Source organism: Marinobacterium aestuariivivens (genome assembly GCF_042661465.1).
Taxonomy (GTDB): Bacteria; Pseudomonadota; Gammaproteobacteria; order Pseudomonadales; family Balneatricaceae; genus Marinobacterium_A; species Marinobacterium_A aestuariivivens.
On record NZ_JBHSWE010000001.1, the window covers coordinates 3,905,192 to 4,811,566 of the forward strand.

A 906,375-nucleotide genomic window follows, 5' to 3' on the forward strand; every position below is an offset into this window, starting at 1 on the left:
CAAGTCGGCCGACGAGGCCGGGCGCAAGCGTGCCGAAGACAGGCTCGCGCTGCTGACACCGATCGCCAAGGGCTTTCTCACCGAGGCCGGCGTCGAGGCGGCGAGCCTGGGGTGCAGGTATTCGGCGGTCACGGCTATATCGCCGAATGGGGCATGGAGCAGATCCTGCGCGATGCCCGCATCGCGCCGATCTACGAAGGCACCAACGGCATCCAGGCCCTGGACCTGCTGGGCCGCAAGGTGATGGGCAGCCAGGGCGCCCTGCTGGAAGGCTTTGTCGGTGAAGTCGAGGCCTTCGTCGAGGCCAACCGCGATAATCCGGATGTCGGCGAGCTGGTCGTCGAGCTGGAACGACAGGTCAAGCGCTGGGGCGATCTGACCCGCGAACTCGCGAACCATATCCAACAGGACCCGGCCAGCCTCGGTGCGGCCGCATTCGATTATCTGATGTACAGCGGTTACACGGTGCTCGGCTATATCTGGGCCATGAGTGCGGTGAAGGCACAGCAGGCGCTGGCCGCCGGCAGCTCCGAGACTGATTTTTACCAGGCCAAGCTGGCAACCGCGCGCTTCTACTTCCGCCGCATCCTGCCGCGAAACGAAGGCCTGGCGGTCAGCATGACCGACACCGCCGAAACGCTGCTCGCGCTCGACGAGGAGGCGTTCGCTTTCTGATGCCTGACGGCATCAAGATCCTCTGATTGTGCCTTGTGCCGGTGCGCTCCTCACGGAGCGCACCGGTTTTTTCCATCTGCGCACTTTATGCCCAAAATAGCCGCAAAACTCTGAAAACTCTTTATCGCCGCAAGCTCCACAGCCGCCATCCGGCTGGTTAGTTTGTAACCGTCTGCCTGGGCGTTTCGCCACCTGCGAACACGCCCGGGCACCTGATTACAACAATAACGACGGAGATATCGGCATGAGCTTTTCGTCACTCTGTTCACCGTCGCCGCCTGTCGCGGCGACACTCCCGCTGTACGGAGGATACCGCCATGATCGGTGATCGTATCCTCGGTGTACTGCTCCTCCTCCTGGCCGTCGCGTACGGCTGGGAGGCGGTGCACTTTCCAGAGCCCTTTGGCGGTGCCGAGGCCGTCGGGCCGGAAACCTTCCCGATCATGCTGGCGATCATTCTCGGGCTCAGCAGCCTCTATCTGATCGTGCGCCCCGATGCGGACGAACCCTGGCCGCACAAGGCGATGCTGGGCGAGCTGGCCTTCGTGCTGGTGGTGCTGGCGATCTTCGCGACCATGCTGCAGCCGGTTGGCTTTATCCCGGCCACCACCCTGATGGTGGGTCTGCTGTGCTGGCGCATGGGCGCGAAGCCGCTGGCATCGCTGCTGACCGGTGTCGGCAGTGCGGTGGTCGTGTTCGTGCTGTTTAACTTCATGCTGGAGCTGCACCTGCCGGCCGGTCTGCTGAAACTGAGCGGGAGCTGATCTGATGGAAACGTTGAACTTTCTGCTTCAGGGCTTCGCGGTCGCTCTGACCCTGGACAATCTGATGTTTGCCGCCATCGGGGCCGTGCTCGGTACCCTGATCGGCGCACTGCCGGGCCTCGGTCCGGCCAATGGCGTGGCGATCCTGATCCCGCTGGCCTTCAGCCTCGGCTTGCCGGCCGAGTCGTCGCTGATCCTGCTGACGTCGGTCTATGCCGGTGCCATGTACGGCGGCCGCATTTCGAGCATCCTGCTCAACATTCCCGGCGACGAGCCGGCCATGATGACCTGCCTCGACGGCTATCCGATGGCGGTCAAAGGCAAGGCGGCGGAAGCGCTGGCGATCTCGGCGATTGCCTCCTTTATCGGCAGTCTGCTGGCCACCATCGGTCTGGTGATCCTGGCGCCCTGGCTCGCCAAATTCGCGCTGAAGTTCGGGCCCGCCGAGTATTTTGCGCTCTTTACCCTGGCGTTCGCGACCCTGGGCGGCATTACCGGCAAAAACCAGTTCAAGACCGTGATCGCGGCCTGCCTGGGACTGATGATCGCCACCGTCGGTGTCGATATCTCCACCGGCAACCAGCGCTACACCTACGACATTCTCGAACTCTATGAAGGCATCGACTTCATCATCGCCATCGTCGGGCTGTTCGCGATCAGCGAGCTGCTGTTCTTCATCGAGATGCATGCAGGTGAAGGGCTGAAAAAGGTCACGCTGAACAAGCTGAAACTGACCATGGCAGACATCATCCATGTGCTGCCGACCAGCCTGCGCGGCTCGGTGCTGGGCTTCATCTCCGGCGTGCTGCCGGGTGCCGGGGCCTCGCTGGGAAGCTTTATCAGCTACACCCTGGAAAAGCGCCTGGTCGGCTCGAAGGGCAACTTCGGTGAAGGCGATCCGCGCGGCGTGGCCGCACCCGAGGCCGGCAACAACGCCGCGGCCAACGGTGCCCTGGTGCCGATGCTGACCCTCGGCGTCCCGGGCAGCGGCACCACGGCAGTGCTGCTGGCGATGCTGGTGTCGCTGAACATTCAGCCGGGTCCGATGCTGTTCACCCAGAACGCCGATCTGGTCTGGGGCGTGATCGCGGCGCTCTTCGTCGGCAACCTGATCCTGCTGCTGCTGAACATCCCGATGGTCGGGGTCTTCGTAAAGCTGCTGAGCATCCCGCCGAAGTACCTGATGCCGGTCGTGACCCTGGTCGCGTCGGTGGGGATCTTCGCGATCAGCAACAGCCCGCTGGACCTGTACTTCATGATCGGTTTCGGTCTGCTGGGTTACGTGCTGCGCAAGCTGCACATCCCGCTGGTGCCGATCATCCTCGGCATGCTGCTGGGCCCGGAAATGGAGAAGAGCCTGCGCCATGCGCTGACGATCTCCGACGGCGACTGGACCATCCTCTGGAGCAGCGGCCTGTCGGTCGGCATCTGGATCGTCGCCATCGCCGGCCTGGTGCTGCCCTACGTGATCGGCCCGATCCTGCGCCGCCGCATGGCCAACGAAGCCGAAAAGGCCCACGCCGTCGTCGACTGAAGCGGTGCCAACGCAGGGGGCTGCCCGGACCAGTCCTGACAGGTGGGTGACAGCTTCAACGTTTATTGTCGGCAGTCCGGATCGGACCGCCCGACGTTTCGGCGATAACCCGTGCCACCCTGACCCGGTCGCCGTCGATGGCCGGCCGGGTCCTGTTCGTCTGAAGACAACGCTCAACAATAACACCGAGGTGCAGAATGAATATCACCGGCATGCTACATGGCTCGAGGCTGTTGAATTACGTCGGCTTTCCCACATCGGAGGTACTGGGGCCGGAAGCCAGCGAGGACGATATCAAGGGGATGATCGAGCGACATGGTTCGGTCTTCATCAAGCCGCTGTTCAAGGGCGGCGTCGGCAAGAAGGGCAAGTCCGGACTGATCGGCCGCGCGACCGATCTGAAGACCGCGCTGCGGGAAAAGGAGCGGCTCTATTTCGTCGAGCACCTGCATGGCAACACCCGCGCCAAGGCGCAGGGCGTGACCTTCGAAGGGGCCGTGCCGGCCGAACACGAAGTGTATTTTTCGATCAGCGATTCGACCCGCTACCGGGCGCCGACGATTACCATCACCCACAGGGGCGGTGTCGATATCGAGGAGCTGGATCCCGCCGAAATCGCCGAGGTGCCCTTCGAAGCGCTGACCGGCCTTAAGGCCTTCGTGATCGCCAATGCGCTGTCCGATATCGGCGCACCGAAGGAGATCGTCTCGCCGCTGGTGCAGTATCTGCCCAAGCTCTGGGAACTCTTCCATCATTACGGCATGACCACGCTGGAGCTGAATCCGATCCGCATGATGCCGGGGCCGGGAGGTCGCTTGGTGCCGGTCGCCTGCGACTTCAAGTGCGGCTTCGACCGTGACGACCCGCGCTGGCAACGCCTGAACCTGCCCAATCAGTTGTTCGCCGCCGACTATTCCGACTTCGAGCAGGAGATCAATCAGCTGCGCACCTACCAGGGACAGAGCGACGTCTACGTCATCAACGATCAGGGTACGGTGCTGGCTCCGACGTTCGGCGGCGGCGCCAATTCGGCGGTGACCGAGGCGCTCGGGGACCGCGCCATCATCTCCTCCGATTTCGGCGGCAATCCGCCCTACGAGAAGATGCGCGACGTGGCGCGCATCAGTTTCAAGCACTGGCTGCGGCAGACGAATGTGCTGTTCGTGATCGGCGGCAAGTCCAATAACACGGATATCGAGACCACGTTCAGGGCCATGGCCGACGCGCTTCGCGACTACTGCAACCAGTACGGCCCGGTACCGCTCTACGTGGTGATCGGCCGCGGCGGTCCCAACCTGATCAGGGGTATGGGCGCGTTCAAGGACACGCTGGACGCGCTGGGACTGCCATACCGCATGTTCGGCTTCGACTCCGCCATGAGCGAGGTGGTCAACTACGCCATGGCCGCCGACGAGTGGATGCGCAACGGTGGTCGCGAACAGGTGGCGAAAAAACTCGGTATTACGGTTTGACCGGCAGTTCTCGGCGCAACGATAAGAATTCAGGAGCACAACCATGTATCAGCAAGGTGTAGGCGACTTCAAATATTTTGTCGGCATCCATACCCTGGAACAGATTGCGACCCGCGAGGACCGGGTCTGCGTACTGAACATTCTCGGCGGCGAATCCAGCGCGGTGACGCCGGTCAGTCATGCGTTCTCCGGCGGTAATGTCGTTTTCGGTACCTCGCCCGGTAAAAAGGGCCAGGTACTCAAGACAGCTGCCGGCGAAGTGCCGGTGTACAACCATGTTCGCGAGGGGCTGGACGCGGGTCACGAGTTCAATACCGGTGTGGTCTACCTGCCTCCGTCCGGCGTGCGTGACGGTGTAGCGGAACTGATCCGGGTCAATCCCCGCCTGCGCAAGGTGATCATCATTACCGAGAAGGTGGCGGTGCACGATGCACGGGAGATCCGCGCCATGGCCCAGCAGGCCGGGGTCGACGTCTTCGGTGCCAACTGTCTCGGCGTGGCAGATGCCTGGAACCGGGTCCGCATCGGCGGCGCGCTCGGGGGCGATGCCCCCGAGGAATCGCTGCTGCGGGGATCGGTGGCGGTCTATTCCAATTCCGGCAACTTCACCACCACGATCGCCCAGTACCTTGCCACCGAAGGCTGGGGCACCACCACCTCGGTCTCCAGCGGCAAGGACGTGTATATTCACTTCGCGCTGCCGGAGTTCGCCTATGCGCTGTCGAACGACCGGCGCTCCAGAGCCGCGGTGGTATATATCGAGCCGGGCGGCTATTACGAGCACAACCCGGGTTTCAACAAGCCGGTGGTGGCCTGCGTGGTGGGCCGCTGGAAAGCCAAGCTGACCCGCGCCGTCGGTCATGCCGGTGCCCTGGGCGGAAACGGCGATGATGCCGCTACCAAGGAACAGTGGTTCCAGGAGGCGTTCGGCGTCGACGAGATCTTCACGCCGGACAATCCGGTGGTGTCGGCCAAAGGCGCGGTGGTGACCAATATCGCCCATATCCCGCTGGCCCTGACAAAGGTGATGGAACTCAACTACCAGCAGCCCGACTTCGCGCCCAAGGGCGATCTTTCCCTCAAACCCTGGTTCGGAGACAACTGCGGACTGGACCTGCCGCCGGAACTCAACCTGCCGGTACAGGAGGCGATCGAGCCCTATCGCCAGCAGATCGCCCGCCTGTCCCAACAGATCGGCCGTACCTTTCCGCGCCGGTCAATGAAGGATGCCTCCGGTGTTTCGCACATGGATGCGAAAACCCAGATCACCCGCCTGCACAACCTGTCGATTCTGGACAGTGCCACCCGGCCGCTGGAGAGCAGCTTCTGTCAGGCACTGACCGGCGAGCACAACGGTGACAATGACAATGCCCTGACCAACGTGGCGATTGCCGGCAACCTCAACCTGCACGGCGATATCATGATCCAGGCGGCGGATGCGGCACGGGAGGCGGGCAACGCGCCCAACGTGGCGCTGTCGGCGGCGCTGAGCATGCTGGGACCCGGACGCATCGAAAGCGCGCGCAGCGGGGTGGATGTGCTGATCGAGCTGTTCGCCCATTCCGGTCTCGAGGATGCCCGGGACGAGGACTTCGACTTCTCCGGCATTGCGATCGACGACGATCAGGCTGCCCTCTTCGTCGGCGGGCAAAGCGATGCCCGTGCCGAGGCCATGTTGCAGGCGATCAGGGCGCGGGGCGCCCGCTCCGTTTTCGTCCGCTTCCTCGAGCAACTGGAAGGGCCTCTCACCGACAATGCTGTGCTGGCGGCGATCGCCACCACCATCGCCTGGGGCCTCTGATGCGCAAGCGAATCTCCCTCACCACGGCCCGCAACCTGCCCTGGTACCTGAAGATTTACGCCTCGATGATCGGTGCCTCGGTGGACGGCCGCCAACACCGGCTGGAGAGTTACTGCGGGGTACCGAATGAAGAACTGCTCCACCACTGGACGGTCGGCGAGATGCTGTACCTGTCGCTGATGGGTGAGCAGGCCGACGAAGCGTCGCTGTATGCCTTCCAGGTGCTGACCGGCCTGCTGACCAGCAACGGGCCCGGGAGCATCTCGGCCCAGGGCTGCAAGGGTGCGGTTTCGTCCGACGGTCCCGAGACCCCCGAACGGGTGCAGATCAACAAGGCGATGATCGGCTTCATGAGCCATACCGGCTTTTCCCATGGCGGTGCCGGTTACGAAGGTATCATCTTCCTGGTAGACCGTTTCAAGCAGACCGCATTGTCGGATGCCGGCGATGCGGCGCACGGGCTGGATCTCGACGCCATGGCCAGGGAATATGCCGAAGAGTACGGCCTTGCGAAGCAGGCCGCCAAGGATGCGGGCGGCGGTCGTGTCGGCGCGATCGCGGGCATCAATCACCCGGTGTTCAAGGACAAGCCGGTCAACCAGGATCCCAGGGAAACCTTTATCAACGGGCTCTTTTCCGAGCGGGATGACTACAATGTCTTTCACGACTATTACAAAAAACTCGTCACTGCGCTGTTTCAGGCCGGGGCCACGCGGAATGTCTTCTGCGTCAACATCGATGGCGTGATCAGCGCCATGCTGTTGAAGATGCTCTGGCCCCGGTTCCGAGCCGGTACCCTGAACGAGCAGGCACTGGAGGCTGCTGCATTCACCATCTTCCTGTACGGGCGAATGGTCGGGTGCGCGGCGGAGATCGATGACCATATCAACAGGGGCAAGAACATGGATACCCGGACTCCGGCTACCCGGCTGGAAACGGTATCCTGAGAGGGGCCCCGGCGAAGGCGGCTTTGGGCTCCCGCCTTCGGGCATCGGCAAGTGCCGTGACGCCGGGCCTGCGGCCAGCGCGTGCCGCGGGCTCCGGTCGGATCCCGTCATAATCGGAGCAACAGAGGAAGAGCGATGTCCGGAAATCTAGACAAAGACGCACTGGCCTATCACCGGGCCGAACCCGCCGGCAAGCTGGCGATCGTCGCGACCAAACCGATGGCGACCCAGCGTGACCTCGCGCTGGCGTACTCGCCGGGCGTCGCCGCCGCCTGCAACGAGATCGTACGGGACCCGGTGGAGGCCTATACCGTCACGGCCCGCGGCAACCTGGTCGGCGTTATCTCCAACGGTACCGCGGTGCTGGGGCTTGGCGCCATCGGCGCGCTGGCCTCGAAGCCGGTGATGGAAGGCAAGGCGGTGCTGTTCAAGAAGTTCTCCAATATCGATGTCTTCGATATCGAGATCGACGAGCGGGACCCGCAGGCCTTCATTGAAACGGTCGCCCGGCTCGAGCCCACCTTCGGCGGCATCAATCTCGAGGATATCAAGGCGCCGGAGTGCTTCGTCATCGAGAAAGCGCTGAAGGAGCGGATGAATATCCCGGTGTTTCACGATGATCAGCATGGCACGGCGATCGTCGCCGGTGCCGCGGTTTACAACGCCCTGCGCGTCGTCGGAAAGGATATCGGCAGCGTCAGGCTGGTGGTCTCGGGCGCCGGCGCCGCGGCTCTGTCCTGCACCGACCTGCTGGTGAACATGGGGCTGCGCAAGGAGAACATCTGGCTCACCGATATCGCCGGGGTGGTCTATCAGGGGCGTACCGAGGAGATGGACGAGTACAAGGCCCGTTATGCCCAGGCCACCGAGGCCCGCACCCTGGACGATGTGATCGGGGGAGCTGATCTCTTCCTCGGGCTCTCGGCTCCGGGGGTGCTGAAGCCTGCAATGGTCGAGAAGATGGCGGACAGGCCGATCATTCTGGCGATGGCCAACCCGGTGCCGGAGATCCTGCCGGAGGAGGCGCGGGCGGTGCGGCCGGACGTGATCATGGCGACCGGCCGTTCCGACTATCCCAACCAGGTCAACAATGTGCTCTGCTTCCCGTTCATCTTCCGCGGCGCCCTGGATTGTGGTGCCACCACCATCAACGAGGAAATGAAGGTGGCCTGCGTCAAGGCGCTGGCGGAGCTGGCGAAGGCGGAACCTGTCGACCGGGTGCAGAAGGCCTATGCCGGCGAACCGATGCGGTTCGGTCCGGAGTACCTGATTCCCAAGCCCTTCGATCCAAGGTTGATTTTCGAGGTGGCACCGGCCGTGGCCAAGGCGGCGATGGAAACCGGTGTCGCGACCCGGCCGATCGCCGACCTCGAGGCGTACCGCCAGAGCCTGGCGCGCTATGCCTACAGGACCAGCGAGGTGATGGGGCCGATACTGGAACACGCGAAGCAGCGGCCCAAACGGGTGGTGTTCGCCGAAGGCGAGAGTTCCCGCGTGCTGATGGCGGTGCAGCAGGTGCTGGACGAGGGGCTGGCCCGGCCGATTCTTGTCGGCAATCGCGAACGTATCCTGCAGCGGATCGAGAACCTGCAACTGAGAATCCGCGACGAGGCGGATATCCGGATCGTCGATCCCAGTGGTGGCGACTGGTACGAGCCCTATCTGGCGGACTACAGCGCGCGCATGGGGCGCAAGGGGATTTCGCCCGACGAGGCGAGGGGCATCATGCATGCCGACAAGACGGCGATTGCCGCGATGATGTGTCTGCGCGGCGATGCCGATGCCATGCTCTGCGGCGCCCACGGGCGTTTCCACCGGCATCTGGAAACGATCGACGGGCTGATCGGCCGAACGGAAGGGGGCGCCAACTACTCGACCGTGACGGCGCTGAATCTGCCGACCAGCACCATTTTTATCAGCGACTCCCACGTCAACCCCGATCCCAGTGCAGAAGAAGTGGCGCAGGGCACCCTGCTGGCCGCCGAGGAGGTCCGGCGCTTCGGCATCGAGCCAAAAGTGGCGCTGCTGTCCAGCTCCAATTTCGGCACCCACGACCAGCCATCGGCCTGCAAGATGCGCAAGGCCCGGTTGCTGCTTGAAGAGCAGGCGCCCGATCTGGTCGTCGATGGCGAGATGCATGCCGACAGTGCCCTGTCAGAGGAGCTACGCAACAAGGTGTTCCCGGATTCCGTGCTGCGCGGCCAGGCCAACCTGCTGGTGATGCCGAACGTGGAGGCGGCACATATCGCCTACGGCCTGCTCAAGACCCTGGGTGGCGGTATCGCCATTGGCCCGATCCTGCTGGGGGTCGGCAAGCCGGTCCACATACTGTCGCAGAGTTCCACTGTACGCGGCATTTTCAATATGACCGCTGTTGCGGTCGCGGAGGTGCAGAGCCAGGCGGGGGGCGGCAACGATTAACCCGGTTATGGCGCGTTGCATGCGCTACCCTGAACCGTAGGCAGGCGAAGCAGGGGCGCAATCGCGGGGGCAGGCGCTGGCGGCGGTCAATAAAGTCGCCGCTAAGCGCCAATTAAGGTCGGGGGTGCTAGCGTGCATGCGGTTTTTGGTGTAATAAACGCCACATGAACTCGGCGGCCTGTCGCAAGCACGGCGCCGGCACCATCTGAAAGCCCATTTCCGGGAAGTTCTAGAGTTGGAGTATGAGAGTGCAGAGGATCCTGCCTTTACTGGCGCTGCTGGGCGCCTTTATTCCGGCGGCCGCAATGGCTGCTTTCGGTTTCGAGGATGTTGCCGAAAAAGCCCGTGACCTGGCATCAAAGCCATATCAGGCGCCGACGCCGATTCCGAAGTTCATGCAGACGATGAGCTACGACGACTATCAGAATATCCGCTTTAATCCGGAGAAGAGCCTGTGGCGCGAAAGCGGCTCCCGTTTTCAGGTGATGATGGTGCCGCCGGGGCTGTTTTACCGCCACGCGGTGAAGTTGAACGTGATCGATGCCGAAGGCAGTCACGGTGTGCCGTTTCGCAAAACCGACTTCGTTTTCGCCGATTCGGAAGTGGCCAAGCGGGTTCCGGCCAATCTCGGTTATGCCGGTTTCAAGCTGACCTATCCGCTCAAGGGCGAAAAAGAGCAGAACCAGTTCATGGTGTTCGCCGGAGCAAGCTATTTCCGTGGCGTCGGGCGCGACAACAGCTTCGGCATTTCTGCACGGGGGCTGGCGATCGATACCGGGCTGTCGCGGGGCGAAGAGTTCCCGTCCTTTACCGAGTTCTGGCTCGAGCGCCCGTCCCCCGACGCCCAAGCGATGACCTTCTACGGGCTGCTCGAAGGGGAGAGTGTGGCCGGTGCCTACGAGTTCGTTGTCTATCCGGGCAAGGTCACGCGTTTGAAAGTGCGCAGCAAGCTGTTCCCGCGCCAGAATATCGAACTGCTCGGCGTGGCACCGCTGACCAGCATGTTCTATTACGGCGAGAATACCGGCCGGCCGCGCGGAGAATGGCGCACTCAGGTGCACGACTCCGACGGTCTGCAGATCCAGGATGGCAACAGCGGCGAATGGCTCTGGCGTCCGTTGCTGAATCCGCGCACCCTGGAGATGGATTATCTGATGACCGAAAACGTCCGCGGTTTCGGTCTGCTGCAGCGTGATCGCGAGTTTTCGGACTATCAGGACCTGCAGGCCCGCTACGAACTGCGTCCCAGCAGCTGGGTCAAGACCGAAGGCGACTGGGGGCCGGGTCAGGTGGTGCTGGTGCAACTGCCGACCGAGAACGAGACCAACGACAATATCGTCGCTTTCTGGCGGCCGAAGGACAAGGTCACGGCGGGCCAGGCGCTTGAATACGCCTACGAGGTGCAGTTCGGCGGTGCGGAACTCGGCGGCAATCCGATGGGCCGGGCGGTCAACTCCTATGTCGGCGACGGCAGCGTCATCGGAGGCGGCAGCGAGAAGGGCGCTTACCGTATTCTCGTCGACTTCAATGGCGGTGTACTCGACAAGCAGCGCCCGCGCGCGCCGGTGCTGAGCCATGTCACGGCGACGGACGGCGGCGAAGTGCTGGAGCATTTCGTCGAGTACAACGAGGCGCTCAAGGGTTGGCGGCTGTCGGTCCTGGCCCGCCCGGCCGAGAAAAAGCCGCTGTCGCTGCGGGCTTACCTGAGCCTCGGCGACGAGACCCTGACCGAAACCTGGACCTATCGCCTGCCGGCGAACAACGATATCCGCATTCCGGAGTAAAGCATGGCCCGTACCCTGGGTGAGCACGCCCTGTCCCGCGCGCTGGAATACCTGGCCGTCAATGGGGTCGACCTGAGCGACCGTCATACACTGCTGGCGCTGCAGCTGATCGAAGAAGGGCTGCAACGCGGCGAGGCGGACCTGCTCGCCTGGGTCATGGACGAACTGCCGAAGCGGGTCGAGCTGCCGCAACTGAGGGTACCGCCGGTCGCGCCGATGCTGGTGCGGGGCAGTATCGGCTACGGAGACGGCAAATGAACAGCTCGCAGGCGGTTCTCGAAAGCGGCGCGGTACGGCCGGTGCGCTGGCGCGGCCGCGTCATGCTGCGGCGCGCCCTGCTGACCCTGGTCGTCATTGCCCAGGCGCTGGTCGGCGCCTACTATATGGCGTCGGTGCTGCCCTACCATGGCGGCAACCTGCTGGAGCAGGCGCTGATCGCGCTGTTCACGGTGCTGTTCACCTGGATCACCGTGGGTTTCTGGATCGGCCTGTACGGTTTCTGGCTGCGGCGTCTGGGCGGCGATCCGAAGTCGCTGCTGCGCCGCTATCCCGATGGCGAACTGGCGAACACGCCGCTGTCCCGCACCGCGGTGGTGATGCCGATCTACAACGAGCCGGTCAACCGCACCCTCGGCGGGCTGCGCGCCATCTATCGCTCGATCGAGCGCAGCGGCCAGCTCGAACACTTCGACTTCTATATCCTTTCGGACAGCCGCGATCCCGATGTCTGGCTGTCAGAACAGGCCGCCTGGCAGAGCCTGTGCGACGAACTCGGTGCCAGCGGACGGCTGTTCTACCGCCGCCGTACCCTGAACATGAACTACAAGAGCGGCAACGTCGCCGACTTTCTCCGCCGCTGGGGGCGCGCCTACGAATACATGATCGTCATGGATGCCGACAGCCTGATGGGCGGCGACACCCTGGTGAAGATGGTGCGCCTGATGCAGCGCGAGCCGAAAGTCGGCATCCTGCAGAGCTGCCCGACAATCATCAACGGGCAGTCGCTGTTCGCCCGGGTGCAGCAGTTCGCCAATCAGGTCTACGGTCCCCTGTTCAGCACCGGGCTGGCGGCGATGCAGCTCGGAGAGGCGGCGTTCTGGGGACATAACGCGATCATCCGTACCGAGCCCTTCATGCGCCACTGCGGTCTGCCGCGACTACGCGGTCCGGGGTTGTTCAGCGGCCCTATCTCGAGCCACGATTTCGTCGAGGCGGCCTTCATGGGGCGCGCGGGCTACGAGGTCTGGCTGGAGCCTGACCTGGGCGAGAGCTACGAGGAGTCGCCGCCGAGCCTGGTCGACGAACTGACCCGCGACAAGCGCTGGGCCAAGGGCAATCTGCAGCATCTGTGGCTGATGCTGTTCGAGCCACGGCTGCGCATGGCTCACCGCATGGCGTTTCTCAATGGCATCCTGTCCTATGTGGCCTCGCCGCTCTGGTTTGCGTTCCTGGTGCTGACCACGATCGAGACGACCCGGCTGGTGCTCTGGCCGCCGAACTACTTTCCCGAACAGCACAGTCCCTTCCCGCTCTGGCCCGAGTGGCATCCCGAATGGGCCATAGGCCTTGCCAGCAGCGTGGTTTTCCTGCTGTTCTTCCCGAAATTTCTGGCGCTGCTCGATGTGCTGCTGAGCGGCCGAAGGCGCTCCCATGGCGGCTTCATCCGGCTGTTGCTAAGCACCCTGCAGGAAATCCTGGTGTCGGCGCTGCTGGCGCCGATCCGCATGCTGGCCCATACCCGCTACGTGCTCGAAGCGCTGCTCAACGTCACTTTGCGCTGGGCCGGACAGAACCGCAGCGACGAAACCACCTGGACCGATGCACTGCTGAACCAGGCGCCGGGGTCGCTGATTGCCGCGGCCTGGTCCGGTTTCGCCTGGTGGCTGGATCCGCTGTTCTTCTTCTGGTCACTGCCGGTGGCACTGCCGCTGCTGCTGGCCGCGCCGACCTCGGTCCTGCTGAGCAAGGTCGGGCTGGGGCAGGCGCTGCGCCGTGCCGGTGTTCTGCTGGTGCCGGAAGAGAAGCATGGTTCGGCACTGCTGGAGGACCTCAGTGGTCACAGTATTCTGCCGGAGCCCGGTACCGGCGAGTCGGCGGTGGTACGGGCTGTGCTCGATCCGGTGATGAATCGGGTACACCAGGCCACGGCCCGCTCCCACGGCGGAGGTGCCAAGCATGAGCGGCTCAAGCAGCTGCGTTCACGCTGCCTGGAGCAGGGGCCGGACAGCCTGAGCCGGGCGGAAAAGAACCTGCTGCTGACCGACCGCGAAAGCCTGGCCTGGCTCCATGCCCACGCCTGGCGCGCGCCGGTCGACAGTTTCTGGGGCCGTGCCATCGACCACCGCATACGCCGGATCTGGCCGGCGTAGGCGCCTCGCCCCGAGGCGAAAAAATCCGGCACGGCGGTTGTTCGCACCGGGGCGGCGCTCCTACAGCGGGACTGCCCCCACCCGTAGGAGCCGCGCCCCCGCGGCGAAAAAATCCGGCACGGCGGTTGTTCGCACCGGGGCGGCGCTCCTACAGCGGGCGCTGAAATTTCCGTGGAGCCTCCCACAATCAGGCGTTGTCCGGTGCCCAGGAATCTCCCGCATGAGGGCCAACCGGGCAGCTGTCCGGCCAGCACAGCGAAGCAGAGCCCGTCGGCGGCGCAGTATTGACAAGAGACGAAATAATAACAATTATCACTTGCTGTTACATTCATCCAGGTGCAAGAAGGTTCGATTGGTGAAGTACGGTACTCTTTTGTCCCTCTGTGCGGTCATCGTACTGGGGAGTCCGGTTCAGGCAAACGATAACGCGGGCGCGCGGCAGCAGGCGCTGGCACAACTCGGACAGGCGCTGTTCTTCGACACCAGTCTGTCGTTCAATCGCAGCCAGTCCTGCGCCAGTTGCCACGATCCGGCCAGGGGATTCGCCGATCCGGGAGCCAACAGTCTCGGCGGAGCCGTTTCACTGGGGGACGACGGCCGCTCTCTTGGCGATCGCAATGCGCCGTCGGTCGCCTACGCGGCCTTCAGCCCGGACTTCCACCGCGACGGTGACGGTCACTATGTCGGTGGCCAGTTCTGGGACGGCCGTGCCGCCACCCTGGCCGATCAGGCGATGGGGCCGCCGCTGAACCCGGGCGAGATGGCGATGCCGGACATGGAAACCGTGCGTCAGAGGCTGCTGGAAAATCCCGACCATGTCGCGCGGATCAGCCGGCTGTTCGGTGAAGGCGTACTGGAGGAGGCCGGCAGTGCCTATCGGGCGATGGCCGAGAGCATCGCGGCGTTCGAGCGTACCGAGTCCGTTTCGCCGTTCGATTCCAGGTACGACCGCTACCTGCGCGGCGAATATCAGATGACCGAGCAGGAAGAGCTGGGCAGGACGCTGTTCTTTTCCCGGCAGTTCACCAACTGCAACCAGTGTCACCAGCTAGAGGCATCGCCGATCTCGCAGCGCGAAACCTTCAGCAACTACCGCTACCACAATATCGGCGTGCCGGTGAATGCGCAGGTGCGCGCCGCGAACGGCAGCGACCCGAACCTGGTCGATCCGGGTCTGCTGAACAACCCCAACGTGATTGACTGGGAAGCGCGCGGCCGTTTTAAGGTGCCGGGCCTGCGCAATGTCGCGGTCACCGGCCCCTATATGCACAACGGTGTCTTCACCGAGCTGGAAACGGTGGTGCGGTTCTACAACCAGTACAACAGCAAGAGCGCGAAAAACCGGATCAACCCCGAAACCGGCGAACCCTGGGGCGGGCCGGAGGTGGCCGAGAACCTGTCGCTGACCGAGCTCGAACATGGGCCGGCACTGGACGACAAGCGCATCGAGGCGCTGGTGGCCTTCCTGAAGACGCTGACCGACAGGCGGTACGAACCCCTGCTGGAGCAGCAGAGGGCTTCGCGGAAAGAAGCCGGCCATTAAAGGGGGCCTGGCCATCCGCTCCAACCGATGATGGGTTACGGTGCGCTCCGGACGCCGTGGAATACCAAAATTTGTGCCATGCGCACCTAACCCATTCTACGAATCTACGGTAGTTTTGCCGCCGCAGGCCCTTGCAAAAACGTCAGCCATCGATGGGCCCGACATGGTAGGGCCGCATCATCTCGTGATCCTCGTGCGAGAGGATATGGCAGTGCCAGACGTACCGGCCGGGCTTGTCGAAGCGCATCTTGATGCGAGTGACTTCGCCCGGCAGCGCCATCACCATATCGCGACGGGTCTGTTCCTGGGGCGCGGGACCGCGGGGCTGGCCGACGACCCGGATGTTTTCGAGCCGGTACCCCTCACCGCCTTCGCCATCCTCGCCGCCTTCGCCATGTTCTGCTGGCTTTTCGATCAGCCGGGCACTGAAAGGCTGGCGATCGAGAATCTCGAAATGAACCAGGTGAAGATGGATCGGATGGGCATCCCCGGTGGCGTTGTAGATCTCCCAGATTTCGGTGTCCCCCAGTCCCGGGTTCTCGGTAATGGGACTGTCCCAGTCCAGGGTGCCATCGACCCAGTTGTCGCTGACATCCTCGACCGGCTCGGCCATACCCAGCAGCGGCTTCAGACGGCCGAACTCGTCGGTTCCCTCGAACAGCGCCAGCTTGCGGGTGGTCGTGACCGCGCCCGGGACCGAAACGCCGCCATCCAGCCAGGTGCCGTCAACGATCGAGGTGTCGGCTCTGTCGGAATCGAACTCTGAGACAACATCGAAGGCCATGATGCGATCGGTGCGCCGATCCGGGAAGAGGTCGGCTTTCTTCGGCAGCTCGCCACCGAAGGGCGCATCCCCGAGGAGGTTCTCGACGATCAGCCGTGAGCCCCAGGGCACGGCCTTGAAGTCGATCACCAGGTCGAGGCGTTCGCCCGGCGCGAAGTCGACTTCCTCCACCTGCGTTGCGGTTTCACGCAGGCTCTGATCCGAACCGATGACATAGAAGGGAATCGCATACCCAGGCGCGGGATCGGTTTCGTTCGAGTGGACAACTTTCAGGCGCAGGCGCATAAAGCGGCTGTCGCAGCCATTCAGCAACCGTACCCGGTACTGGCGACGCTCGACCTCGCATTTGGGCCAGATCGTGCCGTTGACCAGCATATGGTCGCCGAAGAACTCGGCCAGTGCCGTCGGTCCGCCTTCCGGGAAGACCTCCTCCGGCAGTTCGGCGCCCTCATCGTCGATAAAGTCGCTGTAGAAGGGATCCCCGGGAAAGGCGGGATAAAACAGCTCGCCGGTATTGAGGAACATCCGGTCCTGTACCGCGAATGCCAGTTCGTAGGGCCCGGCCGGCAGGCCCGGAGGATTATCCGGCAGCCCGGTATCGAAGTCGTCCCGAAGGATGAAAAAGCCCGCCAGGCCGGCATAGACATTGAGCCGGGTGATACCCAGCGCATGGTCGTGATACCAGAGGGTACCGGCCATGTCGTTCCAGTACGGGAAGCCGCCGCCGTAGCGGTAGTAGCGGGCTTCCCATCGCGGGCCCTTGATCCTGAAGCGCGGCGAAAAGAAATATTCGGGGTTGCCGTCAAAGGGGCTGTCGTTGAGGCCGCCATGGACATGGGTCACGATCGGCACGCCGTCGGAGGCGATGCGGTAATATTCGTATCCCGGCAGCGAGTAGGCCCAGTGCAGGCTGCCATCGACCGGCAGCAAGTGGGATACCGGCATGGACCCTTCGATCAGATCGTTTTCCCAGCTGACTTCCAGGCTGTCGTTCACATTCATCTCGATGGTACGCCCCGGCCAGGAAACGCCGTCGTTGTGAGGGCCGTAGCCCCAGACCGCTGTCGGTACGGGCGTTTCTCCATCAGCGCCAACCAACCCGGTCATCTGGACGGCCGGTGCCGCACGGATACGCAACCGGCCGGCCTCCGGCATATATTTGAATCCGGGATCAAGGGCATTCGGCACCGCGTGCTTGAACAGAGGCTGCATTGCCGGGTCTGAAAGGCCGGCCGCCAGGATTGCAGCATGGCTGCTGTGGGCGCGCAGCAGTGCCACCGGAATGCTGGCGGTCATGCCGGCCGCCATCGCGGAGCGGATGCTCAGCGTCAGGAATTCCCGTCTTTTCATCTTTCAGGCCTCTTCGCGTCAAGTGGACCCTTCCCGACGTCAGTCGAATGGGACCGCCCTGCCAGTCCGGAGGTTGCGAGGGGAGGGTATTACCTGGATACAAGCAAGTGACGTACCGGTTTGGAAAAGGTCTTGTCTATCAACACAGTGTATTCGGGCGTCCCGATGGCAGGGGAGCCGGTTTGTAAACAGAACATTACAGCGATCGCCTCGAAGACCGAAAAGCGTTGCAGCACGGATACAGCCGCCCGCGTCTTTACTCGGAAGACCCGGTTCGGTTCGAACAGGGTGACCAGATTACCCATGCCCGTCTCAGGCCTTCTTCGAGATCAGCCAGTGGGTGACGCCCAGCGCCAGGGTGACCGCGGCGATGGCAAATACATACTCGGCGCTGGTCTTGTCCAGGTCCAGCACGATCACCTTCCGCGCGATCGCCATCAGTGCCGTGGCGGTGACCAGGCGTATCGGCAGCACGTCGGTTCCGAGGTAGAGCCGGATATTGATAAAGATCTCGACGGCGATCAGCACCGCCATGAAGGCGCCGAACGTCTGGAAAATATCGTTGATATCGAGCAGGAAGAAGGGGGCGTACCGAGTCGCTGGTAGAGGACATAGATCACGTCGCCGATGCCCCAGATGATGACCAGCACCATCAGCACGGCCAGCACCCGGATGGCGATGCGGATGATGCGGTGAAGAAAGCGGATCAGCGGATCGGAGTGTTCCTCCGGCAGTTCTTCGTGTATCAGTACATGAGGATCGTTGTCTTCGGTCATCGATGTCTTCTGCTCCTTGCTGGGGCTGTTCCGGCTTGTGATTGAACGATCTGGCTGTTCGAAGGCTCCGTTTTCGGCCTGGCGCCGTACCGCTATCTGATAGTGGCGCATAGTTTGCGCTCCCGCCAGTTGGCTGGCCGGCGGCCCACTCGGCTATGTTGTACGCAGTGAACGGTGAAACGGATGAAGCAGGAGGTGTCCAGGCGATGATCGAACTCGAGCGGCTGTCGATGTCCTACGCCATCGGCGACGAGGAGGTCCAGGTATTGCGCGACCTCGACCTGAAGGTCGCCGATGGCGAGCGCGTCGCCATTCTTGGGCCTTCGGGTTCGGGCAAGACCACGTTGCTGCTGTTGCTGGCCGGGCTCGAGCGGTGCCAGCAGGGGCATATCCGCCTCGGCGGCGTGGCGTTGTCAGACCTCGATGCCGATGCGCTGGCGGACCTGCGGCGCGACAGGATCGGTTTCATTTTCCAGTCGTTCCATCTGGTGCCGAGTCTCACCGCACTGGACAATGTCGCGCTTCCGCTCGAGATCGCGGGCGACACCCGCGCACGGATGCTTGCTGCCCGGATGCTGGACCAGGTGGGACTGGCGTATCGCGAGCGTCATTATCCGGCCCAGCTCTCGGGCGGCGAGCAGCAGCGGGTCGCCATCGCGCGGGCGCTGGTGCACGGTCCCAGGCTGATCCTGGCCGACGAGCCAACCGGCAACCTGGACAGCCGGACCGGTGAACGCGTGGGGCATTTGCTGTTCGATCTCAATGAGGGTGTCGGCGCCACGCTGGTGCTGGTCACCCATGATGCCGGTTTCGCGCGTCGGTGCGACCGGGTGTTGCAGCTGCGGGATGGCCGGCTGGTCGAGCGCGCGCAGGAGGGGCGGGATGCCTTTTCTGCTTGAGCTGGCCTGGCGGGACCTGCGTGCCAGTGGCCGCTCGCTCTGGGTGTTCTGTGTCTGTCTGCTGCTCGGCGTCTCGCTGATCGCTGCCACCGGCGGGCTCTATCGGCAGGTCGGCGCGAGTCTGCAGGCGGAGAGCCGCAGCCTGTTCGGCGGAGACCTGGAAGTCGAGAGCCGGGCGTCGCTGCCACCCGGGGTACTCGACTGGATGAACGCCAGGGCCGGGTGTCGCTGCTGATCGAGTTGCGCACCATGCTCGGAAACCCGGCCGGCGACTTCCTGCTGGTCGAGCTGCAGAGCGTCGATGATCACTATCCGCTCTATGGCGAGCTGCAGCTGGATCCAGAGCAGGACCGGCAACCGCCACGGAGCAACGGCACGGACGCTGGGGTCTGGCGCTGGATCCGGTGCTGGCACAGCGGTTGGACCTGGCCCCGGGAGATGAGGTGGCGGTCGGGGCGCTGACGATGGAGGTGCGTGCCCTGATCCGGCACCAGCCCGATCGCCGACTGAGCGCCGACTGGCGGGGCCCGCCGGTGCTGGTTGCCGATGACGCACTGCAGGCTTCCGGCCTGATTCTGCCCGGCAGCCGCCTCGACTATGAATACCGGGTGCGCACCGACCTGGCGCCGTCGCAGTGGCGCGAAGCATTCGTAGGCGCCTTCCCCGGCAGTGACTGGGAGGTGCACACCTTCAGCAATCGCAGCGAGCGGTTGGCACGGGTGCTCGACCAGGTCGCCTCGGGACTGCTGCTGATCGGCTTCAGCGCCCTCTTCATCGGCGGGCTGGGTGTCTACAACAGTATCCAGGCTTACCTGCAGGGGCGGCTCGGCACCATCGCCACGCTGCGGGCGCTGGGGCTGCGCAACCGGCGTCTGGCTACCCTCTATCTGCTGCAGATCGCGATGCTCAGTGGCGGCGCCAGCCTCGCCGGCATGCTGTTGGGCGGCGTCCTGGCGCTGGCCGGTACCACCGCCGCCGCCCGGCGTCTGCCGGTGGCGACCAGTCTCGGGGAACTTGCGCTGCCGCTGGCGACGGCCTTCGTCTTCGGGCTGTTGACCGCCTTCACCTTCGCCCTGCCGGCGCTCGGGCGGGCGCTGTCGGTCCCGCCGGCGGCGCTGTTTCGTGGCCTCGACGGGGGTCGCACCGTCACGCCCCGCGGCTACTGGCTGGCGACTGCGAGCGGTGCCCTCATGATCGTCGTGCTGGTGCTGTCGTCGCTGCCGGATCCGCTGTTCGGCCTCGGCTTTGTGGCGGTGGTCGCGCTGTTGCTCGCGCTGCTGGATGGCCTGGTACGGGGCCTGCGCCGGCTGGCCCGCGCGCTCGACGGGCGTCCCTTTCTCAACGGCCGTTTTGCCCTGCGCCTGGCATTGGCGAACCTGCACCGGCCCGACTCGCCGCTGCGTGCCACCCTGCTGTCGCTGGGCTCGGCGCTGACGCTGCTGGTGGCCTGTACACTCATTGTCGCGGCCCTGCTGCGGGCGATCAACGAAATGCTGCCGGAGGAGGCGCCGGCGCTGGTATTCTACGATATCTCCGCCGATCAGCGGGCCGCGGTGACCGCGGCGGTCGAAGAGGCCGGGTCCTTGCAACGCCTGGAACTTGCGCCGCTGGTGCTGGGGCGTCTGGCCGCGGTCAATGGCGAACGCCTGGCCGACAGCGGCGATCCGGAACGGGCCCTCGAGGCCCGGGACGAACACAAGCTCAGTTACCGGGCCGGTAATATCGACGCCGTGATCCTGGAGCGCGGCGACTGGTGGCCACAGGACGGCAGCGACGGCCCCTGGGTGGTGATGGAGGACCGCGAGGCCGATCAGCTGGGGCTGGAAGTGGGCGACCGCCTGCGGTTCAGCATCAGCGGCGCCGAACTGGAGGCGAAGCTCGGCGGTATCTACCGCCAGAAGGGGATGCAGACCCGCTTCTGGTTCGAGGCGATCCTGTCGGACGGCGCCCTGGATCCCTTCATAAGCCGCTATGTCGGGGCGGCCTACCTGGACCCGGACGAGGCGGTCGCGGTCCAGAACAGGGTCGCCGCCCTCGCTCCCAATATCGTCACGGTGCGGACCGAAGCCATTCTCGAGGAAGCGCGTCTGCTGCTCGGCAAGGCGTCGGCGGGGCTGACGGTCGTCGCCGTCATCAGCCTGTCCGCCAGCCTGCTGGTGCTGGCCAGCCTGCTGGCCACGACCCGGGCGCGTCAGGTTTACAGCGCCACCGTGCTGCATACCCTCGGGGTACGGCTGGCCGTCATTCGCCGCAGCCTGCAACTGGAGTATCTGCTGCTGGCGCTGGTCAGTTCCAGTCTCGCGACCGGCCTCGGTGCCGCCATCGCGCTGCCGCTGCTCCAGTACCGCATCAAGCTGCCGGCCAACGACCTGCTCTGGCTCGGCGCCCTGACGGCGCTGCTGGTCAGCACCCTCAGTCTCGGTCTCGGAGCCCGTTACCTGTTGCGGCGGCTGCGGCTAAGCCCCGCCAGCCTGTTGCGCGATGGCGGCTGAAGCGCCTGGAGCCTAGCCGAAAGCCGGTCTCCCCGGGATAAGCTCTGGCGTTCCTCAAATGTTGATCTGGGTCAATAACTGGGCGCGGGCCAGCAGCCGCCGATTGTGTCTGCCCGTTGCTGCCTGTCCATCGTTTCCCGCTGCACGCCGGTTCTCGACAACACCTCCATTTAGTCTTTTTAGTCTTTAAAAACAATAAGTTGTCTAGGTATATCGAAAGCCGTCAAGGCTTTTTCAGCCGCGTCCCTGACCCGCATGGAAAGGCGTCACCACCTCTGTTTTTCTGATAAGCCCACCGTTCAAAGTCCTTGACGACTGTAGGGTTAAGGCTTAGTTTTAACCATAAATAAAACATATTTTTATATATAAAACACATTCCCGTGATCCCAGCGGGTTCCGACTCACACCACCGACAATAAAAGAGGCTGTGCAATGCAATCGCAGGAATACAACGAAAAACTCGCGATCTGGCTGCGGAACGAGCCCTGTTCCGATGCCGGCGTCAATAACCTGCAGGTACCGGGCAAAACCGAAAACATTATCTGGCAGACCCGTGCCAAGGTGCCGTCACCCTATGAAAAGGCCCTGGCCGATGCGCTGGAGCAGGTGTTCGCCGACGGCGCCATCGGCCTTGGCGAGGTCGTGGCCGGGCTGAATACAAGGGGCATGAAGTCCGAAGCCGGCGAGGCCTGGACCGAGGCGTCCCTCGAAGCCGAACTGCAGCGACTGGGAATCTGAGGAGAACGTCATGTCCGTTAAAGACGAAATTCTGGAAAACTATCTCGATCTCGGCCTGCGCGATCTCTGGTATCCGGTGGCCTCGAGCTGGGAGGTCGCCGGCAGTCCGGTCGGCATTACCCGCCTGGGCGAGAATATCGTGTTGTGGCGCGACGCCGAAGGCGTGGTACGGGCGCTCGAGGATCGCTGTCCGCATCGCGGCGCGCGCCTGTCCTTCGGCTGGAACCTGGGGGACCGCGTGGCCTGCTGGTACCACGGCGTCGAGGTCGACGGCGACGGCAAGGTGGCCGATGTGCCGGCGGTGGTCAGTTGCCCGATGACCGGCAGCGAATGCGTCAAACGCTATCACGTCAAGGAGCGCAACGGCGCCATCTTCCTCTGGTTCGGCGTAGACCCGCACGCGCCGCCCCATGACCTGGTGCTGCCGGAGCAACTGGCCGATGGCGAATGGGCCTCGTTCCTGTGCCAGTCCGACTGGGCCGTGAATTACCGTTACGCCGTCGACAACGTCATGGATCCGATGCACGGCACCTACCTGCACATGAAGTCCCACTCGATGGCCGAAGGCGACCGCACCGCCGAGATGCGTGCGCGCAATACCGAACACGGCTTCATTTTCGAGAAGACCGGCCAGTCCGGCGTCAACTTCGACTGGGTCGAGTTCGGCAATACCGGCTGTCACTGGTTGCGGCTGTCGATCCCCTACAGGAAGCAGTACGGGCCGGGCGGCCATTTCTACATCGTCGGCTTTGCGACGCCGGTCGACCGGGACAACTGCCGCGTCTTCTTCTGGCGCTGTCGCAAGGTCGATGGCTGGCAGCGCAATGCCTGGCGTTTCCTGTATCGCACCCAGCTCGAGAAGCTGCATTGGGACGTACTCGAACAGGACCGGCTGGTGCTGGAGGCGATGGCACCCAATGCCCGCGACCACGAGTTCCTCTACGAGCACGATGTCGGCCTGGCCCGTATCCGCCGGCTGCTGGCGAAAGAGGGCAGGAAACAGCTCGAGCGGCAGGCGGCGCTCGAGGCCGCGGAATAGTGCAATCCTGGCCGGCAGCGACTCCCCCGGTGGGCGTGGCTGCCGGAACGCCACAACAGAAGAGGCTCGAAATGAGTATAAAGGGCATAGAAAAGCTGGTGTTCGGCGTCGAATCCCTGTCCGAGAGCCGCCGCTTTCTGCAGGACTTCGGCCTGACGGAACAGGCCGGCACAGATGGCGGCCTGCTGTTCACCACCCTGGATGGCAGCGAGATTCGGGTCTACCCAAGGGCTGCGGCACCGTTGCCTCCGGCCTTCGAGGACGGCTCCACACTGCGTTCGGTGACCTGGGGCGTTGAATCCGCGCAGGCGCTGCAGTCGCTGGCGGCCAGGCTTCAGGACGAGCCGGGCTTTGCCAGCAGTGAAGACCTCGTGACCTGCCGGGACCCCGGCGGCATGACCCTGGAGTTTCGCCTGTCGACGGTATCGGAAATCGAACTCGAGGTGCCGCCGATCAATCAGCATGGCGATATCCGCCGCATCAACCGGGCCAGCCCGGTATATGAGCGGGCGACGCCGATCGGTATCGGCCATGTGGTGTTTTTCGTCACGGATCTGGCGCGGGCCCGGGCATTCTACGAGCAGAAGCTGGGCTTTCACCTGTCGGATTTCTACCGTGGCAAGGGCGCTTTCATGCGGGCCTCGGAAGCGGGACCGCACCACCACCTGTTCCTGCTACATATCCCGGGGCATGCGCCGGGCCTCAACCATGTCGCCTTTACCGTGCGCGATATCCACGAGGTGGCCGGTGGCGGCCTGGCGATGAACCGCAAAGGCTGGTCGACCTTCCTCGGGCCGGGGCGCCACCCGATCTCGTCGGCGTATTTCTGGTACGTCAACAGCCCGCTGGGAGGGGCCTTCGAGTACTACAGCAACGACGACTACCTGACCGGCGAGTGGCAACCGCGGGAGCTGGAGCATTCCGTTGCGAGTTTCACCGAGTGGGCGGTCGAGGGTGGAATAGATCCGCAGACGCGTCGCCAGCACGAGGCTGTCGGGGCCTGAAATCCGGGGCCTGCAGAGGCTCCATCAATTATTTGAGGTGGATGATGAAAGAACAATTCGATACCTGGGTGAAGCCGGCAGAGATGTCGCTGGGCGATTTCGTGGAAAGCCGGATCGCGCGCTTCAAGGGACGCACCTACGACTTCAACGCGCTGAAATTCCAGGCCGACTTCGACCCGAAGTACCGCCGCGCCCAGATGCGCTACATGGGCACCGGTGCCACCGGGGTCAGGCGCGACAGCAATACCATTCCTTCGGAGCACTTCACCTTCTCCACCATGGTGCTGCCGGCACAGTGCGAAGGCCCGCTGCATACCCATCATGACGTGGAAGAGGTGTTTTTCATGCTCAAGGGCAATATCACCCTGTTCGTCGAGCATGACGGCGAGAAGGTCGAGACGCAATTACACGAGCGCGACCTGATTTCGGTGCCGCCCGGTATTCCCCGCGGCCTGTTCAACCACGGCCAGGAGGAGGCCCTGATGTGCGTCATGCTGGGCTCGCCGAAGCCGCAGATCCCGACCTATCCGGACGATCATCCGCTGTCGAAAATCGAACGCTATTAACCTGGCATGCAAATAGGTTCCCTACCTATTTGCATGTCACGCCACGGAAACGGGCGCAGGTGCGCGGACATGCTGGTTTCCGTGGCGCTCGCATTGGCCTGCGCGGCCAATGATGAAGCATCCCTGCTTCATGTATTAACCCGCCGGATTAATACTGAGCGGGGCGTTGGTCCCGCCCGCAGGCGTCAATCGGACAACCCTGGAGCCGGGGACAGGGGGGCCAGCCGGGACCGGCTGTGGGCTTGGCGGTGGCGGGACTCTTTCCAGGCTTTCGACCCGGTTCCGGCCCAGCTTTTTGGCACGATACAGGGCCTTGTCGGCGCGTTGCAGCAGCTCCTCGAAGCTGTCCTGCCCGTCGAACTGGCTCAGGCCAAAGCTCGAGGTGACAGACAGGTTCCGGTCGATGTCCAGCTGTTCGATAAGGTATCTGAGCTTTTCGCTGGCGTGGACGGCGTTTTCCAGATTCAGGTCCGGGAAGATGATCGTAAACTCTTCGCCACCCCAACGGGCGAAAAAATCGACGCTCCTCAGGTGGTTTCTGATCAGATCGGCGACCTGTCTGAGGACCTGGTCGCCGGTATCGTGACCGTGGGTGTCGTTGATCTGCTTGAACAGGTCCAGGTCCAAAATGGCCAGCGACAGCGGGTGCCCGTAACGTTTGGCGCGGGAAATCTCTTTGCCGATTGTCTCTTCGAATTTTTTACGGTTGGGAATACCGGTGAGGCGGTCGGTATTGGAGATATATTCGATCTCCCTGATTTTCTCTTCCAGCTCCCGGTTCTTGGTTTCGAGCTCCACGGTTTTCTGTTTCAGAAGATTTTCCAGAGTCATGTTGCCGGCTTTAAGCAATCGGTCTTTTTCGCTCAGCTCGTCGTGAAGGGTTTTCTGCCGGTGAATATCCTGATGCGCGCCGATGATGCGGGCAGCGCTACCATCCGGGTTGCGTTCGATGATCTTGGCGCGATCCAGAATCCAGAGATACTGCCCGTCTGCCTGTTTGCAGCGGTATTCGATGCAGTAGGTGTCGAGCGCGCCGTTGATAAAGCCTTCGATTCTGTTCATGACCCGGGGGTAGTCGTCGGGGTGGATGAGATTCTCCCAGGTAAAGACGTCTTGCCGGAAAATGCCGACGTCATAGCCCAGCATGCGATACCAGCCCGGGCTACGTTCGACACGTCCGGTCGCGCCATGCCAGTCCCAGGTACCTTCCGCGATGACGTCGAGGAGATGGTTGAGGGTCTCGTCGGCTTCTTCCGGCGTTCGGTGCCGGTAGGTTTCGAACATCTTGTACCACCAGTCGTTGCACGAAAGGGACGGGCATTGTCGGTATGCTGCAGTAAGTGTAGCGAATCCGCTACGGTCCGTGCGGTTGTTTTGCCATCAATCGGGCCCGGGCTGCGCAGGCTATTCAGGATGCGGCGACAGGTATCCCGGTCTGCCAGCGACGGTCCCCCAATCCGTCTCCCTGCAAGGCCCGGGTCAGAGGCACGGCTGGGACAGGATGCGGTTGCGTCGGATACGCTGTTCGAATTCGGCGGCGTTCACGGCCTTCGAGAACAGGTAGCCCTGGCCGTAATCGCAGCCCATCGCCGCCAGGCAGGCCCGCTGTGCCTCCGTTTCGATGCCCTCGGCGATGACCCTGATCCCGAGCTTGTGGGCCATCAGGATGATCGCTTCGCACAGCGCCGCGTCGCTCGATGCCGGCGCGAGATTCTGTACGAAGGAGCGGTCGATCTTCAGGTAATCGATATCGAACTTTTTCAGATAGGACAGCGTGGAGTAGCCGGTGCCGAAGTCATCGAGGGACACTTCGAGCCCCATTTTCTGGACCGCCAGCAGGCGCTCCGAGGCGGCCGCGTCCATCAGGATGCTCTCGGTGATTTCCATCGCGATCGCGTCCCCCGGCAGGTCAAGCTGCTCGAGCCAGGCCAGCCAGTCCTCGAGTTTCGAGCCGTTGCTGCGAAGCTGAACGGGCGAGGTGTTGATGCTGATCTGGAAGTCCGGATCCAGGTTTTGCCGCCAGGATGACACCTGTTCGGCGGCCTCCTCGAAGATCCAGCTGCCCATTTCGATGATCAGGCCCGTTTCCTCGGCCAGCGGAATGAAGTCGCCCGGCGCCACCAGCCCCTCGGCCGGATGGTTCCAGCGAATCAGCGCCTCGGCCTTGCGTACCCGTCCCGATGCCAGATCGACTATGGGCTGATAGCAGAGGCAGAACTCCCGGTTGGTCAGGGCGTTGCGCAGGTCATGGATGCGCTGCATTCTGGCCAGTGCCAGATCCTGCATGTCCGGGGTGAAATAATGATAGCGGTTGCGGCCAAGGTGTTTGGCCACATACATCGCCTGATCGGCATGTTGCAGCAGGGTGTTCACATCGGCGGCGTCATCGGGATAGATGGTAATGCCGATGCTGGCCGAGATGAAATTGCGGTGTTCGCCGTTGCAGAAGGGCTCGGTCAGCCGCGCCAGTATTGTTTCGCTGACCTGGGCGACGTTTTCGAAATCGTCGAGGCCGGGGAGGATAACGGTGAACTCGTCGCCACCCAGGCGGGCGACGGTATCGGACTTGCGTATCGATTTTGACAGCCGGCTCGAGGCCTCCTTGAGCAGCGCATCGCCCACCTCGTGGCCCTGGGTGTCGTTGACATCCTTGAAATTGTCGAGATCGATATACATCAACGCGATGCGCTTGCGGTCGCGCTCGGCCTTGCGGATCTCCTGTTCAAGCCGGTCGTAGAACAGCCGGCGGTTAGGCAGGCCGGTGAGGAGATCGAAATTGGCGAGCTTGTCGAGCTCTGCATGGCTGGCTTGCAGTTTTCGCACCAGGCGAATGACCATATAGAAGAAAACCAGCGTCAGAACGAGCTGGAAGAAAATCAGTGCGGTACTGATCTTGATCTGATCCCGCACTTCCGATGTTCTGAACTCGGCCAGCTCGATTGCCCTGTGTATGGACAGGTTTGACAGTGCCTGCAGGGCTGGCAGCACCGGTTCGAGCGTGCGACTGATCTGTTGAATGGTCTGGCGGTCGAGCGCGGCCGGCGAGGCATCGATCACGTAATGCTCGGTGGCATCGAAAAAACCGTCGAGCTGTGCCAGGGCCGATCTGTACTCCTCGCTGTCCAGCAGGCGGGCAGAGGTGGGATTGAGTGCGACGACGTCGAAGCGGCTCCAGAGTATCTCGTAGCGCAGCTGCAGCTGGTCAAGGGCTTCATTGCTGAGATCGTCAAGGGCATTTTTCAGGCTCAGCTGGAACTGCAGAGCCTCCCGTTCCAGCTGAAAAACGCCCCAGCTGACATCGTTCTCGTTGTATTCGACGGCACTTGCCAGCAGCCGGCTTTGATAAAACTGGATATACAGGGTCACGGAAAAGGACAGCACCAGCCCGATGCTGACCAGGGTGAGCCAATACTTCTTCCTCTTGGTTATAGGCATCGGATTAGGGCTTCCTGTCACGCTGCACAGAACGGTCGGCGCCGGCTGATGTGCGTGCCGGCAGACAGACGTTCGGGTGGAGCAGGGTCCCTGACACCGGGCCGAATGCAGTCGGCATTGCCGGCGGCTGTCCGGCCGGTGACAGTGCCGGACCGTATCCGTCCCTGGCGCAGTGGCAGTGCGGTCGGATGCCGGAACGGCTGACGCTATCCAAGAGGTTAAAGGACGCCACTGTCACTCCCTCCCTGAAGTTGAGTGTCTGGTCTGCGATATTCTGCGGCCATGATGCATCTTTGTCTCAGGCTATACCAGTATAGGTGCGCAGGGAAGGATCTGGCGAGGTCTGAAAGGTGGCGCAGGCCAGGTACGTCGGCGATGTTCAGCGACCTCCATTTCCGGCTAACGGAACCTGTCGACTAATTTCCTGAGTGGGTAGAGCGTCTGTCCGATGTAGGTTCGGGGCAGCCTGACGGTGGTGCCGTACTCCGCCGGCCAGTGCTCCGCAGGCATATGGCAGGTGCCGAACAGACGGTCGAAGAGCACGGTATGAGCCGAGTAGTTGGTGTCGATCGCGGGCTTCTCGGAGCTGTGGTGCCAGTGGTGGAACTGGGGGTGACCAGCACGTACTTCAGCGGGCCGAATGACAACCCGAGGTTGCAGTGGATCAGGATCGCCTGCAGTGCGGCGAAGGCGACGTAGATATCCAGCGCGGCCTGGTCAGCGCCCAGCAGGTACAGCGGCACCATCACCAGGGCGCGTTCGGAAAACACCTGGACGAAGTGGCCCCGGGATCCGGCCAGCCAGTCCAGATGTTCCACCGAATGGTGGACGGCGTGGATCGGCCAGAGCGGCTTCACCTCATGGTAGAGCCGGTGCTCCCAGTAGAGCACGAAGTCTGCGCAGAGGATGATCAGCAGCACCTGCAACAGCACTGGAACCGACTGCACGGCGCTCTGCAGCGCCGGGCTGATCGCCCAGTCGAAATGGCCGGCGTGGTAGTTGGCGTAAATCAGGATGGCCGAGATCGCCAGGTGGTTGAAGCAGAAATAGAACAGGTCCAGGCCCCATTCCGGCCGCAGGATCACCTGGTTGCGGTACTTTGGAAACAGCTTCTCCAGTGTCATGAACACCAGCGTCGAGCCGAGAAAGGCCAGGATAAGCCAGTCCACGCCCAACGACAGCCGGCGCGGCTCGACCGGACCGACCGGAATGCTGTAGCCGCCCAGCGCAAAGGCGATCAGGGTCAGCAGGATGCCGATGGCCCCAAGGCGCCTGTAGCCGTTGAGGAAGAAGGTGAGCAGGCCGAAGAACAGCGAAAAATACATGCCGTACTTGAGCACCAGCTGAAGCTGTTCAGCATCGTAGGCTTGGCGCAACTCGATGGTCGTCAGATAAGAGGGGTACAGATACGCCAGCACCGCCAGCAGGCTCAGGGCGCCGAGCACCAGCGAACAGTAGCCGCTGATCTTGCCTTCGCCCAGTCGAAACTCGTTGTCGATATCGAGCGCTACGTCCCGCTCGCGGTATTGATAATCATCTTTCATGACCTGATCGTTCCCTGATATAGGTTCTTTATAGGGTGGCCAGCCGCAAAGGGATATAGCACCAATGGCGGCTATTCGCGCTAAAGCCGCTTACATCAAAGCATTCGCAGCGGGGAAGTGCCCTTTGGGTGCGCCGCTCCAGCGTGAAAGGCTGCAATGCCTGTGGCCGGCACCGGGGCTAACCTCTGGCAGCCCCGTCGAACAGTATACGCTTGGCCAAGGGATCGGTAATCTCTAGGCTGCGCCCGCTCGATTGCCGGGCGCTTCTTGCAGTGTGGGACTGGCACGGATATCTCCGGGCCGCGCTTCTTGTGCCGGATGGACCGGGCAATAAAAACGCCGCCGGGCGAATCGCCCGGCGGCGCTCTGTGCGTATGACGCTGGCCGCCACCACCATCGCCACCGCCGACCCGAGGGCCGGTGGCGACGGGCGTCCGGCTCAGGCCTGCTCGGCCGCGATTGCGGGAGCGTCCAGCTCGTCCTTGTCGCGGCGGCCACGGCGCAGCAGCCACGCCAGTACCACAACGGACGAGGTGATTCCGATGGGCCCGGCCAGGCTCAGGGGCAAACCGAAGCCGATCTCGGCCGATAGCAGGTAAGCGTTGACCACACCGGTCATAAAGGTGGCCGGGACGGTGCATACCCAGTGGAACTTGTCGTGACGCTTGAGCCAGGCCGCCGCGGCCCACAGCATGATCACCGCGGTCATCTGGTTGGCCCAGCCGAAGTAGCGCCAGATCAGGTTGAAGTCCATCTGGCTGACGAGGAAGCCGACGGCGAAGAGCGGCAGCGCCACCATCAGACGCTTGGCGACCGGCTTCTGGTCGAACTTGAGGAAGTCGGACAGGATAAGCCGCGCGGCCCGGAACGAGGTGTCGCCGGAGGTGATCGGCAGAACCACCACGCCGAGGATCGCCAGGATACCGCCGGTGGCGCCCAGCAGCGAGGTCGCCACGTCGTTGACCACGGCGGCCGGACCGCCGTTCGCCAGGGTCGCGTTCAGCGCATCCGGGCTGTCGTAGAAGGACATGCCCAGGGTCGCCCAGATCAGCGCGATCACGCCTTCGCCGATCATGGCACCATAAAAGACGAAGCGGCCGTTGTTCTCGTTTTCCATGCAGCGGGCCATCAGCGGCGACTGGGTGGCATGGAAGCCGGACAGGGCGCCGCAGGCGATGGTGATGAACAGCAGCGGCCACAGCGGCAGATCGTTGGGATGCAGGTTGTCGAGCGTGATGCCGGTGGCATAGAAGGGCTTGTCGCTGACCGCCAGACCGACGAGCAGGCCGACGGACATGAACACCAGCAGGGCGCCGAACAGCGGGTAGAAACGACCGATGATCTTGTCGACGGGCACTACCGTTGCCACCAGGTAGTAACCGAAGATGACGGCGACCCAGACAGGTACTGCGGTCCCGGACAGGTTGCCCAACAGCTTGGCCGGGCCCAACACGAAGACCACGCCGACCAGCAACAGCAGCAGGACCGCGAAACCGTTCATGAAGTGCCGGGCGACGCTACCCAGTTCGCGACCGACCACGGTGGGTACCGAAGCGCCGCCGGCGCGTACCGACAGCATGCCGGAGAAATAGTCGTGCACGGCTCCGGCGAAGACGCAGCCAAAGACGATCCACAGGAGCGCGACGGGCCCGTAGAGGGCACCGAGGATGGGGCCAAAAATCGGGCCCAGGCCGGCGATGTTGAGCAGCTGTACCAGATACACCTTGCCGGTGGACATCGGCACGTAGTCGACGCCGTCGTTGTTGGCAATCGCGGGTGTCCGGCGCTCCGGCCGGATGCCGAAGATCCGTTCGATGATTTTCCCGTAGATGAAGTAGCCGCCAATCAGCAGAGCGACGCCCAACAGGAACCACTGCATGGTTGACCCCCTTGTTGTGTTTGTAGTGTTGGTTCGGGGGCGAGCTTAAGGGGCGAGCACCGCAGCGGCAGCCGGTTTTTGCCTGAGCGGTCGAAAGCGGTGGTTGAGCGGTCGCAGCCGGGCCGTCAGGGACGGGCGCTCAGAAGGGCAGCAGGTATCGGTCCCTGAGCTGTTTCAGGTAGCGGCGCGACACCGGGATCAGTATGCCGTGACGGGTTTCGATTTCGGCGCCGCCGTCTTTCTGGGTAATGGCCTTGAAGGCATCGGGATTGACCAGATACTGGCGGTGTATGCGGATCAGCGGCAGCCGCGCTTCCAGGGTCTTGAGGGTCATCTGGCAGTGCAGTTCCTCGCCGCCGACCTGGACCTGGGTGCCGGACAGGTCGACATAGGCGCAGTCGATCTCGGCCGGCGCGACCAGCCTCACCCTGTTGCCCTGGTAGCAGGCCAGTTTTTCCAGCGGCTGCGTCTCGCCGATACCCAGCATCTGGATGCGTTTCAGCGTGCGGGCCAGCCGTTCCGGATCGACCGGCTTGAGCAGGAAGTCCAGCGCGGCTTCGTCGAAGGCTTCGAGTGCGTACTGCTGGTGGGCGGTCACGAACACCAGCAGCGGTCGTGGCTCGGACAGCAGGCCGCTGACATCGACGCCCGACAGTCCCGGCATGTCCACATCCAGAAAGATCACGTCCGGGTGCAGCGACTTGGCCCTGAGCAGCGCCTCCTTGCCGTTGCCCGCTTCGCCCACCACCTTGACGCCGCCGGCTTCGTCCAGCAGCGCCGCCAGTTCCTCGCGGGCGAGGGGTTCGTCGTCCACGATCAGGGCTCGGATCATGACAGGGTACCTCTGGGCCAGGTCAGCTCGGCACGGGTGTAGTGCCCCGGCCGATGGTGGAGCTGCAGTGTACAAGAGACGCCCAGGGCGGCAAAGCGCTCGCGGACCAGCTTCAGGCCCAGGCCATCGGTCTGCTTCGGTTCCTGGGCCGCGCTGTCCTCCACCTGCACGCAGATAAGGTCGCCGTCCAGGCGCGCGGAAAGTCGCACCTCTCCGCCGGCTTCCGCGCGGCTGATGCCGTGCTTGAGGGCGTTTTCGACCAGCGTCTGGATCGCCAGGGCCGGCACCTTCTCGTCCCCCAGGGCCCCGTCCAGCTCTTCGACGAAGCGGAGGCGGTCGCCGAAGCGGGCTTTCTCGATGGCCAGATAATGGCAGACATGGGCGAACTCCTGGGACAGAGGCACGGTCACGCTGTTGCGGCCGAGGTTGCCGCGCAGGAACTCGGCCAGGTGCAGAATCAGGCTGCGTGCATCCTGCGGTGTGCGGCGCAGCACGGCGGCGACCGTATTCAGGCTGTTGAACAGGAAATGGGGGTTTACCTTGGCTTCCAGCGCCCGCAGCTCGGCTTCCGCCAGCAGTGCCCGGCTGGCCTGTAGCTGACTGTGCAGGATCTGATTGGACAGCACCCCGGCGATGCCCACTCCCAGACTGCGGTTGAGGTTGCGAAAGAGCTTGCGCTTGGGCTCGTACAGCTTGATGGTGCCGATGACGTCCTGTTCGCCCTTCAGCGGCACCACCAGCGACGAGCCCAGCTCGCAGTGGGCGGCGATCGAGCACTGGTAAGGCGTGGTCAGGCCATCGGCGAACACCACCCTGTTGTCGCGGATGGCCTCCAGAGTGATGGCCGAGGAAATGGGGCGCCCCACCTGGTGATGGTCGGCCCCCATGCCGGTAAAGCCCAGGATCCGCTCGCGGTCGGTGATGGCCACCGCCGCCACCCCGGTTTCGTCCTTGACCACCTCGGCAATGGCCTGGGCCGAGCGGGCGTTGAAACCGTCGTCCAGCAAGCCGACGCAGCGGCGGGCAATGCGCAGTGCCCGCTGGGAGATGCGCGAGGCCAGTTCGTCGGCCTGGAACTTGGCGTCGCGGATAAAGCCCATGAACAGCGCCGCCCCCAGCGCATTGGCCAGCATCATCGGCAGGGCGATGGCCTTGACCAGCGCCAGTGCCTGGTCGAAGGGTTTCGCCACCGCCAGCAGAATGAGCATCTGGCTGCCCTCTGCGACCACCCCCAGCAGCAGTGCCTGCCAGGGATTGAATATGCGTTCGGTCTGGCCACGGCGCTGCCAGTAGGCATGCACCAGGCCGGCCATAAGCCCTTCCCAGGTGGTGGAAATGGCGCAGGCCACGTCGGTGAAACCGCCCATGGAGTAGCGGTGCAGACCGCCCGTCAGGCCGACGGCGGTGCCGACCAGCGGCCCGCCCAGCAGACCGCCGAGAATAGCGCCGATGGCGCGGGTATTGGCGATGGCATCCAGCGTCTGCTGACCGAAATAGGTCCCCATGATGCAGAAGCCGGAAAAGATGGCGTAGACCATCAGCTTGTGGGCCGGCCAGCTGGACAGGTTCGCCAGCGGCCGGAACAGCGGCGTCTTCGAAAACAGATAGGCGATCAGCAGATAGACGCTCATCTGCTGAAACAGCGGCACCACCAGTTGTACGTCTATCGACTCCATCGGGGAACTCTTCGCAAAACACAGGCACGGTCAGAGGCCGCCAGTATGACAGACCCGTTCGCCAACGGCACCGGCAGTGCCGCCACGCCCTAAACGTCGATTTCAATCGCTTTCAGCCAATATGTTTGCTTGTGACCGCCGGCTGCGAGATCGCGTTGTCTGGCCTCTGCGTCCGATCGACTGTCAAAGGTTTCGACCAGGAACTCGTTGCCGTTGTCGTCAAGGCGCCAAAGCTCGTACTTGCGTGCGACAGGCTGATTTGTGGGGTCTTTATTCAATCCGTTCACCGGTAAACCGATCGCGCCCGTGCCAATAAGGACAGGCCGGGCACTCCTCGCCGTCGGGGTAGTCTATGCCTTCTTCATGCGGGCAGCCGATGATGGCATCGACCATGACCACGGACCTGACCTTGTTCCGCTTGAGGAACCTGTCGATTTCGTTGATCACAGTGGTTTTAAACCGGATATCGACGCCATCTTCGGACCGCCAGCGCTCGAGTAGCCGCGCATCCTGGCCTTCTCCATCGACGATGCCCACTGCGATCTTGGTGGCAAGGGTTCGGTTGGGCCCGTAGAAGGCGACGGTGGCCACCGGATAGCCGCGAAAGCCCCGGTTTGCCCTTTTTGGCGATCGAACTGTTCTTCGAGAGCATGGCTTCGCTCCAGAATCCTTGTCACTTCACATACCGCTGCGGCGGCCGGTCCATCCGGGCTGGCAGGGCTGTTGGCTATGAGGGTACTATAGCCAAATTGCACTGCATCCTTTGGCCGGTGGCGGCAAAAATTAACCCGGCGGGTTAATACATGAAGCAGGGATGCTACATCATTGGCCGCAGGCCAATGCGAACGCCACAAAAGCCAGCATGTCCGCGCACTTGCGCCCGCTTTTGTGGCGTCGCTGACAAATAGGCAGGGAGCCTATTTGTCAGCCAGGTTACTAATAACTTCGGCTAAGAATGCGAGGACTGGTTACGGCTGTGGATTCAATCGGTGAATCGTCATAACGCTACGTTGAGGTGTGAGTAACGCGATGCCATTGCGCCCCTTGTGCAACGATGGCTCTATCATACGACGCTATCAGGTCGGATCGCGGAAATAGGTATACTGTCCCCGGAACTCTGACTCAAAAGTCATACTCAGGATTCTTTGGGTCGAAGTCGGCGTCTGACAGACGCGCGTCAAGGTTCAGGTTCTCGTATCCGTAGTTCTCGATGAGCTGGCCGTCCCGATCATAGACTCTGATCCTTAACAGAATTTTGCTCTCGACATCCTGGTTGATAACAAACTGTGCGCCGTCGTAGTCTTCCGCATTCTCATAGGGTATGTCTATTACCATGACCTGCGTGTCCCTGCCGTAGATATTTTCTTTTCCGCGTTCGGTGAACCTGAGCACACCGGCCTTGATCGCCTTGCGCATATTTATCGCAACGGTTTGCAAGAGGAAGCCAACCCCTGTACTGGTGACCGGGCGAAGCTCATTTTCCATGAGTTCCGGATCATTGGGATCGAGATTGCGGACGATAAAGCTGAAAAATCCGCCCCTATGCGCCTTGATTCTGTCTTTATTCCAGCCCACTACGTACAGTAACTCGCTCCCCTTGTAGGGTTCTGTCACCCATTTCATGTACAGGGAATATGGCTTTTTTCTGAATTTGAGGAATATGTTCTCTTCGTCAAGGAGTTCGCCCGCTATCCGTTGCTGTTTATGAAAGATGGCGGTGTAACTTTCGACTCTGTCGTAGGCAGCCTCTGACTCCACGAGCCACTTCTCAGCATCGGCTTCTACGATTTCACCGCCGTTCGCGGCCATGACGGTGATTACGAACAACACTGAACAGATGATCCGGGGAAAAGAGTTTTTTACAATCTTGTCCATGTCTAATACATCCGCCGCCGAACAGTTTAGCCATAATATTTCAATACTAGGCTTGATTGATTAATAAAACAGTTTTTAGTGAGGTCTCCGACCTCATAATATTTATTAGAAGGTATGCCTTTAATCTTCCTCGAACTATCTGGGCTATATTTAAGCATCTGATTTAAAAGGATAATAGCCGTCCATTGAACTTTTACTCCTTATATAATCGGACCCCGCCTGTCCCCGGGAGGGGACGGATCAGGCGCCACCCTGCAGTGTACACCCGGGGTGGCGCGTGCCGGCTGACTCAGGCGAAATCCTCCGGCTCGTCGGTGTAGACGCAGACGTTCCAGGCCTGGGCCAGACCGTCATCCGCTTCGCAGTGGCGGCTGAAAAACTCGGTGATCTCCCGGCGCTGGCAGTGCTGCTCGAAGGCGGCCATATCACGCCAGATCTCATGGAAGACGATCGGGTAGCTTTCGCCCTCGGCGAAGGGGCTGGTGATCCTGCGTGTCACGCGGTACTGGATACAGCCATCTTCACGCAGGGTATTGGGTTCGAGCGACTGCAGCACGGTAAAGAGTTCTCGCTCCTTGCCGGGGCGGGGCTTGAACTGGGCGGTGCAGTAGACGAGCGAGGACATGCGCGGGCTCCTGTTTGAGCATCGATAAAAGTGAACAGAGTATAACGCGTACCGCTATTGACGGGGCCGTGCTATGGTCCATGGTGCTGTCCGCAAGAAGCGCCGACCTGAAGCTCATCCCGTTCCTCGAAACCTGGGCCCAGATCGACTACAAGAAGGCGGTTCAGCGCATTCGACGGGTGATTGGCCAGCTTGAACAGTCTGCCGACTGACCTCGACGATGGCATGGAACTTCAGCGTCAAATTCTGCAAAAAAACGACAGGTCCGATAGGTTATGACAGGCTCTAGCAAACCCCTATTCTGGCGGGACTCGCGTATGCCGTACCTGGAGCTGCGCAAGGTCGGCGACGGACGCAAGGTCTGCTATGCGCCGCACAGCCATACGCATTGCTCCCTGGGCGCCATCACCGAGGGCAAGAGCACCTTTCTTTACCGTGATGACCGCTACGAGGTGAGTGCCGGGACCCTCGTGCTGATGAACCCGGACTGGGTTCACGCCTGCAACCCCATCGATAACCAGCCCTGGGCCTACCTGATGCTCTACGTCGACACCGACTGGTTGACGCAGCTGCGCTACGAAGCCGGGCTGCTGGATACGCCTCGCTGGCAGAATATCGCCAACGCCGTCATCCCGGATGCCAGCTGGTATGAGGGATACGTCCAGATGGCGGACTGTCTTCTGGATCCGCAACGGGACCTGCTGGACAAGCAGACGGAAGCGGTTGCCTACCTTTCGGCCCTGATGCACGAGCTGGCAGGCAAGTCGGTACGGTCTCTTCCTAAAACACCGAAGATGCTGCAGGCCGTGGCGAATTATCTGGACGAGCATGCGACCGAGGAAGTGTCGCTGGATACGCTGTGTGATCGCTCCGGCTACAGTCCCGGTCATCTCATCCGTGCCTTCAGGCAGCATTTCGGACTCACGCCCCATGCCTATCAGATCAATCGCCGGATCCAGTTCGGCCAGCAGGAGCTGAAGGATGGCAAGCCCATCGTCGAGGTCGCGCTGAACGCGGGCTTCAATGACCAGCCGCATTTCCAGCGGACCTTCAAGCGGCTGGTTGCCGCCACCCCGAACCAGTACCGTAAATCCCTAGTCGAGCAGTAGATAGGCACAGCTGGCCGCGAGCAGTGCTGCCAGTGTCCGGTTGGTCACCGTCAACACTGCTGGCTTTTCGATGTACCGGCGCAGGAAGGCGCCGGCGTAGACCCAGCTTCCCAGGGACAGCCAGCAGATGGGCAGATAGAGGGCGGCGAATACGGCGAGCTGCTGCAGGTCGTTACCGCTGACGTAGGCGCCGATGCCCGAGGCAGAGGCCAGCCATGCCTTGGGATTGAGCCATTGCATCAGGGCGCCGGTCATGAATCCCGGTGCCGTTTCGGCCTCGCCTTCCGGAAGACGGCCGTCAGCTCGTACCAGCCTGAAACTCAGGTAAAGCAAAAAGGCGACGCCGGCCCAGCGCAACGCCGTATCGAGTCCGGGCACGAGCGTCAGTATCGAATAGAGCCCGAGACCCACGGCCACAAACAGGGCGATAAAGCCCAGAGTGGCGCCGGTGACGAAGATCAGCCCCCGGGAAAGGGGATAACGGGTACCGCAGCTCAGGCATACCAGGTTTACGGGACCCGGTGAAATGGAAGCCGCCAGGGCAAAGGCCGACATCGGCAAAATCATTGTAAGGCTCATCGTCATCCTCCTGGGTGATAATGGCCGAAGTCTGCAATAGCGGTTGCTCGAGGTATTGAAAAAAATTGCGGTACTTCCCGCTCGAGTCCGAGCGGTTTCAAGATTCCATTCTCATACGACTTGGCCGACATCGCTGCATCGAGGCCGGAACCCGGCGTTCAGAACTCCCCTCTCTCGGTCAGGTGACGACCATATGGTTGTCCCAGCGCTGCTGGTTTGCATAGCGGTCGGGCAGGGGCTGCCAGCTGCCGTCTTCCGGGCAGTAGCTGGTGACGCCGCCGGCACCGGAGCTGATCAGGAAGGTCGCCGGCAGGCTGTCGCGGTAGAGTCCGCAGCCGTCACTGTAGGTGACGGGGGCTGCCCAGCGGCCCTCCCGGCGATCGTAGAAATAGATGCGGCTGCCGCGCGGCGCACTCATTGCCAGCCAGCGGCCCTCGCTGTCCCAGGCGACGCTGCCGAGGTAGTTGTGGTGGATGCCGGGACTTTCCGGCAGGCTCAACAGCTCGAGGGCCTCGTCGCCGGGCCGGTGCAGCACCAGCAACGGGACTTCCTGCGTTTCCGGGCCCTGGTATTGCAGTACGCTGGCGACCTGGCCGTCCGGGCTGATCGACAGATGGCGAATGCTGAGCTGGTGCAGGCTCTCCGGCATGGCGAAGCTGCCGATGAGGTCTCCGGTCTGGCTGTCCAGGTAGCTGAGGTTCGGCTGCATGCTGTCGAGGTTGAGCTTGTCGCGGCCTGCGTCCGGATGGGTGAGAATGCCGCCGTTGGCCACCACCAGGGTACCGTCGGGGTGCATCAGCAGTTCATGGGGGCCGATACCGCCGCTGCTCCACTCGCCATGGCGTACCAGTTGGTCGCCCTGGCGGCGCCAGACACCGATAACGCCGCGCTGGCCGTCGAAGTCGTTCTCGGTGGTGAACAGGGTGTCGCCGTCGGGGCCGAAGGCGGCATGGCCGCAGAAACGGCGGCCGGCCGCGTTTTCGAGGCGCTGCAGCCGCGCGCCGTCCGGCAGGCTGTAGAGCTCGACAAAGGAGCCCGGCCGGCGGGCGACGACGGCGCAGCGCCGGCCGTCGGGGGAGACGCCAATGCCGTGTGCGCGATCCGGCAGCGGATGGCGAAAACGCAGTGCGCCCATCTCGTCGATGGCGCTGAAGAAATGCCGCCCCGCCTCGTCGTCGCTGGCCGAGAGCAGCAGCGGCCCGCTCCCGGGTATCGCGCGTACGGCGGGTGCCAGTACTGTACCGGCACCGAGCAGCAGAGCCTGGGTCAGCAGGTTTCGTCTGGACAGGGGCATACCGTCAGTCTCCGTCTCGGCTGTTGAACCCGAGGCTGATGCCGAGCGCACCGCTGACATCGCCGGCCAGCAACTCCTGCAGCGAGTCGACGTTGGCCTGGAGCATCATCAGCTTGCCGCGGGCGGAGCGGTTCTCGACCGCGCTTTCCAGCGGCTGGTCGAGATGCTCGAACAGCTGGTTGGTGGCGAACAACTGGGCGCGCAAGACTTCGGCCACGCCGCTGTCCTGTTCGGCGATCAGGTCCAGCAGGCCGGGCTGGTTGCCGCTGCCCTCGAGCATCGCTTCGATAAAGTCGAGGTTGGCGCGGATATTGGCAAGGGACTGCTCGCTGCGCCAGGATTCTGCACGGCGTGCGCGGGCGTGTTCCGGGTCCGAGCCCAGTGGCATGGCGATCTTCTGCTGGCTGACGATCTGGGCGATCTCGTCCATGCTCTTGAGCAGCAGGCGGACGCCGCCTCGCGGATCCGGGGCCCGTCGCCACTGTTCGACGAAGGTGGGCCACTCGTCGGCAATCTGCCGTGCCATGCGTGCGCTGTTGCCGGCGATGGCCGAGGCGAGATGACAACTGTAGCTGAGTGGCGCGACGGGCGAGTCGTCGAACAACAGCCGTTCCAGCGCACTGAGGCCGCTGACGCCGATGCTGGCATTGTCGAAATAGCCGGCGTCAAGGCTGGCGGGGTCGGCATCGGCAATCAGGGTTCGCAGCTGCCGCGAGGCGATATCCTTCTTGTCCGGCCAGAAGTAGAGTGCCGGGTGGCGGTTGCCGGCGGCGGCCGGCCCCCAGTTGATCGCCTGCAGGTACATCCAGTCGTGCAGCGTTGCACGGTATTGCGCCTGAAGCGTCGGGTAGTCGCCGCCGCTGGCCTGGCAATACCGATCGAGATCCTGCGCCAGCGTCTGGCTGCTTTCGGCAAAGCGGCTGTAGGCCGGTGCCAGTATCTGCTTGCCCAGAGCCAGGGACAGCGCGCGCTCCCGTTCGGGATCCGGGGCGGCCTGTGTCAGGCTGCCGAGCAGCGAGAGCGTCAGGGTGATGCCTGTGAGCAAAGAAGTTCCGCGGGTCGTCATAGAGAATCCAGGAAAACGAGTAACTGCCGGCGCGCTTTCGCGTCCAGCGCCATCAGGTTCTGCTTTGCCGCTTGCGCCTCGCCGCCGTGCCAGAGCGCGGCTTCGAGCGGTGTGCGGGCGCGGCCGTCATGGAGATAGCCGCTTTTCGGATTGAGTGCTTTCGCCAGGCCCAGCCCCCAGAGCGGCGCGGTACGCCATTCACTGCCGCGGGCGCGGTATTCCTCGTGGCCGTCGGCCAGGTCCGGCCCCATATCGTGCAACAGGAGGTCGCTGTAGGGCCAGATCGACTGGCCGGCCAGCGGCGCTTCGGCGTCCCTGGCGGTGCGCAGGTTCGGGGTATGGCAAGCGCTGCAGCCGATGCGGTTGAAGACGGCTTTTCCCGCCTGCACGTCCGGTTGCTGCGCGTCCGGGCGCACCGGTGGCGCGAGGTGACGGCTGTAGAACAGGATGCTGTCGGTGACGGCGCGGGCGGCCTCGAGGTTGTCCTGCGCGGCGGTGTTGCCGTGCGGCGCCTGCCGGCAATCCGACTGGGCCGGCATGCAGTCGCCGAAGGGCACCGGGAAAAGCGCGTTGCCGATGCCGATATCGCCGGCCAGCGCGCTGTCGTTCTGGTCGGCCAGGGTGCCGTTGCCGGCTTTCCAGCCGAAGCGGCCGGCAACCACGCGCTGCTCGCGCTGGCTCCAGACTCGGTTGAGACGGCCGGAGATGCCGTCGCCGTTGCGGTCTTCGGTGTCTTCCAGAGCGAGCAGGGCACTTTCCGGGACCGCCTCCAGCAATCCGAGGCCGATCATCGGCGGCGCCAGACGGGGCGACAGGTTCAGCCCGGCGGCGACGGGTCCGTAGCCCGGCTGCAGGATCCGGTAGCGGGGCCTGCGCAGATGCACTTCGCTGCCATCGGCCAGATGCACGACCTCGTCGCTGTATTCGACGCCCAGCCGGCCTTCCGCCGGGACATTCTGCACGCTGAAATTCTGCAACTGGCGCCCGTACACCGGATCCGGCACGTTCGCCAGAATGCCGGCCTCCATTTGCCGCCGTTGTTGCGGGTCCGGCACCACGCTCAGGCGCAGGAACAGCGAAACGGCATTGCCCTCCGCCGAGGCCGGCGGGTGACCGCGGCCGTTGTGCAGGTGACAGCCGGCGCAGGCGCGGGCGTTGAACAGCGGTCCCAGACCGTCGCTGGCGGTGGTGGAGGAGGGGAGGCGACCCAGAGTTTCTCGAACAGGCTCTTGCCGACGTGAAAATCCAGCCGTTGCTCGAACGGCAGGGTGGCGGAGGGCTGCGAAAAGGCATCGCGCGGCCGTCCGACGGGCTGGCTGGTGCTACCGCCCGGATACTCCTCGCCCGGCTGATAGCGGCTGGCCGCCTGCAGCGGAGCCGTTAGTGACAGCGAGATCATCGTGATGGCCAGGGCGGTAGCCGTGGCCCTGTTGTCAGGCGCGTGCATCCAGGGTCTGCTGTACCGAAAAATAAAAGCCCGAACGGCATTTGCGATCCGGGCTCCCGGGCCGGGATTACTGAACGGCGGACGGATTGTCGAGGCTGTCGGAGCCCTCGATATTGATATCGCCGCTGCCGATCACCCTGACCGCCCGCTCCAGCGAACGGGTCTGGTCGGTCAGGCCGTCGACGAAGTTCTGCACCAGCTGGTTGCCGCTGTCGTTGCCGGCGGCGATCAGCACATCGAATGTCTGCCCCTGGAGGCGGCATCGACCATCGCCTGGGCGGCCTGCTGGGTGGCCTCCAGCCTGGCGAGGATCTCCTTGTCCAGCCCGGGTTCGGCACCGCTCAGCAACTGCGAAAGGCTGGCGCCGTTGACTTTGGTGCCGTCGATGCGGCTGTACTCGCCGCGGTAGACGTTCTGGATGCCCTTGGCATCGTAGAAATGGGACCAGTGGGTGTTGTCGGAGAAGCAGTCATGCTCCTCTTCCGGATCGTGCAGCATCAGGCCGAGCTTGGTGCGCTCGCCGGCCAGCTCGCCGTAGGAGAGGGAGCCCATGCCGGTGAGCATGGTAGCCAGGCCGCCGGCCTCGCCCTTGTCCATTAGCGCCTGGCGGGCAGCGCCGTCTTCGGCCCAGCTGGTCGCCATCTCCTGCAGGTCGTCGATCAGCAGTTCGGTGGATACTTTCAGGTACTGGCCGCGACGGTCGCAGTGGCCGCCGGTGCAGTTGGCCCTGTCGTAGTCGCTTGCCGGGCGATTGCCGGCGCCCGGTTGGGTGCCGTTCAGGTCCTGGCCCCAGAGCAGGAACTCGATGGCGTGATAGCCGGTGGCGACGTTCGCTTCGACTTCCTCCGCTTCGTGCAGGCTCCGCAGCAGCGCCTTGTCGATGGTGGCCGCGTCCAGCGCCTCGCCGTTCAGGGTCAGGTTGGGGTTGGCGATGACGTTGGCGGTATAGAGCGGATTCTCGTCGGACGCTTCGCCGTAACGGTCGGTGGCGACATAGTCGATCAGACCCTCGTCCAGCGGCCAGGCATTGACCTTGCCTTCCCACTCGTCGACCAGTTCGTTGCCGAAACGAAAGACCTCGGTCTGCTGATAGGGCACACGAGCCGAGATCCAGGCATCGCGCGCAGCCTTCAGGTTTTCTTCGGTCGGGGATTCGAGCAGGGTGTCGATCCTGTCCAGCAGGGCTTTGGCGCTGATCAGGCTGTCTTCGTAACTGGCCTGGGCAATATTGGCATAGTTTTCCAGGACGGCTGACGGGGAGACGGTTTCGGCAGCATGGGCCGGCGTGAGGCTGTACAGGCCGACGGCCAGTGCGACGAGAGTGGGTCTGAACATGCGAGGGCTCTCTTGTTATCGGTGAAGGTGAGCAAGAGTCTAATGGTAATGATAATGCTTATCAACTAAAGAAGGTTTGCGGTTAACAGTTAACAGTTAACAGTTAACAGATCACAGTGACGCCTCACGCGATGGTGGAATTCGCTTCGCTCATTGCCACCCTACTCACTCGCAGCCGTCTTCCGGTAGGCGCTGGGAGCGACGCCGGTCCAGTGCTTGAAAGCCCGGGTAAAGGCCGATGGCTCCGAGAAGCCCAGGGTGCGGGCAATGGCGGCGACCGGCTCCGAGGGCTGGCTGAGCAGGTGGATGGCGGTATCGCGTCGAAGGCCGTCCTTGATGTCCTGGAAACTGGTGCCCTCATCGGTTAGCTTGCGGCGCAGCGTGCGGGTGGTGGTATGCATCGCTGTGGCAATCTCTTCCATGGTGGCGGTGGCCAGTGAATCGCTCTGTTCCAGCTGATCGAGCACGCGCCGGGTGAAGATCGGGTAGTAGGCCTGACGGCTGAACCAGTCGAGCGGAGCGCGGTTCATGTAGGTCCGCAGGTTCGAGGGCGTCTGCACGATCGGCGCGTTGAGCAGCTCGCGACTGAACTCGAAGCCGTCGCAGGCCTGGTCATATTCCACCGGTGCCGGAAACATCAGCCGGTACTCGGCCGCATGCCCGGGGCGTGAAAAACTGAAGGAGATGCGGCGCAGCGGAATGCGGCGACCTATCATCCAGCTGGGAAATCGATGCCAGATCAGCAGCAGGAATTCGCACAGGGTATGATCCGGGTCCAGTTCCGGGCGGGCCAGTGTCAGGCTCAGGCGCGCGACGTCGCCGTCCTCCTCGAAACGGAACTGCACGGCTTCCGAGACCAGGTTGTAGAAGTGGCAACTGCGCCGGTAGACGGACCTCAGCGTACTGCCATGGAGGGCCTGGCGGGCCATCAGCGGAAAAATGCCGAACCGGCTGGGGCGGCTGCCCAGGCAGACGAACTCGTCGTCGCTCAGGCGCCAGGCCTCCTGCACGAGCGTACTGAGCTGATATGGCGTGATGCGCACCTGGGCATTGTGCAGCAGCCTGCGGTGCAGCCCGGCCCGTTGCAGGATCGGGTCGCAGTCGTAGCCGCGGCGTTCGAGACCGGCCAGGAAGGTGCGGGCGTAGTGGACCGAGATGGAGTGGCGGGGCGATGTCATGTCCGTATCGGGCAGGTCAGGGGAGCGGGTTCAGGCTTGGTGCCAGGGACAGTGTAACCCCGATGTCCGATTATGTTAATCATTCGGCTCTTATGGTCATTGCCGTGTTTCGGTGGCTGCTGCAGACTGGCGGGCCGACGGTGGCTGCAACCTGAAGGGTCGCTCCGCCGGATTTTTCGCGCTGGCGCCGGGCGCGGCTGCACCCCGTTGAAGTAGCCTCTGTCGGGGGCTGTCGCTGCCCGGTCGCAGCCGAAACGACAAAACGAATTGACGCTTGAGGGTAGGTGGTGAGCATGATGTATGAAGGACAGACTGTCAGTTTGCAGATCCTGGAGTCGGGCATCGCCGAACTGGTCTTCGATGCCCGGGCGGCATCGGTCAACTCGCTGACCAGTTCGGCTTTCGATGAGCTCGGGGCCGCACTGCAACAGCTCCGGGGCGCCACCGGTATCCGCGGTCTGCTGATCAGCAGCCGCAAGTCGAACTTCATCGTCGGTGCCGATATTCCGGAGCTGGCCCGTCGCTCCCGCCAGGAGCCTGCAGAACTTGCAGCCTGGATGGACGCTGTGCACGAGCTGCTGTGCGAGATCGAAGCCCTGCCTTACCCGACCGTGGCCGCGGTCAATGGCCTGGCCCTGGGGGGCGGATTCGAAGTCGCGCTGGCCGCGGATTTTCGCGTGCTGGCGGCCGATGGCCGGGTCGGGTTGCCGGAAGTCAACCTCGGGCTCTTCCCGGGCTGGGGGGCACCGTACGCCTGAGCCGACTGCTCGGTGCCGAGATCGCGCTGCAGTGGATCCTCGGCGGCAAGCCGCAGAAAGCCGATATCGCGCAGGCCTTGGGAGCCGTCGATGCGGTGGCCGAGCCGGCCGAGCTTAAAACCCGCGCCCTCGAGCTGCTGCGCGAGCAGATTGGCAGACCCGCGGACCTGCGCGCCATCCGCGCCCGCAAGCAGGATCCGCTGGTGGCCAGCGATGCACTGCACCAGCAGCTGGCGGCGCTGGAACAGCAGTTCGGTACCGGATTGAATCCGAATTTTGAAGCGGGTCCGACGGCGCTGGCGCTGATCCTGAGGCATATCACGCTGCCGTTCCGGGACGCCCTGGCCGAAGAGCGCAACGCCTTTATCGAGTTGCTCCAGCGCGACTCGGCTCGCAGCCTGGTCGGACTTTTCCTCAATGACCAGGTGCTCAAGCGCAAGGCGAAACAGGCGCAGCAGCAGGCCCGTGCCGTCAGCCGGGTCGGAGTGCTCGGTGCCGGCATCATGGGCGGCGGCATCGCCTTTCAATCGGCCAGCACCGGCACGCCGGTGCTGATGAAGGATATTCGTGACGAAGCGCTCGAACTTGGACTGAAGACCGCCGGCAAGCTGCTCGACCGCCAGGTCGAGAAGGGGCGTCTGGATCAGGCCGGCAAGGAAAAGGTGCTGGCTGCGATCGAGCCGACGCTGGAATACGACGGTTTCGACCAGGTCGACCTGGTGGTCGAGGCGGTGGTCGAGAACGCTGCAATCAAGGCCGGTGTGCTGGCCGATGTCGAACGGGCTCTCGAGCCCGGCGCGATCCTGACCTCCAATACTTCCACCATTTCGATCGACCGCCTGGCGAAAAGTCTGCAGCGGCCGCAGCAGTTCTGTGGCATGCACTTCTTCAACCCGGTGCATCTGATGCCGCTGGTGGAGGTGATCCGTGGCCGTGAAACCAGCGAAGAGACCCTGGCGACCGCGGTGGCCGGTGCACTGTCGATGGGCAAGACCCCGATTGTCGTCAACGACTGCCCGGGCTTTCTGGTCAACCGTATCCTGTTCCCCTATTTCAACGGTTTCAACCGCCTGCTGCTGGACGGCGTCGACTACCAGCGCATCGACCGGGTGATGGAGGGCTTCGGCTGGCCGATGGGGCCTGCCTACCTGATGGATGTGATCGGCCTCGATACCTGCGTCCATGCCGACCGGGTGATGATCGAGGGTTTCCCTGAGCGCATGGGTCATGATGGACCCTGCATCGCCGACCACCTGGTCCAAGCCGGCAGTCTGGGGCAGAAGAGCGGACGCGGTTTCTACGCCTACGGCGTCGACGAAAGCGGACGCCGTACCCGCGAACCCTCCGCGCAGGCGCAGCAACTGATCGATGCGGCGAAGGGGCCGGCGGTGGAACTGAGCGACCAGGATATCCTTGACCGGATGATGATCCCGATGTGCCTGGAGGCGGTACGCTGTCTCGAGGACGGCATTGCCGAAACGGCCGCCGAAGTCGATATGGGGCTGATCCTGGGGCTGGGCTTCCCGCGCTTCCGAGGCGGTGCGCTGCGCTATATCGACAGCCTGGGCCTGCAGACCTTCTGCGAGCGGGTCGAGCGTCATGCCGGCAGCGGCCCGCTCTACCGGGTGACCGACGGCCTGCGCCAGCGGGCCGGGAAGGGCGAAACCTTTTTCGACTGACCCCTGCATTGATCGCGGCACCGTAGGGTGCTGGTGAGCAACGCGAACCGCACCGACTTCATATCGGTGCGGTTCACTCCGTTCACCGGCACCCTACGTCTCCCCCTTTGCTTTCCAGCCCAGGCGCCTCTACAATGCGCGCCTGCTTCTGGTACCCCTGCGCCCTGCGCCCGGGTTTAATCGGGAAGTCGGTGCGCCTGCGATCGACAGGCAATGCCGACACTGCCCCCGCAACGGTAGACGAGATTCGATTCAGCGAAATGCCACTGTGGCCCATTGAAAAACGGTCATGGGAAGGTGCTGCATCGGGACAGCTTTCGGGGCTGTCCGCTCGTGAGTCCGGAGACCGGCCACAAGCGTTTCTGCCGGCGAAGCGGAGGGCTTCCGAGCGGCGCATTGAGGGACCGGTTTCGCCGGTGCCCTGTGCCGTCCATTCGATCCCTTCCCTCGTCGACCCTTTTTCTGTTGCCGTGCGGGTGAGCACGGGAAGGATCGTCATCAAAATGAAGAACACCACGCTTTCAGCCGCCGTGCTGCTGGGGTCTGCCGCCTGCCAGGCCGCGGCCGCGACCACCCTGAGTCCGGTCATCGTGACCGCGACCCGAACCGCCCAGACCGCCGATCAAACTCTGGCCTCGGTTACCGTCATTAGTCGCAACGATATCGAGCGCAGCCAGGCGCAACTGCTGCCGGAGCTACTGCGTGGTGTACCGGGACTGGCCCTGTCCAACAACGGCGGGCCCGGAAAGGCCACCTCCGTCTTTCTGCGCGGCACCAATTCCGATCACGTGCTGGTACTGATCGACGGAATCAAGGTCGGCTCCGCCACCGCCGGCACCACCGCTTTCCAGGACCTGCCTCTGAGCCAGATCGAGCGCATCGAGATCGTGCGCGGTCCCCGTTCGAGCCTGTACGGCTCCGAAGCCATTGGCGGGGTGATCCAGATCTTCACCCGCAAGGGGCAGGGCGAGCTCAGACCCAGGGCCAGTGTCACCCTGGGCTCCCACCAGACCCGGAGCGGCGATTTCGGGCTGTCTGCCGGCGGCGAGGCGGGCTGGTTCAACGCCGGCTTCAGTGCCCTGAACACCGAAGGGATCAATGCCTGTGATCCGGCCGCCGCGACGGCCTTCGCCGGCTGTTTCGCCGACGAGCCGGACAGGGACGGCTACCGCAACCGGGCGGCCTCGCTGCGGGCCGGGCGCCGGCTGAGCGACGATACCGAAGTTGCCTTCAACTGGCTGCGCACCGAGGGCGACTCCGAATTCGACGGCAACTTCCAGAACGAGTCCGAGTCCGGGCAGCAGGTGCTCGGAGTCAGTCTCGACAGCGCCCTGAGCGAGCATTGGCAGACCCGTCTGCAGCTCGGCCGCAGCTGGGACGAGTCCGACAACTTCAAGGACGGCGACTTCAGCAGCCGCTTCGATACCCGCCGCGACAGCGTCAGCTGGCAGAACGATATCGCCGTCGGCAGCACTGCGCTGCTGACGCTGGGGCTCGATTTTCAGCACGACGAAGTCAGCAGCACCGAAGACTTCGACGTCACCGAGCGTGACAACAGCGGCGCTTTCGCCCAGTACCAGTTCATGCTGGGCCGCCACGAGCTGATCGCCGCGTTGCGCCATGACGACAACGAGCAGTTCGGCAGCCAGGGCACCGGCAGTCTGGCCTGGGGCTACGACACCGCATACGGGGTACGGCTGACGGCCAGTTACGGCACGGCCTTCAAGGCACCGAGTTTCAACGAGCTCTACTTCCCCTTCTTCGGCAACCCCGATCTGGCGCCGGAGGAGTCCGAAACCCTGGAGTTCGGTATCGCGGCGCCGCTCGGCCAGGGCAACTGGGCGCTGAACCTCTACGAAACCCGGATCGACGACCTGATCGCCTTCGATGCTTCCATCATGGCGCCGGCGAACGTCGAATCCGCCCGGATCCGCGGGCTGGAGCTGGTGCTGCAGCAGCCGCTCGGCGACTGGGACCTGAACGGCAATCTGACGCTGCTCGACCCCGAGGACCGGGATACCGGCAACCGCCTGCCGCGGCGTGCCAGGCAGAGTCTGCAGCTCGACCTCGATCGCGATTTCGGCCGCTACGGCGTCGGCGCCAGCGTCCATGCCGTGGGCAAGCGCTACGACGACCTGGCGAACAGCCGCGAGCTGGACGGTTATGCGACCCTGGACCTGCGCGCCAGCTACCGCTTTGCCGCCGACTGGACGCTCGGTGCCAGGGCCGTCAATCTGTTCGACCGGGACTACGAGACGGCCTCTTTCTACGAGCAGGAGGGTCGCAGCTTCTACGCCACCCTCAGCTACGCCCCCGCTAAAGGACTGTCACCATGCTGAAACTCAGTTCCCGCGCCCAGCTAGGTCTGGGCCTGGGGCTGGCGCTGCTGATGCTCGCGAGCCGCGGGCACCACTTCGCCAGTCTCGAAAATCTGCCGAGCGCCTCCTGGGCGGTCTTCTTCCTGGCCGGTTTCTACCTGCGTTCTAAATGGGCCTTCCCGGCGCTGATGGTCGAGGCGGTGCTGCTGGATTTCGTGGCTATCGGCTTCCAGGGCGTCTCCGACTTCTGCGTCAGCGCCGCCTACCCGATGCTGCTGCCGGCCTACGGTTCGCTCTGGCTCGGCGGCCAGTGGTTCGCCCGCCGATACCGGCCGCAGTTGGCGACCCTGGTGCCGCTTTCGCTGGCGGTGCTGGTGGCCTCCAGCCTCTGTCAGCTGATCTCCAGTGGCAGCTTCTACTTCTTCTCGGGGCGTTACGCCGACCCGACGCTGGCGGAGTTCGGTCTGCGCCTGTTGCGCTACGGGCCGCGCAGCCTCGAATCCCTGGCGTTCTACATCGGCACCGCCGCGCTGCTGCATGCCGCCACTCTGGCTGCGCTTGGTCTGAAAACCACCGGCTCCACGGAGACAAAGACATGAACGATCGGCAGGAGCGCCACAAGGCGAGAATGCAGCGCAAGAAAGCGGTGGTCGACAAGGCCATCGCCCGTGCCGAAACGGTGCGCGGCATCGTGCTGGTGCTGACCGGCAACGGCAAGGGCAAGAGCAGCTCGGCCTTCGGCATGGTGGCCCGGGCCCTCGGCCACGGCCAGCAGGTCGGGGTGGTGCAGTTCATCAAGGGGGCCTTCAGCACTGGCGAAGAGGCATTCTTCCGCCGGTTGCCGGGTGTGCGCTACCACGTCATGGGTGAAGGCTTCACCTGGGAAACCCAGGACCGGGAGCGGGATAAGCGCGCCGCCGAAGCCGCCTTCGATATCGCCCGCGAAATGCTGGCCGACCCGGCGATCAACCTGGTGGTGCTCGACGAGCTCAATATCGCACTGAAATACGGATACCTGGCTCTGGAGACGGTGATCGAGGCGGTTCAGCGCCGGCCCGAGCGGCAGAATGTCGTCATTACCGGTCGCGGCGCGCCGGTGGAACTGATCGAGCTGGCCGATACGGTGACCGAGATGGGCGACGTCAAGCACGCTTTTCGCGCCGGCATCAAGGCGCAGCCCGGCATCGAGCTGTAGGCGCCGGACATGACGGAGTTTGTCTTCAGTGACGCGGAGCGCGAAGCGGTTTACCGGGTGATTCGGGAGCGGCGTGATATGCGGCATTTCAGGCCCCACCCGGTCGATCCCGAGGTGCTGGCCCGGCTTCTGGAGGCGGCTCACTGCGCACCGAGCGTCGGGCTGATGCAGCCCTGGCGCTTTGTCCGCATCCTCGATGCCGGCAAGCGGGCAGGAATTGCTGCGCTGGTGGAGCAGGAACGTGAGAGGACTGCGCAGGCGCTGGGGGAGCGGGAGGCAGAATTCCTGCGCCTCAAGGTGGAGGGCGTGCGCGAGTGCGGCGAACTGCTGGTGGTGGCGCTGATGGACAAGCGCGAGGATCATATATTCGGGCGCCGCACGCTGCCGGAAATGGACCTGGCATCGGTGGCCTGCGCCATTCAGAACCTCTGGCTCGCAGCCCGCGCCGAGGGGCTCGGCCTGGGCTGGGTATCGCTGTTCGATCCGCAGGCACTGGCCGAGCTGCTCGGGATGCCCTGCGGCAGCCGTCCGGTCGCGGTGCTTTGTCTCGGTCATGTCGATGCCTTCTACAGCAAGCCGATGCTGCAGCAGCAGGGCTGGGCCGAGCCGCGCCCGCTGTCGGAACTGCTGTTTACCGACGGCTGGGGGCAATAATCCCCGGATGAAGACGATAGCCGGAGGTCGTTCGCCTTGAACACGGCGCTGCTGATGCTAGCCGCCTGTGCGCTGGACTGGCGCCTGGGCGAACCGCCGTTACGCTGGCATCCGCTGGTCTGGTTCGGCCGGCTGGTGGACCGGGTGGAAGCCCGCTTTCGCGACAGTGAAAGTCCGCCCTGGCGCCAGCGGCTGCACGGCATCATCGCCTGGCTGCTGCTGCTCGGGCCCGCTGTTGCCCTGGCCGTGTTGTTGCGGCAGTGGCCCTGGGTCTATGGTTGCGCGTCGCTCCTCGGGCTCTATTGGGCGCTGGGGCTGCGCAGTTTGCACGATCATGCACAACCTGTAGTCGTAGCCTTGCAACAGCATAACGAACCTCAAGCCCGCGAATATGCTTCGAGAATAGTGAGTCGAGACGCTGCAACAATGGATATTGAAGGTTCGACGATCGAGTCGATTCTGGAAAACGGCCTTGATGCGGTCTTCGGTGCCCTGTTCTGGTTCGCGCTGGCCGGCCTGCCCGGCGTGGTGCTGTATCGCCTTGCCAATACGCTGGATGCACGCTGGGGTTATCGTTCCCCCGCTATCGGCATTTTGGCTGGGCCGCTGCCCGGCTCGACGATCTGCTGAACTGGGTGCCGGCCCGCTTGACGGCGGTCAGCTATGCGCTGCTGGGGCCCACCCGCCAGGCATTGCGCTGCTGGCGGCAGCAGGCAGCGGGTTGCGAGACCCCCAATGGCGGCCCGGTGATGGCGGCCGGTGCCGGCGCCCTGGGCATACGCCTGGGCGGGCCGACCCGCTACCGCGGCGAGTGGAAAGCCAAACCCTGGCTGGGCACCGGTTGCAAGCCGCAGGCGGCCGATATCCTGCGGGCACTGAAACTGGTCCGCAACAGCCTGCTGCTCTGGCTCGGGGTGGCGCTGATGGTCTCGGGGCATGAACTCTGGAATGGATATGCATGAATCTGCAAGCCCGCCGCAGCGCACGGCCGCCCAACAGGGCATGCGGGCGGATATGCTTGAGCATGGCGGCCGTTTGCGCGAAGCCTCGGCACGGTACGGCATTCCACTTGGAGACTGGCTGGACCTCTCCACTGGAATCAACCCCCGTGGCTTTGCGGTGCCGGCGCTGCCAGCGGCGTGCTGGACCCGGCTGCCGGAGGATGGCGATGGCCTGGAGGCCGCGGCCCGCACCTATTATGGCTGCCACGCGCTGTTGCCGGTGGCCGGCTCACAGGCGGCGATCCAGGCGTTGCCGCGGCTGAGGCCTCCTTGCCGCGTGGCGGTGATGGCACCGGGCTATCGCGAGCATGCCGAAAGCTGGCGACGCGCGGGGCACAGGGTCGAGGCACTTCGGGTCGAGCAGCTGCGGGCCGAGCTGCCGGACTGCGAGGTGCTGGTGCTGATCCATCCGGGCAATCCCGGTGGCGAGCGCTTCGGCCGCGACGAGTTGCTGGGCTGGCATCACCGGATGGCGGCGCGTGGCGGCTGGCTGGTGCTCGACGAGGCCTTTATCGACAGTACGCCGGAGCGGAGTCTGGCGTCCCTGGGCGGTCTGGCCGGGCTGATCGTGCTGCGATCGGTCGGCAAATTCTTCGGCCTGGCCGGTATCCGGGTCGGTTTCGTACTGGCCGAGACGGCACTGCTGTCCCGCTTGCATGAAGCGCTGGGGCCCTGGGCGATCGCCGGGCCGGCTCGCGAGGCGGCCCGTTTGGCGCTGCTGGACAAAGACTGGCAGCAGCAGGCGCGTACCCGCCTCGAGACCGGCAGCCGGTGCCTGAGGACGCTGCTGACCCGGTACGGACTGCCGCCTTCGGGGGCTGTGCGCTGTTTCAGTGGGTCCGGCTGGGCGGCGCCCGGACTGTCCATGAACAGCTGGCCGGGCAGGGGATCCTGACGCGATACTTTGAACGGCCGGCGAGCCTGCGCTTCGGTCTGCCGCCGGATGAAGCCGGTTGGTCCCGGCTGGAAACCGCCTTGAAGGAATTGACGCTATGAATGGCAAGACGCTGATGGTCCAGGGCACCACCTCCGATGCCGGCAAGAGCACCCTGGTGGCGGGTCTGTGCCGCGTGCTGGCGCGGCGGGGTATCGCGGTGGCGCCGTTCAAGCCGCAGAATATGGCGCTCAACAGTGCCGTTACCCTGGATGGCGGCGAGATCGGCCGGGCCCAAGCGGTCCAGGCTCAGGCCGCGGGCCTCGCGCCCCACACCGACATGAACCCGATCCTGCTCAAGCCCAATTCGGATACCGGCGCCCAGGTGATCGTCCATGGCAGGGCCATCGCCAATATGGAAGCGGCCTTTTATCACGACTACAAGCGGGTGGCGATGGAGGCGGTGCTTGCGTCCCACGACCGGCTCAGCCGGCAGTACCGGGCGCTGATCGTCGAGGGCGCCGGTTCGCCGGCCGAGATCAATCTGCGCGACCGCGACATCGCCAACATGGGCTTCGCCGAGGCGGTCGACTGCCCGGTGGTCCTGATCGCCGACATCGACCGTGGCGGCGTTTTCGCCCATCTGGTCGGTACCCTCTCGCTGCTGAGTGAATCGGAACAGGCCCGGGTCGCCGGCTTCGTGATCAACCGTTTTCGCGGTGATATCGGCCTGCTGCAGCCGGGGCTGGACTGGCTCGAAGCGCACACCGGAAAGCCGGTGCTGGGCGTGCTCCCTTACCTGCATGGCCTGCATCTGGAGGCCGAGGACGCGCTGCCGCGGGAGGTCGTACCGGCGACATCGGCACAGGGCTTTCGCGTACAGGTGCCGGCACTGCCCCATATCAGCAACCATACCGATTTCGACCCGCTGCGGCTGCATCCGCAGGTCGAGTTCGAATTCGTCGGGCCCGGTGCCGTGCTGGGGCCCGCGGATCTGATCCTGCTGCCCGGCTCCAAGTCGGTGCGCAGCGACCTCGACTGGCTACGCGCCCGGGGCTGGGAACCCCATATCCGTCGACACCTGCGCTACGGCGGCAAGCTGATCGGCATCTGCGGCGGCTACCAGATGCTGGGCCGCGCCGTGCACGACCCGTTGGGGATCGAGGGCCGGCCGGCAGCAGTGAGGGGCTGGGGCTGCTCGACCTGGAAACCCGGTTGGCCCCCGACAAGCAGCTGCGCAATGTGTCCGGCAGCCTGCTGCTGGACGGGGCTCCGGTGGAAGGATACGAGATCCATGCCGGTGTCAGCGAGGGCGCGGCGCTCGGGCGTCCGGCGCTGCGCCTCGGCGACCGCTTTGACGGCGCCATCAGCGCGGATGATCAGGTGCTGGGCACCTATGTCCATGGGCTCTTCGATGCCAGCGAGGCCTGCGACAGCCTGCTGCGCTGGGCCGGACTGGTGCAGGCCGCCACGCCCGATTACCGGCAGCTGCGCGAGGCGGGCATCGATCGTCTGGCCGATACCCTGGAGCAACATCTGGATATGACGGCGATCGACCGGCTGCTGGGGCTTTGAGTCTTGAGCCGGTGTTGGGTTTCGCGCCTTCGGCGCTCTACCCAACCTACGTAGGATGGCGGTCGACCGGCTGCAGGGGCTTCAGGTGTAGCGGGCGTGACGTTGGGTTTCGTTCGCATTGCCCCTTCTCACGTAGGGTGGCGTTAGCGGTGCAAAGGCAGGGACTTTCGGATATCGCATCGTTCGGGCGCCGCGTAACCCACCAAGTCGGGCGCAGCCCGACCGTTGTCAGAAGGGTTTGATAACGAAATAAGCGGCGAACAGGCACCAGGAAAGAATCAACAGAACCCACGGCAGGGGGCTTGTCCGGCGCTCCGGGGTAGATTCCGCTGTCGAAGTATCCGTCGCCTCTTCGTGCTTAGCCGCCTGTTTGCGTTCTTTGTCGACTGCCCGGGCTTTGGCCTTCTGCTGCTTCTTGTACTCGGCGATCCCCTTCTGAATCCCCTGGGCAATCAGCTTGGTCTGTTCCTTGGTCTGACCGGGGCGCTGTGTCGATCGTGCAATCTTCATTGCCTCGTCCTGGGTTTCGGGGACGCTGTCTGCTGTTTCGAATATCGGACCATGGGCGGCTCTTGGTTGGAGTTTGGCGGCCAGCGGATGATTATCCGGGCCGATGCCGGTGGGCGTCAATCGGCGCCCGTCTCGATAAAGCGTCGCAGTCCTTCGAGATAACGATCGCGCGAGATCAGAAAGCCCGTATTGTGGTCGCCTTCGATCGACAGCAAGGTCCGGGGGCGGACCCGATCCGGTACAGGCGTTCGGCGTGGCGAAAGGGCACGATCTCGTCGTCGCGGCTATGGATAATCAGTACCGGCGCCGTCACCCCCTGCAGGTACCGCGCCGTGTCGTAGCGGTAACGCACCAGCAGCCGAGCGGGCAGCCAGGGATAGAGTTCGGCGGCCATATCCGTGGCAGAGGTGAAGGCCGATTCCAGGATCAGGCCGCCGACGGAGTGCCGGCTCGCCAGCCGCGCCGCGACGGCGGCGCCGAGGGAGCGGCCGAACAGCAGAATCTTCGAGGCCGGCACGTTCAGCCGTCCAAGGAGATAGGCCAGCGCCGCCTCACCGTCCCGGTAAAGACCCCGCTCGTTGGGACTGCCGCTGCTCCGGCCGTAGCCGCGGTAGTCGATGATCAGCACCGAGAGCCCGAGTTCGTGAAAGAGTGCCAACGAATCCAGCCGGTGGGATATATTGCCGGCATTGCCGTGCAGGAACAGCAGCGTGGCGCTACCCGGTTCCCCCGGCAGGTACCAGCCGTGCAGTCGCTCGCCGTCGTCGGTGTCGATTTCGACATCCCGGTAGCGCAGCCCGATATCCGCCGGTGTCGCCACCAGTGCCTGGCTGGGCAGGTGGATCAGCCGGCCCTGAAACAGCCAGAGCAGAGCGACCAGCAGCAGGTAGCCGGCCATGATCAGTAGCAGCCACTGCATCAGGGTGCGGAACATCGGAAAGCAGTTTGTCTATCTATGCGGCTGGCCGCCTGGGCTGGTGTCACGGGGTCTCGTACCGGGTGCCATGTTGGAACAGCAGGGTGCCGTAGAAGATAAAAATATAGCCGAGCAGCTCCAGCGATTCCTGCACGCTGTTCTTCACCAGCGAGACGTGGCCGTTGGGCAGGACCTGATCCCAGAGCCCGCCCGTTCCCATCACGCGGCTGAAGAACAGCAGAATGGCGAGGCCGGCGAGTATGTAGTTGAACGGGACCGAGCCCGTCGCCGACGCCATGGCCGGCAGGATGGACCTGTGCTGAAAGGCGGCCAGTACAAGCGCAAACAGGGCCATCAGGGTGGCGGGATAGATCCAGAAGCCGTGGTCGATCAGGTCGAACAGGGCGTCCTGCTCGCGGATAATCATGCAGCTGAAAAAGCCTGCGACCAGGACGTAAAAGCCACGACCTGCAGGCCGGCGCGCCGCCAGGAGCCAGAAGATCGCGGTCGAGCCGAGCAGCAACAGCGTTTGGGACAGCTCGATGGCGCCGAACTCGGCTACCTCGTCGTCGAATACGACGGTGTCCAGCAGCAGGGCGAGGGGTGTCCAGAGCATGGCGAGCACCATCGCGAAGAAACGGATCAGGGCGCGAAGAACGACAGCTATATAGGTACGGTTTTGCATAAAAGGTAATGAATAGGCTCAGGCGAGGGGCCGTCGTCGGGTTTCCGGGGCAGTCGATATGCTTTGGGGGCGGCTGGTTGCGGGTCATTGGCCCTGCGTCCCGGCGTCTGCGTATCGATGTTGCAGCGCAGTATAACCGAGGGGCTGAAGGCAGGCGAGCGCGCCGGCACCCCTGTCGGCTAACGCAATAGAAAGATCAGCGTCATCAGCAGGCCGACGATGATCACGATGGCACGCACGATGCGTGGCGACAGGGCGCGGGCGATGCCGGCGCCGCTGTAACCGCCGATCGTGGCCGCCACCATCATCAGCAGCGCCTGGGGCCATTCGACGATGCCGGCGACGGCGAAGGCTGCGACCGAGATCGACGACAGCACGAACGACAGCAGGTTCTTCAGGCCGTTCATCAGATGCAGGCGCTGCATGCCGGCGGCGGCGAACTGCGCCAGCAGCATGATGCCGAGCCCGCCATTGAAATAGCCGCCGTAGACCGACACCGCCAGCAGCCCCGGCGCCATCGGCAAAGGCTCGCCGGAGCGGCGCAGCAGGGACATCAGCCGGTTGCCGAAGGCGAACAGCAGCGTTGCCGCCAGCAGCAGAAAGGGCACCACGAAGTCGAACACCTCGGCCGGCGTCACCAGCAGCAGCAGGGCGCCGGCGATGCCACCGGCCAGGCTCAGCAGACAGAGCCTGACCAGCTCTGAGGCGGTGAATTCACCGATTTCCCGTCGAAAGCCCAGGGCACCGCTGAGATAGCCCGGCAGCACGGCGACGGCACTGGTGGCGTTGGCCGCGATCGGCGGCACGCCGGCATAGACCAGCGCCGGAAAGGTCAGAAAGCTGCCGCCGCCGGCAATGGTGTTCAGCACCCCGGCGCAGTAGCCGGCCAGCATCAGCAATACGTAGTCGAAAATCGTCATCGGCGTCCTTCCGCGCAGGGTGGTCAAAGACTACCCGCGACATCCGTCACTGGCAATCGTCGGTGCTGTCCCGTGCTGATCTGTTTGAACTGTCGCGCCGTAGAGACATCTCTATATAGTGGAGGTGCTTTATGATCAACAGGCGGATTGCCATCGTCGGCGCGGGCCTGGCCGGTTCGGTGCTGGCGGAACGGCTGGCGGGCCAGGGGCACCTGGTTACGGTATTCGAGAAAAGCCGTGGCAGTGGCGGGCGCATGGCATCCGCCCGTATCGAGGCGGCTGTCTGCGACCTGGGTGTCCCCTGGCTGGAGGCACGCGGAGAGGACTTTCACGACTGGCTGCTGACCCTGGTCTTCGAGGGGGTGCTCGAGCCCTGGAACCCATGCCTCAGGGACTTCGACGGTGCGCCTTGCGAACAGCGCAACCTGTTCGTCGCCCGTGAAAGCAGCAGTGCACTGACCCGTCGGTTGCTGCACGGCGCCGGTCTTGATACCGGCGTTCGGGTCGGGCGCATCGACAGCATTGGCGATGGCGTCGAGCTTTTCGATGACAGTGCGCAAGCGCTTGGCCGCTTCGACTGGGCCTTCGTCGCGACGCCTGCGCCCCAGGCGGAGCCGTTGCTGGCGACGGTGCCTGCGTTGCGCCGGGCCGCGCAACGGATAGAGACCCGGCCGGCCTGGGTCGTGGCAGCGCAATGCGGCGTCAGCGATACCGCAGCCGATGTCTATAGCGGCGGTCATGGCTGCTTCGAACAGGTCGTCAACGAAGGCGCCAAGCCCGGACGCCAGCCCGGTTTGTGGAGGGTGCAGATGACGGCTGACTGGAGCCGGCGGCATCTCGACGCCGAGCCCGGCTGGGTCGTCGAGCAGGCGCGAAACGGGCTCGAGACCCTGCTCGGTACGCCGCTGGATGTCGGGGAAAGTCGTGCCCACCGCTGGCTCTACAGCCGCAATACCCATGCGGATCTTGGATGCGGTCTCGATCCTGCCGCCCGCGTCGGCGCCTGCGGCGACTGGCTGCAGGGCGGTGATGCAGAGGGCGCCTGGCACAGCGCCATGGCGCTGGCGGATGCGGTGGAGAACGTGAGTTAAGGTCACTCGGAAGTCGTGTTAATAAGCCGGCGAGTCAGGGCCTGACACTCGCCGCTCCTGCGCATCCATGCGCCCGCGGCATACTGTACATCCTGTACATAAAAAACCGCCCCAGAGGGGCGGCAAGAGTACAACGGCTTGAAGATCAAAGAGGCAGATTTCCGTTGATGTGCACAAAAGACTCCGGGATGGGCTTCCCGGAGCACCGTCCGGCCTGAAGCGGGTACGTGGCTTCAGGCCGGTTGGTTCAGAGGATCCCGGCTTCGTTGCGCATCACTTCGAAGAGGATCTGGGCGCCCGAGGCGATCTGTTCGGGCGTCGAGTATTCGGTTTCGTTGTGGCTGATGCCGCCGACCGATGGCACGAAGATCATCGAGGTGGGTGCCACTGTGGAGATGTTGACGGCATCGTGGCCGGCCCCGCTGGTCATCCGGCGGTAGCGGTAGCCGCTTTTGGCCACCACCTTCTCGACGGCCTCGATGCAGCCGCCATCGAAGGCGGTCGGCGGCGAATCCCAGATCCGCTCGACGCCGACCTCGACGCCGCATTCGCCGGCGATACGGTCGATCAGCGACTGCGCCTGCTGCTCCATCTCTTCCAGCCCCTCGAGGGTCGCGTTGCGCAGATCCAGGGTGAAGCTCAGATCCCCCGGGATGACATTGCGCGAGGCCTTTGGAATCTTCAGCTCGCCGATGGTGCAGCGTCCGTCCTGGTCGGCACGCGCCGACGCCAGCTCGATCAGTTCGCCGATCATCCGCGCGCTGGCGCCGAGGGCGTCCTTGCGGTAGTTCATCGGGGTCGGGCCGGCATGGGCCGAGACGCCCTTGACGCGGACATCGTACCAGCGCATGCCGAGGACGCCGGTGACCACGCCGATCTCCTCGTTCTCGCGCTCCAGCACCGGACCCTGTTCGATATGCAGCTCGAAGAACTTGTCGAACCTGCGTGCGCCGACCTCGATATCGCCGTCATAGCCGATTGCCGCCAGGGCATCGCCGAGGCGGATACCGTCGGCATCGGCCTGATCGAGGGCATAGTCGAGGCTGAACTTGCCGCTGTAGACGCCGGAGGCCACCATGGCCGGTGCGAAGCGCGAGCCTTCTTCATTGGTCCAGATAACCACTTCGATCGGACGGCGGGTACGTATGCCCTCGTCGTTGAGGGTTCGGATCACCTCGAGGCCGGCGAGGCAGCCGTAGATGCCGTCGAACTTGCCGCCGGTCGGCTGGGTATCGAGGTGGCTGCCGGTGGCGATCGGCAGTGCATCGGGATCGCTGCCGGGGCGGCGGGCGTAGATATTGCCGAGACGGTCGATGCCGATCTCGCAGCCGGCATCCCGGCACCATTTCACGAAGAGGTCGCGCCCTGGCGATCCAGTTCGGTCAAGGCCAGGCGGCAGCAGCCGCCGGCGTCGGTGGCGCCGATCCCGCCCATCTCCATCAGGCTGTTCCAGATGCGTTGGGCATTGATGTTCTGTGCAGACATGGCGTCTCCTCGTTCGAAATCGGGTTGTAACAGCAGGTAGATCGCTGGGTTGTCGGTCAATATAAGAGGCGCCCCGAGGGTTCCGCCATACCCACTCGGGGATAGCCCGAACCGGTGCCGGACCCGAAATACCTCCTGCGGCATATACAGGCGCCGGGCACTTCGACGTAGACTGGAGTTCAATGACTGCAGCTGTACGTATTGACCCGGCGGGTCAATACATGAAACAGGGATGCTTCATCATTGGCCGCAGGCCAATGCGAACGCCACGAAAGCCAGCATGTCCGCGCACCTGCGCCAGCTTTTGTGGTGTGATCGACAACCAGGTAGGGAACCTGGTTGTCAGCCAGGTTAATAAAAGGTGAGAGTATGGCGAAGAAAAGCTACGACGACTGGAAGGCGCTGGCCGAGACCCTGAAGTTTCGCGATCAGGCCTGGATCAACGGGCGGTATCAGGCCGCGCTGAGCGGCGAGACCTTCCGCAGCGTCAATCCGGCCACCGAGCAGTTGCTGGCCGAGGTCGCCGCCTGCGATGCACCCGATGTCGACATTGCCGTACGCAATGCCCGCGAGACCTTCGGCAGCGGCGTCTGGTCGGAGCGTTCGCCGGCGGCGCGCAAGAAGGTGCTGCTCAAGCTCGCCGGGCTGCTGGAGCAGCACCGTGACGAATTCGCGCTGCTCGATACCCTCGATATGGGCAAGTCGATCAGCGAGTCCAGCGGCCTCGATATCCCGTCCAGCATCGGCTGCTGGCGCTGGACCGCCGAGGCGGTCGACAAGGTCTATGGCGAGATCGCGCCGACCGGCAACGATGCGCTGGCGCTGATGACCCGCGAGCCGATCGGCGTGGTCGGTGCCATCGTGCCCTGGAACTATCCGCTGATGATGGCGACCTGGAAGCTGGCGCCGGCACTGGCCGCCGGCAACTCGGTGGTACTGAAACCTTCGGAGAAATCGCCGCTGAGCGCGCTGCGCCTGGCGGAGCTTGCGCAGCAGGCGGGCCTGCCCGATGGGGTGCTCAATGTGCTGCCGGGCTTCGGCCACACCGCCGGCAAGGCGCTGGCGCTGCACATGGATGTCGATGTGCTGGTGTTCACCGGCTCCACCCGCGTGGCCGGGATGCTGATGGAATATGCCGGCCAGTCCAATCTCAAGCGGGTCTGGCTCGAGGCCGGCGGCAAGTCGCCGAATATCGTCTTCGATGACTGCGACGATATCCGCGAAGCGGCCGCCAACACCGCGGCGGCGATCTTCTCGAACCAGGGCGAGGTCTGCATCGCCGCCTCGAGGCTCTATCTGCAAAAGGGCATCAGAGACCGGTTCCTGGCCGCCCTGCGGGACGCGACCAAAGCCTTCCAGCCGGGGGATCCGCTGGATCCGGCGACGACGATGGGACCGTTGGTCGATGGCGCCCAGCTCGATACCGTCAATCGCTATATCGAGTCCGCCCTCGCCGAAGGGGGACAACTGCTCAGCGGCGGTACCAGGGCCCACCGGGAAGGGAGGGGTACTATTCCCAGCCGACCATCATCACCGGCGCTCATAACGGGATGACTTTCGTGCGGGAGGAGATCTTCGGTCCGGTACTGGCGGTGTGCGAGTTCGAGACCGAGGAGGAGGCGGTTCGTCTGGCCAACGACAGCGCCTACGGCCTCGGTGCCAGTGTCTGGACCTCGAACCTCAAGCGCGCCCACCGTGTCAGTCGCAGGATCCAGAGCGGCATGGTCTGGGTCAACGGCTGGGGCGACGGCGACCAGACCGTGCCGTTCGGCGGCGTCAAGGGCTCCGGCAACGGCCGTGACAAGTCGCTGCATGCGCTGGAGAAATATACCGAGCTGAAGACCATCTGGATCCGGCTGTAAAAAACGTTTTCCCGTCAATGAAAAGGGGCGCTGCCATCCGGCCGCGCCCCTTTTTTCGTTGCTTGCCTGCGCACGGACCGGAGGGTGGGTGCAGCGATGCATCCCGATGAACTGGAACCTGTTCCGCGTTGTGAGTGCATCGCGGAACCCGCCATATCGATCGTATTGCAGATCGATTGGTCGCGGATGGCATTGTGGCGATGGGTTGCACGAGGCCCCGACTGTGTCAGCAGCGGATATTGGGTGCCGCGGCGTCGTTCCAACCATCCTACCTGTGACGCGTGCCGTTAACCATTCGCCAGGCTGGTGAGGTGGCCCAGGAACATCGAGAACAGTTCCGACTGGGTCGAGGTGTTGAGGCGTGCGTGGATGTTCTTGCGGTGGACCTTGACGGTGCCGGCGCTGATGTCGAGCAGCTGGGCGATCGATTTCGACGAATGGCCCTGCAGGATCAGCCCGGTGATCTCCTGTTCGCGCTTGGTCAGCACGCCGCTGCCGAAGGTCGAGAGGGCATATTCCATCGAGTTCCTGGCCTGTTCGTCGTGAACATATTCCGACGACTGGGCGATCCAGAACTGGTGCACCAAGGCACTGATTACCGGGAAAACACTGTTGAGCGTATTGCGTTCGGCGCGGGTGATCGAACCGAGGCTCGACTTGCGTCCCAGCGACACCGTGAACACCACGTCGTTTTCCAGCGGCACGATCAGGATGATCTCGTCCACCAGGTCGAATTCGTGATAGCAGCTGCGGTAATACTCGGTGCTTTCGAAGGAATCCGGCGCGATCTCGCGCAGCCGGTAGACGCCGCCGTTGACGCCATTGCGGATGGCATTGAACAGCGGATCGAGGATATAGACCTCGTTGATGTATTTCGCCAGGGTGGCGCTCATGCGCTGCGGGTGGTCGCTGAGCACGACGATCGGCTTGAAGCTGTGCTTGTAGGTGGCGACCAGGATAGTGTCGAAACTGACGAGATGTTTCAGCGTCTCGTGGAGAACCTCCGGGAAATTGCGCATCCGGATATGGTCGATCAGCGCGGCGAGATCCCGGTGCCAGCTCTGTGAGGGTGAAATGCCGAGGCCGACTTTGTTCATCTGTTTTTCAGCTATCCCTTCGGGGGTATGGATGGGTTTTTCGCCCTGGTAGTACTTTAGGACACATGGACAAGGGGGTGGCGAAAACGTCATCCGGCACCACTTTATAACGCAGAACACCGCGAGGCAATTCACATGGCTTTGGATATCAACAAGCTCTGGGAACAGGACAAGGCGCACTTCGTTCATCCCTTTACCGACTTCTCGGTCTTCCACGAGGAGGGCTGCGATATTATTACCGAAAGCCGTGGCGAATATGTTTTCGACGGCAAGGGCAACCAATATCTCGACGGCATCGCCGGCCTCTGGTGCGTGAATATCGGTCACGGCCGCAGGGAAATGGGGCAGGTCATGGCCGAGCAGGCCGAGCGCATGGCCTATTACTCGCCGTTCAACAACCTGTCGAACGTCCCGGCTACGCAGCTTGCGGCCAAGCTGGCGGAACTGGCCCCGGCGAACCTGAACCATGTCTTCTACAGCTGTGGCGGCTCGGTGGCGAACGACACCACCATCCGCATTATCCACTACTACTTCAACCAGCTGGGCAAGCAGGACAAGAAGATCATCATTTCGCGCGACAACGGCTATCACGGCACCACCTACGTGTCCGCGACCCTGACCGGTATCGAGTGCAACAACTGGGGCTTCGATACCGCCCATCAGTTCGTGCACCACGTCAAGGAAGCCAACTGCTACCGCCGTCCCGAAGGCATGAGCGAAGCCGAGTACTGCGACTACCTGGTCGAGGACTTCGAGAACAGCATCCGGGAACTGGGTGGTGAAGAGAAGGTCGCGGCCTTCATCGCCGAGCCGATCATGGGCGCCGGCGGCGTGCTGGTGGCACCCGAGGGTTATCACCGTCGCATGTACGACATCTGCAAGAAGTACGGCATGCTCTATATCTCCGACGAGGTGGTCACCGCCTTCGGCCGCCTGGGCCATTTCTTCGCCTCGGAAGACGTCTTCGGCATCCAGCCCGACATCATCAACTGTGCCAAGGGCCTGACCTCCGGCTACATCCCGCTCGGCGCGACCCTGCTGAGCGACGAGATCTACGAGGTGATCAGCAAGCCGCAGCGCGACGGCGCCGTCTTCAGCACCGGCTACACCTATTCCGGTCACCCGGTGGCCTGCGCCGCGGCGCTGAAGAATATCGAGATCATGGAGCGCGAGAACATCTGCGGCAACGTGCGCGAGGTCGGCCCCTATCTCGAGCAGCAACTGGCGACGCTGAAGGACCTGCCGATCGTCGGCGACGTGCGCGGCAGCCACTTCATGATGTGCATCGAGAGCGTGGCGGACAAGGAAACCAAGGCGCTGCTGCCGCTGGAGGCCAATGTCGGCAAGCGCATCGCCGAGCAGTGCCAGAAACGCGGCCTGATCGTGCGCCCGATCGCTCACCTGAACGTGCTGTCGCCGCCGCTGATCTGGACCCGTGACACCGTCGACCAGGTGGTCGGCATCCTGCGCCAGAGCATCCTGGCGACCGTCGAATCGCTGATCGAGGACGGACTCTACCAGCCCGAGGCATGAGAGCCTGGGCAGCAGATGGGTGGGCGGCGATCGTCCACCCTGTAGTGTCAGCATCTATAGTCAAAGAAAACAGGGTCTCTTCAATGAGCGACAACTACGACAATCTCAGCCCCAAGGCCGCCGGTTTCCGGATGCCGGGCGAATTCGAACCCCACGAGGCCTGCTGGATGCTCTGGCCGCAGCGCGGTGATGTCTGGCGTCTGGGCGCCAAGCCTGCCCAGCGCGCCTTCGTGGCGGTGGCCGAGGCGATTTCGCGCAGCGAAACCGTCTATGTCGGCGTCAACGACGATCAGTACGAAAATGCCCGCGCCATGCTGCCGCCGCAGGTGCGCGTCGTCGAGATCAGCTCCAACGACAGCTGGATGCGCGACACCGGCCCGACGTTCGTCGTCAACGACCGGGGCGAGCGGGCCGGCGTCGACTGGATCTTCAATGCCTGGGGCGGTCTCAACGGCGGTCTTTTCTTCCCCTGGGACAAGGACGACCGCATCGCCCGCAAGGTCTGCGCGATCACCGGTGACCACCGCTTCCGTGCGCCGCTGGTGCTGGAGGGGGCGCCATCCACGTCGACGGCGAGGGCACGGTGCTGACCACCGAGGAGTGCCTGCTGAACGAAAACCGCAACCCCCACCTCTCGCGCCAGGAGATCGAAGGCTACCTGGCCGAATATCTCGATGTCTCGAAGGTGATCTGGCTGCCCCACGGCACCTACAACGACGAGACCAACGGCCATATCGACAATATCGCCTGTTTCGTCAGGCCCGGTGTCGTGGCACTGCACTGGTGCGACGATCCGACGGATCCGCAGTACGCCATCGTGCGTGAGGCGTTCGAGGTGCTGAACAACGCCACCGATGCCAAAGGGCGCCGTCTCGAAGTGCACAAGCTGCCGCACCCGGGTCCGCTCTTCATCAGCGCCGACGAGGCGGGCGGCATCGACCTGGCGGCCGACAGCCATCCGCGCACTGAAGGCGAGCGCATGGCCGGCTCCTACATCAACTTCTATATCGGCAACAGCGTGGTGGTATTCCCGCTGCTCGATCCGGCGAAGGACCGGGAAGCGCAGGAAATTCTGCAGGGCCTGTTCCCGGCGCGGGAGGTCATCGGCATCGATGCCCGCGAAATCCTGCTCGGCGGCGGCAATATCCACTGCATCACGCAGCAGATGCCGGCCGTCTGATCCGATCCCTTTTACCGACCGTGCAATCAGTCGAGGCAGTCCCTGCGCACACAGGGCCTGCCTCGCGTTCCCGTTGCCGCGGAAAACAACTATAAAGAGGAACACAGATGTCTACGTCCACTGAAGCGGGTATCAACCTGAGCCAGACGCGACTGAGCGAAACCATCGCCGTCAGCCTGATCGTGCTGGCCGTGATCGGTTTTGCGCTTTACAGCTTTCAGACCATTGGCTCGGACGGCAGCTTCGGCCTGCTGAGCCTGCTGCCGACCCTGGTGGTCATCGCCACGGCGCTCTATACCAAACGCACCATCGAATCGCTGTTCATCGGGGTCCTCGTCGGCCTGCTGATGACGAACTCGCCGGCCGCCTTCATTCCGGCGCTCGGCACCACCTTTCTCGACGTCTTCATGAACGATACGGTGGCCTGGATCTTCATCGCCTGCGGCCTGATGGGGTCGATGATTTCGCTGGTCACCCTGGGGGCGGCGCCGAAGCCTTCGGCCGCTGGCTCACCACCCGGGTGCATTCGAAGAAGGGCACCCTGTTCTCGACCATGACGCTGGGACTTGCGATCTTTATCGACGACTATCTCAACGCCCTGACCATCGGCTCCTCGATGCGCAAGGCCACCGACCGGGTGAAAACCTCGCGCGAGTTCCTCGCCTACGTGGTGGATTCGACCGCCGCACCGGTCTGCATCATCCTGCCGTTCTCGACCTGGGCGGTTTTCTTTGCCGGCCTTCTGGAGGACAACAAGGTCGCCGAGAAGGGCGGCGGCATCGACCTGTTCATCGACTCGATCCCCTACATGCTCTATGCCTGGGTCTGCCTCGCGGTGGTTATCCTGGCGATCGCCGGCAAGATTCCGCTACTCGGCAGGATGAAGGACGCCGAGCGCCGCGCCGAATCCGGCCAGGTCGTCAGCGATGCCGATGCGGCCTACAACGTCGAGATGGAGGGCGGCGTCGAGAAGTCCCATACGCTGAATTTCTTCGTGCCGATCCTGTCGCTGATCTTCTTCACCTGGTACTTCGATATCGACATCATGTCCGGTGCCATGGCGTCGATCTTCGTCACCCTGGCGTTCTTCGGCATCCAGCGCCTGTTGAGTGTCGGTGAGATGTTCGACGGCATCCTCAAGGGCTTCGTCGGCATGATCATGCCGCTCGGTACGCTGTTCTGCGGCTTCATGCTGGCCGAGGTCAACGACGCGCTGGGCACCACCGAATACGTGATCAACGCGACGACTGCCTTCATGACCGCGGATATGCTGCCGATGGTGGCCTTCGTGGTGATGGCGGCACTGGCGTTCGCGACCGCGTCCTTCTGGGGCATCTTCGTCGTCGGCATGCCGATCATCCTGCCGCTGGCACTGGCGGTCGACGCCAATATTCCGCTGGTGGTCGGTGCCATGATCTCGGCCTCGGCTTTCGGCTCCCACGCCTGCTTCTACGGCGACTCGACAGTGCTGTCGGCCAAGGCCTGCGGCATCAGCCCGATGAGCCACGCCATCACCCAGCTGCCCTATGCGCTGCTCGGCGGTGCGATCTCGGCTGCCGGCTTCCTGGCGCTCGGCATCATGCTCTGATTGCAGGGTATCCTTCGCTTAGAAAGCGCCCGGGCTAGGCCAAGGAAGGCGGAAGGCCGCCCCGCCATGTATGCAGAAAATGCAGGAGCAATTTTCTGCCTTTGTCCGGGCGTTGTCGTCTGTATGCGATGGGGGCGCTTCGCTCCCCCATCGTACAAAAAGCGCATTCGTCGGGTGAAGGTCGGGCGTAGGTTGGGTGCAGCGGCGCAGCCGCGTAACCCAACACCCGTTTTCAAATGGTCACGACACCCAGGACGCTGGCCAGGTCGAGGCTGCGCTGCCAGGTCCAGACGGTGGCGACGAGCACGCAGGGCAGTGCCAGTGCCACCTGCGGCTGCAGCCGTTGCAGCGGCCAGTGGCGGCGCAGCAGCCATAGCAGCGGGCCGGCGGCGAGATAGATCGACAGTTGCCCGAGTTCGATGCCGAGGTTGAAGCCGAGCCAGACCTGCAGCAGGTCGAGGGGGATTCTCCGCTGGCCTGATGCAGCACGAAGGCGAAGCCGCAGCCGTGCAGCAGGCCGATGAGGAACACCCGCCCGGCGAGCAGCCGGTTGCCACGGCCGAGCAGCAGGCAGGCGCCGCTGTAGAGGATGGTCAGGGCGATCGCCGTCTCGATCAACGGCACGAACCAGCCGCTCGTGGCGATCCAGCCGAGGGCGCCGAGGCCAAGGGTAATCGAATGCCCCAGGGTAAAGGCCAGGGAGCTGCGCAGCAGCGCCTGCCAGTTTCGTGCGGCCAGAATCAGGATCAGCATGAAGAGCACATGATCGATGCCGATCAGCACGTGATGGAAGCCCGAGCGAATCTGCCCGGTCAGGCCCGACAAGGGTGGCGGGGCGGCGAATTCGAGTTGCAAGGGGCCCTTCGAGGTCAGGCGTTCGGCGCCGTCCGGACCGTGCAACATGACGATATTGATCGTCCTGTCGGCGAGGTCCGGCCATTCCCGCGGATTGCTCGAAAGGCTTTGAATCTTCGCGAGCTCAAGTCCCGGATAGAACGCCCGGTAGTCGATCACGGCATCGGCCAGCGGCAGTGGCCTGGCCGGCAGCGAAAGCGGCTTGAGCAGCCCGCCGCGAACCTGGGGCAGGTGGCTGAACGGACTGCGCTGGCCGATCGGCTCGATACGGATAGCCCCGATGTCGGGACTCGGGGCGTTCGGGGCGAGCTGCAGCGCGTTGCGCAGCTGTTCCCGCAACAGGCCCGGAGCCGCCGCTAGGGCGGTGGTATCGAGCAGCAGGGCGTCAGGCCTGTCGCGCCCGGCGGCGGGGCGACTGTAGGGAACCGCATCGCCCGGCTGCCAGTCGCCCGGCAACAGTACCGCCGCCAGCGGCAGGCGGGCGTAAATCAGGATGCCGCCGTCCGCGGGCTCGAGATGGACGATGCGGCCGAGGAAGTTCTGGAAATGGGCGCTGGCGGCACCGCTCGCGGCCAGGGTGGCGACGAACAGCAGACAGCGCAGCCATTGGCTGGTTGATCTGTGCATTGCGAGTACCTGGAGCGGTGGCGTGGCCACCGCTGTTGTAGAGGGAAAGCGGCGTCAGTCGCGGGGATCCCAGAGACGGGCGTCGGTGGTTTTTTCGTACCCTTTGCCGTCAGGTGCCGAAACCAGCTCCATCTGCATGCCCCAGGGTGCCATGAAGTAGATCCAGGTCAGGCCTTCCAGCGGACCGTCGGTGAAGGGGTGGGGTTCGCCGAGAAAGCGCACGCCCTGGTCCTTCATGTAGGCGATGGCGGCGTCGAGGTCATCGACGTAGAAGGCGATATGGTGACCGCCGATATCGCTGTTCTTCGGCTTCTCGGTGCGCTGGTCGGGCGAGTCGTAGTCGAAAATCTCGAAGTTGGTGCCGTTGCCGCAGCGCACCAGGTGCGCCACCGGTATTTCGGCGCGCGGGTTCACGTCGAGATTCTCTTTCATCCAGTCGTCTTCGAAGGGGCCGAAGGGGCCGATGGTGAAGAAGGCCTGGCAGCCCATGACATCGACGAGGAAGTCCACCGCCTGGTCGGTATCGGGCACGGTAAAGCCGAAATGGTCGGTACCGCGCATGCCGGGTGTGGCGGCGCTGGCCAGGGTGGCGCAGGCGGTCAGCAGGAGCAACGTGAGCACGGAGAGGTTTTTTCGGAACATCGCAGTTTCCTTCTTATGGTTATTGAATCGCTTGCTGTACACAGCAAGTTGAATGCCAGAAAAATTGCGGTGCTCGAGGGCGCATAACGCCCGAAATACGGCGCTTTTCTCGTCGTGACAAGGGGCCTGGCAGCGTCGCGGGACGGACTGTCGCAGCGACAGCCGCGACAGTCTGTGTCATGGCTCCGCAGGTATTCGCACGGAGGCCGCGCTCCTACGGAAGAGGGGCGCAGGTCGCGTGTATACGTAGGAGCGCCGCCCCGGTGCGAACAACCGCGGTCGTGGCCCGGTTCGCACGGAGGCCGTCCACCTACGGCTGTTTGAGCCACTGGGTCGGCGAGAGCCCCAGCGACTGCCGGAACACCTTGGCCAGGGCCGGAGCGCCGCTGTAGCCCACCGCATTGGCGACCCAGTCGGTCGGCTTGCCGTCGCGCAACAGTGACTGGGCGAGACCAAGCCGCCATTGCGTCAGGTAGTCGCCCGGCGTCTGGCCGACGGTTTCGCGAAAGGCGCTGGCGAATCGGGCACGGGACATGCTGGCCACGGCCGCGAGACTTTCCAGCGTCCAGGGCGCGGCGGGGCGCTCGTGAATGGCGATCAGGGCACGGGCCAGGCGCGGGTCGGCAAGCCCTGCGAGCAGGCCGATATCGATTTCGTCTTGCGCCATCAGGTAGCGGAACAGCTGGATGATCAGCAACTCGCAGAGCCGGTCCAGCGCCGCCTGGCGACCGCAGCGCTCGTTCAGTGCCTCGTCGAACAGCAGCGCCAGGGTGGGGCCCAGTTCGTTCAGATGCTCGAGTGGGATCGTCCGCGGCCGGGCCAGGGCCCGGGACAACGGATTGCGCGGCGAGCCGAAGCTGAAGTCGCCGCAGAGGGTCTCGGCGCCTCCCGGGCCCGGTATCAGGCTGTGGCCGGTCGGTTGCAGGAAGAAGATCAGGCTGGGCGTGTCGATCAGGCGGTCGGCCTCGCCATCGACCTGCAGGTGCAGGCTGCCGGCTTTGAGCAGATGCACGTGCCCGACTCCACCTTCGCGTTCGTAGCGGGTTTTTTCGCACAGGGGGCCCGTGTTGAACACCCGGGCCCGGAGATGGAAATGCTCAAGCAACGCAGCGAGTCGGTCCATATTCGAGACTCCCGGATAACAATTGTGGACTTGGAGATATCAAAAGTATCGTCCCGTCGGCCATTCTTTGAAAGGCAGCCGTTGAACCTTTCTGCAACCGAAAGCGGGAGCTGAACCATGAACACTCTGTTGAAAACGACGCTGGCGGCCGCGCTGCTGGCGAGTGCCGGACCTTTGATGGCGGATACCCTGGCGGACGAGACCTATGGAACCCTGGTCGGTGCCGACGGCACGATTTCGCTGCCGGAAGGCTTCCGCCAGCACTGGACCCACCTCGGCTCCTGGATCGTGGCCGATACATCGGCGCCGGGCGCCGGCTTCCATGACGTCTATACCCAGCCCGAGGCGGCGCAGGCCTATCGCGAGAGCGGGCACTTCCCCGACGGCACCGTGCTGGTCAAGGAGATCCGTGCGGTCGCCTCGGGCGAGAAAACCACCGGCATGGCGCAATGGGCCGGCGAGCCCGCGGTCTGGTTCCTGATGGTGAAGGACGCGAAAGGGCGTTTCGACGGGCCGCACTGGGGCGAAGGCTGGGGCTGGGCGCTGTACGAGGCGAAAGACCCGGCGACCAATGTCTCGAAAAGTTTCGAGGAGACCTGCAGGGGCTGCCATGTTCCGGCGCAGCAGAACGACTGGGTCTTCGTCGAGGGGTATCCGACGTTGAAATGATTTGTCCTTGTGGGGGCCGTCACGTCACCCGTCACCTGGGCTCCCTGCCAAACGGATAGACGCCGCTCCTGCGCATCCATGCGCCCGCGGCATACCGTACATCCTGTACATAAAAAAGGCGCGCCTTGCGGCGCGCCAAAAGACAGGCGGGGTCTCAGGGAACCGCCGGACAATGCGCGATCAGATTTCGCGGCGGCTCATCTGATCGGCAATGTAGTCCGCCTGGCGGATGGCCAGGGCGACGATGGTGAGGGTCGGATTCTCGGTGCCGCTGGTGGTGAACTGGCTGCCGTCCGAGACGAAGAGGTTCCTGATGTCGTGGCTCTGGCCCCATTTGTTGACCACGCCGTCACGGGCCTTCTCGCTCATGCGGTTGGTGCCCATGTTGTGGCTGGCCGGGTAGGGCGGCAGGTAGTTGACCTTGGTCGCGCCGATCGACTCGAACAGCTCGGTGGAGCGGTCGTAGGCGTGGTTGCGCATCCGGGTGTCGTTGATATGGTCGGTCTTGTAGACCACCGGCACCGGCAGGCCGTACTGGTCCTTCTCGGTCGGGTGCAGGGTGACGTTGTTGGACTCGACCGGCATGTCCTCGCCGCAGATCCAGAAGCCGGCCATCTTGTCGTAGTTCGCAAGGGAGTCCGCCAGCTCCCGGCCCCAGCCGCTCTTGCCGGGATTCAGAAAGGCCGACATGAAGGGCAGGCCGAGATGGAGGATCTCCAGCTCGTAACCGGCCATGTGGCCGCGGCCGGGATCGTTGTCCTTCCACTCGTGGACGATGCCGGGCACCACGGTGCTCTTGTACATGTGCACCGGCTTTTCGAACTCGGCGTAGACGCCGCCGGTGGTGTGGGTCATGTAGTTCTGGCCGACCTGGCCGGAAGAGTTGGCCAGGCCGTCCGGGAACATCGACGAGGCGGAGTTGAGCAGCATGCGCGGCGACTCGATGGAGTTGCCGGCCACCGCGACGACACGGGCCTTCTGCAACTGCTGGTTGCCGTCCTTGTCGGCATAGAGCACGCCGGTGACCTTGCCGGTCTTGTCGTGCTCGATGCGCAGTACCATCGACTGCGGCCTGACCTCGACATTGCCGGTGGCCTCGGCCTTCGGGATCTCGGTGTACATCGTCGACCACTTCGCGCCGATCTTGCAGCCCTGCATGCAGAAGCCGTTGACCTGACATGACGGCCTGCCGTCGCGGACCTCGGTGTTGATCGCCAGTGTGGCCTGTTCGCACCGCGCCGATGCGGCGTGCGCCCTCGGCGACCACCTTGTAGTGGCTGCTCTTGCCGTGGAAGGGCATGCCGGTGGCCTCGGTGCCGCAGACGCCCATCTTCTTCTCGGCCTTGACGTAGTAGGGCTCGAGCTCTTTCAGCGTGATCGGCCAGTCGAGCACGTTGGCGCCGGGTACCACGCCGTTGAGCGTCTTCATCCTGAACTCGTGCTCCTGGAAGCGCATCGCCACGCCGGCCCAGTGCACGGTGGCGCCGCCGACGCCCTTGACGATCCAGGCTGGCAGGTTGGGGAAGTCCTTCGCCAGCCGCGCCGGACCCTCGACGTAGCGCTTGTCGAGCCAGGAGATCTTGCCGAACATCTTCCACTCGTCGTTCTCGATATCGTCCAGCGTGAAGCGCTTGCCGGCTTCCAGCACCACCGATTTGATGCCTTTCTGCGCCAGTTCGTTGGCCAGGGTGCCGCCCCCGGCGCCGGAGCCGATGATCACCACCAGGCTGTCGTCGTTCAGATCGAATTTTGTTGTCATTGTTTGCTTCTCCTGTCGGGTACAGCGAGCCGCTGCAACTCCTGAGAGGTCAGTAGTAAAGAGTGAGCGGTCAGTGGTAAGTGGTAAAAGCCCGCGTTACGACTTGCGGCTCGCGACTGACCAGTCACCGATATCCACTTCGTCGTAGCCGCGGTTGATGTAGCCGCCGTACTGCCAGGCCGAGCCGCCGTAGCCGAAGCGGGGCCAGAGGTCCGGGTTGTTGTAGATGCCCATCATCAGGTCGCCGCGCAGGCGCTGGAAGAAAGCGCCGTCCTCGATCGCGCGCAGGACCTGGACGCGGTCGCTCTCGTTGGCGACCTCGAGGTAGGGCTTGCCGAAGCGCTCGCGGCTGCGGCGGTCGAGGTCGTCGACGCCGTCCTTCAGGAGAGTCTTGAGTTCGCCGTCCTGTTCGGCTTTTTCGGCCAGCGGTGTCAGCACGGCGGCGTAGTATTTGTCCTCGAGGCTGTCGTGGGGGTAGATATCGCGGGCCATGCGCAGCAGGGTGGCGCTGGCCTGTTCGCCGACGGCTCTGGCGGCCCAGGTCGTGGCGCTGAGCAGGCTCGAGCCGAGGGCGCCAATGCCGACGGCGGCGACACCGCTGCGTGCCGGAAGCGGCGGCGGCTGAGGTTGGGGCTTTTATTGTTGTTCATCGTTGATACTCCCTTGGATACCCGGCAGGCCGGGCCTGTTATTGTTCGGGGGTTATTGTTGTGTCTGCCAGGCCTGCAGACAGCCGGCGAAGAGGTCCTGCGTCCGCTCGAGCAACGAGTCACCCGACCCGGGCAGCAGTTCGGCCAGCTGCACATGCAGGCTGTCGTCGATATGGGCGTCGAGACCGCAGTGGCGATAGAAGGCATTGCCCATGCGCCACAGGGTCGCGAGGTCCTCGTCGACCAGGATCACCGCATGGGCCAGCACCGCGAACTCGTCCTGGGCCGCGCCGGTGGCCGGTGCCATCTTGCGCCAGCGCTGGGCGGTGCCGGCGAGCTTGCGGCCGTCGACCACCAGGTTGTAGTCGCCGTCGCAGAAGGCGCCCTCGACCGAAGCGCAGTAGGCCTCGATGCCGAGGCTGCGCAGGCAGTCGATCAGCGGATCGCACAGCCTCAGGTAGCTGTCGCGGATCGCACCGTCGACGCGGCGCTGGCGAAAGGCCAGAGCGACGTTGAGCAGCCCCGGCGCCTGGGGCGTCAGGTCGCCCCCGGTCTCGCGCACGATCACCGGCCAGTCCTGTTGCCCGAGTGCCTCGCAGGCCCGCTCGAAACCCGGCTTGTGGGTCAGGCTCCGCGGCACCACGATGGCACGCCGGCAGCGCCAGATCACGAAGCCGGCCGGCTGTTCCCCGCTGACGACGGACTGCAGCAGGTCCATCTCCCGGCGCAGCCCCTCGCGGGGATCGAGTACGGTGTCGTGCAGGGCGGACTGGCGGTTCATGATCTTTACCCCTGTTCGATCTGCTTGCAGAGGTCGCCGAGGAAGTCGGCCGCCGGTGCGCCGTCGAGGGCACGGTGGTCGAAGCTCAGCGACAGGCCCATGATCCGGCGCGGGGCGATCTCGCCGCTGTCCAGCACCCAGGGGCGCAGGCGGGTTTCGCCGATGCCGAGGATGGCGATCTGCGGCAGGTTCACGATCGGCGTGAAATGGCGTACCCGGGACAGCCCGAGGTTGCTGATCGTGAAGGTGCCGCCGGTCATCTCCGGCACGCTGAGCTTGCCGCTGCGGGCGCGCTGCTGCAGCTCGCGCCGGGCGGCGCTGCGGTCCATCAGCGAGAAGTTGCCGGCATCGAAGATCGCCGGGGCGACCAGGGTGTTGTTGGGCAGCGCCATCGCGAGGCTCAGGTGGACCTTCGGGTCGAGCCGGATCTCGCGCCCCTCGACACGGCCGTTCAGGGCGGGATGGCGCCCGAGCACCGCGACGACGGCATGGGCGATCAGGTCCTCGACCGAGACCTTGACGCCCTGGTCGGCCAGGCGCGCCTTGGTCTCGAACAGGGCGGTGGCGTCGCAGTCGGCGTGGTGCGTCAGCTGAGCGGCCTCATCGAGACTCTTGCGCATGTTGTCCGCGATCATGCCGCGAACCCCTTTGAGCGGGATCACATGCACCGCATCGGCCAGGTCGGTTTTCATTATTGTCATCGTTATTCTCCGCTAATTCATCCGGCAACTCGATTCCGTGCGTTCAGAGGGGCCGGGCATGGACTAAGCCGCGCACAGGGACGTGCGCAACAGGCCGTAGTGACAGCGAGCTAAGCCATGGATGGCTTGTGTGCAGAAAATGCAGGAGCAATTTTCTGTGTAACTCCGGCCTGCGTGACCATGCCCGGCTCCGGCTTGGACGAATGCTGCCGGTCCAGGCTCAGCCGATATGGCCGATCAGGTCACCCTTGGCGACCACCTCGTCGACATCCCGGGCGATCTGCAGGGTGCCGCTGGCCGGAGCTTCCAGTTCGTACTGGATCTTCTGCACCATCAGCTCGGCGATGACGTCGCCGGCCTGGACCGCGCCGCCGTCGCTGGCCAGCCAGGAGGTGATGACCGCCTCGCTGTCCTCTTCCCAGAGGGTTTCGGGTACGCGTACTTCTATAGACATCTTAGTGGCTCTCCATTTTTTCAAAGGCTGCGATGATCTTGTCTGCATTCGGCAACGCCCACTGCTCCATCGGGCGGGTGAACGGGATCGGGATGTCCGGGTAGGCCACCCGCTGCGGGGCGGCCTTGAGCGGCACGCCCTGCTCGACCACGGAGCTGATGATCTCGCCGCTCATGCCATAGCTGTGGTAGTCCTCGTCGACGACGATCAGGCGGCCGGTCTTGCGTACCGAGGCGATGATGGCCTCGCGGTCCAGCGGCACCAGGGATCTCAGATCCAGCACTTCGGCGCTGACACCGCGCTCGGCGAGCTGGCGCGCGGCTTTGAGGCCGTGGTGGACGCCCGAGGTGATGCCGACGATGGTGACGTCGCTGCCTTCGCGCACCACCGCGGCCTTGCCGATCGGTATCTCGTAGGCCTCTTCCGGCACGTGGACGATGGCGTCCTTCTCGGTGCCGAGCCAGCCCATGCCCTGCAGCGCCTTGTGGAACATGAAGATCACCGGGTTGTTGTCGCGGATCGCCGCGGTCATCAGCCCCTTGGCGTCGTAGGCGTTGGACGGCGCCACCACCTTCATGCCGGGCAGGTGGGCGAAGGTCGCGTGCAGGCACTGGGAGTGCTGGCCGGCATCCGAGTAGCCGCCGCCGGTCGAGGTCATCAGCACCACCGGGACCTGCACCTCACCGCCGGAGAAATAGGTGTTCTTGGCCATCAGGTTGTAGATGGCGTCGAAGCAGACGCCGAAGAAGTCGACGAACATCAGCTCGACGATCGGGCGCATGCCGTCGGACGCGGCGCCGACCGCGGCGCCCATGAAGGCGGTCTCCGAGATCGGGGTGTCGCGCACCCGCTCGGCGCCGAACTCCTCATGGAGGCCGCGGGTGTTGCCGAAGACGCCGCCGAGCGGGCCTATGTCCTCGCCCATCACGAACACCCGCTCGTCGATGCGCATCTCCTGGGCGATCGCCTCGGCCATGGCGCGGGCGATGGTCAGTTTTCTCTCTTTGGTGGCAACAGTCATGGCGTTGCTCCTTTCATTCTTGTTATGACGGGATTCACGACGCGACCGCAAGGTCGGGCGTGACGATGATCTTGACGTTTTCGTCCTTGTTGTTGGCCAGCTCCTCGAAACCGCGGTCGAGAATGTCGGCCAGCTCGATGCGGCCGGTGATCAGCGGCCGCACGTCGAGGCGGCCGTCGTCGATCAGCGCGATGACGTCGGCGAACTCGCCGTTGTAGGCCAGCGAGCCGATCACCTGCTTCTCGGTCGAGACGATGTCGAAGAAATTGAAGTCGCTGGGCTCCTCGAAGATGCCGACCATCACCGCCTTGCCGGCCTTGCGGATGACATCGAGCGCGAGCTTGGCGGTGGACTTGTGGCCGATGCACTCGAACGACACCGGGGCGCCGTAGCCGCCGGTCAGGGCCTTGATCTCGGCTACGACGTCGCACTCGTTCGGATCCAGTACCCGGGTGGCGCCGACCTCCAGGGCCTTGCGCTTGCGCGCCGACGACATCTCCAGGGCGATGACCCGGGCGGCGCCGGCGGCCTTGGCGCACATGATGGTGCACAGACCGATGGTGCCGGCCCCGACCACCACCACGGTCTCGCCGACCAGGCTGCCGGCCTTCTTGACCGCGTGCATGCCGACGGCCAGCGGCTCGATCAGGGCGCCGGCCTCGGTCGGGAAATTCTCGGGCAGCTTGTAGAGCAGGTTGGCCGGCACGTTGACGTACTCGGCGAAGGCGCCGTTGTTCATCAGGCCGGTGAAGGCCAGGTTCTCGCAGATGTTGTAGAGCCCCTGCTCGCAGTACCAGCACTGGCCGCAATGCTGACAGGCATCGGCGGCGACCCGCTCGCCCGGCTCGAAGCCGGCGACGCCCTCGCCGAGGGCGACGATCTCGCCGCTGAATTCGTGGCCGAGGATGCACTGGCCCTTGAGGCCGGTCAGCGGGTGGGCCTGGTCCACCGGTATGAACACCGGTCCCGCCAGGTATTCGTGCAGATCGGAGCCGCAGATGCCGCACCAGTGCACCTTGATCTGGACCCAGCCGGGCCCGGGCGCCGCCGGCAGCGGCACGTCCTCGAGCCGGATGTCGCGCCGGCCGTGCCAGACCGCGGCTTTCATCGAATGTGCTTGGCTCATTGCTTGTCCCTCCTGTTCTAGAAGCCCGGAAATCCTCAAACGAACACCTTCTCCAGCGCCTCTTCCGGCGCCGGGTAGGCACTGTCGCGGGCGAAGGCGATGGCGGCGTCGACGCGGGCGCGGCTGCGCTCGACCAGGGCCGCGTCCTTGGCGTCGCTCCAGCCCTCGCAGGTCTTGAGGTGATCGAGCAGTTTCGGGATCGGGTCCTTGGCGAAGAGGGCGTCCTTCTCGCCCTCGGGACGGTAGCCCTCGGCATCGCCCATGAAGTGGCCGGCCAGGCGGTAGGTCTCGATCTCGATCAGCGAGGGACCTTCGCCGCGGCGGGCACGGGCGATGGCTTCGCCGGCGACCTCGAAGATCGCCAGCGGGTCGTTGCCGGGAATGAAGTGGCCGGGCATGCCGTAGGCGGCGGCGCGCTGGTCGTTGCGTTCGATGGCGGTGGAGGCGGTCTTGGCGACCGAGATGCCCCAGGCGTTGTCTTCGATCACGAACACCACCGGCAGCTTCCAGACCGCGGCCAGGTTCAGGGACTCATGGAAGGCGCCCTGGTTGGCGGCGCCCTCGCCGAGGAAGGCCACCGCGACGCCGTCCCTGCGCTGCAGCTGGCGCGACAGGGCGGCGCCGACCGCCGGGCCCATGCCCTGGGCGATGATGCCGGAACAGGAGAAGTTCACCCTGGGGTCGAAGATGTGCATGTGGCCGCCGCGACCGCCCGAGAGGCCGGTTTTCTTGCCGAAGATCTCGGCCGCCATGCGGTCGAGATCGACCCCTTGGCGATGGCGACATGGTGCGGGCGGTGGGTCGAGGTGACGATATCGGACGGCTCGAGGTGGGCGCAGACACCGACGGCGCAGGGCTCCTGACCGTTGGACAGGTGCATCTCGCCGGGAATAGGACCGTTGGCCATGTTGAAGGCGGGGGACTTGCCCTCCATGTAGATCTTCTCGATGGATTCCTCGAAGTAGCGGCTGATGAGCATGTGCTCGTACATCCAGAGTTGCTGTTCTTTGCTGGGCTTCATGGAAACCACTCCTCTTATTCTTGATGGGGGTTGCGCTCATCCTGATTAGAGCAATGGCTGTGCCATGTTTGTAACCTATTGAAATAAAAGTTGTTTTTGATTCCGGGTGCCGTTGGCGACGAGGAGCCCGGGACGGACTGTCGCGGCTGTTGCGACAGACTGTTGCAGCACTTGGCACACAGGGGCGGTAAAACGACGGAGGATGGGAAGTGCGATGCAACCGTCTGAAAATTGACGTTACTTGCGCCGTATGGGCATCGCGAAACCCGTCATATCGATCGCAGTGCAGATCGATTGGTTTCGGTTGGCATTGCGCGATCCCGAAACCACCGGGGCAATGCCCCCGTGGACATTGCAGTGACCTGAGGCCTATCATGGAGCTGATAATAAAAACCAGATGAGCGAAATTCGCCGATGATGCCATGAGTATCCGCAACCCCCACCGTACCGCAGCCGTTCAGCCGGCTGCCGGCAAAAGAGCGCCCGAGATTCAGGGCTCCTGGCAGCGCTGTATCGAGGAGTACAAGCTCGAGCCGGGCCGGGACCTGCGTGCCCCGCGCCTGACCGAAACCGAGATTTGCGATGCCCGCGATCACCTCGACAGCCTGCTGCACTCGGCGGAGCCCGTGTTCGACCGACTGCGTTATCTGGGGGAATTCCGGTTACTGCGTGCTGGTCACCGACGCCAGCGGTATCGTGCTGCGCGAATATATCGACTCGAGCCGTGGCCGTGAGCTGGCCGACAAGGGCCTGAGCCTAGGCACCGTCTGGACCGAGAACCTGGTCGGCACCAACGGTCTCGGTACCTGCCTGGCGACCGGCGAGGCGCTGACCGTCTATGCCGACGAACATTTCGGCCGCGAGCTGCAGCGCTTCAGCTGTTCGACGGCGCCGCTGATCGCGCCGGATGGCGGCGTCATCGGTGCCCTGGATATCTCCACCTATGCCCAGGGTGACAAGATCGGACAGGGGCTGGCGCTGAACCTGGTCTGCGACACCGCCGACCAGATCGAGGCGGCGATGTTTCGCCATGCCTTCGCCCGCCACCACCTGCTGGCGCTGGTCGGCTCGCCGGTGGCCGATCCGGCCCAGTCCAATGCGCTGCTGGCGGTCAACGATTCGGGCTGGATTCTCGGCGCCACCTCGTCGGCGCTGCTGCAACTGGGTGTGCGCGAGCGCAGCCTGCTGGTCGGTCAGGGCCTGGCGGCACTGACCGGCATCAGCCTGGATGCGGTGCACAGAGCCCCGGTGGCGCTGAACGAGGGCGGGGGCTGGCTCATGCGCCTTGCCGGGAATCTGCCGCGCGCCGCCAGCCCTGCGGCCAGCCCGGCGCCGAAGCCGCGCCGGCCGCTGGATTCGCCGCTCTACCGGGCCGCCGGCAGTGACCCGCAGTTGCAGCGCAATGCCGATATCTGCCACCGGGTACTGGACCGCGATATCTGCATCCTGCTGCAGGGGAAACCGGCACCGGCAAGGAGGTCTGGGCAAGGGCGATCCACGATAGCAGCGCCCGCAGCGAGAGGCCCTTCGTCACCCTCAACTGCGCCGCCATTCCTGAATCCCTGATCGAGAGCGAGCTGTTCGGCTATGGCGCCGGTACCTTTACCGGCGGCCTCAAGGGTGGCAAGGTCGGCAAGATCGAAGCCAGCAGCGGCGGGACCCTGTTTCTCGACGAGATCGGCGACATGCCGCTGGCGCTGCAGGCGCGGTTGCTGCGGGTGCTGGCCGAGCGCGAGATCACGCCGCTGGGCCAGGTCAAGCCGGTGCGCATCGACCTGCACGTGATCTGTGCCACCCACCGGGACCTGGGCAGCTTCGTCGACCAGGGCGAATTCCGCGAGGACCTCTATTACCGCATCAGCGGCGTACGGATTGCGCTGCCGGCGCTGCGCGAGCGCCAGGACCGTCTGGAGCTGATCGACCGCGTATTGGCGGAACTCTGTGAAAACGAGTCCGTCGTGATCGATGACCAGGCACTGAAAATGCTGAGCGACTACCACTGGCCCGGCAATATTCGCCAGCTCAAGAATGCACTGCAGTTCGCCCTCTGCATGTGCGACGGCCGCGCCATCCGTATCACCGACCTGCCGGACGAGGTGTTTCCGCCGGCGCCGGGCGAGCGGGCCGCGGCCGCCGCGCAACCGTCGCCCGATCTGCCACCACAGCGTATGGTTTCGCTGGGGCATGCGCTGGGCGGAACCGGCGAGCCGGACGAGCGTGAACAGATCCTGCAGGCGCTGCAGCAGCATCGCTGGGTGGTGCTGCGTGCGGCCGAAGCGCTCGGCATCAGCCGCTCGACGCTGCACCGCAAGATCAAGAAGTACGGCCTGAGCGAAGGCTGATACCCTCAGCGACAAATCAGGGTTCCCCCGCCAACAATCCTTGTTTGCCCCCGGTTCTTATACTGGCTTCAATCTCCCCGCACGGCCTGTTCGCCGTGATACCCGGGGAGAGCCGACAAGAACAACCAAGGGGCATTTTATGGCGACTACAGTCGATCCCATCACGCTGGCGGTGGTCAGAGGGGCGCTTGAGACGGCGCAGCGCGAAATGACGCTGACCCTCGAGAAGACCGGGCGCTCCAGCGTCTTCAACCTGGCGCATGACTACAGCAATGCGCTGTTCGATCACCATCCCGAGATGATCCTGCAGGGACAGGACATTCCGATCCACCTGGGTTCGCTGATCCCGGCGATGAAAGCGGTAGCCGGGTTCTTCGGCGACGACATCCGCGAAGGCGACGTCATCTACCACAACGATCCGGCCTACCAGGGCAGCCATATTCTCGACTGCTGCATGTACAAGCCGGTGTTCTACCGGGGCGAGCTGGTGTTCTGGACCGTCTGCAAGGGCCACCTGACCGATATCGGCGGCCCGGTACCGGCCGGTTACAACCCGGATGCAAAGGAGATCTTCGCCGAGGGGCTGCGCATCCCGCCGGTGAAGCTCTGGGATGGCGGCAGGCGGCGCGAGGACGTGGTCAACCTGCTGCTGACCAACATGCGCGCCCGCCGCGATCAGGAGGGCGATCTCAATGCCCAGTACGGCGCCTGCCGCGTCGGCGAGCGCAACCTGCTGGCGTTGCTCGACAAGTACGGTGTCGAGACGGTCAAGGCCTGCATCGCCGAACTGAAGAACATGGCCGATCGACAGATGCGTGCGCTGATCCGCTCGGTGCCGGACGGCGACTATTTCGGTTCCGCGGTGCTGGAGGATGCCGGTCACGGCTTCGGCGAGCTGGAGATCAGCGCCAGGGTCTCGGTGCGCGACGACAACCTGCATATCGAGATCCAGAGCCCGCCGCAGATCCCCTATTTCATCAACTCCTACGAGGGCAACTCGATGTCCGGGGTCTACCTCGGGCTGATGATGTTCGCCCAGCTGCCGCCGCCCTACAACGAGGGGCTGTACCGCTGCGTCACGGTGGACCTGGGCGAGAAGGGCACCCTCTGCAATGCCAAAGAGCCCGCTCCGCACGTCAACTGCACCACCACGCCGATGGAAACCCTGACCGATGCGGTGCGCATGGCGCTGGAAAAGGCCGCCCCCGAGCGGGTGACCGCGTCCTGGGGCCATGCCAGCGGCATCAATATCGCCGGCATCGACCCGCGTACCGGCGAGCAGTACGTCACCATGGTGCTGGCGTCGATCATCTCCGGCGCCGGCGCCACCCAGGTGATGGACGGCTGGCATGCCTGCGGCCCGCTGTGCTGCTTCGGCGCCCTGAGTTCCGGCGATATCGAGCTGCTGGAGTATTCCTACCCGATCATCATCCACCGCTACGGCCTGGTGCAGGACAGCGGCGGCGCCGGGCACTACCGCGGCGGGTCCGGTACCGCCTGGGAGGTGGAACCGATCGGCAACGAGATGACGGTGGTGGCCTTTGGCGAAGGACGCCAGATACCGACCATGGGCGCTGCGGGTGCCCGCAATGCCCTGCAGGACGAGAAGCTCGGCCGGCTGGTGCTGTCGGGCAAGGGGAGGAGCGGGTCTATCGCACCAATACCATCGTGAGCATCAGTCCCGGCGAGCGCGTCACCAACATCAACCCGGGCGGCGGCGGCTACGGCGACCCCTTCGGCCGCGATGTCGAGGCGGTGCTGGCCGACTTTCGCAACGGCCTGGTCTCCCTCGAGGGCGCCGAACGCGAATACGGTGTCGCCATCCGGCCGCAGGACGGCTCCCTCGATGTGGAGCGTACCGCGAATCTCCGTCAACAACCGCTCAACGTCTGAGGAGCAAGCATATGCGTAGCAAATATCGTCTGGGTGTGGATGCCGGCGGCACCTTCACCGACTTCGTGCTGGCCGACGAGAGCGGCGCGGTTCGGGTGTTCAAGACCCCTCGACGCCGCAGGACGGCACTCTCGCCATCCGTGCGGGACTGGCGCAGATCAGCGAGACGCTGGGCGAGTCGGTGGAATCGATCGTGCAGCAGTGCGATCTGTGCATCAACGGCACCACCGTGGCGCTCAATGCGCTGATCGAAAAGAAGGGTGCAAGGGTGGGACTGCTCTGTACCGCCGGTCACGAGGACAGTATCGAGATCCGGCTCGGCCACAAGGAGGAGGGCTACCGTTACGAGGCCGATTTCCCGCCGGCGCACATGATCGTGCCGCGACACCTGCGCCGGCCGATTCCCGGCCGCATCCTGGCCGACGGCTCCGAGCATACGCCGCTCGACGAGGAGGCGGTACGCGAGGCGGTGCGCTATTTCCGTGACCAGAACGTCGACAGTGTGGCGATCTCCTTCGTCTGGTCGGTGCGCGATCCGCGGCACGAGCAGCGTGCCCGCGAAATCGTGCAGGAGATGATGCCGGGGGTGTTTGTCTGCGCCGGCACCGAGGTCGATCCGCAGGTACGCGAATACACCCGCACCTCGACCACCGTGGTCAATGCCTATCTGAGCCCGGTGATGCGGCGCTACGTCGAGCGCATCGACGACTATTTCCGCTCCCTCGGCGTGCGTCATCCGGTACGCTACTTCCAGTCCAACGGCGGCCTCGCGGTCGGCGAGGCGATGCAGGGCAGGGCGGTCAACGCCATCAACTCGGGGCCGGCCTCGGCGCCCAGGCGGGGCTCCATGTCGCCAGGCCCTTCGGCATCGACAACGTCATTACCGTTGACATGGGGGGCACCTCCTTCGATATCACCCTGACCAAAGACGGCCAGACCAACCTCAACAAGAACATCGACTTCCTGCGCTACCGCATCGGGGTGCCGATGATCCAGGTCGAGACCCTCGGCGCCGGCGGCGGCTCGATCTGCCAGGTCGACGAGTACGGCATGCTGCAGGTCGGGCCCGAGAGCGCCGGCGCGACGCCGGGCCCGGTCTGTTACGGCAAGGGCGGTACCCGGCCGACGGTGACCGACGCCAACCTGGTGCTGGGTTACCTGAATCCCAACGCGGTGCTCGGCAATTGCATCCGCCTCGACTCGCAGGCCGCCTGTGAGGCGGTGCGCAGCCAGGTCGCCGAGCCCTGGGTATTTCGGTGGAGCGGGCGGCTTACGGCATCAGCACCATCGTCAACCTCAACATGGTCAGCGGTATTCGCCGCGTTTCGATCGAGCGCGGCTACGACCCGCGGGACTTCGCGCTGGTCTGCGCCGGCGGTGCCGCCGGCATGCACATCACGGCGCTGGCCGAGGAGATCGGCAGCACCACGGTGCTGGTGCCCAAGGTGGCCTCGGTGTTCTGCGCCTTCGGCCAGATCATCTCCGATGTCCGCTACAATTATCTGGCGACCGAACCGATGCGGCTCGACGAGAGGGTGGATCTGGCGACCCTCAATACCCGCTTCGAAAGTCTGGAAAGCCAGGGTGTCGAGCACCTCGAAGCTGACGGCTTCGCGCGGGACGACATCTCGATCTCGCGCAGTACCGAGATGCGCTATGTCGGCCAGATTCACGAGTGCAGCGTCGAGCTCGAGACCGGCACCCTGACGCCGGAGAAGATCGAGGCGCTGCTGGCCGCCTTCCACCGCCGCCACGAGGAACTCTACACCTACGCGGAGCCCCACAATCCGGTGGAGCTGGTCAACATCGAGTCGACCCTGACCGGCCATGTCAGCAAACCGCCGGTGCGGCAGTTGACAGCCAGGGGCTGCACGATCAAGGATGCTCTGACGGAGCACCGTCCGATGCTGTTCGACGGCGAGGGGCTCTGGGTCGAGACGCCGGTCTATTCCGGCGAGCGTCTCGACCCCGGTATCGCCATCGAGGGACCGGCGGTGGTCGAGGAGCCGACCACCAATATCGTCGTGCGCCCGGGCTGGACCCTGGTGCTAGAACCGAACAACTGCTACCGCATCACGCGCCAGGGATAGCCGGGTGCCCGCCAGGGGCATTCAGCGGGGCAGGGCATGGACTAAGCCGCGCACAGGGACGTGCGCAACAGGCCGTCGTGACAGGGACGTAACGTCGGCCTGCGTGGCCATGCCCTGTCACGCAGCTACGAAGTAACGGGCCGACAACGACACCGGGCACGATAATTACTATAAGAGACGCTCCGATGAACAAGAGTTACAGCACCAACCTGATTCCGCAGGCCGAGCGGTCCGCCTACTGGCAGGAGGTGATCGACAGCACCTACTTCCCGCTCGACCTCGATTTTCGCAACCCCGAGAGCTTCGCCGGTTCGCTGTCCTGCTGGGGGCTGGATCAGCTGAGCATCTCCTGCCTGGCGACTTCGCCGACCCGCTACCGCCGCAAGGCTGGGGACATCCGCAGTGACGACGACAGCCCTTTCCTGATCACCATCCCGCAGCTGCAGCCGGTCGACTTCAGCCAGGACCGGCACAAGGTGGTCTGCAATCCCGGCTCCTTCATTCTCGAGCGCAGCGATCTGCCCTACGAGTTCAGCTATGCCCGGGACAACCGGCTCTGGGTGCTGCGCGTGCCGGACTCGCAGCTGCGTACCCGCGTGCGCTCGCCCGAACGTTTCCTGTACATGGAATTCAGTCTGGCCCAGGGCGCCGGCGCGCTGTTCTCCGACTTTCTCGCCAGCCTGATCCGCCAGGCGCCCTATCTCGGCGCCCAGGGCACGGGTCTTGCGAGCCAGCAACTGCTGGAGCTGCTGGCGCTGACGCTGGAGAACGACGAGCGGGTGCTGGCCAGCAGCGAGGCCTGCGTGCGCAACGCCCATCTGCTGCGCATCGAGCATTTTGTGCGCGAACATATCCAGGAGCCGGAACTGTCACCGGAGATGATCGCCGCAGCCTGCGAGATATCGACCCGCTACATGCACAAGCTCTTCCAGGGCTCGGGCCAGACCGTCAGCCAGTGGATCCGCGAGGTGCGGCTGCAGGCGGCGATGAACGATATCCGCACCTCAAGCGCCAGCGTGACCCGGCCGAGATCGCCTACCGCTGGGGCTTCGCCGACCAGGCCCAGTTCTGCCGCGCCTTCAAGGCCCGCTTCGGCTGCACCGCCCGCGAGGCCCGCGCTGCCGCCCGCCGCGCGCCGGACTGAAGCTCACCCTTTCCCGAACGCGCCTTCGACATCCTGCGTGCCCGCCGGTGCCAATCGATCTGTACTGCGATCGATATTGCGGGTTCCGCGATGCCCTTACAACGCGGAACCCGTTCGAGGTCATCGGGTTGCATCGCTGCACCCACCCTCCCGAACGCGACTTCGACACCCGGCGTGCCGCCCGATGCCCGAATATCGAAGAATACGTTCGGTTTGAAATGATGCATCGCTCCACCCACCCTCTCATAGCTTAGTCAACTCCTGTTTCTCACTGTTTTACGGTGTCTCTTGGCAACACGGATTTGTGACCTGCGGTTAGACTGCTGCAGATTGAGGTCCGTGTTGTTTGCCAGGGTGCCAAGAGCGGTCTTTCTGTCCCGGATTGACCTTCATGGGGTACGCCTAACCTCTCAGTATCGGATGTCCGCTTGGTGGCATCGACTCAGTTACCTTGGGCATGTCGGTCCATGAAGTATCCCGGGGCGTGCCTCGTGACTCCGGAAGGGCCTGCAAGGGCCTCAGGATGGGTCGAAGGTCACGCCCAAGGACACAAAGGGTTGCTCGTATCGTCTGGTGTTAACGCATGGTCGATTGCTTCCGTTCGGTTGTAGCGTTTGGCGCCATTGTCGACTCAGTCGTCAGGCCGCCTTGAGTGCGGGTAGCGCCGCGACATTGAACAAGCGGTTCGGATCAAAGATCGCTCCGCGCCCGACGTGCCAGAGTGCCCGCACCAGCTTGCGCATGATGGCGGTGATCGCCTTGCTCTTGCTGCCACCATCCCGTTGCGCCTTTGCCTCGGCCCAATGCTTCACCACCCGGTTGTGTTTGAGCCACCTGAGCGCCGCCCAGTACAGGTAGCGGCGGGCAATACTGGGGCCGCGCTTGGTGATCTTCAGCTGACCCTTGTGTTTGCCGCTGCTGCGCTCTTTCAGGTTGAGGCCCAGTGCCTTCAGGTAATGGGCCGCACTGGGATAGTCCTGTGGCGAGCCTAGCTCAGCCAGCAGCATCAGGGCTGTGACACGGCCCACGACGGTGTGCAGGCGTGACAGCATCTCATCATCGGCCAGGCGGGCCTCCAGACGCCGCTCCAGCTCCCTAATCGCCAAACGCTGGGCCAGCAGGTCCTCGGCCAGTGTCTGCAGCAGGTACCGCTCGGCGTCCTCGCACGCCCTCCCAATGGTGGTCTCGGCACTGGCCAGCAGCTGTGCGCTGGTCTCGGGCTTCAACCCGGAGCGCCCGGTTCGGCACATCAGCTGCAGCGCCTCCTCCGGAGCTGCCCGCACGGCGGCAGGAGAGCCGTAGTGTGCCAAGGTTTGCAGCAGCGTGACGGAGTCCAGTGACAGGATGTGGGGCGCCTCCGGCCAGTGCCGGGCCAGTAGCGCCTCCAGCCGATTCAGGCTGCGCTGGCTGCGTTCCTGGTACATCTCCAACAACTTCAGCTCGGCTTTCAACTCGCGTTGCTGTGCCGTCGGCTCGATCCAGCGCTCGGTGTTATTTTCCAGGTGCAGCCGGCCGATGACGTAGCAGGCCTTGGCATCGTGCATGCTAGGCACGCCATCGTAGAGTTCCGCCGCCTTATTAGTGCGATTGGGGGCCGCTCGGTAGACCGGGATCCGGGCCTGATGCAGCAGATCGAATAGCGGGTCGCCATAGGTGCCGGTCGGCTCCATGACGACCACGAAGTTCATGCCTGCCAGCTGCGCCTGCAGCGTCTCCACCAGGGCCCGTGTCTGGAGCGGGTGCTTCCAGCGCAGGATGACGTGCATCTGACGATCAGGCGTCATCAGGGTGGCGTAGAAGTCAATCTTGGCAACATCGACAGCCACCACGACCGGCTGGTTCTTCAGCTTCTCACGGACATTGGCCCAGTCAACATCTTGCAAAGCTGTGCTGCGAAATTTACGCTTGCTCATCTGGGGGACACCTTCTGCTTCCTTACTTCGCTTGGAACGGGTCGTTATTTCGATGACGACCCTCGAGGGTCCCCCTTCCTACCAGAATTTCTCCCCAGTTATAACTGACTCCGCGCCTCACGCCTCACCATACCCTGGAATGCAATAATCCGTGCCCTTGGCGTCAATTAAACAGTTGCGCTCTGCGGTACTTTTTGAAGCGTCCATTCACAACAACAAGAGAGACACTTATGGCCGGGAATATCGAGCAACAGGGCAGCAATGCCGATTATTCGAGCGTCGCCGTACCCCACGGCGAGCGGATGAAAAAGGGGTCACTGACAATGGCCTGGTGGGCGATCTGCAGCGCCATGTTCTGGCTGGTGGTATCGGCGACGCTGGCAATGAACTTCGGCACACTGAACGCCGTTATCGGGCTGATACTGTCGGTGGTCTGCTATGGCGTGGTCAACGGCATCATCGCCCGGTACGCGATCCGCACCGGACTCTCGGTGGCGCTGTTTTCACGGGTGCTGTTCGGGCACTTTGGTGCGGCACTGGCGACGCTGATCTTTTTCGCCACGGCGATCTACTACAGCGTGTTCGAGGGCTCGGTGATCGCGGTGGCGATTCAGCACTATTTCCCTTCGCTGACGCTCAACGAAGCTTATCTGCTGGTGGTGCTCTACAGCGTGCCGCTGGTGTTCGGCAGCGTGCAGAACTGGCTCGACAAATTCAACGGCGTGCTGCTGCCTTTCTATATTCTCGGGCTGATCGGCGCGGTGATCGCCGCCATCTGGCACTACGGTTATTCCGATGCCTGGCTGAATCTGGGACCGGAAACCGGGCCCGTCGAAAACGGCTGGTGGAACTGCTTCACCTATTTCATGGGCGTCTGGATCCTGATGATGTACACCTGGGACTATGCCCGTTTCGGCCACAAGGACGATGCCGACTACCATGCCCGAATCAATTTCGGCATGCCGTTCTACCTCTTCACCTTCCTGGTCAACGGCCTGGTGGGGATCTTCCTCGCCGCCACCATCCCGACCGAGGGCGGTCTGTCCGAGGTGTCGGTGGTACTGGCGATCATCCAGCTGATGGGGATCTGGGGCCTGCTGTTCGTCTGGGTCAGTCAGACGCGCATCAACACCGCCAATTTCCACCTCGCCGCGGTCAACATGCAGGCGTTCTTCGAGCGTTTCGGGCTGGCGAGGGTGCCGCGCTTTGGCTGGGCGATACTGGTCGGCGCGCTGGTCTACCTGCTGATGCGGCTCGATGTGTTCAGCTTTATCCTGCAGGCGCTGGCCTATCAGGGCATCTTCGTCGTCGCCTGGGTCGCGATTGCCCTGGCCCATATCTTCTCGCCGCGCTACGACCAGCTGTTCGAAGGCCGCGTCGAGTACCGTCACGACCGGGTGCGCGCCTACAACCCCTGTGGCCTGATCGCCTGGTTCGCCGGCGCCGGCCTCGGCATCGGGCTGCTCAATTACGGCGGCGACGAGCTGGCGCTGTTCTCGGCGCCGCTGACCTTCCTGGTGGCTTTCCTCAGCTACCTGATGCTGCTGAACAGCGCCCGGCACCACTGGTTCGTCAAGGCCGAGGCCTGAGCCATCGCGGCGGGGCAGGCACAGGGTCCGGGCCCCGCTGTTTTTGGTTCATCGCGCTTTACGTGGAGATCCATGTAGGGTGCTGGTAAGCGAAGCGCACCGCACCGAATTACCAAGGGCGCAAATGGGGCCATATTTGTGTTCAATTGGTGCCCTTTTTCGCCTAACGGCGACTTACTTTTCTTTTGCGTGAAAAGAAAAGTAAGCAAAAAAAGCACGCCCATGAGAAGCTGGCCTGCGGCTGCACTGCGCTCTGGAAGCCTTTTCCGGGCGCAGCTACAGCACGTCCTTGTGCTGAATCTGCGGCTCGGCATCCATGCCTCGCCCCTGACGGGCCTTATCGGAAAAGACTCCCAGTGCTCGTCGGCTTCGAATGGGATCCGGGGTGCCTTCGTCAGCTATCTGGGAGTGCTTCGGGACCGCGCTTGCTGCTTTGGAGTGCTTTTACGAAACAGCGAGAGCTATCGGTTACCGTTTCCCGCTAATCCGCGAAGAACATGTTTTTTAACTCAAAAAAAGTACCGCGACGCCGACACCGTAACTTGCCAGCACCAGGGCGCCCTCGAAGCCGATGTTGCCGGGTCCGTGGCGCTCGCGGCGCAGCAGCCCCAGCAGCAGGATGCCGGTGAGCAGGATATTGAGGGCCAGCCAGAACGACAGGGTGTCCGACACTGCCCGGTAGATCGAGCCCGGGCGATAGGCCAGATCCGAAAGCACCAGAAAGAGCACGTCGAAGGTGTTGCCGCCGATGATGTCGCCAACGGCCAGGGTAAGGGCTCCGCGCTTGACCGCGGCGATCGCGATCACCAGTTCCGGTACCGAGGTCACGACCGAGGTGAAGAGGGTGCCGATCAGGGTTTCGGACAGCCCCGACAGGCGGGCGATGGCGATGCCGGTTTCGGCGATCAGCCAGCCGCTGAGTGCGACGGCGACGGCCAGCAGCAAAAACGACAGCCAGAGCCCGGCGCCTGCGGAGCGCTCGCCCGCTTGCGGAGGTGCCGGCTCGGGGGCCTGGGTGGCGCTGGTCTTGCGCGGATACCACATGGGTGTCTGGTGCGCATGACTGAGCAGACGGATGCCGAACAGGTAGGCGGCGAGGATCGCAAAGGAGATCAGATCGACCGACCAGAGCGTGACTCCGGGGCCTGCGATGCCCAACAGCGGCAGTGCCAGCAGCACGACCAGCAGAACGCCCTGCATCAGGTTTTCCTCGGAGGCGGCGGCGTGCTCCAGGTTGGCCTGGCGATAGAGCATGTCGGCGATGACCAGAAAAGTGGTCTGGGCCGCGATGCCGCCGATGGCATTGCCGAAGGCGAGTTCCGCCGCGCCCTCCCAGGCCGCGGTGATCGAGGTGATGGTGCCGGCCAGCGAGGTCAGGGCACCGAGAAAGACGGCGCCCAGAATCGCCTGACCGAGCCCCGTCTCATGGGCCAGCCGTTCGGCGCGTTCCGTCAGCAGCACGCCGCAGACGCCGACGACAGCAGCGGCGGCGAGAAAGACGGCGATGTTGAGGCCGAGGCCGGTGTGCAGAAACATGGAGCTCCGGGGCGGCGGTTGCGGATGCCTGCACTATAGAACAGTTGCCCCCGGGCGCCGGGGGCAGGCTGTCAGCCTTTGCCTGCCGACTGCAGCGTTTTCTGCCACCAGGCCCGATAGGCGGCCTGGATGGCGTTGAGGTTCGACAGCTGGTTGCTGAAATCGGACTGGTACTGCCGGGTGATGGCGAGCCAGGCCTCGAGCCAGGCCGCCAGTTGCCGCTGCGGGTCGCCGTCCTGCTGCGCCACCTCGCCAAGCCGGGAGCCGGCCTCGACACTGGTTTTCAGAAAGGTACTGTAGCCGTCGAGCATCCGGTTCCAGGCCGCGAGCTGGATATCGGTCAGTTCCGCTGCGGCCTGGGACAGCCGGGTCGGATCGGGCCAGGCGCTGGTCGGCCAGCCGCTCTCCCGGAGCGACTCGATCAGTTGCTGGCTCAGCTGGGCGCTGTCCTTCAGCGGCGTGATCGCCTGCAGTACGACCCGTTCGTTCTGCAGGCTTTCTCCGGTGTAGTCGCTCCAGTGCTGTAGCGCTTCGGCCAGTTTCGGTTCGACAAAGGTATCGTTCGACATGGGGTCACTCCTGAACTGAGACGGCAAGGGTTTCGCCCGGCTGGGCCAGGCGCTCGATCATCTTGCGGACGGCGCGCAGCTGCGGGGCGTTGTGGCTGAAGTAGTCGGGATCGCTCGCCTGCGGGGACGAGTAGCCCCAGAAGTCCCAGCAGCCTTCCGGGTTCAGCGGCGCGCCGTTGGACGGCTCCACCTGAGGATAGAGCATGATCAGGTCGTTGGCTTCGGCGATGCGGTTGTAGCCGGTCTGGCCATAATACTTGTCGCCGATGACCGCGGCCCCCTGTTTGCAGCCGTGGAAGACCACATGCACCGGACAACTGCGGTGGGTCTTGCAGACCGCCGGGGCATAGACATAGGCGGTATCGCTCATGCTGGTGGTGGCGCTGTCGATAAACTCGGACTGATCGAAGGCGACGATCTTGCTGCTGAGGCTGTCGGCCGGGGGCTTCAGCTGGTCGTAGATCTGATTCAGGATGCGCCCCGACTGCTCGAAATCGCAGTCGTTGATGAAGGGCGGGGCGGTGACCGGGCAGCGGCTATCGGTATCATTGTCGGTGATCAGCGCATGGCCGGCATCGACACTGGTGTCGTACTGGATCGAGGTCTCCGGTACGCCGGCGGCGAGAAAGAAGGCATAGGTCTGATCGACCACCGTGGTGGTCACCGTTTTGTCGTTTTGGCCGCTGAAGATGTAGATGCGGTCATCCCGGAGGTTGTCGAGCGGGTCGATGGCGCCGCTTTCGGCCAGCTCGGACGCCAGCCGAACCAGATGCGGGGTATTGGGCCCGACGCCCGGGGTCAGCGGATTCATGCAGGTGGTCGTGGCGTTGACCACCAGGGTATTGCCGGCCCAGGACTTCGCGCACAGATAGGGGCCGCCGGCGACGATGCCGGCACCGACCATGATGTCGGAAAACACCACGTAGAGCTGCGAGGCCATGAAGGCACCGGAGGAGAGCCCGGAAACCGAGGTCTTTTCGATATCGGCGCCGTAGGCGGGCAGACGGGCCGCGTCGGCCAGCACGGTGGCCGGGCCGGTCAGGCAAGCAAGCAAGAGCAACAGCCGGGCCGCAAGGCACCGGATCCAGCGGGTTTGGCGTTTCATTTTCAGTGACCTGTCCTTGAGTCGGGGGGGGATCTGTGAGTATTACGCAACTGCACAAAAAACAGTGTAGACGCTTGCACCGGCGTTGGAAGAAATTTCAAACAAATGTTCTTTGCGATGCCCGGCGCGACCGTTGGACTTTCCGGATCGCGACATGCATGGGCCCTTTCCGGTACCCGATGCGACAGTTGCCGGCACGTGGCTTGAATCCGGCCCCCGATCCCGGTAGACAGGTGCCAGACAATCATCCGAACGACGAGGAAAGGGCCATGGCCGACGATTACACCCTGGAAAGCTTCGTGGAAGATCTGCGCCGCATCCTGGGCGAGACGCAGGACGAGGCCTCCATTCTCAAACAGGTGGGGCCGCTGGCGCGCAGAGCAGCGCTGTCACCGGCCTGGCGCTCGGATGACCAGTACATCGCCGATCCGGAACTGGGCTTCGGCTCGACCCTGCTGCATGTCGAGCCGGACGACAGTCTCTTTATCGTCGCCGACAGCTGGCTGCCGGGGCGCGGTGTCAATGCCCACGACCACGGTACCTGGGCGGTGGTGGTCGGCGTCGATGGCGACGAGCGCAATATACTCTGGGAACGCGTCGACGACGGGTCAAGACCTGGTCATGCCGAGCTGAGGCGACTGGATGAGCGCGTGATCGCGCGGGGCGATGTGCTGCTGGTGCCCGAAGGCAGTATCCACAGCGTGGTCAACGAAACGGCGCGTACAACGCTGTCGTTTCACGTCTATGGCCGGCATCTGAACCAGACCGGACGTTCGCAGTTCGACCCCGAGACCCGCACCGAAAAGCCGTTCCTGATCGAAACGCGCTGACGCCGGGCAGTCAGTTGCGGATACGATAGCCGCTGCGGAAGATCCAGCGAATCAGGCCCAGGCACAGCAGCATGAACAGCAGCGTCATGCCGAGGCTGATGGCGACATTGACATCGGCCACGCCGTAAAAGGACCAGCGGAAGCCGCTGATCAGGTAGACCACCGGGTTGAACAGCGTCAGCGACTGCCAGGGCTCGGGCAGCATGTTGATCGAGTAGAAGGCGCCGCCGAGAAAGGTCAGCGGCGTGATCACCATCAGCGGAATGACCTGCAGTTTCTGGAAATCGTCGGCCCAGATGCCGATGATGAACCCGAACAGGCTGAAGGTGACCGCCGTCAGCAGCAGAAAGCCGAGCATCCACAGCGGGTGGGCGATGGAGTAGTCGACGAAGACCCGGGCGGTGACCAGGATCAGCGCACCGAGAATGACCGACTTGGTCGCAGCCGCACCGACGTAGCCGATCACGATCTCCAGTGGCGAGACCGGTGCCGAGAGCACCTCGTAGATGGTGCCGGAAAATTTCGGGAAAAAGATGCCAAAGGAGGCGTTGGAGATGCTTTCGCTCAACAGCGAGAGCATCAGCAGGCCCGGAATGATGAAGGCGCCGTAGCCGATGCCGTCGATCTCGCCCATACGGCTGCCGATGGCGGTGCCGAAAACGATGAAATAGAGCGAGGTCGAGAGCACCGGCGAAGCGATGCTCTGCATCAGCGTGCGTCCGGTGCGCGCCATCTCGAAACGGTAGATTGCCTTGATGCCGTGGATATTCATGGTCTGCCGCCAATGTGTAGGATGGGACAAGCGATGCGGTGGAGTAACCTGTCCGTTACCGCAGCGTTCGGGCTTCGCGGACCCATCATATCGATCGTCGTGCCGATCGATTGGGTTCGGGTGGCAGAACGTAAAATCGACGTGCGACCCGCGACCCACAGCGCCTTGCCCTTCATGCCTTACGCCTCACCAGATCGACGAAAATCTCCTCCAGCGAGCTTTGTTTCGACTGCAGGTCCCTGAAGTCGAGGCCTTGGGCGTCGAGGCTGCGCAGCAGGTCGGCGATGCCGGTGTTGTCGTGCTGGGCATCGAAGCTGTAGGTCAGTTGCTGGCCGTCGTCGCTGAGCTCGAGCTGGAAAGAGGCGAGGGCGTCCGGCAGCCGTTCGATCGGGGTCTGCAGCTGCAGCCGCAGCTGTTTCCTGCCGAGTTTGTCCATCAGCGAGGCCTTGTCGTCGACCAGGATCAGCTCGCCGCGGTTGATCACGCCGATGCGGTCGGCCATCTCCTCGGCCTCCTCGATATAGTGGGTGGTCAGGATGATGGTGACGCCATCGCGGCGCAGCTCCCGCACCATCTCCCACATGTCGCGTCGCAGTTCGACGTCGACACCGGCGGTCGGTTCGTCGAGGAACAGGATCCTGGGTTCGTGGGACAGCGCCTTGGCGATCATTACCCGCCGCTTCATGCCGCCGGACAGCGCCATGATCTTTGAATGGCGCTTGTCCCAGAGCGAGAGCTGGCGCAGCAGCCGTTCGATGTAGCCCGGGTCCGGTGCCTTGCCGAACAGACCGCGACTGAAGTTCACCGTCGCCCAGACACTCTCGAAGGCATCGGTCGCCAGTTCCTGCGGCACCAGTCCGATCAGGCTGCGGGCGCGGCGGTAATCGCGGGCGATGTCGAATCCGTCGGCCGTGACAATGCCGGTGCTCGGATTGACGATGCCGCAGACGATACTGATCAGTGTCGTCTTGCCGGCACCGTTGGGACCGAGCAGGGCGAAGATCTCGCCCTTGCGGATCTCCAGGTTGATGTCCCGCAGGGCGGTAAAACCGCCGGCATAGGTCTTGCTGACATTTGTGACGGAAATAACGGGCTGCACGCTGTTTCCCTGTACGCTGGATCAGTCAAGAGTGTAGACCGTGGTGACGAAGTCGGCGGACTGGCTCGATGTTGCCGATTTTCTTTTGTCTCGCTGCAGAGCACTTATACTTACGACAGAGTTCAAGCCGGGAGAACGACAATGGAGCCAGGCGCTATAGAGGATTACATGAGTACCGAGTTTGCGGTCATCACGCCGGAAATGCCGGTCGACGTCGCATCCGCCAAGCTGATCCAGAAAGAGATGCTCGGGGGCCCGGTCGTCGACGAGGTGGGCAGGCTGGTTGGCTGGATTTCGGAGCAGGAATGCCTGCAGGTGACGGTCCAGGTGGTCTATTACAACCAGCGGGTGGCAACGGTACGGGATATCATGCGCACCGATGTACTGACGGTGTCGCCGAACGACCATCCCCTCGATCTTGCCCAGCAGATGCTGAGCAAACCGCCGAAGCCCAAGAACTACCCCGTCGTCGACCGCCATGGAAAAGTCATTGGCGTCATCTCCCGGCGCCATGTGCTGAAGATGCTGCTGCGGAAAATGACGGAGCAGTCGAAGAAACCTGCCTGACTACCGTTAAGGGCACGGGGTTCAGGCTCTTGTCGTCTAAGTGCGATATCGGCAACAGTCTGTTGTCTGGATAGCCCCTGCTGCTGCTCCTATACTGCGTCGCTCCCAATCGTGCAGCGAATCTTTGCCATGACCCTGAAACTCACGGTCGTCGACCAGTCGCCGGTGCCCGGCAAGCCGCAGGACATTTCGCCCGTGGCATTGTCGGCGCAACTCGCCAAGGCCTGCGACGCGGCCGGTTATCACCGTTACTGGCTGGCCGAGCACCACAACAGCCTCAATTTCGCCGGGCCCAGTCCCGAGGTGCTGATCAGCCATATCGCCAGTGTCACCGAGCGCATCCGTGTCGGCAGCGGCGGTGTGATGCTGCCGCACTACAGCCCCTACAAGGTGGCCGAGCAGTTCCGGCTGCTCGAAACGCTGTTCCCGGGCCGGATCGACCTGGGGGTCGGGCGGGCACCGGGTGGCGACGGCCTGGCCAGCCATGCGCTGGCCTATCCCCATGCCCAGGCGCATGAGGATCATTACCCGCAGCAGGCGATGCTGCTGAAGGGCTTTCTGGCCGGCGGGATTCCGGCCCATCACCCGTACCATGATCTCAGGGTGATGCCGGACGACAGCCCCTGTCCCGAACTCTGGATGCTGGGCTCTAGCGGAGGCAGCGCGGCGCTCGCCGGCCAGGTCGGCATGAACATGGCGCTGGCGCTCTTTATCGGCCCTGAGGACCGGCCGGTGAGCATCGTCGACGAATATCGCGCGGCCTGGCGCGAGGCCGGCCATACCGGCGAGCCGAAGGTGCTGATCGCGGTCTCGGCGGTCTGTGCCGGCAGCCGGGAAGAGGCGGAATATCTCGCGTCGCCCCAGGTGTACTGGAAGGTCAAGGCGTTTCGCCACGGGGTGCGCGACGCGATCAGCTCGCCTGAGGAGGCGCTGAATCGCAGGGCGAAACTCAGTCCGTCGGACCAGGCCTATTTCGATCAGACACTGGCCTCGGTAGTCTGTGGCGCGCCGCAGGAGTGCCGGGAGCGGCTGGCGGCCATCGCCGACCGTTACGGCAGCGACGAGGTGGGGATCGTCACCGTGACCCACGACTTCGCCGACCGGCTGCGAAGCTACCAGCTGCTTGTAGGCGCCGCGCCCCGCAGCGAATGATGCTGGATCATGGCGGTTGTTCGCAACGGGGCGTCGCTCCTACGTGAAGGTTGCGTGCTTTTGTAGGAGCCGTGCCCCGCGACGAATGATGCTGGATCATGGCGGTTATTCGCAACGGGGCGTTGCTCCTACGGACTATCGGCCGCAGCCCATCGCCTGGCCGACCTTGGAGCCGTTGGCGCGGCCGATCCGGCCGGTGATCCAGTGGCCGGTCTCGACCAGCCTGCCGAGGTCGATGCCGGTCTCGATGCCGAGTCCCTGCAGCAGGTAGACCACGTCCTCGCTGGCGACGTTGCCCGAGGCGCCGCTGGCGTAGGGGCAGCCGCCAAGGCCCGCGACCGAGCTGTCGATCACCGCCAGCCCCTCTTCCAGTACCGCATAGAGGTTGGCCAGCGCCTGGCCGTAGGTGTCGTGGAAATGGGCGGCGAGCTGCGCCAGCGGCACCGCCTTCGCCACCGCTTCGAGCATTCGCTTGGCCTTCAGCGGCGTGCCGACGCCGATGGTGTCGCCGAGCGAAATCTCGTAGCAGCCCATATCGAGCAGCTCGCGCGACACGGCGGCGACCTGCTCGGGGGCGATCTCGCCCGCGTAGGGACAGCCCAGCACGGTCGAGACATAGCCGCGTACCCGGATGTCGGCGGCTTTGGCCGCGTCGATCACCGGCGCGAAGCGCTCGAGACTTTCCGCGATCGAGCAGTTGATGTTCTTCTGCGTGAACGCTTCGGAGGCGGCGGTAAAGACCGCCACCTCGGAGACTCCGGCTTCCCGGGCCCCCTCGAAGCCCTTCAGGTTCGGCGTCAGGGCGGCGTAGACAACGCCCGGCCGGCGTTGCAGGCCCGCCATCACCTCGGCGGCATCGCCCATCTGCGGCACCCACTTCGGCGAGACGAAGCTAGCCGCCTCGATATGCCGCAGGCCGGCGGCGCCGAGGCGGTCGATCAGCTCCAGCTTGACCTCGGTGGCGATGGTGCCCGGTTCGTTCTGCAGGCCGTCGCGGGGGCCGACCTCGACGACGCGCACCTGTTTCGGCAGGGCCATCATGAGGCCTCCTCGACGTCGATCTCCAGCGCCACCAGTTCGGCGCCTTCGGAGACCAGATCGCCTTCACCGAAGAAGATGTCGCTGACGACGCCGTCCTCGGGAGCCTTGATCGAGTGCTCCATCTTCATCGCCTCCATCACCACCAGGGTGTCGCCCTTGTGCACCGACTGGCCCGGCTTGACCAGCACCGCGACCACGGAGCCGTTCATCGGTGCGGCCAGCGACGCATCGCCCTGGTGCTCGGATTCGCCGAAGGTTTCGCGATGCAGGCGACAGACGAACTGCTCGCCCTGATCCATCAGCGTCAGCTCGTCGCCGTGGCGATAGCCGTATACCGTCAGGCGATGGCCGTTGATCACCACATCGAGACGGTCGCCGTCGACACGGGGCGAGACCCGGTAGCGGGCGTCACCGATGCAGATCTCGTATTCGCCGGCCTGTCCGAGGATCTTCAGCTCCTGGATCTGCTCGCCGACGGCCAGCTGCATCGGCCGGGCGTACTGCGAGTTCAGGCGCCAGCTGTTCTGACGGCCGAACGGGGACCAGGGATCGCTGTCGCTGATGCGCTGGCCGCGCTCGCCTTCGAGAAAGATGCAGGCGGCCATCAGCAGGCAGTAGTCGGTATCGAGTGTCGCGGCCGGAAACAGCAACGCGCGGTGCCTGTCGATAAAGCCGGTATCCAGCGATGCCTGACGGAACGGCTCGGCCAGCGCCAGGTTGCGCAGGAAGCGCACGTTGGTCTTGAGACCGCCGATGCGATACTCCTCGAGGGCCTGGGCCAGGCGTGACAGGGCGCGTTCGCGGCTGTCGTCCCAGACGATCAGCTTGGCGATCATCGGGTCGTAGTAGACGCTGACCTCGTCGCCCTCGATGACACCGGTGTCGACCCGTACATGGCGGTTTTCGGCCGGGGTACGCAGGTAGCGCAGGGTGCCGGTGGCAGGCAGGAAGTCGTGGTCCGGATCCTCGGCATAGATGCGCGCCTCGAAGGCATGGCCGTCGAGGCGGATCTCCTCCTGCTTCAGCGGCAGCGGCTCGCCGGCGGCGACGCGCAGCTGCCACTCGACCAGGTCCTGGCCGGTGATCATCTCGGTGACCGGATGTTCGACCTGCAAACGGGTGTTCATCTCCATGAAGTAGAAGGAGCCGTCGACGTCGTAGAGGAACTCGACGGTGCCGGCCCCGACATAGTCGATCGCCTGGGCCGCCCGCACGGCGGCTTCGCCCATGGCATGGCGGGTGGCATCGGACAGGCCGGGCGCCGGCGCTTCCTCGATCACTTTCTGGTGGCGGCGCTGCACCGAGCAGTCGCGCTCGGACAGGTAGACGCCGTTGCCCCTTGAGTCGCAGAACACCTGGATCTCGACATGGCGCGGCTGGGTCAGGTATTTCTCGATCAGCATGTCCGGGTTGCCGAAGGCGTTCTTCGCCTCGCGGCAGGCCGAAACCAGCGCCTCGTCGAACGCATCCAGCGACTCGACCACGCGCATCCCCTTGCCGCCGCCGCCGGCGACCGCCTTGAGCAGCAGCGGGAAGCCGCATTTTTCCGCTTTTTTCTTCAGCAGTGCGGGATCCTGGTCGGCGCCGTGGTAACCGGGCACCAGCGGCACGCCGGCGTCCTGCATGATCGCCTTGGCGGCGGACTTGGAACCCATGGCCGCGATAGCCGAGGCCGGCGGGCCGATGAAGACGATGCCGTTGTCCTCGCAGGCCCGGGCGAAGTCGGTGTTCTCCGACAGGAAGCCGTAGCCGGGATGGATCGCCTGGGCGCCGGAGGCCCGGCGATCTCGATGATCCTGTCGGCGCGCAGATAGCTTTCGCCGACTGGTGCGGGGCCGAGCAGGAAGGCCTCGTCGGCCATGGCCACGTGGCGGGCATTGGCGTCGGCCTCGGAGTAGACCGCGACACAGCGGATGCCGAGGCGGTGCGCCGTCTTGATCACCCGGCAGGCGATCTCCCCTCTATTCGCTATCAGTATCTTATTGAACATGGCTGTTTATTCCTCGATCCAGTTCGGCGCGCGTTTCTGCAGGAAGGCACTCAAGCCCTCCTGGCCCTCTTCGCTGACGCGGATATCGGCGATGCGCCGCGCAGTGTCGTCGATCAGTGCCGGGTCGATCGCCTTGCCGCTGACGGCGAAGACCAGGTCCTTGGCCGCCTGCATTGCCCGCGGGCCGTTGCGCCGCAGTGCCTGCAGCAGCTCCTCGAGCTTCGGTTCGAGGCCGTCGTTGTCGGCGACCACCTCGTGCACCAGGCCGAACTCTCGGGCCTGTTCGGCGCTGAAGGGCTCCGCGGTCTGGAAATAGCGCCGTGCACGGCGCTCGCCGATGGCGCGCACCACATAGGGACTGATGGTCGCCGGGGTCAGGCCGATGCGCACTTCCGACAGGCAGAAGCGGCTGGCCTGGGTGGCGACGACGATATCGCAGCAGGCTGCCAGCCCCACGGCGCCGCCGAAGGCCGCGCCCTGCACCAGGGCGATGGTCGGCTTCGACAGGCCGTTCAGGGTCGACATCAGCCGCGCCAGGCCGGCCGCGTCCTCGAGGTTTTCCTGGTGGCTGTTGGCGGCCATGCGCTTCATCCAGTTGAAGTCGGCGCCGGCGGAGAAATTCTTGCCGTTCGAGGCCAGTACCAGGGCCCGGACGTCGGCGTTGCCGTCGATCTCCCGCAGCACCTCGGTCAGGCGGGCAATGATGGCGTCGTCGAAGGCGTTGTGGATCTCGGGCCGGTTCAGGGTCACCCGGGCGATACCTTGCGGGTCGATTTCGAGCAGTACTGTTTCCTGACTCATGGGAGGCTCCTTACATCCGCTCTTTACATTCGAAAAACGCCGAACCGGGTCTCGCCGACCGGCTTGTTCAGCGCCGCCGACAGGCCCATGCCGATAACATCGCGCGTCTGGGCCGGGTCGATGACGCCGTCATCCCAGAGGCGGGCGCTGGCGTAGTAGGGGTGGCCCTGGGCATCGTAAGTACTGATGATTTGTTGTTTGAAAGCTTGCTCATCTTCGGCCGACCAGCTCTTTTCCTTGCGCTCAAGGCCGTCGCGCTTGACGGTCGCCAGCACGCCGGCGGCCTGCTCGCCGCCCATCACCGAGATGCGGGCATTGGGCCACATCCAGAGGAAGTCGGGGCTGTAGGCGCGGCCGCACATGCCGTAGTTGCCGGCGCCGAAGCTGCCGCCGATCAGTACGGTAAGCTTGGGCACATCGGCGCAGGCCACCGCCGTGACCATCTTGGCGCCGTGCTTGGCGATGCCTTCGGATTCGGCCTTGCGCCCGACCATGAAGCCGGTGATGTTCTGCAGGAACAGCAGCGGAATGCGGCGCTGGCAGCACAGCTCGATGAAGTGGGCGCCTTTCTGCGCCGAATCTCCGAACAGGATGCCGTTGTTGGCAACGATGCCGACCGGATAGCCGTGGATATGGGCGAAGCCGGTCACCAGGGTGGTGCCGTAGAGCTTCTTGAACTCGTCGAAATCGGAGCCGTCGACGATACGGGCGATCACCTCGCGCACGTCGAACGGTTTTTTCAGATCGGTGCCGACGATGCCGTAGAGCTCCTCGCTGTCGTACAGCGGGGCCTGCACCGGTTTGATGGCCAGGTCCATCGGCTTGCGCCGGTTCAGGTTGGCGACACAGGTGCGGGCGATCTGCAGCGCATGCAGATCGTTCTCGGCGTAATGGTCGGCCACACCCGAGACCTTGCAGTGCACATCGGCGCCGCCGAGATCCTCGGCCGAGACCTCTTCACCGGTCGCGGCCTTCACCAGCGGCGGGCCGGCGAGGAAGATGGTGCCCTGGTTGCGCACGATGATCGACTCGTCGGCCATCGCCGGCACATAGGCGCCGCCGGCGGTGCAAAGTCCCATCACCACGGCGATCTGGGCGATACCCTTGGCGGACATCCGCGCCTGGTTGTAGAAGATGCGGCCGAAATGGTCGCGGTCGGGGAACACCTCGTCCTGGCGCGGCAGGTTGGCGCCGCCGGAATCGACCAGGTAGAGGCAGGGCAGGTGGTTGCGTTCGGCGATCTCCTGGGCCCGCAGATGCTTTTTCACCGTCAGCGGAAAATAGGTGCCGCCCTTCACGGTGGCGTCGTTGGCGATGATCATGCACTCGGTGCCGGACACCCGGCCGATACCGGTGATGATGCCGGCCGCCGGCACGTCGTCGTCATAGACACCGTAGGCCGCCAGCTGGGACAGTTCGAGGAAGGGCGAGCCCTCGTCCAGCAGGCGATTGATGCGCTCGCGCGGCAGCAGCTTGCCTCGGGCGGTGTGTCGCGCCTGGTAAGCGGGGCCGCCTCCCAGTTCGATGGCGGCGACCTTCTCGCGCAGGTCGCCGACCGCATCCGCCATGCTTTCGAAGTTGCTGCCAAAGTCCTCGGCGCGCGGATTGATCTTGCTCTGTAGTACTGTCATTTCACACTCCTCGACATTCCGGCGCAGGCAAATTGTAGGATGGGTGAAGCCGCAGTGGCACTGTGCTGTTGGGCTACAGGGGAATAGGAGCGGCGTAACCCATCGATGACCCGGTGCCAGCTTGATACATCTCGATGGATTACACGACGCTCGGGATGCATCTGTAGCCGATACTCCGTGCCCGGCGTCGTTCCACCCATCCTACGTTGTCCCCGCCAACATGCGATGAACCTTATTTATTCTGGAACAGCTCGCGGCCGATCAGCATGCGGCGGATTTCCGAGGTGCCGGCACCGATCTCGTACAGTTTGGCATCGCGCAGCAGGCGGCCGGTCGGGAACTCGTTGATGTAGCCGTTGCCGCCGAGCAGCTGAATGGCGTCCAGCGCCAGCCTGGTGGCGTTTTCCGCCGAGTACAGGATAGCGCCGGCGGCGTCCTTGCGGGTGGTTTCGCCACGCTCGGCAGCCATCGCCACCATATAGACATAGGACTTGGAGGCATTCATCAGGGTGTACATGTCCGCGACCTTGCCCTGGACCAGCTGGAACTCGCCGATCGCCTTGCCGAACTGGGAACGTTCGCGGATATAGGGCACGACGACGTCCATCGCCGCCTGCATGATGCCGAGCGGCCCGCCGGACAGCACCAGGCGTTCGTAGTCGAGGCCGCTCATCAGCACCTTAACGCCGCCGTTCAACTCGCCGAGGATGTTTTCCTTCGGCACGATGCAGTCCTGAAAAACCAGCTCGCAGGTGTTGGAACCGCGCATGCCGAGCTTGTCGAGCTTCTGGGCGCGGGAAAAGCCCGGATAGTCGCGTTCGACGATGAAGGCGGTGATGCCGTGCGGGCCCTTGCTGTGGTCGGTCTTGGCATAGATGACGTAGACGTTGGCGTCCGGCCCGTTGGTGATCCACATCTTGTTGCCGTTGAGCACATAGTGATCGCCGTTGTCGCGGGCGGTCAGCTTCATCGACACCACGTCGGAGCCGGCATTGGGCTCGGACATCGCCAGGGCGCCGATATGCTCGCCGCTGATCAGCTTCGGCAGGTATTTGCGCTTCTGCTCTTCGGTGCCGTTGCGATGGATCTGGTTGACGCAAAGGTTGGAGTGGGCGCCGTAGGAGAGGCCGATCGACGCCGAGGCGCGGCTGATCTCTTCCATCGCGACGACGTGGGCCAGATAGCCCATGTCGACGCCGCCGTACTCCTCCTTGACGGTGACGCCGAGCAGGCCCATCTCGCCGAACTTGCGCCACAGCTGGTTCGGGAAGGCGTTCTCGCGGTCGGTCGCTTCGGCCAGCGGCGCGATCTCCTCGGCGGCGAAGGCGTTGACCTGCTCGCGCAGCATGTCCAGGGTTTCGCCCAGTCCAAAATTCAGTTCGGAATACTGTGAAATCATCTTTGCCTGCCCTCTCGTGCTGTCAGGGATCACCCGGTTTGTTTTAACTATACGCTATCGTATGGCAAGGCTTACGTTAACGTCAATACGGTGGCGTATATTTAGTTTACGTATAGGTAAGGCATTGGACACCAACGCAGCGAAAGGGTTTATAGATGCGCTTCTATGCAATCAGAAACCGCGTGCAGTACTGCTTGATCTTTTTCGGCTCGAGCCGGCAGCTGCGGTCGTTGAGCAGGCTCTGGCCGAAGATGAAGGAGTAGAAGAGGTAGGCGCGGGAATAGGCCTCGTCGCGGGAGAGGTCGAGCTTGGCGAAGAGACTCGAGACACACTCCAGGCGCTCGCGGTCGACCGCTTCGACCGCCGTGGCGGCGCGTTTGTCGTTGCGTGCCCAGTCGCGCACGGCCAGCTCGATCGCATTGCCGCGCGGGTTGGTGTTGTCGGTATAGAGCCGTATCAGGTACTTGAGGGTGTCGGCGGCATGCTCCTCGTCCCGGGTCTGCTCGTGGATGATCTCGATACGGCGGGCGCACCACTGCTCGAGCATCTGGCCCAGCAGATCGTCGCGATTGCGGAAATGCCAGTAGAAGCCGCCCTTGGTGACCCTCAGCCGCTTGGCCAGCCCCTCGACCTTGATGCCTTCGACGCCGGCTTCGGCGAGAACCGAAAAGGCTTCATTGATCCACTGGTCTCGGCTGAGTTTGACGTTCATCGGCGGTTCCTTCAATACACTTCGGCACAGGGTAACGCAAAACGTAAATATACGGAAACGTATGGATGGCGCCTGTTACATTTCGATACTTTACGTTTACGTCAATACCGTGATATAGCTTAGGGTATTCCCTTATTTGAATTGTCCTGTTCGACAGGACCAGGCCTGACAACATTAACAAGCGAGGCAGGGGCAAGATGAGCACACAAGCGTACGATGCACTTTACCGCGACTTCATGCCGGCGCAGATCGAGGCACAGCTGATCGGCGATCTGGAGCGGGGCTTCAATGTCTGCGAGGAGATCTGCGACCGCTGGGCCGAGGGCGATCGCATCGGCCTCTATTATGAAGGGCTCGAGCGACCGGCCAGCAGCCACGGTTTTGCCGAGCTGAAGGCGCGGGCGGCCCGTTTTGCCAATTATCTGAAAGCCTGTGGCATCGGTCGTGGTGACCGGGTGGCGGGTCTGTTGCCCCGTACCCCCGAACTGCTGGTGGTCGTGCTGGGGACGCTGCGCGCCGGCGCCGTCTATCAACCGCTGTTCACGGCCTTCGGGTCCGGTGCCATCGAATACCGTCTGTCCCGTGCCGGTACCAAGCTGGTGGTGACGGACCCGGCCAACCGCAACAAGCTCGACGATGTTCAGAACTGCCCGCCGATCCTGCTGGTGGACCGCGACAGTGCCGCAGAGCGTTACGCGTCCGATCCCGATTTCGCCCGATCGCTCGCCGATCAGGCTGCCGAGTTCGAACCGGTGCGTATCGGCGCCGACGAGCCTTTCCTGCAGATGTTCACGTCGGGCACCGTCGGCAAGGCCAAGGGTGTCGCGGTGCCGGCGCGGGCACTGCTGTCGTTCTACGCCTACATGCGTTATGCCATCGACCTGCGTCCGGAAGACCGCTATTGGAATGTTGCCGATCCGGGTTGGGCCTACGGGCTCTACTACGCCGTGGTCGGTCCGCTGCTGCTGGGCAACGCGACCCACTTCAACGAACAGGGGTTCACCGCCGACAGCACCTACGAGATGATTCGCAAGTACCGCATCACCAATCTGGCGGCCGCCCCGACCGCCTACCGGATGCTGATGGCCAATGACGACGGCAGGGAGGACAGCCTGGGGTTGCGCGTCGCCAGCAGTGCCGGCGAGCCGCTGAATCCCGAAGTGATCGGCTGGGTCAACCGCCGCCTCGGTTGTCCGGTCATGGACCACTATGGCCAGACCGAAACCGGTATGACCTGCTGCAATCACCATGCTCTGGAGCATCAGGTGCGCGTCGGCTCGATGGGCTTCTCGATGCCCGGTCACCGGGTGGTGGCGCTGGACACCGACTGCAACGAGATCGGCGAGGGCGAGATTGGCCAGCTGGCGGTCGATACCGAAAACTCGCCGCTGTTCTTCTTCCAGGGCTATACCTGGGGCGAAAAGAATCCGTTCCACGGGCGCTACTATCTGACCGGCGATGTCGTCATGAGCCATGGCGACGGCAGCTACTCCTTTACCGGTCGCGACGACGACATCATCACCACCGCCGGTTACCGTGTGGGACCTGCCGATGTCGAAAGCACGCTGCTGGAGCATCCGGCGGTGGCCGAGAGCGGTGTGGTCGGCAAGCCCGATGCCAAACGCGGCGCCATCATCAAGGCCTATGTGGTGACCAGGGCACAGTACGATGCCGATGAAGCACTGGCGGAGGAACTCAAGCAGCTGGTACGCTCGCGCCTGTCGACCCATGCCTTTCCACGGGAGATCGAGTTCGTCGAAGCGTTGCCGAAAACGCCCAGTGGCAAGATCCAGCGTTTTGTGCTGCGCAACCAGGCCCGGGAAGAGAGCGAGCGCCTCGCGGTTTGAGGGGGCAGTATCGACGGCCCCCGAAGGGGGCCGGCATGTTCGACATGCAAGGAGACACAGGATGCCGGTGCTGACACTGGAGCAGTTGAACGAGTTTCTCGCCGAGCACTTTCCCCAGGGCGACCAGTATGGCGCCCTGGAGCGGGTCGGACCCGGTAGTGCGGTGATGCGCCTGTCGGTCTCTGACCAGCATCTGCGTCCCGGCGGCACCGTGTCGGGGCCTGTGATGATGGCGCTGGCCGACGTCGCCGTCTATGCGGCGCTGCTGACGAAGATCGGGCCGGTGCCGCTGGCGGTGACCAGCAACCTCAATATCAGTTTTCTGCACAAACCCCAGGCCGGTGCGGACCTGGTGGCCGAGGCGAGGATGCTCAAGGTCGGACGCATGCTGGGCGTCGGCGAGGTCTATCTATACTCGGGCGACGCCTCTGAGCCGGTGGCGCACGCGACCATCACCTATGCGATACCGCTGGAAAGATAGCGCACAGCAACAAGCTGACAGTTAACAGTAAAAAGGGGAGCGCGTAACGCGTCACCCGCGCTTGCAGCTCCGAAGAGGGACAGTGATGAGGATAGAGTGGGAAACCCGGCAACTGGCGCTGGACGAGGGTGTCAGTATCCGGGCACTGCATGGCCGCCATGAAAACAGCGAAGGCGGTCGGCCGACGCTGGTGCTGTTGCACGAGGCGCTGGGCTGCATCGCGATGTGGAAGCAGGTACCGCAGTCTCTGGCCGAGATGACCGGCTGTGATGTCTTCGTCTACGAGCGGCGTGGCTATGGCGGTTCGAGTCCGATCGAACTGCCTCGGCCCGATGATTATCTGCAGCAGGAGGGCGCCGTCTGGCTGCCGCGGGTGCTGGAGGCGGCGGGGCTCGACCGGGTGACGCTGGTCGGCCACAGCGACGGCGGTTCCATCGCGCTGGTCGGCGCCGCGGTGCTGGGCGACCGGGTGCGGGCGCTGGTGGCGATGGCGGCCCATATCGATATCGACGCCCTGACGCTCGGTGGAATCCGAGCGGCGGTGGAGCGCTACCGGACGCCGGGCAGCGACCTGCCGGAGCGGCTTGCCCGCTACCATGGCGAGCGCACCGATCTGCTGTTCCGTGCCTGGCACGAAACCTGGACCCGGCCCGGCTACGAGAATTTCGATCTGCGTCCCTGGCTCGGCGACATCCGCTGCCCGGCGCTGATCATGCAGGGCGAGGACGATCAGTACGGCCTGCCGGAGCAGGTGTTCGAGACCTGCCGGCATATCGGTGCCCATGCACGGCCGCTGATGCTGCCGGACTGCGGTCACATACCGCACCTGGAGGCGCCGCAGGCCACCCTCGGCGCCATTACCGACTTCCTAGAAGGGCTACGCCTAACGCGTCCAGCCGGGTAGGGTGGAATGAGCGCCGAAGGTGCGAATTCCACCGGCTGTATCCAGCGCCGCAGCGCCAGTTGAATCACACGAGGCCGATAATACGGGATGGCGTTCCACCGGTGGAATTCGCAGGCTCATTCCATCCTACGGCAAGCTTGCCGTTTTCAGCTCTTGGCTTCCCCGAGCCGGTTCGCCATATTGACCAGCTCCGGCAGGCTGTCGGCCTGCATCTTGCTCATCACTCTCGAGCGGTGCACTTCCACGGTCTTCGGGCTGATGCCGAGTTCTTCGGCGATTTCACGGTTGGGTCTGCCGACGACGACCAGCGCCATCACTTCCTTCTCGCGCCGGCTGAGACTTGAGTGTCGCTGCCTGATCCGCTGCAGGGCCCGGCCCTGTTGCAGCTGCTCGTCGGCCCGGGCGAGGCCCTGACGCACCAGGTGGAGCAGGCTGTCGTCGTCAAAGGGCTTTTCGAGAAAGTCCATGGCGCCGTTCTTCAGTGCGGTTACCGCCATCGGAATATCACCGTGACCGCTGATCACGATCACCGGCAGGCAGATATCGCGTTCGTGCAGTATCTGCTGCAGAGCCAGTCCGCTCAGGGTTGGCATGCGCACATCGAGCAGCATGCAGCCGGGCTGGCCATCGTATTGGTCCAGGAATCGCTCGGCCGAGGCGAATCCCCTTACCTGCAGTCCATCCGACTCCAGCAGCCATTGCATCGAGTCGCGGAAGTCGTCGTCGTCGTCGACGATAAAAACCGTCGTCTCCGGTGTTGAGTTCATCTGTCGTCCTGGTCTTGCAATCTGGGTGTGTCCAACCTGTCCCCCGGCCGCCTGGCAGGCAGCCGGAACTGAAAAAGGGTACCGCTGCGGCCGTCGCTATCGGCCCAGAGCTGGCCGCCGTGACTCTCGACGATGGTGCGGGAGATCGCCAGACCCATGCCCAGGCCACTTGGCTTGGAGGTATAGAAAGCGTCGAACAGCCGGCTCAGCCTTTGGGCATCGACGCCGCCGCCATAGTCCCTGACGGTGACCTCGATATATCCGTCACGGTGGCGGCTGCCAATGTTAACCGCTCGCCGGGGACACTCACAATCGGCATAGGCCTCAATGGCATTGCGCAGCAGGTTCAGCAGCACCTGCTCGATCTGGATACGGTCGGCGCAGAGCGGAGGATCCGACGGATCCAGGTCGAAGTCGAAGCCAATGTCGTTGTCACTGGCCTCCTGGTGCAGAAATCCGGCGACTTCGCGGCAGCTGTCGTTGATCGAAAAAACGATCCGCTGGTACTCGGTGCGGCGCACGAAGCTGCGCATGCGCTTGACGATCTCGGCCGCCCGACGGGCCTGCCCGGTGATCAGTTCCATGGTACGCAGTACCTGCTCGAGACCTGGATTGCGGTCCTCCTCGAAGCGGCGCAGGGTACCACGGCAGTAGTTCAGGATCGCCGCCAGCGGCTGGTTGACTTCGTGCGCGAGCCCCGTGGCCATCTCGCCAACCGACAGCAGGCGCGACATGTGGGCCATCTCCAGCTGCTGACGCCTGGCGGCTTCCTCGGCCTGGCGCTTGAGCGTGATATCGCGACCGATGATCGAGTAATACTCGACCCTGCGATTGCCGGCATGGTTGCGGTGGGCGATGATTTCGCGGATTTCGGCGATGCGCGCCCCCGCCGCGGGAGGCAGCTGCATCGGGATGCTGCCGTACCAGGTGCCGTGCTGGGCGGCATGGTCGAGCGCAGCCTGCAGCAGGCTTCGGTAGATCCCGTCACTGAACAGCTGCTGCAGGTGGAAGGAGACCGGGCCGTTCTGATGGGTACCGAGGGTGGTCGATGCCGCCTCGTTGAGGTAGGTCAGCTGCTGGCTGTCGGCACTGCAGAACATCACCATGTCGGAGCAGGCCTCGACGACACGGGCCAGGCGGCGGGTAGCGCGCAATGCCTGTTCGCGGGCCGTGACGTCGCGCGAGACGCAGATGATCTCCAGCGGTTCGCCGCTGTCGTCACGGATGGTGCGGCTGGTGGTTTCCAGCCAGACATAGTGGCCCTCCTTGTGGCGATAGCGAAAGAGGTTGGTGTAAAGGCCGCCCCTGTAGCTGACCGATTCGGTACGCTTGACCAGATTGTCGGCATCGTCGGGGTGGAAGAGGTCGTAGCCCGGTGTGCCGATCATCTCCTCGACGCGATAGCCCAGCAGCTTTTCAACCGCCGGACTGACGTCGACATAGGTCCATTCCGGTGTCGGGGTGTGTCGCGAGATCATGTCGGTCGACTGTTCGGCCAGCAGGCGGTAACGGTCCGCCTCCCGGCGGCATTGCGCCAGGGCCTGCTCGAGGGCCTGTTCCTTTGCTGTGCTCATGCTTGCGCCCGGTTTGAAAAGGGTATGGGCCTAGTGTAACCGAGGGACTACGGGATTACCCTAGCGAGGCGTGAGGCGTGAGGCGTGAGGCGTGAGGTTTGGCCGAATGTAGGGTGGCAATGAGCGGAGCGAATTCCGCCTTTACGCAGGGGGCGGGGTCAGTACTCGGTTGTGGTTGCCTGCGGCTGGACCGGAACGGGTTGGGGTTTGTCGGCGACCAGTCCGTCGAGCAACTGCTCGAGGGGTTCGGGGCGGTGGACGGCGTAACCCTGGAGATAATCGACTCCGATTTCCCGCAGCACGGCGATGGCACCCGGGTGTTCGACAAACTCGGCAATGGTGGTTTTCTGCAGCGACTGGGCGACCTGGTTGATGGCCTGGACGATGGCCCTGTCCTCGCTGCTTTCGTGGATGGCGCGGACAAAGTTGCCGTCGATCTTCAGCAGGTCGACCGGCAGGGTCTTGAGGTAGCCGAACGATGACAGGCCGCTGCCGAAATCGTCGAGCGACACCGGCAGCCGAGCTCGCGCACCGCGGTGATGAACGCCAGAGCGTCATGCAGGCTGGAGACGGCAGCGGTCTCGGTGATCTCGAAGCAGATCTTGCTGCCCGGTACGTCGGACTGCAGCAGGATGCGTGTCACCTCTTCGCGAAAGGCCGGGGAGGTGATCGAATGCGCCGAGACATTGATGTGGCAGGCGTCGATCGCGGCGAGGCTGTGCCGGCAGTGCTGCAGTTTCTCGAGGGTGCGGGACAGCACGAAGCGGTCGACCTCGCCGATCAGGTTGTAGCGCTCGGCGGCCGGCAGGAAGGCGCCTGGCGGGTGTTCCCGTCCTCGGCGTCGGTCAGTCGCACGAGTACCTCGAAGCGACAGCCCGTGGCCGGCGTCAGCGGCAGGATCTTCTGGGCGCTGAGGCTGAGGCGGTCGAGGTCCAGCGCTTCGCGGATACCGCTGACCCACTCCATTTCCCGGCGCCTGTGGGCAACGGCACTGTCCTGCTCGACATAGAGGTGGATGCGCGAACGGCCGCTGTCCTTGGCCATATTGCAGGCGGTATCGGCGGCCTGCAGCACCCAGGTACCGTCCGGCGTGTTGCGGTCGATGGCGGCCAGCCCGATGCTGCTCGACAGGCTGAAGTTGCGTCCCTGCCAGTGGAAGCAGTAATCCCGTATGGCCTGGTGCAGCTTGCCGGAGGCCAGCTGCGCGCCTTCGCTCGAGGTATCGAGAAACAGCACGGCGAACTCGTCGCCACCCAGGCGCGCGAGAATATCGTGTTCGCGCAGATGGTTGCGCAGCACCTGGGCGACCTGGCACAGCATATGGTCGCCGGCGATATGCCCGCAGGTGTCGTTGATCACCTTGAACTGGTCGAGGTCGATGAAGGCCAGCATGTGCTCGCTGCTGGTCGCATGGGCGCTCTGGACCGCCAGCTGCAGCCGGTTCTCGAGCTCCTGCCGGTTCCACAGCCCGGTGAGGCCGTCGTGACTGGCGCGATAGCTCAGTTCGTCGGACAGCTGACGGGCATGGGTGATGTCTTCGATGATGCTGAACAATCGCGGTTCGGGGTCGCTCCCCTCGCGGATGGCGGATACGGTCAGGCGGGTCCAGACGGTTTCGCCGTCGCTGCGGATATAACGCTTGTCGAAGGTTTTGAATCGCTTCTCGCCGCTGGCCAGCTGCCGCAGGGCGCGGATGCTGGCGTCGATATCGTCGGGGTGGGTATAGCGCTGCAGGCGGGTGCCGATGAGCTGCATGCGGGAGTAGCGCAGCATCCGGCACAGTGAATCGTTGACTTCGATGAACTGGCCATCGGGGCCGACTTCGGCCATGCCGATGGCCGCCTGTTCGAAGGCCTTGTGGAATTTGCCTTCCGCCCTTTGCAGCGCCTGCAGCAGGCGACATATCGCCCGCCAGCTCATGGCCAGCAACAGCAGCAGGGTCAGGGCGCTGGTGGCCAAAAGCAGGTTGCGCAGCACCTGTTCACCCTGCATCAGCATGTCGGAAAATGTCCGGACCTGCGGATTCAGGGTCTGGGTGATCCGGCGCAGTTCGGCCCTGAGCTCGGCGATGCCTTCGGGGTCCGGTTCGTTCCTGGCCCTGACGGCCGCCTCGATCGTTCTGTTCAGGCGCAGCAGCTGCTCGTCACCGCTGCGCCAGCTGGCGATCACGTCGGCCACATAGGGGGCGTCGGAGAGGAAACGATAGACCTGGATGATCAGTTCCGCATCCTTGGGGCTGTTGCCGCTTGCATGCAGTCCTCGTCGGGCCGCGGCCAGATCGGGGGCGAACGCTCCAGGGCCAGGCGTGCCTGGCGGTTGCCGAGGGGCCCGAAAGGGCACCAAGGGCCAGGCGCAGATCCACCGGGTCGCCGGCTTCGGCGTAACGGTCGGCATAGAAAACGGCATTCTGAAAGCTATGGGTCCAGAGGTTCTCACCCCGGATAAAGGCGCGGGTCGCCGCCTGAACCTGCAGCGCGGCCCAGATGATCAGCAGGGTCGTCACCGCCGTGCCGATCAGCAGCACGAACATCAGCCGGGCGGGTCTTTTGTGAGAGAGGCGCGTCGAATTCAGCTGCACAGGTCCATCCGTCGTTGCAGGAGCTGTCATTCGGGGCTTTATGCCAGAACCCCGAGCCGCCCTCGCCGCTTGCGGGCAGGGGCGTTCTGTGGGGCTCTCGCAGGTACGGCAGCCGTGTTGTCATTACTGCCAGTATAGACAGTCCGGCACAGGGCTGCGTCGGGGTCGACGCTGATTAATGCTCACCCAGCAGTCGGGGCAGCTTTCGGCTGGCGCCGTCCCGGCTCCGGTCCCGCGTCAGCCCGATCATGGTCTCTGCGCTGCCGGGGCGGCCGAGCAGGTAGCCCTGTAGTTCGTCGCAGCCCAGGCGCTGCAGGAAGGCCCTCTGCTCCTCGGTTTCGACACCCTCTGCCACGACCCGCAGACGAAGGCTGTGTGCCATCGAAATAATGGCCTCGATAAGGTATTCGTCGTCGGTGCTGCCGGGTACATCGTTGACGAAGGAGCGATCGATCTTGACGGTGTCGACCGGCAGCTTCTTCAGATAGATAAGCGACGAATAGCCGGTCCCGAAGTCGTCGACGGAGATCGAGATGCCCATGTCGCGCAGTTCGTGCAGGGTGCCGAGCACGCGATTGATGTCCTCGATGACGACGGTCTCGGTGATTTCCAGCTCCAGCAGCTCGGGCGGCAGGCCGCTGTGCTGCAGGGCATCGCAGACGGCGCCGATCAGATCAGGATCGCGCAACTGGCGCGGCGACAGGTTGACCGAGACCGGCACGGGCGTCAGGCTGTCGCGGTTCCATTGCTGTGCAGCGACGCAGGCCTGACGCAGGACCTGTCCGCCCAGCTCCAGTATCAGCCCCGATTCCTCGGCCAGCGGAATGAAGGTCATTGGCGAAACAAGTCCCTGTTCCGGATGACGCCAGCGTACCAGCGCTTCGGCGCCAAGCACCTTCAGGCCGCTGATATCATAGCGCGGCTGGTACTCGACGAAGAGCTCATCGCTGCCCAGCGCGCGGCGCAGGCCCTCGTTCAGCTGCAGCCGCTGCTGCGCTTCGCGGTTGATACCGTCGTCGAAATACTGAATGGCGTTGCGGCCATGTCGTTTGGCGTGATGCGCCGCGGTATCGGCCTGGCGCAGCAGCGTCGGGGCGTCGCCGGTATCGTCCGGATAAAGGGCGATGCCGATGGTGCAGGTGACATGGACTTCCTCGTCGCCGAGCTGGAAGGGGGCCTGAAAACCCTGCTGGATGCGGCGCGCCACGTTCTGACTGGCCGTTACCTGACCCAGGTCCGGCAGCAGGATACAGAATTCGTCGCTGCCCAGCCGAGCGAGGCTGTCGCCCGGGCGCAGGCAGTCGGCCAGCCTGCGCGCGACCTGCTGCAGCAAGTCGTCGCCGCCGGCCAGCCCCAGGGTCTCGTTGATGTTCTTGAAACGGTCCAGGTCGATGAACAGCAGCGCCGCCCCCGCGCGGCGCGCTCGCAGCGGGCCAGTACCTGCGCCAGGCTTTCGAAAAAAGCTGGCGGTTGGGCAGTCCGGTCAGAGTGTCGTACCGGGACATGAACTCCAGCCTGCGCTCGGCATTCTTCATCGGACTCATATCGGAGAACAGCACCAGGTAGCGCCGTTCGTCACCGGGTTCGGCCTCGAGCCGGGTCGCCGACACCCGGACGGGGAAGGATTGGCCATCGGCCCTGCGTTGTTGCGCCTCTCCCTGCCATTGGCCGTCGTGCTCGAGCGAGCGGGCCAGCTCGCTGTGTTCGGTCAGCAGTGCAAGGGGCTGCTGCAGGGCCTGCTGCTCGCTGTAGCCGGTCAGGCGCCGGTAGGCGTCATTGCAGCTCAGTATCCGTTGCCCGGGGTCCAGTACCAGAATCGCCTCGCTCGTGCTGGCGAAGACCCGGTCGGCCACTTTCAGCTGTGCGAGCTGCTGCCTGCAAAGCGTCTGTTCGGTCGGCAGGGTTGATGCCAGGCGGCTCTTCTGATCCTGAATGCGCTGCTGCATCGCCTCGAGGGCCCTGCCAAGCCGGTTGAACTCGGTAAAGCGGGTTCGTGGAAAGCCGTCGTCGTTGCCGGCGGCGGCCACCGCCTCGACATGACGAATCAGCTGCCGCAGCGGGCGGTGACCGAAACGATACAGGGCCAGCGCCAGCATCGCGCCGATCAGCAGCACAACGGCCAGCCCGTAGCCCAGCGACCGGAACCCGGCAGGGGGCAGCGAAGGGCCCGTCGACGTCAGGCTCAGCAGGCGGATACTGAAGCGGCCGGCGGGATCCAGGGCCAGGGGTACTGTTGCACGGTACCGTTCGCGGTAACGCTGATGGGGCTCGCCGGATTGATCGTATCGAGCGCCTGTTGCCGGTCGCTGGCGGCACCCAGCAGGCCGATGGGCGCATGTCCGGCATAGAGGCCGACAGTGTCCGCACCGGACAGGATCTGGATCTGACTCAGCAGCGGGAAGTTGTCGTTGAGCAGCACGAACGCATGCAGATAGCCCTGTACGGCCCCGTAGGGCTCGCCGATGATCGGCAGGCTGTGACGAAGCAGATGGTATGCGCGGCCGTTCTGGCGGGTGCCGACGTAGCTCCAGCTGTCGGTTTGCACCGGGCGTGACGCCAGCTGCGACAGCGGCAGGTAAATATTGAACAGCGCGGGGCCCGGTACCAGGGCCAGGGGGCCGTCCGACAGCTGTATCACCAGCGCCTGGATATGATCACCGGCACGGTGCAGCAGGGCGTTTTCGAGCAGTTGCCTGGCTGCGTCCAGATCACGCCTGGCCACCTGCTCCAGCAGCGGGGGCTCTCAGCCAGCGTGGCGGCGGTACGGGAGACATCCTGCAGGTGACGGTCTATCAGCTGCTGCAGCACCCGGCTTTCCTTGTCGTGGGCCCGTTGCAGGGCTTCGTCCTGCATGAGCCGCGAGCCCTGGTAGGCGGGCAGCAGCAACGCCAGCGAGACGGCCGCAAGTGCGGCAGTCAGGATAGCGGTGATGAATGTAAAAAAGCTCAGCCTGGGCACTGTCGGCCTCCCTGCCTGCGGTGCTGCTTCATCGTCAGGTCCCGTGTCACACCGCTGTCAGGGGCCGCTGTAACGAAAGGCCCGGGCCCGCAGCGCCTCGAGTTCCGCTGCCGGCGTGTTGCGGGTCAGCAGCACCATGTCGCCGGAAAATACCTGGGGTACCCGGTCGCCGTGCTGTTCCAGATCGGCCCTGATCGCTTCTGCCATGGCGACACCATTGTCGTCGTTCATTCGCATCACCGTGAGGTCGAGTTCGCCGCGGGCCAGGGCTTCGAGTTCCGCATCGCCACCTCCCCAGCCGTTGATGATCACGTCATCGAGGCGGTTGCGCTCGCGCAGCGCTGCGATGGCGCCCAGGGCGATATCGGTGGAGCTTGCGAACAGCAGGTTGGGCGGCGAGGGCAGGTCCAGCTCGCGCAGCGTGGCCTCACGTGCGCGTGCCTGGATGCCGTCGGTGTAGTAGCTCCCAGGGCGCGCGTGCCCGGTACCGCGCCGGCCATCGCGACAAAGGTGCCGCCGCGCATCTGGCTGATGTAGCCATGGGAAAAGTAGAGTGTCGAATAGCGCGCGCCGGGACCCGCCTGTAGCAGCATTTCGCGGGCCAGCAGCCGGGTGCCGATCCGGTGGTCGAATCCGACATAGAGAAAAGGCGGGTTGGCGGACCAGTCCTGCAGCGGTGTGGTGATGTTCTGCAGAATCAGCCGGGGTCGCTGTCTGAGCAGCAGACGTTCGATCATGTGGCGGTGCGGCAGCGCATCGAGGGTGAACACCAGATAGTCCGGCTGCCAGTCGAGGGCTTCCCGCAGCTGCCCTGCCAGCAGTTCGGCGCTGTCCGTCGGGCTCGAGTACTGCAGTAGCAGCCGGTAGTCGATCCTGAGCGCGTCGAGGCGCCGCTCCAGCGCCGCGACGCTGCGGCGCCAGTAATCCGATGTCTGAATGGCCGGGTAGATCATGGCGATGCGAACCGGCTGCTGCTGCCGGGCCTGCAGCGGGACCGGCTCGGCCCGCACGCGCGCGGCGAAAGCCTCCATCAGCGGCAACTGCTCCGGATGGCTTTGCAGGTACTGCTCGAGGGGCCTGTAGTTCTGCAGTGGCGAGGCGTTGGCCAGGCTCGCCAGCAGCCAGACCAGCAGCAGCGCGAACCATCCCGGGCGTGGACCTTTGTGGTCCGGGGTCTGCGGATCCATCGGCAATTCCTTGTGCTTTGAAGCCGTTGATACAGGCCGGCGTGCTTGGCGGTGAAACCAGCGTTTGGTTCCGTTCGTGGCTCATTCTAAACGCCGCGGGAGGCGGCGGCCACTGTCACCCGGCGCTTCAGTCCGATGACGGGTACGGGAGTGCACAGCGGTTATCGACAGCCAGGGTATTTTGCCTGCATTGTTGTCGCCAACTGCAGACAGTATTAGGTTCGGCGCTTCAGATCAATCCCAATGTTGCATTTTGCATGCAGGATAGGGGCGGGTGTCCATCGGGAGCCGGTTCGGGAGGGCTATCCAGCGGGCTTGCGCAGCAGCCATTCGACAACGCCGACGCGCCCCTCGGCGAGGTTGCACAGCAGGTTGTCGGCCCGGACATGGAAGTCCGTGCCCAGTATCAGACCGGGTGAAACCGGCGCGGCGGTGCGACGTTTCGGGTCCCGCTCCTTGGCCTGCTGGCGGCTGCGCCAGGACAGCGCCTGTGCGCTCAGGTCGGTCACCTCGAGGCTTTCGAAACCCGCCTGCTGCAGTCGCAGCGCCAGTGCCGGCGTATCGAGAAGGTGCGACCCGCTGGCGCTATCGGCCCAGGGGACCGGATAGTGCAGCGGTGCGTCCGAGGGCCCCTGAACCAGCTCGTGCAGCATCAGGTGGCCGCCGTTTGCCAGCACGCGGTGACATTCGAGCAATACGGCGCCGGTGTCGGGCATGTTCAGCAGGCTGTGCTGCATCACCAGGGTATCGAAGGTGGCCGCGGCAAAGGGCAGGGTCCGGGCATCGCCGGTGACCAGCGCGGGATGCCCGGCCGTCCGGTGCAGGGCGGCGAGTGCCCGGTTGAGGCGGTTGAGTCCGTGGCTCAGATCCAGCCCGGTCACCTGGCACCCCGGCAGCGCCTGCAGCAGTCGCATCAGCCCGCCGGCACCGGAGCCGATGTCGAGAACCCGTGTCGGGGCCAGGCGGGCGAGCCGCTGACACAGCTGCAGCGATGCCTGAATGCCGCCGGTGTGCAGCTGGTCGACCGGCGCCAGCTGCCGTGCATCGGCGCCCCCGGGGTAGGCCTGGCGCAGACGTTCGACCAGCGCGTCGAACTGCAGGTGGCGGCTGTAATGATCCATTCGGGCTACCTCGGGCATGGGCCTTAAGGTCTGCTCAGTCGTCGAGCCCGAGCTCCTCGATGGAGATCTCGCGCATCCTGAACTTCTGGATCTTGCCGGTCACCGTCATCGGGAAGTTGTCGACGAACTTGAAGTAGCGCGGCACCTTGAAGTGGGTGATTCTGCCCTTGCAGTAGTCCCTCAGTTCGTCGGCGGTGACGTCGTCGGCGCCGGGGTGCAGCTTGATCCAGGCGATCAGCTCCTCGCCGTATTTCTTGTCCGGCACGCCGGTGACCTGAACCTCGGAGACGGCGGGGTGAGAGTATAGGAACTCCTCGACCTCCTTCGGATAGACGTTCTCGCCACCGCGGATCACCATGTCCTTGATACGGCCGACGATCTGGATATAGCCTTCGTCGTCCATGGTCGCCAGATCTCCGGTATGCATCCAGCCGGCGCCGTCGATGGCGTCACGGGTGGCTTCCTCGTTGTTCCAGTATTTCAGCATCACGCTGTAGCCGCGGGTGCAGAGTTCGCCGATCTCGCCACGGGGCACCACCTGGCCGGTGGATGGGTCGATGATCTTGGATTCGAGGTGCGGCTGGGTGCGGCCCACGGTGGTCACGCGCTTGTCGAAGGCGTCGTCGGCGGCGGTCTGGGTCGAGACCGGGCTGGTCTCGGTCATGCCATAGGCGATCTGCACTTCCTGCATGTGCATCCTGGAGTTGACCGCCTTCATCACCTCGGACGGGCAGAGGGAGCCGGCCATGATGCCAGTGCGCAGCGAGCTGAGGTCGTACTGGGCGAACTCCGGGTGGTCGAGTTCGGCGATGAACATCGTCGGCACGCCGTAAAGGGCGGTGGCGCGCTCCTCGGCCACGGTTTCCAGCACTGACTTGGGCTCGAAACCCTCGCCCGGATAGATCATGGTCGCGCCGTGGGTGACGCAGCCCAGATTCCCCATCACCATGCCGAAACAGTGGTACAGCGGTACCGGGATCACGAGGCGGTCCCGGTCGGTGAACTTCATGCTCTCGGCGACGAAGTAGCCGTTGTTGAGGATGTTGTGATGAGTCAGGGTGGCGCCCTTCGGGAAACCCGTCGTGCCGGAGGTGTACTGGATGTTGATCGGATCGTCGAACTGCAGGCCCGCCTGAGCCTCGGCCAGGCGCGCCTCGTCGACGCCGTCCGCCTGCTCGATCAGGTCGTTCCAGCGCCACATGCCGTCATAGGACTGTTCGGCCAGGTTGACCAGCATCTCCAGCTGCGGCAGCTTCTGTGCCTTGAGCCTGCCGGGGGCCGAGGCTTTCAGCTCCGGCGCCAGCTCGTAGAGCATCTGGGTGTACTCGGAGCTCTTGAAACGCTCGGCGATGACCAGCATGCGGGTGCCGGAGTGATTCAGGGCATATTCCAGCTCGTGCAGGCGATAGGCCGGATTGATATTGACCAGAATGGCGCCGATCTTGGCGGTGGCGAACTGCAGGGTGGTCCACTGGGCATTGTTCGGCGACCAGATACCGACGCGGTCGCCCTTTTCGATGCCGGTCGCCAGCAGCGCCCGGGCGCACTGGTCGACCCGCTGCTGGAACTCGCGATAGGTCCAGCGAATGCCCTGGTGACGGACGACCAGCGCCTCGTTGTCCGGGTGGCGGGCGACGACCTGGTCGAACTTGTCACCGATCGTCATGCCGATAAGGGGTTTCTCGGAGGTGCCGCTGGTATAGCTTGGTAGCGCTTGACTCATCTTGAAGACCTCTTGTTGTTATAGCGGTAAAGGCAATGGCTTAAGGTTTCGCCGCCCCTTCCCGGTGGCTGGCGTGGTATTCGGGATTCGGCTGCATCTCGACGGCCGCCGCGAGGCGGTTGGTCATGTTGTAGAAACCGGTGAGGCCGGCAATGTCCCAGATCTCGCTGTCGCTGAAGCCGGCGTCGCGCAGCGCCTGGCGGTCGGGCTCCTCGATGGCATGGGGCTGCTCGGTCAACTTGACGGCAAAATCGAGCATCGCGCGCTGGCGGTCCGGCAGGCGCGCGACGCGGTAGTTCATCACCAGCTGTTCGCCCAGCAGCGGGTCACCGGAATAGTCGCGCACGGCGGCGCCGTGGGCGGTCAGGCAGTAGAAACAGCGATTGCAGGCGGAGACGACGACGGCGATCATTTCGCGCTCCAGCGGCGTCAGGCCGCCCTCGCCGAGCATCAGTTCATTGTAGAAGCGGGAAAAGGCCTCGAGTTGTGGCAGGTTGTGGCTGTAGGCCTTGAGCACGTTGGGGATCAGACCCAGTTTCGCCTCGCACTTGCCGAAGTAGCGCTGAACGGGCTCCGGCAGTTCGGTGCGCGATGGAATCCGCAGCGCCAGGGCGGTCAGTGGGGGCGTGACGCCCGGTTTTTGTTGTTGTGCCATTCGCATGGGTATCCCTGATGGTTGGCCAAGATCCGGCCCTGGTTCGGGCTGGCGTATCCTCTGTATTCCATCAGGTGCGGCCGGCGAGGTGCGGCCGGCCAAGTGCGGCCGGCTATGCCGTCAGCACGCTGCGCGGTGCAGCTGCTCCTTGCGCAACCCCTCAGCCGGTTGCGCCGGGCTTTGCCTGCAGTTCCGCAAGCTCGGCGAGGCAGCGCTTCTCGGCGTTCTCCAGCTCCAGCTGCATCATCGCGATATCCTTGAGCTGCTGTTCGAGCGCAGCCCGGCGTTCGGTGATGCGTGTCAGCATCAGCTGCAGCTGCTTTTCGGTGCCGCGGCTGGTGTGATCCCAGAGTTCGAGCAGCTCCCGGCATTCGTTCAACGAGAACCCGAGTCGTTTGCCGCGCAGTATCAGTTTCAACCGCACCCTGTCCTGCCGACTGTAAATGCGGGTCTGGCCGCGGCGCTGCGGTGCCAGCAGTCCCTGGTCCTCGTAAAAACGGATACTTCGGGTTGTTATGTCGAACTCCTGGGCGAGGTCGCTGATGGAATAACTTGTCTCGGTGTTCATGTCTCGATAGCCCTGAGCGTAATTTATGTTTACGTAAACGTAAATAGAAATTTGAGAATAGCCGAAATTCTATCGTATTTCCGAGACTGATTTTAAGTCGTTGATTTTTATGGGCGGTTCAGGGAGTGGCGGTAACCGGCGCCTGAGTGACATTAGACTAAAGTATTAGGCGAATACCCGTAATTTTGGTTCGTCGTTCATTGCCGGAAAAAAGCGTCACTCGAGGATGCCTGGAACGGCATGGCTGCGGAGCCCGACAAACGCTCTGCCAACCGACACCAATCGATCTGTAATGCGATCGATATTGCGGGTTTCGCGATGCCCATACATTGTGCGAAACGTTTCGGCTGAATGTGAAGCATTGCTCTACCCACACTCCGGTCCGTGCCTTCGAATCGCTTGTGGATGGGCGGCGCCGCGTTGGTCACGTCGATGTCGGTGCGCAACGGATGTTATGTTATTTCTCCGCATCTGTCGCAGGACCGGTTGGACGTTTGGGCTACACAGCGCGGCGACTTGGTGCTAGTCTGCTTGTTGACGTTAACGTAAACTTTGAGGTTGCCATGAGTCAGGATTCGGTTGTGATTGTCGGTGCTGCCCGTACGCCCATGGGGGGGATGATGGGGAGCCTTTCCACGGTGCGCTCACCCCTGCTCGGTGCCGCTGCCATCCGGGCGGCGGTCGAGCGGGCCGGGCTGCAGCCTGGCGATATCGACGAGGTGGTGATGGGGTGCGTCCTGCCGGCGGGGCTTGGGCAGGCACCGGCGCGTCAGGCAGCGCTCGGCGCCGAGATTCCGGTCTCGGCCGGCTGTACCACCGTCAACAAGATGTGCGGTTCCGGGATGAAGGCCGTGATGCTGGCGCATGACCAGATTCTCGCGGGGTCCGCGCGCATCCTGGTGGCCGGCGGCATGGAGAACATGAGCCAGGCACCCTATCTGCTGCCCAAGGCGCGCGAAGGGATGCGCATGGGCCATGGCCAGGTGATCGATCATATGTTCTGCGATGGCCTCGAGGACGCCTACAAGGGCGGGCTGATGGGCACCTTCGCCCAGCAGGCAGCCGACCGTTTCGAGGTCAGCCGCGAGGCGATGGATGACTACGCCATCGCCTCGCTGGAAAAAGCGCTGGCGGCGATCGAGTCCGGTGCTTTCGCCGACGAGATTGCGCCGGTCCGGGTGGCGAGCCGCGCCGGGGAGACCCTGGTCGACACCGACGAGCAACCGGGCAAGGCGCAGCCGGAGAAAATCCGCAGCCTGCGCCCTGCGTTCGCGAAGGACGGATCGGTCACCGCCGCCAATTCCAGTTCGATCTCCGATGGTGGTTCTGCGCTGGTGCTGATGGCCGGTAGTGAGGCGCAGCAGCGCGGCCTGCAGCCGCTGGCCCGTGTTGTCGCGCACTCGACCCATGCCCAGTTGCCGGAGGAGTTCACCATCGCCCCGATCGGTGCCATCGAAAAGGTGCTGGCGAAGGCGGGCTGGCAGCGGGACGAGGTCGATCTGTTCGAGATCAACGAAGCCTTTGCCGTGGTGACCATGCTGGCGATCCGCGAACTGGGGCTGGACCCGGACAGGGTCAATGTCCATGGCGGCGCCTGCGCCCTGGGGCACCCGATCGGCTCGAGCGGCTCCCGTATCCTGGTGACGCTGCTGCATGCGCTGAAGCAGCGCGGCCTGAAGAAGGGCGTCGCGTCGCTCTGTATCGGTGGGGGCGAAGCGACTGCGGTGGCGGTCGAACTGCTGTAAGAATGCGGCAAGAACGGAGGATGGGTTCAGCGATGCATGCCCCCGGGTTCGATGAATTGCACGGGGTATATGCATCGCGTAACCCGTCAAATCGATCGTATTGCAGATCGATTGGTGTCAGGTTGCACGGAAAGCGGGTGTTGGGTTGCGTCCCTCCGGTCCTCCACCCAACCTACGCCGCAAGACACAAGACGGGCACGTCGATATGCGTCAGCTCGCGCGCTTGTCGCCGGTATCGAATTTCGGCGGATGCAGGCCCAGGGCCTTTGCCTGGCGTACCAGGTCCATCAGGTCCAGGCCGGCGATTTCGTAGAGACGGCCAATATCGTCGATGACGAAGTAGATCGGCTGCATGATGTCGATGCGGTAGGGGGTGCGCAGCACATCGACGATGTCGAACGGCTTGCGCTCCGGCAGCGGGCTGTTGAGCGCATAGTCGGTTTCGCCGGGGGACGACAGGATGCCGCCGCCGTAGATGCGCAGCCCCTGCGGCGTATTGACCAGACCGAACTCAACGGTCATCCAGTAGAGCCTGGCGAGGAAAACGCGGTCCTCCTTGTCGGCGGCATAGCCGAGACGGCCATAGGTGTGGGTGAAATGGGCGAAGGCCGGGTTGGTCAGCAGCGGGCAGTGGCCGAAGATTTCGTGGAAGATGTCGGGTTCCTGCAGATAGTCGAGTTCCTCGCGACGGCGGATAAAGGTCGCGACCGGGAACTGGCGGTTGGCCAGGGCCTCGAAAAAGGCGTCGAAGCTGATCAGGGCCGGCACGGCCTTCAGCGACCAGCCGGTGGTCTCCTGCAGTACGGCACTGACTTCGTCGAGTTGGGGCACCCTGTCCCGTGGCAGGTTCAACTGCCCGAGCCCGGCGATGTATTCGTCGCAGGCCTTGCCCTTGATCGCCTCGAGCTGGCGCTCGATCAGAATCCGCCAGATGGCGTTTTCTTCCCCGCTCCAGTCGATGCGGCCTTCGGGTCCAGGCTTGCGGGAGACATACTTGCTGCCCTTGCCCATCTGCAACACTCCTCTTCAGCCCTCTACATCAAGCTTAGGCCAGCGGGAGTCGCGCAGGTTCCGCCGCCATTTTCGTGGGAGCCTCGCCCTCGAGGCGAAACGGTCCGGTACCGCCGCTGTTCGCACCGGGGCGGCGCTCCTACGAAATTTTCCCCGCCCGCAGGAGCCTGTCAGCTCTTGTAGCCAATCTCGCCGATGCGAATGCGCCGGTACTGGGTCGGCGATATGCCCATCGGTTTCTTGAAGATGCGGGAGAAGCCAATTGTGAGAGCGCGTCCTCATTGTCGACGCTCCGGGCGGTCAACCTTTATAGCCAATCTCGCCGAGTCGGATGCGGCGGTACTGGGTCGGCGAGATACCCATCGATTTCTTGAAGATACGGGAAAAGTAATAGGCATCTTCGTATCCCACGGCCCAGGCGACCTCGTTGACGCCCTTGGTGGTCACGTCCAGCAGGTGGCAGGCGCGCTCGATCTTCAGGTGGATGAAGTGGTTGATCGGGGTGGTCCCGGTCAGCGCCTTGTACTTCTTGATGAAGTGATATTTCGACAGGCTCACGGCGGCGGCCAGGGTCCCGACGTCGAGCTGCTCGTGGAGCCTGGCCTGCATCAGGCTGTGGACCTTCTCGAGGTCGAGGCTGTCGTCCGCCTGGCGTTTGGCGATCGGGCGCAGCAGCGCAATATGTGTCAGGAGTTGGCGCAGCTGATTGGCGCAGTGCACAAAGGCGGCGAGATTGTGGCTGGCCTGGCGGGCATCGATCAGTGCCTCGAAGTCGGCGACCAGGCGGGAGTGGATGCCGAGCGGGATCAACGGCGACTGCGGGTCGGGTTCGAGGGCGGCGATGAAGTCGTCGGCCCGGGGGCCGTCGAAATGTACCCAGTAGATGGTCCAGGGCTCCCGGGCATCGGTTTCGTAGCGGTGGCTGTGGCCGCGCGGCAGCAGCACCAGGTCGCCCGGGCGGATACGCCGGTTCCTGCCGTCCGTTTCGATGCGTCCGCGCCCCTCGATGCAGTAGATCAGCAGGTAGTCGTCGTGCCGGTCGCGCTGCATCCGGTGGCCGCGGGCATGCTGGTAGTAGCCGATGCCGAGCGGGTACAGCTGTTCGCTCAGCGGGTGCCTGGCCAGGGCCTCGACAATGCGTCGCGGAATCACGAAGCGGATGCTGTCGACCGACAGCGGCCAGCTCGAGGGTTGGCTCATACTTTGGTCTCGGGGTTATCCTGTAGTTGATGACAATATAGTCCATCAAGTGCGCAAGATTATCAATCCGGGCCGGTCGGGGACTGTGGTACAAATTGATCCATCGACGAACAACAACGACAAACAGGTGATGAAAGACATGACTCAGTACGTACCCCTTCTGATCGGTGGTGAAATGGTCCGGAGCGAGACGCAGGACTGGATCCCGGTTACCGACCCGGCCACCCAGGACGTCATCGCCCAGGTGCCCTGTGCCACCGCGGCCGAGGTCGATCGCGCCGTGGCGACCGCCAAGGCCGCCTTCGAGACCTGGAAGGAAACGCCGGTGTCCGAACGCGCCCGCCTGATGCTGCGCTACCAGGCGCTGCTGAAGGAAAATCACGACGAGATCGCCACCATCCTGGCGAAAGAGACCGGCAAGACCTTCGAGGACGCCAGGGGACGTCTGGCGCGGGATCGAGGTGGTCGAGCATGCCTGCAACATCGCCTCGCTGTCGATGGGCGAGACGGTCGAGAACGTCGCCCGCAAGATCGACTGCTACAGCTACACCCAGCCGCTCGGCGTCTGCGCCGGCATCACGCCGTTCAACTTTCCGGCGATGATCCCGCTGTGGATGTTCCCGATGGCGATCGCCTGCGGCAACACCTTCGTGCTGAAGCCGTCCGAGCAGGACCCGCTGACGCCGATGCGCCTGGCCGAACTGTTCAAGGAAGCCGGCGCGCCGGACGGCCTGCTGCAGGTGATCCACGGCGGTAAGGAACAGGTCGACCAGTTGCTGCACCATCCGGACGTGCCGGCGATCTCCTTCGTCGGCTCGGTGGCGGTCGGCGAGCATATATACCGTACCGGCACCGACAACATGAAGCGCGTCCAGGCGTTCGCCGGCGCCAAGAACCATATGGTGATCATGCCCGATGCCCAGAAGCAGCAGGTGATCAACAATCTGGTCGGCGCCTCGGTCGGCGCTGGCGGTCAGCGTTGCATGGCGATCTCGGTCGCGGTCTTCGTCGGCGAGTCGCGCCAGTGGATTCCTGAGCTGCGTGACGCCCTGTCGAAGGTGCGCCCGGGTCTGTGGGACGATCCGGAAGCCGGCTACGGCCCGCTGATCAACCCCCAGCCAAGGAGCGCGTGCTGCGTTTCATCCAGGAGGGCAAGGAGGCCGGGGCCGAGTGCCTGCTCGACGGCAGCGAGTGCGTGGTGCCGGGTGCGCCGGACGGCAACTGGGTCGGGCCGACGCTGTTCACCAGGGTCACCCCCGAGATGTCGATCTACCGCGAGGAGATCTTCGGACCGGTGCTGATCGCGATCGAAGCCGACACCCTCGACGAGGCGATCAAGCTGATCAACGAGAATCCCTACGGCAACGGTACCTCCATCTTCACCGCTTCGGGCGCGGCGGCACGCAAGTACCAGCACGAGATCCAGGTCGGTCAGGTCGGCATCAACGTGCCGGTGCCGGTGCCGCTGCCGTTCTTCTCGTTCACCGGCTGGCGCAAGTCGTTCTACGGTGACCAGCACGCCTACGGCAAGCAGGCGGTCAAATTCTATACCGAGACCAAGACCGTGACCGCGCGCTGGTTCGAGGACGATATCGCCTCGGGTCCGAACATGACCATCGCGCTGAAGTAATACACTGTAGTCAGGGGAGGAGGGGCGTTGCGGGCGTCCCTCCCCGCCGCACTGGAGGACAAGCGGATGGATTTTGAACTGAATGAAGACCAGGTGGCCTTCGCCGACATGGCGCGGGCCTTCGCCGGGAACGAGCTGGCGCCCCATGCCGCCGAATGGGACCAGCAGGCCCACTTTCCCGTCGAGGTGCTGAAGAAAGCCGGCGAGCTCGGCTTCTGCGGCCTCTACACCGCCGAGGAACACGGCGGCATGGGCCTTAGCCGGCTCGATGCCCACATCATTTTCGAGCAGCTGGCGATGGGCTGCACCTCGACCACCGCCTACCTGACGATCCACAACATGGTCACCTGGATGGTGGCGACCTTCGGCAACGACGGGGTGCGCGACCGCTATGCCGGTGCGCTGGTCAGCGGCGACAAGCTCGGCTCCTACTGCCTGACCGAACCCAATGCCGGCTCCGATGCCGCCTCGCTGAAGACCAGCGCGCGGCTGGACGGCGATCATTATGTCGTCAATGGCAGCAAGTGCTTCATCTCGGGCGCCGGCAGCACCGATGTGCTGGTGGTGATGGCGCGCACCGGCGGCGAGGGGGCGGCCGGCATTTCGGCGCTGGTGATCGACGCCGACAGCGACGGCATCAGCTACGGCCGCAAGGAGGACAAGCTGGGCTGGAACTGCCAGCCGACGCGGATGATCACCTTCGACAACGTCCGGGTGCCGGCCGGCAACCTGCTGGCGCAGGAGGGCGAGGGCTTCAGGCTGGCGATGAAGGGGCTCGACGGCGGCCGCATCAATATCGCCACCTGCTCGCTCGGCACCGCCCAGCAGGCGCTGAACGAGGCGCGCGACTACATGCTCGAACGCCGCCAGTTCGGCAAGCGGCTGGCCGATTTCCAGGCGCTGCAGTTCAAGCTGGCCGACATGGCGACGGAGCTGGTCGCCGCCCGCCAGCTGGTGCGACTGGCCGCCAGCAAACTCGACAGCGGCCACAGCGACGCCACCGCCTATTGTGCGATGGCCAAGCGCTTCGCCACCGATGTCGGCTACCGGGTCTGCGACGAGGCGCTGCAGCTGTTCGGCGGCAATGGCTACATCAAGGAATACCCGCTCGAGCGCTACCTGCGCGACAGTCGCGTGCATCGCATCCTCGAGGGCACCAACGAGGTGATGCGGCTGATCGTTTCGCGCCGCTTGCTGACCGAAGGCGCCGCCGAGCTGCTCTGAGCACGAACAGGAGGGATTACAGATGAGCGACACTCTGATCTGCGAACGCCGGGGCCACGTCGCCCTGGTCACCATGAACAACCCGCCGGCGAACACCTGGACCGCCGACAGCCTCCGGGGACTGAAGGCGCTGGTCGAGGAGCTGAACGCCGATCGTGACATCTATGCGCTGGTGCTGACCGGCCAGGGCGAGAAATTCTTCTCCGCCGGTGCCGACCTGAAGCTGTTCGCCGACGGCGACCGGGCGGTGGCGCGGGAGATGGCCCGCTGCTTCGGCGAGGCGTTCGAGGCCCTGAGCCGCTTTCGCGGCGTCTCGATCGCGGCGATCAACGGCTACGCGATGGGGGGCGGCCTCGAGGTGGCACTGGCCTGCGATATCCGCATCGCCGAGGAACAGGCGCAGATGGCGCTGCCGGAAGCCAAGGTCGGGCTGCTGCCCTGTGCCGGCGGCACCCAGAACCTGGCGCTGCTGGTCGGCGAAGGCTGGGCCAAGCGCATGATCCTCTGCGGCGAGCGCGTCGATGCCGCCCGCGCCGAAACGATCGGCCTGGTCGAGGAGGTGGTCGAGCGGGGCCAGGCGCTCGAGCGCGCGCTGAAACTGGCCGAACAGGTCGCCGGGCAGAGCCCGGTGGCGGTCAGTGCCTGCAAGACGCTGATCCAGTCCAGCCGCAGCCGGCCACTGGACCAGGGTTACATCCTCGAGCGCGAACTGTTCGTCGATCTGTTCGACAGCGAAGATCAGTCCGAGGGCGTCAACGCCTTTCTCGAAAAGCGCAAGCCGCACTGGAAGAACCGCTGAGGAGGCCCCGATGAGCGCCGTACTTTTTACCGAACACCCGACCCGGGACGGGCACCTGATCGGCGAGATCCGTCTCAATGCCGAGCGCTCGCTCAATGCGCTGACGCTCGAGATGATCGACCTGATTCAGCCGCAGCTCGACGCCTGGCGCGACGACGACCGTATCGTCGCGGTGCTGCTCGACAGCGCGGGCAGCAAGGCGTTCTGCGCCGGCGGCGATATCGTCAACCTCTACAAGGCGATGACCGGAGGCGGCGAGGCCGACTTTCCCGAACGCTTCTTCACCCGCGAATACCGCCTGGACTACAGCCTCCATACCTGGCCCAAGCCGATCATCTGCTGGGGCAGCGGCATCGTCATGGGCGGCGGCATGGGGCTGATGAACGGCTGCAGCCACCGGGTCGTCACCGAGACCTCGCACCTGGCGATGCCGGAGGTGACCATCGGTCTCTATCCGGACGTCGGCGGCAGCTGGTTCCTCAATCGCATGCCCGGCGGCACCGGACTTTTCCTCGGCCTCACCGGCAATCCGATCAATGCCCGCGATGCGCTCTTCCTCGGCCTGGCCGATCGCGCCATCCGCGCCGATCTGCGCGAGGGCCTGGTCGAGCGCCTCGCCGCCGAGGACTGGGCCTCGGACGCCGGCGGCACCGTCAGCCGGATTCTGCGCGAGCTCGAGAACGAGTCCCGAGCAACCTTCGCCGAACAGCCTGCGCCGATTCGCGAGCATTTCGACCTGATCCGCACCCTGACCGATCACGACAGCGTCGAGGATGTGGTCGCGGCGCTGCAGGCGCTCGAGACCGACGACAAATGGGTACTGCGGGCACAGAAGGCCGTACGCAACGGCAGTCCGCTGTCGCTGCGCCTTATCGCCGAACAGCTCAGACGCTGCCGCCATCTGTCGCTGCGCGAGGTGTTCCGGCAGGAACTGGTGGTCTCGGTGCAGTGCTGCCGGCATCGCGAGTTTCCGGAGGGCGTCAGAGCGCTGCTGATCGACAAGGACAACGCTCCGGACTGGACCTTCAGGTCGGTGGCCGGGGTCGACGAGGCCTTCCTGGCCGAGCTGTTCGAGAGCCCTGGTCAGAGCATCCGCTGAAGGATCTCTGAGTGACTTCATGACACCCGCGGTCGCGGCTCGGGTCGCGATCGCCGAACGATAAGGACAAGAACAATGGCTACGATCGCATTTATCGGACTGGGCAACATGGGCGGGCCCATGGCCCACAATCTGGCCGCGGCCGGCCACCGGGTGCAGGCGTTCGACCTGTCGGAGCAGGCACTGATTCATGCCGTCGAGGAGGGCTGCGTACGCGCCGCCAGCGCCGTCGAGGCGGTGAAGGACGCGGAGTACGTGATCTCGATGCTGCCGGCCGGCCGGCACGTCGAGGGGCTATACGTCAGCGGTCCCGAGGCTTTGCTCGAGCGTATCGATCCGAGCGCCCTGATCATCGACTGCTCGACCATCGAGGCCGAGGTCGCCAAAAGGGTCGCCAAAACGGCCGCCGGGCGCGGACTGGACTTCATCGATGCGCCGGTGTCCGGCGGTGTCGGCGGTGCCCAGGCCGGCACCCTGAGCTTCATGGTCGGCGCCTCGGACGAGCAGTTCGGGCGTGCCAGGCCGGTGCTCGAGAAGATGGGCAAGAACATCTTCCACGCCGGCGACCACGGCGCCGGCCAGATCGCCAAGGCCTGCAACAACATGATGCTGGCGATTCTGATGACCGGCACCTGCGAGGCGCTGAACATGGGCGTCAAGAACGGCCTCGATCCGGCCGTGCTGTCGGAGATCATGAAGCAGAGTTCCGGTGGCAACTGGGCACTCAACGTCTACAACCCCTGGCCCGGCGTGATGGAGACCGCACCGGCCTCGCGTGATTACGAGGGCGGCTTCCAGACCAACCTGATGTTCAAGGACCTCGGTCTTGCGATGGAGCTGAGCCAGCAGAGCGCCTCGCCGATCCCGATGGGCTCCGCCGCCCGCTCGCTGTTCAGCCTGCACAAGGCCAAGGGCAATGGCACCCTGGACTTCTCCAGCGTGCTCAATCTCTACCGCGACAGCGAATAAACGCAGGGTGCGGGTGACCGCCATGGATGGCGGAAGGCCGCTTTGTCGAAATCCTGAAGTTGCCGGAGCAAACTTCAGGAAGCGCAGCGCACCGCCATCGTAACGGTGCGGTTCGCGTGGCTCACCAGCACCCTACATACCCCTTACAACAAAAACAACCCGAGGTAGTGCCATGGACTACACAGACCCCTATCGCCAGTCGCTGGACGATCCGCAGGGCTACTGGGCCCGGCAGGCCGAGCAGATCGCCTGGTTCAAGAAGCCCGAAACCATTCTCGAAAAGACGCCCCAGGGCAGCGACAGCTGGTACCCCGACGGCGAACTCAACAGCTGCTATCTGGCGCTCGACCGGCAGGTCGAGCAGGGACGCGGCGATCAGGTGGCGCTTTACTACGACTCGCCGGTCAGCGACACCCGGGAGGCGATCACCTACGCCGAGCTGCAGCAAAGGGTCGCCCGCTTTGCCGGCGCGCTGAAACGGCTCGGTGTCGGGAAGGGCGATACCGTCGTTATCTACATGCCGATGATTCCGGAAGCGGCGATCGGCATGCTGGCCTGTGCCCGCCTGGGCGCGGTGCATTCGGTGGTGTTCGGTGGCTTCGCGCCTGCGGAACTGGCGATCCGTATCGACGACGCCAGGCCGAAACTGATTCTCACCGCCTCCTGCGGCATCGAGTTCGACAAGACGATCGCCTACAAGCCGCTGGTGGACAAGGCGATCGAGCAGGCCCGGCACAAGCCGCAGCAGACCCTGGTCTGCCAGCGGCCGATGCTGAAGGCCGAGCTGCAGGACGCGCGCGATCTGGACTGGTACCAGGCCCAGGAGGGCGTGGAGCCGGCGGCGTGCGTGCCGGTACTGGGCAAGGATCCGCTCTATATTCTGTATACCTCCGGTACCACCGGCCAGCCCAAGGGCATCGTGCGCGACAACGGCGGCCATGCGGTGGCGCTGCACTACGCGCTGCGCAATGTCTACGGCATGGAGGCCGGCGGCGTCTGGTGGGGCGCCTCCGATATCGGCTGGGTCGTCGGTCACTCCTTTATCGTCTATGGGCCGCTGATGGGCGGCTGCAGCGCGGTCTTTTTCGAGGGCAAGCCGGTGCGCACGCCCGATGCCGGCACCTACTGGCGGGTCATCGCCGAATACGGCGTCAATTCGATGTTTTGTGCGCCCACCGCCTTCCGTGCCATCCGCAAGGAGGACCCGCAGGGTGAGCTGGCAAAGGGTTACGACCTTTCGAGCCTGAAATGGGTGTTCGTCGCCGGCGAAAAGCTCGATTCCTCGACCTACGACTGGCTCTCGGGTTTGCTCGGGGTACCGGTGATGGACCACTGGTGGCAGACCGAAACCGGCTGGCCGATGACCTCGGCGATGATGGGCTGGGACAAACCGTCGGAACCGCGCCTCGGCTCCACCAACAAACCGATTCCCGGCTACGATATCCAGGTGCTGGACGGCGACGGCCAGGTGCTGGAGGCGGGCGAGCAGGGCAATATATGCGTCAGGCTGCCGATGCCGCCGGGCGTGGCCTGGAGCATCTGGAACCAGCCGCAGCGCTTCCAGGACGCCTATCTCTCAACCTTCCCCGGCTACTACCACACCGGCGACGGTGGCTACAGGGACGAAGAGGGTTACGTCTACATTACCGGGCGTACCGACGACGTGATCAACGTCTCGGGGCACCGGCTGTCGACCGGCGAGATGGAGGAGGTGGTCTCGGCCCATCCGGCGGTGGCCGAATGTGCGGTGATCGGCGTCAGCGATGCCCTCAGGGGGCAGGTGCCGGTCGGGCTGATCGTGCTCAAGGCCGGCGAGGATATCGACGACGAGACCCTCGAAGCCGAGCTGGTGCAGCGGGTGCGCGAACAGGTCGGGGCCCTGGCCTGCTTCCGTCGTGCGCTGGTGGTGCCGCGCCTGCCGAAGACCCGCTCCGGCAAGATACTGCGTGCCATCCTGCGCAGGATCGCCGCCGGCGACGACTACAGGACGCCTTCGACCATCGACGACGAAAGCATCCTGCCGGAAATCACCGGGCGCATGCGGGAAGCGGGACTGGTATAAACAACAGTCTCCAGTCGACTGACTCGAGTCGACAGGGCCGGCAGTCTGCTTTCGGGAGGCTGCCGGCTTTGCTGTTTTTGCCGGCAGCCGTTTGCCCGCACCTTGTCCCCGGTCATTCCCGGCTGGCCAGGGCGCATTCCAGCATCAATACTTCCGGTAAGACGAGCTGACCGGGAGGTGTGCCGTGGACAAGATCGCGATCGTGGGGGCCGGCATGGTGGGCGAGGCGACAGCGCAGATTATCGCCCGTCAGGAGTTGTGCCGGGAGCTGATGCTGATCGACGTGCTCGGGGATCTGGCCCAGGGCAAGGCGCTGGATATCTGGCAGGCGGCTGTCGAAAGCGGTTCCGATACCTGGGTCTACGGTGGCGGCAGGGCAGCGCTGCTGGAGGACTCGGAGCTGGTCGTGGTGAGTGCCGGCGTGCCGCGCAAGCCGGGGCAGTCGCGGCAGGATGTGCTGGTCACCAATCTGCCGATTATCGACGGCATCATGCGGGATATCGGCGAGCATGCGCCCGATGCCGTGGTGCTGGTGGTGTCCAACCCGGTCGATGTGCTGACCTACAGGGCCTGGCAGCTCAGCGAGCGCAGCCGCAGCCGCGTGTTCGGGCAGGCCGGGGTGCTGGATACGGCGCGCATGAAGTGCTTCATCGCCGAGGAGACCGGCTTTTCCGCCCGCGATATCAGCGCCCTGGTGATGGGCGGTCACGGCGACAGCATGGTGCCGCTGATGCGTTACTGCACGGTCGGCTCGGTGCCACTGTCGCATTTCCTGACGCCCGACCAGATTCGCCGCATCGTCGAGCGTACGCGCAAGGGCGGTGGCGAGATACTGGGGCTGAAGACCCATAGCAGCGCCTATGACGCGCCCGGCGTGGCCATCGCCCAGATGGTCGATGCGATCGCCAACGGCCGCAACCGCATCCTGCCGGCGGTGGCGATTCTCGAAGGGGAGTACGGCCGCAGCGATATTGCGATGGGGGTTCCCTGCATGCTCGGCGACGAGGGTCTCGAGCGGGTCATCGAGCTGGAGCTCAACGAGGAGGAGCGGACGATGTTCGATGCCTCGGCGGACCAGGTGGCGCGGGATATCGAGGAGATGAAGGCGATCGTCGCGAAACTTTGATCGGGCTCGGGCGCCTGGCTGAATGTAGGGTGCTGGACGTACGCCGTGCCGAATCTAGAAGGGCGCCCCTAAGGGCGCCCTCTGTCAACTCGCAGCTGTCGACCCGCTTTATGCCGGATAATTGCGCTTCTGCGGACCGGTGTAGAGCTGGCGCGGGCGGCCGATACGGTTCGGGCTGCTGTGGAATTCGTTCCAGTGCGAGATCCAGCCGATGGTGCGCGACAGCGCGAAGATCACGGTGAACATGCTGGTCGGAATGCCGATCGCCTTGAGGATGATGCCGGAGTAGAAGTCCACGTTCGGGTACAGCTTGCGCTCGACGAAGTAGGGATCTTCGATGGCGATCTGTTCCAGTCGCTTGGCGATTTTCAGCAGCGGATCGTCTTCGATGCCGAGCTCCGCCAGCACCTGGTCGCAGGTGGCCTTCATGACCTTGGCACGCGGGTCGAAGTTGCGATAGACGCGATGACCGAAGCCCATCAGGCGGAAGGGATCTTCCGGGTCCTTGGCGCGATCGATGAACTCGGGGATATTGGCCTCGTCGCCGATCTCCTCGAGCATGCTCAGTACCGCCTCGTTGGCACCGCCGTGGGACGGTCCCCAGAGGGCCGCGATACCGGACGAGATGCAGGCGAAGGGGTTGGCGCCGGAGGAGCCTGCCGGCGGACCGTGGAGGTGGAAGCGTTCTGCTCGTGGTCGGCATGCAGCAGGAAGATGCGGTCCATGGCCTTGGCCAGCACGGCGCTCGGCTTGTACTCCTCGCAAGGGGTGCCGAACATCATGTGCAGGAAGTTCTCGGCGTAGCTCAGGTCGTTGCGCGGATACATGAACGGCTGGCCGATGGAGTACTTGTACGACATCGCGGCCGGGTCGGCATCTTGGCGATCAGGCGGAAGGCGCAGACCTCGCGATGGTGGGCGTCGTTGATGTCCAGAGAGTCGTGATAGAAGGCGGAGAGTGCGCCGACGCAGGCGACCATGATCGCCATCGGGTGTGCGTCACGGCGGAAACCGTTGAAGAAATGGCTCATCTGCTCGTGCACCATAGTGTGGCGCTTGACGGTGCTGATGAACTCTTCTTTCTGTTGTGCGTTCGGCAGTTCGCCATTCAGCAGCAGGTAGCAGGTCTCGAGGTAGTCGGACTTCTCGGCCAGCTGCTCGATCGGGTAGCCCCCGTGCAGCAAGATGCCGTTCTCGCCGTCGATGTAGGTGATTTTTGACTCGCAGGCAGCTGTGGAGACGAAGCCGGGATCGTAGGTGAACAGGCCTTTGCCGGTCAGCGGGCGGACGTCGATGACATCCGGACCTTCGGTGCCGGAATACACCGGCAATTCGATAGCTTCATCAAGACCGTCGACTGTCAACCGTGCTTTCTTGTCAGCCATTAGCGGCTCCTATCATTGTCGTAGGGTTTGCAGCAGCAGGCTCGTGGCGTGCTACAACTAAAAGTCTTGGCCCGAATTAGGACCCACCCAATATAGAGATTGAAACGGGATTGTCAATTGTACGGCCGGGCGTAATCTTCGCAGTGCAACATAAATGGGATTTCTAACAGTCATCTCGTCAGCGCGGTATACGCCATTAGTTGTAGCTGTGCTCCGGATGCCCGGTTTTGGCGTATTCTGAAAGGCGAGCGCCACCGGTGGTTCGTTGTAATATCGGGGGCAAGTGCTTATACTCTCGCACCGAAGTCGCGGCGCCCGCTGAGGATTTTCGGCGGTTTTCGCGGCTTCGCTGACAGGGGTATTTACTCTCTGAGCACTTCCTAGCAACCCTGTCCTGCAATAGGACAGCAAAGTGTGAACAAGAGCCGTGAACAAAAAAAGACCTGTAAATCTAGATCTGCGAACTATAAAACAGCCCCTTCCGGCGATTTCGTCCATTTTGCATCGCATAACAGGTATAGCGTTGTTCTTCGGCGCTATCTTTATGCTCTATGCATTGGGCCTGTCTCTGGAATCCGAGGCTGGATTTAACGAAGCGGTTGCCATGTTCGAAGGCAGCTTCTTTGCAAAACTGATCGCGTGGGGATTGGTGTCTGCGCTGGGCTACCACTTCGTGGCCGGCATCAAACATCTGGTGATGGATGCAGGTTACTGCGAGGAACTGGAGAGCGGCCGCATGGCGGCCAAAGTGACTCTGGTAATCGGCGGCGTGCTGATCCTTCTGGCAGGAGTATGGGTATGGTAACCAGTATCACGAGCTTTGGCCGCAGCGGCCTCTACGACTGGATGATTCAGCGTGTAAGCGCCGTCGTTCTGGTGGCTTATACCGTCTTCATGGTCTTTTACCTCGCATTCGGCGACGAGCTGACTTACGAGCAGTGGAAGGGACTGTTCGAGGGCACCTCGATGCGGATCTTCTCGCTGCTGGCGCTGCTGTCCCTGGCGGCGCACGCCTGGATCGGCCTCTGGTCGGTTTCGACGGATTACATCAAGCCGACCGGTGCGCGTTTCCTGTTCCAGTCCGCCTGTGGTCTGCTGACCTTTATATACGTCGTCTGGGGCATTCAGATTCTGTGGGGTATCTAACCTATGTCTAAACTGCGTACGCTAACTTTCGACGCTATCGTGGTCGGCGGTGGTGGTGCCGGCATGCGTGCCGCGCTGCAGCTGGCCCAGTCCGGTCTGAACACCGCCTGCGTCACCAAGGTCTTCCCGACCCGCTCTCATACCGTATCGGCCCAGGGCGGCATCACCTGTGCCATCGCCAGCGCCGACCCGAACGATGACTGGCGCTGGCACATGTACGACACCGTCAAGGGCTCCGATTACATCGGCGACCAGGACGCGATCGAGTACATGTGCTCCGTTGGCCCCCAGGCCGTTTTCGAGCTGGACCATATGGGTCTGCCGTTCTCCCGTACCGAAACCGGCCGCATCTACCAGCGCCCGTTTGGCGGTCAGTCGAAGAATTTCGGCGAGGGCGGTCAGGCGGCCCGCACCTGTGCGGCGGCTGACCGTACCGGTCACGCGCTGCTGCATACCCTCTATCAGGGCAACCTGAAAGCCGGCACCACCTTCCTCAACGAGTGGTATGCCGTCGATCTGGTGAAAAACGCCCAGGGTGCAATCGTCGGCTGTATCGCCATCTGCATCGAAACCGGCGAGACCGTTTACATCAAGGCCAAGGCCACCGTACTGGCCACCGGCGGTGCGGGCCGTATCTATGCCTCCACCACCAATGCCCTGATCAATACCGGCGACGGCATGGGCATGTCCCTGCGTGCCGGCGTTCCGGCCCAGGACATGGAAATGTGGCAGTTCCACCCGACCGGCATCGCCGGCGCCGGCGTTCTCGTGACCGAGGGCTGCCGTGGCGAGGGTGGCTACCTGATCAACAAGGACGGCGAGCGTTTCATGGAGCGCTATGCGCCGAACGCCAAGGACCTGGCCGGTCGCGACGTTGTCGCCCGTTCCATGATCCTGGAGATTCTCGACGGTCGCGGCGCAGGCCCCGACGGCGATCATGTCTTCCTCAAGCTCGATCATCTGGGCGAGGAAGTGCTGCACTCCCGTCTGCCGGGTATCTGCGAACTGGCAAAAACCTTCGCGGCGGTCGATCCGGTAAAAGACCCGATCCCGGTCGTGCCGACCTGCCATTACATGATGGGCGGTATCGCCACCAATATCGGTGGTCAGGCGATCAGTCAGGATGCCCAGGGCAACGACTACATCGTCGACGGCCTGTTCGCCTGCGGCGAAGTGGCCTGCGTATCGGTACACGGTGCCAACCGTCTGGGCGGCAACTCGCTGCTCGACCTGGTGGTCTTCGGCCGTGCGGCCGGCCTGCAGATCGAGAAGCAGCTGCAGGAAGGTTACGAGTGTCTGGATGCCACCGAGTCCGATCTCGATGCGGCCATGGCGCGTCTCAACCGTCTCAACGACAGCACCAGTGGCGAGCGTGTCTCCGACGTGCGCAAGGAACTGCAGAACACCATGCAGCTGTACTTCGGCGTATTCCGCGACGGCGAAAGCATGCAGAAAGGTCTGGGGCTGCTCAAGGAGCTGCGCGGCAAGGTCGAAAACCTGCACCTGGAAGACAAGTCCAAGGCGTTCAATACGGCCCGTATCGAAGCGCTCGAGCTGGAAAACCTCATGGAAGTGGCCGAGGCGACTGCCATCGCGGCCGAGGTGCGCAAGGAGTCCCGCGGTGCTCACGCCCGCAACGACTTCACCGAGCGTGACGACGAAAACTGGCTGTGCCACTCCCTGTTCGTTCCGGGGGAGAAGCGCATCACCAAGCGTGCGGTCAACTTTGCGCCCAAGACCATGGATGCATTCCCGCCGAAAGTTCGTACTTACTAAGGGGCTGTTACGATGCTGGTAAGTGTATATCGCTACAATCCTGAGACCGATGATGCGCCCTACATGCAGGATATCCATATCGATATCCCCGGCGGCAAGGACATCATGGTGCTGGACCTGCTTCAGCTGCTGAAGGACAAGGACCCGTCGCTGGCCTACCGCCGCTCCTGCCGCGAAGGGGTCTGCGGCTCCGACGGCATGAACATGAACGGCACCAATGGCCTGGCCTGTATCACCCCGCTGTCGGCGGTGGTCGAGAAGGACAAGCTGGTACTGCGGCCGCTGCCGGGTCTGCCGGTGATCCGCGACCTGGTGGTCGACATGGGGCAGTTCTACAAGCAGTACGAGAAGATCAAGCCGTACCTGATCAACGACACCCCGGCGCCGGCCATCGAGCGACTGCAGTCGCCCGAAGAACGCGCCGAGCTCGACGGTCTGTACGAGTGCATCCTCTGCGCCTGCTGCTCGACGGCCTGCCCGTCGTTCTGGTGGAACCCCGACAAGTTCGTCGGACCGTCCGGTCTGCTGCAGGCCTACCGCTTCCTGGCGGACAGTCGCGACACCGCGACCCGCGAGCGTCTGGCGGAGCTGGACGACCCGTTCAGCGTCTTCCGCTGCCACGGCATCATGAACTGCGTCAGTGTCTGTCCCAAGGGGCTCAACCCCACCAAGGCGATCGGCAAGATCCGCAACATGTTGCTCTCGCAGGCGACCTGATCGCGAAACGAAAAACGGCACCCTCGGTGCCGTTTTTTTAGATGAATTTTACTAACCCGTTAAACAAGATTTCTACAACTAACGTTTAGTGATTTTTGGCCCTTGCGGGTGAATGGGCTGTGTAAAGCCCGTAACAAAAGGCGTACAATACTGCCCGCGTTTATGCGCTTTAAACCGTGAGGCGCGTGGCGACACAAAACGGTAACAAAAAGGAGACACCCAGCGGGTGTTACGAAGGGAACTGGTGCAACCTTTCGTGCTGGTGGACTCCTTGAGCCAGGGTGATCATAGAATGCAAGAAGGCGTAATGGAGCTGTTATGGAAGAACGCCCACCTTTACGGGGGAACCTTTCATACGTCGAACAACTTTACGAAACCTACCTCATGGATCCGAATGCCGTTCCCGAGGAATGGCGCGAAGAGTTTGACCGCCTGCCAAAGGTCGGTGAACAGATTTCGCAGGATGTCCCCCATTCCACGATCCGTGAACATTTCCTCTACCTCTCCAAGAACCAGAACCGGACCCGTCCCGTTGAAGTGGCCAGCGTCTCCTCCGAACACGAGAAGAAGCAGGTCCGCGTGCTCCGCATGATCAACGCCTATCGGGTGCGTGGACATCAGGCCGCCGATATCGATCCGCTGAACCTGCTCAAGCGCGAGCCGGTACCTGACCTCGATCTGCGTTTTCACGAACTCTCGGAGGCGGACAACGATACGGTCTTTCAGCTCGGTTCGCTGTTCTTCGGCTCCGAAGAGGCGCCGCTGAAACAGATCATCGACGATCTGAAGCAGACCTACTGCACCACTGTCGGTGCCGAGTACATGCACATCGTCGATACCCAGGAAAAGCGCTGGATTCAGTCGCGCCTGGAGCCGGTGCGCTGCCACCCGGTGCTGGAAGCCGAGGAGCGCAAGCACATTCTCGAGCGGCTGACCGCGGCCGAGGGCCTGGAGAAGTACCTGGGTGCCCGTTATGCCGGCGCCAAGCGCTTCGGTCTCGAAGGTGCCGAGTCCCTGATTCCGCTGATGGACGAGCTGGTCCAGCGCGCCGGTCGCGACGGCACGAGGGAAGTCGTGATCGGCATGGCGCACCGCGGCCGCCTCAATATGCTGGTCAACATCTTCGGCAAGAACCCGGCGGAGCTGTTCGGCGAGTTCGAGGGCAAGAAGCTGATCGAGTCCTCCGGTGACGTCAAGTACCATCAGGGCTTCTCGTCGAACGTCATGACAGCGGGCGGCGAAGTGCACCGGCGATGGCGTTCAACCCGTCGCATCTGGAGATCGTGTCGCCGGTGGTCGAGGGCTCCGTGCGTGCCCGTCAGGACCGTCGCGAAGATCCCGTGGGCAGCACCGTCGTGCCGGTATCGATCCATGGCGATGCGGCCTTTGCCGGCCAGGGTGTGGTCATGGAGACATTCCAGATGTCCCAGACCCGTGCCTACAAGACCGGCGGCACCATCCATATCGTCATCAACAACCAGGTGGGCTTCACGACGTCCCGCAAGGAAGACGCGCGTTCCACCGAGTACTGCACCGACGTGGCGAAGATGGTCCAGGCGCCGATTCTGCACGTCAATGGCGACGATCCCGAAGCCGTGCGCTTCGTCACCCAGGTGGCCCTGGATTACCGTAACGAGTTCAAGAAAGACGTTGTGATCGACCTGGTGTGTTACCGTCGCCGTGGTCACAACGAAGCGGATGAGCCGTCCGGTACCCAGCCGCTGATGTACAGCCAGATCAAGAAGCAGAAGACGACCCGTGAGCTTTACGCCGAGCGTCTGATCGGCGAGTCGGTCCTCGACGAGGCCGAAAGCAAGGAGATGGAGAAGGAGTACCGTGCGGCGCTCGAAAGCGGCGAGCACGTCGCCAAGTCGCTGGTACTCGAGCCCAACACCGAGCTGTTCGTCGACTGGCGTCCGTATCTCGGTCACGAGTGGTCCTTCGACTGCGATACCAGTGTCGAACTGAAACTGCTGCAGGAGCTGGCCAACAAGGTCAACGAGGTGCCGGAAGGTTTCGCCGTCCAGCGCCAGGTGCAGAAGATCTACGAAGACCGCCGTCGCATGGCTGCCGGCGCGATGGCAGTCAACTGGGGCTTCGCCGAGACCATGGCCTACGCCACCCTGCTGGCGGAAGGTTATCCGGTGCGTCTGACCGGCCAGGATGTCGGTCGCGGAACCTTCTCCCACCGTCACGCGGTGCTGCACAACCAGAAGGACGCCAGCTGCTACGTGCCGCTGCAGAACCTGGCGGACGACCAGCCGCGCATGACCATTTTCGACTCCTACCTGTCGGAAGAGGCGGTGCTGGCGTTCGAGTACGGCTACGCCACCACCATCCCCAATGCACTGGTGATCTGGGAAGCCCAGTTCGGCGACTTCGCCAACGGCGCCCAGGTGGTCATCGACCAGTTCATCACCAGCGGCGAGCAGAAGTGGGGCCGTCTCTGCGGTCTGACCATGCTGCTGCCGCACGGCTTCGAAGGCCAGGGTCCGGAACACTCCTCCGCCCGTCTCGAACGCTTCCTGCAGCTCTGTGCCGAGCACAACATCCAGGTCTGCACGCCGACCACCCCGGCGCAGATCTTCCATCTGCTACGCCGCCAGGTCGCCCGCCCGCTGCGCAAGCCGCTGGTGGTGATGTCGCCGAAGAGTCTGCTGCGTCACAAGCAGGCGACCTCGACGCTCGAAGAGCTGGCCGAAGGCACTTTCCAGCCGGTCATCGGTGAAGTCGATCAGCTGGATCCGGCCAAGGTCAAGCGCCTGGTGCTCTGTGGCGGCAAGGTCTACTACGACCTCTACAACCGCCGGACGGAGCTGGGACTCGAGAACGTCGCCATCGTGCGCATCGAGCAGCTGTATCCGTTCCCGGAGGCGAAGCTCGCCGAGACGATCGCAGGTTACACCAACCTGGAGTCGGTGGTCTGGTGTCAGGAAGAGCCGATGAACCAGGGCGCCTGGTACTGCAGCCAGCACCACATGCGCAATGTAATGCACGGGCACAACCCCGCGCTGCATCTGCACGGTGTGGGTCGTCCGCATGCGGCGGCGCCGGCAGTGGGGCACATCTCGGTGCACCTGGAACAGCAAGAAGCACTGGTCAACGAAGCACTCAACGGTTAATGACGAGGTCGTATCGCGGGATACGACCTACGCGGAGCACTAAGGAAACAACATGTCCATCGAAATCAAAGCCCCGACTTTTCCGGAATCCGTCGCGGACGGTACTGTCACCACCTGGCACAAGCAGCCGGGCGAGGCCTGCGCCGCTGACGAGCTGATCGTGGATATCGAAACCGACAAGGTGGTGCTGGAAGTTGTCGCACCGGCCGACGGCGTCATCAAGGAGATCCTCAAGGGCGAGGGCGATACCGTCCTCAGCGACGAGGTGATCGCCCAGTTCGAAGCCGGTGCCGAAGGCACCTCCGCCGGGGCGCCGGCCGCTTCCGAGTCCGCCGCCGCCTCCGGCGAAGGCGACAAGGTTGGCCCGGCCGCGCGCAAGCTGATCGAGGAAAACAATCTCGACGCCAGCCAGATCCCGGGCACCGGCAAGGGCGGCGGCATCACCAAGGAAGACGTGCAGAACTTCCTCAAATCCGGTGGCAAGGCGGCCTCCGCGCAGGCCCCGGCACCGGCTCCTGCGGCCGCCAAGGCCGCGCCGGCGCCGGCCGCTGCGGTCAGTGTTCCGGCCGGCGAAAAGGTCGAAAAGCGTGTGCCGATGACCCGTCTGCGCGCGACCATCGCCAGGCGTCTGGTCGAAGCGCAGCAGAACGCGGCGATGCTGACCACCTACAACGAAGTCAACATGAAGCCGGTCATGGAGCTGCGCAAGCAGTACAAGGACCTGTTCGAGAAGGTCCACGGCGGCACCCGCCTGGGCTTCATGTCGTTCTTCGTCAAGGCCGCCACCGAAGCGCTGAAGCGTTTCCCGGCGGTCAATGCCTCGATCGACGGTAACGACATGGTCTACCACGGTTACCAGGATATCGGCGTCGCCGTGTCCACCGACCGCGGTCTGATGGTGCCGGTACTGCGCGATACCGACGGCATGAGCCTGGCCGATATCGAGTCCACCATTGCCGATTTCGGCAAGCGCGGCCGTGACGGCAAACTGGGCATGGACGACATGCAGGGCGGTACCTTCACCATCACCAACGGCGGTGTCTTCGGTTCGCTGATGTCCACCCCGATCCTGAACCCGCCGCAGACCGCGATCCTGGGCATGCACAAGATCCAGGAGCGCCCGATGGCGGTCAATGGCCAGGTCGAGATCCTGCCGATGATGTATCTCGCGCTGTCATACGACCATCGTATGATCGACGGGAAGGAGGCTGTACAATTCCTGGTCACCATCAAGGACCTGCTGGAAGATCCGGCCCGCATGCTTCTGGATGTCTGAGACAGCCCACAGCAAACCGACGAGTGCATTAAAGGATAGGAAGATCGATGTCTGACAAATTTGACGTGATAGTGATTGGTGCCGGCCCCGGCGGATACGTGGCGGCAATTCGGGCTGCGCAGCTGGGTCTGAAAACGGCCTGTGTCGAGAAGTGGATCGATGACAAGGGGACCCCGGTTCTGGGCGGCACCTGCCTCAACGTGGGCTGCATTCCGTCCAAGGCGCTGCTGGAATCCACCCACAAGTTCCATGACGTCAAGGCTCACGCCCAGGTTCACGGCATCAACGCCTCCGATGTCCAGATGGACGTCAAGCAGATGGTCGCCCGCAAGAACACCATCGTGAAGAACCTGACCGGCGGCATCGCCGGCCTGTTCAAGGCCAACGGCGTCACCCTGCTGCAGGGTGCCGGCAAACTGCTGGCCGGCAAGCAGGTCGAAGTCACCGCCGCCGACGGTTCCGTCAGCGTGCACGCGGCCGAGAACGTGATCCTGGCCTCCGGCTCCGTGCCGGTCGAGATCCCGCCGGCGCCGCTGACCGAGGGCCTGATCCTCGACAACGCCGGTGCCCTGAACATCGACGAGACGCCGAAGCGCCTGGGCGTGATCGGTGCCGGTGTCATCGGCCTGGAAATGGGCTCGGTCTGGGCCCGTCTGGGTTCCGAAGTGACCGTGCTCGAGGCGATGGACAGCTTCCTCGCGATGGCCGATCAGGACGTATCCAAGGAAGGCGCCAAGCTGCTGAAGAAGCAGGGGCTGGATATCCGCCTGGGCGCCCGCGTCACCGGTACCGAGGTACTGGACGGCAAGGAAGTGAAGGTCAAGTTCAGCGACGCCGAAGGCGAGAAGGAGATCGTTGTCGACAAGCTGATCGTGGCGGTCGGCCGCCGCCCGCTGACCAACGGCCTGCTGGCCGGCGACAGCGGCGTCGAGCTGGACGAGCGCGGCTTCATCAAGGTCAACGAGCAGTGCCGCACCGACATGCCGGGCGTCTTCGCCATCGGCGACTCGGTACGCGGTCCGATGCTGGCGCACAAGGCCTCGGAAGAGGGCATCATGGTCGCCGACATCATCGCCGGCCACAAGGCCCAGGTGAACTACGATGTGGTGCCGAACATCATCTACACCCATCCGGAACTGGCCTGGGTCGGCAAGACCGAACAGGAACTGAAGTCCGCCGGCGTCAAGTACAAGACCGGCAAGTTCCCGTTCGCGGCCTCGGGTCGTGCGATGGCATCCAATGACACCGACGGCTTCGTCAAGATCATTTCCGACGAAGAGACCGATCGCATTCTGGGCGTGCACATGGTCGGCGGCATCGCCTCCGAGCTGATCGCCCAGGGCGTTATCGCGATGGAGTTCTGCTCCAGCACCGAAGACCTGCAGATGACCATGTTCGCGCACCCGACCGTCAGCGAGGCGGTGCACGAAGCTGCCCTGGCCGTGGACAATCACGCGATCCATATCGCCAACCGTAAAAAAGGTAAGCCGGCGATCCCGGCTTTCGGATGACCGGGCAACGACCCGGTCATCCACATTAGACGCTTGTCGAATAACGGCGTCACGAGGCTTTCTGTATGCTCCCTGAGGGGATACAGAATCCAAACATTGAAGAGACAACGGACAAGAGCATGAACCTTCACGAGTACCAGGGCAAACAGCTGTTTGCCGCCTATGGTCTGCCGGTTTCCAAGGGATTCGCGGTAGATACTCCGGAAGAAGCTGCTGAAGCGGCGAAAAAATCGGCGGAAGCCAGTGGGTCGTCAAGGCCCAGGTGCATGCCGGTGGACGTGGCAAGGCTGGCGGCGTCAAGCTGATCAGCGCTCCGGAAGAAGCGAAGGCTTTCGCCGAGCAGTGGCTGGGCAAGAACCTGGTGACCTACCAGACAGACGAAAACGGTCAGCCGGTTTCCAAGATCCTGGTTGAAACCTGCACCGACATCGCCCAGGAACTGTACCTGGGTGCGGTCGTCGACCGCTCTTCCCGTCGTATCGTGTTCATGGCGTCCACCGAAGGTGGCGTCGAGATCGAAAAAGTCGCCGAAGAGACTCCGGAAAAGATTCTCAAGGCCACCATCGACCCGCTGACCGGCGCCCAGCCCTACCAGGGCCGCGAGCTGGCGTTCAAGCTGGGCCTGCAGGGCGACCAGATCAAGCAGTTCGTCAACATCTTCCTGGGTCTTGCGAAGATGTTCGAGGAAAAGGACCTGGCGCTGCTGGAAATCAACCCGCTGGTCATCACCGATGCCGGCAACCTGCACTGCCTGGATGCCAAGGTGGTACTGGACGGCAACGCCCTGTACCGTCACAAGGATCTGCAGGAAATGCACGACCCGTCCCAGGACGACGCCCGTGAAGCCCGTGCGGCCGAGTGGGACCTGAACTACGTTGCGCTGGACGGCAACATCGGCTGCATGGTCAACGGCGCAGGCCTGGCCATGGGTACCATGGACATCGTCAAGCTGCACGGTGGCCAGCCGGCCAACTTCCTCGACGTGGGCGGCGGTGCAACCAAGGAGCGCGTCACCGAAGCGTTCAAGATCATCCTCTCCGACGCCAACGTCAAGGCCGTCTTCGTCAACATCTTCGGCGGTATCGTACGCTGCGACCTGATCGCCGACGGCATCATCGGTGCGGTCAAGGAAGTGGGTGTGGAAGTACCGGTCGTTGTCCGCCTCGAAGGCAACAACGCCGAACTCGGCGCCCAGCGTCTGGCCGAATCCGGTCTGGATATCATTGCAGCTAAGAGCCTGACCGACGGCGCCCAGCAGGCGGTCAAGGCAGCGGAGGGTAAATAATGTCGATTCTGATCAACAAGGACACCAAGGTCATCTGCCAGGGTTTCACCGGTGGCCAGGGTACCTTCCACTCCGAACAGGCGATCGCCTACGGTACCAAGATGGTCGGCGGTGTAACGCCGGGCAAGGGCGGCACCGAGCACCTGGGTCTGCCGGTGTTCAACACCGTCAAGGAAGCCGTTGAGGCAACCGGCGCAGAAGCCTCCGTAATCTACGTACCGGCCCCGTTCTGCAAGGACTCCATCCTGGAAGCGGCCAACAGCGGCATCAAGCTGATCGTCTGCATCACCGAGCACATCCCGGTCATGGACATGCTGCAGTGCAAGGTCAAGTGCGACGAACTGGGCGTGCGCCTGATCGGCCCGAACTGCCCGGGCGTCATCACTCCGGGCGAGTGCAAGATCGGCATCATGCCGGGTCACATCCACCTGCCGGGCAAGGTCGGTATCGTCTCCCGTTCCGGTACCCTGACCTACGAAGCGGTCAAGCAGACCACTGACGCCGGTTTCGGTCAGTCCACCTGCGTCGGTATCGGCGGCGACCCGATCCCGGGCTCCAACTTCATCGACATCCTGGAGATGTTCGAGCAGGATCCGCAGACCGAAGCGATCGTCATGATCGGTGAAATCGGCGGCTCCGCCGAGGAAGAGGCCGCCGCCTACATCAAGGCCAACGTCACCAAGCCGGTCGTATCCTACATCGCAGGCGTCACCGCTCCGGCGGGCAAGCGCATGGGCCACGCCGGTGCGATCATCTCCGGCGGCAAGGGCACCGCGGCCGAGAAGTTCGCCGCACTGGAAGACGCCGGCGTCAAGACCGTCCGCTCCCTGGCCGACATCGGCAAGGCACTGGCCGAACTGACCGGCTGGGAAGCCAAGTAACATCGCCTGATCCATTCAGGTAACGACAAAGGCAGCTTCGGCTGCCTTTTTGTTTTTGGGCGACGCACTTTCCCGGGGAGCCCGGCCCCCGGGCGAATGGGGAATGCACCAAACCCGTAATCGACACCCCATCCCTGGCCTCGCTCCATTGCCGATCGAACGCACGAACCGGAGGGTGGGTTGAGCGATGCATCGCAGGGGCCTTACCGTTTGCCTTGTGGTCCGGGCATCGGGAAGCCCACCATATCGATCGCATTGCAGATCGATTGGTCGCGGCCGGCACGGCGTCAATCGACACATCGTTCCCGCCCCTGGTCCTGCACCATTGCCGATCGAACGCACGAACCGTAGGGTGGGCTGAGCGATGCATCGCAAGGGCTTTACCGTTTGCCTTGTGGTCCGGGCATCGGGAAGCCCACAATATCGATCGCATTGCAGATCGATTGGTCGCGGCCGGCACGGCGTCAATCGACACATCGTTCCCGCCCCTGGCCCTGCACCATTGCCAATCGAACGCACGAACCGTAGGGTGGGCTGAGCGATGCATCGCAAGGGCCTTACCGTTTGCCTTGTGGTCCGGGCATCGGGAAGCCCACCATATCGATCGCATTGCAGATCGATTGGTCTCGGCCGGCACGGCGTCAATCGACACATCGTTCCCGCCCCTGGTCCTGCACCATTGCCGATCGAACGCACGAACCGTAGGGTGGGCAGAGCGATGCATCGCAAGGGCCTTACCGTTTGCCTTGTAGTCCGGGCATCGGGAAGCCCACCATATCGATCGCATTGCAGATCGATTGGTCTCGGACGGCACGGCGTCAATCGACACATCGTTCCCGCCCCTGGCCCTGCACCATTGCCAATCGAACGCACGAACCGTAGGGTGGGCTGAGCGATGCATTGCAAGGGCCTTACCGTTTGCCCTGTGGTCCGGGCATCGGGAAGCCCACCATATCGATCGCATTGCAGATCGATTGGTCTCGGTCGGCACGGCGTCAATCGACACATCGTTCCCGCCCCTGGCCCTGCACCATTGCCGATCGAACGCACGAACCGTAGGGTGGGCTGAGCGATGCATCGCAAGGGCCTTACCGTTTGCCTTGTAGTCCGAGCATCGGGAAGCCCACCATATCGATCGCATTGCAGATCGATTGGTCTCGGCCGGCACGGCGTCAATCGACACATCGTTCCCGCCCCTGGCCCTGCACCATTGCCGATCGAACGCACGAACCGGAGGGTGGGTGAAGGCGCGATGGCACCGGGCCTTGACCGCATACCGCGGACCCAAACCGCGCCGTAACCCACCATATCGATCGCATTGCAGATCGATTGACCTCGGCCGGCAGAGCGCCAAACAAAGCTCCGGATAACCTTTCCGTTTTCCACGACGTTCGGCAACACCAAACCCGCAATCGACATCCCGTCCCTGGCCCTGCGCCATTGCCGATCGAACGCACGAACCGTAGGGTGGGCTGAGCGATGCATCGCAAGGGCCTTACCGTTTGCCTTGTGGTCCGGGCATCGGGAAGCCCACCATATCGATCGCATTACAGATCGATTGACCTCGGTCGGCAGAGCGCCAAACAAAACTCCGGATAACCTTTCCGTTTTCCACGACGTCCGACGACACCAAACCCGCAATCACCACCCCTTGCACCTTACCCTTCACGCCTCACGAAACGCATAACCGTCAACGGTCTGCGCCCCGTCACGAGCCCATCACCGTCAAAACGGTTTACCCCGCCTGAATTCGCCGCTACTCTGTCCAGACAGCGGCTAAAGCGCACAGGAGTGCATCCCCCGAAGGACCGGAACCGCGTTGTCGAAATCGAAGCTGTAATCGACGTTTACCACCGTATCGGTCCTGTCGGTGTAGGGCGTATCCCTTACAACGCCGGCTAATCCCGGGCGTATTCCCCGGCCGCGATCCGATAACGGCTTTCCGCACAACCGCACGGAAGGGCGGTAGCGTGCCCGAGCGACTCCCGCGATGCCGCGCATCTCTTGGGTGGGAGCCCGGTCTCCGGGCGAATCGCCTGCCGTCGAAGATCGGCCCATCGTAGGGTGCGCTGGTGACCACCATGGATGGTGGAAATGCTGTAAACGCAGGAGCGGTTTACAGTAAAGCGAAGCGCACCGCACCGCACCGCACCGAATAATCCGGGTGATGCGGACTTCGCGACCCATCCCGGGACAGTTACCGGAAAGTTGCCGGCCCCAAGGCGCGTGGAACCGAAAGCAAGGATGCCGCCGGAACAGGTATACTGTCTCCGAATTTCTCTTTACGCGGTCATCATGAGCAAGCCTAAAACATCCAACTACCTCGGTTGTTACAGTCCGCAGGTTCAGCAACAGGCTCAGGCGTTGCTGGAGAGCAATCAGGCGGGGGCCTGGTTGCTGAAAAAGTATCCGCAGGTGCATGAGTTGGCTGCGGAGAGGGCGTTGTATGAATACGCCCAGGCGATCAAGAACCGCTTTATGCGCAGTTCCGCGCCGATCAGCAAGGTGGTCTACGACGACAGGATCCACGTCATCAATAATGCCCTGGGCCTGCATACCTATGTCTCGCGGGTGCAGGGCAGCAGGCTGAAGTCGAAGAACGAGATTCGGGTCTCGTCCCTGTTTCGCAAGGTGCCGGAGCCATTGTTGCGGATGATTCTGGTCCATGAGCTGGCCCATCTGCGCGAGAAGGAGCACGACAAGGCGTTTTACAAGCTCTGCTGCTATATGGAGCCGGACTACCACCAACTGGAGTTCGATCTGCGCTTGTATCTCTGTCATCGCGACCGCTTCGGCGATCTGTGGTGACGATACCGGCATTCCGGTCCAACGATACCTGACTGCGTGGCAGGGTGAGTGCCCGAACGAAAATCGACCAAGTCGGCGCTGACACTTTCCTTCGGTTGACCCGATGTGCTCCGATAAGGGCTTTCGCGAACCGGTCAATGAGACTCAGGGCTCCTGCCCGGCAGCCGTCCGGCATCATCCATAAGCGTCAGGCCGCCAAGATCACCTATGCGTTGTTCGATATCCTCTTTCTGAGAGTCGCCGGGCGAACCTCCCGGTAATCGAAATCGATATCCTTGACCCGCAGTCGTACCAGCTCGATGCGACGCAACCCCGAACCATACAGCAGCGCGGCCATCAGGTAGTGAACGCCTTTCAATTCGGCGAGCAACGCCGCGACCTCGTTACGCGTCAAGACAACCGGCAGCTTACGCTGTCGCTGGGAGCGGTTGAAGCCCGCAAGATCGCCCACGGTTTGACCGAGGTATTTGGTCTTGAGGAAGACGACCGCGTTCAGCGCCAGGGTCTGGGTGCCCGCCGAGACGTTGCACTCGGTGGCGAGGAAGGTCAGAAAGCGCTTGATGTGTTCATCGCCGAGGGCCGACGAATGCTGCTTGCCACTAAACAGGATAAAGAGTTTGATCCAGTACAGGTAAGTTTCGATCGTCCGGCGACTGTAGCGCTGAACACGCATGAAATCCTCGACGGACTCGAGAAAGGGAGACCTAGCCATCTTCGACACCTCGTCCTTGAAATGTTCAGAAGAATCTATACTTATAGCTTTTGGTCGGTCTGCTGTCGAGGTGAAATACCTTTTAACCGCCTTACAGAATTATTAAAGAAGCGACTTTACGATGGAAATCAAAGTGTTACACATTTGTGCTGCTTCGTAACAAAAATTAAAAGGTATACCTTCTTATAATTATTATGAGGCCGAAGGCCTCATTAACAGGCTGTTATGAGTGCTGAACGAGGTTCGAAATAATGATTCATAGCTGTCCTTCTTGCTCGCTCGGTGAGGTATGGTTTGAAGAAGATGGCCCCGATGTCTACTTGAACCTGAATAGGGTAGCTACAGATGAAGATCTTGAACGCGATCATTATCTTGAGTATGAGGGGCAGATAATCGAGATCGTTAAAATTCAGGTGGCGTTCTGCCCTTATTGCGGTGAAAAGCTGACTAGCGGTAAGGAAGTCGTTGTACCACAGTTTCAACACCATAATTTTGGTGGCAGGAAGTGAGCACCCATAACCAGGCGCAGCACTTCGCAGCCTTCGGCTGCCGGACGCTCGCAAGCTCGCGCCGGTGTGCGCAGCGTTAGCAATACAAGGGAGTATTATGCCAGCAACGACCACCCATATGTGTTTTAATCAGCCTGAGAATATGGATGTTAGATTATGGAGGTATATGGACTTTACGAAGTTTGTATCGCTTATTTCATCAGGAAATATTTTCTTCAGCAGGTCTGATTTGTTCAAAGATCCATTTGAAGGCTCTTATTCAAAAGCTAATATCGCGTTAAGGCCGCATCTATATAAAGATATGCCTTCTGATCAGTTTGAAAAAATGACTATACAATTAACCACTTTTTCAAAGTGGGTAAGAGAGTGGACATATATTAGCTGTTGGCATGCTAATAATTATGAATCCGCAGCAATGTGGGATCTGTATGCAAAGACAAATGAATCAGTTGCCATTGAAACAACATATAAAAAGTTAGTAGGTGTATTACCTGAAAACGCATATGTCGGATTAGTAAATTACATTGATTACGAAACCGAGTGGTTACCGGAAGGAAACTTTTTTATCCATTTACACATAAGCGAAAGTCTTTTGAGCATGAAAAAGAAGTCCGAGCATTAATTCAGGAACTTCCTAATGGAAAAGATAAGACCATTGCCGTTGGGAAAAATAATGACAAATCTGGTGTTAATGTGCCCGTAGATTTGAATTCTTTAATCGAAACTATCCATGTTTCTCCAACTGCACCTAAATGGTTTCATGATGTGGTCACTAGTGTTACAGAAAAATACGGACTTTCTTCTAATGTTAGATTTTCTTCTTTATATGAGGATCCTGTATATTAATTGCTAACAAGCTGCAGCAGTCGCTCCCGTTAGTCGCTGGGACCGCCAAAACGCTGCGCTTTTTTGTCGGCCCCTGTGCGGAGCGTTGGGCGACATGTACTCTTAGAAGGAACGTACAGTGAGTAGGCAAAATATCTTTATCGCTGTTTTGGGCGTGGCAACAATAGGGCTGGTTATCACCGAAGTTTCTATGTCAGGTGGCACTGTAAGCCGCACAGAATCAGCGCTATTTAGTGTGCTTCAATTTGTTTTTTCGCTCTCATTTGCGTGGTATCTGTCCAAGGAGGCCTCGCAAGAGGATTTTGAGGAGCGACAGAGAAAATTTGCTATTTCAGCTTTTCGAAGGATCAAGGAGGTTGAAGTCCAAATCAATCACCTTTTAAAGCGCCTTGAGCAAGCTAAGCGCGGAGAGGAATCTGAGCAGCTTCATGGGCTCGATATTGCAAGTGTGATGGCCCAATCTATCCAGAAAACAGCGCAGTCATCTAAGCTCGACTGGGCAGATGTGATTGGGGATCAAATTGAATCATTGGAGCAGATTGAAGAGCTACAGGATATTGAGGTCGACGAGGAGCCAGAAGATACTGGTATGGATTCAGCTTCGACCCAACTAAGTGAAAAAATTGAAGAATTAAAGAATTCTCTATCGTCTGAGCTAAAGCTTTACGCAAGTGAACGCGGCCGCCCGAGGCCGCGTATGCAATTCGCCCAACGCCTTACCAAGGATGGTTATCTCACTTTGCGAGGTTTTGCCGATACCGATTGGGATGGGCTTCGAGATCCGAACAAGTTGAGTGTTGGAGAGGCAATTACAGTAAAACTTGGCGACCATCGTAATCGAGTCGCTACCCTCTGTGTGTACGACGATGATGGACACTATGTTGGTTCGTTCATCAACTCTTCCTCCGCTCCGTATGGTGAATTTTCCACGGCGGTTTGTCAGGCAATGGGATCATGCACTTTTGCTGGCGAAATCGTCGAAGTTGAGCAGAAGAAATCTGACTCTAAGCGCACATATTTTGCAGTTAAGTGCTTTCCTGTCTCTGAAGTTGCAAGCTCCGAGTGAGTCTGTTGGTGGAAATCTGCGGGTTGCCGCCCAACAAAGCGCTGCTACGGAAAATTTACTCGCTGTCGCTCCCAAATTTCCGCAGAGCGCGGCGTTATGCATAAAGGTACGAAATGAAGCAGGAACAACAGTTTTACAAAGATCGAACGGTTGGTTTACTGACAAGCTTTCAGCTATTGGAGCTGTCGCTGAAGCTATATATAGGAACTTCCTATGATTATATTAATATGCTAGTTGGAGAGCATATCCACTTCGATTTCTCTATCAGCGACGTGGAAAATTATCCACTTGAGCGACTGCTTAATGTATTTGGTAAGCTCAATGGAAATGAAGACCTGAAAAAGCGTCTCAATAAACTTAGAACTGAACGAAACTACATCGCTCACGAAGCACTTATAGTTACAGTCGGCAGCAATCCGAACATGGAAACTTTGCAAAAAAAAGCAGAAGATTTCTTTTATCTAGAGGATGAGCTCTCTGAATGCCTAAAACTAGTAACAGAAGAGTTTCGAAAGTTAAAAGTTAAGGGTGAGCTAAGTAGGCTATGCTAAATGCATAACAAAACCAGGCAGCGCGACCCATTGTTCGTTGCGCCTTCGGCTTCACTACAAATGGTCGCCTGCTGGCGGCGTTATGTATCTGGAAAAGGGAGGAAGGTATGACGGAATATCAAGTCAGAGCAACCGGGATTGCCTGGTACAGGCGAGAAGACTATGCGCGTCTAAAAAAGATGTTTAAAGACGGCAGGAAGCTGCCCGATACATTTGATAAATGGTTGAAAGATGCTCAGGGAATTTATGACAAGCTTCAGTCAGAAGGTGCTATTGTCGAAAAAGCATATATTGACCCGGAGACGTTCCCAGAGTGGTGCAAGAAAAATGGGCACCAATTGGATGCTGCGGCACGAATGGAATATGCCAATCGGTATGTAGCTGAGAAGTATCAAACCCATTGATACATAACAATAAATTAAAGTCGCCCGCAAGCGGGCTGGGACCTCAAAAGCTTCGCTTTTTCGGCCCCTTAATTGAGCGTTAGGCATGGGAAAGGACACATAAGTGACAAATTCAATTGCCATATTCACCGAACGGTTAGAGAAGGACTGGTTGTTATCGTTTTGTGGCGCCCCGCGTCGCAACTACTCGCCAGATGGTTTTAAGACATCTTCTATAGAAAAGCTTGATGAATTTGATGCGCAATGGTTCATGCGAGCCGTAGATAGTAGTTTGGTGACTGAATCAGATGGATTCTTTATGGCTCCAAGAAGTGCCGCAAAAGAACAAATATTCTGGCAAGGAGCGAAGAATGTCGTGCCTCGCCCGGTCACCCTTTGGATTGAGCCAGTGATTACGATTGGCGCTTTGGCGAGATTGAATAAAGAATACGGATGGCCAGTTGAGAATCTTGGCGCACAATCAAAAACATGGGAATTCGATTTAGTCTGCTATGAAGGAGCGTCGGATAAAGAGGTCATAGCTTGTGAAGTCAAAAAGGACAGAAAAGAAATAGTAAAATTATTGCATTTTATGAATATTTTCTGCGCCCTTCACCCACTTGAGTCCGAGCCTAAAAACCCGGCAGAACGCAATGCGTATCGGAAGGTGCAGGGAATTCGTAAATCTTGGCCGAAGCTTTTTTGGGCGTTGGGGCCTGGCGGTAATGGGGAAATTTTTCTCGTGCGTCGTCAGAACGGTTCAGAAATATTTCACTTAGATTCCGCCTCCGAGGCATCGCTGAAATACGAAAATGCCTAACACCTATGAGCCGTCCCCACGTCAATAGGTATTAAAATATTCTAGGCTTTTCGCCCATAGTTGCTCTTTAACAATTTGAACTGCCTGCTTCGCATTTCTGGTCCGTTGACCGCCGGTGTATGCGGCAACAAACACCTATTGAGGGTCTCTTATGCACCGGTGGTGCCGCCACGATCGGGCATCCTGCCACGCCTGTGGGCCACTTGAAATAGCTCGGTAACCCCGGTCCTCCCATTCAAGAGGGTTGGATCATCTAGGATGTACCCGTTAGACAGCGGGTTTGACCGGGGCGCACGCATACAAATCGTTAATATTGGAAGCGGTCCGGCAGCCCATCTAATCAAGGCGCCCGGGTTATCCGGCGGCAGCAACCAGGAGGGTATCGAGGTCAAGCCTCAATGGCATCGCCATCCATCAGCGGGCCTCCAGCATCATTGCGAACACCGTTCGATCCCCGTTAGACGTGGAGCTTGGGCTACCGGTCCGCTTAACTCAAAAACTGTGCTTCATCGAACATTCGGCCTCTTTTCAGCATGAAGTAGACGGTCCGGCCCAGTTTGTGCGCCAAGGCCGATAATGCTTTGGCTTTGCTCATCCGCTTCTGCAGTTGCTTCAGGTACTGCTGCCCCTTGGGGTTTTTCCGCAGGTAGAGCACGGTGGCTTCGGAAAAGGCCCATTTCAGGTGGGCGTTGCCGATCTTGGCACCGGAGGTGCCGTAGGTTTTGCCGGCCGACTCCGCCTTGCACTTCACCAGGCGGGCATAGGACGCAAACTGCTGAACCCGGTTGAAGCGGTTAATATCGCCGATCTCGTACAGGATTGAGAGGGCCAGAATCTGACCGATCCCTGGAACGGAACGCAGGATGACGTACTGCTGATAGTCGTGCTGCCTGGCGTGCTTGTCGATAAAGCACTCCACCGAACTCAGTTCGCGGTCGTAGAAGTCGATCAGGTGGAGGTCCATATCGACACTGCGCTGCACGCTGGGATCCTCGAAACGGTCCTGCATCAAAGTGCGGTTTTGAACGTAACGCAGGTTCAGATCGATCGGTTCGAGGTTGTATTGGCTGTTGGTGTTCTTGATATGGGTCAGCAACTCGGCCCGCTTGCGCATCAGGTGCATCCGGCGACGCAGCAGGTCGCGGGTCGCGCGCATGGGTTCCGGGTAGTTATACGCCAGAGGAAACATGCCGCTTTTGAGAAGTTTGGCAATTTTCAGCAAATCGATCTTGTCGTTCTTGGCCTTTCCACCATGGATCGCCCGCATGTAGAGGGCATGTCCCAGCACGAACGGCAGGTTGAACTGTTGGCAGAGATTGGACACCCAGTACCAGCAATGCATACATTCCACCCCGATGACGATGTCTTCGTGGAGGTAGGGCCCCAGCAGATCGATCAGGTCCATGCTGGTAGCCGGTATATTCTGATGCACCAGTATCTGCCCCTCAGCATCGAGGATGCAGACATAGAGGACTCGCGCATGCAGATCGATGCCACAGTAGTAGCGGTGATTTTTGGTATAGAATCTCATTAGCCTTCTCCGGTTCGGTTTCGTCACCTCCAGCATAGGCCGCGGTCTATGCTGGGCGGAGAAGGCTCAATCAGTATCAAAGCTCTGTTGTCGGACAAATTTTACGCTTCGCTTCAAATTTGCCGCAAAGCGCGGCGTTATGGCACTAAAAGAAGAACAATAATAGAGGGATAGTCATGAATGACGAAACTGATATACGTGTTATTGCTAATAATGCAGTGAAAGAAGAAATTGAAAGAATTCTGTCTAGCGCAGAAACAAACAGAAAGATTAATGAATTAATAGAAGAGAAAGTATCAAACTCCTCGGACAAGGCTGTAAACGGACTTATCGAAAGTGAGAAATTTCAGAGTAAAGTAGAGAAAACATACAAATCAGAGATTAGATCTCTGATTAGCAAGTCAGAATCTCACGCCAATAAAATGGCTGGTTTCGCAGTCGCAATATTTGTGATTATTTTCGCAGCAGCACTATCATGGCAATTAGCTGAAGCAAGAGAAAAGCTGTCCGAAGTTGTAATGCAGCATGCAACTGCTGTCGACATAGTGTCTAGACTAAACAACACTGTCGAAAAATTAGAAAAAGACATACAGAATAAAATATCAGATATAGACTCACTAATGGATAACAGCACCAATAGGGTAGATACGTATCAAATCGAGGTAAGCGGAAAAATGGCAGCAATTCAAAAAGAATTGTCAGAACTCAGAGACTCATTGAAATCGTTGAGGAAAGAGCAAGAAGCCATAACAGATCAATCAACCAGGACGCAGTAAACTGCGCCTGTTATTGAAGCGTTAGCCGAATACGCAACACGAAATAAGGAATGGTATGAGGCGTGAAAACAACAGGAAAAAGATTGATACTCTATACATTCTTGGTGCTGGAGCCAGCTATTCTCTTTCCTATGTTAATCCAAAAAAAGGGATTTCGTTCGATCTATTACACCTTTGGATTTTAACTTTATTCGTTCTCTTGAGAACGCAAAGCCAGGCAGAGGGTGGCAAAGGTCATCAACGGAACAAATTTTCAGTGATTGGCTAGATAGAAGTGATATTCGTGATAATGGCCTAGAGCAAGCCATAATTAAAAGAGTAAGTCAGTTTGAATTCTTGAATAATTTCCACTCTACAAGAACTAGAGGTAAATCTACGAACTCTGATTATCTCAACCATTTATCACATCTGGTTTGCGCATACCTTAAACAATGTAAATCAAATTCCTCTGGTCAAACCAAGAAGTTCGTTAATAGTGTTTTTCCTATCGGAACGCCACTAGACCAATATTTGAATAGAATAGTCACTTTCAATTATGATACCCTCATTGATAGACAGCTTTTAGATCGCGGCATATCTAGAAGAAAGCTTTACTTTGATAGGATTGTGAAAAATAAGGGCGATGGTGTTCGTCGTAATATCGATGAGAAGTTTGATCACCCTTTAATTCTTAAGCTACATGGCTCAATAAACTGGCGGTGTGACAGGAAGCATTTTGATGATTTGATATCTGGTGCAGTTAGTCAAGAAGAAAAGCTAGAAATCTGGCATGACGATGACTCAGTTCCTAAGCCTCATGACGGCCAATCGCCACTAATTATACCCCCGATTCCAAATAAGCCGATTACAGCGTCAAGTTTGTTTAACTTTCTTTGGACTTGCGCATATGAATATATGCATGAAGCTAAGAAAATCGTCATAGTTGGTTATTCTTGCCCACCGACCGATACACTAGCTAGCACAATGTTTGGGCACTTTAACAGTAAAAATCTTGAGGAAATTTACGTTGTAGACCCCAATGCAATAGCTCTCAAGAACTATCGAGAGATGTTAGATCCGAAAGTAGCTAGTGGTGCGAAGTGGCGCTATTACTCAAGCTTTTCAGAGTACATAGAAGGTGAAATCAGCTAACAAGCCGCAGCAATCGCTTCCGTTGGTCGCTGGGACAGCCAAAACGCTGCGCTTATTTGTCTTCCCCTGTGCGGGGCGTTAGACGTAATATGGAAGAACTACTCTTGGATGCTTGGTGCGAAATTGTGAGTTGGAATTGGTCTGGAATAATTCAAAGCGTAACCGGGCTTGGAACTCTCATTATTGCCTTTATTGCTTTAACTTCATGGCGGCGCCAACACCGCTCACAAGCCGTAACCAAGTTACTCGAACAACTTACAGACTCAGTACACGAGTTCATTCAATCAATCTCGCCAGCCGTACAAATGCTCACATTTGTTCGGATAGGCATTGAAAGTCAAGAATTCAACGGCGACCTCAATAAAGACCTACAGCATCCCCTAACGGTTGCGTATATAGAAAAAGAGGGTAGGGAGTCCGCTGACCGTTTAATGGAGCTTCTGAAAAATTCAGAGCAGCCAGTTCACCGAATTCGGTCGCTACTGGTTAAAGGTCAAGTGCTAGGAATCTCCAACTATCACGAGTGTCAAAATGCTTGCAATATGATCGTTTGGCAGTTTGACCGACTGCAAGTCGTTTTTTCTATGCTCAGTAGCCAACATATGAACTGGGAGCATCCAAAGGTCATAGAGAATCTTGGAAATATGATGGATATAACTCCTGAGGACATTACTCGCCATATAGATGAAAACCAGAAGAAGTTTCTAGCGTTTCTAAGGGACACCTATGCGCGAGAGTACAAAAGCGTCTAACAAAAAGTTCAACAACGCTCGTTCCTCGCTCGGACGCGCTAACGCGCACCGGTTAACTTGGCGTTAGGAAAAAAGGGTAACGTTATGAGAATATTCACCTTATTAATATCTATCCTATTTTCAAGTAGTGTTCTTTCCGCTACTAGTGCAGAGCAACTGCTTAAGTACTGCGAAACAACCTCTGTTGAATATTGCAAAGGCTATATATCTGGTTTTTATGATGGAAGAACAACAAGTGACTATGGAATTAGTATGTTCCAGTCGTGTCCGCCTACAGATAGAAGTGGCCTAAAACTTGTTGTTACCTATGAGCAAATGCGACGAGTTTTTATTAAATGGGCCAATAATAATCCTGAAAAACTGCATTATGAGGATTGGTTCGCTGTTCGGGAAGCATTCGCAAATGCTTGGCCTTGCAAATGAAAAATGTATTTGTATGTACTAGTCTATTCCTAGCAATACGTTCAAAATCGTTCGCTGCGCTCTCTGGGATCTTCAAAGCTTCGCTTTTCCGGCCCCTTAACGTAGCGTTAGCGCCAACCCATAAACATCCGCATGAGGTTTCACGTGTTCGACGACGACAACAAGCAATTTGCCTATGCGTTCTTGGCTGACCGCGAGAGCTACCACTCCCAGAAGGAAAACTCTGCTTACGCGATATTTCTCGTCGAGGCTGGCCTCTTCGGAGCTCTTTGGACGACGAGCACATTACGAGATCTTATGAATGTCGTACCCAACTCTCGCCTAGTCGTGTCACTGCTTGTCGTCTTTACCTGGTGCCTCTTTCACGTGCTCCTACGCTGGCAGCTCAGAAATCGTCGAATTGCAGCGCTACAAGTCGCAACTTTGCTCCACGCTATAACAGATCATCTTGCTAAGCGGCCAGATCCACCTCAGCAAGTGCCTGTGGTCGGAGGGGCGCTTAGTAAATTCTTCGACTACTTTATACCTCGGCCAAAATCGACAATCGTTGGAGATGTCGAGCTCCAGCAATTCCCAGAGTGGTATCGCATTCGCTACCTCACGTTCCAGGGAAAGGGAACAGGAGCCAGTTTCGGAGAGATTTTTCCGACCTACGGCAGTATCGCCATGGTCGTTGCAACTCTGGCCTATGTCTTCCTTCGGTGAAAATGCTAATCAATCGTTGCAGCGGACCGGCCACAAACGGCGCTTTGCACTGCTTGCAGCCGTCCGCTGAACTCAGTCGTTAGGTCTCTACGATGAAAAAAATATTCACTTACGAGGACTATGTTCAGGATGATGCCTTCGCTGATCCTTCGTAAGCATCTTTATCTAAGCCAGATATTTACCAAATATTTGATCGTTCTAACACGTCGACTTGTCCGTTTTGTAAGTCATTCACAAGCAGGTTGCATGAAAACGATCTAAATGATGTTCCTGATTGGTTGGGTGGTGGACATCTTTGTGTAAGGGAATATGTGTCATGTTGCGATAGCTGTGGGTGGTGGCGCATACATACCTATAAGGAAACGGATGGTGATATCGAAGGCATCTCAACCATTATCAAAAATGCTGTTCTGAGAAAATATGATCTCTCCGGAAAAGATATTCCAATAAACGTTCTCCAGCAGTATTTGCGAAACAATTATGAAGATGTCATTAATATTCATGATCAACAAATGGAAAAGCTTGTTCAGTCTGTGTTTTCTGAGCATTTCTCGTGTGAGGTAGAGCACATCGGAAAATCCCATGATGGTGGCATTGATCTTCTTTTAGTTCGATCGGACAACCCAACTGTCATACAGGTTAAGCGGCGTAAAAAGCTTTCCCACATTGAAAGTGTCAGTGGTATTCGGGAGCTACTTGGTGCCGCTTTGTTAAAGGAAAGTAAAAACTGCATTTATGTCTCAACTTGCAGCAACTTTTCGAAGCCAGCGAATACAGCAGCCGCGCGAGCTTTGGAGCTTGGTATTGTTGAGAGTTATGAACTATATGATTTTTCTAGATTTTCCGATGTTCTAAAATTAACTGCGCGCTCGAATGTAGAACCATGGAGGCAGTTTCTTGAAATTTAGACCTAATGAGTTGTAGCACTTCAGCCGCTACACGGCTCGGACCTCAATAAGCTACGCTTATTTCGTCCGGTGTGCAAAGCGTTAGTGCGCCACAACCCTTAAGGAGGCAGGACTAAGGGACAGGCACCGCTAATAGTTGGGTATCCCTGTTACGGGCCAGGCTGGCGCCTTCCTATTTGACATTGGTGTCGGTAAGGTCCTACTATCTGCGGCCGAAGGTATCGGGCACCTGCCGCCTGCAGACTCAAGTCACGGTGAAGCTCGACGGTACGAACAAACTCACTCTCGAAGCATTTCGTCGGTGGGCAATGCAGGCCCCCATCATGAGCGAAATGCCTCATTTGAGGAGTGAATGATGTCGTCCCGGCACTCACCTGACAACCGTTTCCTGATCGCTCCCACAGGGCGGCTCTTCTTCGCCAATGCTCTTCCAATGATGCTCGTCATGACAATGAACGGGCTTCTGAATGTCGTCGATGCCACCTTTTTGGGCTATTTCGTCGGCACCAATGCCTTAGCCGCCGTCAGCATCGTCTTTCCGGTCTTTATGATCACCGTCGCTCTGTCGACCCTTGTCAGCGGCGGCATGTCCAGCCTCCTGGCCCGTCACTTGGGCGCGGACGCAAGAGATCAGGCTGCAGCAGTCTTCGCCCGAGCGCATGGATTGGCACTCTGTACCTCACTCACCCTGATCGCGATCTTCCTGGTGGGAGGGCGCGCCGGCGTTGGCTACTTGGCGGACGGGCAGAACGGCATCACTGAGATGGCCCACACCTACCTATCGATCATGATCTATGCGACGCCCGTACAGTTCCTGCTTGGGCTGCATGCGGATACGTGGCGCAATGAAGGCCGGGCGGGTCTCATGGCGCTGATGTCGGTTGGGGTGACGCTTGCGAATATTGCACTGAACTACGTGCTGATCGTCATTCTCGAGCTCGGCGTCGCCGGATCGGCCTGGGGCACGGTACTAGCCCAGGGCCTGGGCTTGGGGCTGCTGATTGGCCTGCGTCTGCGCGGAGGCAGTGGGTTACTGCCGCTCAATTCGCTTGGCAAATGCCGCTGGACTGGGGGCTGGCGCCCTATACTGGCCCTTGGGGCACCTCTCAGCCTCAGCTTCATCGGAATCGCGTTTGTCTCGGCGACTCTGATCGCAACCCTGAAACTGACGGCGGAGGCTGGCTATGCCGACACCATCGCAGCCTACGGGATCGTCACCCGGATCTTCAGTTTCACGTTCCTGCCTCTGATGGCTATCGCGCTCGCAACCCAGAGTATCGCAGGGAACAATGTCGGTGCAGGGCTCTATCTCCGGTCGGATGCGGTACTGCGGCTCGCACTCGGCACGGCACTGCTTTATTGCATTGCAGTCGAGATCATTCTGCTCGGCAGCAGCCACCATATTGGGGCGGGTTTCGTCCGGAACCAAGTCGTAGTGGCCCAAGTGGGGGCGATCCTGCGTCCGATGGTATATTTTTACCTCTTCGTCGGTCCGCTTCTAGTGCTAGCGCTCTACTTTCAAGCTGTGGGCCAGCCGGGGCGCGCAGCGGCGCTGACTTTGGCCAAGCCTTTGTTGCTGTGCCCGGTTCTGATCGTCGCGCTTGGGTTCATCAACGGTGCCGAGGCGATTTGGTTCGCATTCCCGATTGCCGATGGCCTCGTGGCCAGCCTTGCAATCGTAATCGTGATTGCCAGCCTGAAGCGGCACAGGGCCGGATCCGGGTTCGGGCTGGCAATTCAGGGAGAACCGACATGACCCTGCAAACACTTGCAGAAGCCAAGGCGCAGGCGAAATCCTTGCGCCAAGCGCTTGCCGCCAAGGGAATCCAGATCAACCACGCCCACGCGCTGGAGCTTATCGCCCAGCAAAACGGAGCGCGGGACTGGAACACGCTCCACGCCCGGCTGTCGGGTGCCGAAACACCGCCCTTCAATATCCAAGAAGAGGTCCGCGGCCAGTACCTGGGTCAAGATTTTACTGGCCGGATCGTCGCGATATCGAAGGCAGGAAAAAGCTACAGGCTCTCGATACAGCTGGAGCAGCCGATCGATACCGTCCGGTTTGCGAGCTTCTCCAACATACGCCGTCGCATCAGAGGCATCATTGACCGGGACGGCCGGTCACCACACAAGACTTCGGACGGCACGCCGCAGCTGATCGTCGAGCCGCTGGTGCGCCGCAGCTGATAGCACCCATTACCGTTACAAGTCATTAAGGAGAATCAGCAGTGAGGCTGGATAGTATTGTCCCGTGGGGGCGTTCCTTCGAAGAATACCGTTCTATCTTTGATCTATCAGACGGTGATCTTCAGAAGAAAATACTTGGCTGTGGTGATGGTCCCGCATGCTTCAACGCCGAGCTCACTCAACGCGGTGGCAATGTCGTGTCTGTTGAACCTGTCTACCTGTTCTCCGGAGACCAGATCCGGGCGAGAATTGATGAGGTTTATCCTCAAATCATGGCCCAGATGGCAGACAATACCGACAAATATCTTTGGGAAAGCATCGAGAGCGTCGATGAGCTGGGGCGGGTACGTATGAACGCCATGCAACAATTCCTCTCCGACTATGAGCAGGGGCTTGAAGCCGGCCGGTACCTATGCGCTTCGCTTCCGTCTCTCCCCTTTGAAGATCACCGGTTCGATCTGGCCCTCTGCTCCCACTTTCTGTTTCTGTATAGCGATCATTTCGATCTGGAGCAGCATATCCACGCCATGAAGGAACTCTGTCGGATCGCTGCCGAGGTCAGGGTCTATCCTTTGCTATCTTTGGACGGTAATCCATCAAGGCATTTACAGGCGGTGATGGACGCATTGGCTGCAGACGGCATCGACACTTTGCTGCAACCTGTCGATTATCAATTTCAAAAAGGGGCCACTGAAATGTTGCTGGCAAAGCCGTGTAGCCATCGCTGGTAGTGAAGGTTCGCTTCGCTCCCGCCTCTTCTGCAAGCGTCGCCCCTATACACACCTGCGAAGAAGCTTTATACAATGGACATCCCTCGAATATTCTGGATCTCTGAGAGTGCTCACCGCATCCACAACCCGTTCATACCACCAACGGGGTCACCCCATTACCGATAACGGATTTCAGAGCACTCTCATCGCATCTATATGCCAGCAGACGCGTTCGAACACGGTTAAATCCCCCGTACTGATCAGTTCCAGGGAGATTTCCCTTCGTAATACGGGTCGTCATGAGGGCCTGACATGTAACCGTACACGTCTTCGGGGTCGTCGAAGATTGTGCCGAGGTCTGAATGGATATTGAGCACGAAGGTCACGCGCTCACATTGTTCCTCACTGAGGACCTCGGGAAATGGCTGGTCAGGATCCAGCTTCAGGATAGCGAGCGCCTGATTTGGCGTGCACTGCCATTGGACCAGAATATGCAATGCTTCGGATAGGCCGGTGCTCATATGCTTAACCCCCGATTACAGTCCTTAGGGTGTCCCGCCGGCACGTACCCGGCCAGCCGGACAGATGGGTAACAGGTGAATTACAGTATAGATGCCGCCTCCGTACACTTCTCCAGGAACGGGGGCGCGGGCAACGACAGGGCCGCTCTCTGCCGTTTCGTTGCTTCCTTACAGCAAGCGGTGCGCTGGAGCGGGGCATCAATGAGCGCTGGAGCAAGGGGAAGGCACGCCGGTATTTCCGTAGCCCTAGTCAATCAATCCACTCAACTCACATTCGCTGCGGTTTATTTGCGCCAGTGTGATTCAACGTTTTGCATGCAGGGTGATCACTTTTGGCTATTGAAGCGCTCCGTTGGATTCATGAACTACTCAACGAAAGGGAAATTCCGTTCGTCGTTTGTGGTGGCCTTGCTGCCATTGGCTATGGGTCTACCCGGCCGTTGAATGACATCGACCTGTTCGTTCCTGGCCGGCACTTTCAATCGGTTGTTTCCGCCGCGGCGGACTGTATCTCCAAACCAGCCAGGCGCTATCGTGAGGAGGGCTGGGATCTCGAGTACGTCCAGTTCATCTACGAAGGCACCAAGGTGGAAGTCGGAAACGCCGAAGATGCAATGATATTTGACGCCGGTTCAGGTCAATGGGTAGCACTGGCCATTGATTTCTCCCGAGCCTGTGACGTTGAGGTATTGGGCATCACAGTGCCGGCTATGAGGATTGAAGATCTGATCAGCTACAAGAGAATCCTTGATCGGCCGGTAGACCGGGAAGACATCGCCGAGATAGAAAACCGGGCATGATCAATGGTCGAAAGTGACGCCCGGCCCGCCGCGTGCCGGGTCCTCCGCGCTTCGCGCTCCGGCGCACCTGAACCACGTAAATGCCACATTCTGTAGTCGAACACTCTAAAATCTTGATAGCGACCTGTTATTAACCCGGCGGGTTAATATCACTGATGTTTCTATAACCGCAGAGGTGGCAGAGATGGATAGGGACAGCTCTCGGCAGGTCATATAGGTGAAGCATAACACTCGTATAATGGTCGCGGCTGTGGCGGCAGGGCCGCTACTGCGCTGCGTTCCGGCTCCTGCACAGGCGTTAGCATGTCAAAAATGAAACTCGTCTTCCGGCCAGCTGAGGACAAGGGCTTTGTCGAACAATTGACCCGGCGAAATATGGCCGCCTACTATGCCCGGCTTGGGATCGATTGGGACTGCTCGCTGTTCGACAAGAATTGGAATGAATTCGAAAGCTATGAGCTGGCCGTCAACGGCTGTGCAGTGGGTGTGTTGCGTTTGAGCCACGATGACAGGGCCTACTATATTCGGGATCTCCAGCTTGAACAGGCCTGGCAGCGACAAGGCCTGGGCTCTCAGGCGATTGGCTACGCAGCCGAGGTCGCACGGCGGTCGGGAATTCGATTGCTTCGGCTGCGTGTTTTCAGTATGAATCCGGCGACGGCTCTGTATGAGCGGTTGGGGTTTCGAATTTGTAAGACTGAAGGCGGCACTCACAGTATGGAGCGCGAGCTTTACTGACAACTCCTGTACGACGCACGGCTTCGCGCCGCCGCTTCGCTCAACCTTATAGGCACTTATGACACTACACATTGAAACCCCGCTTATCGAATCCAGCGCCATGAGCGTCGCCGCAGGGCGCCCGGTCTGGCTTAAGCTCGACGCACTGCAGCCGCCCGGTTCATTCAAGATCAGGGGCATCGGTCATGCGTGCGAAACCTATCTGGCCCGGGGGCCCGCAGGTTCGTTTCGTCATCGGGAGGCAACGCGGGCCTGGCTGTCGCCTACGCCGGTCGTCGGCTTGGCGTGCCGGTCACGGTTGTCGTGCCGGAAACCACCACAGAAAGAGCAAAGGAGCTGCTGCGGCTGGAAAAAGCGGAGGTCATCGTGCAGGGGCCCTCCTGGCAGGAGGCCAACGCCTTTGCACAATCGCTGATCGGTGCATCGGATGCGTTTCTCCATCCCTTCGATGATCCGCTGCTCTGGCAGGGCCATGCGACGCTGATCGATGAAGTTTTTCGCTCCGGTCTAAAACCCGATGCCGTGGTACTGTCCGTCGGCGGCGGCGGTCTGCTTTCGGGTGTGGTGGAAGGGCTTCATCGCAACGGATGGAGCCATATTCCGGTTGTCGCTGTTGAAACGGCAGGTGCCGCATCCTTTCACGCAGCCGTAACGGCCGGTCACAGGGTCGAACTGGAACGGATCACAAGCATCGCCACCTCGCTGGGTGCCAAGCGTGTTTGCGAGAAGGCCTTCCAATGGTCGAAGCATCACCCGATCCGCAGTGTCGTGGTATCGGACCAGAGCGCGCTGTCTGCCTGCGAACGTTTTCTTGCCGATCATCGACTGTTGGTCGAGCCTGCCTGCGGTGCCAGCCTGGCAGTGGCATACGGGAATGCACCGGAACTCGAAAGTTTCAGCAATATCCTGGTCGTGGTTTGCGGTGGCGCCACTGCCACCATTGATCAGATCAGGGAATGGGGGAGCAGCTAAGGCGCTCTGTATACAGCAACGCTTTCTCTGTTGCGGTTTCGCCTCAACCAAAAACCGGCGCGTGCCTGTAGCGCCCTGCAGTAAGAGGAGCTCCGATGAGCCTGAAAGATCATTTTGCACTACTGGCCAACTACAATCAGTGGATGAACGCCAAGGTTTACGCAGCGGCGGGCCATCTTGGCGCTGACGAGCTGGTCAAGGACCGGGGGGCCTTTTTCGGCTCCATTCTGGGGACCCTGAATCATATCCTCGTTGGCGACATCATCTGGCTCAAGCGGTTCGCTACACATCCGTCCTGTCGGTCCTCTTTGCAGGAGGTCGCCAATCTTCCGAACCCGAGCAGCCTGGATCAGATACTTTTCGCAGATTTCGCTGCGTTGTCTCAACAGAGGGACTGGCTGGATCGCCAGATTGTCGCTTGGGTGGCTGAGCTGTCGGAGGATGACCTGGATCTCGTACTCGATTACCGCAACACCCGAGGGGTTCCTGCCAGCAAAGGCTTTTCGAGCCTGGTGCTTCACTTCTTCAATCACCAAACTCACCATCGGGGCCAGGTATCGGTTTTGCTGTCTCAGGCCGGTGAGGACATCGGGGTGACTGACCTGTTGGCCCGGATCCCGGACGAAGCTCAGGTTTAAGCCGCTGTTGCCCGACAGCTTTTCGACTCACACATCGCCGAAAGGCCCGGCGACAGGCTCTCCCGGCGCTGGGGTCACAAGGGGTTGCCGTGCGGGTAGCCGCTACCAAGTACAATCCCGCTGCCTGGGGGCCGTCTCTACAGTTAACGAAGGAAGGTATACGCATATGGACGTGATTCTTGGTGCCAACGGAATTATCGGTCAAGAGCTCTCGAGGGCTCTCGCCGCACAGGGTCGGCAGGTTCGGCAGGTGAGCCGGAACCCGGAGCGGGTAAGCGCAACCGACGGGACTTTTGCGGCCGACCTGCTGGATGGCGAAGCGACGGCACGGGCCGTCGAAGGCTGCGAAGTGGCATATCTTGTCGCCGGCCTCAAGTACGAAACGGCTGCCTGGCAGGCACAGTGGCCGCGCCTGATGCGCAACGTGATCGATGCTTGCAAGCGCAACCGCTGCCGCCTGGTCTTCTTCGACAACGTCTATGCCTACGGCAGGGTTGAAGGCTCAATGACAGAACAGACGCCCTTCAATCCGGTCAGCAAGAAGGGTGAGGTGCGCGCCAGGATCGCAACGATGCTGCTGGACGAGATGCAGGCCGGCGAGCTGCAGGCGATGATCGTTCGCTCGGCAGACTTTTACGGTCCGGGCGCAGTGCAGAGCTTTCCCCACGCCACCGTGTTCGAGCGTCTGAAGAAAGGCAGGACTGCGCAGTGGATAGGCAATGCGAAAGCGGTGCACAGCTTCACCTATACCCCCGATGCCGGTCGAGCGCTGGCTGTGCTGGGGAGTTCCGCGAAGGCATACGGCCAGACATGGCATGTTCCGACCTCCAGGGAGCTGCTCACAGGCGAGGTTTTTGTGCGACTTGCCTGCGACCTCGCTTCTCGTCCGTACAAGCTGCAGGCTGCACCACGCTGGATGGTCCGCCTGATGGGGCTCGTCGTGCCGGTGCTTCGCGAGAACATGGAGATGATGTACCAGTTCGAGTACGACTACTGCTTTGACAGCAGCAAGATCGAGGCGGCCTATGGTCTGCAGCCGACACCCTATCGCCAGGGGATCGCGGCATGCCTCGGTACTTGAAGCCATAATACCGGGATAGTAGCCCTGTTTCTGCGGTTCGATCTGATGTCGTCGCATGCCAGAACCTTTGTTGGATAAGGCGGTTGCATATGAATTGGGTGACCCGCTCTGTGCTAGCTTACGAAAGGCCTTGCTTCAGTCAGTGACCCCTGGGAGTTGACAGGCAGGGTCAGCGGGGCTTCTGCGACCGGGCGGCGGTTCCTTTCTGGCAGGCAAGTACTTTGGGCCTTGTGGCTCGATAGTGGTTCTCATGGAGGCTGACATGACAGATGATCGCTTCAAGGCATGGCTAACGTTCTGGCAGTTTATCCTGGGCACCGTAGTTCTTGGCCTGTTTTCAACGGTCATCAGCCATCAAATTCAGACGCGTGAGGTTGAAATCAAGGAACAGGAAGCGAATGCGAAGTTCCTCGAGCAGGCATTAGAGGAGGATATTGGCGTCAGGCGCCGACTCGCGCAGTATTTCTCTCATGTCACACGGTCCGCCGAGCTACGGGAGCGGTGGGGAGAATATTCGAAAATCGTAGAAGCTGAATTTCAGCAGACCCTTGCCGAAAAGAACAGATTGGAGGAAGAGGCGAAGGACGAGGGGGTCAGTCAGGAGGCTCGGGAACAGTTGCTGGCCCGGGTTGCCCAACTCGAACAAGAGTTGAGCCCACGTGCGTCAAAGGATGCGGCACTGCCAACCCGAACCTACTTGCATATATCCAATGAGGACCAGAGAGGTCTTGCATCGGCTATAGCCGCGGCCTTACGGGAGGCATCGATTATGGTTCCTGGAATCGAACTGCAACGGCAGAGTCCGTCCAGGAGTGAGCTGCGATACTTTCGGCGCAGCGAGGAGGTGGAAGCCGAAGGAATTGCCGCCATCATTCAGGGTGTACGGCCCGGTATCGAAGCGCGGTACATTCCCGGATATGAAAACGCTACCGGGATTCGCCCGCGGCACTTCGAGCTGTGGATTGGAACCGAGGAGCAGCCCTAGCAAGGCCGTGAAGCATCGCGCACACTGTGCGCTGGACGTCGCCATGCCTGGCCACATACGGCAACGTCGGGCGCATTAGAGCAGTGGAGCAGAAGATGACGCAGGAAGACACCAGGTCTCGGTTCAGCGCACGTGTACTTCGTCCCGAGGACCCGGGCAACGATAACTCCTGGGCCTTTGTGGTTCTGCCCAAGGAAGCAAGTGCAAAGCTGCCGAGGCGTGGTCGCACCACAGTAGAGGGGAGTATTAACGGCCAAGGTTTCAAGGCGTTACTTGAGCCGGATGGTCAAAAAAGTCACTGGCTGAGAGTCGATGAGAAGCTGCTCAAGGATTCAGGTACAGATATCGGTGACGTTGCTCAATTTGAAATCATGGCTGTCGGGCAGGAACCCGAGCCGGAAGTCCCCTCCGACCTGGTCAAGGCCTTGGACGCTTCGCCTGAGGCTCGGGTCACCTGGGATGCAACGACCGCTATTGCTCGTCTCGACTGGATTCATTGGATTACATCGGCCAGGCAGGCGAAGACGCGCACGAAAAGGATTAACGATGCCTGTGACATGCTTGCCTCTGGAAAGAAACGAGTCTGTTGCTTTGATCCGTCGGGGTACTACAGCAAGGCTTTCAGTGCACCAAAGGCAGCGGAATAGCCCTGGCCGGTCCCGATCCCCAGAGCAGCGTGGAAGCCATTTTGCTGTGTTCGAAACAGCTGCGACGGTATAGGCAGACGTTGCCCTGGTGTTGTCAGGGTGGGTTAACCGACTGATGGGGATGTTCGCCATGCTCGAAACACGTACCGGCAAAAGGCTATCGGTCGAGTCCACCCAAGCCGCCGAGCTGTACCAGCAGGCCGTCGACTCGATCCTGGGATCGGAATCCGGCGCTGCACAAGCCCTGGACCGGGCGCTTGAGCTCGAAGCCGAATTCGCGTTAGCGGCAGCGGCTCGCTACTGCGTGGCAAAGGATGTTGGCGAACCCGGGGCAGAAGCCTACCGGGCGCTTGCAGAACGCGCATCCCCGGGCGCATCGAACTGGGAGCGGGAACAGGTCGATGTGCTAGAACATATCGAGCGCGTCTGGGGGATGATGGGCCATCCTTTCGTTGCACTGCACGTCGCTGGCCTGTACGCGAGTGCCGGCGATCTGGGGGGACTTGAACGCTGTGAATACACCATTTCCGGCAAAGCGGCCGGGGTCAATCGTGATGTATCGCTTGCGCTGGTGTCCGCACTGAGTGATTTCGTGACCGGCGACTATCCGCGTGCAGCGCAGACCCTCGCAACGCTGTCGCCAGGTGCGCGTATCGGTATTGGTGGCAGCAACGTCGAGCGAATACTGGTCGACTTGCTTGAATCCCGTTGCCTGGCGCGACAATAAAAAACGGGTAGATTACATCGAAATGCGTCAGATCCTGTCTATTGCCTCAGCCGCCGGGCCCCATCGGTGGGCAATCCGAGATTCTAACGGGGTCACCCGTTATCCTGCTATCTATATCCAGCCGCCCAAACGCAAAGCACCAGGTATTGAAAGACGTGTCGTTTTTCGATTCTCCAATAAGAAAAACTAACAATGAGCAATAAAATAGTTACACAGTTCGTACAATTAACCATGGTGGCAGTTGTAGCTATTTTTTGGGGCGTCACAACAGTGGCAGCACAGGATGAGGAGCCATCAGCAATGAATGACGACCAAGAAACATTCCGGACAGGCTACGCCCCTGTCAACGGTCTTCGAATTTACTACGAAGTTCACGGCGACAGGGAATCAGCTCAGCCGCCTCTGGTGCTACTGCATGGCGGTGGCGATACAATCAATACGTCTTTTGGCCAGATCCTGCCGGAACTCTCTCGTACCCGTAAAATAATTGCATTCGAGCAGCAGGGTTATGGGCACACAGCGGACATCGCTGAACGGCCGTTCAGCTTCGAGCAGTCGGCCGACGACACTGCGGCATTATTGGAGTACCTGCATATTGAAAAAGCCGATCTATTCGGTTTTAGCAACGGTGGTACTATCGCGCTGCAGGTGGCGATCAGGCATCCGAAAATTGTACGCAAGCTCGTACTGGCATCGGCCCTTCTTAAGCGCGATGGCGCCTATCCGTGGCTGTGGGACGCAATGGCTAATGCCAGGCTAGAGAACATGCCACAGGAGTTGCGGGAGGAATATCTCAAGGTTGCGCCACACCCCGAAAACCTACAAATGTTTCACGACAAGGCCGCCCAGCGAGTGCTTGAATTCAAGGATATTCCAACTGACGTGATCCGTGGTGTCACGGCGCCGACACTCGTTATCGTCGGCGACGCCGACGTCATACGCCCGGAGCACGCGGTAGAGACTTTCCGGCTTCTCCCGCACGCTCAGCTCGCCGTGCTCCCCGATACAGATCACATGAATGTGACAAAGCGCAGCGAGTGGTTGGTACCGATGATCGATGGGTTTCTCGACGAACCGGGGGCAAAATAGAGCGGGCGTCCATCGTGCTTCAACTGTCGAATCCAAGGTGCCCAACAAGCTTCTGCCCGGGGCTGCATTACGCTGCGTTCCATGCAGACCCGGAACCGAACATTATGAATCGAGGAGTGGACCGTGCTGAAACCCGTCATTCAGGAGGAAGCCACAGGCTGCGGAATTGCGTCTGTTGCCAACATCCTGGGCAGGACCTATTCGGAAATGAAACGCGTGGCAAACGCCATGGGTATCCATGCCAATGATGAATCGCTTTGGTCCGATACCCGGTATGTAAGGAAGCTGTTGTCCCATGCCGGAGTGGAGACGTCTGCCGATGAAATCCCTTTCGAATCCTGGAGTACACTGCCTGATTTGGCATTGCTGTCCATCAAGCACCATCAGGAAGATGGCAGGAATTTCTGGCACTGGGTCGTTTTCAAGCGTGTAGATGGTGAGGGTTTTGTTCTGGATTCAGCAAGCTATCTGCCGTCCAATATTCGCACCGACTTCACTGCAATGCAGCCCAAGTGGTTCATCGAGGTCAGAAATGCATAACCAGGCCATTGAATTCGTTCCCGGCGGTCGCCGGACACTCGTTCGTCGTGCCTTATATTCCGGACGTTAAGCGGGTATGGAAGACAAGCTAACGTTGTTGCCTCCGCATATGCCAGGCGATGAACCTCCCGCCGGAGCCGTTCTTGCCGATCGCAGCAAACTGTCTCATATCAACACCTACGGCGATCTTCCTCGCTGGTATAAGGACTACCACTTCATCTGTATAGACTGTGGGGCCTCGCAAACATGGACCGCTGAGCAGCAAAAGTGGTACTACGAGGAGGCAAAAGGCCATATCTGGGCCGTGGCGGTCCGCTGTCGGCCTTGCCGAAAGTTGCACAAGGCCGGGGGTAAATAGCCCTTGAAAAAAGGAAACAGCGTTTTATTAACCTGGCGTACAAATAGGTTCGCCCTATCTTTTTGTACGTTATGTACAGGACGTACTGTATGCCGCGTACGAATGGATGCGTATGAGCGGCCAAACCACAAAAGCGGGCGCAGGTGTGCGAACATGCTGGTTTCTTCAAGCGGCTGGGCTTCGCCTGACGTAGCCCAGCCTGCCGACCTGAAGAATCAGGCGAAGACGAAGTACTTGCGCACCGTCTCGACCACTTCCCAGGTGCCCTTCATGCCGGGTTCGATCACGAAGACGTCGCCGGCTTTGAGGTGCTTCGGCTCCTCGCCTTCCGGCGTGATGATGCAGTAGCCGTCGAGGAAGTGGCAGAATTCCCACTTGTCGTAATTCACCTCGAATTTGCCCGGAGTGCAGATCCAGGTGCCCATGATCTTGCTGCCGTCGTTGGAAACGTAGGCGTTGAGGTTCACGGTGTGCGGCTCGCCGCCGATGCGCTTCCACTTGGTGGCGTCGACCACCGGAGTGGGGCAGGTTTCGCGCAGGACGGTGATGAAATCGGACATGTCAGCTCCAGACGATCTGATGAAAGGTCGGTCATTGTAGATCCGGTGCCCAACCGGAGGCTGTCTGGTTCCGACACCGACAGGGCCGAAACGCGCCTGCAGCAGAGCCATAAACCGCAATACCCTTTAGGGTACACTGGCGGGGCAGCAGCCGGCGGCCCCTGTTGCCGGGGCAGCACCGCGGGCCTTGCCTGAGCCTGTCGTCGGTATTTGATATTCGGCAACGAATGCAGGCCCGGCGAACCCGGACCTGCAGTTCGATACAACCCTCAGGTGGCGAGCACTGAATGCCAGAAGGAGCAATTGTGAAGATCTACGGTGATATACAGTCAGGTAACTGCTACAAAATAAAGCTGCTGTGCTCGTTGCTGGGGATTCAGCACGAATGGATTCATGTTGATATCATGGCCGGCGGCACCGGGACCGATGCGTTCCTGGCGAAGAACCCGAACGGAAAAATTCCTCTTCTGGAGCTGGATGATGGCCGTTGCCTGTCGGAGTCCAATGCCATACTCAATTTTCTGGCTGATGGAAGCGACCTGCTTCCCACGGATGCCTATGGACTCGCCAAGGTGCAGCAGTGGCAATTTTTCGAACAATATAGCCACGAACCCTATATTGCTGTCGCACGTTTTATCGCCAGGTACCTGGGACTGCCTGACGATCGCCGGACGGAGTACGAGGCGAAGCAGGCCGGTGGCCACAAGGCTCTGACCGTGATGGAGCAACAGCTTTCAGCCGCGCCGTATCTGGCGGGTGATTCGTTATCCACGGCTGACATCAGCCTCTATGGCTATACCCATGTTGCCCACGAGGGCGGTTTCGACCTTTCCCTATATCCGGCGGTCCTGGCGTGGATCGACAGAATTGCGAAGCACCCGAACTATACCGGCATGGTGTAGGTATCAAGAAGCTGCGGCGATTCGAGGTTGCCCGGGCGCAGGGCTGGAAGGCGCTGGAGCTGCCGCGGGGCGGCTTCGATGTGATCGAGTTCTGGATAGAAAACAGGGTGATGATCGAGCTGCTCACCCCCGATATGGCGAAAGACTACCTGGCTGCAACCCGGAAGTTCAGGGGCCCGGCCTGATAGAATCAACTCGGCGGATGCGCAGTTCGCGGGATTGATCACCCGTAAATTTCAGTCAGGGAAGGACCTGTCTCGATGCTCGAATTGCTGGAAATCATACTCTTTACCGCTTTGGCAGGTCTTTGTATCCCGCTCGGGGGCTGTTGGCCCGTATCGAACACATCCAGCCGGAGTGGCTGGAGCAGGAATTGCGCCATTTCGTTATCGCGCTTGGCGGCGGCATTCTGCTCGGTGCGGTGGCGGTCGTGCTGGTGCCCGAGGGGCTCGCCGGGATGAACCGCTCGCCGCTGGGCGTCGTATTCATGTTGGCAGGCGGGGTGCTTTTCTTCGCGATCGAGAAGCTGATGGGGCTCAGGAGGCGGGAAGCTCCCCAGTTGATGGGGATGCTGCTCGACTACATACCGGAGGCCGTTGCGCTTGGCGGTATGCTGGCCACCGGTGCCCCGGTCGCGCCGTTGCTGGCGCTGCTGATCGGTCTGCAGAACCTGCCGGAGGGTTTCAATGCCTACCGAGAGCTGGTGCCGCTGAACGGCAACAGTCCGTCGAGGACCCTGAGGGCCATGTCGATGCTGGTGTTGCTCGGGCCGGTGGCCGGTGTCGCGGGTTACTGGTTTCTGTCGGATCGGCCCGAGGTGCTCGGGGCGCTCATGCTGCTGGCCGCGGGCGGTATCCTCTATCTGATTTTTCAGGATATCGCGCCGCAGTCCCGCCTCAAGCGCCACTGGGCTCCGCCACTGGGGGCCGTGATCGGCTTTGGCGTCGCGATGCTGGGCAGCCAGCTGACCCATCCCGTCTGAGACGCAGGCCGCCCCGACCTTGGCTAAGCTGCAAGTGGTGGCCTGAATCCAGTGTCCTTGGCCATCGGTCATGTCATTTGCGGAGAAAACGATGGAGAAACTGCCGCTGTTCCCGTTGCCCGTGGTGCTCTTCCCCGGCAGTCGCATGCCGCTGCAGATCTTCGAGCCGCGCTATCTGCGCATGGTCTCGGACGCCTTTCGCCGGCAGCGGGGTTTCGTCATTGTCCAGACAAGGCCCGAGGCTGAAGCGGTCGAGGGCCAGACGCCTTTTTCCGTGTCGGGGGCTATGGCGAGATCGTCGACTTCAGCCCGCTGCCGAACGAGCGACTCGGCATCGTCGTAAGTGGGTTGAGGCGGGTCCGCATCGGGCGGGTGAGTGCCGAGGAGGACAACCTGCTGATGGCCGAGTGCGACTGGCTTGCGGACGAAGCACCGGAGTCCGTCCCCAAACGTTACGAACCGTTGCAGCTGTTGCTGCGGCAGATGCTCAAGCACCCTGCGCTGGCGCCGCTGGCGACTGAGGCCGACCCCGAGGATGCTGCCAGTCTCGGTTTCAGGCTGGCGGACTGGCTGCCGTTCACGGCGGAGGACAAGCAGGAACTGCTGGCCTGCGAGGGCGCCACGCGCCGCCTGCAGCTGATCCACGACTCCATCGACTGGGACGATTAGGCGGCGCCTTGCCCCAGGCGCTCGAACAGGCCGAGCACCAGTGCATCCAGTGCAAACAGCAGCAGGCAGAAACGCCAGTTCCAGGCCATCATGCGAAACCCGCTGATGCCGAAGCGCCCCTGCATCGCCAGGTGCGTGCCGGAGCAGGGCGACAGGATCACCCCGAGGGACCAGCTCATCAAAATGCTCAGCGCCAGCAGGTCGAGGTTGTCGGTGATCGGCAGCAGCATGCCCGCCAGGCTGCTGACGCTGATCAGCGGATGGATGCCGAAGCTGGCCGCGAGCGCGCTGAAACCGACGAGGCCGGCCGCTTCGAGGGCGCCGAAATGGGTCAGCTGCAGCGTGAAGCCGCTGAAATGGACCCAGGACGCGATACCGGCGGTGAGAATGCCGGCGGCGAGAAACAGCAGCAGTTCGCCGGCCATGCCCGGAAGCGTCGTTTCGATGTGCGCCCGGTACTGCCGCAGGCCGGCGGCTCCGTTGCCGCGCAACAATACCGCCAACGGCAGCAACAGGGCGCTGATCGTGATCAGCGTGATGATACCGAGTGCCGGCGCAAGCTCATGACTGATGGCGACGATGACGACCAGCAGCAATGGCAGGCGTAACGCTTCGGCATGCATCGGATAGCCGGCAAAGGTATCGATATCGTCACGGCGGCACAGCAACAGGCCGGTCAGCAGCAGCGCCGGCATGGCCACGGCCAGGCCGCCCAGGCTGACCGGCAACAGCCGCGCGCCGGGGGCCAGGGTCAGGGCAAGGCCCATGGCCACGAAAAACGGCGACCAGAGTGCAGCCAGGCCGAAACCGCGTGACATCAGCATGGCCTGGGCCGGCTGCAGCGGACGATGGGCGTGCAGCCGGTCGCCGATGATGGTCAGGGCCGAGAAATTGATGGCGGCGCCGAAAAATGGGTGCCGAACAGGGTTTGCCAGAGTGCCCGGCGTCCCCGGGGCAGTTCTTCCTGGCGCCCGGATCCGGGCGCCGCGATCAGACGCAGGAAGCCGACGGCCACCAGCATCGCAATCAGGCCCTGGCTGCCGGCGATGCCCCGGATCGCATAGTCCCATCCCTGGCCCTGATGCGCGGCGACGAGGAGGCCCGAGCCGCCGACGCCCAGCATCAGCGCTACCTGCACGCGCTGCAGTCTGCCGAGACGGCGAAACAGCAAAAGTCCCGCGCCCCAGGCCAGGGCGCCCGGCACGGCCGGAGGCAGCCAGCCGGTCAGGGCGGCCGTACAGGAGCCGACAGCGGCCAGCAACAGCAACCAGCCGGCCAGGCTCGACGTGCGCCGGCGGGCAAGGCGGGTCGCCGGTGGCGCCGCGGATGGGCTGTCAGTCACGGTTGCGGCAGCGCTCGGCCGGCACGCTCAGCGCACGCAGCAGGTAATCCTTGAAATCCTCGGGCCAGGGCTGCGAGACCAGGGCCTTTCTCATGCACAGCAGCCAGGCGTCCCGTTCGCTGCTGCCGACGGCCAGGTGGGCATGGGCCGACGGGATGCTGATCGGGCCGTATTTTTCCCGGTAAAGCTTCGGGCCGCCGAGCCAGCCGCAGAGAAAGCGGGCCAGCTTGTCCCGCGATTCCGCCAGGTCGTCGGGATGCATGGCGCGGATGCCGGCCGCGTCCGGCAGACTTTCCATCTGGTCATAGAAGTCGTCGACCAGCCTGGCGATGCCGGCTTCGCCGCCGGCGGTGATAAAAGAGGTGTCGTCGTCGCCATAACGGCGCTGGCCCGGTTCGGAAATCTTCATGTTCAGGGTCTCCCGAGGATGCGCGGTGGTAAGCGTCGGCGTCAGAGCCGGTGGGGTTCGACAGCGATCGATTCTACCCGATCGCCCAGGGTCACGACACGGCCCCGGTAACGTTCGTCGCCGGTGGAGGTGAACTCGAAATTGTAGGCCCGCCACCAGCGCAGTCGACCACTGTCGTCACGTTTCAGCCAGAGCGCGCGCAGGCCGATGCTGTCGTCGAGCAGCTGGAGGTCCAGCTCGTCGCAGTGGCGGCGGGTGGCGCGCAGTGCTATCTCCTTGACGCGCTGGCCCTGCCACCAGTGCAGTCCCAGCAGTGCCATCAGGCTGAGCCAGAAAAGATCCTTGAGATCGAAATACATGGTGCTCCTTCAATAATCGCCGATTTGCGTAGGGTGGAATGAGTCTGCGAATTCCACCGGTAACACCAGGCCGCGATGGGGCCAGACAAGGCGAGCCACCGAGCACTCTGAAGCCGCCGGTGGAATTCGCGCCTGCGGCACTCATTCCACCCTACCCGCGTTCCGACCTGCGATTCATGTCTTGGGCCTAACGGGTTGCTGATAATAGTTGATGTAAATGCTAGGGTATACGGATCGTCGCAGTCACCCAGATCGAGAGTCCGATGCGTACCCTGGAAACCCTCAATTTCGATAACAGCTATGCCCGTCTGCCGGAGCAATTCTATCACCGTGTCGATCCGAAACCTTTAAAGGGCGCCCACCTTATCGGCTTCAACACCGAAGTGGCGGGGCTGCTCGATCTCGATCCCTGTCAGGTGACGCCGCAAGCGCTGGCGCGTTACTTCGGCGGTCATGAGATGCTGCCCGGATCCGAGCCGCTGGCGATGAAATACACAGGCCATCAGTTCGGCGTCTACAATCCGGATCTCGGCGACGGCCGCGGGCTGCTGCTGGGCGAGGTGGTGAATGCCGCCGGCGAACGCTGGGACCTGCATCTCAAGGGCTCGGGCAAGACCGCCTTTTCCCGTTTCGGCGACGGCCGGGCGGTGCTGCGCTCGAGCATCCGCGAATATCTCGCCGGCGAGGCGATGCATGGACTGAACATACCCAGCACCCGTGGCCTCTGCCTGATCGGCAGCGACGACTATACGATGCGCGAGGGCATGGAGCCCTGCGCCATGCTGCTGCGGGTCAGTCGCTGTCATATTCGCTTCGGTCATTTCGAACACTTCTATTACCGCCGCATGCACGACGACCTGAAGCTGCTGGCCGACTACTGCATCGAGCGCTATTTTCCCGATCTCGCCGATGACGAAAATCCCTATCGCTCGATGTTCGTTCGTGTCGTCGACCGCACCGCGGCGCTGGTGGCTCGCTGGCAGGCCTGCGGCTTCGTCCATGGCGTGCTCAATACCGACAACATGTCGCTGCTGGGCGAGACGTTCGATTATGGCCCCTATACCTTCCTCGACCAGTACCGGCCGGACTATGTCAGCAACCAGAACGATCACCAGGGCCGTTACGCTTTCCGCGGGCAGCCGGGCGTGGTGCTCTGGAACCTCGCCTGCCTCGGTCAGGCGCTGCTGCCGCTGGTGCCGCGCGAAGATCTCGAGACCCAGTTGCAGCGCTTTACCCTGCTCTACGAGGGTTACGAGCTGGCGCGCTTTCGCGAGCGTCTGGGACTCGAGGAGGTCGAGACCGGCGATGCCGAACTGGTCGAACGGCTGAAAACGCTGCTGGCGGAGCAGCGCATCGACCTGACCCGCTTTTTCCGCCGTCTGTGCGACTTCGATGGCGGCGAGGCCTCGATCGAAGCGCTGATGGAATTGTGGCCCGATCCGTCGAAGCTGACGGATTGGCTGCTGCAGTACCGCGAACGGCTGGAACGGGAGGAGGGTTCGGATGCGCAGCGGCGCCGGCGGATGCGGGCGGTGAACCCGAAATACATTCTGCGCAACTACATGGCCGAGGAGGCGATCCGGGCCGCCCATCAGGGCGACTTCGGGCCGGTCAACGACCTGATGACGGTGTTGCGCCGGCCGTTCGACGAACAGCCCGAGTTCGAGCGTTTCGCCGGCGAGCCGCCGGACTGGGCCGGCGCCATCTGCCTGACCTGTTCGTCCTGAATGGACGAGGCGCCTTCGGCGCCTGTGATGGGTTACGCCGCCGGAAGACGTAATTGGAAAACGGACTGTCAATGCCCGTGGCGGCTAACCCATCCTACGACTCTTCGCTACAATAGCGGCCTTTCCGGTTTAGAGGGACGCAATCGATGCTGCAGGGATTTGTCGTGGCCCACTGGCCCAATCTGCTGGCGATGCTGTGGTTTCTGATCTGCTTTCGCGGCTATATGCGTTATGCCCGCCTCAAGAGCCAGACCACGGCCTGCCTTGCCAGCGTGATGCATCTGTACCGCCACGAATGGATGCGGCATATGCTGATGCGCGAGAACCGCGTGCCCGACACCACCGCCATCGCCAACCTGGAACGGACCGTCGCCTTCTTCGCGTCGACCACCATGCTGATCCTGGCCGGTCTGATGACGCTGCTCAGCGCCAGGGACAAGGCGATCAGCATCGTCTCGGAGATTCCCTTCGCCTATCCGACCGGGGCCGGTGAATGGGAGTTCAAGTTGCTGGTGCTGCTGGTGCTCTTCGTCTATGCCTTTTTCAAGTTCACCTGGAGCCTGCGTCAGTACGGCTTCGCCTCGGTGATGGTCGGCGGCGCACCGCTGCCGAGCGAGGAGTTTACCGAGCAGCGCCTGGAAGCCCATGCCGCCCGCATTGCCAAGATGACATCGCTGGCGGCGAACAACTTCAACCTGGGGCTGCGCACCTACTACTTCTGTCTGGCGGTACTGGGCTGGTTCATCAACCCCTGGCTTTTCATGCTGGCGTCGGCCGTCGTCGTCTATGTGCTCTATCGCCGGGAGTTTTCGTCGTCGACGCTGAAGTCCCTGATGCTGAGCACCGAGGTCGACAGGTAGGGGAGCTGCAAGCCGGGCACTGATGTAGGTTGGAATAAGCCCCGAAGGGGCGCATTCCGACGTTTGTGACCTGTACTGGCTACCCGGAATTCGCTTCGCTCATTCCAGGCTACGGTTGCTGAGCGTAGCGAAGCCCAACAACGGGAGCCCCGAGCGGGGGTTGAAATACGCCGGGCCGGCCCCATCTTCTGCATAACAGGTTTTTAACCCCCGAAACTGTTGTAGAACAAGGGCCTAGCAATCCATGAGCATCGAAACCCAGAAAGAGACTCTCGGTTTTCAGACAGAAGTGAAGCAACTGCTGCACCTGATGATTCACTCTCTGTACTCGAACAAGGAAATCTTCCTGCGGGAACTGATTTCCAACGCGTCCGATGCAGCGGAGAAGCTGCGTTTCGAGGCGCTTTCCAATGCCGACCTTTACGAGAACAATGGTGATCTGAAGATCCGTGTCAGCTTCGACGAAGACGCCAAGACCGTCACCATCGAGGATAACGGCATCGGCATGAGCCGCCAGGATGTGATCGAGCATCTGGGCACCATCGCCAAGTCCGGCACCTCCAGCTTCCTGTCCCAGCTCACCGGCGACCAGAAGAAGGACAGCCAGTTGATCGGCCAGTTCGGGGTCGGTTTCTATTCCGCCTTCATCGTCGCCGACCGGGTCGACGTCTTCACCCGTCGCGCCGGTGCGCCGGTGGCCGAGGGCGTGCACTGGTCCTCCGCCGGCGAGGGCGAGTTCAGCATCGCGACCCTGGAGAAACCGGAGCGCGGCACCCGCATCGTGCTGCACCTGAAAGAGGGCGAGGAAGAGTTCGCCAACGGTTGGCGTCTGCGCGCGCTGGTACGCAAGTACTCCGACCATATCGCACTGCCGGTGATCATGCAGAAGGACGCCGAAGAGGGCGAAGAGGGCGAGGAAAAGGCCAAGGCCGAGCCCAAGGACGAGACCGTCAACAGCGCGACTGCACTCTGGACCCGCGCCAAGAACGAGATCAGCGATGAGGAATATCGCGAGTTCTACAAGCACATCTCCCATGATTTCGGCGATCCGCTGAGCTGGTCCCACAGCAAGGTCGAAGGCAATCTCGAGTACAGCTCGCTGCTCTACGTGCCGGAAAAGGCGCCGTTCGATCTCTGGAACCGTGAAGCGCCGCGCGGTCTCAAGCTCTATATCCAGCGCGTCTTCATCATGGACCAGGCCGACGAGTTCCTGCCGCTGTACCTGCGTTTCATCAAGGGGGTGGTCGATTCCAGCAACCTGTCGCTGAACGTGTCCCGCGAGATTCTGCAGAAGGACCCGCAGGTCGACAAGCTGCGCGCGGCGCTGACCAAGCGCGCCCTGGACATGCTGGCGAAGCTGGCCAAGAACGATGCCGAGAAGTACCAGGCGTTCTGGAAGGAGTTCGGTCAGGTACTCAAGGAAGGGCCGGCGGAGGATCACGGCAACCGCGAGAAGGTGCTCAAGCTGCTGCGCTTTGCCTCGACCCAGAGCGGCAGCGCCGAGCAGACCGTGGGCCTCGACGACTATATCAGCCGCATGCAGGAAGGCCAGGAGAAGATCTACTACGTCGTGGCCGACTCCTTCAATACCGCCAAGAACAGCCCGCACCTGGAGATCTTCCGCAAGAAGGGCATCGAGGTGCTGCTGCTGACCGATCGCGTCGACGAGTGGATGATGAGCCACCTGTTCGACTACGAGGGCAAGTCGTTCCAGGATGTCACCAAGGGCGAGCTGGACCTCGGCGAGGTCGAGAACGAGGAAGAGAAGAAGGCCCAGGAGGAGTCCGCCAAGGAGCTGGAAGGGCTGGTCGAGCGCCTCAAGACCACTCTCGGCGACAAGGTGGCGGACGTGCGCATTACGCATCGTCTGACCGACTCCCCGGCCTGCCTGGTGCTTGGCGATTACGACATGGGGGCGCAGATGCGCCGGATCATGGAGGCTGCCGGTCAGCCGGTGCCCGAAACCAAGCCGACCTTCGAGCTCAACCCGGCGCACCCGCTGATCAGCAAGCTCGATCAGGAGGTCGACGAGGACCGCTTCGGCGAGCTGGCGCTGGTGATCTTCGACCAGGCGGATCTGGCCGCCGGTGGTCAGCTCGACGACCCGGCCGCCTATGTCTCCCGCCTCAACAAGCTGCTGCTCGAACTGAGTCAGTAAGGGCGAAGCCCGTGACGCGTAACGCGTAACGCGTAACGCGTCACTTTCAAGCTGCAAGCGTTCAGCGCATCCCGTGCTGAACGCTTGCAGCTTTCTACATCGCTATACTGCAGATGCGATCCTGCGCATCGAGGTATGGCATGCCCGTCGATCCCTTCACCAATCCCGTCTCCCGCGAAATCTGGCGCAGCAAGTATTGCTACACCGATCGCAATGGCCGCGCGGAAACCGATATCCTGAAAAGCTGGCAGCGGGTGGCGCGGGCGCTGGCGCGCGCCGAGACCCTGGCCCGTTCCGACTGGGCGAACCGGTTTCGCTCGTTGCTGGCGGACTTTCGCTTTCTGCCGGGCGGCCGGATCCTGGCCGGAGCAGGTACCGGGCGCAGGGTCACGCTGTTCAACTGCTTCGTGATGGGCCGCCTGGAGGACTCGATCGACGGCATTTTCAGCGCCCTGCGCGAGGGCGCCCTGACGATGCATCAGGGCGGCGGCGTCGGCTACGACTTCTCGACCCTGCGCCCGGCCGGGATGACCGCGAAGGGGGCCGGCACCATCGCCTCGGGTCCGCTGTCGTTCATGCGGGTCTGGGACAGCATGTGCGCGACCCTGCTGTCGACCGGCGCACGGCGGGGCGCGATGATGGCGACGCTGCGCTGCGACCATCCCGATATCATCGACTTCGTCGAGGCCAAGCGGGACCGGCGTGAGCTGCGCCACTTCAACCTCTCTGTACTGGTCAGCGATGCCTTTATGGCAGCGCTCGAGCGGGGGAGGACTGGCCGCTGCTGTTTCCGGTCGAGCCGGGGGAGGCGCCGGTCGGTGCCGAACTCGTCGAGCGCGACTGGCCCGGCCGCACCGGACCGGTACTCTGCCGTGTCTGGCGCCGGGTGCCGGCGGAAGAACTCTGGCGGCGCATCATGCGGGCGGCCTACGACTGCGCCGAGCCCGGCGTGCTCTATATCGACCGCATCAATAGCGACAACAATCTCGGCTACTGCGAACGGATCAGTGCCACCAACCCCTGCGGCGAAATCCCGTTGCCGCCCTATGGCGCCTGCAACCTGGGCTCGCTCAATCTGACCCGTTTCGTCAGGCATGCCTTCGGGCCCGGCGCCAACCTCGATTTCGAGGGCCTTGCCGAGGCGGCCCGGTTGGCCACGCGTATGCTCGACAATGTCATCACGGTCTCGCGCTTTCCGCTGGCGGCCCAGCGCAGGCAGGCAAGGGCCAGTCGCCGTATCGGGCTGGGGCTGACCGGGCTCGCCGACACGCTGATCCTGCTGGGCATCCGCTACGATACGGACCAGGCGCGCGATGTCGCGGCGCTGGCGATGGAAACCATCTGTCATGCCGCCTACCGTTCGTCCATCGCGCTGGCGGCGCAGCGGGGCCGCTTTGCGCTGCTGGAGACCGACGCCTACCTTGCCTCGCCCTTTGTCAGCCGGCTGCCGGCCGATATTCGCGACGGTATCGCCCGCGACGGCATTCGCAACAGTCACCTCTGTGCCATCGCGCCGGCCGGTACCATCAGTCTGCTGGCGAACAACGTCTCCAGCGGGCTGGAGCCGGTGTATTCGTTTTCTCAGCGCCGGCGGATACTGCAGGCCGACGGCGGCTATCGTGTCTTCGAGCTGACCGATTACGCCCTGCGGTGCTGGCAGGAACGCTCGACAGAGGCGCGTCTGCCCGGCACCTTCGTCGAAACCGGCGATCTGTCGCCCGATGCCCATCTGCAGATGCAGGCAGCCCTTCAGCCCTGGGTCGACAGCGCCATCTCCAAGACCATCAACGTGCCGGAGGAGTGTTCGTTCGAAGCGTTCGAGGGGCTCTATCGCAGCGCCCATGCGCTGGGGCTCAAGGGCTGCACCACCTTCAGGCCCAATCCGGTTACCGGGAGCATACTGGCGGCTGTGCAGGGGGCGGACATGTCCGGCCACTGTTGCTCGCCGGAGCGCGAAGCCGACTAGCAGCCGTCCCGCCCCGCCGCTCGACACGGCAAAAACTTTGTGCCGGGTATCTGGTATTTAGGCTCGAAATAAGTGACACTCGCGCTATCAGCCAGTGAGATTTCCAAGTGGTTTCGACAACGATGTCCGGTATTCAGCGATCCCTGAGCCAGCCCCGCCTGTCCGTTGCAGGACTTGCACCCCGCCTCCGTGCGGCGTCTGTGCAGGCGCGGCAGGAGGGCGCCATCTCGAAGCGGGCGCCTGTGCCTCCCGACCGTTAAGCCACGACCGGAATTGAACAGGCGGGCCCACGGGCCCGCCTTTTTGTTTTGTATTCGGCCGTACCGATCGGTCGATGACAGTGAGAGTGAGTGTATGGAACAGAATCTACAGGACGAACAGTTGCAGCAGGTCGAACAGGCCCTGCACAAGCTTCAGCAGGAGCTGAATGAAGAGATCGCGGGTCTGCGAGAAGTGCTCGAGGCGGCCAGCGGCGATCGCGAACAGTTCGACACCAGCGAGCGCAGCGACGCATTGCAGCAGCGCAGCATGGCCAAGGCGAACCTGGCCCTGAGCGAGCGCCGTCTGCGCCAGTGCATGTCGCGCTGCGCCGGATTGCGGAAGGCGACGAGGATTTCGGCTATTGCAGCAAGTGCGACGCCGAGATCCCGTTCGCGCGTTTGCGGGTGCGCCCGGAATCGACGCTGTGCCTGCCCTGCCAGCAGCAGCAGGAAAGTCACTGACCCTTCCCTGTCAGACTTTGGTCTGTCCCTGTTTTTACTGCGCTGTCCTCCCGGTTTGGCACGGGTATAATGCGGGTAAGGGCCGCCGCCCCAGGTGGCCCCGCACAATAATAAGGACAGGGCCATGAGTCGCGAATTATCCAACCTGCGCAAGTTTGTCGCCCCCGAAATTCTGTTCGGCAGCGGGGCGCGCAAGGCCGTCGCCAACTACGCCAGAACCTTCGGCGCCCGCAAGGTGCTGCTGGTGTCCGATCCCGGGGTGCAGCGTGCCGGCTGGGTGGCCGATGTCGAGCAGAGTCTGCGCGAGGCGCTGATCGATTACGTGGTCTTTACCGAGGTCTCGCCGAATCCGCGTTCCGCGGAGGTGATGAAAGGCGCAGAACTCTACGAGGCCGAAGGCTGCAACCTGATCGTCGCGGTCGGCGGTGGCAGTCCGATGGACTGCGCCAAGGGCATCGGTATCGTCAGCAGTCACGGCCGCCACATCCTCGAGTTCGAGGGCGTAGATACCCTCAGCGTGCCGATCCCGCCGCTGATACTGATTCCCACGACCGCCGGCACCTCGGCCGACGTGTCCCAGTTCGCGATCATCAACGACGAGAGCGAGCGGGTGAAGATTTCGATCGTCAGCAAGTCGGTGGTGCCGGACGTCTCGCTGATCGACCCCGAAACCACCACCACCATGGACAACTTCCTCACCGCCTGCACCGGTGTCGATGCCCTGGTCCATGCCGTCGAAGCCTTCGTCTCCACAGGCTCCGGGCCCATGACCGACATGCATGCCCTCGATGCGATCCGGCTGATCAACGGCAACCTCGCCGACCTGATCCGCCACCCCGACGATCTGCAACTGCGCGAGCAGGTGATGCTCGGCAGCATGAAGGCGGGACTCGCGTTCTCGAATGCGATTCTCGGCGCCGTTCATGCGATGTCCCACAGCCTCGGCGGTTATCTGGATCTGCCCCACGGGCTCTGCAACGCCATGCTGCTCGAACATGTGATCGACTTCAATTACCGCGAGACCACCGACAAGTTCAAGGTCATCGCCGAAACCCTCGGCGTCGACGTGCGCGGCATGAACAGTGCCGAGATCCGCAAACGTCTGATGCAGCGCGTTGTCGGGCTGAAGCAGGAAGTGGGACTGGGCGAGTCGCTGGGGGTTTTCGGTGTCCACCGTACCGATATCCCGTCGCTGTCGGCCAAGGCGATCAAGGACCCCTGCATACTCACCAATCCGCGCAAATCGTCCCGGCGCGATGTCGAGGTCCTGTATGAAGAAGCCCTCTGAACAGTCGGCGGCGACGTTCGAGGAACTGATCGGCCTGGGGCAGCAGTCGGCGCGCAAGAACTATTACCCGGAGCTCGAACGCAAGATCGCCGAGCTCGAGCAGGAACGCAACCGCTACAAATGGCTGTTCGAAAATGCCCTGCACGGCATTTTCCGGGCCGAGCTTTCCGGGGGCATCCTGGCCGCGAATCCCGCCATCGCCCAGTTGCTGGGATACCGGGATTCGGCCGACCTGGTGGCGGGCGTCGTTTCCCTCGAGAACCAGCTGTTCATCGAGCCCGGCGAGCTGGCGGTCATCCGCGAGCAGCTGCTCAGCGGCCGCCGCCTGACCGGGTACGAAACCCGTCTGCGTTGCCGTAACGGCAGCACCGTCGACGTCGCGATGACCATTCTGCTCAAGCGGGAGGGCGGGCGCGAGGTCATAGAGGCGTTTGTCGCCGATTACACCGAGCGCAAGCGGGCCAGGAACGCTTGCAGCAGCTCAATGCCGAGCTCGAGCAGCGGGTCGCCCGTCGGACCGAGGAACTGCTCGAGGTCAACCGGCAGTTGCGCCAGGAGGTGCAGGAGCGGCAACTGCTGGCCGAGCAGCTGCGCGAGGCCAAGGAGGCGGCCGAAGGGGCCAATCGCAGCAAGGACAAGTATCTGGCGGCTGCCAGCCACGACCTGCTGCAGCCGATGAATGCCGCGCGACTGCTCGTGTCGACCCTGCGCGAGCGCCAGCTCGCCGATCGGGACGGCTACCTGGTCGAGCGGGTTCACCTGGCGCTGGAAGGGGCCGAAGAACTGCTCACCGACCTGCTCGACATCTCCAAGCTGGACCAGAATGCGGTGCGACCGGATATCAGCGACTTTCCGCTGCTGACCTTGCTCGAGCCGCTGGCATCGGAGCTGCAATCGGTCGCCGAAAACGAAGGGCTGCGGCTGCGGCTGCGCCCAAGCCGGCTTTCGATCCGCAGTGACAGCCGTCTGCTGACACGCATATTGCGCAACCTGCTGAGCAATGCCCTGCGTTATACCCGCGAGGGCGGGGTGCTGCTGGGTGTGCGGCGCCGTGGCGACCGGCTCAGCATCCAGGTGTGGGACAGCGGAGACGGCATCGAACCGGACAAGCTGGAGGAGATCTTCCGCGAGTTTCACCAGTTGCCCGACCATCATCCGGGGAGCGCCGTGGCGTCGGCCTGGGGCTGGCGATCGTCGACCGGATCGCCCGGGTGCTGGAGCACCCCGTCGAGGTGCGCTCGGCGCCGGGAAGGGGCTCCATGTTCGCGATCGAGGTGCCGTTGGCGGCCGGCTCGCCGGAACCGGACTCGCCGGATCTGACGTTCAGGGCGCCGGCCGACAGCCTGGCCGGAGTCAGGGTGCTGGTGGTCGACAACGACGAGGCGGTGCTGGTCAGCATGAAGGCGCTGCTCGAACAGTGGGGCTGCCAGCCGCTGATGGCCCGGGACCTGGAGAGTGCCCTCGCGCTTTGCCGTCAGCAGCCCGAGCCTCCCGACCTGGTCCTGGCGGACTATCATCTCGACTGGGGGCGCTCCGGCCTCGAGGTCATCGAGGCGCTGCATCGCAGGTACTGCCATGAACTGCCCGCCGCGATGATCACCGCGGACCGCTCGGCCGAAACATTGCGGCAGTTCCGCGAGCGCGGATTGCCGGTGCTCTCCAAGCCTCTGCGCCCCGGCAAGTTGCGGGCGCTGCTGACGCATCTGATGGCCAGCACCTAGGGTGGAATGCGATTCACCGGAATGCGATTCACCGGAATGCGATTCACCGGTGGAATTCGCTTCGCTCATTCCACCCTACGTTCCGGCCATCAGCATGTAGGGTGGAATGAGTGCCGAAGGCGCGAATTCCACCGCTGGCCGACAGAGTCTTGCGGTGGTCCGGCCCCGTCAGGCGATCCGGTCGATATCGAGCAGCATCCGCGTGACCTCCTCGCCGATATGGCGCACGGCCGTTTCGATCTGCTCGTCCGCCCTGGCGGAGTAGTTCAGGCGCATGCAGTTGCGGTATTTGCCCGAGGCGGAGAACAGCACGCCGGGGCCGATGCGGACGCCCTGGCTCAGCAGGCGCTCGTTGAGCCGGACGCTGTCGGCGTCTCCGGGTAGTTCCACCCAGAGCAGGAAGCCGCCCTGGGGGTAGCTGATACGGGTGCCGGCCGGGAAGTAGCGCTCGACCCAGGCGATCATCTGGTCGCGTCCCTGCTGGTACTGGGCACGCATGCGCCTCAGGTGACGGTCGTAATGCCCCTGGGCGATAAAGTCGGCGACGGCCAGCTGAGGCAGGCTGGCGCAGGCCGCGGTGCCGACGTATTTCATGTGCAGCACCTGTTCGCCATGACGCCCCGGCGCAACCCAGCCCACCCGCAGGCCCGGTGCCAGTGTCTTGGAGAAGGAGCTGCAGAGCATGACCCGGCCGTCGCCGTCGAACGACTTGAGGGTGCGGGGTCGGGGGAACTGGTAACTCAGATCGCCGTAGATATCGTCCTCGATGATGGCGACATCGAAACGCTGCGCCAGGCTGATCAGCCGGCGCCGGTTCTCCTCGGGCATGGTGTAACCGAGGGGTTGTTGCAGGTCGGCGTGACCTGGATCACCCGGATCGGCCACTTCTCCAGCGCCATCTCCAGCGCCTCCAGGCTGATGCCGGCGACCGGGTCCGTCGGAATCTCCATCGCCTTGAGTCCGAATGCCTTGATCGCCTGCATCGAGCCGTAGAAGCTGGGCGAGTCCACCGCGACCACATCCCCTGGCCGGGTCACGGCGCGCATGCTGGTGGACAGCGCTTCCTGGCAGCCGGTGGTAATGACGATATCGTCCGGGTGCAGGCGGCAGCCGGAGTCGATGCAGAGCCGGGCGATCTGCCGGCGCAGTTCAGGCGCTCCGCGCAGGCTGTCGTAGGCGAAGCCGCGCAGCGGATGGTCGGTCTTGCTGTCGGACAGGGCTCTTAGCAGGGGCTTGAGTGTCGGCGCGCCGATATCCGGCATGCCGCTGCCCAGGGCCAGCACGCCGGGCAGTTCGTTGGCACAGAGCAGCTCCATCACCTGTTCCCACTGGGAGACTTCGAGCGGTCGCTGCGCCGGCCGGCTGATGGCGGGCATCTGCGGGCTGGCCGGGCGCAGCCGGACGTAGTAGCCGGACTTGGGGCGGGCTTCGGCCAGCCCGCTTTCCTCGAGCAGGCGGTAGGCCTCCTGCACCGTGGCGATGCTGATGGCGTGTTCACGGCTCAGGGCGCGGATGGACGGCAGCCGGTCGCCACAGCGATAGTAGCCCTGCTCGATGCGCTGGCGCAGCTCATCGGCGACCTGTTCATAGAGTTTCATTACAGTTTCTCATTACAGATAGATAAAGCAGTACAGTTCGAGCTAAAGATAGCAGTACAGAGGCGGATCTTCCAAAACTGTATCGGTAAAATAAAGATATTTTGAATCTGTAATGGATTGGCAGCAGAGCTTAACCTGAGTCTCATCAACCGCAGGAGGGTGATGTCATGTTAAGTCTGGAATTCTTTCGTCGACTGTTCGAGATTCTGCGACGGGCCGCCGAGCGCAGCCGCTCACGCCGCCAGCTGCAGATGCTGGATGATCATATGCTGAAGGATATCGGCATCAGCCGCGCCGACGCCGTGCGCGAAGCCGACAAGCCTTTCTGGCGTCCCTGAAACCTCCGGCGGGCCCGGCTCCCGGGACCCATGACATGCAAGGAGTCTCCATGTCCACGTTCGAATATTACACCCTGGATGTGTTTACCGATCGTCCCTTTGCCGGTAACCCGCTGGCGGTGTTCCCCGATGCCGGCCCGCTGCCGGAGCACCTGATGCAGCAGATTGCACGGGAACTGAACCTGTCGGAAACCGTCTTCGTGGCGGGCCCGGAGGGGCGCAACCGCTTCCGGGTGCGGATCTTTACCCCCGGGGGCGAGATCCCCTTTGCCGGTCACCCCACTGTCGGGACGGCGCTGCTGCTGCAGCAGCTGGGTCGACTCGGCCGGCCGGAGGAGGGCGGGCCGGTGCTGATACAGCCGGTAGGAGACGTGCCGGTTTCGATTTCGGGCACGGGCCCGGAGGCGGTGGCCCGTTTTCGCACCGCCCGATTGCCGCAGATCGCGAGCAGCGTATTGAGTCGCGAAGACGCCGCCGCGCTGATCGGCCTCGCGCCCGAACAGCTGTGCGCCGATCCGGTGGTGGCGTCCTGCGGCACGCCCTTCCAGTTGCTGGTGCTGAGTGACCCGGAGGCGCTGCGGGTTGCTCAGCTGGACTTCGCGCTCTGGCGCCGGCTGCTGGCCGCTGATCCGGCCCCCGATATTTATATCTACGCCGTCACCGGCGACGACACGCTAAGGGCGCGGATGTTCGGGCCCGGCTTCGGAATTCCCGAAGATCCCGCGACGGGGGCCGCAGCCTCGGCGTTGGCCGGTTATCTGGCGCAGCAGTCGGGACGGGTCGGTACGTTTCGCTGGCGGATCGAGCAGGGCGTCGAGATGGGGCGTCCGAGCCAGATCGACACCGAGGTGCAGGTAGGCCCCGGGGGTGTCGAGGCGGTCCATGTCAGCGGCCAGGCGCGGCTGCTGAGCCAGGGGCGCTTTCTGCTCGAGTGACCGTCGTGGGCGCAATGGCTGAAATCGACGTCGAAAATCGCTATTCTTGGGCAAAGGCACAATTACAAGAAAACAGCGAGAGCGGCTTATGTTTCAGGAATTTCGCCATCTGCGCCTGCAGGATGCCTCCGACGTCGACCATCTGCTGGCGCCCTCCCAGGTCCGGCCTCCGGCGACACTGCGCAGTCCCGCGCTGGCGGTCATGACCGACTTCACCGAGATTTCGCCGGTGACGGTACCGGCCGGCTGGCAGATCGACACCGCGCTGGAATGGATGAAAAGTCAGCATGTTCGCATGCTGTTCGTGGTGGACGACCATGGCCATTTCGCCGGCGTGATCACCGCACGGGATATCGCCGGTGGCAAGGCGATGGCCTATGCCCGGCAGAACGGCATCGATCTCTCGGATGTGCAGGTGCGCCATATCATGGTCAGCCGCCTGACGATCCGGGCACTGACCTACGAGCAGGTTGCCGATGCGACGGTCGGCGACGTGATGCTGACGATGCAGGGCTCGGGCGATCAGCATGTCGTGGTGATCGACGAAGGTTATGCCGGCGTCAAGCGGGTGCGTGGCGTGATCTCCGCCAGCGATATCTCGCGCCTGCTCAAGGTCAGCTTCGAGGTGATGTACGAGGCCAAGACCTTCGCCGAGATCGAAAAGATCGTTGCCCACGGCGGTGAGCTCTGAGGGCGGAGTTTCGCTGCGGGGACGAACATTTTTCAACTTCGGGCAAAAAGCATTGCACCCTGACCACAGTGCTCTATACTCCGCGCCAAATTTAAGACATGCGAACCCGCACTGATTTATCACTGCGGGTTCGTGCTTTAGAGCGGCAAAGTCCTGAACCAACCGTCGACTGCAAAGAGGTACCGCACGCAATGAAGCTGCCTGAACATATTTCCCCCGAACAGTGGCAACGGGTGAAAGCGCTGGCCGATACCCGGGAAACGCCTTTTCTGGTGATCGACCTCGAGAATATCCGGGAGAAGTATCTGCAGCTGGTTCAGGGTTTTACCTATGCCCAGGTCTATTACGCGGTCAAGGCCAATCCGGCCGACGAGGTGATCGCGCTGCTGAACGAGCTCGGTTCTAAGTTCGATATCGCCTCGACCTACGAGCTCGACAAGGTGATGAAGCACGGTGTCTCGCCCGAACGCATCAGCTTCGGCAACACCATCAAGAAGGCCCGCGACATCCGCTATTTCCACGACCGGGGGTGACGCTCTTCGCCACCGATTCCGAGGCGGACCTGCGCAATATCGCGGCGCAGGCACCGGGTGCCCGGGTCTATATCCGCGTACTGACCGAAGGCTCGGAAGGGGCCGACTGGCCGCTGTCGCGCAAGTTCGGATGCAACCCGGAAATGGCCGTGGAACTTGCGGTGCTGGCCAGGGATCTGGGCCTCGAGCCGTACGGCATTTCGTTCCATGTCGGTTCTCAGCAGCGCGATATCGACGTCTGGGATGGCGCCATTGCCAAGGTTAAGGTGATTTTCGACCGTCTGCTGCATGAATACGGCATCGGCATGCGCATGGTCAACATGGGCGGCGGTTTTCCAGCCAGCTATCTGCAGAAGACCAACGAGTTCGCCACCTATGTCGAGGAGATCACCCGTTTTCTGCGCGAGGACTTCGGCGACGAGGCGCCGGAAATCATACTCGAGCCGGGACGTTCCCTGGTCGGCGATGCCGGGGTGCTGGTGTCCGAAGTGGTGCTGATCTCGCGCAAGTCGTCGTCGGCGCTGGAGCGCTGGGTCTACAGCGATGTCGGCAAGTTCAACGGCCTGATCGAGACGCTGGACGAGGCGATCAAGTATCCGCTCGGCACCGAGCGCGAAGCCGACGAGCGCGGCTGCGAAGAGGTGATACTGGCCGGTCCCACCTGCGACAGCGTCGACATCATGTACGAGAACTACCGCTACAGCCTGCCGCTCTCCCTCGAGAGTGGGGATCGCCTGTACTGGTTCTCCACCGGCGCCTACACCACCAGTTACAGCTCGATCGAGTTCAACGGTTTTCCGCCACTCGAGTACTATGTGATCTGAACGGTCCGGCGCTCCGGCGGCCCGGCGGCCCGGCACTCCGGCAGCCTGGCCGAAGCCGGATGAAGATGGCCGCGGCCGGGCTGCTGGCGGTATCGACGGCGCAGTTCTATTCTCCAGCAAGACTGTGCTATAACCGCACAATCAAAGCGTCATAAAACGCCAGTTTGAAAAATAAGGAGATTTTGATGCCTGAGCTGCTTGCAGGAGCAGAGGAGCTTGATGCGCTGGTCGCGGTCATCGACCAGACGGTGCTCTTTGTCAGTCCGCAACAAAGGGTCCACCACTGTTCACCGGGTGCGGCCGCCTGGCTGCAGCCGGAGCGGCTGGCGGGGCAGGCGCTCAGCGCGCTGTTTCCGGCCGATCTCTGCCAACTGATCAATACCGCCCAGGATCGGGCCCAGACCGAAGCCCGCCCGCAGACGCTGGAGCTGGAGCTGCGCCCCGAGCGATTGCCCGCCTGGCGCGCACTGGGACTGCGGGAGGTGCGCCGCTATCAGATGCGGGTGGTTTGCGCCGGCGATGGCTGGCTGCTCGTGCTCAAGGATCTGAGCGAGGCGCAGCATCAGACACGCGGCGGTGCATCCCAGACCCAGCGTGATCCGCTAACCGGGGCGTACAACCGCCGCGCCTTCATGCCGGTGCTGAGCCAGTCCCTGGCCCAGGCCCAGCGTTACGACTGGCCCTGCAGTGTGATGATGCTCGATATCGACGGTTTCGGCCGTATCAACGAGCGCTACGGTCTCGACACCGGCGACCGCCTGCTGCGGGCCCTGGTCGACGAGATGCTGGCGAAAAAGCGCGGTTCGGATTTCTTCGCCCGCTATGAAAACGACAGCTTCGTCATGTTCATGCCCGAAACCAACCTGAGTCAAGGGCTGCTGGCGGCGGCGCGGGTACGCAAGCTGGCCCTGGGGCTACACCTCGATACGCCGGACGGCGAGCTGGGTTTCACCCTCAGTATCGGCGTCAGCGCGATGACCGGGCCGGAAGACACCGTCGAATCCCTGATGGCCCGGGTCAGCGACAACCTCTATGTCGCCCGCCAGAGCGGCGGCGATCGCAGCGAAGGGGACAGCTGAGGCTCTGTTCGATCAGCCTTGTTCAGGCCCGTTATGCAACTGATCTTTCTTGGTACTTCGTCGGGTACACCGACCCGCCGCCGCAACGTGTCCGGGCTGGCGCTGTCGCTGCGCGGAGGCCGCGACTGGATTCTGGTCGACTGCGGCGAAGGCACCCAGCACCGGCTGCTGCGCACGCCGCTGTCGACCCAGCGGCTGCAGGCGATCTGCATCAGTCATGTACATGGCGATCACTGTTACGGGCTGCCCGGGCTGCTGGCCTCGGCCCAGCTCAACGGCCGCACCGCGCCGCTCAGCCTGATCGGTCCGGCTTCGCTGTGGGACTATCTGCAGGGCGTGATCGCCAGTACCGCGCTGCATCTCGATTTTCCACTTCACTTTCTCGACGTTGACCGGGTGCCGGCGGGCCTGGAGATAGGCGGCTTCGGGATATCCGCCTGGCCGCTGTCGCACCGGGTGCCGAGTTTTGCGTTCCGTTTCGTCGAAGCGTCTGTTCCGCTGCGCCTGCTCAGCGGGCGGCTGGAGCGGGACGGCATTCCGCGGGGGCCGCTCTGGGGTGCGCTGCAGCGGGGCGAATCGGTACAGCTGCCCGATGGTCTGTGCGTCGACGGCGCGGACTACACCAGGCCCGCCTGGCGTGCCCGCTCGGTGGTCGTCGGCGGCGACAACGACTGTCCCGATCTGCTGGGCGAAGCCTGTAGCGACGCCGACCTGCTGGTCCATGAAGCGACCTATGACGAGGAGATACGGGTCCGTATCGGGCCGGAGCCGATGCACAGCAGTGCCGCGCGCGTCGCGGCCTTTGCCGAACGGCGGGGGCTGCCCCACCTGGTCCTGACCCATTTCAGTCCGCGTTATCAGAAGGGAGGGGGCCGCGGGCTGCCGCTGGCCCGCCTCGAGCAGGAAGCCCGGGAGCGTTACAGCGGCGACCTCTGGCTGGCGGAGGACTACGACTGCTTCGAACTGGATCGCAACGGCCGCCTGCAGCACTCGAACCTGCTGCGTTGAGCGGCCTTTTTCAAATCAGAGGCGGACGATGTCCGGATGCGTCTCCAGGGTGCGGACCAGCTGCTGCATCTCCGCGTCGGTACCGATGCTGATGCGCAGGTGATTGTCGATCAGCGGGCGGCTGAAGTGGCGCACCAGCAGACCGTTGGCGCGCAGGTAGCCCATCAGTTCGGCGGCCTCGAGGTAGCGGTGGCTGGCGAACAGGAAGTTGGTGCGCGACGGCACTACCCTGAAGCCCAGGGCTTCGAGCTCGCCGGTCGTCCAGTCCCGGGTGGCGACGATACGCGCCGTGGTATCGCGGAAATAGGCATCGTCCTCGATCGCCGCGACGCCGGCGCTGATCGCCAGCATGTCCAGCGGATAGGAATTGAAGCTGTTCTTGACCCGCTCCAGCCCTTCGATCAGCGCCGGGTGGCCGATCGCGAAGCCGATGCGCAACCCGGCCAGGGAGCGGGACTTCGAAAAGGTCTGCACCACCAGCAGATTGTCGTAACGCCCGGTGAGGCTTACGGCGCTTTCGGCACCGAAATCGACATAGGCTTCGTCCACCAGCACCAGGGACTCGGTGTTGCGTTTCAGCAGCCGCTCGATCTGGTCGAGGTCCAGGGCGCGTCCGGTTGGTGCATTGGGGTTGGCGAAGATGATGCCGCCGTTGCCCTGGTCGTAGTCCTCCAGCGCGATGCTGAAGTCGTCGCGCAGCGGGATCCTGCGATGCTCGATGCCGTACAGGTTGCAGTAGACGTCGTAGAAGCTGTAGCTGATGTCCGGCATCAGCAGAGGCTGTGGCTGACGAAAGAACGCCATGAAGCTGTGGGCCAGGACTTCGTCGGAGCCGTTGCCGACGAAGACCCGGTCACGGCTGACGCCATGGTGGTCCGCGAGTGCCTGCTTCAGCCGGCCGGCATCCGGGTCCGGGTACAGGCGCAGGCGTTCGAGGTCGAACGACTGCAGCGCCTGCATCACCTTCGGCGAGGGCGGGTAGGGGTTTTCGTTGGTGTTCAGCTTGACGATCTGCTGTTCCTTCGGCTGCTCGCCCGGTACATAGGGCACCAGCTGCCGGATGGCGTCACTCCAGTACTTGCTCATTGCGATGGCTTCGTAAAGTAGGTTGAAGAAGCGGGAAGGCAGCAAGAATAGCAGATCGCCACCTTGCGCGCCTAGGCAGACCTCTGAGCAGAGGCTCGGGCGGGTTCTTGCGCGGCGGATCGGACGGCCGGGTCTTGATGAGGATTTATACCGTTATCTAAAGCGGTAGCGTGCAGAAGGCCGAAAAATGGCAGGGGGGCGACGATTCACGTTGACGGCAGAAAGGGCAGCCGACGTCCCACAGGCACCGGGGGCGCCGGCTGGTCCGGATCGGCCCCGCCCCTGGCGGGGTGGCGCAGACCCGTATAATCAGAACGCGTCGGCGGCTGAAAGTTCAGGCGGTTGAGTGAACAGTCTCCCGTTGACAGTTTGTAGGATGGGGGAGCGATGCGTCTGCAATGCATTAGCTGCCTTCTGCAAGTTACGGGCATCGCGCAACCCATCATATCGATCGTTTTGCAGATCGAATGGTGTCGGCTGGCAGCGGGTTTTGTTGGGTTGCGCAGCTTCGCCGCTCCACCCAACCTACGAGGAACCACATCGCGCAACCCGTCAATGAGGATAGCGGCAGTCCACCGTTATCGGGGCATCGCCCTGACCGCCTGAAGGCCTGGTCTTTCTGCTATAATCGCCGGCCTGTTCAACCCTGCTCCGGGTTTGCGACCCGGACCGCAAGATGGAATGACCATGTCCCAGACCGTTGTGTGTGCGCTGTACAAGTTCGTGACCCTCGAAAACTACGAGGAGATTCGCCAGCCCCTGCTGGATGTGATGGAGAGGAAGGGGTGCGCGGCACCCTGCTGCTCGCCCATGAGGGGATCAACGGCACCGTGGCCGGCTCGCGCCAGTCGATCGATGCACTGCTGGACTGGCTGCGTGCCGACGACCGGCTTGCCGAACTGTCCTGGAAGGAGTCGCTGACCGACGAGATGCCTTTCTATCGCACCAAGGTGAAGCTCAAGAAGGAGATCGTCACCATGGGGGTCGAGGGAATCGATCCCCGACAGGTGGTCGGCACCTATGTAAAACCCCGCGATTGGAACGCCCTGATCGCCGATCCGGACGTGCTGGTCGTCGATACCCGCAACGACTACGAGGTGCAGATCGGCACTTTCAGGCGTGCGGTCAATCCACAGACCGAAACCTTCCGCGAGTTTCCGGCTTATGTGAAAGAGAAGCTGGACCCCGCGCGGCACAGCAAGGTGGCGATGTTCTGTACTGGCGGTATCCGCTGCGAGAAATCGACCGCCTACCTCAAGGAACAGGGGTTCGACGAGGTTTATCATCTGGAGGGCGGTATTCTGAAGTACCTTGAAGAGGTACCCGAGGAAGAGTCGCTCTGGCAGGGCGAGTGCTTCGTGTTCGACAACCGCGTGTCGGTCAACCACGCACTGGAAAAGGGTTCCTACGAACAGTGCCACGCCTGCCGTATGCCGATAACCGCCGAGGATATGGCCAGCGCCCGCTATATGGCGGGTGTCAGTTGCCCGCATTGCTTCGACAGGCTGTCGTCGGAGCAGCGCCAGCGTTTCGAGCAGCGCGAGTTGCAGGTACGGCTCGCGCGTCAGCGCGGCGAAGCCCATCTGGGTGCCGATGCGGCCGACGCCATCGAACGGCGGCGGGCACTGAAAAAGCGTCAGCGCGAGGAGCAGGTCCGGCAGCAGGGCTAAAAGTCGGATGCAATTTTCGGGTGCTCTCGTCGGTCATAGAGGTAAGGTCCTCACAAGGAGGGCGGTGAGTCCAACGACAGGAAGTGGCTGATGAAGGCACGCAGCGCCAGGCGCCATCGCTGGAACAACCGGTTGCAGACCCTGCTGCTGGTGGGGGCCATGTCGCTGATTCTGGCGCTCAGTGCCTGGTTGCTGCTGGGCGAGACCGCTTGGTGGCTGGCGCTGGTATCGCTGGGTATGGTGTTGCTTTTTGCGCCACGGATGCCGGTGGAATGGATGCTCAGAGGCGCTGGCGCGCGGCCGCTGAGGCCCGGCCAGGCGCCGGAGCTGAACCGCCTGGTCAGGCAGCTGGCGGGGCGTGCCGGGCTGGAGCAGCCACCGCAGCTGTTCTGGCTGCCCGGGACGGTGCCCAACGCCTTTACCGTCGGCGATGGCCGGCGGGCGTCGATCGCGCTCAGCGACGGCCTGTTTCGCCTGCTCGATTATCCCGAGCTGGCCGGTGTGCTGGCCCACGAGATCAGTCATATCCGCAATCACGATATCCGTCTGATGACGCTGGCCGACACGGTGACGCGCATCACCCAGATGCTGTCGATGCTGGCGCAGCTGTTGCTTCTGCTGTGCATTCCCCTCTGGCTGTTCGGGCTGGTCGCGGTGTCCTTTACCGGTGTTGCGCTGTTGATACTGGCACCGGTGATCAGTGCGCTGCTGCAACTGGCGCTGTCCCGTTCGCGGGAATACCGGGCCGACCTCGATGCCTGTGAGCTGACCGGAGATCCCGGCGCACTGGCCCGCGCGCTGCAGAAGCTGGAGTGGCAGGAGGGTCACTGGCTGCGGCGCCTGATCTGGCGCCGAAAGCCCGACAGCGCGCCGTCGCTGCTGCGCAGCCACCCGCCGACCGATGAGCGGATCCGTCGATTGCTCGCCCAGGCGCGGGCGCGCCGTGCGCCCCTCTTTCCCGAGGACGGGCCGGGCGGGAGAGGTTCCGGCACCGATCTTTTCCATCGCCGTTAACGAGTGGGCTTCATCTTGGCGGTTGGAGCCGCCGCCCCGGTGGGAATAACCCCCGTGCCGAATTTGTTCGCCTCGGGGCGAGGCGCCTACAAGGTTGTGCGGCTGTGCTATTACCGTCAGGCCGGCAGGGTCGGGAAGCCTGCGCGCGGGCCCATGTCCTGGCGGTCGCGCGGGAACAGCGGCGGGCTCTGCATATAGACCGTCAGCAGCTGGCCGAGGGATTCCAGGGCGTTCCAGTGGATACGCTCCCAGCCATGGGAAGCGTCGATGCCGAAGGTGATCAGGGCGGTGCGCAGGTCGTTGCCGGCCTCGATGGCGGCGGCGCTGTCGGAGCGGTAGTAGCGGAAGATGTCGCGCTGATGCGGGATGCCGAACTCCTTGCACAGCTGGATCAGGCGGTGGGTCAGGTGGTAGTCGAAGGGGCCGACCATATCCGCCATGGCGATGGTGACGCCGAACTCGCTGGAGTTCTGACCCGGTGCCGTGGTGCCGTTGTCGATCGTGAGCATTTCGGCCACGTCCTGGTGTAGTGCCGCCGAGGCGCCGCTACCGATCTCCTCGGAGATGGTGAACAGCGGATGGAGGTCAACCGGCAACCTGACGTTGCTCTCCTTGACGGCCTTGATGGCACCGAGCAGCACCGCCGCACCGGCCTTGTCGTCCAGGTGTCGCGAGTTGATGAAGCCGTTCGGCGTGATCTCGGCACCGGAGTCGATGGCGACAAAGTCGCCGACATGGATACCGAGCCGGAGCAGGTCGTCCAGCGAGTAGGCGATCTCGTCCAGGCGCAGCTCGATATGGTCCCAGCTGCAGGGCTGATTGTCGATCTCCGGACCAAAGGTATGGCCGGAGGCTTTCAGCGGCAGCAGGGTGCCGCGAAACTGGCGGTCGTCGGAAAACAGGGTGCAGCGCGCGCCTTCGGCGAAGCGGGCGTTCCAGTGCCCCACCGCCACCACCTCGAGCCGGCCGTTGGGCTTGAGCCCCTTGACCATGGCACCAAGCGTATCGATATGGGCCACCAGCGCGCGGTCCGGACTTTTTCTTGCCCGGCAGCGAGGCGCGGATGGCGCCGCGGCGGGTGATCTCCATCTCGACACCCAGGCTCTCGAGCTCTTCGCACACCAAGTGCACGACGCGGTCGGTATAGCCGCTCGGCGACGGCGTGTGCAGCAGCCGCAACAGCAGTTCCAGGGTGTATTCCTGATCGATCTTCAAGGGTTCCATATCAGGGCCTCGCAATGGTTTGCGGGAAAAGCAGGTCGATAAAGCGCTCCGCTGTCGGCTGGGGCTCGTGGTTGGCCAGGCCCGGCCGCTCGTTGGCTTCGATGATGACGTAGTCGGGCCCCGCGACATCCGGTACCAGGAAGTCGAGCCCGGTTACCGGTATGTCGATGGCCTCGGCCGCGCGTATCGCCGCCGCTTTCAGGGTCGGGTGCAGTTTCGCCGTGACATCATGGATGGTGCCGCCGGTGTGCAGGTTGGCCGTGCGGCGCACCTGCAGCTTCTTGCCGTAGGGCAGGGTGTCGTCGAGCTGATAACCGGCTTCGTCGACGCAGCGCAGGGTCTCGCCGTCGAGGGGGATCCGGCTCTCGCCGCCGGTCGCGGCCTGGCGGCGTCGGCTCTGCTTGTCGATCAGCGCACGGATGCTGTCGCTGCCGGTACCGGTAATGACGGGCGGCCGGCGTACCGCGGCGGCAACCACCTCGAAGCCGATGACGATGATACGCAGGTCCTGGCCCTCGACGAACGCCTCGACGATGACGTCCTCGCAATAATGCCGTGCCGCTTCGATGGCATCGTGCAGCGCCTGGTGCTGGCGCACGTCGACGCTGATCCCCTGGCCCTGCTCGCCCCGCACGGGTTTGACCACCACGGAACCGTGGCGGGTGAGGAAATCGTCCGCCGGCGCGCTGTCCTCGCGCAGACGCAGCTGCTCCGGGACCCGCAGGCCCGCCTGGCGCAGGATCCGCTGGGTGACGACCTTGTTGTCGCAGCGGCTCATGGCCACGGCATGGGTCAGCTCGCTGAGGGACTCGCGGCACACCAGGCTGCGTCCCCCAGGTGCAGTTCGAAATACCCCTCCTCGGCATCCAGTACCCGCACGCCGATGCCCCGGCGCTGGGCCTCGCGCACGATCAGCTTGGCGTAGGGGTTGAGTGCCTCTTCCGGCGGCTCGCCGATGAACAGCGGCTCGTTGAAGGCGTTCTTGTATTTCAGCGCGAAGGTGTCGATGCGCTTGAAGCCGAGCTTGCGGTAGAGGCGGATGGCATGGCGGTTGTCGTGCATCACCGACAGGTCCATATAGTGCCGGTCCAGCGCCTTGAAGTGCTCCGCGAGCTGTCGTGTCAGGGTTTCGCCGACCCCGGGATATTCCGCCTGGGCGTCGACGGCCAGGGCCCAGAGGCTGGAGCCGCCCTGGGGGTCGCCGAAGGCGCTGACATGATCGACGCCGGTGACGGCACCGATGATGCGGCCCGAATGCTCGTCCTCGGCCACGAGGTAGCAGAGGCCATGGTTGTCGCGGCTGGCCAGCACGAAGTCGGCCGGCGGCGGCACCATCTGGCGGCGGCGATAGAGGTTGTGAACCTCTTCGGCGTCCTCGGCCGTTTCCACATGGCGGGTGCGAAATCCCCGATGCGGATCCGTGGCGGGGCGGTAATCGTCCAGCTTCAGCCGGAAGGCGTGCGAGGGATCGAGAAACAGCTCCTGCGGCGCCAGCGAGATCATGATATGGGGATCCGTGACGTACATCGCGATGTCCCGCTTGCCAGGGCTTCCTCGCGCATGGCGGCGAGCAGCTCTTCGGGGCTGTTGAAGGTATGGGCGAACAGCAGGCGCCCCCAGCCACAGTCGACGATGGCGTTGTGTCTCGGCAGGTCGCCGGGGTTGGGCTCGCTGTTGTCCAGGGTCATGGGGTGCAGGGGCTCCTGGGTCATGTCGGTCTGCCTCAAATGCCGTGGGTCTGCAGCCAGAACTCGAGCAGTGCGACCTGCCAGAGCTTGGAGCCGCGCAGTGGTGTGATGTGGTCCTCCGGCGCCTCGAGCAGCGTTCGGAGGTATTCCGGCCGGACGAGTCCGCGATCCCGGGCAGCCTGCCGATTCAGAATCTGCTGCACGAACTCGAGGTATTCGCCGCGGATGTACTTCAGTGCCGGTACCGGGAAATAGCCCTTGGGCCGGTCTATGACGCCCGCCGGTATCACCGCACGCGCCGCTTCCTTGAGCACGTACTTGCCGTCTTCGCGTACCTTGTGTTCGGGCGGGATGCGGGCCGCGAGCTCGACCAGCTCGTGGTCGAGGAAGGGCACGCGGGCCTCGAGGCCCAGGCCATGGTCATGTTGTCGACCCGCTTGACCGGATCGTCGACCAGCATGATGTGGCTGTCGAGGCGCAGCGCCTTGTCGATCGCCGTGGCGGCGCCGGGCTGCGCGAAGTGGGACTCGATGAACTGGCGACTGTAGTCCTCGGACAGCCACTCGGGGCTCAGCAGGCGGGCCATGCCTGCCTGGTCGCGGTCGCAGAAAACGCGGGCATAGTCGCTCACCGGATCCTGGCTGGTGGCCAGCGGCGGGTACCAGTGGTAGCCGCCGAACACCTCGTCGGCGCCCTGGCCGCTCTGGACCACCTTGACGTGCTCGGCGACCTTCTGCGACAGCAGAAAGAAGCCGATCACGTCGTGGCTGACCATCGGTTCGCTCATCGCCCGCACGCATTCCTGAAGCGACGGCAGCAGGCGGCTGCTGTCGACGAACAGCTGATGGTGCTCGGTGCCGAAGTGGTCGGCGATCAGGTCCGAGTATTTGAATTCGTCGCCGATCTCGCTGCCGACGGTTTCGAAACCGACCGAGAAGGTGTTGAGATTCTGCTGGCCCTGTTCGGCCAGCAGGCCGACGATCAGGCTCGAGTCGAGGCCGCCGGAGAGCAGTACGCCGACCGGCACGTCTGCCTCCAGGCGACGCTTGACGGACAGCCGCAGCTGGTCGAGCACCCGCTCTTTCCAGTCCTCGAAGCCCAGGTGCCTGTCCTCGTCCCGGCGTTCGTAGGACGGCGCCCAGTAGCTGTGTTCCCGTGCCCGGCCGCTGGCGTCGTATTCGCGGATACTGGCCGGTGCCAGTTTGCGTACGCCGGTCAGCAGGGTGCGGGGCGCCGGTACCACGGCGTGGAAGCTGAAATAGTGGTGCAGTGCCACCGGGTCCAGGGTCTTGTCGATATCGCCGCCGGCCAGCAGCGCCGGCAGGGTCGAGGCGAAGCGCAGGCGCGGACCCTGCTCGCTGTAATAGAGCGGCTTGATGCCGAGGCGGTCGCGGGCCATGACGACGCGCCCGCTGTCACGGTGCCAGACGGTAAAGGCGAACATGCCCTGCAGATGTTGCACGCAGTCGGTATCCCAGGCATGGAACGCCTTGAGGATCACCTCGGTATCGCCGTGGGAGAAGAAGCGGTAGCCCATCCCCTCGAGTTCGCTGCGCAGTGCGCGGTAGTTGTAGATGCAGCCGTTGAAGACGATGCCGAGCCCGAGGTCGTTGTCGACCATCGGCTGCTGGGCATGCTCGCTCAGGTCGATGATCTTCAGGCGTCGGTGACCGACCGCGAGATTGTTCATCTGGAACAGGCCGGCGCCGTCGGGTCCGCGCGGGGCCAGGTTGTCATTCATTCGGGAGACCGCCGACAGGTCGGCCGGGGTTTGGTCAAAACGGATTTCGCCGCAGATACCACACATAAAGTCAGGCTCTCGTCGATTCAGGTATGAAGGCGCCGCAGGGGGCGTCGGGGAGGGGGTGTGCCTGCCTGGTTGTTGTACGGAGGTGCCTCTATCGGATTCCATGTAAGTCCAGGGCGCGATTATTATTTCGTGTTCAAAATAACATAGCACCATTGAAGTCGCAAAAGACGCCACCTTTTCCGGTTATGCCATTTTTTCTTGAAGTTATTGTTAATAAAGGCAAGTTTTTAACATTCGTGATGAAAAGGCGCGGTCGCTGGCAACGGCGTGCGCTGCTGGACGGGTTTCGAAGGGGAGAGCCGCGGTGGCGGTCCTGGCGGACCGCCACCGCTTCGACAGAAGGGCGGCGAGGCGGGTTATTCCTGTTCCAGCGCTTCGCGTATGGTCTGGATAACGCGGGTGGGCAGGCGGCGCAGGGTCAGGGTCTGGCCCTCTTCGTCGAACAGGATGTCGCGGTCGGATTCCTTCGGGCCCAGGGAGCGGCGGGCAAAATCCAGTTGCCAGTTGTCCGACTTGGTCTTGACCTTGCCCAGGGCTCTGAGGGTACCGCTGTGGGGCTGGAACTCCTGCGTTACCTGATAGGGTTCGGTATTGGCGAACTGGCCGAAGGTGGTACCGGAGGATTCGGCCTGTTCCGGCGGGATATAGGCATCGAACAGCCGCTCGATCTCGTTCAGCGAGGCGTGCTGCTTGTCTTCGCGCTGGCGCTCGAGGTAGCTGACCACATCTTCGACCACCTCGTCCTTGCGTTCGTGCAGCTGACGCTGGTTGCAGTAGTCGCGGGTGGCGCGGATCAGTTCGCGGGTGCAATGGCTGGCCGGTACGGCTTCGCTGCAGCCGAACGCGCCGGGGAAGTCCTGGCCGACACTGCCGTTGCGCTTGCCGGGCACGAAGCTCAGGTAGCTGTCCTGCCCACGCTCCAGCCGGGTCAGGTTGACCCGCAGCGCCTGAACCAGGCGCTCGGCCGCCAGAATCCGGGTTTCGACCGGTTGCAGCGTGGCGTCGAGCCCGAGGCGGGTTTCGTGCTCCAGCAGGGCCAGCAGCAGATAATGGTAGCGGTCGCTCTGGTATAGCAGGCATACCAGTTGGCTGTCCTGTTCATCGTCCGGTTGCTCCGCTGAGGCGCTTTCGAGCAGCCGTGACAGGGCGACATCCGCGAGGTTGCCGAGGTCTGCCTCGTCGAGGGCGCCGGTCATCGCCAGCAGTGCGCCGGCAAAGGGGTGTTCCTGCAGGCTTTCTTCACCGAAGGCGCCATGGGTCAGGGCCGAGCGGCGCCCGAAGCTGCCACTGACCGCTTCGAACAGCTGTTGTACGCAGGGGCTGGCTGGATCCAGCTCGCGACGGTCGCCGGCTGCCCGGCTGAGGGCTCGGATCTCGATTTTTTTCAGTTCCATGACACTTCCAACGCGGATTTGGGACCGCATGATTTTACGTCAAAGGCATGGCGCGGCGCGAGTCGCGACTGCCGGGTCGGCGGATGGATGCCCGGCGTCGGAGCAGGAAGAGAGGACACGGAAAACGATCGATTGAAGCGGAAGGATACTCGCTGGAGAGGGCCTGATCTTCAATTCCCGTACTACATCCGTGCCGCTTAAGCTTAGACCGGAAGGTCAGAATTTTTCCAGCGTTTTTTGAAAACAGACTTTTTGTATGCAGCTTATGCGTGACGGCAGCCGCGGTGCCGGCGGCTATAAGACAACAGGCTCCGGACACCGCCCGAAGCCATCTGCTCAGTCGAAATAATTTTCGTCATATCCGCTGCTGATCTGGCGCGCCAGCAACCGTTCTTCCATGCGCTCTTCTATCTGGCGGCGCTTCTTGCTGTTGTAGCTGACTTTTTTGACGCGGTTGCCGCCGTCTTTTTCATCAAACTCTTCGTCCCAGTCCTCGATATCGTCCATGGGGACTTGATCGACACGAATCTTGGTGCCCATCGGCTCTCGTTCTCACATCTCAGGTTGCTATCAGGCGGTCAAGGACGGACCGCCGGTTGAAAACGTATCGAGGCGGACCGGCTGGGGGTTGACAGTCCGCTGCGCCTCTTTTCGGCGAATATATAGCAGCTTCGAAGCCCTGGTAAAGAGAATTTTCCGGACTCGTCGATATTTTTTTCCATCGGGCGCAACCGCAGCAGCCAGGCGGCCTGCAGAGCGGTCGGGTGGTTGTGGGCAGGGCTTTGACATGGCATTGGGCAGGCGGTGGCACTAGATGAAAATTTTTCGAGTTCCATGTCTTGGGCCAGGCAGTGGCGAGGGGATAGAATGCGCCCTCGCAGTACAGGAAGCCCGCCATGACAGGGATATGCAGCCACTGTAAAAGACTCATCGACTCAGCCTTCGAGACCCGGCCCCACGACGCTCTGGTCTACAAGGGGCAGGGTGCCGAGGGTGATCTCTACCGTTGCAGCCTCTGCGGCAGCTGCTTCGAGTTCACCACGGAACATATCTACCTGCTGGGCGTCGATGCCGTCCTTCCCGAGTCCTTGCTGCCTCCCGCCCGACGAGCCTGAGCGCATGCGCCACGCCCCCGGCATCAAAATACCGGATCAAGGGGGCCGGCCACAAGCGCCATTCCTGTCCGAAAGCCCTTGAGTGCTCCTGAAAAGCCCGCTGGCCGGTCGCTCGAAAGTGCAGCGCTCAGTAGTCCAGATAGTCATCATCGAAGACGTCGCGTATCTGCTGTTTCAGCGCGCGCTCTTCGAGCAGCTGCTCGATCCTGCGTCGGGCGGCGGGGTCGATGGTTTTGCGTTTGGGCTTGTCCTCGTCTTCAATAATCGGTTCCGAGTCCCAATCCACGATATCGTCTTCGTCGGTGAGGTCCTGGCTCTTGTGTTTCTTGCTCATGACACTGCTCTCGATATCTGATCCGAATGCAAACATAGTGAGGCCCGCGGTTTCGCAAGGGGCTCGTGCGAGCGGCGGCCAGTACCGGAAAGGGGCCGGTCGGCGCCTGTTACCCCATTATTATGGAACAGATCCTGATGCTTGCCGCATTCCCCTGCGGATGAATCGGCAGGGGGATGTGGGGCGGCTCAGCGGGGGCTGAAACCGAGGCCTTGAAAAAGCCGGGCGAGAATGCCGGCAGCTTCGTCGCGCTGCTGTCGCGAGTCGTACAGCAGTACCGTGTCGCCCTCGGAATAGTAGGCTCCCAGTAGTGCCGGAAGCCGGGTTCCGGCACGGAATGCCGATCGATTGGTCAGTCCGTTGCACTCGAACGAACCCGGTCGCTGGGGATCGTATACCCAGCGTCCGCCGAGCCAGGTCGGAGGCCTGCCTGCATCGATGGCGAAGCACAGGCGTGCCGGGCGCAGTACCAGCGCAAAATGGCGGCCCAGCTTCGAGTCTTCCAGGCGCAGCGACGTGGCGGTGGTATGGCCGCTGAGGCTCCAGGCCACGAAGCCGCTGTCGCCGCGGTCGTTGCGGAACAGCATCATCAGCCGGTCCCGCTTGGGCGACCAGTGGCTGCCGAGGTAGGTATAGTCCCGTGCCAGGATTTCGGCGTGGCGGCTATCGTACAGCGCCTGGCGGTAGTAGCTTTCGAGAAAGGCGCGGGCCAGTTCCTCGTCGCCGGTCATGATCGAGTCCAGCTGCGGATCCACCGGGTCCGGATGAATCCGCGTTTCGCGCTGGGGCGGTTCGGCAGGTGCCGGCGCGGGCACGGGCTCGGGTGCGGTCGGTGGAGGGGTGCCGGCACAGCCGGCCAGCAGGCCGAGCAGCAGTAGCGCAATGGGCAGACGCATGGAAAGAGTCCTTGGTGAGTGTTTCTGTAGTCCGTCAGACGGTATTGTAAGGCAGTCGGCGGCATTTGACAGTCGCGGCCGAAGGCGTTGTTTTGATCCCCATTAATGTTGCGGCTGCGATATGGCCTAGAATTAGCCATCATCCGTCTGAACCCGGAGCGGGGTATCCTGCATCGAAGCCGACGGATCCCGGGGTGTGCGTTCAGTCAGAACAGGAAGTGCCGAGTGTCGACCCAATACCTCAAGCGATTTTTCAAGCCCGATTCCATTGCCGTATTCGGGGCGTCCGAGCGGGCCGACAGCATGGGTGGTGCCGTGCTGCAGAATCTGCGCGCCGGCGGCTTCCCGGGTGAACTGATCGCGGTCAATGCCCAGGGTACAGCCAGGTCCATGGCGTACCCTGCGTCAAGAGCGTCAGCGAGCTGCCGAGCATGCCGGATCTCGCCATCATCTGCTCGCCGCCCCATACCGTGGCCGATATCATCCGCAAGCTCGGTGCACACATGGTCAGGGCAGCGCTGATCCTGACCGGCGGTCTCTCGATCCGTGACAGCAAGACCGAGCGCTCGTTGCATGAAGAGGTGCTCGATGCGGCACGCCCCTATGGCATCCGTATCCTGGGTCCCGATTGCATGGGGCTGCTGGTGCCGGGGTCGCAGATGAATGCCAGCTATGCCCATGTCAATATCCGCATGGGCAAGGTGGCCTACGTCGGTCAGTCGGGACTGATCGGTACGGCGATGATCGACTGGGCCAATGGCCAGGAGATCGGTTTTTCCCACTTTCTGACCCTGGGTGACAGTGTCGATGTCGGCATGCCGGCGATCATCGACTATCTCGCCAAGGATCCCTATACCCATGCCATACTGCTGCAGCTGGACCGGATGACGGGGCGGGCAAGGGACTTTCTTTCCGCGGTGCGGGCGGCCTCGCGCAACAAGCTGGTGCTGGTGCTCAAATCCGATATCGTGCAGGACGACCAGCACCATACGGTGCTTGCGCCGGGCGTCCATGACGAGGACCTGGTCTATGATGCTGCGCTGCGCCGTGCCGGGGTGTTGCGCGTCGAGAGCTCGGACCAGCTGTTCAACGCGCTGGAGACGCTGTCGCGCATGAAGCCGATGCGCGGCGAGCGTCTGGCGATTGTCTGCAACGGCATGGGGCCCAATGCGCTGGCGACCGACCGTTTGCTCAGGAGTCGCGGGCAGTTGGCGCAACTCGCGGACGAGACCCGCGAAGCCCTGGCGGCTCTGCTGCCGGGTTTCTGGAATCAGCGCAATCCCGTGGATCTCAATGCCGATGCCACGCCCGCCCGTTTTGCCGAGGCGGTGCGCCTGCTGACACGGGATCCGGGCGTGGATGCGGTGCTGGTGATCCATGCGCCGACCTGGCCTGCGCCCGGTGTCGAAACCGCCGAGGCGGTCATCGAGGCGGCCCGCAAGACCCCGCGCAACGTGCTGACCTGCTGGATGGGTCGGGCCACCGCGATCGCCGCACGCAACCGTTTCAATACGGCCGGAATCGCGACCTTCATCACGCCGGAGGAGGCGGTCGATGCCTTCATGCAGATGGTCGAGTACAGGCGCAACCAGGAGGTGATGCGCCAGACGCCGGCGCCCTATCTGGAGCAGAACAGCCAGAACCATCTGCGCGCGCGCGCGCTGGTCGAGGCGGCTCGGGAGGAGGGCGCGATTACCTGCGTCATGCCGAGGCCTGCGAGCTGCTCGATCTTTACGATATCCCCGTGGCCCACAGCTACTATGCCGACAGTGTCGAGGGGGTCGTCGATATCGCCAAGCGCCTCGGAGGCTCGGTGGCGGTGCGCGCGCTTCACAGCGAAAACGTCTACCCGTTCAGCTACGACGACAGGGGCCGGCAGCGCTGGCGGGATCTGGCGCTCGATCTCTACTCGATCAACGAGGTCAAGCATGCCACCACCCGGCTCGAGTACCGGGTGCGGGAGCGTTTCTCCGACGATCAGATCATGGGCTTCTGCGTGCAGCAGATGAAACGCGGTTTTCAGTCGCTGCAGATCAATGTCGGGGTAACGCGGGATCCTACTTTCGGTCCGCTGCTGCTGTTCGGAGCCGGCGGCTATGCCGTGGACGTACTGGCCGATCGCCAGCTGATGCTGCCGCCGCTGAATCTGGCACTGGCCCAGGCGCTGGTCCGCAGCTCCCGTGTCTGCGAAATCATCAGCGAGAACAGTTACCAGGTGGAGCGTGATATCGAGCAGCTCTGCGAACTGCTGATCAAGCTGTCTGAAATGGTGGTGGATCTGCCGCAACTGACCGGGCTCGAGATCAATCCGCTGTTGCTCAACAAGCGCGGTCTGCTGGCGGTGGATCTGGCGGTGTCGATCGGCCCACCCGCCTGCCTGGCGATCTCGCCCTATCCCGAACACCTGAGCGAGTCGATCCGGCTGCGCCGTTCGGGCAGGCCTGCCGTGGTGCGCGCGATTCGTGGCGAGGACGAGCCGGATCATCTCGAGTTCTACAGGCACCTGAGCCCGGAGTCGATCCGGCTGCGCTATTTTTACAGCCGCGGTGTGCCGACCCACCAGGAGCTGGCGACCTGGACCCAGATCGATTATGACCGGGAGATGGCCTTTATCGTATCGGCACCGCGGCTCGATGGCTTGCCGGGCAACGAAACCCTCGGTGTGGTGCGTGCGGTAACCGATGCGGACAACGTGCGCAGCGAGTTTTCGATCGTGATTCGGGACGACCTCCAGGGCGAGGGTCTGGGCGTGATACTGATGCAGAAAATCATCGACTATTGCCGCAGGCGCGGTACCCTGCAGCTCTACGGCTCGACACTGCCGAGCAACAAGGGCATGCAGGGACTGGCCCGCAAGCTGGGATTCAGTACCCGTTTCAATGCCGAGGAAGACGTGGTCGACATGAAGATGATGCTCAACGAACCGACCGAAGAGTGGCAGATGTACCGGTTGCAGCAGTGAGGCGGGAATGGACGGAATGCGACAGCAGGTTGGCATGACGGCCGGGCCCGGGGCCTGAGCGATGCAGAGCGGATCTGGCAGGTGGTGGCATTGATACCGCCGGGGCGGGTATGCAGCTACGGCCAGGTGGCGCTCCTGGCGGGACTGCCGCGCCGGGCGCGGCTGGTGGGGCGGGTGCTAAGCCGCTTGCCGAAAGACTCGGGGCTGCCCTGGCATCGGGTGCTCAATGCCCGTGGCGAGATATCGCTGCCGGCGGGCAGCGACGGCGCCCTGCAGCAGCGCCGGCGACTCGAGGCCGAAGGCGTCTGTTTTATCCGCGGCCGGGTGCCGTTGCGTTCTTTTCTCTGGGACGGTGCCTGAAGCCGGGGATCAGCCGCCGCAATAGAGGTCGTGCAGCGTCTCGATGACGCGTGTAGCCCGGTCGCCGTCCAGCGAGTAGTAAATGGTCTGGGACTCGCGCCGGGTGCGGACCAGGCCATCGTTGCGCAGCACCGCCAGGTGCTGCGACAGGGCCGACTGGCTGAGGTCGAGGCTCTGGTTCAGTTCACCGACCGACAGTTCCCGGCCCTGCAGGTAGCAGAGGATCAGCAGGCGGTGCTCGTTGCTCAGGGCGCGCATTAACCGGGCGGCCTGGGCGGCGTTGGCTTTCATGTCGGCCAGGGACGGCGTGCGGGTGTCGAGGGTCGGGGCCTGTGCTGGCAAGAAAGTGCTCCTGTTCTGGGTATAGCGTTCAGCGCAATTCTACGCCACCGCTGTTTAGATCGCAATTTGCTAATGTATGGCTCTGGCCGCCGGCCGGATGAGCGGGGCTGGCGTGCGGCTCAGGCCAGGCCGTGCCGGGGTTCAGGCGGGAGCCTCCCCGGTGCCCGTCTCGGGATTCATGAAGGCGTCGAGACCCTGTTGCACCAGCTCCCAGGTGCGATCGATGTTGTCGGCGATATCGCCCTGCAAAACCCCCAGGCCGTCGAGCAGCTCCCGCGCCTCGTCGAAGCCCTGCTGGATGCCGCCCCGGATCAGCTCGGTGAAGCGGGCGCGGCCTTCATCTTCGGCCAGCTCCGGATGCTGCTCGAGATACTGCGGCAGGAAGGCGGTGGTCAGGGAGACGATGCGACCGGCCGTGGCTTCGGGGCTGACATCCAGGCCCTGATCAAGGCTCGTCTGCAGCGCCTCGCCCCCGAGTTTTCCGGTCAGCACTTCGTTGATCCTGTCGATGGCCGCCCGGTACAGCAGCTCCATCGACCTGTTGCCGCTGGAGATGCTGACCTGCAGGGAGGCATCGAGAATGGCCCGGTTCTGCTGGTCTCTGCTCGAGGTCCCGAAGTCCTTGTCGCTTCGGGCCTCGGCCGACACCTCTTTGCCGATGCCGCCAGCCGGGCGCTGATCCGAGCGGGCCAGCTGCGACACCTGCTGACCGAAATTGGGTTTGATCTCCATCGTTGAGCTCCATGGGGGAACAGTTGGGCATTTTAACGGCAGCATGGCGGCAAAGGTGAATGAAAACTGTTCATGCAAAGTCCGACTGGCCGTGTCGTACCCGTCGTCCCAGGCGCTGGCTGGCCAGGGTGCGATTGCGTCCTGCGCGCTTGGCCGCATAGAGGGCCTTGTCCGCCTGCTGCATCACCGCGTCGGCATCCGGGCAGGTCGGACTGCGTTCGCACAGCCCGATACTGACGGTCACCTGCACCGGTTTGTCCGCGTTTCGGGCGCGGCGCTGCTGGCGCCCGGATTTGGCGTTATCGGGGCGGTTCGGCTGGCGGATCTGCAGCGGATACTGTGCGATCGCCTCGCGCAGCTGTTCAAGATGGGGCAGTGCCTCGCTCTCGCCCTTGCCCCGGAACAGCACCGTGAACTCCTCGCCGCCGTAGCGGAATACCCGGCCGCCGCCGCCGACGCGTCGAAGCTGTGACGCCACCAGGCGCAATACCTGGTCGCCGGCATCATGGCCGTAACGGTCGTTGAACTGCTTGAAGTGATCGATATCCATCATCGCGAGGGTGTAGCGCCGGCCCAGGCTGGCGAGCTGCTCCTGCAATGCCCTCCGGGCCGGTATGCCGGTCAGTTCGTCGACGAAGGCCAGCTGGTGCGAATGAAGGATCAGCGCCTGGCTCAGCATCAGCTGCATGGCGGTAAAGAGCAGCGGCGAGATCTGCGGCCGGTCGAACCCGTAGAAGAGTGCCGGCAGTGCCAGCAGAACACCGAACAGGGCCCCATCGCTGCGGCTGCGACGAAAATAGAGCACGGTCGCGCTGAGCAGCAGGGTCAGGGCGCAGAGCAGGGCACTGCCTTCGCTGAGATAGTGACCTGCGACCTGCAGCTCGAGCATCGCCGCCGGCAGCCTGCTCAGCCAGGGGCCGAGCAGTTGCTGTTGCCAGAGCAGCCAGAGTATCGGGTAGAGCGCCAGCGGGATCAGCTGCGGCAGCAGTCGGCGACGATTGCGCAGACCCCGTTCGGGTGCCAGGCAGATCAGCAGCTGGCTGACTGGCAGCTGCAGTGTCAGCAGGCTGAACAGGACGAAATTGTCGGGCCGGGCCAGCGGTGTCTGCAGGCAGAGCTGGATCAGCAGGTAGGCGGCAAGCAGGTTGAGCGTCGAAAGCAGCAACCGGCTCTGGTTGAACAGATAGCCCAGCAGCAGGTTGGCGCCACCGAGCAGGTACGGCAGCACCGCAAGCAGGAGTTGCAGTTGCGGGCCGAGATCGACCAGGCTGCCCTGCAACAGGACCCCGCCGGCGAGCAGCAGCAGCGGCATAAACAGCATGCGAAGCAGTTCAACGGGCACGGGGGCACTATCCTTAGCATCAGGAACCTGCTGATCCTAGCAGACTGCCCGCTGTTCGGGGAGCGCGGGGTGCCGGTTTTTCCGAGTCGGCGGCGGTGCGTTGCCGTCGCCGGATTCGTTCGGGTCAAGAAAGGGGCTGTCCCCGGGAGACGCTATGACGCCGCTAAACAAGATCCTCGTCAATCTCGAAGAGCAGCATGGCAACGACCAGGCGCTCGACAAGGCGGCCTGGCTGGCCGAGCGTACCGGCGCTGCGATCGAGCTGTTCTGCTGCTGCTTCAACCTGGCACTGCGCAATGCCTGGCTGTTCGACAAGGAGGCCGGACTGCATGCCCAGCATGCCTACCTGCGGCAGATCGAATCCAAACTGGATCGCATTGCCGAGACTTTGGAGGGACGCGGCTTCAGTGTCGGCGTCGATGTGGCCTGGGACCGGCATCACTCGGAAGGGGTGATCCGCAAGGCACTGCGTTACGAACCCGACCTGGTGATCCATCAGGTCGCCAGGCACAGCCGGTTGGGGCACTACCTGCTGGCGCACCACGACTGGCAACTGCTGCGCGATTGCGCCCTGCCGCTGTTGCTGGTCAAGGATCACCGCTGGCACCAGGCTCCTCGCATTGCCGCCTGTGTCGACCCTTTCCACGAGGGCGACAACTCCGGGGCGCTGGATCGCCATCTGCTGCAGCAGGCGGCCTGGCTGAGCGAACATGCCGGTGGCAGCCTTCATGCGGTGCACAGCTACCAGACGCTGCCGCAGTCGGCGATCTTCGACGAGCATGTGGTCACCGATTATGAAGCGCTGCAGAAGCGGGTCTCGCAGCAGCATCAGGTCGCGTTGCGACGGCTGCTGGAGCCGTTCATGGATCCGGAGGGGAGCAGGTGCACCTGCTGAAAGGGGAGAGCCACGTGACGCTGCCCCGTTTCGCCCAGGAGCAGGACATCGACGTCATGGTGATGGGCTCGGTGGCCCGCGGTTTTATCGATCGCCTGCTGCTCGGCAGCACCGTCGAGCGGGTGCTCGACGAGCTGGCGTGCGACATCCTGGTGATCAAGCAGCCGGGCTTCGTCAGCCCGGTGAAGCCGTAAGCAGGGTGACGCGGTACAGGTTACGCGTCACGTCTAACCTTCAAATATCGAACGTCGCCCAGACCGGGGCGTGGTCCGACGGTTTTTCCATGCCGCGGATCTCGTAATCGATACCGGCGTCGGTACAGCGCTCGCCCAGTGCCGTGGTCGCGAGAATGGTGTCGATACGCAGGCCCCGTTTCGGTTCGCGTTCGAAGCCGCGGCTGCGATAGTCGAACCAGCTGAAATGCGCGTCGTCGCCGGGGCGTATCAGGCGATAGGTATCGACCAGTCCCCAGTCCTTGAGGCGCTGCAGCCATTCCCGCTCCTCCGGCTGGAAGCTGGTTTTGCCGTCGCGCAGCCAGCGCTTGCGGTTGGGCTCGCCGATGCCGATATCGATATCTTCCGGTGAGATATTGAGGTCGCCCATCACCACCAGCGGCTCCGTCGGGTCGCAGTGTTGCTGCAGGTGTGCAAGCAGGTCGGCGTAGAACTTGCGCTTGGCCGGGAACTTGACCGCGTGGGCGATGTTCTCGCCCTGGGGGAAGTAGCCGTTGATGACCGTGACCAGCTCACCGCTGCTGCCGGGATAGCGGCCGATGATCAACCGCTTCTGGGCATCGCCGTCATCGTCGAGGAAGCCCTTCTGCAGCGCCGCCGGGGCTCTTTCGAGATCAGGCAGACGCCGTAATGCCCTTTCTGGCCGTGGTAGGCCACCTGGTAGCCCAGCGCTTCGATCGCCGCGACCGGAAACTCCTCGTCGGTGACCTTGGTCTCCTGGATGCCGATGACATCCGGCTGATGGGCGGCGATCAGCGCTTCGAGCTGATGCAGGCGCGCGCGAATTCCGTTGGTGTTGAACGAGACCAGTTTCATGTCCCGGTGCCCTCCTGGTGACAAAGGGCGGGAGTTTAGCACGCCACCCGGGGACTGTCGTTTCCGCCTGATGGCGGCGCGTTCGGGTTCGGAACAGATGCCGCGGCGGCGTCGGGGGTGCTGGACCGGGCCTTATCGAAGCGGGATCGCAAGGGGGTATCAATTGAAATGTTATATTATTACATGATATAAAGCGCGTCATTCTTGTTTTGTTATGACATAACGTTAACTTTCTGGTGTGGCGAATAATGAAAACTCTCGCGTTAGCAGCACTACTTTGTCTGGCTCTGGTCCAGCCGGTCCAGGCGGATGCCGACCGCTCACTCGATGTGGCGGCACCTTTCGAGATCAAGGGCGCCGATCCGGCGCTGTCCGGCTCGATATTTCAGCGCATGGGCATCGCCGAAACCCTGGTCGATGCCGATTCTGACGGCCGCCTCGAACCGGGGCTTGCGACCGGCTGGTCGGTATCACCGGATGGGCGGGTCTGGCGCTTCGATGTGCGCCCCGGCGTGCGCTTCCACGACGGCAGTCCGTTGACGGCGGATGCCGCCGCCCGGGCGTTACGGGTCGCCCGAAGCAAGCCCGGGCTGCTCGACAAGGCGCCGATTGAAAGCATCGAAGCTGACGGGATGGCGGTGGTCGTACGGCTGTCCGAGCCGCTGGCCGCCCTGCCGGCCTTCCTGTCCGAATACCGGGCGCAGATCCTCGCGCCGGCGGCCTATGGCCAGGACGACCGGGTGGTCGCCGTGATCGGTACCGGACCCTACCGGGTGACGGAAATGACCCCGCCGCTGCGACTCGAAGCCGAGCGCTTCGACGACTACTGGGGTGCGCCGGCCCGGATCGGCCAGGTGAGCTACCGGGCGGTCGGCCGGGTCGAGAGCCGGGCGCTGATGGCCGAAAGCGGCGCTGCCGAATACGTGTTCAATCTGGATCCGGCCAGCCGGGCACGACTGGCCGGCCGCGACAGGCTGGAACTGCTGTCCACGCCGATTCCCCGCGCGCTGATCGTCAAGCTGAACGCCGGCCACCCCTACCTTGCCGATGTCCGGGCACGACGCGCCCTGAGCCTGGCCATCGACCGCGAGGGGCTCGCCAAGGCCGTGCTGCGTTACCCGGCCGCCGCCAACCAGCTGCTGCCGCCGAGTATGGCTGACTGGCACGATCCGGAGGCGGCGCCGCTGCAGCATGATCGCGAGGCGGCGAAGGCGCTGCTGCACGAACTGGGCTGGCAGCCCGGTGCGGACGGCATTCTGCATCGGGACGGCGAACGCTTTTCACTGCAGCTCACCACCTACCCCGACCGCCCCGAGCTGCCGCTGGTTGCCGCGGTGCTCGAGCAGCTCTGGCGCCAGGTCGGGGTCGAGGTGGCGATCAATTCGACCAATTCGTCGGCGATCCCCGAGGGGCATCAGAACGGAACCCTCGAGCTGGCCCTGTTCGCGCGCAACTTCGCGCTGGTACCGGATCCGGTCGGCACCCTGCTGCAGGATTATGCTCCGGCCGGCGACTGGGGCGCCATGGGCTGGCGGCATGACCGCTTCGAGGGTCTGATCCGCGACCTGGCCCGGGGCGAGGGCGGCGCTGACAGCCGGCTGGAGGCGGTCGCGATCCTGCAGCAGGAGCTGCCGGTGATTCCGGTGGCCTGGTACCAGCAGACCGTCGCGGTATCCCGCGCCCTGGAGGGGCCGCGATCGACCCGTTCGAGCGCGATTTCGGTCTCGCCGGACTGCGCTGGAGGAACTGACGGTATGGCGATTATCGGTTATCGATTGCTCCAGGCACTGCTGGTCGCACTGTTCATCGGTGTCTCGACCTTCGTCATGATGCGGGCGCTGCCCGGCGATATGGCCTGGCGCATTGCCGCGCACCGTTACGGCTATGACCAGGTCGATGCCGATGCGGCACGGCTGGTGCGCGAGGAGCTCGGGCTCGAAGGGGCGGGGCCGTCTGCGCTCTGGCACTGGCTGGGTGAGATGGCGCGACTCGACTTCGGCAACTCCCTCGTCAGCGGGCAGCCGGTGCTGGACGAGATCCTGCATCAGCTCGGTGCGACCCTCCAGCTCGCGGCCGTCGCGCTGCTGTTGTCGCTGCTGATCGGTCCGCCGCTCGGCGTCATCGCCGGGCTCAGACCCGGCGGCGCGATCGACCGCGCTCTGCTGGTGCTCTCATCCGCCCTGCGGGCGACACCGCAGTTCCTGCTCGGGCTGCTGCTGATCGTCGTCGTATCGGTCGAGCTGCGCTGGCTGCCGGCGGCCGGCCATGGCGAGGTCGGCCACTTCATCCTGCCGGCGCTGACGCTGGCCCTCGGCCTGGCGGCACTGTCGGCGCGGATCGCCCGGGATGCGATGGCCGCCGTGGCCGAGGCGCCCTTCTATGCCTTCGCCCGGCACAAGGGCTTGAGCGATCAACAGGTGTTGCTGCGCCACGGACTGCGCAATATCGCGGTGCCGCTGGTCACCTGTCTGGGGTTGCAGTTCGTTGCCCTGGTCGAAGGGGTCGTCGTGGTCGAAAGCATCTTCGGCTGGCCGGGTATCGGCCATGCCCTGGTTCATGCGATCTTCGGCCGCGATGTGCCGATGGTGCAGGGGACGGCCCTGGTGCTGGGGCTGGGCTTCGTGCTGGTCAATGCATCGATCGACGGGGTCGTGCGCAGGCTCGATCCCCGGGGAGGCAGAGCATGAATCGGATGGAGCCGTTCGCATGCTGTCATACCGGGGGCGCTGGTCCTGGTCCCGGCTGTTGGGAGGATTGCTGCTGACGGCGGTGGCGGGCTTTGCCTGGCTGGTGCCCTGGCTGGTGCCGGGCGACCCCTATGCCCAGTCGCTGCTCGATGCGCTCGGCGCCCCCGAGGCTGCGGCGCCCTTCGGCTATGATCATCTCGGCCGGTCGATGATCCAGCGCCTGGCCGGGGCGCTGAGGCTGTCGCTGCTGATCGCGCTGGCGGCCGTCGTTTGCGCCTTCACCTTCGGCATGCTGCTCGGTGTGCTGGCTGCCTGGCGCGGTGGCTGGATCGACCGGGTGCTGGTGCTGATCGCGGACAGCATCCAGGCGCTGCCAGGGTTGTTGCTGGTGCTCCTGGTGCTGGCCATGTTGCCGGTCAAGCCGCTGGCGCTGGCCGTCGGCCTTGGCCTGGTGCTCTGGATCGAGTTTTTCCGCCTGACCCGCGCCAGCTGTCGCAGCCTGGTGGCGAGCCCCGGTGTTAAGGCCTCGGGCCTGCTGGGGTTCGGGCCTTTCTACATCTTCCGCCGGCACCTGTGGCCCGAGATCGCGCCGGTACTGCTGACCGCCGGCGCCTTCGGTGGCGTGACGGCCATCATGACGGTCGCGGCTCTCGGTTTCGTCAGTGTCGGCATGCGGGCGCCGACGCCGGAGCTCGGGCTGATGATGGTCGAGCTGCTGCCCTACTGGCGCGAAGCGCCGGCGGCGCTGCTGCAGCCGGTGATCGCGATCTTCCTGGTGTTGCTGGGACTCAACCTTGTTGCAGGAGGGCGCAAGCCATGACAGCGGTACTGACTGCCAGCGATATCAGCGTCGTCGACGCCCGGGGGCGTAACCTGCTCGAGCCCGTCAGTTTCCGGCTTGAGCCGGGCCGGCCGCTGGTCGTGCTGGGCGAAACCGGCTCCGGCAAGAGTCTGCTGAGCCAGGCGATCATCGGCACGCTGCCTGAAGGGCTGACGGCGAGCGGGCGCATCTGTCTCGGCGATGCCGTTTTCAGCGCCTCGCAGCCGCAGACGTTCCGATCCCTGTGGGGACGGGCTGTGGCGCTGCTGCCGCAGGAGCCCTGGCTGTCGCTCGATCCGCTGATGCGGGTGCAGCCGCAGGTCGCCGAGACGCACCGGCTGGTGAGGGGGCTGGGTGGCCGGGCGGCAACAGAGGCGGCACAGACCGATCTCGCGGCCCTGGGGCTGGCCGGAGCGCAACGCCGATACCCGCATCAGCTGTCGGGCGGCATGGCGCAGCGGGCGGCTTTCGCCGCGGCGCGTGCCGGTGGCGCGCGCATCCTGCTGGCCGACGAGCCGACCAAGGGGCTCGATGCGGCCCGCCGCGATGAGGTGGCCGGGCTGCTGCTGCGCGAGGTGGCCGCCGGCGGCTCGTTGCTGGTCATCACCCACGATCTGGCGCTGGCGCAGCGCCTGGGGACGAGGTGCTCGTCATCCGCCACGGTAAGCTGGTCGAGCGGAGCGGCACCGCGGCCTTCCTGGAGGCACCCGGCAGCGACTATGGCCGGCGTTTCGTGGCGGCCGACCCGCGGCGCTGGCCCCCGGCGGCGGCAGCTCCGGCAGCGGCGCCGCCGTTGCTCGAGGCCCGGAACCTGAGGGTGTCGCGGGGTGGGCAGTGCCTGTTCGAGGGACTGTCGCTGCAGATAGCGGCCGGCGAGATCCTCGGCATCACCGGTCCCAGCGGTTGCGGCAAGTCCACGCTGGGGGACGTGCTGCTGGGCCTGCACTCGCCCGACAGCGGGCACGTGGAGGTCAGGGTGCAGCGTCCCCATGCCCTGCAGAAGGTGTTTCAGGACCCGCCCAGTGCCTTCCCCCGCAGCGTTGTGCTCGGCCGGGTCATCGACGACCTGGTCAGGCGTCATCGCCTCGACGGCAGGCGCATCGCACCCTTGATGGAGCGGCTGCGCCTGTCGCCCGGCCTGTTGGCGCGCAGGCCGGGCGAGGTGTCCGGCGGCGAGCTGCAGCGTCTGGCGATTCTGCGTGTCATGCTGCTCGACCCGGTGCTGCTGTTCGCCGATGAGCCGACGTCGCGACTGGATCCCGTTACCCAGCAGGAGGTGATCGAGCTGCTGGTCGACCTGGCCCGGCAGCAGGGGTGTGCGGTGGTGCTGGTCAGCCATGACAGGGCGCTGATCGAAAGGACCGCGCATCGGTGCATCAGCCTTGGCCATGATGCCGGCGATGCGACGCCGGCGCTGGCGGCGCGGCCGCTTATGGCATGACAGTTCGTAGGCAGTGCCCGGAGAACACGCGGGCTGGAATGAGGGAACCGAATTCCACCGACGGTACCAGGCTCTGCCGATGCCGGGTACCGCCGGTGCAGCGTCAACCGGTGGAACGATACGGTGGAATTCGCTTTCGGGCTCATTCCACCCTACGAACTCGGAACGTTTAGCGCTAGAGTAGGCCACCAGTGAATGCCGACCGGATGACAGGAGAATAGTGTGGCGGAATACGATTTTGATCTCTTCGTGATCGGAGCAGGATCGGGCGGTGTGCGTGCCGGCCGCATGGCGGCGGCGATGGGTGTTCGGGTCGCGGTGGCCGAAGACCGTTACCTGGGCGGCACCTGCGTCAACGTCGGCTGCGTGCCGAAAAAGCTCTACGCCTACGCCGCGCATTATGCGGACGACTTCGCCGATGCCCGCGGTTTCGGCTGGCAGAGCGAGCGACCGGCATTCGACTGGGCGACGCTGCGGGATAACAAGAGCCGCGAGATCGAGCGGCTCAACGGGATCTACCGTAACCTGCTGGTCAACGCCGGCTGCACCCTGATCGACGGCCGGGCCCGGATCGTCGACGCCCATACCGTGGCGGTTGGCGAGCGGCGCTACAGTGCCGAGCGGATCCTGGTCGCCACCGGTGGCTGGCCCTTCGTGCCCGACTTCCCGGGCAGAGAGCATGTGATCAGCTCGAACGAAGTGTTCGATCTGGAGCGGTTCCCGCAGCGTGTCCTGGTCGTCGGCGGCGGCTATATCGCGGTCGAGTTTGCCGGCATTTTCGCAGGTCTCGGTGCCACCACCCATCAGGTCTATCGCCGCGATCTCTTCCTGCGCGGCTTCGATCTCGAGGTGCGCGAGTTCGTCGCCGCCGAGATGCGCAAGAAAGGGGTCGACCTGCGCTTCAATGCCGATGTCGAGCGCATCGAGAAACAGGCCGACGGCAGTCTCGACGTCTACCTTCAGGACGGTCAGGTGCTGCAGGCGGACTGCGTGCTCTATGCCACCGGGCGGGTACCGAACGTCGAACGTCTCGGCCTCGAGAATGTCGGGGTGCGCCAGCGTGACAACGGTGCCCTGATCGTCAACGACCAGCTGCAGACGGACGAGCCCTCTGTCTATGCGATCGGGGATGTCATCGACCGGGTGCAGCTGACGCCGGTCGCGCTGGCCGAAGGCATGGCGCTGGTGCGAAACCTTTACGGCAACGCATCGCAGAAGGTCGACTACGAGCTGATACCGACCGCAGTATTCTGCCAGCCCAATATTGGCACGGTGGGGCTGACCGAAGAGCAGGCACGCGAGCGATACGGCGAAGTGGATGTCTACAGCTCGGACTTCCGTGCCCTCAAGCACACGCTCAGCGGCAGCGACGAGCGCACCCTGATGAAGATGATCGTCGATCCGGCCACCGACCGGGTGGTGGGTGTGCATATGGTCGGTGCCGAAGCGGGCGAGATTATCCAGGGCATCGCCGTGGCCATGAAGGCCGGTGCCACCAAAGCGGTTTTCGATGCCACCATCGGCATCCATCCGACCGCGGCCGAGGAGTTCGTCACCCTGCGTCAGAAAACCCGCTGATTCGGAGCATCATCGACGGGGCCGCGGCCGTATCGGCGGTGGCCCTGCTGTTACCAGGCTGGAAATTCCGGTATCGTTGCCGCACACTTTGTGCATCGAACTGAATGGACTGAGACTGAACAGAGCATGATCATCCAACCGAAAATCCGTGGTTTCATCTGTACCACCACCCACCCGACCGGCTGTGCCCAGAACGTGCGCGAGCAAATCGAATACACTCGCCAGCAGGGGCCGATCGAGAACGGCGCCAAGCGGGTCCTGGTGATCGGGGCCTCCAGTGGCTACGGGCTGGCATCGCGGATCGCGGCAGCATTCGGCAGCGGTGCGGCGACCATTGGCGTGTTCTTCGAGAAGCCGGCCACCGAGCGCAAACCCGGCACTGCGGGCTGGTACAATGCGGCGGCCTTCCAGCAGCAGGCCCGTGAAGCCGGCCTCTATGCCAAGAGCCTGAATGGCGATGCCTTCTCCCACGAAGCCAAGCAGAAGGTCATCGACCTGATCCGCGAGGACCTCGGTCAGATCGATCTGGTGGTCTACTCCTGGCCTCGCCGGTGCGCAAACTGCCGGATAGCGGCGAAGTGGTGCGTTCGGTGCTCAAGCCGATCGGCGAACCCTACCGCTCGACCGCCATCGACACCAACCGCGACACCATCATCAATGCCGAGATCGAACCGGCGACCGAGGAAGAGGTCGAGAACACCGTCAAGGTCATGGGCGGCGAGGACTGGGAGCTCTGGCTGCAGGCACTGAATGATGCCGGCGTGCTGGCCGAGGGCTGCAAGTCGGTGGCCTACAGCTACATCGGCACCGATATCACCTGGCCGATCTACTGGGATGGCGCCCTGGGCAAGGCCAAGCAGGATCTCGACCGGGCCGCCAGCGAACTCAACAACCTGCTGCAGGCCAGGGGCGGTCAGGCCAACGTGGCGGTGCTCAAGTCCGTCGTCACCCAGGCGAGTTCTGCGATCCCGGTGATGCCGCTCTATCTGTCGATGGTGTTCCGCATCATGAAGGAGCAGGGCCTGCACGAGGGCTGCATGGAGCAGGTTCACCGTCTCTTCGCGACCGGACTCTACGGCGACGGCGCCGAAATGGACAACGGCAACCGCTACCGTCTCGACGACTGGGAACTGCGCGACGATATCCAGGACCGGTGCCGCGAGCTCTGGCCGCAGATCACCACCGAGAATCTGTTCGAGCTGACGGATTATGCCGGCTACAAGGCCGAGTTCCTGAAGCTGTTCGGCTTCGGTGTCGAAGGCGTCGATTACGATGCCGATGTCGACCCCTGCGTCGAGTTCGATGTGATCGATATCTGAGAAGAAAGCGGCGAGCCTGGTGACAGGTAACGCGTAACCCTCCGGTCGGTTGGGGAGAGGCACGGGAGTTGTCTACACTGCACCCAACCGACCAGAGGTTACATAAAGGGACAAACGGATGAAACGGATTTCAGTGCTGGTCGCCACCCTCTGGCTGGCCGGCTGCGGTGCTTTGATGCAGGGCGTGCAGGAGCAGGAAGCGAGCGTAGCGGCCATGGACGACAGGCTGGCCGACACCCGCTGGCGCGTCGAAACCATTGCCGGACAGCCATTGCCGGTTACGCTCAGGCCTGAGGTGAACTTCGCGGCGGGCGGGCGTCTTTCCGGTATGGCCGGCTGCAACCGCTTCAATGGTCGTTATCGCCTCCTCGAAGACGGCCGTCTGAATGTGACCGCGCTGGTCGTCACCCGCAAGATCTGCTTCCCGGCGGTGATGATCCACGAACAGTCCCTGCTCCGGGTGCTGGAAGATGCACAGAGCGTCGAATGGTCGGGGACGGCGCTGCTGCTGCGGTCGTCCCATGAGCGGCGCAACAGCCGGCTGGTGGCGCTGCCTGCAGGCTAGAGCTAGACGTCGATGCCGGACACCGGCGCGTCGTGGTGCAGCGTATCCAGAACCCAGTCCCGGAACGCCTTCATGCCGTAACTGAGCTGTCGACCCTTGGGGTAGACCAGGTAGAAGGAGTTGCCGCTGTCGAGCACCAGGTCGAACAGCTTCACCAGCTGGCCGTAGCGGACTTCGCGCTCGACCAGCTTTTCGTCCCCAGGGCGATGCCGACCCCCTCCATTGCCGCGGACATTGCCAGCGAGGTGCTGGAAAAGGACATGACGCGGCCGATATCGGTACTGCTGACACCGGCCTGGCGAAGGATCCTCGGCCATTCGTCGGGACGGTCGGCGACCCGGATCAGGGTGTGCTGCTTCAGGTCCGCCGGGCTCTTCAGCGGTTTGCTGCCTTCCAGCAGTCGCGGACTGCAAACCGGCACCAGGTGGACGTTAAGCAGGTGTTCGATTTCGAGGTCCGGCCAGGCGCCGCGGCCGAAATAGACCGCCATGTCGGTATCGCTGTGGTCGAAGTCGATGGGGCCGGAAAGGTTGCTCAGGCGCAGCTCGACATCGGGGTGCTCGGTCTGGAACTGGCCGATACGGGGAACCAGCCAGCGGGTCAGGAAGGCCGGCGCGACGGCGATGGTGACCGCCACCGAATTCGGTGACGCCATCAGCCTGCGCGTGGCGCTGTCGATTTCGTCGAGGGCCAGCTGCACCGATGCCAGGTAGCGTTCGCCGGCGCTGGTCAGGCTGACGCGGCGTTTTTCCCGCAGGAACAGCCGTACGTCGAGAAAATCCTCCAGTGTCTTGACCTGGTGGCTGACAGCGGAGGGCGTGACGAACAGCTCGTCGGCAGCCTTGTTGAAACTGCCGTGGCGGGCGGCAGCTTCGAAGCTGCGTAGAGCGTTGAGCGGGGGTAGGCGGCGAATGGGCTCTCTCCCTGACTGGTGTCGATGGCATCGGATGCTCAGTATAGCCCCGCCAAACATCGACGTTAATCTCCGCAGGCCCGATTGACGATTGAAACTTGCGCTCCTTCAGCCTGGTTTAGGTTCAATCGTCGGGAATTTGGAGGTCTCATGGATGTCGGGCAGTATCGCAAGCTCGGTTGCAGTCAGTGTCTCGAAGGGGTGGGGCTGGACTTCGACTTCAGCTTTGCTTTTCAGCCGATCGTGAATGCCGCCGATGCGTCAATCTTCGCTTATGAGGCGCTGGCAAGGGGCTTGAAGGTCAAGGCGCCGCGACGGTATTTGCCAACGTCAATCCGGCCAATCTGTACGCATTCGATCAGGCATGTCGTACCAGAGCGATAGCCCTGGCGGTTGAGTTGGGGCTCGATTGCAAATTGAATATCAACTTCACACCCAATGCGATCTACAGGCCCGAGCTCTGCATCCGCACCACTCTCGAGGCGGCAAGAGCCTTTGATTTTCCGCCCGAGCAGATTGTGTTCGAAGTGACCGAGGGGGAAAAGGTCGTCGATCACGACCATCTGCGCAATATCTTCGAGACCTACAGGGAGCTCGGGTTCGGCACGGCGATCGACGATTTCGGTGCCGGATACTCCGGGCTCAACCTGCTTGCAGAATATCAGCCGCACTTTATCAAGCTTGATCGGGCGTTGATCAGCAATATCCATCAGCACAGGGCTCGCCAGATCATCTGTCGCGGCATTCTTCAGGTCTGTTGCGAGCTGGATATCGTGGTGCTGGCCGAGGGTGTGGAGTGCCGGGAGGAATATCTCTGGCTGCGTGATGCCGGCGTAACGCTGTTTCAGGGGTACTATTTTGCCCGTCCGGGATTTCGCCGTTTACCCGAGGTGGACCCCGCCTGTTTCTGATGCGGCGGGCTGGGGCTTGAAGCGGGCGACAAAACTGCTGTACGAGCGGGGCTGAACCGTTCTATGCTGAAGCCCATAATCATGCAGAAGTGAGAAGCGCCATGCCCTATACCCCCGAGATGGTCGAAGAACTGGATATGCTGAGCCGTTTCAACCTGGCGACGACGCAGCAGGGCCTCAAGGTGCATCATGATGCAGATCCGGCCCTGGTGGCGGCTACGCGCCGACTCTATGACAAGGGGCTGATCACCCAGGTCGATGGCGGCTACCTGACCGATCTCGGGCGCGATGCGGCGGAGCACGCCCAGGCGGCGCTGACGATTCTGAAATCGCCGCGGTTTCTCTGACGGCGAGACCGCAGCAGTCCATGTCAGGCAACGGGGAGGGTAAATTTTCTTGATCTTTTGTGCACCCGCGGCACAATGCAGGCCATCCAGTACGGGGGGAATACTCATGCAATCGAAACTCAAGGCCCATCCGAAGTTTATCGAAGCGATGCAGAAACTTTCGGCGATGTCCGAAGAAGAGCGACTGTCTGACGAAAACAAGGAGCTGTTTGAACAGGCGATGCGGTATGCACCGCTGGATATCCAGCCCAAACTGGCGGCGATCCAGAGAAAGTACGACGTACTGCACTGATCCCCTTTGCAGTCGGAAAAACGGGCCACCTTCGGGTGGCCCGTTGCGTTCAGGGGTAGCAGTACTTATCGTGCGCCACGGGCGCCGGCCCGGATCACCAGGGCAATGCCGCCAAGGGTCAGGGTGCCGGAGAGGACCAGCCGAAGACTCAGCGGCTCCGCCAGCAGCAGCACGCCCCCGAGGGCCGCCAGCGCCGGAACGGTTAGCTGAACGGTGGCAGCGGTGGTCGGTGTCAGCCGGGGCAGCACCTGGTACCAGAGGGCGTAGCCACAACCAGATGCCAGGGCGCCGGAGGCGACCGCAAAGAGGACGCCCCGCGTCTCAAGGGCGGGTTCGGTGACTCCGGCCAGGCTCACCGCCAGGCCGAGCGGCAGCGCCAGCATGAAGTTAGCGGCAGTGCCCGCCAGGGCATCGCTGTTGCCGCGCCCGAGCAGTGAATAAAGGCCCCAGGCTGCGCCCGCCAGCGCCATGGCACAGGCTGCGAACGGTGATGGCGCCGAGGCGCCGGGCAGCAGCAGCAGCACCAGCCCGCCTGCCGCCAGAAGAATGCCCAGCCACTCTATCGCCGCCGGACGATTGCCGCGCACCAGGCCGTGGCCGATCATCGTCAGTTGCACGCAGCCGAACAGGATGAGCGCGCCGATACCGGTGTCCAGCTCCAGGTAGGCGAAGGAGAACAGGATGGCATAGGCGAACAGGCTCAGTGCCGCCAGCGGACGCAGCGGCAGATGCAGCGGGGCCTGGCGTCGCCGTTGCCGCAGCAGCAGTAGCAGGGTCAGCATCAGGGCGCCGCTCAGCAGCCGGATGCTGGTAAAGCTCGCGGCGTCGATGGCACCGGCATGCAGTCCCAGGCGGCAGAATAGCGAGTTGGCGGCAAAGGCCAGCAGTGCCAGCAATGTAAGGCTGGCATTTGCGGCGGAGCTCTGGCTGTGCATGACGGTTTCCCTGCAGACCGAGTGACAAGAATAGGGTGGTGTCATTGGCATCGCCAGCCTACTTTGGTGCCGGTCTATCACCGTGAAACCGCAGTACCATTGCGTTAAGCTGTTGTCCTGTCAGTGAAAAAGAAGGGGAGCCTTTTGTCGAGCAGGGAATTGCCAGCAGTTATCGCCGGCCCGTTGCTGCGCCGGCTGGAGGCCGGAAGGCTGATCTTCTGGCTGGTCGGCACGCGTGAGTTGAACCTGCGCCTGAGTCTGTTCGACCCTGTCGGTGGCGAATGCCTCTGGCAGGTGGTACCGAGCCCCGGTGACGAGCTGCAGCGGGTGCGGATCGGCGAGCGGGCCTGGATTCATCTGCTTGACCTGCGACCGACGCAACCGCTGCCGATGGATCGCGAGCTCGAGTACGATCTGCAGGTCGACGGCGAGAGCATCGTCACCCTGATGCCCGGCTTGCTCTATCCGGGGCGCAGCCGCCTTTCGGTCATGATCAAGTCGCGGCTCGACCAGTTGCTGCACGGCTCCTGCCGCAAGCCGCACTTTCCCGGTCCCGATGCGCTGGTGCGTGCCGACGACTGGCTCGGCCGTCATCTGGAGAGCACGGAGCGGCCGGCACTGCTGATGCTCTCGGGGGATCAGATCTATGTCGACGATGTCGCCGGCCCCATGCTGCAGGGCCTGCACCAGGTCATCGAGCTGCTGGGACTCTACGGCGAAACCTTCGAGCAGGCCGCGGTCGCGGACAGCGACAGCCTCTACAGTCACCCGGACTGCAATTACCGGCGCCAGAATCTGCTGCCCCGGACCCGGCCGCGGCTCGGCTGGCGGGACCGGCTGCTCAACGGCGCCTCGCGGCCGATCTTCACCGGCCATGCGATCGGCAACCACCTGATCAGCCTGGGGAGGTGCTGGCGCAGTACCTGCTGCTCTGGTCGCCGCAATTATGGCCTCTGCTGACGTTCGATCCCGGGGTGCTGGATGGCCCGCTGCAATCGCGCTTCGGGCGGGAGCGGGTTGCGCTGGAGAACTTCGTGGCCGGGCTGCCGGCGGTGCAGCGGCTGCTGGCCCAGTACCGGTGAACATGATCTTCGATGATCACGATGTCACCGATGACTGGAACCTGACGTCGGGCTGGGAGCAGGCGGCGTACGGGCACCCTTCTCGCGCCGAATCATCGGCAACGCACTGCTGGGTTACTGGCTCTGCCGGGCTGGGGCAACGATCCTGAAGGGCTGGAGCCCGAAGTGCTGGAGCTGGCGCAGAAACTCGGGCGCGAACCCTGCCAGGATGCCCTGATCGAGCGTCTGTTCGCGCGCGAAAGCTGGTCCTATGTACTGCCGACCGAACCGCCGCTGCTGGTGCTGGATACCCGTACCCAGCGCTGGTGGTCGGAGCGCAGCCCCGGCCGTCCGTCCGGCCTGATGGACTGGGAGGCGCTGACGGAGCTGCAGCTGCGGCTGCTGGACCGCGAGGCGGTGGTGCTGGTTTCGGCGGCGCCCATTTTCGGCGTCAAGCTGATCGAGACGATCCAGCGGGTATTCAGCTTTTTCGGTCAGGCGCTGGCGGTCGATGCCGAGAACTGGATGGCCCACCCGGGTGCGGCCAATGTCATCCTCAACATCTTCCGCCACCCGCGCACGCCCCGGCATTTCGTGATTCTGTCGGGGGATGTGCATTACTCCTTCGTCTACGATGTGCTGATCCGCTTTCGCAAGCACAGTCCTCGGATCTGGCAGATCACCTGCAGCGGCCTGAAAAACGAGTTTCCGCGTCGTCTGCTGGACGTGTTCGACGGACTCAACCGCTGGCTCTATGCGCCCTGGTCGCCGCTGAACTGGTTTACCCGCCGTCGCGCCATGCGTGTCGAGGCCCGGCGACCATCTGGGCAGAAGCGCGGGCATCGGCTGGTCAACAGCTCCGCCATCGGCCTGGTGGCGCTGGATGCAGAGGGGTGCCGGTGCGGATCCGGCTACTGGAGGCCGATGGTGGCAGCGTCGAATTCGAGCCGCAGACCGTCTCCGGGAAGGGCGGCTGAGCCTGCCCGGGCGCGAATTCGAAATTTACGTAAGTTATTTACAAAAGGGGCTCGACCTTGATGTCGCATTTGGGCATATTGGGTGCGTTTTGAGGTGCTCATCCCTCATTTTTCATGTCGACCCTTCAAGGCAACACGAGGCAGCAGCAGGTTGGGGCCGCTCCGGGTTAATGCCGTTCCGGCAGGGGCCCAAGCCGGCGTGCCGCGGCGTCTCGCCGTGGAAGACTGGTTCTGCAGGGGTGGGTGAATCGCCAATCTTTTCCCCTGCGGGGGCCTTTACCAAAGGAGTGCAACAGTTCCATGCACTGGTTACTGCTCTGCCTTATCCTGCTGGCCTTCGTCCTGATCGTGATCGAGGACGTCGTCCATATCAACAAGGCCAAGTCGACCCTGTTCCTCGGAACCCTGGTCTGGCTGCTGGCCTTCATGTTTCCCGGGCACGGGACCGATACCGCCGCCGTTCAGGCGCAGCTCAATGAAAACCTGCTGGAGATCGCAACGCTCTGGCTGTTCCTGATGGCGGCGATGACCTTCGTCGCCTATCTCAACCAGCAGGGGCTCATCACCCAGTTGGTGTATCGGGCGCTGCCGGCGCGCATCGGTCAGCGTCAGCTGATGCTGCTGATGGCGCTGCTGGCGCTGGTATTCTCCTCGCTGGCCGACAACATCACCGCATCGCTGATCATGCTGTCGTTGCTGGCGTCGCTGAAGCTCAAGCCGCGCTCGATGGTGAAATACGCAGCCCTGCTGGTGTTTGCCGTCAACTCCGGCGGTGTCTCGCTGATCACCGGCGACGTCACCACCCTGATGATCTTCCTGGCAGGCAAGGTGGCGATCACCGATCTCTTTCTGCTGATTCCGGCGGCGCTGATCGGCGTGCTGGTGCTGCTGGCGACCCTGATGACCGGCGGCAACAGCGAGATCGAGATACCCCGCTTCCGCCGTCCGATCGCCGGACGCGACAAGGTGATTGCCGGGCTGTTTCTGCTGACCATCGTTTCGACGCTGCTGTTCAGCGTCTTCTTCAGCATACCGCCGGTACTCAGCTTCCTGTTCGGCCTGGCGGTCATGTTCCTGGCCTACCAGTTCCTGTACCGCGATACGCCTTCGCGCCAGAGCGTGCTCGAGTATATGCGTGACATCGAGTTCGATACGCTGCTGTTCTTCCTGGGCGTGCTGCTGCTGGTCGGGATGCTCAAGGAGCTGTCGGTGCTGGACCACCTGCCCCAGCTGTATCAGATCATGCCGGTGGTGGCCGCCAACTATGTCGTCGGCCTGCTGTCGGCGCTGGTCGACAACGTGCCGTTGACCGCGGCGATCCTGAAGTCCGGCATCGACATGGATCTGGCGGACTGGATGTGTCTGACCTATGCCACCGGTGTCGGCGGCTCGCTGCTGATCATCGGTTCCGCGGCCGGCGTGATCGCGATGAGCAAGATCGAGGCGCTGAGCTTCGTCAGCTACCTGCGCTACATGCCGCGACTGCTGCTGGCCTACAGTGCCGGATACGGAGCGGTTTGGGTGATGGGTCGCACGTTCGTGTAGCGGAAATAAAGCGGGCGGAGTGTCGGTTGTCTGACCGGCATCCGCCCGAATCGGAGCAGGGAGAGAAGGGGGATTCCCTGCTGCCGTGGTAATGGGGTGTTACTGTCTGTCGCGCCTGACCGGTTGTCGAGTCCGGTTGTCCTCAGGCGGCGCTTTTCCCATGTTCCGGGTGCGTCGCGATAAAGTGGTGCAGGACTTTTCGCAATACCTCGGCATGTCGCTGGTTGCCGCAGCGTTCTGCGCGGCTGATATCGTCCAGAATGATGCCCTTGATCCGCTGGTCGCCGTCGTGGGAGATCAGGTACTGCCCAAGTGCGAGTGCGAGCATTGGGTCCAGGTGCTCATGTTCGGCGATGGCTTCGATTTCACCCTCGGTCAAATCACACATTGCCAAGCACTCTTCATACGTCAACATACGGTGATAACTCCTTTGGGTTATATCTATATGAATGGGTTGTAGGGGCTATTGCCCTCAGGGGCGCCTTTGAGTTTAGTGGAGCCCCGACGCTTTCTCTAATGCCGCGGCTGTATTTTTTTCAGCAGCGCCCGTCTTCTTTTCCTGTCTGCCCCTGGAGGTATCGGGCCCCCGAAATCGGTGGGTTTTCAGCTCCGGCGAAATGGCAGCCAGTCCTGCATGGCCTCGATCTGCTCGCGCATCAGCTGCTGTTCCTCGTCGACGGCGCGGCGGATGGCGTCGGCAAAACCCGGGTGCCGTATCCAGTGCCCGGACCAGGTTTCGATCGGACGAAAGCCGCGCTGAATCTTGTGCTCGCCCTGGGCGCCGGGATCGAAGCGTGTCAGCCCGTTTTCGATACAGTATTCGATGCCCTGGTAGTAGCAGGTTTCGAAATGCAGGCTGTCATGGTCCTCCCGGCAGCCCCAGTAGCGGCCATAGAGGGTCGAGGCGCTTTTCAGTGACAGGGCGCCGGCAACCGCCCGGCCTTCCCGTTCGGCAATTACCAGCAGCAGCTGCTCCGGCATGCGCGCGAGCAGTGTCTGGAAAAACGCCAGCGTCAGGTAGCCCCGGCGTCCGCGTTTCAGATAGGTGCTCTGGTAGAAATCGTAGAACTCTGCCAGCTGCTGTTCGCTGATATGGGGGCCTTCGATGCGTTTCATCCGGATCTGCTGTTCGGCGACCTTCTGGCGTTCGCGGCGAATGTTCTTGCGCTTGCGCGAGGCCAGCTGTTCGAGGAAATGGTCGAAGCTGCGATAGCCGTCATTGAACCAGTGGTACTGGGTTCCCAGGCGCATGCAAAGATGCCTGTGCTGCAGCGCATCTCTTGTGGCCGGCTCGACGAAGAGACCGTGCCAGGAGGAGGCGCCGAAACGTTCGGCCAGCTGCTGCACGGCATCGAGCATCGCATCGACATGGCGCTCGGGCGCCTCCCGGCTGCCGATTCTGGGGCCCGAGGCGGGTGTGAACGGGATGGCGGTCAGCAGCTTGGGGTAATAGTCGAGGCCGTGGCGCTGATAGGCATCGGCCCAGGACCAGTCGAAGACGTATTCGCCCCAGGAGTGGGACTTGAGGTAGAGCGGCATGGCCGCCACGGCTTCGGAATGCCGAAAGGCGATCAGGTGCAGCGGCTGCCAGCCGGTGTCCGGCGTGACGCTGCCGCTGCTTTCCAGGGCTTCGAGAAAGTCGTAGCGCAGGAAGGGATAGTCGGTGCCGCAGAGGCGATTCCAGACCGCTGGGTCGATTTCGGCGAGCGCGTTGTGGATCCTGAGTTCGAGCATTTTTACCTATACTTCCGGTGGCGGCCCGGTCAAACTGTCACGTTGTCAAAAAACTGCAAGCGGTAAGCGCCAGGCCGCAAAAGGCCGGTGCCACGCTTGTAGCTTGCGCCTGTAAAGCTTGCCGCCTTCAAAAGGAGTCCCCCTATGGATGAACTGGAACTCGAATTCGAACTGCACCCGCAGCTGGCGCAGGACTGCATTGTGCTGGGCGACTTTCCGCTCTGTCGTCTGCTGCTGATGAACGATGCCAATTTTCCCTGGTTCATTCTGGTCCCCGGCGCGCCGGCGTCAGTGAAATCTATCATTTGTCGCCCGAAGAGCAGGTGCAGCTGACTCACGAATCGAGTTTGCTGGCGGAAAACCTGGCCGATGCCTTCGCGGCCCGCAAGATGAACGTGGCCTCGCTTGGCAACATGGTGCCACAACTGCACATCCATCACATCGTGCGTTACGAGCAGGATCCCGCCTGGCCTGCACCGGTCTGGGGCCGGGTGCCGGCGCGTGCCTACACCGCGGAGGAGGTCCAGGAGATCCGTCAGAAGCTGCAGGTGCTGATGACCAACGAGATGACTTTCGAAAGCAGTTAACAGAAGACAGTTAACAGAATGCGCTTCTGTATGGGGGTCACTGTGAACTGTGCGCTCAATTAGAGTATAATTCGCCGCTTTCTGGCGCTCGCGCGCGCCCATCAAGATTAATCGACAGGAACTGGAACTATTATGCGCAGCCATTATTGCGGCGACCTTAGAAAAGAGCATATTGGCGAAGACGTGACCCTGATGGGCTGGGTTCACCGCCGTCGTGACCATGGCGGGGTGATCTTCCTCGACGTTCGCGATCGCGAAGGTATTGCCCAGGTGGTCTTCGATCCGGACCGCGAAGAGAGTTTCAAGTTGGCCGACAGCGTACGCAACGAGTACGTGATCGAATTGCGCGGTACTGTGCGCGCCCGCCCCCAGGGCACCGAGAATGCGGATATGTCCACCGGCGCCATCGAAGTCCTGGGCAAGGAACTGGTCATTCTGAACAGGGCCGAAACGCCACCGTTCCAGCTCGACGAGCACCAGCAGGTCGGTGAGGACGTGCGTCTGCGTCACCGCTATATCGATCTGCGCCGGCCGGATATGCAGAGCAAACTGCGTTTTCGTTCCAAGGTCACCAGTGCGCTGCGCAACTACCTCGACGAGCACGGCTTTCTTGACATCGAAACGCCGATTCTGACGCGTGCCACGCCGGAGGGTGCCCGCGATTACCTGGTGCCGAGCCGTACCCACGAGGGCTGTTTCTTTGCGTTGCCGCAGTCGCCGCAGCTTTTCAAGCAGTTGCTGATGGTGTCCGGTTTCGACCGTTACTACCAGATCGCCAAGTGCTTCCGCGACGAGGACCTGCGTGCGGACCGTCAGCCCGAATTCACCCAGGTGGATATCGAAACCTCGTTCATGGACGAGGAGGAGATCATGGGGCTGGCCGAGGGCATGATTCGCGAAACCTTCCAGAAGCTGCTGGGCGTGGAGCTGGGCGAATTCCCGCGCATGTCCTATGAAGAGGCAATGCGTCGCTACGGTTCCGACAAGCCGGACCTGCGTATCCCGCTGGAGCTGGTCGATGTCGCCGACCTGATGGCGTCGGTCGATTTCAAGGTGTTCGCCGGTCCGGCAAAGGATCCGAAAGGGCGTGTCGCGGCACTCAAGGTGCCGGGCGGTGCCGAGCTGACCCGCAAGCAGATCGACGACTATACCAAGTTCGTCGGCATCTACGGTGCCGGGGTCTGGCCTGGATCAAGGTCAACGACCTCGCGCAGGGTGCGGAAGGTCTGCAGTCGCCGATCGTCAAGTTCCTCGGCGAAGAGGTCGCGATGCAGATCATGCAGCGCCTGGACGCCAAAAACGGCGATATCGTTTTCTTCGGCGCCGACAAGGCCCGCATCGTCAGCGAAGCCATCGGTGCGCTGCGTATCAAGGTGGGTGAGGACCTGGGGCTGATCGAGCGCGAATGGGCGCCGCTCTGGGTCGTCGACTTCCCGATGTTCGAGGAAACGGACGGCGGCAAGCTGACTGCGCTGCACCATCCGTTCACCGCGCCGAGCTGCACCGCCGAGGAGTTGCATGCGAATCCCGAAGCGGCACTGTCCCGTGCCTACGATATGGTGCTGAACGGCACCGAACTCGGTGGCGGTTCTGTTCGTATCCACGACCAGGCGATGCAGAAGGCGGTTTTCCATATCCTTGGCATCGGTACCGCCGAGGCGGAAGAGAAGTTCGGCTTCCTGCTCAATGCCCTGAAATACGGTGCGCCGCCCCACGGTGGCCTGGCATTCGGCCTGGACCGTCTGATCATGCTGATGACCGGGTCCGACTCCATCCGGGAGGTTATCGCCTTCCCGAAAACCCAGAGCGCGTCCTGCATGCTGACCGACGCGCCGGGCGAGGTCAGCACGACGCAGCTGCACGAGCTGAACATCCGCCTGCGCAAGACGCCTTAAAAGCGAACTGCGAGCCGCACGCGGCAGGCAAAGAGCAAAAGCAGCAAGAGAAAAGCGACAAGCATTGACGGGCCGCCGCCGGGCGGCCCGAACAATAGAGGTATTCCGATGGCAGGTCATTCCAAGTGGGCCAACATTAAACATCGCAAGGCGGCCCAGGATGCCAAACGAGGCAAAGTCTTTACCAAGTTGATCCGCGAGCTGAGCGTCGCCGCCAAGGAAGGCGGCGGCAACCCGGAAGACAACCCGCGTCTGCGTGCGGCGGTCGACAAGGCGCTGGGCGCGAACATGAAACGCGATACCATCGACAAGGCGATTGCCCGCGGCGCCGGCGGTGGCGAAGGCGAGAACTACGACGAGCTGACCTACGAAGGCTATGGCATCAACGGTGTCGCCATTCTGGTCGAGTGCATGACCGATAACGTCAACCGTACCGTGTCCCGGTGCGCGCGGCCTTCAACAAGTACGGCGGCAACCTCGGTACCAACGGCTCGGTGTCCTACCTGTTCGAGAAGAAGGGGCAGATCAGCTTCGGTGAAGGCGCCGATGAAGACGCCATCATGGAGGCGGCCCTGGAAGTCGGCGCTGACGACGTGGTCGGCAACGACGACGGCTCGGTCGACGTGTTCACGGCTCCGGCGGAGTTCATGAACGTCAAGCAGGGGCTGGTCGATGCCGGTTTCGAGCCGGAGTTCGCCGAGGTCGCGATGATTCCGGCGACCACCGTGGAGCTGGACGTCGAAACCGCGCGCAAGGTGATGAAGCTGATCGACGCGCTGGACGATCTCGACGACTCCCAGAACGTTTTCCATAACGCCGATATCCCCGAAGAGGCGATGGAAGATTGAGACGGTGATGCCTAACCCGTCACGCATCACCCTGCGAAGCCCGGCGCTTCGATAACTGCAAGGAAGACTCTGCCGCCATGCTGATTCTCGGTATCGACCCCGGTTCGAGGGTCACCGGCTACGGGGTGATCGATCAGGTCGGCAGTCGCAACGACTATGTCGCCAGCGGCTGCATTCGCCTCAGCGGCGACGACCTGGCGCAGCGGCTGCGGCAGATCTATGCCGGTGTCAGCGAGATCATCGAACGTTACGTCCCGCAGGAAATGGCGATCGAGCAGGTGTTCATGGCGCGTAATGCCGACTCGGCCCTGAAGCTCGGCCAGGCCCGCGGCGTGGCCATCGTCGCCGGCAGCAATCGCGAACTGCCGATCTACGAGTATGCGGCGCGCAAGGTCAAGCAGTCGGTGGTGGGCAATGGCGGCGCCGACAAGGTGCAGGTCCAGCATATGGTCTCGCGTCTGCTGAAACTGCCGGGGCTGCCCCAGGCCGATGCCGCCGACGCCCTGGCGATCGCGCTCTGTCACGCCCATACCCGCAGCAGCCTGGTCAGCAGCGCCGGTGCCAGCCGCAACCGCAACGGCCGCTGGCGTCGATGAGCTGCGGTGACTGCATCTGTCCGGCGAAGCCGGCCTGCTGGCGGGATCGCCGGCGCGATGACCATCGTGTTCGTGTTTAGCATGGCGGCGCTGGCCGCCGGTCTCAAGTTGCCGGAGTGTATCGTTGCCGGACACAAGCTGGAGTCGCCCGAAGAGGCGCGCAATCTGGAGAAGAGGAACCCGTGATAGGACGCCTGAGTGGTGAGTTACTGGAGAAGCATCCGCCGCAGCTGCTGGTCGATGTCAATGGCGTCGGCTACGAACTGGAAGCCTCGATGAACACCTTCTACCGGTTGCCCGCACGCGGCAAGCCGGTGGTGCTCTATACCCATTTCGTGGTGCGCGAGGATGCGCAGCTGCTGTACGGCTTCGCGGACCGCGAGGAGCGCAGTCTGTTCCGGGCGCTGATCAAGGTCAATGGCGTCGGACCCAAGCTGGCGCTGACCATCCTCTCGGGCATCGATACCGAAACCTTCATCCATACCGTGCACCAGGGCGATACGGCGTCACTGGTGCGCCTGCCCGGTGTCGGCAAGAAGACGGCCGAGCGCCTGATCGTCGAGATGAAGGACCGGCTCAAGGAGCTGCAGGTGTCCGACAATGGCGACTTCCAGCTGGCGAGCCCCGATGTGGCCGGTGCGCCGAGCACGTCCGATATCGTTGCCGAGGCCGAAAGTGCGCTGGTGGCCCTGGGTTACAAGCCCGCGGAGGCGAGCCGTTCCATCAGTCAGGCGGCCAAGTCCCTGGGCGGGCAGGTTGGCAGCGAGGCGCTGATCCGGCAGGCGCTGAAGTCGATGGTCGGCGGCTGAGCCGGGGGAATCAAGGGAGCAGGCAGTGATGATAGAAGCGGATCGTTTTATTTCGCCCGAGGCGAGCCCTGCCGAAGAGGTGTTCGACCGGGCCATCAGGCCCAAGACGCTGGCCGATTATGCCGGCCAGCCCCGGTGCGCGAGCAGATGGAGATTTTCATCGAAGCGGCGCGCAAGCGGGCGAGGCGCTCGATCACACGCTGATCTTCGGTCCGCCCGGGCTTGGCAAGACGACGCTGGCGAATATCATCGCCAATGAGATGGGGGCAGATCAAGACCACGTCGGGGCCGGTGCTGGAGAAGGCCGGCGACGTCGCGGCGCTGCTGACCAGTCTCGAGCCGGGCGACGTGCTCTTTATCGACGAGATTCACCGTCTGAGCGCCAGCGTCGAGGAGATACTCTATCCGGCGATGGAGGATTATCAGCTCGATATCATGATCGGAGAGGGGCCGGCGGCGCGCTCGATCAAGATCGAGCTGCCGCCGTTCACACTGGTGGGGGCGACAACCCGTGCAGGGCTTCTGACCTCGCCGCTGCGAGACCGTTTCGGTATCGTGCAGCGGCTGGAGTTCTACAGCGTCGAGGATCTGTCGCGCATCGTCCAGCGCTCGGCCGAGCTGTCGGGCAGCCGCATTGCGCCGGAGGGGGCGGTCGAAGTGGCCAAGCGCGCCCGCGGTACGCCGCGTATCGCCAACCGTCTGCTGCGCCGGGCGCGGGACTATGCCGAGGTCAAGGGCAACGGTGAAATCGACCGCACTATCGCGGATCTGGCGCTGAACATGCTCAGTGTCGATGAGCGCGGTTTCGATCACATGGACCGCCGGCTGCTGCTGGCGATGATCGAGAAGTTCGGGGGCGGGCCGGTCGGCGTCGACAGTCTGGCTGCGGCGATCTCGGAGGAGCGCGACACCATCGAGGATGTGCTCGAGCCCTATCTTATCCAGCAGGGCTACATGATGCGCACGCCCCGTGGGCGCGTGGTCACCGATCAGGCCTATCTGCACTTCGGCCTGGAGGTGCCGGGCAGCAACTGATCGGCCGGGATGCAGGTGAAAGCCCAAAGGCTGACGCCGGTCAATTAGACTTTCGGGCGCGGTGTTAGGATGGCTTCAATCACAGCCGGAATCCGTCCCATGTCGCCCAGCTTCACGCCCCGTCAACTGCAGTCCTTCAGAACAGAGCTCGAGGAGCGGCTGGAGATGCTGCAGGACGAACAGGATGAGTCCCTGAACGAGGGGCCCTGCTGGCCCAGCGTTTGGAACTCGAGATCGGGGCCTGCGAGGCCGCGCTCGGGCGCCTCGACCGGGGCTGTTTCGGCGTCTGCGAGCAATGCGGAGAGTTTATCGAAACCAACCGCCTGGTCGCATCGCCTTCGGAATCACTCTGCCTGTCCTGCCGCCTCAAATCCCCTGTCTGAGGGCGTTTTTCCGGGCGCGACACTATTTTTTTCACTTCAGGGTTGCCCGCTTGTATAAATTTTGGCGCCTGCTATTGTGGGCCATCCGGCCAGGCGCCGCCTGTTCATCGTGCAGCAAGCTCGGGACTCGTAAGATTGGGTCGGCCTCCGGGGTGAACCGGGTTGCCGCGTCGTGGTCCGATGCCAGGTCCCCGGGTCGAGGGCCCTGGTCCTGAAACCGGCGTTTTTTTCGCTTCGGTCGAGCAGTGGGCGTTCACGGACGTCGTCCGGTCATCATCCTTACAACCGAATTCGCTGGAGCACAAGGGCTCTCCGGCGCCTGAGAGGAAATTGCAGTGGTCGAGGAAATGTCGATCTGGAGTCTGGTACTCAACGCAAGTCTGGTCGTGCAACTGGTGATGCTGGCGCTGCTGCTGGCATCCTTCCTGTCCTGGATCATGATTTTCCAGCGTCACTTCGTTTTCAAGCGTGCCCGCCAGGCGCTGAGTGCCTTCGAGGAGCGTTTCTGGTCCGGTGTCGACCTCGGGCATCTGTTCCGCGAGGTCAACCAGTCGCCCGATCCGATGAATGGCGCCGAGAATATTTTTCGCTCCGGGATCAAGGAGTTCACGCGCCTGACGCAGCAGCGCAACTACGATCGCGATGCCGTGATGGAGGGCATCCAGCGCAGCATGCGCGTGGCGCTGGCCCGTGAAGAGGAAAAGCTGGAGCGCCATCTGCCGTTTCTCGCCACGGTGGGCTCCACCAGCCCCTATATCGGCCTGTTCGGTACGGTATGGGGCATCATGAACTCCTTCCGCGGGCTGGCCAACATGCACCAGGCAACCCTGGCATCGGTGGCGCCGGGGATCTCAGAGGCACTGGTGGCCACGGCGATCGGTCTGTTCGCGGCCATTCCCGCGGTCATCGCCTACAACCGGTTTTCGGCCAAGTCGGAAGGCCTGCTGAGCCGCTACGAGACGTTCGCGGACGAGTTCTCGAGCATTCTGCACCGCCGCATTCATGCGGCGGACTGATCGGGGCTGCAGATGATCAGACGACAGAGACACAAGCGCAAGCTCAACGCCGAAATCAACGTTGTCCCCTATATTGACGTGATGATGGTGCTGCTGGTGATCTTCATGGTCACGGCGCCCATGCTCACCCAGGGAGTTGACGTGGAGCTGCCGAAGGCGTCTGCGGACCCGGTCGATACCGAGGATGCCGAGCCGATGATCGTGACCGTCGACGCCGATGGTCAGTACTACATCAACATCGGCGGGGACGAGCAGGCCCCCGTTGCGGTCGAGGATGTCGGCGAGCGGGTACGAAAGGTGCTTGCGGCCAATCCGGAGAAGCTGCTGCTGGTGAAGGGCGACAAGAAGGTCGACTACGACAAGGTCGTGCGGCTGATGGTACTGCTGCAGCAGGCCGGCGCCCCGAGTGTCGGGCTGGTAACCGAGTAGGGCGACGCCGTGGATATGCGCAGTTATCTTGTCCCCGCGTTGCTGGCGCTGATCGTGCACCTGCTGGTGCTGTTGTTGCTGGCCGGGCACTGGTTCGATCATGCCGATCCGCGTGAGTTGCGGCCGCGCCATATCCAGGCGCAGATGGTGGATCTGGGGGCGGTCAGCCAGGCCCGGGAAAAGCAGGCGGAGGATAAGCGCAAGGCCGAGCAGGCGCAGCAGCGCGAGCAGGCGCGAGAGCTCGAGGAGCAGCGCCATGCGGAGCAGAAGCGGCTTGCGGAGCAGCAACGGCAGCAGGAACAGAAGCGTCAGCAGGCGCAGGCGGCCAAGGAGGAGGCGGCGCAGAAGGCGGCACAGGAAAAGGCCGCAAAAGAGGCCGCTGAGCGCAAGAAGCAGCAGGAGGTCGCGCGCCAGGCCGAAGCGAAAAAGCAGGAGCAGGCGCGCATCGCCGCCGAGAAGAAAAACAGGCGGAGCTCGAAGCCCGCCGCCAGTCCGAGGCGAAGAAGCTCGCTGATGCCAAGCGCAAGAAAGAGGAGGAGGCGAAACGCCTCGCCGAAGCGAAGCGCAAGGAGCAGGAGCGGCTGGCCGAGCAGAAGCGCCAGCAGGCAGAGGCCGAGCGCAAGCGCCGGAAGCCGAGAAGGCGCATCAGGCCGAAGAGCTGGCGCGGGCGATCGCCGCGGAGGAGCGGGTGGCGGCGGAGCGTGCCGGGCAGCAGCAGGTGGCTCAGATCGGCGACTATATCAACGCCCTGCTGCAGCGCAGCTGGAACCTGCCAGCAACCGCCCGCAACGGTATGGTCGCAGTGGTCGAGGTGCGATTGTTCCCTTCGGGTGAGGTGGACAGCGCCAATCTGGTCAAGAGCAGCGGCGACAAGGGCTTCGATGACTCCGCCGTCAACGCGGTGTTGCGGGCCGATCGTTTTCCGCGGGTCGCCGAGGTGGACCCGGTGACCTTCGAACGTAACCTGAGACGGTTCAGGGTGAATTTCCGGCCGGAAGGATTGAGGTGGTGAGAATGAAGGACAAGTTACTGGCCCTCTGCATGCTGGCATTGCTGGCGCTGCCGTTCGGTGCTCGCGCCGAACTGGTGGTGGAAGTGACCCAGGGCGTGGAAACACCGACCCCGGTGGCCGTGGTGCCCTTTGGCTGGAGCGGCACGTCGGCGCTGCCCGAGGATATCGCCGAAATCGTCGCCACCGACCTGCAGCGCAGCGGTTTTTTCAGCACCATGAAAAGGTCCGACATGCTGAGTTTCCCGCAGCGCCAGGATCAGGTGTTTTACCGTGACTGGCGTGTCTCGGGGCAGAACTATCTGCTGATCGGCCGTATCAACTCGACCGGTGGCGAGCAGCTCGAGGTGGTCTACGAGCTTTACGATGTGCTGAAGGAACAGCGTGTATTCGGCGAGCAGGTCAGCGGCTCGACCCGCAACATGCGCGATATCGCCCACTATATCGCCGATGCCGTGTTCCAGAAACTGACCGGTCTGCGCGGCGCCTTCTCCACCCGCATCGCCTATGTTACCGCCCAGCAGCGTGCCGGCGGTCAGCACAGCTATCAGCTGCAGCTGGCCGACTCGGACGGCGCCCGGGCGCGCACCATTCTGGAGTCGAACGAGCCGATACTGTCGCCGGCCTGGTCGCGGGATGGCAGCAAGCTGGCCTACGTGTCCTTCGAAAGTTCGCGGCCCGGGATCTACGTCCAGCATCTGGCCACCGGGCAGCGGGAGAAGGTTCAGTCCTTCCCGGGTCTCAATGGCGCGCCGGCCTGGGCGCCGGACGGCCAGCGCCTGGCGCTGACGCTGTCGAAGGATGGCAACCCGGAGATCTATGTGCTGGACCTGGTGCGCCGCCAGCTCAGCCGCGTGACCCATCATTACGGCATCGATACAGAGCCGACCTGGGCGCCGGACGGCCAGTCGATTCTGTTTACCTCGGATCGTGGCGGTCAGCCGCAGATCTACCGCGTGTACCTGTCGGATCGGCGGATCGAGCGTGTTACGTTCGAAGGCAACTACAACAGCAGCGGCAAGCTGACCCAGGACGGACGCTTCCTGACCATGGTGCACCGCAGTACCGGCGCCGGCGCTGCGTTCAATATCGCGGTGCAGGACCTCAAGACCGGGCGGCTGGATATTCTGACCCAGACCAGCCTGGACGAATCGCCGACCATTGCCCCCAATGGCAGCATCGTGCTCTATGCCACCCAGGAGGGCAATCGGGGTGTACTGGCCGCGGTGTCGCTGGATGGCCGGGTGCGTTTTCGCATGCCGGCGGCGTCGGGCGATGTCAGGGAACCGGCCTGGTCCCCCTACTTGCAATAGGTTGCAATAGGACCGGGCGGGCACTAAGTTACTCAACAGGTTTGCGGCCACAGGGGTCGCTTTGAAGGAGCAAGACTAGAATGCGTGCGTTGAAAGTTACCAAGGTTGCAGCACTGGCACTGACTTTTGCCTGGGTGGCGGGCTGTAGCTCGACCAGCACTCAGACCGACAGTGCCGGCATGGCCGGCGGCATGGATGGAGCCGACAGCGGCGCCATGACCTCCGGCATGGGCGATGCAAGCGGCCTCTCCGGTTCGGCATTGCCGGGCGCGGTGGCGAACCTGCAGACCGTTTTCTACTTCGATTTCGACCAGTCCACCGTGAAGGCGGATGCCTTTGCCGATCTCGAAGCGCACGCCCGTTACCTGGCGGCCAACCCGCAGGCCAGCGTGCGCCTGGAAGGTCATGCCGACGAGCGCGGCACCCGTGAATACAACATGGCGCTGGGCGAGCGTCGCGGCAATGCCGTGTCCCGTTTCCTGATGGTCAACGGCGTCGGCAACGGTCAGGTCGAAGTGATCAGCTACGGCGAAGAGAAGCCGGCGATGATGGGTCACGGCTCCGACTCCTGGGCCCAGAACCGCCGCGTCGAGCTGAAATACGGCCGTTAAGTGCCCATGCGAACGCTCAGACGACTGATGCTCGGAGGGCTGCTGGCGACTGTGCCGGCAGTCGCTCCGGCGGCGGATGTACCGGTGATCGAGATCACGCCGGGGCCGGGCCAGGGGCCAGCCTCGGTGCGTTACGGTCAGTCGGCCGGCTCCCAGGAATCACAGCTGCTGCTGATGGTGCAGCAGCTGCAGGACGAAGTGCGCATGCTGCGCGGCCAGGTCGAGTCGCAGCAATATGCGCTGGACCGTTTGAAGCAGGAGCAGGACGACCGGTACCGGGATCTTGACCGGCGTCTCAGTCTGCTGATCACCGGCGGCGCTGAGGCGCCGACTCTGCCGTCTGCCGAGGGCATGGAGCCCGGCGCGGCTGTGCCGCCTGCTGCTCCCAGGCGCCGGCGCCTGTCTCTTCCGGCCCCGCTGTCGCGGCAGGGGACGACCAGGCCTATCAGGCCGCTTTCGCCCTGGTGCGCGAGCGCAAGTTCGATGAGGCGGCGTCGGCTTTCGAGCGCTTCGTGGTCGACTATCCGTCCAGCGCCCGTTTGGCGAATGCCCATTACTGGCTCGGTGAAATCTACCTGGCTCAGCAGAAGCTGGAACCCTCCCGGCAGGCCTTTGCCCGGGTCGTCGAAGGTTTCACCGACAGTCCGAAGATGCCCGATGCACTGTACAAGCTCGGCGTGCTGCATCACCAGCTCGGCAATCTGGAGGAGTCGGCCCGTTACATGGCGCAGGTGATACAGGAGTTTCCCAACAGCTCGGCGGCGCGCCTGGCGCAAAACTTCAACCGCTAGCCGTTGATCCGTGATTTACAGACTATTCGAATGATGCGGAAAATCGTTGCATGACAGAATCCACCAAAAAGGCCGTGGTGCTGCTTTCGGGCGGTCTCGATTCGGCAACTGTACTGGCCATGGCCATCGATCAGGGCTATGAATGCCATGTGCTGAGCTTCGACTACGGCCAGCGTTCCCGTACCGAACTCAATGCCGCGCGCGCCGTTGCGACGGCGCTGGGCGTCCGGGATCATCGTGTGATCCGGCTGAATCTCGAGGATTTTGGCGGTTCGGCCCTTACCGATACCTCCATCGAGGTGCCGGAGCAGGAGGAGGAGGGGGTCATTCCGGTGACCTATGTGCCGGCCCGCAATACGGTGTTCCTGTCGCTGGCGCTCGGTCTGGCCGAGGTGCTGGAGGCGCGCGCGATCTTCATCGGTGTCAACGCGGTGGACTACTCCGGCTATCCGGACTGCCGGCCGGCGTTTATCGCAGCCTTCGAACAGACCGCCAATCTGGCGACCCGTGCCGGCGTCAGCGGCCAGCATTTCCATATCGAAACACCGCTGATGAAGATGACCAAGGCCGAAATCATCGCCGAGGGGATGCGGCTCGGTCTCGACTACGGTCTGACGGTTTCCTGCTACCAGGCGGACGACGACGGTCGCGCCTGCGGTGTCTGCGACAGTTGTCGCCTGCGCGCCAAGGGCTTCGTGGATGCCGGCGTACCGGACCCGACGCGGTATCAGCGCGTAACGCGTAACGCGTAACGCGTCACTTTTTCAGAAAAAAGGCTTGCATTGACGGAAAAAGTCATTAAAATGCGCAGCCCTATCGGGTCGTTAGCTCAGTTGGTAGAGCAGTTGGCTTTTAACCAATTGGTCATAGGTTCGAGTCCTATACGACCCACCATATTCCGAAAAGGGAGCCTGCAAAGGCTCCCTTTTCGTTTCGGGCACCGGCCGCTGCGATAGCCGTTGCCGTGCTGTCACTGCGTTCGGGCCGGAATCCGTATCGACGCCTTGAATTTTGGGTCTGCGGGCACAATTACAGTGACTCAGGGTCCAAAAAGTGACATGTATCCACAGGGCGCATTCATAAGCCCTGTGCCGGTAACTGTGATATTATCGGGCGCCTCGAAATCCAAATCGGGTTTTTGTTGCCCCTATTCTGACAGACTGACATGACATCTATGTTGAGCAAACAGGACATCTCCGATCGCATTCTGGTGCAGGAGCACTTTGCGAAAGAGCATCTGCCCGGCGATCTCGGTCGCGCGGATGTCGAGCGCTACAAGGCGCGCATCAAGGCATTGCTGAAGGAAAAAGATGCCTGCCTGGTGGCCCACTACTATACCGATGCCCTGATCCAGGAGTTGGCGGAAGAGACCGGCGGTTGCGTCGCCGACTCTCTCGAGATGGCCCGTTTCGGCAGTCAGCGGCCCGAGTCGACGCTGCTGGTTGCCGGGGTGCGTTTCATGGGCGAAACCGCCAAGATCCTCAGCCCGGAAAAGCGCATCCTGATGCCGACCCTCGAGGCGACCTGCTCGCTGGATATCGGTTGTCCGGAAGACGAATTCACGGCTTTCTGCGATGCCCATCCCGATTACGAGGTGGTGGTCTATGCCAACACCTCGGCTGCAGTCAAGGCTCGGGCCGACTGGGTCGTCACCTCCAGCATCGCGCTGCAGGTGGTCGAACACCTGGCGGACCAGGGCAAGAAGATCATCTGGGCGCCGGACAAGCACCTGGGTGCCTATGTGCAGAAGCAGACCGGCATCGACATGCTGATGTGGGACGGTGCCTGCATCGTGCACGAGGAGTTCAAGGCCAAGGGGATCCTGGATCTCAAGCGCGTCTACCCCGATGCTGCAGTGCTGGTGCACCCGGAGTCGCCCGATGCGGTGGTGGAACTGGCCGACGCCGTCGGCTCCACGTCCCAGCTGATTCAGGCGGCGCGGGATCTGCCCAACCGGGAGCTGATCGTCGCCACCGATCGCGGCATTTTCTACAAGATGCAGCAGGCGGCGCCGGAGAAAATGTTCATCGAGGCGCCGACCGGCGGCAGCGGCGCAACCTGCCGCAGCTGTGCGCACTGCCCCTGGATGGCGATGAACGGGCTCGACAATATCGTGGCGGCCCTGGAAGAGGGGCGGGACGAGATATTCGTCGACGAAGGCCTGCTCGACCGTGCGCGCCAGCCATTGCAGCGCATGCTCGACTTCTCCGCCTCGCTCAAGCGGTAGTTCTCGTCGGATGGGTAGAGCGGCGAATTCCAGCAACCGCTCTGCCAACCGGCATCAATCGATCTGCAATACGATCGATATGGCGGGTTTCGGCGTGGGTTGGATCCGCGGCAAGCGGTAAAATATGCGGGACTCGCGCCTCTACCCACCCTCCGGTCCGTGCCTTCGAATTTTCCTCGTACCGGCCTGCGGACCACCTGATAGCTTTCTTACAAATCCATATCCAGATCTTTGCGCAGCCGTTCAGCATCCTGGCGGTAGCTTTTGATCCGCAGGCGGTCCGAGTCGCTGAGGCTCTTTTCCCGCAACGCATATTCCACCTGCTGCAATGCCCGGTCCACCTGCGCGGTCTGCAGAAAATAGGCGATGCGTGCCTCGTGGACTTTCAGAATGCGGTGTTCGAGGCCGTAGCATTCCGCCAGGTTGTAGAGGCTGCCGGTGTCGTTGGGATAGCGCTCCAGCAGCTGTTCGTACTGACGAATGGCGTCGCCGTTGCGGCCGCTCGCTTGCAGCGTCAGTGCCAGGGTTTTTGCACCGCGAAGGTGCCGGGGTAGAGTCGGTTCAGGCGGTTCAGGTCGTCCAGGGCTTCCTGGTTGCGTCCGGCCTGTTGCAGAATTTCAGCCCGGCTGATGCGGACATAGAGGTTGTTGCGCCAGGTTTCGTCGAGGCCATCGAGGGTCGAGAGCGCTCTGGCATACTGGCCTGCCGCGGCGGCCGACAGGGCGAGACCGTAGCGGTTGGGTCCGTCGTCGGCGTCCTGCAATGCGCTTTCGTAGCGTGTCAGCATGGCTTCGGGGCGTTCGGCATAATGCACCTGTAACCGGGTCCGGGCTATTGCGAAGTCCGGCGAGCTGTCGGCGGGTGCCGGGGCGGGCAGCTGAGCGGCGCGATTCATCGAGTCGGCAATGCGGGACTGGGTGACCGGGTGGGTCAGCAAAAACTCCGGTGGCCGGTCGCCGTAAAAGCGCATCGAGCGCTGCAGGCGCGAAAACATCCGCGGCATCGCCGTCGGATCGATGCCGGTTTCGGTCAGGGTGATCATGCCGAGGCGGTCGGCCTCCTGTTCGTTCTGACGACTGAACGACAGGCGTGCCATCTCGCTTGCGCCGAGCGTCGAGGTGATCGCCGCGGCGCCGGCCTGGCCGTCGGCGGCGGCTGCGACCAGAATGCTGCCGAGCAGGGCGGCCAGCATGAAGGGGCGGTTGCGCCGCTCCTCCTCGATCTGCATCGCGAAATGGCGCTGGCTCAGGTGGGCAAGTTCATGGGCCAGTACCGAGGCGAGTTCGTCCTCGGCCTCGGCTGTCAGCAGCAGCCCGCCGTGGACGCCGATAATACCGCCCGGTACCGCGAAGGCATTCAGCGTCGGGTTGTCGAGGGTGATCAGCTGCAGTTCGTGCTGTTGCAGCTGGCTGTGGGCGGCCAGCTTCCACAGCAGGTCCTCGAGGTAGCTGTAGACGATCGGATCCTCGAGCTGCTTGGCGCGGCCCCGCAACAGGCGGGCCCAGGTATCGCCGAGGCGGGATTCCTGCTGCAGCGATATGATGCCGGACGCGCTGTCGCCCAGGCTTGGCAGGTTCGGGTTGGCAGACAGCGTGGCCGGCAGTGTCAGCAGCAGGCCGAACAGCAGCGGGCGCAGGGATTTTGACGCGGGCATGGCGATCCTTATCATCGGCTATCAGCGAATATTCTACAGGTTGTGATATATTCCAGCTTCCAAAATGGTCCCGATCCGGAGAATCCGATGTCCCAGAATGAGATCGATCAGGTGCTCGATGCCAGCGGGCTGAGTTGCCCGCTGCCGTTGCTTAAGGCCAAGCAGGCGCTGAGCCGGATGGCGGCCGGCGAGGTGCTGCAGGTGATTGCCACCGACGCCGGCTCCGTTCGGGATTTCAGGGTCTACACCGACCAGTCAGACCATCAGCTGCTGCAATCGTTCAGCGATGACGGGCGCTACATCTATATCATTCGGCGCGGCTGAAGCCGGCCCCTCGGGGCGGTAGCCGAAATCAGGGATTGGCAAATGCGCAAGATTTTCGGGAAATGGATCGAGCAATACTTTTCGGATGAAGAGGCGATCCTGTTGTTTCTGCTGCTGGCGCTGGGGCTGGCGGTCATCCTGACGCTGGGGCAGCCCTGGCGCCGGTCTTCGCCGGGATCGTGCTGGCGTTTCTGATGCAGGGGCCGGTGGACTGGCTGGAGGCCCGGGGCGTCCGGCACTTGCTGGCGGTGAGTCTGGTCTTTGTGGCCTTCGTGGGCCTCTTTCTGGGGCTGCTGCTGTTTGTCATGCCGCTGGCCTGGAAGCAGCTGGTCAACCTGTTCAACGAGCTGCCGCGTATGGTCGGGCAGGTGCAGTCGCTGTTGTTGTTGCTGCCGCAGAAATACCCGGGCATTTTCTCGGAGTCCCAGGTCCGTGAAATCACCCAACTGGCGACGGCGGAGCTGAGTCGGGCGGGTCAGTGGGTGCTGACCTTTTCGCTGAACTCCCTTGGCAGCCTGGTGGCGCTGCTCATCTATCTGGTGCTGGTGCCGATCCTGGTGTTTCTGTTTCTCAAGGATGGCCGTCTGCTGATCGGCTGGTGGGCGGCTTTTTTGCCGGAACGGCGGCAGATGATGAACAAGATCTGGCACGAGATGGATACCCAGATCGCCAACTATATCCGCGGCAAGGCGCTCGAGATACTGATCGTCGGCGGCGCGACCTTCGTGGTGTTCGCCTTCCTGGGGGTGAACTACGCGGCACTGCTGGGCATCATGGTCGGCCTGTCGGTTCTGATTCCCTATATAGGGGCGGCACTCGTGACCCTGCCGGTGGCGCTGATCGGCTTCTTTCAGTGGGGCTGGGGCAGCGATTTCATGTGGCTGATGATCGCCTACGGCATTATTCAGGCGCTGGACGGCAATGTGCTGGTGCCGCTGCTGTTCTCGGAGGCGGTCAACCTGCACCCGGTTTCGATCATTGTCGCGGTGCTGGTATTCGGCAGCCTATGGGGCTTTTGGGGGCTTTTCTTCGCGATTCCGCTGGCTACCCTGGTCAAGGCGATCCTCAATGCCTGGCCAAGGCATGAGGCCGGTGTCGAGCAGAAGGAGGTGCTTTGATCGGCTTGCGTCCGGGGCTACGTAGGGTGCTGGTGAGCCGGTTTCTGGCGCACCGCACCGTTGCTCGGTGCGGTGCGCTTCGCTTACCGGCACCCTACGGTCTTCCCGAACATGTAGGGTGCTGCTGAGCGGAGCGAAGCGCACCGTCAAGCAAGTGGTGCGGCGCATTCAGAGTGCTTTGACCGCCTCCAGTACCTCCTCGGCGTGGCCGGCGACCTTGACCTTGCGCCATTCACGGCGCAGTACGCCATCCCTGTCGATCAGAAAAGTGCTGCGCTCGATGCCCAAGTGCTCCTTGCCATAGAGCTTCTTCAGCTTGATGACGTCGAACAGCTTGCACAGGGTTTCGTCGGGATCGCTGATCAGCTCGAACGGAAAGGACTGTTTCGCCCTGAAGTTCTCGTGGGCGCGCAGGCCGTCCCGGGAGACGCCGAAGATGTCGGTGTCCAGCGCCTGGAACTGGTTGTGGAGATCGCGAAAGTTCTGGCCCTCGGTGGTACAGCCCGGGGTGCTGTCCTTGGGGTAGAAATAGATCACCAGGTTGCGGCCGCGCAGGTCGGCTGAATTCACCGTCAGGTCGCTGGTGGCCTGGGCGCTGAAATCGGGAATCGGCTGGTCGAGGCTTACTTGGCTCATTAGTGTATTGTTCCATGCTAAATGGTGATTTCAGAGCCTCCCAAATTGTTCACAGCAAGACGCAGCTTGCAGGGAATGGCGGATTCCATTTCCAAGAGCTGCAACGCCGCTGTGGGCAATTTGGGAGGCTCCTTCGGGCGGGCCGCTAAGCGGCCATCTGCGGTGTTGCACTTGCTTGACGTAGAACCACTATGCCGGCGCAAGTGCGCCTAGCATCTGACCGCTTAGCGGTCCGCTGAAAGTATCATTAAGCGCGGGACAGTACACCGGGTTCCTTGCTGTGGCAAAAACGGGTACGCTTCCATCGCGCAATTCGTATAGAATACTGGGCCTTTCTACGAGATCAAACCCCGGACGGAGCAGGTCGCCCGAGCGTGTTTTTCCGTGGACCCGATACCGGCGCCGACGGCCGGTTTAACCGATATTCCGGCCCCGGACAGAGCCTGTGCCGGGCACAGGGGCCGTGAAGTTGTGCGAGTCTGGTGCGAACAGTACCATAGACGCGAATTTGTCAGATGGAGAAAGTGATGATTACTGGCAGTATTGTTGCGCTCGTAACCCCGATGCATGCCGATGGCAATGTCGACTGGGAAGCCCTCGACAGGCTGGTCGACTGGCATCTGGAGAAGGGCACCGACTCGATCGTGGCGGTCGGTACCTCCGGCGAGTCGGCAACCCTCGACTACGACGAGCACTGCCTGGTCATCAAACGCATCATCGAGCGGGTTCGGGGCCGGATGCCGATCATCGCCGGTACCGGCGCGAACTCCACCCGCGAGGCGATCATGCTGACCCGCAAGGCGGCCGACCTCGGTGCCGATGCCTGCCTGCTGGTCACGCCCTACTACAACAAGCCGACCCAGGAAGGCCTGTATCAGCATTTCCGGGCCGTGGCGGAAGCGGTCGATGTACCGCAGATTCTGTACAACGTACCCGGGCGCACCGCCTGCGACATGCTCAATGAAACAACGCTGCGTCTGGCCGGGATCGACAACATCATCGGCATCAAGGATGCGACCGGCGATGTCGCGCGTGGACGCGAGCTGGCCGAAAAGGCGCCCGAGGGTTTCGCCATCTACTCCGGCGATGACGCCACCGCCATCGAACTGATTCTGGCTGGCGGTCACGGCAATATTTCCGTCACCGCCAACGTGGCGCCGGCCGAGATGGCGGAACTCTGCCGCCTTGGCCTGGCCGGCGAGACCGAGGCTGCGCGTGCACTGCAGCAGAAGCTGATGCCGCTGCATACCAAGCTGTTCGTCGAAGCCAATCCGATCCCGGTGAAGTGGGCCCTGTTCGAGATGGGCATGATCGGCCCGGGCATCCGCCTGCCGCTGACGCTGTTGTCGGAAGGCTGCCAGCCGATCGTGCGCCAGGCTCTGGCCGACAGCGGCATTCTGCAGGGCTGATCGATGATGAACAGGCAGATTCTGATCAGTGCGATGCTTGTCGCGACAGCCGGTCTTGGCGGTTGCGGCATGCTCAAGAACAATTCGCTTTACGGTGAGGATGGCCTGGTACGTGATCGCAGTCAGGATTACGAAAAGGCCCAGGCGCGCGCGCGCCTCGAGATTCCGCCCCATCTGCGGACCCGCGAACTGTCCGAGCGTCTGGTGGTGCCGGAGATCGGCACTACAGCGACCGAGCGGCAGGGCGACTTCGAGGCGCCCCGTCCGGAGTTCTTCTATGCCGATGTCGGCTCCGATGCGGTCAACCTCAAGCGTCTGGGGGACCAGAAGGTTATCATGGTCGACGAGCCGATCGATGCGGTCTGGCTCAAGCTGCAGGATTTCTGGCGGTTCAACGGCATCGAGCTCGCCAAGAGCGATCCGCGCCAGGGCATCATGGAGTCGGGCTGGATCCGTGCCGACGGCAAGGAATACAACTTCGCCGACCGCTGGATCAAGCGGCTGACGTTCCAGGACATAGAAGGTCCGACCCGCAACAAGCTGCGTATCAGCGTCAGGCCGGATCCCGAAAACTACGCGCGTACCTCGATCCGCATGGATCACGTCGCCTATCCCTTCGAACAGCAGGTCGCGGACGTCGACTGGAGCGCCGATGCCCACGATGTCGGCTACAAGAGCGACATGATGTTCGAGATGCTGCGCTATCTCAGCAAGGCCACCAGCGAGCCTACGGCGCAGAGCCTGCTGGCGCTGCAGCAGCAGGAGCATGCGCGGCCGCTGCTGGGGCGTGATTCCCGTGGCAACCCGACGCTGAAGATCGAGGCGCCGATCGACGACGCCTGGCGCCTGGTCAGCGATGCGCTGGATGCGGCCCGTCTGGATGTCGGCACCCGCGACCGGGAGCAGGGCGTGTTCTATGTCACCTATGTCACCTCCACGCCGGTGGAGGAGGTCGAGGAAGTCGGCTTCTTCGAGTGGCTGCACGGTGATCGCGGTGATATCAAGCTCGACACCGGCTTCCTCGATGCATCCCTGGGCCTCAGCGATGGCGACGACGATCAGCAGACCGTGCGTTACAGCGCCCGGGACGTCGAGCCGCTGAACCCGGACGAGCTGGACCAGAGCGACCTGGCGGACCCGAACAACCCGGCCAACCGGGAAGGCTACAAGATCTGGTTCGCCGGCAAGGTGATCTATGTCTTCGGCAGCGACAACAAGGAAGGCACGCTGAATCAGGAGACCGGCAGCTACGAGTATGTCGGGCGTTATCAGCTGCGCATGAACCGTACGCTCAGCGGCAGTTACCTGTCGGTGATGACCGAACAGGGTCTGGCGGCGCCGGCGCTGGTGGCGGAAGAGATCCTCTGGAGCGTCAAGGATCAGCTGCCGTCGGGCTGAGTCCGGCGAAGTGGCGCAGTTCGCGCGCCAGTGAACACTCCGGCATTCCGATGCCGGTCGAACGGCCCGGGTACTCCCGGGCCGAAGCTATTTTGACAACAGTTTCTGACTGGAGATTTCGATGGAAAAGCGCGCAGAGCTCTATTCCGGAAAAGCCAAATCCGTGTACGAGACCGATGAGCAGGATTACCTGATTCTCGAGTTTCGCAACGACACCTCTGCGTTCGACGGCGAAAAGGTCGACCAGCTGGATCGCAAGGGCATGGTCAACAACAAGTTCAATGCCTTCATCATGAGCAAGCTCAGGGAAGCGGGCGTGCCGACCCACTTCGAGCGCCTGATCTCCGACCAGGAGAGCCTGGTCAAGCGCATGCAGATGCTGCCCATCGAGTGCGTGGTGCGCAACATTGCGGCCGGGTCGCTCTGTCGCCGTCTCGGCGTGACCGAAGGCCAGGAACTGAACCCGCCGACCTTCGAACTGTTCCTGAAGAACGATGCGCTGCATGACCCGATGGTCAATGAGTCACTGGTCGAAACCTTTGGCTGGGCCACCGCGGAGCAGGTGGCACGCGCCAGAGAACTGACCTTCAAGGTCAACGACGTGCTGAAGAAACTGTTCGACGACGCCGGCATTCTGCTGGTCGATTACAAGCTTGAGTTCGGCCTGTTCAAGGGCGAGGTCGTGCTGGGTGACGAGTTCTCGCCGGATGGCTGCCGTCTCTGGGACAAGGCCACCCGCAACAAGCTGGACAAGGACCGCTTCCGCCAGGGGCTTGGCGGCGTGGTCGAGGCCTACGAGGAAGTCGGTCGTCGTCTGGGCATCGACTTCGACTGATCGACGGCAGTGATCGAAACAAAGGGGCGTTGAGCCCCTTTGTCGTGTCTGGAGGAAGCAGAAATGAAGAAAGCGGTATTTCTCGACCTGGAGAGTCTCGAGGACCTCGACCTGTCTGTACTCTCGGCGTTGTTCGAGGACTTTGAAACCCATATGGCGACCGCGTCCGAACAGGTGGCGGCACGAATCGCCGATGCCGAGGTGGTGCTGGTCAACAAGGTGCGGCTGGGTGCCGCGGCGCTGGAACAGGCGACGGCGCTCAAGCTGATTGCCGTGGTGGCGACCGGCACCAACAATGTCGATCTGGAGGCGGCCCGTCGTCTCGGTATCCAGGTCAGCAACTGCCGTGCCTACGGTAACGACTCGGTGATCCAGCATGTGTTTGCGCTGATGCTGGCGCTGCATACGCGGCTCATCGACTATGACCGTGCGGTACGGGCCGGACGCTGGCAGCAGGCGACCCAGTTCTGCTTTCTCGATTATCCGATTACCGAACTGGCCGGCAAGACACTGGGTATCGTCGGTTACGGCAACCTGGGGCAGGGCGTTGCCCGCATCGCCGAGGCCTTCGACATGAAGGTGGTGGTGGCGCAGCGACCCGGCGGCGCGCCTCAAGCCGGGCGTACCCCCTGGATGAGCTGTTGCCGCAGGTGGACGTGCTGAGCCTGCACTGTCCGCTGAACGACGATACCCGAAACCTGATCGATGCCAGGGCGCTGGCGAAGATGAAGCCGCAAGCCTTCCTGATTAACGCTGCCCGCGGCGGTATCGTCGACGAAGCGGCGCTGGCCGATGCGCTGCGTGAAGGCCGTCTGGCCGGTGCGGCCACCGATGTCCTGAGTGTCGAGCCGCCACGGGACGGCAACCCGCTGCTGGACGCGGATATCCCGAATCTGATCGTTACCCCGCATAACGCCTGGGGCAGCCGCGAAGCGCGCCAGCGCATCATCGACCAGACGGTGGACAATATCGAGGCCTTCGGGCGCGGTGAGCCGTTGCGGACCGTAAATTAACCCCTTCGTTGTGTAGGGCGGAATGAGCTTGCGAATTCCGCCGGCGATATCGGGTACCAGCGGGGATTCTCTGGCGAGCCGTGGACTTTTCCCGGAACTTCGGTGGAGCGCCAAGCGGTGAAACGCGACCCCGAATGCGATTCACCGGAATACCGGTGGAATTCGCAGGCTCATTCCACCCTACGTGATCATCAGAAGGGTGGGGGCGACTCGAAATCCATCGCTTCGCCGGTTAGCGGGTGCTGGAAGCCGAGCCGCTCGGCGTGCAGCAGCAGTCGCGGCGACAGCGCCTGCACTTCCGGCGGGGCATAGAAGGCGTCGCCGAGGATGGGGTGTCCCAGGGCCTGCATATGCACCCGCAACTGGTGCGAGCGGCCAGTGACCGGATGCAGCAGGATACGGCTCTGTTCGCCGTCCGAGTCCAGCAGCTGCCACTCGGTGCGGGCGCTTTTGCCCTCTGCCGGGTCGATGATCTGCAGGGGGCGCCGCTCCCAGTCGCAGCGCAGCGGCCAGTCGATCACGCCGCCGTCTCCGGCCGGCCGGCCGGCCACCAGCGCCTGGTAACGCTTGCGGGTTTCCCGTTCACGGAATTGCCGGCTCAGTTCACGGTGGCTGTCGGCATCGCGTGCCAGCACCATCAGTCCGGAGGTTGCGCAATCGAGACGGTGAACGATGCGCGCTGTCGGAAAGTCACGCAGCACCCGGTGCCAGAGGCAGTCCTGCTTGTCGGGACCACGCCCCGGTACCGACAGCAGGTCGTGGGGCTTGACGACCACCAGCACCTGCTCGTCCTGATACTCGACAGCGATGCTCATGCGGGTTGCTCGAACAGTGCCAGCGCCTCGACATGGGCGGTGTGCGGAAACATGTCCATGACGCAGAAACGGCTCAGCCGGTAGCCGGCGGCGGCCAGTTCGGCGCCGTCGCGGGCCAGGGCTGCCGGATTGCAGGCGACATAGAGAACCTTTCGGGCCCGGTACTGTACCAGCTGTTGCACCGCTTCCCGGGCGCCGGTGCGGGGCGGGTCCAGCAGGATCAGATCGAAGCCGCCGCGGTACCAGCCCTGGTGCCGGAAATCCTGGCTCAGGTCGTGACGATAGATCCGCACATTGTCCAGCCCGTTGCGCTGTGCATTGGCGCTGGCACGTGCGACCATGGCGGCGTTGCCCTCGACGCCGACCACTTCGGCGCAGTGACGGGCCAGGGCAGCGTGAAGTTGCCCAGGCCGCAAAACAGGTCCAGTACCCGGTCGCCGGCTTGGGGCGCCAGCCAGTCGAGGGCGCGGGAGACCATCTGGCGGTTCAGCTCGGCATTGACCTGCAGGAAATCGCCGGGTGCGAACTCGAGCTCAAGGTCGAAGGCCGGCAGCCGGTAACTCAGTAGCTGAGGCTGGCCCTTGCCGGCGAAGCGGATGCCCTGGTCGTTTTCGGTATAGAGTTCCAGTTCGAGCCCGGTCACCAGCCTGCGCAGGCGTTCGAGCGTATCGTCCTTCAGCGGCTTCTTGATGCGCAGGGTCAGGGCACCGCGCTCGTCGCCGTACTGGACCTGGGCGTGAGTGATGGACTTGAGGGCATCGAGTCCCTCGAGGCTTTCGTGCAGGGATCGGAACAGCCCTGTGGCCCTTCCGTCCAGTACCTCGCACTGTTCGATCGGCAGCAGCTTGTGGCTGCCGCGGCGGCGAAAGCCGACGATCGGCTCGCCGCTGCGCTGCAGTTGATTGATTCCGATCCGCGCGCTGCGGCGGTAATGCCAGGGCAGCGAGACCAGCGGTGTCTCGATCGCGTCGGGTACCAGCCTGCCGAGTCGCAGCAACTGATCGAGTGCCTGCTCCTGCTTGAAGCTGATCTGGCGGTCATGGCGCAGGTGCTGCAAGTCGCAGCCGCCGCACTGGCCGTAATGGCGGCAGCCCGGTTCGCTTCGGTCGGGGCTGGCCTCGAGTACTTCGAGGGTCTCGGCCTCGCTGTAGCGGCTGCGATCGGCGATTACCCTGGCGCGGACCTTCTCGCCCGGCAGGGCGCCGGCGACAAAGATGGTCTTGCCATCGGCGCGGGCGATGCCGCGGCCTTCGTGGCTCAGACGTTCGATTTCGAGGGGGTCGGCCGCTGCAGACGCGGTCTGTGGGCGGGCGGGGCGCCGGGCGGGCCCTCCGAAGCGTATCGGTTTGCGGCTCATTGGAATTCTCGCTGATGAATGGCGCGGATTTTAGCAGCCCTGAGCGGACAAACAAATGCGCCGGTCCCAGGCGGCGGCGTTACGGCAAGAGCCCCCGAGCGGCAGGGACAGGACCAGGTAGACTGCGATTTCGCTTATCTGCTGGGTCGCGCCCAGGCAGTCGCCGGTATAACCGCCGAGGCGGCGGCGGAACAGGCGCACCAGGTAGAAACGCAGCGCAAGCAGGCTCAGCAGCAGTGGCAGCCAGAGAACCGGCGCGATCAGCAGCAGGCAGAGCAGGGCCGGTGCGCCGGCGATCAGCAGCTCTCTGCCGCTCATGCGACTGGCCAGGGCTTTGCCTTGCTCAGCCGGTCCTGCTGGACATAGGTTTCGGAATAGATCAGGCTCACGGCCAGAAAGCGGCTCAGCGTATGACCCAGCAGCAGGGCGATGAGGACATCGGGTACATACAGCAATGCCGTCAGCCTGAAGGCCAGTGCCAGCAGCAACCCCAGTGCGCCGTAGCTCCCGAGCCTCGAGTCTTTCATGATGCCGAGCGTCTGCTCCGGCGTCCAGCCGCCACCGAAGCCGTCGCAGACGTCGGCAAGGCCATCTTCGTGAAAGCCGCCGGTCAGTAATATGGTGAAGAGGGTGCAGAGCAGCAGGGTCAGCGGCAGGGGCAGCAGGGGCTCGAGCAGCCAGTAGAGGGCCGCGGCAAGGGTTCCCAGCAGCAGGCCGACCAGTGGAAAATAGCGGCTGGCATGATTCAGGTGCGCTTCGCTGAACTGCACCCAGCCCGGAGCGGGCAGCCGGGTGAAGAAGGTCAGGGCATTGAAAAAAGGTGCAGTTCCCGGGTCAAAAACATCTTCGTCCCTGTAAAAATGGTGAAAGGCTGGCCGCCCCGCGACTATCGGGCTCGCATTCAGTGCCTGATACGCAGCCGGAATTCAAGGCCACACACTCTAGAGAAAAGGAGGTACCAGGTCCATGAGCAGTCAAGAGCATCCGTTCGCACCCTTCGTGCGGATACTGGGCAAGGGCAAGAAGGGGTCCCGTTCGCTGACCGCGGATGAGGCCCATCAGGCGATGGGCATGATACTCGATGGTCAGGTCCGGCCGGAGCAGCTGGGGGCTTTTCTGATGCTGCTGCGGGTCAAGGAGGAGGCGCCGGAGGAGTTGTGCGGCTTCGTCCGCGCCGTGCGTGAGCGTCTTGCCGTGCCGCAACAGCTGCGTGCCGATCTGGACTGGTCGAGCTATGCCGGCAAGAAGCGGCGTCTGCCCTGGTTCCTGCTGGCGGCGCTGACCCTGGCCGGGTCCGGCACCCGCGTCTTCATGCATGGCGCCCGCGGCCATATGCCGTGCAGGCTCTATACCGAGGATATGCTCCCGATCTTCGGTCTGCGGTCCTGCAGTGGCTGGGCAGAGGTCGGGGAGGACCTGGAGCTGAACCGATTTGCCTTTATGTCGATCGACCGGCTGTCGCCGATGCTCGGCGAGATCATCCAGCTGCGTTCGGTACTGGGGCTGCGTTCGCCCGTTCATACGCTGTGCCGGTTGCTCAACCCGCTCGGTGCCGACTGCGGTATTGACGGTGTTTTTCACCCGCCCTACGGCCCGATGCATCAGAAAACCGGTGTGCTGCTCGGAGTGCGTAACAGCCTGACCGTCAAGGGGGATGGCGGCGAAGCGGAGCTCAAGCCCGACTCCGAGAGCGAGCTGCAGTGGATTCTCGAGGGTAAAACCGAGACCGAAAGCTGGCCCAGGTTGCTGACCCAGCGTGTCGTGCGTGACGAGGTGCTGGATCCCGCGGACCTGCTGAGGCTGTGGCGCGGCGAGATCGGGCACGAGTACGGCGAGGGGGCGGTCATCAATACACTGGCGGCCATCCTGAAGCTGCTGGGGCGTGCCCCGGCGGCCGGCGAGGCGGTCGAACAGGCCCGCAGGCTCTGGGAGGCGCGGGACCGGAAGGCCTATTGATGAAAATAAATCGTGTAAAAAATATACAAATGATGCCGATATATGGATAATCACTGTCGGAAATTCAATCAGTTGTCGTTCATCAGGTGGTCGTTATTCTTATGCCGCATCGCATCGTTCAGAACCGTCGATCCTTTATCAAAACGCTGGCGGGGACCGCCGCCGGCTTCGCGGGCACCAGTGCTTTCGGCGCGCCGCTGATCAAGAACCCGGGTCTTGAGCGAAAGCTGACGCTCAATAACCTCCATACCGGCGAGAAGCTGACGGCGGTCTACTGGGCTGACGGTCACTATATGCCGGAGGTCCTGAAGGAAGTCGATCATCTGCTGCGCGACCACCGTTCCGATACCTCGATCGAAATGGACCGTCAACTGTTCGATCTGCTGTACCTGTTGCAGCGCGATATCGGTCTGAACAAGGAGTTCCAGGTGATCTCGGGCTACCGTTCACCGAAAACCAACGAGATGCTGCGCAAGAACGGCAATGGTGTGGCGAAAAAGAGCTTCCACATGCAGGGCAAGGCGATCGATATCCGGGTGCCGGGCGTCCCGCTGAAGGATGTGCGCAAAATGGCACTGCGGCTCAAGTCAGGCGGCGTTGGCTATTATGCCCGCAGCAACTTCGTCCATGTCGATGTCGGCCCGGTACGCCACTGGGGTTGATCATTGCGCCGTGTAGGGTGGAATGAGCACCGAAGGTGCGAATTCCACCGGTGATGTCAGAGTCCCGGTGGAATTCGCAGGCTCATTCCACCCTACGCGTTATCCCGGGTTGCGCCGTTTCACCCATCATCGGTTAGGATCGCCCCGTCACCCGTCACCCGTCACCCGTCACCCGTCACCCGTCACCCGTCACCCGTCACCCGTCACCTATCAATCCCGCCGCAGCCGGTCCGAGACCGCGATCGGCGACGGGAAATTGAAGATCACCAGATAGCTCGACAGCAGGAAGGTCAGGATGGTGGTGGCCTGGATCACATGGGAGGCCTCCTGGCCGATCATCGCCGCGCTGGTCGCGAGGTAGGCGATCAGCAGCGAGAACTCGCTGGTCTGGCCGAGCCTGAAACCGATCTCCCAGGCCAGTTTGTTGCTCTCGCTGATGCGCTGCAGCAGGAAACGAAACACCACCGGCTTGATGACGAGCACCAGCACCGACAGCACCAGCGACGGCAGCAGGATCAGCTCGATCAGCGACAGGTTGAAGCTGGCGCCGATCGAGAAGAAGAACAGTACCAGGAAAAAGTCCCGCAACGGTTTCAGGCTGGTGGCGATATAGAGCGAGATCGGGCTGGTGGCCAGGGTGACGCCGGCGACGAAGGCGCCCATCTCGGCCGACAGCCCGAGTGCCAGGGCCAGCTCTGCCATCCCGAGGCACCAGCCGATCGCCACCAGGAATATATATTCGTGGAAGCGGTCGAAGGTCTGCAGCAGTTTCAGCAGTATGTATCGAACGAACAGAATGGCCCCGAATGTCAGCAACGGCAGCGCCGCCACCGTCTTGAGGAACTGGGTCAGGCCGCTCTCGCCACCCGGACCGCTGTAGAGAAGCAGCAGCACCAGGATGGCGACGACATCCTGCAGCAGCAGCAGACCGACCACCAGCTCACCGGTATGGCGGTGGTGAAGTACCGTGGTCGGCAGCAGTTTTATGCCGATAATGGTGCTCGAGAACATCAGGGCCGCGCCGATGATCAGCGCTTCGGTCTGACTGAAGCCGAACGCCAGACCGACGCCGTAGCCGGTGGCCATGAATATCAGCGAGCTGAAAATGGCCACCAGGGTGGCCTTTTTCAGCATATGCAGCAGATGGCTGGGCTGCATGTCCAGACCGAGCAGGAACAGCAGGAAAATGATGCCGATATGGGAGATGTCGGCGAGCAGCCGGGTATCGGAGACATAGCCGAAGCCATAGGGACCGAGCAGCGCACCCAGGACGATATAGGCCACCAGCATCGGCTGCCGGGTGTACAGCGCGACGGAGGCGAGAATCGCGGCACCGGTGAATATCAGAAAAAATGAGAATACAACACTTTGTTCCGCCATCGCGCTTTCCTTGGTTCTGCGATTTGCAGTGTAACAAACACTCGGGGCCGCTGGGGAACCGGTACCGGCCCGGAGGTCAGCCGAGGCGGATCTCGGCCCACTGGCGGCTGCGCCAGATGCCGATGAATACCAGCGACGAGAGACAGCGGTGTACCAGCTGCACCAGCCAGATGCCGGTCAGTCCAAACCCGAAATGGGGGCCGACCAGCCAGGCAAGCGGCAGGTAGAACAGCCACTGGCCGCTGATCGAGACCAGCATCACCAGCCGGTTGGCGCCGGCTCCCAGCAGCGCCTGTGTCAGTACCAGGCTGGCGGCATCGAGGCAGATGGCAAGACCCGTGATCTGCAGCGGCAGCCGGGCCTGGTCGATCAGCTGCGGATCCTGCAGGAAGAGACTCAGGAGCTGTTCCGGCGCGAGCCACATCGGCAGACTGAGCAGGCACATGATGGCCAGGGCGGTCTTGATCACGTCCCAGCCCCACTGCTGGGCCTCGGTCGGGCGATTGCGTCCCAGGGCATGGCTGACCAGCGAGGTCGATGCCATGCCGAGCCCGACCCCTGGCAGTATCAGAAACAGCGCGAGATTGATCAGGACGTGGGCGATGGCCTGCTCCTCGGTGCCGATCTGGCCGATAATCCAGAACAGGACGGCAATGGCCAGCGAGAAAAACAGCTGTTGCACGGAATGGGGCACCGAAAGCCGCAGCATGGTGCCCAGCGACGAGACGCCGTTGCGCCAGCGCAGGAAACCGTGCGGCCGGGCGTCACGCCACACCATCAGGGCATTCAGCAGACATCCGGCGAAAAGCGCAAGGCTGGTGCCGAGGCCCGCGCCGGGGGCACCGAGGGCCGGCAGGCCGAAACGTCCGAAGATCAGCCCGAAACTCAGCCCGACATTGAGCAGGTGCATCAGCACCAGCAGGCGGACATGAACGATGGGTCTGTGGGTGCCGTTCCACCAGCCGCGCAGCGACAGGTTGACGCCGACCGCGGCCATGGCGGCGATGCGGTAATCGAAATAGTCGTTGGCGATGGCCAGTACTTCGGGGTCCTGGCTCATGAGGCCGAGCAGGTACTCGGAGTGGCTCGAGAACAGCAGGCTCAGTGGCAGGGCGATGAGCAGGGCCAGGATAATGCCCCAGTTCACCGGGCGTGCGGCTTCATCGTTACGGCCTTCGCCACAGCGCCGTGCCACCGTCGACTGCACCGCCGACGACAGGCCTATGACGAAACTGATGGCGATGAAGTTCGCGTATCCGGCCAGGCCGACGCCCGCCAGGGCCTTTCCACCCAGGCGTCCCACCATCGCGGCGTCGACCAGGTTGAGCAGGCTCTGTGACAGCATGCCGCCGATAATCGGCAGTCCCAGTGTCAGAATGGTCCTGAAGCGTTCCTGTTGGCTCATCGGGTGCGGGAAAAGGCGGGCATGGCGAATGAAAGCGGGCAGTCTACCAGATTTCCCGGAAGGATGGAGAAAGGATAATAACCGATCAATTTACTCGGGATTGGAATGCGTGTATTCTTCGCACTAAATGGTATTGACCCGAGCGAATTAGGAGTCCTGGATTTCCCATGAATATGACGGTTACCGAAAGTGCTGAAAAGTATCTGGCTGACCTGCTGGAGAAGCAGGGCGTCGAAGGCATCGCTGTACGCATGTTCGTGACGCAGCCGGGCACCCCTATGCCGAAACCTGTCTGGCCTATTGCCGGCCCGACGAGGTGATCGCCGATGACGAAGTGCTCGAGATGGAGCTGGTGTGTTTCTACCTGGAGCGCAACAGCCTGCCGTATCTCGACGAGGCGCTGATCGACTTCGCCGAAGATCGCATGGGGGGCAACTGACCATCAAGGCACCGAACGCCAAGGTGCCGAAGGTCTCGGCGGACAGTCCGATGGAAGAGCAGATCAACTATATCCTCTATTCCGATATCAACCCGGGGCTGGCGTCCCATGGCGGCGAGGTCAAACTGGTCGAGCTGGTGGAAGAGGAAAACGGCCACATCGCGATTCTGCGGTTCGGTGGCGGCTGCCAGGGGTGCAGCGCCGTTGACATGACCCTCAAGGATGGCGTCGAGCGCACCCTTGTCGAGCGGGTGCCGGGCCTGGCCGGCGTGCGTGATGTCACGGACCACAGCGTGACGGATCAGGCGTACTACAAGTAAGCCGAAATCCGGGCGGGGCCGCCGTCCCCGCCCGTCGAATCCCTCATTGTTCTGCCCCCGCTATGCTGATATAACGAAATCAGTATCCAGATGTCGGGAGCCGATTTTTCCGCCGGCCGTTTCGGCTTCCTGCCCCCATATTCAGCCCACGGCCGTCCGGCATGCGGTTTTTTTCAAAGCGTCGCTTGTTTTTTCAGACAGGGGCCCCATTGAACAGTATTACCGCTATTCAAAAGGTTTAAGCGTCCGCCAGCGTCAGAGGCGGGTGCACTGCAGAGAGGCAACATCCATCATGGATCAGTTTGAAGCAAAAGAGGATGCTGTAACCATTGAGCTTCCGGTTTTGCCACTGCGCGACGTCGTTGTATATCCGCATATGGTCATTCCGCTGTTCGTTGGTCGCGAGAAGTCGATTCAGGCGCTGGAAGCGGCCATGGAGCACAACAAGGAAATCCTGCTGGTGGCGCAGAAGAATGCGTCCGACGACGAGCCCGCCGCCGAGGACCTGTTCCAGATCGGTACTGTGGCTTCGGTGCTGCAGATGCTGAAACTGCCCGATGGCACCATCAAGGTGCTGGTCGAGGGGGATTACCGGGCGCAGATCGAGCGGCTGGAGCAGTACGAGGATCGCTTCACGGCCGAGGTCCGGGTGCTGCAGGTTCAGGAGATGAGCCCGGAGGAAGCGGAGATCTACAAGCGCACCGCGCTGGATCAGTTCGAACGCTTTATTCAGGTCAACAAGAAGATCCCGTCCGAGGTGCTCACCTCGCTGCAGAACATCGACGATATCGGCCGCCTTGCCGATACCATCGCGGCGCATATGTCGTTGAAGTTGGAGGAAAAGCAGCGCATTCTCGAAATGCTCGACAACCACCAGCGCCTCGAGCACCTGATGGCGCTGATGGAGTCCGAAATCGATCTGGTCGAGGTCGAGAAGCGCATCCGCGGCCGTGTCAAAAAGCAGATGGAGAAGAGTCAGCGCGAGTACTATCTGAACGAGCAGATGAAGGCCATTCAGAAGGAACTCGGCGACCTCGACGAGTCCGGCACCAACGATATGGAAGAGCTCAAACGCCGTATCGATGCCGCCGGCATGCCCAAAGAGGCCTACGACAAGACCCTGGGCGAGTACAACAAGCTCAAGATGATGTCGCCGATGTCCGCCGAAGCCACGGTGGTGCGCGGCTATATCGACTGGATGCTGCAGATTCCCTGGGCCAAGCGCTCCAAGGTGCGTCACGACATGAAACGGGCCGAAAAGATCCTCAACGAGGACCATTACGGCCTGGCGGAGGTCAAGGACCGCATTCTCGAGTACCTGGCGGTACAGAAGCGGGTGCGCAAGCTCAAGGGTCCCATTCTCTGTCTGGTCGGGCCTCCGGGGGTCGGCAAGACCTCCCTTGGCCGTTCGATCGCCCGTGCGACCAATCGCGAATACGTGCGCATGGCGCTTGGTGGGGTGCGTGACGAGGCCGAGATCCGCGGCCACCGTCGCACCTATATCGGCTCGATGCCGGGCAAGCTGTTGCAGAAGATGTGCAAGGTCGGCGTCAAGAACCCGCTGTTCCTGCTCGACGAGGTCGACAAGATGGGCATGGACCAGCGTGGCGATCCGGCTTCGGCGCTGCTGGAAGTGCTGGACCCGGAGCAGAACAGCACCTTCAACGACCATTATCTCGAGGTGGACTACGACTTGTCCGATGTGATGTTCGTCTGCACCTCGAACTCGATGAATATCCCCGGGCCGTTGTTGGACCGCATGGAGATCATCCGTCTGCCGGGCTATACCGAGGACGAAAAACTCAATATCGCCCGCAAGTATCTGATCACCAAGCAGATGAAGCAAAACGGCCTGAAGTCGAGCGAGGTCGAGATCGCAGACGAGGCGATCGTTCATCTGATTCGCTACTACACCCGCGAGGCCGGTGTGCGTGGTCTGGAGCGCGAGATCGCCAAGATCTGCCGCAAGGTGGTCAAGGAGCTCTCCCTGGGCGAGCACAAGGGCAAAACGCTGGTGATTACCGGGGCCGAGCTCGAGCACTTCAGTGGCGTGCGCAAGTACAACTTCGGCGTTGCAGAGGAGCAGGACCAGATCGGTCACGTAACCGGGCTGGCCTGGACCCAGGTCGGCGGCGATATTCTCAGCATCGAAGCCGCGGTGGTGCCGGGCAAGGGGCGCCAGGTCACGACGGGCAGCCTCGGTGAAGTCATGAAAGAGTCCATTCAGGCGGCTTTGACCGTGGTGCGCAATCGCGCCGAAAGTCTCGGCATTGCACCGGACTTCCACGAAAAGCAGGATATTCATATCCATGTGCCGGAAGGGGCAACGCCGAAGGACGGCCCCAGTGCGGGTATCGGCATGTGTACCGCGCTGGTGTCGGTGCTGACGGGCATCCCTGTTCGGGCCGATGTGGCCATGACCGGCGAGATCACCCTGCGTGGACAGGTGTTACCGATCGGCGGTCTGAAGGAAAAGCTGTTGGCCGCGCACCGTGGCGGTATCCGCACCGTCATCATTCCGCAGGAAAATGAGCGGGATTTGAAGGAAATTCCTGATAATATCAAGGCGGATCTTGCAATTAAGCCGGTGAAATGGATCGATGAGGTTCTTGAGGTCGCGTTGAAATATCAGCCCAAACCGATCAAAAAAGAGCTAAAAGAGAGCGTTTCGGCCGATAAAAAAACAACCACTGAAGAGCCCGGTCAGATAAAGACGCATTAAGGGCCGGCAATGGCAGAAACCGCGTGGTGTCTGCTTGACAGCCGTTTCTGCCAGTTGGTATAAAGTGCCTGATCATCGTGCTGGGCATAGATTACGGTAGATAAGAACTAACGATTGGATTCAAGGGGAACATCGTGAATAAGTCTGAACTGATTGATGCTATTGCAGCTTCTGCTGACATTCCGAAGGCAGCCGCTGGCCGTGCACTGGATTCTGCGCTGGAAAGCATCACCGGTGCGCTGCAGAAAGGCGAATCGGTTGCGTTGGTTGGCTTTGGCACCTTCGGTGTCAAAGAGCGTGCTGCCCGTACGGGTCGCAACCCGCAGACCGGCAAGCCGATCGAAATCGCTGCAGCCACTCTGCCGACCTTCAAGCCCGGTAAGGCTCTGAAAGACGCGGTCAACAAGTAAGCGGATCGCCTGAGTAAAGAAAACACGGAGCGGTAGTTCAGTTGGTTAGAATACCTGCCTGTCACGCAGGGGGTCGCGGGTTCGAGTCCCGTCCGTTCCGCCAGCTTTTTAAAGTGAGAAGTTGAAGAGAAGATAGGTCGGAATACCTGCCTGTCATCTCTCCACAGGTCCGGGTCGCGGGTGCGAGTCCCGTCCGTTCCGCCAGCTTTAATGAAGTAAAAGCGAAGTAAAAGCAAGGAGAGAGAAAGGCTGGAATACCTGCCTGTCATCTCTCCACAGGTCCGGGTCGCGGGTTTGAGTCCCGTCCGTTCCGCCAGTTTTAATGGTAATATCAGGCACGGAAAATGAATGGTAAAAATGCCGACTGTTCATTTTTTGGCCAAAAGGGTGCGAAATTCACTGGTGAACTCCGCGTCCGGTTTGACGCGCGAAAACGGGGCTGGTTGTTGATCAGCCGTTTTTGCGGGAGTGGTTCGAACAGGTTAAGGTGTCTGTCGATCCGCGACTAGAGAAAAAGCGCATTCGGCTGAATGCGCTTTTTTTACTTTTGTCTATCTGATTTTTGGATTCAGCATGTTGCAGTCCATCCGGGATAACTCCCAAAGTATTGTCGCGAAAATAATCGTGGGCCTGATTATCGTCACCTTTGCGCTTTTCGGCGTAGAGTCGCTCGTGAGCCTGACCAGCGGAAGTAATGCGCCGGCCAGCGTCAACGGTCAGGAGATCGGCGAGCAGGAACTGTTTCGGGCGGTCGAGTTGCAGCGTCGGCAGATTCTGGCGCAGATGGGTGAGAATGCCGATCCGGCTGCGCTGGATGACAATCTGATCCGTACCATGGTGCTGGACGATCTGGTCGAGCAGTCGGTGCTGATGCAGTCGGCGCAGGAGCAGGGGATGGCGGTTTCGCCGCAGATGATCGACAGCGCGATAGTCGGCACGCCCGAGTTCCAGCTCGATGGAAAGTTCGACCGCAACCAGTTCGAGGCGGTGCTACGAACCGTTGGACTGACGCCGCTGACCTATCGCGACTATCTGCGCAAGGAAACGCTCATTCAGCAGGAGCGCGCCGGCTACAGCCTGTCGGCTTTTGTCACCGACAGTCAGCTCGAGCAGCTCATGCAGCTGGACCGTCAGACCCGGGATCTGAGCTATTTCGAGCTGCCGATCGCACCGATCAGGGACGCGATCGAGGTCGATCCATCGGAAGTGGCGCAGCGCTATGAGTCCCAGAAATCCCTGTACCAGACCGAGGAGCAGGTACGCATCCAGTACCTGTTGCTGGACAAGGCCGACCTGGCGGAGGGCATCGAAGTCACCGACGCCGAAATGCAGGGGCAGTATCAGCAGATGCTGGCCGGATTCGCGTCGTCCGAGCAGCGTCAGGCTTTCCATATTCTGGTCGAGATCAATGACGACCGTGATGCGGCCGCCGCAGAGGCTGAGGCGCAGGACCTGCGGCAGCAGATCGAAGCGGGTGCCGACTTCGCCGCGCTGGCCCAGGAGCACTCCGACGATCCTGGTTCCGCCGCTGCTGGCGGCGATCTGGGCCTGAACGGCCGGGGCGTATTTGTCGGGCCTTTCGAGGATGCGCTCTTCGCACTGAACGAAGGCGAGGTATCCCAGCCGGTTCGTACCGAGTTCGGTTATCACCTTATCAAACTGGGGCGTATCGAGCAGACAGAGCCGCCGTCGTTCGAGTCGGTGCAGGAAGAGCTGCGGCAGCAGCTCATCGATCAGAAGGCCGAGAGCCGTTATGTCGAACAGCTGGAGTTGCTGGCCGACCTGTCGTTCTCCTCGGGCACGCTGGCAGAGCCGGCCGATGAGCTGGGACTGGAGATTCAGACCAGCGAACCCTTCTCCCGGAATGGTGGCAGCGATGCCGTCACGGCCAATAGCCGTGTCGTAACCGCGGCTTTTTCCGATGAGCTGATCAACGACGCCGTCAACAGCACGCCTATCGAGCTGGATGCCGGCCGCAGCGTGGTGATCAGAGTGCAGGAACACCTGGTGCCGCGTCAGCTCGAACTCGACGAGGTCGCCGAGGAGATCCGTCTGGAGCTGGTCGACGAGAAGGCGGCCCAGAGGCTCGACGAGCGCGTCGGCGAGTTGCTGGCCCGGCTGCGGCAGGGCGGCACCATGAGCGATGTCGCCACCGAGGCGGGTCAGCCGCTCAACGAGCTGACCGAGGTGGCCCGTACCAGTCAGGAGCTGGCGCCGGAGGTCCGGGCGGAACTCTTCCGCATGCCTCATCCCGCCGCCGATGCCAGCAGCTATGGCGCCGTCGAGCTTGCATCGGGCGGCAAGGCAATCCTCGCGCTGCATGCTGTCCACTCGCCCGAAGCGCAAGCGCTGAGCGATGAGGAGAAGCGGGCCATGCGGGGTTTTCTGGCCAACCGGCAGGGACAGCAGGATTATCAGGATCTCGTCCGTGCGCTCAAGGGCACCGCGGAGATCGAGATCAACTGATGGAGAGGCAGCTGCAGGCTTGAAGCGGCAAGCTGCAAGCTAGAGCCGCAAACAAAAAAGGCGATCCCCGGGGATCGCCTTTTTGTGGTTCATCGCAGCCATTCGGTGCGGTGCGCTTCGCTTACCAGCACCCTACAACAATTTCCCGATAAAGCGCGATGAACCTTTTTGTGGTTTTCGAAGGCACCGACCGGAGGGTGGGTAAAGGCGCGACTCCGGCAGGTCCTTCCGTTTGCCACGGATTCCAACCGCGCCGCAACCCGCCATATCGATCGTATTGCAGATCGATTGGTGTCCGCTGGCGCGGTGATGGGTTGCGCTACGCTCCACCCATCCTACAATCTCACGCCTCACGCCTCACGCCTCACGCCTCACGCCTCACGCCTCACGCCTCACGCCTCACGCCTTATGCAAATGCCGCCTCGAGCAACTGCCGGGTATAGGCATTTTCCGGCTGGGCGAAGATCCGCCCGGCCTCGCCCTGTTCCACCGCCTGCCCCTGCTTCATCACCAGCAACTGATGGCTCAGTGCGCGTACCACCGCCAGGTCGTGGCTGATGAAGATGTAGCTCAGGTTGTGACGGCGCTGCAGCTCGCGCAGCAGCTCGACGATCTGCTTCTGGACGGTGCGGTCGAGGGCCGAGGTCGGTTCATCGAGAATAATCAGCCGCGGTTTCAGGATCAGGGCGCGGGCGATGGCGATGCGCTGGCGCTGGCCACCGGAAAATTCGTGGGGATAGCGGTGACGGCAGTCGGGGTCGAGGCCGACCTCCTGCAGCGCCTCGATGATCAGCCGTTCCTGTTCCTGCGCTGTGTCGCCGATGCCGTGAACCTGGAGTCCTTCGCTGACGATATCGCCGATCGACATGCGCGGGCTCAGGCTGCCGTAGGGGTCCTGAAACACCACCTGCATCTGGCGTCGCAGTGGCTTGATCTGCTTCTGCCTGAGGGTGTCGATGGGCTGGCCGTCGAAGCGGATGGGGCCCTCGCTCTGGATCAGTCTCAGGATTGCCATGCCGAGGGTGGTCTTGCCGCTGCCGGATTCGCCGACGATCCCGAGGGTCTGCCCCCGGGGCAGCCGTATCGAGATGCCGTCGACCGCCTTTATATGGCCTCTTACCCGTTGCAGCAGCCCCTTGCGGATAGGGAACCAGACCTTCAGGTTGTCGGCCTCGACGATGGCCGTGCTGTCGGAGCTTGCCTCGATCGGCGTCCCCGACGGCTCGGCATCGAGCAGCTTGCGGGTATAGTCGTGCTGTGGCGCGCCGAACAGCCGCTCGACCGGAGCCTGCTCGACGATCTCGCCGCGGTACATGACGCAGACCTGGTGCGCGTGGCGGCGGACGATATTGAGGTCGTGGGTGATCAGCAGGATCGCCATGCCCAGTTGCCGCTGCAGCCGTGCCAGCAGCTCGAGTATCTGTTCCTGGATGGTGACGTCCAGCGCAGTGGTGGGCTCGTCGGCAATCAGCAGTTCCGGCTCGTTGGCCAGCGCCATCGCAATCATCACGCGCTGGCGCTGACCGCCCGACAGTTCGTGCGGATAACTGGCCAGGCGCGATGCCGGATCCGGAATGCCGACCAGCGTCAGCAGCTCCAGGATGCGGCGCCGGGCATGGATCCCCTTCAGGCCCTTGTGCAGCAGCAGGGTTTCGCCGATCTGTTTCTCGATCGTATGCAGCGGGTTCAGCGAGGTCATCGGTTCCTGGAAGATGACGCCTATGCGATCGCCGCGGATGGTGCGCAGGCGCGCCTCATCGGCGCTCAGCAGCTCCTCATCGCGGTAGTAGATCCTGCCGCTGGGGTGACTGGCACGGGGGTAGGGCAGCAGGCGCAGCAGCGACATGGCCGTCACGGACTTGCCGGAGCCGGACTCGCCCACCAGTGCCAGGGTCTTGCCCTCCGGAATCTCGAGGCTGATATTGCGCACCGCATCGACGCTCCGTCCCTCCTGTTCGAAGCGTACCGAAAGGTTGCTGATTCTGACGAGGGCGTCGCTCATGTGCGCTGCTCCTGAGACCGGTGCACCGGCGGTCGGGTCGGCTTCATGGCTGGATTTTCCTCGGATCGAAGGCGTCGCGGACCGCTTCGCCGATAAAGATCAGCAGTGTCAGCATCAGCGCCAGCGAGAAGAAGGCCGTGATGCCAAGCCAGGGGCATGGAGGTTGGCCTTGCCCTGGGCGACCAGTTCCCCCAGCGAGGGCGAGCCGGGCGGCAGGCCGAAGCCGAGAAAGTCCAGCGCCGTCAGGGTGACCAGGGAGCCGTTGAAGATGAATGGCATGAAGGTCAGGGTGGCGACCATCGCGTTGGGCAGAATATGGCGGAACATGATCAGCCGGCTGCTGAGGCCCAGGGCGCGGGCGGCGCGCACGTACTCCAGATTGCGTCCGCGCAGGAACTCGGCCCGCACCACATCGACCAGCTGCATCCAGGAAAACAGCAGCATGATGCCGAACAGCCACCAGAAGTTGGGTTGCACCAGGCTGGACAGGATAATCAGCAGGAAGAGCACTGGAAGACCCGACCAGATCTCGATAAAACGCTGGAACAGCAGGTCGATCTTGCCGCCGTAATAGCCCTGGACCGCGCCGGCGGCCACGCCGATGACGGAGCTGGCCAGTGTCAGCACGATGGCGAAGAGTACCGAGATGCGAAAGCCGTAGATCACCCGCGCCATCACATCGCGGCCCTGGTCGTCGGTTCCCAGCCAGTTTTCAGCGCTGGGTGGGGAGGGGGCCGGCATCGCCAGATCGTAGTTGATGGTGTCGTAGCTGTAGCGGATCGGCGGCCAGAGTATCCAGCCCTGCCCCTGGTCGACGATCAGATCCTCTATATAGGGGTCCTTGAAGTCGACCAGGGTTTCGAATTCGCCGCCGAAGCGGGTCTCGCTGTAGTCCTCCAGTACCGGCCAGTAGAGATCGCCCCGGTACTCGACCAGCAGCGGGCGGTCATTGGCGATCAGTTCGGCGCCCAGGCTCAGCAGGAACAGTGCCAGGAACAGCCAGAGCGACCAGTAGCCGCGCTTGTTGGCGCGGAAGTTTTCGAGGCGGCGGCGGTTGACGGGATTCAGTTGCATCACCCCTCCCGACTCTCGAAGTCAATCCGGGGATCGACGATGACGTAGGTGATATCACTGATCAGTTTCAGCAGCAGGCCTATCAGCGTGAAGATGTAGAGGGTGCCGAAAATCACCGGATAGTCGCGGTTGATCACCGCCTCGTAACCTAGCAGGCCGAGGCCGTCCAGGGAGAAGATCACCTCGATCAGCATCGAGCCGGTGAAGAAGATGCCGATCAGCGCCGCCGGCATGCCGGCGATGATCAGCAGCATGGCATTGCGGAATACATGGCCGTAGAGTACCTGATTTTCGTTCAGCCCCTTGGCCCGGGCGGTCAGTACATATTGCTTGTTGATCTCGTCGAGGAAGGAGTTCTTGGTCAGCATTGTCAGGGTGGCAAAGCTGCCGATCACCGACGCCAGTACCGGCAGGCTGATATGCCAGAAATAGTCGGCGACCTTGCCGAGCAGCGACAGTTCGTCGAAGTTCGGTGACGTCAGGCCCCGCAGCGGAAACCAGTTGAGATAGGTGCCGCCGGCAAAGAGCACGATCAGCAGGATGGCGAACAGGAAGTTCGGAATCGCATAGCCGATGATGATGGCGCTGCTGCTCCAGACATCGAAGGGGGTGCCGTCACGCACCGCCTTTTTGATGCCCAGGGCACCGAGATCAGGTAGGTGAGCAGGGTGGTCCAGAGTCCGATCGAAATCGACACCGGCATTTTCTCCAGGATCAGCTCGGTTACCGGTTTGTCGCTGTAGAAGCTGCGGCCGAAATCGAACACCAGGTAGTTCTTCAGCATCTGCCAGAAGCGCTCGTGGGCCGGCTTGTCGAAACCGTAGAGTTTCTCTATCTGGGCCACCAGTGTGGGGTCCAGCCCCTGGGCGCCGCGGTAGCGGCTGTCGCCGTTGCCGCCGCTCTGTACGACGTCGCTCTGGATGCCGCTGCCGATGCGGCTGGTGGCACCGATACCGATGCCTTCCAGCTGGGCAATGGTCTGCTCGACAGGGCCGCCGGGGGCGGCCTGGATAATGATGAAATTGATCGCCAGAATGCCCAGCAGTGTCGGAATGATCAGCAACAGCCGGCGCAGGATGTAGGCGCCCATCAGCGCGTGCTCTCCCCGCTGTCGGCCGTGTTTCTGGCCGCATCCAGTGCCCACCAGGTATCGAGTCCGAGATCGTAGACGGGTCTTGTCCCGGGCATGCCGAACTTGTTCCAGTAGGCGATACGCCAGGTGGCGATATGGTACTGCGGGATGACGTAGTGGTTCCACTGCAGCACCCGGTCCAGGGCGCGGGCCGCCACCACCAGGCTGTGCCTGTCCGGTGCGGCGATCAGCTTATCGACCAGGCGGTCGACCGCCGGATTCCGGATGCCGATCAGGTTGCGGGTGCCGGGCTGGTTGGCCAGTTCCGAATGCCAGAAGTCGCGCTGTTCATTGCCCGGTGAACTGGACTGCGGGAAAGAGCCGACCACCATGTCGAAGTCGAAGCTGCGCAGGCGGTTGATGTACTGGGATACGTCGACGATGCGGATGTCGACACCCACGCCCATGCGTTCGAGGTTGCGGATAAAGGGTGCCACCACCCGTTCGAACTCCTTCTGTACCAGCAGGATCTCGAAACGGAAGGGTTCACCGGTTTCGCCGTTCACCAGGCGGTTGTTGCTGAACGTCCAGCCGGCCTGCTGCAGCAGGCGCATGCCCTTGCGCAGCTGGGTGCGGACGTTGCCGCTGCCATCGGTGGTCGGGGCGCGATAAACCTGGGTGAACACCTCGGGCGGGACCTGGTCCCGCAACGGCTCCAGCAGCTTCAGCTCGTCTTCGTCGGGAAGCCGGTCGGCCGCCATTTCAGAGTTCGAGAAAAAGCTGTGAGTGCGGGTGTAGGCGTCGTAGAAGATGTTGCGGTTGGTCCACTCGAAGTCGAATGCATAGGCAAGGGCCTCGCGTACCTGCGGGTCGGCGAACTTGTCGCGACGCGTATTGAATATGAAGGCCTGCATGCCAGTGGGGTTGCCGTTGGGCAGTTCCTGCTTCTGGATGCGACCGTCGTCGAAGGCCGGGCCCGTATAACCGGTGGCCCACTCCTTGGAGGAGGTCTCGAGCCTGAAATCGTACTCGCCGGCCTTGAAGGCCTCGAGCGCTACCGTGGCGTCGCGGTAGTAGTCGTAGCGGATAGTATCGAAGTTGTGGCGGCCACGCTTGATGGCAAGGTGCTGGCCCCAGTAGTCGGGCCGTCGCTCGAAGGTGACCGAGCGGCCGGCCTCGAATCCGGCGATGCGGTAGGGTCCGGAGCCGACCGGAATATCGAGTGACGGGCTCTGGAAGTCGCGTCCGGCCCAGTAGTGTTTGGGCAGAATGCCGACCTGGCCGACGATCAAGGGCAGTTCCCGGTTGTTCTCGGCACTGAAGCTGAACTTGACGGTGCGCTCGTCGAGCGCCTCGATCTTTTCGATGTCGGCATAGTAGGCGGCGTAGAAGGGGCTGCCCTGCGTGCGCAGAATGTCGAAGGTGAAGATGACATCCTCGGCTGTCACCGGTTCGCCGTCACTGAAGCGTGCTTCTTCGCGTAGCTTGAAGGTGACCCACTGGCGATGATCGGGCAGGGTGACCGTTTCGGCCAGCAGCCCATACTCCGAAAAGGGCTCGTCGTCCGATTTTTCCATCAGGCTGTCGTAGAGCAGGCCGATGCCGTCGGCCGGGCTGCCCTTGATGATATGGGGGTTGAAGCTGTCGAAAGTGCCCAGGGCCCATTGTTTCAGGGTACCACCCTTGGGGGCGTCCGGATTGGCGTAATCGAAATGGCCGAAACCGGCGGGGTATTTCAGGTCGCCGTGCATGGCGATGCCGTGGCGGGTTTCCGGGGCCTGGCTCGTTTCGGCCAGTGCCGGGCCCGTCGCGACCAGCCAGGCGTTCAGCAGGGCGGCCGTCAGCAGTCGGAAGGGCTTGCGTAGTCTGGTCATAGTGCTCCGTCACCTCCGCGAGATTATGACTGTTATATCAGTCACTTGTCGCTTATGGAACCGTCTATGACAGTGTCAGCGGGAAATCATTCCCGGCAGGCTTCAGTCAGAGGGGGCTGAGCCTTCGGCCAGTTGCTGCAGCCGCGCCTGTGCCTTGCGGCGGGAGAGGCCTTCGGCGCGCAGCTGCCGGTAGTGCTGCTCGAGCCAGGTCCGGCGCTCGCTGTCACCGGCCGAGAGGCCCTGTATCAGGTCTCGGTCCATCCAGGCGCCAATGCGCCTGTAGACGAAGACCTTGAAAGCGATCGCCGTGGCGGTGGCCACGGCGATGATGAGGATGGCGGTCAGGTCCATGGTTGCGGATCAGGAGTCGCTGCCGTCGATGCCGCCGACGAAGAGTGTCAGCTGCTGACCAACCTTGAGCGGATCGCGTGGCGTCATCTTGTTCCAGCGCGCCAGATCCTTGACGCCGACACCGTGCTTGCGCGCGATCTTCCAGAAGCTGTCGCCGCTGCGCACGCGATAGGACAGGGTCCCGCCAATAGACCGGGTGTCGGTTTCCAGGCTGGCAAAATCGACCGGCTGCTTACCGGTGCGGGGGATCAGCAGCGTGCGGCCCGCGACGATGCGGTTGCCCTTGAGTTTGTTGGCACGGCGGATCGCATCGGCGGTGGTGTCGAAGCGTGCGGCGATGACCGAGAGCGAGTCGCCGCGGCGGATCTTGTACTGGTTCCAGCGCACCCGCTCGGAGGCCGGCAGCCGGGCGAGCCTGGCGCGGAAGTCGTCGGCGCTGGCCACCGGGATCAGCAGCCGGTGCGGACCCTCCGGGTCGGTTGCCCAGCGCCTGAAGCCGGGGTTGAGGAGTTTTAACTCTTCGACGCTGGTGCCGGCCAGTTTCGCCGCCTGATCGAGCTCGATCTGACCGTCGGTCTCGATGATGGCGAAGTAGGGATCGGTCGCCAGCGGTTTCAGGCTGATGCCGTACTGCTGCGGTTCCTCGACCAGTTTCGCCAGTGCCAGCAGTTTCGGTACGTAGGCCTTGGTTTCCCGTGGCAGGTCCAGGGACCAGTAATCGGTCGCGCGGCCCTTGGCCTTGTTGCGCTTGATCGCCCGCGATACGGTGCCGCCGCCGGCATTGTAGGCGGCCAGGGTGAGCAGCCAGTCGCCGTCGAAGCGCTCGTTGAGCTGCTGCAGGTAGGTCAGTGCCGCATCGGTCGAGGCGACGATGTCGCGCCGGCCGTCATACCACCAGGAGTTGCGCAGCCCGAAATGGCGTGCGGTTCCGGGGATGAACTGCCAGGGCCCCGCGGCATGGGCGCGGGAATAGGCGAAGGGATCGTAGGCGCTTTCGACGATGGGCAGCAGTGCCAGTTCCGCCGGCATATCGCGCTCGATCAGCTGGCCGAGTATGTAGTGATAATAGCGCTCGGCGCGATCCGTTACGCGATCCAGATAGTCCTGGTGTTTGCTGTAGTAGTTGACCTGCTTCCCGATGCGTTCGTTGTCCAGCGTCAGGTCGAGCTTGAAATGCTCGCGGCTCAGTTCCCAGAGGTCTTCCGGCGCTTCGGCGGTCCGGGACACGGGGGTTTTGACCCTGTTGCTTTCGCGCCAGTCAAACCGGTCGCTGTGCTGGCTGGCGGCGGTGCCGACGACTTCACCGCCGGCGCCGGGTTTCGGTGTCAGGGTATTACAGCCGGACAACAGAATGCCCGCCACTGCGATAGATATCCAGTTGCGCTTTCGGTTCATGAGGTCAACAATCTGATTCGCTTAAAAATTTCCGCATTCTATGGGTCAAAGGCACAATTGGTCAACCTTTGATCAGTAGCGGTTCTTCCATTCGCGGATCTCGGCGAGGGTCGCGACGGGCCCTGAAAGCGGCTTTCCGGCCCGCCGGCTGGCGCTTTCACGCACCGCTGCAGTGGCCGTGCGCATGAATGGATTGATGCGTTTTTCTGTGCCGATAAGGCTGGGCAGGGTGGGCTTGCCGGCCGCCCTCAGCGCCTTGCAACTGTCGATCGCCGCCTGAATATCGCGGTTGTCCGGCTCTACCGCGGCGGCGAAAGCCAGATTCGATAACGAATATTCGTGGGTGCAATAGACTTCCGTGTCGTCCGGCAGGGTGCGGAAGTAATCCATCGCCTGCTGCATCTGGGCGGCGCTGCCTTCGAACAGGCGGCCGCAGCCGGCGAGGAAAAGCGTATCGCCGCAGAACAGCTGGGGGCGGGGGCGGCCTTGAAATAACTGATATGGTCGAGGGTATGGCCCGGTACTGCCCGGACCTGCAGTGTCTGGCCGAACAGTGCGACCGTATCGCCATCGCTCAGAGGCCGGTCGATGCCGCCGAACGGCGAGCTTGCAGGGCCGAAGACCGGCACCTCCCACGCTTGCCTGAGTTCGGCGACACCGCCGGTGTGGTCGGCATGGTGGTGGGTGATCAGGATTGCCGCCAGCTTCAGGCCATGCTGCTTCAGGTAGCGCTGCACCGGGGCGGCATCGCCCGGGTCGACCACGGCGATCTGTTGCCCGGAAGCATCGGCCAGCGCCCAGATGTAGTTGTCGTTGAAAGCCGGAATGGGGGTTGTCTGAAACATGCGGGTCCTCGTTGAATACGCGATACAGGTTACCTCAATGGTACATTTTTTACCGAAAGCTGAGCTAATGTCTGCTGTTTTTACTGTTAACCGTTTGCTGTTCGCTTGGGACTTATTGAGTCTTTCGCGTTAACATGGGCGTCCCCAAGCCGATTGCCGTTCCAGCGATGAAATTTCGTCCACAGCCGCCGCTGCACAAATTGATTCCGGCCCTGAGGACCTGGTTTCAGACCGAACTGGGTCAGGAGCTGCTCGAGGCCGAGCGGGCGCAGATCGAGCGGCTGTTGCCTACCCTGTTCGGTTATCACCTGCTGCAGCTGGGCATCGACAGTCAGATCTGTCTCTTCGACAGCAGCCCGGTATCGCACAAGTTCATCGTTGCGCCGGCGCTGGAGCTTGGGCTGGGTCAGAACAGCATTATCGCCGCCAACGAAGAGCTGCCGATCGAGCAAAACAGTCTCGATGTGGTGCTGTTGCACCATGCGCTCGACTTCGCCCAGAGCCCGCATCAGGTGTTGCGTGAAGCTGCGCGGGTCCTGCGCCCGGGCGGCCATCTGTTGATTCTGGGCTTCAATCCGCTGAGCCTTTGGGGACTGTACCACCGCCTGTGCCGGCGTCGTTCCGATGTGCCCTGGTGCGGCCACTTTATCAGTCACTGGCGCCTGGGCGACTGGTTGAGCCTGGTGGAGCTGACCGAGGTTAAACTCGTCAGCGATTATTTTCTGCCGCCCTTCGCCGGGCGGAAATGGCGCCAGCGGTTCCGTGGCCTGGAGCGTTTCGGCAAACCCGGGCGCAGCAACCATGGCGCTTTCGTGTTGATGGTGGCGCGCAAGGACGTTGTCGGCATGACGCCGATTCAGCCGGAGTGGCGCCGCCGAAAGCTGATCAGTCTGCCCCTTCCGGAGGCAACTGCGCGAGGAAAGCATTGTCGTGAAAAACGTTGAGATATTCACCGATGGCGCCTGCAAGGGCAACCCGGGTCCCGGTGGCTGGGGGCCGTGCTGCGCTACGGAGACCAGGAGAAACAGCTCTGCGGTGGCGAGCGCAACACCACCAACAACCGCATGGAGCTGATGGCTGCGATCGAGGCGCTGGCGGCGCTGACGCGCCCCTGCAAGGTACGTCTGACCACCGATTCCCAGTACGTGCGCAAGGGCATTACCGAGTGGCTGCGCAACTGGAAGCGCAATGGCTGGAAAACCGCCTCGAAGCAGCCGGTCAAGAATGCCGACCTCTGGCAGCGGCTCGACGAAGAGGTGGCCCGGCACGAGGTGCAATGGCACTGGGTCAAGGGACACAGCGGCCACCCGGAAAACGAGCTCGCCGATGCGCTGGCGAACAAGGGTGTCGAACAACTTCAGGGTAAGTGAGCAGATGCGACAGATCGTACTGGATACCGAAACCACGGGTCTGGAACCGGCCGAAGGGCACAACATAATCGAGATCGGCTGTGTCGAGATGATCGGCCGCAAGCTGACCGGACGCACCTACCATCGCTATATCAAGCCGGATCGCCAGATCGATCAGGAGGCGATCGAGGTTCACGGCATCACCAACGAGTTTCTCGAGGACAAGCCCCGGTTCGTCGAAGTGATGCACGAGTTCATCGAGTTCATCCGCGGCGCCGAACTGATCATCCATAACGCGGCCTTCGATGTCGGCTTCATCGATACCGAGTTCGAGCGCAACGGCAGCCCCGAGCGCGTCAAGTCTCTCTGTCGCGTGACCGACTCGCTGATGGTGGCGCGGCGCAAGCATCCGGGCCAGAAGAACAATCTCGATGCCCTCTGCAAGCGTTACGGCATCGACAACTCCCATCGTGAACTCCACGGCGCACTGCTCGACTCCGAAATTCTGGCGGACGTCTATCTGGCGCTGACGGGCGGCCAGCTCAAGCTCGATACGGGCGAGGACAGCGAACAGGACGACGGCGGCGAAACCCGCATTCGGCGCATCGAAGCGGGACAGTACAATCTCAGGGTGGTCGAGCCCAGTCCCGAGGAGCAGGACGCCCATCAGGCCTTTCTGGCGCTGCTGGCCAAGAAAAGCGGCGGCCCCTCGCTGTGGCAGCAGCTGGAAGAAGAGGGTTGAGGTGACGCGTAACGTGTCACGTGTCACGCGTAACGTTCCTTACAGCGACGTCCAGACCATCACGAAGCCCACGGTGCTCATCACCAGCGTATAGGGCAGGGCCATCACTACCATGGTGCCGTAGGACAGGCGGATCAGGGGGCCAGGGCCGCCGGGTTGAAAGCAGCAGGAACGGGTTCCTGCTGCTTGCGAGGCAACTCTATAGCGACGTCCAGACCATTACGAAGCCCACGGTGCTCATCACCAGCGTATAGGGCAGGGCCATCACTACCATGGTGCCGTAGGACAGGCGGATCAGTGGGGCCAGGGCCGAGGTCAGGAGAAACAGGAAGGCCGCCTGGCCGTTGGGGGTCGCGACACTCGGGATGTTGGTGCCGGTATTGATGGCCACCGCCAGTTTGTCGAAGTGTTCGCGGGTGATTTCGCCGTTGTGCAGCGCTTCCAGCACCTCATTGATGTAGACGGTCGCGACAAAGACGTTATCGCTGATCGCCGACAGCAGACCGTTGGCAAGGAAGAACACGGCCGGCTGTATCTCCGTTTCCAGTGCCAGCACGGCATGGATGATCGGCTGGAACAGGTGCTGCTCGTGGATCACCGAAACGATCGAGAAGAACACTACCAGCAGCGCGGTGAAGGGAAGGGCCTCTTCGAATGCCTTGCCGATCTGATGTTCCTCGACGATGCCGTTGAACGCGGTCAGCAGTATGATCACGCACAGGCCGATCAGGCCGACCTCGGCCAGGTGGAAGGCCAGGGCGAAAACCAGGAAGATCGCCACCAGGATCTGCACGCCGAGCATGGCGATATCCCGCGATGTGCGCTTGCGATCCTCCTCGGCGGCAAAATCCTCGAGGATCAGGCGTACCTTGCGCGGCAGTCGCGCGCCGTAGCCGAAGGTGCGGGTCTTTTCGAGCAGCAGGCAGGTGGCGAGGCCCGCTGCCAGTACCGGCATGGTGATCGGTGCCATCAACAGAAAGAACTGTACGAAATCCCATTCCGCCTTCTGGGCGATCAGCAGGTTCTGGGGCTCGCCCACCAGAGTGCAGACGCCACCGAGCGCCGTGCCGACGGCGCCGTGCATAAGCAGGCTGCGTAGAAAGGCGCGGAACTGCTCCAGCTGGGTGCGGTAGTTCTCTTCAACGGTTTCGTCGTCGGAGTGGTCGTGTTCGGACTGGAACGGCTTGCCGGAGGCGACCCTGTGATAGACGGCATAGAAGCCGACGCCGACGCTGATCAGCACTGCGGTAACGGTCAGCGCGTCGAGAAACGCCGACAGGGCGGCGGCCGAGAGCGAAAACAGCAGCGACAGCAGCGATTTCGAGCGCACCCGCAGCAGAATCTTGGTGAACACCCACAGCAGCATTCCCTTCATGAAATAGATGCCGGCCACCATGAACATCAGCAGCAGAATCACCTCCAGGTTGCCTTCCACTTCGTGGGCAACCGCCTCGGGACTGGCGAGGCCGATAACGATGGCTTCCAGCGCCAGCAGGCCGCCCGGCTGCAGCGGGTAGCACTTGAGCGCGAGCGCGAGGGTGAAGATGAACTCGAAGATCAGCAGCCAGCCGGTGACGACGGGGCCTGCGACCTGCAGCAGAATGGGGTTGAGGATCAGAAAGCCCAGGATCGCCTGTTTGTACCAGACGGGAGAGTTGCCCAGAAAATTGCGCGCAAGCGCCTGGGGAAGGGACTGGCGCACCAGCGCCTGGGAAAGGGTCTGCGACATCGATGTTCTTCCTATGGCAGCAGTATCTGTTATGTTTGTTTGCCCCGATGTGGAGAAGGACGCTTTCTGCGAGCGCCTCGGACGGCGCCTAGCCTAGCAGCGACGGCGGCGAATAAGAATAGAGATAGGTCAATGACAGCCTGGGAAACTCGGTATTTTTTAGAAATTTTCCCTGCTAAAGGCGAAAGATCAGCTGGGTTTGATAGGTGATATAGGTAATTTTTAGGGTTCTAGGGAGCGGTTTTGTGAGGGGTGACGATCAGGAAACGGTACTGCTGGCGGTCGATGGCTGCCTGCTGGAGGCGCCGGAGTGCGGCTTTCGCTTTTCTCCGGACTTTGTGGCCAGGCTCGGGATGGCCGAAATTGAGGCGCGCTATGCCCTGGGTGGCATCGCCGAAGGTACGCTGCTGGTGTTGCGTCGGGGCGCGGAGCCGGCCGCCGGGCTGAACTCGGCCCAGCTGCGGGGCCTGCTCGCGTCGGCGGCCAGTGAACTGGACTACGCCCGGCTCTCGCGCGCGGCGCAACTGGCGGTCTGGCATGAACAGCACCGCTTCTGTGGCCGCTGCGGCGGGCCGTTGCAGCAGCACGGCCAGGATCTGGCCAAGCACTGCGAGCCCTGTGGGCTGAGCCAGTATCCCCGCATCTCGCCCTGTATCATCGTGCTGGTGTACCGGGGCGACCGCTGTCTTCTGGCCCATGCACCCCATTATCCGGCCGGGCGTTACAGCACCCTGGCCGGCTTTATCGAGGCTGGAGAAAGCGCCGAGGCTGCGGTCGCCCGCGAAATACGCGAAGAGGTCGGGATCGAGGTGCAGAATATCCGTTATTACAAGAGCCAGTCCTGGCCGTTTCCCCATGCGCTGATGCTCGGTTTCTTCGCCGAATACAGGGCGGGAGACCTGGTGCCGGATGGCGTCGAGATCCTCGATGCGCGCTGGTTCGGTCGTGACGAGATGCCGGACCTGCCACCGTCGTTCGCGATCTCGAGTCACCTGATCGAGGCCTGGCGCCGCGGCGAGGCGGGGTGACGACAAGTGACGCGTGACAGGTTACGCGTGACGCGTACACTGCGGTGATGTTGATGCCGAGGGTGGATGAGGCGCGCCGGTAATCAAAGAAGACACCTATGACTCAACCTTTACACGGGCATCAGGCGTCGGCTTTTGCGCGTAACCCGTCACGCGTAACGCGTCACCGTCTAAACAACTTGCCGAGCTTCGTTGCGAGCATCACGTTGCCCTCGGCGCGCAGTTGTCCCTTGAGGAAGGCACTCATGCCGTCCTGCTCGCCGGTGACGACGCGAATAAAGGTCGTGGAGTCCAGGAGCAGGGTGATATCGGGGTCGGGGTGGCGTTCGCGCAACACCACGCAGCGCTGCTCGCGAATATCGATATAAAAGACGTCCTCGTCATCGAGGATGAACTGGAAAATGCTGCTCAGGCCGCGTGCCTGATCGGCGCAAAATCTCGACGGGAGTTTCTCGAGCACCCGGTCGACGCTCAGCTGTTCGCTCATAAGGCTCCATGTCTAAAGCAACTGGTATGGATATCAAGGTTTTATGGTAACCTAGCCGGCTACCTGGATATAACACTTTCTGGAGACCCAAGTGCTCTCGTTCCTCTCGGACTACGGCCTTTTCCTGGCCAAAACCCTTACGCTGGTGCTCGCCGTGCTGCTGTTGGTGGGGGGATTGCCCTGATTGCCTCGCGCAGCCGCAAAGGTGGCAGCGAGGGTGAAATCAGTGTCACCAGCCTGAACGAGCGGCTCGAGGACATGCAGCACAGCCTGGAGTCGTCACTGCTGGACAAGGACAGCTACAAGCAGCTGGTCAAGGACGAACAGAAGCGCGAGAAGGCGGAGGCCAAGGCCCGCAGGAAGGCGCTGAAAAAGGGCGAGGCGGCCGACAAGGCGCAGCGCCGTGTGTTCGTGCTCGACTTCGACGGTGATATCGCTGCCAGCGAGGTCGATCCGCTGCGCGAGGAGATCAGTGCCATCCTGACCGTGGCGACACCGGATGACGAGGTGGTGCTGCGGCTCGAAAGTGCCGGTGGCCTGGTGCATGCCTATGGCCTGGCGGCGTCCCAGCTCGAGCGCATCCGCAGCCACAGTATTCCGCTGACCGTCTGCGTCGACAAGGTGGCGGCCAGCGGCGGCTACATGATGGCCTGCCTGGCGGACCGGTTGCTGGCGGCGCCCTTCGCGGTGCTCGGCTCCATTGGCGTGGTCGCCCAGCTGCCGAATTTTCACAAGCTATTGAAAAAGCACGATATCGAATTCGAGGTGCTGACGGCGGGCGAGTTCAAGCGCACCCTGACGATGTTCGGCGAAAACACCGACAAGGGGCGGGAGAAGTTCATCGAGGAGCTCGAGGACACCCACGAACTGTTCAAGGGCTTCGTCTCCAGTTATCGTCCGCAGGTGGACATCGATAAAGTGGCGACCGGGGAAATCTGGTTCGGCAAGCGTGCGCTGGACGAAAAGCTGATAGACGAGGTTAGCACCAGCGACGACTATCTGATGCAGGCATCCAGGGACGCCGATGTGTTCTGTGTCCGCTATGAGGTGAAGAAAAGCCTGCAGGAGCGGCTCAGCGATTTCACGGTCAGTGCCGGCGATCGTCTGATGGTGCGCTGGTGGAACCGGCTTTACCGGAGCCGGCTGCTGTCGCGCTGAGAGCCGGGTGTGCCTGTTGGATGGCGCCGGATAACGCATAAAAGGGAGAGGGACGGATGCCGCATTCCGATACTGCGGGCAGGATTTTACGGGCGGCTGCGAGCCTGTTCGCCGAGCAGGGATTCGCCGAGACGACGATGCGACAGATCACGGCTCGCGCCGGTGTCAATCTGGCCGCCGTCAATTATCATTTCGGCTCCAAGGACAAGCTGATTCTGGCGGTGTCCGAAATCTATATCCATCCGCTGCTGAGCAACCTGGAGGCGCTGCTGGAGGAGCGGGCGGCACTGGCCGAGCAGACCATCGCGCTCGAGGAACTGGTGGAAATGCTGATGCGCGCGTTGCTCAGCGTCGACAACCAGACGCCCGATGCACTGGCGGTGTTCATGCGCCTGCTGGATCTGGCCTACATGCGACCCCAGGCGCAGCTGCGTGAATTCCTGGCCGAGCGTTATGGCCGGCGCCTGCAGCCATTCCTGATGCAGGTCAGGGCCGACTCGGCGCCCATGGAGGACGATGAGTTTTTCTGGCGTCTGCATTTCCTGCTCGGCTCGGTGACCTTCACCCTGTCCAACTTCCAGACCCTGGTCAGCATCGGTGACGGCGGCGAAGACCGCGAGATGAAGCTCGAGCGTACGCTGCACCGGATGGTGCCGGTGCTGGCAGCCGGCCTCCAGGCGCGGGCCGAAACGACGCGTTTCTGCTGGTTATGATCGAGCTGAAGCTGTCGCTGTCGCAGCAGCGGCTCGCGGTGCTCGAAGGCGGCCGGCTGCTGTGCAGTTATCCGGTCTCGACCGCGCTTAACGGTCCCGGTGAGCAAGAGGGCAGTGGTTGCACGCCCCGTGGGCGTCATTACATTCGCGCCTGCATCGGCGACGACCTGCCGGTCAATGCCGTTTTTGTCGGGCGCCGCTTCACCGGCGAGATCTATGATTCCGGACTGGCGGCGGCGCACCCCGGGCGGGACTGGATTCTCACGCGCATTCTCTGGTTGTGCGGGCGCGAGCCCGGACGCAACCGTCTCGGTACGGTCGATACGATGCGTCGTTTCGTCTACATTCACGGCACGCCCGACAGCGAGCCGATGGGGGTGCCGCTTTCCCACGGCTGCATCCGCATGCGCAACGACGATCTGCTGGATCTTTTCGGGCGCGTGGTGGCCGGTACCGAGATCCTGATCGAGGACTGACCGGTGCGCTCGGTACAGCTTCAAACGACAAGCAACAGCAAGGGACAATCGATGACGGCTCCGGTACTGATGCTGGACCTGGAAGGCACGACTCTCGGCGCCGAAGAGGCGCAACTGCTGGCCGAGCCGGCAGTGGGGGCTGATCCTGTTCAGTCGCAATTACGACAGCCCGGACCAGCTGCGCGATCTGGTCGCGCGGGTGCGGGCTCTGGCCCCCGATATTCTGATCGCGGTGGACCATGAAGGCGGACGGGTGCAGCGCTTTCGCGACGGCTTCACGGCACTTCCGCCGATGGGGGCGCTGGCCCGGCGGTACCTCGAGGCACCCGCCCAGGCGGTGGCCGAGGCCCGCGAACTGGGCTGGCTGATGGCGGCCGAGCTGGTCGATTTCGATATCGATATCAGCTTCGCGCCGGTGCTGGACCTCGACTACGGTCGCAGTCGCGTGATCGGCGACCGTGCTTTCGGTTCCGATCCACTGGCGGTCGCGGCGCTCGCCGGGTCTTTCGTGCAGGGCATGGGTGAGGCCGGCATGGCGGCAACCGGCAAGCACTTCCCCGGGCATGGCTGGGCCGAAGCCGATTCCCATCTCGAGATTCCGACCGACGGGCGCAGCCTGGCGCAGATCTCGGCGGCGGACATGCAGCCGTTCGCCCGACTGATCCGGGCCGGTCTTGCCGGCATCATGCCGGCCCATGTGATCTACCCCGAGGTGGACGCGCGTCCGGCCGGATTTTCCCGGCGCTGGCTGCAGCAGATACTGCGGGGCGAACTCGGGTTTCAGGGCGTCATTTTCAGCGATGACCTGAGCATGGAGGGGCGGGGTTCGCCGGCGGCTATGCCGACCGGGCTGCGCGGGCACTCGAGGCCGGCTGCGACATGCTGCTGGTGTGCAACCATCGCGCCGGTGCGCTGGAGGTGCTCGACTATCTGGCGGCCTGCCCGGCGCCGGAATGCCGTGACGCGCGCCGGCTGCGCCACCGCGCCGGTGTGACGCCGGACCAGCAGCGTCGCGCCCGGGCCGTGGCGCTGGCGGCACAGCTGAAGGAGGTGTGAACGGATGTGGCAGGAGTTTATCGATCAGCTGTTGCGCTACTGGCCCTTCGGCCCCGAGTCGCGCTGGGTGATACCGGTCTTTCTGATCGTATTCTTCACCATGCTGGCCAATTTTCTGTCGAATCGTGTCTTCGGGTTCCTGCACGAGCGGCTGTCGCGTACCCGCACTATCTGGGATGATCTGCTGCTCAATGCCGCCCGGCGTCCGATCGCGGCGCTGATCTGGGTCTTCGGCGGCGCCTGGGCGGTCGAGGTGATCGACCGCCGTACCGGTACCTCGCTGCTGGAGGTGGTCGATCCGCTGCGGCGCATGGCGGTGATCCTGCTGCTGACCTGGTTTCTGGTGCGGCTGATCAAGGGGGCCGAGCAGGTGCTGGTGTCGCCCGACCGGGTCAAGAATCCGATGGATCTGACCACCGCGTCGGCGATCGGCAAGCTGTTGCGACTCTCGGTCATCATCACCGCGGTGCTGGTGATGCTGCAGAACTTCGGTTACAGTATCTCCGGGGTGCTGGCCTTTGGCGGTATCGGCGGCATCGCGGTCGGTTTCGCCGCCAAGGACCTGCTGGCGAACTTCTTCGGCGGGCTGATGATCTATCTCGACCGTCCGTTCAAGGTCGGCGACTGGATCCGTTCGCCGGATCAGAATATCGAGGGCACGGTCGAGGATATCGGCTGGCGCCAGACCCGCATCCGCACCTTCGACCAGCGCCCGCTGTACGTGCCCAATGCGACCTTTGCCAGTATTTCGGTCGAGAACCCGTCGCGCATGACCCATCGCCGCATCTACGAAACCATCGGGGTGCGTTACGACGATGCTCACCGGGTCAAGCAGGTCATCGAGGATGTTCAGCAGATGCTGCGCGAGCACGAAGAGATCGATCAGAGCCAGACCCTGATCGTCAACCTGAACCGCTTCGGGCCCTCGTCGCTGGACTTCTTCATCTACACCTTCACCAAAACGGTGAACTGGGTGCATTACCACGAGGTGAAGCAGGACGTGCTGCTGCGCATCATGGCGATCATCGAGCAGCACGGTGCCGAAGTGGCCTTTCCGACCCAGACGCTGCACCTGGCCTCGATGCCCGAGGGCGCCCAGCCGGCACCCGTCGCCCGGCCGGAGCCGGCGGTCGAGCACAGCCGATAAGATATTCGCCCGCTCCGCGGGCGAATATCCTGCTGCTTGCCCGGTGTTGGGTTTCGGCCCTGCGGGCTTCCACCCCACCTGCGATTAGATTAACGCGTAACGCGTTACGCCTAACCCGTAACGCCTACCGCTGAATCAGTACCAGCACGCCGAACAGCGGGTGGTCGAGATAATGGATCTCGTCCGAGCGCATGCGGCGCGGTGTATCCAGGTTGGCGCTCAGTATCGAGCTGCCGTAGCCGTCGTTGCTGCTGGCGGGCGCGGCGAAGCTGTAATAGAGATCCGGGCGGAAATGCAGGAAGCGGCCGCGGTCGATGCTGACGTAGCCGTCCAGTTCGTAGACGCCGTTGGCCATCAGGTTGCCGCCGCGAATATGGACCGGGCGGGCACTGCTTTCGCGGCCGACCGGCTGGTACCAGGCGCCATGGAAGAGGGTGCGGTATGCGGCCTGGCCGGCGAGGCGGTTTTTCTCGGCGGTCAGGACCAGGTTGCTGCCCGGCAGGCGCTGGTAGGCGCCGTTGCCGCCGTTGCCCAGCTCCACGGCGCCGGCGCGGCGCGGCACTTCCTCGTCGCGCCATGCCTGTTCCTTCATCGCCGGCTGGCTGTTGTGGGCAAAGACCAGCACCTCGACCTTGTACCAGGGGTCCTCGGCCAGTACTGGCAGGCTGAAAATCAGCAGTGCCAGGGTCAGAAAAACAGATCGGTGATGGTTCGGCTTTTTCATGCGGCTAACTCGTTCAGCAGGTTTTCGACCGTCTGGAAGCGCTGGTCGGCGGTGGTCATGTCAAAGATGAAGCGCAGCTGGCTGGCGCCCTCCAGTTTGTAGCGTCGGGGCTGGGTCTGGACCAGCGTCACCAGCTTCATCGGGTCGACGCCGGTTTCGTGGCTGAACTCCAGGCGTCCGCCCTTGTCTGCGGCGTCGATCTTGTTGATGCCCAGCTGTCCGGCGCGCAGCTTCAGTCCGGTCAGCCGGAACAGGCTCTTGACCGGCTCCGGCAGCAGGCCGAAGCGGTCGATCATCTCGACCTGGAGTTCCCGCAGTTGCCGGTCGCTGGCGGCGTTGGCGATGCGCTTGTAGAGAATCAGCCGGTTGTGAACATCCGGCAGGTAATCGTCCGGGATCAGGGTCGGTACGCGCAGGTTGATTTCGGGGCCATGGTGCAGCGGTGCGTCCGGATTGGGGGTGCGGCCTGCGCGCATCGCCTCGATCGCCTGCTCCAGCATCTCCATGTACAGTGAGAAACCGACGGTCTGCATCTGGCCGCTCTGCTCCTCGCCCAGCAGCTCGCCGGCGCCGCGGATCTCGAGGTCGTGGGTCGCCAGCGTGAAGCCGGCGCCGAGGGTGTCCGCCTGGGCGATGGCTTCGAGGCGCTTGCCGGCGTCCGGCGTCATCGCCTGGGGCGGTGGCGTCAGCAGGTAGGCATAGGCCTGGTGATGCGAGCGTCCGACCCGGCCGCGCAGCTGGTGCAGCTGGGCGAGGCCGAACTTGTCGGCGCGGTCGATGACGATGGTGTTGGCGTTCGGAATGTCGATACCGGTTTCGATGATGGTGGTGCAGACCAGCACGTTATGGCGCTTGTGGTAGAAGTCGGACATCACCCGTTCGAGTTCGCGTTCGCGCATCTGGCCGTGGCCGATGCCAATGCGGGCTTCCGGCACCAGGTTCATCAGCTCCTCGGCAGTGCGCTCGATGCTCTTGACCTCGTTGTGCAGGTAGTAGACCTGGCCGCCGCGCAGCAGTTCGCGCAGGATTGCCTCCTTGATCATCGGCTTGTCGCTCTGGCGCACGAAGGTCTTGACCGACAGCCGGCGCGCCGGCGGCGTGGCGATGATCGACAGGTCGCGCAGACCCGACATCGCCATGTTCAGGGTGCGGGGGATCGGTGTCGCGGTCAGGGTGAGAATGTCGACCTGGGCGCGCAGCGATTTCAGGCGCTCCTTCTGCTGCACGCCGAAGCGGTGTTCCTCGTCGATGATCACGAGCCCCAGGTCCTTGAACCTCATATCGCCCTGCAGCAGCTTGTGGGTGCCGACGATGATGTCGATTTCGCCGGATTCCAGCTTGTCCTGGGCCTGTTGCTGCTGTTTTGCGCTGCGAAAGCGGGAGATCAGCTCGACATTGATCGCCCAGTCGGCGAAGCGGTCGCGGAAGTTGTCGTAATGCTGCTGCGCCAGCAGGGTGGTCGGCACCAGGATCGCCACCTGTTTGCTGTTCTGCACCGCCAGGAAGGCGGCGCGCATCGCCACCTCGGTCTTGCCGAAGCCGACGTCGCCGCAGACCAGCCGGTCCATCGGCTGCGGTGCGGTCATGTCGCGGATCACCGCCTCGATCGCCAGTGCCTGGTCCGGGGTCTCCTCGAACGGGAAGCTGGCGGCAAAGCGGCGATAATCCTCGTCCGGCGAGGTGAAGCTGAAGCCCTTGCGGGCACCGCGACGGGCGTAGATGTCGAGCAGTTCGGCGGCCGTGTCGCGCACCTTTTCCGCCGCCTTGCGCCGGGCGCGGCTCCACTGCTCGGTGCCGAGCCGGTGCAGTGGCGCCATTTCGTCGCTGGTGCCGCTGTAGCGGCTGATCAGGTGCAGTGCGCTGACCGGCACGTAGAGCTTGGCGTTGTCGGCGTATTCCAGGGTCAGGAATTCGTTCTGCTGGCCATCGAGTTCGATGCACTGCAGGCCCTGGTAGCGGCCGACGCCGTGGTCGATATGCACCACCGGTGCGCCGATGCGCAGCTCCGACAGGTTCTTGACCACCTGGTCGGCCTGCTCCTGGTCGCGGCTGCGGCGCCGGCGCTGGAATACCTGCTGGCCGAAGAGCTGGGTCTCGGTGATCAGCTGAACGCTGCCCGGGAGGCTGAGGCCCCGCTCCAGCGGGTAGATGCAGATGCCCCTGCGTGGCCTCCGTGCCGAGAAATCGGCCCAGTCGTCGACCGGCTCGGGATGGATGCCGGCTGCCCCGAAGAGTTCGAGCAGCGATTCGCGCCGCCCGGCCGACTCGGCGCAGAACAGCACCGGCTCCGGATGAGCGTCGAGAAAAGCCTTCAGTGCGGCCAGCGGTTCGCTGGCCTGGGCGTTGACCGGAAGTGCCGGCGGTTCGTCGAACGGGCTGTCCTGGCTGCCGGCACCGGAGCCGACGCTCTCGGGCTGTATAACCAGTCGAGGCAGCCGCTTCAGTGCGGCGAAGAGCTCGTCGACGCGGATAAAGACTTCGGCCGGCTCGAGCAGCGGCCGCTCGACATCGTGGCGGCGCTCCTCGTAGCGCTCTTCGACCTCGCTCCAGAACTGCTGTGCGACCGTTTCTAGGCCGGAGGTGCAGATCACCAGACTGTTGTCCGGCAGGTAATCGAACAGCGTGGCGCTCTGCTCGAAGAACAGCGGCAGGTAGTATTCGATGCCGGCGGGAATCAGGCCGTCGCTGACGTCCTGGTAGATGGTGCAGCGCCTGGGATCGACGTCGAAGCGCTCACGCCAGCGCTGACGGAAGCTGGCGATGGCATTGCCATGGAACGGGAACTCCTGTGCCGGCAGCAGCCTGATCTGTTCGACCTGTTCGATCGAGCGCTGGGTCTCGGGGTCGAAACAGCGAAGCGTTTCGATCTCGTCGTCGAACAGGTCGATGCGATAGGGCAGGCGGCTGCCCATCGGATAAATGTCCAGAATGGCGCCGCGCTGGGCGAACTCGCCATGTTCGTAGACCGTCTCGACGGCGCGGTATCCGGCGTCGGTCAACAGGCGGCGCATCGCCTCGGGGTTGAGCTTCTGGCCGACATCGAGCAGCAGGCTGTTGCCGCCGATAAAGGCGCGCGGTGCGAGCCGGTGCATCAGCGTGGACGCCGGCACGATCAGAATGCCGCGCTTCAGCTGCGGCAGCCGGTAGAGGCTGTGTATACGCTCGGAAATGATGTCCTGGTGCGGCGAGAAGTTGTCATAGGGAAGCGTTTCCCAGTCCGGAAACGTCAGCAGCTCGGCCTGCGGGTCGAAAAAGGCTGCTTCGCTGGCCAGGCGCGAGGCTTCGTCGCTGGAGGCGGCGATCACCAGCGTGATGCCGTCGTGACGCCGCGCCGCCTCCGTGATCAGGTAGCCCTGGGCGCTGCCCCTGAGCTGGCCGACGCGCTTGATATCGCCCGCGCCTGCCGGCATCGGGTAATCCGCTTTGAACACTGCTGACTCCTTGCCTGTATGGAAAGCCGCAAGCGGCGGGTGGCGCGTGCCGGGCCGGTCGCTCGCCACTGACCGCTTTCATGCCCCGGGGCGGCGAGCGGGCTCGTCGCGAGGCCCCCTTTTGGGACGCCAGTTTTCGGGGTTCGTGAAAAGGCGCCTATATTAACCGAAAAGAACCGAGTGCAGCGAGCGGCGCGGTTCCTGCCAGACGCGGTTCCTGCCAAAGTAGGAGGGCGTACGATTTGCCCGAGTGGTGCTAAAAGGGGATAATGCGCGCGCAGCCAATTTCAGCCTTGACGATTTTTTGGAGTGACCTGTGAGCCAAGAGCAAGTTTTCGCAGACTGGAAAGCGCGTGAAGCGCGGGCCGAGGCCATGGTGCCGTTGATCGGCCGCCTCTACCGTGACCGCAACGTCGAGACGTCCGTTTTCGGACGCCTGGTCCACAAGCGTTCCGTCACCGATATCCTGAAAGCGCACCGTTTCGCGCGTAATATGATGGAAGACCAGGAAGAGCTCAGCGTTCACGATACCTATCCGGTTCTGGAAGCTGTCGACAAACTGGGTGTCGCCAATGCCCATGTGGACGTGGGCAAGCTTGTAATCAAGTTTCGCCACGAAGGTAACGGCGATCTCGAAGCCTTCCTGAAGAACGAGCTGAGCGACGTCATCGGCGCGCCCGAGCGCGAGCCGACCGACGTTGTCCTGTACGGTTTCGGTCGCATCGGTCGTCTGCTCGCCCGTCTGCTGATCGAGCGAACCGGTGGTGGCCAGTCGCTGCGCCTGCGCGCTATCGTCGTGCGCAAGGGCAACGCGGACAACGATCTCGAGAAGCGTGCCAGCCTGCTGCGTCGCGACTCGGTTCACGGTTCCTTCAAGGGCACCATTCAGGTCGATCACGAGAACCAGGCCCTCATCGCCAACGGCAATGTCATCAAGGTGATCTTCGCCGACGCACCGGACACCATCGACTACACCGATTACGGTATCAGCAATGCGCTGGTGGTCGACAATACCGGCAAATGGCGCGATGCCGACGGCCTCAGCCTGCATCTGCGCGCCAACGGCGTGTCCCGTGTGCTGCTGACCGCGCCGGGCAAGGGCGTCAAGAACATCGTCATGGGCGTCAACCATGGCGACATCACCGATGACGACCGCATCCTGTCGGCTGCGTCCTGCACCACCAACGCCATCGTGCCGGTGCTGAAAATGCTCAATGACCGCTTCGGCGTGGTCAACGGGCACGTCGAGACCGTGCACTCCTACACCAACGACCAGAACCTGATCGACAATTACCACAAGGGTGATCGTCGTGGTCGTGCCGCCGGCCTCAACATGGTCATCACTGAGACAGGGGCGGCCAAGGCCGTGGCCAAGGCGCTGCCGGAGCTCGAAGGCAAGCTGACCGGCAACGCGATCCGCGTGCCGACGCCGAATGTCTCGATGGCGATCCTGAACCTGAACCTCGACAAGGCCACCACCAAGGACGAGTTGAATGACTTCCTGCGCAATGCCGCGCTGTTCTCCGACCTGCAAAAGCAGATCGATTACAGCAACTCGCCGGAAGCCGTGTCCACCGACTTCGTCGGCTCCCGCGCCGCGGGCGTCGTCGACGGTCTGGCGACCATCGTCGACGGCAATCGCTGCGTGCTCTACGTCTGGTACGACAACGAGTTCGGCTACAGCTGTCAGGTCTTCCGCATGATGCAGGCCATGGCGCACTGCACCCTGCCGGCCTTCCCGCCGAAAGAGATCTGATCTCGCCAACCGGGTGGGCTTCCTGCCCACCCGGTGTTGTGTCGGAATGCGCTTCGCTTATTCCGACCTACGATTCTTTCTCACCAATCACCACTCACCGATCCTATCCTGCGCGATTTTCGTACTGGATCACAAAGTCCGTTGAAAATTATCGGAAATTGAATCCGCAAAGGCGGCTGATTGGACCGGCGCTTTGTAGAAAAGCACGGCTCCGCTCAGTTATACTAACGCGGTTTTTTGGGTGGGGCTTTTCGACTCCTGAAACAATAATAACCAGATTCCGACAGCCGCTGGGGACAGGCGTCTGACGAGGGGATGGTTTCAGGATGAAGACCCGAGACAATTTTAACGTGATGGGTGAGGCGTATGATCAAGATCAGCAAGGGTCTGGATCTACCGATTGCGGGCGCGCCGGAGCAGGTGATCAGTGCTGCTCCGAAAGTGCGTACCGTCGCCGTGGCGGGTCCTGATTATGTAGGCATGAAGCCTACGATGGCCGTCAAGGTGGGTGACCGGGTGAAACTCGGTCAAGTGATCTTTTCAGACAAGAAAACAGAAGGTGTTGTCTTTACGGCCCCGGGTGCAGGTGTCGTCAAGGATATCAACCGGGGCGAACGACGCGTGCTGCAGACCGTCGTCATCGAGCTCGATGACGACGAGGATGCGGTGGAGTTCGCCAGGTACGAGGCGGGCAAACTCGCCAGCCTGAGTCGCGAGCAGGTCGAACAGAACCTGGTCGAGTCCGGTCTCTGGACGGCGTTCCGTACCCGTCCGTTCAGCCGTGTGCCACAGCCGGGCACCGAACCGAATTCCATTTTCGTCACCGCCATGGATACCAATCCGCTGGCGGCCGATCCCCAGGTGATCATCGCCGAGCAGCCGGAGGCCTTCGTCAACGGCCTCAAACTGCTGACCCGCCTGACCAAGACCAAGGTCTATCTGTGCCAGGCGGCCGGTGCCGGTGCCAAGCTGCCCGCCGTTGACGGCGTTCAGATCGCCGAGTTCGATGGCCGTCACCCGGCCGGCAACCCGGGCACCCATATCCACTTCCTCGATCCGGTCAGCCGAAACAAGTTCGTCTGGACCATCGGTTATCAGGATGTCATCGCCTTCGGCAAGCTGTTCACCGAAGGGCGTCTGCCGACCGAACGGGTTGTCGCGCTGGGCGGCCCCCAGGTCGAAAAGCCGACGCTGCTGCGCACCCGGCTGGGCGCGAGCCTGGAGGAACTGTGCCAGGGCCGCCTGAAGGCCGGCGACAACCGCGTCATCAGCGGTTCCGTCTGGAACGGCCGTGCCGCCAAGGGGCCGTTGGGCTATCTGGGCCGCTACGCGACCCAGGTCAGCGTGCTCGAAGAGGGCACCAAGCGTGAATTCATGGGCTGGGTCGCGCCGGGCGCCAACAAGTTCTCGGTGCTGAACATGTTCAGCTCGCTGCTGTCGCCTGGCAAGAAGTTCTCCTTCACCACCACCACCAACGGTTCCGAACGGGCCATGGTGCCGGTGGGTCAGTTCGAGGAGGTGATGCCGCTGGATATCCTGCCGACGCAGCTGCTGCGCGCGCTGGTCACCGGCGATATCGTCCATGCGATGCAGCTGGGCTGTCTCGAACTCGACGAGGAAGACCTCGCGCTCTGTACCTTCGCCTGTACCGGCAAGTACGAGTACGGTCCCATCCTGCGCGACAACCTGCTGCGTATCGAGAAGGAGGCCTGATCCATGAGTCTGAGAAACGTTCTGGACAAAATGGAGCCGCATTTCCACAAGGGCGGCAAATACGAAAACTGGTACGCGCTCTACGAAGCGGTCGATACCATCTTCTATACCCCGGGTCAGGTGACCAAGAGCGCGGCGCACGTACGTGACGGCGTCGACCTCAAGCGCATGATGATCCTGGTGTGGATGTGCACCTTCCCGGCCGTGCTTTTCGGCCTCTACAACGTCGGCTTCCAGGCCAACACTGCCATGGCGTCTCTCGGACTGACCGAGACCAACACCTGGCAGGGAGCTGTCGCCGGCGCGCTGACGTCCTTCAATCCGGACAGCCTCTGGGACAACATCATCCACGGAGCGGCATACTGGATCCCGATTTACGCGGTGACCTTCATCGTCGGCGGTTTCTGGGAAGTGCTGTTCGCGATGAAGCGTGGCCATGAAGTCAACGAAGGCTTCTTCGTCACCTCCATCCTGTTCTCGCTGATCCTGCCGCCGACCGTACCGTTGTGGCAGGTGGCGCTGGGTATCAGCTTCGGCGTGGTGATCGGCAAGGAAGTGTTCGGCGGTACCGGCAAGAACTTCCTCAATCCGGCCCTGACCGGCCGTGCCTTCCTGTTCTTCGCCTATCCGGCGCAGATGTCCGGTGATGCCATCTGGACCGCGGTCGACGGTTTTTCCGGCGCGACCCCGCTGGGCCTGGCCGCCGCCGGTGGCGTCGATGCCATCCTGGCGCAGAACATCACCTGGTTCGACGCCTTCATGGGCAGCATCCAAGGTTCCGTCGGCGAAACCTCGGCCTTCGCGATCCTGATCGGCGGACTGGTACTGCTGTATACCAAGGTTGCGGCCTGGCGTATCGTGGCCGGCGTGCTGGTCGGCACCATCGCCACCACCGTACTGTTGAATCTGATCGGTTCCGACACCAACCCGATGTTCAGTGTGCCCTTCTACTGGCACCTGGTGCTCGGCGGCTATGCCTTCGGTCTGTTCTTCATGGCGACCGACCCGGTCTCGGCCTCGATGACCAACATCGGCAAGTGGTGGTTCGGTGCACTGATCGGCGTCATGGTCGTGCTGATCCGTGTCGTCAACCCGGCGTTCCCGGAAGGCATGATGCTGGCGATCCTGTTCGGTAACCTCTTTGCACCGCTGATCGACAACTTCGTGGTGCAGGCGAATATCAAGCGGAGGATGGCGCGCAATGTCGGCTAACAACGATACGATCGGTAAGACAATTACCGTTACGGTACTGCTCTGTGTGATCTGCTCCGTCGTGGTTTCCGCCGCTGCGGTTTTGCTGAAACCGCAGCAGGTTTCCAACAAGGAGCTGGACCGCAAGTCCAACATCCTGGCCGCGGCCGGGATCAGCGATCCGTCCAAGTCGGTCGATGAGCTGTTCGGGCAGATCACCACCCGCATCGTCGACCTGGAGACCGGCAAGTTCACCGACGAGGTGGACCCGGCGACCTACGATGCGATGAAGGCGGCGAAGGACCCGGCCCTGTCGGAGAAGCTGGACCGCAAAGAGGATATCGCCTCGATCAAGCGCCAGGCGCGCTACATGCCTGTCTACCTGGTTCAGGACGGCGAGCAGATCGAGAAGGTCATCCTGCCGGTACATGGCTATGGCCTCTGGTCCACCCTGTACGGTTTTCTGGCGCTGGAAGGCGACCTGAACACCGTCGTCGGTCTGGGCTTCTACTCCCACGCCGAGACCCCGGGTCTGGGCGGTGAAGTCGACAATCCGGCCTGGAAGGCGCTGTGGCCCGGCAAGAAGGTCTACGACGAGGGGTCCATGGACCCTGAGCTGCGCCTGGTCAAGGGCAACGTCGATCCGTCTTCGCCGAACGCGGTGCATCAGGTCGACGGCCTGTCCGGTGCGACCCTGACCAGCAACGGCGTGACCAATCTGGTTCAGTTCTGGCTCGGCGAGAACGGTTACGCGCCGTTCCTGGCCAACCTGAAAGCAGGGGAGGTGTAAGCGATGGCTACCACTAAAGATATCCTGACGAAACCGATTTTCGCGAACAATCCGATCGCGCTGCAGATCCTCGGCATCTGCTCGGCGCTGGCGGTGACCTCGAACCTCAACACCGCACTGGTGATGAGTCTCGCGGTTATCGTGGTGACGGCGTTCTCGAACTTCTTCGTCTCGCTGATCCGCAACCATATTCCGGGCAATATCCGCATCATCTGCCAGATGACCATTATCGCGTCGCTGGTTATCGTCGTGGATCAGTTCCTCAAGGCCTACGCCTACGAGATCTCCAAACAGCTGTCGGTCTTCGTCGGCCTGATCATCACCAACTGTATCGTGATGGGGCGTGCCGAAGCCTTCGCGATGAAGAACCCGCCGGTGATCTCCTTCATGGATGGTATCGGCAACGGCCTCGGCTACGGCGCGGTACTGATGTTCGTCGGTTTCATCCGCGAGCTGTTCGGTGCCGGCTCGCTGTTCGGCGTCGAGATTCTCTCGCTGGTCAGCAATGGTGGCTGGTACCAGGCCAACGGTCTGCTGCTGCTGCCGCCGAGCGCATTCTTCATTATCGGCATGTTCATCTGGATCGTCCGCTCCTGGAAGAAGGAGCAGGTCGAAGAGCCGGAGTACGTGCTGGCCCCGAACAGCAAGAAGGAGGCTGTGTAAATCATGGAACAGCTGATCAGCCTTTTCGTCAAGGCCGTCTTCGTCGAGAACATGGCGCTGGCCTTCTTCCTCGGGATGTGCACCTTCCTCGCGATCTCGAAGAAGGTTCAGACCGCCATCGGTCTCGGCATCGCGGTTATCGTGGTGCTGGCGATCACCACGCCGGTCAACAACCTGATCTTCAACCACCTGTTGCGCGAAGGGGCGCTGGCCTGGGCCGGTTATCCCGACGTCGACCTGAGTTTCCTCGGCTATATCTCGTACATCGGCGTTATCGCGGCGATCGTGCAGATCCTCGAGATGTTCCTCGACAAGTTCGTGCCGGCGCTCTACAACGCGCTGGGCGTGTTCCTGCCGCTGATCACCGTGAACTGCGCCATCATGGGTGCGGCCCTGTTCATGGTCGAACGTGACTACACCTTCGGCGAGAGTGTCGTCTATGGCGTCGGAGCCGGTACCGGCTGGGCGCTGGCGATCACCGCGCTGGCGGGTATTCGCGAAAAACTCAAGTACAGCGACGTGCCGGCTGGACTGCGAGGCCTGGGCATCACCTTCATTACCGTTGGTCTGATGTCTCTGGGTTTCATGTCCTTCTCCGGTGTCCAGCTGTAAGGAACATGATCAACAGAAGGAAGGTTAAAGCCTATGAATGCTGAAATCGTTCTCGGCGTTGTCATGTTTACCGCGGTGGTGCTGGCACTGGTCGCGGTTATCCTGGCAGCCCGTTCAAGACTGGTAAGTACCGGTAGCGTCCATATCGATATCAATGGCGATCCGGAAAAGAGCATCACGGTACCGGCAGGTGGCAAACTGCTGTCCACCCTGGCCAATGCCGGGATCTTCGTGCCCTCCGCCTGTGGCGGCGGCGGTACCTGCGCCCAGTGCAAGTGCATCGTCGAAGAGGGCGGCGGCTCGATGCTGCCGACCGAGGAGTCTCACTTCAACCTGCGTGAAGCGAAAGATGGCTGGCGTCTGTCCTGCCAGGTCGCGGTCAAGCAGGATATGAAGATCGAACTCGAAGACGACATCTTTGGCGTCAAGAAGTGGGAGTGCACCGTCGACTCCAACCCCAACGTTGCGACCTTCATCAAGGAGCTGACGCTGCGTCTGCCGGAAGGCGAGAACGTCGACTTCCGTGCCGGCGGCTACGTCCAGCTGGAAGCGCCGCCCCACGAGGTGCACTACAAGGACTTCGACATCGAAGAGGAGTACCGGGCCGACTGGGACAAGTTCAACGTCTGGCAGTACGTATCCAAGGTCGACGAGACCGTGATCCGTGCCTACTCGATGGCGAACTACCCGGAAGAGAAGGGCATCGTCAAGTTCAATATCCGTATCGCGTCGCCGCCTCCGGGCACCAACCATCCGCCGGGCAAGATGTCGTCCTACGTCTTCAATCTGAAGCCGGGCGACAAGATCACCGTGTACGGACCTTTCGGCGAGTTCTTTGCCAAGGACACCGACGCCGAGATGGTCTTTATCGGCGGTGGTGCCGGCATGGCGCCGATGCGTTCGCACATCTTCGACCAGCTGAAGCGTCTGAACTCCAAGCGCAAGATCAGCTTCTGGTACGGCGCCCGCTCCATGCGCGAGGCGTTCTACGGCGAAGAGTACGACAAGCTGCAGGACGAGAATCCGAACTTCCAGTGGCACTTGGCACTGTCGGATCCGCAGCCGGAAGACAACTGGACCGGTTACACCGGCTTCATTCACAACGTGCTGTACGAAAACTATCTGAAGGACCATGAGGCACCGGAGGATTGCGAGTACTACATGTGCGGGCCGCCGATGATGAACGCGGCCGTGATCCAGATGCTGCTCGACCTCGGTGTCGAGCGGGAAAACATCCTGCTCGACGACTTCGGTGGTTGATGGATGGTCGCTTCCTTGCCGAAGCTGACATCGAAATGGCCAGCAGCTTCGCTGCTGGCCATTTTGTTTGTGGCGCTGTGGATGCTTGGCGGCTGCGATTCGAAGCCGCAGGTGCTCAGCCACAGTGGCCCGACGATGGGCACCAGCTTCACCGTAAAGTGGGTTTCGGCCGACGCCGGTAGCCTGGAGCGTATCGCGCCGCTACTGGAGCAGTCCCTGGCGGCGGTCAACCAGTCGATGTCGACTTATATCGAGGACTCGGAACTGTCGCGCTTCAACCGCCAGCCGGCCGGGTACAGCACCGAAGTGTCCGATGGTCTGTTCGAAGTGCTCAGCCTGTCGCAGCAACTGAGCAAGAGCAGCGATGGCGCCTTCGACGTCACCGTCGGCCCCCTGGTCAACCTCTGGGGATTCGGACCCGACGGCCGGGTGACCCATGCGCCCAGTGACGAGAAGATCGAGCAGATTCGCGAGCGGGTCGGATTTCGCAAGCTGCATCTGGATGCGGACCGTCACCGGGTTGGCAAGGCTGCCGCGCTCTATGTCGACCTGTCGGCCATCGCCAAGGGCTATGGCGTCGACGAGCTGGCGCGGGTGCTGGAAGGCGAAGGCATCGACAGCTATCTGGTCGAGGTGGGCGGCGAGCTGCGGGCCCGGGGCCAGAAACCCGATGGCAGCCCCTGGCGCATCGCCATCGAGAGCCCGGTGAGCAGCGGCCGCGATGTGCAGCGCATCATCGAGGTGCATGAAATCGGCGTGGCCACCTCCGGTGACTATCGCAACTATTTCGAGGAAAATGGCGTTCGTTTCTCCCATACCATCGACCCGGCGACGGGCCGGCCGATCCGCCACAAGCTGGCATCGGTCACGGTGCTGAGCCCGACCTGCGCCGAAGCGGACGGCATGGCGACGCTGCTGACGGTGCTGGGGGATGAACGCGGCTACCAGTATGCGGTCGACAACGGAGTGGCGGCGTTTTTTATCGTCAAATCGGAACAGGGTTTCGTCGAGCGGATGACGCCGGCGTTCGAGCCCTACCTGACCGAATGAGGTGATGCAATGGACGTAATGATTCTGACCTTTGTGGTCCTGGGCGTTGTCATTCTGGCGATGTCCATCGGCGTGCTGCTGGGCGGCAAGCCGATCAAGGGGTCCTGCGGTGGCATGAGCGCCATCGGCATGGATACCGTCTGCGATATCTGCGGCGGCAACCCGAACAAGTGCGAAGAAGAAACCAAGAAGTCCGCCAGCCGCGAACCGGCAGAGCTGGCCTACGAGGTCAAGAGCGGCGCCTGAAGGAAAAGCCGGAGGCTGTGAAGCCGTAGGATGGGTGGAGCGATGCAACAGGCTGAGCTTGAAGCTTCTGCGGGATTCGTGCATCGCGCAACCCATCATAAAGCCGTGATGGAATAACATAACGCCCGGCAACAAGGGCGACAGACGAAGAGTGAAGGGGAAACGAATGGCAGTATATGACTACGATGTCATCGTGATCGGCTCCGGTCCCGCGGGGGAAGGAGCGGCGATGAACTCGGTCAAGAAGGGGCGCCGTGTCGCCGTGATCGAGGAGAAGGACCTGGTCGGCGGCAACTGTACCCACAGGGGCACCATCCCGTCCAAGGCGCTGCGTCATTCCGTCAAGCAGATCATCGAGTTCAACACCAACCCGATGTTCCGCGATATCGGCGAGCCGCGCTGGTTCTCCTTCCCCCATGTGCTGTCCCGCGCCGAAAAGGTGATCGCCAGTCAGGTGATGCTGCGCACCAACTTCTATGCCCGCAACCGTGTCGACGTCTTCTTCGGCCGTGCCGAGTTCGCCGACAGGAACACCATCCTGGTGCGCGGCACCGCCAACGGCGACGAGACCCTGCGTTCCCGGAATGTCGTCATCGCCACCGGCTCCCGTCCCTATACGCCGGCCGATGTCGACTTCAACCACCCGCGCATCTACAACTCCGATACCATCCTCAAGCTCGGCCATACGCCGCGGACCCTGATCATCTACGGTGCCGGGGTTATCGGCAGCGAATACGCGTCGATCTTTGCAGGTCTGGGCGTCAAGGTCGACCTGATCGACAACCGTGACCGGCTGCTGTCCTTCCTGGACAGCGAGATTTCCGACGCGCTCAGCTATCACCTGCGCAACAACGCCGTGAAAATTCGCCACAACGAGGAATACGAGTCGGTCGTCGGTGACCAGGGCGGCGTGACCCTGACGCTGAAATCCGGCAAGCGCATCCGCGCCGATGCCTTCCTCTGGTGCAACGGTCGTACCGGCAATACCGACCAGCTGGGGCTGGAAAATATCGGTCTGGAAGCCAACAGTCGAGGCCAGCTCGAAGTCGACGAGCATTACCGCACCGGCTGCGAAGGCATCTACGCGGCCGGTGACGTCGTCGGCTGGCCGAGCCTGGCGTCGGCGGCGCTGGACCAGGGGCGCTCGGCGGCAGCCGACCTGCTCAATGGCGAAGACTTCCGCTATATCAACGAAGTGCCGACCGGCATCTACACGATTCCGGAGATCAGCTCGCTCGGCAAGACCGAAGAGGAACTGACCGCCGAGTGCATTCCCTACGAGGTGGGTCAGGCCTTCTTCAAGGACACCGCCCGTGCGCAGATTTCCGGACAGCCGGTCGGCATGCTCAAGCTGCTGTTCCACCGTGAGACCCTGGAAATTCTCGGCATCCACTGCTTCGGCGACCAGGCATCCGAGATCGTGCACATCGGCCAGGCCATCATGGCGCAGAAGGGCGAGGCCAATACGCTGAAATACTTCATCAACACCACCTTCAACTACCCGACCATGGCCGAGGCCTACCGCGTCGCGGCGATCTCGGGCCTGAACCGGATCGATAACTTGTGAGGCATAAGGCGTAAGGCGAGAATAGCGCCGAGCGCCGGACGTGCTGCAAGCTGGAACAAAAAAAGCCGCATTTCCCGGGGGATGCGGCTTTTTTGTGGTTCATCGCGCTTCACCGGGAAATCGGTGTAGGGCCCTGGTAACCATCCAGGGATGGAGGGAATCCTGATATCGCAGGGAGCGATATCAGGGGAGCGAAGCGCACCGCACCGAAGGGCTGTCAGCGAGCGTTTCCCGCTATTCTGCGATGAACCTTACTTATCCATGGTCGGGAATCTCCGGCTCGACCAGCCGGGTCAGTTGCGCGAGCGACTCCTGCCAGCCCAGGTAGCACATCTCCACCGGAATCTCCGCGGGTATACCTTCCTGGACGATGCTGATGTCCGTGCCACAGGACACCGTTTTCAGCTCGATCGTGACGAGCATCTCGCCGGGGAGGCTGGCGTCGTCGAAGCGATCGGTATGTCGGATACGCTGGTCGGGGACCAGTTCGAGATACTCGACCCTGAACGAATGGCTGTTGCCGGTACCGAAATTGGTGAAAGACATCCGGTAGCCGCCGCCGACCCGGACGTCGATCTCGTGAACCGTGCCGGTAAAGCCGTACGGCGGAAGCCAGCGCTCCAGTGCGCTTTTATCGGTGAACGCCTTGTAGACGCGCTTGGCGGGCGCCCGCAGTACCCGGTGCAGCCGAACCGTACCCGTTTCGTTGTTCATGACCATCCTCCCGTTTTCGGCGATTCCACCCGGCGTGCGTACCGCGCCCGGCGTCCATCTGTGTCCGGGCTGCCGCGAGCAATCGGGACCCGGCTTGCCTGTTGCGGTCAGGCGTTCCTGCCTTCGACGTGCTTTTTGAAGTTGTTCAGGATAGCCTGCCAGCCCTGTCTTTGCTGCTCCGCCGAGTTCTCGTCTTCGGCATCGAAGGTTTCGACGACCCGGACGCCGTCCCGGCTTTCGCTGAATTCCACCGACACTTCCCGGTCATCCCCGAGGCTGAAGCGGATCAGCTTGCAGGGTTCGATTGCCGTGAACTGGCCCGCGAAGTCGAATCCCATCGATCCGTCACGGGCCTCCATGCGGTAACTGAAGTTGCCTCCGACCCTGAGATCGATCTCCGCCGCAGGGCAGCACCAGGTATCGATGGCGAAGTTCCAGTGGGTAATGTCATCGGGCGTGACCCAGGCATCCCATACGCGGCTCAGCGGCGCCTTGACCAATGTTTCGATCGAAATTTTCATCTTGACTCCCAGGTAGGTTCAGAAAGGTCGACCGTTCATCTTTGAAGCCGCCTCTTGTGGCTTCATAGGGTTGTCGAACGGGGTGAGCGGCAATCGACAGCAGCTGGAAAATATTTCAGCGGTCGGGCATGCCCGGTCAGACGATACTGCGATATCGCTGCCAGACCCGCCCCTACCCATTTTGTCAGTCACGCCACAAAAGCGGGCGCAGGCGCGCGGAGATGCTGGCTTTAGTGGCGTTCGCATCGGCCTGCGGCCAATGATGAAACATCCCTGTTTCACCTACTAATCCTCCGGGTCAGTAAATTCCGTAATCACGCTCAACCCTGGAAATCCTTGTCTTGAACGATGAATACCACTGCTCACGTCCTAGCTTTTGAGCTTTCAGGTGCTCAAGGTTGGCTTTCCAGTTTTTTATCGACTCGAGATCCGACCAATACGAAACGGTAATGCCGACCGCTTCTCTGGCTGACTCGATCCCGAGAAATCCAGGCTGTTCTGACGCAAGAACCGCCATCCGGTCTGCCATTTCCGTGTAGCCGTTATCGCCCTCTGTACGAAGCGAAGTAAAGATCACGGCGTAATAGGGCGGTTGGGGTGTGTTAGCAATCGATGACATTGTTAATCCTATTTTATAACTTCGATTTTGACGTCAATCAGACCCGAAGAAGGGAAGCCTATACTGCTGAAAGCGGATTTTGAAAGGTCCACGACTCGCCCCTTAATAAAAGGTCCGCGATCATTTATTCTGACAATCACGGTTTTACCGTTTTTTATGTTGGTGACTTTTACTCGGGTGCCAAAAGGGAGGCTTCTGTGCGCTGCAGTTTTTAAATCATGATTGTACAGTTCGCCACTGGCGGTCTTGTTGTGCTGATGTTTATCCGCATAGAATGAAGCTTTTCCCGACTCTGTGTACCCCGTCCAATCGGACATCTTTTCAGTCTTGACACTGCTGCAGCCTATAATCGAAATCGAAACCAGCGCTGCCAGGAATCTCACAAGATAATTCATCGTCAAGATATTCTTTTATTAAAAGCTAATGTTTGACCGTAACGTCGGATCTGGGGAGCATGATACAGACGTAGGCCAACTCGAACCTTAACGGTCTGGCAGCCTTCCTCGACTGCTTTTCAAATATCGATGACAGCGATCTGAACGAGAAAATTGAACTAAGCCTGGAGGCTGGGGTTCGTGCCCAGGTCTGGCCCCTTACACCCTGTGTAGTCGTCCCTGAAAAACTGCCTTCTGAATGCATCAGCGCTCTTGTCCGCCGGTCGCATTTTTAATGCACCACGACAAGGTGGCGTTCAAGCGGCAAGTGCTATTCGGTCCTGACCAGTTTTCAGCCCGCTCAGCATAGCGCTGAGCGCCGATTGCAGCAGCAGACGGTATTTTTTCGGGGCACAATAAAGCCACCGCAGCAGCTTGCGCAGATTCTGGCCGCAGGCACACAGCAGTACATTGAACGCATCGCCCAGCGCGCCTTTCAGGAAGCACCGTCGCATCTTGCCATCGGATTTCAGGTGGCCGATGACCGGCTCGACACTGTTGCGTCGCCGCATCCAGCGCTTCTCCGACTCCGGCACGCCGCGCTTCTGACCGGCGATGATCACCTGCACATCGTCCACGCCTGAGCCCTTATAGCCACGGTCGACGAAGCAGAACGCCGGCTTGTGGCCTGACAGCGTTTCCACTTGCTGCAACTGATCTGCCAGCGTATGGCCGTCGTACGGATTGCCCGCATAGCTGCGGGCGCCGACGATGGATGAACGACTCTTTGGCGGTGACCGCGATGCTGGCCTTGACGCCGAACTCGTAGCGTTTGTGGGCCTTGCCTTTGGCGATACATTCAACGGCCGGCTCATGCAGGCTGTACAGCTTGTTTTTGCTGTTGCGGCTCTGGACCAGCAATTGCCTGGCTTGGCGTAGACAGACCTGCTGTTTGTCGCTCAGCACCAGCCCCTGGGCTTCGACCTGGCGCTCCAGATCACGTACCACACGCCCCAGAAAGCCCTTCACTTTCTTGATCGCCTTCTTCATGCGTTTGTACTGCTTGGCGTGCCCGTAACGGCCGATCTTCGGCATCAGCTCAGCGCAGGCCTTGTCGTAGGTCTGCCGCAGCGTGAGCTTTAACTCGTGTGCGACACCGACCAGTTGCTGACGCGCCTTGTGATAGAGCTTGGCATCGGTCGGGAAGGTGATATTCTTCTCCTGCACCGTCGTATCCACGACCACCCGCTTCAGGCTCGAGGGCTTGATCACCTTCAACTTTAGGCCGGCGTTGATCGTCTCGGTCAGCAGCCATTCGCAGCCTTCTTCGCCCAGCTGCTGCCGCCATTTGACCAGGCTGGTCGGGTGGCAAGGCAGGTCGTGCTGGAAGAACGTCTCGCCGCAGAAGTACTGGTAATACGGCGACTCCAGCCACTGCGCCAACAGCGCTTCGTCGGACAGGTTGTGCAGGTGTTGCAGATACAAAAGCCCCGCCATCAGCCGCGACGGTAGAGCAGCCGCGCCGACCGGCGCGAAGTGTTGCCCAAGTTCCCCATCAAGCCGGTCCCAGTCGATGACCGCTGTCAGCCGCACCAATGGATGGGCCGGATTGACGATGTCTTCCAGGCGCGGTTTGAACAAGTCACTCTGCGGTTCGTGGATCTTCTTCTTGGGCTTCATAATTCGACGATTCTGCAACTTTTTGGGCTGTCAGGCGTGAAAACAAAGGGTTTCACCTGTTCGAAGCACAGTATGGTCCATTATAAATCAATGAGTTGCGAGTTTTTCAGGGCCGACGAATGAGTGTGGTTGACGGCTTCAGGTCGCAGCCGATCGGTGATTGGGCGCAGCGTCACCTGTTCAATGGTAGCACCGTCCTGTCCGATGGCCTGGCGTGCTTCAGGGCCACGAAAAAGGCTGACTGCGAACACCTGTGCTTTGTCGTGGGCGGCAAGTTGGAACTCCTGGATCATAAAGCCTTCAACTGGGTTAACACTATGATTGCGAATGTAAAAAACTCGCTACGCGGCAGCTGCCACTCGATTGGTTCAAAGCATTTACCCCGGTATCTGGCGGAGTTCTGCTATCGGTTCAATAACCGATTTGATCTGCGTGCCCTGTTGCCCAAGCTTGGCCGCCACGCGGCCAGAACACCGCCCATGCCCTACCGACTGCTAAAAATCGCTGAGCTTTATGGCTAATCAGGAAATTTATTGTTTCGGCGTCCTAAATGTCCACCATAAGTTTTCACCCCAATAGTCAGCAGCTCTTTTTGGGACTGGGATAAGTGCTACTTGGAAATCGTAGGTGGACCAAGGACCTATTTGAATCCCAGAACGCCTTCTAACTGACCAGATATATACAGTATTCGGAGATAATTCTTTCTCAACCTTGTGGCTGTTTTCATTGAGACCTTCCCGATAATAAATTTCACTCCCTCTTATATAATTATTTATACGGCTACCTGTATCCTTTATTCCATAGTAAATAATCAGATCGTACTCTGTTCTGATATTGTCCATAGATTTCCAAACTAGTCTTGGCTGGAGGCTATCAACGGTTTTTATATATCTTCTGCCAAGGTTTGTAAAATTACTCGGCGACACTGGCTCTACGCCATGATATTGATGTAAAACACATGAGGAAAGTAAGAATATGGAAAACGCTACTGAAAGTATTAGCGATGGTTTAGCTTTCATCTTTTACACTCCAGTCATATTCTTTTCTTAAAGAATCGATTTTATAGCTGCGCAGATATCTTGTAGTTTAATTTTTTTGTTAGACTGTTTAAATATACTGCGAGATGATTTTATGCTTTCACCTCTTGCGATGAATTATCATTAATTTTTTAGATACTTCTCCTTCAATATTTGGAAATGTTTTTTTGAGCCACTCAAAATCCTGATCTATAGCATCGTCTATTTGCATGGTTGCTTTCTTGCCAATAATTTTAATGATTAGTCTTCCTAAATACATTGTAGGCTGTGATTTTTGTATCGTAAATCTAGCATCAACGTGAATTAATTGCCGGCCATGTGGTCGAGAAGAATATCCTTCTTCGTATTGTATTATCGAATACTGTCCTGCCGGAAGTTTCCAAGTGAAAGCTATTGCGGCATTTGGACTTGAAAGATCCTTTGTACGTTGTAACGTAACTCCGGAAGAAGTCGACAAATTCGCCAATAGAACGTATGCATTAGAACTGTATTCTTTTGAAAAGCTGCCCACTACTTGAATGCTGCCAAAAACAATGGCTTCGTTAGTTGAGCTAGGTGAATTCGGGGAATTCTTGACGCTCTTCGTCGCTCCACAACCGGCAATAATAAGTACTAAGACCAGTATGAAATATTGGGCAATCTGGGCTATTGATATAATAAAATTTTTATAAATACTTTTTATTCTAAAGCAAAAAAGTATAGATGCAGTTGTGCTATACAACCATGTTGAAATATTTCTTGTTATTGCGTAATGAGAAAATAAAGGCGCTTTTTTTAGCATTAATAACTAAAATGTGCCACGCTTTTTGGCTCGTGAATCTCTGATCAAATGACCAACTTGGCGAGAGCTTGTAAACGCCAACTCCTGTAGCAAGCAGTATGGAGTTAATATCCTTTGCCGATGTTCTGATCAGGAAGAGTGTACTGTAGGTAGACATGGTACTGTCTCCATCTGTCCCGTAGTATCGTCGGGTCCCGTTGAAATAAAACCGTCACTTCCTCCGACAACAATGTAGATGAGACAGTCTATGTAGACCACGATATTACTCCTAAAAATAGTTCAAAAACCGACCAACTTCACAGCTCATTTAGGCTATGTTCGGCTCTATTGTTGAAGCTCATCTACACTTCATAAAACCCCAGCAATAGCCGGAGGTCTCCCATGAAGCAGGGTGAGTTTGGCCAGCTGACGGCCGCTGTCGACTCGCTAAGCCCCAGTCAGCGCCACCTACTGCTTGAGCTGTTGCAGCATCCAGAAGCGATTCCCGCGATCATCGAGCATCTGGAACAACAGCTGCAATCCCAGCTCAGATGCCCCCACTGTGACCATAATCAGATCTATCGCTGGGGCACCCTTAAGGGAATACAACGCTACCGCTGCCGGAGTTGTCATAAGACATTCACGGCCCTGACCGGCACGCCGTTGGCGCGACTGCGCAAGCGCGAATTGTGGATGGACTACGCACAATCCATGCTCAATTCCGAGGTGTTGCGGACCGCCGCCGCCCGTTGCCATATCCATCTGACGACGTCATTTCGCTGGCGCCACCGATTTCTAGAGCTGGCGGATACCCTCAATGCTGAGGCCCTCAGCGGCATCGTCGAAGCCGACCAGACGCTGTTCCGCGAGTCCTTCAAGGGGCAGCGTAAGATCCCTCAGCGCAGCGCGCGCAAACGCGGTAATGCCGGTAAAAAGGAGGCAAAGTGGGTGCCGGTACTGGTGGCGCGTGACCGCAGTGCCGGCAAAGCCGACATTGTGCTTGACCACTTCACGCTGAAAAATGTCGAACAGCACCTGCTACCACGCTTGAGCCCGGATATTGTGCTCTGTACCGACGGCCACCTGACCTTTGAGACACTGGCTGCCAAACATCACCTCGCGCATCAGGTGATCAATGCCAGCGCCGGCGAACGCCTGAAAGCACCTGCCTTTCATATCCAGGGCGTGAACAACTATCACCAGCGCCTCAAAGGCTGGATCCAGCGATTTCATGGTGTCGCCACCAAATATCTACCGCATTATCTGGGCTGGTAACGCTGGTTTGATCAGCATAGAGCGAAACTGAACCAACCGTTTGATTTTATGACAGATTTAATCATGACCGAGAATTATCAACATTTAGCCCGAACATAGCCGGGGCGGGCGGTGGAGTAGCCTGCCGCCGGACTTAAGACCGAGGATTGCTGCACGAATTGCACAAATCAGTTTACCGCCTGATTGCTCCCCGGCGGGGCGTCCTGCCCCGCATTGGCGTTAGTCGAAGGTGCCGGGCTGCAAGTTGCTCTGAGTCTCAGTGCAGCCTGTCAAATCTTTGCCTAGGGAACGATGCAAATTGAGTCCGTGCCGTCAAATTCAGTGCCGTCCAGCAACAGGCCGGTCAGCGTGGCGACTTCGACATTGGGAGCCCAGTACGCAGTGTCGTCTGCATATTGACACACCAGATCGATAAAGCCATCGCCATTGACGTCTTCCATGCCACATTGTGGGGTTTCGTTTACTTTTTCCCGCACCGCCAATCCCGCGAAAACCAAACTACGGACGTCAACGGAATTTACATCAAAGGTATCGCTGCCCAAAATCGCAACCGGGATGACGCCACGGTCATTAGTATTTACGCAATTTGGGTCACTTCCCGGTTTGATATCGATTGACAACGTAATGGGGATGGGGTCGTCGCTAATCAAAGCAATATTATCAATACCTGTAATCTCAAAAGGCACAAAATTATTGTAGTACTCCATGAAAATTTTTACTTCAGTCACATCGGTTAGAATTGACTCCCATGTTCCTGTATTGACGGTCCAGTCAGCCTCGTTGATTGGTGCGCTGATAGTTTTCCAGGGTGTGGAGGGATCGGGGGGGGCCAAACCAATCGGCGTCACCTCCGGGCCCGCTAATAATAATATGATGCGTAGCTATCAGGAAAACACTGCCGGTTGTAAAAATATTGGAATCATACGTCAACTCCGTCACGCCAAGGGACAACCAGTCTCCCAAAAACGCAGCGGGCGCAAAGACTTGCATGCCGCCGCCTTGATCCAAATTGTCATCGGCACGAATATAGCCGCCGGGATTGCCCCCAGCCGCTTCCCAACTGAAAGCAGGATCTTGTATGGGGTTCCATGTCCAGCCATCTGTATCTGAATCAAACGTGCTTTTGGCAATTTCAACAGCGGGTATGGTGTTAGAAAGTAACAATAAGATAATGGGAAGAGTGAAGAATCTGTGTGCATTCATTGTCTTCTCCAGCTTCGTCGGTTTTGTTATTGTGCTATAGGGGCCCCTCCTGTAGTGGCGCTCGGCATACGTGACTATATTGGAACTCGCTTAAGTTGATGCATAGCCCACACCAAAAAAAGTAAAGTGCTGAATATCATGGTATTGCATTCGGATAATGCATACATTTATATATCCAGGTGTTACATGACGCTATCAGAGTAATGATCTCAAAACGAAAATTGCCCGAAAAACAGATGGTTACGTCTGTCAGTATATCGATACAGCTTCACACGGAGGTGTACAACAGTTAACGGAAACGAGGTGCCTTCGACGGATCAAGGACCGCTTTTTGCCGATGTGACTCTCTTCGTTGCCTCGATCAGTTCTCGGATGGCAGGTCGCGTACCGACTCGAAGTCGAGATTTATTTGGTAATATCGGAAATAACGGCAAATGCAGTACTTCGAATCTTCTGGAAACGAAGATCTGGTGACTAACGACTGTGGATTCAACCGATTGATGCAACACATTGGGCAAAACGTTCTGCGGGTGTTTCATAGTCTAGTGTCTTTCTGGGGCGTTCATTCAATCGCTTTGCCACAGCATTAAGTTTCGCCTGCGAGTATGTCGAGAGGTCTGTGCCTTTTGGAAAGTACTGCCTCAACAACCCGTTGGTGTTCTCGTTAGTCGATCCTGAAAAATAGGCTTCAACAGGCATAAGCGCACTTGTCCTCCGGTCGCATTTTGAACGCATCACGACAAGGTAGCGTTCAAACGGCAAGTACCTTTTGTTCCTGTCCTGTTTTCAGCCCGCTCAGCATAGCACTGAGCGCCGATTGCAGCAGCAGACGGTATTTTTTCGGGGCACAATAAAGCCACCGCAGCAGCTTGCGCAGATTCTGGCCGCAGGCACACAGCAGTACATTGAACGCATCGCCCAGCGCGCCTTTCAGGAAGCACCGTCGCATCTTGCCATCGGATTTCAGGTGGCCGATGACCGGCTCGACACTGTTGCGTCGCCGCATCCAGCGCTTCTCCGACTCCGGCACGCCGCGCTTCTGACCGGCGATGATCACCTGCACATCGTCCACGCCTGAGCCCTTATAGCCACGGTCGACGTAGCAGAACGCCGGCTTGTGGCCTGACAGCGTTTCCACTTGCTGCAACTGATCTGCCAGCGTATGGCCGTCGTACGGATTGCCCGCATAGCTGCGGGCGCCGACGATGGATGAACGACTCTTTGGCGGTGACCGCGATGCTGGCCTTGACGCCGAACTCGTAGCGTTTGTGGGCCTTGCCTTTGGCGATACATTCAACGGCCGGCTCATGCAGGCTGTACAGCTTGTTTTTGCTGTTGCGGCTCTGGACCAGCAATTGCCTGGCTTGGCGTAGACAGACCTGCTGTTTGTCGCTCAGCACCAGCCCCTGGGCTTCGACCTGGCGCTCCAGATCACGTACCACACGCCCCAGAAAGCCCTTCACTTTCTTGATCGCCTTCTTCATGCGTTTGTACTGCTTGGCGTGCCCGTAACGGCCGATCTTCGGCATCAGCTCAGCGCAGGCCTTGTCGTAGGTCTGCCGCAGCGTGAGCTTTAACTCGTGTGCGACACCGACCAGTTGCTGACGCGCCTTGTGATAGAGCTTGGCATCGGTCGGGAAGGTGATATTCTTCTCCTGCACCGTCGTATCCACGACCACCCGCTTCAGGCTCGAGGGCTTGATCACCTTCAACTTTAGGCCGGCGTTGATCGTCTCGGTCAGCAGCCATTCGCAGCCTTCTTCGCCCAGCTGCTGCCGCCATTTGACCAGGCTGGTCGGGTGGCAAGGCAGGTCGTGCTGGAAGAACGTCTCGCCGCAGAAGTACTGGTAATACGGCGACTCCAGCCACTGCGCCAACAGCGCTTCGTCGGACAGGTTGTGCAGGTGTTGCAGATACAAAAGCCCCGCCATCAGCCGCGTCGGTAGAGCAGCCGCGCCGACCGGCGCGAAGTGTTGCCCAAGTTCCCCATCAAGCCGGTCCCAGTCGATGACCGCTGTCAGCCGCACCAATGGATGGGCCGGATTGACGATGTCTTCCAGGCGCGGTTTGAACAAGTCACTCTGCGGTTCGTGGATCTTCTTCTTGGGCTTCATAATTCGACGATTCTGCAACTTTTTGGGCTGTCAGGCGTGAAAACGAAGGGTTTAACCTGTTCGAAGCACAGTATAGTCCATTATAAATCAATGAGTTGCGAGTTTTTCAGGGCCGACTGTGTAACCTCAACGGTGGCGCGCCGCTTCGATTGTGGCGATGTCGATCTTCGTCATCTGCATCATCGCATCGAACGCGCGTTTGGCGACAGCGGGATCGGGATCGGTGATCGCTTCCGTCAGGGCGATCGGCGTAATCTGCCAGGACAGTCCCCATTTGTCCTTGCACCAGCCGCACGCGCTCTCCTGGCCACCGTTGCCGACGATCGCGTTCCAGTAGCGGTCCGTTTCGGCCTGGTCAGCGGTTGCGACCTGAAACGAGAAGGCTTCGTCGTGCTTGAATGCAGATCCTCCGTTGAGCCCGAGGCAGGGAATGCCCATCACCGTGAACTCGACGGTCAATACATCCCCCTGTTTCCCGGACGGAAAGTCACCCGGCGCACGGAGCACCGCACCGACGGACGAGTCGGGAAAGGTGCTGGCGTAAAACCGCGCCGCCTGTTCGGCGTCACCGTTGTACCAGAGGCAGATCCTGTTCTTCGCGTGCTTGGCCATATCTATTCTCCTTCGGGACAAGCCTGACGTTGCAGAAAGCCGAATTCAGGGGACAGTATGCTTATTGACACCTGCGCACCAGCGGCTTTCGATCATGGTTCGGCTCGGTTAATTCACGACTGCATGAAGATTGCAGTCAGGAGTGGCTTGAATCAGGTATGCGGTACCCGGAATATCCTAACCTCATTTTCCCTTTATCCGGCGATGGGTGACCTGCTCGCCGGCAATTCCCCAGTTATCTGTCTCTACTTCGTCAATCACCACGACTGTGGTCGCGGGGTTTTTATTCAGTACCCGTTGAAGTAATTCGGTTACCCCTGCAATAATCTCTCCCTTTTGTTCGGCCGTTGTACCTTCTTTTGTGATTTTGACATTGACGTATGGCATTTGAAATCTCCTTGTTGTGTCTCTATTAACCCGGCAATTAAATAGGCGTCCTTGCCTATTTAATTGTCGCCCTTGAAAACCGGGCGGAATTTTGCGAAATTCTTTTGTTTTCAAGGGCTCGCATTGGCCTCAGGCCAATGATGATGCATCCATGCATTATGAATAATGAACGGTATTTTCATACCGGCTTAATAATGATGAAGTACTCACACCGCTCTTTGATAGCTAAGGATCGCACAGCCGGTCGAAAGCGGGCGTGATTCTAGCAGCTTAAGCTCTTGCGATTTTAGTTCATCACTGAATAAGAGTCTGCCTTTTCCATAAATGACTGGTGCGATACCAAGGCGATACTCATCAAAAAGTCCCTCGTTCAGAAGCGTCATGGATAGATTGGCGCTTCCGAACACAAATATGTTCCCATTTCCCTGTTGCTTCAGTCTGGCCACTTCCCCCGGCACGTTGTTCTTTAGCAGTGTTGTGTTGTTCCAGGCGGCAGTTTGAAGTGTGTGCGAACAATTCCTTCCAGACCCCTTACGGGCTTGCCCCGGAAGAGCGGTTTCTGAAATTGCCGAATATTCGTGGCGTTCAGGCTACCGCACGGACCTGTCTGTCCGGACAGCTATGAAGAGGGTCTTGATTGTCGAAATTTGAGTGTAGTCGCTGGATCGCGGCTTGGCGATATTGACGCCGGGCAGGGGGTAAATGATCCCCCTGCCGATTATCGCTATTGCGTTCGTTCTAGTCGGAACCCCTGACCGGGGAGCGCAGTGCCTGGTCGAGCAGCGGGTTGCCCGGCCCCCAGGGGTCCTCTTCGCTCATGTCCGGCAACTGATGCGCGATGCCGCGGTGACAGTCGATGCAGGTGGCCTCGCCGTTGGCCAGGGCGGTGGAGTGCTGTTCCCGCGCCCGGGGGCCTGTTCGGTAAAGTCCATGAAATCGAAGTTGTGGCAGTTGCGGCACTCCAGGGAGTCGTTCGATTTCAGCCGTGCCCATTCGTGCTTGGCCAGTTCCAGGCGTTTGTCGAGGAATTTCTCCCGGGTGCTGATGGTGCCGAATATCTTGCCCCAGACCTCCTTGGATGCCTGCATCTTGCGCGCGATCTTGTCCGTCCAGTCATGGGGTACATGGCAGTCGGGACAGGTGGCGCGCACGCCGGAGCGATTGCTGTAGTGAATGGTGGTCTTCATTTCCTCGAAGACGTTGGCGCGCATCTCGTGGCAGCCGGTGCAGAACGTCTCGGTATTGGTCGCCTCCAGCGCGGTATTGAAGCCCCCCAGAAGACGATGCCGCCAATGAAACCGCTCAGCACCAGAAAGCCCAGGCTGAAATAGCCGGAGGGCCTGCGCAGTATATTCCAGTAAGCCTTGATCCATGCTTTCATGGCGCCTCACCCTCAGAGTCGTCCCCGTTTCGCAGCAGAATGTCCACGTCCTTGAAGGTATTGCCGACGGCGAGTGGCGCCTCGGACTGGGGGACATGGCACTGCATGCAGAAATAGCGCCGCGGCGCCACGGCCGCCAGCACCTGGAAATCACGGTCCATGAAATGGGTGATGCTGATCATCGGTGCGCCGCTGACGGCGGTCTGGATGCGAGTATGGCAGTTCATGCACTGGTTGCTGTTGAGGTCGATCTGGTAATCGCGCACCGTGTGGGGGATCGTCGGGGGCTGCTCCGGATAGGCCCGTACGCGGCGGGTATCGACGTTCACCGGGTCCTGGATGCGCGGGGCCGGCAGCGTCTCGAACAGGGTGCCACCCTTGCGAACGCCGTCGGGGCCCGGCGTGTCGGGATAGGGCTGCGCAATGCCCGCGAGACTGAAGGCCAGGACGGCCGGTCCGATGCCGCTTGCTGAGATGAGGGCTTTGCTGTTCATGGTCTTCTCCTAGGCGAGAGATACCAGCTCGAGGCGGACGGCGCACTTCTTGAAGTCGGTCTGCCGGGAGATGGGGTCGGTCGCATCCAGTGTCAGCTTGTTGACGAGCCGCTGGGCGTCGAAAAAGGGGATGTAGACCAGTCCCCGCGGGACTTCGACGCGGCCGCGGGTCTCGACCCGGGCCTTCATCTCGCCACGCCGGCTGACCACCTTGATCTCGCTACCGCGACGCATGCCCTGGTCCTGTGCATCGTCCGGGTGCATGTATACCAGGGCGTAGGGCACTGCCCTGTGCAGTTCCGGCACGCGCTGGGTCATCGAGCCGGTATGCCAGTGCTCGAGTACGCGGCCGGTGCAGAGCCAGTAGGGATACTCGTCGTCCGGCGATTCCGCGGGCGGCTCGTAGGGCAGGGCGAAGATCACCGCGCGGTTGTCCTTGTGGCCATAGAACTGCACGCCGCTGCCGGCTTCGACATAGGGGTCCTCACCCTCGCGGAAGCGCCAGCGGGTTTCCCTGCCGTCGACCACCGGCCAGCGCAGGCCGCGTTCCTGGTGGTAGCGCTCGAACGGTGCCAGGTCGTGGCCATGGCCCCGGCCAAAGCGGGCATATTCCTCGAACAGGCCCTTCTGGATATAGAAGCCGAAGGCATCGGCCTCGTCGTTGGCGTAGCCCGGTTCCCGCTCGTCGTTCGGGAAGGCATCGACGTTGCCGTTGGCATAGAGCACGTCGTAGAGCGTCTTGCCGCGATATTCCGGTGCCTGGTCCAGCAGCTCGGCCGGCCAGACCTCGTCGGTCGTCAGCCGTTTGGAGAACTCGACCAGCTGCCACAGGTCCGATTTCGCCTCGCCCGGGGCCTTGACCAGTTGGTGCCAGAACTGGGTCCGCCGCTCGGCGTTGCCGTAGGCGCCCTCTTTCTCGACCCACATGGCGGCGGGCAGGATCAGGTCCGCGGCCTGGGCCGAGGCAGTGGGGTAGACATCGGAGACGATGACGAAGACCTCCGGGTTGCGCCAGCCGGGCAGAAGCTCCTGCATAAGGTTGGGGCCCGCCTGGGCGTTATTGCTGACCTGGGTCCAGTACACTTTCAGCTTGCCGTCCTTCAGGGCCCGGCTCTGGGCCACGGCATGCAGGCCCGGCTTGGCGGGAATGGTCCCGGACGGAAGCTTCCAGATCTCCTCCGCCATGGCCCGGTGCTCGGGGTTGGCGACCACCATATCGGCCGGCAGACGGTGAGAGAAGGTGCCGACCTCGCGCGCCGTTCCGCAGGCCGAGGGCTGCCCGGTGAGCGAAAAGGGGCTGTTGCCGGGGCTGGAGATCTTGCCGGTCAGCAGATGCAGGTTGTAGACCAGGTTGTTGCACCAGACGCCGCGGGTATGCTGGTTGAATCCCATGGTCCAGAACGACACCAGCTTGCGTTGCGGGTCCGCGTAAAGCTCGGCCAGCGCCAGCAGCCGTTCCTTGGGCACGCCGGAGGCCTCGGCCGCCCGTTCCAGGCTGTAGGGTTTCACGAACTCGGCGTATTCCTCGAAGCTGATGGGAGTGCTGGCACCGGCCTTGTCGCGACCCGCGGCCGCCTGTTCCCGCGGATCCTCGTCGCGCAGCCCGTAGCCGATATCGGCCTGGCCAAGGGCGAAACGGGTATGACGGTTGACGAAGTCGTGGTTCACCCTGTCGTTTTCGATGATGTAGTTGGCGATGAAGTTGAGAATGACCAGGTCGCTGTGGGGGTGAAGATCATCGACTCGTCCGCCAGCTCGAAGCTGCGGTGACGGTAAGTGGACAGCACCGCCACCTTGCAGCCCGGGTGGGAGAGCCGGCGGTCGGTCACCCGCGACCAGAGCACCGGGTGCATCTCGGCCATGTTCGAGCCCCAGAGTACGAAGCTGTCGGTCGCCTCGATATCGTCGTAGCAGCCCATCGGTTCGTCGATACCGAAGGTGCGCATGAAGCCGGCGACGGCCGAGGCCATGCAATGGCGTGCGTTGGGATCGATGTTGTTGCTGCGCAGGCCCGCCTTCATCAGCTTGCTGGCGGCATAGCCCTCCCAGACGGTCCATTGCCCGGAGCCGAACATGCCGACCGAGTCCGGGCCCTGTTGAGCGATGGCGTCGCGGTATTTCTGCGCCATGATGTCGAAGGCCTGATCCCAGGAGATCTCGGAGAAGTCGCCGTCCTTGTGATACTGACCGTCGCGCGTGCGCAACAGCGGCCGGGTGAGGCGGTCGGTGCCGTACATGACCTTCGACAGGAAGTAGCCCTTGACGCAATTGATGCCGCGATTGACCTCCGCCTTGATGTCGCCGTGGGTCGCCACCACCCGGTTGTCCCGCGTTGCCACCATGACGCTGCAGCCAGTGCCGCAGAAGCGGCAGGGAGCCTTGTTCCAGTCGAGGCGGTTGGCATCGCCTTCGGCGATCAGGTTCTGGGCGCTGGCGGGGATCGGCAGGCCGGCCGCGGACGCGGCTGCAGCCAGGCGCTGGCCCGGCGAAGTCTCTGCGCGTGATCGACATGTTCAGGTTTCTCCGACGATTTTGATCAGATCGGTCTCGCCATCGTCCCGCAGCATGGCTTCGCCGCAGGTCGAGGCGTCCAGTTCCTCGTGATAGACGAGGACGGCATTGAGTACTCCGGGTCTTGCCTGCAATTGCTCCAGCAGCGCGTTGATCTCGGCGCTGCTGGCGGTTTCGGCGAGCAGCACCAGCTTGCCCTCGGGGCTGTCCAGCTCGATGCCGAGGCCCTCCCGGCTGTCGGCCCAGCGACGGAACCCGGCCCGGTTTTGCGGGCGCAGGTGCACGATCAGGCTGACGATATGCAGCTTCTCAGTCATGGATCGGCTCCAGTTTCAGCGCCTGGTTGGCACAGCTCGACAGACAGGTGCCACAGCCGGTGCAGGCATCGGTGTCGATGGCCGGTACCGGGGCGCACCGCGGCGCAGCGAAAAACGTATCGCGCGGGCCTCGCAGCTGTCCTCGCAGCTGCGGCAGTGGATGCCGGCCTGTGCCAGACAGCCGTCTTCGAGGCGGGCATTCCAGGGCAATGGGCTGCGGCCGAGATCGAATACCGGTTCCGGGCAGGCGCGGGCGCAGTCCCCGCACAGGCTGCAGCCTGTGCGGGACAGGTCGAGCCAGGAAAGCCGCCGTCACCCCGAACCAGTACGGACTCCGGGCAGGCGTCGATACAGGCATCGCAGCGGCTGCAGCGGTCGGTGAAGTCGGCACCGGTCCAGGGCGGGGCGATGCTGGAGGCGGCTGGATTGAAACCGCGTAGAAAGGCTCTTCTCGAGTGCACTCTGCTCCTCCGGTGAGTTGCTCGGCATTGCGTAACGAGGCGGGTTTCAGGAAGGCGGGCCCGGCGGTCCGAAGATCATCTGCAGTATCCAGACGATGAAGCCGTAACCGCCCACGATAGCGACGGCGAGGATGGGGAACAGAAATACAAGCAGGAATACGACCAGCCTTGTCTCCTGCTTTCTGCTCTCCTCCGTCAGGTTTTGAGAGTCCATGCTTTTCTCCTCCGGCGGAACGGCGGCCGGCCCGGACTCCATGAGCCCCGATGTCGGACACCAGCAGATAACGGCAAAGTGTAGACCATGAAGTCGGCAAGGCCGCATTCGTAACGCGGATACGGCGACGCGCCCGCGTTTGATCATCCATACTGATAGCAGGGCATTCGCAGCATCTGGCAGCCATCAGGTATGGCGAGGAGGTTGACGATGACTGTGTTCGATATTCCCCGAATGTTCGTTTCGTCCCATGGCGGCTGGGACGAGCTGGAGCGCGTTCACCCGTCGGTGATCAAGCTGTTCCTGTTACTGGTGCTGCCGTTTTCGCTGGTGCCGCCGGCGATGATCGAGTACGCGGGCCTGCATTATGGCAGTCGCTTCTTTCCCGGGGCCGAGGCCGGCAGCTGGGCGGTCAGTGCCGCGGTGTTCTTTGTCGCCGAGCTGGTGACGGTGCCGCTGATGGCCTGGGCGATCAAGAGCAACGGCGAGACCCGCAAGGTCCGGATTCCCTACCATGATGCTTTCACGATTGCGGCGGTCGCCGCGATTCCGCTCTGGGTCTCGGCCCTCGGGCTCTTCGTACCGAACCTGGCCTTTGTCGTGACGCTGGCGATGCTGGGGCTGATTGGCGCCATCTCGCTGGTCTACCACGGTATCGAAGCGGTGCTGCATATGCATGAGGAGCTGGAGGTCGCCAGCCTGACCTTCACCACCCTGGCAATCGGTATCCTGGCCTGGGCCGGGTTGCTGGTATTGATCTTCATGCCGTTGCTGCTGCTTTGACGGCGCCTCCGATGTCCGGGCTGAGGCCGAAAAGCGTTCAGGATCCGGCCCGTGAGACGACGGGCCGGGAGTCGCGCAGACGGCTTGCCAGCAGCACGCCAAGGGTAATCAGCAGCACCCCGGCCAGGGTGTCGGCCGAGATCGGCTCATCGAGCAGCGGCACTGCGGCGACGGCGGCAAGCGCCGGTGTGATCGAGCCGAAGGCCGCGGTTTTCTCGGCACCCAGGCGGCGGATGGCGACACCGTAGGTAAAGCCGCCAACGATACCGGCCCCCAGTCCCTGGGTCAGCAGGTAGGGCCAGAGGTCGTGCCAGCCGATCTCTGCCAGAGTAGAGTCGACCAGCCCGCCCGTCAACAGCAGGACGAGTCCGAGCAGCGAACCCGAACAGAGCAGGGCGGTTGCCTCGAGCGCGCCAAGCCCGATGATCCGCAACGCCACCGTATAGCAGGCCCAGAGCAGGCTCGCACCGAGGAAGGCCAGGTGCCCGCGCCAGTATCCGCTGTGCAGATCCAGCAGGCCGCCGCCAAGCAGCACCAGCACGCCGGCGACGATGATAGCCAGTCCTAGCAGGCGCTGGCGGGGAAGGGCTCGCCGAACACGAGCACCGCCAGGCCGGTGACGAACAGCGGCGCCGTACCCGGCACCAGGGCGCCGGCATGGGCGGCCGGAGCAAGCTGGCTGCCCAGCGAGATCAGGTAGAAGAACGGCAGACCGCCGAGCATCAGCAGCAGAGCCTGGCGCCAGCGGACACGGCGGAACTGCGGCCAGCCCCGCCACAGCAGCGGCATGAAGACGAGCGCCGGCAGGCCGAAGCGCATCAGAGCCAGGTCCGTCGATGTCAGGGCCGACTGGCTGCCGGCGCGCAGTGACAGCAGAAAGCCGGTCCAGATCAGCAGTGTCGCCGCCATGGCCCCCAGTCCCGGGGCATTGAGCGCCGGTTCGCCACGATACTGTTCCATTGTCCCTGCTCCTCGCCGGCCTGATCGGAGGCTTATTATCCGCCAGGGCTCCAGGGTGATTCGTGTTATCTTTCTTGTAAAGCCGGTCTTGTCGGGTTAAAAGTTGCGTGAACAAACAGAAAATTGGCAGAAGATACCGGCATGGGTGAAAAGGTCAGTCTGGACGGCACCGATCTGAAGATACTGCGGGCCTTGCAGCGCGATGGCCGCCTCAGCAATGCCGATATCGCCGAGGAGGTCTCGCTGTCGGCCTCGCCCTGCCTGCGGCGGTTGCGGCGGCTCGAGGCCGAAAGCGTCATCACCGGCTATCAACCGCAGCTCGACCGTCGCGCCATCGGCCTGGGCATGACGGTCTTCGTTCAGGTCAAGTTGCAGGATCACGGTGCCCGCTCGGTGGCGGGATTCGAAGAGGCGCTGATGAACATGCCGGCGGTGATCAATGCCAGCACAGTCTCGGGCTCCGCGGACTACCTGCTCGAAGTGGTGGTCGCGGATCTGGTCGACTACGACAGCTGGGTACGGGAGATGCAGGCACTGGCGATGGTGCGGGAGATCGAGAGCAATTTCGCGTTGCGCACGGTGAAATCCGGTGCGCCGCTGCCGCTGCCGCTGCCGGGGCGTTGAGGTCATTGCGTCGGATCAACAATACCGCGATCGATACTCCGGCATCGTGTCCCTGACAGGGTTTTTCCAGTATATTCGTTGTCGCTTATATCCGAATTTACCGAAAACCGCGCCGGCTGTTGGCGAAGAAGAATAACGATCCAATGGACTCGAGACAGTTGCGGCCTACCCAAATGTCACTCGCCGGCTTTCGGTTGCACGCCAGCCATCGGGGGACGATGGGGCGACTCTCACTGGTACTGCTGGTGCTGGTGCTGGGTGTGGTTGTCGTCACCCACCTGCCCTACAGGGAGTCGCTGCAGAGCTTCGCCAACTATCTGCCGGTGCACACGGTGCTCGAATTGCTGGCGATCGGTATTGCGTTGCTGGTATTCGCTGTCGGGTTCAATACCTTTCGCAGGGGACTGCCGGCCAATATCCTGCTGATGTCCTGCGGTTTCCTGGGAGTCGGCATACTCGATACCTCCCATATGCTGTCCTATCACGGCATGCCCGATTTCGTGACGCCCAACGGTGTGGAAAAAGCCATCAACTTCTGGCTCGCCGCCCGCACGCTCGCAGCGCTGGTGCTCTTTGTGGTCGCCTCGACCGCCTGGCGTCCCGCGACTGCCCACGCCTATCGTTATGTGGCGCTGGTGCCGGTGCTGTTGCTGATGGCGGGGCTGCACTGGTTGTTGCTGTTTCATGACCAGTGGCTGCCCCGTACCTTTATCGACGGGCACGGGCTGACGCCGTTCAAGGTCTACTACGAGTATGGGCTGGTCGCGCTCAACCTGGCGACCGCCCTGGTGCTGCTGGCTCGGATGCGCGGGGTGCTGAATTTCAATGCGCCTATGCTGTTCGGCGCCGTCTGCTCGATGGCGCTCAGCGAGTTCCTGTTCACGCTCTATTCCGATGTCGGCGATATCTACAATTTCCTGGGACATATCTACAAATCGATATCCTACCTGTTCCTCTATCGTGCCATCTTTGTCGAAACGATCGAATATCCCTTCAGTCTCCTGCAGGGAGCCGAGCGCCAGTTGCAGTTCATCACCGATCATGCGCCGGTGCATATCGCCCAGTGCGACAAAGAGTATCGATACCGCTTCGTCAATCAGTCGTATGCCGGGCTTTTCGGACTCCAGCCGGAGGACCTGGTGGGCAAGACGGCCGCGCAGATTATGGACCGGGACAGCTGTGCGCAGGCACGTCCCGATATGGCGGCCGCGTTGGCGGGAAGCGCGGTGAGCAGCGATATGATACTGCGTTCGAAGACGGGGCCCAGGGTATACCTGGCCCATTACGTACCCGAGCGCAGCGCGACGGGAGAGGTCGTGGGATTTATCAGCGCCATTTCCGATATCACCGCGCGTAAGGAGGCGGAAGCGCGCATCGAAAGTCTTGCTCATTTCGATCAGCTTACCGGTCTGCCGAACCGCAGCCTGCTGAAGGATCGATTCGATTATGTACTCGGCATGGCACATCGCAATGGCGAGCCGCTGGCGGTCATGTTCCTGGATCTCGATCACTTCAAGAAGATCAACGACACCCTGGGGCATGGTGCGGGAGACGAGGTTCTGATCGAAGTGGCCCGGCGGCTGAAGGCCCGTTTGCGGGAGGCCGATATCGTCTCGCGTCTGGGTGGGGACGAGTTCATTGTCGTACTGCCGGATACGGACGAAGAGGGCGCCATCCACGTCGCCCTGTCGCTGATAGAGGCGTTTTCCCCGTCCTGCAACATCGATGACCAGGAGCTGCTGGTGACACCGTCGATCGGCATTGCGCTCTATCCCCACGACGGTGAGGACTTCGACACCCTGTCACGCAATGCCGATGCGGCCATGTATCGCGTCAAGCAGAGCGGCCGTAACGGCTACAGCTTTTACGCCCCCGAGATGCAGGCACAGTCCGTGCGCTACCTGCAACTGGCCGGCGCGCTCAGGCAGGCGCTGCAGCGCGATGAGCTGCAACTCCACTATCAGCCCCAGCTGTCGATACGGGATGGCCGCGTCGTCGGCGCCGAGGCCCTGTTGCGCTGGCGCCACCCGGAATGGGGTATGGTATCGCCGGCCGAGTTCATCCCCATCGCGGAGGAAAGCGGCCTGATCACACCCATCGGTGAATGGGTCATCCGCACGGCAGTCCGGCAGATGAAGGCGTGGCGGGCGAGGGGATTGCCGGAGATGCCCGTTGCCGTGAACCTGTCCGCGGTGCAATTCCGGCAGGAGAACATCACCGAGCTGATCACCCGGATCCTCGATGAGGAAGGCCTGCCTTACCACCTCCTGGAGCTGGAGCTGACCGAAGCGGTGGCGATGGACGATGCGCAGCGCGCTGTCAGGATCATGGACAGTCTGCATGAGCAGGGTATCCGGATGTCGATCGACGACTTCGGCACCGGCTATTCCAGCCTCAGCTATCTGAAGAAATTCAAGGTATCGAAGCTGAAGATCGATCAGTCGTTCGTGCGCGACCTCGACGAGGATCCGGAGGACAAGACGATCGTCGGCACCATCATCCATATGGCGGCGAGCCTTGGCATGAAGACCATCGCCGAAGGCGTCGAGACGGCCAGCCAGCTCGCCTTCCTGCGCCTGCACGGCTGCGACGAGGTGCAGGGGTTTTATTTCAGCAAACCCCTGCCGGCCGGGCAGTTCGAGGCCTTCGCCCGGTCGAACGGCAGTGATACAACACCGCGCCTGAGCGAAGAAACGGTGCAGTAGCGCGCCCCGTCACCAGGGGCGGCCATCCTTGTGGGCAAACCGCCACTGTCCCTTGATCATTTCCGCCTTCAGGTCGTCGTCGGGATAGTGGGCCTCGTCGCCTGGCGTGCGGTCGCCGACTTCCAGATAGGCCACCGTTTCATCGGTTTCGTTGATCAGCTGGTGGGCATCGCAGCCTCCGGCCTTAAAGCCCGCGCACATGCCCGGCGAGAGTCGGGTCCGGCCTTCATCGGTATGCAGCGTCGGACAACCCTCGAGAATGTAGACGAACTCGTCCTGCCGGCTATGGCCATGGCGCAGCGCCGAGACGGCACCGGGTGCCAGCGTCGTCAGGTTGACGCCGAAGTTGGTCAGTCCGAACGGCTCGCCGAGGGGCGCTTCTCCCGGCCCGCCATGCGAGCCGCGAAGGGCTCGGGGTAGGCCGACGGCTTTGCGCGGGCCGGCAGGCTTTTTCACATCGACGGCAACGGGGTGGTTATTGTCGGGCATCGGGTCCTCCAGGGGTGTTCAGTCTCCATTTGCGGAGCAGCTTACAGCCGTTGCTTCGATAATCCTCATAACCGCGAGAGATGGCGGTAATACGCGGATCACCCATTGTTATATTTTATATTTCCGATTTAGTTCCGAAATTACCGATAAAAGGCATTCACCGGGACTTGAATGGGAATATGCCGGCCCTTGGGGTCGAATATCGTATTTAAGAAGCTATTTCACTACAGGTTTTAGGGTTATGCTACCGGATGTTTTCTGTCCAGATTAAAACGGAATTATGATGGGGTGGGTTTCAGTATGGATAGCCGGTACCAAGGTTGCCCCGACCAGATAGAGGATTTTCTCGAAAGCGTCTTCCTGCGCCACGGTCCGGACGGCGTCATCGATGCGCTGTCGTTTCTGTTCGGCGCTTTCGTCCTGACGATGAACGGCAGGCTGATAGCCGCCAGCGAGAGTTTCGCCGCGCTCGTCGGTTACGATATCACCGAACTTCGCGACATGGATGTGTTGCAGCTGGTCGTCCCCGAATGCCGGAGCGAATTGAAAAGGCGGCTCGCGGCCGATATCACCGCGCGCTATGAACTGCAGCTGCTGAGTAAAAACGGTGCCGTGAAGCAGGTGGTGGTATCGCCGCGGCTCTTCCATGTCCAGGGCCGCAAATACCGGCTGGCGGAATTCATCGACCAGAGCGGCATCTATGCCCTGCAGCGGCATCAGCTCGAAAATTTCCGCAACACCGCCTGTGCCCTGACACAGGCGATCGAACAGCGCGATCCCTATACCAACGGTCACATGTCCCGCACCACCTCGATTTCGCTCAAGCTGGCCGAAACGCTGGGGCTGAAAGGACCTGTCATCGACTCGATCAGGCTGGGCGCCAGCATGCACGATATCGGCAAGCTCGCGGTGCCGATCGAGATCCTGACCAAACCGGGCAAGCTCGTGAGTCACGAATGGGCGTTCATCAAGCGCCACCCGGAGGTCGGCCACAGCATCCTCGCGAGCATCGACTTCGATAAGACGGTCAAGGATATCGTGCTGCTGCACCATGAGCGCCACGATGGCAGCGGCTACCCCTATGGGCTGGGTGGGCAGGAGATTCCGCTGGAGGTATCGATCGTGGCGGCCGCCGACTGCCTCGAAGCGATCGCCGGCGTACGGCCCTACCGCAAGGCCCGCAGTTTCCAGGACGCCATTGCCATCATGGAGCAGGAGTCGCCGAAGTACGACCGGGAGGTGCTGCGTGCGGCCCGTTCCCTCGTCGACGGCGGTGAACTGCACGGCCTCGAATACAACCCGGAATTCTGACGGCCAGGCCGGCTGCTCTTGTAGGGTGCTGGTAACCTCCAGGGATGGAGGAAATCCTGATATCGCTGGGAGCGATATCAGGGGAGTGCAGCGAACCGCACCGCATCGTTGTCGCGGCGTGCAAACAGACTAATCTGTCTGCACGCCGCCGCTGCCCGGCCCCTTTTGCCGAGATGACCGGCGGGCACCGGGCAGGACGCTGGACCTCAGGTACCCTTGGGTGCCTTTTCGCCGGATACCGTCGCTTCCGGTGGCTGTACCAGGCCGTCGGCACGGAACATCGCCTTGATCCCGCGCACCGCCTGGCGAATGCGGTTCTGGTTCTCGATCAGCGCGAAGCGCACGTAGTCGTCGCCGTAATCGCCGAAACCGATGCCGGGGGAGACGCACACCTTGGCATCGGCCAGCAGCTTCTTGGCGAACTCCAGCGAGCCCATCGCCCGGTACGGCTCGGGAATCTTCGCCCAGACATACATCGAGGCCTTGGGAATATCCACCTGCCAGCCGGCTTCGTGCAGCCCCTTCACCAGGGTGTTGCGGCGCAGGCGATACTGCTCGGCGATATCCCGCACGCACTGCTGGTCCCCCTCGAGAGCGGCGATCGCCGCGACCTGCAGCGGCGTGAAGGTGCCGTAGTCGTGATAGCTCTTGATGCGCGCCAGGGCATTGACCAGCTCGCGGTTGCCGACCATGAAACCGATGCGCCAGCCCGCCATGTTGTAGCTCTTCGAGAGGGTGAAGAACTCCACCGCGATCTCCTTGGCGCCCGGCACCTGCATGATCGACGGTGCCTTCCAGCCGTCGTAGACGATATCGGCATAGGCCAGGTCGTGTACCACCAGGACGCCGTACTGCACGGCGAGCGCCACGACCCGCTCGAAGAAGTCGAGCTCCACGCACTGCGCCGTGGGGTTGGACGGAAAGCCCAGGATGATCATCTTCGGCTTCGGGATGCTTTCGCGGATCGCCCGTTCCAGCTCGACAAAGAAGTCGACGCCGGGGATCAGCGGCACCGAGCGCACCTGGGCGCCGGCGATGACGGCGCCGTAGATATGGATCGGGTAGCTGGGATTCGGCACCAGCACGGTGTCGCCATGGTCGACGGTGGCCAGCATCAGGTGCGCCAGGCCTTCCTTAGAGCCGATGGTGACGATCGCTTCCTCTTCGGGATCGATCTCGACGCCGTAGCGGTCGGCGTACCAGCGCGAGATCGCCCGGCGCAGTCGCGGAATCCCCGGGAGGTGGAGTAGCCGTGGGTGTCCTCGCGCTGCGCCACGGTGCAGAGCTTTTCGACGATATGCGGCGGTGTCGGGCCGTCCGGGTTGCCCATGCTGAAATCGATGATGTCCTCGCCCCGGCGGCGCGCGGCCATCTTCAGCTCAGCGGTGATATTGAACACATAGGGGGGCAGGCGATCGATACGCGAAAACCGGCGTACCGGCGGTACGGAAGAATCTTGAGACATAATGTCCTCGAATACGTAAGCGCCCGGAACCGTCCGAGCGACGCGGATCACCAGGGGTGATCTTGTCTGCAAGCCTAAACCGGATGGGCGGCTTTGACCAGACTCTGGTGATCAAGGTTCGTCCCCATCCAGCAAAAACTTGAGGAACTGATGCCGGCGGTTGAACAGCCGGCGATAGGCCAGCAGGATCGCCCCCAGCGATCCGAGGGCGGCTGCCGAGGCGATCATGAAGACTATGGCGATCTGGTAGCGGACGGCGTCCGCCGGCGCCGCACCGGCGAGTATCTGTCCCGTCATCATCCCGGGCAGGCTGACCACGCCCATCACCAGCATGCTGTTGATGGTCGGCAATAACGCCGTGCGCAATGCCTCGCGAATCTCGGTACGTGCCGCCTCCCAGCGTGTCGCGCCGAGCGCCAGTCGGGATTCGATCAGGGCGCTGCGTTCGTAGAGAGTGCCGGTGAAGCGGTCCAGCCCCAGGCTGATGCCGTTCAGGGTATTGCCCAACACCATGCCCAGCATCGGAATCAGGTATTGAGGGTCATACCAGGGCGTCACCTTGACGATGCCGGCGAGCGCCACGCCGGTGACCACCAGTGCCGCGCCCAACACCGATATCAGGCTGTCCCAGTAGATGCCGGCGAATCGCCGATGGCTGCGGCCTGCCGCCGTGACGCCGGCCAGGGTCGCCATCAGCAGTGCGATGCCGAGTACCGGCAGCGGCGACTGCAGGGCGAAGACCCATTCGAGGATCAGCCCCACCAGGAGCAACTGCACCGTCATGCGCAGGCCGGCAACCAGCAGCGGGCGGGCGAGTCCAAGCTTCAGGCCGATGGACAGACCCAGGTTGATCAGCAGCAGCAGCGCCGCCACCGCCACATCGACCAGCGCCAGTGCATGGTATTCGCCGGGCATCAGCGCTGCCACCGCAGCGTCAACTGCCGGTCTGCCATCCGGTTGCACTGGTCGGCATCATGGCCGACCCAAACCCAGGCACGACGAGGGTCCTCCTCATGCCAGCCGTGCAGCAGGGCCTCGACACGGCGGCGGGTATCGAGGTCGAGCGAAGCCGTCGGTTCATCGAACAGCAGCAGTGAAGGCTGAAGCAGCAGCAGTCGCAGCAGCGCCACCAGTTGTTCTTCGCCGCCGGAAAGGGACGAGACGGGGCGCTCGAGAAAAGCGTCGTCGCGACCCAGCACTTGCAGGTATGCGTGCAGCGGCTCCCCGGGCAGCGTCCGCCGACCGTGTACGCGGTATCCGAAAGGCTCCGCCAAAACCGTCTTGACGTTGCCTTCACCGAACACCGGCCGCTGCGGCAGATAGACGACCCGGCTGCGGTAATGTGGCATCGACCAGTCGGACAGCTCGCGTCCGGCAAGGCGGATTTCGCCTTCGGTTATCGGTATCAGGCCGGCAAGGGCGCGCAGCAAGGTGGTCTTGCCGCTGCCGGACGGGCCCGACAGGGCGAGCCGCTCGCCCTCGGCAATGGACAGGTCCAGGTCCCGCCACAGCCACTGTCCCCGCTCACAAAGGCCCAGGCCACTGGCCGCAAGCAGGACGGCATCGGCCTCTGCCGTGGGGGGCCTCCGGTCAGCCGGGCGCCGGGGTGCGCGGAGGAAGGTATCGATGACATCTTACGTATTGCACTCAGTTGCTTCGCTCGTTGAAGAGTATCCGGTTCGCAAAGGGATCGGTAAGGGTAAAGCAGCGGTCGCCCCAGGGCGCGACCTCGATGGCGGGCCGGTTGTAGCGGTAGGGGCGGGCGTCGATCTCGGCGAAAAGCCCGTCGAGGTCCTCGACCCGGACGAACACCTTGCTCCCCGGCGAGCAGTCGCCATGGTGCTCGGTCAGGTGAAACACCAGGTTCCCCTTCGATACCTGCATATAGAGCGGCGCATCGTCGTCGAACCGGTGCTCCCAGTCCAGCGTCATGCCGAGAAAGCCGAGGTAGAATTCCCTGGCCTTGTCCTCATCGAAGATCCGCAACACCGGTATCGCCTGAAACCCCATACCCGAATCCCTCTCCAAATCCTGGAAAACGACGTAGGGCGCAATCAGCGAAGCGCATTGCGCCATCCAGCCACAAACCAGCCCGGTCGTACGCTGCCACCAGGTAACAATCAAGACGCCGAAGCCTGCACCCGCTTTCAGCTGACGTCTATCAGCCTGTCCGAAACCACGCCCATCTCGATCGGCTCCAGCCGATCGACAATCGCCCGGTTCATCTTCTCAACCGCCGCTTCCGGTGCATCATTGGCCGCAAAGGCGGCGGCTCTCGCTTCCCTTGAGCGCCACTGGGCATAGGCGGCGAAGGTATTGTCGGCGACCCTGTGCAGGCGCGAGCCCAGGGCGCCGTGATGCTCGATAAAATGGTCGGTGACCGCCTCCCAGCCTGAAATGAAGTCCTGCGCCTGATCAGGTGCGATGATCCATCGATAGAGAACGGTAAACATGCGGAGTCCCTGTGCTGTGGATGTCTTGTCGCTGCGTGCGCTCATAATGGCAATCAGAGCCTTGGGCATCAACCCATCGCAATTGCGAGATGCCCCTCTGGATGTCCGGCGTACTATGCCGAAACAGGTATACTGTCCCCGGAGTTCCAAGTTATACTTGTACGGCAATTCCGTACACTTGGGGGCTTTATGGATACCATTAGCGTAAACAAATTCAGAGACAACTTGAAAACTCTTGTAGAGCAGGTGGTTAGCAGGCATGAACCCCTCAAGGTCACTCGGCGGGCCGGCGAGGATTTTGTGGTATTGAGCGCCGATGACTGGGAGAGAGAGCAGGAAACGTTGCATGTACTCCAAAGTCAGAACCTGATGCAGCAAATTGCCGCCTCTCTTGAAACCCATACGCGCGGCCAAGGCTACAAACCGACTGACGAGCAAATGGATGAGATCACTGGTATTTGAAGGCAATACCTGGGAAGCGTATGAAAACATGCGTGAGAGGGACAAAAAGCTGCATAAGGCCTTGTGCAAGCTACTCAAGGAAATGCTCCGTTCTGAAGATCCTTCCTCCGGTTTGGGCAAACCGGAACCACTGAAGCACAGCCTCTCCGGCTTATGGTCGAAGCGCATTTCGCAAAAAGACCGGCTGATATATCGCTTCGATGAGCATTCCATTTACATATTCGCTCTCGGTGGACACTATGATCAGCCATAAGGTTCGGCTCACCAGCGCCCAAACCGGATAAGTTTCAAGTGCAAAGATTCAGGTCTCAAAATTCACGTTCTCCCAATAATTTGTTGAAGATTGTGAAATGTGAAACCTGCCCCTAGATACATCCCTGTGCCGATCTGAGACTCGGCATCCATGCCTCGCCTCTGGCGGGCCGTTGGCGAGAATTATCGGAAAATACTCCCGGTGCTCGCCGGCTTATCGCCATGGACGTCGGAAGGCTGCCCGCGTGTATGCAGCGGTCCGGTGTACCGGAAATGCAGGAGCAATTTTCTGCCGTAACGTGATAAGGATGCCGCCTTCAGATGTAGGGTGCACTGACCACCATGGATGACGGAAGGCCGCCCCGCAAAAATGCTGTAAACGCAGGAGCGGTTTACAGTAGAGCGAAGCGAACTGCACCGTCATAACTCTATGTCCTCTAATGGCTCGGATCTGACAGTGGTGAGTCTGGAAATAGGTATACTGTCCCCGGAACACCCGGAATGCCCCCTACGACTGTCATATTCAGTGGATAGAATGCGCAAAGAATCCATCCGCTGTATTGCGACTGATCAGTACCATGAAACGTTCGATTCTGTTAGACAGCCTTCGTATATTGGCCATATTGCTGGTATTGATAGCTCACCTGGGACAGTTGCTCGGTCACGCCAGCGGAGATTTTTTGGTTGGAAAAATCTCTACTTCGTCAGTCTTGGCGGTGTAGGAGTGACCATTTTTCTCCTGCTCTCCGGTATTCTAACCGGTATGAGCGATCCGTCACGCCAGGAAAGCTACCTGAGCTACCTGCTGAAGAAAGTGATGCGGATATATCCAGTATATTGGCTGTCTTCACCACTGGCCATGCTGGGCTATGTCATGGGGAACGGACTGTTTCAGGGTGATATGCCCGCGCTGTTCCCCAACGGTTTTACGACAGATCTGCTTGGAAGCCTGACCGGATTTTATGCCCTGCTGGGACTCTGGGGTGGTCCTTATAATCCACCGAGCTGGTTTATTGCACTCATCATGAGCCTTTATGCGTTGTCTCCCATGATGCTGTGGTTCATGAAACATTGGCCACATCGGACCCTTGGTGCCCTGTTCTGTATCAGCCTGGCTGCACGCTATTACGTGGGCCAGTGGGGCATTCCCTTCGTGGAGCAGTCATTGCTGGAGCACATGGAAAACTGGCTCTATCGTCAGTATGGCTTTATGCCGGGGCGCCCGGGCGACTGGTTCCCACCCTGCCGCCTGTTTGAGTTTGGTCTGGGTCTCTATCTGGCGCTGATGCTACACAAAGCCACCTGGTTCAGGTTAAACCTGCCGGCCAGCAATGTCATACGGCTGCTCAGCGATCTGGCCTTTCCCCTGTTTTTGATCCACTACCCGTTCCTGTTTCTGGTGACGACACTCACTGACCTGGGGCTGCCTGTGTGGCTGGCGACAGCGATTTATATGGCTCTGATGCTGGTGATTGCATACCTGATAAACCGGCTGGATCAGCGGATACCGCGATTTCGCTTCAAATAACAGATCGCATACACCGCTCAGTAATGAAGTGATGAAGGGTCAGGTCTCACAATTCACGTTCGCTCAATGATTTGCCGAAGATTGTGAAATGTGAGACCTGGCCCCGTGTGTTGAGACCTGGCCCCGTGTGTGCGTGTGCTTGCGGCGCCGAAGGCGCGTAGTTGATTGACTTGTTATGTTTGTGTGTAATCCTTGTGCGGTAACTCCCTGAGAATTTTCTCTAGAAGATCACGATCAACTATGATTTCACATAACTTTCGTTCTTTTTCATCTGCTCCAAGTGTCATTACATCTAATGCAAGATAATCCATGTAAAAATGCCTTGAACTAGCCTCTGGAAACTTTATCCAACGCTCCGAAACCTCGCACCTAAGCTCCCCCTTAGATGCGTCTACGCGTTTTCTACGCTCATAACGATTGGGAAACCTAACAATTTTATCGTTGTCCATAGTGCTCAACTTCCTTTAAAAATATAACGCCTTGGCTTTGTGGCGTGCCGGAGTGCAGCGTAGGTGCGTCCGCCAACAGCCACTGTTTATATGTCACTTCTGCCCAGATGTGACTAATACGCATAGACCTACATCTTAATTAGGGCTGTTAGTACAACAAATGAAACCATATCCACAAAGAAGAGTGGGACCAAGACCCGTATCATCCCTTTGGTTATCTTCACGTCAAGCAAGTGGAACTTGTTTCTCCATTTATCACTTGTACTCATGTAGTTACCAAGCTTGCTTGTTGTGTCATTCCTCTTTGCCATGTCTAAAAGCTGATCTTTATACTTTTCTGCAGTATCAAATGCATATAATTTCAAACGACTCTGGGACCAATTCAGAAGCGAATAGAATGGAAGAAGAAAAACTCCAGACAATGTAAGAACTAACGTTGTTTTGTAAAAAGACTGTACTGCATCCGTGGCAGATGAAGTATCAATCTGATATAGCAATGCAAGAATTGCCAAATTAAATGCAGGTATCGCGATTTCGAAGTTCGACAGGCTGTTTTTCAACTCTTCGCTTGCGTCATCTTTGGTGATCATATCTTGGTCAGCCTCATCGTCATATAACGCTGCGCACACCGGCGCGAGCTTGCGAGCGTCCGGCAGCCGAAGGCTGCGAAGTGCTGCGCCTGGTTATGGGTGCTCACTTCCTGCCACCAAAATTATGGTGTTGAAACTGTGGTACAACGACTTCCTTACCGCTAGTCAGCTTTTCACCGCAATAAGGGTAGAACGCCACCTGAATTTTAACGATCTCGATTATCTGCCCCTCATACTCAAGATAATGATCGCGTTCAAGATCTTCATCTGTAGCTACCCTATTCAGGTTCAAGTAGACATCGGGGCCATCTTCTTCAAACCATACCTCACCGAGCGAGCAAGAAGGACAGCTATGAATCATTATTTCGAACCTCGTTCAGCACTCATAACGCCTTGCTTTGGGGCCGAAGTGAAGCGCAGCGGAACGGCGGTCCCAGCCACGCAGCGGCGACAACAGCAATTTGTTATGTTTACTTTTCATTAGTGTATATGCCTCTAAACCAACTAGGACGACCTTTTGAAGGCGGGCTGCTGGGGTCTGGATCGCGGTGTTGGATTAGTTCTTTGCAGTGAAAGGACATTTGCTCTAGAAAATAATTGTGGCTGTCGTAAAGAGCTTGATACTCAGGATAGTCGCTTTGAACTTCACGCTGAGTTTTAAGCTGGCTTTCTACTGCTTTCCCTATGCCTATCGGAGAAAGTTTACCACCAGAAACCAATTGATCAACTATAACTGTTAGCGCAATAGAAACACCAACCTCTATAGCTTCTATGCGTTCGTTGATGTTAATTTCAGAACTCATGTTATCTCCTTAGAAACAGTCGTGGTAGAACGGCCTGTTACCAGACCGCCCCCACACAGATCCGGACGTGCGGAACTACCGCATCCGGCTCCTCAGTTATACTCTCGCTCGTGTAAAACACGGCCCTAATACCAGTCAACATGGATCGTCCGTTTGCTGACTCTCAACTGCTCAATACCGAAACACCCCAGCATCATCTTCAGACTACTCCAGTTGTAGCTCCGTCGCTGGCTACGTCTGTTCAGCCATTTATACAGGCTTCTCAGCACATGACCATACAGGCGATGCAAACTCCTGCTGTTGTCCGGCAGGCCGAAGTAGTTCCTGAACCCCATCAGCTTCCGCTTCAGTTCGGGGAGCCATGCCCTCAGCGCGGTAAACCGCTTGTATTTGATCCAGCGGTAGTACTCGCTCATCGTCGCGTGCTGCTTCTTTGACGCAGTCCGCCGTCTGAGTCGAGGCTTGCCGTTGACATCCTTGCCCCAGTAAAACTCGAATCCCAGAAACTGGAACTGTCGTTTGCGTCCGGGGTGGAAGCGACTGAATCGCTTTAAGCTGGTCTTCTCCGCCGCCGTGTCCAAGCCGAACTTCTTCAGCCGTTGCGGCAGTACCCGGTAGAACCGTTCCGCGTCGCCGGCGAGTTGGAAGGCGCAGACAAAATCATCCGCATAGCGGATGAGTATCGCCCGGCCTTTCATGCGTGGCTTAACCACCTTCTCGAACCAGAGGTCCAGGGCGTAGTGCAGATATATGTTCGCCAGGATCGGACTGATCACCCCGCCCTGTGGGCTGCCACTGGTGGGCTTAGTGTAATCTCCTTCCGGTGATTTGATCCGCGCTTTCAGCCACTGTCTGATCAGGCTCAGGAGGGCGTCATCATCGATCCGCTGGGCCAGCATGCGCATCAGCCAGTCGTGATCCATGTTGTCGAAGAAGCCTTTGATATCGGCCTCTACGATGTAGCCATAGCCTTTGAACTGCAGGTTCAGTCCTAGGCTGTGGACCGCCTGGTGGGCACTTTTATTGGGCCGATAGCCATAGCTGTTCGGCAGGAAGTCCTGTTCCCAGATGCTTTGCAGTATCTGGCTGACACCCTGCTGGACCAGTTTGTCGTCTATCGTCGGCAATCCCAGCGGACGCTGTTTGCCGTTACCTTTGGGGATGAACACGCGCTTGATCGCCGATGCCCGATAGCGTTTCTGCTTCAGGTCTCGGCTCAGCCGTGCGATGTGTTGCGGCAGCTGCTGCTGGTATTCCGGGAATCGCTTCCCGTCTACACCGGCGGCAGCCTGCTTGTTGAGTTGACCCCAGCTTTGGTACAGCAGGTCGGAATTCAGTAGTCCGTTCAAATTCTGAAACCTGTGTCCGGGGTGGGTCTGTGCTTTAAATGCGATGGCATGCAGTGCAGTTGTCATAGTGGTTCCAGCCCTACTTCGTCCGGCCTATGTATCGGCTACATGCCTGTTATAACTGTCAGCCCCTTCGCCATGTGAGCGGCTTTCCCGCTCCCGGACTACTATGAGCTGATCCGACTGCCAAGGCGTCATTGTTGGCCTGCTGCTAAGCTGGGCTTCCCTACCACATCCCGGTGGAACGCGCCTGGCTCTCTCAAGTTCCTGATGCATCTCTTCATACATGCCACGGCTTGATAACCCCGCTGACTCGCCACAGCCTTACCAGAACGGCTGCTTTGCATGGACTTCGGTGGCGTTACGAACCTCGTCAGTCAGAACTCACTTTATTATCGAGGCGATACCAGCACTTCAGGAGCACGCACTCCCTGTGGCCTACATGATTCTCTGTGTACGCTTCACGCTGCTTGTTCATCCGTGCTTCCTGCCACACAAATATTCCTGATTTAAGACTCCGCACAACGCGCAACACTCGATACTGGTGGGTGGTTAGCCCTTACCAGACAGGGACTTTCACCCTGCAAGATCCATCAAGCTTCGCTTGACGCACTAACGCCCGCAATAAACGGCGCGAGGAACGAGCGTCCGGCGACCGCAGGGAGCGAATTTAATTGCTTGGTTAGCCATTTTAGACCCACTGATTCTCATAAATCGTTCTTCTCAGCGCTCTAGCGGCGAACAGAGCCATTTCTTCTAGCTCTTTTTCCGACTCTTCAGGATCATCAAGCAGCTTCTGATCATCCCATGGGTCATTTACATGCACCCACTTATTTCGGTACTTCCGTAGCTTGTGCAAATCAGATCGAAGGTCGTCTGCTATGGGAGCACGATCAATTAGCTCAAAGAGACTGCTGCGCTCTTTCTCGGAATACTCGGAGCGCAGATAGGTTTCGATCCCAGAAACTGCCGTCAGTATTGATGCCAGGTTCGCTCCATGCGCAAACGCCAGATCCGATTCTCGGACAATAAAAGAGCACCACTCTGACAGGATGACCCCGCCTTTTAAGAGCTCTTCATCAAGCGACACTATGTGGTTCCAGCGTTCTTCTTCGTTCATATGGCTTACGTTTAGGTTAAGGGGCGGCGGCACGCCGTCCCAGAGAGCGAAGCGAACGATTTGAACCGTTTGTTAGGCTGTGTCCAATCGTCCATTAGACGTAACTAGAAAAGTTTGTTAAGTATTTCAGACTGCACGTGCGGATGAAATTCTTCATACATAGTGTTCAGTCGAACGTTGTTTTTTTCAGTGGGCTTGGGTATGCGAAAGCTTTCGGTTACCAACCATTTAATATTTCTGCCTGCTGAAACTACAGGGCTTGTTGTAACTACCTCATCATTGATGATGACCCCGATTCCTTTGACGATTATGTCGGGGCTTGATGGTGATGCAGATTTAATGTAAACAATATCGCCAACTTTTAGTGAGCGGACAAATTGATGAAGTTCTGGTGCTTTTTCGATTCCCCAGCCAGGACCCGCAATATTGTGGGCAATAAATTCTCCGCTAACGTCTTCGTCGTAATACGCGCCAATTGCATAAATAGCCATGATAACTCCTTGCTGAGTGTTGAATGCCTAACGCCGCAATAAACGGACCGAAAAGCGCAGCTTTTTGGGTCCGGTGGAGGCCCGAAGGGCCGGAACGAATTTCATTGCCTTGTTAGGCTCTAGTTTATATTGGAAAGCAGGGCTACATTCTGTTCAGATACTTTTAACCATTCTGGAGAATCCACATAGTATTTTGGCGGAGTTCCGGATGGGAAAACAAGCTCAACTAATTTTTTAAGAATGCTTTTCCCTTCGTCGATCTTACCTGACTCAGAGAATCGAACTTCAGCCCACTCATATATAGGATTAAGCTCTGGGTTGTAATGTTCAAATACGCGGACATTTTCAGGGGAAGTTCCGGGGAGATCTTCAGCTAAAATGTGAATTGTTAAATGCTCAATCATGTTTGTAATGCTGGTTCCAGCAAGTTCTTTTTGATAGAACAAAATCGCTACTTTATCTCCTATTTCTCCAATTCCATATTCGCATGAAGATGGAGCATTACTGAAACCATAAAATTTTAAAGTTCTCATATTTCCCCCTGTAAATTTTATTGTGGTGATAGCCTAACAGTCTGTTAATGAGGTCTTCGACCTCATAATACTTATTAGAAAGTATACCTTTTAATCTTTGTCGGATTTTCTAGAATATATAAATATCTGATAGAAAAAGATAAATTTTGCTCCATCGAGCTGTTACTCTTTCTATAAGGTATAATTTTATTGAATCAGCCGGATTAAAAGGTATGTCAGGAATGGCTGCAGCACGTCGTCCACTCGTCTTATTTATATACAAATTCGATGCGATTTCCAACCCGTAGTGCAGCCGAAGGCCGGCTTCTTACGGGGGCCGTCTTGTTGTAGAGAGCCTTTGCTTACTGCTATTTGCACGAGTGAGTCGCCGTCAGGCGGAAAGGGATTAGCCAAAAACGAAAATGCTTATAATATTCAACTTGGTTTCGTGAAAATGGTGCGGGGCGCTTCGCTTAAGTCGCCCTACGGCAGTTATTCGATTCGCCCGGAGGCCGGGCTCCTACAACGTCCTGGCAGTACCGCGGTAGATGATGAATTCCATTTTTTGGCACAGGTCATAACGGTGCGGTGCGCTTCGCTCACCGGCACCCTACGTCATACGCCTGCCTCAAAGGGGGCGATTCGATAAATGCCGAAACCGCAGGAGGTACCGAAATTGCCGAATCTTTGGTTCATCAACGCTACCGCACGAGGCTGATAGTTTCAGCTCGATCAAACTCCCTTTTTCTCAAGCCTGTCCGAGTTTAACGGTTCAGTCGCCAGTTGGCGACAGGTCCGAAAAATCACTCCAGCCGATAAACCCCGTCCCGCTCCCGGTACCAGCGCGTGAATGCATCCGCCGGCATCGGGCGGGCGATCAGGTAGCCCTGGGCGATGTCGCAGCCGATGTCGGCCAGGTAGCGGTAGCTGTCGGGTTGCTCGACGCCTTCGGCGACGACCTGCATCTCGAGGCCGTGGGCCATGTCGATCGCGGCGCTGACGATATGGGCGGCGCGACTGTCAGGTGAGAGGCGGTCGATAAAGGCGCGGTCGATCTTGATCAGGGAGGCGGGCAGTTCGTTGAGGTACTGCAGCGACGAGTAACCGGTGCCGAAGTCGTCGATCGACAGGGTGACCCGGGTATTGGCCAGCTGCCTAAGTTTCAGGATGGAATGTTCGATATCGGTCATGAAGGCGCCTTCGGTGACCTCGAGCTCGAGGCGCCGGCCGTCGACTCCGTGCTTTTGCAGCAGTCGAACAATGTCGTCGACGAAGCCGGGTTGCAGCAGGTTGCGCGCCGATATGTTGACGGCGACACCGATATCGATGCCGCTGTCACGCCAGGCTACCAGTTGCTGCAGCGCCCGGTTAAGCGCCCACTCGGTGAGCAGGTCGATCAAGGTGCTTTGTTCGGCGCGGGGAATGAATTTGCCCGGCGGGATCATGCCGCGCTCCGGGTGATGCCAGCGCATCAGCGCTTCGGCGCCGATGACGCGGCCCGTGGCGATGCAGACCTTGGGCTGATAGTGGAGGTCGAGCTGGCCGTCGGCGAGGGCGGCCTTGAGTTCGCCGAGCAGTTGCAGGTTTTCGGTGACATGACGCCGGTCCAGCTCCGGGGTGAAGCGCACCCAGCACCGGGCGCGCTCCGTGGCGCTTTGCAGCGCCACTTCGGCCCGGCGCAGGTAGTGCTCGGCGCTCTCGTCCAGGTGGCTGAGGTCCGCATAGCCCATGCGAATATCGCCGTGAATGGCATAGTCGTCGAAGCCGAACGGCTCGGCGAAACAGGCGGCCAGCTCGATGAGCAGCTCGCCTGTTGCCTGATTGCCGAGCCCCGGTAGCAGCACGACGAGCTGATGGCTGTTGCTGCGATAGATACGGCTGTCGACGTCCGGGTGCTCGGCCAGGCGGATGGCAAGCTCCCGGAGCACGGTATCCGAGATCCCCGGTCCGTAGCCGGCTTCCATTTCGGCGGCGTTGTCCAGCGAGATCACGGCCAGGCCGCCGGGGGCTGGATGGGTTTCGTCACCACCTTCGTTAAGGTCCTGGATCAGGGCCTGGCGGTTGAGCAGGCCGGTGACGGTATCGTGGCGGCCGATCCAGCGAAGGTGTTCGAGGTAGCGCCGGGTGCTGTCGCTACCCAGGCCCGCGAGAAAGCCCGCCAGGGAGAAAAAGCCGGTACGGTACATCCAGTTCAGTGCCTGCTGCGGCTCACCGGTGAGGGTGTCGATGGGCATCGCCGGGCCCAGGACCAGGCCCGCGACGAGTCCGGTGGCGATGCCACCGCGGGCACCGTAGATGAATCCGCCGAGCAGGACCGGGAGATACATCGAATGGGAATAGACGTACTTGATGCCGCCGGTCCAGTAGACGAGGCCGTAGACGGCACCGACCATCAGTGCCAGCAGCGGCAGCGCCCAGCAGCGGACGGCGGGAAGGTGACACAGCAGGGCATCCAGCAGTCTGGCCCGCAGCGCCATGGCGGGCGGTGCCGCCCTGGCCGCAGCGGCGTCCGGGATCTCGGGTGCAGGTGTTTCGGGGCTGTCAGCGGGCGGGGCGCGGTCGAAGGTTCTGGCCGTCATGAGATCCTGTTCTCCGGCCACTGCAGCCAGCACTGCAGTGGTGTCTGTCCATGCAAGAATATCTGTTGCAGTTTAGCTACATTATCGCGCTTGCGTAAAAACCCGAATGGATAATATTCGGCGTTGTCTCGCCGACCGGTCGGGCGCCTATACTCAGGAGGTCTCCCAAGTCCGGAGCCTTCCCGTGCCGGAGCAATTCTTCCTGTCCGTCGAGGGGCCGGCGCTGCTGATCCACGGCGGCGCCGGCAGCTTCGATCCCGCGTCGCCGGCGTCCGCAAAGCGCAAGGCCTTTCTCGAGCGCCTCGTCGAGCGGCTGTGGGCGCGGCTGCGGGACGGCCAGCCGGCGATCGAGGTCGTGTACGAGGCGGTGTTCGCGCTGGAGTCGTGTGGCCTGTTCAATGCCGGCCTCGGCGCCTGCCTGCAGCGCGACGGCCTGGCGCGGCTGTCGGCGGCACTGATGGACGGCGAGCGGCAACGCTTCTCCGGCGTCCAGCTCGTGACCCATCTGCTGCATCCATCGCAACTGGCGCGGGCGCTGCAGGATCGGGCGGAGTCGGTGCTCGGTCCCTTTGGCGCCCAGCTGCTGGCGCGGGAGCTCGGTATCGAGCCGCAACTGCCGCTGACCCCCGAGCGGGCCCGCCTCTGGCTGCGGCAGCTCGAGGCCGATGTCCTGGCGGATGCTGGCGGTACCGTCGGCGCCGTGGCGCGGGACCGGGATGGCCGGCTGGCGGCGGCGACCTCGACCGGCGGCGGCCGCGGCAACGGCCCCGAGCGGATGTCGGACTCGGCCACGGTCGCCGGCACCTATGCCAGCCGTCAGGCCGCGATCAGCTGCACCGGCATCGGCGAGCAGATCGTCGACGAGGGGCTGGCGGTCAGAATCGAGACGCTGCTGGGGGAGGGACGGGCGCTCGAAAGCCTCTGCGCCCGGTTATTGCAAAGCGCCCTGGTCCGGCAGCGGCGCTATGGCTGGATCGTGCTGGACTGCAACGGCGCCCTGGGCTGCTATGCCTGCGAGCAACTCTACTGGGCCGGCCGCTGGGCGGACTAGGCCGGGCAGCGCTGAGGCGCGCAAGCGGCTGTATTCGCTTGCAATTTCGCACCGTTCGCGGTTTGCTCGGCATAAACCTGAAGGAGGGCTCGATCATGGCCATGGACAACAACCGTCTGCTGATGCAGCTGGAAAAGCTGCGGCGCGAGATCAACCGGGAGATCATCAATCCGCGGGTGCCGGAGCTCGCGCTCGAAGACCTCAGGCCGATGCTGACGATGGTGGCCGAGGCCCGCGCCGACTATCTCGTCGAGCTGCTCGAGCTGGCCAAACTGGCCGATGGCAAGGCGCCGTCGCCGGATCAGATTCGCCGCCTGAGACACTGTCGCGAAACCTTCGATGAGCTGGTGGCGGCGGCCAACGCGCTGGAGACGGTGATTCAGCGCGACTATCTCGACGTCAGGCCGGCTGGCTAGCGGGGGCCCCGGTACAGCTGCAGCCCGGGTTCCGGAATTCGCTGCGCTCATTCCAGGCTACGAGCTGCAGGAACTCCATTGTGGGAGCTCGCTCCGCGAACGAACCGGGTTGGCCCGGATAATTATCGACTGTGGCGCTTACCCGTGGGAGGTTTTAGCCGCGAATAGGCCCAGGTGCTATTCGTCTTCGCGGCTGAAGCCGCTCCCCGGAAATTTCAGCGCCCGCCGTAGGAGCGCCGCCCCCGGTGCGAACAGCCTCGGTACCGGAGCCTTTCGCCTCGGGGCGAGGCTCCTACGCAATATCGGCCATGATGGCACCTGTCACGCTCAGGGGTGGCCATGAACCATAGAATCTCCCACGAAAGTGCTCCGATAATCAGGGGCCGGCACCATGTAAGCTCCTGGATTTGTTTCATCCGCAGTGACGCCAGGCACCGCTCAGCGTTCGTCTCCGTCCTCATCCTTGCCGTAGTAGTGATCCTCGTAGAAGATGCCGCGGATCTGCAGACGGCGTTCGACCCAGCGGTTGTAGAGCTTCCAGATAAAGAAGGCCGGCAGCATCACCAGGGCGATGCCTAGCATCAGGCCGGCGCCGGCGTGGCTTTCGGGCACCAGGCCGATGATCCAGTCCAGTACGCCCAGGTGCTTGAACAGCAGGAACCAGCCGCCGAGAAACAGCAGGCCGACCGCGGTCGCCAGGTGGTGCAGCAGTTTGGTGTTGTTGTCGGTCATTTCAGTCCAGATAGCGGTGGATGCGCAGGCTCGGCAAAAAGGGTTCGGGGTCGATGCGGGCATCGGAGCGCTCGGCGCGCTGGCGCCCGGTCGGCGGCTGCAGATCGGGCCTGTTATGTTCGGGCAGAGGCTGTCCCGGCGCAAGGGGGAATATCAGCGGCAGCGGGCAGTTGCGCGCCTGGCGCTCCCAACCCTGGTCGGTTTTCCAGGCGATATTGGCGCGCATCACCGGCACCTGCTTCTGCAGCTGGGCCAGCGGCGTATGCTGTTCCAGCGGCGACAGCCTTGCCAGCTGGATCTGCACATGGGTCTGGCTCTGATCGAGTTTCAGCAGCATCTTCATTGCATCGGCGGCGGTCAGGCGGCGGATGCTGCGGCCGCTGCTGTACCAGTTGAACCCGACCCGGGTCGGGGCCCGCTCGAGCAGCGGCAGCTGGCGGTAGCACTGCTTCAGGTGGATGCGGCCCAGACCGTGCAGATTCAAGAGCTCGGCGAGCCGGCCGCTGCGGTGGGCCAGTTGCGCCGGCAGTTCGCGCAGCTGGTCGGTATTGAGGCTGGTGGCGGCCTGCTGAAAACGGGCCTTGCAGTCGTTCAGCGTGCGGGCGGCCTCGAGCAGTTCGGGGTCGGCGCCGATCAGGCCGTGGCGGCTGCGGGTACGCCGCCCGTCCTGGCCGTCGCGGTACCAGATATCGGCGATCAGCGATATCGCCAGCTCCTGTTCCGCGATGCCCGTTTCGCTGTCGTGGCGCGGCAGCCAGAGCGGACGGTCGCTGGCGCGAAGCTGCGTGCTGAACAGACCGAGGGCGGCGCCGAGCGCATCGAAGCGCTCGAGCAGGTCCGTGGCGGGGGCGGGATGAGTCTGGTCGGGCATCTCAGTGGCCCGCGTCGAGCTTGCGCTGTCGCTCGCGGGCCTGGGCCTCGAGGATATAGCGGGCGATCAGGGTACGGCAGCTCTCCGTGAGCTTGAAGAATTCGATGGCGATATGGAAGCCGCCTTCGATCTGATAGCAGCGCTGCACCCGCGCATAGAGCAGCATGCCGAGGCGGTTTTCCGGGAACACCAGTTTCAGCGCCAGGTAGTCGCCCTGATTCAGGCTCTGGTTGCTGTCGAACGAGAGTCCGCCCTCGCTGAGGTTGATCGACTTGAGGCGCAGGCCCGACGAGTTGCTCAGCTCCTCGGAGACCAGGCTCTGGGCCACGGCATCGATCTTGCGATTGAGCAGTTTCAGGTAGGCGGCGACATCGGGCTGCTTTTCGGCAATCTTGCGCAGCAGGTGGCCGGTATCGCTTTCCATGCTCTGGAGTTCGCCGAGCAGCAGAAAATGGGGCGAGACGTCGAAATGATAGGGGCGGGCGCTGCTCATGACGTCGGCCTCGGGAACCACCCGGTAGTCGAGCGCGACCCGGTGGTCGATACGGTAAAACTGGCGTCGATCCTGACCCATTCTGGAGTCTCCTGATATCCCGGCGATGCCTCTACTATACAACAACATTTATCTGATTTTGTTAGAGATAATCGGGCGCCTGTGGTTTAATCCCGCGCATGTTCAGACCATTGTCCCTCTACGTGGGGCTGCGCTACACGGGCGCCAAGCGCAGCAACCATTTCATCTCGTTCATCTCCCTGGTGTCGATGCTCGGGCTCATGCTCGGCGTCGCGGCACTGATCCTGGTGCTGTCGGTGATGAACGGCTTCGACCGGGAGCTCAAGCAGCGCATTCTCGGTATGGTGCCCCACGCCACCATCTCGGGTTACGGCGAACCGCTGCAGAACTGGCCCGAGCTGGCCGAGCGGATCCGGCAGGCGCCGCACGTCGAGGGCAGTGCCCCCTATATCCAGGCCCAAGCGATGCTGACCCAGGGCGGGCGGGTGCACGGCGTGCTGGTCTACGGCATCGATCCGGCCCTGGAGCCCGATGTTTCGATTATCGGCCAGCATATGCGTCAGGGCTCGCTCGAAGCGCTCGACCAGGAACGCTTCGGCATCGTGCTGGGCTCGATACTGGCCCGTTCGCTGGGCGTTTCGGTCGGCGACAAGGTGACGCTGGTGCTGCCGGAAGCCTCGGTCAGTGTGGCCGGCGTCGTGCCGCGGCTCAAGCGGTTCAATGTTGTCGGGGTGTTCGAGGTCGGGGCCGAGCTCGATGCGGGTCTGGCCTATATCAGTCTGGGCGATGCGGCGGTGATCAAGCGTCAGGGCGATGCCGTCGACGGCATTCGTCTGCGCTTCGACGACCTCTTCCTGGCACCGACCGAAGTGCGACGCATTGCCGCCGATCTGGGCGGGCGCTACCTGGTCAGCGACTGGACCCGCAGCCACGGCAACCTGTTCCAGGCCATCCAGATGGAAAAGCGCATGATCGGGCTGCTGCTGTTCCTGATCGTTTTCGTCGCCGCCTTCAACATCGTTTCGACACTGGTCATGGTCGTGACCGACAAGAAAGCCGATATCGCGATTCTGCGCACGCTGGGCGCAACGCCGGGACGCGTCATGCGCATTTTCATGGTGCAGGGTTCGGTGATCGGCGTGGTCGGCACACTGCTCGGGACCGGACTCGGCGTCGTGCTGGCACTGAGCGTGACCGACCTAGTGGCCTGGCTCGAGAAGGCGCTGGGTATCCAGTTCCTGTCGGCGGACGTCTACTTCATCAGCTATCTGCCATCGCAGCTGCAGTGGCACGACGTCGGTCTGATCTGCGGTGCGGCCCTGGTGATCAGTTTTCTGGCAACCCTGTATCCGGCCTGGCGCGCGTCCCGCACCCAGCCGGCGGAGGCGCTGCGCTATGAATGAACCGGTGATGCATGCCGAAGGCATCGTCAAGGTGTACAGCGAGGGCGGCACTCGTCTGCGTGTGCTCGATCAGGTGGAGTTCCGCGTCGAGCGCGGCGAGCGCGTGGCGATTATCGGCAGTTCGGGCTCCGGCAAGAGCACTCTGATGAACATTCTCGGCGGGCTCGACCAGCCCACCGAGGGGCGGGTCGAGGTGGGCGGCGAGGATCTCTATCGCGTGGCCGAGCGCCAGCGCTGTCAGATCCGCAACCGGGTGCTCGGCTTCGTCTATCAGTTCCATCATCTGCTGCCGGAATTCACGGCGTTGGAAAATGTGGCGATGCCGCTGCTGATTCGCGGCACCCCGGTGGCCGGGGCCCGGGCCGCCGCGCAGCGAGTGCTGGCGGCAGTGGGACTCGGTGAGCGGCTGCAGCACAAGCCGCCGCAGCTCAGCGGCGGTGAACGTCAGCGTGTCGCGATCGCGCGCGCGCTGGTCACGGAGCCGGCCTGTGTACTGATGGACGAGCCGACCGGCAACCTCGATCGCCATACCGCGGCCGAGGTGCAGGCCCTGATGGACGACCTCAACCGCCGCACCGGCGTTTCATTCATTATCGTGACCCACGATACGGACCTGGCCTCGCGCATGGACCGCCGTCTCGAGCTGCGCGACGGCAATCTGCATCCGCTCGCCTGATGCCTGAATGGTAGGGTGCTGCTGAGCGGAGCGAAGCGCACCGAACAGGGCGGTGCGGTGCGCTTCGCTTACCGGCACCCTACGACTCGCAACTGTTAACCATCTTTCTTTCTCCGCGCTTCATTGCGCCTTTTCCAGCTGCGGTTGACGTGCCAGATCCAGAACAGCTGCACGGCGGCGTAGCCCAGGGCCGCGAAAAATATCCCGCACAGTACCGACCCCAGCAGTAGCGGCCACCAGACCGCGGCGATCTCGGCGCTAAGCGTTGCCAGCGACAGCTCGAATTCGATATCCCGGACCGGCGCGCCGATCAGAAAGGTGCCAATCGTATAGGTGAAGTAGAAGACCGGCGGCATTGTCAGCGGGTTCGTCAGCCACACCAGTCCGACCGAGATCGGCAGGTTGGATCTCGCGATCACCGCGACGATGGCGGCGACCAGCATCTGCAGCGGAATCGGCAGAAAGGCGCAGAATATCCCGACCATGGCGGCGCGGGAGACGGATTTGCGGGTGAGGTGAAAGAGGTTGGGGTCGTGGATATGGTCGCCGAGCCAGCTGAGGTGGCGGTGAGAGCGTACGCGATGCGCATCTGGCATGTACTTCTTTATCAGCTTTCGCGGCATGAGTTCTGGTTGCAGGGCTAGATGAGGCTCTGGGTAGCAGGGCTCGAGGGACTATATTATGCCTACAGGTCCCGGCTAAGCCAACCTTGTTGGCGATACCGTGCAGGCGGTTTTGGCCGGGATCGTCGCTGTCTCCGCCTTGTCTGGAGGCGCTGGATGAATCCTGATCGGACCAGGGAAGGGCTTCGGGATGATCTTCTATGTCGCGGGTCTCGCGATCGGGACCTTTGTGCCGGCATTGCCGGACGGCTTTCTGTGGTTGCTGCCGGTAGCGCTGCTGCTGTGGGTACCCTGGCGGCGCCGGGTACCGCCTTCTGGCTCGGGCTGCTGCTGGCGGTCACTCACGGGCACTGGCAGCTCTGGCACCGCCTGGACCCCGCGCTCCAGGGGCGGGATCACCGGCTTGTCGGCGAGGTGACCGGCCTGCCGGTGGCGGGCGTCGCGGTGCAGCGCTTCGAACTGCGGGTGCTGGAACAGCAGGGGAGCCGGCTGCGGCGGGTCCGGCTGAGCTGGTATGACCCTGAAGAACTCCTGAGGCCGGGCGATATCGTCGAGCTGGACGTGCGTCTCAAGCCGCCCCGCGGGCTCTGGAATCCCGGAGCCTTCGATTACGAGCGCTGGGCGCTGGCTCGCGGTATCGATGCCGGCGGCTATGTGCGTGCGTGGCATGGCCGGCGCGGTCATGGCTGGAGTATCGACCGCTGGCGTGCTGCGCTTGCGGCGAGGCTATACCGGGGCATCGAAGACCCCTCGGTGAGCGCGCTGGCGCGGGCGCTGCTGCTCGGTGATCGCAATGGTCTCGATTCCGGGGACTGGGAGCAACTGCGGCGTACCGGCACGGTGCATCTGCTGGTGGTCAGCGGCCTGCATATCGGCATTCTGGTGGGGGTGGGGTGGCTGCTGGGGCGCGGGCTCTGTCGGCTCTTTCCGGCCGACCGGGCGCCGGCTGTCATGCTGCGGCTGGTGCCGGTGCTGACGGCGCTGCTGCTGAGCGGTGTCTATGTGCTGCTGGCGGGCTCGGGGCTGGCGACGCAGCGGGCCTGGATGATGGCGGCCGCGCTGCTGCTGTCGGGCTTCTGGCTGCGGCCGCTGTCGGTCTGGCAGCGCTGGTGGCTGGCGCTGGGACTGGTGCTGACGACTCATCCGCTGGCGGCTCAGGAGGCCGGTCTCTGGCTCTCCTTCGGTGCGGTGGCGATCCTGCTGCTGCTGAGCATGGAGCGCAGCCGGCAACGGCTCTGGCGCAGGCTGCTGAGGGTGCAGCTGGCGGTATTCTGTCTGATGGCACCGCTGCTGCTGGGCTGGTTCGCCCAGCTGTCGCTGATCGGGCCGTTGGTCAATGTCGTCGCCATACCGCTGCTGCCGCTGCTGATTCTGGGGCTGGTGCCGCTGCTGCTGGGGCTCTGGAGCGGTGTCGCCTGGCCGGTCGAGCTCTATGTTCTGACCGTCGGCTGGCTCTGGGACGGGCTGGGCTGGCTGGCGCACTGGCCGGGCGCGGCGCTGATGCTGCCGGTGGCGCCCTGGCCGCTGCTGGCCTTCGCGCTCGTCGCCGCGCTGGTGCTGGTGCTGCCGTTGGGGCCGCGACCGCGACTGGCGGCGCTGTCGATCTGGCTGCTGGCGCTCTTCCTGGTGCCGTCACCGGCGTCGACGGACCGTTTCAGGGTCTGGGTCTTCGATGTCGGCCAGGGGCTGGCGGTGCTGGTCGAGGCTGGCGGACGCCGGCTGCTGTACGATACCGGTCCCGCCTACGTCAGCGGCAATGCCGCTTTCGAGCGTGCCGTGCTGCCCTATCTGCAGCGTAACGGTATCGAGCGTCTCGACCGTCTGGTGATCAGCCATGCCGACAACGATCATGCCGGCGGTCGTGCGCAAGTACTGCAGTGGCTGGACGTCGGGCGGCGGGAAACGGGCAGTCCCGCACTTCGGGCCCGGGAGGGCTACGGGGTTTGTCGTGCCGGGCAGCAGTGGCGCTGGGGCGAGGTCCGGTTCCGCTATCTGCATGGTGGCGAGGGGGTAAACGAAAACGACCGCTCCTGCGTGCTGCTTATCGAAGCCGGTGACTGCCGGCTGCTGCTGACGGGCGATATCGAGGCGCCGGTGGAGCGGCGGCTGGTCGACCGTGGGCAGCTGCAGCCGGTCACCTGGCTGGTGGCGTCCCATCACGGCAGTCGCAGCTCGTCCATAGCGCCCTTCCTGCAGATATTAAGGCCCGGGGTCGGGCTTTTCAGTGCCGGCTATCTCAACCCTTACGGCCATCCGGCGGCGGAGGTCGTCGAGCGGTTTCGCAGGTTCGGCATCGAGACCCTGAATACGGCCGAGGCGGGTGCGATCGAGTTGCGTGCGGTCCGGGACGGTCAATGTCGTCTGCGGGCCTGGCGGGACGCGAAAAAGCGCTATTGGTCGGAATGACACGCGATAATGGTGCGGTTCGTTTCACTCACCAGCACCCTACAGGTTTCCCGCTACTCTGCGATGGGTCTTAAGTTTTTGCGCTTTGCGCCTTACCTCTTGCTTACCCCTCTTTCCGTATTCAGTCTCCTGTCTCCCCTGTGGTAGAGTAGCGTGCAACAAACGATGCCCGGATGTGCAGGCATTGTCGGTCAGGAACTTGGAAGAGGGTGTAGAGTGTTCGAACTTCTGAAGGCCGGCGGCTGGCTGATGATTCCCATCGTGGCCTGTTCGGTGTTGTCTCTGGCGATCTGTCTCGAACGGCTCTGGGTTCTGCGCGCCGGCCGTGTCGCTCCCCGTGGATTGCTGGCGCAGATCTGGTCGCAGATGCAGGGGCAGGCGCTGACGCCCGACCAGATGCGGGCGATCAAGCAGCAGAGTCCGCTGGGCCGCATCATGGTGGCCGGGCTCAACAATGCCCGCCACGGTCGCGAGGTGATGAAGGAAAGCATTCTCGAAGCGGCCAGCCAGGTGATCCACGAGCTCGAGCGTTTCCTCAATGCCCTGGGTACCATCGCCGCCATCACGCCGCTGCTGGGGCTGCTGGGCACCGTGATCGGCATGATCAAGGTGTTCACCGAAATCATGGCCCAGGGAACCGGCAATGCGTCGGTACTGGCCGGCGGCATCTCCGAAGCGCTGCTGACCACCGCCGCTGGGCTTGCCGTGGCAATTCCGACCCTGATCTTTCACCGCTATTTCCAGCGTCATGTCGATTCCCTGGTCAAGGAGATGGAGCAGGAGGCGGTCAAGCTGGTTGAAGTGGTCCATGGCGAGCGCGAAGTCGATTATGTTTAGCCTTCAGGTATCCCTGTGAAATTCGAACGCCGTCGCCAGGAGGAGGTCAGCGTCAACCTGACGCCGCTGATCGATGTGGTGTTTCTGCTGCTGATCTTTTTCATGGTCTCGACCACCTTTACCCGCGAGACCCATCTGGAAGTCGATCTGCCGCAGGCCCAGGGTGAGCCGGGCGAGGCCTCCCGGGATCTCATCGAGGTGCTGATCGGTGCCGACGGTCAGTACAGCATCAACGGCCGGGCACTGGTCAATGATCGCCCCGATACGTTGCGCAAGGCGCTGCAGCAGAGCGCCGGCGACAACCGCGACCAGCCGCTGCTGATCACCGCCGATGGCACCACGCCGCACCAGTCGGTCGTCACCGTGATGGATGTGGCGGGCCAGCTTGGCTTCGTACACCTCAGTATCACCACCCGTGAGCCGGACGAACCCTGATCCGATGAGCGTACTGGTGCGGGGCTGGTATCAGGGCAGTCGCTGGCTGCGGTTGCTGCGCCCCTGGAGTGGCTTTTCCGCAGCCTTGCCCGCCGCCGTCGTTGTGCCTACCTATCACACCCGGAACGCATCTGGCAGCCGCCGGTGCCGCTGATCGTCGTCGGCAACATCACCGTCGGCGGTACCGGCAAGACGCCGCTGGTGCTGGCGTTGCTCGACTGGGCCCGCCGCCGGGGTACCGTCCCGGTGTGGTGAGTCGCGGCTATGGCGCCAGGCCGCCAGGGTTTCCGTTCTCCGTCGCCCCGGATGCCGATGCCCGCGAGGCCGGCGACGAGCCGCTGCTGATTGCCCGGCGAAGCGGCTGTCCGTTGGTGATCGATCCGGACCGGGTGGCCGCGGCACGCCATCTGCTGGCGACGTTCGATTGCGACCTGATCATCAGCGATGACGGCCTGCAGCACTATGCGCTCGGGCGCAGCGTCGAGATCCTGGTGCTCGACAGCCAGCGCGGCCTTGGCAACGGACGCTGCCTGCCGGAGGGGCCGCTGCGCGAGCCGGCCCGGCGCATCGGGGAGGTCGACCTGCTGGTGGTCAATGGCGATGGCGGCTTCTGCCCGTCCGGGGCCCACCGGATGCACCTGGAGCCGGCGCAGTTTGAGGCTCTCGATGGTTCGGGGCGGTATGCCGCCGCCGACTGGCCGGGCGGGCGGCGTGTCCATGCGGTGGCCGGGATCGGCAATCCGCAGCGGTTTTTCGACACCCTGAAACGGCTGGGTTTCGATCCGGTGCCCCACAGCTTTGCCGACCATCATGCCTTCAGCGCCGCGGATCTGCGTTTCGATGAGCCGTTGCCTGTGCTGATGACGGAGAAGGATGCGGTCAAATGCCGCGGGCTGGCGCCGGGCGACAGCTGGTATCTGGCGGTCGAGGCCAGGCTGGAGCCGGCATTTGAATCCGCGCTGGCGTCGAAGTTAAATATTGACCCGGCGGGTTAACAGTCACAGTTACTCAGATTGAGATTCGATTATGGATAAGAAGCTGCTCGATATACTGGTGTGCCCAGTCTCCAAGGCACCGCTGCACTACCACCGGGAAACCAACGAGTTGTTCTGCGCCGTCAGTGGCCTGGCCTACCCGATTCGCGACGATATACCGGTGATGCTGGAAACCGAGGCGCGCAGGCTCACCGAGGAAGAACGTGAATATCTGAGAAAGCAGGCCCGCAAATGAGCTTCAGTGTCATTATCCCGGCCCGGTTCGGCTCCAGCCGTTTTCCCGGCAAGCCGCTGGCGCAGATCGCCGGCAAGCCGATGGTGCAGCATGTCTACGAGCGTGCCTGTCTGAGCGATGCGACCCGGGTCCTGGTGGCGACCGACGATGACCGTATCGCCGATGCCGCCCGCGATTTCGGTGCGGAAGTCTGCATGACTTCGGCGGAGCATCCGTCCGGCACCGACCGGCTGCAGGAGGTGGTCGGCCAGCTGGGGTTCGGCAGCGACGAGATCGTGGTCAATGTCCAGGGCGACGAGCCGCTGATTCCGCCGGCCATCATCAACCAGGTGGCGGCGAATCTGGCGGCCAACCCCCAGGCCGGTATCGCGACCCTGTCGGAGCCGATCGAGGATGTACAGGGGATGCTCAACCCCAATCTCGTCAAGGTCGTGACCGACCGCTTCGGCATGGCGCTCTATTTCAGCCGTGCCACCATTCCCTGGCCGCGGGACGCCTTCGCCGCCGGGCAGACGCGGGAGCAGGTGCCCGCCGGTTTCTGCTGGCAGCGCCATATCGGCATCTATGCCTACCGGGTGCAGCTGCTGAACGATTTCGTGCAGTGGCCGCCGGCGGCGATCGAGAATACCGAGTGCCTCGAACAGCTGCGTGCGCTCTGGAACGGTGCCCGCATCCATGTCGCCGAGGCGCTGGAGCTGCCGCCACCGGGCGTCGATACTCCGGAAGATCTCGAGCGGTTGCAGGCGCTGCTGGCCGACGCCTGAGCGGCGTTTCGATACCCGCCCGTAGGAGCCGCGCCCCGCGGCGAACAGGTTCTGGCACGGTGCCGGGCTGAGCCGGTGATTCGCACCGGGGCGGCGCTCCTACGACTCACCACTTACGACTCACCACTTGCCATGGCCTGTTCGCAGGCTCACCGGCACCTTGCGATTTACGCCTTACGCTTCACGCCTCGCGCCTCGCGCCCTGCGAGCGCATCAGCGGCAGCATCAGCAGGCTGGCGAGGGTCACCCACATCATGGTCCTGAAGTCCTGCAGGTAGGCCAGGGACTGGGCTTCGCGCGTCACGGTGGCGTTCAGGGCGGCCAGTCCGGAAGGCGTGTCCAGCGACCAGACGCCGGCTTCGACCGCCTGTTTCAGCGGCAGGCTCAGGTCGGTGATGAAGCCGGCGAAGGCGGCGTGGTTGGCCTGGGTGTTGTGGGCCAGCAGGGTCACCATCCAGGCGATGCCGATACTGCTGCCGATATTGCGCATCAGGCTGAACAGTGCGGTGCCTTCGTTGCGGTACTCCCGCGCCAGGGTGGCGAAGGAGAGGGTGCTGAGCGGAACGAAGATAAAGCCCAGCCCCAGTCCCTGTATGATGCCGGTACGCACCAGGTCCCACTGGCTCAGATCCGGCGTGAAGAAGGTCATTTCCCAGAGCGAAAAGCTCGTCAAAAGCAGTCCGAGGCCTATCTTGTAGCGGTTGTCGACCGATTGCAGCCGGCCGGCGATCAGCATTGCAATCATGGTGCCGATGCCGCGGGGCGCCAGCACCAGTCCGGTGGTCAGCACCGGATAGCCGGCCAGATGCTGCAGATAGGGCGGCAGCAGGGCCATGGTTGCCAGCAGTATGATGCCGACGGCGAATATCATCAGCAGGCCGACACTGAAATTGCGGTCCCGAAACAGGCCCGGACTGATAAAGGGGTGCGGGTGTGTGCAGCTGTGGACGATGAACAGATAGCCGCAGAGCACAACGATACCCAGTTCGATCACGACTTCGGTCGAGTCGAACCAGCCCAGCAGTTCGCCGCGGTCGAGCGCCATCTGCAGGGCGCCGATGGCCAGGGCGAGGAACGCGAAGCCGAGCAGGTCGAAGCGGCGGCGGTTGTCGGTCGGGGTCTCGTCGACGAAGAGTGTCAGGCCGGCCCAGGCGAGCAGGCCGAACGGCAGGTTGATATAGAACACCCAGCGCCAGTCATAGAATTCCGTCAGATAGCCGCCGAGCGTCGGCCCCAGGATCGGGCCCACCATGACCCCCACACCCCAGAGGGCCATCGCCGATCCGTGTTTCTCCGGTGGGTGGCTGTCGAGCAGTACGGCCTGTGACAGCGGTACCAGGACTGCGCCGAAGATGCCCTGCAGCAGCCGGAACAGCACCATCTGGTCCAGTGACTGGGCGGCCCCGCACAGCATCGACGTCAGGGTGAAGCCGACGATCGACAGGCTGAACAGGCGCTTGCGACCGAAGCGGGCGGCGAGGAAGCCGGTCAGTGGCATGAAAATCGCCGCACCGACGATATAGGAGGTCAGGACCCAGGAAATCTGGTCCTGGGTCGCCGACAGGCTGCCCTGCATGTTGGGCAGCGCGACGTTGGCGATGGTGGTATCCAGCGCCTGCATGATGGTTGCCAGCATCACCGTCAGGGTGATCATCCGGCGCTTCTGCAGGTCGACGGACTCATTCATGAGCACAGGCTCCTGAGCGCGCAATTGGCGCCGGTATCGACCTCGACAATGGCGCTGAGGCCTGCGCGCAGCGGCGGTGTCTCGGTGCCGGGTTCGAGGCGGATGCGCACGCCGATCCGCTGCGGTATCTTGACCCAGTTGCCGGTGGCGTTCTGCGCCGGGATCACGGCGAACTCGGCGCCGGTGCCGGGGCTCAGGCTCTCCACCACGCCTTGCCACTGCCGGTCGGGATAGATGTCGAGCTCGATCGTCACCGGCTGTCCGGGCTGGACATGGGTCAGATCCGCTTCGATGAAGTTGGCCTCGATCCAGAGTTCGTCACCGACCAGCATGGCGGCGGTCTTGCCGCGTTCAATATACTGGCCGGGTTTCGGAAGCTGGCCGACATGGCCGCTGAACGGTGCCCGCACCTCGGTGCGGGCCAGGTCCAGCGGGCCTGTTCAAGTTCGGCCTGCGCGACGCGGTAGTCCGGGTGCCGCTCCAGTGGCCGTTCCGGTCCGCCGGCCAGACGTGCGGCCAGGCGCTTGAGCTCCAGGGCGAGGGCGGCTTTCTTCTGCCGTGCCATGGCGGCATTGTGTCGGGCCTCGTCGAGGCGGGACTGCGAGATGGCGCCCTTGCGTGCCAGTTGCTCCTGGCGCTCCGCCTCGCGCTGCCAGAAGGCCCTGTCGGTGTCGGCCAGCTCGATTTCCGCCTGCTTCTCGAAGAAGCTGCTCTGCAGGGCCTTCAGCCCGGCCTGGACGCCGGCCAGTCGCGCCTCTGCGCGGCGCAGGTTCGTTTCAAAGGGCGTTGGGTCGAGTGAGAACAGCAGCTCGCCCTGGCGTACCGCAGCATTTTCCTCGACCGTCAGGCGCCGGACAGTACCGCTCACTTCGCTGCTGAGTGGTACCTTGTCGGCCTTCAGATAGGCATTTTCCGTTTCGACATAGCGTCCGCCGCTCAGGTAGAGCAGCAGGCCGGCCGTGACGGCCAGCAGCGGAATCACCAGCATCAGCAGGACGCGTCCGCGCGCCTTGCGGGGGCTCGATTCCATATCGGGGTTCTCGTTTGATTCACTCACGGTCATGACTCGCTTGATCGGCTCCCGGCCCGGGGCAGTGCGTGGCCGGTCTTCAATCGTTGATAAGATTGTGTCGGATAAGCTTCAGCGCCGACTGCAGAGCGCTCCTTTCCTCTTCGTCGAGGCCCGCCAGCATCTGCTCGTAAACCTGCTGTCCGACGGCGCGAATCTGTTTCAGCGGCCCGGTGGCGGCCGCGCAGAGATACAGCCGGTGGGCGCGGCGGTCGCTCGGATCGGCGCGTCGCTCGACCAGCCCCTCTGCCTGGAGCTGGTCGATCAGCCGGGCCAGGGTGATCGGCTGAACCTCCAGCAGTTCGGCCAGCTCGACCTGGCGCAGTCCTTCGTTGCGCGCGACATAGACCAGGGCGCGGGCCTGGGCGTAGGTCAGATCGCTTTCACTGGCATACTGCTGAAAGCGTTGTCGCATCAGGCGGGCGATGTCGGCAAACAGGAAGCCCAGGGGGAGTCGTCGCGATCGAACTGTTGGCTCATGGCGGTTCCAATAATTAGTAAGCAATACTTATTATATGCTTTGCTTCGTATGTTTCAACCGCTGGCGCGGCTGTGCCGGCCTTAGTGCTGGCGTGGGGACGCCCCAGCCGGTAGCATAGGCGCCTGTATTTTCAGTCGGCATCAGGGCAACGATGAGCTATCAGGTTCTGGCGCGTAAATGGCGCCCGAAACGATTCCAGGAGATGGTGGGGCAGGAGCACGTCCTGAAGGCGCTGGTCAATGCGCTGGATGACGACCGCCTGCATCATGCCTATCTCTTTACCGGCACCCGCGGCGTGGGCAAGACCTCGATCGCGCGGCTTTTCGCCAAGTCTCTCAACTGCGAAACCGGCGTTTCGTCGGATCCCTGTGGCCAGTGCAGCGCCTGCCGCGAGATCGCCGAGGGGCGTTTCGTCGATCTGATCGAAGTGGATGCCGCGTCCCGCACCAAGGTCGAGGATACCCGCGAGCTGCTCGAAAACGTGCAGTACGCGCCGACCCACGGGCGCTACAAGGTCTACCTGATCGACGAAGTCCACATGCTGTCGACACACTCCTTCAATGCGTTGCTGAAGACGCTGGAGGAGCCGCCGCCCCATGTGAAATTCCTGCTGGCGACCACCGACCCGCAGAAGCTGCCGGTGACGATTCTGTCACGCTGCCTGCAGTTCAATCTCAAGAACCTGATTCCCGAGCGTATCGTCGAGCACCTGAAGTTCGTGCTCGGGGAGGAACGGATTCGGTACGAGGAGGCGGCGCTCTGGCTGCTGGCGCGCTCGGCCGATGGCTCCATGCGCGATGCCATGAGCCTGACCGACCAGGCGATTGCCTTCGGGGCCGGGCAGGTAACGGCGATCGACGTGCAGGCCATGCTCGGCACCATCGATCAGCGCCTGGTCTACCGTCTGGTCGAGAGCCTCGCGGACCGGGCCCCCGCGCCTTGCTGGCGGCGGTCGAGGAGCTGGCGAGGTTTTCGCCGGACTATGCCAGCGTGCTCGGCGACCTGACCAGCCTGCTGCACCGCATCGCGATAGCGCAGGTGCTGCCCGATGCCGCCGACAACAGTCTTGGCGATCGCGAGCAGGTGCTGGCGCTGGCTGCCGGCTCAGTGGCGAGGATGTGCAGCTCTATTACCAGATCGCGCTGATGGGGCGCCGCGACCTGCCGTTCGTGCCGGATGCCCGGGAAGGGCTGGAGATGGTGTTGTTGCGCATGCTGGCGTTTCGACCGGCCGATGCCGAGCCCGGCGAGGCGCCGCCGCTCGCACAGGCATCGGCACCCGCACAGGCGTCGGCGCCCGCAGAGTCGCCCGCTGCACCGCCCCAGCCTGTCCGGCCGGAGCCACCGCCCGCGCCCGATGACCCGCCCTGGGAAACGTCCCCGGTGGACTCGCGCCCGGTTACCGCGGTACCGGAGCCCGAATCGCCGAAGCCCCACAGCGGCCCGGACATGCCGCCGGCGCCGCCGGAATACGATGAAGCCGATATTCCGGCCGATGACGAGGAGGCCCCGGGCGAACCGGTCGAAAAAAGTCTGAACCGGCGCCGTCTGCGACCGTCACAGTGACGGACGCGCCAGTTCCCGAGCAGTCGCGGCCCGTCGCTGCGATGGCGACTGCCGGGGCCCCGGCCGCCGGGACGCCGGTCGCCACAGTGCCGACTGCCCCGCCGCCTGCGACCGGGTTGTCGGCAGGGAGGAGCGTTGCGTCGGCCCCGGTGGGTGTCGACCCCGCCGAGCGGCTGCTCCTCGAGGGGCTGCAGCCCGAAGACTGGGTACGGCTCTGCCTCGGGCTCGGGCTGAGCGGCATGACCGCCAGTCTGGTGGCGAACCTGTCGCTGGAGTCCATCGAAGGCGCCTGTCTGAGGTTCCACTATACGGCGCAGCAGGAGGCGTTGCTCAGCGAGACGCAGCGCGACCGTATCCGCCAGGCTCTGTGCGATTATTTTAATGCCGGGCTTGAGGTAGAATTTGAAGTCGGCACCCAGCGGCGGGAAACGCCGCATCAGTATCAGGTGCGCAAGCGTCAGGAGCGTCAGGCCGATGCGGTGAGAGCCATCGAACAGGACCCTGGTGCAGGCAGTGCTTGCGCAGTTTGATGCCAGTATCGATATTGAAAGCGTGGTGCCGGTCGAACCGGATTGAATCCAAGAGGTGAATGGTAATGATGAAAGGCGGCATGGGTAACCTGATGAAGCAGGCCCAGAAGATGCAGGAAGACATGCAGCGGGTGCAGGAAGAGATCGCCCGTGCGGAAGTGACGGGCGAATCCGGTGCAGGCCTCGTGCAGGTGGTGATGAACGGTCGTCACGACGTCAAGCGCATCGCCCTGGACGACAGCCTGATGGAAGAGGACAAGGAGATCCTCGAAGACCTGATCGCCGCGGCCGTCAACGACGCCGTGCGCAAGGTCGAAAGCAATACCAAGGAAAAGATGTCCAAGGTCACCGCCGGCATGCAGTTGCCGCCGGGCTTCAATATGCCGTTCTGAGCCGATGTCGTTCAGTCCCCTGATACAGCAGCTGATCAAGGCGCTGCGCTGCCTGCCGGGCGTCGGGCCCAAATCGGCCCAGCGCATGGCGTTGCACCTGCTCGAGCATGATCGTCCGGCCGCACTGGTACTGGCCGGGGCGTTGCAGGAAGCGGTCGACCGGGTCGGCGAGTGCGAATCCTGTCGCACGCTCTCGGAAGAGCCGATCTGCGGCATCTGCGCGTCGCGAAGTCGCGATGCGACCCTGCTCTGCGTGCTGGAGTCGCCGGTCGATATGCTCGCCATCGAGCAGACCGGTGGCTTCGGCGGCTACTACTTCGTGCTCAAGGGGCATCTGTCGCCAATCGACGGTGTCGGTCCCGAGGACCTGGGTATCGACCGGCTGATGGAGCGACTGGAGCGCGGCGAAGTGAAGGAGGTGATCCTGGCCACCAATCCCACGGTGGAAGGGGAGGCCACGGCTCACTACATCGCCGAGCAGGTGCGCGAGCTCGATATCCGGGTCAGCCGGATCGCTCATGGCGTCCCGGTCGGGGGCGAACTCGAGTTTATCGACGGCGGCACTCTGGCGCATGCGCTGGCCGGCAGGCGCAGCCTTGTCTGAGGTAGAGATGACCCACAACAATGGATATGACTGGCAGCGTCTCGAACAGGCGGCGCAGCAGCCTGTCTGGATCGACAGCAACGCGTCGCTGGCGCAGCACTGTCTGCACTGGCGCTCGCTGCCGATGGTGGCGCTCGATACGGAGTTTCAGCGGGTCGATACCTTCTACCCGATTCCGGGTCTGATCCAGCTGGCGGACGACCGCTGCTGCTATCTGATCGATCCGCTGGCGATCGACGATTTCTCGCCGCTGGCGGCCCTGTTCGGCGACGAATCGGTGCTGAAGATTCTGCATGCCAGCTCCGAGGATCTCGAGCTGTTCCAGCATAGTCTCGGCGTGTTGCCGCGACCGCTGTTCGATACCCAGGTGGCCGGTGCCTTCGTCGGCTGGGGCTTCACCGTGGGGCTGCAGCGCATGCTCGAGCAGGCGCTGGGCGTGCAGATGGGCAAGGCGGAGACCACGTCCGACTGGCTGCGCCGGCCGCTGACGCAGGAGCAGGAGCGCTATGCGGCCCTCGATGTGGCCTATCTTCCGGCGGTCTGTCAACTGCAGCTGGACGAGCTGCAGCGGCGTGGCATGAAAGCCTGGGTCGAGGAAGAGATGCTGGCCCTGCTCGACAATGCCATCGATCATGACCCCGAGGGCTGGGAGTACTACCTGCGCTTCAGTCAGATGTCGGCGTTGCCGCCGCACAAGACTGCTGCGCTGCGGGATCTGACCGCCTGGCGCGAGCGTGAGTGCCGGCGTCGCGATGTGCCGCGCAACCGGGTGTTGCGCAATCAGCAGTTGCTCGACATCATCAGCCGCTGGCCGCGCAATCCGGGCGAGCTGTCCCAGGTGCCCGAACTCAAGCGCCGTGTGGTGCGTGAGGATGGGGAGGCGATACTCGAGATACTGCAGCGGGCGGTGATCGAGCAGGCGCAGCGGCCCGCCGAGCCGGTCCCGAAACCCTTGCATGTGATCTGGAACAAGCGCCTGAAGCGGCTCAAGGCGATTGCGCGCGAGCAGGCGGAGCGTCTTGGCATGGCGCCGGAGGTGTTGCTGAGAAGGCGCGACCTGGAGGCGCTGATCCGCTCCCGGGACGAGAACGGCGAATACCACTTGCCCCGGGGTCTTCAGGGTTGGCGGCGCGAGGTGGTGGGCGAGGCTCTGCTGGCCCAGTTGCGCCAGTATGAATAGTTGTGGCAGTACGAGCACTGGCACCGAATTAACAACAGCGATAAAGCCGATGAAGATTTGCAGTATTTTCAAGAGTTCGCGCAAGGATGAGATGTATCTTTACGTGGACAAGCGCGAGCAGCTGGGTCGCGTGCCCGAGCCGCTGATGGAGATGTTCGGGCGGGCGGTTCATGTCATGGACATGCCGGTCATGCCCGGTCGCAAGCTGGCGCGGGTCGATGTCGACAAGGTGCTCGATGCGATCGGCGAGAAGGGGTATTTCCTGCAGATGCCGCCGCAAAAGGAGGATTATCTGCTGGACCTGTTCCCGGATCGTCCCGAAACCGGAGTGCGCTGAGGGTGGCTCAGGAAGTGTTCTGGCGCAGCAAGTCCCTCGAGCAGATGTCGGCGCAGGAGTGGGAGTCGCTCTGCGACGGCTGCGCCCTGTGCTGTCTGCACAAGGTCGAGGACGAGGATACCCGGGAGGTGTTCTACACCACGGCCGTCTGTCACCTGCTCGATCTCGACAGCTGTCGCTGCACCCGTTACGAGGAGCGCTGCACGCTGGTCCCTTCCTGTGTCAAGCTGCGCCCTCGGGACGTGGCCGAATTCCACTGGCTGCCGCGGACCTGCGCCTACCGCCTGGTCCACGAGGGCAAGGATCTGCCCGAGTGGCATCCGCTGATCAGCGGGCGTGCCGAGTCGGTGCGCGAGGCCCATGCATCGGTGCAGGACTGGTACGAGGTGCGGGACAACGAGATCACCGACGACGAGTTGATCGATTACGTGATCCTGGACGACGACTGAAAGGTGGCGGGTGAAAGGTGACGAGTTGCGCGTTACGCGTGACCAAAGAAAAAGGAGCGCATTGCGCTCCTTTTTCTTTGTGCAAAGTTCGGGAGGGGTATTTCGGAGGCCGTAGGGTGCTGCTGAATGAATTGAAGTGCGCCGGATTGATGGTGCGGTGCGCTTCGCTTACCGACACCCTACGATCATCCTGCTTGTCACCCGTCACCCGTCACCCGTCACCAATAAAAAAAGAGCGCCGAAGCGCTCCTTTTTATGTACAGGATGTACTGTATGCCGCGGGCGCATGGATGCGCAGGAGCGGCGATTCAGTAGGAAACCTGTGGTTTCTTACTTGTTCTTCAGCATCTGCTGCTTGATCAGTTCGCCGATGGTGGTCGGACCGGCGGTCTCGACTTCCTGTTCGCGAACGGCTTTCAGAGCTTCTTTCTCTTCAGCGTGATCTTTGGCGCGGATCGACAGGTTGATGTTGCGGTTGCGACGGTCAACGTTGGTGATCTTGGCTTCGACGGTTTCACCGACTTTCAGGACGGTGGTGGCGTCGTCGACGCGCTCGGCAGCCAGCTCGGAAGCCTTCAGAGTGCCTTCGATGCCTTCGGCCAGCTCGATGACGGCGGCTTTCGGCTCAACGGACTTGACGGTACCGGTGACGATGGTGCCCTTGTCGTTGGCAGCAACGTATTCGCTGAACGGATCGCTTTCCAGCTGCTTGATGCCCAGGGAGATGCGCTCTTTCTCGGCGTCGATGGACAGGATGACAGCGTCGACTTCTTCACCTTTCTTGAACTGACGCAGAGCGGTTTCGGCGTCGGCTTCCCAGGTGATGTCGGACATGTGAACCAGGCCGTCGAGGTCGTTATCCAGACCCACGAAGATACCGAAGTCGGTAATGGTCTTGATAGTACCGGAGACGCGATCGCCCGCAGCGTGCTGCTCGGCAAAGCCAACCCAGGGGTTGATGGTGCACTGCTTGATGCCCAGGGAGATGCGGCGACGCTCTTCGTCGACATCCAGGATCATCACTTCCACTTCGTCGCCGATCTGAACGACCTTGGACGGGTGGATGTTCTTGTTGGTCCAGGACATTTCGGACACGTGAACCAGACCTTCGACACCGTCTTCGATGGACGCGAAGCAGCCGTAATCGGTCAGGTTGGTGATGCGTGCCGGAACCTTGGAGCCAGCCGGGTAGCGGGACTTGATGGCATCCCACGGATCTTCGCTCAGCTGCTTCAGGCCCAGGGAGATGCGGCCGGTTTCCTTGTCGAACTTGATGATCTTGACGGAGATCTCGTCGCCCGGGTTCAGCATTTCGCTCGGGTGGGAGATGCGCTTCCAGGCCATGTCGGTGATGTGCAGCAGGCCGTCGACGCCGCCCAGGTCGATGAAGGCGCCGTAGTTGGTCAGGTTCTTGACGTAACCCTTGACGACCTGGCCTTCTTCCAGGGCTGCCAGCAGTTCTTCACGCTGGGCGCTGTTGGCTTCCTGCAGGACCGCGCGACGCGAAACAACGATGTTGTTGCGCTTGGGATCCAGCTTGATCAGTTTGAATTCCAGTTCCTTGCCTTCCAGGTGGTCGACGTCGCGAACCGGGCGCACGTCAACCAGGGAGCCCGGCAGGAAGCCCTGGATGTTGTTGATGCTGACAGTGAAACCGCCCTTGACCTTGCCGCTGATGTAGCCCTTGACGGTCTCTTCGGCTTCGAATTTGGTCTGCAGTACTTCCCAGGCTTCGGCGCGCTTGGCCTTTTCGCGGGACAGGCGGGTTTCACCGAAACCGTCTTCAACCGCTTCCAGTGCGACCTTGACGGTGTCACCGACCTGGATTTCCAGTTCGTTGGCGTCGTTCAGGAACTGCGCGCGCGGGATGATGGCTTCGGATTTGAGACCTGCGTTGACGGTGACCCAGTCGCTGTCGATGTCGACAACTTCACCCATGACCAGGGTGCCCGGAGTCATGTCTACATTTTGCAGGGATTCTTCAAACAGTTCAGCAAAGCTTTCGCTCATGAAATAGTCCTATTGTAAGTCGGCGGTCCGTTAGGCTTGGGACTGCGCGAGCTTTCTATACCGTCAGCTGTATAGGGTCAGATTGAACAACTAGGCGGCGACGGTCACCGTTGCTGACGGGTAGACATATCACCGCGATAAGGGACGCATATTATACAGCGAATGTGTTTGTGAAGATAGCGTTCGGGGGGCGGATGTCGTTATAATCGGGATCTGATTCAACAAAGCAGAGCGTAAACCAGAATTACATGACCAAAACCGATATCGAAGCTCAGATTGCCAAGCTGCAGGAACTCGAAGCCAACATCACAGCGACCAAGCGCGAGCGGATCGAAGAGCTGGCCTCGGAGCGTGCACGCAAGTCCGAAGAATTTGCCGCTGAACTGCGGGAAAAGGCGCGCCTGAAGCAGGAGCGCGAACAGCAGCGCCAGGATGAGATGACCCGCATTCAGGAAGAGCAGAAGGCGGAGCTGGCGCGCAAGCGCGACGCCAAGGCGGCAGCCAAGAAGGCGCGCGCCGAAGCCAGGAAGGCCGAAGCGCTGGCGAAACTGGCGGCGAAAAAGTCCGACTGATCCTCAAAGCGTCGCATCGAGCGCCTTGCGCAACGCCAGTTCGCAGGGCTCGATCACCGTCTGCAGGTCCTGTCGAAGAGGCTCGGACAGTCGGGACGAATCGTCCGTTCTGAAGTACTGCGCCAACATCCGTTCTTCGTCACCGGAGTTGGTGGCGATGGTCGCGGCGTCGCCGACGCAGAAGGCATAGCCGGGCAGGTGTTCATTGACGATCCGCTTGCGGTCCAGGTCGCCTGTCATCAGGCGGTTTTGTGACACGAAGCGGCGATACTCCCGTGCCGAGGCGGCGGTCATGATATCGATCTGGCGATCGGAGAATCGCTCGGCCTCGGGCAGTCGCATCAGAAAGGTCTTCAGGTCCTGTGCGACCTCAGTGACTTCCTCGTCGAATGTCTTGGGTGCAAAGCGTTCGTTGATCTCCCGGTAGGCTTCGAGCTCCCCGACCTTCTGTTCCAGCGTTTCCATTCGCGCCTTGAGCTGGCGATTCTCCGCCAGCAGGCGTTCCTTGTCCTTCATCAGTCCATAGATGACCTTCTGGGTCGGCGACAGTTCGCTTTCGGCAAAGGTGGCCGGAAGCTGTTTGGCGCCGAGTTCTCCGGTCGACTCGGTGTAGGGGGAGCTGGGCGTAATGGTAAAGCCGAAGCGCTCCAGGTCCTTCAGATTTTCTTCGTGTTGCGACTGTATGCTCTGGTAGCTCAGATAGCTGCCGACGCCGAGGGCGGCGATCAGCAGCGGAGTGGCGATCAGCAGCAGCACCTGGCTGCGTTTTTTCATGCAGTCTTCCCTACTGCTTGGCGGTGGCGTTGCTGAAGGTCAGATCGACCATGTCCAGCAGGATGCGCCCGGTTTCGGCCAGCTGCGCTTCCGATTCCGGACTGATCGGGCGACCGAGTTCGTCTTTCTTCAGATCCTGCTCGAGATCCGACAGGTTTTCCAGCGGAGGCTGCTGCTTCATCGCGCGGCGACGGTTCTGTGCTTCGAGCTGCCACTGGTCGGCCTGTTCGCGCTCTTCGCGCAGGGCGTCCTCGTTGAGGGGGATCAGGTCGTCTTCCGCGCTGTCCTTCAGATGCGCCACCTGTTCGCGCATGAAGATGAAGTCGGGGTCGTCGGCGACGCGCTTCTGGTGTCGCGCCGTCAGTTCGTCGATAAAGGTGTCGACGCCGACAAACTTGCCATGGCGCACGGCGCGCACCTGATCCCAGGGCAGGGCGCCTTCGAGTGCGCTTTCGCCGATATCGAGTTCGTTGTAGAGGCTGGGCAGGAGGATGTCCGGCACGACGCCCTTGTGCTGGGTGCTGTCGCCCGAAATGCGATAGAACTTCGCGTGGGTCATCTTCAGCTGGCCATGGCGCAGCGAGTGCAGCGACTGCACGGTGCCCTTGCCGAAGGTCGGACTGCCGACCACGACGCCGCGGCGGTAATCCTGAATGGCGCCGGCGAAGATCTCCGAAGCCGAGGCGCTGAGGCGGTTGACCAGTACCGCGAGCGGGCCGTTGTAGGCGACGTTGGCGTCGAAATCCCCCAGGATGTCGATGCGGCCGTTCGGGTCGCGAATCTGCACGGTCGGTCCGCGGCTGATGAACAGGCCGATCAGTTCGTTGGCTTCGCGCAGCGAGCCGCCGCCGTTGTCGCGCAGGTCGATTACCAGTCCCTGAATGTCCTCTTCGAGCAGTTCGCCGATCAGTCGCTCGACGTCGCGGGTGGTGCTCTTGTAGTTGGGATCACCGCTCTGGAGTGCGGCAAAGTCGATATAGAAGGCCGGGATCTCGATCACGCCGAGGCGATAGTCCTTGCCGCGATAATCCAGGTCCAGGATGCGTTTCTGCGCGGCTTGTTCCTCTAGCTTGACCTTGCTGCGAACGATGCGCACTTCCTTGCGTTTCTGGCGGTCCTTGCTGTCGGCGGGGATGACCTGCAGTCGCACGACGGTGTCCGCGGGTCCGCGGATCTTGTCGACGACATCGTCGAGGCGCCAGCCGATGATGTCGATCATGTCGCCATCATCCCCTGGGCGACGGCGACAATCTTGTCGGCCGGTTTCAGTTGCCCGGTCTTTTCGGCCGGGCCTGCGGGTACCAGGCGGACGATCTTGGTGAATTCGTCATCGCTCTGCAGGACGGCGCCGATACCTTCCAGCGACAGGCTCATGTTGATCTGGAAGTTCTCGGAGCTGCGCGGCGAGAAATACTGGGTGTGGGGATCGTAGCCTTTCGACAGTGCGTTGGCGTAGGTCTGGAACACGTCCTCGCTCTTGAGCTGCTCGGCGCGATGCAGCTGGTAGCGGTAGCGCTTGAGCAGGGTTTCCGTGGTCTGCTCGAGGGTCTGATCCGCCAGTTTCAGGCTCAGGGCGGCGTTTTTCAGGCGCTTGAGCCAAAGCTTGTCCATCTGTGCGCGGGTTTCGACCCAGGGCGCGTCGGCACGGTCGCTGTCGAGGCTTTCGTCCAGGTCGAAGCGCAGGTCATCGAGTCCGTTTTCGAGCGTCCCGATCATGAAGTCCAGGCGTTCATGCACCCGTTGCTGGTAGCGGTTGAAGATGCGGAAGGCGTCTTCCAGGTCGCCGCTGCGCAGGCTTTCATCGAGGGTGGTGCGCAGCGGCTCGAACTCGGCGATGTCGCTGGCATAGAAGTAACTGCGGCTGGGATCGAGGTCTTCGAGGTACTGATCCAGCAGCCAGCCGGAAAAGTCGTCGTTGATCTCGATCCTGTTGTAGTGCTCCCGATTCAGCGAATCGAGCATCTCCAGCATGGTCTGTCGATGAATCGGCTCGGGGGCGAGCTCGATCGGGCTTGTTTGGCTGGCGTTGGCTGTTTGCAGCGTAAACGACAGTACCAGGGCGTACAGCAGGAATTGGATATGGTTGAGCATGTCAGTTCAATGCGTCCCAGTTGGCCAGGGTGGGTGAAACTTGAGACAGGCGGGAGCGCCGGCAAGTTCAACCAGAGCAGACTCTGAGTGTAGCCATCGCCCGTCCTGATGTAAAATCAAGCGTTTAAGCAGACTCGGGGCGGGTGATGATGTATCGATGGGCGGTGGTGACGATGCTGGCGGCGGGGCTGCTGGCCGGGTGTGGCGAAGACGCGGAGCGGGAGGCGTTCCGGCAGCAGCTGGTCGACAAGGCGCTGAATGACGACAACCGCCGTGCCGGCGATGCCTTTCTGGCGGCCAATGCCGCGGAGGAGGGTGGTGTCGCTGCCATCGGGGCTGCAGTATCGCATTCTCACGGCCGGCACCGGTGTCTCGCCGGGGCCGTCGGACGTGGTCCGGGTTCACTACGAGGGGCGTCTGATCGACGGAATCCTGTTCGACAGCTCCCTTGAGCGCGGCGAGCCGGCCAGGTTTCCGCTCGATCGCGTGATCCCGGGCTGGACACAGGGCTTGCAGCTGATGCGTGAGGGCGCGCAGTGGATGCTGTATATCCCTCCGGAGCTCGCCTATGGCGCCAGCAGCCCGATGCCGGCGATCGCCCCGAACTCGACTCTGGTCTTCAAGGTGGAACTGCTTGAAGTTCTGCCATCTCAGTAAACGGGAGTATCAAAGCATGCAGCAATTCAACCGCGAGCTGATGGCGTTTCTGCAGACATCGCCGACACCCTACCATGCCGTGTCCGGGATGGCGCGACAGCTCGAGGCCGGGGCTTCGAGGCGCTCGACGAGCGCGAGAGCTGGCAACTGGAGGCCGGGGGCGTTATTTCACGACCCGCAACGGCTCGTCGATCGTTGCCTGGGCCATGCCGCGGCATCGCTCGCTCGAAGACTCGGGGCTGCGCATGGTTGGCGCTCATACCGATTCGCCCTGTCTCAAGGTGAAGCCCAGCCCCGAGTTGCATCGCCACGGCTACTTCCAGCTCGGGGTCGAGGTGTATGGCGGCGCCCTGCTCAATCCCTGGTTCGACCGCGACCTGTCGATTGCCGGGCGGGTCAACTACCGTTGCCAGGGCGGTGGCCTGGACCATTCGCTGCTCGATTTCGGTCGCCCGGTGGCGGTGATACCCAATCTGGCGATCCATCTCGACCGCGAGGTGAACAGTGGGCGCGCCATCAATGCCCAGACGTTTCTGCCCGCGGTGCTGGGCCGCTCCGGGGCTTCGCTCGATTTTCGCGAGCTGCTGCAACGCCAGCTCGAAGATCAGGGCGTCTCCGGGATCGATGAGGTGCTCGATTTCGACCTGTCGCTCTACGATACCCGGCGCCATCGCTTGTCGGTCTCGAGGAGGAGTTCGTACTGTCGGCGAGGCTCGACAACCTGTTGAGCTGTTTTATCGGTTTGCAGGCGCTGCTGGAAAGCGACACGGCCGAGGGCGCCCTGCTGGTCTGCAATGATCATGAGGAGGTTGGCAGCATGAGTGCGGTCGGGGCTCAGGGGCCGATGCTGGCGCAGGTGCTGGAGCGGCTGTTGCCGCAGCCCGAGGCGCGTCAGCGCATGGTGGCCCGCTCGATGATGATTTCGGTGGACAATGCCCATGCCGTGCATCCGAACTTCGCCGATCGTCATGACGGCAACCACGGGCCCCTGCTCAACGGTGGTCCCGTCATCAAGATCAATGCCAACCAGCGTTATGCGACCAGCAGCGAGACCAGTGCCATCTATCGGGATCTGGCGGCGCGGGAGGAAGTGCCGGTGCAGGCTTTCGTGGTGCGCAGCGATATGGCGTGCGGCAGTACCATCGGGCCGATCACGGCGGCGGAAATCGGTGTGCGAACGCTCGATATCGGGGTGCCGCAGCTGGCTATGCACTCGATCAGGGAGATGGCGGGTACGCGCGATGCCTGGCAGCTGAGCCGGGTCCTGCGTCGGTTCTACGGTGAGGAGCGTCTGGGGGCTGATCGGCGGTCGTGGAGGATCCCTCCGCCTGCTGGTGCTTCGATCGGCAGGTGCCGCCCGGCTGGAGGGGGACCGGGCGGCGCAGGCTGTCCGGCGCGGTATCAGTGGCCGAGCAGGGCTTCGAGGCTTGCGGTGCGCTTCATCTGCACCTTGCTCAGCAGGCTGCGCAGCGCGGCCTTGAGCTTGCGGGCGCGCGCCTGGCGCTTTTCCAGCGTCCGGACCGCTTCCTGTTCGTTTGCCAGGCGCATGAAATATTCGCGCTCGGTTTCGCGGCGGTTGACGTTCGGCCGGGTGGCGAAATCGAAGGCATAAAAGTAGTTAAGGTTCATTGAATCCTCCTTGAGTAATGATCCGGGTCAATCATTACGTCGGTTTGTGTACAGTTCGTTGTCGGAGGCTAGAATACGGATCTGATCGGATGCCGGCAAACGACGCTTTTTCAGCAAAAAGATGAAAAATATTCATCATTATATTTAGCAGTCATCAGGGTCGGGGGTTATGCGCGGCGGTTATGCCGGGGTTATGGGCAAAAAAGAGTGTTGGCGTTTATTGAGTTGAGTTCAGCCAAGAAGGTCGGCCGGACATTCAGGCCCGCAGCGAGTTGTGTCCGGCCGGGGTTCGGTGTCGTCGTCAGCCGAACTGCAGGATAAGCTGGTGATACAGCGGGATGCCGACGATCACATTGAACGGAAAGGTGATTCCCAGCGCTGCCAGCATGGCAAGGCCGATATCGGCAGTCGGAATGGCTGCGCGAATGGCAGCGGGAGCGGCGATGTACGAGGCGCTGGCTGTCAGGCTTGCCAGTATCAGCGCGGTGCCGGCAGGCAGGGCCAGCAGCAGTGCGGTGCTCAGACCGAGCAGCGACAGGGCTGTAGGCGCGGCGAGGGCAAAGGCCAGCAGTCGCCAGTGTTTCAGTGGCAGCGGGCGCAGGGTCTCGGCGGCCACCAGTCCCATCTCCAGCAGGAAGATCGCCAGGACCGCCTTGAAGGCGCCGGTAAAGAGATCGGTGACGGCGGCGCCTTCGAGCGGACCATACAGGTAGCCGATAATGACGCCGCCCGTCAGGAGTACGACGCCGCGATTGGTCAGGGTCTCGTGCAGCAGGCTGGTTTTCGAATGTCCATTGCGGCTGCCATCGGCAAAGCGCCGGAACAGGGCCAGACCTACCATGATCGCCGGCAGTTCAAGCAGTACCAGGTATAGAGTCGCCTGCGAGCCGGTGACCAGCTGATGGCTTTCCGCATAGGCAAGGGCCACAGCGAAGGTGCCGGCGCTGACCGATCCGTAGTGGGCGCTGATGCTGGCGCTGTCGGCCAGTGACAGACCGATGACGGTGCGCAGCAGCGGGAACAGCAGCAGTGGCACGAGAGCGCCGAGCAGTGTCACCAGTACAAGCTCCGGTACCAGTGCAAGGTCGAGCTGGCCGTGCAGGCCCATGCCGCCCTTGAGGCCGATGGTCAGCATCAGCAGCAGGCTCAGGGTGTCATAGGCGGCCCTGGGAATGTTCAGGTCGGACCTCAGCAGTCCCGCCACCAGGCCAAGCAGAAAAAACATCACGACGATATCCGGCATTCTCCGGTCTCCATGCAGCGATTCGGCGCCGATTCTGCCGGTGAATCCGTATTGCATCTAATTAAATATTTAGCTTATATGTATAGATAATTATCTATGGCGGACAGCGAATGAATCTGCGTCATCTCACCTTTCGTCTGCTCGAGGTCTATATCGCCACGGTTCGTGCCGGTTCGGTGACCGCGGCGGCCCGGCAGCTGCATCTGACCCAGCCGACCGTGTCTCAGCAGCTGAAGCGACTGGCCGAGGCCGCGGGAGAGCCTTTGCTGCGATCGGGCGCTGGCGGTCTCGAGCCCACGGAAGCGGGCGCCGAGCTCTATCGTGCCGCTCTGGATGTGACCGGTCGCTTCGATGACTTCCAGGACTATCTGGCGGAGCTGCGCGGCGGCCAGCGCGGGCGTTTCAGTATTGCGCTGGTCAATACCGCCCAGTACGTGTTGCCGCGCATGCTGGGGCCCTACAGCCATGCCTATCCGGAAGTTGATGTCACGGTGCAGATCGGCAATCGTCAGCAGCTGCTCAGTCGTTTCGAGCGCCAACTGGACGATATCTACGTCTTCAGTCATCCGCCGTCCCTGGAACATGCGCTGGCCGCCCGTTTTTTGCGCAATCCGCTGGTCATGATCGCGCCAGGGTCCCATCCGCTGGCGCAGCGCGAAGTGGTGGCCGTGCGGGACCTCGCCGCAGAGCGGTTTCTGTTGCGCGAGCCGGGATCGGCGACGCGGATGCTGTTCGAAAGCTGGCTGCAGGGGCAGGGCATGCAGCTGTCCGGTGCTCTGCAGATGGCGAGCAACGAGGCGATCAGAGTGGGCGTGGCGTCCGGAATGGGGCTGGCCGTGCTGTCGCGGCACGTGCTGCCGGATGTCCATCCCGGGCTGGTGGTGTTGCCGGTGCGGCATTTCCCCATCGACAGTCACTGGCACTTCATCGTGCGTCGCGACCGGCGTATGCCTCATGCGGCGCGCGGCTTTCTGCAATTCGCCAGTGACAGTGTCGAGAGTTGTCTGCCGACCGAGTTCGTCTGCAACGAGATTCCGGGGTTGCTGGCCTCGCTCGAGAAGTCCTGACGGCTGTCGGTGAATGGATAATGGCCGGATGGGGTGGGCCGTCCCGGCTTTATCGGAGGCTCCAGGGCTTAAGAGGGTGGCGTCATGAACCGCTGCAGGATCGCTCGGTGCGATCTGGCTTAGTCGGCTTTGTGCCTGTTTTTTGCCTCTATCCACTGGGCCATGTACTGCGTGCTTTTCATGGTGTGGTGACGCAGCATGGCGCCGGTAAAGTTCTTTAGCCGGTGCTGATCGATCGTGCGACCGAGCGTTTCCAGGCGCGCCATCAGTGACTGGGCGTGAGGTTCAAATGCGAAATGGCGGTTGTGCAGACGAAAGCCCTGCTGCTGGCTCTGCAGCCATTGCTCGGGATCGCGGTACAGGGCAACAGCGGCGGTAGCGAAGGTTTCGGGCGTATCGGCTACGGGTCCGGGCCAGGTGCCGTGCTCGTCGGCCATCCCTTCTGCACCCACCGTTGTGGTAACGCAAGGGTGCCGCAGGCCAGGGCGTCGGCCAGCTTTCCCTTCAGGCCGGCACCAAAGCGCAGCGGGGCCAGGTTCACGCGTGCCTGCTGCATTACGTCCTGTGCACTCTCGGCCCAGCCCTTGATCCTGAAGCCCTGTTTGGCATTGTCGAGGGCGGTCGCCTTTGGTGGGGGTAGGCGCCGTAAATATGCAGCTCGGCCTGCGGTAGCTGGCGTCGTATCAGGGGCCAGATCGCCTGCTGTAGCCAGAGCACCGCGTCCCAGTTGGGCGCATGGCGGAAGTTGCCGATTGCGATGAAGTGATTGCGCTGATCCCTGTGGGGCAGCATGGCCTGCTGTTCCGTATTGACCGGTTGCAGCATAAAGGGCGTGTATTGCAGCAGGGCCGGGTCGACCTGGAAGGTCGATGTCAGCAGCTGGATCTCCGCCCGGGAGATCATCAGCGTCAGATCGCTGCGCAGTATGGCGGCGATTTCTCTTTTGGCATGATCCGAGAAAAGCAGCTGGGGCGCGACGTCGGTGGTGACCTTCCCGCTGAGCTTGACCGCTGCATGGCGTGCGTGGCGCATGCAGGAGAGGTCTTCGGTATCCAGGACCCGTAACGCTTGTGGGCAGTGCGACTCTACCCGCCAGCCAAACTGCTCTTCCATCATGAAACGATCGAACAGTACGATGTCCGGCTGCAGCGTGCGGACAAAAGTGTCGAAGCTGGAGCAGTTCAGGGCGATGCTTTGTTCGCTGATGCCTCGCGCAGGCAGGTCGGTGCGGTGAATGCTTTTCTCGGCGGGGCTGGCAAAGGTAATCTTCCAGTCGTGCTGGCGAAAGCAGTCGAGCAGGGCAAGCATGCGATAGCCCGCAGCGCTGGAGGCCGGCTCAGGCCATACGTAGCCGATAACTAGCAGATTCATAACAGTGTTTTTCGGGTATGGGGTTGGCGTTTGTTTGCGGCAGGGTCTGCCGGGGGTATGGTATGAAACATGCGTTGCAGGGTGAATCGTGGCTCAACAAGATGGCGTAGAGAGGCGACACGGACGGGCAGGTCCAAGATGGTCGAATCCCCTTCGGGGCTTCTTATTCCTCTGTGCGGCATGGTGGAAATGCTTTAAACCGAGACTGGCATTGCAGAGGAGAAGATGGCAAGAAAATGGTCGGAGTGGAGTCTACCGAAAAGCCAGCGTAAGTCAATGATAATACGATGGTATCAGTTAGAAATATTTCATTAGTGCCCCCGCATATGCCCCCATTTTGTTCATGTTAAACCGAACTGAGGCGAAAAAGTTTCAAGCGGGGGACTGAGTTGCTGGATTCAGCACGAGGAAGACAGGCGTCTGGCTTGAGCTTCGATTTGAGGTTTAAGGGGTAAACTGGAGCCTTTCCCTCCATTATTTGGGCTAGGTATGGTCAGAGGATGCCAGACCCATCCCTTCATGAGAATCCAAACTGATGAATCTCATGGTGGCGCTGTAGCTTCTGCTCGGGCACGACTTCATTCCAGGTGTTGCTATCGAAGAAAGCTCCTTTTACCTCGAATTTCGAAACCTTTGGTGCGGCAAGCCCAACGTTGGCCTTCCACTGACCTGCGTCTGCCTCGGTCCGCCACCTATCGACATCCAGATCTTTGGAAGGGCCTGCCAAGCATAATTGACTTTCATCTGGCCAAATTTTTGCGGAAGAAGCAGTCAGACGCTGTTCCACGTCCTTTGTACTCATGTCTCCCGCAGGATGCCTCTGGATAAACTCTAAGAGTATCGGGTACAGCGACTCAATCAGCAGGAGATTGGCTTCCATCCCTCGCTCAGGACTTTCCCAGAACTGTGCTCGATAGCCCCATGGTCCGTTGAAAAGTTGGTCGCCGGTATCTTGAAGTTCAATAGTAAATATCGGCCGCCAACATCCGATCAAACTCGAATCACTACCTGTATCCTTTTTGGCTTTCACGACTTCAGCCTCAACGCACACCCGACTGATAAGCTCATCAAACGACCCCGGCTCTGCCAAGGCTTTGCGCCGGTCGGTAGAAACCTGATCTGTGTACTTCCAAGCTTCCAGAATGTCCGTCATAGCTATACTCCGTCGCCTATCATCGCGACAGGATAGCACTGCCGAGAACGTGGCATGAAATCTAGCGAGACTGCCCCGGACTTTCTCAAAGTCATCCAGCGCCTTGTGGCCAAGGCGATTGCCAAAGCACATGCCTGCGAACTCAAGTTTGAGATGCGGGTCACTCCCGTGCGGCATCAGCAATATGGCAGCCAGATTGCCCATCCCTTGGTGACCAGCTGAATGCAGCCGGCATCATTTGCTATGTCCGTGTTTGGACCGGTGTAGGGCGTTGCGGCGTGTTTGAAGTCGTAATAGATCCGCAGTGAGCTATCCTTACCGCGTCACTGACTGACAAAGTCAGATCGCACAGGAGGTGCGCTTTGTCTCACGACCGTAATCCAAACCACATTCGCCAGCTCTCAAAGGCTGCATTAACATTTGTGTTCATGGCGGTGGCTGGTTGTAGCTACAACGTAGATTCGACCAAGACATATGAGTCGTCTGGTGTGACTCGTCTGTATGATTACCCGAATGATCGTGGATACGAGAACCTCGGGCTGCATGCCTGGGGCTTCTACCGCATCGGATTCGCGGAGCCTACCCTTGCAAGAGTGTGGGACTCGCTATCCGAAAAGGTCAAAGATCTAGGAGGCAACGCCTGTATCGTCCGTCACGAAGAGGTTGGTAATATTTCGGCTCGGACCCTCGAGGTGACATGCGAGGTACTTCGAATCTCTCAAGCTCACTAGCGATACCTGATTCTCCGCAGGCAAAACGATCGAGCGGGATGCTTTGATCCAAGCGTCCCGCCATGCTGACCTGCATTTCCAATTTGGGGGTCAGGTTACCGTAGACCGCCTGAGCGCCTTCTCGATCAGCATTCCGTAGTAGTCACCCTCGATCACATATACCAGTGCCTGGCGCCTGAGATGTAGTGGGCGGAGCTCTGTAAGCTCGCGATCAATCCAGGCGCCTAGGTCCAAGTCTGACGGGCAGGGGTGGTCGGCTTCGAGAATGGCAGCGAGGCGCTTCACCTCGCAGTAGAGTGGTTCAGACATATCCGTGTCTCCTGTGTGAGCTCGTCCTGAGCATATTTCAGGATAGATCAGGTGAGGGATGGGTGCCCGAGATCTTTTTAGTCGGAGCTGACGAATTGGTTACGATGCCCTTGAATTTTCTCTATACGCCTCGATCGCTCTCTTTCCCACTGATCGATCAGGTCCTGTTTCGACCATGCCTCGAACAGCTGACGCTGCTTGCGACTGATCTTCATCCCATAGCGGTCTTCCATGTAGAAGTAGATCCTTGCCACGTCACCGCGGACGTTCTCCGCTGGCTCAGCTACCCGGGCCTTGAAGTCGACCTCGAAGTCACACTGGCCATAGGCGCGCGGCTCGCCCTCGATCATCCCGTAGCGGAAGTTGCTCCTGTCACCGTTCAGTTCGCCCACTGTGGGTACCAGGTTGTAGAGATCTGCTTCCATGGCTCGAAACGTTGGGTCTTTCTTGCAGGCCTTGCGGCCGCCATCTTGCCAGCACTGGAGCTGGTGGCCGAATTCCCAAGCCGGAACAACGTGCTCCCACTCGATACGGCCGGAACGGTTGGCATTCTTACGGGGCTCTAGGCCGCAACTTGTCGCGTCCGGAGTTAGGCGCGTTCGGTTTGGCTTACCCGGGACCGGCGCCTCAGCGTAATCGCAGCCGCAGTAGAAAGTTTTCTGGTTGCCGGAATAGATTTGGTCTGCCAACGCCCGCTTGGCTTGTGAGAATGAGGAGGGAAGCTCTGCTAGCCCTGCAGTTGGTAGGACGACTAGGGCGATTGTAACAATGTAACTTTTCACTGTTTTCTTCCTTGAAGGGATTTTTGGCAGGCAGACGTCTACCATACTTTGGATTTCCTATCCTAATCAACTACTTACATCTAAGATGACACCAAGTCCTGCCATTATGCTATGATCAAATAGAGAGATAGGATTAGTTTTCATACAAACCTCACAGATGAACTTGGAATAGTGATATGAGGCGTAAAAGGCAGCGGTCGAGGGTGTTTATCGCTCCAGACAGAGAAGTAAACGAAGTTACGCTCGACGCATTGAGTTCTCAGATCATTGCTGTTGGCGCTCGTGATGTTACTATTGTACGTGTAAATCGTGCCACAGCGGATCGCGCCATGAAAAAAGCTATGATTGGTCATTTGAAAAGACGTAGAGATGAGAATGATGAGAATGACCTTGTAGAAGCACTCATCTAAATGAACTTTTCTTACGATACTGTTTAGTGAATAGCAGGTAAGTTGATGAAGCAACAGGCCACGGAAGGTCAGGCTGAAGATATTCAGCCGCAAATTTCAGATCACAATCCAATTCTTCGAAAGTTGATTATTGAAGAGGACGATCTTTCTCTTTCGTTAATAGGGCGACTAGCGTACGCAGAATATAAAATACAGAAGTTTGAGTTTTTTCGTGATACCGAAGTTAACGAAGGTCGATCTCCTACTTGTGAGGAGCTAAGAGGCTTTCTTAGGAACTATAATGATCGGAGATTAGATCAGCTGCGTTCGGAGGCTGAGCAAACTTTATTTGAGTTTGCGGACGAAATCTCGCAGCAATTTCTGACAGAGCAAACACGAAACTCCGCAGTACTAAGGGAAGTAGAAACTTCCAATAAAAAATTTAAGGGTGAGTTGGATGTTGTAAAGACTCACATTACAGATAGAACCAGTAATAAGACTGGTTTTTTCTTGGGTGTCGGGGCTTCTATTGCTTCTACATTTGTTCTAGCTATATTGCTTGCCATAATTGGCGCATCTAGCCATAAATCAAACTTTGGAAAGCTTTATCGAGCAATTGTTCTAAATGAAGGAACAATAACATTTCAGCCATACTCAACAGATGACTCAAACTGAATAATAAAGTTAATAATTTTGAAACAGCTGGTTTCGATAGACTGATATACGTTAGATATCCGGTAGGATTTGCGATTGATTAATTGCGTAAATCCTGCGATCGTTATCCTGTCTGCCCCGGACTGTTAGCGGCATTGCACAGGAGGTGCGCCTTGCCAATCGAACATCACCCAACCCGGCTCCGGCAGCTATGAAAAGCGGCATTGCCTCTTATGCTCTTGGTGGTAATTGGTTTTAGCTACAACGTAGATGCCACTAAGACGTACGACTCGTCTGGTGTGGCTCGTCTGTACAATTACCCAAACGATCGTAGTTACGAGATCCTTGGGCTACATGCTTGGGGTTTCTACCGTGTCTGTTTTTCGGAGCCGACACTAGCGCGAGTATGAGATTCGCTGTCTGAAAAGGTCAGAGGCTTGAGCGTCGCCTTGGGCGAGTAAGCTTACCGTGGTTCCGCATGGTCGTCAGTGTCAATAGAAAGAACCTGAGATACGTAGTTTAAGAGGGAAATTGCTTTTAGGCCGTTTTTCCGGGTGCCATAGTCTAACGATTCTCCATGAAGCACCATGTGTCTGTTCAGTCCAGTGAAATTAGTGCCCCGCTCCTTCTCCGATGCGGAAACTGGTAGGACTGTGGCGAGAGGGCTAAGAAGCGCATACGTAAAGTTATCTGAGGCGAATTGGCTCACATATGTTGCAGTTCTAGGTTTTGGCTGCTTCCTGTCTTTCATGAATAGATAGTCTCCAGCTACCTCCTTGCAGATGCCATCTATTTGAGCTAGAAGTACCGGAATTGCTAGCTCGTAAGCTTCTTTTCGATGGGCGTCAAGCGCCGAAGAAATAAGGTCGCTGCGATGTGGAAATCGAGTTGCTACCGATGCTTGTATTTTGTTCATACGGCCCTCGAAATACTCGATCAATAGTGTTTCGGCGCTGTCAACTCTTCCAGTCGAGAACTCTTCTTCCAAGTGCCAAAGCATTGGCATTTCCATTTCTAGGTCTGGATACCACCCGTGGCTTCCCAGTAGAAGAAGTACATTTTGCGTGCGCGGAGGAAGTTCGTCGAAGCTTTGCTTCAGCTGCTCAATCGCTGGGCCTAGTGATTGACTAAATATTTTTTGTAGTTTTTCTGCAGGCTGTATTAGTTCAGGAAGTTGGGGTATGCGGATGGATGGTATTTGTAGAGCTTCAAGGTGATGGGAAATGTCTTCTAGCTGAGTAGTTAGAGGTTCACAAGCTCTTATTATCTGTAACTCGGTATCAGCGAGTTTCTTGTTGTATGAATTTAACGCTTCAAACCAAGTAATTGGTGGTACCTCAGGCGTAGAAAAAGTGGGCTCGCTCGCTAAATCTGAGGCTTCGTTCAGGTCGTCAAGAGAAGTCTCGGAAGTGGCGGGCAAATCATCCTTATGTTGATCATTCATTGGGCCACCTATTTACTCCTTGCTTGTATCGGTTGTGAAGAAGATGATGCCTGGCGCCGATTAATCCAAGCGAGAACATCCTTCCGTTACGATTTTCTGGGTGCTTGCCAAAAGTATACTGATTTTTTGAGAATCAGTCTTTTAGTGACTCCTACACTTCTGTTTAGTTCCTGCTTTTTTGCTGCGAAAGATTTCTAACAGGGTTTGCAGTTCCCGGAGGTCGGCGCGAACCATAGTCAATGGCCTAATGCTACCAATCCCGCTGTTCTTGGCTGTTGAGCGGAGACAGCCGGGGGATTGCGCTTCGGCTTGTACTTTTACTGATATGAGTCTATCCAAAGATATGATGGTGTTTATCAATGGAGATGCAGCATGAGTGGGCGTATAACTGTGTTGATCGACGGGGCGGTAACGTTTGTCTCTGACTTGTTTAACAAGACACTGAGGGATGATGCGCGGGGCATCGACGAGGACTTCGATTCGGTCGAAGAGATGGATAGTTGGGCAGAGCGTAATATAGATTGGGACGATATCGAAAAATAGCCTTCCAAGGACAAGCGTCGAGGGGCTGCAGCATGCTGAAGCCCCTTTTTATGCGCGAGGCGTTGCCAGCTTGTGGGCCCGCCTATGTCGGTTTATGTTCAGTGCTGCAGTCAAAGCTGTTTCTCGGTGTTACCTGTGGTCGTGTTAGTCTTCAATTGTGGCTTCTGCATTCTCGTAGTCATTCTTCTACTTTTTTGCACGTGTAAATGCGGCCTCCCAGGACGCCGCGTGGGGGTTGTTTAATTGGCCATAGACCGCGCTGCGATTTGGGGTTTTGCTATGGTTCGGTGATCGGGATGCCGGCCGCTTGCCGGTCTTTGCCTGCATGCCGGCCCAGAACGCCCGGGCCTGCGCGGTCGCCTGTCCCGATGCTGTGCCGCTGATATGGGTGGCGAAACCCCACTCCAGCGCCTCTTCGGCGCTCAGGTAGGTGTCTCCCTGGTCCAGCAGGTCATTCAGCTGGGCTTTGGTCTTGCCGGTCGTGCTGGCGTAGATGTCGACCATTGAACCCTTGAGCTTGCCCAGCGCCGTTATAACGTCCTCGAGTTGCTGCTCGTTGTAGAAGCCATCCAAGCCGGCAGAGGGCTTGTGCAGCATCACACTGGTACCGGTGGCCATTTCGCGGCGGTCGCCGGCCATCAGGATCACGGATGCGATGCTCGCCGCGATGCCTGTCACACGGACATGCACCTTGGCCTTGTGGTTCTTCAGGTAGTTGTAGATCCGGACGCCGGCGTAGAAGTCGCCGCCCCGGCTGTTGAGGTCAAGGTGGATCTCTTTCAGGTCGCCCATGGCTTCAATGGCGTCGATGAATGCCCTGGCCGATTGCACGCCGGCTTCTTCGTTGTACCAGTCCGGCAGCCAGTCGCTGCCGATGTCCTTGTCGATCACGACTTTGCCCACGCCATTACCGGCCGCTTGGGCGGTGAACCAGGTGGCGGTGCTGTTCTTTCTGCCCCCGGTGCCCGGGAAGTTGGCCTTCATATTCATGGTGGTTACTCCTCCGGATCCGGTCCGGTGTCGTCGATGGTTTCGGGCGTCTCGTCGGTGTGGGTTGCGAGCACTGTTTGATAGAGGTGTTCGCGCTGGGCGTCGCAGATTTTCATGATGTGCTCGACAGCTTCGGGACGGAGACCACAGTCGCGCTCGAGGACATCAGGGATACTGTCCAGTAGATTCGCGATGGCTTTGGCCAGCAGGCTCATCTCTCGGTGAACCTCATCCGTTGGAATGAGCAGACCCATCTGCACCTCGACCTTCAGTCGTTCATTCTCGGACTGGTACCAGGCTCGCCGATCGGTGGGGATCATGTCGTCGGGCTTCTGGCCGCCGACGATGACGTTGCCATATAGGGCCGGGGCTACGTCCTTGAGTGCGTAAACAGGATGGGTTGCGCGAGTGCCGGACGGCTTGACCAGGGCGTCTTCGAGCCGGCGCAGGACTGTCTTCCGATCCATGCAGAACACCCGGGCAATCCTGCTGATTGACCACTGATGGGCGTCATCGATGTCGTTCACGTTGCTGTCCATGTTCCGCTCCTGTCGCAGAAGTCAATCCGCGACCCTCCAGCCCAATTACTCTAAGTGTTTGAAATAAAACAAATAAATAAACCTGATGGGGAGGCCCATAGGACCCGAAAATTTCTCGAAAACCGCGAGCTTGCTCCGCCCGCGCGGTTGGCTGATTTTCCTAGGGTCCCATCGGCTTTCTGTCCCTATGGCTCTCTCCCTTTCTCCCTGCTGCGCCTTCTCTTCTCGCCAGTACCAGACAGCCATTCATGCTTACCGCATCTCCTGCGGCTTCTCACAGCGCCACAGGCCCATACCCCTGATTACCGCTTTTCCTGCTTGGGTGCCCAACAGACGCGGTGCGGCTCAGGAGGTACGCCACATGGCCGGCATCCCGCCCCGCGCTGTCGGACTCAACTTGAAGTAACTCGATATAATCGTGGTGATTTTCACTACATCAGTTCGATTTTATGGTTATAAGTTATGAATTGATGTGAAATATGTAGTGGTTTAATCTAATACCTCTCCTGTTGTTTTATCCCGCCCAGCTATCCTCCAGTGGCCAAGGCGGGATTTTTTCGTGGTAGGTGGAGGGGAGAGCCCAGGAGGACCACCAACCCGGACCCTCGCGCCCCCTATTCGTCGCCGTCCGGCTCGATCGGATAGCCGATGCTGACCAGAAGCTTGTTCACCCCTTTGCGCACCTCACTGTCATCAGGGCGGATCCGGCCGGTGTTGACCCCGTAGATGTGTGAGTATTCTTTGGTGTCGATCTCGAGGCATACGCCGCTACTCATGCAGCTATTCTCTGCTCGGAAGCGATTCATCAAGTCGTGGGCTTGTGCCGCATTGCTCAGTTCCACCTTGATGCTGTCGATTGCCAGGTTGATGCGCTCAACAGCCGCGTCCTGCTCTGCCTTGCCATAGAGCCCGACCATGATGCGATGCGTCTCGCGAGCCTGCTCGAGCTCAGTCTCGATTGCCTCGATTCGGCGGCCATACCCGGAGACTGCGGCCTTCTGCGATGCGGCGGCGTCCTCGGCCGCATTGATCTTGGCGCGTACCTGCTTGAGGTGCTTCTCAGCCTTATCGACATCAGCCGGCGTGCTCTCGCCCAGATCGACGCCACTGGCGGCCAGTTCGTAGGCGGACAGGGCCTGCTCCAGTTCGGCCTTCATGGCATCAGATGGCCCGGTGTCGCTGCTCTCGGCGTTATCGCGGGCAACCTTGATCTTGAACAGCTTCTGCTCGAGCGCGGTTACCGCCCCGTAGGACTTCTTGATGTCGGCTTTCGCAACAGCCGGGGGATTCTCGATCAGAGCATTGAGTTCCGCCTGTAGCTCGTCGTTCCGCTCCTGGAGGGGGAGGCCTTCTCGGCGAACTCGACGGCGACCTTGCCACGCCTGACATCCTGCTCGATGCGCTGCTGATCTTCCTTTTTGTTGCGGGGATAGATCCGGGTTTCGTATCGGCCCCGGGGGCTGTATAGAATTCGAGTTCCTTTTCGCTGTTTTTGAGCCGGCCCTCCGCCTGTTGCAGCTCAGTCCGCTTTTCACTGAGTTCGCTGCCGATGGTGTTGATCTCGGCCCGTAGTTCCTTGATACGCTGGTCCCATTCGATCGGTCCCTGCTTGGTTTTGCCTGTCGGTTTTCGAAGTATGCTCATGGTGGTTTTCCTCTCTTGCTGGATATGGGCCCACTATCAGGCCCGTCTTTCAAAACGTGCTACTGATAGGGGCGTCAGATCCCCAGGAGGAACTGGCTTTGATCGCCGATTGCCTTGATGTGAATCTTCTCGATGATTTTAAACATGAAGGCTTCGATTTCCGGCTCCAGCCCATCCGCCTGAATCGTGATCAGACCGTCACCGTTCTCGAGTGCAGCCGTGCGCGCCTCCATCTGGTCGATGAGCGCCTCGGTCAACTTCTTCTGCAGGTCCAGCGCTTCCTGTCGGCGCTGGTTCTCCAATTCGATCTGGCGTTCGATCGCCCACTTGGTGCTGAAGTCGAGGTCGTCATTGGTCAGGAAGCCGAACAGTTCACCGAGCAGCTGGCCGGTCGACTCGATCGCGGTGTTGATCGTGTCGATAATCGCGACGGCTTTCTCGGTGTCGGACTCGATCTCAGCCAGGTTGAGCTTGAAGACGAACTCCATGGCCTGGAGGCGCTCATCACTCGCCAGTTTCTCCAGGGCCAGCTGGTAGTCCTGGGTGGCCTTCAGCTGCTCGAGGCGGATCTCGAGTACCTCCTGGGCGGTGACCTGGGCCTCGAGTTCGGCCTGTGACATCTCGCGGGTAGAGTCGGCAGCTTGATCGGTCGCAGCATAGGTTTTCTCGATGGCCGCGACGTACAGCTCCCGCTCATCCGTACTGAGGGCTGCGCGTTCCTCGAGCGACATCAGGCGGAAGGCTTCGGTGAGTTCTTTGGTCGACTCGGTGGCAAGATCCGCGACCTTGGTTTGTTCCGAGACAGCCTCGACAATGGCGTCGTAATCCTTCGCAGTTTCGGCAGCGGCGGCGCCTGCATCTTCCTGCGCCTGGTTCTGCGCCATCAGCCGGCTCACGTAGTCGTTCGAGGCGGTTTCCATCGCCTTCAGACCGGCCTCAATAGACCCGTAGTGCGCGACCGTGGTGGCAGCGACTCCATATGATTCGATGAACACCTCGTTGAGATGACCAACGTTTTCGCCGAGCTCTTTGGCGCGGACGACCGCTTCTTCCCAGGTGCTGGTCTCTGCGAATGCCTTGGTCCAGTTCTCGGTGCTCTGACGATTCTCGTCGATGACCCCGCTGAGCTTGAACACATCGGCAGCAAAGTCGCCCAATACGATCGACGCACCCCCAACTGCTGCAATCAGGCTCGCCGGATTGGTAGCGATTACTGCCGCCATGCTGGCGAAACCGGCAGTTGTGGCCCCCAGGTACTTCGCGCCGGCCAGGGTGAGAACCACACTCGAAAGACCGTTCAGGGCATCGCTGGCATAGCCAAGGATAGGCAGAAGCGTATTCACGATTTGCGATAAGCCGAGCACTTCCCCCACAAAGGTCTTGAAGGCGTCATCGGACTCGTTGACCTTGACGATCATTTCGCCGATCCATCTGACAAACCCCGCCAACTTGTCAGCAATACCCGCCGACACCCGGGTCAGTGACTCGAAGCTATCGACGATGAATTGGACGGCAATGGCAAGGTCTTCAGGCTTGGTCAGGTCCAGGCCTTCAAAAATACTGCCGAACTCTTCGCGCAGCAGGCCCAGTGCATCCAGCAGCCCCCTAAAGTCGACTTGGCTCAGCGCCTCGGGTAGTGCTTCTGCTACTCCCTTGAGGAACTCGGTCAGATCGGCGGAAAGCGCCTCGAGCTCGTCATAAATCGGTTTGAAGGCCTCCGGGTTCACGCTGGGCGAAATAGCCTCGAATACCTTGCCGAGCTGCTCGGCGATGTCGCGGTAGTCGTCCAGCAGCGGGCCGCCAAACTCTGCCAGGGTGGCGGTGATGTTGTTGATCAGCTTCTGGTTGATCTTGCTGAGCTGCTCGACCATGTTGTCGTAGGCGTTTACGACAATCCCGGTCCGTTCTGCCATGGCATCCTGTGCGTCGGCATAGCGGCCGGCATTATCGTTCGCCAAAGCCAGGGCGCCCTGTAGCGCCTCAACCGAGCCGAACAGCTCCGCCATTGCCTGCGCGTTGCCGCCGGTTGCTTCATAGAGTTTCGCGAAAACTGCATCGAGCCCGTCACCCTGAACTGTGACGCCATCCAATGCAGCGGTCAGTTCGTCGGACGGCTTTAGGAGCTCAGTGAAGATTGCCTTCAGCTTGGTAGTCGACTCAGAGGTGTTGCCGGTGTAGATGGTCAGTGCAGCCAGCGCTGCGGCCAGATCATCGAAGGGCACCTGTGCAGCAGCAGCGATGCCGGTCACCTGCCCTAGGCTGGCGGTCAGTTCCGGCATGGTGGTCTGGCCCTTTTGTACAGCGGCAAACAGAACGTCCGAATAATCCGCTGCTTCCGATGTGGCGGCTCCATAGGCATTCATCGCGCCAGCAACCAGCTTGGTCACCTCGACCAAATCAGCGCGGCCGGCGACAGCCAGTTTCTCAGTCTCGGCGACCAGCGAGATGGCGTCATTCCAATCGGTACCGGTTGAAATGGCCTGATAGACGGCACCGTTGATCTCTTCGATAGAAGATACTGAGCCTCTGGAGAAGTCGAGGATCTGCCCCTCGAGACTACCGACCTGATCAGCGGTGCCATTGAACAGCGTCCCGATCTCGGCAACCGACTCTTTGAACTGACCGGCTTCGTTTACCGCTACACCGATGAAGGCCGCCCCGAGTGCCAGGGCTGACGCTTCTGTCGTGAGTATCGTGCTCGAGAGGTTGGCCAAAGGGCCGGTGATGTCACCGACGGAGGATTGAAGAGTATCGAGGTCCCTGGCGACTGATTGAACCGACGCGCTGGTCCGGTTCTCGCCTGCGAAAATGATCTCGATGGTTTTTTGCAAGTCTGCCATGGTCGCCTCCCTGCTCAGTGAATAGGGCCGGGAGCGGCGCCAAGATGATCTGTAAGGAGCTTGAAGCAAGCATCCTTGCCCGTCTCAGAAATCACGCCTAAACGGCACGACTCATTGAGAAAGATTCGAGCCAATGCAGGCGACATCTTCGTTGCAGTTGCCGCCATCATTCCGAGAATCTGCTGCTCTGATGCACCATTGGAGATGTAGAAATTTATTAACTTCATGCCAATGCGAGCCGCGAGCGGAAACTCGATTCGACCATCCGGGGATTTCATGGCGGCGAGGATGGCTTCCTGATCTGCCGATTTGCTTGTCATGCTGCGGCTCCGTCTGATTTCAACTGCTGCTCAAATGCCTCGATGTCAGCAACAGACCAACGGTTCTGGCGCCCAAGGCGGATGGGATTCGGAAAGCGGGGATCACTGCGCATCTCGTAAAGGAGCTGGGCTCCAGCCTGCCAGCGAGTTTGGAGCTGGTGAGCAGTCAGCCATTCGGCGCCAGCTGGTACAGCGTCGCCAGTATCTTGCCGACCGAAATCAAGGGATTGGCCGCGCCTTTCCATGAATTCGCGCAGCTCGCTGATAGGATAAAAGACACGATGACCGGCCTTGACGTACGGTATGAAATGGGGAGATTCAGGTGGTTCGTAGCGGTACCGTGTCAAGGTATCGGGTTTGAGGCCAAGCAAGCGGGCAGCCTCGCACGCAGGCACACAATCGTCACCGGAAATGTTGACTGTGTGAGTGGTGTGATTTTTTTGAAATGATGCTGTGTTCATAGTCATTCCACCCGTTTCAATGTGTCTACGGGATAGAATGACGGTTATATTTTGGCCAAGCCTATCGCTTTGCCAAATCCATCAAAATATTTTTTACGATCCGTCTTAGGCTTCTGTGACGAAGCACCTCATCTTCGTATTTCATGAGGGCTTCCGCGATCTTGCTATGGTTTGAAGAGATGCTGGGATCCTTAGCTATTATTTCCTCAACCCGCGATTCCCTAACCCTGTTCCTTTCGTCTGATGCGGACGATACTTCGTTATTGTGATCATCGAGAGCCTGCTTCGACTTAATCCTTACAGCCACGTCCGGCTCGTACTTATAAACTGTCGCATGGGCAAGATCATGCCCCAGATTCATCGACGCCTCTATAAGCAGCAAAGCAGACGCGGGATCCTCGATCCTGCCAGTAGCCTCAACAACGACTTTGACCTTTATGAGTATCCTCATGGCGAAAGTCTGCTTTTCTGATAGCAGGACCTCTCCGACCACCCAGCCTTCATTATGCAGCTTATTTATTTTTCCTGGCATGTATCGGGGTAGTTGGTTCGCGATTCGGTGGAGCTCGTTCATGGCCAAATGGGGATATGTCGGGTCGAGCCAATCAGGCTTTTCCAGGTCCAGCTTGTACATTTTCTTCAGCTCGTCCGGAAGCCTACGCCAAGCCTCTCCACAAACCCCCGATATGAAGTTGACCAAGCGGGCGCCGGCAGCCTCCGCAGAGCCAAACTGTTCGAACTCTTCTTCGCTCAACGATTTCGTAGTTGTGGGGAAGAACAACGACGGCATGGCCGATTCCTTTTTCTCCGACAAGGGACTCTCCATTGGTTAATCAGAGTGATACTACGGTAGCAGGTTGCAGGCACTGCTCTCGTAAATCTTTCGACTCACAACCGGGAAGCTATCGGTGATAATCATGAGTAGATCACAAGATAGCGTAGCTCCCAGCCTACTTGCTGGGAGCTTCTCCGCGTGTTCCCTCGCCAGGGCATCCCCACTCAGTGCCTCGTCTCCCACTGGAAGATGTTCAGTAGAAAGTGCGCAGCCACCTGGTAATCTATAAAGGTGTCCGCCAGAAGGATTAATGAAACTACGAAAAATGGCTTTATAGTACAGCCAGAAGGATTAATCAGTTCCGCCAGAAGGATTAATGATTTCATTTACAGTTCCCCCAGAAGGCTTAATCAGTTCCGTTAGAAGGAGTAGGCAAAATTTAAGGATTCACCGTTTATTCGCTGAACTCTCGCTTTCAGCTGGTCGCAAATCCCGTCCAATTCCTGTCCGCATTCGATGCGGACACTTTGCGGACATAGTTCGTCTTACTTCCGTCACACGTTGTGCGTGACACCGGTAACGGTCGGGTAACGCGACGGGCGTTACCTCAGCGTTACTCCCTGAAGTCCCGGTAAGGCTTGCTACCGGTAGGGCTTACGTCGAGCTTGCCGCCGCATTCGTGGATTGGCTGCCAGGTGATCGCGTAAAGGTTCGGCCCAATGCCGCGCCCGCCGACTTTCGTCTGAACCAGAAGTCCTAGCTTGATCAGCTCGGTAAGGGCTCTGGTCCGCGTGCTGTCCGAGGTCCAGCCCCGGGACGACATGATGCTCCGAGTACACTGCAGATCACCGTTGTTGCGGCCGTTGAACTGAGCGCCGATATCCAACAGGAGCTTCGCTGCCGTGCCTGACATTGCGATAAAGTCAGGATGATTCATCACGCAATCAGGCAAGCCGAAAAAACCCTTGTAGGTTATCGCCAGGCTCGATTTACCTTTGCCCGGTTTCTTCTGCCGCGTATATGTGGCCGCCATAGGCTCACCGCTGCTTGTAGAACTTGATGAGAGCTTCGGCCTTCTTGATGCTGTCCGGCGCGAGTTTGTACCGGGTGAAGTAGACCGAACCCCCGCCGCGATGCCGGTGCTTTTCAGGGGTACGGATAAAATGCAGACCATACTCATGAGTGAGGTATGAAATTGTTGTGTGAAGGCAGGTGTCTCCGTATTCGGAAAGTGCCTCCAAGGCAATTAGGGTTCTCCCTTCAGTCATTATTTCTGTTAGGATGAGGTACTTAGGAAGCTTTTTCTTCTTAGGGCCGGCGGTCTCTGTGGTGGGGGCGGTCGGCTTTTTCATGTTCAGGCCCCCTGAGTCTTTCTGCTGCGTTCTTCAAGCCACTGCTCCAAATCCGATTCCTTCCAGGCAACGCTCCTGGATCCTAGGCGAACAGGACGTGGGAAAAGGCCCTCATCCATAAGGCGATAGATTGTGGAGCGTGAAAGGCAATAGCGCTTTTCAACTTCGGTTCGTTTAAGAAGTTGTGATGCCATCTGGTGTTCCTCGTGTCTTAGTTGGCTTTACGAGGAACAAGAATGTACTTTTGGGAACTAATATAAACGCACAAGCTCGCGGTCAGCTTGTGATTTACTATGCTTTAGGGAAATTTTCGCTATCTTTACTTAATGGGATTCCCTTTCTTTTGCAGGCTTGCTTTAGCGTTCTCCAGTCAATTTCGTAAGTGTTGAATATGATTTGCTCGGCCTCCGCATGAGAATGTGGTTTCAGCTGCTTTAGTTCTCCGTTTTCCAGCCAGTTGTCGCCGGCTCGTAACGCAAAGTAGTGCGATGCCATCAGTCTGTGATTCTTCATAGATCCTCCCTTGTTGTTGTCGTCACCAATTAACCCGAGATGAAAAAGTGCTCGACGCATCCGAATGTCATGTCGGATACTTGGATCGGACATACGCATGATCTCTCGAGCACCTCGAATCCTTTCCCAGCATGTGTCTGCTTCTGTCTCTGAGCGCTTTAGAGCATCGTGGTCGTATGCGGCTTGCTCAAGCCCGAATACGATCTCGGCGATTTCGCTAACGGTGAGGCCAGAATCCGTCTCAATATCAGCATAGAAGCCTTGTTGTTGCTGTAAGTTGAGCCAGAATTTGCCTTCTTCGAGCTCCCGGGCTGGGTCTTGATCTAGCTTTAGAAAGGTTCGGTATGCTCTGCCCGCCGATCGGATGAGCTTTTCCACTCCGCTCATAGCCACGCCTCATTGAGTCGGTAAAGGAGCAGGGCGGCTTCATGCCGCCCAAGTGTCGGTCAGTGTAGCCAGTTTGGTGAGCTACAGACTGAATCGCTTAGCGATAGAGAACATCTCAGCGCTTAGCTTCATGTGCTGCTCGACGATTTCCGTGTCACTCATCAGCCCGCTTTCGGATTTCATAGCATCCTCCTTTCGGAATGGCCGGCCTCATCGCCTAGCGCAGACCGGCCATAGCAGACAAACTTAATCGGCGGGTGAAACCGGCTGCTCTCGCATCTTCGCAAACACTTCGTCCAGTTCACTACCGACGGCATTCAGCTCATTCTTCATTGCTTCGAACCTATCCATCAGGTCGATGAACAATGTCTGCGTCTCGTTGTCTTCCTGTCTCTCGGCAAATACCCACGCTACTGTATGAGCGATGCTGGCGTTCGATGCCACCTCTAAAATCCGCTCTTGGGCGTTGGCGAGCCGCTTATATACAGGCCCTTGCTCTACTTCGACTTGTGCGTTCATGGCTGCTCTCCTTGCGCCTGCTGCCTGTAAATCTCGAGTGTCTTGTAAGCGTCGTCTTTCAAGCGCTCGAATCTTTCGGCGAGATCCGTGAAAAGGACGAAGATTTCCTTCTCCTCATGCGACATGTAGTGTGTAGCCATCATTTTGGCCACAAGCAAACCGGTGTCGGCGTCGATGGCCAGAGCCTCGATATTGCCGGGTGTCGTATCTCCAGGTAGAAGGCTCATTATCGAATCCTCGCAGCCGCGGTCAGCTGCATCTGGGTGGGAGGGGCGCCGTCACCGAGGCCAGCGTTGGCGTCAGCAAGCAGAACAGCGGGGTCGATTTGGTCAAGCTCTGAGCCGAGCTGGGATTCAGCTACGAACCTGAGCCAGGCATCCAGGATGCTGAAGAAGCCTATGGCTTGCCCTTTCGTTGTTAAGGACTTGGCGCCGTTACTCAACATGTGCAGTGCGATCAAGTGCAACAGACCGTCATCGGTCGTGCCGTAATGGCGAAGGTGGAGCAGGTAGAAGTGTGCAAGAGCCTGGCCGGTGCACTTGCCGCCCTGGAAGCCACCGGTATTGGGTACGTCCCAGAACGACTTGCCGAGCCCCTCAGGTGATCGGCCGCCTACAAAAGGCAGGCTATGAAGTGACAGTTCTTTGGGCGGCATTGGTTTGATTCTCGGGATCATAGTGTCGCCCCCTCGGCTGTCAGGGCCTCATGTATGTCGATCTCATTGAAGCGCCGCATCTCGGACTCAATGAGCCGAAACTTTCGTTCGAGATCATGCATTGTCACTTCAAGATCGTGATCTGAAAGTCGGCGAGGTACGCCATGGCTCGCCAGCATGCCGACCTGGACGGCGCCTGCCTCGGCGACTTCCGTGATGGTATCGATGGGGTGGGGCAGGCGTGACCGCCTGAGCGCCAGGGTTGGATCAGTGTTACAATTTTGAGTGTTCATGAACTACTCCTCACTTGGATTTCATGAGCCGGCGTTGGGGAGGACCAGTCCTCAGCGCCACCTCTCTTTCCCCAGCTGCAAAGGCTAGGTTTCGTCAGCTTCTACGTCATTGGTTACCTCATCCTAATTGCTTGTGTAGCGTAAAAATATGACCCGCCGTGGGTGTTTTTTTATACAGTCTCTCGCCTAAAGCTCGCGCTAATAACGTTTCCCGCCAGGCTTTTCGATTTGAGTTGATCGAGGTAGTCGGCCCAGTGCTGCATCATCTTCCGCCGTTGCTCCAGGTGCTTGGTTCGGTTGTAGGCTCGGCCGTTGGCGTCCTTCACAGTGTGCGCGAGTTGCTGCTCGATCCACTCGATCCGATAATCAAGGACCTCATCAAGCAGAGTGCGAGCGATCACCCGGAAGCCGTGCGCGGTCATGGTGTCACGATCGTAGCCCATGCTGCGCAGGGCGATACGTACGGCGTTTTCCGACATAGGGCGACTGAAGCCCCGGGCAGACGGGAAAACGAAGCGAGAGCGGCCTGTGAGCAGCTCTAACGACTGCAGGATGTCGATGCTCTGGCGGCACAAGGGAATGATGTGTTCCTGCTTGGTTTTTTCCGCAGTGATCTCGATTCGTTGCTCGTCCCAGTTGATCTGCTCCCACTCGAGGTGGCGCAGTTCGCCAGGCCGACAAAACCAGTATGCCGAACATTTGAGGGCGGCAATCACCACCGGGGTGCCGGTGTATTCGTCAATGGCCACCATAAGCCGGCCAACTTCAGCTGGCTTGGTGATGGCGGCGAAGTGGCGTTTCTCGGGTGTCCGAAGGGCGTCTTTCAGATCGGCGGTCGGGTCTCGCTCGGCGCGACCGGTGCTGATTGCAAACCGGAATACTTGGCCTGCCGTCTGCTTCACGCGTCGGGCGGTTTCGAGTTTGCCGGTCTGCTCGACTTTGCGGAGCACAGACAGCAGCTCCACAGGTGTGATTTCTGCGAGGGGGCGCCGGCCAAGGGAAGGGAAGAGGTACATCTCAAGCGCCCGCAGCGATCGGCTGCGATGGCTCTCGCTCTTGTCCTTCATGCGGACATCAAACCACTCGCGGGCAACGACCTCGAGACTGTTGGCTGCCGCGGTTCGGCTAGCGAGCTTCTGGGCTTTCTTGTGAGTGGAGGGGTCGATGCCTTGGGCGAGGAGCTGGCGGGCCTCGTCCCGGGCGTCCCGGGCTTGCTTGAGTGAGACGTCGGGGTAGACGCCGAAAGACAGGCGGTTCTCTTTGCCGTTGAAGCGAAATTTCATGCGCCAGTACTTGGAGCCGTTGGGGAAGATCTCCAGGTACATGGACTTCTCATCACTGAGCTTGTACGGCTTTTCTCTTGGCTTCGCTGCCTTCACCTGCCTATCATTCAAGGGCATGGTGCCGCCTCCTCAATTCGGAGTGGGGGCATCGAAATAGGGGCATCAAATTTTGGGGTACGCGAGTTGCCCCCAGAGTTGCCCCCAATGTGCCCCGGATACAGTGGGATCACAAAACAACTTATGGGAACAAAGATAGGCTGCAAGCCCCGTAGTTACAAGGGGTGTGGGAATCAGTGAACTGTTATGGGAAGGGGTAATGGTCGGAGTGGAGGGATTCGAACCCCCGACCCTCTGGTCCCAAACCAGATGCGCTACCAAACTGCGCTACACTCCGAAAGACGGGTTGGGTGACTCCGCTGACTGTGGCTCCCCGAGCTGGACTCGAACCAGCGACCAATAGATTAACAGTCTACTGCTCTACCAACTGAGCTATCGGGGAACATCTTTACAGTATCAGCGGTTGGCTCCTCGAGCAGGACTCGAACCTGCGACCAATAGATTAACAGTCTACTGCTCTACCAACTGAGCTATCGAGGAACACCTCAACCGTGGCGGCGTATATTAGTGAGCTGCCGGTAGGGCGTCAACCCCTTAGTTTAAAAAGTTTTTTTGTTTTTCCCCGCTGCATGGGCAAGGGTCTAAATCGTTATAATCGGCGATGTGCCGGGGTTGAACGGCGGGTGGTCTGTCATGGGACAATGCCGGACCGGGCTGTGGGTCGAGGTGTTCGGTCCACCTGTACAGTAGCGTCAAGGGTAGTGGGAGAGGGCATGAAGGCAGTCAGGGATACACGGGCCTCTCTGGATCAGCGCATCCGCAAGATGAGTCAGGGGTTGCAGAGGCTGGGTTTCGAGCTCGAGGAAGTGCGCTGGTGCAACCCGGTGCCCCGGGTCTGGTGGGTGGAGCTTCGCGATCGCAACTGTTCGCTGTTTGTCAGTGGTGGTCGAGGGGCAAGCCGTGAGGCGGCCATGGCCAGTGCGCTGGGCGAATTTTACGAGCGGCTGGCCTGCAATCAGTTTTTTGCCGACCTGGCCTTTGGCCGCGAGCTGTCCAGTGCTGATTTTGTGCATTACCCCAACGAGCGCTGGTTCCCGCTCAGTTCCAAGGGGCTTCCCGAGGGGCTGATGGATGAGGCCACCCGGGACCATTACGATCTCCACGGTCAGCTGCGCTCGCGTATGCTCGTCGACACCAATTCGGGCAATGTGGCGCGCGGAATCTGCGCCATCCCCTTTACCCGTCAGCGGACCGGGGAGCAGGTCTGGCTGCCGGTGAACATACTGAGCAACCTGTACACCAACAACGGCATGGCGGCCGGCGGCTCGGTCTGGGAAGGGCGCACCCAGGCGCTGTCGGAGATCTTCGAGCGCCATATCAAGAACACCATCCTGACGGCCGGGATCAGCCTGCCGGCCATCCCCGAGTCGGTGCTCGGGCGCCATCCGGCCTTCTGTGAGTCGATCGAGGCGCTGAGAGCGGCCGGTCTGGTCGTGGTGGTTCAGGACGCCTCCCTCGGCGGCAAGTTTCCGCTGGTCAATATTACCCTGATCAACCCCGCCGACGGCGGCTGCTGTGCGGCCTTCGGCGCTCATCCCAAGTTCGAGAAAGCGCTGGAGCGAACCCTGACCGGGATGATGCAGGGGCGCGATATCGACCGGCTGAGCGGCTTTGCGCAGCCCTGTTTCGATCTCAAGCAGGTGGCCGAGCAGGCCAATCTCGAGGCGCACTTTATCGACTCGAGCGGTGTTGTCTGCTGGGATCTGTTGTCGCGTGAGCCGGACTATGCCTTTACCGAGTGGAATGTCGAAGGCGACGCCCAGGCCGAATTCGAGCACCTTTGCTACCTTATTCATCGCGTCGACATGGATATCTACATTGCCGACCACGAGCATCTGGGGCTCTACTGCTGCCAGGTCGTGGTGCCGGGCATGGCCGACCTCTATCCGGTGGATCGTCTCGTTCATGGCAACAACAACCGCGCCGTTGCAATGCGTCCGGCGCTGATGGGGCTGCCGGATCTGAGCGTCGAGTCCGCGACGGAGCTGCAACGCCAGCTCGACGAAGCGAGGGTGGCGGACGAACTCGGGGTTGCGGCCCTGGCGGGCTTCTGTCCGGACCCCGGTACAGCCTGGAGCCGGTTGCGGGTGGGCGAACTGCGCTGCCTGCTGGCTCTCAGAACCGGAGATCTGCAGCTGGCACTCGAATGGAGCGACTGGGTTCTGCAGAGCGGTAACGGTTCGGCCGTCGGTGCAAGGCTGTACCGCTGCCTCAATCAGTTGCTGCAGTTCAGACTCGATCCGGAACGCCAGACGGCCCATTTCGAATATCTGCTGCAGCAGATCCACGGCGAGCCGCTGTTGCGGCGGGTGCGCTCGATGCTGGCGGGCGGGGAGGTCTTCCTCGACCTGTCGAAGATCGACGAGGACCTGCAGGGGCTGCGGCTGCACCGGTCTGTGCTGGACATCTACCGGCGTCTGCAGCGCGAGAAAACGCTGCACCCTCCCGCGCCGGCGGGCGCCGACTGACCTGGCAGGAGACGGGCTGCGGCCGCCTTTGTTTATTTGCTGATCTGGATCATGACTGTACCACGGTACAGTAGTCGTGCTTGCCGTTACCTCTTATTGTTGGGTCGGGCCTTGAGAAGGCGCAGACAGATCATCAGGAGGTGAGTCATGGCGACTGGGGATGTTGCAGGCAGTGTCAGTTTTATTACCGGAACCGTGGTGGCAGTCGCCCCGGACGGCAGCGAGCGCGTTTTGGCACTGGGCGATGTGGTCTACGAGGGGGAGGAGATTCGCGCAGGTGAAGGCGCGCGTATCGAGATCACCGATGCGAACGGCGAAGTGCTGGCGCTGGATGCCGGTCAGGAGTCTCTGATCGTCGCCGCGGATGCCGAAACGGAAGGTGCTGACGGTCAGCCGCCGGTAGCCGGAACCCTGACCTCCATGACCGGTACGGTCGTCGCCGTTGCGGCCGATGGCAGCGAGCGCCAGCTGGCCGTCGGCGACGACGTCTACGAAGGCGAAACCATCCGCGTGCTGGCCGGTGGTAGCGTCGAGTTGACCAGCGCTGCCGGCGACACCGTTGCCCTGGCTTCCGGCCAGGAAGCCCTGATCACCCCCGAATTCTACACCGAAGCCGCCCAGTTCGACTCCACCCAGTCGATCGCTGATGCTGACAGTGCCCGGCAGGCCCTGGAACAGAGCGGCGATGTCGATGCCATCCAGGCCGCCATCCTGGCCGGCGAGGACCCAACCGCCGTTGCCGAAGCGACCGCTGCCGGCCGGCACCGGGTGCCGGACAAGCCGGTGGCCCGGGCGACTCCGGCACCCAGTTTGTCGTGATCGACCGCACCGGAGCCGAAGTCGACCCCGAGGCCGGCTATCCGACTTCGGGTCTGAGCCGCAGTTTCGAAACACCCCAGAATGAAGATCTGCTGCTCGAGCCTGAGCCGGTCGTGAGTGTCGGTGTTCAGCAGCCTGAAACCCCTCCCGGTACCGAGCCGCCGGTCGATCCGAACGAGAGTTTTCCTGTTGTGGTCAGCGGAGACGGAGCGCGTGTTTTGGAAGGGAGTAGCGGCAATATACAGCCCGTCACTTTCCTGTTGACGCTGGATAAAGCCTCTGATGTGCCGGTACAGGTTACCTATCAGTTAAAAATAGGCACTGCTGCGTATGGCTTTCCCGATACTGACCCGCAATGGGACTGGCATGACCTGGGGCTTGAACCCATAACGGTTACGATCGAGCCGGGAATTACTCAATTTCCTGTACCGGTGTTTATCAATCAGGATTCCCGGGACGAGGGCGACGAAAACTTCCGTATCGAAATCATCGGCTCCAGTGGTGCCAGCATTGATCCGGCCAATAGCGTTGCCATCATCACTATTGTCGATGACGACAGCACTCCGGTGGCCAACGACGACCAGAATGCCGTCAAAGAGGATGGCCCTGTCGCGACCGCCGGGAATGTGATCGGCAGCGCCGGCGCATCCGAAGGCGACGTCGCCGATACCGACGAGGACGGCGATATTCCGCAGGTGATCGGCGTGTCCTTCGGCGGAGCCGAAGTCGCCGTTCCGGCCGAGGGCCCGGTGACGGTCGAAGGTCAGTACGGTACCCTGACCCTCCACTCGGATGGCAGCTACAGCTACGAGTTGACCAGCAATGACGATCCGGTGATCCAGGGGCTGGGCAGCGGCGACAGTCTGAGCGAGGTTTTCGTTTACAGCATTACCGACGGGGTCAATGGTACCCAGTCTGCCGAGCTGACGATCAACATCAGCGGTACCAACGACGTACCGACCGTGACGGTCGATACCGGCAATCCGGAAGGGGCCAACGACGTCGTCGCCGAATCCGGCCTGGCCCAGGGCTCGGACGCCGCTGCGCAGAGCGAATTCGCTGCCGGTACCTTCACCCTGGCTGATGCCGATGGTCTCGAGAATATCCAGAGCATCAGCATCAATGGCACCAGTACTGCCATCGGCGACCTGGTTGGCGCCTCCTTTGCCGGAGCCAACGGCACTCTGACCATCACCGGCTTCGAGAACGGTGTCGCCAGCTACAGCTACGAGCTGACCGCGCCCGCCGAGGATCTCGCCGGCATCGAGTCGGATGTCTTCACCCTGACCGTTACCGACGGTGAAAGCGTATCGGCACCGGCCAGCATCACCATCGAAATCGCCGACGACCTGCCCAATGCGGTCGACGATGCCGCCAGCGTGGCGGAAGAAGCGGCGTCCGCGATCAGTGGCAACGTCCTGACCAATGATGTCCATGGCAACGGTCAGCCCGGTGCCGATGTGCCGACCACTTTCGTGGCCTGGGGCAGTACCGATGCTAGCTTCGGTACCTTCACCGACCTTGGTGACGGCAATTACGGCTACCTGCTGGACAACGGCAACCCGGCCGTACAGGCGCTCGACAGCGGCGAGACGCTGACCGAGACCTTCAGCTACAGCATCACCGATGCGGATGGTGACCCGGACAGCGCGACCCTGACGATCACCATCACCGGTACCAACGATGTGCCCCAGATCAACGTCGATCCGGGCAACGACGGCGCCAATGACGTGGTCAACGAGTCGGGTCTGGCGCAGGGCTCCGATGCGGCGGCCGACAGCGAGTTCGCGACCGGCACCTTCACCCTGTCCGATGCCGACGGCCTCGACGACCTCGAGTCGGTCACCATCAACGGCACCACCGTGGCAATCGGCAGCCTGGTCGGCGCTTCCTTCGCCGGCACCAGCGGCACCCTGACGATTACCGCCTATGCGGACGGTGTCGCCAGCTACCAGTACGAACTGACCAGCCCGGCCACCGACGGTGCTGGAGTCGAGACCGATGTCTTTTCCCTGAGCGTTTCGGACGGCACCAGCAGTTCCGAGCCGGCCGACATCACCATCGAGATCGTCGATGACGTGCAGAATGCGATCGACGACAGCAACAGCGTCGAGGAGGGTGAGGCGTCAGCCATCAGCGGCAATGTGCTCACCAACGACCTGCACGGCAACGGTCAGCCCGGCGCCGATACGCCTGTCAGCTTTGGCGACTGGGAAAGCACGAACGCCCAGTACGGCACCTTTACCGATCTTGGCGACGGCAACTACAGCTATACGCTGAACAACGACCTGGCGGCCGTAAAGGCGCTGGTCGACGGCGAAACCCTGACCGAGACTTTCAATTACAGCATGACCGATGCCGACGGTGACGAGCGCACGGCGACGCTGACGATCACCATTAACGGTGTCGGCGGCGGTGTGGTGATCACCGGGCTCGATGGCGAGGGCGCAGAAGAGATTGTCGACGAAGCGAACCTCGCCGACGGCAGCAGCCCGGATGCGGGTGCGCTGGTTCAGACCGGTACCTTTGGCTTCACGGCCGAAGACGGTATCGGCACGGTCCAGATCGGCGGTCCCGCAGGGCTCACGCTGACCCTGGCCGACCTGAACGACCTTGGCGCGACGCCGCAGTCGTTCGGCACGGCTTACGGCACCCTGACGCTGACCGGCTTCAGCGGTGACGAATTCGGCGGCACCCTGAACTACAGCTACCAGCTGGATGACAACGTCGACAACGACAGTCAGGCAGGCGCCACCGATGGCGACTACCTGGAAAGCATCGGCGTCGTCGTCACCGACCACGACGGCAGCACCGACAGCGCCAGCTTCGATGTGCAGATCATCGACGACGTGCCGAGCGTCAGCGCGGCGGCGGTAGCCGATGGCGACATCACGCTGACCACCCAGGATGCGGATACCCAGGGCGGCAGTGACAGCGACAGTGCCAGCTTCGCGGCGGCCATGCTGGCGGCGGTGACGCCGGTATACGGGGCCGACGGTGCGGGCAGCACCAGCCTCAGCGGCTACAGCCTGTCGATCACCGGCGGCGACGGTACCGACTCGGGGCTGACCAGCGGTGGTGAGGCGATCTCCCTGAGCCTGGTGGGCGGCGACGTGGTCGGCAGCACCAGTGGCGGTGAAGTGTTCCGCATCAGTGTCGACGGCACCGGCACGGTGACCCTGACGCAGAGTGCGGCGATCGATCATCTGCCGGAAGACCTGGATGCCAGCAATGACAACAGCAACCTGGCGCTGAGCAGCGGCCTGGTGAGTCTGAGTGCCACGGCGACCACGGTCGACAGTGACAACGACACGGCCACCACCACGGTGAACGTGGACCTGGGCGGCAACGTCAGCTTCGACGACGACGTGCCGAGCGTCAGCGCGGCGGCGGTAGCCGATGGCGACATCACGCTGACCACCCAGGATGCGGATACCCAGGGCGGCAGTGACAGCGACAGTGCCAGCTTCGCGGCGGCCATGCTGGCGGCGGTGACGCCGGTATACGGGGCCGACGGTGCGGGCAGCACCAGCCTCAGCGGCTACAGCCTGTCGATCACCGGCGGCGACGGTACCGACTCGGGGCTGACCAGCGGTGGTGAGGCGATCTCCCTGAGCCTGGTGGGCGGCGACGTGGTCGGCAGCACCAGTGGCGGTGAAGTGTTCCGCATCAGTGTCGACGGCACCGGTACGGTGACCCTGACGCAGAGTGCGGCGATCGATCATCTGCCGGAAGACCTGGATGCCAGCAATGACAACAGCAACCTGGCGCTGAGCAGCGGCCTGGTGAGTCTGAGTGCCACGGCGACCACGGTCGACAGTGACAACGACACGGCCACCACCACGGTGAACGTGGACCTGGGCGGCAACGTCAGCTTCGACGACGACGTGCCGAGCGTCAGCGCGGCGGCGGTAGCCGATGGCGACATCACGCTGACCACCCAGGATGCGGATACCCAGGGCGGCAGTGACAGCGACAGTGCCAGCTTCGCGGCGGCCATGCTGGCGGCGGTGACGCCGGTATACGGGGCCGACGGTGCGGGCAGCACCAGCCTCAGCGGCTACAGCCTGTCGATCACCGGCGGCGACGGTACCGACTCGGGGCTGACCAGCGGTGGTGAGGCGATCTCCCTGAGCCTGGTGGGCGGCGACGTGGTCGGCAGCACCAGTGGCGGTGAAGTGTTCCGCATCAGTGTCGACGGCACCGGCACGGTGACCCTGACGCAGAGTGCGGCGATCGATCATCTGCCGGAAGACCTGGATGCCAGCAATGACAACAGCAACCTGGCGCTGAGCAGCGGCCTGGTGAGTCTGAGTGCCACGGCGACCACGGTCGACAGTGACAACGACACGGCCACCACCACGGTGAACGTGGACCTGGGCGGCAACGTCAGCTTCGACGACGACGTGCCGAGCGTCAGCGCGGCGGCGGTAGCCGATGACGACATCACGCTGACCACCCAGGATGCGGATACCCAGGGCGGCAGTGACAGCGACAGTGCCAGCTTCGCGGCGGCCATGCTGGCGGCGGTGACGCCGGTATACGGGGCCGACGGTGCGGGCAGCACCAGCCTCAGCGGCTACAGCCTGTCGATCACCGGCGGCGACGGTACCGACTCGGGGCTGACCAGCGGTGGTGAGGCGATCTCCCTGAGCCTGGTGGGCGGCGACGTGGTCGGCAGCACCAGTGGCGGTGAAGTGTTCCGCATCAGTGTCGACGGCACCGGCACGGTGACCCTGACGCAGAGTGCGGCGATCGATCATCTGCCGGAAGACCTGGATGCCAGCAATGACAACAGCAACCTGGCGCTGAGCAGCGGCCTGGTGAGTCTGAGTGCCACGGCGACCACGGTCGACAGTGACAATGACACGGCCACCACCACGGTGAACGTGGACCTGGGCGGCAACGTCAGCTTCGACGACGACGTGCCGAGCGTCAGCGCGGCGGCGGTAGCCGATGGCGACATCACGCTGACCACCCAGGATGCGGATACCCAGGGCGGCAGTGACAGCGACAGTGCCAGCTTCGCGGCGGCCATGCTGGCGGCGGTGACGCCGGTATACGGGGCCGACGGTGCGGGCAGCACCAGCCTCAGCGGCTACAGCCTGTCGATCACCGGCGGCGACGGTACCGACTCGGGGCTGACCAGCGGTGGTGAGGCGATCTCCCTGAGCCTGGTGGGCGGCGACGTGGTCGGCAGCACCAGTGGCGGTGAAGTGTTCCGCATCAGTGTCGACGGCACCGGCACGGTGACCCTGACGCAGAGTGCGGCGATCGATCATCTGCCGGAAGACCTGGATGCCAGCAATGACAACAGCAACCTGGCGCTGAGCAGCGGCCTGGTGAGTCTGAGTGCCACGGCGACCACGGTCGACAGTGACAACGACACGGCCACCACCACGGTGAACGTGGACCTGGGCGGCAACGTCAGCTTCGACGACGACGTGCCGAGCGTCAGCGCGGCGGCGGTAGCCGATGGCGACATCACGCTGACCACCCAGGATGCGGATACCCAGGGCGGCAGTGACAGCGACAGTGCCAGCTTCGCGGCGGCCATGCTGGCGGCGGTGACGCCGGTATACGGGGCCGACGGTGCGGGCAGCACCAGCCTCAGCGGCTACAGCCTGTCGATCACCGGCGGCGACGGTACCGACTCGGGGCTGACCAGCGGTGGTGAGGCGATCTCCCTGAGCCTGGTGGGCGGCGACGTGGTCGGCAGCACCAGTGGCGGTGAAGTGTTCCGCATCAGTGTCGACGGCACCGGCACGGTGACCCTGACGCAGAGTGCGGCGATCGATCATCTGCCGGAAGACCTGGATGCCAGCAATGACAACAGCAACCTGGCGCTGAGCAGCGGCCTGGTGAGTCTGAGTGCCACGGCGACCACGGTCGACAGTGACAATGACACGGCCACCACCACGGTGAACGTGGACCTGGGCGGCAACGTCAGCTTCGACGACGACGTGCCGAGCGTCAGCGCGGCGGCGGTAGCCGATGGCGACATCACGCTGACCACCCAGGATGCGGATACCCAGGGCGGCAGTGACAGCGACAGTGCCAGCTTCGCGGCGGCCATGCTGGCGGCGGTGACGCCGGTATACGGGGCCGACGGTGCGGGCAGCACCAGCCTCAGCGGCTACAGCCTGTCGATCACCGGCGGCGACGGTACCGACTCGGGGCTGACCAGCGGTGGTGAGGCGATCTCCCTGAGCCTGGTGGGCGGCGACGTGGTCGGCAGCACCAGTGGCGGTGAAGTGTTCCGCATCAGTGTCGACGGCACCGGTACGGTGACCCTGACGCAGAGTGCGGCGATCGATCATCTGCCGGAAGACCTGGATGCCAGCAATGACAACAGCAACCTGGCGCTGAGCAGCGGCCTGGTGAGTCTGAGTGCCACGGCGACCACGGTCGACAGTGACAACGACACGGCCACCACCACGGTGAACGTGGACCTGGGCGGCAACGTCAGCTTCGACGACGACGTGCCGAGCGTCAGCGCGGCGGCGGTAGCCGATGACGACATCACGCTGACCACCCAGGATGCGGATACCCAGGGCGGCAGTGACAGCGACAGTGCCAGCTTCGCGGCGGCCATGCTGGCGGCGGTGACGCCGGTATACGGGGCCGACGGTGCGGGCAGCACCAGCCTCAGCGGCTACAGCCTGTCGATCACCGGCGGCGACGGTACCGACTCGGGGCTGACCAGCGGTGGTGAGGCGATCTCCCTGAGCCTGGTGGGCGGCGACGTGGTCGGCAGCACCAGTGGCGGTGAAGTGTTCCGCATCAGTGTCGACGGCACCGGCACGGTGACCCTGACGCAGAGTGCGGCGATCGATCATCTGCCGGAAGACCTGGATGCCAGCAATGACAACAGCAACCTGGCGCTGAGCAGCGGCCTGGTGAGTCTGAGTGCCACGGCGACCACGGTCGACAGTGACAATGACACGGCCACCACCACGGTGAACGTGGACCTGGGCGGCAACGTCAGCTTCGACGACGACGTGCCGAGCGTCAGCGCGGCGGCGGTAGCCGATGGCGACATCACGCTGACCACCCAGGATGCGGATACCCAGGGCGGCAGTGACAGCGACAGTGCCAGCTTCGCGGCGGCCATGCTGGCGGCGGTGACGCCGGTATACGGGGCCGACGGTGCGGGCAGCACCAGCCTCAGCGGCTACAGCCTGTCGATCACCGGCGGCGACGGTACCGACTCGGGGCTGACCAGCGGTGGTGAGGCGATCTCCCTGAGCCTGGTGGGCGGCGACGTGGTCGGCAGCACCAGTGGCGGTGAAGTGTTCCGCATCAGTGTCGACGGCACCGGTACGGTGACCCTGACGCAGAGTGCGGCGATCGATCATCTGCCGGAAGACCTGGATGCCAGCAATGACAACAGCAACCTGGCGCTGAGCAGCGGCCTGGTGAGTCTGAGTGCCACGGCGACCACGGTCGACAGTGACAACGACACGGCCACCACCACGGTGAACGTGGACCTGGGCGGCAACGTCAGCTTCGACGACGACGTGCCGAGCGTCAGCGCGGCGGCGGTAGCCGATGGCGACATCACGCTGACCACCCAGGATGCGGATACCCAGGGCGGCAGTGACAGCGACAGTGCCAGCTTCGCGGCGGCCATGCTGGCGGCGGTGACGCCGGTATACGGGGCCGACGGTGCGGGCAGCACCAGCCTCAGCGGCTACAGCCTGTCGATCACCGGCGGCGACGGTACCGACTCGGGGCTGACCAGCGGTGGTGAGGCGATCTCCCTGAGCCTGGTGGGCGGCGACGTGGTCGGCAGCACCAGTGGCGGTGAAGTGTTCCGCATCAGTGTCGACGGCACCGGCACGGTGACCCTGACGCAGAGTGCGGCGATCGATCATCTGCCGGAAGACCTGGATGCCAGCAATGACAACAGCAACCTGGCGCTGAGCAGCGGCCTGGTGAGTCTGAGTGCCACGGCGACCACGGTCGACAGTGACAATGACACGGCCACCACCACGGTGAACGTGGACCTGGGCGGCAACGTCAGCTTCGACGACGACGTGCCGACGCTTGAGGTAAACAACCTGGCCATCGCGAATATTGCCGCCGTCTATGAAGGGGTCTACGACTTCGACAGTGGTGCCGATACTCAGGCCTTTACGTCGCACTTTGATTCGACTTCGCTGGAATGGTCCAACGCCAACAGCGGCTACGAGCTGGTGTACGATGCCGGCAGTTCGACAGCGGATGCCCAGGTGTTCAATGGCGTCTACAACGGTGGCAGCGACACCTTCTTTACCATCCAGGTAAACTCCGACGGGACCTACGACTTCAATCTGGTGACGCCAGCTCCGGTCGTAGAGGTTCCTGTCGGCAGCCTGCTGGCAGGGATATCGGGAGGCTCGAACCTGCCATCCTACACCTTTGAGGAATCGATCTTCGGCGGGTATTTCGACATCGTGGTGACCGGCGAAAGTCTCGGGGCGGCAAGCACCCTGACGATTTCGTCAACCGACTTGGGGGTTGCCGACAACGTCATGCACGGCAACAAGAGCGACAAGCTCAGGTTTGACGTTGTCCCCGTGGCCGCGGGTGCTTCGCTTTCGTTGCTGATGATTGATATCGCATCGACCGGTGGGGTGAAGGCTTCGGATGAGGTCGATGTCCGGGTCGTCTATACCAACGGCAGTGAAACCAATACGACCGAGGCAATCGGTTCCGACTACGCCGTGATGATCGATACCGATACGGCTCTGGAGGTCGATTATATCGAGCTGAGTCCGCACGATGGCAGTGTCAGCTTCAAGATCGATGGCCTGTCCGCCAACTATGTCGTAAACGAGTACCCGGACGACTATCAGCTCGACTTCAAGCTGACCGGTACCGATGCCGATAATGACACCGACTTCGCCGACTTCTCGGTATCGGTGCACACAACCGATACGGACGTCTATGAGATCGTGGGGACCGCGGCGGACGACTCGGTTCACGGTACCAGCGGCAACGACATTCTCACCGGTGATGACGGTGCCGATATCTTCGTCTGGAACGACGGCGACGAGGGCGGTGTCGGTGTCGGCAACTTCGCCGAGGATACCGTCACCGACTTCAATGCGGGCGAAGGCGATGTGCTGGATCTGTCCGACCTGCTGGTCGGAGAGAATGCCGGCAACATTGGCAACTTCATCTTCGTCGACGAGTCGGGCGGTGACAGCACGCTCTACATCAGCACCACCGGCGGAATGGGGAGCGTTGTTGACGTTGCTGGCGCAGAGGCGGCAGCCGATCAGGTCATCAATCTCGATGGCGTGACCGGCATCGATATCAACACCCTGGTCAGCAACGGCAACCTGGACATCGATAACTAACTCTCTCGCTGGAGAACTAAAGGCCGGCCACTGCGCCGGCCTTTCTGTTTGTGGTGGTCCCGCAAAGCAACCGGAGTGGCATGGCGAGCCCTGTGCGGGCTCGATGGTGGGTTACGGGATCGGCGACGAGATGCCAATTATAGGAAGGGTGTTGCTGAACGAAGTGATGCGCACCGAAACAGGCGGTGCGGTTCGCTCCGCGTCGCCAGCACCCTACGCCGGCTTGTTCGCTTTCCCCGGTGGCCTGGATCACGCTGACCGTCACCCTGGGCCTTTTTCCTATTCCATCGCCACAGGGTTATGAAGCGGTCCGATTTCCGTTAGAATTCGGGGTTTTCCAACGCAACGGGCCCTAGAGCCTGTCGGGCTTAGCCGATCGTAGCGAGGGAAGTCCGTTTTGAGTCAAATTTTGAGCGATTTTGCGGCGAATAGTGGTTCTATTTAACAAGAAAACGCTCAAAAAATGGCCAAAATCGGCTTTTCCGCAGTAGATCAGTGTTAAGTCCGACAGGCTCCCAGCCCACCTGGAACCGGACTGCATGCTGTTCAACAAGCTGCCAGATGACCTCTTCCTGCCGTTGTCGGGCACCAATCGCCATACCTATCAGGCGGTGATGCTCGCACTGGCGGATCTGTTCTTCGACGAGGATCTGATCGATCCGTTCATTCCCAAGGACCTCGTGCGTTCCACCATCGAGGAAGCCGTGGTGCGCCTCGGGGTGCGCAACTGGGAGCCCGAGGAAGGCGACGACAACGACGATGCCTCGGAGCCGCCGCGCTCCGCCGCGGAGTTCGCCAGCCGCATCTACCGCCGCCTGGTGCAGACCGGCTGGCTCGAGGAGGAGCAGCGGATCTACCGCACTTTCGTGCTGCTGTCGCCGTCGATCAGCTTCCTGCTGCGCTCGCTGGTGTCGATCGCCAATCTCGAGAAACGCTCCTACGGCGGCGCCGTGCTCAACGTCCTCAGCTCCCTCGAGGCCGCGATCAAGGATCCGGCCGGGCGCGGCATTACGCTGTCCGAGGCGGCGCAGACCGCGGCGGATTTCAGTGCCCACCTGACCGACATGCTGCTGGGACTGCGCGAGCTGAAGATCAGCCTGGCCGAGACCAATCATGCCCAGGAGATCGTGCGCCGCTTCTTCGACCGCTTCGTCGAGCATATCCTGGTCTCGGACTACAAGACGCTGAAAACCAAGAACAACCCCTTCCGCTTCCGGCGCCAGATCCTGGCGCTGCTGCGGGAGCTGCAGTTCGACAGCGTCCGTCTCGAGCAGCTGGCCGGTCATTACCAGATGCAGTTCGAACTCGGCTACGACGATGCCGAGGCGATGGTGCATCAGCATATCAACCGCATCATCCGCATCTTCGATTCGGTCGATCAGCGTCTGGCGACCATCGACGACTTCCGCTACCGGCTCGAGAAGCGGGTCGCCGATACCGTGCGCTACATGGACAAGACCACGCCGGGCATGGCGGCACGGCTGTCCCGTGTGATCGGCGAGATCGCGCGCCGGCCCGATGACGAGATACCGCGCGTCACGACCCTGGACGAGGTCGGCTTTATCTCGCCGTCCAGCGTGCGTTCGCCGATCCGGCGCCGCGTCGAGGCCAAGCCAAGGGTGATCCATCAGGCCGAAATTGACCCGAGGGTGCTGGAGCTGCGCCGGCTGTTCAAGGAGTACAAGGAGCGCCGCGAGGTGACGCCGGACCGCATCACCGCCTACCTCGAGAGCAATTTCGGCGAGCGCCACGAACTCGAGGCGCAGCAGTTCCGTATCGCGTCGATCGAGGATTACATCTGTTTCAGCTACGTGCGCCATCTGGCGTCACTGGGCAAGAAGGGCAAGGGCACCGCACAGCGCTATTCGATCCGCTTCCGGGACCGCTATGTCAATGTCGCCGATATGGTCGAATGTCGCGACTTCGTGATTCAAAGGAAACTATAAATGCTGGGTGATCTGCAGAAAATCATCGGTCGCAGCGACAAGTACAAGGCCGACGACTTTTCCCGTGCGGCCAATCTGTTGCTGGTGAGCCAGTTTCTTTATGCCGAACGGCCGGGGCATCGCGACAGTTACTTCCTGATCGCGTCCCATATCGACTATTTCACCAACCTGTTCGAGGCGATCGGCTGGTCGCTGATCTATCAGCCGGACGAAGCCTATCTCGGGGTGCTGCCGAAGGGCGAGGAGCGGGTGATGCGCCTGCGTCTCGACGAGTCGCTGCTGCTGCTGTGCCTGCGCCAGCAGTACGAACAGAAGCTCGAGAACTTCGAGGTCGAGGGGGCAAGGCCTACACCAGCACCGACGAGCTGCTGAGCCTGTACGAAAACCTCACCGCCAAGGAGATCCCCAACGAGACCCGTCTTAAGGAGATCCTGTCGCTGTTTTCGCGTCACGGCCTGATCGAGCGCGGCAAGCCGGCCGAGACCGAGCCCAAGAATGTGCCGCTGGCGATCAACCCCAGCATCCGCCAGGTCGTGGTCGAGGATTTCGTCGGCCAGCTGGAAGCCCTGTGTGACGCGGACTCCCGCGAAGAAATGGAACCCGCCGAGGAGGCCGCCGATGAAGCAGCTCAATAGAATCGTCCTGGTCAACTGGTACGTGCTCGGTGCCATCGAGGTGCCGATCAAGGGCAATGTCGCCATCGTCGGCCCCAACGGTTCCGGGAAGTCGTCGCTGCTCGATGCCATCCAGACGGTACTGATGGGTGGCCACAAGCGCTACCTGAGCTTCAACGCCTCGGCCGGCGAAAAGAGCGAGCGCAGCCTGCGCACCTACTGTCTGGGCATGCTGGATGACGGTGGCAAGAAGGGGAATGCCCGCGAGGACGCGATCAGCTACATGGCGCTGAGTTTCTTCGACACCGAGACCGCGAAGGAGAGTTGCGTCGGTATTGCCATCAGCGCCTCGACCGCGTCTGCCGAGGAGGACATTCTCGGCCGCTTCATCCTGCAGGACTTCTCCGTCTGCCTCGACGACTTCACGGTGCGCCAGGGCGAGGGCCGCATGCCCAAGCCCTGGACCGAGGTGCGCGCCAACCTGCTAAAGGCTTGCCCGGACATGGTGCTCGAGAAACGCGCCAATCGCTTCATCCGCGAGATGGTCACGCACCTGAGCCATGATCCGCAGATGCCGAACGACGACGACAAGTTCGTCAAGAACTTCCGCAACGCGCTGAAGTTCGTGCCGATCGACAGTCCGACGCGCTTCATCCGCGAGTTCGTGCTGGACGAGAACATCGTTCATGTCGGGGCTTTCCGCAAATCGCTGGACGAATACCGGGCGATGGAGCAGAAGACCCTCGAGGTCTCGAACCGCATCCAGGAGCTCGAAAAGGTCCAAGAGCTGTGCAAGGGCATCCACCGCAACGTCAAGAATGCGGTCGAGTACGAATGGGTGGTGCACGAGACCCGCTTCGAAAACGCCGACCTGAAGAAGGAGGAGGCGCAGGAGCGGCTCGAGAAGAACCAGGACCGGGAAGTCGCGCTGCAGCAGGCGCTGGAGCAGAAGTCCGAGCAGCTCAACCAGATCATGCAGGATCTGGCCGAGGCGCGGGCGCGGCTCAACAACAGCGACACCGCCCACCAGGTCAAGGCGCTGGAGTCCGCCGTCACCGCCCGCGGCCACGAGCTCGCCTCGGTGCAGGAACGCATCCAGCGCGTGCACCAGGTACTGCGCACCACCGTCGGTTTCGCCAGTTTCGAGCACCTGCTGCCGGAAAGTTTCCGGCCGGTGGTGCAGCAGTCGGTGGACCTGTGGCGCGAGGGTGGCGACATGATGGCCGAACTCTGGCCGGATTCGCCGGTCGAGGTGGACAACTGCCTCGACGAGCTGAAGAAGCATATCGACGGCGTGCGCCGTGAGGTGGCGCGACGCTTCGAGGGCTCGGTGATCCGCATCAACGAGCTGCGCTCCGAGATCCAGAACCAGAAAGGCGCGGTCGAACAGCTGAAGCAGGGTCGGGCGCCGGTGCGCCGCAACACCCAGGAGCTGATCGAGCTGCTGGCCGAATACGGTATCGAGTCGACGCCGATCTGCGAACTGGTCGATATCAACGACGACAAGTGGCGTGTCGCGATCGAGTCCTTCCTCGGCGCGCGGCGCGAGGCGCTGATCGTCGATCCGGACCGGGTCAAGGAAGCGATCACCCTCTATCGTCGCAAGGGGCGCCATCTCAAGGGCTGCAGGATCATCAACACCACCAAGAGCGCTGACTGGCTGCAGCGCTACAAGGCCGGCTCCCTGGCGCACTTTATCGATACCGACAACGACCACGCCCGCGCCTACATGAACCGGGCGCTGGGCGGCGTGATGGCGGTCGAGACCGAAACCGAGCTGCTGCGTCACGAGCGCGCCCTGACCTACGACTGCATGCTGCAGTCCGAAGGTTCGACCACGTCCATCAACGAGCTGCAGCCGATCATGGGCATCCGTCGCCGCGCCAGTCAGCTCGAGCTGCAGGGCCGGCAGGTCGATCAGATGGTGCAGGAGTTCACCACCCTGGGCAAGCAGCACGACGCCCTGGAGAAGCTGCGCGACAGCCTGATCAGCCTCGCCAGTGCGCTGCTCGGCGTCAACGGCCGGGTCTTCGACCTGGTCAACCAGCGCTCCCAGCTGCAGTCCGAGATCGAAGGCCAGCGCCAGGAGATCGAGGATCTGCGCAACCAGGACGACAGCGGGATCCAGGGCCGCATCGCCGAGCTGGTCGAGACCCAGAAAAACGCCAATGACGAGCAGAAGCAGCTGATGGACAAGCTGCAGAAAGCCCGTACCGCCATCATCAAGGACAATGCCGCGATGGAGGTTCTGGAGCAGGAGCTGGGCGATCACGGCGTTGCCCGTGGCGTCTGCGAGGAGAATCCGAACTTCGACGCCCAGTCGGCGCAGGAGAAGCGGGATTACCTCGACGAGACCTGCAACGGAGAACTGGAGCGCATCATCTTCGACGCGGCCAAGCGGGCCCAGGCCGAGCTGCAGCTGCACGACAAGAAGAAGAACGGCGTACGCGACGCCGTGGCCCAGTACAAGGCGCGTTACCATGGCGGCGGCCTGAGCCATCAGGAGCTCGACAAGATCAGTGCCGACTCGACCCATGAGGACCTCGAAGTCTTCGTCGACAAGACGGTGGCGGCGCTGCGCGATTCAGAGCTGGCCGAGTACACTCAGAAGGCGGAACGTGCGCGACTGGAGGCCGAGACTGCCTTCCGTTCCGATTTCGTCGCGCACCTTAATGATCAGATCAACAAGATCAAGGACCTGATCCGCGAGCTCAACGCTCACCTCAAGAACCGGCCGTTCCACAAAGAGATGTACAGCTTCGAGATGATGCCCAACCCCGAGCTCAAGGATATTCTCGAGCTGGTCGAGGCCTACACGCGGATGGATCAGGCCAACGTTGGCTCGCTGTTCGACATGAAGCACGATGGCGACAGGCCACACCGCAATGCTCTCGAGAAGATCCACGAGGTGCTGCGGGACGAGGGCGAGAGCAGCCTGCTGCAGGACTACCGCAACTTCTACAACTTCGAACTGGTGGTCAAGGACCTGGACGGCAACCGCAAGACGACGCTGACCCAGCGCATCAAGACCGGTTCCGGCGGCGAGCACCAGGTACCCTTCTACGTCGCCATCGCCGCGGCCATGGGCGCCACCTACCGGCTGCGCGAAGGCGCCGACGGCAAGCCGCTGGGCGGCATGAGCCTGTCGGTGTTCGACGAGGCGTTCAACAAACTCGATTCCGAGAACACCATCACCTCGCTGGCGTTCATGAGCGACCTGGGGCTGCAGACGATCATCGCCGCGCCGGACGAGAAGTACTCGCTGCTCAGCTCCTGCATGGACACCATCATCAACGTCTGCCGCGACGGCCGGGTGGTCGATATCGACGTCGAATTCCCGACCGAGAAGGGCAAGCTGCTGCTCAATTCGGATCATCCCCGCAAAATGCTCGAATCGCTGGAGGAGGAACTCGACGGGGTGCTGGAGCCGGCGTGATAACAGGGGTGACGCGTTACGGGTTACGCGTCACCTGTCACCTGGAAACTCGCTTCAGCCGCGGCTCCGGCAGCCGGTAATCCGGCACCAGGCTGGCGCGGGGCTGGCGCCGGCAAAGCAGGTAGAGACGGCTGCCGCGCTCCAGGCCCAGCCATTCAGAGGGCTGTTCGAGGATCTGCAGCAGCAGTGCAGTGGCGTCCGTCTCGGCTTTTTCGCCCCGCAGCTCCCGAAACTGATCGTTGGCGAGCAGGCGGGCGAGGGCATTGCCGGACCAGATCGCGGGCGCGGCGATCAGCGGGTCGAGCAGGCCGAGTCGCGACGGCGAGCGGATATGGCTGTCCTTGGCGAAGAACTTGCGTACCGTAAGATCGGTATGGACGCCGAGCAGCGAGTTGTCGCGGACATTGCCGCTGAAATCCAGTTGTTCCAGTCCATCGAGCAGGGTGGCGAGTTTCCAGTGGCAGGCCCGTATCAGGGCCCAGGCAGGCTCCAGCGAGAGGCGCGAGCCCAGGCTGTACTTGATCGCCTCGCGGCCGTCCAGCACACCGCCGTCGAGCAGCGTCAGCTGAAGATAGCTGGTCTGGAAATCGACCAGCGTCTCGGGCGTCTCGACGAAACAATAGGGATGCTCGCGACGGCACAGGTCGATCCAGTGATCGCGGCAGTCGAGGGCAGGCAGTACTCTGATCATGGATAAGCCGGGCTGCGGTCTGGGTCGCAAAGTATATAGAGAGAGAAACCAGCATGAAACTGTTGAACCGCGCGGGCCTTGCCCTGCTGCCGCGACAGCCGTTCGCCGACTGGGTGAGCGGGCTGCCACAGGATGATGCGCCCTACCAGGTGATGACCCTCGAGATGCACCGAGCCGAGGGGACGCTGTACCTGATCGACGAAGTCCAGCGCGAGGCCGACTTCGAGCGCGCGATCGAGCGTCACTGGCAGCAGATGTTCGAAAACGAGCTGGCCGCTTGGGACGAGTTCGGAGATCACTGGCCGCAACGGCTCAACCGCGAACTGTTCCTCGAGTGGTTCGAGCTGCAGCCACAGCTGATGGCCATCGACCTGTCGACCGAGCCGCTGATGCGGGCGCCGCTGATCGAGGAGTAGGGCAGAAGGGTACCGTCGGAGGATTGATCGGCAGGCGTTGACGCTGTATCTGTAGGGGTTTTAATAGAGGGAGCTGTACATGACCGATCTGTCAAGGCCCGGGTTGCAGCTGCATCCGCTGCGCGAGCAGCTCTATGACGAGCTGCATTCGCGACCCTTTCAGCAGATAGCGGCACCGGCCCGCATCACCCATCTGGCCGTGCTCTGTTCGGAAGAAGAGCGCCGGCAGCAGTTCGGGCACCTGCAGACGCTTTGCCGTCTGCTCGGTTCCGAGGTGCCGCAAGCCCCCAGCAGCTGCTTCCACCATGACTTCGGCGCTCTCAGGGTGCGGCGCGAAACCCATATGGAGTTCGTCTCCTATACCTTTATCCGGCTTCACGACGGCGAAGTCCCGGACCTCTTCGCCGAAACCGGTCTGTCCGGCCTTCCGGCCGGCTGGCTGGAGCAGTTGAAAGGGCAGGTGGTTGGTGCTTTCCATGTCGCGGTGGAGTCGAGCGAACTGTCCGGGCAGCAACTGCTGCCGGCCGCCAAGCGCCACTTCGAGGGGATGCGGCTGGTGGGCAGCAGTCCGCAGCAGGGAGACGCCCATATCTGGACCAGTTTCCGGCTGCACAGCGACGGCTATGGCCGCTTCCTGGTCTATAACCGCCGCATGACCTCCAGCCAGCTCGGCCGCCTGATGCAGCGTCTGCTGGAGATCGAGACCTACCGCCTGCTGGCACTGCTGGGTATACCGGTCGCCCGCGACATCGCACCGAACCTGGCGGCGATGGACGCGGGCCTGGTGAGCATTACGCAGCGCCTGGCCGGCGATGGCGAAGTGGACGAAACGGACATTCTCGGCGAGCTGACGGCCATGGCCGCGAAGGTGGAGGACTACCGGGCCCGCTCAACCTTCCGTTTCAACGCGTCGCTGGCCTACCATGAGCTGGTGCTCAGGCGGCTGTCGGAACTGCGGGAGGACGAAGTCTCCGGACATATGACCCTGAGCGAATTCATCACCCGGCGGGTGACGCCGGCGGTGCGCACCTGCGAGACCATTGGCCGGCGCCTCGAGGACCTGTCGCGGCGCATCGATCGCGTGTCCGACATGATGCGGACCCGCGTCGAGCTCTCGATCCAGGACCAGAACCGGGCGCTGCTGGCGTCGATGGACCGCCGTTCCCGCATTCAGCTGATGATGCAGCATACCGTCGAAGGCCTGTCGGTCGCCGCGATCAGCTACTATGCGGTAGGGCTGCTCAAGTACATCGTCACCGCCGCCTACGAGGCGGGCGTGCCGCTGGACAAGGATCTCACGGTCGGTGTTTCGGTGCCGCTGGTGATCCTGACGGTCTGGGGCGTGACGCGACGGATCCACAAACATTTTCATGCGCTTGCAAAGGAAGAGCGCTCCGCCAAAGCCGGCGGCAACAGGAGAGAACCATGAGCGTACAGGCGACCATCGAACGGAAACTGCAGCAGGGGCTCAGCATCGCGCACCTGGAGATCGACAATGAAAGCCACATGCATTCGGGACCGGCCACCGATAGCCATTTCCGGCTGGTGCTGGTGTCCGACGACTTCGCCGGCAAGCGTCTGGTGCAGCGTCATCAACTGATCTACGGCCTGCTGGCCGACGAGATGCAGAATCCCATCCATGCGTTGGCGATGCACCTCTATACGCCGGACGAGTGGCAGCAGAAGAATGCCCAGGCGCCGCAGTCGCCGCAGTGCATGGGCGGCTCCAAGATCTGACGGGTTCCACCTGACCCATCGAATACCTGGTTGCGTGCTGCTTGCGGCTTGCCGCATCACGTAGGAGCCTCGTACCCAAAGGGCACTTCCTCGAGGCGAACGAAGTTGGCGCGGTGGTTGTTCGCACCGGGGCGGCGCTCCTACGATCACCAGCTGTGCCCCTCGAATTTCCACTCGATCTCCTCGATCGTGTCCTCGACTACGATGATGCGGATCTCGCGGCCGTCGTCGACGTAGGTCCACTGTTCGGCCGGGCTGGTATAGCGGCAGTAGCGGTCGATGCAGCGATTGTCGATATAGCTGATCAGCAGTGGCGGGCCGATCTTGTCGAGCAGCCGCACCACCGACTCGCCGTCGCGGAAAAGATATCCGTCGATGCGGATCTGGTCCGCCTGGGCCGTCAGGCTCAGCAGCAGACAGGACAGCAGTGCGATAGGGCGGAGGGACGGTTGCATCGGCGACTCGGGACAGGATTTCCTATCGTTTGAGTCCCGGCAGTGCGCTTGGTTTCCCTGGATGCGAGTGGGAGCGGCTTCTGTGGGGGCTTTAGCCGCGAATAGCTTCGCGGCTAAAGCCGATCCCCCGGAAATTTCAGCGCCCGCCGTAGGAGCGCCGCCCCCGGTGCGAACAGCCTCGGTACCGGAGCCTTTCGCCTCGGGGCGAGGCTCCTACGCAATAGCGGCCATGGCACCTGCCACGATCAGGGGTGGCCATGAACCATAGAATCTCCCACATTTTCACAGCATGGCGATCAGCGTTCGCAGATGCTTTCGAACAGGCTGAAGTAGGTCGGGAACGTTTTGGCGGTGCAGCCGGGGTCGTTGATCGTCACCGGGGTGTCGCTGAGCGCCACCAGCGAGAAGCACATCGCCATGCGATGGTCGTCGTAGGTGTCGATGGCGGCGTGAATCAGCTGCCGTGGCGGCTTGATCTCGATAAAGTCCTCGCCCTCGACCACCTCGGCGCCGACCTTGCGCAACTCGGTCGCCATGGCGGCGAGGCGGTCGGTCTCCTTGACGCGCCAGTTGTAGATGTTGCGGATCGCCGTCGGGCCCCGGGCAAAGAGTGCCGTGGTGGCGATGGTCATGGCGGCATCGGGGATATGGTTCAGATCCAGATCGACGCCGTTGAGCTCGCCGCGGCTCACCTCGATCCAGGTCGGGCCGTAGCTGACCTTCGCACCCATCTTTTCCAGTACTTCGGCGAAGCGCTTGTCGCCCTGCACGCTGTCGGCGCCGACGCCGTACACCCGCACGGTGCCGCCGGCAATGGCCGCCGCGGCCAGGAAGTAGGACGCCGAAGACGCATCTCCTTCGACCATGATCTCGCCCGGCGAGCGATAGCGCTGCCCACCCCGGATTACGAAGCGTTGATAGTTGTCGTTCCCGACCTCGACCCCGAAACTGCGCATGGTATGCAGGGTGATGTCGATGTAGGGCTTGGAGACCAGCTCGCCTTCGACCTCGATGGTCAGATCGCCTTCGGCCAGCGGTGCCGCCATCAGCAGTGCGGTCAGGAACTGGCTGGAAATATTGCCGCGGATGCCGACCCGTCCCCCTGGATGCCCCGGGCTCGGATACACAGTGGCGGGTAGCCCTCATCCTTCAGATACTCGATGTCGGCGCCCAGTGCCTGCAGCGCCTCCACCAGGTCGCCGATCGGGCGCTCGTACATGCGCGGCTCGCCGGTCAGCTCGAATTCGCCCTGGCCCAGGCAGAGCGCCGCGGTGAGCGGTCGCATCGCGGTGCCGGCATTGCCGAGGAAGAGTACGGCGTCCGTGGCGCTGAAGGCCCCGCCGATCCCGTCGAGGGTGCAGGTCTGGCGATCGTCGGAAAGCGCATACTGCACGCCCAGCTGGTTCAACGCCTTGAGCATGTGGCGCACATCGTCGCTGTCCAGCAGATTGGTGATGCGGGTGCGTCCCTCGGCCAGTGCCGCCAGCAGCAGAATACGGTTCGACAGGCTTTTGGAGCCGGGAATCTGGACCTGGCCATCGACGCGGTTGACCGGTTGCAGGGTGATGCTATCCATTGATCTCTCTTGTAAAGGTTTGCGCAAGAGCAATAAGTTACTGTCTTGCCGGCGTCCAGTCGAGCCCCGGATAAAGAAAGCTGCCGCCCCTCACGCCTCACGCCTCACGCGCAACCGGCAATTCGCCTGGAGGACCGGGCTCCTACGTTTCGCAGAAAACGCGGTATCATGCCCAAGCTGTTGTACATTGAAAGGGAATTGATTGGGAGCACGAAGTACAGAGATGATCGAAGGTCCGATCAAGGCCCCGTCCCGATACGACTGGGACTTCATTGTCCGTATTGCGCTGCAGCACCGTCGCCAACTGGTGCTGGCCAATGTCATAGCGCTGCTGGCGACCCTGGTGGCGGTACCGCTGCCGCTGCTGATGCCGCTGCTGGTGGACGAGGTGCTGCTCGACCAGCCCGGACTGCTGGTCGGCCTGATCGACCCGCTGGTCCCCGAGAACTGGCGGGGGCCGGTGCTCTATATCGGCGCCATCCTGCTGGTGACGGTGGTGATGCGGGCCCTGGCGCTGCTGCTGGGCGTCTTGCAGGCGCGCCAGTTCACGCTGATCTCCAAGGACATCATCTACCGCATCCGCAGCGGAATGCTCGAGCGCCTGCGGCGCATCTCGATGGCCGAGTACGAAACCCTCGGCAGCGGCACCGTTTCGTCCCATTTCATCACCGACCTCGATACCCTGGACCGCTTCATCGGCGGCTCGGTCAGCAAACTCCTGATCGCGGTGCTGTCGATCCTCGGCACCGCCGTTATCCTGCTCTGGATGCACTGGCAGCTGGCGCTCTTCATCCTGTTCCTGAATCCGCTGGTGATATTCGTGACCATGGCGATCGGCAAGCGGGTCAAGCAGCTGAAGAAGCGCGAGAACAAGGCCTTCGAGGTGTTCCAGGCCGCCCTGACCGAGACCCTCGATGCGATTCAGCAGATCCGCGCCCTCAACCGCGAACGCCACTATCTGGCGGAGATCGCCGACCGGGCGCGGGAGGTGCGGGACCATTCGGCCGCGTTCGAGTGGCAGAGCGATGCGGCTGCCCGGTTCAGCGCGATGGTGTTCATGGTCGGTTTCGATCTGTTTCGTGCCGTGTCGATGCTGATGGTGGTGTTTTCCGATCTCAGCGTCGGCCAGATGATGGCGGTGTTCGGCTATCTCTGGTTCATGATGGCACCGGTGCAGGAGGTGCTGGGCATTCAGTATGCCCTTTACGGGGCCAAGGCGGCGCTGGGCCGGATCAATGACCTGCTGGCGCTGAAGCAGGAGCCGGTGTATCCGCACCGGGTCGACCCCTTCGCAGGCCGCAAGACGGTCTCGGTCGGCCTCGAGGATGTGCATTTCAGTTACGGCGACGGGCGCGATGTCCTCAACGGTATCAGTCTATGGATCCCGGCCGGGCGCAAGATCGCCCTGGTCGGCGCCAGTGGCGGCGGCAAGTCGACCCTGGTGCAGGTGCTGCTGGGGCTCTATCCGGCCAGCCGCGGACGCATTCTCTATGAAGGCGTGCCGGTGGATCAGATTGGCCTGGACCGGGTGCGTGAGCATGTTGCCACCGTTCTGCAACAGCCAGCGTTGTTTAATGGCACCCTGCGCAGCAACCTGACCATGGGCAAGCGCTTCGACGACGAGGCGTTGTGGCGGGCACTGGAGATCGCACAGCTGAAAGACTTCGTGGCGGATATGGATCAGGGGCTCGATACACAGGTGGGGCGCCAGGGGTTCGGTTGTCCGGTGGCCAGCGTCAGCGGCTGGCCATCGCGAGGATGGTGCTGTCCGATCCGAGCGTGGTGATTCTCGACGAAGCCACCTCGGCGCTCGATGCCGAAACCGAGGCCCGGTTGCATGAAGCGCTGGCGCAGTTTCTCAGCGGTCGCACGACCCTGATCGTTGCCCACAGGCTCAGTGCCGTGCGCCAGGCCGATCACGTCTACGTTTTCGAGGATGGCCGCATCGCCGAGGAGGGGCATCACGAAGCCCTGCTTGCCCGCAACGGTTTATACGCAAGGTTGTACGGCGATTATCAGTAAGGAAGTAGACAGAAACCAGTTAACAGTGAACAGACGCCAGTTAACAGTCGACAGTTAACAGTAGAGACAGCTGGCGGTTGCTGTTGACTGTTAACTCAGCACTGTTAACTGGCTCTATGCAGAGGATGCATGCAAAAGCGCAAGCGATTCAGGTGGCACGCGGGCAACTCCGTCGAGCTGATCGTCGACGGCGAGCAGTTTTTCCCGGTCATGCTCAGGGCGATACGCGACGCCAGCCACAGTGTGCTGATGGAGTTCTACCTGGTCTCGTCGGGCCATATCATGGAGCGTTTTATCGTCGAGATGGTCGCGGCGGCCCGGCGCGGTCTGATGGTGCGGCTGATCGTCGACGGTTTCGGCGGTCGCAGGCTGGCGGACCGGGACCGGCGTCGGCTCGAGGCCGAAGGGGTGGTGATCCTGATCTACAACCCGCTCAAGTGGAGCAAGTTGACGCGCAATTTTTCCCGCGATCACCGCAAGCTCATGATCGTCGACCAGCAGATGGCATTCATCGGCGGTACAGGGCTGACGGACGAGTATTGGCTGTCGGAGCACCGCGGCTGTCCCTGGCATGAGGTAATGCTGGCCGTCAGGGGGCCGGTGGTGGCGGACCTGATCGAACTGTACAATGGCCTCTGGCAGCGCTGCACCGCGACCCGGCTGCCGCCGGGCGCCGCCGGGCCCGAAGTGGGGTCGGCGCTGATGAAGGTCACGACCACCGAAGGCCTCTATCAGCAGGGCATCAAGCTCAGCTTCCTGCAGCGCGTCAACCGCTCGCAGGAGCGGATCTGGCTCGCGACAGCCTATTTTATGCCGTCTCGCTCGGTGCGCAGGGCGCTACGGCGGGCGGCGCAACGCGGAGTGGATGTGCGGCTGATGGTGGCCGGGCCCTACACCGATCAGCCCTGGGTCTACCATGCCTCGAAACGGCACTATCAGCGGCTGCTCAAGGCCGGCGTGCGGATTTTCGAGTACCAGCCGCGCTTTCTGCACGCCAAGGTCGGGGTGGCGGATGACTGGATATCCATCGGCTCCTGCAATCTCGATCACTGGAATCTGCGCTGGAATCTCGAGGCCAATGTCGAGGTGCAGGAGCCGGGTTTCGTCGATCGGGTGAACCGGATGCTGCTGTCGGATCTGGAACATTGCAGCGAAATGACCGAGTCGCTCTGGTCCCGGCGACCCTGGCATCGAAAGTTTCTGGAGTACATCTGGTCCTGGATCAGTCAGATAGTATTGAGAATTCGATAATGTCGGGCTGGCCGCACAAGGCGGGGTCGAGCCCCGGACCAGGGCCAACAGAGGATAACGGGAGAGTCGAGATGAGAGGTTCAACGGGCATTGTGGCCCTGCTGCTGGGCGCGTCGCTGCTGGCAGGCTGTGCCAGCCCCACCCTGACCGGCACCAGCTACTCGCGCGAGGAAGCGCGTCGTGTGCATTATGTGCGTTACGGCATGGTCGAGTCGGTGACCCCGGTGATCATCGAGGGCCGTACCGACGGAGCTGTCGGTACCGGTGCCGGTGCCATCGTTGGCGGCATTGCCGGCAGCAACGTCGGGGGCGGCAGTGGTCGCGCCGTGGGGGCAGTGCTTGGAGCCGTGGCCGGCGGTGTGCTGGGCAGCAGGATCGAGGAGTCCGCGACCCGCAAACAGGGCCAGGAAATCACGGTGCGCCTGGATAACGGCGAAGTGCTGTCGCTGGTCCAGGAAGTCGAGGCCGGGCAGTTCTTCCGTCCGGGCGAGCGGGTGCGGCTGCTGCAATCAGGCGGCACCACTCGGGTGACCTACTAGAAAGCTGCAAATCGAAAGCTTCGAGCCTCGCGGCGTAATTTGATATTTATCAGTTGCCAGCGGCGATGGCTGTGCTATTGTGAAGGTGAATCAGTTGGAAGGGAGGGTACACTTCGTTGCGACACAACAGTAATGGCAAAGTATCCCATGGCCCTATGGCCATCAGACATTGAATGATGTCTTTCCTTGCAAAAAAGAAGAAGGGCTCCCATAGCGGGGGCCCTTCTTTTTATACCCCATCGAATAATTGTCGGTGCGGTGCGGTGCGGTGCGCTTCGCTTCGCTTACCAGCACCCTACATGGCCGGAAAATACCGTAGGGTGCTGGTGAGTGTAACGAACCGCACCGAAAATGCCCCGTCACCCGTCACCCGTCACCCGTCACCCGTCACCCGTCACCCGTCACCCGTCACCCGTCACCCGTCACCCGTCACCCGTCACCCATCAATGCTGCATGCCCTGATGGTCGCTTTTAGACACCGCCAGCGTCAGCTGCGACAGCGTTTCCAGCGTGATCTCGTCGAAGCCTATCAGCTTGCCGCCGTACTGTTCGGCGAAGGCTCGGGCGTCGTCTTGCCGCGAAAAGCTCGCCAGTGTCGGGCCCATGGCGCCGGGCCGGCTGTGGTCGATCACGTACCAGGCACTACGGGCATCGATAAAGGTCTCGTCGTCGGGGTGGTCCCAGGGTGTCACCGCCATGTCGTGGACGAATATCGACTCGACCCGGTGCCGGTACTCGGGATCGAGCGCCCAGGCGAAGAGGTCGCGTGTCGAACAGAATTTTTTCACCTCCGTCTCGCCGCGGCCGTAGGCCTCTCCCTTGGGGCCGGGGAAGTTGGCGATCAGCATGCCGCACAGATGACATTCGTCGCGGCTTTCGATGGCCACCGCCTGCTGTGCCACTGATTTTGGCTCGTTCGAGCCGTTGCAGCCCGCCAGCAATGCGATGGCCAGAGCCAGGAATCCGGTGTGGCGCAGTCGAATCCTTTTCATAGTGTTCTCCGATTGAAGAGCCAGAGTGCCAGACCGGTCGGCAGCAGCAGCCAGGCCAGCAGCGAGGCGAACAGTGTGACCGGGCCGAACCGGACCTGCTGCGCCACCGACATCAGCCCGCTGACCGGCTGGTCGGCGAAGTAGGCAAGGTTGAGCAGGCGGAAGATATCGGTCGGGTTCAGCAGCAGCAGGTAGGGGAGCAGTTCGGCATCGACGTTGCCACGGGTACCGACCAGCAGACCAAGCAGGGCCAGGTCGAACACCAGCACGAACAGGAACCAGGTGACCAGCGCGAGTCCCGCCGCGCGGGACTTCTCACTGGCAGCGGCGCTGATCACATAGGCGAAGGCGATGAAGATCCAGCCCAGCAGCACCGCCGAGATAATGAAGAAGCCGAAGGCCGGCAGCAGTTCGGACCAGGGCGTGCTGTCGGACAGCAGCCCCATGATCAGCGCTGCGGCACCGAAACCGAGCAGCGTCGAAATGGCCAGGATGCCGCCGTGACTGAGCAGCTTGCCCAGCAGCAGTTGCCAGCGTGACAACGGATAGCTCAGCAGCAGCAGCAGGGTGCCGTTCTCGTCTTCGCCGACCAGGCCGTCATAGGCCAGCATCAGCGCGATCAGGGGGATCACGAAAACGGCGAGGCTCGCCAGGCTTACCAGGGTCGTGGGCAGCGAGGTAAAGCCGACCTGGCCAGCGGCGGCGGCGCCGAAGTATGCAAGGCCGGTCGCCAGCAGCGCGAAGATCAGGCTGATCGCCAGCACCCAGCGGTTGCGCAGGCCGTCGCGGAACTCCTTGTCGGCGACACTGAGAATAATGCTCATGTCAGCTTTGCGCCTCCGTCTGGCTAAGGATGAAATGGCTGTAGAGGTCCTCGAGGGACGGCAGGTGCATGTCCAGATTGTCGAGCCCCGGCAGAGGCAGCAGTCGCTGCAGCGTCGCGATCTTCTCGGACAGCGGCACCTTCAGCAGCAGACCGGCCGGGCCTGTCGTGGCCCGGGCGGCGAGATCATCCGGCAGCTTCAGCCCCTTGCCAGAGAGCGTCACCGTCAGTGGCAGTTCGGCGTTCTGTCGCAGCTGCTCGAGGCTGCCTTCGGCCAGGCGCCGGCCGTTGCCGAGGATCAGGGCGCGGTCGATATAACGCTCGACGCCGGGCAGCACATGGGAGCAGAGGATCAGGGTGCAGCCGCGGGCCTTGAGCCGGGCGACGCGCTCGTAGAACTCCCGGGTCGCGATCGGGTCCAGGCCCACGGTGGGTTCGTCGAGCAGCAGCAGGCGCGGCTCGCCGAGTAGGGCCTGGGCCAGTCCCGGCGCTGGCGCATGCCCTTGGAGTAGGTCTTGACCCGCCGCTTCGCGGCATCGCCGAGCCCCACCTCATCGAGCAGTTCGCGGCACTGGGCGCGCGACGCCCCCTTGAGGCGGGCGAAATAGCGCAGCACCTCGTCGCCGCTCAGCTGCTCGTAGAAGCTGACGTTCTCCTGGAGAAAGCCGAGGGCGCGGCGCTGCTCCCGGGCGCCACGGCTGCCGGGGCGTTCACCGAATACCCTCACTTCGCCGTCGCTGGGCTCGATCAGGCCGAGGATCAGCTTGATGGTGGTGGTCTTGCCGGCGCCGTTGTGGCCGAAAAGCCCCAGCACCTCGCCTTCGGGCAGAGCCAGGCTCAGCCGGCTGAGCGCGCGTACGCCGGCGTAGTGTTTGTCAACGTTGTGCAGTTCGACGATATTCATTGCGGTCTTCCGGTTTGCGCGGATTCTGGTCTGCCGCCTGACTTTGGAGATCCTCCAGCCAGTGCGAACTCATCAATGGATGGCTGTCGATAACCCCGGGGGCCTTCAGTACCGGGAACTGGCGTTGGACCCAGCGCAGTACCTCGACGGCGGGGCTGTTGAACAGCACCCGGGCGTCGGGATATTGCCACAGCAGCCGGTCGATACCGTCGTTGGGTTCGTAGCGGGTGTCACCGATGCCGTCGCCGTCCAGGTCCCAGCCGAGGTAGTCGCTCCAGTAGTTGCCGCTGCCGGCATGGGACCAGTTCTGCTCGCGGGTAGCGACATATTTCACCTGTTCGCGGTTGCCGATGAAGGCGTTGCCGCTGAGGCGGTTGTCTTCGGAACCGGCGGTCAGATGAATGCCCAGGTCGCTGTCGGCAAAGAGGTTGTCGGTGATCTCGTTGAACAGCGAGTTGTAGATGAAGATCGCCTTGCCCTCGGCGCCGGCGACCGCCGAGCCGCCCCCGGCCGCAGTGGCACGGCCGGCGCGCACGCCGCTGATGCGATTGCCGCTGAGGGTCGAGTTGGTGATGTAGTTGAGCAGAAAGCCGTAGTTGAGGTCGCCGTCGGAGCGGTTGCCGCTGACCGTCAGGTACTTCGATTGCATCAGTGCGTAGCCGGTGCGGGTGTTGCGGGTACGATTGCCGATCAGCGCATTGTGATGCGAATACATGTAGTGGATACCATAGCGCAGGTCGTGCAGGTGGTTGTCGACCAGGCGGTTGTCGTTGCTGGTATCGATGTAGATGCCGTCGCGGGTCTGCCAGACCTCGTTGCCGGCCACTTCGGCGCCGCTGACGTTGAACAGCTGAATGCCGTTGCCGCGATCCTGGGAACGGACCGACGGGTTGCCCGAGATACGGTTGCCTTCGATGCGTGCATCGGGGGCGGCATCGATCCAGATGCCGAAGCTGTCGCCCTGCAGCCAATTGCCGGCGATATGCACCCGGGCCGCCTCGCGGGTTACGAAAATGCCGGCGTCGAGGGTCGAGAGGTTGGCGCCCCAGTCGGCCAGTTCCAGGTTTTCGATGCTCACATCCGGCGCCTCGATGCGCAGGCAGTACTGCCTGTGGTTGCATCTGAGCCGTGCGCCGTCTTCGCCCTCCAGAGCGATCGGGGTCCGAATCACGAAGTTACCGCTGTAGGTGCCGGGCGCGAGTATCAGTCTGTCGCCGGCGGCGGCCATATCCAGCGCCGCCTGCAGTGGCTGGCCGGGTTCGATGTGACGCTCGGCGCCAGGCACGGGCATTGCCAGCAGTGAGGCGCACAGGAGGGTCAGGCAGGCGGGCATCTTGCCCGGGCCTGCGGTGGTTTCGTTTGATTTCAGCATAGGGCTCCCGAAGAGGGCGGGGACCCCGGGGCCCCCGCCGTCGGTCAGGCTTTCTCGACGATCATGCGGCCGCGCATTTCCATATGCAGTGCATGGCAGAACCAGTTGCAGTAGTACCAGTGTACGCCGGGCTGCTCGGCCTTGAAGGTGATCGAAGCCGTCTGCTGCGGGCCGATCTCCATCTGTACGCCATGGTTGACGACGCAAAAGCCGTGGGTAACGTCCTCGATCTGGTCGAGGTTGGTGATCACCACCGTGACTTCATCCCCCTGTTTGACCGTAAAGCGGTCCATGCCGTAGGCCGGCGCCACCGAGGTCATGTAGACCCGCACCTTGTTGCCGTCGCGGATGACCTTGTTGTCCTTCTCCAGGGTCACGCCGTCCTGTTTCGCCATTTCGGCCGTCTTGGCGAAGTAGGGATCGTCTCGCGTCCAGAGCTTGGCCGGCTTCACCTTGCTGCGGTGCACCAGCATGCAGTCGTGGGGCTCGGCATAGGTCGGGCCGTCATGGACCAGCTTCATTTCGTCGCCGGAGATGTCGATCAGCTGGTCGTTCTCGGCGTGCAGCGGGCCGCAGGGGAGGAAACGGTCCTTGGAGAACTTGCACAGCGAGATCAGCCACTTGCCGTCGGCATCCCGGGTTTCGCCCATGGTGGTGTGGTTGTGCCCGGGCTGGTAGTGCACATCGAGTTTCTGCACGATGTACTCGACCTGTTCGCCCTGGTAGGCCTTGATGGCGTTTTCCAGGTTCCATTTGCAGATCTGGCTGTCTATGAAGAGGGTGGTATAGGCGTTACCGCGGTTGTCAAAGGCGGTGTGCAGCGGACCGAGGCCCACTTCAACCTCGGCGGCGACCACATCCCGCGGCTGCAGCTTACCGTCGAACAGATCGTCGAATTTCTGGATATCGAGCACGGTAACGGTCGGTGACAGCTTGCCGTTGGCGACGGCATAGCGGCCGTCCGGGGCGGTATTCATGCCATGGGGGTTTTTCGGTACCGGCACATAGGCGGTCAGCTCGGAGCCGGTACGACCATCGACTACCGGCACATCGTCGGCCCCTGGAAGGGTCTGGTAGTTGCCGGCCTTGATCGCCGCCTCGATGCGCTCGATGTTGAAGATCACCACATGGTCGCGCTCGAGGCGCATGGAGCCGGCGAGGTCCACCGCACCTTCGGTGTTGTAGCAGGTCGAGAAGGCATATTTGCCGCTGTAGTCGGCATCGGTGTTGTCCAGGTTGCCGTCGACGATCACCTGGAAGGCGACCTTCATGGACTCGGCATCGACCGCCGAGAACATGGTGTAGTACTTGTCGATCGCGTCCATTCCGGTGCCATCGTTCGGATGGGGAATGCGGTATTCGGCATTGGCGAAGACGTACTTGGTATAGGGGACCTTCTGTACCCGCAGGCCGTGGATCGCCTGAACGTTGGGGATCTCGGTGATCTTGTCGGTCTTCATGATATCGCAGCGGATACGCGCGACCCGGCTGTTGGCCTTGTCGTTGATGAAGACATATTTGCCATCATACTTGCCGTCCGTCATGCTCATGTGCGGATGGTGGCAGTCGCCGGTGAGCCAGGGCTTGTGATTCAGGACTTCCTTCGACTCGTTGGTCAGGCCCCAGCCGGTGGCGCTGTCGATATTGAATACCGGAATACGCATCAGCTCGCGCATCGACGGTACACCAAGTATGCGTACTTCGCCGGAGTGACCGCCGCTCCAGAAGCCGTAGTATTCGTCCAGTTCCCCCGGTGCCAGGGCAACGGCGTTGTGGCCTTCGGCCGCTTTGGCCGGGGTCGATACCAGGGAGCCGCCAAGCCCCATGCCGGCCGCACCCATTAGCGCCGCACCGGAGCCGAGGAAGAGTCGCCGGCTGAAGCGGACATGTTCGCTGGCGTTTTCGTCGTCTGGCTGGATATCGCCCAGTTTCGGATCTTTCGGATCTATCATTTGTGATCTCCTGTCACTGTTAACCCGGCAATTGAAAGCCATCCCTGACTGTTCAATTGTCGCCCTTGAAAAAGCGGGCGGAAATTTGCGAATTCCCTTGATTTTCAAGGGCTCGCATTGGCCTTCGGCCAATGGCGGTGCGTCCGTGCACCGCTACCAACCCGGAACTCTCTTGCCGGGGTGCGAAACCGGGTGGCGCGGCTGGTGGCCGCCCACTACTCCACTTCGACAGCCGTAATGCGGGCGCCGGAGCGGCCTGCAGTCGGTGCCTGGCTGGCCGTGCCCTTGCGACGGCGCTTCTCGCGCGCGACCAGCGGCGGGCATTTGCTGTGGTTGTAATAGGTCATCTGGCAGTCGAGGCAGTAATGGCACTCGTTGCCGTTGATATGACCGTCCGGATGTATGGCCTGCACTTCGCATTCATTGGCGCACAGCTTGCAGGGATTGCCGCATTCGTGGCGCCGCTTGAGCCAGTCGAACATCCGGAAGCGGCCGGGGATGGTCAGCGCCGCGCCGAGCGGGCAGAGATAGCGGCAGAAGGCCTTGCGGGTGAAGACCGATGCCAGCAGCAACAGGCCGGCATACAGTACGTAGCCCCATTCACGCTGGAATTTCAGCATGATCGCGGTCTTGAAGGGTTCGACCTCGGCAAAGCGTTCCGCCTGCTGCAGCGACTCCAGTGAGATGCCGAACAGCAGCAGCAGGACGATGTACTTGATCGCCCAGAGACGTTCGTGGACGGCGAAGGGCAGTTCGAACTGGCGGATCCGCAGCTTGCGCGCGCCTTCGTTGATCAGCTCCTGCAACGCGCCGAAGGGGCAGAGCCAGCCGCAGTAGATGCCGCGTCCCCAGAGCAGCAGCGTGATGGCGACGAAGCTCCAGAGAATGAACAGCATCGGGTCGAGCAGGAACAGCTGCCACTGGAAGTCGCCGAGCAGCGAGTGGGTGAAGGTGAAGACATTGACCACCGACAGCTGGCCCAGGGCATACCAGCCGATGAAGACCACCGTGTAGATCAGGAAGGCCAGGCGCAGGCGCAGCAGCAGTTTCGGGCGGCGTGCCAGCCAGTCCTGGAAGAAGATGACCAGCGTCAGTACTGCCAGGCCGGCCGCAAGCACGGCAATCTGGAAGACCTTGTCGTACCAGATCGAGATCCACAGCGGCCGGGGTTCGCCTTCGGCCTCGGCGCCGGCGACCGGCTCTGGGCGCTCCAGGTATTTCTCCGGCGTCTGGTACTCGCCGTGGAAGCTGGTGAAGACGCTGTCCAGCGCGCCCACCTGGCGTCGCACCAGCAGCTCCAGCTGCCAGGGCCGGCCGGGGTCGAACTCGTAGGCGGAACGGACGATGAAGATCGCCATTTCGCGAAAGCCCGGGAAACCCTCGATATAGACGTCGCTCAAGCGGTAGTGATCGCTGTCGTGGAAGCTGATGGTGGTGCCGTCCTGCAGCAGCTGGGTGCGGTCGAAGATGCCGCCGCGAACATAGCCGTTGCCCTTGAACGAATATTCGCCGTTGGCCATCACCGCGATGGCCTGATCGCCGGGCGCAAGCTGGTCCATCAGCCAGTGGTATTCGCTTTCACCCAGTAGATTTCTGCCGATGGTCGGGACGTTGAGCGGGGCGTAGTAAAGGTCGATAAAGGTTTCGTCGGCCCTGGGCCCCTTGCCGCCGTGGCCGCGTTCCGCCTTGGTGCCGGCAAAGGCCTGATTGACCTCCCGCCGGGTCAGGTGCAGGCGGCGGATGGAACCGTCGCCGGTCAGGGTCTGCCAGTCGGCCTGCTCGAAATCGTCTTTTCTGATGGTGGCGGCCGGCTGTTGCGCCTGGTTGCCCAGTTCGGCGATGCCCAGTGCCTGGCCGACTTTCACCGCCGCCCGCATCAGGCTCTCGTTGACCACCATGACGGTTACGGTGGCGCCGGTGATGGCGTCGAGGCTGACGGTGTTTTCGTCGTTGCTGCGTCCCACCCGGACGCTGTCATCGATGCCCAGGCCCTTATACTGATCGGCGAAGTCAAACAGCTTCTGTTCCGGAATCCCCACCAGCAGGATGGGTTCGTGGTGCTCGAGTACGTGCACCGAACGGAAGCGACCTTCGGGGTCGATGGTCGCCAGCAGGTTGATCGGTTTGCCGGAATAGGCAGGGATGGCGACCACATCCGCCGTTTCGAAGGCATAGCCGAGGATACGGTCCTGCTGCCGGATGGTGCGCACCAGCGGGCCGTCACCGTCGACGGCTTCCTTGTCGCCAATGCTGTCGGCGTCCGGGTAAACCTGCCGTATCAGCTCCTGCGGGGATTGCAGCAGGCCGCCCTGGACCGCGAAGGCCGACGGGCTGATGACGATGATCAGCAGGAGAATGTAATGTAGCAGCGGGGAAATTTTCTTGAACATGCAAACACCTGGTCCCTTTGGCGCCCATCAAACAACGATAGACGGGGATAGTGTATGCAGCCAGTCGCCGGCCCCGGTTGATCTGGATCAAGGGTAGTGGCTAAAAGTGTATTTAGTTTCCATTATTATGGGCGAGGTGGAGAGCGCGTAGATCGGGATAGGGCGGTAAGGGGGCGCTCCGTAGGAGCCTCGCCCCGAGGCGAACGAATCTGGCACGGCGGTTATTCGCACCGGGGGCGGCGCTCCTACAGGCGGCTGATCACTTCTCGGGCGCGTGGAAAACCAGATAGAGATCGACCAGTAGCTCCGGAATCTGGGCAACCATCTGTTCGCTCAGGCGCTTGTCCTTGCGAATCTGCTTGATCTCGTCTTCGTCGAACAGGTCCGAGGCGAGCATGATCGGCAACAGCAGTTCGGCGACCTGCTCTTCGCGCTCCGGCGCGAACCAGAGTTCCTCGTGCAGGAAAACGCCCTCCATGAAGGCCTCGGCCCAGAGGGTCAGCGGTGCGATGCCGACCTCCCTGTCCTCCTCGTCGAGTTCGAGGCTGGCATCGCAGGGCAGGTCGATCTCTTCGTCGTTGTAGAGGTCACTGCTGATCGACTGATACCACTGGCGCAGCAGTGCCGTGATCTCCTTTTTCTCGGCGTCGGACTGCCACTTCGGCTCGCCGTCGAACAGCAGTTCGAGCCACTGCTGCTCCGGTACCTCTTCCGGCGCGATGGCAAGGGCGCAGAACAGGCCGTGAATTCCAATCAGGTCGAGGGATTCTTCGGAGACCGCTTCGGAGAACAGGAAGTCCTCGAGACGGTCCAGCTCATCGTCGTTGAGCGGCTGGGCAATAGGCGGCATTGGCATGGGGCTGTCCGTATTCCGGTTTTGATGGGGCGATTCTAACGCCAACCGTGGCCCGGGGGTAAGGAATATATTGGATTCGTGACGCGTAACGCGTAACGCGTCACGATTTTCAAGTGACAGTATGTCGGCCTTGCCGGATAATGCCGGCCCATGATGGATGACGCACTAAGGATTCTCAAAGAAGTCTTCGGCTATGACCGCTTTCGCGCCCCCAGGATCAGGTAATAGGCTGTCTGGTCGAGGGGCGGGATGTGCTGGTCGTGATGCCGACCGGTGGCGGCAAGTCGCTCTGTTACCAGTTGCCGGCGCTTTTGCGCCCCGGTACCGCTGTGGTGGTGTCACCGCTGATTGCACTAATGCAGGACCAGGTCAGCGCGCTGTCGCAATGGGGTATCCGGGCCGGCTGTCTGAACTCGGCACTGCCGTTCGAGCAGCTGGTGGAAACCGAACAGGCGCTGCGTCGCGGCGAGCTGGATTTGCTCTACATCGCTCCCGAGCGACTGTTGCAGCCCAGAACCCTGGATCTTCTGTCCGGCTGCCGCCTGGCGCTATTTGCGATCGACGAGGCCCACTGCGTATCCCAGTGGGGGCATGACTTCCGTCCCGAATATCTGCAGCTCAGCCGTCTTGCCGAGGTTTTCCCGGGGGTGCCGCGCATTGCGCTGACCGCCACGGCCGACGGCCGTACCCAGCAGGAGATTGTCGACCGCCTCGCGCTGGTGGATGCGGCACGCTTCATCCAGGGATTCGACCGGCCCAATATCCGCTACCGCATCGGCCAGAAGGACAGGGCGCGGGAGCAGCTGTTGCGTTTCATGCAGGACGAACACCCGCAGGATGCCGGCGTCGTCTACTGCCTGTCCCGCAAGAAGGTCGAAGAGACGGCTGCCTGGCTGTGCGAGCGGGGTTTTCACGCCTTGCCCTACCATGCGGGCCTGCCGCCAGAACTGCGGGCCCATCACCAGCACCGCTTCCTCACGGAGGAGGGGCTGGTGATGGTCGCCACCATCGCCTTTGGCATGGGCATCGACAAGCCCAATGTACGCTTCGTCGCTCATCTGGATCTGCCCAGGAGCGTCGAGGCGTATTACCAGGAAACCGGCCGTGCCGGGCGCGACGGTCAGCCCGCCGATGCCTGGATGGTGTACGGCCTGCAGGATGTGATCTTCCTGCGCCAGATGCTGGAGGGTTCCCAGGCGCCGCAGCTGCAGAAGCAGATCGAGCGGCAGAAGCTCGAAGCGATGCTGGGCCTGTGCGAGATCACCAGTTGCCGGCGGCAGACGCTGCTCGGCTATTTCGGCGAGACGGAACACCCGCCCTGCGGCAACTGCGATACCTGCCTGGAGCCTGTGCCGGTCTGGGACGGCACCGAGGCTTCGCGCAAGGCGCTGTCGGCGGTGTACCGCAGCGGCCAGCAGTTCGGCGTCAACCATGTCATCGATATTCTGCTCGGTCAGGCCGGCGACAAGGTCAGGGCGCGCGGCCACGACCGGCTGTCGACCTTTGGCATCGGCAAGGAGCTGGACCGCAATCAGTGGCGCTCGGTGTTCCGCCAGCTGGTGGCCCGGGGTTACCTCGGTGTCGATGCCCAGGGGCACGGGGTGCTGCACCTGACCGAGCGCTGCCGTCCGCTGTTGAGGGGTGACGAGCAGCTCGAGCTGAGACTCGAGTCGCCCAGGGCCGGCAAGCAGAACCGCTTCAGCCGCGGCTCGGTGCCACAGTCGAAGCTCGACCCGGAGGACTACGTGCTCTGGAACGATCTGCGTGCGGCACGCAAGGCGCTGGCCGAAGAGCAGGATGTGCCGCCCTATGTGATCTTCCATGACGCGACCCTGATGGAAATGGTCATGCACCGGCCGCTGAACGTGGCCCAGCTGCGCCGACTGAACGGCGTCGGCGAACGCAAGCTGGCACTTTACGGCGACCGGTTCCTGGCGGTTATAGAGGCGCACCTGAGCGGTGGCCAGCCCGAGTCGTCCCAGGCGGACGAGTCGCTGGCACTGTTTCGCGCCGGCATGGGCGTGGACCAGGTCGCGCGCCAGCTCAAGCTGTCGGTCAATGCCATATACGGTCATCTCGCTCAGGAGATCCAGCAGGGACGGATCGGCATGCGGGAGGTGGTCGAGCTGCCGGACGCGGAGCTGCGGCATATCGAGCAGGTGATACTGGAATGCGAACGCGAATCCGGCGCTGCGCTCAAGCCGGTCCACGAAGCACTGGGCGGCGCCTACGATATCGGCCTGCTGCGTTGCGTGAAGGTGGCGATGGGTCATTCGTAGGATGGGTGAAGCCGCCTTTGCCGGACTCGCCCGGTTTGCACTGCGCCTGTGGCGGCGAACCCCATCATATCGTTGTGCTGCAGATCGATTGGCACCCTCGGATGTTGGGTTACGCGACTTCGCCGCTGCACCCAACCTACGTTACTGTCGACCATGATATTCGCCCGCAGAGCGGACTCCCATATGGGAGCCTGCTTCATCGGCTAGAATGTACCGAAACGTCGAAACCTGCGACCGCCGATGCTGAATGCCCGCACCTTCCGCAACCTGCGCATCCTGATCCTGCTGCTGATCCTGCTGGCGGTGGCGCTGAACAGCTGGCTCTCGCGCATCCGCACGACCGACTGGCAGGAAACCCTCTGGGTGCTGGTCTATCCGCTCAATGGTGATGGCCGCGCCGATACCCAGGCCTATATCGACAGCCTGTCCGGGGATGCCTTCGACGGGATCGAGCGTTTCTTCACCCGCGAGGCCGGGCGTTACGGCGTTGCCTCGGTGGATCCGGTCTTCGTTCAACTGGCGCCCCAGGTGTTCGCGTCTCCGCCGAAACTGCCGCAGAATCCGTCGCTGTTCGACAATGTCCGCTGGAGCCTGTCGATGCGCTGGTGGGCCTGGCGCAATGACAGCTGGCAGGGGCCGGCAGCCGATATCCGCATCTTCATGCGCTATTACTCGCCGCAGAACCGGGAGCCTCTGGCCCATTCGCTGGGGCTGCAGAAGGGGCTGATCGGCCTGGTCAACGCCTTCGCCGACGAACGCAACCAGGGACAGAACAATGTCGTCGCGGCCCACGAACTGCTGCACACCCTCGGGGCCAGCGACAAGTACGATCTCAACTCCGGTCTGCCGCTCTGGCCCGACGGTTTTGCCGAACCGGATCAGGTGCCGCGTTATCCGCAGCGACTGGCCGAGATCATGGGCGGGCGCGTGCCGATCTCCGATGGCCGGGCGTTGATTCCGCCCAGTCTCGATGCGGTGGTGGTCGGAACCGGGACAGCGCTCGAGATCAACTGGCCGGTGCCCGATGGATTGGCGGTGACGGCTGACAGGTGACGCTTAACCCTCTTGCAGGTGGCTGCGATTTGAACATGCATCCGTTATAATCGCGGCCTCTTTTCGTTTACCAGCCGATGCCAACCGATGAGCGATATCCAGTACCGGGAACTCCTTCCCGAAACACGTCTTGGCGAGACCGCGGACGACAGCGCCGATCAGACGCCCGACCCCAAGCTCAAGACCCGTCTAAACAAGTTGCAGAAGCGCCTGCGCCGGGAGATGGGGCGGGCGATCGAAGACTTCAACATGATCGAGGAAGGCGATCGCGTCATGGTCTGCCTGTCGGGCGGCAAGGACTCCTACACCCTGCTCGATATCCTGCTCAACCTGCAGAAAAGCGCACCGGTCAGCTTCGAGCTGGTGGCGGTCAACCTCGACCAGAAGCAGCCGGGGTTCCCCGAGCACATTCTGCCGGAGTATCTGGCGTCGGTCGGAGTGCCGTTCCACATCGTCGAGCGCGATACCTATTCCATCGTCAAGTCGGTGGTGCCGGAAGGCAAGACCACCTGCGGGCTCTGCTCGCGTCTGCGTCGCGGCACCCTCTACGGTTTCGCCGACGAGATCGGCGCCAACAAGATCGCGCTGGGACACCACCGCGACGATATCCTCGAGACCTTCTTTCTCAACATGTTCTACGGCGGCAAGCTCAAGTCGATGCCGCCCAAGCTGGTCTCGGACGATGGCAAGAACATGGTGATCCGCCCGCTGGCCTACTCCCGTGAAAAGGACATTGCCGCCTACGCCGGACTGAAGGGATTCCCGATCATTCCGTGCAATCTCTGTGGCTCCCAGGAAAACCTCCAGCGCCAGGTGATCAAGGAGATGCTGCAGGGCTGGGATCGAAGCCATCCGGGGCGGATCGAAACCATGTTCCGCTCGCTGCAGAACGTGGTACCGAGTCACCTGGCCGATACCGGTCTGTTCGATTTCGCCGGCCTGCAGCTGGGCTTCCCCCATGGCATCGTGAATGGCGGGGCCGCCGGTGCGCAGAGCGGGCAGGGGGCGATACGCCGACGGGTGAACGGATCGACATACTGTCGCTCTGATGGACGGGATCCGTAACGGTCCGGCAGGCTTATAATCCGGTCCGATCGGGTCTATCCTCAGTGTGAGCCAGAACAGGGCAGAAGGAAAAATGGCCGCGGGACTTTGTTGCATTGCGGCTGTCACAGAGCGTATTGGAGACGCCAAGCGATGACTGAACAACAGACTGATTCTGGTAACCTGCTGGCGAACGCCAGGGAACTGCGTGCGCTGCTGCTCGATTTTATTGCCGGAGGCCCGACGCTGGCGGCACGCTACAAGGCGTTGCGCGACAGCCTGCTGGCCAGCGAAGCGATCCGTGCGGCGCTGCCTCCCTTGCTTGTCGAGCATGAGAATCTCGACGCTTTATGGCAGGCCATGAAGTACCAGCTGCCGAGCAAGGTCGAGCGTCAGGAGCTGATTCGGCGCCAGTTCGAGCCGCTGATGGATGCCTTGTCCGGGGAAACCCGCAAGGCGGAAGGGCACTTCGAGGCCGTGACCATCGAACAGCTGCTCAAGGGCTGGACTCGGCTGAACCAGCAACCGCTGGAGCCCCGGCGCCGACTGCACAACGGCGTCAGCGTCCTGGTGCAGGTATGTTCGTCGATCATCGATGCCCATTACAACTCGGCCGAAATCCGTGGCGGCAATACGGATCTGGTCGAGGTATTCGAGATGGCGAAGGACGTGCTGTTCGCCAGCAGTGCCGGCACCGACCGCCAGATCATGGTGGCCGACGCGATGGCGGGCGCCGCGGCGCTGCTGAAGTCCGTCGAAGAGATTCGCGAGCAGTTTACGCGCACGGGCCTGCCGGAAACCCGGCAGACGATCCTCGCCCGCAGTGCCAGCGATCTGTCCCTCTCCTGCGCCATGTCGATGCTCAGCTGCTGGCACATGCTCAAGGAACTGCATTCGCAGGTTGCCTAGCTGGACAGGGGCCGTGCGCGGCGCCGCCCGGGCCGGCCCTCCCGCTTTTTCAGCAAAGTGACAAGCATCTGCCGCGGACACCACCCGATCTGTCCCGAGGCGGTTCTGCGGCGAACCCGGAACTTCGACGAGGTCCATGTGATACGAAAGGGATTGCCAGTGCTGGCACTGTTGCTGCTCGCCGGCTGCAACACTGCCAATATACAGTCCACGGCGCCCGAGCCCGAGGCGGTCGCGGAACAGGCTCCGGCCGCAACGGATAACGCACCGCCGTCCTCGGGCAGCACATCGGCCTCTGCCGAGCCAGCGACGGGCGCCGAGACGCTGAGTGCCGGCCTCGAACAGCTCGCCAACCGCCTGACGCTGGTACAGGAGCAGCTGATCCAGCTGAAAGCCCGGAGTGCCGAGCTGGGACAGCAGTCCCAACAGGTGCTGGCGCGTCTGCAGATGCTGACCGAACCGGCCGCGGCGCCCGCCGACGAAACCGACCGCGAGCATCCGGTGCCGGCGCAGGGGGATCAGTCCGCGGCGCTGGGCGGCCTGATCGACCAGCTCGGCATGATTGCCAATGAGCTGTCGGTCGGCGGCGCCGGTGATGCTTTTCGCATCGTCGCGACCTATACGGCAACCGGGGAATGGATTCTTATTCGGTTTGATCGGTTTAGTGGTGAGACCTGGCTTGCCGATCAGGGTGGATGGAAGCCGTTAATAGATATCGAAAGCACTCCCAGTTCTGAATATGATGTTGTGCTTGAACGCGCCGAAAAGGATGTCAAGGGTTACGCAGCGGCACGTTTGGATAAGCGTAGTGGTGAAACCTGGTGGTTAAACAAGGATAGCTGGCAGAAATTCGATTGATGAAAGAACCGCATTATCAGGACCTGATCGAACTTTTCGACGGCCTTTTCCGAGACACTTTCAATACCGTGCTGGTGCTGGGGGACGACGAGCCCATCTACCTGCCGGCCGGTGACGGATATCCGCATCACCGTATCGTCTTCGCCCATGGCTTTTTCGCCAGTGCGCTGCATGAAATCGCCCACTGGTGCGTGGCCGGGGCGGAGCGGCGTCAGCAGGTGGATTTTGGCTACTGGTACAAGCCCGATGGTCGCACGGCCGAGGAGCAGGCGCTGTTCGAGCGGGTCGAGGTCAAGCCTCAGGCGCTGGAATGGATATTCTCAGCGGCGGCCGGGCACCGCTTTCATTTCAGCGCCGACAATCTGTCCCTGGGCCTCGGTCCGAGCGAGCAGTTCCGGCAGCGGGTTCAGCAGCAGGTGGCCGACTTTCTCGAGCAGGGTTGCCGCAGCGCCCGCGCATGCTGGTCGAGGCGCTGCAGGCGTTTTATAACACCCCGGCACTGACCGCCGGGCGCTTTCGCCTTCATGGGGTGGCATAAACGCCGGGATCAGTTCCCGTGAAGATGCTGCCCGTTCTGCATGCCGGCCATCACCGATTTGACCGGGGCGGCGATTTCAAGCCTTTGTCCGTCGGAAAATTCCAGCCGAAGCTCCACGCTGTCACCTTCCTGCAGAGCGCCCCTGAGGCCAATCAGCATCACGTGATCGGCACCCGGCTCCAGGCTGTGCCGGCCGTGCGCCGGCACATCGATGCGATCGATACGGCGCATCCTCATCACGCCATCCTGCATGCTGTGGCTGTGCAGTTCGACGTTTTCGGCGATGGCGGAGCCCGCGGCGACCAGGCCGACCGCCTCGCTGCCATCGTTATGCAGTGTCATGAAAGCGGCGCTGTTCATCTGCCCGGGCGGAACCGCACGGACGTAGACGTCGCTGGCAGTGATGTCGGCCATGGCCGGAGCGGCCAGCAGAAGGGTGCAGAGCAGCGCACCGGCAAGGGGTTTTGACATGGGATCGGCCTTCCTTGTACGTGAATGTTGGAGCGGTGTTCAGAGCAGCGCGCGCAGTTTCCCGGCCAGCTCATCGGGCGTAATGCTGTGGCTCAGGACTTCGGCCAGCTGACCGTCGCCATCCACCAGATAGAGGCGCGAGCTGTGATCGACGGCATAGCCCAGCGCCGAGTTTTCCAGTTCGGCAATGCGATAGTAGGCGCCGTACTGCTTGACCACCCGGTCGATCTGCTCCCGGCTGCCGGTCAGTCCGACCAGGTTGGGATGGAAGAAGTCGCTGTATTCGGCCAGCTTGGCCGGGCTGTCGCGGTCCGGGTCGACGCTGATGAAAATGCCCCGCACCTCGGACTGCTGCGCCTCGGTGAGGCGGCGAAAGCCCTGCGCCATGACGGCCAGTGATGTCGGGCAGACATCGGGGCAGGAGGCGTAACCGATGTAGATCACCACCGGATGGCCCCTGAAATCGGATAGCGCCACGGGACCGTCGGCCGATTGCAGTTCGAAGTCGCCGCCCAGTCGCAGACTCTGCCCCAGCGACGGCTGTGCCGGCCCCGGTCGCAACAGGAAGGCCGCGGTCATTCCTGCCAGCAGAAAGGCCGTCAGGACCAGCAGGATACGCAGGGTTTTCAGCGGACTGGTACTCATCGCGCGCTGAACTCGAAGCGGGCGGTGGCGGGGCCGCCGGCCGTGCCGGCTTCGACCCGGGCCAGCCAGATCATTTCGCCGGTGGTGCAGATCGCCAGTTCGCCGGTGCCTGTCCAGAGTACCGGATCCGCCGGCGATGGCTGTAGCTCGATGCGGTTGTAACCCATGTACATGTCACGTCCCTCCAGTACGATGCTGATCGAATCGGCGTCCAGTGCCTCGGTACGGACCTGGAACTGCAACGGCTCCAGAGCCCTGGGCTGGCGCGGATTCAGCATCAGCGTCAGGGCACTTTCGCCCGCCGCTGCCCGGCAGGGGCCCGCCGAGAGGTCACAATCAGCCGGCGTGGCCAGGCTGGCGGCCGTGGGCGGCGCCAGCAGGCGCGGGCCCAGCCAGATTGCCGCCAGCAGGGCCATAAGGCCGGCGAAGGCGGACAGGGCTGCCCAGGGCACCTTTCGATTGATCGCGTCGACTGTCATCTATACCTCTTGTTGAAAGCCTATTCTAGATCAGGGGCACGGGCGCCGTTAATGCGGCCGATTGTCGCATGCGGTCTCTTAAGCCATCGGGGCCGGCTCAAGGCAGGCCAGCAGACCCTGCTCGAGGTTTTCCCAGTCCCGGGCGTCACGGCTGATGATCTCGACACGGGAATCCCGGCGCCACGCCAGCTTGTCGATGCTGTGTTCCTCAAGCACACGGTTGTAGAACAGCCACACATAGCCGATGCGAAAGGCGCCCTTGATGCGCACCGCGCCCTCGATGCCCTTGAGCAGGCTTTCGAGGCGGTCGTAATCGAAGACGTCGTCGCGGTGGAAGACCCAGCCGCAGCTCACGAAGTCCGCGCCGCTTCCGGTGCGCCGTATCGGCTTGCCCGGCTCCGGCAGCGCCAGTGTCTGCAGTGGTTCCGGAGTCTGCTCTGTGACATGGCTGTCGGGGAACTGCGCGGCCAGGGTGTCGTCGCGTACCAGGTCGAGCAGTTCGACGGGGAATCGACCCCGTTCAGCCTCCTCGATGCGCTGCTTCGGCGGGAACAGGCCGGCCAGCGCTGCGTGGCTCTGTCTGACCTGTTCGGGTGTGGCGAGATCGAGCTTGTTGAGCAGTACGATATCGGCCAGGTTGAGCTGGTCCTGAAAGGTTTCATGGCTCAGCACCCGCGGGTCATCGAGCAGTCTCGGGTCGAGCAGGCAGATTACCGCGCGCAGGTCCAGGATGTCGCGAAAGCTCTTGCCCTGCAGGGTATCGATAATGCCTTCGGGGTGACCGAGCCCGGTGGGTTCTATGATCAGGCGGTCGGGTCTGGCGGTACGGATCAGGCTCGCGAGCCCGGCCCGCAGCATCGGGCCCAGGGCGCAGCAGATGCAGCCGCCCGCGAGTTCCTTGATATGCAGGCCCTCCTCGTTTGGCATGGCCGCCTGGTCGACGCCGATCTGGCCGAATTCGTTGACCAGCACCGCCCAGCGTTCCGACTCCGGCTTCTGCGCCAACAGGGCATTGATCGCGGTGGTTTTGCCGACACCGAGAAAACCGGTGATGATGTTGGTCGGGATCTTCTTCGACATCGTCAAATCTCCTCTGCTGAACCTCTAGGGCGACTGTCGGTAGCGTTGCCCCGGTGGCGCGAGGGCAGTTGTGCCAGCAGCATGCCGGCAAGCATCAGGCCGCAGCCAAGCAGGGCCCGGCCGGCCAGGGTTTCCTGAAGCAGCAGCCAGCCGCCGAAGGCGGCAAACACCGCTTCCAGGCTCATGATAATGGCCGCATGGGCGGCCGGGGTATGCTTCTGGGCGTATACCTGCAGCGTATAGGCGACACCCACAGACAGCAGGCCGGCATAGGCGATCGGCTGCCAGGACTGTGCCAGGCTCGTCAGGCTCAGGCTGTCCGACTCGAACAGCAGGGCGCAGAGCAGGCAGAGCAAGGCGCAGACCAGAAACTGGATGATCGACAGCCTGAGTCCGTCGACCTTCGGTGCCAGCCTGCCGATGGCCAGTACATGCGCGGCCCAGAATCCCGCGCCGATCAGTTCCAGCAGGTCGCCGCGATTGATCACCAGATCCTCGTTGATACTGAGCAGGTAGAGGCCGGCCAGTGCCAGCAGCGCCCCGGCCCAGATACCACGGCTGACGGCCTGTCCCAGCAGCAGAGTCGCAAGTGGCACCAGCACGATATAGAGGCCGGTAATAAAGCCGGCGTTGCCGGCCGTGGTGTACTGCAGGCCAGCCTGCTGAAAGGAGGCGCCGCAGAACAGCAGACTGCCGGCCAGAAGGCCGCCCCGCAGCAGGCCCGAGGGCCGGGCCTGGCCGGCACGGGCGCGAAACAGTAGCGTCAGCGGTATCAGCGACAGCGCACCGAGCCCAAAACGGGCGGCATTGAAACCGAACGGGCCCAGGTGCTCCATGCCCACCCGCTGGGCGACGAACGCCAGCCCCCAGATGGCCGCGACCAGCAGCAGGACCAGGTTGGCCTTCAGACTGTATTCACGCATTCGGTCATTTCTCCTGTCCTTGAACATTCCGCCGCGCCATGCCGGCCGTGGTTGTTTCCCCCGTACGATTCCCTGGCGGCGGCTTTCATAAACCGGGGCGTAAGGGTAAAGTGATGGTGCGGTGCGGTAAATCGATATTTTCGCCGCAGACTCAATTTATTTTTCAGGCGGCGGCGGCAGGATGTCATGGAAGCGCTTATAGTTTCAGGAAGAATATATGGATCCCGGCGTCGAAGTTTCAGGGCCGGCTGTCTCTAACCTGGTATCCGTTCGGATGTCGCGATCAGGGGAGAACGGGATTGGGTGCTGTAGATGATCAATAGCATCAGGCCACTGCGGCTGCTGATTGCGCTGCTGTCGCTGATGATGCTGCTGTCGGTCCTCGGTTTCGGCTGGTTCAGCTGGCTGGAGGTTCGCCAGGAGGTGACCCGTCAGCTGCATCAGCAGAATGCCAGCTTTATAGACCAGACCGAAGCCTTCTTCCGTCCCCAGGAACAGTTGCTGCTGTCTGCGACGCAGCCGCTGGTGCGCGACAACAAACTGCGGCGCTCGGAACTCGAGGCCGCGCTCCAGACCCTCTCGACGGCGGTGCCGGAACTGAAATCACTCGGTGTTCTGGACCGTCGCGGCGAGCTTCTGCTCAGTGTGGGCGCCCCCTGCCGGATGATATCGCCCTGTCGTCCACGGACGCCATCACCCAGACCCGCTATACCGGAACGCTCAAGCTTGGCCGCCTGTTCAGCGCGCCGAACCCCGGTGGGCCGCTGCTGCCGGCGTTTGTCGCGCTGCAGGACGAAAAAGGCAACCTGCTGGCGTTTGTGGTCGCGGCCTACAGCATCCTGGGCGAAGCCTCGATCTGGCAATCGTTGAACACGCCGGATGACATCAGGGTCTGGCTGCTGGGGGACGGCGGCCGTATCCGTTTCGCCCATCCGATGACCGGCAGCCTGGTGCGCGGCATCAGCGACTGGAAGCTCGATGCGCTGTCGCTTGCCGAGCTGATGGAGCACGCGGCCTATGGTAACAGTGCCGATGTCTTCCGCCTGTCGCTGAATGGCGAGCCGGTGGTCGTGCAGGCGCAGTTGCTGCCGCAGTTTCAGTTTCTCTCCGTGGCCTTCGTGCCCCTGAGCCGGCAGTTCTGGCTCTGGACCGGCAAGGTGCAGACGGTCGGGCTGCTGCTGGGGCTCTTCCTGCTGATTTCGTTGCTGGTGTACCGGCTCGTGTGGCTGGCCAACTCCCGGCTCGAAAACGCGCGCCTGCTGGCGGAGGGTAATCTTTCCAAGCTGTCCCAAGCGATCGAGCAGAGTCAGGACAGCGTTGTCGTCACCGACAGCAGTTGGTGCATCGAATATGCCAATCGCCGCTTCGAGGGAGACGTCAAGCAGGACGAGGCTCGCCTCAAGGGTGTACCGGTAACCAATTTCGCGCCCCATGACATGCTGCGTGACGACCTGGTACAGATTCAGAGCAAGGTGATCGAAACCGGCGGCTGGTGCGGCGAGCGTCGTCGGGACGGTACCGATCAGTGGTACGAGTTCTCGATCTCGCCGGTCGAGACGCCCGACAGTGCCGATACCAGCTTCATACTGATCGCCCAGGACATCACCGAGCGCAAGCACGCCGAGGCCAAGCTCTATCAGCAGGCGAATTTCGACTCGCTGACCGGGTTGCCCAACCGGCGCCGCGCCAGCGAGGTAATCTCCCAGTCTGTCGAGGATGCCTGGTCCAGCAAGGGGCTGCTGGCGCTGCTGTATCTCGACCTGGACAACTTCAAGCAGATCAACGATACCTTCGGTCACCTCTTCGGCGATCAGGTGCTGATCAAGGTCGCGGACCGGCTGCAGCATGCCGTAGACGATTACGGTCACCTGTCCCACATGAGCGGCGACGAGTTTCTGATCCATTTCCGCTTCACCGAGGTCGACGAGATCGAACGTGTTGCCGCCAACATCATCGAAACCGTGCGCGAGCCGCTGTTGCTGCAGGGAAAACATCTCAACATCTCCACCAGTATCGGGGTCTCGCGTTACCCGGTCGATGCCCCCGATGTGCAGGGGCTGATTCGCGACGCCGACATCGCGCTCTATGAATCGAAGCGGCGCGGGCGCAATCGCTATACCTTCTTCGATGCCGAACTCGACAAGCGGATGAAGCGCAAGCTGGAGATCGAGAACCAGCTGCCGGCGGCGCTCAAGAGCGGCGACCTCTATATGGTCTACCAGAGCAAGAACCGTATCGGTACCGGCGAGGTCATGGGCTTCGAAGCGCTGATGCGCCTGAACTGCCGGGCGCTGGGCGCGGTGGGGCCGGACGAGTTCATCGAAGTGGCCGAGGAAACCGGTTTCATCGAGGCGATGGGGCGCTTTGCGCTGATGCGCGGCTGTGCAGACCTGGCCAGGCTACAGGCACTGAGCGGAAAGCCGCTGACGATGGCGATCAATATGTCGGTACGCCAGCTCGGCAGCGACGAAATCATCGGTCATGTGCGCGAGGCGATCCAGCATGCCGGTATCGACCCGACCACCCTCGAGCTCGAAATCACCGAATCGCTGCTGGCCGAAAACGTCGAGGCGGTCATGCCGCGACTGGAAAAACTGCGGGCCCTGGGGCTCTCGCTGACCATCGACGACTTCGGTACCGGCTACAGCTCGCTTGCCTACCTCACGCGCTTCCCGGTTTCGACGCTGAAGATCGACAAGTGCTTCGTCAATGACATGGCCACCAGCCACAGCGACGCCACCGTAGCCCGTACCGTGATTCAGATGGCCCATGCGCTGGAGATGAAGGTTGTCGCCGAAGGTATCGAAGACGAGGCGCAGTGGCGTATCCTGCGCCGGTTCGGCTGTGATATCGGCCAGGGCTACCTGTTCTCGAAACCGCTACCGTTCGACGAGGCCTGCACGCTGCTGCAGACCAGTGCCAATATCCCGCTGCTGGAACCGGCCAGTAGGGTGGAATAAGCACCGAAGGTGCGAATTCCACCGGGGGCATCAGATTCCGCCGGGGCGGTCGAGCGCGTAACGCACCATGCCGGGCTTAGCCCGGCGTTGGTTGGATGTCGGGGGCGACCTATCCTTTGGACTTCGCGATCAACGCCTTCAATTCGGGAATGCAGGAGCCGCAGTTGGTACCGCAGCCGAGATGGCGGCCGAGGGACTCTACCGACTGGCTGCCCTGATCCAGCACCCTGCGAATGCGTTTTTCCCCGACCTGGAAGCAGGCGCAGACGATAGAACCCTGATCCTCGACGCCTTCGCAGGGGCGCCCCGCCAACAGCCGCGCCCGCTCGCCGGCGCTCAGAGCCCGTCCCAGTTGCTGCGAAAGCCAGGGTGCGATGGCAGTTCGCCGTCGCCGCCGGCGATCAGTACCCACTGCAGGCGGCCGTCGCGAAAGCCCGCCGCGCGGTAATGGACGCCCCGACTGTCGAGCAGTTCGATGCGGTCCTCGCAGGCGGGTAGCCAGGCTTCGACCCAGTGGCGCCAGTCCGCGACCGGTTCGAATCCCGCCAGCCGATAGCGCTCTCCCTGTTCGAGCGCTGCCCGCACCCAGTATTCGCAGGGCGGTTGCTCGAGTGGTTCGAGGCTCAGCAGCAGTCCCTGCCAGCACTGTTTGAGCGCCACCAGCCCGACGCGGCTGTGTTTGGACTCGGGCTGGCCTGAAACCGGGTCGGTGACCGGTGCCACCAGCGCGTCGACGCAGGCGGCCGCGGCATGGCGATCGTTCCAGTGAATAGGCGCGAACAGCGTGCCGGGCTGCACGCCGTCGCTGATACGGGCGCGACCGATGAAGCGCTGGCCGCGGGCTTCGAGGCGTACCAGGTCCGCGTCCCCGACCCCGGAGCACTGCGCATCCTGCGGATGGATCTCGACGAAGGGCTCGTCGCTATGCTCCAGCAAACGGGGGCTGCGGGCAGTGCGGGTCATGGTATGCCACTGGTCGCGGATACGGCCGGTGTTGAGCACGAAATCGCCGTCGCCGGCGGTAGCGGCCGGCAGACGCGCCTCGACCGGCAGCAGTCGTGCGCGCCCGGACGGCGTGAAGAAGCGGCCATCGCCGAACAGGCGTGCGGTGCCTTCGGGGCAGCGGTCGGTGACCGGCCACTGGATGGGCGCCAGGGCGTCGTACTGTGTTTCGCTCAGGCTTGCCAGCGCCGAGATATCGAAATCCCGGCGTCCGCCGTTGCGATAACCGGACAATGCCGCGTGCTCGCGAAAGATCTCCACCGGGTGACGGTAGCCGAAGGCCTCGCCGTAGCCGAGCCGGGCGGCGAAATCGCACAGGATCTCCCAGTCATGGCGGGCTTCGCCGGGCGCCCGGACCAGGCTGCGCTGGCGCGAGATGCGGCGTTCGGAATTGGTCACGGTACCGTTCTTCTCGGCCCAGGTGGTGGTCGGTAGCAGCACGTCGGCCAGCAGCGTGGTGTCGGTCCTGGCGATGCAGTCGCTGACCACCACCAGTTCGCACTGCTTCAGCGTCTGGCGAACACGGGCCGCGTCCGGCAGGCTGACCGCCGGGTTGGTGCCGATGATCCAGACGGCCTTGATGTCGCCGGTCTCGATGGCGCGGAACAGGTCGACCGCCTTGCGGCCCTCCCGTTCGGCCAGGTTCGGGGCCTGCCAGAAGCTGCGTACCGTTTCCAGGTGGTCCGGATCGGCGAAGTCCATATGGGCGGCCAGCTGGTTGGCCAGGCCGCCGACTTCGCGGCCGCCCATGGCGTTGGGTTGCCCGGTGATCGAGAAGGGACTGGCGCCGGGCTTGCCGATGCGTCCGGTTGCCAGGTGGCAGTTGATGATCGCATTGGCCTTGTCGGTGCCGCTCGACGACTGATTGATGCCCTGGGAATAGAGCGTCAGGCTGCGCTCGGTGGTGGCGAAGCGGCTGAACAGCCATTCGAGCTCGGCGGCTTCCAGGCCGCAGCGCTCGGCGGTCGTGGCGATATCGGGGCACTGTCGCCGGGCCTGCGCCAGGGCTTCGTCGAAGCCTTCGCAGTGGTGATCGATAAAGTCCCGGTCCAGGGCATCATGATCGGCCAGGTAGCTCAGCAGGCCGTTGAACAGGTAGCCGTCGCTGCCAGGCGCGAGCGCCAGGTGGCGGTCGGCGAGGTCGCAGGTGGCCGTGCGGCGCGGGTCCAGGACCACCACCTTCATGCCGGGGCGCCGCTCCCGGCGCGCGCCAGACGCTGATAGAGGATGGGGTGGGCCCAGGCGGCATTGGAGCCGACCAGCAGGACCAGGTCGGCCTCGTCGAGATCCTCGTAGCAAGCCGGCACCGTATCGCTGCCGAAGGCGCGTTTCTGTGCCGCCACGGCCGACGACATGCACAGGCGCGAATTGGTGTCGACATTGGCGCTGCCGATAAAGCCTTTCATCAGCTTGTTGGCGACGTAATAGTCTTCGGTCAGAATCTGGCCGGACAGGTAAAAGGCCACGGAGTCGGGACCGTGGGTTTCGATCAGTTGCGAGAAGCGGCCGGCGATATGGTCCAGCGCCTCGTCCCAGCTGGCGCGCCTGCCGGCGACCTGGGGATGGAGCAGGCGTCCCTGATCGCCGGTGGTTTCGTGCAGCGCCGAGCCCTTGACGCAGAGCCGGCCCTTGTTGGCCGGATGCCGGTCATCACCACTGACGGCGATCAGACGGTTGTTTTCGACCCGGGCCTCGACACCGCAGCCGACGCCGCAGTAGGGGCAGGTGGTGCTGGTTGTGGATTCGGTTCGGTTCATTGTTGTCTTCCGCTATCTCAAAAAAACGCCATCCCCGCCGGATGGCGGGAGATGGCGCCATTGCCAACTTCCCCTTCAAGGTCTCAGCCTTTCGAGCCTGACACTCTTCGGTGCTTCGCTTTCTTCAGCTTTCTATCGCTTTATTATGTGTAGGCGAAAACCGTGCCAGTTTTTGTTATTTCGCCCGAAAGGCGCATCCGTTGGGCCCTGGAGAGGAATCCGGCCAGGCGGTTGGGTGGGGCAGACCTGGCCGGGCGTGGTCCCTAAGGGGGCGTTCCCGTCACCCGCTGCCCCTTAACGGGGCGTCGGGTCGATCAGCAGCACGTCTTCGTCGAGGGATACCTGCCAGACGGCCAGGCGGTGCTGGTCGTCCTCGAGGCAGCGGCCGTCGATGAGGCTGAAGTGCTGCTTGTAAAGCGGCGATGCCACGACCGGCTCATCGCCGACCGAGCCGACGATGCCGCGGGACAGCACATTGGCGCCGCCGATCGGGTCATGATTGTCGATGGCGTAGACCCGGTCGTCCTCGGGCAGATAGAAGAGGGCGACCTGACGCCCCTCGATGAGGGCGCAGACACCGCTGCCGGGAATCAGGTCGGTCTTGCCGCACAGCGGCGTCCAGTGGGATTTTGTATTCATCTGCAGGTTCCTCAGCTGACAAGCTTGATCGTTTCGGCCGGGGTCGACGCGGCCTTTTCCTTCGGCGTGGCGGGACGGATCTGGTCGCGTTCCATCACGAAGACGACGTTGTCGTCGGTCTGGTCGGAGTTGACGAACGGGCGGAAGCGCTTGAGGGCCTCCGGATCCTCGATGGTTTTCTTCCATTCGCATTCGTAGGTGCCGATGACCTGCTGCATCTGTGCCTCGAGATCGGCAGCCAGCCCCAGTCTTCGATCACCACCTCGCGCAGGTAGTCGAGGCCGCCTTCGAGGTTGTCCATCCAGACCGAGGTGCGCTGCAGGCGGTCGGCGGTCTTGATGTAGAACATCAGGAAGCGGTCGACGTAGCGAATCAGCGTTTCGCGGTCGAGATCGGTGGCGAAGAGGTCGGCATGGCGCGGCTTCATGCCGCCGTTGCCGCACAGGTACAGGTTCCAGCCGTTCTCGGTGGCGATGATGCCGACGTCCTTGCTCTGCGCCTCGGCGCACTCGCGGGTGCAGCCGGAGACGGCGAACTTCAGTTTGTGCGGCGCGCGCAGGCCCTTGTAGCGGTTCTCGATATCGATCGCCAGGCCCACGCTGTCGTCGACGCCGTAGCGGCACCAGGTGCTGCCGACGCAGGATTTGACGGTCCGCACCGACTTGCCATAGGCATGGCCGGTCTCGAAGCCGGCGTCGACCAGCTCGCGCCAGATCAGCGGCAGCTGCTCGAGGCGGGCGCCGAACAGGTCGACGCGCTGGCCGCCGGTGATCTTGGTGTAGAGGTTGTATTTCTTCGCCACCTGGCCGAGCACGATCAGCTTGTCCGGCGTGATCTCGCCGCCGGCGACCCTCGGCACTACCGAGTAGGTGCCGTCTTTCTGCATGTTGGCGAGGAAGGTGTCGTTGGTGTCCTGCAGGCCGACGTGGGGCTTTTTCAGCACGTAGTCGTTCCAGCACGACGCGAGGATGGATCCGACCGCCGGCTTGCAGATATCGCAGCCCTTGCCCTTGCCGTGTTTGTGCAGCAGCTCGTCGAAGGACCTGATCTGATCGACCCGCACCAGGTGGTACAGCTCCTGACGGGTGTAGGCGAAGTGTTCGCAGATATCCCGGCTGACCGCGACACCGCGCTCTTCCAGCTCGTGGTTGACGACATTGGTCAGCAGCGCGGCGCAGCCGCCGCAGCCGGTGGCCGCCTTGGTCGCGCCCTTGACGCCGGCGACGTCGGTGCAGCCGGCGTCGATCGCCTGACAGATGGCGCCCTTGGTGACGTCGTGGCAGGAGCAGATCTGGGCGCTTTCCGGCAGCGCCGAGACGCCGAGACCCGGCTTGGCGCCGTCACCGCGCTGCGGCAGGATCAGGCTGTCCGGGAACTCCGGCAGCTCGATGCCGTTCAACGCGTACTGCAGCAGGGTGCCGTAGTCCTCGGCATCGCCGACCAGAATGGCGCCGAGCAGCTCCTTGCCGCTGTCGTTGACGACGATCTTCTTGTAGATGCCGTTGGCCTCATCCAGGTAGGTGTAGTTGCGCGAACCTGCGGTATGGCCGTGGGCGTCGCCGATGCTGGCCACGTCGACCCCCATCAGCTTGAGCTTGGTGCTCATGTCGGCGCCGAGGAACTGGCTGTCATCGCCGAGCAGCTGCGCCACGGCGACCTTGGCCATGCTGTAGCCCGGTGCGACCAGGCCGAAGATACGGCCACCCCAGAGGGCGCACTCGCCGATGGCGAAGATGTTCTTGTCGGTGGTCAGGCAGTCGTTGTCGATCACGATGCCGCCGCGCTCGCCGATCTCGAGGCCGGAACTGCGGGCCAGCTCGTCGCGCGGGCGGATGCCGGCGGAGAACAGGATCAGGTCGGTTTCCAGCGACTCGCCGTCGGCGAACTCCATGCGATGCACGGCATCGTCGCCATCGACGATCTGCTGGGTATTCTTGCCGGTGTGGACCCGCACGCCGAGCTCTTCGATCTTGTCGCGCAGTACCTTGCCGCCGGCGTCGTCGAGCTGGACCGCCATCAGGCGCGGTGCGAATTCGACCACATGGGTCTCCAGCCCCAGGTCGCGCAGGGCCTTGGCGGCCTCGAGGCCGAGCAGACCGCCACCGACGACCACGCCGGTCTTGCCGCTGGCGGCGCTGGCCTTGATCGCCTCGAGGTCTTCGATGGTGCGATAGACCAGGCAGTGCTCGCGCTCATGGCCCGGCACCGGCGGCACGAAGGGGTAGGAACCGGTGGCCAGTACGATGCGGTCGTAGTCGAGCTCGGTGCCTTTATCGCTGGTCACGACCTGGCGCTCGCGGTCGATCGCCACGGCCTTTTCGTTGAGCAGAACGTTGAAACCCCAGTCGGCGTACTGCGCGGGCTTGCCCATGGCCAGGTCGTCGGCGGTCTTGCCGGCGAAGTATTCGCTCAGGTGGACGCGGTCATAGGCCAGGCGCGGCTCTTCGCAGAAGACGGTGACGTCGAAGCGTGCGCTTTCGCCGCTTTCGGCAAGGCTCTGAAGGAACTGGTGACCGACCATGCCATTGCCGATCAGGATCAGTTTGGTCTTGTTCATGGGGCTACTCCCGTTACGATTCGGTGACAGGAACGGCGCTTTCGCAGCAGGCCGATCCGAACTCTGGATTTCAGGTTTCATACCGCCATCTCCCGCGGTTCCTCGGCGGTGCCGGGGGCCTCGGTGTCGCGGATGCAATAGGCGCGGCCAAACGGCAGCATGGGAATCAGTTCATCGAGCGCGGTCTGCTGCTGCAGCAGCTCGAAATACCACTGGCCGTCTGCGGTATCGCCGTAGAGCACGATGCCGGCCAGCCTGTTGTCCCGCAGCAGCAGCTTGCGGTAACAGCCGTTGCGGGGGTCGCTCAGGGTCAGGCTCTCGAGGCCGGGCGCATCGAGATGCTCGCCGGCCGAGAACAGGTTGATGCCCGATACCTTCAGCTGCGTCGGAACCGGCGCGGCGCGATAGGGGTGGCCAGACCCCGGACCAGCCGATCGGCCAGCAGGCGCGCCTGCTCCCAGATCGGTGCAACCAGTCCAAAGGTCCGACCGCGGTGCTCGATACATTCGCCCAGGGCGCTGATGCGCGGATCTTCGCTGCACAGCAGGTCGTCGACTTCGAGGCCCTGCCGGCAGGGCAGACCTGCGTCCCGGGCCAGCCCTGCGTTGGGCGCGATGCCGGTGGCGATCACGGCAAGGTCGGCTTTCAGGTGCCGGCCGCTTTTCAGCCGGGCGCCTTCGATACGATCTGCGCCTTCGAAGGCTCCGATTTCATCACCCAGCAGGAAACGGATGCCGCGGGTCTCGAGGGCCTGGCGCAGCAGTTCGCCGGCCTGAGGGTCCAGCTGGCGGTTCATCAGCCAGTCGGCGCGGTGCACCAGGGTCACGTCTAGGCCGCGCCTGGCCAGGGCATGGGCGGCTTCGAGACCCAGCAGGCCTCCGCCCACCACCAGGGCCTCGCGGCCGGCTTTGGCGCATTCAAGAATGGCGTCGACGTCCCCGGTGGTGCGGAAGTCGAAGATGCCGTCCAGGTGCTGGTTGGATGCCGGTATGCGGGCTGGGCGGGAGCCGGTGGCCAGCACCAGCTGGTCGTAGTCGCAGTGCAGGCCCTGCTGGCTGATGACCCGGCGGGCGTCACGGTCGATGCGAACTACCGGATCGCCGCTGTGCAGGCGGATGCCGTTGGCGCGATACCAGTCGGCGCTTTTCAGCACGATGGCCGCGTGGTCGGTTTCGCCGGCCAGCAGCGGCGACAGCTGAATGCGGTTGTAGGCGCCGCCGTGCTCTTCGCCGAAGACGGTGATGTCGTAACGTGCGGCATCGCGGCGCAACAGCTCGTCCAGCAGGCGGCTGGTGGCCATGCCGTTACCGATGATGATGAGCTTCTGTCGTTCCATCCGCAGGTGACTCCGTTGCTGTAGCCGGTAAAAATGCCAACAAAAAAGGCGCTCATCGTCCGTGCGCGAATGCACGGGGATGAACGCCTTTGTTCAGTGCCCCCGAGGGGGCGTCGAGTTGTATGTGTTAGTTAAAGCAGGGTGCGTGCCAACTTGTTAAAAATGCCACTATTCAATGATTTGAGTCGGATTGGTGGCTGCTTCGTCGTTATTTTTTGCACCGAATGGGGTAGCTGAACCGCTTTGGTGCCTGACATTGGTGCAAAAAAGGTGGCGCGATACGCGTTCGGTTCCGGCAAATGTTCCGGCCGCGTAGGGTGGAATGAGAGAAACGAATTCCACCGGTGGTTTCGGTTGGCGCCGCCGGTCCGGATCAACGGCTCCCGGTGGAATTTGCGCCTTCGGCGCTCATTCCAACCTACAACAACAGCTGCAGCAGATTGAGCAGCAGCAACAGGGCGGCGATCAGCTGCCAGCCCAGAAGCGGGTTGCGGGCCATCAGCGGCTGCTCGCGGACGCGTGCTTCGAGCTGGCGGTTCGGCGTGCACAGGTCCTGCAGGAACTCCGAATAGGCGTCGTAGCGATGCAGGGGTTGGGCTGCAGTGCCTTGCGCAGGCAGCCCTCCATCCAGAGCGGCAGATCCTTGCGGTGGCGCAGTGCAGGGATGTAATGCAGCTCGGAATAATGTTCGATGCGGTGACGTTTCACCGAGGGTTCGCGATAGGGCAGCTCGCCGGTCAGCATCTCGTAGGCGATCACCGCCAGCGAGAAGAGGTCGGAGCGGTAGCTGCCGGGCAGCCCCATCAGGTATTCCGGCGCCACATAATTGACCGAACCCTGGGGAATCGACTTGTCCAGCGGCGAGACCATCTCCTCGATGCCGGCGATGCGCACGGTGCCGAAATCGAGAATTCTAACCCGGCCGTCGCGGTCGATCATGATATTTTCCGGCTTCAGATCCTGGTGCACCATGTCGGCCCGCTGGAAGGCGCGCAGACCGGCGACGATCTGGCGCAGCAGGTCGCGTACCTGATCCAGTGGTGGCTGGGGGTGATCCTGCATCCACTGGCGCAGGTTCTGCCCCTCGATATGTTCGCCGAGATAGTACATGAAGCGCTTTGGGCGCGGCGGTGCAAAGGTTTTCATCACGTTGGGATGGTCGATGCGCCGGCCGACCCATTCCTCGCGCATGAAACCGTCCAGATAGAGGCTGTCCTCGGCATGGTTCTCCGACGGCGCCTTGAGCACGTACTGGCGGTCGCCGTGCAGGTCCTTGACCCGATACATATGACTGCGGGTGCCGCTGAAGATGATATCCAGCACCTCGTAGTCGTCTATGCGGTTGCCGGTCGCGAGTACCGGCGGGATCGGCAGGGCGGTCAGCCGACGGTAGTTTTCGTCGGGCGTTTCCAGCGGCAGTGCATCGACCTCGATCAGCAGTGCCGTCAGGTTGTCGTCGCTGCCCCCGGCGAGAGCTTCGTCGATCAGGCCCGAGCAGGCCGCCACCGGGTCGTCCGGCTGCAGGGCCAGCAGTTCGGCGATCCGGGCGCGGGGCAGATGCTCGTGGATGCCATCGGTGGTCAGCAGGATGCGATCGCCGGCTTCCAGCGTGCGCTGCTGATAATCCACCTCCAGGTGCTGATCGGCGCCGAAGGCCCGGGACAGGTAGTTGCGTCCGCGTTCGACATGGACGTGGTCGCGGGTCAGCTGTTCCAGCTCGCCGTTGCGCAGGTGCCAGACGCGGCTGTCGCCGACATGGAAGCAGTGCAGCGTGTTGGACTTGAGAATGACCGCCGAAAAGGTGCAGAGCATGCTGTCGTCATGTCCCTGACGCACCGCATTCTGCTGGAACAGCCAGCTGTTCAGACTGGAGATGACACGGGCCGCCGCATGGCGGGTGCTCCAGCTGTCCGGTGTGCTCAGGTAGTCGGCGATAAAGCTGGTTACGGCTGTCTGGCTGGCGATATGGGAATCCTCGCAGCTGCTGACACCGTCGGCGATCACCGCGACGGCGCCTTTCAGTCGGGCGGTCGGGGCGTCGGGGGCATGGGCGGCGAAGGCGTCCTGGTTGACGGCCTTGACGCCGCTGACCGACTGGCCGCCGAAACGGACCATCGGCGCCTGGGCCGGGGCGCTGTAATCGGTGTGTTTCATCGTCTGTGGCAGGGGTGCTTTGGCACCCCTGCCGGTCCTCCCTGAGACTCTTTGCGGCCTGGCAGGCCGATCAGGAAACGCTGATCAGCTCGACGCTGCCATCGGCATTGACTTCGGCCATATGCCCCTTGGGTTCTTCCAGCAGTAGCAGGGTTACGAAACCGAGCACTGCGGTCGCGGCGATCACCATGAAGAAGGTCTGGTAGCTCACCATCGACAGCACCGTGAGGTAGAACACCGCGCCGACGTTGCCGTAAGCGCCGGTCATGCCCGCGACCTGGCCGGTCAGGCGGCGCTTGATCAGCGGTACCACGGCGAAAACCGCGCCTTCACCGGCCTGCACGAAGAAGGAGCAGGCCATGGCTGCGATCACCGCCAGCGCCAGCGGCCAGCTGCTGTCGATCACCGACATTACCGCATAGCCGACGGCAAGGCCCGCGGTCAGTACCAGCAGGGTCGACTTGCGACCCCAGCGGTCGGAGATCAGACCGCCGGCCGGGCGCGACATCAGGTTCATGAAAGCATAGCCCGAGGCCAGCAGCCCTGCGTAGACCATGTCCAGCTCGAACACTTCGGTAAAGAACAGCGGCAGCATCGAGACGACCGCCAGCTCCGAACCGAAGGTGGCGAAATAGAGCACGTTCAGCACGGCCACCTGCTTGAACTTGTAGCGGTGCATTTCGGGCACCGGTTTGACAAAGATCTCGCGATTGACGCTCCAGGCGCTGTAGCAGTCGTAGACGAAGAAGGCGACGAGGCCGAGGTAGATCAGGGTCGAGACGGTGCCGCTGAGCAGTTCCACGCCGGCGGGGGACAGTTTCCAGCACAGCAGTGCCAGGGCGGCGTAGAGCGGTACCTTCATCACCAGCAGGAAGACGAAGTCGCCCTTGCTGGTCACTTCCATGCCGCCGATGCGCTTGGGTTTGAAGTAGGTGGAGCCCTTGGGGGTATCGGTGACGTTGAGGTACCAGATCACGCTGAAGATCAGGCACAGCACGCCGGTGATGCCGATGGCGCAGCGCCAGCCCTCGTCACCGCCGAACAGCAGTGCCAGGGTCGGCAGCAGCATGGCGCCGGCGGCCGAGCCGAAGTTGCCCCAGCCACCGTAGATGCCTTCGGCGGTGCCCAGTTCGTTGGCCGGGAACCATTCGCTGACCATGCGGATGCCGATGACGAAGCCGGCGCCGATAAAGCCGATCAGGAAGCGCGCGATGGCCGCCTGGGTAAAGTCGTCGGCCAGGGCGAACATGAAGCAGGGCAGGCTGCAGATTGCCAGCAGCAGCCCGTAGACCAGTCGCGGACCGTATTTGTCGGTCAACATGCCGATCAGGACCCGGGCCGGGATCGTCAGGGCGACGTTGAGAATCAGCAGGGTCTTGACCTCGTCCTTGCTCAGGCCAATCGACGCGGCGATGGAGCCGAGCAGCGGCGCATGGTTGAACCATACGAAGAAGGTCAGAAAGAAGGCGATCCAGCTCAGGTGCAGGATCTTCATCTTGCCGGTAAACGACAAGAGATTGAGCTTGGCGTTATCAGTCATAGTTGTTTTCCGTTATTCCCAAATGGCAAAAAAATGGCGCACAACGGCTCTCCTGTGAGGGGGAACCGGTTGAACGCCATTGTTCAAACCTGGTGCGTCTTGTTGTCGTCCGGCCCTGTTTCGGTGCGCCCCGAAGGGGTTGTCGCCCCCGGGTTTGCCCGAATGCCGGATCAGGCCGCCTGAACAGCCCTGGCTTTCGTATCCGTTACCTGTTCTGAATGCAGATCCTGTGCCACTGTCGATTTTTTCGACCCCTGTTCGCCGTCATCCACCGGATGGCGCTGTTTTTCGTAGAGGAAGCTCAGGACCTCGTGGCGATAGTGGTTGTAACGGCTGTCGTCGGCCAGGGCGATACGGTCGCGCGGGCGTTCCAGCTCAATTTTCAGGATCTCGCCGACGGTGGCGGCCGGGCCGTTGGTCATCATGACGATGCGGTCGGAAAGGAGCACCGCCTCGTCGACATCATGGGTGATCATGATCACGGTGTTGTTCAGGGTCGCCTGGATCTCCATCAGCGAGTCCTGCAGGTGGGCCCGGGTCAGGGCATCGAGGGCGCCGAAGGGTTCGTCCATGAGCAGCACCTTGGGTTCCATCGCCAGTGCCCGGGCGATGCCGACCCGCTGCTTCATGCCGCCGGAGATCTCGTCCGGGCGCTTGTGCAGCGCATGGGTCATGTGCACCAGTTCGAGGTTGTGCTCGATCCAGTCGCGCATTTCGGCTTTTGACTTGCTGTGGCGAAACACCTGCTTCACGGCCAGTCCGACGTTCTCGTAGGCGCTGAGCCAGGGCAGCAGCGAATGGTTCTGGAACACCACGGCGCGCTCGGGGCCGGGATCGCGCACTTCCCGGCCATCCAGCACCACACCGCCCTCGGTGGCCTGGTAGAGGCCGGCGACGATATTCAGCACCGTCGACTTGCCGCAGCCGGAGTGCCCGATCAGCGAGATGAACTCGCCCTTGTCGATCTTCAGATTGACCCTGTCCAGGGCCCGGAAGGCCCCCTTCGGCGTCGGGAAGTCGATGCTGACGCCGCTCAGTTCGAGATGTGTCATCTTGCTGCTCCTCAACGCACGACGGCGTTCTTGTCCCAGGAAATGGCTTTCTGCAGCGCCAGCATGGCGCGGTCGAGCAGGAAGCCGATCATGCCGATCACCAGCACCGCCACCATGATGCGGCCAAGGGAATCGGAACTGCCGTTCTGGAACTCGTCCCAGACGAACTTGCCGAGCCCCGGGTTCTGCGCCAGCATTTCGGCGGCGATCAGCACCATCCAGGCGATGCCGAGCGACAGCCGCAGCCCGGTGAACATCGCCGGCAGAGAAGCCGGGATGGCGATCTTCAACACATGGGTCAGAAACGGCAGGCGCAGCACCTTGCTGACGTTCTTCAGATCCTGGCTGATGCCGGAGACGCCGACCGCCGTGTTGATCAGCGTTGGCCAGAGGCAGCACAGCGACACGGTGATCAGCGAAGTCAGGAAGGACTTGGCGAACAGCGGGTCGTCCGAAACATAGACCGCGCTGACCACCATGGTCACCAGCGGCAGCCAGGCCAGCGGGGAGACCGGCTTGAACAGCTGTACCAGCGGATTGAGCGCCGCATGCAGGGTACTGTTGAGGCCGATCAGGATGCCCAGAGGGATCGCCAGCAGGGACGCCAGCACGAAGCCGGCCATCACCGTCACCAGGCTGGTGACGATCTGGTCGAAGAAGGTCGGCTTGCCGGTATAGTCGCGGATGCGGACCTCGGCAGCGGGGTTCTTCGCGAGCTTTTCGGCATTGCGTTTTTCCTGGCGCTCGATGAAGGCCGTTTCCTTGTCGCGTTCGCGCTTGTGCTCGGCGATCAGGTTGACCGACTGCTCGTAGACCTGCACCGGGCCCGGAAACTGTCCCAGGGAGGTGTCGATATTGCGTGCCGCGATATGCCAGGCGAACAGAAACACCAGCAGACCGATCAGCGGTATGATCAGGGCCCTGGCCGTGCGGGCCGTCAGGGCCGGGAGTTCATCCCGTGCCGGTAGCCGCAGCCGTGCAGGCCAGCTCAGATTCAACGTACTCATAGCGTCTTCTCCATCCCGTTGCCGGCGCAGACCGCGGTCTGCGCCGGGTACATCAGATCCGGTCGTCGCCCTTGAGGCCGATCTCGAACTGCTTCAGATAGGCGTTGGGCTGATGGCCGTCATAGGTGACACCGTCGATAAAGTGGGTCTGGGGCGCGCGGTAGCCGTCCTCCGCCGCGAAGTCCGGGAACTCGTCAGCCGACAGTTTGCCTTCCTCGATCAGCGCCTTGGCGGCCTCGGCATAAATATCGGGGCGGTAGACTTTTTTGGCGATATCCATGTACCAGTTGTCCGGCTTCGCTTCCTCGATCTGGCCCCAGCGACGCATCTGGGTCAGGTACCAGATGGCATCGGAGTAGTAGGGGTAGGTGGCGTTGTAACGGAAGAAGACGTTGAAGTCCGGCACCTCCCGCTTGTCGCCCTTTTCGTATTCGAAGGTCCCGGTCATGGAGTTGGCGATCACCTCGGCATCGGCGCCGACATACTCGGAACGGGACAGGATTTCGACCGCCTCGGGACGGTTGGCATTGTCGTTCTCGTCAAGCCATTTGGCGGCGCGGATCATGGCCTTGACGACCCGTTTGTGGGTGTTGGGGTTGGTGTCGGCCCAGCCCTTCGAGACACCGAATACCTTTTCCGGGTTGTCTTTCCAGATCTCGTAGTCGGTGATGACCGGCACGCCGATGCCCTTGAAAACCGCCTGCTGGTTCCAGGGCTCGCCGACGCAGTAACCATGAATGGTGCCGGCCTCGAGAGTTGCCGGCATCTGCGGCGGCGGCGTCACCGACAGCAGGGCATCGGCGCTGATCTGGCCGCTGATATCGCCCTTGTGGGGGGCATAATATCCCGGATGGATACCGCCGGCGGCAAGCCAGTAGCGCAGCTCGTAATTGTGGGTCGAGACCGGGAACACCATGCCCATATTGAAGGGCTTGCCTTCGGCCTTGAATTCGTCGATCACCGGCTTCAGGTAGTCGGCCTTGATCGGATGCACCGGCTTGCCGTCTTCGCCGGTGGGAATATGGGGCTTCATGCGCTCCCAGATATCGTTGGAGACGGTGATGCCGTTGCCGTTCAGGTCCATGCTGAAGGCGGTGATGATATGGGCCTGGGTGCCGAAGCCGATAGTGGCACCGAGCGGCTGGCCGGCGAGCATATGGGCACCGTCGAGCTGGCCGTCGATCACCCGGTCCAGCAGCACTTTCCAGTTGGCCTGGGCTTCGAGCTGGACGTAGAGGCCCTCGTCCTCGAAGTAGCCTTTTTCATAGGCGATGGCCAGCGGGGCCATGTCGGTCAGCTTGATGAAGCCGAATTTAAGGTCTTCCTTTTCGGGCGGTCCGATTTCGGCCCGTGCCGGAGCTGTCAGTATCATCCCGGCAAGGCCGATCATGCCGGCGCCGGCCAGGGCGCGCTTGAGCATGCGGCGACGTCCGGGGAAGGCCGGGCGGTTGGCGTGGTGGCGGGTATTGCGAGTCATCGAGAGTCCCCCTCAAGTACAAACGAAAAAGGCGCCCCAGCGCGACGGGGAGACCGTCGCGAAAGAGGCGCCTTTGCCTGATTCGAATTGTCAGTTTCAACTGAACAGTACAAAGCAGGAGTCGTGCCATTATTTTAAGTGTTTGTAATTTAAGGGTTTTATATGTTTTTGTGCGTCGGTTTGACGGTATTGTGCACCGCGGTAATACCGTCGATCCGGGTGGCTGCACTCTTTTCGCTCAGTGAGGCTCCTCTGCGGGCGGTCGATCGAACAGGCGGTCGCCGGGCAGCGCCAGCGGGCCCAGGCTGCCATCGACTGTCCAGTCCTGTTCATGTGCGCCTTCGGGTTTGCTTTCGGTCAGCGGCAGGTTCAGGTTCAGTGCCGCAGCGGCCTGGCGGAAGATGTCGCTGCGATAGGTCTGGCGGGCCAGGGCATCGATCTCGGCCGGGTGCCGGTGCGGCTGATCGCGCTGGATCTGCTCGAGCAGCCAGCGGGCATGGGACAGCCAGGGAAAATTGGCCGCGGCGCCGAAGAATCGATGCCGGCCGATGTCCGGATCCGGGGCGGTCAGGCCCTCGCCCAGATATTCCGGCCGGCGCAGCAGCCCCAGCTTCGCCTCTGCGTTGTCCGGGTCGTCCAGCCAGGCACAGGCGCGCAGCAGCGCCATGATCACCAGTTGCAGGCTGGCGGGATGCTCGGCGGCCCAGTCGGCCGTGCTGCCCAGCACCTTGTCGGGGGCGTTGCGCCAGATCTGGTAGCCGCTGACCAGTACCTCACCGACGCCCTGCTGTCGCGCGACACTGTTCCAAGGCTCGCCGGCACAGAAGCCATCGATCAAACCGCGCCGGAGCGCATCGACCATTTGCGGCGGCGGTACCACCACCAGCCGGATACGTGCACGGTCGATGCGACAGGCATCGAGCCAATACTGCAGCAGGAAACTGTGCATCGAATGGGTATAGACGGTCGCCAGGGTCAGCTGTCGATCCGGATTCTGCTGCAGATAATCCCTCAGTGCCTGGCCCGCGGCGGCCGGTTCCGCCGCGAATGAGGGTGCGCTTTGCAGGGCTTCGTACAGCGGAGCGCTGACGGTGATGGCGTTGCCGTTGAGTCCCAGGCCCATGCTGCAGACCAGCGGGCGCTGGCCGTAACCCAGGCCGAAGGCGGCCGCCAGCGGAATGCCGGCCGGTATCTGGGCGGCGTCGAGCAGCCCCAGTTCCAGCTTGTCGCGGATACTGGCCCAGGAGGCTTCCCGGCTGAGCTGTACATGCAGGCCGCAGTCGGCGAAAAAACCGCGCTCCTGGGCGACGATCAGCGGACAGGCATCGACCAGCGGGACGAACCCCAGTGTCAGGTCGCGTTTTTCTGGCGCAGGCAGCTGGCCGGGCAGGGTAAGGTCGGTCATGGTGGCAATCCTGTACAGATTCAGATGATTTCCATTACGGCGATGATGCTGCGCGCCACTTCGGGCAGCGGCTTCTGCTGGTCCATGGCCATGCGGCGCATGGCCTTGAAGGCTTCGTCTTCGGAGCACTTGTGGCGCTTCATCACCAGGCCCTTGGCCTTTTCGATCAGCTTGCGGTCGGCCAGCTCCGAGCGGGCCTCGACCAGCTCGCGACGCAGTGCCTGAAATTCGCGGAAACGGGCCGCGGCGACATCCAGGATCGAGCGGATGCGCCCGGCCTCGAGGCCGTCGACCACATAGGCGCTGACGCCGGAGCGGATCGCCTGGGCGATGGTGTCGCTGTCGCCCTGTTCGGCGAACATCACGACCGGGCGGGGGACCGGTCGTTCAGCAGCGCCATGTTTTCGAGCACGTCCCGATCGGGCGAGTCGAGATCGATGATGATGATATCGGGCTGCAGTTCCTCGACGCGTTCGGCCAGCAGGTCGGTGGTATCGAGTCTGGCCAGCACCTCGTATCCCTGGTCGCGCAGCGACTGCTCGAGCAATGCGACGCGTGCCCGGTCGTCGTCGATCACCAGGACTTTTATGGGCGGCGGGTGTTTCATGGGTCACGGGCTCCTTGGGCAATCAATGTGCATATCGGCTTTATTATTGGAGGCGTCATTTTCAGTGACTAAAATTTTTATGCATGAAATGTGCCGAAAAGTTGGGGCGGGGTGGGTCTCCGGGTGACTGTTGCAAGCTTCGGCACAGCGCTATAATGCGCAGCATTTCGCAAACCCGATTCGATTTCAGGATGACGATGACAGTTCGTACCCGCGTTGCACCTTCACCGACCGGTGATCCTCATGTAGGCACCGCCTATATCGCTTTGTTCAACCTGGCGTTCGCGCGTCAGCATGGCGGTCAGTTCATACTGCGCATCGAGGATACCGATCAGGCCCGAAGCACCCCGGAATCCGAACAGATGATTCTGGATTCGCTGAACTGGCTCGGTCTGGAGTGGGACGAGGGGCCGGATGTCGGCGGTCCCCATGGCCCGTATCGCCAGAGCGAGCGCGGCGACATTTACCGCGATTACGCCATGACGCTGGTGGAGAAAGGCAAGGCCTTCCTCTGTTACCGCACGCCTGAAGAGTTGGATGCGCTGCGCGAAGCCCGTCGTGCCGCTGGCGGTCATACCGCACTGAAGCAGAGCGATCTGGCACTGCCGCCGGAAGAGGTTGAGCGGCGCCGGGCCGAAGGCATGCCCTATGTGATCCGCATGCTGGTGCCGGAAGAGGAGGGAGCCTGCGAGATCGAGGATATGCTGCGCGGTACCATCGAGCTCGACTGGGGCATGGTCGATGCACAGATCCTGCTCAAGTCCGACGGCATGCCGACCTACCATCTTGCAAACGTCGTCGATGATCATCTGATGAAGATCACCCACGTCATCCGTGGCGAGGAGTGGATCAACTCGGCACCGAAGCACAAGCTGCTGTACGAGTATTTCGGCTGGGAGATGCCGGTGCTCTGCCATATGCCGCTGCTGCGCAACCCCGACAAGTCGAAGCTGTCCAAGCGCAAGAACCCGACCAGCATCCTCTATTACCAGCGCATGGGTTACATGCCGGAGGCGCTGCTGAACTACCTCGGGCGCATGGGCTGGTCGATGCCGGACGAGCGCGAGAAGTTCACCCGTAACGAGATGTTCGAGCATTTCGATATCCGGCGCGTGTCCCTGGGCGGGCCGGTGTTCGACCAGGAGAAGCTGAGCTGGCTCAACGGCCTCTGGCTGCGGGAGAACCTCAGTCCCGAGCAGTTCGCGGCGCGCTTCCAGGAGTGGGCGCTGAACCCGGAGTTCCTGATGCAGATCGTGCCGCTGGTACAGCAGCGGGTCGAGAAGTTCTCCGACGTCGCGCCGCTGGCCGGATTTTTCCTGGCCGGCATGATCGAACTCGATACGTCGAAGTTCGAGCACAAGTCGCTGCAGACCGAGGATATCCGCAAGATCCTGCAGTTTGCCTCCTGGCAGCTCGACAACGAGCGCCACTGGCACAAGGATCAGCTGTTTCAGCAGCTCAAGAAGCTCGCTGACGGCATGGGTTACAAGATCCGCGACTTCCTCTTTCCGCTGTTCGTCGCCATCGCCGGCACCAGCCAGACCGTCTCGGTGATGGATGCCATGGCGATCCTCGGCCCGGATATCAGCCGTGCCCGGATTCGCCATGCCCTCAACCTCATCGGCGGTCCGTCGAAGAAGGAGGGCAAGCGCTGGGAGAAGGAATACGCGGCGCTGCAGGGCGAAGCCTGATCGGCGTGTCGGATGGGGGCTGCCATCGTCGGGTATTTTCGGGGTGGCAGCCCCGCCAGCGACGTAACCGATGGCAATTGGGTTGGAATGAGGCCCGAAGGGGCGAATTCCGACGCCCTTCCCGGAATTCGCCTGGGGCTCATTCCAGGCTACGGTCTGTGATGGGTTTCGCCGCCCGGGGGTCGGTGCCATCCCGGGAAAATCCACCCATGGCGGCTTCAGCCGCCTTACGGGCTGTCTGTTCTTTAACCAGTTGAAATTAAAAGAAGTTTTTTTAAGTTTTTGTGAAAAAGGTGGTTGACACCTCGGGGGGCGATCATTAATATACGCCTCGTCTTCTGCAGGGGGGCCTTAGCTCAGCTGGGAGAGCGCGACGCTGGCAGCGTCGAGGTCGGGGGTTCGATCCCCCCAGGCTCCACCAAGACAGAAGACAGTCCTAAGCGTCCCATTCGTCTAGTGGCCTAGGACACCGCCCTTTCACGGCGGTAACAGGGGTTCGAACCCCCTATGGGACGCCATTTCAAGTCTCGCATCCGCGAGCATCAATGTGGGGCCTTAGCTCAGCTGGGAGAGCGCGACGCTGGCAGCGTCGAGGTCGGGGGTTCGATCCCCCAGGCTCCACCACTTCTTAAGAAAGCTTCAAGTTTACAGCGGCAAGTTGACGGCAGCAGCGGTCAGTACGTAGCTTGCTTACGCCTTACGCCTTACTATTTTCAATGAGCCTCCGTAGAGGCCCGAATCGCAACGCCATCACAATACTGCGTTGAAGCCCTCGAACTGCGGCGGGCCGAGATAGATGTCGGTGGCCGGCTTGGCGTTGGCGTGGGCCTTGCGGAAAGCCTCGGAGCGGGTCCAGTTGACGAAGGCTTCCTCGGAATCCCACAGGCTGTGGGATGCAAAAAGCGTGAACTCCTCGTTGCTCGGACCCTGCAGCAGATTGAAGCTGCGAAAGCCGGGTACGCCCTCCAGGTGACTGTCGCGGTTTTTCCAGATCTCGATAAAGGCCTCTTCCCTGCCTTTGGCGATGCGAAAGCGGTTCATGGCTACATACATGATGGTGCTGATTCCTGTCCGGTTGGCGAAAGTCACATCTTAACCTGTTCCGGTCTGGTAGCAGAAGCGGTGGAGCACGATGTATGCTTGGCGTGCAACGGAGCGTGCGGGAGTCCATGCAATGGCGGATATCAAATTCTCGAGTGAGCAGAAGGCTGCGGTCGTAGCGCGGATTCGGCGTTATTTCCAGGAAGAGCTGGAGCAGGAGATCGGCCAGTTCGATGCCGAGTTTCTGCTGGATTTTTTTGCCGGCGAGATCGGTGGCTGTTTTTACAACCGTGGACTCGAAGATGCGCAGACGGTTCTGCAGGCCCGGCTCGACAGTATTGCAGAGGCGATCGGCGAGCTGGAAAAGCCGGTCGACCTTTAGAAGGGTGAAATACTGAGTATTAAAGCCTGGCGGCGCAGTGTGCTCCGGATGTATCAAAATCGGGCGCTATAATGGGGGTATCCTCCCGGCGGGCCGACGGGGCCCATAGAGGAGCTTGCTATGGCTGCGTCCGAAATTATGCAATCCACCCGGTATTCGCTGTTCCCCACTCTTATCTGGGAGTCGCGTTTGCAGGCGGATCTCGTTCGGATGATCAATCGCCTTATTCTGGAGCAGATGCAGGAGCTGCGCCGGACATTGCCGTCGCTGACGGCCGGCGAGAGCTGGCAGTCCGGAAACCGGATGCAGGACGCGACAGCGTTGCAGCCGTTGCTGCAGGTGCTGGATATCGCAGCCAAAGATATGCTCAGGGCTCTTCGGATCGGTCAGGATGATTTGCGGGTGACCGGTTGCTGGTTGAACCTGAATGCCAGGGGCGCCGGGCACCGGATGCACAGTCACCCCAACAATTTCCTCAGTGGCGTTTATTACGTACGTACCGGCGAAGGGGCCGATACCATCAATTTCCACGATCCGCGGGTTCAGGCCGGCGTTATCAAGCCGCCGGTCACGGAACTGGCCGCTGGCAATACCGATCAGGTGGTGTTGCGCGTGGAGGAGGGCATGCTGCTGTTATTCCCGTCCTGGCTGCAGCATTCGGTCGATCCGAATCGAGGCGACATCGAGCGCGTCAGTGTCAGCTTCAACCTGATGTTCGCCAGCTACGTCGACAGCATGAGTCCGCCGCTCTGGTAGCGGGCCGTTTAGCGGTTACAATGCCCGCTAAAAACTGCAATGGGAGCTCGGGGGATGTGGAGCCTGGCCGGCTGGCGACGACAACGATTGCTGCAAAGAATCAACTTGCCCGCGCGCGGCTGGCAGCGGACCTTGTCGGATCTGCCGGTGCTGAGCGGCCTGGATGCGGATGAGCGCAGGCGCCTGGCAGAGCTGGCCTGGCTGTTTCTGCACGAGAAGGCGATTGTCGGCGTGCAGGGGCTTGAGGTCACCGAGGTGATGCGTCTGCGTATCGCCGCGCTGGCCTGTCTGCCGCTACTGGCACTCGATATCGATTATTACCGTGAATTTCAGACGGTGCTGGTGTATCCCGGCGGCTTCGTGGCGCGGCACGAGTATCAGGACGAGGCCGGTGTCGTGCACGAGGTGGTGGCGGAGCTCTCCGGCGAGGCCTGGGAGCGGGGGCCGGTGATTCTGTCGGCCGAGGATGTCATGGCCGCGTGTGCCTGCGATGGTACCAACCTGGTCATCCACGAGTTCGTACACAAGCTGGACATGCTCAACGGTGACGCCAATGGTCTGCCGCCCCTGCATCCGGAGATGCGGGTGGCCGACTGGGCGCGGGCGTTCGAGGTGGCCTACGCGGATATGTCCGATCGTGTGAATCGAGGCGAGGAGACGGCGATCGACCCCTATGCCGCCGAAAGTCCCGCCGAGTGCCTTGCCGTCTTCAGCGAGGCCTTTTTCGAGACGCCGGCAGTGCTCCTGGCCTGCTATCCCGATATCTATCAGCAACTGCGCCTGTTCTACCGGCAGGATCCGCTACGGCGACTGGGTGCTTAGAGGAAGCCTCTAGCGGCAAGCGGCAAGTGGTGCCTGTGAATCTTGCCGCTCTGGTGTTGGGTTTCGCGCCTGTGGCGCTCTACCCAGCCTGTTACGTGCCGCTGGCTTCCTGGGCTTCTCGCCAGAGGGCGGCGATACCGGCCTTGTCAGCATCGCTCAGTCGGTCGACGGCGAAGGCGTTGTCGAGACTGTCGTTGACACCCCTTCGAGCTGCTCGGCCGAGGCCGGGTCGGCCGCCGCCGCCAGGCTCAGGTGGCCCAGCAGGTAGCTGCAGTAGAACAGCCGGTCGCCGTCTTCGGTGGTCTGCTCCTGGTCGAGCAGGAACTGGTGCAGGCGGTCGCTGTAATCGGTCATGGGGTCTCCACCTTTTTCAGTAGCAGTTGCACTTCCTTGCCGTCGCTCTCGATCTGGTAGAGCTTGACGATCATGTAGTCGAGTTCGGGGGCGAACCAGATGTAGGTTTCGCGCTTGGCATCGTCGCCGCGGTCGCGCTGCACCTTGATGGCATCGAAGTCGCCGGCCGGGGTGCTGACCCTTTCGCTGCCCAGTACCTCGAAGGCGTATTCCTTGAGGCTGCCGCCATCGGCAACGGCATAGTTGAGCGTGCGCGGCCCGTCGGGCAGGTCCAGCCGCAGCTGCATCTGGTACGACAGCTTGTCGAGGGTGCCGGTCGGGATCTCCATCTGCCATGGCTTGTCATCGACATCGTTGGTGACCCGGGCGCGGGCCCAGTCGAAGCTCAGCACGGCATCCCGGGATTTGCCCAGCACCTTGCGGTGGTACTGATACTCCTGGGGCACGATACGGTTACTGTCGAGCTGAAAGCGGCTGCTTTCCCGGACACCGGCTACGCCGGCGTCGGCGGTGCTGGTCATCACCCAGTGACCGTCGGGGGATTGGCGCAACTCGCGGACCGCCTCGACCTCCAGCGGTATGCCGATATCCAGCTTGGAGGCGTAGAGCGCCCTGAAGGGCTTGAGCTCGGTGGCGGTCAGCGCCTGGGCGCCGAGGCTGCAGCCGATTGTCAGGCCGCAGCAGAGTAGCTGTCTGATCCAGCGGTACATAATTTCTCCGTGGCTTGAAGCCGGGCCCTGACCCTGATCGTTGCGGAGCCGGCGCTGCAGTCATCTTATCGCCGTCGCATGAACGGTGCCTGACTGTGAGGTCGGGGCCGGCGTTCGAAGCCGCGCCCTGACCGGCTCAGGCGTCCAGGCGGTAACCGGTCGGCGGCAGCAGGGCGCCGTCCAGCGTCACGCCCTCCTGCAACAGCTGCAGGCGGTCGGCGCAGAACCATTCGACGGCCAGCGGGTAGATCCGGTGCTCGCACTCGTGCACCCGCTGCTGCAGACGGCTGGCGTCGTCGTCCGTTGCCACCGGTACGACCGCCTGTACGACCAGCGGGCCGCCATCGAGCTCAGGCGTCACGAAGTGCACGGTGCAGCCGTGCTCGGTGTCCCCGGCCTCGAGGGCCCGCTGATGGGTGTTCAGGCCCTTGTAGCGGGGCAACAGGGACGGATGGATATTGAACATCCGGCCGAGGTAGTGGCTGACGAACTCGGTCGTCAGGATGCGCATGAAGCCGGCCAGGACCACCAGGTCCGGCTCGTGACTGTCGATCAGCGCCTGCAGTGCGCTGTCGAAGGCTTCGCGGGAGTCGAATGCCTTGTGGTCGAGCAGTTCGGCCCTGATGCCGGCCTTTTGCGCGCGTTCCAGACCCAGCACGCCGGGCCTGTTGCTGATCACGGCGACGATGCGCCCGTCGATGCGACCACTGGCGGTCGCATCGATCAACGCCTGCAGATTACTGCCGCTGCCGGAAATCAGCACGACGATCCGCTTGGTGGCCATGCTCAGGCCCCCGGGCCGCGCAGCTCGACCTGCTCCTCGCCGTCACCGGCGTGCTCGATCTGGCCGATCACCCAGGCCCGTTCGCCGGCTTCGCCCAGCAGCTTCAGCGCCTCGTCGGTGCGCTCGGCCGGAACGGCGATGACCATGCCGACGCCGCAGTTGAAGGTGCGATACATCTCGCGGGCTTCGACGTTGCCCTCTCGCTGCAGCCACTGGAATACCGGCGGTAGTTCCCAGGAAGCGGTATTGATCACCGCCTTGGCGGACTTCGGCAGCACGCGGGGGATGTTTTCCAGCAGGCCGCCGCCGGTGATATGGGACAGGGCATTGACCTGGCTCTGTCTGATCAGCTGAAGCAGTGGTTTGACGTAGATGCGGGTCGGCGCCATCAGGGCGTCGGCCAGGGTGGCATCGCCCATCGGCTGCTGCAGGTCGGCCTGGCTGACCTCGATGATCTTGCGGATCAGTGAATAGCCGTTGGAGTGGGGCCCCGAGGAGGCGAGTGCGATCAGGCTGTCGCCGGCCTGCACGCGGCTGCCGTCGATGATCTCGTCCTTTTCGACCACGCCGACACAGAAGCCGGCCAGGTCGTAGTCTTCGCCTTCGTACATGCCCGGCATCTCGGCGGTTTCGCCGCCGACCAGCGCCGCACCGGCCAGTTCGCAGCCACGGCCGATGCCGGTCACGACGTCGGCGGCGGTGTCCACATTCAGTTTGCCGGTGGCGTAGTAGTCGAGGAAGAACAGCGGTTCGGCGCCGGCCACCACCAGGTCGTTGACGCACATGCCGACCAGGTCGATGCCGATGCTGTCGTGCTTTTTCAGGTCCATGGCCAGGCGCAGCTTGGTTCCGACGCCATCGGTACCGGATACCAGCACGGGCTGGCGGTAGCCGGCCGGGATTTCGCACAGGGCGCCAAAACCGCCGAGTCCGCCGAGGACTTCAGGGCGTGCCGTGCGCTTGGCGACTCCCTTGATGCGATCGACCAGGGCATTGCCCGCGTCGATGTCGACACCAGCGTCTTTGTAGCTCAGTGATGTTTTGTCGGAACCGGTAGACATGTATCAGGTAACCTTTAAGCAACTGAATGGGGCGAAAAACAAGGCGGTATTCTATCAGGTTGCTCGTGGGGCGGCTATTGTATGTTAGAGTTTGGGCGGAAGCCTGTCCGCCTCCGGAGTGCTAGGGATTTCTCCATGATTATCAAAAGGTTGCTTCGACTGCTGCCGTTCGTCGCGATGCTCTGGACGTTGCCGGTACCGGCGCTGACGGTGTCGGGGCTGTACAGTGCCGAGCTGGAGGTGCAGCAGCTGGACCAGGCGCCGTCGCCGGAGCAGACGGCCCGGGGCTTGCCCAGGTTCTGGTCAAGCTCAGCGGGCAGCGGGACCCGGCGGCTCTGCCGGGCTACGCCTCGGTCATCGAGCAGGCGCCGATGCTGCTGAGTCAGTATCGCTACCGCCCGCTGGCGGACGGTGCGACCCTCGAACTGCATTACGACCAGATGCTGCTGGATGGGTTGCTCGAAGAGGCCGGCATCCGCGGTCCGGGGGCGCAACGCCCGGCGCTGCTGCTGTGGCTGGTGGTGGTCGAGGACGGGGTGTCGGAATATGTGGCGCCCGGGCACCCTGCACTGAATGCGCTCGAAACCCAGGCCCGGCGCCGCGGTTTACCCCTGCAATTGCCGCTGCTGGATCTGGAGGATCAGCAGCAGTTGCCACCGGAGCGGCTCTGGGCGCTGCCGGAGGAGGCGGTGCGTCGTACTTCAGGCCGCTACCGGCCCGACGCCATTCTGGTGGGGCGCCTCGAGTCCGCAGGTGGCGCCTGGCGCAGCGAGTTCCGTCTGTTCGACAAGGCGGGCGAGCGGGCCGTCACGCCCGAAGGCGAGCTGGCGCCGCAGATGGTGACGGTTGTCGACCGGGCCGCCGACCGGCTGTTCGGCGGAGCAGAGCGGCAGGCTTTCAGCTACCGTCCCCGTGGGCTGGTGCTTAAGGTCGAGGGGGTCGAGAACCAGGAGGCCTACCTGCAACTGGTCGGTCTGCTGCGTCAGACTCAGGGCGTCTCGGCGGTCTTCCCCGAGCGTTTCGCCCATGGCGGGCTGCAGCTGCGGTTGCAGCTCGACACCAGTGTGCAGCGGCTGCAGCAGTCTCTGGATCTGGAAAGCCGTCTCGAGGCGGTGCCCCTGATCGGTTACGGTCAGATGGATGAAACCGGCGTGCTGCAGTATCGCTGGCGTGGACAATAGCAGGCCAAACAGCAGGCCCAGTGCCGGGAGAGCAAGGGAATGACCGAGTCGCAACGCTGGTTTCTACTGATCTGCACGCTGGTGCTGGGGGCGTTGATCTATCTGCTGGCGCCGATCCTCTCGCCCTTTCTGGTTGCGGCGCTGCTGGCCTATCTGTTCGACCCGGTCGTCGACCGCCTCGAGGCCAGTCATTTCAACCGCACCGGCGCGGTGGTGGCGGTTTTTGTACTGCTGACCACGCTGCTGGCGGTCTCGGTGCTGCTGCTGCTGCCTCAGCTGGGAAGGCAGATTCAGGTGCTGATCGAGCGAATTCCGGTGATGCTCGAGCTGTTCGAGCAGCGGCTGTTGCCGCAGTTGGAAGGGCTGCTGGGCGTCGACTTGGCGGCGCTGGATGTCGGCAGTCTGAAAACGCTGGTGCTGGGAAACTGGCAGGAAACCGGCAACCTGATGGCAAGGCTTGCCGGCGGTCTGACCCGCTCGGGGCTGGTGGTGGTGGCCTGGGTCGCCAATCTTGTGCTGATCCCGGTGGTGATGTTCTACCTGCTGCGCGACTGGGACATCATGATGGCGCGCATTCGCATGCTGTTGCCGCTTTATCTCGAGCCCCGGGTATCCCTCTGGGCGCGGGAGTGCGACGAGGTGCTCGGCGCCTTCGTCAAGGGGCAGTTGCTGGTGATGCTGGCGCTTGGCTTCATTTATGCCGTCGGTCTTTGGCTGGTAGGGCTTGATATTGCGCTGTTGATTGGTATGCTGGCCGGCCTTGCCAGTATCGTCCCCTACATGGGGTTCATCATCGGCATCCTCGTGGCCAGCATTGCAGCCTTCATCCAGTTCCAGGATCCGATGATACTGGTCTGGGTTGCCGTGGTGTTCGGTATCGGTCAGGCGCTCGAAGGCATGGTGCTGACGCCGCTGATGGTCGGGGATCGCATCGGTCTGCATCCGGTGGCGGTGATTTTCGCGATCATGGCAGGTGGACAGCTGTTCGGCTTCGTCGGCATCCTGCTGGCGTTGCCGGTTGCGGCGGTGATCATGGTGCTATTGCGTCATCTGCACCAGGGTACAAGAGCAGCACGCTGTATGGTTCGGCACGGGGTGTCGAAGTGGAATTGCGCAATACAGAAGCGGATGAATAACACGGCACCTTTCCAGCTCCCGCTGGGCGTCTCGTTACGCGACGACGCACGTTTCGAGAACTTCCTGACCGGGGCCAACGGCCTGGCTTGCGCGATGCTGCAGCAGGCCGCCCAGGGGCAGGGCGAGCTGCTGCTCTATCTGTGGGGCGCGCCCGGCGTGGGTTGCACCCACCTGCTGCAGGCCGCCTGTCACTCGGCGGAGCCTGTGCGACGCAGTGCCGTCTATCTGCCCCTGGAGGAGCTGATCCATCTGGGGCCCGGCATTCTCGAGGGCATGGAGCACCTCGACCTGGTCTGCATCGACAGTGTCCAGCTGATCGCGGGCAATCGCCTCTGGGAAGAGGGGCTGTTTCATTTCTTCAACCGCATTCGCGCCCAGAACAACCGGCTGGTGGTCGCCGCCGATCGCGCGCCGCGCCAGTTGGGACTCAACCTGCCGGACCTGCTGTCGCGGCTGAGCTGGGGCATGGTATTCCAGCTGCATCCGCTGCCGGACGAAGACAAGGAGCGGGCACTGCAGCTGCGGGCTCAGGCGCGCGGTTTTCAGCTCTCGACCGAAGTCGTGCGCTACCTGACGCACCATGCCAGTCGCGACATGGGTGACCTGTTCGAGCTGCTGGAGCGACTCGATCGTGCCTCCCTCAGTGCCAAGCGCAAGATCACCATCCCGTTCGTCAAGCAGGAGATGGGCTGGTAGCCGGACGTCGGCTGCTATGCTTTTGTGCGGGCCCGGGCGCAGTGCGGGTCTTGTCGGAATCGCAATCGGACGAACGGACCAGCCATGTATCGGGTGATCGACCAACAGCCGGATTTTTTGCTGATCGACAAGTCGCCGGGCGTCTCGGTCCACAAGGATCAGGCGGAGGGCGGGCTGGCGATGGCGCTGGAGGCGGATTTCGGCGAGTCGCTGCACATGGTGCACCGTCTCGATCGTATGACCTCGGGGCTGATACTCTTTGCGCGCCATCCCAGGGCGGCCGCGCAGCTGGCGGCGCTGTTTCGCGAACGGCAGGTGGACAAGTTTTATCTGGCACTGTCGGATCGCAAGCCTAACCGCAAGCAGGGGCTGGTGCGGGGCGATATGGTCCGCAGTCGCCGAGGCGGGTGGCGGCTGACGAAAACCCTGGTCAATCCGGCATTGACGCAGTTTTCAAGCGTCTCGGTGCGCGCCAATGAGCGGCTTTTCCTGTTGCGTCCGCTCACCGGACGGACCCATCAGCTGCGGGTGGCGCTCAAGAGTCTGGGTGCGCCCATCATCGGAGACCCGGCTTATCACGAGCGGTTGGAGGGGATCGAGGATCGGGGTTATCTCCACGCCTGGGCGCTGGACTTCGAGCTGAACGGCAGGCGCTACCGCTACCGGTGCGATCCAGCGATCGGCGAGCGTTTTCGGACCGAGGCCTTCGCCGCTGCGCTCGGGCTCTGGCGCGATCCCTGGGCGCTGGACTGGCCCGCGGTGCCGGGACTTCATTCGCCACAGGGGCAGTCGCGCTGACAGGACAATAGATTGCAGAGTAAAGAGATGACAGACGAACGGAAGATGCGGGACTTTGGTGCCCGCGACCGGCAGGAACAGCAGGCCTTTCTCGAGCAGACCTGGTGCGACAACTGCCTGAAGGCGAATCTGGGCATGTCCGATCCGGTCGAGTACGAGCTCAAGGGGGTCGTCTATATCGAAGGCCGTTGCCTGGGCTGCGGTCAGCCGGTGCTGACCGAACTGACCGACGAAGATTTCTGAGAGGACGACAAACCCTTGTCTGACGCGTTTGATAATCGCTTTGGTGGCAGCCGGCGGCTGTACGGCGCCGATGCGGTGGATCTTTACCGCCGTAGCCATGTCTGTGTCATCGGTATCGGTGGCGTCGGTTCCTGGGTGGCGGAAGCGCTGGCCCGCACCGCGATCGGGCGTATCACCCTGATAGACCTCGATGATATCTGCGTGACCAATACCAATCGCCAGATTCATGCCCTTGGCGGTAATATCGGCCGTGCCAAGGTCGAGGTGATGGCCGAACGGATAATGGCGATCAATCCCGAATGCAAGGTGCAGTCGGTCGAGGAGTTCATCACCCGCGACAATATCCCCGAGCTGATCAGTCGTGAATACGATTATGTCGTCGATGCGATCGACAGCCTGCGGGAAAAGTCGGCGCTGATCGCCCACTGCAGGCGTCAGAAAATTCCGCTGATTACCGTGGGTGGAGCCGGCGGCCAGACCGATCCGACGCGGGTGCAGATCGCCGATCTCAGCCGCACCAGTCAGGACCCGCTGGCCGCCAAGGTGCGTGCCTTCCTGCGGCGCCATTACGGCTTCAGCAAGTCGAAGAAGTTCGGTGTCGACTGCGTCTATTCCACCGAGCAACTGGTCTATCCTCAGCCTGACGGCAGCGTCTGTCAGCAGAAAACCCTGAGTGATGGCGGTACGCGGCTGGACTGCGACGGCGGCTTCGGCGCCTCTGTCTGCGTCACGGCGACATTCGGTTTCGTCGCGGTCTCGCGGGTGCTGCAAAAGCTCGTCGAGCGTGACGCGCGGCGTCAGGCGGCGGCTGCTTTATCGGGCGACTGAATCCCAAGGCGTTTCCGTCGATGGCGGTTTCGGTCTGTCGCCCCGGTGTCTGCGTCAGGGTAACCTTCGGTTTCGTCGCGGTGTCGCGGGTACTGCAAAAGCTCGTCGAGCGCGACGCGCGGCGTCAGGTGACGGCTGCTTTATCGGGCGACTGAATCCTCACGGCCATTGCCGTCGACGGCGGTTTCGGTCGGTCTCCCCGGTGTCTGCGTCACGGCAACCTTCGGTTTCGTCGCGGTGTCGCGGGTGCTGCAAAAGCTGGTCGAGCGCGACGCGCGGCGTCAGGTGACGGCTGCTTTATCGGGCGACTGAATCCTCACGGCCATTGCCGTCGACGGCGGTTTCGGTCGGTCTCCCTGGTGTCTGCGTCACGGCGACATTCGGTTTCGTCGCGGTCTCGCGGGTGCTGCAAAAGCTCGTCGAGCGTGACGCGCGGCGTCAGGCGGCGGCTGCTTTATCGGGCGACTGAATCCCAAGGCGTTTCCGTCGATGGCGGTTTCGGTCTGTCGCCCCGGTGTCTGCGTCAGGGTAACCTTCGGTTTCGTCGCGGTGTCGCGGGTGCTGCAAAAGCTGGTCGAGCGCGACGCGCGGCGTCAGGTGACGGCTGCTTTATCGGGCGACTGAATCCTCACGGCCATTGCCGTCGACGGCGGTTTCGGTCGGTCTCCCTGGTGTCTGCGTCACGGCGACATTCGGTTTCGTCGCGGTGTCGCGGGTACTGCAAAAGCTCGTCGAGCGCGACGCGCGGCGTCAGGTGACGGCTGCTTTATCGGGCGACTGAATCCTCACGGCCATTGCCGTCGACGGCGGTTTCGGTCGGTCTCCTGGTGTCTGCGTCACGGCAACCTTCGGTTTCGTCGCGGTGTCGCGGGTGCTGCAAAAACTCGTCGAGCGCGACGCGCGGCGTCAGGCGGCGGCTGCTTTATCGGGCGACTGAATCCTCACGGCCATTGCCGTCGACGGCGGTTTCGGTCGGTCTCCCCGGTGTCTGCGTCAGGGTAACCTTCGGCTTCGTCGCGGTGTCGCGGGTGCTGCAAAAGCTCGTCGAGCGCGACGCGCGGCGTCAGGTGACGGCTACTTTTTCGGGCGACTGAATCCTCACGGCCATTGCCGTCGACGGCGGATTCGGTCGGTCTCCTGGTGTCTGCGTCAGGGTGACATTCGGTTTCGTCACGGTGTCGCGGGTGCTGCAAAAGCTCGTCGAGCGTGACGCGCGGCGTCAGGCAGCGGCTGCTTTATCGGGCGGCTGAATCCTCCCGGCCATTGCCGTCGACGGCGGTTTCAGTCGGTCTCCCTGGTGTCTGCGTCACGGCAACCTTCGGTTTCGTCGCGGTCTCGCGGGTGCTGCAAAAGCTCGTCGAGCGTGACGCGCGGCGTCAGGCGGCGGCTGCTTTATCGGGCGTCTGAATTCGCTCGCAGAGCGAGCTCCCACAAAACGGAGTGTCGGGCGGCTATGTGGGAGCCCGGTCCCCCGGTCCCCCCGGGCGAATCTCAGCCCAGTCCGACCTTGATCCCCAGTGCCATCAGCGTGACGCCGACGGCGCCTTCTATGCGGTGACGAACGCGGGCCAGCCAGGCCTGGATCGCCGGTCGCGTCAGTACCAGCACCACCAGACTGAGCCAGCAGAGTTCCACGGTGACCGGTGTCAGGCCGTAGAGTGTCAGCATCGGCCAGCTGTGGTCCTGCTTCAGTACCTGCGAGAACATCGCCAGGAAGAAGAGCAATACCTTGGGGTTGAACAGGCTGATCATCAGGCCGGCGAAAAAGGCGTGGCGCCGGCCGCTGTCGATTTTGTCGACAGGGTCGGCATGGCCATTGCGGCTGCTCAGCAGATAGACGACCCCCATATAGAGCAGGTAGGCGCTGCCGAGCCAGCGGATCAGGCCGAACAGCGCCGGCGACTGGCTGATCAGCGTGGCGATGCCGACCAGCGACAGCGAAGCGTGTACCAGCAGCGCCGTGGCAAGTCCCGCGGCCGTGACAAAGCCGGTTCGGATCCCGCCGCCCAGGGTGTTGCGCAGCACGATCGCCATGTTGGCGCCGGGAATCATCGCGCCCAGCAGTGTTATGCCGGCAAACAGTAGCCATTCCGTCATTGGAGGTCTCCGCTCTCGGGTGAAGTTGGGTAGGTTGGGTGAAGCGGCGTCATGTGCCGTCGTTTCAGGGTCCTTCGGTGCCATGTGGCCGCGTAACCCAACATCGGTGCCATCTGAGGCCAATCGATCGGGAATGCGATCGATACGATGGGTTTCGCGATGCCCATATCACCCGGGGGAACATTAAAGTAGATGCCAGCGCATCGCTGTACCCATCCTACGAATCTGTGGGCCAGTCTAGGGTGTCGATTGCTTGAGGCCCAATCCCGAATGCTGATGCAGGTTATAAGCTAAGGTTATGACCTGTCCGGGAGAAGGGGAGGCCTTGAGGACGTCGTAGAAGTGGTTGCGCAGGTAACGATGGGCGGCATCGTGCTGCTGGCGCTGATGCCAGATCAGGGAGTACTGGACACGCGGGACCTCGAACGGTAGCGGCCGCTGCTCCAGGTTGTGCAGCTCGCGCAGGTTGCGGGCCATGTGCGTCGGCAGTGTCAGCAGGCAGTCGCTGCTGGCACAGAAGGCCAGTGCGGAGTGGAAGAAGGGTACCGTAATATGGATGGAGCGGTGTCGACCCTGCGCCGCCAGTGCGCTGTCGAGCGGGCGGTTCTTGTCGCCGCCGCCGCTGATGCTGATATGATCCGCGGCCGTGTAGTCGTCGAGATCGAGAGCCTCTTTTGCCAGCAGCGGGTGACCGGCGCGCAGCAGACAGGCGTAATCGTCCTGGCCTATTTCGCGGCCGTGGATGTCGTCGTACAACGCGTCCAGGATGCAGGCCGCCAGATCCAGGCGGCCTTCGCGCAGTTCCGTGATCATCGTCGGCTCCCAGAGGTGGAAGTGCAGCTGCAGTCCGGGCGCGCAGCGGTAGAGCCTCTCGACCAGCGGGGGCAGTATGTGCTCGGAGATGTAATCGGTGATGGCGATATTGAAGCGGCCCGTGAACAGCGAGGGGTCGAACTGGCTCGGCACCAGGAAGCTTTCTATCTGCAGCAGCAGTGGCGGCAGCTGGCCGGTCAGTGCTTCGCCCCTTGGCGTCAGTTGCATCTCGTTGCCAACCCTGACCAGCAGTGGGTCTCCCAGCAGTTCGCGCAGCTGGGCCAGGCTGCGGCTCATGGCCGGCTGGGTGACATGGAGTGCCCGTGCCGCCTGGCTGACACTGCGGGTGCGCAGCAGCTGATAGAGGGCGGGCAAAAGGTTCAGGTTGACGCGTGAGAGTTCCATCGCGTAAAGATATCAGTATTGGTTATGGCTGTGAATTTGTCTGTGATTGGAGACATTTCTGAGGATACAATCGGCTGCAAGCGAAAATGAAGCACCCCGGTCTATACTTACCGGGCCGGTAGCGGCGGCTCGCGGCATGGCGGCTGCCGGCCCGGGTCCGAAGTCGGCGATCTGCCAAGAACCGGCAGGCAGCATGGAGGCAACGCAGTGACAATGGCGTTTTACCGGCGGGCGCCCGGCGACCGCATGGAGTTGAAGAGTGCATTCTGATCGGCGCAAAAATACCTCGCCACAGGCGCAGCCGGCCGACGTCTCGCCGGATACGGGGCTCGACCGGGGTTTCGGGCAAATGCTGCAACAGGCGGCCATCTCTTCGGAACTCATCGCCGAACTGTCGGTGGAGCGCGATGCCGGGGCCGTTTCGCTTCTGGAAGAGGCGCTGCTGCAGCGCTGGCCCGTTGAGGGTTATGGCGACATCATCCGTAATCCTGCCGCCGGGCTGCACGCGCTGGAGGCGGACTACGGTCGCTTTGTCGCCGACGCCGAAGTGCTGGTGCGGGACCTCGCGCAGTTCGACATCGCCGAAGTCATTGACATCCGGTTTCCGGTGGGGGTGCGGCTCGAATGGTCGCGCTTCGAGCATTCGGACCTGATGCTCGGTCAGCTTTGGCTGGCGGAGGCGCGCATGCTCGAGTGGCTCTGTGACGAGGCCGCGCGTGTCGAGTCCCTCTGCCGTCTCGCCCGTCCCTATGCACTCGCCAGAACTGCCCTGGAGATGGAGGCCGCGACCGGCCAGACCCGGCGGCCGCAGCCGCCTCCGGTGATCTTTACGGTTATCTGCTGAAGCTGTTCGGTCGCGCCTGGAACCTCAAGGGGATCAGGCCCTGGGCCGAGCCGCAGCTGGCGGGCAAGGGGATGAGTCCCCTGTTGCTGGCGGGCGCGGCGCCGCGGCTGACGGTCGGCACCAGCGTGCCGAGCCAGGTGTTTCGTACCCTGGGATTCAGTGCCCGACGGGCGACGGCCGCCCAGCTGAGGGCTGTCGCCCAGTTGCTCTATGATCATCGGCGTCTGGAGCCCGAGCAGTATTCGCTGCTCTGTCACGCGGAATGGTTGCTGCCGGCCACGGAGGCTGCGCTGGCGCAGGACTGGATCGAGCGTTTCGGCGAGCTGCTGGCCGAACTCTGGATTCGCGGCGATCGCGGCAGCTGGGTCGAAAGTACCCTGAACCTGCTCAAGCGGGCGGAGGCCGGCAGGCTGTCCTGATCCGCATGGCCGGGTTATCCTTCGTACCTATCAATGTCCCTGCCGGCCGTGCCGGCCTCTCGCAACCGGTATCCTGTCTATGCTGTTACATCGCGTTGCACCGGGCGTGCGCCTGGTACTCGGGCTGGCGCTGGTTCTGGCGCTGTCGGGTGCCGTATCCAGTGCGCAGGCCCGGCAGTTCGTGACCCTCGGGACCGGCGGCGTCACCGGTGTCTACTATCCTGCCGGCGGCGCCATCTGTCGACTGGTAAACGCGGACCGCAGCCGTCACGGTCTTCGCTGCTCGGTCGAAAGCACCGCCGGCTCCATCTACAACCTGGAGGCGGTGGCGGCCGGAGAGCTGGACCTGGGGATCGCCCAGGCCGACTGGATCTATGGCTTCAGCCACCGGTCGGATGCCGGGATGCCCGCATCGTCGCCGCCGCTGCGCTCGCTTTTCTCGCTCTATCCGGAGCTCTTCACCGTCGTGGTCAGGGCTTCATCGGATATCCATCGCTTCGAGGATGTATTGGGTCGGCGGGTGAGCGTCGGGCGTGTCGGCTCCGGTCAGCGTGCGACGCTGGAGCTTTTGCTGGCCCTTCAGGGGCGCGGGCTGGAGCACTTTGCGGCGGCTCTTGAGATGGATCCGGCGATGCAGGCGGAAGCGCTGTGCAGCGGCGAGATCGACGTCATGCTCTATATGCTGGGGCACCCCAGCGGTGCGATGAAAGAGGTCACCCGCAGCTGCGACGCGCGCATCATTCCGGTCGAGGGGAGGTGCGTGAGGCCCTGTTGCAGGCCAGTCCCGTCTACGAGCCGATGACCATCAGGGCCGGGACCTATCCCGGGCAGAACCGGGATATCGCCACCTTCGGCGTTCATGCCACTTTCTTTGCCCGGGCCGACCTGCCGGACGAGATCGCCCATGCGATCGTGCAGTCGCTGTTCGAGGATTTCGACCGCTTCCGGCGGCTGCACCCGGCGTTCCGTGATCTGGATCCGCTGACAATGGTTGGCGGGCCTTTCCCGGTGCCGCTGCACCCGGGGGCGCTGCGTTATTACCGCGAACGCGGACTGACCGGCTTCTGAGTCACTCAGGTTTCGTGCAGCGGAATTTCGATCTCGAAGCAGGCGCCCTCCGGCCAGTCCGTGCGACAGCGAATGCTGCCGTGCAGCAGTTGCGTGACCAGGTTGTAGACGATATGCATGCCCAGGCCGCTGCAGCCCTGGTGGCGCCGGGTCGTCACGAAGGGCTGGAACAGCCGGTGCCTGACCTCGGCGGCGATGCCGCTGCCATTGTCGCTGTAACGCAGCAGCAGGGCGTCAGGCGCCGGCGAGACCTCGATCCGGATGCGGCCGTCCGGCCGCGAGTCGAATCCGTGGATCAGCGAATTGAGCACCAGGTTGGTCATGATCTGGTAAAAGGCGCCGGGATAGCTGTTCAGCGTCAGGTCGGACGGGCAGAGGATGCTGATCTCCGGCGCCTGCTGGCGCAGGCGCGGGCGCAGTGACAGCAGAATTTCCTCCAGGTACTGGTGCAGATTGAACGGCCGGCGCTCCTCGCTGGACTGGTCCACCGATACCTGCTTGAAAGCCCTGATCAGCTGTGCGGCCCGCTCCAGGTTCTGGCGGATCAGTTGGCTGCTTTCCAGCGCGTTGGCGGTAAAGTCGCGCGCGCCATCACCGCCGTCCGCCATCGCGGCGTGCTTCTGCGCCTCCTGTTCCAGGTAGGATGCCGCGGTATAGCCGATGCCCAGCGGCGTGCTGATTTCATGGGCGACGCCGGCCACCAGTCCGCCGATGGCCGCCATCTTCTCCGATTCGATCAGCTGTGCCTGGGTGGCCCGGAGCCGTTCGAGGGTTCGGTTCAGTGTCTCGTTGGACTGCTCGAGCTCACGGGTGCGCTGGCTGACGCGAGCCTCGAGCTCGCGGTTCAGATCGGCCAGTTCGGACTCCGCGCGCGCCCGGCGGACGATCGACTCGCGCAGATTGCAGCGCATGTTCTCCAGTGCGGTCACGACCTTGCCGAGCTCGTCCAGCCTGCGCCGGGGCCGCGCCCAAGCGCGAGGGGGCGGTCGAGATTGTCCAGGTGCAGGGTGCTGGCGTAGCGCGCAAGGGTGCTCAGGTGCTGGGTGACCAGATACCAGAACAGGTAGAGGATGAAGGTCGAGACCAGGAAGGTCTTGACGCCCTGGGATGCCAGGATCACCAGTACCCGTTCCCGCAGGCGCCGATAGACGCCATCCAGACTGATCACGATCTGCAGGTCGCCGAGAGGGTAGAGCTGGCCCTCCGGCGTCCGGTGCTCGAGGCTGTAGTGGCGGGTGACCAGGCGGCTGTCCGGGGCAGGGGCCGTGCCCGCCTCGAAGGTTTCGTCGAAACGGGTTGCCAGGCGCAGGTAGTCGACGTCCGGCAGTTGTTTCAGTCCGTCGAGCTGGAGCTGTACCTGGACCGGATCGATGACCCAGAGGCTGTTCGACAGGCTCTGCAGCGAACTGGCCTCGATCTGTCCGATGCGGCTGTCGATCCGGGAGAGGTCGTAGCGGTAGTCGAGGTAGAGCTGCAGGGCGGTGGCTGTCAGTGTGATCGCCGAGCTGCACAGCAGGATCAGTGCGACCAGTCGCATCGCCAGCGGATTATCCTGTCGGTAGTGGTTCAGCCGGGATAGCCAGTTCATCGGGTCTCTGTCTCGCTCTCTGTCTTGCGTCTTCACCTTGATCGGCGATTGAATCGCTCGCTTGATTTTACCCTCTGCGCTGTCCGTGCCTATGCTGTATTCAAGCATTCGCTCGGGCTATGGCCATGACAGGGACGACTTTGGCACGCAAGGATACAACTATGGCGCGCAAGGGGTCATCCAATTCTGTCGGCTTGATTAAGCTTCTTGGCGATTCGGGATTTTCCGGTCCACCGGCGATTCGGCCGGCGGCGGACCCCGGTACCGGGTGGATGCCGACCCTCTCTTCCGGCCGGCTTCAGGCCGAAGTCGGTATCCCATGGAGAATAACAAGGGAAAGACAATGATGATGAATCTCAAGAAAGCCTTTACCGCTTCCGTGTTCAGCGCCGGCGTTATGCTGGCTTCGGCCGGGCAGAGCGTATCCGCGGCCGAGCAGACCTACGTCACCATCGGCACCGGCGGTCAGACCGGGGTCTACTATGTCGTCGGTCAGTCGATCTGCCGACTGGTGAACCGCGGCACCGAGGAGCACGGTATCAAGTGCACCGCGCCGTCGACCGGTGGTTCCGTGGCCAACCTCAACGCCATCCGCGAAGGCAACCAGGATATGGGTGTTGCCCAGTCCGACTGGCAGTATCACGCCTATAACGGCACCGACAAGTTCGCCGAACAGGGGCCCAACCCTGAACTGCGGGCGGTGTTCTCGGTTCATCCCGAGCCCTTCACCGTGGTGGCACGCGCGGACTCCGGCATCAAGGTGTTCGACGACCTCAAGGGCAAGCGCGTCAATGTCGGCAACCCGGGTTCCGGCCAGCGCGGCACCATGGAAGTTCTGATGGAGCGCAAGGGCTGGACCCTGGACGACTTCAAGCTGGCGTCCGAGCTCAAGTCCTCGGAGCAGTCCCAGGCGCTCTGCGACAACAAGGTCGATGCCATCATCTTCACCGCCGGCCATCCCAACGGTTCGATCAAGGAGGCGACCACCTCCTGCGAGGCGATCCTGGTGCCGGTCGAAGGGGCTGAAGTCGATACCCTGATCTCCGAGAACGCCTACTATGCCAAGGCCGTTATTCCGGGCGGCATGTACAACGGTACCGACAGCGATACCGCGACCTTCGGTGTCGGCGCGACCTTCGTCTCCTCGACCAAGGCCGATCCGGACGTCATCTACCAGGTGGTCAAGGCGGTGTTCGACAACTTCGACCGCTTCAAGAAGTTGCATCCGGCATTCGAAAACCTGGATCCGGCGCTGATGATCAAGAACAACCTTTCGGCACCGCTGCACGAAGGCGCCGCTCGCTACTACAAGGAACAGGGCTGGATGTAATCCGGACCGGGGGCGGGGACCTGGCGGCTGCGCAGGGTCCCGCTTGCTGCCCCACCCGGGAACGGACTGCCACTGGCGGTTCGTTCCGTCGTTTGCAACTGACAGTTTTTTTGTACAGCGGGGCGCAGCCTGATGACCGGAGGTCCCATGAGTGACCCAGTAAAAGAATCGAAAACCTACAACGACGCGGATCTGCAGGATCTGGTCGATGCCACCGACAGCGGTGCGCGCAACCCGTCCGGATTCCAGAAAGTCCTGCTGCTCGGCACGGCGCTGTGCTGGTCGCTGTTCCAGCTCTGGATCGCCTCGCCGCTGCCCTTCTACGACTGGCCGCTGATCGGCAGTTTCGGGGTCTTCAACGACACCGAGGCGCGCTCCATTCACCTCGCTTTTGCCGTCTTTCTGTCGTTCATGGCCTATCCGGCCTTCGGTGGTTCGCCCCGTGACCGGGTGCCCGTCATCGACCTGATCCTGGCACTGGCCGGCGCCTTCTCGGCGGCCTATCTGTTCATCTTCTACGAATCGCTGTCGGGACGTCCCGGCGCCCCGATCATGCAGGACCTGATTGTCGCCAGCATCGGCGGCGTGCTGTTGCTCGAGGCGACCCGTCGTGCCCTCGGGCCACCGCTGGTGATCGTCGCGCTGGTGTTCCTGATCTACACCTTTGCCGGTCCCTACATGCCCGAGATCATCGCCCACAAGGGCGCGGGACTGGACCAGGTGGTCAACCACCAGTGGATCACCACCGAAGGGGTATTCGGCATCGCCCTCGGCGTATCCACCAGTTTCGTGTTTCTGTTCGTGCTGTTCGGCGCCCTGCTCGACAAGGCCGGGGCCGGCAACTATTTCATCAAGGTGGCCTTTTCACTGCTCGGTCACATGCGCGGCGGCCCGGCCAAGGCGGCCGTAGTGTCGTCCGGCATGACCGGGCTGATTTCCGGATCCTCCATCGCCAACGTGGTGACCACCGGCACCTTTACGGTGCCGATGATGAAAAGGGTCGGTTTCAGTGCCGAGAAAGCCGGTGCCGTCGAGGTCGCTTCGTCGGTCAACGGCCAGATCATGCCGCCGGTCATGGGCGCCGCAGCCTTCCTGATGGTGGAATACGTCGGCCTGTCCTATGTCGAGGTCATCAAGCACGCCTTTCTGCCGGCGCTGATCTCCTATATCGCGCTGGTCTATATCGTTCACCTCGAGGCCCTGAAGCAGGGCATGCAGGGGCTGCCGCGCCGTGGTGTGGTCAAACCCTGGCTGGCCCGTCTCACCGGCGCGCTGTTCGGTTTCCTGGCCACGGCAGTGGTCGCGCTCGCGGTCTATTACGGCATCGGCTGGATCAAGCCGCTGCTGGGCGATGCCGCCAGCCTGGTGATCGCCGTACTGTTGTTTATCGTCTACGTCGGCCTGATCCGCTTCGCGGCGCGCTACCCGGAGCTGGAGCTGGACGATCCTGAATCCGAGGTGGTCGAGTTGCCGGAGACCGGTCCCACGGTGAAATCCGGTCTGCATTACATCCTGCCAGTGGTGGTGCTGGTCTGGTGCCTGATGGTCGAGCGCCTCTCTCCCGGGCTGTCGGCGTTCTGGGCGACGGTGCTGATGATGGTGATTCTCGTCACCCAGCGGCCGTTGTTCGCGCTGTTCCGCGGCCGGGGTAGCCTCGGTGCCGAATGCCGTCTCGGCTTCGAGCAGCTTGTGGATGGCCTGATCGCTGGCGCCCGCAACATGATCGGCATCGGTATCGCGACCGCGACCGCCGGCATCATTGTCGGCGCCGTGTCCCAGACCGGCGTCGGTTCGGTGCTGGCGGACCTGGTCGAGGTGCTGTCGTTCGGCAATCTGCTGCTGATGCTGCTGCTGACCGCGGTGCTGAGCCTGATCCTCGGCATGGGCCTGCCCACCACGGCCAATTACATCGTGGTGTCGTCGCTGCTGGCGCCGGTCATCGTCACCCTGGGACAGGAGTCGGGGCTGATCGTGCCGCTGATCGCGGTACACCTGTTCGTGTTCTATTTCGGCATCATGGCGGACGTCACGCCGCCGGTCGGCCTGGCCTCCTTCGCGGCGGCGGCGGTGTCCGGGGGCGATCCGATCCGTACCGGCTTCGTCGCGTTCTTCTACAGCCTGCGCACCGCGATTCTGCCGTTCCTGTTCATTTTCAACACCGATCTGCTGCTGATCAACGTCGACTGGTGGCACGGCATCGCCGTGTTCGTGATCTCGACCATCGGCATCCTGCTGTTCACGGCGGCCAGCCAGGGCTATTTCCTGGTGCGCAGCCGCCTGTACGAATCGGCGTTGCTGCTGGTTATCGCCTTTTCGCTGTTCCGGCCGGGATTCTGGATGGATCAGATCGTCGAGCCCTATCAGGCCCGCGGCGGTGAGGCACTGCTCGACGGCTCTGTCGATATTCCGGCAGGCGCCCAGGTCCGGCTGCACATCATCGGCGAGGATGCGATCGGCAATCCGCGCGAGTTCGTGACCCTGCTGACCCTCGGTGAAGGCGACACTACCCGCGAACGACTGGTGGAGGCCGGCGCCGAGCTGATGGATGACAACGGCAAGGCGCTGGTGGACATGGTGACCTTCGACAGCGCGGCCGAGCGTGCCGGGCTGATGTTCGATCAGGTGATCGCCCAGGTCGAGGTTCCGCAGAGCCAGCCGCCCAAGGAGCTGATCTTCATTCCGGCACTGCTGCTGCTGGTGCCGCTGGTGCTGATACAGCGCCGTCGACGCACCACCGAAGCGGCGGCGTCCGGCACCACGGCCCGGGCCTGAGAACCGGCCACCCTTCGGGGTGGCCCCGATTTGACGCCGGCCAGGTGCCGGCCAAGGACACGAGATGTTCAAGACGATACTGATACCCGTAGATCTCGAGGAGCCCGGTTTTTCCCGCCCGGCGATCGAGGTGGCGCTGCGCGAGCTGGACCGCGATGGCGGCAAGCTGCATCTGATGACGGTGATTCCGGGGTTCGCCTCGCCGCTGGTGGCGTCCTATTTCGATCCGGCGGCGGTGCAAAAGGCCCATCAGGCCGTGGACCAGCATCTGGTCGAGTTCGCCCGTCGGGAATTGCCCGACGACATCCAGTACGACCTGTCGGTGCATCAGGGGCATCCGGCCGAACGGATCGTCAAGCAGTCGAAAAAGGTCCACGCCGATCTGATCATCATGTCCGCCCATCACCGGGGACGTCTGGACAGCGCACTGCTGGGCTCCAATTCGGCGCGTGTCGTGGAGCGGGCCAAGTGCTCGGTTCTGATTCTCCGGCGCTGGGACGAGCCCGAAAACTAGGGTTTCCCCGAGCAGTACCCGCAATCCCAAACACTGGATGACAGGAGTCCGGCTCCGGCCGCATGACAACCCTTATGTTCGACCTAATCGAAAGCCACAAGGGAGAGCTGCTGCGTCAGCTCTGTGACGAGTTCAACGCACGGCTCGACGAAGCGATGGCGCAACAGGTCAATCGCTTCGCCCGTCAGTACTATCGGGTGACCCCCAGGGCGAATTGATGGAGCGGCGCCCGGACAGCCTCTACGGCGCCACGCTCTCGGCCTGGCAGTTCATGCAGCAATTCGATACCGGTGATGCCAAGGTGCGGGTCTTCAATCCCGATTTCGAGCGTCACGGCTGGCACTCGAAACACACCGTCGTCGAGGTGATCAATCCCGACATGCCCTTCCTGGTCGACTCGATTCGGATCGAGCTGAACCGGCTGGGCCTGTCGATTCATGCCATTCACAACGCGGTGCTGAGGGTCGAGCGCGACGCCGAGGGCAGGCTGCAGCGGCTGTGCGAGCCCGACGGAGCCGGTCGTCCGGAATCGGTGATCTACCTGGAGATCGACCGTCACAGCGATGCGGAGGAGCTCAAGGCGATCCGGTCCAGCCTGCTGGAGACCTTCAGGGACGTGCGCGCGATGGTCGATGACTTCGCGCCGATGAAGGCCCGGGTGCACGACGAGATCGAACGGCTTCGGCAGCTGGAAACGCCCCGGGACCCGGCGGCCGTGCACGAAGCGGTCGCCTTCCTGGAATGGCTGCTCGAGGACCACTTCACCTTTCTGTCCTGTGACGAGCTGAGCGTCAAGGGGCAGGGCGATACGGCGCTTGTTACGCCGGTGGCGGGGCGGGAGCTCGGCATTCTGCGCCTGCGAGACAGCGGCGGCCGGCGCAAGCGCGCGCCGGCACTGCATCAGCGCGAGCGCGACTTCGTGCTGACAGCCGAACCGCTGATGTTCGCCAAGTCGGCCCGACGCTCGAGGGTGCATCGCCCGGCGTATCAGGACATGGTCGTGGTCAAGCATTTCGACGCCGATGGCCGGGTGAGCGGCGAAAGCCGCTTCTACGGCCTCTATACTTCGACGGTGTTCGACCTGCCGCCGGCGCAGATCCCGGTGGTGCGCCAGAAAGTGGCGGCCGTGCTGGAGGGCGCCGGCTTCGAGGCCGGCGGCCACAATCACAAGGAGCTGCTTCAGATCATCAAGGAACTGCCGCGCGAGGAGCTGTTCCTGACCGCGCCGGCGGCGCTGTTCGAAACCTCGATCGGCATCTTCAACCTGCAGGAGCGGCGCAAGGTGCGCCTGTTCGTGCGCGAGGACCCCTGCGGCCAGTTCGTCTCCTGTCTCTATTTCTCGCCGCGGGATATCTACAGCACCGACCTGCGGACGCGGGTGCAGCGGGTACTGGTCGATCACTTCGGCGCCGTCGATGCCGAGTTCACGACCCACTTTTCCGAGTCGGTGCTCGCGCGCACCCACTTTGTGCTGCGGGTCGATCCCGATCGCAGTGTCAGTTACGATCCCCGGGCCCTCGAAGCCCAGGTTGTCGAGACGTCCCGCGCCTGGGACGAAGAGCTGCACCGGGCCCTGGTCGAGAGTTGTGGCGAGGAGGACGGCAACCGCCATGCGAACCTCTATCGCGGGGCTTTCTCCAGTGCCTATCGTGAGCACTTTCCGCCCGGCAATGCGGTGTTCGATATCCAGCGTCTGGCCGAACTCGGTGAAGCGCGTTCACTGGCGATGAGCTTCTATCGCCAGCTCGAGCAGCCGCGGGAGTGGCTGCGCTTCAAGCTGTTCACGGCCGATCGGGCGCTGGTGCTGTCCGACATGATCCCGATTCTCGAGCGTCTGGGCATGCGGGTGCTGGGCGAACACCCCTACGAGGTGCACCGGCGCGATGGCCGGGTGTTCTGGCTGCACGATTTTACCCTGCAGTACCATGGCAGCGAGCCGGTCGAGCTGCAGGAGGTCAAACCGATCTTTCAGGAGGCGTTCGCCGCCGTCTGGCAGGGACAGGCGGAGAACGACGAGTTCAACCGACTGGTGGTCGGCGGCCGGCTCGGCTGGCGCGAAGTGGCGTTGTTGCGCGCCTATACCCGTTACAACCGGCAGCTGCGCTTCGAGTTCAGCCAGCCCTATGTCGCCGATACCCTGGCCCGGCACCTGCATGTCACCAAACTGCTGGTCAACCTGTTCAAGGCCCGTTTCGATCCGGCGCGGCGCGCCAGCGACAAGGCCGATGCGGTCAGCCGCAAGCTCGAGAACAGTGTGCTGGAGGCGCTGGAGCAGGTCGACAACCTCAATGACGACCGCATCCTGCGCCGGCTGCTCGAACTGATCAGGGCGACGCTGCGTACCAGCTATTTCAGGACCGACGCCCAGGGCAATCCACGCCCCTATATCGCCTTCAAGCTGGATCCGCGCGCCATCGCCAATATCCCGCGGCCGCGGCCGATGTTCGAAACCTTCGTCTATTCGCCCCGGGTCGAAGGGGTGCACCTGCGCGGCGGCAAGGTGGCGCGCGGCGGGCTGCGCTGGTCCGATCGCCTGGAAGACTTCCGTACCGAGGTGCTCGGGCTGGTCAAGGCCCAGCAGGTCAAGAATGCGGTCATCGTGCCGGTGGGCGCCAAGGGCGGCTTTGTCGCCAAATGCCTGCCGGAAGAGGGCGGCCGTGAAGCGGTCCAGGCCGAGGGTATCGCCTGCTATCAGACCTTTATCCGCGCGCTGCTGGATCTGGCCGACAACCTGGTCGGCGGCGAGGTGGTGCCGCCGGAACAGGTGGTGCGTCACGACGGCGACGACCCCTATCTGGTGGTGGCGGCCGACAAGGGCACCGCGACCTTTTCCGATATCGCCAACGCCATCGCGGCCGAATACGGCTTCTGGCTTGGCGACGCCTTTGCCTCCGGGGGCAGCCAGGGCTATGACCACAAGGGCATGGGCATCACAGCCCGCGGTGCCTGGGAGTCGGTCAAGCGTCACTTCCGCGAGCTGGGGCTGGATACGCAGCGCGAACCCTTTACCGTCCTGGGCATCGGCGACATGGCCGGTGACGTCTTCGGCAACGGCCTGCTGCTGTCGCCCCATGCGCGCCTGGTGGCGGCCTTCAACCATCAGCATATCTTTGTCGATCCCGACCCCGACACCGCCGCGGCCTTTGCCGAGCGGCAGCGGCTGTTCGCGCTGTCGCGCTCGAGCTGGAGCGACTACGATGACGCTCTGATCTCGGCGGGCGGCGGCATCTTCTCCCGCAGCGCCAAGTCGATTCCGGTCAGCGACCAGATGCGGCGGCGATTCGATATCCAGGCCGAGCGGCTGACGCCGAACGAACTGATTTCGGCCCTGTTGCGAGCCCCGGTCGATCTGCTCTGGAACGGCGGCATCGGCACCTATGTCAAGGCGAGTACCGAGAGCCATGCCGACGTCGGCGACAAGGCCAACGACGCGCTGCGCATCGATGGCCGCGAGCTGCGCTGCCGGGTGCTGGGGGAGGGCGGCAACCTCGGATTCACCCAGCTCGGCCGCATCGAGTTCGCGCTGGGTGGCGGTCGCTGCAACACCGACTTCATCGACAACGCCGGCGGCGTCGACTGCTCCGACCATGAGGTCAATATCAAGATCCTGCTCAATGAGGTGGTCGCGGCCGGCGACATGACAGTGAAGCAGCGCAATGTGCTGCTCCGGGACATGACCGATGCGGTGGCGCGGCTGGTGCTCGACAACAATTATCACCAGGTGCTGGCGTTGAGCCTGGCGCGACGCCATGCCGAGACGGTGCCGGACGAATACAGCCGGCTGATTGGCCAGCTCGAAACCGAAGGCAAGCTCGATCGCGAGCTCGAGTTCATGCCGGACGACGAAACCCTGCTGGCGCGCAAGAGTCGCGGCGAGGGGCTGACGCGGCCGGAACTCTCGGTGCTGATCTCCTATGTCAAGGCGGATCTCAAGGAGGCCCTGAACCGTCCGGAGATTCATCGGGATGCCTACCTGACGCGGGAAGTCGACGGGGCCTTCCCCGCCGCCCTGCTGCAGCGCTTCCCGGAGGCCGTGGCCGGTCACCGGCTGCGCAACGAGATACTGGCGACTCAGCTGGCCAATGGCATGGTCAACCGCATGGGCATCAGCTTCCCCGCCGTGGTGCGCCAGGCGACCGGTGCCGAATACGCCGATGTCGCCAGGGCCTACGTGGTGGCCCGCGACATCTTCGCGATGGAGCAGGCCTGGCAGCAGATCGAAGACCTGGACGGCGAGGTGTCGACCGAGGTCCAGGACAGCATGATGGCGGAGCTTATCCGGCTGGTGCGCCGCGCCACTTTCTGGCTGGTCCGCCATCACCGGCAGCAGATCGACGTCAGTGCCTGCATCGAACGTTACCGTCCCGGGATCGAGGCGCAGGTGGCCTGCATGGGCGAGCTGATTCAGGGCAGCCGGCTCGAAACCTGGGAGGAGCGGCGAGCCCAGCTGGCCGACGCCTCTGTGTCGCAGACGCTGGCGAGTTTCGTCGCCAGCGCCGACAGCCTGTTCTCATCGCTCGGCATCATCAGGATCGGTGAACAGACGGGACGGCCGGTGGAGGAGGTGGCCCGGGTCTACTTCGCCCTCGGCGACCAGCTTGACCTGCACTGGTTCGGGCAGCAGATACGCGGTTTCGAGGCCCACAGCCACTGGCAGTCGCTGGCCTGTGACGGCTATCTCGATGACCTCAGCACCCAGCAGCGGGAGCTGACCGCGCGGGCGCTGAACCACAGCGGCGATCAGGCGGGTGCCGTCGAGCGCGTCGCCGACTGGCTCGGCGACCAGCCGCAGTCGGTCAGACGCTGGCAGGCAATGCTGAACGAGCTGCGCTCGGCCCAGGTGCGCGACTGCTCGATCTTTTCGGTGGCCCTGCGCGAACTGCAGGAACTTTCCCAGGCCTGAAACGGACCTGGACAACAGGCCGGTCGGTGGCGAGCGCCGGCCGGTATACTCAACCGGAGTTTTGGAAAGCAACATGAGCAACATCTTGTATCTGCACCGTTTCAACCGGGTGCAGGAAGCGGACAGTGTCGAACAGCGGGGAGCCGACAGCTGGTGGGTGATTCGTCACCGGGTGGCACGGGACGGCACCTCGTTGCATGCCAGCCGTGTGGTGCATTTCGCCCGCAGCGAAGCCGAGGCGCAGGCCTGGATCGAGCGCCGGCATGCGCAGGACGATGCCGACAAGGCCCGGCGCGGAACGGGTTGATCCATACCGGTACCCCGTTCCGGCCGTATACGGGCACGGTTGCAGGTCGGGCAGGGCGCGGCCCTGTGCCTGGGGACTGTCAGATCGCCCTGGCGGCGATGCTGCAGGAGAGCAGGACCGATGAGGGGCTCAGCGACAGCAGTTCCAGACTGCCGTCCAGTGCCCGGGCCAGCCGCTGGCTGTAGCCGAGACCGGATGCCTGCCAGTAGGCTTCACGCAGCGGATCGGCCGCGTCCGACGATGCCCCGGGCGATTCGCCCTGGATCGTCAGCTCCAGCAGGGCCTCGTCGGCCTGGTAGCGCATGATCAGCTTCAGGTCGGCATCGGGTGCACAGTGCATGGCCTGCTCCAGCAGGGTCAGCCAGAGCTGCAGACTGGCGCTCTGGCACAGCTGCAGCCGTGCCGGCACCCCGGCCTCGATGCGGTAGTCGAGCAACTGGCGGTGCTGGCGCGCCAGCGGCAATAGCGTCTGGATCAGTGCTTCGATCAGCTGTCTCGGTTCCGTGGCCGTGGCGGACTCGCGCGGTGGTTGCGCTTCGAGCTGGCGGCAGAGAGCGGACAGACGCTGCTGCTGCGTGACCAGCTCGGTCAGCAGGTCCCGGGCCTGGGGATTGAGATCGAAACGCTGCAGCCGGCGCCCGAGGCTCCGGGCTTCGTCGAGCAGCGGTCGCATCAGTGTTGCGAGTGCGGCCTGGCCGTCCGGTGCGGTTTCCCCGTCGGTTGCCGTTTGCGCAGGGGGCCGGCATTGACCAGATCCCGGTAGGCGCGCAGGGCCACCACGACGGAGGTGAGCAGGCGCGATGCCGAAAGCTCGGCCTTGCTCAGATAGTCGTTGATGTCGTAGCGCACGATGACGTCGGTTTCGGGGGCGTAGCCCGGGTGGCCGGTTCTCAGGATGATGCGCACGCGGCGATTGCCCAGCTGGTCCCGGATATAGTCGACCAGACGCAGCCCCTCGTCGTCGGACTCCATCACCACGTCCAGCAGTACGAGGGCGAGATCCTCGTGTTTGTGCAGCAGTTCCCGGGCCTGCTGTCCGCTGAGGGCGCTGATCAGTTCGACCGGGCGATCCTCGAAGGTGTAGCCGCGAAAAATCATCCGGGTAATGCCGTGAATACCCTCTTCGTCGTCAACCACCAGGACGCGCCAGGGGCGGTGGGGCGGGATCGGTCCGTTCATAGGCTCTTGTTATCCAGGTTCGTGGCGCCCTGCATTCTACCCGGCCCGGGCCAGGATTACAGCGTTGTCGCAAAAGCCGCACCGAGCTGTGCCGCCTTGGCCGGTGCCTGCCAGCGCTCATACAGCTGCCGGGCCTCGTTCAGCAACAGCCGGCCAACCCCTGGACGGCCGCGTCGCAGCCAGTAGCCAGCGTAGCGTTCGCAGGCGATGGCCTGGATATGCAGGCAGGCGGACTCTTCGCTCAGGGCGATGGCGGCTTCGTAGGCCCGCTCTGCCAGATCAGGCTGTTCCAGCAGCGCCGCCCGGTCACCCCGCAGCAAGGCCGCTCGGCAGGCGAAGGTCGACGGATTCTGCGCGCTCCATAGCTCCAGACGGGTTTCGTCGAGCTGCAGCCGGTCGAGCAGTGCCTGCCGTCGCCGGCCGGTACTGTGACGGCACAGTTCGGCACGCATCAGGGCACCGAGCAGTGTCAGTTCGGCCTGGGCGCAATAGCCGTCGAGGCGCGGCAGCGCCTGTTCGATCTCGGGCAGCAGCGCGGGCCAGGCCCGGGGCGGCTCGAGCAGATAGGCGGTCAGCGTGCGACTCAGCAGTAGCCAGGGGCTGTCGACGCAGGGGGCGCCGGGCTCATCCTGAACCGGGGCCGCTGTTGCTAGCGCAGGGCTGCCCAGTGCATCCAGCAGATGGCGCAGCGATGCGCGCAACGCCTGTCCGGCCACCGTGCAGGCCGGATCTTTGCCCCGATCCAGGGCCGCTTCAGCCAACGGCAGCAGGGTCGAAAGCGGCGTCCCCTGCATCCAGCGGCTGTGGCAGCCGACCAGGGTCGCCAGTACCGCGGTATCGCCGTCACCGGCTTCGGCGGCCAGCCGGGCGGCGTCCTCGAGCGTACGCACGGCGGTAGCCGCCGGGGCGGTCCAGGGCATCAGACGGGCGCCGGTCAGCAGCAGTGTCCGGGCCCGTGCGGTTGTCGTTTCGCCGGCGGTCAGCTGCAGCGCCAGACGCTGCAGCTGTTCACCCCGGGCGAGGTCGCCGCCCAGCCAGCTGCCGACGTAACCGAGGGCCGCGCAGGCGAAACTGTCGTCCGGGTGGCCGTTGCGCTGCGCTGCCTGCGCCAGGGCGCAGAGCGCCAGTCCCTGATCGCCGTGCAGCTCGGCATTGAGCCAGAGGCGCTGCAGCAGCGTCCTCTCGCCTTCGGCGACGTCCGGCCCGGTGCCTGTCCGCTGCATGGCCTGCTGTGTCAGCGCCAGCGCCAGCGCCGCCTGGGCGGACGGTTCCCGGGGATCTCGACGCCATGCTCCGCCAGCCCGCTGCACAGCCGGTCCAGGGCTTCCTGGGGCCGGCCCCGCTGCAGCAGAAGCTGGTTCCAGGCCAGTGTCAGGGCTGACCGGCTGGCCGGGTCCCGTGCCAGGCCGGCACTTTCATTGAGAATTTCAGCGGCGATGTCGTGGCGCCCGTTCGTGCTTTCGAGCCGGGCCAGTCGCAGGCCGGTTTCGAAGGTCGGCTGCCTCAGCTCGGCCGCGTCCGTCTGCCGTGCCAGGTTGCGTCCTTGTTGCAGGTAACGCCGTGCCGTCGCCAGGGCACCGGCCTGTTCGGCCCGCCGGGCCGCTTCGAAGTTCAGCAGAGCCAGCTCTGCGTTCTGGCCCGGCACGGGGTCGAGCGCCTGGGCCTGATCGAGATGGTGCAGGCGCTCGAACAGTGTCCTGTTGTCAGGGGCTGTGTCGGGGGCGTGGCGCAGGAATGCGCCGAAGATCCGGTGCCTGTGCGCGCGTTCCGCATCCGTCAGCTGCAAAAGGAGCACCTCGCGCTGTCTGGCGGAGCTGAAACGACAGCGGTGGCCGCCGGCGTCGTTGCGGTGGATGATGCCCGCCCGCTGCGCCGGCTGCAGTTTTGCCTGCAGGCGTGCCAGGGTTCGCCGCAGACCCGGCTCAGCTGTTCGACATCGAATGCCATGCCGGCGACCGCGGCCCAGTGCAGCGACGCCCGGCTGGCGGCGGGCAGCCGCTCCAGCACCGCATCGCCATCCTTGCCGTCATGGCAGCTGTCGGCGGGTACCGGATCGGGGGCGTCCCAGCGCCAGCGCCCGGCCGTTTCGTCATAGACGAGCCCCGGGGCTGCAGGGCCCTGAGAGACTGCAGCAGACGGCCGGGGTTGCCGGCCGTCTCGCGCCCGAGATGCAGCGCCAGCGCGTCGAGATCGGTTGCGCTTGCGACGATCAGTCCCGTCAGCAGCTGACGAATCTCCGCGGGCTGCAGCGGCGCCAGCTCGAGCAGACGGCAGCGGGCCTGCTGGCGCAGCAGCGGCCACTGCCGGGCGAAGGGGCTGGCCACGGGCCTGTCCTCGGTACGGCAACTGCCGATGATCAGCAGCCCGGCGTCCTCGAGCAGTCCCGTCAGCATGTTGAGTGTCGTCAGCGCCGCGGTGTCGGCGAAGTGGAGATCGTCAAGGCAGATGACCACCGGCCGGTCGGACAGGCTCAGGCGCAGCAGGGCGCCGAACAGCGCGCCGGGATGTTGCTCGGTGTTCGGCGTGGCGTTCTGCGTCTCGCCGAGCAGGCCTTCCAGTGTCGCCGTTTCCGGCAGCAGCGCACCGAGCTGGCGCAGGCTTTCGGGCGGCAGTTGCCGGAGCTGGCGGCGCCAGCGACCGTATTCCATGGCCGGCGCCGCACTGTGTTGATGTATCAGCTGGCGCAGCAGGTCGGTAACCGGGCTGGCCGCGCCGCGTGCCTGCGGCTGAAAACGCAGGCGCAGGCGGATGGCCTGTGCCGGGAGCAGCTCATCGACCAGGCCATACAGCAGGGTGCTCTTGCCACTGCCTGTCGCGCCCATGACCAGCAGCAGCCGCCCCTGGCCGGCTTCGGCCTGGAGCAGCAGCTCCGCGAGCGTGGCGCGGTCCCGCTCGCGGACGGCGGCTGTGCCGAGGTCCGGCGCGCTGTCCGTCGGGACGTCCGGGTGAAGTGCCGCAGGCGTGACGGTGCCCTGCAGCTGCCATCGGCAATGGAGCAGCCGCTGTCGCACGGCCTCGAAGGATCGCGGCCGTGCGCCCGGGCTCGGCTGCAGCAGCTGTGCGAGCAGTGCGCGCAGCGGCTTGCCGAGGCTGCCGTCAAAGCGCGGTGGCCGTTCCTGGCGGGATCTGAGCAGCGTTCGCAGGTCCGTTGCGCTGTGGGGCGGCCGGCCATGCAGCAGCGCATGGTAGAGACAGCCGAGGCTGTAGAGCAGGGCGGCCGGGCCCGGTGTCGGTGGCACCAGACCGCTCGTTTCCGGTGCGCTGTATTCGAGTTCGTTCAGGGCGTCGGTCGCGGGGGCATCGACCCATTTCAGCTGCCACTGCTCCGGTCCCGGTGTCAGGACCGAAAACCGGTGCGGTGCGGCGGCGACATTCGGGGTTTCGGCAAGCCGCAGCGGCAGCAGGTCGAGAAGCTGCAGCGCCAGCGGGTAGAACAGGGTCTCCGGGAGCCCCGAAGGCCCTATGTAGTCGCTCAGACGGCGGTTCTCACCGCCGGCCGGGCGGGCATTCTGCCGTTGCCGGTATTGCCCGGGCGAGGTCCCGGTCCAGCGGCGGAACGCCTTCTGGAATGCCGGCAGTCCGGAAAACCCAAGCTGGTAACTGATTTCGCCAAGGCTCTGATGGCCGCGCTGCAGCAGCTGCAGGGCCAGGTCCTGTCGGCACTGGTCGAACAGCGCCTGAAAGTGGGTGCCCTGCTGGTCCAGCTTGCGTTGCAGCGTGCGCAGGCTCAGGTTCAGTGCCGACGCCAGATCACGACGGCCGAAGTCGGTATGGCCCTCCTGCAGGCGCCGGCGAATGAGGCCCTTGACCCTTGGCACCAGGGCCCCGTCCCCCGCGGTGGCGCCGAGCAGGTCGTCGGCCAGGGCGCGATGCAGGAGGTGCATTTCCGGGTTGGTGTCCGGCAGGGCCTGTCGAGGTAACGGGAGGGCAGGACCAGCCTGGCCTCGGGGCTTTCGAAGCGTACTTCCGCCGCGAAGAACTGCCGGTAGGGTGCGGTGTCGGCGCCGGTCTCGAAGCTGAACTCGACCCGTGAAGGCGGTATCTGAGTGCCCGTCAGCTGGCGTGACCAGCTGTGCAGGCAGGCCAGCAGCCAGAGCGCCAGGTGATCACCGCAGGCGCCTTCGAGGCTGAGTTCGCAGTCCTCGCGGCCGCGCTCGATCCGAAGCTGCACGCCCTCGATCAGCAGCGGCAGGTAGTCGGCCAGGCATTGCAGGGCCTGGGCCAGGGTGTCGGCCGTCGCCATCAGGAAGCCGACGGGCCCCAGGGCCCTGGGGGCGTCGCATCGGCCACCCGCAACGCGATGCGGCCGTTGCCGGTGCTCCGGGCCAGTTGTTCGAGCAGTTTTTCCAGCGTCGCCGATTCCAGGCGCGGCGCGGACGGGGGCAGTGCATCGCGTGCCAGTCCGGCATTGGCGAGCAGCGTATCGATCTCCTGGCGATTGTGCCGCGCGACCTGGACGATAGGATCGATCAGGCGGTTCGAGGCGGAGCTGTTCGGCATTGCAGACGGATTCATCGCTGGAACGGGGGTGGGGCGAGTGTATACCAAAAGTGCCGGGCTGGCAGCGTCGTCGCCTGCCTTGCGGTTGCGCAGCCCTGACCGTACTATCGGTCAGCCGAGTCCGGATCTGTTAGCGAAAATGTGGCGTTTATTGCTGTTGTTCATTCTTGCCGTCCCCCGCGGGCCTGGACCGATACACTGAATGCCGGTCTGCCGGGCGATGCCCAGGCGCCTTTTTTCTGGCGCGATGACGGCGGCCGTTTTCTCGGCATCTATCCGGATCTGATGCGCCTGGTCGCAGAAGAGATGGCGGTGGATATGCGTTTCATTGCCCTGTCCCAGGCCCGGCTCAGGCACCACTTCGCCAGCGGCGATATCGACATCGAGGTCGGCGTAGCGCCGTCGCAAGCGCCGGATCCGGATGGCGCCCTCTATTCCCGTCCGTTCTTTGTCGTCAACGAAGTCATTATCTACAGCCCGGAGCTGACGTTCGATATCTTCATTCTCAAGGACCTCGCCGGACAGCGGGTTGCGACGGTGCGGGGCACCCGGGTGCCCGCCTATGTCGAACGGGAGGATTTTGCCACTGAACTGCAGGTTGCCAAACGGGTCGACCGGGGCTGGAACCGGATTGGCCTGATGAAGGAGGCCCTGGCCCTGCACTATCAGCGTACCCTCGACCTGGATTACCGGATATCGCTTCCCTACCAGAGCAACCCGGTCAGTGTGCGGCTGCATCCGGGCCGGACGCACTGGCTGGCTGCTATCGACCGGGCCATCGCCCGGGCCGAGGAGGACGGCCGGCTCGAGGCGTTGCTCTGCCGCTATCTGTGCGGCCCGGGGCCTGAAGCCGGCGACTGAGTTTTCATGCCCTGCCAACGACAGCCTGCCACCTTGCCGGCGTGATCGACCTCGCCGGCAGTTGCTGCGCCAAAGCCTCAGGGCAGCGGGGACAGTTCGCTGATCAGGGCTTCGCGTCGTCGCAGTGCGGCGACCGCGTCGTTGCCGAGCCGTCGTGCCACCTCGCTCAGCAGCGCCTCGGCGAAGACGAAAAATGCCGCCATGGCATTGCTGTAGAAAAGGCTTTGGTTCGGTACCAGGAAACAGCAGCTCGCCGCTGCCGCCAGCGGCGAAGCCGTCGAGTCGGTCAGGGCCACCACTTCCAGCCCGCGCGTGCGGGCGATCTCCGCGGTCCGCACGACGCTGGCGGTATAGGGAAAGCAGCTGGCAACCACCAGCACATCCCCCGGCTCCAGCGGTGCCAGTGCATCGGCAATGCCCTGGGCGCCGGCGTTGAGCGGGGCGACCTCGCCGCGGATCATGCCAAGCCCGTAGGCCAGAAAATAGCTCAGGGCAAAGAACTGGCGCATGCCGTACAGGCGCACCCTCGGCGCCCTGGCCAGCAGTTCGCCGGCGCGGTCGAAGGCGGCCGGGTCCAGGGCGTCGACCATCGCTGCGATATTGCCACTTTCCTGGCGCCCCAGGCGTGCCAGCAGGTCGAGTCCCGGGCTTTCCGCCGTGGCCGCCAGCAGACTGGCCTGGTCGCTGTAGAAATGGCTGCCGCTATCGGTCAGTGCCCGCCTGAACAGTTCCTGCAGTCCACCGAAGCCACTGAATCCCAGGCGCTGCGCCAGTCGTGACAGCGTCGAGGGATTGACGTCGAACCGTTCGGCCAGTTCGGTGATCGAGGCCAGGGCGCTGGCGCTGGGCTGTTCCAGCATCGCTGCCAGTACCCGTCTGGACCGTGCGCCGAGACGGATTGGCGCCTCGCCGCTGTCGAGCAGGCCGAGCAGTCGTCGGAGGCTGTCGAGGTTCTCGGGGACTGGCGTTTGCGGCGGTTTCATGACTATCTTTCCAGCAGGGGAACAAAGCCGGCGCATTATAGCTGCAGCCGGTCTTCGTTTGAATAATTGGCAAAAATATTTGCATAAAGCATAATGTGCAAATATATTTGCATTCACTGTCGCGAACCCTGGATCCGCTGCCATGTCCCACGTTTTTCATCGCAATATCCATCAAAGCTATCCGGTCGCCGTTGCCGGTGACGGACCCTATATCATCGACAGCGAGGGACGGCGCTATCTCGATGCCAGCGGCGGCGCGGCAGTTTCCTGTCTGGGGCACAGTGCCACCGAAGTGGTCGAAGCGATCAAGGCGCAGGTCGAGACCCTGGCCTATGCCCATACCTCCTTTTTCACCACCGAACCGATGGAGCAACTGGCGGACTTCCTGATCGAGCGTGCGCCGGCCGGTCTCGAGTCGGTCTATTTCGTCTCCGGCGGTTCGGAGGCGGTGGAGGCGGCGCTGAAGCTGGCGCGGCAGTATTTCACCGAGATCGGTCAGCCGCAGCGCCGTCACCTCATCGCGCGGCGCCAGAGTTATCATGGCAATACCCTGGGTGCCCTGGCGACCGGTGGCAATCTCTGGCGTCGTGCCCAGTTCGAACCGCTGCTGACCGGCGTCAGCCATCTGAGCCCCTGTTACGCCTACCGCGAAAAACAGCAGGGTGAGTCCGATGATGCCTTCGGCACGCGGCTGGCGAAGGAGCTGGAGGACGAAATACTGCGCCTGGGCGCCGACGAGGTGATGGCGTTCGTCGCCGAGCCGGTGGTCGGTGCGACCCTCGGGGCGGTACCGCCGGTCGAGGGCTACTTCCGCAAGATCCGCGAAGTCTGCGATCGCTACGGCGTGCTGCTGATCCTCGACGAGGTCATGTGCGGCATGGGCCGTTCCGGCACCCTGTTCGCGATCGAACAGGAGGGCATCAGCCCGGATATCACCACCATCGCCAAGGGGCTCGGCGCCGGCTATCAGCCGATCGGTGCGACCCTCGTCAGCGGCAGGATCTACGATGCAATTGCCGCCGGCAGCGGTTTTTTCCAGCATGGCCATACCTATATCGGCCATGCCACCGCCTGTGCCGCGGCGCTGGCCGTTCAGCGAACAATCGAGCAGAAGCAGTTGCTGCCGCGGGTACGCCAGCTTGGCAGCGCCCTCGAAGCGCGACTGCAGGACCGCTTCGGCGACCATCCCCATGTGGGCGATCTGCGCGGTCGCGGGCTGTTCCTGGGTCTGGAGCTGGTGCGCGACCGGGACACCAAGACGCCGTTCGACCCGGCGCTGAAGCTCAATGCGCGGATCAAGAAGGCGGCGATGGAGCAGGGGCTGATGTGCTATCCGATGGGGGCACCATCGATGGCCGCCAGGGTGACCATATTCTGCTGGCGCCACCTTTCATCCTCGAGGATTCGCACCTCGACGAACTGGTGGACAAGCTCGGTACCGCCCTCGACGCGGCACTCAAGACTATCGATGGAGGCAAGGCATGAAGTCCAGACTGACGGACCTCGAGCGCGGTCAGATGAGCGCCGAGCAGCAGCGGGTACTCGATGCGATACTGAGTGGCCCGCGGGGCAATCTCGACGGTCCCTTCCTGGCCTGGATTCACAGTCCGGGGCTGGCTGATCATGCCCAGGAGCTGGGCGCGTTCTGCCGCTACCATACCCAGATGCCGCTGCGCCTGTCGGAGCTGGCGATACTGGTCACCGCCGCCTGGTGGCAGTCCCAGGCGGAGTGGCAGATCCATGAACCGATCGCCCGCCAGGCCGGCCTATCGGACGAAGTGATCGAGGCTCTGCGGCAGGGACAGGCGCCGGAAATTTCCAAAGAGGATGAACGACTGGTCTACCGTATCGGCCGGACCCTGTACGAGACGCGCCGCGTCGACGAGGCGCTGTACTGCGAAGCCCGCGAGCAGTTCGGGGAAAGCGCGCTGGTCGAGCTGGTCGGCATCTTTGGCTACTACGCCCTGGTGGCGATGACGCTGAACGTTTTTGAAGTGCGCCGCGAAACCTCGCAGCCGCTTCCGTTCGCCGAACCGGGCTGATCGCCGCCTGTGTCCGGCCGTGCCGTTGCACGGCCGGACACAGGCGCAGAAAAGCCAGCCAAATCAATAACCAAGCCTTGCAGCCTCCGCTGCCCGGCGCTACATTAGGCGAATCCTCCCGCGGGTGTAGTTCAATGGTAGAACGGCAGCTTCCCAAGCTGCATACGAGGGTTCGATTCCCTTCACCCGCTCCACACCGGCTTTCCAGGGACTTCTATCGAATTCTAAGGATGGTCGTAAGTCGCTGACATTGTTCGGGATTTCTCCTCAACTCGAGCCAGTGACGTCCAGCGAAATCCACTGACGGCCAGCCTTTTTAAGGCCAGAATTAAGGCCATACAATGCGGGTGGTGCCAGTTCCGGATTGTTGCTGGGGTCGTGCGGGGGTCGTGACGAGCATAGAGCCTAAGTCTCTGCTTAGGAGCTATGTGATGGCACTTTCCGATCTAATCGTCCGGCAGGCCAAGGCTACCGGTAAAACTTATAACCTCCCCGACACAAATGGCCTGGGACTGGTGGTCTCGCCCGTTGGCGGCAAGTCGTGGCACTTCCGCTATTATTGGCTGAGCAAACAGAAGCGCATGTCGCTGGGCGCCTATCCCGAGATCGGTCTTCGCAAGGCGCGTGCCCTACGTGATGAAGCTCGTGCGCTGTTGGCCAAGGGCATCAACCCCCATACTAACCGAAAACAGAAACGCCGCGCCGTGCGTTTGGCGGCCGAACACACCTTCATGGCGGTCTATGAGAATTGGATGCAGCACCGCCAGCTCACCCTTGAGGCAGGCCGCCAGAGTTCTCTGGAGCAAATCCCCCGCGTCTTCAAGAAGGATGTCTTCCCTTTCCTGAAGCGGCTGACCATCTACGAAATCACCCGTCCTCATCTGCTTGAGGTGATCGGTCGCATCGAGAAGCGCAACTCGCTGTCGGTAGCCGAGAAGGTACGTACCTGGCTCAAGCAGTTGTTCGACTATGCGATGGTTGTCGTTCCGGACATGGAGACCAATCCGACCACCGACCTGCACGTGGTTGCGGTGCCGCTCCCCCGGTCGAACACAATCCGTTTCTGCGCATGGCCGAACTCCCCGGGTTCCTCCAGACGCTACGCCAATACTGCGGTCGGCTGACGACACAACTGGCGATTCGCCTGCTGCTCCTAACCGGGGTCCGAACGGGCGAGCTGCGCCTGGCCACGCCGGATCAGTTCGATCTGGACCTTGGGCTGTGGATCATCCCGGTCGCGTCGCTCAAGCAACGCAAAATGCTGATTCGGAAGAAGCGCAAGCGTGCCTCCGACATCCCGCCGTACATCGTGCCGCTGTCCGTTCAGGCGATGGAGATCGTTCGCTACCTGCTCGAGGACTTTAAAACCGCGCAGAAGTATCTGTTCCCCAGCGTTAAATGCTTGAAAGACCGCATGAGCGAAAACACGGTGAATCTGGCGCTCAAGCGCTTGGGCTACGACGGCCGGCTGACCGGTCACGGTATCCGCGCCACCATCTCGACGGCACTCAACGAAGTGGGCTATCCGAAGGTCTGGGTGGACTCCCAGCTCTCGCACGCCGACCCCAATCGCATCAGCGCCACCTACAACCATGCCGAATACGTCGAGCAACGCCGGGTGATGATGCAGGATTGGGCTGATCGTTTGGACCTGTTCGAGCGGAATCAGGTACAGGCCGCCAGCACGCACCTGACCATCCATCTGCAGGGCTTGCCGACAATTGCAGGGCAAGAGGTGGCACCGCTACCGACCCCGGGCCAGCACGTCCCCATCTTGCTGGTGGCGCCTACCGAGCAGAGTATGCCGCCGGTAGCACCTGCCGTGCAGCGCCTTCCGGCGGTCGAGTTACCCGAGTACGCGCGCCCACAACTATCGGACCTGCAGCGCGAGCGTCGTACGCTGCTGGACGTTTTCGAGCAACCGGACAACCTGGTGGTGGCTGACTACGCCAAGCCTGCCGGCAAGTCACGCCGCTGGATCACCTATGAGATCCAGGCCGGCACACTGCTGTCGCTCCAGTTGGGCAACAAGGGCCAGCGTGTCCCGGTGTGGCAGCTCGAACCACTCAAGCGCCAGCTGGTCCAGGCGGTTCTCCAACAGACACCGCGTAGCGTCGATACCTGGGACATCTATCGCGCGTTGCAACGGCCGCATGACGCCCTGCACGGCCGTTCTCCGATCGAAGCCGTGACGCCGGAGAGTATGCAGGTGACCGTGCGTGTGGTTGTGGAACAATGTTCACTACCCGGTAGGCCGTCTGCGCCTTCGGAAAGCTCATTAAGTTCGAGTTTCGTTTAGAAGACTTGGGTAGCGGTGCCTACAACGTGCTCAACCGACAGCAGGTGTGTGTACCGGCCGGGAACTCTGGGGATTCATACTTGGCTTGCCCGGGTCTCAGGCTGATGCGAAGGTTTGTTTGTAATGACAATGACATTACTAGGCGTTAAAGTGGCGGTATATGCAGGAGGTCAAACCATGCCGACACCGAACTCCACGCCCAAAAAGCGCGAAACACTGAATATCCGTATCAAGCCCGAGGAGCGCAATCTGATCGATCGTGCTGCCAGGGCCCGAGGGAAAAACCGCACGGACTTCGTGCTGGAGGCGGCCCGCATGGCTGCCGAGGAAACGTTGCTCGATCAGGCCATCATTGGGGCCAGCCCGGATGCCTATGCTGCCTTTCTCGCACGACTGGACATGCCGCCACAGCCAAATGAGCGCCTGCGCAAAACGATGCAGACAGCGGCCCCCTGGGAAAAAGCATGACGGTTACGGCGCCCGAGCCTTTGACCTCAGATCACGATGTCGAGGCGTTCGCCTCAGGGGTGGAAAGCCTGGACCATTGGTTCAAGCGTCGTGCGCTGAAAAACCAGTCAACAGGTGCATCCCGTACCTTCGTGGCCTGCGAGGGTAGCCGCGTGCTGGCGTATTATGCCCTGGCATTGAGCGCGATCACGGTCGATGCCGCTCCGGGACGCTTTCGCTGCAACATGCCTGACCCGATTCCGGTAGTTGTCCTGGGCCGGCTGGCCGTGGATCAATCCCTGCAGGGCAGGGGATTCGGCCGTGCCCTGGTGCGGGATGCCGGGCTGCGCGTAATCCAGGCGGCGGACACCATTGGCATTCGCGGTATGATCGTGCACGCCCTGTCGGAAGAAGCGAAGGCTTTTTACGAGGGAGTCGGCTTCGAGCCGTCTCCGATCGATCCCATGATGTTGATGGTCACACTCGCCGACTTGAAGGGCGCAAGCCTTCTCACCTGACTTCCAGATTCGACAGTCCGTATGTCGAAATCACCATCCAATCTGGAGCGAAGCATTCCTCCAGCCTCCGCTAACGGCCATTTGCGGTCACCTGGCCCATTGGTCAACTTGCCATTTATGGTGTTGACATCTGCCGCACCAAGTCATGCCGCTCCAACTGGTGACGGAGGTTGTTGATCATTGCTGCACAGCCGTTCTTGCAGACCTTAGCCCTGATGGGCCTGACGCCTTGAAGGCGGTGATCGACAGAGGCTAAGCCGTTCTGAGGACGGCGGCGTAGAGGCGGCTCGTCGATTCGGTCGTAACTGAGTCCATCAAAGCCCTGCAAGGAATGCGCTAGTCTGTGTTCAAGGGGCCGGACGTCCCGGCAACCGAACAAGAGGGCACTACGATGTCGCAAGTGATTGGTTTTGATGTCTATGGAACCCTGGTAGACCCGGTGGATATGGGCAGGCATCTCGAGGTCCTGGCGGGGGACCGGGCCAAACAGTTCGGCCAGCTGTGGCACGACAAGAAAGTCGAGTATGCGTTTCGTCGGGGGCTGATGGAACAGTACCAGGACTTCGGCGTCTGCACCCGCCAGGCGTTGCGCTATTGTTTGCAGCAGTTCGGGATCGAGCTCTCCGAGGAGGATCAGCGAAAGTTGTTGGCGGAGTTCAACAACCTGGATGCGTTCGAGGATGCGGTCCCCGGGCTGAAGGCGTTGAAAGCGCAGGGGCACAGGCTGGCCGCCTTTTCCAACGGCCCCGAAGCGGCTGTGCGCACGTTGCTGGGCCGAAACGGCGTCCTCCAGCAGCTCGATGACGTGATCAGCGTCGATGATGTGCGCACCTTCAAACCCAGTCCCCGGGTCTACCGGTATCTGCTGGAGCGAACCGGCTCTGCGCCGTCGTACTGCTGGATGGTTTCCGGAAACCCTGGGATGTTATCGGGGCGAAGTGCGCGGGCTTGAAAGCTGTATGGGTTCAGCGGGAGCCGGCCAGGATCTTCGATCCCTGGGAGGTGGAACCCGACCTGATAGTTCGCGACCTGGTCGAGTTGAGTCAGCAAGTCTTCTGAGGACTCATTAACACAGCCGTTCTTGCGCTGAAGATTATAAGTACAGCGCCAAGCGACATGGATGACGGCCTCGAATAACACCAGCGGGTGATCTGGCGATACTGCACAGCATCCGACACTTTTGAGCTTCCAACGCGATGCCGGCAAAAGCGCCATAGGCGAAGCCAATGTTCGTGAGTCTCGCGGGGACGCAAATATGAAACCGGCATCCGAGTGCTCGCAGATCGACTATCCCAAGCCGGACGGTACGCTCAGCTTCATGCGGGGCTTCGCAGGAACTTTATGAGGTAACCGCAGAGGCTTGTACATGAGGACAGCAACCGCCGTTCGACTAATCTTCAGGTACCGGCCCGGAGGATTGAACGATGACGACGGCAAGCGGCTACGGTGCCTACCAGATCTGTTTTGAACCCTGTGACGCGCGCATCAGCGTCGAATTCAATGGTCGGCTCGTCGCCGACAGCAGCCGGGTGATGGTGCTGCGGGAAACCGGCCTGCCTGCGACCTACTATTTCCCGCGCGAAGATGTCCACATGGACTGGCTGCGGCCGTCGGAGCACCATACTCACTGCCCGTTCAAGGGCAACGCCAGTTACTGGACCCTCGAGGTCGCCGGAAAGTGCGCCGAAAACGCTGTATGGAGCTATGAGGACCCTTATGACGAAGCGGCGCAGGTCAGGAACTACATCGCCTTTTACTGGGGACGCATGGATGCCTGGTACCGGAATGGCCAGCGCCAGGCCGAACCGGCCGTTTCGGACCGTACGGCCAATCCCTACCTGGGCTGGCTGCTGCGCGATGCCTGGCAGGCGTACGAAGCGGGCCAGCTCGTCGAGTCCTTCGCCGGCCGGCTGGTCGACGGGAAGTTGCCGCTGCAGCGGTTCGGCCTGCTGATCAGGACACTGCATCCGCAGCTGTTCGCGGTCAGCTACCAGTGGCAGCGGGATCGGGCAGGCGTCCGCGAGATCCAGCAGTCCCACGATCTGCTGCTGCGGTCGGAGTATCTGGATAGCCCCTACGCCCCGATACTGCAGGGCGTGGGCGGCGTGAGGCGCCGGCTCGAGGGAGAGGATTGCCAGCTCGACTTTCCAGTGTTGCGGGAATTGCGCGACGCCGGTGCCACGGATTATGTGGCGATGCCGCTGCTGTTCTCCGACGGTCAGATCAATATCATTACCCTGGTGTCGGACCGTCGTGGCGGTTTCACCACCAGCGAGCTCGGCCATATCCACGAGATCCTGCCGCTGCTGTCGAGGCTGTTCGAGGTTCAGGCGCTCAAGCGCACCGCCCAGGTGTTGCTGGAGACCTACCTCGGCGGCTACACCGGCCCGCGCGTGCTCGGGGGCCTGATCAGGCGTGGCGACAGCGAAGACATCCATGCCGTGGTATGGTTTTCCGATCTGCGGGACTCGACCTCGATCAGCGAATCGATGCCCCGGGTACGTTATCTGGAGCTGTTGAACGCCTTCTTCGACTGCATGGCCGGCGCGGTCATGGAGCAGGGGGGCGAGGTACTGAAATTCGTCGGGGACGCGGTGGTTGCGATATTCCCGATCGAAGAGCCGAACGAGCCTTGCCCCGCCGCCGCCGAGCGGGCGCTGGCCGCGGTCCGTGATGCCCGAACCCGGATGGCGGCGCTCAATCGGCAGCGGCGGGCCATGGGCGACCCCGCGGTTGGCTACGGCATCGCGCTGCACCGGGGCGAATTCACCTACGGCAATATCGGCACGGCGCGACGCCTGGACTTCACCGTTATCGGCGCGGCGGCCAACGAGGCTTCGCGCCTGGAGGGGATGTGCCGGCAACTGGGGCAGCGCATCCTGCTGTCGCAGGCATTCGCGGCTAGCTGCCGGCAGCCGCTGCGGTCGCTGGGGCGTCACAGGCTTCGCGGTGTGGAGGGCTCACAGGAGCTTTTCACCCTCGCGGATGCCGGGCCGGGATGAGGCGGGCCATCCGAACGCGCCTTCGGGGCCTAACTGCCCGGCGTCCCGGGTTCGTCCTCAGCCAGGCGGTTCAGGATCCGGGATACCATTGCGTCGCAGCGCTGGCCGGCGAACTCGTGCAGATGCAGGCCGGCCCCCTCTATATGGACGTCGAGCAGGGTCCGCAGCAGGCGTTTTCCTCTGAGGTATCGGGTCTTGACCAGCTGTTCGTCTATGCCGAGCATGCGGGCCGTATCCCGGGTATCCAACTGCTGGACAGCCCGCATCATGAACACTTCCCTGTAGATCAACGGCAGCTGATCGACGGCCCGTTCGAGCAGAGCGCGCAGTTGCTGCTGCGAAGCCTGGTCGAGGGGCTGCAAAAAACCTGGTAGTGGTCGGGCTGCTCGGCCATGTCGATATACTCCTGTGCCGCGACGGGCTGGATCTTGCGCAGACGCGCCAGCGCCTCGTTCCTGGCGATAGTGCAGAGCCAGGCGCCAAGGCCGCCGGGCCCCTTGAATTGATGCAGCCGGCGAAAGCCCTTGATGTAGGCGTCCTGCATCGTGTCCAGCACGTCCTGTTCCTGGTGCAGGATGCTGCGCACCAGGCGGTAGATGCGCTGGTTGTAGCGGCGCATGATCCCTTCGAACGCGCCGCGCTCGCCATCGAGCACGCGCGCCACCAGTACCCAATCCGGGACGGGTGGTGCGATATTCGCGTCGGTCGGTGTCGTTCCGTTCATTTTCACTCCTGTCCGGCTCACTGATTCGGGCACAGGGTTGCCGAGGTCGAGGCCCATTCGAGGTATCCGATCAGCAAGGCCCGCTGCGAAGGCTCTGCGATGCCGGCGTATCCCATGGTCGTGCCGGGAATCATCTTGAGCGGGCCGGCGAGAAAGCGGTCCAGCGTCTGGCGGCTCCAGACGATGTTTGCATCGCGCATGGCCTGCGAGTACCCGTACCCCTCGACGCTGCCGGCGCGTCTGCCGAACAGCCCGCAGTGCCGGGGACCTGTGCGGTCGTAAGCCAGAGCGTGGCAGCCCTGGCAGCGCTGATACAGCTCGGCGCCCGCCTGCCGTTCGGACGGCGTCAGCCCGCCGGCCCAGAGCGGGCCGGCGAACATGGCCAGAGGCAGCACGGCCTGTCGAAGCAAATGCATCATGGCCGCCCCTCAGGAAAAGAAGGCGCCGGGCACCGGGTCCAGCCCGAGGCTGTGTCGCAGCACCGCCCAGTGCATGGCCTCGTCCGCCAGGATGCTGGCCGCGGCGCCCGCCAGGTCCGAATTCGCGAACAGCGGGATGGCCCCGGCATAGGCGCTCACGGCGCCGCGTTCGAGTCCGGCGGCGAAGGTCAGCACGTCCTGCTCGCTATCGAGCGTTTCGACCGGAAACCGGTACTGTGCCTGCGGTTTGGCCGGCTCTCCGCCGAGCGTGCGGATGGTCTGGCTCAGCAGATCGGCATGTTCACGGTGGTGCCCTGGAACTGCACCGCTACCGGCAGCATGGCCCGGGTCAGCAAGCCACTGTCGGCCCCGAGCTGGTAGGCGGCTACCGCCTCGAATTCGGCCCTGAGGGCGGTATTCAGGATGTTGAGGTCCTGCGTCCTGCTGTCATCACTATAGTCGCCAGTACCGGCGCGGGCCCGGCTCGGGCTGCACCCGGCCAGCATGGCGACGGCTGCCGCCGATAACGTCAGGCCGGCGCCCCGGACAAGAAGGCCGCGACGTTGCGCGTTGAGGTAGGTCTCGACTGTTTTCATGGTTCCTCTCCTGCTGGGTGTAACGCTTTGTTTAACCCCTAGATGCAGGCAGGCGGCAAAAGGTTACAGGCGGCGCGATCCGTATTCGCTGTCGGCCCCTGACTTTTTTGCATGCCGGTGCGCGAGATAGTCATTTGCCCGCCGCCTGCGGTTGCGCTCTGATAAGCCGGAATTCTTGGACGTATCCAGCGCGATGCCGCTAAAGGCGCCATACGCGAAGACACTGTTCGTGCGTTTCGAGGGGACGCAAATATGCTGTCCGTCGTAATGATCTGGCAACAGTTTTCCGGACACTTTTTTATGCGGCGGCTCGTAGCTCTGATTCATAGTCCACCGGACTCATGTAGTCGTTGCTGGAGTGAAGCCGCACCCGGTTATAAAACACCTCGATATACTCGAAGATGGCCTGCTTCGCTTCTTCCCGTGTCTCGAAGTCCTCGTGATAGATCAGCTCGGTCTTCAGGGGGTGAAAGAGGCTCTCTGATGGGGCATCCCAACAATTTCCCTTCCGGCTCATGCTACACCGGAAGTCATGCTGCTTGAGCAGCCGCTGGAAGCTATCCGAAGCATACTGGCTGCCCCGGTCGCTATGGACCAATAGTCCGGCGGCTGGTCGCTGTTTCCAGATCGCCATACTCAGGGCATCATTCACCAGAGACGCCGGCATGCGGCTACCCATTGACCAAACCGCTGATTATCGATTGCCTTGACCGTATGCCAATGTAATCCGAGTAGCTCTGCTACCTGCTTCACCGGCATCAGCGAAACCAGGGCTTCTACGTAATTGACCAAGGACTGCGTGAGCCGCCGACGCCCTGAAAGCCAACGTATCTGTTCACGTCGGATGCCGCAGTCAGCACAGCGAACGCGGCGCACTGGCACATCCAGCCAGACCCGATAGTGGAACAGATCGCGCTCACGCACGCGCCGTCGGCTGACATCGTGAACCAGCAGCGTGGCTTGCCCACAGTCACTACAGAAGGGCAGTTGCGAGGGGCAAGGTTGAAGGCGGATAGTCAGGGTCTTGGCGTCGGAAATTTCGTAGCTTTCCAGCTCAAAGCCTTCCCAGAAGAGGTCAAGCAGACTAGCATCCATGACGTCAGCGGCGGTCGGGTAGTTGGATATGTTTTGCCGAACACAACCATACCCCTTCTCGCCGCCGCACTCCTCACTTTCCCGCTAATCTGCGAAGAACCTATTTTTTGTACCGAAAAGATGCCGTCTTTTGCTGCAATTTGAGCTTGACCGTGGGCGGAGCATATTTAAAAAATTCAGGAGCAAATAATCAGCCGGATCTGGGGCGGATCCATCCAGTCGCCCTGTGCTGATCACAATCTTTGAACAAGAAAGCGGCGCCATGCTGTTATTACTGTCCGGTCCGCTATATCGTTACAACGGCAGTGTGCCGATAAATATAGAGTAGTAGCTGAAATCTCTCGGCAATGGCCAGCCATAGGGAGAGCGGGTAAGGGCCAGTGTCCTTAGGGCGGCACTGGCTGTTGGGGAACTTATGCCGACCGATTTGGATCGGCGCCGTGGCCGAATCGACCCATCACGTCTCGCTCTGCCGCGAAACCCCGGGATCGAACGCATCCCAGTACGGCGGATCGCCAAAATAGCCGTCCAGGAAGTCGACGAAAGTTCGCACCTTGCTGGGCAGTAAATGTCGGTGGGCATAGACGGCGTAAAGTCCCATCGGTTCGGGTTCGTATTCCGGCATAATCACCCTGAGTTGTCCGCTGGCAATGGCCGCACCCGAGATAAAGGTCGGCTGTAGGGCGATGCCGGCGCCGGCTATCGCCGCCTGGACGAGCAGGTCGCCGTTGTTGCTGACCAGATCAGCCCCTGAATCCCGTCCCGCCACCCGCAGCCACTGGTGCATCGCCAGGCTGGCGTCGTTTTCCATAAAGCTGTAACGCAGATAGCGATGCTGTTTCAGCTGTTCGGGACGGACCGGCGTGCCGTGCCGGGCCAGGTAATCGGGAGACGCGCACATCACCAGCCGCACCGGGGCGATGCGTTTGGCCACCAGCGACGAGCTTTTGAGGTGGCCGATGCGCAGGGCGATATCGAAGCCCTCCTCGACGATATCGACCTTGCGGTCGTTCAGTTGCAGGTCGATGCTCACCGCCGGGTGGTCTCGCTGGAATTCGCAGATTGGGGGCGCCAGATGATGCATGGCAAAGGAGACGGGGGCGCTGATGCGCAGCTGGCCTTGCGCCTGCGCATGCAGATCGCCGAGCTGGTTTTCCAGATTGTCGATCTCGTCCAGTAACGGTTGCGCACGCTGAAAGTAGCGGGTACCCGCTTCGGTGAGACGGACTTTGCGGGTCGTGCGATTGAGCAGGCGCACGCCCAGGCGTTGCTCCAGTAGGGAGACATACTTGCTGATCAGCTGCGGCGACTTGTCGAGCCGCTCGGCCGCCCGGGTAAAGGAGCCTTCCGTCACCACCGTGACGAACGCGCGCATGGCATCAAAACGGTCCAACGGGGTCACCTTTAGCGAGAGTTGACTGAGATTATCAATGTTATGTTGATAAATACGCAATAGATCACGTCTTAGTCTTTTATATCGTAGATAGTAGAGTAGTTCCATCGCCTGACGCCAAGGCCTCAGGGAACCCAGACTCCGGACACGCGAGGAAAGACCGATGAATACCCGTTTTGCAAACACACTGTTCCGTTCCACCGGTGGCTACGCCGCGCTGGCCCTGCGTATACCGGCCGGGGTGATTCTGATGGCCCATGGCGCGCAAAAGCTGTTTGGCTGGTTCGGTGGCTACGGTCTCGAGGGCACCGGACAGTGGATGGCGAGCATCGGCCTGGAGCCGGGCTATCTGATGGCGCTGCTGGCCGGCAGCGCAGAATTTTTCGGCGGTATCGCGCTGCTGTTGGGCCTGCTGACCCGCCCGGCGGCGATCGTGTCGGCCTTCACCATGCTGGTGGCGATCTTCAGTGTGCACTTCAGCAATGGCCTGTTCATGTCCAATAACGGCTACGAGTACGCGCTGAGCCTGTTTGCCATTACGCTGGCGCTGTCGATTCAGGGCGCGGGCCGGTTCGCGATCGATAATCTGTTGCTGGCGCAGTTTACCGGTGCCGTTCAGGGGCAGGGTTCAACGGCCCGCAACGCGGCTGCCTGATATCGGGAGTAACAACGTCACCCGCCGCCCGGTCGCGGACCGGGCGTCTTTCTTGTTTCCAGAGGAGAAGACGATGCTGGTCAATGGGGTCTGGAAGGAGAACTGGCAGCCGGTTCAGGCACAGGACGCGCAGGGCCGCTTCATCCGTCAGACATCGACATTTCGTAACTGGATCACGGCTGACGGTTCACCCGGGGTCACCGGAACGGGTGGTTTCCGGGCCGAGAAAGATCGCTATCACCTCTATGTCGCCTATATCTGCCCCTGGGCGTCCCGTACCCTGATGGTACGCCAGTTGAAGCAACTGACCGACCTGATCGGCGTCACGGTCGTGAATCCGCAACTGACCGATCAGGGGTGGCGCTTTGGCGGTTACCCGGGGGCGGGCAGCGATCCGTTGAATGGTGCAGCCTACGTACACGAGCTGTACACCCTCGCCGATCCGGCTATCTCCGGCCGCGCCACGGTGCCGGTGTTGTGGGACAAAGAGACCCGGACCATCGTCAACAACGAATCGGCGGATATCGTACGCATGCTCAACAGTGCCTTTGCCGGCTTCGGTGATCGCGGGCCGGACCTGTATCCGGCCGATCTGGCAGAGCAGATCGACGATCTGAACGAGCAGATCTACAGCAATCTGAACAACGCCGTATACCAGGCCGGTTTCGCCACCACACAGCAGGCCTACGACGAAGCCTTTGACAGGGTATTTGCCACCCTGGATGCGCTTGAAGACCGCTTGGCGGATGGCCGTCGCTTTCTGTTTGGCGAACGCCTGACCGAAACCGATGTGCGTCTGTTCGTGACCCTGGTCAGGTTCGATGCCGCCTACCAGGGGCTGTTCAAATGCAATCGCACCACGCTGCGGGAAATGCCCAACCTGCATGCCTATACCCGACGCATCCTTTCGCTGGAGGGCATTGCCGAAACGGTAAACCTCAACCATATCAAGGCCGGGTACTACTCCATCAAGGCGCTGAATCCGAACGGCATCGTGCCGGCGGGTCCGCAAGAAATCTGATTCGGTTTATCCGGGCAAACCACAGCAGTATTCGAACGGACACCAATGAACAGCAACAGAACCGATATCCTCTTTCTCTCGCACGGCGGCGGTCCTATGCCGCTGCTGGATGACCCGGGCCACCGGGAAATGGTGGCAAGCCTGAAGGCGGTCGCGGGCAGGCTGCGCAAACCCTCTGCGATTCTGCTGATCAGCGCCCATTGGGAAGAGCGGGTACCGACCATCACCGCGGGCGCAAGTCCCGGTCTGATTTACGACTATTACGGTTTCCCGCCCGAATCCTACCGGATCCAGTACCCGTGCCCCGGTGATCCGGAGCTGGCGCAGCAGGTATTCCGGGTATTGAACGACGCAGGGATTTCCGCACAGCTGGATGAGCAGCGGGGGTTTGACCACGGCATGTTCGTGCCGCTGAAACTGATGTACCCGGATGCCGATATTCCCTGTGTGCAGCTGTCACTGATGAGCAACCTGGACGCCGAGGCGCACCTGAGCGTCGGCCGCGCCCTGCAGGGGCTGGACTGCGATAATCTGCTGGTGATCGGCTCCGGCTTTTCATTTCACAACATGCAGGCGTTCTTTGCGCCGGATTCACCGCAGATCCGCGCAAGAAACCAGGCATTCGAGGACTGGTTGCTTGAAACCTGCGCCAATCCGGCGCTTGACGAAGCTGAACGCAGTCGCCGCTTCAGCCGCTGGCAGGAAGCGCCTCATGCCCGTTTCTGCCATCCCAGAGAGGAACACCTGCTGCCACTGCATGTCTGTTACGGGCTCGCGGGGAGAGCCTGTGACGACCACTGGTCCGTATCGGTACTCAACAAGCAATCCGGGATGTTTTACTGGTCGCGTCAACGGCCATAAACCCTGCAAAACAAATCCCGTCCATCAAACAAAAAGCCGGAGTTGAGCGTTTTACAGAGCAATGTCAGAGCGCAGCTGCTCGTGTAACCCTCCCTTATCAACTCGGCCTGCAAATAGGTAAAAATATTTAATACCTGGCATGACAAAAATTGACGCAGGAAAGCTGATTTCAAAGCTTCAGCAGCACAGTCGCAAGCAAGCCATCCGGATGTATGAAGCCGACTCTCGCTCATCCTAAGAGCAACCAGCACGTCATTGATGTGTTGGCTCGGGGCCGCATTTGCCGGGACCGGTATCTGGAAGCCTCGCGCCAGATGTCTGTGTCATCGACAGAGGGACCGGATCGGCCTATAGTAGTATTTGGTATTACCTCTTACTACGGAGGCCAACATGGCATCGCCAACATCCATCAAACTCGATGATGAATTAAAAGGGCGGCTTCAGCACCTGGCTGACTCACGCCGGCGCTCGGCGCACTGGCTCATGCGGGAAGCCATCGAGCAGTACGTGGAGCGCGAGGAGCAGCGCGAGGCCTTCAGGCGGGACACGCTCAAAGCCTGGGAGGACTTCCAGGCCACTGGCCTGCACGCGACCGCTGACGAGGTGGAGAAATGGCTCGACAGTTGGGGAGCGGATAACGAACTGCCCGCACCAAAATGTCACAAGTGATGTTCACCCCGGCCGCGATCCAGGATCTGGAGCGGCTGCGCGAGTTCCTGCGACCGAAGAATCCGGACGCGGCCGAGCGAGCCGCGAAAGCCATCATACAGGGTGTCAAAGCGCTCGGCGAACACCCTCGCATCGGACGACCTGTTGACGACCTCCCCGAAGAATACCGGGACTGGCTGATCGACTACGGCGACAGCGGATATGTGGCCCGGTACCGCAGCAACGGCGACACCATCGTGGTGCTCGCCATCCGCCACCAGAAAGAAGCCGGCTTCTAACTTCTCGAGTCATGAAAAAGTGACGGTCCCGCTAACACTATAGTGGGTGATACCCACTCCTAGCTTCTACTCAACCGAGTATTAGACCGGATTACCATAGGGTAGTCCTTATCGCCGGTTCGAGGTCTTCAGCGGCACCGAACGGAGGATATCTGGTGGGCCTCGACAAGCTCGGACATTTCTTTGCTCAGGGCTGGCAGTATTTCGAACTGACCGCATTGGGCGGTGGCACGCTGGAGCAGGCACTGGCGTTGGGAAGGGAGCAGGAGCAAGGTCGTTACGGCTACCTCACCACTGGAATTTTCTCCTACGCAGATCTTGCGGCCAATTTCAACGGCTGGCGATTCTGAAACCGCGTCCTGCTGCGAGGGCCGGATCCGCTCAGTGGCGTGATCGGGAATCTGGTCCTGCTGTCCGTGCTGTCGTTGACAATATCGGGTCTGCAGCTTGGGCTGGATTTTACGGGGGGACCCTGATCGAGTTAAGCTACGGCGCACCGGCACCGCTGGATCGGATTCGCGTGACATTGGAAAGCGGAGGCTTTGACAATGCCCTGGTGCAGTCCTTCGGCTCGGCGAACGAGGTGTTGGTCCGGCTGGCAACCAGCTACAGACCCGGCGTGGGTGAAGAGGTGCAGCAATTGTTGCAGCAGGCCAGTGGTCTGAAGGTCACGCTGATGCGCATCGAGTTCGTTGGCGCGCAGGTAGGCGAGGACCTGCGTGAGCGTAGCGGACTCGGTGTGCTGATCGCGCTCGGCGCCATCATGCTGTACGTGTCCTTTCGCTTCCAGTTCAAGTTTGCGCTCGGCGCCCTGGTGGCGTTGTTCCATGATGTCATCATCGTACTGGGGGCTTTATCTCTGTTTCACTGGGAGTTCGACCTGACCGTCTTGGCGGCGATCCTGGCGGTAATCGGCTACTCGCTCAACGACTCGCTGGTGGTGGCAGATAGGATCAGGGAGAATTTCCGACGCCTGCGACTGGATGATGCTTACGAGATCATTAATCGCTCGCTGACGGAGACCCTGAGTCGTACACTGATGACATCATTGACCACCTTGCTGGTGGTGGTGGCGCTCTTTCTTTTCGGCGGTGAGATGATTCATGGTTTTGCCACAGCGCTGCTGATCGGCATCTCGGTCGACACCTATTCGTCGATCTACATCGCCAGCGATCTGCTTCTGCGCCTCGATTTCCGCCGTGAGGACCTGCTGTTGCCCGAAGCGTCTATCGAGGAGGATAACCGACCCTGAAGGTGCGGCAGACTGCTTGACCACCGGCCTCTTTAAACTGAGCTGTATAGGAGTGGCTTTCTACTGACTCATGACAGTCACCTTTACGGGCAGGTGATCTTATTAACCTGGCGTGCAAATAGGTTCCCCTACCTATTTGAACATTATGTACAGGACGTACTGTATGCCGCGTACGCATGGATGCGTATGAGCGGCCACGCCACGGAAACGGGCGCAGGTGCGCGGACATGCTGGTTTCCGTGGCGCTCGCATTGGCCTGTGGCCAATACTGAAGCGTCCCTGCTTCATCTATTAATCCGCCGGGTTAATACCTGCGTCTGTGTGTCCGGGAAACTATAGCCGCTTCTCAGTTCATATAAAGTATGCAGCATGTCGGATGTATTTCGCCGCCTGGTTGATAAGAAAACCGTTCTATGTGTCGCTCTTACACATTATTTTGATTGACTGTCCGGTGAGCGCATCGCATACAATGCAGTCCAATCCTGCTTCCCACGTCCATTATCTTTTGCTTCCTTGTAGACAGCGCTTGCAGCTAGACCCATTTCCATTTTGACGTCAAGTGACTCAGCCAAGTCGAGAGAAATCAAAAGGTCTTTGTGAGCAAGCTCAACCGCAAAAGCAGACGTAAGGTCATTTTTAAAAACTTTAGCGGGATAAGTTGTCAGCATGTGACTTTTAATTGCAGCAGTACCACTCATCACTTCGATGGAAAGCTCTCTTTCCAGCCCTAATTTGTCAGAGAGTGCCAGACATTCCGCAGTCAGTGCATTGAGTGCAGTAGACATGAAGTTGTTTACTATTTTAACTCTAATGCCTTTTCCGGCCCCACCACAGTCGATGATGGTATCCCCCATGCAACCAAATATCGGTTTTGCTCGTTGCAGTGAATCGGCGTCTCCCCCGCCAAAATCATAAGTTTTCCTTCTGCTGCTTCAACAGAAGTTCTACCGACAGGTGCATCAATCATCGTTATTCCGATCTGTGTGAGCTCATCTCGTAGCGCATCTGACTCCAGAGGATGAATAGTTGACATGTCAATAAAGAGCGCGTTATCCGATAGGGTTTTTGTAATTCCCCCTCGTCGAAAAGCGCACTCTTCACAATCGAACCAATAGGCAGCATCGTAATAACAAAGTCCGCGCCCCGAGCGGCTTCAGCAGGAGAGTCTGCAGCCACACCCCCGTTTGCAATATGCAAACTCAAGCGAGACGCATCACGATCATAGCCGACAACAGTATGCCCACCTTTTATAATGTTGCGTGCCATTGAAATCCCCATGGCACCAAGACCTATAAACGCAACCTTTTTCATATCTCAATCTCCAAAATTGTCCAATTTTTAAAATCTAGGGAAACAACTAAATCCAACGCATCAATTTGAATAATATTCAACTAATGTAAAGATTGAATTTCAATTAACGCGAACTTAAACCATAACCAATAGTAGCAATATCAGGAACAATAATGAGCAGCGCGCAGAACAGCAGCAGTATCATCAGGAATGGTAATACTGCTTTACTCACCGACTCAATGCTTTGACCTGAAATAGCCGACGCGACATAAAGATTAACGCCAAGAGGCGGGGTAAGAAAACCAACTTCCGATAAAACCACAAATAGAATGCCGAAGTGCACAGGATCTACGCCAAGCGCTAACAAAGCGGGGAGGAAAACAGGTACTAAGAGTACTATCGTGCTGAGGGTCTCCATAAATGTGCCGATAAACACCAGCAGCATGGCGATAATAATTAGAATCAAGAGGGGACTGCTTGTCAGAGACGTAATTACATCCGATATTTGGCTCGGAATATTATAGAGAGTAATTAGTTTCCCGAAAGCCATGGCTGGCCCCATGATGATAAGTATAGCTCCTGTCAAGCTCCCTGCCTTGATCATTGATTCTGCCAGGTTCTTGAAGCTGCACTGGCGTGTTAACAAGCCATAAGCAGCAGCATAGACAACCGCTAGCATAGAAGCTTCTGTTGGTGTAGCGAAACCGCCATAGATACTGCCTAATACCACCACTGGCATAAAAAGAGCAGCCTTTCCATCCCAACAGGCTTTAATAAAAGGAGCTAAACTAAATCGTTCACTCGACGACATCAGGCCGCGACGGCGGCCGACAAAAACACAATATCCAGCTAACCCGGTGGCTAAAAGTACTCCAGGCAATACGCCGGCCATGAATAGTCCGCCGACGGAAACGTTTGCCATCACACCATAAATGATCATCGGGTTTGAAGGCGGTATTAAAATGCCGAGAGCGCCCCCTGTAGCAGCTACCGCAGCGGCAAATGAAACGGAATATCCCGCCCTCATCATAGCTGGTATCATAATGCCGCCAATCGCTGCAGTCGTAGCTGGGCCAGAGCCAGTTAAAGAAGCAAAAAACATACATGAGATGATAGTCACTACTGCAAGGCCGCCGGGCACATTCCCAACAGCAAGCGTAACTATTTTAACGATCCGATGGGTAAGTCCCGATCGCTCCATAAGCAACCCTGCTAGTACAAAGCCAGGAATTGCGATGAGCGGGAACATTCCAACACCCGTATAAAGGGTTTGAGTGATATAAACCAAAGGGATTGAAGTAAGCGTAAGCCCTAGAGCTGTAGCAATACCGAGAGCAATGCCCACCGGAATCCCAAGAGCAAGGGCAATAGTTAGGGACCCAAAAAGAGTCAACACAATATATGAATCATCCATTGCTTCGACCTATTTTACTAATTCTTTCAAGAAGCCTAATTATGAAAATCGTCTTACGTATTACATTCTTTCAAGGGGCTGTCATCTAAAGCGACTTGTTTATTGGTGGTGGCGTAATTCTGAATAAGTCGGAATGTCATTACGAAGAATGTAACAGGAATTATTGAGTAGATAATCTCCATGGGTATTTCAAGAGAAAGGCTGCTTTCAGGGTTCTCAATGGCGGATTCCACCAAAACCACGCCTTGCCAAACAATAAAAACATTGAATGCAGCCCAGCAAATATCTCCTGGTAAATATTTCCAACGCTGTAGGCTTTTGGGAAGAAGACTCAAATGTGCGTCAATCCTAAAATGAGATTTTTCTTTTGTAGCCAGAACTGCCCCCCAGTAGAGTAACCAAACAAAACAAAACACCGCTAGTTCTTCAGCTTTATGAGTGAGGCTCGTAAAAAAATGATTTTCAATGAAATATCTAACGAACGATGAGTACGTTAGGCAAATAACCATTGTAGAGGTTAGTAGTACTAGAATTATTTTTTCAAGCCAGCGATCAATAAAGTTAAATGTAATCATTTCAAACCTCGTAAGATGCCAAAAACTATTGTAAGGCCGCATCATTAAAAGTGTTATAAATTTAGCCGCTCTCTATACTTATAGATTAATGGCGCGCATACATGTTTCCTTTCGATAGTTCTTCTAGAATTACTGAGGCGTCACAATATCCTTGTCATCAACCTAAAAATCCTTAGGTGTAAATGATACAGTTATTAACAGTAATTTAATAAAGCTACGCCCCCTTGAAGGCCGGGCGTAATAACATCACTTTGCTTGAGAAACTTTATCGAACCACTCTTCACCAATAATGGTGCGATACTTGTCCCAGACAGGTTGTACTTTATCGACAAAGGCCTGACGATCAGAAACGACGTTTACATTGACACCTAGATCTTTCAATTTAGAGAGACCGCTCAGATGTGAAACAGTCGATAGCCAGCGTTGATAAACACCTGCTTCTTGTCCGGCACGTATAATCGCTGCTTGATTTTCTGGTGATAAACCCTGCAGTGTCTTGTCGTTCATTAAGACAACGGATGTACCGTAGTAAACGTTGATGTATGAGTAATAGTCTAGAAAGTCGTTAAATTTCATATCGATCATTCCCTGAGGAGGCCCCTCAAGTCCATCCGCAACGCCCTGTTGCAAAGCGCTATAGAGCTCGCCCCAGGCAATCGCTGTAGCATTTGCGCCAAATGCATTGTAAGTGTCGATCATGACCTTATTCTTTGGCACTCGAACTTTGACCCCTTTCAAGTCGTCCGGGTGATTGATCGCGCGCTTATTGTTAAATATCGCTCTATCACCCCACTCAAAGACCGATACAATACTCATGCCACTAGCTTTTCGATAATTATCAAAAAGTTCCTTTCCTACAGGTCCTTCGATAACGGCGTTAGCGTGTTCTCTGTCACGAAAAATAAATGGCATAATGAAAATATCTAGGGGTTTATACCATTTTGATGAGTTGTTAATTGCGACTAAACCGAGATCGAGGGTTCCTAATTGAACGTCTTTGGCAACATCGACTTCGTTTCCAAGTTGACCGCCAGGATAAATTTGTACTTTCACTTCTCCTCTAGAATATATTTCAACTAATTCTGAGAAACGTTCTGCACCTTTGTCATAGGGCGATCCAGTTGGTAAGCCATGAGCAAGCTTCAGTGTTTTTACTGTTTCTTTTACATAAGGAACGTTGACTTCAGACGTAGCTTTCGCATTGAACGAGAAAGCAATGGAAACGCCAAGAATGGCGATACTTGAAGTTATTTTTTTTAACATATCAGCATCTCTGCATGTTGAAAATTTTAATCAAATATATTTCGTATAATTTTAATTGCTTCGGTACATCAGATTTCATTTAACATACATATAGCACCTCCGCCTCTTTTAACTATGTACCTAGAAGCGCTATCGCCTGCTACAGGCTATCCTGGCTTACAAACTTAATTTGTGTATAGGATGCGAATCCTTCAGGACCACCTTCATAACCGATACCACTATCTTTCATACCGCCAAAGGGCGCTTCCGATAGCGCTGGCGAAAAGTTATTAACGCCGAGCCAACCAGCCTCTAAAGCATCGACAATTGCGGTCGACCGTACCAGAGAGCGGGTAAAGGCGTATCCTGCAAGTCCCAGCGGCAGTTGATTGGCCCGCTCAATCACTTCTTCAAAGTTGACGAAGGAGACGACCGGAACCACCGGTCCGAAAGGCTCTTCGCGCATCAGCAACGCATCGTCCCCTATATCGGTAATGACGGTGGGCTCCCAGAAATAGCCCTGATCGCCCCATCGCTTGCCACCATACCTGACTGTTGCGCCTCGAGCCTTGGCATCGGCAACCATCGCCTCCATGGCATCGAGTCGACGTTGATTGGCAAGCGGCCCCATGGTCACGTCGGGGTCCATCCCGTTGCCAAGCTTTAATCGGCTGACATGCGCCAGGAAGCAATCCAGAAATTGCTCATAAACGTTCTGCTGTACAAAAACGCGGCTGACTCCGAGGCAGACTTGACCTGCGTTGCGGAATTTGAACGCAGCGGTCATGGCCGCTGCTTTTTCGACATCAGCGTCATCAAATATGATCACCGGCGCGTGTCCGCCCAGCTCCATAGTGACGGGCTTTAAAAATTGACCCGCCAGACTGCTCACTTTCCGACCCACGGGCACTGACCCGGTGAGGGAGATTTTCTTGATAACCGATGATTCGATAAGCCGGGTTGAAATTTTATCGGAGGGGCCTAACAGCAGGTTGATCACCCCTGGCGGTACGCCAGCATCATGACAGGCTTGCACCAGACCGGCACAGATCGCCGGTGCCTCTTCGGACGGCTTGATCACCATCGAACACCCTGCGCCGAGTGCCGCGGCGATTTTTCGTGCCGCCATGGCAGCAGGAAAGTTCCAGGGCGAAAAGCCTGCAACGGGCCCAATGGGCTCACGAATAACCATTTCCCGACTTCCGGCTTTGCGTTGTGGCAACAACCGCCCGTAGGTGCGGGTGGCCTCTTCTGCGCACCACTCAAAGGCATCGACGGTTCGGTCGATCTCCAGGCGGGCCTCCTCGAGCGGCTTTCCTTGCTCGAGGGTTATTGAGACGGCCAAGGATTCGCGTTGTTCCAGAATCCGTGCAGCCACTCTCTTCAGGATGCTTTTGCGTTCCTGGGGAGAAACGCTTCGCCAGTGCTCAAAACCCCTCTGTGCGGCATCGATAGCACGTTGGATATCGCTGTCAGTCGCTTGTGCGACCGATCCCACGACCTCTTCGGTCGCCGGATTAATCACAGCTCTGGTGCCACCGTCAGCAGCGGAGCACCACTCACCATTGATATACAGAAGACTTTCATATTTAGGCATTGAATTATGCTTCCTTCTATTATTCGGTGCCAGTTGGAAAATCACAAAGAGAGAAATGGGAGCTACTCACCTAAGGCCTCACCGAAAGTGAACGACTCCGTAGTTCGGAGCCCAATACGCGTTCAGTTTCGTTTTGCTTCGCTTCCGGGTGAGACTTGATCAGGAAGCACGCCGTAATAGGGAAGACCACTTTTCACCGCAGGACCGGCCGTATGGGAACCCAGATGCGTCGCCAGCCCGGCGCAACCGTTACTCTTTGCGTGGAAAACGGATCCCGCTCCGCATGCACCATCGGCCCCGGTGCGATCGACAGGGACCATCGGCTTCGAGCTGCTGGGGAAAGGCTTCGAGTCAGTGGCCGTGCCAAGGTATCGCGGACGCTACCAACGCTATAGGGGATGATCAGAGATATGGGGCGTTCAGGGTGGTCAGCCATGGCAGGAGTTGACATGGCTGCGCCACTACCATCCATTGGCTGTGCGTTCTTGCAACATTTTTTAGCTGTGAAGGAAAAAATGTCTAAGGTTCTCATTCTTCTTTTCCGTATGACATTGATTTTATTCTTCTGCCTACCGGGATCTAGCAAAGGCGTCGTTCACAACAGTGCTCTATACAGACTTTTGCCTTGCAGTCTAAGAGCAACTTATCATCAATCTAACTAATATTGGTCTTAATTTATTGAAGATCTTCTTAAGTTTATCTGAATAAATCTCTTGTTACCTTTTACAAACGGACGTTGCGATTTATTAACCAGACGGTCATATCGGCCAATAGCCGCATGTTCACCCGGATACCGTTGGTACCGACGGTATGAGGCAGGCGGCAAGGAAGCATTGCAGCCCAGAAGCGCCGTCCCAAGAACGAACCTCGCTGTCTGTCGGATGTACAGGAGCAGGTCGTGATCGACGTCAATCGCGATCATATGCCCGATCAGTACAGGCTCGGTTTCGCGCTCTGGACGCATCGACTCATTGCCCAGCTGATTAAGCAGTTCTGGGGCATCGAGATACCGACCCGCATCCTGGGTGACTACCTCAAGCGCAGGGCTTCAGGCCCCAGAAACCGTTGAAAAAGGCTTGGGAGCAGAACCCCACTCAGGTGGAGGCCTGGCTGAAGGAGTAGTATCCGAAGATCCAGTCGCGGTCCGAAGCCGAAAACGCCCAGGTTTTCTGGAGCGACGAAATCGGTAGCCGTAACACGATACAACATGAACACAGCTTTGCCCCGGCCGGCTAAACACCGGTCAAGCCGCTACCCGACAAGAGCATGTCGATGAACATGATTTCGGCGATCACCAACCAAGTCACCCTGCGGTTCATCCTGACACGGCGGGGTCCTGTGTGACGGCAACGGTGTTGATCAAGTTCTTGCGGTCGTTGATCGAGTACACGCCCGGCAAGGTGTTGATGCGCAAGCTGCAATGTCGACCGGAACGGGTGCAAGGTAACTGCAAGGCAGCTCACCTAACGTATGCAGCATGACGGATGTATTTATCCGTCAATATCACCAGTGCTTCTTTCGCATTGTCTCAGCCAGTTCAGTGATGAGTTCCTTGGTCAGGTGCGACTTGGCGCTGCCCTCCTTTTCGATAAGGCCCAGAACACGATGAGGCGCTTTGCGGGTAAAGGACAGGCGTTTCAGGGGGAGCGCGCCCGGGTACTGGATATTGCGTTGCGGAATAACGGAGACGCCCAAGCCGTGATAGACCATTGTGGAAATCGCTTCAAGGGTGTTCAGTTCCATAGTGTCGTTGACGACGATACCCATGTTTTTCAAATGCTCGTCGATTAACTGGCCGACCCATGCATTCTTGCTGAAGCGGATAAAAGGGTGGGTTTGCAGCAATACTTCGGGAGGGTCATTGGGTGAATCGATGGGAGCGATAACGATCAGGGGTTCTATGCCAAAGGCTGTCCACCTGAGACCCGGGCGTTCAGTGGGGGGCTCGCTGATGATGGCAGCGTCAATGGCGCCTCTATCTACCTGTGCGATTAATGAACTGGACAGGCCGCTGGAGACCGCTATGTGCAGTTGTGGCAGAGAGTGGCGAAGTCTCGCCAGCGCCGTTGGCAACACGCCGGTTAACATGGTGGGCACCGAACCAAGGGAAAGCTGCCCCGACAACTCGTCAAAGATGGCCGAAGTTTCCATCAGTTGTTCATAGTTTCGAACGACTTCCTGGCTTTGGGGACGATGGACATCCCCGCTTCGTTCAGGGTAGGCGGGCGGCGTGTCCGGTCGAACAGTGTCATATTGAGTTCATCTTCAAGCGCCTTCATCTGCATGCTGACTGCGGCTTGTGTAATAAACATAGCGTCTGCTGCTTCTACAAAGGAGCCCTTGTCAGCAATGGCAACGAGGGTCTTGAGGTGGCGAATCGACATTGTCTGCTACCTGACATGGCCTGGGGGTCTTGATGCTACGGTAGCATGGATATCAGTATTAGAAAAATTTTACAAAGGTGTAATATTGTGTTGTTAATATTACTAAACCTTAAGTTCATGCGGTTGCAGAGCCAGCCGTCAGACCTCGATGTTCGCTCTGGGTTGCTGCTACCGAGAAGCTTCATCTCACTCGTAACGTTCATTCCAGGGCATTTCGCCGCACCCGGTGTTCCCGCGATAAGCTGGCCTCACTTTTATCAGGGAGGCCGCTCCATGACCCGATCCCGCGCACCCCGCAGCCGTCGAATTCGCTGATAAAGGCCCTGAACAGCGTGCATGCCCGTGAGCACAAGCTGCGGGTGATCAAGGAGGAGCCGGCGGTGCCGCTGGATCAATCATCTGGAGAGAGCGCTGCGCGCCATACCCATGGGCCGGGCCTGCTCGCCTATACCGCGCAGGGAGCCAGAGCCAGTGGGACCTCGACCGGCTACTCCCTGATCCAAACGGCCAAAGCCAATCAACTGGAACCCTCGACCCACATTCACCCTGTACTGGATCGGCGAGGTGGACATGCTGGAAAAACAGCGGCTCCTGCCGTGGAGTGTGGCGCTGGAGCCGCCTTTAAAAAATCTGGCGCGGTACGATTAGGGGAATGTGTCGAATCAACATCGCTTACTTTGTTCCATCTTTTGGATCTATTAACATCAAGAATTAACTTAATTAGATTTTAAGAAGTCGTTAACTAATTATAGCTTGTAATTAGAAATCCTGATGGTAATGTCTGCTATGAGGTTGTGCCAAGGTAGTCGCCACTGCTTCTCGATAGGGGGATGTTGAAACTGGATCAGCGCTATTTTGGCCTTTGATAAAACCTCATCCCCTGACTGGGGAGGGGGTAAGGTTACTTCTTGAAGGAAAATAATAATGATTAAAAATACCAAATCATCCAAGAACATTTACAAGGCAATCAAAGCGGGTCTGTGTCTAAGCGCAGGTCTTATGTTTTCCGCTCAGGCAATGGCTGAGTATCCGAAGCGCCCCATATCGTTGGTGATTCCGTACGGTACTGGTGGTGCTACCGATATTTCGGCACGTGCCTTGGCACAGTCCCTTGCTGATGAAGTCGCCAAGCCGCTGGTGCTGGTGAATCGCACCGGTGCAGGCGGTGCTACAGGTTCGGCCAGTGTTGCGCATGCCAAAGGTGATGGTTATACGGTGCTGGCTGCTCGTGTTGGCTCCCATACCGTAAGTCCGGCCATGAAGAGCAATCTTCCCTATGTGTTGTCAGATTTCAAATTTGTCGGTGTGTACGAAATAAATCCAATTGTCTGTGCAACTAACAGTGACAGTGGAATCGATTCGATGGAGCAGCTGGTGGGCAAGGTGCAATCCAGTCCTGGAACTGTAAGTTATAGCTCCTCAGGGGTAGGCTCATTTCTGCAGTTGTCTGCAGTCATGATACTGGACGCCTTCGGCGTAGAGAAACCGCTGGAAACGGCCATTCATCTGCCGATGCGTGGTGGCGGCGAAGCAGCCACGGCGGTACTCAACGGTACAGCAACTTTTATCTGTGATAATTCATCGACCTTGGCAGGCTTCATCAATAATGGCCAGATGACCCCGCTTATGGTGACGACCAAGGAGCGCATCAACGGAATAGATGCTCCCACTGCCTCTGAGTTGAGTCATCCTGAACTGGAGAAGCTGCTGGGCTGGACGGGTATCGCGGGCCCGAAAGATATGGATATGGAGGCTGTAGAGTCCTGGGAAAAATGGTTAGGCGCGGCGACTCGAAATCCGGAGTTCGTTGGTAATATGGAGAAGCTTGGCTCTGTTATAGTCAATATGGGGCCAAAGGAGTCGGAAGATTTTATTAACGAACAGTACAGTATCTTCAAAAGATTGGTAGATAAGCTGGGTATGCAAGTAAATTAATAGCTGTTTGTATTATGTGCGCGCCGAAATAGGCGCGTATTATTTAACGCTAAAGAGGTTGCTTGTATGCCCATCAATAGAAAGGAGTTGATCACCAGCGGGGGCGCCTTATTGTTTGGCCTTCTGCTTATACTGTTTTTGATTCCTGGCGCAATTGTTTCTCCTAGATCCGTATCCATAGCGGTTCTTGATCCAGCGTTCTGGCCTAAGGTTGTGTCATGGGTATTACTGATTATTGGCGTATGTATGCTGCTAAATATAACGTTTTGGAAAAAACTTGAGTCTCAGGACGAGCCTTCTGACTGGATCTCATATAAAAACGTTTTTCGTTTATCCGTTCTTACTGTTTTTCTTTCCGGCTACTATTTGTCTCTACCCTATCTTGGAATGGTCTGGAGTTCCAGTCTTGCGTATATACTGCTATCAATAGCATTTTGCAAAACCGGATATCGCTTTACGGCAGTCGTTGTCGGGCTTTTCTTGCCAGCGGCACTCTATGCCTTTTTCTATCATGTAGCGGGTGTCGATATACCCCAAAGTGAATTTGCGAGGTTGCCATGAATTTCCTGGATACGTTGATGGCAGCTTTTTCGCTTGTTGCTCAGTCGGGAAGTATCCTTGCACTTGCGATCGGCGTCGCTATCGGTGTTATTTGCGGGGCTATTCCCGGTATGTCTGCAACCATGGCGGTGGCGCTGACATTACCTTTTACGTTCGCGCTGGAGCCCGTTGTGGGTATTCTGTTACTTCTGGGTGTCTACAAAGGCGGTGTATTTGGTGGTTCCATCCCTGCGATTCTGATCAAGACGCCCGGTACGCCGGCTTCCAGTGCGACGGTGCTGGATGGGTATCCCCTGGCGGAAAAGGGCCAGGCGGGTAAAGCACTGGGTATGGCGTTATACGCATCCTGTACGGCAGATATCGTATCGAACCTTGCGTTGATTATGTTTGCGGGCTGGCTGGCCTCCTTTGCAATGAGTTTCGGGCCGCCGGAGTTTTTCGCGCTGATGGTGTTCTCGTTGATGATTATCGCCGGAATATCCGGTGACCAGTTGATGAAAGGCCTGGTCTCTGCTGCCTTGGGGTTGTTGCTTGCGACTATCGGCCTGGATCTAGTCTACGGCACGGATCGGTTTATCATGGGCAATGTAAACCTGATGGGCGGCCTGAACTTCATCGTTGTCCTGATCGGACTGTTCGCTCTGCCGGAAATTATTGCCTTTGCCATGAACCCATCCGACGCCCATGGAAAGGTACGAGCACTGGGTAGCAATAACGTTACCTTCTTAGAGTACAAACGCTGCTTCCGGTCGATCTGTCGGGGCGGCGTCATCGGCGCCATACTGGGAGCCATTCCGGGTATAGGTGCCGCACCTTCTGCATTTCTGTCTTACAGCGAGGCGAGACGAAAGTCTCCTAATAAGGACAATTTTGGCAAAGGCGAGCTTGAAGGTGTTGCCGCAGCGGAAGCAGGTAACAATGGTGTCTGCGGTTCGACACTGATTCCGTTGTTGGCATTGGGTATTCCTGGAGATGTTATCACGGCGATCATTATCGGTGCTTTTATGATTCATGGAATTCAACCTGGCCCCATGCTGTTTGAGACTAATGGCAGTCTCGTTTATGCGCTGTTTATGGGTTTGATTTTGAGTTCTGTTTTTTTGTTTTTTATTGGCGGGTTCTCCATACGTATCTTCAAGTTTGTTGCAGATATTCCGAAGTCGATACTCATGCCTGCGGTATTGGTACTCTGCGTTTTCGGGGCATATGCTGTAAATAACTCGATGTTTGATATTATGGTTATGTTTGCCTTGGGAGGCCTTGGCTATCTCATGATGCGGCTGGAAGTGCCCGCCGCGCCTTTCCTGATCGCTTTTATACTGGGCCCTTTACTTGAGGATAACTTCCGGCAGTCGATGTTGATGTCTAATGGTGATTTTAACATACTGTTTCGCAGTGTGATTACCTGGGTGTTTTGGACGTTAACCACGTTTACGCTGTTCTTTCTGATCAAGAGTAATCTTGTTGCCAGGAAAGAATCCTCAGAAATGGTTGGCAGAAGTAAATCAGTCAAGCAAGGTTAGGGGATATTCTGGAATGGGTCACTGATATTCCGGTGGCCTATTTTCAGCTTTGTGGCTGAAGCTTCCGGTTGCTCTTAGAGAACAAATAAATGGAATATATCGCGTCGTCAATTAGTCAGGCAATGGCACTGGGTAACCTCAGCTACATCGGATTGATACTTTTCTTCGCTCTATTGTTAAGAGCTTCAATTGGTTTTGGAGACGGTTTGCTGGCGGTTCCGCTGCTAGCGATGTTCATCGACATACGTGAAGCGGTACCTTTGATTCTTTGTCTTTCCACAACCATATCGGTTAATGCGCTTTGGAAGGATCGGCGCTCGCTGCAGTTGAGTTCGCTTAAGCGTACGTCCGTTGCTGCTTTGGCCGGAATTCCCTTTGGCGTCATGCTGTTGAATTTAGGCAACGAAGCAGTGATCAAGGGGCTGCTCGGTGTTTTGCTCGTTGCGATGGCTATATGGCGTTTAGGGCCTAAATCTAAGTTGCAGCTAAAATCCAATGGATGGAGTTATTTGTTCGGTGGCCTTGCTGGCATGCTCGGGTCAGCGTACGCCCTGCGCGGTGTCGTTTTTAGTATTTATGGTGGGCTGAGAGGATGGAGCCAGGAGCAGTTTAAAGGTACGATTAGCGGATTTTATATATTAAGTGGTGTTCTGATTCCTATTAGTTATTTCTCGTCGGGTTTGATTACCCCTCGGTTGATTGGCCTCTATTTACTTTTCTTGCCATTGGCATTGTTTTCTACGGTGCTTGGTCATCTATTGACCCATCGTCTTGATGCCGATATGTTTCAAAAAGTTATTTGGATCTTCCTGTTTCTGTTTGGAACATTTTTGGCTGGCCGATCGCTGCTGCTTTAAGAGGCCGCTTTGGATAGTCCCTTTCCGTAGGGTTCTCTGAGCGATGCCTGACGCCGGGAGATGTATTCCCGGCGTCAGCAGGCGCTCTGTTCTACGTACTGATATTTTCTCCATGTCCTGTAACTACCGCATCCAGCCGTTGGGGAGGCTGCTGTGTGCCAGTAAACCATCAAGTACCGCTGCAGGCTCGTTTTTCCCCTGGGCGATCGGGCTGCCCATAATCCTCTTTATAAGATAATCTTAAGTTATTGTTAAATTTATATGGTTAGCATAAGTAAGTTTGTGATTATATGATCAATAGCATGAATCAGCAGCCAGTATTTCTGTAGTCATCTATTTCCGGTGAGGCGCAAAAAATATGGAAAATAATCAAAAAAATAACCGTATCGGTCTGGCGAGGAAAAGAGGAGGGCGGTTATGAAGAGTTTCAGGTTCCTTTTGTTGAGGGGCAGACAATTCTTGATCTTCTGACCCATATTCAACGATCCGTTGATAGTTCCCTGTCGTATCGCTTTGCCTGCAGGGTAGGCATGTGTGGTTCCTGTGCAATGCAGGTTAATGGTAAGCCCCGCTGGACCTGCCGCACCCTGGTTAGCAACGTGGTACAGAACGATAGGTTGACACTTGAGCCGCTGGCTAACTTGCCGGTAGTCAAAGATCTGGTGGTGGATATGGAGCCATTCTTTGACAAGTGGCAGGAAGCCAAAGGCCGATTTGAGCCAGCAGAGTCTGCGGTGCAGGAGTTTGCGCCAATCAAGCCGCAGGACAAGCAGCGCGCGAAAGTCGACGAAGCTATCGAATGCATCAATTGTGGTTGCTGCTACGCCGCCTGTGATGTGGTGGAGTCTAATCCCGCCTATCTGGGCCCCGCGGCACTCAATCGTGCCTGGTCGCTGATCAACGATGCCAAAGACTTCGCGAACCCCGAGCGCCTGAAGGCCGTGAGTGGTGATGGCGGCTGTCAGAACTGCCATACCAACTCCCAGTGCGTGGCCCGTTGTCCATTGCAACTGAACCCTACACGCTCCATTGCGGGCCTGAAAAAGACGGTAGCCCTTGCAACGCTGAAGGGGGAAATATGAGCAATCGAATTGAGTTCAAGTTGTGGTTCTTGCACCGTGTGAGCGCCATGTTGCTGGGATTGTTTGTGGTGGTGCATCTGGTAGGCATGATTATCGCGATTCAGGGGGACTGTCTTCGACTGAAATCTTGCAACGCACCAGCGGCAACTATGCCATGGGAGTTTTCTACTCGGTATTTACGATTGCAGCCGCTGTTCATTCTTCCATTGGCCTGCGTACGGTCGCATTTGAGGTATTGGGGTGGAGAGGGGCGAGCGTAAACCTCATTCTGACAGTTTTTTTCCTGATGCTCTGCGTGACAGGTATCTCTGCAGTAGGAGGGCTGGTGCTGTGAAAACCAACCGCGATAAGAAGGAATACTGGGCCTCGTTTGTTCAGCGTTGGTCAGGCGTTGCCCTGGCGCTTTTCCTGCCGTTTCACTTTCTGGTATTAAGCCTGATCCTCCAGGGAGGCGAGGTGCTGGACGGTTTCCTTTATTGGGCTGATGCCCCTCTGGTCAAGTTTGCCGAAGCCGGGTTGGTGGGTTTGCTTTCGGTTCACCTTTTAGGCGGTGTGCGCCTGCTCGTCATCGAGTTTTTTGCCTGGAAAGAGTGGCAAGGATATTTGATATCCGTTGCCGCGACCGGCGCTGCGGCGACGGGTTGCCTGTTTCTTCTCAGGGCATTTTAAACAGCTTGTTGTGTCCTCTGAGGATGCAAGGGAGACGGTATGACTATTGAAACAAAACAAACCGATATTCTGATTCTCGGGTCTGGCGGCGCTGGCTTGTTCGCCGCACTACATGCCTATAAAAGCAATCCTGAGCTCAAGATTACCGTGGCCGTTAAAGGGCTGCTGGGAAAATGCGGTTGTACCCGAATGGTGCAGGGGGTACAACGTTGCCTTGAATCATGGCGACTCTGTAGAACGCCATTTTATGGATACCATCCATGGCGGGTACTGGATCCCCAATCAGGAGCTGGCCTGGAAGCTCGTTGAAACCGCGCCCAAGCGAGTGCTTGAGCTTGAAAACGAGATTGGATGCTTCTTTGACCGTGTTGACGACGGCTCCCTGCATGGCAAGGCGTTTGCGGGCCAGACATTCGATCGCACCATTCACAAAGGCGACCTGACGGGCATCGAAATCATCAACCGTTTGGCCGAGCAGGTGTGGTCAAGGCCTATCGACAGGCTAGAGGATCACCGGGCCATCGAGATTATCCAGTCAGAAGACGGCAGCCGGATTTCGGGCATTCTGATGCTCAATATCCGCACCGGCAAGCCTCTGCTTGTGCAAGCCAAGGCCGTGATGCTGGGTACCGGGGGCGGGCCCACCATGTACCGCTATCATACGCCGTCAGGCGAAAAGTCCTGCGATGGTCTGGCCATGGCGCTGCGGGCGGGTCTCAATCTGCGTGATATGGAAATGGTGCAGTTCCACCCCACGGGCTTGCTGGCCGGTGAAGGTACGCGTCTAACCGGTACGGTACTGGAGGAAGGTCTGCGTGGCGCGGGCGGTCACCTGCTCAACGGCAAGGGAGAGCGCTTCATGCATGCCTATGACGAGCGTGGTGAGCGCGCCACCCGTGATGTTGTCTCTCGCTCCATCTATCGCGAGATGCGCAAGGGCAATACGACCAAAAGCGGCGGCGTGCATATCAGCATGGCGCACCTGGGACCCGACAATGTGCGCAAGAAATTCAAGGGCATGGTCAGTCGTTGCAAGGATGTGGGGGCGGATCTTGCCGGTGGCCTGGTAGAAGTGGTGCCAACGGCACACTACATGATGGGCGGTGTTGAGGTGAACGTAAACTGCGAAACCGCAATGCCCGGGCTCTACTGTGCAGGGGAAGATGCCGGTGGTGTACACGGCGGCAATCGCCTGGGTGGCAACGGTGTAGCCAACTCGACAGTCTATGGCGGCATCGCCGGTGATGTCATGGCCGACTGGGTGGCACGGGAAGGGCAGTTCGTTGAACCTGACCGGAATCGAATCGCGCAAACGCTGGCGTTCATCGACACGCCGTTCCGCCAGAATCCGGGTGATCTGACCGAGCTGCGTTATCGCCTGCTCGACAAGATGTGGGACGACGCCGGCATTATCCGCAATGAGGAAGGGCTGATGCGGGCTTATGACGATGTGCTGGCCATCCGGGAAGAGCTCATGGGACTGGGTATTCCCGATCAGGGCAAGGCCTATAACCAGACTTGGCACGACTGGCTGAACCTGCATTCACAGATCAGCGTCAGCCTTTCGATTATCAAATCGGCCCAGTTACGCAAGAACTCAAGGGGCGCCCACTTTCGTGATGATTACCCCGAAAAGGGCGACCTGGATACCTCAACCTATGTTCGGGTTCGGCAGGACGGTGACGCTATTACCGTGACGGAAATACCGGTTGAATTTACCCGCGTTAGACCAGGCCAGACACTCATACCGGAAGAAAACGACAATAAAATTGGAGTCGCATCATGAGTATTAATCCCATACCGCAGCAGCTGGTGCTGGAAACGGCAACGGAGCTGATGTCCCGGGCTGCCATTGATATTCCGCCTGACTACAAGCGTGCCCTGCAGCAGGCCGCGAGCAAGGAAACTGAAAACCTCTCCTGCTTTGTCATCAAGACCATGCTGGACAACTACGACGTTGCCGAAAAGGACCGGCGTCCGATGTGTGCCGATACCGGCCTGCCGCGGTTTTATGTCAAGGCGGGGAACGAGGCCGTGGTAGAGGGTGGCTTTGTAGCGCTGGAAAACGCCGTGCGCCAATCGGTGGCTATCGGTACTCAGGAAATACCACTGCGTCCGAACCGTGTGCACCCGCTAACGCGCCAGGACAACAACAACAACCTGGGTATTCACGCCCCGGAGATTGAGTACACGTTCGAGCCCGGTGGCGACTGGATCGATATCATCACCGTGCACAAGGGCGGCCTGTTCGGTACCGATTACCGCATGCTGTTCCCGGGTGATGGCATTGACGGAATCAAGCGCTTCTTCCTCGACACCATGGCCTCTTTTGGCCGTCGTGGACTGGCCTGCCAGCCGGCCATTATCGGCGTGGGCCTGGGTGGCAACAAAGATACCTGCATGCGTATCGGCAAAGAGGCGGCCTGTCTTCGCGTTGTCGGCGATGTTAACCCCGATCCGGACGTTGCCAAGCTGGAGCGGGAGCTCAAGGAACTCGGTAACGGCATCGGCATGGGCCCCATGGGGTTTGAAGGCCAGACGCTCGTCGTCGACTGTCATGTTGAGGTGGCATACACCCACACCGGCGGCATGCCCATGAGCATTCATTCGTTCTGTCATTCGTCCCGCCGTGCCGCTGCCCGTATTTATAGCGATGGCCGGGTTGAATTCAGGGATGACCCACAGTGGTTCACCGACTTCTACCGCCGGGAGGGTATCTGATGAGCAATATGAGAGTCGTAAAACTGCAGGTGCCTGTATCCCAGGAAGATGTCGACAACCTGGAGCAGGGCGATATTGTCTATCTGACAGGTACAATCTATACCGCCCGGGAAGGGGTTTACAAAAAAGTCCTGGAAAGTGGCAAAGAGCTGCCCGTTGATATCCGCGCCATTTCCAATGTCAATTTCCATTGTTCTCCGGCGGCAAGCCCGAATAATGAAGGCGGCTACGATGTGGGGGCTGTCACGGCGACTGCCAGTTTTCGCTTCGGAAAGTGGATGAAAAACTGGTTCGAAACCTCGGGCGCAAAAATCATTATCGGCAAGGGCGGAATGCCGGAAGAGGCCTACCGCGATGTCTTTATGCCCAACGGCGCACGCTATCTCTCGACCGTGGGCTATGGTGCAGGCGCATTACTCGGTCGTGGTATTACCCGTGTTAAAGATGTGCACTGGCTGGAAGAAAATGGCATCGCCCAGGCGATGTGGATTTTTGAAGTTAACGAGATCGGCCCCTTTATCGTGGATAACGACCGTGAAGGCAACAGCCTTTTTGTTAAACACGAGCGCGCGATCAATGCCAAGCTCGAAAAGCTCTATGCCGGCCTTAAACCACCGGCTTTGAAGCGTTACGGCGAAACAACCAACCGTGGCGATGAAGTTATCGGTGAGCCAGATACACAACCCATCAAATTCGTAAATGCGATGCCAACTCAAAAGGATAATAACGAATGAATCAGATAGGGCACTATATTAATGGCGAGGCCGTTACCGGTCGCGGCGAACGTAATCGTGCGGTATTTAATCCTGCGACGGGGTTCCAGAATGCGCAGTTGAACCTGGCGACCGTAAAAGAAGTAGAAGAGGCTGTTCAGGTCGCGACCGATGCACTGCCGGCCTGGGCTGCTACGCCGCCGGTACGCCGGGCCCGCATCATGATGAAGTTTCTGCAGCTGCTGAACGAGAACATCGACGAGCTGGCGCTGCTGATCTCACAGGAGCACGGCAAAGTTCTGGACGACGCCAAAGGTGAAGTCACCCGCGGTATCGAAGTGGTCGAGTTCGCCTGTGGTATTCCGCACCTGCTCAAGGGCGAGTATAACGAAAACGTAGGCACCCGGGTCGATAGCTGGTCTGTGCGCCAGCCCGTAGGTGTGTGTGCCGGTATTTCGCCATTCAATTTCCCGGTCATGGTACCGCTGTGGATGTTCCCGATTGCCATCGCCTGCGGTAACACCTTTATTATGAAGCCCTCCGAGAAAGATCCGAGCAGCACGCTGCGCCTGGCGGAACTGTTCTCTGAGGCGGGCCTGCCAGCGGGTGTGTTCAACGTGGTGAACGGTGACAAGGAAGCGGTGGATACCCTGCTGCAACATCCGGCGATCAGTGCCGTCAGCTTTGTCGGCTCCACACCGATTGCCCGCTATGTACAAAAGGTCGGTATCGAGCATGGCAAGCGGGTACAGGCGCTGGGCGGTGCCAAGAATCACGCCATTATCATGCCGGATGCCGATCTGGACAGCACGGTGAATGCGCTCATGGGGGCCGCCTATGGTTCTGCCGGTGAGCGCTGTATGGCCATCTCAGTCGCGGTTGCCGTAGGGAATATCGCTGATCCGCTGGTGGCTGCACTAAAAGACCGACTCAAAGACCTGAGGGTGCTTCCGGGTACCCACCCGGACGCCGAGATGGGCCCGCTGGTGACGCGGGAGCACCTGGACACCGTGCTGCGTTTTGTCGACAGCGGTATCAGGGAAGGCGCTGACCTGGTTGTCGACGGGCGTCATGTACAGAACCCAGAGCACGGTGAAGGCTACTTTATGGGCGGTTGCCTTTTCGACAAGGTGACGCCGGAGATGCGGATTTATCAGCAGGAAATCTTCGGTCCTGTACTGGCTGTTGTCCGAGTTGATGACTATGAGCAGGCGCTGGAGCTCATCAATAGCCATGAGTACGGCAATGGCACCGCCATCTTTACCCAGGAGGGCCATGCAGCTCGCGAATTTGCCGCCCGGGTTCAGGCCGGCATGGTGGGTATCAATGTCCCGATTCCCGTACCGATGGCATTCCATAGCTTCGGTGGCTGGAAGGGCTCACTGTTCGGTGACCATCATATGCACGGCATGGAAGGGGTGCGTTTCTTTACCAAGCTGAAGACGATTACCTCCCGCTGGCAGGCCGGTAGCAGTCAGTCGCAGTTTTCCATGCCGACCATGAAGTAATGATGTACTCATCGATTAACCCGGAGGGTTAGTCGATGAAGCAGGGACGCTTCTGCATGATGTATTTTCGGCCAGATACTCGTGATTGATAGTTGGTTATAGGTCATTGGTTCCAGCTGTTGGTTTTCATCGCAGGAGCGTTCGCCCCCGTTTTCCTTTGGCGGGATCTTATTGCGTCTTTTGAAAGCGATTTTATATGATAAATTGAAAGACCTTTTTCCTTTTGGAGATTAAGAATGTTTATCGATGAACGAATTTATACCCTTAAGAATGGCAAGCTTGGCGAGTTTCTAAAGTTGTACGAGACTCTGGGTAAGGATGTGCAGGTGCGTATTCTGGGTAATATGATTGGGTATTTTCATACCGATATTGGCCCGCTGAATCAGGTGATTCATATGTGGGGCTACGAGTCCATGGATGATCGATGGAAACGTCGCCAGGAACTGCAGGCCAGTGAGGAGTGGCTGGAATACGCCCTGAAAATGCGCCCGCTGGTGCAAAGTATTGAAAACAAAATCCTCATCCCAGAAGCCTGGAGCCCCATCGGTGGCACCGATCAATAAACAGTTCTATTCCTTTCTTGGGTAAGTTCGCTTATAGGCCTGTTATCTTTTTTATTCTAAAAATAATGCGTCTTTATCTTTGGCGTTCCTTTCTCGCATACACTGGGAAGCAGAATGAATTCAGTCGATAGGTTCTTTTTTTCATGTCGGTTCACCGGATTGCGTACGCGTGTGGCGGAGCTGCTGCCGGGCTTCGTGCTGTGCCTTGTCGTCGGTATGGCGGCGACGTTCGTATCGGAGCACTACGGTGGCCCCACCATCCTTTATGCCGTGCTGATGGGCATGGCACTGAACTACCTGTCGCTGGAAGGCCGTTGTGTCGCGGGCATTGCCTTTTCGGCCAAGGCGGTACTGCGTTTTGGCATTGGGTTGATTGGCGCCCGAATTACCATTGAACAGTTACTGGGACTTGGGATTACGCCCATTGCCATCGTGCTGGTGGCTGTGCCGGCGACCATCGGTTTCGGTGTCCTGTGCGGCAAGTGGCTGAAGCTTGGCCGCTCACAGAGCGTGCTGGCGGGCGCCTCTGTTGGCATTTGCGGTGCGTCAGCAGCCCTGGCCGTAGCCTCGGTGTTGCCCCAGAACAAGGATGCGGAAAAAATCTGATATTCACGGTGATCTCGGTAACGGCTCTGAGCACCGCGGCGATGATTCTTTATCCATTGGTCGTTAGCTATTTTGGTTTCAGTGAAACGGAAAGTGGTATTTTTCTGGGTGCGACCATTCATGATGTCGCGCAGGTTGTGGGCGCGGGCTACATGGTCTCCGACAACGTAGGGGACGTCGCTACGTTTTCGAAGCTGCTGCGGGTGGCGATGCTGGTTCCGGTGGTGGTGATGATCTCGGTCATCGTTGCACGACAGCGTTCGGGAACTGGGAACAGGGGCATGTCAGGTTTGCCCTTGCCCGGCTTTCTGGTCGCCTTTGTCATTGTTGTACTGCTTAATAGTGGCGGATACCTGCCATCATCTATCAGCAATGCAATGATCGAGCTCTCGCGCTGGTGCCTGGTCGTTGCCATGGTGGGGCTGGGTATGAAAGCTTCCTTCAAGGAGCTGGCCGAAATGGGGTGGCGCCCGATGTTGCTTATGGTCGCTAGTACTGTTTTTCTCGCTCTTCTAGTTGGTATATGGTTAGTCGTGGATCGATATGTGGCTGGTTGATAAATAATCTATTTATTGTGTAGGTGTTTATCGATAAACGGTCTTATTAAATTACTCGTTAACCTCATGATTTTTAGCGTTAGGGGGGGCAAAAAAATAATAAGAACCTGACAGGTAAGGTACTAAAATAGGTTCGGAATAGATCTGTTTATACGCCTGTATAGTAGGTTCTGAATAAGTAGGGCCACCTTTGTATGGTTTTTAAATAGCACTGCTTTTAATTGGGAAAAATAATCCTGCCGATGCAAGTCTAATAATAGAGAAATTAAAAATGTTCCCCAAAGCCGATATTGTTGTGAGTCCAACCCTGACTTCCGAGCAGACCTGTCAACTGATCTCTCTAGGAGTGCTCTCGAACGTCAACAGCGAAGTTTCAAAGTGTACTCGTGTATATATTTGTACAGAGCAGGATATCGTTGATGCGAACCTGATCAACCAGCTACCTGCCTCACTGGAACTGATCGCCCTCGCTGGCATCATAGCTGATAACATTGACCTCGAGGCGGCCAGGGCCCGCGGCATCAAGGTCAGTAGAGCTTCACCTGCCGCTTCGAGTATCGCACTAAGCCTGAAAGCCAACATTGCGGCCTTTTTCGACCATGGACTGCCGCTTGACCGGGCTTGACTCCTTGATAAAGTCAAGCGCGCTGCGGAGTATTTTGGAATATTGTATACAGTTATTCCGGCAGAGCATTGAACAATGGAGGGGCAGTCTGTCGTGGCTAGGTGATCGAAATCGGTGAAGGTCTATATATCCGAACCGTTATTAACCCGGCAGGTTAATATCTGAAGCAGGGATGCTGCATCATTGGACGCAGGCCAAAGCGAACGCCACCGAAACCAGAATGTCCGCGCATCTCTGGCTCCTGTATGCCGATGGAAGGGGAGTCTATCCCATTCTCCCAGTAGGTCAACTCGGGAAGAAATGGTTTCATTTCGAGACACCGACATTTAGTCGTGCCCGTAACGCGACTCAGTCCTCCTCGAAAGAAGCGTACTGCTCGGAGAGATAATCGATCAGGACCCGCACGGAAGGCAGCAGGCATCTGCGTGACGGAAAAACGACATGGATGATCTCCCGTCGGGGAAACCAGTCGGGTAGCACCCGGACCAGTGAGCCGTCCGCCAGCTGATCCGGCACCATCAGGGTCGGCAGCTGCACGACGCCGACGCCCGCCAGGGCGGCATTGCGCAGGGCGACCATGTCGGTGGTGACGAAGCGGGGGCTGTGGTTCAGCGTGATCCTGGCATCATGGGGTCCGTTCAGTATCCAGCTATAGGATTGCTGTGGTTCGCCGAGGCCGAGGCTGGGCCACTTCACCAGATCGGCTGGTGCGGCGGGTACGCCTTGTCTTTCAATCAGAGCGGGGCTGGCGACCAGGCACTGGCCCCGGTCCGACAGCACACGCAGCACCAGTTCGCTGTCTTCCAGCGGCGGCGGTCGGACCCGAATCGCCACATCCACTCCCTCTGCGATGACATCGACGCGCCGGTTGGTCGCTTCGAGATGAATCCTGACATGGGGATATCGGACCATGAAATCGGCCAGCATCGACCCCACATGTGCGTGCAGTAACGCGATCGGACAGGTCAGGCGGATCAGCCCGCGAGGCTCGGCCTTGATCGCGTCGATCGCTTCCTGCGCGGACTCGGCCTCCACCAGCATCGCCTTGCAGTGATCGTAGTATGTCTGGCCGACATCCGTCATCTTGAAGTGGCGGGTTGAGCGCTGAATCAGCCGGACGCCCAGGCGGTCCTCAAGCAGGGCGATACGGCGACTGAGCTTGGATTTCGGCACGCCCAGGGCACGCCCCGCCGGCGCGAATCCGCCATGGTCTACGGCCTGCACGTAGTAGTAGAGATCGTTCAGGTCCTGCATTGGAGGCAACTATCCATCGTTCTATATTTAGGACTCAGCAGTGCAATTTAGCACGCTACACGCCACCGTCCAGCGAAATTATGCTTTACGAAAGCGTCTATTCTGAAACGAACGGGAGACTGGCATGAAAAGCGTACTCGGGGTCTTCAATGCACCGCGTACTCATTGGGTGGGGAATGGCTTCCCCGTACGTTCTCTTTTTTCGTACCAGGGCCAGGGTAAGCAGCTCAGCCCCTTTCTCCTCCTCGACTATGCCGGTCCGATGGATTTCGCGCCGTCGGACAAGCCCCGTGGAGTTGGTCAGCATCCCCACCGCGGATTCGAGACCGTCACTATCGTTTACAAGGGGAGCTCGCGCACTGCGACTCATCCGGCGAGGGAGGCACGATCGGTCCCGGCGATGTCCAGTGGATGACCGCGGGCGCCGGGATACTGCACGAAGAGTTTCACTCTCCCGCTTTCACCCGCACAGGGGGGACGCTGGAGATGGTACAGCTCTGGGTCAATCTGCCGGCACGGAACAAGGGTATCGCCCCTCGTTATCAGGCGATCCTCGACCGGGATATCCCCTCGGTGGACCTTCCCGCTCGCGGCGGAACCCTGCGCGTAATCGCCGGCGAGTACAGCGGCCAGCGAGGGCCGGCCCAGACCTTTACACGGATGAACGTCTGGGATCTAAGGCTGAAGGCCGGTGGCCGCAACGAGTTTACCCTGCCCGCCGGTTGGAGCGTAGCGCTGGTCGTTCTTCACGGCGAGGTCCGGGTCAATGCCGGTACCGAGGTGGGCGAAGCCCAGATGGCGGTGCTGGGCGAGGAGGGGCAGGTCATAGATGTCGAAGCCGGCACCGATTCGGTCGTGCTGCTGTTGAGCGGTGAACCGATAGACGAGCCCATCGTGGGGCACGGCCCCTTCGTGATGAACACCGAAGCGGAGATCGCGCAAGCCATCCGCGACTTCAATAGCGGTGCTTTCGGCAGGATCGCCAAAGAGTAGCCGCCCTGTCGCCTTTTGCGACGGGGCAAAAAGCGGTGCACAAGCACCCAGTTAACCTCGAGGAAAAATCCCATGAGCAAGCCTTACGTCCGTCTCGACAAGAACGATGCCGCCGTGCTGCTGGTCGATCACCAGGCAGGGCTGCTGTCCCTGGTTCGGGACATCGAACCCGACAAGTTCAAGAACAACGTCCTGGCGCTGGCCGATCTGGCGAAGTACTTCGAATTGCCGACCATTCTGACCACCAGCTTCGAGAACGGCCCCAACGGTCCGCTGGTCCCGGAACTGAAGGAGATCTTTCCCGATGCGCCCTATATCGCCCGTCCCGGTCAGATCAATGCCTGGGACAACGAGGAGTTCCTCGCGGCCGTCAAGGCCACCGGCAAGAAGCAACTGATCATTGCCGGTGTCGTGACCGAAGTCTGCGTCGCCTTCCCGGTGCTGTCGGCGCTGGAGGAAGGCTACGAGGTCTTCGTGGTGACCGACGCTTCCGGCACCTTCAACGCCATGACCCGCGATGCGGCCTGGGATCGCATGTCGGCCGCCGGTGCCCAATTGATGACCTGGTTCGGCGCCGCCTGCGAGCTGCACCGCGACTGGCGCAACGATGTCGAAGGGCTCGGCGCGCTGTTCTCGAACCATATTCCGGACTATCGCAATCTGATTTCCAGCTACAGCACTTTCCAGGGCGGTAACTGATCGATAACGCCGGCAGGTTGCAGGCGCCCGCTGAATCGGGCTTGCCGGCATAACGGGCGGGGATTCGGTCAGGCCGGATTCTCCGCCCCTTTTTTGGCCAGGCCGGGGGACAGGGCGGCGATATGCCGCAATGCCGACGCTGGACGTTGTTTGCTCTGCATGCTCAGTCATGGCACAGATTGGAAAAGAGGTAACCGGACATGAAAGCCCTGCAGTTTGATGCCACCGGAGATCTGTCGGCCCTGCGGCTGGTGGAGTTGCAACAGCCGGTACCGGTGTACGATGAGGTACTGGTCGAGATCAAGGCGGCGGGTTTGAACCCCAGTGACGTCAAGAATGTACTGGGACTCTTTCCGTATACGACGCTGCCCCGGATACCGGGCCGGGACTTCGCCGGCATCGTCGTCGAAGGGCCGGAGCCGCTGCTTGGCCAGGAAGTTTGGGGCAGTGGGCGTGAGCTGGGTTTTATCCGTGATGGCAGCCATGCGCAGTTCATGACGCTGCCGGCGAGGGCCGTAGCCGTTAAACCGGCCTGCCTGAGCTTCGGCCAGGCCGCCGCCTGCGGCGTGCCCTTCATTACCGCGCTCGATGCGCTGCAGCGCTGTCAGGTCGATGCCGGTACTCGTTTGTTGATCATCGGCGCAGGCGCGGTGGCGTCGGCGGCAAACCAGCTCGGCCGGGCGCTTGGTGCCCGCTCCGTGATGGCGGTGCGCCGACCGGAGTCGCTGGATGAACTGCGTGCGCAGGGCGTCGACGCCATTGCGCTGGAACCCGCCGATAGCCTCGGCAACCGTATCGGTGAGGCTTTCGCGGGGGAGGCCTGTGACGTTCTGTTCGATACGACCGGACACTGGCTGGCCGCAGCGGTGAGTTTGATTGGCCCCGGTGGGCGTGTCGCGGTCATCGCGGCTCCCGCCGGCGGTGTGGTCGAGGTACCGGTGCTGGATCTGTACCGTCGCGGCGGCATGATCGTCGGCATCAATTCGGCACTGTACAGCGTTGAAGATTGTGCAAAGATGTTGAACCGTATCGGCCGGTATTTCGAGCAGGGGGAGTGCGTTACGGGCGGCATTGCGCGATGGGGGCTGGAGCAGGGTATTGACGCCTATCGCGCCTGTCATGAGGGGCGCGCCGGTAAGGTCGTACTGGTGCCCTGATGCCGGCGCCGGTATAACGCCCTCCGGGTCAATTCGAAACGGGCTGGCCGCTGCCGTCGGCTCGTACAACTATTCCGAGGAGGCCGCCGTGCCACATGAAGGCGGGTTGCTACAGGCGGTCGTCGTTTTCCTGACCGCAGCCGTCATTGCCGTTCCCCTCGCCAAGCGCCTGAAGCTGGGGGCGGTGCTGGGTTATCTTCTGGCCGGGGTGGTGATCGGCCCGTCCGTGCTGAGCCTGATCGATGATCCGCAAAGTGTCGCCCATATTTCCGAGCTGGGTGTGGTGCTGCTGCTGTTCATCATCGGGCTCGAGCTGTCGCCGCGACGCTTATGGGTCATGCGCAGGTCGGTATTCGGCGCGGGCCTCGCCCAGGTGCTGTTGACCGCGCTGCTGATCGGCGCGGTTGCGGCGCTGGGATTCGGGCAGTCCCTTGAGGCCTCGGTCGTGCTGGGGCTTGGCTTGGCCCTGTCGTCGACGGCCTTCGGCCTGCAGGTACTGGCCGAGCGCAAGGAGCTCAACAGCGCCCATGGCCGGCAGGCGTTCGCTATCCTGCTGTTCCAGGATATCGCCGCCATTCCGCTGATTGCGCTGGTGCCGCTGCTCAGTGGTGCCGGCAGTGGCGAAACCGCGGATACCGGCTGGGTGTCTGTGCTTAAGGTGCTCGGCAGTATTGGCGTCGTGATCCTGGGCGGACGTTACCTGCTGCGTCCCGTTTTTCGCATTGTGGCCAAGACCGGTATCCAGGAGGTTTCGACCGCGACTGCGCTGCTCGTCGTGATCGGTACCGCCTGGCTGATGGAGCTGGCGGGTGTCTCCATGGCCCTGGGCGCCTTCCTGGCGGGCCTGCTGCTCGCCGACTCCGAGTACCGCCATGAACTGGAATCCCAGATCCAGCCGTTCAAGGGACTGTTGCTGGGGCTCTTTTTTATCAGTGTCGGCATGACCGCGAATACGGGGCTGCTGCTCGTGGCTCCCGGGGCGGTACTGGCATTGACCGCGGCACTGATACTGCTGAAACTGCCGTTGCTGTGGCTGGTCGGAAAACTGTTGGGCGGGCTCGATGCCCGCAGTGCGCTGCGGCTTGGCGTCGTGCTGGCAACGGGGGGCGAATTTGCCTTCGTGGTGTTCAAGATGGCGCAGGATCAGGGACTGTTGTCTCCCGACGTCCATGGTTATCTGGTGTTGGCGATTACGCTGTCGATGGCCGTTGCCCCGCTGCTGCTGATACTGGTCGAGCGTCTGGTCCGGCCGCAGCCCGAGCCCCGGGAGGTGCCGGAGGATTACCGGGATATCGACAGTGACGAGCCGCGTGTCCTGATCGCCGGCATGGGTCGGGTCGGACAGATCGTCGCCCGTATTCTGCATGCGCAGCGTGTCCCTTTCGTGGCACTGGATACGGAGGTCGAAAGCATCGAGCTCTCGCGCAGTGTAGAACAGATGCCAATCTTCTATGGTGATCCGCTGCGGCCGGAGATCCTGCGCGCTGCCGGCGCCGGATCGGCGAAGCTGTTCGTCATCGCCACCGACGATCCCGGGACCACCGTCAAAATTGCGCAGCTGGTGCGTCGGCGCTATCCCGATATCAGGGTGATCGCCCGGGCGCGCAATCGGCAGCATGCGCTGCAGTTGGATCGGCTGGGCGTGGCGCCGATTCGCGAGACCTTCCATTCGAGCCTGGAGATGAGCCGCAGGACCCTGGTCGGCCTGGGGCTTAGTGCCGAGCAGGCGGATGCTCGCATCAAGCGGTTCCAGCGGCACGACGAGGACGTGCTGAAGGCCCAGCAGGCGGTGTTAGACGACAAGGCGGCGGTGATTCAGGCGGCTCGGGATGCCCGTGCGGAACTGGAGGCCCTGTTCGCGTCCGATGAGGCCGATGTTACGAAGAAAGGCTAATACCCTCCGCCCTGGCCCGGCACCGATTGACGGCATCAGTCTCCGGTCGGGGCAATACCCTTCATGAAGACGGCGATCGCTTCGTCGATCAGCCGGTTCTGCTCCACCCGCCCCGGGACCTCCAGTCCGAGCAGACTGCGCAACTGGAAATCGCCGGTCAGGGCGTCGAGAAAGAGGATCGCCCGGGCATGAGCATCGCCCGGGGTCACGAGTCCGGCGCCGTCGGCCCAGATAAAGTACTCGGTAAGACAGCGGTACGATGTGGCCGGTGCGGCGTTGAAAAAGGTTCGGGCAGAGGCCGGTGCCCGTGGGGCCTCAGCGACGATCAGGCGGTGCAGCGCAATGGTGCGGGGCGATAACAGAACCTCGAGAAAGGTATGTGCGATCGTCGACAGCGCTTCCTGCAGCGACAGTCGCTTGAGGTCCATATGGGTGAGAGGGGTGACGATCTCCTCGCACAGCTGTTCGACGATAGCGGCGAAGAGCCCATCCTTGTCGCCGAAATACTTGTAGATCGTTCGCTTGGAACCGCCGATCTGCGCGATGATGCCGTCGACGCTAACGCCTGCATATCCCGATTCGAGAAACATCTCGGTCGCTGCATTGATGATGGCTTTGCGCTTTTCGATCTGCCGCGGCTGATTCATGGGTCTGATGCTTTCTCAAAAAAGATACGGTAATGGATAGTACAGTTCAGGGTGTGCTCAAGGATAAAGGCCTTTCCGCATTTCATCAACCCGGTCGAGGGCCCTTGAGGGCCCTCACGCTGACAGCAGCACCCGCTACAGCCGGCCTGTATCCGGCGGTATCGATATCAGCCCGGATATGCAGAGCCGATTCTCCCTCGTCTCCTCCTGCCCAGAGCCAGACGAACAGGGTTAGGTAGCGGCTTCGACGGCGAGTGGCAAGGCCCGACGGCGTTCGTCTACCGGATCAGGCCAAGGCTGTGGTGGTCAATAGCTATTAAGTATCAAAGCGTCAACCAACATAATAAAAAACAACTCATTGTTCGTTGACTTACATCACGGGCAAAGCTAATGTTCACTAAAAGGGTACGGTACAGTACCTTACCGTCAAATCAAAAAGATCGGTTGAGAGGTGTCGTGATGCGTTTTGTTAACTTTGAGCAGGATGGACGCAAAGGGGTGGCTGTAGAGGCGTCGGGTACGATGAGAGGGCTGTTGGAGGGCGACGCGGGCTATCCTGGCGGCTTGCAGGATCTGGTTTCACGAGGCGCCGAAGCCTTGCAGGCTGCCGAGCGGGTCCTGGCCGAGGCACCGGTTGTCGATGCCGGTACCATTCAGTACCTCCCGCCGATCGAGCGCCCGGGGAAAATTGTCTGTGTCGGCCTTAACTACGCCGATCACACCAAGGAAAGCCCCTACGAGCAGCCGGACTACCCGACCTTTTTTCCGCGCTTCTCGACATCGCTGATCGGTCACGGCGCTGCCATGATTCGCCCCCGCGCTTCCGAGCAGCTCGACTTCGAAGGCGAGCTGGCGGTTGTCATCGGTAGCCGGGGGCGTCATATCCCGCGCGACCAAGCGTTGGCTCATGTCGCCGGTTATTCGATCTTTAACGAAGGCTCGATAAGAGACTATCAGTTCAAGTCTCCGCAATGGACGGTGGGCAAGAACTTCGACGCGACCGGCGCCTTCGGTCCGGTGTTTGTCTCCGCCGATGAACTGCCCGCGGGGGCCAAGGGGCTGACTCTGGTCACCCGCCTGAACGATCAGGTGGTTCAGCAGGGCAACACCGATGACATGATTTTCGATGTTGCCGAGCTGATCTCTATTCTGAGCGAAGCCGTTACGCTCGAGCCGGGTGATGTCATCGTGAGCGGTACGCCCGCGGGTATCGGCTGGGCCCGTCGCCCGCCACTTTTCATGAAGCCGGGCGATGTCTGTACGGTCGAAATAGAGGGTATCGGAACCCTTCAGAATAAAATCGAAGACGAAGCAGCATTGGCCTGATTTAGTCGGCCTGACCTCTTCCCGGATATGCGGGATAAAGGTCAGATACAGTCGATCATTGTCAATGTTGATAGTTGGGCCTCACTGCTTTCCTGGCTTGTATGGAAGGCAGTGCGCCCGGGGAGTTCGTTAAATGCTAAGAATAAAAGATATCAATCACGTTGTTTACCGTCATGCGGATCTGGATGCCGTCGAGCGCTTCCTCTCGGACTTTGGCATGGTGACCGCTCATAAAAACGCCGAAAGACTCTATATGCGCGGTACCGGCCCGCTACCCTATATTTATGTCGCGGAATATTCGGCGCAGCCCGGGTTTTCGACACTCGCTTTCGCAGTCGAGGAACGCGACGACCTGGCATTTGCACAGACATTGCCGGGCGCTTCGCCGATCGAACCCATCGACGGGCCTGGCGGCGGTGAGCGCGTGGTACTGACCGATCCGGCCGGGCTGCGTGTCGAACTCATACATGGCGTGGAGGCGGTTGAACCTCTGCCGATGCGCGAGGCGCTGACCCTGAATTCGGCCCAGGACAAGCAGCGGTTCGGCGCAGTGCAGCGCCCGGTTAAAGAACCGGCACAGGTGATGAGGCTTGGCCATATCGCCATCGGTGTGACCGATATGCAGGACAGTCTTAGCTGGTACCGGGAGATGCTGGGCCTGATTCCGTCAGACCTGGTGGTCGAGTCGGACGACCAGGAACCGCCTGTTGCCGCTTTTCTCCGACTCAATCGAGGGCCGGACTGGACCGACCACCATACGGTCGCGCTCTTCCAGGCTCCGCGGGACAAGGTCCATCATGCGTCCTTCGAGGTACAGGACTTCGATGCGCAGTGTCTCGGGAATGCCTGGATGGCGGAGCACAACTGGACGCCTTTCTGGGGAATCGGCCGCCATTTGCTGGGCAGTCAGATATTCGACTACTGGCTGGATCCTTCCGGCAATATTATCGAGCACTTTACCGATGGCGATCTTTTCAACCATGAGTCTCCGATGGGGCATACGGCCGCTTGCGATGCCAGTCTCTATCAGTGGGGGCCTTCGATGTCGGTAGAGGATTTTCTTGGGGAGGTTTCGGAGTACTCGCTGAATAAAGGGTAAGGGCCAATTAATAATATCCCTATTAAAGACGTAATTTTCGAAATTATATTCTGTCCTGTTCGAACTTATTTGTGATATCAGCAAAAGGTTCGGCAGGTGCCGACGCAGTTGATACTGCCAATTGAAAATCTCTGATTGACCCAAATGACAATAAATATAAGGAGAGTACCATGTGGCATAAATACGTAATGAGTGCCTGTATCGCCTCTTGCCTGACCCTGGTTCAGGCGACGGCGGCCCATGCCGGCGAAACCTTCAGGCTGACGGTCGGTGCCAGCCATCCCCAGGTCCTGCCCTGGGTGGGGGTGATCTCTAATCATTTCATTCCCGAAGTGACACGGCGGGTCGAGGCGCTGGGGAAGGGCTACAACATTCAATGGCAGGAGGCCTACGGAGGGCAGCTTTACAAGGCAAACGCCACGCTGAGCTCCGTGGCCGATGGCATCGTCGATATCGGCTGGGTTTTCAGCAATCTGGAGGGCGCCAAGCAGCCCCTGAGTCAGGTCACCATCTATACGCCGGCGGTGACGGACGACCCCGCGCTGATGATGGAGGTCTTCAATGAATTGAACGAAACGGTACCGGCGTTAAAGGCGGAGTGGGAGCAAAACAACCTGGTCTTTCTGGGGGCCTGCAGTGGCGATACCTACCATATGTTCACGACGTTCCCGCTCAATTCGGTAGAGGATCTGGACGGCCGCCGGATTTCTGCGCCCGGCGTACTCGCGTCCTGGATGCGCGGAACCGGATCCGTCGCGGTCAACGGTGCGCTCACGACCTATTACACCGATTTGCAGACCGGCCTGTCCGAAGGCGCGCTGTCGCTGACATCGGGGGTCATGGGCATCAAGCTTCACGAGGTCGCGCCCTACGTGACCAAGGTCAATCTGGGATCAACCTACTTCGGCGCCCTGGCGATCAACAAGGATACCTGGGGGCGGTTGCCCGAGGATGTGCGCCAGATCATGAAAGAGGTCGGCCGGGAGTACTCGCGCAAGCTGGGTGAAGCGGTCATGGCCAATTACCACAACGGAATGAAGACGCTGGCCGAGGAGGGCGCCCGTGCGACGCCGCCCGTTCAGATCCTCGACTGGTCCCGCGAGCAACGACTGGCGTGGATCAATGCCATGCCCAACATCGCCGCCGAGTGGGTGAAGGAGAATGAAGCCAAAGGCTTGCCGGCCCGCGAAGTGCTCAGCGCCTACATGAATGCGATGCGTGAGCAGGGCGTCGAGCCGCTGCGCAACTGGGATCGAGAGTTGTGAGCACGCTGGAGGCCAACATGGATACCAATTCGACGCTTCAGAAGCCGGCATCCGCAACCGGGTGCCGGGTCAAGCAGCGACTCTCGCCGCTGCACTACCTGATAGACGGGATGAACGGCATCGGCTCGCTGTTGATCTTCGTGATGATGCTGTTGATCTGCGCCGACGTGGCATCCCGGTCGTTGCTGAGCAAGCCGATCTACGGTGTTGCGGAGTTCGTGTCGCTGTCGATCGTCGCGATCGTGTTCCTGCAGCTTGCCAGCACCCTCAGGCATAACCGTATGGCACGGGCCGATATCTTTCTGGACAGCTTTATCGGACTTTGCCCCCGTCTCGGTCGGCTGCTCCGTACACTGTTCAGCGTTGGCGGACTGGCTGCCTGTCTGATCGTGCTCGATGCAACGTTGCCGATGTTTCAGAACGCCTGGCACGAGAATGACTACGTCGGTGTGCAGGGGCTGTTCACGCTGCCTACCTGGCCCGTTCGGCTGGTGGTGCTGGTGGGGGCTGCTGCCACGATCATCCAGTACGGGCTGCATGTCTATGACGATGTTCGGGCCTGTATCGCCCCGGCCAAAAGCCAGCAGGAGGAATAACGATGACTGCCATTGAAATAGGCTCGCTCTCCATCGTGTTGATGCTCGCCGCGATCTTTTTCGGCATGCATATCGGTGTTGCGCTGATCCTGATCTCTTTCTCGAGCCTGGCGATCCTCAGGAATCCGGAGATTGCCAGTCGCATGGTCGGCGCGGCGGTCAATGACTCGATCAGCGAGTATCTGTTCGGCGTCGTACCGCTCTTCGTGCTGATGGGCATGCTGGTCTCGGTCTGTGGCGTCGGACGCGATACCTTCGATGTGGCCGAATGGCTATTGCGCAAGATCCGCGGTGGCCTGGGTATGGCGACCGTCGGGTCCAATGCTGCCTTCGCTGCCATTACCGGTGTCAGCATCGCGTCCGCCGCGGTGTTCACCAAGGTGGCGGTGCCGGAGATGATGCGCCACGGCCATACCGCCCGTTTCTCCGTCGGTGTCGTTGCGGCCAGCTCGATCCTGGGCATGTTGATTCCGCCCAGTCTGCTGCTGATCGTCTATGGCGTCCTGGCGGAAGAGTCGATCGGCAGCCTCTTCATCGCCGGGGTGGTGCCCGGTGCCCTGCTGGCACTGTCTTTCTGTGTGCTGATCGCCTTGATGACCCGGCTCTGGCCCGGCTTTATCGGACAGGCCAGTACTGATGAAAGTCTGCGCAACAAGGAAACCCTGGCGTCGGCCAGCCGCAAAGCGGTGCCGATCGTGCTGCTGATACTGCTGGTACTCGGCGGGCTCTATGGCGGTATCTTCACGCCGATCGAAGCCGGTGCCGTCGGTGCCTTCGGTGCCTTCTGTCTGGCCCTGGCGCTGAGACGACTGACGCTCGCCTCGCTCTGGAAAGTGCTGGTCGAGACCGGTCATGTTTCGGTAGCGGTGCTGTTTCTGATTATGGCTGCAAGCCTGTACAGCCGCATGCTGGCCATGACCGGCCTGCCCGCGGGGGTCGCGGACCTGATGAACAGCTACGGGCTGGGGCCCTACCAGTTCCTGCTGGTCTATATCGCGGTGCTGCTGTTGCTGGGCTGCATTCTGGATTCGGTATCCATATTGCTGATTCTGGTGCCGATCGTGCTGCCGATTGCCCAGGCGTTCGGAATGGACCTGATATGGTTCGGCGTGATTACCATCATCGCCGTGGAAATCGGCCTGATCACACCGCCGTTCGGTATCTCCGTTTATACCGTCAAGGCTGCGCTGGATGACCAGAGTATCGGAATCAAGGAAATCTTTATCGGTGTGACGCCTTTTATCGGCTGCATGCTGTTGCTGCTGGCATTGCTGGTGGCTGTTCCGGGGCTTACAACCTTTCTGATTCGTTAAGCCTGTAAATATCAATAATAAAATCAAACAGAGGTCATTATGTCCAACGGAAATATTGAAAGCCAAAAGATCGTGGAACTGTGTGAAAGCAAGGGGTTTCTGGCCAAGAAGCTTTTCACGGTGAAGACCTATTCAGCGGGAAATCTCGATGAGGTTCTGGCGAATGTCGAAGAGCACCTGAAGTTCCAGGTCGAACTCGAACGTAAGGGAATCATGTTTGCCGCGGGGCCTGTTTTTACCGAGGATGGCGAAGAGTGGGACGGCGAAGGTCTGGTGATCATCCGTGCCGCGTCGCTGGAAGAGGCGGACCGAATCATGGCATCCGATCCGATGCATAGCTCCGGTGCGCGATTGTACAAAATTCGTCCCTGGCTGCTGAACGAAGGTTCTCTGACCGTCCGTATCAGTTATTCGGATGGTAAAAGGGAAATCATCTGATCGAAAAAAACGAGGCTGGAAGCTGTTCAGGCGGCAGGCTTCCGGCTGCTCACTTATTAATATAGTGGCTGGAAACGAACATGACCGACCCTATAACGAGAGACGTAGTGGCCGAACTTGAACTTCGGCGATACAAGGCCATGAGGGAGGCCGATACCGAGTCTCTGGACAGACTGCTGGCGGAGGATCTCAGTTACACCCATTCCGATGGTGTAACCGATAGCAAGAAATCCTATCTGCTGGGGGTTCAAGCGGGAAAATGGAAGTATCGCAATATCGAACGTCATGACCATGATATTCGCATATTCAGGGAGCTGGCGGTTATTACCGGCGATATCCATATCGATGTCGATATAGAGGGTATCGCAACGCATCTGAACTGTCGTTTTCTCTGTATTTGGCAACAGAAATCCGAAGGCTGGAAAATGGTGGTCTGGCAGGCCACCCGCAGACTGACTGCCTGAGCGGATCACTGCAATTTTTTCTGGCCGAACACCGTTGGCGGAATTCACCGGGCGCCTGTGTTGAATAGCAGGACTGACGCGACGGCCGACCCTACATGCATTGAGGTGCTAAGAACAATGAACACACTGACACATTACATTAACGGCCAGGCGGTCGAATCCCGTAGCGAGCGATTTTCGGATGTCCTCAATCCGGCGACCGGTGCCATAATCGCCCACGTACCGATGGGGACGGTGGATGAAATTGATGAAGCCGTGCAGGTGGCGAAGGCGGCTTTTCCTGCCTGGTCGGGCCTGACGCCGCTGCGGCGCGCGCGTGTCCTGGGCAAATTCAAGCAACTGCTCGAGCGCCATGCCGACGAGCTGGCGGCGCTGATCACCGCGGAGCACGGCAAGACGTTGTCCGATGCCATGGGGGAAGTGACACGGGGGATCGAGGTCGTGGAATTCGCCTGCGGCGGTCCCCATTTGCTCAAGGGCGAGGTCACCGAGAATATCGGCGGTAGCATCGATTCCCACTCCCTGCGCCAGCCGCTGGGCGTGGTGGCCGGTATCACGCCGTTCAACTTCCCGGCCATGGTCGGGCTCTGGATGTTCCCGGTGGCGCTGGCATGCGGCAACACCTTCGTACTCAAGCCTTCGGAGCGCGATCCCTCCGCCGCGCTCTTTCTCGCCGGACTGTTGCAGCAGGCCGGACTTCCGCAAGGCGTTTTCAATGTCGTGCAGGGTGACAAGGAGGCCGTCGATGCGCTCCTGACTCACCCCGATGTACAGGCGATCAGCTTTGTCGGCTCGACACCCATTGCGCGCTATATCTATGCCACCGGGGCGGCGAACGGCAAGCGGGTACAGGCGCTGGGCGGCGCGAAGAACCATATGGTGGTGATGCCGGACGCCGATCTCGAAAAAGCCGCCGATGCGCTGATGGGCGCGGCCTACGGTGCCGCAGGCGAGCGCTGCATGGCGATCTCGATTGCGGTGGCGGTGGGCGATGAGGTTGCCGATGCGTTGATCGAACGGCTGGCGCCCCGTGTACAGGCGCTCAAAATCGGTGCCGGTGACGATCCGGAAATCGAAATGGGACCACTGATCAGTGGCCATCACCGCGACACAGTCCGCGCCTATATCGACCAGGGCGTTGCAGAGGGTGCGAGGCTCGTGGTCGATGGTCGCGAGCCCCGGGTGCTGTCCAAGGGCTGCGAGAACGGGTTCTTTCTCGGCGGCAGTCTGTTCGATCAGGTGACGCCACAGATGCGTATCTATCAGGAGGAAATTTTCGGACCTGTGCTGGGCGTGGTGCGGGTGAAAACCTACCGGGAAGCCGTCGATCTGATCAATGCCCATCAGTATGGCAATGGCACCGCCATTTTTACCCGCGACGGAGACTCGGCACGGATGTTCGCCCACGAAATCCAGGTCGGCATGGTCGGGGTCAATGTACCGATTCCGGTTCCGATGGCGTTTCACAGTTTCGGTGGCTGGAAGAACTCGCTTTTCGGTGATCATCATATGCACGGACCGGAAGGCGTGCGCTTCTATACCAAGCTCAAGACTGTTACGTCCCGCTGGATGAGCGGCATCCGCACAGGCGCCGACTTTGTCATGCCCACCATGAAGTAGTGCGGTGCGATATCCAAAATTACACGAGCCTTATTGTCCGTGCTTAAAGGATATGAGGAGCGCTTGAAAAGGCGCTCTTCTAATATCAGGTGATGAGGTTCGTGTTCTCTGACGGGATCGAAAATAGTCCTGGGGCTGAGGTCATTGGAGGCATTAAATGATATTTCCGCGCCGTCATGCGCAGCTACTTTTCTCTGTGATGATGTCGATATATATGGTCACTATCATGACTGGTCTCATTACCTGGATCAATACGGGAATGGATGAGGGGTTTTACTCGCGTTGGTGGCGATCCATTTATATTGCCTGGCCCATAGCATTCCTGCTGATCAGGGTAGGTGCGCCACGATTGCAGTTGATTGCGGAAAAACTCGTCAAGTAAAAAATTAAAAACAAAGTGCTATTTCTAGAGCCCGTCAACTTCAAGAAGAGGCTGGGTTAGCGTCTGGCTGCTTGATTAAAGAATCGTTCACAGGAGAAAAATAACGATGAAAACAATCGATACGCCTGTGCTGGTTGTCGGCGGTGGTCCGGCCGGTTTAACGACATCATTGGCACTATCCCGTTATGGGATCAGCCATATGCTGGTGTCGAAATATCCCGGGACGGCGAATTCGCCCCGTGCTCATATTACCAATCAGGGCGCCATGGAGGTGTTCCGCGATCTCGGCGTTGAACAGCAGGTGCTGGACGTCGCTACCCGGTCGGACTGGATGGGCAATAATGTCTGGGCAACAGGTTTCAACGGCACCGAGATCGGACGCCTTTCGACCTGGGGGCAGGGGCCGGAGCGCCGGTCCGATTACGACAAGGCCAGCCCTACCGGCATGTGCAACATCGGTCAACACCTGCTCGAGCCAATATTGCTCGATGCGATCCGCGATGCGTCTGTCGCGGATGTGCGCTTCAATCACGAACTTCAGTCGTTTAGCCAAAGCGAGACGGGGGTCGTATCCCGGGTGCTGGATCGCGCCTCCGGCGAAGTAATCAAGGTGCGCAGCCAGTATCTGGTGGGTGCCGATGGTGCGCGCAGCCAGGTCGTCGAAGGACTCGAGCTGCCGCTGGACGGCGAGATGGGACTGGGGCATGCCGCCAACGTCTGGTTCGAGGCCGATCTGTCGCACCTGGTCGACTATCGTCCGAGCGTTCTCTACTGGATGCTGACACCCGGCAACGATTACTGGGTGGGCAGCGGAACCTTTATAAACGTCAAGCCATGGAACGAGTGGGTCATGCTCTTCATGTATGACCTCAACGAGGGGAGCCCGATCTGAGCGAGGCGGCCGTCAAGGCCCGTGCTGCTCGCCTGATCGGCGACGACAGTGTCGAGATCGGGATCAAGGCCGTCAGCCAGTGGCAGATCAACCATATCGTCGCGCAGCGCTATTCCAAGGGGCGTGTTTTCTGCGCCGGTGATGCCGTACACCGCCACCCGCCTGCCAATGGCCTGGGCTCCAATACCTCGGTTCAGGACGGTTTCAACCTGGCCTGGAAGCTGAAGTGGGTGCTCGAGGGCAAGGCTACGCCCGAGCTGCTGGAAAGCTATTCGGTGGAACGCCAACCGGTCGGGCGGCAAGTGGTCGAGCGGGCGATGCAAAGCGTGGCCAATATGGCGCCGATTCCCGAGGCTCTGGGATTCAAGCCGGGGCAAACCGAGGCGCAGGGCTGGGACAACCTGCATCGCACTTTCGGTGCAGGGGAGGAAGGGCGGCAGCGCCGGCAAAAGCTTGCGACCGCGATCGAGCTGCAAAATTATCAGTTCAACGCCCACGGCGTGGAGTTGGGACAGCGCTACTGCAGCTCGGCGGTGGTGCCCGATGGAACGGCGGCACCCGAATATACGCGTGACCCCGAACTTTACTATCAACCCACGACCTGGCCCGGTTGTCGATTGCCCCATGCCTGGCTCAACCGTGATAGGACCCGGTTCTCGACGCACGACATCGTCGGCCAAGGCGAATTCACGCTGTTGACCGGTATCGGGGGAAAGGCCTGGAAGGATGCCGTGCAGACTATCGAAGAACGTACCGGAATCCGGATGAATGTCCGCTTTATCGGGCCGGGTCAGGATTACATCGACTGTTTCGGTGACTGGGAGAGGCTGCGGGAGGTTGATGACGACGGCTGCGTGCTCGTACGTCCCGACCACTTCGTGGCCTGGCGGGCCCGCGCCTGTACGGAGTCCAGCCTGAAGATGCTGCCCGACGTCGTCGAGCGGATTCTCGGACGCCGCTGGTCGTCTTAATGCGGTTTGAATTGCGGGGCCAGGCCTTGGCAATGACCTGGCACCCGCCGGAGCGCTTACATCATGACTTGTTTACACGTCGAAAAGACTGCAAGAGCGGCGGTGCACTCGCTGGATCACTTTGCACTGGAGGTACCGCAGCTCTGCATCGCACAGGCTTTTTACGAAGCTTTCGGACTGAAGGTAAAAAGGCAGGGGAATAGCCTCGAATTACAAGCCTTCGGCAGCGACCCCTGTTGGGGAAAGCTCTATACCGGCAAGAAAAAACGGCTGCGGCATCTGTGCTTCGGTGCATATGAGCAGGACATGCCGGCAATCGAGCGACAACTCGAGGCGGCCGGCGTCCCGCGGTTGCCGACTCCGCATGGTGAGGATGGGCGCGGCCTCTGGTTTCATGATCCGGACCAAAATCTGATCCAGGTTCGGGTGGCTCCCAAAGTGACGCCTGACGAAAAGGCATCCGGCGTCATCCCGTCGGCCGATGCGGGGACACGCGGTGCGCCCAATCGTCAGGACAGGACCGGAGTGCGTCCAATCCGGCTGTCCCATGTGTTGATTTTCGTCACCGATGTCGAGCGTAGTATCGGTTTCTTTGAAGACACGCTCGGTCTGCGCCTCTCGGACCGGTCGCGTGACATCGTCGCCTTTTTGCATGCGCCCCACGGCGCCGACCACCACACCCTGGCATTCGTGAAGTCTGAAAGCGGCGGGTTCCATCACTGCAGCTGGGCTGTATCCGGTATCGACGAGGTGGGTCTGGGTGCGATGCAGATGGCCGAAGCCGGCTGGCCCGAAGGCTGGGGTGTCGGGCGTCATGTGCTGGGCTCCAACTATTTTCACTATGTCCGTGATCCCTGGGGCAGCTATTCGGAATACTCCTGGGATATCGATTACATCCCGGCTACGGTGGAGTGGGAAGCCATGGATCACCATCCGGAGGATTCGCTCTATTTATGGGGGCCCGACGTGCCCGAGGATTTTGCAGTGAACCACGAGATATAGCGGAAGGTAGGCCAAACAGAAATTTTAAGTATTTACGGGGCCGTTTTATCCTGGATATTCAGTCATATATTTGGCTGGAGTGTGCACTGTTGATTAAATTGAATAGACATTCCTGTTGCCGTCTCTGCATTTAAATATTGTATTTTTATGAGGCTTTAAATGGTGATTGCTACTCGAACCATGACCGACGAACAGCGTAAATCGGTTGCCTTGGAGTACCTTAAGGCATTTGATAATGGCGGGGTTACATCGAGCGGTGACTCAATACTGAGCCTTTTCGCTGAGGATGCTCAGGTCTACTTCCCAAAATGGGGCCTGGCTAACGGTAGAGATCAGATAGGCCAGTTGTTTAGCGATGTGGCCAGTACGATCGAATCCATTGAACATCATTTTTCCCATTTCAACTGGGTTTTCTCGGGTGACGACCTTCTGGTTTGCGAAGGTACCAGTCATGGTAAGCATCAGGATGGTGCCTGGCGCGCAGGTGTCCCCGAGTGGGGAGCCGGTCGCTGGTGTGATGTCTTTGAGATCCGGGACTGGAAAATACAGCGCTGTTTTATTTACCTGGATCCGGACTATGCCGGAAAAGATTCAGATCGGTATCCGTGGATAAAAAACAGTCAGGAAAATCAAGGGGACTAAGATGAAAAAACTTCTGCAGATCAGGACCAGTATTTTTTCCGGACAGGGGCAATCGAACCGGCTTTCCGATGCCTTCGTCGCAGCCTGGCGGGACAACCATTCGCAGAGCGAGGTCGTCGTCCGCGACTTCGCCGAAGAGTCGGTACCCCATCTCGATGGGGCGGGTTTCAGGGCCTTCCTGGCCAAACCGGAGGAGCGGACCGCCGAGCAGCAGGCGCGCGTCGACTATTCCGACGCTCTGATCGACGAGCTGAAAGCGGCTGATGTCGTCGTCATCGGTCTGCCGATGTACAACCTGGGGTGCCATCGACACTGAAGGCGTATTTCGACCATATTGCGCGTGCCGGCATTACCTTTCGCTATACGGAGAGCGGACCGCAGGGCCTGCTTTGCGGCAAGAAAGTCTACATCTTCGCCACTAGGGGTGGACGCTACTTCGGTACGCCGCTCGACACCCAAACCGACTTCGTGCGCAACTTTCTTGGCCTGATCGGCATCACGGATGTCGAGATCATTTATGCCGAGGGCCTGAACATGGGCGAGGAGAGCAGAGCGGCCGGGCTGGCCGGCGCAGAGTCGGAGCTGAGTCGCATCCTGGCACTTGCACTCAATATTAACCCGGCGGGTTAATACATGAAGCAGGGATGCTTCATCATTGGCCGCAGGCCAATGCGAACGCCACCAAAGCCAGCATGTCCGCGCACCTGCGCCCGCTTTTGTGGCGTGACTGACAAATAGGTAGGGAACCTATTTGTCAGCCAGGTTAATAGTTGAATCTGACTAGCCGGATTTTGATCGGCCTAACAGCACATACGCGAACTTGCGACTGCTTTTGAGGAGAACCTGTTTTCCTGTCGGTGTGTGGCTTTCTTCTGACTCATGATACACACCTTCATGGGCAGGTGATCTTACCTGCGTCTGTGTGTCCGGCAATATGCCATCCGTTTCGATTGCTTGTTCGGTCGCACCCGGACTGTATTGTCAGGAACGTTCCATGCTGAGGTTATCTTCGAGCGCTGTGTTGATGGCAGCGGATGGACTTCATAGGATCGTAGCGGACATGGCCGACTTGTCTTGGGCGCAAGAGCGGTACATAATGCGCTCTTATCCCGTTGGGCGAACGGGAAAAATCTGTTTTCTAACAATGAGTTGGGTGCTGCAGTATCTTCCCTTCACCCGCTCCATTTCAGCTCCGTTTCCTATATCCAACGACTCCAGCAAGTTCCAAGGATAGATTCAACCCGAAAACCTTAAAGGGGCCCGCGAATTCAACTCCGAAGTGCGACACCCGCCTATGCGGCCTGAAGGTATTCTTGGAATACCACTTCAGGCTGCCTGAACCCGAGGCATTTGCGAGGCCTCAGGTTTAACTGTTTCTCCGCTTGCCGGACATCTTCGTCAGTGATCGTTCGAAGATCCGTACCCTTCGGGATGTACTGGCGCAGCAGGCCGTTAAAGTTCTCGTTCAGCCCTCGCTCAGTACGGATGGGCAAAGTAGACCTCCGTGTTCAGCGCCTCGGCGATGGCCTTGTGCTCAACGAACTCGGAGCCGTTATCCGCCGTGATCGTATGCACGTGTGCCGCATAGGGCTTGAGCTTGAGCATATCGATGATGGCATCCCGCACATCGGTGGCCCGTTTGGCTTCCACCTTGCGCACCAGATACATCTGGCTCTTGCGCTCTGCCAGGGTGACCAGGGCACCGCTCCCGTGCTTGCCCAAGACCGTATCGACTTCCCAGTCACCGAAGCGCTCCCGCGTGTCCACAATTGCCGGTCGCTCATCGATAGATCGAGGCTCCGGAATGACCGAGCGCTTGTTGTTGCTACCTCTGCGATACCGTTTATGCCCTTGGCGCAACGCCTTGTAAAGCTTGCCGCCACGTGCCTTGTCCGCCGCCACATGGCGGTAGATCCACTCGTGACTCACCGACATGCCGATAAGTTTGCCGACGCCACTGATCTGTTCCGGGCTCCACCGCCAGGACAGCGTCAGTTCCACGTACATGACGGTCTGCTCTGGCACCCTGTACTTGCTTGCTCCGACCCGACGTGCGCAGGCTCTGGCATGCGCCTCCTCGGGCTGATACACCCCGTTATGACTGTTACGCATCATCTCCCGGTAGACCGTGGAACGATGGACGTCTACTACTGTGGCGATCGCTGCTGGCGAACATCCCTGCGCAAGGAGAACCGATATCTGGTATCGTTTCCCCTCGGTCAACTGCTGATAGCTCATGGTGATACTGCTGCTTTCTTTGGCGAGATGAAGCGTACCACCGTCGGCAGTTGACCACCTCTCGCCGCTCAACCATGAGTGTCGCACTTATTATCTGAATTCCCGACACCATGATCATCAATGTAAAAAGTTCGTTACGCGGAAGTTGTCACTCAATCGCGGCCAAGCATCTGCCCCGACATCTGGCCGAGTACTGCTACCGGTTCAATAACCGTTTTAATCTGCGAGCTCTGTTCCCAAGCTTGGTCGCCATGCCGTGCGAACACCGCCAATGCCGTATCGGCTGCTAAAGATGGCTGAGGTTTTGGGGTAATCAGGTATGCGGATGCTGCAAAAGAAGCCCGAGCGAGTGAAAAAGTACTTCGAGCACCGGCATATCGCCTACGCGGCGTGAATGTATTTGCAGGTCGGGTTAATAACACGTAAATAAGCAGGAGACCCATCTGAGACACCTCAAACAATCAGTTGGTTAGAATTGGGTGTCCCGTTAGCTCCAACATACATGCAGAGACATATGTGGGAATGTTGGATTGCTATCGTTAATTGGAAATTGAAACGTTTTTTTCTGGTTTGCTTGCAACGTAGTCCGGAAAAATGGCTTTGCGAATAATTGCATGCACACCCAGATTACCATCCACCACTTGGGTAATACCAAAATCTACTGCCACGGAAATCAGTGAGATGGCTTCATCTTCACTCAGTTGATGGGCCTTCATAAGATAATGGCGGGCTTTTCTGAAAGCATCCCGCATAGCTCCTTCCATTGATGAATTTTTATACACCTGAGTTTGGGCATTAGGTCCAAGTTCGGTCTGATAGTCGGAGAAGCTCATGCCCTGCAAGACCCATTCATCCGGCGTTTCCAGAAACGGATGACTGAGTCCATCCATAAAGCTGCCTTTTATATCGCTTTGTTTGTGTAGCACCAATTGGAATACGCCGGTTAAAGAGCATTCGATGGCGGTGCCGCATAATTCCGAATCGCCTTGCGAAGCATGGGGATCACCGACCGAGAATCGTGCTCCCGATGTAGCAACAGGCAGGAATAACTTAGCGCCTTTTCCCGCGCGCCAGTTATCCATATTGCCGCCAAAATAGCTGGGTGGAATCGAATCAACCATACCGTCTTCCCTCGGCGCAACTGCCATCACTCCGAAATGTGGTCTGACGGGAATCGTTGCTTTTTCGAGTATGCCGAACTGTTTGTCGATACTGGCATGATCGACCGGTATTCCCGGGTAGTCAATGGTCGGGTGCACAATACCATAAGGATCGGTCTGTGGTGTCCAGCGAAAATTATAGATCGCCTTGGCATGTGGTGGGTGGGTGTGCTGATGCACTTCGTATACGGTCACCACTTCACGCTTTTTGGGTTCGGTCAGCAAATCGTCATATTGAAAGCCCCACCAGGTGGCAGCGTTGCTGCCAAAGTGTTTTCCTTGATGCTCCGAGCTGCGGCTGAGACGGGGTTGAATATCGAGTATGCGTATTTCCAGCACATCGCCGGGTTCGGCATCGGTGACATACACCGGGCCGGTGCAGATATGTACACCAAAACCCTCTCCGGCACCGCGTCCAAATATTGTGGCATCCATCGGCCCAGCACCGCGCCGGTCTACGTTTTTGGCAGTGCGCGTCCAATGGAAAACGCTTTGCGCTCCGGCATCACCCTCAATCATACGTTCACAGTCATCGCTAGCATGCTGGGACAAGGTTTCAATGGTCACAATATCGCCAGAGCGAATGGTTAACACCGGTTTAATCTCATTGCTGAAATAGCCCCAGTGAACGGTTTTATCCGACACTGGCAGATAATACTGCCGAGGTGCGTGAGCATTTGTCTGCGCTGGTACGCTGTCCTCTGGTGCAAGTGCGCGTTTAGGCGCAAGCCTCAGGGAAAGAGCGTAACGAGCGTGATCATCCAGTACGTCTTGAAACGGTCGGCGCCGCTGTTGAATATCGTCTTGCAACGTCAATTTCTGAGGTTCGGTGACTGGTAAACGAGCAGAGGGTTTTGTTTGTGGGCAACCACGCCGAAGCTGTTCATGCAGATCCTGAGGCGGTGCCGCACGGTAGCTTTTCGGCGACATGCCCATAAACTGCGAAAAGGTGCGGCTGAAATTAGCAGCGTCATTAAACCCCCAGCGATAGCACAACTGGGCAATACTGAATTGTGCCAAGGCCGGATTAGCCAGATCAATGCAGCAATGTTGTATCCGCCGGCTTTTCAGGTATTCGCTGAACGTTGTGCCACTGTTTTTGAACAGCTTCTGTATGTACCTTGCTGATAATCCTTCCTGTGCGGCGATTTTATCAATATGCAGATCAGGATCATCCAGACGGGAATCTACCGATCGGCAAACGCGGCGTAAGTGGGCCAATTGCACATCTGTGACGTCATCATTGGCTCCTGAATGTTTATGTGAGAGACAGGCCACCAGTAATTCGGCCAGCGTCGTTTCCAAGGCAGGCAGTTCATTGCGATCCAGATGCGGCAACTGATCGGTCAGCGATTGCAGCATGTTCAGGCATAACGTCCCCATACCCTGTTCTGTATTGATACGATTCGCTTCCTGTCGTCCAGTTCGCACTAGCCTGAGCAGAAAGCTAGAAGACTCCAGTTTGATCAACATAATTCTGAAATGGGTTTGCAATACCATTTGCCAGAATTGACTTGGATCGAGCAACATGATATCGCCCGAGCGTAATGTGACTGACTGATCGTCTTCTAGCACCTGCGCGGTGCCATCAAGCAAGGCGAGCACCAATACAGTGCCTTGTACGGGCTGGGTTGCTTTGCCTGAAATTGGCGAGAGAATCTGTGGGGTTGCGGTGAGTTGTACAAATACTGAGTCGCGTGTCGAGACCGACAGTGCCATATGGCTACAATCATCGCTATAGCCTAAACTCACAGCATCGCTCACCAGACCGAGCCTGGAAAGTATCTCATTCCAGGCCGGCTGGCGTAACTCTGTCGGTACAGCGCTGGTGGAGAAGCGTTTCAGATCAGTCAAAGTCGTGTGTTACTCTCTGATTACTGAATATTACTTTTGCAAGTGTTATGCCATATCAATTGCTACCACGGGCGGGGAACATGGATTTTTTAAGGATCGCATGGACACCCCAGTTGCCATCGACGACTTGTGTGATACCAAAGTCCGCCGCCACCGTCATCAGCGATATCGCCTCGTCTTCGTCCAGGTGCTGGGTGGTCATCAAAAAATGACGCATTTTGCGATAGGCATCGCGTAAGGCTTTATCAACAGAAGAATTGCTGTAGATATCATCTTGGGCATTGGGTCCCAGCTCACTCAGATAGTTGGCATAACTGAAGCCGTGCAGCACCCAGTCGTCCTGAGTTTCCAACAATGGGTAATTAAGTTCGGCCAAAGGTGTGCCCGGGAGGTCGGCTTTTTTGTGCAATATAAACTGAAAAGTACCGGTTAACGAACATTCGATAGCGGTTCCGCACAGTTCGGAGTCACCTTGAGAAGCGTGTGGGTCGCCTACTGAAAACATTGCGCCATCAACGGCGACTGGGAAAAAATCTTTGCACCCTTGCCAATTCGCCAGTTGTCGATGTTGCCGCCGGTGTAGTTAGGTGGAATGGAGTTCACCATATTCGCTTCGGCAGGAGCAAGGCCGATAGTGCCGAAGTGTGGGCGGATCGGTATACGGATATCACGCAGGATATTGTCTTTTTTAGTGATGGTGTTGGGATCTACCGGCACGCCTGGATAATCGATAGTGGGATGAACAACGCCGAAGGGATCGGTTTGCGGTGTCCAACGATAGTTATAGACTGCCTTGGCCCAATTACGCTCTCCAGTAGCATCGACTTCATAGATGGTGACGACTTCTCGTTGTTTCGGCTCAGTGAGCATATCTCCGTAATGAAATCCCCAATTGGCAGCAGCATTGCTACCAAAAGTCTTGCCTTTGTATTTGGGATTGCCGCTGGGTCTTGGTGTGACATCGGCAATGCGTACTTCCAGAATATCACCTGGCTGAGCGCCTTTGATTCGCACTGGTCCGGTACAGATATGCACACCCGCACCAGCACCCGCACCAATGTTGGCATCCATCGGACCGGCACCACGACGGTCGACACCTTTGCGTTGGGCATCCCAATAAAAAATGCTTTCAGCACCTGGGTCGCCTTTCACCATCCGTTCAGCATCATCATTGGAATGGTGGGTTAGGGTTTCCATGGTGACAAAGTCGCCCGATTCGATCTCAACGGTGGGTTTGGCTATTTTGCTGAAATAGCCCCACATAACGGTTTCCGGGGTGGCAGGAATGTAATAATGCATCGGGCCGGGAGCGTCTGGATCTTTTGAAGCATTAGTTGCGCCTGCGGCATAACTCATCGGCGACATGGTGACGCCCATTGCGCCCAGTGAGGCGGCCCCGCCACCGACAAGGGAGTTCCGCAGAAAAGAACGCCGTGCCGTATCAAATTCCTCGACGACATCTTTTTTATTCTCCGCTGTGATGCCATGTGTGCAACCTGCTGTGCAAATATGCTCTGTCATGATTTTCTCCTCGGATAACTGCTTGATGTTGAACGCGCCCCGGCTGTCCAGCACGTGCAGATATTATGTTCCGGAGGGTGCGGTTTCTTCTTGTCGGCAGGCGCACTAATTCTTGTCGGTGGCAATATATTTTGGCATGGAGCCGCTGTTACCTAGTTGAAGATCACTTATCAAAAAGCCATTTTACCAAACCCCAGGTACAGTATACCTATTTCCGAGATCCCGCCTGATGTTGTCGTAAGATGGATCCATTTTTGAACAAGGAGGTTGTACATGGCCAAGATGGCCCGGGTTGTTGTGCCAGGGTACCCTCATCACGTAACACAAACGTGGTAGCCGGCGGCAGAAGAGGTTCTTCTGCGAGGAAGATTATCGGTATTGAACTAAACCGCTTCGCGGTAGCTCCAGGCCTCAGACGCTCCCCCACGTTCCCCATTGCCCACACTTATCTGTGACCACTGTCGGTCGACCTGATGAAGGAGATAAGTGATGACACCGTTACGTCGAAAAATGATCGATGCCAAGATCATGAAGGGGGTCGCCGCCAATACCCAAGAGGCCTATCTGCGGGCGATGCTCCAGCTCGTCAGACACTACCGGCGATCGCCCGATACGCTGGACCGCGACCAGATCCAGGCCTATCTGTTGTATCTCATCAAGGAGAAGCACCTGTCGCTGGCCAGTTGCCGACAGGCGATGCACGGTATTCTCTTCTTCTATCTGCATGTGCTACAACGCCCCCTGGATGGACTGACGCTGGACTATCCGAAAGTTCCGCAGCGCATCCGGAACTGCTCAGCCCGGCGGAGGTGGCTCAGATCATCCAAAGCTGTGCCAATCTCAAGCACCAGACCCTACTGGCCGTCTGCTACGGTGCCGGCTTGCGGGTCAGACGGGATATCGAGAGCGCTCAAGGCTATCTCCGCATCGAGCAGGGCAATGGCGCCAAAGACCGGCATGCCTTGTTGACCCCGTGTCTGCTCAAGCAGCTGCGGCATTACTGGCTGAAGTATCGCCCGCAATCGATCCTGATCTACAGCGCTGACGACCGGGCGACCGCCTTGACCCGAAACGCGATCCAGCGGGTTTACAGGGCGGCGAAGAATAGAGCCGGTATCGAAAAAATCGGCGGTATTCATTCGCTGCGTCATGCGTTCGCGACCCATCAGTTGGCCGCGGGCATGCCACTGCATGAGTTGCAGCACTTGCTCGGACACCAGAATATCCGCAGTACCCAGCGCTACATCTACTGGTTGCCGGCGTGCCGGCCCGGTCTGGGTAAAGGCTGCGACCTGCTGCGGGAGGTACTGAGCGATGACTGACCAACCCACCATGGCGGCGATCATGGCGCGCTTCCTGGCACCCTATCAAGAGCGCTGCCCCCTGGCGGCGCAGCAAGCCCGCGCCTGTCACAGCATCTGCTGTTGCCGGACCGAAGCCCTGGGCGGGCAAAGCTGGGGCTGCAACCGCTGTGGCTATCATGAGATTCGCTTCCACTCCTTCCGCAACCACCATTGCCCGCAGTGCCAACAGCAGGCGTCCCAGCAGTGGCTGGAAGACCGGCAACAGGACCTGTTGTCCGTGCCATACTTTCACCTGGTGTTTACCTTGCCGCACAGTCTGAACGACTGGGTACAATGCCATCCGGCGATGCTCTATGACCTGCTGTTCAAGTCGGTCTGGACGACGCTGAAGACCTTCGGGGAAGATCCGAAGCGGCTCGATGGCGAGCTGGGCATGACTGCGGTCCTGCATACCTGGTCGCAGAACCTGACCCGGCATGTACACCTTCACTGCTTGGTACCCGGCGGCGCTCTGTCCAAGCAGGGGGATGCCTGGCATCCGGCCAAATCCAACTACCTGTTCCCGGTGAGGGCCCTGTCGCGGTATTTTCGTGGCGAGATGGTCAGGCGCCTGCGCCAGGCCTACAGCAAGGGGCTGCTGCCGAAAGTGGGAGACGCGCGTGCGCTATCGGCCAAGCTGGATGAACTGATGGTCACCGACTGGGTGGTCTACAGCAAGGCCTATTACCAGAACAGCAAGACGGTACTGACGTACCTGGCGCGCTATACCCATCGCATTGCCATCAGCCAAGGCCGCCTTGTCGAGATGGACGAGCAGTCGGTCCGCTTCGCCTGGAAGGACTACCGCGATAGGGATAAGCGCAAGGTGATGGAGTTGTCCGGCATCGAGTTTATCCGCCGCTTCCTGCTGCATGTACTACCGGCCGGCTTTATGTGGACCCGACATCTGGGGTTCATGGCCAATTGTCATCGCCGCAAGAAACTGACACGCATCCGGGACTGCCTGCAACAGCAGCGGACCGAGATAGCCAGTCAGGAAGCCAGCGACAGCGTCCCGACCAAGCCGCCGGCCCCGATGATGATCGAGCCATCGCCGCCACAACGTTGCCCACGCTGCGGTCAGGGGCACTTGCAGTTCTACGAGGAGGTCTCACCGCAGAAAGCTCGAACAATGACGGCGGCTTAAACGCCGCCATCGACCGCAGCGCGCGTTCCGGAATGGGCGCCTTGAACGCGCTCAGGCCTTCGGCTGGCTTATCGGCTGGAAATTGGCCAAACTGACGCTATTCAGCCAGGTAAATTGCAAAACAAAGAGGACTGCATGACCGTTTTTCGAGTCCTATCCAACGCCACGCCGATCGGCATCCTCTCCCACCTCGGGCCTCGACAGTCGTAAAGATCAAACAATTTCCATATAGAAGCGGTGGTCGGATCGACGCGGCTCAGTTCAACGGACGTTTATCCGCCATGCTGCGCACAGCGAAGAAAAGCTTATGCAATATGGGATCCATCCGTTGTTACTAGTTGCCTCCATGGCATGACCGCGGCGGGGATTATCGTTACACTGGACTAATAACCAAACAAGTTATGCAGCAACCGGTTCCTCTATGACTACCAATGCCTTTGCCTTCGAGAAGGCCCTGACCAACAAGACCAAGAAAGACGTGCTCGCCGGGAAGATACTCGAGATGATCTTTACCGGCCTGCTGCGCGACGGCGATGTGATGCCAAGTGAGCGGGAGCTCGGCAACATGTTCGGCGTCAGCCGCGAAACGGTGCGCGGCGCGTTGGCAATCGTTGCCGCCTACGGCCTGATCAGCGTGTCCCACGGCGCCAAGACGCGGGTCAACCGCAACGAGGAGCTGTTACAGCGCTGTACGCAACTGTTGCCCGAACTCGGGTCGGTCGAGATCAACAACTACGATGTTGATTCTGTATTCGACAGTCGCCGGGTGATCGAGGCGGCGATTGCCCGCAAGGCCGCCGTGAACATCGATCGCAAGGGCTTGGCGGCATTGCGCAAACTGCTCGACCAGCAGAAGCAACTGTTCCAGGAGCCGGTGCACTTCCAGCTATCGGACAAGAACTTCCACAAGCTGATCTCGGAATACGCCGACAACGACATCCTGCTCAAATATACCGAAGACCTCTACGGTTACGGGCTGCACTTCCGCCGTCTGGTGATGCAGTCGGAAGGGGCGATCGAGCGCAGCTACCAGGAGCACGAGGCCATCTACCGGGCGCTGGAGGCAGGCAATCCCGAAGCGGCCGAACAGGCCATGCTGCAGCATATCGACAGCGTCTATTGCACGACCGTCGAGGCGATGCGGGGCTGCAGCTGAACGCCTGTTGCGCCCGATCACCGAATCCGACTCCATGCCCCGGACGAAACCGGACCGGTGCCATCTCCCTTCCGGTGCCCAGGTCGTGCCCTGGGACCGCGTGCTTTGCGGTCTGCCCTGACGGCTAATCATAAAGGCCCGTTGCCCGGCGGATAAAGCCGGCGTCTGCCGGCCGCAGTCCGGTTCAATCTGGGCTTTCAATTCCCATCGCTCCGGTTGGCCGGACCTCCGGCCCGGCCGCACAGGGTAGCCCGGACACGTCGTGCTCGTATTTCTGTGAATTTTCGGCGCTTGACCCATGCTTGAATGTACTGGTACAGTTACCGAACCAGTAGGCCAGAGCGGATTTGTAAATGGGCTGGCCGAGCAATCAACGAGAGGGGCTTTAGATGGTCAATGACAAGCCGACGGTCGCGCTGACACTGGGGGATCCGGCCGGTATCGGACCTGAGCTGATCGCCAAGCTGCTGAGCCGGGCACAGGTGCTGGATGCGGCGAAGGTGGTGCTGGTGGGCGATGATTGGTTGTGGCGGCAGGGGCAGGAGATCGCCGGCGTCAACGTCGAGGTGCAGCCGATCGGCTCCCTGGCCGAGGCGCGCGAGCTGGACGATTGCGGCAAGCCGCTGTTCCTGGCGCTGAACACGGTTTCCCCGGACGAGGTCGAAACCGGTGTCGCCAGGGCCTCGGGCGGCGCCTCGGTGCTGCGGGTGCTGGATCTGTGCCTGGCGGCGGTGCGCGACCGCCAGATCGATGCCATCTGCTTCGCGCCGCTGAACAAGCACGCGATGAAGCAGGCCGGCTTGAAGTTCGAGGACGAGCTGCACTACTTCGCCGACTTTCTCGGTGTCGAAAGCTTCTTTGCGAATTCAATACGCTGGGCGGGCTCTGGACCTCCCGGATCTCGTCTCACGTACCGCTCAAGGACGTACCGCTGTACCTCGACAAGGGGCGCATCAAGGAAGCCAGCCGGCTGATCCACCGCTCGCTGCAGGCGGCGGGGATCGTCGAGCCGCGGGTTGCGGTGGCGGCGCTGAATCCCCACGGCGGCGACGGCGGCGTCTGCGGTCGCGAGGAGATCGACATCATCGCACCGGCAGTGGCCGAGCTGAACGCCGAGGGGCTGCAGGTGCTGGGGCCCTTCCCGGCTGACACCATCTTCCTGAAAGCGCGCGACGGTGAGCTCGACGCCATCGTCACGATGTACCACGACCAGGGCCAGATTGCCATCAAACTACTCGGCTTCGAGAAGGGCGTCACCGTGCAGGGCGGCCTGCCGGTTCCGATTACCACGCCGGCCCACGGCACCGCCTACGACATCGCCGGCCAGAACCGCGCCAATGTCGAGGCGGCGCTGCAGGCCTTTAATATCGCCTGCCGGATGGGTGCCGCCTACCGCGCCCAGACCAACTGAGCAGCAACATGGAGAATCCATCGATGAAAATCACCAAAGTCCGGGCGCGCACCTTCGAGTGGAAAGGCCACACGGTCCCACCTCAGCCCCACTTCTGCTCCAATGCCATGGACCAGCTCTGGGACCGCGGCGACTCCATGGGCACCTTCCGCTTCCACGGCTGGACGGTGGTCGAGGTCGAAACCGATGACGGCCACGTAGGCATCGGCAACGTGGCGCTGGCGCCGCGCATCGCCAAGGCGATCGTCGATCAGTATCTGGCGCCGCTGGTGATCGGCCACGATCCCTTCGACTACGAATACCTGTGGCAGCGCATGTACCGCTCGACCCACGCCTGGGGACGCAAGGGCGTCGGGATGGCGGCGATTTCGGCGATCGACATCGCGCTCTGGGACCTGATGGGCAAGGCGACCGGCCGTCCGGTGTTCAAGCTCCTCGGCGGCCGCACCAAGGAGAAGATCCCCTGCTACGCCTCCAAGCTCTACCGCACCGACCTGAAGGAGATGCAGGAGGAAGCGCAGCGTTATCTGGATCAGGGCTTCAGCGCGATGAAGATGCGCTTCGGCTACGGTCCCAAGGACGGCCCGGAAGGCATGCGCAAGAACCTCGACAGCGTCGCGGCGGTGCGCGAGGTGATCGGCGACGACATCGACCTGATGCTCGAGTGCTACATGGGCTGGAACCTGGAATATACCAAGCGGATGCTGCCGAAACTGGAGAAGTTTGAGCCGCGCTGGCTCGAGGAGCCGGTGATCGCCGACGACATCGACGGTTATGCCGAACTGAACCAGCTGACTTCGATCCCGATCTCCGGCGGCGAGCACGAGTTCACCAGCTACGGCTTCAAGCAGCTGCTCTACAGGAAGGCGGTTTCGGTGATCCAGTACGACACCAACCGTGTCGGCGGCATTACCGCGGCACACAAGATCAACGCCCTGGCCGAGGCCTACAGCGTCCCGGTGATCCCCCACGCCGGCCAGATGCACAACTACCACCTGACCATGTCGACGCTGGCATCGCCGATGTCCGAGTTCTTCCCGGTACACGACGTCGAGGTCGGCAACGAGCTGTTCTACTACATCTTCGAGGGCGATCCCGAGCCGGACAACGGCTTCATCGATCTGGACGACGACAAGCCGGGTTTGGGGCTGTCGATCTCGGACAAGTATCTCGATCAGTTCAACATCATCGAGTGAGGAGGGCAGCATGAAAATCGTCCAGATCCGGCATTCCCGGGGCGTGCGGGCCGCGGTCGTCGAGAGCCGCGACCAGCTGCGTCTCGTCGACTTCGACGGCGGCACCTACGCGCTGGCGCAGGCCGCCATCGCCGCAGGCGTGCCGCTGGCTGAACTGATCGGCCGCCACCGCAGTCACGAGCTGCTCGATTACAAGCAGGTCATCGACCGGCAGCAGCTGCTGCCGCCGATCACCCATCCGGACCCGGCGCGCTGCCTGGTGTCCGGCACCGGCCTGACCCATCTGGGCAGCGCCAGCACCCGCGCCGAGATGCATGCCCAGGTGTCGGCCAAGGCGAGCGAGCAGACCGACAGCATGCGCATGTTCCAGCTCGGCCTGGAGGGGGCAAGCCCGGGACCGGCAAGTCCGGCGCCCAGCCCGAGTGGTTCTACAAGGGCGATGGCGACATCGTCATCGCGCCGGAGGCACCACTGCCGGTACCGGCATTCGCCGAGGATGCCGGCGAAGAACCCGAGCTGGTCGGGCTCTACGTCAATGCCGCTGACGGCACCCTGGCGGGTGGGCTTCGCGATCGGCAACGAGTTTTCCGACCATGTCACCGAGCGCGCCAACTACCTCTGGCTGGCGCATTCGAAGCTACGTGCCTGCAGTTACGGCCCGGAGCTGCTGATCGGCGACCTCCCGGCCCACCTGGAAGGGGAGAGCCGCATCGTGCGCGACGGCGAGGTGGTCTGGCGCAAGCCATTTCTGACCGGCGAGGAGAACATGGCGCACAGCATCGCCAACCTCGAACATCACCATTTCAAGTACCCGCAGTTCCGCCGTCCAGGCGACCTGCACGTGCACTACTTCGGTACCGCGACCCTGAGCTTTGCCGACGGCGTGAAAACCCGTGACGGGGATCGCTTCGAGATCGAGCTGCCGTCACTGGGTCGGGCGCTGCGCAATCCGCTGCGCTTCGCCGAGGCGCCAGGTTCGGTGGCGGTGGCCGGCGTGCTTTAGTTCCAACGTCCGCCGGTTCGTACCGGCGGACGTCAATACCCGCAACCATAACAACAAAGAGGTGCCCGAGATGATAACCAATACCCAACCTCTGAAAGCCCTGCTGATCGCCGCTGCGAGTGCCGCGGCACTCTCGTTCAGCCAGGTCTCCCTTGCGGAATGGAAGCTGACCTTCGCCCATGCCCACCCGGTCGAGGACTCGCAGCACCTGGCGGCCGAGCGCTTCGCCGAGCGCGTGGCCGAACGCACCAGCGGCGAGGTGACGGTCCGGATCTTTCCGAGCGGTCAGCTCGGCGACGATCCAGGCATGATCGCCGGCGTCCGGGGCGGCACCATCGATATCGAGCTGTCCGGCAACCCCTATTTCAGCGGCCTGGTCGGCGAACTCAACGTGCTGGACCTGCCGTTCCTGTTCGAGGATGCGGACCAGGCCTACCGGGTGCTGGACGGCTCGGTCGGCCAGGACCTGCTCGGCCGCATGGCCGACAAGGGCATCAAGGGGCTGGCGTTCTGGGAAATCGGCTTTCGCAACCTGACCAACTCGCGTCGTCCGGTCGAGGACGCCGCCGACATCAAGGGCCTGAAGTTGCGCACCACGCCGAACCCAGCCCATATCGCCGCCTTCAAGGCGCTGGGGGCCAATCCCACGCCGATGCCGTTCGCGGAACTCTTCACCTCGCTCGAGACCCGCACCGTCGACGGCCAGGAGAATCCGGTGACGCTGATCCGCTCGGCCAAGCTGCACGAGGTGCAGGAGCACCTGTCGCTGACAGCTCATGCCTATACCGCGGCGCCGCTGATCATGAACAAGGCCAGGTTCGACAGCCTGCCGGCCGAGTTTCAACAGGTGCTGGAGCAGGAGGCGCTGGCCGCGGCCCGGTATCAGCGCGAGCTGAACAACAGCCGCATGGCGGACGACCTCGCCTTCCTGAAGGCACAGGGCGTCAAGGTCGTGGAGCAGCCTGATCGGGCTTCGATGCGCGCCATCGCCGAACAGCCGGTGCGCGCGAACTTCATCGATAAGCACGGCCGTGAACTGCTCGATGCCGTGGAAAGAGCCAAGTGATGACTGCGTCGCAATCAGGGTCGCGCGAGCGCTTCCTGCGCAGCGGCCGGGACGACGATCTGCCGATTGTCGATGCACATACAGAATCGAGAGGGCGCTATGCTTTCTGTTAACACTCATTCCGGGGGCAAGGCGGCCGGGGCATCGCAATTGCCGGGTGCGCTCGGCCGCTCCGGCCCGGAGTTCAAGATGCAGCTGATAGACAAAGTGGCCAAGCTCACCGAGCGGCTGCTGAACGCGCTGATGGTGCTGGCGCTGGTCGCCATGATCGCGCTGGTGTTCGTCAACGTGGTGCTGCGCTACGGATTCAACAGCGGCATTTCGGTCAGCGTCGAGCTGTCGCGGTTTCTGTTCGTCTGGGTGACCTTCCTCGGCGCCGTCGTGGCGCTGCTGAAACAGCAGCACCTGAGCGTTACCACCCTGGTGGAGCAGCTGCCGTCCGCCGTGCAGCAGGTACTGCAGCGGCTGGTCACCCTCGCCATGCTCGGTTGCAGCCTGATGCTGACGGTCGGCAGCTACAAGCAGACGTTGCTGAACTGGGACAACCTTTCGCCGATCAGCGGCATCCCGGTCGGCGTCTTCTACCTGGCGGGCCTGCTGGCCGGCGTACTAATGTCGATCGTCCTGCTGTACCGGGTCTTCTTGCCAGCCGGTCCGGCCCTGCCCGAGGAGCACCAGTCATGACCATCACACTCTTCATCGGCTCGCTGCTCGGGGCCATCGGCCTCGGCGTGCCCATCGCCTTCGCGCTGCTCGTCAGTGCCGTGGTGCTGATGCTGCATCTGGGCATGTTCAACTCCCAGATCCTGGCGCAGAACCTGGTCAACGGGGCCGACAGTTACACCTTGCTGGCGATTCCGTTCTTCCTCGTCGCCGGCGAGGTGATGTCCCGCGGTGGCCTGTCCAATCGTATCGTCGTACTGGCGATGAGCCTGGTCGGGCATCGCAAGGGGGTTGGGCTTCGTCGCCATCTTCGCCGCCATCATCATGGCCAGCCTGTCCGGCTCGGCGGTGGCCGATACCGCGGCGCTGGCCAGCATGCTACTGCCGATGATGCGCCAGGCCGGCTATCCGCTGGGGCGCTCGTCCGGCCTGATGGCGGCCGGTGGCATCATCGCGCCGATTATTCCGCCGTCGATCCCGCTGATCATCATCGGTGTCGCCGGTGGCATCTCGATCAGCAAGCTGTTCCTGGCCGGTATCGTGCCGGGGCTGATCATGGGTGTCACTCTGGTGCTGATGTGGCTGCTGATGACCCGCAGAGAAGATCTGGTGGTGGCCGAAAAGGCGAGCGGCCGCGAGCGACTCAAGGCGCTGCGTGACAGCTTCTGGGCGATATTGCTGCCGGTAATCATCATCGGCGGCATCAAGACAGGCGTTTTTACACCGACCGAAGCCGGTGTCGTGGCGGCTGTCTATGCCATCTTCGTCGCCACCGTCGTCTACCGTGAGCTCAACCTGGCGCAGCTGTACGAAGTGTTGGGCCAGGCGGCGCGCAGCACCGCCATCGTGATGTTCCTGGTGGCGGCGGCAATGGTCGCGTCCTGGCTGATCAGCATCGCCCAGCTGCCGCTGATGGTCGCCGACATGCTGGCACCGCTGGCGGACAATCCGCGGCTGCTGATGCTGGCGATCATGGGCGTGGTGCTGGTGGTCGGCATGGTCATGGATCTGACGCCAACCATTCTGGTGCTGACGCCGATCCTGATGCCGATCGTCCAACTGGCGGGTATCGACCCGGTCTACTTCGGCATCCTGTTCGTGCTGAACTGTTCGATCGGGCTGATCACACCGCCGGTCGGCAACGTACTGAACGTCATCACCAGTGTCGGCAACATCAAGTTCGAAAAGGCGGTGGCCGGCGTCTTCCCCTTTGCCCTGGCCTACGTCGCCATCCTGCTGCTGTTCGTCGCCTTCCCGCAGATCATTATCGCGCCGATGCAGTGGCTGGCCGGCTGAAACCGAGCACCCCCGGCGGTGGCCGGCGCTCCGGCGTCGGTTGCCGCCTCTTACCACCAACAAGAGAGAGAACGATGAAAGCAACAATAAAAGCCTTCACCTTCGCCGCCCTGACGGCCCTGTCGATGACCCAGGCCCAGGCCGCCATCGAACTGAAACTGGCCCATGCGGCACCGGATTCCGATACCCAGCAGGTCGCGGCCGAGCGCTTCGCCGAACTGGTGAAGGAGCGGACCGGCGGTGAGGTCGAGGTCAAGATCTTCGGCAACAGCGTGCTGGGCGGCGACCAGCAGATGATCGCCGGGGTGCGCAGCGGCACCATCGATATCGAGATGTCCGGCAACCCGAACTTCGCCGGCCTGGTGCCCGAGCTCGGCGCTTTCGACCTGCCCTATATCTTCGGCGATCGCGAGCAGGCTTACCGGGTGCTCGACGGCGAGGTCGGCCAGAATGCCCTGGGCCTGGTGGAGAATGTGGGCATGAAGGGGCTGGCATTCTGGGAAGTGGGCTTTCGCGCCATGACCAATTCCAAGCACCCGATCAGGACCCCGGACGACGTCAAGGGGCTGGTGATGCGCACCAATTCCAACAAGTCGCTGATCGAGGCCTTCTCGCTGCTCGGCGCCAACCCGGTGCCGATGCCGATCGGCGAGCTCTATACGGCGCTGGAGACCCGCACCGTCGATGCCCAGGACCACCCGATCGGCATCGTCTGGTCGGCCAAGTTCCATGAGGTGCAGAAGTACCTGTCGCTGACCAACCAGGCCTATACCTCGCTGATCATGGTTATGAACAAGGAGCGCTTCGACGACCTCGCGCCCGAGTACCAGCAGGCGGTCCTGAGCGCTGCACGCGAGGCCGGCCAGTACCAGCGCGAGCTCAATGTCGAGCAGGAGAAGGAGATCATCGCCCAGCTGCGGGCCGGCGGCATGGAAATCGAGGAGAACGTCGATACCGCCGCCTTCCAGGCCGTGATCAAGCCGACCTGGGATACCTATATCGAGGCCAACGGCCGCGAATGGATCGATGCCATTACCGCGGCGGCCCAGTAACACCAACGCCAACCACCGGGCCCAGCGCGTCAGTGGGCCCGGCCTTTGAGAGGTCAAGATGAGCGCCAAGGAACTCCTGATACTGAACCAGAAATGCGCCCATACGCTGAGCGGCTACGATGCCCGCAGCGGCGAGGAGCTGCACAGCATCCGCCTGCCGGACTACCCCCACGAATTCGTCGTCGACTCCAGCGGGCGCTATGCCTTCGTCGGCCACTACGGCATCCTCGGGGCCGATTGCATCGGCGACCAGGGCGGCTGCTCGGTGTTCGTGATCGACCTGCAGACCTTCGAGCAGGTCAACACGCTGAGCACTTGGCCCTACTACCGCATCCACGGCCTGGGGCTGGACGACCGGGACCGCCTCTACGCGATGAGCGAGGGCCACAACACCCTGCTGCTGTTCAGCGACCCCCTCAATCAGACGGCGCCGGACCTGGCCGTCGCTTCCGGCGGCTACAAGACCCACCTGTTCGCGCTGAGCCGCAACGGCGAAACCGCCTATGGCATCAACCTGCTGAGCAATACCGTCAGCAAGTTCAAGCCCCACGATCCGACGATCGCGCCGGTGGCGATGATCCCGGGGCGCAAGCCGGAGGGCAACTGCCTGTCTGTGGACGAGCGCACCCTGTTCGTCAGCAACCGCACCGACAACAGCATCGTCGCCATCGATGTCGAGTCGATGCAGGTGCGCGACCGGGCCGATACCGGCATCGATCCGACGCGGATCTACAGCGATCCGAAGCAGCGCCTGATCGTCACCAACTACGGCGAGAACTCGCTGTCGCTGTTTGATCAGCAGCTCAACGCCCTCGGCCGCATCGAACTTGATCACATTCCCATCGCGCTGAGCTTCCATCCCAATGGCGAGCAGGCGTTCGTGTCGTTCAAGGGCGACCGCATCGGCGTGCTGAACCTCGAGTCGGGGCGGGTCGAACGCTACTTCCCGACCCGCGCCGAACCCGACGTCTCCTTTCTGCTGGTGCGGGACTGATCCATGAGCGAGGCGCAACGGCTGATCGATGCCCACCACCACTTCTGGGCGCTCGACGGAAAGATCGACTATCCCTGGCTCGGCGATGCGCCGGTGGCGGATTTCTTCCTCGGCGACTACAGCGCAATCCGGCGGCCCTTCCTGCCGCAGGACCTGCGCCGGCGGGTGCCGGACGGCTACCGGCTGCTCGGTTCGGTGCATTGCGAAGCCGAAGCGGCCCGCGGTCAGGCCTGCGACGAGACCCGCTGGATCTCGCGGCTCGCCGCCGACCGGGACTGCCGTCGGCCCATGTCGGCTGGGCCGCGTTCGGCAGCGACGACTGCGCGGCCCAGCTGGACCGCCAGCTGCAATCGCAGCTGTTTCGCGGCGTGCGGGCCAAGCCGGTCACCGCCAGGACGCCGGACGAGCTGCCCGCCATGCGCAACAGGCCCGGCAGTCTGCAGGACGAGCGCTGGTGTTCCGGGCTGGCGCTGCTTGTCGAGCGCGATCTGAGCTGGGACCTGCGGGTGCCGGCCTGGCACCTGGCCGAGGCGGCCGAGCGGCTGCAGCAGCACCCGACGTTGACGGTGATCCTCAACCACTGCGGCCTGCCCTGGGATCGCACCGCAGCCGGGCTCGAACAATGGCGCCAGGGCTCAAGGCGCTCGCCGCCAACGACAGGGTCTGCGTCAAGCTGTCGGAACTCGGCACGCAGGGGCGTGCTTGGCATGCAGGGGACAACCTGGCGCTGCTGTGCGACCTGATCCGCATCTTCGGCCCGGAGCGCTGCCTCTACGCCAGCAATGCGCCGGTGTCGGGGCTGCAGGTGAGTTACCGCGACTGGCTGGGGCTGGTGGAGGAGGCGATCCGCCGCACCGCACCCGGGGCGCGCGACGCCATCCTCTGGCGCAATGCGCTGCACTGGTACCGCCTGGATCCCGTGGTGCTCGCGCTCGATTCGTAGGGTGCCGGTAAGCGAAGCGCACCGCACCGCCATTGCAATGGTCCGGTTCGCGTTGCGCCCCAGATATTTGCTCCTTGCAATATCAGGACTTCCGCCGTCCATGGTGGTGACCTGCATCCTACGGCGAACTCGAGCGCCTCCAATGCAGCGAAACGTGCCGCAGATTCCCGTATTTTTAACCGCCTTAGAACAGGAGACGACAAGGTGATAGAGCTAACTGGACACAATCTGATCGGCGGCCGCGAGGTCGCCGGCACCCGAGAAGGCATCCGTGCCATCAATCCGGCGACCGGCGAGGCGCTGGGGCCGGACTTTCCGGGCCTCGACGGCGCCGCTGTCGCCGACGCCTGCGTACTGGCCTGGGAAGCCTTCCGCGAATACCGCAACAGCTCGCCGGCGGTTCGGGCCGCCTTTCTCGAGACGATTGCCGATCGCATCGAGGCGCTCGGCGATCAGTTGATCGAACGGGCGATGCAGGAGACCGGCTTGCCGCGGGCGCGGCTGGAAGGGGAGCGCGGCCGTTCCTGCAACCAGCTGCGGCTCTTCGCCGGCGTCGTGCGTGACGGCCGCTACCTCGATGCCCGCATCGACCCGGCGCTGCCGAACCGTGCGCCGCTGCCGCGGCCGGATCTGCGTTACAACCTGATCGCGCTCGGCCCGGTGGCTGTGTTCGGCGCCAGCAACTTTCCGCTGGCGTTCTCGGTGGCCGGCGGCGATACCGCCTCGGCGCTGGCCGCCGGCTGTCCGGTGGTGGTCAAGGCCCATTCGGCCCATCCGGGCACCTCGGAGCTGGTCGGCCGCGCCGTGCAGCAGGCGGTGCGTGACTGCGACCTGCCGGACGGCGTCTTCGCGCTGCTCTACGGCGCCGGCAACGAGATCGGCACCGCCCTGGTCGCCGATCCCCATATCAAGGCGGTGGGCTTCACCGGCTCGCGCCGCGGCGGCACGGCGCTGATGCAGGTGGCCCAGAACCGTCCGGAGCCGATCCCGGTCTATGCCGAGATGAGCAGCATCAATCCGGTCTACCTGCTCCCCGGCGTGCTGAGCGAGCGCGGCAAAGCGGTGGCCGAGGCCTTCGTAGCGGCGCAGCAGATGGGCGCCGGGCAGTTCTGCACCAGTCCGGGCCTGGTGCTGGCGCTGGACGGCGAGCCCCTGGATGCCTTCCTCGATCATGCCGCGGCACGGATCGCGGCGAGCCCGTGCCAGACCATGCTGACGCCGGGGATCCACCAGGCCTTCGAGCAGGGCCTCGCCGCCCTCGAGGCCCATCCGGCCGTCACCACCCAGGCCCGGGCGTGCCCGGCCGACGGGAACAACCAGTGCCGGGCCGGGCTCTTCGTCGCGGCAGCGGCCGATTTTCTGGCCGACGAACGCCTGGCGGCCGAAGTGTTCGGTGCCTGCACCCTGGTGCTGCGTTGCCGGGATGCCGCCGAGATGCTGCAGCTGACCCGGGCGCTGGAAGGGCAGTTGACCGCGGCGATCCATAGCGGTGCCGGGGACGAGGCCCTGGCCCGGGAACTGGTCGGCGAGCTCGAGCTCAAGGTCGGGCGCGTGCTGTTCAACGGCTTCGGCACCGGCGTTGAGGTGTGCCAGGCAATGGTGCACGGTGGCCCCTTCCCGGCGACTTCCGACAGCCGCACCACCTCGGTCGGCGCAGCGGCGATCCAGCGCTTCGTGCGCCCGGTCTGCTATCAGGACGTCCCGGACGCCCTGTTGCCGCCGGCACTGCGGCAGGACAATCCGCTGGGCGTACCGCGTCTAGTGAACTGCCGGGCGGAGTAGGCGCCGAACCCGTAGCGACCACCTGAAGTTGGTCGCTACGGGGGCAAAGGACGCACTTCTAATCACCGTATCTCCGATACACGCGGACTCGACTTTTCGCTTGCGAGGGAATATGCAATTCGTCGTAACAGCCTATGATTTTCAAGATGCAGAAGCCATTGACCGCCGGCTGGCGATGCGCAAAGCGCACCTCGCCGGTATCACCAGGATGGTGGAATCCGGCAACTTCCTCAGCGGAGGCGCCATCCTGGACGAGTCAGGGAAGATGATCGGGTCCTCTGCGCATGTAGAGTTTGCCACCAGGGTAGAACTGGAGAGTTGGCTGAAGAGTGATCCCTATGCCAGCGGCAGGGTGTGGGACAGAGTCGACGTACGGCCGATCAAACTGCTGTCGTGCACCAAGCCCTAGCGATGCTCAAGCGTCTGTTCCTGCCGCTGGGGCTGGTGCTGGCCTTTCTGCTCGCCTGGCTGGAACCCGCCTGGGGCCAAGCGGGCAGGCAGGCGGGCCTGGTGCCCTGGGTGGTGGTGGTGATCTTCCTGGTCAACGGCTACCAGATCCGGCTGGCCGAGTTGCCGCGTGACAGGGGCTTCGTCAAGGCGTTGCTCGCCACGGCGGTCATCAGTCTGCTGCTGGGCCCTGGCTCGGACTGCTGAGCGCCCAGTTGCTGGCGCTGCCCGCCGGGGCTTTGCTGGGGCTGGTGTTGATCGCGACGGTGCCGCCGACGCTGTCGAGCTGCATCGTTCTGACGCAGCTGGTCGGCGGGTTCACGGTCTGGGCGCTGATGTTGTCGCTGGCGCTGAACCTGGCCGGGGTGTTGAGCATGCCGCTGATGCTGGCGCAGGTACTCGAGAGCGGTGATCATATCCGCATCGACCCCGTGCCGCTGTTGCGCCAGCTCAGCCTGATGGTGCTGCTGCCGTTCCTGGCCGGCATCCTGCTGCAATCCCGGCGCCCCGTCAGATCCGATCTGCCGCTGTTCCAGTACCTGCCCTCGGGCTGCATCGTGCTCGGCGTCTGGATGGCGATGTCCGACTCGGCCGCGGTCTTCCGCCATCTCGAACTCGCGCTGCTGCTGCAGATAGCGCTGGCCGGACTGCTGCTGCATCTGCTGCTGATGACGCTGTGCTGGTGGAGCGGGCGACTGCTCCGAATTGGCTGGCAGGGCAGGGTGGCGATGGCGCTGGCCGGCTCGCAGAAAACGTTGCCGGTGGCGATCAGCCTGCTGGCGGTGCTGGAGGGACCGATCGGCGAGGCGCTGCTGGTCTGCGTGATGTTTCATTTCCTGACGCTGTTCGCCGATGCGCTGATCGCGCCACGGCTGCCCGGCGGCCGGGCATTCGGGGCCTGACTTGCACATGTTCGGCTCCCTGTCACGTCGCGATGTCGCCAGGGCCCCGCTGCTGGCTGTCAGCAGCGGGCGTCTCTGCCGGTCCGGCCTCGCCCTGTAGCGAGAGGGGTCAAAGAGTGCTTTCGCGCCGGCAGATGCTGAAACCGACGTCGATCTGGCGCGGCCCCTGCCGGCCCTGCAACCGGTCCAGAAGGCACTGAGCGGTCGTGCGGCCCATGTCGTAGCGGGGAATCGAAACCGTTGTCAACGACGGCGCGATGGCGCTGGCGAACTCGAGATCGTTGAAGCCGCAGATCGCCAGTTGACGGGGGACCTGGATGCCCCGGCGCTGGCATTCGAAGATGGCGCCGGCGGCCAAGTCGTCGTTGCTGAAAAAGAGCGCATCGATTTCGCCGTGACGGGCGACCAGTTGGGTCATCAGGTCGGCCCCCAGCTGGAAGGAGGTATTGGACAGACTGGTCAGCACATAGCGGTCCGGGTCCTGGCCACGCTCCAGCATGGCTTCGCGGTAGCCTCGCAGGCGCCGCTGAGACCGCTTGTCCATGCGGGCGCCGATGAACCCGATATGTCGATACCCCTGCTCGAACAGATAGTCGGTCATGGCACGACCGGCTGCCAGGTGTGAGATGCCGACATTCATGTCCAGCGGGTTGTCGCCTAGTTCCATGGTCTGGACGATGGGCACCCCGGCCCGCTTCAGGCGCTGGTGGGTCTGCTCGGACTGATCGATACCGGTAATGATGATGCCGTCCGGGTTTTGCGCCAGCATCATCTCGATCAGCTCTTCCTCCTCGCCCTCAGAATAGTGGCTGTTGGCCAGCATGGTGCGATAGCCCGCTGGTTGCAGGCAGTCATGGATGCCGTCGAGCAGGTCCGCGAACACCGCGTTCGACAGCGACGGGAAGATCACCGAGATGATTTTGGTTTCGGACGAAGCCAGGGCGCGGGCGGCCTGATTGGGAATGTAACCAAGTTCACGGACGGCGCGGTCGATCCGAACACGCAGTTTCTCGGAAACCTGCTGGGGGTTTTTCAGGGCCCGCGAGACGGTAATGGCGCCGACGCCGGCCCGGGCGGCGACATCCGCCAGGGTGACCCGACCGCTGCCACGTCGTGTCGAGCTTTTTGGTTTCTGGTCCATGTGATCCTGTGGAAAAGCGTTGTATCTCGGTCGCCCAGACCTCGGTACAGCCTCTCCTGGGCGGCGGGCCGAAGTGCCGGGCAGGCTCATGCTAGCGAATACTGTTTGATAGCGCAATCAATCCATGGGAATGACCTTACCGTCAGCTTTTTGAGATTGGTTGACAGCGCTACCATATGTGTTACCGTAGTGTTTCCGGTTGAGGGTTGATCTGCATGTTTATATGTAGAGCGTGAAATGGTAGCGCAACCTTTCGGTCGGGTTTCTGCAGCCCCTTCGGCGAAAAAGCCGAATCCCGTCGTTGAAGGGGCCTTTTTCCATAAAAAAACAATCAGGTGGAAACAATGCGTTTATCGTTGAAAAAATATTTCAAGCACGGGCTCTGTATGGCGGCACTGGCCGGCAGCCTGGCGGTGGCGTCGGTCGAGGCGGCGCAATACAGCTGGACCATCCAAACCTCCGCTCAGGCGGGCGACAACTTTTTTGCCATTGAAAAGGCCTGGGCTGAACGGGTTGGCGTGATGACCGATGGACGGGTCAGCATCAACCTGGTACCGGTCAACTCGGTGGTTCAGTACAACGAGACTCTGGAGGCGGTCGGCACTGGGATTCTTCAGGGGCATATTACGGATCCCTCCTACTTCAGCGGAAAGGATGCAGCTTTCGCCATGTTGGGTAACCTTGTGGGTGCCTGGAGTCATCCCTCCCAGATGATCAAATTCATGGAGTACGGCGGCGGCAAGGGGGCCTACAACAAACTCGTCAATCCCTATGGTCTGCAGTTCATCGGTGCGGCTTCCACCGGTGTAGAGGCCTTTGTCTCGAAAAAACCGATTCGTTCGGTAGCGGATTTCAAAGGGGTCAAGATGCGTGCTCCTGAAGGGATGGTTCAGGAAGTCTTCGCCGCAGTGGGGGCTTCCCCGGTCAATCTGCCCGGTTCCGAAGTGTATACCTCGCTCGACAAGGGTGTGATCGATGCAGCGGACTACACGGTCTTTTCCACCAATCAGGCGCAGGGGTTGCACAAGTTTGCGAAATACCCGCTTTATCCCGGTTTCCATTCCATGCCAACGCTGGTGGTTTCGCTGAATAAACAGCTCTGGGATGACCTGCCCAAGGACTTGCAGGAAATCATTACCGTCTCAGTGCGTGATTTTAGCCGCGATATGGTCCAGCAGTTGGAAATGCTGGATACGAAAGCGGTCGTCGAGGCGAAAAATGACCCCGATATCGAAGTGATCAACTGGTCCGAGGCCGAGCGCAACAAGTTCCGCAAGGTGGCTCAGGGTCAGTGGGCCAATTGGGCGTCGCGTTCCGAAATGGCAACCGAGGTATACGAGAAGGTCTCAGAATTTCTCGTGAGCCAAGGGTTGTTGGATTAACAGCCGTTCTGCAATCGTGTCGTACAAGGCCCCTATCGGCGCTGCTGTTCGCAGGGGCCTTATAACTATAAGAGGTTTGACATGCAGGTACAGCCAATCCCCGAAAAGATCCTGCCAGAGCATGAGCGGATGGAATTCTCTTCCAAAACGCAGTGTGAAGTTTCCGTCGAGCCAACCGACTACGACCACCTTGATAATGTGGTGTTCAGTACAGGTCTGGACCGTTGGATCGACAGGGTCGGTAATGTGATTTCACTGGCATTCCTGGTCAGTGTTGTGATCAGTTTCTATGAAATCCTGAGCCGTTACCTGTTCGACGCGCCCACCATCTGGGTGCATGAAACCACCATTATGATATGTGCTCTGTGTATGGCTTACGGCGGCGCCTATTGTCTTGCGCGGGACAGTCATATCCGGATCAGGATTATCTACGATGCCTTGGGGCGTCGGGGGAAGCGGATGCTCGATGTTTTCAACGGTCTGCTGTCCCTGTTCTACTGCGCACTCATCGCTTATGCCGCTTTCGTTCTGGCCGAAAAGGCATTGTTCACCCTGGCGGCCAGCTTCGACTGGAAACGACAGGTTCGGCCTGGGATCCGATATATCCCGCCCTGGTCAAGTCCGGGCTGTTCCTGGTGCTGCTGCTTATGAGCCTTCAGAGTCTGTTGCACCTGGCTAAAGCCCTAACGCGTCCCGAAAAAGGGTGAATGGCATGTTTGATTTCGCGTCTATAGGTATTGAAACGGCTTCCTATCTGATGATGGGCAGTATTCTTGCCCTGCTGGTGACCGGTTTGCCGCTGGCATTTATTACCGGCCTTATTGCCCTGGTGTTTGCATTGGCCTGGTTCGGTCCTATGTCCATCCCACTGGTCACCACAAGGGTCTACAGCTTTATCAACGAATATGTGCTGATCGCCATTCCGATGTTTGTACTCATGGCATCGATACTGGACCGTTCCGGGATCGCCAAGGATCTTTATAACACCATGCGAGTGTTTGCCGGCCAGTTGCGCGGTGGGGTCGCTGTACAAACCCTGGTCGTGGCGATATTCCTGGCCGCGATGTCCGGCATTATCGGCGGTGAAATCGTACTGCTCGGTCTCCTCGCCCTGCCTCAGATGCTGAGGCTCGGTTATGACCGCCGGCTTTCTATCGGTACCGTCTGTGCCGGAGGTTCCCTGGGTACGATGGTACCGCCAAGTATCGTGCTGATCATCTACGGATTGACGGCCAACGTGTCGATCAGTGAACTCTTCATCGCCACGATCTTTCCCGCCATGTTGTTGGGCTCGCTCTATATCGCTTACATCCTGATCCGGTGTTATCTGAACCCGAACATGGGGCCTGCCGCCGCCAGGGAGGAGCTTGAGATCAGCTGGTCCGACAAGCTCAGGATGATCAAGGGTGTCGTCTTGCCGGTGTTGGTCGCAATCTGGGTGCTTGGCAGTATTTACGCCGGGGTAGCTTCGGTCACCGAGGCTGCGTGCATGGGGGTTGTGGGGGTTATCGTATCGACCTGGCTGCGGAAGGAACTCAATTGGACAATGATTCGCGACAGTCTGCGGCAGACACTCAATACCTGCGGCATGATTATCTGGATCGGTATCGGCGCCAGCGCTTTGGTCGGTGTTTACAATCTGATGGGTGGCAACCGTTTTGTCGAGTCGGTGATTCTGGGTCTGGATGTGGCGCCGGTCGTCGTTGTGCTGATCATGATGGCGATTTTGCTGATCCTGGGTCTGTTCATGGACTGGATTGGGATCGCGCTGCTGACGATGCCGATATTTGTACCCATTGTCATATCGCTGGGTTACAACCCCATCTGGTTCGGTATCCTTTTTTCCATGAATATGCAGGTATCTTATATCAGCCCTCCATTCGGACCGGCCGCTTTTTATCTGAAAAGCGTCGCGCCGCCTTCGATCAGCCTGAAAGAGATATTCATGTCCATGTGGCCTTTTATTCTGCTGCAACTTATTGCATTGGGTCTGGTATTGACATTTCCCGGAATAGCGCTGTGGCTGCCCGGTATCGAGTATTGAGGTTGAAAACGAACAAGTTTTCGTCAGCTTATCTGATCAAAATTTTTTAAATTCGTCGTTTCAGTCCATGTCCATGCGCCAGCCGGCGTAGGGCATCGGCACGGCTGAGGAAATTCATCTATGAACGATTTTAACGAAGAAACGCTAGAAGTCGCGGTTATCGGTTTGGGTTCAATGGGAATGGGCGTAGCCAGGTCTCTACTCCGGTCGGGTATAACGACCCGGGGATTCGATCTGAACCCGGAAGCCCTTGATGAGTTCGCAAAAGCCGGGGGCGATGTCGCGTCCGATCTCGCGGATACCGTCCGAACTTGTCGTGTCGTCATTCTGATGCTAGTGAATGCTGAACAGTGCGACAGCGTACTGTTTGGCGAGGGCGGCATGGCCGAGGCGATTCCCCAAGGCAGCGTGGTCCTGCTCGGCAGTACGACCTCCGCCAGCTACGCCAAGGCGTTGGATCGGAAGCTCCAGGCGCACGGGCTGAAAATGATCGATGCCCCCGTTAGTGGCGGTGCGGTCAAAGCTTCGGTGGGCGAGCTATCGATCATGGCATCCGGCGAACCGGCGGCATTCGACATCTGCGGGCCGGTTTTCGAGGCGATTGCCGCCAAAATCTACCCTGTGGGCGACGAGGTCGGTGCTGGAGAAACGGTCAAAATGATTAACCAGTTGCTGGCCGGCGTGCACATTGCCTCGGCCGCCGAAGCGATGGCACTGGGTATGAAAGCCGGGCTGGATCCCGACATGGTGTTCGAAATTATCTCCAACAGCGCCGGCTCATCCTGGATGTTCCAGAACCGTGTACCCCATATTCTGCAAGGCGATTACTCACCGAAAAGCATGGTCGACATCTTTGTCAAGGATCTGGGCATCGTGCTCGACGCCGGTAAGGAAATGAAATTTCCGTTGCCGATTGCCGCCAGTGCTCACCAGCAATTCCTGAGTGCCAGTGCGGCCGGATACGGTAAAGAAGATGACGCGGCCGTGATCAAGGTCTATCCGGGTATTGAACTGCCCAAGAAGCAGTGAGGAGCTAATCATGTCTGTGCTTTTAGGTTGTATTGCCGACGATTTTACCGGGGCCACGGATCTGGCGAGCTTTCTGGTTGCATCCGGAATGCGCACGGTGCAGCTGCTGGGTATCCCGCAGGCGGAAGTGGACCTCGAGACGGCCGATGCCGTGGTGATTGCGCTCAAGTCACGCACCCAGGACAGCCGTGATGCCGTATCTGAGTCGCTGGCGGCCCTCGAATGGTTGCGACGACAGGAGTGTGAACAGTATTACTTCAAGTACTGCTCGACCTTCGACTCGACCGATAAGGGTAATATCGGCCCGGTTACCGATGCGTTGCTGGCGGCGCTGGGCGAGACCTTTACCATTGCCTGCCCGGCTCTGCCGGTCAACGGCCGGACCGTTTACAACGGTTATCTTTTCGTCAATGGGGTGCTGTTGAATGAGAGTGGTATGGAACAGCATCCGTTGACCCCGATGACCGATGCCAATCTGGTTCGCGTGCTCGATTCCCAGACTGAGGGCAAGGTCGGCCTGGTGGCGCAACCTGTGGTCGGCGAGGGCGCCGAGGCCATCCGGGATAGGCTTCGGGAGCTGGCGGGAGAGGTGCGTTATGCCATTTTGGATACCCTGGATCGGGAGAATCTGTTGGCGATCGGCCATGCCTGCAGTGAGCTGAAGCTCCTGACCGGCGGGTCCGGGCTGGCCATTGGGCTGGCCGACAACTACGAGGCCAAGGGGTTGTTTCGTAAAAGCGGCGATTCGGCGCAACTGGTCAAGGTCGCCGGCGAAGCCGTCGTGCTGTCCGGAAGCTGTTCCAGAGCAACCCGTGATCAGGTCGCAGAATTCCAGAGGACTCAACCCTCGTACAAGGTGGACCCTCTGTCTTTGCATCAGGGGACGCAGAGCGCAGAGCAGGTGGTGCAGTGGTATTTGGAGCAGCGCGACCAGGGGCCGGTGCTCATTTATGCCACCGATCATCCGGATGCGATCAGGCATTGTCAGGACGAGTTGGGAAGAGCAAGGGCCGGCGAACTGGTCGAGCGGTTGATGGCCGACGTGGTGAAGCAGCTTGGTGCGTTGGGTGTTAACAAATTCGTTGTCGCCGGGGGAAACATCGGGTTCCGTGGTGCAGGCCCTGGGCGTCGGTGCGTTGAAGATCGGGCCGACAATTGCGCCGGGGGTGCCGCTGACGCAGACCCTGGGCGACCGACCGAAGCTGCTGGCGCTTAAGTCCGGCAATTTTGGTGACAGGGACTTTTTCGCCAAGGCACTGGAGATGATGCAGTGAATACGAACGATAGTAAGCTTCGGGAGCAGATCGCCTATTTCGGCCGCTCGATGTTCGAGCGCGGCCTGACGGCGGGAAGCTCCGGCAATATCAGCGTGCGCCTCGACGATGGCTGGCTGATGACCCCGACCAATTGCTGTCTGGGCAATCTTGATCCTGCGGATATTTCACGCCTGACGCGGAGTGGGGTGCTGGTGTCGGGCAAAGCGCCGTCAAAGGAATTCTTTTTGCACGAGGCCTTCCTCGACAGGAGGCCGACGGATCGTGCCGTGGTGCATTTGCATTCGACCTATGCCACGGCTGTTTCCTGTTTGCCGGATGTCGATCCGCGGAACGTGCTGCCGCCGTTGACGCCCTATTCGATCATGCGTTTCGGCAAGGTGGCCCTCACGCCTTACCATCGTCCCGGTGACAAGCGCTTGGGTGATGAAATTTCCATCGTGGCGGCCGAACACCGTGCAGTCCTGTTAGCCAATCACGGTCCGATCGTGGCTGCAAAAGATCTCGAGTCCGCCGTCTATGCCGCAGAGGAGCTGGAAGAGACCGCGAAACTGTTCTTGTTATTGCAGGGACAGCGACCCCGCCTGCTGACGCCCGAGCAGGTCGCGGAACTCGAGCGAGTATTCGGGGAAAAGGAGGACGATCGTGCCAAAACTTGCTGCTAATCTCTCGATGCTGTTCAACGAAGTGCCGTTCCTGGATCGCTTCGAAGCGGCCGCCATGGCGGGCTTTGAGGCGGTCGAATACCTCTTTCCCTACGACTACGAGGTCGCGGACCTTAGGCAGCGCCTAAATCGGTTCGATCTCAGTCAGGCCCTATTCAATGCGCCGCCCGGTGACTGGGCAGCGGGCGAGCGGGGCATCGCCTGCCTGCCCGGCCGTGAGCGGGAGTTCATGGAAGGGATCGAGCAGGCGCTCGAGTATGCCGCCGTACTGGGCAATCGGCATATTCATGTGATGGCGGGACGGGTGCCCGACCACCTCGCCTACGACGAAGCCCATGGCTGCTATGTCGACAACCTGCGACGTGCCGCACAACGGGCCCGGCAGGAGGCGGTTACGCTGCTGATCGAGCCGATCAACTACGTCGACATGCCAGGCTATTTCATCAGTCTGCAGGAGGACGCCGTCGCCCTGATCGACGAGATCGATGAGCCGAATGTGCGCCTGCAGTTCGACTGTTACCACTGTCAGATCATGCAGGGCAACGTCATCGAGACCTTCCGCAACCTGCTGCCTTACATCGGTCATCTGCAGATCGCCGGGGTTCCCGGACGGCACGAGCCGGATATCGGTGAACTCCATTACCCCTATATTTTCGAGCAGATCGAAGCCTCCGGTTATGACGGCTATATCGGCTGCGAATACCATCCGCGTGCGAACACGGTGGCGGGGCTCGGCTGGCTTCAAGCCGCAATGGCATCAGACCCGGCCTGAGCCAGGCCGGGAATCATAACCCTGTAATCAGGAGAGCTAGAATGAAACTGCACAAGACAATAAAAACAACGCCTATGCTGTTCGGCCTGGCCCTGGCGGCCTTCCAGGGCCAGGCTGCGCAGGCCGGTGAAATTCGGCATTATTCGTACCCCTCGGACATGCTGGATCGTGCCTATACCTACAATATCTATCTCCCGGACGGCTACGACAAGGCGGACAGGGTCCGCTACCCGGTGATCTATGCGCTGCACGGCTCGGGCGGCGACGAGTACAACTGGACCCGCAAGGGCAGAAAGTTCGGCGGCCTGACCCATATCGAGGCAGAATTGGACCGGCTGATCGCGGATAAACAGCTGCAACCGAGCATTGTCGTCTTTCCCGGGGCTTACCAATCCTGGTGGATCGACGGCCTGAAGGAGCCGGCGATGACGGCGTTCGTCGACGAGTTCGTCCCGCGGATCGAAAAGGAATGGAAGGGCATCGGCGGCAAGGGCGGCCGCGCCCTGGTTGGGCTGTCGATGGGGGCCTACGGGGCCCTGAACCTGTCGCTGCGTTATCCGGAACGGTTCGCCGCGGCGGCGTTGCTGAGCCCCTCGGTTTTTTCGAAGGAGGGCGAGGTACCCGAAAACAACAACGTCGCCAAGCAGGACGCCTTCGTCGACCAGGGCCGCTTCGACAAGGGGCTCTATGGACAGAATCACTACAGCAATTATCTGGACGGCTACCGGGACAGGGCCTCTCCGGTAGCGTTCTATATCTCCGGCGGCGACAGCGACAAGTACGGCGTGGCGCAGACCGCCTTCGAGATCTACGGCCAGATCAAGCCGTTGCAGCCGAAGATGACCGCGCTGAATATCATCCCGGAAACCGACCATGAATGGAAAGCCTGGAACGATGTTGTCGGCGAGGCACTGGGCTATATGGCATATCATCTGGACTATCCGGGCGACGCCTCTGCCCGAGGCGTTGATGCCTACAACGGCAGGCATCAATAAGCACCTTTCGGAGGGGCGGCCGGCAGCGGTGGACAAGCGCACGCTGGTGAGGCTGAAGAGTTCACCGCCGCCGGTAAGACCATGACCACCCGCCTAATATGAAGGACCCGACGATGCGACACCCCATCATCATGGGCAACTGGAAGATGAACGGCAGCCTGACCGCCAATGCGGCGCTGCTTGATGCCCTGCTTCCGGTGGTTGAAGGACTTGGCAGCATTGAGATAGTGATCTGCCCGCCCTTTCCCTATCTGTCACAGGCCGGCTCGCGATTACGGCGCAACGGCATTGCCCTCGGGGCTCAGACCCTGAGCGAGTACGGGGCCGGCGCTTATACGGGCGAAGTCAGCGCCGCCATGCTGAAGGACCTTGGCTGTCGTTACGTGCTGGTGGGACACTCGGAGAGACGCAGCCTCAACGGCGAGCGGGACTCCGACATCGCGCAGCAGCTGGCCGCCGCCAAGGCCGAGGGACTGGTACCGGTACTCTGTGTCGGCGAAAGCCTTGAAGAACGACAGGGCGGCGAAACCCGGGCGGTGGTTGGGCGTCAGATCGAAGCGGTGATCGACGCCCTCGGGATCGATTCCATGCTTGGCAGCGTGGTCGCCTACGAACCGGTCTGGGCCATCGGTACCGGTGAAACCGCGAGTCCTGAACAGGCCCAGGAGGTCCACGCCTATATCCGCGGTCTGGTCGCGCGGCGCTCCGCAGTGATTGCCGAACGGTTGCCTCTGCTCTATGGCGGTAGCGTCAAGGCCGACAATGCCGCCGCACTGTTCGCGCAGCCGGATATCGATGGCGGCCTGGTGGGCGGGGCATCACTGGACGCCGCCGCCTTTTGCCGGATATGCCGAGCGGCGGCGGGGAATGATGCCGTTAATGTTCGGGATCGGTAATCACCGGTCCGCCACTCAAGGACGCAGCCCCTGTGTTTTCAGCCTGATGCGGTATATCGAGGTCGAGGCAGTGATAAAGAGCATGTCGTTTTGGGCGCCGCCGAAAGTGCAGTTCGACACCTTCTCCGGGACAAGTATTTTGCCGAGCAATGTCCGATCCGGATGATAGACTTGGATGCTGTCTTCGGACGAGGTATAGATCCAGCCCTGGCGGTCGAGCCGGAAACCATCGGCCAACCCGGGGGATACTTCGGCGAACAATCGGCCGTTTTCGAGGCGTCGACCGTCTGTCACGTCGAACACCAGAATATGGTGATTGCCGCTGCCGTCCCGGCGCAACGCCGCCGAGGTGTCGGCGACATAGAGCAGCGACTCGTCGGGGGAAAAGGCGAGTCCGTTGGGTTCCTCGAGGAGGTCGGTGACGGCATCCAGGGTATCGGTCGCCGGGTCGTAGCGAAAGACATAGTTTGCCGGCTGTTCCGGCTCCGCCTGGTAGCCTTCCCGGTTCGACAGGATGCCGTAGGGCGGATCGGTGAACCAGACACTGCCATCGGATTTCACCACCAGGTCGTTCGGCGAATTCAGGCGCTTGCCCCGATAGCGGTCGACCAGTACTTCGGTCTGCAGATTTGCAAGATCGGTACGCAGGATGGCCCTGTCACCGTGGCTGCAGTGCAGCAGCCGACCCTCCAGGTCGAGATAATGGCCATTGGTGAAATTGGCCGGATGGCGCCACACGCTCATCCCTTCCCCGGCCTGCCAGCGCAGGATGCGGTTGTTGGGAATATCGCTCCATAACAGCGCTTGCTGGGCCGGTATCCAGACAGGCCCTTCGTTCCATACGGCGCCGCTGCAAACCTGCTCAAGCCGGCTCTCCGAATCCAAGATGGCATGCAGCCGTTCATCGATTACTTCTATCGATTCCATCATATCCTCGAGGCTTGATATTTGCTGGTAGTATAACCATACCAGTTTGCGGGCTTCAATAGCCCCTGGCCGATGTTTCAGGCCGGAACATGACTCGTTAAGCGGGTTGAGGCAGGTAGCGATATCGCCTTTTGCCACGAGAGTTACAGTTAACTATATGAAAATTAACATATAAGTTGGCGTCTGATTGAAATGAGCCGGATGTCGCTTTACTTTGCGGACAAACTGGTATTAAGATACGACCAGTCTACCAGTTTCGGCTGGGCATCGGGGAAAACAACAAGAAGAAGCACGGTGGCAATCACGAAGTGAGCCGCCGGAGGATGGAAACGATGGAAACGAGTAAAAGCGGGCATCGGCGTGCGCCGCTGTTGCAATTCAGCAAGGTCACCAAGCGGTTCGGTGGCAACGTCGCCGTCGACCGGGTCAGTTTCGACGTCGAGGCGGGCGCCGTCCTGGCGCTGCTGGGCGAGAACGGCGCCGGCAAGTCGACCCTGATCAAAACCTTGGCCGGTATTCATCAGCGCGATGAGGGCGAAATCCTGTTCGAGGGGCGGCCGCTCACGCGACAGCACCTCGAGTCTGGCGAAATCGCCTTTATCCACCAGGACCTGGGGCTTGTGGACTGGATGACCGTCGCCGAGAACATGTCGATGGTCATGGGCTATCCGCGTCGCTTCGGGGTCATCGACTGGCGGGCAGCGCACCGGCTGGCGGCCGAGGCTCTGGCGTTGGTCGGCGCCGATATCGATCCGCGCAGGCGGGTATCCAGTCTTTCCCGTTCGGAACAGTCGTTGCTGGCGATCGCGCGGGCGGTCCACGGCAAGGCCAGGCTGCTGGTCCTGGATGAGCCCACCGCCAGCCTCCCGGCCGCGGATGTCGAGCAGTTGTTCCAGGTGATCGGAGATCTGCGCCGCCAGGGGTGGGCATGATCTATGTCTCTCATCGCCTCGATGAGATCATGACGATATCCGACCGCCTGGTGGTGATGCGTGACGGCCGCCTCGTGGCCGCGCAACCGACCGCGGGCACCCGGCCCGACCAGTTGGTGGAATTGATCGTGGGCAAAGCTCAGCGCGAGATCGTGGCCCTGCCGGCGCCCCTCGGAGCGGCGGCCCTGCTCGATGTCGAGCAACTGCGCGTCGGATCGGCCGGCCCGGTGTCCTTCGGCCTGCACGAGGGGGAAATACTGGGGCTGGTTGGCCTGAGGGGCGGCGGTCAGGAAGAAGTCGGCCGGGCGCTGTTCGGCGACCTGCCTCGGCAGTCGGGCGTGGTTCGGCTGGCGGAAGAAAGTCCGGATCTGTCGTCTCCGGCGACCGCCATCGCCTCGGGCGTCGCCTTTGTCGCCGGCGACCGCTGCCGCGAGAATCTCGCCATGTCGATGAGTGTTCGGGAGAACCTCTTCTTGAACCCTCAGCTTTCGGGGGCTTCATTCTTCTCGTTCCGGCGCGCGGCGGACGAGGTCGCCCAGTCGCAACGGTTGACGCGACAGTTCGACGTTCGCCCGGACGATCCCGACGAAATCGTGGAAAACCTCAGCGGCGGCAATCAGCAGAAGGTGGTGATGGCCCGCTGGCTCAACCTCGGCAAGCCGTTGCTGATCCTGGAAGAGCCCACGGCCGGCGTCGATGTCGGGGCCAAGGGTGAGATCTATGCGCTGCTGCAGCAGGCGGCTCGCTCCGGTACCGGCATTCTGGTCGTCTCCACCGACTTCGAAGAGGTCGAGAAGATCTGCAACCGTTGCCTGGTATTCAGCAAGGGACGTATCGTCGCCGAGCTGGAGGGCGATCGGCTGACCTTCGCTGAGATGCTGCAGCGGGCATCGATCAGCGATGCTGCCTGACGAGAACTTCCGGGCTCTTGGCGTCATTGGTATCTGATTGTTACCGATAACGTGAGTGGCGGGTGTAAAAAATTCGATACGTATTCACCACAAGAAAAAGAGAGGCCTATGTCCACTTCCATCAAGTCTACGGCGCTGGAGCCGGATCCCCTTCAGCCTGGCGAGGGGTCACTGCTCGGCAATCTGGGACGTTATCTTCCGGTATACGGCTTGCCGATTCTGACTCTGGCGCTGATTCTGGTCTTTTCGATCATCCTGCCGGATACCTTTCCGACGCTGCTCAATCTGCGGTCGATATTGAGCGACAAGTCAGTCATCGCGATCCTGGCGCTGGCGGCGATGGTGCCTATGTTGACAGGCAAGATCGATCTGACGGTCGGCTATGGCATCGTGCTGTGGCACATCCTGGCGATCAGTCTGCAGGTACAGTTCAATTTCCCTTGGCCGGTCGCTGTCGCCATGGTGCTGCTGGCGGGTATGCTGTTCGGCCTGCTCAACGGCATGCTGGTGGAAATGGCCCGGATCGACTCGTTTATCGCGACGCTCGGTACCGGTACGGTGATCTATGCAGTTGCGCTCTGGTATACCGGCGGCCGCCAGGTGATCGGCGCCGTCGATCCGGACTTCTATGCGATCAGTTCCTCATTCTGGTTTGGCCTGCCGGCGCCGGCCTTCTACGTCATCGGTCTGTCCATCGTGCTCTGGGTCCTGTCCGAGTATATGCCGGTCGGCCGTGCACTTTACGCCATCGGCGCCAATCCGCGTGCCGCCGATCTCAACGGTATCCCTTCACGAAAGTACGTAATGGGTGCCTTCGTCACCTCGGGCCTGCTAACCGCGTTGGCGGGTGTCATTCTCGCCGCCAAGCTGCGCATCGGCCAGGCGAGCGTGGGATTGGAGTACCTGCTTCCGGCCCTGGTCGGAGCCTTTCTCGGCTCCACCACCATTCGTCCGGGGCGGGTTAATGTCTGGGGTACGCTGGTTGGCGTGACGATACTGGCGGTGGGGATATCCGGCATTCAGCAGTTGGGTGGTGCTTTCTATATCGAACCCTTATTCAACGGTGTGACGCTGCTGGTGGCGATCGGCATCGCCGGCTATGCCCAGCGCAAGCGCGGCCGATTGAAAAAGCTTTCCGCCGGGGAGGCAGCGAAGCCGCAAACCTGATCGTTGGCTCCGACCGCCAGAGGTGCGATGACGGTAGGAGCCTCGATTCTACGACCATGAAACATCCAGAGCATAGCAATAACAAGGGGATGAAAAATGAAGATCAAGTGGATGAAGACGACGCTGGCGCTGGCCGTAATCGGTAGTTGCCTGACACCGATCAGCGCCAGCGCGGACGGCTTCCTGGAGCAGGCCAAACGCAAGGTGCAGGCTGCCACTGCACCACAGTCGCAGTGGGACGGACCCACCTCGGGTCCCAAAGCAGAGGCCGGCAGAACGGTGGTCTTTTTGGCCTCTGATATGCGCAATGGCGGCGTGCTCGGTGTCAGCGAGGGGACCCAGGAAGCCGCGAGTCATATCGGCTGGGATGTCCGGGTGATAGACGGCCAGGGCTCGGTTTCTGGCCGTACGGCCGCCTTCAATCAGGCCATCGCGCTGAAGCCGGACGGCATTGTGCTCGGGGGCTTCGACGCCAAGGAGCAGGCGGTCGGGCTGGAGCAGGCGGCCGAGCAGGGGATCAAGGTGGTCGGCTGGCACTCGGCCCCCAGCCAGGCCCGATGGACGGCAGCCCGGTGTTTACCAATGTCACCACCGATGCCGATGATGTCGCGGAAATCGCGGCGCTCTCGGCGGTGGCGGAATCAGGCGGCAAGGCAGGGGTCGTGATCTTTACCGATTCGGCCTTCAGTGTTGCCGTTGCCAAGTCCGACGCCATGGCCGAGGTGATCCGCCAGTGCGCCGGCTGTACCTTGCTGTCGGTGGAGGATACGCCGCTGGCCGACACCTCGAACCGCATGCCGCAGTTGACCACATCGCTGCTGCAGCGCAATCAGGGCCAGTGGACCCACTCGCTGGGTATCAACGATCTCTATTTCGACTTCATCGGTCCCGCCCTGACGGCCTCGGGTTTGCCGGATGAGCAACTGCCGCGCAACCTCTCGGCGGGAGACGGCAGCCAGTCAGCCTACGAGCGCATCCGGGCCGACATGTTCCAGAGCGGGACAGTGCCGGAACCCCTTAACCTGCACGGCTGGCAGCTGGTCGACGAGTTGAACCGGGCTTTTGCCGGTGCGCCCCCCAGCGGCTATTCGACTCCTGTCCATCTGGTGGTGCCGGACAATGTCGCCTATGACGGTGGCGACCGAAACCTCTACGACCCGGACAACCAGTACCGCGAAGCCTACCTGGCATATTGGAAGTAGGACGTCGAGCGGCTGAACGGTCGGTCTGCTCCTCGTCGGAGCAGACCTTTCCCGGCGCCAGGCGGACGCCTGAGACATATTCGTATTTTTTTTGCTCTTCGATTGTTATCGATAACATTTTTATTCGAGCCTCGGCCAAATGGCGGCCGCGAAAAGAAATGAAAAAAGAAGGAGACAGAATGCCAACGATTCGATTGGAAAAGCTGGTAAAGCGATACGGGCCCATGGAAGTGCTCCACGGCATCGACCTGGAGATGGAAAGCGAGGAGTTTACCGTTCTGGTCGGTCCCTCGGGTTGCGGCAAGTCGACCACCCTGCGCATGATCGCAGGACTGGAGACCGTATCGGATGGAGAAATCTATATCGACGAACGTCCCGTCAGTGCGCTGGAGCCCAAAGCGCGGGATTTGGCGATGGTATTCCAGGATTATGCGCTCTACCCGCATATGAATGTCGCCAAGAACATGTCGTTCGCGTTGCGTCTGGCCGGTCGGCCGAAATCCGAAATCGAGCAAAAGGTTCAGGATGTCGCCCGGATGCTGGGACTGGAGAAGCTCCTGCACCGCAAGCCTGGAGAGCTGTCGGGCGGACAGCGGCAACGCGTCGCCATGGGGCGGGCCTTGACCCGGGACGCGGGGACTTTCCTGTTTGACGAGCCGCTGTCGAATCTGGACGCGAAGCTTCGCGGCCAAATGCGCGCGGAACTCGCACTGATGCGCCAGAAAGTGCGCAAGAACATGATTTACGTGACCCACGATCAGGTCGAAGCGATGACGTTGGGCGACCGGATCGTCGTGATGCACGGCGGCCATATTCAGCAGCAGGGTACGCCGGAGGAACTGTTCAAAAGACCGGCCAACAAGTTTGTCGCAGGCTTTTTGGGTTCGCCTCCGATGAATTTTCTCGATGGCAGCCTGACACAAAAGGACGACGGGCTCTATGTCATGGGATCGGGCTTCGAACTCCGGCTTCCGAAGCATAAGGTCGCGGCTCTGGGCCGTTGCCGTAGCCAGGAGGTGACCCTGGGCATAAGACCTTCCGATTTGGCCTTCAACCTCAGCGCCGGAGCCGGAGAAGCGCTGGACTTGCGTGTCGTCGTTTCTGAATACATCGGCGCCCAGTCGGTATTGCTGACCGAGTGCGGCGATCAGAAAGTCAATGTCGAACTGAAGTCGGATACACCGATTGCGCTTGGCAACACCTTAAGGTTTTCGGTGGCTCAGGAAGGTATCCACCTTTTTGATCGCCAGACGGAAGCTGCTATCTGAAGCAGTGCAAATAACGAAAAATAACAGGATGAAGAAAATGCTAAAAATAGCGAGGACGGTGGCAACAGTTTTGGCAGGTACTGCACTCTCGATCGGAGCGGCAATGGCCAATCCCTATGACGCGTACAAAGGCGAAACGCTGGTCGTAAGCTTTCCGGCTCATCCGCATTTTGATGCAGTCAAGAAGGTGCTTCCCAAGTTCACCGAAGAAACGGGCATCAAGGTCGAGGTTGATCAACTTCAGTATCTGGCGATGCGGCAGAAGCAGACACTGGAGCTCAGCAAGCCGAAAGGCGATTACGACTTGCTCGCCTACGTCGTATTTTCCAAAGCCGACTATGTTGCTGCGGATCAGATCTACCCGCTGGCCCCCTTCTTTATGAATGCCGAGATTGCCGATCCGCAGTACGATCCGGATGACCTGGTTAAGGGGTACGTGGAAAATATCGGCCTGGCTGGTGGCGAAAAAGGATACCTGCCCGGTGTCACCGGTGCTCTTTATGGTATTCCCTTCGGTTCAGAAACGTCGGTTCTGGCCTACCGGGAAGACATCTTCAACAAGCACGGGCTGAAGGTTCCGGAAACCTACGACGAACTGGTCGATACAGCTTGCAAGATATCCGAACTGGAACCGGGTATGGCCGGTTTTACCAGCCGCGGCGCTTCCGGTCACCAGATCAGTCATGCATTCCTGCTGCATCTGGCGCCGCTGGGGGCCGTATTTTCGACAGTAATTGGCGCCCGGTCTTCAATGGTCCGGAAGGCGTTCAGGCAGGCGAGACACTGAAAAGGCTCATGTCCTGCTCACCCGAAGGCGTCGGTTCTTTCGGCTTCGGCGAAATGAAGAATTCGTTTCTGCAAGGCCGTGCCGCCATGTTCCTGGACTCCACCGTCGTTGCCGGTGAAGTCAATAATCCCGCGAAATCCAAGGTCGTCGGCAAGGTGGGCTGGGCACCCCATCCCAAAGGTGTTCGTCGCGGCTCGCAGACCGGCGGTTTCGGACTGGCCATTCCGCGCAATGGCCGAAACCCGGAAGCGGCCTTCCTGCTGCTGCAGTGGCTGACGTCAAAAGACGTCGACAAAATGATCGCGCTCGCCGGCGGCAACCCGTCGCGCTTTTCGACCCACGAAGACCCCGAGATCAACGAAAAGATGCCCTATATGAAGACTTTTGGCATTGCGTTGCAGTATGCGGATCCGGATTGGCGCCCGATCATTCCGGTCTGGGGCGAGATCAATCAACTGATGGGGACAGAGTTGTCCAAGGCCATTTCGGGTGAGAAATCCATCAAGGATGCATTGGATGGTCTGGTGGAGCCCGTGACTGAAATAATGGACAAGGCGGGCTACTACAGCTGGAACGCCGGTCGCTAGCGCATCTGTTACGAAGAGTAGAGGAGCGGTTCATCGCCAAGCCCGCGGGACTGCTCCATTTTCAAGTTTCCGAAACAGGGTGGGTAAGACCTTGCGTACTACACAAGCTATAAACCGGGCGACTCCCTATCTATTCCTGATGCCTGCGTTGCTGGTGATGGGGATGGCGCTGCTTTATCCCGTGGCGCACTCCGTCTATACGAGTTTTTTCGATCTGCGCATGGGGGGCTCGCTGGAAAGTGCCAATTTTTCTGGACTCGATAACTATCGTTGGCTGCTCGACAGCCCGCAAGTCTGGGAATCGGTAGCGGTAACTCTTTTCTTCGCTGCGGCTGTCGTGGTGCTGGAGGTTATTCTCGGTCTCGGACTGGCGCTGCTGCTTGACCGGCCTATTCGCGGCATGTCGGTTTTTCGAACGATATTCATTTTGCCAATGATGATCGCTCCAATCGTCGTGGGCCTTATCTGGAAGTACATGTACAACCCTCAGTTCGGTATCCTGAACAAGATGATGGTCGGCCTGGGACTAGATCCCATTCTCTGGCTATCGTCACCGGACTGGGCACTTTGGTCGGTGATCATTGCCGATATATGGCAGTGGACCCCCTTCATCTTCATCCTGTCTCTGGCCGCTCTGCAGTCGTTACCGTCATCGGCGATGGAGGCGGCCAAGATCGACGGTGCCAATGGCTGGCAAACGGTCCTGTATGTAAAGATTCCCCTGATGGTACCGGTAATCGTCGTTGCAACGCTTTTGCGGCTTATCGATGCTTTCAAGGTGCTGGAAGTGATCTATATCATGACAGCCGGCGGGCCTGGAAACTCGACCGAGATTCTGAGTATGCGAATCTATAACGAGGCTTTCGTCAGTTTTGAGCTAGGTCGCGCCGCTGCATTGTCCAACCTTTTGCTGCTGCTGGTGATGTTGATCACTATCCTGATGTTTTCATATAACAAAATGTGTGAAAGGCGGACTGCGCGTATTCGTGCTGCCGTCGAGAGCGAATAAGGTGGAACCTCATGCCAACTAGAACGAAAGATCTGCTGTTTTATTGCGTCTTAACAGTGCTGGTATGCTTTGCTCTGGGGCCGATTCTTCTGATGCTCATCACGTCATTCAAGACCAAGGTACAGATCTTCGATGATTTGAGTACCTTTGTCTTTATGCCGACACTGAGCAATTATGCATCGGTTCTCGATGACCCGAGTCGGCTCAAATATTTGGGAAACTCGCTTTATGTGGCAACTGTTTCAACGGCCCTGACCCTGTTCATGGGCTGTATGGCGGCCTATGCGATCGTCCGCTTTCGCTTCCTCGGCCGGGATACGGTGTCGATGATAACGCTGCTCGTACGCACGGTTCCGCCGGCGGTCCTTGCTGTGCCTGTGTTCGCGATATGGACCTTCCAGTACGGCCTTGCCAACGATCTGAACGGGCTGGTCCTCGTCTATACAGCGATCAACCTGCCGTTCGTAATTTGGATTCTGCAGAGTTTTCTGGCCCAGGTGCCCGTTCAACTGGAGGAGGCCGCCCGTATGGACGGTGCCAATCCGTTTCAGGTCTTCTACAAGGTGGTTCTTCCCCTGATCAAGCCGGGCTTGGCCGCGGCCGCGATCTTTACCTTCCGGATCGCCTGGAACGAGTTCATTCTCGCTCTGGTGTTGACCGACAGGGGCACGAGGACGACGCCTGTGAATGTCTCGCTGTTGAACGGCAGCCATGACACTCACTGGGGCGAGATCATGGCTCTGGGTGCACTCATCGCGATTCCGCCCATCATCTTCACCTTCGTCGCCTCGAAGCAGATCATATCCGGTATGACGGCCGGGGCTGTCAAGGGATAACGGCATGAATAGATACCTAATGGCCCTTCTAGCCGGCCTGGTCAGTACGCTTTTAAGTTTATCGACCCAGGCAAACGACTGCGGCGCCATGGATCACGGCCAGGTGGTTCCGGGCTCTGAACTGCGGCTGTGCTGGTCGATGGAAGACGACAACCTCCATATCAAGGCGGTGCATCCAGGGCATGTCTGGATCGGAATCGGCTGGGGGACACGGATGGCCGGTGCCGACGCCGTGATCGGGCGCCCCGATATCGGCACGGTTGTCGACAGTCATATGATCGGCAGGCGACTGGACGACATACGGACGGATGCCCGGTCGGATCTGTTCGACGCCGCCATTGCCGTGGAAAAGGGATCGACGATCCTGACGTTTTCCCGGCCACTGGCCAGCGGCGATGAGAATGACGCTGCGCTGAGCGCTGAGGACTGGGTGCCGACCCTATGGGCTATTGGCGACGGCAGTGGCTTTCGGCGTCATACGCAATTTGGTGTTATCGATATCAACCTGGCCAGCGGCGGCCTTCGTGAGCCTGGTACCGGTTGGGTGCTGTGGCTGCATGCTGTGGTGATGCTGTTGACCTGGGGTTTGGTCGTACCGCTTATAGTGCTGGTCGCCCGGTACTTCAAAGTGACCAAAGGTCAGCGGTTTCCCCGGAACCTGGATAATCGCTTCTGGTGGCTTGTGCATCTGCACGGTAACGTTGCCGTGGTCGTTTCGTCATGGTTGGTCGTGGGGGGGCTATGGGTCAGTTTCAGTGGGCCGGAACTGGACAGCTTGCATGCCAAGCTGGGAATACTGCTGCTCTGCCTTGGAATCTGGCAACTCTCTTGGGGGATCGGCCGCGGAACGAAAGGAGGGCCTTCGGGAAAAGGGGCTGACCCGGATAAGCCCGAGACCTGGCGCGGCGATCACTATGATATGACATGGCGGCGACGGCTATTCGAAAGCGTGCACAAGGCATCCGGCTATCTGGCTTTGATTCTTACGCTGCCGACAGTCCTTTCAGGTATGTTCGAGTTCAGGGCCGGATGGCTTTTGATACTGGGATACCTCGGTTGGGTTTTACTTCTGGTATTCATATTTCGAGCCTACAGTCTCAGGGGGCACGTATCGACACTTATCAGGCCATCTGGGGTATTGATGAACGTCACCCGGGTAATCGGCGAAGCGATTAAACTGTTGCGCTTAGAAAGCGGTGTGCAAAGGTGGTATTGCAGCCTGTAGTAAAATTTCGGGCCTTGTTCCTCACTTCCGGGATAATGTTTTGCAGGAGTATGTGCCGGTAGTGAGGAGTTTTTTTACAACTGTCTCGTATGATGAAATCAAATAACAGTCTTGATCTTCAGCTGCTCTCCCGGAATTCCAAACCGTACTGAACAGGGATATGCAGGTATTCATCCATTGCCTTTGGAGATTTCCCATTAATGCCCAAAAGATCAGCTATCAAATTCCCGCTTTCCCTACCGATGGCTTTAGGGTCAATGGCAACGGTCGAGATGGGCGGATCAGCGAAGCGAGAGACCTCAAAATTACCGAAGCCTACAACTGCAATATCTTTTGGTACGCAGCGACCGGTCTTCTTCAGGGTGCTGAGTACGCCAAAAGCGGCCGGATCCGAGACACAGAATATGCAGTCCGTGTCCGGGTATCGGTCGAGAAGAATGTATGCTGCCTCGGCACCGCTTTCAATCGATACGGGAGGGGATTTATGGCGAACCAGACGATGTGCGGAAAGGCCTGCAGCGCCCATCGCCGCGACAAACCCTCGGCGCCGGGCGGCACCGCGAGTACCCGTATCGTCGGCCTCACCAAGAAAAGCAAGCCTGCGGTATCCCTGGCGGATCAGTGTCGATGTCATGGCATGGGCGGCTTCGAAGTTGGAAAAGCCAACTGTATGCTGGATGGGACGGTCGGGCAGATCCCAGATCTCGATGATCGGAACGGAGGAATGCTCCAGCAGCTGTCGTGCTCTTTCCGTATGTCCATCGTACGAGAGCACTATCGCTTCAGGCCTGCGGCCAAGCATCAGTTCGATGAGTTCCTCTTCTTTATGAAGAGAGTAACCGGTATGACCCAATAAAATCTGGAGGTCAGCTCTCGCCAGTGTTTCACTTAATGCCTCTACAGTTTGCGCAAAGTGAAGGTTGTTAAGGGACGGTAACAAAAGGGCAACGAAGCCTGACTTCATCGACGATAGACCGCCGGCCATCAGATCGGGAACGTAATTCATTTCCCTGATGATTTTCAGAATTCTAGCTCGTGTTTTTTCCGAGATGGGGCTATCTTTTTTCAATGCTCTGGATACAGTCATGGTTGAGACGCCCGCCGCTTTTGCAACGTTTTCCATTTTGATTCTGGATCGCATCGATTCCCGGGTCATACCTGAAGCCCTGTACAATTCAATTAGACGTGGAGGATCGATAGATGATCGACTCTCACAGGTTTCGTTTATTTTATCCACTGCTATCGTTACTCATTTTAGCCCAAGAGAAGGTGTATAACCAGACAGGCATTAATTTAAAATTATCATTTATATTTCGCCTTTAGTGTCAAGTCAGTTCAGTTAAATATTCGTTGCTCATTTAATCTCCAGACGAAGGATTGATAAATAATGGGAAGTAAAGTCCGGATAAAACGTAGCAAGAAAAGGTCCCTGTGGCCGAACCGGGTGGAGATCGCCGGCCTTGCAGGTGCCGGTGTGCTCGCCGCACTGCTGGCAGTGCCTATGTTCCTGCCCGAGGCTATTTGGCATCTTGACGAATCGCCGTCTGTTGGCGGGGACTCTAGAAGGGAGCCTATATTGCCGATGCGGCGGGTTGTGCAACCTGCCACACTCTGCCCGGGAAAGTACCTTATTCCGGTGGCTATGCCATCAGGACGCCATTTGGCAGTGTCGTCGCTTCCAATATCACGCCGGATCCGATCGCGGGCATAGGGCGTTGGCGGTTCGACGACTTTCGACGTGCAATGCTGCTGGGTCTGTCTCCGGAGGGCAGGCACTATTACCCGGCATTTCCTTACCTCAACTACAAGGACATGCAGGAAGGCGACCTGGCGGATCTTTTTGCCTACCTACAATCTTTGCCGCCGTCGGGGCAGGAGGTGGTAGAGAATCAGCTAGTGGCACCTTTTTCGTTTCGCCCGGCCATGGCGGTGTGGAAGCTCCTGTATCTCGAGCCTCCCGGCTCGGTGTCGGAGCGCGGAGCCTATCTGACCGAGGTACTGGGCCATTGCGACGTCTGCCATACGATTCGCAATTTCCTGGGAGCTCCCGTCGACGGACAGCATTTGTCGGGCGTCGGGGAAGAGGCATCGATCAATGCCGGTACCCCGAACGTGACACCGCACGAAGAGGGTCTCCTTCGGTGGAGTGAAGCGGCGCTGAAGCGCTATCTGGTTTCCGCGGTCCGGCCAGATGGTCAGGTGAGCGGCGGTCAGATGGCTGAGGTTATCAGAGGCGTTACGTCAAGATTGACCACCGAAGACCGGGCTGCAATGGTCGCTTATCTGCGTAATCTGCCAGCACAGCCGACACCCTAGGGGTGTCGGCGCCACCGGCGCTGTAGCGCAGGAAGCGGCTCATGTCCCGCGACAGGTTCATGAAGAAGATCGCGAACTGTTGCTGGTCCCAGTCGTAGAGATCGGCGAAGGCACTGCTCGATATCCGCAACACGCTGCAGGTGCAGGAGGCCTCGCCGGTGAACAGCCGCGGCCTGAGACCGATCATCGCCGGGAAGCCGACGCTTTCGCCGGTATCGGTGGTGCGGATGATGTGCCGTCCCAGGTCGGTGTCGTCGTAAACGGTGACATGACCCTCCATGACGATGAAAAAGCAGTCGGCCTGCTCGCCTTTGCGGTAAAGGGTCTCGCCTTTTCTCAGCCACAACAGTTGGCCGCGTTCCAACAGTCGTTCGATAAAGGCATCCGACAGGGCTCCGAACGCCGACATGCTTCGCAGCACCTCGAGGGGGATGTCGGTGGTGCAGGGCGTCATCTAAAACTTTCATCGGGCTGGCCCCATAGGGCCGTCGCGGCAGTACCGGACGGGCGTATGTCTTGTTGTTTTCAGTATAAATCATGGCTGCTCGACTCCCGGCTTTAACGATTGCCACCTTCCCGGTCGGAAAGGCTTGTCGCCGTTTTATTTGTGGTGGTATGGTTATCGTACCAGAAGTCAAGTTGGTTGGAAAAGATGGCTGAACATGCATTCGCCTTTGAGCAGGCCGTGAGAAACAAGACCAAGAAGGAGATCCTGGCGGCGAAGCTGCTGGAGATGATCTTCAGCGGACTGCTCAGGGATGGCGACGAGCTGCCGAGCGAGCGTGAGCTGGGACAACTGTTCGGCGTCAGCCGCGAAACGGTGCGCGGCGCTCTGGGTCTGATCGGCGCCTACGGTCTGATTCAGGTCTCGCACGGCGCCAAAACGCGGGTCCGGCGGACCGAAGCCCTGCTGGAGCGTTGCGCGGAACTGCTGCCGCATATGGCCGATCTCGAGATCAACCGCTTCGATCTCGAGTCGGTGTACGTAAGCCGCAAGATCGTCGAATCCGCCATCGCGCGTCGGGCCGCCGCCCTGATCGACGAAGCCGGGCTGCGGCAGTTGAAGGTCCTGCTGGATCAGCAGCGCAAGCTGTTCAACGAACCGGTGCATTTTCAGCTCGCCGACAAGGGATTCCACAAGCTGATCGCCGAATGTGGCGCCAACGAGATACTGCACAACTATTCCGATGAACTCTATGCCTACGGGCTCAATTTCCGGCGGCAGGTGATGGCGCAGGCCGGCATGATAGAGAACAGCTTTCGGGAGCATCAAGCCATCTACCGGGCGCTGTGCGACCGGGATGCGAATGCCGCCGAGACCGCCATGCTCGACCATCTGGACAGTGTCTATCGCACCACGGCCGCGATCATGCGCCCTTGATGCCCATTATTCGCCAGGAAGCAGACGCTGGGGCCGAGCCCCTGCCAGGGATGGGGATACTCAGGCACAAAACAATCATAACCACCACTCCAAGGAAAGCCGATGAAGATAAAAACAATGCGTAAGACCCTGCTCGCCACCGGTATCGCCCTGGGCCTCGGCTCGTTGAGCGTCCAGGCCGAACAGCTGGTGTTCGGTATCTCCGCCAGCCAGGGCTCGCTGCAGTACAGGACGGCCGAGAAGTTCACCGAAGTGGCCAATGCCAGTCTCGAGCAGGCAGGTCTCGACTACAGCATCTCCTTCTTCGGTGATGCCCAGCTGGGCAAGGACAAGGAACTGATGCAGAAACTCAAGCTCGGTACCCTGGCCTTCACCCAGCCGTCGTCGACGATGCCGACGGTGAGTCCGCAGTTCGCGCTCTGGGACATGCCGTTCCTGGTCAAGGACCGGGCCCATCTCGAGAAGATCGAGCAGCAGGTGTTCTGGCCGAAGATCGCGCCGACCGTCGAGACCAAGGGGTACCAGGTGCTGAGCCTGTGGGAAAACGGTTTCCGCCAGATGAGCAACAACGCCCATCCGATCAATACCCCGGCGGATCTGGCCGGTATCAAGATGCGCACCCCGAACAGCACCTGGCGCGTCAGCATGTTCCGGGAATGGGGCGGCAACCCGACGCCGATGGCGTTCTCCGAGGTGTTCGTGGCGCTGCAGACCGGCGTCATAGATGGCCAGGAAAACCCCTGACCAACATCTACGCCGCCAAGCTTCAGGAGGTGCAGAAGTACCTGTCGCTGACCAACCACGTCTATACGCCGTCCTACCTGGTCGCTGGCAAGCGCACCTGGGACAAGTTGCCCGCAGAGGTGCGCGAGGTCATCAAAACCAGCGCCGACGCGGTGAGACCCTGGATGTACGAGCTGGCCGACAAAGAGGAGGCAAAGCTGCTGCAGACCCTGACCGACAGCGGTATGCAGGTAAACACCGCCGACCGCGCGGCCTTCGTCGCGGCCAGCAAGCCGATCTACGAGCAGTTCGCGGCCGAAGTGCCGGATGGCGAAACGCTGCTTAACGAAGCGCTGTCGCTGGCGAACTGACGTCTGGAGATAACAGGGCCGGGAGCGGACTCGCTTCCGGCCGGGAGTCGAGAAATATGATGACTAAGCTGGCCAAAGGGTTCGAACGGTTGCTCGAGGGCATCTCGGTGGCGCTGATCGCCGCCATGACCTTCGTCATCGTCTACGGCGTGGTGATGCGCAAACTCGGCACCTCGCTGATCTGGTACGACGAGGTGGCCTCGGTGCTGCTGGTCTGGATCACTTACTACGGCGCCGCCACCGCCACCGTCAAGCGCGCCCAGCTGGGCTTCAGCGGACTGTTGCTGACACTGCGGGGGCCGGCGCAACAGGTTGCCTTCTGGCTGTCGGAGCTGGTGGTGATCGGCTTCTTCGGCATCGTCGCCGTTTACGGCTGGATCGTGCTGCAGTACTTCGCCGGCGAAACCATGATCAGCCTGCCCTGGGTGCCGACGCTACTGACCCATTCGGTGATCCCGGTCGGCGCGGTGCTGATCATCGCCGCCGAGCTGCTCTCCCTGCCGCGGGCACTGAAGGATCTCGCCGAAGGGCGCGATGCCGACCAGGCCGAACTGGAAGAATATGCCGAAGAGGCCGGCCTGAGCGGTGAACTCTTCGCCCCTGCAGGAGCCCGATCATGACCTATCTGCTGCTATTCGGTGCCCTGCTGGCGCTGGTAATGATCAATGTGCCGATCGCGGTGGCGATCGGCGTCGTGGCCCTGATCGGCATGGTGGTGGCGCAGGGCGGCGATACGCTGCTGAACACCCCGCTGACGCTGTTTGACGGTGCCACCAGTTTCCCGCTGCTGGCGATCCCGCTGTTCGTGCTTGCCGGCGAACTGATGAACATCTCCAGCATCTCGCGCCGGCTGGTCGACCTGGTGTCGGCGATGATCGGCTTCGTGCGCGGTGGCCTGGCGATGGTCAACATCGGCGTGTCGATGTTCTTCGCCGAGATCTCCGGTTCGGCGGTGGCGGATGTCGCCGCCACCGGCAGCGTGCTGATGCCGGCGATGAAGAAGAAGGGCTACAAGCCGGCCTTCGTCGCCGCGGTGACCTCGTCGTCGGCGTCGCTGGCGATCATCATTCCGCCGTCGATATCGATGATCCTCTACGGCGCCATCGCCGACACCTCGATCGTCAAGCTGTTCCTCGCCGGCGTGATTCCGGGCATCCTCGGCGGCGGCCTGCTGATGGCGCTGTCCTACTACTTCGCGGTGCGCTACGACCTGCCGCGCGAGGAGGCCTTCAGTTTCCGGGTGGTGCGCGAGAAACTGCGCGCGGCGAGTTGGGCGCTGCTATTGCCGGTGATCATCCTCGGCGGCATCTTCGGCGGCATCGTCACCGCCACCGAAGGCGCGGGACTGGCGGTGGTGGCGGCACTGTTCATCGGCTTCGTCATCTACCGCGAGCTGACGCTCAAGCACCTGTACAAGTGCATGGTGCGAGCCTCGGTGCAGACCGCGGCGGTGATGCTGCTGGTGGCGACCTCGGCGCTGCTCGGGCTCTACCTGACCGAAGCGCGGCTGCCGCAGCAGATGGCCCAGGCAATCATGGGGCTGACCGACAACCCGGTCACGGTGCTTATGCTACTGAATCTGCTGTTCTTCGTACTGGGCATGTTCCTGCACGGCGCCGCAGCGATCATCCTGGTGGTGCCGATGGTGCTGCCATTGGTGAACCAGTTCGGCATCGACCCGATCCACTTCGGCATCATCATGACGCTGAACCTGGCGATCGGCCAGCAGACGCCGCCGGTGGCGAGCGTCCTGGCAACCGCCTGCTCGATCGCCAAGGTCGATGTCTGGACCACGACCCGCGCCAACCTGCCGTTCATCGGCGTGCTGGTGGCATTGCTGATGTTGGTAACCTATGTGCCGTCGGTCTCCCTCGGCCTGGTGCACTGGGTCTACGGTTCCTGAGCTCCCGTCCTTTGGCAGAGCGCAAGGGCTTGGCTCCCCGGTCCAGCTTGGCCGGGGAAATTTTCTCTGCGCACTCAAGCTTCTCGTCAAAAGCTGCATGGTGCGCAAAAATAGACCTCGCCCCGATTCCCAAGCGGTCGGCGTCCACACGCAGCGAACGCCTGGTCGCTTGAAGACGCTATTCTGGCGAGTTTGGCCTGTATCAAGGCTCAGGCGGCTGACATCCAGCGCTAGGCAACTAGTCTTTCACCGCTCATGTATTCTCCGTGCTACAGCGGCGGCTGGTGTGTGCCGGTTGCGGATGCCTGGTTGAGCGGTCAACTCCCGATGAAACCCCCAGGCCTCAGCACTGTTATGATGGCAGTTGGCGGATGTCAGCAGCACGCAGTGAATCTCGCTCACTTGTCTCGTGGGTGGGATGGGTACATAATGCGGTCTTATCCCGTTGAGCGAACGGGATAAATCGGTTTTTAAACAATGGGTTGGGTGCTACTCTCGATTCCCTTCACCCGCTCCACACCGGCTTTCCAGGGACTTCCACTGAACTCCAGGCGGGGTCTGGCTGCCTGCGTGTCTCCGGTCTAATCGATGAGCCCGACACGGATGCAATGCATAGCGAGATATTTGTTCAGACTGCTGGCGGCGGGCTTGCTCGCGTCGGTGACCCTGGCAGCCGAGGTCGATAGCATCACGGCCCGTGATCGGGAGCTCGTAGACGTAGCCGATATCGTCAACGGCATTGTTCATGCGCGGCTGGCGCAGGGGTTGCCAATGCTAACGCCAAGGACGCGGGCTGGCTTGCAGGTCTGGACGGCGAGCGGTTTTGCGACGAGGGCAGGCTCTTTCCCGAACTAAGAAAAGCGCTCTTTCAATCCCATACCGCGTCTCTCGGCCTCAAAGGCTATGACCTGGATCTGCAGTTGCGGGAAGTCCTGCCGGGCCAGGCGGTAGCACTGGATGAATCCATTTATCGCGACCTGGATTATCTTGAAGCTTTCTCCGTCCACCTCAAGGAGTTGAGCGAATGGGTGAATCTCGCAGGCTATCGCGTCGGACTCGACAAGCTCGGGCATTTCTTCGCCCAGGGATGGCAGTATTTCGAACTGACCGCATTGGACGGTGAGACGCTTGAACGGGCGCTGGCATTGGGGCGGCATCAGGAGGAGGGTCGGTATGGCTACCTCACCACCGGAATTTTCTCCTACGCCGATCTTGCGGCCAATTTCAACGGCTGGCGATTCTGGAACCGCATCCTGCTTCACGACCGGGACCCGCTCGGTGGCTTCGTTGAAAACCTGTTCCTGAGCCCGTACGTGAGTTGCGAAATCAGGCTGCTCGAATCGATCCGGCAACGGACGCTGGTGCGCGCCTGGCGTTACCATGGCAACTTCGACATTGCCGACTACGTCGACGGCGCCTGGGATGAAGGCAACAATTGCAACAATTACCGGACGCCCATCATTCAGGACAAGGTCCTCGCACGGATCAGGCGTATCCGTCGGGACTATGTCTGTCCGATGCAGTCGCAGGCCTGCGTTGAGGCGCGTGGAAAGTACGGTCCCTACGCCCCGCAGGTGCTGCACCCTCAATGCCTGTCTCCAGGCTAAGCGTCGTCATCATCCGGCGGCGCGAGGAGGGATTCCGATACGGTTCATGGTGATCCAGGTGGGTGCGATACGATCGTTCACCGTCAATCATATCGGCACCGCCCGGCCTGGAGGCGCTTTCGCGTTTAAGTTTGAGTTTAAAAAAGTACCACCAACCCCGGAATTCCGAGTCTCGATTATGATCCCTGAGGATAAACCCTGGCACCACCTGACCGCCGACGAGGTCGCCTCGCGGCTCGAGACCGAACCGCCGCGGGGGCTGGCCGAAAGCGAAGCCCGCAACCGGCTGAATCGAGAGGGCCCCAACCGGCTGGCGGAGAAGGCGCCGCGGGCGCTCTGGCGCAAGTTTCTCGACCAGTTCAGGAGCCTGCTGGTCATCGTGCTGCTGCTGGCCGCGGTGCTGGCCTGGGCGATCGGCGACCTGAAGGATGCCGTCGTCATCCTCGCGGTGGTGCTGCTCAACGCCGGCCTCGGGTTCTACCAGGAACACCGCGCCGAACGCACCCTCGCCGCGCTCAAGGGCATGCTGGTGCCGACGGCGCGGGTGCGGCGCGACGGCCAGGTGCAGGAGGTCGAGGCCGCGGACCTGGTGCCCGGCGATGTGGTGCTGCTCGAGGCCGGCGACCAGGTGCCGGCCGACGGTCGCCTGCTGGCGGCTCACGCCCTGGAGGCGCAGGAGTCGGCGCTCACCGGCGAGTCCCTGGCGGTGGGCAAGCTGGCCGAGGCACTGGACAGCAGCACCCTGCCGCTGGGCGAGCGCTGCAATATGCTGTACATGAACACCGTCGTGACCCGCGGGCGTGGCGAGATGATCGTCGTCGCCACCGGCATGAACACCGAGATGGGCAGGATCGCGGCGATGATCGCCGAAGCCCCGGACGGCGAAACCCCGCTGCAGCGCCAGCTCGATGCGCTGGGCAAGCGGCTCGCGGCCATCGCCGGCGTGGTGGTCGTGCTGATTTTCGCGCTGACGGTGCTGCGCGGCACGCCTGGAGCGAAGCGGCGATGACCGCCGTGGCGCTCGCCGTTGCGGCGGTGCCGGAAGGGCTGCCGGCGGTGGTCACCGTCACCCTGGCGATCGGCATGTGGCGCATGGCGCGCAAGAGGGCGATCCTGAAAAAGCTGGCGGCGGTGGAGACCCTGGGCTCGACCACGGTGATCTGCACCGACAAGACCGGCACTCTGACCCTGAATCAGATGACCGCCCGCGCCGGCTGGTATGCCGGCCGGCGTTTCAGCGTCAGCGGTGAAGGCTACCGCACCGAAGGCCGCATCGACTGCGACGGCTGCCCCGACCTGCGTCCGCTGCTTCTGCCGATGGCGCTCTGCACCGAATCGCGGGTCCGCGACGGCAGGCTGGTCGGCGATCCGACCGAAGGTGCCCTCTACGTGCTGGCCCAGAAGGGAGGGCTGGATCCGCTCGCGGAGCAGGAACGGGCGCCGCGCCTGGCGGAGATTCCGTTCGACTCGGCGCACAAGTTCATGGCCAGCTTTCACCACCGGGGTGATCGCGTGACGATGTACGTCAAGGGCGCGCCGGACGTGCTGCTGCACTATGCCCGCGAAGTGGCCGAAGGCGATGGCGTTTCCCTCCTCGACGAGGCCGGCCGCAAGGCCCTGCTGGCGGAGAACGACCGTTTCGCCGACCAGGCGCTGCGGGTGCTGGCAGTGGCCTGCCGCGAGATCCCGATCGCCGAATTCGATCCGTCGGGCGACCTCTGGCAGTGGGTCGGCAACTGGACCCTGCTGGGACTCGTCGGCCTGATGGATCCGCCGCGGCCGGAGGCGGCGCAGGCGATCGACAGCTGTCGCCAGGCCGGCATCCAGGTCAAGATGATAACCGGCGATCACCGGGCCACGGCGGCCGCCGTGGCGCGCGAACTGGGCCTGGGTGGCGAGGTGGTCGAGGGCGCCGAACTGGATGTGATGAGTGACGAAGAGCTGGCGCGCCGGATCGACGGCATCGCCGTCTTCGCCCGGGTCTCGCCGCAGCACAAGGTGAAGATCGTCCGGGCGCTGCGGGCGGACGGCCATATCGCGGCGATGACCGGCGACGGCGTCAATGACGCCCCGGCGCTGAAGGCGGCGGATATCGGCGTCGCCATGGGCATCACCGGCACCGCGGTGACACGGGAGGCGGCGACCCTGGTCCTTACCGACGACAATTTCGCCACCATCGTGCGGGCGGTGGAGGAGGGTCGGGTGATCTACGACAACATCGTCAAGTTCGTGCGCTTCCAGCTGTCCACCAACATCGCCGCCATCCTCACGGTGCTGGTGGCCACGCTGCTGGCGATGCCGGTTCCCTTCACCGCCATCCAGCTGCTGTGGATCAACATCATCATGGACGGACCGCCGGCCATGACCCTGGGCATCGAGCCCGCCCGTCCGGGCCTGATGGGGGACGCACCGCGTCAGCCCGGATCCCAGATCCTCGGCGCCGGCCGGCTGCTGCGGCTGGTGCTGTACGGTCTCACCATGACGGCCGGTACCCTGGGGCTGTTCGCCTACGCGCTGGCGCGTGGTGACCAGGCCTATGCCGTGACGCTGGCCTTCACCACCTTCGTGCTGTACCAGTTCTTCAACGTCTTCAATGCCCGCGCCGAGCATGGCACTGCCTTCAACGCCAATTTCCTGCGCAACGGCAAGCTCTGGCTGGCGCTGGCCGCAGTCGTGCTGCTACAGGTCCTGGTGGTGCACTGGCCGCCGGCCCAGGCTCTCTTCGGCACCCGCGACCTGCGCCTCGGCGACTGGCTGCTGGCGGCCGTCGTCGCTTCCAGCGTGCTGCTGCTGGATGAAGGGCGCAAGCTGGTGATTCGGCTACGGCAGCCATCCGGCCAGATCGCGGATTGATCCACCGGTTGTCGAAACAACCGAAGCCGAGGGGCCAGGCCGGAGGATGAACCTGCCGCGCCCGTGGGTGTATCCACCCGGGGCCTGATCTCTGTGTAATGGAGCCAGGCGCGAAAGCTCGACTTCGATGGACTGGTTGGACTGGATGTCGGTTGGCTTCATCGCAGCGCAGCAGGCAGATCGCTGTTCGCTTCTAACGCGATAGAGCACTTGTAGTCGCTGAGACGAAGCGATGGCTCGGGCGGCACTCATTGTTGATTTGGCCGATCATGTCATGTTTTCGGCTTAATCCGTTATTGTTCATGGCCGCTGTACTCCCCAAACTAAGCCTTGTTGAAGACTGACTCTACAGCATATAAGCGCTATCTGCTTAACGTCGGCCTAAGAGGGCGTTTCAAATTGCCGTGTCCGATGATGTCCTATCCCGCCTTCGACTGCAGAAGAGGCCGCGTCATCCGATCCGCGGCTTTGCCGCCCGCATTGTTTAATCGGGAGATATCGATGAATACAAAAATAATCGAGCCCTGCGAGGGGTCTACCAGTATCCGCTGTTGATCAAGAGCCTGCTGCTGTCGGCTAAGCGCTATGCGCCTGAGCGGGAAATCGTCTGCGGCAACCGGCGCTACGACTACCGCGAGCTGAACGCGCGTATCGCCCGGCTGGCCAACGTCCTGACCGAGGCCGGTATCGGGGCCGGCGACACGGTGGCGGTGATGGACTGGGACAGCCATCGCTATCTCGAGGCCTATTTCGCGGTGCCGATGATCGGTGCGGTACTGCACCATGTCAACGTGCGCCTGAGCGTCGACCAGATCGGCTATACCATGGCGCATGCCGAAGACCGGCTGGTGCTGGTGAACGACGACTTTCTGCCGATCGTCGAAGAACTGGCCGATCGGTTACCGACGGTAGAGAGCTATATCCAGCTCAGTGATGCCGCCGAGGCGGCAAATACAAGTCTGAAGACGCTCGGCGAGTACGAGGCGCTGCTGGCGTCGACGTCGACCGACTACCTGTTCCCCGATTTCGACGAAAACTCCGTCGCGACCACCTTCTACACCACCGGCACCACCGGCAACCCCAAAGGCGTCTATTTCAGCCACCGCCAGTTGGTGCTGCATACGCTGAACATGGCTACGACCCTGGCGGCCTACGAGGGGGTGTCGCTGCTGCGCTCCGAAGACGTCTATATGCCTATGACACCGATGTTTCATGTCCATGCCTGGGGCGTGCCCTACGTGGCGACGATGCTCGGCGTTAAGCAGGTATACCCGGGTCGCTACGAGCCGAACCGGCTGGTGCGGCTGTACCGGGACGAGGGGGTGACCTTCTCCCACGGCGTGCCGACAGTGCTGCAGATGCTGCTGAACTGCGACGAGGCGAAGGATACCGATCTCGGTCGCTGGAAGCTGCTGACCGGCGGCGCGGCGCCGACCGAGGGGCTGGTGCGGCAGATGGTCGAGCGCGGCATCCGCTTCTATACCGGCTACGGCATGTCCGAAACCTGCCCCCTGCTGAGTCTGACCCATCTGACGCCCGAGCAGGCCGCGCTGCCGCCCGCCGGGCAGGTGGCGCTGCGCATGCGCACCGGCGTGCCGATATCACTGGTGGATTTGCGCGTTGTCGATGAGACCGGCTGCGAGGTGCCACTGGATGACAGCTGCGTCGGCGAAGTGCAGGTACGGGCGCCCTGGCTGACCCAGGGCTATTTCCGGGAGCCGGAAAAGGGCGCCGAACTCTGGCAAGGCGGCTGGCTGCATACCGGCGATGTCGCCTCGGTCGATGCGCACGGCGTATTGCAGATCCGCGACCGGATCAAGGACGTGATCAAGACCGGCGGCGAGTGGATCTCGTCGCTGCTGCTCGAAAGCCTGATCAGCCGGCACCCGGCGGTGGCCAACGTCGCCGTGGTCGGGGTGCCGGATCCGCGCTGGGACGAGCGACCGCTGGCGCTGGTGGTGCCGGTGGAAGGCCAGGAGATCGACAGCGGGACGCTGAAGCAGCACCTGATGCAGTACGTCGACAACGGCGAGATCAACAAGTGGGCGATCCCGCAGCAGATCCGCATCGTCGACTCGATACCGGTCACCAGTGTCGGCAAGGTCAACAAGAAACAGATCCGCGAGCAACTCGCGGCGCAGGGTTGAAGCAACCGAGCAGGAGCGAACCATGGTGCAGAAAAACGAAGTAGTGGTGGTCAGCGGTGCCCGCACCGCCATCGGCGATTTTGGCGGCAGTCTGAAGGACCAGGCGCCGAGCGAACTGGCCGGGCGATTGGTGGCCGAGGTGATGCGCCGGGCCGGCATCGCGCCGGAGTCGGTCGGCCAGTGCGTATTCGGCAATGTGATCCATTCGGAGCCGGCGGACATGTACATGGGACGCGTGGCGGCGCTGAAAGGCGGACTGGCCGAGGCGACCGCGTCACTGACCGTCAACCGGCTATGCGGCAGCGGCCTGCAGGCGATCCTCACGGCGGCGCAGCAGATCGAACTGGGTAACTGCGATGTGGCTGTCGCCGGTGGTGCCGAGTCGATGAGCCGGGCCCCTTACTGGCTGCAGAGCGCGCGCTTCGGCCAGCGTATGGGCAACGGCGAAACCATCGATGCAATGACCGCGGCGCTGCACTGCCCGATGGAAAAAGTCCATATGGGGGTGACCGCGGAAAACCTGGCGGAAAAATACGGTAGCAGCCGCGAGGACCAGGACCGGCTGGCGGTCGAGAGCCATATTCGCGCCCAGCAGGCAATCGAGGAGGGCCGTTTTCGCGAGCAGATCCTGCCCATCGAGCTGAAGAGCCGCAAGGGCACGCAGTCGTTCGACGCCGACGAGCATGTACGCTTTGACGTCCAGCTCGACGATATGGCCAAACTGAAGCCGGTGTTCAAGCGGGACGGCAGCGTTACCGCGGGCAATGCGTCCGGCCTCAACGATGCTGCCGCGGCGGTGTTGCTGATGGATCGCGAAAAAGCGGCCGCCGAAGGCAAAGAGGTGCTGGGTCGGCTGGTGGACTACAGTGTCGTCGGCGTCGAGCCGAAATTCATGGGCATCGGACCGGTCCCGGCGATCCGCGAAATCCTGGCGCGCCAGAACCTGGGCGTGGGCGATATCGACGTCTACGAAGTGAACGAGGCGTTCGCCGCCCAGGCGCTGGCGGTGGCCCGCGAACTGGAACTGCCGCGCGAACGGCTGAACCCGAACGGCAGCGGTATCGGCCTCGGCCATCCGATCGGGGCGACCGGCGCCATCGTGACCGTGAAGGCGCTGTACGAACTCAGGCGCATTCAGGGACGCTATGCCATGGTCAGCCTCTGCATCGGCGGCGGCCAGGGTATCGCCGCCCTGTTCGAGCGGATCTGATTCGCCATTTCCTGTCTGCACCCGACAGGGACTGCGCCCACCCCCACCCAACGGAGCCTTGCAATCTTGTGTGCCAGGGATGGCACTATTTTTGGATTCAGGGTGCTCCGAGGCTGAGGTCAAGCTTATCCGAGGCGTTTTGAATGGGTGAAGCTGGCAGGAAAATTCCTATTCAGGCTTCGCTTCCACGAAGGGGTGTCAGCAGGTCAATGAGGATTCGACTCCAGGCCTCCTGTCGGTTGCCTGCTGTCCCACAAATAATGCGGTACGCCGCATCAGGCTACAGCATAAAAACTATCGCACGACGCACATTTCTTGCTCGTTGGCTCTGAACTTCGCGGAGCATTAATGCGTAAGTCCAGTGGTAGTAAGGTGCCTTAGAGGCGGTCGCTCTGTGCCGGGCGCTGCCCCTGAGGGCTTGTAGATGCGGATGTGGCTTGACCGGTCGCCGATACTTTCAATGGCACGGTGGGCTCAAGGTTTTCCCAGCGGATCGGCAGCGGATCGTTATTGACCGATCAGAAGATATGGATGGCCAAGCTTGCCTGCTGTCAGGGCGTGCGGTTATTCGCACCTCACTTTCACATGTGAAAGTTGTCCCTACAGGACGTTAAGCGTTGGGCTCTTGTGTCGGCCGGAATGTCTGGATTAGAATGCTCATATGATTGATATCTGGTGACCAAATGAGCACTCATGTCGAGCCCATTGCCAAGCCCAGGAAAGGGGCGGCCAAACCGAAAGCCTCGCGGTTAAAGCACAGTTGGCGAAGCGGCCGATTGATCACGGTAAAGTCGGATCGCACGTCGCAAGCGAACACTCTGCTCTTCACCGTAACAGGCGTGCCCTCTGGAGACCGGCCCAGCATGCTGGCGAATATTCGCAAGGGGCTGCCGTTCGAGGTCATTGAGACTCTGGAGGAGGCCTATGGTGCTTCTCGTAAGGAGCTCGCTGAAGTGCTCTCGATCCCCGTCTCAACGCTAACACGTCGTAAGAAGGAAGGATGGCTACATGCGGATGAATCCGATCGTGTGGCACGTTTGGCCCGACTTAAGGATGCCGCCGTTGCAATGATGCAGGGTAACGATGATGCGGCCATCCAGTGGCTCCACACACCGCTTGAGGTGCTCGGAGATGAAACGCCAATGGCGCACGCCAGTACCGAAATGGGCGCGCGCGATGTCGAGGACCTCATCGGCCGTATCCGTCATGGTGTCTTTAGTTGATTCTGAAGGGGTGGCGAATTACCGATCCGGCATATGCTTCAAGTCCTGAGCAGATGATGTCGGCTGAGGGCGCATTTCTATTTGGTGGGCGCTGGACCAGCAAGGGTGTGAGGGTTGTGTATCTCGGTACCAGCCTCGCGCAGGCTTCGTTGGAGCTTCTGATTCATCTAGGCAGGGCCGATATACTCCGAACCTACCATAAGATGGTGGTTGCGTTCGATGAGGCACTGGTACAGCACATCGACCTCGAAGATCTACCCGGTGACTGGGCCTCGCCCTCGATGGCTTCCTCTGTGCAAGTGGTCGGAGATGCGTGGGTGGAGGAAGCTGGATCACCGGTCCTGCAGGTGCCGAGTGCAGCCATTCGTGGTGAGTACAACTATCTGTTCAATCCTCGACATCCGGATGCTGTAAAGGCGAAATACGGTCCGATCACCGCATTCCAGTACGATCCCAGGTTGGTAAAAGAGTAGAAAGATCACCAAAAAGTGAGTTGTCCGCGAAGGGTGCCGGATTCGGCCATTTGCGGTCCCTGGGCCGGTCGGCCAACTTATCAAGGCAGAAGGAAATCGGGTGCTGATTTACGAGAATGTTAAAAACCGGCCATGACGGGGGAGTCGACTGAAGCTTTGGCCTCGCTCGGGCCGTTACTGGCTCATTTGCATCGCATCGAAGTGGTTGCGATGGCGTTTCGCAGGCTGCCGGTGACGCCTCCTGACATTCTCGGGCAGGCGAGTCCCATGCTAATGCGCACCAGCTTGCCTGGCGGGTTGGATTGCTGGTCGCAACTCCAGCTGAGGGGGCGACGCCTGCCTGTTGCGGTAGTCTGGCGTGTCTGAAACGTGCGGGGATAGCCCTGCAGCGCAGGGCTGGCGCCAATCAACAGGTTTAATGTGATTATCCGAAGGTTTTCACAACCTGTAGTACCTTGTTTCTGCGTTATCCGGCCATCTTTCCTCCCTTGGCTGCGTTCTGGTTTATCCCTGTCCGGTCGCCTCTTTGCTGCGGCCGGGCAATATAGACGTCTGTCAGTGACACAACAGCAGTGGCATGGCGCTGTGCTGCAGCAGATGACGGGTAACGCCGCCGAATGCCTGCTGCTGCAGGCGGTGGTGGCTGTAAGCACCCATCACGATCAGGTCGCAGTGGAAGCCTTGAGCCGCCTGGAGCAGGTCGGCACCGTCGCTGCGATGTAGCTGTTCGACCCGCTGTGGTTTCGAGTCGATTCCGTGGCATTGCAGATAGGCCTGCAGTGACCCCGGGCCCGGGACCCGGCTGGAGGTGGTTTCATGGGTCAGTATCCGCACGTCGCGGCCGCGCCTGAGCAGCGGCAGGGCGCTGCGCACCGCCCGTGCTGCCTCGGGGCTACCGTTCCAGGCGATGGCGATGCATTGCGGTGCAAAGTTGGTTTGTGTCCGCGGCATGACCAGTACCGGACTCCCGCTCTGCAGGATGGCGGCCTCAAGTGTCGAACTGATCGTGCCGTTCCGACCCTGCGGAACGACCAGCAAGTCGGCGACTCTGCCGCGGCGCGCGACCAGTTCGCTGCGCAGGCCCTCGACTTCATGCCAGCAGGCCGAAGCGCCGCCGGGCAGGTACTCTTCGCTGACCGCGACGCCGCCCTGGTCGGCCAGCTGTTTAAAGAGCCGGCGCAGCTGGCTGGCATCTTCCCGTGCCTGGGTGTCGGCGATTCGCTCGAGCTCCTGCATGAACTGCCGTGACAGGCCTGCGATTTCGTGTGGAACAAAGCGGCTGGGGTGGGCGCAGGCATGTAGCACCTGCAGCTGCGCGCCGAAGTACTTTGCCACCGCCAGTGCACCCTGCAGCCGTTCGGACACTTCGCCGCTGCTCGACAGCGGCATTAACAGTATTCTCGGATCGTTCATTGTCTGAACCTCCTTAGCTCAGCGGCCAGGGCATCTGCACCAGGTCCTGCAACAGGCCTTGGGGCAGATCCAGCACCATCAGGTGGGCCAGGGCGACGAGGAAGCCCAGCGCGGCGCCGGTCAGCGACAGGGTTCTGATCAGCGAGGTGCGCGCCTTGGTCATCAGGAAGACGACGAAGAACAGGCCGATGGCGATCAGGTAGCCGAACAGGTAGCAGCCGAGCACCAGTGCGGTTAGCCAGTACAGGTAGTGCGGCAGGCGCGCCACGGTGCTGTCGCTGTCGTAGCCCGCCTCGACCTCGTTGTCGAAGTTGACCGGGTCGTCGACCTGGCCGCGCAGCAGCTTGATCAGTACGATCAGCGACAGTACCAGCATCAGACCGCTGATGCCGGCGGTGAAAACGCCGCCGAGGAACGAGTGCTGGAAAGCGTCGTACAGCGCGAAGGCGAAGAAGGCGACGACCAGTGCGGCGAAGGCGGCCTGCGGCTTCAGGTTGCGGGCACGACGGCGCGGCGGCTCGTCGGTCGTCGGAGCCTCGGTGCTGTCGTCGCCGCTCTTGCGCTTGGCGCGGACGGCGAAGTAGACCGACAGTACGGTGATGAAGGCGATGATCATCACGCCCGGCTTGGTCAGGAAGGACCAGCCGTCGAACTGGATCGCCTGGTACAGGTAGGTCTCCATGCCACCGGCCAACACGAAGCCGATCAGGAAGGCCGGGCGGGGCCAGTCGAAGCGCTTCATCAGCACGCCGAGCACGCCGATCGCCAGCAGTGCGACCAGGTCGCCGAGGCTGCGGGTGGCCTGGAAGGCGGCGAAGCAGATCACCATCAGCATGAAGGGCGCCATCAGTGCGTACGGAATCAGCGTCAGGCGCGAGACCCATTTCGACAGGAACAGGCAGGAACCGGCGCCGATGACGTTGGCCAGTGCCAGCGACCAGACGATGGTGTAGGTGGTGCCCAGTTCAGCGCCGACCATGGCGGGGCCGGGTTCGAGGCCGATCAGCACCATGCCGCCGAGGAACACCGCCATGCTACCGGAGCCGGGGATGCCGAACAGCAGCGTCGGCACCAGACCGCCGCCCTCCTTGGCGTTGTTGGCGGATTCGGGCGCGATGACGCCGCGCACGTCGCCGTTACCGAATCGGGGCTTTTCTTTGGTGGTTTGAACGGCATGGCCGTAGGCGATCCAGTCGACGACGCTGCCGCCGAGGCCCGGCAGGGCGCCAACGAGCGTACCGATCACGGCGCAGCGGATTGCCAGCCACTTGTTGCGGATGACGTCCCTGAGGCCGTCCATCCAACCGCTGCCAAGTTCCGACGCTTCGTTGATGGCCCGGTTCTGGCGCAGCAGGTCGATGATTTCGGGAATCGCGAAGATGCCAAGGCCGACGACGACGAGCGGAATGCCGTCCATCAGGTAGATGTTGTCGAAGGACATGCGGTATTCGCCGGTGGCGGGGGCGGCGCCTAGGCTGCCCAGCAGCACGCCGATACCGCAGGCGCTGATGCCTTTCACCAGGCTGTTGCCGGCGAGTACGCCGACCATGCTGAGCCCCAGCAAAGTGAGCATGAACAGCTCGGCGGAACCGAATGCCAGGATCAGCGGCCGGGCGATCAGAACGAAGGCTGTCAGCAGCAGGGCGCCTAGCAGGCCACCCAGCAGCGAGGCGCTGAAGGCGGCGCCCAGGGCGCGGGCCGCGTGGCCCTGCTTGGCCATCGGGAAGCCGTCCAGCACGGTGGCCTGGGAGGCGCTGGAGCCGGGAATGCCCATCAACACCGAAGTGAAGGTATCGGAAGTCGGAATGACCGCAACCAGGCCGATCAGCATCGCCAGTGCGGAGATCGGTTCCATGCCATAGAGGAACGGTAGCAGCAGCGAGAGGCCGGCGATACCGCCGAGGCCCGGGAAGATGCCGATCATCAGGCCGAGAAAGACGCCGCCGGCGAGATAGGCGATATGCTCGATGCTGAGCACGGTCAGCAGCGAGGAAGCAATAGTCTCAATCATGGGAATCACCTTGGGAAGGAGCGGGCTGGACCTGCTTGGTCGCAGCCCGCTGAGGTGCCTGTAGGAATCAGTCGGCGCTCGGTTCGAGACCGGCGCTGTAGCGGCTGTTGAGCCAGTCGATGATCCAGGCCTTGGCGGCGTCGTCGATTTTCAGTGCTTCGGCAAACATCATCTGGGCATCGCCGCCAACAGCCTGCTCGTAGTTGCCGAGTACGTCTTCGGCCTCGGTCTCGAAGCCAGGCTTGGCGATGACTTTCGCCACGGCTTCGCTGTAGGCCTGCACGACCTCTTCAGGCGTGCCCTTGGGCAGGAAGAGGCCTTTCTGGGCCGCATAGCCGGCGATGAAGAAGGATTTCCAGGCACGGAAAGCTTCGGAGTTCGGCGCTTCGCCATGCACCATCTCGTAGGCTTCGACGAAATGCGGCAGGTTCGGGAAGTTCGGATCGCGCTTGATCTTGCCGTCCTTGCCCAGTACGCCGTAGCTGAACAGCGGGATGGCCTTGCCTTCGTCAACCAGCGGCTGGACCTTCTTGATGAAGGCCGAGGTGGTCTGGGCGTCGATGTTGACCTCGCCGCGCTCGAACGCCAGGCGACCCTCGCCGCGCCCCTTCATCCCGAAAACGGCCTTGACGTCCATATCCAGCAGGTCGAGCGCAAGCAGTGTCACCAGGTCCATGCTGGTGGCACCCTGGCTGGCAAACTTAAGGTCCTGCCCCTTGAGCTTGGCGAGATCCGCGACCGAGTCGATACCCAGGTCTGCGCTGACATAGACGACACCGCCGGTGGGCGATGCCAGCACCGCGGCCCAGTCCTTGTAGTCGTAACGCACACGGCTGTCGCCAAGGATGTACGGGAACATGGTCGAAGCTGAGGAAGCCAGAACATCGCGGCCATCCGGCTTGGCGCGCAGCTGGAACTGGTTGGCGCCGCTGGTGGAACCACCGCCCGGAATGTTCTTGACCACCATCACCGGGCCGCCTGGCAGCTGTTCGGCAACCAGCGGTGCGTAGAAGCGGCCCCAGGTATCGGAGCCGCCGCCTTCCTTGAAGGGCATGACCATTTCGATGCGATCGCCGGCGAAGTCGACGGCCAAGGCGGCGGATGGCAGCGCCAGGGCGCCGGCGCCGAGGGTGGCGGCGGCAATCGAGCTGCGCAGAGAACGTGCAACATTGGCAATGAGAGTCTGGTTCGATTTTTTCATGGTATGGATCTCTTATTGTTGTGGCCGGAAAAACAGGGAGATTGAGGTTCCGGCACGGGTCAAGGTATCCCCTGAAGCTGTCATCAAGCTGTCAGTCGGATACAGGTTGCAAAAAACTGGCTCAGGATGCCCTGGAGTGATGGCCGTTCCAGATCGAGCCCGGTACGTAGAGTTCGCCGCGGAACAGTCGACGGGCCGTGCGCACGACGCCGGCGCGATGTATCTCGATGCCTTTGGCGGACAGTGCGCTGTCGAGCACGATGTCGATCTGGCCACTTGGATGTTCCAGTCGAACCTGTCCGTTGGCGGCCACCGGCGTGGCCAGTGGAGCCGAGACCGATCCCGGCAGCAATGCCGAGGCACTGACACAGATGGCGCCGGTCACCGCATGGCTGGCATGGCAGTTGTCCGGGACAAAGTAACGCGACGTCAGGGTGCCGCCGTGACGCGGCGCGCTGACCAGCGCGACCTTGGGAATGACCTTGCCGCGGGCATCGCCGAGGCCCATTTTCCAGGCGGCGGCCAGGCGGATTTTCTCGATGCGCGCCAGCAGTTCGCGGTCGCCGTCGAGTTCGGCCTTGGATTCGCTGCCGGTCTTGCCGAGCGATGCCGCGTCGATGATCACCATCGGCACCGCGGCGTCGATACAGGTAACCGGCACGCCGTCGATGAGGTCCCAGACGTTGCCGGTGGGCAGCAGTTTGCCGGTCTTGCTGCCGGCGACGTCGAGGAAGTTCAGCAGCACCGGGGCGGCACTGCCCTCGACACCATCGATGCGGGTGTCGCCTTCGTACTCGACCTGACCACCGGGCGTACGCACGCAGACCTCGATCAGCTTGTCGGTATTGACGTTGCGCACCCGCACGAGGGTTTCGTCGCCGGTTGGCGTCACCAGTCCGGCATCGATGGCGAAGGGGCCGACGCCAGCGAGGATGTTGCCGCAGGACGGGCCGATGTCGACGTGAAGCCGGTCGATGCCGACCTGGGCGAACAGGTAGTCGACATCGGCCGCCGGGTGGCTGGAGCGGGACACTATGGCAGCTTTGCTGGTCAGCGAAGTGCCGCCGCCGATACCGTCGATCTGCTGGGCGTTGGGTGAGCCCATCGCCGCCAGCAGCACCTGCTCCTGGGTGGCCCAGTCGGCCGGCAGGTCGGTGGCGAGGAAGTAGGGGCCGCGGGAGGTGCCGCCTCTCATCATGGTGCAGGGGATAGCTGTCTGCATGGTTTTGGTCTCGGTTGAGCGGTCCGCAATTGGTTTAAAACTTCTAGCTCTAGAGCGGTGCTGGCTCGGTCCGTAAGCCCTGCTGATAATCAAGATACGTTTACTTAGAAAGGCGGACAAACCATATATTTTTTCTGTTTGATATAGAAAAACTAAACTTTATGTCGAGTCGTCTCGTCATCACACCCAAAAACTGCCGACATTGATAATGACCGCTGATCATGCAACTTTCTAAGCAGGAGACCTCATGGTTGCAGAAGGAAATGCAATAAGATCAATAAAAACAGCTTATTAGGTGCTGTTCTTGATCCTGTCGTTAAAGGCGTTTCAATACCGAAGCCGTGCTTTGGCGGAAGAGAAACTTGTTCTCGTCGAGTGTTCTAATCGGGGTGGATGGCATTAGGGGGAAGTAAGGTCTAGAATTACTAAACAAATAGTATGGCCCTCCGAAAGCCTGTACTTGGCACTCGGCTTTTTGCACTGATAGATCGCCATGACTACGAATTGATTATATTTTCTATAGCAAGAGGAGCAGGCGATGAGACGAATGCCGCCGCTAAAGGCGTTGCGGACCTTTGAAGCCGCCGGTCGGCTCGAGAGCTTGAAGAAGGCGGCCGACGAGCTGCATGTGACGACCGGTGCCGTCAGCCAGCAGATAAAGTTGCTGGAGGAATTCATCGGCGTCGATCTGTTCAAGCGTATGAACAAGTCCGTCCGGTTGACCGAAGCCGGACGCGAGGCTCTGCCATTCGTCGAGGAGGCGTTCGAGCTGCTGAACCAGGCTGTGATCAAGGCGCAGGAGTTCGGCAACCAGAAACTGATCACGGTGAGCGTGGCTCCGTCGTTCGGCGCCAAATGGCTGCTGCCCAGACTCGAGTTGTTCCGCCGCGGCCATCCCGACATCGACCTGCGGGTCGATGCGTCGACGCGGCTGGTGGACTTTTCCTCGAGGACGTGGACCTGGCGATCCGCTACGGCCCCCGAAGGAGCGAGGGCTGCATCTTGAACTGCTGACCGACGAGGAACTCTTCCCGGTCTGCAGCCCGCGGCTGCTGGAGCGCGGCCATCGCTTCGCGCACCCGTCGGACCTGGCCGGCCAGACGCTGCTGCATTTCGAGGGTCGTGCCGATGACCGCGACTTTCCGGGCTGGAATCAGTGGCTGTCAGTGGCCGGTGTAGCGGGTCTCGAGGTGGTTAACGGCCCGCGCTTCAGTATGTCGAGCATGGTATTGCAGGCGGCGATGGACGGGCAGGGAATTGCCCTTGGCAGCAGCGTGCTGGCGGCCGACGACCTGCGTGCCGGGCGCCTGGTGCGCTTGTTCGAGACCAGCGTTCGGGCCAAACACAACTACTATCTGATATGCACACGCAATACCTTCAACCGGCCGGACATTCAGCGTTTCGTGCGCTGGATAAAGGCGGAGATGGGTGGAGACCGCGATGAGAGTCCTGATCGTCGAGGATGACAGCACCCTCGGAGAAGCCATCAGTCGGCACTTGCAGAAGCAGGGGCAGGCCGTCGACTGGATCGCCGATGGGGCCCTGGCGGACCGGGTTCTGGCGCAGCAGTCATTCGATCTGATCATTCTGGATCTGAACCTGCCGGGGCTTGGCGGCGAGCGGGTGCTGGAGAAGTTGCGGCGCCGCGATGATCCCGCGCCGGTACTGATACTGACGGCGCGCGGGCAGGTCGAGGACCGCATCGCGCTGTTGAACCTCGGCGCCGACGACTACCTCACCAAGCCGTTCGATTTCGGCGAACTCGACGCCCGTTGCCGGGCGCTGCTGCGTCGCAGTCAGGGGCAGGCGCAGGATCTGCTGAAGCTTGGCAATACCGAACTGGATCGCAGGGCCTGCGAGGTGCGGATTGACGGTCGACTCATCGAGCTGGCGCCGCGGGAGCTGCGGCTGCTGGAAGTGTTCATGAGCCACACCGGTCGGGTGTTGAGCAAGGCGGAGTTGATCGACCACCTCTACGGCTTCGACGAGACACCCGGAGCCAACGCGATCGAGCTGTATGTCGGTCGCCTGCGCAAGAAAATGGAACAGAGTTCAGTTCAGATCTGCACCCTGCGGGGCCTCGGCTATGTGGTTAAAACTCCGTCGTCCTGAGCCGGCACGCTGGTCGATCCGGCGAAAGCTTCTGCTGCTGACGCTGGTGCTACTGGGCGCCATTTCGGTTTTCGCGCTGCGGGCGGCCCAGAGCTACAGCCAGCGCGCCGCCGGGCTTTCGTATGACCGGCTGTTGACCGGTGCGGCGCTGCAGATCGCCGAGCACATCGGCCTGCATGACGGTCGCGTGGTGGTGGATCTGCCGCGTGCCGCCTTCGAGACGCTGGCGCTGGCGCCTGAAGACCGCGTCTTCTATCGAGTGCTCGGACCGGGCGACGCCCATATCACCGGTTATGCCGACCTGCCGTTGCCGACCGACGAGGCCGATGTGCGACATCCTGGCGATGCCTTCCGCCAGTATTTCTTCGATGCCTCCTATGGCGGCGAGCCGGTGCGTTTTCTGGTGCTCAGCCGGCTGCTGACCGAGACCGACTTCAGCGGCACCATTCGCATCCAGCTGGGCCAGACAACGCGAGCCCGGCAGGCTCTGGCCGGCGAGATCAGCCTGCGCGCCGTGCAACTGGTGGCGGTGTTGTTCCTGATTACCCTGCTGCTGGTGTCGGCAGGCATCTGGATGACACTGCGGCCGCTCGAGCGGCTGAACCGGGCGCTGGCGCAAAGGTCCCCGGTGGATCTGAGCCCGCTGGAAGTGGCCGTGCCGCGGGAGATATCGCGTCTGGTACAGACCCTCAATCACCTGATGCTGCAGCTCGGCGGTACTTTGAACCGGTTGCAGCGCTTCACCAGCGAAGCGGCACACCAGATCCGCACACCCTGGCCGGGCTGCGCTCACAGGCGCAGAATGCGCGCGCCGAGGAAGACGAGACGTTACGGTGGCGTCAGCTCGGACAGATCATCGAGTCTGCCGACCGGCTCAGCGATACCGTTGATCAGCTACTCAAACAGGCGGTGCTGACGCACCGGTTGCGCAGCGAGCAGGACGAGCGGCTAGCGCTCGATGAACTGGTGCTGGAAGTGTGCCGTGAGCTGGCGGTACCGGCACTGGAGCGTGATGTCGAGCTGGCATACGACGGCACAGCGGGGATCGAGCTAAAGGGTAACCGCTTCGCCCTCAAGCAAATGCTCCAGAACCTGGTCGAGAATGCCATCCGCTACAGCGAGCCGGGCAGCGATGTACAGGTGACGTTGCAGCGAGACGGGAGTGGGGTGCTGCTCAGCGTCACCGACCGGGGACCGGGTATTGCGGATGCCGAGAAACCGCTGGTGTTCGAGCGCTTCTACCGCAGCCCCGGTAACAGCCGTTCCGGTTCCGGTCTCGGGCTGGCCATCGCTCAGGAAGTCGCCGGACACCACAGGGCCAGCCTGCGGCTGAAGGACAACGCGCCGCAAGGCCTCATTGTCGAGGTCCATTTTCCGTCAGGGAGGCTGTCATGAAGCTGATCGGCCCTGCACTGCTGTGCCTGTTGACGACCTTTGTCAGTTGCTCGGTCGATGCCGAAGTGCTTCACGATCTGCCGGCGGCCGGCCAGGAAACCGCGGTGCTGGAGGTCCATGCCGGCGCCGACTTCGCTGCCATCAAGCCGGTGCTCGCGGCGTTTCAGCGCCGGTACCCGGGCATTCGCCTGCGCTATCACGAATTCGGTACCCTCGAGCTCTATCACGCCTTCCTCGAACGCTACCCGCAGACGCCAGACCTTGTCATGAGTTCGGCGATGGACCTGCAGGTGAAGCTGGTCAATGACGGCTATGCCCACCCCTATCGCTCGGCCGAGACCGACCGGTTGCCCGAGTGGGCGCGCTGGCGCGACGAGATCTTCGGCATCACCTACGAGCCCGCGGTCTTCGTGCTCAATACCGGCTTTCTCGACAACGAGTCCGTGCCTGCCAGCCGTGCCGAGCTGATCGACCTGATCCGGCGCAAGGGCGACCAGGTGCGCGGGCGCATCGGCACCTTCGATATCGAACGGGTCGGCATCGGCTACCTGGTCTGGTCCCACGACAACCAGAGAACCGCCAGCAACGGCCGGCTGCTGGAGCTGTTCGCGACCCAGGAGGCGCGGTTGTTCACCAGCAGCGCGGCGATGCTCCGAGCGCTGGTGCGGGGGATATCGTCATCGCCTACAACGTGCTCGGCTCCTATGCACACGCCTGGGCCAAGCGCCACCCGCTACTGACGGTGGTGCTGGCCGAGGACTACACCACCGTCATCATGCGTACCGCCTTCGTGCCGAAGAGCGCCCGCAACCCGGAGGATGCCCGCCGCTTTCTCGACTTTCTGCTGTCGAACGAGGGGCAGCAGGTGCTGGCCGACGAAGCCAGTCTCTATCCGGTGCGCGGCGACATCGTCGGCGAAACCGGCGCCAGCCGGCTGCGGCTCACCTTCAACAGCCCGTTGCGACCGATTCCGCTGGGCGTGCCGCTGCTGGTGCAGACCGATGAGATGAAGCGCGAGCTGATACTGGAGGAGTGGCGCCGCGCTTTTGGTGCCAAGGAATAAAGCAGTCCGTCAACACCGGGCGTATGAAACACCCGGCGCAGTCCGTAGCGGGACGCAATCGAGTGCCGGCCTGACTGGGGTTCGATCGTGACTGCCCTTAGCGTCGAGCTGAAAGTAGAGTCAGGGGGATTGGAGTAGAGCTTTATCTACGAGCGGATACTCGATACCCGATGGTTCATCCAGCGGACGCCTTCCATCATTCCACCGAACGGATAGAGGTGGTAGCGGATATCGCCAAGGTTTTGCCCCGCCATGCCGGTGGCAAGATCGTTCCAATAGCGATCAGAGACGGAGTGGCGCAGAAGGTTGGTCAACGAGAAACCATATCGCCGGGCGATTGCCGTTGATGTTACGACGCCAAACTGCTTCGCGTACCGAAGGAGCTTGCCGGCATCTGCCGGTCCCGGTACACCGATACGAACGGGTGCGTCGATACCTTCATCGCGTAGCCTTTGAATCCAGTGAACGACGGCATCGGTATCGAAACCAAACTGGGTGGTTATATCCACCGTGCAGCCCCTGTCCCGAAGAAAGTGATGCTTCCATTTAAGTGATTGCCAGAGGGTCTCCGTATCGATCTTCGGGTGCCCTTCGGGATAGCCGACGATCCCGACATGACGAATGGAGTGACGTTGCAGCACCCCGCTTGCAAGGAGCGCCAGCGAATCCCTGTACGGGCCTGCAGGTGTGGAAGGATCTCCCCCTACAAAAATGAAGCGTGACGGACTGGCGGCATCGTTGAAAAGGTCGAGCAGGTCGTCGAGATCCCGTTCGGAGCGAAGACGACGAGAAGAGATGATCGGGACGGGCTCGAATCCGCACGCCCGTATAATTCGGGCGGCATTAACGCGCTGATCGTGGTTTTCATTTCCCAAAAACGCGATGTTGATCGACGTGCCCGGCGGAATTTGCGGCGCAGACATCTCGACCTGGCGGATGTCCTTACCCGTCACTTCAAGCGCATATGCCGTTGCTTTCTCTTGGTTTTGGCGATGCGCCTCGTTTCCCTTATTAACTGTATGCATTGTCCGTCTTCCCAGAAAAATTTCGTAATTGGTTATTATTCGATTCCAATTACTTGGATCGCCCTATCTCGAGAGCGAAAGGCTTGTTGGATCAATGCTCTCGTGACAGCGCGGCAGAGAACTTGCTCTTCTGCTTCCCGTGCCGTCCCGAAAGGATGAATATACCCGATACAACAATCAGGCCGGATCCCAGAAGCATCATGGAATTCAGCTGTTCGCCAAACAGGACAACGCCGAAGAATATGCCGAATATCAGCCGCGTGTACCTGAAGGGCGTTACGGCCGAAACCTCCCCGGTACGCATCGCCTTCATCAGCGCCGAATATGCCGTGACGCCAGCCAGGATGGCGCCCAGCAGGTAGAGAGAGGTTTCGAGGTCGGGCCGCACGAAAACCTCTGACTCCCAGAGCATAAAAGTGGCACCGGCAGCTATAACAGCCAGAAAGCCGTACAGCCCCAATACCGAGGTGCCAAGCGAGGCCGGGGCTGCGCGACTGGCCAGATCGCGACCGGCGAAGCCGAGCATGCCGATCACGGCAAGAACCGACAACATCGTAAAACTGTCCGTTCCCGGGCGAATAATCGCTATCACGCCTGCCAGCCCGACGACAATCGCGGCCCACCGCCGCCATCCCACTTTTTCGCCAAACAACATGGCCGCGCCGGTAACTACCACTATCGGTGTTGCCTGCAGGATCACCGTTGCAACGGACAGCGGGCTTAACGTGATGGCGAGCACGTAAAACAGGCGGCCAAGAACCTCGAAGCCTGCACGGACGAGCATCGGACGGGAAATGACGTCTGCCGAGAGCAGCCTTTCCCGTTTGAGCATGGCCAGGCAAGCGAACACCAGGGCGCCACCCGAGCCGAAGAAGATGAGAATCTGACCGACAGGCAGCTTTTCGAATGCGGCCTTGACGAACACATCCTCTATGGCGAAAGCCGCCATCGAAAACACCATCCAGAAGCAACCCATCCTGTTGGCACGATGGTCGATTTCGATAACTTCGGTCATTGTCACCATCAACCTCGCTTCCGCCGGTATTCAGCCGGGCTGCCGACACCCTCATGCACGATAGGGGCGGAGACTGTGAAGCCGAACTGGAAGCGAGCCAAAAGCAACGTTGTTTCGTGCATCAGAAAAGTCCCGCTTGTCTATTTGCGTTGGGTCAGGAAGGTCGTTTCCTTGGAAGCCGAGACTTGCTGACCCGTGAAACTGAACGTCAACGCGGAACGCGGTTGTTCGATATCGACGCCGCATACGCGGTACGGCAGCCAGGTCGAATTACTTTCGTTCAGGTCGATGCTTTCGGCACCGAACAGCCTGAACCGGCCCGGTCCCTGAACCGAGACGCTGATAAGCGATTGCTCTTCGGCAAAACCTTCGACCTTGACGCGATAGTTGTTGCAGACGGTATGTTCATCCAGTTGGGTGAAGAGGGCGCCGCGATCCCGGCGGATTTCGACCAGCAGTTCGGTGGTGCCGGCAAAGCCCCAGAGTACGCCGCCGATGGCTGCGATAATCACGGCGCCGTAGCCGGCCAGACGGGGACGCAGCAGGCGGGACTTTTCGCCGGCGAATTCGGCTTCGGACGCGAAGCGGATCAGCCCGGTCGGGCGTTCGAGCTTTGTCATGACGTCGTCGCAGGCGTCGATACAGGCCGCGCAATCGATGCAGGCCGCCTGCAAACCGTCGCGGATGTCGATGCCGGTCGGGCAGACCTGAACGCAGAGTCCGCAGTCGACGCAGTCGCCGCTGTCGGGGCCGGCATTGCGACGGCTCGCGCGGGGTTCGCCGCGGCCCTGATCATAGCTGACGGTGCGGGTTTCCCGGTCGAACATCACGCCCTGGAAGCGGGAATAGGGGCAGGCGTGCAGGCAGATCTTCTCGCGCACGAGCCCGGCGTTGGCGTAGGTCAACGCGGCCATGATCACAATCCAGCCCCAGAGCGCGGGCGACATGTCGAGATTCACCGCATCGGCAACGATGTCGCGGATCGGTACGAAATAACCGGTGAAGGTGACGGCGGTGGCGGTGGCCAGCAGGATCCAGAGCCCGTGCTTGGTGATACGGCGCAGCAGCAGTCCACCCGTTAACGGCTGATTCTCCTGGCGGGCGCGCTGGCTGGCGCGCCCTCGGTCAGCTGCTCGATGCGGATGAAGAGCCAGGTCCAGATGCTCTGCGGGCAGGCGAAGCCACACCAGACGCGTCCCCAGGCCACGGCGAGAAAGAACAGCAGGCTGGCACCAGCGATCATCAGACCGGCCAGAAGCGGCAGGTCATGCCAGGACAGGGCGCTACCGAACAGGTGGATGCGTCGCTGCTCGAACGAGAACAGCAGCCAGGGCTGACCGTCGATCTGTATCCAGGCCAGGCCGAAAAACAGCGCCAGCAGCGGCCAGCTGGTCAGTCGGCGCCAGTTCTGGAAACGCCCTTCGGTGAGGCGTACATGAAATTTGCCGTCCTGCGCAAACGGAGGCGTATAGTCTTGCACAACGTCGATTTTTTCCATGGCAGCGGTCCGTAAGTGGGAAATTGGGCGCAGCTTACCTTGGTGATTTGAATAGGATCAGGTATAAAAAAATAATTACGATAGGGACAGAATCGATGGAACATCGTTATCAACAGCTGGAAAGCTGGCTGTTGCAGGGCATACGGGAACAGCGCTGGCAGCTTGGCGAACGGCTGCCGTCGATTCGCACGCTGTGCGAGCAGCAGGGTTTGTCGAAGGCCACCGTACAGCATGCATTGCAGCGGCTGGAGGCGCAGGGACTGGTCGAGGCACGGCCCAAGGCCGGCTATTTCGTCACCCTGCAACCGCGGTCGATCAGGGCGCCGCGCAGCCGGACACAGGTCGACGCGCCCCGTCCGGTAACGGTCAGCGAGCTGTTTCTCGATATCATGCGCCGCAGCGCGGCCTTCGACCTGCTGCCGGATCTGCATGCCGGTGAGGTGCCGCCAGGGATAGTGGCGCTGAATCGGGCCCTGGGCCGGGCACTGCGCCGCCAGAAGGGCGACGATCACCAGTACTACGATGCGCCGGCGGGCGACCCTGCGTTGCGCGAACAGCTTTCGCTGCATGCAGCGCGCCGCGGCTGGACAGTGCTGCCCGAGCAGCTCTGTATCACCTCGGGTTGCCAGCATGCGCTTTTCCTCGCGCTGCTGGCCTGCTGTCGGCGCGGCGACATCGTGGCCGTCGAGTCGCCGGGCTTTTACGGTGTGCTGCAGCTGCTGGAACAACTGGAGCTGCAGGTGATCGAGGTGCCGAGCTCCAGCGATCAGGGGATGGACATCGATGCGCTGGAGGCCGCGCTGGGGCGCTGGGACATCAGGGCCTGCGTCGTATCGCCGGCCTTTGCCACGCCGGGCGGAGCCCTGATGCCAGAAGAGGCGCGAAAGCGCCTGCTGGCGCTGGCCGACCAGCATGACCTGGCGATCATCGAGGACGATATCTATGCCGATACCGCCTTTGGCCAGGTGCCCGACCCACTGAAAGCGCTGGATGGCGCCGACCGCGTGATTCTGTGCAGCTCCTTTTCCAAAAGCCTGTCCCGGGACCTGCGCCTGGGCTGGGTGTCCGGCGCGCGCTGGCATCAGAAGATCCTGCACCTGAAGCTGGTGACGCAGCTGGCCAGCAGCCGTTATCAGCAGCAGGGGGTTGCCGACTTTATGCAAGACGGCAGCTATGCGGCCCATCTGCGCCGACAGCGCAACGAGCTGCGTACGCAGCGGGACCGACTGATCGCGTCCTTGCACGCCTGGCCGGGGAGATTCGCGTCAGTACACCACTCGGCGGTTTGGCGGTCTGGCTGGAGCTGCCCAAGGCAGTCGATACCCTCGCCGCCTACCCGGCGGCATTGCAGCAGGGCGTGGTGATCACGCCCGGTCCGCTGTTCTCGGTTTCCGGACAGTTCCGCAATTGTCTGCGTATCAGCTACGCGCATCCCTGGGATGCGCGCAGGGTCGAGGCGCTGGGTCGGCTGCCGGAACTGCTTCTGGGCCCTTGATGGGCAATCTGTACCGGTCGAATTTAAATTTTTTGAGCCTGCTCCTTCTATACCAGCCTCTTTAGTCTGGCGGCTTTACAACTTGAAAAAATCAGGAGCGGACAGCATGTACCGATACGATGAGTACGACCGTGCGCTGGTGCAGGCGCGGGTCGAACAGTTCCGCGATCAGGTGGCCCGGCGTCTCAACGGCGAGCTGAGCGAAGAGGAGTTTCTGCCTTTGCGACTGCAGAACGGGCTCTACCTGCAGCGCCATGCCTATATGCTGCGGGTGGCGATTCCCTATGGCACGCTATCGTCGGCGCAACTGCGGACACTGGCCCGGATCGCCGAAGAGTACGATCGCGGTTACGGCCATTTCACCACGCGGCAGAATATCCAGTTCAACTGGATCGAACTGGAGCAGGTACCGGATATTCTGCAACTGCTGGCCGATTCGCAGATGCACGCGATCCAGACCTCGGGCAACTGCGTGCGCAATATCACCACCGAGGCCTTTGCCGGCGTTGCCGACGATGAGCTGCTGGACCCGCGCCCGCTGGCCGAGATTCTGCGGCAGTGGTCCACGGTCAATCCCGAGTTCCTTTATCTGCCGCGCAAGTTCAAGATCGCCATTTCGTCGTCCGCGACCGACCGTGCCGCCCTGCGCGCGCACGATATCGGTCTTTATCTCTATCGCGGCAAGGATGGCGAGATGCTGTTGCGCGTGATGGTCGGTGGCGGTCTCGGGCGTACGCCGATCCTCAACGAGGCGGTACGCGACGCACTGCCGTGGCAGCACCTGCTGACTTACGTCGAGGCGGTGCTGCGGGTCTACAACCGCTACGGGCGTCGCGACAACAAATACAAGGCGCGGATCAAGATACTGCTCAAGTCACTGGGCGTCGAAGCCTTTGCAGCCGAGGTGGAGCGTGAATGGGAACAGATCCGCGACAGCGCGGGCGAACTGACGGTCGAGGAGTACGAGCGGGTCGCCGAGGGGTTTGCATCACCGGACTACCTGCGACTCGATGCCCTGGATCCGGAGTACGGTGCCTGGCTGGCGCGGGATCCGGCCTTTGCCCGTTGGACGCAGACCAATACCCGGACCCACAAGATCGCTGGCTATACATCCGTCGTGCTGTCGACCAAGCCCACAGAGGGCGCCGCCCCCGGTGATCTGATGGCAGTTCAGATGCGCGCCGTCGCCGACCTGGCCGACCATTATGGCTTCGGCGAGATCCGCGTGACGCACGAGCAGAACCTGGTGCTGCCGGATATCCGCAAGGGTGACCTCTACCTCGTCTGGCAGGCACTGGAGGAGATTGGCCTGGCGACCCCCAATGTCGGCCTGCTGACCGATGTGATTTCATGCCCTGGCGGCGACTACTGCAGCCTGGCCAGCACCCGTTCGCTGCCGGTGGCCAAGGCGATCCAGGCCCGCTTCGACGACCTCGATTATCTGCACGACCTCGGCGATATCAGCCTCAATATCTCCGGTTGCGTCAATGCCTGTGGACACCATCATATCGGCAATATCGGCATCCTCGGTGTCGACCGCAAGGGCGAGGAGTATTTTCAGATCACCATCGGCGGGGCCCAGGGCAAGGACAGTGCGATCGGCAAGGTGATCGGACCCTCGGTCCGCGCCGGGGACGTGCCGGATACGATCGACCGATTGCTGGCGATCTACCTGCAATACCGCGAGGCCGAGGAGGTCTTCATCGACACCCTCGATCGGGTCGGCCTGCAGCCATTCAAGGAGGGGGTCTACGGCCGGAACCGCACGGTGGAGGAGGCCGGCGCATGAACAACCTGATCAAGTTCGTCAACGAAGAGGCGATGGTCGTCGAGCGCGACCCCTGGAAAATAGAAGACGAAAACGATTCGGCGGTGGCGGATTACAGGATACTGTCGCTGGCGCGTTGGCAAATGCTGCCGGATACCGCAAGAGTCGGCGCCGGTGTCCTGCTGCATCCTGATGATGATCCGGAGGTCCTGCTGCCCTGGCTGGATCGGATTGAACTTATTGCGCTGACCTTTCCGAGCTTTCGCGACGGCAGGGCTTATACACAGGCCTATCTGCTGCGCGCGAGACTGGGTTTCGAGGGGGATCTGCGGGCGGTCGGTGACGTGCTGCGCGATCAGCTGGCGGCGATGCGCCACTGCGGGTTCAGCTCCTTCGCCGTCCGTGACGACCGCTCGGCCGAGGACGCATTGAAAGGTCTTGCCGGCTTCGATCAGATCTATGCTCGCTCGGTGTTGAGCCCTGAACCGCTGTTCCGACGACGGGGCTAGTCTTTGCGCTAGGTTAATTCAATGGCAGACCCATCGACGATGGGTCTGCCCTGGGAGGGACGGCAAGACAAGCGAGATTGATAAGCTCCTCGGAATTAATCAAGGCTCCTGCCGGTTAAAAACCAGGTGTGCAGTTCCCCCATGCCCTTGACGTCGATCGCACCTCTCTCCTGCAAAAGAAAACCTCCGCCCAGCTTGTTCCGGGTCGCTTCGGTTAACTGAATTTTCCCCGCCACACCATGGGACTCCATACGACTGGCCGTGTTTACAGTCTCGCCCCACAGGTCATATATGAACTTGCGTTTGCCGATGACGCCTGCCACCACGGCACCGCTATGGATGCCGATACGCAGTTGCAGTCGATAGTGATGGCATGTGTTGAATCGTGCTAGGGCATCCATCATATCCAGTGCGGTGCCTGCCGTTCTTGTCGCGTGGTCTGCGACGGGAATCGGTAGTCCGGCGGCAGCCATATAGGTATCACCAATGGTTTTGATCTTCTCGAGTCCATGGGCGTCGGTAATGCCGTCAAATTCAGTAAAGAGCTCATTGAGCAATGCCACCAGTTGTTCAGGGCTCATACCTGAAGAAAACTTGGTGAAGTCCACGATATCCGCGAACAGCACTGACACTTCGTGGAAGCTGTCGGCGATAATATCCGAAACGCTGGCGTCAGGATGGTCGGAGCGCGTCCTTAGACGTTCGACAATGGGGGAGGGCAGTATATTGAGCAGTAGCTGTTCCGACACCGCCCTGGCTTTTTCTGTGGCGGCTTGAAGTCGTTGTAGCTCCTTGTTCTTCCTTGCAACCTCGGCCTCGGCGCGCTTCTTCTCGGTAATGTCCCGACCCTCAGGGAGCAGGAAAACGACCTTGCCGTTGTGGTCCTTCACCGGCAGCAGAGAAAAGTCGACGGTGATCATTTCCCGGCCGGCTTCCCTGCCATAGACTTCGAAGTCTTGGCGCACGAACTCCCCACGGCTTGCCCGAAGGATCAGATTACGCAACTGGGTGCGGGAGGCTTCCGAGATCGCCCACCATCGGGCCTCCCAGAACGGTTTTCCCCGTACCTCTTCCAGCTGGATACCGGCGCCCTCCAGCGCTGCCCGGTTGATCTCCAGCATAATGCCGTCGGCATCGAGCAGGCCCACGAACTGATACATGGAATCCAGTACGATACGGGCCAACTTCTCGCGTTGCGTCTGAGGGTCGTTCGTGGCGACGAGCGTTACCGTCCCCACGCGAACGACCGGGGAGCCTGCAAACAGCTGATCGGGAAATGGTGGCATGCTCAGTCCCTCAATTATCCGCGAACTTTCGCTTGGTTTCGCTCGGCCGTTCGCCGAACGCCTTGCGGTACTCCTGGCTGAAACGACCCATATGGCTGAAGCCCCAACTCAGGGCGATCTCGGTGACCGAACGGCTCTCGCCCGGTTCCTCCAGAGCAGCTTTCACTTTCTGCAACCGGACAGTGCGCAGATATTCCATCGGGCCCTGGTGGCGGAAATCGTGAAAGCCGCTATGCAGCGTCCTGACGCTGACGCCGGCGTATTCGGCCAACTGCGCTGGCGTCAGCGGTTCATCGGCATGGGCCTCGATATATTCCTCGACCTTTTTCACATGGCGCGGTGCAAGGCAGCGGTCGCTCTGATGGAGTTCGTCGAAATAATTGTGGGGCTGGACCGACAGCAGGGTGCTGATGATCAGCTGTTCGAGCTGCCCGGCGATCAGCGGTTGACTGGGCGCATCGGGGGACTCTTTCAACAACCGGGCCAAATAGACAATCAGGTTGTTCCAGTTCGGATCGTCCAGCCATTGTAGTGCGCCGTTGAAGCAAAGCGGGGTACGTAACGGATGGCCAAGGTGCAGACTGCAGGCGAGCTCTAACGCTTCGCGCTCGATGCGCAGCATCAGTTGGTCGCAGTCCGCGCTCCAGCGCATGGACAGCGCGGCAGTGGGATTAAGAATCGACGCCACCGTGGAAGTAGAGCTTACACAGTCCTTGTCCAGCAGAATCTCGGCCCGACCACTGAGTGGCATCTGGATCAGGTAGAACTGTTCCAGCCGCTCGGGGTCGATCTGCACCTCGGCGCCGTAGCTCAGGCGATTGAATGAGACCTGACCCAAGGATACCGAGTGCATGCGGGCATCTAAAGCGCCGGCTGTCGTAAGCCGGTGGGGTTTGAACGCTTCGGAGACCCGCTCCTCTGTTTCGTCGGGCTCGCGGGAACTGAATACCAGTCGATTGCTGTCGTCGAGCAGTGCGCGTCGCAGCCAAGAGGGCAGTGTGTTATATGCGGACATGGTTTTTTCTTCTTATCGTTATGAGTCACCGGGCGCCTAGGCGGCCATCTGTACAAGGATGTACTTCAGCGATTGAGGCTCCTGCAAAATCGTTATTCCGGCCATCCCTGGCCGTTATCCTGCAAGTGCATGGACGCACAGGGGGCTGGGCTTGTTGGGTGCATCCAGTATACATATCACTTTCCTTGATCTGGATGCTTGCAATTTTATTCCTGCACTGAACGGATAGTCGCCGCACTTTCCGGATCGTTCGCGCTCACGGGCATCTCTAGGATGAAGTCTCCGATACCAAGAACAACACCAGGAGACGAGCATGGGCACATCCATCGAGATCATGGCAAAGGATGGCAGCGGATCATTTAAGGGCTATCTGGCGGTACCGGCATCGGGCAGCGGGCCGGGTATCGTATTGCTGCAGGAGATTTTCGGCATCAACGATACCATCCGCGGCATCGCCGACTACTACGCCGAGGAGGGCTACGTGGTGCTGGCGCCGGACCTGTTCTGGCGCCAGGAGCCGGGTGTCGAGCTCGGCTACGGTCCCGACGACTGGCAGAAGGCGTTCGGTTTCTACCAGGGCTTCGACCAGGATCTTGGCATTGCGGACATCGATGCGGCCGTCGAAGCGCTGCGGGCCCGTCCCGAGTGCAGCGGCCAGGTTGGCGCCCTGGGTTTCTGTCTCGGCGCGCGGCTGGCCTATCTCACGGCCTGCCGCTGCAATGTCGAGGTGGCTGTCGGCTACTACGGCATGGGTATCCAGGACCACCTCGACGAGGCGGCCAATATCAAGGGCCGGCTGGTGCTGCACTTCGCCGAAAACGACGAGTACTGCCCGACTGAGCAACGCGAGCAGATTCATGCCGCGCTGCAAGGGCAGGACAATGTCGAGCTCTATCTCTATCCCGGTGTCGATCACGCCTTCGCCCGCGCAGGTTCTGAGCATTATCACAAGCCGTCTGCACTGATGGCGCACCAGCGTTCTGTGACGGCCTTTCGCAAGGCGATGGGGCCGCATTACGACCTCTCTGCCCTCTGGGACAAGCACTGCGAGTACGAATTCGACACCCGCAATGTCGCCGATACCATGGCGACCATGGTGGCCGAACCCTATGTCAACCATATCCCGACCCTGACCGGCGGCGTGGGTTACAAGAATCTGTACCGCTTCTACAAGAACCACTTTGTCGATGCCAACCCGCCCGATACCAAGCTGATCCCGATTTCCCGCACCATCGGTGATACCCAGATCGTCGATGAGCTGCTGTTCTGCTTCACCCACGATCGCGAGATCGACTGGCTGGTGCCGGGCATTGCGCCCACCGGTCGCTATGTGGAGATCCCGTTCGTGGCGGTGGTCAAGTTCCGCGGCGACAAGCTCTACCACGAGCATATTTACTGGGATCAGGCGTCGGTGCTGGTGCAACTCGGTGTGCTGGACCCGGCAGGTCTGCCGGTCGCCGGTCGCGAAACCGCCGCCAAGCTGCTGGACGAAACCCTGCCCTCCAACGAGCTGATGGGTAACTGGCCCAGCAGCGAAGGCAAGGATTGAGGAGGTTGATCATGAGTACTCTTGAGAAGCGCACGGCGTTGATTACCGGCGGTGCCACACTGATCGGTGCCGAGGTGGCGAAAGCCTTTGTCGCCGCCGGCGCCGGGTGGCGATCCTCGACGTGGATGCTGCCGGTGGTGCGAAGCTGGCCGATGAGCTGGGCGCAGCCGCGCTGTTCATTGAAACCGATATCACCGATGACGCCCAGCTGCAGGCCGCCGCCACACAGACGGCGGAGCAGTTCGGTGGCATCGACTATCTGGTCAACCTGGCGTGCAGCTATATCGACGAGGGGGCGGACTCCCCCGTGACGACTGGCACAAGGCACTGGATATCAATCTGGTCAGCGCCGTGATGGCGGCCAAGTTCGCCCGCCCCTGGCTGAACGCGAGCGAGGGCGCTGCCGTCGTCAACTTCACCAGCATCTCCGCGCAGGCGGCGCAGACCGGACGCTGGATCTACCCGGCCAGCAAGGCGGCGATGAAGCACCTGACCCGCAGCATGGCGCTGGATTTTGCACCGGACGGTATCCGTGTCAACTCGGTCTCGCCGGGCTGGACCTGGTCCCGCGTTATCGGTGAGGTCAGCGGCGGTAACCGCGAAAAGGCGGATCGCGTTGCAGCACCTTTCCATATGCTCGGCCGTCTTGGCAATCCGCAGGAGGTCGCCGAGGTGGTGCTGTTCCTCTGCTCTTCGAAAGCTAGCTTCGTGACCGGCGCCGATTATGCCGTCGATGGCGGCTACTCCGCCCTTGGGCCGGAGCAGCAGGAACCCGCCATCCCGAAACTGGCGGAATAACCCAACACCAGGCCCAAGGCCATTACAAGAAAAACAGATCAGGAGAGTCATCCTATGACACGCAAAATCGCAATCGTCGGCGCGGGCCAGTCGGGCCTGCAGACCGGTATCGGCCTGCTCAAGGCGGGTTATGACGTATCCATCCTGTCCAACCGGACCGGCGAGCAGATCAAGGCCGGCAAGGTGATGTCCAGCCAGTGCATGTTCGATATGGCACTGCAGAACGAACGCGATCTGGGGGTCAACTACTGGGACAGCGACTGTCCGCCGGTGGAGGGGATCGGCCTGCGGGTGCCGGATCCGGCCAAACCCGGCAGTCATCTGATCGAGTGGGCGGCACGCCTGGACAAGCCGGCACAGTCGGTGGACCAGCGTATCAAGATGCCGGTCTGGATGGACGAGTTCGTGCGTCTGGGTGGCGATCTGCAGATCCGTGATGTGGATGTCGACGTGCTGGAGGCGCTGGCCAGGGCCTACGACCTGGTGCTGATAGCGGCCGGCAAGGGCGACATCGTCGGCCTGTTCGAGCGTGATGCCGAGCGCTCTACCTTCGACAAGCCGCAACGCGCACTGGCACTGACCTACGTGCACGGCATGGCGCCGATGGAGCCGTTCTCCCGTGTCGCGTTCAATCTGATTCCGGGCGTCGGCGAGTACTTCAGCTTCCCGGCACTGACCGTAAGCGGCCCCTGCGAGATCATGGTGTTCGAGGGTGTGCCGGGCGGTCCGATGGATTGCTGGCAGGATGTCAAAACGCCGCAGGAGCATCTGGCTCGCAGCCTGGAGATCGTCAGGACCTTCGCGCCGGCAGAGGTCGATCGCTGCCGATCCATCGAGCTGACGGATGCCAACGGCATCATCGCCGGTCGCTTCCCGCCCACGGTACGCAAGCCGGTGGCAACGCTGCCCTCCGGACGCAAAATCATGGGCATTGCCGATGCACTGGTGGTCAACGACCCGATCACCGGCCAGGGCTCCAACAACGCCTCCAAGTGCAGCCTTGTCTATCTGGAAGCGATCAAGGCGCAGGGCGACAAAGCGTTCGACGATCACTGGATGCAGGCCACCTTCGAGACCTACTGGGATTACGCCCGCGATGTGGTCACCTGGACCAACAGCATGCTGCTACCGCCGCCGGAGCACATTCTGAACCTGCTGGGTGCGGCGCAGCAGTCGCCGGCGCTGGCCTCGAGCATCGCCAACGGCTTTAACGATCCGACCGATTTCATGCCCTGGTGGCTGGATGCGGACGCCTGCAACCACTTCGTCAATGAACAGCTGAAAAAGGGGGCCTGAGATGACCACCATGAATGCACCGACCACTGCCATCCGTTCCGAGGAGACTGTTGAGGTCCAGGCCTTTGACAGTCGCGAGTTGCGCAATACGCTCGGCCTGTACGCCACCGGCGTCACCGTCGTGACGACGACCGGCGCCGAAGCGGGTGAGCCGATCGGTATCACCGCCAACTCCTTCTCGTCGCTGTCGCTGGATCCGCCGCTGATTCTTTGGAGCCTGGCGCTGAAATCGCCAAGTCTGTTGGCGTTCGCCGAGGGGCGGGATTTCGCCGTCAATATCCTCGAACACCGGCAGGACGCGCTGGCGATGCAGTTCGCCCGGCCGTCCGACGACAAGTTCGCCGGCGTCTCCCACCGCCGGAATGACGCCGGCGTGCCGCTGCTCGATGACGCCCTGGCGCAGCTGGAATGCCGCGTCGAGTTCACCCGCGTTGCCGGCGACCATCTGCTGATCGTCGGTCGGGTGCTGGCGTTCAGCAAGGCGGACGGCGAGCCGCTGCTGTTCTACAAGGGCGGCTTCCAGCAGCTCTGCGCCTGAACCTGACCGGGCCCCGTCCGGGGCCCGCTCGATAACAACAAAAAACGGAAACCCGACTGATGATAAAAAAGTTCATAGCTGCGTCCTCGCCGGACTTGCAGCCAGTTTGCTGCATCTCGACGTCCAGGCGACCGAAGGCGGCGGCTCCAACTATCCGATGGGCGCGGAAAGTTACCTGGTGGGCGCGCTGCCACCGCCAGGCGTCTATCCGCTGATTTACGCCGAGCATTACGCGGCGGACGACTTCAACGACGATAATGGCGACAGCCTGCCGATCGACTTCAAGCTGCGGGCCGACGTGGTGGCGCCGCGCCTGCTCTGGGTCACCGACCGTACCCTGTTCGGCGGCCAGCTCGTGGCCGCGGCGCTGCTGCCGCTGGTCGACCTCGATGTCTCGGTCAACGGCCTGAACGACGGCAACAGCGGCATCGGCGACCTCGACCTGACCGCGGCGCTCGCCTACCACCACAACGCCAATCTGCACAGCGCCGTCGGCTTCGATATCTTCGCGCCGACGGGGGATTACAAGGTCGGTCAGCTCGCCAATATCGGTCGCAACTACTGGGCGGTGCAGGCGGTCTATGCCGCCTCCCGTATCGACCCGGCCGGCCTCAACTGGGGCGTCAAGCTGATGTACGACTACAACTTCGAGAACGGGGACACCGATTATCAATCCGGTCAGGAGCTGCATGTCGATTACTCCATCGGTTACGGCGTGCATCCGAACTGGGTCGTCGGTGTCGGCGGGTACGCCTACAAGCAGACGACCGGCGATAAGCTGAACGGCGTCGATATCGGCAACGAGGGGCAGGCGTTTGCGATAGGGCCTTCGATCAAATATGACAATGGGAAGGGCTTCTTCTTTTCAGCCAAATACCAGAAGGAGATGGCCGTCGAGAACAGGCCGGAAGGCGAGGCGTTCTGGATAAAAACCATTATTCCATTTTGAACATGCACCGCTCCTGCGCGTCCCTGCGCCCGCGGCGTACCGTTCTTCCTGAACATATAAGGCCAGCTAATAGAGACTGTGAGCGGAGACTCAAACCATGAGCGACAATAACAAGCAAGCGCTGACCGAGTGGCGCGACAAGATCGAGAGCTGGGTGGACTTCCGTCCGCAACAGAACCATTTCAAGGTCGCCCGCGAGATGTTCACCGATCGCGAGCTGTTCGATCTCGAAATGGAACTGATCTTCGAGAACACCTGGATCTTCGCCTGTCACGAAAGCCAGATTCCGAACCCGAACGACTTTTTCACCCTGCAGGCCGGCCGCCAGCCGATGATCATCACCCGTGACGGCAAGGGTGAACTGCATGCGCTGATCAACGCCTGCCAGCATCGCGGCGCCACTCTGACCCGCGTCTGCCGCGGCAATCAGTCAACCTTCACCTGCCCGTTCCATGCCTGGTGCTACAAGTCCGATGGCCGCCTGGTCAAGGTCAAGGCGCCGGGTGAGTACCCGGAGGATTTCGACAAGTCGACCCGTAACCTGCGCAAGGCGCTGATCAGCAGCTACAAGGGCTTCGTCTTCATCAACCTGAATACCGACAGCGAGCAGTCCCTGGAGGACTTCCTCGGCGACGCCCGTATCGGCTTCGACATGATGGTGGCCCAGTCCGAAAGCGGCGAGCTGGAAGTGCTGCCGGGCTCCTCGTCCTACACCTACGACGGCAACTGGAAGCTGCAGAACGAGAACGGCCTGGATGGCTATCACGTCAGCACCGTGCACTACAACTATGTGGCGACCGTGCAGTACCGGCAGCAGCAGGAAGCGCAGAAGAACGGCGAAAGCAAGAAGACGCTCGATTACAGCAAGCTCGGCGCCGGCGACAAGGAGACCGACGACGGCTGGTTCGCCTTCGACAACGGCCACACCATTCTCTTCAGCGACATGCCGAACCCCGAAGTGCGTCCGGGCTATGCCAGCGTGATGCCGCGTCTGGTCGAGCAATACGGTCAAAAACGCGCCGAGTGGATGATGCATCGCCTGCGCAACCTGAACATCTATCCGAGCCTGTTCTTCATGGATCAGATCAGTTCTCAGCTGCGCGTGGTGCGGCCGCAGGCCTGGAACAAGACAGAGGTGCACAGCTTCTGCCTGGGCGTGAAGGGCGAGTCCGACGCCGATCGGGAAAACCGCATCCGCCAGTTCGAGGACTTCTTCAACGTATCCGGCATGGGCACGCCGGACGATCTGGTCGAATTCCGCGAAGCGCAGAAAGGCTTCGAGGCTCGACTGGAGCGCTGGAACGACATTTCCCGCGGCTGCGACAAGTGGACCCGCGAGCCGACGGCCAATACCGAAGCCCTGGGGATCCATCCGGCCATTACCGGTACCGAGTTCACCCACGAGGGGCTCTACGTCAACCAGCACTCGAACTGGCAGCGCTATCTGCTGAAGGGGCTGGACGCCAAGCTGCAGCAGGAACAGGAGGACTAAGCGATGAGCAACGTACTGACCAGTATCGAGCAGTTTCTCTATCGCATGTCCGAGTTCTGCGACCGCCAGCAGTGGGATGAATATCTGGCGCAGTTCGACGAGGACAGCGAGTTCCATATCCCGCAGTGGGACTCGGAGCATGTGCATACCACCGATCCGAAGCGCGAGATGTCGCTGATCTATTACCCCGATCGTGCCGGCCTCGAGGATCGCGTCTACCGCATCCGTACCGGCAAGTCGGCGGCCTGCAGCCCGATGCCGCGCACCCTGCACCTGATCAGCAACGTTCAGGGCGAAGAGCAGGAGGACGGTACCTGGCAGGTGAAGGTCAACTGGGTGACCCACTTCTATCGCTTCGGCGAATCCGAAGCCTTCTTCGGCCGTGCCGAGTACCGGCTGCGCCCGGACGGCGACAGCTGGAAGATCCGTCGCAAGCAGTCGATCCTGCTGAACGACAAGATCCGTCACGTACTGGATTTCTATCACGTCTAAGCGGGCGGCGTTCAAGTACCCAGGAGGTGCCCAATGTATAAAGTAGCCTTGAACTTCAGCGACGGACGGACCCATTTTATCGATGTCAACGCCAGCGAGACCGTGCTGGATGCCGCCCTGCGCCAGGGTATCACCATCCCGGTCGACTGCCGTGAAGGCGTTTGCGCGACCTGCAAGGGAACCTGCCAGTCCGGTGACTACCAGTTGGAGTACGTCGACGAGGACGCGCTGAGCGAAGCCGATCTCGAGAAGGGGGCGTGCTGACCTGCCAGATGCGGGTCGCCTCCGACTGTGCGGTGAAGTTCGACTTCGACTCGACGCTTTGCACCAGTGCCGGTCCCGAAGAGATCGAAGCCATCGTCAAGGAGGTCGAAATCGTCTCCGAATCGGCCGCCATCGTGCATATCGACGCGGGAGCCAGGGCTGGCCAGCTGGACTTCCTGCCGGGGCAGTACGCCCACGTCCAGGTGCCCGGCACCGACGAGTGGCGTTCCTATTCCTTCGCCTGCAAGCCCAATGACGGCAACCAGCTGCAGTTCCTGATCCGGCTGCTGCCCCAGGGCGTGATGAGCGACTACCTGCGCGACCGAGCCCAGCCCGGCGACAAGCTGCGCCTCAAGGCGCCGCTCGGCGCTTTCTATCTGCACAAGGTAACGCGCCCGCTGATCCTGGTGGCCGGCGGTACAGGGCTGGCGGCCTTCCTTGGCATGCTCGATGAGATGGCGGCGGACCCGGCACGCTGTCCCCTGCCGGTCACGCTGTTCTACGGCGTCACCCAGGTCGTCGATCTGTGCGAGATGGAGCGCATTCAGAAGTACGCCGAGCAGCTGCCGAACTTCAGCTATCACAGCATCGTGATGAAGGCGAGCGAGGGCTGGCAGGGGCCGGTCGGTGTCGTCACCGACCTGTTCGAGGAGCATCACTTCAACGGTGGCGAAGTCGATGCCTATCTCTGCGGTCCGCCTCCGATGGTGGACGCGGTCAAGGGCTGGCTCGATCAGCGCGAGATGGATAACAGCGATGTCCACTACGAGAAGTTCTCGGCCAGCTGATCCCCCGCGGCCAGCCGGCTTCAGCATCCGGGTCGACAACCGGCAGCAGAGCTTTGCTGCCCGGCCGGACCGGACCCTGCTGGCTGCGATGGAAGCGTCCGGTGCCCGGACCATCGACGTTGGCTGTCGCGGCGGAGGCTGTGGACGCTGCCGGATCCGGGTGCTGGATGGCCGTTACGACAGCAAGCGCATGAGTCGGGCGCATATCAGCGAGCAGGACGAGGCACAAGGCATCGTGCTGGCCTGCCGCATCTTTGCGCGCAGCGATCTGGTGATCGAATCCGACCACTATCAGGATCCGAGGCAGCACGCCGCGGAACCGGACAATAACAACGAGGAATAAGCGATGAAAAAAGGTGTAATGAGACCCGGCCACGTCCAGATTCGCGTCCTGGACATCGACGAAGCCGTCGCCCACTACCGCGACCTGATGGGGCTGATCGAAGTCGACACCGACCGCCAGGGCCGTGTCTATCTGAAGGGCTGGACCGAGGTCGACAGGTTCTCGGTGGTGCTGCGCGAGGCCGATGCGCCGGGCATGGACTTTATGGCGTTCAAGGTGCTCAACGATGAAGTGCTGGAGCGGCTGCACGGAGAGCTGGTCGAGTACGGCTGCGCGGTCGAGCAGATCCCGGCCGGCGAGCTCAATGGCTGCGGTCGCCGTATCCGCTTCGTAGCGCCGACCGGCCATTCGTTCGAGCTGTTCGCCGAGAAGGAGCAGACCGGCCGCTACGGCATCGGCAATCACAATCCGGAAGCCTGGCCGCGTGACCTCAAGGGCATGAAGGCGCAGCGCTTCGACCACTGCCTGCTCTACGGTGACGACATCGATGGCACCTACAAGCTGTTCAACGAGGTGCTCGGTTTCGATCTGTGCGAACAGGTGGTCGACCCCGAAGGCAACCGTGTCGCCCAGTTCCTCACCGTGTCGATGAAGGCCCACGATATCGCCTTCATCAAGCATCCGGAGAAGAACAAATTCCACCACGCCTCCTTCTTCCTCGAGACCTGGAGGACGTGCTGCGGGCCGGCGACCTGATCTCGATGACCGACACCTCGATCGACATCGGCCCGACCCGCCACGGCATCACCCACGGCCAGACGATCTACTTCTTCGACCCGTCCGGCAACCGCAACGAAGTGTTCTGCGGCGGCGACGCCTTCTATCCGGATCATCCGCCGATCACCTGGGACGCGGACAAGCTCGGCAAGGCGATCTTCTACCACGACCGCCAGCTCAACGAGCGCTTCCTGACCGCGTTGACCTGAGTTGGCAGAGGGCATTGTGGAGCCCGCTCCGCGGGCGAATGCTTAGCGACCTGAGCCGGTTCGCCCGCATACAGGGCTTCCGCGATGCCTATCCCGTTACGGGAGTCGAGAGGTATGACATCTTCATGGAAGGCTTTGACTCAACAGATCTACAGGACACAGCAGCCTTACTCTTTCGGTTAGAGGCGTAAGCGGTTCCACGGATATACGTGGAGCCTAAGTCCTGGAATCTAATCACGAACAACATCAGCCTTCATCCGTTATCAGGTACGGAGCCAGCAGGGATCTTTCGCGATCAGGTATGCGGACTGGCTTGCGGGTCTCCATGTCCAGCGTCACGACGGTAGTGCGTGCCTGCACGCAGCGCTGTTCGTTCTGCCAGAGTTCCTGGACGAAGCGGATGGAGCTGTTGCCGATCTTTTCCACGGCCGTCCGCGCCGTCACCAGGGCACCCCAGTGGAGCTCGCGGCTGAAGTCGACGTTCAGGTTGACGACCATGGTCGGTACCCGGGATCCGAGTTCCTCACGAAACAGCGCCGCCCGTCCATCCGCGAGCCAGACCGGTATCACGGTGTTGTTGATATGGCCGCGCATATCGGTTTCACTGAAGCGTGGCTTGATCGAGGCTTCGAAATAGGGCGGCATGGTGCTGTCCTCAGATCGCAGTGTCAGTGAACCCGACTGAGCAATATTTTCTCAGTCGGGTCAGAGGGATCGACCCTGATTCCTATTTTATGTGGGCCGCGCGCAGCGGCGCGGGAGCCGGATCAGAGCCGTTCGATGATCAGGGCCACACCCTGGCCGACGCCGACGCACATGCTGCAGAGTCCGTAGCGTCCCTTCTGCTGTTCCAGCTGATTCAGGGCGGTGGTGACCAGCCGCGCGCCGGACGCCCCCAGCGGGTGGCCGATGGCGATGGCGCCGCCGTTGGGGTTGACCCGCGGGTCGTCGTCCCGCAGCCCCAGGCGCCGACAGACGGCAATGGCCTGGGAGGCAAAGGCCTCGTTGAACTCGATCACGTCCATCTGCCCCAGGCTCAGGCCGGTCAGCTGCAGCACTTTTTCCACCGCCGGAACCGGGCCCATGCCCATGACCCTTGGGGCGACGCCGGCCGTGGCCATGGCGACGACCCGGGCACGCGGGGTGAGCCCGTGCCGTTCCACGGCCGCAGGGTTCGCCATCAGCAGGGCGCAGGCACCGTCGTTGATGCCGGATGCGTTACCGGCGGTCACGGTACCGCCCTCCCTGGCAACGCCTTTAAGGGCGCCGAGTCCGTCCAGGGAGGTATCCGGGCGTGGATGCTCGTCCTGGGTGACGATCTGATCGGGCTTGCGCGGCTGTTGGACCCTGACTTCCATCACCTCGCCGGCGAAGAAGCCGGCTTCCTGGGCCCGCTGCCAGCGCTGCTGGCTGCGCAGGGCGAAGGCGTCCTGGTCCTCGCGCGACACCCCTTCTTCTTCGGCCACGTTCTCGGCGGTCAGCGTCAGGGCGTCGACACCGTGCAGCGCCTTCATTTTCGGGTTGACCAGGCGCCAGCCAATGGTGGTGTCTTCCAGTTGCTGATTACGTGCGAACGCCTTATCGGCCTTGGCCAGTACAAAGGGGGAGCGGCTCATGCTTTCGACCCCGCCGGCGATCATCAGCTGTGCCTCGCCGCAGCGCAGGGCACGGGCGGCGCTGCCGACGGCGTCGAGGCCGGAACCGCACAGGCGATTGATCGTCGAACCGGGTACCGTGATCGGCAGGCCCGCCAACAGGGCTGACATGCGGGCGACGTTGCGGTTGTCCTCGCCGGCCTGGTTGGCGCAGCCGTAGATCACATCGTCGATCAGGCTCCAGTCGAGCCCCGGGTTGCGGTTCATCAACTCCTGGATTGGCAGCGCGCCCAGGTCATCGGTGCGAATCGATGACAGGGCTCCGTTGAAACGGCCAAAAGGGGTGCGGATCGCGTCACAAATATAAGCGTCTGTCATCTTGTCACTCCTGAGCAGTCTTGGCGTCGAGGGTTATCTGGGTTGCATCGCCCCGTTCCTGGCCTTTGCCGCTGACGGCGACGAGCCGGTCGAGGGCTGCATTGAGTGCGTCTGGCCCCATCTGGCGGGCAATGAAGACCGGGCCACCACGCCAGCGCGGAAAACCGTAGCCATGCGCGAGGGCGATATCGATGTCCTCGGGACGCTGACAGACGCCTTCACCGAGCAGCAGCAGGGCCTCGTTGATCAGCGCCAGCAAAGCGCGCTGCTGTATATCCTCGGCACTGAAGGCCTTTGGCTCGATGCCCTGATCCGCGCGGTAGCCGGCGATGATCGCGGCGACGTCCGGATCGGACTGCGGCCGGTTGTCGTCGTAGCGGTAGTAGCCCTTGCCGGTCTTGCGCCCCAGGCGTCCGGCTTCGCAGATCAGGTCCGGAATGCCGACATAGCGCCGCAGGTGACGGCTGTCGGCGGTCTGCTGGCGCATCTTCCAGGCGATATCGAGCCCCGACATGTCGGCGACCTTGAACGGCCCCATGGCGAAACCGTAGGCCTCGAGCGCGGCGTCGATCTGTTCGGGGCTGGCGCCTTCTTCCAGCAGGAACTCGCACTGGCGGCGGTAGGCGGCGTAGAGCCGGTTCCCGACAAAGCCCCAGGTGTTGGCAACGACAATCGCCTTTTTCTTAAGGCGCTTGGCGAATTTCAGTGCCGTGCAGAGTGTCTGATCGCTGGTCGATCCGCTACGCACCACTTCCAGCAACGACATGCGGTGGGCCGGGCTAAAGAAGTGCAGTCCCAGTGTACGCTCTGGATTGGGCACATCAGCCATGATCTGGTCGATATCGAGGTAGGAGGTATTGGTCGCCAGCAGGGTGCCCTCACCGACCACGCTGGCAAGGGATTTGAACAGCGAGCGTTTGACTTCCAGATCCTCGATGATGGCTTCGATCACCAGGTCTGCCCCTGAAAGATCACTGATATCCTGAGTCGGGTTCAGCCGGGCCAGAATTTCGTCGCGTTTTTCAGTGCTCAGACGCTGACGTTTAATGTCGCCTTCCAGCTCGCTCTTGATCCGGTTGATCCCGGCCTCGAGAGCCTGAGGGTTAAGCTCGAGCAGATCGACCCGGTAACCAGCATTCAATACGCAGAGCGCGATACCGCTGCCCATGGTGCCGGCACCGATCACGGCGATGCGCTCGAGTGCGCGTGGCTGCACCGGTTGCTGCGGCACGAAGGGTTCGGCCCGCTCGGCAAAGAACAGATAGCGCAGAGCCTTTGCCGCTTCGCTACCGCGCAGGGCAAGAAACTGGGCGCGTTCCTGGGCGATGCCGTCGGCGAAGCTCAGTTCGCCCGCGGCGAGGACCACGTTCGCCGCCACGGCCGCGGCCGGCAGGCCACGGGCGCGGGCGACCTGTTTTTGCGCCTGCACTTCCAGTGCGGCCCGGTCGGCGGGGGCGACCGGGCGGGCGCTCAATGGCTTTTTGCCGCCACTGTAGTCGCGGGCGAAGGCCAGGACTTCGGCGTAGTGGGCGTCCGCGTCAGTGGCGGCCAGCAGCTGATCGACAAGCCCGAGCTCCTTCGCCATGTCCGCTTTGACAGGCTTGCCCGTAACGATCATCTCGAGCGCAGTGGACAGGCCGACCGCGCGCGGCAGACGCTGGGTGCCGCCAGCGCCTGGAATAACACCGACGGTGACTTCCGGCAGGCCGAGGGTGGCATTGGCCGTCGCCAGGCGCACGTCACAGGCCAGCGCCAGTTCCAGCCCACCGCCAAGGGTATGGCCCTTGACGATGGCGATAACGGGTACGGGAAAGGATTCCAGCGCTGCCGTGACTTGGGGCAGGGTCGGTTCCGTCGGTTCGTTTTCCAGTTCGCGCAGATCGGCACCGGCCATCAGATTACGGCCGGCGCCCGTCAGCACGACCGCACGTGTCTGGTCGATTTCGATCTTGGCCAGTGCCGCCAGAATGCCCCTTCGTACTGCGTCTGTGCTGCTGTTGACGGGGGGATTATCGAGGGTGATGACCGCGATATCCCCTTCGCGCTGAAGGTGAACCTGGCCGCCGGTTTGTGGTTCATCCATCAGATCTATCTCCTGCGCTCTTCTCATCCAGCACGAGCACTGCATCGGCAGCAACTACGCCCTGACCTTCAGGCAGAACGAACAGCGGGTTGATTTCCGACGTGACAACACGATCGCCCAGCGCAATGATCAGCGCAGAGAAATTCACGATCGCCTGGGCGAGTGCTTCAGTATCGCGGTGAACTGAGCCACGGTAACCATCAAGCAGAGGCCAGGTGGTGAGTTTCTGCATCATCGCCCTGGCCTGATCGAGCGTCAGCGCACCCGTTTCAGGCAACATGCAAAGCGCGGTGTCCTTGAACAGCTCAGCGGTGACACCGCCGGCACCCAGAAGGAGTGCCGTACCGAGAGCATCACGGTTGGCACCAAGAATCAGCTCATGACCGCCGGCGATCATTGCTTCGACAAGGAACTGGTCAGGGCAGCGACCGATATGGGATTCAACATCGGCGATCATTTTATCGAAACGCTCACCAATGGTGTCAGCGTTCAGGAACAGCGCTACGCCACCGATATCACTTTTGTGCAGCAGGTTGGCATCCATGATTTTCAGAACGACCGGCTCACCCAACTCACGCGCTGCCTGTACGGCCTCATCACGGGTGGTGACAACCTTGCTCTGCGGTACCTTGATCCCCGCCTGACTGAACAGGGTCTTGGCTGATGCCTCGTCCAACGATCCGCCTGGCAGAGTTTCCAGGTTGGGAAGTTGAACGCCGGGCGCCGCAGATGCGCTGGAAAGTAACGGCTGTCCGGTAAAGTACAGCGCTTCGAGTACGGCACTGCAGCTTTCCGGTGAGCTGAACCCAGGAATACCGCCACTGTTCAACCGCTTCAGTGTATCCGGTGCGTAGGGGCTGACATACGCCAGTACCGGCTTGTCGTTAACGCTCAGACAGTCCTGAATGGCGCTGACAACCAGGTCGGGCATGGCGAGGCCGGAGGAACCGATGATCACGACCAGAGCATCATAGCTGTCGCTCTCAAGCAGGATGCGGATCGCCTGGCGCAGCAGATCGGGCTGCAGACCAGCCAAGGTCACGTCGATCGGGTTACGGTCAAGTGCGGTAGGTGTATCACCCTGAAGTGCACGCAGCTTCTCGGCGGTGTCGATATCAGGCGCAGGAGTATCAAAATCAGTTACACCCAGGCTATCCGCGATCAGCGTACCGGCACCACCTGTGGAGGTCAGAACAGCAACACGGCGGCCAGCCAGTTTGCGGCCAGCAACCAGCACCGCCGGAATGTCGAGGAATTCATCGAAGGTGTTGACACGAATGACGCCCAGTTCACGGAAGAAAGCGTCGTAGACGCGGTCTTCACCGGCCAGTGCGCCGGTATGGGAGCTGGCGGCATTGGCACCGGCTTCGGAGCGGCCGATCTTGAACACCACGAGCGGCTTACCGGCGTCACGGGCACGGATAGCCACTTCGCGGAAACGCTGCGGATTGCGGATGCTTTCCAGGTACAGCGCGATCACCTTGGTGTTCTCGTCGTCCACGAGGTAGTCGATGAAGTCGCTGACCTCGAGATCCACCTCGTTGCTGGTGGAAATCAGCGACGAGAGGCCGATACCGCGGCCGGCCGCACGGGAGAGCAGGGCACCGAGAATGCCGCCACTCTGGGATACGACGGCGACATGGCCGGCGGGCAGGTCGCTGACCTCGAGCGCACCGCTGGCGGAGAGCGGTATACCTGCGGACAGGTTGACGAGACCGATGGTATTCGGCCCGAGGATGCGCATGGAACCTGCGGCTTCTTTCAGTTCCGCCTGCAGGTCCTGCCCATCCTCACCCGCCTCGGCAAAGCCGCTGGCCAGGACGACGGCCGCCTTGCAACCTAGTTTCGCGAGGGAGCGGACAGCCGCGACGCTGCGTTTGGCGTTGAGCAGCACCAGGCCCACATCGGGGGCTTCCGGTAGCGCTTCGACATCGGCATAGCAGGTCAGACCCTGAATCTCGGCAGCTTTCGGGTTGACCGGGTAGATTGCACCGCTGAAACCGTGCTTGATAAGGTATGACACCGGCCGACCGGAGGTTTTGGTAGGGTCGGCCGAGGCGCCGATTACAGCAACGCTTTTTGGGTTGAGTAGTGCGTCCAGCTGTTTCATTTGCCTGCCTCCTTTGCGCGATCGAGGAAGGACTGAACCGAAGCGCGATGTTCCTGAGAGGTATAACAGATGCCCTGGGCCTTGCTGCCTTCGGCAAATACCTGATGATCGGTCATTTCGTAGCTGTGATTGATGATCGATTTGGTCAGGGCGGTTGCCGTGCGCGAGCCGCTGCTCATTTCCTTCGCCATCTCCATGGCCGTTTCCAGGAGTGCATCCGCCTCGCAGCAACTGTCGGCGATGCCGAGCTCCAGTGCCTCCTCGGCGCTGACGCGACGGCCGCTGAAAATCAGTGCTTTGGCACGGGCCAGACCAACCCGGCGCGGCAGAAAGTACATGCCGCCACCATCGGGTACCAGGCCGCGGGCGATATAGGCCCAGGTGAAGGTGGCGGGGCTTGCAGCCACGACAAAGTCGCAGGAGAGTGCGAGGTCGGCCCCGAGGCCTGCCGCTGCACCGTTGACAGCCGCGATGGTGGGAATCGGCAGGTTGAGCAGCAAGCTGGCGGCGTAATGGACGCCTTGCTGACGCTCCCAGCCATTGAAGCCGACGGTGGCCGGGTCCGCTTCCATACGTGTTTTCATACCGGCGATATCGCCGCCCGCGCAGAATCCCTTGCCGGTCCCGGTGACGATCAGTGCGCGGACGCTACGGTCCCGACGCAGGTTCTCCAGATGTTCCACCAGTTCAGCGCGCATGGCATCGCTCATGGCGTTGCGCTTTTCCGGCCGGTTGAGGGTCAGAATGGCAATACCACCTTCCTGCTGATATTCGATGAGAGCGTCTTGACTCATGGCGGGCCTCTTGTTTTTCAGTAAAACTGATTCAAGTGTTATTCGAGATCGGGATATCGGGCTGACTGTCTGAACAGCCAATTCACAAAATAGAGCGCTTATCGTCGTTTAACCGTCCAGTCATCCCACGAATCATTCTTGAATTTACGACTCCAAGGTGCAAATGAGTAAAGCTGCCGCCAGCGCTAACAAAAAGTTAGAGACCGGGTCGGGGGAGGGGCACGGCAACCTGCACCAAGGCCTGGAGCGCACCTTGGGGAGGTGTCTGAAGAACTTCAAGGGCGGTTCGGGACCGCCTGCCCAACAGAAAGCTGGCCTGAGGCCCAATAAATACTCAGTTCAGTGGCAGAGCGCCTTCAGTCATAGTAGGAGCCGTACTCAAGAGGCGTCGAGTCTCGTCGGACAACAGTTCGACCGGTGAGGTGCAGGCATTGAGTGCTTGGCTGCCTCGTACAATAACAATCAGCCCACGTCCGCTCTTGACGTGGCGACAAGCCGGGCCCAAGTCTGGTCACGGTGGGAGGAGAGAATGAATACATCGTCAGCGTCGACTCAAAGCACGCCGAAGGACCCGGCCAAAAGTCAGCGCAGGCAAGGGCACTTTATTCAGGTTCCCTTGGTGTGGTTAGAGGTGGTGTTTGGCCTTATCTTGCTGCTTATAGTCGGTACCTATCTATACGAAGCGGCAAAACTTCCCGACCCGATGAATCCCAAGGCAGTGGGGGCCGGCGATTTCCCGATGATTATAGCCATCGGAACCCTGATCGCGGTATTTCTGATGTGCTGCCACGGCCTGGTCAAAATATTCAGGGAAAAGGAACATGAGCTGGTTGAGCTCCGTCGTCCCCTGTCTGTCATTATCGCGATTCTGGTTCTGATCGGTATCGGAGCCTTCCTGGACGCCCTGGGTGCCATCATCGCAACGGCGGGGCTTTCGGCTCTGATAATGATAGCGGTGGGGGAGCGTCGGCCGATTCAGCTCATAGCCGTTCCCCTGGGCCTGGCGCTTGGCCTCTATGCCGTTTTCGTCCTCGCTCTCGGTGTTTATTTTCCTTAAGGTGTCGCCATGTTTGAGAATATATTGATAGGTTTCTCGGCATTTGCCGATCCGTTGGTGCCGGTGGGGCTGCTCGTCGGTGCGCTGCTCGGATATATGATTGGTGCGGTGCCGGGACTGGGGCCAAGCCTCGGCGTCGCACTGCTGATTCCGTTCACCTACAGCCTTGATCCACTGGTGTCGATCGTAACGCTGGTCGCGCTCTATGCCGCGGCTGAATATGGCGGGGCTATTTCCGCGATACTCGTCAATTCCCCCGGCACTGCGGCTGCCGTGACGACGTCCTGGGATGGCTTTCCGCTAACCCAGCAGGGGAAAGCCGGGGTCGCGCTGAATATCTCGATCGTTTCGTCGGGCATTGGCATTTTCGGCAGTACCATCCTGCTGTTCCTGACGGCGGTTCCCTTGTCGGAGTTCGCGCTCGACTTTGGGCCCACGGCCTATTTTGCACTGGCCCTCGTGGGGTTGAGTCTCGTCTCGACGCTGTCCAATGGGTCGCCCCTCAAAGGCGCTATCGCCATGGGTATTGGCCTGGCGCTCGCGACCGTGGGGCTCGATGCCCAGACCGGCATCCCCCGTTTCAGTTCACATCCGGAGTTTTTCGAGGGCTTCCCGCTGGTGCCGGTGCTGCTGGGTCTCTTTGCACTGTCCGAAGTCCTCTTCATGGTCGAGGCTGGCCCCTCTGAAAAGACGAAAAGTCAGCCGATGAGCGGAATTCTTGCCGTACCCTTGAAAACATTCGGAAAGTTGAAGTTCCATCTGATGCGCAGCTCGGTCCTCGGCTACGTCATCGGGGTCGTGCCGGGTGCGGGTGCCTCGATCGCGTCCTTTGTGTCCTACGCCGTTGCCAAGAAGACCTCGAAGACGCCCGAACAGTTCGGCAAAGGCAGCATCGAAGGCATAGCGGCATCGGAGTCAGCCAATAACGCGGCGGTATCGGGTGCGCTCGCGCCGCTCCTGGCGCTGGGTATCCCGGGCTCTCCCACCACCGCCATCATGATCGGCGCCCTGATGATCCACGGTATTCAGCCCGGGCCCCTGCTGTTTACTACCAAGCCCGAGATTCCCTACACGATTTTCGCCGCACTCTGGATCAGTGTTCCGGTGATGATTTTTATCGGCTTGGCGGGTGCCAGGTACTGGGCGAAAGTGGCGGACGTGCCCCGTCCCGCTATCGCAGCAGTCGTTGCAGCCATCTGCCTGATGGGCGCCTATGCGTCCGAAAACTCGATGTTTCCGGTATATGTCACCCTGGCGTTCGGTGTTATCGGCTACATTTTGCGCAAGGTCGATATACCACTGGCGCCGATCATTCTGGCCCTGGTACTCGGTGAAATGCTCGAAACGAATTTCCGCCGTGCACTGGTTATTTCCAACGGCGATCTCGATATTTTCTATACCAGTCCGCTGACGCTGGTTTTGATGACGATTGCGATTCTGTCCTTCGCGATGCCGGCGCTGCGGTTTCTGCGCGAGAAACTGGATCAGCGGCGTCATGTACAGGAGGTATATCACGATGAAGAATAGACCGAATCTGTTCTGAGTCACTTCGTGATGCATCGAGCCCGGAACTGCAAACCAATATCGGTTTGTGGTTTCGGGCTTATCCTGTTTATTCACTATCAATTAGCAATTCGCTTCACAGTGCTTTGGTGTTCTGTATCTGGAAATTTAAAATTATTGTCTGATCCTGCGAGTTGATTTTTATGGGTATTGATTTGCGCAAGCCAATAAAGTTAGTGGTGCTTTATTTCTCGGCAGCCGCTGTAGGGTGGCTATTTATGAAAATCGGGATGCCATTACCGTTCATGATCGGGCCGATGTTATTTTCGGCCTTACTTTATGTTTCCGGATTGGCTAGACAACCGGTAACGGCGAAGACGCGCCCCTTCGGCCAGATGATAATCGCCTCGACGGTCGGCCTGGCCTTTACCAGCGATGCGTTGGCGATCGCTATGGAGATGGCCCCCATCATGGTCGGATTGACGCTTCTGACGGGCATAAACGCCGTTGTCGTGTCGATCTTGCTCAAGCGATTTAGCAATCTCGATTATCCGACGGCACTCTTGTGCACCATGCCGACCAGCCCGGTCGAGGCGGTCGTGGTCGCCGAAAAATTCGGTTTGAACCGGGGCCTGGTCGTACTATCACAAACGATAAGAATCGCCAGTGTCGTGGTGCTTATTCCTATAGCGTTGTACATAGCCGATGGCTGGCCTGGCAATTCAGGCCGAGGGCTTGGTTCGGCCAATTCGTTCGACTTGGGCGGTGTAATACTGCTATCGATTTCTGCCTTGGTGGGTGGTGTCCTGTTTAAAGTCGTCAGGCTACCGAATCCCTTCTTTTTTGGCGCTCTACTCAGTGCGGCTGTCGTGTCCAGTAGTGGCCTGCACGTGACGCCCTATCCGTACATCGTCCTGGCGGGTGCTCAGGTTGTGCTTGGGAGCTGGCTGGGCTCCGTCTTTACCAAAGACCTCTTTTGGCGCGGTGGGAAGCTGACGCTTGCGCTGAGCGTATCGATGCTGGGCTTTATCCTTTTTACCTGTGCTACCGCGATTGCCTTTGCCCACCTGATCGATCAACCCTGGGAAACGATGGTGCTCAGTGCCGCCCCGGGTGGCGTGACCGAAATGGCATTGACCGCGCAATTTCTGGGTTACGATGTCGCGCTCATTACCTCTTTCCAGATCGTGAGGATCTGTATTCTTATGCCGGGAATCCACTGGTTTATCGCGGCTGCCCGTCGGCTTGAAATCGGGCGATCGGCTTGACTGGACGTCGATGGTTCATATTGTTGAACCGGTCTGTTCAGGTTGGCAGGCTGTTGTAAATCTATCTGCGTTGCCGAATGCCGCGTTAAAACAGGTTTCAAGCAGGGTATTACGCCGAGCGCAAATCGTAGGATGGGTGAAACGACGCTTGGTACGGGGCATCCGTTGCTGACTCGGCCCAGAGCGTAGTGGAACCCATCGTGTACTCTCAGAGCATCACGAGAGCATCGGACGATGTTGATGGGTTGCGCCGCATCAAACGAGTAGCATCCGGATATGAAGTGCCACCGCGGCTCCACCCATCCTACTGCTGTGCTTTTTCGCCTGTTTGGGTCTGGGCAGGGGGCAAGGCCATGATCATCGATTGATGACCGGCGTAACCAGGACGGGAAGGAGTCAAGGTCTTCAGGTATTAGCCCTTGACCCGGTGTGATCACTTCGGGTCAAGGGCATTGTTGCGGGCTTGAGAATCAGGCGTCGGTATCAGCCGACGGTGCAATTGGCGCAACTGAGCCGGGCAGTTCGGCTCCGTACAATATGTTTTGCCGCAAGACCTCCAGTTGCTGACGAGGCAGTACGGATCCGGCCAGCTCGTTGTATTTGGCGATCAGTTCCTCGTCCGACAACGGATCTTCCGGGTCGCCTTTTCGGGTTGGCTGGAAATGGCGGATTTGACGACCGTCCTTCAGCGTTACGAGAAGCCTGGCCATGCGGCGTTTCGGATAGGCCGATGCCAGTTCGGCATCCTCGCTGACGGTCACTTTCTGCCTCAAGGCGCGGATATCGGGACGCGCAAGTGCCTCGGGCGAGAAGGCAGTCAGGCGGACGCCGCCCAGCAGCAGTTGCGCCGCGAGGCAGTACTGTATGCTGAAACGGGCTTCCTGGGCCGACCGGGGATCCGGGCGGTTGCACATCTGATAGGTTGCGCCGTAACCCTCGACATGGATCGAGTCGATGTCGTCAGGTGCAAAACCGTCCTGTTGCTGCATGCGATTCAGGCCATCAAGGGCCGGGAAGATGTGTCCGCAGCAACCATGGTTCTTGACCGTCATGCGGGTAATGGGTGTCCAGTCGCCGATGCCGTCCAGCGCTGTTGTCCAGTCTCCGGACGATACGCTGGTTGCCGCGGCAAACCCCTTGTCCGCATCGAGGCTATCAAGAGATGCGGTTACGCCATGGGCCGCAGCGATGCCTGCGAGAATGCCGGCATCGGCCGCGTGGCCGGGGTGGAGTGCCTTGGCCATGCCTTCACCCTGTAGGTTCTGCTGGTGGCCCCCGGCAAAGCTGCTGGAAAGGGCAATCGCATGGGCGACTCGATCCGCATCGCACCCCAGAATCATGGCGGTCGCCACCGCGGCGCCTATAGTGCCGACGGTCGAGGTGGTATGCCAGTAGCGGTAGTGGCTGGGCTGAATGGCCAGCGAGATCCGGCAGCCCACTTCGTAGCCACCAATGATGGCGCGGTGCAGCTGTTCGAGCGAAGCGCCCTTGTCCTGAGCGACGGCCAGTGCGGTGGCAATGGTCGGGCTACCTGGGTGATAACCGCCATCCTTGAAGATATCGTCGAACTCGACGGTGTGGCTCGCGGTGGCGTTCAGCAACGCCGAATGCCGGGGAGAAGCGATCTGGCCGTCCACGTAGCAGACGGCATTGCCCTGACCGCGACTGGCGCCAAGGGCGTCGGACAGCAGCGTTGACGGTGGCAGTGCGCAGCCCGGTAAGGTTGTGGCGAACCAGTCCAGGAGGGCGCGCCGTGCCGCCCAGCTCACATCTGCGCTCAAACGTTGGTTTTGCCAGGCGGTCGCTGCATTGGCCAGTACAACGATTGGATTGGTCATGGTGTGTCCTTGATCCTAAGGGCGCTGAACCGTTCGTCAGTCCCGTCGCTGGGGGATGTTCAGTTGACGGCGCCGGCCGCTCGCATCGCCTCGATCTCTTCGCGGCCGTAACCGAGTTCCGCCAGGATTTCGGCGCTCTGCGCACCGACCGGCTGTGGCGGCAGGATGATTTCCGACTGGCTGTCGGACAGGTTGAATGCGGCGACGGGGACCGTCAGGCCGTCGACGGCACAGTCGGGAGCCGCATGTTCGTGCAGTACGTGCCGGCTGGCCACCTGACTGTCGGACAGGGCTTCTTCCATGCGGCGTATGCGTGCGGCCGGGATACGTCTTTTCTGCAGGAACTCCTCCCAGTAGTCCGCCGTCATCGTGCCAATGATTTTTGACAGAACCTCGGCTTCTTCCGCATGCGCGTCCAGACGCTGATTGTTATCGGTCTTGATCATGTCTTCGCGACCGAGCGCTGTCCAGAGGCGACGTTGTTGCTGCAGGTTCGAGGCGGCGATCATCATCGGGACATCGGCAGCCTGGTAGCAACCGATGGTTGCGAACGGGAAGGTGTTGCCCTTTTGCTCGGGGTGCTTGCCGTTCCAAAGAAATCCGGTGAGGTGCGAACTGGACAGTATCAGCGCGACATCGAGCATTGAAACATCGATAAACTGGCCTTTGCCGCCGTTCCGTTCCCGCTGGAACAGGGCCGTCGAGATCGCGAAGGCCGCCGTCGTCCCCGTTGCATAGTCGACCACTGGCGCGCCGGATTTCAAGGGCCTGCCGTCGCCATGTCCCGTCATTGCCATCATGCCGGAGAATGCCTGGATCACATTATCATAGGCGGTCTGTTCACGGCGGGGACCGGTCGATCCAAAAGCCGAGACCGAACAGTAAATAAGCTTCGGATTCAGCTTGGACATCTCGTCATAGCCCAGCCCGAGCTCATCGAAAGCGCCGGGCCGGTAGTTTTCCACGAACACATCCGCCGTCGAAATGAGCCGCTTCATCGCCTCGCGCCCTTCAGCGGTCTTGAGGTCGAGCGCCAGCGTTTTCTTGTTGGACGCCTGAGCCATGAAAGCCGTGCCCATACCGATGTCGTTCAGGGCGCGGTCTGAGCCTTGCATGCGCGCCTGATCGGGGTCATTGGGCGACTCGACCTTGATGACTTCGGCGCCCAACACGGCCAGTTGATAGCTGGCAAAGGGGCCCGCGAGTACATGTGTCGTATCGATGACACGAATTCCGTCGAATGCTTTGGTCATGGGGGCTCACCGAATTACGCTTGGGGAGATCTGTCTGGAGAAGGGTTTCGGGCAGGCAAGATCTCGGGATTGAAAGTTGCGTCTTTTAATCTGGATGACCACCAGGTTCCCTACCTGGTTGTCAGTCACGCCACAAAAGCAGGCGCAAGTGCGCGGACATGCTGGCTTTTGTGGCGTTCGCATTGGCCTTCGGCCAATGATGAAGCATCCCTGCTTCATGTATTAACCCTCCGGGTTAATAATTGAAGGTGCAACATGGCAGCGGCTTTATACTGAGGCTCATCAAATCAACCGGCCGTAACAGAAGGAGGGAACTCCCTCCTTCGGTTCGCTGATCGAGCCAGAGTGAATGCGGCAGTTACTCGATCAGACCTGCTGTTTTCAGCTGTTTTTCCGCGACGCCACTGACGCGCTTGACGAAATTCGAGTATTCCTCCGGCCCCATCCAGGAATCGACGACACCGGCATTGCGCGCATAGGTCTGATAGTCTTCCGAACGCATCGCCTTGTGGAAGGCATCGGCAATCTTCTGCTGTACGTCCTTCGGGATACCTGCCGGGCCGAATACACCACGGACCTGCAGCCAGCTGGTATCGACCTCATAGCCTTGCTCGCCAAAGGTCGGTGTCTCGGGCAGGCCCGTCAGCCGCTCTTCGCCCAGTACACCCAGGCCTGCGATCCGCTTGGCGTCGAAGAAGGAGTTGACCGCGCCCAGGTTCGATACACCCACATCCACATGACCGCCCAGCAGAGCCGCGACGATATCCGGTGTCGAGTTGAAGGCGACCCAGTTGAGCTTGACGCCTGCGGCCTCTTCGAGCATCGAAATGCCAATGCTCTGCATCGAGCCGACAGGGCCAAAGCCGCCAATGTTGACTTCCCCTTCATTTTCCCGGGCCCTGGCGACCAGATCGTCCAGGTTCTTCATATCGGAGTCGGACCGGACAAACAGCAGGATCGCGTCCTCCTGGGTCGAGGCGATCCAGGAGAAGTCATCGGGCGAGAAGGTCCCCTTGAGGTTGGTGAGCATCCCTGTGAAGTGGGTCAGCGTATTGATGCCGAGTGTCAGGCCATCCGGTTTGGCGGCGCGAATCCGCGTCATCTGGGTCGCACCGCCACCGCCCGGTGAATTGATAACGACAACATTCTGACCAATCTCAGGCTCCAGCGATTTCGCCAGCGTCCTGATAAAGACATCCGAAGAACCACCTGCCTTGGTGTGCATGATCATGTTGACGGGGCCGGTGGGCCAGTCGCTCTCGGCCAGTGCGGCTTCGGTACCGCAGAACATTGTCATGGCAGCGACTGTGGTTGCGCCAAGGTAGGCGCGAGCGCTCTTGGTAACTTTGCTTATCATCTTCGACGGTCTCCCGAGTTTTATTTTTCGAGTGTTCAATCTGGGGTCGATCCCCTGATTCAAGAGTCCCAAAAAACAGTTCGAAGTGGTACTGACGATTTGTCAGGCCAGGGGTATGTTTTGATTGGGCAAGGTTACGCATGTGACTTGGTACACAGGATTAGACTTTTAATGGAAGAGTGATCACTCGACTTAAGAGGTCTTTAAAACGGCTTAAGCAGCTGCTTCATTCTGTAAATTAATTGCAAGCCTAGTGGCTGAAAATTACTCTGTCTTTGACAGCAGCTCGCGCATCCACGAAAGAAATTTCAGCAGGGGCTCCGATGGCCTCATATTGCGCGGCCAGGTCAGATAATAGCCCTCCCCGGTCTTGCATGTGGTTTCGAAAGGAGCAATGAAATTTCCGTTCTGAATCTGCCGCTCGACGAAGACCCTGACGGCGATGGCCATGCCAATATTCATCGAGGCCGCTTCGTAGGCCAGGGCGGAGTTGTCGAAGCGGATACCGGCGTCGGCGTCGATATCGACCCCGGCTGCGGCTATCCAGCTGACCCAGTCGTTGGGACGAGCCATGGAGTGGAGCAGGCGCACGCGGGACAGGTCCTGCAGTGTCTTCAGTTTTGCCGATTCCATCAACGTTGGCGAGCATATCGGGATCAGTTCGATGTCCACCAGTTTTTCCGCATGCAGGTCGGGCCAGTCGCCATGGCCGGAGCGGATCGATGCATCGATGTTTTGCGTATCGAAGTCCACCGGTGCCACGGATGAGGAAAGTCTGACCTCAATCGATTCGTTGGCGTCATGAAAGTTGGCCAGTCTGGGGATCAGCCACCGTTGCGAAAAGGTCGTATAGGACTGAATCGACAGTATATCCCGCCGGCCCCGGCGCGACACCTTGCGGGCCGCATTGCTGATGTCCTGGAATGCCTGGGTGATGCCCTCGTACAGCTCTTTGCCCTCGCGCGTCAGCTCGATACCCCGATGCAGGCGCCGGAACAGGGCAACGCCCAGGTAGTCTTCGAGCACCCGCACCTGGCGGCTGACGGCGACCTGGGAGACGTTCAACTCTTCTGCGGCGCTGGTCAGGCTGCAAAGTCGCGCTGCGGCTTCGAAGGTTCTCAGCGGGTTCAGCGGAGGAAGTGGGTATTTCATTTCACCACCGTAAAAACATTTTCGTTATTCTTAGAATAAACCTTTCAATACCAATTAGCGTAGAGCTTGTTTGTCATAAGGGCTAAATGTCAGGGTCCCATTAAAGGTGTTTCTCTTTCGAAAACGGCGTCTTTGGATGTTTATATTCACATCGGACTATTGCTCGGCACCGAGTATCCGAGGCCCTCCCGGTATTTTTTTCGCTCAGCTTCCGGCATTTTACCATCAACTTCCAGCCGGCCCATTATTCTGCTTGTCCGTGAAAAAGACAACGAGCAATAAGTAACTTGAGACTAACAAAAAGTTAGGCAAGATGCACTCTTTATCCGCTTGCTGATCCCGGGCGCAGGATGGAGACCTGGCGCCAGGAAAAGCTCAGGCGCGCCGCCTCCAACCGGTATGCGAACTTTCGGATGGTGCAGTCAGCACTGACCACTGTCCTGTCGATGGGCACCTCGATGTTGTCGAATTTGTCGCTCTGCGGCCGCCGAATACCGCCTGACCCATTACACTGATCGTTAACGAAAGCCATTGACAATACTGGCGAGGCGTCACCCATGATCTTCAGAAGCCTTCGGGGCCGGTTGTTCCTGCTCTTTTTGCTGGTGGTTGTGCCGGTGTTGTTACTGATCGTCATCATTAATATCGAACAACGGCAGCAGGCGGCGGACAATGTCAGGGATAACGCGCTTCGGCTCATACAGCTGACGACCAGCCAGTATGAGCATCTGATCAAGGGGACCCGGCAGCTGCTGATTGCATTGGCGCAGTTGCCCTGGGTGCGGAACCAGGATGCCGATGCCTGCAGTTCCCTGTTCGGCGACCTGTTCAAGCGCTATCCCTACTACACGACGCTGGGGGTGGCGAATCTGGAAGGCTATAGCTTCTGCAGCCCTCTGCGGGCAACACGGCCGGTCAACCTGGCGGACCGCGCCTACATCATCAGTGCGATGCAAAGCCGGGACTTCGCTATCGGCGACTATGCGGTCGGCCGGCGAACGGGCAAGGCATCGCTGCACTTCGGTTATCCGGTTTTCGATCAGGAGGGCGCTGTACAGGGGGTCGTCTTCGCTGCCCTGGATCTCAAGTGGCTGGGTGAACTTGCCGCCGGGCTGCGCCTGGCGCCCGGGACGACGTTTTCGATATTCGATCGCAACGGTGTGCTGCTGGTGCGCTATCCGATCTCGCCACAGTGGTCCGTTGGCAGTTCAGCGGCGAACAGTTCCGTGTTCGGGGCGGCGGTTGCTCTGGGTGGCGAGGGTATAGTCGAAGCGCCGGATCTGAGCGGTGTTTCGAGCCTGTTCGCCTTCGCGCCGATCAACGACAGCGCCAACACCGGGAGCGCAACGGCGCTCTATCTGGCCGTTGGCGTTCCCATCGATGCAGCCTTTGCGCCGGTTAACTACACTTTTGCCCGAAATCTGATTGTCGTCGGTGTCATCTCCCTGTTTGCTGTACTGGCAGCCTGGTGGTTCGGCAAGCGCGCCATACTGCGACCGGTCAGTGTTCTCCTGGATGCCACGGAGCAATTGCAGTCCGGGAACCTGGCGGCCCGTACCGGCATGCAGCCTATGCGTGGCGAACTGGCCCAGCTGGGGTATGCATTCGATCATATGGCCGAGCAGCTGGATCGGCGAGAGCGTCAGCTGCGCCGCTCCCTCGCCGAGGCGACGGAGCTGAAAAATCTCCTCGACAGCGTGTTCTCGTCCATCGTCAGCGGCGTCATTACAACCGATACACAAGGTACCGTCACGCTCAATAACGCCGCTGCTCTGCATATCCTGGGCTACTCTGATAGCGATGACCTTGCCGGGGAACATGTGGCTGATTTGCGGCCCCCTCTCGGCAGCCTGCTGTTACCCCATCTCTACCGGGTCGGCCATACCGGCGAATCGGTGGTCGGGCTTGAAACCAGTGTCGACATGCCGCCAAGAGGCGTCGCGCACCTTCGGTTCAACCTCTCGACACTCAAGGGACAGCAGGAGACGCAGGGCATCGCCATCGTTGTCGATGATGTTACCGAAAAGCGTCAGGTCGAGGCTCAACGCCGCCTGCTCGAGCACATGGTATCCCCCGCGATACTGACCCAGCTTGATCCCGAGCGTCTGCAACTGGGCGGCAAGCGAGCGGAAATTACCGCTCTGTTTGCCGATATCCATGGCTTTACCCAAATCAGTGAGCAGCTGAATCCGGAAGATCTGGTCGGGCTGCTCAACCGCTATCTTGCCGCCATGGCGAACGCCGTACTGGCCGAGGAGGGGACGATCGACAAGTTCCTGGGCGACGCGGTCATGGCCTGGTTCAATGCGCCTCTGCCCCAGCCGGACCATATCATGCGAGCGATCCGTGCGGCGCTCGGCATTCGCGATGCCATAGCCGCTTTGCACGAGGAAATCTCTCCGCTGTTCCGGCTCTCCTTTGGTGTGGGGCTTCACGTCGGCGAAGCGGTGCTGGGGCTTGTCGGCACTCAGGAACGTATGGAGTACACGGCCATTGGCGATGACATCAATATCGCCAAACGCATACAGGAACATACCGGCATCAGCCAGATCCTGATCAGCGCCGCTGTTTACGAAAGGGTCAAAGAACAGGTGTTGGTGACCCCGGTCACCACTATCCAGGCCAAGGGCAAGCAGAAGCCGCTGGAGGTCTACGAACTTCTTGATTTGAAGTGAGTTTACCGCCCTGTTTAGATTGCTGCACCGGTAGCAGCCATTGAGCTGTTGTCGATTTTAAGCTGAGATACGTTTTTGCCGGTTTTCAACGGCGGCTGCTCTATGCCGTCCGCTGCCGCTCGGAATCCCAAGTCCTGGAGCCCTGATGTATGTATTTCTCTTGTATCTGTGGGAAAGGGTAGCGCTTCGAACTTTCACATAAGACAGCCACCGAACGGCCAAAAACGGCCACCTGTCCAAGTGGACAACTCCGATCGGTGGAAGTGAGTTGTCAAGGTGCGACCGGATCATAGAGCAGGGCATTCTGCCATTCGATGATGAACCGTCGTCTCTTTGACTGGTCCAGGTAGACCATCAGCGCCGGGCCCAGCGTGATCGGGTGAAAGTTGAGGGGCTGTTCGGTGCCAAGCGCGGCGATCGAAAAGGGGCCTGAGGCCCGCGGGTGCAGCGCAACCAACTCTCCGTTTTGGGCGATGACCTGCTGTCCCTGGTACGACAACAGGAAGCGCAGAAAGCGTTCGGCTCCGGCCGGGTTCGGAGCATTTTTCGTGATGAGGGCGACCCGGCTGACGACCAGCGCATAGTCCTCGGGCACGATCACGCCGATGCGCGGATCGCGCCGGGCATGTGCCAGGGCGTAGGAGCCGAGCAGGTTGTAGCCCAGTACCAGATCGCCTTCGGCGATGGCGTCGAGCAGTTGCGATGTGCAGCAATAGACCTGGGTGAAGGCCCGGCCCAGGCTTTCCTTCAGCCGGCCGCTGAGACTCGATGTAACCTCGTCCTGGGTCGCGACCAGATAGCCGACGCCAGAGGTGCGGACATCGTAGGAGCCGACCCGGTGCCGGAAGAATTCACCGTCGCTGCGCAGGGCCGTGGCCAGGGCTTCATGGGTGGCGGGCAGCGACCGGCCGGCGAAGGCGGCTTTGTTATAGACGAACACGACCGGCTCATAGGTGAAACCGAAAGCCTCGTTACGCCAGTTCGCCCAGGTCGGCAATTCCTCGAGAACCGGGTCCACAAAGGGCTGGGCGAAGCCGTCGTTCACCAGGCGGATCTGTAGGTCCATCGCCGAGCTGATCACCAGATCGGGGAATCCCCGTCGTCGGGGGACTGCATCCGTTCATGCAGCTCCAGGGTGTTGAATTCGCGGTATTCCAGTACCAAGTCGGGGTTGGCGGCTCGAAAAGCATCGAGTACGGGGCTTATTGCGGGGATATCGGTGGCACTGTAAATCAGCACCGTTTCGTCCGTCTCGGCGGCCGCCATTGCCGGCGCCTTAATCAGCGAGAGGAGTGCTATCAGGGAGAGCAGCAGGCTGCACAGGCGCATCATCATCTTGAGCCTCTCGGCAGGTTCAACCGGACTCGCAGGCCTCCGAGCGGGCTGTTCTCGAGGAACAGGGCGCCGCCATGAGCATCGGCAACACTCTGGACGATGCTCAGGCCCAGGCCCGAGCCCGATCCTCCCGCGGCCAGGCGGGAGAAGCGCTGCAGCGCCTGGCGGCGCAGATGCGCGGGAATGCCGGGCCCCCGGTCGTCGACGATGATATCGAGGCTCCGGTTCTCGGCGGTCGTCAGGTGCAGATCGATATGGTTGTCGTCCGGGCCGTAACGTACGGCATTATCCAGCAGATTGCGTACCGCTTCGCGCAGACTGACGCTATCGGCGGGAATCGTCGCCGGCTGGAGGTCGCAGTGGTAGGCAAACTCGATGTCCCGGTGGGCGTGGTCGCGCACGCACTCCGTCAGCAGTTGTTTCAACAGGGCCTCGAGATCGATCAGTTCCAGGCTTTGAGTATCACTGCGATGGACCACCATGGCATGGGCCAGCAACTGGTTGGTCAGGCGCGTCAGTTGCTGGTGTTGCTGGCGGATCGTGTCGAGGCGTCGGGGCAGGGTGGCCGGGTCCTTGCTCTGGCTGGCGATATCGAGCTGCGCCTGGGTCGCGCTCTGGGCTGTACGGATCTGGTGACTTGCGTCGGCGATGAACATCTTCATCGCCTCTAAATTGTCCAGTAGCCTGCGGTGATAACTGTTGATCGCGTCCACCAGGGGCGACACTTCCTGGATGGGCGTCTTGGCCAGCGGCTGGGTATCGCCGGCCGAACGATGCTGCAAGGTTCGTGATATCAGGCTGAGCGGGTCCAGCGCCCGGTTGATGCCGAACCAGAGCGCCGCCAGCGCCAGCAGCATCAGGCCCATCAGCGCCACCAGGGCCTTGTAGAGAATATCGATCATCAACTCGCGGCGGGCATTGAGCGTCTGGCCCAGGGTTACCCGGACCCAACCTGAGACAGCGGGTTCCGTCAGGCGTTTGCTCTGGATAACGAAGCGTAGCGGCTCACCGCGGTAACGGGCATTGTAGAAAAAGGGCGTCTCGGACGGCTGGAAGCCCTCAGGCTGTGGCAGATCGTCGTAGCCGGTGATCCACTGCCCCTGCGGATCCTGAACCTGATAGAAAACCTTGTCATCCGGTGCCAGCTGCATCATCTCCAGTGCTGCGTAGGGCAGGTCGAGATCGACGCGGCCATTGCGTACGAACAATCCCTCCATGACCGACAGGCTGGCGCTGCTCAGCAGGCGGTCGTAGGAGTAGTCCGCCGCCTGGCGGGCATAGTGCCAAGCACCCAGGCTCAGCACCAGCAGCACGACCAGCAGCAGCAGGGCGGTGCGGGACAGCAGCCGACGCCGCAGGGAGTAGCCGGCCTCAGTCGTCGACATGGGCGAGATAGCCGAGGCCGCGTATGGTCTTGATGATCAGAGATGATTCCGCCAGTTGCCGGCGCAGGCGCGTCAGCGCCTGTTCAATCGCATTGGGCGTATAGGCCTCGTCGAAGGTATAGAGGCGGTTGGCGATATCGTCCTTGGTCAGGATGCGGTCGAGGTTCTTCAGGAACAGTTCCAGCAGCTGGACTTCCCGCGGTCGCAACTCGAGCGGTCGACCATCGATGCTGGCACTCTGGGCCGCCAGGTTGAAGGTCAGGTTGCCGAACTGTAACTCGTTGCTGGCATCGCCGCGTTCGCGCCGCAGTAGCGCGCGACAGCGGGCCGCCAGTTCACGGAAATCGAACGGCTTGACCAGGTAGTCGTCGGCGCCGAGGTCCAGCGCGCTGACGCGATCATCGATTTCAGCCCGGGCCGTCAGCACCAGTACCGGAATCCGCTTGCCGGCGGCTCTCAGGCTCTGCAGCAACTGGTAGCCACTGCGTCCCGGCAGGTTGATATCGAGAATGAGCAGGTCGAAGTCGTCGAACGAGAGACTGCGCTCGGCCTGCTCGACCGAGCCGGCCCAGTCCAGCGGGTGGCCGAGGTTGAGAAAGTACTCGCGGGTCGCATCGGCGAGGGCCTGGTTGTCTTCTATCAGCAGCATGCGCATAAGGGCGGCAATTGTCTCGCTGTTGTCGCCGTCCGGCAACGTTGTTTTTATTTTGCCCTGTCAGGCTGGTGTCAGTTTGAACGCTTAGAGTTCGTCTCGTAGTGCTGACAAAGTGCAGCGACTCATAAAAAGTATAAGCGGAGTTAAAAGATGAAAGTCAATATCGGTGCCCTGTTGCTGACGGGCGGTCTTACCCTGGCTGCAAACGCCATGGCGTTCGAACCTTCCAAACCCGAGTGTATCGCCCCGGCCAAGCCCGGTGGCGGCTTCGACCTGACCTGTCGTGTCATATCCAATGGTTTTGCCGATGCCGATCTGCTTGAAACGCCGATGGCGGTTACCTTTATGCCGGGGGCGTTGGCGCCGTGGCCTACAACCATATCAACGCCAGCCGTCCGGATGACGGCAATGCGCTGGTCGCCTTCAGTTCCGGGTCTCTGCTGAACATCGCCCAGGGCAAGTTCGGCAAGAATCTTGACGAATCCGATGCCCGTTGGGTCGGAGCGGCCGGTGTCGACTACGGTGCCGTGATCGTCAAGGCCGATGCGCCCTGGAACACCCTTGGCGAGCTGGTGGCCGATCTGCAAAAGGATCCGACCAGGTACGTGCTCGGTGCCGGTGGTGGCGTTGGCAGCCAGGACTGGATGAAGGCTGCAATCCTGATGAAGTCCTCATCGGTCGATCCCAGGTCGATGCGTTATGTCGCCTACGAAGGCGGTGGCGAAGCCCTGGCGGCCCTGATGGGCGGGCATATCCAGGTGTATCCGGGCGATGTCGGCGAGATGAAGGGCCAGCTCGAGGCCGGCAAGGTGAAGATGCTGGCGGTGATGTCGCCGGAACGCCTCGACGGCGAGTTCGCCGCGATTCCGACCGCCAAGGAACAGGGATTCGACGCCGAATGGACCATTCTACGCGGTTACTATCTGGGCCTGGGTGTCTGACGACGCCTACGAATACTGGGCCGGTCAGTTCGGCAAGGCCTACGAGAGCCCGGCCTTTATGCAGACGGTCGCCGACAAGGGGTTGATGCCGTTCAAGATGCAGGGTGAAGAGTTCGACCGTTACGTCAAGGAGCGTGTCGGCTACATGCGTGATCTGGCACGCGAAGCCGGTCTGATCGAGTGAGGCCCCGGCATGTATGACCGCATCTTTGCGGGTACCCTGCTGCTGCTGTCCGGGCTGATCGCCTGGACAGCCGTCGGCTTCGAGGTGCCCTTCCAATACGAGCCGCTCGGTCCCAAGGCCTTTCCGGTCATTCTTTCAATACTGCTGGCAACGACAGCGGGCTGGCTGCTGGTCAAACCCAGTCGTAACGACTGGCACCCGGATCGTGCGGTGTTGCTCAAGCTGCTGGCAGGCCTGGTCGTCATGACGCTGTATGCGGTGCTGTTCGAGTCCGCCGGCTTTATCCCGGCGACCTTTCTGGTCGGCGCCGTTTTCAGCTGGCTGTTTGGAGAAAAGCCCTGGCGCGCCGCGGCCTATTCGCTGGCAATCAGCCTGTGCGGGTACTTCCTGCTGAAGGATCTGCTGCAATTGAACGTGCCGGCCGGCACGTTGCTGGGAGGTTGACCGATGGAAATTTTCAATCATCTGGCGACCGGTTTCTCGGTTGCCCTGGCCCCGATGAATCTGGTGTTGGTGCTGGTGGGCTGTTTCATCGGCACCCTGATCGGCTCGCTGCCCGGCATCGGGCCGATCAATGGCGTGGCGATCCTGCTACCGTTGGCTTACGCCATGGGGTTTCCGCCAGAATCGGCACTGATCCTGCTGGCCGGCGTCTACTACGGCGCTGAATATGGCGGCCGTATTTCCAGTATTCTGCTCAACGTACCGGGCGATGCCGGCGCCATCATGACCACGCTCGATGGCTATCCGATGTCCAAGCGCGGCGAAGGCGGTCGTGCGCTGGCGCTGTCGGCGGTCTCGTCCTTCGCCGGCAGCATCGGCGCATTGCTGCTGATGGTGGTTTCGGCGCCGCTGCTCAGCCAGCTGGCGATCCAGTTCGGACCGTCCGAATATGTGCTGCTAATGGTGTTCGCCTTCACCTGTCTGGCGACCATGGTCGGCAGCCGGCCGGTGAAGACCCTGGTGGGCGTGCTGATCGGCCTGCTGCTGGCGACGGTCGGGGTCGATTCCGGCACCGGTGTGCTGCGCTTCACGATGGGCATTCCGAACTTCTTCGACGGCGTTGATTTCCTCGTCGTGGTGATCGGCATGTTTGCCATCAGCGAAGTGCTGGCGTTACTGGAACAGTGGGCGCGCAACGATCTGTCCATTACGCCGGTGGGGCGGAGCTTCGTAAGCTTTGCCGATCTGATGAAGGTGAAATGGGTGGTGCTGCGCTCGACGGTGATCGGCTTCCTGATCGGCGTACTGCCGGGCACCGGTGCCTCGATCGCCAGTGCGGTCGCCTACGGCACCGAAAAGCGCTTTGCCGAGGGTGATGACAGCCAGTTCGGCAAAGGCGATATCCGTGGCCTGGCGGCACCGGAAGCGGCCAACAACGCCTCGGCCGCCGGCTCGATGGTGCCGATGCTGACGCTGGGGATTCCCGGCAGTGGCACCACCGCGATCCTGCTGGGGGCGCTACTGATGTTCAACATCACACCGGGTCCGCTGCTGTTCGAACAGCAGCCGCAGATCGCCTGGAGCCTGATCGCCTCGATGTTCGTCGGCAACCTTGCGCTGCTGGTGATGAACCTGCCGCTGATCGGGCTTTTCGTCAGGCTGCTGTCGATTCGCCAGGCTTATCTGGTGCCGGTGATCGTGATGCTGACCTTCGTCGGAATCTACTCGATCCACGGCGACAGCTTCGACCTCTATTTCATGGTGCTGTTGGGCATCTTCGGCTTCCTGCTGCGCAAGCTCCACTTTTCCCTGGCGCCGGTAATACTGGGACTGGTACTGGGTGAGGTACTCGAGGACAACCTGCGTCGGGCGCTGTCGATCAGCGGCGGCGACTGGTCGATCCTGCTGAATGGCCCGATGACCTATAGCCTGACTGTGGCGACGCTGGTCGCTCTGCTGGCACCTGGCCTGTGGCGCTTGTGGAAAAAGGCAGGCAAGGCGGGTGCCATTGCGGACCGGCGGATGCTGGAAGAGGAATAAGCACACCATGATGCTGGCGGGACGTACGTTGCTGGTCGGCACCCTCGGGGCACTCGCCGCGCACTGGCTGAGTGTCCCGTCTTCCTGGTTACTGGGGCCCGTCGTCGGCGTGACCCTGGCGGCCCTGCTCGGACTGCCGGTGAGTATGCCCAGGGCCACCACCTCGGCGGTCAGTCTCTTTCTGGGCATTTCCGTCGCCCTGAATCTCGATGCCGGCCTGGTGCATCAGCTCGGTCACTGGAAGCACAGTGTGCTGCTGCTGTGCCTGATGCTGGTTCTGCTGCTGACCCTGCTGTTCCGCTACTATTCCCGTCAGCCGGGATGGCATAGCGTTGAAGCGCTTTTCTGTTCCGTTCCCGGCAATCTGGCCATCATGCTCAGCCTCGCGGCCGACACCTCGGCCGACCTGCGCAAGGTGGCGCTGGTACACAGCATACGGGTCTGTTTTCTGGTGACCCTGCTGCCGCTTTTCCTTCCCATAGCCGAGCGACAACTCGGTGTCACCGCCTTTCAGATCGTTCATCCCGAGCACTTGCTGTTGGTTTTGATACTGGGACTGGTGATCGGGACCTTGCTGGCGCGCTGCCGGGTACCGGCGGCCATGCTGTTCGGCGGATTCGCGGCGGCGCTGGTCGTCAAGCAGGCGCTGGGCTGGGAGCATGGCCTGCCGGACAGCCTGATGATCGCGCTGCTGATCGTGCTGGGCAGTGCGATCGGTGCAAGGTTCAATGCGGTAAGGCTGTCGCAGGTGCTGCCGGAAATGCGGGCGGCGCTGGGCGGGCTGCTGATCACGCTGCTTATCTGCGGCCTTTTCGCCTGGGGGCTGTGGCACTTCCTGGGCGTCCCCTGGGTCCAGGCGATGCTGGCCTACGCCCCTGGCGGCATCGAGGTGATGATCGCCATTGCGATGAACCAGCAGGTCGATGCGGTGTTCGTCGCATCCCACCAGATCTTCCGGATGATCGCGATGAGCATGGTGGTTCCGATGCTGCTGCGCCGCCTGTCGAAAGGGTAGAGCTGATCGCGTGGTGGGACCTATGAGCCATCGGCGCCGGAGTGTCTACTTCCGTTGGGTCAGAAAGGTCGTTTCCTTGAATGCCGAGACTTGCTCAGAGCTGAAGCTGAACGTCAACGCGGAACGCGGTTGCCCGATATCGATGCCGCAGTCCCGGTACGGCAGCCAGGGCTGGCCGTCGAGCTGGACCCAGAGCAGGCCGAAAAACAGTGCGATCATTGGTCAGCTGGTCAGCCGCCGCCAGTTCTGAAAACGGCCTTCGGTGAGGCGTACGTGAAACTTGCCGTCCCGCGCAAAGGGTGACGTGCAGTCCTGCACAACGTCGATTTTTTCCATGGCAGCTGTCCGCAATTCCGATGTTGGCCGCAGCTTACCTTGGTGATTTGGATAGGATCAGGTATAAAAAATAAAATCGATAGGTACAGAGTCCGGTGGAATAGCGTTATCAGCAACTGGAAAGCTGGCTGTTACAGGGCATACGGGAACAGCGCTGGCGGCTTGGCGAACGGCTGCCGTCGATTCGGACGCTGTGCGAGCAGCAGGGCGTATCGAAGGCGACTGTTCAGCATGCATTGCAGCGATTGGAGGCGCAGGGACTGGTCGAGGCCCGGCCCAAGGCCGGTTATTTCGTCACCCTGCAGCCGAAGACGATCGGGGCGCCGCGCAGACGGACTCGGCTCGAAGCGCCCCGTCCGGTAACGGCCAGCGAGCTGTTTCTCGATATCATGCGCCGCAGTGCGGCCTTCGACCTGTTGCCGGATCTTCATGCCGGTGAGGCGCCGTCCGGGATAGTGGCGCTGAACCGTGCTCTCGGCCGCGCTCTGCGTCGTCAGAAGGGCGACGATCACCAGTAATACGATGCGTCGGCGGGCGATCCGGCCCTGCGCGAACAGCTCTCGCTGCATGCGTCGCTGCACGCCTGGCCGGGAGAGATTCGCGTCAGTACACCGCTCGGCGGTCTGGCGATCTGGCTGGAGCTGCCCGAGTCGGTCGATACCCTCGCCGTCTATCCGGCGGCTTTGCAGCAGGGGGTGGTGATCACGCCCGGTCCGCTGTTCTCGGTCTCCGGGCAGTTCCGCAACTGTCTGCGTATCAGCTATGCGCATCCCTGGGATGGGTGCAGGATCGAGGCGCCGGGCCGGCTGCCGGAGCTGCTGCTGGGCCCTTGATCGTCCTCTCCCCCGTGTTTCTCGTTTTCTCCTTGGAAAACCATTCCGTAACGCTTTGTTTTATAATGTCGCGTCATGCCCGTTTTTCGGGCCGTTTTGAAGCGTTAAGACGGCGCATAAGTAAATGATTTCAAAAGATAAAACTTCGATCCTTCTGGTCTGCCTCGGCAACATCTGCCGTTCACCCACGGCCCATGGCGTGCTCGAACACCGCCTGCGCGAGGCGGGGCTCGAGGTCTTCGTTGATTCGGCCGGGACCGGTGCCTGGCATGTCGGCAATCCGCCTGATCGCCGCGCCACGGCCGCCGCGCTGCGACGCGGTATCCGCCTGGAACATTTGCGTGCGCGCCAGGTGGAGTTGGAGGACTTCCGTCGTTTCGATCTGGTGCTGGCAATGGACCGGGACAATCTCGACAACCTGATGCGAATCTGTCCGCCTGAATACCGGTCTCGGGTCCGGCTTTTTCTCGAGTTTGCCGGAGACCGGGTGTCGATGCTCGAGGTGCCCGATCCCTATTTCGGCGGCGATGATGGCTTTGAGCAGGTGCTGGATCTGATCGAGGCGGCGTCCGAAGGGCTTATCGAGCAGCTGCAGCGGGAGGGCGCGTGAATCTCTCCGGGCCATCGACGCTTGCGCTGCAGCGGGATTTCGACCTCTGCGCTCTGAACAGCTTTGGTTTTCCCTCCCGCGCCGAGTATTTCCTGCGTGTCGAGACGCTCGACCAGCTGAGGCAGGCGGTGGCGCTGGCGCGGAAGCAGGGCTGGCCAATGCTGATGCTCGGCGGCGGCAGCAACCTGGTGCTGCGTGAGCACATACCCGGTCTGGTCATACAGATGGCGCTGAAAGGGCGGCAGGTCGCGTCGCCCGAGGCCGGGACGGTCCTGGTCAGTGCGGCGGCCGGTGAGAACTGGCACGAAACGGTGGTCTGGACGCTGCAACAGGGCTGTTATGGCCTCGAGAACCTGGCGCTGATCCCCGGTACCGTCGGCGCCGCGCCCATGCAGAATATCGGCGCCTATGGCGTGGAGCTGGAAGAACGTTTCGACTCGCTGCTGGCGCTGGATACCGAAAGCGGTGACATTCGGCGATTCGATCGCGACGACTGCCGTTTCGGCTATCGCGACAGCCTGTTCAAGTCGGTGGCGCCCGGTCGTTACATTATTCTCGAGGTGACCTTCGCTCTGTCGCAGCGACCCTGTCCGGTGCTGCGTTACCAGGCCCTGGCCGATGCCCTTGCCCTTCGAGGGTTGACCGCGCCCGATCCCGAACAGGTGTTCGAGGCTATCTGTGAGATTCGCCGCCGCAAACTGCCGGATCCCGCAGTGGTGGGCAATGCCGGCAGTTTTTTCAAGAACCCGCTGGTGTCCAGCGCGCAGTGCGAGGCGCTGCGCGAACGCTTTCCCGGTCTGGTGGCCTTTGCTGCCGGTGACGGCTGCAAGCTGGCAGCCGGCTGGCTGATCGACCAGTGCGGCTGGAAGGGCCGGCGGCTCGGGCAGGTCGGCGTCTATCACCAGCAGGCGCTGGTGCTGGTCAATGAAGGCGGTGGCACGGCCGCCGAACTGCTGCAGCTGTCCGATCGGATCCGGGGCTCGGTACGGGAGCGATTCGGAGTCGAGCTGGAGATGGAACCGCGTCTGTACCCGGCTTGAGCTGCGGTATTTCAGGTAAAAAAACCGGCGAAAATCGCCGGTTTTTTGGACGCTGTCCAGTCCCGGCGGCCCCGTCAGGGGCCGCGGGTCAGGGCCGAAACGTCGCTCAGGAGTGGTGCTCCTCGGTGTGCGACGCCTGGCGGCGCTGTTCGCGCGGGTCGTTGCGGGCGCGGCCTGCACGACGGCGACGACGCGGGCGCGCAGCGCTCTCTGTCGTTGCGGCCTCATCACCGGCTTTCGCTTCTTCCTCAGCGGCAGCGGCCTCATCACCGGCTTTCGCCTCGTCCTCTGCGGCAGCGGTCTCCCCTTCGGCCTTCTGCTCTACCGGTTCCGCGCCTTCGGCGGCTTCCGTGGTCGCTTCGGCGTTCGGCTCCTGCGCTTTCTTCGCTTCGGCTTCGGCTTCGGCTTCAGCCTCGGCCTCGTCGGCCTGTGCCTTCGGTGCCTCCGTATCCGTCGCTTCTTTCGCTTCTTCTGCGGCGGATTCCGGTGCTGCTTCCGCGTCACGGGCTTCGGCTTCTACCGTCTGCGGTTCGCCCGGGGCTGCGGTGGAGACCGGTGTCGGGACAGTCGGTTCTGCAGTCGCAGCGGCTTCGGATGCCTGCTCGTCAGGCTGCGCGGCCGCCGTTTTGTCCACGGCCTCGGCAGTCGTCGGCTCCTGCGCTTCGGCAACCGGTGCCCGTTGCGCCGGCTTTTCCCTGGTGTCCGCGGCTTCTGCAGCTTCTGCAGCTTCCGGCTCACCCGGCTTTTCGGCCTCGGCTGCCTCTGCCGGCGGCTCCTTGGCTTCTACCTGCGATTCACTGCTTTCGGCGGGCGTTTCGGTGTCCGATACCGCCTCAGCCTGGACACTTTGCTTCGCCTCGGCGGTGGTCTCCTGCTCGATCGGAGCGGCAGCTTCGACGGCGACCTGTCCCGCCGGCTTTTCAGCCGCAGTGGCCGGTACCGGCTCTTCCTCTCCGGTCTGTGCCTGCGGTTTTGCCTCCTTCGGCGCTGCGGCGGTCATGTCGGCCGGCGTGCGTTCGGCAACGCGTTCGCTGCCGCGACGACGGCGGCCGCGACGACGACCGCGGGTGTCCGCATCATCGCTGGCTGCGCGCGCTTCGCGTGCTTCGCGCTGCTCCCCGGTACGTGCCGGCGCCTCGGTTTCGCTCTCCTCGCGGGGCGGCTTCTCGGCGGTCTTTTCTACCGCTTTGTCGGCGCCCCTTTCGGCACTGCGCTCAGCGCTGCGCTCGGCGCGGTCGGTGCGGGTCTCATCGCCTTCGCTGCGACGGCTGCGGCGGCGGCGACGCGGTTTGCCCGAGGCCTGCGACTCTTCACCACCCGACGGCTGCGATGCTGCGGGGCCTTGCGGCTCGATGGTGATGATCTCGTCGGAGTCCTGTGGACGGCGACGACGATCGCTGTCGCGGCGACGCTTGGGTTTGCGCTCGCTGCTGCTTGCGCCGCTGCGGCGCGGACGCTCTTCCGCACTCTTCTGTACCGGAGCGGCGGGGGCCGGTTTCGGGGCTTCTTCGACCGGCTGAGCCTTGGGTGCAGCTGATTCCGCCGCGCCGAACAGACCCTTCAGAACGCCGATCAGCTTGCCGCCGAAGGAGACCTTCGCGACGGGCTGGGGTGCCTGGGGGCGGGTGCCGGCGCGGGAGCGGGAGCGGGAGCGGGCGTCGGGGGAGTCGGTTCCTCGGCGGCCGGCGTTTCAGGCGCGGCCGCGGGTGCCGGAGTGGTCGGTGCTATGCCCTGGACCGCCGCGGCTTCGCGCTTTGCTGTCGTGCTGGTCGCGGAGCTGTAGTCCTCCTGCTTCGGTGGCGGCTGCAGGTTGTAGCTGGCATCGTTGGTGGTCGCGACCGTGTGGTCATCGCGCAGGCGCACGACCTCGTAGTGCGGCGTTTCCATGTTCGGGTTCGGTACGATGACCACCCGCACGCGATGGCGCAACTCGATCTCATGGACCTCGTGGCGTTTCTCGTTCAGCAGGTAGGTCGCCGCGGTGACCGGCAGGATGGCACGGATCTGCGCGGTGCGCTCCTTGGCCGACTCCTCCTCGATCAGGCGCAGGATCGACAGCGCCAGCGACTCGGTGTCGCGGATGCTGCCCTGGCCGTTGCAGCGCGGACAGACCGTGCCGCGGGACTCGGCCAGCGACGGACGCAGACGCTGCCGGGACATTTCCAGCAGGCCGAAACGGGAGATCCGGCCCATCTGCACGCGGGCACGGTCGAGTTTCAGCGCGTCGGCGAGCTTGTCTTCGACGGCACGCTGGTTCTTGATCGGCGTCATGTCGATGAAGTCGATCACCACCAGGCCGCCAATATCGCGCAGGCGCAACTGGCGGGCGATCTCTTCGGCCGCTTCCAGGTTGGTGTGCAGCGCGGTCTCTTCGATATCGCCGCCGCGGGTCGCCCGGGCCGAGTTGATATCGATCGACACCAGCGCTTCGGTCGGATCGATGACGATGGAACCGCCGGAGGGGAGGCTGACTTCACGCTCGAAGGCGGTCTCGATCTGGGCTTCGATCTGGTAACGGTTGAACAGCGGCGTCTGATCCTTGTACAGCTTGACGCGGTTTTCGTAGCTCGGCATCACGTGACGCACGAACTGCTTGACCTCATCGTAGACGCTGTCGCTGTCGATCAGAACTTCGCCGATGTCGTTGCGCAGGTAGTCGCGGATCGCGCGGATCACGACGTTGCTTTCCTGGTAAACGAGGAAGGGGGCGTTGCGCTTGCCGCCGGCGTCGGTGATGGCTTCCCAGAGGGTGACCAGGTAGTTCAGGTCCCACTGCAGCTCTTCGGAGCTGCGGCCGACACCGGCGGTGCGGATGATGATGCCCATCTTGTCCGGGACTTCGACACCGGACAGGGCTTCCTTCAGCTGAGCCCGCTCGTCGCCCTCGATGCGGCGCGAAATGCCGCCGGCACGGGGGTTGTTGGGCATCAGCACCAGATAGCGGCCCGCGAGGCTGATAAAGGTGGTCAGGGCGGCACCCTTGTTGCCGCGCTCTTCCTTCTCGACCTGGACGATGACTTCGGTGCCTTCTTTCAGCACCTCGCGAATATTCGGACGGCCGCCTTTTTCCGGCTGCTTGCTGAAGTATTCACGGGCGATCTCCTTCATCGGCAGGAAGCCATGGCGTTCGGCGCCATAGTCGACGAAGGCGGCTTCGAGGCTGGGTTCTACGCGGGTGATCTTGCCCTTGTAGATGTTGGCTTTTTTCTGTTCGCGGCTGGCGGATTCGATATCCAGATCATAGAGTCGCTGCCCGTCTACGAGGGCGACCCGCAACTCTTCTGGCTGAGTTGCGTTGATGAGCATTCTCTTCATTTTGTTCGCATTCTTAATAGGGGAATGCGCTTCTGGCCGCTGATCGAGCTGTCTTGTCTTTCAGGTGCTGGTGTCCGGTCTTCTGAAGGAGGTCAAACAGACCGCGTCAGGGTGACTCGGCCGCGCACCCTCGGGTGCGCGGGCATTGTATAAGCTCATATCGTCGGTGAAGGAAACGCCAGCCAATCTTGTTCTAGGTTCTATGCTTGTGGCTGCACCGGCAGCCAGTCGGGCTTAACGCTGATCTACTGCGGGAAAGCCGGTTTTGGTCATTTTTCGTTCGCTTTTTCGTTGAATAGAACCACTATTCGCCTCGAAAGAGCTCAAAAACTGCCTCAAAACGTTCTTTCCCTCGCTACGACCGGTCAAGCCCAACAGGCTGCTAGGGGCAGGTTCTGGGCTGATGTGCATCTTCACCTGCAACCGGACCGTCTGGACCAGTGGCTGGAAGGTATTCCCGAAAACTGTTGTCAATCACTGAGGATTGTTGATTGCCGGCACTCGGGCTCCAGGGCCCGCCACATCGCCAGAGTTACTTGAGAGAGTGACTTGGGTAGGGTCAGGCGGTTCGAGAAATTTGCATTCGCTAGAGCCAACCGCACACGGCAGCGGTAGAATATATCAGCAATCCCTAAAGGCATCAATCAGAGCTCAGTATCCTATTAATATGTCGAACAAAAATGCGACCGCTCCGGTCAGCGTCCAGATGGTCGAGGTGACCGAGGATCAGGACGGTCAGCGGATCGATAATTTCCTCCGTACCGCCCTCAAGGGCGTTCCCAAAAGTCTCATCTATCGCGTGCTGCGCAAGGGCGAGTTGCGCGTCAACAAGAAGCGGGTCAAGCCGGAATACCGTGTTCAGGTTGGCGACCTGGTGCGCATTCCGCCGATCCGCGTTGCCGCAGCGCGGGAGGAGGTCCCGGTCGGGCAGGGGCTGATCGATGTGCTGGAAGCGTCGATTCTCTATGAAGACAAGGACCTGATCATCATCAACAAGCCCTCGGGCCTGGCGGTCCATGGCGGCAGCGGTGTCAGTCTCGGGCTGATCGAGGCGCTGCGCCAGATGCGTCCCGAGCAGCGTTTCATGGAGCTTGTTCACCGTCTCGATCGCGATACGTCGGGCTGTATCATGGTTGCGAAGAAGCGATCGATGCTCAGATACATGCACGAGGCATTGCGTCAGAAGGGACGAATCACCAAAATCTACCATGCGCTGGTACTGGGGCGCTGGCCGACGCGCAAGCACCAGGTCGATGCGCCGCTGAACAAGAACGAGCTTAAGTCCGGCGAGCGGGTGGTCAAGGTGCACCCGATGGGCAAGCCGTCGCTGACGCTGTTCCGGGTGCTGCGGCGCTTCGGTTCGGTGGCGACGCTGGTCGAGGCTCAGCCGGTTACCGGGCGCACGCATCAGATCAGGGTGCATGCCCAGTTCGCCGGGCATCCGATCGTCGGCGACGACAAGTACGGTGTCGACGAAAACAATCGCGAAATGAAGGCGGTCGGTTTTCGCCGCCTGTTTCTCCATGCGGCGGAACTGCGCCTGACGCTGCCCAGTGGCGAGCGTCTGCGGGTAGAGGCTCCACTGGAGTCGCAACTCCTCGATGGGCTGACTAAGCTGCAAGAATCAGATCGGGACGGTACGGAAGGAACCAATGATTAACGATGTATTGAAAGAGCAGGTGTTCCGGGCGGCCGACGAGCTGCTGATGCAGGGGCAGTCACCCTCGGCAAACCGGGTGTCGTCACTGATCGATGCCGCCGAAGGCGATATCGAGCGCTGCCTCGGACTCTGGTGGCAGACCCTGCCGGCGCGGGTCAGCTTTGGCGGCGCCCTGGAAACGATCCCGGAGATTCCGGATACGCTGGCGGCGGCATTCTCCCGCGTCTGGCAGCAGGCGGTTCAGGAAGCGACCTCGGCCGTCACGCTGGAAAAGCGCCATGCGGAATTCGGTGCCGAGGCGGAACGGCGGGTGTCGGAAGACGCCCTCAAGCAGTCCCATGATCACTACCTCGAGCTCGAGGCCCGCCACCGCGAACAGGGGCTCAAGCTCGAAAAGGCGCTCAATGCCACGCGCATGGCCGAGGCCGAAGTGGCGTTGTTGAAGAACAGCCTCGGGACCGAGGCCGGCCGGCTGGCGAAGGAGGAGGCGCGTCGCGCCCACGCCGAGCAGGAGCTCGAGCAGCTGCGCAAGACCCATGAGGACACCAAGCGCGGTTTCGATCAGCGGGTCAAGGAGGAGCAGCGCCAGAACCTCGAAGCCCTGAGCAAGGCGGACGCCGATGTCCGTTTCCAGCGCAGTGCGATGGAGAAGCTGCGCGACGAGTTCGGCAAGAAGGAAGCGATGCTGGTCCGGGATATCAGCGAGCTGCAGTCACAGCTGGCGAAAAAGGACAGCAAACTCGAAACCCAGAAGACCCATGTGCAGGGCCTGGAGGACGATGTCAAGCAGCTGCAGCAGGAGACGACGAACCTGTCGCGCGAGCTGGCCAAGGTCAACGCCAGTCTGCTGTCGGAGCAGAATCGGGCGAAAAGGCTCGATGACCAGGTCCGGAAACTGGAGGCGGACCTGAAACAGCAGGCGCAGCGCCAGCTCAATGCATCCAGCGAAGCCACGCGGCGGGAAAACGCACTGCGGGTGCAGCTGCAGGCGCGGGAAGAGGAGTTGATGAAGGCGAATGCCCGGGTGATCAGCCTGGAGAAACGCCTGATTACCCAGGACGAGGAGCTGAAAAGAGTCACCGCACGGCAGTAGATGGGGATCGTTCGGCCGCTGATTGCCCAGCGGTGCTGCAAGTCGTTGTTGGGTTGGGCGTTGCCTTTGTCTTATTCTATACTGTTATAAGCATCCTGCTTTTACAGCGTATGCTGACGACAGTCGGGACGGGGAGCCAGAGCGGCCAATGAAACTCCAACAATTGCGTTATATCTGTGAAGTTGCCAAACATGACCTGAACGTCTCGGCGACAGCCCAGAGCCTCTATACCTCACAGCCGGGCATCAGCAAGCAGATCCGGCTGCTCGAGGATGAACTCGGTGTCGAGGTGTTTGCCCGCAGCGGCAAGCATCTGACCCGGGTCACCACGGCAGGCGAAGCCATCCTGAGCGTCGCCAGCGAAATCCTGCAAAAAGTCGAGAGCATCAAGCAGGTGGCCCAGGAGTTCAGTGATGAGCGCAAGGGCAGTCTCTCGGTCGCGACCACCCATACCCAGGCCCGCTATGCGTTGCCCTGGACCATTTCCCAGTTCATCAAGAGCTATCCCGAGGTGTCGCTGCACATGCATCAGGGGACGCCGATGCAGATTTCGGAGATGGCGGCGGACGGAACCGTGGATTTCGCCATCGCCACCGAGGCGCTGTCGCATTTCAGCGATCTGATCATGATGCCCTGTTACCACTGGAACCGTTCCGTCGTTGTGCCGAAGGATCATCCCCTGTGCCAGGTCTCGAAGCTGACGCTGAAGGATGTCGCCGCCTACCCGATCGTGACCTATGTGTTCGGCTTCACCGGCCGGTCCAAGCTCGACGACGCCTTCCGTCGCGAAGGGCTCGACCCGAAGGTCATCTTCACCGCGGTCGACTCGGACGTGATCAAGACCTATGTCCGGCTCAAACTCGGGGTCGGCATCATCGCGACCATGGCTTACGAGCCGGATATCGATACCGACCTGGTCTCGCTCGATGCCAGCCACCTGTTCGAAGCCAGCACCACCCAGATCGGCTTTCGCAAGGGCACCTTTCTGCGCGGCTACATGTACTACTTCATCCAGAAGTTCGCACCGCACCTGACGGAGGAGGTCGTGCGCCGGGTGCAGGGCTGCTCCAGTCGCGCCGAGGTCGAGGAGATTTTCGCCGACCAGGTGCTACCGGTGATGTAGTGTATGAGTTATGAGCTTGCAGTTGGCGGGGCGTTCTGCTTTGACGTTCGACTGACTCGATAGCGTAACTTGCCGCTTACTGCGTATCACCTGTCAAACAATATTCGTACCAAGGAGCTGTCGATGGAGCTGGCCTGTCTCGATCTCGAAGGCGTGCTGATACCGGAAATCTGGATCGCCTTTGCCGAAGAAACCGGCATAGAGGCGTTGAAAGCCACGACCCGGGATATTCCGGATTACGATGTGCTGATGAAGCAGCGGCTGCGAATTCTCGACGAGCAGGGGCTGGCACTGCCGCAGATCCAGGACACCATCAGCCGGCTCAGGCCTCTCGAGGGCGCCGCCGAGTTTCTCGACTGGCTGCGCGAGCGGTTCCGGTGGTGATACTGTCCGATACCTTCTACGAGTTCGCCGCGCCGCTGATGAAGCAGCTCGGCCACCCGACGCTGTTGTGCCACCGGCTGGAAGTCGATGCCGGCGGGCGCATTGTCGACTACCGGCTGCGTCAGCCCGACCCCAAGCGGCAGTCGGTACGGGCCTTCCAGCTCCTGAACTACCGTGTGATCGCGGCGGGCGATTCCTACAACGATACCAGCATGCTGGCCCAGGCCGAGGCGGGCATTCTGTTTCATGCGCCACAGAACGTCATCGACGAGTTTCCGCAATTCCCGGCGGTACACAGCTATCGGGATCTGCGCAACGCCTTCCTCGAGGCCAGTGAGCGTGAACTGAGGCCCTGATCGACGGTGGATGGCCGTAGATTTCAGGTTGCCGTTCGAACGGCCTGCTAAGCTTCAGTGTGCGTTCGCAACGCCGCGGCCGATCGGGACCTGGCGTGCGAACTGCACTGGAGAGCGCGCAGTACTCCGCACTTGATCCATTGTGGCGGGCGAAAGACAGGGAGGTGGCGGTACGCCGCAGAGGGTTGGATAATGCCGCCGTTTGTCGACGGTGGCGATGGATACTGCTCTGCGTGATGTCAGCGGAGTCTGAGCATCGGCTATCCGGGTCTGACGGCCCGGAGGGTTGCAGGGCGGAGGATGACGCCATGCATCACCTGATTGCGCTTGCCGTTTTTATCCTGGCCTGTGTCATTTCCCTGGCCGATACGCTCGCCGCCCCGCCCGGCCCTCCGGGGGCTGTCCATTCTTCACCACCGCCTGCCTTTGCGCCGGATCGTGTTCTCGTCAAGTTCAAGCCGGGTTCCGCCGCTTCGGAAATGGCCGGGCTGGCAAAAGGCGACCGATATCTTCGAACCATTCCGGGCATCGACGTGCACGTGCTGGAGGTGCCCGAGGGTGCGGTGAAGGCCCGGATTGCGCTGTACGAACGCAATCCGAATGTTCTTTACGCCGAGCCGGATTTTTATCGCATTCTCATAGAGCCCGATGAAGGTGTCGACCCCCGGATGGCACCGGTAACGATCATTTTTCCGACCAGTGGGGGTTGAACAACACCGGCGACCCTCACGCTATTCCCGACCCCGCGCTCGGCATTGTCGAGGTGAGCGGTACCGAGGACGCGGATATCGATGCGCCGGAGGCATGGGACCTGACGACCGGATCGTCCGCCGTCAAGATCGGCATACTCGATACCGGTGTCGACTGCCGGGGCGCGGGTAACCCGGCGGGCAGTCTTGAATTCGCGGACGGCAAGTGCGTTGAAGAGGTCAACTTTGTCTCCGATGAGGAGCCCAGTCTGCTCGACTGGATCGGTCACGGTACGCACGTGGCGGGAATCGCTGCTGCGACGACCGACAACGGCATCGGTGTCGCCGGTGTGGGCTGGAACAGCTCGATCGGCAGTCTCAAGACATGCTTCCAGTACTATTACTGTCCCTACCCGGAGTTGTGTGAATATTACACGGTCATTATCGGGGTCTGTCCCGTCTCGGCATCGGCGAATGCGATTCAGTATGCCGCCGACAACGGTTATCACGTCATCAATATGAGCTATGCCAGCGATGAAATGGTCGGTGGCGAGCCGGTCAGCTATGGCAATTACTCCCAGGCGGAGGCCGATGCGGTCAGCAATGCCTGGAATGCCGGTGTCGTACTGGTGGCGGCGGCCGGCAACGAAGGCACCGATACCCCGCTGTATCCGGCTGCCTATCCCGAGGTGATTGCGGTCGGCGCGACCGATCACGACGACAATATTCCCGATTTTTCCAGCTTCGGTAACAGCTGGGTGTCACTGATGGCGCCGGGCGAAAACATCTTCTCGACGGTGCCCAACGACTTCTGCATCTTCTACGCGGATATACTCGGCCTGGAGTTCGATCCCGATAGCGATGCCTGCCTGGACTGGTATTCCGGTACCTCGATGGCCAGTCCCCACGTGGCCGGTGCCGCGGCGCTTGTGTGGGCGTATATCTATCCGGGCGATCTCGGGGATCCCGGCAATTGTGTGGATGCGGATGGCGTTACGCCTTGTAATCAGATTGTGCGACAGCGATTGGAATCCGGTGCCGATGCCTTCGGCGCCCTTGGGCAGAACATGCAGGCCTGGTCGCAGCACGGGCGATTGAATCTGCACGGGGCGCTGACCGCGGCGGCTGAGCCTCCACCACCACCGCCGCCACCTCCACCGCCGGAGCCCGAATTGCCGTCCGAGCCGTCAGGGCTGAGTGCAGGGATGGTGGAAGACGGCGGGGATCAGTCGGCAGTGCTGGGCTGGAGCCACGACGGGATCAACGTAACGGGCTTTGATATCGAGCGCAGTACCCGGCACCCGAAAAACGGCAAGATAACATCCGTCGTGGAGATACAGAATATCGATACCGATCTGAGTCTGGCCTATACCGATGAGGTTCCCTCGGGGACCTATCTGTACCGTGTGAGGGCGCGTAATGGGGCCGGCGTGTCTGCCTGGAGCGAAGCGTCGATCGAAGTCGTAATCAACGATGCCGGCGGCGGCCAGGGGGTGGTGGAAAAGGCGGCGGCAAGCCTAACAAGTAGGATGTGCCGCCGGCAGGCTCAGTCGTCTGTCTGAGTGCAGGTCTTTTCGAGGCTCTTCAGCAGGTTGTTGACCTTGCTGAAGGTTTCCTCGTACTCCTGCTGCGTGACGGAGTCGGCGACGATGCCGCCACCGGCCCAGCAGTAGATGCGGTTCTCCTCGCACAGCAGGGTGCGAATGGTGATGCTGGTATCCATGCGCCCGCAGAGGCTGATATAGCCGATCGAACCGCAGTAGATATTGCGCCGCTGCGGCTCCAGTTCGTCGATGATCTCCATCGCCCTGATTTTGGGTGCGCCGGTGATCGAACCGCCGGGAAAACAGTGTTCGAGCAGGTCCAGCGGCTGCCGGCGGCTGTCCAGCCGGCCGGTGATGGTCGTCACCAGGTGGTGAACGTTGGCATAGCTCTCGACGGCGAACAGTCGCGGTACCTTGACGGTGCCGAAGGCGCAGACCTTGCTGAGATCGTTGCGCAGCAGGTCGACGATCATCAGGTTTTCGGCCCGGTCCTTCAATGACAGCTGCAGCTCGCGCTTCAGGTCCGCATCCTGCGCGGCGTCGTCGCTGCGCGGGCGTGTGCCCTTGATCGGCTTGGTGGTGACCTGTCCGCGATCACAGCCGAGGAACTGCTCGGGGGACAGGGACAGCACGGCGCCATCCTCGCTCTCGAGATAGGCGGAATAGGGTGTCGGTGCCGCTTCGCGCAGTCGCCGGTAGGCCTGCCAGGGGTCGCCGCGGAACGTCGAGCTGAAGCGCTGGGTGAAGTTGACCTGGTAGCAGTCGCCGGCATGAATATAGTCGTCTATGCGGGCCAGGGCATGGTTGTACTGTTCGCGGCTGAGGTCGTTGGCAAAGGGCGCCTCGAGTTCGAACCGCGCAGTTTCGGCTTCGGAACCGGACATCTTCAGGCGGGTCAGCACAGTGTCGATCGCATCCCGGGCACAGCTGTCCAGGCTGATCAGCTCGGCTCGTCGTTGCTGGTGATCGACCACCACCGCCCAGCCATAGAAGCCCACCCGCATCTCGGGAAAGGCGATGTCGTCCAGAGCGCTGTCCGGAAGGTCCTCGAGGGCGCGGCCGAGGTCATAGCCGAAATGGCCGATAAGGCCGCCGCAGAAAGGCAGGTCCGGCTGCGGCGCGACCGCGGGGTAGCGGGCAAGCAACTGCCTGAGCGCCGCGAACGGCGACGCATTCAGTCTCTCCTTGATCCCGTCCTGCTCGAGCACCAGGGTGCCGCGGTCGTAACGGACGACGAACTCCGGCGCTGCGGCGAGGATGTCGTAGCGCCCGTAGCGGCTTAAGGGGCGTCCGCTGTCGAGCCAGAGCGCATTGCCGAGCGAGCGGAGGCGCTCGAAGTAGTGGCTGCTGTCTTCGCGATAGTCGATAACTGTACGGCTGATCACGGTTACGGTCTGCCTGCGTTGAAAAGCCGCAATTCTAACCGCCGCCCGGCCTCAATGCACGCATTCCACCCGAGCAGTCCCGCGGAAGGGGGCGGGCGGCTTCGTGTCGGTCGAAGTGCTGTCGGGTTGTTATAATGAAGGCGTAACTGTCGACACTTTGGCAGGGCTCCGTTCCGGAAGCCGCCGTCCGGCATGTGTCGACAATCCGAAGCAGATTCGAATTCCGACAGGAAGGAACATGCACCATCCCTTCAAGGTTGAAACCCGCCGGCTGCATCAGCCGGACCAGCATCTTGTCTACCGCCTTTATCGCAACCCGGCCATTGAAACAGGGCGCCGCCTGGTTTTGCTGCATGGCGCCGGAGTGGCCGGTGTCGATACCTGGCATGCGCTGATTGCCAGTCTCGATCAGTGGAGTGAAATCCTGGTGCCGGATCAGCGCGGCACGGGGGAGACTCTCTATCCCGACGGCAAGGAGCATCCTTTCCGCGTGCAGGAGCTGGTCGCGGACCTCAATGCGCTGCTCGACCAGCTGGGCTGGTGGCAGTTCGATCTCGGCGGGTACTCGATGGGCGGGCTGGTGGCGATGCTGTTCAAGCAGCAGCATCCGGACCGGGTGCAGAAGCAGTATCTGCTGGAGTCCGCGGTGCTGGACCGCCCCGACTGGACCGGCACGGTCGAGCTGCGCAAGCGCTACTCCCAGGCGGCGGGGCACCTGCGTGGCAGCGATGCCGCAGAGGGCGTCTATCAGTTTCTCGATGCAATCTCTCCGGCGCGCAAGATCAAGCCGGAGTCCGAGCGGCTGATGGTGTCGCGGCTGGCATCGAGGGCCGGGGCTTCGCCAGCGCGCTGGATGCCGTGACCCGGGCCATTGGCGAGCTGGATCGAGAGCAGCTGGTCGCCGCCCAGGGCGATGTCAGCAGTTTTATCGGCGGGCGCAGTGTGGAGCCCATGCATCAGTACCACTGTCAGCTGGCCGAGCGGTTGCCCAACTGGCACTACTTCCTGGTTGCGGGCACCGACCATTCGCTGCCGTTTCAGAAGCCCCGCCAGATCGGCCGGCTGATGAATCAGGAGCTGTCTCGTTACCTGGGCTGAGTCTGTTAACGCAGGTTCGGAATCGCTAGACATTTGTCTAATGTTGACACTTTTTCAGGATAAGGCTGTTGACGGTCTCTTTTCTCAGCGTTAAGGTGGCAGTTATTCAAGATTGTCGACAGTCTACAGTTGGCCGAGGCCCATGAACGATAAAACGATAGTCAGGTCCCTACAGGTGGAAACCCGCACGCTTGCCGACCGTGTCTGTGACGATATCGTCACGGCGATCGTCAAGGGCGAGCTTCCGCCGGGCCACAAGATCAGCGAGCCGGAACTGGCCCGTACCTACGGTATCAGCCGCGGGCCGCTGCGCGAGGCGATCCGCCGGCTCGAAGGGCTGCGGCTGATCGAGCGCAAGCCCCATATCGGCGCCCGCGTGGTGAAGCTTTCGGCGGCGGAGCTGGTCGAGATCTATCGTGTACGCGAGGCGCTCGAGGGCATGGCCTGCCGTCTGGCGGCCGAGTACATGAGCGAAGACGAGATCCAGCAGTTGCGGGCCCTGCTCGACGAGCACGAGCAGTCGGTGGAAGAGCACGAAGGGCGCGCCTATTTCCAGAAAGAGGGCGACCTGGATTTCCATTTTCGCATCGTGCAGGGCAGCAAGAATGCCAAGCTGCTGGAGATTCTCGGCAGCGATCTCTATCACCTGGTACGGATGTACCGCTATCAGTTCAGTGTTTCGAGCTCGCGCCCGAAGCGGGCCCTCAAGGAGCACCGTCAGATCGTCGATGCCATCGACGCCCGGGATCCGGAGCTGGCGGAACTGCTGATGCGCCGGCATATCAGTGCGGCGCGTCGCAACATCGAGGACAAACTGGACACCGTCAATAACAACCTGGGAGAAAAACATGGCTGAGAAACTCACCGCCGGCGGGCGCTTCCGCAAAGCGCTGGCTGAAAACAAACCGCTTCAGATCGTCGGTACCGTCAATGCCTATCATGCGATGATGGCGACCCGGGTTGGCCATCAGGCCATCTACCTGTCCGGCGGTGGTGTGGCCAATGCCTCCTATGGTCTGCCGGATCTGGGCATGACCTCGATGAACGACGTGCTCGAGGACGTGCGCCGCATCAGCAGTGCCGTCGAGACGCCGCTGCTGGTCGATATCGATACCGGCTGGGGCGGCGCCTTCAACATTGCCCGTACCGTCAAGGAGATGATCAAGGGTGGTGCGGCGGCCGTGCATATCGAGGACCAGGTGGCGCAGAAGCGTTGCGGTCACCGTCCCAACAAGGAGATCGTCTCGCTGGAGGAGATGGTCGACCGTGTCAAGGCCGCGGTCGATGCCAAGACCGACGACGATTTCTTCATCATCGCCCGCACCGATGCCTTCCAGCAGGACGGGCTGAATGCCGCCGTCGAGCGTGCCCAGGCCTGCCTCGAAGCCGGTGCCGACGGCATCTTCGCCGAGGCGGTGCATACCCTCGAGGACTACCGTGCCTTTGCCGACGGCATCGGCGGGGCTCATCTGCTGGCGAATATCACCGAGTTCGGCGCCACGCCGCTGTTCAACCGGCAGGAGCTGGCGAAAAACGGAGCCACCATGGTGCTCTATCCGCTGTCGGCTTTCCGCGCCGCCAACAAGGCCGCGCTCAATGTGTTCGAGCACATTCTTGCCGACGGCGATCAGAAGGCGGTTGTCGACAGCATGCAGACCCGCATGGAGCTGTACGATTTTCTCAACTACCACGATTTCGAGCAGAAACTGGATGCGCTCTTCGCCCAGGGCAAGAATAAATAAGGGCCAGTCAACAGTTTGAAGTTGACAGTAAAAAGCGGAAAGCCGAAGGCACGACGCTTGAAGTACGAAACTGCAGACCGGGTGGTCAGACGTTCCACCCCCGAATAAGAAGGAGAGACAGGATGGCAGAAGCTAAGCAACTCGGCGGTGCGGGTCTCCGTGGCCAGTCTGCCGGCGAAACCGCACTCTGCACCGTGGGTCAATCCGGTGCCGGCCTTACCTATCGCGGCTACGACATTGCCGAACTGGCCGACAAGGCGCAGTTCGAGGAAGTCGCCTATCTGCTGCTGTACGGCAAGCTGCCGAACCGTGGCGAGCTGGATGCCTACATCGCCCGGCTCAAGGAGATGCGCGGGCTGCCGCAGGCGCTGAAAACCGTGCTCGAACAGATTCCCGCCGATGCCCATCCGATGGACGTCATGCGGACCGGCTGCTCGATGCTCGGCAACCTCGAAACCGAAACCGACTTCTCCCAGCAGCATGACAAGATCGATCGCATGCTGGCCTGCTTCCCGTCGATTATCTGCTACTGGTACCGCTACAGCCACGACGGCGTGCGCATCGACACCGAGGCGCCGGACATCGACTCCATCGGCGGTCATTTCCTGGGGCTGCTGCGGGGCGAGAAGCCCAACGAACTGCACGAGCGGGTGATGAACGTATCGCTGATTCTCTACGCCGAGCACGAGTTCAACGCCTCAACGTTCGCGGCCCGCGTCTGCGCCTCGACGCTGTCGGATATCCACTCCAGCGTGACCGCGGCCATCGGCACCCTGCGAGGACCGCTGCACGGCGGCGCCAACGAAGCGGCGATGGAGATGATCGAGCACTGGAAGACGCCGGACGAGGCCGAGCGCGAAATCCTCGGCAAGCTCGAGCGCAAGGAAAAGATCATGGGCTTCGGCCACGCGATCTACCGCGATTCCGATCCGCGCAACGCCCTGATCAAGAAGTGGTCCAAGCTGCTTGCCGAAGAGGTGGGCGACGAGCGCCTGTACCCGGTATCGGTCCGCTGCGAAGAGGTGATGTGGCGCGAGAAGAAACTGTTCTGCAACGCCGATTTCTTCCATGCCTCGGCCTACCACTTCATGGGCATCCCGACCAAGCTGTTCACGCCGATCTTCGTCTGCTCGCGTGTCAGCGGCTGGACCGCCCACATCATGGAGCAGCGGGCGAACAACCGCATCATCCGTCCGAGCGCCGACTACACCGGCCCGGACCACGCGGACTGGGTCGCAATCGAAGACCGTCCCTGATCCCGATCCGGCGGCCCTTCCGGGCCGCCTGCTCCCTGTACATCTGAAGAGGCTGCAGGTGTCGCCCGGCATCCGAGCGCACCTGCGCCTACTGCGAACCCCTTGATGGATGACCGGCGCTATGAACACTGAATACCGCAAATCCCTGCCCGGCACCTCGCTGGACTATTTCGACACCCGCGCGGCGGTCGATGCGATCCAGCCCGGCGCCTACGACACTCTGCCCTATACCTCGCGCGTGCTGGCCGAAAACCTGGTGCGCCGCTGCGATCCCGCATCGCTGACCGAGTCGCTGAAACAGATCATCGAACGCAAGCGTGACCTGGATTTCCCCTGGTTCCCGGCGCGTGTGGTCTGCCACGACATTCTCGGTCAGACCGCACTGGTCGACCTTGCGGGGCTGCGTGACGCCATCGCCGAAAAAGGCGGAGATCCGTCCCAGGTGAACCCCGTGGTCCCGACGCAGCTGATCGTCGATCACTCGCTGGCGGTGGAGTGCGGCGGTTTCGACCCGGACGCCTTTGCGAAAAACCGGGCGATCGAAGACCGTCGCAACGAAGACCGTTTCCACTTTATCGAGTGGACCAAGACCGCGTTCCAGAATGTCGATGTCATCCCGGCCGGCAACGGCATCATGCACCAGATCAACCTGGAGAAAATGTCGCCGGTGATCCAGGCCCGTGACGGTGTGGCCTTTCCGGACACCTGTGTCGGTACCGACAGCCATACGCCCCACGTCGATGCGCTGGGCGTGATCTCCGTGGGGGTGGGGGCCTTGAAGCCGAGACCGTCATGCTCGGCCGCGCCTCCATGATGCGCCTGCCGGATATCGTCGGCGTCGAGCTGACCGGCAAGCGCCAGCCCGGCATCACCGCCACCGATATCGTACTGGCGCTGACCGAGTTCCTGCGCCGGGAGCGCGTCGTCGGTGCCTATCTGGAGTTTTTCGGCGAGGGGGCGTCCAGCCTGACCGTCGGCGACCGCGCCACCATTTCCAACATGACGCCGGAATACGGTGCCACCGCGGCGATGTTCTACATCGACGAGCAGACAGTCGACTACCTGAAACTGACCGGTCGCGAGCCGGAGCAGGTGGCCCTGGTCGAACAGTATGCCAGGGAGGCCGGTCTCTGGGCCGAGAGCCTGAGGACGGCGCAGTACGAGCGTGTGCTCAGTTTCGACCTGTCGTCCGTTGGCCGCAACATCGCCGGCCCCTCCAACCCCCATGCACGGGTGGCGACCGCCGACCTCGCGGCCCGCGGCATTGCCGGCCAGTGGGAGGAGAAAGAGGGCGAAATGCCGGATGGCGCGGTCATCATCGCCGCCATCACCAGTTGCACCAATACCAGCAACCCGCGCAACGTGGTGGCGGCCGGCCTGCTGGCACGCAAGGCCAACGAACTGGGCCTGATCCGCAAGCCCTGGGTGAAATCCTCGTTCGCACCGGGTTCCAAGGTGGCGGAGCTGTACCTGAAGGAAGCGAGGCTGCTGCCGGAGCTGGAGAAGCTGGGCTTTGGCATCGTCGGTTTCGCCTGCACCACCTGCAACGGCATGAGCGGCGCGCTCGATCCCAAGATCCAGCAGGAGATCGTCGACCGCGACCTCTACGCTACCGCGGTGCTCTCGGGCAACCGCAACTTCGACGGTCGCATCCACCCCTATGCCAAGCAGGCATTTCTGGCATCGCCGCCGCTGGTGGTCGCCTATGCCATCGCCGGCACCATCCGTTTCGATATCGAGAAGGATGTGCTGGGCACCGACAGGAACGGCAATGCAGTCACCCTGAAGGATATCTGGCCGAGCGACGAAGAGATCGACGCCATCGTGAAAGCGGCCGTCAAGCCGGAGCAGTTCCGCCAGATCTACATCCCGATGTTCAACCTGGACAAGGCCGAGGCGGCCAAGAGCCCGCTCTACGACTGGCGCCCGATGAGCACCTACATCCGCCGTCCGCCCTATTGGGAAGGCGCCCTGGCCGGCGTGCGCAGCCTCAAAGGCATGCGGCCGCTGGCGGTGCTGGGCGACAACATCACCACCGACCACCTGTCGCCGTCCAACGCCATTCTGCCGTCCAGCGCGGCCGGCGAGTATCTGGCGAAGATGGGCCTGCCGGAGGAGGACTTCAACTCCTACGCCACGCACCGTGGTGATCACCTGACCGCCCAGCGCGCCACTTTCGCCAACCCGAAACTGCTGAACGAGATGGTGCAGGAAAACGGTGACGTGAAGCAGGGTTCGCTGGCCCGCATCGAGCCGGAAGGCCAGGTCACCCGCATGTGGGAGGCGATCGAGACCTACATGGAGCGCAAGCAGCCGCTGATCATCGTGGCCGGCGCCGACTACGGTCAGGGGTCATCCCGTGACTGGGCGGCCAAGGGTGTGCGTCTGGCCGGGGTCGAAGCGATCGTCGCCGAAGGCTTCGAGCGCATTCACCGCACCAACCTGATCGGCATGGGCGTGCTGCCGCTCGAGTTCAAGCCGGGCGTGACCCGCAAGACACTCGGTATTGACGGCACCGAAACCTTCGATGTGACCGGCGCCTTCCGGCCGCGGGCGGACCTGACCCTGGTGATCACCCGCCGGGACGGCGAACGCGTCGAGGTGCCGGTGACCTGCCGTCTCGATACCGCCGAAGAGGTGTCGATCTACGAGGCGGGTGGCGTGCTGCAGCGGTTCGCCAAGGACTTCCTCGAAGCGGAAGCGGCGGCCTGATAACGGCATACCCTGGCAATGCGACGGTAGGGTGGCAATGAGCGGAGCGAATTCCACCGAGTGGCGTTCCACCGGGTGGCGTTCCACCGGTGCTTGCAGGTTAGGCTGAAGCTTGCATAAAGGGCCCTCGTCGGCGCCCGATATCACCGGTGGAATTCGGGCCTTCGGCACTCATTCCACCCTACGCAACCTGAAAGCGGGTGCCGAGGTGCCCGCTTGTTTCGGGAGTTAATCAAATGTCCCACGTTCCCCAGATAAAGATCCCCGCCACCTATATCCGTGGCGGTACCAGCAAGGGCGTATTCTTCCGCCTCCAGGACCTGCCCGAAGCGGCGCAGGTGCCGGGCCCTGCGCGCGATGCGCTGCTGCTGCGCGTGATCGGCAGCCCCGATCCCTACGGCAAGCAGATCGACGGCATGGGGGCGGCCACCTCGAGCACCAGCAAGACGGTGATACTGTCGAAAAGCAGCCAGCCGGATCACGATGTCGATTACCTGTTCGGGCAGGTCTCGATCGACAGGCCGTTCGTCGACTGGAGCGGCAACTGCGGCAACCTGTCGGCGGCGGTCGGCGCCTTCGCCATTAGCAGCGGCCTGGTCGATGCCGACCGCCTCCCGGAAAACGGCATCGCCACGGTGCGTGTCTGGCAGGCCAACATCGGCAAGACCATCATTTCCCGGTGCCCATCACCAACGGCGAAGTGAAGGAAACCGGCGATTTCGAACTGGACGGCGTGACCTTCCCGGCCGCCGAGGTTCAACTCGAGTTCCTGGACCCGGCGGATGATTCCGGCGGTTCCATGTTCCCGACCGGCAACCTGGTCGACGACCTCGAGGTGCCGGGCGTCGGTACTCTCAAAGCGACGCTGATCAATGCCGGTATCCCGACCATCTTCGTCAATGCCGAAGCGATCGGCTACAGCGGCACCGAGCTGCAGGACGATATCAACGGTGACGCCGAGGCGCTGGCGAAGTTCGAACTGATCCGCGCCCACGGCGCCATCCGCATGGGGCTGATCAGGCATGTCGACGAGGCCGCCACGCGGCAGCATACGCCGAAGGTGGCCTTCGTCGCCGGCCCGGCGGATTATGTCTCTTCCAGCGGCAAGGACGTGAAGGCCACGGATATCGATCTGCTGGTGCGGGCGCTGTCCATGGGCAAGCTGCACCATGCCATGATGGGCACGGCCGCTGTCGCCATCGGCACCGCGGCCGCGATTCCGGGCACGCTCGTGAACCTGGCCGCCGGCGGCGGCGAGCGCAATGCGGTGCGCTTCGGTCATCCGTCCGGCACCCTCAAAGTCGGCGCCGAAGCCCGCCTGGTCGACGGCGAATGGACGGTCACCAAGGCGATCATGAGCCGCAGCGCTCGTATACTGATGGAAGGCTGGGTGCGGGTTCCCGGGGATTCGTTTTAACGACTATCCTGCAATGGCATCTTGTAGCATCGCGCTTGATCGGTGCGGTGCGCTTCGCTTACCAGCACCCTACGCGGCATTCGAATGCGTTGGGTGCCGGTGAGCTTGCGAACCGCACCTCTTCTGCCGGGAGGTGTCCCTTGTCCACGACCGCCGATCTGAACGTCCGCCCGGATTACGATGAGGTGATCCGGGATATCGCCGACTACGTCCTCGATTATGAGATCGGCAGCGAAGTCGCGTTCGATACCGCCCGTCACTGCCTGATGGACAGCCTGGGCTGCGCCTTGCTGGCATTGCGCTTTCCCGAATGCACCAAGCACCTGGGGCCGCTCGTCGAGGGGACCCGGGTGCCCAATGGCGCCCGGGTCCCGGGCACCCGCCTGTGTCTCGATCCGGTCAAGGCGGCCTGGGATACCGGCTGCCTGATCCGCTGGCTCGACTACAACGACACCTGGCTCGCCGCCGAATGGGGTCACCCGTCAGACAACCTCGGTGCCATCCTCGCCGTCGCCGACCATCAGTCCCAGCTGAACCTGTCCCGCGGCCGGAGGCCGCTGCTGATGCGCGACGTGCTCGATGCCATGATCCGGGCCCACGAGATCCAGGGCGTCATCGCGCTCGAGAATTCGTTCAACCGGGTCGGACTCGACCATGTGCTGCTGGTGCGGGTCGCCTCCACCGCGGTGGCCACCCGGTTGCTGGGGGTGATCGCGAAGTCATCATGGCAGCGCTGTCCCATGCCTGGGTCGACGGTTCGGCGTTGCGCACCTACCGCCATGCGCCTAATGCCGGCTCCCGCAAGTCCTGGGCGGCGGGCGACGCCACGTCCCGGGCCGTGCGCCTGGCCGATATCGCGATGCGCGGCGAAATGGGCATCCCGGGAGCGCTGACGGCTGAGCAATGGGGATTCTACGATGTCGCCTTCAGCACGACCAGCAGGGACCGGCAGATCAAGCCGGAGCAGGAGCGCCGGTTCCGCTTTTCGCAACCCTACGGCAGCTACGTGATGGAGAATGTGCTGTTCAAAATCTCCTTTCCGGCCGAGTTCCATGCCCAGACCGCCTGCGAAGCGGCCGTGCGGTTGCATCCGCAGGTCCGGGACCGGCTCGGTGAGATCGACAGGATCGTCATCCGCACCCAGGAGTCGGCAATACGGATCATCTCCAAGGTCGGGCCCCTGTCCAACGCCGCCGACCGCGACCACTGCCTGCAGTACATGACCGCGGTGCCGCTGATCTTCGGGGAACTCCGCGCCGAGCACTACGAGGATGCCTTTCATGCCGGCCATCCGCTCATCGATACGCTGCGCGGCAAGATGGAGGTGGTCGAGGAGCCGGGCTTCAGTGCCGACTACCTGGACCCGGCCAAGCGCTCGATCGCCAATGCCGTCCAGGTGTTCTTCAGCGACGGCAGCCACACCGACGAGGTCCTGGTCGAATACCCCGTCGGCCATCGCCGCCGCCGCCGCGAGGGCATCCCGCTGCTGGAACAGAAATTCAGAACCAACCTCGCGACCCGGTTCCCGCCGGGGCGCTGCGACAGGATCTTCGAACTGTGCAGGGACCCGGCGGCGCTGGAGGTGACGCCGGTCCATGAGTTCATGGAGCTGTTCGTGATTTGAGACTAGGGTGACAGGTGACGCGTAACACGTAACGCGTCACCACATTTGTGTAGTTAAACTACAGAATCGCCGAACCCCGGCATTGTGGCTATTGGCACCCTCATATCCTCCGGTTCAGCTTCGCCTCGGAGATGATGCGGGTGGCGATCTCCTCGACCGAGAAGGTGGTGGTGTTGATGCAGGGTATCCGCTCCTGGCGGAACAGTCGCTCGATGGTGCGCACTTCGTGACTGCACTGGTCGAGCGAGGCGTAGCGGCTGTTGGGGCGGCGCTCGTGGCGGATGGCGGCGAGCTGGAAGGGGTCGATGGTGAGACCGTAGATTTTGCCGCGATGCGCCTGCAGGCATTGCGGCAGCCCCGGATTCTCCAGATCCTCCTCGGTCAGCGGGTAGTTGGCGGCGCGGATGCCGTACTGCAGGGCCATGTAGAGACAGCTCGGCGTCTTGCCGGAGCGGGATACGCCGACCAGGATGATATCCGCCTTGTCGTACTGCTGAATGCGGGCACCGTCGTCGTTGTCGAGGGAGAAGTTGACCGCGTCGATCCTGTCCTTGTAGCGGTGCATTTCGACAATGGCATGGGATGTGCCGACCGAATAGGAGGAGTCGGCGCCGAGTTCGATTTCCAGCGGTTTCAGAAAGGTCGAAAAGACGTCGATCATCATGCCCTTGCAGCGGGCGATATATTCCCGGATCTCCTCGTTGACGATGGTATCGAGAATGATGGGCCTTTGCTGGCCCTGTTCCATCACGGTGTCTATCCGTTTGACCACTTCACGGGCCTTTTCCAGACTGTCGATATAGGGCAGGGTGATCTTCTCGAACTGGATGCCGTCGAACTGGGCGAGCAGGCTGTTGCCGAGAGATTCGGCGGTAATGCCGGTACTGTCGGAAATGAAAAAGGCGGTGCGCTTCATGCGGTGGGGACACTCCTGAACGGTTGGCAAAGGGGCGCTGAAAGCCCCGCATTCCGGGCATCATAGCAGAAATTCATGTAGTGAAATTACATGCCGGAGGGACGCGATTTTATGGTACAACTCCAGTATTATCGGCGCTGAAACCGGCGGGGCGGCTTCGGCTCCGTCCCGTTTTTGCGACATTTCAGCGATTGGCAAAGCTTTAAGGAGAACGCGTTTTGCAGCACTATGTTTTGCGCCTCGATCAGGTAGGCATGGACGATGTCGATAAGGTGGGCGGCAAAAATGCGTCGCTGGGCGAGATGATCAGCCAGCTCAGTGAAGTGGGGGTACGGGTTCCCACGGGCTTTGCGACAACGGCCGAGGCCTACCGGGACTTTCTCGCCTACGACGGCCTGGCGAGTCGTATCCACCGGGAACTGGAATCGCTGGATCCCGACGATGTCATCGCCCTGGCCGAGACCGGCCGCAAGATCCGCAACTGGATCCTCGAAGCGCCGTTGCAGCCGGCGCTGGAAAAGGCGATAGACGCGGCCTTTGCCGAGATGGTCGAGGGTCACGACGAGCTGCCGGTCGCGGTGCGCTCGTCGGCGACGGCGGAAGACCTGCCCGATGCCTCCTTTGCCGGCCAGCAGGAAACCTTCCTCAATATCCGCGGCCTGGACAACATCAAGCATGCCATCCGCGAGGTCTTCGCGTCGCTGTATAACGACCGCGCGATCTCCTACCGCGTTCATCAGGGGTTCGAGCACAGTGAAGTGGCGCTGTCGGCCGGTATCCAGCGCATGGTGCGCAGCGAGACCGGCGCCGCCGGCGTCATGTTCTCCCTCGACACCGAGTCCGGTTTCCAGCACGCGGTGTTCATCACCTCGTCCTACGGCCTTGGCGAGACCGTGGTGCAGGGGGCGGTCAACCCCGACGAGTTCTATGTCTTCAAGCCGACTCTGTCCCAGGGGATCCCGGCGATCCTGCGCCGTACCCTCGGGTCCAAGGCGATCAAGATGATCTACACTGAGGACGGCAGCGCCGGGCGCGCGGTGGAGACCGTCAATGTATCGGCCGACGAGCGCGGCCGCTTCTCCATCAAGGATGAGGATGTCGAGGAACTGGCGCGCATTGCCGTTACCATCGAGAATCACTACGGCCGTCCGATGGATATCGAGTGGGCGAAGGATGGCGACGATGGCCAGCTGTACATCGTTCAGGCCCGTCCCGAGACGGTCAAGAGCCGCGCCCAGACCAACGTGGTCGAACGCTATCTGCTGAAGGAAAAAGGCAAGGTGCTGGTGGAGGGCCGCTCCATCGGTCACCGGATCGGCGCAGGTCCCGTGCGTCTGGTGGGCGGCCTCGATACCATGCATCTGGTGCAGCCCGGCGATGTGCTGGTCACCGACATGACCGACCCCGATTGGGAGCCGGTGATGAAGCGGGCATCGGCGATCATCACCAACCGCGGCGGGCGCACCTGCCATGCCGCGATCATTGCCCGTGAACTGGGCATTCCGGCGATCGTCGGCTGCGGCGACGCCACCGAGCGGCTGCGCGAAGGTCAGGAGGTCACCGTCTCCTGCGCCGAAGGGGATACCGGCCGGGTTTACGAGGGCAGCCTGGCATTCGAACACCAGACCAACCGTATCGAATCGATGCCGCCGCTGCCGTTCGACATCATGATGAACGTCGGCAACCCGGACCGCGCCTTCGACTTCCGGCGCTGCCGAACGCCGGTGTGGGGCTGGCGCGTCTCGAGTTCATCATCAACCGCATGATCGGCGTGCATCCCAAGGCGCTGCTGAACTTCGATGCGCAGCCGGCCGACCTGCAGCAGACCATCCGCCGCCGCATTGCCGGATACGCAGGCCCCGTCGAGTTCTATGTCGACAAGCTGGTCGAGGGGATCTCAACCCTGGCGGCGGCCTTCTACCCGAAAAAGGTGATCGTGCGGATGTCGGACTTCAAGTCCAACGAATACGGACACCTGATCGGCGGTGCGGAGTTCGAGCCCAGTGAAGAGAACCCGATGCTGGGCTTCCGCGGTGCGGCGCGCTACATCTCCGAGGACTTCCGCGACTGCTTCGAACTCGAGTGCCGGGCGCTGAAGTACGTGCGCGACAAGATGCGCCTGACCAACGTCGAGATCATGGTGCCCTTCGTGCGCACCGTCGGTGAAGCGAAGCAGGTGGTCGAACTGCTGGCCGAGAACGGCCTGCGCCGCGGCGAGAACGGGCTCAGGGTCATCATGATGTGCGAGATCCCGTCCAACGCCCTGCTGGCCGACCAGTTCCTCGAATACTTCGACGGCTTCTCGATCGGCTCCAACGACCTGACCCAGCTGACCCTCGGTATCGACCGGGATTCCGGCATCATCGCCCACCTGTTCGACGAGCGTAACGATGCGGTCAAGCGTTTGCTGGCGATGGCGATCGAAGCCTGCCGTGCCCAGGGCAAATATATCGGCATCTGCGGCCAGGGCCCGTCGGACCATCCGGAGCTGGCGCGCTGGCTGATGGAACAGGGGATCAACAGCGTTTCGCTGAACCCCGACTCGGTGCTCGATACCTGGTTCTTCCTGGCCAACGACCGGAAAGACAAATGAGTTCCACCCCTTGTTGAGTTGATTCAGCAAACTTCGAAGCGGCTTCAGGGCCGCTTTTTTTATAGGAGTTAACAGTTTACGGATGGGAGTTAACAGTATCCGTGGGTTGGGTTTCTCCCTGCCGGCCGACACCAATCGATCTGCAATGCGATCGATACGGCGGGTTCCCTGAAAACCGCTCCTGCGTTTTCAGGATTTCCACGGGGTGGCCTTCCACCATCCCTGGCGGTTTCGCGATGCCCATACAGAGTGCGAAACGTTTCGACCGGGTGGGATGCATCGCTCTAGCCACCCTCCGTCCGTGCCTTCGAATTTTTCCCGTTGGAGTATTTGTCACGCGCCACCGGTCACCCGTCACCCTCGGCCTGTGGCAACGTCACCCGGTCATTGACGATTATCACCGGCTTTTGCAGCAGCAGGTTGTTGGGGTAGGAGATGGTTTCGCCGTTGTCGCCCCGCAGCAGCACCTGGAACAGGGTGATCTCGACGATTTCGCCGATCAGGGTTTCCTCGTCGTCGAGGATGCGGATGCGGTGGCCGATCCGTGCCGGGAAGGTGAAGAAGATGATTACGCTCGAGGTGACGTTGCTGAGGATCGACCACTGGGCGAAGAGGGCGACGCCGACGATGGCGAAGATCGACGAGGCGAACAGCATCAGGTTGCCGTAGTCGATGCTCCAGATCAGCGACACCATGACGACGGCCGCGAACAGGCTGAGGCCGTTGAAATACTTGCTGATGTAGGCGACGCGCTGCAGCGGCACCTTCTTCGCGCTGGCCAATGACAGCATCAGGCGGCGGATCAGGTGGGAGACGACGAAATAACCGATGATGATGCCAGTGGTGGCCAGAATCTGGGTATACACTTGAACCCCTTGCAGGTTGAGCGAATTGCGCCCTTTGTAGCACGCCGGCGGGCGAAAAACGAGTCGCCGTCATAGCCGCGACGGATGGCTGTCCGGATCGCCCTCTTCGTGGGGCTTGTCGGTATGCTGGACGCCATGATGCGCCGCTTCCGGCGTATCCCAGGTACCCTCTGCGGTCCAGGGGTCGTCCTTCGGGAAGGCCTCGATATAGATCTCCTTGTCTTCGTAGTCGGGCTGATAGCGCAGGTCGTAGTGAGCCGCACGCACGATCGAGATGCACAGCAGCAGGGCGACCAGCAGCAGCGGCACGCCGCCGATGACGCTGGCGGTCTGCAAGGTCTGCAGTCCGCCCAGGAACATCAGCACGATGGGCATTACCGACAGGGCGAAGGCCCAGAACAGCCGGTTCCAGCGCACCGGCTCCTCGTCGACCTCCTTCTGCACCACGGCGGCAAGGATGTAGGAGATCGAGTCGAAGGTGGTGGCCGTGAAGATCAGCGCGAGCAGCGTGAAGACGAACACCACCATATTGCTCATCGGCAGGGTTTTGAGCATGGCGAATATCGCGGCCGTCGGGCTCTGGTTGTTGAGAATGTCCATCACGTCGAGGGTGCCGGACAACTGCAGATAGACGCCGTAGTTGCCGAGCACCATGAAGAACGCAAAGCAGCCGAGGGTACCGTAGAAGATCGAACCGGCCACCATGGTCCTGATGGTGCGGCCACGAGAGATGCGGGCGATGAAGAGTCCGACGCTGGGGGCGAACACCAGCCACCAGGCCCAGTAGAAGATGGTCCAGTCCTGCGGGAAATGGGTGTCCTTGAAGTCGGCGAACTGGGCGAAGGGTTCGGTCCAGCTGGCCATGTGCACCAGGTTGTCGAGTACCCGCCCCAGGGCATCGAGTCCGGTATTGGCCAAGAACAGGGTCGGCCCGGTGAGAAAAACGAATACGAGCAGGAACAGCGCCAGCCAGAAGTTGATGTCGGACAACAGCCGGATGCCCTTTTTCAGGCCGACGAAGGCGCTGTAGCCGAAAATGGCGGTGCAGATCAGCAGCACGATGATGCGGGTGGTCAGGTTGATAGGCACGCCGAACAGCTCGTGCACGCCCTCGTTGATCAGCGGGGCCGCCAGCCCCAGCGAGGTGGCGCCGCCGCCGAGCATGCCGAAGATGAACAGAACGTCGACCAGTTTGCCGATACCGCCGCGGGCATGCTTCTCGCCCAGCACCGGCATCAGCGCCTCGCTGATCTTCAGTACGCTGTGGTTGCGCACATAGTAGAAATAGGCGATCGGCAGCGCCGGGATCAGGTAGATCGACCAGGCCAGGGCCCCCAGTGGAAGATGCCGTAGGCCACGGCCCAGCGGGCGGCCTCCGGCGTACCGCCTTCGATCTGGAACGGGGGCGCCTGGTAGTAGTAGACCCACTCGATCATCGACCAGTAGAGGATGGAGGCGCCGATGCCGGAACAGAACAGCATAGCCGCCCAGGACAGGGTCGAGAATTCGGGGTCCTCCTCCGCCTCGCCGAGCTTGATCTGGCCGATTTCGCTGAAGATGATATAGACCATGAAACCGCCGGCCCCCAGGCCCAGCATCAGATAGAGAATGCCCAGTTTGTCGGTGACGAAATTCTTCGCCGCGAGCACCCAGGCTTCGCCGGCCTCCGGAAACAGGATCAGCGGAACGGTTACCGCGAACAGCAGAAAGAGGGCGCCGAAGAAGGTCGGTTTATCGATGACTTGCCAGCCGCTATGTGAGCTCATGCCGAAGTGCCCTCCTTGCCGGTTTTTTATTGGCGTGACCGAAGTATAAGATCGGCCTGGTGGTGTCGCTAATGGGGGCCTGGCGCAGGGCCGGCTGTTTCGTTGCCTTTTCTGCAGGCGTCTGTACCACAAGGTGCTATCATCCGCATATGTCCTACTCCCATCTGATCCTCGACCTGCGCAGTTACGACCGTGAAACCCGGCGCCATCACCACGACTATCACCAGCTGGTGCTGCCGGTCGAGGGTGCGCTTGAAATGAGCATCGGCGGGCGTGAAGGCATCGTCGGGCCGGGGCAGGGCGCGGTGATTGCGGCGGGCGACGATCATGCCTTCGCCGCCGACGAGGCCAACCGCTTTATCGTCGCCGATATTCCCGCCGCGCTGGCGCCGGAGCTGGAGCGGCTGCCGTCCTTCATTCCCCTGGACAGCTCGCTGGGACAGTACATCGGTTTTCTTCAGGCCGAACTGGAACGTTCCGGCATCGCCACCCATGGCCGGCGCCAGATGCTGTTGCTGCTGGTCCAGTTGCTGACCGAACGCTATGGCAGCGATCTGCAGATCGACCGCCGGGTCAAGGCGGCGCGCAGCTGGATCGACGGGCATCTCGATCAGACCTTCATCCTGGCGGACCTCGCCGCCGTTGCCCATCTCAGCCCGCGCCGGCTGTCGGAACTGTTCAAGGACTGCTTCGGCATGACGCCGCAGCAGTATCAGCTCGAGCGCCGCATGCAGGAAGCCTGGGCGCTGCTGGAAACCAGCAACCTCAGTATTCAGCGCATCGCCGAGCGGGTCGGCTACGGCAATCTCGCCGCGTTCAGCGATCGCTTCCGCCGCCATTTCGGCAAGTCGCCGCGCTATTTCCGCGGCAGCGACCGCCACTGACGCAAAGCGATCTGACGTTGAACGTTCCGGCCGCTCCGGCGTTGACCTCAACAAACGTCTTTCTTCCTGATCGGCAAAGTATCCGGTTGCTCCGCGAAAGTCACAACACCCCGATCGCGCTATGCTTGCCCCATCTACACTCACCGGAGTTGCAACATGAATCAGGGACGGGCGACCGCCATCGGCTCAATTTCCGTCGTGCTCTGGGGCACGCTGGCATTGCTGACCCAGCTGACCGGCAATCAGATACCGCCTTTCCAGATGCTGTTCATGACCTTCGCCATCGCCTGGGCGCTGATGATGGTGAAAGGACTGCTGCTGGGACCGGCGCCGCTGAAGCAGCTGCGTCAGCCGCTACGGGCCTGGCTGCTGGGCGTCGGCGGGCTGTTCGGCTATCACCTGTGCTATTTCGCCGCCATGGCCCTGGCGCCGGCGGTCGAGGTCAGTCTGCTGGCCTATCTCTGGCCGCTATTGATCGTGCTGTTTTCGGCGCTGCTGCCGGGGCAGCGTCTGCTGGCCGTCCATCTCGTCGGGGCGCTGATGGCGCTGGTCGGCTGCTGGTTGCTGCTGGATCGCGGCGACAGCGGTTTCGAGACGCAGTACCTGGCCGGTTACGCCCTGGCGCTCGGCTGTGCGCTGATCTGGTCCACCTATTCGGTGGCCAGCCGGCTGGTGGCGAGCGTTCCGACCGACGCCGTGGGCTGGTTCTGCGGTGCCACGGCGCTGGCGGGCCTGGTCTGCCACCTGCTCTGGGAAGCCTGGATCTGGCCGCAGCAAGCGCTGCAGTGGGTCGGCATCCTCGGCCTCGGCCTCGGCCCCGTCGGCATTGCCTTCTTTACCTGGGACCACGGCGTCAAGCACGGCGATCTGCGCCTGCTCGGGGTGCTCGCCTACGGTGCGCCGCTGGTCTCGACGGTGCTGCTGGTGCTGGCCGGCTTCGCCGAGCCCGGCTGGGCCTTGATGCTGGCGAGCCTGCTGATCGTCGGCGGCGCCCTGGTTGCCGGCGTCGGCCCCTGGCTGATCAGCAAAGGCAGCACCGAGGCCGCCGCCGAGCCGGCCGCGGACTGAATCCATAGGCCGCAGGGCAATCGCACTATCACGAGGCGATGACAAGATCGTCAGGGTCGATGTGGTCGGGCCTGTCTGACACGCCGTGAACTCGTCCCTGAGGGCTCGGCTGCCGCCGTCCTGGCGGCAGACGGTCAGCCAGACCCGACCACATCAGCCTCGGCGAGCCCGGTGCCGGTACGAAAACGGCTTAATTCCGGCATTTGCAGCAACCATTGCCATGCTGCCGAACCCCAAGCCTTTCTTCGAATCCCTCCCCGATCCGCGCCGGACCACGCAAAACAAGCTGCATGGGCTGTCGGACATCCTCAGTATCGCCCTTTGTGCAATACTCTCCGGCATGGATGACTGGGAAGCCGTAGCAGAATTCTTGTTCGACCTGGACGGCGTCACGGTGACGATCGACGCTATCGGCTGTCAGAAAACGGTGGCCCGGCAGATCACCGAGGGCGGTGGCGACTATGTGCTGGCCCTCAAGGGGGACCAGAGCACCTTGCATGACGACGTTCGCTTGTTCATGGACACCGAAGCCAAACACCATCCCCAGGGCCACGCCGACGCCGTGGAGAAAGACCACGGCCGGATCGAAACACGCCGCATCTGGGTCAGTGACGAGATCGACTGGCTGGCGCAGAAGCCGGACTGGCCGGGGCTGCGGACGTTGGTTATGGTGAAGAGCCAGCGCGAACTCAACGGTCAGGTGTCGCATGAGCGTCGCTGCTTTATCACCTCTCATGCCGCTGATCCGGAGCGGATCGGCCGTCACATCCGCCATCATTGGCGGGTCGAGAATAGCCTGCACTGGGTGCTCGACATGGCCTTCAACGAGGACCCGTCAAGCGCAAGAATCGGACATGCAGCGCAGAATCCGGCCCTCACCCGGCGCTTCGCCCTGAACCTCCTGCGCCAGGCCAGGGGCTCCAAACCCGGGGTCAAGAATAAGCGGCTGCGTGCTGCCTATGACGACGCCTTCCGGGCCTCGGTGCTGCAACTGACGCCGCGAGTGCACGGATGGTTCTCGCCGCCGGCATGCCTGGCCATTGTCGGGTAGCAAACCGGGTTCGGTGCGTCTGTCGGTTGGCACCGCGCTGTCGAGGGGTGGGGGTACCGCTTCAGGGCGACCGTCTGCCGCCAGGGAGGGCGGCAGCCGAGCGGTCAGGGACGACGTAAAGCGTGTCGCCCGGAAACGGTACCGCCGGCCCGGACTGGCACTCACAGTCGTCAGGTAGTGCGATTGCCCTGCCATAGGCCGAAAGTACTATTCGGATCCCCGTTTTTCTGTGCCAAGGGAGCATGGGGCTCCCGGTGGTCGCTGGCTAAGATGCATCTGTAGTCGAACAGGTAACGGCGCCAGGCAAGGTGTCGGAGCGATAACAACAAAGAGGCACGATAACGATGATCTACGCACAGCCGGGAACCGAAGGTTCCGTTGTTTCTTTCAAACCGCGTTATGGCAACTTCATCGGTGGCGAATGGGTTGCGCCGGTCAAAGGCGAGTATTTCCAGAACATCTCGCCGGTGACCGGTCAGCCGTTCTGCGAGATCCCGCGCTCCTCTGCCGAGGATATCGAACTGGCACTGGACGCCGCCCACGGGGCCAAGGCCGCCTGGGGCAAGGCCTCCGTCACCGAAAGGTCCAACATCCTGCTGAAGATCGCCGATCGCATCGAGGCCAATCTCGAGGCGCTGGCCGTCGCCGAAACCTGGGACAACGGCAAGGCCGTGCGCGAGACCCTGGCCGCCGACGTGCCGCTTTCGGCTGATCACTTCCGCTACTTCGCCGGCTGCGTCCGTGCCCAGGAAGGTTCCATCGGCGAGATCGACGAAAACACCGTCGCCTACCACTTCCACGAGCCGCTGGGCGTGGTCGGGCAGATCATTCCGTGGAACTTCCCGCTGCTGATGGCGGCCTGGAAACTGGCCCCGGCCCTGGCCGCCGGCAACTGCATCGTGCTCAAGCCCGCCGAGCAGACGCCTGCCTCGATCCTGGTGCTGGCCGAAATCATCGGCGATCTGCTGCCGGCCGGTGTGCTGAACATCGTCAACGGTTACGGCGCCGAAGCCGGTCAGGCGCTGGCGACCAGCAAGCGCATCGCCAAGATCGCCTTCACCGGCTCCACGCCGGTCGGCTCGCACATTCTCAAGTGCGCCGCCGAAAACATCATCCCGTCCACCGTCGAGCTCGGCGGCAAGTCGCCGAACATCTACTTCGAGGACGTGGTGAAGCATGAAGACAGCTTCCTGAGCAAGTGCGTCGAAGGCACCGTGCTGGCGTTCTTCAACCAGGGCGAGGTCTGCACCTGCCCGTCTCGTCTGCTGGTGCAGGAAAGCATCTACGACGACTTCATCGGCCGGGTCATCGAACGCACCCGCCAGATCAAGCGCGGCAACCCGCTGGATACCGACACCATGGTCGGCGCCCAGGCCTCGCAGGAGCAGTTCGACAAGATCATGGGCTACTTCGAGATCGGCCGCGGCGAAGGCGCCGAGGTGCTGATCGGCGGCGGCGCCGAGCGTCTGGAAGGGGCCCTGAACAGCGGCTACTACATCCAGCCGACGCTGCTGCGCGGCAACAACCAGATGCGCGTCTTCCAGGAGGAGATCTTCGGCCCGGTGGTCTCGGTCACCACCTTCAAGGACGAGGCGGAAGCCCTGGCCGTGGCCAACGACACCGAATTCGGCCTCGGCGCCGGCGTCTGGACCCGCGATATGAACCGCGCCTACCGCATGGGCCGCGGCATCGAGGCGGGCCGCGTCTGGACCAACTGCTACCACCATTACCCGGCCCACGCCGCCTTCGGTGGCTACAAGAAGTCCGGTGTCGGTCGCGAGACCCACAAGATGATGCTCGACCACTATCAGCAGACCAAGAACCTGCTGGTCAGCTACGACGTCAACCCGCTGGGCTTCTTCTGATCCTGCGGTAGTCCCGGGCCCCGAATCAGCCTTCGGGGCCGGGAGTCGCCAGATAAGTTGAAACAGGTCTCTGCGACTTGTCTAGAGGCTCCCTTGAACTACACTTTGAATCTGGCCTGCGTGGTCAGCCAACCCCTGAACAGAGTAATTGCACTCTCAGGTTTCAGCGCGGCCTCGGCCGCGCTTTTTTATGTGTGAGTTTCCAGTCACCAGTCAATAGTATCCAGCGGGTCAGGCCCCTGCGGGAGGCGCGCCCCGCGCCGAAAGCGGCAGGTGACGGGTGACGCGTTACGCGTGACAAAAGCGCCGACCGATCTCGACGTAGGATGCCGCAGAGCGCAGCGATGCGCATCATCCGGACAGGCGCCGGCCGAAAACCGGCATAAGGCTGCACCCCGATTCGCACTGGCGCGTTAGCGGCAAATGCGTCACTATCGGATCGGTCATGGACGACCGGCCCGTCCCCTGGGGGCGACAACTCAACCGCTATTTATATGAAGACGAACATGGACGTACGCAGGATCTTGATCCTCGGTGGATACGGTAACTTTGGCAAGCGGATTGCCGAAAGCCTGGCGTTACTGACAGGAATCACCGTTACCGTCGCAGGACGCGATGCCGGGAAGGCCCGGCAGTTGTGCCGGGATTTATCGGCAAAAGGAGCTCGGGCGCTGCTCGAAGAGGCGGTCGTCGATATCAACGATGAGCACTTCATCGACGAGCTCGGAGCCTTATCCCCCGATCTGGTGATTCATACCGGCGGCCCTTTTCAGGGTCAGGACTACCGGGTGGCCGAAGCCTGCATTGCGGTCGGCTGTCACTACATCGACCTGGCGGACGATCGCCGCTTCGTCTGCGATATCGTTGCGCTGAACGAGCAGGCCATGCAGCGTAATCTGCTGGTTGTATCGGGGGCGAGTTCGGTGCCCGGTCTCTCCTCGACGGTTATCGACAGCCTGATGGACAGGTTCTCACGCCTCGATGAAATAGACTTTGCGATAGCGCCCGGCAATCGGGCCGAACGGGGTGATGCGACGGTCAGGGGCATTCTTTCCTATACCGGCCATCCCTTTATGGCCTTCCGTAAAGGCGAGTGGGTCGAGCAGTACGGCTGGATGTCTCCCAGGAGGTTGCACTTCGGCGATGTCGTCGGCAGGCGTTGGTTGGCCAACGTCGACATCCCCGACCTGGAACTGTTCCCCGAACGCTACCGGCCCGTGAATACCGTCAGGTTCCAGGCCGGCCTGGAACTGCCGCTGCTTCACTTCACGATGGTCTTCATGGCGCTGCTGGCCAAAATGGGCCTGATCAGGGACTGGTCTGTTTTCACGAAGCCAATCTTCAACGGCGGCGAGTTCTTCAGGGGTTTGGGTACCGATATCGGGGGGATGCAGATCAATCTCTCGGGTCTGGGAAAGGACCATGAGCCTCAGCGGATCAGGTGGACGCTCTGTGCCGAAAATAATGTGGGGCCCTATATACCCACGCTGTCAGCGATTATCCTTGCCAAGAAGTTGATCGCAGGCACACTCGACGCAACAGGCGCGAGGCCCTGCCTGGGCATGTACACATTGGAAGAGTTCGATGTGGAAGCTTCTCCGCTGGGTATTCATCACCAAACGGAGAGGGAAATTGGATAACTATCTGCTGCTGAAGATGATCCATATCCTGTGTGCAGTCGTCGTTGCCGGTACCGGAGCGGGTATCGCCTTCTTCATGTTCATGGCCAGTCGTTCCTCCAATGTTGCGGCGATAGCTCTGACCGCACGCCATGTGGTGATGGCGGACTGGATCTTTACGACACCTGCAGTGGTCGTGCAGTTAGTGACCGGTGTGCTGCTCATGCTGAGGCTGGAGTATTCGTTCAGCTCGACATGGTTTTATCTGGTGATCGCCCTCTATCTCTTCATTGGGGCCTGTTGGGTCCCCGTTGTGCTGATCCAGTACCGACTCAAGGCCCTTGCCGATGCCTCCCTGATTAACGGAGTACTCGAACCTGGCCTGAAGAAATTGATGCGGTGGTGGACGGCGCTGGGGGTGCCCGCCTTTGCAGCGATACTGGTCGTTTTCTGGTTGATGGTGTTCAAGCCCTTTGCCGTTGTGTAATGACGTCAGTTATTGGTAAAGCCGGAAAAATGACGGGTCCCGGCCGGGCTTCGCAGTCTCGATAAAATGCGGTCCGGTCAAAAGGACCGGTTCAGTGGCCGCGCACTGTGTTGAAAGAGTACCGCATGGCACTCGCTGAGGATCGAGAGCGCAATGCTCTCGGGCAGTTCGCCACCGATATCGAGCCCGGCGGGGCCGGCGAGCGGAAGATCGAGCGTCTTTTCGCTCAGGCCCGCCTCCTCGAGAACCCGGGCGCGGCGGCTGGCGGGGCCGAGCAGAGCGAGATAGCGCAGCGGGGCGCGCTGCAGCGATTTCAGGGCGGCGGCATCCAGCGGAATGTTGTGCGTCATCAGCACCGCGGCATCGACAGGCTGTTCCTGGCTGTAGGTCGCCAGCGCTTCGACCGTTTCGTCGAGAATCAGGCCCGCCTGCATGAAATGCTCACGCCGGGCGTTGGCCGGGCGCGGGTCCCAGAGGCTGGTCTGCCAGCCCAGTTCATGGGCCATGGCAACCAGCGGCCGGGCGTCCAGGCCGCCGCCGATCAGCAGCAGGTGGGGCGGCGGGATGATGGCCGTCTTCAGCCACTGCTGATCGCCTTCGCGGATCAGCGTTGCGGGTCTTGCGCTACGGCCCATTTCGGGCCGCGGCACAAAGCGGCTTTCGACTTCGCCCGCCGCACCGGGAAGGTGCTGGTAATAAAGCCGGGCGCCCTCTGCTCGAGCGCCCGATGCACAAGGTCCGGCTGCAGGTAGTCGTTGTCGGCACGGATCGGCTGCAGCAGGATATGCACCGTGCCGCCGCAGCCGATACCGAGCTGGAACGACAGGTCGTCCTCGTCGCTGCCGTCGTAACAGAGCGTCAGGGCCTGGCCGCTCTGCATGACGCGCCGGGCGTGGCGCTGGATATCCGACTCCAGGCAGCCGCCGCTGAGCATGCCGAAAGCCTGTCCCAGGCTGTTGAACAGCATCATGGCGCCGGCCTTGCGGTAGCTGGGGCCTTCGGTGCGATAGACCGTGCCCAGCACCCATTCCAGCGCGTCGCGTTGCGGATACCACTGCAGCAGCAGCCGGGTAAGCTGATTGGCCATGGGATTCCTCGATCGGTTGAACGGGGATGCCGTGTCGGCGGGGCGGCACGGCATCCGCTGCTCAGGCGAGCTTCAGCGGCAGGCGTTCGAATGACTGTCCGGTGAGCGCCTCGAGCGCATTGGCCACCGCCGGCGCGATCGGCGGTGTGCCCGGTTCGCCCACGCCGGTCGGCGGTTCCGCCGACGGGACGATATGGACCTCCACCTGCGGCATCCGGTCGATACGCAGCACCTGGTAGTCGTGGAAGTTGGACTGCGCCACCCGCCCCTGGTCCAGGGTGATTTCGCTCATCAGTGCCGGCGACAGACCGTAGCCGATGCCGCCATCCATCTGGGCCCGGATCATGTCGGGATTGACCGCTATGCCGCAGTCCACCGCACAGACCACGCGCTCCACCCGGAAGCTGCCGTCATCCCCGACGGAGACCTCGGCCACTTCGGCCACATAGGTGTTGAACGACTCGTGTACCGCGACGCCCCGGCTCCGGCCTTCGGGCAGCGGTGTGCCCCAGCCGGCCTTTTCGGCCGCCAGCTTCAGTACGCCCTGATGGCGGGGATGGCCCTCGAGCAGCTGCATCCGGTATTCGACCGGGTCCCGGCCGGCGGCGCGGGCCAGGCGATCGACAACGACTTCCGTCGAAAAGGCGGTATGGGTGCTGCCGACCGAGCGCCACCACTGCACCGGTACGCCAAGATCGACGGTGTGCAGTTCGACGCTCAGGTTCGGGATCCGGTAGGGCAGGTTGGCCGCGCCCTCGACCGAGGTCGCGTCGATGCCGTCCTTGACCATGCCGCTTTCGAAAACGGTGCCCTGGACGATCGACTGACCGGCGATACGGTGTTCCCAGGCCTGCGGCAGTCCGTTTTCATCGAGCGTCGCACGAACCCCGCGCCGAAAAAGCGCGAAACGCTGAATATCCGTATCAAGCCCGAGGAACGCAATCTGATCGATCGTGCTGCCAGGGCCCGAGGGAAGAACCGCACAGACTTCGTGCTGGAAGCGGCCCGCATGGCTGCCGAGGAAACGTTGCTCGATCAGGCCATTATTGCGGCCAGCCCGGAAGCCTATGCTGCCTTTCTCGCACGACTGGACATGCCGCCACAGCCAAATGAGCGCCTGCGCAAAACGATGCAGACAGCGGCCCCTGGGAAAAAGCATGACGGTTACGGCGCCCGAGCCTTTGACCTCAGATCACGATGTCGAGGCGTTCGCCTCAGGGGGAAAGCCTGGATAACTGGCTCGAGCGTCGTGCGCTGAAAAACCAGTCAACAGGTGCATCCCGTACCTTCGTGGCCTGCGAGGGTAGCTGCGTGCTGGCGTACTATGCCCTGGCATCGAGCGCGATCACTGTTGATGCGGCTCCAGGACGCTTTCGCTGCAACATGCCGGACCCGATTCCGGTAGTTGTCCTGGGCCGGCTGGCCGTGGATCAATCCCTGCAGGGCAGGGGATTCGGCCGTGCCCTGGTGCGGGATGCCGGGCTGCGCGTAATCCAGGCGGCGGACACCATTGGCATTCGCGGTATGATCGTGTACGCCCTGTCGGAAGAAGCGAAGGCTTTTTACGAGGGAGTCGGCTTCGAGCCGTCTCCGATCGATCCCATGATGTTGATGGTCACACTCGCCGACTTGAAGGGCGCAAGCCTTCTCACCTGACTTCCAGATTCGACAGTCCGTATGTCGAAATCACCATCCAATCTGGAGCGAAGCATTCCTCCAGCCTCCGCTAACGGCCATTTGCGGTCTCCCAACTATTCGGTCAAGTGGTCAAGCTAGGGCAATCTTGATTCAGTGTCACGATTCGTAATCTGCGCGTGACGAAATCAGCAGAAAAGGGGCGCTGCCAGCAAGGCAGTACCCCATAATGAGCTATTCGGGAATCAGGTCCAGTTGAGGTAGTCCTTATAATTGGCCGGGATCACCAGCTCGAAGGGCACCCAGACTTTATGTTCCGTGTCTTCGCCCTAGGCCAGGCGTATGGAGGCGTCTACCGCGCCACGTCCCTGGGCGTTGGCGTCCTGGAATACGGTGATGGCTAGCTCGCCGACCTTCATTCACGCACACCGCATTCCGCCAGCATCTCCTCAAGATTGCGGTAGCTGATGTCGTAGCGGCAGTACCAGCTTACTGCCCACAGAATGATCTCTCCACTGAAATGACTCCATTTGAAGTCGCCGCACATACCTTACTCCCGTCTGCTTCACCAGCCTTTCTCCGACAAGCGGTAGATTTTTGCAACAGAGCCGTTTTCTGAGGGATGGGGCATACCGGCGGGATGCCCCATGGATTCAGCTCTGGGTTTCTTCGAGCAGGACCGGGCCCGTGGCCTGGCAGGCCCAGTGCAGCCTGCCCGAGTGGCGGTCGACCGGATGGTAGCGACCGCTGGCGAGGTCCAGCAGGCGGAAGGCCACGCCGGTGCACTCTGCCACCGACTGCATGGGCATGCACCCCGGTTGCGGTAACAGCAGTTGGTAACGCTTGCGGTCTGCGGTGAGAAGGATCCGCCGCCAGCCGTCGGCGGCGTCGATGCCGGCCGGCCGCAATTCGGCAGGGTCGGCGTTCAACGCGGCGTACAGGTGCTTGACGACGTGGAAGGCCAGGCGCGGGTTGGCGCGACGGTCGGTGACGCCGTTGCGGCGGAAGAAGCCGCGATCGACGTCGGCGAAGGTGTCGACGTAAACACCTAGCGCCGGGTGCGCAAGCGCGGCGCAGAGTGTTTCGGCGATGCGGTTGGCGAGGTCGAGGTCGTCGTCGCGCACGTCCGCGGGGCTCGCGTCGCTGACGCGCAGGTGAATCGAGGCCTGCAATTGCAGTGTCCGGCATAATTCGTCGATGGCCGCCAGTGTCGGCGCCGATTCCATGCCGGGGTCGAGTCGGAAGACCAGTCCGTCCACCAGGCCCCGCAGCGGACCTTCCGTAATGCTGGTGCGAATACGGGAGCCGTCCTCCGACGTGTAGCCGTGATTGATCACGTGGTAGTATTTGCTGCCGCCGCTTTCGATGTCCTCCCGGGTACGCAGGCGCGACAGGTACAGCGGAAGTCGCAGGTCCCGTTTCAGCGAACGCAGCGCGTCGGCGACGCGCTCGAGATCGGCGTCGGCGAATGCCAGTTCGCAACCGCTAAGCAGGTCCTGGTGCTCGACCAGGGCTAGCAACTGCCGCCCCTGCGGGACCTCGAAGCCAAACACTTGGAATTCGTGCCCGAAACGCCTGAGCGTCGCGATGCGCTCGACGACCTCGGTGCTGGTTAGGTCGTCCAGCGGAAGACGCATCTTGCGCACGCCCATTTCCCAGAGCGCGAGCAACGGATAGTCGTTGCGGACCCGCTTGCGGCTGAACTCGTCGAGTGCGCCGCTGGGCGGGATCTCGACGAGTTCTGCCCAGGGCTGGCGCATGTCGAATCCCAGCGGCGCGCGCGTGTTCTCGACCGTGTGCAGCGGCGTGACGCGCGGCTGTGTCATACCGACCGCGGCGTCCGGTTCCAGGGCCTCGCCGTAGGTGCGCTGCATCAGGCAGGCGTGGCCGCGTTCGTAGACATTGACGACGAAGTAGCCGAGCTTGGGCAGGTCGTTGCGGCCGCCCTGATCGCCCGGCTCGATGCGATACATCTCGCTGTAGTCCTGGCGCACGAAGGCGGTCGACGGAAGCAGGTAGCAGTCGGTGTCCTGGTGTCGGTGGTACCAGAAATTGTGCACGTGACCGGCGAACAACGCCTCGACCCGGTGTTGCTCGAGCAGGGACAGCAGCCAGGAACGGCCGGGCTCGGCAATGTTGTCGTAGTGTTCGACTTCGTCGCGTTCGGTCATGTAAGGCGGGTAGTGCGTATTGATGAAGAAGCGCGCGCCGGGGTGCTCGGCGAGATAAGCCTCGAGCCATTCGCGCTGGCGTGTCTCGTCGGCCAGGCCGCTGTTGATCAACTGGGCGTTGATGACGATGAAATGGCAGCCCTGGTGCTCGAAGGCGTAGTAGTGGTCGCCGAAGAATTCCTTCCAGAGGTCGAGGTAGTCGTCGCAGACGACGCCGGCCGGCCCCCAGTTGATCGGTTTGTCGCCGACGTCGTGGTTACCCGGTACCAGGTATTGCGGGCAGTTCAGCGCGCGGGTCTGGTGCAGGAACTGCCGTGCCGCCTCGCCGTATGAGGGCAGCGACGGCACTGGATGGATGAGGTCGCCAAGATTGATGACGAAGTCCGGCGCGATGCGATTGACGTCGCGCACCACATAGCGCATACGCTTGTTAGCGAGGCGATTCACCTCGAACGGCGACGAGCAGGTGTCTTCGCCCTGATTGAGGTGGGTGTCGGCCATCACTACCATGGAAAAGAGCTTGCGGCCGAGTTTCGGGTCGACGTTGTTCATGATGTCTCCAGTCGTGGTTGGGTGGGACGGGGGCGCGCAGCCGCCTTCGGGCGCCGCCGTACGGCACCCATCCCGGAATTAACGCATCGGTATCAGGCGGAAGGTGCAGCAGGTCGCCGTCGCAAGTGATTGCGCAGGCTGAAACCTAGGGTCAGCAGGGTAAGGCCCCAGAAGAACAGGCAGATGGGGCTGGTCCAGAAAATGCCCAGCGAGCCGTGGGATAGCAACAGTGACTGACGGAAGTTATCCTCGAGCAGTGGGCCCAGCACGAAGGCGATCAGGAAAGGTGCTGTGGGCACGTTGAGCCGCAGCATGGCGAAGCCGAGCAATCCGAGCAGCAGCATTACCAGCACGTCGAACAGGCTGCTGTTGACGGCATAGGCGCCGAAGGTGCAGAGCACCAGTACCGACGGGTAGAGGATCCGGTTGGGGATATCCGAGATCCGGCTCAAATAGCGAATCGACAGCTTGCCGATCAGGAACAGGTAGACCGAACTGAGCATGATACCGATGAAGAGCGCGTAGATGATGTCGATGTTCTGCTGGAACATGATCGGGCCGGGCTTGAGACCGTGGATCATGAAAGCGCCGAGGATCACCGCGGTGATCACGTCACCCGGTACGCCGAGCGCCAGCAACGGAATCATGGTGGCGCCTGCAACGCCGTTGTTGCCCGCTTCGGCGGCAGCCACGCCTTCGATCTCGCCCTTGCCGAAGGCGTCGGGATTTTTCGCATTACGCTTGGCTTCACTGTAGGAGAGGAAGGCCGCGGGGGCACCGCCGATACCCGGAATGGCGCCGAGCACGACGCCGATCAGACTGCCACGCAGGATCGACTTGAAGCAGCGGCGAAACTCAGCAAAGGTGGCGCTGGCGCCCTGCAAGGCGCTACTCACGACGCTGTTGCCCAGCGGCTGGCTGTAAAAGTTGATGATTTCCGGCAGTGCAAACAGCCCGATCAGTACGGGAATGAAGTTGAGGCCGGACATTAGTTCGTACTCGCCGAAAATAAAGCGGTCGGTGCCGTAGATGCCGTCGAGCCCGACGGTCGCCAGCAACAGGCCGAGGCAAGCCGAGGTGACGCCAAGCGCCAACCGGTCGCCGGACACCCCGGCGATGATGGTTAGCGCGAAGACGATCAACGTGAAGAACTCGGGCGGGCCGAACTGCAGCGCGAAGTTGGCCAGGAAGCCCGCTAGAAGGATCAACGACAGGTTGGAGACGAAGTCGGCGAAGCAGGAGGCGTACAGTGCCATGTCCAGCGCTCGGCGGGCCTGTCCTTTCTGCGCCATTGGAAAGCCATCCAGCACGGTGCAGGAGGCAGCGGGCGTTCCCGGCGTTTTCAGCAGGATGGCGGTGATTGAGCCGCCGTAGAGACCGCCCTTGTAGACCCCCAGCAGCATCAGGATGCCGGTCACCGGATGCATACTGAAGGTGAACGGTAGCACTAGGGCGACCCCCATCGGGGTGGTCATGCCCGGAATGGCGCCGGTGATAGTCCCAATCATCACGCCAGCGAGTAGCGCCAGCAGATTGTCGACGCTGAAAAATAGCAGCAGGGCGTCGGTGAACTGTTCGATCATGGTGTCACCTCCAGCCTCAAAGCCACTGTTCGAAAATGCCCAACGGCATCGGGATCTTCGCGACGTGGACGAAGAACAGGTAGGCCGCCAGCGGCAGCAACACCGCGGTCAGCAGCATCGGCAGCCACTGTTTTTGGCCGCCCAGACACATGGCACCGATTAGCATCAGCGTCGATGCCAGCACGATTCCGATCCAGTGAATGACCCAATAGTAGACAAAGAGGCCGCCGATGAAGACCAGGCCCTTGAGCAGGCTGATCCGGGTCAGCGGCAGCAAGCCGTCGGTGTTCTGTGACTTCGCTGCGCGACCTGAGCGGAGCGCGCCCAGAATGATTGTAAGGCCCATCGCCAGCAGCAGCCAGAAGAGCACCTTCGGCCAAAAGGCGGGGGACAGCAGTACCGAGCGTTCACTGCCCGGCAGCGTGATACCGGCCGGGATCAGCCAGGCGAGGCCGGTAATCGCCAACGCCACGACCGTCAGTCCTACGACCAGGTCGGATTTAGGTTTCATTGGGGATGTCCCCTGCAATCGGTCCGCTGAGCGTCCAGGAACGCTCACGACCGCTTTCGGTAATTCGAGATTCATCTACGCACTCCAACCATAGCTTGTTCGAAAAGAGAGGGAAGGCCGATGGCCTTCCCCCAACCGCGTCGGCGTCTGCCGGCACTGGAGCTAACGGGGCGAAGGCCTGGTTCGAAAGTGGGCAGGGGGCGGGTGGGGAGTCTGTAGTCGGTTCATCGGAATCTGTCTCCGGGCCAGGAGGGCCGTTTTGTTGTTATTGGCAGTATTAAAACTACCACTATTGATTACAGTAAGCAAACAAAAGCATGCGTTTGTCCGCTGCGACTTAATCCTGCTGGAAATGGCATTCTGGATCGGCCATCGATACACGAATTGCTGTCGGTTTGTGCTCAGGCAGTGCGCGTACTAGAATTGATTCCTTAACGTAACTAAATAAGGTTTTTGGTCTGTGTCCGATCAGTCGAATGACCGCTCACGCGGGGATCTGGGGCAAAGCAACCGCCGTCGCGTCATTTCCGAAATCCTGTTCAACGGGCCGGTGCCCCGTACCGAGATCGCGGCGCGTACCGGCCTCACCGCCGCATCTGTGTCCCGCATCACCCGGGATCTGATCAATGCCGGTCTGGTGGTCGAAGCCAAGGAACTGCCGAGCAGCCGCTCAGGCCGGCGTTTGGTGGAGCTGTCGCTGAATCCCGGTGGCGGTTATGTACTGGGCATCGGCATCAACGCCTTCGCCCAGGTGGTGTCGCTGGCCGATCTAAACAACAATCTGATCGCCGAAAGGGCGCTCGAAATCGAATGCCTGGTAGACCCCCAGCCGGTGCTGACCGCCGTCGCCGAAACGGCTCAGCAGATAATCGCGGACAGCGGCGTCGATCATGCCCGGATATTCGGTGCTGGCGTCGCTACGGCCGGTGCCGTGGATCCCGCCCGTGGCATCCTGCTTGATTCCCAAACGCTGGGCTGGAAGGATCTGGACATCGGGCCGCGGCTTGCACGGATGCTGGATCTGCCGGTGGCGCTAGAAAACTTGCCGAACTCAATCAACTTGGGGAAACCCGTTTCGGCATCGCCAAGGGTTGTCAGAACGTGGTGGTGGTGAATGCATCGTTGCGGCTCGGTGGCAGCCTGCTGCTGGACAACCATATCCGTCGCGGACGCGATTTCTCCGCGGCGCTGGTTGGGGATCTACGGGTCTCGGAGTCCGGGACCGTATCATCTTCAGATGAGCTGAAAACGCTGGACGAACTGGCCGGAGGTCGGGCGGTGATGCGCGCGCTGGGGCTGGATCCGGAAAGCCCGGAGCTGTCCAGCAAGGAGGTGGCGCAGCAGCTAGTGGAGGTCGTGGCGCGTGCCGGCCGCGGCGAGGCGGGCATCAACACGCACTTCTTGCATGCGGGCCAGATTCTGGGGCGGATGATCGATGTTATCTGGCGCCTGCTACGGCCCGAGACCATTATCCTGGCTGGCCCCCTAGCAGGCGTCGAGGCTTACAGCGTCGGGGTGCGCAAAAGCTGCCTGGAGTCCGACAGTAGCCTGCCGTTGCGGATCAGCAGTATGAGCAGTCAGGAAGCGGCGCGGCTGCTGGCGCTCAACGAGTTCATCGCCACCCGCAACCTGCCGCTGGAAGCCCTGGCCGGCTGAGCGGCGCAGGGCGGGTTCACTCAGTTGATCGCGAGCTGGTAACGATCGACGATCGCCTTGAATAGGTCGTACTGGAGGCGGACGAAGTTCTCGGTCTGAGCCGCGTCGCGTACGAAGGGGATGGAGTTGAGCTGGTTTGTCTGCCGTTGCCACTGTTCGTCTTTGCTCACCTGTTGTAGCACCGCCTGCCACTTATCGACGATCTCCGTCGGCAGGTTTGGCGGGCCGTAAAGGGCGCTCCAGCCGACGACCTGTTCAAGGTTCGGCATGTCGAGTTCGGCCACCGTCGGCGTGTCGGGCAGTTGGGCCGAGCGGGCGTCGGTGGTGATCAGCAAGGGCCTCAGTTGACCCGATTCGATGCCGGCGATCACGCCTGACATGTTTTGAAAGAAGATATCGACATGGCCGCCGGCGACCGCAGCCACTGCCTTGCCGCCGCCCTTGTATGGGATATGGGTAAAGCTGTTGCTGTCGAGGCCGAGTTCGCCCTGCAGCATGATCATCGAGATGTGCTGCAGCGAGCCGATACCGGTCGAGGCATAGCTGAGAGACTTGCCCTCGGACAGCGCCTGACGCAGGTCATCGAAACTCTGGTAGGGGCTGTCGGTGCCGACCGTCAGCACGAAGGGGTTCTTCTCCAGCAGTCCGAGGAAGGTGAAGTCGTTCCAGCGGTAGGGGATGCGGGGGTTGATCGCGGGCACCGCCGCCTGGGAGCCGACGCGGGCCAGCAGCAGGGTATAACCGTCGGGCCGTGAACGCGAGACGAAGGTCGAGCCGGTGACGCCAGCAGCGCCAACCTTGTTGACGACGATCATGTCTTCACCGAGGTATTGGCTGGCGGCATTGGCAAGTGTGCGAGCGGCGAGGTCGGCAGCGCCGCCGGGGCCATAGGGCGAAACCAGTGTTACGGGCTTCTCGGGATAGTCGGCAACGGCATTGCCGGCGAAGGCCAGCGTTGCCGCCAGCGCCACGGCCTGGAAGACCTTGGAGGCGAATAACTTCATTATTTTCGTACCTGCGTCTGGGCTGCGGGTCGGTACCGCAGCGATTGTTATTGTCGGTCACGCGATTTCAGTCTACTTATTTTGATTACAGTAAGCAACGAAATGTGCAGATTATTGTCAACAGGTCGACCAGCATGGCCGGGAAAGGTTCGGAACCGGGGGCGGTGGATCTGGAAGTGGTTTGGCTATGCTTGGACTGAGGTTGGGTCAGCCGGTGGGGGTGAAAGAGTGAAGACGATCTCCATGCCACAACTATTGCAGCGCTATCCGCCTGAATACTTTGGCACGCTGTCCACCTTCGGTGCAATCACCGAGGAGACGGTAAGAGGATTGCTGGAAGGCGGCCGTATCCTGCAACTGTCCGAGGGTGACATCCTGTACCGGAGCGGAAGTCGTGTGCAGGAGTTTTTCGTGCTGTGCGCGGGTAAGATCGTACTGTATCGCAATTACGACAGCCTGCCCGTTGCGGTCAGAACCTTCAGTCCGGGGAGCAGATTGGCTTTGCCGGGATGATCGCATTGCACGATCGGATGAATACCGCAGTCGCCGAGGCGGAGAGCCTGGTGTTGGAGATTTCGTCGGATCAGTTTTTCGCCCTGCACCAGGATGCTCCCGGTGACTTTGGCATTTTGATGCTGAATCTTGCCCGGGAGATGGCGCGTACGATCGCCCAGGAAGGCGACATTATCGAAATGCTTGGCCGGAAAAGCACTGGCGGTAGGCGTTAGCCCGCGGCCATCGAGGCGAACTGATCCGGGCGCATAGATGGTTGGGGAAAAAGAGGGCAGCGGCAAACACTGCGAAAACGAACTCCAGGGAGGCCTGACGAAACCTCACCTTTGAGGGGCAGTTGACCACCTCTCGCCGCTCAACAATGAGTGTCGCACTTATTATCTGAATCCCCGTCCTACCAACTTTCTCTCAATTAATAGCGTGCTACAGCGGAGGCCGCTGTGTGCCGGGCGCGGCCGCTGAAGGATCCTGGTTTTGTACATTGATTTACCTGAGATGGATCCCAGTTACGGGCAAATGCATTGCAGGAGGCCTGGTAGAATACAGTAGTTTGCTTGTTATTATATGAGTTCCTTGTCTTCACGTAATATTGACGCGAAAATGCTGAGGCCGGCGTTGTCCAAAGCATCGATATACTCTTCTGCCGTTTTGGGTATTCCAAGAATACCTTCAGGCTGCATTGGCAGGCGTCGCACTTCGGCGTTGAATTCGCGTCGTTCCTTCCGCCGCCAGATCCATGTCGGCCTTGAAAAGGCACGACCTGCTTTGCTTCCCAGAGATATTTCGTCGTAGGCTTGCCGCCAATCTGGCGGACCATCGGGTTCTCGAACAGGATCGAGCCGAGGATCCGCTTGCAGTCGAACGCGGGCTGGTGATGTTTCTTGTCCGTATCTGATGGACTTTGTCGGACATCTCATCGTCGCCCGAATATTTGGCTTCGGGAATGCCGTAAAGACGGAATACCTTCGGGGTGCTGCCGCCGCTCTGATCGAGTGCCGCAACAAAGCCGTATCGTTATGCACTTTGTCGAATTTTCGCTGTTTCATCATTCCCTCCATGCACTGTTGGGTTGGATGGGGTCTTCGGATCAGAGAATCGCAGTCGCAACCTGGGTCTAGAGTAAACCGCCAAATCCGGCACTTTGCCGGATGGACCGACCGTTGAAGCATCCAGCAGTCGCGTCGCTCGGTCGCGTTTCCCGGCCAGCAGATTTCAATTCAGCGCCTCTCCACCTGCGGGCTTCCGCTTTTATGATGCAAGTCGAGTACAAAAAGACCCAGCCTGATACCGGCCAGAATGCAGCCGACGGTGAGAAAGCCTGCCGGTGAGAAAGCGGGCAGCGCGAGCAGCAGCTGGGAGTCGTTGCCGCCCATCGCCAGCGCCGTGCCGACGCCCATCAGGGTACCTGCCAGCAGGTGCAGAAACAGCGGGCCGACGGTGGTCGAGCGCAGTTGCAGCTTTTTCAGCCGGTGGGCGCCGAGGGACATGCCGACGAGCAGGGCGAGCACCAGCGCATAGCGGGGCAGTGGGGGCGGCGGATGGACGTCGCCATTCAGCGCTGCCGCTATCTGCTCCTGCATCAGGCTGCCGGGCGACCAGCCCGGCTCGTAGAGGAAGAGCAACCCCGACAGCAGACCGATTCCCATCATGCCGAACCAGAGCCTTTGTCGCGACCGGTCACCCCGCAGTGCCCTGATGGCGAGCCCGCAGGAAGCTGTGAACAGAATCGCGAAGTGCAGGCTGTCGGGTCCGGGCAGCGCCGTCACGTGCAGATCCGGTTGCCACCAGGTCAGGGTGAACCAGCCAACAATCCAGCCCAGTGGAGTCGTCAGCATCCTCAGCTCTCCGCTGGCCAGTCGGCTGAGGGTCGAGATGCTGCAGCCCTGGTTGAAGGCGGTTCCGAGCCCGAACATGAAGCCGCCGATCGCAAACCCGGGACCGGGTTTGAACACCAGGAAGGGAATCGTGGCGCCGACGTAAGGCGCAATAGACGCGACCACCCAGACCAGCACCCCACAGCAGAGAATCGAAATCAGCACCTCGGGTCGGCCCTGGGACCATTCCCTGACACCGCGCACCAGGCACAGGCCGGTGATCTGCGTCAGATACCCCAGAACCGCAACCAGCAGAAGGGCACTCAGCAACAACAACATGGCGAAACCTCCCGGGTGGACGGTCGACAATTCCGTTAAATCAGCATTTTGACCGGCTCGGACGTGGCCGCAGGTAACGGAAACATTTCGTCCAGCGCCCGGCTGCGGCCACCCTCCATCACCTGATGGCAGTGATAGCGTTGCAGCTCGCGGGGCTCTCTGACGCCGCAGGAATGGGCGATGACACCGACCTCATGGACGAGGTTGTGCACGTAGTGACGCACGCGCTCCGCTTTGTGATCGGGGTCGAGCCCTTTCTGCAGACGCGCATTGTGCGTCGTGATGCCGGTGGGGCAGGTATTGCGATTGCATTGCAGTGCCTGGATGCAGCCCAGGGCCATCATGAAGCCCCGTGCCGAGACCGCGAAGTCGGCGCCCATGCACAGCGCCCAGGCCACTTCTGCCGGATTGATCAGCTTGCCCGAGGCGATGACCTTGATGCGCGATTTCAGGTTGTAGCGGTGCAACCGGTCGACGAGTAGCGGGAGGCTCTCACGGATGCTCAGCCCCATGTAGTCCATCAGGCTGGTGGGCGCGGCACCGGTACCGCCGTCGGCACTGTCGAGGGTAATGAAGTCCGGTGCCGATTCGATTCCCCGCTGTTGGATCGCCGTGAACAGGGTATCCAGCCAGCCGTAGGCTCCCAGCACGCACTTGAACCCCACCGGCTTGCCGGTTACCCGCCTTATCCGCGCAATCAGGTCCAGCAGGTCATCGACGCTGTTGATGTCGGGGTGGCGATTGGGACTGATGGAATCCTGTCCGATCGCGATACCGCGGATTGCCGCGATCTCTGCGCTGACTTTGGCGCCTGGCAGGATACCGCCCTTGCCGGGTTTGGCGCCCTGGGACAGCTTGAGCTCGAACATCCGCACCTGATCGTGGGCGGCAATCTCCCGAAGCCGGGTATCGCACAGGTTGCCGTCGGCATCACGCACGCCGTATTTGGCCGTGCCGATCTGGAAGACCAGGTCGCATCCGCTCTCCATGTGCCAGGGCGACAGGCCGCCTTCACCGGTGTTGAGCCAGCAACCGGCCAGCTTCGCGCCGCGCGACAGCGCCTGGACGGCCGGTTTCGACAGTGCCCCGTAACTCATCCCGGATATGTTGAACAGGGAACTTGCGGCGTACGGGTGGCGACAACCGACCCCGATGGTAACGGTGCCCACCGGTGCGGCGTCGGTGCCCAGCGTCGGGAACGGGCAGTTGACGAAGATCAGGGCGCCGGGCTGGTGAATATCCCGGGTGGATCCGAACGCCTGGGTGGTATCGACATTCTTGGCGGCCCGATACACCCAGCTGCGCTGGGCCCGGTTAAAGGGCATTTCCTCGCGGTCCATGGCGAAGAAGTATTGCCGGAGAAAAGTGCCGAGATGTTCGAAGACATAACGGAAGTGGGCCACCACCGGATAGTTGCGCCGCAACGCCTGGCGGGTCTGGGTCACGTCAAGCAGGTACACCACCAGCAGTGCCAGCACAGCCAGTCCCACCAGTAGCACGAACAGATAGGCCAGGGTGGAAAGAACGGTATGCACAAGATCAAAGGTTTCGCGGGACATCATGGTCAGGCTCCTTCCGGTCGTACCGGGTACGGATGGCTAGGTATCGGGGACGGGGCACAATCGCACAGCGGGATCAGCACGCCGGAGGCCAGATAGCGGGACAGCAGAGGTTGCAGGTCGAAGGTCCCATCGAGCATCAGCGCCTGGTCGACGGCCTCGCCGAGGGCTCGCCCCGCCATAGCGATGTCAACAAGCGCCCGGCCGGGGGTGCAAGGCCCAGAGCTGAACCGCCCATTGCGGGCGCAGTACCAGTACCGTCTCGCCACCACGGTCCAGGTCGATGGTTGCCGGCTCGTCGACCTCGGCCTGGTTGGCCTGCCAGATGCGATAGACGGGAAAATCGGACGCCAGCAGGCGGCAGGCCGGCCCCAGATGGAATCGCAGGCCGGGCAGATCGTCTGCGGGCATGCGGCTCAGCGCGTCGAGAGCGACGGCGGCATTGCCGGGGGCATGGAACACCTCATGGCAGGCCCATTCCAGACGGGCGATGTCGGCAAGGTAGGGCAGGCTGGCCGCTGGCTGGAAACCGGCAACAAAGGCCGCCATCCGGTCGCCGAACTGAGTGAGGTCGCCGCAGGCGGGGGATGGTTGCGCAGGTACCGGTCGACCAGGTAGCGAAAAAGTCCGCGCCCACCAGGCGTTGCATGACCGGGTAAACGGCTTCCAGCGCCTCGGTCAGGGAAATCCTGAAATTGTTGCGGTACACCTGCAGCAGCCGGGCGGCGGGCAGGCGTCCATCGGGAATCAGCCCCTGTAGGTGCTTGAGGTCGCTGCCCCAAAGGTCTTCGGCAAAGGCCCGTTGCAGTCGGTTAAGAGCGCTCATCGGCAGGTCTCCCGGCGCCTTGTCGCGGCGCGGTTCAGGCAATCACGGGCAAGCCGCGCCTGATCGACAAGATCCGGCAGGGGCGGCAGCTCGGCATCCCATTCGATCAGGGTCGGTTTTGGTCCCAGCCACCTCAGCGCACGGCGGTACAGGGACCAGACCTGATCACAGACCGGCGAGGCGTGGTCGTCGATCAGCAGCTCAGCGTCGTCGAACTGTTTTCGGCTGTGGCCGGCCAGGTGGATCTCCCCGACACGGCTGGCCGGGATGGCCTTCAGATAGGTTTCGGCATCGAAACCCTGATTGAAGGCGGACACGAAGATATTGTTGATGTCCAGCAGAATGCCGGCGCCGGTGCGTTCGGCGACTGCAGCCAGAAACTCCCATTCCGGGATGGTTGAATGACGATAGCGCAGGTAACTGGACGGATTCTCGATCAGCAGGCGCCACCCCAGGATTTCCTGGGCCTGATCGACCCGCTGGCAGAAATGATCCAGCGCTTCTTCGGTGTAGGGCAGCGGCAGCAGGTCGTTGAAGTGGATGCCGGATACTGCACCCCAGCTAAGGTGCTCCGATACCAGTCCCGGTCGTACCCGGTCGATCAGTTGCCGCAACAGGCGAAGATGCGGCTGGCTGATCGGGTCGGTGGAACCCAGTGACAGGCCCACGCCGTGCAGGCTCACCGGATAGTGCTCGCGGGCCTGCATCAGATAATGGAGCGCAACCCCACCGTTGCCGAAGAAATTCTCGGAGTGGACTTCAAGCCAGCCGACGGATGGACGCGTCTGCAACAGCGCCTCCATATGGGGACTGCGCAGACCTATCCCGGCATCGACCGGAATGGCGCTGTTGACGGCTGGCACGGGCTTGACAGGTATCAGAGGGTTCATCGGCAATCTCCTGAAGATATCGGAGCGGTTGGGGCGATTCGGAACGCGATCGCCCCAACGTGCTCAGGGAGCGACATCAGTGATGGGCCAGCCGTCGCTTCGGAGCCAGGTAGGGTCCGATCAGCGCATCCAGGGACAGCGCACCCGGTCCGTAGAACAACGGCACCAGCAGCATCAATCCCCAGTACTGATGGTCCTTGAGGCCGATCTCGTTCAGCTCGGGATATGAGATCACGGCCACAATATTGAACAGGAACAGCGTCAGGGCGCTGAAGCGGGTGGCAAGACCCAGGGCGAGCAATGCAGGCATCAGCAACTCCACGCCGGTACCGAGATAGGCCGCCAGTTCCGGTGGCAGCAAGGGGACGCTGTATTCGTAGCTGAACAGGTAGAGGGTGGCATCCCAGCTGGCGATCTTGGTAAGACCGGCCTGCCAGAAAATAGCCGCAATCCAGAGTCGGAACAGCAGGCTCACAGCGGGACTGAGCCGATCGAGTGCGTGACTGCTCCAGCGGATACAGCCTGCGATTCGATCAAGCAACGCCGGGCCGGCCGCGGCCGGTATGACGGTGTCTGAGGGTATGGGGTTCATGCGGGCAACCTCCGTGCGTGGTGACCGGAGCCAGTCCGGATCACCACCCATGGTTTGCAATAGATCCTGAAACGAGGACAGACGAAAGAAACGAGGGGCCGTCGGCCGGTCACTTGGCGGTCAGAGAACCACCGGCAATCTTGCTGCAGGTGCCTTTAGGCACGGCGATAAAGGCGTCGGTCTGGCGATCCTGCTTGGTCGTCCCGGCGCAGGAGCTGGTTGCGGTCTGGCAGTCATTCTTGCCCTTGGCGGCGACACCGTAGCATTTCTCGAATTCGGGATTGTCGGCCTTGGCGGTGTTCAAGGTGACCATACCCGCGGTGGAAAGGGCGAGAACGGCTGCGGTAATCAGTTGAGTGGAGACTTTCATGTTCGATTTCCTCAGGTAACAGTTTGGTATATGGCTTAGGCTTCGGGCCTCGTCGCCATGGAACACAGTCTGAAGAAATCGGCTGGGCGCCAACATTCGCAATGACACCAGTTGTACCTGCGGAAAACCGTAGTAGGGCAGGTAGCATACCGGGTTAGCCGCGTGAACCGGGACGGGTAAATTGAAGATATTCAGGCAGGAAGAAAAAACCGTTTCTTGGGATGTCTGTAGCGGAATGACCGAGGAGGTCCATCATGCGAGTCTCGCATCAAGAATACGTCACCACCGGTCTCAGCCGTGCCGCGCTGCGACAGGAAAATATCCGCTTCGACGGCACCGGCGGCATCAGCCAGAATAACCGGTCATGCGGATTTCGGCCGGCTTTCCTGGATACACTGAGTGGTCGCATCTACTTATCCCGTTTTGCCAACGGAGTCCCCGCCCCCGTGCATCTGCTGGAGGGGTTGCCTGCGGAACTGGTGGTCAGCGGCGAGGGCCAAGCGCTCCGGATTCGCGCGACCGTGATTTCCGGCTTCGTGCTCGATGGCCGTTTCTATACCCGGGATCAGGCCACCGCCTATGCACTTGGGGGCGATTGCAGTGATCAATGCCTTATACTGAAAGCGACCGGACCCGCAGGCTCCAAAGTCTTAACCACCGCATCCACCTCTGCGGACCAGGGCCCGGCAGCGGGAGCTGGATGACAGTTTGAGCAAATGGGGAAACGTCATCATGTCGGACGCTGTGCCTGCCTTCAGCAAAGCCGTTCTTCACTTCGACGACAAGGCAAAGCTGATCTATTTCAGTCCGGAGCTGCCGCTAACGCTGGGCTATGACACGACGACGTTCAGCCTGATGCCCCTGACCGGGCTGATTCCCGAATTGACGCCCGAATGCATCGCCACGCTCTGGCGACAAACGACGGTCGAGGGCAGCGCCCGGCTGCAAGGCCGACTCGTGGCGAGGCAAGGGGGACAGATGCCGGTCGACATCCGCTTCGGCCGAATTCAGGTCGACGGACAAATCCAGCTCTGCGCCTGCCTGCACCCGATGGTCGCGAGCAGCGAAGCGGAACGGCTGTTGCAACTGGTCGTCCGCACCACCGCCAGAAGTACCGGGAGCGAATTCTTCCGGATACTCGCGCGCTCGGTCGCCGAAGTACTCAACGTGGAGGGCGCGCTAATCACCGAGTGTCTGGATTTTCCAACCACCCGGGTACGCACCCTGGCCTACTGGACCGAAAGCGCCTTTACCGGCGATATCGAGTATGACCTGGTGAATACGCCCTGTGACAAGGTGATCAAGGAAGGCCGTGTCTGTTTTTACGCCAACCGGATGTCGGAGCGCTATCCCGAGGATGTCGGTGTCGAGAGTTACCTGGGGCTGCCGATCTTCGATGCCGACCATCGCCAGGTGATTGGCCATATGGCATTCTTCGATTCGCAGGAGATGCCGGCCAGTTTCTATCACAAGGCGGTTTTCGACGTTTTCTGCGATCGTGCCAGCGCCGAGCTGCAACGGATACAGGCGCTACGCGACCTCCAGCATCAGGAACGGAAATATCGTCTGCTGGTGGAGAATCAGCAGGAACTGGTTGCACAGCTGGATCGGGACGGCCGGTTCGAGTTCGTCAGTCCCTCGCTGTGCGAGTTTTTTCAGCGAGACGAGGCGTCTCTGCTGACGGTTTCCTTCCACGACCTGATCGAGCGTGCCAGTCAGAGACGAGTCCATGCCTGCTGGAAATCGCTCGATTCGACACCACACTGGGCCGAGTTCGAGCACCGGGTTCAGACCGCGCGAGGTGCTCGCTGGCTTTCCTGGTCGCTAAAAGCAACGATGGTGCAAGGAGTCTTGCAGACTGTAGTGGCCGTGGGACGTGACGTGACGCAACGCCGTGAGGCGGAGGAAAAGGCCCACCGAACACTGCAGGAGCTGGCCCACCTCTCGAGAGTCAGTTCGATGGGCGAGATGGCGTCCGCTTTCGCACATGAAATCAACCAGCCCCTCTGCGCCATCCTCACCTACGCACAAGCGAGTCTCCGTCTGCTCGGTAACAGCTCGAACGAAAACAGCGAGATTCGTCATGCGATGGAACGCGTTGCCGCCAACGCGGAACTGGCCGGCAATATCATTCAGCAGATGCGTAATTTCCTGCGCAAGGGCGAGCCGGAGCTTACGGCGACCGATATCCTGGCGTTGCTGCAGGATTCGATATCGCTCGCCCGGGTGGAGCTGCATGATGACGACATCGAAATTCAGCTGCAGAGCGAACAGCCTCTGCCGCGGGTTCACATCAATGCCACCCAGATCGAACAGGTTATTCTGAACTTCCTCCGCAATGCCCGAGACGCCATGAAAGCTGCCGGTCGCACCGGCCGGATCAGAATCATGGCGCAGCGCAGTGCCCCGGGAGAACTACAGGTCAGCGTGCTGGATCAGGGGCCCGGTATCGATCCGCAACTGCAGAGCCGGATGTTCGAGCCGTTTGTCACCAGTAAATCCGCCGGCATCGGGATCGGACTCTCCATCTGCAAATCCATCATCGAGGCCCATGGCGGACGCGTCTGCGGATTCAATTATCCCGAGGGCGGCGCCTGCTTTCAGCTGACGCTGCCATTAACCGAATAGCGAGGAGGCAGGACGTGACCTTGGATCAGGCCCGGGTGTTCGTGATCGATGACGAACCGGATGTGCGCGAAGCAATGTCGATGCTGATTCGCTCTGTCGGACTGCAGGTCGAGACCTACGGCAACGCACTCGATTTTCTCAACCACTATCAGCTGGCGTGGTCCGGCTGCATAGTGGCGGATATCCGCATGCCGGGGATGAGTGGGCTGGAACTTCAGGAAAAGCTCAACGCCATGGGGGCGACGATTCCGATGATATTCATTTCCGGTCACGCCGACGTGCCGACCGCGGTGAGGGCGATACAGGAAGGGGCGATGGATCTCCTGGAAAAGCCCTTCCGTGACCAGCTTCTGCTTGACAAGGTACAAAGCGCGATCCGACGGGACCTGGAACGGCGCACGGAAGCCGAAGCCAGGGCGCGGTTGCATCGACTCTACGACACCCTGACGCCACGGGAAAAGGAGGTTATGGCGGAAGTGGTGTCGGGCAAGATGAACAAGGTTATCGCCAGCGACCTCCACCTCAGTACCCGCACTGTGGAATTACACCGCGCCAACCTGATGGACAAGTTGCAGGTGCACTCGGTGGCGGAACTGGTACGGCTGGCGCAGGCGCTGGAGGAGGACGGTTGATCGGACACCGATGATTCGATTCGGGCCGCTCCTGCGTTTAAAGCATTTTCGCGGGGCGGCCTTCCGCCGTCCATGGCGATAAGCCGGCGAGCACCGGGAGTATTTTTCGATAAGGCCCGTCAGGGGCGAGGCATGGATGCCGAGCCTCAGATCCGGCACAGGGATCTGCCGCTCTTTACCTTGACGGAAGTGAGCCCGGAAAATACTCCCAGAGCGCAGCAGTCGCGGCTTCTTCGGGCGTCGTCTTGTTGAGAGAGCCTTTGCCTACTTTTCTTTGCACGAGCAAAGAAAAGTAGGTCGCCGGCAGGCGAAACCGGGATTATCCGACAGCGGTAACACTTCCTGCATCTGACTTTCTTAGAATAGCTCCGAATAATCCAGGTTTCGGGTTACGATCCTTCGGGTCTTCATCCAGCAATTGCATCTGCCAGGCGCACCGTCACAAGAGGGAGGCTTGGTCTTGAAAAGGCTCTTGGACCCGGTCAGGGCGGGGCGGGCGATTGGGTTTGACTCCTTGCAGCACCTCACTAGAATGGGCTGTGGTGCGGCGCAGCATTCTCGCAGGATCCCATAGTAGGAGAGCACTATGTTTGAAAACAAAGAGGTCGTCGAACAGGCACGTCAAAGCGCACAGGACAGCATCGAACTGGTGCAGGCGCTCGGTGCTGCGGTGCAGGATTCGATGCTCCGGATGGGGCAACTGAATCGGGAATTTTTCGAGGGGCTGGCAGCCGTAAAGGCACCGACCGAGCTGCTCGGCGCTCAGGCCGACTATCTGCAGAAGTGTGGCCAGGTCGCGCAGTATACGGTATTGAACCTGGCGAAGCTGAGCTGTGAGGGCGTGCTCGACTGTTGGGGGCGCTTCAATGCGGAGCCCGCTGCTGCAGCGTCTCAGACGGTCGAGCCGGCCCCGACGCCGGTTCAGGAAGCTGAGTTCAAAGCGGGCGCCGAGCCGGTCGCCGAAAAGGAACCCAAGCCGGAGCCCAAGCCTGACGTGAAGGTGGAAACCGAAGTCGTGGCAAAGGCCGAATCGAAGCCGGAGGCTCAGCCCAAGACGCCGGCGCAGAAAGCCGCTCCCAAGCCCCGTCGCCCCCGCCGCACAACCAACAAGATGGCAGCCCCCAAAAAAGCCACGTCAGCCAGGAAAGCCGGCACGGCCCCGAAGGCCGGGTCGTCGGCGAAGGCGACTGCCGACCCGGTTCCGACGCTGACAAAGGTGGCAGAGCCTGCTAAGCCGGTGCAAACGCCGGCCGCCGCGGTGAAGCCCGCCGACATCACTGCTCTGAAGGCGAGCACTGAAGCCAAGGATGCACCGGCCGCTGCAGCCAGTGGTCGCGAAACCAAGGGCTGAATGGGGACGGATCAGACGGCAGCCAGCCGGTAATAGCCTGCAGGCAAGGGGCGTTCGGCGAACGCCTGGCAAAACAACGAACCCGGGCACCCGTCCGTGTTCTGGAGACCTCTGGGAACACAATGTCGTCAGTATGGATACGCTCGGTCGCACAATGACCTTTTTTGCCATATATTTACATCTTGCGTAAAATTTTACTTACGATGTAAAAATATGTGAAATTGAGGTGGCAGATGAGTCGTATCGACTGGCACTATCCCCGTCGGGACCTGGCCAAGCGTTATCTGGCCGGCGTGACACAGGGCATGATGAACCGTATCGCTCTTCTGGGTGTCCGCCGGGTCGGCAAGACAGAGTTCCTGCTACGTGACCTCTGTCCGCTGGCGCTGGAGGAGGGCTACCTGCCCGTCTACATCAACCTCTGGGCGTCCCCGGAATATCCCCACGAGACGGTGATCGCGGCACTGCAGACAGCCTTGGCCGGGCGCAAGGACAAGCGCCGAATCAAGGATGCGTTGTCCAGTGAGGTTAAAAAACTGGAAGTGGGCAACAGCCTGATCGGCAAGCTTGGTTTTGAGTTCGAGGGCACGGTTCCAGCGATCGAGCCCGGCACCCTGACGCGCATCGGCCAGTTGATCCAACAGCTGGTAGACACGCCCAACTGCAAGCCTCTGTTGATCATCGACGAGATCCAGCACTTGGCTCAAAGCGATCACTTCTATGCGCTGCAAGGTGCTCTGCGTACCGCCTTTGACCTGCACGGAGACAGGTTGCCGGTTGTCTACGCCGGATCTTCACGCAGTGGTATTCAGGCGATGTTCGCCGACGACAAGATGCCCTTTTATAACTCAGCCTATATGACGGACTTCCCAACCATGGGCATCGAGTTTGTCCGGCACTGCTGCGACATCCTCAAGGATCGCTTTGGTCTGAGCTACGACGTACGGGAAGTGGCTGACATTTTCGCCCGGTGCTTCGACCACTCGCCGTTCTGGTTAAGCAAGCTGATTCAGCATCTGGTGATGCATCAGTGCAGTGTCCAGGCCGCTGCCGAGGTAGTCCAGGAGCAGATCGTGCTCGATGGTGGCTTTGAGGCATTGAGCAAAAAGCTCAACTCAACGGATCGGGCCGTGTTGATGTTGATCAAAGAGGAGTGCAGGCAACTCTATGCCGAAAGCACGTTGCAGACAATTAAGGAACGCTTCGGTATCAACGTCAAAGACAGTGGTGTCACCGCCGCGTTAAACAAGCTCAAGCGCCACGGATTGATTTCACAGATGGGCCGCAGCAACTACCTGATCGAAAACGCCGGCTTTATAGAGTACTTGCGGCAGCGCCACAAACCGAGATAACACTCATGACAACCGAGTCCGGAAAGCAAGTCTCGATACGGCTCACTCCCGACGCCGGCGCGATGCACCCTGTCGGGCGAGGCTTACTTCATCACCCATCGCCTCCTCGCCACCAAGCCGCCACAGCAATGTCATCGGAGTTCAATCCCGGAATATCGGTCACTCCCTCCTGTCCACCAAGCGCGGAGTAGAGCATAAAGGCATCTTGCTGGGCCTCGAAATCGATCCCCAGTCCGAAGGTGATCCCGAGCGTCTGTTCGAGTTCATCGATATCATCTTCTGAGTCAATCATGTCTGAACCTTGTCTTCCTAAGGTGCGCAGCAAGCCGTCAAAGCGGCTGTCTGCGGGTTTCAATGCATGTACTGCCCGCCATTGACGGACAGGTCCGAGCCCGTGATAAAGCCCGCCTCTTCAGCGGCCAGGAAGGCGACTGCACGGGCAATCTCCTCCGGTTTGCCAAAGCGTTTGACCGGGATCTGCTCACGGATCTGCTCACGAATTTCTTCGGCCACCGCCATGATCATGTCGGTGGCGATATAGCCTGGTGAAATGGTGTTGACAGTAATCCCTTTGCTGGCGACTTCCAGGGCGAGCGCCTTGGTGAATCCGTGCATCCCGGCTTTGGCCGCGCAGTAGTTGGTCTGGCCGAACTGACCCTTCTGGCCATTGATCGACGAGATGTTGATGATCCGGCCGTACTGCTGCTGGAGCATGTCTTCCAGAAAGACGCGGGACAGGTTGAAGACGCTGTTCAGGTTGGTCTGGATGACCTCGTTCCACTGTTCCGGCGACATTCGCTTGAGCGTCGCATCTCGTGTAATGCCCGCGTTGTTCACCAGTACCGACACGGGACCATACTTGGCGACTATCTCCTGATAGCACTGCCGGCAAGATTCGAAGTCGGCCACATTGGCGTAGGCGATGGCGATGTCGTAATCGGCTGCGTGCTGCTCGTCCTTCCAGCGCTTGGCTTTCTCGGCATTGCTGTACCCGGCCACCACCTTGAATCCGTCTTTAGCCAGTCGACGGCAGATCGCTGTGCCGATACCGCCGGTACCGCCGGTCACTAACGCTACAGGTTCACTCATGACTACCCGCTCCTCTGTGTTTGATCTGGCTACGTTGGTTGCCCATAACTACTGGGTACTGGTCAACAACTCAGGCTATCGTCTGGACACTCCCGATCAGGTTTGCAACTCGCTTCAGGAAAGCGCTGGTGCGTTACATTCGATATCCGGTGAATGCCTGCCTGTGCTTCCAGAAGAATCTGTATGTGGCAATCCTTGAACCGTTGAAGCGCCTGGTACGCCTTGAGGAGCCGGGAACTATCGGCTTCCGTTTGCATGGACTGGAGATAGAAATTCCGTGCTTCCTCTTTCAGTCCCCGCGCCTTTTCCAGAATCGTCGTTGCACCCGTCGCGTTGAGGACGAAGAAATGCTCAGCAGTGGCCGGGCCCCGATGAGCTATGGAGGTTGGGGGGGCTGAAGTGTTTGATTCGCGCCTTGGTGCATTCAAGCAACATCCGCTTGTGGTCGCCCATCTCATCGGCTTGTAGGTCCAGGATCCGCGCCAGGCTCATGTCGAACGGGCGCAGGCGTAACGCCCAAGTGCGAAAGCGGCCGATATGGTCGTCTTCGAGGTCGATGGCTCGCGACAGCGACGGCTGCAAGGGCTGGGTGTGGGAGTATGGCATGAGGCGAGGTCTCCTTTGCAACTGACGTCTTGACCCGAGCGGGCTTGCTATCGGTATCCGTCCTGCGGGGAAGCGTCCGCGAGGCGATCAGAGCGCACGTGCGGTTGTCCCGTTGCAGCAGGCACATAGTTATAGGAGACAAACCATCCGTTTTCCACATTGCGGTGCAGCAAGAGAGGGGGCTCACCAAGTCAGAAAAATCGGGTTCGATAGGTGCCAAAATGCGGAATATCCGAAGATTTTCGACAGTCTATAGTGATCACTGCTCCTGAGATTGAGCACTGTTTGTTACTGCCAAACAGTGGTCGCTTAAACTGTTTTCCCTCATGAATCATCCAGACGAAAAAGCTAGGGCTCATGGCCCGCGCTTTCCTCAATCGTTTAGATATTTTCCGTTTTAAGACAACGTATTAACGGACTTATGGGTTGACAAATACGAAATTGGCACAGAGTTCGCTATATACCGGTCAGAGCGAACAACAACGGTGACTTCCGCTCTCACCAACCTGAACCACCGGAGATACAGTCATGACTATTGCCATCAACGACCTGCACGAAAGCAAGACCCTGGATTCCAAGGCCCTGACCCGCGTCCGTGGCGGCTACATGTACAAGCCTGCCTATTTCGGTCCGAGCTTCACCAACATCAAGGAGCTGACCAATATCAGTGAACAGCTCAACATCGCGGTCGGTAGCGCGGGCGTTTCCCAGGGTAACTTCAATACGGTCAGCCAGGGCATGCCGGTTTACTGGTAAGCGGTTAATCAACCCGGGGGCGAAAGCTCCCACAGCATTCATCAGTCACAGGAGCAGCATCATGTCACTTCTCATCAACGATCTCGAAAAGAACGAACAGCTGGACGCCCAGGCCATGACGCACGTGCGGGGCGGGAAGGCGATCTTTGCCAGCAAGCAGGTACATCACTTTGGCCCGGGGCCGAAGGGCTATGGCCCGGCCGTGATTCTGCCTGGTCACCTGTTCAACAAGAAGAGCCTGACCAACTCCTCGACCCAGCTCAACATTGTGGTCAACAGCCAGAACGTCAGTCAGACCAACAGCAACACCCTGTTGCAGTTCTGACCGGTCGGCGGGGACGGAAGGAGTCGTTCCCGCTTGCTCGTGCATATCCGGGGACAGCGTGCATATCCGGGGACAGTATACCTATATCCGCGATCCGACTTGATTTCATCGTATGGCAGAGCCGTTTTTGGACAAGGCGGTTCCTTAGCTTCTTAAAACCATTTGTTGCGTCGCATCCAGTACAGCAAGAATCCGACGATGGCGACCGCGACGCACCAGAAGAATACATAGCCGTATTTCCAGCCGATTTCCGGCATAGTGGAATCGGGCGAGCCGAAGTTCATGCCGTAAAGGGCCGCGAGGAACGAGAGCGGTAGAAAGAACATGCTGACCATCGTCAGCTTGGTGACGACCTGGTTGGTGCGGTGACTCATGATGCCCATGTAGAGGTTCAGGCTCTCCGAAAGGACCTCGCGCTCCGTAGTGACATCGGCGCTCAGACGGTCCAATAGCACGCCCTTTATCTCCAGAAACGGCTGTGTGGTCTGGCTGACGTAGGGTGATTTCCGCATGGCCAGTTCGTGCACGATCTCCCGGGTGGAAATGATGATCTTGCGATATTCCAGCAGCCAGCGGAGCAGGTCGTAGACTTCGCGGAACATCTCGCCTTCCGTCTCGCCTAATATCTGCGACTGGATGTCTTCGATCATTTCGCTGATGCGGTTGAGCGTCAGCCGGTAACCATGCGTCAAATGGTCCGCAAGTTCAAAGAGCAAAAAGCCGGGCGAATGGCTGTGTTCGTGGAAGTCCTCCCTGTAGGTTTGCTTCATGTCGGCGAGAAATTCCACGCGCGCCGGATGCGATGTGAGCATGAAATGCGGCCCAAGCACCACCTGCACGGGCACGGTGAGCCAATCGTCGTTCACCACGCGGGCTTCCTTGAGCGTGAAATGCAGGCAGGAGGAAAACAGGTTGAACCTTGGCGGGGCTTCCTCGTCGAAAAGCAACTCCAGGGCCAACTGATCGGTGTTCATCCGTTCGAGAAAACCCCTCGTTGTTGCTTCCGGCTCGCCCTCCAGATCGATCCAGTAATAAAGGTCACTCGCCGGCTTCGCTGCGATCTCGTCCAAGGCCACCGGGCGTTCCTGCTTGGTGTTGAAGTCGAACTCGATGGCAAACGTCATCGGCAAGGTCCATTCGTTCGATGGTTCAAAGAAGGCTCGTGCGGGTACCAATTGTAACGCAAAAGCCGTCTTGCCGTGCCGTCAACTCCCGATACCGCCCGGTATCCAATATCGGCTTCGTGCCGATACCGTCTGCGTTCGGACTCCGGATCAAAGTCGGCGAACGGCTTGAGGCCGTCTTCTTACCGGTCGTCGGGGCTGGGGTTGGCGAATGGGTTTGACTCCTGGACGGACCTCTCTAGAATGGGTTGTTGTGCGGTGCAGCATTCTCGCGGATTTCCATTTCAGGAGAGCAATATGGTTGCAAACAAGAAGGTTGTCGAACAGGGGTATCAGGGCGTGCAGGAGGGCATCGAGCTGGCGCAGGCCCTGGGTGCTGCGGTGCAGGGTTCGGTGCTCCGGATGGGGCAGCTGAACCGGGATTTTTCGAGGGGCTGGCGGCCGTGAAGGCGCCGAACGAGCTGCTCGACGCTCAGGCGGATTATCTGCAGAAGTGCGGTCAGGTCGCGCAGGAGACGGTGCTGGATCTGGCGAAGCTGAGCTATGAGGGCACGGTCGGCTATTGGGGGCGCTTCAGCCCGGTGACCGGCGGGGCATCATCGCAGGCTGCCGAGCCCGTACCGGCGCCGGCAGGGGAAGACAAAGTCCAAGCCCCGGCGGTTTCCGAACCGGTCGCGAGCGAAGCAGCCAAAGCTGACGTCAAGGCGGCGGTGAAGCCGGAAGCGAAGCCGGAAGTCCAGGCAAACGTCGCGGTGAAGCCGGAAGCGAAGCCGGAAACCCAGGCAAAGGCGCCGGCAAAGAAGGCCGCTTCCAAGCCGCGTCGCCCCCGTCGCACAGCCAACAAGACGGCAACTGCTCCGAAGGCCACGACGCCGAAAACGGCCAGCCCGGCGCCCAGGGCCGAGTCGCCGGCCAAGGCGCCTGCCGATCCGGTGCCGACGCTGACCCGGGTGGCGGCACCTGCGAAACCTGAGCCGGCGCCGGTCGCCGCGACCCCGGCGGCCGAACCCGCCGCTCCGAAGGCGAGCACGGCGGCCAGCGATGTAGCCTCGACTTCGAGCGGTAGCGAAACCAGGGACTGATTCGCGACGCAACCTGTGCCCACCTCTCCGGCGCGCGATGCTCGGTCGCCGGGGAGGTGGGCTGGTCCCCGGGTTACACTGGAACCGGTCGGCCCCGGGTCATTCGGAGAATGGCTGAGCGACGGGGCCCGAAAATCGGAGACAGGAAGCGCTATGGACGACTATCGACTGCTGGTGGATCTTCACCGGCACGCCAAGCGGCAGGGCCCCGGTGGGGACGCCGAGACAAAAAGGGCCATCGAGCTGGCCGGGCTCGATCCGCGCCGGCCGTTACGGATTGCGGATATCGGATGCGGTACCGGGGCTTCGACCCTACAGCTTGCCCGTTCCCTCAAGGCCCGCATCAGTGCCCTCGATCTGATGCCGACATTTGTCGAAGAACTCGAACGGCGCGCCCGCCGTGAAGGGCTGAGCGGCAGCATCGATGCGCTGGTCGGCTCGATGGACGAGCTGCCGTTCGCGCAAGAGGCATTCGATGTCATCTGGTCGGAGGGCGCGATCTACAGCATCGGCTTCGAGCACGGCGTCGAGGCCTGGCGGCGTTTTCTCAAGCCCGGGGCCTGCTGGCTGTGTCCGAAATCACCTGGACCACCGGCGACCGACCGCAGGAAATCGAAGACTACTGGCACGCCCTCTACCCGGAAATCGATACCGCCTCCGCCAAGATCCAGGTGCTCGAAAGGCATGGGTATTCTCCCGTCGGCTACTTCGTCCTGCCTGAGCGCTGCTGGCTGGAGAACTATTACCGTCCGCTGGAAGGCCGTTTTTCCGGCTTCCTGTCACGCAATGCCTCGAGCGAAGAGGCGCGGCAGGTCGTAGAGTCTGAGAGACGGGAAATCGCCCTGTATGAAAAATACCGCGCCTTTTACAGCTATGGCTTCTATCTGGCACGAAAGGTCGATTAGCGCGCGTTTTCCGTCAACCCTCTGTGCATCGTCCAGGTTATCTATACTGCATGGCATTCAACCGGTCTTCGCGGTGGACGAAACCCGCGGGGGCCGACATGCCGAAGCCCGGCAAGGGGAAAGAAGATGTCCGTAGGCGAAATCTGCAACCGTGAAGTCGTGATCGTCGATCGGGACGAGTCCATTCTCGATGCCGCCAGGCTGATGCGCAAGCATCATGTCGGCGATGTGGTCGTGGTGACCCAAAAGGCGGGCCAGCGCGTTCCGGTCGGCATTCTGACCGACCGCGACATCGTCATCGAGCTGCTGGCGCGGGAGGTCGATCTCGATGCCGTCAGCATCGGGGACGCCATGAGCTACGAGTTGCTGGCGCTGCGCGAAGGCGATGACAGGCTCGATGCCGTCAAGCGGATGCGCGAAAAGGGTGTCCGGCGTGCGCCGGTGGTCAATGACGACGGCGCGCTGGTCGGCATCCTCGCCGTGGATGACCTGATCGAGCTGTTGACCGAACAGCTGTCGGACCTGGTGGCGCTGATGGGCCGCGAGCGCGAGCAGGAGCGCAAGCGCCACCCGTGACGCGGTCGGGATGAGCGGCTCACCGGTGACGACACCGTATTGCCGCAGATCCCGCAACCACCGGACGGCAGTTATTGGCGGCGATCCGCGCGTCTGGTACTTCAGATCCACCCGTCTGCCGCCATCGCTGCGACGATGGCGGGCGGCACTTTTCGACAGTCCCCAGCCCCGCTCGCTCTGCGCCGTTGCTGCGCCTGATCGAGCCTCGATGCCGGGCCGGTGCCCCCGTTTGGCGCACCCGGGCGGGGCGTTTCCTTTCAGTTTCCATGTCCGGCCTGTACAGGCCCTCGCTTTCAGCCATTTCCTTTGGGTGGCACAGGTCTTGCTTTAATCATGGCAGATTGAATTCACTGAATTCTCTACGATTTGGCAATGGCGCCTGTCGCTGTCGTTCCTGGGAACGGTGGCTTCAGGCGTTTTTTTTATTCACTGCAGGGAGACGGATGCAGATGCAGTGGTTGACCTACCCCGTTTTTTTGCTGCTTCACGCGTTCGGTATCGGCGGCCTGCTGGCGACGCTGGTCGGCACGCTGATGTTGGGACTGTTGCAGCTGCTTCTCTTTCCATCACTGGCCGTCTGGCCACTGCTGCTGATCGCCGTCTATCTGGGGGGCGCGTGCCTGTGGCGGGTCGCGGAGGAAATCGAACGCCTGGGCGGGCACTGCGAGCGGATGCTGCAGTCGGCCGGCACGCCGGCGCCCGCGGATTCCGGCTGGTTGCTGCTGCTGCCGGTCGTGGGCCGCTTTCGGCAGCTGTTGCAGCAGGAACGCCGCCAGCAGCAGCTCCTGCAGCAGCGGCTCGACGAGATCTCCCATTCGTCCCGGGAACTGGAGCAGAGTGCGGTGCTGGTGACCCGCAGTGCGGAGGGGCAGAGCGAAGCGGCGAGCACGGCCGCGGCGGCGGTCGAGGAGCTGACGGTCAGCATCCAGGAGGTGGTGGGTCTTGCCGATACTTCCCGTGCATCGAGCGTCGAGGCCGGCGCGCAGTTGGACGGCAGCATCCGGCAGCTGGGCACACTGGTGACCCAGGTCAACGAGATGGCCGGACAGGCCCTGACCACCAGCGAGCTGATGCGGGAGCTCAATGCCAACTCCGATAGCATTCACGAGATGACCGCGGTCATTCGCGGCATCGCCGATCAGACCAACCTGCTGGCGCTCAATGCGGCCATCGAGGCCGCGCGGGCGGGCGAGAGCGGTCGCGGCTTTGCGGTCGTGGCCGACGAAGTACGGCGTCTCGCCCTGCACAGCCAGGCCTCTGCCGCCGAGATCGGTCGCACCATCGAGTCCGTGCAACAGCATATCGAGACCGCGACACGGCAGATGTCGGATCTGTCGGACCTGGCACATTGCGGGGCGCAAACCTCGAGCGCGGTACGTTCGGTACTGGACCAGGCGAGACAGCGCACGGAGCAGCTGACCGGGCAGGTGATGCAGGTGGCGGTCAGCACCGGGCAGCAGGGCCAGGCGGTCGCCGAGATCGCCTGCCTGGCCGAGCGGGTGTCGCAGGGCAATGCCGATAACCTGCTCGCGGCCGGTCAGGCACGCACCATTGCCCATCATCTGACTCGACTGACGGAGTAGCGGTCATGACCCTGTTCGTGCAACTTCCTGGATCCAGTTCGGTTCCCCGGCGCTGATCGGCGCGCTGCCACTGCTGTTCCTTGCACTGCACCGACGTCTGAGGCGCCGCCAATGCCGGCAATTGAGGTCCAGCCTGACCCAGCTGCAGCTGTTGCGCGCCTTGCTGGCCGATTTCCAGCGTCATCGCGGTCTCAGCACCGGCCTGCTGTCCGGCGACGACAGCCTGCGTCAGGAGCTGTCAGGCGTGCGTGACCAGCTGGAACGCAATCTCGCCAAGGCCCGGCAATCGGGCAGCCTTCATGCCCCTGCCTGGCAGGCGCTGATCGATCAGTGGGACCGGTTGCGGGACAGCCGCAATCATGACTCGACGCAAAACCTGCTGTTGCATCACCGGATCATTCGCGACTGCATTTACCTGATCGAGGATGTCGCCACCGAGGTCGACCTGAGCGGGGGCGGCCGGCACTTGCCTATCTGCCCGCGATCTGGCGGGAGGTGGTGCAGACGGCCGAATGGGCCGGTCAGGCCCGTGCGCTGGGCACCGGCATCGCGGCCAGTGGACGCAGCTGCCCGGAGCAGCGGGTGCGGCTGCGCTTTCTTCATCAGAAGATTCGTCAGCTGTCGGAGACCGCCTTTCAGGCGTTGCAGCAAAACCCCGGGGCCGAAACGCCGGGCTTCAGACTGCCGCAGTGTCAGCAGGCCGTGCAGACGTTTCTGCAGTGTCTGGAACAGGAACTGCTCGATCAGGAGCGGCCGCAGATCGATGCCAGGCACTATTTTCAGCAGGCGACCCGGGCGGTTGACGAATTGCTGGCGCTTGTCGATGCGGCCCTCGATCAGCTGAGGCGTATTCATGGAGAAGGCTGAGATGATCGCGACTGCGCCCGGACGGCAGCCTGAAGGGCAGGCCGGGCGGCTGACGATTCCCGGTTCCGCCATCGGGGCCCGTTACCTCGGCCGTGCACTGAGCAGCCACTTCCAGCCGATATTCAGCATCGCCCACCGCCGTGCCGTCGGCTTTGAAGGGCTGGTGCGTGCGCAGCGCGGCGACGGTCGCCCGGAGCCCCCGGCCGAACTGCTGTCCCTGCCGCAAACGGGGCGGGAGATGCTCGAACTGGACCGCATCTGCCGCAGCCTGCACATGCAGAACTTCGTGCGTCAGCACAGCGATGATGCCTGGCTGTTTCTCAACCTGAATTCCCAGTGCCTGGTCCGCGAGCGGCCCGACATCGGCTTTACCCGCAAGCTGCTGGATCACTGCGGCCTGCCGGCCCGCCGGCTGGTGATCGAGATCATCGAAAACCGCGTCGACGACCCTGCGCGTCTGCAGCAGTTCATCGGGCACTTTCGCCAGCTCGGCTGCCTGATTGCCATCGACGATTTCGGCGCCGGTCATTCCAATTTCGACCGGGTCTGGGAGCTTGAACCCGATATCGTCAAGATCGATCGCGGCCTGGTGCGGCGCGCGGCCGGTTCCAGACGGGTGGAGCGCATCCTGACGGGCCTGGTTGCGCTGATCCATGAGGCCGGCAGCCTGGTGGTGCTCGAAGGGGTCGAAACCGAAGAGGAGGCGCTGGTCGCGATCGCCGCCAATGCCGATATGGTGCAGGGGTATTTCCTGGCCAGGCCACAACCGCTTGTCAGCCCCCATCGGGAGGTGACCGGGCGGATCGATCGCCTGCTGCGGGGGCGCCAGTGGCAGCGGCCGCGTCATCACGGCGGTCCGGGCGAGGACCTGCAGCTGTTCGAGGGGCAGTTCCGCCAGGCCGTCGAGGATTACAGCCGGTACCGGCGTTTCGAGCAGAGCGGTGCCAGGCTGTTCGCCGATCCGCGCGTGGTGCGCTGCTATCTGCTGGACGAAGCGGGCTACCAGATGACGCGCAACCTCTATGCGCCCCATTACCGGCAGCGGCTCAATCCGCGTTTCACGCCGCTGCTCTGTGGCGGCAACGCCAACTGGTCGCACAAACACTACCATTACCGTGCCCTCCAGGAGGCGGGCAAGACCCAGATCAGTCAACCCTACCTGTCGGTGGCGGACTCCAGGATGTGCATCACCCTGTCCCAGACGGTCAATACCGGTGACCGGCTCCAGGTCTTCTGCTGCGATCTGGACTGGCAGGAGCCGCAGGCAGCCGGTTTCGTCGCCTGTTAAGCAGGATCCGTGCCCGTCCCGCTGCCGCAGGCGCAGGTCGATATCCCGCGCCACAACTGTCCAACGCCACTGGCACGACGTGCAACCTTGGTCCACTATCAAGGTATTCGATCGCTGGATCGGGATCAGACCAGGCTGGAGTAACAGTATGCGCAAAATCGTTTCAAGTTGGGGCCCCGGGGTCATCGCCGGTGTCAGCCTGCTGGGCGTGGCAACGGCGGGGCTGGCGCAATCGCCGGTATCGGCAGACAACCTGATGCCGGGACTTCAGGTCTGTTACATGGATCATTTCGTTCGGCATATCGACGAGATGATCCGGCAGGAAAAATGGAAGGAGTGCAAGCCGGGCGAGCCCCTGCCGCAATTGAATTACCGTACCGGGGCCGGCACCGTCCTGACCAGCAACGGCAATGACGGGGTCATGGCCAGGATCACCGGGTTCATCCATCTCGACAAGACCGGTTCCTACAAGTTCGCCTTCGAATCCAACGATGGCGTGCGCCTCGAGATCGGCGACCAGATGATCCTCGAGGATCCCGATGTTCATTCGGACCGCTTTTCCGATTTTGGCAGCTTCGATGTCAGCGAGCCCGGCTGGTATCCGCTGACCATCCGCTATTTCGAACGCAAGAGCACCTCGACGCTGCGCTTCTTCTGGGAACCGCCGGGCACCGAGGGCACCATGCCGCTGGTACCGGCCGAAGCCCTGGGTCACAGCGGTTCCTGAGCGCCTTTCCTCATCGCGACAGGGGGCCGCGATGCCCCCTGTGGTGCCGCAACAATTGAAATTTTGCCCCGGGACCTGGCTGTTAGCATGAGCCGACGGGTCGTGGCTTGCCGCGACCGCGTCCGAACTCGACACCCGGGAGCATCATATGAGCGGCAGCTTTCTCAGCCAGTTAAGCGGATCCTTTGCACAGCCGGCGGCGGAAAATCCGACCGTTGCGATGATCGAGGCGGCGTACCGCCAGTTGGGGCTCGACTGGCGTTACATCAACTGCGAAGTGGCGCCGGAAGGGCTCGCCGACGCGGTGCGCGGCGCCCGGGCGATGGGCTGGGCCGGTTTCAACTGTTCGCTGCCCCACAAGGTTGCGGTGATCGAGCATCTCGATGGTCTTGGCGAGTCGGCGCAGATCATCGGCGCCGTGAATACGGTAGTGCGGCAGGGCGAACGGCTGATCGGCGAAAATACGGACGGCCGGGGGTTCGTCGAGGCGCTGCGGCCGGTGTTCGATCCGGCCGGCGGGCGCGCGATGCTGCTGGGTGCCGGCGGGCGGCGCGCGCCGTTGCGGTGGAGCTGGCGCTGGCCGGGGCTGAGCATATCCAGGTGGCCAACCGTGATGCGGCGAGGGGGCGGGCGCTGGTACAACTGATCAATGAACGCACCGCCGCTTGTGCCGAGTTCATCGGTTGGGAGCGCAACCGGGCGCTGACGCCCGAAACGGACCTGCTCGTCAATGCGACCTCCATCGGGCTCTACCCGGACCTGACCGCCTGCCCGGACCTCGACCTGGATTCGCTGAGGCCGGAGCTGGTGGTCGCCGATGTCATACCCAATCCTCCCAGGACCGCGCTGCTGCAGGCCGCGTCCGGCCGCGGCTGCACCGTGCTGGATGGGCTGGGCATGCTGGTGAATCAGGGGCGACTGGCGATCCGCTACTGGACCGGTGCCGAAGCCGATGCCGAGGTGATGCGCCGGGCGCTGGAGCAGGCGTTCTCGAGGTCTTGAGCCGGCTTCGACCCCTCCGCTCGACCGGACTAGACTGATAGATAACCCGGATTTGTGACGCCTTGTCGCTGACGGGGAATGTCGTCATTCAGTCGAGGAGATGGTCATGTTCACTACCCCTGTCAAACGACTTGCCCGCTTCGTGCTGGTGGCAGGTCTCCTAACCGCCGCGTACGGCGTTCCGGCCCAGGACGAGGCGCAGCAGCCCTCGCTCTACGACCGGCTGGGCGGGTTGATGCCGATATCCGTCGTTGTCAGCGATTTCATCGATGTTGTGGTCGCCGACGACAGTCTCAACCAGAACCCGGCCGTCGATGCGGCCCGGCAGGTCGTGCCGGCAGCCTATCTCAAATATCAGGTCACGGCACAGGTCTGCCAGGCGACCGGCGGCCCCTGCCAGTACCAGGGGCGCGACATGAAAAGCGCCCACGCCCATCTCGGTATCACGCCCGGGGAATGGGAGCGGATGCTGGTACTGTTCGCACAGGTGCTGGACAAGCATCAGGTGCCGGAGGCCGAGCAGGGCGAGCTGGTCGCGATCGTCGAATCCACCCGGGCGGATATAGTCACCAGGAGCGAGTGACCGCGCACCCACCGGAGCCAGCTACCGGAGCCGGCCGGCTTCCGCTCCTACAGGTCATCTACTACCTATTCAGGCCGGTTTTAGTCCCAAAGTACCATACTGCCCGCCGCCGTCGGTTCCTATCATCGGTACAGAGGATGCGATTCGTCCTTCCGACAACAACAAAGAGGAATCAATCATGTGGACTAAACCGGCTTACACCGACCTGCGCATCGGCTTCGAAGTCACCATGTACTTCGCCAACCGTTAAGGCGCCGGAGGCCTTCGGGCTTCCTTCCGGCCCCGGTGACTCAGGGGCCGCAGCTTCTTCGCAGGCAGGCGCGGCCTGCCTGACCCAAGTCAGACCAGCCGAAGACAGAATAACAATGAAAATTCAGATTCTCGGTTCCGCGGCCGGAGGCGGTTTTCCGCAGTGGAACTGCAATTGCCACAATTGTCACGGGCTGCGCCAGGGAACTCTGAAGGCCCGCGCCCGCACCCAGTCGTCGATCGCGATCAGCGCCGACGGCATCCGCTGGATTCTGTTCAATACCTCTCCCGATATCCGTGCCCAGCTCGAATCCTTCGGGCCGATGCAGCCGGCCCGCAGCGTGCGCGATACCGGCATCGCGGCGGTCGTGCTGATGGACAGCCAGATCGACCACAGCACCGGGCTGCTGATGCTGCGCGAGGGCTGTCCGCACGAGGTCTGGTGCACCGAGCGCGTGCATCGGGATCTCAGCGAAAGCTTTCCGATCTTCCGCATGCTGGAGCACTGGAACGGCGGCCTCAAATGGAACCGGGTGCCGGTCGAGGCGGGGCAGAGCAGTTTCGTGATACCGCAGGTGCCGGAACTGACCCTGACCGCGGTACCGCTGACCAGCAGCGCGCCGCCGTACTCGCCGCACCGTGCCGATCCGCATCCGGGTGACAATATCGGCATGCTGGTCACCGACCGGCGCAGCGGCAAGTCGCTGTTCTACGCCCCGGGTCTCGGGGTCATCGAGCCGCACCTGCTGCCCTTCATGCAGGAGGCCGACTGCCTGCTGGTGGATGGCACCATCTGGCGCGACGACGAGCTGATCGAGTCCGGTGTCGGCACCAAGCTGGGGCAGGAGATGGGGCATCTGGCACTGTCCGGCGAGGGCGGCATGATCGAATTCCTCGACAGCCTGGCGAAGCCGCGCAAGGTGCTGATTCATATCAACAACACCAATCCGATTCTCGACGAGGACTCTGCCGAGCGCGCAGAGCTCGAACGTCATGGTATCGAGGTCTCCCACGACGGCCTGTCGATCGAACTCTAGGAGGTCCGCTGATGAACAGCATCGTAACCGAAACCACCGAGCGGGCGCCGCTTTCGGGGGAGGCGTTCGAACAGGCACTGCGTGCCAAGGGCGACCTTTACCATATTCACCACCCCTACCACCGGGCGATGTACGCAGGCAGCTGTACCCCCGAGCAGATTCGCGGATGGGTGGCCAACCGCTTCTATTACCAGATCAGCATTCCGGTCAAGGATGCCGCCATCATGGCCAATTGCCCCGACCGCGAAACCCGCAAGCTCTGGGTGCAGCGGGTCCTGGATCACGACGGTTACGGCGGTGCCGAGGGCGGCATCGAGGCCTGGCTGCGGCTCGGCGAGGCCGTGGGCCTCAGCCGTGACGAGATCCTGTCCCAGGAACATGTGCTGCCGGGCGTGCGCTTCGCCGTCGACGCCTACGTCAACTTCGCCCGTCGCGCGACCTGGCAGGAGGCGGCCAGTTCGTCGCTGACCGAGCTGTTCGCGCCGACCATTCACCAGTCCCGTCTTGACAGCTGGCCGCAGCACTATCCCTGGATCGACGCCGCCGGCTACCAGTATTTCCGCAACCGCCTGACCGAGGCGCGCCGCGACGTCGAGCATGGTCTGGCGATTACCCTTGATCATTACCGTACACGAGAGGCGCAGGAACGGATGCTCGAGATCCTGCAGTTCAAGCTCGATGTGCTCTGGAGCATGCTCGATGCGATGACCCTGGCCTATGAGCTCGACCGTCCGCCCTATCATACGGTGACCTCCGAGCGGGTCTATCACAGGGGACTCTTCTGATGAACGAAAACTGCGTACCGCGTTTCAATCCGCTGTTTCGCTTCCAGTGGGAGAAGGCGCAGGACTGCTATGTGCTGCTCTATCCCGAAGGCATGATCAAGCTCAACCCCAGTGGCGGTGAGATCCTGGCGCTGGTCGACGGTCGTCGTACGCTGGCCGATATTACGCGTACCCTGCAGCAGAAATTTCCGGATGCCGGTGGCCTGAGCCACGACGTCCGGGAGTTTTTCGGAGTCGCCCATGAACAGAACTGGATCAGGCTGCACTGAGGCCCTGTTGCCCGAAGGCCGGGAGAAGCCGGCCGGCCAACCCCTCTGGTTGCTGGCCGAGCTGACCTACAAGTGTCCGCTGCAGTGTCCCTACTGCTCCAATCCGCTGGACTTCGCCCGCCATGGCGAGGAGTTGACGACCGACCAGTGGATCAGGGTTTTGCGGGAGGCGCGCGAACTCGGTGCGGCCCAGCTGGGTTTTTCCGGCGGCGAGCCGCTGACGAGACCCGATCTGGTCGACCTGATCCGCGAAGCGCGCCAGCTTGGCTACTACAGCAACCTCATCACCTCGGGCATCGGTCTCACCGAACGCAAGGTCGCGGACTTTCGCGAGGCCGGTCTCGATCATATCCAGGTCAGCTTTCAGGCCAGCGACGAGGAGGTCAACAACATGCTGGCCGGCTCCGCCAAGGCCTTCGCGCAGAAACTGAAGATGGCGCGGGAGGTCAAGGCCCAGGGCTATCCGATGGTGCTGAACTTCGTCACCCATCGTCACAATATCGATCGTATCGACCGCATTATCGAACTCTGCATCGAACTCGAAGCCGACTACGTGGAACTGGCGACCTGCCAGTATTACGGCTGGGCCTACGAGAACCGTGCCGAACTGCTGCCGACCCGGGCCCAGCTCGAGCGGGCCGAACGCATCACCAACGAATACCGCGAAAGGCTCGCGGCAGCCGGTAACCCGATCAGGCTGATCTTCGTGACGCCCGATTATTATGAAGAGCGTCCCAAGGGCTGCATGAACGGCTGGGGCCAGATCTTTCTGACCGTGACCCCCGACGGTACCGCGCTGCCGTGTCACAGCGCACGCCAGTTGCCGGTCGAGTTTCCCAGTGTGAAGCAGCAGTCCCTCGGCGACATCTGGTACCGCTCCTTCGGTTTCAATCACTTCCGCGGCGACGACTGGATGAAGGAGCCCTGTCGCTCCTGCGACGAAAAGGAAAAGGACTTCGGCGGCTGCCGCTGCCAGGCCTACATGATGACCGGCGATGCGGCCAATGCCGATCCGGTGTGCAGCAAGTCGCCGCACCACGACCTGATCGTGCAGGCCCGGGAGGCGGCTGAAAACCCTGCCGGGACCGGCTTTACCTACCGCAACGAACGCAACAGCCGTGTCTTCTGCCGCGGCTGAGGCACCCCGTCTCGGCGCGGCCGACGCCTGCGTCGCGCAACGCGACTTCGCGGCCCTCAAGGTCGACAGGCAGGGTCTCTTCTGGGTCGAATACAACCCGGCGGACGGTTGCAACCGCATTGTCCGCCATCGTCATGGTCGTTCGCAGGTGCTCACCCCCGGCGGCTTCAGCGTGCGCAGCCGGGTCCATGAATATGGCGGCGGCGCCTGGTGCCTGGCGGACGACCGGCTGGTGTTCGTCAACGACAGTGACCAGCAGCTCTGGCTGCAACCGCTGTCACCGCAGGCGGAGGAGGGCGGCTGCCCGCCGCTGCGCCTGACCGCCACGACGGATACGCGCTTTGGCGACCTGCTCTACGATCCGCACCGGCGCCGGATCATCGCGGTGGCCGAACGCCATGGCGACGATGGCGTCGTCAACAGCCTGGTGGCGGTGTCGCTCGGCAGCGGCCGGGTGCAGTGCCTGGCCCGGGGGCACGACTTCTACAGCTCCCCGTGCCTGAGCCCCAATGGCCGCTCGCTCGCCTGGCTGACCTGGGATCACCCCGACCAGCCCTGGACCCGGAACCGGCTCTACTGCGCGCCACTGGACCGCGAGGGGCGCTGCCTGGCGCCCCGGCTGCTGGCCGGCCAGGGCAACGGAGAGGCGCTGTTCCAGCCCGGTTTCGATGCTGCCGGCGTGCTGCATGTGGTGAGCGATCGCAGCGGCTGGTGGAACCTCTACCGCCTGACACCGGGCGGGCGCTGGCACAATGTCTGCCCGCTGGACGCCGAGTTCGGCGTCGCCCAGTGGCAGCTCGGGCTTTCGACCTGGGTCGCCTTCGGCGACGGATGTTACGGCTGTAGCCTGGTCGAAAACGGCGAAGGGCGGCTGCGGCTGATACAGCCCGGCAGTGCAGCGGTCGCCGTGGCCGAAGATTACCGGCTGTTCCGCTCGCTATGCTGTGACGAACACTGTCTTTATAGCGTTGCCGAGGCGCCGGATCGCACGGTATCCATTCTGGCGATCGAGCGGCAAAGCGGGGAACAGACCCTGATCGCTGGCGGTACCCGGCCCGACCACCGGGTGTCGTTGCCGCAGCCGTTCAGCTGTCCGGTCGGCGATGGCGAGCGGGTTCACGGTTTTTCTACCCGCCGGCCGAGGCGGCGAATCCGCCGCCGCTGCTGATCATGACCCATGGCGGCCCCACGGCGACCAGCTATCCGGTCTACCGGCCTGCGCTGCAGTACTGGACCGGCCATGGCTTTGCGGTGCTCGATCTCAATTACCGCGGCAGTGCCGGCTACGGCCGGGCATACCGGCACCGGCTCGCGGGCTGCTGGGGCTCGACCGATGTCGAGGATGTCGCCGCGGCCATCGCGGGACTGACCGAACGGGGCCTGATCGACGCCGATCGGGTTTTCATTCGTGGCAACAGCGCCGGCGGCTACACCACTCTCAACGCCCTGGCCAGCCTCGACGGGCTGCGCGCCGGCGCCAGCCTCTATGGCGTCAGCGATCCGCTGACGCTGGGCCAGGTCACCCACAAGTTCGAATCCCGCTACCTCGACTGGCTGATCGGCGATCCCGTGCGGGACAGTGCGCGCTACCGCGACCGCTCGCCGCTGCGGCGTGCCGAGGCCGTCGAGGCACCGGTGATTTTCTTTCAGGGGGCGCAGGACAAGGTGGTGCTGCCGGATCAGACCGAACGCATGGCCGAGGCGCTGCGCACGCGGGGTATCGTCACCGAGTTGCACCTGTTTGCGGACGAGGGACACGGCTTTCGTCGCGCCGCCAATCAGGTCCGGGTGCTCGAGCTGGAGCTGGCCTTCTACCGGCGTTGTCTCTGAACGTGCTTTTGCATCGTCCTCTTCGGCCTTAAGATTGTCTTAATTTCAGGCCGCTACGTTGCGGCATTTTTTGACAGTGGGCTAAACGATGGATCTGTTGCTGATCGAGGACGACGAACTCCTGGGGCGTGGCATCTGCGAGGCGCTGGGGCCGGATTACCGGGTGGAATGGTTCCAGGATGGCCGGCAGGGGTTGGCCGCACTGCTCGACATGACGCCGGATCTGGTGATCCTCGACCTCAATCTGCCGGGGCTGGATGGACTTGAAGTACTGCGCTCGGCGCGAAAACGCCAGGTCGAGGTGCCGATCCTGATACTGACCGCCCGCGATGCCCTCGAGGATCGCATCGCGGGGCTCGATGCCGGGGCCGACGATTATCTGCTCAAACCGTTCTCGCTCGATGAGCTGGAGGCCCGTCTGAGGGCCCTGTACCGCCGCGCCAGAGGGCGCTCGGACGAACGGCTGCTGTACCGGGACCTTGCCGTCGACACCCGTCAGCGCCAGGTCAGTCTCGAGGGCCGGGAGCTGCAGCTCAGCCGGCGCGAGTACGAGCTGCTGATCCGGCTGCTCGATGCCCGCGGTCAGGTGATGACCCGGCGCAAGCTCGAGGAACAGCTCTACGGGCTGGACGAGGACCTGGAGAGCAATGCCCTCGAAGTGCACATCCATAATCTGCGCAAGAAGATCGGCCGCGAGATGATCCGCACCGTACGCGGCGTCGGCTATATGATGGACCGCAGCTGATGCGGTCCATTCGCGGTTTCCTGATGCTGATGCTGGTGCTGTTGCTGGGCATCAGCACGGCGGTGACAGTGGCATGGACGTACCGGCACACCAGTCACGAGGTCGAAGAGGTGTTCGACGCCTCCCTGGTACAGAGTGCCAAGGTACTGCGTGGGCTGGTCGTCGATCACCAGCAGCGGCAGACCCTGAATGCACTGCAGCGCTCCGTCAGCCTGGCGCGCCTCGAAGGGGCGCCGGACGAAGACCGCTACGACAGCGGAGACCCGGACGATCCCGGGCACCCCTACGAATACCAGGTCGGTTTCCAGGCGGGGCTGCTGGACGGGGAGCTGTTGCTGAGCACGCCGCCGGAGTTCCCGTTGCGCAGACCCTTCAGGCCCGGCTTCGAGACCGTCGGCGAGGGCGACAGCCGGTGGCGGATCTATACGCTGCGCGATTCCGCGCACGGTCTCTGGATCAGGTCCGGCCACCGCATGGGTGTGCGTGACGAACTGACCGAACAGGTCGCCGACAAGGTCATCATCCCTTTACTGGTGGTGCTGCCGTTGCTGCTGCTGATGCTCAGCATCAGTATCGGGCGCGGCCTGAGGCCGCTGGTGACGATCCGGCACGACCTCGAACAGCGCCGCAGCGACGACCTGCAGCCGCTGCCCGGCCGGAACCTGCCGTCCGAGCTGCAGCCGGTGGTGGCGTCGCTCAACGACCTTTTTGTCCGGGTGGGCGAGACCCTGGAGCGGGAGCGTCGCTTCACGGCGGACGCCGCCCACGAGCTGCGTACACCCCTCGCCGCCCTGCGTATCCACCTCGAGAAACTGCGCCTGCCCGAGACCCAGACAGGGGACCTGTTGCGCGGCATCGATCGCATGGAGCGCGTGGTAGCCCAGCTGCTGATGCTGGCGCGCATCGAACCCCAGCGCGGACGGCTGCCCTGCAGACCGGTGGTGCTGGAGCCGCTGTGCTGCGATCTGATCGCCGAACTTTACCCGCGGGCGCTGGAACGGAATCTGCAAATCGAATTCGAGGGCGACGAGGCGCTCGAAGTGCCGGGTGACGAAACGCTGCTGGGGATCATGCTGCGCAATCTGCTCGAAAACGCCATCCGCTATACCCGCGAGGGCGACCGGCTGCAGCTGCGCCTGCACTCGCACGAGGGTCAGGTGACGGTCGAGATGGTCGATCATGGTCCGGGTCTCGAGGCGGATGCGCGGCAGAAGGTCCTCGATCGCTTCTATCGCGAGCGCAAGTGCAGCGGTGACGGCGCCGGACTGGGGCTGTCTATCGTCTCGCTGATCGTCGAGCTGCATCAGGGGCGGCTGTCGCTGGATGAAACGCCCGGGGGCGGTCTGACGGTGCGTATTCACTTGCCCGCAGCGTCGGATGCATAAGACTCCCTTAAGCTGCAGGTCCGATCATGGGCCCGCCTTTACAGGGCTGACAATGGTTGTCACTACTGCCTGGGCATACTGGCGCTGCGGATTTTCTGGGGCTTTGTCGGTCCTCGCAACGCGCGCTTTGGCGATTTCTTCCCGACACCTCATCGGGTTCGACATCACCTGAAGCTTTTGCGTCAGGGTCGTATCGAAGAACATGACGGCCACAATCCCGTGGGTGGCCTGATGATTCTGGCGCTAATGACCGGCGTGGTGCTGACCGGAATCAGCGGCTGGATGCACGGGCTGGATGCATTCTGGGGCGAGGACTGGGTCGAGGAACTGCACGAACTTTGCGCCAACCTGACCCTGTTGCTGGTATTCGTTCATGTTTGCGCCGTGCTGCTGTTCAGCTGGCTGGGACCGGTGAACCTGGTCCGCACCATGATCACCGGCCGGCGCCGCGGCTGATTCGCGACGGGGCGTCGCTCCTACGGAGGGAAACGGGCCTGCCAAAGGTTCCTTGTAGGAGCCGCGCCCCGCGGCGAACATTCGGTGCCGTGGCTATTCGCGACGGGGCGTCGCTCCTACGTAGAAACAGGCCCGCCATAGGCTGTTCTAAATATTCAGGAACGAATTGAGAAAGGCGCGGGTGCGCTCGTGGGTCGGCTGGTTGAAGATCTGCTCGGGCGGGCCCTCCTCGACGATCTGGCCGGCATCGAAGAAACAGACGCGATCGCTGATTTCGCGGGCGAAATACATCTCGTGGGTCACCAGGATCATCGTGAAGGCGTCTTCGGCGGCCAGCTTGCGGATCACCTCGAGCACCTCGTCGACCAGTTCCGGGTCGAGCGCCGAGGTGATCTCGTCCAGCAGCAGGATGCTGGGTTTCATCGCCAGCGCCCGGGCGATGCCGACACGCTGCTTCTGGCCGCCCGAGAGCTGGCCTGGATAGGCCCCGGCCTTGTCCTCCAGGCCCACCATGCGCAGCAGCTCCATGCCCTGTTGCCGGGCTTCCTCCTTCGACTGGCCGAGCACGTAGATCGGCGCCTCGGTGATGTTGCGTAGCACCGTCATGTGCGGGAAAAGATTGAAGTGCTGGAAAACCATTCCCAGCCGGCCCCTGATCTTGCGCAGGTGGCGCTCGTCGGCCGGCATCCAGATGCCGTTTTTCTGCATGTGCCAGAGCGGTTCGCCCTGGACCCGTACCATGCCGGCATCGATGCCTTCGAGGGTCATCAGGATGCGCAGCAGGGTCGATTTGCCGGACCCGCTGGGCCCGATGATGGAAACGACTTCGTTCTTCTCGATCTTGAAGTTGAAGTGCTCGAACAGCACGTTGTCACCGAACTTCTTGGTGACGTTGTCGAATTCGACGGCATAGTCGCTCATGAGAGGGTAAATCCTTCTTTCGGAAAGCGGCGTTCGGCGTGGCGGATGCCCCAGCTGGCGGTGAGGCTCAGAGCCAGGTAGATCAGCCCGACCAGGGTGAAGGGCTCGAGATAGCGGAAGTTTTCCGACCCCATGATCTTGGCCAGCTGCAGCATCTCCAGCAGGGTGATGGCGGACAGCTGCGGGGTTTCCTTGAACATCGCGATGATGTAGTTGCCGGTCGCCGGTATCATCTGGCGCAGTGCCTGGGGCAGAATGATGTCGCTGTAGGTGCGAAAGGGCGACAGGTTCAGCGCCACCGAGGCCTCCCACTGGCCCTTGTCGACACCGTCAATGCCGCTGCGGAAGACTTCCGACAGATAGGCGCCGTAATGCATGCCCAGTGCCAGTACGCCGGTGACCATCGGCGACATGCTGATGCCCCATTCAGGGGCGACGTAGTAGAGAAAATAGATCTGCACCAGCAGCGGTGTGCTGCGCACGAACTCCATCCACCAGTAGGCGCTGTAGCTCACCGTTTTCCAGCGGCTGCGTCGCAACAGTGCCAGTATCAGGCCGATAACGATGGCAAGCCCGCTGCCGAGCACCGTGGCCTGCAGCGTCACCACGCAGGCATCCAGCAGCAATGGCAGCACTTCCCAGGCAAAGGCCCAGTCCCATTCGAACTCGATCATGCCAGGCCTCCACGATCCATGCCCTTGCCAAGGTGCTTTTCAAGCGCCCGGATCCCCAGGGTGAGTACCTGGGCCATAACGAAATAGAACACCAGCACCAGGCCGAATATCTGCTCGACCTGCAGGGTCATGTCAGCCAGCGATTTGGCGCGGTAGGTGAGGTCGGCGATGGTGATCAGGCTGACCAGCGAGGTGGCCTTGACCAGTTCGATGGCGAGATTGCCGAAGGGCGGCATCATGCCGACCAGCGCCTGGGCATGATGATGCGCCAGAGGCGCTGGCGGGGCGTGAAATTGAGCGCAATGGCCGCCTCTGTCTGGCCCTTGTCGACCGACAGCAGACCGCCGCGGACCACCTCGGAGCCGTAGGCGCCGATATTGAGCCCCAGTGCCACGACACCGGCGGTAATCGCATCGATGCTGATACCGAAGAAGGGCAGCACGAAATAGATCCAGTAGAGCTGGATCAGCGCAGAGGTGCCGCGGAAAAACTCGACATAGACGGTGGCGACCCAGCGCAGGCTCTTGTGCTCGCTCAGGCGCATCAGGCCGGATATGAAGGCCATGATGGTCGCCAGCGGCAGGGCCAGCACGACGATCTGGAGGGTGACGAGGGCGCCGCCGAACAGCACGCTCAGAATTTCATTTACGGACATCAGGTCTCCTGAAGGTGACGCGTTTGGCGTCACCTTTCACTCTTTGGGTCTGGCGCCTTCAGTGCCCCGCCGGCTGCACCCGTTGCAGCGGGCGGGGCATGTTGGCTCAGGGAGTGCAGAGCTGCTCGGCGGTGACGTCGCCGGGTAGGGTATGACGTCCGAAACCGTAAGGTTCGACCAGCGCGATATGCTCGTCGCTGCCGATGAAGCCGGCGAGGTGTTCGTTGAAGGCATCACGCAGACGTTCGTCGCCCGGGCGGAAGCCGAAACCACCGTAACCGTTGACCTTCTTGCCATCGATCACCAGGTCCTCGAAAGGCTGGGCCAGCATCACCGCATCGTCCTTCTTGCCAAGCTCCGCCATGGTCAGCACGGTACCGGCCAGTGCATCGATGCGGCCGGCCTTCAGTGCCGCGACACCGCTGGGGTAATCGGGCAGGGTCACGATTTGATCGAGGGCGATACCGTAGTCCTTGGCATAGCCGAACTCGACCGCGCCGGCCATGACGCCGAGCTTCAGGTCGCCGTTTTTCTTGACGTCTTCGTAGCTGTGCAGCGACTGGGGATTGTCGTTCTTGACCAGAAAGCCTTCGCCGATGGTGTAGGTCGGGTTGGAGAAGAGGATCTGCTTGCAGCGTTTGGGGTTGATGTACATGCCGGCAGCGATGACATCGAAGCGACCGGCCTTCAGGCCCGGAATCAGCGAACCGAATTCGGTCACCAGTACTTCGACATCGTCGATGCCCAGGGCTTTGAGGGTATGGAGGGCGATTTCCGGTGCCTCGCCCTTGGGTTCGCCGTCCGATGAGAGGTAGCCGTAGGGGATCTCGTTGGCGACGGCCAGGGTCAGTTTGCCGGATGCTTTGGCATCGTCCAGCGTATCGGCCAGACTGAAGGCACTGAAAAGCCCCAAAAACATCAGGGTCAATATACGGACCATTCGACTCTCCTTAGTAAATTATCAACGTGGATTTTTATCTTAAGGAAGCCGAATATATTTCGCAAATCAATACAAAACTATTGAGTTAAACAGCAGATATTTTAAGCATTCTTTGAAATATCAAATTCTTGTGCTACGCGAAATGTTACGAAGTGCAAATTATATTGGGTGTGCTTGACCGGCAAGGCGGCCCCACAGGACCGTCTTGCCGGTCGGCGCACCCTATCTCTAGCCATTGGCCAGGTCGACCAGCACTGCATTGGTATAGACCAGGGCACCGTCGCTGGCGCGATGGCCGGTCAGGAAAAAGTGGCTGCGATCTTCGTGGGGATGACGGTAGACATGGAAGGCGGTATCGGACACGGCGTCGCATTCCGGCGGCAGCTTCAGCTCGAGACTGTCGATATCGACCGGAATATCCATCTCGTGCTTCCTGTCATCCTGCGTCATCTGGTCTTCCGCCGCTTCGAGCTTCAGGAGGGCCTCATCGCTGACGCTGAAGGTCATCAGGCCCATGGGCTCCGATTTGGACGCGCCCTTGGGCTTGCACCAGGACTCGATATTGAATGTGTTCATCTGACACCTCCGTCGCTTGTTGTGCTGTCGACATCGAGTAGCGCCGGCCGCTTCTGCAAGCTGCGCCGGCGACAGAGCTTTTACGTGGTATAGATGCAGATCGGATTCATCTCAAGTATAGCCGGACGAAAAGCGGGAGGGAGCCCGGACCCTGGCAGTCCGGGCGGCGGGCCTCAGAATTGCATCAGCACCGATTTGACCTCGGTGTAGTGGTGTATCACCTCGGCCCCCATTTCACGGCCGAGGCCCGACTGCTTGTAGCCGCCGAAGGGCAGGGCGGGGTCGAGCGCCGTATGGCAGTTGACCCAGACGCTGCCGGACCTGATGCGCGGGATCAGTTGATGCACGGCGGACAGGTTGTTCGACCAGATACTGGCGCCCAGGCCATAGGGGCTGTCGTTGGCAATGCGTACCACGTCGTCGAGGGTGTCGAACGGCATCGCGACCAGCACCGGGCCGAAGATCTCCTCCTGCACCAGCGGCGAGTGCTGATCGACGTCGACAATGACCGTCGGCTTGACGAAGAATCCCGGACCCGCCAGTTCGCCGCCGGTGGCGATGGTGGCGCCATCGCGGCGTCCCCGCTCGATATAACCGAAAACCCGTTCCTGCTGTTTCGCCGACACCAGGGGCCCATCTGAACACTGGGATCCAGGCCGTTGCCCAGACGCATGCCTTCGGCGATCGTGCTGATATCGGCGACCAGGCTGTCGAAATGCTTGCGCTGCACATAGAGCCGCGATCCGGCACAGCAGACCTGGCCGTGGTTGAAGAAAATCGCATTGGCGGCGCCCTGTGCGGCGCTGGCCAGATCCGCGTCATCCAGCACGATGGTCGGTGACTTGCCGCCCAGTTCGAGGGTCACCCGGGTCATGGTTTCCATTGCCGCCTTGCCGATCAGTTTGCCGACCGGTGTGGAGCCGGTAAAGGTCAGCTTGTCGACATCGGGATGGTTTGCAAGCGCAGCACCGGCCTCCTGGCCGAGTCCCGTGACCACGTTGATCACCCCGGGCGGGTAGCCCGCCTCGAGTGCCAGTTCGCCCAGCGCCAGGGCTGTCAGCGGCGTGTCTTCCGCGGGCTTGAGCACTACGGTGCAGCCGGTGGCGAGCGCCGGCGCCAGTTTCCAGACGGCCAGCAGCAGCGGGAAGTTCCAGGCGACGATGGCGCCGACGACCCCGACCGGCTCGCGTTTGGTATAGCCGTGAAATCGACCGTCGGGCATGAACGGCATCGAAACGTCGACGCTGCTGCCTTCGATCTTGGTGGCCCAGCCGGCCATGTAACGCAGGAAATTGATCGCCAGCTGGATGTCGACGGCGCGGGCGATGCCGACGCTCTTGCCGTTGTCGACACATTCGAGTTCGGCCAGCATGTCGGCATGCTGCTCCACCAGGTCGCTGAAGCGCCACAGCAGCCGCTCGCGGTCCACCGGTTTCATCCGGCTCCAGGCGGAGTCCTCGAAGGTACGGCGGGCGCAGATCAGGGCCCGGTCGATATCGGCCTTGTCGGCGGCGGGGACGGAGGTCAATCGCTCGCCCGTGGCCGGATTGAACACCTTGAGCGTTTTCTGCCCCGTCGCATCAAGGCGCTGGTTGCCGATCAGAAGCTGATGCTGTCTGGCGATAAAGGCGGCGGTGTCGGGCCTCAGGGTAAAGTCGTTCATCCTCGGTAACCTCTTGTTCTGATGGTGTCGACTGAACCGTTACAAACCCTGTGCCAATCCGCATTTTTGAATGTAAGTGTTTGTTTATTATTAGGTTATCTGTTCGGTTTTGGGTTTGCGGCGGGCGCGACCGCCAGTTGGGCTGTTGCATTCTGAGACCTCTGTCTGAATCTGACTCAGTGCGCCCGCCCGATGCCGGCGGACTCTGTCTTGCAGGGTTGTCTCAGTTTTCGACAGCTGTCGCGCTATGAAACAGACGCCTTCGGGCCCAGGCGGGTTGTCTGTAGGGTGGTTTTAATGCATCTAATTGAAATTTAAGAAAATTTTTAAAATGGCACATGGCGTGCAGAGACGGGTTCAGGGCAGCCGTGCGGCGCAGGCGAGATGCCGCACCTTCATCGCCTGATCCAGTTAAGGAGGTAGGACCTTGAAAAGAATAAAAGTATCCAGTCCCTTTCGGCCCGCGTTGTTGACGGCCGCGATGGCCGTCGCCGCACCTGCGGTCCAGGCGGCCGGGGATCCCGGGCAGATCATGGCGCGGACCTGCGCGGCCTGCCATGCCTCGCAGGATGACGGTCAATACAGCCGCATCAGCCAGCAGCGCAAGACACCGGAGGGCTGGCTGATGACCATCGCCCGCATGCAGGTCATGCACGGCCTCGAGATCAGTGACGCGGATCGCCGTACCCTGGTGAAATACCTGGCGGACCGCCAGGGTCTGTCACCGGCGGAAACGGCCGGTGCACGCTATGCCCTGGAACGGCGTCTCAACACCCTGGAGGCCTTCGATTCCCAGGCGTTCTCCGAAACCTGCGCCCGCTGCCATTCCGGTGCCCGGGTGGCGCTGCAGCGTCGTCCGGCGAGCGAGTGGGAGCACCTGGTGCACTTCCACCTGGGCCAGTGGCCCTCGACCGAATACCAGGCGCTGGCGCGGGATCGTGACTGGCTGGGACTGGCGTTGAGCGAGATGGTCCCCGAGCTGGCCGAAACCTACCCGCTCGAATCCGACGCCTGGGCGCAGTGGCAGGCGGCGGTGAAACCGGACCTCAACGGCCAGTGGCGTCTCGCCGGCCGGATGCCGGGGCGAGGTGAAATGAGCGGTGTCATGACGGTGGCGGCCAAAGGCCAGGACCGCTTCAGCCTCAGCTTCGAGGGCTGCTATACCAACGGTGAACCGCTAAGGGGTGAGGGGGAGGCGATCCTCTACACCGGCTTCGAGTGGCGCGGCAACCTCGAGATCGACGGCATCGAAATGCGCCAGGTATTCGCCATCGATGGAAACCGCCTCGCCGGGCGCATGTTCGAGGTCGAGCATGACGAAGTTGGCTTCGATATCGAAGGCGCCGTGCTCGCCGCTGGCGAATCGGCGCTGCTGGCGCTCCAGCCCGGTTATCTTCGGGCCGGCGAGACGGCCGAACTGACCCTGATCGGCGCCGGCCTCGAAGGTGATATCGATCTGGGTGAGGGCGTCGAAGTGCTGCAGGTGCTGTCGCGCAGTGACGATCGCATCCGTCTGCGAGCACGGGCCGGTCGCGACGCCGCCGGCATCCGCCCGGTGCGTGTCGGCGAAACGGAAGGTGTTTCGCTCAGCGTCTACGACCGCATCGCCAGCCTCAGGGTGGTGCCGGAATACAGCGTTTCCCGCATCGGCGGCAACGGCAGTTCGACGCCGAAGGTCTTCGGCCTGTTCGATGCCGAGGCCTGGGCGGCCGGTGCCGACGGCAAGGCCGGTACGGAGGATGACTATCGCATCGGCATCGTGCCGGCGAGCTGGCATGTGGAGCCGTTCGACGCGCGTGCCGCCGAGGACCAGGACACCCGGTTCGCCGGCAGCATCGATGCCGGCACCGGCAGGTTCACGCCCGGTGCCGCAGGTCCCAATCCAGAAAGGCGCATGGGGACCAACAACGCCGGCAACCTGAAGGTGGTGGCCGAGGTCCGGGATGGCGACCGCAGCCTGAGCGGCAGCGGCCAGATGATCGTCACGGTACAGCGCTGGAACAATCCGCCGATCCCCTGACCCCGTGTCGAAGCGAACGACAGCGCCAAAACAATAACCACAAGACGAGGAAGCACCCATGGGCGCCCAGTTGAATCTTGTTGAACGCAATCTGCACCTGGTCGAGGTCGACGGCGATCGTCTGCTGTTTCATATCCCGAGCAGTTCGCTGTTCGCCCTCGACCCGCTCAGCGGCGCGATCATCGACCGGTTGCGGGACGGGGCTCGGCCGGCCGGCGATCTGATCGGCGGCCTGGCGCGGAATTACCGTCCCGAGGACGTCAGTGAAAGCCTGCGGGAGCTGAAGGCACTGGAGCTGGTCAGTGACGGCTCCCCGTTGACGGACGAAATCGGCACCCGGCGGGTCGACCGGTTTCCGCTTACGACCCTGGTCCTGAACGTCAACACCGGCTGCAATCTCAGCTGTACCTACTGCTACAAGGAAGATCTCGACACCCCTTCGGCCGGCAAGCGGATGTCCTTCGAAACCGCCCGCGATTCGGTCGAGATGCTGCTGCGCGAATCCCCGGACGAAAAGCGTTACAGCATCGTTTTTTTCGGCGGCGAGCCGCTCAGCAACCGGCGCCTGATCGAACAGGTGGTCGACTATTGCGAGGCGCGCTTCGCCGAACTCGGCAGGAAGGTCGAGTTCGTCATGACCACCAATGCGACCCTGCTCAACGACGATATCATCGACTGGCTCAATGCCCATCGATTCGGCCTGTCGGTGAGCATGGACGGCCCCAGGGCGATTCACGACAGGAACCGCATCACCGTCGGGGGACAGGGCACCTACGAGGTGGTCCGGCGCAAGGCCGAGCGCCTGCTGGCGCGCTACGACTCCCGTCCGGTCGGCGCCCGCGTCACCCTGACCCGGGGTGTTACCGATGTCGAGGGGATCTGGGATCACCTGTTCAATGAGCTCGGCTTTGCCGAGGTTGGCTTCGCGCCGGTGACCTCCGGCGATATCGGCAGCTTCAACCTGAGCGCGGAGGAGCTGGTGGAGGTGTTCGCGGCGATGAAGCGGCTCGGCCGCCGCTATCTGGCGGCGGCACTGCAGCATCGCAATATCGGCTTCTCCAACCTGCATCAGCTGATCACCGACCTGCACGAAGGCCACAAGAAGGCGCTGCCCTGTGGCGCCGGCCTGAAGATGCTGGCGGTGGACCACGAGGGGGCTCAACCTGTGCCACCGCTTCACAGGCTCCGATCTCCCGAACTTCGGCGATGTCGGCAGCGGCGTGCAGCACGCGCAGCTCGGGGACTTCCTGTCCCGGCGTCTGGACCGGACCGATACCGGCTGTGCGGACTGCCGCATCCGCAATCTCTGCTCCGGCGGCTGCTATCACGAAAGCTATGCCCGTTACGGCGACCCGACGCATCCGACCTACCACTACTGCGATCTGATGCGCGACTGGGTCGATTTCGGTATCGAGGTCTACAGCCGGATCATGACGGCGAATCCCGCCTTTATCGACGACTACATCGCGCCGCGCCAGGCGCGCTGAGCGCGGCGGCGAGACGAAAACGGAGAACAACAATGAAACATCTCAAAGCGATCAACAACAAGGCGCGCCTGCTCGAGGGTGCCGTGCAGGACGATACGGTGGAGGAGGTCGTGGCGATGAGTTCGCTGGCCGGCTGTACCGCCACCACGGACCCGGGCTGGGAGATCGATGCCTTCGGCTCGGTCACCTCGCTGTGCCAGCCGATGGAATCGGATCTCTACGGTTGCGCCGATCCCTGCTGGTGGCCGGCCCAGGTGCCGGACATGATGAACACCTATCCGGACTGGAACAAGGACGCCATGAACTCCAAAGAGGACTGGCGCAACCTCGGCACCGTGTTCCCGAAAGACAAGTAATCACCGGACAGAGCGAGAAGACAATGAAGCAACTTTCGATGCGTATCCTGGCCCGGCTGGGCGTCGCGGCGGCGCTGGCCACGGGGCCCGGATTCGGCGTGGCCGCCCAGGCCGAAGGCCCTGCCCTGAAGCGGGGGCACGAGTATATGGTCGTCGCCAACTATCCCAACAACCTCCATGTGCTGGAGCTGGCCGGCGACAGCCTCTACAAGAGCTGCCCGCTACCCCGGGCATTCGGCCCCGGAACGATCCAGATGGCGCCGGACGGGCACACCGCCTATATCCTCAACAATCACTACGAGGACATCTACGGTGTCGATCTCGACAGCTGCGAGCTGGTATTCCATGCCGCGATGTCGCAGGCGCCGAACGAGCGCGCCAAGTCGATGTTCTCCTTCGCCGTCAGCCCCGACGGGGACGAGCTCTACGCGGTGCAGAACCCGACGCTGATCCATCGCGACCACTACCGGGTTCAGGCGCCGAGACTGGCGGTCTACGACACCGCTGCCGGCCTCGACGCCAAACCTGTGCGCACCTTCGAGGCGCCACGCCAGATCACGGTGATGCAGACCGGCGCGGATGGCAGTCTCTACCTGGCCGGTCCCGATATCTACAAGATGGATGTCGAAAGCGGCGCCGTCGAAGTGGCGGTCCCGAGTCGCAACTGGCAGCGGCCCAACTATACTCCGCCCGATGTCCTCAGCGTCTGGCCGATACAGACTGCCACCCGCGATTTCACGGTGCTCTACACCACGGCGCGCTTCCGGGACGAGACGCAGAACCCGGAGACCGCCGACTGGCTCTGGGGCTACATGAATGTCGATCTCGAGAGCGGCGAAACCGAGACCCGGGATTTCGGCCCGATCACCGAAGTCTACTTTACCGGGACCCGCTCGCCGAAGAATCCCAACCTGATGTATGGCGTGCTGAACCGTCTGACCAAGTACGACATCGAGAAGCAGACGTTGCTTCAGGCCGCGGAGCTGGACCACTCCTACTACTGCATCGCGATCAACCGGGACGCCAGCAAGATCTACCTGGCGGGCACCTTCAACGACATCGCCATCTACGATGCCGATTCGCTCGAAAAACTCGGCGCTGTCGAGCTGCCGGGCGGCGATATGGCGATCTCCACGGCCCAGATCTTCGTGCGCTGAGGCGCCGGCGAACCGGGTGGCGGCCGGGTGCCGTCACCCGAAGCGGCTTCAGCCGTTTCCGACCCTGTGCTAGATTGGCTCAATCGCAGCCGACAATAACAACAACGGGGTTTTTCGATGCAACCGACACTTCATACGGCCCTTATCGGCGACCCGCAGCAGAGCATCCGGATGGCGCGCAACCGCCTGCTCGAGCATGGCGAAGTGCCCAAGGGCCTGCTGCGGGACGAAATCGAAGCGTCCTGGCGCCGCAGCCTCGGGGCGGGGCTGAGCCTGCGCGATCCCCTCGATGCCGATACCCAGGTGCAGCAACTGGACGAGCTGGTCGAACGGCACCAGAACCTGATTCAGCTGGCGGCGCCGGAAATGGAACAGCTGAGCTGTCAGGTCGGCGACTCCGGGCTGGTGGTGCTGGCCAACGCCGATGCCACCATCCTCGCTACCGAGGGCTGTCGCGATCCTTCGGTACGCGCCCGTTACGGCTTGATACCCGGTGCCTGCTGGAGCGAGCAGGTGCGCGGTACCAATGCACTGGGCACCGCCATCGTCGATGCCCGGCCGACCCTGGTCAACTGCAGCGAACACTTCCTCGATCCGGTCACCCATTTCTCCTGCATCTCGGCACCGATCCGCAGTACCGACGGCGAGGTGGTCGCGGTGCTGGACATGACCCGGGAAGGGCAACTGGTGCAGCCCCAGGACAGCCTCGGCATCGTTCAGCTGGCGGCCCAGGGCATCGAAAACCGGCTGTTCGCAGGTGCTTTCCCGGATCAGGTGGTGCTGGCGATTCATAGTCGCCGGCAGTATCTCGGCTCCGTCTGGCACGGGCTGCTGGCGCTGGGTCTCGATGGCCGGGTGCTGGCGCTCAACGACCGGGCCTGCCAACTGCTGGGCCGTCCCCGCCCGGGACTGGCGGGACGGTCGGCGGAAGAGGTGCTGGGAGAGCCGCTCGAAACGCTGCTGTCACGGCAGTCGCGGGATGGCGTCGGCGCGCTTCAAACCCGTGCCGGCGAGCTGTTCTTCGAACTGCTGCAGTTTCCCGGGCACGGCCGGGATTGCGACGGCCGGCCGCTGCACGGCCGGCGGTGCCGGCGCGTCCGGATCTGGCGAATCTGGCCGGCGACGACGCCCGGCTTGCCCGGGCGCTGAAGATCGGTGCCAGGGCGCTGGCCGCCGACGTGCCGGTGCTGCTGCGGGGCGAGACCGGTACCGGCAAGGAAGTGGTGGCGCGGGCGCTGCACGATGCCGGCGAGCGGGCAGGCAAGCCGTTCGTGGCGGTGAACTGCGCGGCGATTCCGGAAGGGCTGATCGAATCCGAGCTGTTCGGTTATCGGGAGGGCGCCTTCACCGGCTCCCGCAAGGGCGGGATGGTCGGGCGTTTCCAGCAGGCGAACGGCGGCACCCTGTTCCTCGACGAGATCGGCGACATGCCGGTCGCGCTGCAGGCGCGTTTGCTGCGGGTACTGCAGGAGCGCCATGTGGCGCCGCTCGGCGGCGGTGACGAGGTCGCGCTGGATATCGCGCTGATCTGCGCCACTCACCGCGACCTCGGACAGCAGGTGCGTGACGGGCATTTCCGTGAGGATCTCTACTACCGCCTCAACGGCGCCGGTGTGCGGCTGCCGGCATTGCGCGAGCGTTCGGACATCAGGGCGCTGACGCGGCAGTTGCTCGATTCGCTGGGCGCCGCGGGCGTGGCGCTGGACAACGAGACCGAAAAACTCTTCGCCGGCTATGGCTGGCCGGGCAACATCCGCCAGCTGCAGATGGTGTTGAAAACCGCCGTGGCGCTGCTGGAACCCGAAGAGCCCGCGATTACCACCGATCACCTGACCGACGATTTTCTCGACGAGCTGCTGGCGCCGGCCAGTGCCGCGGCGGGCAGCCTGCGCGAGGCGGAACTGGCACAAATCCGGGACACGCTCGAACGTCATCAGGGCAATGTCTCGGCCGCGGCCTCTGCGCTCGGCATCAGTCGGGCGACCCTCTATCGCAAGCTGAAGCAGCTGGATACACCGTAGGATGCTGCGAAGCGCATCATGCAGGTATGGGGAGGCGTCAGTTCCCTTCGCGCCAGCCGGCGTAATCCGTCACGTTGTCCCGCGTGATCAGCTCGGGAGCGATGAGGATGCGCCGAGGCTCGACCGCTTCGCCCTGCAGCAGGCGGGCACCGGTTTCGACGGCGCGTTCGGCGATACGGCCCGGGAACTGGGCCGCGGTGGCCTGCAGCAGGCTGTCCGGTGCGCGCAGGCGCTCGAGGGCGGCGGGGGAACCGTCGACGCTGACGATGACGAAATTGTCCCGTCCGGCCTGGCGAGCGGCCTGTTCGGCGCCGAGTGCGGAGGGGTCGTTGATGGTGAAGACGCCCTGGATATCGGGATGGGCGGTCATCAGCGCGGTCATCTTTTCCAGCCCGCCTTCACGCGCGCCACCACCGTTTTCGCTGTCGGAAAGCACCTCGATATCCGGGTATTCCCGAAGGGCTCCGTGGCAGCCCTCGACGCGCTCCAGCACCGACGAGACCGGCGGCCCGTTGATGATCACCACTTTGCCGCGCTGACCGATTCGATCGGCCAGGTAGTGGCAGGCGAGGGTGCCGGCGGCAAGGTTGTTGGTGGTGATGGTGGCATTGGCGCCGGCGGCTTCGACGTCGACGGCGATAACCTTGATGCCGGCCTCGCGAGCCCGCTTCACCGCGGGGGCGACGCCCTCGGTATCGGCCGCCGAGAGCAGAATCAGCTGTACGCCGGCAGCGATGAATTCGTCGATCTGGCGGATCTGGCGGTCGAGATCGTAGGCGCTGGAGACGACTTTCACCTGCACGCCCGGGCCGCTCAGTTGCCGTGCCCGGCGCTCGGCGCCGCGTGCGATCTCGACGAAGTAGGGGTTGCCCAGGTCCGATATCGAGACGCCGATGGCCCGAAGCCCGGTATCGGACTGGCCCTGTGCCGGTAGCGTAACGGCCAGCAGCAACGTCAGAGAGAGCAGGAATCTTTGGATCAGCATGCCTGTACGGTTTCCGGTCAGGGAGGCGGCTGTGCGCCGCGGAATCCTGCTAAGGGTAGCGGCTGTCCGTGGAAACTGGCAATCGGGGCGCTTCAGCCCTCCAGTATCTGGTTGAACTCCAGGGTTTCGCCACTGGGACCCCGGATAGAAAAGTAGCGACAGCCATGGTCCCAGAACGGCAGTTCGATCGGCGCGTCCTGATTGATTTCGAAGCCGGCGCTGCACAGCTCCTCGAAGGCGCTGTCGATATCGCGCACCGAAAAGGCGACATGGTCGATATGACCGTGCTGCCGGCGGGTGACTTCGGCATGGCGCTCACCGGGCAGCCGGTAGAGTTCGATCACCATGGCCGCACGCTTGACCATCACCGCTGTGACCTGACCGTCGCCATCGTCGAAGGTTTTTTCCATCACCGGGCGAAAGCCGAGCCGGGCATAGAAGGCTTTGGAGGCTTCGAGGTCCACGACGGGGACGCCGAGGTGTTGCAGTCCATCGAAGTTCTGGTCGAGCAGCGGGGTCATGGGGTAATTCCTTGGTTGTGGATGAATATTGGAACCTTGTTGTGGGAGCCCGGTCTCCGGGCGAATTGACCGGCACCAGGCCAGGAAAATGACTTGCTCGCGGAGCGAGCTCCCACACCCCGGGTTCCCACAACAGCAGGGCCTGTCAGGCCGCGAAGGCGCCGGCTGGGTGGTCGTTCGGGTCCAGCGCGCCGGTCATGATGGCGACGGCATCGGACATCGTATGGGTATCGGGCTTGACCACCGCGACGCGCTTGCCGAGCCGGTGTATATGGATGCGGTCGGCGACCTCGAACACGTGGGGCATGTTGTGGCTGATCAGGATCACCGGCAGGCCCCGGTCGCGCACGTCACGGATCAGGTTCAGCACGCGGCGCGATTCCTTGACACCGAGGGCGGCGGTCGGCTCGTCCATGATCACCACATGGCGGGCGAACGCGGCGGCCCGTGCGACGGCGACCCCGGCGCTGGCCGCCGGAGAGGGTCTCCACGGCCTGGCCAATGTTCTGGATCGTCAACAGACCCAGTTCCGACAGTTTCGCCTTGGCGTCGTCGTGCATGCCCTTCTTGTCGAGCATGCGCAGCCATTTGCCGAGGAAGCCGGGACGGCGGCGCTCACGGCCCAGGAACATGTTGTCGGCGATATCCAGCGACGGCGAGACCGCCAGATTCTGGTAGACGGTCTCGATGCCCTGGGCGCGGGCGTCCATCGGCGTCTTGAAATGCACCGGCTTGCCGTCGAGCAGGATTTCGCCGCTGTCGGGCACCACGGCGCCGGACAGGGCCTTGATCAGTGACGACTTGCCGGCGCCGTTGTCGCCGATCACCGCCAGCACTTCGCCGGCGTAGAGGTTGAAGTCGGCATGGTCGATGGCGGTCACATGGCCGTAACGCTTTACCAGGTTACGGGCTTCGAGGACGATTTTCTTTTCTGCGGTCATGACGATTCTCCCCTTATGCCTTGCGGATCCACTGGTCGACGCCGACGGCGACGATAATCAGCAGGCCGACGGTGAACTCCTGCCACAATACATCGACACCGTACAGCGCCAGGCCATTGCGGAAGATGCCGACCACCAGAGCCCCCACCAGGGTGCCGAAGATAGAGCCGCGGCCGCCGAACAGGCTGGTGCCGCCGATCACCACCGCGGTGATGCTGTCGAGGTTGGCCATCATGCCGGCCTGCGGGCTGACGGAGCCGATGCGGCCGATCAGGGCCCAGGCGGCGACGGCGCAGAGCACGCCGGCGACGACGTAGACCGACAGCAGCACACGTTCGACGCGGATACCGGCCAGGCGGGCCGCGGCGGGATCGTCGCCGGTGGCATAGACGTGCTTGCCCCAGGCGGTCCACTTCAGGGCGTACCAGATCAGCACGAAGAGTCCCAGCATCAGCAGCGAGCCATAGGTCAGGCGCGCGCCGAAGAAGTCGAAGGCGGTGCCGGTCCAGTGCAGCAGCGGCGCGCTGGCGTCGATATCCTGGGAGCGGATGGTTTCGCTGCGCGAATACCAGAGGTTCAGGGCGAAGAAGATGTTCCAGGTGCCGAGGGTGACGATAAAGGGCGGCAGCCTGAAGCGCGTCACCAGCATGCCGTTGATCCAGCCGGTAAAGGCGCCGGCCGCGAGGCCCACACCGAGGGCCAGGCTCGGGGGCAATCCGACCTCGATCGCCATACGGCCCATGATGACGGAGGTCAGCACCATCACGGCGCCGACCGAGAGGTCGATACCGGCGGTGAGGATGATCAGGGTCTGGGCGATCCCGAGAATGCCGATGATGGTGACCTGCTGCACGACCAGCGAGAGGTTGAACGGATGCAGGAAGCGCTCTCCGATCAGGACGCTGAACAGGGCAATGGCCGCCAGCAGCACGATGGTCGGCGCGGCGACCGGATACTGGTGGAAGAACTGGTGGATTTTCTCGCCCAGGGAAGCCCGGGCATCGAAGGACGCGAAATCGCCGGATGCGGCATCGGCGACCTTCTCGTGGTCGGCCACCTGTGTGTTGGCAGTCGGAGTAGTGCTCATAATGGAAACCTGCAGTTGTTATTCTTGGACGCCGGGGGGCTGAGCCCCGGCCGGCGCGCTGGAGCAATTTAGCCGAAAATTGCTCCTGCCCTCTTGCTGTAGAAGGTGGCATACAGACAGGGCGGCGTGCCGCCCGTCCCTGGTCTTAACCCCAGCAGAGGCCCATGCCTTCCTCGGAGGACTTGGACTCGATCGATTCGACCGGCTGGTCGGTGATCAGCTCGACACCGGTGTTGACGAAGTCCAGGCCCTCGGTGGCCTGCGGCCTGGTACCGGTCCGGGCGTACTCGAGAACCGCGTCGACACCCATCGAGGCCATGCGCAGCGGGAACTGCATCGAGGTGGCGCCGATGACGCCGCCGCGTACGTTATCGACACCCGGGCAGCCGCCATCGACCGAGACGATGAGTGCATCGGTCTTGCCGAGTGCCTTCAGAGCCTCGTAGGCGCCGGCCGCGGCCGGTTCGTTGATGGTGTAGACGACATTGATGCCGGGGTCTTTCTGCAGCAGGTTTTCCATCGCCCGGCGACCGCCCTCTTCGGAACCGGCGGTGACGTCGTTGCCGACGATGCGCGGATCGGTTTCGTCGCCGATGTCGTTGGGATCGTTCAGATCGATGCCAAAGCCCTTGAGAAAGCCCTGGTCACGGGCAACATCGACGCTGATCTCGCTACTGTTGAGATCCAGCATCGCAATCCTGGCGGTAGCGGCTTTTTCGCCGAGCTGGGCTTTGGCCCACTGGCCGATCAGCTCGCCGGCCTTGAAGTTGTCGGTGGCGAAGGTGGCATCGGCCGCGGTGGCCGGGGAGAGGGGGTGTCCAGGGCGATGACCAGCAGGCCGGCTTCGCGGGCCCGCTCGATGGCCGGTACGATGGCGGCGGAATCGTTGGGGGTGATCAGGATGCCCTTGGCGCCGGCGGCAATCAGGTTTTCGACCGCCTGCACCGGGATTCGTTGTCGCCGTCGAACTTGCCGGCGAAGGTCCGCAGCTCGACGCCATTGGCCTCGGCTTTCATCGCCGCGCCCTCTTTCATCTTGACGAAGAAGGGGTTGGTGTTGGTCTTGGTGATCAGGCCGACGATCGGCTTTTCATCCGCCAGAGCCAGGGGGAGGCGACAGCGAAGGCCAGTGCCAGGGCGCTCAGTTGCTTTTTCATCTTGTTGTCTCCGTTGTTTTTGTTGTACTGCGAAGTGTCAGTAGGCTCATTTAAGGGCCGAAGGATTAACGGAGAATTTCGGTGGTCATGGGCGCCGTTAACAATTGAAACAGAAGGGTGGCGCGTTACGCGTCACGCTTTTCGAGCGCGGCGGCGATGGCCTGGGCGAGGGTCGCCAGGCGATAGGGCTTGGCGATGAAGGGGCTGTCGTCGGGCAGGCTGAAGCGCTCGCGCAGCTGGTCCCGGGGCAGGCCCGAGGCCAGCAGGCAGGGCAGGGCGGGCCAGCGCTGCTGCAGTTGCTGCTTGAGCTGGATGCCGGTCTGGCCGGTGCCGAGGTTGATGTCGCTGAGGACCAGCTCCGGCTGCTCGCCCGTCTCCAGCAATGCCAGGGCCTCTTCGGCATTGCGGCAGCTCAGGGGCTCGTAACCCAGCTCGGCCAGCATCTCCTCGATGGCCTCGAGCACCAGCGGGTCGTCCTCAACCACCAGTACCGGCTCGCCCTGTCCCAGGATGAGCCGGCTGCCCGGTTCGGGCCGTCGCGCGTCCGGTTGCGGGCCGTCGTAATGAGGAAGGCTGATGCTGACGCGGGTGCCCTGGCCCGGCTGGCTGTCGATGGCGATATCGCCGCCGGACTGCTTGACGAAGCCGTACACCATGCTCAGTCCCAGGCCGCTGCCCTGGCCGACCTCCTTGGTGGTGAAGAAGGGGTCGAACACCCGCTCGAGGAGTTCCTCGGGGATGCCGCTGCCGGTATCGTTCACTTCGATCACAACCCGAAGCCGGCCCTCTTCGTCGGGCTCGTTGCGGGACTCGAAACCGAGGCGTCCGCCGTCCGGCATCGCCGCACTGCTGTTGAGGGCCAGGTTGAGCAGGGCGTTCTCGAGCTGGCCCGGATCGATATAGACCTGGTCGCTCTGCGCCTCGAGCCGGGTTCCGATGGCAATCTGCGGGCCGACACTGTATTCGATCAGGTCCAGCATGCCCTCGACCAGCGCATTCAGTTGCTGCGGCTCGGGGTGCAACTGCTGCTTGCGCGAGAACGCCAGCAGCCGCTGCACCAGGCCGGCGCCCCTTTCGGCGGCCGCCAGCGCCCGATGGGTGTAACGCCCGGCCTTGTCGCTCAGGCCCGGCTGTTGCTCCAGCAGCTGCAGGTTGCCGATCGCCGCCGCCAGCAGGTTGTTGAAGTCGTGGGCGATGCCGCCCGTGAGCTGGCCCAGGACCTCCATCTTCTGCGCCTGGCGCAACTGGGATTCGATCGCCTTGCGGTCGGTGAGGTCGCTGTACAGGGTCACGAAGCCGCCGTCCGGCATCGGCTGGCTGCGAAACTCGATGACCCGGCCATCCTGATAGTAGCGTTCGAAGCGGATCGGCTGCGCCGGGCGCTGCAGGTTGGTCTCGGCCATGTCGAGCGGGCGGTTGTCGAGGGTCCGGTTGCTGTGGGGGACATCGGCCATCAGGGTCTGCACCCTGTCCAGTGGAAGACCGGCCCTTAACCGGCTCGGCGGCAGGTCGAAGATGCTCAGGTAGCGGGGATTCCAGGCGATCAGCCGCTGGTCGCGATCGAAGACGCTGAGGCCGTCGTTGATGTTGTCGAACACCGTCTGCAGCAGTCGCTGTTGCTTTTGCAGGTTTTCGGTCGTGGTCTGCAACTGCTGGCTGTTCTCGCGGAAGACGTTAAAAGCCCGGGCCAGGCTGCCGATCTCGTCGCGCCGCTGCACCGCCGGTGTGGCCTGTTCGGTGACACCGGACGCAAGACGGGTCATCAGCCGGGTGACCGCCTTGAGGTTGCGCGTCATGTTCAACACCAGCGCCGCGCCGGCGGCCGGGCCAGCAGCGCCACCAGGCTGATGGCCAGGATGCGCAGCTTGCCCTGGTCGACGGTGGTGGCAAGCACGCTGTGCTGGCGTTCGAAACGTGCCTGCAGGCTGTCAACGAAGCCCTTGACCTCGTTCGACAGCTGGTCGGAAATGGCCCGCACCGCAGCCAGCAGATAGGCCTGGCGCTGCTTGACGTCGAGCTGCTGGTGGCGCAGGTCGAAGATCTGCCGGGCACTGGTCGCGAGCGGGCTGTTCGGGTCCAGCCGCGCTTTGAAACGGGTTTCGATGATCGCCAGCTCCTGGCCCGAAGCCGACGCGGCGGCGATCAGCTGATCGATGCTGCGGGCATCTTCGCTGTCCGCCGGGCTATCGATCTGCTGCAGCCGGTACAGCAACTGGCGAAGGTCCTCACGCTGGAACAGCTCCTGCTGAGTCATCGCCAGCAGCTCGTCCAGGGTGGCATAGAGCCGCTCGAGGAGATCGCGCAGCCGGGGTGCCGACTCGAGGTGGCGGATACGGCCCGCCAGTTCCTTGAGTTGTTCGACACGCTGCAGCAATTGCTGGCGGTCGTGCTGCAGCTGGAAGGGCGCCGAGGCTTCGGCGACGAAGGGGGCGAGGGAGGCGAGGGAGGCCGTTCGTTCGGCCAGTTCCAGCGAATGTGAAATATCGGGCAGTATTTCCTGGCGCAGACGTTCCAGCGACTGTTCGGTGTCGCTCAGCCCGCGCCAGCCGACGATGGCCAGTGCCAGCGCGGCCAGCATGATACAGCCGAAGGCGAACAGCAGTCGTGCGCGGACACTGTGCATCTCAGACGCGGCTCACCTGGCCGTGGAAACAGTAGCCCAGGCCGCGTTCGGTGCGGATGTACTGCGGCTGGCGCGGATTGGGTTCCAGCTTGCGCCGCAGCCGCAGTATCAGCACATCGATGGTGCGATCGAACACCTCGCTGTTGTCGCCCCGGGTCATCTCCAGCAGCTGGTCGCGGCTGAGGATGCGGTTCGGCGCCTGAGCCAGGGCTTCGAGCAGGTTGAATTCACCGAAGGTGAGTTCCACTTCGGTGCCGTCGCTGCGGCTCAGCTGCCGCGCCGTCAGGTCGAGGATCCAGTCGCCGAATGCGAGGCGCTGGTGGCTGTGCAGGTCTTCGCTGCGGGCCACCGGACCGGCCGAGCGGCGCAACAGGGCGCGTACCCGGGCCAGCAGCTCGCGCACATTGAAGGGTTTCATCAGGAAATCGTCGGCCGCCAGTTCCAGACCGAGGATACGGTCGGTTTCGTCCCCCTTGCCGGTCAGCATCATGATCGGGATCACGGACCTGGCCCGCAGCTCCCTGGCCAGCTGCATGCCGTCCTCGCCGCGCAGCCGCAGATCCAGGATCACCAGCGAAAAGGCCGATTCGTTCAGGGCGCGCTGCATCTCGGCGCCATTGCTGACCGCAACGGCTTCGAATCCGTTGTCGTCCAGCAGGTCCTGCAGGAGTTCGCGCATATCGGCTTCGTCGTCGACAACCAGGATTTTCGGGCGCACTGTTTCGGTCATGACTTCCTTCCGTTCAGAGGTGACGGCTGTTCTGATATCACAGAATAGGCCAGATCGAATTTCAAATGTTACAGCCGGTGAAGGCCCGGCCGCCCGGCACGACCGAATTAAAGCCTGTTTCGGAATGGTTGACAACGTTGTCTGCTTCGCTCTATGCTTTGTCAACGTTGTCGCCCGGCACTGTCGCTTGTGCTTCTGGCTGTCAACTCGGCACTCACAACTGGATACTGTCCTTCATGGTCTCGATCAAAGACGTCGCCAAACATGCCGGTACCTCCTTCAAGACCGTCTCGCGGGTCATCAACAATGATCCTGCGGTCCGGGAGGAGACCCGCGACAAGGTGCTGCGCTCGATCGAGGCGCTGAACTACAGGCCCAACAGTGCCGCGCGCATGATGCGCAACCAGAAGTCCGGCGTGATCGGCTTCATATCCGATGATGTCGTGACCCGTCCCTATGCCGGCGAATTGCTGCTTGGGGCCCAGGAAGTGGCCAGCGAGCACGACAAGGTGCTGATGGTCGTGAATATGGAGCACGACCGTCGCCACCGCCAGCAGGCGCTGGACATGCTGCTGGAGCGCCGTGTCGAGGGGCTGGTGCTGGCGACCTATTACCACCGCGAAGTCGAGGTTCCGGCGGAGCTGCTGAGCGTGCCCTCGGTGCTGGTGAACTGCTACAGCCACAGGGTCCAGCTGCCGACCTTCGTGCCCGACGACGAGCGGGCCGGCTACGAGGCGACCCGGCTGCTGGTCGAGCGGGGTCATCGGCGCATCGGACTGATCAGCCTCCATCCCGAGGTGACGGCGGCGAAGCTTCGTCTGTCCGGTTATCGCAGGGCGCTGGAGGAGGGCGGTCTGGCGTTCGATTCGGAACTGGTGGTGCGCGGCGAGGATGTCTTCGGAAAAGAGCCCGCGGCCTATAGTGTCGAAACCGCGCTGGCGCAGCTGATGGCACTGTCGTCGCGGCCGACGGCCCTGGTGTGCGGCAAGGACGAGTTCGCGATGCAGGCCTACTTCCTGCTGCTGCGCTACGGTATCCGCGTCGGCCAGGAGATGGCGCTGACCAGTTTCGACAACCAGCGACTGATTGCCCCCAATCTGTCGCCGGGCCTGACCACGATGGCGTTGCCGCACCTCGAGATGGGTCGTGCGGCGATGCGCCATCTGCTCGGCGGGGAGACTGACAACAGTACCCGGCTGATACCCATGCCCCCGATCGTGCGGGAATCGCACCGGGTGGATAGGTGAGACCGTCCCGGCGAACGTGGATGCCGGGGCGATAACGAAAGTTGGTTCGATAACAATAAACAGGATGACCTGCAATGAAGCGATTCACTCCCTCCGTTCTCTCTGTTGCTGTGATGACAACGTTGTCTTTCTCGATCGGCGCCGTCGCGGCAGCACCGGAAACCCTCAAGCTCTGGCGACACGAAACCTCGAATATCGCCGAGATCGAGGTCAGCAAGGCAGCGGTCGAGCGGTTCAACCAGTCGCAGAACAACTGGAAGGTCGAAATCGAGATGATCCCGGAGGGCTCATACACCGAGACCGTGACCGCGGCGGTGCTGGCCGGCGATCTGCCCTGCATTCTCGACATGGATCAACCGGTGGTGCCCAATTTCGCCTGGTCCGGCTATCTGCGCCCGCTCGAGGGGCTGGTTTCCCGGGCGGCGCTGGATGCGCTGATCGACACCGCCAAAGGAACTTACAAGGGCGAGGTATACTCGGTCGGTCAATATGAAGCGGCGCTGGCACTGTTCTCCCGCAAGTCCGTATTGCAGGAGCACGGCATCCGCATCGCGACAACCGATCAGCCCTGGACAAAGGAAGAATTCCTGGCGGCGCTCGCCACGCTGAAAGACTCCGGTCAGTACCGTTATCCACTTGCCATCGGCGCGGGTTGGACCGGTGAATGGTACTCCTATGCCTTTGCGCCGATGCTGCAGAGTTTTGGCGGCGACCAGATCGACCGCGGCAATTACCTTGCTGCCGAAGGGGTGTTGAACGGCGAGCGCGCCCTGGCCTGGGGGAATTTTTCCAGACGCTGTTCGAAAAGGGCTATGTCGATCGCAACCCCAGCGACGACAAGGCGTTCGGTCAGGGACGTGCGGCCCTCGACTACATGGGCAACTGGGAGATGTCCAACCACAGCAAGATGTGGGGTGACGACCTGGTGGTGATGCCGGTGCCGGACTTCGGCCAGGGGCCGGTCATTGGCGGCGGTTCCTGGCACTGGGGTATTACCCAGAGCTGCGAGCAGCCGGAGGGGGCCGCGGCCTTTATCGACTATATTCTGCAGCCGGCCGAGGTCGCCGAGATGTCCAGGGCAACCGGGATGATACCCTCGACGCCGGCCGCCGCCGAGCTGACCGAGCATTACCGTACCGGCGGCGACTGGCGCTTCTTCTACGACTACAGCAACGCCTACGCCCGGCTGAGACCGGCGACGCCGGCCTATCCCATCATCTCGAGCACCTTCGAATCGATGGCCCGCAATATCAAGGACGGCTCCGACGTGCAGGACGCCCTCGATCAGGCGGTCGATACCATCGAGCGCAATATCTCCGATAACAAGGGCTACGGCTTCAACTAGACGGGGTTCCAGCTCCTGCAGCCTTCCCGCCGGACCCGGCCCGGGTCCGGAGCGGGCGGGCTGTGCCTTTGAACCTGTCCGCGGGACCTATACTCATGCAAGCAGATACCTCAGTAATTATTCGGGAGAGGCCGATGGAGCCGGGTTTGGCGCTCGGTCCACGGCAAGACAACCTGGACCAGACACCGCGCCGCCGCTATGTCTTCCTGATGAGCACGCCGGCCTTGCTGGGACTCTTCATGTTCCTGGTGCTGCCGTTTCTGATGGCGGTGGTGATGTCCTTTACCGATCAGCGGCTGTTGTCGCCCAACGAAACCGGCTGGGTGGGGCTGCGCAACTACGACCGCCTGCTCAGCGTCAACTGGCTGGTGCAGCAGCCGGAGCGCGATACCGCGGGTCAGGCGCTGCGCGACGATGACGGCCAGATCGAGTATCCGCGCCTGCGTACCCTGTTGCGCTCCGACCCCGCGCTGCGGGACTACAAGGAATTCACCAGCTGGAACATCGGCGAACAGCGCTTCATCGTGCTGGCCAAGGACCCGCACTTCATCCGCTCCTTCCTCAACACGCTGCTGTTCGTACTGCTGGTGGTGCCGCTGCAGTGCGGACTGGCGCTGGCCCTGGCATTGCTGATCAACCGCCAGCTGAAGGGGATCTACCTGTTTCGCACGGTGTTCTTCTCGCCGGTGGTGACTTCGATCGTGGTGGTGTCGATCGTCTGGAGTTTCCTCTATCACCGCGATCTCGGCCTGTTCAACCATTACCTGCAGGCCATGAGCTTCGGTCTGATCGGACCGATCGACTGGCTCGGCGATCCGGACTGGGCGATGCCGTCGATCGTGATCATGTCGGCCTGGCAGGCGGCCGGCGTGCAGATGCTGATTTTCCTGGCCGGCCTGCAGGGCATTTCGCAGGATCTCTACGAGGCGGCCGAGCTCGATGGCGCCGGTGCCTGGAGCAAGTTCTGGCATGTCACGCTGCCCGGCCTCAAGAACACCCTGGTGTTCGTCATCATCAGTACCACCATCCAGGCATTCGGCCTCTTCACCCAGGTCGATGTGATGACCCGCGGCGGCCCCAGGGCTCGACCTCGACGGTGATGTACCACGCCGTGACCAAGGGTTTTCGCGAGCAGGATATTGCCTACGGCTCGGCGATCAGCGTGATCTTCTTCCTGGTGATTCTGGCGATCGCGCTGTTCCAGAAACGCCTGTTCGATGGCAAGGGGGATAAGTAAATGTCCGTCAAGCAACTGAAAACCCTCGGCTGGTACCTGATCCTGATCGGCGTCGGCTATGTCTTCCTGTTTCCGATGCTGTTCATGCTGGTGTCGTCGCTGAAGCCCGAACAGGCGATCTTCGCCGATCTCTACTCGATCCGTGCGATCCTGCCGGTGGGCGAGCTGTCGCTGGACAACTATCGGCAGGTGTTCGAGAAGAGCAATATCGGCCTCTATTTCTGGAACTCGGTGCTGATCACCGGTGGCACCGTGATCATGGGCCTCTTCGTCAACAGCCTGCTGGCCTTCACGCTGTCGCGCATGAAATGGAGCGGACAGAAGCTGGTGCTGTCGGCGGTGATCGCGCTGATGATCATCCCGCTGGAGGCGATCGTCGTGCCGCTGCTGTTGCTGGCCTCGAAGCTGCCGTCCATCGGCTGGGAGGATGGCATGCTGGCGATCACGGGCTCTTGGCTCAATACGCTGCATGTGCAGATGCTGCCGTTCGTCGCCAACTCCTTCTTTATCTTTCTGTTCTATCAGTTCTTCCGCGACATTCCGAAGGACTTCGACGAGGCCGCCGAACTCGACGGCGCCACGCCATTCCAGATCTACCGCCATATCATCGTACCGATGTCGGGGCCGGTGTTCGCCACCGTTGCGATTCTGCATTTCCTGCTGATGTGGAACCAGTACATCTGGCCGATCATGGCGGTGCAGGGCGAGGATGCGCGACCGGTGATGCCCGGTATCCAGATCTTCTTCGGCCGTCAGACCGGCTGGGGCGAGGTCATGGCCTATGCCTCCTTCGTGACTCTGCCGGTACTGGCGGTGTTCCTGGTGTTCCAGAAAAAATTCGTCCGCAGTCTGGCCGGTGCCGGCATCAAGGGCTGAACGACTCGTCTGGCGGTGGATCCGGCGCTTCGCGCCTTGATCCCCCTACGGTTGCTTTGTACATCACAGAGGCTGTCCGGCGGGGTTCTCCGTACCCGGACGGCGGGAGAAAATAAAATGGCAGATCTTACACTGAGCCGTGTGATCAAGCGTTTCGGCGACCTGGAAACCATCCATGGCATCGACCTGGATATCAGAGACGGCGAGTTCGTGGTCTTCGTCGGCCCCTCGGGCTGCGGCAAGTCGACCCTGTTGCGGATGATCGCGGGCCTCGAAGAGGTCTCGGAAGGCGATATCCATATCGACGACGAATGCGTGACGCAGGTGCCGGCGTCAAAACGCGGGGTGGCGATGGTATTCCAGTCCTATGCGCTCTATCCGCACATGACGGTGCGTGAAAACATGGGCTTCGGCCTGAAGATGGCACGGGTCCCGAAAGACGAGATCAGCCGTCGCGTCGACGAAGCCGCCCGCATACTGCAGCTCGAGCAGCTCCTGGACCGCAAGCCGAAGGCACTCTCAGGCGGCCAGCGCCAGCGTGTGGCCATCGGCCGCACCATCGTGCGCAATCCGAAGGTTTTCCTGTTCGACGAGCCGCTGTCGAATCTCGACGCCGAGCTGCGGGTGCAGATGCGGGTCGAAATCGCCAAGCTGCATGGCGAGTTGCGCAACACCATGGTGTACGTCACCCATGATCAGACCGAAGCGATGACTATGGCCGACAAGATCGTGGTGCTGCGCGGCGGCAATATCGAGCAGGTCGGCAGCCCGCTGCAGCTCTATCTCAACCCGGCCAACGACTTCGTCGCCGGCTTCATCGGTTCACCGAAAATGAACTTCCTGTCGTGCGAGGTGCTGGGCAGATCGGCCGACGGGCTGCGGTTGCGCCTGCCCTGCGGCACCGAAACCGACGTCCGGGCGAAGGCTACGGACGTGCGCGAAGGTGACCGCGTCAGGCTCGGCATCCGGCCGGAACATATCCGCGAGGACCGCGACGGCGATGTCGCCATCGCTATCGATGTCGACGTGGTCGAGCACCTCGGCGGCACCACCTTCGTCTATGCGCGCTATGCCGGCGAGGACGGGCTGACACTGCAGGTCGGCGGTCTGAGCGGCATGCACTCCGGGCAGGTGCAGAGCGTCAGTTTCGATCTGGAGCAGTGCCACCTTTTCGATGCCGCCGGCAACAGTCTCAGGGAGGCGCGGCCGGTGCCGCAGCCGGTACCCGGAGCAGAGGGTCTGGCCCAGGCGGTTTAAACAATCAATGCGCGCCGGATCAAGCGCCGGCGCCGTTTTCCAATGGATGTAATCATGTCGCTCGAAACCACAGTCAGCGGTGCGGCGCCGTCGCGCCCCGCGATTCACTTTACGCCTGCGAAGGGCTGGATGAACGATCCGAACGGTCTCGTTTACTTTGACGGCGAGTACCATCTTTTCTACCAGTACTATCCCGATGCCAGGGTCTGGGGCCCCATGCACTGGGGTCATGCCGTCAGTACCGACCTGCTGCACTGGCAGCATCTGGATACGGCGCTGTTTCCCGACGAGGACGGCATGTGCTTTTCCGGCAGCGCCGTCGTCGACCACAGGGACTGCAGCGGCCTGTTCGGCGGCGAGCCGGGTTTGATCGCGTTCTACACGGCCCACCGCGTGCTCGATGAGGCCACCAATGACTACATCGAGGAACAGTGTGTCGCCTACAGCCGCGACAGGGGACGCAGTTGGCAGAAATATGCCGGCAACCCGGTGATCGCGCCGCCGGGATTCAGGGACTTCCGCGATCCCAAGGTGATCTGGCATGAGGCCAGCCAGCACTGGATCATGGCGCTGGCCTGTGGCCAGTCGATCCGTTTCTACCGCTCCGAAAACCTGCTCGACTGGACGCTCGCCAGCGCGTTCGGCAGCGACCAGGGCGCCCATACCGAGGGGCCCTGGGAATGTCCGGACCTGTTCGAGCTGGCGCTCGAGGATGGCCGCCGTCGCTGGGTGCTGGTCGTGGGCGTCGGCGCCGGCAAGGACGACTGGGGTTCCTTTACCCAGTACTTCGTCGGGGACTTCGACGGGACCGGGTTCCACAACGAGAATCCGGCGGACCAGGTGCTGCTGATGGATGAAAGCCGGGACTTCTACGCTGCCCAGAGCTGGTCGGACGTGACCGACGGGCGTCGGCTGGCGATCGCCTGGCTAAATAACTGGCATTACGCCAACCAGATACCGGAAAGCGGCTGGCGCGGCAACATGAGCCTGCCGCGTGAACTGGCACTGGTGACGACGGCCGAGGGAACGCGACTGCAGCAACGTTTCGTGCGTGAGCTGGCGGCCAGGTTCGAGCCGGTTCCACTGATCGACGACGGCGTCGGGCTCGCGGCGGGTCAGTCGTTCCAGGCGCCTGTCGACAAGGGGCCGCAGCTGGGGCGTGCGGCCCTCAGCCTGCAGGCGGGTAGCCGGGTCGAGATCTGTCTGCAGCAGGCCGGGTATGCCGACCTGGTGCTCAGTTTAGAAGAGGCCGGCCTCAGGCTGCAGCACCAGCGCCGCGGACAGAACGGTGACGAGAAATTCGACCGTTTCTTTCCCCATGACTTCAGCATCGGCGCAGGCGAGGGAAACAGCGTAACGCTCGAATGGGTCTGTGATCACGGCAGCCTCGAGCTGCTGGTTGATAACGGGCGGCTGTCGCTGAGCAGCCTCAGCATAAGCGGTGACGGGGGATGCGCTTCCCTGTTCAGGGTGACAGAAGGCGAGGTGGTGCTGGAATCGCTGTACGGGGCCGCTATCAGGCTGCCGGCGCGGGGCGATCGTGCCGTGGCCTGAAGCCGCCGCGACTCAAGCCGCCGGCCTGTCATATCCGGCCCCGGTTTGCGGGAGGGACTTTATTGCCCTCGATAGCCGCAAGATCAGCGGGTTCATGCGCCAGGTTAATATTTGAAATCGTCCGGGGTGGCCTGCGTGTTAAAAAACATGCAGAGCGGCTGAGGCCGAAACCGGCTTTTTCGACGTTGAGATCGTCGTTTTCTATCCAGGCGTCCGCGCCAGTTCTTGTTTCGTAATTTAAGAAGAAATTAAGACCAGAAAGTTCTTGATTCAGGGTAAGGGTAAAAATTAACATTGAACCATGGACGTAAACGTTTACGTTCCGGTTTTTCCGACGGCCCCAGGGTCGAAAACCATAACGAAACCCCCATAAAAATAACGGTAGTAAAATAATGAAAATGACTTCCACTTTCGGTGGCACTGCTGCAGTACTTTCCACGCTCGCGCTGGCTGTCCTGTCCACGAACGCGGCCCAGGCCGCCAATCTGAATCCCACCTTCAGTCTCGATGCCAACGTCGAGCTCGATACCGATGCGATCGACAGCGGCGCAGGCTCCACCGAGTACAGCCAGGGCGGTCGCGTCGAGGCCAACCTGCGCGGCGAGATCCGCAGCGAGCAATATTTCGTGCGCGGCAAGGGGACCCTGATTCTGGCCAAGGATTCCGACACCCACACCGACGACATGTGGGTGCAGTTCGGTCAGGACCGATGGGACCTGCAGTTCGGCCGCTTCGAGGGCATCGATCTGTTCCCGAAAGGCAAGGACACCCTGGTGGTCCATGCCGGCGGCGGTCTGGCCCAGGTGTACGAGGCGAATCTCGTGCGCGGCCGTGCCGGTACCGACGGCGGGCAGATCGCACTGCACCTGCAGGGCGACAGTGGTCTGCGCTTCGAGCTGAATACTTTGTTTGGAGATGACAACGTTGACGGCACCGATGAGGATGCCGTTTCCGGCGCCAGGCCCGTTATCGTTTACGAGGGTGACGGCTTCTCGGCCCGTCTGGGTTACGAGTACCAGCAGGTCGACCTGATAGGCGGCGGCGAAATCGAGAAGGAAGGCTTCGGGGCCGGGGCGACATTCAGCCTTGGCGAGGCGCTGGTCAACCTGAACGCCGCCTGGCTCGACGACCAGACCCAGGGGTCGAATGTCGACGAGGTTCGCAGTTATGGGGCCAACGTGATCTACGGGCGTTTCGGTGCCGGCCTTATCTATTCCGAAACCGAACTGGCTATCGGACCGGATCCCGATGTCACCACCGCCTACGCCGCCTACACGCTGCCGTTGTTCGATATCGACAATGCGAGCGTAACCTTTGCGGTGTCGGGTTCGACGGCGGACAATGTCGGGGTCGATGATTCGGCAACCGGCGTACGGATGCGCCTGAACTACACCTTCTGAGGTGGGCGGACCCGTGGCGAACGACCGTCATCAACCGTTGGCCGCGGGGCCCGCAGCAAGCCCTTCATGATTCCTGTTTTCGCGAAAGTCCATCGGGCTTTCGCTTTTTTATGTTCAGGACGAACGGTATGCCGCGGGCGCAGGGATGCGCACGACTGCATGGATGCAGGAGTTAGGGCGACGCAGGAAGCCAAAGCCGAGGAGCGGCTCTTACATGGAAGTATTTATCCTGCGGGCACAGGGAGGAAAAGCGACGCAGGATGCCGAAGCCGAAGAGCAGGGACCCGTTGTGAATCCCAGGTGGTGCTGCAATGAACAATAACAAGAAACTCAGACTTCAGGACATGGCGCAACGCCTTCAGGTGTCGACAGCGACCATTTCCAATGCATTCAACCGTCCCGATCAGCTTTCCGATGCGCTGCGCCGGCATATCCTCGAGGAGTGTCGGCGGGCCGGCTATGACGGTCCGCGCAACGGCCGGCGCCGGATCCTGGCTAAAAACCCTCTGGTGGTGCTGGTGCTTCCCGGTGACCTGGCCGGTCTCGCGACGGATGCTGCGCTGCAGGACTTCGTCCTGGGCTTTACCGAGGCGTTGAATGACAGCAACTGTGCCCTGCTGCTGCTCTCGGCGCGGGCCGGTCAGGCGATCGGCCGCTACGAAGCTCTGGCCGAAAGTTTCGTCTTCCTGGGCGTGACGCCGTCTGGAGAGGTCGTCGAACGTCTCGGGCTGTTGCGCAAACGGGTCCTGACCATTGACCCTGCAACGCAGGGGAGCCTTCCCGGCAACTGGGGCAGCTCGCGGCACAGCGGTTGCCGGCACTGGCCGATGACAGTGGCCTCTGAATGCCTGTCCTGTCTGTATTTTAGTAAATTTACATAAATATACTTCATTTGGTCTCGATGCTTGGTTATTATCGGTAAGGTTACCTATAAAAACACAGGTGTTTGTCGTTATGTGTGTTACACCCTTACAACGTCTATCGCGGGGGCTGTCCGGCTGCAGCGGTGCCGGGTACACTGATGCGTTTAACAGGATTCGCAGACAAGGGGGCGTCCATGTCCATTAAGGTTATTGCCTTTGGCGAAGCACTGATCGATATGCTGGCCCGTCCCGTGAGCGACGGCCCTACGTCCTTCGTCGCCCACCCCGGGGGGCACCGGCCAATGTCGCGGTGGGTGTGGCCAAGCTCGGCGGGGCGGCCTGCTTTCTGGGCCAGGTCGGACAGGATATGTTCGGCGATACGCTGGTACAGACGATGCAGAAATTCGGGGTGGATACCGGTCAGCTGCTGCAGACTCCCGATGCCCTGACGGCACTGGCGTTCGTCAGTCTCGACGAGACCGGCGAGCGCAGTTTCGCCTTTTACCGCGACGACAGCGCCGATCTGCTGTACCGGGCCGAACAGTGTCCCGACAGTTTCCTGCAGGGGCCGGCGCTGTTCCATTGCTGCTCCAACACTCTGACCTGCGATGCCATTCGCGAGAACCATCTGACCCTGATGGCGCGCGCACGGGCCTCCGGCTGCCTGGTCAGCTTCGACGTCAACTACCGGCACAACCTCTGGCCGCAAGGCGCCGACGCGCGCGAGCCGATCTGGAAGGCGATGGCGGCATCCGATCTGGTGAAGATCAGTCGCGAAGAGCTCGAAGCCCTGTACGGGCAAGACGATACCCTGGTGTCCCGCCTGCTGGACAGCGGTGTAGGGCTGCTGCTGATCACCGACGGCGGCGAACCGCTGGAGGCGCACTGGTCCGGCGGCTCGCTGCGCCTGAACCCGCCGCAGACCCAGGTCGTCGACAGCACGGCGGCCGGAGACTCTTTCGTCGCCGGTCTGCTGTTCCAGCTGGCGACTCAGAACATCGGTCATGCCGCTTTCGCCGACTGGGTGCGCGATGAAGCGCGCCTGACCGCGGCACTGCAGTTCGCCAGCCGCTGCGGTGCCCTGACCGTCGGCCGCTATGGCGCTTTCGAAGCGCTGCCGGTGGCTTTCGAACTCGGTCTCTGATTCGCTGTAGTAGCCAAGACCTGTCGCGAACGGGCCTCGTGCCGGACCGTTCGCAGCGAGGGCGTGGCTCCCACGGGGGCGGTAGTACTTGCCGCCAGGCGGAGCCTGCCGTCATCCTCGCCGCCAACCGGCTGACCAGCCCCGATGCCCGCTATACTGATGCCATAAACACTTGCCCTCGAATACCGGACAGCCATCGTTGCCGGGAGGATGTCTCGAGGGCGCCAGCCATCTGGCGATGAGGTGATATGCGCTGCCAGCAATGCGGGGTCGAGAGCCCTGGCAATCCTGATACCTGTCCCGCCTGTGACGCGGTTCAGCCCCGGCGCTGTGGCAACTGTGGCCATGCATGCGCCGTGGATGCAAAGTTCTGCAGTGAATGTGGCGCACCGCTGGCCAATGGCGGGACGGTGGCGCCGGTTCAATATACCCCGGCATACCTGGCCGAGCGAATAAGGGCCGAGAAAGCCGCGATGCTGGCCCGGGGTGCCGCCGACGGCGAGCGCAAGACCATCACCATGCTGTTCTCGGATCTGGCAGATTCCACCGAGCTGATTCAGTACCTGGATGCCGAAGAGGCTCAGCAACTGCTCGATCCGGTGCTCAAGCTGATGATGGAGGCGGTGCACCATTACGAGGGCTATGTCGCCAAATCCCTCGGCGACGGCATTCTGGCGCTCTTCGGGGCGCCCATCGCCCACGAGGACCATGCCCGGCGTGCACTCTATGCGGCGCTGCGCATGCAGCACAGCATGGATGAACTGGCCGAACGCATCGAACGGGAAAAGGGCCTGCAGTTGCGGCTGAGGATCGGCATCCACAGTGGCGAGGTGGTGGTGCGGTCTATCCATACCGAGGATCTGCATACCGACTATGACCCGGTTGGACGCTCGATCCATATAGCATCCAGGATGGAAACCGCCGCTTCGCCAGGTGCCATTGTCGTCAGCGAATACAGCTATCGGCTGACGCAGGGTTATTTCGAGTTCCGGGCCCTGGGGCCCACCCGTGTCAAGGGTGTGGCCGAACCCATCCAGATCTACGAGTTGCTGGGAGTCGGACCACTGCGCACCCGGTTGCAGGTCTCGGTCAGCCGGGGGCTGGTACCCTTCTTCGGTCGTCAGCAGGAGTTGAGCTGCCTGCAGGCATTGCTGGATCGCATGCTGGCAGGCCAGGGACAGCTCGTCGCTGTGAGGGGCGAACCGGGTGTCGGCAAGTCGCGACTGCTGCTCGAATTCAAGCGCAGCGTCTCGGACGACTGCCTGGTCCTTGAAACCTTTTCGGTGTCTCACACCCGGACCTTTGCCTGCTGGCCCCTGATCGGTCTGCTGAATCAGTATTTTGATCTCGCTCCCCGGGACGATGCACGCCGGCGACACGAGAAGATCGGTGCCAAGGTGGCGGCACTCGATGCCTCCCTGGAGCAGGGCTTGCCCTACCTGCAATTTTTGCTGGCGGGGGCAGGGGACAACTCGCCACTGTTGCACCTGGACCCACAGACCCGGCGTGAACGCACCTTCGAGGCGATCAGGCAGCTGTTGCTGGCACAAAGCAGGCAAAGGCCACTGGTGCTGATATTCGAAGACCTGCAATGGCTCGATAGCGAAACCCAGGCGTTTCTCGAATTGCTCGTCGGCGCACTGGAAGGGCATCGGCTGATGCTGCTGGTGAACTACCGGCCGGAATATCGGGATCAGTGGCTGGGAAAAAGCGGTTCAACGCGGTTGCAGCTCGAGCCCCTCGCCCAGTCGGATGCCGAGGGGCTTTTGCAATCGCTGCTGGGCAGCGCGCCCGAGCTGATGCCGGTCGCCCGCCGTATTCTGGAAAAGACCGAGGGCAATCCGTTTTTCATCGAGGAGGTCGTTCAGACGCTGGCCGAAGAGCAGGTGCTGGTGGGCCGGCGGGGCCACTACCGTCTCGGTACCTCCGCCGGCGACCTGCAGCTGCCGATGACGGTGCAGGGGGTGCTGGCGGCGCGCATCGATCGCCTGCCACCGGACAGCAAGGCGCTGTTGCAGGTACTGGCGGTAATCGGCAAGGCCTTGCCCTTCGGCCTGGTGCGGCAGGTAACCGGCGAGAGCCACGATGACCTGATGCTGTTGCTGAATCGTTTACAGGACGCCGACTTCATCTATTCGATACCGGCCTTCCCGGAACAGGAGTTCGCGTTCAAGCATGCGCTGACGCTGGAGGTGGCCTACCGCTCCCTGCTGAACGAGCGGCGCAGCGATCTGCATGAACGCACGGCCCGGGCCATCGAAAGCCGGTACCGGGACCGCCTGGACGAGCACTACGGCGAGCTGGCCCATCATTACGGTCGCAGCGGCAACACCGACAAGGCGATCGAATATCTGCAGCTGGCCGGCCAGCAGGCGGTCCAGCGATACGCCAACAGTGAAGCGATCGCGCAGCTGTCCAAAGCCCTCGAGCTGATCGGATCGCTGCCGGAGTCGCCGCAGCGGGACAGCCTGGAACTGGCGGCACGGCTGACGTCGGGACCCGCGCTGATGGCGACCCGGGGCTATGCGGCCGCCGAAGTCGAAAGCACCTACAGCCGGGCCTTGCAGCTGTGCCGCCAGGTGGGCGCGCCGCCGCAGCTGTTTCCGGCGCTGCTGGGGCTGCGCACCTTCTATCATGTGCGCGGCGAGCTGCCGGTTGCTCGTGAGCTGAGCGAGCAGCTGGTGCGGCTGGCCAGGAAGCGGGCGACGACGAGCGCCAGCTCGAGGCGCATCGGGCGCTCGGAACCGTGCTGTTCAACCTGGGAGAGCTGGACCTGGCCCGCGCCGAGCTGGCGCAGGCACTGGCACTCTACGATCCGCAGCACTCTCAGCGCCATGTGTTCTATTACGGCGTCGATTCCGGGATCTTCAGCCTGTTCTATATGGCCTGGGTACTCTGGTACCAGGGCTATCCCGAGCAGTCACTGGAAAAAAGCAACGAGGGACTGGCGCTGGCCGAGAGGCTCGATTACCCCTTTATCCGGGTGGTGTCATTGGTGTTCGATGCCGAAACCCACCTGCTGCGCCGGGATCTGCGTCAGACCCAGGAGCGGGCCGAAGCGGCGATCGCACAGGCACAGGCACATGGATTCCCGATCTGGAACCTCTGGGGTCGGGTGCTGCGGGGATGGGCGCTGGCGCAGCAGGGCGAGCACGAGGCCGGTATTGCCGAAATCCGCCAGGGCCTGGCGGCCGACCGGGCGGCCGGTGCCGAGCTGTGGCGTCCCTATTTCCTCTCGTTGCTGCTCGAGGCGCTGGTCGAAGCCGGCCGGCTGGATGAAGCCCGTGACTGCCTGAACGAGGCCCATACCTCCCTCGACGCGACGGAAGGCCACCTCTATGAATCCGAGCTCTATCGGCTGGAGGGGCAACTGATCCTGAAACAGAGCAAAGACGCGGCTGCAGCGCAGGCGTGCTTCGAGAAGGCGGTTATCATTGCCCGCAGCCAGGGTGCCCGATCACTCGAGCTGAGAGCGATCACCTGCCTGGCCCGCCTGCTGCAAGAGCAGGGCAGACCCTCCGACGCCAGGCAGTTGCTGGAACCGGTGCTGCAAGGGTTCAGCGAAGGGCAGGAAACCGCCGATCTCCGGAGGGCGTCTTCCTTGCTTTGCGAACGGGCAGAATCAGGCTGAAACGTCCTGTCATGTCTAGGCGCTGTTCGGATTGGGCGCTACGGACAATTGCGCTTCGGATTTGGCAATTCTTCAACCGTGGTTTCGGCGCCACCTGTATCGCCTTGGGCGCTGCTTGATCACCTGCGCTGGAATGGCCAGAACGCAAAACCGCCGCTGTAGGCCACCATCACCGGAAAGGTCACGGCCAGCATGGCTGATGCCAGCCAAAGTTCAAGCTGGTATAGAGGCCCTCCTGCCGACAGACCTCCGGTGATCCAGGCGCCGGCCCGGGCGTAGAGACCCTGCGTCATTGCTGCCAGCACAGTACTGATGGCCGCCAGCCCGATGCCCCGCAGTGGCTGCGGGATCGAGTGAAGAAGACGGTTCTGAAACAGCAGCAAAATGATGAACTCGCCGAACAGCAGCGGCACCGGTACCCGCACCAGGTACTCGACGACATCCAGCTGCAGCACGTTGACACCGATGTACCAAATCAGTCCGGTCCAGACCAGCACCAGACTGCCCGCCAGCAATCCGAACAGCGGTTGCCGGTTCAACAAGGGCCAGCGCTGTGCAATTGACCTCAGGGGCCAAAAATCGAACAATACCCATGCCATGATGAGCGCGGCGGTTGTTACGGCAAATGAGAGTGCATCCCAGGCATCGAATCCACCGTGCGGATCGAGCTCGGCGATATAAAAGGGCGCGTTCTGCAGCTCCTGGAAGTCGAAGGCATGCTGAAACAGCCCCCAGGCCAGGGAATAGGCCAGAAGCAGGGTTCCCAAGCCGGTTGCCGCTGGATGGCGGACCCATCCGGCCAAAGGCCAGCACTGAAACTGCACCAGCAGCCAGAGGGTGGTGACCACGCTAAGGATCACATACATCAGGGAAAAAGGTGATGGGGGCGTGATACCGCCGCCTGCAACATGGAGACCGAGAGGCGCGACGACGAGCGCGGAGAGGGCAAGAATCAGCAGGCTGACGAGGCCCTTCGTGGGCTGCCCGAGACGTGACAGCCACAGGGGATAATCGTAATGCCACACCAGGCTCAACACCATATGCATCGGAGTCGTGCAGATCACGGTAAAGGCGACCCAGCTGCCAAAGGTTTCGGCATCGAACAGACTGCAGATGAACAGTGAAACCGGAATGCAGATCAGGGTCGAAAGTCCGCCCAGCAGAGGTTGTGCGATCGTACGGTAGCTCATGTATCCATCGGGTATCGTCGGGGCAGGCGTGACCGGGTCGCCGTCGGCGACCCAGGGCGCTGGATCAGAACCAGCGATTGATATAGACCAGGTGTGGCCAGGCAGTCAGCAGCACCAGCACGAACACCATCATCAGCGCGAAGGGCATCGCACCGATGAAGACATCGCCAAGGGTTATGCGCTGATCGTCCAGGCAGCCCTTGATTACGAAGCAGGCCATGCCCAGGGGGTGTCAGCAGGCCGACCTCGACGGCGATGACCGTCAGGATACCGAACCAGACCGGGTCGGCGCCAAAGCCCAGCATGATCGGCAGGAACAGCGGCACCATGATCAGGATGATGGACACCGAGTCGATGATCGTGCCCAGCAGCAGTACCACGGCGACATAGAGCAGCAGTACGAGCAGGAAGCTGTCGGTTGCGGACTGCATCAGGCTGGCAATTTCCACCGGGACGCCGGCAATGGCGAGCGCACGGCTGTACATGGTTGCGGCGATGATCAGAAAGCAGACGGATGCGGTGATATGCCCGGTTTCCAGCAACACGCGCCAGAAACCACGGAGGCTGAGCTTCCTGCGGACGATGGCCAGAGCCAGGGCACCCAGGGCGCCCACGGCACCGGCTTCGGTCGGGGTGAAGATGCCACCGTAGATCCCCCGAGTACGACAAAGATCAGAGCGGCCAGGGGCAGCAGTTTCACCAGAATGGTGCCGGCCGATTGGACCGGCGGCTCGGTGTCCGGTGCCTGGGACTCGACAAACCGACCGGAGCGGTCGTAGACGAAGGATGGCAGAAAATAGGCCATGCCGATGATGCCCAGGCAGTAGACCACCGACAGCAGTATGCCCGGGCCGATACCGGCAAAGAACATCATGCCGATCGATTGCTCCGTGAGTATCGCGAAGATGATCAGCAGAATACTGGGTGGAATCAGCATCCCCAGTACCGAGCTGCCGGCGACGGTTCCGACGGCGAAGCGCGGGTGATAGCCCAGGCGCAGCATTTCGGGTACCGCAACGCGGGTGAAAACGGCCGCCGAAGCGATCGAGACGCCGGTCACCGCGGCGAATACGGCGTTGGAGCTGACCGTCGCCAGCCCGAGGCCGCCGCGGATCCGGCGCAGAAAGTAATCGCCGACGTCATAGGCATCGCGCCCGACGTCGGATACGCTCATGATCAGCCCCATCAGTACGAAAAGGGGGATGACGGCAAACGTCTGGTCGGCGATGCTGTCCGCTGCCGACAACGTCAGCAGCTTGACAGCCAGCATCAGGTTGCCCTTGAGCACGACCACGAGTCCGAAGGAAACCAGGCTGAGCGCAATTGCCACGTACATGCCTGCATAGATCAGTGCCACTATGGCGACAACCGACAGCAGGCCCAGTTCAAGTCCAGTCATACTGGTAATCCCGTAGTTAAGAGGCTCACTGACCGGCGCTCCGAATCGCTTTGAGATGACGTAGCGCAAGCACGAAGAACTGAATCGATGCCAGGGTGGCGCCGATCAGGAGTATGGCTTCGAGCGGCCAGGTGGGCGCCGTGAAGATGCCGATATTGCCCTTGTAGTAACCGGCGTTCCAGGCATCGATCAGCCGTGGCGCCTGACCGTAGACGATGATGGCCAACACCAGGCCACCGGCCAGGTCGAAGGCAGCGCGCAGTGCCAGGTTCAGGCGCCGGGCCCGGCGCTCCAGTAGACCCAGAAGGGTGTCGGAGCGGGTCAGGCGGCCGGCTGCGATCGCGTGGGCCAGTTGCAGGTAGACGACGGCGACGATGCCCATTTCCGTCAGTTCGAGAGTGCCGTCCAGCGGCGTATCGGCGAGCCAGCGGCCGAAGACATCGAGGTTCACGATTACCATCATTGCCAGCACGATAACGGCGCCGAGGGTATCCATGCCAACGACCATTGGCGTCAGCAACTTCGTCGCCTGACGGTTGTTCGGAAGCGGCTCAGCCGCTTCGGAATCCTGGGTAGATTGCTTTTTCATAAGCTGATTCCCGTTCGCAACGGAAGGCGCTATTCCTGGTCCCACTGGCGGGCGATGGGCTGATCGGCCTCGCGCATGGCGTTCATGTAGTCGGTCAGAATCGCCTTGCCGGGGATGCCCTGGGCTTCCATCTGTTCGGCCCATTCCTGCGCCAGATTCGGCAGTGTCTTAGCCCATTGCAGTCGTTCGGCATCATCGATGTTGGTGACGGTACCGCCCTTGGACTTGAAGGTCTCAATCGCCACCTCGCCCAGTTCACGGGCAAAGTTGCCAAGATCCACGCCATACTGTTTTGCGGCTGCCTGCATCGCATTTTTGACTTCATCCGGCAGGCGATCCCAGGCCTGCTGATTGACGTTGATGGTATAGGTATTGGCGCCACCGAGATTGGCATTGAAGTAATAGGGGCAGACCTCGTAAAACTTGAGCGAGACCACGGATTCGCCCCAGACCAGCATCGCATCCATCACGCCGGTTTCGACCATCTGATAAAAATTGCCCAGACTCCCGGAGACCCCGACTGAACCTACCGGCTGCACCCAGCGCAGATTGGGACCGATACCTCCGACTTTCAGGCCTTCGAAATCACTGAGCGACTCGATCGGCTTGGCGGAACAGAGGACGTAGTTGTCGGCGATGCCGCTGGCGGACAGCGTCACCTGATTGAAGCGATCCCAGGTTTCATTGAACGCCGGATATTTTTCCACCAGGCCGTCGAGCACCTTGTGGATCAGCACCAGGTCAGTGGTCGTGAAAGGGGTGACATAGCCGATCTTGTACAGCGGAATCTTGTCGCTGTGAATCGCCGTGACGATGACGCCGACATCGGCCAGCCCGACCTCCAGCGCTTCCAGCTCACCGCCGGGCTTGGCCAGGGTGCCGGAAAAGGCCTCCTGCCAGTTCACCTTGTAGTTGCCGGTTTCGGCCAGCCGGGCGTCGACGCCGGGCATGAAGCTCTCCTGCAGCAGCTTGACCGCGGCCACGGTCGGCGAGAAGCCCGACACGATGCTCAGGTCGATCTCTTCGGTCGCCTGGGCGGACGGCATGTGCAGCGCTGCCAGGGCGGCCAGCGACAGGGCGGCGCCGCCGAGAAAGTTGCGGAATCGGTTCTTAAAATTAACGCTATGGGTCTTCGGAGTCATAGGTGTTCCCTTTATTGTTGTATCGTATTGGTGCTGATCGTCGGATGGCGCCTGTTCAAGCTGGCTGATCAGACATCGATCCAGGATTGGGCATTGACGCGGACGCGGTGATCGATGCGGGTTTCCCGCTCGATCGTCTGCTCGACAAAGCAGCCCTTGCGGGCGGCGTTGACGAGCTCGACGATGCGCGCGTCTTCGCTGTCTGGCGACCGGACATCGATGTCGATCGCAAAGCCAATGGGCTGACCCTCGTACGGAAATCCTTCACCGGCATAGGCTTCCCAGTGGGCATCGCAGGTCACCATCACATCGTCGACCTTGATCTTCATGCGACGGCTGAACACCCTTATCTGGGTCATCAGGCAGCCGACCAGGCCGGTCAGGAAAAACTCGAGCGGGGTCGGCGCCGTACCTTCGCCGCCCTGGAACCGGCCCTCGTCGGTGGCCAGCGTATTGATGGTCTGAAACGGCTCGATCGCCTTGACCGTCACCTCGTTTCGCAGCTTGCCGACACAGGTGCCGGTGGAGCTGAACTTGACGTCGAACAGCGGTTTTTCTCGCATCTTGGGCCTCTTGTGCAATCGTTTGCATATACATGAGATCATGCCTCTATGGAAAAGTCAAGCGCCGCTTGTTGGCGGTATAATAAGGCGTATAAGATGTAAAAGGAGGTAATTCTGTACAGGACGAGAAGCTTTTCGGATTTATTATTAACCCGGCTGACAAATACATCCGCTTACCAAGAAGCCGTAGGAGCCCGGTCTCCAGGCGAATTGGGCATCTGCCCAGCTTCATTCGCCCGCGGAGCGGGCTCCTACAGACAATACTGCAACCGATGATGTTATACGTAAGCGCCTGGTTCCTGAATGATGAAGATCTGTATATAAACCTATTTGCATGCCAGGTTAGTAACATGGCTGACAAATAGGTTCCCTACCTATTTTGTCAGTCACGCCACAAAAGCGGGCGCAGGTGCGCGGACATGCTGGTTTCCGTGGCGCTCGCATTGGCCTGCGGCCAATGATGAAACGTCCCTGTTTCATGTATTAATCAGCCGGGTTAATAATAGAAAACTGTCTGATTTACCTCTCGGTAAATTAAAGCTTTATTGCGCGGCCTTCGCGTAGGGACTGTCCGCACGCGAGAGCGACTTCAAGGGCGCGTCGTCCATCCTCCTGGTTAACGCTGGGCGGTATATTGGATTCCAGAGATGAGATAAATTCCGCTATTTCCTGCTCGAATGACTGGGCGTAGCGCTCCAGGAAGAAGTGCTTGAGCAGTGGCTTGGCATCGGTGGCTTCCGCAGTCGAGTGGCTGAGCAGGATGTCCCGCTGGTTCTGGGTCTGCAGCATGCCGCCCGAACCAAAAACCTCGATCCGCTGATCGAATCCATAAACGGCCTTGCGGCTGTTGTTGATATGACAGAGTACGCCGCTTGGCATCTTGAGCGTCGTCATCGCCGTATCGACATCACCGGCCTTGCCGATGCCTTCGTCCACCAGACAGCTGGCGCTGGTGAAGACCTCTACGGGCGTCTCGCCGGTGATCCAGCAGGCCAGGTCGATATCATGGATGGTGCTGTCGCAGAAGTAGCCTCCGGAGCGCTCGATGTATTCGATCGGCGGTGGCGCCGGATCGCGGCTGGTCAGCAGCACCATGTTGAGTTTGCCGATCTTGCCCTCGACCACCTGGGCCCGCAGTGCTGCAATGGTGGGATCAAAACGACGATTGAATCCCACCATGAAGGGCACCCGGTGCTCCTCTACCAGGGCGATACACTGATCCACCCGCTCGAGGCTGAGGTCGATCGGCTTTTCGCAGAGAATGGCCTTGCCGGCCCGGCTGACCTGGCTAATGATCTCCAGGTGAGTATTGGTCGGCGAACAGACAATAGCGGCGTCAATGTCCGAGTGCTGCAAGCAGTCATCGAAAGACGCAAATGCCTGTCCACCGTATTTGTCCGTCAGTCTTTTCGCTGAAGGGAGATTCGGATTGATCACGCCTACCAGCTCGGCGTTCGGATTTCTGGTAATAATCTGGCAATAGAGATCGCCCATCCGGCCAGAACCAAATAAACAAAAACGTATCATAAGTCACTCCTGGGCCGGCTAAACCGGCAGCCGTTTATAAGCGTTTTTATTGCCAGTCTTCGATAATCATCTGGGCGCCTTTCTCGCCGATCATGATCGATGCCGCATTGGTGTTGGCCGAGACGATGGTTGGCATTATGGAGGCATCGATGACCCGCAGGCCCTTGAGACCTCTGACACGAAGCCTGGGATCGACGACGGCCATATCGTCAACCCCCATCTTGCAGGTACCCACACAGTGTAACAACGACAGTCCGTTCTGGCGGCAGTGCTCGAGCATTTCCTCGTCGCTTTCGCAATCGAGTCCCGGCAGGATCTCCTCGGCGACAAAGTCGCTCATCGGGGCTGTCTGCGAAATCTTCCTGGAATGTCTCAATCCCGCAATAATCGCTTTCTTGTCCGCCTCCGATTCCAGAAAGTTGAACGATATCGCCGGAGGTTCTTCGGGGTCGCTGGAGCGTACATGTACGCTGCCTCTGGCATCGGGGCGAATATGCTCGGCGAGGATGGTGAATCCGGAAAACGGTCTTGGCTGCAGATCTTCACCGGTACACCAGGACATGAATGTAATCATCATGTCCGGCCGTCCGATCTCCTCGGACGTGGTGATGAAGGTGTTGGAATAGTTGCCGTTGCTGGCCATGGGACCGCTCTTGAACAACAGGTAGCGCATCATCGCGGCGCCGCCTTTGAATATATTGTTATAGAGGTCGTTCACGGTCACCGGTTTGGTGGACTTGAACTCCAGGCCGACGCCAAAATGATCCTGCAGATTCTTTCCCACGCCTGGCAGGTCATGTGTGACCGGAATACCTTTTTCCTTCAAGATCTCCGAATCTCCGATGCCGGAAAGTTCCAGCACTTTAGGGGAGTTGAAGGTTCCCGCACTGACGATAACCTCTTTTCTGGCCGAAACAAGGTAGTTGCCGTCCTTGTCTCTGTACTTGACGCCGCAAACTTTGCCGTTATCGACTACGATTTGCTCTACGAGGACACCTGTCTGTACCTTGATGTTCCTTCCCATGGTGCTTTTCAGGTAGGCATCGGCAGTGCTCCAGCGCCGGCCGTTTTTTGTGTTGACCTGTACGTAGCCGGTGCCGAGCTGGGTTTCCCCGTTGAAGTCGTTATTGTACGGCGACCCCAGTTTGTGGGACGCCTCATGAAAGGCGTCCCCCAACTCGTAGGTGGAAGGCAGGTCCGATATCCAGAGCGGGCCCCCCGTTGCATGGTACTTGCTTGGGCCTCGCTCCTGGTGTTCGGACTTCTTGAAAAAGGGCAATACGTCCTCGAACCCCCAACCCTCGCAGCCCAGATCTCGCCAGCCATCGAAATCTTCCGGTTGTCCCCTGACATAGATCATGCCATTGATGGAGCCGGATCCGCCAAGCACCTTCCCTCTGGGCTGAAACAGCTTGCGGCCGTTCAGGTTGGGTTCTGGTTCGCTCTCGTAGCACCAGTTGACCGAGGGGTTGGAGTAGAGCTTGGCATACCCCAGCGGAATATGGATCCAGGGGTTGCTGTTTTTGCCGCCGGCTTCAAGTAACAGTACCGAATGACCGGCTTCGCTCAATCTTCCCGCCACTACACAACCAGCGGAACCGGCTCCAATGACAATAAAATCGTAGTTATTCTCATTCGGTTTCATTGTTGTCTCTCCAATAAATGCGTCTGGACCCTGCCGGCACTAGGGGGGATCATATAATATGTTCGCGATCTGAACTTTATTTTTAGGATGTGAAAATAGGAAATATGACGTTAGTTATCTTACTCATGATCGTGCTCGTTCGCCGGCTAAATTTAGCAACCAGTTTGATGGCAGAAAAGCAGTGATAATGAATGCTTCAGAATAATAGCGTCCGTAACTGTATTTATATGCCGCTAGTGATGTTGCAGATTTATTTGAAAATATTTCAGGGCTCGTCTGTGTATTGCAAGGTGCCAGTCAGGCACCCTGCATGCGGCAACAGTTACCAGGTCGGGCGCTCGAACTGCTCGACGTTTTCCGCGGTGATTTTCGGAGTTTCGATGGTGTCGATAGCCGGCACCTCGATACCGTTTGCGACCTTGACGGCGGTCTGAATCGCGAGAATGGCATCATCGATCGGCGACTGCTTGTTGGAACCAGTTTCCCAGCCCGCCTTAATCGCATCCCAGCCCTCGCCGAAGAGGTTGCAGGTGACGACCTTGACCTCGCCCGGCTTTTTACCGGCACCCTGGAGGGCGCTGATGACACCAAGGCCCATGCCGTCGTCGAAGGCATAGACGCCGTCAATCTTGTCACCGAACTTGGTCAGGTAGGTCTCCATGACCGTCTGGGCCTTCTCCCGGTTCCATTCAGCCGTCTGGCTGGCCAGTATCTGGATATTGGGGTAAGCGTCTTCCATCCGATCCATGAAACAGTTCTTCCGCAGGATGGACACCGAGTATCCCGGCGTACCTTCAACCACGACGATGTTGCCTTCGCCATTAAGGGCGTCGCCAAGAATCTCGGCGGCTTGACGAGCCTGGGCGCAATCGTCAGGCCCAGTGTGGGCCTTGATGTAGCGACGGCCCGCTTCGCCGATTGGCGAGTTGGAGGTGATCACCGGGATGCCGGCGCGAGAGGCCTGGCGTACCGCCGGAATCAATGCATTCTGCGATGTCGGCCAGAGCACGATGGCGTCGAGATTCTTCGAGACCATGTCCTGAATCTGGTTGAACTGTGTGGCCGGGTCGCCCTGGGGGTCCATCACCGTCGCTTTCAGTCCGAGCTCTCTGGTGTACTGTTCGGCCGCTTCGGCATATTTTGCCTGGTAGGCATTGGAACCCGGGTAGAGGACCGTGATGCCGATACGGGTTTCGGACAGCGGCTTTTTGAGCTCTCCGCCGAGCCAGTCCGGCGCCTCTGCCGCCCGGGCGGGCATAGACAGAATGCCGCTGCAGATTGCACTCAGAAGAAAAACGCGTGCCATTTTATTCTTTATATTCATCGTTGACCCCAATGATGTGTTTCAACTGTTGGAAGACCCGCTTGCCTCGGTGCAAGGAGCTTACGCTATTATCAACATAGAACTCTTTGGCTTTACAATGCTGAAATTGTCCAAACTGGACATCGTTCGGTCCGCCTTCTCTGAAGTACTTCCATCATCATCAACCTATAATTATAGGCAATGGCGAAAAGGGTGTTCAGCAATCCTGAAATTGTCATTTATTGTTGGTGCAAGCTTATGTTTTTTAAACGTTTATGCTCCGACGTGGAAGGCGCTGTCTCGACGTGAAACGGCGGAATGAAATCGAGAATCTGCTTGCTGTCCAGAATGGACAAGTTGCCGCTGTCATTATGGCTGCCACCCGTCTTAGTATGGAGGAACCGCTCCATTAGCTAGTGTTCAATTACAACGATAAATCAGGACCCAATCGATATGGCTATATCAAATAAAAAACGAGATTACCTGCGGAGGCATGGCTTGATGCTTGCCTTTGCGGTCTTTCTGCTCGTTACCTCTCTCTATGCGCCGACCTTCCTGTCGCCCGGCAATATTCTCGATGTGATCCGGCAGGTGTCGATCACCGGAATGATCGCCATTGGCGTGACCTTTGTCGTCATAACCGGACGGCTGGATCTGTCGGTCGGCTCGATGCTGACGCTGCTCACCGTCGTCATGGTCGATCAGCACAATCAGCTCGGCCCTGCCGTGGCAATCGCAATAACGTTGCTGGTGGGCGCGGTGGTCGGTGCACTGAACGGTTTTCTGGTCGGCTACATGAAGTTGAATGCGCTGATCGTGACCCTTGCGATGCTGTCATTTCTGCAGGGAGTCACGCTGTTCTACTCCGGTGGGTCCAACGTAAATGTGGCCGATGCGCAGACGACCTGGTTCCGCTTCTTCGGACGTGGAGACCTGCTGGGCATTCCGACACCGGTATGGATTTTCCTCGGTGCCGCTGTCGTAGCAAGTTTTTTCCTGCTTAAAACCAACTTCGGCCGAGGCATCTATGCCGTCGGCGGTAACGAGACGACCAGTCGGTTTTCCGGCGTCCAGACGCGAAAAGTGGTTTTTTCGGCCTATGTGCTGTCCGGCCTCGCAACGGCGCTGGCGGCTATCATCATGGGCAGCCGGGTGATGGGCGCCCAGAACACCATCGGCCAAGGATATGAGCTGACCGTGCTCGCCGGCATCATTCTGGGCGGTACCTCGCTGATGGGCGGCTCCGGCACCATCTGGCGTACGGTGCTGGGTATTTCGATGCTCGGGTTTGTACAGAATGGTCTGCTGCTGTTGGGCTATCCATATTACGTGCAGTGGCTGGTGACCTGGATGGTAATAATACTTGCGGTATGGGTGGATCTGGCGGCTAAAAGAGGCAGGGTGATCGCATGAGTAAAACAATCAATTCAGCCGAGTTTCAGGGGAGCCTGGTTCAGCCGAAGCCGTTACGTCGCACATTTGTGTTGCTGGCCGAGCAGCATATCTGGGTCTTTCTCGCATTGAGTCTGTTGCTGTTTTCATTGGCTTCACCCTACTTTCTTACCCTGAACAACATGAGTAACCTGCTCACGCAGGCGGCATTTATTGGACTGCTGGCGATTGGTATGACGCTGGTAATGATAAACGGCGAAATCGATCTGTCGGTGGGGGCTACGCTGGCGCTGGCCTGTGCGCTGGCGATCGGCTTGCAGGAAAGCATCGGTGTCTGGCCGGCGGTTCTGGTGGCGCTCTGTTCCGGAGCGCTCATGGGGCTTATCAATGGCACGCTCCTGGCCTTGTCGGGGATGCACTCCTTCATTATCACGCTGGGTGCGCTGATCGGTATCCGCGGGCTTGTATTCATCTATACCGGCGAAAGTGCCCTGATGGTGGAGGATTTCAGCTATACCGAAATCGTAGAGGTCTACCTGGGTCCTTTATCTCTTACAGCACTGATATTCCTTGGTTTGGCGGCACTTTTTCAATGGATGCTGACCTGGACAAAGCACGGCCGGGAGGCCTTTGCAATCGGTGATAATGCGAAGTCGGCTCACGAAGCGGGTATCCGTGTCAAGCGTCATAAGGTTATCAATTTCGTGCTTTGCGGCACGCTGGCGGCGATTGCCGGTATTCTGCTATCCATGCGCCTGGGTACGGCAGAACCCAATGCGGGGAAAATATGGGAGCTCTGGGCGATCATCGCCGTGGTGCTGGGCGGTACCCGCCTGCAGGGCGGCTGGGGCAGTGTCTGGAAAACCGTCGGGGGCGTACTGACGCTGGCGGTACTGCGCAATGGCCTGAGCCTGCTCAATACACCCAACTACATCGAGCTGATGGTGATGGGGGCGGTGCTGGTATTGGCGCTTGTCATCGACAAGGTGCTCGGTTTCGGACATGCGAAGTGAGGCAGAGAGATGACTGAAGTAGTGCTTACAGCTGAGCGAATTACCAAGACATTTACCGGTGTGACCGCACTCAACGATGTCAGCTTCGATATCCATGCCGGTGAGGTTCATGCGCTGATGGGCGAGAATGGCGCCGGAAAATCCACTCTGATGAAGGTGCTCTCGGGGGTCTACCATCCGAATGCCGGGGCGATTCATCATCGCGGAGAGCTGGTGAACTTCAGTTCACCCAGAGACGCACGGGACAGGGGCATATTGCTGGTTCACCAGGAACTCTCGTTGTCGCCGGAGCTGTCGGTGGCAGAAAACGTCTATCTGGGCGCCTGGCCGACAAACCGCTTCGGGGTGCTGAAAAAAGGAATTGCACGAAAAGACCCAGGCCGCGCTTGATTCTCTCGGGTGCAATTTCGGACCGGATGTGCGGGTGGGAACGCTGTCGATCGCCAAGCAGCAGATGGTCGAGATCGCCCGGGTACAGGCTTTCAATGCCAATGTGGTTATCTTTGACGAGCCGACGGCTTCGCTGACAGAAAGCGAGAAAGAGCAGTTGTTCATTGCTATTCGCAGGCTGCGAGAGCGTGGTGTCGGTATCGTCTACATCAGCCACAAGATGGATGAAATATTCGAGATCACCGATCGTATTACGGTGTTGAGGGATGGTGAGGTGCAGGGCACGGTCAATACCAAAGACGTCGATATGGCCCAGATCACCAAGATGATGATCGGTCGCGATCTGGATCAGTTTTTTCACCGGGCCCAGGGTGCCATTGGTCGCGAAATGCTGGAAGTCCGTCATCTCGAAAAAGAGGGCCTGTTCAGCGATATCAACTTTAAGGTCCGCGCCGGAGAAGTGCTTGGCCTCTATGGACTGATCGGAGCCGGTCGATCGGAAGTGGCCGAGACGATATTCGGTGTTCGCCAACCGGATAGCGGCCAGATACTGTTCGATGGCGAGGAGGTGGACTTCGCATCGCCGAAGGATGCGATCGAAAAGGGTATGGCGCTGGTACCTGAGAGTCGCAAGGAGCAGGGGCTGATCCTCGGTATGGGCGGGCGTGTAAACATCACTCTGCCGCATTTGAACCTGTTCTCCAAAATGGGAATCAGTGATACCCGAAAAGAGCTGGAGGTCTTCGATTACTATCGGGAGCAACTGGAAATCAAGACGACGGGGCCTGAGCAGCCGCTTTCCGATCTTTCCGGTGGCAACCAGCAAAAATTCGTCCTGGCCAAATGGCTCTGTGCCGACCCCAAACTGATCATTCTCGATGAACCGACCCGGGGCATCGATGTGGGATCGAAGTCATCCATTCACAAGATCATTGCCGGGTTGGCCGAGAAGGGCCTGGCGGTCATCGTCATCTCGTCCGAGATGCCCGAAGTGATCGGTGTCAGCAATCGCATTCTCGCAATGGCCAATGGCCGGCTGGTCGGTGAGTTCACCGGGGCCGGGATGACCGAGGAAAACCTCATCAATGCGGTTTCGGAGGTTCAATTACAGAGCGAGCCGAAGCCCCCGGTTGTTGATAATCCAAAGATCCATGAATTGAAGAGGACCGTTCAGTGACAGACTCGAACAAAATACTGAATATTGGGATGGTCGGGTCCGGCTTTATGGGCAAATGCCATGCGAACGCCTTCCGATCTTACGGTGGGCTTTTCGATGCACCGGTCACTGTCCAGCTACATACGCTCGCCGATATCGATCAGGCTCAGGCCGATAAGAACGCCCGGGCGCTCGGCTTCGAGCGGGCTACCGGCGACTGGCGAACGCTGGTCGAGGATCCGGATATCGATATTGTCTCGATCACGGCCCCGAATGCCCTTCACGAGGAGATCGCCCTGGCCGCCATTGAACAGGGCAAGGTCGTGTATTGCGAGAAGCCCCTGTCAACCACCTCTGCGTCGGCCGAGAAGATGATGCTGGCGGCGGAAGAGGCCGGCGTCGCCACACTGGTTGGATTCAATTTCCTGCGCAATCCGCTGATTGCCGTCTGCCGGGAAATGATTGCGAGCGGCGAACTGGGGGAGATTATCAGCTTTCGGGGGCGCCATGCGGAAAACTACATGTGCAATCCGGATCTGCCCCATTCCTTCCGTACCAGCACGGCCGGTGGCGGCGCGGTGGCCGATATCGGCAGCCATATCCTATCGATGGCGCGCTACCTGTTGGGGGATATCAGCGAGGTCTCTTCCGTAAACCGCACGGTCTGCCAGAGCAGACCATTGCGCCCGGGCACCAGCGAGCGTGCTCCGGTGGAAGTGGACGATCTGGGCCATGCGCTGGTGAAGTTCTCCTCCGGTGTTGTCGGCAGCCTCGAAGCCAACTGGATGGCCACCGGCCGGACCATGGATCTGTCGTTCGAGATCAGCGGCACCAGGGGTGCGGTGGCTTTTTCCCAGGAACGGATGAACGAGCTGCATATCTGGGAAGCGGGCAAGTCCCCGGGGTTCGACGGTTTCAAGAAGATCGAAGCCGGGCCTGACCACTTCCCGTACGGTAACTTCTGTCCTGCACCGGGCCACCACCTGGGCTTCAATGATCTCAAGGTGATCGAAGTCGCGCAGCTGATCGATATGCTGATCGAGGGCGAAAAGAACTTCACCGATTTTCGCGAGGGCTACCGGGTGCAGTGCACGGTCGATGCCATACACCGCTCGGCATCCAGTGGCGGCTGGGAAAGGGTAGAGGGACTCTGAGTCTGCCGGATGGCTGCACCAAGGGGGCATTCACGGATGCCCCCTTATGTTTTTGATTCATCTGCCGCCTACCTGGATGATCTCTCTGGGTTCGGGAGCGGGTCGCCCGAACTCATGCTGTCCGGAAAATGGTCGCGGGTTACCAACCTGCCGCCTGATACTCAATAGTGACCATGGCTTCTCATCAGGCTGTCGACACGTTTCTGGGCGTTTTTCAGCGCCCTGTCGATACTGGCTTCGCCCTTCAACATGGGATGTATCTCTTCGCCAACGATATGAACGATATCGTTGAACTCGGGAATGGGCGGTCGCGGCCAGAGTTGGAGTTGGCCCTTCTTTTCCATGTTATCGAGCTGTACGATGATTTTGCTCAGCGCCCGGACCTCTGGGTCGGCACTGGTCGAAAAACGTGGGCTCGAAAGGCTGCCGCTCTGCGCATACCACTTCATCAGCTCAGGACGGGTGAGATATTTCATCATCTTCCAGGCTTTGCTGATGCGATCATCCGTCTGGTTCGTGGGAATGGCCAGTGAAAAGCCGCCAATGGGCGAGACTGTACGGGCGCCCGGGCCATGAGGGTGGGGTATATAGCCGACCCTGCCGTGGGCGGGGCTGGCTTCATCAAACTCGAACATCCCCCTCGAATCGACCAGCCGTAGGTCATGGCGGCTTTGCCCTCCGAGAACAGCTGGATTCGCCGGTCCCAGTTGCACGCAAGGCTTTCAGGGTGGGCATAGTCAAGTAGCTGCAGGAGAAACTCGGCGCTTCGATAGCCGGCTTCGCTCTCTATCTGGGGGCGATAGTTCTCGTCCTTCAGGTTGCTGACATCGAAATCCTTGCCGAGCCTGGGCAGCTTTATGATCGGGAATCCAAAATCGGCCAACGTCTGAATGAAGGTATGACCTACCGGCGTCCCCGGCCCATAGTTCATCACTATACCGCTCAACTCCGGCTCGAAACGGTGCAGGTTTTTAGCGGCAGTCAGGACGTCATCGGTGCATTCAGGTACACTGAGGCCGGCTTTATCGAACAGGTCGGTGCGATAGAACAGCAGTTCTGCCGTGGGTTGAATCGGCAAAGCGTAGTGTTCACCGTTGTAACCTGAGCCTTTCCAGGCGGTGCTGTGGAAATCGGAGTGGCGATATTTCTCATCGGCAATCATTTCGTTGAGAGGCAGTACGATACCGGACTCCGCAAGTTCGCCCAGCCAGGGAATATCCAAGGCGACAATGTCGTATTTTGACTCGGCACGTTGAGAGTTTAGAATAATTTCATCGTGAAGCTCATCAAGGGACAGGTTAATAATTTCCAGCTTTCCTCCACAAAACTCATTGAGGTTTCCGGAGAAGTCGGCGAGTGATTTGAATGTAGGATCCGACGGGCTCAGGATTCGCAGTACCCGGTCGTATCCTATACCTTCCTCCATAACACTGGGGAATGGTAGAATGCTCGGGGTCATATAGGAACCACCGAAATAAAAATCGCCAGCGGCGCTGTCGTCGGCAGAAAAACCAAAGGTATTGCCAATATGAGATTTAAGCTGAAAGGCGAACTTCTCGAATAGTTCTATCAGCTTTGAGGTGGGGTGAAGCGAATAGGACTTTCCGGTTCTTGAGCGTGAGCGCTTTAACAACAGACCTTCTTCAAGTAATTCATTGATTCTTCGGATTGCCGTACCGTATGGCACTTCGGCCGCCAGGGCGAGTGAGGTATTGGTAATCAGCTTTCCTTCGTAGTGGCGTCTCAAGGCGAAGGAAATAAGGTTCCATCGGGGATCGACCATCGCGAGTGGAACTTCCTTATCTCCCAGTTTTCTGGTTGTATCGACAAAATCGAGGACTCGAACAAGCTCTTCTCTTGTCATAGTTATTTCACTCCATAAATGGAATGGTCGTGATGGCGTCGATGTTTTTTGGCTGAAAACAAATAATCTCAGCCTGATCTACGGAGACTATTATTAACCCGACGAACAACTACATTATAGGCCGGATTATTAGTCCGGCTTACAAAAAAACATCATCAGGCGGAGAGATTCTGGGAAGCTGTAGGAGCCCGCTGCGCCCGGAGACCGGGCTTCTATCAAACGCGCGGGCTAATCCCGCCGCGGGCCCTGTCCGGCCATATACTGGGATACAGCGACGCACAAAGCAGGCTCGGAATGAGCCTGCTTTGCACGCCAAGTCAATCATAAAGGGGCTTGAGCTCGTTACGCACTAGCCTGAAGCTGGCTCGACTTCTCGAACGAAATCGCACGCACCAGGTCGTCTTCGGTGACTTCGCTGTCGAGGAACTCGCCGTTGATGCGGCCGTTGTACATCGCCAGGATGCGGTCGGAGACGCCGAGCACCTCCGGCATCTCCGACGAGATCACCAGTACCGCATAGCCGGATTTGGCCAACTGGCGGATCAGCTTGTGGATCTCGGACTTGGAGCCGACGTCGATGCCGCGGGTTGGCTCGTCGAGGATGAGCACCTTGGGATGGGTCGCCAGCCATTTGCCGATTACGACTTTTTGCTGGTTGCCGCCGCTGAGGTTGCCGACCTTCTGGGCGCCGCTGGGCGACTTGATGGCCAGCTCCTCGGCGTATTTATCGTAGATCTTGGATTCTTCCGTCCGGCTCAGCACGCCACCACTGGCAACATGCTGCAATACGGCCATGGTGATGTTGTCGCGGCAGCTCATACCGAGCACCAGCCCCTGTTCCTTGCGGTTTTCGGGCACCAGGGCCAGGCCGTTCTTGACGGCATCGGTCGAGTTCTTGATATCGAGCCGTTTGCCTTCGAGCAACACTTCGCCCCCGGTCGGGGTACGAAGGCCGAAAAGCGTCTCGGCTATTTCGGTGCGGCCCGCGCCGACGAGGCCGTACATGCCGAGCACTTCGCCCTTGCGAATGGAAAAGCTGATATTCTCGAACAGGCTGCCACAGCTCAGGTCCTTGACCTCGAGTACCTTGTCGCCGAATTCAGCGGCGTCGATATTGCGGCTGGTATCGAGACTGCGGCCGATCATCAGCCGGGTGATCTCGTCTTCGTCGGTTTCCTTCGTTTCGACGGTACCCCGGTAGCCGCCATCTCTCAATACCGTGATCCGGTCGGACAGGGTGAAAATTTCGTCCATGCGGTGCGAAATATAGACGATCGCCACACCCTGGGCCTTGAGGTCATGGATGACGTCGAACAGGACGAACTTCTCGGTATCGGTCAGTGACGCCGTCGGCTCGTCGAAGACGACGATTTTCGGTGTAAACACCAGCGCCCGGGCGATCTCGACCATGTGCTTTTTCGCGATCGACAGCCTGGAGACCTTGTCCTTCGCGCTGAAGTTGCATTTCAGGCGCTTCAGGATCGCATCGGCGTCACCGTAGAGCTTGTTCCAGTCGACCCTGTTGGGCCATTTTCTCGGCAGATAGCCCAGGAAGATGTTTTCGGCCACCGTCATCTCCGGCACCAGCGACAGCTCCTGATGGATCAGCAGGATGCCCTGGTGCTTGGCATCCATCGGGTTGTCCATCTTGATGGGGCGTCCCTCGAGGTAGATTTCCCCGGCATCGGCCTTGTGAATACCGGCCAGTACCTTCATCAGGGTGGACTTGCCGGCGCCGTTCTCGCCGAGCAATGCATGAACCTCGCCCTTGTGCACCCCGAAGCTGACATCGTCCAGCGCGACGACCGAAGGCGGAAAGGTCTTGGTAATGCCCTCCAGGGACAGAATCGGCGGCGTGCCGGCCGCATGCACACCATAATTTTCGATGGAATCCAGGTTGTTCATACGTTCAACTCCTGCTCGGCATTGCGGTTCACTTGCCGGTCGATGAAGAGCACGGCGATCAGGATGGTGCCCATGATGACCAGGACATAGAAAGAGGGCACCTGCAGCAGATTCATGCCGTTGCGCAGTATGCCGATGGCGATGACACCGCCGAAGGTGCCGACGATGCTGCCGGCGCCACCGGTCAGCTTGGTGCCGCCGAGCACGATCGCGGTAATGGCCCAGAGTTCGAAGTCCCGGCCGAGGTTAGGGGTGGCGGCGCCCATCTGGGTCGACAGGGTAATGCCGGCCAGGGCGGCGAAAAAGCCGCCGAGCATGAAGTTGATCACCATATGGGGGCCGACGCGTATGCCGGCGTCGATGGCGGCCTGACGGTTGCCGCCGACCGCATAGGTATTACGACCGTGAACCGAACGCGACAGGACCCAGTGCATAATGGCGGCGAGGACCACGAACATTATCGCCAGGGTGGGGATGCCGGCGATACTGCTGACGCCGAAATCGGAGTAGGCGAAATCGCTGGCATAGAAGGATTGTTCTTCGGTGTAGACGAATACCAGGCCGCGCACGCCGATCATGGCACCCAGGGTGACGATGAAGGCATCGACGCCGGTTTTCCAGACGATCATGCCGTTGAGGGCGCCCAGTACCACGCCGCTCAGCAGGCCTACGGCGACGGCCAGCGGGATGCCGAGTGACGACTGGAGATCGACCGCCAGGCACGCCGCCAGGGCCAGCACGGCACCGACCGACAGATCGATGTTGCCGTTAATCATGATGAAGGTCAGGCCCAGTGCGATCAGGCCGATGGTCGAGGTCTGGACGAGGATATTCTTGAAGTTGCCGATATCGAGAAAATGCTCGGTGCTGAGACTGAATACGACGATACAGGCCGCCACGAACAGCCAGATGGGCTGCTCGATGACGAGAGATTTGGCTTTGTGGGCTAGGGTGGTCATTTAAAGGCTCCCCATGACTCTTGTTAGATCAGGAAAAGGATGTGAAGATCTTGCCGCGGGTCGAGGCGATATCGAGCCAGACCGCCAGGATGATCACCGCCCAGGTCACGAGCCACTGGGCGTAGTAGGGGTAACCCAGCAGCAGCAATCCGTTCTGAATGAAGCTGAGGATCAGGACACCGATGATGGTGCGGGTGATGCTGCCCGAGCCTCCGAGCAGGCTGGTGCCGCCCAGGATGACGCCGGCCAGTACCAGCAGTTCGTAACCCTGGCCTACATTGTTCTGCGAGCCCATCACGCGCGAGCCCAGGATAATGGCGGCACAGGCGGTGGTGAAGGCCGACAGCAGGTAGGTGCTGAACACCATGCGATTGCGGCGGATGCCGGAAAAGACCGCGGCCGCCGGGTTGCCTCCCACCGAAAAGACTTTTCGGCCATAGGTGGTCGCTTTCAGCACGAATTCGGCGATCAGCGCCAAGCCGAGAAAAATGATGACCGGGACCGCTATGCCCCAGAGGTAGCCGCGACCGAAGAAGGCAAACCAGGTACCTTCCTGATTCTGGATATCGACGTTCTGGCCGCCGGTATAGATCAGGGTGATGCCCTGAATGGCCGATAGCATCCCCAGGGTCACGATCAGCGAGTTAAGCTTCAGGTAGCCGATCAGATAGCCGTTGACCGCACCGATCAGCAGTGCGAAAACCAGCATCAGGCCGATGGCGCCGGTCGGGCCGATCTTGTCGTGGAGGTCCACCACCAGAACGGTACAGAATGACAGCAGTGAACCGACGGAAAGGTCGAGGTTGCCGCCGATCACGACGATGGTGACACCTATCGCGATGGTGCCGATGATGGAGGCCTGGCGTATCACCGTCATGAAGTTGTCGGTGCTCAGAAACCGGTCGGAGAAAATGGAAAAGACGACCAGGAAAAGCACGAAGGCGACCAAAATGCCCTGTCGGGCCAGCAGCTGTGAGTATTTTTTTGCCAGGCTTCGCTCACCGCCTGTTTTTATTTCACTGATAGTATCGCTCATGGCACTTGTCCTCGTCATGTGCTTTACCCCTTGAATTTTAAACCTAGGCTAAAATGACCCTGCCTTACAAGTCGCCTTGTAAGGCAGGGATTCTTGCTTTACTTAATGGTGCGTTAAGCCGGATTTAGAAGACGGGTTTGTCGAACTCGGACATGTTGCTCTGGGTAATCTTCGGGGTATCGAAGTAGTTGAGCTTGGGCACTTCGTTGCCGTTGATCACGTCGATGGCGGTCTGCAGGGCGGCTTTGGCATCGTCGACAGGGGACTGGTAAACGGAGCCGTAGTACTCACCGCGCTCCATGGCTTCGTAGCCGACGGCGAAGTTGGTTGCACCGATGAAGGCGATCTCACCGGCGCGGCCGGCTGCCTTGGCGGCGTTCAGCGCGCCCACGCCCATGTTGTCGTCACCCGCATAGACGCCGTCGATTTTGTCGTACTTGGTGAGGAAGTTCTCCATGACGCGCTGTGCCTTTTCGCGGTTCCAGTCGCCGGGCTGCGTTTCCATGATCTTCACCCCCGGGCAGGCTTCGGCCAGACGATCCTCGAAGCCTTGCTGACGCTGAATCGCGGTGGTGTAGCCCGGCTGGCCGGAAATCTGCACGATCTGACCCTCGCCATTCAGTGCCTCGCACATCATTTCGGCCGAATACTCGCCCTGGGTGATGTTGTTGGGGCCGGAGAAGGCGGCAATGAACTCCTGGCCGGCATCGGCGATATTGGAGTTGGTGACGATCACCGGAATACCGGCCTGGTGTGCCTGGCGCACCACCGGTACGACAGCCTGGCCATTGGTCGGCCAGATGATGATCGCGTCGACCTTCTGCTGGATCAGGTCCTGCAGCTGGGCGATCTGGCGGGCGACATCGCCACCGGCGTCGAGCACAACGGTTTCCAGGCCGTCGGTATTGGCGGCCGCCTCCTTAAACGCCTTTTCATAGGTTGTCTGATAGCTGTCCACGCCGACATTGTTCTGGGTAATGCCGATCTTCATGTCTGCAACGGCAGAGCCGGCCAACAGAGCAGAGCCCAGCAGGGCGAAAGAGGTGGTCTTCAGTGCATTCTTCATTTTTGCTGTTTCCTCAGGGTTATTGTTATGGCTGGTAATTGAGAGCCACTACAGGCTGGTGCAATTTCCTTGAAGACTTCATAAGCGGGAGCATCGTTGTGCAGGCCTATGCAAACGATTGCACCATATCTGACAGATACTGTCAAGGGTAATTTGAAAACACGAACCACGGGAAAAATCGATCGGATGTCGGGGCGGGAGTGATCATCGTTTATAAGAAAAACAATAAGTTGAAATACCTGGTTGCCGTTTGGCGTCCTGCATGTCACTACTGACTATCGATCGGACAGGGTTGCGGCCAGGTTTTATGGTGCTAGGGCTGATTTTGGAGCGGCAGTAAAAAAGAGACCCCGAAAGGAATATATACCGGGGTCCCGTAGCCAAAGGCGAAGGGCTCAATCGGAGCTGTTGGAAAGCAACGTATAAACGTTGACGCAGGTTTCGCCTCGCCCGACGGGTGCTGTTGTCGAGCTCAGCGAGACCGGGGTACCCCTCCGGGCGTAACCGGAGGGGCAGAGACTTACTGAACGACCATGCCGCCGTCGATCATCAGCAGCTGGCCGGTCATGTAGTCGGACTCGGAGCTGGCCAGGAAGCTGGCGGTACCGACAACGTCTTCCGGATAGGAGTAGCGCTTGAGCAGGATCATGTCCTCGGCCAGCTTGTCCATCGACTCGCCCGCCTTGTCGAACTTGCCGATGGCGACCAGGTCCTTGTCCAGCTGTTCCCAGAGTTCGGTGCGCACGACGCCGGGGCCATAGCCGTTGACGGTGATGTTGTGCTGCGCCAGCGCCTTGGCACCGCCGTTGATCATCGCCAGCACGGCGTGCTTGCTGCAGGCGTAGGGGACGACATCGTCGAACGCCTGGCGGGACAGAATGGAACCGACGTTGATGATCTTGTAGGGCTCGTCCTGCTTGCCCTGCTTGATCATCTGCTTGGCCGCTTCCTGCATGCCGATCAGGCAGCCCAGGGCATTGACGTTCATGATCTGGTGCCAGTTCTCTTCGGTCACGTCGCAGAACATCATCGGCTTGTTGATACCGGCGTTGTTGAGCATCACGTTGAGGCTGCCGAAGGCTGCGACGGTGGCATCGATGGCGGCCTTGACCTCTTCGCGCTTGGTGACATCGACCTTGGCGGCAATGGCTTCGCCGCCGTTGGCCTTGATACGGTCAACGACCTCATTGCAGCCATCCAGGTTGATGTCGGCCACACAAACCTTGGCACCCTGCGCGGCATAATGCTCGGCTACTGCGGCGCCCATGCCCCGGGCGGCACCGGTAATGACGACGTTCTTGCCTTGCAGTCTTGTCTTATCCATCGAAAGTTCCTCACTGGTTATTGTTTCAATCTGTGAATGACAGACGGTTTCTTGGATACGTAGTGTCGTTTTTCGCAGGGGTATGAGCGGTCTATACGCCTGGAGTGCAAACGATTGCACCATGTTGTTGGGCGTTTTGTCAACCATGTTTGTGCAGGTTTTTCAGCTTCTTTGTGTCCGGCATTCAGAACAGGCAGGAATAAAGATATAAGGATGTGGGGCGATAGCGCCGCTCTGGCTGGCTGTCGCCGGATGAATTTTCTGCCTGTCCATGACTTGACATTACCTGGCAACGTGTGGTGCAATCGATTGCATTCAGGGTCTGGCGGGGTTTCCCCCTGGCTCCTGGCAGTTGACGGTCACGGCTTTGCCCTGTTGGACAAGCTCGATATCTGCAGGGCCTTTTTACTTTTCGACACCGCAAACGATTGCGTTGTCGGCGCAACCAGAATCAAATAATCAAGGTGAAGCGATGGACATTATCAAGCCCACTGAGCCCCAAATTATTCTTCCCGATGATATCGATCCCAGGTGGGACTGGAGTCGCCCGATTCCGTCCCCGGGTCGGTCCGCGGTAGACTTCGAGGAGCGGGTCGATTTCCGTCGCCTGCATCGCTATCGCACCGGACGTGCCCGTCAGGCGCTGGCCAACTCCAGCCTCGGTGCCATTCTTTGCTTCGATAACAACAACATCCGCTATCTGACCAGCAGCGTGATCGGCGAGTGGTCGCGCGACAAAATCTGTCGTTACACCCTCTTTACCGGCAACTCCGAGCCGTACCTGTGGGATTTCGGTTCGGCTGCCGCACATCACCGGCTGTTTGCGCCCTGGCTTGAAAAGGAACACTGTCACGCCGGCATGCTTGGTCTGCGCGGCTCGGTCAGCGAGAAGGCTGGACTGTTCAAGCGCGCCGCCAAGCAGATAGCGGACCTGCTGCGCCATGAAGGGGTCGCCGACCTTCCGCTCGGTGTCGACGTCGTCGAGCCGCCGATGTTCTTCGCCCTTCAGGCAGAGGGACTCACCGTGGTCGATGCCCAGCAGGTGATGCTGGATGCGCGCGAAATCAAGAGCATGGACGAGATTATCCTGCTCAATACGGCGGCGTCGATGGTCGATGGCGCCTATCATCTGATCGCCGAGAACCTGAAGCCCGGTGTGCGCGAGAACGATATGGTCGCCCTGGCGAACAAATTCCTCTACGAGCAGGGGTCGGACGATGTCGAGGCGATCAATGCGGTATCCGGCGAGCGCTGCAGCCCGCATCCGCACAACTTCACCGATCGCATGTACCGTCCGGGCGATCAGGCCTTCTTCGACATCATTCAGTCGTTCATGGGCTATCGCACCTGCTACTACCGTACGCTCAACGTCGGTTTGCAGACCCCGGGACAGGTCGACGCCTACAAGCAGGCGCGTGAGTGGATCGACGATGCGATCGCACTGGTCAAGCCCGGCATGACCACCGACAAGATCGCCGCGGTCTGGCCAAAAGCCGAGGAGTTCGGTTTTGCCAACGAAATGGAAGCCTTCGGGCTGCAGTTCGGCCACGGCCTTGGCATGGCGTTGCATGAGCGACCGATCATCAGTCGTCTGGTGTCCTTCGATCACCCGTTCGAGCTCAAGGAAGGCATGGTGTTCGCGCTCGAAACCTACTGCCCGGCGATGGATGGCAGCGGGGCCGCCCGAATCGAAGAGGAGGTCGTGGTCACCGCCGACGGTTGCAAGGTGATCACACTGTTCCCGGCGCAGGAACTGTTCGTCGCCAACCGCTACTGACAGAAAAGGCGACAGGGATGTCGCCTGTATGCCGGTCGGGTATGCAAGTCGGTTCGTCCTTCTTTCCAGTCATCTAAACGGGTGTAAAAATGACCAATGATGTTCTGAAAACTGTTCCCCTCGAACTCTATATCAACGGCCAGTGGCTACCCGCGTCCGATGGCGGGACCTTTACCGTTTACAATCCGGCTAACGAAGAGGCACTGGCCTCGGTCGCGTCGGCGACAGAAGCCGATGCCCTCAAGGCGGTAGATGCGGCCCATCGCGCCGGCGAAGCCTGGCAAGCGCGAGCGCCTCGTGAGCGTGCCGAAATCCTGCGCAAGGCCTTCGAGCTGATGACCGAGCGTCGCGAGGCGATTGCGGCTCTGATTTCCCTCGAAGAGGGCAAAACCCGGGCTGAAGCCCTAGGCGAGGTGGCCTATGCGGCCGAGTTCTTTCGCTGGTACGCCGAAGAGGCGGTTCGCGATCAGGGGATGCTGGCGCGTTCGCCGGCCGGGGCCAACAATATCCTGGTACAGCACCAACCGGTCGGCGTCTGCCTGCTGATTACGCCCTGGAACTTCCCGGCCGCAATGGGCACGCGCAAGATCGCGCCGGCCCTGGCGGCCGGCTGCACGACCATTCTCAAGCCGGCGTCCGAAACGCCGCTGACGGCATTGCTGTTGGCGGGGCTTCTGGAGGAGGCCGGTGTGCCGGCCGGCGTGGTCAATGTAATCCCGTCCAAGCGCTCGTCGGTCATGTCCAACAGCATCCTCGGCGACGCACGGGTACGCAAGATCTCTTTTACCGGGTCCACTGAAGTCGGGCGTCTGTTGCTGGCCAAGGCCAGCGAGCGGGTCGTCAACTGCTCCATGGAGCTGGGCGGCAACGCGCCCTTCGTGGTGCTGGACGACGCCGATATGGACGTGGCCATCGAAAGCGCCCTGGTTGCCAAGATGCGCAATGCCGGCGAATCCTGCATCGGCGCCAACCGCTTCTATGTGCACAGCTCGATCATCGACGAGTTTTCCCGACGTCTGGCCGAGCAGATGGGCCAGTTGAAGGTTGGCCACGGTCTCGAGCAGGGCGTCGACGTCGGGCCGCTGGTCAACGCTTCGACCCGGGACAAAGTGGCGGAGCTGGTGGATCAGGCGGTGGCGCAGGGAGCAACAGTACTGACCGGCGGCGAGTCGATCTCAGGTAAGGGTTTCTTCTACAAGCCTACCGTAATCACGAATATCCCCGAGAGCGCCGATATTTGCCGCACCGAGATCTTCGGTCCGGTGGCGGCGATCTACCCGTTCGAAACCATCGACGAAGCGGTGAGCAAGGCCAACGACACCGAATTCGGGCTTGCGGCCTATGTTATCGGGCGCGATGTCGGCCGGGCGCTGGCGGTGGCGTCCCGTATCGACGCCGGCGTCATGGGGATCAATCGTGGGTTTGTTTCGGATCCGGCAGCGCCCTTTGGCGGCCTCAAGCAGAGTGGCATCGGTCGCGAAGGCTCCCAGGACGGCCTGCACGAGTTCATTGAGAAGAAATATATCGCCGTCGATTGGTAAGGCACAGTTCCGGCTGGCGGGGCCGTACCAATCGCTCATCCCGTATTGCCCTGGTTCAGAGCCGAAGGGCCCGCCAGCTTTTTTATTACAGGTAAAAGGCACTTCAGTGACCGGGCCTTCAACGATCCCGCTTTCCTTGAGCATGCCTTGAACAAGACAGGAGTTACCAAATGCCTAAGGCGAAGAAGATCTCATTGGGTGTGGACTGGCTTGAGATCCAGGCCACCGCTTCGGACTGGGACACGGCCGGAAAAACCGGCTGTCTCAAGATGCTCAGTCACATGCATCTGATCCGCGCCTTCGAGGAAGCGCTGCTCGGACTGGAAAAACACGGCCTGGTACATGGCCCGCTGCATGTCAGTGTCGGCCAGGAAGGTGCCATCGTCGGTGCGCTGTCGGTATTGCGCGACTCGGACCTCGTCAACGGCTCGCACCGGGGGCACCATCTCTTTCTCGCCAAGGCATTGAATTACCTGCACGATCCGCACCTGGATCCGTCTACGCAGCCGTTTTCCGATGCGGTGCGCGAGATGCTGTATCGCACCATGGCCGAAATCATGGGGCTCAGCCCCGGTTATTGCAACGGCCGGGGCGGCTCTATGCACCTGCGCTGGGAAGAGGCCGGCGTGCTGGGCACCAACGCCATCGTCGGTGGTGCCGTACCGATCGCCGCCGGCGCCGCCTGGTCGAAGAAGCGCGACGGGGATCAGGATCTGGTGCTGACGTCGTTCGGCGATGGTTCCTGTCATATCGGCAACGTGCTGGAAACCCTGAACCTGTCGGCACTGTACGATCTGCCGCTCTGTTTCTACATCGAGAACAACGGTTATGCCGTTTCGACCACGGTGAAGGAACAGGCGCGCGAAACCCGGATGTCCGCTCGCGGGCTGGGCTTTGGCATCCCGTCGTTCCGTGTCAACGGCATGGATCCGATGAGTGTCAGGACGGCGATGATGCAGATCGAGGAGTTGCTGCGCGAAGGTCGCGGTCCGGCGATGCTGGAGGTCGACGTCTATCGCTACTATCACCACAGCGGCGGTATCAAGGGCAGCGCCTTCGGTTATCGCGACAAGGCCGAGGAAGAGGAACGCCGCAAGCAGGACCCGATCGAATGCATGGAAGCGGGCATGCTCCAGCGTCGCTGGATTACCGAGGAGGAGCTGGACTATCTCCGGGACAATGCGGCTCAGGCCGTGGAGTCGGCGGTCGAACGACTGACGCAAAAGGAAGGCAGCCGTCGCACCATCATTGCCGGTCTCTGGCCGGATCCGAAAACCTGCGACGAGGACCTGCGTGGCGACCTGTCGGAGCTGGCCGGCACCGAATATGTCGAGGAAGCGACCTACAGCGGCAATCTCGATGAGGTCAAATTCATCGAAACCATCGCCAAGACCATGGTGCGCCGGTTCGAGGATGACGACCGCTACTACGTGCTCGGCGAGGATGTGCACAAGCTCAAGGGCGGCACCAATGGCGCCACCAAGGGCATTCCGGAGCGCTGGCCGGACCGCTGCGTGCCGACGCCGATCGCCGAACACGGTTTCGTCGGCATGGCCGGCGGCACCGCGATGGTCGGCAAGTACCGCCCGATCGTCGAACTGATGTATCCGGATTTCGCGCTGGTGGCGGCCGACCAGCTGTTCAACCAGATTGCCAAGGCGCGCCACATGTTCGGTGGCAAGGTCCGGGTGCCGCTGGTTCTGCGTACCAAGATCGCCATCGGTACCGGCTACGGCTCACAGCACTCGATGGATCCGGCCGGCCTGTTCTCGATGTGGCCGGGCTGGCGTATCGTCGCGCCCTCGACCCCGTTCGACTATGTCGGGTTGATGAACAGCGCACTGAAGTGCGAAGACCCGGTACTGGTGATCGAGACCGTCGATCTCTACGGCAAAAGCGGTATGGGACCGGTCGAAGACTTCGACTATTTCATCGAGCTGGGCAAGGCCAAGGTGGTGCGCAGCGGCCAGAAGTTCACGGTGCTCACCTATCTCAACATGGTCAGCCAGGCGGTCGAGGTCTGCGAGAAACTCGGCATCGACGCCGAAGTCATTGATCTGCGCTCGCTGGATCGCGCGGGTATCGACTGGGATACCCTCGGCGAAAGTATCCGCAAGACCAACCATGTGGTGGTGCTGGAGCAGGGCAGCCTGACCAACTCCTACGGTGGCATGCTCGCCGACGAGATCCAGAAGCGCTACTTCGACTACCTGGATCATCCGGTGCGCCGCATTTATGGCGGCGAATCTTCGCCCAGTGTCTCCAAGATACTGGAGCGTGCGGCCTATGTCGGCGAGGAGGAGATTACCGCCGGCTTCCAGGCGGCCCTGGCAGACATGGGCGCGGCACTGAAAAAGGCCAGCGCCTGAACGGGGCAGCAGGTCGGGGTCGATGGATCCTGGCCTGCCTGCCATAGATTCCTTTCCGGGACCGGGGCCCACAGGCTGCGGATCCCACCAGATGCAGATTGCCGGAGGCATTATGACGAGCAACGAATCAGGCCTGCCGGGTTTGCGCGGCACCGACCATATCGGCTTTACCGTGCCGAACCTGGACGAGGCGGTGGCCTTTTTTGTCGACGTGATCGGCTGTGAAGCCTTCTATGAGCTCGGTCCCTTCGAAGGGGGCGAATGGATGGCGCAGCAACTCGGCGTGCATCCGCAGACGGTCATGAAAAAGCTGAAGTTCCTGCGCTGCAAGCACGGCTCGAACTTCGAACTGTTCGAATACCAGGCACCGGATCAGAACAGGGAACAGCCGAAGAACAGCGATATCGGCGGCCATCATCTGGCCTTCTATGTCGACGATTTCGACGCGGCGCTCGATTACCTCAAGGCCAATGGCGTGGAGATCATGGGCGAGCCGGTGGTGCGTACAGCCGGCCCCAGCGGCGGCCAGACCTGGGTTTATTTCAAGGCGCCCTGGGGCATGCAGTTGGAGCTGCTCAGTTACCCCAACGGCAAAGCGTACGAGAAAGATTATCAGCATAAGCTCTGGCATCCGGCGCATCCCGCCGAATAGGCGTTATTCAAGCCTGACGCTCGTGGCCCCGAACAAGACTTAAGGAGACAGACAAGTGCCCGTAGCCATTACACTCCCCCCGTTACCCCCGATTTCGACGCCGGTACCATTGGCGCCTGGACCAAGCAGGTCGGCGACCCGGTCGAAAAGGGAGACGTTATCGTCGAGATTGAAACTGACAAGGCACTGGTCGAAGTTGAGGCCGAAGAGAGCGGCGTGCTGGGCCGTATTCTGGTCGAGGGCGGCCAGAGCGACGTGCCGGTGCACTCGACCATCGGCGTACTGCTGAAAGAGGGTGAAACCGAGGCCGATATCGACAGCTTCCTCAACGGCGCCGACACGGCTGTGCCCAGCGATACCGCGTCTGCGCAGGCGGCGACCGACGTCGCCAGCGAGTCCGCTCCGGTTGCCACGGCGGCGCCGACTGCGGCCGAGGTGCCGGCCGGTGAGACACGCATCTTTGCCAGCCCGCTGGCCCGGCGCATTGCCAGTCAGAACGATGTCGAACTGTCGGCGCTGAAGGGGCGCGGGCCCAACGGTCGCATCCTCAAGGCCGACGTCAACGACTTCATTGGCACTCGCAGTGCGGCGCCCGTGGCGCCGGCACAACAGGCGCCGGCTGCGGCTTCGGCACAGGTGGTGCCGCTGCAGACGAAACAGACGCCGGTTGTTCACGGCGACCACGAAGCGATCCCCCACAGCGGCATGCGCAAGGTGATTGCTTCGCGCCTGGTCGAGTCGAAGCAGACGATTCCGCATTTCTACCTCAGTGTCGATTGCGAAATCGATGCGTTGCTGGCATTGCGCGCCAGCCTCAATGCAGAGTCGCCGGAAGGGGATGGACGTTACAAGCTGACAGTCAACGACTTCGTCATCAAGGCGTCTGCGCTGGCGTTGCGCGATGTGCCGGAAGTCAACGCCAGCTGGACCGATACCGAGGTACTGCGCTACCGGGATGTCGATATCTCGGTGGCGGTCTCGACCGAGGATGGCCTGATTACGCCCATCGTCCGCAAGGCCGATACCAAGGGGCTGGCGACGCTGTCGAACGAAGTCAAGGAACTGGCCGGTCGGGCCCGGGAAGGGCGACTGAAGCCCGACGAGTACAAGGGCGGCGGTTTTTCGATCTCGAACCTCGGCATGTACGGCATCAGTTCCTTCAACGCCATCATCAACCCGCCGCAGTCCTGCATCCTGGCGGTCGGTGCAGCCGAGAAGAAACCGGTGGTGCGCGGGGACGAGCTGGCGGTGGCAACGCTCGTCAGCTGCACCCTCTCGGTTGACCACCGGGTGGTTGACGGCGCCGTCGGCGCGCGTTTCCTGCAGGCATTCAAGCACTACCTGGAACATCCGACCCATCTGATGCTTCGCGGTGGCTGAATGGCCATCAAGGACCTGAATCATCATTCCTAACAGAGGATCAGAACGGGATATGAATACTTACGATTTGATCGTGGTGGGCGGTGGCCCCGGCGGCTATGTCGCGGCCATCCGGGCGTCTCAACTGGGCATGAAAACGGCACTGGTCGAACGGGAGCACCTGGGCGGGATCTGCCTGAACTGGGGCTGTATTCCCACCAAGGCGCTGCTGCGCTCGGCCGAGGTCATCGACCAGATTCGCCATGCCGACCGCTACGGCGTCTCGGTGAGCGGACTGGAGTTCGACCTTAAGAAGATCGTCGCGCGCTCCCGCGGGGTAGCCGGCACCCTCAACAAGGGGGTCGGCCATCTGCTGAAAAAGAACAAGGTCGATGTCTACTCCGGCCATGCGCAACTCAAGGGCGGTGGGCAGCTCGAGGTCAGCAGTGATAAAGGGAAGGAGGAGCTGGCCTCCAACAGTATCGTGCTGGCGACTGGCGCCCGGGCCCGTAGTCTGCCGGGTATCGAACCTGATGGTAAGTTGGTCTGGACGTACAAGGAGGCCATGACCCCGGAATCATTGCCTAAATCGCTGTTGGTGATGGGCGCAGGCGCCATCGGCATCGAGTTTGCGAGCTTCTATAACAGCCTCGGTGTCGAGGTCACGGTGGTCGAGGCGCTGGATCAGATCCTCCCGATCGAGGATGCCGAGATCGCGGCGCTGGCCGACAAGGCATTCCGCCAGAAAGGCATCCGGATCCTGACCGGCGCCCGGGTGACCGAACTGCGCAAGGGTGCGGATTCGGTGGTCGCCGTGGTCGATAGCGCCGGCGGGCGGGAAGAGATCGAGGTGGAGCGGCTGATCTCCGCGGTCGGCGTGGTCGGCAATACCGAAAACATCGGGCTGGAAAACACCCGTGCCGAGGTGGAGCGCAGCTTTATCCAGGTGGACGAGTGGTCGCAGACCGCAGAGCCCGGCCTCTATGCCATCGGCGACGTCGCCGGCGCCCCCTGCCTTGCCCATAAGGCCAGCCACGAAGGCATTATCTGTGTCGAAAAGATCGCGGGTATCGAGGGGCTGACACCGCTGGACAAGGGCGCCGTGCCGGGCTGTACCTACAGCAGCCCCCAGGTCGCCAGTGTCGGCCTGACCGAAGCCAAGGCCCTGGAGCAGGGTTACAAAGTACGGGTGGGGCGCTTCCCGTTCAAGGCCAACGGCAAGGCGATCGCACTGGGCGAACCCGAGGGGCTGGTGAAAACCGTCTTTGACGACAAGACCGGCGAGCTGCTCGGAGCCCACATGATCGGTCCCGAAGTGACCGAGATGATCCAGGGCTATGTCGTGGCCCGTCAGCTCGAGACCACCGAGCATGAGCTGATGCATACCATCTTTGCCCATCCGACCCTGTCGGAAAGCATGCACGAGGCGACCCTCGACGCTTACGGCAAGGCGTTGCATATCTGATCGTCCATTGCTGCGGGGCCGCAGGCCGGTTTGAGGCCCCGCAGGTCGGTCCGAGCACCCGTAGGTCGGTCTGAGGACGAAGCCCGACACCAGAGCATGATGTTCAGAAGGTAGCCCGCAGTGATACTGGATCCGTTTTTTCTGCTGTGTGCCGTGCCGGCGGTACTGATCTTCGGCATTGCCAAGGGAGGCTTCGGCGGGTCCATCGGTATCGTCAGCGTTCCGCTCATGGCCTTTGCCGTCAGTCCGTTGCAGGCGGCTGCCATTCTGCTGCCGATTCTCTGCGTCATGGATATTCTTGCGATGAAAAAATTCTGGCGCCGCTGGGACGTCGAGAATCTCAAAATCATGCTGCCGGCAGCGATTCTCGGCGTGGTGATCGGAACCTTCACCTTCAAGTACCTCTCCGAAGCCCATGTCCGGCTGCTCATTGGGCTGCTGGCGCTGGGCTTCTCCCTCAACTATTACCGCAAGGGACAGCAGCAGGAGCAGGGGCGGCGCCCCGGCGCCGTGCAGGGCACCTTCTGGTCGGTGCTGGCCGGCTTTACCAGCTTCGGTATCCATGCCGGTGGTCCGCCGGTCAGCGTCTATCTGATGCCGCAGAAATTGCCTCCGACCATCTTCGTCGGCACCTGCTCCGTCCTTTTCTGCGTCACCAACTACGTCAAGTTGGTGCCGTACTTCTGGCTGGGGCAGTTCAGCGCGGATAATCTCTGGACCTCGCTGATGTTGCTGCCGCTGGCGCCTCTGGGCGTCGGGCTGGGTTACTGGCTGCACAGCCGGTTCTCGGCGGCGCAGTTCTATGGTTTTTTCAACTTCTTTCTGATGATTGCCGGCATCAAGCTGATCTACGACGGCCTGATGGCGTTATGAAGGACCGCCGAACGACGGTACCTCAGGGTTGACTTGATGCAAACGATTGCATAAAGTAGGTCTGTGTTCGACGGTCCTGGCGGGCCCGACATAGCCGCCTGGAAGCTTTCAATTTGCCCTGAGGATGAACCCTATGCCCACTTACGTATACGAAACCATTCCGGCCGACAGCGATACTGCGCCACGCCGCTTTGAAGTCGTACAGAAAATGTCCGACGAACCGTTGAAATCCGACCCGGAAACCGGGCTGCCGGTGAAACGACTGATCAGCGGCGGCCTGGGCATCAAGCTCAAGGGGCTAAGGCGCAGCACCCAGGTCAATAAACTGAGCGCAGCGGCGACGGCCTGCGGCTGCTCGACGGGCTGCGGCCATCGTCACTGAAGCTGCCCCGCGGTTTGGTCGGGCGCCGGGCTTTGCTACCCGGGCCCTGACCTGTATCCTTCCCGGTAAAGAGCCTGTCGGCCCTGTCCGAAAGATTACGGTCATGGCGGAATGGTTACCTCGATAGCAGCCAATTGTCCGGTGTTCAGGGATCATGAGCGGTAAAAAGGTTACATTGCGGGATATTGCCGAGCACCTCGGCGTCAACACCTCGACGGTTTCGCGCGCACTGAACCCGAAGACCAGCAAGATGCTGACGGCGGAGCAGGTGCGTAGAGTGCAGCAGGCTGCTGATGAGCTGGGCTACGTGCAGAATACCATGGCCTATGCCCTGAGAAAGGGCCGCTCGATGACCATTGGGGTGATCATCCCGGATCTGATGAACCCGGTGTTCCCACCAATCCTGAAAGGGATCATAAACTATCTAAACCGCGAAGGTTACACCTCCATCATCGCGTACTGCGAAAACGATATCGAGCTGGCGCTGACTGAAATCAAACGGATGCGGGGCCGTCAGGTCGACGGTTTTATTCTGGCCGGTGCCTTCAGGGATGATGCTTCCGTCGATTACTGTGTAGAAAACAAAATACCGGCCATCACGGTCGGTCGTTCGATCGACAAGGACCTGGTCGACAAGATCGTGATCGACAATGAGTCGGGGATGCAGCAGATTATCGAGCACCTGCTCGAACTGGGCCACAAGGAGATCGCGCTCATTGCCGCGACGCAGAATATTTCCGATGGTTACGAGCGCTACCAGGCCTATCGCCACCTGTTGCAAGAGCAGGGTATCGAAGTCAAGGAAGACCTGATCGTCTTTGCCCAGGCGTTCAAGCATGCGGCGGGCCAGGAGGCCACTCGAGAGCTGTTGGCCCGCAAGGTTCCTTTTACCGCTGTGATCGCCGCCAACGACCTGGTGGCCCTCGGCTGCATCGAAGAGCTGGAAAACCACGGCCTGAATTGCCCTGCAGATGTCTCGGTCATCGGCTTCAACAACATGCCCTATCTGGATCAGTTCCGGGTGCCGCTGACAACCATCGAGATTCCGCGCCTGAAAATGGGTGAGAAAGCTGCCAGGCTGATACTCGAGCGATTGAACAAGCCGAATATGCCCCTGCAGCACATCGTACTTGAGCCCAAGCTTCTGGAGCGGCGCTCGACCGCCCCGTGCAAGGGCTAGGTGGCCCAGAACCCGCCTTCAAGAATTAGCGATAAAACCTTCTACGAACCGGCGTTGGCCGCTGCGATGTGCTGTTTTCGGGTCCTCAGGGTTTCGGTGATGGCGTGCGCCGGCTGCGGCCGGCTGAACAGGAAGCCCTGTACCTCGTCGCAGCCGGCCGCGCGCAAAAAGTCCGCCTGCTCCTGAGTTTCCACGCCCTCGGCGATTACCTTGAGACCGAGGTTCTGGCCCAGGGCGATCACCGCGCAGGAGATCGCCTGGTCGTCGGCGTCGCCGGGCAGATCGCGGACGAAGGCGCGGTCGATTTTCAGCCGGGTCAGCGGCAGGCGCTTGAGATAGGACAGCGACGAGAATCCGGTGCCGAAGTCGTCGATGGCGAGTTCGAAGCCGAGGTCGCGCAGACGGTGGAAGAGCTCGATCGCACGTTCCGGATTCTGCATCAGAAAATCCTCGGTAACCTCCAGCTCGAACCATTCGGGTTTGCAGCCGTGGCGGTCCAGCCCGTCCCGGATCAGTTCCAGCTGACGCTCGCTGTCGATCTGGCGGCTCGACAGATTAATCGCGACCACGCCGGGATCGAGGCCGGCCTCGTGCCACCGGCGTGTCTGCTGCATCACCATCTCCATGACGCAGTTGCCGATGCGGGCAATCAGACCGGAGCCTTCGGCGATCGGCAGAAAGCGTCCCGGCAACAGCAGGCCCTGGGTCGGGTGCTGCCAGCGCACCAGCGCTTCCATGCCGATGAAGGCACGGGTCTGGAGGTCGAACTGGGTCTGGTAGTGAACCAGGAACTCGTCATGGGTCAGCGCCCGGTGCAGCTCCGACGCCAGCGATACGTGCTCCATGGCGCGGCGGGTAAGCTGCTGCGAGTAGTAGCGGTAGATGTTCTTGCCGTCTTCCTTGGCCTTGTACATGGCGGCGTCGGCGTTGCTGATAAGCGCCTCGGTGGTCGAGCCGTCATGGGGGTAGATACTGATGCCGATGCTGGTGGTAACGAACAGGCGGTGTTCGTCGAGCTGGTAGGGGGCTCGATGCACTTGATCAGCTTCTGGGCCAGGATGGCCGCATCGTCGCTGTGTTGCAGCGGGGACATGATCACGGTGAACTCGTCGCCGCCGAGCCGCGCCAGGGTGTCGCTGGCCCTGATGGTTTCACTGAGGCGGTGGGCGGCCATCCTCAACACCTGGTCGCCCGCCTGATGGCCGAGGCTGTCATTGATCTCCTTGAAACGGTCGAGATCGATGAACAGCAGCGCGAAGCGCTGCCGGTCCCGCCGGCCCCTGAGCAGTGTCTGCTCCAGCCGGTCGAGGAACAGGGTGCGGTTGGGCAGGCCCGTCAGCAGGTCATGGTGGGCGAGCTGCTGCAGGCGTGCCTGTTCTTCATGCAGTTCGCGCAACAGCCGGGTGTTCTCGGTAATATCCCGGAACAGCTCGATCACGCCATTCAGACTGCCGTCGGGCAGTACCAGTGGCGTGGCGACCCGCTCGATATAACGGCGGTCCCCGCTGGTTGTCAGGTAGCTGCAGGTTTCGGAAGTCCGGTCACCGGGACCGGGCAGGCGACCGCTATCGCGCTCGACGCCCGGCTGGGGCGGAGGCAGGGGCCTGTTGCAGGGGTGTCCGGGCTCGCTGTCCCGGGCGGCGCGATTGAGCAGTCTGACTTTGCTGTCGATATCTCTTACCACCATGGCATCCTGGACACTGTCGACCACGTTCTGCAGGAAGGCGCGCGCCTCACGCACGCGCTGCTCTTCGCGCACCCGGTCGCTGACGTCATGGGAGACCGTGATCATGCTCTGGATCTTGCCGCTGTGGTCGTAGAAGGGCACGGCATAGGTTTGCAGCCAGTACTGATCGCGGGCATAGGGGCGGTGCAGGCGGTACTGGAGATTACCGCTCCTGCCGTCATAGGCAGAGGCGACCAGTCGTTCGAAGGTCCCGTGGTCGGGCGGGGCGACGAAGCGGCGGATAAAGCTTTCGCCGATCGCCACCTCGGGGTCGGTCCGCAGCATCCGGGCGCCGGCACTGTTGATACTCTGTATGTGACCGTCGGGATCGAGGGTGATGACACAGGCCGGCTCGGCCTCGATGAGGGTGTGCAGGTACTCCTGATGATCCTTCAAGGTCGCGGTCTGACGCGCGATCTCCTCGTTCAGCTGATCGACCGAAAAGGTGGTGCGGCGCAAACGGCTGAGCATGTGGTCGAAGCCGCGGGCCAGTTCGCCGAGTTCGTCATTGCGCTGGTCGCCGATGCTCAGGGACAGATTGCCGGCGGCGGCCCGGCGCAGTTGTTCGAGCATCAGGTCCAGTCGTCCCTTCAGGTTGCGCGAGAGCTGGAAGGCGATCAGCGTCAGGACCAGTGCCAGGGTGATCATCAGGCCCTGGGACAGCAGTCGACCCTGGTGCGCCGCCTCGCGCATGCGTGCCTGGGCCAGACTGCCGAGCCGGCTCGCAGCCTCTGTCATCTCCTGCAGGGTGGCATAGATGCGGTAGGTCACCTGCCGCTGTCCGGGGCTGTCGGCGGGCGCGGTGCCGATCAGGGCGCTGAGGTGCTCGACCGTCGTATTCTGATAGCTGATGCTGTGAATAAAGCGATAAGCCTGCTCCGGCTTGGCCGTCAGCGTCTCCGACAGTGCCGCGCGCGCCCGGTGCCACTCGGAGAGACTGTAGCTGTCATGGAACGACAGGTAGAGGCCGAAGCGGGTATTGAGGCGGGTAACGGCCTGCTGCACCGCATCGGCATAGTGGAGCTGTTGCATCGCCTGCTCGACGCGACCGGCGCTCCACTGGTGAACCAGCCAGCCGCACAGCGCAACGGCAGCGGCGAAAGAGGACAGCAGCAGCAGGCGGGATCCGACCTTCATCGTCTAGAGGCCCTCGGTTTCAGGGACCACCTGTTGCAGCAGGCGGCTGTCCAGCAGGCGGCGGAAGTCGGGCGGCGGTTGCGGTGCCACCGCGCCGGTGGCCAGTGCCCAGCGTGCGGCACTGTCGAGCGATATCAGTAACGAATGGCCCATGCCGAGGCGGAAATTGTAATCCGGCCAGAGCCAGTTGATGAAACCGGGCTCCAGACCCAGCCGGGCGCGGATGATGCCCTGGGCCGCCGACGGGTCCCGGTGCATGAACTCTATCCCCTGGTCCAGCGCCTTGAGAAACGCCAGCAGTGCGTCGGCCCGGACCTGCAGCGTATCCTCCCGGGTCACGAGGTTGAAGTTGAGGCTGTAGAGCCCCTTGCCGGGCAGTACCACCGCCTTTTCGCCCAGGGCCTTGACGATCTCGTAACCGAAGGGTTCCCAGGTCGACAGGGCCTGTACCCGGTTCTGTTCCAGCAGCGCTGCGCTCATCTCGTCGGCCTGCAGGGGCAGGGTTTCGATCTCGTTGTGATCGATGCCGTGCATCAGCGCCACGTTGTGCAGGAAATATTCGCTCGAGGAGTCGTCGATGACCGCTACCCGGGCGCCTGCCAGGTCGCGCAGGTGGCGGATGGGGCCGTCGGCGCTGGCCAGCAGCTTGACATCGTTATCGGAGGAGACGAAGGAGGCAAGAACCCGGAAGTCCTGGCGTTCGAAACTGCGGAACATCACCACCGACTCCGAGCTGGTGGCCAGATCCGCCTGGCCCGCGACCATGAGGTCGAAGCTCAGGTTGCCGCCGGGTACCTCGATCAGCTCGACCGCAAGGCCCTGATTGCGAAAGTAGCCCTGTTGCGCCGCGATGTAGACGGGCGCCGACAGCGGACTGGTGGCGACGGCGATGGTCAGCCGTTGCAGCGGCAGCGCTGGCCGGTTTAACAGTGCCAGGGCCACGACAACGGCCAGAAGACTCAGGCTGATCAGCGCAAGGGCCGGCAGCGGCATGGAGCGATAGCTCATCAATGGGTGACATCCTGTTCCCACCGTGAATGAAGATTACCGGTCGGTCATACCCTTGCCCGTACCGTACAACAACCTGCCATATATTGCGGCAAGCATAGCCCATGGCGGCAGCCTTGGGTAGCCGGGCCGGGTCTTCGGAGACGAAGACGCATCGCGAATCACGCTGTTGTTGGCCAATGGCCTGGCCTTCGGGGCGCCAGGCCATGCACAGCGGCGTCCGGATTCAGCGCCCGGTCTTGCTCCGCGCCGCACGCTCCGGGTTGAAGCCCAGCAGCGCCAGCAGGGTAAAGGCGGCGGTAGTGCCTGCGGTGATGCACAGGGCCTGGAGGTTCAGCTCCGTATAGAGGGCATGACGCACCAGCTCGACCGCGTGAGTGAAGGGATTAAGGATGCAGGCCCAGTAGAGCCATTCGTTCGCTTCGCGCATCTTCCATAGCGGATAGAGCGCCGACGAGACGAAGAACATCGGGAAGATGACGAAATTCATCACGCCGGCGAAGTTCTCCAGCTGGCGGATATGGCTCGAGAGGAAGAGACCGATGGCGCCGAGCAGCAGCGCGGTCAGCAGTAATGCCGGCAGCGCCCACAACAGGCCCGCCAGTGGCGGGTCGAAGCCGACAAGCACCCAGGCGAGACCGAGGAAGGCGTAGACCTGGGTCAGCGAGATCAGCGCGATGGCGACAAGCTTGCACAGTAGCAGCCAGGTGCGTGGCAGCGGGCTCATCAGCAGCACGCGCATGCTGCCCATCTCGCGGTCGTAGACCATCGACAGCGAACTCTGCATGCCGTTGAACAGCAGGATCATGCAGCACAGGCCCGGCGCGATGTAGGTCTCGTAGGTGATGTAGGTCTGGTACGGGGGAATGATGGCCACGCCCAGGGCAGCCCGGAAGCCGGCGGCGAACACCACCAGCCAGAGCAGTGGCCGCACCAGGGCGCTGAGGAAACGGCTACGCTGCTGCACGAAGCGCAGGAACTCCCGCGTCAGGATGCCGCGGAAGCTGTGCCAGTAGGCCCGCCGGCGGGGTTGGGTCGGCAAACTCATCATGTTCATGCGGCACACTCCGCATCCGTTGACGCGGTCAGGCGTTCGAAGGCCTCGGCGAGGTTGACGCTGCGGGTCAGGCGGCAGAGCTGCTCGCCCCGATTATCCGCGCACACACGGCCGCGGTGCAGCACGATGACGCGATCGTCCGCCTCGATCTCCTCGATCAGGTGGGTGGCCCAGAGCACGGTCAGCCCCTGGTCCCGGCACAGGCCGCGGACATAGGCGTTGAGGTCGGCCCGGGTGCGGGTATCGAGGCCGACGGTGGCCTCGTCCAGCAGCAGGATCGCCGGCCGGTGGAGCAGGGCGCGCGCGATCTCGACCCGGCGCCGGTGGCCGCCGTTGAGATTGCGCACCCGTTCGTGGAGACGCTCGGCCAGCCCCAGGCGCTCGAGCTCGGCCGCTGCGCGCCGGCGGATCTCGCGCCGATCGAGGCCGTGCAGGGCGCCGTGGTAGTCGAGATTCTGCTCGACGCTGAGGTCGAGATCCAGGGTGCTCTGCTGGAACACCACGCCGAGGCGCTGCATCACCTCGGCCGGATGCTGGCGGATCGGCCTGCCCAGCATGCGGATCTCGCCCTGCTGCAGCGCATAAAGGCGGGTCAGCAGCGCGAACAGGGTGCTCTTGCCGGCGCCGTTGGGGCCCAGCAGCGCATTGAAGCTGCCCGTCTCCAGTTCGAAGCTGAGGTCCCGCAGTGCTTCCCGGGCACCGTAGCGAAAGCCGAGCCCCTCGACCGCGATGCTCATCAGGATTTCACCGCCAGGCCCCAGGGGTAGCGGCCGACCTTGATCGATTTCACCACCTTGAGCCTGTCGACGTCGATCACCGAGACGTCGCCGCTGACGCCGTTGGTGGTCAGCAGCTTCGACTCGTCGCTGCTGAACGCCGGTGCCAGACGCGGCGGCCGACCAGCAGGTAGTCGAGCACCTCGTAGGTGCTGGCATCGACGACGGCGACATGGTTGGCCGGCCCCAGGGCGACGAAGGCGTAACGGCCGTCCGAGGTCAGCTTGACGCCGACCGGCTGGATCTTGTCCGGGTGCACGCCGCGGATCTCGAAGGTCAGTTTGCGGGTGATCTGGCGCGTCTCGACATCGACCACCGAGACGGTGCCGCCGATCTCGGCACTGGCCCAGAGCACCGAGCCGTCCTTGCTGAACTCGACATGGCGCGGGCGCTGATCGACCAGGGTGTTATCGACCAGTTCATGGGTTTCGGTGTCGATCCAGTGCAGCATGTTGGTGGTTTCGCTGGTGTTGACCGCCCACTTGCCGTCCGGGCTCACCGCCATGCCCTCGGGCTCGACGCCGACGTCGATCTGCGCCAGCACTTCGTGGCTGTCGACATCGACCACGGTGACCAGGGCGTCGTCCTCGTTGGCGATATAGAGCCGTTTGTCGTTGGGGTGCAGCGCGAACTGTTCCGGGTCCTCGCCCGACGGCAGGCTGGCGACGATCCTGTGACTGGCCAGATCCATTATCTGCACGGTGTCGGAGTCGCTGGCACAGATATACAGCTTGCTGCCGTCTTTCGACAGGGTGATGCCGCGCGGGCGCTGGCCGACGTCGAGGGTTTCGATTACTTCGAGACTGTCGAGATCGATCAGCGACAGGGTGTCGTCCTTCTCGTTCGAGACATAGGCAACTTCGGCCAGGGCCAGCGGCGACAGCAACAGCGTGCACGCCAGGCCCAGGGCAGTTCTCTTGAGTGTCATTGTTATTCTCCTCTGTTGGCGTACAGCTCGGCGCAGCGGCTTTCTGGCGCATCGAAGCCCAGGCTGTCGAGATCGGTCACGGGGTGCAGGATGCCCTCCTGCGGCGACTGGGAAACCAGGGCGCGCGGATGGACCAGTGGGATCGGCTGGCGCAGCTGGCCGCTCCAGGGACGGTAGCTGAGCTTGCGCCCCTTGAAGGCGGCAAGCTGGAATTTATCGGACAGCAGGAAGTCGCGGATGGCGGCCGGTTCCACGGCCTTCAACTGGGTCACGGCCTCGGCGATCGAGCGCACGCCGGCCCAGGCGGCATAGTCGCGGCTGTCCATCCAGCGCCCGGCGTTTTCCTCGAAACGGCTTTGCAGCTGGGCCGCTCCCCACTGTTCGACGACGCGGTGCCAGGCCACCGGCGTCAGTCCCTGGGTGCCGGCGACAGGGCGCGGGAACCAGCTGTTGTAGAGGACGTATTCGCCAAAATCGCCGCGCTCGTCGGCAACCAGCACCACGTCGTAATCCTTGCCCTGGGTGAACAGCGGCAGTTCCTTCTGGGCGCTGCGGCGCAGGTCGGTATCGAAGCTCCAGGCCTTCTCGGCGACGACGGTGCCGCCAAAGCGCCTGCCGGCACGTTTCAGCGCCTCGGCATAGGCTCTGTCCTCCGGCTGGTTGCCGACGATCAGCAGCCAGTCCTGCCACCTGCGCGACGCCAGCCACTGCGCCAGCGCATCGGCCAGCATCGCCCGGCTCGGCAGCGTATGCAGCACATTGGCCAGGCATTGCTCGGTGCGCAGGGTGTCGTCGCTGCTGCCGGCATTGAAGATCAGTGTATCGGGCCCCAGCCTGGTACTGAGTTCGATCAGTTGTGCCGCCGGCAGGTCGGCGACGAAGAGGCCGATGCCGCTGTCGTGCATTGCCTGTGCCTGCAGCAGCAGCGCCTGGGGATCCCCGTTCTCGGCGGTCTCGAGGCGATAGCGCTGTTTGAGGAAACGTCCGGTGGTGTTGCTGTCGGCGATGGCCAGCTCGGTACCGCGCAGGCCGGTGTCGCGTGACTCGGGCAGGACATTAGACAGCGCCGGCGGCGTAGCCGGGCGGTAGCTGAGGTAGCCGATGCGGATTTCGAGGCTTTCGGCCGCCGCTGTCGCGCCGATCAGCAGGGCCAGTCCGAGACCGGCCAGTCGCAGAAGTTGTCGGGTCGTCATCGCGGGTCTTTCTTGTTATGGCTATACGACCAGCTTAGGGGCGGTGGCAAAACGGCGAAATATGCAGAAAGTACCGTTCGATTGGTACCGAAGTACTATTCAGGCCCCGCCCGGTGCACGGCAGCATGACAGGTGACAACAACAAGCAGAAGGACAACAACAATGCCGACCCGACCGATCATCTCCGCGGTGCTGGCCGCAGGCCTGCTGGCGTCCGTTCAGGCCCTGGCCGAAGGCGACTTGACGACCCGGCCCACCGAACTGCCCGCGCTGGTGCTCGGCAGTGAAGAGAGCGATTATTCGATGTCGCAGAATCGCTACGAACTGGAAACCGGCAAGGCCTACAAGCTCGAAATCATCTCGACCGGTCGCAAGGAATACGCCATCCGCGCGCCGGAGTTCTTTGCCGCGATCTTCCTGCGCAAGGTCGAGGCCGGCGACATGGAGATCAAGGCCGTGAGCCTGACTGAACTCGAGTTCGAGCAGGAAGGCGAAGCCGAACTCTACTTCGTGCCGGTGAAGCCCGGCGAATTCAGCTTCTATTCCGCCGGGCTGGAAGGCAAGGGCATGGTCGGGACCTTCAGCGTGCGCTGAACTTTTCCTTCGACAGGCTACACGCCGCCACCTGCCTTTTGTGGGGGCGTCAGAGCTCCACGCGTACGCCGATGGTGATGACCTGTTCGTCGAGAAAGTCGTGCCCCAGCAGGGCCTGGTAGTCGACGAACGGCATGATGCCATTGGCCAGCACGGCCGTGGCGCCGATGCCGGCGGTAAAGTAGTTGCGATCGGGTTCGTCGGTTTGGTAATTCAGGGCCGTATTGCCCGTATCCTCCGCGAAGCTCGAGGTGATGGTCCGGGAATCGTCGTCGAATTCGTGGACGTAGAAGATGCTGGCCTGGGGCAGCAGGACGCCCCAGCTGCGGCTCAGGGCGTAGCTGACCTGGGCGCCGAGGCTTGTGGTCAGCGACGAAATCGACTGGTCGTCGTAGCTTTGCGCCAGGCCGCCACCGCCGCTTTCGGACCAGCTGTCGATATCGGTCTCGATAAAGTCGAGGCTGGCCTGCGGACTCAGGGTCCAGGGCCCGGATACCCGGTCGTAACCCAGATTGATGCCGCCGAACCACTGGTCGCCATCGGTATCTCCTGTTGCCACTTCTGATACAGTACCGAGGGAAACAGGAGGATTTACACCGTCGTCAACGAATAACTCATAGTTTATGTTCCGGGTGCTATCGTAATCGAGCCAGGCATAGCCGAGGTAGGCGTCGATATAGAGATTCTCGCGCGGACGGAAATTGCCGTAGGCGATCAGCGATATATTGTCGGTATCGAGGCTGCCGGCGCTGTTGTCGAAATCGGCCTCGCTGTCGGAATAGCCAATTGCCACCCCGGCCGTGACCTGGTCCGAATAGCGGTAATCGGCGCCGAAGGTGGCGCCGTAGAGATCTTCGTCGTATCCGGTTTCGAAATCGCTGTCGTCGCGCTCGGTATCGGTATAGTTGGCGGTAACGAACAGGCTGAGGCGGCCAAAATTCATTTCGGCGCTGGCGCCGCCGCCGTTTTCTTCGTCCTCGTCATCCTCCTCGTCGAGCCTAGACTCGATATTGGTCGCCTGGAGACGGGCGCCGGTCAGCGAGATCCTGCTCTGGGCACCCTGGATGCCCATGTTATTGCCCGTCGCGGCAGCCGAGCGACGATTGCCCGAACCTGGGCCGGCTTCGAGAATCAATTCGCACTGGCTGGCGAGGTCGCTCTCGGGGTCGGCGCCTTCGCAGATGTTCACCCAATTGTCGTCCAGCTCCTCTGCCGGTGTCTGGGCGAATGCCTGACCCGTCGTCAAGAGGCCGCAAAGTACGACGATGCTACCTGTCTTAATATGAAAGGCCTGGGCAGAGGCCGGTTCCGATGTCCTGCATTCCATGGTGTCCCCCCGGGGCGAGGCTGGTTGAGAGGAATTGTCGATGTGTAAGTGTAGTGCAGCTACCGCGATGCAACATCGCAATCGCGCGAACTGCCATGTCAGTCGGGGCCCGGTCTGCTATGTTGCAATCGAAGACCGTCGCATTCGCCGGCGGTCGGGTCCGGCGGGATATCGAGGCAACAGCGATGGCCAACGAACAGCAGCGGGCGGTGCTCTTTGCCGATATCAGCGGCAGTACCCGGCTGTACGAGGCTGTAGGCGATCTGAGGGCACGCGAGATCGTGGCGAACTGCATCGGTCTGATGATCAGCGCCTGCGAAGGCCAGGGCGGCACGCTGATCAAGACGATCGGCGACGAGGTGATGGTCAGCTTCGAGGAAGCCCGGGCCGCCGCGCGGTCGGCGATACGGATGCAGGAGGGGATCAGCGGTGCGCTGGTCGTCGAGGGGCGGCCGATCCAGATCCGCGTGGGCTTCCATCAGGGATCCGTGTTGCTGGATGCCGGCGATATTTTCGGCGACACCGTCAATCTGGCGGCGCGTATCGCCGCCCAGGCCAAGGCCGGACAGGTGTTGACCACCGGTGCCACCTTCCGGATTCTGGGGCCGGAATGGGCCGGCATGGTACGTCGGATCGACTGCGCGCCGGTCAAAGGCAAGCGCGAGGAGGTCGAGATCTTCGAGCTCCTGTGGCAGCGCGACGACCTGACCCGGATGGCAGGCTGCGAGCCGGGGCCACGCCTGACGCGGCCGGGGGCCCGGCTCCGGCTCGAATACCGCGGCCTGTCGATCGAGATCTGCGCCCAACGCCCCAGCCTGACCATCGGCCGCTCCGAGCAGAACGACCTGGTGGTCATCCAGAGCTGGCGTCCCGCCAGCATGCCCGCATCAATTACCACAAGGGTCACTTCGTGCTGACCGACCAGAGCACCAACGGTACCTATCTGATCGATGAAGACGGCGACGAGACCTTCGTGCACCGGGATATCCTCAGCCTCCATGGCGGTTGCCTGATCGGGCTCGGCGAGGTGCCCGAAGCCGACTCGGCCGATAGCCTGCGGGCACGCCTTATCGATTGACCGGCCGCGGCCCGTCATCGAGCCGTCGGGCCAGTGTTTCGAGCAGCCCGGGCCATGCGGAGCGCCAGCAGCAGCGGTGGTCGAATGCGGCGAAATGCAGGTGCTGCGCCGAGGGCTGGCGGACAATCGCCGCCTCGACCAGGTCGACGGGCACGTTGCGGTCGCGACCGCCCGTCAGATGCAGCTGATGAATGGACCCGGGCAGCGGCGGTCGCACAGCCGGGTTGAGCGATTTTTGCAGTGGCCGGTAGCCGTGGTGAGTGGCCCAGCGTTGCGGATCCAGATTGGCGGCCAGGGTGACGACCGCCCGGGTATCGGGCAGGCGTTCGGCCAGCAACATCGCCAGGGTACCGCCGCCGCTGTACCCGAACAGGATCAGGCCTTGGTAGTCGTGCGTTGCACGCCACTGTTGAAGGGCGGCTGCGAGACTGTCGACCACCATCTGCGAGTAGCGGCCGTCGGTCCAGAGATCGGGCGTGCACGCCGGCGGCGTCGCCGGCGCGTGATAGCAGGGGCGCCCGAGATAGAGACGCGGCGCCGGATCCTGCGCCATCAACTGCAGCATCAACGGCTTCCGCGGCGTCGGGTCGGCCGCGGGCCAGCGTCCATCGAGCCAGGGCGAGCCGTCCCCGGCCAGGTAAACATGCAGCAGCGGGCCCCGCGGCATCGGTGCAGGCGAGAACAGCACATGTTCGAAGCCGGCGCCCATGACGAGGCTTTTGCTGAAACCGAGGCGACGGGCCTCGTTATCGAAACGCCCGGCCGGCGCAAGACTGCAGCCGCTGATACTCAGCAGCAGGAGCAGCGCCGCGGTACGGCGCCAACGGATTGGAAGGTCGCAGAGCGTCATCACAAGCCTTTTTCTGCCGGGCGGTAGCGCAATCGGGCTGGGCTGGGGACCGGCTTGAACTATCATTGTAGGAAGGCGCAGCTGACTCGACCAGTAGGGTAACCAGATGAGAGCGGGTGGCACTGAGGGGCTTGGCTTTTTGCATTCGGGCGGCGGATTGCCGGCCGGTTGGATTGGGCGCGGGCTGCTTCTGCTGGTCCTGGTGCTGGCGGGCTGCCAGGGCGGTGGTCAGTTGCAACAGACGGCGACCGAGGCTGCAGCGGCGCGCAACGCGGACGACTTTCTGATCGTAGACTGCCTGCTGCCCGGCCAGGTGCGAAAACTGGGCCGGCAACTGACCTATCAGACCGCCCGGCGGCCGATACGGACCTCCGCCGTCAACTGCGAGATCCGGGGCGGCGAGTACGTGGCCTACGACCGCGCCGACTATGCCAGCGCGCTGAAGGTCTGGCTTCCGAAGGCGCTGGAAGGCGACCCCGAGGCGCAGAACTACGTTGGCGAGATCTACGAAAAGGGCTTGGGACTGGCGCCGGATTATCGCGTGGCCGCTCACTGGTACCGGCAGGCGGCTGATCAGGGATATGCTCCGGCACAGATCAACATGGGCAACCTCAGCGAAAAGGGGCTCGGTGTCCCCCGGGACCGGCAGGCGGCGCTCAACTGGTATCGAAGGGCCTCGGGGCTGGGCGATGATCTGGCGTTCAGCTCGACGCTCAAGGCGGAGTTCGACGAGCAGGAACGCGAACTGACGTCGTTGCGCAGCGAGCTGTCGCAACGCCGGGAATCGGAGGCGCAGCTGCGTGCCCAGGTGCAGCGCACCCAGCGGCAGCTCGAGGCCAGACAGCAGGAGCTGGAGGCGTCGCGGCGCCAGGCTGACGAGATCCGGCGCCGGCTGGAACAGAAGAAGTCGCCACCCGGTGCCGCCGTGCCTCCCCCGGCCGATGATTCCGCGGCTCTGCGACAGCAGGTCGATTCGCTGTCCCGGGACAAGCAGCAGTTGCAGCAACAGCTCGATGGGCTGGCGCGCAGCGGGCCGGAGCTGGAGCAGCGGCTTGCCGGTACGCAGCAGCAGGTCGAGGGTTTGCGGGCACAGTTGCAGCAGGCTCAGGTGCAACTTGCCGGCCACCGGCAGGAACTGTCTGCCACCCGGCAGGAGCTGGAGGCCAGCCGCCAGGCGCTGGCGCGCCAGCGCGAGCTGAGCAGTGGCCAGAACGCGGACGAAGCGCGTCTGCAGACGCTCGCGCAACAGAACCGGACGCTGGAGAACCAACAGCAGCGCTACGAATCGTTGATCTCCGAAGGACGCGAGGAACAGCAACGCCTGCAACAGGCACTGAATGCACTCCAGAGCGAACAGAGCGGCACCGAGCAGCGACTGCAGCAGTATCGCGAGCAACAGCAGACACTCCAGCTGGCGCTGAAGGAGAAGGAGACTGTACTACAGCAGATGCAGGCACAACAGCAGCAAAGCGAGGCGGAGCTGGCCGCCAGCCGTACCCGCTATGAAACGGAGCTGCAGCTCTTTGCCCAGGAGACCCGGGCACAGCGGCAACGTCGCCAGAGCGAGATTGCCGCGCTGGACCGGCAACTGCAGTCCCGGCAGCAGCAGGTCGACGCCCAGCAGTCCGAGATCGAAGCCTTGCAGCAGGCGGTTCGACAGCAGGAGCAGCAGCTGTCGCAACTGGAGCGGGCCGAGACAGGACGCGCTGTTGCGGCGGCCGGACCGCCCTCGATCGAGATCATTGAGCCGCCCGTTGTGCTGATGCGCGGCGTGCCCAGTGTTCAGTTGCAGTCGCCGGTGCTGGAGCGGGAGGTTATCGGCAAGGTGGTGGCGCCGGCCGGTCTGTTGAGCTTCCAGGTCAATGGCAAGGCGGTGGCCGTTGGGGACAACAGCCTGTTCCAGGTCAAGGTCCCGATCCGGTCCGGCAGGACGCCGGTGGAGATCGTTGCCGTCGACCGCGAGGGACGTCGTGTCGTGGCCGCGTTCTCACTGGTCACCGAGCCGCCTGCGGTCGCCAAAGCGTCTGAAGGTTCCACTACCGAGGCGACACAGGCACCCGAACTCGCGCTTGGCAACTACCATGCACTGGTTATCGGCAACAACCGGTATCGCCACTTCCCGAGTCTGAATACGGCCAGAAACGATGCCCGCGATGCGGAAAAACTGCTGCGTGAACGATACGGTTTCAAGACCACCCTGCTGCTCGATGCGGACCGCTACGCGATACTCTCGGCGCTGAACCGCTTGCGGCAGGAGCTTACCGAGCAGGACAATCTGCTGATCTACTATGCCGGTCACGGCGAACTGGATCGAATCAACGATCGCGGCTTCTGGCTGCCGGTCGATGCGGAGCAGGGCAACAGCGCCAACTGGATCTCCAACGTCGATATCACCGATATCCTCAACGCCATGCGCGCCAAACAGGTGATGGTGGTCGCCGACTCCTGCTATTCCGGTACCCTGAGTCTGTCGTCGATGCCCAGGCTGGAGTTGAGCATTCCCGAGGACAACCGCAACGAATGGATCATGACCCTGGCGCAGGTGAGGGCGCGCACCGTTCTGACCTCGGGCGGCGTCAAGCCGGTGCCGGATTCGGCGGGCGGCAATCATTCCGTTTTTGCCACGGCATTTCTGGAGACCCTTAGCGGCAATCAGCGCGTACTCGAGGGCCATGCCCTGTACCGCGAAGTACTGCAGCGGGTACAGCAGCGCAAGCTGAGGCCCGAACTGCAACAGGTACCCGATTATGCACCTATCCATCATGCCGGTCATGAAGCCGGCGAGTTCTTTTTCCGGCCCCTCTGAGCCGCCATGGACGCCCTGAACCGGGACTCGCCCGGAGGACAACGTCTTATGCCGCAACAGCAGTACCTGGGTAAATACCGGCTCGACGGGGTGCTGGGCGAAGGCGGAATGGGGGTGGTGTACAAGGCCTACGATCCCCATATTGCACGTACCGTGGCAATCAAGACGGTACACCGGGCGTTGCTGGAAGGGGAACTCGGGCGGGATCTGCTGCAACGCTTTCGTCACGAGGCCCGGGCGGTGGGCCGGCTGACGCATCAGAACATCGTGGCCATTTACGAGTACGAAGAGGACGAGAAGTGTGGGCTGCCCTTTTTCGTCATGGAGTACGTTGAAGGCAAGGAACTCAAGGACTATCTGCGCCACGGCACCCGTTTCCAGTTTCACGAAGTGCTTAAAATCATTAGCCAGGTGCTCGATGCGCTGGACTACACCCACTCCCTCGGCATCATTCACCGCGACATCAAGCCCGCCAATATCATCCTGCTGCCGGACGGCTCGGTGAAGATTGCCGATTTCGGCATCGCCAAACTGGAAACCACCGAGCTGACGCAGACCGGTGGCGTGATTGGAACGCCCAACTACATGTCGCCGGAGCAGTGCCTGGGAAACGCGGTCGATGCCCGCACCGACCTCTTCTCCACCGGCATAGTGCTGTACGAAATGCTGACCGGCAACAAGGCCTTTCCCGGCGATCTCTCCAATACGGTGATTCACCGTATCATCCATGAGATGCCCGGCAAGCCGGACAGCTCCAGCGCCGAGGTGGTGCGCTTCTTCGACAAGGTGGTGAAAAAAGCGCTGGCGAAGCAGCCCGATCAGCGCTTTCAGAACGCCGCGGAGTTCCGTGCTGCCGTCGATGCGTTCAGGGACCAGCGCCGCAAGAGCGACAGCCGGCCGAGGTTTCGCCTCTGGGTGGCCATCGTGATATTGGTCGGCTTCCTGGTCGGCGACCATGGCTATCAGTGGTACCGCGAACGGGCCGACCTGGCTCGCGAATCACCGACGCCGGAACTGGATCTGGACGGGCTGGAGCCCCCATCGGCGGGTATACCGTCAGAGCAGAAGCCCCAGGACGTCGTGCTGACGCTGGTCGATCAGGAAAAGATACAGCGTCTGCTGGCGGTGGCACGGGTGCACCTGATGGTGGGTCGGTTGGTCCTGCCCCAGGGCAGCAATGCCTACGATGCCTATCGGTTGGTGCTGGATATCGATCCGGCCAACCCGGCGGCGAACGAGGGCATGAACGTGGTTGCGAACCGGCTGGTGGAACAGTCGCTGCAGCTCTGGCAAGCGGGAGAGCGGAGTGCAGCCCGGGGCCAGGTCAAACGGGGGCTGGCGCTATTTCCCGCCCATAGCGGTTTGCTGGCGCTGCAACAGCGGCTCGATACAGAGCCCGGGGATTAATCGCGGCTGTCCTGTTCGGCCTCGAGATCTTCAAGACTGAGGCGGATCTCGACGGCATGCTGCAACCAGCGGTCCGCTGCGTCCCAGTCACCGGCCAGGCGCGCACGACGGGCCTCTTCGAGAAAGGCCTGTGCCAGCCGCGAACGGGCCTCGAGCAGGCGCGGATGCCCGGCGCCGAGCGCCGTCATCCGGAGCAGGTATTCGGCGGCGCTGTCCGTTGCCGGCAGAACGAGATTGCCGCTGTCGATCGCCCTGGAAAAGCGTTCGAACAGAGCCGTCAGGCGTTGCTCCCGTTCGCTGTCGGAAAGTGTCGGCGGCGGCAGGCTGCTCAGCGCCAGCAGTCGCTGTCGATAGTCGCTGCCCGCTTCGTCCGCCGGCAACGGGCTTTCCGGCCGGGGCTCGGCAATCGGCGCTTGCGGCGCTGGCGCAGGGGGTGGCGGAACAACCTCTTCATCGATCTTTTGCCACCAGATCGATAGCAGAAGGCCGGCGGCGACAACAGCGATGACAAGCCATCTGTGAAAGCGTCCGGGCAGGGCGCGGCCTGGCGCCGGCGTTGGTGTGGGTTGCGCCGGGCGCCGACCGAGCGGAAGAGTCGGCTCGAGGTCGGTACCTTTGCCCGGCGGGGGCCGCACGCTGGTTCGCTGTTTCGAAGGCGCTTTCCTGTCCGGTGGGGAGTCAACCATGGCGGGCCTTCCGAATGACTACACTTAGCTTCATAGTAGAGTATCGGGCCGGATGGTGCGCAGGGGGAGAATGCCTGCCGGTATCCCAATCCGGGTTCGGTGAATCCTGTCGAGGAACAGCATGCCTTCCCTCTCCTTTGGCTATGGGTCCGACGTCGGGCGCATACGGGACCACAATGAAGACAGTTACGTGGTCGATCCGCAGCTGGGACTCTGGCTGGTGGCCGATGGCATGGGCGGTCACCAGGGCGGGGAAGTTGCCAGTGCCATTGCCGGCCTGACCGTGCATCAGGGCGTTGCCCGGGGACAGTCGCTGCTGGATGCGATTCAGGATGCCCATCAGGCGATACTCAGCGCGGGCGAGCAGGGCGATGGCAACAAAGGGATGGGCGCCACCCTGGTGGCATTACGCGGCCAGGGACTGAGCTACGAGATCGCCTGGGTCGGCGACAGCCGGGCCTATCTGTGGGATGCGGCGGAGCGGGCGCTGCATCGCCTCAGTCATGACCACTCCTATGTCCAGTGGCTGGTGGACAAGGGCGAACTGAGCGAGCAGGAGGCCGCCAGCCATCCGCAGGCTCATGTGGTGCTGCAGGCGCTCGGAGCGACGGAACGTACGCCACTGCGGGTGAGTCGCACCAGCGGACAGTGGCAGCGGGGGCAGCGGATTCTGCTGTGCAGCGACGGGCTCAACGGTGAACTGGATGATGCCCGGCTGAGCCTTGTTCTGGGTGGCGGCGATTCCGAGCAGATGCAGGCGGATCGTCTGATCCAGGACGCGCTGGCGCATGGCGGGCGCGACAATGTCAGCGTCATCGTCGTTTCGGCCCCCGAGGATGCGCCTGCAGCGGCCAGCCTGGATGCCACCCTGCCGATGATGGCGCCATCGCCGATGTCGGTGTCTGCGCGCTCCGGGCGGCGCCTTGGCTATCTGGGGGTCGCTGTACTCTGCGTGCTGCTGATCGTGCTGGTGCTCTATCTCGCTTGATGGCCGGCTAAAGAGGTAAAACTATGAACAATAACGAGGGCGATGATTCGTCGCCGGCACCAGCGGACGCTGCCGCCGGCGGATGGTCGCTGGTATCCGAGCATCTGCCGCAGGGTAGCCTGTCGTTGAGCGGCGCCCTGGTGATCGGGCGCGGGACGGAATGCGATCTGGTGATTGACGACCCTCACCTCTCGCGCCGGCATGCAACGATCAGGGTATCGGAAACAGGCCTGCAGGTGGAGGACCTGGGGTCGGCCAACGGCACCTATCTCAATGACACGCGGATCGAGGCCGGCGAGGCGCACCCGGGGGATGAAATCCGCCTGGACCGGCTGGCCTTCAAGGTATTGGGCCCGGTGACGGCCGACCTGGAAACGACGCGGCTGCGGGATCCCGAAGCGACCGCGCTGCATGTCGCCGACAGCACCGCACTGTTGCAGGCGGGCGGCGAAGCGGAGGAGGGCACCCGGCTGCTCGGTGCGCCCGCAGCCTGGCTGGAGGGGGCCGGGGTGGAGCGCTTCGCGCTGGAACCGGGGCTGATCCGCATCGGCCGGGCACCGGACAACGATCTGGTGCTCGACGATCCATCGGTTTCGTCACGGCATGCCGAGCTTGGGTTCCAGCATGGTCAGTGGACCCTGACCGATCTGCAGTCCACCAATGGCTCCTATGTTGGCGACGAGGCGGCCGAAAGCTCGCCGCTGAGCAGTGGTGACCGGCTGCGTTTCGGTAAAGTGGAGATGCAATTCAAGCAGGACATGCCAGGCCGGTCGGGGGACGCGTCCTCGAGAACGGTTACAGGTTTCGGCGCCGGGCGCCGAAGAAGGGGCCTGAGGCTGCTGCTCGGACTTGTGTTACTGGCGGCCTGCGCTGCCGTCGTCCTGCTGTTGCTGCAGCGGCCAGCTTAGCCCGGGAGCTATACTCAGGGGTGTCGAGCAGTGGCTGCCTACTCTCAGGGGAGAACGAAAATGGCCAAGTTGATAATCAAAGACCTGCCGGAAAACACGGAGCTGGACCGCAAAGCGATGAGGACCATTGTCGGGGGCGCCGCGCCCGCCTGCATGGGAATCCGCTCAGGCGCAGTCTCGATTTCGGGCCGCGCCCGCTGTTCAAATAGGGTGGAAATCGGCCGGCGGCTGAATGCTGTTGATCCGTAGCAAACATTCACCAAAAAATATGTTTCAATGAAGCAAACTATCGCCAATTAAAAACCCGGGCATCTGGCCCGGGTTTTTTATTATTTTTGATAAATAACCTTTTTAAATCAGCTGATTACAATGTTTTAGCGATGTCGTTTTCGAGATTGGCACAAGGTCTGCAATATACAGGTCAGAGCGCAGGTCAGAGCGATCAGCCAACCTGGAAACACGCTCTAGCCACCCTGAACCATTGGAGATAATGCCATGACCATTGCCATCAACGATCTGCACGAAAGTAAAACACTGGACTCCCAGGCGCTGGCCGGCGTACGCGGCGGTTATGCCTTCAACCCGGGATACCTGATGCCGAAGCCGGGCTGGTTCGGTCCGGTCAGCAGCAACACCAAGCAGCTGACCAACAGCAATACCCAGCTGAACATTGCCGTACTGAGCCAGGACGTCTTCCAGACCAACAGCAATACTGTACTTCAGTTCTGATCGAGCGCTGCCGCGCGGGAGCCGAAACGGACTTGCTCCCGCCAACAACAGGAGATCATCAAGATGAAATGCATCAAACGACTTGTTCTACGTCTGCTGAAACCGTCCAGATCCGGTGCACTCGAGGTCAGGCGGCTGAGCGGGCACGCGCTGCGGGACCTCGGACTCGACCCGATGGCCGCGGAACTCCAGCGGGACGCCCTTCTGTGGCAAAAACTCGCAGCCTGATCGCAGGCACCTCCATTTTTCTTCTGCATCCCCTGAAACCGGTCAATCGACCGGTTTCCTCTGTTTCTGGCGACTGTCCCCCCCTCTTTGTTTCCCGTCAGGAAGCTGACTGCGCTATTAAACCGGCTGCTTGTCGCCCTGGCTGGCGGTTGATTCCGCAGCGGTCCGTTTCGCGGGCAGCATCTGTCTCTCTGTATTCTGCAACTGACCCAGACAACGAGCTTCTCCTTGTCGCGGATGGGGCGGTTCACGCATGGCGAACCCGGCCGTTGCATCCGCGGTAGTGTTTCAGGATTAAAAACAGCATGCGAAAAGAGTGTTGGTTCTAAAATAACTTTTTGCCTGATTGTCTTTGCATCTACTGTCTTTCAATCGATCTTTTAAAACTAAAAAGTGTTTATTTTCATAGGGTTGATAAATATATAGGGGTGTTTAAAAGAAACTGGCACAGCCTCTGCAATATACCAATCAAGGCAAGGGTAACCGATACACTTGCCTTCCCAAATAAAGAATCGGAGAGACGACCATGACTCATATTGCCATCAACGATCTGAACGAAAGCAAGGCACTGGATACCCAGGCACTGGCGAAAATCCGCGGCGGTTTCAGCTGGGGTTACCAGGGCGGGGTTAAAAACTGGATCGGCCCGGTCCACACCAGCATCAAGGATCTGACCAACATCAATACCCAGTTGAATATTGCGGTGCTGAGCCAGGGTGTGTTCCAGAACAATTCCAATTTTGTCAGCCAGGGCTGATCAATAAGCCCTAGAGCAACCTATTAGATTATCAGGAGAAACGATCATGACTATTATCATCAACGATCTGCAGCAGAACATTGAAATGGACAGCAAGGCACTGGCCGGCGTGCGCGGCGGTTACAGCGCCCTGGTGGCGGCCCAGGGACTCAAACTGATGCCCCATATGCCGAAAAAGCCCGGCTATGGCCTGCTGTACCCGAGTCACGTCTCGCACCAGAGCCTGAGCAACTTCAGCGAACAGTTGAATATTGCCGTCGGCAGCGCCTACGTCACCCAGGGCAACAGCAACTCGGTGATCCAGTACTGAGCATCCGGCTCTTACCCGAAAAGCTAAAACAGCGGAGATAACATCATGACCATGCTTACCATTACCGATCTGCACGCAAGCAAAGAACTCGATGGCAAAGCCATGACCCAGGTTCGCGGTGGTTACACCGCGATGGTCAACAGCCTGGTGACCACCATGAAACCCGGTGGACTGAAAATGCATCAGCCGTCGCTTTACTCCAGTCACTATATGCATAAGAGCCTGACCAACATCAGCGAGCAGCTCAATATCGCAGTGGGCAGCGCCTATGTGAACCAGGGCAACTCGAACTCGGTCATTCAGTACTGAGTCCCGCCGCCCCCGGAGAGCGCTTCGGGGGCGGATTCGTCGGATGCCGGTCCTGTCAGGAACGATTCCTGGCGCTCAACGCAATCGAGAAGCCGTGTCATGTACCTTTACGAGATCATTCATTACGCCAAACAACTGTTTCTGCTCATTTCCAGTTTCGGACTCTCGGTCGCAGCCGGTCTTCTTTTTGCGAGTCTGTCCGGAATCGAATAACCTCCTCTCCCCAAAAGCAAATGTTATTTTTCCGCCGTCCGGCGAAAGTCCTTGGAATGCAGGTCGTGTTTCTTCAGCAGCGTCTGCAGATAGGAGCGGTTCATGCCGGTACGTTTCGCCAGTTCCGTAACCTTGCCGTTGACGGCCTGCAACCCCTCTTCAAGATACGCCCGCTCGGCCGCATCGCTGGCCTGCTGCTTGATTTCACTCAACGACAGGGTCTCATCGGACGCGCCGGCCGTGGTTTTCGACTTCGGCCGGATTTCTTCCGGCAGCTGGGCGGGCGAGGCAATGTCGTCGGCCAGGCAGGACAGGCGGTAGACGAGGTTGCGCAGTTCACGGATATTGCCCGGGTAGCCATAGGCGAGCAGGAAGCTGCGCAGTTCGGGGGTCATTCGAACCGGTGCCCGGTGCAGTTTTTCCGCCGCCTCGTCGCAGAAATAATCGATCAGCAGCGGAATCTCGTCGCGTCGTTCGCGCAGCGGCGGCAGGGTGACATGGATCACCCCGAGGCGGTAGTAAAGGTCTTCGCGAAAGCTGCCGTCGCGGGCCATCTGCAGCAGGTTGCGATTGGTGGCGGCGACGATCCGGGTATCCACTTCGATGATCTCGTCGGAGCCGACACGCTGGATCTCGTTGGCCTGCAGCACGCGCAGCAGCTTGACCTGGCCCTGCAGCGGCAACTCCCCGACCTCGTCGAGAAAAATGGTGCCGCGGTGGGCGCTCTCGAACTTGCCCTTGCGGTCGCTGCTGGCGCCGGTAAAGGCGCCTTTTTTGTGACCGAACAGCTCCGATTCCAGCAGGTTTTCCGGGATGGCGCCGCAGTTGATCGAGATAAAGGGCTTGTCCGCCCGGCTGCCGTTGTGATGCACCACCTTGGCCATCAGTTCCTTGCCGGTACCGCTTTCGCCTTCGACCAGCACCGGCAGATCGGTCGGTGCGGCCCTTTCGGCGATCTCCAGCGCGTCCAGCAGTTTCGGGCTTTCGCCGAACACCCCCTCGAACACGAAGTCGCGCTCCAGCAGCGCCTCACGCCGCTGTCGGCGGGACAGGGCATGGGCTTGCCCGGCGTCTTCCGCCTCCTGGTCCGGGGCCTGCTCCTGACTGGATTGCTGCAGCCGGGCTTGGCGCGAGAGCAGCATCAGGCCATTGCGCACCTCGTTGAGCTGCAGTTGCAGTTTCTGCTTGTCGGTCGACGAGAGTCCCGGCAGCCAGCGCAGGCTTGAGCGCAACACCTCGATTTTTTCCAGCAGCCCGCCGTAGGAGGCGGAAGAGAGCGGCTTGAGGTTCAGTGCTTTCATTTTCTACTCCGGCAGTGCCGCGCCGGACAGTTGTTTCTGCACCAACTGGTAATACATGCCGCGCTGGTCCAGCAGTTCCCGGTGGTCGCCCTGTTCGGTGATACAACCGTCGTAGAGCACCAGTATCTTGTCGGCATGCATCACGGTGCTGAGGCGGTGGGCGATGACGATGGCGGTACGTCCCTTCAGGATTTCGTGCATATGGCCGAGAATATTGCTTTCCGACTGGGTATCCAGCGCCGAAGTGGCCTCGTCGAAGATCAGCAGGCGCGGATTGTGATAGAGGGCGCGGGCAATGCACAGTCGCTGTACCTGGCCGCCGGAGAGGCCGACGCCACGTTCGCCAACCACCTGCTCGTAGCCCAGCGGCAGGTTGCTGATATAGCCGTGGGCATCGGCCATCTTCGCCACCTCGACGATACGGCGCCGGTCCGGATTGTCGTCGCCGATGGCGATGTTCTCCGCCACCGTGCCGGAAAATACCAGGTTCGACTGCATCACGTAGCCGACCTGGGCGCGGTAGTATTCCATGTCGATCTGCATCAGATCGTAGCCGTCGACCAGGATGCGGCCCTCGGACGGTGGGTAAAAACCCACCAGCAGCTTGGCCAGGGTGGTCTTGCCGGAACCGCTCTGGCCGACGATGGCTACCAGCTGGCCCGGCTTGATCTCGCAGCTGATATTTTCCAGCACATAGGGCGTTTCGTTGCCGCCATAGCGGAAATAGACGTTCTCCAGCCGGATGTCCCCCTGCAGGTCCGGCAACAGAATGCGCGACGACAGGGATTCCGGTTTCTGCTCCGGCTCCAGATCGAGTACATCGCCGAGGCGCTCCATGGCGATGCCCGCCTCATGCAGTTCGTCCCACAGACCCACCAGGCCCATCAGTGGTGCCATCACGCTGCCCATCAGCATATTGAAGGCGATCAGCTGGCCGATGCTCAGTTGCTGCTGCAATACCAGGGTGGCGCCGACCCAGAGCACCACGATGGTGGTGGCGGCGCTCAACAGCTGGCCGCCCATCTGCACCAGCGCCTGGAAGCGGCCGGCGCGGTATTGCACGTCCAGGGACCGGGCATACTTGCGCTCCCATTTCAGGCGCATGGGGCGTTCTATGCCCATGCCCTTGATGGTTTCGGCACCGCTCAGGGTTTCCATCAGCACCGATTCGGCATCGGTGGAGGTTTCGAAAGCCTGCCGGGCATAATGCTTCAGTCGGGGTGTCACGAGCACGGTGAGCAGGGCGATCGGTATCACCATCGCAATCAGCAGCAGTGTCATCTGGACGTTGTAGATGAACAGCACCGTGAAATAGATGAACACCATCAGCAGGTTGAGCAGGGTGCTGATGGTGGACTCGGTCAGGAACTGGCGGATCTTGTGGTTTTCCTGGAAGCGGGCAAAGATGTCGCCGGTACGCCTTTGGCGAAGAAGGCCACCGGCAGTGCCAGCGTATGCTTGAAGAAGCCGGCGATCATGCTGAAGTCGAGGTTGCGCATCAGGAAGTTCGCCAGCAGCGCCCGCATCAGCATCGTCAGCTGCGTGAAGACCTGGGCGATGATCAGGCCGAAGATCAGCACGTGCAGCAGTTCGAAGCTTTGATGCACCACGACGCGGTCGAGGATGTTCTGCATGATGATCGGCGGTGCCAGGCTGAGCACCTCGATGACCAGGGTTGCCAGGAACAGGTAGCCGAGCAATTTCTTGAACGGCTTCAGATAGGCGATGAAACGCAGCCAGGGTGAGCGGCCGGCCGCCAGCTGCACCAGGCTCTCGCCGGGCGTGAAGATCAGACAGGTACCGCTCCAGCCGCGCTCGAACTCCTGCACCGTCAGCTTGCGAAAGCCCAGCGCCGGATCTGCGACCCAGACATGGTGCTTGGAGATGCCGTAGACCACCACATAGTGGTAACCCTCCCAGTGGACGATGAACGGCAGCTCGAAGCCCAGCAGGGCCTGGTAGGTGCACTGCACGCCCCGGGTACTGAAACCGAGGGATTCGCCGACCCGCGCCAGGCTTTCCAGGGTGGCGCCTTCGGTGGTGACATTGGCCAGCTCCCGCAGTTTGCCGAGGGTCAGGTTGATATGGTAATGGCGACAGATCATCGCCAGGCAGGCGGCGCCGCAGTCCATCTCCTCGGCCTGCTCGACCAGCGGAAAACGGCGCAGGATCCGCTCGCCGCGCCGGGGGCTGGAGAAGAGGTCGAGCAGCACCCGGCGATTGCGACGCTCGGCCAGTTTCTTCTGCCGTTGCAGCTCCCGTTCGACGAACTGGATGCGCTCCTCGAGCACGGTGGCGACCGTGGGATTGCGCTCGAGAATGAAGCCGATCGTCTGCTCCGGGATCACCAGCAGTACCGCGTCGGTCTCGGCAACGGCGCTGGCGGGCTGTTCCTGCTTCAGCAGGCAGGCTTTTTCGCCGAAAGACTCGCCCTGGTGCAGGGTGGCCAGCGGGTATTCGCTGTCGTCCTCCCGGTACAGCAGCTGTACCTTGCCCTGGCGTACGATATAGAGGCGCCGGTCGTCGCGGCCGCCCTGGCTGAGGATGGTCTGGCCCGCCTTGACCGGCTTGACGCCGATACTCTGGATGAACTCCTCCAGCTCGCCGGGGGCCACCTTGCCACGCAGATTGAACAGGCGGCTGACAAAACCGCCGGCGCTGCTGATGGCGGTCAGACGGGCAATGAAGTCCGCCGCCGCCGGATTGCGCTGCAGCTGCGGCGCCAGCGCCTCGCGGGGAATGTGCAGCAGCAGCGTCTTGGCCGAGGCGCGCACCGAATATTCGAGCCGGTGTTCGCGCAGCGCCGCCAGTTCCGCGAACACTTCGCCGGTCTTGCGCACGCCGAGGCTGGTCTCCTTGCCCTGTTCCTCGGTGAACAGCCGTACCGTGCCCTTCAGCACCACATAGACGCCCGTCCCGGGTTCGCCGGCCCGGAGAAGGGTATCGCCGAAGTCGTGGTGGCTCTGCCCGGCGCGAGCCGCGAGTGCCGCGAGCCCCTCCCGGTCGAAGGTCGAAAAAATTCGACCCCGGCCAGAAAGTCGACCAGCTCATCCTGTTCCAAGTTCACCTCCGTTCACAGCTGCAAGCCACAAGCTGCCCCGCCTAACGCCTAACGCCTAACGCCTAACGCCTAACGTTTTCCCCTATTCGCGGCGGGGGCGCCGCTCCTACAGATACTCGATCCGGTGCTCGCTGGCCTTTGCCTGCAGCCATTCCCGGTGCAGCAGTTTCTTCACTTCGGCGCGGGTGCTGTCGTCGAGGCTGGCCGGGTGCCGGGCGGTGACCATGAAAATCTCGAACAGTTGGCCGTCGGCCGATGGAAAAGGCCCGAGCGCTTCGTTGACGGCCGCATTGAACACCTTGGCCTCGGCTTCACCGAACAGGGCTCCGCGCAGTATCCGGCCCAGGGCGCCGCCCTGTTCACGGCTTTCGTCGGCCAGCGAATGTTCCTGCGCCAGTTCAGCGAAGCTGTCGGGGTCGTCTTCCAGCAATGCGACGATCTCCCGCGCCTTGTCTTCGGAATCGAGCAGGATATGGCTGATCTCGACGGCGTCGAACCTGGGTGAATGAAGGCTGAAGTAGTCCTCCACCGCCTGGGGCTGCAGATGCGCTCCATCATCTTTTCCCGGTACAGGGTATCGGTAAGATAGAGCTCGAAGTCGTCCAGGGTCATGCCCATCGCCTCGAGATAGTCGAACATGTCCTTGGCGCGATGCAGACCCTCCACGCGGCGCAGGTTGTCGGCACGCTCCTGGAGTTCTTCGGCTGTGACCTCGAGGCCCTGCTTGCGGGCTTCGAGCACGGTCAGTTTGTCGCTCAGCACCTCCTCCAGCAGATCTTCCAGGCGATCCTTGAACTTCAGAATCCTGATAAAGTCGTCGGCGCTGATGTACTCCTCGTCAATGCGGGCGATATTGCTCATATTGGAGCCTCCCGGTGTTTGAAGGGTGGGCCTGGCCCGGTTGAGGGCGGATGGCGGCCGGGGCTCTCTGGGTCCCTGCGGCCTGGCGGTTGATCCCGGCTTCTTTAGGTATAGTCATTTTTTATCCTCTCGCATCGGGCCGAATCCCGATCGGTGCGTTACGCGGCTGCGCCGCTAACGGCACCCTACGTAAAATCCACCCTCCGGACCTCCGTATCATTGCTGTAATCGGCGGAAAGGATCCAGTGCCAGGTCGATCAGGCGCCTTTTGCGCACCTGGATCTCGGCTTCTGCCTGCATGCCGAAGCGCAGCGCATGCTGCTGCCCGCTGTCGCTGAAATAGTCCCGCGCCAGGCTGACCCGGCCCTGATAGACCGGCTGACCACTCTGTTCCGACACCACTGTGCCCGGCGAGATGTACTCCAGCGAACCGTCGATAAAGCCATAGCGCTGGAACGGAAAGGCATTGAATTTCAACTTCACCGGCAGTCCTTCGCGCAGGAAACCCCGGTCCCGTTCCGGGATCTCGACATGCAACACCGTCGCGGCGTCGGCCGGGGCGAGGGTGGCCAGGGGCCGGTCCGCCGAAACCTTGTCGCCGGGTTGGGAAAAGTTGATGCGGGTGATGACGCCGTCGGAAGGGGCCAGAATCCGCAGGAAGTTGTCCTCGTCGATATTGTCGAAGCGGATGCGGGCAGCACCCTCGGCGTTGAGGCGGGCGGCCCTGAGGTCGGTCATGACCCGGTCTTCGGCCTGGCGCACCGCTTCGAGCGCTTCCTCGTACTGAATTCGCAGTTCCCGCAGCTGCTGGGCGCTGCGCTCGATTTCGCGACTCTTCTCCCGCTGCTGCGAGCTCAGTTGCAGTTCCAGTTCACTGAGGGCGGCCTCGGCGGCGATGGTATTGCTGCGTGCGACCGCGTAGGCGTTGCGTTTTTCCTGGACCTGGTTGCGGGAGACGCCGCCGCCGCCCGGCGAATTGTAGAGTCGCTCGAAAGCGCTCATTTCACCGCGGGCGGCGTTCATCAGGGTGCGGCTCTGTTCCAGCCCGGCGCGGGCCCTCTCGAGGCTGGCCTTGTGGGCCTCCGACAGCTTGCCGAGGCCTTCCGTTACCCGCTGCCGGTGCAGTTGCTGTTCCAGTTCCAGTTTTTGCTGCAGGCTGTCGGCCTTACTCTGCAGCAGCGCCTTGCGGGCCGGGAAGAGGTTGTAGGCACGTTCCGCTTCGGCCAGCGCCAGTTCCGCCTGCAGCGCGGCGGTAGCGGCCTGAATTGCGCCGCGGGCATTGATCCGTGCCAGCACGTCTCCCTCGGCGACCGGTGTACCCTCGGCGATATAGAGATCCACCAGCTCGCCCTCGATCGGCGCATAGACGCGGCGCACCCTGGATTCGGGGCCGAGCACCCCGGGCGCCTTGACGATGACATCGGCGCGTCCGACGAAGGACCAGGCCAGGGCGGCGAGCATCAGCGCGGCTAGCAGGTATAGGATGAAGCCGATCAGCCGGGAGGGTTCCGCCGTCAGGATGCCGATGCCTTCGGCACTGTGATCGCGCAGCGCCTCGTGCAGCGCGCGTGATTCGGCATCGTTCATGGGCTTGCCTCCTCGGCCGGGTTCAGCAGCTGCAGCTTTGCCCGCAAAAGCGGCGGATCGAGCACCGTGCTGAGGTCCTGCAGCCACTGCCGCTGCCCCTGCACTTCGGTCGCGATGCGTTGCTGCAGCGCCTGTGACGGCTGCGCCGGCGACTGCTGCAGCAGGCCATAGAGCCTCAACCCCTGGCGCGCTTCATCCTGGGCGAGGTTGAGCAGCAGTGCCTGCTGGCGAAAACGCTCGGAGATATCGTCTTCCAGGCGCAGGGTGCTGCCGATGCCCCCTGCTGCTGATACTGCTGCCAGTAGTCTGCCGCCGCCGCCATCGCGGCATCGGCATTGCGGCGGGCCTCGTCGGTGTATTGCCGGAAGGCGGCCTGCAGGGCATCCAGGTAGTGGCGATCCAGCACGGGATCCAGCGAGCCGTAGAAGGCGATAAGCGCCGGGCCGTAATCGGCTGCGTTTTGGCGGATCTGCAGTTGCCGGTAACTGCTTTCTACCTGGCGATAGTGCTGTAACGCCGGTTCCAGTGCCGCGCCCCAGGGCTGCACCGTCGCGGGCTCGAGCAGGGCGATGGCCTGCTGCGCGTCGCCGGCCAGCCAGGCCCGGCGCGCCTGCCGATGCCGTTCGACGATCTCGGGCGGCGGCAGTTGCTGCGGCAACAGTTCCTGGCTCGCCTGCTGAAACGGCGGCGTTCGGAACCCGAGCCCCAGTGTGAGGCGCTCCAGGGCTTCCAGGTCGCGATTCCCGATCGCCTGATGCAGCGTCCTGTAGTCGCCGATATCCTGCCGCAGCCGGTCGGTGCCCCTGATAGTGGGATACTGCCGTACGAAATCGTCGAGCAGGGCTGTCAGCTCATCGCTGCGGTTGTTCGCCAGCAGGTTTTCCAGGCGCCGGTTCAGCGTATCGATGCCGGTCAGATAGACCGAGCGTTCGTTCTCCAGCTGGCGCAGCCGGCTGAAAATGCGGCTATGCCGTGCTTCGAACGCCGGCTCCTGGTCGCGAATAAGATCCAGCAGGCGGCGGGCATCGTCGCCCTGGTCTTCCCAGCGCTCGAGCAATGCGCGGATCGGTTGTTCGTCTCGGTACAGTTCGAGATGGTTGTCCGGCGGACGTTCGGCAAACCACTGCTCCAGGTCGGTCACCCATCCGAGCAGGGCCAGCAGTTGCCGGCCCTGGGGATGGAGGTCGTTCAGGGGCAAGGCTGCGAGCCGTTGCCGGGCGTTCTCGTAGGCCTGCGCATCCAGCTGTTGCTGCCAGCCGGGAAGGGTACCCTGTAGCAATGCCGAAGTGGCCAGGGTTCGGATTTCGGTCTCCTCCGGCTGCTGCCGCAATATGCGAGCGGCCATCTGGCTGGCCTCGAGATAGTGCGCTTCGGCCATCAGCGCCTTGATGGCCCGCTCCTCGGCACCGCGCTGATAGAGCAGCAGAGCCACTGTCGCCAGCAACAGGACGATGGCGGCGCCAATTCCGCGTCTTTTCAGCGAACCGGGCTTCTCCCCGAAGCCGAGGGCCCGTCGCAGCTCGACGAGAAAGACCCGCATTCGCGCCAGCCGGCCACCGGGGCGCGCGGAGGAGGGGGCTGTTCGGCGGCAGCCGGATCGGCCGTCGTGGCCTGGCGTGGCGGCTCCTGCTGCTGGCAGAAGATATCGAGGAAAGGGCTGGCGCTGGTGATGAAGGTGGTTCTGGGGTCGGCCTCATCGGGGGCCACTGTCGTGACCGGATCGGCACGGGGCGCGGGTGGCGGCTCCTCGGCCGGCAGTTCCACCCGGTAGCTCAGGGCGGGGCTGCCAAAGGTCAGGCGGTCACCGCTTTGCAGCGGTAACGCGTGCTCGTCGAGTCGCTGCTCCCCGATAAAGGTGCCGTTGGTGCTGCCGAGATCCTCGATATGGGGCTGTCCATGCTTGAGAAAGATATGGGCATGGCGGCGGGAAAGATGCCTGATCTCATCGGCCAGCGCCGCCGGGAAACCGGCAAAGACGCCTTCGTTCTGGCTGACGAGAAAGGGAAAGCGGCTGATCACCAGCCTGTCGAGCCCGGCCTGAGGGTCGCAGGGTGTCAGAATCAGCCGGATGTCCGGCTGCGGTTCCGACGGTTGCGGTGGCGGCAGTTCGACCCGGAACTCAAGCTGGCCGGCGAAGTTGATGCTGTCGCCCTGGTGCAGTCTGGCGGCCTGCTGGCCGAGCGCCTTGCCATTGAGCCGTGTGCCGTTGAGACTGCCGGAATCAACCAGAAAATAGTGGCCGTCCTGTTCGAAGATCCTGGCGTGGCGGCGCGACAGTTTGGCGACCGCCTCGTTCGGGTGGGTATTGAAGGGCGCTTCCTGCCGGCCGATGGCGAAGAGGCTGTCCTCGACAGGGATGTCGCCGATCTCGGGATGGGACTGGGCCTTGAGGATCAGTTTCATCGGCCCATCCTAGTTGACCCGGATATGGGGCCAGCCGCCGCCCAGCACCTTGTAGAGCGTGACCGTGTCGCTGAGGATCTGGCTGTGCAGTTGCAGCAGGCTCTGCTGGGCCGCCAGCACCGAGCGCTCCGATTCGAACACCTCCAGCTGGGACGCCATTCCGAGCTGGACCTGACGGTCGATCTGGTTGCGCACCTGGGTCAGCTGAGCCAGCTGGGCCTGCACCTCGGCCAGCCGAGCCTTGCGTGCGGCCAGGTTGGTCAGGGCGTTTTCCACCTCTTCGAAGGCCAGTAACACCGTCTTGCGGTACTGCTCCTCGGCAATCTGCGCCTGGGCTTCACGGCTGCCGAGCCTGGCCTCGATGCCAGGGTCGAAAATCGGAATGCTGAGTGCCGGAGCCAGCCCCAGGCTCCAGTTGCCGAGCAGGCCGGACAGCATGGCACTGGCGAAGCCGCCGTTGCCGGTGAGGCTGAAGCTGGGCAGCTTCGCCAGGTGTGCCTGGCCGACCAGGTGGTGTGCCTGCAATACACGAAACTCCCCGGCAATGATGTCGGGTCGCCGCGACACCAGCTCGGAGGGCAGGCCGGCCGGTACCACCGGTAGCGACACGGTATCGGTCAACATCTGCTCGGGCACCCGGAAATCGCCCGCCGGTCGCCCCAGCAGCGTGGCCAGGCGGTTTTCCGCCAGCCGACGCAGGCGCTTCAGGTCCACCTCGGCGTCTTGCAGCGCATGGATTTCCGCCTGCTGTTGTCGGATGCGGGTATCGGGTACCAGCCCGGCCTGGTGCTGCTGGTGGTAGATGCCGAGGATGCGCCGGTTCTGGTTCAGCGCATTGCGCTGGCGCGCGAGCTGTTCGTCGAGGCGGCGAATGGCGAAGTAGGTGTCGGCCACCTCGGCGACCATCGACAGGTATCCGGCCCGCCAGTCCGCTTCGGTCGCCTGATATTCCGCGCTCTGCGCCTGGACCCCCTTGCGGGCCTTGCCCCAGATGTCGACCTCCCAGTTGGCCGAGGCCTGGGCGCCGAACTGGCGGCTGGTGCCTTGCGGGCTGGTCTGAAACTGTGCCGAGACATTGCCGCCGACGGTGGGTAACAGTCCGGCGCGTTCCTCGCCTACGGCGGCTTCGGCGGCATCGATGCGCGCCGCCAGAATCTTCAGGTCCAGGTTGCCGGTCAGGGCCGAGTCGATCAGCCGGTCGAGATAGCGATCGTCGAAACCTCTCCACCAGTCCGGCTGGATCGTTTCGCTCGCCGATACCTGCACCGGCTGCGTCTCCAGCTCGGGTCCGGGACCGACCCAGTCGGTTTTTTCCGGCAACTCGGGGCGCTGGTATTCAGCATGGCCCTTTTCGTACGCACCGCACCCGGTCAGCAAAAAACCGGCCAGAAGGAAGAGCGCTGCGCCCGGAATGAAGAGTTTCATGCCAACGGCCCCATGTCGGATAGGTACGTTTGGAGTAAGTATAGGCAGGATGGCAGGGGTTACGAGTGACGCCTTGCGCTTCGGCGACGCGCATCCTGTGGCCAGACCGTCGTGAAGTGACCGCAAGGCCGGAAAGGATGCAGGCACAGACGCTATTCGCGCCGGCCCCGGGGAATTCCTTACCCAGTTTCTTATACCGTTATCTTGATTCCGGTTCTGGGTTTTGCTGTGACAGAAGTCCACCCGGTGGGCGAATCGAATGCCCGCTGGCATGCCTTTCGTCCAGAGACCGGATGTCCGTGCTGTCGGTTATCCGGCGTTGCGCTCTTTGCACGCGGCGACGGATCGGCGATAATGCCGCGCAGTCCGATACTGCGCGTCGCCAGGGCGCGCTACCTGTTGCAGTCGAGCCCTTCCATGAGTGAATCCATCAGTACACTGCAGACCCGTTTCGAGCGCCTGCGCGCCAACAAGCTGTTCGAAGCCGTCGTCATCGCCATTATCGTTGTTTCTGCCCTGCTGATCGGCGCCAAGACCTACGAGGAAACCAGCCGCTTCGAGCAGGCGCTGCTGATCGCCGACATGGCGGTGACCGGTTTTTTCCTGGTCGAGATCCTGATCCGCATGGCCGGCGAGCGGCGGCTGTTCGACTTCTTCAAGAAGGGCTGGAACGTTTTCGATTTCGTGATCGTGGTGGCCAGTCTGGTGCCGTTGCAGGATTCGGAAATGGTGCTGCTGGCGCGGCTGCTGCGCATCTTCCGCGTACTGCGTCTGGTCTCGATGATTCCTGAGCTCAGGCTGCTGGTGACGGCACTGTTCAAGTCGATCCCGCGAATGGGCTATGTCGCACTGCTGATGTTCATCATCTTCTACATCTACGGCGCCATCGGCAGTTTCCTGTTCCATACCGTCGACGAGAAGCTCTGGGGCAATATCGCCGTCTCGATGCTGACGCTGTTCCAGGTCGCGACCTTCGAGAGCTGGGCCACCGCGGTTCTTTACCCGGCGATGGAGCAATACCCCTACGCCTGGATTTTCTTCATCAGCTTCATCTTCCTCAATGCCTTCGTGTTCCTGAACATGATGATCGGCATCGTGCTCGATGTGATGCAGAAGGAGAGCGTGCAGATGGAGCTCGAAAGCGGCGAGGGCGAGGCCGCCGAGCTGCACGGGCTGCGCGAGGATGTACGGGAACTGCGCGAGCAGCTGACGCGGATGGAAACGCTGCTGCAACGGCAGGAGCGCTGACAGCTCGGGGCAGCGGTCCGCATCGTTCTTCTCTTTCTCATGTGCCGCGCAACGCGCGGGAGGTGAAGTGCCACCCTGTGGAGCACCACCCTGTCGAATTCGTTGACACTCATTCCAACCTACTACCAACGAACTAGCCCTTGGGCGCCAAAGTAGAATTCTGGCGCAACGGGACCTCGCCCTATCATGGATTCAAGCTGGCGGGCAGCTTCGGCTGTTCGCGACCTCTTTACAGTTCTTGAATCGGAAGGGTGCTAGGCCATGAAACACAACAAGAAAATATTCGGACTTGCCGGGGCTGGGATGATCACGCTGATGCTGTCGACCCAGGCGCTGGCCCATGGCGATGTCACGCCACAGGCGGTCGACACCGCGGGCCTCGAGTCGCTGGGCGAGGAGTGGCTGGATCAGAACCCCTACGGTGAAGATCACGAAAAGTATGCGCTGGCTGTCGAAATCGGCGAGTCGGCCTACAACCAGAACTGCGCCCGCTGCCACGGTCTGGAAGGCGTTTCGGGCGGCATCGCACCGGATCTGCGCTTCCTCGAGCCCGGCATCGACGGCGACGAGTGGTACCAGTACCGCGTGGTCAACGGGGCGGTGCGCGACGGCCGCGTTTACATGCCGAAGATGGCGGAGCACCTGAGCCAGGAAGCCCTCTGGGCGATCCGCGCCTGGCTGGAGACCAAGTATGTGGAGCAATAGCCTCCACCGCTGCGCGCTGTCGGCAGCAGGCCTACTCTGGGTCTGGCTGCTGGCACTGCCGGTCCAGGCCCGCTATTACGACGATGTGATCGCCAGCGGCTATATCCGCATCGGACTCTACCGGGACTTTCCGCCCTATTCCTGGCTCCAGGACGGTGAGCCGAGGGGCATCGATGTCGAGATCGGCAAGCGCATCGCCGAAGGGCTCGGGGTGCGATTCGAGCCGCACTGGATCACGCCGGACGAGAATCTCGACGACGATCTGCGCAACAACGTCTGGAAGGGCCACTATCTCGACAAGAACGAAGATCAGCCGCTGGCGCCCAAGCAGCTGGCCGATGTGATGATGCGGGTACCCTACGACCGCGAGTATGCCTTCAAGCGCGATTCCACCGGCGAGATCGTCAACGAGCAGGTGGTGATGTTCGGCGCCTACCAGCGCGAACGCTGGCAGGTGGCCTACAACAGCGAGCGCATCGACAGCGTCTCGACCGTCGCGGTGTTCCAGTACCACCCGATCGGCGTCGAGATCGACAGTCTGCCGGACTTCTACCTGACCTCTGCCTTCCAGGGGCGGATGCGCGACAAGACGCGTCATTATGCCAATGTCCGCGAAGCCTTTGCCGCGATGCAGCGGGGCGAGGTCGATGCGGTGATGGGGATGCGCGCCGAAATAGACTGGCTGCTCGACGAGGCGAAGGATCCGCGTTTTCGCCGCGGCGAAAACGGCTTTCCGATGATGGGCCGTCAGACCTGGGATCTGGGCATGGCGATCAAGCACAGCCACCGGCAGCTCGGCTACGCGGTCGAGGAGGTGGTTGACGGTCTGATTCGCGGTGGCGGCATGGGGCAACTCTACGCCGCTCAGGGCCTGGGCTACGAACTGCCGGGCCTGTACCAGGATGTCGTTCAGTGACGAGCCGGAGAAGGGGAGGGAATCATGAACCGACACTGTCTGCGCTGGCTCGGCGCCGCGCTGTTGAGTCTCGGCTGCGGGGCGCTTCAGGGCGCGACCGGGACGCCCGACCCGCTGGGCTCGCCGATGTGGGATTACCTGCGCGAGCGCTTTCTTGGCGCCGATCCCTATCGTTTCGATACGCGGATAAGGGTCGAGGTACCCCCTTTGCCGAAGACCCGACCCAGGTGCCGGTGAGTATCGACGCCACCGGACTGGGTGAACCGGTCGAGCGGATTCTGATCTGGGCCGATCTCAATCCCATCCAGCATATAGCCACCCTCTATCCACATGACGGCCGGGTTGTGCCGAGGCTGTCGCTGCGTATCAAGGTGCAGCAGGCCACGGCGGTGCGGGCCGCAGTACTGAGTGCCGGCACCGGCATCTGGGCGGTGCCTTCCTCGATGCGTCCGGTGGCGGTTGCACGGTGCCGAGCCAGGCCGCGACGAGCCCCTACTGGGAGAGCCATCTGGGCGAGATGCAGGCGCGCCGCTTCGAAGCCCAAGCCTCGCCGGCCACTTCTGCCCGGTTCAAGTTTCGGGTGATCCACCCGATGGATACCGGGCTGGTCGAGGGCATTCCCGAGTTCTACATCGAACAGGCCCTGTTGCGGGATCCCGACGGCAATACGCTGTTGCGCCTGGAGCTGTCGCCGCCGGTCAGCGAGAACCCGGTGCTGAGTTTCGATACACGGGGTCTCGGCAGCCTGAGCCTCTGGATGCGGGACAACAACGGCAACGAGTTCGAAACGGCGGTGCAGGAGGGGCCCTGAGATGCAGATGCTGTGGCTGTTACTGATGGTGCCGGTCTGGATGACGATGCCGCAAGCCCAGGCCGGCCGGTTCGACTACGGACTCGAGCCGCGGCAGATCGCGCCCGATACCTGGCTGGTCGAGGGGCGACGGGAGTCCTTTTCCCGTGACAATGGCGGCCATATCGTCAATGTCGCCTTTATCGTCACCGAAGCGGGGGTAGTGCTGTTCGACAGCGGGCCTTCGCGCCGCTTCGGCGAGCAGTTGCGCGCGGCCATTGCCGGCGTGACCGATCGGCCGGTGGTGCATGTCTTCAACAGCCACGCCCATCCCGATCATTTCCTCGGCAACCAGGCCTTTGCCGATGCGACGATCTGGGCGCTGCCCGGTACCGCGCAACAGATCGCGCGCGACGGCGACGGCCTGGCGGAGAACCTCTACGGTCTGGTCGGCGACTGGATGCGCGGTACCGAAGCGATGCCGCCTGCCCGCACGCTCGAGCAGGAGCGGTTCGAGGTGGGCGGTCACCGCTTGCGCTTCCTCGCGTTCAAGGGGCATACCGGCGCCGATCTGGTGATGCTGGACGAGGCCACCGGCGTGCTCTTTGCGGCAGACATGGTGTTCCATCAACGCGCACTGACGACGCCGCAGACGCCGGGCCTGGCGCTCTGGCGCGACGAGCTGTCACAGCTGGCGGCGCTCGATTATCGTTGGCTGGTACCGGGACATGGCCCGGTCGACGAGGGCGGCAGGGCGATCGACCAGACCCGCGATTACCTGGACTGGCTTGACCACACACTGCGGCGGTCGGCCGATGCCGGCCTGACGATGACCGAGGTGATGGCCCTGCCGATCGATAACCGCTTCGATTCCATCCGGCTGACCCGTTACGAATTCGCCCGCACGGTGGCACACCTCTATCCGCGTTACGAGCAGCAGGCGTTCCATTAGTACTGTGCCCTGGCGACTCGGTCGCAGGATACCGCAGCGCACAGCAACCGCCATGGACGGCGGTAGGCCGCCCCGTGGGAAGCCTGGCATTGCAGGAGCAAATGCCAGCGAAGCGCACCGAATAACGGTGCTTGCCTCCGGCCTGCGCCTTCGACCTGCAAGGTAAATATTGTTCCGCCACCGATTCGAGAGAGCGTTATGAATCCCGACAGTCTCAACCGGGTGCCGAGTCTGGCCCCCGGTATTCGGCTCTATTTCGACGACCAGCCGCGGCGCTGGGTGATCAAGGCGCCGCAGCAGGTGGTCTTTCTCGATCCGCTGTCGCTGGAGGTGCTGCGTGCCTGTGACGGGGTGCGCAACCTGGCCCAGATCGCGGTGCGCATGGAGAGCTGCGCCGAGGTTCCCCGCCGGGACTGGTTGGATGTCGTCTGCGATATCGTGCGTCATTTCGAGGGCCGGGGAATGCTGCGTTGCCTGCCCGGGGAGCCGGACCGGCGCCTCCCGGTCGAAGCGGGTCGTACTACCAAGGCACTATGAATCCGCTACCGGGGATCAATTGTTGCGATCAAGGCAAGACTGAAGAATTGACGACAGATTCGGGAGTTTTTCCCGGTCGGCTAATAAGAACGAATCCGTGAAGGAGACTGCGATGAAGAGAATTGGCCGTATCCCGGGCTTTGCCGTGACCACCCTGGTCGCCGCGATGGCCCTGTCCGGTCCGTCCCAGGCCGGTGTGACCGATCAGGATATTCTGAACGACCAGGCGACCACCGAGGATGTCGTCAGCAACGGTCTGGGCCTGCGCGGCCAGCGCTACAGCCCGCTGACCAAGGTGAACGGCGATACCGTGCAGGAACTGCGTCCGGTCTGGGCCTTCTCCTTCGGCGGCGAGAAGCAGCGTGGCCAGGAGTCCCAGCCGATGGTCAAGGACGGCGTGATGTACGTCACCGCCTCCTATTCCCGCGTGTTTGCCATCGATGTCGCCACCGGCGACGAACTCTGGGAATACAATGCCCGCCTGCCGGACGGCATCATGCCCTGCTGCGACGTCATCAACCGCGGTGTCGCCCTCTACGACGACCTGGTGATCTTCGGTACCCTCGATGCCAAGCTGGTGGCCCTGGACAAGGACAGCGGCAAGGTGGTCTGGAAGAAGACCATCGAGGACTACAAGGCCGGCTACTCGATTTCCGCCGCGCCGATCGTGGTCAACGGCAAGGTGATTACCGGCGTCTCCGGCGGCGAGTTCGGCATCGTCGGCAAGGTCGAGGCCTATGACGCCAAGACCGGCGATATCCTCTGGTCGCGTCCGACCGTCGAAGGCCATATGGGTTATGTCTGGAAGGACGGCAAGAAGACCGAAGCCGGCATCTCCGGCGGCCAGCCCGGCCAGACCTGGCCCGGCGATCTGTGGAAGAGCGGCGGCGCGGCGACCTGGCTCGGCGGCACCTACGATCCGGACACCAACCTGCTGTTCTTTGGTACCGGCAACCCGGCGCCCTGGAACTCCCACATGCGCCCGGGCGACAACCTGTTCTCGTCGTCCCGTCTGGCCATCAATCCCGATAATGGCGAGATCGTCTGGCACTTCCAGACCACGCCACACGACGGCTGGGATTTCGACGGCGTCAACGAACTGATCTCGTTCGACTACGAGGACGGGGGCAAGACCGTCAAGGCCGCCGCCAGCGCGGACCGCAACGGTTTCTTCTACGTGCTCAACCGTGAAAACGGCGATTTCATCCGCGGCTTCCCGTTCGTCGACAAGATCACCTGGGCCGAGGGCCTGGACGACAAGGGGCGTCCGATCCTGATCGAAGCGGGGCGTCCGGGAAATCCGGCCGATGCGAAAGAGGGCAACAAGGGTCAGTCGGTGTTCTCGGCGCCGTCCTTCCTCGGCGGCAAGAACTGGATGCCGATGGCCTACAGCCAGGATACCGGGCTCTTCTATGTGCCGTCGAACGAGTGGGCGATGGATATCTGGAACGAGCCGGTCTCCTACAAGAAGGGCGCCGCCTACCTGGGCGCCGGCTTTACCATCAAGCCGCTGAACGAGGACTATATCGGCGTGCTGCGCGCCATGGATCCGAAGACCGGCAAGGAGGTCTGGCGTTACGAGAACTATGCGCCGCTCTGGGGCGGCGTACTGGCGACCAAGGGCGGCCTGGTCTTCACCGGTACCCCGGAGGGCTACCTGATGGCGTTCGACGCCAAAACCGGCGAACAGAAGTACAAGTTCAACACCGGCTCCGGGATCGTCGGCTCGCCGATCACCTGGGAACAGGACGGTGAGCAGTATGTCTCGGTCGTCTCCGGCTGGGGCGGTGCGGTACCGCTCTGGGGCGGCGAAGTCGCCAAGCGCGTCAAGCACCTGAACCAGGGCGGCACCGTCTGGACCTTCAAGCTGCCGAAATCGGCCGAAGTCGCCAGCCGCTAATCGCCGAACCACTCTGCCAAGGCCGCCGGGAAACCCGCGGCCTTTCTTTATGGGTGACGCGTGACGGGATACGCGGGACGCGTTAAAGCGAAAAGAGGCGGTGCGGTTCGTGCTGCGAACTCACCGCACCCTATAGGGCTTGCCAGCGAATGGCCGCCGCGGTACCTGTGGCAGGCATCAGGCTTCTCCGCGTGCTATCTTTGGCTCCGGGAAAAGGAGACAGCCTTCAAGGAGGAAAGCATGAGAGTACGCCGTTCTGCAGATCGATCACCGCTGTACCGGGGGACGGGACTGATGGTGCTGACGCTGGCGATCGCCGGCTGCAGTGGCCATCCGGTCGGCATCGACGAAGCCTACCGCCATGCGGTGCAGGACGCCGCGATCGTCGAGGCGTCGGAGATCGCGACGGACCTGGTCGCCATCCGGCGGGACAATCCCGGGCTGGTGTGGAACGATGCCGGCGACAGGATCCTGGTCACGACCTGGAAATCGCGGCAGGCCTACGAGCAGTTCATCCAGCCGAACACCAGCACCCCGGACAATCCGGATTACGCTATCTGGGTCACGACAGTGCCGCAGGTCCGGGCGTTCTGCGCCGGGTTGGCCTCGAGCGATCCGCAGGCACTGGATCTGCGACTCAAGCAATACCTGGGGCTGGATCCTCACTGGCACTACGACCTCTTCGTCGAACTCTGGGTCGACCCGGCGCGGCTGTTACGGCCCTGTGTCGATCCGCAGACGGACGACCAGAGCTGCTAGCTGCATTTCGCCGACGATACGCCGAGTGTCGACAACATCGCGAACTATCGCGACTTCTATCGCAACCTCTATTACAGGAGCTTCCGGGCCAGCGACGGCGTCCCCTGGACCGGCCTCGGCTATACCTACGACTGGGGCAATGCGACGAGCAATGTCGGTGCCAGCGAGTTCATCCTGACGCCGGAGACGCCCTATGAAATCCACTCGGCGACGCCGACGGCGGCGTATTGCGCCGGCTGATTCGGGTTGTCCGGGGAGGCATTCTCACCGCACCGCTATGATCCGTCTCCCGCTCAGCCGTGCCAGCTCAGGTTGAGGGCGCGGTCGGCGACCAGCCGCACGTCCTCGTCCTGGTGGGTCACCAGCAGCAGGGTCTTGTGGTCCTCGCGGGCGGTCTGTCGGGTCCAGCGGGCGGCGGTCTCCCGGGTCTCGGGGTCGAGTTCTGCGAAGGGTTCGTCCAGTAGCACGATCGGCTCCGGGCGCAGCAGGGTGCGGATCAGGGCGACACGCTGGCGCTGGCCGCCGGACAGTTCGCCCGGCCTGCGCGCCAGAAGGGTGGCGACGCCGAGCCGTTCGCAGGCGTTCAGGAGGCGATCTTCCGGGATCCGATCGCCAAAACCCAGGCGCAGGTTGTCGTGGACGCTCAGGTGCTCGAACAGGTTATGGTCCTGGAACAGCATGCTGACCGGCCGGCGTTCGGCGGGCTGTCCGAGCAGCGAGCGGCGCTGCCAGCGGATATCGCCGGCCAGGGGCTCTTCGAAGCCCGCGATCGCATCGAGCAGTGTCGTCTTGCCGACACCGCTGCGGCCCTGGATCGCCAGGATCTCGCCGGCATCGACCTGCAGCCGGTAGTGCAGCCGGGCGCCGTCACGCATCACGTCCAGGTCGTCTATTTCAAGCATGCTCGCGTCCCCGTTCAAACAGCCGCACCACCAGTGCGCAGATCAGCAACAGCAGCAGCGAGGCGACCGAGGCCTCGGCAATGCGGTAAGTGCCGGCATAGCCGTAGATCAGCCAGGGCAGGGTGGTCCAGTCGGCGGTGCCGAATATCGAAAAGATCGCCACGTCGCCCATCGCCAGCAGCATGACCAGTGCAAAGGCAGACAGGCAGGCGCTGCGGATAAAGGGCCATTCGATGACCAGACGCTGCCAGGGCGCGAGCTTGAGCGAGCGGCCGAGACGGTCGTACTGGCGGTCGAACTGCAGCAGTCGCGGTTTCAGCTGCTGGACCGCGAACGGGATCACGACCGCCATGTTCAGCAGCAGTACCAGCAGCATGCCGTAGCGATCCAGGTCCAGTCTCGGCAGCAGCAGGATATAGAGTCCGACCGACAGCACCAGTGCCGGGGCCACCAGCGCGTGGGTCGAGAGCCATTCCAACACCATCGAGCGCCGGGTCTGTCCGGCCAGGCGTGCCGCGCGCACCGGCGCCAGCATCAGATAGGCCGACAGCAGGGCGCCGAGGCCCGAGAACAGGCCCAGACCCAGGGTCACCAGGGCCGGGCGCAGAATCGAGCGCCAGTCGAACCGCGCCAGGTCGGTCTCGAGCAGGCCCGGCAGCAACGCCAGGATCGGCAGCAGCAGCGCGAGCCAGGCGGCACCGTAGACCAGCCGGTGGAACGGCAGCATCCTGGTGGCTCTCGGTGTCCAGCGCCGCGCGGCGGTGTCGACACCGAGCCAGTGGCTGCCGCCCAGGCGCGTCAGCAGCAGGAAGAGGCTGCCGGCGATCAGCAACTGGGCCCAGGCCAGGGTCAACGCCTCGGGGATGTTGAAGTCGTACTTGAGTGCCTGGTAGATCGCCACTTCCAGGGTCGTGGCCCGCGGGCCGCCGCCGAGTGCCAGTACCACGGCGAAGCTGTTGAAACAGAGCACGAACACGAAACCGAACAGCTGCAGCAGACTGGCCTGCAGCGCCGGCCATTCGATCGAATGCAGCCGTTGCCACGGGGTCAGCTTCAGCTGCGCGGCCAGCTTCCAGCTGCTGTCGGGGATATGCTGCAGTGCCAGCAGCAGTACTCGTACCGCGAACGGCAGGTTGAGGTAGACGTGGGCGATTAGGATGCCGTTGAGTCCATAGAGGTTCCAGTCGCTCCCGAGCAGCGGGGTGATCAGTCCGCTGCGCCCCATCAGTGCGACCAGGCCGGTAATCAGCACCAGCGTCGGCATCACGAAGCAGAGAATGCAGAGGTTCAGAAAGCTGCGCCGCAGCGGCAGGCCCGGGCAGTAGTGCAGCGCCCGGGCGATGGGCCAGGCCAGCAGCAGCGACAGCAGGGCGCTGAGTACCGCCTGCTTGATCGAGAACCGCAGCACAGAATAGAAGTAGGGATCGGCAAGGAGTTCGCGGTCCAGACCGCCGCGATCGAAGCCGATCAGACCATAGAAGGCCAGGGCCGTGAGCAGCAGGCTCAGAGCCAGGGCGAGCTTGCCGCCGAACCGGATCATTTACCGGGTGCTGGCGCTACGCCACTCCCGGATCCAGTCGCGCCGTTCGGCCGCCATCTGCTGCGGCGTGAAGCCGATGCGCGTCGGCCGGATCAGGTCGCCGAACACCTGCGGCAGCTGTACGCCATGGATCACCGGCAGCATCCAGTTGGTGACCGGGATGATCTGCTGGGCTTCGGGCGAGATCAGAAACGCCAGGAAGCTTTGCGCCAGTTCCGGGTTCCGGCTGGTGCGGGTGACGGCCGCCAGTTCGATCTGAGCAACGTGGCCTTCGCTGAATTCGGCGGCGCGGTAGCGGGTCTTCTGCTCGGCGACGACATGGTAGGCCGGCGAGGTGCTGTAGCTCAGCACGTAATCGGCATCGCCCTCGAGAAACAGGCTGTAGGCTTCCCACCAGCCCTTGGTCACCGTCACCGTATGGCCGGCCAGTTGCTGCCAGGCGTCTGCGGCCTTGTCGCCGTAGACCGCCTTGACCCACATCATCAGTCCCTGTCCCGGGGTGCTGGTACGGGGGTCCTGATAGATCACCGAAGCGTCCGATGCGATCAGCGCCTGCAGCGAGGTGACCGGTTCCTCGACCCTTGTGCTGTCGTAGACGAAGGCGAAATAGCCGTAGTCGAACGGCAGAAAGCTGTTGTCGGACCAGTCCAGTTCCGGTCGCAGCCCGGAGGTGTCGACGCCATGGGGCCGGATCAGGCCGGTCGCGCGGGTTTCCTCCATCAGACCGTCGTCGATGCCGAGAATGACGTCGGCCTTGTTGCCCTCGCCCTCGATGCGCAGCCGGTTGAGGATGCTGACGCCGTCCTCGACCGCGACGAATTCCAGATCGCAGCCGCAGTGCTGCTCGAACGCCTGCTCGAGCTGCGGTCCCGGGCCCCATTCGGAGACGAACGAATCGTAGGTGTAAACCCTGAGGTCGGCGGCGCCGGCCAGGGTGCTCAGTGTCAGCGCACAGCAGAACGTCAGGACAGTTTTCATCGTGTTCCTTCGAATCGGGGCAGACGGCTCCCGCTGCGGGCGTTACACTGCGCGCACCGGGGGCCTCGGGGAGGCCGGATTTTAACCCAGCTGTCACGCCTAACGGAACCGCCCGCCATGCCAAGCGACATTTTTACCGCCGTTCACCGGTTTCTCGATGCCGAATACGACTGGCAGCCGCTCGGATGCGGCAGCAGCAACCGTCTCTATCGTGCCGATGCCGCCGGTCAGACACTGGTGTTGCGTGTCAATGCGCCGCCAGGGCTGGCACAGGGCGTCGATCGCCGGCGCGAGGCGCAGTTGCTGGCACGTCTCGCAGGCCAGGTCTGGGCGCCGGTTGTACACCATTGCGACCCGGACGCCGGCTGGCTGCTGATGGACTGGCATGGCGAAACCCCGGCGCGGCCGCTGGCGGCACCGCTGAAGCGCCAACTGATGCAGGCGGTGGCCGACTGGCAGCAGCTCGAGATCGATGAAGGCCTGGCCATCGATTACCGTCAGCTGTTCGATCACTACCGCCGCCAGTTGCTCGGTCTGCCGATGTCGAAGGCGCTGCTGCAACTGATCGAGCGGCTGGAGCAGGGCCATGAGGCGTTGCCGAAGCTGCCCCTGACGCTGACTCACCACGATCTTCACCACGCCAACCTCTGTGCACAGGATGGCCGGCTGGTGATCGTCGACTGGGAGTACGGCGCCCCCGGCTCGCCCTGGTTCGACGCCGCGGCGCTAGTACGGGAGTTCGGCGTGACGCCGCGGGACGTCGCCAGACTGCCGGCCTTCGCCGAGCTCGGTCACCAGCCGCTGGAAAGGGGCTGGCCCGGGCCGGCTGGATGATCGATGCCCTTGATTGCCTCTGGTTCTGGGCGCGGGGTCTCGCGGGCACAGACCGCAGCATGGCCGACCTGATGCGCGATACCGTCCGGCTGTTGAAGGTATCGGAATCATAAGGTCCGTAACGCGAAGCGCGTAACGCCCAAGCCATCAGCCGCGCGTCCATGGTCTACACTCATTCGATCGTGAGCCACCAACCGGGAGGAAACGGAATGTCCGATACATTCGAAGGCGTCGGGAAGTGCCTGTGCGGAGCCGTGCAGGTCCATGCCAGGGTGTCAGCCACAATGTCGGTACCTGCCATTGCAGTATGTGCCGCAAATGGGGCGGAGGCCCGTTGCTGGCGGTTGAGTGCGGGACCGACGTCCGGTTCGAGGGCGAGGACAATATCGCGGTCTATGCGTCGTCCGACTGGGCCGAACGGGGCTTCTGCAAGACCTGCGGCACCCATCTGTTTTACCGCCTGAAGGGCAGCGGCGAATACGCGATGCCGGCAGGTCTGTTCGACAATGGCGACTTCATGCTGAAGAGCCAGATTTTTATCGACGAGAAGCCCGGGTTTTACAGCTTCGCCGAGCAGACCCGCAATATGACCGGCGCCGAAGTCTTCGCCGAATATGGGCCGCCGCCGGAGTAGTGGCCGCGCATAATGCAGGTCTTCCTGATTCACGGCATGGGCCGCACGCCGCTGTCGATGCTCTGGCTGCGACACCGGCTGCGTGCTGACGGCCACCGGGTGGCCCTGTTCGGCTATTCGCCCACCTTCGAGAGCCTCGACCGTGTCACCGGCCGGCTGCTGCACCGTCTTCGCAAGTTGTCCCCGGCTGAACCCTATGCGCTGGTGGGCCACTCCCTCGGCACGGTGATCATCCGCAATGCCCTCGATGAACTCGGGGCCCATCCGCCGGCGGCCTGCTTCTTTATCGCGCCGCCGCTGACCGCTAGTCGCGCCGCCCGCTTTTTCTGCCGTTTCCGGCTCTACCGGCTACTGACCGGCGACATGGGCCAGCGCCTGGCCGACGATGCCTTCATGAACCGGTTGCCCCTGCCGCAGCACCTGAGAATCTACGCCGGTACATCCGGCCCGCGCCGTGCCTGGCTGCCGTTCGGCGATGAGCCCAACGATGGCCTGGTGACCCTGGCCGAAGCCAGCGGCGACAACGGCAGCCATGTAATGGAGGTGGACGCGATGCATACCTTTATCATGAACGCGAACGCGGTGATCGCCGATATCCGCGAGCAGCTGCGTTTGCTGGAAACCGGCCGCTGATCCGCAGACTGTTGCCGGCTTAACAGCGCGCCCCGCTGGGGCACTGCTGCAGGCTCCTTTCCACCTGCAGCGTGGCATGGTCGATATCGAAGCGCTGATGCAGCATCTCGCTGGCCGCGCGGATCAGCTTGTCGTGATCGTCGCCATCGGGCCTCACCAGGTGGGCCATCAGGGCGGTTTCGGTGGTGCTCAGGCCCCAGATATGCAGATCGTGTACCGCCGCCACCCCCGGCAGTTCGCCAAGCGCCTGCTTCACCGCCAGCGCATCGATCCCCTCCGGCACGGCGTCGACCGCCAGGTTGAGCGAGTCCTTCAGCAGCGACCAGGTGCTGATCATGATCACCGCTGCGATGACCAGGCTGACAACGGGATCGATCCAGTAGGCGCCGGTATAGAGCATCGCAACACCGGCAATGACGACGCCGAGGGAAACGGCCGCATCCGCCGCCATATGCAAAAAGGCGCCCTGGATGTTGAGGTCACGCCTGCGGTCGGTCATGAACAGCAGCATGGTGGCGGTATTGACCGCAATGCCGATGGCGGCGACGACAATCACGGTCATGCCCGCCACCGGCGCCGGCTCGTCGAAGCGCCGCACCGCTTCCCAGGCGATGCCGCCGATGGCGATCAGCAGCACGATGGCGTTGATCAGCGCGGCGAGGATCGTGGATTTTTTCAAACCGAAGGTGCGTTTGTGGGTCATCTGCTGCCGGGCCAGATAGCTGGCACCCCAGGCCAGCAGCAGTCCCAGCACATCGCTGAGATTGTGACCCGCATCCGCCAGCAGTGCCAGCGAGTCCGCGGCGAGGCCATAGACCGCCTCGATCAGGACAAAGAGACTGTTGAGTCCGACACCGATCGCAAAGGCGCGGTTGTAGTCGGCGGGGCCTTGGTGGTGTTCGTGGCCATGTGCATGTCCGTGGGAAGACGCCATCCTGAAGCTCCGCTGCATCGGTGACGCCGCCGGAGTCGAGGGTAGAACCGAATCCAGTGGCCGCTTCACCATCATAGCAGCCAGGCAGCCGGTCACCGTTTGGGCCGGCTACGGACGTTACCCCATCGACTCAGGGGTTCGGATGCCAGCCGGCATCGGCCCAGAGTTCGCCGCTGATGGCGGAGTTCGAGACCATGAAGCAGATCGCGTCGGCGATTTCGGCCGGACGGATCAGGCGTCCGAGCTGGGTATCGGGCAGCACATGCTTTTCGATGTACTCCTCGCCCAGGGCCCGGACCATCGGCGTATCGGTGAAACCCGGATGGATGACGCCGCAGCGCACTCCGTAGAAGATCGCTTCCTTCATCAGGGTCGCGGCGGCCCCCTCGAGGCCGGCCTTGGTCGCGGCATAGGAGATCTGCCCCTTGTTGCCCTGGGACGAAACCGACCCGATGAAGACCACGGCGCCCTGAACGCCTTCGTCGGCGTTCCACTTCTTAAGCCCCCTGCGAAACGGTCTTCGGCGATGCGGGCGACCATTTCCAGCGACCAGTAGACCGGCGCGATGAGATTGACGTCGATCACCAGCTGGAATCTTTCCTGTTCGTAGATCTGCGCCTTGCCGGTGGCCTTGTCGAGGCGCACGGCGAGGTCGTCGCGGGTGATGCCCGCCGCCGGAATGCAGATGCTGACGAGCCCGAATCTGTCCCGTGCCGCGTCGAACACCTCTTGGCGGAATGCCGGGTCGGTGACGTTGCCCCGAAACGCAAAGGCGACGTCCCGACCCAGTTCGGCATTGACCTGGTCGGCGTTGGTCTCGACCTGGTCGGTCAGGTCGACCATCAGGATGGCCTTGCATCCGCGCCTGGCCAGTTCTAGTGCAGTTGCGTAACCGATACCGCTGGCGGCGCCGGTGATAACGGCGACCTTGTCTCTGATTTCCACGACCATGCCTCCTTTGGATGCGTTGCAGAACCTCTATCAGGGTAGTCGCATATTTTTGCGCTGCAAAAAAAATTGGTGTTCGAGCCGGGCCGGAAAGGATTCCGGGCCGGCGGCCAAATACCGTCCGAGAGGTCTAGACTTAACAGGGAATCGAAATCAGCCTCAGGGGAGGTGTCGAGATGAGCGACAAGAAAGCGACGTTGAAGGTGGAGGGGCTCGACGAGACCATCGAGCTGCCGGTTTACTCCGGCACCGAGGGGCCGGACGTCATCGATGTGCGCGCGCTGAGCGGCAAGGGGCTTTTTACCTATGACCCCGGCTTCGTCTCCACCGCCGCCTGCGAATCGAAGATAACCTACATCGACGGCGAAAAGGGCATCCTGCTCTACAGGGGCTATCCGATCGAGCAGCTGGCGGAAAAATCCGATTATCTCGAGGTCTGCTATCTGCTGCTCAACGGCGAGCTGCCGGACCCCGGGCAGAAGCGGAAGTTCGTCGATATCGTCACGAATCACACCATGGTTCACGAGCAGATCAGTTACTTCTTCCGCGGGTTCCGCCGCGATGCCCACCCGATGGCGATCATGGTGGCCTGCGTCGGTGCGCTGTCCGCGTTCTATCACGACTCCCTGGACATCAACGATGCCCACCACCGCGAAGTCTGCGCCTATCGTCTGATCGCCAAGATGCCGACGCTGGCGGCGATGTGCTACAAGTACTCGATCGGCCAGCCGTTCATGTATCCGCGCAACGACCTTGGTTATGCCGAGAACTTCCTGCGCATGATGTTCGGCACGCCCTGCGAGGAATACCGGCCGAGCCCGGTGCTGGCCCGGGCGATGGACCTGATCTTCCTGCTGCACGCCGACCACGAGCAGAACGCCTCGACCTCGACCGTGCGGCTGGCCGGCTCCTCCGGCGCCAACCCCTTCGCCTGTATCGCCTCCGGTATCGCGGCCCTCTGGGGACCGGCCCACGGCGGTGCCAACGAAGCGGTACTGGCGATGCTGCAGGAGATCGGCGACGAGTCACACATTCCCGAATTCATCGAACGCGCCAAGGACCCGGACGATCCGTTCCGGCTGATGGGCTTCGGGCATCGCGTCTATCACAACTTCGATCCGCGCGCGAAGGTGATGAAGGCGTCCTGCGACCAGGTGCTGTCGGAGCTCGGCATCGACAACGAGCCACTGCTGCAGATCGCCAAGCAGCTGGAGCAGATCGCGCTCCAGGACGACTACTTCGTGAAGCGAAAGCTGTATCCGAACGTCGACTTCTACTCCGGCATCATCATGAAGGCGATCGGCATTCCCACCAGCATGTTCACCGTGATCTTCGCGCTGTCGCGGACCATCGGCTGGATCTCGCACTGGAACGAATTTCACAGCAGCCCGAACCGTATCGGCCGCCCGCGACAGCTCTATACCGGCGAGAAACAACGCGATTACCCGGCGTAGGGCGGGTCGACAGTTGCAAGTGGACAGTTAACCGCCGGCGCCCCGACCGGGGCGACTGCGATCAGCCCTCGTCGAGAGCTGCACGGCGTTCGGCAAGGTGAACGATCAACGCCCGGCCTTCGGTCAAAACAGGCTGCCGAGCAGGTAGCCGGTATAGCCGCCGAAACAGCACAGCAGTACAGCACCCTCGATGCGGTTGATGCGGCCAGGGCCCCTGAAACCGAAGCCGATCACGGCCAGCGACAGGGTCAGTACGGCCATCACCAGGATATCCCGCTCGAGCACTTCGGGGCTTACCGCCATCGGACTGATCATGCCGGCGATACCGACCACGGCCAGGGTGTTGAAGAGATTCGAGCCGAGCACGTTGCCCAGGGCTATATCGTGTTCGCCCTTGCGGGTGGCCATGATCGACGAGGCAAGCTCCGGCAGCGAGGTGCCGACGGCAACGATGGTGAGGCCGATTATCAGGTCGCTGACGCCGAAGCCCCGGGCGATCTCGACCGCACCCCAGACCAGTACGCGCGAACTGAGGATCAGCAGCGCCAGTCCCACGACCAGCCACAGAACGGCGCGCTTGAGCGGCATGGCGTGACTCACCAGTTCCTGATCCATTTCCCGCGCCAGCGCATCGTCGTTGCGGCCGAGGCCCTGCCAGACGGTCCAGACCATCAGACCGGCGAACATCGCCAGCAGGCTAACGGCATCCATCCGGCTCAGCTCGCCGTCCCAGAGCTGCCAGGCGGCGAAGGCCGTGACCAGCACCAGGATCGGCAGCTCCCGGCGCAGCACCCGGGAATGGACGGCGATCGGGCTGATCAGCGCCGTGAGTCCGAGAATCAGTGCGATATTGGTGATGTTGGAGCCGTAGGCATTGCCCAGCGCGATGCCGGGGTTGCCCTGGGAGGCAGCCAGCGCCGAGACCAGCATCTCCGGTGCGGAGGTGCCGAAGCCGACGACGACCATGCCGATCAGCAGGGGAGGCATGCCGAAATAACGCGCGGTGCAGGCCGCGCCCTCAACGAAACGATCGGCGCTCCAGACCAGAAGCCCGAGGCCGGCCAGGATGGCCAGAACAGCCAGTGTCATGCGGTTGTAAACCTGTTACAGAACGGTCAGCGTTAGCTCCGCGCCGGGGCAATCAGCGGCGGAAAATATGGAGAATGGCGAGGGTGATCGGTGCGGCGCTGGCGGGGTGGTATTCCTGTGCGGCAATGGACGGAGCGGTTGCAACGAAGTCCCGATCATATCGAGTCCCGATGTCGCTGAACAGAAGCCCTGGGCCCTTTGGCAAAAAAATTTTCATTGGGCTCAGGGCGGGTTCTGTTCAGGCGCAGGGGGCGGGGCCTTGCGCAAAGAGCGCCGTCGATAACACGACGGCTTTCGATCCCTAGACCCGGTCTAGCGGCAGGCCCCGGTCGAGAAAGGCCGCGATATTGGCCTTGAGCCGCAGTGCCGCATCCTGCGTTGTCCCCGGCGTATTGCTGATCCGGATACCTCGGGTGCGGGCGGCATCGAGGTCAATATGGTCGGTTTCGACGCCGGCGGTCGCGATCAGCTCGACCGTGGCGGGCAGTCGGTTGATCAGGCTGGCATCGACCGAATCGCCAACGGTACAGGCAAATACGCGGGTGCCGGGCGAGATGCAATGTCCGGCCGTGCTCAGCCTGCCCAGTGTGACCAGTTGGCTGGCCAGTTCCGGGGGCATGTTGGGACTCAGCGCAATCTCGACCGTCTGTGTCATTGTTGTTCTCCGATACTTTGCTGCAAGGATTGCCGATATCGACAGGCGGTCCCGACGCGGCCTGCATCCGCCTTTTGGAACCTGTCGAACGCATCATCGTTTATCCTGCGCTTGGGCAGTAGCGCCAGTGTATCGTCCGTGACTGGGCCAGCTTCCACCATGGCGGCGATTGCGTGAGGATGTACATCAAGGGCGCGCCGGATGTGTTGCTGCCTTATGCGTGCCAGGCCGTCGAAGGTGACGTCTTCACGCCGTTCGACGGTCACGGCCGGCACGCCCTGAATCTCGCGGACTGGCTGAAACTCGTGATGGTGCGAAGGGCGGCGCGCAGGTCGTGCTACACCGCTTAGGTGAAGGCCTTCCAGCGGCCGTTAAGGGGATGGGAAAGGCGAATCCGCCGCCAGTAGCGCGGTGATCTCGTCTTCAGGGGCCGGCCTGTAAAAGTAATAACCCTGTACCAGGTCGCAGCCTTCGTCCTCTAGGAAATCCAGCTGTTCGCGGGTCTCGACACCTTCCGCCACGACGCTGAGCTCGAGCTGTTTCGCCAGCGCGAGCACCGCGCGGACGATGGCGACGCTTTCGGCGTCGCCGGGAAGGTCGGTGACGAACGTCCTGTCGATCTTGAGGACATCGATCGGGAACCGCTTCAGGTAGCTCAGGCTCGAATAGCCGGTGCCGAAATCGTCGAGCGAAATAGAGATTCCGCAATCCTTCAATTTCTTAAGCAACTGCCGCGAGGTCTCCGGATCCTGCATCAGGGCCGTTTCGGTAATTTCGATCTCCAGGCAGTCGGGTGCAAGCTGCCGTTGCTCGAGCACCGCCATGACGTTTTCCACCAGGGTGCCCTGACTGAACTGAAAGGCCGAGAAGTTCACCGCCATCCGTGGTGGTGACGGCAAGCCGCTGTCCTGCCAGTGACGGGTCTGACTGCAAGCCTCCTCCAACGCCCAGTGGCCGAGCGGCAGTATCAGGCCCGTCTCTTCGGCTACAGGTATAAAGCGCGACGGTGTTATGCTGCCCTGCTGCGGATGCTGCCAGCGCATCAGCGCCTCGACGGCGACGATGCGACGGCTCGCCAATTCGATCTGGGGCTGGTAGGCGAGGGTCAGTTCATGGTTTTCGACCGCCAGTTCCAGGTCCTGCTCCAGTTTCAGTCGCGCGTCCCGCCGGGTGTGTATCTCGCCGGAGAACAGACGGCAGAGGCCACCGCCTTCCTCTTTGGCCTGATACATGGCCGAGGTGGCGTTTTGTTGCAGTTCCTCGGGTTGTTCGCCGTGGAGCGGGTACAGGCTGATGCCCAGGCTGGCACGCACAGGGAACGTATAGCCCGACAGCGTCACGGCCGGTGCAAGGGATCGCTGGATCCTTTGAAACGCCTGTATCAGCTCGAGGTTGGCGGTCAGTTTTGGCAGGATCACGGCGAACTCATCGCCGCCCAGGCGGGCCACCACATCGTGCTTGCCGGCGCCTTGCTGCAGCCGTTCGGCGACTATCTGCAGCAATCGGTCGCCGGCCGTGCGGCCGAGGCTTTCGTTAATCTTGCGAAACCGGTCCAGGTTAACGTGAACCAGGCCCAGACCATAGCCGGTCTCGGCGGCCATACGAATGAGCTGTTCGAGGCGGCGGAAATAGAACCCCCGATTGGGCAGAGCCGTGAGGTCATCGTAGTGCGTCATATAGTGTATTCGGCGCTCCGCCTTGCTACGCTCCCGCCGCGCTTCGGACTCCCGCAATTCGCGGGGTACGGCCGCCGACAGCCGCCTGAGGTTGTCCTTGAGGATGTAATCCTGGGCACCGGATCGCACCGCCTCGACGGCGCGCTCCTCGCCGATCGTGCCGGAGACGAAAATGAAAGGGAGATCCGGGGCCCATTGACGCACCTGTTGCAGCGCCTCGATTCCGTTGAACGACGGCATGGTGAAATCGGAAAACACGATCTGCCAGGATTGCTGCAGTGCTTCGGCCAGGTCCTGGCTGTTGTCGACGCAACGATAGATCGGCTCGTAGCCGCTGCGTCGCAGCTCCCGGACCAGGATCTGGACGGCGTCGTCTTCGTCCTCGATGATCAATGCCCTCAACGGTATCCTGTCCATGGTTCTTCCTCCTGTACCGACCTTCGCATGCCGTGCGCTCGAAAGCGGAATCTACGTCACTGGATAAACTTAGACCAGTGGCGGCGAATATAGAAACATTCTGTATGCATATTATTGGCGGCCAGTACATCCTGGCGGCACTATTCGCATCGGAGGCGCTCGGCCAGGGTGCCAAAACGGCATGGGACCGGTCGACGGCACCGCCGACCGGGGAGCCGGCCAACCCTCTGAAGATACTTTCGATACCAGCAGGCTTCGCTGAGAACGGGGGCTGCCGCTGGGAGATCATAGATGAGCAAACCGCATCACGCCTTCAGTGACTAAGAGGGTCGGAAGCTGTACTGCGCCATCTTCGAACGTCGCGACGTCCGCTCGCAGTTTCTGCCTGATCGTTACCCGCCTCGCCCGGACGCTCGTGCAGCCGGAGTCGACATCTCCGTTGGCCGACCTATGCCTCGGCTATGTCGGCGAACGCCTGGTACAGCCGGAGTTGCAAGCCAGGGGCTGGCGTGCGCGCTTGCCACTGAAGGAGCTGATGCACCACCCCGGCTGGCGTCAGGCGCCGGCGTCGGTACATCCGCTGACCGCCTGGCTGTCGTGCCGCCGGCAACGGAACTAGACCGCAAAAATGTGCGCCCACGGATTGCGTCTGCGGCGTTAATTGCTTTAGGATGCCCCGCTGTAGACAGGTGCCCCTCGGCGCGAGGGGATAATCGGGAAGTATGGTGCGGCCCCAGGCCTATCCCATCGCTGCCCCCGCAACGGTAATACATGAGTCGTCTGCGAATACCACTGGCGTACGCCGGGAAGGTGCAGGCAAAGGCGCGATTCCTGCGAGTCCGTCCTCATGGAGCCCGGAGACCGGCCTGTCATTTCATTCAATCCAGAGACGGTGCGGTGGGCACCGGGGGATATATCATGTCTGCTAATCTGTCTTCCTCCTCGGAGCGGGCTGCCCGTTCCGGTTCCAGGGCGTTTTCTCTGCTGCAGCAGGGCGCGGCCGTGCTGTTCGGTGTCGTGGTGCTCTATGCCGTTGGCTTCCTGCCGATGAGCGCGGCGCATAACGCGGCGCACGATACACGGCATGCGTTCGTGTTCCCCTGCCACTAACCCACAGACCGCTTTCTTCGTCGCAGTCGTCACTGCGCCGGGCTTTCGGCGTGGCGTCTGTGCGTTGCCAGAATTCGCTTTGGAGAGAAAACCATGTTCCGTTCCCTGGTGTTCGGCGCCTGTCTTATCGGCCTCGTGCTCGGGCTGACAACGACCGCGCTGCAGTCCGTTGGCGTAACCCCCATTCTGCTCGCCGCCGAGCAATACGAAGTCGACGAAGCCCCCTGTCGAGCGCGGTCGGTAGCGGCCACAGCCACGACCATTCGCATGGCGAGGCCGGCACCCATCAGCATGATGCAGAGGCCTGGGCCCCGGCCGACGGTGCCGAGCGCCTCTTCTACACCGCGGTGTCCAACGTCTGCGCCGGTATCGGTTTCAGCGCCATCCTGCTGGTGGTGATGAACCAGCTGCGTGAGCGCGGCCGGCTGCAGCTGTCGCCGGGCCGCGGCCTGGCCGTTGGCGTTGCGGCCTATCTCGCGGTCTTCGTCGCACCGTCGCTGGGGCTGCCGCCCGAGATTCCGGGTGCCTCGGCCGCGGCGCTCGAATCGCGCCAGCTGTGGTGGCTGGCGACCGTCATCCTGGCTTGTATCGGGCTTGCTCTGCTGATGCTGGCGAAAAGCTGGCGGCGACTGCTCGGGCTGCCGTTGCTGCTGCTGCCCCAGGCCTGGGTGCCGACGCACCAGGGGCCGCTGTTCGCCAATCCCGATCCGCAGGCCGTGGCGGCGCTGACGGCGCTGCATCGCGAGTTCATCCTGGCGTCGGGTTTGACCAACCTGGTGTTCTGGCTGCTGGCCGGCGTGCTCTGTGCCGTAGTGCTCAAGCGCAGTGTCACGGCCACGGGCGAGGGGACCGATGTCGCCGCTGCCTGAATTCCCCTTTGCCGCCGTGGTCGGCCAGAATGCGCTCAAGACCGCGTTGCTGCTCAATGCCGTCGATCCAGGGATTGGGGGCGTGCTGATCAGTGGGCCGCGGGGCAGCGCCAAGTCGACGCTGGCGCGGGCGCTGGCGGCGATCCTGCCCGATGAGCCCGGGGGCGTCGGCCTCCGTTCGTCAACCTGCCGCTCGGTGCCAGCGAGGACCGCCTGACCGGCAGCCTGGACCTGCAGCAGGTGCTGTCCGAACGCGAGGCGGTATTTCAGCCCGGGCTGCTGGCGAAAGCCGATGGCGGCGTGCTCTACGTCGACGAGGTCAACCTGCTGCCCGACACCCTGGTCGACCTGCTGCTCGACGCGGCCGCGCGCGGCGTCAACAGCGTCGAGCGCGACGGCATCAGCCATACCCACCCGGCACGCTTCAGCCTCATCGGCACCATGAATCCGGACGAGGGCGAGCTGCGGCCGCAGCTGCTCGACCGTTTCGGGCTGTGCCTGGAGCTGGGGGCGGCGGTCGGGATGCAGGAGCGCATCGCCATCGTGCGCCAGCGCGAGGTTTTCGAGCGCGACCCGGAAGCCTGCCTGGCGGAGCTCGAACCCGCCCAAGCCGCGCTGACGCGGCGCATCGAGCGGGCGCGGCGCGGTCTCGCGGATATCGCGGTGGCGACCTGGGTCTACGAGCATATCGCCACCGGCTGCGAGGCCGCCGGCGTCGAGGGCCTTCGTGCCGACGTCACCTGGCACCGGGTGGCGCGGGCCCACGCCGCCTGGCGCGGTGCGCAAAGCGTGGCGCGCGTGGACCTGGATGCCGTCGAGCCCTGGTGCTGGCGCACCGCCGCACCAGGGCCCCCGATTCTTCCGCGCCGCCGCCGGATCGCGACATCGACCGTGGCCCGGACGATAGCAGCGGCAATGCGTCCAACGAACCGAGCGCTGGCCGCGAATCCGCGGAGCAGGGACAGTGGGGCGCCATGGCCCCGCTGGCGCAGCAGTCGGTCAGTATGCAGGCGCCGGCGCTGCCCGCGCTTACCGGTGAACAAGGCGTGAAGCCGCTGCACGCGGCGCCATCCGCAGGAAGGCGCAAGGGCCGGCAGCGTGGCCTGCACCGGAGCCCGGGCGACAGCCGGCATCCGGACTGGTTCGCGACCCTGGCCGCCAACCGCGGCCATTGGCCCTGGTCACAGCTGCGTTTTCGAAAGGCCCGTCGCGGACAGCCGCTATTGCATCTGGTGCTGCTGGATACCTCAGGCTCCACCCTGGGACGACGCCTGCTGGGCCGTGCCAAGGGACTGGTGGACGATCTGGCGCGGCAGGCCTACGCCCTGCGCGAGCAGTTCGCGGTGCTCGGCTTCGGCAACGACGAAGTGACGCCGATCCTGGCGCGGCGGCGCGCGCCGAAGCAGATGCGACCGCTGCTCGACGGTATCGGCGGCGGCGGCGGGACGCCGATCCGCGCGGCGATCGAGCGGGCGGCGCGGCTGATCCGCCAGTGGCGGCGGTGCGAACCCGGCCTGCAGGTCCGCACCTACCTCGTGACCGACGGCCGTACCCGTGAATCCCTCGACGGCCTGCCGCCGCTCGACGACTGCGTGGTGATCGATACCGAGCAGTCCGCCGTCCGGCGCGGGCAGGGCGCGCGCATCGCACAGCAGCTGGGCGCGCTGTACCGGCCGCTGCCGCAGCTGGAGTTCGCATGAGCCACACCCGATATAACACGAAACAACCGATGCCGGAGGCTGCGACTTGCCCCGCGGTCTTTATCGCCGCGCCGGCGTCCGGGCAGGGCAAGACCACCGTCACGGCGGCGCTGGCCCGGCTGCTGCGCAACCGTGGCAAGCAGGTACGGGTGTTCAAGACCGGGCCGGACTACCTCGATCCGCAGGTGCTGGCGCAGGCCTCCGGCCAGCCGGTGGATCAGCTCGACCTCTGGATGGCGGGCGAGGCCTACTGCCGGCAGCGCCTGTACGAGGCGGCCCGCGAGGCCGACCTGATCCTGGTGGAAGGCGCCATGGGGCTGTTCGACGGCGAGCCGTCGAGCGCGGATCTCGCGGCGCGCTTCGGCCTGCCGATGGTCATCGTCATGGACGTCAAGGGCATGGCCCAGACCGCGGCGGCGCTGGTGGCGGGCCTGGCGGGATTTCGCGACGATATCCGCATCGCCGGGCTGATCGCCAACGCCTGCGGTTCGCAGCGCCACCGTGAGCTGATCGAAGCGGCACTGCCGGCCTCGGTGCCGATGCTGGCCGCGATGGCGCGCAACCCGGACCTGGCGCTGCCGGAGCGGCACCGGGGCTGGTGCAGGCCGACGAGATCCGCGACGACCTCGAAAACCGCTTCGAGGCCGGCGCCCGCGCGCTGCAGGCCGAGGGGCTGGACCAGGCCCTGCTGCAACTGTCGCCGGTGACCTTCGAGGCTGTCGACAGCGTTGCCGCCAAGACGCTGCCGTCGATGCAGGGTCGCGTTATCGGCGTGGCCCGGGATGCCGCCTTCAGCTTCATTTATCAGGCCAATCTTGACCTCCTCGAGCGCATGGGCGCGAGGGTTCGCTTCTTCTCGCCGCTCGCCGACCGCCATTTGCCAGCGTGCGATGCGCTCTGGCTGCCCGGTGGCTACCCGGAGCTGCACGCTGCGCGTCTGGCCGAGAACCAGACCCTGATGGACGCTATCCGCCGCTTTCACGCCGCCGGCAAGCCGATCCTCGCCGAGTGCGGCGGCATGCTCTACTGCCTCGACTCGCTTGCCGGTTACGACGAGCGCAGCCACCCGATGCTTGGGCTTTTACCGGGGCATGGCTGGATGCGCGGGCGCAGCGGTTGCCAGGGTATGCAGACCGCCGAGTTGCCGGAAGGGCCGGTGAGGGCGCACGCCCATCACCGCTCGGTGGCGGACGGCACCCCCGAACCCATCGCCCACGGCCGGCGCCAGCGCCACCCCGCGCCGGGCGAGGCGATCTACCGTGAAAGGCGCCTGACCGCGTCCTACCTGCACCTGTTTTTCCCCGACAACCCCGTCGCTGTGGCCCGCCTGCTGGGCGCTGAAACGGCGGCCGACATCCAGGCCAAGGAGGCTGACGCATGCAACTGAACAAGATTCCCGCCACGGTGGTGACCGGCTTTCTCGGCAGCGGCAAGACCACGCTGCTGGCCGGCATACTGCGCCAGGTCACTGGCAAGCGCATCGCGGTGATCGTCAACGAGTTCGGCGAGCAGGATATCGATTCCAGCCTGCTGCGCAGCTGTGCGCTGGACTGCGACGATGCCCAGCCGGTGTCCGAGGACGACGGCATCTACGAGCTGGCCAATGGCTGCATCTGCTGCACCGTGGAGGAGGAGTTCCTGCCGGTGATGAAAAAGCTGGTGGAGCGCCGCGCCGATATCGACCACATCCTTATCGAAACCAGCGGGCTGGCGCTGCCGAAACCCTGGTGCAGGCCTTCAACTGGCCCGAGGTGCGCCAGCACTGCACCGTCGACGCCATCATCACGGTGGTCGACGGGCCGGCGGTTGCCGCCGGTCGTTTTGCCAGCGATGTCGACAAGGTCGAAGCCCAGCGCCGCGCCGACGAGAACCTCGACCACGATCCCAGCCTGCGCGAATTGCTGGACGACCAGCTCAGCGCGGCCGACCTGGTGCTGGTCAGCAAGACTGACCTGCTGGCGCCGACTGAGCGGGAGCGGGTCGAGGCGCTGGTGCGTGCACGGGTCTCCGACTCGGTGAAGACGCTGTTCATCGACCAGACGCTGGCAGAGGATAAGGGCGGGCTCGAAGCCCTGATGGGCATCGGCGCGGCGAGCGAGGAGGGTATCGATGCGATCGACAACCACCACGACCGCCACCACGCCGAAGGTGCACACCACGATCATGCCCACGACCACTTCGACTCCTGCGTGATTCGCCTGGGCGAAGTCGATGCCGCGGTGCTGGCCGAGCGTCTGCAGCAACTGCTGACGGCTTACCCGATCTACCGCGCCAAGGGCTTCGCCGCCATTCACGGCAAGCCGATGCGCCAGGTGGTGCAGGCCGTGGGCCAGCGCCTGGACTGCTATTTCGATCGCCTGTGGGCGCCGGGCGAGCCGCGCGGCACCCAGATCGTCTTCATCGGCAAGGGGCTGGATGTCGACGCGTTGCGCCAAGCCCTGGCCGGCGCCGAGCTCGCGGCGACCGCCTGATGCACCTGTTCGCTGCCAAGCCCGGAGGCTTCGTCGACGATGAAGGCATCGTCGACCTGCAGCAGAGTCCCGCCGAGATCGTGATCCTGTCCGCCGCCGACAGCAGCTTGTCGGCGCTGGCGCAGGCGGTCGAGCGTCTCGGTGACGGCTACCCGACGGTACGGCTGGCGAACTGGATGAACCTGGTCAAGCCGGCGGCCTACGACCTGTACGAGGACCGGGTATTGGAAGGTGCGCGGCTGGTGATCCTGTCGCTGCTCGGTGGCAGCAGTTACTGGCAGTACGGGTACGAGCGCCTGCTGGCCTGGGCGTCCGCCGGCAAGGGGCGCCAGCTGATCCTGGTGCCGGGCTGCGATGCGCCGGACGATGCCCTGCTGTCCGCCTCCAGCGTGCCGTTCGAGCTGGCGCGGCGGACCTGGCGCTACCTGCGCGAGGGCGGGACCGACAATGCCGAGCAGCTGCTGCGTTGCGTCGGCGCCGAGTGCCTGGGGCTGGCACTGGACTGGCGCGAGCCCCGGGCGATACCCGCCGCGCTGCTGTATTCGCCCGGCGATGGCCGGGAAACGAGCCTGGGCGAGTGGCGGGCGCAACAGGCGCCCGGTCGCCCGGTGTGCCTGTTGCTGTTCTACCGTAGCCACCTGCAGGGCGCCAACACCGCGGTGCTGGACGGTCTGATCGAGGCGCTGCGCCGCGAAGGGCTGGCGCCGCTGCCGGTGGCAGTGGCGTCGCTCAAGGACGAGGCCTGCATCGCCTTCGTCAACCACCTGATCGAACGGACCGGCGCCCTGCTGGTGATCAACACCACCAGTTTCGCCGTCAACCGCAGCCCGGACAATCTCGATATAGCAGCTGCCACCGAGGAGGCGTCGCTGTTCGCCGGCCGGCCGGTGGTGCTGCAGGCGATCCTGTCGAGCAGCACCGAGGAGGACTGGCGGGCGCAGGCCGGCGGCCTGCGCAGCCGCGACCTGGCGATGCAGGTGGTGCTGCCGGAGATGGACGGGCGCGTGATCGCCCGGGTGGTGGGGTTCAAGGCCGAGGCGCACTACAGCGAGCGCTGCCAGATGGCGGTGATCCGGCATCAGCTGCATCCCGAGCGCGCCGCCTTCGTGGCCGAGCTGGCGCGGCGTTTCTGCGACCTGAGGCGCAAGCCGAACCCGGCCAAGCGACTGGCACTGGTGCTGGCCAACTACCCCAACCGTGACGGCCGTATCGGTAACGGGGTCGGGCTCGATACGCCGGCCTCGACGCTGCAGATCCTGCACGCGCTGGTCCGGGCGGGCTACCCGGTGAGCGGCGTGCCGGAGAGCGGCGACGCCCTGATCGAGTTGTTGCAGGGCGCCATCACCAACGATCACGACAGCCTGGACCTGCGTCCCTGCTGGCAGAGCATCGCGCTCGACGACTACCTGGCCTGGCTCCACACCCTGCCGGAGGGCGCCCGGGCCGCGGTTCAGGCGCGCTGGGGTGCGCCCGAGCAGGATCCTAAGTTCCGCCGGGGGCGCCTGATGATCGCCGGGGTGCGGCTCGGCGAGACCTTCGTCGGCATCCAGCCGGAGCGGGATTTCATAGACGACCCGGTGCAGAGCTACCACGACTCCGAACTGGTGCCGCCGCACAGCTACCTGGCGTTCTACGTCTGGCTACGCGAGCACTACCGGGTCGATGCCGTGATCCACGTCGGCAAGCACGGCAATCTGGAGTGGCTGCCGGGCAAGAGCACGGCGCTGTCCGCCGACTGCTGGCCCGATATCGCGCTGGGGCCGCTGCCGCATTTCTACCCCTTTATCGTCAACGACCCGGGCGAGGGCGCCCAGGCCAAGCGCCGCACCCAGGCCGTGATCATCGATCACCTGATGCCGCCGCTGGCGCGCGCCGAACTCTACGGCGCCATGGCGGAGCTGGAAGCCCTGACCGACGAGTACTACCAGGCGCTGGGGATGGACCCGCGCCGCGAGGCGCTGCTGCGGCAGCGGATCCTCGAACACCTGCGCCGGACCGGCATCGACCGCGAGCTGGCCCAGAACATCGCCCGTGACCTGGACAGCTCCGACGACGAAACCCTGCTCAACGAGCTGGATACCTACCTCTGCGATATCAAGGAGGCCCAGATCCGCCATGGCCTGCATATCCTCGGCACGCTGCCGGATGCGGACAAGCTGGCGGGCACCCTGGTCGCAATCCTGCGCCTGCCGCGCGGCGAGGCGCCCGAGCATCGCGGGCTGCTGCACAACCTGGCTGACGACCTGGGGCTCGGCGCCCGGGACGGCGGCTTCGATCCACTGAGCGCAGACGCCGAGCCCTGGGCCGGGCCCAGGCCCGCGGTACTGGCGGCGCAGTGCGCATCCGCCTGGCGAAGTGCCGCCGACACCCGCGAGCGGCTGGAGCTGCTGGCGCAGCGGCTGGTGGCCGAGTACGTCATCGGCGACGGCGATCCCGATCGCCTGGCTCGGGACTATCCCGCCACCGCTGTGCAGTGCCGCTACGCGCGCGAACGGGTCTGGGCCGCGATGCGGCGCGGTGCCGCGATGGAGATCGGGTCACTGCTGGACGGCCTCGCCGGCTATTGCGTGCCGCCGGGCCCGAGCGGGGCGCCCAGTCGCGGGCGCCTCGACACCCTGCCCACCGGGCGAAATTTCTACAGCGTCGACAACCGTGCCATCCCGTCGCCCGCCGCCTGGGCGCTGGGCGAAAAGTCGGCGCAGGCGTTCGTCGAGCGCTACCTGCAGGACAACGGCGACTTCCCGCGCCGGCTCGGGCTCTCGGTCTGGGGCACCGCCACCATGCGCACCGGCGGCGACGATATCGCCCAGGCGCTGGCGCTGATGGGGGTACGGCCGGTGTGGTCACTGGGCTCGCAGCGGGTCATCGACGTCGAGGTGATCCCGGCCATGCTGCTCAACCGGCCCCGGGTCGATGTGACGCTGCGGGTATCCGGTTTCTTCCGCGATGCTTTTCCCAATGTCATCCGCCTGTTCGACGCCGCGGTACAGGCGCTGGCCGAGTATGAGGAGCCGGGCGACGCCAACGGTATTCGCAGCGCCGTACAGGCGCGCCGGCAGGCGCTGGAGGAGCAGGGCATGACGGCGGACGCCGCCGCCCGCGAGGCCAGCTACCGGGTGTTCGGCAGCCGGCCGGGCGCCTACGGCACCGGCCTCAACCGGCTGATCGACGGCTGCCACTGGGACGGCGCCGAGGATCTGGCGGAGGCCTACCTGCGCAGCGGCTCCTATGCCTACGGCCAGTTCCCGGAGTCCGGTGTCGCCGCGCGCGCGGCCTTCGCGCACCAGTTGGAGGGCCTCGAGGCGGTGATGCAGAATCAGGACAATCGCGAGCACGATATCCTCGACTCGAACAACTATTACGCCTTCCAGGGGGCATGGCCAACGCCAGCCGCGTCCTCGGCGGGCGGGCGCCGGCGATCTACCACGCCGATCACGCCAACCCGGCACAGCCGCGCATCCGCACCCTCAAGGAGGAGCTGAACCGGGTGATTCGCTCGCGGGTGCTGAATCCGAAATGGATCGGCGCGATGCGCGAACACGGCTACAAGGGCGCCTTCGAGATGGCGGCGACGGTGGACTACCTGTTCGCCTACGACGCCACCACCGACCTGGTGGCCGACTACCAGTACGCCCAGGTGAGCGACGCCCTGGTGCTGGATCCGGACAACCAACGCTTCCTGCGCCGGCACAACGCCGCGGCGCTGGAGGAGATGGCCGAGCGCCTGCTGGAAGCGGCGCAGCGCGGGCTGTGGCGGGAACCGGGCGAGCAGGGGGCAGCGCTGCAAGAGCTGCTGCTGGAGATCGACGAGGCGCGCGAGACCGGCATGGCGCCTCTTGGTGCAGCACAGGGCGCGGCCCATGGCGGCTGAGGGGCGTGTCAGGGGCTGGTGCCCGGGCGCCTGGCGGCCGATGGCGTCGGGCGACGGCCTGCTGGTGCGCGTGCGCCCCTATCAGGGCCGGCTGAGCCGGGCGCAGGCGCTGGCGCTGTGCGATGCCGCCGAAACCTTCGGCAACGGCCTGATCGACCTCAGCAGCCGCGCCAACCTGCAGCTGCGCGGTGTGTCCGAAGCCGGCTGGCCCGGGTTGCTGGACATGCTGGCCGAACAGGGCCTGCTCGATCCGGACCCGGACAGCGAAAGCCGGCGCAATGTGCTGCTGGTGCCGGACTGGCGGCCGGGGGACGACAACGACGCGGCGGCCCGACTGCTGCTGTCGCGCCTCGGCGAGCTGCCGGCCCTGCCGGGCAAGTTCGGTTTCGCCGTCGACGCGGGACCGGCGCCTGTACTCGGTGCGGCGTCGGCGGACCTGCGCATCGAGCGCGCGGCCTCGAGCGCTCTGCTGGTACGGGCCGACGGCCTGGCGCTGGGCACGCCGGCGGCCTCGGTGGAGGCGGCGGTGACGCTGCTGCTGCGGCTGGCGCACTGGTTCGCCGACAGCGGCGGCCAGGTTTCGGGCCGCATGCACCGGCACCGGGCGCCGCTGCCGTGCTGGGCGCCGGCGTCAATGGCGCCCGCCGCGCCAAGAAGTCCGCTGCCGCTGGGCGCGCACCCGCTGGGCCGGGTCTACGGCCTGCCGTTCGGGCGGGTCGACGCCCCGACCCTTCGTGCCGCGCTCGAGCCCCAATCGGTGGCCGGGGTGCGGCTGACGCCCTGGCGCCGCCTGCTCATCGAGGGGCCGACGGGCCGGCGCCTGCCGGCCTGCTGGACGATAACGGCGATCCCCGGCTGGCGGTGGATGCCTGTCCCGGCGGGCCCGGTTGCGAGCAGGCGACGGTGGCGACGCGGGACCTGGCTGAACGCCTGAGCGGACGACTCGCCGGCTCGGTGCACGTATCGGGCTGTCGCAAGGGCTGCGCCCGCCGCGAGCCCGCGACGCTGTGCCTGGTCGGGCGCGACGGCCGCTACGACCTGATTGTCGACGGCCGCGCGGACGCGGCGCCGGCGGCGACTGGCCTCAACGAATCTGACGTTTTTGCTTACCTGGAGAAATTCGATGCCCCACGTCTATGAAACGGACGGAACGGCGATTTATCGGGAGTCGTTTGCCACCATCCGCCGCGAAGCGGCACTCACGCGCTTCGCGCCGGACGAGGAGCAGATCGCGGTACGCATGATCCATGCCGCGGGCCTGGTCGAGCTGGCGCCGCACATCCACTTCAACGGCGACATGGTGCAGCGGGCCCGTGCCGCGTTGGAAGACGGCGCGCCGATCCTGTGCGATGCCCGCATGGTGTCCGAGGGGTGACGCGTAGCGCCTGCCGGCGGACAACGCGGTGATCTGCACGCTGCACGACGAACGCGTGCCCTTGCTCGCCGAAAAGATGGCCAATACCCGCTCGGCGGCGGCGCTGGAGCTCTGGCGTCCCTACCTGGAGGGCGCAGTGGTGGCGATTGGCAACGCGCCGACCGCGCTGTTTCACCTGCTCAACATGCTCGAGTCCCCGGACTGCCCGCGCCCGGCGGCGATTATCGGCTGCCCGGTGGGCTTCGTCGGCGCCGCCGAGTCGAAGGAGGCGCTGTGGCAGAGCGGGGCGGCTCCCTGCTGCATCGTGCGCGGACGCCTCGGCGGCAGCGCGGTGACCGTCGCCGCCATCAACGCCATTGCGGATCGCCGCGAATGAGCCGCGGCACCATCTACGGCGTCGGTCTCGGGCCCGGTTGCCAGGACCTGATGAGCGTGCGCGCCGACCGCTTGGTCCGACAGGCGTCCCACGTCGCCTATTTCCGCAAGCGAGGCCGCACCGGGCACGCCCGCGGCATCGTCGAGGGTATGTTGCGCGACGACGTCGTCGAGCTGCCGATGGAGTACCCGGTCACTACTGAGATCCCGTTCGAGGACCCGCGCTACAACGCGCTGCTGGCGGATTTCTACGCGGGCTGCGTCGCGCAGCTGGCGGCGCTGGCCGAGGCGGGCGAGGACCTGGTGGTGCTGTGCGAGGGCGATCCCTTTTTCTACGGCTCCTTCATGCACCTGTACGCGCGGCTGCAGGGCCGGGTGCCGGTCTCGGTGGTGCCCGGGATCACCGGCATGTCCGCCGCCTGGACCGCCACCGGCCAGCCGGTGACCTGGGGCGACGACATCCTCACGGTGCTTATGGGCACCCTGCCGGAAGCGACGCTGGCCGAGCGCATTGCCGATACCGACGCCCTGGTGGTGATGAAGATCGGCCGCAACCTGGACAAGCTGCGGCGGGCGCTGGCGCGGTCCGGGCGCGAGCAAGAGGCTTGGCTGGTCGAGTACGCCGCCATGGCGCAGCAGCGGGTGATACCGCTGCGCGAGGCCGGCGACAGCGCGCCCTACTTTTCCATCCTGGTGATCCACGGCAACGGGAGGCGGCCATGAGTGGCTGGCTGAAGATCGCCGGGCTCGGTCCCGGCGCCGATTTGATGGTGACGCCGGAAGTGTCCGCCGCGCTGGCCGATGCCACCGACGTGGTCGGCTACGTGCCCTACGTCGAACGGGTGGCGCCGCGGCCGGGCCTGGTGCGCCACGGTTCGGACAATCGCGAGGAGATCCGGCGCGCGGAGGCGGCGCTGCGCATGGCCGGCGATGGGCGCCGGGTCGTGGTGGTGTCTTCCGGGGATCCGGGCGTGTTCGCAATGGCCTCGGCGCTGTTCGAGGCGCTGGAGGCCGGGGATCCGGCGTGGCGCGCGCTCGATATCCAGGTGCTGCCGGGGGTGTCCGCGATGCTCGCGGCCAGCGCCGGGCCGGCGCGCCGCTGGGGCACGACTTCTGCTGCATCAACCTGTCGGACAATCTCAAGCCCTGGGCGCTGATCGAAAAGCGGTTGCGGCTCGCCGCCGAGGCGGATTTCGTGATGGCGTTCTACAACCCCCGTTCGGCGTCGCGACCCGAAGGTTTTGCACGGGCGCTGACTGTGTTGCGGGAGGCCTGCGGGCCACAGCGACTGATCCTGTTCGCGCGCGCGGTGTCGACGCCGGAAGAGTCGCTGCGGGTGACGACGCTGGGCGAGGCGGAGCCGGAGATGGCCGACATGCGCACCCTGGTGATCGTCGGCTCGAGCCTGACGCGGTGCATCGAGCGCGACGGCGACGCGCTGGTTTATACGCCGAGATCCGTCGTATGAGCGAGCCACGCCAGCACGGCCTCGACGCTGTGCGCTTCCTGCCGTGGCGGCAGCTCGGGCCGGTCGATCATCAGTACCGGCAGGTCGAGCCTGCGTGCGGCTTCGAGCTTGGCGGCCGCGCCCTTGCCGCCGGCATTCTTGCAGACCAGGCGCTCGATTCGATGCTCGCGCAGCAGCGCCAGGTCGCCCTCCAGCGTGAAGGGGCCACGGTCGACGACGGTGCTGTGGCGGGGCAGCGGCGCCGACACCTCGGGGGCATCGACCAGCCGCAGCAGGTAATGGTGCTGCGGTTGCGCGGCGAAGCTCGCCAGATGCATGCGGCCGATCGCCAGCATGATCCGCTCGGCGGGGCCGTCGAGCGCCGTCACCGCCGCTTCGACGCTGGCGACCCGCTGCCAGCAATCGCCCTCGACCGGCGCCCAGGGCGGCCGCGTCAGCGCGATCAGCTCGACACCGCTGCGCGCGGCGGCCGCCACGGCGTTACGGCTCATCTGCGCGGCGAAGGGGTGGGTGGCGTCGACCAGGTGGGTGATGCCCTGGTCCACCAGGAAGGCAGCCAGGCCGTCGGCGCCGCCGAAACCGCCGACCCGGGTCGGCACCGGCTGCGGTTTTGGCGCCGTCACCCGGCCGGCGTAACTGTAGAGGGCGGGGATCGAACCCTGGCTCAGGGCGCGGGCGAGGGCGCCGGCTTCGGTGGTACCCCCAGGATCAGGACCTTCATGATGACTGACGACAAAAGCGCTCCGTGGCTGACAATCGTGGGCTGGGGGAGAGTGGCACAGAGGGCCTGACCACGGCAAGCCGCAGCGCGCTGGAAACGGCGGAGGTCGTCTTCGGCGCGTGCCGCCACCTGCGCCTGCTGCCGCCGCTGACTGCAGAGGTGCGGGAGTGGCCGGTGCCGTTTACCGACGGCATCCCGCTACTGCTGGCCGAACGTGGCCGGCGCGTGGTGTTGCTGGCGTCCGGCGACCCTTTCTGGTTCGGCGCCGGCACCAGCCTGACGCGCCACCTTACGGCCGGCGAATGGCACGCGGTGTCGTCGCCGTCGGCCTTCAGCCTGGCGGCGTCGCGGCTGGGTTGGGCGCTGGAGGGCTGCAGCTGTCTCGGCCTGCACGCCAAACCGCTGACCCGCATCAGGCCCCATTTGCAGCGCGGCCAACGCCTGCTGGTGCTGCTGCGCGACGGCGCGGCGGTGAGCGAGCTGGCGGGCCTGTTGCAACGCCTCGGCTTCGGCGCGACGCGGCTGTGGTTGCTGGAATCGCTGGGCGGCGCCGACGAGCGCATCCGCACGCTGCGCGCCGATGCCGAGCTGCCGGCGGATATCGCCCATCCGGTCGCGCTGGGGCTCGAGATCGAGGGCCGGGACCGGCGTTGCCGTGTACGCCGGGCCTGCCGGATGCGCTTTTCGAACACGACGGCCAGATCACCAAGCAGGCGGTGCGCGCGGTGACGCTGGCCGCGCTGGCTCCGGCCCCCGGTGAACGGCTGTGGGATATCGGCAGCGGCTCCGGTTCGGTGGCAATCGAGTGGCTGCTGGCGCACCCGGACAACCGCGCCCTGGGCTTCGAGTGCAGCGCCGAGCGCGTGACACGGGCGCGCCGCAACGCCCTGAATCTGGGTGTCGACTGGCTCGAAGTGGTGGAGGGCGGGGCCCCCGCGGTGCTGGTGGGCCAGCCGGCGCCGGATGCCGTGTTCGTCGGCGGCGGGCTCTCGGCACCGTTACTGGAACACCTGTGGCAGACCCTGCCAGCGGGCGTGCGCATCGTCGCCAACGCCGTGACCCTGGAATCGGAAGCGCTGCTCGGCGAATGGCAGCGCAGGGGGCGGCGACCTGCTGCGGCTGGAGTTGTCGTCCGTCGCCGCCATCGGGTCGCGGCGCGGCTGGAAGGCGAGCTACCCCATCGTGCAATGGCGGGTGACGCGTTGATCGTCGCGGGATTCGGCTTTCGCCGCTCGGCAACGATCGAGTCGCTGGCCGAGGTGCTGGACCGGCTCTGCGAGCGCTACGGCCCGGTCGACGGGCTGGCGGCGGCCGCGTCGATGCAGGCGCTGGTGCGCACGTTGGGCGCGGCGCGGGGGATCGCCGTGGTCGCCGTAGCAGATGCCGACCTGGCGTCGGCCGACACCCCGACCCAATCCACACATAGCCTGCGGGCTCGCGGCACCGGCAGCGTTGCCGAAGCCGTTGCCCTGATCGCCGCGGGCCCCGCTGCGCGTCTGCTCGGCCCGAGACTGATCTCAGAAGACCGGCGGGCCACCGCGGCCCTGGCTGAAGGAATCATCACATGACCGTACATTTTATCGGCGCCGGCCCTGGCGCACCGGACCTGCTGACCCTGCGCGGACGGGACCTGATCGCCGCTTGCCCGGTGTGCCTTTACGCCGGCTCCCTGGTGCCGGCGCAGGTGCTCGAGCACTGTCCACCGGGAGCGCGCATCGTCAACACTGCGCCACTGTCGCTCGACGAGATCGTCGCCGAAATCGCCGCCGCCCATGCCGCGGGGCTCGATATCGCGCGGTTGCACTCCGGCGACCTGTCGGTGTGGTCGGCGATGGGAGAGCAGCTGCGGCGGCTGCGGGAACTGGATATCCCTTATACCGTTACCCCGGGCGTACCGTCCTTTGCCGCGGCCGCGGCGACCCTGGGACAGGAGCTGACGTTGCCGGGCGTGGCCCAGTCGGTGGTTCTGACGCGCACCTCCGGGCGCGCCAGCGCCATGCCGTACGGCGAGACCCTGGCCAACTTCGCCCGCACTGGCGCCACCCTGGCGATCCACCTGTCGATTCACAACCTCGACCGGGTGGTGGACGAGCTGAGTCCGTTTTACGGCGCCGACTGCCCGGTCGCCATCGTTTGGCGTGCCAGCTGGCCCGATGAGCGGGTGATCCGGGCGCGGTTGGCGACGGTGGCGGCGCAGCTCGATCCGGCGATGAACCGCACCGCGCTGATCCTGGTGGGACCGGCGCTGGCGGCGACGGATTTCCACGACAGCTGTCTCTACGCCATCGGCTACGACCGCCGTTTCCGCCCACAGTCGGCGGACTCGCCCTTTGCCGAACCGGCGCCCGAAGGCGGGGAGCGCGATGCATGATCCGGCTGGCGCTGATCGGCATCGGCACCGGCAACCCGGACCACGTCACCCTGGCGGCGGTGCGGGCGCTGAACGCCGCGGACCTGGTGCTGCTGCCGCGCAAGGGCGAGGGCAAGTCCGACCTGGTGGACCTGCGCCGGCTGCTGTGCCGCAACCTGCTGAGCGAGCCGTCCCGGACCCGGTTAGTCGAGTTCGACCTGCCGCAGCGCGAGGGCCGTGACGACTACCTCGGCGCGGTGGACGACTGGCACGGCGCTATTGCCGCGGTCTGGGGCGAGCTGATGGACCACCACCTGCCGGCGGGCGGCCGGGTCGCCATGCTGGTGTGGGGCGACCCGTCGCTGTACGACAGCGGCCTGCGCATCGCCGCGCGCCTGGGCCAGGCCGGGCGGAACCTGGAGGTCGAGGTGGTGCCGGGCATCACCAGTTTGCAGGTGCTCACCGCCGAGCACCGGATCCCGCTCAACCGGCTCGCGGAGCCGGTGCTGATCACCACCGGCCGGCGCCTGCGCGAGCGCGGCTGGCCCGCCGATGCCGCCTGCGTCGCGGTGATGCTCGACGCAGGCGGCGCCTTCGAGGCGTTGCCGCCTGAGGGCCTGCATATCTGGTGGGGTGCTTATCTGGGTATGGACAAGCAGTGCCTGATCAAGGGGCCGCTGGCGCAGGCCGGCCCGCGTATCCTCGAAAGCCGCGCGGCCCTGCGCGTGCGGCATGGCTGGATCATGGACATCTACCTGTTGGCCCGCACCGGGCCGCGACCCATTTAGCCAGGCCCGGAAAAGGCTTTCAGCGCGCAGAGTGCAGCCGCAGGCCGGCTTCTCATGGGCGTGCTTTCTTTGCTTACTTTTCTTTTCACGCAAAAGAAAAGTAAGTCACCGTTAGGCAAAAATGGGTGCTGATTGAATGCAAATATCGAACGCTTGCCCGTGTGGCCAATCGGTGCGGTGCGGTGCGGTGCGCTTCGCTTACCGGCACCCTACACCCATTTCCCGCTAAAGCGCGATGAAACACAAAAAAGGGGCCGGCTTTCGCCTGGCCCCTCGCGGTTGCGACGCCAAGGCCCGATCAGCCCCAGTCGTCCATGCCGGCGGCTGCACCGGCTGCCGGCTTGTCGTCCGGCAGGTCGGCGACCATGGCTTCGGTGGTCAGCATCAGGCCGGCGATGGAGGCGGCGTTCTGCAGCGCCGAACGGGTCACCTTGGCCGGGTCGATGATGCCCATCTCGAGCATGTCGCCGTAGGCGTCGGTCTGGGCGTTGTAGCCGTAGTTGCCGGTCCCGCCGCGTACCGCGTTCAGCACCACGCTCGGCTCGCTGCCGGCGTTGGCGACGATTTGGCGCAGCGGCTCTTCCATCGCGCGCAGGGCGATGCGCACGCCGACGGCCTGGTCGCTGTTGGCGGTCTTGACACCCTCTTCGGCAAGGGTGGCGGCGGTGCGCACCAGGGCCACGCCGCCGCCGGCGACGATGCCTTCCTCGACGGCGGCGCGGGTGGCATGCAGGGCGTCATCGACGAGGTCCTTCTTCTCCTTCATCTCGACCTCGGTAGCGGCGCCGACCTTGATGACGGCGACACCGCCGGCCAGCTTGGCGACCCGCTCCTGCAGCTTCTCGCGGTCGTAGTCGGAGCTGGTGGTCTCGATCTGGGCGCGGATCTGCTCTACGCGGGCCTTGATCGCCTCCTTGCTGCCGGCGCCGTTGACCAGGGTGCAGTTGTCCTTGCCGATCACCACGCGCTGGGCGGTGCCCAGCTGCTCCAGGGTCACCTTGTCCAGCGACAGGCCGACCTCTTCGCTGATCAGGGTGCCGCCGGTCAGGACGGCGATATCCTCGAGCATCGCCTTGCGGCGGTCACCGAAGCCCGGCGCCTTGACGGCGGCGGCCTTGAGGATGCCGCGCAGGTTGTTGACCACCAGGGTCGCCAGGGCCTCGCCCTCGATGTCCTCGGCGACGATCAGCAGCGGCTTGCCGGCCTTGGCGACCGCCTCGAGGGCCGGCAGCAGGTCGCGGATGTTGCTGATCTTCTTGTCGAACAGCAGGATGTAGGGGCTGTCCAGCTCGACCTGCATCTTCTCCTGGTTGGTGACGAAGTAGGGCGACAGGTAGCCGCGGTCGAACTGCATGCCCTCGACGATGTCGAGTTCGTTCTCCAGCGACTTGCCCTCCTCGACGGTGATGACGCCGTCGCGGCCGACGACATCCATCGCACGGGCCAGGATGTCGCCGATATCCTCGTTCCAGTTGGCCGATACGGTCGCGACCTGGCCGATCGACTTGCTGTCGGCGCAGGGGTGGCCAGCGTGTGCAGCGCTTCGACCGCCGCCTTGACGGTGGCGTCGATGCCGCGCTTGAGGTCCATCGGGTTCATGCCGGCGGCGATCGCCTTGTGGCCTTCGCGGATCATCGCATGGGCCAGGACGGTGGCGGTGGTGGTGCCGTCACCGGCGATATCGGCGGTCTTGGAGGCGACCTCCTTGACCATCTGGGCGCCCATGTTCTCGAACTTGTCCTTGAGGGTGATCTCCTTGGCCACCGAGACGCCGTCCTTGGTGACACGCGGCGCGCCGAAGCTCTTCTCGAGCACGACGTTGCGGCCTTTCGGACCCAGGGTCACCTTGACCGCTTCGGCCAGGATGTCGACGCCGGCGAGCATGCGCTCGCGGGCCTGATTGGAAAACTTGACGGTCTTGGCGCTCATGCTGCTTTCTCCTCACTGTCTGCATTCTCGATCACGGCCAGGACATCGGACTCCCGCATCACCAGCAGGGTCTCGCCGTCCAGCTTCAGCTCGCTGCCGGAGTACTTGCCGAACAGCACCCGGTCGCCGGGCTTGACGGCCAGCGGACGAAGCTCGCCGTTGTCCAGCACGGTGCCGTCGCCGACGGCGATCACTTCGCCCTGGCTCGGCTTTTCCTTGGCGTTGTCGGGAATCAGAATGCCGCCCTTGCTGGTGGTCTCCGCCTCCAGCCTGCGCACCACAAGACGGTCGTGGAGAGGTCGAATGCTCATACCAGAAATTTCTCCGTAAGTTGTTGATAACATGACACAAACAAACGACTACGAACGCATCGGCTGCGCCCGTGAAATCCCATATAGGAGCGGCCCCGGGGCTTTTCAAGAGGGGATATGAAAATTTTTTTCCGGTTCCCGTTCGACGCCGTACGGCTGCATGCAGGTCGCTCCTGACCTAAGTGAAAAATTGCTCCTTGCATTTTTCACACACAGGCCATCCCTGGCCTAGATTTAAGAGGTGTATGTCAGAGAAGGAGCTGCCGATGCTGTCAGATCGTTCAAGCCATCAGCCCCTGTCCCGTGCCAGCCTCGCCGAGTACTTCCGCCAACAGCTCGAGCAGACCGCCGAGCGGCCGCCGCAGCAGGACACCTGCTGGTATCTCGGCAACCTGCTGGAGCGATTCAGCCGCAACGACGCCCTGTTCAGCTATCAGGACGGCGTACGCAGTATCCGTCCGCTGGCACTGCTCTACGGCGAAGCCCTCGAAGCCGGCGACGAGCGCCAGCGCTGCCTGATCCTGCGCCACCTGGGGGATCTGGCACTGTTTCTCGGTGCGCTTTTCCCCGAGCATTACGCACGTCGTGGCATACAGCGTGATTACTTCATCGGCATGGGCAGCGGCGCCTACGCGTACTTGGCCGACAACGCCCTGCACCAGCGGCCTATCTTCGCCGAGCTGGCCGAAGGGTTCGTCGAGATGCTCGACCTGGTCGCCCGCGCCTGCCGTCGCTGCCGACAGTACAGCGCCACCGAGATCATGGCGCTGTACCGGCGCTGGCTCGCCAGCGGCAATCCGGCCGAGGCGGCGCAACTGGCGCGTCTGGGCATCACGCTGGCGCGCAACGCCAACCGTCACTGAATCACGCCGCTGGCCCTTGCAAGGTCAGGGCTGGCGGTGTATACCGCCTGATCTGGACCTGTCTGAGGAGAGCGGCGATGCGCTGGCATGCCGTTGCGGCACTGATCTGTGGCGTTTTTCTGGTGCCGGCGCCTGTCGGGGCGGCCGAGCTCGCGCTGCCGGTGGCGGTCGATTACCGCATTCTCGAACGGGCGCTCGGCGAACAGCTGTTCACCGGTCCCGGAGGGTCGGTCGAGGTCCTGGCCGATGCGCGTCGCTGCAATACCCTGGTGCTGTCGAGCCCCAGGGTCGAAGGCGCTGCGGATGGCCGTATCCGGGTACTGGCCCAGGTCGATGCCCAGATCGGCACACCGGTGGGCGAGCTCTGCATGCTGCCCATCGGCTGGAGCGGCCTGCTCGAAACGCTGCAGACGCCCTATGTCGATACTGAGCGCTCGCAGGTCCATTTCCGCCTGCTCGACTCCAACATTCTGCGTCTCGATGACGAGGGCAAGGCGGTGCCCGGCATCCTCTGGGACTGGGTGAAACGCTGGGTTCATCCCCGCTTCGAGGCGGTCACCCTGGACCTGGCGCCTGCGGTCGACGGCATCGGCGAGCTGATGACCATGGCCGTCGCCGCACCCGAGGGCGGTGTCGCGTCCGAGCCGCTGGTCTGGCTCGAGGCCGTGACGCCGGCCGCCGATACACTTGAAGTGCTGCTCGGGCTGGTCGTCGCCGATCCGGCGCCGGACTGGCGGCCGGCGCGGGAGCGGCCTTTGACCGAGGAGGAGCTGGCGCACTGGGATGCCAACTGGCAGGCCTGGGACGGTTTCGCCACCTGGCTGATCAAGACCGTTGCCGCCGATGCCGAGCCGCAGCTGGCCCGGGCGCTGGCGGACATCCTGCTCGAGGCGCGCTACGACCTGCGGGACGCGCTGGCCGCGGACGATCGCAGCCGCGATCCGGTGCGGGACCTCTTCCTGCGTACCTGGGCGCGTTTGGCGCCGTTGCTCGAGGACAGCCGTCTGCAGGTGCCGGGCATCCAGGCGCTGCAGTTCGCGGCCTTCGTCAGTGCCGCGGATGCCCTCAGGACGCTCGACAGTGCCGCGCCCCACCTGGGCATGCGGCTGGACAGCCACAGCCTGCGCGCCCTGGCGCGGCTGCTGGTGCCGGGGGTGGGCGAGACGGAGCTCGACTACGGTACCGAGGTCGACCCGGCGCTGCGCAGGCTGCTGGGGCTGGATCCCGAGCTCAGCGGGGAGGAGGGCGACAGCCTCCCTTTTGCCTGGTTGATTCCGGCTGCCCATGCCGGGCCGATCAGCCCTGCACTGGTGAAACAACTGACGGCCTGGGTGCCGGCGCCGGCGGAGATTGACGCCTACCTCGAGGTCATGGACCGGCTGCTGGAGGCGGTTATCGACGCCGAAAAGCCGAAAGGCAAGGTTCCGGAGCGGTTCTTCGACATCTATGCCGACCTGCTGCGGGCCACCGCCTGGCAGGAGAGCTGCTGGCGCCAGTACGTCGAGCGTGACGGCCAGGTACGCACCCTGCTGTCGCCGGGCGGCGCCATTGGTCTGATGCAGATCAACCGGCATGTCTGGCGCGGTGTCTACGACATCGGCCGTCTGCAGGACGATGTCGGCTACAACGCCCGTGCCGGCAACGAGATCCTGGTGCACTACCTGGTGGACTTCGCGATCCGCAAGCGGGAGCACGAGATCACCGGCGACCCCCATAACCTCGCCCGTGCCACCTATGGCGTCTACAACGGCGGGCCGGCACACCTGAGGCGCTACCGCAAGGCGGGCACCTCGAAGACGCTGCAGGCGATCGATGCGGAGTTCTGGCGCAAATATCAGGCGATCGGCGCGGAGGGCGCCATGGCGGTGAAGCAGTGTTACGGCATTTGAATGGCCCGTCCATGGGTATCGGTGTCGCCTGTGTCCGCTTTGCCAAGGTGGCGTTTGACGTCGGCAATGCGATAATGCTGCCTTTCGACGGCAGGGTTTGATATGCAATTCAATTCGGGAAAGGAAGCCTTCTTCGGCGGTGCCCGCGCGCTGCTGCCGGCAGCGCCAGGCGTGATTCCGTTCGGTCTGGTGACCGGTGTCACTGCCATCGAACAGGGCCTGTCGCCCGGCACCACCATCGGCATGACGCTGCTGTTCTATGCCGGTTCCGCCCAGATGGCGGCGCTGCAGCTGCTGCGCAATGATGCCCTGCCGCTGATTATTCTGGTCACCGTGCTGGTGATCAATCTGCGTTTTCTGATGTACAGTGCCTCGCTGGCGCCGCATTTTCACCGCTTGCCGCGGCGCTGGAAGTGGCCGCTGTCCTACATGCTGTCCGATCAGGCCTATGTGCTGAGCATTCTGCGCTTTTCATCCGCGGACGGGGCGCGCCATGGACACTGCTTCTTTGCCGGCGCGGCGCTTGCGATGTGGCTCACCTGGCAGCTGTCGGTCATGGCCGGCGTCTTTCTCGGTGCCGGTATCCCGGCCAACTGGTCGCTGGATTTCGCCATTCCGCTGGTGTTTCTGGCTCTGCTTATACCGGCGATTCGCAACAGCGCAAGTCTCGCGGCGGCCTGCGTCGGTGGGCTGGTTGCGGTACTGGCGGTCGGTATGCCTTACAATCTCGGCTTTCTACTGGCCGCCGTGTGCGGTATCGGCACGGGCCTGGTCGTGGAACGCCTGCGCCCGGAAAAGGCGGCTGCGGCCGCGTCGACTGAAGGGGTGGACGGCCAATGAGCGAGCTGTCGCTGTGGTTGCTTTTCCTGGCCGTCGGATGCGTGACCTTCGCTCTCCGGCTGTCCTTTATCCAGTTCTACGGCCGGCTCAGGGTGCCGTCTGGCCTGCAGCGGGCCTTGCACTACGTTCCGTCCAGCGTGCTGGCGGCGCTGGTGTTGCCGGCGGTGATCTATGGGGGCGCCGCAGCGCCGTATTCGCTGGAGAATCCGCGGATCTGGGCCGCACTCGTGGCCGCCCTCGTGGCCTGGAAAAGCCGCAATATCCTCTTCACCCTGGTGGCCGGGATGGGAACCCTCTGGACGCTGCAGTATCTGGCCTGAGTGTGGTTCGGTGCGCCCGTTTTCGTGGTGCGAAGCAAAAATAGTCAGGCTGGAAATCTGTTTGTCATCCAGGTGAATGAAAACCGGCAGAGAAACGGGAAGCTCGGTATTCTGTCGTGGTGAAACTTGGATTTATTCCGACTGTAGGGTGTTCCGACATTCGATCTTTACCCAGTCGCAGAATCTTTGTGCGTTCGGTGACAGGCGGTCGGTATCCGGCGTTATCAGATAATAACCGCGTCGGGTCCGCAACGATGCCGCGATCGGGCGGACCAGCAGACCGCTGGCCAGGAGGTCGTCGAGCAGGTGGCGCCAGCCGAGCGCGACACCCTGGCCGGCTATCGCGGCCTGGATCAGCAGCGGGTAGTTGTTGATCTGCAGGTCCTGGCGCTGGCCTGTCAGCCGGATTCCCTGGCTGGCGAGCCAGTTGCGCCAGTCCATCCAGTCCCAGTGCTCGTCTTCATGATGCAGCAGGGTGGTCTGCAGCAGGTCCGCGGGCTCCTTCAGCCACGGGAAACGGGCGAGGTACGCCGGGCTGCAGACCGGAAACACCTCCTCGTCGAGCAGGTAGTCCCTACGGTAGCGGGGCCAGCCGCCTTCGTCGCCATACTGGATGGCGATATCGACACCGTCCTCGAGCCGGTCGGTGTTGTCATCGGAGGCAATGACGCGGATGTCGATCCCGGGATGGGCTTCACGGAAGCGGGGCAGGCGCGGCATCAGCCAGAAGGCAGCGATCGACAGGTCGGCGGCGATCGAGAGGGGCGAGTGCGGCTTTGCATGTCGCAGGTCCCCCGCAGCGGTGGCCAGCAGCTCCAGCGCGGTAGCGACGGTATGTTGAAACTTCCTGCCCTCGGCTGTGAGGCGCACCGCACGGTGGGAGCGCGTGAAGAGCGCCAGGCCGAGATTCTCCTCGAGCTGCCGGATCTGGCGGCTGATCGCGGCCTGGGTCAGGTGCAGTTCCTCGGCCGCGCGGGTGAAGCTGAGGTGGCGTGCGGCCGCCTCGAAGGCGATCAGCGAGGACATCGGCGGCAGCTGTGGCTTCAGCGGATACATAATGAATACTTATCCATAAGACTCAATATTAATCGTTTGAGTGCCTGAATAGTTAACTTTATCTTATGCATGCTTGGCAAGGTCGGGCGGGGCGCCGGCCTGTCGCCGGTTAATGCCCGAGCTCCACCCAAGCGGACAGATGCGAGGAGAGCGAAAACCATGACGACCGCCTGGATCTATCTATTCTGCGCCATCGGCCTCGAGGTGGCCGGCACTCTGTCGATGAAACTGTCGGACGGCTTCACGCGGCCGTTGCCGTCGCTGCTGCTGTTCGTGTTCTACGGCCTGTCGTTCTCGCTGCTGACGCTGTCGCTGAAACGGATCGACGTTTCGATCGCCTACGCGATCTGGGCCGGCATGGGCACGGTGCTGATCACCTCGGCCGGTATCCTCTGGTTCGACGAGGCGCTGAGTACGCTGAAAGCGCTGTCCGTGGTGCTGGTGGTGATCGGCGTGATCGGGCTGAACCTCGAATCGGCCGGGCATTGAGCCCGTTACGGACTACGTAGTTCTACCGAGTGCCTCTGCGCGGTAACCCGGATCGGGTCCCGGCATCACTGGTCATTATTCCGAATAGCGGTCCCTGGCCGCAATTGTCACTATTTCGCAACGGTTCCTATCGGGCCGGACAGGGGCGCCGCCACAGGGCGGTGCCACTTCATGCGTATCGGAGGCTTCCCGATCGGGAGCAGCCGGACAAAAGGTGACAATAACAATGTTCAAGCTTTCGATAGCCCGCACACTGGTGGCGGCAACCGCCTGCGTCGCGGCACTGTTCAATCCCGCCCAGGCCGACGACAAGGTCTACCGTTTGAAAATGGCCGAAACCTGGCAGACCAACTTCCCGATCTTCGGCGATGCGCCGCGCAACATGGCGGCGATGGCCGAGAAGATGTCGAACGGCCGCCTGCAGATCAGCATCGACTCGGCCAACAAGCACAAGGCGCCGCTGGGCATCTTCGACATGGTGCGGGCCGGCCAGTACGACATGGGTCATTCGGCGTCCTACTACTGGAAGGGCAAGGTGCCGAACACCCAGTATTTCACCACCATGCCGTTCGGCATGACGACGCCGGAGCAGTACGGCTGGTTCTACCAGGGCGAGGGCATGAAGCTGATGCAGGCGGTCTACGAGCCGTTCAACCTGCTGTCGTTCCCGGGCGGCAATACCGGCAACCAGATGGGCGGCTGGTTCCAGAAGGAGATCAAGTCGCTGGAGGACATCCAGGGCCTGAAGATGCGCATCCCGGGCTTCGCCGGCGAGGTGATGGCGAAGATCGGCGCCAACCCGACCAATATCGCGCCGGGCGAGCTCTATACCGCGCTGGAGCGACGCACCATCGATGCGCTGGAGTGGGTCGGTCCCGGCCTCGATCTGCGCATGGGCTTTCACAAGATCGCCCCCTACTACTACACCGGCTGGCACGAACCGGCGACCGAGCTGCAGTTCCTGATCAACAAGCGCAGCTGGGAACGCCTGCCGGAGGATCTGCAGGAGATCCTGCGCGTGGCGATGCGCACTGCCGCCTACGACATGTACATCCAGAACTACGACGCCTCCGCGACCGGATGGGCGCAGATGAAAGAGGCGTTCCCCGATATCCAGATCAAGACCTTCCCGGCCGACGTCATCGAGGCGATGAAGCAGGCCAATGACGAACTGCTCGCCGAGGCCGCCGCCGCCGATCCGCTGGCCCGCGAGATCATCGCCTCCCAGCGTAGCTACCAGGAAAGGGCGCGCGTCTGGACCGACATCTCCGACAAGGCCTACCTCAACAGCCTTTCCGACTGATGCCGCCTTCCGGGCGCCCTGATGGCGTCCGGACCGGACTCCCGCCGCTGCGGCGCCTGTCGCAGCGGCTCCAGACAAGCCGAGGATTCACCATGCTGCTGTTACGGCTGGAGCGGGCGGTCAATCGTTTCTCCGATCTGCTGGGCAAGATCGCCGCCGTGCTTTTCGTACTGATGCTGTTCAATGTCTTTATCGACGTTGTCAGCCGTTATGTCTTCAACGACGTCTCCATCGCCCTGCAGGAACTGGAATGGCACCTGTTCGCCACCATGTTCCTGCTGGCGATCCCCTATACGCTGCGCGCCGGGGGCCATGTCCGGGTCGACCTGGTCTACGACCGGCTGGCGCCGGCGGCCCGCGCCTGGATCGATCTGTTCGGCTGCCTCTTTCTGCTGCTGCCGTTCTGTCTGCTGGTGGCCTGGTACGGCATCGGCTTCTCGCACGAGGCCTATCTGCTCGGCGAAACCTCGGGCGATCCCGGCGGCCTGCCGTATCGCTGGCTGATCAAGGCCGCGATTCCGCTGGCGCTGTTCGCCACGGCCGTCAGCGGCATCGGCCTGCTGCTCAAATCCGTCAATTGCCTGCGCGCACAGTCCGTCGCCGATCGGCAGAGGTAAACCGATGATCGGAATAGTGATGTTTTTCGTCGCCCTGGGCATGCTGCTGATTGGCTTCCCGGTGGCCTTCATCTTTGGCGGGGTCGCGCTCTGGTTCGGCGTCTATGCCGACGGGCCCTCGATGTTCGCCTTCATGCCGTTCCGCATCCAGAGCATCATGGAGAGCACCACCCTGATGGCGGTGCCGTTGTTCATCTTCATGGGGCTGGTGCTGCAGAAGACCCGTCTGGCCGAGCAGCTGCTCGAGGCCATGGGCACGCTGTTCGGCGGCGTGCGCGGCGGACTGGCGATCTCGACGGTACTGGTCGGGGCGCTGCTGGCGGCCTCGACCGGCGTGGTCGGCGCCTCGGTCGTCGCGATGGGACTGATTTCGCTGCCGGTGATGCTCAAGTACCGTTACGACAAGGCACTGGCCTGCGGCACCATCTGCGCCTCCGGCACTCTCGGTCAGATCATCCCGCCGTCGATCATCCTGATCATTCTCGGCGATGTGCTGGGAATACCGGTCGGCGATCTGTTTCAGGCCGCGCTCGGTCCGGGCCTGGTCCTGATCGGCGCCTATATCCTCTATATCCTGGTCTACAGTTGGCTGAAACCGGCTTCGGCGCCGTCGCTGCCGCAGGACGCCTCGGTGAGCCGTGCAGCCTATTACGGCATTGCCCTGAAAGCCATCATCCCGCCGCTGGCGCTGATACTGGTGGTGCTCGGCTCGATCTTCGCCGGTATCGCCACGCCGACCGAATCGTCGGCGCTGGGCGGCGTCGGGGCCCTGGTGCTGGCGCTGCTGTACCGACAGTTCAGCTGGAAGATGGTCTATGAGGCGTCGCTGGAAACGGTCAAGGTCACCGCCATGGTGTTCGCGATCCTGCTCGGCGCCACGGCCTTCTCGATGGCGTTCAGCTATACCGGCGGTGACTACATCGTCGAGGAGGTGCTGACCGGGCTGCCGGGTGGCCAGATCGGCTTCCTGGTGTTGTCGATGATCGCGGTGCTGGTGCTGGGCTTTTTCATCGATTTCGTCGAGATCAGCTTCATCATCGTGCCGATCCTGGCGCCGGTGGCCGATGCACTGGGCATCGCGCCGATCTGGTTCGCCATCCTGATCGCGATGAACCTGCAGACCAGCTTCCTGACGCCGCCGTTCGGCTTCGCGCTCTTCTACCTCAAGGGGTGTCGCCGCCGGATATCCGCACCACCGACATCTACCGCGGGGTGGTGCCCTTCATCCTGCTGCAGCTGTTGGTGCTGATCTCGATCCTGGTGTTCCCGGGACTCTACGGTCTGGCCTGAGGCCCGCCGGCCCCTGATACGGGTCCGCGCGCTTTGCTGGTAATATTACATCCGCTGCGACCCAAGAAGGATTAGGCTCTTCGAAGAGGAGGGAAACCAGGCTGCAAATTCGTAGGATGGGTGAAACGACGCGGAGGAACGGAATATCCGATCCCGCCGCCGCCAGGGCGTCGTGTAACCCATCTTGAGGGGAAGTCAGCATTGCGGAAGCTGAAGTCATTGATGGGTTGCGCCGCACTACCTGCATTGCCTACCGAAAGCGGAGTACCATTGCGGCTCCACCCATCCTACGAATGATGCCTTCGTCCCGCTAAAGCGCGATGAACCAATAATCAGAGGGTACCACTGTCGATGTCGCTGAAGGCGAAACTGCTGTTGCTGGCGATCCTGCCGCTGATTCTGGTGACCGCTCTGGTGACGATGGTGAGCCTGCAGCAGGCTCACCGGCTGTCGGAGCAGGAGATCCGGATCTTCGAGGAAAACCTGCTGGGCTCCAAGAGACGCGAGCTGCAGCACTATGTCAGCCTGGCGCTGACCTCGATCGACCATATCGTCGCGAATGCCGACGCCCACGACGAAGCGGCCAAGGCGGAGGTCAAGCGGATTCTCAGTGACCTGACCTTCGGCGACGACGGCTATTTCTTCGTCTACGACCAGCAGGGTCAGGTGCTGGTGCACCCGATCCTGACCGAGCTGGTGGGGCGGAATCTGCTCCGGATGCGGGACGAACGCGGCGATCCGGTGATCCGTACGCTGCTGCAGCGGGCCCGGGAGGGCGGCGGTTTCCATCGCTACCTGTGGCAGAAACCCTCGCGCGGCGAGTCCGAAGAGAAGCTCAGTTACGTGGTGCTGCTGCCGAAATGGAACTGGATGCTTGGCACCGGCCTCTACATCGACGATATCGCCAAGGAGGTCACGGAGATCCGCCGCGAGGTCAACCGCAACATCCGCAATACCTTTTTCACCGTGCTGCTGATCGTCTCGGCGGCGGTGGCGCTGATCGTGATGATCGCCATCGCACTGAATCTGCACGAAAGCCGCCTGGCCAACGCGAGGCTGCGCTCGCTCGCGCACAAGTCGATTCAGCTGCAGGTGAGCCAGCGCCGCGGTTTCGCCCGCGAGCTGCACGATGGCATCAACCAGTTGATGGTATCGGTGAAATACCGTATCGAAGTGGCGCTGAACAAGCTGCAGAAGGGGGACCACGACGTGGCTGCCGACCTCTGCCAGGGCATGGCGGTGTTGAACGATGCCATTCGGGAAGTGCGCCGGGTGTCCCACGACCTGCGTCCCAGCATTCTCGACGACCTGGGGCTGGAGCCGGCGTTGCGCAACCTGCTGGAGGAGTTCCGCGAGCGCACCGGCATCCTCGTCGACCTGCAGCTGAAGCTGCCCGGCGCCCGGCTGACCGACGATATCGAGATCACCCTCTACCGGGTGGTGCAGGAAGCCCTGACCAATATTCAGAAGCATGCCGATGCCAGCCGGCTGCAGGTGCGCTGCCGCTACCAGGGCGGCCTGCTCCGGCTGCAGCTGCAAGACAACGGCTGCGGTTTCGATCCGAAGAACCTGAAAAAGCAGGCCGGCATCGGTCTGCGCAACATGCGCGACAGGCTCGAGTTGCTGGGTGGCGAGTTCGAACTCGACTCCGCTCCCGGCGAAGGTACCCGGATCCGGGTCGCGCTGCCCGGCGGGGGCGACAGCAGAGGAGAGCAGGGGTGACAGACAAAAAGCCGATTCGGGTGTTGCTGGCCGACGACCATCCGCTGGTACTCGAGGGCATCTCGGCCCGGTTGCAGGGCGAACCGCACCTCGAGGTCGTGGGGACCGCCTGCAATGGCCGCGAAGCGCTGGAGCAGGCGGAGCGGTTGCAGCCGGACGTCGCGCTGATGGACGTATCGATGCCGGTGATGAACGGGCTCGAGGCGACGCAAGCGTTCCGGACCCGTTTTCCGTCGATCAGGGTGCTGATTCTCAGCATGCACGACAACCGGGAGTACATTCTGCAGCTGATCCGCTCCGGCGCTTCAGGCTATATCCTCAAGGACGTGTCGTCGGACGAGCTGATTCGGGCCATCGAGACGGTTCACCAGGGTGGCACCTATTTCAGCGCGGGAGCGTCGCAGTCGCTGTTCGCCCGGGAGGAGGCCCTGGTGGCGGCGCCGGATACGCCGGACGAAACGCCGCTGACGCCGCGGGAGGAAACGGTGCTGCGGCTGCTGGCCGAGGGCGGCAGCAACAAGGACATCGCCCGCCGTCTCGGCATCTCGGTGCGCACCGTCGAAAGCCACCGGCAGAACATCAAGACCAAACTCGATATCCAGACCGCCGCGGGCCTGACCCGCTATGCCATCGAACACGGGCTGGCCGAACTCTAGCCCTCAGCGCCCGCGCAGCATTCGCGACCGGCTGGAGCTGAAAGTGCTGGCGGTACGCAGCGCCCTGGGCCGTCAGCGTCCTCCGAACAGCCGGTCGAGGCTGACCGGGCCGCCACCGGCGGCGGCGAGGTAGAGAAACACGAAACTGTAGAGCGCTGCCAGCTCGCCGCGGTTCAGCATCGGCCAGAAGCCCTGGGGCGCGTGGACCATGAAATAGGCGACCGCCATCATCCCCGACAGGATGAAGGCGACCGGACGGGTGAAGAGCCCGAGCAGCAGCAGGGCGCCGCCGAACAGTTCCAGCACCCCGGCCAGGCCCATCAGCGAAAACAGCTCGACCGGGTTGTTGGGCGGCGCCGGGATCCCCAGCAGCTTCTGGCCGCCATGCTGCATGAACAGAAAGGCGGCGACGATCCGCATCAGGCTGAGCAGCGGCGGGGCGCAACGGGCGCAAAAACTGTTGAGGCTGGTCATCTCGAAATCTCCCTGGTCGAGGCTGTATCAACAACAGCATAGATGAGTTCCGCTGGATCGCACCGGTCCGCCCGCGTCGAACCATCCTCCCGTTCACTCATCCCCCTTGATCCTCCCCGGCTACGCCGTCAGAAAAGGCCCCCGGGAGGATGCGGTCAATGAGGACCAGCCGCATGCTATCTCCCAACCGGAGGCGTTCCGGTCGAGCCGGCCGCGGGGTCGCCGACCCTGGCGTCCGGTAGTCGATAACAACAACAGGACAGAGAGATGGCACCTGACTCACGCATGCTGAAACCAACTTCGCTTTTGTTCGCGGCCATGGCCGCCGCCCTCGCCTCGACGCCCAGCCTCGCAGTCGATTTTCACGGTTATGTCCGTTCCGGCATCGGTGCCACCGCAGGCGGTGGCGATCAGGCCTGTTTCCAGGCCGCCGGGGCATCGGCGAAATACCGCCTCGGCAACGAGTGCGAAACCTACGCCGAAGTGGGTCTCGGCGCCGAGCTTTACAACCAGGACGAGCGCTCCTTCTATCTCGACACCATGATCGCCTACAAGTCGAACCAGGCCAACGACTGGGAGGCGGCGCTGGGTGACAGCGCCAGCGACGGCAACCCCTTCGACAACTCGGTGGCCTCGGTGCGCCAGTTCAACGTCCAGGCGAAGAACATGCTCGAGGCGCTGCCGGGTGCCACTCTCTGGGCCGGCAAGCGCTACTACAAGCGTCATGATGTCCATATCAACGACTACTACTACTGGGACGTGTCGGGGCCGGGAGCCGGCATCGAAGATATCGATCTGGGCTTCGGCAAGCTGGCACTGGCCTGGATCCGCAACACCGACGGCAGCTGGGTCTATGACGGCGCCGGCACCGGTACCAACGTCGCCAACGATACGCTGGATATCCGCCTGGGCGACCTCAGGGTCAATCCGGACGGTGCCCTGGAAGTCGGCTTCGATTACGGCAGCGCGAACCTCAGCGACAGCCAGCAGGACGACCCGGGCTTCGACGACCAGAAGGGCTATCTGGTGACCCTCGAACACACCCAGGGCAACTGGTTCGGCGGTTTCAACAAGCTGGCGTTGCAGTATGCGTCCGACGGCATGATCGGTACCGGCCACAACAACAGCGCCGCCGGCGACGGCGACATGTTCCGCCTGGTCGACCAGGGCGTGGTGCAGGTCAGCGACAGCGTCGAGATGATGTATGTCGGCATCTACGAGGACAAGGACCTGGATGCCGGCAACGGCCAGACCTGGACCTCGTTCGGCCTGCGGCCGGTATACAAGTGGAACGAGGTGATGAGCACGGCGCTGGAACTCGGCTACGACAGGGTCGAGCCCCAGGGCGACGGCGAAGACGCGGACCTGACCAAGATCACCCTGGCACAGCAATGGTCGGCCGGTCGCAGTTTCTGGGCCCGGCCGCAGCTGCGCGCCTTCGTCACCTACGCCCAGTGGGACGGCGATGTTTACAACGCCGCCAGCGAATCGATCGAGATGGGCGACGACGATGGCCTGACCTTCGGTGTCCAGGTCGAGGCCTGGTGGTAAAAACGGGCAACCGGCGCCGCTGCGGCGGGTAGCGACGCCACCCCCGACGATGATTCTTCCCCCGGCGTCGCCCGATACCGGGGGCTTTTTGCCATTTGGAGGTGTTCGATGATTGAGGTCAAATCCCTCAAGGGGCTGCTGCTGATACTCGGCCTCGCCGTGGCGGCACCGGTACTGGCCACTCCCTGCTGCAAATCCCTGGATGCGCTGCCCTACCGGGACCTGCCGGCCGGCAGCACACTGGAGGTCCGCATCGACGACCAGGCGCCGCGTTTTGATTTTGCCGAAGGGGAGAGTCCCTTCCTGGCTTTCCGGCTGCCGGAAACCGGACAGCGCCTCGAGGTGTCGCTGAAAAGCCTGGCCAACGGGGACCTGCTGCAGCCCAGCCTGATGTTGCTGGACGAAGAGTTCCGGCCGACCCGGGCCTTCGGCAGCGAGGCGTTCCGCTATCAGCCGGCACGGGGCTTCGTGTCGGATGCGCTGGCCGGTCGCATCGAAATCCAGAGCCGCTACCGCGGGGCGCCCGACAACGAGCGCTACCTGATCGTCTACAGCACGCCGGAGCAGCGCGCGGGCAGTACCCGTCTGGTGCACCCGGCCAAGACCTTCGCCCTGGCCCAAGGCAACGAGCCGCCCAACATCGCCGACCCGGTGATGCCCCATGGCGAAACCGGCACCCTGCAGCTCAGGGCGAGCACGAACGGCGGTTTCGCCCTTGGCCGCCGCCTGCTGCAGCCTTTGCTCGGCGACGTGGATACGAGCCACGGCCAAGGGCAGCAGCGCGCACCGGAAGGGGTGCGCATCGCGCGCCAGGAGGCGTCCGCAGAAGCGGCGCTGCCCCAGACCGAAGCCTACTATCTCGCCGCCATCGACCGGGCGCTGGCGCAGGACGATCTGGACCTGGCGCTGCAGCTGGCCGAGGAGGCACGGCGCGTCGGTGCCGGCAATGCCCGGCGTCATCTGCTGCAGCAGTTGCAGCTGCGGACAGCTCAGTAGCGCGTGATTGTATGCCTTTTTATACTGCCGGACGCCTCAGAACTTCCCACAGCCAGCCGGTGGAATTCGGGCCTTCGGCACTCATTCCCCCTACGTATTGGACGCCTCAGAACTTCCCAGAGGTTGATTGGCGGTAGGGTGGCAATGAGCGGAGCGAATTCCACCATCCGGGGCGCCGTCCATGGCGGCCATTCCAGCGTAGGCCCGCCCCGGATCAAGGGCTGCATTGCTCCAGCTGCGCGGCGATCTCGGCGTCGATCTGTTCCGGCGTGGTCTTCGGCGCGAAGCGTTTGACGACCGTGCCGTCCCGGCCGACCAGGAACTTGGTGAAATTCCACTTGATCGCCTCGCTGCCGAGCAGCCCCGGCGCCTGATGCTTGAGCCAGGCGTAGAGCGGCTCGGCATCCCGCCCGTTGACCTCGATCTTGCTGAACAGCGCAAAGCCGACGCCGTAATTGCGCTCGCAGAAGGCGCCGATCTGCGCCTCGTCCCCCGGTTCCTGGTGGCCGAACTGGTTGCAGGGGAAGCCCAGGATCTCGAATCCGCGCTCGCGGTACTTGTCATACAGCGCCTGCAGACCCCGGTACTGGGGCGTGAAGCCGCATTCGCTGGCGACATTGACGATCAGCAGCACCTTGCCGCGGTAGCGGGCCAGATCCACCGCCTGGCCGTCGAGGTCCCGGACCTGGAAATCATGGACTGTTGTCATGCCGAAACACCCTCCTGTCAGTTCCCTCAGTGTATCAGTGTCCGTCTACGCCCGCCGTCTACGCCTTGGATCCTCCTCCGTGGGGAGGATGTTCCGCTGGCCTCGTCACGGCAGCATAGACGACGGTAGCGGGCTCCGCTTCAGGGGCCGGAACAATAACAATCCGAAGGTACACGCAGGATGAAGATCAAGAAGCTTATTGCCTCCCTGACACTGGCCGTCACCGCCGCCGGCCTCTCTGCCGGCGTCCAGGCCGCCATCGAAGAGGGCAAGCTGGTCGTCTGGATCAATGGCGACAAGGGTTACAAGGGACTTGCCGAGGTCGGCAAGCGCTTTACCGAGGAGACAGGCATTCCGGTCGAGGTGTCCCATCCGGACAGCGTCACCGACAAGTTCCAGCAGGCCGCGGCCACCGGTAACGGCCCGGACATCTTTATCTGGCCGCACGACCGTTTCGGCGAGTGGGCCGCCAGCGGCCTCATCGTGCCGATCGAACCGAGCGACGCCATCGAGGCTGGGATCGTTGACTTCGCCTGGGACGCGGTCAGGGTCAAAGGCAAATACTACGGTTATCCGATCGCGGTCGAGGCGATCGGCCTGATCTACAACAGGGCGCTGGTGACCGAGCCGCCGAAGACCTTCGCCGAAGTCGCAGCGCTGGACAAGACGCTTGAGGCGAAAGGGAAGAAGGCGATCCTCTGGGACTACAACACCACCTATTTCAGCTGGCCACTGTTCGCCGCCGAAGGCGGCTATCCGTTCCGCAAGACCGAGGGCGGCTACGACGTCGGCGATACCGGGGTCAACAATCCGGGCAGCCTGCGCGCCGCCGGCCTGCTGAAGCAGCTGATCGACGACGGCGTGATGCCCAGCGGGGCGGACTACGGTGCCATGGAGTCGGCCTTCAACAAGGGCGAGGTCGCGATGATGATCAACGGCCCCTGGTCCTGGGCGAACCTGAAGAAAAGCGGTATCGATTTCGGCGTCACGGCGATTCCGGCGGTCGGCGAAGAGCCCGGCAAACCGTTGACCGGGGTGCTGGCCGCGACCCTGAACGCCGCCAGCCCGAACCGGGATCTGGCGGTCGAGTTTCTCGAAGGTTACCTGCTGCAGCCCGAGGGGCTGAAGACCGTCAATGCCGAC

Annotated in this window: 858 protein-coding genes, 9 tRNA genes, 91 pseudogenes and 2 riboswitches (2 of these 960 only partly in view); of the genes and pseudogenes, 566 read left to right on the forward strand and 392 right to left on the reverse strand. The window is 61.8% G+C overall.

What is annotated here, in order from left to right; translation table 11 throughout:
- The 11 genes and pseudogenes from ACFQDL_RS20420 to ACFQDL_RS20470 all read left to right on the forward strand — a co-directional run.
- Positions 1–675, forward strand: a pseudogene (locus ACFQDL_RS20420) (acyl-CoA dehydrogenase C-terminal domain-containing protein); it begins 1,120 nt to the left of the window's first position.
- 317 nt (positions 676–992) lie between these two features.
- Positions 993–1,439: a tripartite tricarboxylate transporter TctB family protein gene (locus tag ACFQDL_RS20425; protein WP_379910298.1), complete on the forward strand. Its 447-nt coding sequence runs from the start codon at positions 993–995 to the stop codon at positions 1,437–1,439.
- Between the two features lie 4 nt (positions 1,440–1,443).
- Positions 1,444–2,973: a tripartite tricarboxylate transporter permease gene (locus ACFQDL_RS20430; RefSeq protein WP_379910620.1), complete on the forward strand. Its 1,530-nt coding sequence runs from the start codon at positions 1,444–1,446 to the stop codon at positions 2,971–2,973.
- A gap of 197 nt (positions 2,974–3,170) precedes the next feature.
- Positions 3,171–4,445 (forward strand): ATP citrate lyase citrate-binding domain-containing protein, encoded by a 1,275-nt coding sequence (locus ACFQDL_RS20435; RefSeq protein ID WP_379910621.1) that lies wholly within the window; start codon positions 3,171–3,173, stop codon positions 4,443–4,445.
- A gap of 43 nt (positions 4,446–4,488) precedes the next feature.
- Positions 4,489–6,246, forward strand: a complete 1,758-nt coding sequence (locus ACFQDL_RS20440) for a hypothetical protein (RefSeq protein WP_379910622.1) — start codon at positions 4,489–4,491, stop codon at positions 6,244–6,246.
- Positions 6,246–7,193 (forward strand): citrate synthase family protein, encoded by a 948-nt coding sequence (locus ACFQDL_RS20445; protein WP_379910623.1) that lies wholly within the window; start codon positions 6,246–6,248, stop codon positions 7,191–7,193. The genes ACFQDL_RS20440 and ACFQDL_RS20445 overlap by 1 nt, the downstream gene beginning before the upstream one ends.
- 135 nt (positions 7,194–7,328) lie before the next feature.
- The gene (locus tag ACFQDL_RS20450; RefSeq protein WP_379910624.1) at positions 7,329–9,614 is read left to right on the forward strand and encodes an NADP-dependent malic enzyme; all 2,286 of its coding nucleotides are present in this window, start codon (positions 7,329–7,331) and stop codon (positions 9,612–9,614) included.
- 242 nt (positions 9,615–9,856) lie between these two features.
- A complete protein-coding gene (locus ACFQDL_RS20455) occupies positions 9,857–11,398 on the forward strand; it encodes a glucan biosynthesis protein G (protein WP_379910625.1) in 1,542 nt (513 codons plus the stop codon).
- A 3-nt stretch (positions 11,399–11,401) separates the two neighbouring features.
- Positions 11,402–11,656: a hypothetical protein gene (locus ACFQDL_RS20460; protein WP_379910626.1), complete on the forward strand. Its 255-nt coding sequence runs from the start codon at positions 11,402–11,404 to the stop codon at positions 11,654–11,656.
- Positions 11,653–13,767 (forward strand): glucans biosynthesis glucosyltransferase MdoH, encoded by a 2,115-nt coding sequence (mdoH, locus tag ACFQDL_RS20465; protein ID WP_379910627.1) that lies wholly within the window; start codon positions 11,653–11,655, stop codon positions 13,765–13,767. The genes ACFQDL_RS20460 and mdoH overlap by 4 nt, the downstream gene beginning before the upstream one ends.
- 355 nt (positions 13,768–14,122) lie before the next feature.
- Positions 14,123–15,310 (forward strand): cytochrome-c peroxidase, encoded by a 1,188-nt coding sequence (locus ACFQDL_RS20470; RefSeq protein ID WP_379910628.1) that lies wholly within the window; start codon positions 14,123–14,125, stop codon positions 15,308–15,310.
- 142 nt (positions 15,311–15,452) lie between these two features.
- On the opposite strand, the gene ACFQDL_RS20475 is transcribed toward ACFQDL_RS20470, so the two are convergent.
- The 3 genes from ACFQDL_RS20475 to ACFQDL_RS20485 all read right to left on the reverse strand — a co-directional run bounded on the left by ACFQDL_RS20475 (position 15,453) and on the right by ACFQDL_RS20485 (position 18,220).
- Positions 15,453–17,444 (reverse strand): multicopper oxidase family protein, encoded by a 1,992-nt coding sequence (locus tag ACFQDL_RS20475; RefSeq protein WP_379910629.1) that lies wholly within the window; start codon positions 17,442–17,444, stop codon positions 15,453–15,455.
- A gap of 312 nt (positions 17,445–17,756) precedes the next feature.
- The gene (locus ACFQDL_RS20480) at positions 17,757–17,978 is read right to left on the reverse strand and encodes a phosphate-starvation-inducible PsiE family protein (protein WP_379910630.1); all 222 of its coding nucleotides are present in this window, start codon (positions 17,976–17,978) and stop codon (positions 17,757–17,759) included.
- Positions 17,966–18,220 carry a phosphate-starvation-inducible PsiE family protein gene (locus ACFQDL_RS20485; RefSeq protein WP_379910631.1) on the reverse strand — a complete coding sequence of 85 codons (255 nt, stop codon included), beginning with the start codon at positions 18,218–18,220 and terminating at the stop codon, positions 17,966–17,968. Before ACFQDL_RS20485 ends, ACFQDL_RS20480 begins: the two co-directional genes overlap by 13 nt.
- Before the next feature lie 206 nt (positions 18,221–18,426).
- On the opposite strand from ACFQDL_RS20485, the gene ACFQDL_RS20490 reads away from it, so the two are divergent.
- The 8 genes from ACFQDL_RS20490 (at position 18,427) to ACFQDL_RS20525 (ending at position 24,958) form a co-directional block, all read left to right on the forward strand.
- Positions 18,427–19,119 (forward strand): ABC transporter ATP-binding protein, encoded by a 693-nt coding sequence (locus tag ACFQDL_RS20490; protein WP_379910632.1) that lies wholly within the window; start codon positions 18,427–18,429, stop codon positions 19,117–19,119.
- Positions 19,103–19,354, forward strand: a complete 252-nt coding sequence (locus ACFQDL_RS20495; RefSeq protein WP_379910633.1) for a hypothetical protein — start codon at positions 19,103–19,105, stop codon at positions 19,352–19,354. Before ACFQDL_RS20490 ends, ACFQDL_RS20495 begins: the two co-directional genes overlap by 17 nt.
- Entirely contained in the window at positions 19,342–19,581 is a 240-nt protein-coding gene (locus ACFQDL_RS20500) for a hypothetical protein (protein ID WP_379910634.1), read from the forward strand. Before ACFQDL_RS20495 ends, ACFQDL_RS20500 begins: the two co-directional genes overlap by 13 nt.
- The gene (locus ACFQDL_RS20505; RefSeq protein WP_379910635.1) at positions 19,563–21,611 is read left to right on the forward strand and encodes an ABC transporter permease; all 2,049 of its coding nucleotides are present in this window, start codon (positions 19,563–19,565) and stop codon (positions 21,609–21,611) included. Before ACFQDL_RS20500 ends, ACFQDL_RS20505 begins: the two co-directional genes overlap by 19 nt.
- Before the next feature lie 432 nt (positions 21,612–22,043).
- Positions 22,044–22,349, forward strand: coding sequence for a recombinase-like helix-turn-helix domain-containing protein (locus ACFQDL_RS20510; RefSeq protein WP_379910636.1), 306 nt, complete (start codon positions 22,044–22,046; stop codon positions 22,347–22,349).
- Positions 22,350–22,359: 10 nt separating this feature from the next.
- Positions 22,360–23,388: a Rieske 2Fe-2S domain-containing protein gene (locus ACFQDL_RS20515; RefSeq protein ID WP_379910637.1), complete on the forward strand. Its 1,029-nt coding sequence runs from the start codon at positions 22,360–22,362 to the stop codon at positions 23,386–23,388.
- A 71-nt stretch (positions 23,389–23,459) separates the two neighbouring features.
- Positions 23,460–24,392 (forward strand): VOC family protein, encoded by a 933-nt coding sequence (locus ACFQDL_RS20520; RefSeq protein WP_379910638.1) that lies wholly within the window; start codon positions 23,460–23,462, stop codon positions 24,390–24,392.
- Positions 24,393–24,436: 44 nt separating this feature from the next.
- Positions 24,437–24,958, forward strand: coding sequence for a cupin domain-containing protein (locus tag ACFQDL_RS20525; protein WP_379910639.1), 522 nt, complete (start codon positions 24,437–24,439; stop codon positions 24,956–24,958).
- A gap of 135 nt (positions 24,959–25,093) precedes the next feature.
- Here the strand turns inward: ACFQDL_RS20525 and ACFQDL_RS20530 are convergent, their stop codons facing one another.
- The 10 genes from ACFQDL_RS20530 to ACFQDL_RS20575 all read right to left on the reverse strand — a co-directional run bounded on the left by ACFQDL_RS20530 (position 25,094) and on the right by ACFQDL_RS20575 (position 36,824).
- Complete coding sequence (locus ACFQDL_RS20530; protein WP_379910640.1) at positions 25,094–26,242, reverse strand: sensor domain-containing diguanylate cyclase; 1,149 nt, start codon at positions 26,240–26,242, stop codon at positions 25,094–25,096.
- 195 nt (positions 26,243–26,437) lie between these two features.
- Positions 26,438–28,393 carry a putative bifunctional diguanylate cyclase/phosphodiesterase gene (locus tag ACFQDL_RS20535; RefSeq protein ID WP_379910641.1) on the reverse strand — a complete coding sequence of 652 codons (1,956 nt, stop codon included), beginning with the start codon at positions 28,391–28,393 and terminating at the stop codon, positions 26,438–26,440.
- Positions 28,394–28,809: 416 nt separating this feature from the next.
- A complete protein-coding gene (locus tag ACFQDL_RS20540) occupies positions 28,810–29,937 on the reverse strand; it encodes a sterol desaturase family protein (protein ID WP_379910642.1) in 1,128 nt (375 codons plus the stop codon).
- Between the two features lie 439 nt (positions 29,938–30,376).
- Positions 30,377–31,816 (reverse strand): carbon starvation CstA family protein, encoded by a 1,440-nt coding sequence (locus ACFQDL_RS20545; RefSeq protein WP_379910643.1) that lies wholly within the window; start codon positions 31,814–31,816, stop codon positions 30,377–30,379.
- Positions 31,817–31,955: 139 nt separating this feature from the next.
- The gene (locus tag ACFQDL_RS20550; RefSeq protein WP_379910644.1) at positions 31,956–32,648 is read right to left on the reverse strand and encodes a response regulator; all 693 of its coding nucleotides are present in this window, start codon (positions 32,646–32,648) and stop codon (positions 31,956–31,958) included.
- The gene (locus tag ACFQDL_RS20555; RefSeq protein ID WP_379910645.1) at positions 32,645–34,324 is read right to left on the reverse strand and encodes a LytS/YhcK type 5TM receptor domain-containing protein; all 1,680 of its coding nucleotides are present in this window, start codon (positions 34,322–34,324) and stop codon (positions 32,645–32,647) included. Before ACFQDL_RS20555 ends, ACFQDL_RS20550 begins: the two co-directional genes overlap by 4 nt.
- A gap of 89 nt (positions 34,325–34,413) precedes the next feature.
- On the reverse strand, positions 34,414–34,602 hold the full coding sequence (locus ACFQDL_RS20560; protein WP_379910646.1) for a hypothetical protein: 189 nt from the start codon (positions 34,600–34,602) through the stop codon (positions 34,414–34,416).
- Positions 34,595–34,915 carry a hypothetical protein gene (locus ACFQDL_RS20565; protein ID WP_379910647.1) on the reverse strand — a complete coding sequence of 107 codons (321 nt, stop codon included), beginning with the start codon at positions 34,913–34,915 and terminating at the stop codon, positions 34,595–34,597. The genes ACFQDL_RS20560 and ACFQDL_RS20565 overlap by 8 nt, the downstream gene beginning before the upstream one ends.
- A gap of 531 nt (positions 34,916–35,446) precedes the next feature.
- Complete coding sequence (locus ACFQDL_RS20570) at positions 35,447–36,199, reverse strand: DUF1571 domain-containing protein (RefSeq protein WP_379910648.1); 753 nt, start codon at positions 36,197–36,199, stop codon at positions 35,447–35,449.
- 289 nt (positions 36,200–36,488) lie between these two features.
- A complete protein-coding gene (locus ACFQDL_RS20575) occupies positions 36,489–36,824 on the reverse strand; it encodes a putative quinol monooxygenase (protein ID WP_379910649.1) in 336 nt (111 codons plus the stop codon).
- 80 nt (positions 36,825–36,904) lie between these two features.
- Here ACFQDL_RS20575 and ACFQDL_RS20580 point away from each other — a divergent pair, with 80 nt between their 5' ends.
- Together ACFQDL_RS20580 and ACFQDL_RS20585 are read left to right on the forward strand one after the other, a co-directional pair.
- Positions 36,905–37,036 (forward strand): hypothetical protein, encoded by a 132-nt coding sequence (locus tag ACFQDL_RS20580; protein WP_379910650.1) that lies wholly within the window; start codon positions 36,905–36,907, stop codon positions 37,034–37,036.
- Positions 37,037–37,141: 105 nt separating this feature from the next.
- Positions 37,142–37,933, forward strand: a complete 792-nt coding sequence (locus ACFQDL_RS20585; protein ID WP_379910651.1) for a helix-turn-helix domain-containing protein — start codon at positions 37,142–37,144, stop codon at positions 37,931–37,933.
- Here ACFQDL_RS20585 and ACFQDL_RS20590 read toward each other — a convergent pair.
- From ACFQDL_RS20590 to ACFQDL_RS20625, 8 genes are all read right to left on the reverse strand, one after another.
- A complete protein-coding gene (locus tag ACFQDL_RS20590) occupies positions 37,919–38,512 on the reverse strand; it encodes a LysE family translocator (RefSeq protein WP_379910652.1) in 594 nt (197 codons plus the stop codon). The genes ACFQDL_RS20585 and ACFQDL_RS20590 overlap by 15 nt on opposite strands.
- 178 nt (positions 38,513–38,690) lie before the next feature.
- Positions 38,691–39,806, reverse strand: coding sequence for a DUF1513 domain-containing protein (locus ACFQDL_RS20595; RefSeq protein WP_379910653.1), 1,116 nt, complete (start codon positions 39,804–39,806; stop codon positions 38,691–38,693).
- Positions 39,807–39,810: 4 nt separating this feature from the next.
- Positions 39,811–40,851 carry an imelysin family protein gene (locus ACFQDL_RS20600; RefSeq protein ID WP_379910654.1) on the reverse strand — a complete coding sequence of 347 codons (1,041 nt, stop codon included), beginning with the start codon at positions 40,849–40,851 and terminating at the stop codon, positions 39,811–39,813.
- Positions 40,852–40,868: 17 nt separating this feature from the next.
- Entirely contained in the window at positions 40,869–42,044 is a 1,176-nt protein-coding gene (locus ACFQDL_RS20605) for a di-heme oxidoreductase family protein (RefSeq protein ID WP_379913217.1), read from the reverse strand.
- A complete protein-coding gene (locus ACFQDL_RS20610) occupies positions 41,933–42,319 on the reverse strand; it encodes a hypothetical protein (protein ID WP_379910655.1) in 387 nt (128 codons plus the stop codon). The genes ACFQDL_RS20605 and ACFQDL_RS20610 overlap by 112 nt, the downstream gene beginning before the upstream one ends.
- Positions 42,320–42,386: 67 nt before the next feature.
- Complete coding sequence (locus ACFQDL_RS20615) at positions 42,387–42,554, reverse strand: hypothetical protein (protein ID WP_379910656.1); 168 nt, start codon at positions 42,552–42,554, stop codon at positions 42,387–42,389.
- Complete coding sequence (locus tag ACFQDL_RS20620) at positions 42,548–43,654, reverse strand: imelysin family protein (RefSeq protein ID WP_379910657.1); 1,107 nt, start codon at positions 43,652–43,654, stop codon at positions 42,548–42,550. Before ACFQDL_RS20620 ends, ACFQDL_RS20615 begins: the two co-directional genes overlap by 7 nt.
- 161 nt (positions 43,655–43,815) lie before the next feature.
- Complete coding sequence (locus ACFQDL_RS20625; protein WP_379910658.1) at positions 43,816–44,832, reverse strand: AraC family transcriptional regulator; 1,017 nt, start codon at positions 44,830–44,832, stop codon at positions 43,816–43,818.
- 293 nt (positions 44,833–45,125) lie between these two features.
- Here ACFQDL_RS20625 and ACFQDL_RS20630 point away from each other — a divergent pair, with 293 nt between their 5' ends.
- The 9 genes and pseudogenes from ACFQDL_RS20630 (at position 45,126) to ACFQDL_RS20670 (ending at position 54,886) form a co-directional block, all read left to right on the forward strand.
- Positions 45,126–45,590 (forward strand): enoyl-CoA hydratase-related protein, encoded by a 465-nt coding sequence (locus ACFQDL_RS20630; protein WP_379910659.1) that lies wholly within the window; start codon positions 45,126–45,128, stop codon positions 45,588–45,590.
- Positions 45,591–45,685: 95 nt separating this feature from the next.
- Entirely contained in the window at positions 45,686–47,269 is a 1,584-nt protein-coding gene (locus ACFQDL_RS20635) for a 3-hydroxyacyl-CoA dehydrogenase NAD-binding domain-containing protein (RefSeq protein ID WP_379910660.1), read from the forward strand.
- 132 nt (positions 47,270–47,401) lie between these two features.
- A riboswitch (cobalamin riboswitch) is annotated at positions 47,402–47,638 on the forward strand.
- Between the two features lie 134 nt (positions 47,639–47,772).
- Positions 47,773–49,608: a TonB-dependent vitamin B12 receptor gene (gene btuB / locus ACFQDL_RS20640; protein WP_379910661.1), complete on the forward strand. Its 1,836-nt coding sequence runs from the start codon at positions 47,773–47,775 to the stop codon at positions 49,606–49,608.
- Positions 49,602–50,186 carry a hypothetical protein gene (locus tag ACFQDL_RS20645; protein ID WP_379910662.1) on the forward strand — a complete coding sequence of 195 codons (585 nt, stop codon included), beginning with the start codon at positions 49,602–49,604 and terminating at the stop codon, positions 50,184–50,186. The genes btuB and ACFQDL_RS20645 overlap by 7 nt, the downstream gene beginning before the upstream one ends.
- Entirely contained in the window at positions 50,183–50,782 is a 600-nt protein-coding gene (gene cobO / locus ACFQDL_RS20650; RefSeq protein WP_379910663.1) for a cob(I)yrinic acid a,c-diamide adenosyltransferase, read from the forward strand. The genes ACFQDL_RS20645 and cobO overlap by 4 nt, the downstream gene beginning before the upstream one ends.
- A 9-nt stretch (positions 50,783–50,791) precedes the next feature.
- Entirely contained in the window at positions 50,792–51,436 is a 645-nt protein-coding gene (bluB, locus tag ACFQDL_RS20655; RefSeq protein WP_379910665.1) for a 5,6-dimethylbenzimidazole synthase, read from the forward strand.
- Between the two features lie 54 nt (positions 51,437–51,490).
- Positions 51,491–52,398 (forward strand): annotated as a pseudogene (gene cbiB / locus ACFQDL_RS20660) (adenosylcobinamide-phosphate synthase CbiB).
- A complete protein-coding gene (gene cobD / locus ACFQDL_RS20665) occupies positions 52,391–53,332 on the forward strand; it encodes a threonine-phosphate decarboxylase CobD (RefSeq protein WP_379910666.1) in 942 nt (313 codons plus the stop codon). The pseudogene cbiB and the gene cobD overlap by 8 nt, the downstream one beginning before the upstream one ends.
- 97 nt (positions 53,333–53,429) lie before the next feature.
- Positions 53,430–54,886, forward strand: a pseudogene (locus tag ACFQDL_RS20670) (cobyric acid synthase).
- Positions 54,887–55,114: 228 nt separating this feature from the next.
- On the opposite strand, the gene ACFQDL_RS20675 reads toward ACFQDL_RS20670, so the two are convergent.
- The 4 genes from ACFQDL_RS20675 to ACFQDL_RS20690 form a co-directional block, all read right to left on the reverse strand.
- Positions 55,115–55,516: a DUF2956 domain-containing protein gene (locus tag ACFQDL_RS20675; protein ID WP_379910667.1), complete on the reverse strand. Its 402-nt coding sequence runs from the start codon at positions 55,514–55,516 to the stop codon at positions 55,115–55,117.
- A gap of 55 nt (positions 55,517–55,571) precedes the next feature.
- Positions 55,572–56,330 carry an alpha/beta hydrolase gene (locus ACFQDL_RS20680; protein ID WP_379910668.1) on the reverse strand — a complete coding sequence of 253 codons (759 nt, stop codon included), beginning with the start codon at positions 56,328–56,330 and terminating at the stop codon, positions 55,572–55,574.
- Between the two features lie 46 nt (positions 56,331–56,376).
- The gene (locus ACFQDL_RS20685; protein WP_379910669.1) at positions 56,377–56,928 is read right to left on the reverse strand and encodes a hypothetical protein; all 552 of its coding nucleotides are present in this window, start codon (positions 56,926–56,928) and stop codon (positions 56,377–56,379) included.
- Positions 56,929–57,176: 248 nt separating this feature from the next.
- Positions 57,177–57,917, reverse strand: coding sequence for a sulfite exporter TauE/SafE family protein (locus ACFQDL_RS20690; protein ID WP_379910670.1), 741 nt, complete (start codon positions 57,915–57,917; stop codon positions 57,177–57,179).
- A gap of 131 nt (positions 57,918–58,048) precedes the next feature.
- Between ACFQDL_RS20690 and ACFQDL_RS20695 the strand changes: the two genes are divergently transcribed.
- Complete coding sequence (locus tag ACFQDL_RS20695) at positions 58,049–59,008, forward strand: NAD(P)/FAD-dependent oxidoreductase (protein ID WP_379910671.1); 960 nt, start codon at positions 58,049–58,051, stop codon at positions 59,006–59,008.
- 247 nt (positions 59,009–59,255) lie between these two features.
- Here the strand turns inward: ACFQDL_RS20695 and ACFQDL_RS20700 are convergent, their stop codons facing one another.
- Entirely contained in the window at positions 59,256–60,359 is a 1,104-nt protein-coding gene (locus ACFQDL_RS20700; protein WP_379910672.1) for a M20 family metallo-hydrolase, read from the reverse strand.
- A complete protein-coding gene (locus tag ACFQDL_RS20705; protein WP_379910673.1) occupies positions 60,356–60,493 on the reverse strand; it encodes a hypothetical protein in 138 nt (45 codons plus the stop codon). Before ACFQDL_RS20705 ends, ACFQDL_RS20700 begins: the two co-directional genes overlap by 4 nt.
- Before the next feature lie 369 nt (positions 60,494–60,862).
- On the opposite strand from ACFQDL_RS20705, the pseudogene ACFQDL_RS20710 reads away from it, so the two are divergent.
- Positions 60,863–62,355: pseudogene (locus tag ACFQDL_RS20710) on the forward strand (aldehyde dehydrogenase).
- 287 nt (positions 62,356–62,642) lie between these two features.
- On the opposite strand, the gene ACFQDL_RS20715 reads toward ACFQDL_RS20710, so the two are convergent.
- Positions 62,643–63,452 carry a response regulator transcription factor gene (locus ACFQDL_RS20715; protein ID WP_379910674.1) on the reverse strand — a complete coding sequence of 270 codons (810 nt, stop codon included), beginning with the start codon at positions 63,450–63,452 and terminating at the stop codon, positions 62,643–62,645.
- Between the two features lie 135 nt (positions 63,453–63,587).
- On the opposite strand from ACFQDL_RS20715, the gene ACFQDL_RS20720 reads away from it, so the two are divergent.
- The 4 genes and pseudogenes from ACFQDL_RS20720 to ACFQDL_RS20735 all read left to right on the forward strand — a co-directional run bounded on the left by ACFQDL_RS20720 (position 63,588) and on the right by ACFQDL_RS20735 (position 67,753).
- Positions 63,588–64,985, forward strand: coding sequence for an aminotransferase (locus tag ACFQDL_RS20720; RefSeq protein ID WP_379910675.1), 1,398 nt, complete (start codon positions 63,588–63,590; stop codon positions 64,983–64,985).
- Positions 64,986–65,068: 83 nt separating this feature from the next.
- Positions 65,069–66,165, forward strand: a pseudogene (gene aguA / locus ACFQDL_RS20725) (agmatine deiminase).
- Positions 66,166–66,272: 107 nt separating this feature from the next.
- Complete coding sequence (locus tag ACFQDL_RS20730) at positions 66,273–66,722, forward strand: hypothetical protein (RefSeq protein ID WP_379910676.1); 450 nt, start codon at positions 66,273–66,275, stop codon at positions 66,720–66,722.
- Positions 66,686–67,753: a Na+/H+ antiporter NhaC family protein gene (locus ACFQDL_RS20735; protein ID WP_379910677.1), complete on the forward strand. Its 1,068-nt coding sequence runs from the start codon at positions 66,686–66,688 to the stop codon at positions 67,751–67,753. Before ACFQDL_RS20730 ends, ACFQDL_RS20735 begins: the two co-directional genes overlap by 37 nt.
- Before the next feature lie 240 nt (positions 67,754–67,993).
- On the opposite strand, the gene ACFQDL_RS20740 is transcribed toward ACFQDL_RS20735, so the two are convergent.
- The 3 genes from ACFQDL_RS20740 to ACFQDL_RS20750 form a co-directional block, all read right to left on the reverse strand.
- On the reverse strand, positions 67,994–69,235 hold the full coding sequence (locus ACFQDL_RS20740; protein WP_379910678.1) for a HupE/UreJ family protein: 1,242 nt from the start codon (positions 69,233–69,235) through the stop codon (positions 67,994–67,996).
- Between the two features lie 54 nt (positions 69,236–69,289).
- The gene (locus tag ACFQDL_RS20745) at positions 69,290–69,877 is read right to left on the reverse strand and encodes a VOC family protein (RefSeq protein WP_379910679.1); all 588 of its coding nucleotides are present in this window, start codon (positions 69,875–69,877) and stop codon (positions 69,290–69,292) included.
- 310 nt (positions 69,878–70,187) lie between these two features.
- The gene (locus ACFQDL_RS20750; protein WP_379910680.1) at positions 70,188–71,000 is read right to left on the reverse strand and encodes an AraC family transcriptional regulator; all 813 of its coding nucleotides are present in this window, start codon (positions 70,998–71,000) and stop codon (positions 70,188–70,190) included.
- A 117-nt stretch (positions 71,001–71,117) separates the two neighbouring features.
- On the opposite strand from ACFQDL_RS20750, the gene ACFQDL_RS20755 reads away from it, so the two are divergent.
- Complete coding sequence (locus tag ACFQDL_RS20755) at positions 71,118–71,669, forward strand: cytochrome P460 family protein (protein ID WP_379910681.1); 552 nt, start codon at positions 71,118–71,120, stop codon at positions 71,667–71,669.
- A 180-nt stretch (positions 71,670–71,849) separates the two neighbouring features.
- Here ACFQDL_RS20755 and ACFQDL_RS20760 read toward each other — a convergent pair whose 3' ends face one another.
- Positions 71,850–72,887: a GMC family oxidoreductase gene (locus tag ACFQDL_RS20760; protein WP_379913219.1), complete on the reverse strand. Its 1,038-nt coding sequence runs from the start codon at positions 72,885–72,887 to the stop codon at positions 71,850–71,852.
- Between ACFQDL_RS20760 and ACFQDL_RS20765 the strand changes: the two genes are divergently transcribed.
- Complete coding sequence (locus ACFQDL_RS20765) at positions 72,877–73,473, forward strand: hypothetical protein (protein ID WP_379910682.1); 597 nt, start codon at positions 72,877–72,879, stop codon at positions 73,471–73,473. The genes ACFQDL_RS20760 and ACFQDL_RS20765 overlap by 11 nt on opposite strands.
- Positions 73,474–73,524: 51 nt before the next feature.
- On the opposite strand, the gene ACFQDL_RS20770 is transcribed toward ACFQDL_RS20765, so the two are convergent.
- Positions 73,525–73,920 carry a gluconate 2-dehydrogenase subunit 3 family protein gene (locus ACFQDL_RS20770; protein ID WP_379910683.1) on the reverse strand — a complete coding sequence of 132 codons (396 nt, stop codon included), beginning with the start codon at positions 73,918–73,920 and terminating at the stop codon, positions 73,525–73,527.
- Between ACFQDL_RS20770 and ACFQDL_RS20775 the strand changes: the two genes are divergently transcribed.
- Entirely contained in the window at positions 73,919–74,053 is a 135-nt protein-coding gene (locus ACFQDL_RS20775) for a hypothetical protein (RefSeq protein ID WP_379910684.1), read from the forward strand. The genes ACFQDL_RS20770 and ACFQDL_RS20775 overlap by 2 nt on opposite strands.
- A 77-nt stretch (positions 74,054–74,130) precedes the next feature.
- Here ACFQDL_RS20775 and ACFQDL_RS20780 read toward each other — a convergent pair whose 3' ends face one another.
- The 6 genes and pseudogenes from ACFQDL_RS20780 to ACFQDL_RS20805 form a co-directional block, all read right to left on the reverse strand.
- Positions 74,131–74,859 (reverse strand): lipoate--protein ligase family protein, encoded by a 729-nt coding sequence (locus tag ACFQDL_RS20780; RefSeq protein WP_379910685.1) that lies wholly within the window; start codon positions 74,857–74,859, stop codon positions 74,131–74,133.
- 5 nt (positions 74,860–74,864) lie between these two features.
- Positions 74,865–75,560 carry a 2-oxo acid dehydrogenase subunit E2 gene (locus ACFQDL_RS20785; RefSeq protein WP_379910686.1) on the reverse strand — a complete coding sequence of 232 codons (696 nt, stop codon included), beginning with the start codon at positions 75,558–75,560 and terminating at the stop codon, positions 74,865–74,867.
- Positions 75,561–75,780: 220 nt separating this feature from the next.
- Positions 75,781–76,014 (reverse strand): biotin/lipoyl-containing protein, encoded by a 234-nt coding sequence (locus ACFQDL_RS20790; protein WP_379910687.1) that lies wholly within the window; start codon positions 76,012–76,014, stop codon positions 75,781–75,783.
- A 1-nt stretch (position 76,015) separates the two neighbouring features.
- Positions 76,016–77,035, reverse strand: coding sequence for an alpha-ketoacid dehydrogenase subunit beta (locus tag ACFQDL_RS20795; protein WP_379910688.1), 1,020 nt, complete (start codon positions 77,033–77,035; stop codon positions 76,016–76,018).
- Between the two features lie 34 nt (positions 77,036–77,069).
- A complete protein-coding gene (locus ACFQDL_RS20800; RefSeq protein ID WP_379910689.1) occupies positions 77,070–78,161 on the reverse strand; it encodes a 2,3-butanediol dehydrogenase in 1,092 nt (363 codons plus the stop codon).
- Positions 78,162–78,196: 35 nt separating this feature from the next.
- A pseudogene (locus ACFQDL_RS20805) lies at positions 78,197–79,182 on the reverse strand (thiamine pyrophosphate-dependent dehydrogenase E1 component subunit alpha).
- Between the two features lie 422 nt (positions 79,183–79,604).
- Here ACFQDL_RS20805 and ACFQDL_RS20810 point away from each other — a divergent pair.
- The 11 genes and pseudogenes from ACFQDL_RS20810 to ACFQDL_RS20860 all read left to right on the forward strand — a co-directional run bounded on the left by ACFQDL_RS20810 (position 79,605) and on the right by ACFQDL_RS20860 (position 86,651).
- The gene (locus tag ACFQDL_RS20810; RefSeq protein WP_379910690.1) at positions 79,605–79,916 is read left to right on the forward strand and encodes a hypothetical protein; all 312 of its coding nucleotides are present in this window, start codon (positions 79,605–79,607) and stop codon (positions 79,914–79,916) included.
- Positions 79,852–80,748, forward strand: coding sequence for a GAF domain-containing protein (locus tag ACFQDL_RS20815; protein WP_379910691.1), 897 nt, complete (start codon positions 79,852–79,854; stop codon positions 80,746–80,748). Before ACFQDL_RS20810 ends, ACFQDL_RS20815 begins: the two co-directional genes overlap by 65 nt.
- Positions 80,676–81,524 (forward strand): sigma-54-dependent Fis family transcriptional regulator, encoded by an 849-nt coding sequence (locus ACFQDL_RS20820; protein WP_379913221.1) that lies wholly within the window; start codon positions 80,676–80,678, stop codon positions 81,522–81,524. Before ACFQDL_RS20815 ends, ACFQDL_RS20820 begins: the two co-directional genes overlap by 73 nt.
- 139 nt (positions 81,525–81,663) lie before the next feature.
- Positions 81,664–83,196: a caprolactamase subunit beta gene (capB, locus tag ACFQDL_RS20825; RefSeq protein ID WP_379910692.1), complete on the forward strand. Its 1,533-nt coding sequence runs from the start codon at positions 81,664–81,666 to the stop codon at positions 83,194–83,196.
- Complete coding sequence (locus ACFQDL_RS20830; RefSeq protein WP_379910693.1) at positions 83,193–83,417, forward strand: hypothetical protein; 225 nt, start codon at positions 83,193–83,195, stop codon at positions 83,415–83,417. The genes capB and ACFQDL_RS20830 overlap by 4 nt, the downstream gene beginning before the upstream one ends.
- A gap of 11 nt (positions 83,418–83,428) precedes the next feature.
- Positions 83,429–83,934: pseudogene (locus tag ACFQDL_RS20835) on the forward strand (hydantoinase/oxoprolinase N-terminal domain-containing protein); the annotation flags it as partial.
- Positions 83,935–83,994: 60 nt separating this feature from the next.
- Positions 83,995–84,339: a hydantoinase/oxoprolinase family protein gene (locus tag ACFQDL_RS20840; protein ID WP_379913223.1), complete on the forward strand. Its 345-nt coding sequence runs from the start codon at positions 83,995–83,997 to the stop codon at positions 84,337–84,339.
- Positions 84,309–84,853, forward strand: a pseudogene (locus ACFQDL_RS20845) (hydantoinase/oxoprolinase family protein); the annotation flags it as partial. The gene ACFQDL_RS20840 and the pseudogene ACFQDL_RS20845, both read left to right, overlap by 31 nt.
- A gap of 81 nt (positions 84,854–84,934) precedes the next feature.
- Complete coding sequence (locus tag ACFQDL_RS20850) at positions 84,935–85,507, forward strand: hydantoinase/oxoprolinase family protein (RefSeq protein ID WP_379913225.1); 573 nt, start codon at positions 84,935–84,937, stop codon at positions 85,505–85,507.
- 185 nt (positions 85,508–85,692) lie between these two features.
- A pseudogene (locus tag ACFQDL_RS20855) lies at positions 85,693–86,259 on the forward strand (cupin domain-containing protein); the annotation flags it as partial.
- 203 nt (positions 86,260–86,462) lie between these two features.
- Positions 86,463–86,651, forward strand: a complete 189-nt coding sequence (locus ACFQDL_RS20860; RefSeq protein ID WP_379913227.1) for a helix-turn-helix domain-containing protein — start codon at positions 86,463–86,465, stop codon at positions 86,649–86,651.
- Between the two features lie 638 nt (positions 86,652–87,289).
- Here ACFQDL_RS20860 and ACFQDL_RS20865 read toward each other — a convergent pair.
- Positions 87,290–88,564, reverse strand: coding sequence for an IS110 family RNA-guided transposase (locus ACFQDL_RS20865; protein WP_379909925.1), 1,275 nt, complete (start codon positions 88,562–88,564; stop codon positions 87,290–87,292).
- Positions 88,565–88,794: 230 nt separating this feature from the next.
- On the opposite strand from ACFQDL_RS20865, the gene ACFQDL_RS20870 reads away from it, so the two are divergent.
- Positions 88,795–90,153 (forward strand): purine-cytosine permease family protein, encoded by a 1,359-nt coding sequence (locus ACFQDL_RS20870; RefSeq protein WP_379910694.1) that lies wholly within the window; start codon positions 88,795–88,797, stop codon positions 90,151–90,153.
- Between the two features lie 504 nt (positions 90,154–90,657).
- Here ACFQDL_RS20870 and ACFQDL_RS20875 read toward each other — a convergent pair.
- The 3 genes from ACFQDL_RS20875 to ACFQDL_RS20885 all read right to left on the reverse strand — a co-directional run bounded on the left by ACFQDL_RS20875 (position 90,658) and on the right by ACFQDL_RS20885 (position 93,363).
- Positions 90,658–91,689, reverse strand: coding sequence for a sodium:calcium antiporter (locus ACFQDL_RS20875; protein ID WP_379910695.1), 1,032 nt, complete (start codon positions 91,687–91,689; stop codon positions 90,658–90,660).
- 71 nt (positions 91,690–91,760) lie between these two features.
- Positions 91,761–92,258 (reverse strand): hypothetical protein, encoded by a 498-nt coding sequence (locus tag ACFQDL_RS20880; protein ID WP_379910696.1) that lies wholly within the window; start codon positions 92,256–92,258, stop codon positions 91,761–91,763.
- Between the two features lie 4 nt (positions 92,259–92,262).
- Positions 92,263–93,363, reverse strand: coding sequence for an extracellular catalytic domain type 2 short-chain-length polyhydroxyalkanoate depolymerase (locus ACFQDL_RS20885; RefSeq protein WP_379910697.1), 1,101 nt, complete (start codon positions 93,361–93,363; stop codon positions 92,263–92,265).
- Positions 93,364–93,632: 269 nt separating this feature from the next.
- On the opposite strand from ACFQDL_RS20885, the gene ACFQDL_RS20890 reads away from it, so the two are divergent.
- Entirely contained in the window at positions 93,633–94,193 is a 561-nt protein-coding gene (locus ACFQDL_RS20890) for a cysteine dioxygenase family protein (RefSeq protein WP_379910698.1), read from the forward strand.
- A gap of 10 nt (positions 94,194–94,203) precedes the next feature.
- Here the strand turns inward: ACFQDL_RS20890 and ACFQDL_RS20895 are convergent, their stop codons facing one another.
- Both ACFQDL_RS20895 and ACFQDL_RS20900 read right to left on the reverse strand, forming a co-directional pair.
- Positions 94,204–94,965, reverse strand: coding sequence for an ABC transporter permease (locus ACFQDL_RS20895; protein WP_379910699.1), 762 nt, complete (start codon positions 94,963–94,965; stop codon positions 94,204–94,206).
- A 172-nt stretch (positions 94,966–95,137) separates the two neighbouring features.
- A complete protein-coding gene (locus tag ACFQDL_RS20900) occupies positions 95,138–96,064 on the reverse strand; it encodes an ABC transporter ATP-binding protein (RefSeq protein WP_379910700.1) in 927 nt (308 codons plus the stop codon).
- Between the two features lie 168 nt (positions 96,065–96,232).
- Here ACFQDL_RS20900 and ACFQDL_RS20905 point away from each other — a divergent pair, with 168 nt between their 5' ends.
- Both ACFQDL_RS20905 and ACFQDL_RS20910 read left to right on the forward strand, forming a co-directional pair.
- On the forward strand, positions 96,233–96,631 hold the full coding sequence (locus ACFQDL_RS20905) for a CBS domain-containing protein (protein ID WP_379910701.1): 399 nt from the start codon (positions 96,233–96,235) through the stop codon (positions 96,629–96,631).
- A 129-nt stretch (positions 96,632–96,760) separates the two neighbouring features.
- Positions 96,761–97,783: an LLM class flavin-dependent oxidoreductase gene (locus tag ACFQDL_RS20910; RefSeq protein ID WP_379910702.1), complete on the forward strand. Its 1,023-nt coding sequence runs from the start codon at positions 96,761–96,763 to the stop codon at positions 97,781–97,783.
- A gap of 135 nt (positions 97,784–97,918) precedes the next feature.
- On the opposite strand, the gene ACFQDL_RS20915 is transcribed toward ACFQDL_RS20910, so the two are convergent.
- From ACFQDL_RS20915 to ACFQDL_RS20940, 6 genes and pseudogenes are all read right to left on the reverse strand, one after another.
- A complete protein-coding gene (locus ACFQDL_RS20915) occupies positions 97,919–98,821 on the reverse strand; it encodes a hydroxymethylglutaryl-CoA lyase (RefSeq protein ID WP_379913229.1) in 903 nt (300 codons plus the stop codon).
- Positions 98,821–100,814, reverse strand: a pseudogene (locus ACFQDL_RS20920) (acetyl/propionyl/methylcrotonyl-CoA carboxylase subunit alpha). Before ACFQDL_RS20920 ends, ACFQDL_RS20915 begins: the two are co-directional and overlap by 1 nt.
- A gap of 6 nt (positions 100,815–100,820) precedes the next feature.
- Entirely contained in the window at positions 100,821–101,615 is a 795-nt protein-coding gene (locus ACFQDL_RS20925) for an enoyl-CoA hydratase/isomerase family protein (protein ID WP_379910703.1), read from the reverse strand.
- A gap of 23 nt (positions 101,616–101,638) precedes the next feature.
- The gene (locus tag ACFQDL_RS20930) at positions 101,639–103,246 is read right to left on the reverse strand and encodes a carboxyl transferase domain-containing protein (RefSeq protein WP_379910704.1); all 1,608 of its coding nucleotides are present in this window, start codon (positions 103,244–103,246) and stop codon (positions 101,639–101,641) included.
- A gap of 232 nt (positions 103,247–103,478) precedes the next feature.
- Positions 103,479–104,645 (reverse strand): isovaleryl-CoA dehydrogenase, encoded by a 1,167-nt coding sequence (locus tag ACFQDL_RS20935; protein WP_379910705.1) that lies wholly within the window; start codon positions 104,643–104,645, stop codon positions 103,479–103,481.
- Between the two features lie 163 nt (positions 104,646–104,808).
- The gene (locus ACFQDL_RS20940) at positions 104,809–105,357 is read right to left on the reverse strand and encodes a TetR/AcrR family transcriptional regulator (RefSeq protein WP_379910706.1); all 549 of its coding nucleotides are present in this window, start codon (positions 105,355–105,357) and stop codon (positions 104,809–104,811) included.
- 197 nt (positions 105,358–105,554) lie between these two features.
- Between ACFQDL_RS20940 and ACFQDL_RS20945 the strand changes: the two genes are divergently transcribed.
- From ACFQDL_RS20945 to ACFQDL_RS20955, 3 genes are all read left to right on the forward strand, one after another.
- Complete coding sequence (locus ACFQDL_RS20945) at positions 105,555–107,204, forward strand: AMP-binding protein (RefSeq protein ID WP_379910707.1); 1,650 nt, start codon at positions 105,555–105,557, stop codon at positions 107,202–107,204.
- A gap of 61 nt (positions 107,205–107,265) precedes the next feature.
- The gene (locus ACFQDL_RS20950; RefSeq protein ID WP_379910708.1) at positions 107,266–107,685 is read left to right on the forward strand and encodes a PaaI family thioesterase; all 420 of its coding nucleotides are present in this window, start codon (positions 107,266–107,268) and stop codon (positions 107,683–107,685) included.
- An 85-nt stretch (positions 107,686–107,770) separates the two neighbouring features.
- Positions 107,771–108,589 (forward strand): alpha/beta fold hydrolase, encoded by an 819-nt coding sequence (locus ACFQDL_RS20955; RefSeq protein WP_379910709.1) that lies wholly within the window; start codon positions 107,771–107,773, stop codon positions 108,587–108,589.
- Positions 108,590–108,735: 146 nt separating this feature from the next.
- Here the strand turns inward: ACFQDL_RS20955 and ACFQDL_RS20960 are convergent, their stop codons facing one another.
- From ACFQDL_RS20960 to ACFQDL_RS21030, 15 genes and pseudogenes are all read right to left on the reverse strand, one after another.
- Positions 108,736–109,356 carry a response regulator transcription factor gene (locus ACFQDL_RS20960; protein ID WP_379910710.1) on the reverse strand — a complete coding sequence of 207 codons (621 nt, stop codon included), beginning with the start codon at positions 109,354–109,356 and terminating at the stop codon, positions 108,736–108,738.
- The gene (locus tag ACFQDL_RS20965; protein WP_379910711.1) at positions 109,353–110,930 is read right to left on the reverse strand and encodes a PAS domain-containing sensor histidine kinase; all 1,578 of its coding nucleotides are present in this window, start codon (positions 110,928–110,930) and stop codon (positions 109,353–109,355) included. The genes ACFQDL_RS20960 and ACFQDL_RS20965 overlap by 4 nt, the downstream gene beginning before the upstream one ends.
- A 158-nt stretch (positions 110,931–111,088) precedes the next feature.
- A pseudogene (locus tag ACFQDL_RS20970) lies at positions 111,089–111,804 on the reverse strand (EAL domain-containing protein).
- Positions 111,711–113,108, reverse strand: a complete 1,398-nt coding sequence (locus ACFQDL_RS20975) for a diguanylate cyclase domain-containing protein (RefSeq protein ID WP_379913231.1) — start codon at positions 113,106–113,108, stop codon at positions 111,711–111,713. Before ACFQDL_RS20975 ends, ACFQDL_RS20970 begins: the two are co-directional and overlap by 94 nt.
- Positions 113,074–113,508 (reverse strand): hypothetical protein, encoded by a 435-nt coding sequence (locus ACFQDL_RS20980; protein WP_379913505.1) that lies wholly within the window; start codon positions 113,506–113,508, stop codon positions 113,074–113,076. Before ACFQDL_RS20980 ends, ACFQDL_RS20975 begins: the two co-directional genes overlap by 35 nt.
- A gap of 175 nt (positions 113,509–113,683) precedes the next feature.
- The gene (locus ACFQDL_RS20985) at positions 113,684–114,937 is read right to left on the reverse strand and encodes a putative bifunctional diguanylate cyclase/phosphodiesterase (protein WP_379913233.1); all 1,254 of its coding nucleotides are present in this window, start codon (positions 114,935–114,937) and stop codon (positions 113,684–113,686) included.
- Between the two features lie 142 nt (positions 114,938–115,079).
- Positions 115,080–115,604 (reverse strand): annotated as a pseudogene (locus ACFQDL_RS20990) (PAS domain-containing protein); the annotation flags it as partial.
- An 86-nt stretch (positions 115,605–115,690) separates the two neighbouring features.
- Positions 115,691–116,230, reverse strand: coding sequence for a LuxQ periplasmic sensor domain-containing protein (locus ACFQDL_RS20995; RefSeq protein WP_379910712.1), 540 nt, complete (start codon positions 116,228–116,230; stop codon positions 115,691–115,693).
- Positions 116,143–116,466, reverse strand: coding sequence for a hypothetical protein (locus tag ACFQDL_RS21000; protein WP_379910713.1), 324 nt, complete (start codon positions 116,464–116,466; stop codon positions 116,143–116,145). The genes ACFQDL_RS20995 and ACFQDL_RS21000 overlap by 88 nt, the downstream gene beginning before the upstream one ends.
- 57 nt (positions 116,467–116,523) lie before the next feature.
- Positions 116,524–116,778 carry a type 1 periplasmic-binding domain-containing protein gene (locus tag ACFQDL_RS21005; RefSeq protein ID WP_379910714.1) on the reverse strand — a complete coding sequence of 85 codons (255 nt, stop codon included), beginning with the start codon at positions 116,776–116,778 and terminating at the stop codon, positions 116,524–116,526.
- A complete protein-coding gene (locus ACFQDL_RS21010) occupies positions 116,775–117,653 on the reverse strand; it encodes a type 1 periplasmic-binding domain-containing protein (protein ID WP_379910715.1) in 879 nt (292 codons plus the stop codon). The genes ACFQDL_RS21005 and ACFQDL_RS21010 overlap by 4 nt, the downstream gene beginning before the upstream one ends.
- 302 nt (positions 117,654–117,955) lie before the next feature.
- Positions 117,956–118,774, reverse strand: a complete 819-nt coding sequence (locus ACFQDL_RS21015; RefSeq protein WP_379910716.1) for a class I SAM-dependent methyltransferase — start codon at positions 118,772–118,774, stop codon at positions 117,956–117,958.
- A gap of 34 nt (positions 118,775–118,808) precedes the next feature.
- Positions 118,809–120,497: an AMP-binding protein gene (locus ACFQDL_RS21020; protein WP_379910717.1), complete on the reverse strand. Its 1,689-nt coding sequence runs from the start codon at positions 120,495–120,497 to the stop codon at positions 118,809–118,811.
- A gap of 40 nt (positions 120,498–120,537) precedes the next feature.
- A complete protein-coding gene (locus ACFQDL_RS21025) occupies positions 120,538–121,152 on the reverse strand; it encodes a peroxidase-related enzyme (protein ID WP_379910718.1) in 615 nt (204 codons plus the stop codon).
- Between the two features lie 160 nt (positions 121,153–121,312).
- Positions 121,313–121,720 (reverse strand): MerR family transcriptional regulator, encoded by a 408-nt coding sequence (locus ACFQDL_RS21030; RefSeq protein ID WP_379910719.1) that lies wholly within the window; start codon positions 121,718–121,720, stop codon positions 121,313–121,315.
- Between the two features lie 563 nt (positions 121,721–122,283).
- Here ACFQDL_RS21030 and ACFQDL_RS21035 point away from each other — a divergent pair.
- On the forward strand, positions 122,284–123,465 hold the full coding sequence (locus tag ACFQDL_RS21035) for an acetyl-CoA C-acyltransferase (RefSeq protein ID WP_379910720.1): 1,182 nt from the start codon (positions 122,284–122,286) through the stop codon (positions 123,463–123,465).
- 210 nt (positions 123,466–123,675) lie between these two features.
- Here ACFQDL_RS21035 and phhA read toward each other — a convergent pair whose 3' ends face one another.
- Both phhA and ACFQDL_RS21045 read right to left on the reverse strand, forming a co-directional pair.
- On the reverse strand, positions 123,676–124,476 hold the full coding sequence (gene phhA / locus ACFQDL_RS21040; RefSeq protein WP_379910721.1) for a phenylalanine 4-monooxygenase: 801 nt from the start codon (positions 124,474–124,476) through the stop codon (positions 123,676–123,678).
- Between the two features lie 300 nt (positions 124,477–124,776).
- Positions 124,777–125,676, reverse strand: coding sequence for an AraC family transcriptional regulator (locus ACFQDL_RS21045; RefSeq protein WP_379910722.1), 900 nt, complete (start codon positions 125,674–125,676; stop codon positions 124,777–124,779).
- A gap of 139 nt (positions 125,677–125,815) precedes the next feature.
- On the opposite strand from ACFQDL_RS21045, the pseudogene ACFQDL_RS21050 reads away from it, so the two are divergent.
- The 7 genes and pseudogenes from ACFQDL_RS21050 (at position 125,816) to ACFQDL_RS21080 (ending at position 134,585) form a co-directional block, all read left to right on the forward strand.
- Positions 125,816–127,306, forward strand: a pseudogene (locus tag ACFQDL_RS21050) (CoA-acylating methylmalonate-semialdehyde dehydrogenase).
- Between the two features lie 66 nt (positions 127,307–127,372).
- The gene (locus ACFQDL_RS21055) at positions 127,373–128,530 is read left to right on the forward strand and encodes an acyl-CoA dehydrogenase family protein (protein WP_379910723.1); all 1,158 of its coding nucleotides are present in this window, start codon (positions 127,373–127,375) and stop codon (positions 128,528–128,530) included.
- Positions 128,531–128,552: 22 nt separating this feature from the next.
- On the forward strand, positions 128,553–129,329 hold the full coding sequence (locus tag ACFQDL_RS21060) for an enoyl-CoA hydratase (RefSeq protein WP_379910724.1): 777 nt from the start codon (positions 128,553–128,555) through the stop codon (positions 129,327–129,329).
- Between the two features lie 10 nt (positions 129,330–129,339).
- A pseudogene (locus ACFQDL_RS21065) lies at positions 129,340–130,439 on the forward strand (enoyl-CoA hydratase/isomerase family protein).
- 46 nt (positions 130,440–130,485) lie between these two features.
- A pseudogene (mmsB, locus tag ACFQDL_RS21070) lies at positions 130,486–131,397 on the forward strand (3-hydroxyisobutyrate dehydrogenase); the annotation flags it as partial.
- A 172-nt stretch (positions 131,398–131,569) separates the two neighbouring features.
- On the forward strand, positions 131,570–133,459 hold the full coding sequence (locus tag ACFQDL_RS21075) for a propionyl-CoA synthetase (RefSeq protein ID WP_379910725.1): 1,890 nt from the start codon (positions 131,570–131,572) through the stop codon (positions 133,457–133,459).
- Between the two features lie 184 nt (positions 133,460–133,643).
- Positions 133,644–134,585, forward strand: a complete 942-nt coding sequence (locus ACFQDL_RS21080) for a malate dehydrogenase (protein ID WP_379910726.1) — start codon at positions 133,644–133,646, stop codon at positions 134,583–134,585.
- 108 nt (positions 134,586–134,693) lie between these two features.
- Here ACFQDL_RS21080 and gltA (ACFQDL_RS21085) read toward each other — a convergent pair.
- A pseudogene (gene gltA / locus ACFQDL_RS21085) lies at positions 134,694–135,969 on the reverse strand (citrate synthase).
- Between the two features lie 427 nt (positions 135,970–136,396).
- Here gltA (ACFQDL_RS21085) and sdhC point away from each other — a divergent pair.
- The 10 genes and pseudogenes from sdhC (at position 136,397) to ACFQDL_RS21135 (ending at position 150,491) form a co-directional block, all read left to right on the forward strand.
- On the forward strand, positions 136,397–136,774 hold the full coding sequence (gene sdhC, locus ACFQDL_RS21090) for a succinate dehydrogenase, cytochrome b556 subunit (RefSeq protein WP_379910728.1): 378 nt from the start codon (positions 136,397–136,399) through the stop codon (positions 136,772–136,774).
- Positions 136,768–137,115, forward strand: coding sequence for a succinate dehydrogenase, hydrophobic membrane anchor protein (gene sdhD, locus ACFQDL_RS21095; RefSeq protein ID WP_379910729.1), 348 nt, complete (start codon positions 136,768–136,770; stop codon positions 137,113–137,115). The genes sdhC and sdhD overlap by 7 nt, the downstream gene beginning before the upstream one ends.
- Positions 137,116–137,118: 3 nt before the next feature.
- Positions 137,119–138,891: a succinate dehydrogenase flavoprotein subunit gene (gene sdhA, locus ACFQDL_RS21100; protein ID WP_379910730.1), complete on the forward strand. Its 1,773-nt coding sequence runs from the start codon at positions 137,119–137,121 to the stop codon at positions 138,889–138,891.
- Positions 138,892–138,903: 12 nt separating this feature from the next.
- Positions 138,904–139,608: a succinate dehydrogenase iron-sulfur subunit gene (locus ACFQDL_RS21105; protein ID WP_379910731.1), complete on the forward strand. Its 705-nt coding sequence runs from the start codon at positions 138,904–138,906 to the stop codon at positions 139,606–139,608.
- Between the two features lie 292 nt (positions 139,609–139,900).
- Positions 139,901–142,730: pseudogene (locus ACFQDL_RS21110) on the forward strand (2-oxoglutarate dehydrogenase E1 component).
- Positions 142,731–142,782: 52 nt separating this feature from the next.
- On the forward strand, positions 142,783–144,006 hold the full coding sequence (odhB, locus tag ACFQDL_RS21115) for a 2-oxoglutarate dehydrogenase complex dihydrolipoyllysine-residue succinyltransferase (protein WP_379910732.1): 1,224 nt from the start codon (positions 142,783–142,785) through the stop codon (positions 144,004–144,006).
- A gap of 47 nt (positions 144,007–144,053) precedes the next feature.
- Positions 144,054–145,517: a dihydrolipoyl dehydrogenase gene (lpdA, locus tag ACFQDL_RS21120; protein ID WP_379910733.1), complete on the forward strand. Its 1,464-nt coding sequence runs from the start codon at positions 144,054–144,056 to the stop codon at positions 145,515–145,517.
- A 119-nt stretch (positions 145,518–145,636) separates the two neighbouring features.
- Positions 145,637–146,802 (forward strand): annotated as a pseudogene (gene sucC / locus ACFQDL_RS21125) (ADP-forming succinate--CoA ligase subunit beta).
- Entirely contained in the window at positions 146,802–147,683 is an 882-nt protein-coding gene (gene sucD / locus ACFQDL_RS21130; RefSeq protein ID WP_379910734.1) for a succinate--CoA ligase subunit alpha, read from the forward strand. The pseudogene sucC and the gene sucD overlap by 1 nt, the downstream one beginning before the upstream one ends.
- A gap of 2,295 nt (positions 147,684–149,978) precedes the next feature.
- Positions 149,979–150,491, forward strand: a complete 513-nt coding sequence (locus ACFQDL_RS21135) for a YgjP-like metallopeptidase domain-containing protein (protein WP_379910735.1) — start codon at positions 149,979–149,981, stop codon at positions 150,489–150,491.
- Between the two features lie 205 nt (positions 150,492–150,696).
- Here the strand turns inward: ACFQDL_RS21135 and ACFQDL_RS21140 are convergent, their stop codons facing one another.
- The gene (locus ACFQDL_RS21140) at positions 150,697–151,203 is read right to left on the reverse strand and encodes a phage integrase N-terminal SAM-like domain-containing protein (protein WP_379910736.1); all 507 of its coding nucleotides are present in this window, start codon (positions 151,201–151,203) and stop codon (positions 150,697–150,699) included.
- 251 nt (positions 151,204–151,454) lie between these two features.
- On the opposite strand from ACFQDL_RS21140, the gene ACFQDL_RS21145 reads away from it, so the two are divergent.
- From ACFQDL_RS21145 to ACFQDL_RS21170, 6 genes are all read left to right on the forward strand, one after another.
- Positions 151,455–151,712 carry a YgiT-type zinc finger protein gene (locus ACFQDL_RS21145; protein WP_379910737.1) on the forward strand — a complete coding sequence of 86 codons (258 nt, stop codon included), beginning with the start codon at positions 151,455–151,457 and terminating at the stop codon, positions 151,710–151,712.
- A gap of 97 nt (positions 151,713–151,809) precedes the next feature.
- Positions 151,810–152,334: a hypothetical protein gene (locus ACFQDL_RS21150; protein ID WP_379910738.1), complete on the forward strand. Its 525-nt coding sequence runs from the start codon at positions 151,810–151,812 to the stop codon at positions 152,332–152,334.
- A gap of 342 nt (positions 152,335–152,676) precedes the next feature.
- Entirely contained in the window at positions 152,677–153,624 is a 948-nt protein-coding gene (locus ACFQDL_RS21155) for a hypothetical protein (RefSeq protein ID WP_379910739.1), read from the forward strand.
- 113 nt (positions 153,625–153,737) lie between these two features.
- The gene (locus ACFQDL_RS21160; protein WP_379910740.1) at positions 153,738–154,175 is read left to right on the forward strand and encodes a hypothetical protein; all 438 of its coding nucleotides are present in this window, start codon (positions 153,738–153,740) and stop codon (positions 154,173–154,175) included.
- 107 nt (positions 154,176–154,282) lie between these two features.
- Entirely contained in the window at positions 154,283–154,579 is a 297-nt protein-coding gene (locus tag ACFQDL_RS21165; protein WP_188860170.1) for a hypothetical protein, read from the forward strand.
- 103 nt (positions 154,580–154,682) lie between these two features.
- Entirely contained in the window at positions 154,683–155,378 is a 696-nt protein-coding gene (locus ACFQDL_RS21170) for a hypothetical protein (RefSeq protein WP_379910741.1), read from the forward strand.
- Positions 155,379–155,865: 487 nt separating this feature from the next.
- On the opposite strand, the gene ACFQDL_RS21175 is transcribed toward ACFQDL_RS21170, so the two are convergent.
- Entirely contained in the window at positions 155,866–156,909 is a 1,044-nt protein-coding gene (locus tag ACFQDL_RS21175; protein ID WP_379910742.1) for an IS110 family RNA-guided transposase, read from the reverse strand.
- 176 nt (positions 156,910–157,085) lie between these two features.
- Between ACFQDL_RS21175 and ACFQDL_RS21180 the strand changes: the two genes are divergently transcribed.
- The 9 genes from ACFQDL_RS21180 to ACFQDL_RS21220 all read left to right on the forward strand — a co-directional run bounded on the left by ACFQDL_RS21180 (position 157,086) and on the right by ACFQDL_RS21220 (position 164,522).
- Entirely contained in the window at positions 157,086–157,685 is a 600-nt protein-coding gene (locus tag ACFQDL_RS21180; RefSeq protein ID WP_379910743.1) for a hypothetical protein, read from the forward strand.
- Between the two features lie 174 nt (positions 157,686–157,859).
- On the forward strand, positions 157,860–158,816 hold the full coding sequence (locus tag ACFQDL_RS21185) for an SIR2 family protein (protein ID WP_379910744.1): 957 nt from the start codon (positions 157,860–157,862) through the stop codon (positions 158,814–158,816).
- Positions 158,817–158,905: 89 nt separating this feature from the next.
- Positions 158,906–159,568 (forward strand): hypothetical protein, encoded by a 663-nt coding sequence (locus tag ACFQDL_RS21190; protein WP_379910745.1) that lies wholly within the window; start codon positions 158,906–158,908, stop codon positions 159,566–159,568.
- 84 nt (positions 159,569–159,652) lie between these two features.
- A complete protein-coding gene (locus ACFQDL_RS21195; RefSeq protein ID WP_379910746.1) occupies positions 159,653–159,991 on the forward strand; it encodes a Rap1a/Tai family immunity protein in 339 nt (112 codons plus the stop codon).
- Positions 159,992–160,135: 144 nt separating this feature from the next.
- Complete coding sequence (locus tag ACFQDL_RS21200; RefSeq protein WP_379910747.1) at positions 160,136–160,696, forward strand: hypothetical protein; 561 nt, start codon at positions 160,136–160,138, stop codon at positions 160,694–160,696.
- 242 nt (positions 160,697–160,938) lie between these two features.
- Positions 160,939–161,604, forward strand: a complete 666-nt coding sequence (locus tag ACFQDL_RS21205) for a restriction endonuclease (RefSeq protein ID WP_379910748.1) — start codon at positions 160,939–160,941, stop codon at positions 161,602–161,604.
- Positions 161,605–161,956: 352 nt separating this feature from the next.
- Complete coding sequence (locus tag ACFQDL_RS21210; protein WP_379910749.1) at positions 161,957–163,360, forward strand: MATE family efflux transporter; 1,404 nt, start codon at positions 161,957–161,959, stop codon at positions 163,358–163,360.
- Positions 163,357–163,791 (forward strand): glyoxalase superfamily protein, encoded by a 435-nt coding sequence (locus tag ACFQDL_RS21215; protein WP_379910750.1) that lies wholly within the window; start codon positions 163,357–163,359, stop codon positions 163,789–163,791. Before ACFQDL_RS21210 ends, ACFQDL_RS21215 begins: the two co-directional genes overlap by 4 nt.
- Before the next feature lie 41 nt (positions 163,792–163,832).
- Positions 163,833–164,522: a class I SAM-dependent methyltransferase gene (locus ACFQDL_RS21220; protein ID WP_379910751.1), complete on the forward strand. Its 690-nt coding sequence runs from the start codon at positions 163,833–163,835 to the stop codon at positions 164,520–164,522.
- 239 nt (positions 164,523–164,761) lie between these two features.
- Here ACFQDL_RS21220 and ACFQDL_RS21225 read toward each other — a convergent pair whose 3' ends face one another.
- On the reverse strand, positions 164,762–165,022 hold the full coding sequence (locus tag ACFQDL_RS21225; RefSeq protein WP_379910752.1) for a hypothetical protein: 261 nt from the start codon (positions 165,020–165,022) through the stop codon (positions 164,762–164,764).
- Between the two features lie 332 nt (positions 165,023–165,354).
- Here ACFQDL_RS21225 and ACFQDL_RS21230 point away from each other — a divergent pair, with 332 nt between their 5' ends.
- The 11 genes and pseudogenes from ACFQDL_RS21230 (at position 165,355) to ACFQDL_RS21280 (ending at position 173,597) form a co-directional block, all read left to right on the forward strand.
- Positions 165,355–165,822 carry a nucleotidyltransferase gene (locus ACFQDL_RS21230; RefSeq protein ID WP_379910753.1) on the forward strand — a complete coding sequence of 156 codons (468 nt, stop codon included), beginning with the start codon at positions 165,355–165,357 and terminating at the stop codon, positions 165,820–165,822.
- A gap of 303 nt (positions 165,823–166,125) precedes the next feature.
- Positions 166,126–166,560: a GNAT family N-acetyltransferase gene (locus ACFQDL_RS21235; protein WP_379910754.1), complete on the forward strand. Its 435-nt coding sequence runs from the start codon at positions 166,126–166,128 to the stop codon at positions 166,558–166,560.
- Between the two features lie 100 nt (positions 166,561–166,660).
- Positions 166,661–167,532 (forward strand): annotated as a pseudogene (locus ACFQDL_RS21240) (pyridoxal-phosphate dependent enzyme).
- A 95-nt stretch (positions 167,533–167,627) separates the two neighbouring features.
- The gene (locus ACFQDL_RS21245) at positions 167,628–168,170 is read left to right on the forward strand and encodes a DinB family protein (protein WP_379910755.1); all 543 of its coding nucleotides are present in this window, start codon (positions 167,628–167,630) and stop codon (positions 168,168–168,170) included.
- Positions 168,171–168,336: 166 nt separating this feature from the next.
- Entirely contained in the window at positions 168,337–169,251 is a 915-nt protein-coding gene (locus ACFQDL_RS21250) for an NAD-dependent epimerase/dehydratase family protein (RefSeq protein ID WP_379910756.1), read from the forward strand.
- A 262-nt stretch (positions 169,252–169,513) separates the two neighbouring features.
- Complete coding sequence (locus ACFQDL_RS21255) at positions 169,514–170,236, forward strand: hypothetical protein (RefSeq protein WP_379910757.1); 723 nt, start codon at positions 169,514–169,516, stop codon at positions 170,234–170,236.
- A gap of 95 nt (positions 170,237–170,331) precedes the next feature.
- Positions 170,332–170,883 carry a YdeI/OmpD-associated family protein gene (locus ACFQDL_RS21260; protein ID WP_379910758.1) on the forward strand — a complete coding sequence of 184 codons (552 nt, stop codon included), beginning with the start codon at positions 170,332–170,334 and terminating at the stop codon, positions 170,881–170,883.
- Between the two features lie 130 nt (positions 170,884–171,013).
- The gene (locus ACFQDL_RS21265; protein ID WP_379910759.1) at positions 171,014–171,610 is read left to right on the forward strand and encodes a hypothetical protein; all 597 of its coding nucleotides are present in this window, start codon (positions 171,014–171,016) and stop codon (positions 171,608–171,610) included.
- A gap of 192 nt (positions 171,611–171,802) precedes the next feature.
- Positions 171,803–172,699, forward strand: a complete 897-nt coding sequence (locus tag ACFQDL_RS21270; RefSeq protein WP_379910760.1) for an alpha/beta fold hydrolase — start codon at positions 171,803–171,805, stop codon at positions 172,697–172,699.
- A gap of 123 nt (positions 172,700–172,822) precedes the next feature.
- Entirely contained in the window at positions 172,823–173,239 is a 417-nt protein-coding gene (locus ACFQDL_RS21275; RefSeq protein WP_379910761.1) for a hypothetical protein, read from the forward strand.
- 109 nt (positions 173,240–173,348) lie between these two features.
- A complete protein-coding gene (locus ACFQDL_RS21280) occupies positions 173,349–173,597 on the forward strand; it encodes a zinc-ribbon domain containing protein (protein ID WP_379913235.1) in 249 nt (82 codons plus the stop codon).
- Between the two features lie 215 nt (positions 173,598–173,812).
- On the opposite strand, the gene ACFQDL_RS21285 is transcribed toward ACFQDL_RS21280, so the two are convergent.
- A complete protein-coding gene (locus ACFQDL_RS21285) occupies positions 173,813–174,157 on the reverse strand; it encodes a cupin domain-containing protein (RefSeq protein ID WP_379910762.1) in 345 nt (114 codons plus the stop codon).
- A gap of 305 nt (positions 174,158–174,462) precedes the next feature.
- Between ACFQDL_RS21285 and ACFQDL_RS21290 the strand changes: the two genes are divergently transcribed.
- The 4 genes and pseudogenes from ACFQDL_RS21290 (at position 174,463) to ACFQDL_RS21305 (ending at position 176,710) form a co-directional block, all read left to right on the forward strand.
- Positions 174,463–175,059, forward strand: a complete 597-nt coding sequence (locus tag ACFQDL_RS21290) for a glutathione S-transferase family protein (protein ID WP_379910763.1) — start codon at positions 174,463–174,465, stop codon at positions 175,057–175,059.
- The gene (locus tag ACFQDL_RS21295) at positions 175,011–175,244 is read left to right on the forward strand and encodes a hypothetical protein (RefSeq protein WP_379910764.1); all 234 of its coding nucleotides are present in this window, start codon (positions 175,011–175,013) and stop codon (positions 175,242–175,244) included. The genes ACFQDL_RS21290 and ACFQDL_RS21295 overlap by 49 nt, the downstream gene beginning before the upstream one ends.
- Positions 175,245–175,387: 143 nt before the next feature.
- Positions 175,388–176,041 carry a ZIP family metal transporter gene (locus ACFQDL_RS21300; RefSeq protein WP_379910765.1) on the forward strand — a complete coding sequence of 218 codons (654 nt, stop codon included), beginning with the start codon at positions 175,388–175,390 and terminating at the stop codon, positions 176,039–176,041.
- A gap of 145 nt (positions 176,042–176,186) precedes the next feature.
- Positions 176,187–176,710: pseudogene (locus ACFQDL_RS21305) on the forward strand (LON peptidase substrate-binding domain-containing protein).
- Here the strand turns inward: ACFQDL_RS21305 and ACFQDL_RS21310 are convergent.
- Genes ACFQDL_RS21310 through ACFQDL_RS21325 form a run of 4 tightly spaced genes read right to left on the reverse strand, consistent with a single transcriptional unit; the run spans position 176,707 to position 178,820 of the window.
- Positions 176,707–177,534, reverse strand: coding sequence for a hypothetical protein (locus tag ACFQDL_RS21310; RefSeq protein ID WP_379910766.1), 828 nt, complete (start codon positions 177,532–177,534; stop codon positions 176,707–176,709). The pseudogene ACFQDL_RS21305 and the gene ACFQDL_RS21310 overlap by 4 nt on opposite strands.
- A 53-nt stretch (positions 177,535–177,587) precedes the next feature.
- Positions 177,588–178,052 (reverse strand): hypothetical protein, encoded by a 465-nt coding sequence (locus ACFQDL_RS21315; protein ID WP_379910767.1) that lies wholly within the window; start codon positions 178,050–178,052, stop codon positions 177,588–177,590.
- Positions 178,045–178,461, reverse strand: coding sequence for a group II truncated hemoglobin (locus ACFQDL_RS21320; protein ID WP_379910769.1), 417 nt, complete (start codon positions 178,459–178,461; stop codon positions 178,045–178,047). The genes ACFQDL_RS21315 and ACFQDL_RS21320 overlap by 8 nt, the downstream gene beginning before the upstream one ends.
- 41 nt (positions 178,462–178,502) lie before the next feature.
- Positions 178,503–178,820, reverse strand: coding sequence for a DUF3301 domain-containing protein (locus tag ACFQDL_RS21325; protein WP_379910770.1), 318 nt, complete (start codon positions 178,818–178,820; stop codon positions 178,503–178,505).
- A gap of 263 nt (positions 178,821–179,083) precedes the next feature.
- Here ACFQDL_RS21325 and ACFQDL_RS21330 point away from each other — a divergent pair, with 263 nt between their 5' ends.
- From ACFQDL_RS21330 to ACFQDL_RS21370, 9 genes and pseudogenes are all read left to right on the forward strand, one after another.
- Positions 179,084–180,547 carry a protein adenylyltransferase SelO gene (locus ACFQDL_RS21330; protein WP_379910771.1) on the forward strand — a complete coding sequence of 488 codons (1,464 nt, stop codon included), beginning with the start codon at positions 179,084–179,086 and terminating at the stop codon, positions 180,545–180,547.
- Between the two features lie 146 nt (positions 180,548–180,693).
- The gene (locus ACFQDL_RS21335) at positions 180,694–181,407 is read left to right on the forward strand and encodes a DUF599 domain-containing protein (protein ID WP_379910772.1); all 714 of its coding nucleotides are present in this window, start codon (positions 180,694–180,696) and stop codon (positions 181,405–181,407) included.
- 244 nt (positions 181,408–181,651) lie between these two features.
- Positions 181,652–183,565, forward strand: coding sequence for a molecular chaperone HtpG (htpG, locus tag ACFQDL_RS21340; protein WP_379910773.1), 1,914 nt, complete (start codon positions 181,652–181,654; stop codon positions 183,563–183,565).
- Positions 183,566–183,705: 140 nt separating this feature from the next.
- A pseudogene (locus ACFQDL_RS21345) lies at positions 183,706–185,531 on the forward strand (adenosylcobalamin-dependent ribonucleoside-diphosphate reductase).
- 381 nt (positions 185,532–185,912) lie between these two features.
- Positions 185,913–186,323 carry a hypothetical protein gene (locus tag ACFQDL_RS33020; protein ID WP_465263976.1) on the forward strand — a complete coding sequence of 137 codons (411 nt, stop codon included), beginning with the start codon at positions 185,913–185,915 and terminating at the stop codon, positions 186,321–186,323.
- Between the two features lie 54 nt (positions 186,324–186,377).
- Positions 186,378–187,541 carry an alcohol dehydrogenase-like regulatory protein ErcA gene (gene ercA / locus ACFQDL_RS21355; protein ID WP_379910775.1) on the forward strand — a complete coding sequence of 388 codons (1,164 nt, stop codon included), beginning with the start codon at positions 186,378–186,380 and terminating at the stop codon, positions 187,539–187,541.
- Complete coding sequence (locus tag ACFQDL_RS21360; protein ID WP_379910776.1) at positions 187,525–188,220, forward strand: PAS domain S-box protein; 696 nt, start codon at positions 187,525–187,527, stop codon at positions 188,218–188,220. Before ercA ends, ACFQDL_RS21360 begins: the two co-directional genes overlap by 17 nt.
- The gene (locus ACFQDL_RS21365) at positions 188,217–188,861 is read left to right on the forward strand and encodes a sensor histidine kinase (protein WP_379913237.1); all 645 of its coding nucleotides are present in this window, start codon (positions 188,217–188,219) and stop codon (positions 188,859–188,861) included. Before ACFQDL_RS21360 ends, ACFQDL_RS21365 begins: the two co-directional genes overlap by 4 nt.
- Positions 188,801–189,262 carry a response regulator gene (locus ACFQDL_RS21370; RefSeq protein ID WP_379910777.1) on the forward strand — a complete coding sequence of 154 codons (462 nt, stop codon included), beginning with the start codon at positions 188,801–188,803 and terminating at the stop codon, positions 189,260–189,262. Before ACFQDL_RS21365 ends, ACFQDL_RS21370 begins: the two co-directional genes overlap by 61 nt.
- Before the next feature lie 168 nt (positions 189,263–189,430).
- Here the strand turns inward: ACFQDL_RS21370 and ACFQDL_RS21375 are convergent.
- Positions 189,431–190,860: pseudogene (locus ACFQDL_RS21375) on the reverse strand (aminotransferase-like domain-containing protein).
- A 167-nt stretch (positions 190,861–191,027) separates the two neighbouring features.
- Between ACFQDL_RS21375 and ACFQDL_RS21380 the strand changes: the two are divergent.
- The 7 genes from ACFQDL_RS21380 (at position 191,028) to ACFQDL_RS21410 (ending at position 196,268) form a co-directional block, all read left to right on the forward strand.
- Entirely contained in the window at positions 191,028–191,198 is a 171-nt protein-coding gene (locus ACFQDL_RS21380) for a DUF1127 domain-containing protein (RefSeq protein ID WP_379910778.1), read from the forward strand.
- Positions 191,199–191,248: 50 nt separating this feature from the next.
- On the forward strand, positions 191,249–192,133 hold the full coding sequence (locus ACFQDL_RS21385; protein ID WP_379910779.1) for a PhzF family phenazine biosynthesis protein: 885 nt from the start codon (positions 191,249–191,251) through the stop codon (positions 192,131–192,133).
- Between the two features lie 88 nt (positions 192,134–192,221).
- Positions 192,222–192,824: a CBS domain-containing protein gene (locus tag ACFQDL_RS21390; RefSeq protein ID WP_379910780.1), complete on the forward strand. Its 603-nt coding sequence runs from the start codon at positions 192,222–192,224 to the stop codon at positions 192,822–192,824.
- A gap of 191 nt (positions 192,825–193,015) precedes the next feature.
- The gene (locus ACFQDL_RS21395; RefSeq protein ID WP_379910781.1) at positions 193,016–193,357 is read left to right on the forward strand and encodes a type III PLP-dependent enzyme domain-containing protein; all 342 of its coding nucleotides are present in this window, start codon (positions 193,016–193,018) and stop codon (positions 193,355–193,357) included.
- Complete coding sequence (locus ACFQDL_RS21400; RefSeq protein ID WP_379910782.1) at positions 193,354–194,181, forward strand: type III PLP-dependent enzyme; 828 nt, start codon at positions 193,354–193,356, stop codon at positions 194,179–194,181. Before ACFQDL_RS21395 ends, ACFQDL_RS21400 begins: the two co-directional genes overlap by 4 nt.
- Before the next feature lie 185 nt (positions 194,182–194,366).
- On the forward strand, positions 194,367–195,260 hold the full coding sequence (locus ACFQDL_RS21405; protein ID WP_379910783.1) for a GGDEF domain-containing protein: 894 nt from the start codon (positions 194,367–194,369) through the stop codon (positions 195,258–195,260).
- Positions 195,261–195,293: 33 nt separating this feature from the next.
- The gene (locus ACFQDL_RS21410) at positions 195,294–196,268 is read left to right on the forward strand and encodes an MBL fold metallo-hydrolase (protein WP_379910784.1); all 975 of its coding nucleotides are present in this window, start codon (positions 195,294–195,296) and stop codon (positions 196,266–196,268) included.
- A 15-nt stretch (positions 196,269–196,283) separates the two neighbouring features.
- Here the strand turns inward: ACFQDL_RS21410 and hisC are convergent, their stop codons facing one another.
- Positions 196,284–197,354 carry a histidinol-phosphate transaminase gene (gene hisC, locus ACFQDL_RS21415; RefSeq protein ID WP_379910785.1) on the reverse strand — a complete coding sequence of 357 codons (1,071 nt, stop codon included), beginning with the start codon at positions 197,352–197,354 and terminating at the stop codon, positions 196,284–196,286.
- 687 nt (positions 197,355–198,041) lie between these two features.
- Here hisC and trhO point away from each other — a divergent pair.
- Positions 198,042–199,024, forward strand: a pseudogene (gene trhO, locus ACFQDL_RS21420) (oxygen-dependent tRNA uridine(34) hydroxylase TrhO).
- 90 nt (positions 199,025–199,114) lie between these two features.
- Positions 199,115–200,038 carry a zinc metalloprotease HtpX gene (locus ACFQDL_RS21425; protein WP_379910786.1) on the forward strand — a complete coding sequence of 308 codons (924 nt, stop codon included), beginning with the start codon at positions 199,115–199,117 and terminating at the stop codon, positions 200,036–200,038.
- A gap of 116 nt (positions 200,039–200,154) precedes the next feature.
- Here the strand turns inward: ACFQDL_RS21425 and ACFQDL_RS21430 are convergent, their stop codons facing one another.
- From ACFQDL_RS21430 to ACFQDL_RS21460, 7 genes and pseudogenes are all read right to left on the reverse strand, one after another.
- Positions 200,155–201,135, reverse strand: a complete 981-nt coding sequence (locus ACFQDL_RS21430; protein ID WP_379910787.1) for an osmoprotectant NAGGN system M42 family peptidase — start codon at positions 201,133–201,135, stop codon at positions 200,155–200,157.
- A 128-nt stretch (positions 201,136–201,263) separates the two neighbouring features.
- The gene (locus ACFQDL_RS21435) at positions 201,264–202,082 is read right to left on the reverse strand and encodes an ATP-grasp domain-containing protein (protein WP_379910788.1); all 819 of its coding nucleotides are present in this window, start codon (positions 202,080–202,082) and stop codon (positions 201,264–201,266) included.
- A complete protein-coding gene (locus ACFQDL_RS21440) occupies positions 202,055–202,789 on the reverse strand; it encodes a GNAT family N-acetyltransferase (protein ID WP_379910789.1) in 735 nt (244 codons plus the stop codon). The genes ACFQDL_RS21435 and ACFQDL_RS21440 overlap by 28 nt, the downstream gene beginning before the upstream one ends.
- Complete coding sequence (locus ACFQDL_RS21445) at positions 202,762–202,974, reverse strand: hypothetical protein (RefSeq protein WP_379910790.1); 213 nt, start codon at positions 202,972–202,974, stop codon at positions 202,762–202,764. Before ACFQDL_RS21445 ends, ACFQDL_RS21440 begins: the two co-directional genes overlap by 28 nt.
- An 11-nt stretch (positions 202,975–202,985) precedes the next feature.
- Positions 202,986–204,913 (reverse strand): annotated as a pseudogene (locus tag ACFQDL_RS21450) (N-acetylglutaminylglutamine amidotransferase).
- 203 nt (positions 204,914–205,116) lie between these two features.
- Entirely contained in the window at positions 205,117–206,154 is a 1,038-nt protein-coding gene (locus tag ACFQDL_RS21455; protein ID WP_379910791.1) for a nucleoid-associated protein, read from the reverse strand.
- Positions 206,155–206,490: 336 nt separating this feature from the next.
- Positions 206,491–206,694 carry a PA3496 family putative envelope integrity protein gene (locus ACFQDL_RS21460; RefSeq protein WP_379910792.1) on the reverse strand — a complete coding sequence of 68 codons (204 nt, stop codon included), beginning with the start codon at positions 206,692–206,694 and terminating at the stop codon, positions 206,491–206,493.
- Positions 206,695–207,050: 356 nt separating this feature from the next.
- Between ACFQDL_RS21460 and ACFQDL_RS21465 the strand changes: the two genes are divergently transcribed.
- A complete protein-coding gene (locus ACFQDL_RS21465) occupies positions 207,051–207,269 on the forward strand; it encodes a hypothetical protein (protein ID WP_379910793.1) in 219 nt (72 codons plus the stop codon).
- A 127-nt stretch (positions 207,270–207,396) separates the two neighbouring features.
- On the opposite strand, the gene ACFQDL_RS21470 is transcribed toward ACFQDL_RS21465, so the two are convergent.
- Together ACFQDL_RS21470 and ACFQDL_RS21475 are read right to left on the reverse strand one after the other, a co-directional pair.
- Entirely contained in the window at positions 207,397–207,603 is a 207-nt protein-coding gene (locus ACFQDL_RS21470) for a PA3496 family putative envelope integrity protein (protein ID WP_379910794.1), read from the reverse strand.
- Between the two features lie 188 nt (positions 207,604–207,791).
- Positions 207,792–208,499: a hypothetical protein gene (locus ACFQDL_RS21475; protein ID WP_379910795.1), complete on the reverse strand. Its 708-nt coding sequence runs from the start codon at positions 208,497–208,499 to the stop codon at positions 207,792–207,794.
- 431 nt (positions 208,500–208,930) lie between these two features.
- Between ACFQDL_RS21475 and ACFQDL_RS21480 the strand changes: the two are divergent.
- From ACFQDL_RS21480 to ACFQDL_RS21490, 3 genes and pseudogenes are all read left to right on the forward strand, one after another.
- A pseudogene (locus ACFQDL_RS21480) lies at positions 208,931–209,545 on the forward strand (CoA-binding protein); the annotation flags it as partial.
- A gap of 698 nt (positions 209,546–210,243) precedes the next feature.
- A complete protein-coding gene (locus ACFQDL_RS21485; protein WP_379910796.1) occupies positions 210,244–211,461 on the forward strand; it encodes a GNAT family N-acetyltransferase in 1,218 nt (405 codons plus the stop codon).
- Between the two features lie 54 nt (positions 211,462–211,515).
- Complete coding sequence (locus tag ACFQDL_RS21490) at positions 211,516–211,821, forward strand: MGMT family protein (protein ID WP_379913239.1); 306 nt, start codon at positions 211,516–211,518, stop codon at positions 211,819–211,821.
- A 9-nt stretch (positions 211,822–211,830) separates the two neighbouring features.
- On the opposite strand, the gene ACFQDL_RS21495 is transcribed toward ACFQDL_RS21490, so the two are convergent.
- From ACFQDL_RS21495 to ACFQDL_RS21505, 3 genes are all read right to left on the reverse strand, one after another.
- On the reverse strand, positions 211,831–212,112 hold the full coding sequence (locus ACFQDL_RS21495; protein ID WP_379913241.1) for an ArsR/SmtB family transcription factor: 282 nt from the start codon (positions 212,110–212,112) through the stop codon (positions 211,831–211,833).
- 192 nt (positions 212,113–212,304) lie between these two features.
- Positions 212,305–212,895, reverse strand: coding sequence for a DUF5610 domain-containing protein (locus ACFQDL_RS21500; protein WP_379910797.1), 591 nt, complete (start codon positions 212,893–212,895; stop codon positions 212,305–212,307).
- A gap of 70 nt (positions 212,896–212,965) precedes the next feature.
- On the reverse strand, positions 212,966–214,237 hold the full coding sequence (locus ACFQDL_RS21505) for a GGDEF domain-containing protein (RefSeq protein WP_379910798.1): 1,272 nt from the start codon (positions 214,235–214,237) through the stop codon (positions 212,966–212,968).
- Positions 214,238–214,391: 154 nt separating this feature from the next.
- Between ACFQDL_RS21505 and ACFQDL_RS21510 the strand changes: the two genes are divergently transcribed.
- Together ACFQDL_RS21510 and ACFQDL_RS21515 are read left to right on the forward strand one after the other, a co-directional pair.
- Entirely contained in the window at positions 214,392–215,132 is a 741-nt protein-coding gene (locus ACFQDL_RS21510; protein ID WP_379910799.1) for a universal stress protein, read from the forward strand.
- Positions 215,120–215,326, forward strand: a complete 207-nt coding sequence (locus tag ACFQDL_RS21515) for a universal stress protein (RefSeq protein ID WP_379910800.1) — start codon at positions 215,120–215,122, stop codon at positions 215,324–215,326. Before ACFQDL_RS21510 ends, ACFQDL_RS21515 begins: the two co-directional genes overlap by 13 nt.
- 40 nt (positions 215,327–215,366) lie before the next feature.
- On the opposite strand, the pseudogene xthA reads toward ACFQDL_RS21515, so the two are convergent.
- Positions 215,367–216,181 (reverse strand): annotated as a pseudogene (gene xthA / locus ACFQDL_RS21520) (exodeoxyribonuclease III).
- Between the two features lie 248 nt (positions 216,182–216,429).
- Here xthA and ACFQDL_RS21525 point away from each other — a divergent pair.
- The 7 genes and pseudogenes from ACFQDL_RS21525 to ACFQDL_RS21555 all read left to right on the forward strand — a co-directional run bounded on the left by ACFQDL_RS21525 (position 216,430) and on the right by ACFQDL_RS21555 (position 224,591).
- A complete protein-coding gene (locus ACFQDL_RS21525) occupies positions 216,430–218,868 on the forward strand; it encodes an ABC transporter substrate-binding protein (RefSeq protein ID WP_379910801.1) in 2,439 nt (812 codons plus the stop codon).
- Positions 218,869–218,887: 19 nt separating this feature from the next.
- Entirely contained in the window at positions 218,888–219,688 is an 801-nt protein-coding gene (locus ACFQDL_RS21530) for an ABC transporter permease (RefSeq protein ID WP_379910802.1), read from the forward strand.
- Positions 219,685–220,503: an ATP-binding cassette domain-containing protein gene (locus ACFQDL_RS21535; RefSeq protein ID WP_379910803.1), complete on the forward strand. Its 819-nt coding sequence runs from the start codon at positions 219,685–219,687 to the stop codon at positions 220,501–220,503. The genes ACFQDL_RS21530 and ACFQDL_RS21535 overlap by 4 nt, the downstream gene beginning before the upstream one ends.
- A 2-nt stretch (positions 220,504–220,505) precedes the next feature.
- Complete coding sequence (locus ACFQDL_RS21540) at positions 220,506–221,129, forward strand: ATP-binding cassette domain-containing protein (RefSeq protein WP_379910804.1); 624 nt, start codon at positions 220,506–220,508, stop codon at positions 221,127–221,129.
- Positions 221,130–221,351: 222 nt separating this feature from the next.
- Positions 221,352–222,707: a glutathione-disulfide reductase gene (gene gorA / locus ACFQDL_RS21545; RefSeq protein WP_379910805.1), complete on the forward strand. Its 1,356-nt coding sequence runs from the start codon at positions 221,352–221,354 to the stop codon at positions 222,705–222,707.
- 126 nt (positions 222,708–222,833) lie between these two features.
- Positions 222,834–224,026, forward strand: a pseudogene (gene fabV / locus ACFQDL_RS21550) (enoyl-ACP reductase FabV).
- A gap of 118 nt (positions 224,027–224,144) precedes the next feature.
- On the forward strand, positions 224,145–224,591 hold the full coding sequence (locus ACFQDL_RS21555; RefSeq protein ID WP_379910806.1) for an META domain-containing protein: 447 nt from the start codon (positions 224,145–224,147) through the stop codon (positions 224,589–224,591).
- A gap of 2 nt (positions 224,592–224,593) precedes the next feature.
- On the opposite strand, the gene ACFQDL_RS21560 is transcribed toward ACFQDL_RS21555, so the two are convergent.
- Together ACFQDL_RS21560 and gcvA (ACFQDL_RS21565) are read right to left on the reverse strand one after the other, a co-directional pair.
- A complete protein-coding gene (locus ACFQDL_RS21560) occupies positions 224,594–224,746 on the reverse strand; it encodes a hypothetical protein (RefSeq protein WP_379910807.1) in 153 nt (50 codons plus the stop codon).
- Entirely contained in the window at positions 224,743–225,564 is an 822-nt protein-coding gene (gene gcvA, locus ACFQDL_RS21565; protein WP_379910808.1) for a transcriptional regulator GcvA, read from the reverse strand. The genes ACFQDL_RS21560 and gcvA (ACFQDL_RS21565) overlap by 4 nt, the downstream gene beginning before the upstream one ends.
- A gap of 356 nt (positions 225,565–225,920) precedes the next feature.
- Between gcvA (ACFQDL_RS21565) and ACFQDL_RS21570 the strand changes: the two genes are divergently transcribed.
- The 3 genes from ACFQDL_RS21570 (at position 225,921) to ACFQDL_RS21580 (ending at position 227,054) form a co-directional block, all read left to right on the forward strand.
- Complete coding sequence (locus ACFQDL_RS21570; protein WP_465263977.1) at positions 225,921–226,415, forward strand: EAL domain-containing protein; 495 nt, start codon at positions 225,921–225,923, stop codon at positions 226,413–226,415.
- Positions 226,416–226,516: 101 nt separating this feature from the next.
- Positions 226,517–226,762 (forward strand): TIGR02647 family protein, encoded by a 246-nt coding sequence (locus tag ACFQDL_RS21575; RefSeq protein WP_379910810.1) that lies wholly within the window; start codon positions 226,517–226,519, stop codon positions 226,760–226,762.
- Between the two features lie 106 nt (positions 226,763–226,868).
- Positions 226,869–227,054 carry a hypothetical protein gene (locus ACFQDL_RS21580; protein ID WP_379910811.1) on the forward strand — a complete coding sequence of 62 codons (186 nt, stop codon included), beginning with the start codon at positions 226,869–226,871 and terminating at the stop codon, positions 227,052–227,054.
- Positions 227,055–227,119: 65 nt separating this feature from the next.
- On the opposite strand, the gene ACFQDL_RS21585 is transcribed toward ACFQDL_RS21580, so the two are convergent.
- Positions 227,120–227,989 carry an EamA family transporter gene (locus ACFQDL_RS21585; RefSeq protein WP_379910812.1) on the reverse strand — a complete coding sequence of 290 codons (870 nt, stop codon included), beginning with the start codon at positions 227,987–227,989 and terminating at the stop codon, positions 227,120–227,122.
- Positions 227,990–228,148: 159 nt separating this feature from the next.
- Here ACFQDL_RS21585 and ACFQDL_RS21590 point away from each other — a divergent pair, with 159 nt between their 5' ends.
- The 4 genes from ACFQDL_RS21590 to nhaD all read left to right on the forward strand — a co-directional run bounded on the left by ACFQDL_RS21590 (position 228,149) and on the right by nhaD (position 231,572).
- Positions 228,149–228,949 carry a hypothetical protein gene (locus tag ACFQDL_RS21590; RefSeq protein ID WP_379910813.1) on the forward strand — a complete coding sequence of 267 codons (801 nt, stop codon included), beginning with the start codon at positions 228,149–228,151 and terminating at the stop codon, positions 228,947–228,949.
- A complete protein-coding gene (locus ACFQDL_RS21595; protein WP_379910814.1) occupies positions 228,898–229,071 on the forward strand; it encodes a hypothetical protein in 174 nt (57 codons plus the stop codon). The genes ACFQDL_RS21590 and ACFQDL_RS21595 overlap by 52 nt, the downstream gene beginning before the upstream one ends.
- 165 nt (positions 229,072–229,236) lie before the next feature.
- Positions 229,237–230,088: a metallophosphoesterase family protein gene (locus tag ACFQDL_RS21600; RefSeq protein WP_379910815.1), complete on the forward strand. Its 852-nt coding sequence runs from the start codon at positions 229,237–229,239 to the stop codon at positions 230,086–230,088.
- A gap of 239 nt (positions 230,089–230,327) precedes the next feature.
- Positions 230,328–231,572 carry a sodium:proton antiporter NhaD gene (nhaD, locus tag ACFQDL_RS21605; protein ID WP_379910816.1) on the forward strand — a complete coding sequence of 415 codons (1,245 nt, stop codon included), beginning with the start codon at positions 230,328–230,330 and terminating at the stop codon, positions 231,570–231,572.
- Positions 231,573–231,714: 142 nt separating this feature from the next.
- Here nhaD and ACFQDL_RS21610 read toward each other — a convergent pair whose 3' ends face one another.
- Positions 231,715–231,960 (reverse strand): hypothetical protein, encoded by a 246-nt coding sequence (locus ACFQDL_RS21610; RefSeq protein WP_379910817.1) that lies wholly within the window; start codon positions 231,958–231,960, stop codon positions 231,715–231,717.
- Between the two features lie 215 nt (positions 231,961–232,175).
- Positions 232,176–233,306, reverse strand: a complete 1,131-nt coding sequence (locus ACFQDL_RS21615) for a GNAT family N-acetyltransferase (RefSeq protein WP_379910818.1) — start codon at positions 233,304–233,306, stop codon at positions 232,176–232,178.
- Between the two features lie 144 nt (positions 233,307–233,450).
- Here ACFQDL_RS21615 and ACFQDL_RS33025 point away from each other — a divergent pair, with 144 nt between their 5' ends.
- The 20 genes and pseudogenes from ACFQDL_RS33025 (at position 233,451) to nadA (ending at position 246,855) form a co-directional block, all read left to right on the forward strand.
- The gene (locus tag ACFQDL_RS33025) at positions 233,451–233,639 is read left to right on the forward strand and encodes a hypothetical protein (RefSeq protein WP_465263978.1); all 189 of its coding nucleotides are present in this window, start codon (positions 233,451–233,453) and stop codon (positions 233,637–233,639) included.
- The gene (locus ACFQDL_RS33030; protein ID WP_465263979.1) at positions 233,630–233,893 is read left to right on the forward strand and encodes an HIT domain-containing protein; all 264 of its coding nucleotides are present in this window, start codon (positions 233,630–233,632) and stop codon (positions 233,891–233,893) included. The genes ACFQDL_RS33025 and ACFQDL_RS33030 overlap by 10 nt, the downstream gene beginning before the upstream one ends.
- Positions 233,894–234,025: 132 nt before the next feature.
- Positions 234,026–235,788 (forward strand): annotated as a pseudogene (aspS, locus tag ACFQDL_RS21625) (aspartate--tRNA ligase).
- Between the two features lie 108 nt (positions 235,789–235,896).
- Positions 235,897–236,636: pseudogene (locus ACFQDL_RS21630) on the forward strand (YebC/PmpR family DNA-binding transcriptional regulator).
- Between the two features lie 77 nt (positions 236,637–236,713).
- Complete coding sequence (gene ruvC / locus ACFQDL_RS21635) at positions 236,714–237,232, forward strand: crossover junction endodeoxyribonuclease RuvC (protein ID WP_379910819.1); 519 nt, start codon at positions 236,714–236,716, stop codon at positions 237,230–237,232.
- Between the two features lie 57 nt (positions 237,233–237,289).
- Positions 237,290–237,418 carry a hypothetical protein gene (locus ACFQDL_RS21640; RefSeq protein ID WP_379910820.1) on the forward strand — a complete coding sequence of 43 codons (129 nt, stop codon included), beginning with the start codon at positions 237,290–237,292 and terminating at the stop codon, positions 237,416–237,418.
- Positions 237,415–238,041 carry a Holliday junction branch migration protein RuvA gene (gene ruvA, locus ACFQDL_RS21645; RefSeq protein ID WP_379910821.1) on the forward strand — a complete coding sequence of 209 codons (627 nt, stop codon included), beginning with the start codon at positions 237,415–237,417 and terminating at the stop codon, positions 238,039–238,041. The genes ACFQDL_RS21640 and ruvA overlap by 4 nt, the downstream gene beginning before the upstream one ends.
- 28 nt (positions 238,042–238,069) lie before the next feature.
- Positions 238,070–239,076 (forward strand): annotated as a pseudogene (ruvB, locus tag ACFQDL_RS21650) (Holliday junction branch migration DNA helicase RuvB).
- 221 nt (positions 239,077–239,297) lie between these two features.
- Entirely contained in the window at positions 239,298–239,459 is a 162-nt protein-coding gene (locus ACFQDL_RS21655; protein ID WP_379910822.1) for a TraR/DksA C4-type zinc finger protein, read from the forward strand.
- 335 nt (positions 239,460–239,794) lie between these two features.
- Positions 239,795–240,475, forward strand: coding sequence for a protein TolQ (tolQ, locus tag ACFQDL_RS21660; RefSeq protein WP_465263980.1), 681 nt, complete (start codon positions 239,795–239,797; stop codon positions 240,473–240,475).
- A 12-nt stretch (positions 240,476–240,487) separates the two neighbouring features.
- Positions 240,488–240,904, forward strand: a complete 417-nt coding sequence (gene tolR / locus ACFQDL_RS21665) for a protein TolR (RefSeq protein WP_379910823.1) — start codon at positions 240,488–240,490, stop codon at positions 240,902–240,904.
- A 15-nt stretch (positions 240,905–240,919) separates the two neighbouring features.
- Positions 240,920–241,738 carry a hypothetical protein gene (locus tag ACFQDL_RS21670; protein ID WP_379910824.1) on the forward strand — a complete coding sequence of 273 codons (819 nt, stop codon included), beginning with the start codon at positions 240,920–240,922 and terminating at the stop codon, positions 241,736–241,738.
- Positions 241,698–241,916, forward strand: a complete 219-nt coding sequence (locus tag ACFQDL_RS21675; RefSeq protein ID WP_379910825.1) for a TonB family protein — start codon at positions 241,698–241,700, stop codon at positions 241,914–241,916. The genes ACFQDL_RS21670 and ACFQDL_RS21675 overlap by 41 nt, the downstream gene beginning before the upstream one ends.
- 2 nt (positions 241,917–241,918) lie before the next feature.
- Positions 241,919–243,226, forward strand: a complete 1,308-nt coding sequence (gene tolB / locus ACFQDL_RS21680) for a Tol-Pal system beta propeller repeat protein TolB (protein ID WP_379910826.1) — start codon at positions 241,919–241,921, stop codon at positions 243,224–243,226.
- A gap of 80 nt (positions 243,227–243,306) precedes the next feature.
- Complete coding sequence (pal, locus tag ACFQDL_RS21685; RefSeq protein ID WP_379910827.1) at positions 243,307–243,837, forward strand: peptidoglycan-associated lipoprotein Pal; 531 nt, start codon at positions 243,307–243,309, stop codon at positions 243,835–243,837.
- A 27-nt stretch (positions 243,838–243,864) separates the two neighbouring features.
- Positions 243,865–244,137, forward strand: a pseudogene (locus ACFQDL_RS21690) (YbgF trimerization domain-containing protein); the annotation flags it as partial.
- Positions 244,138–244,283: 146 nt separating this feature from the next.
- A pseudogene (gene ybgF, locus ACFQDL_RS21695) lies at positions 244,284–244,628 on the forward strand (tol-pal system protein YbgF); the annotation flags it as partial.
- Positions 244,629–244,678: 50 nt separating this feature from the next.
- The gene (gene queC / locus ACFQDL_RS21700) at positions 244,679–245,380 is read left to right on the forward strand and encodes a 7-cyano-7-deazaguanine synthase QueC (RefSeq protein ID WP_379910828.1); all 702 of its coding nucleotides are present in this window, start codon (positions 244,679–244,681) and stop codon (positions 245,378–245,380) included.
- Positions 245,381–245,446: 66 nt separating this feature from the next.
- Positions 245,447–245,522 (forward strand) — tRNA-Lys (locus ACFQDL_RS21705).
- A 280-nt stretch (positions 245,523–245,802) separates the two neighbouring features.
- Positions 245,803–246,855 (forward strand): quinolinate synthase NadA, encoded by a 1,053-nt coding sequence (nadA, locus tag ACFQDL_RS21710; RefSeq protein ID WP_379910829.1) that lies wholly within the window; start codon positions 245,803–245,805, stop codon positions 246,853–246,855.
- 209 nt (positions 246,856–247,064) lie between these two features.
- Here nadA and ACFQDL_RS21715 read toward each other — a convergent pair whose 3' ends face one another.
- From ACFQDL_RS21715 to ACFQDL_RS21725, 3 genes and pseudogenes are all read right to left on the reverse strand, one after another.
- Positions 247,065–247,196: a hypothetical protein gene (locus tag ACFQDL_RS21715; protein ID WP_379910830.1), complete on the reverse strand. Its 132-nt coding sequence runs from the start codon at positions 247,194–247,196 to the stop codon at positions 247,065–247,067.
- Positions 247,197–247,322: 126 nt separating this feature from the next.
- Positions 247,323–247,379 (reverse strand): annotated as a pseudogene (locus ACFQDL_RS21720) (hypothetical protein); the annotation flags it as partial.
- The gene (locus ACFQDL_RS21725) at positions 247,370–248,509 is read right to left on the reverse strand and encodes a M48 family metalloprotease (protein ID WP_379910831.1); all 1,140 of its coding nucleotides are present in this window, start codon (positions 248,507–248,509) and stop codon (positions 247,370–247,372) included. The gene ACFQDL_RS21725 and the pseudogene ACFQDL_RS21720, both read right to left, overlap by 10 nt.
- Positions 248,510–248,596: 87 nt before the next feature.
- Between ACFQDL_RS21725 and ACFQDL_RS21730 the strand changes: the two genes are divergently transcribed.
- The gene (locus ACFQDL_RS21730; protein ID WP_379910832.1) at positions 248,597–248,833 is read left to right on the forward strand and encodes a sulfurtransferase TusA family protein; all 237 of its coding nucleotides are present in this window, start codon (positions 248,597–248,599) and stop codon (positions 248,831–248,833) included.
- A 42-nt stretch (positions 248,834–248,875) separates the two neighbouring features.
- A pseudogene (locus tag ACFQDL_RS21735) lies at positions 248,876–249,951 on the forward strand (AI-2E family transporter).
- A gap of 168 nt (positions 249,952–250,119) precedes the next feature.
- On the opposite strand, the gene ACFQDL_RS21740 reads toward ACFQDL_RS21735, so the two are convergent.
- Positions 250,120–250,587 carry a peroxiredoxin gene (locus ACFQDL_RS21740; protein WP_379910833.1) on the reverse strand — a complete coding sequence of 156 codons (468 nt, stop codon included), beginning with the start codon at positions 250,585–250,587 and terminating at the stop codon, positions 250,120–250,122.
- 527 nt (positions 250,588–251,114) lie between these two features.
- Here ACFQDL_RS21740 and dapA point away from each other — a divergent pair.
- The 5 genes from dapA to ACFQDL_RS21765 all read left to right on the forward strand — a co-directional run bounded on the left by dapA (position 251,115) and on the right by ACFQDL_RS21765 (position 255,242).
- Positions 251,115–251,996, forward strand: coding sequence for a 4-hydroxy-tetrahydrodipicolinate synthase (gene dapA / locus ACFQDL_RS21745; RefSeq protein ID WP_379910834.1), 882 nt, complete (start codon positions 251,115–251,117; stop codon positions 251,994–251,996).
- Between the two features lie 3 nt (positions 251,997–251,999).
- A complete protein-coding gene (gene bamC / locus ACFQDL_RS21750) occupies positions 252,000–253,394 on the forward strand; it encodes an outer membrane protein assembly factor BamC (protein WP_379910835.1) in 1,395 nt (464 codons plus the stop codon).
- Positions 253,395–253,515: 121 nt separating this feature from the next.
- Positions 253,516–254,229, forward strand: coding sequence for a phosphoribosylaminoimidazolesuccinocarboxamide synthase (purC, locus tag ACFQDL_RS21755; RefSeq protein ID WP_379910836.1), 714 nt, complete (start codon positions 253,516–253,518; stop codon positions 254,227–254,229).
- A 63-nt stretch (positions 254,230–254,292) separates the two neighbouring features.
- Positions 254,293–254,892: an NAD(P)-dependent oxidoreductase gene (locus ACFQDL_RS21760; protein ID WP_379910837.1), complete on the forward strand. Its 600-nt coding sequence runs from the start codon at positions 254,293–254,295 to the stop codon at positions 254,890–254,892.
- A complete protein-coding gene (locus ACFQDL_RS21765; RefSeq protein WP_379913245.1) occupies positions 254,880–255,242 on the forward strand; it encodes an NAD(P)-dependent oxidoreductase in 363 nt (120 codons plus the stop codon). The genes ACFQDL_RS21760 and ACFQDL_RS21765 overlap by 13 nt, the downstream gene beginning before the upstream one ends.
- A 191-nt stretch (positions 255,243–255,433) precedes the next feature.
- Here the strand turns inward: ACFQDL_RS21765 and ACFQDL_RS21770 are convergent, their stop codons facing one another.
- The 4 genes and pseudogenes from ACFQDL_RS21770 to ACFQDL_RS21785 form a co-directional block, all read right to left on the reverse strand.
- Positions 255,434–256,057, reverse strand: a complete 624-nt coding sequence (locus tag ACFQDL_RS21770; RefSeq protein WP_379910838.1) for a pseudouridine synthase — start codon at positions 256,055–256,057, stop codon at positions 255,434–255,436.
- Positions 256,054–257,414 (reverse strand): annotated as a pseudogene (gene rlmD / locus ACFQDL_RS21775) (23S rRNA (uracil(1939)-C(5))-methyltransferase RlmD). The gene ACFQDL_RS21770 and the pseudogene rlmD overlap by 4 nt, the downstream one beginning before the upstream one ends.
- Before the next feature lie 30 nt (positions 257,415–257,444).
- Positions 257,445–257,732, reverse strand: a complete 288-nt coding sequence (locus ACFQDL_RS21780) for an adenosylcobinamide-GDP ribazoletransferase (protein WP_379910839.1) — start codon at positions 257,730–257,732, stop codon at positions 257,445–257,447.
- Positions 257,729–258,184 carry an adenosylcobinamide-GDP ribazoletransferase gene (locus ACFQDL_RS21785; protein ID WP_379910840.1) on the reverse strand — a complete coding sequence of 152 codons (456 nt, stop codon included), beginning with the start codon at positions 258,182–258,184 and terminating at the stop codon, positions 257,729–257,731. The genes ACFQDL_RS21780 and ACFQDL_RS21785 overlap by 4 nt, the downstream gene beginning before the upstream one ends.
- A 196-nt stretch (positions 258,185–258,380) precedes the next feature.
- On the opposite strand from ACFQDL_RS21785, the gene ACFQDL_RS21790 reads away from it, so the two are divergent.
- Positions 258,381–259,370, forward strand: a complete 990-nt coding sequence (locus tag ACFQDL_RS21790; RefSeq protein ID WP_379910841.1) for a glycosyl transferase family protein — start codon at positions 258,381–258,383, stop codon at positions 259,368–259,370.
- Positions 259,371–259,471: 101 nt separating this feature from the next.
- Positions 259,472–260,032 (forward strand): peptidoglycan L,D-endopeptidase MepK, encoded by a 561-nt coding sequence (mepK, locus tag ACFQDL_RS21795; RefSeq protein ID WP_379910843.1) that lies wholly within the window; start codon positions 259,472–259,474, stop codon positions 260,030–260,032.
- A gap of 210 nt (positions 260,033–260,242) precedes the next feature.
- On the opposite strand, the gene ACFQDL_RS21800 is transcribed toward mepK, so the two are convergent.
- The gene (locus tag ACFQDL_RS21800; protein WP_379910845.1) at positions 260,243–261,412 is read right to left on the reverse strand and encodes a cation:proton antiporter domain-containing protein; all 1,170 of its coding nucleotides are present in this window, start codon (positions 261,410–261,412) and stop codon (positions 260,243–260,245) included.
- A gap of 76 nt (positions 261,413–261,488) precedes the next feature.
- A complete protein-coding gene (locus ACFQDL_RS21805; protein ID WP_379910846.1) occupies positions 261,489–262,817 on the reverse strand; it encodes an MATE family efflux transporter in 1,329 nt (442 codons plus the stop codon).
- Positions 262,818–262,984: 167 nt separating this feature from the next.
- Here ACFQDL_RS21805 and nfuA point away from each other — a divergent pair.
- The 5 genes and pseudogenes from nfuA to ACFQDL_RS21830 all read left to right on the forward strand — a co-directional run bounded on the left by nfuA (position 262,985) and on the right by ACFQDL_RS21830 (position 269,174).
- Positions 262,985–263,576: pseudogene (gene nfuA / locus ACFQDL_RS21810) on the forward strand (Fe-S biogenesis protein NfuA).
- Between the two features lie 292 nt (positions 263,577–263,868).
- Positions 263,869–266,298 carry an endopeptidase La gene (gene lon, locus ACFQDL_RS21815; RefSeq protein WP_379910847.1) on the forward strand — a complete coding sequence of 810 codons (2,430 nt, stop codon included), beginning with the start codon at positions 263,869–263,871 and terminating at the stop codon, positions 266,296–266,298.
- A 134-nt stretch (positions 266,299–266,432) separates the two neighbouring features.
- Positions 266,433–266,708: an HU family DNA-binding protein gene (locus tag ACFQDL_RS21820; RefSeq protein WP_379910848.1), complete on the forward strand. Its 276-nt coding sequence runs from the start codon at positions 266,433–266,435 to the stop codon at positions 266,706–266,708.
- 26 nt (positions 266,709–266,734) lie between these two features.
- Positions 266,735–266,811: transfer RNA gene (locus ACFQDL_RS21825), tRNA-Asp, on the forward strand.
- A 470-nt stretch (positions 266,812–267,281) separates the two neighbouring features.
- Complete coding sequence (locus ACFQDL_RS21830; RefSeq protein WP_379910849.1) at positions 267,282–269,174, forward strand: SurA N-terminal domain-containing protein; 1,893 nt, start codon at positions 267,282–267,284, stop codon at positions 269,172–269,174.
- A 406-nt stretch (positions 269,175–269,580) separates the two neighbouring features.
- On the opposite strand, the gene ACFQDL_RS21835 is transcribed toward ACFQDL_RS21830, so the two are convergent.
- From ACFQDL_RS21835 to ACFQDL_RS21870, 8 genes and pseudogenes are all read right to left on the reverse strand, one after another.
- Complete coding sequence (locus ACFQDL_RS21835) at positions 269,581–271,176, reverse strand: ABC transporter ATP-binding protein (RefSeq protein WP_379910850.1); 1,596 nt, start codon at positions 271,174–271,176, stop codon at positions 269,581–269,583.
- A gap of 43 nt (positions 271,177–271,219) precedes the next feature.
- Positions 271,220–272,250: pseudogene (locus tag ACFQDL_RS21840) on the reverse strand (ABC transporter permease).
- Positions 272,250–273,340, reverse strand: a pseudogene (locus ACFQDL_RS21845) (microcin C ABC transporter permease YejB). The pseudogenes ACFQDL_RS21840 and ACFQDL_RS21845 overlap by 1 nt, the downstream one beginning before the upstream one ends.
- Positions 273,340–275,196: an extracellular solute-binding protein gene (locus ACFQDL_RS21850; RefSeq protein WP_379910851.1), complete on the reverse strand. Its 1,857-nt coding sequence runs from the start codon at positions 275,194–275,196 to the stop codon at positions 273,340–273,342. The pseudogene ACFQDL_RS21845 and the gene ACFQDL_RS21850 overlap by 1 nt, the downstream one beginning before the upstream one ends.
- Positions 275,197–275,298: 102 nt before the next feature.
- Complete coding sequence (locus ACFQDL_RS21855; RefSeq protein ID WP_379910852.1) at positions 275,299–275,547, reverse strand: hypothetical protein; 249 nt, start codon at positions 275,545–275,547, stop codon at positions 275,299–275,301.
- A gap of 9 nt (positions 275,548–275,556) precedes the next feature.
- Positions 275,557–276,909 (reverse strand): LysM peptidoglycan-binding domain-containing protein, encoded by a 1,353-nt coding sequence (locus ACFQDL_RS21860; protein WP_379910853.1) that lies wholly within the window; start codon positions 276,907–276,909, stop codon positions 275,557–275,559.
- Between the two features lie 105 nt (positions 276,910–277,014).
- Complete coding sequence (locus ACFQDL_RS21865; protein ID WP_379910854.1) at positions 277,015–277,344, reverse strand: hydroxyacylglutathione hydrolase C-terminal domain-containing protein; 330 nt, start codon at positions 277,342–277,344, stop codon at positions 277,015–277,017.
- On the reverse strand, positions 277,242–277,787 hold the full coding sequence (locus ACFQDL_RS21870; RefSeq protein WP_379910855.1) for an MBL fold metallo-hydrolase: 546 nt from the start codon (positions 277,785–277,787) through the stop codon (positions 277,242–277,244). The genes ACFQDL_RS21865 and ACFQDL_RS21870 overlap by 103 nt, the downstream gene beginning before the upstream one ends.
- 167 nt (positions 277,788–277,954) lie before the next feature.
- Between ACFQDL_RS21870 and ACFQDL_RS21875 the strand changes: the two genes are divergently transcribed.
- From ACFQDL_RS21875 to dnaQ, 3 genes are read left to right on the forward strand one after another with little or no spacing between them, the layout of a single operon-like run.
- Entirely contained in the window at positions 277,955–278,731 is a 777-nt protein-coding gene (locus ACFQDL_RS21875) for a class I SAM-dependent methyltransferase (RefSeq protein ID WP_379910856.1), read from the forward strand.
- Positions 278,732–278,776: 45 nt separating this feature from the next.
- A complete protein-coding gene (rnhA, locus tag ACFQDL_RS21880; protein WP_379913247.1) occupies positions 278,777–279,157 on the forward strand; it encodes a ribonuclease HI in 381 nt (126 codons plus the stop codon).
- Between the two features lie 4 nt (positions 279,158–279,161).
- A complete protein-coding gene (gene dnaQ / locus ACFQDL_RS21885) occupies positions 279,162–279,878 on the forward strand; it encodes a DNA polymerase III subunit epsilon (protein ID WP_379910857.1) in 717 nt (238 codons plus the stop codon).
- A 39-nt stretch (positions 279,879–279,917) separates the two neighbouring features.
- Here dnaQ and ACFQDL_RS21890 read toward each other — a convergent pair whose 3' ends face one another.
- Both ACFQDL_RS21890 and nhaB read right to left on the reverse strand, forming a co-directional pair.
- Positions 279,918–280,016 carry a hypothetical protein gene (locus ACFQDL_RS21890; protein WP_379913249.1) on the reverse strand — a complete coding sequence of 33 codons (99 nt, stop codon included), beginning with the start codon at positions 280,014–280,016 and terminating at the stop codon, positions 279,918–279,920.
- A 61-nt stretch (positions 280,017–280,077) separates the two neighbouring features.
- Positions 280,078–281,580 carry a sodium/proton antiporter NhaB gene (nhaB, locus tag ACFQDL_RS21895; RefSeq protein WP_379913251.1) on the reverse strand — a complete coding sequence of 501 codons (1,503 nt, stop codon included), beginning with the start codon at positions 281,578–281,580 and terminating at the stop codon, positions 280,078–280,080.
- Between the two features lie 272 nt (positions 281,581–281,852).
- Between nhaB and nudC the strand changes: the two genes are divergently transcribed.
- Positions 281,853–282,635: an NAD(+) diphosphatase gene (nudC, locus tag ACFQDL_RS21900; RefSeq protein ID WP_379910858.1), complete on the forward strand. Its 783-nt coding sequence runs from the start codon at positions 281,853–281,855 to the stop codon at positions 282,633–282,635.
- Between the two features lie 163 nt (positions 282,636–282,798).
- Here the strand turns inward: nudC and ACFQDL_RS21905 are convergent, their stop codons facing one another.
- Complete coding sequence (locus tag ACFQDL_RS21905) at positions 282,799–283,122, reverse strand: SCP2 sterol-binding domain-containing protein (protein WP_379910859.1); 324 nt, start codon at positions 283,120–283,122, stop codon at positions 282,799–282,801.
- Positions 283,123–283,359: 237 nt separating this feature from the next.
- Between ACFQDL_RS21905 and sohB the strand changes: the two genes are divergently transcribed.
- From sohB to ACFQDL_RS21930, 5 genes are all read left to right on the forward strand, one after another.
- Positions 283,360–284,280, forward strand: a complete 921-nt coding sequence (gene sohB / locus ACFQDL_RS21910; RefSeq protein WP_379913253.1) for a protease SohB — start codon at positions 283,360–283,362, stop codon at positions 284,278–284,280.
- Positions 284,281–284,336: 56 nt separating this feature from the next.
- On the forward strand, positions 284,337–284,993 hold the full coding sequence (locus ACFQDL_RS21915; RefSeq protein ID WP_379910860.1) for a TetR/AcrR family transcriptional regulator: 657 nt from the start codon (positions 284,337–284,339) through the stop codon (positions 284,991–284,993).
- The gene (locus ACFQDL_RS21920) at positions 284,990–285,469 is read left to right on the forward strand and encodes a L,D-transpeptidase family protein (protein ID WP_379910861.1); all 480 of its coding nucleotides are present in this window, start codon (positions 284,990–284,992) and stop codon (positions 285,467–285,469) included. Before ACFQDL_RS21915 ends, ACFQDL_RS21920 begins: the two co-directional genes overlap by 4 nt.
- Before the next feature lie 187 nt (positions 285,470–285,656).
- A complete protein-coding gene (nagZ, locus tag ACFQDL_RS21925) occupies positions 285,657–286,463 on the forward strand; it encodes a beta-N-acetylhexosaminidase (protein ID WP_379913255.1) in 807 nt (268 codons plus the stop codon).
- Between the two features lie 66 nt (positions 286,464–286,529).
- On the forward strand, positions 286,530–287,672 hold the full coding sequence (locus tag ACFQDL_RS21930) for a mechanosensitive ion channel family protein (protein WP_379910862.1): 1,143 nt from the start codon (positions 286,530–286,532) through the stop codon (positions 287,670–287,672).
- Between the two features lie 124 nt (positions 287,673–287,796).
- On the opposite strand, the gene ACFQDL_RS21935 is transcribed toward ACFQDL_RS21930, so the two are convergent.
- Together ACFQDL_RS21935 and mfd are read right to left on the reverse strand one after the other, a co-directional pair.
- Complete coding sequence (locus tag ACFQDL_RS21935; protein WP_379910863.1) at positions 287,797–288,396, reverse strand: CsiV family protein; 600 nt, start codon at positions 288,394–288,396, stop codon at positions 287,797–287,799.
- The gene (mfd, locus tag ACFQDL_RS21940) at positions 288,393–291,827 is read right to left on the reverse strand and encodes a transcription-repair coupling factor (RefSeq protein WP_379910864.1); all 3,435 of its coding nucleotides are present in this window, start codon (positions 291,825–291,827) and stop codon (positions 288,393–288,395) included. The genes ACFQDL_RS21935 and mfd overlap by 4 nt, the downstream gene beginning before the upstream one ends.
- Before the next feature lie 316 nt (positions 291,828–292,143).
- On the opposite strand from mfd, the gene ACFQDL_RS21945 reads away from it, so the two are divergent.
- The 10 genes from ACFQDL_RS21945 (at position 292,144) to sthA (ending at position 302,675) form a co-directional block, all read left to right on the forward strand.
- The gene (locus ACFQDL_RS21945; protein WP_379910865.1) at positions 292,144–293,583 is read left to right on the forward strand and encodes a glyceraldehyde-3-phosphate dehydrogenase; all 1,440 of its coding nucleotides are present in this window, start codon (positions 292,144–292,146) and stop codon (positions 293,581–293,583) included.
- A gap of 366 nt (positions 293,584–293,949) precedes the next feature.
- Complete coding sequence (locus tag ACFQDL_RS21950; protein WP_379910866.1) at positions 293,950–295,296, forward strand: Na(+)-translocating NADH-quinone reductase subunit A; 1,347 nt, start codon at positions 293,950–293,952, stop codon at positions 295,294–295,296.
- A gap of 3 nt (positions 295,297–295,299) precedes the next feature.
- Positions 295,300–296,508 carry an NADH:ubiquinone reductase (Na(+)-transporting) subunit B gene (locus ACFQDL_RS21955; RefSeq protein ID WP_379910867.1) on the forward strand — a complete coding sequence of 403 codons (1,209 nt, stop codon included), beginning with the start codon at positions 295,300–295,302 and terminating at the stop codon, positions 296,506–296,508.
- A complete protein-coding gene (locus ACFQDL_RS21960) occupies positions 296,498–297,277 on the forward strand; it encodes a Na(+)-translocating NADH-quinone reductase subunit C (RefSeq protein WP_379910868.1) in 780 nt (259 codons plus the stop codon). The genes ACFQDL_RS21955 and ACFQDL_RS21960 overlap by 11 nt, the downstream gene beginning before the upstream one ends.
- Before the next feature lie 3 nt (positions 297,278–297,280).
- Positions 297,281–297,940 (forward strand): NADH:ubiquinone reductase (Na(+)-transporting) subunit D, encoded by a 660-nt coding sequence (locus tag ACFQDL_RS21965; protein ID WP_379910869.1) that lies wholly within the window; start codon positions 297,281–297,283, stop codon positions 297,938–297,940.
- A 3-nt stretch (positions 297,941–297,943) separates the two neighbouring features.
- Positions 297,944–298,552 carry an NADH:ubiquinone reductase (Na(+)-transporting) subunit E gene (gene nqrE / locus ACFQDL_RS21970; protein WP_188860196.1) on the forward strand — a complete coding sequence of 203 codons (609 nt, stop codon included), beginning with the start codon at positions 297,944–297,946 and terminating at the stop codon, positions 298,550–298,552.
- 33 nt (positions 298,553–298,585) lie between these two features.
- Positions 298,586–299,812, forward strand: a complete 1,227-nt coding sequence (nqrF, locus tag ACFQDL_RS21975) for an NADH:ubiquinone reductase (Na(+)-transporting) subunit F (protein WP_379910870.1) — start codon at positions 298,586–298,588, stop codon at positions 299,810–299,812.
- Positions 299,813–299,827: 15 nt separating this feature from the next.
- On the forward strand, positions 299,828–300,862 hold the full coding sequence (locus ACFQDL_RS21980) for an FAD:protein FMN transferase (RefSeq protein ID WP_379910871.1): 1,035 nt from the start codon (positions 299,828–299,830) through the stop codon (positions 300,860–300,862).
- A 9-nt stretch (positions 300,863–300,871) separates the two neighbouring features.
- Entirely contained in the window at positions 300,872–301,108 is a 237-nt protein-coding gene (gene nqrM / locus ACFQDL_RS21985; RefSeq protein WP_379910872.1) for a (Na+)-NQR maturation NqrM, read from the forward strand.
- A gap of 166 nt (positions 301,109–301,274) precedes the next feature.
- Positions 301,275–302,675: a Si-specific NAD(P)(+) transhydrogenase gene (gene sthA, locus ACFQDL_RS21990; protein ID WP_379910873.1), complete on the forward strand. Its 1,401-nt coding sequence runs from the start codon at positions 301,275–301,277 to the stop codon at positions 302,673–302,675.
- A gap of 255 nt (positions 302,676–302,930) precedes the next feature.
- On the opposite strand, the gene ACFQDL_RS21995 is transcribed toward sthA, so the two are convergent.
- The 5 genes and pseudogenes from ACFQDL_RS21995 to ACFQDL_RS22015 all read right to left on the reverse strand — a co-directional run bounded on the left by ACFQDL_RS21995 (position 302,931) and on the right by ACFQDL_RS22015 (position 306,583).
- The gene (locus ACFQDL_RS21995; protein WP_379910874.1) at positions 302,931–303,389 is read right to left on the reverse strand and encodes an SRPBCC family protein; all 459 of its coding nucleotides are present in this window, start codon (positions 303,387–303,389) and stop codon (positions 302,931–302,933) included.
- Between the two features lie 107 nt (positions 303,390–303,496).
- Positions 303,497–303,910 (reverse strand): SRPBCC family protein, encoded by a 414-nt coding sequence (locus tag ACFQDL_RS22000; protein WP_379910875.1) that lies wholly within the window; start codon positions 303,908–303,910, stop codon positions 303,497–303,499.
- A gap of 298 nt (positions 303,911–304,208) precedes the next feature.
- Positions 304,209–304,529 (reverse strand): antibiotic biosynthesis monooxygenase family protein, encoded by a 321-nt coding sequence (locus tag ACFQDL_RS22005; RefSeq protein WP_379910876.1) that lies wholly within the window; start codon positions 304,527–304,529, stop codon positions 304,209–304,211.
- An 8-nt stretch (positions 304,530–304,537) separates the two neighbouring features.
- Complete coding sequence (locus tag ACFQDL_RS22010) at positions 304,538–304,924, reverse strand: septal ring lytic transglycosylase RlpA family protein (RefSeq protein ID WP_379910877.1); 387 nt, start codon at positions 304,922–304,924, stop codon at positions 304,538–304,540.
- Positions 304,925–305,220: 296 nt separating this feature from the next.
- Positions 305,221–306,583, reverse strand: a pseudogene (locus tag ACFQDL_RS22015) (IS5 family transposase).
- A gap of 116 nt (positions 306,584–306,699) precedes the next feature.
- Between ACFQDL_RS22015 and ACFQDL_RS22020 the strand changes: the two are divergent.
- Positions 306,700–307,104, forward strand: a pseudogene (locus tag ACFQDL_RS22020) (IS1595 family transposase); the annotation flags it as partial.
- A gap of 9 nt (positions 307,105–307,113) precedes the next feature.
- Here ACFQDL_RS22020 and ACFQDL_RS22025 read toward each other — a convergent pair.
- Together ACFQDL_RS22025 and ACFQDL_RS22030 are read right to left on the reverse strand one after the other, a co-directional pair.
- Positions 307,114–307,602, reverse strand: a complete 489-nt coding sequence (locus tag ACFQDL_RS22025) for a hypothetical protein (protein WP_379910878.1) — start codon at positions 307,600–307,602, stop codon at positions 307,114–307,116.
- Positions 307,603–307,720: 118 nt separating this feature from the next.
- Positions 307,721–308,401, reverse strand: coding sequence for a hypothetical protein (locus ACFQDL_RS22030; protein WP_379910879.1), 681 nt, complete (start codon positions 308,399–308,401; stop codon positions 307,721–307,723).
- 381 nt (positions 308,402–308,782) lie between these two features.
- Between ACFQDL_RS22030 and ACFQDL_RS22035 the strand changes: the two genes are divergently transcribed.
- Positions 308,783–309,655, forward strand: a complete 873-nt coding sequence (locus ACFQDL_RS22035; RefSeq protein ID WP_379910880.1) for an IS1595 family transposase — start codon at positions 308,783–308,785, stop codon at positions 309,653–309,655.
- Positions 309,656–309,936: 281 nt separating this feature from the next.
- On the opposite strand, the gene ACFQDL_RS22040 is transcribed toward ACFQDL_RS22035, so the two are convergent.
- The 14 genes and pseudogenes from ACFQDL_RS22040 to ACFQDL_RS22105 all read right to left on the reverse strand — a co-directional run bounded on the left by ACFQDL_RS22040 (position 309,937) and on the right by ACFQDL_RS22105 (position 319,349).
- Positions 309,937–310,503 carry a hypothetical protein gene (locus ACFQDL_RS22040; RefSeq protein ID WP_379910881.1) on the reverse strand — a complete coding sequence of 189 codons (567 nt, stop codon included), beginning with the start codon at positions 310,501–310,503 and terminating at the stop codon, positions 309,937–309,939.
- Positions 310,427–310,858, reverse strand: a complete 432-nt coding sequence (locus ACFQDL_RS22045; RefSeq protein WP_379910882.1) for a hypothetical protein — start codon at positions 310,856–310,858, stop codon at positions 310,427–310,429. The genes ACFQDL_RS22040 and ACFQDL_RS22045 overlap by 77 nt, the downstream gene beginning before the upstream one ends.
- Positions 310,859–311,347: 489 nt before the next feature.
- Positions 311,348–311,527: pseudogene (locus tag ACFQDL_RS22050) on the reverse strand (transposase); the annotation flags it as partial.
- Positions 311,528–311,609: 82 nt separating this feature from the next.
- Positions 311,610–312,972 (reverse strand): annotated as a pseudogene (locus tag ACFQDL_RS22055) (IS5 family transposase).
- Positions 312,973–313,098: 126 nt separating this feature from the next.
- Positions 313,099–313,584, reverse strand: coding sequence for a VOC family protein (locus ACFQDL_RS22060; protein ID WP_379910883.1), 486 nt, complete (start codon positions 313,582–313,584; stop codon positions 313,099–313,101).
- Positions 313,585–313,767: 183 nt separating this feature from the next.
- Positions 313,768–313,971, reverse strand: a complete 204-nt coding sequence (locus tag ACFQDL_RS22065) for a 2-hydroxymuconate tautomerase family protein (protein ID WP_379910884.1) — start codon at positions 313,969–313,971, stop codon at positions 313,768–313,770.
- Between the two features lie 206 nt (positions 313,972–314,177).
- A complete protein-coding gene (locus tag ACFQDL_RS22070; protein WP_379910885.1) occupies positions 314,178–314,429 on the reverse strand; it encodes a dihydrofolate reductase family protein in 252 nt (83 codons plus the stop codon).
- Between the two features lie 280 nt (positions 314,430–314,709).
- A pseudogene (locus ACFQDL_RS22075) lies at positions 314,710–315,449 on the reverse strand (NapC/NirT family cytochrome c).
- Positions 315,349–315,846, reverse strand: coding sequence for a nitrate reductase cytochrome c-type subunit (locus ACFQDL_RS22080; RefSeq protein WP_379910886.1), 498 nt, complete (start codon positions 315,844–315,846; stop codon positions 315,349–315,351). Before ACFQDL_RS22080 ends, ACFQDL_RS22075 begins: the two are co-directional and overlap by 101 nt.
- Positions 315,847–315,855: 9 nt before the next feature.
- Positions 315,856–317,562, reverse strand: coding sequence for a nitrate reductase catalytic subunit NapA (gene napA / locus ACFQDL_RS22085; RefSeq protein WP_379913257.1), 1,707 nt, complete (start codon positions 317,560–317,562; stop codon positions 315,856–315,858).
- Positions 317,511–318,188 (reverse strand): molybdopterin-dependent oxidoreductase, encoded by a 678-nt coding sequence (locus tag ACFQDL_RS22090; protein WP_379910887.1) that lies wholly within the window; start codon positions 318,186–318,188, stop codon positions 317,511–317,513. The genes napA and ACFQDL_RS22090 overlap by 52 nt, the downstream gene beginning before the upstream one ends.
- Positions 318,189–318,359: 171 nt before the next feature.
- Complete coding sequence (locus ACFQDL_RS22095; protein WP_379910888.1) at positions 318,360–318,674, reverse strand: chaperone NapD; 315 nt, start codon at positions 318,672–318,674, stop codon at positions 318,360–318,362.
- Positions 318,667–319,032 carry an ATP-binding protein gene (locus ACFQDL_RS22100; protein WP_379910889.1) on the reverse strand — a complete coding sequence of 122 codons (366 nt, stop codon included), beginning with the start codon at positions 319,030–319,032 and terminating at the stop codon, positions 318,667–318,669. Before ACFQDL_RS22100 ends, ACFQDL_RS22095 begins: the two co-directional genes overlap by 8 nt.
- 149 nt (positions 319,033–319,181) lie before the next feature.
- Positions 319,182–319,349: a periplasmic nitrate reductase, NapE protein gene (locus ACFQDL_RS22105; RefSeq protein WP_379910890.1), complete on the reverse strand. Its 168-nt coding sequence runs from the start codon at positions 319,347–319,349 to the stop codon at positions 319,182–319,184.
- A 210-nt stretch (positions 319,350–319,559) separates the two neighbouring features.
- Here ACFQDL_RS22105 and ACFQDL_RS22110 point away from each other — a divergent pair, with 210 nt between their 5' ends.
- A complete protein-coding gene (locus tag ACFQDL_RS22110; RefSeq protein WP_379910891.1) occupies positions 319,560–320,132 on the forward strand; it encodes a Yip1 family protein in 573 nt (190 codons plus the stop codon).
- Positions 320,133–320,169: 37 nt separating this feature from the next.
- On the opposite strand, the gene ACFQDL_RS22115 is transcribed toward ACFQDL_RS22110, so the two are convergent.
- Positions 320,170–320,673 (reverse strand): EamA family transporter, encoded by a 504-nt coding sequence (locus tag ACFQDL_RS22115; RefSeq protein WP_379910892.1) that lies wholly within the window; start codon positions 320,671–320,673, stop codon positions 320,170–320,172.
- Positions 320,674–320,696: 23 nt separating this feature from the next.
- Positions 320,697–321,092 carry an EamA family transporter gene (locus ACFQDL_RS22120; RefSeq protein ID WP_379910893.1) on the reverse strand — a complete coding sequence of 132 codons (396 nt, stop codon included), beginning with the start codon at positions 321,090–321,092 and terminating at the stop codon, positions 320,697–320,699.
- A gap of 141 nt (positions 321,093–321,233) precedes the next feature.
- Between ACFQDL_RS22120 and ACFQDL_RS22125 the strand changes: the two genes are divergently transcribed.
- Both ACFQDL_RS22125 and ACFQDL_RS22130 read left to right on the forward strand, forming a co-directional pair.
- A complete protein-coding gene (locus tag ACFQDL_RS22125; RefSeq protein ID WP_379910894.1) occupies positions 321,234–321,716 on the forward strand; it encodes an Lrp/AsnC family transcriptional regulator in 483 nt (160 codons plus the stop codon).
- Between the two features lie 218 nt (positions 321,717–321,934).
- Complete coding sequence (locus ACFQDL_RS22130) at positions 321,935–324,421, forward strand: bifunctional diguanylate cyclase/phosphodiesterase (RefSeq protein WP_379910895.1); 2,487 nt, start codon at positions 321,935–321,937, stop codon at positions 324,419–324,421.
- 9 nt (positions 324,422–324,430) lie between these two features.
- Here ACFQDL_RS22130 and ACFQDL_RS22135 read toward each other — a convergent pair whose 3' ends face one another.
- Positions 324,431–324,910, reverse strand: coding sequence for a cupin domain-containing protein (locus ACFQDL_RS22135; protein WP_379910896.1), 480 nt, complete (start codon positions 324,908–324,910; stop codon positions 324,431–324,433).
- Positions 324,911–325,210: 300 nt separating this feature from the next.
- Here ACFQDL_RS22135 and ACFQDL_RS22140 point away from each other — a divergent pair, with 300 nt between their 5' ends.
- Positions 325,211–326,221 (forward strand): HD-GYP domain-containing protein, encoded by a 1,011-nt coding sequence (locus ACFQDL_RS22140; RefSeq protein ID WP_379910897.1) that lies wholly within the window; start codon positions 325,211–325,213, stop codon positions 326,219–326,221.
- 206 nt (positions 326,222–326,427) lie between these two features.
- Here ACFQDL_RS22140 and alaC read toward each other — a convergent pair.
- The 5 genes and pseudogenes from alaC to ACFQDL_RS22165 form a co-directional block, all read right to left on the reverse strand.
- Positions 326,428–327,686, reverse strand: a pseudogene (alaC, locus tag ACFQDL_RS22145) (alanine transaminase).
- 111 nt (positions 327,687–327,797) lie between these two features.
- Positions 327,798–328,601: an ABC transporter permease gene (locus tag ACFQDL_RS22150; RefSeq protein ID WP_379910898.1), complete on the reverse strand. Its 804-nt coding sequence runs from the start codon at positions 328,599–328,601 to the stop codon at positions 327,798–327,800.
- Entirely contained in the window at positions 328,601–329,314 is a 714-nt protein-coding gene (locus tag ACFQDL_RS22155; RefSeq protein WP_379913259.1) for an ABC transporter ATP-binding protein, read from the reverse strand. The genes ACFQDL_RS22150 and ACFQDL_RS22155 overlap by 1 nt, the downstream gene beginning before the upstream one ends.
- A 19-nt stretch (positions 329,315–329,333) precedes the next feature.
- Entirely contained in the window at positions 329,334–329,696 is a 363-nt protein-coding gene (locus tag ACFQDL_RS22160; RefSeq protein ID WP_379910899.1) for a glyoxalase superfamily protein, read from the reverse strand.
- A gap of 137 nt (positions 329,697–329,833) precedes the next feature.
- The gene (locus tag ACFQDL_RS22165; protein WP_379910900.1) at positions 329,834–330,139 is read right to left on the reverse strand and encodes an antibiotic biosynthesis monooxygenase family protein; all 306 of its coding nucleotides are present in this window, start codon (positions 330,137–330,139) and stop codon (positions 329,834–329,836) included.
- A gap of 189 nt (positions 330,140–330,328) precedes the next feature.
- On the opposite strand from ACFQDL_RS22165, the gene ACFQDL_RS22170 reads away from it, so the two are divergent.
- From ACFQDL_RS22170 to ACFQDL_RS22180, 3 genes are all read left to right on the forward strand, one after another.
- Positions 330,329–330,601 (forward strand): type II toxin-antitoxin system Phd/YefM family antitoxin, encoded by a 273-nt coding sequence (locus tag ACFQDL_RS22170; protein WP_379910901.1) that lies wholly within the window; start codon positions 330,329–330,331, stop codon positions 330,599–330,601.
- Positions 330,582–330,854, forward strand: coding sequence for a Txe/YoeB family addiction module toxin (locus tag ACFQDL_RS22175; RefSeq protein ID WP_379910902.1), 273 nt, complete (start codon positions 330,582–330,584; stop codon positions 330,852–330,854). Before ACFQDL_RS22170 ends, ACFQDL_RS22175 begins: the two co-directional genes overlap by 20 nt.
- A gap of 534 nt (positions 330,855–331,388) precedes the next feature.
- A complete protein-coding gene (locus ACFQDL_RS22180; RefSeq protein WP_379910903.1) occupies positions 331,389–332,381 on the forward strand; it encodes an acyltransferase family protein in 993 nt (330 codons plus the stop codon).
- Between the two features lie 173 nt (positions 332,382–332,554).
- Here ACFQDL_RS22180 and ACFQDL_RS22185 read toward each other — a convergent pair whose 3' ends face one another.
- The 9 genes from ACFQDL_RS22185 to ACFQDL_RS22225 form a co-directional block, all read right to left on the reverse strand.
- Positions 332,555–332,830 (reverse strand): hypothetical protein, encoded by a 276-nt coding sequence (locus tag ACFQDL_RS22185; RefSeq protein ID WP_379910904.1) that lies wholly within the window; start codon positions 332,828–332,830, stop codon positions 332,555–332,557.
- Between the two features lie 128 nt (positions 332,831–332,958).
- Entirely contained in the window at positions 332,959–333,420 is a 462-nt protein-coding gene (locus tag ACFQDL_RS22190) for a hypothetical protein (RefSeq protein ID WP_379910905.1), read from the reverse strand.
- A 103-nt stretch (positions 333,421–333,523) separates the two neighbouring features.
- Positions 333,524–333,781 (reverse strand): hypothetical protein, encoded by a 258-nt coding sequence (locus tag ACFQDL_RS22195; protein WP_379910906.1) that lies wholly within the window; start codon positions 333,779–333,781, stop codon positions 333,524–333,526.
- Positions 333,782–333,890: 109 nt separating this feature from the next.
- A complete protein-coding gene (locus ACFQDL_RS22200) occupies positions 333,891–334,223 on the reverse strand; it encodes a hypothetical protein (protein ID WP_379910907.1) in 333 nt (110 codons plus the stop codon).
- Between the two features lie 125 nt (positions 334,224–334,348).
- Entirely contained in the window at positions 334,349–335,638 is a 1,290-nt protein-coding gene (gene ltrA / locus ACFQDL_RS22205; RefSeq protein ID WP_379910908.1) for a group II intron reverse transcriptase/maturase, read from the reverse strand.
- Positions 335,639–336,263: 625 nt separating this feature from the next.
- Positions 336,264–336,692 (reverse strand): hypothetical protein, encoded by a 429-nt coding sequence (locus tag ACFQDL_RS22210; protein WP_379910909.1) that lies wholly within the window; start codon positions 336,690–336,692, stop codon positions 336,264–336,266.
- Between the two features lie 104 nt (positions 336,693–336,796).
- Positions 336,797–337,183 (reverse strand): hypothetical protein, encoded by a 387-nt coding sequence (locus ACFQDL_RS22215; RefSeq protein ID WP_379910910.1) that lies wholly within the window; start codon positions 337,181–337,183, stop codon positions 336,797–336,799.
- 119 nt (positions 337,184–337,302) lie between these two features.
- Positions 337,303–337,716, reverse strand: a complete 414-nt coding sequence (locus ACFQDL_RS22220) for a hypothetical protein (RefSeq protein WP_379910911.1) — start codon at positions 337,714–337,716, stop codon at positions 337,303–337,305.
- Positions 337,717–338,498: 782 nt separating this feature from the next.
- Positions 338,499–340,274: a putative bifunctional diguanylate cyclase/phosphodiesterase gene (locus tag ACFQDL_RS22225; RefSeq protein ID WP_379910912.1), complete on the reverse strand. Its 1,776-nt coding sequence runs from the start codon at positions 340,272–340,274 to the stop codon at positions 338,499–338,501.
- 184 nt (positions 340,275–340,458) lie between these two features.
- Here ACFQDL_RS22225 and ACFQDL_RS22230 point away from each other — a divergent pair, with 184 nt between their 5' ends.
- Positions 340,459–341,325, forward strand: a complete 867-nt coding sequence (locus tag ACFQDL_RS22230; RefSeq protein ID WP_379910913.1) for an isoaspartyl peptidase/L-asparaginase — start codon at positions 340,459–340,461, stop codon at positions 341,323–341,325.
- Between the two features lie 95 nt (positions 341,326–341,420).
- Complete coding sequence (locus tag ACFQDL_RS22235) at positions 341,421–341,741, forward strand: hypothetical protein (RefSeq protein ID WP_379910914.1); 321 nt, start codon at positions 341,421–341,423, stop codon at positions 341,739–341,741.
- Between the two features lie 438 nt (positions 341,742–342,179).
- Here ACFQDL_RS22235 and ACFQDL_RS22240 read toward each other — a convergent pair whose 3' ends face one another.
- From ACFQDL_RS22240 to ACFQDL_RS22250, 3 genes are read right to left on the reverse strand one after another with little or no spacing between them, the layout of a single operon-like run.
- Complete coding sequence (locus ACFQDL_RS22240) at positions 342,180–342,473, reverse strand: hypothetical protein (protein ID WP_379910915.1); 294 nt, start codon at positions 342,471–342,473, stop codon at positions 342,180–342,182.
- Between the two features lies 1 nt (position 342,474).
- Positions 342,475–343,344 (reverse strand): DNA replication terminus site-binding protein, encoded by an 870-nt coding sequence (locus tag ACFQDL_RS22245; protein WP_379910916.1) that lies wholly within the window; start codon positions 343,342–343,344, stop codon positions 342,475–342,477.
- A 1-nt stretch (position 343,345) separates the two neighbouring features.
- The gene (locus tag ACFQDL_RS22250) at positions 343,346–343,918 is read right to left on the reverse strand and encodes a PilZ domain-containing protein (protein WP_379910917.1); all 573 of its coding nucleotides are present in this window, start codon (positions 343,916–343,918) and stop codon (positions 343,346–343,348) included.
- Positions 343,919–344,016: 98 nt separating this feature from the next.
- On the opposite strand from ACFQDL_RS22250, the gene ACFQDL_RS22255 reads away from it, so the two are divergent.
- Together ACFQDL_RS22255 and ACFQDL_RS22260 are read left to right on the forward strand one after the other, a co-directional pair.
- The gene (locus ACFQDL_RS22255) at positions 344,017–345,261 is read left to right on the forward strand and encodes a lipoprotein-releasing ABC transporter permease subunit (protein ID WP_379910918.1); all 1,245 of its coding nucleotides are present in this window, start codon (positions 344,017–344,019) and stop codon (positions 345,259–345,261) included.
- Positions 345,254–345,937, forward strand: a complete 684-nt coding sequence (locus ACFQDL_RS22260; RefSeq protein WP_379910919.1) for an ABC transporter ATP-binding protein — start codon at positions 345,254–345,256, stop codon at positions 345,935–345,937. The genes ACFQDL_RS22255 and ACFQDL_RS22260 overlap by 8 nt, the downstream gene beginning before the upstream one ends.
- Before the next feature lie 95 nt (positions 345,938–346,032).
- On the opposite strand, the gene ACFQDL_RS22265 is transcribed toward ACFQDL_RS22260, so the two are convergent.
- Positions 346,033–346,533 (reverse strand): DUF2062 domain-containing protein, encoded by a 501-nt coding sequence (locus ACFQDL_RS22265; RefSeq protein ID WP_379910920.1) that lies wholly within the window; start codon positions 346,531–346,533, stop codon positions 346,033–346,035.
- A 282-nt stretch (positions 346,534–346,815) separates the two neighbouring features.
- Between ACFQDL_RS22265 and ACFQDL_RS22270 the strand changes: the two genes are divergently transcribed.
- The 6 genes and pseudogenes from ACFQDL_RS22270 (at position 346,816) to kdsB (ending at position 352,232) form a co-directional block, all read left to right on the forward strand.
- Positions 346,816–348,966: a DNA internalization-related competence protein ComEC/Rec2 gene (locus ACFQDL_RS22270; RefSeq protein WP_379910921.1), complete on the forward strand. Its 2,151-nt coding sequence runs from the start codon at positions 346,816–346,818 to the stop codon at positions 348,964–348,966.
- 216 nt (positions 348,967–349,182) lie between these two features.
- Positions 349,183–349,803, forward strand: coding sequence for a MotA/TolQ/ExbB proton channel family protein (locus tag ACFQDL_RS22275; RefSeq protein ID WP_379910922.1), 621 nt, complete (start codon positions 349,183–349,185; stop codon positions 349,801–349,803).
- Between the two features lie 15 nt (positions 349,804–349,818).
- Positions 349,819–350,238: an ExbD/TolR family protein gene (locus tag ACFQDL_RS22280; protein ID WP_379910923.1), complete on the forward strand. Its 420-nt coding sequence runs from the start codon at positions 349,819–349,821 to the stop codon at positions 350,236–350,238.
- A 63-nt stretch (positions 350,239–350,301) separates the two neighbouring features.
- Positions 350,302–351,233, forward strand: a pseudogene (lpxK, locus tag ACFQDL_RS22285) (tetraacyldisaccharide 4'-kinase).
- Positions 351,234–351,264: 31 nt separating this feature from the next.
- Positions 351,265–351,468, forward strand: a complete 204-nt coding sequence (locus ACFQDL_RS22290; protein ID WP_379910924.1) for a Trm112 family protein — start codon at positions 351,265–351,267, stop codon at positions 351,466–351,468.
- Positions 351,465–352,232, forward strand: coding sequence for a 3-deoxy-manno-octulosonate cytidylyltransferase (gene kdsB / locus ACFQDL_RS22295; protein ID WP_379910926.1), 768 nt, complete (start codon positions 351,465–351,467; stop codon positions 352,230–352,232). Before ACFQDL_RS22290 ends, kdsB begins: the two co-directional genes overlap by 4 nt.
- Before the next feature lie 181 nt (positions 352,233–352,413).
- Here the strand turns inward: kdsB and ACFQDL_RS22300 are convergent, their stop codons facing one another.
- The 4 genes from ACFQDL_RS22300 to ACFQDL_RS22315 are packed head-to-tail and all read right to left on the reverse strand — an operon-like array spanning position 352,414 to position 355,403.
- Positions 352,414–353,919, reverse strand: a complete 1,506-nt coding sequence (locus ACFQDL_RS22300) for a DHA2 family efflux MFS transporter permease subunit (RefSeq protein ID WP_379910927.1) — start codon at positions 353,917–353,919, stop codon at positions 352,414–352,416.
- A complete protein-coding gene (locus ACFQDL_RS22305) occupies positions 353,916–354,251 on the reverse strand; it encodes a hypothetical protein (RefSeq protein ID WP_465263981.1) in 336 nt (111 codons plus the stop codon). Before ACFQDL_RS22305 ends, ACFQDL_RS22300 begins: the two co-directional genes overlap by 4 nt.
- Positions 354,197–354,976 (reverse strand): HlyD family secretion protein, encoded by a 780-nt coding sequence (locus tag ACFQDL_RS33035; protein WP_465263982.1) that lies wholly within the window; start codon positions 354,974–354,976, stop codon positions 354,197–354,199. The genes ACFQDL_RS22305 and ACFQDL_RS33035 overlap by 55 nt, the downstream gene beginning before the upstream one ends.
- Positions 354,977–355,028: 52 nt before the next feature.
- The gene (locus ACFQDL_RS22315) at positions 355,029–355,403 is read right to left on the reverse strand and encodes a MarR family winged helix-turn-helix transcriptional regulator (protein WP_379910929.1); all 375 of its coding nucleotides are present in this window, start codon (positions 355,401–355,403) and stop codon (positions 355,029–355,031) included.
- 217 nt (positions 355,404–355,620) lie between these two features.
- On the opposite strand from ACFQDL_RS22315, the pseudogene dnaX reads away from it, so the two are divergent.
- The 6 genes and pseudogenes from dnaX (at position 355,621) to ACFQDL_RS22345 (ending at position 360,526) form a co-directional block, all read left to right on the forward strand.
- A pseudogene (gene dnaX, locus ACFQDL_RS22320) lies at positions 355,621–357,564 on the forward strand (DNA polymerase III subunit gamma/tau).
- A 65-nt stretch (positions 357,565–357,629) separates the two neighbouring features.
- A complete protein-coding gene (locus ACFQDL_RS22325; protein ID WP_379910930.1) occupies positions 357,630–357,956 on the forward strand; it encodes a YbaB/EbfC family nucleoid-associated protein in 327 nt (108 codons plus the stop codon).
- A gap of 4 nt (positions 357,957–357,960) precedes the next feature.
- On the forward strand, positions 357,961–358,560 hold the full coding sequence (gene recR / locus ACFQDL_RS22330; RefSeq protein WP_379910932.1) for a recombination mediator RecR: 600 nt from the start codon (positions 357,961–357,963) through the stop codon (positions 358,558–358,560).
- Complete coding sequence (gene rnd / locus ACFQDL_RS22335; protein ID WP_379910933.1) at positions 358,553–359,740, forward strand: ribonuclease D; 1,188 nt, start codon at positions 358,553–358,555, stop codon at positions 359,738–359,740. Before recR ends, rnd begins: the two co-directional genes overlap by 8 nt.
- A 49-nt stretch (positions 359,741–359,789) precedes the next feature.
- Entirely contained in the window at positions 359,790–360,077 is a 288-nt protein-coding gene (locus ACFQDL_RS22340; protein WP_379910934.1) for a YcgL domain-containing protein, read from the forward strand.
- Between the two features lie 2 nt (positions 360,078–360,079).
- The gene (locus ACFQDL_RS22345) at positions 360,080–360,526 is read left to right on the forward strand and encodes a YcgN family cysteine cluster protein (protein WP_379910935.1); all 447 of its coding nucleotides are present in this window, start codon (positions 360,080–360,082) and stop codon (positions 360,524–360,526) included.
- A gap of 330 nt (positions 360,527–360,856) precedes the next feature.
- On the opposite strand, the gene rpsA is transcribed toward ACFQDL_RS22345, so the two are convergent.
- The gene (gene rpsA / locus ACFQDL_RS22350) at positions 360,857–362,536 is read right to left on the reverse strand and encodes a 30S ribosomal protein S1 (protein WP_379910936.1); all 1,680 of its coding nucleotides are present in this window, start codon (positions 362,534–362,536) and stop codon (positions 360,857–360,859) included.
- A gap of 248 nt (positions 362,537–362,784) precedes the next feature.
- Between rpsA and ACFQDL_RS22355 the strand changes: the two genes are divergently transcribed.
- On the forward strand, positions 362,785–363,108 hold the full coding sequence (locus ACFQDL_RS22355; protein WP_379910937.1) for a hypothetical protein: 324 nt from the start codon (positions 362,785–362,787) through the stop codon (positions 363,106–363,108).
- A gap of 3 nt (positions 363,109–363,111) precedes the next feature.
- On the opposite strand, the gene ACFQDL_RS22360 is transcribed toward ACFQDL_RS22355, so the two are convergent.
- The 3 genes from ACFQDL_RS22360 to ACFQDL_RS22370 are packed head-to-tail and all read right to left on the reverse strand — an operon-like array spanning position 363,112 to position 365,973.
- Complete coding sequence (locus tag ACFQDL_RS22360) at positions 363,112–363,882, reverse strand: MreC domain-containing protein (RefSeq protein WP_379910938.1); 771 nt, start codon at positions 363,880–363,882, stop codon at positions 363,112–363,114.
- Positions 363,883–363,892: 10 nt separating this feature from the next.
- Positions 363,893–365,101 (reverse strand): carboxy terminal-processing peptidase, encoded by a 1,209-nt coding sequence (locus ACFQDL_RS22365; RefSeq protein ID WP_379910939.1) that lies wholly within the window; start codon positions 365,099–365,101, stop codon positions 363,893–363,895.
- Positions 365,098–365,973 (reverse strand): carboxy terminal-processing peptidase, encoded by an 876-nt coding sequence (locus ACFQDL_RS22370; RefSeq protein ID WP_379910940.1) that lies wholly within the window; start codon positions 365,971–365,973, stop codon positions 365,098–365,100. The genes ACFQDL_RS22365 and ACFQDL_RS22370 overlap by 4 nt, the downstream gene beginning before the upstream one ends.
- 258 nt (positions 365,974–366,231) lie before the next feature.
- On the opposite strand from ACFQDL_RS22370, the gene ACFQDL_RS22375 reads away from it, so the two are divergent.
- Both ACFQDL_RS22375 and ACFQDL_RS22380 read left to right on the forward strand, forming a co-directional pair.
- Complete coding sequence (locus tag ACFQDL_RS22375) at positions 366,232–366,630, forward strand: FKBP-type peptidyl-prolyl cis-trans isomerase (RefSeq protein ID WP_379910941.1); 399 nt, start codon at positions 366,232–366,234, stop codon at positions 366,628–366,630.
- Positions 366,631–366,646: 16 nt separating this feature from the next.
- Positions 366,647–367,924, forward strand: a pseudogene (locus ACFQDL_RS22380) (M18 family aminopeptidase); the annotation flags it as partial.
- Between the two features lie 636 nt (positions 367,925–368,560).
- Here the strand turns inward: ACFQDL_RS22380 and ACFQDL_RS22385 are convergent.
- Positions 368,561–369,502, reverse strand: coding sequence for a sodium-dependent bicarbonate transport family permease (locus ACFQDL_RS22385; RefSeq protein ID WP_379910942.1), 942 nt, complete (start codon positions 369,500–369,502; stop codon positions 368,561–368,563).
- 110 nt (positions 369,503–369,612) lie between these two features.
- On the opposite strand from ACFQDL_RS22385, the gene ACFQDL_RS22390 reads away from it, so the two are divergent.
- Complete coding sequence (locus ACFQDL_RS22390) at positions 369,613–370,569, forward strand: LysR family transcriptional regulator (protein WP_379910943.1); 957 nt, start codon at positions 369,613–369,615, stop codon at positions 370,567–370,569.
- A 119-nt stretch (positions 370,570–370,688) separates the two neighbouring features.
- Here the strand turns inward: ACFQDL_RS22390 and ACFQDL_RS22395 are convergent, their stop codons facing one another.
- The 3 genes from ACFQDL_RS22395 to ACFQDL_RS22405 all read right to left on the reverse strand — a co-directional run bounded on the left by ACFQDL_RS22395 (position 370,689) and on the right by ACFQDL_RS22405 (position 373,093).
- Positions 370,689–371,006: a hypothetical protein gene (locus ACFQDL_RS22395; protein ID WP_379910944.1), complete on the reverse strand. Its 318-nt coding sequence runs from the start codon at positions 371,004–371,006 to the stop codon at positions 370,689–370,691.
- A 118-nt stretch (positions 371,007–371,124) separates the two neighbouring features.
- On the reverse strand, positions 371,125–371,940 hold the full coding sequence (locus tag ACFQDL_RS22400; protein WP_379910945.1) for a hypothetical protein: 816 nt from the start codon (positions 371,938–371,940) through the stop codon (positions 371,125–371,127).
- A 517-nt stretch (positions 371,941–372,457) separates the two neighbouring features.
- A complete protein-coding gene (locus ACFQDL_RS22405; RefSeq protein WP_379910947.1) occupies positions 372,458–373,093 on the reverse strand; it encodes a hypothetical protein in 636 nt (211 codons plus the stop codon).
- Positions 373,094–373,147: 54 nt separating this feature from the next.
- Here ACFQDL_RS22405 and ACFQDL_RS22410 point away from each other — a divergent pair, with 54 nt between their 5' ends.
- Positions 373,148–373,315 carry a hypothetical protein gene (locus tag ACFQDL_RS22410; protein ID WP_379910948.1) on the forward strand — a complete coding sequence of 56 codons (168 nt, stop codon included), beginning with the start codon at positions 373,148–373,150 and terminating at the stop codon, positions 373,313–373,315.
- A gap of 599 nt (positions 373,316–373,914) precedes the next feature.
- Here ACFQDL_RS22410 and ACFQDL_RS22415 read toward each other — a convergent pair.
- Positions 373,915–374,133: a hypothetical protein gene (locus ACFQDL_RS22415; RefSeq protein WP_379910949.1), complete on the reverse strand. Its 219-nt coding sequence runs from the start codon at positions 374,131–374,133 to the stop codon at positions 373,915–373,917.
- 77 nt (positions 374,134–374,210) lie between these two features.
- Positions 374,211–374,915, reverse strand: coding sequence for an endonuclease (locus ACFQDL_RS22420; RefSeq protein WP_379910950.1), 705 nt, complete (start codon positions 374,913–374,915; stop codon positions 374,211–374,213).
- A gap of 203 nt (positions 374,916–375,118) precedes the next feature.
- On the opposite strand from ACFQDL_RS22420, the gene ACFQDL_RS22425 reads away from it, so the two are divergent.
- Together ACFQDL_RS22425 and ACFQDL_RS22430 are read left to right on the forward strand one after the other, a co-directional pair.
- Positions 375,119–375,325 (forward strand): hypothetical protein, encoded by a 207-nt coding sequence (locus ACFQDL_RS22425; RefSeq protein WP_379910951.1) that lies wholly within the window; start codon positions 375,119–375,121, stop codon positions 375,323–375,325.
- 45 nt (positions 375,326–375,370) lie between these two features.
- Positions 375,371–375,979 (forward strand): hypothetical protein, encoded by a 609-nt coding sequence (locus ACFQDL_RS22430; RefSeq protein ID WP_379910952.1) that lies wholly within the window; start codon positions 375,371–375,373, stop codon positions 375,977–375,979.
- A gap of 442 nt (positions 375,980–376,421) precedes the next feature.
- Here ACFQDL_RS22430 and ACFQDL_RS22435 read toward each other — a convergent pair whose 3' ends face one another.
- Positions 376,422–377,402, reverse strand: coding sequence for a hypothetical protein (locus ACFQDL_RS22435; RefSeq protein ID WP_379910953.1), 981 nt, complete (start codon positions 377,400–377,402; stop codon positions 376,422–376,424).
- A 372-nt stretch (positions 377,403–377,774) separates the two neighbouring features.
- Here ACFQDL_RS22435 and ACFQDL_RS22440 point away from each other — a divergent pair, with 372 nt between their 5' ends.
- A complete protein-coding gene (locus ACFQDL_RS22440; protein ID WP_379910954.1) occupies positions 377,775–377,945 on the forward strand; it encodes a hypothetical protein in 171 nt (56 codons plus the stop codon).
- A 186-nt stretch (positions 377,946–378,131) separates the two neighbouring features.
- Here the strand turns inward: ACFQDL_RS22440 and ACFQDL_RS22445 are convergent, their stop codons facing one another.
- From ACFQDL_RS22445 to ACFQDL_RS22535, 19 genes are all read right to left on the reverse strand, one after another.
- Positions 378,132–378,935, reverse strand: a complete 804-nt coding sequence (locus ACFQDL_RS22445; RefSeq protein ID WP_379910955.1) for a head maturation protease, ClpP-related — start codon at positions 378,933–378,935, stop codon at positions 378,132–378,134.
- A gap of 5 nt (positions 378,936–378,940) precedes the next feature.
- Positions 378,941–379,474, reverse strand: coding sequence for a DUF1441 family protein (locus ACFQDL_RS22450; RefSeq protein ID WP_379910956.1), 534 nt, complete (start codon positions 379,472–379,474; stop codon positions 378,941–378,943).
- Between the two features lie 614 nt (positions 379,475–380,088).
- Entirely contained in the window at positions 380,089–381,009 is a 921-nt protein-coding gene (locus tag ACFQDL_RS22455) for a hypothetical protein (RefSeq protein WP_379910957.1), read from the reverse strand.
- A gap of 183 nt (positions 381,010–381,192) precedes the next feature.
- The gene (locus ACFQDL_RS22460; protein ID WP_379910958.1) at positions 381,193–383,958 is read right to left on the reverse strand and encodes a phage tail tape measure protein; all 2,766 of its coding nucleotides are present in this window, start codon (positions 383,956–383,958) and stop codon (positions 381,193–381,195) included.
- Between the two features lie 14 nt (positions 383,959–383,972).
- A complete protein-coding gene (locus ACFQDL_RS22465; protein WP_379910959.1) occupies positions 383,973–384,278 on the reverse strand; it encodes a hypothetical protein in 306 nt (101 codons plus the stop codon).
- Positions 384,275–384,739: a hypothetical protein gene (locus ACFQDL_RS22470; RefSeq protein WP_379910960.1), complete on the reverse strand. Its 465-nt coding sequence runs from the start codon at positions 384,737–384,739 to the stop codon at positions 384,275–384,277. The genes ACFQDL_RS22465 and ACFQDL_RS22470 overlap by 4 nt, the downstream gene beginning before the upstream one ends.
- A gap of 61 nt (positions 384,740–384,800) precedes the next feature.
- Positions 384,801–385,553 (reverse strand): hypothetical protein, encoded by a 753-nt coding sequence (locus tag ACFQDL_RS22475; protein ID WP_379910961.1) that lies wholly within the window; start codon positions 385,551–385,553, stop codon positions 384,801–384,803.
- A 574-nt stretch (positions 385,554–386,127) separates the two neighbouring features.
- Positions 386,128–386,547 carry a hypothetical protein gene (locus ACFQDL_RS22480; protein ID WP_379910962.1) on the reverse strand — a complete coding sequence of 140 codons (420 nt, stop codon included), beginning with the start codon at positions 386,545–386,547 and terminating at the stop codon, positions 386,128–386,130.
- Between the two features lie 4 nt (positions 386,548–386,551).
- A complete protein-coding gene (locus tag ACFQDL_RS22485; protein WP_379910963.1) occupies positions 386,552–386,866 on the reverse strand; it encodes a hypothetical protein in 315 nt (104 codons plus the stop codon).
- 2 nt (positions 386,867–386,868) lie between these two features.
- A complete protein-coding gene (locus tag ACFQDL_RS22490) occupies positions 386,869–387,060 on the reverse strand; it encodes a helix-turn-helix transcriptional regulator (protein WP_379910964.1) in 192 nt (63 codons plus the stop codon).
- Between the two features lie 97 nt (positions 387,061–387,157).
- Complete coding sequence (locus ACFQDL_RS22495; RefSeq protein WP_379910965.1) at positions 387,158–387,766, reverse strand: hypothetical protein; 609 nt, start codon at positions 387,764–387,766, stop codon at positions 387,158–387,160.
- Positions 387,767–388,012: 246 nt separating this feature from the next.
- Positions 388,013–388,285, reverse strand: a complete 273-nt coding sequence (locus ACFQDL_RS22500; protein ID WP_379910966.1) for a hypothetical protein — start codon at positions 388,283–388,285, stop codon at positions 388,013–388,015.
- A complete protein-coding gene (locus tag ACFQDL_RS22505; protein ID WP_379910967.1) occupies positions 388,282–388,512 on the reverse strand; it encodes a hypothetical protein in 231 nt (76 codons plus the stop codon). Before ACFQDL_RS22505 ends, ACFQDL_RS22500 begins: the two co-directional genes overlap by 4 nt.
- Positions 388,512–388,940: a hypothetical protein gene (locus tag ACFQDL_RS22510; protein ID WP_379910968.1), complete on the reverse strand. Its 429-nt coding sequence runs from the start codon at positions 388,938–388,940 to the stop codon at positions 388,512–388,514. Before ACFQDL_RS22510 ends, ACFQDL_RS22505 begins: the two co-directional genes overlap by 1 nt.
- A 17-nt stretch (positions 388,941–388,957) precedes the next feature.
- The gene (locus ACFQDL_RS22515; RefSeq protein WP_379910969.1) at positions 388,958–389,233 is read right to left on the reverse strand and encodes a hypothetical protein; all 276 of its coding nucleotides are present in this window, start codon (positions 389,231–389,233) and stop codon (positions 388,958–388,960) included.
- Positions 389,234–389,403: 170 nt separating this feature from the next.
- A complete protein-coding gene (locus tag ACFQDL_RS22520; RefSeq protein WP_379910970.1) occupies positions 389,404–390,633 on the reverse strand; it encodes a tyrosine-type recombinase/integrase in 1,230 nt (409 codons plus the stop codon).
- Positions 390,634–390,833: 200 nt separating this feature from the next.
- A tRNA-Pro gene (locus tag ACFQDL_RS22525) sits at positions 390,834–390,910 on the reverse strand.
- Positions 390,911–390,939: 29 nt separating this feature from the next.
- Positions 390,940–391,015, reverse strand: a tRNA-Asn gene (locus ACFQDL_RS22530).
- A gap of 22 nt (positions 391,016–391,037) precedes the next feature.
- A tRNA-Asn gene (locus ACFQDL_RS22535) sits at positions 391,038–391,113 on the reverse strand.
- Between the two features lie 233 nt (positions 391,114–391,346).
- On the opposite strand from ACFQDL_RS22535, the gene ycaO reads away from it, so the two are divergent.
- The 7 genes from ycaO (at position 391,347) to ACFQDL_RS22570 (ending at position 409,263) form a co-directional block, all read left to right on the forward strand.
- On the forward strand, positions 391,347–393,101 hold the full coding sequence (gene ycaO, locus ACFQDL_RS22540; RefSeq protein ID WP_379910971.1) for a 30S ribosomal protein S12 methylthiotransferase accessory factor YcaO: 1,755 nt from the start codon (positions 391,347–391,349) through the stop codon (positions 393,099–393,101).
- Positions 393,102–393,248: 147 nt separating this feature from the next.
- The gene (locus ACFQDL_RS22545) at positions 393,249–393,920 is read left to right on the forward strand and encodes a retention module-containing protein (protein WP_379910972.1); all 672 of its coding nucleotides are present in this window, start codon (positions 393,249–393,251) and stop codon (positions 393,918–393,920) included.
- Positions 393,917–403,267: a DUF5801 repeats-in-toxin domain-containing protein gene (locus ACFQDL_RS22550; RefSeq protein ID WP_379910973.1), complete on the forward strand. Its 9,351-nt coding sequence runs from the start codon at positions 393,917–393,919 to the stop codon at positions 403,265–403,267. The genes ACFQDL_RS22545 and ACFQDL_RS22550 overlap by 4 nt, the downstream gene beginning before the upstream one ends.
- 539 nt (positions 403,268–403,806) lie before the next feature.
- The gene (locus ACFQDL_RS22555; protein ID WP_379910974.1) at positions 403,807–405,213 is read left to right on the forward strand and encodes a Wadjet anti-phage system protein JetA family protein; all 1,407 of its coding nucleotides are present in this window, start codon (positions 403,807–403,809) and stop codon (positions 405,211–405,213) included.
- Positions 405,214–405,585 (forward strand): DUF4194 domain-containing protein, encoded by a 372-nt coding sequence (locus ACFQDL_RS22560; protein WP_379910975.1) that lies wholly within the window; start codon positions 405,214–405,216, stop codon positions 405,583–405,585.
- Positions 405,501–405,848, forward strand: a complete 348-nt coding sequence (locus ACFQDL_RS22565) for a hypothetical protein (RefSeq protein WP_379910976.1) — start codon at positions 405,501–405,503, stop codon at positions 405,846–405,848. The genes ACFQDL_RS22560 and ACFQDL_RS22565 overlap by 85 nt, the downstream gene beginning before the upstream one ends.
- A complete protein-coding gene (locus ACFQDL_RS22570) occupies positions 405,832–409,263 on the forward strand; it encodes an SbcC/MukB-like Walker B domain-containing protein (RefSeq protein ID WP_379910977.1) in 3,432 nt (1,143 codons plus the stop codon). The genes ACFQDL_RS22565 and ACFQDL_RS22570 overlap by 17 nt, the downstream gene beginning before the upstream one ends.
- Positions 409,264–409,300: 37 nt before the next feature.
- On the opposite strand, the gene ACFQDL_RS22575 is transcribed toward ACFQDL_RS22570, so the two are convergent.
- Positions 409,301–409,954: a hypothetical protein gene (locus tag ACFQDL_RS22575; protein ID WP_379910978.1), complete on the reverse strand. Its 654-nt coding sequence runs from the start codon at positions 409,952–409,954 to the stop codon at positions 409,301–409,303.
- 53 nt (positions 409,955–410,007) lie between these two features.
- Here ACFQDL_RS22575 and ACFQDL_RS22580 point away from each other — a divergent pair, with 53 nt between their 5' ends.
- The 3 genes from ACFQDL_RS22580 (at position 410,008) to ACFQDL_RS22590 (ending at position 412,107) form a co-directional block, all read left to right on the forward strand.
- A complete protein-coding gene (locus tag ACFQDL_RS22580) occupies positions 410,008–410,370 on the forward strand; it encodes a hypothetical protein (protein WP_379910979.1) in 363 nt (120 codons plus the stop codon).
- A gap of 79 nt (positions 410,371–410,449) precedes the next feature.
- Positions 410,450–411,799: a DUF3422 family protein gene (locus ACFQDL_RS22585; RefSeq protein WP_379910980.1), complete on the forward strand. Its 1,350-nt coding sequence runs from the start codon at positions 410,450–410,452 to the stop codon at positions 411,797–411,799.
- A complete protein-coding gene (locus tag ACFQDL_RS22590) occupies positions 411,796–412,107 on the forward strand; it encodes a BolA family protein (protein ID WP_379910981.1) in 312 nt (103 codons plus the stop codon). The genes ACFQDL_RS22585 and ACFQDL_RS22590 overlap by 4 nt, the downstream gene beginning before the upstream one ends.
- Before the next feature lie 146 nt (positions 412,108–412,253).
- Here ACFQDL_RS22590 and ACFQDL_RS22595 read toward each other — a convergent pair whose 3' ends face one another.
- Positions 412,254–412,562 (reverse strand): hypothetical protein, encoded by a 309-nt coding sequence (locus ACFQDL_RS22595; RefSeq protein ID WP_379910982.1) that lies wholly within the window; start codon positions 412,560–412,562, stop codon positions 412,254–412,256.
- Between the two features lie 296 nt (positions 412,563–412,858).
- A pseudogene (gene aroA / locus ACFQDL_RS22600) lies at positions 412,859–414,138 on the reverse strand (3-phosphoshikimate 1-carboxyvinyltransferase).
- A gap of 223 nt (positions 414,139–414,361) precedes the next feature.
- Here aroA and ACFQDL_RS22605 point away from each other — a divergent pair.
- From ACFQDL_RS22605 to ACFQDL_RS22620, 4 genes are all read left to right on the forward strand, one after another.
- Entirely contained in the window at positions 414,362–415,924 is a 1,563-nt protein-coding gene (locus tag ACFQDL_RS22605) for an ABC transporter ATP-binding protein (RefSeq protein WP_379910983.1), read from the forward strand.
- A complete protein-coding gene (locus ACFQDL_RS22610; RefSeq protein ID WP_379910984.1) occupies positions 415,858–416,160 on the forward strand; it encodes an ATP-binding cassette domain-containing protein in 303 nt (100 codons plus the stop codon). Before ACFQDL_RS22605 ends, ACFQDL_RS22610 begins: the two co-directional genes overlap by 67 nt.
- A 129-nt stretch (positions 416,161–416,289) precedes the next feature.
- Complete coding sequence (locus tag ACFQDL_RS22615) at positions 416,290–417,411, forward strand: phospholipase D-like domain-containing protein (RefSeq protein ID WP_379910985.1); 1,122 nt, start codon at positions 416,290–416,292, stop codon at positions 417,409–417,411.
- A 71-nt stretch (positions 417,412–417,482) separates the two neighbouring features.
- The gene (locus ACFQDL_RS22620) at positions 417,483–417,950 is read left to right on the forward strand and encodes an outer membrane lipoprotein (protein WP_379910986.1); all 468 of its coding nucleotides are present in this window, start codon (positions 417,483–417,485) and stop codon (positions 417,948–417,950) included.
- Positions 417,951–418,393: 443 nt separating this feature from the next.
- Here the strand turns inward: ACFQDL_RS22620 and ACFQDL_RS22625 are convergent, their stop codons facing one another.
- The 8 genes from ACFQDL_RS22625 to ACFQDL_RS22660 form a co-directional block, all read right to left on the reverse strand.
- Positions 418,394–418,942 (reverse strand): nitrous oxide reductase accessory protein NosL, encoded by a 549-nt coding sequence (locus ACFQDL_RS22625; protein WP_379910987.1) that lies wholly within the window; start codon positions 418,940–418,942, stop codon positions 418,394–418,396.
- Positions 418,939–419,766, reverse strand: a complete 828-nt coding sequence (locus ACFQDL_RS22630; protein WP_379910988.1) for an ABC transporter permease subunit — start codon at positions 419,764–419,766, stop codon at positions 418,939–418,941. The genes ACFQDL_RS22625 and ACFQDL_RS22630 overlap by 4 nt, the downstream gene beginning before the upstream one ends.
- A gap of 1 nt (position 419,767) precedes the next feature.
- Complete coding sequence (locus tag ACFQDL_RS22635; protein WP_379910989.1) at positions 419,768–420,193, reverse strand: ATP-binding cassette domain-containing protein; 426 nt, start codon at positions 420,191–420,193, stop codon at positions 419,768–419,770.
- Complete coding sequence (locus tag ACFQDL_RS22640; protein ID WP_379910990.1) at positions 420,118–420,669, reverse strand: ABC transporter ATP-binding protein; 552 nt, start codon at positions 420,667–420,669, stop codon at positions 420,118–420,120. Before ACFQDL_RS22640 ends, ACFQDL_RS22635 begins: the two co-directional genes overlap by 76 nt.
- Positions 420,641–422,041 carry a nitrous oxide reductase family maturation protein NosD gene (locus ACFQDL_RS22645; protein WP_379910991.1) on the reverse strand — a complete coding sequence of 467 codons (1,401 nt, stop codon included), beginning with the start codon at positions 422,039–422,041 and terminating at the stop codon, positions 420,641–420,643. The genes ACFQDL_RS22640 and ACFQDL_RS22645 overlap by 29 nt, the downstream gene beginning before the upstream one ends.
- A gap of 44 nt (positions 422,042–422,085) precedes the next feature.
- Complete coding sequence (gene nosZ, locus ACFQDL_RS22650) at positions 422,086–423,993, reverse strand: TAT-dependent nitrous-oxide reductase (RefSeq protein WP_379910992.1); 1,908 nt, start codon at positions 423,991–423,993, stop codon at positions 422,086–422,088.
- Between the two features lie 215 nt (positions 423,994–424,208).
- Complete coding sequence (gene nosR, locus ACFQDL_RS22655; RefSeq protein ID WP_379910993.1) at positions 424,209–426,383, reverse strand: transcriptional regulator NosR; 2,175 nt, start codon at positions 426,381–426,383, stop codon at positions 424,209–424,211.
- A gap of 259 nt (positions 426,384–426,642) precedes the next feature.
- Complete coding sequence (locus tag ACFQDL_RS22660; protein ID WP_379910994.1) at positions 426,643–427,239, reverse strand: YecA/YgfB family protein; 597 nt, start codon at positions 427,237–427,239, stop codon at positions 426,643–426,645.
- A 150-nt stretch (positions 427,240–427,389) separates the two neighbouring features.
- Between ACFQDL_RS22660 and recQ the strand changes: the two are divergent.
- The 6 genes and pseudogenes from recQ to ACFQDL_RS22690 all read left to right on the forward strand — a co-directional run bounded on the left by recQ (position 427,390) and on the right by ACFQDL_RS22690 (position 433,885).
- Positions 427,390–429,518, forward strand: a pseudogene (recQ, locus tag ACFQDL_RS22665) (DNA helicase RecQ).
- Between the two features lie 240 nt (positions 429,519–429,758).
- Positions 429,759–430,571, forward strand: a complete 813-nt coding sequence (locus ACFQDL_RS22670; protein WP_379910995.1) for a hypothetical protein — start codon at positions 429,759–429,761, stop codon at positions 430,569–430,571.
- A gap of 87 nt (positions 430,572–430,658) precedes the next feature.
- Positions 430,659–431,636 (forward strand): tRNA 2-thiocytidine(32) synthetase TtcA, encoded by a 978-nt coding sequence (gene ttcA, locus ACFQDL_RS22675; RefSeq protein WP_379910996.1) that lies wholly within the window; start codon positions 430,659–430,661, stop codon positions 431,634–431,636.
- Positions 431,637–431,768: 132 nt separating this feature from the next.
- Positions 431,769–432,524, forward strand: coding sequence for a hypothetical protein (locus ACFQDL_RS22680; protein WP_379910997.1), 756 nt, complete (start codon positions 431,769–431,771; stop codon positions 432,522–432,524).
- Between the two features lie 159 nt (positions 432,525–432,683).
- Positions 432,684–433,382, forward strand: a complete 699-nt coding sequence (locus tag ACFQDL_RS22685) for an RAD23 family protein (protein WP_379910998.1) — start codon at positions 432,684–432,686, stop codon at positions 433,380–433,382.
- Positions 433,382–433,885, forward strand: coding sequence for an elongation factor P hydroxylase (locus tag ACFQDL_RS22690; protein ID WP_379910999.1), 504 nt, complete (start codon positions 433,382–433,384; stop codon positions 433,883–433,885). Before ACFQDL_RS22685 ends, ACFQDL_RS22690 begins: the two co-directional genes overlap by 1 nt.
- A 44-nt stretch (positions 433,886–433,929) precedes the next feature.
- Here the strand turns inward: ACFQDL_RS22690 and ACFQDL_RS22695 are convergent, their stop codons facing one another.
- The 5 genes from ACFQDL_RS22695 to ACFQDL_RS22715 all read right to left on the reverse strand — a co-directional run bounded on the left by ACFQDL_RS22695 (position 433,930) and on the right by ACFQDL_RS22715 (position 437,518).
- The gene (locus ACFQDL_RS22695; protein WP_379911000.1) at positions 433,930–434,391 is read right to left on the reverse strand and encodes a copper chaperone PCu(A)C; all 462 of its coding nucleotides are present in this window, start codon (positions 434,389–434,391) and stop codon (positions 433,930–433,932) included.
- Positions 434,392–434,430: 39 nt separating this feature from the next.
- Positions 434,431–435,036 carry an SCO family protein gene (locus tag ACFQDL_RS22700; protein ID WP_379911001.1) on the reverse strand — a complete coding sequence of 202 codons (606 nt, stop codon included), beginning with the start codon at positions 435,034–435,036 and terminating at the stop codon, positions 434,431–434,433.
- On the reverse strand, positions 435,033–435,515 hold the full coding sequence (locus ACFQDL_RS22705) for a hypothetical protein (protein ID WP_379911002.1): 483 nt from the start codon (positions 435,513–435,515) through the stop codon (positions 435,033–435,035). Before ACFQDL_RS22705 ends, ACFQDL_RS22700 begins: the two co-directional genes overlap by 4 nt.
- A gap of 78 nt (positions 435,516–435,593) precedes the next feature.
- Positions 435,594–436,595 carry a CobW family GTP-binding protein gene (locus ACFQDL_RS22710; RefSeq protein WP_379911003.1) on the reverse strand — a complete coding sequence of 334 codons (1,002 nt, stop codon included), beginning with the start codon at positions 436,593–436,595 and terminating at the stop codon, positions 435,594–435,596.
- A gap of 2 nt (positions 436,596–436,597) precedes the next feature.
- Positions 436,598–437,518 (reverse strand): DMT family transporter, encoded by a 921-nt coding sequence (locus ACFQDL_RS22715; protein WP_379911004.1) that lies wholly within the window; start codon positions 437,516–437,518, stop codon positions 436,598–436,600.
- A gap of 312 nt (positions 437,519–437,830) precedes the next feature.
- Between ACFQDL_RS22715 and ACFQDL_RS22720 the strand changes: the two genes are divergently transcribed.
- Both ACFQDL_RS22720 and ACFQDL_RS22725 read left to right on the forward strand, forming a co-directional pair.
- The gene (locus ACFQDL_RS22720; protein ID WP_379911005.1) at positions 437,831–438,388 is read left to right on the forward strand and encodes a hypothetical protein; all 558 of its coding nucleotides are present in this window, start codon (positions 437,831–437,833) and stop codon (positions 438,386–438,388) included.
- Positions 438,337–440,478 (forward strand): putative bifunctional diguanylate cyclase/phosphodiesterase, encoded by a 2,142-nt coding sequence (locus ACFQDL_RS22725; protein ID WP_379911006.1) that lies wholly within the window; start codon positions 438,337–438,339, stop codon positions 440,476–440,478. Before ACFQDL_RS22720 ends, ACFQDL_RS22725 begins: the two co-directional genes overlap by 52 nt.
- Positions 440,479–440,587: 109 nt before the next feature.
- Here the strand turns inward: ACFQDL_RS22725 and ACFQDL_RS22730 are convergent, their stop codons facing one another.
- The 15 genes and pseudogenes from ACFQDL_RS22730 to ACFQDL_RS22800 form a co-directional block, all read right to left on the reverse strand.
- On the reverse strand, positions 440,588–440,791 hold the full coding sequence (locus ACFQDL_RS22730) for a (2Fe-2S)-binding protein (protein ID WP_379911007.1): 204 nt from the start codon (positions 440,789–440,791) through the stop codon (positions 440,588–440,590).
- 23 nt (positions 440,792–440,814) lie between these two features.
- A complete protein-coding gene (locus ACFQDL_RS22735) occupies positions 440,815–442,665 on the reverse strand; it encodes a molybdopterin-dependent oxidoreductase (RefSeq protein WP_379911008.1) in 1,851 nt (616 codons plus the stop codon).
- Entirely contained in the window at positions 442,662–443,237 is a 576-nt protein-coding gene (locus tag ACFQDL_RS22740; protein WP_379911009.1) for a molybdopterin-dependent oxidoreductase, read from the reverse strand. Before ACFQDL_RS22740 ends, ACFQDL_RS22735 begins: the two co-directional genes overlap by 4 nt.
- Positions 443,238–443,531: 294 nt before the next feature.
- Positions 443,532–443,876: a nitrite reductase small subunit NirD gene (gene nirD / locus ACFQDL_RS22745; RefSeq protein WP_379911010.1), complete on the reverse strand. Its 345-nt coding sequence runs from the start codon at positions 443,874–443,876 to the stop codon at positions 443,532–443,534.
- A gap of 11 nt (positions 443,877–443,887) precedes the next feature.
- A pseudogene (gene nirB, locus ACFQDL_RS22750) lies at positions 443,888–446,433 on the reverse strand (nitrite reductase large subunit NirB).
- Positions 446,434–446,510: 77 nt separating this feature from the next.
- Positions 446,511–446,894, reverse strand: coding sequence for a hypothetical protein (locus ACFQDL_RS22755; RefSeq protein ID WP_379913261.1), 384 nt, complete (start codon positions 446,892–446,894; stop codon positions 446,511–446,513).
- Complete coding sequence (locus tag ACFQDL_RS22760) at positions 446,810–447,769, reverse strand: NAD(P)/FAD-dependent oxidoreductase (RefSeq protein WP_379911011.1); 960 nt, start codon at positions 447,767–447,769, stop codon at positions 446,810–446,812. The genes ACFQDL_RS22755 and ACFQDL_RS22760 overlap by 85 nt, the downstream gene beginning before the upstream one ends.
- A 498-nt stretch (positions 447,770–448,267) precedes the next feature.
- Entirely contained in the window at positions 448,268–449,923 is a 1,656-nt protein-coding gene (locus ACFQDL_RS22765) for a protein kinase domain-containing protein (protein ID WP_379911012.1), read from the reverse strand.
- A 70-nt stretch (positions 449,924–449,993) separates the two neighbouring features.
- Positions 449,994–451,463, reverse strand: coding sequence for a NarK family nitrate/nitrite MFS transporter (locus ACFQDL_RS22770; protein WP_379911013.1), 1,470 nt, complete (start codon positions 451,461–451,463; stop codon positions 449,994–449,996).
- Positions 451,464–451,633: 170 nt separating this feature from the next.
- Positions 451,634–452,515 carry an ABC transporter ATP-binding protein gene (locus ACFQDL_RS22775; protein WP_379911014.1) on the reverse strand — a complete coding sequence of 294 codons (882 nt, stop codon included), beginning with the start codon at positions 452,513–452,515 and terminating at the stop codon, positions 451,634–451,636.
- 11 nt (positions 452,516–452,526) lie between these two features.
- The gene (locus ACFQDL_RS22780) at positions 452,527–453,522 is read right to left on the reverse strand and encodes an ABC transporter permease (protein ID WP_379911015.1); all 996 of its coding nucleotides are present in this window, start codon (positions 453,520–453,522) and stop codon (positions 452,527–452,529) included.
- A gap of 52 nt (positions 453,523–453,574) precedes the next feature.
- Positions 453,575–454,912 (reverse strand): CmpA/NrtA family ABC transporter substrate-binding protein, encoded by a 1,338-nt coding sequence (locus tag ACFQDL_RS22785; RefSeq protein ID WP_379913263.1) that lies wholly within the window; start codon positions 454,910–454,912, stop codon positions 453,575–453,577.
- A 325-nt stretch (positions 454,913–455,237) separates the two neighbouring features.
- Positions 455,238–456,404: a CmpA/NrtA family ABC transporter substrate-binding protein gene (locus ACFQDL_RS22790; RefSeq protein WP_379911016.1), complete on the reverse strand. Its 1,167-nt coding sequence runs from the start codon at positions 456,402–456,404 to the stop codon at positions 455,238–455,240.
- 20 nt (positions 456,405–456,424) lie between these two features.
- The gene (locus tag ACFQDL_RS22795) at positions 456,425–456,766 is read right to left on the reverse strand and encodes an ANTAR domain-containing response regulator (RefSeq protein WP_379913265.1); all 342 of its coding nucleotides are present in this window, start codon (positions 456,764–456,766) and stop codon (positions 456,425–456,427) included.
- Positions 456,766–457,011, reverse strand: a complete 246-nt coding sequence (locus tag ACFQDL_RS22800) for an ANTAR domain-containing response regulator (RefSeq protein WP_379911017.1) — start codon at positions 457,009–457,011, stop codon at positions 456,766–456,768. The genes ACFQDL_RS22795 and ACFQDL_RS22800 overlap by 1 nt, the downstream gene beginning before the upstream one ends.
- A 197-nt stretch (positions 457,012–457,208) precedes the next feature.
- Here ACFQDL_RS22800 and gltX point away from each other — a divergent pair, with 197 nt between their 5' ends.
- From gltX to ACFQDL_RS22820, 4 genes are all read left to right on the forward strand, one after another.
- Positions 457,209–458,702: a glutamate--tRNA ligase gene (gene gltX, locus ACFQDL_RS22805; RefSeq protein WP_379911018.1), complete on the forward strand. Its 1,494-nt coding sequence runs from the start codon at positions 457,209–457,211 to the stop codon at positions 458,700–458,702.
- A gap of 345 nt (positions 458,703–459,047) precedes the next feature.
- Positions 459,048–459,123 (forward strand) — tRNA-Ala (locus ACFQDL_RS22810).
- Positions 459,124–459,144: 21 nt separating this feature from the next.
- A tRNA-Glu gene (locus ACFQDL_RS22815) sits at positions 459,145–459,220 on the forward strand.
- A gap of 31 nt (positions 459,221–459,251) precedes the next feature.
- Positions 459,252–459,326 (forward strand) — tRNA-Ala (locus ACFQDL_RS22820).
- Positions 459,327–459,452: 126 nt separating this feature from the next.
- Here ACFQDL_RS22820 and hmuQ read toward each other — a convergent pair.
- On the reverse strand, positions 459,453–459,755 hold the full coding sequence (gene hmuQ, locus ACFQDL_RS22825; RefSeq protein WP_379911019.1) for an antibiotic biosynthesis monooxygenase family protein: 303 nt from the start codon (positions 459,753–459,755) through the stop codon (positions 459,453–459,455).
- A gap of 121 nt (positions 459,756–459,876) precedes the next feature.
- On the opposite strand from hmuQ, the gene ACFQDL_RS22830 reads away from it, so the two are divergent.
- From ACFQDL_RS22830 to ACFQDL_RS22840, 3 genes are all read left to right on the forward strand, one after another.
- A complete protein-coding gene (locus tag ACFQDL_RS22830) occupies positions 459,877–460,125 on the forward strand; it encodes a DUF2164 domain-containing protein (RefSeq protein ID WP_379911020.1) in 249 nt (82 codons plus the stop codon).
- A gap of 138 nt (positions 460,126–460,263) precedes the next feature.
- Positions 460,264–460,881, forward strand: coding sequence for a 2OG-Fe(II) oxygenase family protein (locus tag ACFQDL_RS22835; protein ID WP_379913267.1), 618 nt, complete (start codon positions 460,264–460,266; stop codon positions 460,879–460,881).
- Between the two features lie 54 nt (positions 460,882–460,935).
- Positions 460,936–461,703, forward strand: a complete 768-nt coding sequence (locus ACFQDL_RS22840) for a M90 family metallopeptidase (protein ID WP_379911021.1) — start codon at positions 460,936–460,938, stop codon at positions 461,701–461,703.
- Positions 461,704–461,859: 156 nt separating this feature from the next.
- On the opposite strand, the gene ACFQDL_RS22845 is transcribed toward ACFQDL_RS22840, so the two are convergent.
- The 4 genes from ACFQDL_RS22845 to purM form a co-directional block, all read right to left on the reverse strand.
- Positions 461,860–462,057: a YfcL family protein gene (locus ACFQDL_RS22845; protein ID WP_379911022.1), complete on the reverse strand. Its 198-nt coding sequence runs from the start codon at positions 462,055–462,057 to the stop codon at positions 461,860–461,862.
- On the reverse strand, positions 462,054–462,767 hold the full coding sequence (locus ACFQDL_RS22850; RefSeq protein WP_379911023.1) for a DUF3108 domain-containing protein: 714 nt from the start codon (positions 462,765–462,767) through the stop codon (positions 462,054–462,056). The genes ACFQDL_RS22845 and ACFQDL_RS22850 overlap by 4 nt, the downstream gene beginning before the upstream one ends.
- A gap of 136 nt (positions 462,768–462,903) precedes the next feature.
- Positions 462,904–463,551 carry a phosphoribosylglycinamide formyltransferase gene (gene purN, locus ACFQDL_RS22855; protein ID WP_379911024.1) on the reverse strand — a complete coding sequence of 216 codons (648 nt, stop codon included), beginning with the start codon at positions 463,549–463,551 and terminating at the stop codon, positions 462,904–462,906.
- 2 nt (positions 463,552–463,553) lie between these two features.
- Entirely contained in the window at positions 463,554–464,612 is a 1,059-nt protein-coding gene (purM, locus tag ACFQDL_RS22860) for a phosphoribosylformylglycinamidine cyclo-ligase (protein WP_379911025.1), read from the reverse strand.
- 135 nt (positions 464,613–464,747) lie between these two features.
- Between purM and ACFQDL_RS22865 the strand changes: the two genes are divergently transcribed.
- The 11 genes and pseudogenes from ACFQDL_RS22865 (at position 464,748) to ACFQDL_RS22915 (ending at position 470,902) form a co-directional block, all read left to right on the forward strand.
- Positions 464,748–464,993: a hypothetical protein gene (locus ACFQDL_RS22865; RefSeq protein ID WP_379911026.1), complete on the forward strand. Its 246-nt coding sequence runs from the start codon at positions 464,748–464,750 to the stop codon at positions 464,991–464,993.
- On the forward strand, positions 464,948–465,793 hold the full coding sequence (locus ACFQDL_RS22870) for a DUF2066 domain-containing protein (RefSeq protein WP_379913269.1): 846 nt from the start codon (positions 464,948–464,950) through the stop codon (positions 465,791–465,793). The genes ACFQDL_RS22865 and ACFQDL_RS22870 overlap by 46 nt, the downstream gene beginning before the upstream one ends.
- Positions 465,794–465,832: 39 nt before the next feature.
- Positions 465,833–466,783 (forward strand): annotated as a pseudogene (locus tag ACFQDL_RS22875) (AI-2E family transporter); the annotation flags it as partial.
- Positions 466,784–466,921: 138 nt separating this feature from the next.
- Positions 466,922–467,626 (forward strand): DnaA regulatory inactivator Hda, encoded by a 705-nt coding sequence (hda, locus tag ACFQDL_RS22880; RefSeq protein WP_379913271.1) that lies wholly within the window; start codon positions 466,922–466,924, stop codon positions 467,624–467,626.
- Between the two features lie 84 nt (positions 467,627–467,710).
- On the forward strand, positions 467,711–468,424 hold the full coding sequence (locus ACFQDL_RS22885) for a TIGR01621 family pseudouridine synthase (RefSeq protein ID WP_379911027.1): 714 nt from the start codon (positions 467,711–467,713) through the stop codon (positions 468,422–468,424).
- 27 nt (positions 468,425–468,451) lie between these two features.
- Positions 468,452–468,667 carry a hypothetical protein gene (locus ACFQDL_RS22890; RefSeq protein ID WP_379911028.1) on the forward strand — a complete coding sequence of 72 codons (216 nt, stop codon included), beginning with the start codon at positions 468,452–468,454 and terminating at the stop codon, positions 468,665–468,667.
- A 15-nt stretch (positions 468,668–468,682) separates the two neighbouring features.
- Entirely contained in the window at positions 468,683–469,495 is an 813-nt protein-coding gene (gene tcdA, locus ACFQDL_RS22895; RefSeq protein WP_379911029.1) for a tRNA cyclic N6-threonylcarbamoyladenosine(37) synthase TcdA, read from the forward strand.
- Positions 469,496–469,515: 20 nt separating this feature from the next.
- On the forward strand, positions 469,516–469,650 hold the full coding sequence (locus ACFQDL_RS22900) for a hypothetical protein (protein ID WP_379911030.1): 135 nt from the start codon (positions 469,516–469,518) through the stop codon (positions 469,648–469,650).
- Between the two features lie 13 nt (positions 469,651–469,663).
- Positions 469,664–469,807 (forward strand): hypothetical protein, encoded by a 144-nt coding sequence (locus tag ACFQDL_RS22905; protein ID WP_379911031.1) that lies wholly within the window; start codon positions 469,664–469,666, stop codon positions 469,805–469,807.
- Between the two features lie 177 nt (positions 469,808–469,984).
- Positions 469,985–470,119, forward strand: a complete 135-nt coding sequence (locus tag ACFQDL_RS22910; RefSeq protein WP_379911030.1) for a hypothetical protein — start codon at positions 469,985–469,987, stop codon at positions 470,117–470,119.
- Positions 470,120–470,701: 582 nt separating this feature from the next.
- Positions 470,702–470,902, forward strand: a complete 201-nt coding sequence (locus ACFQDL_RS22915) for a hypothetical protein (RefSeq protein WP_379911032.1) — start codon at positions 470,702–470,704, stop codon at positions 470,900–470,902.
- Between the two features lie 84 nt (positions 470,903–470,986).
- Here the strand turns inward: ACFQDL_RS22915 and ACFQDL_RS22920 are convergent, their stop codons facing one another.
- Together ACFQDL_RS22920 and ACFQDL_RS22925 are read right to left on the reverse strand one after the other, a co-directional pair.
- Entirely contained in the window at positions 470,987–471,592 is a 606-nt protein-coding gene (locus tag ACFQDL_RS22920; protein WP_379911033.1) for a LysE family translocator, read from the reverse strand.
- Positions 471,593–471,829: 237 nt separating this feature from the next.
- Positions 471,830–472,810, reverse strand: coding sequence for a LysR family transcriptional regulator (locus ACFQDL_RS22925; RefSeq protein WP_379911034.1), 981 nt, complete (start codon positions 472,808–472,810; stop codon positions 471,830–471,832).
- Between the two features lie 259 nt (positions 472,811–473,069).
- Here ACFQDL_RS22925 and ACFQDL_RS22930 point away from each other — a divergent pair, with 259 nt between their 5' ends.
- The 3 genes and pseudogenes from ACFQDL_RS22930 to ACFQDL_RS22940 all read left to right on the forward strand — a co-directional run bounded on the left by ACFQDL_RS22930 (position 473,070) and on the right by ACFQDL_RS22940 (position 475,141).
- Complete coding sequence (locus ACFQDL_RS22930; RefSeq protein ID WP_379911035.1) at positions 473,070–473,654, forward strand: hypothetical protein; 585 nt, start codon at positions 473,070–473,072, stop codon at positions 473,652–473,654.
- 71 nt (positions 473,655–473,725) lie between these two features.
- Positions 473,726–474,073: a hypothetical protein gene (locus ACFQDL_RS22935; RefSeq protein WP_379911036.1), complete on the forward strand. Its 348-nt coding sequence runs from the start codon at positions 473,726–473,728 to the stop codon at positions 474,071–474,073.
- A gap of 79 nt (positions 474,074–474,152) precedes the next feature.
- Positions 474,153–475,141, forward strand: a pseudogene (locus ACFQDL_RS22940) (TAXI family TRAP transporter solute-binding subunit).
- Between the two features lie 5 nt (positions 475,142–475,146).
- Here ACFQDL_RS22940 and ACFQDL_RS22945 read toward each other — a convergent pair.
- Positions 475,147–476,070 (reverse strand): sensor histidine kinase, encoded by a 924-nt coding sequence (locus tag ACFQDL_RS22945; RefSeq protein ID WP_379911037.1) that lies wholly within the window; start codon positions 476,068–476,070, stop codon positions 475,147–475,149.
- Positions 476,067–476,729: a hypothetical protein gene (locus ACFQDL_RS22950; protein ID WP_379911038.1), complete on the reverse strand. Its 663-nt coding sequence runs from the start codon at positions 476,727–476,729 to the stop codon at positions 476,067–476,069. Before ACFQDL_RS22950 ends, ACFQDL_RS22945 begins: the two co-directional genes overlap by 4 nt.
- 349 nt (positions 476,730–477,078) lie before the next feature.
- Here ACFQDL_RS22950 and ACFQDL_RS22955 point away from each other — a divergent pair, with 349 nt between their 5' ends.
- From ACFQDL_RS22955 to ACFQDL_RS22980, 6 genes are all read left to right on the forward strand, one after another.
- On the forward strand, positions 477,079–478,059 hold the full coding sequence (locus ACFQDL_RS22955; RefSeq protein ID WP_379913273.1) for a TAXI family TRAP transporter solute-binding subunit: 981 nt from the start codon (positions 477,079–477,081) through the stop codon (positions 478,057–478,059).
- Positions 478,060–478,206: 147 nt separating this feature from the next.
- Positions 478,207–480,831 (forward strand): TRAP transporter permease, encoded by a 2,625-nt coding sequence (locus ACFQDL_RS22960; RefSeq protein ID WP_379911039.1) that lies wholly within the window; start codon positions 478,207–478,209, stop codon positions 480,829–480,831.
- Between the two features lie 64 nt (positions 480,832–480,895).
- Entirely contained in the window at positions 480,896–481,345 is a 450-nt protein-coding gene (locus ACFQDL_RS22965) for a universal stress protein (RefSeq protein WP_379911040.1), read from the forward strand.
- Between the two features lie 74 nt (positions 481,346–481,419).
- Positions 481,420–481,563 (forward strand): hypothetical protein, encoded by a 144-nt coding sequence (locus tag ACFQDL_RS22970; protein WP_379911041.1) that lies wholly within the window; start codon positions 481,420–481,422, stop codon positions 481,561–481,563.
- Entirely contained in the window at positions 481,563–486,248 is a 4,686-nt protein-coding gene (locus ACFQDL_RS22975; RefSeq protein ID WP_379911042.1) for an NAD-glutamate dehydrogenase, read from the forward strand. The genes ACFQDL_RS22970 and ACFQDL_RS22975 overlap by 1 nt, the downstream gene beginning before the upstream one ends.
- A 73-nt stretch (positions 486,249–486,321) precedes the next feature.
- Positions 486,322–486,555 (forward strand): hypothetical protein, encoded by a 234-nt coding sequence (locus tag ACFQDL_RS22980; protein ID WP_379911043.1) that lies wholly within the window; start codon positions 486,322–486,324, stop codon positions 486,553–486,555.
- 79 nt (positions 486,556–486,634) lie between these two features.
- Here ACFQDL_RS22980 and ACFQDL_RS22985 read toward each other — a convergent pair whose 3' ends face one another.
- From ACFQDL_RS22985 to ACFQDL_RS23015, 7 genes are all read right to left on the reverse strand, one after another.
- Entirely contained in the window at positions 486,635–487,228 is a 594-nt protein-coding gene (locus ACFQDL_RS22985; protein WP_379911044.1) for a hypothetical protein, read from the reverse strand.
- The gene (locus tag ACFQDL_RS22990) at positions 487,228–487,734 is read right to left on the reverse strand and encodes a response regulator (RefSeq protein WP_379911045.1); all 507 of its coding nucleotides are present in this window, start codon (positions 487,732–487,734) and stop codon (positions 487,228–487,230) included. Before ACFQDL_RS22990 ends, ACFQDL_RS22985 begins: the two co-directional genes overlap by 1 nt.
- 56 nt (positions 487,735–487,790) lie before the next feature.
- Positions 487,791–489,044: a hypothetical protein gene (locus tag ACFQDL_RS22995; protein WP_379911046.1), complete on the reverse strand. Its 1,254-nt coding sequence runs from the start codon at positions 489,042–489,044 to the stop codon at positions 487,791–487,793.
- On the reverse strand, positions 488,969–489,520 hold the full coding sequence (locus tag ACFQDL_RS23000; protein ID WP_379911047.1) for a hypothetical protein: 552 nt from the start codon (positions 489,518–489,520) through the stop codon (positions 488,969–488,971). The genes ACFQDL_RS22995 and ACFQDL_RS23000 overlap by 76 nt, the downstream gene beginning before the upstream one ends.
- Before the next feature lie 136 nt (positions 489,521–489,656).
- Entirely contained in the window at positions 489,657–491,552 is a 1,896-nt protein-coding gene (locus ACFQDL_RS23005; RefSeq protein WP_379913275.1) for a helix-turn-helix domain-containing protein, read from the reverse strand.
- Positions 491,468–491,977 (reverse strand): AraC family transcriptional regulator ligand-binding domain-containing protein, encoded by a 510-nt coding sequence (locus tag ACFQDL_RS23010; RefSeq protein WP_379911048.1) that lies wholly within the window; start codon positions 491,975–491,977, stop codon positions 491,468–491,470. The genes ACFQDL_RS23005 and ACFQDL_RS23010 overlap by 85 nt, the downstream gene beginning before the upstream one ends.
- Positions 491,977–492,234, reverse strand: a complete 258-nt coding sequence (locus ACFQDL_RS23015; protein ID WP_379911049.1) for a hypothetical protein — start codon at positions 492,232–492,234, stop codon at positions 491,977–491,979. Before ACFQDL_RS23015 ends, ACFQDL_RS23010 begins: the two co-directional genes overlap by 1 nt.
- 141 nt (positions 492,235–492,375) lie before the next feature.
- On the opposite strand from ACFQDL_RS23015, the gene ACFQDL_RS23020 reads away from it, so the two are divergent.
- The gene (locus ACFQDL_RS23020; protein ID WP_379911050.1) at positions 492,376–493,095 is read left to right on the forward strand and encodes a substrate-binding periplasmic protein; all 720 of its coding nucleotides are present in this window, start codon (positions 492,376–492,378) and stop codon (positions 493,093–493,095) included.
- Between the two features lie 77 nt (positions 493,096–493,172).
- Here the strand turns inward: ACFQDL_RS23020 and ACFQDL_RS23025 are convergent, their stop codons facing one another.
- Entirely contained in the window at positions 493,173–494,078 is a 906-nt protein-coding gene (locus ACFQDL_RS23025; RefSeq protein ID WP_379911051.1) for a MurR/RpiR family transcriptional regulator, read from the reverse strand.
- Between the two features lie 142 nt (positions 494,079–494,220).
- Here ACFQDL_RS23025 and ACFQDL_RS23030 point away from each other — a divergent pair.
- The 9 genes and pseudogenes from ACFQDL_RS23030 to ACFQDL_RS23065 all read left to right on the forward strand — a co-directional run bounded on the left by ACFQDL_RS23030 (position 494,221) and on the right by ACFQDL_RS23065 (position 502,386).
- Positions 494,221–495,563: pseudogene (locus ACFQDL_RS23030) on the forward strand (aspartate aminotransferase family protein).
- Positions 495,560–496,120, forward strand: a complete 561-nt coding sequence (locus tag ACFQDL_RS23035) for a carboxymuconolactone decarboxylase family protein (RefSeq protein ID WP_379911052.1) — start codon at positions 495,560–495,562, stop codon at positions 496,118–496,120. The pseudogene ACFQDL_RS23030 and the gene ACFQDL_RS23035 overlap by 4 nt, the downstream one beginning before the upstream one ends.
- Before the next feature lie 120 nt (positions 496,121–496,240).
- A tRNA-Gly gene (locus ACFQDL_RS23040) sits at positions 496,241–496,314 on the forward strand.
- Between the two features lie 237 nt (positions 496,315–496,551).
- Positions 496,552–497,244 (forward strand): tyrosine-type recombinase/integrase, encoded by a 693-nt coding sequence (locus ACFQDL_RS33040; protein WP_465263983.1) that lies wholly within the window; start codon positions 496,552–496,554, stop codon positions 497,242–497,244.
- On the forward strand, positions 497,190–498,419 hold the full coding sequence (locus tag ACFQDL_RS23045; RefSeq protein ID WP_465263984.1) for a tyrosine-type recombinase/integrase: 1,230 nt from the start codon (positions 497,190–497,192) through the stop codon (positions 498,417–498,419). The genes ACFQDL_RS33040 and ACFQDL_RS23045 overlap by 55 nt, the downstream gene beginning before the upstream one ends.
- Before the next feature lie 177 nt (positions 498,420–498,596).
- A complete protein-coding gene (locus ACFQDL_RS23050) occupies positions 498,597–498,887 on the forward strand; it encodes a type II toxin-antitoxin system TacA family antitoxin (RefSeq protein WP_379911053.1) in 291 nt (96 codons plus the stop codon).
- Positions 498,884–499,384, forward strand: coding sequence for a GNAT family N-acetyltransferase (locus tag ACFQDL_RS23055; RefSeq protein ID WP_379911054.1), 501 nt, complete (start codon positions 498,884–498,886; stop codon positions 499,382–499,384). The genes ACFQDL_RS23050 and ACFQDL_RS23055 overlap by 4 nt, the downstream gene beginning before the upstream one ends.
- Before the next feature lie 343 nt (positions 499,385–499,727).
- Positions 499,728–500,336, forward strand: coding sequence for a haloacid dehalogenase type II (locus tag ACFQDL_RS23060; protein ID WP_379911055.1), 609 nt, complete (start codon positions 499,728–499,730; stop codon positions 500,334–500,336).
- Between the two features lie 472 nt (positions 500,337–500,808).
- The gene (locus tag ACFQDL_RS23065; protein WP_379911056.1) at positions 500,809–502,386 is read left to right on the forward strand and encodes a DUF427 domain-containing protein; all 1,578 of its coding nucleotides are present in this window, start codon (positions 500,809–500,811) and stop codon (positions 502,384–502,386) included.
- 29 nt (positions 502,387–502,415) lie between these two features.
- Here ACFQDL_RS23065 and ACFQDL_RS23070 read toward each other — a convergent pair whose 3' ends face one another.
- The 9 genes and pseudogenes from ACFQDL_RS23070 to ACFQDL_RS23110 form a co-directional block, all read right to left on the reverse strand.
- Positions 502,416–502,655 (reverse strand): hypothetical protein, encoded by a 240-nt coding sequence (locus tag ACFQDL_RS23070; RefSeq protein WP_379911057.1) that lies wholly within the window; start codon positions 502,653–502,655, stop codon positions 502,416–502,418.
- Between the two features lie 17 nt (positions 502,656–502,672).
- On the reverse strand, positions 502,673–503,110 hold the full coding sequence (locus tag ACFQDL_RS23075) for a sigma-70 family RNA polymerase sigma factor (RefSeq protein ID WP_379911058.1): 438 nt from the start codon (positions 503,108–503,110) through the stop codon (positions 502,673–502,675).
- A 17-nt stretch (positions 503,111–503,127) separates the two neighbouring features.
- Positions 503,128–503,529: a c-type cytochrome gene (locus ACFQDL_RS23080; protein ID WP_379911059.1), complete on the reverse strand. Its 402-nt coding sequence runs from the start codon at positions 503,527–503,529 to the stop codon at positions 503,128–503,130.
- Positions 503,530–503,538: 9 nt separating this feature from the next.
- A complete protein-coding gene (locus ACFQDL_RS23085; protein ID WP_379913277.1) occupies positions 503,539–503,928 on the reverse strand; it encodes a ferritin-like domain-containing protein in 390 nt (129 codons plus the stop codon).
- Positions 503,814–504,125: a hypothetical protein gene (locus ACFQDL_RS23090; protein ID WP_379911060.1), complete on the reverse strand. Its 312-nt coding sequence runs from the start codon at positions 504,123–504,125 to the stop codon at positions 503,814–503,816. The genes ACFQDL_RS23085 and ACFQDL_RS23090 overlap by 115 nt, the downstream gene beginning before the upstream one ends.
- Positions 504,126–504,188: 63 nt before the next feature.
- On the reverse strand, positions 504,189–504,452 hold the full coding sequence (locus tag ACFQDL_RS23095; RefSeq protein ID WP_379911061.1) for a hypothetical protein: 264 nt from the start codon (positions 504,450–504,452) through the stop codon (positions 504,189–504,191).
- Positions 504,424–504,810 (reverse strand): annotated as a pseudogene (locus ACFQDL_RS23100) (IS3 family transposase); the annotation flags it as partial. The pseudogene ACFQDL_RS23100 and the gene ACFQDL_RS23095, both read right to left, overlap by 29 nt.
- Positions 504,774–505,220 (reverse strand): helix-turn-helix domain-containing protein, encoded by a 447-nt coding sequence (locus tag ACFQDL_RS23105; protein ID WP_379911062.1) that lies wholly within the window; start codon positions 505,218–505,220, stop codon positions 504,774–504,776. The pseudogene ACFQDL_RS23100 and the gene ACFQDL_RS23105, both read right to left, overlap by 37 nt.
- A 457-nt stretch (positions 505,221–505,677) precedes the next feature.
- Complete coding sequence (locus tag ACFQDL_RS23110) at positions 505,678–506,613, reverse strand: LysR family transcriptional regulator (protein ID WP_379911063.1); 936 nt, start codon at positions 506,611–506,613, stop codon at positions 505,678–505,680.
- Between the two features lie 163 nt (positions 506,614–506,776).
- Between ACFQDL_RS23110 and ACFQDL_RS23115 the strand changes: the two genes are divergently transcribed.
- The 8 genes from ACFQDL_RS23115 (at position 506,777) to secF (ending at position 511,349) form a co-directional block, all read left to right on the forward strand.
- On the forward strand, positions 506,777–507,268 hold the full coding sequence (locus tag ACFQDL_RS23115; protein WP_379911064.1) for a DoxX family protein: 492 nt from the start codon (positions 506,777–506,779) through the stop codon (positions 507,266–507,268).
- A 73-nt stretch (positions 507,269–507,341) separates the two neighbouring features.
- A complete protein-coding gene (locus tag ACFQDL_RS23120; RefSeq protein WP_379911065.1) occupies positions 507,342–508,289 on the forward strand; it encodes a glutathione S-transferase family protein in 948 nt (315 codons plus the stop codon).
- Positions 508,290–508,334: 45 nt separating this feature from the next.
- The gene (locus tag ACFQDL_RS23125; protein WP_379911066.1) at positions 508,335–509,150 is read left to right on the forward strand and encodes a DODA-type extradiol aromatic ring-opening family dioxygenase; all 816 of its coding nucleotides are present in this window, start codon (positions 508,335–508,337) and stop codon (positions 509,148–509,150) included.
- Between the two features lie 390 nt (positions 509,151–509,540).
- Complete coding sequence (locus ACFQDL_RS23130; protein WP_379911067.1) at positions 509,541–509,819, forward strand: CopG family ribbon-helix-helix protein; 279 nt, start codon at positions 509,541–509,543, stop codon at positions 509,817–509,819.
- Entirely contained in the window at positions 509,819–510,097 is a 279-nt protein-coding gene (locus ACFQDL_RS23135) for a type II toxin-antitoxin system RelE/ParE family toxin (protein WP_379911068.1), read from the forward strand. Before ACFQDL_RS23130 ends, ACFQDL_RS23135 begins: the two co-directional genes overlap by 1 nt.
- A 155-nt stretch (positions 510,098–510,252) precedes the next feature.
- Complete coding sequence (locus ACFQDL_RS23140) at positions 510,253–510,447, forward strand: hypothetical protein (protein ID WP_379911069.1); 195 nt, start codon at positions 510,253–510,255, stop codon at positions 510,445–510,447.
- Positions 510,448–510,513: 66 nt separating this feature from the next.
- On the forward strand, positions 510,514–510,573 hold the full coding sequence (locus tag ACFQDL_RS23145; RefSeq protein WP_379913278.1) for a hypothetical protein: 60 nt from the start codon (positions 510,514–510,516) through the stop codon (positions 510,571–510,573).
- A 38-nt stretch (positions 510,574–510,611) separates the two neighbouring features.
- Positions 510,612–511,349: a protein translocase subunit SecF gene (gene secF, locus ACFQDL_RS23150; RefSeq protein WP_379913279.1), complete on the forward strand. Its 738-nt coding sequence runs from the start codon at positions 510,612–510,614 to the stop codon at positions 511,347–511,349.
- Positions 511,350–511,780: 431 nt separating this feature from the next.
- Here the strand turns inward: secF and ACFQDL_RS23155 are convergent, their stop codons facing one another.
- The 6 genes and pseudogenes from ACFQDL_RS23155 to ACFQDL_RS23180 form a co-directional block, all read right to left on the reverse strand.
- Positions 511,781–512,203, reverse strand: coding sequence for an NAD-binding protein (locus ACFQDL_RS23155; protein ID WP_379911070.1), 423 nt, complete (start codon positions 512,201–512,203; stop codon positions 511,781–511,783).
- A pseudogene (locus ACFQDL_RS23160) lies at positions 512,146–512,660 on the reverse strand (NAD(P)-binding domain-containing protein). The gene ACFQDL_RS23155 and the pseudogene ACFQDL_RS23160 overlap by 58 nt, the downstream one beginning before the upstream one ends.
- A gap of 103 nt (positions 512,661–512,763) precedes the next feature.
- Positions 512,764–514,053, reverse strand: coding sequence for a TRAP transporter large permease (locus ACFQDL_RS23165; protein ID WP_379911071.1), 1,290 nt, complete (start codon positions 514,051–514,053; stop codon positions 512,764–512,766).
- Between the two features lie 53 nt (positions 514,054–514,106).
- A complete protein-coding gene (locus ACFQDL_RS23170) occupies positions 514,107–514,628 on the reverse strand; it encodes a TRAP transporter small permease (RefSeq protein WP_379911072.1) in 522 nt (173 codons plus the stop codon).
- 246 nt (positions 514,629–514,874) lie between these two features.
- Positions 514,875–515,891: a TRAP transporter substrate-binding protein gene (locus tag ACFQDL_RS23175; protein WP_379911073.1), complete on the reverse strand. Its 1,017-nt coding sequence runs from the start codon at positions 515,889–515,891 to the stop codon at positions 514,875–514,877.
- Between the two features lie 139 nt (positions 515,892–516,030).
- Complete coding sequence (locus ACFQDL_RS23180; protein ID WP_379911074.1) at positions 516,031–517,467, reverse strand: NAD-dependent succinate-semialdehyde dehydrogenase; 1,437 nt, start codon at positions 517,465–517,467, stop codon at positions 516,031–516,033.
- Between the two features lie 898 nt (positions 517,468–518,365).
- Here ACFQDL_RS23180 and ACFQDL_RS23185 point away from each other — a divergent pair.
- Positions 518,366–518,536: a helix-turn-helix domain-containing protein gene (locus ACFQDL_RS23185; RefSeq protein ID WP_379911075.1), complete on the forward strand. Its 171-nt coding sequence runs from the start codon at positions 518,366–518,368 to the stop codon at positions 518,534–518,536.
- Positions 518,533–518,589, forward strand: a complete 57-nt coding sequence (locus ACFQDL_RS23190) for a hypothetical protein (RefSeq protein ID WP_379913280.1) — start codon at positions 518,533–518,535, stop codon at positions 518,587–518,589. The genes ACFQDL_RS23185 and ACFQDL_RS23190 overlap by 4 nt, the downstream gene beginning before the upstream one ends.
- Before the next feature lie 381 nt (positions 518,590–518,970).
- On the opposite strand, the gene ACFQDL_RS23195 is transcribed toward ACFQDL_RS23190, so the two are convergent.
- Complete coding sequence (locus ACFQDL_RS23195; protein ID WP_379911076.1) at positions 518,971–519,618, reverse strand: LysR substrate-binding domain-containing protein; 648 nt, start codon at positions 519,616–519,618, stop codon at positions 518,971–518,973.
- Positions 519,618–519,851, reverse strand: coding sequence for a LysR family transcriptional regulator (locus ACFQDL_RS23200; RefSeq protein ID WP_379911077.1), 234 nt, complete (start codon positions 519,849–519,851; stop codon positions 519,618–519,620). The genes ACFQDL_RS23195 and ACFQDL_RS23200 overlap by 1 nt, the downstream gene beginning before the upstream one ends.
- 437 nt (positions 519,852–520,288) lie before the next feature.
- Here ACFQDL_RS23200 and ACFQDL_RS23205 point away from each other — a divergent pair.
- The 16 genes and pseudogenes from ACFQDL_RS23205 to ACFQDL_RS23280 all read left to right on the forward strand — a co-directional run.
- Positions 520,289–520,499, forward strand: a pseudogene (locus ACFQDL_RS23205) (IS66 family transposase); the annotation flags it as partial.
- A 276-nt stretch (positions 520,500–520,775) separates the two neighbouring features.
- Positions 520,776–521,786: a Bug family tripartite tricarboxylate transporter substrate binding protein gene (locus ACFQDL_RS23210; RefSeq protein ID WP_379911078.1), complete on the forward strand. Its 1,011-nt coding sequence runs from the start codon at positions 520,776–520,778 to the stop codon at positions 521,784–521,786.
- A 66-nt stretch (positions 521,787–521,852) separates the two neighbouring features.
- Positions 521,853–522,347 carry a tripartite tricarboxylate transporter TctB family protein gene (locus ACFQDL_RS23215; RefSeq protein WP_379911079.1) on the forward strand — a complete coding sequence of 165 codons (495 nt, stop codon included), beginning with the start codon at positions 521,853–521,855 and terminating at the stop codon, positions 522,345–522,347.
- Positions 522,344–523,870: a tripartite tricarboxylate transporter permease gene (locus tag ACFQDL_RS23220; protein WP_379911080.1), complete on the forward strand. Its 1,527-nt coding sequence runs from the start codon at positions 522,344–522,346 to the stop codon at positions 523,868–523,870. The genes ACFQDL_RS23215 and ACFQDL_RS23220 overlap by 4 nt, the downstream gene beginning before the upstream one ends.
- Positions 523,871–523,959: 89 nt before the next feature.
- Positions 523,960–524,727, forward strand: a complete 768-nt coding sequence (locus ACFQDL_RS23225; RefSeq protein WP_379911081.1) for a sulfite exporter TauE/SafE family protein — start codon at positions 523,960–523,962, stop codon at positions 524,725–524,727.
- A gap of 377 nt (positions 524,728–525,104) precedes the next feature.
- A complete protein-coding gene (locus ACFQDL_RS23230) occupies positions 525,105–525,809 on the forward strand; it encodes a succinate dehydrogenase/fumarate reductase iron-sulfur subunit (RefSeq protein WP_379913281.1) in 705 nt (234 codons plus the stop codon).
- A 22-nt stretch (positions 525,810–525,831) separates the two neighbouring features.
- Entirely contained in the window at positions 525,832–526,143 is a 312-nt protein-coding gene (locus ACFQDL_RS23235; RefSeq protein WP_379911082.1) for a hypothetical protein, read from the forward strand.
- Positions 526,140–526,478 carry a succinate dehydrogenase/fumarate reductase transmembrane subunit gene (locus ACFQDL_RS23240; protein WP_379911083.1) on the forward strand — a complete coding sequence of 113 codons (339 nt, stop codon included), beginning with the start codon at positions 526,140–526,142 and terminating at the stop codon, positions 526,476–526,478. Before ACFQDL_RS23235 ends, ACFQDL_RS23240 begins: the two co-directional genes overlap by 4 nt.
- Before the next feature lie 112 nt (positions 526,479–526,590).
- Complete coding sequence (locus tag ACFQDL_RS23245; protein ID WP_379911084.1) at positions 526,591–528,264, forward strand: L-aspartate oxidase; 1,674 nt, start codon at positions 526,591–526,593, stop codon at positions 528,262–528,264.
- On the forward strand, positions 528,261–529,199 hold the full coding sequence (locus ACFQDL_RS23250) for a fumarate hydratase (protein ID WP_379911085.1): 939 nt from the start codon (positions 528,261–528,263) through the stop codon (positions 529,197–529,199). The genes ACFQDL_RS23245 and ACFQDL_RS23250 overlap by 4 nt, the downstream gene beginning before the upstream one ends.
- Positions 529,199–529,933, forward strand: coding sequence for a fumarate hydratase C-terminal domain-containing protein (locus ACFQDL_RS23255; protein ID WP_379911086.1), 735 nt, complete (start codon positions 529,199–529,201; stop codon positions 529,931–529,933). Before ACFQDL_RS23250 ends, ACFQDL_RS23255 begins: the two co-directional genes overlap by 1 nt.
- On the forward strand, positions 529,930–531,420 hold the full coding sequence (locus ACFQDL_RS23260; RefSeq protein WP_379911087.1) for a CoA-acylating methylmalonate-semialdehyde dehydrogenase: 1,491 nt from the start codon (positions 529,930–529,932) through the stop codon (positions 531,418–531,420). Before ACFQDL_RS23255 ends, ACFQDL_RS23260 begins: the two co-directional genes overlap by 4 nt.
- A gap of 236 nt (positions 531,421–531,656) precedes the next feature.
- Entirely contained in the window at positions 531,657–531,983 is a 327-nt protein-coding gene (locus tag ACFQDL_RS23265) for an NIPSNAP family protein (protein ID WP_379911088.1), read from the forward strand.
- A 171-nt stretch (positions 531,984–532,154) separates the two neighbouring features.
- On the forward strand, positions 532,155–532,589 hold the full coding sequence (locus ACFQDL_RS23270) for a putative sulfate exporter family transporter (RefSeq protein ID WP_379911089.1): 435 nt from the start codon (positions 532,155–532,157) through the stop codon (positions 532,587–532,589).
- Between the two features lie 8 nt (positions 532,590–532,597).
- Entirely contained in the window at positions 532,598–533,146 is a 549-nt protein-coding gene (locus ACFQDL_RS23275) for a YeiH family protein (RefSeq protein WP_379911090.1), read from the forward strand.
- Between the two features lie 271 nt (positions 533,147–533,417).
- Positions 533,418–533,771, forward strand: coding sequence for a hypothetical protein (locus ACFQDL_RS23280; protein WP_379911091.1), 354 nt, complete (start codon positions 533,418–533,420; stop codon positions 533,769–533,771).
- Positions 533,772–534,119: 348 nt separating this feature from the next.
- Here ACFQDL_RS23280 and ACFQDL_RS23285 read toward each other — a convergent pair whose 3' ends face one another.
- Positions 534,120–535,025 (reverse strand): LysR family transcriptional regulator, encoded by a 906-nt coding sequence (locus ACFQDL_RS23285; RefSeq protein ID WP_379911092.1) that lies wholly within the window; start codon positions 535,023–535,025, stop codon positions 534,120–534,122.
- A gap of 124 nt (positions 535,026–535,149) precedes the next feature.
- Between ACFQDL_RS23285 and ACFQDL_RS23290 the strand changes: the two are divergent.
- The 5 genes and pseudogenes from ACFQDL_RS23290 to ACFQDL_RS23310 form a co-directional block, all read left to right on the forward strand.
- Positions 535,150–535,469 (forward strand): annotated as a pseudogene (locus tag ACFQDL_RS23290) (pirin family protein); the annotation flags it as partial.
- Between the two features lie 216 nt (positions 535,470–535,685).
- Positions 535,686–536,018: a pirin-like C-terminal cupin domain-containing protein gene (locus ACFQDL_RS23295; RefSeq protein ID WP_379913282.1), complete on the forward strand. Its 333-nt coding sequence runs from the start codon at positions 535,686–535,688 to the stop codon at positions 536,016–536,018.
- Between the two features lie 72 nt (positions 536,019–536,090).
- The gene (ycaC, locus tag ACFQDL_RS23300; RefSeq protein ID WP_379911093.1) at positions 536,091–536,717 is read left to right on the forward strand and encodes an isochorismate family cysteine hydrolase YcaC; all 627 of its coding nucleotides are present in this window, start codon (positions 536,091–536,093) and stop codon (positions 536,715–536,717) included.
- Between the two features lie 200 nt (positions 536,718–536,917).
- Complete coding sequence (locus ACFQDL_RS23305; protein WP_379911094.1) at positions 536,918–537,874, forward strand: quinone oxidoreductase family protein; 957 nt, start codon at positions 536,918–536,920, stop codon at positions 537,872–537,874.
- Positions 537,875–537,962: 88 nt separating this feature from the next.
- Positions 537,963–539,768, forward strand: coding sequence for a monovalent cation:proton antiporter-2 (CPA2) family protein (locus ACFQDL_RS23310; RefSeq protein WP_379911095.1), 1,806 nt, complete (start codon positions 537,963–537,965; stop codon positions 539,766–539,768).
- Between the two features lie 35 nt (positions 539,769–539,803).
- Here the strand turns inward: ACFQDL_RS23310 and ACFQDL_RS23315 are convergent, their stop codons facing one another.
- On the reverse strand, positions 539,804–540,415 hold the full coding sequence (locus tag ACFQDL_RS23315; RefSeq protein WP_379911096.1) for a TetR/AcrR family transcriptional regulator: 612 nt from the start codon (positions 540,413–540,415) through the stop codon (positions 539,804–539,806).
- 459 nt (positions 540,416–540,874) lie between these two features.
- On the opposite strand from ACFQDL_RS23315, the gene ACFQDL_RS23320 reads away from it, so the two are divergent.
- From ACFQDL_RS23320 to ACFQDL_RS23385, 14 genes and pseudogenes are all read left to right on the forward strand, one after another.
- The gene (locus ACFQDL_RS23320) at positions 540,875–541,741 is read left to right on the forward strand and encodes a fumarylacetoacetate hydrolase family protein (protein WP_379911097.1); all 867 of its coding nucleotides are present in this window, start codon (positions 540,875–540,877) and stop codon (positions 541,739–541,741) included.
- A 133-nt stretch (positions 541,742–541,874) separates the two neighbouring features.
- Positions 541,875–542,840: a 2,4,5-trihydroxytoluene oxygenase gene (locus tag ACFQDL_RS23325; RefSeq protein ID WP_379911098.1), complete on the forward strand. Its 966-nt coding sequence runs from the start codon at positions 541,875–541,877 to the stop codon at positions 542,838–542,840.
- A gap of 170 nt (positions 542,841–543,010) precedes the next feature.
- The gene (locus ACFQDL_RS23330) at positions 543,011–544,105 is read left to right on the forward strand and encodes a C4-dicarboxylate TRAP transporter substrate-binding protein (RefSeq protein WP_379911099.1); all 1,095 of its coding nucleotides are present in this window, start codon (positions 543,011–543,013) and stop codon (positions 544,103–544,105) included.
- A gap of 17 nt (positions 544,106–544,122) precedes the next feature.
- Positions 544,123–544,701 carry a TRAP transporter small permease subunit gene (locus tag ACFQDL_RS23335; protein WP_379911100.1) on the forward strand — a complete coding sequence of 193 codons (579 nt, stop codon included), beginning with the start codon at positions 544,123–544,125 and terminating at the stop codon, positions 544,699–544,701.
- Positions 544,702–544,703: 2 nt separating this feature from the next.
- A complete protein-coding gene (locus ACFQDL_RS23340) occupies positions 544,704–546,014 on the forward strand; it encodes a TRAP transporter large permease (protein ID WP_379911101.1) in 1,311 nt (436 codons plus the stop codon).
- A 39-nt stretch (positions 546,015–546,053) separates the two neighbouring features.
- Positions 546,054–546,452, forward strand: a complete 399-nt coding sequence (locus tag ACFQDL_RS23345) for a YciI family protein (protein WP_379911102.1) — start codon at positions 546,054–546,056, stop codon at positions 546,450–546,452.
- 107 nt (positions 546,453–546,559) lie between these two features.
- On the forward strand, positions 546,560–546,916 hold the full coding sequence (locus ACFQDL_RS23350) for a nuclear transport factor 2 family protein (RefSeq protein ID WP_379911103.1): 357 nt from the start codon (positions 546,560–546,562) through the stop codon (positions 546,914–546,916).
- Between the two features lie 117 nt (positions 546,917–547,033).
- Positions 547,034–548,536, forward strand: a complete 1,503-nt coding sequence (locus ACFQDL_RS23355) for a CoA-acylating methylmalonate-semialdehyde dehydrogenase (RefSeq protein WP_379911104.1) — start codon at positions 547,034–547,036, stop codon at positions 548,534–548,536.
- Between the two features lie 157 nt (positions 548,537–548,693).
- Entirely contained in the window at positions 548,694–548,918 is a 225-nt protein-coding gene (locus ACFQDL_RS23360; RefSeq protein ID WP_465263985.1) for a DUF2798 domain-containing protein, read from the forward strand.
- A 106-nt stretch (positions 548,919–549,024) separates the two neighbouring features.
- Entirely contained in the window at positions 549,025–549,810 is a 786-nt protein-coding gene (locus ACFQDL_RS23365) for an FAD-dependent monooxygenase (RefSeq protein ID WP_379911105.1), read from the forward strand.
- A gap of 35 nt (positions 549,811–549,845) precedes the next feature.
- Entirely contained in the window at positions 549,846–550,781 is a 936-nt protein-coding gene (locus ACFQDL_RS23370) for an FAD-dependent monooxygenase (RefSeq protein ID WP_379913286.1), read from the forward strand.
- 102 nt (positions 550,782–550,883) lie between these two features.
- Positions 550,884–551,783, forward strand: a complete 900-nt coding sequence (locus tag ACFQDL_RS23375) for a VOC family protein (protein ID WP_379911106.1) — start codon at positions 550,884–550,886, stop codon at positions 551,781–551,783.
- A gap of 159 nt (positions 551,784–551,942) precedes the next feature.
- Positions 551,943–552,425 (forward strand): nuclear transport factor 2 family protein, encoded by a 483-nt coding sequence (locus ACFQDL_RS23380; protein WP_379911107.1) that lies wholly within the window; start codon positions 551,943–551,945, stop codon positions 552,423–552,425.
- A 1-nt stretch (position 552,426) separates the two neighbouring features.
- Positions 552,427–553,055: pseudogene (locus ACFQDL_RS23385) on the forward strand (FMN-dependent NADH-azoreductase).
- A gap of 662 nt (positions 553,056–553,717) precedes the next feature.
- On the opposite strand, the pseudogene ACFQDL_RS23390 reads toward ACFQDL_RS23385, so the two are convergent.
- A pseudogene (locus ACFQDL_RS23390) lies at positions 553,718–554,663 on the reverse strand (IS30 family transposase).
- A 104-nt stretch (positions 554,664–554,767) separates the two neighbouring features.
- Here ACFQDL_RS23390 and ACFQDL_RS23395 point away from each other — a divergent pair.
- Positions 554,768–554,976: pseudogene (locus ACFQDL_RS23395) on the forward strand (IS1595 family transposase); the annotation flags it as partial.
- A gap of 226 nt (positions 554,977–555,202) precedes the next feature.
- Here ACFQDL_RS23395 and ACFQDL_RS23400 read toward each other — a convergent pair.
- From ACFQDL_RS23400 to ACFQDL_RS23410, 3 genes are read right to left on the reverse strand one after another with little or no spacing between them, the layout of a single operon-like run.
- A complete protein-coding gene (locus tag ACFQDL_RS23400) occupies positions 555,203–557,677 on the reverse strand; it encodes an acetamidase/formamidase family protein (protein ID WP_379911108.1) in 2,475 nt (824 codons plus the stop codon).
- 55 nt (positions 557,678–557,732) lie between these two features.
- Positions 557,733–558,182 (reverse strand): acetamidase/formamidase family protein, encoded by a 450-nt coding sequence (locus ACFQDL_RS23405; protein ID WP_379911109.1) that lies wholly within the window; start codon positions 558,180–558,182, stop codon positions 557,733–557,735.
- Positions 558,170–559,198 (reverse strand): acetamidase/formamidase family protein, encoded by a 1,029-nt coding sequence (locus ACFQDL_RS23410; RefSeq protein WP_379911110.1) that lies wholly within the window; start codon positions 559,196–559,198, stop codon positions 558,170–558,172. The genes ACFQDL_RS23405 and ACFQDL_RS23410 overlap by 13 nt, the downstream gene beginning before the upstream one ends.
- Positions 559,199–559,726: 528 nt before the next feature.
- Between ACFQDL_RS23410 and ACFQDL_RS23415 the strand changes: the two are divergent.
- The 17 genes and pseudogenes from ACFQDL_RS23415 to ACFQDL_RS23495 all read left to right on the forward strand — a co-directional run.
- A pseudogene (locus ACFQDL_RS23415) lies at positions 559,727–559,882 on the forward strand (phage integrase N-terminal SAM-like domain-containing protein); the annotation flags it as partial.
- The gene (locus tag ACFQDL_RS23420; protein ID WP_379911111.1) at positions 559,882–560,520 is read left to right on the forward strand and encodes a tyrosine-type recombinase/integrase; all 639 of its coding nucleotides are present in this window, start codon (positions 559,882–559,884) and stop codon (positions 560,518–560,520) included. The pseudogene ACFQDL_RS23415 and the gene ACFQDL_RS23420, both read left to right, overlap by 1 nt.
- A complete protein-coding gene (locus ACFQDL_RS23425) occupies positions 560,513–561,688 on the forward strand; it encodes an IS91 family transposase (RefSeq protein WP_379911112.1) in 1,176 nt (391 codons plus the stop codon). The genes ACFQDL_RS23420 and ACFQDL_RS23425 overlap by 8 nt, the downstream gene beginning before the upstream one ends.
- 421 nt (positions 561,689–562,109) lie before the next feature.
- A complete protein-coding gene (locus ACFQDL_RS23430; RefSeq protein WP_379911113.1) occupies positions 562,110–562,844 on the forward strand; it encodes a FadR/GntR family transcriptional regulator in 735 nt (244 codons plus the stop codon).
- Between the two features lie 389 nt (positions 562,845–563,233).
- A pseudogene (locus tag ACFQDL_RS23435) lies at positions 563,234–564,255 on the forward strand (4-hydroxythreonine-4-phosphate dehydrogenase PdxA).
- A 23-nt stretch (positions 564,256–564,278) separates the two neighbouring features.
- The gene (locus ACFQDL_RS23440; RefSeq protein ID WP_379911114.1) at positions 564,279–565,451 is read left to right on the forward strand and encodes an L-rhamnonate dehydratase; all 1,173 of its coding nucleotides are present in this window, start codon (positions 564,279–564,281) and stop codon (positions 565,449–565,451) included.
- Positions 565,452–565,461: 10 nt separating this feature from the next.
- A complete protein-coding gene (araD1, locus tag ACFQDL_RS23445; RefSeq protein WP_379911115.1) occupies positions 565,462–566,454 on the forward strand; it encodes an AraD1 family protein in 993 nt (330 codons plus the stop codon).
- Positions 566,455–566,524: 70 nt separating this feature from the next.
- Positions 566,525–567,520, forward strand: coding sequence for a TRAP transporter substrate-binding protein (locus ACFQDL_RS23450; RefSeq protein ID WP_379911116.1), 996 nt, complete (start codon positions 566,525–566,527; stop codon positions 567,518–567,520).
- A gap of 189 nt (positions 567,521–567,709) precedes the next feature.
- Positions 567,710–568,204, forward strand: coding sequence for a TRAP transporter small permease (locus ACFQDL_RS23455; RefSeq protein ID WP_379911117.1), 495 nt, complete (start codon positions 567,710–567,712; stop codon positions 568,202–568,204).
- A pseudogene (locus ACFQDL_RS23460) lies at positions 568,201–569,479 on the forward strand (TRAP transporter large permease subunit). The gene ACFQDL_RS23455 and the pseudogene ACFQDL_RS23460 overlap by 4 nt, the downstream one beginning before the upstream one ends.
- 74 nt (positions 569,480–569,553) lie before the next feature.
- The gene (locus ACFQDL_RS23465) at positions 569,554–570,531 is read left to right on the forward strand and encodes a TRAP transporter substrate-binding protein (protein ID WP_379911118.1); all 978 of its coding nucleotides are present in this window, start codon (positions 569,554–569,556) and stop codon (positions 570,529–570,531) included.
- 58 nt (positions 570,532–570,589) lie between these two features.
- Positions 570,590–571,525, forward strand: coding sequence for a YncE family protein (locus tag ACFQDL_RS23470; protein ID WP_379911119.1), 936 nt, complete (start codon positions 570,590–570,592; stop codon positions 571,523–571,525).
- A gap of 200 nt (positions 571,526–571,725) precedes the next feature.
- A pseudogene (locus ACFQDL_RS23475) lies at positions 571,726–572,468 on the forward strand (amidohydrolase family protein).
- Positions 572,469–572,675: 207 nt separating this feature from the next.
- A complete protein-coding gene (locus ACFQDL_RS23480) occupies positions 572,676–574,250 on the forward strand; it encodes an aldehyde dehydrogenase (NADP(+)) (protein ID WP_379913288.1) in 1,575 nt (524 codons plus the stop codon).
- Between the two features lie 112 nt (positions 574,251–574,362).
- Complete coding sequence (locus tag ACFQDL_RS23485; RefSeq protein WP_379911120.1) at positions 574,363–574,659, forward strand: YciI family protein; 297 nt, start codon at positions 574,363–574,365, stop codon at positions 574,657–574,659.
- A 2-nt stretch (positions 574,660–574,661) separates the two neighbouring features.
- The gene (locus ACFQDL_RS23490; protein WP_379911121.1) at positions 574,662–574,904 is read left to right on the forward strand and encodes a bile acid:sodium symporter; all 243 of its coding nucleotides are present in this window, start codon (positions 574,662–574,664) and stop codon (positions 574,902–574,904) included.
- Between the two features lie 8 nt (positions 574,905–574,912).
- Positions 574,913–575,599 (forward strand): bile acid:sodium symporter, encoded by a 687-nt coding sequence (locus tag ACFQDL_RS23495; RefSeq protein ID WP_379911122.1) that lies wholly within the window; start codon positions 574,913–574,915, stop codon positions 575,597–575,599.
- A gap of 109 nt (positions 575,600–575,708) precedes the next feature.
- On the opposite strand, the gene gntR is transcribed toward ACFQDL_RS23495, so the two are convergent.
- Positions 575,709–576,740: an HTH-type transcriptional regulator GntR gene (gene gntR, locus ACFQDL_RS23500; RefSeq protein ID WP_379911123.1), complete on the reverse strand. Its 1,032-nt coding sequence runs from the start codon at positions 576,738–576,740 to the stop codon at positions 575,709–575,711.
- Positions 576,741–577,084: 344 nt separating this feature from the next.
- Between gntR and ACFQDL_RS23505 the strand changes: the two genes are divergently transcribed.
- The 9 genes and pseudogenes from ACFQDL_RS23505 (at position 577,085) to tpiA (ending at position 585,797) form a co-directional block, all read left to right on the forward strand.
- Positions 577,085–578,122, forward strand: coding sequence for a TRAP transporter substrate-binding protein (locus tag ACFQDL_RS23505; protein WP_379911124.1), 1,038 nt, complete (start codon positions 577,085–577,087; stop codon positions 578,120–578,122).
- A gap of 81 nt (positions 578,123–578,203) precedes the next feature.
- Entirely contained in the window at positions 578,204–578,773 is a 570-nt protein-coding gene (locus ACFQDL_RS23510) for a TRAP transporter small permease subunit (protein WP_379911125.1), read from the forward strand.
- Positions 578,774–578,852: 79 nt separating this feature from the next.
- Positions 578,853–580,166: a TRAP transporter large permease gene (locus ACFQDL_RS23515; RefSeq protein ID WP_379913290.1), complete on the forward strand. Its 1,314-nt coding sequence runs from the start codon at positions 578,853–578,855 to the stop codon at positions 580,164–580,166.
- 120 nt (positions 580,167–580,286) lie between these two features.
- Positions 580,287–581,195 carry an L-threonate dehydrogenase gene (gene ltnD, locus ACFQDL_RS23520; RefSeq protein ID WP_379911126.1) on the forward strand — a complete coding sequence of 303 codons (909 nt, stop codon included), beginning with the start codon at positions 580,287–580,289 and terminating at the stop codon, positions 581,193–581,195.
- Positions 581,196–581,205: 10 nt separating this feature from the next.
- Positions 581,206–582,469, forward strand: a pseudogene (gene otnK / locus ACFQDL_RS23525) (3-oxo-tetronate kinase).
- Positions 582,466–583,134 carry a 3-oxo-tetronate 4-phosphate decarboxylase gene (gene otnC, locus ACFQDL_RS23530; protein WP_379911128.1) on the forward strand — a complete coding sequence of 223 codons (669 nt, stop codon included), beginning with the start codon at positions 582,466–582,468 and terminating at the stop codon, positions 583,132–583,134. Before otnK ends, otnC begins: the two are co-directional and overlap by 4 nt.
- Positions 583,115–583,906: a 2-oxo-tetronate isomerase gene (otnI, locus tag ACFQDL_RS23535; RefSeq protein ID WP_379911129.1), complete on the forward strand. Its 792-nt coding sequence runs from the start codon at positions 583,115–583,117 to the stop codon at positions 583,904–583,906. The genes otnC and otnI overlap by 20 nt, the downstream gene beginning before the upstream one ends.
- A 41-nt stretch (positions 583,907–583,947) precedes the next feature.
- Positions 583,948–584,901: an alpha/beta hydrolase gene (locus ACFQDL_RS23540; protein WP_379911130.1), complete on the forward strand. Its 954-nt coding sequence runs from the start codon at positions 583,948–583,950 to the stop codon at positions 584,899–584,901.
- A gap of 113 nt (positions 584,902–585,014) precedes the next feature.
- Complete coding sequence (gene tpiA, locus ACFQDL_RS23545; protein WP_379911131.1) at positions 585,015–585,797, forward strand: triose-phosphate isomerase; 783 nt, start codon at positions 585,015–585,017, stop codon at positions 585,795–585,797.
- A gap of 15 nt (positions 585,798–585,812) precedes the next feature.
- On the opposite strand, the gene ACFQDL_RS23550 is transcribed toward tpiA, so the two are convergent.
- A complete protein-coding gene (locus ACFQDL_RS23550; RefSeq protein WP_379911132.1) occupies positions 585,813–586,727 on the reverse strand; it encodes an SMP-30/gluconolactonase/LRE family protein in 915 nt (304 codons plus the stop codon).
- A gap of 329 nt (positions 586,728–587,056) precedes the next feature.
- Between ACFQDL_RS23550 and ACFQDL_RS23555 the strand changes: the two genes are divergently transcribed.
- The 11 genes from ACFQDL_RS23555 (at position 587,057) to ACFQDL_RS23605 (ending at position 596,648) form a co-directional block, all read left to right on the forward strand.
- Positions 587,057–587,656 carry an ATP-binding cassette domain-containing protein gene (locus tag ACFQDL_RS23555; protein WP_379911133.1) on the forward strand — a complete coding sequence of 200 codons (600 nt, stop codon included), beginning with the start codon at positions 587,057–587,059 and terminating at the stop codon, positions 587,654–587,656.
- Positions 587,653–588,567, forward strand: coding sequence for an ATP-binding cassette domain-containing protein (locus ACFQDL_RS23560; protein WP_379911134.1), 915 nt, complete (start codon positions 587,653–587,655; stop codon positions 588,565–588,567). The genes ACFQDL_RS23555 and ACFQDL_RS23560 overlap by 4 nt, the downstream gene beginning before the upstream one ends.
- A gap of 108 nt (positions 588,568–588,675) precedes the next feature.
- Positions 588,676–589,734, forward strand: a complete 1,059-nt coding sequence (locus ACFQDL_RS23565) for an ABC transporter permease (protein WP_379911135.1) — start codon at positions 588,676–588,678, stop codon at positions 589,732–589,734.
- 96 nt (positions 589,735–589,830) lie between these two features.
- Positions 589,831–590,400 (forward strand): substrate-binding domain-containing protein, encoded by a 570-nt coding sequence (locus ACFQDL_RS23570; RefSeq protein ID WP_379911136.1) that lies wholly within the window; start codon positions 589,831–589,833, stop codon positions 590,398–590,400.
- Positions 590,307–590,936 (forward strand): type 1 periplasmic-binding domain-containing protein, encoded by a 630-nt coding sequence (locus tag ACFQDL_RS23575; protein ID WP_379911137.1) that lies wholly within the window; start codon positions 590,307–590,309, stop codon positions 590,934–590,936. Before ACFQDL_RS23570 ends, ACFQDL_RS23575 begins: the two co-directional genes overlap by 94 nt.
- A 179-nt stretch (positions 590,937–591,115) precedes the next feature.
- A complete protein-coding gene (locus ACFQDL_RS23580) occupies positions 591,116–592,204 on the forward strand; it encodes an ABC transporter ATP-binding protein (protein WP_379911138.1) in 1,089 nt (362 codons plus the stop codon).
- 37 nt (positions 592,205–592,241) lie between these two features.
- Positions 592,242–592,991 (forward strand): ABC transporter substrate-binding protein, encoded by a 750-nt coding sequence (locus ACFQDL_RS23585; protein WP_379911139.1) that lies wholly within the window; start codon positions 592,242–592,244, stop codon positions 592,989–592,991.
- On the forward strand, positions 592,925–593,578 hold the full coding sequence (locus tag ACFQDL_RS23590) for an extracellular solute-binding protein (protein WP_379913292.1): 654 nt from the start codon (positions 592,925–592,927) through the stop codon (positions 593,576–593,578). Before ACFQDL_RS23585 ends, ACFQDL_RS23590 begins: the two co-directional genes overlap by 67 nt.
- A 163-nt stretch (positions 593,579–593,741) precedes the next feature.
- Complete coding sequence (locus tag ACFQDL_RS23595; protein ID WP_379911140.1) at positions 593,742–594,587, forward strand: carbohydrate ABC transporter permease; 846 nt, start codon at positions 593,742–593,744, stop codon at positions 594,585–594,587.
- An 11-nt stretch (positions 594,588–594,598) separates the two neighbouring features.
- Positions 594,599–595,423 (forward strand): carbohydrate ABC transporter permease, encoded by an 825-nt coding sequence (locus ACFQDL_RS23600; protein ID WP_379911141.1) that lies wholly within the window; start codon positions 594,599–594,601, stop codon positions 595,421–595,423.
- Between the two features lie 4 nt (positions 595,424–595,427).
- Positions 595,428–596,648, forward strand: coding sequence for a DOMON domain-containing protein (locus ACFQDL_RS23605; protein ID WP_379911142.1), 1,221 nt, complete (start codon positions 595,428–595,430; stop codon positions 596,646–596,648).
- 118 nt (positions 596,649–596,766) lie between these two features.
- On the opposite strand, the gene ACFQDL_RS23610 is transcribed toward ACFQDL_RS23605, so the two are convergent.
- Positions 596,767–597,804, reverse strand: a complete 1,038-nt coding sequence (locus tag ACFQDL_RS23610) for a LacI family DNA-binding transcriptional regulator (protein ID WP_379911143.1) — start codon at positions 597,802–597,804, stop codon at positions 596,767–596,769.
- A 587-nt stretch (positions 597,805–598,391) separates the two neighbouring features.
- Between ACFQDL_RS23610 and ACFQDL_RS23615 the strand changes: the two genes are divergently transcribed.
- Positions 598,392–598,964 (forward strand): c-type cytochrome, encoded by a 573-nt coding sequence (locus tag ACFQDL_RS23615; RefSeq protein WP_465263986.1) that lies wholly within the window; start codon positions 598,392–598,394, stop codon positions 598,962–598,964.
- Here the strand turns inward: ACFQDL_RS23615 and ACFQDL_RS23620 are convergent.
- Positions 598,885–599,418 carry a cyclic nucleotide-binding domain-containing protein gene (locus tag ACFQDL_RS23620; RefSeq protein ID WP_379911144.1) on the reverse strand — a complete coding sequence of 178 codons (534 nt, stop codon included), beginning with the start codon at positions 599,416–599,418 and terminating at the stop codon, positions 598,885–598,887. The two genes, ACFQDL_RS23615 and ACFQDL_RS23620, sit on opposite strands and share 80 nt — an antisense overlap.
- Before the next feature lie 198 nt (positions 599,419–599,616).
- Between ACFQDL_RS23620 and ACFQDL_RS23625 the strand changes: the two genes are divergently transcribed.
- From ACFQDL_RS23625 to ACFQDL_RS23670, 11 genes and pseudogenes are all read left to right on the forward strand, one after another.
- Positions 599,617–600,345 carry a FadR/GntR family transcriptional regulator gene (locus ACFQDL_RS23625; protein ID WP_379911145.1) on the forward strand — a complete coding sequence of 243 codons (729 nt, stop codon included), beginning with the start codon at positions 599,617–599,619 and terminating at the stop codon, positions 600,343–600,345.
- A 117-nt stretch (positions 600,346–600,462) separates the two neighbouring features.
- Positions 600,463–601,439 (forward strand): annotated as a pseudogene (locus ACFQDL_RS23630) (TRAP transporter substrate-binding protein).
- A 56-nt stretch (positions 601,440–601,495) separates the two neighbouring features.
- Positions 601,496–602,059 carry a TRAP transporter small permease gene (locus tag ACFQDL_RS23635; RefSeq protein ID WP_379911146.1) on the forward strand — a complete coding sequence of 188 codons (564 nt, stop codon included), beginning with the start codon at positions 601,496–601,498 and terminating at the stop codon, positions 602,057–602,059.
- Positions 602,056–603,342 carry a TRAP transporter large permease gene (locus ACFQDL_RS23640; RefSeq protein WP_379911147.1) on the forward strand — a complete coding sequence of 429 codons (1,287 nt, stop codon included), beginning with the start codon at positions 602,056–602,058 and terminating at the stop codon, positions 603,340–603,342. Before ACFQDL_RS23635 ends, ACFQDL_RS23640 begins: the two co-directional genes overlap by 4 nt.
- Positions 603,343–604,262: 920 nt before the next feature.
- On the forward strand, positions 604,263–604,949 hold the full coding sequence (locus ACFQDL_RS23645; RefSeq protein ID WP_379911148.1) for a hypothetical protein: 687 nt from the start codon (positions 604,263–604,265) through the stop codon (positions 604,947–604,949).
- 178 nt (positions 604,950–605,127) lie between these two features.
- Complete coding sequence (locus ACFQDL_RS33045; RefSeq protein ID WP_465263987.1) at positions 605,128–605,958, forward strand: HAD-IC family P-type ATPase; 831 nt, start codon at positions 605,128–605,130, stop codon at positions 605,956–605,958.
- Positions 605,955–607,802, forward strand: coding sequence for a cation-translocating P-type ATPase (locus ACFQDL_RS23650; RefSeq protein WP_465263988.1), 1,848 nt, complete (start codon positions 605,955–605,957; stop codon positions 607,800–607,802). Before ACFQDL_RS33045 ends, ACFQDL_RS23650 begins: the two co-directional genes overlap by 4 nt.
- A gap of 551 nt (positions 607,803–608,353) precedes the next feature.
- Positions 608,354–609,949: a long-chain-fatty-acid--CoA ligase gene (locus ACFQDL_RS23655; protein WP_379911149.1), complete on the forward strand. Its 1,596-nt coding sequence runs from the start codon at positions 608,354–608,356 to the stop codon at positions 609,947–609,949.
- Positions 609,950–609,971: 22 nt separating this feature from the next.
- Entirely contained in the window at positions 609,972–611,159 is a 1,188-nt protein-coding gene (bktB, locus tag ACFQDL_RS23660) for a beta-ketothiolase BktB (RefSeq protein WP_379911150.1), read from the forward strand.
- Between the two features lie 863 nt (positions 611,160–612,022).
- Positions 612,023–612,382, forward strand: coding sequence for a type II RES/Xre toxin-antitoxin system antitoxin (parS, locus tag ACFQDL_RS23665; protein ID WP_379911151.1), 360 nt, complete (start codon positions 612,023–612,025; stop codon positions 612,380–612,382).
- Positions 612,379–612,855 carry an RES family NAD+ phosphorylase gene (locus ACFQDL_RS23670; RefSeq protein WP_379911152.1) on the forward strand — a complete coding sequence of 159 codons (477 nt, stop codon included), beginning with the start codon at positions 612,379–612,381 and terminating at the stop codon, positions 612,853–612,855. The genes parS and ACFQDL_RS23670 overlap by 4 nt, the downstream gene beginning before the upstream one ends.
- 555 nt (positions 612,856–613,410) lie before the next feature.
- On the opposite strand, the gene ACFQDL_RS23675 is transcribed toward ACFQDL_RS23670, so the two are convergent.
- From ACFQDL_RS23675 to ACFQDL_RS23690, 4 genes are all read right to left on the reverse strand, one after another.
- On the reverse strand, positions 613,411–614,268 hold the full coding sequence (locus ACFQDL_RS23675; RefSeq protein ID WP_379911153.1) for a universal stress protein: 858 nt from the start codon (positions 614,266–614,268) through the stop codon (positions 613,411–613,413).
- Positions 614,269–614,281: 13 nt separating this feature from the next.
- The gene (locus ACFQDL_RS23680) at positions 614,282–616,279 is read right to left on the reverse strand and encodes a tripartite tricarboxylate transporter permease (protein WP_379911154.1); all 1,998 of its coding nucleotides are present in this window, start codon (positions 616,277–616,279) and stop codon (positions 614,282–614,284) included.
- 67 nt (positions 616,280–616,346) lie between these two features.
- The gene (locus tag ACFQDL_RS23685; protein WP_379911155.1) at positions 616,347–617,480 is read right to left on the reverse strand and encodes a tripartite tricarboxylate transporter substrate-binding protein; all 1,134 of its coding nucleotides are present in this window, start codon (positions 617,478–617,480) and stop codon (positions 616,347–616,349) included.
- Positions 617,481–617,601: 121 nt separating this feature from the next.
- Positions 617,602–618,702, reverse strand: a complete 1,101-nt coding sequence (locus ACFQDL_RS23690; RefSeq protein ID WP_379911156.1) for a 4-oxalomesaconate tautomerase — start codon at positions 618,700–618,702, stop codon at positions 617,602–617,604.
- A 538-nt stretch (positions 618,703–619,240) separates the two neighbouring features.
- On the opposite strand from ACFQDL_RS23690, the gene ACFQDL_RS23695 reads away from it, so the two are divergent.
- Genes ACFQDL_RS23695 through ACFQDL_RS23725 form a run of 7 tightly spaced genes read left to right on the forward strand, consistent with a single transcriptional unit; the run spans position 619,241 to position 623,272 of the window.
- Entirely contained in the window at positions 619,241–619,708 is a 468-nt protein-coding gene (locus ACFQDL_RS23695) for a LysR family transcriptional regulator (RefSeq protein WP_379911157.1), read from the forward strand.
- A complete protein-coding gene (locus tag ACFQDL_RS23700) occupies positions 619,620–620,168 on the forward strand; it encodes a LysR substrate-binding domain-containing protein (protein ID WP_379911158.1) in 549 nt (182 codons plus the stop codon). The genes ACFQDL_RS23695 and ACFQDL_RS23700 overlap by 89 nt, the downstream gene beginning before the upstream one ends.
- Complete coding sequence (locus ACFQDL_RS23705; protein WP_379911159.1) at positions 620,143–620,814, forward strand: response regulator transcription factor; 672 nt, start codon at positions 620,143–620,145, stop codon at positions 620,812–620,814. Before ACFQDL_RS23700 ends, ACFQDL_RS23705 begins: the two co-directional genes overlap by 26 nt.
- The gene (locus ACFQDL_RS23710) at positions 620,789–621,730 is read left to right on the forward strand and encodes a sensor histidine kinase (protein ID WP_379911160.1); all 942 of its coding nucleotides are present in this window, start codon (positions 620,789–620,791) and stop codon (positions 621,728–621,730) included. The genes ACFQDL_RS23705 and ACFQDL_RS23710 overlap by 26 nt, the downstream gene beginning before the upstream one ends.
- Positions 621,724–622,209, forward strand: a complete 486-nt coding sequence (locus tag ACFQDL_RS23715) for a sensor histidine kinase (RefSeq protein WP_379911161.1) — start codon at positions 621,724–621,726, stop codon at positions 622,207–622,209. The genes ACFQDL_RS23710 and ACFQDL_RS23715 overlap by 7 nt, the downstream gene beginning before the upstream one ends.
- Positions 622,206–622,949 (forward strand): ABC transporter substrate-binding protein, encoded by a 744-nt coding sequence (locus ACFQDL_RS23720; protein WP_379911162.1) that lies wholly within the window; start codon positions 622,206–622,208, stop codon positions 622,947–622,949. The genes ACFQDL_RS23715 and ACFQDL_RS23720 overlap by 4 nt, the downstream gene beginning before the upstream one ends.
- The gene (locus ACFQDL_RS23725) at positions 622,901–623,272 is read left to right on the forward strand and encodes an ABC transporter substrate-binding protein (RefSeq protein WP_379911163.1); all 372 of its coding nucleotides are present in this window, start codon (positions 622,901–622,903) and stop codon (positions 623,270–623,272) included. The genes ACFQDL_RS23720 and ACFQDL_RS23725 overlap by 49 nt, the downstream gene beginning before the upstream one ends.
- A gap of 146 nt (positions 623,273–623,418) precedes the next feature.
- On the opposite strand, the gene ACFQDL_RS23730 is transcribed toward ACFQDL_RS23725, so the two are convergent.
- The 4 genes from ACFQDL_RS23730 to ACFQDL_RS23745 all read right to left on the reverse strand — a co-directional run bounded on the left by ACFQDL_RS23730 (position 623,419) and on the right by ACFQDL_RS23745 (position 626,810).
- On the reverse strand, positions 623,419–624,297 hold the full coding sequence (locus tag ACFQDL_RS23730; protein ID WP_379911164.1) for a methylenetetrahydrofolate reductase: 879 nt from the start codon (positions 624,295–624,297) through the stop codon (positions 623,419–623,421).
- A 91-nt stretch (positions 624,298–624,388) separates the two neighbouring features.
- Positions 624,389–625,312 (reverse strand): DMT family transporter, encoded by a 924-nt coding sequence (locus tag ACFQDL_RS23735; protein ID WP_379911165.1) that lies wholly within the window; start codon positions 625,310–625,312, stop codon positions 624,389–624,391.
- A gap of 140 nt (positions 625,313–625,452) precedes the next feature.
- Positions 625,453–626,499, reverse strand: coding sequence for a 4Fe-4S dicluster domain-containing protein (locus tag ACFQDL_RS23740; protein WP_379911166.1), 1,047 nt, complete (start codon positions 626,497–626,499; stop codon positions 625,453–625,455).
- Positions 626,391–626,810 carry a 4Fe-4S binding protein gene (locus ACFQDL_RS23745; protein ID WP_379911167.1) on the reverse strand — a complete coding sequence of 140 codons (420 nt, stop codon included), beginning with the start codon at positions 626,808–626,810 and terminating at the stop codon, positions 626,391–626,393. Before ACFQDL_RS23745 ends, ACFQDL_RS23740 begins: the two co-directional genes overlap by 109 nt.
- Before the next feature lie 95 nt (positions 626,811–626,905).
- Here ACFQDL_RS23745 and ACFQDL_RS23750 point away from each other — a divergent pair, with 95 nt between their 5' ends.
- The 4 genes from ACFQDL_RS23750 to ACFQDL_RS23765 all read left to right on the forward strand — a co-directional run bounded on the left by ACFQDL_RS23750 (position 626,906) and on the right by ACFQDL_RS23765 (position 630,582).
- Positions 626,906–628,174, forward strand: coding sequence for an aminotransferase-like domain-containing protein (locus ACFQDL_RS23750; RefSeq protein ID WP_379911168.1), 1,269 nt, complete (start codon positions 626,906–626,908; stop codon positions 628,172–628,174).
- Positions 628,171–628,305, forward strand: coding sequence for a hypothetical protein (locus ACFQDL_RS23755; RefSeq protein WP_379911169.1), 135 nt, complete (start codon positions 628,171–628,173; stop codon positions 628,303–628,305). The genes ACFQDL_RS23750 and ACFQDL_RS23755 overlap by 4 nt, the downstream gene beginning before the upstream one ends.
- A 106-nt stretch (positions 628,306–628,411) precedes the next feature.
- Complete coding sequence (locus ACFQDL_RS23760; protein WP_379911170.1) at positions 628,412–630,094, forward strand: nitrite/sulfite reductase; 1,683 nt, start codon at positions 628,412–628,414, stop codon at positions 630,092–630,094.
- Entirely contained in the window at positions 630,091–630,582 is a 492-nt protein-coding gene (locus ACFQDL_RS23765; RefSeq protein ID WP_379911171.1) for a DUF934 domain-containing protein, read from the forward strand. The genes ACFQDL_RS23760 and ACFQDL_RS23765 overlap by 4 nt, the downstream gene beginning before the upstream one ends.
- 95 nt (positions 630,583–630,677) lie before the next feature.
- Here ACFQDL_RS23765 and ACFQDL_RS23770 read toward each other — a convergent pair whose 3' ends face one another.
- Together ACFQDL_RS23770 and ACFQDL_RS23775 are read right to left on the reverse strand one after the other, a co-directional pair.
- Positions 630,678–631,868: an adenylate/guanylate cyclase domain-containing protein gene (locus ACFQDL_RS23770; protein WP_379911172.1), complete on the reverse strand. Its 1,191-nt coding sequence runs from the start codon at positions 631,866–631,868 to the stop codon at positions 630,678–630,680.
- A gap of 10 nt (positions 631,869–631,878) precedes the next feature.
- The gene (locus tag ACFQDL_RS23775) at positions 631,879–632,883 is read right to left on the reverse strand and encodes an AraC family transcriptional regulator (protein WP_379911173.1); all 1,005 of its coding nucleotides are present in this window, start codon (positions 632,881–632,883) and stop codon (positions 631,879–631,881) included.
- Between the two features lie 313 nt (positions 632,884–633,196).
- On the opposite strand from ACFQDL_RS23775, the gene ACFQDL_RS23780 reads away from it, so the two are divergent.
- From ACFQDL_RS23780 to ACFQDL_RS23835, 12 genes and pseudogenes are all read left to right on the forward strand, one after another.
- The gene (locus tag ACFQDL_RS23780) at positions 633,197–634,432 is read left to right on the forward strand and encodes a dienelactone hydrolase family protein (RefSeq protein ID WP_379911174.1); all 1,236 of its coding nucleotides are present in this window, start codon (positions 633,197–633,199) and stop codon (positions 634,430–634,432) included.
- Between the two features lie 106 nt (positions 634,433–634,538).
- Positions 634,539–634,787, forward strand: coding sequence for an SDR family oxidoreductase (locus ACFQDL_RS23785; protein WP_379911175.1), 249 nt, complete (start codon positions 634,539–634,541; stop codon positions 634,785–634,787).
- Positions 634,787–635,230, forward strand: a complete 444-nt coding sequence (locus ACFQDL_RS23790) for an SDR family oxidoreductase (RefSeq protein WP_379911176.1) — start codon at positions 634,787–634,789, stop codon at positions 635,228–635,230. The genes ACFQDL_RS23785 and ACFQDL_RS23790 overlap by 1 nt, the downstream gene beginning before the upstream one ends.
- Positions 635,231–635,284: 54 nt before the next feature.
- A complete protein-coding gene (locus tag ACFQDL_RS23795) occupies positions 635,285–636,526 on the forward strand; it encodes a styrene monooxygenase/indole monooxygenase family protein (protein WP_379911178.1) in 1,242 nt (413 codons plus the stop codon).
- Position 636,527: 1 nt separating this feature from the next.
- Positions 636,528–637,064, forward strand: a complete 537-nt coding sequence (locus ACFQDL_RS23800) for a flavin reductase family protein (RefSeq protein WP_379911179.1) — start codon at positions 636,528–636,530, stop codon at positions 637,062–637,064.
- 106 nt (positions 637,065–637,170) lie between these two features.
- Positions 637,171–638,013 carry a SphA family protein gene (locus ACFQDL_RS23805; protein ID WP_379911180.1) on the forward strand — a complete coding sequence of 281 codons (843 nt, stop codon included), beginning with the start codon at positions 637,171–637,173 and terminating at the stop codon, positions 638,011–638,013.
- A gap of 97 nt (positions 638,014–638,110) precedes the next feature.
- Entirely contained in the window at positions 638,111–639,505 is a 1,395-nt protein-coding gene (gene antA, locus ACFQDL_RS23810; RefSeq protein WP_379911181.1) for an anthranilate 1,2-dioxygenase large subunit, read from the forward strand.
- Between the two features lie 3 nt (positions 639,506–639,508).
- Entirely contained in the window at positions 639,509–639,997 is a 489-nt protein-coding gene (gene antB, locus ACFQDL_RS23815; protein WP_379908187.1) for an anthranilate 1,2-dioxygenase small subunit, read from the forward strand.
- Between the two features lie 33 nt (positions 639,998–640,030).
- Complete coding sequence (locus ACFQDL_RS23820) at positions 640,031–640,261, forward strand: 2Fe-2S iron-sulfur cluster-binding protein (protein ID WP_379911182.1); 231 nt, start codon at positions 640,031–640,033, stop codon at positions 640,259–640,261.
- Complete coding sequence (locus ACFQDL_RS23825; RefSeq protein WP_379911183.1) at positions 640,255–641,049, forward strand: FAD-binding oxidoreductase; 795 nt, start codon at positions 640,255–640,257, stop codon at positions 641,047–641,049. Before ACFQDL_RS23820 ends, ACFQDL_RS23825 begins: the two co-directional genes overlap by 7 nt.
- Complete coding sequence (locus tag ACFQDL_RS23830) at positions 641,018–641,392, forward strand: 2Fe-2S iron-sulfur cluster-binding protein (RefSeq protein WP_379911184.1); 375 nt, start codon at positions 641,018–641,020, stop codon at positions 641,390–641,392. Before ACFQDL_RS23825 ends, ACFQDL_RS23830 begins: the two co-directional genes overlap by 32 nt.
- Positions 641,393–641,410: 18 nt before the next feature.
- Positions 641,411–642,318 (forward strand): annotated as a pseudogene (locus ACFQDL_RS23835) (catechol 2,3-dioxygenase).
- 246 nt (positions 642,319–642,564) lie between these two features.
- Here the strand turns inward: ACFQDL_RS23835 and ACFQDL_RS23840 are convergent.
- The 5 genes from ACFQDL_RS23840 to ACFQDL_RS23860 all read right to left on the reverse strand — a co-directional run bounded on the left by ACFQDL_RS23840 (position 642,565) and on the right by ACFQDL_RS23860 (position 649,278).
- Positions 642,565–642,963 (reverse strand): acyl-CoA thioesterase, encoded by a 399-nt coding sequence (locus tag ACFQDL_RS23840; protein ID WP_379911185.1) that lies wholly within the window; start codon positions 642,961–642,963, stop codon positions 642,565–642,567.
- A 122-nt stretch (positions 642,964–643,085) separates the two neighbouring features.
- Positions 643,086–644,291 carry a 3-oxoadipyl-CoA thiolase gene (pcaF, locus tag ACFQDL_RS23845; protein WP_379911186.1) on the reverse strand — a complete coding sequence of 402 codons (1,206 nt, stop codon included), beginning with the start codon at positions 644,289–644,291 and terminating at the stop codon, positions 643,086–643,088.
- A 4-nt stretch (positions 644,292–644,295) separates the two neighbouring features.
- Complete coding sequence (locus ACFQDL_RS23850) at positions 644,296–646,374, reverse strand: 3-hydroxyacyl-CoA dehydrogenase NAD-binding domain-containing protein (RefSeq protein WP_379911187.1); 2,079 nt, start codon at positions 646,372–646,374, stop codon at positions 644,296–644,298.
- Positions 646,367–648,484 carry an acetate--CoA ligase family protein gene (locus tag ACFQDL_RS23855; protein WP_379911188.1) on the reverse strand — a complete coding sequence of 706 codons (2,118 nt, stop codon included), beginning with the start codon at positions 648,482–648,484 and terminating at the stop codon, positions 646,367–646,369. The genes ACFQDL_RS23850 and ACFQDL_RS23855 overlap by 8 nt, the downstream gene beginning before the upstream one ends.
- Entirely contained in the window at positions 648,481–649,278 is a 798-nt protein-coding gene (locus tag ACFQDL_RS23860) for an enoyl-CoA hydratase/isomerase family protein (RefSeq protein ID WP_379911189.1), read from the reverse strand. Before ACFQDL_RS23860 ends, ACFQDL_RS23855 begins: the two co-directional genes overlap by 4 nt.
- 529 nt (positions 649,279–649,807) lie before the next feature.
- Between ACFQDL_RS23860 and ACFQDL_RS23865 the strand changes: the two genes are divergently transcribed.
- From ACFQDL_RS23865 to ACFQDL_RS23875, 3 genes are all read left to right on the forward strand, one after another.
- Positions 649,808–650,335 (forward strand): tripartite tricarboxylate transporter TctB family protein, encoded by a 528-nt coding sequence (locus ACFQDL_RS23865; RefSeq protein ID WP_379911190.1) that lies wholly within the window; start codon positions 649,808–649,810, stop codon positions 650,333–650,335.
- 9 nt (positions 650,336–650,344) lie between these two features.
- Positions 650,345–651,862: a tripartite tricarboxylate transporter permease gene (locus ACFQDL_RS23870; protein WP_379911191.1), complete on the forward strand. Its 1,518-nt coding sequence runs from the start codon at positions 650,345–650,347 to the stop codon at positions 651,860–651,862.
- A gap of 179 nt (positions 651,863–652,041) precedes the next feature.
- Positions 652,042–653,106 (forward strand): AbrB family transcriptional regulator, encoded by a 1,065-nt coding sequence (locus ACFQDL_RS23875; protein WP_379911192.1) that lies wholly within the window; start codon positions 652,042–652,044, stop codon positions 653,104–653,106.
- Between the two features lie 470 nt (positions 653,107–653,576).
- On the opposite strand, the gene ACFQDL_RS23880 is transcribed toward ACFQDL_RS23875, so the two are convergent.
- The 4 genes from ACFQDL_RS23880 to gcvA (ACFQDL_RS23895) all read right to left on the reverse strand — a co-directional run bounded on the left by ACFQDL_RS23880 (position 653,577) and on the right by gcvA (ACFQDL_RS23895) (position 658,706).
- On the reverse strand, positions 653,577–654,944 hold the full coding sequence (locus ACFQDL_RS23880; RefSeq protein WP_379911193.1) for an MmgE/PrpD family protein: 1,368 nt from the start codon (positions 654,942–654,944) through the stop codon (positions 653,577–653,579).
- 59 nt (positions 654,945–655,003) lie between these two features.
- Positions 655,004–656,197, reverse strand: coding sequence for a CaiB/BaiF CoA transferase family protein (locus ACFQDL_RS23885; protein ID WP_379911194.1), 1,194 nt, complete (start codon positions 656,195–656,197; stop codon positions 655,004–655,006).
- A 358-nt stretch (positions 656,198–656,555) separates the two neighbouring features.
- Positions 656,556–657,554, reverse strand: coding sequence for a Bug family tripartite tricarboxylate transporter substrate binding protein (locus tag ACFQDL_RS23890; RefSeq protein WP_379911195.1), 999 nt, complete (start codon positions 657,552–657,554; stop codon positions 656,556–656,558).
- Between the two features lie 264 nt (positions 657,555–657,818).
- Positions 657,819–658,706 (reverse strand): transcriptional regulator GcvA, encoded by an 888-nt coding sequence (gene gcvA / locus ACFQDL_RS23895; RefSeq protein WP_379911196.1) that lies wholly within the window; start codon positions 658,704–658,706, stop codon positions 657,819–657,821.
- A 557-nt stretch (positions 658,707–659,263) separates the two neighbouring features.
- Between gcvA (ACFQDL_RS23895) and ACFQDL_RS23900 the strand changes: the two genes are divergently transcribed.
- Positions 659,264–661,381: an adenylate/guanylate cyclase domain-containing protein gene (locus ACFQDL_RS23900; RefSeq protein ID WP_379911197.1), complete on the forward strand. Its 2,118-nt coding sequence runs from the start codon at positions 659,264–659,266 to the stop codon at positions 661,379–661,381.
- 271 nt (positions 661,382–661,652) lie between these two features.
- Here the strand turns inward: ACFQDL_RS23900 and ACFQDL_RS23905 are convergent, their stop codons facing one another.
- Genes ACFQDL_RS23905 through ACFQDL_RS23920 form a run of 4 tightly spaced genes read right to left on the reverse strand, consistent with a single transcriptional unit; the run spans position 661,653 to position 664,750 of the window.
- Positions 661,653–662,447, reverse strand: coding sequence for an ABC transporter substrate-binding protein (locus ACFQDL_RS23905; RefSeq protein WP_379911198.1), 795 nt, complete (start codon positions 662,445–662,447; stop codon positions 661,653–661,655).
- A gap of 11 nt (positions 662,448–662,458) precedes the next feature.
- Positions 662,459–662,716, reverse strand: coding sequence for a hypothetical protein (locus tag ACFQDL_RS23910; protein ID WP_379911199.1), 258 nt, complete (start codon positions 662,714–662,716; stop codon positions 662,459–662,461).
- The gene (locus tag ACFQDL_RS23915) at positions 662,713–664,101 is read right to left on the reverse strand and encodes a sensor histidine kinase (RefSeq protein WP_379911200.1); all 1,389 of its coding nucleotides are present in this window, start codon (positions 664,099–664,101) and stop codon (positions 662,713–662,715) included. The genes ACFQDL_RS23910 and ACFQDL_RS23915 overlap by 4 nt, the downstream gene beginning before the upstream one ends.
- Positions 664,088–664,750 carry a response regulator transcription factor gene (locus ACFQDL_RS23920; RefSeq protein ID WP_379911201.1) on the reverse strand — a complete coding sequence of 221 codons (663 nt, stop codon included), beginning with the start codon at positions 664,748–664,750 and terminating at the stop codon, positions 664,088–664,090. Before ACFQDL_RS23920 ends, ACFQDL_RS23915 begins: the two co-directional genes overlap by 14 nt.
- Before the next feature lie 156 nt (positions 664,751–664,906).
- On the opposite strand from ACFQDL_RS23920, the gene ACFQDL_RS23925 reads away from it, so the two are divergent.
- Genes ACFQDL_RS23925 through ACFQDL_RS23950 form a run of 6 tightly spaced genes read left to right on the forward strand, consistent with a single transcriptional unit; the run spans position 664,907 to position 668,879 of the window.
- Complete coding sequence (locus tag ACFQDL_RS23925) at positions 664,907–665,200, forward strand: hypothetical protein (RefSeq protein ID WP_379911202.1); 294 nt, start codon at positions 664,907–664,909, stop codon at positions 665,198–665,200.
- On the forward strand, positions 665,122–665,697 hold the full coding sequence (locus ACFQDL_RS23930) for a tripartite tricarboxylate transporter substrate-binding protein (protein ID WP_379911203.1): 576 nt from the start codon (positions 665,122–665,124) through the stop codon (positions 665,695–665,697). The genes ACFQDL_RS23925 and ACFQDL_RS23930 overlap by 79 nt, the downstream gene beginning before the upstream one ends.
- A complete protein-coding gene (locus ACFQDL_RS23935; RefSeq protein WP_379911204.1) occupies positions 665,690–665,881 on the forward strand; it encodes a hypothetical protein in 192 nt (63 codons plus the stop codon). The genes ACFQDL_RS23930 and ACFQDL_RS23935 overlap by 8 nt, the downstream gene beginning before the upstream one ends.
- Positions 665,882–665,890: 9 nt before the next feature.
- Positions 665,891–666,325 carry a tripartite tricarboxylate transporter TctB family protein gene (locus ACFQDL_RS23940; protein WP_379911205.1) on the forward strand — a complete coding sequence of 145 codons (435 nt, stop codon included), beginning with the start codon at positions 665,891–665,893 and terminating at the stop codon, positions 666,323–666,325.
- 3 nt (positions 666,326–666,328) lie between these two features.
- Positions 666,329–667,864 carry a tripartite tricarboxylate transporter permease gene (locus ACFQDL_RS23945; RefSeq protein WP_379911206.1) on the forward strand — a complete coding sequence of 512 codons (1,536 nt, stop codon included), beginning with the start codon at positions 666,329–666,331 and terminating at the stop codon, positions 667,862–667,864.
- Between the two features lie 7 nt (positions 667,865–667,871).
- Positions 667,872–668,879, forward strand: coding sequence for an AbrB family transcriptional regulator (locus tag ACFQDL_RS23950; RefSeq protein ID WP_379911207.1), 1,008 nt, complete (start codon positions 667,872–667,874; stop codon positions 668,877–668,879).
- A gap of 45 nt (positions 668,880–668,924) precedes the next feature.
- Here ACFQDL_RS23950 and ACFQDL_RS23955 read toward each other — a convergent pair whose 3' ends face one another.
- Entirely contained in the window at positions 668,925–669,098 is a 174-nt protein-coding gene (locus ACFQDL_RS23955) for a hypothetical protein (RefSeq protein WP_379911208.1), read from the reverse strand.
- 257 nt (positions 669,099–669,355) lie between these two features.
- Here ACFQDL_RS23955 and ACFQDL_RS23960 point away from each other — a divergent pair, with 257 nt between their 5' ends.
- The 4 genes from ACFQDL_RS23960 to murB all read left to right on the forward strand — a co-directional run bounded on the left by ACFQDL_RS23960 (position 669,356) and on the right by murB (position 671,698).
- Entirely contained in the window at positions 669,356–669,733 is a 378-nt protein-coding gene (locus ACFQDL_RS23960; RefSeq protein WP_379913296.1) for a GntR family transcriptional regulator, read from the forward strand.
- A gap of 180 nt (positions 669,734–669,913) precedes the next feature.
- The gene (locus ACFQDL_RS23965) at positions 669,914–670,048 is read left to right on the forward strand and encodes a hypothetical protein (protein WP_379911209.1); all 135 of its coding nucleotides are present in this window, start codon (positions 669,914–669,916) and stop codon (positions 670,046–670,048) included.
- A gap of 124 nt (positions 670,049–670,172) precedes the next feature.
- Entirely contained in the window at positions 670,173–670,658 is a 486-nt protein-coding gene (locus ACFQDL_RS23970; RefSeq protein ID WP_379911210.1) for a low molecular weight protein-tyrosine-phosphatase, read from the forward strand.
- Positions 670,655–671,698, forward strand: coding sequence for a UDP-N-acetylmuramate dehydrogenase (murB, locus tag ACFQDL_RS23975; RefSeq protein WP_379911211.1), 1,044 nt, complete (start codon positions 670,655–670,657; stop codon positions 671,696–671,698). Before ACFQDL_RS23970 ends, murB begins: the two co-directional genes overlap by 4 nt.
- 106 nt (positions 671,699–671,804) lie before the next feature.
- On the opposite strand, the gene ACFQDL_RS23980 is transcribed toward murB, so the two are convergent.
- Both ACFQDL_RS23980 and rne read right to left on the reverse strand, forming a co-directional pair.
- Positions 671,805–672,698, reverse strand: a complete 894-nt coding sequence (locus ACFQDL_RS23980) for a hypothetical protein (protein ID WP_379911212.1) — start codon at positions 672,696–672,698, stop codon at positions 671,805–671,807.
- 659 nt (positions 672,699–673,357) lie between these two features.
- Positions 673,358–675,013: pseudogene (rne, locus tag ACFQDL_RS23985) on the reverse strand (ribonuclease E); the annotation flags it as partial.
- Positions 675,014–675,680: 667 nt separating this feature from the next.
- Here rne and rluC point away from each other — a divergent pair.
- From rluC to ACFQDL_RS24015, 6 genes and pseudogenes are all read left to right on the forward strand, one after another.
- Positions 675,681–676,673: a 23S rRNA pseudouridine(955/2504/2580) synthase RluC gene (gene rluC / locus ACFQDL_RS23990; protein WP_379911214.1), complete on the forward strand. Its 993-nt coding sequence runs from the start codon at positions 675,681–675,683 to the stop codon at positions 676,671–676,673.
- Positions 676,666–677,766 (forward strand): DNA-binding protein, encoded by a 1,101-nt coding sequence (locus ACFQDL_RS23995; protein WP_379911215.1) that lies wholly within the window; start codon positions 676,666–676,668, stop codon positions 677,764–677,766. The genes rluC and ACFQDL_RS23995 overlap by 8 nt, the downstream gene beginning before the upstream one ends.
- A gap of 148 nt (positions 677,767–677,914) precedes the next feature.
- Complete coding sequence (gene cysB / locus ACFQDL_RS24000) at positions 677,915–678,889, forward strand: HTH-type transcriptional regulator CysB (RefSeq protein WP_379911216.1); 975 nt, start codon at positions 677,915–677,917, stop codon at positions 678,887–678,889.
- Between the two features lie 123 nt (positions 678,890–679,012).
- Positions 679,013–679,629, forward strand: a pseudogene (gene thrH, locus ACFQDL_RS24005) (bifunctional phosphoserine phosphatase/homoserine phosphotransferase ThrH).
- Positions 679,630–679,937: 308 nt separating this feature from the next.
- Complete coding sequence (locus tag ACFQDL_RS24010; protein ID WP_379911217.1) at positions 679,938–680,339, forward strand: S8 family serine peptidase; 402 nt, start codon at positions 679,938–679,940, stop codon at positions 680,337–680,339.
- Positions 680,336–681,880: a S8 family serine peptidase gene (locus ACFQDL_RS24015; RefSeq protein WP_379911218.1), complete on the forward strand. Its 1,545-nt coding sequence runs from the start codon at positions 680,336–680,338 to the stop codon at positions 681,878–681,880. Before ACFQDL_RS24010 ends, ACFQDL_RS24015 begins: the two co-directional genes overlap by 4 nt.
- Here the strand turns inward: ACFQDL_RS24015 and pabB are convergent.
- Positions 681,865–683,247 (reverse strand): aminodeoxychorismate synthase component I, encoded by a 1,383-nt coding sequence (gene pabB, locus ACFQDL_RS24020; RefSeq protein WP_379911219.1) that lies wholly within the window; start codon positions 683,245–683,247, stop codon positions 681,865–681,867. The two genes, ACFQDL_RS24015 and pabB, sit on opposite strands and share 16 nt — an antisense overlap.
- 238 nt (positions 683,248–683,485) lie before the next feature.
- On the opposite strand from pabB, the gene ACFQDL_RS24025 reads away from it, so the two are divergent.
- The 8 genes and pseudogenes from ACFQDL_RS24025 to ACFQDL_RS24060 all read left to right on the forward strand — a co-directional run bounded on the left by ACFQDL_RS24025 (position 683,486) and on the right by ACFQDL_RS24060 (position 693,096).
- On the forward strand, positions 683,486–684,109 hold the full coding sequence (locus tag ACFQDL_RS24025; RefSeq protein WP_379911220.1) for an alpha/beta fold hydrolase: 624 nt from the start codon (positions 683,486–683,488) through the stop codon (positions 684,107–684,109).
- Positions 684,106–684,345, forward strand: coding sequence for a hypothetical protein (locus ACFQDL_RS24030; protein WP_379911221.1), 240 nt, complete (start codon positions 684,106–684,108; stop codon positions 684,343–684,345). The genes ACFQDL_RS24025 and ACFQDL_RS24030 overlap by 4 nt, the downstream gene beginning before the upstream one ends.
- A gap of 142 nt (positions 684,346–684,487) precedes the next feature.
- The gene (locus ACFQDL_RS24035) at positions 684,488–685,201 is read left to right on the forward strand and encodes a GntR family transcriptional regulator (RefSeq protein WP_379911222.1); all 714 of its coding nucleotides are present in this window, start codon (positions 684,488–684,490) and stop codon (positions 685,199–685,201) included.
- Positions 685,194–686,087: a methylisocitrate lyase gene (gene prpB / locus ACFQDL_RS24040; protein WP_379911224.1), complete on the forward strand. Its 894-nt coding sequence runs from the start codon at positions 685,194–685,196 to the stop codon at positions 686,085–686,087. The genes ACFQDL_RS24035 and prpB overlap by 8 nt, the downstream gene beginning before the upstream one ends.
- A gap of 122 nt (positions 686,088–686,209) precedes the next feature.
- Complete coding sequence (gene prpC, locus ACFQDL_RS24045; protein WP_379911225.1) at positions 686,210–687,343, forward strand: bifunctional 2-methylcitrate synthase/citrate synthase; 1,134 nt, start codon at positions 686,210–686,212, stop codon at positions 687,341–687,343.
- 121 nt (positions 687,344–687,464) lie between these two features.
- Positions 687,465–690,055 (forward strand): annotated as a pseudogene (gene acnD, locus ACFQDL_RS24050) (Fe/S-dependent 2-methylisocitrate dehydratase AcnD).
- Positions 690,056–690,291: 236 nt separating this feature from the next.
- Positions 690,292–691,472 (forward strand): annotated as a pseudogene (prpF, locus tag ACFQDL_RS24055) (2-methylaconitate cis-trans isomerase PrpF).
- Between the two features lie 140 nt (positions 691,473–691,612).
- Positions 691,613–693,096 (forward strand): annotated as a pseudogene (locus ACFQDL_RS24060) (bifunctional 2-methylcitrate dehydratase/aconitate hydratase).
- A 100-nt stretch (positions 693,097–693,196) separates the two neighbouring features.
- Here the strand turns inward: ACFQDL_RS24060 and ppsR are convergent.
- Positions 693,197–694,012: a posphoenolpyruvate synthetase regulatory kinase/phosphorylase PpsR gene (gene ppsR / locus ACFQDL_RS24065; protein ID WP_379911226.1), complete on the reverse strand. Its 816-nt coding sequence runs from the start codon at positions 694,010–694,012 to the stop codon at positions 693,197–693,199.
- Positions 694,013–694,266: 254 nt separating this feature from the next.
- On the opposite strand from ppsR, the pseudogene ppsA reads away from it, so the two are divergent.
- Positions 694,267–696,605 (forward strand): annotated as a pseudogene (gene ppsA / locus ACFQDL_RS24070) (phosphoenolpyruvate synthase).
- 347 nt (positions 696,606–696,952) lie between these two features.
- Here ppsA and ACFQDL_RS24075 read toward each other — a convergent pair.
- Together ACFQDL_RS24075 and ACFQDL_RS24080 are read right to left on the reverse strand one after the other, a co-directional pair.
- Entirely contained in the window at positions 696,953–697,471 is a 519-nt protein-coding gene (locus tag ACFQDL_RS24075; RefSeq protein ID WP_379911227.1) for a mechanosensitive ion channel domain-containing protein, read from the reverse strand.
- A gap of 69 nt (positions 697,472–697,540) precedes the next feature.
- Positions 697,541–699,237 (reverse strand): annotated as a pseudogene (locus ACFQDL_RS24080) (BCCT family transporter).
- A 149-nt stretch (positions 699,238–699,386) separates the two neighbouring features.
- Between ACFQDL_RS24080 and ACFQDL_RS24085 the strand changes: the two are divergent.
- The 6 genes from ACFQDL_RS24085 to ACFQDL_RS24110 all read left to right on the forward strand — a co-directional run bounded on the left by ACFQDL_RS24085 (position 699,387) and on the right by ACFQDL_RS24110 (position 706,211).
- Positions 699,387–700,121: an AraC family transcriptional regulator gene (locus ACFQDL_RS24085; protein ID WP_379911228.1), complete on the forward strand. Its 735-nt coding sequence runs from the start codon at positions 699,387–699,389 to the stop codon at positions 700,119–700,121.
- Positions 700,122–700,277: 156 nt separating this feature from the next.
- Complete coding sequence (gene yddG, locus ACFQDL_RS24090; RefSeq protein ID WP_379911229.1) at positions 700,278–701,189, forward strand: aromatic amino acid exporter YddG; 912 nt, start codon at positions 700,278–700,280, stop codon at positions 701,187–701,189.
- A gap of 193 nt (positions 701,190–701,382) precedes the next feature.
- Positions 701,383–702,240, forward strand: coding sequence for an ISAs1 family transposase (locus tag ACFQDL_RS24095; RefSeq protein WP_379913298.1), 858 nt, complete (start codon positions 701,383–701,385; stop codon positions 702,238–702,240).
- A gap of 344 nt (positions 702,241–702,584) precedes the next feature.
- A complete protein-coding gene (gene exaC, locus ACFQDL_RS24100) occupies positions 702,585–704,105 on the forward strand; it encodes an acetaldehyde dehydrogenase ExaC (RefSeq protein ID WP_379911230.1) in 1,521 nt (506 codons plus the stop codon).
- 506 nt (positions 704,106–704,611) lie between these two features.
- Positions 704,612–705,745 carry a saccharopine dehydrogenase family protein gene (locus tag ACFQDL_RS24105; RefSeq protein ID WP_379911231.1) on the forward strand — a complete coding sequence of 378 codons (1,134 nt, stop codon included), beginning with the start codon at positions 704,612–704,614 and terminating at the stop codon, positions 705,743–705,745.
- Complete coding sequence (locus tag ACFQDL_RS24110) at positions 705,738–706,211, forward strand: DUF2269 family protein (protein WP_379911232.1); 474 nt, start codon at positions 705,738–705,740, stop codon at positions 706,209–706,211. The genes ACFQDL_RS24105 and ACFQDL_RS24110 overlap by 8 nt, the downstream gene beginning before the upstream one ends.
- 77 nt (positions 706,212–706,288) lie before the next feature.
- On the opposite strand, the gene ACFQDL_RS24115 is transcribed toward ACFQDL_RS24110, so the two are convergent.
- The 3 genes from ACFQDL_RS24115 to ACFQDL_RS24125 form a co-directional block, all read right to left on the reverse strand.
- Positions 706,289–706,861, reverse strand: coding sequence for an XdhC family protein (locus ACFQDL_RS24115; RefSeq protein ID WP_379911233.1), 573 nt, complete (start codon positions 706,859–706,861; stop codon positions 706,289–706,291).
- Positions 706,816–707,298, reverse strand: coding sequence for an XdhC family protein (locus ACFQDL_RS24120; RefSeq protein ID WP_379911234.1), 483 nt, complete (start codon positions 707,296–707,298; stop codon positions 706,816–706,818). Before ACFQDL_RS24120 ends, ACFQDL_RS24115 begins: the two co-directional genes overlap by 46 nt.
- A 61-nt stretch (positions 707,299–707,359) precedes the next feature.
- Positions 707,360–707,875 carry a molybdopterin cofactor-binding domain-containing protein gene (locus tag ACFQDL_RS24125; protein WP_379911235.1) on the reverse strand — a complete coding sequence of 172 codons (516 nt, stop codon included), beginning with the start codon at positions 707,873–707,875 and terminating at the stop codon, positions 707,360–707,362.
- 72 nt (positions 707,876–707,947) lie between these two features.
- Here ACFQDL_RS24125 and ACFQDL_RS24130 point away from each other — a divergent pair, with 72 nt between their 5' ends.
- Entirely contained in the window at positions 707,948–708,556 is a 609-nt protein-coding gene (locus ACFQDL_RS24130) for a type II toxin-antitoxin system TacA family antitoxin (RefSeq protein ID WP_379913300.1), read from the forward strand.
- Positions 708,496–708,954: a GNAT family N-acetyltransferase gene (locus ACFQDL_RS24135; RefSeq protein WP_379911236.1), complete on the forward strand. Its 459-nt coding sequence runs from the start codon at positions 708,496–708,498 to the stop codon at positions 708,952–708,954. The genes ACFQDL_RS24130 and ACFQDL_RS24135 overlap by 61 nt, the downstream gene beginning before the upstream one ends.
- Before the next feature lie 403 nt (positions 708,955–709,357).
- Here the strand turns inward: ACFQDL_RS24135 and ACFQDL_RS24140 are convergent.
- The 4 genes and pseudogenes from ACFQDL_RS24140 to ACFQDL_RS24155 form a co-directional block, all read right to left on the reverse strand.
- A pseudogene (locus ACFQDL_RS24140) lies at positions 709,358–709,480 on the reverse strand (IS6 family transposase); the annotation flags it as partial.
- Between the two features lie 106 nt (positions 709,481–709,586).
- A complete protein-coding gene (locus tag ACFQDL_RS24145; RefSeq protein WP_379911237.1) occupies positions 709,587–711,656 on the reverse strand; it encodes a metallophosphoesterase family protein in 2,070 nt (689 codons plus the stop codon).
- 92 nt (positions 711,657–711,748) lie between these two features.
- A complete protein-coding gene (locus ACFQDL_RS24150) occupies positions 711,749–713,239 on the reverse strand; it encodes a tripartite tricarboxylate transporter permease (RefSeq protein ID WP_379911238.1) in 1,491 nt (496 codons plus the stop codon).
- 16 nt (positions 713,240–713,255) lie between these two features.
- Positions 713,256–713,825 (reverse strand): tripartite tricarboxylate transporter TctB family protein, encoded by a 570-nt coding sequence (locus tag ACFQDL_RS24155; RefSeq protein WP_379911239.1) that lies wholly within the window; start codon positions 713,823–713,825, stop codon positions 713,256–713,258.
- Positions 713,826–714,210: 385 nt separating this feature from the next.
- Here ACFQDL_RS24155 and ACFQDL_RS24160 point away from each other — a divergent pair, with 385 nt between their 5' ends.
- A complete protein-coding gene (locus tag ACFQDL_RS24160) occupies positions 714,211–714,864 on the forward strand; it encodes an ROK family transcriptional regulator (RefSeq protein ID WP_379911240.1) in 654 nt (217 codons plus the stop codon).
- Positions 714,858–715,406, forward strand: coding sequence for a hypothetical protein (locus ACFQDL_RS24165; protein WP_379913301.1), 549 nt, complete (start codon positions 714,858–714,860; stop codon positions 715,404–715,406). The genes ACFQDL_RS24160 and ACFQDL_RS24165 overlap by 7 nt, the downstream gene beginning before the upstream one ends.
- 20 nt (positions 715,407–715,426) lie before the next feature.
- Here ACFQDL_RS24165 and ACFQDL_RS24170 read toward each other — a convergent pair whose 3' ends face one another.
- On the reverse strand, positions 715,427–716,410 hold the full coding sequence (locus tag ACFQDL_RS24170) for a Bug family tripartite tricarboxylate transporter substrate binding protein (protein ID WP_379911241.1): 984 nt from the start codon (positions 716,408–716,410) through the stop codon (positions 715,427–715,429).
- A gap of 228 nt (positions 716,411–716,638) precedes the next feature.
- On the opposite strand from ACFQDL_RS24170, the gene ACFQDL_RS24175 reads away from it, so the two are divergent.
- Positions 716,639–716,923 (forward strand): cyclic nucleotide-binding domain-containing protein, encoded by a 285-nt coding sequence (locus ACFQDL_RS24175; protein ID WP_379911242.1) that lies wholly within the window; start codon positions 716,639–716,641, stop codon positions 716,921–716,923.
- Positions 716,920–717,138: a hypothetical protein gene (locus tag ACFQDL_RS24180; protein ID WP_379911243.1), complete on the forward strand. Its 219-nt coding sequence runs from the start codon at positions 716,920–716,922 to the stop codon at positions 717,136–717,138. The genes ACFQDL_RS24175 and ACFQDL_RS24180 overlap by 4 nt, the downstream gene beginning before the upstream one ends.
- A gap of 345 nt (positions 717,139–717,483) precedes the next feature.
- Here ACFQDL_RS24180 and ACFQDL_RS24185 read toward each other — a convergent pair whose 3' ends face one another.
- From ACFQDL_RS24185 to ACFQDL_RS24225, 9 genes are all read right to left on the reverse strand, one after another.
- Positions 717,484–717,969, reverse strand: coding sequence for a hypothetical protein (locus tag ACFQDL_RS24185; protein ID WP_379911244.1), 486 nt, complete (start codon positions 717,967–717,969; stop codon positions 717,484–717,486).
- Positions 717,970–718,140: 171 nt separating this feature from the next.
- Complete coding sequence (locus ACFQDL_RS24190; protein ID WP_379911245.1) at positions 718,141–719,076, reverse strand: YeeE/YedE thiosulfate transporter family protein; 936 nt, start codon at positions 719,074–719,076, stop codon at positions 718,141–718,143.
- A 35-nt stretch (positions 719,077–719,111) separates the two neighbouring features.
- Positions 719,112–720,638, reverse strand: a complete 1,527-nt coding sequence (locus tag ACFQDL_RS24195; protein ID WP_379911246.1) for an FMN-binding glutamate synthase family protein — start codon at positions 720,636–720,638, stop codon at positions 719,112–719,114.
- Positions 720,639–720,640: 2 nt separating this feature from the next.
- Positions 720,641–720,817, reverse strand: a complete 177-nt coding sequence (locus tag ACFQDL_RS24200; protein WP_379911247.1) for a hypothetical protein — start codon at positions 720,815–720,817, stop codon at positions 720,641–720,643.
- 7 nt (positions 720,818–720,824) lie between these two features.
- Positions 720,825–721,184 (reverse strand): hypothetical protein, encoded by a 360-nt coding sequence (locus ACFQDL_RS24205; RefSeq protein ID WP_379913507.1) that lies wholly within the window; start codon positions 721,182–721,184, stop codon positions 720,825–720,827.
- Positions 721,099–721,461, reverse strand: coding sequence for an HvfC/BufC N-terminal domain-containing protein (locus tag ACFQDL_RS24210; protein ID WP_379911248.1), 363 nt, complete (start codon positions 721,459–721,461; stop codon positions 721,099–721,101). Before ACFQDL_RS24210 ends, ACFQDL_RS24205 begins: the two co-directional genes overlap by 86 nt.
- Complete coding sequence (gene bufB / locus ACFQDL_RS24215; protein WP_379911249.1) at positions 721,458–722,351, reverse strand: MNIO family bufferin maturase; 894 nt, start codon at positions 722,349–722,351, stop codon at positions 721,458–721,460. Before bufB ends, ACFQDL_RS24210 begins: the two co-directional genes overlap by 4 nt.
- 76 nt (positions 722,352–722,427) lie before the next feature.
- Positions 722,428–722,943, reverse strand: a complete 516-nt coding sequence (locus tag ACFQDL_RS24220) for a DoxX family protein (RefSeq protein WP_379911250.1) — start codon at positions 722,941–722,943, stop codon at positions 722,428–722,430.
- Between the two features lie 109 nt (positions 722,944–723,052).
- Entirely contained in the window at positions 723,053–723,313 is a 261-nt protein-coding gene (locus ACFQDL_RS24225; RefSeq protein ID WP_379911251.1) for a BufA1 family periplasmic bufferin-type metallophore, read from the reverse strand.
- A 254-nt stretch (positions 723,314–723,567) separates the two neighbouring features.
- Between ACFQDL_RS24225 and ACFQDL_RS24230 the strand changes: the two genes are divergently transcribed.
- From ACFQDL_RS24230 to ACFQDL_RS24250, 5 genes are all read left to right on the forward strand, one after another.
- On the forward strand, positions 723,568–724,017 hold the full coding sequence (locus ACFQDL_RS24230) for a hypothetical protein (RefSeq protein WP_379911252.1): 450 nt from the start codon (positions 723,568–723,570) through the stop codon (positions 724,015–724,017).
- A 28-nt stretch (positions 724,018–724,045) separates the two neighbouring features.
- Positions 724,046–725,941: a sensor histidine kinase gene (locus ACFQDL_RS24235; protein ID WP_379911253.1), complete on the forward strand. Its 1,896-nt coding sequence runs from the start codon at positions 724,046–724,048 to the stop codon at positions 725,939–725,941.
- Between the two features lie 14 nt (positions 725,942–725,955).
- Complete coding sequence (locus ACFQDL_RS24240; protein WP_379911254.1) at positions 725,956–726,573, forward strand: response regulator transcription factor; 618 nt, start codon at positions 725,956–725,958, stop codon at positions 726,571–726,573.
- A 586-nt stretch (positions 726,574–727,159) separates the two neighbouring features.
- Positions 727,160–727,924, forward strand: coding sequence for a hypothetical protein (locus tag ACFQDL_RS24245; RefSeq protein ID WP_379911255.1), 765 nt, complete (start codon positions 727,160–727,162; stop codon positions 727,922–727,924).
- Positions 727,925–728,157: 233 nt separating this feature from the next.
- Positions 728,158–729,276, forward strand: coding sequence for an ATP-binding protein (locus tag ACFQDL_RS24250; protein WP_379911256.1), 1,119 nt, complete (start codon positions 728,158–728,160; stop codon positions 729,274–729,276).
- A gap of 91 nt (positions 729,277–729,367) precedes the next feature.
- Here the strand turns inward: ACFQDL_RS24250 and ACFQDL_RS24255 are convergent, their stop codons facing one another.
- From ACFQDL_RS24255 to ACFQDL_RS24265, 3 genes are all read right to left on the reverse strand, one after another.
- Positions 729,368–729,631, reverse strand: a complete 264-nt coding sequence (locus ACFQDL_RS24255; RefSeq protein WP_379911257.1) for a hypothetical protein — start codon at positions 729,629–729,631, stop codon at positions 729,368–729,370.
- The gene (phbB, locus tag ACFQDL_RS24260; protein WP_379911258.1) at positions 729,628–730,365 is read right to left on the reverse strand and encodes an acetoacetyl-CoA reductase; all 738 of its coding nucleotides are present in this window, start codon (positions 730,363–730,365) and stop codon (positions 729,628–729,630) included. Before phbB ends, ACFQDL_RS24255 begins: the two co-directional genes overlap by 4 nt.
- A gap of 351 nt (positions 730,366–730,716) precedes the next feature.
- Positions 730,717–730,971, reverse strand: coding sequence for a hypothetical protein (locus tag ACFQDL_RS24265; protein WP_379911259.1), 255 nt, complete (start codon positions 730,969–730,971; stop codon positions 730,717–730,719).
- A gap of 528 nt (positions 730,972–731,499) precedes the next feature.
- On the opposite strand from ACFQDL_RS24265, the gene ACFQDL_RS24270 reads away from it, so the two are divergent.
- Positions 731,500–731,727 carry a hypothetical protein gene (locus tag ACFQDL_RS24270; protein ID WP_379911260.1) on the forward strand — a complete coding sequence of 76 codons (228 nt, stop codon included), beginning with the start codon at positions 731,500–731,502 and terminating at the stop codon, positions 731,725–731,727.
- A 61-nt stretch (positions 731,728–731,788) separates the two neighbouring features.
- A complete protein-coding gene (locus ACFQDL_RS24275; protein ID WP_379911261.1) occupies positions 731,789–732,052 on the forward strand; it encodes a hypothetical protein in 264 nt (87 codons plus the stop codon).
- A 152-nt stretch (positions 732,053–732,204) separates the two neighbouring features.
- Here ACFQDL_RS24275 and ACFQDL_RS24280 read toward each other — a convergent pair whose 3' ends face one another.
- A complete protein-coding gene (locus tag ACFQDL_RS24280; protein ID WP_379911262.1) occupies positions 732,205–733,176 on the reverse strand; it encodes a magnesium transporter CorA family protein in 972 nt (323 codons plus the stop codon).
- Between the two features lie 297 nt (positions 733,177–733,473).
- Here ACFQDL_RS24280 and ACFQDL_RS24285 point away from each other — a divergent pair, with 297 nt between their 5' ends.
- The 6 genes and pseudogenes from ACFQDL_RS24285 (at position 733,474) to ACFQDL_RS24310 (ending at position 737,322) form a co-directional block, all read left to right on the forward strand.
- Complete coding sequence (locus ACFQDL_RS24285; protein WP_379911263.1) at positions 733,474–733,623, forward strand: hypothetical protein; 150 nt, start codon at positions 733,474–733,476, stop codon at positions 733,621–733,623.
- Positions 733,620–734,258 (forward strand): hypothetical protein, encoded by a 639-nt coding sequence (locus tag ACFQDL_RS24290; protein WP_379911264.1) that lies wholly within the window; start codon positions 733,620–733,622, stop codon positions 734,256–734,258. The genes ACFQDL_RS24285 and ACFQDL_RS24290 overlap by 4 nt, the downstream gene beginning before the upstream one ends.
- A 153-nt stretch (positions 734,259–734,411) precedes the next feature.
- Positions 734,412–734,771, forward strand: a pseudogene (locus tag ACFQDL_RS24295) (class I SAM-dependent methyltransferase); the annotation flags it as partial.
- Between the two features lie 56 nt (positions 734,772–734,827).
- Positions 734,828–735,163, forward strand: coding sequence for a hypothetical protein (locus ACFQDL_RS24300; RefSeq protein ID WP_379913509.1), 336 nt, complete (start codon positions 734,828–734,830; stop codon positions 735,161–735,163).
- A 126-nt stretch (positions 735,164–735,289) separates the two neighbouring features.
- On the forward strand, positions 735,290–735,739 hold the full coding sequence (locus tag ACFQDL_RS24305; RefSeq protein ID WP_379911265.1) for a CBS domain-containing protein: 450 nt from the start codon (positions 735,290–735,292) through the stop codon (positions 735,737–735,739).
- 449 nt (positions 735,740–736,188) lie between these two features.
- Positions 736,189–737,322 carry a methyl-accepting chemotaxis protein gene (locus tag ACFQDL_RS24310; RefSeq protein WP_379911266.1) on the forward strand — a complete coding sequence of 378 codons (1,134 nt, stop codon included), beginning with the start codon at positions 736,189–736,191 and terminating at the stop codon, positions 737,320–737,322.
- Positions 737,323–737,560: 238 nt separating this feature from the next.
- Here the strand turns inward: ACFQDL_RS24310 and ACFQDL_RS24315 are convergent, their stop codons facing one another.
- Positions 737,561–737,788: a hypothetical protein gene (locus ACFQDL_RS24315; protein ID WP_379911267.1), complete on the reverse strand. Its 228-nt coding sequence runs from the start codon at positions 737,786–737,788 to the stop codon at positions 737,561–737,563.
- Between the two features lie 32 nt (positions 737,789–737,820).
- On the opposite strand from ACFQDL_RS24315, the gene ACFQDL_RS24320 reads away from it, so the two are divergent.
- The 16 genes from ACFQDL_RS24320 to ACFQDL_RS24395 all read left to right on the forward strand — a co-directional run bounded on the left by ACFQDL_RS24320 (position 737,821) and on the right by ACFQDL_RS24395 (position 749,683).
- On the forward strand, positions 737,821–738,189 hold the full coding sequence (locus ACFQDL_RS24320) for a nitrate- and nitrite sensing domain-containing protein (RefSeq protein WP_379911268.1): 369 nt from the start codon (positions 737,821–737,823) through the stop codon (positions 738,187–738,189).
- Position 738,190: 1 nt separating this feature from the next.
- Positions 738,191–739,477 (forward strand): EAL domain-containing protein, encoded by a 1,287-nt coding sequence (locus tag ACFQDL_RS24325; protein WP_379911269.1) that lies wholly within the window; start codon positions 738,191–738,193, stop codon positions 739,475–739,477.
- Positions 739,478–739,625: 148 nt separating this feature from the next.
- Complete coding sequence (locus ACFQDL_RS24330; protein ID WP_379911270.1) at positions 739,626–740,204, forward strand: PA14 domain-containing protein; 579 nt, start codon at positions 739,626–739,628, stop codon at positions 740,202–740,204.
- Between the two features lie 148 nt (positions 740,205–740,352).
- Entirely contained in the window at positions 740,353–740,850 is a 498-nt protein-coding gene (locus ACFQDL_RS24335; RefSeq protein ID WP_379911271.1) for a shikimate dehydrogenase family protein, read from the forward strand.
- Positions 740,805–741,206 (forward strand): shikimate dehydrogenase family protein, encoded by a 402-nt coding sequence (locus tag ACFQDL_RS24340; RefSeq protein WP_379911272.1) that lies wholly within the window; start codon positions 740,805–740,807, stop codon positions 741,204–741,206. Before ACFQDL_RS24335 ends, ACFQDL_RS24340 begins: the two co-directional genes overlap by 46 nt.
- A 106-nt stretch (positions 741,207–741,312) precedes the next feature.
- Positions 741,313–741,789 (forward strand): group I truncated hemoglobin, encoded by a 477-nt coding sequence (locus ACFQDL_RS24345; RefSeq protein WP_379911273.1) that lies wholly within the window; start codon positions 741,313–741,315, stop codon positions 741,787–741,789.
- 178 nt (positions 741,790–741,967) lie between these two features.
- Entirely contained in the window at positions 741,968–742,039 is a 72-nt protein-coding gene (gene pqqA / locus ACFQDL_RS24350; protein WP_003243383.1) for a pyrroloquinoline quinone precursor peptide PqqA, read from the forward strand.
- A 115-nt stretch (positions 742,040–742,154) separates the two neighbouring features.
- Positions 742,155–743,075: a pyrroloquinoline quinone biosynthesis protein PqqB gene (pqqB, locus tag ACFQDL_RS24355; RefSeq protein ID WP_379911274.1), complete on the forward strand. Its 921-nt coding sequence runs from the start codon at positions 742,155–742,157 to the stop codon at positions 743,073–743,075.
- Positions 743,076–743,086: 11 nt separating this feature from the next.
- A complete protein-coding gene (gene pqqC / locus ACFQDL_RS24360; protein ID WP_379911275.1) occupies positions 743,087–743,860 on the forward strand; it encodes a pyrroloquinoline-quinone synthase PqqC in 774 nt (257 codons plus the stop codon).
- Positions 743,860–744,129, forward strand: coding sequence for a pyrroloquinoline quinone biosynthesis peptide chaperone PqqD (gene pqqD / locus ACFQDL_RS24365; RefSeq protein WP_379911276.1), 270 nt, complete (start codon positions 743,860–743,862; stop codon positions 744,127–744,129). The genes pqqC and pqqD overlap by 1 nt, the downstream gene beginning before the upstream one ends.
- Positions 744,101–745,267, forward strand: coding sequence for a pyrroloquinoline quinone biosynthesis protein PqqE (gene pqqE, locus ACFQDL_RS24370; protein ID WP_379911277.1), 1,167 nt, complete (start codon positions 744,101–744,103; stop codon positions 745,265–745,267). The genes pqqD and pqqE overlap by 29 nt, the downstream gene beginning before the upstream one ends.
- A complete protein-coding gene (locus tag ACFQDL_RS24375) occupies positions 745,248–746,435 on the forward strand; it encodes a TolB-like translocation protein (protein ID WP_379911278.1) in 1,188 nt (395 codons plus the stop codon). Before pqqE ends, ACFQDL_RS24375 begins: the two co-directional genes overlap by 20 nt.
- A gap of 2 nt (positions 746,436–746,437) precedes the next feature.
- Positions 746,438–747,097, forward strand: coding sequence for an alpha/beta hydrolase family protein (locus tag ACFQDL_RS24380; protein ID WP_379911279.1), 660 nt, complete (start codon positions 746,438–746,440; stop codon positions 747,095–747,097).
- Positions 747,098–747,185: 88 nt separating this feature from the next.
- The gene (locus tag ACFQDL_RS24385; RefSeq protein ID WP_379911280.1) at positions 747,186–747,842 is read left to right on the forward strand and encodes a response regulator; all 657 of its coding nucleotides are present in this window, start codon (positions 747,186–747,188) and stop codon (positions 747,840–747,842) included.
- Entirely contained in the window at positions 747,842–749,227 is a 1,386-nt protein-coding gene (locus ACFQDL_RS24390; protein ID WP_379911281.1) for an ATP-binding protein, read from the forward strand. Before ACFQDL_RS24385 ends, ACFQDL_RS24390 begins: the two co-directional genes overlap by 1 nt.
- 90 nt (positions 749,228–749,317) lie before the next feature.
- A complete protein-coding gene (locus tag ACFQDL_RS24395; protein WP_379913307.1) occupies positions 749,318–749,683 on the forward strand; it encodes a cytochrome b/b6 domain-containing protein in 366 nt (121 codons plus the stop codon).
- A gap of 147 nt (positions 749,684–749,830) precedes the next feature.
- On the opposite strand, the gene ehuA is transcribed toward ACFQDL_RS24395, so the two are convergent.
- The 7 genes and pseudogenes from ehuA to ACFQDL_RS24430 form a co-directional block, all read right to left on the reverse strand.
- A complete protein-coding gene (ehuA, locus tag ACFQDL_RS24400) occupies positions 749,831–750,604 on the reverse strand; it encodes an ectoine/hydroxyectoine ABC transporter ATP-binding protein EhuA (RefSeq protein ID WP_379911282.1) in 774 nt (257 codons plus the stop codon).
- On the reverse strand, positions 750,601–751,278 hold the full coding sequence (ehuD, locus tag ACFQDL_RS24405; protein WP_379911283.1) for an ectoine/hydroxyectoine ABC transporter permease subunit EhuD: 678 nt from the start codon (positions 751,276–751,278) through the stop codon (positions 750,601–750,603). Before ehuD ends, ehuA begins: the two co-directional genes overlap by 4 nt.
- The gene (locus ACFQDL_RS24410; protein WP_379911284.1) at positions 751,275–751,517 is read right to left on the reverse strand and encodes a hypothetical protein; all 243 of its coding nucleotides are present in this window, start codon (positions 751,515–751,517) and stop codon (positions 751,275–751,277) included. The genes ehuD and ACFQDL_RS24410 overlap by 4 nt, the downstream gene beginning before the upstream one ends.
- Positions 751,514–751,933: an amino acid ABC transporter permease gene (locus tag ACFQDL_RS24415; protein WP_379911285.1), complete on the reverse strand. Its 420-nt coding sequence runs from the start codon at positions 751,931–751,933 to the stop codon at positions 751,514–751,516. Before ACFQDL_RS24415 ends, ACFQDL_RS24410 begins: the two co-directional genes overlap by 4 nt.
- 106 nt (positions 751,934–752,039) lie before the next feature.
- The gene (gene ehuB / locus ACFQDL_RS24420; protein ID WP_379911286.1) at positions 752,040–752,873 is read right to left on the reverse strand and encodes an ectoine/hydroxyectoine ABC transporter substrate-binding protein EhuB; all 834 of its coding nucleotides are present in this window, start codon (positions 752,871–752,873) and stop codon (positions 752,040–752,042) included.
- A 228-nt stretch (positions 752,874–753,101) separates the two neighbouring features.
- A complete protein-coding gene (locus ACFQDL_RS24425; RefSeq protein ID WP_379911287.1) occupies positions 753,102–753,449 on the reverse strand; it encodes a hypothetical protein in 348 nt (115 codons plus the stop codon).
- A 173-nt stretch (positions 753,450–753,622) separates the two neighbouring features.
- Positions 753,623–755,112 (reverse strand): annotated as a pseudogene (locus tag ACFQDL_RS24430) (aldehyde dehydrogenase family protein).
- Positions 755,113–755,539: 427 nt separating this feature from the next.
- Here ACFQDL_RS24430 and peaA point away from each other — a divergent pair.
- The 5 genes from peaA to ACFQDL_RS24465 all read left to right on the forward strand — a co-directional run bounded on the left by peaA (position 755,540) and on the right by ACFQDL_RS24465 (position 762,153).
- Positions 755,540–757,132, forward strand: a complete 1,593-nt coding sequence (gene peaA, locus ACFQDL_RS24435) for a quinohemoprotein amine dehydrogenase subunit alpha (protein WP_379911288.1) — start codon at positions 755,540–755,542, stop codon at positions 757,130–757,132.
- A 58-nt stretch (positions 757,133–757,190) separates the two neighbouring features.
- The gene (gene peaB, locus ACFQDL_RS33050; RefSeq protein ID WP_465263989.1) at positions 757,191–758,975 is read left to right on the forward strand and encodes a quinohemoprotein amine dehydrogenase maturation protein; all 1,785 of its coding nucleotides are present in this window, start codon (positions 757,191–757,193) and stop codon (positions 758,973–758,975) included.
- Between the two features lie 23 nt (positions 758,976–758,998).
- The gene (peaD, locus tag ACFQDL_RS24455; RefSeq protein WP_379911289.1) at positions 758,999–760,132 is read left to right on the forward strand and encodes a quinohemoprotein amine dehydrogenase subunit beta; all 1,134 of its coding nucleotides are present in this window, start codon (positions 758,999–759,001) and stop codon (positions 760,130–760,132) included.
- A gap of 117 nt (positions 760,133–760,249) precedes the next feature.
- A complete protein-coding gene (locus ACFQDL_RS24460; RefSeq protein ID WP_379911290.1) occupies positions 760,250–761,281 on the forward strand; it encodes a sigma-54-dependent Fis family transcriptional regulator in 1,032 nt (343 codons plus the stop codon).
- The gene (locus tag ACFQDL_RS24465; RefSeq protein ID WP_379911291.1) at positions 761,218–762,153 is read left to right on the forward strand and encodes a sigma-54-dependent Fis family transcriptional regulator; all 936 of its coding nucleotides are present in this window, start codon (positions 761,218–761,220) and stop codon (positions 762,151–762,153) included. Before ACFQDL_RS24460 ends, ACFQDL_RS24465 begins: the two co-directional genes overlap by 64 nt.
- Before the next feature lie 37 nt (positions 762,154–762,190).
- On the opposite strand, the gene ACFQDL_RS24470 is transcribed toward ACFQDL_RS24465, so the two are convergent.
- The 10 genes from ACFQDL_RS24470 to ACFQDL_RS24510 form a co-directional block, all read right to left on the reverse strand.
- A complete protein-coding gene (locus ACFQDL_RS24470) occupies positions 762,191–763,138 on the reverse strand; it encodes an ABC transporter substrate-binding protein (protein WP_379911292.1) in 948 nt (315 codons plus the stop codon).
- A gap of 92 nt (positions 763,139–763,230) precedes the next feature.
- Positions 763,231–763,659, reverse strand: a complete 429-nt coding sequence (locus tag ACFQDL_RS24475) for a VOC family protein (RefSeq protein ID WP_379911293.1) — start codon at positions 763,657–763,659, stop codon at positions 763,231–763,233.
- A 145-nt stretch (positions 763,660–763,804) separates the two neighbouring features.
- Positions 763,805–764,029, reverse strand: a complete 225-nt coding sequence (locus ACFQDL_RS33055; RefSeq protein ID WP_465263990.1) for a hypothetical protein — start codon at positions 764,027–764,029, stop codon at positions 763,805–763,807.
- The gene (locus ACFQDL_RS24480; protein ID WP_465263991.1) at positions 764,010–764,600 is read right to left on the reverse strand and encodes an ATP-binding cassette domain-containing protein; all 591 of its coding nucleotides are present in this window, start codon (positions 764,598–764,600) and stop codon (positions 764,010–764,012) included. The genes ACFQDL_RS33055 and ACFQDL_RS24480 overlap by 20 nt, the downstream gene beginning before the upstream one ends.
- Before the next feature lie 13 nt (positions 764,601–764,613).
- Positions 764,614–765,687 (reverse strand): ABC transporter permease, encoded by a 1,074-nt coding sequence (locus ACFQDL_RS24485; RefSeq protein ID WP_379911294.1) that lies wholly within the window; start codon positions 765,685–765,687, stop codon positions 764,614–764,616.
- 145 nt (positions 765,688–765,832) lie between these two features.
- Positions 765,833–766,438 carry a substrate-binding domain-containing protein gene (locus tag ACFQDL_RS24490; protein WP_379913313.1) on the reverse strand — a complete coding sequence of 202 codons (606 nt, stop codon included), beginning with the start codon at positions 766,436–766,438 and terminating at the stop codon, positions 765,833–765,835.
- A complete protein-coding gene (locus ACFQDL_RS24495) occupies positions 766,435–766,632 on the reverse strand; it encodes a substrate-binding domain-containing protein (RefSeq protein ID WP_379913315.1) in 198 nt (65 codons plus the stop codon). Before ACFQDL_RS24495 ends, ACFQDL_RS24490 begins: the two co-directional genes overlap by 4 nt.
- Before the next feature lie 336 nt (positions 766,633–766,968).
- Positions 766,969–768,639 carry a PAS-domain containing protein gene (locus ACFQDL_RS24500; RefSeq protein ID WP_379911295.1) on the reverse strand — a complete coding sequence of 557 codons (1,671 nt, stop codon included), beginning with the start codon at positions 768,637–768,639 and terminating at the stop codon, positions 766,969–766,971.
- Between the two features lie 2 nt (positions 768,640–768,641).
- Positions 768,642–769,466, reverse strand: coding sequence for a hypothetical protein (locus ACFQDL_RS24505; RefSeq protein WP_379911296.1), 825 nt, complete (start codon positions 769,464–769,466; stop codon positions 768,642–768,644).
- Position 769,467: 1 nt separating this feature from the next.
- On the reverse strand, positions 769,468–770,196 hold the full coding sequence (locus ACFQDL_RS24510) for a response regulator (protein WP_379911297.1): 729 nt from the start codon (positions 770,194–770,196) through the stop codon (positions 769,468–769,470).
- A gap of 236 nt (positions 770,197–770,432) precedes the next feature.
- Between ACFQDL_RS24510 and ACFQDL_RS24515 the strand changes: the two genes are divergently transcribed.
- The 8 genes from ACFQDL_RS24515 (at position 770,433) to ACFQDL_RS24550 (ending at position 777,712) form a co-directional block, all read left to right on the forward strand.
- Entirely contained in the window at positions 770,433–771,443 is a 1,011-nt protein-coding gene (locus ACFQDL_RS24515) for a LacI family DNA-binding transcriptional regulator (protein WP_379911298.1), read from the forward strand.
- 113 nt (positions 771,444–771,556) lie between these two features.
- On the forward strand, positions 771,557–772,375 hold the full coding sequence (locus ACFQDL_RS24520) for an ABC transporter substrate-binding protein (protein ID WP_379911299.1): 819 nt from the start codon (positions 771,557–771,559) through the stop codon (positions 772,373–772,375).
- A complete protein-coding gene (locus tag ACFQDL_RS24525; protein ID WP_379911300.1) occupies positions 772,333–772,788 on the forward strand; it encodes an extracellular solute-binding protein in 456 nt (151 codons plus the stop codon). Before ACFQDL_RS24520 ends, ACFQDL_RS24525 begins: the two co-directional genes overlap by 43 nt.
- A 134-nt stretch (positions 772,789–772,922) precedes the next feature.
- The gene (locus ACFQDL_RS24530; protein WP_379911301.1) at positions 772,923–773,888 is read left to right on the forward strand and encodes a carbohydrate ABC transporter permease; all 966 of its coding nucleotides are present in this window, start codon (positions 772,923–772,925) and stop codon (positions 773,886–773,888) included.
- A gap of 11 nt (positions 773,889–773,899) precedes the next feature.
- Positions 773,900–774,025, forward strand: a complete 126-nt coding sequence (locus tag ACFQDL_RS24535; RefSeq protein ID WP_379911302.1) for a hypothetical protein — start codon at positions 773,900–773,902, stop codon at positions 774,023–774,025.
- On the forward strand, positions 774,026–774,901 hold the full coding sequence (locus ACFQDL_RS24540; RefSeq protein WP_379911303.1) for a carbohydrate ABC transporter permease: 876 nt from the start codon (positions 774,026–774,028) through the stop codon (positions 774,899–774,901).
- Between the two features lie 117 nt (positions 774,902–775,018).
- Entirely contained in the window at positions 775,019–776,158 is a 1,140-nt protein-coding gene (locus ACFQDL_RS24545; protein WP_379911304.1) for an ABC transporter ATP-binding protein, read from the forward strand.
- A 54-nt stretch (positions 776,159–776,212) separates the two neighbouring features.
- Complete coding sequence (locus ACFQDL_RS24550; protein ID WP_379911305.1) at positions 776,213–777,712, forward strand: glycoside hydrolase family 32 protein; 1,500 nt, start codon at positions 776,213–776,215, stop codon at positions 777,710–777,712.
- A 28-nt stretch (positions 777,713–777,740) separates the two neighbouring features.
- On the opposite strand, the gene ACFQDL_RS24555 is transcribed toward ACFQDL_RS24550, so the two are convergent.
- Complete coding sequence (locus tag ACFQDL_RS24555; RefSeq protein WP_379911306.1) at positions 777,741–778,121, reverse strand: hypothetical protein; 381 nt, start codon at positions 778,119–778,121, stop codon at positions 777,741–777,743.
- Between ACFQDL_RS24555 and ACFQDL_RS24560 the strand changes: the two genes are divergently transcribed.
- The 5 genes from ACFQDL_RS24560 to ACFQDL_RS24580 all read left to right on the forward strand — a co-directional run bounded on the left by ACFQDL_RS24560 (position 778,105) and on the right by ACFQDL_RS24580 (position 784,750).
- Complete coding sequence (locus tag ACFQDL_RS24560; RefSeq protein WP_379911307.1) at positions 778,105–779,112, forward strand: carbohydrate porin; 1,008 nt, start codon at positions 778,105–778,107, stop codon at positions 779,110–779,112. The genes ACFQDL_RS24555 and ACFQDL_RS24560 overlap by 17 nt on opposite strands.
- Before the next feature lie 311 nt (positions 779,113–779,423).
- On the forward strand, positions 779,424–779,993 hold the full coding sequence (locus ACFQDL_RS24565; protein WP_379911308.1) for a LacI family DNA-binding transcriptional regulator: 570 nt from the start codon (positions 779,424–779,426) through the stop codon (positions 779,991–779,993).
- A gap of 298 nt (positions 779,994–780,291) precedes the next feature.
- Positions 780,292–781,119, forward strand: a complete 828-nt coding sequence (locus tag ACFQDL_RS24570; protein WP_379911309.1) for a carbohydrate kinase family protein — start codon at positions 780,292–780,294, stop codon at positions 781,117–781,119.
- A 356-nt stretch (positions 781,120–781,475) separates the two neighbouring features.
- Positions 781,476–784,415: an adenylate/guanylate cyclase domain-containing protein gene (locus tag ACFQDL_RS24575; RefSeq protein ID WP_379911310.1), complete on the forward strand. Its 2,940-nt coding sequence runs from the start codon at positions 781,476–781,478 to the stop codon at positions 784,413–784,415.
- Positions 784,358–784,750 (forward strand): tetratricopeptide repeat protein, encoded by a 393-nt coding sequence (locus ACFQDL_RS24580; RefSeq protein WP_379911311.1) that lies wholly within the window; start codon positions 784,358–784,360, stop codon positions 784,748–784,750. The genes ACFQDL_RS24575 and ACFQDL_RS24580 overlap by 58 nt, the downstream gene beginning before the upstream one ends.
- Before the next feature lie 119 nt (positions 784,751–784,869).
- Here the strand turns inward: ACFQDL_RS24580 and ACFQDL_RS24585 are convergent, their stop codons facing one another.
- From ACFQDL_RS24585 to ACFQDL_RS24620, 8 genes and pseudogenes are all read right to left on the reverse strand, one after another.
- Positions 784,870–785,940, reverse strand: a complete 1,071-nt coding sequence (locus ACFQDL_RS24585) for a hypothetical protein (RefSeq protein ID WP_379911312.1) — start codon at positions 785,938–785,940, stop codon at positions 784,870–784,872.
- A pseudogene (locus ACFQDL_RS24590) lies at positions 785,937–787,339 on the reverse strand (TRAP transporter large permease). Before ACFQDL_RS24590 ends, ACFQDL_RS24585 begins: the two are co-directional and overlap by 4 nt.
- Before the next feature lie 25 nt (positions 787,340–787,364).
- Complete coding sequence (locus ACFQDL_RS24595) at positions 787,365–787,928, reverse strand: TRAP transporter small permease subunit (RefSeq protein WP_379911313.1); 564 nt, start codon at positions 787,926–787,928, stop codon at positions 787,365–787,367.
- A gap of 29 nt (positions 787,929–787,957) precedes the next feature.
- Entirely contained in the window at positions 787,958–789,070 is a 1,113-nt protein-coding gene (locus tag ACFQDL_RS24600) for a C4-dicarboxylate TRAP transporter substrate-binding protein (protein ID WP_379911314.1), read from the reverse strand.
- A gap of 68 nt (positions 789,071–789,138) precedes the next feature.
- Positions 789,139–789,633 carry an OsmC-related (seleno)protein gene (locus ACFQDL_RS24605; RefSeq protein ID WP_379911315.1) on the reverse strand — a complete coding sequence of 165 codons (495 nt, stop codon included), beginning with the start codon at positions 789,631–789,633 and terminating at the stop codon, positions 789,139–789,141.
- 534 nt (positions 789,634–790,167) lie between these two features.
- Positions 790,168–791,160 (reverse strand): inositol 2-dehydrogenase, encoded by a 993-nt coding sequence (iolG, locus tag ACFQDL_RS24610; protein ID WP_379911316.1) that lies wholly within the window; start codon positions 791,158–791,160, stop codon positions 790,168–790,170.
- 46 nt (positions 791,161–791,206) lie between these two features.
- Positions 791,207–792,805, reverse strand: coding sequence for a GMC family oxidoreductase (locus ACFQDL_RS24615; RefSeq protein WP_379911317.1), 1,599 nt, complete (start codon positions 792,803–792,805; stop codon positions 791,207–791,209).
- A 322-nt stretch (positions 792,806–793,127) separates the two neighbouring features.
- Positions 793,128–794,063, reverse strand: a complete 936-nt coding sequence (locus tag ACFQDL_RS24620) for a sugar ABC transporter substrate-binding protein (protein ID WP_379911318.1) — start codon at positions 794,061–794,063, stop codon at positions 793,128–793,130.
- A gap of 7 nt (positions 794,064–794,070) precedes the next feature.
- Between ACFQDL_RS24620 and ACFQDL_RS24625 the strand changes: the two genes are divergently transcribed.
- From ACFQDL_RS24625 to ACFQDL_RS24650, 6 genes are all read left to right on the forward strand, one after another.
- Positions 794,071–794,430 carry a hypothetical protein gene (locus ACFQDL_RS24625; RefSeq protein ID WP_379911319.1) on the forward strand — a complete coding sequence of 120 codons (360 nt, stop codon included), beginning with the start codon at positions 794,071–794,073 and terminating at the stop codon, positions 794,428–794,430.
- 179 nt (positions 794,431–794,609) lie between these two features.
- Entirely contained in the window at positions 794,610–795,521 is a 912-nt protein-coding gene (locus tag ACFQDL_RS24630; RefSeq protein ID WP_379913317.1) for an ABC transporter permease, read from the forward strand.
- Positions 795,518–796,513 (forward strand): ABC transporter permease, encoded by a 996-nt coding sequence (locus ACFQDL_RS24635; RefSeq protein ID WP_379911320.1) that lies wholly within the window; start codon positions 795,518–795,520, stop codon positions 796,511–796,513. Before ACFQDL_RS24630 ends, ACFQDL_RS24635 begins: the two co-directional genes overlap by 4 nt.
- 9 nt (positions 796,514–796,522) lie before the next feature.
- Positions 796,523–796,903 carry an ATP-binding cassette domain-containing protein gene (locus ACFQDL_RS24640; RefSeq protein WP_379911321.1) on the forward strand — a complete coding sequence of 127 codons (381 nt, stop codon included), beginning with the start codon at positions 796,523–796,525 and terminating at the stop codon, positions 796,901–796,903.
- Positions 796,875–798,080 carry a sugar ABC transporter ATP-binding protein gene (locus ACFQDL_RS24645; protein ID WP_379911322.1) on the forward strand — a complete coding sequence of 402 codons (1,206 nt, stop codon included), beginning with the start codon at positions 796,875–796,877 and terminating at the stop codon, positions 798,078–798,080. The genes ACFQDL_RS24640 and ACFQDL_RS24645 overlap by 29 nt, the downstream gene beginning before the upstream one ends.
- On the forward strand, positions 798,077–799,213 hold the full coding sequence (locus tag ACFQDL_RS24650) for a Gfo/Idh/MocA family protein (RefSeq protein ID WP_379911323.1): 1,137 nt from the start codon (positions 798,077–798,079) through the stop codon (positions 799,211–799,213). Before ACFQDL_RS24645 ends, ACFQDL_RS24650 begins: the two co-directional genes overlap by 4 nt.
- Positions 799,214–799,374: 161 nt before the next feature.
- Here the strand turns inward: ACFQDL_RS24650 and ACFQDL_RS24655 are convergent, their stop codons facing one another.
- The 7 genes from ACFQDL_RS24655 to ACFQDL_RS24685 form a co-directional block, all read right to left on the reverse strand.
- Entirely contained in the window at positions 799,375–799,692 is a 318-nt protein-coding gene (locus ACFQDL_RS24655; protein ID WP_379911324.1) for a type 2 periplasmic-binding domain-containing protein, read from the reverse strand.
- Entirely contained in the window at positions 799,689–801,077 is a 1,389-nt protein-coding gene (locus tag ACFQDL_RS24660; protein WP_379911325.1) for an ABC transporter substrate-binding protein, read from the reverse strand. Before ACFQDL_RS24660 ends, ACFQDL_RS24655 begins: the two co-directional genes overlap by 4 nt.
- A gap of 342 nt (positions 801,078–801,419) precedes the next feature.
- On the reverse strand, positions 801,420–802,982 hold the full coding sequence (locus tag ACFQDL_RS24665; protein ID WP_379911326.1) for a sugar ABC transporter ATP-binding protein: 1,563 nt from the start codon (positions 802,980–802,982) through the stop codon (positions 801,420–801,422).
- Positions 802,979–803,941 (reverse strand): ABC transporter permease, encoded by a 963-nt coding sequence (locus tag ACFQDL_RS24670; protein ID WP_379911327.1) that lies wholly within the window; start codon positions 803,939–803,941, stop codon positions 802,979–802,981. Before ACFQDL_RS24670 ends, ACFQDL_RS24665 begins: the two co-directional genes overlap by 4 nt.
- A gap of 28 nt (positions 803,942–803,969) precedes the next feature.
- Entirely contained in the window at positions 803,970–804,977 is a 1,008-nt protein-coding gene (locus tag ACFQDL_RS24675) for an ABC transporter permease (RefSeq protein WP_379911328.1), read from the reverse strand.
- Positions 804,978–805,101: 124 nt separating this feature from the next.
- On the reverse strand, positions 805,102–806,043 hold the full coding sequence (locus tag ACFQDL_RS24680) for a sugar ABC transporter substrate-binding protein (RefSeq protein WP_379911329.1): 942 nt from the start codon (positions 806,041–806,043) through the stop codon (positions 805,102–805,104).
- A gap of 520 nt (positions 806,044–806,563) precedes the next feature.
- Entirely contained in the window at positions 806,564–807,367 is an 804-nt protein-coding gene (locus tag ACFQDL_RS24685; protein WP_379911330.1) for an SDR family NAD(P)-dependent oxidoreductase, read from the reverse strand.
- A 472-nt stretch (positions 807,368–807,839) separates the two neighbouring features.
- Here ACFQDL_RS24685 and ACFQDL_RS24690 point away from each other — a divergent pair, with 472 nt between their 5' ends.
- The 9 genes and pseudogenes from ACFQDL_RS24690 to ACFQDL_RS24730 all read left to right on the forward strand — a co-directional run bounded on the left by ACFQDL_RS24690 (position 807,840) and on the right by ACFQDL_RS24730 (position 818,965).
- Positions 807,840–809,144 carry a M24 family metallopeptidase gene (locus ACFQDL_RS24690; RefSeq protein WP_379911331.1) on the forward strand — a complete coding sequence of 435 codons (1,305 nt, stop codon included), beginning with the start codon at positions 807,840–807,842 and terminating at the stop codon, positions 809,142–809,144.
- Positions 809,145–809,233: 89 nt separating this feature from the next.
- Entirely contained in the window at positions 809,234–810,685 is a 1,452-nt protein-coding gene (locus ACFQDL_RS24695) for an NAD-dependent succinate-semialdehyde dehydrogenase (RefSeq protein WP_379911332.1), read from the forward strand.
- A gap of 170 nt (positions 810,686–810,855) precedes the next feature.
- The gene (locus ACFQDL_RS24700; RefSeq protein ID WP_379911333.1) at positions 810,856–813,054 is read left to right on the forward strand and encodes a dehydrogenase E1 component subunit alpha/beta; all 2,199 of its coding nucleotides are present in this window, start codon (positions 810,856–810,858) and stop codon (positions 813,052–813,054) included.
- A gap of 112 nt (positions 813,055–813,166) precedes the next feature.
- Entirely contained in the window at positions 813,167–813,706 is a 540-nt protein-coding gene (locus ACFQDL_RS24705; protein ID WP_379911334.1) for a VOC family protein, read from the forward strand.
- 87 nt (positions 813,707–813,793) lie between these two features.
- Positions 813,794–815,086, forward strand: a pseudogene (locus ACFQDL_RS24710) (pyruvate dehydrogenase complex dihydrolipoamide acetyltransferase); the annotation flags it as partial.
- Between the two features lie 52 nt (positions 815,087–815,138).
- Positions 815,139–816,530, forward strand: coding sequence for a dihydrolipoyl dehydrogenase (gene lpdA / locus ACFQDL_RS24715; RefSeq protein ID WP_379911335.1), 1,392 nt, complete (start codon positions 815,139–815,141; stop codon positions 816,528–816,530).
- A 120-nt stretch (positions 816,531–816,650) separates the two neighbouring features.
- Positions 816,651–817,403, forward strand: coding sequence for a sulfite exporter TauE/SafE family protein (locus tag ACFQDL_RS24720; protein ID WP_379911336.1), 753 nt, complete (start codon positions 816,651–816,653; stop codon positions 817,401–817,403).
- A 133-nt stretch (positions 817,404–817,536) separates the two neighbouring features.
- The gene (locus ACFQDL_RS24725) at positions 817,537–817,785 is read left to right on the forward strand and encodes an FmdB family zinc ribbon protein (protein ID WP_379911337.1); all 249 of its coding nucleotides are present in this window, start codon (positions 817,537–817,539) and stop codon (positions 817,783–817,785) included.
- Positions 817,786–817,939: 154 nt separating this feature from the next.
- The gene (locus ACFQDL_RS24730; protein ID WP_379911338.1) at positions 817,940–818,965 is read left to right on the forward strand and encodes a LacI family DNA-binding transcriptional regulator; all 1,026 of its coding nucleotides are present in this window, start codon (positions 817,940–817,942) and stop codon (positions 818,963–818,965) included.
- 41 nt (positions 818,966–819,006) lie between these two features.
- Here the strand turns inward: ACFQDL_RS24730 and ACFQDL_RS24735 are convergent, their stop codons facing one another.
- From ACFQDL_RS24735 to ACFQDL_RS24770, 8 genes and pseudogenes are all read right to left on the reverse strand, one after another.
- Complete coding sequence (locus ACFQDL_RS24735) at positions 819,007–819,879, reverse strand: putative bifunctional diguanylate cyclase/phosphodiesterase (protein ID WP_379913318.1); 873 nt, start codon at positions 819,877–819,879, stop codon at positions 819,007–819,009.
- A 30-nt stretch (positions 819,880–819,909) separates the two neighbouring features.
- Positions 819,910–821,828, reverse strand: a pseudogene (locus ACFQDL_RS24740) (diguanylate cyclase domain-containing protein); the annotation flags it as partial.
- 3 nt (positions 821,829–821,831) lie between these two features.
- Positions 821,832–822,836, reverse strand: a complete 1,005-nt coding sequence (locus ACFQDL_RS24745; RefSeq protein WP_379911339.1) for an ABC transporter substrate-binding protein — start codon at positions 822,834–822,836, stop codon at positions 821,832–821,834.
- A 226-nt stretch (positions 822,837–823,062) separates the two neighbouring features.
- Positions 823,063–823,893 carry an ABC transporter permease gene (locus ACFQDL_RS24750; protein WP_379911340.1) on the reverse strand — a complete coding sequence of 277 codons (831 nt, stop codon included), beginning with the start codon at positions 823,891–823,893 and terminating at the stop codon, positions 823,063–823,065.
- A complete protein-coding gene (locus ACFQDL_RS24755; RefSeq protein WP_379911341.1) occupies positions 823,890–824,630 on the reverse strand; it encodes an ABC transporter ATP-binding protein in 741 nt (246 codons plus the stop codon). Before ACFQDL_RS24755 ends, ACFQDL_RS24750 begins: the two co-directional genes overlap by 4 nt.
- Positions 824,630–824,710, reverse strand: coding sequence for a hypothetical protein (locus ACFQDL_RS24760; protein WP_379913320.1), 81 nt, complete (start codon positions 824,708–824,710; stop codon positions 824,630–824,632). The genes ACFQDL_RS24755 and ACFQDL_RS24760 overlap by 1 nt, the downstream gene beginning before the upstream one ends.
- 29 nt (positions 824,711–824,739) lie before the next feature.
- A complete protein-coding gene (locus ACFQDL_RS24765) occupies positions 824,740–825,597 on the reverse strand; it encodes a PQQ-dependent catabolism-associated beta-propeller protein (RefSeq protein ID WP_379911342.1) in 858 nt (285 codons plus the stop codon).
- A 2-nt stretch (positions 825,598–825,599) separates the two neighbouring features.
- Complete coding sequence (locus ACFQDL_RS24770; protein WP_379911343.1) at positions 825,600–826,790, reverse strand: ABC transporter substrate-binding protein; 1,191 nt, start codon at positions 826,788–826,790, stop codon at positions 825,600–825,602.
- Positions 826,791–826,952: 162 nt separating this feature from the next.
- Between ACFQDL_RS24770 and ACFQDL_RS24775 the strand changes: the two genes are divergently transcribed.
- Positions 826,953–827,384 carry a cupredoxin domain-containing protein gene (locus ACFQDL_RS24775; RefSeq protein ID WP_379911344.1) on the forward strand — a complete coding sequence of 144 codons (432 nt, stop codon included), beginning with the start codon at positions 826,953–826,955 and terminating at the stop codon, positions 827,382–827,384.
- Positions 827,385–827,433: 49 nt separating this feature from the next.
- Here the strand turns inward: ACFQDL_RS24775 and ACFQDL_RS24780 are convergent, their stop codons facing one another.
- Positions 827,434–828,573, reverse strand: a complete 1,140-nt coding sequence (locus tag ACFQDL_RS24780) for an autotransporter outer membrane beta-barrel domain-containing protein (RefSeq protein ID WP_379911345.1) — start codon at positions 828,571–828,573, stop codon at positions 827,434–827,436.
- A 257-nt stretch (positions 828,574–828,830) separates the two neighbouring features.
- Between ACFQDL_RS24780 and ACFQDL_RS24785 the strand changes: the two genes are divergently transcribed.
- Complete coding sequence (locus ACFQDL_RS24785; protein WP_379911346.1) at positions 828,831–829,628, forward strand: adenylate/guanylate cyclase domain-containing protein; 798 nt, start codon at positions 828,831–828,833, stop codon at positions 829,626–829,628.
- A complete protein-coding gene (locus ACFQDL_RS24790; protein WP_379911347.1) occupies positions 829,622–829,789 on the forward strand; it encodes a hypothetical protein in 168 nt (55 codons plus the stop codon). Before ACFQDL_RS24785 ends, ACFQDL_RS24790 begins: the two co-directional genes overlap by 7 nt.
- On the opposite strand, the gene ACFQDL_RS24795 is transcribed toward ACFQDL_RS24790, so the two are convergent.
- Positions 829,779–830,639: a hypothetical protein gene (locus tag ACFQDL_RS24795; RefSeq protein WP_379911348.1), complete on the reverse strand. Its 861-nt coding sequence runs from the start codon at positions 830,637–830,639 to the stop codon at positions 829,779–829,781. The genes ACFQDL_RS24790 and ACFQDL_RS24795 overlap by 11 nt on opposite strands.
- Before the next feature lie 106 nt (positions 830,640–830,745).
- Between ACFQDL_RS24795 and ACFQDL_RS24800 the strand changes: the two genes are divergently transcribed.
- Both ACFQDL_RS24800 and ACFQDL_RS24805 read left to right on the forward strand, forming a co-directional pair.
- On the forward strand, positions 830,746–833,445 hold the full coding sequence (locus ACFQDL_RS24800; protein ID WP_379911349.1) for a caspase family protein: 2,700 nt from the start codon (positions 830,746–830,748) through the stop codon (positions 833,443–833,445).
- Between the two features lie 48 nt (positions 833,446–833,493).
- Positions 833,494–834,852 carry a serine/threonine-protein kinase gene (locus ACFQDL_RS24805; protein ID WP_379911351.1) on the forward strand — a complete coding sequence of 453 codons (1,359 nt, stop codon included), beginning with the start codon at positions 833,494–833,496 and terminating at the stop codon, positions 834,850–834,852.
- Here the strand turns inward: ACFQDL_RS24805 and ACFQDL_RS24810 are convergent.
- A complete protein-coding gene (locus ACFQDL_RS24810) occupies positions 834,849–835,232 on the reverse strand; it encodes a hypothetical protein (protein ID WP_379911352.1) in 384 nt (127 codons plus the stop codon). The two genes, ACFQDL_RS24805 and ACFQDL_RS24810, sit on opposite strands and share 4 nt — an antisense overlap.
- Positions 835,233–835,659: 427 nt before the next feature.
- Here ACFQDL_RS24810 and ACFQDL_RS24815 point away from each other — a divergent pair, with 427 nt between their 5' ends.
- From ACFQDL_RS24815 to ACFQDL_RS24850, 8 genes are all read left to right on the forward strand, one after another.
- Positions 835,660–836,526, forward strand: a complete 867-nt coding sequence (locus ACFQDL_RS24815) for a PP2C family protein-serine/threonine phosphatase (RefSeq protein WP_379911353.1) — start codon at positions 835,660–835,662, stop codon at positions 836,524–836,526.
- Between the two features lie 23 nt (positions 836,527–836,549).
- Positions 836,550–837,434, forward strand: coding sequence for an FHA domain-containing protein (locus tag ACFQDL_RS24820; RefSeq protein WP_379911354.1), 885 nt, complete (start codon positions 836,550–836,552; stop codon positions 837,432–837,434).
- 60 nt (positions 837,435–837,494) lie between these two features.
- Positions 837,495–837,683 (forward strand): hypothetical protein, encoded by a 189-nt coding sequence (locus ACFQDL_RS24825; RefSeq protein ID WP_379911355.1) that lies wholly within the window; start codon positions 837,495–837,497, stop codon positions 837,681–837,683.
- A 246-nt stretch (positions 837,684–837,929) separates the two neighbouring features.
- Positions 837,930–838,163 (forward strand): hypothetical protein, encoded by a 234-nt coding sequence (locus tag ACFQDL_RS24830; RefSeq protein WP_379911356.1) that lies wholly within the window; start codon positions 837,930–837,932, stop codon positions 838,161–838,163.
- Between the two features lie 63 nt (positions 838,164–838,226).
- Entirely contained in the window at positions 838,227–838,391 is a 165-nt protein-coding gene (locus tag ACFQDL_RS24835; protein ID WP_379911357.1) for a hypothetical protein, read from the forward strand.
- A 526-nt stretch (positions 838,392–838,917) separates the two neighbouring features.
- Positions 838,918–839,148 (forward strand): hypothetical protein, encoded by a 231-nt coding sequence (locus ACFQDL_RS24840; RefSeq protein ID WP_379911358.1) that lies wholly within the window; start codon positions 838,918–838,920, stop codon positions 839,146–839,148.
- 46 nt (positions 839,149–839,194) lie between these two features.
- Positions 839,195–839,458, forward strand: coding sequence for a hypothetical protein (locus ACFQDL_RS24845; RefSeq protein ID WP_379911359.1), 264 nt, complete (start codon positions 839,195–839,197; stop codon positions 839,456–839,458).
- A gap of 45 nt (positions 839,459–839,503) precedes the next feature.
- Positions 839,504–839,767: a hypothetical protein gene (locus ACFQDL_RS24850; RefSeq protein ID WP_379911360.1), complete on the forward strand. Its 264-nt coding sequence runs from the start codon at positions 839,504–839,506 to the stop codon at positions 839,765–839,767.
- Positions 839,768–840,003: 236 nt separating this feature from the next.
- Here the strand turns inward: ACFQDL_RS24850 and ACFQDL_RS24855 are convergent, their stop codons facing one another.
- From ACFQDL_RS24855 to ACFQDL_RS24870, 4 genes and pseudogenes are all read right to left on the reverse strand, one after another.
- On the reverse strand, positions 840,004–841,281 hold the full coding sequence (locus ACFQDL_RS24855) for a sigma-54 interaction domain-containing protein (RefSeq protein ID WP_379911361.1): 1,278 nt from the start codon (positions 841,279–841,281) through the stop codon (positions 840,004–840,006).
- A 3-nt stretch (positions 841,282–841,284) separates the two neighbouring features.
- Positions 841,285–842,196, reverse strand: coding sequence for a peptidase domain-containing ABC transporter (locus ACFQDL_RS24860; protein ID WP_379913322.1), 912 nt, complete (start codon positions 842,194–842,196; stop codon positions 841,285–841,287).
- Between the two features lie 30 nt (positions 842,197–842,226).
- Positions 842,227–844,184, reverse strand: a pseudogene (locus ACFQDL_RS24865) (cysteine peptidase family C39 domain-containing protein); the annotation flags it as partial.
- Positions 844,185–844,448: 264 nt separating this feature from the next.
- On the reverse strand, positions 844,449–844,871 hold the full coding sequence (locus tag ACFQDL_RS24870) for a peptidylprolyl isomerase (RefSeq protein ID WP_379911362.1): 423 nt from the start codon (positions 844,869–844,871) through the stop codon (positions 844,449–844,451).
- A gap of 122 nt (positions 844,872–844,993) precedes the next feature.
- Between ACFQDL_RS24870 and ACFQDL_RS24875 the strand changes: the two genes are divergently transcribed.
- Positions 844,994–845,296 carry a hypothetical protein gene (locus tag ACFQDL_RS24875; RefSeq protein ID WP_379911363.1) on the forward strand — a complete coding sequence of 101 codons (303 nt, stop codon included), beginning with the start codon at positions 844,994–844,996 and terminating at the stop codon, positions 845,294–845,296.
- Positions 845,297–845,419: 123 nt separating this feature from the next.
- Here ACFQDL_RS24875 and ACFQDL_RS24880 read toward each other — a convergent pair whose 3' ends face one another.
- From ACFQDL_RS24880 to ACFQDL_RS24900, 5 genes are read right to left on the reverse strand one after another with little or no spacing between them, the layout of a single operon-like run.
- Positions 845,420–846,790: an HlyD family efflux transporter periplasmic adaptor subunit gene (locus tag ACFQDL_RS24880; RefSeq protein ID WP_379911364.1), complete on the reverse strand. Its 1,371-nt coding sequence runs from the start codon at positions 846,788–846,790 to the stop codon at positions 845,420–845,422.
- Entirely contained in the window at positions 846,787–846,969 is a 183-nt protein-coding gene (locus ACFQDL_RS24885; protein ID WP_379911365.1) for a hypothetical protein, read from the reverse strand. Before ACFQDL_RS24885 ends, ACFQDL_RS24880 begins: the two co-directional genes overlap by 4 nt.
- Positions 846,966–848,330, reverse strand: a complete 1,365-nt coding sequence (locus ACFQDL_RS24890) for a hypothetical protein (protein ID WP_379911366.1) — start codon at positions 848,328–848,330, stop codon at positions 846,966–846,968. The genes ACFQDL_RS24885 and ACFQDL_RS24890 overlap by 4 nt, the downstream gene beginning before the upstream one ends.
- Positions 848,267–849,193 (reverse strand): FHA domain-containing protein, encoded by a 927-nt coding sequence (locus tag ACFQDL_RS24895; protein WP_379911367.1) that lies wholly within the window; start codon positions 849,191–849,193, stop codon positions 848,267–848,269. The genes ACFQDL_RS24890 and ACFQDL_RS24895 overlap by 64 nt, the downstream gene beginning before the upstream one ends.
- A 9-nt stretch (positions 849,194–849,202) precedes the next feature.
- Positions 849,203–850,618 (reverse strand): efflux transporter outer membrane subunit, encoded by a 1,416-nt coding sequence (locus tag ACFQDL_RS24900; protein WP_379911368.1) that lies wholly within the window; start codon positions 850,616–850,618, stop codon positions 849,203–849,205.
- A gap of 417 nt (positions 850,619–851,035) precedes the next feature.
- On the opposite strand from ACFQDL_RS24900, the gene ACFQDL_RS24905 reads away from it, so the two are divergent.
- The 10 genes from ACFQDL_RS24905 to ACFQDL_RS24950 all read left to right on the forward strand — a co-directional run bounded on the left by ACFQDL_RS24905 (position 851,036) and on the right by ACFQDL_RS24950 (position 858,425).
- Positions 851,036–851,866: an ion transporter gene (locus ACFQDL_RS24905; RefSeq protein WP_379913324.1), complete on the forward strand. Its 831-nt coding sequence runs from the start codon at positions 851,036–851,038 to the stop codon at positions 851,864–851,866.
- A gap of 261 nt (positions 851,867–852,127) precedes the next feature.
- A complete protein-coding gene (gene pedF / locus ACFQDL_RS24910) occupies positions 852,128–852,571 on the forward strand; it encodes a cytochrome c-550 PedF (protein ID WP_379911369.1) in 444 nt (147 codons plus the stop codon).
- Positions 852,558–853,487 (forward strand): substrate-binding periplasmic protein, encoded by a 930-nt coding sequence (locus ACFQDL_RS24915; protein ID WP_379911370.1) that lies wholly within the window; start codon positions 852,558–852,560, stop codon positions 853,485–853,487. The genes pedF and ACFQDL_RS24915 overlap by 14 nt, the downstream gene beginning before the upstream one ends.
- A 24-nt stretch (positions 853,488–853,511) precedes the next feature.
- On the forward strand, positions 853,512–853,724 hold the full coding sequence (locus ACFQDL_RS24920; protein WP_379911371.1) for a hypothetical protein: 213 nt from the start codon (positions 853,512–853,514) through the stop codon (positions 853,722–853,724).
- Positions 853,721–854,071 (forward strand): thiosulfate oxidation carrier protein SoxY, encoded by a 351-nt coding sequence (locus ACFQDL_RS24925; RefSeq protein WP_379911372.1) that lies wholly within the window; start codon positions 853,721–853,723, stop codon positions 854,069–854,071. Before ACFQDL_RS24920 ends, ACFQDL_RS24925 begins: the two co-directional genes overlap by 4 nt.
- Positions 853,954–854,298 carry a thiosulfate oxidation carrier complex protein SoxZ gene (locus ACFQDL_RS24930; RefSeq protein ID WP_379911373.1) on the forward strand — a complete coding sequence of 115 codons (345 nt, stop codon included), beginning with the start codon at positions 853,954–853,956 and terminating at the stop codon, positions 854,296–854,298. The genes ACFQDL_RS24925 and ACFQDL_RS24930 overlap by 118 nt, the downstream gene beginning before the upstream one ends.
- 1 nt (position 854,299) lies before the next feature.
- Positions 854,300–855,229, forward strand: coding sequence for a quinoprotein relay system zinc metallohydrolase 1 (locus ACFQDL_RS24935; RefSeq protein WP_379911374.1), 930 nt, complete (start codon positions 854,300–854,302; stop codon positions 855,227–855,229).
- Positions 855,230–855,427: 198 nt separating this feature from the next.
- Positions 855,428–855,766, forward strand: coding sequence for a hypothetical protein (locus ACFQDL_RS24940; protein ID WP_379911375.1), 339 nt, complete (start codon positions 855,428–855,430; stop codon positions 855,764–855,766).
- 112 nt (positions 855,767–855,878) lie between these two features.
- Complete coding sequence (locus tag ACFQDL_RS24945; RefSeq protein ID WP_379911376.1) at positions 855,879–857,666, forward strand: PQQ-dependent methanol/ethanol family dehydrogenase; 1,788 nt, start codon at positions 855,879–855,881, stop codon at positions 857,664–857,666.
- A gap of 240 nt (positions 857,667–857,906) precedes the next feature.
- Positions 857,907–858,425, forward strand: a complete 519-nt coding sequence (locus ACFQDL_RS24950; RefSeq protein ID WP_379911377.1) for a hypothetical protein — start codon at positions 857,907–857,909, stop codon at positions 858,423–858,425.
- Positions 858,426–858,718: 293 nt separating this feature from the next.
- Here the strand turns inward: ACFQDL_RS24950 and ACFQDL_RS24955 are convergent, their stop codons facing one another.
- Genes ACFQDL_RS24955 through thiB form a run of 3 tightly spaced genes read right to left on the reverse strand, consistent with a single transcriptional unit; the run spans position 858,719 to position 861,845 of the window.
- The gene (locus ACFQDL_RS24955; RefSeq protein ID WP_379911378.1) at positions 858,719–859,327 is read right to left on the reverse strand and encodes an ATP-binding cassette domain-containing protein; all 609 of its coding nucleotides are present in this window, start codon (positions 859,325–859,327) and stop codon (positions 858,719–858,721) included.
- Complete coding sequence (locus ACFQDL_RS24960) at positions 859,320–860,867, reverse strand: ABC transporter permease subunit (RefSeq protein WP_379911379.1); 1,548 nt, start codon at positions 860,865–860,867, stop codon at positions 859,320–859,322. Before ACFQDL_RS24960 ends, ACFQDL_RS24955 begins: the two co-directional genes overlap by 8 nt.
- Complete coding sequence (gene thiB, locus ACFQDL_RS24965) at positions 860,868–861,845, reverse strand: thiamine ABC transporter substrate binding subunit (protein WP_379911380.1); 978 nt, start codon at positions 861,843–861,845, stop codon at positions 860,868–860,870. It abuts the gene before it with no gap.
- Positions 861,846–861,962: 117 nt separating this feature from the next.
- On the opposite strand from thiB, the gene ACFQDL_RS24970 reads away from it, so the two are divergent.
- The 3 genes from ACFQDL_RS24970 (at position 861,963) to ACFQDL_RS24980 (ending at position 863,946) form a co-directional block, all read left to right on the forward strand.
- Positions 861,963–862,679, forward strand: a complete 717-nt coding sequence (locus tag ACFQDL_RS24970) for a phosphotransferase (RefSeq protein ID WP_379911381.1) — start codon at positions 861,963–861,965, stop codon at positions 862,677–862,679.
- 334 nt (positions 862,680–863,013) lie between these two features.
- The gene (locus ACFQDL_RS24975) at positions 863,014–863,313 is read left to right on the forward strand and encodes a GFA family protein (protein WP_379911382.1); all 300 of its coding nucleotides are present in this window, start codon (positions 863,014–863,016) and stop codon (positions 863,311–863,313) included.
- 12 nt (positions 863,314–863,325) lie between these two features.
- Positions 863,326–863,946 carry an esterase/lipase family protein gene (locus tag ACFQDL_RS24980; RefSeq protein ID WP_379911383.1) on the forward strand — a complete coding sequence of 207 codons (621 nt, stop codon included), beginning with the start codon at positions 863,326–863,328 and terminating at the stop codon, positions 863,944–863,946.
- A 19-nt stretch (positions 863,947–863,965) separates the two neighbouring features.
- Here the strand turns inward: ACFQDL_RS24980 and ACFQDL_RS24985 are convergent, their stop codons facing one another.
- From ACFQDL_RS24985 to ACFQDL_RS24995, 3 genes are all read right to left on the reverse strand, one after another.
- The gene (locus ACFQDL_RS24985) at positions 863,966–864,880 is read right to left on the reverse strand and encodes a cation diffusion facilitator family transporter (protein ID WP_379911384.1); all 915 of its coding nucleotides are present in this window, start codon (positions 864,878–864,880) and stop codon (positions 863,966–863,968) included.
- Between the two features lie 130 nt (positions 864,881–865,010).
- Positions 865,011–865,343: an SDR family oxidoreductase gene (locus ACFQDL_RS24990; protein ID WP_379911385.1), complete on the reverse strand. Its 333-nt coding sequence runs from the start codon at positions 865,341–865,343 to the stop codon at positions 865,011–865,013.
- Positions 865,247–865,825, reverse strand: a complete 579-nt coding sequence (locus ACFQDL_RS24995; RefSeq protein WP_379911386.1) for an SDR family NAD(P)-dependent oxidoreductase — start codon at positions 865,823–865,825, stop codon at positions 865,247–865,249. Before ACFQDL_RS24995 ends, ACFQDL_RS24990 begins: the two co-directional genes overlap by 97 nt.
- 179 nt (positions 865,826–866,004) lie before the next feature.
- On the opposite strand from ACFQDL_RS24995, the gene gltA (ACFQDL_RS25000) reads away from it, so the two are divergent.
- The gene (gene gltA, locus ACFQDL_RS25000) at positions 866,005–867,282 is read left to right on the forward strand and encodes a citrate synthase (RefSeq protein ID WP_379911387.1); all 1,278 of its coding nucleotides are present in this window, start codon (positions 866,005–866,007) and stop codon (positions 867,280–867,282) included.
- A gap of 123 nt (positions 867,283–867,405) precedes the next feature.
- On the opposite strand, the gene ACFQDL_RS25005 is transcribed toward gltA (ACFQDL_RS25000), so the two are convergent.
- The 4 genes from ACFQDL_RS25005 to ACFQDL_RS25020 all read right to left on the reverse strand — a co-directional run bounded on the left by ACFQDL_RS25005 (position 867,406) and on the right by ACFQDL_RS25020 (position 871,119).
- Positions 867,406–868,371, reverse strand: a complete 966-nt coding sequence (locus ACFQDL_RS25005) for a calcium/sodium antiporter (RefSeq protein WP_379911388.1) — start codon at positions 868,369–868,371, stop codon at positions 867,406–867,408.
- A gap of 301 nt (positions 868,372–868,672) precedes the next feature.
- The gene (locus ACFQDL_RS25010) at positions 868,673–869,026 is read right to left on the reverse strand and encodes a Rossmann-fold NAD(P)-binding domain-containing protein (RefSeq protein ID WP_379911389.1); all 354 of its coding nucleotides are present in this window, start codon (positions 869,024–869,026) and stop codon (positions 868,673–868,675) included.
- Positions 869,023–869,292, reverse strand: a complete 270-nt coding sequence (locus tag ACFQDL_RS25015) for a hypothetical protein (RefSeq protein WP_379911390.1) — start codon at positions 869,290–869,292, stop codon at positions 869,023–869,025. Before ACFQDL_RS25015 ends, ACFQDL_RS25010 begins: the two co-directional genes overlap by 4 nt.
- A 105-nt stretch (positions 869,293–869,397) precedes the next feature.
- A complete protein-coding gene (locus tag ACFQDL_RS25020; protein ID WP_379911391.1) occupies positions 869,398–871,119 on the reverse strand; it encodes a putative bifunctional diguanylate cyclase/phosphodiesterase in 1,722 nt (573 codons plus the stop codon).
- Between the two features lie 439 nt (positions 871,120–871,558).
- On the opposite strand from ACFQDL_RS25020, the gene ACFQDL_RS25025 reads away from it, so the two are divergent.
- The 12 genes and pseudogenes from ACFQDL_RS25025 (at position 871,559) to cobJ (ending at position 884,358) form a co-directional block, all read left to right on the forward strand.
- Positions 871,559–871,738, forward strand: a complete 180-nt coding sequence (locus ACFQDL_RS25025; protein ID WP_379911392.1) for a hypothetical protein — start codon at positions 871,559–871,561, stop codon at positions 871,736–871,738.
- Positions 871,739–871,789: 51 nt separating this feature from the next.
- A riboswitch (cobalamin riboswitch) is annotated at positions 871,790–872,003 on the forward strand.
- A gap of 34 nt (positions 872,004–872,037) precedes the next feature.
- Complete coding sequence (locus tag ACFQDL_RS25030; RefSeq protein WP_379911393.1) at positions 872,038–872,229, forward strand: CbtB domain-containing protein; 192 nt, start codon at positions 872,038–872,040, stop codon at positions 872,227–872,229.
- A gap of 59 nt (positions 872,230–872,288) precedes the next feature.
- Entirely contained in the window at positions 872,289–873,098 is an 810-nt protein-coding gene (locus ACFQDL_RS25035) for a CbtA family protein (RefSeq protein WP_379913326.1), read from the forward strand.
- Positions 873,082–874,798, forward strand: a pseudogene (locus ACFQDL_RS25040) (ATP-binding protein). The gene ACFQDL_RS25035 and the pseudogene ACFQDL_RS25040 overlap by 17 nt, the downstream one beginning before the upstream one ends.
- 29 nt (positions 874,799–874,827) lie before the next feature.
- Positions 874,828–876,185: pseudogene (locus tag ACFQDL_RS25045) on the forward strand (cobyrinate a,c-diamide synthase).
- Positions 876,176–877,269, forward strand: a pseudogene (gene cobW, locus ACFQDL_RS25050) (cobalamin biosynthesis protein CobW). The pseudogenes ACFQDL_RS25045 and cobW overlap by 10 nt, the downstream one beginning before the upstream one ends.
- Positions 877,269–881,140: pseudogene (gene cobN, locus ACFQDL_RS25055) on the forward strand (cobaltochelatase subunit CobN). Before cobW ends, cobN begins: the two co-directional pseudogenes overlap by 1 nt.
- On the forward strand, positions 881,130–882,074 hold the full coding sequence (locus tag ACFQDL_RS25060; RefSeq protein WP_379911394.1) for a cobalamin biosynthesis protein CobG: 945 nt from the start codon (positions 881,130–881,132) through the stop codon (positions 882,072–882,074). The pseudogene cobN and the gene ACFQDL_RS25060 overlap by 11 nt, the downstream one beginning before the upstream one ends.
- Positions 882,044–882,280, forward strand: coding sequence for a hypothetical protein (locus ACFQDL_RS25065; protein ID WP_379911395.1), 237 nt, complete (start codon positions 882,044–882,046; stop codon positions 882,278–882,280). The genes ACFQDL_RS25060 and ACFQDL_RS25065 overlap by 31 nt, the downstream gene beginning before the upstream one ends.
- Positions 882,264–882,891, forward strand: a pseudogene (locus tag ACFQDL_RS25070) (precorrin-8X methylmutase). Before ACFQDL_RS25065 ends, ACFQDL_RS25070 begins: the two are co-directional and overlap by 17 nt.
- On the forward strand, positions 882,888–883,613 hold the full coding sequence (locus tag ACFQDL_RS25075; RefSeq protein WP_379911396.1) for a precorrin-2 C(20)-methyltransferase: 726 nt from the start codon (positions 882,888–882,890) through the stop codon (positions 883,611–883,613). Before ACFQDL_RS25070 ends, ACFQDL_RS25075 begins: the two are co-directional and overlap by 4 nt.
- Positions 883,610–884,358: pseudogene (cobJ, locus tag ACFQDL_RS25080) on the forward strand (precorrin-3B C(17)-methyltransferase). The gene ACFQDL_RS25075 and the pseudogene cobJ overlap by 4 nt, the downstream one beginning before the upstream one ends.
- On the opposite strand, the gene ACFQDL_RS25085 reads toward cobJ, so the two are convergent.
- Positions 884,334–885,026, reverse strand: a complete 693-nt coding sequence (locus ACFQDL_RS25085; RefSeq protein ID WP_379913328.1) for a cobalt-precorrin-6A reductase — start codon at positions 885,024–885,026, stop codon at positions 884,334–884,336. The pseudogene cobJ and the gene ACFQDL_RS25085 overlap by 25 nt on opposite strands.
- 54 nt (positions 885,027–885,080) lie before the next feature.
- On the opposite strand from ACFQDL_RS25085, the pseudogene cbiE reads away from it, so the two are divergent.
- The 4 genes and pseudogenes from cbiE to cobF all read left to right on the forward strand — a co-directional run bounded on the left by cbiE (position 885,081) and on the right by cobF (position 888,217).
- Positions 885,081–886,285 (forward strand): annotated as a pseudogene (gene cbiE, locus ACFQDL_RS25090) (precorrin-6y C5,15-methyltransferase (decarboxylating) subunit CbiE).
- A gap of 11 nt (positions 886,286–886,296) precedes the next feature.
- Positions 886,297–886,647: pseudogene (locus ACFQDL_RS25095) on the forward strand (cobalamin biosynthesis protein); the annotation flags it as partial.
- Complete coding sequence (cobM, locus tag ACFQDL_RS25100; RefSeq protein WP_379911397.1) at positions 886,644–887,450, forward strand: precorrin-4 C(11)-methyltransferase; 807 nt, start codon at positions 886,644–886,646, stop codon at positions 887,448–887,450. The pseudogene ACFQDL_RS25095 and the gene cobM, both read left to right, overlap by 4 nt.
- Positions 887,447–888,217 carry a precorrin-6A synthase (deacetylating) gene (gene cobF / locus ACFQDL_RS25105; protein ID WP_379911398.1) on the forward strand — a complete coding sequence of 257 codons (771 nt, stop codon included), beginning with the start codon at positions 887,447–887,449 and terminating at the stop codon, positions 888,215–888,217. Before cobM ends, cobF begins: the two co-directional genes overlap by 4 nt.
- A 298-nt stretch (positions 888,218–888,515) precedes the next feature.
- Here the strand turns inward: cobF and groL are convergent.
- Together groL and groES are read right to left on the reverse strand one after the other, a co-directional pair.
- Positions 888,516–890,146, reverse strand: a pseudogene (groL, locus tag ACFQDL_RS25110) (chaperonin GroEL).
- Positions 890,143–890,457 carry a co-chaperone GroES gene (gene groES, locus ACFQDL_RS25115; RefSeq protein WP_379911399.1) on the reverse strand — a complete coding sequence of 105 codons (315 nt, stop codon included), beginning with the start codon at positions 890,455–890,457 and terminating at the stop codon, positions 890,143–890,145. Before groES ends, groL begins: the two are co-directional and overlap by 4 nt.
- Before the next feature lie 266 nt (positions 890,458–890,723).
- Between groES and ACFQDL_RS25120 the strand changes: the two genes are divergently transcribed.
- From ACFQDL_RS25120 to ACFQDL_RS25135, 4 genes are all read left to right on the forward strand, one after another.
- Positions 890,724–891,320: a hypothetical protein gene (locus ACFQDL_RS25120; protein ID WP_379911400.1), complete on the forward strand. Its 597-nt coding sequence runs from the start codon at positions 890,724–890,726 to the stop codon at positions 891,318–891,320.
- Between the two features lie 77 nt (positions 891,321–891,397).
- On the forward strand, positions 891,398–893,209 hold the full coding sequence (locus tag ACFQDL_RS25125) for a hypothetical protein (protein WP_379911401.1): 1,812 nt from the start codon (positions 891,398–891,400) through the stop codon (positions 893,207–893,209).
- 102 nt (positions 893,210–893,311) lie between these two features.
- A complete protein-coding gene (locus ACFQDL_RS25130) occupies positions 893,312–894,049 on the forward strand; it encodes an AzlC family ABC transporter permease (protein ID WP_379911402.1) in 738 nt (245 codons plus the stop codon).
- The gene (locus ACFQDL_RS25135; protein ID WP_379911403.1) at positions 894,046–894,369 is read left to right on the forward strand and encodes an AzlD domain-containing protein; all 324 of its coding nucleotides are present in this window, start codon (positions 894,046–894,048) and stop codon (positions 894,367–894,369) included. The genes ACFQDL_RS25130 and ACFQDL_RS25135 overlap by 4 nt, the downstream gene beginning before the upstream one ends.
- Before the next feature lie 132 nt (positions 894,370–894,501).
- Here the strand turns inward: ACFQDL_RS25135 and gcvA (ACFQDL_RS25140) are convergent, their stop codons facing one another.
- Positions 894,502–895,425 carry a transcriptional regulator GcvA gene (gcvA, locus tag ACFQDL_RS25140; RefSeq protein ID WP_379911404.1) on the reverse strand — a complete coding sequence of 308 codons (924 nt, stop codon included), beginning with the start codon at positions 895,423–895,425 and terminating at the stop codon, positions 894,502–894,504.
- Positions 895,426–895,584: 159 nt separating this feature from the next.
- On the opposite strand from gcvA (ACFQDL_RS25140), the gene ACFQDL_RS25145 reads away from it, so the two are divergent.
- The 6 genes and pseudogenes from ACFQDL_RS25145 (at position 895,585) to ACFQDL_RS25170 (ending at position 901,502) form a co-directional block, all read left to right on the forward strand.
- Positions 895,585–895,914, forward strand: a complete 330-nt coding sequence (locus ACFQDL_RS25145; RefSeq protein WP_379911405.1) for a DMT family transporter — start codon at positions 895,585–895,587, stop codon at positions 895,912–895,914.
- Between the two features lie 226 nt (positions 895,915–896,140).
- On the forward strand, positions 896,141–897,217 hold the full coding sequence (locus tag ACFQDL_RS25150) for a TRAP transporter substrate-binding protein (RefSeq protein ID WP_379911406.1): 1,077 nt from the start codon (positions 896,141–896,143) through the stop codon (positions 897,215–897,217).
- Positions 897,218–897,309: 92 nt separating this feature from the next.
- Positions 897,310–897,834 carry a TRAP transporter small permease subunit gene (locus ACFQDL_RS25155; protein ID WP_379911407.1) on the forward strand — a complete coding sequence of 175 codons (525 nt, stop codon included), beginning with the start codon at positions 897,310–897,312 and terminating at the stop codon, positions 897,832–897,834.
- Between the two features lie 4 nt (positions 897,835–897,838).
- Positions 897,839–899,124, forward strand: a pseudogene (locus tag ACFQDL_RS25160) (TRAP transporter large permease).
- Between the two features lie 351 nt (positions 899,125–899,475).
- Positions 899,476–900,846 carry a cache domain-containing protein gene (locus tag ACFQDL_RS25165; protein WP_379911408.1) on the forward strand — a complete coding sequence of 457 codons (1,371 nt, stop codon included), beginning with the start codon at positions 899,476–899,478 and terminating at the stop codon, positions 900,844–900,846.
- Positions 900,843–901,502: a response regulator transcription factor gene (locus tag ACFQDL_RS25170; protein ID WP_379911409.1), complete on the forward strand. Its 660-nt coding sequence runs from the start codon at positions 900,843–900,845 to the stop codon at positions 901,500–901,502. The genes ACFQDL_RS25165 and ACFQDL_RS25170 overlap by 4 nt, the downstream gene beginning before the upstream one ends.
- Positions 901,503–901,574: 72 nt before the next feature.
- Here ACFQDL_RS25170 and ACFQDL_RS25175 read toward each other — a convergent pair whose 3' ends face one another.
- Entirely contained in the window at positions 901,575–901,976 is a 402-nt protein-coding gene (locus ACFQDL_RS25175; RefSeq protein ID WP_379911410.1) for a DoxX family protein, read from the reverse strand.
- Between the two features lie 267 nt (positions 901,977–902,243).
- On the opposite strand from ACFQDL_RS25175, the gene ACFQDL_RS25180 reads away from it, so the two are divergent.
- Complete coding sequence (locus ACFQDL_RS25180; protein WP_379911411.1) at positions 902,244–903,527, forward strand: maltoporin; 1,284 nt, start codon at positions 902,244–902,246, stop codon at positions 903,525–903,527.
- A gap of 108 nt (positions 903,528–903,635) precedes the next feature.
- Positions 903,636–904,523 (forward strand): MalM family protein, encoded by an 888-nt coding sequence (locus tag ACFQDL_RS25185; protein ID WP_379911412.1) that lies wholly within the window; start codon positions 903,636–903,638, stop codon positions 904,521–904,523.
- A 214-nt stretch (positions 904,524–904,737) separates the two neighbouring features.
- On the opposite strand, the gene ACFQDL_RS25190 is transcribed toward ACFQDL_RS25185, so the two are convergent.
- On the reverse strand, positions 904,738–905,232 hold the full coding sequence (locus tag ACFQDL_RS25190; protein WP_379911413.1) for a glutathione peroxidase: 495 nt from the start codon (positions 905,230–905,232) through the stop codon (positions 904,738–904,740).
- Positions 905,233–905,412: 180 nt separating this feature from the next.
- On the opposite strand from ACFQDL_RS25190, the gene malE reads away from it, so the two are divergent.
- Positions 905,413–906,375 carry the 5' portion of a maltose/maltodextrin ABC transporter substrate-binding protein MalE gene (malE, locus tag ACFQDL_RS25195; RefSeq protein WP_379911414.1) on the forward strand. It continues 225 nt past the right edge of the window, so the window shows 963 of its 1,188 coding nt (coding positions 1–963); its start codon is at positions 905,413–905,415; the stop codon falls past the right edge of the window.

Bases quoted from the DNA above. Each gene is read 5' to 3' on its own strand.
- ACFQDL_RS20425 (WP_379910298.1), top strand. From the start codon at position 993: ATGATCGGTGATCGTATCCTCGGTGTACTGCTCCTCCTCCTGGCCGTC.
- ACFQDL_RS20430 (WP_379910620.1), top strand. From the start codon at position 1,444: ATGGAAACGTTGAACTTTCTGCTTCAGGGCTTCGCGGTCGCTCTGACC.
- ACFQDL_RS20435 (WP_379910621.1), top strand. From the start codon at position 3,171: ATGAATATCACCGGCATGCTACATGGCTCGAGGCTGTTGAATTACGTC.
- ACFQDL_RS20440 (WP_379910622.1), top strand. From the start codon at position 4,489: ATGTATCAGCAAGGTGTAGGCGACTTCAAATATTTTGTCGGCATCCAT.
- ACFQDL_RS20445 (WP_379910623.1), top strand. From the start codon at position 6,246: ATGCGCAAGCGAATCTCCCTCACCACGGCCCGCAACCTGCCCTGGTAC.
- ACFQDL_RS20450 (WP_379910624.1), top strand. From the start codon at position 7,329: ATGTCCGGAAATCTAGACAAAGACGCACTGGCCTATCACCGGGCCGAA.
- ACFQDL_RS20455 (WP_379910625.1), top strand. From the start codon at position 9,857: ATGAGAGTGCAGAGGATCCTGCCTTTACTGGCGCTGCTGGGCGCCTTT.
- ACFQDL_RS20460 (WP_379910626.1), top strand. From the start codon at position 11,402: ATGGCCCGTACCCTGGGTGAGCACGCCCTGTCCCGCGCGCTGGAATAC.
- mdoH (WP_379910627.1), top strand. From the start codon at position 11,653: ATGAACAGCTCGCAGGCGGTTCTCGAAAGCGGCGCGGTACGGCCGGTG.
- ACFQDL_RS20475 (WP_379910629.1), bottom strand. From the start codon at position 17,444: ATGAAAAGACGGGAATTCCTGACGCTGAGCATCCGCTCCGCGATGGCG.
- ACFQDL_RS20480 (WP_379910630.1), bottom strand. From the start codon at position 17,978: ATGGCGGTGCTGATCGCCGTCGAGATCTTTATCAATATCCGGCTCTAC.
- ACFQDL_RS20485 (WP_379910631.1), bottom strand. From the start codon at position 18,220: ATGACCGAAGACAACGATCCTCATGTACTGATACACGAAGAACTGCCG.
- ACFQDL_RS20490 (WP_379910632.1), top strand. From the start codon at position 18,427: ATGATCGAACTCGAGCGGCTGTCGATGTCCTACGCCATCGGCGACGAG.
- ACFQDL_RS20495 (WP_379910633.1), top strand. From the start codon at position 19,103: ATGCCTTTTCTGCTTGAGCTGGCCTGGCGGGACCTGCGTGCCAGTGGC.
- ACFQDL_RS20510 (WP_379910636.1), top strand. From the start codon at position 22,044: ATGCAATCGCAGGAATACAACGAAAAACTCGCGATCTGGCTGCGGAAC.
- ACFQDL_RS20515 (WP_379910637.1), top strand. From the start codon at position 22,360: ATGTCCGTTAAAGACGAAATTCTGGAAAACTATCTCGATCTCGGCCTG.
- ACFQDL_RS20520 (WP_379910638.1), top strand. From the start codon at position 23,460: ATGAGTATAAAGGGCATAGAAAAGCTGGTGTTCGGCGTCGAATCCCTG.
- ACFQDL_RS20525 (WP_379910639.1), top strand. From the start codon at position 24,437: ATGAAAGAACAATTCGATACCTGGGTGAAGCCGGCAGAGATGTCGCTG.
- ACFQDL_RS20530 (WP_379910640.1), bottom strand. From the start codon at position 26,242: ATGTTCGAAACCTACCGGCACCGAACGCCGGAAGAAGCCGACGAGACC.
- ACFQDL_RS20535 (WP_379910641.1), bottom strand. From the start codon at position 28,393: ATGCCTATAACCAAGAGGAAGAAGTATTGGCTCACCCTGGTCAGCATC.
- ACFQDL_RS20540 (WP_379910642.1), bottom strand. From the start codon at position 29,937: ATGAAAGATGATTATCAATACCGCGAGCGGGACGTAGCGCTCGATATC.
- ACFQDL_RS20545 (WP_379910643.1), bottom strand. From the start codon at position 31,816: ATGCAGTGGTTCCTGTTGGGCGTCGCTCTGCTGATTGGCGGCTACTTC.
- ACFQDL_RS20550 (WP_379910644.1), bottom strand. From the start codon at position 32,648: ATGATCCGAGCCCTGATCGTGGACGACGAACCCCTCGCCCGCGAGGAA.
- ACFQDL_RS20555 (WP_379910645.1), bottom strand. From the start codon at position 34,324: ATGGAGTCGATAGACGTACAACTGGTGGTGCCGCTGTTTCAGCAGATG.
- ACFQDL_RS20570 (WP_379910648.1), bottom strand. From the start codon at position 36,199: ATGGACAAGATTGTAAAAAACTCTTTTCCCCGGATCATCTGTTCAGTG.
- ACFQDL_RS20575 (WP_379910649.1), bottom strand. From the start codon at position 36,824: ATGTCCTCGCTCGTCTACTGCACCGCCCAGTTCAAGCCCCGCCCCGGC.
- ACFQDL_RS20580 (WP_379910650.1), top strand. From the start codon at position 36,905: ATGGTGCTGTCCGCAAGAAGCGCCGACCTGAAGCTCATCCCGTTCCTC.
- ACFQDL_RS20585 (WP_379910651.1), top strand. From the start codon at position 37,142: ATGCCGTACCTGGAGCTGCGCAAGGTCGGCGACGGACGCAAGGTCTGC.
- ACFQDL_RS20590 (WP_379910652.1), bottom strand. From the start codon at position 38,512: ATGAGCCTTACAATGATTTTGCCGATGTCGGCCTTTGCCCTGGCGGCT.
- ACFQDL_RS20595 (WP_379910653.1), bottom strand. From the start codon at position 39,806: ATGCCCCTGTCCAGACGAAACCTGCTGACCCAGGCTCTGCTGCTCGGT.
- ACFQDL_RS20610 (WP_379910655.1), bottom strand. From the start codon at position 42,319: ATGCACGCGCCTGACAACAGGGCCACGGCTACCGCCCTGGCCATCACG.
- ACFQDL_RS20620 (WP_379910657.1), bottom strand. From the start codon at position 43,654: ATGTTCAGACCCACTCTCGTCGCACTGGCCGTCGGCCTGTACAGCCTC.
- ACFQDL_RS20625 (WP_379910658.1), bottom strand. From the start codon at position 44,832: ATGACATCGCCCCGCCACTCCATCTCGGTCCACTACGCCCGCACCTTC.
- ACFQDL_RS20630 (WP_379910659.1), top strand. From the start codon at position 45,126: ATGATGTATGAAGGACAGACTGTCAGTTTGCAGATCCTGGAGTCGGGC.
- btuB (WP_379910661.1), top strand. From the start codon at position 47,773: ATGAAGAACACCACGCTTTCAGCCGCCGTGCTGCTGGGGTCTGCCGCC.
- ACFQDL_RS20645 (WP_379910662.1), top strand. From the start codon at position 49,602: ATGCTGAAACTCAGTTCCCGCGCCCAGCTAGGTCTGGGCCTGGGGCTG.
- cobO (WP_379910663.1), top strand. From the start codon at position 50,183: ATGAACGATCGGCAGGAGCGCCACAAGGCGAGAATGCAGCGCAAGAAA.
- bluB (WP_379910665.1), top strand. From the start codon at position 50,792: ATGACGGAGTTTGTCTTCAGTGACGCGGAGCGCGAAGCGGTTTACCGG.
- cobD (WP_379910666.1), top strand. From the start codon at position 52,391: ATGCATGAATCTGCAAGCCCGCCGCAGCGCACGGCCGCCCAACAGGGC.
- ACFQDL_RS20680 (WP_379910668.1), bottom strand. From the start codon at position 56,330: ATGTTCCGCACCCTGATGCAGTGGCTGCTACTGATCATGGCCGGCTAC.
- ACFQDL_RS20685 (WP_379910669.1), bottom strand. From the start codon at position 56,928: ATGCTCTGGACACCCCTCGCCCTGCTGCTGGACACCGTCGTATTCGAC.
- ACFQDL_RS20690 (WP_379910670.1), bottom strand. From the start codon at position 57,917: ATGACGATTTTCGACTACGTATTGCTGATGCTGGCCGGCTACTGCGCC.
- ACFQDL_RS20695 (WP_379910671.1), top strand. From the start codon at position 58,049: ATGATCAACAGGCGGATTGCCATCGTCGGCGCGGGCCTGGCCGGTTCG.
- ACFQDL_RS20705 (WP_379910673.1), bottom strand. From the start codon at position 60,493: ATGTCTGCACAGAACATCAATGCCCAACGCATCTGGAACAGCCTGATG.
- ACFQDL_RS20715 (WP_379910674.1), bottom strand. From the start codon at position 63,452: ATGAACAAAGTCGGCCTCGGCATTTCACCCTCACAGAGCTGGCACCGG.
- ACFQDL_RS20720 (WP_379910675.1), top strand. From the start codon at position 63,588: ATGGCTTTGGATATCAACAAGCTCTGGGAACAGGACAAGGCGCACTTC.
- ACFQDL_RS20730 (WP_379910676.1), top strand. From the start codon at position 66,273: ATGTCTACGTCCACTGAAGCGGGTATCAACCTGAGCCAGACGCGACTG.
- ACFQDL_RS20740 (WP_379910678.1), bottom strand. From the start codon at position 69,235: ATGCACAGATCAACCAGCCAATGGCTGCGCTGTCTGCTGTTCGTCGCC.
- ACFQDL_RS20745 (WP_379910679.1), bottom strand. From the start codon at position 69,877: ATGTTCCGAAAAAACCTCTCCGTGCTCACGTTGCTCCTGCTGACCGCC.
- ACFQDL_RS20750 (WP_379910680.1), bottom strand. From the start codon at position 71,000: ATGGACCGACTCGCTGCGTTGCTTGAGCATTTCCATCTCCGGGCCCGG.
- ACFQDL_RS20755 (WP_379910681.1), top strand. From the start codon at position 71,118: ATGAACACTCTGTTGAAAACGACGCTGGCGGCCGCGCTGCTGGCGAGT.
- ACFQDL_RS20775 (WP_379910684.1), top strand. From the start codon at position 73,919: ATGCGCAGCAGGGTGGCGCTGGCCTGTTCGCCGACGGCTCTGGCGGCC.
- ACFQDL_RS20770 (WP_379910683.1), bottom strand. From the start codon at position 73,920: ATGGCCCGCGATATCTACCCCCACGACAGCCTCGAGGACAAATACTAC.
- ACFQDL_RS20780 (WP_379910685.1), bottom strand. From the start codon at position 74,859: ATGAACCGCCAGTCCGCCCTGCACGACACCGTACTCGATCCCCGCGAG.
- ACFQDL_RS20785 (WP_379910686.1), bottom strand. From the start codon at position 75,560: ATGACAATAATGAAAACCGACCTGGCCGATGCGGTGCATGTGATCCCG.
- ACFQDL_RS20790 (WP_379910687.1), bottom strand. From the start codon at position 76,014: ATGTCTATAGAAGTACGCGTACCCGAAACCCTCTGGGAAGAGGACAGC.
- ACFQDL_RS20795 (WP_379910688.1), bottom strand. From the start codon at position 77,035: ATGACTGTTGCCACCAAAGAGAGAAAACTGACCATCGCCCGCGCCATG.
- ACFQDL_RS20800 (WP_379910689.1), bottom strand. From the start codon at position 78,161: ATGAGCCAAGCACATTCGATGAAAGCCGCGGTCTGGCACGGCCGGCGC.
- ACFQDL_RS20810 (WP_379910690.1), top strand. From the start codon at position 79,605: ATGAGTATCCGCAACCCCCACCGTACCGCAGCCGTTCAGCCGGCTGCC.
- capB (WP_379910692.1), top strand. From the start codon at position 81,664: ATGGCGACTACAGTCGATCCCATCACGCTGGCGGTGGTCAGAGGGGCG.
- ACFQDL_RS20840 (WP_379913223.1), top strand. From the start codon at position 83,995: ATGCCGGGGGTGTTTGTCTGCGCCGGCACCGAGGTCGATCCGCAGGTA.
- ACFQDL_RS20850 (WP_379913225.1), top strand. From the start codon at position 84,935: ATGCGGCTCGACGAGAGGGTGGATCTGGCGACCCTCAATACCCGCTTC.
- ACFQDL_RS20865 (WP_379909925.1), bottom strand. From the start codon at position 88,564: ATGAGCAAGCGTAAATTTCGCAGCACAGCTTTGCAAGATGTTGACTGG.
- ACFQDL_RS20870 (WP_379910694.1), top strand. From the start codon at position 88,795: ATGGCCGGGAATATCGAGCAACAGGGCAGCAATGCCGATTATTCGAGC.
- ACFQDL_RS20875 (WP_379910695.1), bottom strand. From the start codon at position 91,689: ATGTTTCTGCACACCGGCCTCGGCCTCAACATCGCCGTCTTTCTCGCC.
- ACFQDL_RS20880 (WP_379910696.1), bottom strand. From the start codon at position 92,258: ATGTCGAACGATACCTTTGTCGAACCGAAACTGGCCGAAGCGCTACAG.
- ACFQDL_RS20885 (WP_379910697.1), bottom strand. From the start codon at position 93,363: ATGAAACGCCAAACCCGCTGGATCCGGTGCCTTGCGGCCCGGCTGTTG.
- ACFQDL_RS20890 (WP_379910698.1), top strand. From the start codon at position 93,633: ATGGCCGACGATTACACCCTGGAAAGCTTCGTGGAAGATCTGCGCCGC.
- ACFQDL_RS20895 (WP_379910699.1), bottom strand. From the start codon at position 94,965: ATGAATATCCACGGCATCAAGGCAATCTACCGTTTCGAGATGGCGCGC.
- ACFQDL_RS20905 (WP_379910701.1), top strand. From the start codon at position 96,233: ATGAGTACCGAGTTTGCGGTCATCACGCCGGAAATGCCGGTCGACGTC.
- ACFQDL_RS20910 (WP_379910702.1), top strand. From the start codon at position 96,761: ATGACCCTGAAACTCACGGTCGTCGACCAGTCGCCGGTGCCCGGCAAG.
- ACFQDL_RS20915 (WP_379913229.1), bottom strand. From the start codon at position 98,821: ATGGCCCTGCCGAAACAGGTGCGCGTCGTCGAGGTCGGCCCCCGCGAC.
- ACFQDL_RS20925 (WP_379910703.1), bottom strand. From the start codon at position 101,615: ATGAGTCAGGAAACAGTACTGCTCGAAATCGACCCGCAAGGTATCGCC.
- ACFQDL_RS20930 (WP_379910704.1), bottom strand. From the start codon at position 103,246: ATGACAGTACTACAGAGCAAGATCAATCCGCGCGCCGAGGACTTTGGC.
- ACFQDL_RS20935 (WP_379910705.1), bottom strand. From the start codon at position 104,645: ATGATTTCACAGTATTCCGAACTGAATTTTGGACTGGGCGAAACCCTG.
- ACFQDL_RS20940 (WP_379910706.1), bottom strand. From the start codon at position 105,357: ATGAACGTCAAACTCAGCCGAGACCAGTGGATCAATGAAGCCTTTTCG.
- ACFQDL_RS20945 (WP_379910707.1), top strand. From the start codon at position 105,555: ATGAGCACACAAGCGTACGATGCACTTTACCGCGACTTCATGCCGGCG.
- ACFQDL_RS20950 (WP_379910708.1), top strand. From the start codon at position 107,266: ATGCCGGTGCTGACACTGGAGCAGTTGAACGAGTTTCTCGCCGAGCAC.
- ACFQDL_RS20955 (WP_379910709.1), top strand. From the start codon at position 107,771: ATGAGGATAGAGTGGGAAACCCGGCAACTGGCGCTGGACGAGGGTGTC.
- ACFQDL_RS20960 (WP_379910710.1), bottom strand. From the start codon at position 109,356: ATGAACTCAACACCGGAGACGACGGTTTTTATCGTCGACGACGACGAC.
- ACFQDL_RS20965 (WP_379910711.1), bottom strand. From the start codon at position 110,930: ATGAGCACAGCAAAGGAACAGGCCCTCGAGCAGGCCCTGGCGCAATGC.
- ACFQDL_RS21010 (WP_379910715.1), bottom strand. From the start codon at position 117,653: ATGGATCCGCAGACCCCGGACCACAAAGGTCCACGCCCGGGATGGTTC.
- ACFQDL_RS21015 (WP_379910716.1), bottom strand. From the start codon at position 118,774: ATGGATCATTACAGCCGCCACCTGCAGTTCGACGCGCTGGTCGAACGT.
- ACFQDL_RS21020 (WP_379910717.1), bottom strand. From the start codon at position 120,497: ATGAGTCAAGCGCTACCAAGCTATACCAGCGGCACCTCCGAGAAACCC.
- ACFQDL_RS21025 (WP_379910718.1), bottom strand. From the start codon at position 121,152: ATGGCACAACAACAAAAACCGGGCGTCACGCCCCCACTGACCGCCCTG.
- ACFQDL_RS21030 (WP_379910719.1), bottom strand. From the start codon at position 121,720: ATGAACACCGAGACAAGTTATTCCATCAGCGACCTCGCCCAGGAGTTC.
- ACFQDL_RS21035 (WP_379910720.1), top strand. From the start codon at position 122,284: ATGAGTCAGGATTCGGTTGTGATTGTCGGTGCTGCCCGTACGCCCATG.
- phhA (WP_379910721.1), bottom strand. From the start codon at position 124,476: ATGGGCAAGGGCAGCAAGTATGTCTCCCGCAAGCCTGGACCCGAAGGC.
- ACFQDL_RS21045 (WP_379910722.1), bottom strand. From the start codon at position 125,676: ATGAGCCAACCCTCGAGCTGGCCGCTGTCGGTCGACAGCATCCGCTTC.
- ACFQDL_RS21055 (WP_379910723.1), top strand. From the start codon at position 127,373: ATGGATTTTGAACTGAATGAAGACCAGGTGGCCTTCGCCGACATGGCG.
- ACFQDL_RS21060 (WP_379910724.1), top strand. From the start codon at position 128,553: ATGAGCGACACTCTGATCTGCGAACGCCGGGGCCACGTCGCCCTGGTC.
- ACFQDL_RS21075 (WP_379910725.1), top strand. From the start codon at position 131,570: ATGGACTACACAGACCCCTATCGCCAGTCGCTGGACGATCCGCAGGGC.
- sdhD (WP_379910729.1), top strand. From the start codon at position 136,768: ATGGTAACCAGTATCACGAGCTTTGGCCGCAGCGGCCTCTACGACTGG.
- sdhA (WP_379910730.1), top strand. From the start codon at position 137,119: ATGTCTAAACTGCGTACGCTAACTTTCGACGCTATCGTGGTCGGCGGT.
- ACFQDL_RS21105 (WP_379910731.1), top strand. From the start codon at position 138,904: ATGCTGGTAAGTGTATATCGCTACAATCCTGAGACCGATGATGCGCCC.
- odhB (WP_379910732.1), top strand. From the start codon at position 142,783: ATGTCCATCGAAATCAAAGCCCCGACTTTTCCGGAATCCGTCGCGGAC.
- lpdA (WP_379910733.1), top strand. From the start codon at position 144,054: ATGTCTGACAAATTTGACGTGATAGTGATTGGTGCCGGCCCCGGCGGA.
- sucD (WP_379910734.1), top strand. From the start codon at position 146,802: ATGTCGATTCTGATCAACAAGGACACCAAGGTCATCTGCCAGGGTTTC.
- ACFQDL_RS21135 (WP_379910735.1), top strand. From the start codon at position 149,979: ATGAGCAAGCCTAAAACATCCAACTACCTCGGTTGTTACAGTCCGCAG.
- ACFQDL_RS21140 (WP_379910736.1), bottom strand. From the start codon at position 151,203: ATGGCTAGGTCTCCCTTTCTCGAGTCCGTCGAGGATTTCATGCGTGTT.
- ACFQDL_RS21145 (WP_379910737.1), top strand. From the start codon at position 151,455: ATGATTCATAGCTGTCCTTCTTGCTCGCTCGGTGAGGTATGGTTTGAA.
- ACFQDL_RS21150 (WP_379910738.1), top strand. From the start codon at position 151,810: ATGCCAGCAACGACCACCCATATGTGTTTTAATCAGCCTGAGAATATG.
- ACFQDL_RS21160 (WP_379910740.1), top strand. From the start codon at position 153,738: ATGAAGCAGGAACAACAGTTTTACAAAGATCGAACGGTTGGTTTACTG.
- ACFQDL_RS21165 (WP_188860170.1), top strand. From the start codon at position 154,283: ATGACGGAATATCAAGTCAGAGCAACCGGGATTGCCTGGTACAGGCGA.
- ACFQDL_RS21175 (WP_379910742.1), bottom strand. From the start codon at position 156,909: ATGAGATTCTATACCAAAAATCACCGCTACTACTGTGGCATCGATCTG.
- ACFQDL_RS21180 (WP_379910743.1), top strand. From the start codon at position 157,086: ATGAATGACGAAACTGATATACGTGTTATTGCTAATAATGCAGTGAAA.
- ACFQDL_RS21190 (WP_379910745.1), top strand. From the start codon at position 158,906: ATGGAAGAACTACTCTTGGATGCTTGGTGCGAAATTGTGAGTTGGAAT.
- ACFQDL_RS21195 (WP_379910746.1), top strand. From the start codon at position 159,653: ATGAGAATATTCACCTTATTAATATCTATCCTATTTTCAAGTAGTGTT.
- ACFQDL_RS21210 (WP_379910749.1), top strand. From the start codon at position 161,957: ATGATGTCGTCCCGGCACTCACCTGACAACCGTTTCCTGATCGCTCCC.
- ACFQDL_RS21215 (WP_379910750.1), top strand. From the start codon at position 163,357: ATGACCCTGCAAACACTTGCAGAAGCCAAGGCGCAGGCGAAATCCTTG.
- ACFQDL_RS21225 (WP_379910752.1), bottom strand. From the start codon at position 165,022: ATGAGCACCGGCCTATCCGAAGCATTGCATATTCTGGTCCAATGGCAG.
- ACFQDL_RS21235 (WP_379910754.1), top strand. From the start codon at position 166,126: ATGTCAAAAATGAAACTCGTCTTCCGGCCAGCTGAGGACAAGGGCTTT.
- ACFQDL_RS21245 (WP_379910755.1), top strand. From the start codon at position 167,628: ATGAGCCTGAAAGATCATTTTGCACTACTGGCCAACTACAATCAGTGG.
- ACFQDL_RS21250 (WP_379910756.1), top strand. From the start codon at position 168,337: ATGGACGTGATTCTTGGTGCCAACGGAATTATCGGTCAAGAGCTCTCG.
- ACFQDL_RS21255 (WP_379910757.1), top strand. From the start codon at position 169,514: ATGACAGATGATCGCTTCAAGGCATGGCTAACGTTCTGGCAGTTTATC.
- ACFQDL_RS21260 (WP_379910758.1), top strand. From the start codon at position 170,332: ATGACGCAGGAAGACACCAGGTCTCGGTTCAGCGCACGTGTACTTCGT.
- ACFQDL_RS21265 (WP_379910759.1), top strand. From the start codon at position 171,014: ATGCTCGAAACACGTACCGGCAAAAGGCTATCGGTCGAGTCCACCCAA.
- ACFQDL_RS21270 (WP_379910760.1), top strand. From the start codon at position 171,803: ATGAGCAATAAAATAGTTACACAGTTCGTACAATTAACCATGGTGGCA.
- ACFQDL_RS21280 (WP_379913235.1), top strand. From the start codon at position 173,349: ATGCCAGGCGATGAACCTCCCGCCGGAGCCGTTCTTGCCGATCGCAGC.
- ACFQDL_RS21285 (WP_379910762.1), bottom strand. From the start codon at position 174,157: ATGTCCGATTTCATCACCGTCCTGCGCGAAACCTGCCCCACTCCGGTG.
- ACFQDL_RS21310 (WP_379910766.1), bottom strand. From the start codon at position 177,534: ATGCTGATGTCACGCGGTTTCGGCCTGGCTGCACTCTGGTCGCCGTTT.
- ACFQDL_RS21320 (WP_379910769.1), bottom strand. From the start codon at position 178,461: ATGAAGATTTCCGAACCGGGCCAGCGCCGTTATGGCGACGACGACACC.
- ACFQDL_RS21325 (WP_379910770.1), bottom strand. From the start codon at position 178,820: ATGTATTTCGATCTCAAGGATCTTTTCTGGCTCAGCCTGATGGCACTG.
- ACFQDL_RS21330 (WP_379910771.1), top strand. From the start codon at position 179,084: ATGCGTACCCTGGAAACCCTCAATTTCGATAACAGCTATGCCCGTCTG.
- ACFQDL_RS21335 (WP_379910772.1), top strand. From the start codon at position 180,694: ATGCTGCAGGGATTTGTCGTGGCCCACTGGCCCAATCTGCTGGCGATG.
- htpG (WP_379910773.1), top strand. From the start codon at position 181,652: ATGAGCATCGAAACCCAGAAAGAGACTCTCGGTTTTCAGACAGAAGTG.
- ercA (WP_379910775.1), top strand. From the start codon at position 186,378: ATGAGTCGCGAATTATCCAACCTGCGCAAGTTTGTCGCCCCCGAAATT.
- ACFQDL_RS21360 (WP_379910776.1), top strand. From the start codon at position 187,525: ATGAAGAAGCCCTCTGAACAGTCGGCGGCGACGTTCGAGGAACTGATC.
- ACFQDL_RS21365 (WP_379913237.1), top strand. From the start codon at position 188,217: ATGAATGCCGCGCGACTGCTCGTGTCGACCCTGCGCGAGCGCCAGCTC.
- ACFQDL_RS21370 (WP_379910777.1), top strand. From the start codon at position 188,801: ATGTTCGCGATCGAGGTGCCGTTGGCGGCCGGCTCGCCGGAACCGGAC.
- ACFQDL_RS21380 (WP_379910778.1), top strand. From the start codon at position 191,028: ATGTTAAGTCTGGAATTCTTTCGTCGACTGTTCGAGATTCTGCGACGG.
- ACFQDL_RS21385 (WP_379910779.1), top strand. From the start codon at position 191,249: ATGTCCACGTTCGAATATTACACCCTGGATGTGTTTACCGATCGTCCC.
- ACFQDL_RS21390 (WP_379910780.1), top strand. From the start codon at position 192,222: ATGTTTCAGGAATTTCGCCATCTGCGCCTGCAGGATGCCTCCGACGTC.
- ACFQDL_RS21395 (WP_379910781.1), top strand. From the start codon at position 193,016: ATGAAGCTGCCTGAACATATTTCCCCCGAACAGTGGCAACGGGTGAAA.
- ACFQDL_RS21405 (WP_379910783.1), top strand. From the start codon at position 194,367: ATGCCTGAGCTGCTTGCAGGAGCAGAGGAGCTTGATGCGCTGGTCGCG.
- ACFQDL_RS21410 (WP_379910784.1), top strand. From the start codon at position 195,294: ATGCAACTGATCTTTCTTGGTACTTCGTCGGGTACACCGACCCGCCGC.
- hisC (WP_379910785.1), bottom strand. From the start codon at position 197,354: ATGAGCAAGTACTGGAGTGACGCCATCCGGCAGCTGGTGCCCTATGTA.
- ACFQDL_RS21425 (WP_379910786.1), top strand. From the start codon at position 199,115: ATGAAGGCACGCAGCGCCAGGCGCCATCGCTGGAACAACCGGTTGCAG.
- ACFQDL_RS21440 (WP_379910789.1), bottom strand. From the start codon at position 202,789: ATGTACGTCACGGATCCCCATATCATGATCTCGCTGGCGCCGCAGGAG.
- ACFQDL_RS21445 (WP_379910790.1), bottom strand. From the start codon at position 202,974: ATGACCCAGGAGCCCCTGCACCCCATGACCCTGGACAACAGCGAGCCC.
- ACFQDL_RS21455 (WP_379910791.1), bottom strand. From the start codon at position 206,154: ATGGAACTGAAAAAAATCGAGATCCGAGCCCTCAGCCGGGCAGCCGGC.
- ACFQDL_RS21460 (WP_379910792.1), bottom strand. From the start codon at position 206,694: ATGGGCACCAAGATTCGTGTCGATCAAGTCCCCATGGACGATATCGAG.
- ACFQDL_RS21465 (WP_379910793.1), top strand. From the start codon at position 207,051: ATGACAGGGATATGCAGCCACTGTAAAAGACTCATCGACTCAGCCTTC.
- ACFQDL_RS21470 (WP_379910794.1), bottom strand. From the start codon at position 207,603: ATGAGCAAGAAACACAAGAGCCAGGACCTCACCGACGAAGACGATATC.
- ACFQDL_RS21475 (WP_379910795.1), bottom strand. From the start codon at position 208,499: ATGCGTCTGCCCATTGCGCTACTGCTGCTCGGCCTGCTGGCCGGCTGT.
- ACFQDL_RS21495 (WP_379913241.1), bottom strand. From the start codon at position 212,112: ATGAAAGCCAACGCCGCCCAGGCCGCCCGGTTAATGCGCGCCCTGAGC.
- ACFQDL_RS21500 (WP_379910797.1), bottom strand. From the start codon at position 212,895: ATGGAGATCAAACCCAATTTCGGTCAGCAGGTGTCGCAGCTGGCCCGC.
- ACFQDL_RS21510 (WP_379910799.1), top strand. From the start codon at position 214,392: ATGACGCCGCTAAACAAGATCCTCGTCAATCTCGAAGAGCAGCATGGC.
- ACFQDL_RS21525 (WP_379910801.1), top strand. From the start codon at position 216,430: ATGAAAACTCTCGCGTTAGCAGCACTACTTTGTCTGGCTCTGGTCCAG.
- ACFQDL_RS21530 (WP_379910802.1), top strand. From the start codon at position 218,888: ATGCTGTCATACCGGGGGCGCTGGTCCTGGTCCCGGCTGTTGGGAGGA.
- ACFQDL_RS21535 (WP_379910803.1), top strand. From the start codon at position 219,685: ATGACAGCGGTACTGACTGCCAGCGATATCAGCGTCGTCGACGCCCGG.
- ACFQDL_RS21555 (WP_379910806.1), top strand. From the start codon at position 224,145: ATGAAACGGATTTCAGTGCTGGTCGCCACCCTCTGGCTGGCCGGCTGC.
- gcvA (WP_379910808.1), bottom strand. From the start codon at position 225,564: ATGTTTGGCGGGGCTATACTGAGCATCCGATGCCATCGACACCAGTCA.
- ACFQDL_RS21575 (WP_379910810.1), top strand. From the start codon at position 226,517: ATGCCCTATACCCCCGAGATGGTCGAAGAACTGGATATGCTGAGCCGT.
- ACFQDL_RS21580 (WP_379910811.1), top strand. From the start codon at position 226,869: ATGCAATCGAAACTCAAGGCCCATCCGAAGTTTATCGAAGCGATGCAG.
- ACFQDL_RS21585 (WP_379910812.1), bottom strand. From the start codon at position 227,989: ATGCACAGCCAGAGCTCCGCCGCAAATGCCAGCCTTACATTGCTGGCA.
- nhaD (WP_379910816.1), top strand. From the start codon at position 230,328: ATGCACTGGTTACTGCTCTGCCTTATCCTGCTGGCCTTCGTCCTGATC.
- ACFQDL_RS21610 (WP_379910817.1), bottom strand. From the start codon at position 231,960: ATGTGTGATTTGACCGAGGGTGAAATCGAAGCCATCGCCGAACATGAG.
- ACFQDL_RS21615 (WP_379910818.1), bottom strand. From the start codon at position 233,306: ATGCTCGAACTCAGGATCCACAACGCGCTCGCCGAAATCGACCCAGCG.
- ACFQDL_RS33025 (WP_465263978.1), top strand. From the start codon at position 233,451: ATGGATGAACTGGAACTCGAATTCGAACTGCACCCGCAGCTGGCGCAG.
- ruvC (WP_379910819.1), top strand. From the start codon at position 236,714: ATGCTGATTCTCGGTATCGACCCCGGTTCGAGGGTCACCGGCTACGGG.
- ACFQDL_RS21640 (WP_379910820.1), top strand. From the start codon at position 237,290: ATGACCATCGTGTTCGTGTTTAGCATGGCGGCGCTGGCCGCCGGTCTC.
- tolR (WP_379910823.1), top strand. From the start codon at position 240,488: ATGATCAGACGACAGAGACACAAGCGCAAGCTCAACGCCGAAATCAAC.
- ACFQDL_RS21670 (WP_379910824.1), top strand. From the start codon at position 240,920: ATGCGCAGTTATCTTGTCCCCGCGTTGCTGGCGCTGATCGTGCACCTG.
- ACFQDL_RS21675 (WP_379910825.1), top strand. From the start codon at position 241,698: ATGGTCGCAGTGGTCGAGGTGCGATTGTTCCCTTCGGGTGAGGTGGAC.
- tolB (WP_379910826.1), top strand. From the start codon at position 241,919: ATGAAGGACAAGTTACTGGCCCTCTGCATGCTGGCATTGCTGGCGCTG.
- pal (WP_379910827.1), top strand. From the start codon at position 243,307: ATGCGTGCGTTGAAAGTTACCAAGGTTGCAGCACTGGCACTGACTTTT.
- queC (WP_379910828.1), top strand. From the start codon at position 244,679: ATGACAGAATCCACCAAAAAGGCCGTGGTGCTGCTTTCGGGCGGTCTC.
- nadA (WP_379910829.1), top strand. From the start codon at position 245,803: ATGTTGAGCAAACAGGACATCTCCGATCGCATTCTGGTGCAGGAGCAC.
- ACFQDL_RS21725 (WP_379910831.1), bottom strand. From the start codon at position 248,509: ATGCCCGCGTCAAAATCCCTGCGCCCGCTGCTGTTCGGCCTGCTGCTG.
- ACFQDL_RS21730 (WP_379910832.1), top strand. From the start codon at position 248,597: ATGTCCCAGAATGAGATCGATCAGGTGCTCGATGCCAGCGGGCTGAGT.
- ACFQDL_RS21740 (WP_379910833.1), bottom strand. From the start codon at position 250,587: ATGAGCCAAGTAAGCCTCGACCAGCCGATTCCCGATTTCAGCGCCCAG.
- dapA (WP_379910834.1), top strand. From the start codon at position 251,115: ATGATTACTGGCAGTATTGTTGCGCTCGTAACCCCGATGCATGCCGAT.
- bamC (WP_379910835.1), top strand. From the start codon at position 252,000: ATGATGAACAGGCAGATTCTGATCAGTGCGATGCTTGTCGCGACAGCC.
- purC (WP_379910836.1), top strand. From the start codon at position 253,516: ATGGAAAAGCGCGCAGAGCTCTATTCCGGAAAAGCCAAATCCGTGTAC.
- ACFQDL_RS21760 (WP_379910837.1), top strand. From the start codon at position 254,293: ATGAAGAAAGCGGTATTTCTCGACCTGGAGAGTCTCGAGGACCTCGAC.
- ACFQDL_RS21770 (WP_379910838.1), bottom strand. From the start codon at position 256,057: ATGAGCATCGCTGTCGAGTATCAGGACGAGCAGGTGCTGGTGGTCGTC.
- ACFQDL_RS21780 (WP_379910839.1), bottom strand. From the start codon at position 257,732: ATGAGCGGCAGAGAGCTGCTGATCGCCGGCGCACCGGCCCTGCTCTGC.
- ACFQDL_RS21790 (WP_379910841.1), top strand. From the start codon at position 258,381: ATGAGCAGTCAAGAGCATCCGTTCGCACCCTTCGTGCGGATACTGGGC.
- mepK (WP_379910843.1), top strand. From the start codon at position 259,472: ATGCCGCATCGCATCGTTCAGAACCGTCGATCCTTTATCAAAACGCTG.
- ACFQDL_RS21800 (WP_379910845.1), bottom strand. From the start codon at position 261,412: ATGGCGGAACAAAGTGTTGTATTCTCATTTTTTCTGATATTCACCGGT.
- ACFQDL_RS21805 (WP_379910846.1), bottom strand. From the start codon at position 262,817: ATGAGCCAACAGGAACGCTTCAGGACCATTCTGACACTGGGACTGCCG.
- lon (WP_379910847.1), top strand. From the start codon at position 263,869: ATGGATCAGTTTGAAGCAAAAGAGGATGCTGTAACCATTGAGCTTCCG.
- ACFQDL_RS21830 (WP_379910849.1), top strand. From the start codon at position 267,282: ATGTTGCAGTCCATCCGGGATAACTCCCAAAGTATTGTCGCGAAAATA.
- ACFQDL_RS21835 (WP_379910850.1), bottom strand. From the start codon at position 271,176: ATGAGCGACGCCCTCGTCAGAATCAGCAACCTTTCGGTACGCTTCGAA.
- ACFQDL_RS21850 (WP_379910851.1), bottom strand. From the start codon at position 275,196: ATGACCAGACTACGCAAGCCCTTCCGACTGCTGACGGCCGCCCTGCTG.
- ACFQDL_RS21855 (WP_379910852.1), bottom strand. From the start codon at position 275,547: ATGGACCTGACCGCCATCCTCATCATCGCCGTGGCCACCGCCACGGCG.
- ACFQDL_RS21865 (WP_379910854.1), bottom strand. From the start codon at position 277,344: ATGCAGCAGGCGATGGATTACTTCCGCACCCTGCCGGACGACACGGAA.
- ACFQDL_RS21870 (WP_379910855.1), bottom strand. From the start codon at position 277,787: ATGTTTCAGACAACCCCCATTCCGGCTTTCAACGACAACTACATCTGG.
- ACFQDL_RS21875 (WP_379910856.1), top strand. From the start codon at position 277,955: ATGAAATTTCGTCCACAGCCGCCGCTGCACAAATTGATTCCGGCCCTG.
- dnaQ (WP_379910857.1), top strand. From the start codon at position 279,162: ATGCGACAGATCGTACTGGATACCGAAACCACGGGTCTGGAACCGGCC.
- ACFQDL_RS21905 (WP_379910859.1), bottom strand. From the start codon at position 283,122: ATGAGCGAACAGCTGAGCGTCGACCGGGTGCTCGAGAAACTCCCGTCG.
- ACFQDL_RS21915 (WP_379910860.1), top strand. From the start codon at position 284,337: ATGCCGCATTCCGATACTGCGGGCAGGATTTTACGGGCGGCTGCGAGC.
- ACFQDL_RS21920 (WP_379910861.1), top strand. From the start codon at position 284,990: ATGATCGAGCTGAAGCTGTCGCTGTCGCAGCAGCGGCTCGCGGTGCTC.
- ACFQDL_RS21930 (WP_379910862.1), top strand. From the start codon at position 286,530: ATGTGGCAGGAGTTTATCGATCAGCTGTTGCGCTACTGGCCCTTCGGC.
- ACFQDL_RS21935 (WP_379910863.1), bottom strand. From the start codon at position 288,396: ATGAAAAAGCCGAACCATCACCGATCTGTTTTTCTGACCCTGGCACTG.
- ACFQDL_RS21950 (WP_379910866.1), top strand. From the start codon at position 293,950: ATGATCAAGATCAGCAAGGGTCTGGATCTACCGATTGCGGGCGCGCCG.
- ACFQDL_RS21955 (WP_379910867.1), top strand. From the start codon at position 295,300: ATGAGTCTGAGAAACGTTCTGGACAAAATGGAGCCGCATTTCCACAAG.
- ACFQDL_RS21960 (WP_379910868.1), top strand. From the start codon at position 296,498: ATGTCGGCTAACAACGATACGATCGGTAAGACAATTACCGTTACGGTA.
- ACFQDL_RS21965 (WP_379910869.1), top strand. From the start codon at position 297,281: ATGGCTACCACTAAAGATATCCTGACGAAACCGATTTTCGCGAACAAT.
- nqrE (WP_188860196.1), top strand. From the start codon at position 297,944: ATGGAACAGCTGATCAGCCTTTTCGTCAAGGCCGTCTTCGTCGAGAAC.
- nqrF (WP_379910870.1), top strand. From the start codon at position 298,586: ATGAATGCTGAAATCGTTCTCGGCGTTGTCATGTTTACCGCGGTGGTG.
- nqrM (WP_379910872.1), top strand. From the start codon at position 300,872: ATGGACGTAATGATTCTGACCTTTGTGGTCCTGGGCGTTGTCATTCTG.
- sthA (WP_379910873.1), top strand. From the start codon at position 301,275: ATGGCAGTATATGACTACGATGTCATCGTGATCGGCTCCGGTCCCGCG.
- ACFQDL_RS21995 (WP_379910874.1), bottom strand. From the start codon at position 303,389: ATGAACAACGAAACGGGTACGGTTCGGCTGCACCGGGTACTGCGGGCG.
- ACFQDL_RS22000 (WP_379910875.1), bottom strand. From the start codon at position 303,910: ATGAAAATTTCGATCGAAACATTGGTCAAGGCGCCGCTGAGCCGCGTA.
- ACFQDL_RS22005 (WP_379910876.1), bottom strand. From the start codon at position 304,529: ATGTCATCGATTGCTAACACACCCCAACCGCCCTATTACGCCGTGATC.
- ACFQDL_RS22010 (WP_379910877.1), bottom strand. From the start codon at position 304,924: ATGAATTATCTTGTGAGATTCCTGGCAGCGCTGGTTTCGATTTCGATT.
- ACFQDL_RS22025 (WP_379910878.1), bottom strand. From the start codon at position 307,602: ATGAAAGCTAAACCATCGCTAATACTTTCAGTAGCGTTTTCCATATTC.
- ACFQDL_RS22030 (WP_379910879.1), bottom strand. From the start codon at position 308,401: ATGCTAAAAAAAGCGCCTTTATTTTCTCATTACGCAATAACAAGAAAT.
- ACFQDL_RS22035 (WP_379910880.1), top strand. From the start codon at position 308,783: ATGAAGCAGGGTGAGTTTGGCCAGCTGACGGCCGCTGTCGACTCGCTA.
- ACFQDL_RS22045 (WP_379910882.1), bottom strand. From the start codon at position 310,858: ATGAATGCACACAGATTCTTCACTCTTCCCATTATCTTATTGTTACTT.
- ACFQDL_RS22060 (WP_379910883.1), bottom strand. From the start codon at position 313,584: ATGGCCAAGCACGCGAAGAACAGGATCTGCCTCTGGTACAACGGTGAC.
- ACFQDL_RS22065 (WP_379910884.1), bottom strand. From the start codon at position 313,971: ATGCCATACGTCAATGTCAAAATCACAAAAGAAGGTACAACGGCCGAA.
- ACFQDL_RS22080 (WP_379910886.1), bottom strand. From the start codon at position 315,846: ATGAACAGCAAAGCCCTCATCTCAGCAAGCGGCATCGGACCGGCCGTC.
- ACFQDL_RS22090 (WP_379910887.1), bottom strand. From the start codon at position 318,188: ATGGTGGCAACGCGGGACAACCGGGTGGTGGCGACCCACGGCGACATC.
- ACFQDL_RS22095 (WP_379910888.1), bottom strand. From the start codon at position 318,674: ATGACTGAGAAGCTGCATATCGTCAGCCTGATCGTGCACCTGCGCCCG.
- ACFQDL_RS22100 (WP_379910889.1), bottom strand. From the start codon at position 319,032: ATGCCTGTATCGACGCCTGCCCGGAGTCCGTACTGGTTCGGGGTGACG.
- ACFQDL_RS22105 (WP_379910890.1), bottom strand. From the start codon at position 319,349: ATGGACTCTCAAAACCTGACGGAGGAGAGCAGAAAGCAGGAGACAAGG.
- ACFQDL_RS22110 (WP_379910891.1), top strand. From the start codon at position 319,560: ATGACTGTGTTCGATATTCCCCGAATGTTCGTTTCGTCCCATGGCGGC.
- ACFQDL_RS22120 (WP_379910893.1), bottom strand. From the start codon at position 321,092: ATGGAACAGTATCGTGGCGAACCGGCGCTCAATGCCCCGGGACTGGGG.
- ACFQDL_RS22125 (WP_379910894.1), top strand. From the start codon at position 321,234: ATGGGTGAAAAGGTCAGTCTGGACGGCACCGATCTGAAGATACTGCGG.
- ACFQDL_RS22130 (WP_379910895.1), top strand. From the start codon at position 321,935: ATGGGGCGACTCTCACTGGTACTGCTGGTGCTGGTGCTGGGTGTGGTT.
- ACFQDL_RS22135 (WP_379910896.1), bottom strand. From the start codon at position 324,910: ATGCCCGACAATAACCACCCCGTTGCCGTCGATGTGAAAAAGCCTGCC.
- ACFQDL_RS22140 (WP_379910897.1), top strand. From the start codon at position 325,211: ATGGATAGCCGGTACCAAGGTTGCCCCGACCAGATAGAGGATTTTCTC.
- ACFQDL_RS22150 (WP_379910898.1), bottom strand. From the start codon at position 328,601: ATGCCCGGCGAATACCATGCACTGGCGCTGGTCGATGTGGCGGTGGCG.
- ACFQDL_RS22160 (WP_379910899.1), bottom strand. From the start codon at position 329,696: ATGGGGTTTCAGGCGATACCGGTGTTGCGGATCTTCGATGAGGACAAG.
- ACFQDL_RS22165 (WP_379910900.1), bottom strand. From the start codon at position 330,139: ATGTTTACCGTTCTCTATCGATGGATCATCGCACCTGATCAGGCGCAG.
- ACFQDL_RS22170 (WP_379910901.1), top strand. From the start codon at position 330,329: ATGGATACCATTAGCGTAAACAAATTCAGAGACAACTTGAAAACTCTT.
- ACFQDL_RS22175 (WP_379910902.1), top strand. From the start codon at position 330,582: ATGAGATCACTGGTATTTGAAGGCAATACCTGGGAAGCGTATGAAAAC.
- ACFQDL_RS22180 (WP_379910903.1), top strand. From the start codon at position 331,389: ATGCGCAAAGAATCCATCCGCTGTATTGCGACTGATCAGTACCATGAA.
- ACFQDL_RS22185 (WP_379910904.1), bottom strand. From the start codon at position 332,830: ATGGACAACGATAAAATTGTTAGGTTTCCCAATCGTTATGAGCGTAGA.
- ACFQDL_RS22190 (WP_379910905.1), bottom strand. From the start codon at position 333,420: ATGATCACCAAAGATGACGCAAGCGAAGAGTTGAAAAACAGCCTGTCG.
- ACFQDL_RS22195 (WP_379910906.1), bottom strand. From the start codon at position 333,781: ATGATTCATAGCTGTCCTTCTTGCTCGCTCGGTGAGGTATGGTTTGAA.
- ACFQDL_RS22200 (WP_379910907.1), bottom strand. From the start codon at position 334,223: ATGAGTTCTGAAATTAACATCAACGAACGCATAGAAGCTATAGAGGTT.
- ltrA (WP_379910908.1), bottom strand. From the start codon at position 335,638: ATGACAACTGCACTGCATGCCATCGCATTTAAAGCACAGACCCACCCC.
- ACFQDL_RS22210 (WP_379910909.1), bottom strand. From the start codon at position 336,692: ATGAACGAAGAAGAACGCTGGAACCACATAGTGTCGCTTGATGAAGAG.
- ACFQDL_RS22215 (WP_379910910.1), bottom strand. From the start codon at position 337,183: ATGGCTATTTATGCAATTGGCGCGTATTACGACGAAGACGTTAGCGGA.
- ACFQDL_RS22220 (WP_379910911.1), bottom strand. From the start codon at position 337,716: ATGAGAACTTTAAAATTTTATGGTTTCAGTAATGCTCCATCTTCATGC.
- ACFQDL_RS22225 (WP_379910912.1), bottom strand. From the start codon at position 340,274: ATGACGGCCAGAACCTTCGACCGCGCCCCGCCCGCTGACAGCCCCGAA.
- ACFQDL_RS22235 (WP_379910914.1), top strand. From the start codon at position 341,421: ATGGCCATGGACAACAACCGTCTGCTGATGCAGCTGGAAAAGCTGCGG.
- ACFQDL_RS22240 (WP_379910915.1), bottom strand. From the start codon at position 342,473: ATGACCGACAACAACACCAAACTGCTGCACCACCTGGCGACCGCGGTC.
- ACFQDL_RS22245 (WP_379910916.1), bottom strand. From the start codon at position 343,344: ATGCCCGACCAGACTCATCCCGCCCCCGCCACGGACCTGCTCGAGCGC.
- ACFQDL_RS22250 (WP_379910917.1), bottom strand. From the start codon at position 343,918: ATGGGTCAGGATCGACGCCAGTTTTACCGTATCGACCACCGGGTCGCG.
- ACFQDL_RS22255 (WP_379910918.1), top strand. From the start codon at position 344,017: ATGTTCAGACCATTGTCCCTCTACGTGGGGCTGCGCTACACGGGCGCC.
- ACFQDL_RS22260 (WP_379910919.1), top strand. From the start codon at position 345,254: ATGAATGAACCGGTGATGCATGCCGAAGGCATCGTCAAGGTGTACAGC.
- ACFQDL_RS22265 (WP_379910920.1), bottom strand. From the start codon at position 346,533: ATGCCAGATGCGCATCGCGTACGCTCTCACCGCCACCTCAGCTGGCTC.
- ACFQDL_RS22290 (WP_379910924.1), top strand. From the start codon at position 351,265: ATGGATAAGAAGCTGCTCGATATACTGGTGTGCCCAGTCTCCAAGGCA.
- kdsB (WP_379910926.1), top strand. From the start codon at position 351,465: ATGAGCTTCAGTGTCATTATCCCGGCCCGGTTCGGCTCCAGCCGTTTT.
- ACFQDL_RS22300 (WP_379910927.1), bottom strand. From the start codon at position 353,919: ATGAATGAGTCCGTCGACCTGCAGAAGCGCCGGATGATCACCCTGACG.
- ACFQDL_RS22305 (WP_465263981.1), bottom strand. From the start codon at position 354,251: ATGCTGGTCGGTGACGAACTCTGGATCGAGGCCAACTTCATCGAAGCG.
- ACFQDL_RS22315 (WP_379910929.1), bottom strand. From the start codon at position 355,403: ATGCGACAACGCTTTCAGCAGTATGCCAGTGAAAGCGATCTGACCTAC.
- ACFQDL_RS22325 (WP_379910930.1), top strand. From the start codon at position 357,630: ATGATGAAAGGCGGCATGGGTAACCTGATGAAGCAGGCCCAGAAGATG.
- recR (WP_379910932.1), top strand. From the start codon at position 357,961: ATGTCGTTCAGTCCCCTGATACAGCAGCTGATCAAGGCGCTGCGCTGC.
- ACFQDL_RS22340 (WP_379910934.1), top strand. From the start codon at position 359,790: ATGAAGATTTGCAGTATTTTCAAGAGTTCGCGCAAGGATGAGATGTAT.
- rpsA (WP_379910936.1), bottom strand. From the start codon at position 362,536: ATGAGCGAAAGCTTTGCTGAACTGTTTGAAGAATCCCTGCAAAATGTA.
- ACFQDL_RS22355 (WP_379910937.1), top strand. From the start codon at position 362,785: ATGACCAAAACCGATATCGAAGCTCAGATTGCCAAGCTGCAGGAACTC.
- ACFQDL_RS22360 (WP_379910938.1), bottom strand. From the start codon at position 363,882: ATGAAAAAACGCAGCCAGGTGCTGCTGCTGATCGCCACTCCGCTGCTG.
- ACFQDL_RS22365 (WP_379910939.1), bottom strand. From the start codon at position 365,101: ATGATCGACATCATCGGCTGGCGCCTCGACGATGTCGTCGACAAGATC.
- ACFQDL_RS22370 (WP_379910940.1), bottom strand. From the start codon at position 365,973: ATGCTCAACCATATCCAATTCCTGCTGTACGCCCTGGTACTGTCGTTT.
- ACFQDL_RS22375 (WP_379910941.1), top strand. From the start codon at position 366,232: ATGACGACAACCGCCGTGCCGGCGATGCCTTTCTGGCGGCCAATGCCG.
- ACFQDL_RS22385 (WP_379910942.1), bottom strand. From the start codon at position 369,502: ATGCCGGATATCGTCGTGATGTTTTTTCTGCTTGGCCTGGTGGCGGGA.
- ACFQDL_RS22390 (WP_379910943.1), top strand. From the start codon at position 369,613: ATGAATCTGCGTCATCTCACCTTTCGTCTGCTCGAGGTCTATATCGCC.
- ACFQDL_RS22395 (WP_379910944.1), bottom strand. From the start codon at position 371,006: ATGGCCGACGAGCACGGCACCTGGCCCGGACCCGTAGCCGATACGCCC.
- ACFQDL_RS22400 (WP_379910945.1), bottom strand. From the start codon at position 371,940: ATGAATCTGCTAGTTATCGGCTACGTATGGCCTGAGCCGGCCTCCAGC.
- ACFQDL_RS22405 (WP_379910947.1), bottom strand. From the start codon at position 373,093: ATGACGGACATTCTGGAAGCTTGGAAGTACACAGATCAGGTTTCTACC.
- ACFQDL_RS22410 (WP_379910948.1), top strand. From the start codon at position 373,148: ATGAAATCTAGCGAGACTGCCCCGGACTTTCTCAAAGTCATCCAGCGC.
- ACFQDL_RS22415 (WP_379910949.1), bottom strand. From the start codon at position 374,133: ATGTCTGAACCACTCTACTGCGAGGTGAAGCGCCTCGCTGCCATTCTC.
- ACFQDL_RS22430 (WP_379910952.1), top strand. From the start codon at position 375,371: ATGAAGCAACAGGCCACGGAAGGTCAGGCTGAAGATATTCAGCCGCAA.
- ACFQDL_RS22435 (WP_379910953.1), bottom strand. From the start codon at position 377,402: ATGAATGATCAACATAAGGATGATTTGCCCGCCACTTCCGAGACTTCT.
- ACFQDL_RS22440 (WP_379910954.1), top strand. From the start codon at position 377,775: ATGAGTGGGCGTATAACTGTGTTGATCGACGGGGCGGTAACGTTTGTC.
- ACFQDL_RS22445 (WP_379910955.1), bottom strand. From the start codon at position 378,935: ATGAATATGAAGGCCAACTTCCCGGGCACCGGGGGCAGAAAGAACAGC.
- ACFQDL_RS22450 (WP_379910956.1), bottom strand. From the start codon at position 379,474: ATGGACAGCAACGTGAACGACATCGATGACGCCCATCAGTGGTCAATC.
- ACFQDL_RS22460 (WP_379910958.1), bottom strand. From the start codon at position 383,958: ATGGCAGACTTGCAAAAAACCATCGAGATCATTTTCGCAGGCGAGAAC.
- ACFQDL_RS22465 (WP_379910959.1), bottom strand. From the start codon at position 384,278: ATGACAAGCAAATCGGCAGATCAGGAAGCCATCCTCGCCGCCATGAAA.
- ACFQDL_RS22470 (WP_379910960.1), bottom strand. From the start codon at position 384,739: ATGAACACAGCATCATTTCAAAAAAATCACACCACTCACACAGTCAAC.
- ACFQDL_RS22480 (WP_379910962.1), bottom strand. From the start codon at position 386,547: ATGGCGGCCACATATACGCGGCAGAAGAAACCGGGCAAAGGTAAATCG.
- ACFQDL_RS22485 (WP_379910963.1), bottom strand. From the start codon at position 386,866: ATGAAAAAGCCGACCGCCCCCACCACAGAGACCGCCGGCCCTAAGAAG.
- ACFQDL_RS22490 (WP_379910964.1), bottom strand. From the start codon at position 387,060: ATGGCATCACAACTTCTTAAACGAACCGAAGTTGAAAAGCGCTATTGC.
- ACFQDL_RS22495 (WP_379910965.1), bottom strand. From the start codon at position 387,766: ATGAGCGGAGTGGAAAAGCTCATCCGATCGGCGGGCAGAGCATACCGA.
- ACFQDL_RS22500 (WP_379910966.1), bottom strand. From the start codon at position 388,285: ATGAACGCACAAGTCGAAGTAGAGCAAGGGCCTGTATATAAGCGGCTC.
- ACFQDL_RS22505 (WP_379910967.1), bottom strand. From the start codon at position 388,512: ATGAGCCTTCTACCTGGAGATACGACACCCGGCAATATCGAGGCTCTG.
- ACFQDL_RS22510 (WP_379910968.1), bottom strand. From the start codon at position 388,940: ATGCCGCCCAAAGAACTGTCACTTCATAGCCTGCCTTTTGTAGGCGGC.
- ACFQDL_RS22515 (WP_379910969.1), bottom strand. From the start codon at position 389,233: ATGAACACTCAAAATTGTAACACTGATCCAACCCTGGCGCTCAGGCGG.
- ACFQDL_RS22520 (WP_379910970.1), bottom strand. From the start codon at position 390,633: ATGCCCTTGAATGATAGGCAGGTGAAGGCAGCGAAGCCAAGAGAAAAG.
- ycaO (WP_379910971.1), top strand. From the start codon at position 391,347: ATGAAGGCAGTCAGGGATACACGGGCCTCTCTGGATCAGCGCATCCGC.
- ACFQDL_RS22545 (WP_379910972.1), top strand. From the start codon at position 393,249: ATGGCGACTGGGGATGTTGCAGGCAGTGTCAGTTTTATTACCGGAACC.
- ACFQDL_RS22555 (WP_379910974.1), top strand. From the start codon at position 403,807: ATGCTGTTCAACAAGCTGCCAGATGACCTCTTCCTGCCGTTGTCGGGC.
- ACFQDL_RS22560 (WP_379910975.1), top strand. From the start codon at position 405,214: ATGCTGGGTGATCTGCAGAAAATCATCGGTCGCAGCGACAAGTACAAG.
- ACFQDL_RS22570 (WP_379910977.1), top strand. From the start codon at position 405,832: ATGAAGCAGCTCAATAGAATCGTCCTGGTCAACTGGTACGTGCTCGGT.
- ACFQDL_RS22575 (WP_379910978.1), bottom strand. From the start codon at position 409,954: ATGATCAGAGTACTGCCTGCCCTCGACTGCCGCGATCACTGGATCGAC.
- ACFQDL_RS22580 (WP_379910979.1), top strand. From the start codon at position 410,008: ATGAAACTGTTGAACCGCGCGGGCCTTGCCCTGCTGCCGCGACAGCCG.
- ACFQDL_RS22585 (WP_379910980.1), top strand. From the start codon at position 410,450: ATGACCGATCTGTCAAGGCCCGGGTTGCAGCTGCATCCGCTGCGCGAG.
- ACFQDL_RS22590 (WP_379910981.1), top strand. From the start codon at position 411,796: ATGAGCGTACAGGCGACCATCGAACGGAAACTGCAGCAGGGGCTCAGC.
- ACFQDL_RS22595 (WP_379910982.1), bottom strand. From the start codon at position 412,562: ATGCAACCGTCCCTCCGCCCTATCGCACTGCTGTCCTGTCTGCTGCTG.
- ACFQDL_RS22605 (WP_379910983.1), top strand. From the start codon at position 414,362: ATGATCGAAGGTCCGATCAAGGCCCCGTCCCGATACGACTGGGACTTC.
- ACFQDL_RS22615 (WP_379910985.1), top strand. From the start codon at position 416,290: ATGCAAAAGCGCAAGCGATTCAGGTGGCACGCGGGCAACTCCGTCGAG.
- ACFQDL_RS22620 (WP_379910986.1), top strand. From the start codon at position 417,483: ATGAGAGGTTCAACGGGCATTGTGGCCCTGCTGCTGGGCGCGTCGCTG.
- ACFQDL_RS22625 (WP_379910987.1), bottom strand. From the start codon at position 418,942: ATGAAAAGGATTCGACTGCGCCACACCGGATTCCTGGCTCTGGCCATC.
- ACFQDL_RS22630 (WP_379910988.1), bottom strand. From the start codon at position 419,766: ATGAGCATTATTCTCAGTGTCGCCGACAAGGAGTTCCGCGACGGCCTG.
- ACFQDL_RS22640 (WP_379910990.1), bottom strand. From the start codon at position 420,669: ATGAATATCGTCGAACTGCACAACGTTGACAAACACTACGCCGGCGTA.
- ACFQDL_RS22645 (WP_379910991.1), bottom strand. From the start codon at position 422,041: ATGCTGAAATCAAACGAAACCACCGCAGGCCCGGGCAAGATGCCCGCC.
- nosZ (WP_379910992.1), bottom strand. From the start codon at position 423,993: ATGATAGATCCGAAAGATCCGAAACTGGGCGATATCCAGCCAGACGAC.
- nosR (WP_379910993.1), bottom strand. From the start codon at position 426,383: ATGTTCAAGAAAATTTCCCCGCTGCTACATTACATTCTCCTGCTGATC.
- ACFQDL_RS22660 (WP_379910994.1), bottom strand. From the start codon at position 427,239: ATGCCAATGCCGCCTATTGCCCAGCCGCTCAACGACGATGAGCTGGAC.
- ACFQDL_RS22670 (WP_379910995.1), top strand. From the start codon at position 429,759: ATGCTGAATGCCCGCACCTTCCGCAACCTGCGCATCCTGATCCTGCTG.
- ttcA (WP_379910996.1), top strand. From the start codon at position 430,659: ATGAGCGATATCCAGTACCGGGAACTCCTTCCCGAAACACGTCTTGGC.
- ACFQDL_RS22680 (WP_379910997.1), top strand. From the start codon at position 431,769: ATGACTGAACAACAGACTGATTCTGGTAACCTGCTGGCGAACGCCAGG.
- ACFQDL_RS22690 (WP_379910999.1), top strand. From the start codon at position 433,382: ATGAAAGAACCGCATTATCAGGACCTGATCGAACTTTTCGACGGCCTT.
- ACFQDL_RS22695 (WP_379911000.1), bottom strand. From the start codon at position 434,391: ATGTCAAAACCCCTTGCCGGTGCGCTGCTCTGCACCCTTCTGCTGGCC.
- ACFQDL_RS22700 (WP_379911001.1), bottom strand. From the start codon at position 435,036: ATGAGTACCAGTCCGCTGAAAACCCTGCGTATCCTGCTGGTCCTGACG.
- ACFQDL_RS22705 (WP_379911002.1), bottom strand. From the start codon at position 435,515: ATGACAGTCGACGCGATCAATCGAAAGGTGCCCTGGGCAGCCCTGTCC.
- ACFQDL_RS22710 (WP_379911003.1), bottom strand. From the start codon at position 436,595: ATGTCGAAGAAGATCCCGACCAACATCATCACCGGTTTTCTCGGTGTC.
- ACFQDL_RS22715 (WP_379911004.1), bottom strand. From the start codon at position 437,518: ATGCGTGAATACAGTCTGAAGGCCAACCTGGTCCTGCTGCTGGTCGCG.
- ACFQDL_RS22720 (WP_379911005.1), top strand. From the start codon at position 437,831: ATGATCAATAGCATCAGGCCACTGCGGCTGCTGATTGCGCTGCTGTCG.
- ACFQDL_RS22735 (WP_379911008.1), bottom strand. From the start codon at position 442,665: ATGAAGGTGGTGGTCCTGGACCCGCGCCGCACGGCCACCTGCGACCTC.
- ACFQDL_RS22740 (WP_379911009.1), bottom strand. From the start codon at position 443,237: ATGAACCGAACCGAATCCACAACCAGCACCACCTGCCCCTACTGCGGC.
- nirD (WP_379911010.1), bottom strand. From the start codon at position 443,876: ATGAATACAAAATCCCACTGGACGCCGCTGTGCGGCAAGACCGACCTG.
- ACFQDL_RS22760 (WP_379911011.1), bottom strand. From the start codon at position 447,769: ATGGAACGACAGAAGCTCATCATCATCGGTAACGGCATGGCCACCAGC.
- ACFQDL_RS22765 (WP_379911012.1), bottom strand. From the start codon at position 449,923: ATGAAACACACCGATTACAGCGCCCCGGCCCAGGCGCCGATGGTCCGT.
- ACFQDL_RS22770 (WP_379911013.1), bottom strand. From the start codon at position 451,463: ATGACTGATAACGCCAAGCTCAATCTCTTGTCGTTTACCGGCAAGATG.
- ACFQDL_RS22775 (WP_379911014.1), bottom strand. From the start codon at position 452,515: ATGACACATCTCGAACTGAGCGGCGTCAGCATCGACTTCCCGACGCCG.
- ACFQDL_RS22780 (WP_379911015.1), bottom strand. From the start codon at position 453,522: ATGAGTACGTTGAATCTGAGCTGGCCTGCACGGCTGCGGCTACCGGCA.
- ACFQDL_RS22785 (WP_379913263.1), bottom strand. From the start codon at position 454,912: ATGATCGGCCTTGCCGGGATGATACTGACAGCTCCGGCACGGGCCGAA.
- ACFQDL_RS22790 (WP_379911016.1), bottom strand. From the start codon at position 456,404: ATGACCGACCTTACCCTGCCCGGCCAGCTGCCTGCGCCAGAAAAACGC.
- ACFQDL_RS22795 (WP_379913265.1), bottom strand. From the start codon at position 456,766: ATGTTCGCCGAACAGGGCGACAGCGACACCATCGCCCAGGCGATCCGC.
- ACFQDL_RS22800 (WP_379911017.1), bottom strand. From the start codon at position 457,011: ATGAAACACCCGCCGCCCATAAAAGTCCTGGTGATCGACGACGACCGG.
- gltX (WP_379911018.1), top strand. From the start codon at position 457,209: ATGACAGTTCGTACCCGCGTTGCACCTTCACCGACCGGTGATCCTCAT.
- hmuQ (WP_379911019.1), bottom strand. From the start codon at position 459,755: ATGTATGTAGCCATGAACCGCTTTCGCATCGCCAAAGGCAGGGAAGAG.
- ACFQDL_RS22830 (WP_379911020.1), top strand. From the start codon at position 459,877: ATGGCGGATATCAAATTCTCGAGTGAGCAGAAGGCTGCGGTCGTAGCG.
- ACFQDL_RS22835 (WP_379913267.1), top strand. From the start codon at position 460,264: ATGCAATCCACCCGGTATTCGCTGTTCCCCACTCTTATCTGGGAGTCG.
- ACFQDL_RS22840 (WP_379911021.1), top strand. From the start codon at position 460,936: ATGTGGAGCCTGGCCGGCTGGCGACGACAACGATTGCTGCAAAGAATC.
- ACFQDL_RS22845 (WP_379911022.1), bottom strand. From the start codon at position 462,057: ATGACCGATTACAGCGACCGCCTGCACCAGTTCCTGCTCGACCAGGAG.
- ACFQDL_RS22850 (WP_379911023.1), bottom strand. From the start codon at position 462,767: ATGTACCGCTGGATCAGACAGCTACTCTGCTGCGGCCTGACAATCGGC.
- purN (WP_379911024.1), bottom strand. From the start codon at position 463,551: ATGGCCACCAAGCGGATCGTCGTGCTGATTTCCGGCAGCGGCAGTAAT.
- purM (WP_379911025.1), bottom strand. From the start codon at position 464,612: ATGTCTACCGGTTCCGACAAAACATCACTGAGCTACAAAGACGCTGGT.
- ACFQDL_RS22865 (WP_379911026.1), top strand. From the start codon at position 464,748: ATGATTATCAAAAGGTTGCTTCGACTGCTGCCGTTCGTCGCGATGCTC.
- hda (WP_379913271.1), top strand. From the start codon at position 466,922: ATGAATAACACGGCACCTTTCCAGCTCCCGCTGGGCGTCTCGTTACGC.
- ACFQDL_RS22885 (WP_379911027.1), top strand. From the start codon at position 467,711: ATGTATCGGGTGATCGACCAACAGCCGGATTTTTTGCTGATCGACAAG.
- ACFQDL_RS22890 (WP_379911028.1), top strand. From the start codon at position 468,452: ATGACAGACGAACGGAAGATGCGGGACTTTGGTGCCCGCGACCGGCAG.
- ACFQDL_RS22900 (WP_379911030.1), top strand. From the start codon at position 469,516: ATGGCGGTTTCGGTCTGTCGCCCCGGTGTCTGCGTCAGGGTAACCTTC.
- ACFQDL_RS22910 (WP_379911030.1), top strand. From the start codon at position 469,985: ATGGCGGTTTCGGTCTGTCGCCCCGGTGTCTGCGTCAGGGTAACCTTC.
- ACFQDL_RS22920 (WP_379911033.1), bottom strand. From the start codon at position 471,592: ATGACGGAATGGCTACTGTTTGCCGGCATAACACTGCTGGGCGCGATG.
- ACFQDL_RS22925 (WP_379911034.1), bottom strand. From the start codon at position 472,810: ATGGAACTCTCACGCGTCAACCTGAACCTTTTGCCCGCCCTCTATCAG.
- ACFQDL_RS22935 (WP_379911036.1), top strand. From the start codon at position 473,726: ATGAGTCCCCTGTTGCTGGCGGGCGCGGCGCCGCGGCTGACGGTCGGC.
- ACFQDL_RS22950 (WP_379911038.1), bottom strand. From the start codon at position 476,729: ATGAACTGGCTATCCCGGCTGAACCACTACCGACAGGATAATCCGCTG.
- ACFQDL_RS22955 (WP_379913273.1), top strand. From the start codon at position 477,079: ATGAATCTCAAGAAAGCCTTTACCGCTTCCGTGTTCAGCGCCGGCGTT.
- ACFQDL_RS22960 (WP_379911039.1), top strand. From the start codon at position 478,207: ATGAGTGACCCAGTAAAAGAATCGAAAACCTACAACGACGCGGATCTG.
- ACFQDL_RS22965 (WP_379911040.1), top strand. From the start codon at position 480,896: ATGTTCAAGACGATACTGATACCCGTAGATCTCGAGGAGCCCGGTTTT.
- ACFQDL_RS22970 (WP_379911041.1), top strand. From the start codon at position 481,420: ATGTTCGACCTAATCGAAAGCCACAAGGGAGAGCTGCTGCGTCAGCTC.
- ACFQDL_RS22975 (WP_379911042.1), top strand. From the start codon at position 481,563: ATGGAGCGGCGCCCGGACAGCCTCTACGGCGCCACGCTCTCGGCCTGG.
- ACFQDL_RS22980 (WP_379911043.1), top strand. From the start codon at position 486,322: ATGAGCAACATCTTGTATCTGCACCGTTTCAACCGGGTGCAGGAAGCG.
- ACFQDL_RS22985 (WP_379911044.1), bottom strand. From the start codon at position 487,228: ATGCGACCGCTGCTCGACGAAGCCCGGAGCCTCGGGCGCCGGCTGCAG.
- ACFQDL_RS22990 (WP_379911045.1), bottom strand. From the start codon at position 487,734: ATGAACGGACCGATCCCGCCCCACCGCCCCTGGCGCGTCCTGGTGGTT.
- ACFQDL_RS23010 (WP_379911048.1), bottom strand. From the start codon at position 491,977: ATGGCGACGGCCGACACCCTGGCCCAGGCCCTGCAATGCCTGGCCGAC.
- ACFQDL_RS23015 (WP_379911049.1), bottom strand. From the start codon at position 492,234: ATGCCGAACAGCTCCGCCTCGAACCGCCTGATCGATCCTATCGTCCAG.
- ACFQDL_RS23025 (WP_379911051.1), bottom strand. From the start codon at position 494,078: ATGAAACCGCCGCAAACGCCAGTCCCCGAGAACCTCGACAGCCTCCGA.
- ACFQDL_RS23035 (WP_379911052.1), top strand. From the start codon at position 495,560: ATGAAGTCCAGACTGACGGACCTCGAGCGCGGTCAGATGAGCGCCGAG.
- ACFQDL_RS33040 (WP_465263983.1), top strand. From the start codon at position 496,552: ATGGCACTTTCCGATCTAATCGTCCGGCAGGCCAAGGCTACCGGTAAA.
- ACFQDL_RS23045 (WP_465263984.1), top strand. From the start codon at position 497,190: ATGGCCGAACTCCCCGGGTTCCTCCAGACGCTACGCCAATACTGCGGT.
- ACFQDL_RS23050 (WP_379911053.1), top strand. From the start codon at position 498,597: ATGCCGACACCGAACTCCACGCCCAAAAAGCGCGAAACACTGAATATC.
- ACFQDL_RS23055 (WP_379911054.1), top strand. From the start codon at position 498,884: ATGACGGTTACGGCGCCCGAGCCTTTGACCTCAGATCACGATGTCGAG.
- ACFQDL_RS23065 (WP_379911056.1), top strand. From the start codon at position 500,809: ATGACGACGGCAAGCGGCTACGGTGCCTACCAGATCTGTTTTGAACCC.
- ACFQDL_RS23070 (WP_379911057.1), bottom strand. From the start codon at position 502,655: ATGATGCGGGCTGTCCAGCAGTTGGATACCCGGGATACGGCCCGCATG.
- ACFQDL_RS23075 (WP_379911058.1), bottom strand. From the start codon at position 503,110: ATGAACGGAACGACACCGACCGACGCGAATATCGCACCACCCGTCCCG.
- ACFQDL_RS23080 (WP_379911059.1), bottom strand. From the start codon at position 503,529: ATGATGCATTTGCTTCGACAGGCCGTGCTGCCTCTGGCCATGTTCGCC.
- ACFQDL_RS23090 (WP_379911060.1), bottom strand. From the start codon at position 504,125: ATGAAAACAGTCGAGACCTACCTCAACGCGCAACGTCGCGGCCTTCTT.
- ACFQDL_RS23095 (WP_379911061.1), bottom strand. From the start codon at position 504,452: ATGAATCAGAGCTACGAGCCGCCGCATAAAAAAGTGTCCGGAAAACTG.
- ACFQDL_RS23105 (WP_379911062.1), bottom strand. From the start codon at position 505,220: ATGGATGCTAGTCTGCTTGACCTCTTCTGGGAAGGCTTTGAGCTGGAA.
- ACFQDL_RS23115 (WP_379911064.1), top strand. From the start codon at position 506,777: ATGAATACCCGTTTTGCAAACACACTGTTCCGTTCCACCGGTGGCTAC.
- ACFQDL_RS23120 (WP_379911065.1), top strand. From the start codon at position 507,342: ATGCTGGTCAATGGGGTCTGGAAGGAGAACTGGCAGCCGGTTCAGGCA.
- ACFQDL_RS23125 (WP_379911066.1), top strand. From the start codon at position 508,335: ATGAACAGCAACAGAACCGATATCCTCTTTCTCTCGCACGGCGGCGGT.
- ACFQDL_RS23130 (WP_379911067.1), top strand. From the start codon at position 509,541: ATGGCATCGCCAACATCCATCAAACTCGATGATGAATTAAAAGGGCGG.
- ACFQDL_RS23135 (WP_379911068.1), top strand. From the start codon at position 509,819: ATGTTCACCCCGGCCGCGATCCAGGATCTGGAGCGGCTGCGCGAGTTC.
- ACFQDL_RS23155 (WP_379911070.1), bottom strand. From the start codon at position 512,203: ATGGGGGATACCATCATCGACTGTGGTGGGGCCGGAAAAGGCATTAGA.
- ACFQDL_RS23165 (WP_379911071.1), bottom strand. From the start codon at position 514,053: ATGGATGATTCATATATTGTGTTGACTCTTTTTGGGTCCCTAACTATT.
- ACFQDL_RS23170 (WP_379911072.1), bottom strand. From the start codon at position 514,628: ATGATTACATTTAACTTTATTGATCGCTGGCTTGAAAAAATAATTCTA.
- ACFQDL_RS23175 (WP_379911073.1), bottom strand. From the start codon at position 515,891: ATGTTAAAAAAAATAACTTCAAGTATCGCCATTCTTGGCGTTTCCATT.
- ACFQDL_RS23180 (WP_379911074.1), bottom strand. From the start codon at position 517,467: ATGCCTAAATATGAAAGTCTTCTGTATATCAATGGTGAGTGGTGCTCC.
- ACFQDL_RS23195 (WP_379911076.1), bottom strand. From the start codon at position 519,618: ATGGAAACTTCGGCCATCTTTGACGAGTTGTCGGGGCAGCTTTCCCTT.
- ACFQDL_RS23200 (WP_379911077.1), bottom strand. From the start codon at position 519,851: ATGTCGATTCGCCACCTCAAGACCCTCGTTGCCATTGCTGACAAGGGC.
- ACFQDL_RS23210 (WP_379911078.1), top strand. From the start codon at position 520,776: ATGATTAAAAATACCAAATCATCCAAGAACATTTACAAGGCAATCAAA.
- ACFQDL_RS23215 (WP_379911079.1), top strand. From the start codon at position 521,853: ATGCCCATCAATAGAAAGGAGTTGATCACCAGCGGGGGCGCCTTATTG.
- ACFQDL_RS23220 (WP_379911080.1), top strand. From the start codon at position 522,344: ATGAATTTCCTGGATACGTTGATGGCAGCTTTTTCGCTTGTTGCTCAG.
- ACFQDL_RS23225 (WP_379911081.1), top strand. From the start codon at position 523,960: ATGGAATATATCGCGTCGTCAATTAGTCAGGCAATGGCACTGGGTAAC.
- ACFQDL_RS23245 (WP_379911084.1), top strand. From the start codon at position 526,591: ATGCCTATAAAAGCAATCCTGAGCTCAAGATTACCGTGGCCGTTAAAG.
- ACFQDL_RS23250 (WP_379911085.1), top strand. From the start codon at position 528,261: ATGAGTATTAATCCCATACCGCAGCAGCTGGTGCTGGAAACGGCAACG.
- ACFQDL_RS23255 (WP_379911086.1), top strand. From the start codon at position 529,199: ATGAGCAATATGAGAGTCGTAAAACTGCAGGTGCCTGTATCCCAGGAA.
- ACFQDL_RS23260 (WP_379911087.1), top strand. From the start codon at position 529,930: ATGAATCAGATAGGGCACTATATTAATGGCGAGGCCGTTACCGGTCGC.
- ACFQDL_RS23265 (WP_379911088.1), top strand. From the start codon at position 531,657: ATGTTTATCGATGAACGAATTTATACCCTTAAGAATGGCAAGCTTGGC.
- ACFQDL_RS23280 (WP_379911091.1), top strand. From the start codon at position 533,418: ATGTTCCCCAAAGCCGATATTGTTGTGAGTCCAACCCTGACTTCCGAG.
- ACFQDL_RS23285 (WP_379911092.1), bottom strand. From the start codon at position 535,025: ATGCAGGACCTGAACGATCTCTACTACTACGTGCAGGCCGTAGACCAT.
- ACFQDL_RS23295 (WP_379913282.1), top strand. From the start codon at position 535,686: ATGAACGTCTGGGATCTAAGGCTGAAGGCCGGTGGCCGCAACGAGTTT.
- ycaC (WP_379911093.1), top strand. From the start codon at position 536,091: ATGAGCAAGCCTTACGTCCGTCTCGACAAGAACGATGCCGCCGTGCTG.
- ACFQDL_RS23305 (WP_379911094.1), top strand. From the start codon at position 536,918: ATGAAAGCCCTGCAGTTTGATGCCACCGGAGATCTGTCGGCCCTGCGG.
- ACFQDL_RS23315 (WP_379911096.1), bottom strand. From the start codon at position 540,415: ATGAATCAGCCGCGGCAGATCGAAAAGCGCAAAGCCATCATCAATGCA.
- ACFQDL_RS23320 (WP_379911097.1), top strand. From the start codon at position 540,875: ATGCGTTTTGTTAACTTTGAGCAGGATGGACGCAAAGGGGTGGCTGTA.
- ACFQDL_RS23325 (WP_379911098.1), top strand. From the start codon at position 541,875: ATGCTAAGAATAAAAGATATCAATCACGTTGTTTACCGTCATGCGGAT.
- ACFQDL_RS23330 (WP_379911099.1), top strand. From the start codon at position 543,011: ATGTGGCATAAATACGTAATGAGTGCCTGTATCGCCTCTTGCCTGACC.
- ACFQDL_RS23335 (WP_379911100.1), top strand. From the start codon at position 544,123: ATGGATACCAATTCGACGCTTCAGAAGCCGGCATCCGCAACCGGGTGC.
- ACFQDL_RS23340 (WP_379911101.1), top strand. From the start codon at position 544,704: ATGACTGCCATTGAAATAGGCTCGCTCTCCATCGTGTTGATGCTCGCC.
- ACFQDL_RS23345 (WP_379911102.1), top strand. From the start codon at position 546,054: ATGTCCAACGGAAATATTGAAAGCCAAAAGATCGTGGAACTGTGTGAA.
- ACFQDL_RS23355 (WP_379911104.1), top strand. From the start codon at position 547,034: ATGAACACACTGACACATTACATTAACGGCCAGGCGGTCGAATCCCGT.
- ACFQDL_RS23360 (WP_465263985.1), top strand. From the start codon at position 548,694: ATGATATTTCCGCGCCGTCATGCGCAGCTACTTTTCTCTGTGATGATG.
- ACFQDL_RS23365 (WP_379911105.1), top strand. From the start codon at position 549,025: ATGAAAACAATCGATACGCCTGTGCTGGTTGTCGGCGGTGGTCCGGCC.
- ACFQDL_RS23380 (WP_379911107.1), top strand. From the start codon at position 551,943: ATGGTGATTGCTACTCGAACCATGACCGACGAACAGCGTAAATCGGTT.
- ACFQDL_RS23405 (WP_379911109.1), bottom strand. From the start codon at position 558,182: ATGTTTTCAGTAGGCGACCCACACGCTTCTCAAGGTGACTCCGAACTG.
- ACFQDL_RS23410 (WP_379911110.1), bottom strand. From the start codon at position 559,198: ATGACAGAGCATATTTGCACAGCAGGTTGCACACATGGCATCACAGCG.
- ACFQDL_RS23425 (WP_379911112.1), top strand. From the start codon at position 560,513: ATGACTGACCAACCCACCATGGCGGCGATCATGGCGCGCTTCCTGGCA.
- ACFQDL_RS23430 (WP_379911113.1), top strand. From the start codon at position 562,110: ATGACTACCAATGCCTTTGCCTTCGAGAAGGCCCTGACCAACAAGACC.
- ACFQDL_RS23440 (WP_379911114.1), top strand. From the start codon at position 564,279: ATGAAAATCACCAAAGTCCGGGCGCGCACCTTCGAGTGGAAAGGCCAC.
- araD1 (WP_379911115.1), top strand. From the start codon at position 565,462: ATGAAAATCGTCCAGATCCGGCATTCCCGGGGCGTGCGGGCCGCGGTC.
- ACFQDL_RS23450 (WP_379911116.1), top strand. From the start codon at position 566,525: ATGATAACCAATACCCAACCTCTGAAAGCCCTGCTGATCGCCGCTGCG.
- ACFQDL_RS23455 (WP_379911117.1), top strand. From the start codon at position 567,710: ATGCAGCTGATAGACAAAGTGGCCAAGCTCACCGAGCGGCTGCTGAAC.
- ACFQDL_RS23465 (WP_379911118.1), top strand. From the start codon at position 569,554: ATGAAAGCAACAATAAAAGCCTTCACCTTCGCCGCCCTGACGGCCCTG.
- ACFQDL_RS23470 (WP_379911119.1), top strand. From the start codon at position 570,590: ATGAGCGCCAAGGAACTCCTGATACTGAACCAGAAATGCGCCCATACG.
- ACFQDL_RS23485 (WP_379911120.1), top strand. From the start codon at position 574,363: ATGCAATTCGTCGTAACAGCCTATGATTTTCAAGATGCAGAAGCCATT.
- ACFQDL_RS23490 (WP_379911121.1), top strand. From the start codon at position 574,662: ATGCTCAAGCGTCTGTTCCTGCCGCTGGGGCTGGTGCTGGCCTTTCTG.
- gntR (WP_379911123.1), bottom strand. From the start codon at position 576,740: ATGGACCAGAAACCAAAAAGCTCGACACGACGTGGCAGCGGTCGGGTC.
- ACFQDL_RS23505 (WP_379911124.1), top strand. From the start codon at position 577,085: ATGCGTTTATCGTTGAAAAAATATTTCAAGCACGGGCTCTGTATGGCG.
- ACFQDL_RS23510 (WP_379911125.1), top strand. From the start codon at position 578,204: ATGCAGGTACAGCCAATCCCCGAAAAGATCCTGCCAGAGCATGAGCGG.
- ltnD (WP_379911126.1), top strand. From the start codon at position 580,287: ATGAACGATTTTAACGAAGAAACGCTAGAAGTCGCGGTTATCGGTTTG.
- ACFQDL_RS23540 (WP_379911130.1), top strand. From the start codon at position 583,948: ATGAAACTGCACAAGACAATAAAAACAACGCCTATGCTGTTCGGCCTG.
- tpiA (WP_379911131.1), top strand. From the start codon at position 585,015: ATGCGACACCCCATCATCATGGGCAACTGGAAGATGAACGGCAGCCTG.
- ACFQDL_RS23550 (WP_379911132.1), bottom strand. From the start codon at position 586,727: ATGATGGAATCGATAGAAGTAATCGATGAACGGCTGCATGCCATCTTG.
- ACFQDL_RS23555 (WP_379911133.1), top strand. From the start codon at position 587,057: ATGGAAACGAGTAAAAGCGGGCATCGGCGTGCGCCGCTGTTGCAATTC.
- ACFQDL_RS23560 (WP_379911134.1), top strand. From the start codon at position 587,653: ATGATCTATGTCTCTCATCGCCTCGATGAGATCATGACGATATCCGAC.
- ACFQDL_RS23565 (WP_379911135.1), top strand. From the start codon at position 588,676: ATGTCCACTTCCATCAAGTCTACGGCGCTGGAGCCGGATCCCCTTCAG.
- ACFQDL_RS23570 (WP_379911136.1), top strand. From the start codon at position 589,831: ATGAAGATCAAGTGGATGAAGACGACGCTGGCGCTGGCCGTAATCGGT.
- ACFQDL_RS23580 (WP_379911138.1), top strand. From the start codon at position 591,116: ATGCCAACGATTCGATTGGAAAAGCTGGTAAAGCGATACGGGCCCATG.
- ACFQDL_RS23585 (WP_379911139.1), top strand. From the start codon at position 592,242: ATGCTAAAAATAGCGAGGACGGTGGCAACAGTTTTGGCAGGTACTGCA.
- ACFQDL_RS23595 (WP_379911140.1), top strand. From the start codon at position 593,742: ATGGCGCTGCTTTATCCCGTGGCGCACTCCGTCTATACGAGTTTTTTC.
- ACFQDL_RS23600 (WP_379911141.1), top strand. From the start codon at position 594,599: ATGCCAACTAGAACGAAAGATCTGCTGTTTTATTGCGTCTTAACAGTG.
- ACFQDL_RS23605 (WP_379911142.1), top strand. From the start codon at position 595,428: ATGAATAGATACCTAATGGCCCTTCTAGCCGGCCTGGTCAGTACGCTT.
- ACFQDL_RS23610 (WP_379911143.1), bottom strand. From the start codon at position 597,804: ATGACCCGGGAATCGATGCGATCCAGAATCAAAATGGAAAACGTTGCA.
- ACFQDL_RS23615 (WP_465263986.1), top strand. From the start codon at position 598,392: ATGCTGCTGGGTCTGTCTCCGGAGGGCAGGCACTATTACCCGGCATTT.
- ACFQDL_RS23620 (WP_379911144.1), bottom strand. From the start codon at position 599,418: ATGACGCCCTGCACCACCGACATCCCCCTCGAGGTGCTGCGAAGCATG.
- ACFQDL_RS23625 (WP_379911145.1), top strand. From the start codon at position 599,617: ATGGCTGAACATGCATTCGCCTTTGAGCAGGCCGTGAGAAACAAGACC.
- ACFQDL_RS23635 (WP_379911146.1), top strand. From the start codon at position 601,496: ATGATGACTAAGCTGGCCAAAGGGTTCGAACGGTTGCTCGAGGGCATC.
- ACFQDL_RS23640 (WP_379911147.1), top strand. From the start codon at position 602,056: ATGACCTATCTGCTGCTATTCGGTGCCCTGCTGGCGCTGGTAATGATC.
- ACFQDL_RS33045 (WP_465263987.1), top strand. From the start codon at position 605,128: ATGATCCCTGAGGATAAACCCTGGCACCACCTGACCGCCGACGAGGTC.
- ACFQDL_RS23650 (WP_465263988.1), top strand. From the start codon at position 605,955: ATGACCGCCGTGGCGCTCGCCGTTGCGGCGGTGCCGGAAGGGCTGCCG.
- bktB (WP_379911150.1), top strand. From the start codon at position 609,972: ATGGTGCAGAAAAACGAAGTAGTGGTGGTCAGCGGTGCCCGCACCGCC.
- parS (WP_379911151.1), top strand. From the start codon at position 612,023: ATGCTGGCGAATATTCGCAAGGGGCTGCCGTTCGAGGTCATTGAGACT.
- ACFQDL_RS23675 (WP_379911153.1), bottom strand. From the start codon at position 614,268: ATGAACGATCCGAGAATACTGTTAATGCCGCTGTCGAGCAGCGGCGAA.
- ACFQDL_RS23680 (WP_379911154.1), bottom strand. From the start codon at position 616,279: ATGATTGAGACTATTGCTTCCTCGCTGCTGACCGTGCTCAGCATCGAG.
- ACFQDL_RS23685 (WP_379911155.1), bottom strand. From the start codon at position 617,480: ATGAAAAAATCGAACCAGACTCTCATTGCCAATGTTGCACGTTCTCTG.
- ACFQDL_RS23690 (WP_379911156.1), bottom strand. From the start codon at position 618,702: ATGCAGACAGCTATCCCCTGCACCATGATGAGAGGCGGCACCTCCCGC.
- ACFQDL_RS23695 (WP_379911157.1), top strand. From the start codon at position 619,241: ATGAGACGAATGCCGCCGCTAAAGGCGTTGCGGACCTTTGAAGCCGCC.
- ACFQDL_RS23700 (WP_379911158.1), top strand. From the start codon at position 619,620: ATGCGTCGACGCGGCTGGTGGACTTTTCCTCGAGGACGTGGACCTGGC.
- ACFQDL_RS23705 (WP_379911159.1), top strand. From the start codon at position 620,143: ATGAGAGTCCTGATCGTCGAGGATGACAGCACCCTCGGAGAAGCCATC.
- ACFQDL_RS23710 (WP_379911160.1), top strand. From the start codon at position 620,789: ATGTGGTTAAAACTCCGTCGTCCTGAGCCGGCACGCTGGTCGATCCGG.
- ACFQDL_RS23720 (WP_379911162.1), top strand. From the start codon at position 622,206: ATGAAGCTGATCGGCCCTGCACTGCTGTGCCTGTTGACGACCTTTGTC.
- ACFQDL_RS23730 (WP_379911164.1), bottom strand. From the start codon at position 624,297: ATGCATACAGTTAATAAGGGAAACGAGGCGCATCGCCAAAACCAAGAG.
- ACFQDL_RS23735 (WP_379911165.1), bottom strand. From the start codon at position 625,312: ATGACCGAAGTTATCGAAATCGACCATCGTGCCAACAGGATGGGTTGC.
- ACFQDL_RS23745 (WP_379911167.1), bottom strand. From the start codon at position 626,810: ATGGAAAAAATCGACGTTGTGCAAGACTATACGCCTCCGTTTGCGCAG.
- ACFQDL_RS23750 (WP_379911168.1), top strand. From the start codon at position 626,906: ATGGAACATCGTTATCAACAGCTGGAAAGCTGGCTGTTGCAGGGCATA.
- ACFQDL_RS23760 (WP_379911170.1), top strand. From the start codon at position 628,412: ATGTACCGATACGATGAGTACGACCGTGCGCTGGTGCAGGCGCGGGTC.
- ACFQDL_RS23765 (WP_379911171.1), top strand. From the start codon at position 630,091: ATGAACAACCTGATCAAGTTCGTCAACGAAGAGGCGATGGTCGTCGAG.
- ACFQDL_RS23770 (WP_379911172.1), bottom strand. From the start codon at position 631,868: ATGCCACCATTTCCCGATCAGCTGTTTGCAGGCTCCCCGGTCGTTCGC.
- ACFQDL_RS23775 (WP_379911173.1), bottom strand. From the start codon at position 632,883: ATGTCCGCATATAACACACTGCCCTCTTGGCTGCGACGCGCACTGCTC.
- ACFQDL_RS23780 (WP_379911174.1), top strand. From the start codon at position 633,197: ATGGGCACATCCATCGAGATCATGGCAAAGGATGGCAGCGGATCATTT.
- ACFQDL_RS23790 (WP_379911176.1), top strand. From the start codon at position 634,787: ATGGCGGCCAAGTTCGCCCGCCCCTGGCTGAACGCGAGCGAGGGCGCT.
- ACFQDL_RS23795 (WP_379911178.1), top strand. From the start codon at position 635,285: ATGACACGCAAAATCGCAATCGTCGGCGCGGGCCAGTCGGGCCTGCAG.
- ACFQDL_RS23800 (WP_379911179.1), top strand. From the start codon at position 636,528: ATGACCACCATGAATGCACCGACCACTGCCATCCGTTCCGAGGAGACT.
- antA (WP_379911181.1), top strand. From the start codon at position 638,111: ATGAGCGACAATAACAAGCAAGCGCTGACCGAGTGGCGCGACAAGATC.
- antB (WP_379908187.1), top strand. From the start codon at position 639,509: ATGAGCAACGTACTGACCAGTATCGAGCAGTTTCTCTATCGCATGTCC.
- ACFQDL_RS23820 (WP_379911182.1), top strand. From the start codon at position 640,031: ATGTATAAAGTAGCCTTGAACTTCAGCGACGGACGGACCCATTTTATC.
- ACFQDL_RS23830 (WP_379911184.1), top strand. From the start codon at position 641,018: ATGTCCACTACGAGAAGTTCTCGGCCAGCTGATCCCCCGCGGCCAGCC.
- ACFQDL_RS23840 (WP_379911185.1), bottom strand. From the start codon at position 642,963: ATGCCGCCCTATTTCGAAGCCTCGATCAAGCCACGCTTCAGTGAAACC.
- pcaF (WP_379911186.1), bottom strand. From the start codon at position 644,291: ATGACAGACGCTTATATTTGTGACGCGATCCGCACCCCTTTTGGCCGT.
- ACFQDL_RS23850 (WP_379911187.1), bottom strand. From the start codon at position 646,374: ATGGATGAACCACAAACCGGCGGCCAGGTTCACCTTCAGCGCGAAGGG.
- ACFQDL_RS23855 (WP_379911188.1), bottom strand. From the start codon at position 648,484: ATGAAACAGCTGGACGCACTACTCAACCCAAAAAGCGTTGCTGTAATC.
- ACFQDL_RS23860 (WP_379911189.1), bottom strand. From the start codon at position 649,278: ATGAGTCAAGACGCTCTCATCGAATATCAGCAGGAAGGTGGTATTGCC.
- ACFQDL_RS23865 (WP_379911190.1), top strand. From the start codon at position 649,808: ATGAATACATCGTCAGCGTCGACTCAAAGCACGCCGAAGGACCCGGCC.
- ACFQDL_RS23870 (WP_379911191.1), top strand. From the start codon at position 650,345: ATGTTTGAGAATATATTGATAGGTTTCTCGGCATTTGCCGATCCGTTG.
- ACFQDL_RS23875 (WP_379911192.1), top strand. From the start codon at position 652,042: ATGGGTATTGATTTGCGCAAGCCAATAAAGTTAGTGGTGCTTTATTTC.
- ACFQDL_RS23880 (WP_379911193.1), bottom strand. From the start codon at position 654,944: ATGACCAATCCAATCGTTGTACTGGCCAATGCAGCGACCGCCTGGCAA.
- ACFQDL_RS23885 (WP_379911194.1), bottom strand. From the start codon at position 656,197: ATGACCAAAGCATTCGACGGAATTCGTGTCATCGATACGACACATGTA.
- ACFQDL_RS23890 (WP_379911195.1), bottom strand. From the start codon at position 657,554: ATGATAAGCAAAGTTACCAAGAGCGCTCGCGCCTACCTTGGCGCAACC.
- gcvA (WP_379911196.1), bottom strand. From the start codon at position 658,706: ATGAAATACCCACTTCCTCCGCTGAACCCGCTGAGAACCTTCGAAGCC.
- ACFQDL_RS23900 (WP_379911197.1), top strand. From the start codon at position 659,264: ATGATCTTCAGAAGCCTTCGGGGCCGGTTGTTCCTGCTCTTTTTGCTG.
- ACFQDL_RS23905 (WP_379911198.1), bottom strand. From the start codon at position 662,447: ATGGACCTACAGATCCGCCTGGTGAACGACGGCTTCGCCCAGCCCTTT.
- ACFQDL_RS23910 (WP_379911199.1), bottom strand. From the start codon at position 662,716: ATGATGATGCGCCTGTGCAGCCTGCTGCTCTCCCTGATAGCACTCCTC.
- ACFQDL_RS23915 (WP_379911200.1), bottom strand. From the start codon at position 664,101: ATGTCGACGACTGAGGCCGGCTACTCCCTGCGGCGTCGGCTGCTGTCC.
- ACFQDL_RS23920 (WP_379911201.1), bottom strand. From the start codon at position 664,750: ATGCTGCTGATAGAAGACAACCAGGCCCTCGCCGATGCGACCCGCGAG.
- ACFQDL_RS23925 (WP_379911202.1), top strand. From the start codon at position 664,907: ATGAAAGTCAATATCGGTGCCCTGTTGCTGACGGGCGGTCTTACCCTG.
- ACFQDL_RS23940 (WP_379911205.1), top strand. From the start codon at position 665,891: ATGTATGACCGCATCTTTGCGGGTACCCTGCTGCTGCTGTCCGGGCTG.
- ACFQDL_RS23945 (WP_379911206.1), top strand. From the start codon at position 666,329: ATGGAAATTTTCAATCATCTGGCGACCGGTTTCTCGGTTGCCCTGGCC.
- ACFQDL_RS23950 (WP_379911207.1), top strand. From the start codon at position 667,872: ATGATGCTGGCGGGACGTACGTTGCTGGTCGGCACCCTCGGGGCACTC.
- ACFQDL_RS23955 (WP_379911208.1), bottom strand. From the start codon at position 669,098: ATGATCGCACTGTTTTTCGGCCTGCTCTGGGTCCAGCTCGACGGCCAG.
- ACFQDL_RS23970 (WP_379911210.1), top strand. From the start codon at position 670,173: ATGATTTCAAAAGATAAAACTTCGATCCTTCTGGTCTGCCTCGGCAAC.
- ACFQDL_RS23980 (WP_379911212.1), bottom strand. From the start codon at position 672,698: ATGACCGCCGCAGCGCCGAAGGAGGCAAAACCGCAGGCACAGACCGGA.
- rluC (WP_379911214.1), top strand. From the start codon at position 675,681: ATGTCGAACAAAAATGCGACCGCTCCGGTCAGCGTCCAGATGGTCGAG.
- ACFQDL_RS23995 (WP_379911215.1), top strand. From the start codon at position 676,666: ATGATTAACGATGTATTGAAAGAGCAGGTGTTCCGGGCGGCCGACGAG.
- cysB (WP_379911216.1), top strand. From the start codon at position 677,915: ATGAAACTCCAACAATTGCGTTATATCTGTGAAGTTGCCAAACATGAC.
- ACFQDL_RS24010 (WP_379911217.1), top strand. From the start codon at position 679,938: ATGCATCACCTGATTGCGCTTGCCGTTTTTATCCTGGCCTGTGTCATT.
- ACFQDL_RS24025 (WP_379911220.1), top strand. From the start codon at position 683,486: ATGCACCATCCCTTCAAGGTTGAAACCCGCCGGCTGCATCAGCCGGAC.
- ACFQDL_RS24035 (WP_379911222.1), top strand. From the start codon at position 684,488: ATGAACGATAAAACGATAGTCAGGTCCCTACAGGTGGAAACCCGCACG.
- prpB (WP_379911224.1), top strand. From the start codon at position 685,194: ATGGCTGAGAAACTCACCGCCGGCGGGCGCTTCCGCAAAGCGCTGGCT.
- prpC (WP_379911225.1), top strand. From the start codon at position 686,210: ATGGCAGAAGCTAAGCAACTCGGCGGTGCGGGTCTCCGTGGCCAGTCT.
- ppsR (WP_379911226.1), bottom strand. From the start codon at position 694,012: ATGAAGCGCACCGCCTTTTTCATTTCCGACAGTACCGGCATTACCGCC.
- ACFQDL_RS24085 (WP_379911228.1), top strand. From the start codon at position 699,387: ATGTCCTACTCCCATCTGATCCTCGACCTGCGCAGTTACGACCGTGAA.
- yddG (WP_379911229.1), top strand. From the start codon at position 700,278: ATGAATCAGGGACGGGCGACCGCCATCGGCTCAATTTCCGTCGTGCTC.
- exaC (WP_379911230.1), top strand. From the start codon at position 702,585: ATGATCTACGCACAGCCGGGAACCGAAGGTTCCGTTGTTTCTTTCAAA.
- ACFQDL_RS24105 (WP_379911231.1), top strand. From the start codon at position 704,612: ATGGACGTACGCAGGATCTTGATCCTCGGTGGATACGGTAACTTTGGC.
- ACFQDL_RS24120 (WP_379911234.1), bottom strand. From the start codon at position 707,298: ATGGCCAATCAGCTTACCCGGCTGCTGCTGCAGTGGTATCCGCAACGC.
- ACFQDL_RS24125 (WP_379911235.1), bottom strand. From the start codon at position 707,875: ATGCAGCTGCTCGAGGGCCATCCCCGCCATCAGGGCGTACTGAAGCTG.
- ACFQDL_RS24130 (WP_379913300.1), top strand. From the start codon at position 707,948: ATGGGTGCTGCCGACCGAGCGCCACCACTGCACCGGTACGCCAAGATC.
- ACFQDL_RS24135 (WP_379911236.1), top strand. From the start codon at position 708,496: ATGTCGAGGCGTTCGCCTCAGGGGGAAAGCCTGGATAACTGGCTCGAG.
- ACFQDL_RS24145 (WP_379911237.1), bottom strand. From the start codon at position 711,656: ATGAACAACGTCGACCCGAAACTCGGCCGCAAGCTCTTTTCCATGGTA.
- ACFQDL_RS24150 (WP_379911238.1), bottom strand. From the start codon at position 713,239: ATGATCGAACAGTTCACCGACGCCCTGCTGCTATTTTTCAGCGTCGAC.
- ACFQDL_RS24155 (WP_379911239.1), bottom strand. From the start codon at position 713,825: ATGAATCTCGAATTACCGAAAGCGGTCGTGAGCGTTCCTGGACGCTCA.
- ACFQDL_RS24170 (WP_379911241.1), bottom strand. From the start codon at position 716,410: ATGAAGTTATTCGCCTCCAAGGTCTTCCAGGCCGTGGCGCTGGCGGCA.
- ACFQDL_RS24180 (WP_379911243.1), top strand. From the start codon at position 716,920: ATGATCGCATTGCACGATCGGATGAATACCGCAGTCGCCGAGGCGGAG.
- ACFQDL_RS24185 (WP_379911244.1), bottom strand. From the start codon at position 717,969: ATGAAACAGCGAAAATTCGACAAAGTGCATAACGATACGGCTTTGTTG.
- ACFQDL_RS24190 (WP_379911245.1), bottom strand. From the start codon at position 719,076: ATGTTGTTGTTGCTGAGTGCCCTTCTGCTGGTTGCGGTTCTGGGGTAT.
- ACFQDL_RS24195 (WP_379911246.1), bottom strand. From the start codon at position 720,638: ATGATGTCCCGCGAAACCTTTGATCTTGTGCATACCGTTCTTTCCACC.
- ACFQDL_RS24200 (WP_379911247.1), bottom strand. From the start codon at position 720,817: ATGGCGGGGCGAGCCCTCGGCGAGGCCGTCGACCAGGCGCTGATGCTC.
- ACFQDL_RS24205 (WP_379913507.1), bottom strand. From the start codon at position 721,184: ATGGCGGCCTTTGTTGCCGGTTTCCAGCCAGCGGCCAGCCTGCCCTAC.
- ACFQDL_RS24210 (WP_379911248.1), bottom strand. From the start codon at position 721,461: ATGAGCGCTCTTAACCGACTGCAACGGGCCTTTGCCGAAGACCTTTGG.
- bufB (WP_379911249.1), bottom strand. From the start codon at position 722,351: ATGAACCCTCTGATACCTGTCAAGCCCGTGCCAGCCGTCAACAGCGCC.
- ACFQDL_RS24220 (WP_379911250.1), bottom strand. From the start codon at position 722,943: ATGAACCCCATACCCTCAGACACCGTCATACCGGCCGCGGCCGGCCCG.
- ACFQDL_RS24225 (WP_379911251.1), bottom strand. From the start codon at position 723,313: ATGAAAGTCTCCACTCAACTGATTACCGCAGCCGTTCTCGCCCTTTCC.
- ACFQDL_RS24230 (WP_379911252.1), top strand. From the start codon at position 723,568: ATGCGAGTCTCGCATCAAGAATACGTCACCACCGGTCTCAGCCGTGCC.
- ACFQDL_RS24235 (WP_379911253.1), top strand. From the start codon at position 724,046: ATGTCGGACGCTGTGCCTGCCTTCAGCAAAGCCGTTCTTCACTTCGAC.
- ACFQDL_RS24245 (WP_379911255.1), top strand. From the start codon at position 727,160: ATGTTTGAAAACAAAGAGGTCGTCGAACAGGCACGTCAAAGCGCACAG.
- ACFQDL_RS24250 (WP_379911256.1), top strand. From the start codon at position 728,158: ATGAGTCGTATCGACTGGCACTATCCCCGTCGGGACCTGGCCAAGCGT.
- phbB (WP_379911258.1), bottom strand. From the start codon at position 730,365: ATGAGTGAACCTGTAGCGTTAGTGACCGGCGGTACCGGCGGTATCGGC.
- ACFQDL_RS24265 (WP_379911259.1), bottom strand. From the start codon at position 730,971: ATGCCATACTCCCACACCCAGCCCTTGCAGCCGTCGCTGTCGCGAGCC.
- ACFQDL_RS24270 (WP_379911260.1), top strand. From the start codon at position 731,500: ATGACTATTGCCATCAACGACCTGCACGAAAGCAAGACCCTGGATTCC.
- ACFQDL_RS24275 (WP_379911261.1), top strand. From the start codon at position 731,789: ATGTCACTTCTCATCAACGATCTCGAAAAGAACGAACAGCTGGACGCC.
- ACFQDL_RS24280 (WP_379911262.1), bottom strand. From the start codon at position 733,176: ATGACGTTTGCCATCGAGTTCGACTTCAACACCAAGCAGGAACGCCCG.
- ACFQDL_RS24285 (WP_379911263.1), top strand. From the start codon at position 733,474: ATGGTTGCAAACAAGAAGGTTGTCGAACAGGGGTATCAGGGCGTGCAG.
- ACFQDL_RS24305 (WP_379911265.1), top strand. From the start codon at position 735,290: ATGTCCGTAGGCGAAATCTGCAACCGTGAAGTCGTGATCGTCGATCGG.
- ACFQDL_RS24310 (WP_379911266.1), top strand. From the start codon at position 736,189: ATGCAGTGGTTGACCTACCCCGTTTTTTTGCTGCTTCACGCGTTCGGT.
- ACFQDL_RS24325 (WP_379911269.1), top strand. From the start codon at position 738,191: ATGATCGCGACTGCGCCCGGACGGCAGCCTGAAGGGCAGGCCGGGCGG.
- ACFQDL_RS24330 (WP_379911270.1), top strand. From the start codon at position 739,626: ATGCGCAAAATCGTTTCAAGTTGGGGCCCCGGGGTCATCGCCGGTGTC.
- ACFQDL_RS24335 (WP_379911271.1), top strand. From the start codon at position 740,353: ATGAGCGGCAGCTTTCTCAGCCAGTTAAGCGGATCCTTTGCACAGCCG.
- ACFQDL_RS24345 (WP_379911273.1), top strand. From the start codon at position 741,313: ATGTTCACTACCCCTGTCAAACGACTTGCCCGCTTCGTGCTGGTGGCA.
- pqqB (WP_379911274.1), top strand. From the start codon at position 742,155: ATGAAAATTCAGATTCTCGGTTCCGCGGCCGGAGGCGGTTTTCCGCAG.
- pqqC (WP_379911275.1), top strand. From the start codon at position 743,087: ATGAACAGCATCGTAACCGAAACCACCGAGCGGGCGCCGCTTTCGGGG.
- pqqD (WP_379911276.1), top strand. From the start codon at position 743,860: ATGAACGAAAACTGCGTACCGCGTTTCAATCCGCTGTTTCGCTTCCAG.
- pqqE (WP_379911277.1), top strand. From the start codon at position 744,101: ATGAACAGAACTGGATCAGGCTGCACTGAGGCCCTGTTGCCCGAAGGC.
- ACFQDL_RS24380 (WP_379911279.1), top strand. From the start codon at position 746,438: ATGACCCATGGCGGCCCCACGGCGACCAGCTATCCGGTCTACCGGCCT.
- ACFQDL_RS24385 (WP_379911280.1), top strand. From the start codon at position 747,186: ATGGATCTGTTGCTGATCGAGGACGACGAACTCCTGGGGCGTGGCATC.
- ACFQDL_RS24390 (WP_379911281.1), top strand. From the start codon at position 747,842: ATGCGGTCCATTCGCGGTTTCCTGATGCTGATGCTGGTGCTGTTGCTG.
- ehuA (WP_379911282.1), bottom strand. From the start codon at position 750,604: ATGAGCGACTATGCCGTCGAATTCGACAACGTCACCAAGAAGTTCGGT.
- ehuD (WP_379911283.1), bottom strand. From the start codon at position 751,278: ATGATCGAGTTCGAATGGGACTGGGCCTTTGCCTGGGAAGTGCTGCCA.
- ACFQDL_RS24410 (WP_379911284.1), bottom strand. From the start codon at position 751,517: ATGATGCCGCCCTTCGGCAATCTCGCCATCGAACTGGTCAAGGCCACC.
- ACFQDL_RS24415 (WP_379911285.1), bottom strand. From the start codon at position 751,933: ATGTCCGTAAATGAAATTCTGAGCGTGCTGTTCGGCGGCGCCCTCGTC.
- ehuB (WP_379911286.1), bottom strand. From the start codon at position 752,873: ATGGTCCGTATATTGACCCTGATGTTTTTGGGGCTTTTCAGTGCCTTC.
- ACFQDL_RS24425 (WP_379911287.1), bottom strand. From the start codon at position 753,449: ATGAACACATTCAATATCGAGTCCTGGTGCAAGCCCAAGGGCGCGTCC.
- peaB (WP_465263989.1), top strand. From the start codon at position 757,191: ATGGGCGCCCAGTTGAATCTTGTTGAACGCAATCTGCACCTGGTCGAG.
- peaD (WP_379911289.1), top strand. From the start codon at position 758,999: ATGAAGCAACTTTCGATGCGTATCCTGGCCCGGCTGGGCGTCGCGGCG.
- ACFQDL_RS24460 (WP_379911290.1), top strand. From the start codon at position 760,250: ATGCAACCGACACTTCATACGGCCCTTATCGGCGACCCGCAGCAGAGC.
- ACFQDL_RS24470 (WP_379911292.1), bottom strand. From the start codon at position 763,138: ATGCTGATCCAAAGATTCCTGCTCTCTCTGACGTTGCTGCTGGCCGTT.
- ACFQDL_RS24475 (WP_379911293.1), bottom strand. From the start codon at position 763,659: ATGACCCCGCTGCTCGACCAGAACTTCGATGGACTGCAACACCTCGGC.
- ACFQDL_RS24480 (WP_465263991.1), bottom strand. From the start codon at position 764,600: ATGACCGCAGAAAAGAAAATCGTCCTCGAAGCCCGTAACCTGGTAAAG.
- ACFQDL_RS24485 (WP_379911294.1), bottom strand. From the start codon at position 765,687: ATGAGCACTACTCCGACTGCCAACACACAGGTGGCCGACCACGAGAAG.
- ACFQDL_RS24500 (WP_379911295.1), bottom strand. From the start codon at position 768,639: ATGACGCGCAACCTCAAGGCGGTCACCCGGCTGATGACCCGTCTTGCG.
- ACFQDL_RS24505 (WP_379911296.1), bottom strand. From the start codon at position 769,466: ATGCACAGTGTCCGCGCACGACTGCTGTTCGCCTTCGGCTGTATCATG.
- ACFQDL_RS24510 (WP_379911297.1), bottom strand. From the start codon at position 770,196: ATGACCGAAACAGTGCGCCCGAAAATCCTGGTTGTCGACGACGAAGCC.
- ACFQDL_RS24515 (WP_379911298.1), top strand. From the start codon at position 770,433: ATGGTCTCGATCAAAGACGTCGCCAAACATGCCGGTACCTCCTTCAAG.
- ACFQDL_RS24520 (WP_379911299.1), top strand. From the start codon at position 771,557: ATGACAACGTTGTCTTTCTCGATCGGCGCCGTCGCGGCAGCACCGGAA.
- ACFQDL_RS24525 (WP_379911300.1), top strand. From the start codon at position 772,333: ATGTCCAACCACAGCAAGATGTGGGGTGACGACCTGGTGGTGATGCCG.
- ACFQDL_RS24530 (WP_379911301.1), top strand. From the start codon at position 772,923: ATGGAGCCGGGTTTGGCGCTCGGTCCACGGCAAGACAACCTGGACCAG.
- ACFQDL_RS24540 (WP_379911303.1), top strand. From the start codon at position 774,026: ATGTCCGTCAAGCAACTGAAAACCCTCGGCTGGTACCTGATCCTGATC.
- ACFQDL_RS24545 (WP_379911304.1), top strand. From the start codon at position 775,019: ATGGCAGATCTTACACTGAGCCGTGTGATCAAGCGTTTCGGCGACCTG.
- ACFQDL_RS24550 (WP_379911305.1), top strand. From the start codon at position 776,213: ATGTCGCTCGAAACCACAGTCAGCGGTGCGGCGCCGTCGCGCCCCGCG.
- ACFQDL_RS24560 (WP_379911307.1), top strand. From the start codon at position 778,105: ATGAAAATGACTTCCACTTTCGGTGGCACTGCTGCAGTACTTTCCACG.
- ACFQDL_RS24565 (WP_379911308.1), top strand. From the start codon at position 779,424: ATGAACAATAACAAGAAACTCAGACTTCAGGACATGGCGCAACGCCTT.
- ACFQDL_RS24585 (WP_379911312.1), bottom strand. From the start codon at position 785,940: ATGAGCTACCGTACGATCGCACAACCTCTGCTGGGCGGACTTTCGACC.
- ACFQDL_RS24595 (WP_379911313.1), bottom strand. From the start codon at position 787,928: ATGAAAAAGCAATCTACCCAGGATTCCGAAGCGGCTGAGCCGCTTCCG.
- ACFQDL_RS24600 (WP_379911314.1), bottom strand. From the start codon at position 789,070: ATGACTCCGAAGACCCATAGCGTTAATTTTAAGAACCGATTCCGCAAC.
- ACFQDL_RS24605 (WP_379911315.1), bottom strand. From the start codon at position 789,633: ATGCGAGAAAAACCGCTGTTCGACGTCAAGTTCAGCTCCACCGGCACC.
- iolG (WP_379911316.1), bottom strand. From the start codon at position 791,160: ATGATACGTTTTTGTTTATTTGGTTCTGGCCGGATGGGCGATCTCTAT.
- ACFQDL_RS24615 (WP_379911317.1), bottom strand. From the start codon at position 792,805: ATGAAACCGAATGAGAATAACTACGATTTTATTGTCATTGGAGCCGGT.
- ACFQDL_RS24620 (WP_379911318.1), bottom strand. From the start codon at position 794,063: ATGCCCGCCCGGGCGGCAGAGGCGCCGGACTGGCTCGGCGGAGAGCTC.
- ACFQDL_RS24625 (WP_379911319.1), top strand. From the start codon at position 794,071: ATGCCGCTGCAGATTGCACTCAGAAGAAAAACGCGTGCCATTTTATTC.
- ACFQDL_RS24630 (WP_379913317.1), top strand. From the start codon at position 794,610: ATGCTTGCCTTTGCGGTCTTTCTGCTCGTTACCTCTCTCTATGCGCCG.
- ACFQDL_RS24635 (WP_379911320.1), top strand. From the start codon at position 795,518: ATGAGTAAAACAATCAATTCAGCCGAGTTTCAGGGGAGCCTGGTTCAG.
- ACFQDL_RS24640 (WP_379911321.1), top strand. From the start codon at position 796,523: ATGACTGAAGTAGTGCTTACAGCTGAGCGAATTACCAAGACATTTACC.
- ACFQDL_RS24655 (WP_379911324.1), bottom strand. From the start codon at position 799,692: ATGATGAAATATCTCACCCGTCCTGAGCTGATGAAGTGGTATGCGCAG.
- ACFQDL_RS24660 (WP_379911325.1), bottom strand. From the start codon at position 801,077: ATGACAAGAGAAGAGCTTGTTCGAGTCCTCGATTTTGTCGATACAACC.
- ACFQDL_RS24665 (WP_379911326.1), bottom strand. From the start codon at position 802,982: ATGAACAACCTGGATTCCATCGAAAATTATGGTGTGCATGCGGCCGGC.
- ACFQDL_RS24670 (WP_379911327.1), bottom strand. From the start codon at position 803,941: ATGACCACCCTAGCCCACAAAGCCAAATCTCTCGTCATCGAGCAGCCC.
- ACFQDL_RS24675 (WP_379911328.1), bottom strand. From the start codon at position 804,977: ATGAGCGATACTATCAGTGAAATAAAAACAGGCGGTGAGCGAAGCCTG.
- ACFQDL_RS24680 (WP_379911329.1), bottom strand. From the start codon at position 806,043: ATGAAGAATGCACTGAAGACCACCTCTTTCGCCCTGCTGGGCTCTGCT.
- ACFQDL_RS24685 (WP_379911330.1), bottom strand. From the start codon at position 807,367: ATGGATAAGACAAGACTGCAAGGCAAGAACGTCGTCATTACCGGTGCC.
- ACFQDL_RS24690 (WP_379911331.1), top strand. From the start codon at position 807,840: ATGGACATTATCAAGCCCACTGAGCCCCAAATTATTCTTCCCGATGAT.
- ACFQDL_RS24695 (WP_379911332.1), top strand. From the start codon at position 809,234: ATGACCAATGATGTTCTGAAAACTGTTCCCCTCGAACTCTATATCAAC.
- ACFQDL_RS24700 (WP_379911333.1), top strand. From the start codon at position 810,856: ATGCCTAAGGCGAAGAAGATCTCATTGGGTGTGGACTGGCTTGAGATC.
- ACFQDL_RS24705 (WP_379911334.1), top strand. From the start codon at position 813,167: ATGACGAGCAACGAATCAGGCCTGCCGGGTTTGCGCGGCACCGACCAT.
- lpdA (WP_379911335.1), top strand. From the start codon at position 815,139: ATGAATACTTACGATTTGATCGTGGTGGGCGGTGGCCCCGGCGGCTAT.
- ACFQDL_RS24725 (WP_379911337.1), top strand. From the start codon at position 817,537: ATGCCCACTTACGTATACGAAACCATTCCGGCCGACAGCGATACTGCG.
- ACFQDL_RS24730 (WP_379911338.1), top strand. From the start codon at position 817,940: ATGAGCGGTAAAAAGGTTACATTGCGGGATATTGCCGAGCACCTCGGC.
- ACFQDL_RS24735 (WP_379913318.1), bottom strand. From the start codon at position 819,879: ATGTACAAGGCCAAGGAAGACGGCAAGAACATCTACCGCTACTACTCG.
- ACFQDL_RS24745 (WP_379911339.1), bottom strand. From the start codon at position 822,836: ATGAGCTATCGCTCCATGCCGCTGCCGGCCCTTGCGCTGATCAGCCTG.
- ACFQDL_RS24750 (WP_379911340.1), bottom strand. From the start codon at position 823,893: ATGAACATGATGAGTTTGCCGACCCAACCCCGCCGGCGGGCCTACTGG.
- ACFQDL_RS24755 (WP_379911341.1), bottom strand. From the start codon at position 824,630: ATGAGCATCGCGGTCGAGGGGCTCGGCTTTCGCTACGGTGCCCGGGAA.
- ACFQDL_RS24765 (WP_379911342.1), bottom strand. From the start codon at position 825,597: ATGACACTCAAGAGAACTGCCCTGGGCCTGGCGTGCACGCTGTTGCTG.
- ACFQDL_RS24770 (WP_379911343.1), bottom strand. From the start codon at position 826,790: ATGACGACCCGACAACTTCTGCGACTGGCCGGTCTCGGACTGGCCCTG.
- ACFQDL_RS24775 (WP_379911344.1), top strand. From the start codon at position 826,953: ATGCCGACCCGACCGATCATCTCCGCGGTGCTGGCCGCAGGCCTGCTG.
- ACFQDL_RS24785 (WP_379911346.1), top strand. From the start codon at position 828,831: ATGTTGCAATCGAAGACCGTCGCATTCGCCGGCGGTCGGGTCCGGCGG.
- ACFQDL_RS24795 (WP_379911348.1), bottom strand. From the start codon at position 830,639: ATGACGCTCTGCGACCTTCCAATCCGTTGGCGCCGTACCGCGGCGCTG.
- ACFQDL_RS24800 (WP_379911349.1), top strand. From the start codon at position 830,746: ATGAGAGCGGGTGGCACTGAGGGGCTTGGCTTTTTGCATTCGGGCGGC.
- ACFQDL_RS24805 (WP_379911351.1), top strand. From the start codon at position 833,494: ATGCCGCAACAGCAGTACCTGGGTAAATACCGGCTCGACGGGGTGCTG.
- ACFQDL_RS24815 (WP_379911353.1), top strand. From the start codon at position 835,660: ATGCCTTCCCTCTCCTTTGGCTATGGGTCCGACGTCGGGCGCATACGG.
- ACFQDL_RS24820 (WP_379911354.1), top strand. From the start codon at position 836,550: ATGAACAATAACGAGGGCGATGATTCGTCGCCGGCACCAGCGGACGCT.
- ACFQDL_RS24825 (WP_379911355.1), top strand. From the start codon at position 837,495: ATGGCCAAGTTGATAATCAAAGACCTGCCGGAAAACACGGAGCTGGAC.
- ACFQDL_RS24830 (WP_379911356.1), top strand. From the start codon at position 837,930: ATGACCATTGCCATCAACGATCTGCACGAAAGTAAAACACTGGACTCC.
- ACFQDL_RS24835 (WP_379911357.1), top strand. From the start codon at position 838,227: ATGAAATGCATCAAACGACTTGTTCTACGTCTGCTGAAACCGTCCAGA.
- ACFQDL_RS24840 (WP_379911358.1), top strand. From the start codon at position 838,918: ATGACTCATATTGCCATCAACGATCTGAACGAAAGCAAGGCACTGGAT.
- ACFQDL_RS24845 (WP_379911359.1), top strand. From the start codon at position 839,195: ATGACTATTATCATCAACGATCTGCAGCAGAACATTGAAATGGACAGC.
- ACFQDL_RS24850 (WP_379911360.1), top strand. From the start codon at position 839,504: ATGACCATGCTTACCATTACCGATCTGCACGCAAGCAAAGAACTCGAT.
- ACFQDL_RS24855 (WP_379911361.1), bottom strand. From the start codon at position 841,281: ATGAAAGCACTGAACCTCAAGCCGCTCTCTTCCGCCTCCTACGGCGGG.
- ACFQDL_RS24860 (WP_379913322.1), bottom strand. From the start codon at position 842,196: ATGCTGATGGGCAGCGTGATGGCACCACTGATGGGCCTGGTGGGTCTG.
- ACFQDL_RS24875 (WP_379911363.1), top strand. From the start codon at position 844,994: ATGCAGACCCTCCACGCGGCGCAGGTTGTCGGCACGCTCCTGGAGTTC.
- ACFQDL_RS24880 (WP_379911364.1), bottom strand. From the start codon at position 846,790: ATGAACGATGCCGAATCACGCGCGCTGCACGAGGCGCTGCGCGATCAC.
- ACFQDL_RS24890 (WP_379911366.1), bottom strand. From the start codon at position 848,330: ATGCGGGTCTTTCTCGTCGAGCTGCGACGGGCCCTCGGCTTCGGGGAG.
- ACFQDL_RS24895 (WP_379911367.1), bottom strand. From the start codon at position 849,193: ATGAAACTGATCCTCAAGGCCCAGTCCCATCCCGAGATCGGCGACATC.
- ACFQDL_RS24900 (WP_379911368.1), bottom strand. From the start codon at position 850,618: ATGAAACTCTTCATTCCGGGCGCAGCGCTCTTCCTTCTGGCCGGTTTT.
- ACFQDL_RS24905 (WP_379913324.1), top strand. From the start codon at position 851,036: ATGAGTGAATCCATCAGTACACTGCAGACCCGTTTCGAGCGCCTGCGC.
- pedF (WP_379911369.1), top strand. From the start codon at position 852,128: ATGAAACACAACAAGAAAATATTCGGACTTGCCGGGGCTGGGATGATC.
- ACFQDL_RS24915 (WP_379911370.1), top strand. From the start codon at position 852,558: ATGTGGAGCAATAGCCTCCACCGCTGCGCGCTGTCGGCAGCAGGCCTA.
- ACFQDL_RS24920 (WP_379911371.1), top strand. From the start codon at position 853,512: ATGAACCGACACTGTCTGCGCTGGCTCGGCGCCGCGCTGTTGAGTCTC.
- ACFQDL_RS24935 (WP_379911374.1), top strand. From the start codon at position 854,300: ATGCAGATGCTGTGGCTGTTACTGATGGTGCCGGTCTGGATGACGATG.
- ACFQDL_RS24940 (WP_379911375.1), top strand. From the start codon at position 855,428: ATGAATCCCGACAGTCTCAACCGGGTGCCGAGTCTGGCCCCCGGTATT.
- ACFQDL_RS24945 (WP_379911376.1), top strand. From the start codon at position 855,879: ATGAAGAGAATTGGCCGTATCCCGGGCTTTGCCGTGACCACCCTGGTC.
- ACFQDL_RS24950 (WP_379911377.1), top strand. From the start codon at position 857,907: ATGAGAGTACGCCGTTCTGCAGATCGATCACCGCTGTACCGGGGGACG.
- ACFQDL_RS24955 (WP_379911378.1), bottom strand. From the start codon at position 859,327: ATGCTTGAAATAGACGACCTGGACGTGATGCGTGACGGCGCCCGGCTG.
- ACFQDL_RS24960 (WP_379911379.1), bottom strand. From the start codon at position 860,867: ATGATCCGGTTCGGCGGCAAGCTCGCCCTGGCTCTGAGCCTGCTGCTC.
- thiB (WP_379911380.1), bottom strand. From the start codon at position 861,845: ATGAAAACTGTCCTGACGTTCTGCTGTGCGCTGACACTGAGCACCCTG.
- ACFQDL_RS24970 (WP_379911381.1), top strand. From the start codon at position 861,963: ATGCCAAGCGACATTTTTACCGCCGTTCACCGGTTTCTCGATGCCGAA.
- ACFQDL_RS24980 (WP_379911383.1), top strand. From the start codon at position 863,326: ATGCAGGTCTTCCTGATTCACGGCATGGGCCGCACGCCGCTGTCGATG.
- ACFQDL_RS24985 (WP_379911384.1), bottom strand. From the start codon at position 864,880: ATGGCGTCTTCCCACGGACATGCACATGGCCACGAACACCACCAAGGC.
- gltA (WP_379911387.1), top strand. From the start codon at position 866,005: ATGAGCGACAAGAAAGCGACGTTGAAGGTGGAGGGGCTCGACGAGACC.
- ACFQDL_RS25005 (WP_379911388.1), bottom strand. From the start codon at position 868,371: ATGACACTGGCTGTTCTGGCCATCCTGGCCGGCCTCGGGCTTCTGGTC.
- ACFQDL_RS25010 (WP_379911389.1), bottom strand. From the start codon at position 869,026: ATGACACAGACGGTCGAGATTGCGCTGAGTCCCAACATGCCCCCGGAA.
- ACFQDL_RS25020 (WP_379911391.1), bottom strand. From the start codon at position 871,119: ATGGACAGGATACCGTTGAGGGCATTGATCATCGAGGACGAAGACGAC.
- ACFQDL_RS25030 (WP_379911393.1), top strand. From the start codon at position 872,038: ATGTCTGCTAATCTGTCTTCCTCCTCGGAGCGGGCTGCCCGTTCCGGT.
- ACFQDL_RS25060 (WP_379911394.1), top strand. From the start codon at position 881,130: ATGGCGGCTGAGGGGCGTGTCAGGGGCTGGTGCCCGGGCGCCTGGCGG.
- ACFQDL_RS25075 (WP_379911396.1), top strand. From the start codon at position 882,888: ATGAGCCGCGGCACCATCTACGGCGTCGGTCTCGGGCCCGGTTGCCAG.
- cobM (WP_379911397.1), top strand. From the start codon at position 886,644: ATGACCGTACATTTTATCGGCGCCGGCCCTGGCGCACCGGACCTGCTG.
- cobF (WP_379911398.1), top strand. From the start codon at position 887,447: ATGATCCGGCTGGCGCTGATCGGCATCGGCACCGGCAACCCGGACCAC.
- groES (WP_379911399.1), bottom strand. From the start codon at position 890,457: ATGAGCATTCGACCTCTCCACGACCGTCTTGTGGTGCGCAGGCTGGAG.
- ACFQDL_RS25120 (WP_379911400.1), top strand. From the start codon at position 890,724: ATGCTGTCAGATCGTTCAAGCCATCAGCCCCTGTCCCGTGCCAGCCTC.
- ACFQDL_RS25125 (WP_379911401.1), top strand. From the start codon at position 891,398: ATGCGCTGGCATGCCGTTGCGGCACTGATCTGTGGCGTTTTTCTGGTG.
- ACFQDL_RS25130 (WP_379911402.1), top strand. From the start codon at position 893,312: ATGCAATTCAATTCGGGAAAGGAAGCCTTCTTCGGCGGTGCCCGCGCG.
- ACFQDL_RS25135 (WP_379911403.1), top strand. From the start codon at position 894,046: ATGAGCGAGCTGTCGCTGTGGTTGCTTTTCCTGGCCGTCGGATGCGTG.
- gcvA (WP_379911404.1), bottom strand. From the start codon at position 895,425: ATGTATCCGCTGAAGCCACAGCTGCCGCCGATGTCCTCGCTGATCGCC.
- ACFQDL_RS25145 (WP_379911405.1), top strand. From the start codon at position 895,585: ATGACGACCGCCTGGATCTATCTATTCTGCGCCATCGGCCTCGAGGTG.
- ACFQDL_RS25150 (WP_379911406.1), top strand. From the start codon at position 896,141: ATGTTCAAGCTTTCGATAGCCCGCACACTGGTGGCGGCAACCGCCTGC.
- ACFQDL_RS25155 (WP_379911407.1), top strand. From the start codon at position 897,310: ATGCTGCTGTTACGGCTGGAGCGGGCGGTCAATCGTTTCTCCGATCTG.
- ACFQDL_RS25165 (WP_379911408.1), top strand. From the start codon at position 899,476: ATGTCGCTGAAGGCGAAACTGCTGTTGCTGGCGATCCTGCCGCTGATT.
- ACFQDL_RS25175 (WP_379911410.1), bottom strand. From the start codon at position 901,976: ATGACCAGCCTCAACAGTTTTTGCGCCCGTTGCGCCCCGCCGCTGCTC.
- ACFQDL_RS25180 (WP_379911411.1), top strand. From the start codon at position 902,244: ATGGCACCTGACTCACGCATGCTGAAACCAACTTCGCTTTTGTTCGCG.
- ACFQDL_RS25185 (WP_379911412.1), top strand. From the start codon at position 903,636: ATGATTGAGGTCAAATCCCTCAAGGGGCTGCTGCTGATACTCGGCCTC.
- ACFQDL_RS25190 (WP_379911413.1), bottom strand. From the start codon at position 905,232: ATGACAACAGTCCATGATTTCCAGGTCCGGGACCTCGACGGCCAGGCG.